Genomic DNA, 920140 nt, shown 5'->3' on the forward strand with positions numbered 1-920140 from the left:
CCGTATAAAGATATTGCACCATAAGGGCGTGCTCCACCTCAGCGGCCACCCTCAAGAGATCGATTGCGTACTCCTTGGCAGTCTCGGCTCCCTCTGCAATTGGGACGCCGATCTCCGCTAAAATGGCGAGCTGCCTTTGGTGCGAAGCAAAGGCCTTGGATGTACCGGCGTCACGCAGGTCCAGGCTGGGAATTTCAAGCTCAGCACCTATCGGCTTGTGCCATCTGATCACGCGAGGCCGGATGTCGGTGATATTCAAACGATTCCTCCGACGATAAAGATCTTCGGCGAGAAAAACATCTCGCCCATGACATCCAAACTTCCGATTACGAAATGGTATTCTAGATGTGAACTTATTTGACTCTGCGCCAATATCGCGATTAAAAGCCCGGACTGTCCCGCCCAGATGCCATCCGACCTTGCGTAAGTTCCGCTCGACTATTGCTTGTTGGCGCAGGCTTTGTCTGGATTAGGCTTCCATTCCGCGGCCTTGAGCAGATCTCCCTGCTGGCACGGATCGGCATCGCTGGAAACCGTTCCGGTTACCGTCCCATATGTCCCCACCACTGGTTTCGGGGCGGCGTGGGTTATATTATAGAGCTTGTCGGCGTCTTTCAGCACAATGCAGCCGGCTTCGACACCAGCTTCAGCACATCCTGACGCTGTGACTTGCTGGGCATATGCGCCAGTCATTTGGCCGAATAGTACAACTGCAGAGGTGATCATTAGCGCGTATCTCATTATTTCCTCCCAATTTAATCGTTGTTATGCAGAGGCGTATCGCTTGTTGTTTCGGCTTTCGAAGAACGGCAATTGCCTGCCGCGACGAACCAGCAGCGAATGGTCGATGCCGAGGATCTTGCGGACACTCGCCAGCGCCGCCTCATTCACGTCGATGTAGGCGACGATGTACCATTCGCCGTTTTCTTCGCGCGCCATGCCCATCGGCTCGGCCCGCCATTTGAGCGCGCCGTGGTGGGGCATGAAGTAGGTTTCCTGGATGCCGCCGACAGCGCCGAGACCCTCGTCGAGCGCGTATTCCATCACCGCGCAGCAGAGCTGCGTCAGCGTGCCCCGCAGCCCGGTCGAGCGTTTGTCGGGCACGACAAAAGTGCGTGTCCATTCGGCCCAATCGGGACGCCTGGGCACGCCTGATTTTTCGCACATGTGAGAAAAGATCTCCGAGACCATGTGCGGCTCGCTCGTTGGGATCAACCGAGCCGAGGTCACCACGCGACCGTCTTCGATACCCAGCAGATAGGTTGCCGCTTCCGTATCGAACTGGTCCAGCTCGCGACCATCCGGGCTCGCAGGGCGCCAATGTTTCTGGTGCACGAAAAAGTCGTGCCGCCGGCGCAAAAACTCATCGAATTCGTTTTCGTAGAGATGCTTGTTATGCGCGTTGACGACATGGGCAGCTATCATTGCGCGATCCCCCGATCGTTCTTCGGGGGAATAGTTGCAGTCTCGCTAAAGTACGTCACCTGTCCGATCGGACAGTTGACACGTTCAGGGATGGATCAGACGCCTGCGCACTGCTTCGACAACGGCTTGCGTGGTCGAAGCGACGCCAAAAGCCTCACGAGCCCGCGTAGCGTGCCATTTGACAGTGCGCTCCGTCACGCCGAGAATCTGGGATGTTTCCGACGAAGTCTTGCCCGCCGCAGCCCACAAAAGCACTTCCTTTTCGCGATCCGTCAGCGGACCTTCATCACCGTCGTCATTTGACAGAGCCTGGATCGACATGCCGGCATATACCGCCATCGTCACCAGTTGCACCTGCTGTCGCGGAGAGAGCGTGCAGGACTTGGCAGAGGAGGCGAATGACAAGACAGACTGCCAATGGTGGACGCTGAGCATTGGCACGGCAAAACCGCTCAGGATGCCGAACTCTGTCGCTTCGCCCGCAACGCGTCGCGAACCTTCCGTATCGGACCATTTTGCCGGGACGTCGGCCCAAAGGAACGGCTTCAGGGTTTTCGCCGAGTATATGCAGACGCCGTCGACGGCGGCATGCTCGGCCTCGACATAACGTTCGAACCAGCCTGCAGGCCAGCCATTCAGTTCAACCATCGGCGCCAGCTTTTGTCCTCCAAGTGGCACACCGCTCAGGATAAGATGTTCGAAGCCGAGATTTCTGACCGTTTCAAGAAGATCACTTAGCACCGGCCCCGTTGCCGTGTGCTTCCTGCAGCGTTCGACAAAATCAAACACGTCTGAATCAATCATGTCAGTGACCCCGCCCACACACGCTGAAACAAGTATATCGGAAAATTAGGGACTTGGAATGTATCCTGATAAGCCAGCGCTGGCTCGACAGCGGGCCGGGGCAAGCCTTGCTTCGATGTGGTGAGTTCCTGCCAGCCCTGAAAAATCTAGATGAGACGGCGGCCACAATTTCCCCGGTTGAGCGTTTAGGACGCTTGCTGAAACTGCAGAGCAGTTCTTGGTGCACCCCGCGATCCATCATTGGCTCGTGACGGACACGAGGCCACAACCGTTTCAATGTCACCATTCTTGTGCGCTGCGACCTCGAAAAACAGGTGCGAAATCGCGATCCCAATCCAAGCGTCAGTGACCCTTCCCCGCGTCCTCGATGCTCGCGTTGTAGAAGCCCTCCTTAGATCCCACCGCCAACAAGGTGGAAAACCGGTGCCTGGTCAATCTCGCAGCAATGATACCAGACCTGCTTGAGCCGGATAAGCACATAGAAATGCTCGGCGTCGCAGCAGACGCGCGGTAGTTACCAAAAAGGCTGCAGTGAGGCCGCAACCAGCTAGCTCCGAAATGATGGTCCCTGTCCGCCTCTGTCCTAAATGTCTCGCCAGCCTGCTCCCTGTCCCAAGGCTAAATCTACCTTTGAAAGCCCCAGTTGGCAGTCAATATCGAATCGTCCTAGGCACGCTCTGTGAGCGACAATCACCTTATTTGAGTTGGACATGTCGGATTCATTCATTCGTGAGGAACTGTATGACTTGGTCTGGTCAGAGCCAGTACGGAGCCTTGCGGAGAAGCGCGGAATTTCGGACGTGGCGTTTGCAAGGTCTGTCGCAAGCACGACATCCCGCTACCGCCGCGCGGACATTGGGCGAAACTTCAGGCCGGGAAGAAGACTTTCAGGCAACCACTGCCCCGCCGCGGCATTGGAATGCCACAAATCATCCGACTCGGTGCCGACCGCTGGTCGCAATATCCCACGCCGCGAAACCTGGCTGCTTTGGACCTTCCCCTGCCGCCAACCTTCGAAGAGCCGGTCGCCGATGTTTCCCAACGCGTTCGCTCCCTAGTTGGAAGAGTCGGAATCCCCAAGACCTTTGCAAAGGCCCATCGGATCATCGGACGGCTTCTGCAAGAGGACGATGTCCGACGGCAAAAATACCACGCGTCGAGTTACCGCTCGATTTTTGACGCGCCGCTCTTTGACTCTCCGTTTGAACGAAGGCGATTGCGCATTCTCAATGCGCTTCTCGTCGCCTTGGAGCGTTGTGGCGCACGACCATCCGGCCCAGGCAAAGATCCGAGCGGTTTCAGTGTTCGCATCGGAGACCAGGACCTCTCGCTCATGGTCGATCGGCCTGGGCAGGATCGTCACGGCTGGAGAAATTCCGCTGATCTCACCCGTCCTGCATCGGACAAGATGCGGGCGGTAATCTCGACCGGCTACAAGCTCGAAGGGATGAAACTCTCATGGGAGGATGCAGACGGCGATCCAATTGAAAACCACCTCGACGACATTGTCACGACTACTATCGTCGGAGCCGAACTTCACTATCGCAGGCGCGAAACTGCACACCACGAATGGCTGGTGAGTCGCAAAGCACAATTGATCGAAGAAGCCCGCAAACGTATCGAGGAAGATGAGCGCAAGGAACGCGAGCGGCGAATAAGGGCAGAGCAAGCACGGTTAGATCGCCTTCTTGGCGAGGCAGCCGCCTTCAGGCAAGCCAATGATATCCGGGGCTATGTTCAATCCGCACGCGAGGCCAATACCACTTCCTGCAAGCCCGCGTCCGACACCGATCTGGAGACCTGGGCCTTGTGGGCTCTGGCCCAGGCCGACAGAATTGACCCAGTGTTGTCGAAACGTTTTTTGGAAGACGATCCAGAAACGCCAGGTACTGGTCGGGAGCAACGCTCAGCTGCTGGACATCAGCGATCAACATAGGTTCAATTTGCGCGCTAAGTTCGCTGTCGGGCGGAGCAATTCAAAAGAGGCATCAATGTCCCGTTCTATCGCACGCTGGACAATGACAATATTCGGGAGAATGATGCGTTTCGAAAATCATGCACATTGGATATCGTTGAAGCTTGGTCGAACGCGAGGAAATCATGCGTGTTTGTGCAGTAGCTGTAATTCTTTTGTCTCTCCTGCTTGTACCGGCAGCAGCACGTGACATAACCGTTGCGACGTGGAATCTGGGGTGGCACGTGGACAAGGCCACTGCGGCGACCTGGATCTCGAAATGCGATGGTCTGTTTGAAAAGGACACCACCAGCGGCGTCTGGAAGCCCTCGGCTAGCGGAACGGGCATTCCTGGCTGGCAGGTCAATTTTCGTGAGAAGGTCGAATGGGATTGGACTAAATTCCCGGTGTGCGATGTCTACAAGGATCGCTCCTTCGATACTGTGCCAGTGACTGTTGGCGCGTATGACAAGCGGCTACAGCAGCTCAATGACTTTATACAGAACACCATCCCCGCCGATGTCTACGCTTTTGAAGAAGTGAGTGGGGAGCAAGCCGTTCGAGAGGCCCTGCCGGAGGGGGGGAACGGTTACAACGTCTGCACTTTCTCTGACTTCAAGGTTCAGCGCCTTGCGGTCGCGTGGAAGGCGGAGCTTGGTGAGTCGGTTGCCTGCACGGTCGAACCGCAACTGAGCCTCCCTGACAATCCGGAAGAAGACCAGCCGCGTCCCGGCTTATCGATTGACCTGAGGATCGACGGAGAGCTGGTTCGCGTTCTGGTCGTGCACCTAAAATCGTCCTGCGTATCGCCGCTAGAGGCCAGCGGAGACCTGACAGACGGTAATGACCGCGACTGCAGGATTCTGCAGCAACAGATCGTTCCAATTGAAAGTTGGGTTGAGGACCGGTTCAGCGGAGCGGATAAAGTCATTCTGCTTGGGGACTTCAACCGGAACTTCTGGCACGAAGTGCACGAAACAGGTCCAGTCCGTACGGATGGCAGCTCACCGCACACTCCTCTGCCAGCCGGCGTACTGGTAAAGGACCTGTTCGGAGAAGTATTCGATGATGACCCGGCTGCGACAACCGTGACGCTGCTTCCCGAAGAATGTCCGATAAACGCGATGACAATGGCGCTCTGCCACAAGGGCGAAACAGAGATTTTGAGCGCAGACGAGAGAAAGCAACTCGGCCATTCCGAGAACCTTGGATGTCGGAACCCCTTGGGGCTAGATCATATTCTTATCAGCCGTGGCATCTCGAGCGCGCATCCAGCCACACATATCGCGATAGGCGTGTTTGGGGGGACAAAAGCCGCCAGCGAAACGCACCCAGATCCCGTGCTCGCGATTTCCGACCATTGTCCCATGGTGGCGAAACTCACGCTCTAAGGAGTCCAACTCGATTGGTGCAGCTTGACGGCATTTGAAGTAGGCCGCACCGAGACTGGCCGCAGATATCTGACTCGCTACCCGAACGGCTACCCGAGGTTTGGGGTGAACACTCAAGCCGCAGACATGGCAGCGCCTGATCGATGACAGTCCAAGCAGGTTAGTCGCCTGAGGCTTCACAAACAACTCCAAAGATGTACAAAGCAGCGCCATTCTGCGATCGCGACATTGTTACAAATAATACCATCATCCCCGCTTCGCATCACGCTGCCCGTCGTATGGTCCAGCGATTCAGACGGAAGCCCACCACTTCAGTTCCGGCGCCGAAACCGATCTGAAGCGGCTTTTTACCCTTACAGTGGATAATTTCACTTCTTCCAGTTGACTCCGCAGTAGCACAATCAGAGTATTAACATGGGAGCGGGGTGATCTTCTAATGCGCAACTGGTTGTCAGCAGCACGGTTTTGCCTGCCAGCACTTTTCCTTGCGTCTTGCGCATATCCGCCCGACGTTCACGATTACTCGCGGGTTGACACCTATGATATCGTGAAGCGAATTCGATGCGAAATGCGAGACGCGTTGAGAGCCGAAATCAAGACGATTATTGAGGACAACGATAAGCCGCTGAACATCTCTCTTGAAAGCGATAGAGACTATCTCTTGTTACCTACAAGACGGATTGTTGGACAGGCAAAAACCTACATCGATCGTTACGGAAAAGCGATAGTTGGCTACGATTTCGCTTTTGATATCAAAGAGAACGATAACGCAGATGCAAGCCTCGATCTGCTGCACACCTTTTCAGGTGGAACGCTTGGCTTCAAGTTGGGCGGACACAACAACCTCGAACGAAATTCCATTGAACAGTTTCGGGTTCTGGACAGCTTCTGGGGCCTAGGTACCGGAGTGGGTGACGACTATTGCGACGCCCAGAATCGAGATGTGAAGATACATTGGGAGTATCCCATCACCGGACGCCTGAACTTGATCAACTACGTCGAGAAGTTCCTCGATTTTAACCAATCCGGGAACCTTGCTCCGAAGGAAGGAGGGAGTGAGATCTCGACCTACAGCGTCACTCTTAAGTTCACCACCGAGCTTGAGGGGAAAATTGGCTCGACTCTTACTGTGCCGACTAAAAGTCGGAACTTTGAGGTGACCGGGGCCTCAGCAAACCTCGAAGGCACCAGAAAAGATGAGCACAAGGTCACCCTCGTGTTCCTGCTTCCGAAGGCGGACATCAAATCAATGACCATCGCCGAGGAACGCGTGCAGCAGGAACTCGACTATCTGCGTGAGCGTGATGACGTTCGATCTATCGGAGTTGACCGCTAAGGGAGGAAGTTGATGGCCAAGGCGCCGATTAGTAACGAAAGTGGCGAAGATAAGCACTTCAGGCCGAAGCTTATGTCGGCCAAGGAGCTGTCATTCGACTTGGAGACCGTGCTGGATGTGATGAAGGTCATCATTGACGGCGGCCTTGAAGCTGAGTTCAAAGAGCGCGCGTCAGGTAAGCGAAAGATCAAGGCCAAACGCAACGTCGTGAACTTCGTGAAAAAGTTTCTCGCTGACCATCACAATGCTCGCCTGGATCAGCCGGAAATGGCTACTTTCCGCGAGGCGGTGCGAGTGAATGCCGAATCGCCGAGATGTCACGCGAGACGCGGTCGCTAAAGTACTAACGCAACTCGTGGCGTATCGATCCGATAAGCCGTTGTCTTCGGTGCCGACTTAAGCAGCACCGGCTCCATACGGTGAAACGCTTCTTGATCTCGGCCCTTTTGTCTGACGAGTATCTTTTGAGACATCGGCTGCGTTTGCTCACGTGATGCACCGACCAATGCCTTCCCGCACGAAGTCCAGTCGATCGATAAAGGCCACTTCGGCCCAAAGATCGATATGGCGCTTTTCCGGACCGGCTTGTTGAATGACCGCTACGCGGCTGCCGTGCAACATCGCCGGCAGCAGTGTTCACCGTAACTGAGAGCTGCTCCGGGCCCGTTTCGCTATGGGCAAAGGAATATTGTCATGGCCGCGAACTGATCGCTTGTTCAACGGCTGGGCCACGCTAAGGTTCGCTTCGGGGGAATGATATTGCTGCAACCGCAACTGGGCTGGGTCTGGCTCTCTCAATCGGAACGCCATGCTGCAGAGGCTAGTCTCGCCGACGCGGGACCGGACGGTACGCGCGACGAACTTGGGTTCGGCGTGATCCATTTCGCCTATGCCGACCGGTTCTTCCCCGGCACCTCGGTCCAGCACACCAGCCTACGGTATGTCTGGTTCATCTGCTGGGCGCTGCAGGAGATGGCTGAGCGATCCCCTGGCGGCCTCTTCTCCGATGCAATGTTCGCTGAGATCGAGGACCGTACCGGTCACAAGCTTCTCGAAAAATACGGTCACAAAGACGGCACCGGGATCATTGGCGGTCGCGTCCTGCGCAAAGGGGGCAGCCCCGTATCCAAGCCCAGCGGGATCTACTGGAGCGCGCTCAGAACATGGGGACTGCTCGCTCCACTCGAGTCCACCGCAGCTCCGCCGTATCGCAGCGATCTTACTCGGCATTGGGATCTGCTGACGCGCCGTGACCGCCCAGAGGTCGACGCCAGCAGCGAGCGACGCGCCATCTTCGTCAATCCGCCCGACATGCCGACAGGATGGGCGAGGAAGAAGGGAGAGCTCAGTTTCGAGCTAGATCTCGGGACACGGGAGGATGAGAAGATCCGCGCCGGTTGGTCGAAGCTGCGCGATCCGGAAGGAAACATATCGCTCTTGTCGCGTCTCGCGGAGCGCCGGCAAGCAGCGCCTGCGGCGATCACCAGTCCGGTCGTACGCAAGCTCTGCTCTTCGACAGAAATTCTGAAGCTCACCCGCGCCGACCAGGCCGCATCGCTCGTCTGCCTGGCGCGCGCCCTTTACATCGCCATGGTCGGCGATCTCAAAAGGGCGGACGGGTCTACAGTGCGATCGCCTGACCAAATGCTGGCAAGTGCCCTTGGCACCCATAAAGCGAAAGCGCTCGCGTTGGACCTCGACCGTCTCGAACAGGACGACGTGCACGCGCTCGGCGGGCTGAAACCCCTCCTCATTGCGGTCCAGCACTGGGTGGCGAGGGAGATGTCCGACTACAGCTATCTTCAACCGACCTTCCTGAAACGCGAATATGCGCTGAAGGATGATCGCGCGCTGCTGTTGAACGGCTCGGATGATCGACGGAAACCGTGGGAGCCGTTCGAACCATGGCCCCTGACCTATCGCTGGGAAAAGGTCTCCGGCTTCCTGAACGAACTGGCGCCGGCGGCATGAGCGAACACACCGCCTTCGGCGCGCAGCAGGCCTACTCGGTGTTCGAGGCGATGCGACCCGACCCTGGTCTCGGCATCGACCGGATGGCATGTCTCACATACTCGCTCGACCTGGTCGCGGTCACCGCGATGCTCATATCGATGACAGGTGCGGTCGATGAAGAGTTGAGTGGTGGCCCGATGTGCCTCGCCGACGCACTCGGTTCCCTCGGGCCGCGTCTCAGGATTCTCTATCAAAAGGGCAGATTGCAGCCCGCCCGAAACCATTTCGGGATCCTTCATCTATTCGACGGCGTGTTGCATGCCGTCAGGCCGCAACCCGGTGCCTCCTGGCATCCAAAAGCCCTCCTCACGCGCTACCTGGGAGATGACAAGTCGATCCAATGGCGGTTCTGGCTGGGCAGTCGCAACCTCACCATCAGCGCCGATCGCGAAGCCGGTCTCTTGCTGCACGGGATGCCGGCCAGAAAGGGGCAGCGGATTCCGGAGATCGCCCAAATGATCCGCGCCCTGGCCGGGCCGCTCGACTGGCCCGAGGCGATCCTGGTCGAGCTCGCCGAGCTTCGCTGGCAGGCGCCGGCGGGCGTCAAGTTTCGCAAATTGCACTGGCGTTCGCTCGGCACGACAAAGCACTTTTTCACGCCGCTGCCAAAGTCCAGGCGTACCCTTGTTGTTAGCCCGTTCGTCAATGCCGGCGGCCTGAAGGCGTTGGCGCCGCGGCCTTTCGGCTCAACCATGGAGTTGCTGACGATCCCTACGACCGCCAACGCGCTGGGCGAGCAGGCAGGCATGAAAGTGCGCGTCAACGAACCTCCCCGGCCGGACCAACCAGCGTTGGTGGCCACCAAGGACGAGACGTCCGAGACGGAAGCGCCCGATCCGATCAGGATGAGTGGACTTCACGCAAAACTCATCCTGCAAAAGAGCGATACCCGCAATCGGCTCTGGATCGGTAGCGCGAACATTACGGGCCGTGGGCTTGTCGGCCGCAATGTCGAACTTGTGGCCGAGCTCGATATTGATGATGCCATCGCCGGCACATTCGAAGCTTTCGTAGAGGCTCAGGAACTCGCCTCTGTCGCGCCACCGAGCGAAGAGACGCTGGAGCGGGAGGCAGCTGCCCGCGCGCTCGATGACGCGCTGCAAGCCATTCTCGACTTGGATTTTGTCCTTACCAGCGATGCTGATGGTCTCTACCTCGATGCGTCCGACAGCCTGGATGCATTCCTCGAAGACTACCGGCTTGAGGCGTGGCTCTTTACGTTTCCGGATTCCGCGGTCGAATGGCCAACGAACTCGCGCCGGATCGTCCTGCGGCCGGGTCAGGTACCCCTTAAGCTGCAGACATTTCTGGTGAGTTTCCGTGCGATATCGCGAGGCGATCCGGCGGTGAAAAGAGGCTGGGCGCAGGCAGTGCAATTTCCAGGATTCGATGCACCTGCCCGGGACCGCGCCGCGACGGCCGCCTATATCGGAGCGTCCAACCTTGCCGTCTGGTTTCGCGGGCGCCTGCAGGGTATCACGCCGACCGAATCCACCACGTGGGCGGGAGCGGACAAGAACGGCGGCTCCTGGGGTGTCGGCGACGGTCCATTCGGAAATGGCCGGTTCGCTCTGGAAGAAGTGCTCGCGGCCTGGGCTCGCAATCCCGCGCAATTCGAAGAGCGTGCGACGGCTATTTCCGAGGTTCTGGACGGCTTTCGACTGGATCTTAGCGAGCGCGAGGATGAGGAAGGCGTCGAGGCTTTGCGACAGCTGGACGAAGTCGATTCCTTCTGGTCCGCCGTGCGCGCCTGCCTTGCCATCGGTGGGCCCCATGTCGCTTGAGCCCTTCCAGCAGAATACGGTCGAGGCCGCTTTGCGCGCGCTCAAGAGCGATTCCGGGAGTCGTCGGTTCCTGATTGCGGACGAGGTTGGCCTGGGCAAGACCATATCGTCGAAGTCCGTCGCTCAGCGCCTCAAAGCACTGCGTGATGGCCCGCTCAATGTTGTCTATCTTTGCCCGAACCTCGACATCGCGTCGCAAAATCTCACCAAGCTGACTACGCTCGATGTCAGCTGGAAAAGTCCTCCCGATCGACTATCGCTTGCGGCAGCGATGACCGGCACCGAACCGGTGAGCGAGTTCCGTATCTTCTCCTATACACCCGACACCAGTCTTCCGGGATGGAAAGCCGTGCAACGCGGCGGCAAGGTCGAAGAACGTCAGCTCATAGCATCACTCCTCGTTCGTGTCGCACCGAGATTCTGGCGACGCCTGAGCTTGCTGGACGAACGAAACGCCCAGGAAGGCCATCACCGGCACTTCGGCTGGAAGCCCAAGGCGCCGAAACATCTCGCTGCCCCGTTCCGTGCTGCCCTGGTGACCATCATGGGGCTCGATGGCTTCGATCTCGACGCTGAGCTCCGCGCCTGGCTGGACGCGAGGGCAAACGACATTCCGGAGTTCATCCTGCGCGCCCGTGCGGCGCTGGCGCTGGTCGCGCTGACGAATCCCGCGACGCGACCACATCTGCTCATCCTCGACGAGTTTCACCGCTATGCCGATCTCATCCTGCCCAATGACGACACACTGGCCGGTATCAAGGGGGAACGGCAGAAGGTCCAGCGCCTTTTGATCCGGACTTTGCTGGGCGGACACAATGCGCTCCAGCGTCCTGCACTGTTGCTGATGTCGGCGACGCCCTATCGGCTGTTGCGGGTCGATGGCACCGAGGTCGAGGCGAGCCGATATCGAAGCTTCATCAAGCTGGTGCGGTTTCTGTTCGGGGACGAAGCCAAGGCGGCGGCCGACGTGGCAGCCGAGCGGATCGCCGAGCACCATCGTTCGCTTCAGGCCAAGGGCGACCGCAAGGCCGCGCTAAGCACCGTCAAAGCCGCCAAGATGGACGTCGAGGTCGCGCTTCGGCCGATTATCGCCCGCACCGAACGTGCAACGACGATAACCGGTGAACTGTTCGATCGCCGTTCCCACAACACGGTTGTCGAACCGAACGATCTTCGCGTTTTCCGACATTTCGCGCAGGCTGTCTCGAAGACCATGCCCGAGATGAGTGGATGGGTGACAACGCTTTGGTCCTCTGTTCCGTATCCGGCAGAGACGCTGTTCGACTACAAGGTGAGCAAGGTCTTCACCGACCTGCCCAAGATCACCAGCGCGCTACCGATCTCGCAGACGGCGCACCCCCAGATCCGCGCGCTCGTGGTCGCCGATGAATCAGTTGATCCGGTGAAGCCACCGCCGGTCGATCTCGCCCTGCTCGGCCTGCCGTGGGCCGTCCCGACCGCCCCCTGGTGGAGACTTGGTGGACAGTGGGCGGAGCTGTCCGCGCGCGAAAAGCCCGTCGGAAAGGCCCTGTTGTTCAGCCGCTATATCGCCACTCCGCTTGCCGTCAGCGCTATGCTCAGCCTCGATGTGCAGCGCCGGCAGAAGGCAATCAAGACGATTCAACCCTATCTCCGCTACGAGCCGAAGACTCCCTGGCCGCTGATAGCTTCCTTCATGCCCTGGCCCAATCTCGCCGAAGCAATCGATCCGGCGCGCAACGCCAGCCGCGTGGTGGCGGACGTAGGCGAATTGGCAACAAAGGCGCTAGCTGGATGGCTCGATAAGATGGGGTTTACAATTGCCAAGCGGGAAGAGACCGATCGTAAACCTTGGGCCCTGGCTTTCGACATCGAGATGGCGCTCGATCGCACAGGCGGTATCGTCGAGGCACTGCGGCACGTGACCGGTCTGAAGACCCGTACCCGGAAATCCTGGCTGAAATACAATCCTCACCAGCTTAAAGGGACGATCTCGAAGTCCGAAGTGAAGCTCCTTGCTATTTGGTTGTTGTCCGCGCCGGGCATGGTGATCGGAAGGAACCTGCTTCGCCATCAACCCGATCTGCTGCCTGAAGACGAGGGGTTGGCGCACGCCTTCAAATTCTGCTGGCACGATCTGCGGCCCTATCTTGGCCAGCGCATATTCGGGCCAGCGATCCTGCCGCGGCGCAAGCCCAAAAAGCGCGTTTCCTATCCCGACGCCCTGCGACGCGCTATCCTGATCGGCGGGTTCGAGGCAGTGGTCGACGAGCATCTCGCCGTGATGCGCTTGATCGGCGACGCCACGCCGCTCGAACATCTGGGTCAAGCGTTTTTCGGCCGCGCGGGACGGGTACGCATGCGCAAGGACAAGGTGCGCAAGCCCGAGCGCGTCAGCGTCCACGCGGTGGTCCCCTATGCCGGGGCGGAACGCAGCAAGACGAAAACGGCAAAGGACAAGAAGCTGCGCTCCGACAGCTTGCGGCGCGCCTTCAACTCGCCGTTCTGGCCGCATGTTCTCGCGACGACCTCCGTCGGCCAGGAAGGCCTCGATTTCCACGTCTGGTGCGATCGCGTCGTGCATTGGGATCTGCCCCGCGATCCGGTCGACTTCGAGCAGCGTGAGGGCCGGATCGCCAGATATGCGAGTCTTTGCGTCCGGCGCTCTCTCGCGAATACCTATGCCACCGCTGGCCTCGAGGCCGGCGCCCGGAAGAGTCCATTCTGGGCCATCTTCGAGGCGGCTCGTGACGGAAAGAAAGAGGGCATGGGCCTAGAGCGCTGGTGGTCGCCGCCCGCGCATAAACCGATCAGCATCACCTTCGACGTTCGCTTCAGCCAGAACGCGGTGCGGCTTAGAGATCTGCAGGAGGATCTGACCCGCTATCGGCTGGCGCTGGGCCAGCCCGAGCCAGGGCTGTTCGAGGACATGATCAAGCATTTCGAATTGCAGCCCGGCGAAGCGCGCGCGCTGGCGCTCGACCTTTCGGCGCCGAACACGGAGGCAAAGGCGGGTGGAGTGGAGCATCCGACGCCTTGACGTTATCGCGAGACTTCATCTCAATCCGGAACGACAAGCTTCCCGGCGTCATAGCAGCGATCCTCGGGCGGCCTGCCGTCAACTAATGTTCGAACGCATCGGTAAACTATCCATTTCCTGGGAAGTCACCCCAAGCGCCCGCCCCCTCTCACGATGCGATCTGTCGAGATGGACGCTTGGATCTCGGACCATCGATTGCACGCCCATCTCGAATGGCTCCTGCATCGCGTCGACGCAGAAACGCGCCACCGCGAAACTTCCAATTCTCGCTCTTCGGCGAGAAGCAGACGTTGCCGCTTGATTGACCATCATTTGGCAGCGAGCCTGATTCCTAATCTGTAGGTCACAGGTTCGATTCCTGTCGGGATCACCAACGTTTTCAGATGTTTAGTGATTTGTTGCCGTACTTTTTTGCCAATTAGTACGGCAATTAGTACGGAGTTTTTGACAATCAATCCGCCATTCTGATGTGTATTCGCTTGGGGTTACCAGCGACCCAACGTCTCGAGCCGCGCGAAGCACTTGCGCGGCAAGTTTAGAGTCACGGCACGCCTCGGCCGACGATCCGAGGACGGCAAAGGCCATCGCCGAGATGAACAGCGCGGCAACTTAACACCCGATATGTCTTGGTTAGAGCACGTGAGCGTTGTAATATTCGATCTTCGGAAGCACGCCCTTCTATTGATATCTGGCCTGAGCTATCCGAGGAGATACCATGGCGCCTGGGTTGCCAAGCATGCCTCGTGTGCTAGCGGCGCAATACATCCGCATGTCAACCGAACACCAGCGCTATTCGCTGGAAAACCAGGCCGCGGCAATCGCGGAGTATGCAGAAACATGGGGGTATGCTGTCGTTCAGACCTATGCCGATGCCGGCAAAAGTGGGCTAAGCCTGAAAGGGAGGGATGGTCTCAAGCAATTGTTGGCCGATGTCGTGACAGGCCAACACGCTTATTCAGCTGTTCTGGTTCTGGATGTAAGCCGGTGGGGTCGATTTCAAGATACGGACCAGGCCGCACACTACGAGTTTCTTTGTCGAGATGCTGGAGTCAGCGTTGAGTATTGCGGTGAACCTTTCGAAAACGATGGCAGCATGGTTTCGAGCATCGTCAAAAATCTGAAGCGCGTGATGGCGGGAGAGTACAGCCGGGAATTGTCGTCGAAAATCTCAAGGGCGCAAACGCAGCAGGCACGCCTTGGGTTTAAGCAAGGTGGTAATTTGCCGTATGGGATACGACGGCTCCTGGTCAATAAAGATGGTGAGCCCCGATTTTTGCTCGGACCCGGTGAGCAAAAGGGACTGAGCACTGATCGTGTGATTGTTGTGCCAGGCCCGCCGGAGGAGCTCAGAACAGTTCGCCGAATTTTTCGCATGTTTGTCAGTCAAAAGCGAAGCATGCTGAACATTGTGAAGGTGCTGAACGATGAGCTGGTTCCTTCGACCGACGGCTGCGCGTGGACCCCCGGGCGTGTCAAAAGCGTGCTGACCAGCGAGCTGATGGTTGGATATTACGTGTACAACCGAACGACGCAAAAAATGAGGGGAGAAACGAAACGCAACCCTCCGTTTCTGTGGGTTAGAGTCAAGATGATGGACCCGATTGTCGACGGTAAGGTTTTTGCGAAAGCGCAGCGGGAGTTGGCATTTAAACGTGGCTACGGGTTTACAAAAGCCGACATGCTCAAGAGACTGAAGCGGCTCTTTAAGGAAAGAAAAAGACTGTCTTCGAGGATAATTGATGACTGCCTATACACGCCCTGCGCAAGATCTTACGATAAGCATTTTGGAAGCCGTCGGGCCGCCTACGCAATTGTCGGGTACAAGTGCCGGGCGGTTGCTAGGCGCGGTCGATGGTACTCCAATGATGAACTTCTAGATGGTATCCGGCGACTACATAATAAGTTCGGATACGTTACACTAGCGCTTATCGATGCGGATTCACAACTGCCCACGTATCGCGTGTTCGCTGAACGCTTCGGCTCGATGTTTAAGGCCTACGAACTGGCGGGCTTCCCCACCACCAGGGGAGAACAGGCCGAGGCAGCACGAAGAAGGGCCAAGCTACGGTCCTTCGAGCCACGCCGAACCGACGTTTCAAAGCCCGTTCCAGACACAGCACTCATCGAAGAGGTCGCGTCCTCTGACTCGCAATCGAATGATATGCCAAAGCATATCAGACGTTTCACCTGATATACAGAGACATATCGATGCGCCATGAGACCGACGACATCATTCAAACTCTGCGTCGCGCCCGCAGAGACAAAGGGCTAAGCCAGCGCAAGCTCAGCACACGGATCGGAGTGCCGCAAAGCCATATCTCCAAGATCGAGAGCGGGGCAACTGACCTCAGGCTTTCGAGCTTGGTCGAGCATGCCCGCGCACTTGATCATGAAGTGGTCGTTGTACCGCGCAGGGCGCTGTCCGCAGTTAAAGCAATTGTCGCCAACTCAGCGCTGCACAAGGGCATCATCCTGCGGCGTCCAGCATATCAATTCGACGATGACGACTAGGATGCCTGTTGCGCCGGCATCGTTACCCAGCCCTGCCGGTGCGACCCGGGTGCGAACCAAGTCGAGGCTTCCGAAGCATCGCTCAAGGCTTGCGCGGCAACCAAGTCATTGGTGCCTGCAACTAGCCGCCAGCTTTTCCGTTAGATGGTTTGCCCGGAGATGCTGCCGGTTCAACGCCAATTCCGTCATGCGGGATCCCGCAGCGCATCGGCGAGCCGTTCCCTTGCCAGTTGCAGTTGGCCGCTTAACTTGCGTCCCCGCTGCCAGAACACGACGTAGTGATAAATTGCGCTTGGCTCAAAGGGCCGAAACTGGAGGCCAAAGAACGCACACTCTTTCGCAACGATACTGTTGGTCACCGAGATCCCGATACCAGCCGCAATGAATGCAGCCTCATGCCCGTTGGCGTCAACCTCGACGGCAATATTCGGCTCCACGCCCATGTAGCGCAGAGCGTTCAAGTCCATCTGGTGAGTATTTTGGCGCGGCTCTATATCTATCATTGGCTCGTCGCGCAAATCTTCCGGCGTTATCAGGTCCTTCTCGCCCAGCCGATGCCCCGCCGGAAAGAGACAGACATTGGTCGCAGTCGCGACCGGCATCCAATCAAAGAGTCTTTCGTCGAGTGGTAGACGCGATAGGCCCAGATCAGCACGCCCGTTGAGAACATGCTCTGCGACGTCCTGGTAGCTGCCCGACTTGACGTGGAAGACACATGAGCGGTCATCGACACGGATCTGCCTGACAGCCCGCGGGACAAGGGTGAAGCAAAAGATGTCTGGCGCCGCGATGCCGATTGCATGACCCTCAATTCCCTTCAGCGCCGCGATCGACTTTCCAACCCTGTCAAGGCTCAAGAACGTCCCATCGATCTCGCGAAGCAATTCCCAGGCCTGCGCCGTTGCGACGAGCCGGTTTCCCTCGCGCCTAAACAGCGGCACGGTAAGCGCCGTCTCCAATTGCGCGACCTGTTGGCTTACCGCCGACTGGGTGACGCGAAGGACCTTGGCGGCCTGACGTTCAGACCCCAGTCGCACGACCTCTCGGAAAATCTGCAGCTGGCGGAGTGTTACCCCTGTGTTCGCAATCTCGACCAAGTTTGCTCCCGTCGGTCGTGCCCGGCGCTTTTACGCCCGCAGTCGTTGACCGACACGACAACAACTTATCATGCGGCAGCGTGACCTGTTGAGCAAGCACGATTATTGGGCAGAAAACGCGCGTTTTCGGCACTAGCGCACGATTGGCTATATTAGCTCAGCTTATATGAAAAGAATCTGGCTTATAAATTGACCGGTCCACTTCTCTTGGCCGATTGTAGTGCCAGATCACGGTCAAGCTTCGTCGCCCGCTGAGATGAACTCTCGGGCGTCGCCCAGCCGCTGCCGGGTTTCAACGCAGAACGGGAATGACGGATGATGCGACCTTGGTCGGCAGCAGTGCGGAGCTTTTGTCCCAGTTCCGGGAAGGCTCGATTGCCAAAGCGGTTGGCGCGCATCGCATGTACGGCGGGAGCCGTTTCGTTGGCACCCTCCGATCTCGATAGGCCAGGCTGCGATGATGTGGCGGCCCTCAGGGTAGAAGGACTTGAAAAATCGTTCGGCAATTATCCCGTTCTACGCGGCGTTACGCTCACTGCCCACCGGCACGAGGTGATCGGCATTCTGGGAAGCAGCGGCTCGGGCAAGAGCACGCTGTTGCGCTGCCTCAACCTGCTTGAGATGCCGAACCGCGGGCGCATGTGGGTCTTGGGTGAGCGGTTGAAGCTTCGCGAGGCGGTAAACGGCCGTGGCGGCGCCATTCTTGACCGGCGCCAGATTCAAAGGGTGAGGGCCTCCCTGGGGATGGTCTTTCAGAGCTTCAACTTGTGGCCGCACAGAACGATCCTTGAGAATGTCGCGGAAGGCCCAACGCACGTCCTGCGACAGTCACGGCGGGAAGCGATCGGGGTCGCGGAGCAATATCTCGCGCAGGTCGGCCTTGCGGACAGGCGCCATCACTATCCGCACCACCTTTCGGGCGGGCAGCAGCAACGTGCGGGCATCGCCCGGGCTCTCGCCATGGAGCCCGCCGTTCTGTTGTTCGATGAGCCGACGTCGGCGCTTGATCCCGAGTTGACCGGCGAGGTGCTCAAGGTCATCCGGTCACTGGCCGAGGAGGGGCGCACTATGCTTCTGGTAACCCATGAGCTCGCCTTCGCCAGAGAGGTCTCTACGCGCGCTGCGTTCATGCACGACGGCAAAATCGAAGAAGAGGGGCCATCGCGGCAGCTATTCCTTGAGCCGGCTTCCGAACGGCTCCGCCGATTCCTTCAATCGCATTATTGATGGGGCGACCTGCGTCATGAACGGCTTCGCCATACAATTCCTCCACGGACTCTGCATGACAGTGCTGGTCGCGGCCATCAGCGGTGTGCTGGGGACCGCCGTCGGCCTCGCCGGCGCCGCGTCGAAGCTGTCAGCGTATCGGATTCCGATGTGGCTGGCCGAGGTCTACACGACCGTGATCAGGGGCGTGCCCGAACTGCTTGTGATCCTCCTCATCTATTTCGGAGGAACGGCCGCGATCACATTCGCGATCGGCCGATATGTCGAGATCAGCGCCCTCTCGGCAGGGGTCATCGCGCTGACCGTCATTTTTGGCGCCTATTCCACCGAGATATTCCGCGGCGCGATCTTGAGTATCCCGCGTGGGCAATGGGAAGCCGCATCATCGATCGGCCTGAAATCCTGGCAGATTTGGTTGCTCGTGATCTTGCCGCAGATGGTGCGCGTGGCGTTGCCGGCCTTCTGCAACCTCTGGATCTCGCTCCTCAAGGATACAGCGCTGATTTCGGTGGTCGGCCTGACAGATATTATGCGTGTCGCCTTCGTCGGCGCGGGCTCCATGAGGGCGCCGCTGACGTTCTATCTGGCCGCCTCCGCGCTCTACCTGCTGCTCACCAGCGTCTCGCTGTTGGCGTTCAGAAGGCTCGAGCAACACATCGCTGTGCCAGGCCAGTTGCGCTGAGGGAGGAAGATAGATGCAGATCGACATCTTCCTCCAAAGTATCGTGACACTGGCGAACGCAGCGTTCCTGACGATAGCGCTGACGGTCCCGTCGCTGGTGATCGGCTTCGTCATCTCCGTGCCCTTGGCATTCATGCGGGCATCGGACAGCCGATATCTTTCGTCGGCCATACTGGCCTACACCTACGTGGTTCGCGGCACGCCGTTGCTGGTGCAACTCTTCCTTATCTACTACGGCCTCGGCCAGATCGACGTGATCCGCCACAGCCCCCTCTGGGTATTGTTGCGCGACCCCTTCTGGTGCGCGCTGCTCGCCTTCTCGCTGAACAGCGCCGCCTACACGACGGAACTCTTCCGGGGTGCAATCCAGGCGGTGCCTCGCGGATTGGTCGAAGCCGCGGCAGCCGTCGGCATGTCACGTTTGCAGCAGGCAAGGCTCATCACATTTCCCATCGCGTTCCGCGCGGCATTGCCGTCCTACACCAACGAGGTCATCGGGCTGCTGAAAGCCAGTTCCTTGGCCAGCACGGTGACGCTTCTCGAAATCACCGGCGTAGCGCGCCGGCTCGTTTCCGAGACTTTCGCGCCCTATGAAATATTCCTCGCCGCAGGCGTCATCTATCTCGCTCTCACATACCTAGTAACCTCGATCTTTCGCCTTCTGGAGAGGCACCTCGCAGGCGCTAAGCCGAAAGTAGCGCGAGAGACGGCGATGCTCTCGTTGCGGCGGATTTCGCCATGACGGATGCGCTGTCCCAGTTAGCGTCCCCAGCTGCAGCGTCCTGTTGGCGCGAGATCAGCCTTTCGGCGATCATCCACAACTATCGCGCTGTCAGGGTTGCCGTGGGACCCGCCGTCAAGATCTTTGCCTGCCTCAAAAACGATGCCTATGGCTGTGGCGCCGCAGAGGTCGCAGCTGTACTGGCGGCCGAGGGGGTGGACGGGTTCGGCGTTGCCTCAGCGCGAGACGCCTATCGCGTCCGCTCGCGAGCTTCCCGAACGCCAATTCTGCTCTATCCCGGCATAAGTCCCCAATGGGCCAGGGATGTGTCGAAGCAGGACCTCACAATCACCCTTTCGAATGTATCCGAGTTGGACGCCTGGGCGGCGACATCGGAAAGGCTGGCCGCCTTCGTCAAGGTCGATCTCGGTTTCTGGCGCGCCGGCGCACTTCCGTCCGAGATCGAAGGATTGCTCGATAGGGCCGCCGCTACACCCAATATCGACGTCAAGGGCTTGTACGCGCATTTGAACGAACTTCCAGGCACCGGGCCGACAGCCAGTGAGCAGTGGAGCCGCCTGAAAGACCTTTTGGCAACTATCAGTCGACGACCCGCTATCATCATGTTGTCCAGCAGCGACGGAGTGCTGCGCCATCCCGAGATGGATCTGGATGCGGTCGACCCTGGGGCAATGCTGTTCGGCATCGCGGACACGGCGAGGGCGGCACGCCCACTCACCCTCAAACCAGCGCTTCACGCGATCAAGGCTCGGCTCGTTTCGGTCAAACGGGCCGATGCCAGCATAGGCCCTGTACCTGATCTGCCCGGTTATAGCTCCGACATGCAAATCGGCGTGCTTGGCATAGGCTGGGGACACGGCCTGCCGAGGGATTTGCCATTTGGCGCCAGCGCGATCATCCGTGGGAAGCGGATCCCGCTGCTTGCTCCCCTGCACCTGGAGCATGTGCGTGTCGACCTGACCTGCATTCCGGATGCTGCCCTCGGCGACGAAGCGATCCTGCTCGGATCAGCCGATGGCGAACACATCGATCTCGCCGAACTGGCCAGGCATTGGCGCACCGACAGCGTCGGCATCTGCTGCGGGCTGCAGCCGGATCTGGCGCGGGTCTACACGCTCTGAACCCACGAACGGACATCGCAACCAAAAAAGGGGGAATCAAATCATGCCTAAACATCTTTTGCCGATCGTCTTCGCAGCCATGTTATGGGCGATGGGCGCTCACGCCGGCACTCGAACCGCGATCACCATCGCCTCCGAGGGTGCATCTCCGCCATGGGACTCGATCGATTCCAACGGCCGGCTCGTCGGCTACGACATCGACGTCGGCAAGGAATTGTGCCGCCGCATGGCCATCGAATGCAAGTTCGTAGCGCAGGATTGGGACGGGATCATCCCTGCACTTACCGTTGGAAAATACGACGCGATTATCTCTGGGATGTCCATCACCGAGAAGCGCAAGAAGACCATATCGTTCTCTGCGCCCTACGCGATCGGCACCAACCAGATCGTCATGCGCCGGGATCTGAACTTGCCGCCAACCGACATAAAGCTGAAGCTGGACCTCACCGGAATCGACGCCGGCAAACAGGCGATCCTCGACCAGCTCAAGGCGGCCCTGACTGGGAAAAATCTCGGCGTGCTGCGCTCCTCCAATTCCGAGGCAGTCTTGACCGACCTGTTCGGCAAAGTGGCGACGATCCGGAGCTACGACTCTCTGGAGAACCTGAAGCTTGATCTCGCCGCCGACCGGATCGACGGCGGATTAGCCGATTACTCCAACTGGAAGCTGTTTCTGGACAGTCCGGACGGACAAAACGCAGCTTTCTATGGTCCGCAACTCTTTGGCGGGACGTGGGGACCCGGCATTGGCATCGGCATCAGGAAGGACGATGGCGACCTGGTGGAGGCGTTCAACAAGGCGATTGCCGGCGCGGTCACCGACGGCACGTTGAGGAAACTCAGCCTGCAATGGTTCGGCTTCGACATCTCTCCACCCGAGACGCCCTGAGCGCCATCGCGCAAGTTCTCCAAATTGCGGCATGGCGGAGCAACAGGATCCGCCATGCCCTCCCCTGAAGTTCGTCCTTTTGAAAAGATTCGGTCCAACAATGACACCCTTCACCGTGGCAATGACTGGCCAATCCCTGATCCATCACGATATCCGCGCGTCATCGGACAGCAGTTTTCATGACCTTGTGCAGATGTTGAAGACCGCCGACGTCGCCTTCACCAATCTCGAGACGACCATAACGGGACGTCACCCTGGCTGGCCGATGAAGGGATCGTTTTTCGGTTGCTCCGAACCGTTGGTCCTCGACGTTCTGGAAGATATGGGTATCAACACTCTCTCCTTGGCGAACAACCACGCCTTTGACCTGGGTCCAGGTGGGGTGCTGTCCACTATCGAGGAGGTGGGCGCGCGCGGGTTTCTCCATGCCGGCACAGGCGCTGACCGTGCCACCGCGATGACACCCCGATCGAAGAGGTTGGGAGCCAAGACGGTTACCTTGGCTGCCATGGATGCCGGACCCGGACCGGCGACGATGTATGCCGACGACGCAGCTTCCGACAGGCCCGCTCGGCCAGGCGTCAACAGGCTGGAGGTGCGTCGGCTCTTCGGGGTCGATCCTGAAAAGTTCGACATGCTGACCGCCATACAGTCGACATTCAAGAGCGGCGAGTTAGAGAGGGCAAACTATTACCAACCAGACGATCCGCCAGTCGTGAGCGACCCTCGCGATATTGACTTCTATGGGACGGTGTTCCGACGGTCGGCCCAGAACCGACGGCACATTCTCATGGACCAAACCAGTGCGTCCAACCAGCTTGCCGCCATAAGCGACGCCGCCCACCGTGGTGAGTTCGTCATAGCCTATCTTCACCATCACCATTGGGAGCCCGACTGGCGCGAAGTTCCCGACTGGGTGAGAGTATTCGCCAGAAGGTGCGTCGACGCCGGTGCGCGGATATTTGCCTGCCACGGCGCGCCTGTGCTGCAGCCGATGGAGATTTACAAATCTGCCCCACTGTTTTTTGGGCTCGGCAATTTCATCTTTCACGTTCCAGAGCACGAGGCTGAGTGGAACTCGGCCGACGTCTGGAAAAGCGTTGTCGCCCGTTGCTGCTTCAATGAGGGCGGGGCGCTCAGTGCCATGTCACTGGAACCGATCATCCTGGGCGGAGAGAAATCTCTTGAGACGGGGCTACCTCACACGAGGCGCGTGCCGGTGCTAGCCAGGAGCGAGATGGGCCGCTCAATCATCGCGGATCTTGCCCGGCGATCGGCGTCTTATGGCACGAAGATCGAAGCGGACTGCTCGTCAGGAAGATTAGTCTTATGAGCGCTGCTTAGGCCAGATTTGATCGCGTGACGAACACGGAAAGGCTGCCTCGGGCCGGAGACCAGAAGTCAGTGCACAGCGACTGCACCACCCCATAGACCCGATGAGTGATACCGCTCCAGTCTGTCGGATACGAAGCGGACGGAGGGCGACACATTTAGGCTGCGGCAGCGGCTCCTGCCCTGTATGGATGGCAACTGACGGTGATGAAAGAAACCGCAATTTGGCGCAGGCGTCTTGATGACACGCTTGAATCCGTTGGTAGAATTCGGGGGAGTTCGACCCAACAAGAGATTTGTCAGCACCTACTTTGTTATGCTGGACGATTTGGCGCCACGAACCTGCTGGCAGGCTCAATTCCTCCGCCTCGAGCCCTGAAACGTGAGCAGGTTTCACACGTATTGCTCAACGCTTGGCCTGAACAGTGGTCCGAGCGCTACTTTTCAAATGGCTATCTCTATCGCGACCCTACCATTCAACTTGTAAATCGGGGTAATGCACCTTTCCTTTGGAGCGAGATCAATCAAGTGTGCAGGGTTTGCCGCGTCGGCCGACGGGTGATGGAGGAGGCTACTGAGTTCAAACTACGCAAGGGCTTGACGATACCGTTCGCGACGTTGGAAGGTCAGGCGGTCGGGTTTTCTATTGCAGGTGAAAAGCTCGAACCAAATTCTCACGACCGTCTCGCATTTCAGTTCATCGCTGCTTACGCTCTTGGCTGCGCGGCTGTTCTCGCAGACGGAAAGCGGAACACGAGGCCAGCGCGTCTTTCTCCGCGGCAGCATGATGTTCTCAGATGGGCTTCCGAAGGCCTCACCGTGGACGAAATCGCCGATCATCTCCACATCAGCCGCAATACTGTGGATACTCACTTGCGCTTAGTGCGCGAGAGGCTCGGCGTTACAAGCACAATACACGCTGTCGCGGAAGCTTTCCGCCTGGGCTTGATCGCCTAATCTCACGCAACTACGTGATGCCGCCTTCTTTCGGAAAGGACCATTGGTTGACCTCGAACTGGAGGACAACCAAGATGCTTCTTGTCGTTACGGCGCACAATGCGGAAGAATATCAGGCAGAGTTGGATCAGGCGTTCCGTCTTCGCCACAGGGTGTTTGTCGAAGAAAAGGGCTGGACAGATTTGTGGCGCGAAGACGGTCGTGAAATGGACCGCTTCGACGATGAGCACGCAGTCCACATGCTCTTTACAGCCGAGGACCGCATTGTCGGTTACCAGCGAATGCTGCCTTCGACGCGGCCCCACCTGCTGTCAGAGGTCCTATCGGACCTTAGCGAAGGCGAGCGGCCGGTCGGCGAGAACATCTGGGAATGGACGCGCTACTGCGTCGAGCCACAATATCGCGAACGGGGACGGATGCTCAGTCCGGTGGCGAATGCGCTTTTGTCCGGCATCGTCGAGTGGGGATTGGACAGAAACATCGACACGATCATCATCGAAATGAACCCGCTGTGGCTGCTGCGGCTGGTGCAGTTGCATTTCAGGGTGACGCCACTGGGGTTGCCGAAGGTCATAGGCGGCGAAGAGACGGTGGCGGTGACAGCGAGCTTCGATGAACGCACTCTCCAAAGGCTTCGCAAGACGCGCAGCCCAAACACTCACAACTCAATCTTGTGACAAGCGCTGCATCATCTCCGCACAAAGGAAGCGCAATGTGGCGCTCCATTCAACTGGTCACGCTTTACTGTACGATCGTTGTGGCCGAGGAAGGTAGCTTTCTCGGTGCCTCCCGGCGGTTGCGAATTCATCATTCCGCGCTCAGCAGGCGGATTAGGCATCTTGAGTTGATGGTGGGCGTTGCTTTGTTCGAACGCCACCCGGGCGGGGTCAAGGCGACAGCTGCCGGCGAACATTTACTGGCTAAAATACGCAGCATTCTGACCGATCTGGATGAAGCGCTTAACCGTGTTGAACCAAGGGGGCCGGGGAAGAGTGTCCAACCATCGATCGGGTTGGATGCGCCCCTTTGCAGCTGCGCGTTTCTCAATGCCGTCGTTGGATCGATGGCGAGTGATCCCGACATAGCTCCCTTCATCTCATTTCTCCGAAGGCTGCATCCTGCGCCTTGATACCCATCATCGTCCGCGGGCGAATCTAGCTGCCTTTTAGACCATGCCGGGCTCGGGTGAACGCCCGATCTGCCGCCATGAATCGCGCCAGCATCGGTGCAATGAGCTTTGCCGGATCGACAACTTTCTGGTCCGTCTCGCGGCCGAGGATCTCGGCATAAGCGGTCAGGTCACGGTGCAATGCCGCGGGGAGTTCCACCATGACCTTGACAGGTTTGTCGTCGGCGATTGGTCCCAGTTTCAGCTTGGCCATTTCAACCTCCGTAAGGTTCGAGCACGAGATCGCGCGTGACGATGACGCGCACCGGGAATCCCGGTCGGATGGTGAGCGTCGGCGCTATGTTGAGCTGCCGCTGGACGATCTGCTGGCCGGTCTGGCTGATGCTGTCCGAGGCGCCCTGGCGCAGAGCGCGCACGACGTCGCTCTCCTGGCCTGATGAGCCTGCCTGCGCGCCGATGCTCAGAACCGTGGAAAGTGCTGCAGCCTTGAACAACTCGCCCCAGTGATAGTCGACGCCGTCCTCGAGGCCAGCATAGCCCTCGGCGTCCGCGCCGGGCTCACGTTCCAGAACGATGGAGCGGCCGTTAGGAAAAATCAGCCTGGTCCAGACCAGCAACACGCGACGCTGGCCGAAGCCGACACCATTGTCATACTGGCCGATGAGGCGCGTCCCCTGTGGAATGAGATTGATGTGGCCGGTGGGGCTGTCATAGACATTCTCTGTCACCTGCGCGGTAATCTGACCCGGCAGGTCGGAGCGAATGCCCGTGATGAGGGCGGCTGCAATGACGGCGCCCGCCTGCAGGACGTTTTTCGACGCCGGCGCCGCTACGCGATCAGGCGAGACGGTGCGCTTGTCCGGCGGCTGATCGAGGAACGCGCGCTGCTGGTCCTTCGCCGACGGCGTCGCAGGCTGCGGCGCAAGGCCAAGGCTGGAAAGGTCGGGCTGTGGCGGGGTGCTTGTTGTAGACTGAACGGCCGTAGCCTCACCCGCAGGCCGCGTTTGCGTGGACGCGAACAGACGCGCGGTCCTCGCCGCTTCCAGTTCCTGCTCCCGGCGCTGCTCCTCCGGGTCCGGTCCAACGGGTCCGGTCGCTGGCGCTGGGCCGCCATTCCGCGCGTTGAGGATCGGGCGGCCGAGATCCCCAGGAAGCGGTGGGCCAAGCCTTGGAACGCCCGCATAGTCCTTTGGCAGGCCGGCAAGCCCATCGGGCGTCGAACGATTGTCGGTTGAATAGAGCTCCTGACCCTGGCCTTGCTGACGGTTCTGCAGCGCATAAATCAACGCGCCGCCGACAGTCAGGCTTGTGGCGAGGCCCAGTGCGGCCAGCGCCCTGCGAGACAAACGTGTTACGCGCGGCGGCTCGGCGCGCAGTCGCATGGCCGCAGCCGGCTCGCCTGTCAACGGACGGGCGTGATCTTCGGCTGGCCACACCCTTTCTGCATCATCTATTGGCCCCCGGCCTTCTTCCTTCCCGGGATCCATTTTGTCGCTCATGATGACGACCCTCCCCTGTCTGTTCGGAGGTACGTCGCTGGCGGGGTCTCACTAGGGCCACGCATCCAGGAAAATCGAGTGCTCCTTACCCCATCGGTGCGGGAGATGCGGATACGCTGCTGGTTCTTGCCGGCGCCGAAGCGCAACTCGGCGGCGGCAAACAGCCGGTCGACGATCATGTAGTTGCCGCGCACGCGATAGTTGACCAGCTCGGACGTGTCGCCTTCTGGCCCAACCACGAAGAGTGGCGGCATCTCGCCCTGGCCGATGCCCCGCGGGAACTCGATGAACACCTGCTTGCCATCGTCGAAGGCGCGCAGCGGCCGCCACGGTGCGCGATCGCCTGTCACCTGGTAGCGGAAATTCACACGAGCGAGATCGATGCCCGTCGAGACCGGCTGCGCCGCTTCGGCCTGCTGGTTCTGCCTGCGCAAGGCGATGAGCTGGTCCTGCGGGTATTGCCAGGAGACCGACGCCATATAGGTCGACGGCGTCGAGCGCAGTTCCATGTGATAGGTACGCCGATCGGTATTGACGACGAGATTGGTGAGAAGGTCGGCGCGCGTCGGCTTGACGAGGATGTGGACCTGCTTGGCGCCGCCCGTACCGCTCTCGGTATCGCCGATGATCCAGCGCACGGTGTCGCCGGCGGCGACGGGACCGGAGCCGACGAGCTGCTCGCCGGGCTGCAGCGCGATGTCGGTGATCTGCCCCGGCGATGCATAGACCTGATAGAGCGCGCCATCGACGAAGGGATAGACCTGCATCGAGTTGATGAAGCCGTCGCGGACAGGCTGGACGCGCGCGGCCGCATTGGCCAAGTTCACGCGCGCGGCCGGATCGGTCGGTTCCGGGTCGGGCTTTGCGGCCTTGCCGACCGGCTTCAACTGGCCGGGAAGCGGCAGCGGCTTAGACAGCTCCACCACCTTGACGGGCGATGGCGGATCGACGGCCTGCACGGCCGGGACCGGATCGTCATAGGAAATCTCCGGCGGCTTCTGCCTGGTGGCGCAGCCCGCAAGCGCCGATGTCAAAAGCAGAAGTGCTGGAAAGGCCATTTTGCGGAAGGCCGGCATTGAGTGGATGAGGAAAGCCGGACGCCCCCAGGGGGCGGCTTTGCAGAGTGCGGGCATCATTGTCCAAGCTCCTTCGACCAGTTGATGGCGTTGATGTAGATTCCAAGCGGGTTCTTCCTCAGCGCATCAGCGTCGCGCGGGGACTGGACGACAATGGTGAGGATGGCGGACCAGCGCTCCGTGGAAGCGAGTGAGCCGTCCTGATAGCGGCGTTCGACCCAAGCGATTCGGAAGCTCACCGGCGATGCGCGGATGACCGACGACACATCAACGGCGACCTGCTGCTTGCCGACCTTGGTGAACGGGTCATTGGCGCGCGCATAGTCGTTGAGAGCCAGCGCCCCGCCCTGCGTCGCGAAGTCGTAGGCCCGCAGCCAGTTCTGCCGCACGATGACCGGATCGGCGGGGATCGACCTCACCTGTTCGATGAAGTGCGCCAGGTAGAAGGCAATCTGCGGATCGTTCGGCTGATAGTCGCCGACCGCAGGTCCCACAGCCTGCGCCTGGCCGAGACGATCGACCTGCACCACCCAAGGCACGATCGAGCCGTTGGCGGATTGCCAGATGAGCGCGGCCGAGAACCCCGCGGCGAGCGCCAGGCAACCGAAGGCCATGGTGCGCCAGTTGCGCGCCTGCACGCGAGCCGAACCGATGCGCTCGTCCCAGACCTGGGCAGCGCGTTGGTAGGGCGTCTCGGGTTGTGGGGATCTGCCGTAGTGCGTGGACGGTCGTTTGAACATGCCTAGTCTCTTTCGGAGAGGTTGATCGAGGAGCCGCCGCCATGGCTGTCGCCACTGCGAACGGCGTGAGCGGCGGCCTGGACGCCATGGGTCATCTGTTGCGAGCGCTTCATGCGCTTCGCCCAGGCGGGATGACTTTCGGTTGCGGAGGACGCGACGGGAGCGGAGCCGGCTTCGGGGGCGTTCGCGCCGATTGTGCCAGCGGTGGATGATCCGCCCGTCGTCTCGAAGGCAGCGCGAGCGCCGGACTGGTAGCTGTGCTTCATGCTGCCGGCCGCATTATTGGCCGCGCGCTTGAGCGGTGAGATGGCACCCTGGGCACCGGCGCTGATGACACCGCCGAGCCCGGATGCAACGCTGGAAAAACCTGACTGTCCCGCCGCGCCGAGACCGTAGGCTGTGGATGCCCTGCCCGCCATGGCGGCACCGCCACGGGCGGCCGCTGCAGCACCGCCGCTGACAGCCGCGCCTCCGGACACGCCTGCGCCGGCGGCCGCCGCACCCACTGCTGCCATGCCGCCGGCGGCTAGCCCGGTGCCGACTGCCGCACCCGCGCCGAGTTGCGGGCCGCCGGAGACGAGGCCGTTGGCAATGCCAGGTCCAAAGATGCCAAGGCCGAGCAGCGACAGCGCGGCCAGCACGATCGCCATGGCGTCGTCGATCGACGGCGTGTTGCCGCTGAAGCCTGCGGTGAACTCGGAGAAAAGAGTCGAGCCGATGCCGATGATGACGGCGAGCACCAGCACCTTGATGCCGGACGAGATGACGTTGCCAAGCACCCGCTCGGCCATGAACGCGGATTTGCCGAACAGACCGAAGGGTATCAGCACGAAACCGGCGAGCGTCGTCAGCTTGAACTCGATCAGCGTGACGAAAAGCTGGATCGCGAGGATGAAGAAGGCGAGCAGCACCAGCGCCCAGGCGAAGAACATGCAGGCGATCTGGATGAAGTTCTCGAAGAAGGACCAATAGCCCATCAGGTTCGAGATCGAGTCCAGCAACGGCCGGCCGGCATCGAGCCCGGTCTGCGCCACCTTGCCCGGGCGCATGAGATCGTTGACGGTAAAACCCGTACCCGAGGCCTTCAGGCCAAGCCCGGCGAAACTTTCGAAGACGATGCGGGCGAGATTGTTCCAGTTGGAGATGAGATAGGCGAAGACGCCGACGAACAGCGTCTTCTTGACGAGGCGCGCCATGATGTCGTCGTCCGCCCCCCAGGACCAGAAGAGCGCCGCCAGCGTCACGTCAATGACGATCAGGGTTGTGGCGATGAAGCCGACCTCGCCGCCGAGCAGGCCGAAGCCGCTGTCGATGTAGCGCGTGAAGACTTCGAGGAAATGGTCGATGACGCCCATGCCGCCCATGTCAGCGAGCCTCCGGCCGGGGCGGCTCGACCTGCATCTCAGGAGCGGTCACATCCGTCCGCTCCCCTTCTTTCCGGTCGGCTGACCCCGCTGCATTCGGAAACAGCGTAGTCGGGGCAACGGCAGCAGGCGCGGTTGCAGAGTCACGTTGGCCGAGAAACCGGCGCCGGCTGTCTGCCCACGCTTTCAGGCAGCCGGGATCGCGAGGGCCGGCCTCGCCGATCCCGGAACAGCGGCGCAATTCGGACGCGAGCGGGTCTTGTGGCGCTATGAAACGGTCCCGCGTCGCAAGGGCCTCAGGCTCATCGTCCTTGCTGCTCATCTCGATCGCGGTCACTGTCAAAGCGATCGCGATGAAGACGACTGCGCCGATGCGAGCGAAGATCTTGCCATCCATCGAGCCGGCCTCAGTTCTTGCCATAGAACATCTGCGCACTGCCGGGCTGGTAGCCCGAGCCCTGCGTCAGGAAGCGGCGGCGCTGCTCCCGGCCCTGGTCGGCGGCCGTGGCCTGCTCAGCGGATTGCAACGCCTGCGCCCGACCGTTCGCGGCGACGACCGCGGTGAGATCGGCGAGTTGCTGCGCCTGAAGCGCGAGGAGCTGGTTGCCGGCTTGTGTTGCCTGAAGCGCTCCCGTCGCACCCTGGCTCTGGCCGACCAGCGCCGACATCTCACTGCGATTGGTGTCGATGTTGCCGACGACGCCCGCCTGCACACGCATGGCATCCTGAAGGCCACCAACCGTGTTGCCCCAGCGCGAGCGCGCGTCGGCGATAAGTTGCTGATCCGAAGCCGACAGCGAGACGTTGCCGTATTTCTGCTGGAAGGCCTGATCGATCTGCTCGACGTCATAAGCGATGTTCTGTGCCTGGCCGAGCAATTGCTGCGTGCGCTGCACGGACTGTTGGAGCTGTTGGAGTGAGGAGAATGGCAGGCTGGCGAGATTACGGGCCTGGTTGATGAGCATCTGCGCTTGGTTCTGAAGCGAGGTGATCTGGTTGGTGATCTGCTCGAGCGAGCGCGCTGCCGTCAGGACGTTCTGCGAATAGTTCGACGGATCGAACACGATGAAGGCGTGTGCCGGCGTCGCCAGCATTGGCGCCAGGGTGACCGGAGCGACAAGCAGGGCAGCAGCGAGCCGCATGCTAAGGGAACGGCGCAGTTTCATGGGGACTTCTCCTTGTTGGTGAGGGCGGGGTTGGTGAGGGCGGGGCTGGTTAGGGCGGGAACGAGTTCAGCGGCCCAGCCGACGCCACGGTGGTTGAGCCAGGCAGCGAGGAAACCTTCGCGGCCGTGCTCAGCGACGATGTGGGCGATCGCGGCCTGGTCGGTCTTCGCGGATACGGCGCAAAGCGCGAGTGCCACATCCGACAAGCCGAGTTCGAACAGCCGGTTGCCGCGACGGGACTGGCAGTAGTAGTCGCGCTTCGGCATTGCCCGCGCGATGATCTCGATCTGCCGATCGTTGAGGCCGAAGCGGCGGTAGATTGCCGTGATCTGCGGCTCGATGGCGCGCTCGTTCGGCAGCAGAAGCCGGGTCTGGCAGCTCTCGATGATCGCGGGCGCGATCGCGGAACCATCGATGTCGCTGAGCGACTGCGTGGCGAAGATGACGCTGGCGTTCTTCTTGCGCAGCGTCTTTAGCCATTCGCGGAGCTGGCCGGCAAAACCGTCATCGTCGAGCGCAAGCCAGCCTTCGTCGATGATGAGGAGGGTTGGCGAGCCATCGAGCCGGTCCTCGATGCGATGGAAGAGATAGGACAGGACGGCGGGCGCAGCACCCGTTCCGATCAGTCCTTCGGTTTCGAATGCCTGGACCGACGCCGATCCGAGATGTTCGCGCTCGGCATCGAGCAGGCGGCCGTAGGGACCCCCAACGCAATAGGGACGCAGTGCCTGCTTGAGATCATTTGATTGCAGCAAGACGACCAGACCGGTGATGGTGCGCTCCTCGACAGGCGCGGAGGCCAGGGAGCTCAACGCCGTCCAGATATGCTCCTTGACCTCAGGCGTGATCGCCACGTTCTCCCGCGTCAGGATCGCCACGATCCAGTCGGCGGCCCAGGCACGCTCGGGACATCATGAATGCGGGCGAACGGCTGAAGGCTGACGCTGTCGATCGCCCCATCACTGAGATCGCCGCCGAGATCATGCCAGTCGCCACCCATGGCGAGTGCGGCAGCGCGGATCGAGCCGCCGAAATCGAAGGCGAATACCTGTGACCCTGCATAGCGGCGGAACTGCAGCGCCATCAGTGCCAGCAGCACGGACTTGCCGGCGCCGGTCGGGCCGACGATCAGTGTATGGCCGACGTCACCGACGTGAAGCGAAAGCCGGAACGGGGTCGAGCCTTCGGTCTTGCCGAAGAGCAGAGGGGGCGCTGCAAAATGCTCGTCCCGTTCCGGCCCCGCCCACACCGCGGAAAGCGGGATGATGTGGGCGAGATTAAGCGTGGAGATGGGAGGTTGACGGACATTGGCGTAAACATGACCCGGCAGGCTGCCGAGCCAGGCGTCGACGGCATTGATGGTTTCGATAATCGCCGTGAAATCGCGGCCCTGGATGACCTTTTCGACCTGGCGCAGTTTTTCGTCGGCGATGCGGGGATCATCGTCCCAAACCGTCACCGTCGCGGTGACATAAGCCATGCCCGCATAGTCGGCGCCGAGTTCCTGCAGCGCCATGTCGGCATCGGCGGCCTTGTTTGCGGCGTCGGTGTCCAAGAGGACGGACGCCTCGTTGGTCATCACCTCTTTGAGGATCGCGGCGACCGATTTGCGCTTGGCGAACCATTGACGCCGGATCTTTGTCAGCAGCCTGGTCGCATCGGTCTTGTCGAGCAGGATCGCGCGTGTCGACCAGCGATACGGGAAGGCCAGCCGGTTCAGTTCGTCGAGCAGACCCGGCGTGGTCGCGGTCGGGAACCCCGTGACCGTGAGAACGCGCAGATGCGACGCGCCAAGCCGCGGTTCTAGCCCGCCGGTCAGCGGCTGGTCGGCCAGCATGGCATCGATATACATCGGCGTTTCGGGAACGCGGACACGGTGACGATTGGTCGAGACGCAGCCATGCAGATAGGTCAGCGTCTCGGCGTCATCGAGCCAGCGGCACTCCGGCATGAAGGCTTCGACAAGGCGCAGGACGCGGTCGCTGCGGTCAGTGAACCCGGTCAGCACCGCATTGGGGTCGAGGCCCCTCTTCTCGCGGCCTTCGTAGAGCAAGCTTTCCGCTCGCGCAGTATCTTCGGCGGGCGCGAGATAGGTGAGCGTCAGGAAGTAGCTGGACTCGAAATGCGCGCCAGCCTCCTCGAAGCCCGCCTTGCGCTCCGCGTCGACCAGCGTCGAGGCCGCATCCGGAAAGCTGCTGTCGGGATAACGGGTCGAGGCATGGCGCTGCGCCTCGACAAAGATCGCCCAACCGGAGCCGAGACGGCGGAAGGCATTGTTGAGGCGGCCGGCGACGGCAACCAGTTCGGCCGGAACGGCGCTGTCGAGATCGGGACCGCGAAAGCGCGCGGTGCGCTGGAAGCTGCCGTCCTTGTTGAGGACGACGCCGGCGCCGACCAATGCCACCCAGGGCAGGAAGTCGGCGAGCCGGCTGCTACGGTTACGATATTCGGCAAGGTTCATCATCGGCGCGACCTCGCTTAGACCGTGAGATGCGCGGGGATGCGCAGATGCCGGCGAACGACGTCGACGAAGAGCGGATCGCGCTTGGCGGCCCAGACGGCGGCAACATGGCCGATCGCCCAGATGGCGATGCCGACGAGCCACAGACGCAGCCCCAGCCCCACGGCGCCCGCAAGCGTCCCGTTCAGGATGGCAATGGCGCGCGGGGCGCCACCGAGCAGGATCGGCTCGGTCAGCGCGCGGTGCACGAGGACCGCATAACCCGGCACTGCGTAGTCCGGCATTGACCCGCTCTGTTCGACCGAACCCGCCATCAGACCAGCGCTCCGCCGCCGAACGAGAAGAACGACAGGAAGAAGCTCGACGCCGCGAAAGCGATGGACAGGCCGAACACGATCTGGATGAGCCGGCGGAAGCCGCCCGACGTGTCGCCGAAGGCGAGTGTCAGGCCCGTGACGATGATGATGATCACCGCCATGATCTTGGCGACCGGGCCCTCGATCGACTGGAGGATCTGTTGCAGCGGTTGTTCCCACGGCATCGACGAGCCGGAGGCAAAAGCGGGCGCGGCCATCCCCAGGACGAGCGTGGGAACGAAAACTGTCATGGCGAGACGATGGCGCGCGAGGCGCAGGCGTTGGATCACGGATTTTCTCCTTCAGGGCTTTGGATCAGCAAGGTCGGAATGTCGTCGCTCTCGATGACAGCAGGCGCGACCCGGTAGTCGCCGTCGGGGCACAGGCCATCGACACGGGCGAGTTCGGACAGCCGGCGCGCGGAGCCGCGGCCGGAAAGGACGGCAACCAGGTCGATCGTTTCGGCGATCAGCGCGCGTGGAACCGTGACGACGGCTTCCTGGATGAGTTGCTCCATCCGCCGGAGCGCGCCAATGGCGGTGCCGGCGTGGATCGTGCCAAGGCCGCCGGGGTGGCCGGTGCCCCATGCCTTCAACAGTTCGAGCGCCTCGGCCCCACGCACCTCGCCGACCGGAATGCGGTCGGGGCGCAGGCGCAACGATGAACGAACGAGATCGGAGAGCGACGCGACGCCGTCTTTCGTGCGCATTGCCACGAGATTTGGCGCGGCGCATTGCAGCTCGCGCGTATCCTCGATGATGACGACGCGATCGGCGGTCTTGGCCACTTCAGCGAGCAGCGCGTTGATCAACGTGGTCTTGCCCGTGGATGTGCCGCCTGCAACGAGGATGTTCGCACGGTTGGCAACGCCCTGGCGCAGCGCGTCCGCCTGCTGCGCCGACATGATTCCGGTCGTGACATAATCTCCGAGAGTGAAGATGGCGACGGCGGGCTTGCGGATCGCGAAGGCGGGCGCCGCGACGACGGGAGGAAGAAGCCCCTCGAACCGCTCCCCCGTCTCGGGCAGCTCGGCCGAGACGCGTGGGGCGCCGGCATGGACTTCGGCACCGACATGATGAGCGACGAGGCGAACGATGCGCTCGCCGTCGGCCGCCGACAGACGCTCTCCTGTGTCGGACAACCCCTCGGACAGGCGATCGATCCACAAGCGCCCATCCGGATTGAGCATCACTTCAACGACGCCCGCGTCGTCGAGATAGCTCGCGATCGCAGGTCCGAGCGCTGTGCGCAACATACGTGCGCCGCGCGCCAGACCTTCTGAATTGTGAGGCGAAGCTGCCATCCTGTCCCCGTTTAGATCCGGGGGACATGGGCGACCCCTGGACGGGGATGATTAAGAGAGCCACATCTCGAGTGGTTTCAACACCTATATCGAGGCGTAGTAGCGTGGCGTGCAAATACAGGCGATCGGCGGTGCCGACGTAAACGGCGCAAGGCGACGATTATTTGTTCTGCTTTAGGTACTGGCTTAGAGAGCCGACGCCGGCGCGCTGCAACACCGTCGATAGCTTCGCGTCGCTGCGAATCCCGGCTGCGAAATTGTCGCCGTAGGTCTGACGAAGGGTGTCCACCTTCGTGTTCCCATGCTTTTCCTAATCCTACCGTCCTGGTCGCGGTGGCGCCCATCCAAACCTGGAAAATCAATTGTCCGCTCGGCGGCAAAGCCGTCTGATCAAGCGGCCTCAGCACGAGCTGACCGTCGAGGCTTGTGGCGAACCACCACGTCGACCTTGTAGTCGAGCCGGTCCAGACAGCGAACCAGCCTGTCTATTGAAAACTTACCCGTGCGCCCGGTGGCGATAGCGGAGACGTCGGGCTGTTTTATTCCGAGCAGTTCAGCCGACTTCGCCTGGGTCAGGCGCCGGCGCTTGATAATGGCGCGGATCTCGCGGGCCAACTTGGCTTTCAGCAATTCCTCTTCGGGATTGTCAAAGCCGAGGTCCGCAAACACGTTGCCGCTGCTCATTTCGGCGGTGATGTCTTCTGTCATGACTTTGTTCCTTTCCCATAGTTTTCGCGGTAGTGCGCCTCGGCCGCCTTCAATCGCACTGTCACGAGATCGATTTCGTGCTTGGGTGTCTCCCTGCCCTTCTTCGACTTCTTCTGGAAGCAATGAAGCACGTAGATCACCCCGGCAAAGCGCACGGCATCGACGGCCCGGTAGGTATCTCCGTCGAAGTCGTCGACCACCTTGAGGATGCTGCGGCCGCCAAAGCCTTTCAGGGCTTTGACAGCCGGGTGCTCCTCACCATTCTGAGCGTCGTTGATTGCGACACCCATCAACCGGCGAACATCGACCGGAAACTCGCGCAGGTCGCCCTTCGACGACCCCATCCATACTGCGGGCTTTTGGTTTTTCATTCTCCCTTGCCTTATAGCATACAGACTATAATTTTCAACGAAAAATCCTGACATCGCTCACGGCCATTTAGCCCAAGGGCATGCCGGGCTGGTGTGTGTCCAGACCGCCATCAATGTCCTCGGAGATCTCCTGCCGAAGCTTTGGACCTCTGGCCAGGCGCCGGCCGAGTGCGGTGACGAATGCATCATAGCGGTCGCCCGCCTTGGCATGGGCGGCCTGCGCCGCTGGCTCGGGCAAAGCCGGTGTTGTCGCCAGCCAGAAGCGGACGAAAACGGCGAGCGTCTCCACGGCAATTGCGACATCGCGCTCCTGGCGTGTCATACGGCGATCGAGCTGGTCAAGCCGCTTGGTGATCGCCGCCTCCTGTCGCTCGGCGGCATCGGGTGAGAGGAACGACTCGATGGCCGCCTCCGCGACGAGCGACCGTGAAAAATCACGGCGCGCCGCATGTTCGGCCAGCCTGCTCATGACCGTCGGATCGAGATAGACGGACAGGCGTTGTTTGCGGGGTGGCTTTACCATGGGAGCCTCACATATCCACGCCGTCGCCGGGGTCGAGCGACGCCTGTCGCGCAATGCCCTGCATCAGACGCGTCAGTCGACGGTTGCGGGCAACCTCGTCCTCCACGTCGTCCAGGTGATCGATCTCGAATTCGTTCTCGGTCGAAGGCTTCACGACCTGCTCGACGCGACTGAGCTCAGGTTGCCGACGACGCTCGGAATCAGTTGTGTCGTCATCCGTGGCCGACGGCGCCGACGTCGCTTCAGCAATCTGCGGACGGGAAGGCAGAGGCAGTTTCGTCCAGTCGTCGGGCCTCCCCTCCTCTGCCGCCGCCGTCAGCACCGGTGGCGGCAGGATACGTTCCCGGAAGCGAGCATCTTCATGATAGCGCGCCTTTTTGGCGCGGATCGGCGGCGCACCCGAGACCATGACAATCTCGTCGGTGGCCGGCAGTTGCATCACTTCACCCGGCGTGAGCAGCGGGCGAGCCGTCTCGGAGCGGGAGACCATGAGATGACCGAGCCACGGCGACAGCCGGTGGCCGGCATAGTTCCTCATGGCCCTCATCTCGGTCGCTGTCCCAAGCGCGTCGGACACCCGCTTGGCGGTGCGCTCATCATTGGTGGCAAAGCTTACCCGGACGTGGCAGTTGTCGAGGATCGAGTTGTTGGCGCCGTACGCCCTCTCGATCTGATTGAGGGATTGAGCGATCAGAAAGCTTTTCAGCCCGTAGCCGGCCATGAAGGCGAGCGCCGACTCAAAGAAGTCGAGGCGGCCAAGCGCCGGAAACTCGTCAAGCATCAGGAGCAGCCGGTGCCCTTGCGCCCTCACCTGGAGATCTTCAGTAAGGCGGCGACCGATCTGATTGAGGATCAGGCGAATAAGCGGCTTGGTCCGGTTGATGTCGGACGGCGGCACGACGAGGTAGAGTGTCGTCGGATGCTTGTCGTCGACAAGATCGGTGATGCGCCAGTCGCAGCGGCGCGTGACCTCTGCCACGACAGGATCGCGATAGAGGCCAAGGAACGACATGGCGGTGGACAGCACGCCGGAGCGCTCGTTGTCGGATTTGTTCAAGAGCTCCCGTGCCGCGCTGGCGATGACCGGGTGCGGACCGGCTTCACCCAGATGCGCCGTTTTCATCATCGCCGACAACGTCGATTCGATCGGACGCTTTGGATCGGAGAGGAAACCGGCGACGGCGGCAAGCGTCTTGTCCTTCTCCGCGTAGAGGACATGCAAGATCGCGCCGACCAGCAGGGCATGGCTGGTTTTCTCCCAATGGTTCCGCCTCTCGAGCGAGCCTTCGGGATCGACCAGGATGTCGGCGATGTTCTGAACGTCACGGACTTCCCATTCGCCACGGCGCACCTCGAGCAGCGGATTGTAGGAAGAGGATTTCGGATTGGTGGGATCGAACAGCAGGACACGGCCATGCCTGGCGCGGAAGCCCGCGGTGAGTTGCCAGTTTTCGCCCTTGATGTCGTGGACGACCGCGGAGCTCGGCCAGGTCAGCAGTGTCGGGACAACAAGGCCGACGCCCTTGCCCGAACGTGTGGGCGCAAAGCACAGCACGTGCTCCGGCCCGTCATGGCGCAGATAGGCGCCATCATATCGCCCAAGCACCACTCCGTCGGAGCCGAGAAGGCCTCTTGCCTTGATCTCCTGCTTGTCAGCCCAGCGGGCAGAGCCGTAAGTCTCGACCTTCTTGGCCTCGCGTGCCCGCCAGACCGACATGCCGATGGCGACGGCGACGCAGGCGAAACCGCCGGACGCCGCGATAAAGGCTCCCTCCACGAAGATCGACGGCGCGTAGGCATCGAAGCCATACCACCACCAGAAGAAGGACGGCGGGAGGTAAAGCGGAAAGCCCAGGACACGGAACCATGGCCTGCCGAGTTCGGGCTGGAACGCCAGGCGCCAGGCCACCCACTCCGTCGCGCCCCAGGTCGTGAAAAGCACGATCGCGACGACCGCGAGGATCTGGCCCCAGAGTATCTTGGTGGCGGACATAGAGCGGTCCTTTCTTCAACATGAGGTTAGAGGCCGAGGCCTCGCTTGCGGCCAAAACTCCAGTCGATGGCGTCGTCATTGCGAGCGACGCCAGAGACGTGGCGGCCAAGATGCTTTTCCAGAGACGGCGTCCAGGGCACCAGTTGGAAACCGAGGCCGTCATCGATCATGGCGAAGCGGCCGGAGGCGAGCAGGAAACGTTGCCGATAGGAACCGGTCACAAACTCGCCGCTGCGGGCGCGGTTGAAGGGCTGGCCGGTGTCGGCCGAGAGCTTTTGGCCGAGCGCCTCCAACTCGCGGCGACGTAGCGTGCCGATCAGGTTGCGGGTGAAGGTTGTGCGTTGGCCATGCCGCTCGCCGAGGCCCTGTTGGACGAGATGGTCGGCACGGCGCTGCATCGCCTGCCGTACTTCGGCGCCGAAGCCGCCTTCCGACAACGCAATCGGTTCGCGGGCGATATTCTGGCGGTCAAGCCAGGTTGCGCCGGCGGCGGTGGTCTGCCGCTCAATATCGAGATCGGAACGGACAGCGAGTGCTGCGCGCGGATGTCCCTGCGCGTCATGGAACTTGCGCAGTTCGACGATGGAACCCGGAGCGCTATCGCCCGCGGCGTCGAGGTCGGACAGCTTGATGTGATGTGTGCGGCCGTCGGTGCCATCGACCACGGCGTAGGCACTGCCCTTCAGCTCATCATCGAGGCCGCGGTCGACCAACCGACCCACGATCGGCGTGTCGAGGCGCTCCGCCGCCAGCACATAATTCGCCAATCCGCGCTCGATGCCCTGTTCTGTCAGGGCGCGGTGCATCCGCTTGATGATATCGCCGCGTTCGCCAAGCTCGCGCAGCGTCGCCTCGGCCTTGTCGTCGATCATCCATTGGCCCGGGCCGACCTGTTCGGCAAGGCCAAGAGTTTCGAGCTTGCGCACCCGCCCGACCTTCAGCACGTGATACTCGTCGGGCTGAGCGTTCGCCGGGAACGCAAGATCGACAACGCCGGTGTCGCGGCCATCGCGAACAAGTTGCCGGTCAAGCTGGGTCCAGCGTTCGGCTTCGACCTGGCGCTCCAGATTGCGGCGGATGTCGAGATCGGTGCGCGGGCCGAGTTCCTGGGTAACGAGATCGGCGGCGCGGGCGCGCATCCCCTCCTTGATGTAATCGCGCGAGATCACGAGATCCTGCCCGTCATCAGTGTGGCCGCGCAAAATGATGTGAAGGTGCGGGTTGTCGGTGTTCCAGTGATCGACGCCCGCCCAATCGAGCTTCGTGCCGAGGTCCTTTTCCATCTGGCCCATCAGATCACGGGCCAAGGATTTGAGATCCGCCATGTCGACGGCATCTTCCGGCGAGACGATGAAGCGGAAGTGGTGCCGATCATCGCTGCACCGCGCGGCAAAAGCACCGCCATCCACCTCCCCGATCTCCGGCCCGAACAGCCTTGCCTTCTCCCCGTCACGGGTGACGCCCTCGCGGCGCAGATAGGATAGATGGGCGGCAAGCGGGGCGCCGCGCGCGTGATGGCGCACTAGCCGCGTCTTGATGATCACGGTTCGCGAGCGGCTGGTGAGGAGACGATTGGCGCGCACGCTCGCCGAGCGGCCACGCCCGAAGGTCGAGCGATTGCCCGGACTGATCCGGCCTGAGCGTGAGATACGGGCGCCGGCCTTCTGGGCGGCGGCAAGCGCTTGCGAGATGAAGGGCCTGGCGCGCTGGACGCTGGACGAGCGGATACGGCCAGGCCGGATGCGGAAACCATCCTCGCTGGTCATGGCGAAGGCCCCGAACATCGTGTTAAGGCATGGAAATCACAGGGAAATCGGTGTTCCGGCGCGGTACGCCACCTGTTAGCACCTCGCGGAAATGCAGTATAACCTATTGAAATAACACAACCGATCGACGCCGCACCTCGCGGCCTTTTATCTCGCCATCTCTCTTCGCTCTCCCTAGAAACCAACCTTCCCACCGCAATCTCTGCGACGGAGCGGGCCTCAATGCGATTGACCAAGAATACTGTGATCATGGCGCTGCCACGGAAGGGCGCTGGATGAACAGACCATCCACAACGGGTTTCGGCGCCGATGCATCTCTATCGGACGAGCTATCCGGCTGCGGTTCGAATGCCGTCAGATCGGTGACAGCTCCGTCAATCGCTGATCGCTTGCTGGGCCGCTTGATCGCCGTGAACACGGTCTCGACGGGAAAATCGGTCTCGCGCTCGCCTTGCGAGGCTGAGCCATTCCGTGTGTTCACGACGTGCGCGAAAATCGCCGGTTCGAGTGCGCCCTTCCTGCCCGTTCCTTGCCGTGCGCGGATCGGAATGGGAACTGAACCATTGATCAGCGGCGCGAGTTTCCTGACGTAGTCGATCGTCTCACGCGGCAGCGGCCGGCCGGTAACAAGATGCTCTTCGTATCGCCCAGGACCGGCATTGTAAGCAGCGAGGAAGCCGTTGCGGCCGAAGCGGTCGAGCATCTCGCGCAGATACGCTGCACCTGCAAAAATGTTGTCGCGCGGCTGATAAGGATCGTCACCGAGCCGGTACTTGGCGCGCAGTTCTTCCCATGTCGCCGGCATGATCTGCATCAAGCCCATTGCGCCTTTGCTCGACACCGCATGAACATCACCAACGCTCTCGACATGCATGACGGCGCGAAGTAGTCGCTCGGGAATGGCAAAGCGTTTGGCCGCCTCCCGGATATGCGCCGACCAGGGATCAGCGGACGAGATGGTACTGCTGGAGTGCGCCGGCCGCTCACGATGCGCGGAAGGCCCAGCACAGACAATAGACGCCGTTAGGGCGAGCATGACGCTTGCAGACAGCGCTGCAATGCCTCGGCAGATAAAAGCACCTGCACCACGATCCCGACGCGCCTGCAGCCTGCCACCGTGCCCGCTTCCGTCAAGGGCAAGGCTTCGCCGGCCGGACTTGCTTGCCGCAAACCACGACATCTTGGGCGTCCAAAGCGACACGGAAGCGTCCGGCCGCCCTTGACCTTCGCTGCGCGCGGCGGCCGCCTTACAGGCAATCGGGTCGAAGGGTTTGACCGGCGCCCGATCGATCAAAGGGTTTGACGCAGAAAGGCCGCTGGAGCGCAATCGGAGCATCCGATCAGCCTCGCTCGTCGCGCTTCGACTGCCGGCTCCAGTGCAGGTGCCAGACGCTTTTCTCGGCATCGGACTGGAACAGATTGGCGCGGATCGGCTGCGTGAAGGACGGATCGTCAATGGAGACAGAAAGATAAGCGCCAGCTTTCTCGCCGGTGCGATCCCACGCCGCGCCGATCTCCATGCCTTCGCAGAAGACGCGATGGTCTGGCGCGTTTTCTGCGTCCGATTTCTCGGCAGGCAGGATGGCGAGTTTCGCGTCGAGCATCAGCGTCGAGATGTTTCCGAAGAAGCCGTCGTCGTTGCGAGTGAAGGTGCCGATCTGGGCCATTGCGTTGCTCCTTTCATGAGCGTTCGTGAGGGTGGGTGCGAGCCGTCACGGCTCGCGGCGATCCGGTTCGCCGGAATCATCCGGTACCGGCGAAATGCGGTCGTTGGTCCAGACCGGGACCGCGCGACCGATGATCGAGGTCAACGGGAGTGGGCCGAAATACCTGCCGTCAAAGCTGTCAGCCGAGTTCCAGTTCATGAGGAAGACTTCACGATCGGCAATAATGCGGCAGCCCTGCCAGCCGGGCAGCGGCCGGCCACGACTGTCACGATCCAGCGCACGTCCAAAGGCCACGCCATAGACGATGATGGAGCCGCCTCGCCGGCACACCATCGTGCCTCCGAGTGCCAACACATGCTTCAGCAACGGCACGCCGTTCGGCAGGTATTCGCGTTGGGCAAGCAAATCCGCCAGTGGCTTGGGCGGGATGACGACGGCGATGTCGGAAACGCCGATCCGGTCGACCGGCTCGACGCGGTAGAGCCCGACTGGGACGCTTGCTGACGCGTTCCAGATCAACTTCGGTCGATGGTCGATCCATGCCGGCGCGGCGACGAGGACCGCGCCGCCGAACATCGCGACGATGATCGTTGCGCGCATGCTCATGGCTCAACTCGGCGGCGGAGGAGCCATGCCTCATGGCGCTGGCGAGTGTAGGACCTGGGCGCCTCGCGCGCGGCGAGCCTGCTGTGGGCATGCCGCCAGTAGTCCGGCGACACATCAATGGGATCGATGCCGATCGCTTCGATAGCGTCGATGATCTTCAGCACCTTCTCGACGTTCGGCCATCCGGTAGCTGTAAGCAGGATGTCGGCGCCAGGTCGCACATAGGCGACAGTCGAGCTGCGCTCGCCGCTGGCAACAGCGCGCAGGATATCGATGCGGGAAGCGACGGTGCCGAAATCGTTCGCGGTCCAGCGAACGAAGGCGAAGATGCTGCCGGGTTTGAAGGAGACGACACGACGACTGCGGTCGATAGTCCTGTTCGAAGCAACCTTACCGAACCGGATATAGTTCTCGATCCGCTTCTTCAGCCACACCAGTTCGACGTGGGTGAGATTGCTCAAACTGGCCCCCGTAACCGGAGGTCGGCAGTCAGCATGGCGAAACGAGGGGCAGAGAAATCAGTCGTGCCCCGCGAGGAACAACCGACATCGATTATTCTCGGCCTGGCCGAAAGATCGTGGCTCCGCTGTTGTCCCCAGCCTCGTGGATCAGCGCTTTCCGTTAGAAAGAATCCGAAGGATTCTCGGTTAGGAAAGTTAGAGGAGCGAGTTCGGCAATCGTCGCAAGGACTTAAGGCCGATTCCGGTTCCTGATAGCACGGGAATCCGGTTCCTGATGGCACGGGAGTTGCGGTTCCTGATAGCACGGGCCTGTCCACAGTCATTTCACAGCCCTAGTGGTGCGGCCACGTGGCGCGCACGGCGTTGCGCTGGCGCTCGCAAATGGATTGACCGGGTTGAGTTGGAAGTTCAGTCGTGACCGACCGTCGGGATCGACGGAGAGTGCCAGCCGGTAGCCGGGCAGCGGCTGCCGACGGACGATCTCGCGCAGCTCGAAGGTGAAGCGTTTGAAAGGCGACAGGCTGCCGGATTTCAGATGGAGATGGCGGAGATCAAAGCTCCAGCCATAGGTCTGGCGGCCACCGTGCTTGCGCACCAGCCGATAGAGCCAGCGCTCCAGGCCACCTGTAAGCCCGAAATATTGGCGGTCGATAGTGAGGACCAAGGCATCGTCCAGAACACCCGCATAGAACCAGTCGGGCAGGATGAGTTCGATGCCGAGCGGGCGCCCGCTGCCGTCTATCCGCTCCTTCCATTCGTTGATCCAGGAGAAGCGATGCCGCCGCCGCTCGGACGACTGGCGGATAGACGTGGCGACTGTCGTCGATTGCAGGCGGTCCAGCGCGGCCTTCAACCTGTCGTAGCTATGGACGGAATCGCCACGCTCGATAAAGGCAAGGATCTCATAGGGCGTGGCCGCCATCAGACGCGACGTGCGAAGGCCGTTGTCTCGTGCATCGACGATCTGACTGGCAGCCCAGATCAGGATGTCGGCATCCCAGATCGTCGCCATGCCATGTTCGACCGTCGCTTCGACGCGGATCGAGACCTCGCCCATACGAAAATCGATCGGTGTCACCCGGCGGGATTTGGCCAGCGAGAAGAACGGCCACGACATGAGATCCTGCGCGTCGCGTGCCGTGATAACGCTGGCGCGCGCGTGGAACAGATCAAGCTGACCCTGATCGATCGAGCGAAGCTCCATTTTCCTTGCACCGCAGATCAGGAGACGCGATCGCGCCGGTCGGCATAGGCCGGCGCGCGGGCGGCATGTGGCTTGGCAGGCGGAACAAAGGTCGCGTTCGCATCGCTGGTGGAGGTACGCGCGCCGAGCTCGATCCAGGCATGAAGGTCATCGATGTCGTAGAGGACGCGCCCGCCGACCTTTCGGTACTTTGGACCGGTGCCGTAGGTCCGGTGCTTTTCCAGCGTGCGAGCGCAAAGACCGACGATTGGCGCTGCCTCCTTCGTTCGCAGGTATTTTTGGGGCGCGTCCACGGGACCCTTCGACATCGCTTGATCTCCATTCGGTTCTGCTGTCGTCCTGGCCTGCCGGGACGCGCGAAACGGACGATGGCCGAATTGAGGAAAAGCGAGGGAGGGCAAACATCGGGGGATGTGTTTTTGCTGCCCCTGCGAAGAAGAACTTCAGCTGTCGGATTTTCGGCTGCGGCTGTGAGGATAGAAGAGAAGGTCGCGGTAACCACCTTCCACAAGACGATCTGCCCGTCGCAGGATCGCCCGAACCTTGTGTCGGAGATGATGATCGCGCCAATCTCGAGGCGCGATCGGCTCTCGTGACAAAAGCACCTCCGCAATCTCGCGGTAGGTGGCCCTTGCGCGACGGGCGTCATGAGCGCGCAGATTGAGAGCGTGCCTTGTCTTGGTTTGCTTCGGCAGCGCGCCATAGGCCGGACCAAGTGGCCGCCCGTTGAGTGCGCGCCAGAACCGGCGCGCGGCGTCGAGCCGTGTCTCGAATGCCGCATCGAGTGGCAGGACGATGGCGTTGAATTCGGTCGCGCCGTTGCGGAGGTCTGTGACGAGATTATTTGTCCCGGTCGATGCCGGCCAAAGAATATGCAGCTCGTCGGTTTTCCAAACGGCGGCGCCGCTGAGTCTGGAAAGTTGAACAGCCTGATGCGAAGGGCTGACTAGCGACCGGATTTGCGTGGCGCGCAACACGCGCGGCGAGGCCTGTTCCGCCCAGACGATGTTCGCAGCTAACGGAAGCCCGTCACCGGTGACTCTGAAATCGCGCGCCCCAACGAGCGATGAAGTCGGGTGGACCAACAGGTTCTACGGAACCTGGGAGATGTGAGGAAAGCTGTCCGCACTCGGCGACGAAGGCGTCGTTCCGGATCAGATACTCGGCAGCGAACTCTGCTGGCTCGTAGCCTTGCATGAGCGCGTAGGCCGCTGGATCGGTCCAATCACCTTGCAATGTGCCAAGTCCTCTCCAGCTGGCCGCATTCGGCGGCGGGCTTCGGAACCAGCATCTGGGGCGACAGGAACATTGGGTAGTTGAAGAGTCAGCAAACCGCTGTGCTGATTCAGCAAAGCACGGCGAACTACAGAAGCCGCTTAGTGCGGGGCACCGCCCGCCAGGAGATATCGATAGCCGCTCGTCGTCATCCACCTGGCGCGGGCTAGATGCGTCTCCCACGACCTGAATGCGCGTTCCGGTTCTTGCTCAGGATCGATATGTAGAACGATCTTGGCGACCTCACGCCAATCCGCATCTTCGGCCGCGGCGTCGAGCAGGCGGATATAGGTGAGCAATCGCTCCTCGTCATAGCCGGTCAGGATTGGCGCATCCGGGGCGACGTCGGCGACATCGGGATCGAGGAGTGGTTTAAGCACGGCACACCAAAAGTCGTGGAAGCACAAGTGGCTGCATTCACCAGATAACCAGATTTTCTGGTTATCTGGATTTCCATTTAATTGATCTGCCGGCTTCGTCAAGGACCGGCAGCGAATGCAAAAGACACTTCGGTCGCCAAGACATTTGCGACTCATCCAATTGATCGTGGACAAGCGCAAAGCTGCAGGCTTGAGCCAGGCCGACTTGGCAAAAGCAATCGATCGATACCAATCAGTAGTCGCAGCCATCGAGTCGGGAGGGCGGCGCTTGGACGTGATCGAGTTCCTCGATCTGGCTGAAACGATAGGCTTCGATCCCCATGATATTCTAGATGAGGTGACAACAGTTCCGAGTATGCCCGCCAGAAAGCGCTAGCAGTCGATCTGCTCAAGGGCGAAATCAGACCTCTGAAATCCAAAACGAATTTCTGGTTGCTGTGCTCAATTGGCAGCAGTCGGATCGCGAGCCGGGCAGAGCCCGGCGAGCGGCCGCCGTGTTTCAAACAGCCGCACGCCCCGATGAACTAGTCGGCACATATCCTTATGCTATGACGGTCTCGTTGATGCGTCGGACCTGAAAGGCCACGCGGCGAAACTTTTGCTGCGCGGCCTTTCGTATGCTCATGCCGCCTTTTCCAACAGAGCCTTTGCCCTGCCTTCCAGTTCAAGCCGGCTGTCCTGATACGTCTTGTTGCGGGCGTGTGCAGTCATGCCCTGCACAAAATCGAAGATGCTTTCCGGCGGGCGGCCTTCCTCCTGCAACACAGCCTCGATGATCTTGCCTGTTTCGCCCTTGGAGAAACCGCGCTTGCGCAGGAAGCTTTCGCGGTCTTCGTCGCTACGGGCGACGATCTTCTCACGCGCGGCCTTGATGCCGGCGATGAACGGCGCGGGGCTTGAGTTCGCAAAGTTCGTCAAAGCGGGCTCTGCCTCATGAGCAAAACGAAGTGCCGCAAACTTCGAATGCCGGATCGTGATTTCCTCGAAGCCCTCGACGCCCCAAAGATTCCGGTTCATGCAAACGGCGCGGAGATAGAAACTCGCAATGCCCAGCGTCTTGCTGCCGACTTCCGAATTCCAGCAATAGAAGCCACGGAAATACAGATCCGGTTCGCCATTCGGGAGCCGTCCGGCTTCGATCGGGTGTGTGTCGTCGACAAGAAACAGGAACACGTCTCGGTCGCTCGCGTAAAGCGTGGTGGTGTCCTTGGTGATATCCACGAAAGGATTGTGCGTCATCGTCGCCCAATCCAGAACGCCCGGCACCTTCCACATGGTGTCCCCGGTGCCATTGCCCGCGATCTTCATGACGGCGGCGACAAGCTCATGATCCCAGATACGGCCATAGTCCGGGCCGGTCACCGCGCGAAGTTCAACGCGACCGTCTTCCGTCTCAAGGGTCTTCATCAATTCCGCCCGATGGCTCAAAAGGCCATACTGCAAATTGATGCCTGCCAGAGGCGCAGGAAGCTGACGCATGTAGGTGGCCGGTGCGCCAACAAGGCTGCAAAGCTGGCCAAAACTCCAATGCGTCGGAGCAATAGGTTGCTCCTGTCCGGGGACAAGAAGGGAAAGCCGCTCTGCATTGTCGCGGGTCGCTTCCACGCGCACGGCGCGGCTCTCGACAGTGCGGGCAGTAGCGCGGTCCGCTCGCTGCTTCACGGCATGATAAAGCTCGGTGAGGCTCAGAAAACGCTCGTCATCGGGGCGCAAAAACCATTCCGAGGAAACTCTCCCGATCCGCTCGCCGCGCGAGATATCCACGCGAAAGCCGCTGGACGCCATCTGCTGCTGGTTGTTGCTCTCGCTGTTGATGATGGTGGTCATGTTCATTGCGATCACTCCTTTTCCGTCAATGCCGAAGGCATGTCCCCCGGCATGCCTTCCGGGGGCGCGTGAGCGCGCGGGAGTGATGGGGGCCAATGCGGGCGCGCGGAGCCGGGCTGCACGGTTGAGCGAAGCGGATGGAAATTGATCGCGACAAATTGCTTCGGTCGGCCGCTTTGCGAGCCGGCGGCCCTGCTCTGCACAGGCGGCAATGGCGGGGAAGCGAGGGGAAGTTCCTCGCTTCCCGACGGATCGGCAAGGCTATCCGCAGGCGATCAGAACGATGAAAGCGAAGCTTACCTTTACAATATTGGCGAGGGGTGTGGATTGTAGTAAGCAAACGCACTATTTGCGACATTGGCGGGCTCGGGAAAACAAACGACGTTTAATTCGTCCGATACAATAAGAGGAAAAAACTGTATGACCACTTCTCTCGAACAAGACGGCCAACTGGATACCGTGTCGATAGCGGCTGACATTGTCGCCGCCTACGTGTCGAACAATCCACTACCGGTCGGCGAGTTGCCGAAATTGATCGGCGATATCCATGCCGCTTTGAAAGGTATCGGCACGCCGGCGACGGAACCTATGGTCAAGCAGGAACCGGCAGTATCGATCAAGAAGTCGGTGACGCCGGACTTCATCATCTGTCTGGAGGACGGAAAAAAGTTCAAATCCCTGAAGCGCCATATCGGAGTCCATTACAATCTGAGCCCCGACGAATACCGGCAGAAATGGAACCTGCCATCCGACTATCCGATGGTGGCGCCGAACTACGCGGCTACCCGCTCGGCCCTGGCGAAATCAATAGGGCTCGGGCGCAAGGCGGCGACGCCTACACCAGCCGCGGCAGAGAAGCCAAAGCGAGCGGCTCGCGCCGCAGCGGCGATAACCACCTCGACAGCGGTTAAGTCGCCGGTAAAGAAAGCAAGGAAGGCCGCCGCCAAGGCCTAGCATGCTGCACCTGGCAACGGTGCCATGGTGTGGCGAACCTGAACACGGAGAAGCCCCGCCTTGCGGCGAGGCTTCGTTTTGTGGGCCGGATCACTCGGCGGCGCGGCGGGACCAGATGAGCGAGAAATCGCCCTCGGTGTCGGTCTCGACCAGGCTCGCGTAGATCGGAGCGGGGAGGCTTGGATCGTCGAGCTTGACGGAGTGGTAGTCGCGGCCCTCGCGCGAGGTCTTCTTCCATGCCGCCCCGAACTCGGTGGCGCCGGCGAAGATGCGGAAGTCCGGACCCTTTTCGTTGTCGCCGTCGGCCGGGGAGAACGTTACCGTCTTGACGTTGAGGTTGAGGGTCTTGACCGAGCCGGAGAAGCCGCTCGCGGTGCGGGAGAAAGTGCCGATCGTAGCCATTGTGGTGGTTCCTTCTTGTTTTCTCGGGCCGCGCCCATCGCGGCCTCGATGGTGGTCGTGAGACCGGAGACGATCGGCCCGCACCCCGAAGAGGCTGAAACGAAGTGGAAGACGATGGCGCGAGGCTTTCTTGAATCGCGAGGAATGGACGCGCAGCGGACAGGGGAAGAAAACGCAGCGACGTCGTTGCGGGAACACGATCGAGACTGAGTGAAGCGAAGGCGGTCTTCGGTCAGACCCAATCCAGTCGAGGACGCCGTGGGCGTGGCTTGGAAAGAATACGCGGAAGGAACGCCACAGGGGCTAAGATCGGTCACGGCCATTGTCGCCCGCGCCGCGACACTTCTCCAATACGGTAAGAGACGTTACCTCAAGCGCCAGGGCGATGTTGGTCCTACTCCAACAGGTGACGCAAGGACGCCCGATTTCCCTAATCTTTGGGCTGAACCGACATCGTGTTCGGGGCGGCTCCGAAGGCGACCGAGTGATTGCTGAGGGCAGCGACCTCCAAGCCGTCAAACACCGCGACGATTTCAGGTCTCAAGTCGACTGGATGTGAGCCCGGTTGAGATCGAAAGCGAGGAAGACTTCATCACACCCGATCCTCCGCCGCATCGCCGAATAATCCCGCGACGCTGACCTACTCGCGCACGGTGAGGCGTGCGGGAGACGGGATGCCTCCGCACAAGGCACCTGATGCTGAGGTATGGCGCCAGTTAGCAGGGTGATCTCGCGCCGGGACGATGTTCGTCTTTCGGGACCTCATCCAGATTCCTGCGCATCTTAAACGTCGTGCTGTCGAGGTGTCCGGCCGCGCCAATGTCGCGGCCGAAAATTCTTGAAAGGCATGCCGGAGCCGCGTGGCGGCTCCGGCCCGCTGCGGGTCACTCGGCGGCGACGTTAAAGGCCTCGGCGTCCTCGATCATGTCAGGCTGAGCGGGTTTCGTGTCCAGCTCGGAAACGTCCGCCGATCTGACATCTTCACCTGCTTCGTGCTGCTGTTCAGCAGACATCGCAAGTTGCTCGGTGCGCAAGACTGCAGGCAGCCATCCGGTCCCGGCGAGCAACTGCTCGGCGGCTTCCGCCATCGGCTGCTTTTTCAGGTCCGACAGCCTGTCTGCCACCTCTGCGCTGGCAGCTTCCCGCACGGCGTCGAGGATATATGCCTTGGTGATGCGCCCGAGATACGTCCGGACGGTCGGCGTCCAATGTGCCGTCATGTCGAGGTTGACCGCTGTCGCAAGCCTGTCCGCAGTCTCGTGAGCGCGAGGCTTGCGCTCCCAAGGCTGCTTCACGGCATTGACGGTGAGCGAGGCGCAATGGGCGAACAACGCCAAGACGCTGGCATGGTCGAGGGGCGCGATGAAGCCCCACAAGTCAGCCACATCGCGAGGCATGTCCGCAGCCCACTCCGCATGTCGATCCGCCAGTGCCTTGCCTGCCGCTGTATCCTCGATGCCGTCCGCATGCCCGGCGAGATGGATGCTGGTCGGGCGGATTTCGAGGCAGTGGGCTTCCGCGCCTTGGTAGAAGGTCTGCGCGGCAAGTGCATGGGTGACCGCAACAAGGGCGATGTCCGGCTGTTCGCCAAGCGCAAGACGAAGCCCAAGCGTGCGATGGGCGGTCAGATCACGGACAAGAAGATCAGACAGCTGCTTGCCGTCGTCCTCAGCTTCTTCCTCGTTCCCACCATCGCAATCCGAACCGGTGCCGGCTTCGATGATCTCGCCATCGTCGTTGACGGCGTAACCTTCACCGCCTTGCAACGTTACCGCTTCCTGCTCCGGCAACTCATCCTCGGCGCGAATGAAGCCACGTTCGATGCGCGCCGATCCGTCATGGGAAAGTACGACGAACACGCCGCCACGGGAGACAACATCAGGATCGAAGGCATGACGCAAAGCGTCGATGCGCTCGATCTCGGCTTCGAGCCTGCCGAAACTCTGATCGACATCATCCGGCAGTTCCTCGGCGCTATTCCATTCTTCCGTGAGCCGGTTGAACTCGTCGGATGCCGTCGCAAAGGCAGCTTGATCTTCATCCGACAAATTCACCGGTTGGGGGTAGGTGCGGCGCAAACCGTTTGCGTGGGGGAAGTCGATATGGACATCTGCCCATTTCCAGCCCTCGGCTTGCCTGACGGTTTCCGAGATGCCTTGCAGCTTCTCGATCACCAAGCGGTCGAGCAACGCTGCATCCTCGTAGAAGCCGCCGCGATCCTCGGTGAACAGGTCGCGCAGGATGGCGCCACCAGCTTCCATGTAGGCTTCCGCGCCGATGAAGACGGCTCGCCGGTCGTTCGCTGCAACATGCGTCCGCGTCAGTTCGCGGCGGATGATGTAGGGATCGCGGTTGTACATGAGGCTTTCGAACACTTGTTCCTGCCGGACGTGATCGTCAGTGATGGCGAAAGCCATCAACTGGTCGAGCGTCAGCCCCTCCTCGCGATAGACATGCATCAGCTTGGGGCTGACCGCGCCAAGCCGCAGGCGCTGCCGCACGACATGCGCGCTGATGCCGAAGCGGGCGGCGATCTCCTCCGCACCCCATCCGCGTTCCTCGTGAAGCTCACGGAACGCCTCGAACTGGTCGGCGGGATGCATCGCCTCGCGAGTGATGTTCTCGTCCAGGCTGATCTCATGCGCATCATTCACGGTGTCAACGACGCAGCGGATCGGCTCGGTCTTCCTGATCTGCTTGCGCTTCACGCGCAGCAATTGCGCCAGCCTGCGGCCTTCGCCGATGCTTACAAAATAGAAGCCGGTTTCTGCTCCCTCCCCGTCAAGCTCCGGCTCCACCACTAAGTTTTGCAGGATGCCTTTGGCGGCGATGCTCGCGGCATAGGCTTCGATGATCGCTCCGCTATGCGCGGTCTTACGCGCATTGCGGGGCGACTTTTTCAGCTTGTTCAGTGGAATGAAAACCTCGGTGCCGCTCTCGCTGGCCGCTGTGGTCTTCGCATTTGTCCCGTTGATCGTCATGGTTCTGATCCTTTTCCGTTAGATGCCGAAGGCATGCCCCTCGGCATGCCTTCCGGGGGCGCGTGAGCGCACGGCAGAGAGGGGGGCAAATGCCGGCGAGCGGAGCTGGGCTGCGCGTCGAGCGGGGTGGATCGGATTGATTGGTTGTTGTGGTCAGTTCCGCCTTGCGAGCGGGCGGCCTCGCTCTGCGCAGGCGGCATTCGTGGGGGAGAGATGGCCAAGACCATCTCTCCCCCATTGTAGCCCAGCGTTTTGCCTGTCGACGAGTGTGATATGCGAGCGTGCTCGCCGACGTCGAATCGGACCAACATCCCGGCTGGCGCATCCAGTGATTGCGAGATCAGGCAGATGCCCTGAAGGGTATCCCCGATGATGGGCAGTCCTGATGCAACTTTCGAGGTCGCCAGATGCAGAGATCATCGTTCTGCATCGTCTTTTTTAGCAAATCGGACGCAGGCGGCCGCCAAACCGCTATATACGAAAGCAGAGACTACTTTTGCCCGCCATCACAGGTTCATCATGCATCCAGAATTCATCACGCACCGCGAGGAAAAGCTCGCGCTGGAACACCTGTCCCAATCATTCGGCGAGTTTGATTGGGCTCCCAAGGGCGGCGAAAAGACCAAGTTCAAGGTCAGCATCCGCTACAGCAACCATTGCTATTCACGTTCGCTCGAAGACGGCGAAGTCCAGGCGGAAGACGACGTGGTGGTTGAGGTGTTACCCCTAAGGCTGTTCTGTAGGCAGCGGTACGATCATACCCCGAAGCTCTGCGAGATGATCAAGGGTCTCTTCATTAAGCCCAGTACCACCGTGTCGTTGACCTACGAGTCCAACTGGACCATCTACCAGCTCTATGCCAAGCCCGCCGAGGGAGCGCAGTACCGCTACTGCGTGTTCTTCCGTGTGAAAAGGACGGATGTCCACGGCATGGTCGATGGATCCTACCCCTTGGACATGTATGTGGAGAGCGGGTACGTCCGGACCAACATAGTCAACGTCAGGAAGAAGGTGCCCTTCGGTACCGTGGCGGCCATGACGATGTTGGGGGAAGCGTACTTCTGAAACGGGTGGGGAGGCGCGAAGCCTCCCCATATGTCCTCGACTAATGTCAAACCCAAAGGCCCACAGCACTAGGCAAGTGATCAGGTTCCCCTGACGACATCGGCGCTATCGACCCCGTAGGGTCTCAGTCGATCTGCACCGATAGGGTAGAACATAGAGTAGGTGGGACCATGGGTCAAGGTCCGTACCGTGTCTTGGTCAACAGTCCGTACCCGGTCTGTCCCCTGAGTCCCTACCTCAGGCCTGTAAATAGCGTCTGTGCCTTCCAACCTCAAGCCTATCCGCCCACTATGGTGGCCAGTGTGCCGATGGCAAGACCATGCGGTGTCTCTTCCAACTATCTCGCTGCCGATGCCGACGCCGATGATGCGACCTGCTCTCCCGATCTCGTGCCGACGACATTGAACCGCCTGAATGACAAGGTGGGCTTAAAACCCGACAACGCGAGAGTGACGACGCTGATAAATCCCCAACGTCAGGCAATCATACGTGTTGGAGAAGGACTCAAAGAAAAAGACGTGCGGGTCTCCGTTGCCGTCAGGCAGGACCAGTTCTGCAGATCCGAGAGGCCCTGCCCTTTGCGGCCCACAATATGATGTGATGGCACGGTGTAGTTCGGCCGGCGTAACGCCTCCAAATGCTACGGAGAAAGCCGGCGACTCGATCAAATGACGAAAGGGGCGTGAAATGTTGAACGTCCCTGACGGTCGCTTCGGATGTGCCCCGATCAAACCGACCATCGGCAGATTGGTGTGGGCACCTTCGATATAGCGCCAGAAGGTGGTGGTGTATGTGTTGCCAAAGTCACTCTTAAGGTCCCGCACAGCTGAAAGGCTGGGCACCGAATCGTTGGCTGCATGAACAAATCTCTCCTGCAAAAAGAGAAGTTGGCCGGCAGTGTAGTTGGCCTCCGCCTCGATCTGAGCGTGACAACCGGGGGTTAGGGACTGTTCGTGATCACCCAGCATTAGGTCGGCATGCATGGGAGAAGACTATGTCCAATTTCGTGGGCTTCGTTCCATCGCTGTTTCGCGTCGGGTTGTGACTGGTCCAGGAGGATACGCTTGCGGTCCGGGAGATAAAGCGCCCGAAGATCGAACTTTCGTACAGCGTCCAGCAGTAAGGTCGGTCGCTCAATGATCTGGGCGCCTGCCACCGATAGTTTGCTGATCATCTCTCTCAAGAAGCCATCATTCCGCGACGAGTAGTAGCCGCGATCTAACCGCAGAAGCTCGCGAACGTCTTTCAGTTGTAGCGGAGGCTCGGGATTGCCGAGCCCCCTAAGCACCTTCCGGACTTGAGTCTCGATGTCAGCAGCCGTCGGGCGGCTCAAAAGAATGTTCCGCACGACGGTGTTCCTACTGCCTGGCCAAGAACGCTATAAATTCTTCGAGTGCTCGCTTCTCCTCTTTGGAGAGGCTTTGTACCGACTCGCCAGAACGCGCTGCAAATCGCAATGCGTGTTCGTGTATCGCAGTATCGCGCGCTGTAGAATTACCGGAGAGCTGCAGCAGCGCCTTGTTGGGCAAGCCGAAGGTTGTAGCGATCTGATAGACTGTGCGTGGTTCGGGTCGGAAATGGGCGTCGCGTTCGATGTTCATGACCTCAACGATGTCGATGCTTGCCTTTTCCGCAAGCATTTCCATGCTGAGCCCACGTTTTCGACGCAGGTACTCGACGAGCGAACCGAAAGCGATTCGCGGTTGGGTATCGGACTGGGAAGACGCTCGCTGATCAGCGGCATCCACCGGGGATGGGTCCCTTGCAAGCAAGCCAGCAGCGATCTCCAAATCGCCTTCCAGCTCGGCTTTGCGTTCGAACCACTCCCTCGTGATGGCGAGTTTCATGGTTTTCCTACCTTGAGAATAACGTCGCGTGCTCTGACGTCATCTCGAAATATCTGAGGTTTTCTTTTGTGCCGTCGATCCCGAGGTCGCTCATCCTGCAGGCCTTTTCATAAAAGCCTACAGACTGAGGCAAAGAGTGCAGGCCAATACGACCGCGAAATCCTTCCTCTTGGCTGACCTCGATCGCAGCGCGAATCATGATTACACCCACCCCGCCAAAGCGGGGCTGGGTGACGACAGTTGAACGATTCCAAGGTGCGGTCTCAACATAGTCGACATAAGCGAGATGCTTGCCCACTTGTTCCGGAAGGCGACAAACGTTCTTGGCCGTGTTGATCTGCATCAATCCCTGGGTACGGCCCTCGCAAACGAGTGCGAACGTCCGGAAAGCAAGGAGTCCATTGATTCGGTCCATCTTAGCACGCCAATTCCAGTGCCAGCTTTGTGGCCAATCCTGCCGAGGCTGGCCTTGGTCGATAAGCTGCTGAACGCGCTTAAAAAGGATTGGCATCCATTCGGTTTCCACGCAGCGCAAATGCGACTCATCAATTGTTTCGACGAGTTCTGCCGCCACGACTTGGCCGGTCTGCTTATCCTTCAGAAAGACGGAATGCGATGTCACGGGTGTTACAGCACCATTAGCTCGGCCTTTTCTTTCGTCGCATCGTCCTCAAAAAACAGCTTTCCGCCCTGCTCCAGGCGAACATCAACCAGCTGATAGAGTTTGAGCGCCTGACGAAGAACGGCGGTTTTGGTCAAGTCTTTTTTGCCAGACAGCTTCTCAAGCGCCTGCATCTCGGCATCGGTCAGATTCAGCGTCATTGTTTTTTTCATATCGTCTCCTTTTCGTTCAGGGCGCGGCAATCTACGGCGCCGACTGGAAAAAGTCAACCAAAAATATACGCTAAGCAGCTATTGCATAGCTAAAAAATAGCTACTATTTATGCATTAAGTGATGAGCGATCACCGCCATCACTCGCAACGGAGCCTTACAATGTCCGACCAAGATACCCTGACTCCTCCTCATACCGGCCACGGCCAGTTTGAGGTCGCGATCAACGATACGGTTCACTCCTTTTCTGACCCGATCGTCACAGGTGAGCAAATCTTGCAAGCCGCAAGACTTTTCCCCACTGACGAGTATCTCGTTTTTCAAAAGCTCGAAGACGGTCAACTCGAAGAAATCCGCCTCGACGAAAGTGTCGATCTTCGCCGTGCGGGACGGGAGCGTTTCATCACTTTCAAGAGTGATCGCTCCTTCCGCTTCACGTTGGATGGTCGCCGTTTTGAATGGGGCCTTCCTTTCATTACCGGACTCCAACTGAAACGGCTGGCCGGAGTCGATCCTGCCACCTATGGCGTTTGGCTGGCGCAACGCGTCGGGGACGACCGGCTTATCGGCAACAACGAGGAGATCGACCTGCAGGCCGATGGCGTCGAACGGTTCTTCACAGGGATCGACACCACGACCGAGGGTTCTGAAGCCCTGATATTGCCGTCCGAAGATCGGGAATATCTCGAAACTCACGGGATCGCGTTCGAGGAAAGGGCAGCAGGTGCTGTCAAGGCAGTCGTTCTGAAGGGTCTTAACCTGCCGAGCGGCCGGTTTGACATCGGCACCGCAGATATACTGGTGCTATTGCCGGCATCATATCCCGACAGCGCGCCGGACATGTTTTACCTGATGCCTTGGGTTCGTTTAGTCAAAGGTAATCGCTATCCCCAAGCTGCCGACCAACCCTACGCGTTTGCCGGTCAAACGTGGCAGCGTTGGTCGCGTCACAATCCCGCGTGGCGCCCCGGCATCGACGGCATCTGGACCATGTTGCGTCGCATCGAACGCGCGTTGGAGATTGCAGCGTGACCACGTCCGACATGACGATTCAGGAGAAGCACTTACGCCTTCTCCAAACCGAACTGCTTCGCCCCGACGGGGCGGAGCATGCGGCATACATTCTCTGCGGACTCTCGCGAATTGAGAGGGACCCTTTTAGCGGCGAGGAGCGAATCCGATTATTGGTGAAAGACGTCCTGCCGGTCGAGCCAGAAGAGATCACTTCAGCGGACGAACGTCACATTTCCTGGCGTACAGATCGCTTTGTGAAACTGCTCGGCCAAGCCGAGCGCACGGGCCTCCATGTTGGTATCGCTCATTCGCATCCTTGCGGTCCTTCGAAATTCTCTTCGCAGGATGATCGCAACGAAGCCGAGCTCGTGCGTTTGGCGCAGAATCGCAACGGCGCTGCTGCGCTCGTTCCAAGCATGTTGTTCTCAGGTGAAGGTGCAATCATAGGAAGGGTCTGGACATCTCCCGATAGGTTATTCGATTTCGAGACCGTTAGAACCGTCAGTTCAGCCTGGAACATTATGCGCCCAGCTGAAGCAAAGCAGACCGCTGACCCGGCGCTTGCACGGCAAGCATTAGCATTGGGATCGGCCTTCAATCGGACGATGAAGGGCTTGCGGATAGGTGTCGTTGGTGCTGGGGGAACGGGCAGTCCACTCATTCAGCAGCTTGGCAGAATGGGCGTTGGGTATTTGGCGGTATTCGACCCAGATACGGTAGAAGAATCGAACCTCAACCGACTGTACGGAGCCACCCATGCCGATGCACGGGATAGTCGGCGCAAAGTAGACGTCGCCAGACGCGAGGTCGAACGGATGGGACTCGGAACGCAGGTTGCTACCTTCGATACGTGGATCGGCACCCCCGAATGCCGCGACGCTCTGAAGTCGATGGACCTCATTTTCGGCTGCACCGACGACCATGACGGGCGCGCGCTCCTGAGCAGACTAGCTTACTACTATCTGATCCCGGTCGTCGACTTGGGCCTCGCACTTCGCGTATCGGAGCGCCACGGCGAAAATATCCTGGAAGCCGATGGCCGTGTCACCGTTTTAGAGCCTGGCGCTTCTTGTCTCGTCTGTCGCAGGATCGTTAATCCAGCCATCGCGGCCGAAGAGGCGTTAAAGCGAGCCGACCCGGAAGAGTACGAACGGCGGAAGTCGGAAGCATACGTTCGTGGTGAAGGGAATCCAGCGCCCGCCGTCGTTTCATTCACGACCTCGGTCGCCACGATGGCGATTGAAGAGATGATCCAGAGGTTTCAGCGGTTTCGTGGATCGAGCGGAATGATCGCAAACAGGGTCCGTAAGTTCGGACAAGTTGAAGACTTCCGACCCGGTGCCGCGTCAGAGCCTTGCCGTGTTTGCGCCAACGATCGCATCCACGGGGTCGGCGATGTTAAGCCTTTTCTTGGAAGGATCGGCTGACGTGATCGCAAGAATTCTCTGCAACATTTTGGCTTGGGCAGGAGCTATTCAACGCCCTGACTTCCTAGCGCGTCGGTCGACGGACATGCCTCCACCCGATGCGTTGACACCTGGCGTATTGTTCATCGTCGGTCCTAAGAGAATCCCCAAGTGGGTAACAGCTCAATGTCCTTCCGGCTGCGGTACGTCCCTTCTGCTCTCGTTGAGTCAGAGCCGACGACCTAGATGGTCCATAGCTTTAGATTGGCTGGGTCGACCAACTTTGGCGCCATCAGTCCGTCGAACAGATGGCTGCCAATGCCATTTTTGGTTGCGGAAAGGCACCGTAGAGTGGTGCGCCGACAGTGGACACCTGGAAACCAAGCGTGATTGACTTCACAACTCAGCTGACGAGAACATCTTTCTAAAAATATCGCTTTCCTCTTGACTCAGGCCTGCTAACAATCACGTTGATTCGGCAGGGATGGGGCAAGGGTATGTTTGCGGCGATGCCGTCGGAAAACCTCAGGCGTCTTGAGTTCTTCCGGCTCGCACTTCTTCTCATTGACCGAGGCAATAGGGACCTGCCACCCCGACTCTCAGAACATTTTGACTGTGTACTTCATCAGGCGCGGGCGCTTTACGCGGACCCGAAAAGCATCTCGCCGGAGGTCATTCCTCAAGCAGTACACTTGGCCAACGACTTCCACATTATTTCTGGTCTCAGAGACGCGCTGGACGGAGTCGATAGAATTGGTGACGTAAGCCCCGAAATCGCGCATAAAGTGCTCCTAAGCTTGGAGCCGGCCATTGCATCCGCGGACTGACCTTAGTCTACTTCTTGAAAGCCTCTCGCAGCTCTCAAAGACGCCCTATTTCAATAAGGCGCTGGAAGCGCACACACGTGCACTCATAGATACGGTGGACCATGTCCTTACCGTATCACCTTCATATGACGACGAGATCGTTCGCTCATTCTCTGAGAAAGCCTGGATCACCCATCGTTATCTGCAAGGATCGACGACAAAAGAGCTACCGTACGAAATCGAATATTGTATGCGATTCGCCATCGCGGACTGGCTGCCGGAGAAATGCCTGGTTACTACGGCGCTAACTGATGAAAAGGATTTCCATCTCAAAGTCGGTGATCCATGGGAATTTGTCGCCAAGGTGCTCACGCGATATGAGCATCCGCTTCCCGATAGCCGGTTGATCTTCATTGGCGTGCCTCGATTGTATAAGCACATGCCACTGTTCTGTAGCGCGCTCTACCACGAGCTCGGGCATTTTGTGGACCTGACGCGCAATATTACTGAAACCACGATGCTTCTTGAGCCAATCGAAGGAGCCTCAGAGGTCGTACAAGATGTCGTACGTCGGCATCGTTGTGAGCATTTTGCGGACCTCTTCGCAGCTTGCTATGTTGGATCCGCGATCGCGGATAGTCTGAACGCAGTACATCCATTCGGAGAGAGAACGCCTACACATCCGCCAACCAGCGAACGGATCGAGGTAATTCGAGGTTTTTTGGCGGACGAATCGTTCGATGAGCTTACGATGTTTCAAGACACGTTGAGCCGCCTCGGAATGCCTAGGCTTGAGCGCCGCTTTGTTGTTCCCGAGATTGAATCGGCATTTGATGACATACGTCCCTATACCCTCACAGGAGAAGCTGAGCTTCATGGGATTATTCCTGCAGGCTGGTCATACATGGCAAAGGCCCTGCACGGAGCCGGGGCCCCCTGGACCAGAGGAGCTCAGCGACTGGAAATAATTCGCGTCATCAATGACCTTACGGAAAAGTCCGTCAGAAATTCTTCGTTGCGACAGCTGTGGTCGAGCGTAAGTCCGTGATCAAACAGGAACTGCTCGAACGTTTAAACAAATCGGGTCCCGAAGGGCTGTGGATCGAGCCCTTGCTTGACCCAGCCCAAATTGGCGAACTGACTACAGATTTGCGCCTAGGCTACGATTTCCTGGTTTCTATCGTGACCCGCCGTCCGTACATTGGCGTGTCCAAAGATGATGCAGGATTTCGAGCTGTATCGTCGTACTTCCAACCGACAAGACGCGAGCTCGGCGAACGGTTCATTTTGTATCCAGATCAAATCGTCCTTACGACTACCCTAGAGTACGTTGCGCTTCCCTCGGATGTTTACGCCGATGTCTTGACCCGAAGCAGCTACACTCGACTGGGAATTGCGGTGAATACAATGATGCAGCCCGGGTTTCGGGGGTGTTTCCCGATCGAGCTGTTCAATCATGGCAACAATCCTGTTGAGCTCGTCGTTGGTGCCAAAATGTTCCAGATGCGTCTAACCGAGTTGGGCGGGCCGACGAGCTATGGCGGGATCGAAAGAAAGTACTTCGGCAACGTCCGGCCAACGCCGTCTCGCGCGGCCGACGATGCAGATATGCACCGACTCTCGCGATTGACCGCCGATTGAGGCGATCTAAGAGGGTTGCCAAGGGCAACATCAGCGTGAGTACTGGCGAGAGAATCTGCCATCTGCCGGGGCAGGAACACTACGATGAGACGGTAATTTCGGCCGGCAAGGGCGAACGATGGTTCTGCACAAAGGATCAGGCGCGCACTGCAGGCTGGCGAAAGGCGAAGAGATAGCGCCGTAGACGAAACCCACGAATGCGAGCGAGCGGCTGGGCCTATTCCACATTCCGTCGGCGCCGCGACAGTTCTGCGAGAACTATTGCAACACTGACGTTGCCCCTTTGGCTTAATCCGGTTTGAAAGTTCGCTCTGGCCCAACGCGAGGACCAGAGAATGAAGCGTAGCCGTTTCAGTGAAGAGCAGATCATCGGGATTTTGAAGGAGCACGAGGCCGGAGTTTCGGTGGCCGATCTGTGCCGCAAGCACGGGGTCAGCGACGCCAGCATCTACAAATGGAAGGCGAAGTATGGAGGCATGGACGTGTCGGAAGCGAAGCGGCTGAAGACGCTGGAGGATGAGAACGCTCGTCTGAAGCGACTCCTGGCGGACGCCATGCTCGACAATGCCGCTTTGAAAGATCTTCTCGGAAAAAAATGGTGACGCCCGCTGCCGAGCGAGAGGCCGTCGCGCATCTTCGAACGGCATTCGAGATGAGCGAGCGGCGGGCGTGCAAGACCATCGGCTGCTGCCGGATGACGGTTCGCCACAAGGCGAGCCGTGGCGACGATGGTGACCTGCGGGAGCGGATGAAGGCGATCGCGCATGAGCGCCGGCGCTTCGGCTATCGCCGCCTGCATGTGCTGCTGCGGCGGGAAGGTTATGTGGTCAATCACAAGCGTCTGTTCCGGCTCTATCGCGAGGAGAAGCTTGCCGTTCGGCGCCGTGGCGGTCGCAAGCGAGCCATTGGAACGCGGGCACCGATGATGGTCCCCGTTGCACCCAACGACCGTTGGTCACTGGACTTCGTGTCGGATCAGCTGACCGATGGCGGTCGCTTCCGGATATTGACCGTCGTCGACGACTGCACGCGCGAGTGCCTGGGGTTGGTCGCGGATACGTCTCTGTCCGGCGTGAGGTTGCCCGCGAACTCGATCGGCTCATGATCGAACGTGGCAAGCCGAAGATGGTGGTCAGTGACAATGGCAGCGAACTGACCAGCAATGCGATCCTTGCCTGGGCCGATGCAAGCCGCGTGGACTGGCATTATATCGCGCCGGGCAAGCCAATGCAGAACGGCTTCATCGAGAGCTTCAACGGTCGCCTCCGTGACGAACTGCTGAACGAGATGCTGTTCACCTCATTGGCACAGGCTCGCGCGGTCTTGGCCAGTTGGCGGGCAGACTACAACTTCAATCGCCCACATTCGCGGCTCGGATGGCAGACCCCCTTCGAAGTCGCCCACACCTTCACCCCGCGACGGGACACAACGCTGCGCACGATGATCAGCTCCGCGCCGGTGCCCGTCGCTCAAACCGCCCAACAGGGCAACATTCATCGCCGGAGCGAACTCAGAATTGGATAAAACTTGGGGGCAACGTCAGGCGACACCGATCAATCCTATCTTTGTCCAAACGCCCGCGCTTCGGAGCCGGTCACCCGATAAATCGACCGCTCGGGATTCTCTCAAGATGACGTTTGCTGCTAAGGTGTCAGAGTCCTATTCTTTAGCGATGGCACGGCGTTGTATCTTCGGTTGTGAACGAGCGGGGTCTGGAGAGCACGTCTTTCCGGCAACCCTCGGCGGGCGTCGGGTCAACAAGGGCATCCTGTGTGACAAACACAACAATGCCTTGTCTTCGTTGGCTGGCGTGCTCTCCGAGCAACTGCGCGTTCTCAACGCGCAAATCGGTGTCCGACCCGATCACAACAAGACGACTCCGCATGCGTCCGTTGTGACCGATTCCGATGGTCGCGAGTACGTTCTGTCCATCGATGGATTTCGGGTCAAAGACGCGCGCCTTGTTTCCGAGGAGCCGTTGGCCGATGGCAGCACCTCAGTCACGATGGAGTTCGGGACGCTCGAGGAAGCAGATCGTTGGATGAAGGCGCAGGCGGAAGCTGGAAACAAGGTCGAACCGATTTCGCGGGCCGAAGGAACGAGCCTTAATCACGGTCAATTTCGGGCCGAGATTAAACTTGGTGGAGCAGAGGGCCTGCGCGCCGTCGGATACGTTGCGCTCACCTTTCTTGCGCACCGGTTTCCTGACTTGGCAAGATCAACAGCCCTTGAGCCTTTCAGGCAGTTCGTCCTGGTGGAGGGGCATTCCAACGATTTTGTTTGGTGGCTCGATCCTCCGTCGGCGTCTGCGAACGACCCGTACCCTTTTGGCCACAAGATTGAGATTGCCATTCCCATGTCGGGGGAGGCCCTCGGCCGTGTGACCTTCTTCTCGAGCGTGGCGTTCGGTGTCCGCTTTGGTACGGTAACCCAAACGAAGGCGGAAACCATTACGACTTACATCGACCCGCTCGCGCCGCATCCTCCGGACGACGTTCGCGAACATCGGTCCGAAGGCTCCGATATCAACCTTGAACGTCCTGCATCCCAGACTGCGACGCTGCGCAACGCGACAACTAGTGGTTCGGCCCAGCGGGCCTTCGAAGCCTTTATGCGGCGGGTGACAGATTACCGCCTACAGGAGGATATGGGGCCTCTCCTTGCTCAGTTGCTTGAGGCCAAGCCATTGGATAGTCGCGAGCGTCGCTCAGTGGTTAACCGCATCGTCGACGCGAACGCGCAGCGAGTCCTGAACCTAATTCGCTACGTCGCCGACGAGTACCGCCGACAGGAGGATGTAACAAGCCCGGCAGCCCGGACAATAGTCACATACCTGGACGCAATGTTTCCCGAAAACAAGCAGCCGTCTGTAGCTTTCGAAATTGCGAGCGACAATCTCCAGGCGGCGGCGCGACAAGCCATCGCACAGACACTTGATGACGAACTCGCGATCGGTTCACTAGATCTTGATCGTCTCGGCATGCTGCTGGGCGGCGGCCCAGGGGCAGAGGTGGTCGGTAGGACCGTGTTGAAGGCTCTCACCGACGTTCTCGCCTGACGAAGCCAGAGCGGTAGGTGGTCAGTTCTGGTGAAGGAGGCAATCGCCTCGTCAAGACTGAAGGCGCGCAGTCCCGGTCGGTCGGTTGGGGAGAGGGCAGGCATCAAAGTGGCTTCGCGCTCGTAGCGTTTCTTCAGCCTGCGCCCCTGCTGTTCATCACCGCTCCAGTGCTGACTGGCGCCTCGGGACAAGACCTTGAAACAGGAACCTTCGGATGCCGCCAACGTCCGAGATTGCGGCTGCGATCATCGTGGCGGGCGAGAAAAAGTTTCGCCTGAGTCTGCGGGAAGCCGAGGAGCGTGCAGAGCGCGAGCGGATTGAAAAGGAAAAGCAGCGCCAGGAATGGCTAGTTCAACTCAACCACGAGCGCCTGCAAAACCTGCGGACCAGCGGGGAGCTGCTGCGTCAGGCTGAAGACATTCGCGCGCTTGTCGAGCGCGTCCGTCGCGCGATCGATGATGGTTCGGCTGATATCGATGCCTCGGCACTGGACGCATGGCAACGTTGGGCGCTCGCAGAGGCAGACAGGATCGATCCGGTGCGGTCCGGTCAAATTTTAACGCATCTCAACGAGCCGTCGCTATAGTAAGTCGCCCGACGCCTTTCTGACCGACAGCCCGCCTGTAGGTGAAAATCGGTGGAGTGATATTGAATAGCGAAGTGAAGAGACGAGCGACACCATTGATGTAACTATACGAACTTTGCACATTGGCATTTTTGGGTCGCGCAAATGACGATCGAAGAACGCAAATATCCCGGTGAGCTTGCATCCCCGCAGCAGCTTCACGAGCTGGCGGAAGAATACCGCAAGGCGGCAAACCTGCTCCTTCAACAAGGCCGACCCGGCAAACCGTTGACACGCGCGCCGTTCAGATTGTCGGCAATTCACGCGATCGAACTCTATCTGACCGCGCTTTTGCTCCACTGTGGGCACAATCCCAATGAGATCCGCAAAATGCAGCACGACCTGTCGGCGCGAACAGAACACGCGCTAAAAGCCGGGCTGCAGCTTCGCACGAAAACCGCCACGCATCTTCAGTCTTTAAGCCAGAACCGGGAATATCTCGTCACCCGTTACGGGCCTGAACTGGCGGCAACCACCTCGCAGATAAACCGCCTTACGGCCACCCTCGAAGAGGTGGCGGCAAAGGTCACGATACTGATCGCGCTGCCCGCTAGAACGCCGCGGAAATCAGAACTTGCTGCGGGCGGCGAGTCTCAAGGCCTGGATTCGGCGGCCTCTCTATCCGCTTCGGTGGCCAATCCAATGACATGATGCACGAGGAATACGTCGATATAATACGCAACCTCGTCGCGTGGCATTGGCAAATTGTCAGGGGTGATCAGATCAGTGAACAATTGATTGTCGACGTAGTCACCAGCATCCCAAAGGCTTCTGGTTAGCGCCTCATTGTTCGGTTCGATCCGCTCAAGGACAGCCTCGAACGCTGAGTTGGCGACATCCATAAGCACAGTGCGGTCGGCCCCGGCGACTGGCAGGGACGCAATAACGGCATGGGACATCAGAGCTGCAACCGATCGCGGCGCCACCGTGTCTAAAGAGAATCGATGCATTGTATCAGACGACAGCATCTGATACATTTTGATAAATAGGAGTCTCATAATGGCCGACGAATGGATGACGATTGAGGACGCATCGCGTTACCTGCAGCTCGGAAAGACCGCCCTGTATGACCTAGCGCGAGAAGGAACTCTGCCGTCAAACAAGGTGGGCAGCAAATGGCTATTCAGCAAAACCGATCTGGACGCCTGGGTCCGCTCCAACATCCCGCTGGAGCAGTATTTCCTAAGGACGCCTGCTCATATCGACGAGAATCTTCAGCTGCGGGAGCCTCAAGTCGAGGCCTACCAAGCCATATACGAATACTTTAAGGCGGGAGGGAAAACGGCGATAATCCAGATTCCCGTAGGCTGCGGAAAATCGGGCATTGCAGCGATCGCGCCGTTCGGCATCGCGAAAGGGCGTGTGCTGGTCGTCGCGCCGAATCTGACTATCAAGGAAGGCCTCTTCGAGGCTTTGGACGTCACCAACCGGCAGAAGTGCTTCTGGCGGAAACGGAGCATCCTTGCGGATGAAGCCATGATCGGCGGCCCGTTCGCCACGACCCTGGACACGGGGAACATCTCGGTTTGCGAGAAATCCCACTTCATCGTATCGAACGTCCAGCAACTCGCCACCAACACTGAAAAGTGGCTCTACAAGTTCCCCAAGGATTTCATCGACCTCATCATCGTCGATGAGGCTCACCACTCGCCCGCCGAAAGCTGGAAAAAGGTCCTGGAGCACTTCGGCGAGGCGCGCGTGATCAACATGACCGCGACGCCCTTCCGTGGCGATGGCCAAGAAATCGATGGGGACCTCGTTTATCGATACCCATTCAAGAAGGCCACGTTCAAAGGCTACATCAAGCGGATCACGGCAAGCTACGCCGCGCCGACCGAACTGGAGTTCACTGCAAAGGGGGAGACCAAGGTCTACACGTTGGACGATGTGCTCGCGATGAAGGACAAGGATTGGTTCAGCCGTGGGATCGCGCTTTCCGACCCTTGCAACCAGACCATCGTCGACAACAGCCTCGAAAAGCTTGAAATGCTGAGAGAGACAGGCACGGCGCATCAACTGATCGCCGTCGCCTGCAGCGTAAATCACGCACGCAAGATCACTGCGATGTATGAGGCGCGCGGCTTCAAGGCGGACCTCATCTACAGTGAGATGAACGAGGACAAGAAGGTTGAGGTCAAACGACGGCTGACGAGCGGGGAACTCGACTGCATTGTCCAGGTGCAGATGCTTGGCGAAGGTTTCGACCATCCCAAACTGAGCGTGGCAGCGATTTTTCGCCCTTTCCGCACGTTGGCGCCATACATCCAATTTGTCGGCCGGATTCTGCGGGTGACCGTGCAGAACAGCCCGGGACACCCCGACAATTACGGCCACGTCGTCACCCACGCCGGCATGAACCTTGATGAACGGCTGCGTGAATTCAAGCTGTTCGAAAGCGATGATCAGAAGTTCTGGGAAGATGTCATCGGAGGCAAGGTGCCTGAGCCGCCTGCGGAAGTGAAGTCGGGTGAAGCTAGGATGAAATTGTCCGAAGGAGTCGTGGTAAACTACGAAATCGTCGACTCATTGATCGAAGAACAGTTCACCTCCGCCGAGCAGGAGGACATCATAAAGGAACTACGTGAAAACCTCGAGAGGTTGGGGTTGGATCCGGACCAGGCCGACGCAATTGTGCTGGCGCGCTCGACCGAGCAGAAAACATCAAGGGCAGCGCAGCCGTATCAGAAACTACCCATCCGGGAATGGGAGATGCGCCGGAAGGGCCTCAATGACGAGGTCAACCGCGCCGCGAACCTGCTCGCAAATAGGCTGGGCATTAACCGCGCCGGCCGCGAGATCGTCAACAGCGGCGTTCCGGCAACAAACAATTTCGTAGCCTGCGTAACGCTAATCAATAAAGAGTTGAAGAGAAATATCCCCAAAGAGCGCAAGGACTGGTCAACTGAGGAGTTCGAAGGCGCGATCAAAAGTCTTGAAGAAATCCTCAACCTGCTGACCAAAAGATATAAGGGGATCCTAGGTGCCAAAGCCAAAGGGTAAGACACCTTCGCTTCTTTCAATGTCAACGGGATCACCAGTCTTGCACATCTGCGGCAAGGCCACGAAATGCGACCGCTGCAACGAGCGAATTCCGACCGCGGCTGTCTGTTTCGAGATCCCGAAGCAGAAGAGCGGCTTCACCGCCCGGCCGATTTTCTGCATCGCCTGCACGAAGGAGATTGTAGAAAAGACGAAGAGCGACCTGTTGGCGATCGAGGTCGTCCTGCAAGCGCAGCCATGATCGGCGGCGGGGGTGCTGGCATCGCCCCTTGCTCAACGTTGCGTTCTCTGCCTGACCTTGGTCTTGGCCAAAATCCGTCGATTGATTTTCTCTTTCCATGCCATCTGCGGCTGGGAGAGCTTCCGCTTTAGCACCGTCTGCTTAAGGAAAGTGTATTCCTTCTCGCCGAACAGGTAGCCGTTGCGCCACGCGTGTTCGATAAGATCGTGGTTGGCGTTAGCGCTGATGTCGGCAGCGATGCGTCTTAGGCCTTCGAACAGGTTACCGGTATCGATCTGGATGAAACGGTTGATACAGACGTTACCAACGTAAGTCGCATACCCGTTCAGCCGATTGCGGATGTAGCAATGCTCCTTGATCTCCTGCCCGCAGGGACAGTTGTCAAATTCATCACTAATTTCGATCGCCTCTAGGAACCACTCCGTCCGGGCTACGTCAAATATCTGCGAGACCGACAGCGGTAAAATATGCGCCTTGAGGCGCTCGAAATTATGGCTTTCCATAGACCACCCTAGAATCCCTGCTTGGTGCTGCAAACAGCTACACTTTGAAAACACTAATTACCAGAATATAGTGGTTTTGGGATTGGCACCTGAGAATAACTTATCTTTTAGGGGAACGGCGATGGAGGGGACCGGGGTAGAGCTAGCGCAGATAACCTTCTTTCTGGCGAAAGAGGGCGTTACCATGGGCTCGATCATCGATGAAGAGGCCGACTTGGCGGGCGAGAAGGCGGTCCAGTCGTTCGACTTCGGCGTGGAGGATGCAGCCTGCCGCTTCATCTATTTCGAAGCGATGTCTGTTCGGAAGAATCCACCGTGGCTCGATTTCATCAATGAGCAATTAGGCGATGCGCCGATTACCTTCGGCACGACCAGCTTGAGCCCCAATGGTTTACTCCTGATCTCGATCGATGAGCGGGTATTCGCTGCGGTATTCGGCCGAAGCGCGACCGGCTGCCTGAACAGAAAGATGCTCGAACCAGATTTCGGCATCAAGACCGCGATGAACATGTGCGGCAATCAGGAAATTCGCCAAACGCGCAGTCAGAGCAATACCATCACGCCGACCCATATCGACCGCCAGGCCGCTAAGCCGTCCGACAGCTTCGTGTTTGGCTTGAGCGAGGCGGAGGACCTGCGGTACATATCGGCGCACATCAAGGGCAGCCGAAACACCACCTTGCAAGGTCGTGACAGCCTGACAGTGAAGGTGATCGGCGAAGACAAGCTCAGCTGGGGGAAAATCATTGCCCAGTGCCAAGAATTCTTTGAGCGCTTCGGCGCGCGGGACTACATCGCCCTATTCCCCAACTACCGCAATTTTCAGCCTGCATCGGATGAGGATTCAGCCATACTCGACGCGGTCTTGGTCGCGGCATTAAGAGCGAAGGATTACGGGAAGGTCGAGCTGTGCATTCCTGAGTTTCTTTCGGAGGAGGATTACAGCTTCTCCTATTCTAACAAGGCCAAGCTAGAAAACACGATCTATTCGTTCCTTGAGCCCAAGCAAATAGAGAAGGTGTTCAAGACGCCGGAGGCTATCACCGTTGAACACCTCCAGAACAAACGCATCTATGCCTATTCGGCGGCTGAGGACCGTGTCCTGGGTTATCGGCACTGGTCGATATACGATTGTCTGGTCTACGAGCACGAGCTCGATGGCCGCTATTTCATTCTGAACGATGGGCGCTGGGTTCAGGTCGATCCCGACTTCTATAATTCCATTATCGAGTTTATCGCCAATCGTGTGCAGGAGGAAGCGCCGGAAGACTGGTATCTCAATATCGACATTAGTGATGATGCCACAAAGACGAATAGTGAAGCGATCTTCAATGCGCAGATCGTCGAACTGCGTCCGACCTGCGTCCTATTCGACCGCGCCAAGCTCCAGATTGGTGTAGGCCGCAAGGACAAGGAGTTTTGCGATGTTCTCGACCTACAAGACAACGGCGTGGTGCGGATAATAAATGCCAAACAGTACAAGGACGCGTCATCTATCAACTACCTGTTCTCTCAGGCAAAATTCTACTGCGAAGCGTTCCTCAACGATGAGACGTTTCTCGGTGAAATTAGAGAATTCATCGAGCAAGGCCCAAGCCCGCAACGGGCAGCGTATCTTGATTACATAAAGCCTGAAATTGAGAACAACCACGGCGCAGACTACGTTCTCTGCCTTTGGCTACTCTACGACAAGAGCAAGGCAGCACCGGCAAAGGGCGGCATCCCCCTCATAGCTCAATACGAGCTCAAGCTTATGCACGACCACCTGCGCAAGGTCTGCAAATTCCAAAACATCATCATTCGTTTCATCCCCGTGAAGACGACGCGATACACACAATCGCGTAAGAATAAGAAAACTGCGTAACGCACTGGCATGCGCCCGCTCAGGCTTTGTGTTTTCGTTGGGACAGGAAACCATGACCATTAGCCACGGAACAAAAGGCCCGGCCGCAAAGCCTGGTCCGGTTAAGCAACCCAATAAGCCGCCGGCAGCTGGCGCGGCGCCAGGTTCTGGAATGAACTTTCAGGCGGCGGTGACAAGCATCGCCGCCGTGCATCTGCTATTTGCCACTCCCATCGGATGGCTGGCAGGTATCGCTGATGACACTCCGGTGGCGGTCTGGGCGGAGACCCATGGTCCCGGCGACGATGTCAGGATCGAACTCAAGAACGGCCTTCCGATCGAGGTACAGGCCAAGAAAGGGCTGTCACGAGGTGGCGCGCTCTGGGATACACTGCTCGCGTTGGCGAACGGCATTCACGGCAAGACGATCGCCTTCGGTGTTCTCGTCGTGGCACCGGATGCGAGCGGAACGATTCAAAACGATCTTGCCAAGGACATCCTGAAACTGGGCGGGGGGCGAACGGACGGCCTGTCGGACATCGGGGAAGATTTCGTCCGTCGCCTTATGGCGGCGAAGCTGCCTGTGGCTACGTCCTGCGCACACCTGCGCATCCAGGTCGTACATGCTCTCGATTCTGATCGGCTCAGCGTCGATTCAGCTCAAGATCGCCTTCGTTCACTGTGCGTAATACCCGCGGATGCGGTCAGCGCCTGGAATGCTCTCTATCGCGGCGCGATGAACCTAATCGAGCACAAAGGGCGTTGGGAGGTCGGCCACCTCCAGCGGCTCCTTAGCAGCAGTTCCATCGCTCTGCGACTCGAACAATCTACCGCAGGAATGTTGCAGACGCTTTGCAGGTGGGTCACAGGGCAGTGCCAATTCTTCTCTCTGCCCGGCCTGAAGAAACAGCTGCCACTTTCAGATCTCCTACCAATGCAGACTCTCCTGCAGAATGACGTGGCGAAAGCAGTAGGTCCCGCGGAAGCGCTCGAAAGATATCATGCCAGTGGCAGAGATGCGCCGCGGCAACGTAGCGAGGCCTTCGACGCCGAGTTCACCGGGCTCTTTCACAGGCACTCAGTCGTCATCGCAGGACCCGGCCTCGGGAAATCGACTCTCATCCTTCAACTCGCGCGTACTTACGCGAGTATGGGATTTCCAGTGCTTCGGGTATCGCTGAAGTCGCTCGCTGCGTCGGTGCGGGCCGGCGCGTCCTTTGAGGAAGGTCTCTACAAATGGGGCCTTGATTCCGCGCCCGTCAGCGTTGCCGATTTTGAGGCGGCGAGACTCACTGACCTCGTGGTTCTTGCCGATGGGCTCGATGACTGTGGTGACCAGCACAATCCGATTGGCGACGCGCTCGCGGCGTTTGCAAAAAGCCACCCGAACGCCCGCATCGTCGTGACCACAAGGCCGATCGGCTATGAAACGCAGGCGCTCCTGCGTTGGCGTCACTATGACCTAAATGCGCCGGACGCCGACAAGGGCGCATCCAATCTTGGCGCGCTGGTGAAAGCCGCTGCCTCGACCGATGAACTGAGGAACTCAGCCAGCGAAATCGCCAAGCGCGAACTCGGACGAAGCAAAGCCGCCGCAACGATCGCCTCAAGTCCGCAACTGCTGGGGATGGCTGCTTCCCTCATCGCCACCGAGGCGGCACTGCCGGTTTCCCGCGCTGCCCTGTACGAGCGCATGATTGCTTTGCTGTCGAAGAAGTCGCGCTATGCCGACGAGTCCGTCGGCGAGACCGTCCGGCAGCGCGTGATGGAGATCGTGGGGTGGATACTTGTCCGCGATCCGATCGCCAGCACCCAGTCGATCATCGATGAGTGTTGCCGCATCATTGCTCCCGAACTCGGGGTGACGCCGCTCGCGGCCTCCAGGCAGGTCGAGTCGGCCATCGGCTTTTGGGAAGCAGGTGGCCTGATCGAACGGCTCCGCCATTCGGGAACGACTCTGATGACTTTCATCCACAAGAGCTTCGCCGAGTACGCCGCGGGTCGCTACCTCGTCGGCCTTGAAGGGACCGAGCGAGCGTCACAAATCGAAAAGGCAGTAGACGACGCATCTTGGAGCGAGGTAATCGGCTTTGCAGCGGGCATGAGTGTGGGCGATGAGATCGCCCGGCTTCTCGTGGCGCGGCAAGCGAGCGGCACACACGGTCAGATTCAGCGCGCTGTTGCCCTTCTGACCGACCCTGACGCCGAGATCACCGACTCCTACGCTGCAATTCTTGTCTCGGCTGCATTCGAAGCCGCGATCCGCGGGAACGATGAAGGCTTTGAGATTGGCATGGCCCTGGTCAGCCTTGCTCGCACACGTCCCAAGTTGGCCGGTCCGGCGGCTGGCAAGTATCTTGACGACGACGACGCGGTAGCTCGGTTGGTTGGTTGGGCTGCCGCCGTAAATGCAGGGCCGGAATGGTTCGACGCAACTGCGCTTCGGCGGGTACTCGCCGCACTTACCGCGGAGATTGTGCTTCCGCAACGAGGCTCTCTGCTGGGAGGATTGAGGCTAATCCTCCGCAAGGATCGCGATCTCTTGCAGGAGGTTGCCCTTGCTGCCCTGCGCATGGTTCCCGACGGGGAGGCTGAGGAGTTTTTGGCGACGGCCCTGGCCGGCGAGGCATTTCAAACCGTCGGCTTTCTCAGCAAGGTGGAGACAGAACTCGAGCGCCGCGGCCTGGCCGAGGTCAGGAAGCCATGGGCAAAAGGGTTGGAGAGCATGGCTTGGGCGGTCGGCAAGGTTGCCGATCCCTGGACCAAGGGCTCGCGTGCCACCCTTCAGGGCGTCGTCGATGCCCTCAAGACAGATACCGCAGCCGGTGGGTCGATCTCCGAGACCTATCCCTACGTTGCCAGCTTGCTGCGACTCGCCGGATTCTACGACGTCATCGCGGGTGATGTTCTCGCCTGGACACTCGCCTATGACGCTGCGGGGGTCAAAGAGGCACTGCGACTGCTGGCAATCGCCGGTGCCATGCCGGCCGACATGCTCGAAGCCGATGCGTTGGGTCTTTCCAATCATCTCGCAACCGAACCAGACAAGGGTATCTTCAGCTTTGGCTTGCCGTCGGTCGATTTGCCCCCTTTGGCTTGGGAGAGGATTACTGCGGCCAGGCCCGATCGCGAGCTCTTGCTCAAAGCTCTTGCGCACAAGTCTGAATGGTTGGTCGAGGTGGCCGCGAGTGCGCTTGAGGCCGATCCGCCGGCTCTCGTCGATCTTCAGGCTCGCCTAGCTGGAGCTAAGGATCTGGAACTCGCGGGCCTCGCCCATGTGATTGTCAGTCGCTATCCCTCGTTCGCCGTGGAAACCTTGCTTCCGGTTTTGAGTGGCCCGCCACGGCCCGGTCTCGAATATGTTCTCAGCAGCCTTGCGTTGCTCGATAGCGATCCAAGCGACAGCCTCCTGCTCGCTCTCGCGGAAGTGCTTGTCGGGAAGGATGTGCATGTGGCTAACTCGGGAGCCAAGCTCGCGCTCGAGCTGGTAAAACGCCAACGTTTCGCTGACAACGAGCTCCTGCAACGATCTTTCGAGCATTGGAAAATTCATGAAGAGCCCTACCCGAAGTCGGCTGGTGTTGTCCCCCGCAGCCCAAGACCGTATCTTCTGGAAGCTCTGCTTCTTCTGGACGCGATCGACCATGGAAAACTCGTCGATCTTGTAAGCGACCCGCGATCCGACATACGGGCGCTCGCCGAATCACATTTAGAATCGCGGATCCGCGCGGCACCAGCGCTTCAGAGCCTTGCAGTCGACGCTTTGTTGCGCCGCGCCGTGCCCCCCGCATTCGCTGCAAAGCTCGTTTCCAGAATCACTTTCGACCCGGATCATGTCCGTGCGCTTTCAGTGCTTCTCTCCGATCAGGATCCGCGCTGGCGCCTGACAGGCATGAACCTGCTCGTCTCGCCGCCTATGCAACCCGACGAGGTCCACGCCTATGCCTGCAGGCTGGAACATGATCCTGAGATCGAGATACGCGAAAGGGCACGCAAGCTGCTTAAGAGCACACCGCCGACGCCCTAGACTAGGCGCCCTCACTTGCTCGCGCTCCCATTTCGAGAGACTTTTCGCCGGTGATGCGCACTCTGGCGCGCCGCGACGATTGTGAGCCCTTCCAAACGCAAAAACCGCCCTGGTTAGACCGGGACGGTTATTGATTTATGATAGAATTGGTTGCGGGGACCCGATGTAAGTGTGCAAACGGCCTATAACGTCGAGTTAGCAAAGGAATTCGGTGGCAGCACTGTATTGACGGTATCCCTCTCCCGAATCGAACCCCCGAGAACCTTGGCCTCGCCAAGGAAAGTCCGAAACGGTCGCTGCTCTCGCCCAGGAGCGCGGCGCTTGGTCGAGCATCCCTTTTATAGGCCGAAGCAATTCGCTGCTTGCCCCTGGGACTATGTCACTTCCCAATCGTGTGTTGAGGTCTCAGCATGAGGCGAAAGTTCATGTGATCGGGCGGTCACCGTGTTGGAGGTGGAAGTGGACAGGTCAAATTCGCATGCGTCAGGGCAGCCACTAGGTATCTCTGCGGCTGAACAAATCCCCAGCAGCGTTTCGCCGAAGCAAACAATTCGGCGACCCGAACTGCGCAAGATCGTCCCGTTGGCCGACACCACCATCTACGAAATGGAACAGCGGGGTGAATTCCCGCAACGTTTTTATCTGACGCCGCGCTGCGTGGTCTGGAATCTGGCTGAGGTCGAGGAGTGGATCGAGAAGCGTCGGCGTACTTCGAATGCTGCCGCAGTCAAGCGTGCGCCATCCCCCGATGTACGTCAACGCAAGGCTCGGCCAGTCAAGCGGTAATTCTACTCGGCCAAGTCCGTGCTTATTGGTGACGCAGTGCTGTGAAAAGCAAGTGTGCTGACCATTAGCGTCCTTTCCGCAACGACATGCTCGGGACTTGGCGGAACGTACTCCCGTCTAGATTCTAGCCTCCGGTGCGATTAGCTGCATGCTTGGCGGATAAAGCGTCGGCTGATGCTTTCGGCCGTCAACCCATGCATCAATCATGTCGGCCCACTCCTGCAGCATGTGTCGACGCTGTTGCCCATACTCGGCCTTGTTGTAGACACCACGGGAGGAGTGGCCCTCCTCATGGGCAAGACATTTCTCAATCCAATCCCGGTTGAAGCCCAATTCGTTCAGGAGTGTGGAGCCCGTGCGACGCAGGTCATGAACAGTGAACGGCTCGAGCGGAAGGCCCTCTTTCTTGGCACGCAAGACGACTGCAGTCGTGATGCGATTAAAGGTAGCGCGGGACATCGGTGCATCGGCGTCGTAACGCGACGGCAAAACGTAGCGCGAATTTCCTGCGCAGGTCTTCAATGCAATCAAGATGTCGAGCGCCTGCTGTGAGAGGTAGACGTTGTGTGGTTTGGAGCGCTTCATCCTCTCCTTGGGGATAGACCAGAGCGCATTTTCGAAATCCACTTCATCCCAAACCGCGTCCTGCAGCTCACTCTTTCGAACCATCGTCAACAAGATCAACCGCAACCCCAGGCGGATAGTTGGGATCGTCGGCACGTGATCAAGTTGCTTCAGCATCGTCCGGATTTCAGGCGGAGAGAGTGCCCGATCTTTCGGTACGAAGGTTGCGATCGATGCCGGGCCGACATCGTCAGCCGGGTTGGATGTTTTCTCGCCGTGTAGAATAGCGAAGCCGAAGATCTGCTTAATGATGTCACGCACGTGAATGGCGGTCGCCGGGGCTCCACGATCTTTCACCTTTGCGCAGAGCGCGCGCAAATCATCGGGCGAGATCTCGTTGAGAAGCCGATTCTGCCATACAGGTATGATGTCTCGATCGAAGATCGCGCGCCGCATGGCGCGCGTGCTGTCCGCCATCTGCGCTTCCTTGAACCAGCGATCGCCGAACTCACCAAAGCTCTTGGCCTCCTTCAGGCGGCGCTTGTCGCGCTGCTTTTCCTGAGCGGGGGAGATGCCATCCGAGACGATCCGGCGCGCGTCGATACAGAGCTCCCTGGCCCGGGCAAGCGAAATGCCATCTGGCCCATGTTTTCCAAGCGTTAGCGTCTCCCGGCGCCCATTGATGCGATAGTCGTAACGGAAGGTAATTGAGCCCGAAGTTTTAACGACCACATACATACCGTCGCGGTCTGCAACCTTGTAATCTTTATTCTTTGGTTTCAGGTGCTTAAGCGCTGCGTCCGTTAGCACAATGCTCTCCTTCCAGCTCAAAATTCAACCAAACGGCGGGCCAAAATACCGTCAGCCAAAAATTGGCTCACGCGACACCTGTTTTGCTTGTAATTTCCGCCACTTAAGTGGCAAAAAAATACCGTCATGGACCGATCTGGCCTGACGGTACTGTGGTTTTCGGCTGAGGACAAGTGACGGGCATACCGTCAAAAATACCGTCAAAAGGACCCGTTTGCCGGCGATTGACGGCGATAGACCACGAAGCCTTATCCAAGCACAATCAATGAGTTAGTTAGACATTTCCGATAGTTAGCGATAGACGGCGAAGGACGAAAATCATTCCCACTCGATGGTGCCTGGCGGCTTTGACGTCACGTCGTAGACGACGCGGTTGATGCCGCGGACTTCGTTGATGATGCGGGTGGCCGCCGCGCCGAGGAAAGCCATGTCGTAGTGGTAGAAGTCGGCGGTCATGCCGTCGACGGACGTCACGGCGCGCAGGGCGCAGACGAATTCGTAGGTGCGGCCGTCGCCCATCACACCGACGGTCTGCACCGGAAGCAGCACGGCGAAAGCCTGCCAGATGGCGTCGTAGAGGCCGGCCTTGCGGATCTCGTCGAGATAGATGGCGTCGGCCTCGCGCAGGATTTCGAGCTTTTCGCGGGTGATACCGCCGGGGCAGCGGATGGCAAGGCCTGGTCCAGGGAACGGATGGCGGCCAATAAAACTTTCGGGCAGGCCGAGTTCCTTGCCCAGTGCCCTCACCTCGTCCTTGAACAGTTCGCGCAGCGGCTCGACCAGCTGCATGTTCATGCGCGCCGGCAGGCCGCCGACATTGTGGTGCGACTTGATGGTCACCGACGGGCCGCCGGTGAAGGAGACGCTCTCGATGACGTCGGGATAGAGCGTGCCTTGCGCCAGGAAATCGGCGCCGCCGAGTTTCTTGGCCTCTTCCTCGAACACTTCGATGAACAGCCGGCCGATGGTCTTGCGCTTCTTCTCGGGGTCGGACTCGCCTTCCAGCGCCGAGATGAATTTTTCCGACGCGTCGACCAGGATCAGCGGCAGATTGTAGTGCTGGCGGAACATCGCCACCACGCCGGCGGCCTCGTCCTTGCGCATCAGGCCATGGTCGACAAGAATGCAGGTCAGCTGGTCGCCGACCGCTTCGTGGATCAAAAGTGCGGCGACCGATGAATCCACGCCGCCCGACAGCGCGCAGATCACCTTGCCCTTGCCGACCTGTTTGCGAATTGTCTCGACCGCATGCTCGCGATAGGCGCGCATCGTCCAGTCGCCTTCGATGCCGGCGATGTTGTGCACGAAGTTTCTCAGCAGCCTGGCGCCATCCGGCGTATGCACAACTTCCGGGTGGAACATGATGCCGTACATCTTGCGCGCGACGTTGCCGAAGATGGCGAAAGGCGAGCCTTCCGACTTGCCGAAGACTTCGAACCCCTTGGGCAGCGAGATGACGCGGTCGCCATGGCTCATCCACACCTGGTGGCGCTGGCCTGGCGCCCACAGGCCCTCGAACAGCGGGCTGTCCTTTTCGATCTCGACGAAGGCGCGGCCGAATTCGCGATGGTTCGAGCTTTCGGCGACGCCGCCCATCTGCACGCAAATGGCCATCTGGCCGTAGCAGATACCGAGCACAGGTACGCCGGCATCGAAGACGATCTGCGGCGCGCGCGGGCTGCCGATGTCCGATGTCGAGGCGGGACCGCCCGACAGGATCACGGCTTTCGGATTGATGCGCTTGAAGGCAGCTTCGGCCGATTGGAACGGCACGATCTCGGAAAACACGCCAGCCTCGCGGATGCGGCGGGCGATGAGTTGCGTAAACTGGCTGCCGAAATCGACAATCAGGACTGTATCGGGATGATTGGCTGTCGTCATGGCGAGCCTTTAGAGAAAGAAACGAGTCGGCGCAATGGGGTGCGCAACCCGACTTTCAGAGCGGCGCCGACTCTTGCCCAGGCTGCTCCTTGTGTAGCGTGCCGGAGCCGATGGCCTGTTCGAGCCGAGCGACCGCATCCGCCAGCTTCTCGTCGATGACATGCAGATATTCGGTCCAGTCGCCAACGTGGCGCAGATCGGCTGCACCGTCTGAAATGCCGCGCAGGCCGATAAGCGGGACATCGAACAACTGGCAGGCGCGCAGGCAGGCGAAGGTTTCCATGTCGACCATATCGGCGGCGATGGCGTCGTAGGCGGCGCCGGTGATGATGGCGCCGCCGGTCGACAGGCTGGCTTCTTTAATGCCCGGTATCCTGAATGATAGCGGGACGGTCACCGGCAGGTCGAGGAACGGCGTCGCGCCTTTTTCGAAGCCTAGCGGCGAAGCGTCGATGTCGCGATAGCTGACCGAGACCGCCTGGTAGATTTCCGTCTGCTCCAGTGTGCGGCTGCCGGCGGAGCCGAGCGAGACGACGAGATCGGGCAACGCCTTCTCGGATTTCAGCCATGACAGTTCGGCGCCGAGCCGCACACCTGCCTCTACCGGGCCGACGCCCGTCATCAGCGGCGTGAACAGTTTTTGCAGATGCGGACCGTACTCGGCCTGCGCCGCCATGACGAAGAGGACGTCCTTGCCGCCAATTCGCGACACTTTGCCGGTCATGAATTCGACTCCCTCGGCTGCGGAACAAAAAGGGCGGTGCTCTCGTCGGCTGCCGGCCCTTCGCTATGGCTCCGGGTCGCTCGAAAAGCCAATTTGGGGGCTTTTCGTCGGTTACACGGACCACTCCTCATCCCGCTATCCCGTCACGGCCAACCACCGTCATCATCGTGCCGGTCATGGTCGCGATCAGCTTGGCCTCGCCATCGGCGGCAAAGGCGTACGCCTGGCCATCGGCGACAATGATGGTGCGGCCGGGTTTGGTCACCGAGCCGCGGAACAGGAAGCGTTCGCCCCGGCCGGGCGCCAGGAGGTTGACCTTGAACTCAATGGTCAGCACGCCGGAATTTTCCGGCATCAGCGAAAATGCGGCATAGCCGCAGGCCGAGTCCAGCGCCGTCGAAATCACCCCGGCATGCAGGAAACCGTGCTGCTGGGTCAGTGCCTGGGAATAGGGCATTTCGATCTCGATGATGCCCGGCGTCACAAGCGTCAGTTCGGCGCCGATGGTCGCCATCGCCTGCTGGCGCGCGAACGACGCCCTGACGCGGTCCTCATAATCGGGTGCGGGTACGATCTTTGCTGCCATGGCCATCGCCCTGATTTATCTGCAAAGCTTATCGCAGACGCCTGAACGCCACGCAAATGCTTTTGCTGCACTGCAGCAAAGCACTCAGTTCAACAGGAGCAGCGACGCGTTGAGCAAGGTGGCGAAGGCTACCCACGCGGCATAGGGCGCAAACAGCCAGCCGGAAACCCGGTCGCGGTTCCACACCGTGGCTATGAACAGCGCAATGCTGGCGAGAAGAGCCAGGATCACGACCAGTGCCGGCCCCATCTGTTTGGCGCCGAAGAAAGTCGGCGACCACGCGAAGTTCAGAACAAGCTGGAGGGCCCAGATCTTCATCGCGGCGGCTGCTCGTTCCCGCTCCCATGTCCGCCAGCCGGCCACGGCGATCAGCACATAGAGGAGCGTCCAGGCCGGCGCGAAGACCCAGTTGGGCGGGTTGAAGGGCGGCTTGGCGAGCGAGGCATACCATTCACCCGGCAGCGTCGCATAGCCGATCAACAGGCCGCCGCCGAGCACCAGAAGGAGGAAAAGCAGAAGCGACACATATCTTTGCAAGAATTCTACCCCGTCTGGCGGCCGACGCCGCGCATCTGCAACTGGCGCTATGTCAGCCTGTCAATCGGAGCGTCAATTCGCCCGACGCAGCGCACAGAAATGGAACCCGTCGGTGCCGCTCAGAGCCGGCGACAGCGAGATATCGCTTGTCTTGCCGATCCGGGCGGCCGCTGCGTGACCGGGGAAGCTGGCATCCCAGAGCGCGCGATGATCGACCGGAACGAAGCCCTTGTGCCGTTCGCGAAAGGCGGCGACCTGCTCGCCATTCTCCTCGTCGAACACCGAACAGGTGATGTAGACCAGCAGGCCGCCCGGTTTGACATAGGCATTCGCCGCATCGAGGATCGCCGACTGCTCGCCCTTGCGGGCATCGAGCTGTCTTTGCGTCAGCCGCCATTTGGCGTCTGGACGGCGCCGCCAGGTGCCGCTGCCGGTGCAGGGCGCATCGACCAGCACGATGTCCATGTGGCCTGCGAGGGGGCTGAGCTCAGCCGGCTTGGTGACAACCTGGACGTTGCGGTTTTCCGAACGGCGGATGCGGTCGAAGATCGGCGCCAGCCGCGCCTTTTCGGCATCATGGGCGAAGACCTGACCTTTGTTGGCCATCGCCGCAGATAGCGCCAGCGTCTTGCCGCCGGCGCCGGCGCAGAAATCGAGCACCTGCATCCCGGCTTGCGCGCCGGCAAGGGTTGCAACGATCTGCGAACCCTCGTCCTGAACCTCGAACCAGCCCTTTTGGAAAGCCGGCTCGGCCTGTACGTTGGGGTGCCGGCCGTCGCCGTCGATGGGCGGGATGCGAATGCCTTGCGGCGCAATAGCAGCTGCCTTGGCGCCGGTGTCGGCGAGTTCCGCCAGCACTTTGGCGCGGTCGGACTGCAGCGTGTTGACCCTGATGTCGAGCGGCGGGCGGGTCGCCAAAGCCGCCCCTTCCGCAACCCAGTCTGCGCCAAAGGCTCGTTCGAACAACGGCGCGCACCAGTCGGGTACGTCCGCCCGCACTGCCTCCGGCGCGTCTTCAGGCCGGCGCTCGGCCAGCGCCTGCAACTCGGCGGCGCTGAGCAACGGTGGCGCGAACTTGTCGCCCTCGAGCGCATCGTTGAGCGACTGCGGCGTCTGGCCCCATTCGATGAGCAGCGCGCCGAAGCCGATGGCGCGGGGCGTGTCTTCACCCAAAAGCCAGCCGGCGGAACGTTTGTGGCGCAGCGCGTCGTAGACGATGTTGCCGATCGCCGCGCGGTCGCCGCCGCCCGCAAAGCGATGCGACAGGCCCCAATCTTTCAGCGCATCGGCCACCGGCCGGTGGCGCCGGCCAATGTCGTCCAGCACTTCAATGGCTGCCGCCAGCCGTCCGCCCAGTCGCATTCGTCATTCCATCTATCGAGCACAGTATCTTTCGGCCTGCTCTTAGAGCGTTTCGCGTCGAGATTGAACCCCGCTTGAATTTCGCGGCGACGAGGCCTTCCGCTCGCGGCCGACGATTTTCCCCGCCGGCAAATGTCTGCACGCCGGCGATAACAAATCTCAAATATATGCAAGGTCTCTAATGTTGGTAACTGGCCGCCGTAAGCACGATCTGTGGCGCAATTGCTCTGCTTTCCAAGCTTTTGCGTTGGGAATACTCTTTGCGCCATGATTCGCGGCGCGGAAAAGCGGACCGACGGATCGATACGAGGAGAGGGCAATGAAAACGTATCTTGCGGAAGTTCTAGGGACATTTCTATTGGTGTTTATCGGCACGGCGTCGGTGGCGACGGGTGGCTTTCTCGCCGACTTGCCGCTGGGCCAGGAAGCCATCGGCCTGGCGTTCGGCATCGGCCTGATTGCGGCGGCTTACGCGGTGGGTCCCATCTCAGGCGCACATCTCAACCCGGCCGTCACGCTCGGCGTCTTCCTTGCCGGCCGGCTGCCGGCCAAGGATGTCATTCCTTACTGGATCGCGCAGATCATCGGCGCCATTCTGGCCTCGCTGGCGCTGTGGATCATCGTCTCCGGCCAGACCGGCGGGCACACCACCGGTTTCGGCGCCAATGGCTGGGACGTGGCGAAATGGGGGACGAGTTCGGCCTTCCTATGGGAGCTGATCGGCACCTTCACCTTCGTCACCGTCATCCTTGGCGTCACCGCCGAGAAGCACTCGACGGCGTTCGCCGGCCTGGTCATCGGCCTGACGCTGGCCGGACTGCACTTCGCAATGATCCCGGTGACCGGCACCTCGCTCAATCCGGCGCGTTCGATCGGCCCGGCGCTGTTTACCGGCGGCGCAGCCCTCAGCCAGCTCTGGCTGTTCATCGTTGCGCCGCTGATCGGCGGCGCAATCGCTGGCGTCGTCGCCAAGGCACGCATCTTCGAAAAGGACTGATTTCGAAGCCTGCGAAAACGAAGGGCGCGGGCCTCGGCCCGCGCCCTTCGTTTGGGAGGTTGTATCAGGCAGCGATGTCGAAACGGTCGGCGTTCATCACCTTGGTCCACGCCTTGACGAAATCGCCAACGAAATTCTGCCCGGCATCCGCCGACCCGTAGACCTCGGCCAGCGCGCGCAGCTGCGCATGCGAGCCGAAGATCAGGTCGGCGCGCGTGGCGGTCCACCTGACCGCCCTGGTCTTGCGGTCGCGTGCTTCGTAGACCTCATGCGAGCCCGGCTCGGAGGCCGGATCCCAGATGGTGCTCATCGAGAGCAGGTTGACGAAGAAGTCGTTCGTCAGCGTGCCCGGCCTGTCGGTCAACACACCATGCTTCGAGCCGCCGGTGTTGGCGCCGAGCACGCGCAGGCCACCAACCAGCACCGTCATCTCCGGCGCCGTCAGGTTGAGCAGTTGCGCCCGGTCGACCAGCATGGCTTCGACCGACATGGGCGGTTTGCCACTGACATAGTTGCGGAAGCCGTCAATTTTCGGCTCGAGCGCCGCAAAGGAATGGACGTCCGTCTGCGCCTGCGAGGCGTCGGTGCGGCCGGGCGTGAAGGGGACCTTCACCGCATTGCCGCCATCCGTTGCGGCTTTCTCGACCGCGGCGACGCCGCCGAGCACGATGAGGTCGGCCAGCGAGACCTTCTTGCCGCCTGCGTTGAACTCGTTCTGGATGGCTTCGAGCTTCGCCAGCACGGTAGCCAGTTCGACAGGCTGGTTGACCTCCCAGTCCTTCTGCGGCGCCAGGCGAATGCGCGCGCCATTGGCGCCGCCGCGCTTGTCGGAGTTGCGGAAGGTCGAGGCCGAGGCCCAGGCGGTCGAGACCAATTGCGAAACGCTGAGGCCCGAAGCCAGGATCTTGGCCTTCAGCAATGCGATGTCCTGGTCGCTGACCAGCTCATGGTCGACGGCCGGAACCGGATCCTGCCAGATCAGCTCTTCCTTCGGCACCAACGGGCCGAGATACCGCACGACCGGCCCCATGTCGCGATGGGTGAGCTTGTACCAGGCACGGGCGAAGGCATCGGCGAACTGCTCCGGATGCTCATGGAAGCGGCGCGAGATCTTCTCATAGGCCGGGTCGGCCCGCAGCGCGAGGTCGGTGGTCAGCATTGCCGGCGCATGACGCTTCGAGGGATTGTGCGCGTCCGGCACCGTAACCGCGCCAGAGCCGCCCTTCGGCGTCCACTGATGGGCCCCGGCCGGGCTCTTGGTCAGCTCCCATTCGAAGTTGAAGAGATTGTCGAAGAAGTTGTTGCTCCACTTGGTCGGCGTCGTCGTCCAGGTAACTTCGAGGCCGGATGTGATCGCATCGCCGGCAATGCCGGTGGCATGCTTGCTCGACCAGCCGAGGCCCTGCGCCTCGATGCCCGCGCCTTCCGGCTCGGCGCCGACCAGTGTTGCATCACCGGCGCCATGGGTCTTGCCGAATGTGTGGCCGCCGGCGATCAGCGCCACGGTTTCCTCATCGTTCATTGCCATGCGCGCGAAGGTCTCGCGGATGTCGCGGGCTGAGGCCAGCGGATCCGGCTTGCCGTTCGGCCCTTCCGGGTTGACGTAGATCAGGCCCATCTGCACCGCGCCGAGATGGCCGTGCAACTCACGGTCGCCGGAATAGCGCTTGTCGTCGAGCCACTTGGTTTCCGAACCCCAGTCGACATCCTGCTCGGGCTCCCAGACATCGGCGCGGCCACCGGCAAAGCCAAAGGTCTTGAAGCCCATCGATTCCAGCGCGACGTTGCCGGTGAGAATCAACAGGTCGGCCCAGGAGATCTTGCGGCCGTATTTCTGCTTGACCGGCCACAGCAGCCGGCGCGCCTTGTCGAGATTGGCGTTGTCCGGCCAGCTGTTCAGCGGCGCGAAACGCTGCTGGCCCGCACCGGCGCCACCCCGGCCGTCGCCGATGCGATAGGTGCCGGCGCTGTGCCAGGCCATGCGGATGAACAGCGGCCCGTAATGGCCGAAATCGGCCGGCCACCAATCCTGCGAATCCGTCATCACCTTGTGCAAATCCTCGATCACCGCGTCGAGGTCGAGCGTCTTGAACTCCGCGGCGTAGTCGAAAGCTTCGCCCATCGGGTCCGAAAGGCTCGACTGCTGGTGGAGAACGCCGATGTCGAGCTGGTTCGGCCACCAGTCGCGGTTGGTCCTGGCGGAGGTTCCATGCGCGACCGGGCATTTGCCGGCGCTGTTGTCGTCGGTCATCGCATCCATCTTGGCCTCCGAATTGCTGATTTATGTGTTGTTTTTTCCGGGCCGGCCGGGAGCCGCGCCACTCTGGAATGGTTCCAGACTAAGCCGTCTCTTCGATAAAAACAAATTGCCTTTCCTGTTTGTTGCGATAGGTTTTCCTTATGATTGGCTTGACCGTGCGGCAGATGCAATATTTCGAGGCTTTGGCGCAAACGCTGCATTTCGGCCGCGCCGCAAAACTCGCCGGCGTCAGCCAGCCGGCGCTGTCCGCGCAGATCGCCGAGATGGAGCAAAGGCTGAACTGCCGGCTGTTCGAGCGCGGCGGCAAGACGGTGCGGATGACGGAAGAGGCGCAAGCGCTGCTGCCACGCATCGAGCGCATCCTGCGCGACATCAGTGATGTCGAGACGACGGCCCGGCGCGGCCGCCCGGCCATGGAAGGCCGCTTCCGGCTGGGCATCATCCCGACCGTGGCGCCGTATCTTTTGCCGCATGTGCTCCCGGAGCTGAAGCGGCATTTTCCGTCCCTGCAGCTCGAACTGCGCGAAGCAGTGACGGCATCACTGGTCGAAGACACGGCAACCGGACGGCTCGACGCCTTCATCGCCGCGCTGCCGCTCGAGCAGCCGGGCCTGGTCACCGAGGAACTGTTCGCCGACCGCTTCTTCCTCGCCGTGCCAGCCGGAGATCCAGCCTTCGCCTCGCCACCGGTGCCGCCGGAAAGCCCGGCGCTGGAGCGGTTGATGCTTTTGGAGGAAGGCCACTGCCTGCGCGAACAGGCGCTGGCCCTGTGCGGCAGCGTGCGTCCCGTAGCGATGGCAAGCTACGGCGCCACCAGCCTGACGACGCTGCTGCAGATGGTGGCGCATGGTCTCGGCGTCACGCTTATCCCGGAAATGGCGGCGAAGCCGGCCAGCGCCATGCCGGACCTCAGGATCGTGCCGTTCCAGGAGCCAATGCCGCAACGCACGATCTGCCTCGCCTGGCGCCGCAACAAGGTGCGGCATGATGAATGCGTGGAACTGGCGAAGATCATTCGGGGGTTGGATGCGGCGGTGCTGGGTGTGTGAGTCGTTCGGGTCTTAGATGGCGCCTTGGGAACCCCGAAAAGAAACTCAAATCAGGCGCGTTCGAGAATACCCGCCTTGATGGTTGGTCGCCAGATCGCACCAAAGCCTCAAGGGATAAATACCAGAAATACATACGTAAAAAACACAACGGCATGGACGATTCCGGTCAGGAAGGTCGTCCTTTCGTTGCTAAAGCTTACGCCGCATATGAAAAGCGCTAAAACCAAAAGTACGGCGTCAGCTTCCGGGAGCCCCAGGGTCAACCCTCGTCCCGTAAGCAGGCTGGCTGCTGCGACCGCAGGTATCGTCAAACCAATCGTGGCGCAAGCCGAACCCATTGCGACATTCAGGCCGCGCTGCAGCTCATTGTTGAGTGAAGCGCGAACCGCCGAAATGGCTTCCGGCATCAAAACCAGACCCGCGATCATTGCCCCCACAATGCTGTCAGCCTGGGTCACCTGGTAAGCAACGAGCGCATTTTCAACACTTGCGGCGACCTGCTCGGCGAGCATGACAATTCCGATCAGTCCGATTACCAGGAGCAGAGCGCTGGAAGAGATGCTTTTGTGAGGGGCGGTTCGCGCCGAAAGGTCGTGTGCCAGTCCTTCGATGAAATCGTCCCGGTGCCGGACTGTCTGCGCGAACACAAAGCTTGCATAGAGCAGCACGGAAAGAACGCTTACCAGGCCAAGCTGAGCTGCCGAAAATGTGCCGGGATCGGTGGTCCGCGTGTAGGTCGGCAGGATAAGCGTCATGACGGTCAGTGCGGCCAAAACCGCCAGATATGCGCTGGTCCCTTGCCGGACAATTGCCTGCTTGCGATGCCGCCAGCCGCCAAACGTGAGACACATTCCGACAACGCCGGTGGAGGCAATCATCACTGTCGAGAAGACCGATTCACGTGCAAGCGTGGGGTTGTTCTCTCCATGCAGCATCATGGAAACGATGATCGACACTTCGATTGCCGTCACGGCAAAAGTCAGCACCAATGTGCCGTAAGGCTCCCCCACACGGTGGGCCACCGCCTCGGCGTGATCGAGCACCACGAAAATAGTGATGAACATGATCGCACTCGAGAGCGCTCCGACGAGAATCCTGACGCTCGGCGAACCTTCGTCCACCGATAGCCCGCTGACTCTGACCGCAACGGCCAGTGCCAGCGCGGCCAAAGGCATCGCATAGGAAGTCGCTGATCGTGCGAAACCAGTCATTCAAGCCCCAATGCGTTCGGCGAACCTTGCGGAAGCCTGTCGAGCACCCCAATGTCGTTTCGAAGCCCGGCAGTCCCGTCCCCGGCGTTCAACCCTCAAGCCGTCTTCTGCACCACCAGCCCCAGTTCCTCCACCATCGCTTCCCGCATCAGAAACTTCTGCGGCTTGCCCGTCACCGTCATCGGCAGTTCGGTGCGGAAGCGGATGTAGCGGGGGATTTTGTAGTGGGCGATCTGGCCGGCGCAGAAATTCTTGATCTCCTGCTCGGTGGCGATCTGGTTGGGCTTCAGCACGATCCAGGCGCACAGCTCCTCGCCATATTTGGCGTCGGGAATGCCGAACACCTGCACCTCCTTGACCTTGGGATGGCGGTAGAGGAATTCCTCGACCTCTCTGGGATAGACGTTTTCGCCGCCGCGGATGACCATGTCCTTGACCCGGCCGACAATGTTGCAATAGCCCTCGGCGTCGATGGTGGCGAGATCACCGGTGTGCATCCAGCCGTCGGCGTCGATCGCCTCGCGGGTTTTTTCCGCGTCGTCCCAGTAGCCTTTCATGACGGAATAGCCGCGGGTGCACAGCTCGCCCGGCGCGCCGACGGCGACGGTGGCGCCCTCGGCGTCGATGGCCTTGACCTCGACATGCGGATGGATGCGGCCGACAGTGGAGACGCGTTTTTCCAGCGGATCGTCGACGCTGCTCTGGAACGAGACCGGGCTGGTCTCGGTCATGCCGTAGGCGATGGTCACCTCTTCCATATGCATCAGCGTCACCACCTTCTTCATCACCTCGATCGGGCATGGTGAGCCCGCCATGATGCCGGTGCGCAGGCTGGAGAGATCGAAGCTGGTGAAGTCGGCGTGGTCAAGCATGGCGACGAACATGGTCGGCACGCCGTAGAGGCCGGTGCAGCGTTCCTGCGCCACCGCCTTCAGCGTGGCGCCGGCGTCAAAACCCTCGCCCGGGAAAACCATGGTCGCGCCCTTGGTGACGCAGCCCATCGTGCCCATCGACATGCCGAAGCAGTGATAGAGCGGCACCGGGATGCAGAGCCGGTCGTCGACGGTGAGCCTGATTGCCGCGGTGACGAAATTGCCGTTGTTGACGATGTTGGTGTGGGTCAGCGTCGCGCCCTTGGGCGCGCCCGTCGTGCCTGATGTGAACTGGATGTTGATGGCTTCGCCCGGCTTCAGCCCTTCGGAGATGCGGTCGAGGCTGTCATGCTCGTCACGGCCGGCCATCGACAGCACGTCGGCGAAATTGAACATGCCGGGCGAGTTGTCATCGCCCATGCGGATGACGATCTTCAGCGCCGGCAATTTCTGCGCCTTGAGCTTGCCGGGGGTGGCCTTGGCGAGCTCCGGCGCCAGCGTCTCGATCATGCCGAGATAGTCGGAGGTCTTGAAACTGGCGGCGGTGACCAGCGCCTTGCAGCCGACCTTGTTGAGGGCATATTCGAGCTCGGTCAGCCGGTAGGCCGGGTTGATGTTGACCAGGATCAGGCCGATGCGAGCGGTGGCGAATTGGGTGACCAGCCATTCCCAGCGGTTGGGCGACCAGATGCCGACACGGTCGCCTTTTTCGAGGCCGAGCGCCAGGAAGCCGGCGGCGAGCGTATCGACCGTGTCCGACAATTCGCTCCAGGTGAAGCGCTTGTCCTGGCCGACGAAGACGGCAGCATCCTGCGTGGCGTATCTGCCGACCGTGTCGGAGAAAAGCTGGGGGATCGTCTTGTCGAGCAGCGGCGGGGTGCGCTCGCCGGAGACATGCGCGCGGCCGTCGAGCGGGGCGATGAACGCCCTGCCGCGCCCGCGCAGATTGGTGGCGTTCTTGAGCTCGTCGAGATTGATCGCCATCGCCTTCTCCTCCCGATGAGTGAGCCTAGCAGCCTGATGGGATGGTGGAAAGTAGAGGCGGTTCCCCTCCCCCTCGCGGGGAGGGTGCCTCGCGAAGCGAGGCGGTGGGGTCCTCGGCGAAGTGCTCGACTTCCTTGCTCACGGTCGACCCGGCTTGGGTCGTCTCGCGTCGAGCACTGCCGGAGCGACCCCACCCGTCCATCCGCCTTTGGCGGCTGTCCACCCTCCCCTCAAGGGGGAGGGAGCGCGCTCATCTTCGCGGCTATTTCCCGCACTAGCGCCTCATCCGCAGCAGCACGATCTTTCCTGGCAGCCACGAGGCAGGCCTGCGACTTCAGCACAACCCCATCGGCCAGCACCTTGAGATGGTTGGCGCGTAGGGTCGAGCCGGTGGTGGTGATGTCGACGATGACATCGGCAAGGCCTGCCGCCGGCGCGCCTTCGGTAGCGCCGAGGCTTTCGACGATGCGGTAAACCTGGATGCCGTGCTTTTGCGAGAAGAATTGTTGCGTCAGCCGCCAGTATTTGGTTGCGATCCTCAGCCGCCTGCCGTGGCGCTGGCGGAAATCGGCGGCGACATCGTCGAGATCGGCCATGGTATCGACGTCGAGCCAGATGCCGGGCACCGCGACCACGACATCGGCATGGCCGAAGCCGAGGCGAGCGACGATTTCGGCGCGCGCTTCCCAGTCGGCGAGGTTTTCGCGCAGCAGATCCTCGCCGGTAATGCCGAGGTCGACCGAACCTTGCCCAATCTCGCCGGCGATTTCGGACGCCGACAGGAACGCCACCTCGATGCCCTCAGTGCCGTCGATGCGGGCGCGGTACTGGCGCTCATCGCCGGGCAGGCTGACGGCAAGCCCGGCCCTGGCCAGTACCTCCAAGGCCTGCTCCTTGAGCCGGCCTTTCGATGGGATCGCCAGCGTGATCATTGCGGCTCTCCCCGCAGCGCTTCGATGCGGTCGAGCCAGACGGAGAAGCCGACGCCGGGGATCGGCGTCTTGGCGCCGAGCAGGGTCAGCAGCCGGTCGTAGCGACCGCCGCCGGCCAGCGGCCGCTCGCCACCAAGTGCTGCGATCTCGAAGACGATGCCGGTGTAGTAATCCAGCGGACGGCCGAAGGCAGCGTCGTAGCGGATCGTCTTTGCAGGCAGGCCATGTGCCTCGATGGCTTTGGCGCGGGCGGCGAATTTTTCCAGCGCCGCGCCCAGCGAAAGCCCGGCAGAGGCCGCAAAACTTTCGAGCGCAGCACTCGCGCCGTCGAGCGGCACGTCGATGGCGAGAAAATCCCTGAGCGCCGCAAACGCTTCGTTCGACAACCGCACGCTGCGCAGTTCGGCCTTTTCGATCAGCCGCCGGGCAATGTCCGCCGGCGCGCGCCCGCCGGAGCCCGACAGGCCGGCCCCTTCCATGCCGCCGGCGATGTGGGCGGAAAGCGCTTCGAGATCGCCATCGAGCACAAGGGCCGCGACATCGCCGTCAAGCTGACCGTTGCGCGGCGGGTTGGCGAGATCGGCGAGTGCTGCCTGCAGCATCGGCGCCGAGCCGAAGGCGCGCGCAAGCCGCATGCGCCAGCCGCGCGGCAAGCCGAGTGCTGCCAGCACCGCCTCGAAGATGGTCTGGTCGCCGAGCGTGATCGCAAGAGGTTGCGCCGGCAGCACCAGCTGCAGCAGCGCGTGCGCATCGGCCAGCGAACGCGCATCGGCCTCGGCTGTATCGCGGTCGCCGAGATCCTCGATGCCGGCCTGAAAGAACTCGTTGCCGCCCTCGCGGCGCTGGCGGAACACTTCGCCGAGATAGGAATAGCGGCGCGGCGTGCCGGCCTGCGAGGCGATGTGGTCGAGGCAGACGGGGATGGTGAATTCGGGCCGCAGACACAGCGTCTTGCCGGTCTCGCTTTCGGTGAGAAAGATGCGGCGGCGCAGATCCTCGCCGGCCATATCGAGGAATGGGTCGGCCGGCTGCAGCACCGCGACCTCAACCGCATGGGTGTTGCGGGTGGCGAAGAGCTTGGTGATTTCGGATGCGATGGCGGGATAGCGGGAGGTCATGCGTGGCGCGAGGCACCCCCCTCTGGCCTGCCGGCCATCTCCCCCTCAAGGGGGGAGATTGGCAGCTCGGAGCGCAGCGCCTCTTCTTCAACGCCGGAGATTGGCGAAACCATGCGCGACATCCAATCTCCCCCCTTGAGGGGGAGATTGCCGGCAGGCCAGAGGGGGGCGTTCAAGCGCCACCCTTCGCACGGTCAGCGGCCTGCACCGCCAAAATCTTCCTCACCTCGGCGACCAGCTCTCCCTCCGCCACCGTCACCTGCGCCGGGCGGGCAGCCCGCCATTCAGCGTTGTCGGCGATTTCAGCGGACATGCGCGCGCCTTCGATCAGATCCTTGATCTGCAACTCGCCCTTGGCGCGCTCATCGCCGCCCTGGATGATCGCGACCGGGCTACCGCGGCGGTCGGCGTATTTCAGCTGCGCCTTCATGCCGGCGCCGCCGAGATACATTTCGGAGCGGATGCCGGCCGCGCGCAGATCGGCCACCATCTTCTGGTAGCGACCGAGGCTTTCCGTATCCTTGTCCATCACCAGCACGACGACCGGCGCGATGACATCGGTGGTGTCCAGCTTGCCGAGGTTCTTCAGCGCCGTCATCAGGCGGGAGACGCCGATCGAAAAGCCGGTCGCCGGCACCGGCTCGCCACGGAAGCGCGAGACCAGCCCGTCATAGCGGCCGCCACCACCGACCGAACCGAAGCGCACGATCTGGCCGTCTTCGTTGGGGATTTCGGCCAGAAGCTCGGCCTCGAAAACCGGGCCGGTGTAGTATTCGAGGCCACGCACGACGGAGCGGTCCATGGCGATGCGATCTTCGCCATATCCGGCCGCCCTGACCAGGGCTTCAATCGTCGCGAGCTCGCCGACGCCTTCTTGGTAAGTCGAGTTCGAGCTCACTATGGAAACCTGGTCGACCTGTGCGTTCCTTGCCGTGGCGAGAAGAACTGCTTCAGCTTGCCCGTCGTTCAAACCAGCGCCCTTGGCGAAGTCGCCCTCGCCTTCCTTGCCGCCATCCCATCGGCCCGGCCCAAGCAGAAGCTTCACGCCTTCCGGCCCGAGCTTGTCCAGCTTGTCGATGGCGCGCAGCACGGTCAGCCGGCGGCCGGCATTGTTGTCACCGCCAAGGCCGATCGCCTCCAGCACGCCGTCAAGCACCTTGCGGTTGTTGACGCGAATGACGTAGTCGCCGCGCTTGATGCCAAGCGCTTCCATCACGTCGGCCATCATCATGGCCATCTCGGCGTCGGCTGCGACGCCCGGCGTACCGATCGTGTCGGCGTCGAATTGCATGAACTGGCGGAAGCGGCCCGGGCCGGGCTTTTCGTTGCGGAACACCCAGCCGGAGCGGTAGCTGCGATAGGGTTTCGGCAGCTTCTCAAAATTCTCGGCGACGTAGCGCGCCGTCGGCGCGGTCAGGTCGTAGCGCAGCGACAGCCACTGCTCATCATCGTCCTGGAAAGAAAATACGCCCTCATTAGGCCGGTCCTGGTCGGGCAGGAACTTGCCGAGCGCATCGGTGTATTCGATCAGCGGCTGGTCGGCCGGCTCGAAACCGTAGAGCTCATAGACCGAACGGATCGTCGCCATCATCTTCTCGACGGCGCGGATATCGTCGGCGCTGCGGTCGGCAAAGCCGCGCGGCAGCCGCGCTTTCGTCTTTTCCGATTTGTCGGCCATGGGATGGGTCTTTTCGCTAAGTAATCGATGACTTATTTGGAGTCGGCGTGTCCTAACCGAAGCGGCTTGGTGCGGCAAGGGTTTGCGCTCTTTCCTTCTCCTTCGAAACAAAACGCACCAAAAGGAAACAATTCCGCCATCGGCGCGGCATCGTGCCGACACAATCAGAGCCGATAAGCGCGCCGAAACAAAGGGTTGGGGCCATGACTGCGGCACGCAAATTCGATATCAGAGACGACGGCTTGCATGAAGTCCGGCTGCGGCCGGCCGAGAGCCGTGCGCAGGTGACGGCGAGCCCCGGTCCGTTTGAGGTCACTGCCGACGAGCGCAAGGGTTCGACCATGCGCGAGGCGCTGATGACTGGATTGCTGGTGATTTATCCGGCCTTTGCGGCACTGGCGGCGATTGTCGCCGGGTTTTTTCTGACGGGCGCCAGCGGGACGTGAGTTCCTTACCCTCCCCCTTGTGGGGAGGGTCGACGCGTAGCGTCGGGGTGGGGGTGCGGCGCCAAGATACCCCCACCCGCGCCTTCGGCGCGACCTCCCCACAAGGGGGAGGTAGGGGGACAGCGCCCTACTTCGGCCTCTTAAAGGCCTTGCGTTCCTTCTCCACCTGCTCCCGGCAAACACACCCCTCGAGATGGTCGTTGACCAGACCCATCGCTTGCATGAAGGCATAGACCGTCGTCGGTCCGACAAAGCTCCAGCCGCGCTTTTTCAACTCCTTCGAAATCCTGATCGAGACCGCTGTCGTCGGGTTGGCCCGCAGGTGGGCGAGGTCGACGATCTCCGGCCGCTCCTCCGGCCCCGGCTCGAACTTCCAGAACCAGGCGGCCAGCGAGCCGAATTCATCCACCATTTCGCGCGCGCGTTTGGCGTTGTTGATGGTCGAGACGATCTTGCCGCGGTGGCGGATGATGCCGACATTGGCGACCAGGCGCTCGACATCCTCGTCGGTGAAGGCAGCGACCTTGTCGAAGTCGAAACCGGCGAAGGCCTCGCGGAAATTCTCGCGCTTGCGCAGAATGGTCAGCCAGGACAGGCCGGACTGAAAGCCTTCCAGGCAGATTTTTTCGAACAGCCTGCGGTCGTCGGCGACCGGCCGGCCCCATTCATGGTCGTGGTAGTGCAGATAGTCCGGCAGATTGCCGTGCCAGAAGCAGCGCGTGATCCCGTCGGAGCCGGTAAGCAGTCCGGTGTTGTCTTGCGCCATGGCCAATCCATCCGTTAACGCGCTTTCGCGCTGCATTTACCGCGGCTTTACCAGATTCCTGAACCCGACGGTAACCACACCAAAAGGTTTACTGACAAAGCGGCATTTTACGCATTCCGATTCATGTTTCGGTTGCCGCTTCGCGCCAAGGATCGCGCAACCGGGGGCAAGTTCCGCCTCCGTCCGTTCGACGATCAAGGTGCGTTCCGATGAAGATCTTTTTGCGTTCCGTGCTCGGCGCCGTGGCCATTCTGGCCGCCGGCGTCACCTCTTCTGCCGCCAACGACCGCTATGCCGACAGGCCGCCGGTGATGGTGAGCCCCGACCTTTCCGCACCCTGGGTGCTGCAGCTTGGCCGGGCGCCCGGCATCGTGCGGCAGAGCCGACAGGTGGTCCAGCAGCCGCGACTTCGCTATGCGCAGCCGGCGCGACCCGATCGGGTGCGCACTGCTTCCGTGCAGGCGCCGGCCAAGCGCGTGGTGATGCGGCCGCAGATCAATCCGCTCTACCTGCCGCAGGAAGTCGCCTATGACGGCCCGCAGAAGCCGGGCACGATCGTCATCGATACGACGCAGAACTTCCTGTTCCTGGTCGAGAAGAACGGCAAGGCGCGGCGCTATGGCGTCGGCACAGGCAAGCCTGGCTTCGAATGGTCTGGCACGCACAAGATCACCAACAAGCGCGTCTGGCCGGACTGGCGCCCGCCAGCGGAGATGATCAAGCGCGAGGCCGCCAAGGGCCGCTACCTCCCGACCTATCTGGCCGGCGGCGAGGAAAACCCGCTTGGCGCCCGCGCGCTCTATCTCGGCACGACGGAATACCGCATCCACGGCACCAACCAGCCATGGACCATCGGCGGCTCGGTGTCTTCCGGCTGCATCCGCATGCGCAACGAGGACGTGGTTGACCTTTACGAGAGGGTCAATGTTGGAACGACCGTGGTCGTGATATAATCGGCTACCGAATCATCTGGTCCAGAAGGTTAGACCTTCAGGGTCGGGAAGAGTTTACGGGGGACGGGCCGTGTGGGGATGCGGCCAGTCAGGAAAGGGCAGCCTGGGAAACCGCGCTGCCCTTTCTCTTTGCGGCGGTAGCTGAGCCAGGCTGCGCCAGAACGTCGCGCCAGGGGGATGACGGTTCGCTTTCACGCTGCCTTGCCGCATTTCCCCTGCTATAGGGACGGCCAAACTCCCCTGCGCCAAACTCGCTGCAAAGGTTCAGCCATGTCTCCGCCAGACGATAGCCGCTATCTCCGGGGCGGCCCGGTCGCCCAGCGCATCATGGCATCCGTGCGCGAGGATGCCGCCATCGCCACCGCCGAAGGTTTTCCGCCCAAGCTGGTGTCGATCACCGTCGGCGATACCGCTGCCGTCGATGTCTATGTGCGCAACCAGCGCGCCAAGGCCGCGCTTGCCGGCATCGGTTTCGAGGAGCGGCGGTTCCCCGCCGACATCAGCGCCGGCGAACTCGAGGCGGCGATCCACGGCCTGAACGCCGACCCGCGCGTCACCGGCATCATCATCCAGCGGCCGGTGCCGGCGCATATCCCGATCAAGACGCTGCAAGCGGCGGTGCATCCACTGAAGGACGTCGAGGGCATGCATCCGGCGTCGATCGGCAATATCGTCTACAATCAGCTCGACCTCGCGCCTTGCACGGCTGCGGCCTCGGTCGAGCTGCTCAAGGAAACCGGCCTCGACCTCAAGGGGCTCGAAGTCGTCGTCGTCGGCCATTCCGAGATCGTCGGCAAGCCGATTGCCTTCCTGCTGATGAGCGAAGGAGCAACGGTGACGGTGTGCCATCACATGACGCGCTCGGTGGCGGCACATGCGCGCCGCGCCGATGCGCTGTTCGTCGCCGTCGGCAAGCCGCGGCTGATCAAGGCCGACATGGTGAAGCCCGGTGCGGCCGTCATCGACATCGGCATCAATTCCGAGATCGGCCCGGACGGCACGAGCCGCATCGTCGGCGACGTCGACACCGAGAGCGTGAAGGAAGTCGCGTCCTGGATCACGCCGGTGCCGGGCGGCGTCGGCCCGATCACTGTGGCGATCCTCTTGCGCAACACAATGGTCGCGCTCAGCCGCCAGCGCGCGCGCTACCAGGCGACGTATGGCGTGGTGGACCGGCTGGCAGCGGAATAGCTGCTTACTCGGCGGCGACCAGGTTTCCTTCGGAGACGCCCTCCGGCTTCGGACCACCATAGGCCCAGTCGAGCAGCTTGATCGTGTGCACCACCGGCAGCTTCGCGGCGGAAGCGATCTGGGTGATGCAGCCGATGTTGCCGGTGGCGACGATTTCGGCGTCGGTCGCCTCGATGTTCTTCACCTTGCGGTCACGCAACCTTGCGGAAATCTCCGGCTGCAGGATGTTGTAGGTGCCGGCGGAGCCGCAGCACAGATGCCCCTCGCGCGGTTCGCGCACGACGAAGCCCGCCTTGGACAGCAATTCCTTCGGCTGGCGGGTGATCTTCTGGCCGTGCTGCATCGAGCAGGCGGAGTGATAGGCGACGACGGTGCCGGGTTTGCGCACCGGCTCGGGCAGGTCGAGGCTTGCGAGATATTCGGTAATGTCCCTGGCCAGCGCCGAGACCCGCGCGGCCTTGTCGGCATAGGCCGGATCGAGGCGCAGCATGAAGCCGTAGTCCTTGATCGTTGTGCCGCAGCCGGACGCGGTGATGACGATGGCATCGAGCCCGCCCTGGTCGATGGCACGCGTCCACGCATCGACATTCTGCCGGGCCGAGGCAAGGGCTGCTGCCTCGCGGCCCATATGATGGACCAGCGCGCCACAGCAGGCTTCGCCCTGCGGCACCACGACCTCGACGCCAAGCCTGGTCAGCAATGCAATCGTCGTCTCGTTGATGGCGGGGTCGAGTACCGATTGGGCGCAGCCGGTGAGGATGGCGACGCGGCCTCTCTTCGTCCCCTGCCCGGCATGAATGCCGGAAGAGGCCATTGGCGAGACCGTCGGGATCGAGGCCGGTGCCAGCTTCAGCATCGCGCTGAGCGGCTTCAGGGCCGACACCTTTTCGAACAGACGAATGAATGGCTTGCCGAGTCTCGCCAATTTCAGCGCGGCGCGAAAGCGCGCGGGATAGGGCAGCACGAAGGCCAGCATGGCGCGGGTGAGCCGGTCGAGCAGCGGCCGCTTGTAAGTTTCCTCGATATGGGCGCGGGCATGGTCGACCAAGTGCATGTAATTGACGCCCGACGGGCAGGTCGTCATGCAGGCGAGGCAGGACAGGCAGCGGTCGATATGGGTGACGATCTCCTTGTCGGCCGGGCGGCCATTCTCCAGCATGTCCTTGATGAGATAGATGCGGCCGCGCGGCGAATCCAGTTCGTTGCCAAGCGTCACATAGGTCGGGCAGGTGGCGGTGCAGAAGCCGCAATGCACGCATTTGCGCAGGATCTTCTCCGATTCCGCGACATGCGGATCGGCGAGCTGGGCAAGGGAGAAGTTAGTTTGCATTATCTTAGCCTTGGGCCATGCGGCCTGGGTTCAGGATGGTCTTAGGATCGAACTCGGCCTTCATGCGCGCCGACAGTGCGGCCAGATGCGGCGCCTGCGGCTCGAACACCGGAACGGCGGCGCGATACGAAGGGGTGGCGCGCACCAGCGTCGCGTGGCCGCCGCGATGCTTTCTGATCAGCCCGCGCAGCAGGGCGGCCTCGGGATCGCCCTGCTCCATGCGCAGCCAGACCAGCCCGCCCTGCCAGTCGTAGAAGGCGCTGACACCGATCTGCATGCGCAGCGTCAGCACCATCTGATGGGCCTGAGACGGCGCCATGGAGACGCGCCAGACCGGCTTTTCGCTACGGTCGGCGAATGGCGTGCAGTCCCTTATGTCACGCCAGAGGGTATGCGATGTCTCGCCTGCGATCTCCTGCAGCGGGCCGGCATTTTTCAGCAGGGTCTTCAGTGCCTCGATGCGATAGGCGACCGATGGGCCAAACCCTTCGACGCGCAGCAGCGTTGCAGCGTCAGTGCCTAGACTGCCCCCGGCAACGCGCGCGGCGATGCGTTCGGGCAGATGGGCCGCGCTCGACACTTCGGCGCTGGAGCCGAGCGCCAGCGCCATGGCGGCAGAGGCGGCATCGTCGAGTAGGCCGCGCATGGCAAGCGTCACCTCGGTCTCGGCCGCCGGCAGCACCTTGAAGGTGACATCGGTGAACACGGCCAGCGTGCCCCAGCTGTTGGCCATCAGCTTCGACAGATCGTAGCCGGTGACATTCTTGACGACGCGGCCGCCGGACTTGAAGGCCTCGCCGCGTCCGGCAACCGCATTGATTCCCAGAATATGGTCTCGTGCACCCCCCGCCTTCAGCCGGCGCGGGCCGGACAGGTTCGCGGCGAGCACGCTGCCGATCGTGCCCTTGCCGGGCTCGCCGCCGAGTAAAGGACCGTAATCCATCGGTTCGAAGGCGAGTTGCTGGCCGCTTTCGGCGAGCAGGTTTTCGATCTCGGAAAGCGGCGTGCCGGCCTTGGCCGACAGTACCAACTCGGCCGGCTCGTAGAGCGTGACGCCGGTGAGCTTCGAAAGATCGAGCGTGTGTTCGCTCTGCTGTGGCCGGCCGATGCCGCGCTTGGAGCCGTGGCCGATGATTTCCAAAGGTGACTCTTCCGCCGCCGCCCATTGGACGGTGGAGAGGATCTCGGCCGATGTGGTGGGGGTGAAGGTCGTCATGGCGAAGATGGGTCGAGTTCCTTCGCGCCCCCCTCTGTCCTGCCGGACATCTCCCCCACTTGGGGGGAGATTAGCAGCTTTGGCGACCGCGCTTCTCTAGCAACGTCGAAGATTGGCGAAGGCAGAGATGACTGGTGATCTCCCCCCTTGTGGGGGAGATGTCCGGCAGGACAGAGGGGGGCGCGAAGGATCGCCGACGTGAGACATTCCGCCCCCATCAAAACCTCGGAATGTCCGGAAACGCCACCTGGCCGCGATGCACGTGCATGCGCCCAAGCTCCGCGCAGCGGCGCAGTTGTGGAAACACCTTGCCGGGGTTGAGCAAATGATTGGGGTCGAAGGCGCATTTGACGCGCATTTGCTGATCGAGGTCGATCTGGTCGAACATTTCAGGCATCAAGTCGCGCTTCTCGACGCCGACGCCGTGCTCGCCGGTCAAGACGCCGCCGACCTTGACGCAGAGCCGCAAGATGTCGGCGCCAAAACTTTCCGCCTTGTCGAGTTCGCCCGGCACGTTGGCGTCGTAGAGGATCAGCGGATGCAGATTGCCGTCGCCGGCGTGGAAGACATTGGCGACGCCAAGGCCGTATTTCTCCGACAGTTCGCGCATGCCGGCGAGCACACGCGGCAATTCCTTGCGCGGGATGGTGCCATCCATGCAGTAATAGTCGGGCGAGATGCGGCCGACCGCCGGGAAGGCCGCCTTGCGGCCGGCCCAGAAACTCAGCCGCTCCTGTTCGGATTGCGAGATGCGACAGGTGGTGGAGCCGTTCCTATAGGCGATCGCTTCGACGAGACCGATCAGGTGATCGACCTCGACGCCCGGCCCGTCGAGTTCGACGATCAGCAGCGCCTCGACATCAAGGGGGTAGCCGGCATGGACGAAATCTTCCGCGGCATGGATCGCCGGCCGGTCCATCATCTCCATGCCGCCAGGGATAATGCCGGCGCCGATGATGTCGGCGACGCATTGGCCGCCCTGCTCGCTGGTCGGAAAGCCGATCAGCAGAGCGCGGGCCGTCTCCGGCTTTTTCAGGATGCGCACGGTGACCTCGGTGACGACGCCGAGCAGGCCTTCGGACCCCGTCATGACGCCGAGGAGATCATAGCCTTCCGAGTCCAGATGATTGCCGCCCAGGCGCACCACCTCGCCGTTCATCAGCACCATCTCGATGCCGAGCACATTGTTGGCGGTCAGGCCGTATTTCAGGCAGTGCACGCCGCCGGAATTTTCCGCGACATTGCCGCCAATCGAGCACGCGATCTGGGAGGATGGGTCAGGGGCGTAGTAAAAGCCCTCCTGCTCGACGGCAATGGTGATGCCAAGATTGGTAACGCCTGGCTGAGCGACGACGATGCGGTCGGGATAGTCGATGGCAAGGATGCGGTTGAAGCGGCTCATGACCAGCAGCACGGCATCCTCGAGCGGCAGCGCGCCGCCCGACAACGAGGTTCCGGAGCCGCGCGGCACGACACGGATGTTGCGGTCGTTGCAGTATTTCAAGATGCGCGACACCTGCGCCACCGTTTCCGGCAGCACCACGACCAGCGGCAATTGCCGGTAGGCGGTGAGGCCGTCGCTTTCGAAGGCGCGCATCTCATTGGTGGCGTCGACGACGCCCTCGCCCGGCACGATGATGCGCATGTCGGCGACGATCTCCGCCCGCCTTCGCATAGTGGCGTCGTCTGGCTTGGGCATGACAAGGCCGGACATCGGCGGCGTTCTCCGCTTGGCTGGTAAAAATCTTTTACCAATTTCATTCGGATGTTGCAAACACCGCGTCGGGCAAAGAGCGTACTGCCCGCCTTCCGCAGCGGCAATCTGCCGCTATTCACCCTCCCCCTTGTGGGGAGGGTCGCGAACGCAGTGAGCGGGGTGGGGGTCCGCGCGACGAAAGCTCTTTACGAGCACCCCCACCCCGATCCGCTATGCGGATCGACCCTCCCCACAAGGGGGAGGGTAAAGTGCGCTCCTACTCCCCCGGATGTTTCGCCGGCTCGGAGTGCATCCGCCTCACTCGCCGCACCCCCCACCAGACCAGCACGATGGCGACCGGCACCGAGGCGGCGGTGACGACTTCGGGCGCAATGGCATGGCCGAAGATCGAGGCGCCCTTGGCAAGGTAGGAGATCAGACCGACGACATAGTAGGACACTGCTGCCACCGACAGGCCCTCGACCGTCTGCTGCAACCGCAGTTGCAGCCGGGCGCGGTTGTTCATCGACGCCAGCAGATCGCGGTTCTGCTTCTCGACCTCGACATCAACCCACGTGCGCAGCAGCGTCGTGGCGCGGGTTAGTTTGCGCGACAGGTTGGCCTGGCGCTCCTCGACCGAACGGCAGGTGCGCATGGCAGGCGCCACCCGCCGCTGCAGGAAGCCGCCCCAAGTGTCGTAGCCGGGCACGGCTTCTTCGTCCAGCGCCTCCAGCCGCTCGACAACGATGCCGTCATAGGCGCGGCTGGCGCCGAAGCGATAGAGGCTGGAGGCGGCATCGGCTTCCAGCTCGGCGGCAAGCTCGGTCAGGTCGGCGAGCAGCGTCTGGCTGTCGCGGGTTTCAGTGACCTTCATTTCCAGCGTGGTCTGCGCCAACCGGTCTTCGATGCGGCGGGCGCGGCTCGACAGGGTCAGCGCCAGCGGCAGGCCGAGCATGGCAAGCGTGCGGTAGGTCTCGACGTCGATCAGCCGCTGCGACAGCGCCCCGGTCCGCGCCGGCGTCAGGCCGCGATCAAGCACCAGGATGCGGGTCAGGCCGTCGCCGTCCTGGCGGAAATCGGTGACGATGGCCGCATTGCCGCGCTCGACCAGCGAATAGCAGAGGCTCGTCGGGTCGAAGGCCGCAATCAGCTTCTCGCTTGCCGGCGTCCATTTGCGGATCTCCAGCCTTATGCCTGAGATCACCGTTCCCGGCGGCGAGAACCCGTTGCCGAAAGGAGAATCCTCCTGCGCCCTGCCGCTTTCGGCAAGCGGCCCTTCCCAAAGATAGGTCGAGAATTCCGTATGCCGCTCCCAGCGCAGCGTGCCCTTGCCCCACTTCATGGCGTGGTGGCGGGCATGACGGTCGGGCGCCGCGATGCCGAGGCGCCGCGACAGTTCGGAGAGCACGGCCATGTCGACGCCGGAGCCGCCCTCGGTCATGAAGGCGAGTTGCACAAGCACGCGCGGCTTCTCGATCAGCGGATGCGGCCGGGCATGGACCTCGCCGATCGCGCCGGGCCGTCCCTCATGCGCGGGAAAGCCCATCACGCTGCCCTGGGCGCGCGGCTGGAATTCGAGGTTGGACGTCTCGTCCGACACGGTGGTCCCCCTGTTCTCGACCCTTCGTGTGATGGCGTCCTCTAAAGGCAATCCATGAGGCGCGTAAACACCAAAGTCTAGCATCGTAGGTCCTGCCGGCGCGACGCGCAGACCGACCCGATTGGGCAAATTGGATAAATAATTTGACCAGTTGGCGACGCTGGCTTTATCTTGCGCGACGCCGGTTCAATTTCCCAGGCCCCCGTTGAGCGATATTTTCTCAAGGATCGAGCATTCGCGCACCGCCGACGAGGTGGTGCAGCAGATCGAAAGCCTGATCCTTGAAGGCGTGCTGCGCACCGGCGACCGGCTGCCGGGCGAGCGCGAGCTGGCGCGCCAGTTCGACGTGTCGCGGCCGATCCTGCGCGATGCGCTGAAGGCGCTGGAAGGGCGCGGGCTGCTGATCACCAAGGCCGGCGGCGGCACCCATGTCGCCGACGTCATCGGCCAGTTGTTCACCAAGCCGGTGACCGACCTCATCTCGATGCACCGCAAGGCGGTGACCGACTATCTGGAATACCGCCGCGAGATCGAAGGTGTTGCGGCCGAATATGCGGCGCGGCGCGCGACAGCGGACGACATTGCGCTGCTCGACCGCATCGTGGCGCGCATGGACGAGGCGCACCGCACCGGCGATTTCGACGACGAGGCGGAAATCGACGTCGAGTTCCACCATGCTGTGTGCGAATGCGCGCACAACATCATCCTCTTGCACACGCTGCGCTCCTGCTACCGGCTGCTGTCTGAAGGCGTGTTCCAGAACCGGCTTCTGGTGTTCAGCGTGCCCGGAGCGCGCGAGGCGCTGCTGGCCCAGCACGGCGCGATCTACAAAGCCGTGAAGGCCGGCGATCCCTCAGCTGCCCGCCAAGCGGCGATGGACCATATCTCCTATGTCGAGCGCTCGATGCTCGAGGCCGAACGCAGCGGCGACTGGCAGCGCGTGTCGCGGCTCAGGCTTAAGCAGCGCTCCGACGCCGACGACGGCTTCAAGACGACTGGCTAACGAGGAACCACCATGAGCGACATCCTCACCATTGCCGATCTCAAGGACCTGGCGCGCCGGCGGGTGCCGAAGATGTTCTTCGACTATGCCGATTCCGGCGCCTGGACCGAAAGCACCTACCGCGCCAACGAAGAGGACTTCCAGAAGATAAAATTCCGTCAGCGCGTACTGGTCGACATGAGCAACCGCTCGCTGGAATCGACCATGATCGGCGAGAAAGTGGCGATGCCGGTGGCGCTTGCCCCAACTGGAATGACCGGCATGCAGCATGCCGATGGCGAGATGCTGGCCGCGCAGGCGGCAGAGGAATTCGGCGTGCCGTTCACGCTGTCGACGATGAGCATCTGCTCGATCGAGGATGTCGCGTCGGTGACCAAGAAGCCGTTCTGGTTCCAGCTCTACGTGCTTCGCGACAAGGATTTCGTGCTCGACCTGATCGACAGGGCGAAGGCTGCAAAATGCTCGGCGCTGGTGTTGACGCTCGACCTGCAGATCCTGGGGCAGCGCCACAAGGATGTCCGCAACGGGCTGTCGGCGCCGCCCAAGATGACGCTGGCCAACATTGCCAACATCGCCATGCGGCCACGCTGGCTGATGGGCATTGCCGGCACCAAGCGCCGCACCTTCCGCAACATTGTCGGCCATGCCAAGGGCGTCGGCGACGTCGCTTCGCTGGCATCGTGGACGACGGAGCAGTTCGACCCGCATCTGTCGTGGAAGGATGTCGCCTGGATCAAGGAACGTTGGGGCGGCAAGCTGATCCTGAAAGGCATTCTCGACAAGGAGGACGCGCTGATGGCGGTCGAGACCGGCGCCGACGCCATCATCGTTTCCAACCATGGCGGGCGCCAGCTCGACGGCGCATCGTCGTCAATCATGGCGCTGGAAGAGATCGCCGATGCCGTCGGCGACAGGATCGAGGTGCATATGGACGGCGGCATCCGCTCGGGCCAGGACGTGCTGAAGGCGCTTTGCCTCGGCGCCAAGGGCACCTATATCGGCCGCCCGTTCCTGTACGGATTGGGCGCCATGGGCAAGCAAGGCGTGACCCTGGCGCTGGACATCATCCGCAAGGAGATGGACATCACGCTGGCACTGTGCGGCAAGCGGCTGGTGACCGACATGGGCAAGGACCAGTTGCGGCGCTAGGGTCTTGTTCACCGATTAGACCCTAGCCTCGCTGGATCACGGAGACGAAGCCGCCTTGACCGAGACCGGCATCCACTACCTCGACGCGCGCGCACCCGATGGCATGCGCCTCTATGCGATCGGCGACGTGCATGGCCGGCTCGATCTGCTCGCCGCCATGCATCGCCGCATCGAGAGCGAACTCGAATACAAGCCGACCAGCGATTGGCGCGTCATCCACCTCGGCGACTATGTCGACCGCGGACCAGAGTCCAAGGGCGTCATAGACTTCCTGATCGAGGCACAGAAACGCGATCCGCGGCATCTGATGCTCGCCGGCAACCACGATATCGGCTTCCTCGACTTTCTCGACGAGCCTGACCCGGAAGGGCTGTTCATCCGTTATGGCGGCGTGCAGACGGCACAATCCTATGGTGTCGACTTAGCGGGACACGCAAGCTGGTTCGGCAAGGCCGAGGCGTTACGGCGGGGACACCAGGCACTGGTCAATGCTGTACCGCAAGCCCATGTCGACTTCCTGCGGTCGCTGCAATTGTCACTGATATCAGGTGATTTCTTCTTATGCCATGCCGGCGTCAGGCCTGACGTGCCGCTGGCGAGCCAGAGCCCGCAGGATCTGGTCTGGATCCGCGACGTCTTCCACAACCATCCAGGGCTTTACCCGAAGGTGATCGTGCACGGCCACACACCGGTGCCGCAGGCGGAGGTGATGCCGAACCGCGTCAATGTCGACACACTCGCCTGGCAGTCAGGCATGCTCAGCGCGCTCGCCGTGGACGGCGCGGACAAGCGTATCCTGACTGTGCAGGGAAAAGCGTTTTAGCGAAGCGCGGCGGTGACGCCGTAGCCGTCGACGGCCTGATGGTTGTTGGCTGCATCGGCGGAATAAATGCCGAGACCGCACAAAACGATGGCAGACAGCATGACAAAGGACAGAAGCGCTGCTTTCACGGACGTCATCTCTAGTTGAGCTTCCTGCATCTGGGCACGAGGCGGTTACCAATGGGTTGAAACCGAGAATTCGTCTCAAAGTTTCGACGATTTCGCGTTTGTAGGTCGATTCTGTATCGGCGGTGTGTCGCGCGGATCACACAGAAGGTTCATCGCGGTTGCATTGCCGTTGCATAGCGCGCGCCTTGTAGGATAGCGTTCGGCCACAAACCAAGGACGAAAGAAGTTGTCCCCGGCAGATTCCCCGCCGCGTGCCAATTATGCAACGGATAGAGCGGTTCGCCGCTACGGCGAACCGCTCTATCTTTTTATCTGACGCAATTCCGGACGGAAAACCGCTTCACACTTTTCCTGGAATTGCTGACTGCGCGCGGCCAGTCTCAGATCGTCGCCACCCAGGCGCGGGCAATGGCCAAGCCCGCGGCGTCGGCCTCGGGGCCGTTGCGTGCCATTTCGCTGTCGAGGCGATCCTGCCAGTCGGGATGGCGATCGGCAATCAGCGGCGCGAAGGATGTGCTCCAGTCCCTCACCATCGGCTGGTCGGCCTCGAAATGGAACTGGAAGCCGTAGACGGCGCGGCCGATACGGAACGCCTGGTTCTCGGCAATTTCGCTGCCGGCAAGCCGCACCGCATTTGACGGCAGCGCGAAAGTGTCGTCGTGCCATTCGAAGATGGGGAAATCCTGGGGAAGTGCGCCAAGCACCGGACCGGTTCTGGCGTCCGGCGTCAGCTATACCTTGTGCCAGCCGAATTCCGAGGCGCCGCCGATCTGGTTCTCACCGCCGAAAGAGCGGGCAACCAACTGGCTGCCCAGGCAGATACCGAGAACCGAGCGATCCTTGGCGGCGAAATCGCGGGTCAGTTCGAGCAGCACCGGGAAATACGGGTAGTCATCGTCGGCCAGCGCATTCTGGCCGCCGCCCAGCATCACCATGGCATCGTGTCCGGTCGCGTCGTCCGGCAGCGCATCGCCCTTGTAGGGCCGGCGCAGGTCGAGATCGGCGCCGGCTTCGGCGAGCGCGGCACCAACCTGGCCAAGGCCGGTGTTGTCGTAGTTCTGGACCACCAGCACCCGCATCGCAAAACCCTGCTGACATGAAATGACGCGACGAGCGATATCATGTCGCCAGCATTGCAGCCAAGATGCGTATTCGGGAGAGAGCTATGCCACTGCAGAACCGGGTCGATCCGTTCGGCGCCATCCATGCCATATCCGAGCGCGGCCTGTTCACCGGCAATCGCGGCATCATCCACGATCCTGAGACCAAGACGCTGCTGAAAAAGCGTTGGGCCTTGCCGGCCTGGATCATCTGCGTCTGCCAATTCCGCAATGTGCGGCGCGAGCCGATGGGCAGGAATCGGCCGGGCGGCAGGGCCGGCTGGACCGAGTTGTTCTTCCTCGACGAGGTGACGGCGCTGGCCGCCGGGCACCGTCCCTGTTTCTATTGCCGGCGTGAGCGAGCCACGGATTTTGTCGGGCGTTTCGGCAAAGTCTTCGGTGTAAACGAACCGCGCGCGCCAATGGTGGACAAGCGGCTGCACAAGGAGCGGCTGGCTTCCGGCGGCAAGCCACCTGATGTCACCATGGGAGAGCTTGCCGAATTGCCGGACGGAGCGATGATCGCGGATGGCGGCTCGGCCTATGCGCTGCGCGGCGGCAACGCGCTGCCCTGGTCGTTCGCAGGCTATGGCGATGCGGCGGCCTTCGACAGCCTTGCCGGCCGGTCGCTGCGCCTGCTCACACCGGCCACGACCGTTTCGGTGCTGCGGCACGGTTTTGAACCGGTGTGGCATCGTTCCGCCGAGACTTGACGCCAGGCACCGCCTCGCCCATTCCTCGGCGATGCGCGCCAATTACAAGATGCAGCGGCTGTTCGTGCCGGACGACCTCGCGGCGGGCATCGAATTCGATGCCGGCCAGCAGCAGAGCCATTATCTCATGCATGTGCTGCGGCTCGGCGAAGGCGCCGAGATCCTGGTCTTCAACGGCCGCGACGGCGAGTGGTCGGCGGCGATTGCCACCAGGTCGAAAAGGGCGGTGCGGCTGAAGGTGCTGGCCTCGCAGAGACCGCAACCGCCCCTGCCTGACCTGATCTATTGCTTCGCGCCGCTGAAACAGGGCCGGCTCGACTATCTCGTGCAGAAGGCGGTCGAGATGGGGGCCGGCATCCTGCAGCCGGTGATCACCCAGCACACGCAAGTGGCAAAACCCTCCATCGACCGGCTGCGCGCCAATGTCGTCGAGGCGGCCGAGCAATGCGGCATACTGGCGGTGCCGGAAGTGCGCGAGGCCGAGAAATTCGAGCGCCTGCTCTCCGGCTGGGACAAGGAACGCCGGCTTATCTTCTGCGACGAGGATGCCTCGACCAACAACCCGCTGCCGGCATTACAGGCAATACCTGAGAGGAAGCTGGCGCTGCTGGTCGGGCCGGAAGGCGGCTTTTCCGATGACGAACGCAAGATGCTGCGGGCGCTCCCCTTCGTCACTGCCATCCCGCTCGGACCGCGCATCCTGCGCGCTGACACAGCAGCTGTAGCGGCGCTTGCGGTGATGCAGGCGACGGTCGGAGACTGGTAAGAAGCGTAAAGATCAATTCCTGTTGACCTGTGGCTCAGGATTTTTCGCTTGATCGGCTGCTGACATTTCGTCCATTTAGCGCCGGCGGGCTCCGAGAGCCGCAGAGGGGGCCCCATGGCGCGCGACACAACCGATTTCCGGCCAATCGAAGGCATCGACGAACTGGTCGAGCATCTGGCCGAAGGCAACAAGCCGCGCGACAAGTGGCGCATCGGGACCGAGCACGAGAAGTTCCCCTTCTATGTCGACGGCAACGCGCCGGTGCCCTATGGCGGCGAGCGCGGCATCCGCGCCATCCTCGAAGGCATGCAGCAAAAGCTCGGCTGGGACCCGATCATCGATGACGGCCGCATCATCGGCCTGGTCGAGCCGACCGGCCAGGGCGCGATCTCGCTCGAGCCGGGCGGCCAGTTCGAGCTGTCGGGCGCGCCGCTGGAAACGATCCACCAGACCTGTCGCGAGGGCAATGCGCATCTGGCGCAGGTCCGCGAGATCGCCGAGCCGATGGGCATCCGCTTTCTCGGCCTCGGCGGCAGCCCGAAATGGTCGCTGGCCCAGACGCCGAAAATGCCGAAATCGCGCTACGAAATCATGACCCGCTACATGCCCAAGGTCGGCACCAAGGGTCTCGACATGATGTATCGCACCTGCACCATCCAGGTGAACCTCGACTTCGAAAGCGAAGCCGACATGCGCCGCAAGATGCAGGTGTCGCTGAAGCTGCAGCCACTGTCGACGGCGCTGTTTGCCAACTCGCCCTTCACCGACAGCCGGCCGAACGGGCTGCAGAGCTGGCGCGGCGACATCTGGCGCGACACCGACAACCAGCGCTCGGGCCTGCTCGAATTCTGCTTCTCGCCCGAGTTCGGCTTTGCCGACTATGTCGAATGGGCGCTCGACGTGCCGATGTATTTCGTCATCCGCGACGGCCACTATCACGACATGACGCACATCACCTTCCGCCGGTTCATGGCCGGCGCTGCCCGCAATGAAGTACCAGACGGACTGCCCACCATGGGCGACTGGGCGAACCATCTGTCGACGCTGTTCCCCGACGTCAGGCTGAAGCGCTTCCTCGAAATGCGCGGCGCCGATGGCGGGCCGTGGCGCCGCATCTGCGCACTGCCGGCCTTCTGGGTCGGGCTGCTCTATGACGAGGCCGCGCTCGACGCCGCCGAGGCGCTGACTTCGAGCTGGACGTATGAAGAAACGCTGGCGATGCGCAATGCGGTGCCGGAAAAAGGCATTTCCGCGCCGTTCCGCAACACGACGCTGCGTGAGATCGGCCGCGATGTAATGACGATTTCGCGCCTTGGGCTGAAAAATCGCGGCAGGAAGAACCGCGACGGCTATGACGAGACCTCGTTCCTCAACACGCTGGACGAAGTCGTGGCGCGCGGTACCACCAGTGCTGAGGAAATGCTGTCGGCCTACCACACGCGCTGGGGCGGCTCGATCGAGCCGGTGTTCATGGAATATGCGTATTAGCGTCGCGCCTTGAGCAGCGGCAAAAGCCGCTTCAATCGAACATCGAAACGAACTAGGTTCTCCCTCGAGGATTTCCCGGAGGAGAAACCGATGCCTACCTTGTTCGACATATTGGCGCAGGCGCAGAACGGCAACGGCATGCAGGCGCTTGCCCAGCAGTACGGGCTTTCCATGCAGCAGACGCAGGCGGCTGTCGCCGCTCTGCTGCCGGCCTTCTCGCAAGGGTTGCAACGCAACACCGCCGATCCCTATGGGCTAGGCGCCTTCATGACGGCGATGGCGAGCGGCCAGCACGCGAAATATTTCGAGGACGCGACCAGGGCTTTCTCACCGCAAGGCGTCAATGAGGGCAATGGCATTCTGGGTCATCTGTTCGGCTCGAAGGAGCTGTCGCGCGCGGTGGCCAGCCAGGCCGCGCAGGCGACCGGCGTCAGCCAGCAGATCCTGCAGCAGATGCTGCCGGCCATCGCTTCGATGGTGATGGGCGGATTGTTCAAGCAGACGACAAACCAGTTGACCGGGGGTCAGATGCAGGCCGCCGGTGGCTTCGGCGGCGGCAGCAATCCGCTCGGCGAGATCATCGAACAGATGATGCGGCAGGCGGGCGGCGGGGCACAGCCTGCGCCGCAGCCAGCACCCAATCCTTACGGTGAGAACCCGCTGGGCAAAGTGCTGCAGGACATGTTCGGCGGCGGCGCCCAACAGCCGCAAAGCCAGCCGCAACAGGCGCCCAACTCCTATGGCGACAATCCGCTGGGCAAGGTGCTGCAGGACATGTTCGGCGGTGGCGCGGCACAGCAACCGCAGGGCCGGCCGCAGCAGCCAACACAGCCGCAACAGACGCAGAGCCCTTACGGCGACAACCCGCTGGGCAAGATTTTTGAAGAGATGATGCGGCAAGGCGGTGGTGGCGGCTTCGGCCTGCCCGGTGGGCAGCCGGCGCCGCAGCAGCCGCAAGCACCCCAGCCGCGACAGGCACCGCAGGAGCGCGAGGCGCCGCAACCGCAGGCCAATCCGAGCGGCAGGCCACGCAATCCGTTCGACGATATTTTCGGCAAGATGTTCGAGACCGGCGCCCAGCAGCGCGACGACTATCAGAAGGGCGTGGAAACGATCTTCGACCAGTTCAAGCGGGACATGGACCGGCGGTAGTTGGCGGTAGTTGGGCGCTGACCTTCGCGGCTTCGGAGCAAGGAACGAAGCGAGCGGCGCAGACCGCACGATGACGACGGAGCTTTAAAAGAAAAGCCCGGTCCTGGAGGAGGACCGGGCCAGTGTGCAGGCTGGCCGGCGGGGAACCGGCAGGGAGTGGGGAGCCTGCTATACTCGTTGGTCGCAGCGAGCCTGAGAAAGGTTCACGGCAACCGAAACAATGCGCCCGATATCACGCTATCTGGCGGGCGAGATCTTCGATCGTATCGGCACGATCGCTCGCAATCGCACGCAGCTTCACGGTCGGATCGGCGCCGAACGGCACATCGATGGCGACATGGAGGTCCGCGCGCGTCAGGCCGATATCGGCGAGTTCGGCGTCCGACATCTCGCCGAGGCGATAGAAGGCCCGGCGATTTTTCCAGGCCTGGTAGGCATTGAGAAGGGTGTTGGCCACGCGCGTCGCAACGGCCGGACGCGAGGTTATGCGCGAGGTCTCGGTGGCGAAATCAAACGTGGTCATGTCGGTCTCCTTCAGACTCGAACTGGACAAGACCAGGCGATCGGCGCTGGGGACAGCGGCCGTTCCGGTCTCGATTCACATGCCTTCATGTGGACAATGTGAATTTGCCACGCACCGATTGATTAATCCAACGAATGTTTCTAATCTTTAGCATCAACGCTACTGATGGATTGGACCGATGAAAGCGCCACTCGATCTCGACCAGTTGCAGACCTTCATCTCGATTGCCGATACCGGCAGCTTTACCCGCGCGGCCGAGGAAGTGCTGCGCACGCAATCGGCGGTGTCGATGCAGATGCGCCGGCTGGAAGAGCGGATCGGCAAGCCGCTGTTCGAAAAGGACGGCCGCACCAACAGGCTGACCGAGGAAGGCGACAAGCTGCTCTCCTACGCGCGCCGCCTGCTCTATCTCAACCGCGAAACGCTGGCCGCCTTCGATGACCAGCGGCTCGAAGGCACCATCCGCATCGGCACCCCCGACGACTATGCCGACCGGTTCCTGCCCGAAATCATGGCACGCTTCACACGGTCAAACCCGCGCGTCGAACTGACCGTCATCTGCGAGCCTACGCCAGGCTTGGTCGAGCATATCAAGCGCGGCAATCTCGATCTTGCGCTGGTGACGCACAACGATACGCGCGGCCAGTCGGAAGTGGTGCGGCGCGAGCCGCTGCTATGGGTGACCTCGGCCAACCATGCCACGCACGAACAGGAAGTGCTGCCGATGGCCTTCGGCCGGCCGAACTGCATCTGGCGGCGCGCCGCCGTCGATGTGCTCGACCGGCAAAGCCGCGACTATCGCATCCTCTTCACCAGCTTCTCGGCGACCGTCATCACCGCCGCGGTGCTGTCGGGGCTGGCGATCTCGGTGCTGCCGGAATGCGCGCTGCGGCCCGGCATGCGAGTGCTGGGCGAAGCCGACGGTTTTGGCGCGCTGCCCGACTGCCGCATCGGCATCATGCGCGGCCAGACCTCGCGGCCCGAAATCGTCGACGCGCTGGCCCGGCACATCTCGGAAAGCCTCGACAATATTTCCGTGCCGCTCGGCGAAGAAACGGGAAGCTTCGATTTCGCCTCGCTCGCCTTCGCCAAGATGAAGCGGAGCAAGCCGAACCAGATCCTGCCTGGCTGGTAGGAACGATCAGGCCGACGCTGCCGCCTCCGTCGTTGCGTTGGCCGACGACAGGCCGGACAGCGCCACCAATTGCGCCGGCTCCAGCGGCGGCGACAAGAGGTAGCCCTGCAGCTGCTGGCAGCCCATGGCGACCAGCAGCGCCTTTTGCACCTCGGTCTCTACGCCCTCGGCGGTGACCTCGACCTTGAGCGCGCCGGCGAGATCGATCAGCGCCTTGACGATGGCGCCCGAATTGCCGTCGCCGTCGAGAAGCCGCACGAAGGAGCGGTCGATCTTGAGCTTGTCGATGGCATGGCGGCGCAGATAGCTCAGCGACGAATAGCCGGTGCCGAAATCGTCGAGCACAATGCCGACGCCCGACTGGCGCAAGGCTGCCAGAGCCGCTCTGGTGGTGTCGTTGTTTTCCAGGAGAACGTTTTCGGTGATCTCGAGCTGCAGGCGCTTCGGCGCCAGTCCCGTTTCGGCGAGGATCGAGGCAACCTCTTCGGCAAAGCCGGCGTCGCGCAATTGCAGCGGCGAGACATTGACGGCGAGCCACGGCAGTTTGGTCTTCACGGCGAAGCGGCAGGCTTCCAGCAGGGCCCATGCGCCGAGCTGCCCGATCATGCCGCGTTCCTCGGCGATGGCGATGAACTGCGCTGCCGGCAATGCGCCATGGACCTCATGCGCCCAGCGGATCAGCGCCTCGGCGCCGACAATGGTCTTGCCGTCGCTGGCAAAGACCGGCTGGTAGGCGAGCTTGATACCGGTGCCGCCGTTCAGCGCGCTGCGCAGCTCGCTCTCGACCTTGCGCTTGCGCAGCAAAAGGTCGTCCATGTCGCCGGCGAAGACCTGGTAGCGGCCACGGCCGTTCTTCTTGGCTTCGTAGAGCGCGATGTCGGCCTTGCGCAGCAGATCGTCTGCATCGGCATCAGAGCCTGTCGACAAGGCTATGCCGATGCTGGCGCTGATAAAGACCTGATCGTCCATCAGCTTGAACGGCTCCTGCAGTTTCTGCAGCACCCTCTCGGAAATATCCTCTGCGTTCCTGACGTCGCGGACATCGATCAGGATCACCGCGAATTCGTCGCCACCCAGCCTTGCCACCGTGTCGACGTCGCGAACAGTATGCTGAAGCCTGGCCGCCGTCTGGCGCACGAGTTCGTCGCCTGCCGGGTGACCAAGCGTATCGTTGACATGCTTGAAGCGATCGAGATCGAGATAAAGCAGCGCCACCTTGCTTTCATTGCCGGAGGTAAGCAAGGCACGCCGCAGCCTGTCCTCGAACAGTGCCCGGTTGGGCAGGCCGGTGAGCGTGTCGTGAAAGGCGAGATATTGCGCCTGGGCCTGGCTGGTCTGCAGCGCCGATGATGCTCGGCGCAGACGCCGGAGCAGAAAGGCCAGCACGCTCGCCGCGAGCAGCGTGGCCAGAGCCAGGGCCGGGCTGGCCTTGCCCACCAGCGTCAGGCCGGGCCGTTCCTGGTCCCAGGCAATATAGCCGAGGATGACACCCTGTTTGTCGATAAGCGGAATGGCAGCCGAGCCAAGCGGCTGAGCCATCGGCTGGAGATGCGCCCCCGCCAACAGATATTTCTGGGCAATCTTGCCGATCACCGCATCGTTGATGAACTCTATGGAGACATGCAGATATTCGCTGCCGGGTGCTTGCGTGACCCGATCCGAACTCGGCACCAGAGGCATGACGCTGAGTATGGCAGGCTGACCGCCAAGCGAGACCAGATCGTCGGCAACGAATTTTGCGCCGGCCTGGCTTGCGTCCTTGCTCATCATCTGGCGCAACCTGGCGATTGTCGGCCGCAAAGCGGGTTCGTCCTCGCCAAAGACGGCAGGCGACACGACCTTGCCTTCGCGCATGGCGTGGACCGGCCGGTTGGCGTTGTCCAGCATATAGACCCGGTTGTGGCCGTAATACGAGTACATCCAGACGCTGAGATTCTCGGCCATCCAGGTCTGGTTGCCGGCCTTGGCGTTGATAACGGAATCATCCCAGACGGCGACGCTTTCCTGCTCGCGCTTTACCGCGGCGATCTGGTCCTGCAGGCCGTTGGCAAGGAAAACCTTCTGCCGCTCGAGCGAGACCCGGTCGGCCTGCATGGTGGCGTAAAGGCCGAAGCCGACAACGATGGCCAGTGCAAAAACGGCAAGCGTCAGCACCGTCAGGGTGACCTGGAACGTCAACGGGCTGCGTTGTCTGCGGGCGCTCATGCGTCCTCCTTGGCCCAGAGTCAATCAGGCCAGGCTTAAGATCAAGTTATGGAATCTTGACGCGGAGCGACAACAGCCGCTCAATCGGCCGATGAGCGACGCAGAATCCGAATCACGAACCAATGCCACCGAATACACGGTGAGCGAGATTTCCGGCGCGCTGAAGCGTACGGTCGAGGATGTCTTCGGCCATGTGCGGGTGCGCGGCGAAATTTCCGGCTATCGCGGGCCCCACTCTTCCGGCCATGCCTATTTCACGCTGAAGGACGACCGCGCGCGGCTTGACGCGGTGGTCTGGAAAGGCACGATGGGCCGGCTGAAATTCCGCCCCGAAGAGGGGATGGAGGTGATCGCCACCGGCAAACTCACCACCTATCCCGGCAAATCCAACTACCAGATCGTCATCGACAATCTCGAGCCGGCGGGCGCCGGGGCGCTGATGGCGCTTTTGGAAGAGCGCAAGCGGCGACTGCAGGCCGAAGGGCTGTTCGACGCCGGCCGCAAGCGGCGGCTGCCCTTCATGCCGCGCACCATCGGCGTCGTCACCTCGCCGACCGGATCGGTGATCCGTGACATCATCCATCGCATCAAGGACCGCTTTCCGCTGCATGTGCTGGTCTGGCCGGTAAGAGTGCAGGGCGAGACGGCGGGGGCGGAAGTGACGGCGGCCGTCAACGGCTTCAACGCGCTGGCCTGGGATGGAGCGATCGTGCCGCCCGACCTTCTGATCGTGGCGCGCGGCGGCGGCAGCCTCGAGGACCTCTGGGGGTTCAACGATGAAGGGCTGGCGCGCGCCGTCGCCGCCTCGCGCATCCCGGTGATTTCGGCCGTCGGCCACGAGACCGACTGGACCTTGATCGATCTCGTCGCCGACATGCGGGCACCCACGCCGACAGGTGCGGCGGAGATCGCGGTGCCGGTGAAAGCGGACCTCGAAGCGACACTAGCCAGTCTTGGCGCACGGCTCAAAGCAGCCACCTTGCGCAATTTCGAACGCAAGCGGCAGGCCTCGCGTGCGGCGGCCCGCGCGCTGCCCTCGCCCGACCAGTTGCTGGCGCTGCCGCGACGGCGGCTGGACGAGGCGGCCAGCCGGCTTAGCCGGGGGCTGATGGTCTCCACCGAAAGAAAGCAAGCTCGGTTCTTCGCCGTGAAGCTCACTCCGGCAACGCTGTCGCGGCGGATTGCCGAGGCGCGACGCACCAACGACCGCAACCTTTTGCGCGCCCAGGGGGCGCTGCGCGCATTGGCGAGAGCCCGGCGCGCGGAGTTGAATCGTGCGGCGGATCAGTTGCCAAAATGTGCGAAAGCATCCCTGCAACGGCACAGGCAGCAACTGGCTTTGCTGCAAGGCCGCATTACGATCGAGCCAACGGCACGGCGGCAAACCGTGCAGAGGGATCTGCTGACAGCTTTGACGAGACGCGGCACGCAAGCGGTACTGCTCAGGCTGGAGCGACTGCGCGGCCGCATCGTCCAATCCGAGAGGCTGATGGCAACGCTGTCGCACAAGGCTGTGCTGGCCCGCGGCTTCGCGCTGGTCAAGGATGCCGACGGCGCGGTGATCAAACTGGCAGTTGATGTGGCGCCGGGCGCTGGCCTGCAGCTGGAGTTCGCCGACGGCATCGTAAATGCAGTCGCGACCGGCGACGCCGAGCGGGTGCAGGCCGTTGCCAAACCAGCGGCCACGCCGCCCGCCAGCAAACCCGCCGCAAAGCCGACGGCCAGCAAACCGAAAGAACCGGGCAATCAGGGCTCGCTTTTTTAGAGGACCGCATGACCGGACATGACCCGCATCTTCAAACGCCGGCGGGCAAGCCGCGCGCCCGTGCTTTCGGCATTGCCTTCGAGGGCACGCCGGGCGGCTTCAACGCCATCACCGATGTGCCCGGCGTATCGGTCGGCTATGCGACGCTGATTTCCGGCGAGGGTCTGCTCGAGGTTGGCACGGGGCCGGTGCGCACCGGCGTCACCGCCATCCTGCCGCGGCCGTTGGCTGAGCTCGCCACGCCGGTGTTTGCGGGTGTCTTCAGCCAGAACGGCAATGGCGAGTTGACGGGGTCGCACATTATCGAGGAAGTCGGCGCCTTCAACCTGCCCGTCACGATCACCAACACGCATTCCTGCGGCGTCACCCGCGACGGCACGCTGCGTTGGATGCAACGCGTGCTGCCGGCGGCGCTCGACAGCGGCTGGGGCCTGCCGGTTGCGGCGGAGACCTATGATGGTTTCCTCAACGACATCAACGGTCATCACGTCGGCTTCGAAGATGTCGAAGCCGCGCTCGACGGTGCCGCCGGTGGAGCGATCGAGGAAGGCAGTGTCGGCGGTGGCACCGGCATGATTGCCTTTGGCTTCAAGGCCGGCTCGGGCACGGCATCGCGCATCATCGAGTGGCAGGGCATCAGGCATACGGTCGGCGTATTCGTGCAGGCGAATTTCGGCAAGCGGCGCAATTTCACACTGCGCGGCGCCCGCGTCGGGCCCGATCTGGTAGAGCCGGCGATGCGCGAAGGCACGCCGCGTGCCGAAAAGGGCTCGATCATCGCCATCGTCGCCACCGATGCGCCATTTCTGCCGCACCAGATGAAGCGGCTGGCAAAGCGCGTGCCGCTCGGCATCGCCATGACAGGCGGCTTCGGCTACCACAGTTCGGGCGACATTTTTCTGGCCTTCACCACCGCCAATCCGCAAGCAGCACTTGCACCGTCGGGACGAACCGCAAACGCGGCTTACATCCCGGACGTCGATATCGATCCGTTCTTCGATGCGGTGGCGCAAGGCGTAGAGGAGGCGATCCTCAATGCAATGGTCGCCAATGAGGATATGAGCGGACGCGACGGCAATTTCGTGCCGGCGCTGCCGAAGGCCTGGCTGAAAGATCGATTTGGATAGAGGACAAGGCCTGGCGGCGCCAGGCCTGTTGCGTCACGGCTTGGCCGCGTTGCTCTGGTCGGCCTCGGCCGCCTCTTCGAGCCGCGATGCGATCAGTTCCTGGATGTCGCCGACTTCTTCCTGGATATCTTCGAGCGGAATGCCGACCTCAGCGGCCTTGGCCGCGCACTCCTTGGCGAGGGTCTCGGCCTGCTTCTCGATCTTTACCGGCGAGTGCTGGCAGTGGACCTTTTCACCGATCCATCCGCGCAAGAACTCGATCGCATGTTCACTCATACTGCTTTTCCCTGGCGGCTATGCCGGTTGGTAACCGTAAACGTCCGCACCCGGTAAAGGATGCATGCTGCCATTCGAACCGAGTCGGCTTCGCCCGGCAAGTTGATCTTGTCGGAGGTCCGAAGAGCCGAATGAAGGGAAGGGTTCAATGAGCACGTTCTGATTGTTTGATAGAGTGGTACGTTGGCCGGGATCGGCTTCGGCTCTATGCTGTTGTTCTTACGATCTTTCCTGCTGTCGACGGCCGATTTGTATCACAATAGGGATCACAACGCGTAACACATTTTCTGCTGCTTCGTGGTACACCGCCACAGCTACGCGGTCGAAGCCGCCGCTATATAGTGACATCATTATGCGATGTCGACTCTATCAGCTATCCTGCTTCTTTCCGCCGCGCTGTGTCAAACGTCATCCCCGTCCAGTATGGAGATCGGATGGCCCCGGAGGGCGTATGAAAATGTTGATTTTATTGCGTTTCGTGGCCAAAATCAGAAAGCTCTCGTCAGCGTCACCCCGCTCGACTGCCTCCGCCACACTCAGCGCCTCCGACGTCGATTCCTTGCACGTAAGGCGCGGGCCGGATGAACGACAACATTGGCGCTTTGGCAGCGCGCTCCTGCTAAGGACGATGTCTCGATGCAACAAGCTCTGCCTTTCGCTGCGCCGTCTCCAGACCGATTGAGATGAAGGCGCGCGCATGCCGGGCCAATTCCATATTGTCGGACCACAGATTGCGCCAGATCGCCGTCTTCCGTGACAGGTTCTCGTCGACGATCTTCGACGAGAAGGATTCAAAGCTGAGGTCGTCCCTATAGCCGATCGCGGTCAGCGCATCGAAGATGGCGGCAAAGTCGATATTGCCGGTGCCGAGGAAACCGCGATGGCTCTCGCCGATATGGACATAACCGATCTTGTCAGCGGCATGGCGGATAGCCAGTCCGACATCGGCCTCCTCGATGTTCATGTGGAAGGTATCGAGATGCAGGAAGATGTTGTCGGAGCCGGTGTCCGCGATGAAGGCCAGGCCTTGTGAAGCGGTGTTGAGAAGATTGCTTTCGAAGCGATTGACGATCTCCAGATTGAGCGTGACGCCGGCGGCCTTGGCCGTCTCCGCAACCTTCGCAAGTGTACCCGCGCTGCGGTTCCACTGATCGCGCGTCGGCGCCTGCGTCTGCAAGCCGTGGCTGGTACTGAGGATGCCGCCAATCTTCTGGCCGCCGAGATCGCGGGTGAGCGCGATCGTCTCGTTGAGGATCTCGACGCCGCGCGCGGCAACCGCCTTGTCGGCACTCGAAATGTCGCCGTCGGCCGGCAGGCCGATGCTGATCGCGACGCCGAGCTTGAGGTCGGCGATGCGCCTGGCCAACCCGCCAACGTCGACATTGGCGGGGTCAAGATAGGAGAACTCGATCAGGTCGAAACCGGCCTCCTTGGTGTTGGCCAGCGTCCGTTCGAGGTCGCCTTGCGCCGAACTCGCCGACCAGACGAAGGAATGAATACCGATGCGCGACATGATCGTCTCCCGTTTCTGAATTGAGATGCGGCCGGGTTGCCCCGGCCGCATCGGCCTTGGGAGGCTTAGCGGGCTGCGGTCCAGCCCTTGTAGTCTTTCAGGTTCTCGGCCGTGATCAGCTTCGGGTCGAGCAGCACGGTCGGCTCCGCCGGCTTCTTGCCGGCAAGCAGCTCAGCCGCCATCGTCAGCGACTGGCCAGCCATCACGTAGGGATCCTGCGAAGCCGAGGCCTTGATCATCGAGGTGCCGGAAGCGAGTTCCTTCTCGATATCGGGAGCGCCATCCACTGCGGTGAAGATGAACTCCGAGCGATTGAGCTGCTTGGCCGCAAGCTGGGCGCCGATCGCCGTCGGATCGTTGATGGCAAACACCGCATCGATCTTGTCGAAGCGGGTCAGCAGCGACTGAAAGACCTTCAGGCCGCCGTCGCGCGAGCCTTCGGCATTCTGGTCGTCGGAGAGGATCTTGATGTCGGGGTGTTTTGCAAGGACGTCCTTGCAGCCCTTGACCCGCTCCAGGATCGACGACGACGCCGGGCCGTTGAGGATGACGTAGTCGCCCTTGCCGCCGGTGTGGTCGACCAGATACTGGCAGGCCTCTTCGCCGGCCTTGACGTTGTTGGTCATGACGGTGACGTCGGCGCCTGGCGCCGAAACGTCGAAGGCGGCAACGACGATGCCCGCTGCTTGCGCCTTCTTCACCGCCGGGCCGATCGCCTTGGCATCGACCGCATTGAGCATGATGACGTCGACGCCGGCGGCGATGAAGGAATCGACCTGAGAGACCTGCTTATTGAGGTCGTAGTCGGCCGACACTGACGTCACCTCGACCTTCGGGTTGATCTTCTTGGCCGCGTCCTCGATGCCCTTGATGGTGGCGACGAAGAAGGGGTTGCCGAGCAGGCCGACCGAGATGCCGACCTTGTTGAGGTCCTTGGCCGATGCGGGCGCGATGGCGGCAGCCGCGAGTGCGACGCCGCAGAGCAGTTTAGCGATGGTCTTCATTGCTTTCCTCCAATTGCCCCGCGCCTCTCACGGTGCGTTACACAAACCGGTCGTTTACGCCGGCGACCAAGGTCAATCACGTTCTCGCTCCTGCCTGGAGCCTGTAGCGGTCGAGGGCGACTGCCACGATGATGACCAATCCCTTGATGATGTACTGCCAGATGTCCGAGACACCGGCCAAGATAAGCCCGTTGGAGAGCACCGCTATGATCAGGCCACCGATCAGCGTACCCCAGATCGAGCCGACGCCGCCGACGAAGCTGGTGCCGCCGAGAATGACCGCGGCAATGGCGTCGAGTTCGTAAGACTGCCCAAGCTGCAGCCCGTTGGCCGCATAGAGCCGGGCCGCTGACATGGCGCCGCCAAGGCCGGCCAGCAGGCCGGAAACGCCATAGACAAAGAGCAGCACCAGCGGCACCTTGATGCCGGTCAGCCGCGCCGCTTCGGCATTGCCGCCAACGGCATAGATCCAGGTGCCGAGCACGGTGCGCTTGAGCACCAGCCAGGACAGCACCACGATCGACAAGGCGATGATGACCAGCCACGGAATGCCGAACAGCGAACCGTTGCCGATGAAGTCGAACGGCAGGTCCGAGTTGAACACCGTGGTGTCCTGGCCGAGCAGGCGGGCGACGCCGCGCACAGCGGTCAGCGACCCCAGCGTGACGATGAAGGGCGGCAGTCTGATATAGGCGATCAGCAGCCCGTTGATGACGCCGAAGCCGAGGCCGACGAGAATGGCCGCCGGCACGCCCAGCAGTCCCCAATCAGGCACCAGCGACACCATCACCGCCACCATCGCCGAGGCGGCAAGTATCGAGCCAACGGACAGGTCGATCCCGCCGGTCAGGATGACGAAGGTCATGCCCGCTGCCAGCACAATGTTGATCGACGATTGCTGCATGACGATCAGCAAATTGGTCTGGGTGAAGAAGCGCGCGTTCATCAACTGAAAGCCGACCGCCAGCAGGATCAGGATCGGCAGCATGCCAAGGGCGGCGAAGGCGGTGCGCAACCGCCGGCTCCTGCCGACAGCCTGGCCACTGATCTCGGTCGCCTTGTCGGTCATCCCTTGGCCGCTCCCGTTGCAAGTTCCATGATTGCTTCCTGGCGCAGCGGCTGGTCTTTGGACGCCGTCACCTCGCCGGCGATCGTGCCGTCGCGCATTACCAGCACGCGGTCGGCGACGCCGATCACCTCCGGCAGTTCGCTGGAGATCATCAGGATGGCGATGCCCTTTTTGGCGAGATTGTCGATCAGCCGGTAGATTTCCGACTTCGCTCCGACATCGACGCCGCGCGTCGGTTCATCCAGGATGACCACTTGCGGCTCGGTCTCGAGCAGGCGGGCAAGCAACACTTTCTGCTGGTTGCCGCCCGACAGCGAACCGGCATTGGCCTGTACCGACCTGGTGCGGATGGAGAGATCCGAAACGGCCGTGGCAGCACGTCTCTCGGCGGCTTTGAAATCGCGCAAGCCGCCGGGCCGCGCATCCCTAGCCAGCACGCCCATGCTGATGTTGTCGGATATCGACATGTCGAGAAACAGGCCGAGTTCCTTGCGGTCTTCGGTGAGATAGGCGATGCCGGCATTCAGTGCCTCGCTTGGCGAGCCGATGGTTACTGGCTTGCCGTCGAGTTCCAGCGTTCCGGCGATGCGTCTGTCGGCACCGAAGATCAGTCGCGCGAGTTCGGTGCGGCCCGAGCCGACAAGGCCAGCCAGAGCCAGCACCTCGCCCTTGTACAGTTCGAAGGAGCAGTTCTTCAGGAGATTGCCGTCTGCCATGCCGCGCACCGACAAGGCGACCGCGCGCTTGCTGTCCGGCGGGCGATGATCCTTCCTGTAAAAAGCCGACAGGTCGCGGCCAACCATCATCGAGACGAGGCGCGAGGCGTTCAGCTCGGCGCGCTCGAGTGTGCCGACATAGCCGCTGTCGCGCAGCACGCTGACGCGGTCGGCCAACTGGTAGACCTCTTCCATGCGGTGGCTGATGTAGATGATGGCGATGCCTTGCGACTTCAGCGTCGCGATGACCTCGAACAGACGGTCGGTCTCGCGCGAGGTCAGCGAGGTGGTTGGCTCGTCCATGACAATGATGCGCGCGCTGGTCGAAAGCGCGCGGGCGATTTCGACCAGCTGACGCTCGCCGAGCGACAGGCTGGAAACCTGGGCCCGTGCGGAGAAGGACACGCCGAGACGCTTGATGATCTCATTGCTGCGCTGGTAGCATTGATCGCGGTCGACGATGCCGAAACGCCTCGGCTCATTGCCGAGGAAGATGTTCTGCGCGACCGTCAGGTTGGGCGCCAGCGACAGTTCCTGATAGATAACCGCAATGCCGTGAGCCCGCGCCTTGATCGGGTCGCCGGTGGCGACCGGCACGCCGTCGATCAGTATCTCGCCGCCGGCATCAGGCCGATAGGCGCCGGACAGCACCTTCATCAAAGTCGACTTGCCAGCACCGTTTTCACCCATCAGCGCATGGACTTCGCCGGCATGGACGGTCAGCGACACGTCCTGCAAGGCGCGGACTGGCCCGAACGTCTTCGAGATGTGCCGCATTTCCAGCACTGGCTGGCGCGTGACTTCGGCCTGAGCAGCGACAATCACCGTGCGCCTCCCGCTGCCGCGCGGGGGATGCCCTGCTCGCCGATGAGGCCACGCCATGTGTCGCGATATCGGGCAAGTCCGGTGAAGCTTGCGGCACGCACGGGCTCCGGCACTTCCGCGGCAAATTCGCGGCCGACGGTCTCGAAGGCCAGCGCCGCCGCCCCGGTGGCGCTGCCCTCCAGTGTGGCCCCTTGCAGGAAGGCCTGGCTGGGACGCAGTTGCGCCACTAGCCCGGCGAGCAGGCCGCCAGCGTTCAGTCCGCCATCGACGATCACGGTGTTGTCCGAATGGATCTGGTCGAGGCAGAGGTCGACCATCAGCGCGACGTAGAGCAGCGCCACGGCTGCGCGTTCCTCGGCGCTTGGCATGCGGCCGACCAATTTGCCGGCGCGGCCGGGCATTGGTCCGCCCGGCGCGAAGCTCGGCAGCGCCATGCTGCCGGCGTTGATCACCCGCTGCACTGCCGCCGGCGCGATCGCGCCTTGCCAGCCGTCGCTGATCGTGGCGAATTCGCGCCCGCCCATGAAGCGGATGGTCGGCACAGGGCCGCCGTCGATATCGACATTGACCAGCATGTCGCGCTGGCCATCGAGCGCGTCGAGCAGGCAATCCGGATTAAGCACGACGACCCAGGTGCCGGTCGAGACGACGGTGACCGGGCCAAGCTCCTGCCGGCGATAGGCATGGAGCGCGGCATTGCTGTCATGGACACCATTGTGGATGGCGATCCGCCGCTTCGTGTCGCCGAGGCGTTGCTCGCCGACAACCGAGCCCGCCCGCTCGAAAGCGGGCATCCGGTCGCGCCAGCCCTCAATATCGACCAGCGAACTGAAGTCGCGCTTGCGCGGCGCCCATAAATGCGAGTGGCAGCCGAGATAGGACACTTCCGAGACCGCCCGGCCGCCAAACCGCCAGCTCCAGTATTGTGGATAGCCGAGGATCGATTTCGCGGCCGTGAATGCACCGGGTTGCACCGCCTGTAGCCACAGCATGTGGCGACCGTAGTTGAAGCCGAGCGGCAATCGCGGCGAGAAGGTCTCGGTGAAATCCGGAACGAGGCGATCTATTTGCGCGGCAATATCAGCCGGCGGCTCTTGCTCGTAGTCGAGTATCGGATGCGTCAGCGCCGCCTCGTCGACCAGGGCAAAGGTGCAGCCATGGCCCGACACCATCACGCCCTCTACGCCATGGACGTCGGTGGCCTCGCTTACGGCGCGAACCGCCCAATTGTGAAGTGCTGCTTCATCAAGCACGCTGAAGCCATCTTTGCGCATCCAGTTCGGCCGGGTCCGGCGCTCGTCGACGATGCGCCCGTCCTGAGCGAAGACGAACAGCTTCGAATTGGTCTTGCCGAAATCGAGGACGGCCATCTTCACTGGATGGCTCCCGAAGCCGAAGCGATGCGCACCATGACGCCCGCGTCTTCCAGCATGCGCGCGTCAACGTCGGACAGGCCGTCATCGGTCACCAGCGTGCCGATGCGCGACAAGGGCAGCGCGATGTTACGGGCGTGGATCGACAGTTTGCGGCTGTCGGCCAGCACCACGATCTGGTCGGCACACAGGCTGAGATCGGCGATGGAGCGGACCAGCAGCGGGTGCGATTCCAGCACGCCCTCCTGGCCAAGGCCTTGCGCGCCGAGAAAGAACTTCGATGCGTAGAACGGCTCCGCCTGGGTCGGTGAATGGATGATGCCCGGCTCACGATGCAGATCGCCGCCGGCAACGGTCAGGCTGCAATGGCCGTGGTCGCTCAGATAGGCAGCGAGCGGCATCGAATTGGTATAGAGACGGATGCTGCGCTCAGCCAGCTTGACCCCAAGGTGGAAGCAGGTCGAACCGCCATGCACGATGACCGCATCGCCGTCGCGCACCATCGTGGCCGCGAGAGCGGCGATCTGCCGCTTGGCCTCGACCGCGAGGTCGCGGTTCTCGTCATAGGGCCTGGCATAGGCAACACCCGCCTGTGAAGCGCCGTCGAGCGCCGAGATGCCGCCATAGACCTTCCGTGCTTCACCGGCCTCGTCGATCTTGTCGATGTCGCGCCGCACCGTCGCCGCCGACACGCCGAGCTGCTCCTGCAGTTCGCGCACCGACGCGAAGGGGCGATCCCGCAGCAACTCGACGATCTGACGCTGGCGGCCGGAGTCGCTCAATCGTTTTTCCTCCCAGGAGCCGTTTTTGCCGCGGCATTTGACGTAACTTACTCAACATCTTTCCGATTGCAAGAACCTTTGATGAAATTAGATCACCATTGACGTAAGTCGCTCGCATCTGCGATACACATCAACATCCCACGACGGGTATCCGAAGCTGCGAGGCTGGCGGAGCTGATAGAGGAAATGCGCCATGGCGACCTATGCGGATGCGCAGGAAATGACTGCCTTGCGGGCGCTTTCGGCCAGCATCGGGTGCAATCCAAACCTGACCCAGGCCGCCGGCGGCAACACCTCGCTGAAAGCCGGCGACACGCTGTGGATCAAGGCTTCCGGCACATGGCTGAAGGATGCGCTCTCCGAAGATATCATGGTGCCGGTGGCGATGGCGCCGCTGCTCAGGGCTGTCGAACAGCGCGACAGCGCCGCCGACCAGCCGCAGATCTTCGCCATCGAGACGCTCAACGCCCGGCGCCTGCGCCCTTCGATTGAAACCACCGTTCACGCGCTGATGCCGCAGCGCGTCGTCCTGCATGTCCATTGCGTCGAAACCATTTCGCTGGCGGTACAGGCCAATTGCGAGGTGGAAGCCGCCAGACGCCTTGATGGTCTCAAATGGGCGTATGTTCCTTATTTCCGGCCAGGCCTGCCGCTTGCCCAGGGTATTGCCGAGCGGCTTCAGGCTGGGGTCGACGTGCTGATCCTTGCCAATCACGGGCTGGTCGTCGCGGCCGATACCGTCGCCGAGGCCGAAGTGCTGCTGCGCCGCGTCACGCTGCTTCTGGCGCGGCCGGCGCGCCAAGTGGCGGAACCGGATGTTGCGGGATTGGCGGCGCTGGCCGGGAAAACCGGTTACAGGCTGCCGGCGGAAATCGAGGCGCACGCGGTAGCCATCGATCCCGAAAGCCGCCGCATGGCGTCGGGGGGCAGCCTCTACCCCGATCACGTCATCTTTCTGGGTCGGGGGTCGGTGGTGGCAAAGCCCGGTGAGGATGTGCCGCGCGTGATCGAGCGGTGCGGTGCAAAGCCCGTGGCGATCCTGTTTCCCGGGCTGGGCGTGCTGATGCGCGGCGACGCCAGTGCCGGCGCCGACGCCATGCAACGCTGCCTTGCCGACGTGACGGCACGCATCGACATTGCAGCGCGGCTGAACTACCTCACCGCCGCCGAGAACGATGAACTGGTCAACTGGGACGCCGAGAAGTATCGCCAGAAACTCAATGCCGCCAGCCGCTGACACGCCTCTTGCCATAGGCATCGACATCGGCACGTCCGGCGCGCGTGCGGTCGCCATGCGTCCGGATTTTTCCATTGCCGCGCGTTCCGCCGTTTCGCTCGAGTTGTTTGGCCGGAATGCCCGCGACCCTGCAGTGTGGTGGTCAGCGGTCGGCGCAGCGCTGGCGGAACTGCTTTCGGGCATCGACCGAACAGCGGTCCGGTCGATCGCTGTTGACGGCACTTCAGGTACGTTGCTGCCGGTCGACGGCGCCGGGCGGCCGCTGGCCGAGCCGCTGATGTACAACGATACGGTCGCCGACAACGCCATTCTGGTCGCGATCGCTCGCGAAGCCCCAGCGACCAGTGCCGCACTTGGGGCGACGTCCGGTCTCGCCAAGGCGCTCTGGTTCCAGCGCACGCCCGGTGTTGCCGCGGTGCTGCATCAGGCGGACTGGATCGCGGGACAATTCTCCGGTCGCTTCGATGTCAGCGACGAGAACAATGCCTTGAAAACCGGTTACGACATCACGGCCCGCTGCTGGCCGGACTGGATTGCGGCCACCGAAATGCGCATGGAGTTGCTGCCCGGCGTCGTCAGGCCGGGCGATGTCGTCGGCAAGCTAACCGCAGATGCCGCGGATATGTTCGGCTTACCGCGCGAAATCGCCGTCGTCGCCGGAACGACCGATGGCTGCGCCTCGTTCCTGGCGACAGGTGCCGCGGCAATAGGCGACGGCGTCACCGTGCTGGGGTCGTCGTTGACCGTCAAGATCCTGTCCGACCGGCCTATCTCGGCGCCACGCTTCGGCATCTACAGCCATCGGCTTGGAGATGTCTGGCTGGCGGGCGGCGCATCGAACTCCGGCGGCAAGGTGCTGACACAGCATTTCCCTCTGGCGCGCATCGTCGAGCTGAGCATGGCGATCGACCCGATGACCGAGACCGGCCTCGACTACTATCCTCTTGCCACTGCAGGTGAACGCTTTCCGATCGCCGATCCGGCACTGCCGCCGCGTCTTGTGCCGCGACCGGTCGAGGACGCCGACTATCTGAAAGCCATGTTGGAGGGTATCGCCGCGATCGAGGCGCTCGGTTATGACAGGCTCGCCGAGCTCGGCGCGCCGCAGCTGACGTCGGTCAGAAGCGTCGGCGGCGGTGCGGCGAATGCCGCCTGGACGGCGATCCGGCAGCGCAGACTTGGTGTTGATTTCCTGCCGGCACTTTCGGACGAAGCCGCCGCCGGCACAGCGCGGCTGGCGCTGACGGGCGCAAGCGCGGCGGGGCTTCTATGAGCGCGAAAACAGTCGAACACCTCAACGGCGTCAACCAGCTGGCCGAGCGCTATGATGTTTTCCTGCTCGATCAGTTCGGCGTGCTGCATGACGGCACCAGCCCCTATCCAGGGGCGGTGGAAGCACTGTCGGCGCTGAAGCGCGCCGGCAAGACCATTGTGCTGATCTCGAACTCCGGCAAGCGGGCGGGGCCCAACGAGAGCCGGCTGCTAAAGCTCGGCTTCGTACCGGGAAGCTGGGACCATTTTGTTTCTTCCGGCGAGGTCGCGTGGGAGTTCTTCCACGACATGGGGATATCCGGAAGGCTACTTCCAAACACGAAATGCCTGTTGATAAGCCGCGACGATGACCGCTCGGCGATCGAAGGTCTGCCGTTCGCATTGACCAAGGACGGTGACGATGCCGGGCTGGTGCTGATTTCGGCCAGCGAGGGCGACCGCTACGATCTTGAGCACTATCGCCGACTTCTTGCGCCGGCTGCGGTGCGGCAGGTGCCATGCTTCTGCACCAACCCTGACAAGATCATGCTGACGGCAGTGGGGCCGCGCTTCGGTGCCGGCCGGCTGGCGGATCTCTACGAGGACCTCGGTGGTAGCGTCACGCGTATCGGCAAGCCTTACCCCGCCATATTCGGCGCCGCACTAGCGCTGGCAGGCAATCCAGACCGCGGCACTGTGGTCTGCGTCGGCGACAGTGTCGAACACGACATCGCTGGCGGACTTGCTGCCGGCGTGGCCACGGTGCTGGTTCTGTCAGGAATATTGGCGGACACACCTGACCTGTTCGACCTGTTCGACACGATGGACGCATACCCGGATTACACCATGGATGGCTTCAGGTTTCGCTGATTTGATTCACCCCGCAGCGCTCGCGCCCGAATCCGGCCTCAACGCCTCGTGGCCGGCGAGCATTGGCCGGCTGGCTCAAGGCTGCCGAACAGCGCGGATCCAGTCGAGCCGCGCGGCTGGAATGAGGCCGTAATTGTAGAAATTGATGCCGTCGACACCGGGCGCCAGCGCTGGCTTCACCTTGGCCGCAAGAATGTCGGGGCGGGCCATTTCCGGATAGAACAGCCGGTAGCCGGCGCCGAGGAATTTGTCCGCGCCCAGTGCCGCACGGCCGGCCGCCATCAGGCTGGCGACATCGCCGGCCTGCATGTCGTAGGCGCACAGGATCGCCCCGTCGCAGACCTTGCCCAGCGCTGCCAGATCGCAACCGCCAAGCCAGCCGTCTTTCAGATCGATAATAACGACCCGCGTCGTGGGATCGGCTACCTCGCGCAGTTCGGCGACCAGGCTGGTCACTGGCTCGAATCGCCACAAGAGATAGGCATGGAGCTCCGGCCAGGGGGCAAAGGCGTCGATGCCGCAGGCGGGAAAATCGGGAAAGCGCCGCTCAGGCATCGCACGCTCGCAGGTCTCGACGATCCATTGCCTGGTGAGCTTGCGCGCCGCCTCGGCATCGATGCCGGCTTTTGCCGCACGGGCGACGCAGGACGGACAGAAGCACAGAGACAAAAGAAAATCGTCTTCCGGCGTCAGCCCGACACCGTCCTTCTCGTGATGGTATTCATGGGCAAAGCCCATGAAGGACGGGCTTTCAAGTTCTATCCGGTCCGGCCGGTAGCTGTGCGAGATGTCGGCGATCAGCGCGCGGACATAGGCGCGCGCATCGGGATGGGAGGGGCAGAGATTGTAGTAATTGGCATCGCCGAAGGCGTTGCGGGTGACGGCCTGCGGATGCAGCATGCCCAGGCGGGTGTTGTGCAGGCAGACCGTCCAGCACGAAACTCCTAGTCCGCCCGCGTCGCGACGGCGGATGAGCTGACCGAGCACGTCGCCGCCCTCAGTGATCACGTCAGCCACCTTGGACTGGATGGCTAGACTTCCCCAGCGCGCAGCGGTCGGCTTGAAATAGATGGTGCCGTCCTCAGGGAAATAGGCCTTGCGGCGCGGGCTGCGCGGCTGCAGGAAGCGCCCGGCATGATAGGATGTCGCCAGGCTGATCATGTTGAGCCCGGCGCGCTCGACAAGATCACGTTCGACCGTCTCCAGGCCGAGATCCTGGATGTCCCAGGGATAGGTCCACATGGACAGTTGCTGCATGGAATATCCTCTGCCTTTGGCTCAGCCGTCGACCGGCTCTGCGACCTGCATTAGGCAGTCGCCCGCCTCACACATCGTGTGCAGCCGGCGCGACAGCACCAAGCCGCTTTCGGCGAAATGCAGGGCCTCCTCGGCAACATCGAGCCGCTCGAGATCGTGGTACCAGCCGGCCAATTGTCCTGAAGTGACACTGTCGCCGAGCCTAGCGGCGGGCTCGAACCAGCCGCGGCGGGTGGCATAGAGGCCCTGGCTGTGCCTGGACAGGGACAGCAGCCTTGTCGGCGCCGAAGGCTTTTCGCCCGCGCCAAGAACCGGCGCGTCGACCACACCCATTGCTATCATCAGACGGTCGAGCGCGCGGGCCGTGATCGCCATCGAATCGACCGTTGCGGTGCCACCGCCGCCGAACTCACCGCTGACGCCGACGGCGCCGGCGCGGCGCGCTGCGCCCATCGAGGTTGGCGAGGCCTGGCCGTTGTCAGCGATAAAGCCGTAGGGCATGCCGAGCGTGCGCATCAGCTCGACGCCACGCCGGTGGCGCTCGGGATCGGCGTTGCGTTCGACCAGCGCGGTCGGCAGATGCTCCATCGACGTGCCGCCCGAATGGATATCGAAGACGACGTCGTGACGAGGAAACAGCTCCGTCTCAAGGAAATTGGCGAGCCGGCTTGTCGGCGTTCCCGAGGGATCGCCGGGAAACGCCCGGTTGAGATTGCCGCCGTCGAGCGGCGAGCAGCGCTTGGCGGCCATCACCGCAGGGGCGTTGGCCATCGGCATGATGGTGATGCGGCCCTTGATCCGCTTCGGATCGAGCCGGCGCGCCAGTTTTGCCAGCGACAGCTCGCCCTCATATTCGTCGCCGTGATTGCCGGCCATCAAAAGCAGTGACGGGCCGTCGCCATTGCGGATAAGGCAGATCGGCACCTTGACCTGAAAGTAGGGCGAGCGATCGATCGAGAACGGAATGCTTAGATGGCTGAGCGTCTTGCCGTCGCGGTCGAAATCGAGCGTGTGGGCGAGGCCGGTGTGCATGGTCAGACCGCCGCGACCGCGGTGATTTCGATGCGGAGATCAGGGTCGGCAAGCCGCGCCTCGACGCAGGCCCGCGCCGGCAGGCGGGCAGGATCGATCCAGGCATCGTAGATGCTGTTCATGGCCTCGAAATCACCGATCTGCGGCAGGAAGATGTTGACCGCCACCAACTTCGACTTGCTGCTGCCGACCTCGACCAGCAGCGCCTCGACTTTGGCAAGCACGTCGCTGGTCTGGCCTTCGATGCCGGCCTTGCGATCGTTGGCCACTTGGCCGGCTATGTGAACGAGGCCGCCATAGACGACTGCCTGCGACATGCGCGAGCCGGACTGAAAATACTTGATCATATCGGATCCTTTCGAGGTTCTCTTTTTGGGGGATCTGGTCAGCCGAACCAGGTGGGGAAAGCGTGGCGGACGTGGCCGGTCGCGTCGACGCCGAAGATCACGCGATAACGGTCGAGGCAGGTGCAGGGATGCGAGATGCCGAATTCGACGACGTCGCCGACGGCCACGTCGTCGCTCGGTGCAATCGACAGGAAGGAATGCTGGTCGTTGAGCTTGACCACCTCGGCGCGCGCCGCCGGCATCGGCAGCGGCTTGCAGGCACGAAAGACGGTGAGCGGCGTTGGAAAGCCCTGGTCGAACGACACGTCGCGCATGCCCATGCCGCAGATGACAAGGCCCGGCTCCGGACGCGACAGCACTTCGGCCCAAAGGCGTAGCGCAGGGCGAAAGGAATGCCGCGCCGAAGCGCTGATGCCGCCTATGGCAAAACCTTTGCGGGCATCGAGGGCGCCGAGCGAACGGTCATAGGTGCCGTGGTCGTGGAAGAAGATGGCGCCGCTGCGCAGCACCAGCGTTGCGTTGCCGTCGCTGGAAACGAGGGGTGCAAGCGCCGCGACCGCCTGGTCGAAGAAGGCGGAGCCGCCGGCCGTGACGATCAGGGGTGCGTCGCCGCCGACGCGGGCACGCAGCCGCAGGAACATGTCGGCGGTCATCGCCAGCAGGCCGGATATCACCTCATCGGTGCGACCGGGCTCGGGTTGCGCCGCCGCCCCTTCATAGGTCGCAACGCCGGCTATCAGCAGCCGCCCGCCGGCAGCCGTGATCGCATCGGCGATGGCCTCGGCTTGCGCGGTGGTGCGGGCGCCCGCCCTGCCCGCACCAAGTTCGACCAGCACATGCAAAGGCGGCAGTGCCGCATTGGCGCGCCAAGCCTCGGAAAGCGCGTTCACGGCGTCGACCGAGTCGGCAAAGACATAGAGCTCGGCATCCGGCCAGGCACCAGCAAGCACGGCCAGCCGGTTGGCGCCGCCGGCTCCGCCAACCTCATTGGCGATGATCAGCCGTGTCAAGCCGGCCTTCAGCATCACTGTCGCTTGCCTGATGTCGGCGACCGTCGTGCCCCATGCGCCGGCCTCGACCAGCGACCGGGCAAGGTCGGGCGCCATCGGCGTCTTGGCATGCGGAGCGATCGCAACATTGTGTTCGCGCGCATAGCGCAGGAACAGGTCGCGATTGGCGGAGAAGGCCGCCTCGTCGAGGGTCAGCACCGGAAGCGCCATGCGTCCATCGGCCGGATGCCAGTGCTCGGCCGCGACAAGGCTGCTGTCAAGCCCGGTTGTGCCGGGAGGCACGCCGCGGATGCGGTCGTCGAGCTGAAAATTTTCGTGCACCGAAAGGGCTGGAACCGGTGAGTTTTCAGTCATCCGATGCTAACCCTTTCACCGTCGCAGAACGAAGCCAGAATCGATCGCCGGTCACAGCCTGAGAGAGATACGTGCCAGAACCTTACGCCGGACCGATCATCGACGCCCATCATCATCTTTGGGATCTCAGCCTGGGACGGCATCCCTGGCTCGCCGCCACGGCCGGCGAGCGCGGCGGCCTGGGCGAGCTTGGCCCCTTGCGGCGGAACTATCTGCCCGGGGATTATGCGCGCGATGCCATAGGGCATAATGTCGTCGCCACCGTCCATGTCGAAGCCGGCTGGGCGAGTGGCGACTGCATCGGAGAAACGCGCTGGCTTGAAGCACTCGACAAATCGCGCGGCGTCGCCGCCCGCTATGTCGTTCACGTGCCGCTCGCCGATCGCCAGGCGCCTGCGCTGATCGAAGCGCAAGCCGCGTTCGAGCGTGTCGCCGGCGTGCGCGACATATTGAGCTGGGATCCCGACCCTGCCCGCCGTTTTGCGGCCCGTGACAGCATCATGGACGATCCGGCCTGGCGCGCCGGGCTTGCCTTGCTTGGCCAGCATCGGCTGGCCTTCGACCTGATGGTGTTTCCGCGCCAGCTCGCCGACGCGGGGCGGCTTGCCAGGGCCCTCCCCAACCAGCAATTCGTGCTCAACCATTGCGGTAGCCCGATCGACCGCGACGCCGATGGCATGCAGGTGTGGCGCGACGGGCTGCGGCTTCTGTCGCAATGCGACAACGTCGCCATCAAAATATCGGATCTGGTCGCCTACGATCATGACTGGACGCTCGACAGTCTGGAGCCCGTCGTCCTGCATTGCATCGATTGTTTCGGCACCGGTCGCGCTATGTTCGGCAGCGACTTTCCGGTCGCCGGCCTGCATGCCTCGTTCGATGACATATATGACGGCTTCAAAACCATCACAGCGGACTTTTCCGCCGACGAGCAGACGGCGCTGTTCTTCGGCAACGCAAAGCGCATCTATCGGCTCGACGATGTGTCATCGGCGCGCCTGCTCCCGGCCTGAGAGCAGCAGCAGGCCGAGGATCAGCGAGCCGAACAGGATGCTGCGCCAGCCGGGCGATGCGTTGACGACGGTAATCAGCGCGGTGATGGTGACCAGCAGGATGGCGCCGGGGATGGTGCCGGCATAGGTGCCGAGCCCGCCGAGGATCGAGGTGCCACCGAGGACCACGGCGGCAATCGAGGCGAGCAGATAGGGATCGCCGATGCCGACATAGCCCTGTCCGTTCATGCCCAACACGAGCACGCCGGCAAGTCCCGAGCAGAAGCCGCTGATGCCGTAGACCGCAAGCGTCGTGGACGTGACCGGAACACCGGACAATGCCGCGGCAAGTGGGTTGGCGCCCATGGCGAAAATCCGGGCGCCGAGCGATGTCGCATGCATCGTGGTCAGCACGATCACCGAGACGACCACCCACAACAATACGCCAGCGGGAATGCCGGCCGGCCGGCCATTGCCGAGCCAGTGGACCAGCGGGTTCTCGGCGGTCACGGCGCTGCCGCCGGCGATGATGATCAACAGACCCTGCAAGAATGTCGCCATGGCCAATGTCATGATCATCGGGTGGACGCGCAGCAAAGCGACGCCGAGCCCGTTGACCAGGCCGATTGCCGTGGTCAGCACCAGAACGGCAAGAATGGCGGTGATGCCGGTCGGATCCACCTGCCAAGACAGCAGCGGCAGGCTGACGGCGCTGACCGTGACGATGGCCGCGACGGAAAGGTCGATGCCGCCGGCGATCACCACAAAAGTCTGGCCCGCGGCAACCAGGCCGATGACGGCGCCGAGCTCCACCAGATAGCGCAGATGGCCATAAGCGCCGAAGCCGCGCGAAACGAAGCTCGCCACGATCCAGACCGCGGCAACGATGGCAACGGTGAGAAACGGCCGGCTGCGCAGGACCGTCAGGGCGCGTTTGCCGCCCGCGCTGTCATTCCATGCTGTCATTGCTGTGCCTTGCGGAATTGCGGGATGGCGACCGCGCCGATGATGATCAGGCCCTGGGCCACATATTGTGCGACCGGCGTGAAGCCGAGGAAGAACATGACGCTGATCATCAGGCTGAGCAGCAGGCTGCCGGCAAGCGCGCCGCGCATCGTGCCCTGGCCGCCGAGGAAGCCGATGCCGCCGAGCACCGCAGCGGCAATCGAGTTCAGGGTAAAGGCGGCGCCGATGACCGGGTCGCCCGAACCGGTCTGTGCGGCGACGAACAAGCCGGCGCCAGTGGAGAGCAGACCGCTGATCGCATAGGCCGCAATGCGCGCGCCGTCGACCGGCACGCCGGAGCGATAGGCGCCGACCGGATTCTCGCCGGCGGCATAGAGGCTCAAGCCAAGCGGCGTGGCGAGATAGAGCTTCCACAGGAGAATGATGACCACCAGCAGCACGAATGCCGCCGGTGTGTTGCCGGCAAGCAGGTCGGACAGCCACGCCGGGATTGCGCCGCCGGGCCGCGGCAGGATCAGCAGTGCGGCGCCGCCGGTGATGAACGACCCGGCAAGCGTCACCACGATGGCCGGCAGCCGAAGCCGTACCACGATGAAGCCGGTCGCCGCCCCGATGCCGAGGCCCGTCAGCGCCACTGCGGCAGTGCCCCCGGCGACGCCCAGCGGCCCGGCCATCGTCGTCGCGGCGATGACCGCGCCCAAGCTGACCGTCGCGCCGATGGCTAGGCTGATGCCGCCGGTGAGCATCAGGATCGCCTGCGCCATGGCGACCAGCGCCAATGGAAACCAGCTCTGGGTGAATTTGGCGAAGCCGGACGCCGTGAACAGGCCCGGAAAGAGGACGCCATAGGCGATGAGAAACACCAGGACGACGGCAAACAGGCTGCGCATGCCGACATTGCGACGCATCTGCACCGGCCAGTAGAGCGCATCGGTCTGCCGGGCGGAGGAAGATGTGTTCATGCCGCAACCTTCCGCTGTTCGGCGCCCATCGCCGCGGAGACGATGGCTTCCTCGCTCAGCGCTCCACGCGCCAGCATGGCGACGATGCGGCCTTCGCGGACGATGGCTACACGGTCGCAAAGGTGCACGAGTTCGGGCGTGTCGGAACTGAGCAGCACGACCGCCTTGCCGGCGGCGGCGAAATTGCGAAGCATCATGTAGATCTCACGTTTTGTTTCGACGTCGACGCCGCGCGTCGGATCGTTGAGCAGAAGCACCAGCGGGTCGTGCGGCATCCATTTCGCCAGCGCCACCTTCTGCTGGTTGCCGCCCGATAGAGCCTGCGCCGCCCGGCCGAGGTGACCCTTGATGCCGAGTTGGGCGGCAAGGCTTTTGGCCGTCTCGCCCTCTGCGCGGCGGCTGCGCAGCTTCAGCGCCGGCAGCCTGGCAAAGGCGGGCAGCATCATGTTGGTGATGATGGGATGGACCAGGTGCAGGCCCTCGCGCTTGCGATCCGCGGGCACATAGGCCAGCCCCAGCGCGTTGGCTTTAGGCACGCCGCCGGGCAGGCCGGAGGCGCCGTTGACGGTCGCCGACGCCGTCCGTGCCGGAATGGCGCCGTAGAGACCGAGCAGCAGATCTTCCTGCCCTTGCCCGACCAGGCCGCCAATGCCAAGCACTTCGCCCGTTTTGATATCAAGATCGACGTCGCGCATCAGGCCGGCCGAAAGATTTCGGACAGAGATAGCGTCGGCAGGCAAACTGGAAGGCTGCCATTGCGGAAAAAGATCACCGGGATCGCGGCCGACCATCAGCCGAACCAACCCGGCGGCGTCGGTGCCTTCCAGGGTGCGGTCGGCCGTGCAGGTGCCGTCCTTCAGAACGGTGACGTGCTGGCACAGCGCCATGACTTCGTTCAGTCGGTGCGAGATGTAGAGAATGGCGATGCCTTCGCCGCGCAACCGCTGCAGCAGATCGGTGAGAATTTTGGTTTCGGTTGCCGATAGCGACGATGTCGGTTCGTCGAGAATGAGCACGCGCGGCCGGCGGTAGAGCGCCTTGGCGATCTCCACCATTTGGCGGCGGCCGAGCGACAGATGCCCGACCGGCGTCGACAGCGGCTCGTGCAGCCCGACAAGTTCGCATGCGGTCCTCGCCCGCGCAGCGAGTTCGCGGTAGTCAATCAGGCCGAACCGTTTGGGATAGGCGCCGAGACCAATATTTTCGGCGATGGAAAGACTGGCCGTCAGGCTGAGTTCCTGCTGGACGACGGCGATGCCGGCCTGCCGCGCAACAGCCGGCGTCATGCGTGAGACCGCGCGTCCATCGACCTCGATCGTCCCGCCATCCGGTCTCAAGGCGCCGGACAAAAGGTTGATCAAGGTCGACTTTCCGGCGCCGTTCTCGCCGAGCAGCGCATGCACGCGGCCCGGATGGAGAGCGATTGAAACGTCGCGCAGGACGGGGTTGCCGAAGAAAGACTTCGACACACCCCGCGCCGCGAGCAGCGGAGCCATGGTTGTCAACGCTACAACCCTTCAGGCTTATTTCTGAGCCAGCAGCTTCTTGAACAGCTCCTCATCGTAAGGAGAAAAGATGTAGCCGTCAGCCGGGAAGTCCTTGGCCCGGGCGAGGTATTCGTCGATGTTGGAATTGTCGATTACCGGCAGCGGAATCTTGACGAAAGCCGGCACATCCTTGCCTTCCAGCGCCTGGACGGCAGTGTAGGTGGCGAAGGCGCCGAGCCAGTTCGGCTGCATCGTCGCCCAGCTCTTCAAGCCCTTTTCTTTCCAGAGTTCCAAAAACTGCCGGGCGTTCTCACCGGTGATCGGCACCTGTTCACGGCCCTGCTTGTCGAGGGCCAGCACGGCGCCTGCCGACAGAGCGCCGCCGAGCGACAGGATGCCGTCGATCTCGGGGTTGGCGAAGAGGAGGCTGGTGACGGCTTCCTGTGCCGGCGCGACGTTGTAGGGCGTGTTGGTCTCGGCAAGCACCGTCACGTCGGGATGGGCCTTGAGCTCAGCGTCGGCGCCTTTGCGCCTGTCATCGCTGACCGAAACCCCGGCGGGGCCATTGAGGATCAGGATCTTGCCCTTGCCGCCGATGGCGTCGATCAGGAACTTGGCGGCCTGGTCGCCCCATTGCGAAGAATCGGTGTTGACCTTGGCGGTGACCTTGTCGGTGTCGACGAGGCTGTCGAAGTTGATGATGGCGATGCCCTTGGCGCAGGCGTCGGCCAGAACGCGTGCCGGTGCGGTCGACGAACCGGCGATCAGGATGATGGCGTCGACATCGGAATCGATCATCGACTGAATCTGCTGGATCTGGACGTTGGCATCGCCCTGAGCGTCGGTGACGACGAGCTTGTCGACCAGTCCCTGCTTCTTCAGGGTCTCGACTTCGGCTTCGATCGTGCCTTGGGTCTGCTTCATCCAGGTCGGCACGGAATAGATGTTGGCCCAGCCGATCGTGTACGGCGCCTTGCGGTCGCCCTTGATGCAGTTGGCGGCGGCATTGGCCTGCGAGGCGACGCCAAAGCTCAGCACGAGACCGAGGCAAAGCGCGCTGGCGGATGCGAAAAACGGTGATTTCATCATGACTGTTCCCTTCAGAGGTTGTGGCCTCGACGTGCAGAACAAGGGCGAGGAACCCGTCGGTCGCCGGGTCTTGGAAACCGTGTGTCCTCTAGGGATTTGTCTGCGTCAGGCTCGTTAGTTTGTCTGGTATTTCAGACAATGTGTCTGTATATCGGACAAATTGGATGCTAGACCGAGCCTTGACATCTTTCAAGCGCCTTGAGACGAGAACCGAAATGATTTTGGCGGATGGTCATGAGCGACGGCACTAACGATGCGATCGGGAAGGAAGCCGGCGCGGAGCCGCGCAACGGCGAACGACGACGCGGCATTGACCGCGTCATCATGCTGCTCGAGGCGTTGCTGCGGCACCGCGCGCCAATGCGCGTCGGCGACATCGCCAAAATGATCGGCGCGCCGCGTTCGACCACCTACGAGATCGTCAACAGCCTACTCGACGCCGAAATGCTCGAAAACGTCGGCGGTGAAGGTTACGTCTATTTCGGACGCGCCATGCATCTGTTCGGCTGGGCCTACTCACATCACAATGCCCATTACCGTCGCATCATCGAGACCTTGGATAAGTTGGCCGCCGAGACAGGCGAGACGGTCCAGCTATGCGGCCTGCGTGGCAACAAATACGTCGTTCTTGACTGCCGAGATTCGCCGGGCCCGTTCCGGATCTCAAGCGATGTTGGGGTTGAGGTGCCGATCCCATGGACGGCATCCGGACGGCTGCTCCTCGGCCATATGAACGAGCAAGAGTTGAGGGATTTCATCCCATCTGGCGACTACAAGCTTCCCGACGGCCGCATCATTGCACCAGCCGAATTCTTTGCCGATGTTGCCCTGGCCCACCGGCAGGGTTTCAGCGAGACCGCCGCTCTGGCGGACCGCTTCACCTGGTGCATGGCAGCGCCCATCCATGACGGCCACGGCGCCATCAAAAGGACCTTGTGTCTGGTGTTACCCGTCGACACGCCGGAGCCACGGCGCGACGAACTGCTTGCCTTGCTGCGCGAGCGCGCCCGTGGACTGTCTCTGGCGGGAGGCTGACGATCAGCCGTCGTGCCCTCTGGTTGAAGCCTTTTAAAGGCACATGGATTCCGCTCTTCCCCATTGGTTCCATTTAGGTTCGGGACCTTAGTCCCTTAGTCGGTGGATAAGGTCCGAACCAGGGAACACGCAACCGGAAGCCACATTAGGAGAAGACCGTCGATCAAAGTCCCTTCATCGCCGGTTGAGGATCCCGCCGCTCTTACTGTCGAGAGCGCGGCGGGATCCTTACGCGTGGAGCGAGCACATGAGATTTGTCGAGATTCAGATGTGCTTACGGCCCTGCTTCTCGCTTCTTCGTGTGCAGGATATTCGCTGTTTTCGGAGGCCATCTGGTTCCTCCACGCTACGCAAAGATGGTGTTGCTGCCGGACCTCGATAAAATGACGACTGCATCATCTACACCCAGCTTGCCCGATTCCATCGACTTGCAAGTTCAAAAGCGCCCAGAGGTGCAAAGGTCTGCCGGCGTGACACAGCGCGCAGTCGGTCTGGAGCCGCCAGTGCCATCCAGCAAGCGGTAAGAATCAGCGGAGGTTTTGTGGCTCCCCAGCTATCAGAGAGCGCCGGCGATTATTGACAGACCCGGCTCTTGAAATTGGCTGAAATCGCCGCTCCACATTTCCGCATCTGTTTGAATTGTGTTTGTCAACTAGTGCGAACGCTATGGCGAAGCAGGTTGAGCTGGCGGCGTTCCTGGCTGATCCCCGCCAGTGCTTGATCGCGGCGTGGGATCCTTGTCGAGCTTGGGATTTCGGTCCACCGGTTCGCCATTCACATCATCGGCCTTGGAGTTTGCAGGGTCCGTTTGGCCAGGATTTGGGCTGTAAGTATCTGGCGATGGAACCCGGCTGTTTTGCTGTGTCGCCGGTGTCTTAGCCTGCTCGCCATAGATTTCAGCGATCCCCCAGGCAACGAGCGCCAAGACAAGGCCTGCCAAGAGCACGCCAAGGACCGGTCGCCCCAAGCCACCCTGCCTGGCCCGCTTTTCCGGAATGTTTCTGCTCATGATCGCAACCTTGGGCTAAGAGGAGTGGCCCGCGCTCCAGGAGCGAAGACGCGAGACGGTCAAGAGTTCCGGACGTTGGCCATGCGGCGAACAGGGAACTCGCTGCACATACCGAACTCGCTGGCGCTGTTGATGTTCCCACGGAATACAAACAGCGCGCCGCCGGGAGCCGGACTGGCAATTTGGGTTGGAGTCGCTGGAACGAGCCAGCTCAAGGTCAACGAGCGGCGGTGTGCGTAAGCGGGCATTGCGAGCCAGACTGGAACTTTGCCGAATCTGCCGCGTTGCCGACCATGGCCGACTACAACGAGACCACCAATCCGGTGCTGACCGGTTGCAAGGCCCGCGTTGCCACCAGGGACATCTGTTTGAAGGCTAGCTGAAATTTGCTCCTCGTTGTCGGCGATTCCGCCCAATGGAACATCCTGATCCGCTCGCGGTTGGGGAAGCCCGGGCCAGCTCAGGAGCATCATCATGAACGTCGAACGTAACCCGGCCGAAGACAGAGGCGATATTCAGTCTGGGGTGACAGAGGACAAGACGCCGGGATTCGACCCGGCGGCGGCGCCTATGGAAACCGATGCCGAAGCGGCAGACACCGGCGCCGTGCCGGTTCCCGCAGCGACGGGCACGCCGGCTTTCGCTAATCAAGCAAGCTTCGCCAATGCGATGCGGCGGCCGGACGACGAGAGCGCCCCGGCCCCGAGTAAAAACGGCCCGGTGCTGGCCATTGTCGCGCTTGTCGTCGTTGCCGCCGTCGTGTTCGTTGTCGCCGCGATGCTGGCGCGATAGCAGATCCTGCGCTTGCGCCAAACCTCTGCCCTGCGAAGCGATCAGGGATGCGGTCGTCGCAGCAGGCGATCAGCGGCTGGAAAAACAAGCTGCAGGTTGCAGCGGCGCATGGCACGCCGGCCGGCACCCTGGCCGAGCAGCATTGCGGCATGGCCGAACCCGGCTCGGCCGCCAAGGTTGAGGCCGGATGCTCGTTCGAAGCAGGAACATTTCACATCAAGCCAAGTTCGGGCTTGCAGAGCTTGTCGTCAAGGAACAGCACATGAAGGCCCTCACATGGCACGGCAAAGGCGAGATACGCTGTGAACAGGTGGCCGATCCGACGATCCAGGATGAACGCGACATCGCTGCAGAAAGTTCAGAACGGCGATATCGACCCGTCATTCCATCGCGCTGGCCTCAAGGCCGGGCCCGAACTTTACAAAACCTTCCGCGACAAGGAGGACGGCTGCATCAAAGTCGTGATGCGCCCGCACGGCTGACCGTTCTGCCCCAGTGGCCCGACTTTGTTGTCCGGCCGTCTGCATGCTGAAAAGGCGAGAGTTGAAAATGGCCAAGGACAAACCCGTATCGACAAACCCGGCCGCCACACCTCCGGTCAGATCGCCTGATGCCGCCGGCCTGCCACATCCCCGTCGCGACGCTGAAAACAGCGATTCCGGCGCCAAGCCGACGGCGCCCAAGACCGCTGGCGCCCAGCAAGCGTCCAGATCGCCGCTCGACAGCCGCATTGCAAATCGCAATGCCGGCCGTCCTCGTCAGGCAGGCACGACGCCTCGGCCGACCGACGAACCGCTGGAGTAAAATGAAACCTAAGCTGCGGCGCGGGTATCCGCACCGCGGTGTGTGTGCGCAGTCAGGGTCTTCCTGCCCTGCCGACAGGGCCATACAGGTCTTGATCTCTCGTGGATCGTCGGGATCGGCAATCAATACTTTAGCGGGAAATTCGATGGTACCGTTGGCTGGGATCGAACCAGCGACCTCCGGATCCACAATCCGGCGCTCTAACCATCTGAGCTACAACGGCACGTTCGCCTGAGCCAGATCGTGGTGAAAATTCATTCTCCGAGATCCGCTCTGTCGTTCGGCGATGCGTCCAATACGGTCTATCAGAGACTAATTCAAGGCCTTTGATAAGGCAAAGCCGGTTCCGCCAACAGGCGCCGGTTTCTTCGGCAAAAGAAAAAGGCCGGCGGGAGGAGGTGCCGGCCTTTTCCTGTTACGAGCCAGCGGGAGGAGGTGCTGGCTGGTCACCCCGGAGAGCAGAGGGAGGAGGTTCCACTCGCCGGGTATTCATTTGGACAACTCTATCGCACACCTATTTGTCTGACGAAATGCGACGTTTTGATGCATCGCAGAGTTGTGCGCAATTATTAGGCGGCCTTGATGTCCTTCAGGGCCTTCTCGAAAGCGGTCTTGACCGGCTTGGAGACGTCTTCGGCAGCCTTCGAAGCAACAGCCTGGAAGTCCTTGGCCTGCTCGACCGTGGTCTCGACGCGCTTGCGCAGGAAGGCGGTCTGCAGTTCGACCACTTCCGACAGCGACTTGGCGCCGATGAGGGCCTCGAGATGCGAGAAGCCGGCTTCGGCATTGGCGCGCAGAGCGGCGATGGTCTTGAGCGACAGGTCGCTGGAAACGGTCTTGGCAGTCTCGAAGGTCGATTCCAGGACTTTCTGGGTCTCTTCGGCGCCGGTCTTCAGCTTGGAGTAGGCTTCCTTCGACTGCTCGACGCCCTTTTCGGCGAAAGCGCGGATCTGGTCGGTTGCCTTGGAAGCGTCGAAGCTCGGGAATTCGACGTTTTCGATGGTCTCAGCGGTCTTGGCCTTGGTCATTTTCCATCCTTTCGGGTAGCGGCTTTGACAAAAAGCCGTCTCGTTCATGTATGATGGCAATATAGCGGTTTTTTTGTGCGATGCAATATCTTTGTTGCAGTGCACCATAAATTTCTTCCCGTGCGTCACCCAAGAGGTTATCCAAGGGCATTCCGAGAGGCTGTTAACCAAGTGGCCAGAGATTCCACCTGCTTCCCGCGATGGCTTGTGGACCTTCGCCGCGCGGGCTTTTATTAACAAAGCGTTAACTGCAAATTGCCCGCCTTGTAGGTTCGCCAAGAGGGGTTCGCCAAGAGGTTTCACCGAAAGGGTCCGCCAAGCGCATGCCTTCCGAGAACTACTCTTTCCTCGATGTCGCCGTGCTTGATGCGGTTCGCCAGCGCTTCGCCGCCGGCGACGCGATCGCGATTCTGTCGGCCGACCTCGAACAGGTGATCTGGGCCAACGGCCCGGGCGCTGCGGTGTTCGGCTATCCCGACATCGAGGCCATCATCGGCGCCTCGGCACAGCTGCCGCTGATCGCCAGGCGTCAGATCATGGCGACCGCGGGCTTCCCGCAGATCGGCAGCGACCGCGCCATTACGGTACGGCTGGCGACCGGCATCACCAGCCGCGCCGTCGGCTTCCTGGCCAGTGCGGTGACTATGCCGGACGGCGAAAGCGCCATCATGCTGGTGGTGCCGGCAGCGCAGGCCGGCTCGCGCAGTGCTGCCGACATTGCGGCCCGCGCGATCAGCGGCTTTACCGAAGACGGCCATTTCATCGCCTTTGTCGACGCCGCCGGCACTGTCGAGGCGGCTTCGGATGGCTTTGGCGCGCTCGCCATCCGGCCTGAGACGCTGGCCGCGCTTGTCGCCGACGTGGCGAGCCAGGACGACCGCATCGTCAAGCGGCTGGTCCCCGGCGGCGCCACGTCCTATCCGGCCGGCTTCGCGCGCCTGACCGAGTCCAGGCATCTGCTGGTGGTCATCGACGAGGATCAGCTCGGTGAGGAAAATCCTGTCGGCGAGCTGGATGCCGAACCTGCTGCAGCGCAGGTCGACGATGGCCCGGCGCAAGCCGCCGCGGAGAACGCGGTAACGGTGGATGCGGTGGCTGACCACCCCCCCGCAAGCGGGAATCAGGGCGCCCCACTCGCGGCCGCGCCTGACGTCGGGGAGACAGGTCCGGCTGCCACCGAGCATGATGCTTCGGCGTCAACCGATACAAAGGCGGATCATCGCGAGCAGACGACCGGTCGCGAGCAGGCGGCGAATGACAGCGCGCCGGCGCAACATGATCATTGGTACTTCCATGCCGGCGAAGAGCCGCAGGCGGGCGAGCCGGACAGCCCGGCGCAGGCCGAGCCGGATTCTGTTTCCCCGGCCGAGAGTGCGCAGTTGGACTGCAGTGCCGCTGCGCCCGCCCTGCCCTCTGACGCAGCCCCACCGGCTGCGCCTCCCGCCAAACGTGAGATCGACCGCTCGGCGCCGCCGCTGCGCTTCGTCTGGCGCACCGACGCCGAGGGCAAGTTCAGCGCGCTGTCGCCGGAATTCGGCGACATTGTCGGCAAAGCCGCCGCCGACGTGATCGGCCGCCGCTTCAAGGACGTCGCGACAATTTTCGGCCTCGACGCCTCGGGCGAGATCGCGGGCCTGCTTGAACGGCGCGACACCTGGTCGGGCCGCTCGGTACTGTGGCCGGTTGCCGGCTCCGACCTGAAGATACCGGTCGATCTGGCAGCACTGCCTGTCTATGGCCGCAGCCGCGCCTTCGAAGGTTTTCGTGGTTTCGGCGTCGCCCGCGCCGGCGATGCGGTGGTCGATCCGGAAGCAATCGGCATGGCGCTGGTCCCCAATGGCGCGCCAGCGGCAGCAGCCGAGCCGGCCCCGGAACAGCCCGTGGCGGAAGCTCCCAAGGCGGCCGATCCGTTCGAGGGCGAAGTGCCGGCACTGACCATCGTGCCGAAGCAGGAACGTCGTTTTGCCGACAAGGTCATCCGGCTGGCCGAGCATCGGCAGCCCGCCAACGACAAGCAGCCGACAAGCGAGAGGGGCCTGTCGACGCTGGAGCGCAGCGCTTTCCGCGAAATCGGCGAGCGGCTGAAGAAGGACAATCCCCCGCCGGAGCAGCCGGAGACTGCCAAGCAGGCCGAACCGGCCAATCCGGATCAGGTAACGCCAGACCAGGCCAAGGCAGATGAGCCCAAGCCGGATCATGTCGAGGCGAACCAGGCTGAAACAGCCGCGCCAGCCCGGCGGCCCGCCGAGGTCTCGAGTCCGGGCGAAGCCCGCCCGGCTGCCGTGGCTGAACCATCGGCAACCGCACCCGAAAGCGAAACGGCTGAGGCCGAACCGCCGGAAAGCGATGCCGAGGACGAAAAGGACCTGACGCGGCTTGACGGCGAGCAGCCGGACGACGGCCTTGCGGACAGCGAAGCAGGCGAGGCGAAGGCGCCGACAGTGTCGCGCTCCCTGCTCGACTATGCCGATCCCGAACCAGGCTCCGTCACCGAAGACAGTACGGAAGCAACGTCGTCCAACGACGAACTTGCGCCGGCTTCCGAACCGGATGATACGCAAGCCCAAGAGATCGTCGAGGCCGCAGAGCCACAGCCGGTTGTTGCCGAGACGCCGGCCAATGCCGGTGAAGACGACAGCATGACGTCGGCCGACTTCCGCGATGCCGAGGACAATGAGGATTGGGCGCCGTCCGACGAGGCGACCGATTCCGCCGTGGAAGACGGGGACAAGGCCGGCGATGCGGACACAGTGCCGGCAGAACCACAGCGCCTGAAAGTGCCGCCGCTCAAGCTTGAGGGGTTCATGCCTTCGGCATTCTCGGCCGGAGATGAACACAAGGCCCCTGACACGTCGATCCTCGGCAAGCTGCCGGTGCCGCTGCTCATCCATTCGGGCGACGAGCTTCATTACGCCAATGAGGAATTCCTCGGCCTGACCGGCTATGACACGCTTGAGGACCTGAGCGACGCCGGCGGGCTCGACGCGCTGTTTGCCGATCCCTATTCAGAAATGGCCGGCGAAAGCGACCACACACTCAAACTGAAGACGCGCGAGGGCCAGGAATTTCCGATCGAAGCCATTTTGCGTTCGGTGCCGTGGCGCGCCGGCAAGGCGCTGATGCTGGTGGTGCGACGTACCGGCGATAACGAGCCGCCGATGGTTGCGCATCTCGCAGCCGAGGAGCAGACGCAGCCCGATGTCTCCGAACTCAAAGCGCGCATTGCCGAGATGCGCACCATCATCGACACCGCGACCGATGGTGTGGTGTTGATCGGCCGCGACGGCGACATCCGCTCGATCAGCCGGCCGGCCGAGGCGCTGTTCGGCTTCGACAGCGACGACGTCACCGGTAAACCGTTCGCCTCGCTGTTTGCCATCGAAAGCCAGCGCGCGGCGCGCGACTATCTGAACGGCCTGTCCGAGCCCGGCGTGGCGAGTGTGATGAACGATGGCCGCGAGGTGATCGGGCGCGAGGCGCAAGGGCGCTTCATCCCGCTGTTCATGACCATCGGCAGGCTGCCCAATGACAGCGGCTTCTGCGCCGTGGTGCGCGACATCACGCAGTGGAAGCGGGCCGAAGAGGATCTGACCCAGGCGCGCGCGGTGGCCGAGCGCGCCTCCTCGCAGAAGACCGATTTCCTCGCCCGCATCAGCCACGAGATCCGCACGCCGCTCAACGCCATTATCGGCTTTTCCGAGCTGATGGTGGACGAGAAGTTCGGCCCGGTAGCCAATGACCGCTACCGCGACTATCTCAGAGACATCAACCGCTCGGGCAACCATGTGCTCGATCTCGTCAATGACCTCCTCGACATTTCGAAGATCGAGGCCGGCCAGCAGGAAATGGACTACGAGGCGGTGTCGCTCAACGATACGCTGGCCGAGACGGTGGCGATGATGCAGCCGCAGGCCAACCGCGAGCGTGTCATCATTCGCTCCAGCTTCGCCTCGCGACTGCCCGAAGTGGTCGCCGACCTCAGAAGCGTGCGCCAGATCGCGCTCAACATCCTGTCCAATGCCATTCGCTATACGCAAGCCGGCGGACAGGTGATCGTGTCGACCGCCTATGAAACCTCCGGCGACGTTGTCATGCGGGTGCGCGATACCGGCATTGGCATGAGCCATGCCGAGATCGAGCAGGCGCTGAAGCCGTTCAAGCAGATCAATGCGCTGAAGCGCGGGCGTGGCGACGGCACCGGTCTCGGCCTGCCGCTGACCAAGGCGATGGTGGAAGCCAACCGCGCCCGCTTCACCATCACCTCGACGCCGGGCGAAGGGACGCTGGTCGAGGTCGCCTTCCCGTCGACGCGGGTGCTGGCCGAATAGGGCCGGCCATTCCCGGGCGAGAATCCCGGACAAAGAAAAGGCGTCCAACAGGACGCCTTAAATGGGATTTGCTGTCACAACGGGGGCTTGAGCGAATCTGATCCTCAGGGGACGAGGAACGGGATTTCTCCCTCAAGTTACGTGCGACTATCGACGCCGGGCCTTAACAACTCCTTACCGGCCGTCCAAAAAATTTACGAATGTGTACCACTCATGAAATCTAGGTAAATTCGACCGACATATCTGGTTAACCATCCCGGCCGCGTCACTCAGCCAGCTGCGGCAGGTTCCTGAACAGCTCCAGCGCCTCTGGATTGGCCAACGCTTCCTTGTTCTTGATGGCGCGGCCATGCACCACGTCGCGCACTGCAAGCTCGGTGATCTTGCCCGATTTGGTGCGCGGAATGTCGCTGACGGCGACGATCCTTGCCGGCACGTGGCGCGGGCTGGCGCCGCTGCGGATCTTGGAACGAATGCGCTTTTCCAGATCCTCGTCCAGCGTCACGCCGGCGGCCAGCCGCACGAACAGCACGACGCGGACGTCATTGTCGAAATCCTGACCGATGCACAGCGCCTCAAGGATCTCCGGCATCTGTTCGACCTGATTGTAGATCTCCGCCGTGCCGATGCGCACACCGCCCGGATTGAGCGTCGCGTCGGAACGGCCGTGGATGATCATGCCGCCATGCGCGGTCCATTCGGCGAAGTCGCCGTGGCACCAAACATTGTCGAAGCGCTCGAAATAGGCGGCCTGGTATTTCTTGCCCTCAGGATCGTTCCAGAAGCCGATCGGCATCGACGGGAACGCTTTTGTGCAGACCAGCTCACCCTTTTGCTCGCGGATCGGCTTGCCGTCATCGTCCCATACATCGACGGCAAGGCCGAGGCCGGGACCCTGGATCTCGCCGGTCCAGACCGGTTGCGTCGGTACGCCGAGCACGAAACAGGAGACGATGTCGGTGCCGCCGGAAACCGAGGCGAGATGTACGTCCTTCTTGATGCCGTCATAGACGAAGCGGAAATCCTCCGGCGACAACGGTGAGCCGGTGGAGGAAATAGCCCGCACACTCGACAGATCATGGCTGCGGATCGGCTTGAGCCCGGCCTTGCGTACGGAATCGATGAATTTGGCCGAGGTGCCGAAAAAGGTCATCTTCTCGGCATCTGCGAAGCTGAACAGCACATTGCCGTCGGTGTGGAAGGGCGAGCCGTCATAGAGCAGCAGCGTGGCGCCCGAGGCCAGGCCCGACACCAGCCAGTTCCACATCATCCAGCCGCAGGTGGTGAAGTAGAAGAAGCGGTCGCCTTCGATGAGTCCGGCATGCAGCCGGTGTTCCTTGACATGCTGGACCAGCGTGCCGCCGGCCGAATGGACGATGCATTTGGGAATGCCGGTGGTACCTGACGAGAACAGGATGTAGAGCGGATGCGCGAACGGCAGCCGCTCGAACGTGACCGCTTTGGCGGTAAAGGGTAACAGCGCCTCTTCGAGCGCCACGGCCTTGTCGATGATCGCTGCGATATCGCGCGAGGTACCGAGATAGTCGACGATCAGGACCTTGCGGACGGTTTCGAGCTTCGCCGCAACGGCAGCGATCTTGTCGGCTACCTCGATTGCCTTGCCATTGTACCAATAGCCGTCCGGCGCAATGAATATGACCGGCTCGATCTGGCCGAAACGGTCGAGCACGCCCTGCTCGCCGAAATCGGGGGAACAGGACGACCAGACCGCGCCGATGGAGGCGGCCGCCAGCATGGCGGCGACGGTTTCCGGCATGTTGGGCATCATCGCCGCGATGCGGTCGCCCTTTTTCACCTTGAGCGACAGGAAAAGCTGCTGAAAGCGCGAGGTCAGCTGGTGCAGTTCGCTCCACGACAGCCGCCGCTCGATCTTGTCCTCGCCGCGAAAGACGATCGCGTCACCGGAACCGGTCTTCTTCAGCAGGTTCTCGGCGAAGTTCAGTGTCGCTTCGGGAAAGAACGATGCGCCGGGCATCTTGTCGCCATCGACGAGCACGGGCTCGCCCGCATCGGTCCCTTTGTCGCCGACAATGCCGCAAAAGTCCCACAGCAGGCTCCAGAAGCCCTCGCGATCCTCGACCGACCAGCGGTGCAGTTCGGCGTAGGAGGCGAAGGATGTGCCGCTTTTGGCCGCTGCTGCCTTCATGAACGCGGTCAGTGGTGCTGCGTCGATCTGGTCTTGCGTCGGGGTCCAGAGCGGTGCTTCGGCAGCCATTATCGATCCTCCTTGAAGCCCGTCGCGTCGCAAGATAGATATGCTTTTGTTTTGATGCACGTCGTTGTCCCGGAACCGCTGCACTCTTCCGGGCGACATGCACTAGCCTCAGCTTTACAGGCGCGCTGTCCCAAAAACGCCGCGCCTCGTAGCAGGCTGAAGCTGCATCGCTTATGCCTACCACCGTGCGGCAGAGCAAGATTTTGTTCCGCTAAACTCGGCCATGTGTGCGCAATTGCCATCGCCGGGCCATAAAGACTTGAAATGCCTCAGCCCTAAGTCGTAGTGACGACTGGAAGGCGTGGTGACAACTGGCGGTTACACCCGTCAGGCGATTTTTATCGGAATGAAAGCAACCGGGGCAATATGCCATCACCTTTGATCCGGCGCGGAATATGGGCGATCGGCGTTGCCGTGCTCGTCATCGCGCTGGTCGTCGCCGCTCTGCCGCTGATTGCCTCGACCCGGATCGTGCGCGATCGCATTGCCTGGGAGATGAGCGCGTGGAGCGGATTCAGGGTCACCATCGCCGGTTCGCCGCGCATCGAGGTGTGGCCGAAGTTCCGCGCCATATTGAGCGACGTCACGCTGTCGCAGTGGACCGAGACCGACGCGCCGCCGGTGATCGAGGCCGAACGGGTCGAGGTCGACCTTTCGGCCATGGCGGCGCTGCAGGGCGATGTGGTGTTTTCGACGGCGCGGCTGGTGCGGCCGACGATCCGGGTCCAGCGCGCCGCAAACGGCATATTCCTGCCCGCCATACCAACGGGCGGACGCATCACCCGCTCCATCGACACGGCGCGCGGCGTGGTCAACGCCGATCCGACGAAGCCGGATCTGAGCAAGCTGCCCGCCGATCCGTTCGGCACCGTGGAATTCAGGGACGGCCGTATGGTCGCCTCCGTCGGCGGCAAGGACGTCGAATTGCTGACCAGCCTGTCCGGCCAGGCGAGCTGGGCAGCGATGAACAGCAACGCGACCTTGTCGGCGACCGGAATCTGGCGCGGCGAGAGCATCACCGTCGATGCCGCCTCGCCCAAGCCGCTGGTGCTGTTTGCCGGCGGCGCCGCACCGGTCACGTTTTCGTTCAAGGCAGCGCCGGCCAGCTTCTCGTTCGACGGCACGGCCAGCATGTCGCAAAACGCCTATTTCGATGGCCAGGCGAAATTCGCCGCGCCCTCGCTGCGGCGCGTGCTGGAATGGTCGCAGGCCGGCATTGCTCCTGGTACGGCGATCGGTTCGGTCTCGGTTTCGAGCAAGATCACGGCGACCGCCGGCCGCGTCAAATTCGAAAACACCGCGGTGACGCTCGACAACAACCCGGGAATGGGGGCGCTGGATTTTTCGTTCGGCGACGCCTTGCCGGTGATATCAGGCACACTCGCCTTCGATACGCTCGACCTCAGGTCGCTGTTTTCGGCCTTCACGCCGCTGGCGCCGACCGGCGAGACCGGTCCCGGCGAAATCGACACCAGCTTCGCCGACCGGATCAATCTCGATCTGAGGCTGTCAGCGGCACATGCCTCGGCCGGCGCAATCCAGCTTGCCGACGTCGCCGCTACGGCGCAGGTGAAGAACGGGCTTGCCGTCTTCGATATCTCCGATGCGTCGGCCTTTGGCGGCAACGTGCAAAGTAGCCTGCGTTTCGACCGCAAACCGGAGGGCTCGCAGGTCGAGATCCGGCTGCTCGCCTCCGACATTGACGGCGCCGCTTTCGGCACCGCGGCCGGAATGACGCGGCTGGTGCCGGCCAGCACCGGCACTGTCTCGGTCATTCTCAAAGGGCCGGGCAAATCCTGGGACTCGATCTTCGAGAACGCGGACGGCTCGGTCTCTGCGACGTTCGGGCCGGGCGCGCTGAGCGGGCTCAATTTGCCGGCATTTCTGAAGCACACGGAACAGGGCGGCTTCTTCGCGCTCGACGACGTCTCGGACGGGACACTGCCGATGGACGGCGCCGAGCTCAAGGCCACCATCTCGAAGGGTGTGGCAAGGCTGGACAAGGCCGAGGCCAATTCGGCGAAATACAAGGTCTGGCTGTCCGGCATCGCCTCTTACGGCGGACGCGGATTGGCGCTTTCGGGGGGTGTCACTCAGGCCGACCCGGCAGCGGCACCGGTCAATGGCCAGCAGGGATCCAACCAGTCGTCATTCTTCGTCGGCGGCACCTGGAGCACGCCGTTCATCTCGCCGATCAGCCGCGGCGTCTCAGGCGAATAGGCGGACCCTTACCGGGATCGCCCTATCCCTCGTTTGACGCAATCAACCGCGCTGCGCGGCCTGTTCGTCGAGCTGGCGTTGCACCTCACGCCGCTTGTTGGCGACCGAAGCGATGATGACGCCTACCGCCACGACGGCGATCAGGATGGTGCAGGCGGCGTTGATTTCCGGCGTCACGCCGAGCCGCACCTGGCTGTAGATCTTCATCGGCAGCGTGGTGGCGCCAGGCCCGGAGGTGAAGGAGGCGATGACCAGGTCGTCAAGCGACAGGGTGAAGGCCAGCATCCAGCCGGAGACGATGGCCGGCATGATGACCGGCAGCGTGATCTGAAAGAAGGTCTTTACCGGCGTTGCGCCGAGGTCCAAGGCAGCTTCTTCCAGCGAACGATCGAACGACACCAGGCGCGACTGCACGACGACGGCCACGAAGCACATGGTCAAGGTGATGTGAGCAAGCGTCACGGTCAGGAAGCCACGGTCGAGACCGACGGCAACGAACAGCAGCAGCAGCGACAGGCCGGTGATGACTTCCGGCATGACCAGCGGCGCAAACACCATGCCGGAAAACAGGATGCGGCCGCGGAAGCGGGTGTAGCGGGTCAAGGTCAGTGCCGCCAGCGTGCCGAGCACGGTTGCCACAGTGGCGGAGATGACACCCACACGCGCGGTCACCCAGGTGGCGTCCATCAGCCCCTGATTGTGGAACAGCGAGGCATACCATTTGGTCGAGAAGCCGCCCCAGACGGTGACCAGCTTCGACTCGTTGAAGGAGAAGACGATGAGCAGCACGATCGGCAGATAGAGAAAGGCAAAGCCCAGCACGACCGAGGTGACGTTGAAGCGGCTCCAGGTGGCGTTCATTTGTCCTGCTCCTGGGCGCGTGCCTGGGCCTGCTGGAAGAGCATGATCGGCACGATCAGGAGCAGCAGCAGGATGACGGCGACGGCCGACGACACCGGCCAGTCACGGTTGGCGAAGAATTCATTCCACAAGGTCTTGCCGATCATCAGCGTCTGCGAGCCGCCGAGCAGATCGGGAATGACGAACTCGCCAACCGCTGGAATGAACACCAGCAGGCAGCCGGCGATGACCCCGGGCAGCGACAGCGGGAAGGTGATCTTCCAGAAGGCTGATGTCGGCGGGCAGCCGAGATCCTTTGCCGCCTCGATCAGCGAATAATCCATCTTTTCCAGCGAGGAATAGAGCGGCAGCACCATGAATGGCAGGTAGGAATAGACGATGCCGATGAAGATCGCCGTGTAAGTGTTGAGGATGATCAGTGGCTGATTGATGATGTGCAGCGACAACAGCAGCTGATTGAGCAGACCCTCGGGCTTGAGGATGCCGATCCAGGCATAGACGCGGATCAGGAACGACGTCCAGAACGGCAGGATTACCAGCATCAGCAAGGTCGGACGGATCGTCGCCGGCGCGCGGGCCATGCCGTAGGCGATCGGGAAGCCGACGAGCAAGGTCAGGATCGTCGAGACTGCAGCGATGATAACGCTGGTCACGTAGGCTTTGAAGTAAAGCGCGTCCTGCGTTAGCCAGACATAATTGTCGAAGCTGAGTTCGCGGAAGCGGACAAAGAACCCGGACATGCCGTCCCTGAAATCGAGCGCCGGCGTGTAGGGCGGCATGGCGATCGCCGACTGCGACAGCGAAATCTTGAAGACGATGATGAACGGGATGAAGAAGAAGAACAGCAGCCAGAGATAAGGCACGATGATGACGAGCCGGCTGACGAAGCCGGCGCCGAGCCGTGTCAGAAACGGTTTGGCCGCTGTCGATGGGCCGGTGCCGGTGATGGCGATGTTGGACATGGCCTCCCCCTACCGTGTCAGCACGACGCCGGCATCCGGCCGGAAGGAGACCCAGGCGCGGTCGTTCCAGGTCAGCGGATCATCGGTGACGCGTGCAGCGTTGAGCGCGCTTGCCCTGATGATCTGCCCGTCATCCAGCCTGATGTGGTAGACGGTCATGTCGCCGAGATAGGCAACGTCGTAGACCTCGCCCTCAAGCGCATTGACGGCGTCGGCCGGTTTCGTCGACGACACCTTGATCTTCTCCGGCCTGATGGCGAAGACGATGTCGGAACCGGCCTTTGTATCGGTGCTGTTTTCGACGACGATCTGGGCCCCTGTCGCGCCGGTGATGCGCGTGGTGTTTGCCGCACGCTCGGCGACCTTGCCCTCGAACATGTTCACATTGCCGACGAAGTGGGCAACGAAGCGCGAACTGGGGGCTTCATAGACTTCCGCCGGCGTCGCCACCTGCATCACCTCGCCCTTGTCGATGATGGCGATGCGGTCGGCCATGGTCATCGCCTCTTCCTGGTCGTGGGTAACGACGACGAAGGTAAGGCCGAGATTTTGCTGCAGGTCCATCAGCTCGAACTGCGTTTCCTCGCGCAGCTTCTTGTCAAGCGCGCCGAGCGGCTCATCGAGCAGCAAGACTTTTGGCCGCTTGGCAACCGAGCGGGCGAGCGCGACGCGCTGGCGCTGGCCGCCCGACAATTGGTGCGGCTTGCGCTTGGCGAACTGCTCTAGCTTCACCAGCTTCAGCATCTCGGCGACGCGCTTTTCGATATCCGGTCCCGGCATGCCTTCCTGCTTGAGGCCGAAGGCAATGTTCTTTTCCACGCTCATATGCGGGAACAGCGCATAGGACTGGAACATCATGTTGACCGGGCGGCGGTAGGGCGGGATGCCGCGCAAGTCCTGGCCGTCGAGAAGGATACGGCCGGCGGTCGGCTCCTCGAAGCCGGCAAGCATCCGCAGCAACGTCGACTTTCCGCAGCCCGACGCGCCGAGCAGGGCGAAGAACTCGCGCTCGAAAATGGTCAGCGACAGATTGTTGACGGCGGTGAAGTCACCGAACTTCTTGGTGACGTTCTCGAATTGGATATATGGCTTGGCGTTCGGGTCGTTCCATGGCGCGAAATCCCTGCGGATGCTGCCAAGCGATTTCATGTCCCACTCCGTCCTATTTTTTTTGCTTCTTGCCCAGAGAAGAATGGTCCCGGCAGGTGGCTGCCGGGACCATGTCGCATTGCTTACTGGCCGGTGACGATCTTGGTCCAGCTGCGCGTGATCAGGCGCTGGGTCTTGGGATCGTAGGGCTGGACCGTATAGAGCTTTTTCAAGGTCTCGGCGTCCGGATAGACCGCCGGATCATCCAGCAGCGCCTTGTCGACGAACTGCTGCGAAGCCTTGTTGCCGTTGGCGTACAGCACATAGTTGGACGACTTGGCGATCACTTCCGGCTTCATCATGTAGTTGAGAAATTCGAGTGCCTCGGCGGCATGCGGCGCATCGGCGGGAATCGCCATCTGGTCGAACCACATCTGGGCGCCTTCCTTGGGAACGGAATAGCCGATCTCGACGCCTTGCTTGGCCTCGACCGCGCGGTTGCGCGCCTGGAAGACGTCACCCGACCAGCCGACCGCCAGGCAAATATCGCCGTTGGCGAGCGCGTTGATGTATTCGGACGAATGGAATTTGCGGATATACGGCCGCACCTTCAGCAACGTCTCCTCGGCCTTGGCGATGTCGTCAGGTGAGGTGCTGTTCGGATCGAGGCCGAGATATTTGAGCGCCGCCGGGATGATGTCGGCCGGCGAGTCCAGCACATAGACGCCGCAGTCCTTCAGCTTGGCCAGGCTGTCGGGATTGAAGAACACATCCCAGCTGTCGATCTTGTCGGTGCCGAGTGCTGCCTTCACCTTCTTGATGTTGTAGCCGATGCCGACCGTGCCCCACATGTAGTTGATCGAATATTCGTTGCCCGGATCGTATTTGGCGGTGCGCTCCGAAACCGTGTCCCACATGTTGGAAATGTTGGGCAGCTTCGACTTGTCGAGCTTCTGGAACACGCCGGCCTGGATCTGGCGGGCCAGGAAGTTGCCGCTGGGCACGACGACGTCATAGCCGCTGCCGCCGGCAAGCAGCTTGGTTTCGAGGATTTCATTGGAATCGAAGGTGTCGTAGACGACCTTGATGCCGGTCTCCTTGGTGAAGTCGTCAATGATCGAACTGTCGATGTAATCCGACCAGTTGAAGACGTTGACGACGCGATCCTCGGCATGGCCGCCGACGGCGAAAAGCGTCAGAAATGCCGAGGTTGCCGAAAGCCAGAGCGCTTTGCGGATCATGCTGTTCTCCTTTGATGAGTGTTCCTTCGCCAAGTCGTCGCTGTTCGAGCGCGATTGGGCATTTGCTTCAGAGTATTGAGCTTTCCGGGCAGCCATAAGCGTGAACTGCCGGCGCCATCCGGGCGGTTCGACAAGCGGCAGATCATGGCTCTGTGTGCCCGCATGGCGGGCGCGCTGACGCAGTCAGAGGCTTTCGCCGCGGCGCGGGCAGGGATACGACGCTGTGGTCCGGTCTTGGTCCGACCGGCGGGGACACTTGGCAAGATAAGCCTGTCTTGTTGTTGCCGTGCCCCCAGCCTGCCCGTGCCGCAGCAAGGTTGTCAATGGCCCGCGCGGGGAAGCTCGGTCAATAGGGCGTGCGGCTTCGCTAATTGGGGAAAGACGGGCGTAATTAGGGAAGACGGGCTCAACCAAGGGAAAGGCGGGTCAATTAGGGGATGGCAGGCCGGTGGTCCCCGGCCGTGCAGGCCTCGCCTGGCGCTTGAATTCAAGCGCGATATGGACGAGCAGCGCGGCGACCACCACCGCGCCGCCGATGATGGTGCGCACCGAGGGCACCTCGCCATGAACGAGCCAGACCCAGATCGGTCCGAGGATCGGCTCGAACGTGCCGAGGAGTGCTGCGATCGCCGCCGGAACCAGCCTCGCGCCGGTGGCGAAGAAGGCAAGGCCCAGCCCGAGATTGATGACGCCGAAGGCAAACAGGAAAGCCATGTCGTGGGCCGACGTGGCAAACTGCGTGGCTTGCGATGCGGCGAAAGCCGCTGCCAGCATCGTGCCGAGGCACGTCGCCGGCGTCATGCGCACATGGGCGAAGCGCCGGGTGATGACAGTGGCGATCGAGAACATGACGGCGATCAGCAGCGACAGCCCGTCGCCGATGGGCGATACGGCGCCGTCGAGCGATTCCGACACCATGATGGCGACGCCGGCGATGACGGCGGCGATCGCCACCCAGGTCGCGATGGCGACGCGTTCGCGAAACAGCACCCAGGCAAGCAATGCCGCCAGCAGCGGCACACCGGCCTGCATCAACAGGATATTGGCAAGGGTGGTGTAGGCGAGCGCGACAACGAAGCACGTCGACGCCGTGGCGAAACAGACGGCCACGGCAAGGCCGGGCAGGCCCATGTCGCGAAACAGCCGCAACATGCCGCGCCAGCCGTCGCGCCAGGCCATGAAGCAAATCAGGAACACAGCCGCCCACAGCGATCGCCAGAACACCACGGTCCAACTGTCAGCGGTGTCGATGAAGCGGGCGATGGTGCCGCCAAAGCTCCACATCAGCGCCGACAGGAACACCAGCAGCAAGCCGACCCGCTCTTCGCGAGGCGAGACGATCGGCGGTGCGGCGATTGGAGAAGATGCGGTATCGGTCATGGGGTGCCACTGTCGGCTATCTCGGGGCGGCATGATGCACAATGGACGACAGAAACGTGCCGTATTCGCCTAGCGCATAGGCTACCGCCGGACGTGATCCAGCCCGGCATTCCCTTTGGCGCACCGCCAACCGGCAGCCATACGGGCAAACACCGCCGTTTCTAGGACGTGCCCTTGTTGCCGCGGATAAAGCGCCAAAGACCGGCCAACGGTACCAGCAGCAGAATGCCGAACTTTTTCAGGGCGATGACCGCGACCGCAATCAGGCCGGCCTTTGCCGCGAGTTTTCCGGCGATGAGGCCGCCAATGCCAACCGCGGCGACCGTGTCGGTGCCGGGCAGAAAATCGGTGTATTTCTTGCCGGTGCTGAAGTCCGCCACGCCCAGCACTTCGTCCAGGCTCTGCTTGATCTCCGGCAATTGTTCAACCGTAGCGATGTAGCTCATCACGAAGACGCCTTCCCGGCCGAGGAAACGGACGTCGTAATTGAGCGTGTGGACGGTATCGTCTCCGAACTGCAGTTCCTTGGCCCAGTGCAGCCGCTTGTGGACGAAATCATAGACCGGCGGCGAGGCCCAGCCGATCAGCTTGATCGGGGGAAAGCCGTCCTTTACCCGCTGATCGTTGGCCGACAATGTGTCCGCCTGCATGCTGCTCAGCAGTTCGGTGTAGTCGATGGATGCCGCGTCGGCGTCATCGACATGGCCGATCTTTTCATAGCGCAATTCGATGCCCCAACCGTTGCCGGCGATGGGCTCGTACTTGGCCGGGAAGATCATGCCGATTGCTTCGGACGCGGTATCAGGCGGATTGCCCCAGGCCTCGGTCAGGACGGACGTCGCGTCCTTCTTGCCCAGAAAATAGAACTTGTCCTTGAGATCGAGATGGATGCCTTCGGGAAGGTCGACCGCGCCGGTCTTTGGATCGATCTTGTCCAGGAATGCCTTGCCGTCGTCACTATACTGTTGATAGTCCTTGAAGAATTCCGAGGATTTTTCTGCCAGAACAGGCCCCGCCAAAAGGGCAAGCGCCACGCCAAGCCACAAAGCTTTCCTGTTCATAAGCCGTCCCCCCTTGGCTGCCCTGCAGCTCACCTTCGATAGCGCAGCGCCGATGCTTAATCAATATTTGGTTCGGCGATGGTTCGGGCCGCGCTCTATTGCTTAGCAAACAGCTGCAGTCTTCCGCGACCTCCAGCCCGAGAAGCATCACTGGAAATCGAAGGCGCTCAGGCCCGTCACCATCTCGTCCAGGCCCAGCGGACGGGTCACCGGCGGCTCGGCGCGGGCGAGGCAGCCGATGCGTTCGCACAGCCGGCAAGCGGGACCGACCGGCGTGGCGGCGCCCTGTCCGGCCTTTGCCGGCAGCCCGGCGCCATAGACGGTCTCGTCGCGAAAGCCGATATCACAGCCCAACAGCAGCGCGGTGCGGCGCGGACGCTCGGAGAACGAACCCTGCGGCCCCTCGAGCGTGCGTGCGATGCAGAGGAACTCGGCGCCGTCGGGCATTTCCACCGCCTCGACCAGGATCTGGCCAGGCGAAGCGAAAGCGGCATGGACCGGCAGTTTCGGGCAGCCGCCGCCAAAGCGGCTTTGCGGAAAGCCCTGGCCGCCGGCCTTGCGGAAGCGGTTGCCGGCATTGTCGACCTCGAGCATGAAGAACGGCACTCCGGACAAGCCAGGACGCTGCAGCATGGTCAGGCGGTTCGCCGCCTGTTCGAAGGAGACGCCGAAACGCGAGCGCAGCACATCGATGTCGTAACGAGCCCGCACGGCGGCGGCATGAAATGCCTGATAGGGCATCATCAAGGCATTGGCGGCGTAGCGGCCGAACTCGAAGCGGGCGAGCCGACGGGCTTCGTCCGTACCGAGCTTCAGCGTCTGAATTTCGCCGGCGACAGCGACCGTCATGCGGATCAGGCAGGCCTCCATGGCGACTTCGCGCAACTGGTCGAACGGCGACAGCCGCTCCGATAGAAAAAGACGCTGCGAATGACGGTCATAACGGCGGCGCCAGTTCGGCATGGTGGCGACCGGCAGCACCTTGACGACGATGCCATACTCGCGCTTCAGCCACGCCTTCAGCGCGCCGAACAGATCGTCGCCGGGGTCGAGCATCGAGGTGAAGGCCTCGGCCTCCTCCTCCAGTGCTGCAAAATGGTTCGGCCGGCGCTCGAAAATCTCGTGCACTTCGTCGATCGGCAGCCGCGCACCGGACAGCGCCGTGGCGCGGCCCTCGCGCGCCAGAAGCTCGTTGAGATCGGACAGCCGCTCGGCCTGCTCGCGGTAAGCGCGAAACAGTTTTATCATCGCAGCCGATGCATTGGGGGCGGCCTCGGCCAGTTCGATCAGTTCCTGGTCGCCCGGCAGCTCACCGGCAAGCAGCGGGTCGCCGAACACTTCCTTCAAGGCCGAGATCGACCCTCTCGCCTCACCCTGCAATTCATGCGGGTCGACCTTGTAGACAGAGGCCAGCTTCAGGATCAGCTGCACCGTCAGCGGCCGCTGGTTGCGCTCGATCAGGTTGAGATAGGACGGCGAGATGCCGAGCCCCTCGGCCATCGCCGTCTGGGTCAGGCCTTTGGCGATGCGGATGCGGCGGATGCGCGGCCCGGCGAATATCTTCTGGTCGGCCATCGGCTTTCCTTGACAGGAATTTACACGACTTGCGAGCGATGAACAGCGCACCATCTTTTTACAATCATGACAGATTTACAGCGGCAAGCAGTCAAACACAACACAGGTTTTCTCTTATTTTCTACCGAAAATGGCGGTTTTCCTCGCTCTCGTCGCGGCGCAATGTAAATGATGTCACACACAGACGACGCACACCATCCCAGGGCGCGGCGTTTCAAGACACTGGCATCGATTGATCTGGAGTGACCAATGACTGATTTTTACAATCTTGTCCCATCCGCGCCCGAAGGCCGCTTCGACGGCATCGAACGAGCCTATTCGCCGGACGATGTGAAGCGGCTGCGCGGGTCGGTCCAGATACGCCAGAGTCTTGCCGAAATGGGCGCCAACCGGCTGTGGAAGCTCATCCACGAGGAAGACTTCGTCAATGCACTCGGCGCCATGTCGGGCAACCAGGCGATGCAGCAGGTGCGTGCCGGGCTGAAGGCAATCTATCTCTCGGGCTGGCAGGTCGCCGCCGACGCCAACACCGCGTCGGCCATGTATCCGGACCAGTCGCTCTATCCCGCCAATGCGGCGCCCGAACTGGTCAAGCGCATCAACCGCACGCTGCAGCGCGCCGATCAGATCGAGACCTCGGAAGGCAACGGCCTGTCGGTCGACACCTGGTTCGCGCCGATCGTCGCCGATGCCGAGGCCGGCTTCGGCGGACCGCTCAACGCCTTCGAGATCATGAAGGCGTTCATCGAGGCGGGCGCTGCCGGCGTCCACTATGAGGACCAGCTGGCCTCTGAGAAGAAGTGCGGCCATCTCGGCGGCAAAGTGCTGATCCCGACCGCCGCGCATATCCGCAACCTCAACGCGGCGCGTCTGGCGGCCGACGTGATGGGCACGCCGACGCTAGTCGTGGCACGCACCGATGCGGAAGCGGCAAAGCTTCTGACCTCCGACATTGACGAGCGCGACCAGCCTTTCGTCGACTACGATGCCGGCCGCACGGTTGAAGGCTTCTACCAGGTCAGGAACGGCATCGAACCGTGCATCGCGCGCGCCATTGCCTATGCGCCGCATGCCGACTTGATCTGGTGCGAGACGTCGAAGCCCGACCTGACGCAGGCCAAGAAATTCGCCGAGGGCGTGCGCAGGCATCATCCCGGCAAGCTTCTCGCCTATAATTGCTCGCCGTCGTTCAACTGGAAGAAGAACCTCGACGACGCGACGATCGCCAAGTTCCAGCGCGAACTCGGCGCCATGGGCTACAAGTTCCAGTTCATCACGCTTGCCGGCTTCCACCAGCTCAATTTCGGCATGTTCGAGCTGGCCCGCGGCTACAAGGCGCGGCAGATGGCGGCCTATTCCGAGTTGCAGGAAGCCGAGTTCGCGGCCGAAGTCCACGGCTACACCGCGACCAAGCACCAGCGCGAGGTCGGCACCGGCTATTTCGACGCCGTGTCGATGGCAATCAGCGGCGGCCAGTCGTCGACCACCGCCATGCATGAATCGACCGAGCACGTCCAGTTCAAGCCGGCAGCGGAATGAACCGATCGACATAACCAACAGAGGAAACGCCCGAAGGGCAAGGGAGAAGAAAATGGCATCGATAAGCCGCGTCAAGGAACGTGCAGAAGAGCAGTCCACCACGATGAGTGTCGACCAACAGGCGACCATCCGCATGCTGGCCAACGACCTGCACCGGCTCAATCAATCGGTGATGAAGGCAGTGGAGGCCGGCGTCTCGGTGGAACTGGTGCGCTCGGCCCGGCATCATGGCGGCGACGGCAATTGGGGCGACCTGCTGATCCCGGTGATCGTCACGCAGAAGAGTCACGGCTGATCTTCCCTTACGGAAGCTTTGTGCTTGTGGAACCTATGGGCCCCGTCGCTCACTGGCCGATTTCAACGTCACCCGCGGGTTTTCAGCGCGGGTGACTTTCGCTTTTGAGCGTAAACTTAACTACAGTTCGAAAACAGACCTTGTCTCCGAGGTTTAATATTTCCGGCTATATTTCGCAGGTCCGTCATTTCAGCTTGACATGGCAGGCGATCTCACGCCAATTGGCTCTCGGATTTCAACCCTGCATTGAAGCAGCGCCGAGTGCCCGCCCCGCCCATGTGCCCTGTGAACCGCGAGACCGACACCGCCAAACATCTGAATTCGTCAAGCAGGGACGCGAACTCCGAGATATCAACGGATTTCTCCCACGTGCTGGTCGTTGGAAAATCGCCGATCAACCGGGTGGTGGTGTCGAAGATCGTCGAGAAGTCCGGACTGAAGCCGATCTCCGAGTCGCCCGAAATGGCGGCCAAGACATTGCGAACCCTCATTCCGGGCGCCGTCGTTCTCGATGGCGGCCCCGACAACGAGGACTGCCGCGCGCTAATGGCGGCCATCGACGCCTTGCGGCGGACATCTGGGCGGTCGCTCCCCAAGGTGATCCTGCTTTCAACCAAGACCGGCACGCCCGACAGCCTGGGCCTGTCGAGCGTGGTCGATGTGGTGGTAACCAAGCCGATCACCACCGAAAGGCTGCAGCCGGTGGTCGACCGGCTGATCAGCCTCGGGCGCGGCTGATCGCAATCCGCCCGAACACGTGCGGGGCGGTCAGCGTTCCTTGCCGATGCTCTCGATCAAAGCCGGCAGTTCGCCAAGATCGACAAGCTGACGAAAACGCGGTGCCTCGACCGGCGGCTCGACGTGTTCGAGCACCCAGGTCAGCTCGTGCGGCACATACACACCCCAGCTGCCGGCCTCGATGGCCGGCACCACGTCCGACTTGAGCGAATTGCCGACCATCATGCTGGTCTGCGGGCTGCCGTGACGGCCAAAGATCCTGGCATAGGTGGCGGCGCTCTTGTCGCTGACGATCTCGACTGCATCGAACAGGTCGCCAAGGCCGGACGCCGCCAGCTTGCGCTCCTGGTCGAACAGATCGCCCTTGGTGATCAGCACCAGATGGTAGGCGCCGGCGAGCCTTTCCACGGTCTCACGCGCATGCGGCAAAGCCTCGACCGGATGTCCCAGCATGTCGCGGCCGGCGGCAAGGATTTCGGCGATGGTCGACCCCGGCACACGGCCCTCGGTCACTTCTATTGCCGTCTCGATCATCGACAAGGTAAAGCCCTTGATGCCGAAGCCGTAGACGGCAAGGTTGCGCTTCTCGGCCTCCAGCAGCCGTGCCGAAATGTGCTCGGCCTCGCCGTGGTCGGCGAGTAGGGTTGCGAAATGCTTCTCGGTCAGGCGGAAGAACTGTTCGTTCTGCCATAGGGTATCGTCGGCGTCGAAGCCGATCGTGGTCAATTTGCCAGGCATACGGTGTCTTCTGCTGCTCGATCTGCGGGAGGTTGACCCTAATCTGCGTGGCGCGATTTTCAACCAGGAAGCCGAAGACAGGCAGCTCCCCTTCCCTTCCATCACCGGCAACAGCTATACTGTGATAATTGCAACCCAAACTGGTGAATGATGCCGCCTGCGAAAAAGGAAGTCCGTCCGTCGACCCGCGGAGGACGCGTCCGAACGCCTGCCTTCGTGAAAAATCAACGCGGCGTGAAGAACTGGAAGGAAGTCAGCGCTTGGCTGGAATGGCGCGGCATCGAAGACATAGAATGCATCACGCCTGATCAGGCTGGCGTCGCGCGCGGCAAGATGATGCCGTCGAAGAAATTCACTTCCAACACCTCGCTGGCGCTGCCATCGGCAGTGTTCATGACGACGATTTCGGGCGGCTATCCCGAGGATGGCAACGGTTTCCACTATCCGGAGGATGATGGCGACCTAAAGCTGATGCCGGATCTGTCGACGTTGACCGTCGTGCCGTGGGAAGAAGACCCGACGGCCGCCGTCATCTGCGACCTCGTCCATCAGGATGGCCGTTCGGTCGAGTTCACGCCGCGCAACGTCCTGAAGCGCGTGGTAGCAGCCTACGACAAGCGCGGGCTGAAGCCGGTGGTGGCGCCCGAGATCGAATTCTATCTGGTGCGCAAGAACCCCGACCCCGATTATCCGCTGACCCCACCCGTCGGGCGTTCCGGACGGGCAATCGGCGGCGGCGCCGGCTATTCGATCGCCGGCGTCAACGAGTTCGACGAACTGATCGACGACATCTACCATTTCTCCGAAAGCCAGGGCCTGGAGATCGACACGCTGATCCACGAGGAAGGCGCCGGCCAGCTCGAGATCAATCTGCGTCACGGCGATCCGGTCGAGCTCGCCGACCAGGTGTTCATGTTCAAACGCACCATCCGCGAGGCAGCGCTGAAGCATGAGATCTATGCCACCTTCATGGCCAAGCCGATCCAGGGCCAGCCAGGTTCTGCCATGCACATCCACCAGTCGATCATCGACAAGAAGACCGGGCTGAATATCTTTTCGGCGAAGGACGGCTCGGAAACCGACGACTTCTTCCATTTCATCGGCGGCATGCAGAAGCATGTGCCGAACGCACTGGTGATGTTTGCTCCCTACGTCAATTCCTACCGCCGGCTGACGCAGTCGGCCTCGGCGCCGGTCAACAACAAATGGGGCTATGACAACCGCACCACGGCGTTCCGCGTGCCGCGCTCGGATCCGGCGGCGCGGCGTGTCGAAAACCGCATCCCGTCTTCCGACGCCAACCCCTATCTGGCGCTGGCGGCCTCACTTGCCTGCGGGCTGATCGGCATCACCAACAAGATCAAGGCCGAACCTCCGGTGCTGACCACCGCAAACGCCGATGAGATCGACCTGCCACGCGGCCTGCTCGAAGCCGTCGACCTTTTCGAAGGCGACGAGGAACTATGCGCTCTTCTGGGCAAGTCCTTCGCCGCAACCTATGCAGCGATCAAGCGGGCGGAGTTCGAGACCTTCATGGAAGTGATCAGCCCGTGGGAGCGGGAGTATCTGTTGCTCAACGTGTGAGCGGCGACTTCGTCGTGTGAATGGTGAATAGTGAATGGTGAGTAGTTTCATATTGGATGGATGAGCGCAGACGTCGTGCGTCTCGCAGCCATTCACCATTCACCATTCACCATTGGCTGGTGTCCCCATGCCTTACCAATCACCTATCTCCCCCGGTCGCTCCTGGTACGAAGACACAGCCGGACCACGCCCTGAGTACCCTGCCCTGGACGGCGACCGCAGCTGCGACGTCGTCGTCGTCGGCGGTGGCTTCACCGGGCTGTCGGCGGCCGCTCATTTGGCGAAGGCGGGAGCCGACGTCGTTCTGATCGAGGCGCATCGCTTCGGCGACGGCGCTTCAGGGCGCAATGGCGGCCAGCTCGGCACGGGCCAGCGCGCCTGGGCCGAAGAGATGGAGGCCGAATACGGCTTCTCCCGCGCCAAGGCGCTGTTCGACCTTGCCGAGGAGGCGAAAGCGCACCTGCTCGAATTCGCCGCCGTCAACCAGATCGACATCGACTATATGCCCGGCCAGTTGTCCGTGGCGCACAAGCCGCGTTATCTCGACGACTACAAGGCGCATGCCGAGATCATGGCGGGCCGCTTCAATTATCCGCACATCGCCTTCATGGATGCCAGGGAAACGGCCGAACGGCTGGGCTCCACACGCTACTTCGGCGGCACCCGCGACACCGGCACCGGACACATCCACCCGATGAAGCTGGTGATCGGCACGGCAAAGGTCGCGGCAGCGGCCGGCGCGCACCTGTTCGAGCAGACACTATCGACCGGTGTTACCTCCAGCGGCGGCAAGGTCAGGGTGACGACTTCGAGAGGAACCATCACCGCCCAGAAATGCCTGATCGGTGTAAATGCCTATGGCGGCACGCTCGAGCCGGTGAGTGCCGCGCACATCATGCCCATCGGTTCCTTCATCGGCGCGACGGTGCCGCTGGGCGTCCATTCGAAAGTGCTGCCGGGCGGCGAGGCGGTCGACGATTCGCGTTTCGTCGTGCGTTATTTCCGCAAATCCAGGGATGGAAGGCTGCTGTTCGGCGGGCGCGAGGTCTATGGCGTCAACGATCCGAAGGACATCCATGTCCATATCCGCCGGCAGATAGCCGAGCTTTATCCGGAACTGAGCGATGTCGAGATCACCCATGGCTGGGGCGGCTATGTCGGCATCACCATGCCCAGGAAACCGTTCGTGCGCGAGGTGATGCCCAATGTGATCTCGGCCGGAGGCTATTCCGGCCACGGCGTGATGCTGTCGAACTTCTTCGGCAAGCTCTATGCCCAGACCGTCGCCGGCAACCGCGACAGACTGAAGCTGATCGAGGACCTGAACATCCCGGCTTTCCCCGGCGGCCGGCGATTTAGAACGCCATTATTGTTCTTGGCACTGAACTGGTTTGCCCTGAGGGACCGAATATAGGGAAAGTATCTCATATCAGCCGTGGCTGGTACTGAGCTGATTCTATTGAGCTGTTGGTTGCCGCAGCGAGACGTTGCAGAATCCTTAACAAGAGCGCACAATTCCCCTGACGGCGCACTGATGCCACAATCAAGGGCAAAGGATGCCGGTTCTGGGCGATCGAACGGGGATTTCTGCGGGCCTGCCCGCTTTGTTGTTGGGACCGATGCCGATCGAATGCCGGGCTGCCGGCGCCGATCGAAAGAACACCGGCTCATCTTTTGGAGGTGGCAAGAGTGAACGAGCCCTTCAGTTTCGGCGCGCCGGAACGTCGGCGCTTCGCCATGCAATTCGGTTATGACATGCGGCCCTCCTTCTGGCAGGGGGTGCGCACGAATTCGCATCTGGTGATCGCCGCGGTCGGCACCGCAGCGCTGCTTGGCGTGGCGGGCATAGCGCTTTGGCTGGCGTTGCCGGCCAGCGACCGGCAAGCGATCGCCAGCACACAGCAGAACGTTCCGACTTTTCCGGTCAAGACGACCAAGATTGCCCCGGTCGCGGCCACGTCCGCCGCGGTAGCGGCGCCACAAGCCGCGCGCAAGGGCGATGCAGTTTCATCGACGGTCGCTGCCGGTGGGGCTGCCATGCCGCCGCTGTCGGCGAACGATCCGCGCTGGACTGCGGCGCAATCCAACAGCGACCCTGCCGCGACGCCATCCGATCAGGCGCCTGCCGAGCAGGCTGCCGCCAAACCGTCCGATGCCGCGGCATTCGAAGAACCGGCGGCGCAGAGCGACGCCACGACGCAGCTGTCAAAGGTCGCTGCTCCCGCCAATGACGACGACGCCGAGACCGCCGCCATACCGACGCCAAAACCGCAACTTCCAGACGAGCAATCTTCCGCCGCAACGGACGATACCCAGGCCAAGGCCAAGCCACAGAAGGTGGCTGCTGCCGCCGGCACCGGACGCATCCTCAGGGCGGTGACAATGCGTAGCGGTCCGCAGAAAAACGCCGCCGCCATGGGGACCGTGCCCGCCAAGTCGTCGGTGCAGGTGATGAGTTGCAAGAAATGGTGCCAGATCGTCTACAACGGCAAGCGCGGCTGGATCTACAAGAGCTACATCAAGACCGGGGCTTGAGACGCAAGCCGCCAGATCTGGTCAGCCGCCGAACAACCACCTGAAACGGTGTCTCCTGCGAGCAAGTTTGCGCTTCGCCAGGAAATCCCGGTGTTCCTCGAACGGCACTTCGTAGAGGCCGCACATTTGGCAGCTTTCCGACTTGCGGCATATCGGGACCCAGCATTTGACGTCGTGTGTCCAGGCGAGCGCGATCCTTTCCAGATGAAGGTTGGACGAACTTTTCAGCAGAATCAGTTCTCCTGGGACTGCCGTCCGTTTGATATGATCCGAAACTTCCTTGGCAGTGCGAAGCTCAATGAAACGGCCGCTGTCGCGGTCGGCCTGGCTGGCGCGCGAGCGATGCGCATTGTCGCCGGTATAAATGACCTCATCGGCGATTTCGCGCGCGATGTTGTAGGCGGCGCCGTATTTCCTCGACGAGCCGGCGTAGTCGGATATCTGCCCCAGCACAATGCGCTTGCGAGCACCCTTGGCCTTTGCAATCATCTCCAGGGCAATGTTGAGCGAATGCCAGGGCGCTTTGGCCGTATCGACCAGGAATTTCGGACCCGCGGATACCTCTTGCACCGTAGAGCGGTTGGGCAGTGGTGCAAACGATGCCGTTCTCGCTACGACTTGCTCTGGCGGGACGCCAAGTTCCAAGGCGGCGGCAACAGCCGCTGCAGTCGGCAGCCAGAATTGCTCGCCGGGAAAAGGCGCTTGAATATTCAGGCTGCCACCGCGCCAATGAAGGGTGAACCGCAGCAATTCCGGATACGCGGCATGCACGTCACTCACGCGGTAGTCTGCCTCGCCGGACTGGCCGAAGGTCGCAATCCGGCATTTCGCGCCAGACGCCATGCCGATCACCAGTGGGTCATCGCAATTGAGAACCGCAAGTCCATCAGGTTGAAGTGCCCCGACCAGCGCCCGCTTCTCTCCCGCCACAGCTTCCAGAGTCTTGAACTTGCCGAAATGCTCCAGACGGATCATCGTAACCACCGCCACACTCGGCTTCAGCATCTGCGCCATGGCGCTGATCGTGCCGAAGTCGGAAGCGCCGGCTTCGAAAACGACGTAATCGACTTTGCCGGCCTTCCTCAGGCGCTTGTAAAGCGTTCGGATGAGCGCAGGCATTGTATTGGCCTGGGCCTGTAGATGCACCTTGCCTTGGGCGGCCAGTATGTGTGCAAGCAGGCTGGTGGATGTGGATTTGCCGGAGCTGCCGGTAATGCCGATGAACGTCGCCTTGTTACGCGCCCGCACCCAGCGCGCCTGCAGCCGTCGCAGCGCCCAGCCCAAGTCCTTGCGAATTTTCAGCAATTCCAGTTTCACACCCCGCCAGCTTTTAGCCCAGCCTAATATGCGTCGTGCCAAGTTCCAGAGTCAAACGGGCGCTGGCGTGCTTCAGCCAAAGATTCTAGCGGCCGAGGAGCCGCAGCAGTCTGTGCTTGCGGCGCTTCGATTTTCTCTGCGCCACAAACTCACGGTGCTGCTCAAACGGCACTTCATAGAGGCCGCATTGCTCGCATCCCTCGGTCTTGCCGCATACCGAAACCCAGCACTGGACGTCGTGGGTCCAGGCAAGAGCGACACGCTCGAGGTGCAGATTGGACGAGCTCTTGAGCAGGATCAACTCGTCAGGCTGCGCGGTTTGGGCGATGTAGTCCGACACTTCCCTGGCCGTGCGCAATTCGATGAAGCGGCCGCTGTCGCGATCTGCCTGGTTCGCCTTGGAGCGATGGGCATGATCGCCGGCATAAATCACCTGGTCTGCAATCTCGCGCGCGCTGCTGTAGGCTTGGGCATATCTGTTATTCGAGCCGGAAAAATCCGATAGCTGGCCAAGAACGATACGTTTTCGCCCGAATGTCGATCCGGCTACCATGTCGAAGGCAAGGCTCAGCGAATGCCAGGGCGCCTTTGCGGCATCCACGATGAAGTGGGGGCCGCCCGCGGGGACGAGCACCTGGCCGCGATTTTCCAGAGGCTGGAACGTCGCGGTTCTGTCCTTGACCATCTGCGCAGGCACGCCCAGCTCAAGAGCGGTTGCAACCGCCGCTGACGTCGGCAGCCAGAAATGCTGGCCGGGGAACGACGTCTCGATATCGAGCACACCGCCGCGCCAGTGGAGCGAGAACCGCAACGGCTTGGGATAGGCTGCCTCGATATCGCTGACGCGATAATCCGCCTGCTCCGATGTGCCGAATGTGACGGAACGGCAATAGCTCGCCGAGGCCATGCCCATCACAAGAGGGTCATCGGCATTGAGCATCGCGAAGCCGCCCGGCTCCAGCGCCGCGACCAGGGCGCTCTTTTCTCGAGCGACGTTTTCCACAGTCTTGAAACTGGCCCGATGCTCCAGCCGGACCATTGTGACAACAGCCACGTCGGGGCGAAGCAACTCGGCCATGGGCTTCATTGTATCCGGGCCGAATGCAGCAGCCTCGAAGACGACGTAGTCGGTTTTGCCGCCCTTTCCCATTCGCCTGGATAGGGTCGAGACCAACAGTTTCATAGTGTTGGCCAGAACCTGTGTGTGGACCGAACCCTGGCCAGCCAGGATGTGTCCAAGCAGGCTTCCCGCCGTCGTCTTGCCGGAGCTTCCGGTAACACCGATGAAAATTGCCTTGCTTCGCGCCCGCGCACGCTTGGCCAGGTAAAGCCGCAGCCGCCATCCCAGATCGTAGCGACTTTTCTGCTGCCTGATCTTCATCACCCGCCAACACTATCCACGATCCGTTATGCCTTTCGGGGGATCGAGAAGTCAAACTGGGGTCCGGCGTGACGACGTCAACTGTTCGTTCCTCGGCCGGCCGGCGCACCGATGCGAACTCTTGCCGACATTGCTCTGTCTGCCATGCATTGCGAACAGCGAGGTACTTCCCGAATTGCTCAAATGCAGCGGCCGCCGTCGACCTCCAGCGCCACACCGGTGATGAAGGCGGCTTCGTCCGACGCAAGCCAAAGCGCAGCGTTGGCGATATCGAGCGGCGTCGACAGACGGCCGAGCGGTATCGAGGCACGGAATTTCTCGCGGATCTCCGGCGTGTCAGTGCCCATGAATTTCTCCAGCATGCCGGTCTCGCCGGCGACCGGGCAAAGGCAGTTCACGCGGATGTTCTTGGGCGCGAGTTCAACCGCCATCGACTTGGTCGCGGTGATCGCCCAGCCCTTCGAAGCATTGTACCAGGTGAGCCCCGGCCGCGGCCGCAGACCGGCGGTCGAAGCCGTGGTCAGGATGACGCCGCCGCCCTGCCGCTCCATGATCGGCACCACGGCAAGTGCGGCGTGATAGATCGCCTTCATGTTGACTGAAGTGATCAGGTCGAAGGTCGCCTCGTCGACGTCGAGCATGTCGCCATTGCGATGGGTGTAGCCGGCATTGTTGACCATGATATCGATGCGGCCGAAGGCGCTTTTTGCGGCATAGACCATCTCGTCGAATTCGGAACGCTGCGAAACATCGGTCTGGGTCCAGATCGCGGCCTGGCCGATCTCTGCTGCAACGCGCTCCGCGCCCTTGGCGTTGAGGTCGGCGACGACGACCTTGGCGCCCTCTTCGGCAAAGCGCCTGGCCATGCCTTCGCCGAAACCTGACGCAGCACCCGTGATGACGGCAACCTTGTTTTCCAGACGCATGCTTTTTCCGCTCATTGAAGACCCACCTCGCAAGCGCATTTTTCCTTTTTGTTTGATGCGTGTCTGTCTCCCAGAACCGCTTCGCACTTCTGGGCGACACGCATTAGCTTTCGTCACATTCCCGCTTTATGTTGCAGGCGCGAAAGCCCCGGGACCATCGCTTGACGAAAAGCCTCCGGGTGGGAGCCAGTGTCAAGGCACATTTGGAGCGAATCAATATGCAGTGATTTGGCCTTGATGTGACACCATGGCACTGGATAGTTTAAATCGATTAGATTATATCCTGCCGCGTCACAGCGAGCGGCGTCAAAGCGGACAGACCATGACCAGCCAGATCATTCCCGTCGAGCCTTTCGACTTCATCATTTTCGGCGGCACCGGCGACCTGTCGGAACGCAAGCTGCTGCCCTCGCTCTACCACCGCCAGCGCGACCACCAGTTTTCCGAGCCGACCCGCATCATCGGCACCTCGCGCTCCAAGATGAGCGACGAGGAATTCCAGGCTTTCGCCAAGCAGGCGATTTCCCAGCATGTGAAGCCGGCCGACATCGACGCCGAGGAACTCAAGACATTTCTTGCCCGGCTGTCCTACGTATCGGCCGACGCGACGACGGGTGCCGGCTTCGACAAGCTGAAAAAGGCGATCGGCGAAAGCGACCGCATTCGCGCTTTCTATCTGGCGGTTGCGCCGGCGCTGTTCGGCGACATCTCGCACCAGCTGAAAGCCCACAATCTCATCACGCCGAATTCGCGCATCGTGCTGGAGAAGCCGATCGGCCGCGACCTCGATTCGGCGCGCAAGCTCAACGACGTGGTTGGAGACGACTTCCACGAAAGCCAGATCTTCCGCATCGACCACTATCTCGGAAAGGAGACGGTGCAGAATCTGATGGCGCTGCGCTTTGCCAACGCGCTCTATGAGCCGCTTTGGAATTCTGCCCATATCGACCATGTGCAGATCACGGTGGCCGAGACCGTCGGTCTTGAAGACCGCGTCACCTACTACGACAAGGCCGGCGCGCTGCGCGACATGGTGCAGAACCACATGCTGCAGCTGCTCTGCCTGGTTGCCATGGAGGCGCCATCGTCGATGGATGCCGATGCCGTGCGCGACGAGAAGCTGAAGGTGCTGCGGGCGCTGAAGCGCATCAACGGCAATGAGGCACCCAAGCACACCGTGCGCGGGCAGTACCGCGCCGGCGCCTCTGCAGGCGGCGCGGTGAAAGGCTATGTCGAGGAACTTGGCAAAGACAGCTCCACCGAGACTTTCGTCGCCATCAAGGCTGAGATCGGCAATTGGCGCTGGGCCGGCGTGCCGTTCTATCTCAGGACCGGCAAAAGGCTGGCGACCCGCGTTTCGGAAATCGTCATCGAGTTCAAGCCGATCCCGCATTCGATCTTCGGCGACAGCGCCGGGCCGATCTCAGCCAACCAACTGGTGATCCGGCTGCAGCCCGACGAAGGCGTCAAGCAGTTCATCATGATCAAGGATCCAGGCCCAGGCGGCATGCGGCTGCGCCAGATTCCGCTCGACATGAGCTTTGCAACATCTTTCGACGGCCGTGCGCCGGACGCCTATGAACGGCTGATCATGGATGTTATCCGCGGCAACCAGACGCTGTTCATGCGCCGCGACGAGGTCGAGGCGGCATGGAAGTGGATCGACCCGATCCAGAACGCCTGGGAAAGCGCCAGGCAGGAGGCGCAAGGCTATACGGCCGGCACATGGGGTCCCTCGGCCTCGATTGCGCTGATCGAACGCGACGGGCGGACATGGCACGAAAGCAATTGAGCGAGCCCGTCTATAACTGGAACGGCTTTGCCGGGCGCCAGGATCTGGCGGCAGCCCTTGCCGGCAATGTCGCGGCGCGCCTGACCAAGGCCATCAACGAGCGCGGCACGGCCCTGCTTGCCGTTTCCGGCGGCACCACGCCGGCAAAGTTCTTTGCAGCACTTTCGGCCATTCCGATCGCCTGGAACAAGGTGACGGTGACGCTGGTCGACGAACGGTTCGTGCCGGCCTCCTCGCCGCGCTCGAATGCGGGGCTGGTCGCGGCCAACCTGCTGCAGAACAAGGCGGCTGCCGCGCACTTCGTGCCGCTCTACCATGAGGCGGCAAGCATCGAGACCGCCGCGGCGGCCGACGATGCGGCGCTGAAGGCTCTGCCCTGGCCCCTCGATGTCGTCGTGCTCGGCATGGGCGGCGACGGCCACACCGCCTCGTTCTTTCCCGACGCCGAGAATCTCGGCGATTTGCTCGACCCCGCCTCATCAAGGATCGTGCTGCCGGTTCACGCGGCAAGCGCCGGCGAACCCCGGTTGACGCTGCCGCTGGCGCGGATCGTCGACGCCGGCTTCATCGCGCTGCATATAGAAGGCGAGGACAAGCGCACCGCCTTCGATGGTGCGATGGGACCGGGTGCGAAAAAGCCCATCCGCAAAGTGCTCGAAGCGGCACCCATCCCGGTAGAGGTGTTCTGGGCACCCTGATTTCACGCAAAGCAGTCCCGGCAGACGGTGGAGGACGTTCTTCCGGGGCTCGAAAGGACCGACCATGACAGCCAGACGCGACATCGAAGCCATCACGGAACGCATCCGCCAACGCTCGAAAGCCGGCCGCGAGCGCTATCTCGGCCGCATCGCCGAGACCTCCAGCCGCGCCGCCAACCGGGGGGTTCTGTCTTGCGGCAACCTCGCGCATGGCTTTGCCGTCTGCAGCCCGTCTGAAAAGCTGGCGCTCGGCGCCGACAAGGTGCCGAACCTCGGCATCATCACCTCCTACAATGACATGCTGTCGGCGCATCAGCCCTTCGAAACCTTCCCGGCGCTGATCAAGGAAGCCGCGAAGGAAGTTGGCGGCATCGCGCAAGTGGCCGGCGGCGTGCCCGCCATGTGCGACGGCGTGACCCAGGGACAGCCCGGCATGGAGCTGTCGCTGTTTTCGCGCGACGTCATCGCCATGTCGGCGGCGATCGGCCTGTCGCACAACATGTTCGACGCCGCCGTCTATCTCGGCGTCTGCGACAAGATCGTGCCCGGGCTGGTGATTGCAGCCCTCACCTTTGGCCATCTGCCGGCGGTGTTCGTGCCGGCAGGGCCGATGACGACGGGCCTGCCCAATGACGAGAAGGCCAAGGTTCGCCAGCTCTATGCCGAGGGCAAGGCTGGGCGCGCAGAACTACTCGAAGCGGAGTCCAAATCCTATCACGGGCCGGGCACCTGCACCTTCTACGGCACCGCCAACTCCAACCAGATGCTGATGGAGATCATGGGCCTGCATACGCCCGGCGCCTCGTTCGTCAATCCGGGCACGCCGCTGCGCGACGCGCTGACGCGTGAGGCGACGAAGCGGGCGCTCGCCATCACCGCGCTCGGCAACGCCTACACGCCGGTCGGCCGCATGATCGACGAGCGCTCTTTCGTCAATGGCGTCGTCGGCCTGCACGCCACCGGCGGCTCTACCAACCACACCATCCACCTCATCGCCATGGCGGCGGCCGCCGGCATCACGCTTACCTGGCAGGACATTTCCGACCTGTCGGAAGCGGTGCCGCTTCTCGCGCGCGTCTATCCGAACGGGCTTGCCGACGTGAACCATTTCCATGCCGCCGGCGGGCTCGGCTTCCTGATCCGCGAATTGCTTGACGAAGGCATCCTGCATGAGGATGTGCAGACGGTATGGGGCGAAGGTCTCAGGCCCTATGCGGTCGAAGCCCGGCTCGGCGAAGACGGCAGCGTCGTGCGTGAAGCCTCGCCGCTGCAGAGCGGCGACGAGAAGGTGCTGGCGCCGTTCAAGAAGGCCTTCCAGCCGACCGGCGGCCTGAAAGTGCTCGCCGGCAATCTCGGCCACGCCGTCATCAAGACGTCCGCCGTGAAGCCGGAACGCCGCGTCATCGAGGCGCCGGCCAAGGTGTTCGACAGCCAGCAGGGACTGAACGAAGCCTTCAAGGCCGGCACGCTGACCGGCGACTTCATCGCCGTCATCCGCTTCCAGGGCCCGAAGGCAAACGGCATGCCGGAACTGCACAAGCTGACCACCGTGCTCGGCATCCTGCAGGATCGTGGCCAGCGCGTCGCGCTGGTCACGGACGGGCGCATGTCTGGCGCTTCCGGCAAGGTGCCGGCGGCGATCCATGTAACGCCGGAAGCGGTCGAGGAAGGGCCGATCGCCAGGATCCATGACGGCGACATCATCCGGCTCGACGCCGATGCCGGCACGCTGGAAGTGCTGGTGCCGGGGCCAGAGCTCGCGCTGCGCCGCACGGCCGACATCGATCTCATCGGCAACGAGTTCGGTTTCGGCCGCGAGCTGTTCGCCGGTTTCCGCCAGCTGGTCGGCCGCGCCGACCATGGCGCCAGTGCTTTCGGCACGGCCTGAGGCATCATTGCCTATTTTGTAAAAAGGGCGGCTCGAGCTCGGTTTGAGGCCGCCCTTTGGTGAGGGATGGATGGCGATTACGGCTGAACCGTAATCTCGCTCCGTTCGCCGGCCTTGACCGTCACCGGCATTTCCTTGTCATGGCCTTGATCGGACATGTGGCGGAGGACGACATAGTCGCCGGCCGGGATAGTCTGCTGCCAGGTGTCGCCATAGTTCAGGCCGAGCGCCTTGCGGTTGCCCTGGATATCCTTCTTCGACGACAGCACCTCGATCGAATAGGCACCCGGCGCCGACATCACCAGCACGCCGGCATCGAGCGTCACCTTGACGTCCTTGACGTCGCCAACCTTGACGCTGAAAGGCTGCTCGACGGTTGCGAGCTCAAGCGAGGTGACCGCGACATAGTCGTCCGGCGGCAGCCAGAACTTGCTGTCGGGCCCATAGGAGTGGGCGACATCGTCACGCGAGCCGTCGATCTTTTTCTTGGCCTTGACGATCTGGACGCTGATGCCCGAGGAGTCGGCCTTGTCGCCGCCTGCAGTGTAGTAGGCGTTGACGGCGGCATGGCCGACGCCGACGACTATGTCTTTTTCCACAGTCTGCCCGGCGGCGAGCTGGATGTTCTCGGTCACCGAGCCGCTGCCGATCGCAACCGTCACCTTCTGCTCACCAGCCGGCACGATGATCCTGGTGTCGCCATAGTGGGTGGTGCTGCCGCCCGGGAAGGCGAAGTCGACATGGGCTTCGTCACTGATCTCGGCGCCCTGGCTTGGCTTCGGATGGATGAGCATGGTGCCGGCGTTCAAGGTGAAGAGCGGCTTGTAGACCTGGCCCGCCTCGATCTTGACCTTCTGTTCCGCCCGAGCTTCGTCGGCGCGCGCGACGACGACATAGTCGCCCGGCTCGAGATTGGCCTCGTAGTTGTTGTACTGGGTGGTGACGGCCTCGCCGCGCGTGCCATCGGCCTTGGCCTTGTAGACCTCCCAGGCATTGCCGTCGGTGATCGGATCGCCGCCTTCCGCCATGACCACGGTCGGGATGAAATTGAATTCGGGCTTTGCCGGTTCAGGGGCAGGCGCCGGAGCGGGTTCGGGTGCCGGCGCCGGAGCCGGCGCGGCGACGGTTTCGACCAGTGCTTCCTGCAGCGCCTTCTCGTCCGAGGCCTGGATATATTTGCCGCCGGTGTTGTCGGCAAGGCAGGCGATCTGCTTGCCCTCGTCAGCGGTCAGGCCGAAGCCGACGACGTCGACGGTGAAATCGACGCCTGAGGCCTCCAGTTCCTTGCCCAGCGCGCACGGGTCACCTTCACAGGTTTCAAGCCCATCGGTGATGAGAACCACGGTCGCCTTGTCCTCGGTGTATTTCAGAGCTTCGGCCGCCTGCTTGACGGCTGCGGTCAGCGGCGTCTTGCCGAGGAATTTCAGGCTGTCGGCAGCGGCCGAAATGGCGCTAGCCGAGCCGGCTTGCGGCGGCACGATCAGCTCGATGTCGTCGCAGCTGCCCTTTTCGCGGTGGCCATAGGCCATTAAGCCGATCTCGTCGTCGCCCGGGACCGACTGCAGTACGGTCCTCAGCGATTCGCGCGCGATCTCGAGCTTCGGCTTGCCGTCGATCTGGGCCCACATCGAGCCTGAAGCGTCAAGAATGATGATAACCTTATTGGCGGCAAAGCCGAGCGAAGTCATCGACAAAAGGAGCAGCGCCGCAGCGACGCTCCGCAAAAGTCCCGCCATCGAAATCTCCTTGAGGCCGCCCTCTGATCCGCGCCGGAAGCTATTTGACAGCGCGTCCGGACACAAGCCTGGAGCGGGTTACTAGATCATGATGAGATTTGGATGAAATCTCATCATGATCTAACCCTTTGTTGGAGCACGATCTTTTCCAAAAACCGGCACCCACTTTTTGGGATCATGCTTCTAACGGTTGCAGTGTAACAGGATCGGCGCCGGCAGAGCTGGTAACACGAAATCAGTAGGTGGTGCGCCGCTCTTCGGAAGGCGGACGGCCAAACTGCAGCCGATAGCTCTGCGCGAAATAGGAGTGCGAGGTAAAGCCGGTGGCAATGGCCACGTCGAGGATCGGCATGTTGGTCTGGCGCAGCAGTTCGCGCGCCCGCTCAAGCCTGAGCCGCATGTAGTAACGACCGGGCGTGACGCTCAAATGGCGCAGGAACAAGCGCTCGACCTGGCGCACCGACAGGCCCGCCGATTTGGCAAGCTGCACGGCTGATAGCGGCTCGTCGAGATGGTCGGCCATCAGTTCGACGATGCGCCTTAGCTTCTCCGACTTGCCGGTCAGGTCGCGCTCCGGCCCGACGCGCTGGCGGTCGCCGGCGGAGCGGATGCGCTCATGCTGGAACTGGTTGGCAACGCCGTTGGCGAGGTTCGAGCCGAAGTCGCCACGCACGATCTCCAGCATCAGGTCGATCGAGGTGGTGCCGCCGGCGCAGGTGTAGCGCTTGCGGTCGATCTCGAAGACGTTGCCGGTGCAATTGATGTCGGGAAAGCGCTCGACGAAGCCGGCGCGGTTTTCCCAATGGATGGTGCAGCGATAACCTTCGAGCTGACCGGCTTCGGCCAGGAGGTAAGAGCCGACCGACAACGCGCCGAGCGCATTGCCGCGCCGGCCCCAGCTGCGCAGCGCCGCCAGCACCTTGCTCTTGCCGGGGAACTCGACCGACAGGCCCACCGACACGAATAGGATATCGACGGGCGGCAAATCGGCGACGGCATAGTCGATCTTGAGCGGCAGGCCGTTGGAGGCCATGACGGGATCGCCGTCGGCCGAGACCGTCGTCCAGCCATAGAAATCGCGGCCGAGCAGGCGGTTGGCCGAGCGGAAGGTATCGATCGCCGCTGCCAGCGAAAACATCGAAAACTTGTCGACCAGCAGGAACGCGAATTGCCGGCCCCCTTGAACGGGATCATCCACGACCGGCCGTTCAGAGGGTACAGTAAGGTTCGGCAAAGAAGCTGCTTTCTGGGTCAGAAGGAAGGCCGCTTCAAGCCGGCCGCAAGGTAGGCTGAGGCTAACGTATTGGCCATCAGCATGGCAATGGTCATCGGTCCGACACCGCCGGGCACGGGGGTGATGGCGCCGGCGGCCTTGGCCGCTTCGGCATAGGCTACATCGCCGACGAGGCGGGTTTTGCCTTCGCCCTTCTCGGGTGCGGCAATGCGGTTGATCCCGACATCGATCACGGTGGCGCCGGGCTTGACCCAGTCGCCCTTGATCATTTCGGGCCGGCCGACGGCGGCAACCAGAATGTCGGCTGTGCGGGCCAGTGCCGGCAGATCCTTGGTGCGGCTGTGGGCGATGGTGACGGTGCAGTTGGCGGCAAGCAACAGATTTGCCATCGGCTTGCCGACGATGTTGGAGCGGCCGACGACGACCGCGTTGAGGCCGGAAAGATCCTTGCCGCGCACGCGTTCGATCAAAAGCATGGAGCCGGCCGGCGTGCAGGGCACGAAGGCTGTTTCGAGTTCGCCGGTGCCGAGCTTGCCGACATTGATGAAATGAAAGCCGTCGACATCCTTTTGCGGTGCGATGGCCTGGATGATCTTGCCGGCATCGATATGGGCGGGAAGCGGCAGCTGCACCAGAATGCCGTTGATGGCCGGATCGGCGTTGAGTTCGCCGATGATCTTCAGCAGTGCCGCTTCGGACGTGTCGGCCGGCAGCGTGTGCTGCAGCGAATGAAAGCCGCATTCCTTGGCGGTGCGCGACTTCGACGCGACATAGACCTGGCTTGCCGGATCCTCGCCGACGATGACCACCGCTAAGCCGGGCTGGGCCTTTCCCTTGGCGACCAGGTCCTCGGTCAAGGCCTTGACCTTCTGAACCACGTCTGCGGCGACGATCTTTCCGTCAATCACTTCGGCCATGAACCATCCTCGACATCATTCCAGCCAAGGCGCGGCGCGCGCCTTGAACGTTGCTTCGTGCATGTCGTTGTTCCAAACGTTCCGCCCTTTCGGGTAAAGCCCGACGGCAGCGCTTTTTGGGCGCCATGCTGCGCGGCATTGTCACGAAATTTGGCCTAAGCAATCCCGTCAAAGCGCCGTCACATGCCGTAAACTCGAAACCGGCAGCTTTTATTCTGTGCTGACGGGCTCAGAGCGACTCATCCTTTCACGGAAAGGCTAAACCGCTCTATTTCTTGTTTTGACGCAATTCCCAAGGGAAAGCGCGCTACGCGCTTTTCCCGGGAAAACCGTTTCACACTTTCCTGGAATTGCTCAGAAATAGCGGCGGTGCGAACGGCTTTCGGTGAGTTCGCGCACCGCTTCGCGAAATTCGCGCAGGCCGGCGCGGATATCGTCGATTTGCGCCTGCTGGTCTTCCGGCGCCGCCCCAGCGGGCTGCGGAGAAGACCACGGCCCGGACGCCGCGGGCATCGGCTGAGCCTGCGAATAGGCATAGTCAGCCGGCTGACGAGGCTGCGCGTAGCCAGGCTGCTGCGCAGGGGAATTGGCGTGCGGAACCTCGTTCCGGAAGTCCGGCTGGCGATAGCCCACAGGCTCCTGCACCGGCCTTGTATATTCGGCGGCTGGTTGGGCGCGGTAGGTCTCGACGGGTTCGCCTGACGTCCCGCTACCCGGCGCGGCTTTGCGCATCGCCGAGAACAGTCCGTCGAACAGACCTGGGCTCCGGGCGGGAGCGGCCGCGGTCGGCAACACCGGAGGTGCTGCCGGTGGCGGCGCCACAGGCAGCGGCGCGCGATAGACCTTGTCCTCGACCGGAGGGCGGCGCTCGTCCATTCTGCCGCGCGAACGCGAATTGGCAGCGCCGCGCAGGCTGGCAAAGGCGCCGCGCATGGCGCCGACACCGATGCCCGAAGCAAGCCCGAGCAGCAGGCCGGCCATCGCTATTACAGCCCGCGACGGTCCGTTGGGTTCGAGCGGCGGTTGCGCGGGGGTCATCAGATTGATGTTGGTGGTGTTGATGTTTTGCTGTTCGCCGGTCTCCTTGGCGCGCAGAAGGTACTGTTCGTAGACGGAGCGTTTGGCCGTGGCATCACGCTCCAGTTCGCGCAGGCTGACCAGATCGCTGTTGACGTCGCCGCTCTGGACCTTTGCCTGAGCCAGGCGGGAAGCGAGATCCTGCTCAAGCTGGACCGAGCGCTTCAAGTCGACCTGCAGCGACGAGGCGATGCGGCGCAGTTCGCCTGCGATGCGCTCGCGCGAGCCGTCGAGCTGGGCACTGAGCGCCTGGTATTCGGGATGACGCGGTCCCAGACGCACGGCGGCGCGGTCGGCCTCCTGCTTCAAAGCTGCATATTGCGCGCGCAGTTCGCTCATCGTGTTGGAATTGATTTCTTCCGGCAACGTGCCGTTGATGACCGAATTAACGTCCAGCGAACGCGCCGACGCGGCCCGGGCATTGAGTTCCAGCGTACGGGCCCGGGTGACTGAGAACTGCTCGTTGAGCTTCAGCATCTGGTCGTCGCTGATCAGATGGCCCTGCGCGTCGACGAGATCATGCGTGGCCCTGAAATCCTCGACCTTGCGCTCCGCTGTCTCGACATCCTTGCGCAGGTCATCGAGCTTGGCCGTCAGCTGGTCCGTCGCGCGCCCGGCCATCCCGAACTGGTATTGGGCCGCCTCCTGCTGGAAAACGTCCCTGGTCGTATTGGCTATCTTCGCCGATTTGTCGGCGCTTTGAGTGGTGGCGCTGATGGAAACGACAAAGCTCTTGCCGCTGCGCTCAACCGACAGGCTCTTGGCCAGATTGCCGACCGCCAGCGCCTGGCGGCGCACTTCACCGGCGCCGCCAGGGCCATCCTGGCGCGACAGTATCGAGCGAATGAGCGACAGGACGCCAAGGCCGCCAGAGCCCTGTCCGTTGAATTCCGGATCGTCGACGAGATTGAGATCGGCCACGACCTTGTCGAGGACCTTGCCGGATATCACCATCTTGATGCGGGTTTCGACAACAGCCAGCGCCGCATCGGGCTGCCCGACCGGTTGGGTGAGATCGTTGTCGGAAAGCTTCAGGTCGCCTGGCTCGATGACCATCTGTGTGGTGGCTTCGTATTTCTTCGGTGTCGAAACGGCGACGGCGACGCCGAGCACCGTGCCCAATATCGTCGTCGAGACGATCAGCAACTTGGAACGACTAATGCCGCGGACGACCTGGAGCGGATCGATCAGCGGCTTCCATTCCTGCCCGTCATCGTCGTCGCGGTCCGGTCGCTGCTCGTGGAAAGAGCGGAGCTCATAGGCGGCGTGCTGCTGACGCCGGCCGGAAACAGGCTCCTCACGCGCGCTGGCGGCCGAAACGGGTTCGCCGTCGGCCTGGAACTGCGGCGGCTCGGGCGGTGACGTTGGCGCCGGATTCGACCGCGCCTCGCGTTGCGAGCGGGCTATGCGGTGACGCGTGGCGGCGTCCTCGCGCCATGACGGATCGACCCGGTCACCGATCGAGACCGCCGACGCATCCGCCGCCTCATCGCCGCGCACGGCTTTGCCGAGCGCCAGGAGGGAGCGCTCGCGCCTCCAGTCTTCACGGTTTTCCCTGTCGACCATTGTCTCGAAACTTTACCTTCGACGGCGCAGGAGCGGCGGTCGGCCAATCGTTAAGTCACGCTAAACAGGCATGGGAAACAAAAGGTTAATTTCCGAAGTCTGCAAGTGAAAGTTTCTCGCTTCGCCACGCATTGCCGGGATCTGTAAAATGGCGTCAGAACCGCACGTTAAGCTTTCCGGATTACGGCTTTCCTCGATATGACGCAGGCCAGCGACATACCGCAAAGGCGGACACTCGCCCGCATCGGCACCTTCCTTGCCGAAAGACGGGGGCTGGTTCGCGACTATCTTTCAGCGATCAGCGGCGCCGGCGGGCGGCTGGTGTTCTCGCTCGCCTATTTCATTGCACTCGCGAACACGCTGTCGATTGCCGAGTTCGGCATGTTCGCCACCGCCTCGGCGGCCGGCGTCATGCTGTCGCGCATCCTCGCTTTCGGCTTCATCTCGGCGCTTTACCGCACAGCCACCATCCGCCCCAATCTGATCGGCACCTTCACCGCCGGCTTCCTTTTGCTTGGCGCCGTGTCCTTACCACTGCTGGCGGCCGCCTCGTGGGGCGTCTACCTGATCTTCTTCGCCAGCACCGTTCCGCTGGCCGTCTTTGCCGCAATCGTCTTTGCAGAGGCGCTTTTGTGGCGGTCGGTCGAGGTGGTGCTGATCGTCAACAACGGGCTCGGCAAATTCGGCCGCGCCGCCGTGCTGTCGATCGTGGCCACGGCGTTCCGCGCGCTGGGCGCCGTGCTGTTCATGCTATCGGGCCAGCACAGCGTCTGGATCTGGTCGTTGTTCTACATCGGCGCCAACGCCGCCTCGCTGCTGCTGGCCTTCGGCTTCTATTATCCACGCCAGCGGCTGAGGCTGCGCACCGAGCTCTATCTCAGGCGGCTTGCCGATTCGATCTATGTTGCCGGAGCCGAAGTGCTGTTCTACCTGCAGTCGGAATTCGACAAGCTGCTCGTGCTGGCGATCGGCGGGCCGCATCTGGCCGGTATCTATGCCATCATCATGCGGCTGGTCGACCTGACGGCAATACCGATCCGCACCTTCTCGATGATGCTGGTGCAGAAGATGATGCGGGCGCCGGAGCTGTTGTCGCGACTGCGGGTCAAGAGCGGTATCGAAGCCGGCGTGTTCCTGGTGTCGACATTGGCGCTGGCCGCACTCGGCATCGTGCTGCATTTCTTCCCCAATGCACTTGGCCGGAATGTCGCCGAGGCGTCGCCCTTGGTGGCATTGGCAATCGGCGTGCCGGGACTGCGCAACCTGGTCGAATACCAGGCCGAGCTGCTGTTCGCGCGCGGCCAGACCGCGCTCAGGGCGCTCAACCTCGGCCTGCTGGCGGGGCTGAAGGCGGTGCTGTTGACCTATGTGCTGACCACGATTGCCGACACGCCCAGGCTTGTCGTATCGCTCAATGTCGTCTTCCTGCTGCTCTATCTCGCCTCGGCGCTGCTGACCTATTCGGCGCTGCGCAAGCCCGCCAAGGCAATCTAAGCCAATCCGATCAAGCGGCGGATGCGGCCAATATCGGTGCCGATGAAGGATTGCATGCCGATCGCCACCTGCCCCGGTGCCATGGCGGCGACGAAGCTGCGGAATTCGTCATCCGACAGCGCCTCCCCGGTCCAATGCACGCGGCAGAATTCCTCCGAGCCGTGGAAATGGCCGGCGCCCCCCAGCACATCGTCGACATAGCGGCCATAGATCATGCATTCGGAGAACCGGCGCACTGAAGCGATGACCTCGACCCAGCCGCGCGCGTGCACCTTCTCGATCTCGGCGCACATCGCCGTCACGGTCTGACGGCGCCAGGCGATCAGCGTCGAAATATAGTCGTGGTTCGAAACCTCGGATGCATCGATACCAATCGCCGAGGCCGCATTGCGCGACCAGATGCGATGCTCGTCGTGACCGTCGCTCGACAGCACGCCGTCGCGCCGGAACAGCCGCACCTTGCCGTCGCGCCAGAAGGCGCTCAGATCGAATGGCTTGAGGAAGGCGACGTCGGAATCGCAGAAGACCAGCACGTCTTCTCCAGCATGCGCAGCGATGGCGATGCGGCGCAGCTGCTGCACATGCCAGCCGCGCAGCGGCTGGGTCTTGAAACTGAGCCAGATGCGACGGCGAAAGAGGCTCATCGGATCGTCGAACACACGCAGCCAGCGCGGCAGCAGGTCGCGCTCGTCGACAACGCTGCGGCGGTCGTTTTCCAACTGGCGAAACAGCGCCACGTCGCGGTGCTCGACCAGAATGTAATGATGCGCCACGCCGGAGACATGGCGGTCGAGGGTCTCGCACAACAGGCGGCAGCGTTCGAAATCCGGCGCATAGCTGGCGGTCACCACCGCCGCCGTCGGCGTTTGCGGCAGGGCACCGGTCTCGGCTGCAGGGCTCGGCACGACGCGGCTGTTCACCGCAACTCTCCGGCGGGCTCGGGCCGACGCGAGAATTTCTGCCTGACGACACGCAGCAGGAACACCGGATTGCCGACGACGTAGCGGCGCCACAGCCGGCCGGGCTCGATGCACAGACGGAACAACCATTCGAGCCTCAGCTGGCGCATCCACAGAGGCGCCCGCGGCACCGTGCCGGAGAGAAAATCGAGCAGCGCGCCGACGGCGATCGGCAGCGTGCAGTGGCGGGCATCGATATGACGGGCGATCCACAATTCCTGGCGCGGCACGCCCATGGCCACAAGCAGCACGTCGGGCCGCAATGCCTCGATGCGATCGACGATCGCCTGCTCTTCGGCGGGGGAGAAATAGCCGTCATGGATGACGACGAATTCGTGCTGCACCGCCAGAGCGGCTAGCCTGACCGACGCCGCCTCGGCGTTGGCGCGGGTGGCGCCAAGCAACCCGACGGTCAGCGGCCTCGCCGATGCCTGCAGAAAGGCCGGAATGAGATCAGTGCCGTTGAGATTGTCCGGGAACGGCGCGCCGTAGAGCAGCTTTGCCGCCAGATCGACGCCAACGCCGTCAGGCAGGATGAGGAAATCGTCGAGCGCCTCGGCAAAGACCGGATCGGTAGAGGCGATGTTGGCGTTGTGAGCGTTGAGAAAACTGACCTTGGTGAAGCGCCGCTCGGCAATCAGACGAGCGAGCAGCGCGATCGCGTCATCCCAGCCGATGGCAAGGACCGAAATGCCAAGGATCGTCTTCAGCGTATCGAGCCCGAAGGCGGCGCGGGCGGTGTGCATGTTCATGCAAACACCTCCTCCCCCACCGACCCGAGCTTTTCCAGGCCGAGCCTGATGGCGGCATCCAGTGCCTTGATCTGCCGGCGGTGAAAGGCGCTGCCATCGACATCCTTGACATCGGCCGCCGCTGCCTCCAGCGCGCCGGCGAAGGCGGCCGGATCGTCGGTGACGAAGCAATTTGCCGGGCGATGATCGATGCCGCGCAGCGAACGGCTGGTGGCGACCGACGGCAGGCCGAGTTCGAAGGTTTCGATGGTCTTGAGCTGAACGCCGCTGCCCGCGGTGCTGATCAGTGGAATGACGGCGGCGCCGCGCACGAAATCCTGGGCGTCGGGCACGCGGCCGACAAATTCGACACCGGGATGGGCAGAGGTGATATCCGACGGCATGTTGCCGGCGACCCTGATGCGAAAGCTCCGGCGAAGATGCGGCACGACTTTTTCCAGGAACCAGTCGAGGCCGATGCGGTTCGGCTGCCAGGTCCAAGTGCCGATCAGCGCCGCGTCGCAATCGATGCGGCGCGGCTTAACCGGCTTTGGCGCCGTGGCAGTGGTCACCAGCGGCAGCACCGCCGAGCGGTCGTCGCTGGCAACGCCGAGTGCGGCGCGGTCTTCCTCGGCCAGCGTGAAGACGAAGCGAGCCCGGCGGCAGAGCCGCTCCTCCATGGTCTTGAGCAGCCTGGCCTCGCGGGCAAACAGCAGGCGCTGGAAGCGACTGTTTGCTGCTGCCGCATTCTCTTTGGCCGAACCATGTTCGACATTGTGGGCGACGAAAATCGAGGGACGGTCGGCGAACAGTTTTTCAAAGGCGCCGGCGAACTGCACCGAATTCAGGACATAGCCGTCGAAGGGACCGGCGCGCTCGATCGCGGCACGGACTTCGCTGTCGGAAACCGCGCGCAGTTTCACGGAAGCGAAGGTGAGCCCTGACAGCACCGCCTTGCCAAGCCAGGCGAGCTTCTGCCGCGCCGAGGCGCTTTCCGTGCGCACGTCGACGGCGCCGAGCACGATGGTGTTTTCGGGGTCGCTGGGCGCCTTGCCCGGCCAGATGAAGCCGATGACGGTGACGCGCACGCCGGCGCGCCGCAAGGCGGCGATGATCGCAGCATTGGCGATCTCATAGCCCGAAGCGAGAGCGCCGTCGGGCACGATCGATGTGGCGAACAGCAGATGCATCTCACCTATCCAGGCGTCAGCCACTAGCAAAGCTGGGTGAACCCTTGATTAAATCACGCAACGCAACGGCTGAAAGGCGCGGACCGGCAGGCGCCGCTGCGAAAGGTGATTAACGAAACGTTATCGTCGCGGTGTTATCGAAAGCCAGATACAAAACATGCGGCTGGAGCGGATGATCCCTTTGCCATCGGACGGTTCGGTATCGATTGCGGGACGCTCTCCGGGGCTCGCCGCAGAGACGATCGAAGCCGTCGTCACGCTGCCGACCTTCAAGCGGCCGCAACTGCTGCTGGAAACGCTGGCGTCGCTGAAGGCACAGCAAACCAGCCGGCGCTTCGCCGTCATCGTCATCGAAAACGAGGCCAAGGCGCGTGAGGGCGCCAAGGCGGCCGTGCCGCTGTTCGAACGCGACGATATGAAGGGCATGGTCATCATCGCGCATAAGCGGGGCAATTGCAGTGCCTACAATGCCGGGTGGCAGACGGCGATCCTGTATTTTCCGGATTTCCGCCACTTGCTGGTCATCGACGATGACGAGATCGCCGACGCGGACTGGCTGGAGCGCATGTGCAAGACGGCGGAGACGCTTGGCGCCGACATTGTCGGTGGCCCGCAAGTGCCAGTGTTTACCGATCCTGCTCACGCCAAATGGGCCGAGCACCCCGTGTTTGCACCGCCCTATCGCCAGACCGGGCGCGTGGCCGCACTCTATTCCTCTGGCAACCTTCTGGTCGGGCGCAATGTGCTCACCATCATGGGGCCACCCTTCCTCGACCTGCGGTTCAACTTCATGGGCGGCGGCGATTCCGACTTCCTCAGCCGCTCGGCGCAGAAAGGTTTCGTGCTTGGCTGGTGCGCCGAGGCAAAGGTGCGCGAAGGCGTTCCAGCCCGGCGCGTCGCGCCTGACTGGATCCGCGCCCGATCCTTACGCAACGGTGTAATCTCGACGCTGGTCGAAAAGAAGAAGCGCGCCGGCACGCCATTCGCCGGCGCCAAGGTGTTTGCAAAAAGCCTGGCGCTGCTGATAGCCTCGCCCGTGCGCGGCGCAATCAAATTGGCGCGGACAGGATCGCTGTCGACGGCGCTTTACCCCGTCTATGTCTCGCTCGGCCGCGTGCTTGCCGAATTCGGATACGCCAATGAGCAATACAGGCAGCCTGAGAAGAACTGACGAGCTGCTGCTGGGCGGCATCGTCACCCGCAACAGTGTGGCGACGGCGATTGCCGCGCTGTTGTTTGCCGTCGTCATCGTGTCGTTCCGGCCGTTTCAGCCGGCAGGCGCGGAACTGACCGGCGACGGCGGCGACATCGTCAACCAGCTCGGCTTCAGTTCGCTCGGCGCCATTTCGATCTTCTCACTGCTGACGTTCGCCGACCCCAAGGTGGTGCGCTCGCTGCTCAGCCCGTCCTGGATTCTGATCCTCGGCTTTTTAATGCTTTCGGTCATCAACGCGACCGACCCGTCCTCGGCCATGCGCGCGGCCTTCTTCACGCTGCTTGGCGTTCTGACGATAGCGACGGTCCTGGTGCTGCCGCGCGATGCCGACAGTTTTTCGAAAGTCATCATATTCTGCGCGATCGTCGTTATCGGCCTGTCCTATATCGGCCTCATCGTCTTTCCGCATGAGGCCCTGCATACGGCCGATTCGCAGGAGCCCGAACATGCCGGCCTGTGGCGTGGTGTGTTCGCCCACAAGAACATTGCCGGACCAATCATGGCCTGCTTCAGCTTCGCCGGCCTCTATCTCTTCCGGCGCGGCCAGAAATTCTGGGGCGTGGCGATCTTCGGCGCGGCGATGATCTTCATGCTGCACACCGGATCCAAGACGACGGCCGGCCTGGTGCCGTTCTCGATCCTGATCGTCGTGCTGCCGGGCCTGATCGGCATGCGGTTCGGCACGCCGATCCTGTTTGCACTGGCGATCATTGCGACGGCCATCGGTACCTTAGGCATCGTCTTCATCCCGCCGGTGAAAGAGCTGGCGGCCACCTATTTCCCCGACCTCACCTATACCGGGCGCACGACGCTGTGGGAGTTCTCCGGCGAGATGCTGGCGAAGAAGCCTTGGACCGGCTACGGCTATGAAAGCTTCTGGGGCACGCCGCTGCTGCTGAGCCAGGACCAGCCTTTCGACCGGGCCTGGGACATCCGGACCATCGTGCATGGCCATGACGGCTATCTCGACATTGCGGTGCTGATGGGCATCCCGGCGCTGTGCGTTGCCGTCTACACTTTCGTGATCGCGCCGCTGCGCGACTACATGCGCATCCCGCCGCGCAAGGAGAACATCTATCTCGGTGACTTCTTCATGATGGTGGTGCTGTTCACGGCGCTGAACGCGTTCCTGGAAAGCTTCTTCTTCCATCGCGGCGACCCGGTGTGGCTGTTCTTCGTGCTCGGCGTGCTTGGCTTGCGGCAAGTGTCGCTGCGGCCGATCGCGGTACGCCGGCGACCTTGACCGGCTGGCCTGATCCAGCACCCCTTGAGGGGCTTTCCCGTCTGCCCGCTAGCGTCTAAGGAGAACCCTTGTCTCGGAGGGCTCTCAATGACGATCAGGCTTGTTCTCGCCGGTTGCGGCAATATGGGTTACGCCATGCTTGCGGGCTGGCTGAAATCCGGCAAGCTTGCCCCGCAAGCCGTGTTCGTGGTCGAGCCCAATGCCGAATTGCGCAAGCGCGCCGAGCACCTCGGTTGCAGTGTCGCCGCGGACGCGAACGGGATCCCCGCCGACGCAGAGCCCGACCTCGTCGTCATCGCCGTCAAGCCGCAGGTGATCCGCGACGTCACCGCCGCCTACAAGCGCTTCGGCGACGGCAGGACCACCTTCGTCAGCATCGCCGCGGGCACGCCGGTCGCCACCTTCGAGCACATACTTGGCCATCTCGCGCCTGTTATCCGCTGCATGCCCAACACGCCGGCCGCGATCGGCAAGGGCATGATGGTGGTCTATTCCAACCCGCTGGTGACCGACGACATCAGGCGTTTCGTTGCCGAGCTGCTGTCGGCGAGCGGTGTGGTGACGACGATCGACGACGAAGGCCTAATGGACGCGGTGACGGCGGTTTCGGGGTCCGGTCCGGCCTACATCTTCCATTTCATCGAGGCGCTTACGGTTGCAGCCGAGAAGGCCGGGCTGCCGGTCGAGACCGCCAGGCTGCTGGCCATGCAGACCGTCTATGGCGCTGCTGCACTCGCTGCCGAAAGCGGCGAGGAGCCCGGCGTCCTGCGCCAGCAGGTGACCAGCCCCAACGGAACCACGGCAGCCGCCCTTGCCGTGCTGATGGGCGAAGACCGGCTGACGAAGCTGCTGACCGAGGCGGTGGAAGCCGCGCGGCTGCGGTCGGTGGAATTGGGGAAGTAGCCCAGACGCTCGCGGGGCCGTATCAGCCCCACTTCATCTCACCCTTGGCGACCTTTGCGCCCAGTTCCAGGGACGAGACGTCAAGAAGATCGGGATAGCGCCGCTTCATCGCTGCAATCAGCTCGACGCTGGATTTCGCTTTTTCGGCTTCCTTATTGAAAGCTTCGAGGTAGGCGCGGGTGAATTCCACGGCCGCCAGACCGTCCGGTGCACCGGCTACCTGATGGGACGGCACCACGATGTTGGGTTTGCGGGACGCGATTTCGTTGAGCGCGGCAATCCATTTCTTGCGGTCGTCTACGGTTGGCTCGTCGGCAACCCAGACATGTACGCCGGACGAGATCAGCACGCCGCCGAACACCGCTTCAAGGCTGGGCACCCAGAGATACCGCCGGTCTTTCAGATCGGCGACCGTGACGATCTCGATCTTGTTTCCTTCGATTTCAAGTGAGGTGATATCGGATGCCTCGGGAATGACGACATCCGCCAGGACCTTCGGTCCATTGTCCTTGAGCTGCGGGCCCCAGACATCCAGCTTGGCTTGCACATTGGCTTTGATGGCCGCCACCGTCGCAGCGGCCGCGATGATCTTGGCGCCGGGGAAAGCATCCGCGACGGGACGCAGGCCAAAATAATAGTCAGGGTCGCTGCAACTGACATAGATCGTCGTCAGGGTCTTGCCCGTCGCCTTGATCGCATCCGCGACCGCACGGCCATCGGACAGGGTAAATCCGCCGTCGAGGAGGATGGCTTCTTTTTCCCCGGTCAGCAGCACCGGCGTGCGGCGGAAACCATTCTCGTCAGCCTGAAAATAGGTCCATTCCAGGTTGGCGGCCGCCCTGGCTGCAAAAGCCAGAGGCTGAAGCATGGCAACCATGCCCGTTGCCAGAAGGGTTTTCATCGTCTCGCGTCTTGTCCAAATGGTTTGCAAGATTTCAATCCTCAATGGGGGTTCAACTGATCGTTCGGAGATTGGCATCTCGGCATCGTTTGAAAAACCCGGATCAAAGAGACAGACTGTATGAATGGATCATACAATGGCAGCCGATGGGTCTGCGCCGTCAGCACGAGCGCAATGACCAGGCGTGTTGCGCGAGCAGGTCAAAAGCCCCATGGCGCGACCGCGGCAGCATTTGGCCTGCTGGGCGGGAGCGGCTGACGAAGCTGCTGACCGAACCGTGGAACTGGGGGAGTAGGATCAGGCCAGATCGGTGTGGGAAAAGTCTTTCCCTTTGTAGAGCAAGGGCATCCCACGGCTTTTTGCCGAGGCATATGACAGGCAGTCAGCGAGATTGAGCTGAGCCGGGTGGCCGCGACCTTTGCCATAGTTCGAAAAAGCCTGGATCGCGAGCTTGGCATCACCGATTTCGATCGGAACCACCTCGATCTCGGCCTCACGCAGGAAGTCCTCTATCGCCTTTTCGGCGAAGAGCGGCTCCACCACCAACTTCGATGAAAGCCGCATCGCCGCTTCGAGCACGACCAGCGGAGATGTGATCCGTATCGAGGCCTGCCCGATCCGGCGGCTCCAATCGGCGGCGTCTTCCTCTCCGGCGAGGACAGCGATCACCACCGAGGTGTCGATGAACATCAGGAATGTCCCCACATCTCGTCGATCTCATCCTTAGTCAAATCCCTGCCGCCGCTTCCCGCCTTGGCCTTCAGATCGTTCGATATGGCGGCCAGCCGCTCAGCCAGCGGAACCTGTTCACGTTCGCGCTGAAGCTCGGATTCGAGCGCTTCGATCACCGCTTCGGTCAAGGAAATCTTTCGCTTTTCGGCAAGCTGCCGGGCGAGGTCACGGGCGCGCGGGTCTCTGATCTGGAGATTCATTCTGGAAGCCTCCGTTCGCTGTCACTACAATATAGTGATCTTGTCATGACAAAGCCAGAGAGCTGGCCTGTTCATGCCATCTCAGCCCCGTAGAGCATATCATCCTGCAGCTTCCGCAAAGCGAACAGCCTCGTCGTGCGGTCGGGCGTAGCATTGTCGGCGGTGAGCAGTTCGCCCTTCCTCACCGGTTTCAGCACCTTGCCGCCTTCGAGCAGGCCGACCGGCACTGCGCGATTGGCGCGCGCCTCTTCGACGGTCATGGTCCATGAGCGGTAGCAAGTCTCGCCGATGGCATCGAAGGTCTCGCCCATGGCGAGATCGCGCTTGGCCACCGCGCAGACCTCGGCGACCGGCCTCGGCAGCGGCACCATGTCTGGCCGGCCATAGAGCATGATGCGCGCCGCGGTCAGCGGCACTTCCAGCGAGGTCAGGTGATAAGGCCGGAAGAAGCTGTAGTAGGGGCCGTGGCCTATGTGCAGGTCGTCCATGCGCTCGACGATGCGCGGATGCGTCGCCTCGACGATGACGAACACGCCGGGCGCCACGCCCTTGCCGATGGTGTAGTCGACAACGCCCTTCTTCGACAGGATGCCGCCATCCGCCTTCGGGATGAGCACATTGGCCAGCTGATCGCGGTCGGCCTTTGGGCCGTGCATGCCGGGAACGTCTGGGACCAGCCCGGTGGCGTTGGCGATGGCGCACATCTCGACCATGGTTTTGGAACCGTCGACGAATTCGACCAGCATGCGCGGGTTCATGTTGCGGCGGATCGCTTCCTCGCGATAGTCGTCCGGAACGGCATCGTGGTTGAGCGGGTTGTTCTTGCCCTTGCCAGCCGAGACGATGGTGTAGCCGAGCGCCGACGCAAATTCGATCAGCTCCATGCAGCTCGACGGCTCGTCGCCGGCGCCGACCGAATAGACGACGCCGAGCCGGTCTGCCTGCTGCTTGAGGTAGCAGCCGATCGTGACGTCGGCCTCGACATTCATCATCACCAGGTGCTTGCCGTGCTCCATCGCCTTCAAGTCGAAATCGGCGGCGACACCAGGCTTGCCGGTGGCGTCGATGACGACGTCGATCAGCGGATTGGTGACCAGCATCTCGTTCGTGGTAATGGCGATTTTGCCCGCCTCGATCGCCGCGGTGACTTTCGAGCCCCTGTCCGCCTCGACCGCCATCGCCTCGTCGCCATAGGCGATGCGGATGGCGTCACGCGCCGTGTGCGGACGCCGCGTCGAGATGGCCGCGACCGAGATGCCGGGCATCAGCATGCCTTGCGTGACCAGGTCGGTGCCCATTTCGCCGGAGCCGATGACGCCGATGCGCACCGGGCGTCCCTCGGCGGCGCGCCTGGCGAGATCGCGGGCCAGTCCGGTCAGGGCGACATTGGTCATGCAAGCGTGTCCACGGCTTCTTGATTTGCAGGCGGGAATAGCAGGGAACGGCGCCGCTTTGCCAACGAAACCGGCGAACACCGGCAATTTCTCCGGCAACAGGCCCGGCCGGTGAGGCCAACCCCGGTAGAGGCTGATTGACCCGCCTCGGCGTCAAACCACCCTGATATAGCTCGTCATGCCGGTTTTCTGATGTTCGATGATGTGGCAGTGCAGCAGCCAGTCGCCGGGATTGTCGGCGACGAAACCGAGCTGAACCTTCTCGTTGGGCTGCATGAGATAGGTGTCGGAGATGACCGGCTGAACCTGGCGTGTCGACGACGACAGCACCTTGAAGCTCATGCCGTGCAGATGCATCGGATGCGCTTGCGGCGTCAAATTCTCCATGTCGATGACATAATTTTTGCCGAGCTTCAGCTCGGCCAAAGGCGCGGTCGGGTCCGGCGTGTCGCCCGGCCACGGTACCTTGTTGATGGCCCAGAAGGAGTAGCCTAGCGTGCCGCATATGCTGTCGCTCGGCACGTTTTCCGCCGTGGCGCTGAGCGAGAGCGCGATGTGTTTCGCGCTGGCGAGATCCACCTCCGGCACTGGGTTGGCTTCCAGCGGTGCGAGGTCTCGCAAATCGCGCTTGAGCGAGCTGCCGGTGGCGCGCAAGGTGGCGAGGACCTTGGGTTTGGTGCCTCTGATGTCGCCCAGGCTTACGATCGCGCCCTCCTGGTCAGGCATGCGGATGGCGAGCTCCATGCGCTGCCCCGGTCCGAGCAGCAAAGCATCGGGCGCAAAACGCTGCGGCACCGGATTGCCGTCCAGCGCGATGACCGCGGCCTCCCCACCCTCGACGCGAAAGGCGTAGATGCGGGTGACATCGGTGATGGCGACCCGCAGCCGCATCAACCCGCCGGCCGGCGCGTCGAATTGCGGCTGGTCGAGCCAGTTGGCGGTGCGCACCGTGCCATAGGTTCCGGTTTTTGCGGCATCGCGCGGCCGGAATTGCTGGATGAACTGCGCGTCGTCGCCGAGGCGCCAGTCGCGCAGATTGACGATTGCCTCGGCGTCGAATTTGGGATCGTTGGGGTTTTCGACCACGATCACGCCGGTGAGGCCATGGCCCATCTGCTCCAGCGTGTTGCAATGCGGGTGATACCAGAACGTGCCGGCGTCGGGCGGCGTGAAGGCGTAGTCGAAATGATCGCCGGTGTAGACGTAGGGCTGAACCAGGAAGGGGACGCCGTCCATCTTGTTTGGAACGCGAATGCCGTGCCAGTGGATCGTCGTCGGATCGTCGATGCCGTTGACGAGGCGGGCGGCGAAAGGCTCGCCCTTTTTCATCCTGAGCACCGGCGGCATTCCGGCCTCTCCATAAGTCAGCACATCGCGGGTCTGGCCGATATCCATGAACCTGGCCTGGATCTTTGCCGTCTTGAGAACCACCGGCTCGGGCGCGGCTGCGGCCCAGCCACTGAGCCTGGCCATCGCTGCAAGGCCAACCCCGCCAACGCCGGCAAGCGCGGCTGTTTTCAAAACCCTGCGGCGGGTGAGTGAGGTCATCTGGCGCTCCAACGGAATATGATTACCTGCCGCCCTGAATGACGGGCGGCGAAAGGCGCACAAGCCGATACTGCCACATCGCATCTCTGTCACGCCATGGCGAGCCGATGACGTTTGCTTGCGCAACAGCGTGAACGCTGGCGTGCCCACCATTCGCCCGCATCCGGGAGCGCGGGCTCGGATTAATGCAACTCGGCCAGCAACGCCTGTGCCTCGGCGAGGTTCTTTTCGGAACCGGCGGCGAGATCGTCCATCTTACGCTCGCGGAAGACAACGAGCGCGTCCTGGCATGCGGCGATCGCTTCCTGTGCCATCGCCTTGTCCTTGTGGGCGGCGCCCAGATCGGCCAGCACGTCGCACAGGCTGTCCTGCGTGAAGGCGACAGCCGGCACCGAATTGATCTTCTTTTGCACCACGATCGCCTCGCGCAGGACCAACACCGCCTCCTCGAAATGCGCGACATTGTTTTCGGCGCGGCCGGCCATGGTCAAGGCATAGCCCATCTCGTTGCGCGCATTGGCCCAACGTTCGGGATCGCGGTCGCGACCGAGCTGCTCGGCAAGCGCCCGGTTGACGACAATCGCCTCCTCGTACAATTCAGCCGAAGGCTCGCGGGCCGCGATCATGCTCAGCGTCTGCGCGAGACTGGTCTGGTTGGTGATCCAGAGATCGGGATCGCGGGCGATCGTTCGCACCGTGGCGAGGTCGCGGTAGATCTGAGCGGCTCGTTTCAGCTTGCCGACATCGTTCGCCCAGTAACCAAGACTCGACAGCCCGCCGGCGAGATTGTTCTGATTGTTCTCCCAGACAGCCAGCGCATTCTCGCGCGTTACCACGCTGAGCGCTGCGTCATAGGCGGCAATCGCGCGGGTGAGCAACTCGACGTCCTTGCCGTCCGCGGCCATCAGCAAGGCATTGCCGATATCGCCCTTGGTGCGCGCCCATTGCATGCGGTTGGGAAAACCGTCGTAGATCCGCGCTGCCGTCTCGAAGCTCTGCACGGCCTTGGCGTAGAACGTGGCGTCGCCACCAATCCGGCCCTGGCTGTAGACGGCAAAGCCGAGGTCGTAATTGATATTGGCCCACTCCTCCGGGTCGGCGTCCTTGGAGTAGGCGGGGAGCGCGGCTTCCAGCATGTCGGCTGCTTGCGCCAGCAAGTCCAGGTTGGATGTATCGTCGCCCAGGATCGACAGGGTCTGGCCGAGCACGCGCCGCGTCTGGCCGATCTCCGTGACATCACCGCCTTTCGTCTGCCCGTCGAGCGCCGCCCGCAGCGCGTCGACCGATTGCTGCAGCAGTTGATCGTCAGAGGCCAGCTTGCCTGACATCATCAACGCGCAGCCGAGGCGGAATTCCGTCTTGGCCCAATTGGCTGGGTCCTTGTCGCGGGTGCGAACCCTGAGCACCTGACCGTAGACATCGATCGCCTGCCGCAGGGTCGAGATGTCCCCCGCGCGTTCGCCCCAGTTCGATAGCGTGCCTGCAAGGCTGTAACCAATCGAAGCGAACTCGCCCGGCGCGGCGGTTGCGGTATAGACCTCCCATGCCTGACGATACGCGGTCACCGCCTGAATGTAGTAATCGGTTCCCGTATCGAGATCGCCGAGCGTGTCGTTGACCGATCCCAGATTCTGCTGCAGCGAAGCCCAGTCAAGCGGCAGTTTCTCACGCGGATATTCGGACAGAGCGGCCTGGTACGCGGTGGCTGCCTGCAGCAGCAGTTCCTTGTTCTTCTGCTTGGCGCCGAGGCGCTGCAAGGCGTTGCCCAGCGTCAGCTGGCCGTTCGCCCAGCTCGCCGCGGCGTGCTCGCGCGTCCGAACCGAAAGCGCTGCCTCCGCCGCCTCCCGCGCGCGCTGCAACGCGGCGATATCGCCGTTGATCTCGCCGATCGACTCGAATGCGGTGCTCAAATTGTTCTGGATCGTCGCCCATTGCGCCGGCGCGCGTTCCCTGGTCATCTCCTCAGCCGCCGCCTGGAAGGCCGCGACCGATTGCTCAAGCGTCGGTACATCCTTTTCGCGCGCGCCGAGGCTCGCCAGAACGACACCCAGATTGATCTGGCTCAATGCCCAGTCGAGCGGTACGCGATCCCGGCGATATTCTGTCAGCGCGGCGCGATGCGCCGATATCGCTGCGCGAAAACTGTCCGATGTGGTCTGGCGTTCGCCGATCTCGGACAGCACGATGCCGAGATTGTTCTGCGTCGCCGCCCATTCAAGCGGCAGTTTTTTCGACGACTGTACCTCGAGCGCCGAGCGGAAGGCCGCGACTGCCCGCTCAAGCAGTGCCGTCCCGTTCTCGCGCTGGCCGAGCCGCCAGTAGACCGTGCCCAGATTGCCATAGGTCGATGCCCAGTCGTCAGGGTAGGCGTCATGCGTATAGACGGTCAGCGCCTGCTCATAGGCGGCAGCTGCCTTGTCGAGGTTGTCGCGGCCGGCTTCCCGTTCGCCCAAAGTAGCAAGCGTGGCGCCCATATTGTTCTGGGTGGCCGCCCAAAGCAGCGGCAACTTTTCGCGGGTGACATAGGTCAATGCCTGTTCATAGGCTGTCAGGGCCTGGGCGAGATACGCATTGTCGCCGGAGAAGTCCCCTTGTTCCGACAGAGCGTTGGCCTCTGCCGCCTTGTAGTAGAACGCATCTTCGTCGCTCCATTTCGCGGCCTGCTCATAGGCCTTGGCGTAGTCCTGAGCCGCCTCCTTGAAGTTGAAGGAAATCTCGTAGGTTCTGGCGCTGCTGGCGAAAACCTTTGCGAATTCGAGCCGCTTTGCCTTCAGCTCGGCCTCGGCCTGGTCGACCGTAGACGAAAGTTCGCCGATGCGGGCCTTGGCCTGCTCGTTGAATTTCTGCGCCGCTTCGAGCGCGCCTTCCTGAACCGCCTGTTCGGCGAGTTTCGATAGCCTGGCAATTTCGGGGTCCGGGTTTTTCAAAGTCTCGCGTTCGGCCAACACGTGTTTCAGCCGTTCGGTCTGGCCACGCAGCAGCTTGTCGAGCTCAGCCGGATCCTTGGGTATGTCGACCCCGAGCGCCTTCAGCATGGCGTAAAGCCCATCCATCGGCACCTTGCCGTCACGCGATATGGTTTCGATCTGGCGGCGCTCCGGATCGGGTAGCGTCGAGATGGTCAGCAGGAGCTGGCGCCGCTCCCTGAGGATTTCGCCCTCATCGCCTTTCGGTGCCTCGGCGGGGGTACCGAAATAGAGCAGCCGGCGCAGGCTCTCATTGACCCAGGGCCGCTGCTGGCCGTTGGTCTTGAGATAGACCTCCTCGCCGATCATGCGCAGAACGGTGCCGAATTCCTCGCCGCCCATCGTGTCGATGTGGCGCAGGATCGCTGCCGCATAGGGGCTGTTGCCATCGGCCGGACCGTCCAGCGCAACCTTGCCGGGCTCGGCGGCAAAGGCGATGACCTGGCCGAGGCTGCCGTCGACCGAGCCCTTGGCGTCGGCGCCGCCCTTCAGGGAAACCACGCCGCGCGTTTCCCCGAGACCGCCGGCGCCGATCGGCTTGCCTTGGTCGCCCGGCGCCAGCTTCAGGAGCGTGCCCGGCGGGAACGGATCGTTGCGGCAGGCGTCCAGCAGAACGATGGTGACCGGCACCTTGGCCTTCAGTTCGGCGACGATGGACGACAGCGGCACCAGCTTTTCGCCGGCATTGTCGAGCGCCGAGATATCGGCATCGACAGGGACCAGATAATTCTCGCCGCCGGCTTCGATGCCGTGGCCGGAATAGTAGATGATGGCGACATCGGCGCCCTCGGCATCGTCGACGAAGCCTTCGAGATCGCGCCGCAATTTGCGCGCGTCGCGGTTGGTGGCGACATTGGTCTCGAAGCCGAGCCTGTCGAACATCTCCTCGATGGCGCGGGCGTCGTTTTCCGGATTGGGCAGTTTGCCGACATGCTGGTAGTCGGACTGACCGATGATGAGCGCGACGCCTTTCAGCGCCTTCGGCTCTTCAGCCAAAGCGGGGCCAAACGCGCATAGGCACACCAGTGCTGCGGCAATTGCCGCGCACATGCGCCCTGTCGCACCTGCCGTTCGCCCAAAGAGCATTCTCTACCCCAAAACCCGACGCTATCTTCCGCAGGCGAGATGGCATCATGATGGCCGGCCGATGGCAAGTCCTTGGGCGAGCTGTGTTCTTGTCGTGGATATGCGTACGAGGAGGCTGGCTTTCAGCGTGCGAGCGGTAGTGTTCAGCATGCCGGATACGGCCAGACCGGCCTGTTCGTGAGTTGACAGGTCCGGACTTGTTGAGCAGTCGTCCGGCCCCGTAGAGCCTCTTTCTCTCAATGTTTCCGGGCGAGGCGCCACGGTTGGATGCGCGGGATTGGCACTTTTGCGTCAGCCGGCTTTTTTGGTCCGCAACGAGACCCGGACTTCGCGACTGCATCTTTTAAAATCAAAGGAATGAACTGGTGCTGCGAGAGAGGATTGAACTCGATCAGCAGCATCACAACTATCTGTTTTTATTATTCTTTCTGACACCCAATTGGGAATCTGTGTACCAGCCCCGTGTCCAGCTGGCAAGACTCCAGCTTCATACCCCGCTGATCTCAACGCCACTCTGCTGCATTGCCCGCATCAAAGCGGTCGAACGAAGCTTCTCGGGAGAGCGCCCTTCACCCACCCGCCTAAGCTTCGCCAGAGCTTTTCGATATTTCCTCCAGAGTTCGCGTGCGTGCGAGGTGTCGGACGACCGTATCATTTTGATCACCGCATCGGCGTTCATGAGCGGCTCAACCTTGCCGCCGACAACATGCTCTCGATATTCCGGGCTCAAGACATCATTAGTGCTGATGTCGAAGAGCCTCGCCCCACTGTCATTGATTCCCATTCGATATTCTCCTTTCTGTGATGTATTCGGTCCAGCGGGCCGCCGAGCACCACGGCGGGTGCTATGCGCACATCTGTGTTTCGCAAATTTTGGCAGCGCCTTGCCACGCGGATCGCGGACTTCTGCATGTACGAGCAATACGACGCAAACAGGGACAAGGCCCCGGTGCTCACCGAGGCCTCGCGATTGAGTTGGAGGTCGTCAGTCCAGGTGTCCCTGCCCCGGTTCTTCGTTCAGCCTAGCAAGCCATCCGAGCGGCCGCATTGGCGAGCCTATCGGCTTCCTCGTTGACCGGATCGCCGTTGTGTCCGCGCACCCACTCCCAAGCCACAGAACGGACTTCTACGAGTGCACTCAGCTCTTCCCAAAGCTCCCTGTTCTTAACGGGCGTCTTGCCGGCGGTCCGCCAGCCCCTGGCAATCCAGTCGGGCAACCGCTCAGTTATGCCCTTCACGACATATTGGCTGTCGCTGCGCAACACCACGGGCTTGCCGCTCGTCACAAGTTTAAGCGCCTCAATCGCCGCCATCAGTTCCATTCGGTTGTTCGTCGTCTTGCGGGCCGAACCAGTCAGCGCCTTGCGCTTCAGCTCTTTCGAGCCTTCCAGCAATTGGACAATTGCCGCCCAGCCACCCGGGCCAGGATTGCCGATGCACGCGCCATCGGTATGGATGATAATGTGCTGGCCTGAATGATAGGCCTTGGTATCGTTCATTGTTGAGTTCCTAACCTTGAGGGTCATAGGTGGAAGAAGACAACCGCGCCGATCAGAGAGCAGCGCGATCGTCGGGACTGTGTGTGGATTGTTTCGGGATGTGGGGACGACAATCCGCCAATCTGACGAATCATCGGCATTTTTCGACGATGTAAGTCCTTCTGTAATGTAAGTATCCAGTCGGAAGACATCACAGGAATCTCACTCCGGTGGGACCCCGAAAGCTTGTTCCGGGCGAGGGTCTATCAGTTCAGGTTTGGAGGTCACCTTGAGGTGGTCGGGAAGGGAATTATTCTTGAATGCTGTCCACTTCCTAATCTGGTCCGCCCGTATCGTGACATAGCGGGAGACCATCCGTTCCGACACGCCGGTGATCCTGCTTATGTCGACCTGAGGCAGATCAGGGAAATGGTCGAGCAAGAAGCAGACCTCCATTTGCGAGGTCAGCTCTGAGCGTCGGATTGCCCGAAACTTCTCCCAGCAAGCTTTCGCTTCCTCGGCCAAAGGACTTGAGGCGATTGCCGACGAGATGGCGGCAACCCCTTCATCCCACCGAGCATCAATCCATGCCTGTCCTTCCGGAGAGAGGACATCGAACGGATAGTTCCCCTCCTTGGCGGGATAGATGCGCTTTCCAAGGCCCTGTTCGACGGCCTCGCGGGTGAGACGCCTTCTTGTGACCCTGGACTTCCCCGAGATCGGAGCCTCGGTCTCCTCCCGAAGCAGTCCGACCTGCGTCAGTACGGCTCTGACCTTCCGCCGTCCGACTCCTTTCCTTTCTCCGTATTCAGTTACCGTGATCCAGTCGCCGAGAGAGACGAGCTTGAGATCGCCAGAGGCGCGGTCGAGAACTTCTGCCGTGTACTGCATTCACTCCGGGTCACGCTGCTTCGCTTCTGACGGCGAATGCGCCGGGTCCGAGGATTTCCCTCAGGTCCGCGATGTGGTCTTTCCGTTTCTGCTCTCGTCCTTTCTCAATCTCTCGTCTGATTTGGATGCCGTAGCCAATGAAGTTGGTCGCCTCGATTGACGACCACAGCGCTCGGGTAACCGATGGCGGGCAGCGCTTTGTCGAGCTCCGAACCATCGTGCCCTCCGGTCTCCAGGTGAAGTCCGTCTCGCCTTGAGCGAGCCGCCGCAACATGCGAGCTGCCTGATACTGGAAACCCCGGTCGCTCGCCCACCGTCGAGGCTGGTCGGCATAGAAATACCCAAGGGCCATGCAAAGAATTGCAATCTCCATCGCATGGTAGTCCTTGCCAACGCTGACGATCATCTGCGCAGCGCGGCGCTCATGGACGTTCTGGGGTCGGCCGCGATTCCCTGCCTCAAGGAACTCCTCGGCTCGCCTTGTGACGCGATCCCAGTCCCCCATGATGACAGCTTCGGCTCTCGGTCCTGAGCGCCTAGCGAGATAGTCGCGAATGGCCTTCTGGTACGGCTTGAGTTCGGTCTTGGTGACGCCTCTTTGCCTCGGATCGCCGTGAACTCGGTCGACGTTCCTGTGGTATTCGCAAAGATGGCTGAACTTCGTTGGTGCTCGATAGCAGCCGTCGACACGGCACATGCTTCTATTTCCTTTCTCTCGATTTGGTTTAGTGATTTCGGGACAGACGAGGCGATGCTGGGCACGCGATCGGCTCTGGCAAATTGACCCCGTGTGCTGGTCCGAACGTGGTTTCTAGCCCTGGAGCAAGAGACACGGACGGCTCTCGATTTCGCCGGTCGCGCCAAAGGTGATCCGGGGTGCGTGCCGGAGTTGGTTGGCAACAGTTGTTACAGAAAGATCGGCGCTCCTTGTTTGGCATTAGTGATGCCAGATTGAATGGAACCACATGTTGATTTCTGCGCAGCCTTGCTCATTCGCGGACGCGGTATTGCTGCCCGAGGGTCTGATCCTCCTCAATAAAATGAATGATTGAGTTGAGGACCCCTTCACCCCTTCTGGACAAGCGGACTAACTGATTGCGCTTGTCGTTGGGGTCGGAGTACGTCTCGATCAGGCCGAGGCCGGTGTGACGTAGCTTCTTGGTGCCATATCCTTCAGTTTCGTCAACGGACCTCAGGGCAGCGAAATGACGGGCTGACGGCCCACCAGGAGCAAGGTCGATTAGCCGAGCGTATTCGGCCATGGGTCGGTCGGGGTTGAGAGCGATGAGGAGAAACAGGCGCATCTGTCGGACAGGCATGTCCGGGGCGAGCTTGATGAACTCCTCAATGATCATGATGGCGCGTACCGTTGCCGTGTAGCGGTCACGGTCGGTTAGGTGAGGCTTAACTGGGCGGGCTTTCGTCTCGTTCTTTTGCTTCGCAGGTTGCTTCATTGGTAATTCGGTTCCCTCCATCGTGTTCGCGGTTGTGATGCATTGTCTTCGAAAGGCCTGTCTAAGCCGCCGCTGCTGTCCAAATCGCCAAGCAGCCCCCGGCGCGAGAGACATTCCGAAGGCGCACCTCAAGATCCTTGAGCTGGTTCGTTGTGAACCCCTTCAGTATGGTATCGATTCTGGCTTCCACTTCGGCGCGTTCCCTGTCGGCTGCGCAGCGGGATGTTTGTTGTTTCTGTTGAGGAATTTTGGATGATTTGCCGTACGTACGGCGAACCTCAGCCTGCTTCTCTCGCCACTCTCGAACCCGGTTAGCGGGAGCCGTGGGTTCAGTCCGTCCCTCAATGATCATGATGATCTCGTCAGCGCGGGACCGACCGATGTCGCAGTGGGCCTTCAGAAACTGAGGCCACGTTATGTCCTTGCGCTTGGCGACGCGGCTCTTGGCCTCGATCAGGTAGAGGCCGCAGGACTTGGCATGGTCATTCGCTCTCTTGTTGTTCTTCTCACCGGCCTGGTAGTGGCCATAGGCCTGTGCCCCGAGTTGTTCGAGGCTGAGGTCTTCGTAGCTCAAACTCTGTTCTCCTTTTTAATTGAAAATGCTGGTGGGACTCAGCGAGCTGAGCGAGTGGTTCTTCTTCTTTTGGTCAATTGACCTCCGGCTCTTGTATCCCCTCGCGCCTTTTAAGGTCAGGGACTGCATTCAGAGGTGAGCGTCTGGACTCACTTGGCAGGGCCGGTTGGGCTTCCTTGCAACGCCTTTTGGACGCTTCAGGCCCCACCTGAGTGGGGACCCCGCTTCGGCCCTCTCACCGCCCTGAGGTGATCCCGGCGCGGATGTTATCCGGGACCTCAGGCCAGTACGGTCCGGTCTCAAGCCGGTCCGCGAAGCCTACATGCGCCTTTGTTTCGCTCTTCAGCTCCCCATTCCGAGCTTCCGCGGAAGGATCATCACTTGCGCCTCAGTGGTCTGAGGGGCCTCCCTTCTGCCCCGTGGCATCCGTTCGGTGACTCATATATGTACGATTTAGTACTGGTACGCAAGCGTACTTAATAAGAAATGTAGAGTCTGGGGCCTCCTTCGAGCTAAGTCATTGAGGAATAAGAACGAAAATTCTAGGCACTTGGCGCGTCTGAGCTCCAAGGTGGCCATGCTGCGCGATGCTATGGCGTTGAGCGCGGGGCAATGATCGGTTGCCGACCCTATTCAAGAGCTTCCAGTTTGTCGGGTTTTTCGCCGTACCATTTTATCCACGGCCTGACCCTCCACGTTCTCACCGCGAGCCTTGTGCAACGACTGTTCGTGCCCTCAGCGATTAGTTCGCGCGCAAAATCGAAGCGTGCCTCTTCCGCCAATAGTTTGAACATCTGGACGATCTCGACAGCAAGGGGGGTCACCCTTGTTTCGCGGTATCTCTTTGTTGCGGCCCTCTGTTTCTCTCGCGCTCGCATGGGATCAGCCCGATAGCGCCGTTTCACCTCTTCGCGTGACTTGTCAGGATTAACTTTCCGCCATCGTCTCTTTCGTTCAGTGGCGGCTGCTGGATTTGCCGCATGGTATTTGCGATTGGCTTCGCGCACCTTCTCCGGATTGGTCTGACGCCAGTTTTGGGACTTCAAACGGGCACTCTCACGGGCCTTCTCAGGATTGCGCAAGTATCGTCTTTGACGCTGTTCCCGATGGCGCTCCGGATTGGCTTCCCGCCATCGACGCTGCCGTTCGGCATCCCGTCGTCGCCTTTCTTCAGTGGAAATCAAATCTCGCTCCTGGTGAAGTTGGGATCGAGGCTCAGGCCGCGCCCACAGCGACGTCACTGCCCCACGCCGCAAGTGCCTTCATTTTGCATGATCAGCCTTTATACTGGCAGCCTGCGAGTCATTGCTGAGGAGGAGCAACCTCCTTCAGGCCCGCAGCCTCAAGCGCGCGATAGACCGAGCCACGTCCGATGCCGACGGCCTTCGCGACCTCGGACACGCTCTTCCCCTCGCGGAATAGCGTTACGGCCTCCCCGGCCTTTGCCCGTGCCGTCGGCTTGCGACCCTTGTACTTCTGCTCCCCCTTGGCCTTGGCGATACCTTCTTTCTGCCGCTCCCTCATCAGGTCGCGCTCGAACTCGGCGAAGGCCGCGAACATGTTCAGCATCAGCCGTCCGTATGCTCCAGTCGTGTCGAGCGTCTCCTTGCCGAATTGCAGCACCTTCAGCCCAATGCCGCGCTCGTGGAGGTCATCGACGATTTCCCCAAGCGTGCGAGTGTTGCGTGCCAGCCGGTCGATCTTGGTGATGACCAGCGTGTCGCCCTTGCGCAGGAACCCGAGGGCGCGCTCCAGCTCCTTCCTATCGCCGAGCGCCGACACCTGCTCCGAGTAGACCTCCTCGCAACCGGCAGCCTGGAGATCACGTACTTGCGCCTCCAGACCTGCAACCTGTTCTTCTGTTGACGTTCTCGCGTAACCGATCTGCATGTCCAAGCCCCTTCTATGTGTCCAATAGAGCCTAGACTTCTGAGTCGACTGTGTCCAAAAGTCAATACCCGCTCTTCTGGACATGGAACGAGGTGCCCAGCCGGACGTCCGATGGACCCTGCCCATCTGGACACCGGCTTGCTGGGCAACTCGCCATCTTCAATGCAGCAGCGACCTGACGTTGACTATCTGCAGATTATCTGCGCAGATAGATTTCTAACTGAAGGAGCTACCCATGGGACTGATGATCACAGCAACCAATGCGGCCGGTGTTGGCCCCGGCCTCTGGACCTTTGAAATGCCTCCGCATCAGATCCGCCTTTTTGGAGCGGCGCCGTCCGCAACTGGTCAGCGCAGCATAGTAGTTCTCAAGGCCTGCAACTTCGACCCCAAGGCGCGGACCCTACAGTTCGATGTGGACGACGCTGTCGCGGTGAATGTAGGAACCCAAGCTGAGGCAATCGCTATTGCGGCTGAAACGCCGACATCGAGCAGTCAAGCCTCGATCACGTCCCGCAACGCTGCACCGGTGGTGACTTATGCACCCGGGGACCGCCAGTTTCTATCACTGGCCGAGGACCTGCTCCCTCTCCCTATGCAGCGGGCAGCGGCAGCGCTATTAGACGGCGTTCGTCAGCGTTCGCAGGGTGAACTGAAGCGCGGTCTTGCCCGCAACTTCAGCGAGACACCTGACAACTTTTGGTATGTCATCATTCAGCCGAGGGTCTCGCAGCTTTCGATCACCATCCGTGGGCCGGTTGAGCATTTCGAGCCCATAGCCAAACTGCCAATTAAGGATGATAGGGGCAACACCCTCTTCAAGGTGACCAGCGGGGCGGACGTACCGAGCGCGCTCGAACTGATTTTCCATGCGAAGCGCCGGAAGTAGGCCGTAGACTGTCGTGGGCCGCCAGACCAAACGGCTTCACTCCTTCGAGGTGAACCCTTAGGCGGCACACAGTCGCATTCGGAAGCCGCTTGGCGAGCCTTGCCAATGTAGGCAGGACCAGCCGGTTGAGTGGCAGATCTAATGATCAGTAGAGGGGACGCTGTGCCTATTCAGAACGAACAAGAGTTAGCAGACGCAGCCGTGAGGGCCGGAGCGCTACTTCAGGAAATTCAGGACTATTTGGGGAACCAAAGCAGCGCGACAGCTCGCGTGAGATTTCCACGCGGTGTAATGCGGACAGCCGCAGTTTTTCGCTCTGCATTCCCTCGCTACATGCCTTACGACAAGCGTACGACGTGCGCTTACGGGCTCATGTACTTCGACGCGATGTGGTGGTTGACGCATCGTACCGACCTCGCCGGCGTAGCCCAGGAGATGTGCTTCAAATCGATGATCATAACCCTCGGCACCGTGTTGGAGGCGACCCTTCGTATCCCAGCTGAGCCGGGCCTCGGTGGTGGTGGAGCCGGCGTGAAACAGAGGTTGGATACGGCGGTACAAAGAAACTGGGTCACTCAGGCGGATGCCGATTTGCTCAAGCAGCTCTGGGATCATCGAAACAATGTTCATGCACATGTCCTGGGTGCGACAGAATTTGGCCTCTACAAGCTTGCCCATGTTGACGGTGCGGCGCGCGCGGTCCGGCGCTTGGTAAGTAACCTCAAGGCTTGGGACGATGCGCGTGCATGAGGCGATGCTAAGCGTATCACTGAGACCCAACTCGCAGCGATGAACAAACCGACGCTAATGCACGATTTCGCACGATTGAGTGTAAGGCCAAATGGGCTTGTTGTGCCTGGAAGGTTGATCGAGCGGACCCTGGCAGCTCACACCTTCAACCTCGTCGTCTATAACGACCACGAGACCTGCCCATCTGGACAAGCCGTCGAGGAGCAGTACAACCGGAACGCGGGGGGGGTAAAAGATGAACCGAAGCGAACGTGCGTTTCTGGCCAGGGGGATAGATGCCGGCACAGCTCGCAGGCTTGTCGACGCCAAGATGACGCTTGCCGATCTTAAGTCCAAGACTCTACCAGAGCTGACGTCTCTTGGAGTCAACTCTACTGCGTCTAGCGTTATCCTAAATGAAAATCGCCCTCCCATTCCAGCGACCATTCTGACCAGTGTACTCTTCGCCAATCGATTTACCTGTTGCGTGTGCCGAGAGCATGAAAAGCCCATAATCCTTCATCACATAGTCCCGTGGGAGGAGAGCCGTAGCCACGATGCAAACAATCTGGCCGTTTTGTGCCTAGATGATCACGGCCATGCGCACAGTCATAAAGAACTCTCTAGAAATCTAGATAGGTCTGCGATCTTAAATGCAAAGCAAACCTGGGAAGAGCAGGTCCGACGCATGGATGCTGAAGCAATAATAAGGTCGTCTAGCGTTGAGTACAATTCTTGGGCATACTTTAATCATTTACGCTTGTTCGAACTTGCCGAGGAATTAGACGTCGACTTCACCAGGGTTACCGGTTTCGACAATGCATTAATTCTCGCCTTGATATTCCCTGATGGAGCGTTGCGCCCACGCAGCTCTGATACTTTTTATATGTATGAAGGCCCCGAGATACTACACCTCCACCGATACACGAAAGGCGTGATGACGGCCGTCCTTAGGCGCCTTGTAGTGTTTAACATCTCGGATCATCTCGATAGAGGGGACTTGCCGCACGTTCTCGCGACAGGCGATTTTGTATTCGTGCAAGGAGCACACTCCTTCAAGAGTCTGACCAAAAGCCATGAAGGACCGGGACAAACGACCCGAGGAGTACGGCAAGCAAATCGTGTAAGCGTAGAGTTTACTTTCGACAATTGGGAAGCACTGTCATCTTCAGCGCACAGCGACTGGCTATCCGGCACAAAACGAGCGGGCACATTACTTCACGTGCGGAGCGTAGATCGAGATGTCGACAGACTTGTAATCCGAGGGACGGCGATAGGCATCTCAAATGGATATGGGGATCTCAAGCGCAGGGATTACAGCCCTAGGTTCGGCAGGTTTATTGACTTCGATCCCGACGAAGACCCTTATGAGGAGCTTAGCGATTTTGACGGAGCGTAGCGTGCGAAGCGTTTCCAGCCGAGCAACAGCTTGAACTCCGAGGTGGCCTAGAGACAAAGGCCGGGGTACGGGGGGAGTGTTCGGTAGCCGCCTACCTGATTGGGCGGACGGATTTTTTTGCAAAATATTTCGGTATGAAAGGGTCATATGCGCATCTATGCGGTCACGAACGGCGTCGAGAAGGAAGCCTATCGGCTGTCCGGAACTCACTACAAATGTTTCCCGCGCAGCGACAACGAGGTCGCGAACGCGAAGGAGTTTGTCACGATCGAAGAGGCTGCGATTTTCATGATCAAGAACCCTGGCTGGGGTATTCGGATGAACCCCGGCTCGGCGATCATCTACCATGGCATTCAGATCGAGCTGTAAACTCCTCGATACCTGAAGGTTAGGTTGCCATCATTAACCCAAGGGCTGTATTGCTTCGTGGTGCATAGGGGGAGTGTATCCGATGGCGATTGATCTGGCCGAGATCGAGAAGCGGCTATGGAGCGTGGCGGACCAGCTTCGCGCCAATTCCGGGCTCAAGCCGTCGGAATATTCCCGACCGGTCCTCGGGCTGCTCTTCCTCCGTTATGCGGAAAGCAGGTTCGCGGCGGTTGAGAAGGAACTGCAGCCGCGCGAAGGCAGCCGCCTCGGGCCGCCCGGACCTGATGCTTATAAGGCCCGCAACGTCATCTATCTGTCGCCGGAGTCGCGCTTCTCGCATCTTCTGCAATTGCCCGATGGGTCGAACCTTGGCCGGGCACTCAATCATGCGATGGAGGATATCGAGAAACACAATCCGGATTTGGCCGATGCCTTGCCGAAGAACTACGGGGCGGTAGGCGATGGCATCTTGCGCGAGTTGATCAAGCTCCTTGCCCCGATCGAGATCGCTGGTGACGCCTTTGGCAAGGTGTACGAATATTTCATGGGCTCGTTCGCTTTGCAGGAAATGCAGAAGGGCGGCGAGTACTACACACCATCGTGCATCGTCCGACTGATCGTCGAGATTATCGAGCCCTATCGCGGGCGCATCCTCGATCCTGCCTGCGGTTCGGGCGGCATGTTCGTGCATTCGGCAGATTTCGTCCGCGCACACCAGAATGCCCCTGAGAAGGAGCTTTCGATCTACGGCATCGAGAAGGTCAGCGAGACATTGCGGCTTGCCAAGATGAATCTCGCCGTCCACGGTCTCGGCGGGACGATCATGGATGCCAATGCCTACTACGACGAGCCGTTCGCCGATCTCGGCGGCGTGGTCGACAAGTTCGATTTCGTCATGGCCAATCCGCCCTTCAACGTCACTGGCGTCGACAAGGAGAGGGAAACGGTCTCCAAACGAGCTGACCGCTTCCCCTTCGGCCTGCCGAGAGCAGACAATGGCAATTATCTCTGGATCGAGCTGTTCTGGACGGCACTGAACGATACCGGCCGAGCCGGCTTCGTTATGGCCAATTCAGCGTCGGATGCTCGCGGCTCGGAGGCAGAAATAAGGCAAAAACTAGTCGAAACTGGAGGCGTCGATGTCATTGTCTCAGTCGGCCCGAATTTTTTCTATACCGTTACGTTGCCTTGCACCCTTTGGTTCCTCAATAAGGCCAAGCGTGAAAGTAAACGTGCGGACGAGGTGCTATTCATCGACGCCAGACATACTTTCCGCCAGATTGACAGAGCACACCGCGATTTCACCGATGCCCAGATAGAGTACCTCGCTAATATCGTTCGGCTGTGGCGCGGCGAGGAGACCGAGGCCAAGTGGAATAGTCATGGATTGCTGGAGGCCAACGGTTTCCAAGGAGCCTATGCCGACGTCCCCGGTCTTTGTAAGGTTGCAAATCGCGCCGAAATCGCAGCGCAGAACTGGAGTCTAAATCCCGGCCGGTACGTAGGATCGATGACGAATGAATTGGACGATGTCGATTTCGTAGAAACATTGGGGGAGCTTCAGGAAGAGCTTGAAGTGCTCACGGTTGAGGCTCGAAGGCTGGAAAATTCAATCGCTAGAAATCTGACAGTTGTATTGGACCGTTCTTCATGAGACTCGGCACTGCAAGTTGGCAAAAGTTGCCGATATCGGCTTGCTGCGAACGCGTGACAAGTGGCGGCACACCGTCCCGCAAATTTCCGAATTTTTATGCCAACGGAACTATTCCGTGGGTTAAGACCGGCGAATTAGCGGATTGGTATGTGCGTGCTAACGACGTCTCTGAATGGATCACAAATGACGCGTTAGAACGGTCTTCGGCCAAGATTTATCCTCCTGGAACTGTATTGATAGCCATGTATGGTGACGGGAGCACGATTGGCACGCTTGGGATCGTGGACCGTCCATTGGCTTCAAATCAGGCTTGTTGCGCTCTTGTTCCTAACAAACGCATTTGCATTCCCGAGTATCTTTTTTATTCGCTCATGCACCGCCGCTCCGAATTGGTGAGCTTGGCCTTAGGAGGCGCTCAGAGAAATTTGAGCGGCACGACGATCAAGCGTTTTGAGATTTGCGTTCCGCCACTAGCGGTACAATCGCGCATTGCGGACGTTCTTTCGTCTTACGACCAGTTGATTGAGAACAATCTTCGGCGCATCGCGATCTTGGAGGAGACAGCGCGCCGTGTATACGAAGAGTGGTTCGTCCGTCTCCGTGCGCCCGCGTGCGAAGGCCTGCCGCTCATCGACAGCCCGCGTGGGCCGTTCCCGCAAGGCTGGAAAATGGTTCAGCTACAAGAACTAGCCAATGACATCCGTGACGGATGTCTTCCGGCCGAGTTGGACACGTCGATTCCATACGTCGGCCTAGAACACATTCCGAGACGTTCCACCACTTTAACAGAATGGGGGGCCGTGGACGGAGTGACAAGCTTGAAGTTGAGATACATGCACGGCGACATTTTGTTCGGCAAAATTCGCCCATATTTCCACAAAGTAGCTGTCGCGCCGAGCCATGGTGTGGCTTCTTCGGACGCAATCATAATTCGAGCAAAAGACAAGTCCCTTAGATCGATAGTACTTGCCGTCGTATCCTCCGACGATTTCGTTGCCCATGCGGTGCAGACATCGAATGGCACCAAGATGCCACGGGCGGATTGGAAGGTACTGAGGCAATATGCTGTCGCCGTTCCAGATGGCGACACCCTTGCGGCATTCGACGGCATTATCTGGCCGAGCGTTGAATTGGCGATGACCCTCGCCAAGCAGAACCGCAACCTTCGCGCACAGCGCGATCTCCTCTTGCCCAAACTGATCTCCGCGGCGATCGATGTGTCGGAAGCAGAGCCGCTTCTGGAGGCGGCGGAATGACATTTCCCAAACTTGGGAGGTTGACGGCGATTTCCGCCAAGGCTGTGTGGCTTCACGAAGCTCAGACCTTCACTCCATGGCTAGCCGAGAACCTCGACTTGCTCGGAGAGGCGCTGCAAATCGGCGAACTAGAATTGAAGGCGACTGAGCTGCCGGCCGGCGAGTTCCGTCTCGACATTCTCGCCGAGGACGAAAGCGGCAATCCTGTGCTGATCGAGAACCAGTTCGGAAATACCGATCACCGGCACCTCGGGCAACTTATCACTTACATTGCCAGCCAGAGAAGCGATGCCACCGCCATATGGATCGCAGAGACGATTCGCGAGGATCATCGCGCCGCAATCGATTGGCTGAACAGTGCGACCAAGGAGGGCTTCAATTTCTTCGCGGTGGAGGTCGAAGCGCTGAAGATTGGTGACAGCGACCCGGCGCCGTTCTTTCGCGTCGTAGCCCAACCCAACAATTGGGCGCGCGCCGTAGACGCCAAGGTGTCCGGCGAGGGCGAACTAGCTGATCGGCACAAGGTTCGTTTGGCTTATTGGGCCTCGTTCGCTGAGTATCTGCGCAAGAACGATCCTTCCTTCGCAATTAATCGACAGAACAAGGACAATTGGATCCAATTTCGCATCGGTCGCGCTGGGTTCGCAATCCTCTGCACGATCAGCACCAGCAAGCGACGGATCGGTGTGGAGCTCTATCTATTCGACGACCCGCTCAAGGTTCGCATCCGCGAGCTGAAGCTCGACCGCGCGGCGATCGAGGCCGCTGTCGGCGAGCCGCTTGAATGGCAGGAATTGCCTAACAAGAAGGCGAGCCGCATTGCGCTCTACATGAACGATGTCGACCCTTCGGAGGCGAGCGGCTATTCCGACCTGCACGCCTGGATGCTCGACAGGATGCAGAGGTTTCGGCAGGCATTCGCCCCCCGAGTGAAATTGCTCGATCTTGGTGCTGATGGCGGTGGGATTGGGGAGCCCGACGAGGACGCATGAGCGACGGGGGCGATCTCATCTTTGAACAGAAGACGCAAAGTTATCGCGGCTTCTCGGAAAATGAGCTTATCGAGCAACCTGCAATCGACCTCTTCAAGGTTCTCGGCTGGCAGGCCGCTAATCTTTATGGCGAGTTTGGCACCCCTGGTACGCCCCGGCAAAGCCCAGAGGGACGTGAATCGCGCCGTGTCGCCTTCCTGCCCAACCGTCTCAGGGCGGCGCTTTCGACGTTGAACCCTGGGCTGCCGCAGTCGGCACTTGATGAAGCCTATGCCTTGCTGACAAGTGAACGCGCGGCACTGGAGCCAGTTCGCGCGAATGCCGATCTGCACGAGATGCTGCGCAACGGCGTGAAGGTGAAGCTTCGCTCGCCAGGCGGATCGCTGCGCGACGAAACAGTCCGCATCATCGACTGGGCGAATGCCAGTGCGAACGACTTCCTACTGGCCAATCAGGTCTGGTTCTCAGGCGATCTCTACACCCGCCGTGCCGATCTCGTCGGTTTCGTCAACGGCATCCCGCTGCTCTTCATCGAACTCAAGGCGCTCTATCATTCGATTGCGGACGCCTACGACGGCAATCTCAAGGACTACCGAACCGCAATACCACAGGTCTTTGTCCCCAACGCCTTCGTCATCCTGTCAAATGGCCATGAAGCCAAGCTCGGAGCGCCGCTCGCGCCGTTCGAGTTCTTTGCCGATTGGAAGAAGATCGACGAGGAGGAGGAGGAGGGCGTCGTCTCCTTGGAGACCTTGATCCGAGGCACTTGTCGCCCCGAACGCTTCCTCGACATTGTCGAGAGCTTCATTGCCTTCCAAGAGGGCGAGAGGGGCCTGATCAAAATCATCGCCAAGAACCATCAATACCTTGGCGTCAACCGCGCGATCGAGGCTGTAGGCAAGCTGAAGGAGAACCAAGGCCGTCTCGGGGTGTTCTGGCACACCCAAGGCTCGGGCAAGAGCTTCTCCATGATGTTCTTCAGCCGCAAGGTGCTGAGGAAACGTCCCGGCGATTGGACCTTCGTCATCGTCACCGATCGCACGGAACTCGATGATCAGATTGCCGATACCTTCTCCTCTTGCGGTGTACTGACCAAGGACCGCCAATTGGTTCAGGCAGGCTCGCGCAAGCATCTCCAGGAACTCCTGACCGGGAACGAACGATACATATTCTCGCTGATTCAGAAGTTCGGCACCGAGCGCGGAGAGGTTTATCCAATGCTGTCGGACCGTTCCGATGTCATCGTCATCACCGACGAGGCACATCGCAGCCAGTACGACGTGCTTGCCGCCAACATGCGGGCGGCGCTACCCAACGCTGCTTTCCTCGGCTTCACCGGAACACCGCTGATCGCAGGCGAAGCGGAACGTACGCGCGAGGTGTTCGGCGACTATGTCTCGGTCTACGACTTCGCCCAGTCGATCGCGGATGGCGCGACGGTGCCCCTCTACTACGAAAGCCGGTTGCCGGAACTGCAACTGAAGAGTGCCGACCTCGACGAGGAGATAGCCAAGGTTCTCGAAGAAGCTGGGCTCGACCCCAAAGCGGAAGAACAATTGGCGAAGCGGTTCGCCAAACAATACCACCTCATCACCAACGATGACCGGCTCGACAAGATCGCAGCCGATTTGGTGCGTCATTTCACTGGGCGCGGTTATCGCGGCAAGGCGATGTTCGTGGCGATCGACAAGGCGACTGCCGTGCGGATGTACGACAAGGTGCAGATGCATTGGACAGCGCATCTGAAGCAGGAGCGGACCCGGATTGCAGCAATCTTCGATGCTGTCGAGCGGAAGGCGCTGGAGGAGCAGTTGACGTGGCTGGAGGCGACCGACATGGCCGTTATCGTCAGCCAGTCGCAGAATGAAATAGAGGTCATCGCAAAGCGCGGAGCCGACATACGACCGCACCGTCAACGGATGGTCAAGGAGGAACTCGACGAGCGCTTCAAGGCGGCGGACGATCCGCTTAGGCTGGTCTTCGTCTGCGCCATGTGGATCACCGGCTTCGACGTGCCTACCTGCTCGACGATCTATCTCGATAAGCCGATGAAGAACCACACGCTGATGCAGACGATCGCGCGGGCGAATCGTGTCGCGCCAGGCAAGCAGGCGGGTCTCATCGTCGACTATGTCGGCGTGTTCCGGGACCTCAAGGAGGCGCTGGCCATCTATGCCAAGCCCCGCCCTGGAGTTGAGACCGATCCGATCAAGGAGAAAGCGCAACTGCTTGCCGAACTGAGGGTGGCGTTGGATAAGGCGCTGGCCTTTGCCGCCGAGCGAGGGGTTGATCCCGATGCGATCATCGCCGCACAGGGCTTCGAGCGCGCTGCAAAGGTTAGGCATGCCGCAGAAGCGTTGCTCGGCACCGACGACGCCAAACGCGAGTTTCTTGGGCTTGTGGGCAAGGCATGGAAGCTCTTTAAGGCAGCTCTGCCAGACCCAGCCGTGCTTCCCTATCGAGGTGCTTTGGTTGTCCTTCAAGTCATAGCCGAGACAATGCGCAGCCTCACAAGGGCCGGTCCGTCGAAGGACCTTGAAGCTGTGCTCGCAGAGATCGAACGGCTCGTCGATCAGGCGATTTCAGGGATCGCGATCCGGGTTCCAATCCTTCAAGGCGCCGATCTGAAGAAGTTGCTCGACCTGTCGGCAATCGATTTCGATAAGCTTGCCGCACTGTTCGCCCAGGGGTCCAAGAAGACCGCCACAGAGGTTTTAAGGGGCACGGCGGAGAAACGGGCAAAAGACCTGGTCGCAAAGAACCCGGCGCGTGTCAGCCTTCTGGAGCGGCTGCAGAAGCTGATCGACGAATACAACACCGGAAGCATGGATATCGAGGAGCTGTTCCAGCAACTGATGGCCTTTGTCGGCGATCTCGACGAGGAAGAGCAGCGCCACATTCGGGAGGGCTTGAGCGAGGAAGAACTCGCGATCTTCGACATCCTGACCAAGCCCGAACCGAAGCTGACAATGACCCAGGAGATGGAAGTCAAGAAGCTGGCGCGGGAACTGCTCGCCAAGCTCAAGAAGGAGAAGCTCGTTCTCGACTGGCGGTCCAAGGAAACAGCAAAGGCAGGCGTACGTCAGACAATCGGCGAGGAGTTCGACGCCTATCTGCCCGAGGTCTACGACCGCAAGCTGTTCGAGGAGAAAGTCCAGCGGACTTATCAGTTCGTGTTCGAGCGGATGGAACCTTCAACTCAACATGCGGCGCTGTAGGGACGGCAACTACACCCTCCGCCTCACAAAGCCTTCCGCTCGGCTCCCGCTTTGCCTATCTGCCGCTCGCGTTGGGCTTGAGCTGGAACGGCTTGGTTTGGTGGTCTCCAAGTCGTCACCTTGACATCGAAGCGCGGCAGCTTCGTGATTTCCCTGATGAGGGCGCTGGGTGGGAAATCGCCGTATCCCTCGCGAGCATCCTCACGACCACTCCCAAGCATGTAGTCACGGTGCTGCTTGTCCATGTCGTGAGCGCGCGAGAGCGTCGTAAAAAGGTGCCGCCAAGCGTGGTTGGGTTTGCCGCCCGGTGCCGCGATACCCAATTCCTCCGTGATCCAATTCCCGACTCGGACGCCCGCCTCCTCCGACCGACGCTTTCCTGTCAGCTTGGTGAGGTCGGTCCTGGGATAGGGGACGTAGAAGGCCGGCCCCTCGCCCACCTCCTTGAACATGTCAAGCAAGCCCAATTCCACAAGGTGCGGATGAACGGCAGTCATCCACGCCCTGCCGCTCTTTGTGGAACCGGCCTCAGGCGTGATGAGCAAATAGGGTATGTCACCATCCGTTCGGACATCCACGCCGCGAAGCTGAGTGATCTCGGTCACTCGTAGGCCGGAATAAGCGCATATCCACGGTACCCAGAAGAGCGCGCGCTTGTGAGGCGCTGAGATGTCTTTGGAACTTCCGTTGAACGTGGCGCTGAGGATGGCCCTGGCTTCATCTATGTTGTAGCCCTTCTTGCCCGGCGCTGGGCCGTCTCTTCGATCTCGAATGTCGTTAGCCACGTTTGCCGGTAAGCTGAACTCCCTGACTGCGTGGGTGAGGACCGCGCTCAACGCCGCAAGGGCCTTGCCATTAATCTTCGATGGCGAAAGCCCCTCGGCTATCAATTCGTCACGCCACTTCCGAACATCCGCGCTCGTCACGTCCTGAGCATTCCGGTGCCCGCTGCTCTTGACGAATTTGGCGAGGTCTCGCGCGTAGTCCCTCTTGGTCTTCTCATTGAGGCTCTGTGTCGCGAACTTATGGTCCAGGAGCGCGAACAGGTCCAAATCCTCCACCGTCCGTGGTGCTGGCTTGGCCTCGCCGCGCTCGTTCTCCCAGTCGGGGAACCGCTTCCGTGCTTCATCCGGCGAATAGTCGCCTGCGGCCTTCCTGAGATTGGTCTCGGCCGCAAGCTGGATTGCCTTGTAGGCTGCATGGACGACGCGAGTCCGGCTCAAGGGATTGGTGTTGACGCCCTCCTCAAGGAACAGTTCATCAACCGTCGGTCCGAACCAGCGGTCAAGTTCGCCGCCCTCTTCCTTGCCTTTGTTCAGCCGCAGGACTTCTTTCCAGATGCCTTGCTCCCCGGGCTCCCTGTCCATCATGTCGACCAGGCGGGCGTAGAGGACGCCGGCAAGGGCTTGGACCTGCTTGTTGGAGAGTGGCTGAGGGCCTTCCCTGAACCGCTGCCAGTACTCATGTAGCGCAGCATCGGCTTCGCGGTGACGCCTTTTGGCTTCTGCGGGGTCTTTCGTATCGAGGCTAACCTTGACGGTTGCCCCCGCCTTTACCGTCCTAAAGATGCCACCAACGGGAATTGCCACCTTTCCGTCCAGTGGAATATCCCTCAAATCGGACGGCGCGCGTTGTCGAAGGTAATAGACGCCAGTCTTCGGATGTGGCTTAGGTGCAGGCATTCTCAAGCTCATGTGTACCACTCCTGTGTACCAGACAGGCGGCAGAAAGACCAATAAAGTCAGATAGTTGTTTCCAAACAATGGTTTGGGATGGTGCTGCGAGAGAGGATTGAACTCTCGACCTCTCCCTTACCAAGGGAGTGCTCTACCACTGAGCTACCGCAGCCGCTGATGGCGGGGCTTCTGCCATATAGAACCGGCAAGCGCAAGGCGTCTGTGAAAGGCTTTGCCAGACAAGTTTCGCTGACATGGCGGCGCCACAATGCTAGCTATCCCTTGAACGGCAGGCCCTGCCAGTTGCGGGCGGGACGGAACGATGGACGAGAAGACAATTCCACCGAAAAAGGCTGATCCGGAAAAAAAGGACGGGACTGACCGCAAGGACCGTCTGGCCGAGCAGCTGCGCGCCAATCTCATGAAGCGCAAGACGCAAGCGCGCTCGCGGCGCACCGGTGATCCTGACCAGCGGCCCGAAGGACTGCCGGCTGCTGAAAAAATGCACAAGGACTGACCGATATCAGCCACACTGGCCGGTCACCTTGGCCAAAGGGGCTCAGAAATCCTATTTCTTGAACCAAGCCGGCCAATGGTCTAGACGGGCCGATACTCAAACTGACGAAAACCGGCCTATCGGGCCGAGGGGACATTCTCTCATGGATCGCATCAGAATTGTCGGCGGCAACAAGCTCGCCGGAAGCATTCCGATTTCGGGCGCGAAAAACGCCGCTTTGCCGCTGATGATCGCCTCGCTGCTCACCGACGACACGCTGACGCTGGAAAACGTGCCGCATCTGGCCGATGTAGAGCAGCTGATCCGCATTCTCGGCAATCACGGCGTCGACTATTCGGTCAACGGCCGCCGCGAGAAGCAGAATGAGGGCTATTCGCGCACCATCAATTTCTCGGCCCGCAACATCGTCGACACGACCGCGCCTTACGAGCTGGTGTCGAAGATGCGGGCATCGTTCTGGGTGATCGGCCCGCTGCTGGCCCGCATGGGCGAGGCGAAAGTGTCGCTTCCCGGCGGTTGCGCCATCGGCACGCGGCCGGTCGACCTGTTCCTCGAGGGCTTGCAGGCGCTGGGCGCCGACATCGATGTCGACACCGGCTATGTGCTGGCCAAGACCAGGAACGGCCGCCTCGTCGGCAATCGCTATGTCTTCCCGAAAGTCTCCGTCGGCGCCACCCATGTGCTGATGATGGCGGCGGCGCTGGCCAAGGGCGAGACGGTGCTGGAAAACGCCGCCTGCGAGCCCGAAATCGTCAACCTCGCCGAATGCCTCAACGCCATGGGCGCCAGGATTTCCGGCGCCGGCACGCCTGTTATCACCATCGATGGCGTCGAGTCGCTGTCGGGCGCGCGCGTGCGCGTCATCCCCGACCGCATCGAGACCGGCACCTATGCCATGGCGGTGGCCATGACCGGCGGTGATGTCGTGCTCGAAGGCGCCCGCCCCGAGCTGCTGCAGACCGCGTTGGATGTGATTGCCCAGACCGGTACCGAGATCACGCCGACCAATTCCGGCATTCGCGTCCGGCGCAACGGCGCCGGCATTTCGCCGGTCGACGTCATGACGGCGCCCTTTCCGGCCTTCCCGACCGATCTGCAGGCGCAGTTCATGGGCCTGATGACCATGGCCAAGGGCAAGTCGCGCATCACCGAGACCATCTTCGAAAACCGCTTCATGCATGTGCAGGAACTGGCCCGGCTCGGCGCCCACATCACGCTGTCCGGCCAAACGGCGATCGTCGACGGCGTCGCCAAGCTGAAGGGCGCACCCGTGATGGCGACCGATCTGCGCGCCTCGGTGTCGCTGGTCATCGCCGGTCTGGCGGCCGAAGGCGAAACGACGGTCAACCGCGTCTACCACCTCGACCGTGGTTTTGAGCGGCTGGAAGAAAAGCTCTCCAATTGCGGCGCGGTGATCGAGCGGATTTCAGCTTAACCGCACGGCAGTTGCTTCAGACAGACAGGCGTCTGGTGCTGCCTTCATTCACCGCCAACACTTCAAACCCGAGGCGCTAGCCTCGGGTTGAATTTGTGTCGCGGTTGCACGGACCGGAAAGACCGCCTAACAGAAGGCTGAAACCAACTTTCAGGTGTGCATTCGGCATGGCAGCCCTCAAACTCATTGCGCTCGACGATCAGGATCTGAGCATCGTCTCGGCTCACGTCCAGGACGCCGTAATGAAGGTCTCCGACCTCGAATACCTGCCTTCGGCCAAGCGTTTCATATTGACCATGAACCGCTTCGTCTGGGAGGCGAAATCCGGACTGTTCAGCAAGCACAATGAGCGGCGCCAGGCGGTGTTGCATTTCGACCGCGTGCTCGGCGCCAAGACCAGCGGCATTGCCCGCGATCGGCCGGCCGAGGTGCTGTCGCTTCTGGCAATCAGCTTTATCGAAATCAGCAAGCCGGCCGGCATCGTCGAGTTGGTCTTTTCCGGCGGCGGCGCGATCATGCTCGACGTCGAATGCATCGAGGCACGGCTTGCCGACATAGGCGGCGCCTGGGAAGCCACTTCGCGTCCGGTGCATAGGGTCTAGAGCATGATCCCAAAAAGTGGGTGCCGGTTTTTGTTGGACAAAACGGGAATCGTTTGTCCAGAGATCATGCTCCAACAAAGGGCTAGATCATGATGAGATTTCAACCAAATCTCACCATGATCTAGACGCAGCCGATGGCCATTACGCTTATCCAGTCCGATGCCGGTTTCGCGCAGCGTTTCGCCGCCTTCCTGACCACCAAGCGGGAGGTATCGGAGGACGTCGACACTGCCGTGCGCGCCATCATTGCGCGGGTTCGTGCCGAGGGCGACGCTGCCCTGGTCGACTACACGCTGAAATTCGACAAGGCCGACCTCAATAGCCTCGGCATCGCCGTGTCGAAGGACGACATCGCGCAGGCCTACAAAGACGCCGATCCGCAGACGGTCGAGGCGCTGAAATTTGCCCGTGACCGCATCCGATCCCATCACGAGCGACAAATGCCCAAGGACGATCGCTATACCGATGCCGCCGGGGTCGAGTTGGGTTCGCGCTGGACGGCGATCGAGGCGGTCGGGCTCTATGTGCCGGGCGGCACGGCAAGCTATCCAAGCTCGGTGCTGATGAACGCCGTGCCGGCCAGGGTGGCGGGCGTCGAGCGCATCGTCATCGTCGTGCCGGCGCCGGGCGGCATCATCAATCCGCTGGTGCTGGTGGCCGCCGATATATCAGGCGTTTCAGAGATTTACCGCGTCGGCGGCGCGCAGGCGATTGCCGCCCTTGCCTATGGCACCGAAACGATCCGGCCGGTCGCCAAGATCGTCGGGCCCGGCAATGCCTATGTCGCCGCCGCCAAGCGCCAGGTTTTCGGCACGGTCGGCATCGACATGATCGCCGGACCGTCTGAAGTGCTGGTGGTGGCCGACGGCAGCAACGATCCCGACTGGATCGCCGCTGATCTTCTGGCGCAGGCCGAGCATGACGTGTCGGCGCAGTCGATCCTGATCACCGACGATCCGGCCTTCGGCAAGGCCGTCGAACAGGCGGTCGAGCGGCAGCTGCAGAGCCTGTCGCGCGCCGAGACGGCGGCTGCCAGCTGGCGCGATTTCGGTGCGGTGATCCTGGTGGAGACCATCGAGGCCGCGCTGCCGCTGGTCGACCGCATCGCCGCGGAACATGTCGAGCTTGCTATCGACGATGCCGAAGGCTTCCTGGCCAGGATGCGCAATGCGGGTGCTGTGTTTCTGGGACGCCATACGCCCGAAGTCATCGGCGACTATGTCGGCGGCTCCAACCACGTGCTGCCGACGGCGCGTTCGGCGCGCTTCTCTTCGGGCCTGTCGGTGCTCGATTTCGTCAAGCGCACCTCGATCCTGAAGCTCGGGCCGGAGCAGCTGAGAGCACTTGCGCCGGCGGCGATTGCGCTGGCCAAGGCGGAAGGCCTCGACGCGCATGGCCGCTCCGTCGCCATCCGGCTGAACATGTAGGCGGCGATGGCGGACGGCGATCAAACCCGCGCAAGGCTGATCGATGTCGAGCTCGACGAGTCGATCGGCCGTTCGACGCCCGATGTCGAACATGAGCGCGCGGTGGCGATCTTCGACCTGATCGAAGAAAACAGCTTTCAGCCGGTCAATGATGACGGCGCCGGGCCTTATCGGCTGAAGCTCTCGCTGGCCGAATCCCGGCTGGTGTTTGCGGTCGCCCGCGAGGATGGTGCTGATGTCGTCACCCATATCCTGTCGCTGACGCCGCTCAGGCGCATCGTCAAGGACTACTACCTGATCTGCGAAAGCTATTACGACGCCATCCGCTCCTCGACGCCAAGCCATATCGAGGCGATCGACATGGGCCGGCGCGGCCTGCACAATGAAGGCTCGCAGACGTTGATGGACCGGCTGGCCGGCAAGATCGACATCGACTTCGACACGGCGCGGCGGCTGTTCACGCTGGTCTGCGTGCTGCACTGGCGGGGTTAGACCTGACTGCGGCGCCCCGCTCGATCCTGTTTTTGTGCGGCATGAACGCCGTGCGCTCACCGATGGCCGAGCAGCTGGCGCGGCGCATGCTGCCGCCGGCCACTTTCGTCGCCTCTGCCGGCGTGCACAGGGGCGAGCGCGATCCGTTCGTCGACGCGGTGCTGGCCGAAGAGGGCCTGACGCTGGGCGAGCGCCAGCCGCGCTCGATGGACGATCTCGAGGACGATTATTTCGACCTGATCGTCACCCTGGCGCCCGAAGCCCACCACGCCGCGCTCGAGCTCACCCGCTCGCTTGCCGTCGACGTCGAATACTGGCCGATGCCGGATCCGACCGATGTCGGCGGCAGGCGCGAGCAGATCATGGCCAGCTATCGCGACGTGAGAGAACGGCTGAAAGCGCGCATCAGCCGACGTTTTCTGCTTCCGGAGGTAAAAAACGCGGCGGATTGATGCATGTCGCTCAAAAGCGGTCCCGGTTTTGAGACAACGACATGCATAAAACGAAAGCTTGGAGCGCGTCGCTTATGACGCGATCTAAGCGTGTTCACAAGCGCACGATTATCATATAGGTTCCGCCGAAATTCCGGCCTGGGCGCTCCAGGGCGCCGGAACTGCAATCCAAGCAAAGGTATCGAATGCCGAAGGAAGAAGTCCTCGAGTTTCCGGGTGTCGTGACGGAATTGTTGCCCAACGCGATGTTCCGGGTGAAGCTCGAAAACGAACACGAGATCATCGCCCATACGGCCGGCCGCATGCGCAAGAACCGCATCCGTGTGCTGACCGGCGACAAGGTCCTGGTCGAGATGACGCCCTATGACCTGACCAAGGGCCGCATCACCTACCGTTTCAAGTAACAGTCCGGCGCGAACCGCGATGAGCATCCTGCAGAAGCTCGTGCTTGCCTCTGGTTCGCCGCGCCGGATCGAACTGTTGCAACAGGCCGGCATCGAGCCGGACCGCGTGCTGCCAGCCGATGTCGACGAAACGCCGCTGCGCGCCGAACATCCGCGCTCGCTGGCCAAGCGGCTGTCGAAGGAAAAGGCCGAGAAGGCGCTGGCCTCGCTGAAAAGCGAGGAAGACTATGCGCCAAGTTTCGTGCTGGCCGCCGATACGGTGGTCGCGGTCGGACGCCGCATCCTGCCCAAGGCCGAGACGCTGGACGACGCCGCCAATTGCCTTGGACTGCTTTCGGGCCGTTCGCACCGGGTCTATTCCGGCATCTGCCTGATTACGCCGGGCGGCAAGCTGCGCCAAAGGCTGGTTGAATCCAGGGTACGCTTCAAGCGGCTTCCACGCGAGGAGATCGACGCCTATGTCGCCTCCGGCGAATGGCGCGGCAAGGCCGGCGGCTATGCCGTCCAGGGTCTCGCCGGTTCGTTCGTCGTCAAGCTGGTCGGCTCCTATACCAACATTGTCGGCCTGCCGCTCTACGAGACGGTGGCGCTGCTTTCGGGCGAAGGCTTCAAGGTCCACACCAGTTGGCATACCGCGCGGCCATGAGCCTGGACGATAAGGTCACACCACTGCGCCCGAAGCGCCCCTGCCCCGAATGCGGCAAGCCGTCGGCGCGCGAGACCTATCCGTTCTGCTCGAAGCGCTGCAAGGACATCGACCTCAACCGCTGGCTGAAGGGCGCCTATGTCATCACCGCGCGGGATGACGAGGACGAGAGCGACGAGCCGAAGTAGGGTTTGGGCGGTGCCGGCCGCGCAATTCCACTTCGACGACCTTACGCAATTGCTGCTTTGCCGGCGTCGGTATTGTCTGCGACAATTGCCCCGGAAAATCAGCGCTTAGGCGCTGGACAGGCCGGATTCCCGTGCTATAACCCACGCGCTTTCAAGGGGTGCCCCACGGCGCTTTCCTGAAATCCGGTCAGGCGATGTCTCGTTTGCCGGCGAGGCCCAGATAGCTCAGTTGGTAGAGCAGCGGACTGAAAATCCGCGTGTCGGTGGTTCGAATCCGCCTCTGGGCACCATCACCCTAGGGTCCATTCCGGACACATAGCTGAGCAATGCCTCCGCGCTGCACATCGCGGTGTCAGCGCCGCCAGTGAGTTGAACTCCGCCTGCAGCCATCCGAACGCCGCGCCGATTAGCGCCGGTTATTTCAGTCCGAACTCGACCGGCGTCGGCTGACCGCCGGCCGGCCCATCGAACAGCAGAAGCGCGCGCAGCCTGCCATCGGCCTCGCCGAGCGGCAGCAGCGCTTCCGGCTTGATCTCGGCGCCATAGCCTTCGAGATCGAGAAGCTTATCGGCCTGATCGCCATCGGAGAACACTGAGTAGTCGCCGAGCTTGATGGGCTGGCCTTCGGGCGGGTCGTTGACGGGACCGGCGAGCACGAGCAGCTTTCCCTGATAGGCGAGAAGATCGCGCACGCCGCGCGCATGTCCCTCGCCGTCGACTCCGAGTTCCAGCTTCAGCAGGGTCGCGCCGCCCGCCCCGTGATCGAACAGCATGCCGAGCGGCACCGACAGGATGACGGCCCGGTTGCCCTCCAGAACCGGCCCGCGCAGCCCCGCCAAAAGGGCGCCGTCGCGCACCGCCACGCCCTCTATGGTGAGGCCGTTTTCCTCAAGCGGGCTTTCGGCGAAGGGCGCGAGCTCGGGCTGGGCGCGCACGATTGCCGGCAGTTCCGTCGATCGCCTCTTTTCCGGCTCGGCCATGAGCTTGCCGGTCGTCATATCGATCGAACCGGGCGCAAAGCGAATGCGGAAAATCTCACTGCTCGCCATGACCCTCGCCTCGACCTTGGCGGCGGCGTCGACGCCGGATTCATGGCGCGGCCGGCCATGCGAACCTATGACATAGAAGGCTCCGCCGGCGAAGGCCACGCCCTCGGCGTCCAGTTCGAGAGGCTTGCCGACGAAACTGTCGTCGATCAGCCGCACGAAATCCCCGGCGATCAGCTTACCGTCCTGCAGGATGATGATCTGTGCCCCTTGCGTCTCGTCATCGGCAATGAGGCAAAGCCGCGGGAAGCCACTTTCCGTCGCGCAGGCAATGCCGCTCACATCCTTGGAATTCTTGCTCTCCGATCCCTCGAGATTCTTCGGCTTGCCTGTCAGCTTGCCCTGGATCGTCCAAGGTTGCGGAGCCTGCGCAAGCGCCGCTCCGCTCCAGCCAACCGCCAGGCACGCAGCCACAAGCGAGGCGCTCAGTTTGCGAGAGTCAATCGACCACGTCATGGCGCTCAATCCATCCGCCGGCCCGTCAAGAACATGCCAAACGCGCGATGCGGCACAGCCGTCGGGAACGGGTGGAGCAGACGATTGACTTGCTTTGTCCGTTTTGAACAGCTTCTTCCGAAGCGCGTCGTATTTAAACGGGATCCTGCGACGCACTTCAAGTCTTTGTCTCGATACACGCTCAATTCCTTCCATGGCATTCAGGTATTTTCGAAGACGCTGAAATAGCCACTGGATTTTTACAATAGATCAAAGTAACCTTCTCCTGTCGGCTTCTCACTTTTGAATGATCGTTGTCTATTTTCGTGCGGCGCAGTAGCACTGTGCTGGGCAAATTCTGATATTTATGGAGGCACCGGCATGTCAGGCATTGTGCGCGTGTGGATTTTTGGAATGTCGGTGCTTTTCCCGATCGCCATGAATTCGCCGAGTGCCGCGAAATCGCTCGAATGTACCTATGAGGGGCAGGCTGGCGTCGATGGCAGCCGGCTTATCGAAATCAACACAGAGCATTCGAACTATTCTTACCAGATGGTCGCATCAAACCCCGAAGATCTTGAGGCAGAGGGCAGCACTTCCTCTGACGCCACATTCGTTGAACTGGACGGCGCCCTCGCCGCTCTCGTTCATGTGAAAGGTTTGATGCAAGCGGGCGAAATCACCACCGAGACGCCGGCCCTCACAATTTTTTACGCCGGAGCGGACGGTAAGTTCGTGGAGGTGACGGACGGGGCCATCGCCAAGGGTACCTGCGTGGCCGGCAATGGCGAGGAGGCTGCACGGCAAGAGGCGCCTTCCGATACTTCTGATCCTTTTTCAGCGCCTTGGGAAAATTCGCAGAACGCAATCGTGCTCGATCCGTTCAAGGGCAACGGCATCGTCTGGCACAAAGTAAAGACGGACCGGCGCGTCGCCGCGGTTATTCACAAGGCGACGCAGGGGCTCGGCAGAGATTCCGCATATGCCACCCGCAAAGGCGAGGCAAAGGCGCTCGGTCTCAAATGGGGCTCATACCACCTCCTGACAAAAAGCGACGTTGACCGGCAGATCAGCAACTACCTCCAGGTGGTCGGAAACGATACGACAGAGACCCATGCCGTTGATGTGGAATGCCTTTCCACGTCCTCAGACTGCCAGGATGGAACGTTCAAGGTCACTTTCGTGCAGATCGAGAGCGCGCTTCGCAGGATGAAGTCGGAGACTGGACGGTTTCCGCTGCTCTATGTGAACCATTCCGTCGCCAAAGAGCTCTCCCGCCACTGGCACGGCTCGACCGAGTTCGGCGGCGTCCCGCTCTGGTATGCACGCTTCAAGCGGCACGTAACCGACTTCCCCGAAGGGCCTTGGCACGGCTACACGCTCTGGCAATTCTCCAGCGAGATAAACTGCTCTGCTGCTTCCTGCCCATACCGAGTACCGGGGACCGACCCTGACATGGACCTAAATGTCTACGGGGGGACCGTTGCGGCACTTCAGGCAGCGTGGCCTCTCGATCATTGAGTAGGCCGGGAAGCCACGGCCTGTGCCCCACAGCACGATTTGAACTGACTTGAGCGGTGGCCGCTCAAGCCTAGGCGTCGCGTTCAACGAGGATATCGGCCTCGATCGCCGCATTGACGAAGGCAGCGCGGGCATAGTGCGCCTCTTTCAGGCCTTCGAGAACGCCGAGGCAGGCCTTGCGGGCGGCGACGTGATAGCGGCCCGTCTTCGCGGGCCAGCGGTTCATCAGGATGTCGGCGGCCTGCGCCACGCGCTCCACCTTGTAGATGGTGTTTCCGGACCTGCCGAGCGCCACGCGAACCGGCTCATCGACATGCTGGTCTTGCATGCTTCCCCTCCCGAACGCGATCGCGAGTCAATTCGGCATGCACTGAAATGGTTCCAGAAACGAAAGAAGCCCGCCAGCCTGAGCCAGCGGGCTTTCTGTTGATCAGCAAGTCTCGCGCTCAGTGGAGGTCTATATCAAGTCTCGTCAGTGGATGGCGGAACGTCAATGGTTCCGCCGCCACCTGACGTAGGCGAAGCAACATGCGCCGCAAGTTTGCCCTTCCGGTGCAGGACCGGCTTTTCGTATACTTCTTTCATTGAAATATGCCCCAAGGCCCAAACGCCCGGCGCAACCCGCGCCTCCATCAGCCCAATGTCAAGCAAATACGAAAACCGGCGCAACGCGAATGACAGGCTTGCCGCGATAGGAGATGGCGGCGTCCAACATTTGCCGCCCAATGAAATCACTTTGCGCGCATCGGCCAAATGGCGGATTTGATTTGCTTGGTGATCCCCTTTCCCTGGGGCAAACTGCCTGCCGGGGCTGCAGGAGGAGAAATGCGAGCACGCGCAGCTACGATCGGCGACCTCGAAAGTGTTTTCCGGGATTTGTCCACGCGGATGTCGGACGAGTATGTGGCCGCCGGCAAGGACAGCAAGGTTGCCTACGACAATTTGATGATGAATTTGAAGGAAGGCCGGGCGCACGCGCTGGTCGAGGGCGACAAGACGGTGGCGATCGTCGCCTGGCACGAGAACAGCGACGCCGCCGACACGCTGTTTGCCGCGCAGGAGGGTTTCTTCAGCGCCGCGACGGTCCGCTTCTGCAGGCGCCACATCCGCCACATTCAGGCGCTGGCCGGCAACCTTCCCATCCACTCGCGCAGCTGGCTGCAGCGGGCCGACGTCGGCAAATGGTTCCGTGTCATCGGTTATGTCGAACGCGGCCGAGAGAACGGCGCCACTGTGTTCGAATTGCCGCCGGCACGGGGAGCGTCAGCTGCGCGGGCTGCCTAGGGCTGCGCACCCACGGATGCCATCACGGAAAAGCCCCCGCCAGGATGGCGATGGGCCAATATCGCCTGCAATGGGCTCATATCGGGGGCTCAGATATCGGGCTGATCCAGCGCCTCGAAAATCACCCGTTCCAGCGGACCGAGATCCTCTTCGATCTCGCTGACCTCAAGGCCTAAATGCCGAGCATCCAGGGCAGCTCGCGTGGTTAGGGTTCGAGCCGTTGCCTTGTCGGCAGGCAGTTCGCCCGGCAGGTGCTCGTGGATCCAGCCCTGCAGGAAATCAACGCCGCGCTCGCTCATCGATTTATCCCTTCCCTTATCTGGGGGATCATTCCCCCAGAATGACCCCAGAAGCGACGATCTGAGCCGTCAGGCTGGTGAGCCTGCCTCGCTTCACGAGCGTCGGCTTTTGGTAGATTTTCTTCATGGCGGTGCCTTTCGCGACAAATCGCTCGTCGGCAACAACGTCCGTCGCGGGGCAGCGTTCCATGGCGGGCTGTTGAGCCCGACCCCCTGACACATCGTATTTGAGAACAGCCCCGCTCCCGCGACCCGTGATGTTGATGCCGCGGCAGGTTGCGAAGCCAATGCGGGGCGTGGCATTTGTCGATGCCGATCATTGGGATGGCAAGCAGGACATGGCACGGCCACCAGACATCGCCCGACACCAGGCCGCCAAGGCAGGCGTTAGCCTGAACCGGGCGCTTTCCAAACTCGGCCTGTGTTCGCGCAAGCAGGCCGAGCTGCTGATAGCCGAAGGGCGCGTGCGGGTTGGCGGCAAGGTGGTGCGCGATCCGTCGCTGCGTGTCGATCTCGGCCGCGACCGCATCGCTGTCGACGGCGAGCAGATCGTCGGCGAGGCAAAAGTCTACCTGATGATCAATAAGCCGCGCGGACAGGTCACCACGCGCGATGACCCGCAGGATCGTGGCACCGTCTATAACTGCCTGGTGGAACTGGAGTTGCCTTTCGTGTCGCCGGTCGGCCGCCTCGACAAGGCCAGCGAAGGCCTGTTGCTGATGACCAACGACACGCGCTGGGCCAACCGCCTGCTCGATCCGGCCTCGCATGTCGCCAAGACCTATCATGTCCAGATCGGCACCGCGCCCGACGAAGCGATGCTGGCGCGCTTTCGCGACGGAGCGATCGTCGACGGCGAACTGCTGACCGCAAGTTCGATCGAACTGCTGCGCAGCGGCGGCCGCACTGCCTGGCTGGAAATCGTGCTCGACGAGGGCCGCAACCGCCAGATCCGCCGCCTGCTCGGGGTATTCGACATCGAGGTGCTGAGGCTGGTTCGGGTGGCGATCGGCGGTTTGCAGCTCGGCGAACTCGCCAAGGGCAAGGCGCGGCATCTGACATCGGAGGAATTGGCGGTGCTCGCGCGTTAAGAGGCAGGCTTGCCGCGAAACCCTACTTCTGGTTCCACCTGCGTATCACCGGCTCGCTCAGATCGTGCTCATAGCCGAGGATGCTGAGGCTCGCGGTATCAAGTACGAAGTGCGCACCGCCTTCGGGTGGCAGACCGAGCCAGCGCGCGGCCAGCACGCGCAGGAAATGCGAGCTTGAAAACACCAGCACATTGCCCTCGATTGCCCGCAGCCCGGCGATGATCCTGTCGGCCCTGGCGCCAACATCCGCTACCGACTCGCCGTCGGGACAGCCGTCACGGAACAATTGCCAGCCGGGGCGCTGCACAAGAATCTCCTTGGTCTTAACGCCCTCATAGGCGCCATAGTCCCATTCCTGCAGGTCGTCCTTCTTGACGGCAGCAGCGCCGAAGCCGGCAAGCGTGCAGGTGCTGAAGGCGCGCTGCGACGGGCTCGACCACACCGCCTGGAAGGACAGATCCTTGAGCCGGTCCGCCACGCCGCGAGCCGCCGCCTCGCCCTTTGGCGTCAACGGTATGTCGGTGCGGCCGGTGTGTTTTCCCGAAGCGCTCCACTCCGTCTCGCCGTGACGGACCAGATAGATCTCGGGGTATGCACTGCTCATTCGCCGGCCTTTCGGTTGAAAACCGCCGACATCCTAGCCGGGAAGCTTTGGCCAACACCAGCCGCCATGCGCGCCAAAACAAAAGGCCGCAACGGGCGAACCGGCTGCGGCCTTGTGGCGAACGTCTGCGTTCAGTAATCAGGCGGGCTGCAGATCGCCCGACAGCGCCAGGTCGGCTTCCTCGGACAATGTGCCGGCCATGGCGGCGGCGAACTTGGTCTGGTCGAGTTCGCCTTCCCAGCGCGCCACAACGATCGTCGCCACTGCATTGCCGACGAAATTGGTCAGCGCTCGGCATTCCGACATGAAGCGGTCGACGCCGAGGATCAGTGCCATGCCGGCAACGGGTACCGTAGGCACGACAGAGAGCGTGGCGGCCAGCGTGATAAAGCCGGCGCCGGTGATGCCGGCGGCACCCTTGGAGCTCAGCATGGCAACCAGCAGCAGCAGGATCTGGTCGCCATAGGTGAGCGGCGTGTCGGTCGCCTGGGCGATGAACAGCGCCGCCAGCGTCATGTAGATGTTGGTGCCGTCGAGGTTGAAGGAGTAGCCGGTCGGGATGACCAGGCCGACCACCGAGCGGTTGCAGCCGGCGCGCTCCATCTTGGCCATCAGGCCGGGAAGAGCGGCTTCCGAGGACGAGGTGCCGAGCACCAGCAGCAGCTCTTCCTTGATGTAGCGGATCAAGGCGAGGATCGAGAAGCCGTTGTACCAAGCGACAGCGCCGAGCACGACCAGCACGAAGAGCAGCGACGTCAGGTAGAAGGTGCCGATCAGAAAGGCGAGGTTGGCAATCGCGCCGATGCCGTATTTGCCGACGGTGAAGGCCATGGCGCCGAAGGCGCCGATAGGGGCGGCCTTCATCAGGATGGCGACCAGGCGGAAGATAGGCGAGGTCAGCGCCTGCAGGAAATCGACGACCGGGCGGCCGCGCTCGCCGACCAGAGCGAGAGAGATGCCGAACAGCACCGAGAAGAACAGCACTTGCAGAATGTCGCCTTGCGCGAAGGCGCCGGTGATGGTGTCGGGGATGATGTTGAGCAGGAAGCCGACGATGGTCGTGTCATGCGCCTTCTCGGTGAAGGTGGCGACCTTCGAGGGGTCGAGCGTCGCCGCATTGATGTGCATGCCGGCGCCCGGTTGGACGACGTTGGAGACGACCATGCCGACGACCAGCGCCAGGGTCGAAAAGACCAGGAAATAGATCATCGCCTTGCCGGCGACGCGGCCAACCTTTTTCAGGTCGGAGACGCCGGCAATGCCGGTGGTCACCGTCAGGAAGATGACCGGCGCGATCACCATCTTGACCAGCTTGATGAAGGCATCGCCGAGCGGCTTCAGCGAAGCACCGAGTTCGGGATAGAAATGACCGAGCAGCACGCCGGCGGCGATCGCCGTCAGGACCTGCACGTAGAGATGACGGTAAAAGGGTAGCTTGCCGCGCGGTTCGGCGGCAGCGAATGCTGGCTGCATGACGTCCTCCATGGCGCCCCGATCGAAAGCTCGACCTCCCGGGGCAGTTGTTTTCCGCAGCCTTGCGACTGCTGTATTGGTCACTGCAACTGCCGTGCCAGACTGTGCGGCATACCGCAGCCATTGATTTTGTTGGGTATTCGTCCGATCGAGGCTGCTGCCGCTCAACGCAAGTGCGGACATCCGCATGACTGAATTGTGCTTTGTGCGAAATCATGCACAAATAGGGAATGCTGCAACGCCCTGCCGCGGTCCTGTCGCCGACGCCCGAGCAACTCGGCAAACGCGCGCGTCGCGCCTGGCTGCTGTTTGCGGCGATCGCGCTGGTGATCGTTGCCACGGCGCTCACCGGCGCCGGCCTCTACGCGCGCCGCGCCGAGGTCGCGGCACTGGCGGCGCAAGGCCGCACCGATGCCAATCTGAAGGTTGCGTTGCTGCGCGCCGTGCTGGAAAGCCCGCGGGCGCTGCCGCTGCTCTTGTCCGAGGACCAGCAGGTGCATGACGCCCTGCAGAACAAGGGCGCTGTCACGATCGACGTGCTCAACCGCAAGCTCGAAGGGCTGGTCTCCGGCACCAAGGCTTCGGTGCTTTACGTCACCGGCGTCGACGGGTTTGCGATCGCCTCCAGCAACTGGCGCGAAACAACCAGCTTCGTCGGCAACGACTATGGTTTCCGCGCCTATTTCTCCGGCGCCATGCAATCGAGAACGGCCGAATATTTTGCGCTGGGCAACATCAGCAAGCGCCCGGGCCTCTATATTTCGCGTCGCGTCGGCAATGCGGCGGCACCGCTCGGCGTCGTCGTCGTCAAGATGGAATTCGACCAGCTTGAAGCCGACTGGCATGAGGCCAACCGGCCGGCCTATGTCAGCGACGACCACGGCGTCGTGCTGATCACCAGCGTGCCGTCCTGGCGCTTCATGACCACCGCGCCGCTGACCGGCCCGGTGGCTGCCGCCATCCGGAGCAGCCAGCAATTCGGCAACGCGCCGCTGATCCCCTTGCCGATCACACGCCCCGAGGCATTGAGCCCTGACGTGTCGATGGTGCATGCGATAACACCGGGCGGCAGCGATGCCGAATATCTCAGGCTTTCGACACTGGTCCAATCGACGCCATGGCGGCTCGATTATCTCGTGCCGGTCGAAGCGCCGATCGCGGCTGCGGTGCGTGAGATGCGGCTGCTGGCGCTGGGCGTCGTGGTGCCGTTGCTGGCGCTGGCCGGCTATCTCCTGTGGCGCCGTCAGTCGGCGCAGATGCGCATCGCTGCCGAACAGGCAGCGCGCATCGAGCTTGAGCGCCGCGTCGTCGAGCGTACGCATGACCTCAGCCTGGCGCGCGACCGGCTGCAGGCCGAGATCACCGATCACCGCAGCACCGAAGCCAAGCTGCAGGTCATGCAGCAGGAATTGGTGCAGGCCAACCGTCTTGCTACCCTCGGCCAGGTTGCCGCCGGGGTCGCGCATGAGATCAACCAGCCGGTGGCGACGATCCGCGCCTATGCCGACAATGCGCGTGTGTTCCTGGAGCGCAAGCAGACCGCCTCGGCCGAGGAGAACCTTGGCGCGATTGCCGCGCTGACCGAGCGCATCGGAGGCATCACCGAAGAGTTGAAGGTCTTTGCCCGCAAGGGGCGCACGGCAGCCGAACCGGTCGAATTGCGCGGCGTCATCGAGGGCGCCGTGGTGCTGCTCAGAAGCCGCTTTGCCGGTCGGCTGGACGCACTCGATATCACGCTTCCGCCGGTAACGCTCAAGGTGATGGGCAACCGGCTGCGGCTCGAACAGGTGCTGATCAACCTGTTCCAGAATGCGCTGGAAGCGCTGGACGGGCGCGACGGCGCCAGGGTGCAGGTGTCGGCCCAGGAGACGGCCGACGGCGTGGCGCTTGCCGTCGCCGACAATGGGCCGGGCATTTCGCCTGCCATCCTCAAGTCATTGTTCACGCCGTTCAACACCTCGAAGGAAAAAGGCCTCGGGCTCGGCCTCGTCATCTCGCAGGACATCGTCGCCGACTATGGCGGACGCATCGAGGTGGCGAGCGACCAGGCCGGCACGCGCTTTACCATTCACCTCGCCAGGGCAGCATGATGGACACCGCACCGGTCGTATTGATCGACGACGATAGCGAATTGCGGAGGGCCACGCGGCAGACGCTGGAACTCGCTGGTTTTTCCGTCTCGGCCTTTGCGGTGGCGAACGAGGCGCTGGCCGGGCTCGACGCCAATTTTCCCGGCGTGGTGGTGTCCGACATCCGCATGCCCGGCATTGACGGCCTGCAGCTCTTCGACCGCGTCTTGCAGCTTGATGCCGACATTCCGGTAATCCTGGTCACCGGGCATGGCGACATCGCGGTTGCGGTCAAGGCGATCAAGGATGGCGCCTACGACTTCATCACCAAGCCTTTCGCCGCCGACCGGCTGGCGCAAAGTGTGGCACGGGCGGCGGAAAAGCGCCGGCTGGTGATGGAGAACCGCGCCTTGCGCGAAAGCGCCGAACAGGCGCAGGACGGCCTGCCGCTGATCGGGCAGACGCTGGCGATGGAGCGATTGCGCCGGACGCTGCGGCAAATCGCCGATACCGATGTCGACGTTCTGGTGACCGGCGAGACCGGCTCCGGCAAGGAGGTGGTGGCGAGCCTGCTGCATCGCTGGAGCCGCCGCGCCAGGGGCAATTTCGTGGCGCTGAATTGCGGCGCGCTGCCGGACACGGTCATCGAAAGCGAGCTGTTCGGCCATGAGGCCGGCGCCTTCACCGGCGCACAGAAGAAGCGCATCGGCCGGATCGAGCATTCGAGCGGCGGCACGCTGTTCCTCGACGAGATCGAAAGCATGCCGGCCTCGACCCAGGTGCAGATGCTGCGGGTGCTGGAAATGCGCGAGGTGACGCCGCTCGGCACCAATGAAATCCGGCCGGTCGACCTGCGCGTCGTCGCCGCCGCCAAGGTCGATCTCGGCGACGCCAGCCGGCGCGGCGCCTTCCGCGAGGATCTCTACTACCGGCTCAATGTGGTGACGATCTCGATCCCGCCGCTGCGCGAACGCCGCGACGACGTCGCCCTGCTGTTCTTCTACTTCGCCGAGCGTGCAGCCGGCCGCTTCCGCCGGCAAATGCCAGCCGTGCCTGCCTCAGTGCACCGCCATCTGAGCCAGCACGACTGGCCGGGCAATGTGCGTGAACTCGCGCATTTCGCCGAGCGTTTCGTGCTGGGACTCGAGGAAGCGGCGCAAGCGCCACCTTCCGCCCCGGCGGAGCCGGATGACGCCAGCTCACTGCCGGAACAGCTGGAACGCTATGAAGCCAATGTCATCCGCGAGGCGCTTGGCCGCAATGACGGCGATGTCCGGCGCACGATTGAAGCGCTCGGCATTCCGCGCAAGACCTTCTACGACAAGCTGCAGCGGCACCGCATCGTGCGCAGCGATTTTTCCAGGTAATTCATTTTCCAGGTATTCAGGCGTGTGGACCCGAAAGCAGGGTAGATTTTGTGAACCGGCGCAAAAAAACCGTGGCAAGTCGGCATCAGAAAGTGTTGAAGACCGCATCGGCGGCCTTCGGCACGGCGCGATCCGGTTGCGCTCGGCAGATGTTGATGATTTGTTGCCGGTCAGCGGAGAATGAATGATGCGAGAACCTGTCGGTCAAGATGAATATGGATCGACCAACCCGTTCGATCCGGACGATCTGACGAATTTGAACGCGATCGGCCCGGCCATGGGCGGCGGCAACGACTTCGAGAAATACGCCGTTGCCGTGATCATCGTCTTCGGCGCGCTGATCATTGGCGGGCTGATGGCCGCTTCCATGACCTTTGGTCACCGGAACGGCTTCCTGTTTGCGCTTGGCGGCGCAACCGCGGCCTGGATATCGGGCAATGCGCTGCTCCTCGACCGTCCCCGCATCTACGCGGCGTTCGTCGCGATCGCGGCGCTGATGCTCGTCGGGTCGACGCTTACGCTCGTCCTCTGATCAATCTCTTGTTTTGATCAGTAGCCAATCGCCTCGCCGGATGCGGCGCGGCTGTCGATGGCGCCGTTGTAGCGGGCGCCGCCGCCCTTCTCGATTTCCGCCAGGCTCTTGCCCCCGACAAGAATGCCGGCCGCCTGACCCCAGGTAGAATCCGCGAGATCGAGGTGGTAGCCCATGCCGGCCAGCAGTTTTTCAGTGTCGGGCGACAGGCCGAAGGGTTCGACATAGATCGTGTCGGGCAGCCATTGATGGTGGATGCGCGATGCGTCGATCGCCTCCTGGATGTTCATGCCGTGGTCGATGACGTTGACGATGGCTTCCAGCGTGATGGTGATGATGCGCGAGCCGCCGGGGCTGCCGATAACCATGAACGGCTTGCCGTCCTTGGCGACGATGGTCGGGCTCATCGATGACAGCGGCGTCTTCTTCGGCTGGATGGCATTGGCCTCTCCCTGCACGAGACCGTAGAGGTTGGGCACGCCAGGCTTCTGGGTGAAATCATCCATCTCGTTGTTGAGCAGGATGCCGGTGCCGTCCGCGACCACGCCGGCGCCGAACGAGCCGTTCAGCGTATAGGTGATCGCGACCGCATTGCCGTCATCGTCGATGATCGAATAGTGCGTCGTTTCCTTCGACTCGCCGAAGCCCTTCGGCATCAAATCCTGCGAGACGCCGGCGCGGAACGGGTCGATCTTGTCGCGGATCTCCTTGGCGTAACCCTTGTCGAGCAGTTTCGAGACCGGATTGTCGACGAAATCGGGATCGCCGAGCGCCGAGTTGCGGTCCACATAGGCGTAGCGCATCGCCTCGACCGTGACGTGCACCGTCTCGGCCGAGCCGGCGCCAAGATAGGACAGCGGGTAGCCCTCCAGCACGTTGAGGATTTCGCAGATGATGACGCCGCCCGAGCTTGGCGGGGGCGAAGAGACGATCTCGTAACCGCGATAGGTGCAGCTCACCGGTTGCAGCTCGCGTACCTTATATTGCTCGAAGTCTGCCTTGGCCAGAATGCCGCCCCTGGCGCCGCTCGCCTTGACGATGGCGCCGGCGATGGCGCCTTTGTAGAAGGCTTCGGCGCCTTTTTCGGAGATGGCGGCGAGCGAGGCTGCAAGATCGGGCTGGAGGAGACGCTCGCCGGCGCCATAGGGTTTGCCGTCCGGCTTCAGGAAGATGGCGGCGGCGGCAGGGTCCTTCGCCAGCCGTGCGGCATTGCTTGCGAATGAAGCAGCGTCGCCCTGGTCGAGGATGAAGCCATCCTTGGCATAGGCAATTGCCGGCGCCATCAAATCCTGGCGTGGCAGCGTGCCATATTTTTCACGAGCCATCTCGAACCCTGCCACGGAACCAGGTACGCCGACCGCGAGGTAGCCATCAAGGCTGGCGCCCTTCACCGGATTGCCGTCCTTGTCGAGATACATGGTCTTGGTTGCCGCCAGCGGCGCGCGCTCGCGGAAATCGAGGAAGGTCGATTTGCCGTCCTTGAAGCGGATGGTCATGAACCCGCCACCGCCGATATTGCCGGCATTAGGGTAGACGACGGCGAGCGCATAGCCGACGGCGACCGCCGCATCGACGGCATTGCCGCCCTTCTTCAGCACCTCGACGCCGGCTTCCGACGCCAGATGCTGGGCGGTGACGACCATGCCGTGCTCGCCCTTCGCCGGTTGAGGCGAGGCGGCATGGAGCGCGCCGGATGGCGCGAGCGCAATTGCGAGCGAAAGGGTGACGCCAATCAGCGTCCGGCGGGTCAAGGGCATGGCGGTGCTCCAAGTGCGGTGTGCCTAGAAGAGCTACATGGAGCGCCCGAGTCCATCATCAATATGAGCGAACACATATTGGTGTTCGCCTGCCGGCAGAGGCAAGCTAATCTCCCCCCTGTGGTGGAGATTAGCCAATCTCAAACAATCCCGCCTGACCCGCCCATAACCGCCGGCCGTTCCGCCGCGACCTTCGCCCGGTAGCCCGCCGCGCGATATGCGGCGACTGGATCGATGGCGCCGCCTGTGTTCAGCCGCGCCATGGCAAGGATCGGCTCGACATCGGTGCGGTAGGCAGCTTTTAGCGTCTGCGTCGCCATCAGCGCATCATTGCCGTCTTGGAAACCCTCGAGCGCCTTGCGGTTGACCAGCAGCGCCTGCGCATAGGCGCGCTGCACCTCGACTGCCGACAGCATCAGGCTTTCGATCGGGTCGGTGACGTTGTGGCTCTGGTCGAGCATGTGAGCGGGATCGAAACCCTCGGCGCCGGAAAGCTCGGCATCAACCAGTTCGTTGAAGACCAGGAACAGCCGATAGGGATCGATCGAGCCGGCATCGAGATCGTCGTCGCCATACTTCGAATCGTTGAAATGGAAGCCGCCGAGCTTCTTGAACTGGATCAGCCGCGACACGATCATCTCGATGTTGACGTTGGGCGCATGGTGGCCGAGGTCGACCAGGCAGTAGGCCTTGTCGCCCAGCTCCTTGGCGATCATGTAATTGGTGCCCCAGTCCTGCACGACCGTGGAGTAGAAAGCCGGCTCGTACATTTTGTGTTCGGTGAACAGTTTCCAGTCGGCGGGCAGTCCGGCATAGATCTCCTTCATGGCGTCGAGATAGCGCTCGAAGGCTTTGGCGAAATTGACCTGGCCGGGGAAATTCGAGCCGTCGCCGATCCACACTGTCAGCGCCCTGGACCCCAGCGTCTTGCCGATCTCGATGCATTCGAGATTGTGCTCGACCGCCTGGCGGCGCGTGCCGGCATCGGCATGCGAAAGCGAGCCGAATTTGTAGGAGAGCGTCTGATCCCTGGCATCCGAAAAGGTGTTGGAGTTCATGGCGTCGAAGCCGAGGCCGAAGCGCGAGGCGGCCTGCTTCAGCCGGTTCGGATCGGCCTTGTCCCACGGGATGTGCAACGAGACGGTCGGTGTCGCCTGCGTCAGCTGGCTGATGACGGCGCAGTCCTCGATCTTGTCGAAAATGTCGCGCGGCTCGCCGGCGCCGGGAAAACGGGCAAACCGCGTGCCGCCTGTGCCGACGCCCCAGGACGGAATGGCGACGGCGAATTTCTCGACCTTGCCGCGGATGGCGTCGATGGCGATGCCGCGACGGTCGAGGCGTTCCCCGAGCGAGGCGTAGTCGCGTTCGAGGTCGGGTTTGCGGGCGGCGTTGCTCTTTTCGACAACGTCAGCGGAGATGATGAATTCCGACACTGCTATTCCTCCCAATATTTGCTGCATCGGCGCTGCCCCGCCTGCCAGGCATTTCTCCCCGTAGACGGCAGGGCTATTGCATAAAAATTCTTACGAGGAGGACCCCCACCCTAGCCCTCCCCACAAGGGGGAGGGGACGCTGCCGCGCGCCCTTGCTATTTCCGCCCTTGCATCCAGACCTCGATAATTTGCAGAGGTCAGCGCCAGCGGGTCTCCCTCCCCCCTGTGGGGAGGGATTAAGGGTGGGGGTAGGTGCCGGGCAAACATTTCAGACAATGTCATATGCGATTGCCCTGCCTTGGACGAGAAAAAGCCTAGCGCGTAAAGCTCTGCGCGTTGCCGGCGTCGACGTTGATGATGTTGCCGGTGGATTTGGCCGACATGTCGGACGCCAGGAAATAAATCGCTTCGGCAATGTCTTCCGGAAACACCGAGCGCTTCAGCATCGAGCGCGAGCGGTAGTGCTCTTCGAGGTCGTCGGTCGACATCTTGTAGGCGGCGGCGCGCTGTTCCTTCCACTCGCCGGTCCAGATCTTCGAACCGCGCAACACGGCGTCCGGATTGACGACGTTGACGCGGATCTGGGCTTCCGCGCCTTCCAGCGCCAGGCAGCGGGCGAGATGGATTTCGGCCGCCTTGGCGGTGCAATAGGCGGCGGCGTTGGGTGACGCGGCAAGGCCGTTCTTGGAGGCGACGAAGACGACATTGCCGCCGATCTTCTGGGCGCGAAACAGCCGGAAGGCTTCGCGCGAGACCAGGAAATAGCCGGTCGACAATATGTCCATGTTCTTGTTCCACAGCGCCAGCGTCGTCTCCTCGATCGGCGCCGAGGAGGCGAGGCCTGCGTTGGAGACGAGAATATCAATGCCGCCGAACTCGACGGCTGTCTGGGCGAAGCCGGAAATCACCTGCTCCTCCGCGGTGACGTTGATCAGCACCGGCCGGACGAAGTCCTTGCCATAGGCTTTCGCCAGTTCGTCATTGGCGCTGGCAAGTGCGGCCTCGTCGATATCGGCCAGCACCACGCAGGCGCCTTCGCGCAGCAGCCGGCTGGCGGTGGCGCGGCCGATGCCGCCGGCGCCGCCGGTGACCAGCGCGATTTGGCCGGCGAGCGACTTCGGCTTCGGCATGCGCTGCAGCTTCAAATCCTCGAGCAGCCAGTATTCGATGTCGAAGGCCTCCTGCGCCGGCAGGCCGACATAGGACGAGACGGTCGAGGCTCCGCGCATGACGTTGATGGCGTTGACGTAGAATTCGCCAGAGATGCGGGCGGTGGCCTTGTCGCCGGCGAAGGTGAACATGCCGACGCCGGGCATCAGGTAGACCACGGCATTGGGGTCGCGGATCGGGGGCGAGTCCGGATGCTTGCAGCTGTCGTAATAGGCCTGGTAGCCGACACGGTACTCAGCAATATCGTCGGCGAGGCGCGCAATCACGGCTTCGACGTCGGGCTTCGCTGGGTCGAACTCGATAACCAGCGGGCGGATTTTTGTGCGCAGGAAATGATCCGGGCATGAGGTACCGAGTGCCGCCAGCGGGCGCAAATCCCTGGAGTTGACGAATTCGAGCACAGCGGCGGAATCGTCGAAATGGCCGAGCTTGTGGCTCTTCTCCGAAATCAGGCCGCGGATCCTCGGCATCAGTCTCGCCGCGATGGCGCGGCGCTCAGCGGCGTCTAGCGATTTGACGACTTCGCCGCCGAAGATGGCGAGACCCTCGGAGCGGCGCTCGAACCATTCGATCGCCTGGTTGATGACCGAGATCGTCGTCTCATAGCACTCCTTGGGTGTGTCGCCCCAGGTGAACAAGCCGTGGCTTTCGAGGATGACGCCCTTGGCCTCGGGGTGTTCGACGCAGAATTTCTCCAGCCAGAGGCCAAGTTCGAAGCCCGGCCGCTTCCACGGCAGCCAGCCGATGGCGTCACCGAATATCTCCTTGGTCAACGCCTTGGAATCCTTGGCCGCGGCAATCGCGATAATGGCATCGGGATGCATGTGATCGACGAACGGCTTCGGCACATAGGCGTGCAGCGGCGTGTCGATCGAGGCCGCGCGCGGGTTGAGATTGAAGGTGCAGTGGGGAAGATAGCCCACCATCTCGTCCTCATGCGCGACGCCGCGATAAAGGCCTTTCAGCGCCTGCAGTTTGTCCATGTAAAGCGTGGCGAAACCGTCCAGCTTGATCGAGGCGCTGTCGCCGCCCGAGCCCTTGACCCATAGCACTTCGACTTCGGCGCCGGAGAGCGGGTCCTTCTGCCGGATCTTGGACGAGGTGTTGCCGCCGCCATAATTGGTGACACGCTTGTCGGAGCCGAGCGTGTTGGAGCGATAGACCAGAAGCTCAGGCTCGCTCAGCCCCTTGGCTTTAGCATCGTCCCAAAGGTTGGCAAGGCGCGAGCCGGAGCGCTTGTCGAGCATGATTATCCTCCCTGGACGCAAAAGGCGCGGTCCATTTTGCCGGAAATGTCTACGCAAGCATCTCGGTTGTCAATCATAAACGATCAAGATCGATCATATTGCACTGCACAATGAAATTATATGAGCGGAAATGATTGACACTGGTGGTTTTCTAGTGCCTCATGACCATGCAGGGAGGAACCATGCACGAAAAAGAGCGCCACAGGATCATTCTGTCCGCCGTCCAGGAAAAGCCTGTGGTGACGGTGCAGGAGATGGTCGACCTGACGGACTCCTCCGAGGCGACGATCCGGCGCGATATCGCGGCTCTTCATGTGCAAAAGCGCCTGCGTCGCGTGCGTGGCGGCGCCGAGGCGATCTCGCCACCGCAGTTCATCGGCCTCGCCGGCCGGCCCTTTTCCGTCAACGAAACGCTTAACGCTTCGCAGAAGCGCGCGATTGCGCGCGAAGCGGTGGAGCTGTGCAAGGACGGCGAACCGATCATCATCAATGGCGGCACCACCACCTTCCAGATGGTGCATTTCCTGACCGGACGCCGCATGCCGATCTTCACCAATTCGTTCCCCATCGCCGAGCACCTGCTCAAGCATTCGAAGAACACCGTCATGCTGTCGGGCGGCACCATCTACCGCGAGCAGAACATCATCCTCTCGCCCTTCGACAATGACGTGACGCGTAATTTCTACGCGCGCCGCATGTTCATGGGCGCTCAAGGGCTCGGGCCGCTTGGCCTGATGGAAGGCGACCCGCTGCTGATCCAGGCGGAGCAGAAACTGATCGACCAGGCCGACGAACTGGTGGTGCTGGTCGACTCATCGAAATTCCGCCAGCGCTCGAGCCTGATCCTGTGCGGGCTCAAGCGCATCGCCACCGTCATCACCGATGACGGCATCGAGGATCGCGAAGCCAACATGCTGGAGGCCGCGGGTGTGACGCTGATCGTCGCCCGCAAGTCGGCAAAGGAAGAATCCTCGCTGCAGGCCTGAGGCCAACCGCAGCGACGATGGAATGCAACGCTCAAGGGAGGAAATACGATGAGCTTTCTGAAGAAATTGATGGTGACGGCCGCGTTCTCGGCCGCCATGTTCGTGAATGCCGCCTATGCCGAGAACGTCAAGATCGCGCTGGTGGTGAAGTCGCTCGGCAACGGCTTCTTCGACGCCGCCAATAAGGGCGCCGAAGAGGCGGCCAAGGAACTCGGCGATGTCGACATCATCTACACCGGCCCGACCAAGGCGACCGCCGAAGCGCAGATCGAAGTGGTCAATTCGCTGATCGCGCAGAAGGTCAACGCCATTGCGATTTCGGCCAATGACGCCGACGCGCTGGTGCCGGTGCTGAAGAAGGCCATGGAGCGCGGCATCACCGTCATCTCGTGGGATTCGGGCGTCGCCAAGGAAGGCCGCCAGCTGCATCTCAACCCGTCCGACACCGGCCTGATCGGCGAGACCATCATCAAGCTGGCCGCCGACTATCTGCCGGAAGGCGGCGAAGTCGCCATTCTGTCGGCTTCGTCGACCGCGACCAACCAGAACGCCTGGATCGACGCGGCCAAGAAGATCCTGCCGGAGAAATTCCCCAAGATCAAACTCGTCGCCACCGTCTACGGCGATGACGATTCGGCCAAGAGCACCGACGAAGCCAAGGGCCTGCTGAAATCCTATCCGAACCTCAAGGCGATCATCGCGCCGACCACCGTCGGCGTCGTTGCCGCTGCCCAGGTCGTCACCGACGCGAACCTGATCGGCAAGGTCAATGTCACGGGTCTGGCGCTGCCGTCGGAGTTCAAGAAGTTCATCGACAACGGTTCCAGCCAGGCGGTTGCCCTCTGGAATCCGATCGACCTCGGCTACTCCGCCGTCTACCTCGCTCATGATCTGGCGGTGAAGAAGGAAGAGGCAAAGCCGGGCGCAACGCTGTCGATCGGCCGCGTCGGCAAGGTCACGCTCGATGACAGCAACTCGGCTGCGATGGCTCCGCCCTTCCAGTTCGACAAGTCCAACATCGAAAAGTTCTCCAAGATCTATTGATCTCGGACGTCTCGGACCAAGCGCGGCGGGACCAAAATCCCGCCGCGACTTTAAACGGACCTTGTTTCAGGGCTTGATACGGATATGGACACGACAGCCCAGCACGGCATTGCGAAGGAGGAGCCCACGGGTCCTGCCCCGCGCCTGACGCTGTCCGGCGTCTCCAAAAGCTTTCCCGGCGTGCGCGCGCTGCACAATGTCAGCCTGTCGCTTTACCCCGGCCAGGTTACGGCGCTGATCGGTGAAAACGGTGCCGGCAAGTCGACGCTGGTCAAGATCATGACCGGCATCTACCAGCCCGACGCCGGCACGATCAGCATTGACGGCCAGGCCGTCACCCTGCCCAGCGCGCATGCCGCCTTCGGCCACGGCGTCACTGCCATTCATCAGGAAACCGTGCTGTTCGACGATCTGAGCGTCGCCGAAAACATTTTTCTCGGCCATGCGCCGCGCACGCGGCTAGGCACCATCGACTGGCGCACCATGCGAAAACACGCGCGCGAAGTGCTCGACACCATGCATGCCGGCCATATCAACGCCGATGCGCGGCTGAAAGACCTCGGCATCGCCAACAAGCATCTGGTAGCGGTTGCTCGCGCGATGTCGATCGATGCGCAGATCGTCATCATGGATGAGCCGACCGCAGCCCTTTCGATGAAGGAGATCGAGGAGCTTTTCCTGCTGATCGAATTCCTCAAGGAGGAAGGCAAGGCGATCCTGTTCATCAGCCACAAGTTCGACGAGATCTATCGGATCGCCGATCGCTACACCGTGTTCCGCGACGGCGAGATGGTTGGCGAGGGCCTTATCAAGGATACCGGCCAGAGCCAGATCGTGCGCATGATGGTCGGCCGCTCGGTCGATCACATCTTTCCGCAACGCAAGGCCGAGATCGGCGCGCCGGTGCTGTCGGTCGCTGGCCTTTCGCACCCGACCGAATTCAACGACATCGGCTTCGAACTGCACAAGGGCGAGATCCTCGGTTTCTACGGCCTTGTCGGCGCCGGGCGGTCAGAGGTGATGCAGGCGATATCGGGCATCACCCGCATATCGGGTGGAACGATCACGCTGGAAGGCAAGACGATCACGCCGAAATCGGCGGCGGATTCCATCGAAGCCGGCATCGTCTATGTGCCGGAAGAGCGCGGCAAGCAGGGCGTGGTGATCGGCCTGCCGATCTTCCAGAATGTCTCGCTGCCTTCGCTAAAGCGCACCTCCAAATCCGGCCTGCTGCGATTGTCGGAAGAATTCGCGCTCGCCCGCTCCTACACCGAGCGGCTTGACCTCAGGGCCTCCTCGCTCAGCCAGGATGTCGGCACGCTGTCGGGCGGCAACCAACAGAAGATCGTCATCGCCAAATGGCTGGCGACAGCGCCCAAGGTGATCATCCTGGACGAGCCGACCAAGGGCATCGACATCGGCTCCAAGGCCGCCGTGCACGGCTTCATGGCGGAGCTCGTCGCGCAGGGCCTGTCGGTGATCATGGTGTCGTCGGAACTGCCGGAGATTCTGGGCATGTCCGACCGCGTCGTCGTCATGCGCGAAGGGCTGGTTGCGGCGGTCTACGATAATAAGGGGCTGGACGCCGAAACGCTGGTCCGGACGGCAGCGGGGATCGCGGCATGAAGGCTCTCCTGAAATTCCGCGAGATCTGGCTGGCAGCGGCGATCGTCGTTTTGATTGCTCTGATCTCGACGCGCTTCCCGGCCTTTGCCGACCCCGGCAATCTCGCCCAGGTGTTCAACGACACCTCGATCCTGATGATCCTGGCGCTGGGACAGATGGTCGTCATCCTGACCCGCTCGATCGACCTGTCGATGGCCTCCAACCTGTGCTTCACCGGCATGGTGGTGGCGATGCTGAACGCCGCGCATCCGGCGATCCCGATCCCGCTGCTGATCGTCATTGCGCTGGCCGTCGGACTGGTGCTCGGCGCCATCAACGGCCTGCTGGTGTGGCGGCTGAACATCCCTTCGATCGTGGTGACATTGGGCACGCTCACCATCTATCGCGGCGCCACCTTCGTCCTCTCCGGCGGCGCCTGGGTCAATGCCGACAAGATGAGTCCGGACTTCATCGGCTTCCAGCGCGCAGCTTTCCTGGGCATTCCGGTTCTGTCCTGGATCGCCATACTGGTCATCGCGCTGTTCTTCGTGGTGATGACGCGAACCGCGCTTGGCCGTTCGATCTATGCCATCGGCGTCAACCCGACGGCGTCGGTCTATGCCGGCATCGATGTCGGCCGAACCAAATTCATCGTCTTCTGCATTTCCGGCATGATCGGCGGGCTCGCCGGTTATCTCTGGATTTCTCGTTATGTCATCGCCTCGGTCGAGGTCGCCAACGGCTATGAACTCAACATCATCGCCGCCTGCGTCATCGGCGGCATTTCGATTGCCGGCGGCATCGGCTCGGTCGGGGGCGCGGTGTTAGGGGCGCTGTTCCTCGGCATCATTTCCAACGCGCTGCCCGTCATCAACATCTCGCCCTTCTGGCAGATGGCGATTTCAGGCAGCGCCATCATCCTGGCCGTCGTGCTCAACGCGCGTGGCGAACGTCAGCAGGGGCGGATTATCCTGAGGAAAGCGGAAGCGGCATGACCGACACCCCCGCCCCGCGCCACATTCCCGACCGGCTCGACAAGCCGCTCTCCTCGGCGATCTTTTCCTGGGAGGCGCTGCTGGTCGTCGTGGCGGTCGCCATCTTCGCCATCAACAGTTTCGCCTCGCCCTATTTCCTCGACGCCTACTCCCTGTCGGATCTGACTTTCAATTTCACCGAGAAAGGCCTGATCGCCTTCGCGATGGCGCTGCTGATCATTTCGGGCGAGATCGACCTGTCGGTCGCCGCCATCATCGCGCTCGCCTCGACCATGATGGGCATGGCGGTGCAGGCCGGCGCCGACACGCCGGTGCTGGTGGCTATCGGCATCGTCGTCGGGCTCGGTTGCGGCGCCTTCAACGGGCTCCTGGTGACAAGGCTCGGCCTGCCCTCCATCGTCGTCACCATCGGCACGATGAGCCTGTTTCGCGGCATCGCCTTCATCATCCTGGGCGATCAGGCCTACAAAGGCTATCCCGAGAGTTTTGCTTTCTTGGGCCAGGGTTACGTCTGGTGGGTGGTGTCGTTCGAACTGGTGCTCTTCCTCATCGCGGCCGTCGCCTACTGGTTCCTGCTGCATCGCACCAGTTTCGGCCGCCGTGTCTTTGCCACCGGCAACAATCCGGTCGCGGCACAGTTTTCCGGCGTTCGCGTCGGCCGCATCAAATTCATCCTGTTTTGCCTGACAGGGCTGATGGCCGGCATCGCCTCGGTGCTGATCACCTCGCGGCTCGGCTCGACGCGACCGTCCATCGCGCAGGGTTACGAGCTTGAGGTCATCACCATGGTGGTGCTGGGCGGCGTCAGCATTCTGGGCGGCTCCGGCAGCATTGTTGGCGTCGTGCTCGCCGCCTTTATCATGGGGCTGGTGACCTTCGGCCTCGGCCTGCTCAACGTGCCCGGCATCGTCATGTCGATCTTCATCGGCCTGCTCTTGATCTTCGTCATCGCGCTGCCGATCATCTGGCGACGGCTGCGTGGTAACAGCTGATGCCCGAGAAATACGCCTTCAAGATGCAGCTCAAACCCGGCATGAAAGCCGAGTACAAAAAGCGCCACGATGAGATCTGGCCGTCGCTGGTGGCGCTGCTGAGACAGGCCGGCGTCTCCGATTATTCGATCCATCTCGATGAAGACACCAACATCCTGTTCGGCGTGCTGTGGCGGCGGGACGACCATAGCATGGCCGACCTGCCGAAGCATCCGGTGATGCAGCGCTGGTGGGCGCACATGGCCGACATCATGGAGACCAGGCCGGACAACCAACCGGTGGCCATCCCCCTGGAAACAATGTTCCATATGGCATGAGTGCGCTGCGCCACATCGCCGTCATCGACATCGGCAAGACCAACGCCAAGGTGGCGCTGGTCGATCTCGTCACGCTGAGCGAGGTGGGGTTGCGCCGCATGGCGAACGCGCCGCTGCGACAAGCGCCCTATCCGCATCACGATGTCGAGGCGCTGTGGACGTTTATCCTCAACAGCCTTGCCAGCCTCGACCGCGAACAGCGTATCGACGCGATTTCGATCACCACGCATGGTGCGACCGGCGTGCTGGTCGACGCCTCGGGCGAGCTGGTGCTGCCGGTGCTTGACTACGAGTTCGACGGCCCCGACCGGCTGGCGGCGGAGTATGACGCTGTCCGAGCGCCCTTCGCCAAAACCGGTACGCCGCGCCTGCCGGTCGGCCTCAATCTCGGTGCGCAATTCTTCTGGCTTGAGAAGCGTTTCCCCACCGAATTCGCCAAGGCCGCCGCGATGCTGATGTATCCGCAATACTGGGCGCTGCGCCTGACCGGCGTTGCCGCCAACGAGGTGACCTCGCTCGGCTGCCACACCGATCTGTGGAGCCCTTGGGAGGCGGACTTTTCCTCGATGGTCGACAGGCTGGATTGGCGCAGGCTGATGGCATCGGTGCGGCCGGCCAGGGACCAGCTCGGCCCGATCCTGCCGGCGCTTGCCGCGCGCACCGGGCTCGATCCGCAGACCCCGGTTTTCTGCGGACTGCACGATTCCAACGCCTCCCTATTGCCGCATCTTCTGTCCGACGATCCGCCCTTCTCGGTCGTCTCGACCGGCACCTGGGTGGTATCGATGGCGGTCGGCGGCAGAGAGATTGCGCTCGATGCTGCGCGCGACACGCTGGTCAATGTCAGCGCGCTGGGCGACCCCGTGCCCTCGGCGCGTTTCATGGGTGGCCGTGAGTTTTCCCAGCTGACCAAGGACAAGCCGCAGGACTGCAGCGGCAGCGAGGTGCTGGCCGTTCTGACAAAAAAGATGCTGCTTTTGCCTTCTACCCAGCAGGGATCAGGACCGTTCCCGCACCATGCCGCGGCATGGCTTGGTGCCGAGGGCATCAGCAAAGGCGAGCGGTTCGCCGCCATCTCCTTCTATCTGGCGCTGATGACGGCGACCTGCCTTGAGCTGATCGGCGCCGACGGCCCGACCACCGTGGAAGGACCGTTTGCCCGCAACCGCCTCTTTGTCGGCATGCTGGCGGCAGCGACCGCGCGAATCGTCATCGCCTCCGAGGCCGCCACCGGCACCAGCATCGGCGCGGCGCTGCTGGCAACGGATCAGTCCGTGCCACACGGCAAGGGCGAGAGAACTGAACCGCAGACCGACCCGGTCTGGGCGGCCTATGTCACCGCGTGGCGCGCGGCAGTCGAGGCGCAAGGCTGATCACAAAATCCGCTTGCCAAAGGCCGACATGACGAAGTTGATGGCGTCGGCGCCGATCCGCGGCTCCAGACCGGCGGTCAGTCCGGAAACGTCCATCGACAGCAGACCGCCGGACAGCGCGATCGCCTCCATCGCCTGATGCGTCTCGCGCACCGTCAGCCCGCCGGAGCCCGCAGCCCAGCCGGCGAATTCGGTCGCCGTCGGCGAATAGCTGAGATGGAAGCCTTGCGTGCCCGAGGTGGCGATGCGGATCGCCTCGTGCATGAGGTCGCGCATGCCCATGGCGTCGATGTCGGTCATGGTGAAGGCCGAGACACGCGAATCCTTGAGCACCCTTGCCTCCGCCGGATCGGCATGGCGCAGGCCGACGATGACGACATTTTCCGGCGACAGCTGCGGCTGCAGTGCGCAGGGCTTGTGATCGAGACCGAGCGCGCGGGCCAGCACCGAGACTTCAGGCATGTCTTTGGCCTCCTCGTCCTCGGGCATCAGGGCGGCGATGGAATCGATCCAGATCAGGCCGAAGGAATGCGTCGCGCGCGCCGTTGCGGTCAGCGCCTTGTGGGCGATACGGCGATCGGCGCCGGCAGCGAGCCGGATCAAGCCCGAGGGCGGCCGCTCGACGTCGGCGAGTTCGACCACGTCGAAATTCATCGCCTCCAGACGCGCGCCGGTTCCCTCGCGGGCGATAATCCCGCCGGCTTCCGGTTCGGCCGAGATCGACACCATCTTGCGGCCGGAGAAATCCGCGACGTCGTGCATCGGCGCCTTCTCGACATATTCCGAGGTCATCGCCAGAAGCATGGCGCCATAATTCATGCGGAAGGCGACACGGTCGCCGACGGTAGGTCGCGGATCGGCATCCTGCACATCGAGCAGCAGATGGTCGCTGGAAGCGCCGAGCACCCTCACCCCCTTGGCGATCGGCGTCAGCCCTTCGACCAGCACGTCCTCGCGGCCTATATTGGCGATGGCGCGCAGCCGGTCGCCCTCGTCGGCGAAGACCGGCTGGTTGCCGAAGGCGTCGTAGCCGGATGTGCCGATCGGCCGCGAAGGCTTGAGTTTGACCTCGATGATGTCGCTGGTCAGCCGGCAGGCATCGGGTTCGAGTTCGGGCCACGGCACGTCGCGAAAGGTTTCGACACCGCCTTGCAGGATCGCCTCGCCCACGCGCAGATTGTTGATGCCGGGCGGCAGCTTGCCTTCGAGCAGCAGCGTCAGCGACGACGAGGCGCCGCCGGAAATGAAGTCGAGGCTTTTGCCGGACAGGCGCTCGGTCTTGTAGGCATGGGCGACGAGTTGGCCAAGGTTCTCCGGCGTCGGCATTATGGCGCCGAAGCAGCCGAGATTGGTGCCGATGCCGGCGATGCGCACGCCCTTGAATTCCAGGATCTGCTCGACGGTGGGGATCAGGTCGCTTGGCCAGATGCCTTCGCGGAGATCGCCGAGATCGATCATCAGCATGATATCGTGGACGCGGCCCATGCGCTCGGCAATGCGCGATATCTCGCGGATGGTGGTCAGTTCCGACTGCAGGCTGATGTCGACGGTGCGCACGACCTCCTCGACGCGCGCCATGGGCGGGCTGCGCAGCAGCATGACCGGCGCATTGATGCCGCTGTCGCGCAGCCGGCGGATGTTTTCGAAGCGCGATTCCGCGATGCCGGCAACACCGCCGCGCAGCATGGCCCGCGCCACTTGCGGCATGCCGCATGTGCCCTTCGTAACTCCGAACACCTTGATGCCGGACAGCGCGCAGCGCTCGACGATGGTGCGGGCGTTGCGCTCGATGCGGCCAAGGTCGATAGCGACTTGCGGTCCCGACATTTCGTCACTCAGGGTTTGTAGAATCTGTCAGCCAGATGCATCTTCCAGATCGTCGTACGATATTTGTCAAACTTTGCGCAGTGACGGCCTCAATGTTGGAAACCAGAGCAATTGTATGTGGGCACGTCTTTCGATCGGAGAGGCCGGTGACGCTGGTCGTTCATCATTTCGATGGTGAGTGGCAACTGACCTGCGGCGAACATGATCATCCTGCGGACTGTGGAGATTTCGAAGTTATCGGTCTCGGCCATTTGACCGCCAGGCAGGAAAACTTGGCACAGATTGGCCAGCTTGAGCGCGGATGGCTTGCCGAATGGGTGCACGGCGAATGGACTCCATGCCAACACGACGACTAGAGCTCCCTCAGTTCCCGTAGACCAGCCCTTGCGGGTCGATCTCCGGCTTGCGGCCGGCGACGAGGTCGGCCAGGAACTTGCCCGAGCCGCAGGCCATGGTCCAGCCGACATGGCCGTGGCCGGTGTCGAGGTAAAGGTTCTTGTATTTCGCCTTGCCGATGACCGGCACCGAGTTGGGCATCATCGGCCGCAGACCTGCCCACAACAGCGCCTTCTTCTCGTCGAAAGCGCCAGGGAAAAGGTCTTTGCCGGTGCTCAGCATGGACTTGAAGTCGCTGGGCTTGAAGCTGCGGTCGAAGCCGGTGAACTCGGCTGTCGAGGACATGCGCAGGCGGTTTCCGAGCCTGGAGTAGCCAACCAGCCGGTCCTCGTCGGCGCCGCCCATGGTCGGTCCCTTGCTCTCGTCCTCCAGCGGGATGGTCGCGCTATAGCCTTTAACCGGATAGACGGGCAGGTCGATACCGTAGCGGCGACCGATCAGGCCGCTCTCGGGGCCCATGGCGATGACGACGGCGTCGCCCGTCACCGGGCCGGCCGATGTCATGACCGCACGCACCCAGTCGCCCTCTATGTCGAGCCCCTCGACCGTGGTGTCGAACAGGAATCTGACGCCAAGCTTTTCGGCAGCATAGGCGGCGAGCCCGTCGACGAATATCCTGGAATCCCCGGTCTGGTCGATCGGCGAATAAACGCCGCCGGCGATCTTTTCCTTCACGCCCGCGAGCCCGGGCTCAAGTTCGACCAGCCGGTCGCGGCCCACGATCTCGATCGGCAGGCCATGCTTCGCCAGAAACTGGTAGTTGTCGGTGCCGGTGTCGAGACTGTGCTGCGAGCGGAAGAAATAAAGAATGCCCTTCTTGCGCTCGTCATAGTGGATGCCGGTGGCGTCGGAGAGCGCGTTGATGCAGTCGCGCGAATAGAGCGCCAGGCGCAGTTTGACCTGGCTGTTGGCGCGCAGGCGCGCCACCGTGCACTGGCGCAGGAAGCGCAGGCTCCAGGCGAGGAAATAAGGATCGAAGCGCAGCCTGACCTTGATGCCGAGATCATGGTTCCAGAGCGCGCGCAGGAAGGTCTTCAGCGCCGCTGGCGAGGCCCAGGCGGTGGCGTCGCCCGGCGACACCAGACCGGCATTGGACTGGCTGGTGCCGCGCGCCGGCGCCGGATGGCGCTCGATAACGGTGACCTCATGGCCGTCGGCGGCCAGATAATACGCGGCCGCGGTGCCGACAACACCGGCTCCAAGCACCGTTATCTTCATGCCACCCCCCAAAGCTCTTCGCGGCGCAGCGCCTCCACGCCGCATCGCCAATGCCTTCAATAGCGCTTCGCCGCGCGCCTTGCGAGCCCTCGGAAGTGCCCGGCTCAGCCCCGCGCGGAGTTCTTGCCGGTGAGGATACGCTCCCAGGCGAGCGCATCGGCGACGATCTGGTCGAGGTCGTCGCGTTGCGGGGTCCAGCCGAGTTCGGCGCGTGCAAGGTCCGAATTGGCAACCACGGCGGCGGCGTCGCCGGGGCGCCGGTCGCCCATCTTGACCTCGAAATCCCGGCCGAAGGCGCGCCGCACGCTGTCGATGACCTCGAGCACCGAATAGCCGTGGCTGTAGCCGCAATTGGCGACGAGGCTGCCGCCGCCGGCGCGCAGGCGCTGCAGCGCCAGCCGGTGCGCCGCAGCCAGGTCGCTGACATGGATATAATCGCGCATGCAGGTGCCGTCCGGCGTCGGATAATCGGTGCCGAACACCTGCATGAAGGGGCGTTTGCCGAGCGCGGTCTCGCAGGCGACCTTGATCAGATGCGTGGCGCCAGGCGTCGACTGCCCCGTCCGGCCCCTGGGATCGGCGCCGGCGACGTTGAAGTAGCGCAGCGCCGTGTAGCGCAAGGGATGCGCAAGCGCTGCATCGCGCAGCATCCATTCGCTCATCAGCTTGGACTGGCCGTAGGGCGATTCCGGCGCCAGGCGGGCATCCTCACGCACCGGCTCCAGGCCGGCGCCGCCATAGACGGCGGCGGTCGAGGAGAAGATGAAATGCGGCACGCCCTCGCGCACCGCGGTTTCGATCAGCGTGCGGGTCTTGGAGGTGTTATTCTCGTAATAAGCGAGCGGGTCGGCAACCGACTCCGGCACCACGATGGAACCGGCGAAGTGGATGATCGCGTCGACTTTGTTCTCGCGGATGATCTGGCCGACCAATTCCCTATCGGCGACATCGCCGACGACAAGCTTGGCTTCCGGCGCTACCGCCCACTCGAAGCCGGTGGAAAGGCGGTCGAGAACGACGACGCTCTCGCCGGCATCCAGCAGTTCCCAGACCATGTGGCTGCCGATATAACCGGCGCCGCCCGTTACCAAAACCGTCATCCGTGTCCTCTTTTACTCATGATTTATCGGAAACTGTCTCAATCACCGCCTTACTGGAAAGCCTGCGGCAAGGCCATTAGAAACGCCTGAATGTTAAATCCGTAACAGTCTCACCGGCCTGTGGCATCGTACGGAAACAAAATTGATCCACATCAAGGGAATAGGCCACGATCTGGCATCGTTAGGAACAGGCTTGGGGCGTGGCATTTTGACCAAAACGGCCCGGTGGACGACGAATGGGCCAACGATTATGATCCCGCGCAAAACTGGGAAGGCGACATGAACTATCAGCGGTTCTTCGAGGAAGCGATCGATCAGCTCCACGCCGAGCGGCGCTACCGGGTTTTCGCCGATCTCGAGCGCATTGTCGGCAAGTTTCCGCGCGCTATCTGGCGTTCCAACGGCCGCGCCGAGGAAATCACCGTCTGGTGCTCCAACGACTATCTCGGCATGGGCCAGAACCCCGATGTCATCGCCGCTTTCCAGAACGCGGCCGGCAAGATGGGTTCGGGCGCCGGCGGCACCCGCAACATTTCCGGCACCTCGAACCCGTTGGTCGAGCTTGAGTTGGAACTGGCCGACCTGCACGACAAGGAAGCCGCGCTCGTCTTCACCTCCGGCTTCGTCTCCAACGAGGCCTCGATCTCGACCATTGCGCGGCTTTTGCCCAATTGCCTGATCATTTCGGACGAGCTCAACCATGCCTCGATGATCGAAGGCGTGCGGCGCTCGGGTGCCGAAAAGAAGATTTTCCGCCACAACGACGTCGCGCATCTCGAAAGCCTGCTGCAGGCGGCGGGCCGCGAACGCGCCAAGCTGATCGTGTTCGAGAGCGTCTATTCGATGGATGGCGACATCGCGCCGATCAAGCAGATCGTCGAGCTCGCCGAACGCTGCAACGCCATGACCTATATTGACGAGGTCCATGCCGTCGGCATGTACGGACCGCGCGGCGGCGGCATCACCGAGCGCGAGGGGCTGGCCGACCGCATCGACATCATCGAAGGCACGCTGGCCAAGGCATTCGGCACGCTGGGCGGCTATATCGCCGGCAACAGCGCCGTCATCGACGCGGTGCGCTCCTATGCTCCGGGCTTCATCTTCACCACGGCGCTGCCGCCGGCCGTCGCCGCCGCCGCCACCACGTCCATCCGCCACCTCAAGCGCTCGCAGGCCGAGCGCGATGCGCAACAGCGCCAGGCGTCGCGGACCAAGGAGGTTCTGTCTGCAGCCGGCCTGCCGGTGATGGAATCGCCGACACACATCGTGCCGGTGCTGGTCGGTGACCCCGAACTCTGCAAGATGGCCAGCGACCGTCTGCTCGGCGTACACGGCATCTACATCCAGCCGATCAACTATCCGACCGTGCCGCGCGGCACCGAGCGGCTGCGCATCACCCCGACGCCGTTCCATACCGATGCGCTGATTGCGGGACTTCAGGACGCGCTGATCGAGACATGGGATGCGCTCGGCATTCCCTACGGCTCCGCCGGACGGCCCACTGTCGCCAAGAGCGACCGGATTGTGCCGCTGCTGGTGCCGAAGTCGGGCGGCTGAAGCCGCCGGCCATTTATCTCAAACCGTCCTCATCCATCCCGCCAAGCGATGTGCCGCTTCCTCGAGCTGGTCGAGGCGGCGGTGGAAGCACAGGCGCAAAAACGCCTCTCCGCCAGGGCCGAAGGCGGTGCCCGGCGCCAGGCCGACATTGGCCTTGTCGACGATGTCGAAAGCAGCCCGGTGCGGATCGGTGATGCCGTCGACCGTGAAAAACAAATAGAACGCGCCTTGCGGCACGGTGAAGCGCGCTTTGCCGGTTGCGCCGAGAATATCGCAGACCAGGTCGCGCGCTCTCCTGGCGCGCTCCACCTGCTCGACGATGAAGGCATCACCGTGGTCCAGCGCCGCGACGGCGCCGCGCTGCATGAACTGGGCGACGCCTGAGGTCGAATACTGGATCAGGTTCTCGAACACCTGCTGCAGCTCGGGATGGGTCTTGATCCAGCCGACGCGCCAGCCGGTCATCGCCCAGTTCTTGGAAAAGGAGTTGACGAACAGGATGCGGTCTTCCGCGGTCGAAATGTCGAGGAAGGACGGCGCACGGCCGTGGCCGTAGTGGAACAGCGAATAGATCTCGTCGGCGATGATCCACAGGCCCTTTTGGCGGGCGAGATTCAGGATCGCCTGCAGCGTTTCCTTATCGGCCGTCCAGCCGGTGGGGTTCGATGGCGTGTTGACGAACAGCGCCTTGGTGCGCGGCGTCACCGCAGCCGCAATCTTGTCGACATCGCAGGACCAGCCATTGCCCGACTGGTCGAGCGTGACCGCAACCGGGGTAGCGCCGGAAATACCGGCGGCGGCGGCGAAATTCGGCCAGGCCGGGGAGAGATAGACCACCTCGTCGCCGCTGCCGGCGACCGCGGCTAATGCCAACTGAATGGCATGCATGCCGGAACCGGTGGCGATGAATTCCTCTTCGGCGAAGCTCTTGCCGAAATGCCTGGCATAGTAGCGGGAAAGCGCTTGCCTCAGCTCCGGAATGCCTTTCTGCCAGGTGTAGAAGGTCTCGCCATTGGCGAGCCCCTTGGCGGCGGCTTCCGAAATGAAGGCAGGCGTCGGCAAATCGCCTTCACCGGCCCAGAGCGGGATCATGCCCTCGCGCGTACGGCCGTAATTGACGACGGCGACAATGCCGCTTTCGGGGGCGGCCACCGCTTCGGCGCGCAAGCTATCGATCAGGGTCACGAACAGGTCCGTTTTGATGTCTGCTTTGATGCATGTCATTATCCAGAACCGCTGCGCACTTATGGGCGACATGCATTGGCGGATGCTCTTAGCAGATGCGGCAACAGAAAACCCCGGCCGCGAACGACCGGGGTTTTGGTCCAGAAATCTGGCCTTGTCTATTTCCTGGCGAGGAGATCGCGAATTTCGGTGAGCAAAGCGACGTCGGCCGGTGGCGGAGCCGCAGGTGCGGCCGGCTTCTCCCGCTCGAGCCGCTTGCGCATGTTGTTCACGGCCTTGACCATCAGGAAGATGATGAAAGCCAGGATGACGAAATTCAGCGCCACGGTGATAAAATTGCCGTAGGCGAACACCGCGCCTTCCTTACGCGCGTCGGCAAGATTGGTCGAATGCACTGTTGATGAGAGGCCTATGAAGTAGTTGGAAAAGTCGACGCCACCAAGTGCGCCGATGAAAGGCATGATGATGTCATTGACAAGAGAATCGACGATCTTGCTGAAGGCCGCGCCGATGATGACGCCGACCGCAAGGTCCATCACATTTCCTTTGGAAATGAATTCCTGGAATTCTTTCAGCATTCGACCCTCCTTGTCATGACGGACCGCGCTGCCGCCGTCCCTCCGGCGTCGGCCCGTGCGCACCATAACAAAAACCTGCGGTTGCAACAGAAGCAAAAGCTGGAAAACACCGCTTTCTCCTTACCTTAGGTCACGGTTCGACAGGGCGGCGTCGCGGCCATGCGCCGAAAGCCGCGATGGACTTGACCTTAGAGCTGTGATTGCCTCTGGGCAGGCCGGGGTGAAAGCTGGCCGAGGAGGATTTTCGGGCCGTGCAGGGCTGGTTCATCGTCATCATTGCGGTCGCCTATGTAACGCTGCTGTTCGTCATCGCCAGCCTCGGCGACCGGCGTTCAACGGCGTTGGGACCCGGCCGCGCCCGGCCCTTCATCTATGCGCTCAGCCTCGCCATCTACTGCACCTCCTGGACCTTCTTCGGCTCGGTCGGCCTGTCGTCCGAGCGCGGCCTCGAATTTTTGGGCATCTACACCGGGCCGGTGCTGGTGTTCGTGTTCGGCTTTCCGCTGCTCAATCGCATCGTGCGGCTGGCCAAGAGCGAGAAGATCACCTCGATCGCCGACTTCCTCGGCGCGCGCTACGGCAAGAGCTTTGCCGTCTCGGCGATCGCCACGCTGATCGCCACCATCGGCGCGGTGCCCTATATCGCACTGCAATTGAAGGCGATCTCCGGTTCGGTCGGCCTGATGGTCGAGCATTATACGGGATCGCCGCCCTCCTTCGATCCCTTCGTCAGCGACATCTCGCTGGTGGTGGCCATGCTCTTGGCGCTGTTTGCGGTGCTGTTCGGCACCCGCCATGCCGACGCCACCGAGCACCAGGACGGGCTGGTGCTGGCGGTGGCGGTCGAAACCGTGGTCAAGCTCGCCGCCTTCCTGGCGATCGGCCTGATGGTCACCTTCCTGATCTTCGGTGGCCCGGGCGACATGATCGACAAGCTGGCCGAAAACAGCCAGGTGCGGCAAGCCATGGGCTACAACACCTCGCTCGCCACCTGGCTGGTGCTGACTTGCCTGAGCGGCTTTGCCATCATCATGCTGCCGCGCCAGTTCTACGTCACCATCGTCGAGAACCGCGGCGAGGCCGAACTGCGCACCGCGACCTGGGTGTTTCCGCTCTATCTCGTGGCGATAAACCTGTTCGTGCTGCCGATCGCCTTCGCCGGCCTGGCGCTGGTCGGCGCCAAAACCACCAGTGACCTCTATGTGCTGGCGCTGCCCTTGTTCGGCGGCCATGACTTCCTCGCCATGGCCGCCTTCATCGGTGGGCTGTCGGCGGCGACCGCCATGGTGATCGTCGAAAGCGTGGCGCTGTCGATCATGATCTCCAACGACCTCGTCATCCCGCTGTTCGTGCGCCGCCTGCTCAAGACCACGACCTCTGAGAATGAGGATTGGTCGACGCTGATCCTCAACGTGCGGCGCGGCGCCATCTTCATCCTATTGTTCATCGCCTTCCTCTACTACCGCGAAAGCACCAACTCGGCGCGGCTGTCGTCGATCGGCCTGATGTCGTTCGCGGCAATCGCCCAATTCGCGCCGGCGCTGATCGGCGGGCTGATCTGGCGCGGCGCCAATGGCCGCGGCGCGGCCCTTGGCATGGTCGCCGGCATCCTCGTCTGGGGCTATACGCTGCTTTTGCCGTCGCTCTCGGCAGCCGACGCGGACATCGTCGTGCAGGGGTTGTTCGGTTTCGAGGCGCTGCGGCCGCAGGCTCTGTTCGGCACCGTCGCCGAACCGTTGAACCACGGCGTGCTCTGGAGCCTGTCGGTCAACACGCTGTTCTTCGTGCTCGGCTCGCTGTCGCGCGCGTCAGTGCCGCTGGAGCGGATCCAGGCGTCGATCTTCGTGCCGCGCGAATCCGGCCCGATGCCCAGCCTGCGCCGCTTCCGCACCGCCATCACCGTCAACGTGCTGAAAGACACCATCTCGCGCTACCTCGGCGTCGAGCGCACCGAGCGCTCCTTCCAATCCTTCGAGAAAAGCAATGGCGTCTCGCTGCACGGCAATGAGCAGGCCAGCATGGATGTCATCCGCTTTTCCGAGCAGCTGCTGGCGAGCGCGGTCGGCTCGTCTTCGGCGCGGCTGATCCTGTCGCTGCTGTTTCGCCGCAACGACCGCGAGTCCAAGGACGCCTTTCGCCTGCTCGACGACGCCACCGAAGCGCTGCAGCACAATCGCGACCTGCTGCAGATCGCGCTCGACCAGATGGAGCAGGGCATCACCGTATTCGACCGCGATTTTCGTCTGATCTGCTGGAACAGACAATATCGCGCGCTGTTCGACCTGCCCGACGAGATGGGCCAGGTCGGCGTCTCGCTCGACCGCATCCTGCGCCACCTCGCCGAGCGCGGCGATATTCCGGCCGACCAGCGCGTGGCGATGCTCAACCGGCTGACCAGTTTCGTCAGCCCGTGGCAGATGGAGTTGAAGACCAGCGGCCGCATCCTCGAACTGCGCTCAAACCCGATGCCGGACGGCGGAATCGTCGCCACCTATGCCGACATATCAGGACGCGTCGAACAGGATTTGGCGCTGAAGCGGGCCAATGAATCGCTGGAGCAGCGGGTCAAGACGCGCACCATCGAACTGACTAGAGTCAACGAGGAGTTGACCCGGGTCAATGAGGAGCTGGCGCAGGCGCAGATGCTGGCCGAGGAGGCTAATCTGGGCAAGACGCGCTTCCTCGCCGCCGCTGGCCACGATATCCTGCAGCCGCTGAACGCCGCCCGGCTCTACTGCTCGTCGCTGATCGAAAAGGCCGGCAAGGGCCCGGCGGGCAAGGCCGCCGTCAACATCGAATCCTCGCTCGAATCGGTCGAGACGATCCTGGGTGCCGTGCTGGACATTTCGCGGCTCGACGCCGGCGCCATGAAGCCGGATGACAGCGCCTTCCGGCTGGACGGGCTGCTGCGCCAGATCGGCAACGATTTTCAGCCGCTCGCCGCCGAAAAGAAACTCGATCTGACGATCATGGCCTCATCGCTCATCGTGATGACAGATCGCAATCTCTTACGCCGGCTGATCCAGAACCTGGTCTCCAACGCCATCAAATACACGCGCCATGGCCGCATCCTGGTCGGTGTGCGCCGGCGCGGCGAGCTTGCCGAAATCCAGGTGATCGACACCGGCATCGGCATTGCCGGCGACAAGCTGAACACGGTCTTCAACGAATTCACCCGGCTCGACGAAGGCGTGCGCGAGGCTGAAGGTCTCGGCCTCGGCCTCTCCATCGTCGACCGCATTGCCCGGGTGCTGCGGCTTGAGATCCAGATCTTTTCCAACGCCGGCAAGGGCACGCGCTTTTCGGTCATCCTGCCGGTTGCTTCGGTTGAAGCGCCGCGGCGCGAGGTCGAGCCCAAGGCGCCGGCCCGCGCCACCGCATCGCTCGCCGGACTGCATGTGCTGTGCGTCGACAACGATGCCCGCATCCTCGACGGCATGCGGCTTTTGCTCGAAGGCTGGGGCTGCAGCGTCGGCACGTTTTCCGGCTCGGAGGATTTCGCCAGGGCCGACATCCATCGGCCCGACATCGTGCTTGCCGACTATCATCTCGATGGCAGAAGCGGCCTCGACATCATCGCGCGCCTGCGTGACATCCATGGTTCGGACCTGCCGGCCGTGCTGGTCACCGCCGACCGCTCCACCGAGGTCCGTGCCGCTGCCGCCGCCATTGACGTGCCGGTGATCAACAAGCCGCTGAAGCCGGCCGTGCTACGCTCGATGATGGCCAGGGTCAGGCCGCTGGCGTCGGCGGCCGAGTAGAGTCCTATCTCTTTGTTTTTGCGCAATTCCCAAGGGAAAGCGCTACGCACTTTCCTGGAATAGCTTTAGCCTGCTGGCTGCAACGGATCGCTGCCGATCTTGGACAGCTGGATCACCGCCTGGGTGCGGCTGTCGACGCCGAGTTTCTGCAGGATGGCCGAGACATGCGCCTTTACAGTCGCTTCGGAGACGCTGAGTTCGTAGGCGATCTGCTTGTTGAGCAGGCCTTCGGCCAGCATGCCGAGGACACGCGTCTGCTGCGGCGTCAGCGCCTGCAGCCGCTTGATCAGGTCGGATATTTCGGGGTCGCGCTCGACGCCGAGGTCGATGCCGACGGGCGCGGCGATATCGCCGGCCAGCACCGTCTGCACGGCGCCGCGGATCTCCTCCATGCTGGCCGATTTGGAGATGAAGCCGGATGCGCCGAGATCGAGCGCGCGCCGGATGGTCACCGGGTCGTCGTGGGCCGACACCACCACCAGCGGCACCGCCGGGTGGATGCCGCGCAGCGCGATCAGACCGGACAGGCCGCTGGCGCCCGGCATCGACAGGTCGAGCAGCACCAGGTCGACATCCTCATTGGCCACGACCAGGGCCTTGGCACTTTCGAAATCGCCGGCCTCGTGAATGGCGGCGACATCGCCGACGCCGGCAAGTGCCTCTTTCAAGGCGCCGCGGAACAGCGGATGGTCGTCGGCAATGACGAAGGTGTAGCCCGACGGCAAATGTTCCTCCCCAAATCCCGTTGTTGCCCAAACTTCGTTATCGATTGACGGCTTTTACGGGATCGGACGATTATGCGGCGAAGCGCTTTGTTTTCAAGCGGCAATGGCCGGACGGCACTTTGCGCCGGGCAGCTCAGGTCTTTTGCGAGTTGAGCTTGGCGCCGTCGCCATTGTCCTTGTCCATCTCCTTGACGATGCCCATGAAGCCACGCAGCATGCGCTCCATATAGCTCATCGTCTTGTCGAAATCCTCTTCGCTCGGCAATTTCGACTCGAGACGGGCCGACAGCGAATTCTCCAACCTGGCGACGCGTTCGTCCATGGCCTTCATCGAGGCCTGCAAACGCTCGACCTCGTCCTGGAAGGCGGCGCGTTCGTCGGCCGCCATCTTGCAGACGAGCTCGCCGGAGCGCTCCTCGCAGATCGACATGGCGCCGGTCCGGGTGTCCATGCGGACATAGCCGTTGGCCGCTTTTTCCAGCCGGTAGTGGTCGGTCTCTTCGGACCAGGCCGACGCCGCGACCAGCGAGACCAGTGCGGCGGGGATCAGTATGTGCTGCAGACGCATGTTCCATCCTCCACGAGCCAGGGTGCGCAACCTATCACAGCTTTGCGCCGTAAATGCGGACGAGTTGCCCTTCCCCGCATGATCGGTTCGGATTATAGCGCAACCATGTCTCAGATTATCTACAAGATCGCGCCCGAAGCGCTTTGGCGCGCGGCCGAGAAAAACGGCCGCTTCACCGGCGCTCCGATCGACGTCGCCGACGGCTTCATCCACTTCTCCACTGCTGATCAGGCCAGGGAGACGGCGGCGAAGCATTTCGCCGGCCAGACGGATTTGCTGCTGATCGCCATCGACGGGGCGCTGCTCGGTGACGCGCTGAAATACGAGGTCTCGCGCGGCGGCGCGCTGTTTCCGCATCTCTATGGCGTGCTCGATATGAGCGCCGTGCTGTGGGTGAAACCATTGCCGCTCGGCGCTGATGGCGCACACCAGTTTCCGGCGCTGGAGGCCGAATGAGCGTGTTCGATCGCATCGGCCAGAAACTGCTGTTCACCTTCGATCCGGAAACGGCGCATGGCATGTCGATCGCGGCGCTGCGCTGCGGTCTGCCGGTCGGCGCGCGGACGGTGCGCGACGACAGGTTGAAGCTCAGCCTCTGTGGCATCGCCTTCCCCAATCCGCTCGGCATGGCCGCAGGCTATGACAAGAATGCCGAGGTGCCTGACGCGCTGCTTAGCCTCGGCTTCGGCTTTGCCGAAGTCGGCACCGTGACGCCGCTGCCGCAGGCCGGCAATCCGAAGCCGCGCATTTTCCGGCTGGCTGAGGATGATGCGGTGATCAACCGGCTGGGTTTTAACAATGAGGGCCACGAAGCGGCCGAGATGCGCCTTGCCGCGCGCAAGGGACGCGTCGGCATCGTCGGCGTCAACATCGGCGCCAACAAGGACAGCGCCGATCGTGTCCATGACTATGAGCTCGGCGTCTCCCGCTTTGCGAAATACGCCAGTTATCTCACCGTCAACATCTCGTCGCCCAACACGCCCGGCCTGCGCAACATGCAGGCGCGCGAACAGCTCGGCGAACTTCTGGGTCGCGTCATATCGGCCCGTGGCTCGGCATCGGCCCAGCCACCAATCTTTCTCAAGGTCGCACCCGATCTGGTCGAGGCCGAGCTGGAAGACATCGCCGCCGAAGTGACCGAAAAGCAGATCGACGGCGTCATCGTCTCCAACACGACGCTCTCGCGATCCGGATTGCGTAGCCCAAGCGGCGCCGGCGAGACCGGCGGTCTCTCGGGAAAACCGCTGTTCGAGCGTTCGACCATCGTGCTGGCCAAGATGCGTCGGCTGCTCGGGCCGGAGCGCGCCGTCATCGGCGTCGGCGGCGTCGATTCCGCCGAGACCGCGCTGGAGAAAATCCGCGCCGGCGCCGACCTCGTGCAGCTCTACACCGGCATGGTCTATGCCGGACCGGCGCTGCCCGGCCGCATCCTTGCCGGCATGGCGAAGTTCGCCGACAGGGAACAGCTGACGTCCTTGCGCGGCCTGCGCGATAGCCGGCTCGGCGAATGGGCGGCAAAGCCGCTTTGATTTGACGGCCAAGCTACGCCGTTGATCCGCAGCGAACGTGGCCGCTGTCCGATCTGATGCTATATTTAGAGCACACAAGACCTGTCAGCGTCTTCGATTGAAAAGCGAGGCTGCAATGCCATTGACTGCGGTTTTCATTCTTGCGTCCATGGCTGCTCCTTTTGGCAATGGTCAACTGGAGCCCTATGTGCGGCAACTTTGCCAGGCCGCCGCTGGGAATGCCTTGCCCGCGAACGTCTCGTCGACCGCTGCATTGCAGTCAGCGGCCGTTTGCTTCTTTGTCTATTCCGATATGCCTTCTGCCGAGCAGCCCGCCAAAAACTGCAATGCAGTCGTAGCGGCGCTTGCGCCTTCCGACCACGAGATTGCCATGGACGTTTGCGAGGCAGCAGGCGAGCTGACAAGAAATTGGGCCAATGGCCGTTTCTAAGCGCTAAAACGCCGTGCGCAACCGGAGCCGCAGGATGGCCAGCAGGCTGAAGCCGCGCACCAGCAGGAAGACGTGCAGCGCCGCCCACAGGCCGTGATTGCCGAGAGACGGCGCCAAGCTGAACAATGCGGCGCTGAAGGCCAGGAACGACACCAGCATCATGTTGCGCATCTCGCGCGACCAGGTAGCGCCGATGAAGACGCCGTCCATCTGGAAGGCCAGCACGCCGCTCAGCGGTGTCAGTGCCGCCCACGGCAGATAGATGTCGGCAACAGCACGAACATCCGGCGACGTGGTGATCAACGAAATCAGGCCGGCGCCGCCGAGCCAGAAGATCAGCGTGGCGGTTCCGGCGAGGCCGAACCCCCAGAATAAGGTCAGACGTACCGCCCGGCGGAACGCCGTCTCGGCACGTGCGCCGATCGCGCGTCCCGCCAACTGTTCGGCCGCGGTGGCGAAACCGTCGAGAAAATAGCCGGCGACGAGGAAGAAGTTCATCAGCACGGCATTGGCGGCCAGCGTCAGCGTGCCGAACTGCGCGCCCTGGCGGGTGAACAGCGCGAAAGCGGCGAGCAGCGAGAACGAGCGGATCATGATATCGCGGTTGAGCGACAGCATGCGCAGGAAAGCGGGCATGTCGAGCAGGCGATGCCGCGGCAGGCGGGGTGCGGCCCGGAAGCGCCAGACAACGATGGCGAGACCCAGCAGCATGGCCAGACATTCGCCGGTGACGGTCGCCCAGGCCACGCCGGCGACGCCCCAGCCAAGCTTCAGGCCGAGCAGGATGCAAAGCACGATGTTGATGCCGTTGAGCACCGCCTGCAGCATCAGCCCAAGCCCGCCCTCGCCGCGTCCAAGGACATAGCCGAGGATGGCGTAGTTGATCAGCGTGAAGGGGGCGGCGAGCATTCTGATGTGGATATAGACGCCCATCGCCTCGCCGACGCGCGCTTCGCCGCCGATGAATTTCTGGCCGGCGATGGCAATCAGCGGCGCAAGGACGACAAGCACGATGCCGGCGGCGACCGCGATCAGCACGGCGCGCCAGAACACCGCCTGCTCCTCCAGTTCGTCGCCGCGCCCAAACGCCTGGGCGACGAGGCCGGTGGTACCGGAGCGCAGGAAATTGAAGGTGCTGAAGACCACGTCGAAGACCAGCGCCCCGGCCGCCAGGCCGCCGAGCAGGGCGGCATCGCCGAACTGCCCGACCACCGCCGTGTCGACGATGCCGAGCAGCGGCGTCGTCAGATAGGCGAGCGTCATCGGCACGGCGATGGCGAGCACCGAACGGTTGGTGACGGCGAAGGGTCTCGCGTCGGCTGGGATTGCACCCGTGTCCAGGGGACTGCTGCCTTGCTGATTGCGGCTTGATCGAACAGCCGATGTGCCCCATTTTCCGGCCACCGCGCAATCACTCTTGCCGTGACGGCCAACCGAAATGTTCTTCTGGCGCGAGCCCGCCGGATCCGAGTACTGGTTTTAAGCAATTCCTAGGGGAAGCGCTACGCGCTTCTCCCGGGAAAACCGCTGCACACTTTTCCTGGAATTGCTTTAGCCATGCCCCTGCAGATCGTCCATCATCCCGACTACGATGCCGGCTTCGCCGTCAATCATCGCTTTCCGATGAGCAAATATCCGGTGCTGATGCAGGCCTTGCATATCAGGGGTCTGATCCATGCGGGGGCGCTGTCGATGCCCGAGCCGGCGCCGGCCTCCTGGCTGAAGCTCGCCCATGCGGCTGATTATGTCGACCAGGTCATCACGTGTTCAGTGCCTGAAAAGATCGAGCGCGAGATCGGCTTTCCCGTGGGACCGCGCGTTTCGCTCAGGGCGCAACTCGCCGCCGGCGGCACGGTGCTGGCGGCGCGACTGGCGCTTATCGATGGCATTGCCTGCAACAGCGCCGGCGGCAGCCACCATGCGCGGCGCGCGCAAGGCGCGGGCTTCTGCACCTTCAACGATGTTGCCGTCGCTTCGCTGGTGCTGCTAGCCGAAGACGCGGTGAAAAACATCCTGATCGTCGATCTCGATGTGCATCAGGGCGACGGCACCGCGGACATCCTGAAAGACGAGCCACGCGCGTTCACCTTTTCCATGCATGGCGAGCGCAATTATCCGGTGCGCAAGATTGCCTCCGATCTCGACGTTGCGCTGCCGGACGGCACCGGCGATGGCGCCTATCTCGAACGGCTGGGTGTCCTCCTGCCGGAGCTCTCGGCCAAGGCGCACTGGGACATCGTCTTCTACAATGCCGGTGTCGACGTGCATGCCGAGGACCGGCTCGGCCGGCTATCGCTCAGCGATGACGGCGTGCGTGCCCGCGACGCCATGGTGATCGGTCATTTCCGCGCGCTGGGCATCCCGGTCTGCGGTGTCATCGGCGGCGGCTATTCGACCGATGTCGCAGCGCTCGCGGCGCGCCACGCCATCCTGTTCGAGGTGGCGTCGGAGTTTGCCTGAGTGGCCTTTGGTTTGAGCACAATCTTTTCCGAAAACCGGTTTCCACTTTTCGGGATCGTGGTCCGCTTCACTTCCGGTAGTTCGCGAGCCTGAGCAGGATGAACACCGGCACGACGATCGCGGCGCCGAGCAGGATATAGCCCAAGAAGCGATAGACCGCGTTGAAGCCGAGGTTCCAAAGATCGATGAAGAAACCCTGGATGCGGTAGAAGACGTCCATCGGCGTCCAGCCGAACGCATTCATGACCAGGCCGACCAGGAACGACACGACCAGCAGCTTGACGATCACCCTGACGGGCGAGTCACCGAGAAAGCGCGTCACTGTGGACAAGGGGCCTGCCTCCAAATTCGGGTGCCCCGGATTTGGGGGTACAGGGGCACGAATACGCACTTGCTGCGCCCGCATCAAGGCAGGCGGACTGGCGCAATCGGTCGGGGTTTCCAACAGCCGTTTCCGAAGAGCTGTCCAAGGCGATTGCCCGAAGCACGCCCGTCATGATATCGAGGAGCCGACGCGGGTATGATGTAATGGTAGCTTGTCAGCTTCCCAAGCTGAACGCGAGGGTTCGATTCCCTCTACCCGCTCCAGTTCCTATCCCACTTCCCGCAAGATAAAATCGTGCAGCATCTTGGCCGCCGGCGACAAGACTCGGTTCTTCACCGTGATCAGGCTGTAGGGCCGGACCTCGATGTCGAACTCGGTCTGGACGACGTCGATGGCGCCGGCGAGACCGTCGGGGTTCTGGATGAATTTTGCCACCTGGATCGACACCGGGGCGATGGCGTCGGACTGCGCCACCATGACCAGGGTGAGCAGCAGCGACGAGGTGTTGAGGATGCGGTCCGGCAGGGCGATGTTGCGGTTCAGGAAATTGCTCTCCATCGCCTGGCGCAGCGGCGACCCGCCCGACTGGAACACCCAGTCGAAGGCGGCGGTGTCCTCCAGCCGCACCGCCCTCCCATTGTTAAGAGGATGGCCATTGCTCAGCGGGTGGCCGCGACGCACGATCAGGCAGGCCTTCTCGACGCCGATGACGCGCGATTCGAACAGCCGCGGATTGAGGTCTTCGGGAACACGGGCGATGATGAAATCATGGCGCGTGGCGATCAGTTCGCGCGCCAGCACATTCGACGTCTCGACCTGCATGGTAATCTCGATGCGCGGATAAAGGCGGCGTATCTCGCGGATCGCCGGGACCGCCAGTTCGATCGCCGGCGCCGTCACCGCGCCAAGGAACACCGAGCCGCCCTTGCCGGCCTTGAGCTCCGATATTTCGCGGTCGGCCTCGCGCATTTCGAGCAGGATCGAGCGCGCGCGCCGGGCCAGCGCCTTGCCGTAAGGGGTGAGCGTGATGCCGCGCGGCAGCCTTTCGCACAGCTTGACCTCGAGCACCGCTTCCATCTCGGAAATCATGCGCGAGGCCGCCGGCTGCGAGATGTTCATCACCTGGGCGGCCGCGCTCACCCGACCGTGATCGTCCAGCGCTGCGATCATGCGCATGTGACGCAGGCTCAAGCCACTGCGCAGAAGTGTCTCGCCATCGCCCGGCAATTCATCGTAACCGCTTGAAATTCCCTGAGGACCTCGTAAAGCCGCCATGCCTTTTCCCGCTTCCGCCACTGTTCCAGCCCGGTCTCGTCATATACCGGTTTTGGTATAGCAACCACCGAAGATCGCATTTGACAGTTATGGCAAAGGGTCACACTTTCGCGCGTCCTCAAGACTTGACGGTCGATGACGAGCAAAATCGTATCGATTTAAATCAAGACTGAGGGCCGATTGGGAGGATACCGGAGATCGATTATGACGGCGGCGGCGCTTTGGCGCATCCGCCCGACTGCGCGGCCCGCGAAGCCCCGAGGTGTCGCGTCCATCAACCAGGGAGAGTTTACGTGAAAATTATCAAGACACTGGCCGCCGTCGCGGCCCTTGGCATCGCTGCCATGACCTACTCGGCGCATGCAGCCGACAAGGGTCTTGTCGGCGTGCTGATGCCGACCAAGACCTCGCAGCGCTGGATCAATGACGGCGATGCCGTCAAGTCCCAGCTCGAAGCTCTCGGCTACACGGTCGACCTGCAGTACGCGCAGGACGACATCCCCAACCAGCTCAGCCAGCTGGAAAACGAAATCACCAAGGGCCCGAAGGCGCTGATCATCGCTTCGATCGACGGCACGACCCTGTCGGACGCGCTGCAGAAGGCCGCTGACGCCGGCGTCGTCGTCGTCGCCTATGACCGCCTGATCAAGAAGACCGCCAATGTCGATTACTACACCACCTTCGACAATTTCGGCGTCGGCGTGATCCAGGCGAACTCGCTGGTCAAGGGCCTCAAGGAGCGCTTCCCGAACACCAAGCCGTGGAACGTCGAACTGTTCGGCGGCTCGCCGGACGACAACAACGCCTTCTTCTTCTACAACGGCGCAATCTCGGTGCTGCAGCCGCTGATCGATGACGGCTCGATCAAGATCAAGTCCGGCCAGACCGGCATGGACAAGGTCGGCACGCTGCGCTGGCTCGCCGCCACCGCCCAGGCGCGCATGGACAACCTTCTGTCGGCCAACTACTCGGACGGCAGCCGCGTCGATGGCGTTCTTTCGCCCTATGACGGCCTGTCGCGCGGCATCACCGCTTCGCTGCGCGCCGTCGGTTACGGCACCGACGCCCAGCCGTGGCCGATCGTGACCGGCCAGGACGCCGAGACTGCTTCGGTCAAGCTGATCATCACGGGCGAGCAATACTCGACCGTGTTCAAGGACACCCGCGAACTGGCCAAGGCCACCGTCGAACTCGTCGACAAGGTGCTCTCGGGCGGCAAGCCGGACGGCCTCGATGAAAAGACCTACAATAACGACGTCAAGGTCGTTCCCTCGATCCTTTTGACGCCGCATGAGGTCGACAAGTCGAACTACCAGGCACTGGTCGTCGACTCCGGCTACATCAAGGCCGACGAACTGAAGTAATCCGTTTATAAAGACAGGGGTCCTGCGCGACGCAGGACCCCTTTCCGTTCACAAGCGACCCCGGTATTGTTTCTACCGGACTTTATTTCCGTGCATGTCGTTGTCTCAAACCGCAAGCACTTTTGAGCGACATGCAACAGGAGGAGCTTGCCCTGATGACGACGATTTTGGAGATGCGCGACATCACCAAGACGTTCCCCGGCGTGAAGGCGCTGTCGAACGTCAACCTCAGCGTCGAAGAAGGCGAGATCCACGCCGTGGTTGGCGAGAACGGCGCCGGCAAGTCGACGCTGATGAAGGTTCTGTCGGGCGTCTATCCCGCCGGCACATATGACGGCCAGATCATTTTTCAGGGTCAGGAATGCCAGTTCAAAGGTATCCATGACAGCGAACACAAGGGCATCGTCATCATCCACCAGGAGCTAGCGCTGGTGCCGATGCTGTCGATCACCGAAAATATCTTCCTCGGCAACGAAAACGCCCGATACGGCGTCATCGACTGGGATGCCAACGAGGCGCGCACCGCTGCCCTGTTGAAGAAGGTGGGCCTCAAGGAGGACCCCAAGACACTGATCACCAATATCGGCGTCGGCAAGCAGCAGCTGGTCGAGATCGCCAAGGCGCTGAGCAAGGACGTCAAGCTTTTGATCCTCGATGAGCCGACCGCGTCGCTCAGCGAGAAAGACAGCCAGGCGCTGCTCGATCTTCTGCTCGAATTCAAGCGACAAGGCATGACCTCGATCCTGATCTCGCACAAGCTCAACGAGATCAACCGGGTCGCCGACAAGGTAACCGTCATCCGTGACGGGCGCACCATCGAGACGCTGGCCAAGAAGGATATCTCCGAAGACCGCATCATCACCTCGATGGTCGGCCGTTCGCTCGACGACCGCTATCCGCCGCGCGAGCCCAAGATCGGCGAAGTCGTGTTCGAGGTGAAAAACTGGTCGGTCTATCACCCGCTCCATGCCGAGCGGCAGGTGATCAAGGGCATCGACATCAATGTGCGCAAGGGCGAGGTGGTCGGCATCGCCGGGCTGATGGGCGCCGGCCGCACCGAATTCGCCATGAGCCTGTTCGGCCGCTCCTATGGCCGCCGCATCACCGGCGAAGTGCTGCTCAAGGGCAAGCCGGTCGATGTCTCCTCGGTAAGCAAGGCGGTCCAACACGGCATCGCCTATGTCACCGAGGACCGCAAGACCTACGGCCTGAACCTCATCGATCATATCAAGCATAACATTACGCTGGCCAATCTCGACGGCGTGTCGCGCCACAGCGTGATCGACGACATGCGCGAACTTGCGGTCGCCAACGACTATCGCAAGAAGACCAATATCCGTGCGTCAAGCGTCTATCAGATGACCGGCAATCTTTCCGGCGGCAACCAGCAGAAGGTGGTGCTGTCGAAATGGCTGTTTGCCGATCCTGACGTGCTGATCCTCGACGAGCCGACACGCGGCATCGATGTCGGCGCCAAGTATGAAATCTACACGATCATCGCGCGCCTTGCCTCGGAGGGTAAGGCGATCGTGGTCATCTCGTCGGAAATGCCGGAATTGCTGGGGATTACCGACCGCATCTACGTCATGAACGAAGGGCGCATGGTGGGAGAAATGCCGGCGGCGGAAGCAAGCCAGGAAAAGATAATGCGCGCCATCGTCCGGGGAGAAGGAAAAGCAGCATGAGCACCGAAAGCGCCCCCGCCCCGCAGGGCAACGTCGCCGACGAACAGCGCCCGCGCATCGCCGTCTCGGCGCTGGCGACGAATTTACGCGAATACGGACTGATCATAGCCCTGATCGTCATCATGCTGTTCTTCCAGTTCACCACGTCGGGGACGTTGTTCAAGCCGGTAAACCTCAGCAATCTGGTGCAGCAGAACTCCTTCATCATCGTGATGGCGCTGGGCATGCTGCTGGTGATCGTATCGGGCTATATCGACCTCAGCGTCGGATCGGTCGCCGGTTTCATTGGCGCGCTGGCGGCAAACATGATGGTCATCTGGCAACTCGGACCGCTGAGCAATCCCCTGGTGGTTTCGATCGTCTGCCTGGTCGCGGGTGGCCTGATCGGCGCCGCGCAAGGGTATTGGATCGCCTATCACCGGATACCGAGCTTCATTGTCACGCTGGCCGGCATGCTGATCTTCCGCGGCATTTGCCAGGCGTTGCTTGGCGGCGGCTCGTCGGTGGGTCCGCTTCCCGACGACTTCAAGATGCTCAGCTCCGGCTTCATCCCGGATGTGATCGGCCCACTGACGCTCGTCCCGCCGGTCGTGAACGCAGCCGGCAAGACCATCATGGGCAGCGGCGTGACCCTGCACATGACGACGGTCGTGCTGGGGCTGATCGCCGTGCTCGCCTATGCCTATTTCGGGGTCCGCACCCGGCGCAAACGAGAACGCCATGGTTATGAGGCCGAGCCCTTCACCCTGTTCGTCGTCAAGACGCTGGTCGCCAGCGCGCTGGCGCTGTTCCTGGTCTATGAGTTTGCCAGCTACCGCGGCCTGCCCGTGGTGCTGCTGGTCATGGGCGTGCTGATCACGCTGTTCGTCTTCGTCACCAAGCGCATGACCATCGGGAGGCGCATCTACGCCATGGGCGGCAATCCCAAGGCGGCGCAGCTGTCGGGCATCAACACCGAGCGGCTGACGCTGATGGTGTTCATCAATATGGGCGTGCTGTCGGCGCTTGGCGGCCTGATCATCGCGGCTCGTCTCGGCCAGGCGGTCCCGGCGGCGGGTCTCGGCTCGGAGCTCGACGTCATCGCCGCCGTGTTCATCGGCGGCGCCTCGGCGATGGGCGGCGTCGGCCAGGTCATCGGGGCGGTCGTCGGCGGCTTCATCATGGGCGTGATGAACAACGGCATGTCGATCATGGGCGTCAATGTCGACTGGCAGCAGGTGGTCAAAGGCCTGGTGCTGCTCGGCGCCGTGATCTTCGACGTCTACAACAAGAACAAGGCCTGACAAGCTTCAGGCGAGGCAAGCAGGAGGCATACGGTCGCGGTGCAGCCGGCAAATTGTCGGCATAAGAAGTCCCCCGAGGGATGGAGCTCGCGAGCGCAATCCGGACGAAGAGTTCAACCCGTGGCGCGGCGAGGTCCGAGCCGCGCAGGTCAAGGTTTGCCAAGGGGCAACCCGGCCAAGGCACATGAGAGAGGATTTCATCATGCTAATCTCCCAGATCCTCGACGACGCCGAGACCATCCGCGTCGTCGCCCGCAATGGCGGCGGCAAGACCAGGATCATCAACGGCGCCCGCAGCGTCTATTCGCTGGCCATGGAAGCCGCGCGCACCGGAACGGGCCTCGCCGCGCTGATCGAGCGCAAGGGGTTCGGTGAAGCGATAGACCTCGACGCCGTCTACAAGAAGGGCCGGCTGGTGTCGCCGATCAACCATCCCGATCCTGCGCATCTGCATCTGACCGGCACCGGCCTGACCCATCTCGGCTCGGCGGCGACGCGCGATTCCATGCACAAGAAGCTCAGCGATGGCGGCGAGGAGCAGCTTACCGATTCCATGAAGATGTTCCGCATGGGGCTCGAAGGCGGCAAGCCGGCCAAGGGCCAGACCGGCGTGCAGCCGGAATGGTTCTACAAGGGCAACGGCACCATGGCGGTGGCGCCGGGCGCCGCACTGATGTCGCCGGCCTTTGCGCAGGACGCCGGCGAGGAGCCGGAAATCGCCGGCATCTATGTCATCGGCGACGACGGCGCGCCGTTCCGCGTCGGCTTCACGCTGTCGAACGAGTTTTCCGATCATGTTACCGAGCGGGTGAACTATCTGTTCCTGGCACATTCCAAACTGCGCAACGCCTCGTTCGGGCCGGAAATCCTGATCGGCGACCTGCCGGCCGACGTCAGGGGCTCATCGCGAATCTATCGCGACAGCAATTTGCTGTGGGAAAAGCCGTTCCTGTCGGGCGAAGCGAACATGTCGCACACAATCGCCAATCTCGAACATCATCACTTCAAATATTCGGCCTTCCGCCAGCCGGGCGACGTGCATGTGCACATGTTCGGCACGGCGACGCTGTCCTTTGCCGACGGCATCAAGACTCAGGCCGGCGACGTGTTCGAGATCGAGGCCGGGGATTTCGGCCTGCCGCTGCGCAACCCGCTGGAGATCGAGCAGCCGGTGAAGGTGGCGGTGAAGGCGCTTTGAGGCAGCATCACATTTGGGAGCCGGAATGAACGGAATGCGGCTTGTCATTGTGTTCACGGGCGTGGCCCTGTTCCTGACCCAACCGTCGGTGGCCTTTAGCGCCGGCCAGTGCAGCCCGAAGTCCTATCGTGAAGCCCGTTTGGCGATGACGAGCCGTCTTCTGGCAACCGGCTATTCGAAAGCCCAGGTGACTTTCTGATGCGCAACACGGATCACATGACATCAGCGCTTCGCACCGACAGGCTGAACAACAATGGCAAGGTCTGCGGCATCGACTCCGCCAAGGCCCATGTCCTCGGTTGCCTCGACAAGCAGTTGTTCCCGTTGAAGCGCGGCTCAAACGCTTCGCTCGACGAGGTCAAACTGACCGAAGGCTTTTGGGGCAGGAAACGTTTGGCCGCACGCGAACTGCTGTTTATCGGCCATTTTCATGCCTGCCTTGGCGCCGCGAAAGAGTATCTCCTTCGCGGCTGACTCCGGCGGGCCGGAAGTCAATAAATATCGAAATCGAAATACTTGGCCTGGATCTTCTTGTAAGTGCCGTCGGCGACGATGGCGTCTATCGCCGCATTCAGCTTGTCGCGCAGCGCCGTGTCTTCCAGGCGGACAGCGATGCCGGCTTGCGTCTCGGTGCCCTTGACGTCGCCGACAAGCTTGCAGCAGCCTTCGCTCGCCTTCTTCAGCCAGTCCATCAGCACGAACTTGTCGGAGATGACGGCGTCGAGACGGCCGTTCTGCAGGTCGGTGATCGCCTCTTCCTGGGTGGGGTAGAGTTTCGCCTCGGCGCCGGCCTTGCCATAGGCGTCCTGCGCATAGTCGGCCTGGGTGGTCGAGGCCTGCGCGCCCACCGTCTTGCCGGCAAGGGCTGCCGGTTCGGTGGAAGTGAGGTCGCTGTCCTTCGGCGCCACCAGTGCCAGCGGCGTCGTGTAGTATTTGTTGGTGAAGGCGACCTGTTTCTTGCGCTCCTCGGTGATGCTCATCGAGGCGATGATGGCGTCGAACTTTTTCGCCTGCAGCGCCGGGATGATGCCGTCCCAGTCCTGGGTGACGATCTCGCACTCGACCTTCATCTGCGCACACAGCGCATTGGCAATGTCGATGTCGAAGCCCTCGATCTTGCCGTCCGCGGTGATGGTGTTGAAGGGCGGATAGGCGCCCTCGGTGCCGATCTTCAATTTCTCCTGCGCCTCAGCCAGCGAGCCGGCCGACATCACCAGCATGGCAGCGCTCGCTGCCGATATGATCCATCTTGAAATCTGCATTTTGGTTCCCCTTGCGCGCCGTTCTCTTGCCGGCCACCGAAAGGCAGCCAAGCATGGTGAGGCAGCGCAGGCAAGTATTTTGCCTGACGGTGATCGAAGGTTCAGCCGGCGGGGCGGAAATGCTTGGAGAGCTTGAGGCCTTGCGCCTGGTAATTCGAGCCGAGATCGGTGCCGTAAAGCGCCTGCGGCCGCTTCAGCATGTGTTCGTACACCAGCCGGCCGACGATCTGGCCGTGGTCGAGGATGAACGGCACTTCGTGGCTGCGCACTTCGAGCACCGCCCGGCTGCCGGTGCCGCCTGAGGCCGAATGGCCGAAGCCCGGATCGAAGAAGCCGGCATAGTGAACACGGAATTCGCCAACCAGCGGATCGAAGGGCGTCATCTCGGCGGCGTAGAGCGGCGGCACGTGCACGGCTTCGCGGCTGACCAGGATGTAGAACTCGTCCGGGTCGAGCACCAGTTCGCCGGCGCCGCTCTTGTAGAGCGGCTCCCAGAAATCGACGGCATCCTGGGCGGCGCGCTTGTCGACATCGACCAAGCCGGTGTGATGCTTGCCGCGATAGCCGACCAGGCCGTTCTGGTCGCCGTCGAGATCGATCGACAGCGCAATGCCGCCGCCGGAAATGTTGGGCGGCTCGGTCGCCACCAGCATCTCGGCGCGGTGCAATTCGTTCAGTTCTGCCTCCGACAACAGCGCGTTGCCAGTGCGAAAGCGGATCTGCGACAGCCTCGATCCGGCGCGTACGACGATCGGGAAGGTGCGTGGACTGACTTCGAGATAAAGCGGCCCGTGATAGCCGGGGGCGATCTTGTCGAACTCATGGCCGCGATCGGTCATCACCCGGGTGAAGATGTCGAGCCGGCCGGTCGAGCTTTTCGGGTTGGCCGAGGCCGACACGTTTGCGGGCAGCGCCAGGCTTTCGAGCAGCGGCACGATGTAGACGCAGCCGGTTTCCAGCACCGCGCCCTCGGCGAGACTGAATTCGTGCAATTTCAGCCGGTGAAGCTTGTCGGCCACCAGATGATCGGGACCCGGCAGGAAGGAGGCGCGCACGCGAAAAGCCTTGTCGCCGAGCCTGAGATCGAGGCTCGCCGGCTGCACCTGGTCGACATCGAGCGCGCGCGGCGACTTCAGCGCGCCGGACTGAAACAGCGCGGAAATGTCCTGATCGGGAAGAATGCCTGTCTGCCGCAAAAGGCTGGCTCCGCTCCAAGGTCGGTCTCTTTGTGGCAGGTTCTTGCCGCAAAACCGCTGGATATTATTGCGGAACCTGCCTGGTACAAACCTCTTAATGAAGCCGGCAATTGACGCAAGCGCAGGTGAGGTCTAAAGGGTCGTTATCCCGTGGTGATTTGGCCGGTCGGCTTGCAGCCACGTTAAACAAGTCGCTAAAGGACCGTCGGGCCGCAAGGCCATATGGACCGGTTGCGACTTTCGCGGCCGGTTTTTTTGTGTCTGGAACAAAAGCGATGAGCACCAAGAAGCGTAACTGGAAACCTCAGACCGCACTCGTGCACGGGGGAACGCTGCGTTCCCAGTTCGGCGAGACGTCCGAAGCGATGTACCTCACCCAAGGCTATGTCTACGAGACGGCGCAGGCTGCCGAGGCCCGTTTCAAGGGCGAGGAGCCGGGCTTCATCTATTCGCGCTATGCCAACCCTACCGTCGACATGTTCGAAAAGCGCATGTGCGCGCTGGAGGGTGCCGAAGATGCGCGCGCCACGGCGTCCGGCATGGCGGCGGTGACGGCAGCGCTCCTGTGCAGCGCCAAGGCCGGCGACCATATCGTTGCGGCGCGCGCGCTGTTCGGCTCCTGCCGCTGGGTGGTGGAGACGCTGGCGCCGAAATACGGCATCGAGGCAACGCTGGTCGACGGCACCGACATCGCCAACTGGGAAAAGGCGGTGCGGCCGAACACGAAACTGTTCTTCCTGGAAAGCCCGACCAATCCGACGCTGGAAGTGGTCGACATCGCAGCGGTGGCGGCGCTCGCCACCTCGATCGGCGCCAGGCTGATCGTCGACAATGTCTTTGCCACGCCCTTGCAGCAGAAGCCCTTGCAGCTCGGCGCCCATATCGTCGTCTACTCCGCGACCAAGCACATTGACGGCCAGGGACGCTGTCTCGGCGGCATCATCCTGTCGGACAAGAAATGGATCGACGAGAATTTGCACGACTATTTCCGCCACACCGGCCCGAGCCTGTCGCCGTTCAACGCCTGGACGCTGCTCAAGGGCCTGGAGACGCTGCCGGTTCGGGTGCGCCAGCAGACGGAAAGCGCGGCCAAGATCGCGGATTTCCTGGCAGGACGGCCGGAAATCGCCCGCGTCATCTATCCCGGCCGCGCCGACCACCCGCAGGCCGACATCGTCAAGAAGCAGATGACGGGCGGATCGACGCTGATCTGCCTCGACGTGAAGGGCGGCAAGCAGGCGGCCTTCGCCTTGCAGAACGCGCTCGACATCGTGCTGATCTCCAACAATCTCGGCGACGCCAAGAGCCTGATCACCCATCCGGCGACCACCACGCACAAGAACCTCAGCGACGAAGCTCGCGCCGAGCTTGGCATCGGGCCGGGAACGCTCAGGCTGTCGGTCGGTCTTGAGGATACGGACGATCTGCTGGAGGACGTTGCGCAGGCACTGAAGGCAGCCGGGTAGGCCGCGAGGCGTCACGCTCCCGACGAAGCCTCTTCCAGCTCGGCTGCCTTGGTGCCGATGATCATGGTGTTGCCGCGCCAATCGACGGCGCCGCTCAGCCAGCCGCGCGCCCAGATGGCGGGAAGCATCATGTCGCGGACCATCATCGCCGGGACCATGCGCAGCGACAGGTGCCAGCCCTTGGCCGCGGCCAGCGCGCATTCGGGAATGTAGGCCGCCGCCAGCACGGCCAACACCGTGGCCGGCAGGCTGACGCCGGCACTTGCTGCCGCCACCAGCGCCAACGCCAACGGCACGGCGACGCCGGTCAGGATCTCGGGTGCGAAAAACAGCGGGAAAGTGACGCGGCGCAACCGCGCCCAGCGCGCCTGACGCGACCAGATGTCGGCAAGTCGGCGCTGCCCCAGTGGTTGATCGAAAGGCGAGGCAACGAGATTGACGCGCAGGCCCAGTCCGTTGACCAGCTTGGTTGCAGCAGCATCCTCGGCGATCTCGGCGGCCAGCGCACGGATACCGCCACTGGTATCGAGCATCGGCTTGTTCCACAGCATGCTCTTGCCTTGGGCAAAGCCGAGACCGAGCGCCTCGCCGGCATATTGCCAGCGCGCCTGCAGCGTGTTGAGGAACGCGCATTCGACCTCGGCCCAAAAGCCATCCGGCCGAGAGCCGATCGGCGTCGAGCAGATAAGCCCGGTATTGGTCCGCCAGGCCGCCATCAGGTGCTGGACGTAATCCCTTGGCATCAGCACGTTGGAATCCGCCAGAATAACCCAATGATAGCGCGCCGCTTCCCAGCCCTTGACGCAGTTGTTGAGCTTCGGGTTGCTGCTGACGCGGTCGTCGCCGATCAGCAGCCGGGCCGGCACGTTGGGAAACAGGACGATCGCCCTGTTTATCAGTTTGACGACGGGATCGTCGGCGTGAGCGACGCAGAAGATCAGTTCGTAGCGCGGCCAGTCGAGCGAGAAGGCTCGCTGCAGCGTCTCTTGTGTGAACGGCTCCACGCCGCGCGACGGTACGACGATCGAGACCGGTGGCTGCTCGTCGGACGGCGGAGGGATAAGGCGACGCGCTTGCAGTTTCGACGAAGCAAGCAGGATGCTGGCGAGATTGGAAAGAAGCAAAGCGGAGGAAGCGAAGGCGGCTGTGAGAGCTAGTTCCATGAGATCTGGTCACTCCGGAAAGGCCGCTCGCGGCTGCTTTGTCAGTCGACAGATGGGCCTTGAGTCGCCGGCAAGGTTTGCCCACACCAACACTGTCATGTGTCACTTAAATGACATTGTTTGTCGGCACCTCCGCTTTGAGGCTGGCAGGACATGCCGTTGTGCGCGTATCAAACCGCATAGCGCGACAAATGTTCCTTGCCGCGCAACCGGAGCAGCCCATGTATCGCGCCGTCACGCGCAACATCGAAGTGCAGGTCAGACCGTTCTACCTGGAGGACCGCTCGGACCCGGCGGAGAACCGTTATGTCTGGGGCTACCAGGTGACGATCGACAACCAGTCGGACGATTTCGTGCAGCTTATGTCGCGTTACTGGCACATCACCGACGGCAGCGGCCGGATCGAGGAAGTGCGCGGCGCCGGCGTGGTCGGCGACCAGCCTGAGCTCAATCCCGGCGACAGCTATCAATACACGTCAGGCTGCCCGCTCTCGACGCCGTCCGGCTTCATGGTCGGCCACTACACCATGCGCAACAAAAAGGGCGAGACGTTCGACGTCGCTATTCCCGCGTTTTCGCTGGATCTGCCGGGGACCCGACGGACGGTGAATTAGGGGTTTTCTCCCCGTCACTATACGGGGAGAAATGCCCGGCAGGGCGATGAGGGGCAGCGCCAGACTCATGAGGTCATCTTCCACGCACATGACGTAGGCTATGCGCGGCCATTCACCAAAGTTCGCGCTGCCCCTCATCCGCCCTTCGGGCACCTTCTCCCCGTGAACGGGGAGAAGGAAGAGATGCTACTGAGCTGCAAACTCCGCCGGGTCGAAGTCGTACTGCTTCGAGCAGAACTCGCAGGCGACGTGGATGCCGCCATCTTCGGTGCTGTCCTTGATCTCCTGCGCGGAAAACCCCTCGAGGATGCCGCGTATCTTGTCCCTTGAGCAGGAACATTGGTCGGCGACCGGCACGCCGCCGAAGACGCGCACGCCATGTTCGTGGAACAGCCTGTAGAGCAGCCGCTCGGCGCCGATGGTCGGGTCGATCAGCTCGGTCGGCTCGATGGTGCCGAGCAGCGCCACCAGCTCGCGCCACGAATTGTCGGCCGGCTCCTGCGTCACGTCACGCGGATCGCCGTCGCCGCCCGAAATGTCGGGCACGCGCATGCGCTCGGGTGACTGCGGCAGGAACTGCGCCAGGATACCGCCGGCGCGCCACTGCTCGCGCGCACCGCCGGGGCCGGGCGTCAGCAGCTTGGCCACCGACAGCCGGAGGTCGGTCGGGATCTGCTCCGACTGGCGGAAATAGGTGCGCGCGGCGTCTTCCAGCGTCTCGCCGTCGAGCTGGACGATGCCCTGATAGCGCTGCGTGTGCGCGCCTTGGTCGATGGTCAGCGCCAAAACGCCGCTGCCCAGCAGCGTCTGCTGCGAGGTCTGGCCTGCGGCCACCAGGGCCTCCAGCCGGTCGGCATCGAAGCGCGCATAGGCGCGCAATGCCGAGGGCGTGGAGAAATCCGCGACCAGCATGTCGACAGGCCCGTCGGTGCGGGTCTGCAGGATGAACTTGCCTTCGAATTTGAGCGAAGTGCCGAGCAGCACCGTCAGCACACAGGCTTCCGCCAGCAGGCGGGCGACCGGCTCGGGATAGTCATGACGGTTGAGGATGGCGTCGAGCATCGGCCCGAGCTGCACGGTGCGGCCGCGCACGTCGAGCGGGCCTACCTCGAAGGGCACGACATGATCGTCGCCGGCATAGCCGAACTCGCCGAGTTTGGGGTGATGTTCAGTCACTTGATGCGTTTCCAACATGACAAAGCTCCAGGGCGCGGCCATGCGGCCCGGAGGGGTGCATGCGTCCAAACGCGCTTGATTTGCGTGATGGGGCGCAAATAGGCATCGCGCCGCCCCGGATCAAGCGCTTGGAGATCAAGCGCCTGGAGATCAAGCGCCCAGACACCAGGCCAAAACCGCCTTCTGGGCGTGGAGCCGGTTCTCGGCTTCGTCGAAGACAACCGAATGCGGACCGTCGATGACCTCGTCGGTGACTTCCTCGCCGCGATGCGCCGGCAGGCAGTGCATGAACAGGGCGTCGGGCTTGGCCCTGGCCATCAGCGCCGCATTGACCTGATAGGGCGAGAAGACATTGTGGCCGCGGGCGCGGTGTTCCTGGCCCATCGACACCCAGCAGTCGGTGACGATGCAGTCGGCTTGGTCGACGGCTTCCTCGGGCGAGCGGGTGAAGTGCAGCTTGCCGCCATTGCTCTTCGACCAGTCGATATGCTTTTGCGCCGGCTCGCTGCCTTCCGGCACTGCGACGTTCAGGTTGAAGCGGAACCGCGCCGAAGCTTCGAGCAGCGAATGCAGCACGTTGTTGCCGTCGCCGGTCCAGGCGATGGTCTTGCCGGCAACCGGACCGCGATGCTCCTCGAAGGTCATGATGTCGGCCATCAGCTGACAGGGATGGGTGTCGTCGGTCAGCCCGTTGATGACCGGAATCGTGGCATTCTCGGTCAGCTCGAGCAGCCGCTCATGCGACGTGGTGCGGATCATGATGGCGTCGACATAGCGCGACAGCACCTTGGCGGTGTCGGCAATGGTCTCGGAACGGCCGAGCTGCATTTCGGTGCCGGTCAGCATGATGGTCTCGCCGCCGAGCTGTCGCATGCCGACGTCGAAGGACACGCGCGTGCGCGTCGACGGCTTGTCGAAGATCATGGCCAGCACCTTGCCTTCGAGCGGTTTGGTCCGTTCGCCGGCCTTGAGGCGCGCCTTGCGCACCACCGCATCGTCCAGCATCAGGCGCAGATCGCCTTCGGAAACGGCGGAAAGATCGGTGAAATGGCGAAGGCTCATCGGGAATGGTTCTCGGGATTACTTCGCGGCGGCCGCGGCGATGGCGTCGGTCAGGCCCTTGGCGCCGGCGCGGATGCGATCGAGCGCTTCGCCGATCTCGGCGTCGGTGACGGTCAGCGGCGGCAGCAGACGAATGACGTTGTCGCCGGCCGGCACCGCCAGCAGATGCTGGTCGCGCAGCGCCATGTTGACCTTGGTGTTGGGCATGGCGCATTTCAGGCCAAGCATCAGGCCGCTGCCCCTGATGCCTTCGATGACATCGGGAAATTCGTCGGCGACCGCCGCCAGGCCCTGCTTCATCAGCAATGCCTTGCGCTGGACGTCTTCGAGGAAGCCGTCTTCCAGCACGACGTCGAGCACAGCGTTGCCGACCGCCATGGCCAGCGGATTGCCGCCGAAAGTGGTGCCATGCACGCCTGCCGTCATGCCGACGACAGCGTCGTCGGTGGCGAGGCACGCGCCCATCGGGAAGCCGCCGCCAATGCCCTTGGCAATCGCCATGATGTCGGGCGTCACGCCGGTCCATTCATGCGCGAACAGCTTTCCGGTGCGACCGATACCGCACTGGACCTCATCGAAGATCAGCAGCAGGCCGTGCTGGTCGCAGAGCTGCCGCAGCCGTTTCAAGGATTGCGTCGGCACCGGGCGGATGCCGCCCTCGCCTTGCACCGGTTCGATCAGGATCGCGGCGGTCTCTGGTGTGATCGCCTTCTCGGCGGCGTCGATGTCGTCGAAGCCGACCTGGTCGAAGCCTTCGACCTTGGGCCCAAAACCTTCGAGATATTTGTACTGGCCGCCGGCGGCGATGGTCGCCAGCGTGCGGCCGTGGAAGGCGCCTTCGAAGGTGACGACCCGGAAGCGCTCGGGATGGCCCTTGACGAACTGGTAGCGCCGCGCCGTCTTGATCGCGCATTCGAGCGCCTCGGCGCCGGAATTGGTGAAGAACACCTTGTCGGCGAAGGTGGCGTCAGCCAGCCGCTCGCCGAGCCGGGTCTGCCCCGGGATCTCGTAGAGATTGGAGACGTGCCAGAGCTTGGCCGCCTGTTCGGTCAGCGCCGAGACCAGATGCGGATGGCTGTGGCCCAACGAATTGACCGCGATGCCGCCAGCGAAATCGAGATATCGCTCGCCCTTGTCGGTAACCAGCCAGGTGCCTTCGCCATGATCGAAGGCCAAAGGGGCGCGGGCAAAGGTCTCGTAAAGCGCCGAACCGCTCATTATATGCGTCTCCGGTACCGGAAAAATCAAAAAAGCCGCCAAAGCGGCGGCCTTTGCGGCTTATCGTGTTTTTCGGCCATGAAGTCAACGAAAACGTCGTGCAGAGGCGCGTGGCCAGCTCCCGACGAGACGCCGGCTCATAAGCGACCGGGCAAGTTGGGGAAAACCTAAAAAACCGATTCGTGTTGCACCTGGGACTCTTGTCACCGAGTCAACACATGAGGTAATTGTAGTCGGGAAATAACTAGATTTCGTGCGGCGGACCTAATCACCTAATATATGTGGTGTCTGCCCCGGCAAAGATTGCCGGGTCGGGAACGGATTCCGGCTGCCGCACACTTAGCAGGAGCGCGGTCTCATGAACTGGACTGACGAGCGGGTCGAACTTCTCAGGAAACTGTGGTCGGAGGGCTTGAGCGCAAGCCAGATCGCCGCACAACTCGGCGGGGTCAGCCGCAACGCGGTCATCGGCAAGGTGCACCGGCTGAAGCTGTCGGGCCGCGGACGCTCGACCGCGACGCCGGCGCGTCAGAAGAAGACAACGCAGGGATCTTCGATCCAGAAATCGGTGCCGCGCGCCGCAACCACGCAGCGCCATGTCACGACGTCGATCGGGGCGAACGCGCTGCAGGCGCAGTTCGACGCCGAGCCAGTGGCGCGCCACTACATCCGCCCGGTCGAAAACGTCGTCGTGCCGATCTCGCGGCATCTGCAGCTCACCGATCTCACCGAGCGCACCTGCAAATGGCCGAATGGCGACCCGCTGTCGGAAGACTTCAACTTCTGCGGCAACGAGGCGGCTGAAACCGGACCTTACTGCAAGTACCACGCAAGGGTGGCGTTCCAGCCGGCTTCAGAGCGGCGCAGAAGCCGGTAGTTAGGAATAGGGATTGGGGACTGGGCAGTAGGGAATGGGGTAGCGCTCGTGAGGCGCTACCTTATTCTGCCTACTGCCTACTGCCTACCATCACAGCCACCCACTCTTCCGAAATCGCCAATACAAAAACGAGCAGATCAGCGCGATCGAGACCAATACGACGGGATAGCCGTATTGCATCTTCAGCTCCGGCATGTCGTCGAAATTCATGCCGTAAATGCCGGCGAGCGCCGTCGGCACCGCCAGGATCGCGGCCCATGAGGCCAGCTTCTTGGTGTTCGCGGTTTCCTGGCTCTGGCCGACCAGCAGGCTGGCTTCGAAAGCGAAGGCCAGAACCTCGCGCAGGCTGTCGATCTTTTCCTGCACGGTGCGGATATGATCGGTGACATCGCGAAACAGCGGATGCATGGCGGTATGGATCTGCGGCAGGTCGGCGCTGGTCAGCCGGCGGCAGACCTCGACCAGCGGCAGCGCCGCATTGCGCAGGCGCAACAGATCGCGGCGCAGCATGTAGAGCCGCTCGATGTCGGGACCGGTCATCGGCTTCAGCAGCACCCTGTCCTCGATCGCCTCGACCTCGTCCTCGATCTGCTCGAGCACCGGCATGTAGTTGTCGACGATGAAGTCGAGAATGGCGTAGAGGACGAAATCCTCGCCCTTGGCCAGTGAGTGCGGACAGCTTTCCCAGTGCTGGCGCACGGCGGCGTATGAGGTCGAGGGACCATGCCTGACGCTGACGATATAGCCTGAGCCGACGAACAGATGCGTCTCGCCGAAGGTGACGCGTCCGTCGATCAGCTGTGCAGTGCGGGCAACGATGAACAGCGCATCGCCATATTGCTCGATCTTCGGCCGCTGGTGCGGATGTTCGGCGTCTTCAATCGCCAGCTCATGCAAATGGAATTGCGCCTTGACGCGCAGCAGAAGCTCGCGGTCGGGTTCGAGCAGCCCGATCCAGACGACATGGCCCGACTTCTTGGCCCATTCACCGGCTTCCTCGATCGGAATGTCGGCGATGCGCTTGCCGGCGGTGTAGACGCTCGACGCGATGATGCCGGACGATGCCGGCGCCGGCTTGAACTCTCGGACATATTCCATCGCAGCCTCCTGAGCGCCTGGCCTTGGCCAGGAACCGAGACGCTAACATCCGGGTAGTTTAGCGCAATATGATTAAGCGTTCGAGGGGTGCGCGATCACTTCACCGGCAGCGCCGGAAAGGCAATCTTGTCGGTCTTGTCGCCCTTGGGACGCTCGGCCGGCAACTGCTCGCCGGTGACGATGTAGTAGATCGTCTCGGCAATGTTGGTGGCGTGGTCGCCGATGCGCTCGATGTTCTTGGCGCAAAACAGCAGATGCGTGCACGGCGTGATGTTGCGCGGATCTTCCATCATGTAGGTCAGCAATTCGCGAAACAGCGAGGTGTACATGGCGTCGATCTGGTCGTCGCGGTCGCGAACGAAGCCTATTTTCTCGACCGAGCGCGAGGCATAGACGTCGAGCACTTCCTTGAGCTGGGTCAAAGCGAGTTCGGCCAGCGCCTCGAGGCCGCGAAACAGGCTGGTCGGCTGGCGTCCGTCAATGACGCTGACCACACGCTTGGCGACGTTCTTGGCGAGGTCACCGACCCGTTCGAGGTCGGCCGAAATGCGGATGGCGCCGACGATCTCGCGCAGATCCGTCGCCATGGGCTGGCGCTTGGCGATGATGACGATGGCTTTGTCGTCGATTTCGCGCTGGCCATCGTCAAGCACGATGTCGTCACGAATGACCTTCTGGGCGAGGCCGGGATCGGCATTGACCAGCGCCTGGATCGCCTGCTCGACCATGCGCTCGGCATGGCCGCCCATCGCAGCGATGCGCTTCGCCAGGTATTTCAGCTCTTCGTCATAGGCGCTGACAATGTGTACGGACTGCATGGGCGAAATGCCTTCCTTAAATCTTTGGCCTGTTGAGTCGTTTTCCTCGACCCTGTGCTGATACGCTAGCCGGATGACAGAAAGAAGAAACAGGCAGTTAGCAGATAGTACCGCCTCAGCCTGCCGGCAAATGGACCGTGAACGCCGCGCCCTTGCCAACTTCCGACTTGATCGAAAGCCGGGCGTTGTGGCGCGTCAGAATATGCTTGACGATGGACAGGCCAAGACCGGTGCCTTTCTGCGTGCGGCTGCTCTCCACGTCGACGCGATAGAAGCGCTCGGTAATGCGCGGTATGTGCTCTTCCGGGATGCCCGGGCCATAGTCCCTGATGGTGACATCGATGCCCGGTTCCGGGCCGGCCTCGCCCCGCGCGATCGACACCGTGACGCGTCCGCCAGGCTGGCCGTATTTGCAGGCGTTTTCCAAGAGATTCTCGAACACCTGGAACAGCTCGTCGCGGTCTCCGGGCACGTCGAGCGGCCCCTCGGCGTAGTCGCGTTCGATGACGACGCCGTTCTCGCTGGCGAGCGGGCCCAGTGAATCGATGACGCTGTCGATGGTCTGGCGCAGATCGACCTCGGTTCCCGGCCTCAGGTAAGGCTTCATTTCAAGCCTCGACAGCGACAGGAGATCGTCGATGAGGCGCGCCATGCGGCCGGTCTGGTTCTGCATGATCTGCAGGAACTGCTCGCGCGCCGCCGGATCGTTGCGGGCCGGGCCGCGCAACGTCTCGATGAAGCCCGAGATCGAAGCAAGCGGGGTGCGCAACTCGTGGCTGGCATTGGCTATGAAGTCAGCGCGCATGCGGTCGATGCGGCGCGTCTCACTCTGGTCCTTGAATACCAGCACATAGAGATCGGTGGCGTGGCCGACCGAGGACGCGCTGACCCGGTAGGCGCGTTCCACCGGCAGCTTCTCGGTGTAGTCGACGGCATCGGAGGCGACGGCTCCCGACAGTACGCCGTCCAGCAATGCCTGCATTTCCGGGGCGCGGAATTTCAGCGACAGCGACAGGCCGGGCGCGATGCCGCCAAAGGCGGCATAGGCGGCGGCATTGGCGTGGACGATGGTGGCGGTGCGGTCGAAGATGATCAGCGGATCGGCAACGGCAGCCGCAAGATATTCGCCGGAAAGCCGCTGCAGCCCGCTCGCCTCGACCGTGGCAATGGTCTCAGCAGACCGGCTGGCGCCACCGGTTGGCAGAAGCGCGGCGGCCAGCAGCACCGTCAACGCAGCCAGGATGACATAGGCGGAGATACCGGCAAACCCATAAACGGCCATGATGGCGATCGCACCGGCGGCAAGCAGCCATCGGCTGTTCCACAGCCGGCCGGCGACGGCCTGCCCCGTGGTTGTCCGCTCTGCGCCGGTGTCAGCCATTCGTGCTTTCCGTGCTTCTGCGCCGGTCCCGCCGAAACTTCCGCTGGACCGGGTTTGAGGCCCCCCATAGCATGAGTCCGCAAGCTGGAAAGGTTCGTCTCGATGAAAAAAGCCAAGGAAAGTCCCGCCGCAGAGCCGGCAAAGGGGCCGCTGAAGATCAAGGTGGACGGCAAGGAGCGGGAGTTCGACATCGAAAACCCCGAACTTCCCAGCTGGATCGAGGACCACAAACTGACCGCAGGCGACTACCCCTACGACAAGAAAATGAAGAGCGAGGAGTATGACGAGACGCTGGAGCGGCTGCAGATCGAACTGGTCAAGGCGCAGGCCTGGCTGCAGGCGACCGGCAGCAGAGTGATGTCGCTGTTCGAGGGGCGCGATGCCGCCGGCAAGGGCGGCACCATCTCGGTGCTGCGCCAGTATCTCAATCCTCGAACCGCGCGCAACGTGGCGCTGACCAAGCCGACCCCGACCGAGGTCGGGCAGTGGTACTACCAGCGCTACGTCGCCCATTTCCCGACATCAAGCGAATTCGTCACCTTCGATCGCTCCTGGTACAACCGCGGCGGCGTCGAGCCGGTGATGGGCTTCTGCACACCGGAACAGCATGCAAAATTCCTCGACGAGACGCCGCATTTCGAGCGGATGATCTCCAATGAGGGCATCTATTTCTTCAAATTCTGGCTCAACATCGGCCGCGAGACCCAGCTCGAACGGTTTCACGACCGCCGCTGGTCGCCGCTGAAGAACTGGAAGTTCTCGCCGATCGATATTGCCGGCATCACCAAATGGGACGACTACACCAAGGCGCGCGACCAGATGGTCGAGCGCACGCACAAACAGTTCGCGCCCTGGATCATCGTGCGGGCCAATGACAAGCGACGCTCGCGGCTGGCCGTCATGCGGCGCATCCTGTTGTCACTGCCCTATGATGGGCGCGATCTCGACGCCATCGGCAAGGAAGACAAAAAGATCGTCGGCGAAGGGCCGTCGTTTCTCGAGAAGTAGAGACTGGCCTCGATAGGCAGAGGCTGAAATTACAGAGCCCACCCCCACACGGAGGTGGGCTCTGTGGCCATTGTCTAAAGCGCATCGCATTTGAACGGATTCACGCGACGCGCTTTAGGTCTTTGTTTCATGCATGTCGTTCTCTCAAAACCGGGGCCACTTTGAGCGACATGCATTAAAGCGCGTCGGGTGAAGACAGTCTCACGACGCCTGCCGCATGCCGAGCATGTGGGGGGTGCCCCTGGCCAACACCGGGGCGTGATGGTTGCGGCGCGAACGCACGACATCCAGCGTATGCTCGTTGAAGGTCAGCAGTGTGGCGACGACCTGCTGGTTGCCATAGGTGCGCTGGTAACCGAGCGGCGTCGCCAGGAAGTGCAACTGCAGCGTCCGCAGCACCCACACCGGCTCGACCTCGATAATGACCTGATCGACATTGCGAGCAAGGCCCCATTCGACGAAGCCGGCGATCAGTTCGGTGCCGACCGTAGACACGCCGCGCTTGCCATCGCGAAAGCCTGGCGCCACCGCGTAACGGGTTAGCTCCCAGACATTCGGTCCCGAAGGGCGCTTTCCCTCGCAGAGTTCCGGCATCACATCGCTAAGGAGATGCGGCCGTGTGGTCGGCAGCATCCGATGATAGCCTGCAAGCTCGCCATTGCGTATGACAAGGTGGTGTTCGGCCTCATCATGGTCGAATTGATCGATTTCGAGGCCGTCCGGGCGATCGAGATCGGTCCACCGCATCTCATCGACGAAGACCTTGTAACGCAGGCGATGGACGGCCTCCCATAGGTCGGGACGTTCCATCAGTTGTTGAGTGGTAAGGGAAAATAGCATTAGCCGTCTCCTGGGCTTAAGAGGAAGATACGGCCGGGCTTTCCCGAAAAAATTGCGCGAAGGTGTTGGCAAGGATTTCCAGGCTGCCACAGCCGACATGGCTAATATAGCTGCGTCTAAACGCCTCCGCGATGGCGTGCACCCTGTTGGCGACGCCGAGTCTGCTTTTGGCGTTAAGAAAGCATTAGCCGTCTCAAGAGGACGACAGGGGCCGGTCTTTTCTGAAGATATGACGCCAACACTGCGGCCATAAATTTCGGGCCGCCAGAACCGGCCTAGCTGATATAGCCGTGCCTGACTGCTTCGGCGACTGCCTGCACACGGTTGGCGGCGCCTAGTTTGCTCTTGGCGTTGAGAAGGTGTTTCTCAGAGGTATGCTCCGAGATGCCGAGGATCTGCGAAATCTCCCACTCGGATTTTCCGACCGCCGCCCATTGCAGGCATTCGCGCTCGCGCGGCGTTAATTCAATGTGATCGATAGATTTGCCGGCCGTCGTTTGAAGCTGCATGGCGCGGCCGATGGCATAGGTGGAGGCCAGCGAGACCATTGCGAATTCGGCTTCGGACAGTTCGACCGCCTCACCGCCCAGCGAGACCAGCGCGATCTGGCCTTCGAGCGTGATCAGCGGGAAGGCGAGGCCGTCACGCAGCTTGAACTGGCGGGCGTCGCGCATCACCTCGGCGCTGCTCTTGTCGGCGGGCATGCTTTGAACGGCATCGCGCCATTGGAATGGCGCCCGAAACTGCTTCAAATGGCTGACGACCGGATCGTGGTCGACGTAGTTGCGCGATAAGTAACGCTCCAGCCATTCGCTAGGCCAATCGCAGAGCAGCACATGGTCCTTCGTCTGGCTGCTTGGTGTACCGGGCTGCGGCACCGTTGCGGCTATCAGGGCCGTCAATCCGAAATTCGAGGTGACACTAAGTAGCTGCTCGCACACCGCAGCCGACGTGTCGGCACGCTGCACCCGGTCAATATATTCAAGTGTCCGGTCAAAATAACCCATCGCAACATCTACCCCATGTTGCCTACCGCTCTTGAGACCGATGCTACGTGCCTGCCCCGCACTTAGCCATCAACCCCGGATTGCAAAGCCACATCCTTAGCTTCTCTAACGCCAGCGACCGCCAACCCCGGGCCGACTCTGTGCGGCTATTTGCAACCTCGCCAAAGCATAACCCGAAATTTGCCCGTTGAAATCAAAAACAATTGTGCCTGCGCCGTTTTCGTATCACAAGCCAACGGCCAAGACGGGCGGAGTTTTTTGTGACATCACGCTGGATAACCATCGCCTTGCTGTCGATGCTGATGGGAGTGCAGCCGTTTGCCGGCGCTGCGCGGGCAGCGGAACCGCAGGTACCGGTGCTTTGGGATGCCAAGGAGCGGCTGCCGAAACCGGACCTTTCGGCGCTGCCGAGGCTCAGGTTCCTCACCACAACCGATTTCCCGCCCTTCAATTTTCTCGACGGCACGGGCCGATTGTCCGGCTTCCACATCGACCTGGCGCGGGCGATTTGCGCCGAACTCGACATCGCCGACAAATGCCAGATCCAGGCGCTGCCCTGGGCCGAACTCGACGACGCGTTGCAGAAGGGCGAAGGCGAGGCGATCATCGCCGGCATCGCCGCAACGCCGGAGACGCGGGCGAAGTACAGCTTTTCGCGCTCCTATCTACAGTTTCCGGCGCGCTTCATCATGCCGAAGACCAAGGCCTTCGCCGAGCCGATCCTCGACAAATTGCGCTCGAAGCGGGTCGGCGTGCTGGCCGGCTCGGCGCATGAAAAGATGCTGCGCGATTATTTCGGCACCGTGCAGATCATCCGCTTTCAACGGCCGGAAGACCTCTACAGCGACTTGAAGAGCGCCAAGATCGATGCCGCCTTCGGCGACGGCATGCGCTTTTCCTTCTGGCTGGGCGGCACGGACGCCGCCGGTTGCTGCCGCTTCGCCGGTGGACCCTACCTGGCGCCGGAATATCTGGGGTCCGGCATGACCATTGCCACCCGGGCCAGCGACCCAGCGCTGGCCGCAGCCATGGACTACGCGCTGCAGGAGATATCGGTGAAAGGCACCTTCGCCGAATTCTACCTGCGCTATTTCCCGGTCAGTTTCTTCTGATCCGGTTCTCGGTCCAGCTTTTTCTGATCCGGCCCCGGTCAGCTTCCTCTACGGGCTGGATCAGGTCAGCGTGCGCAGGCGGGCCTTCGCCCCGCGCGCGATGGCTGCGGCGGTCAGCGTGTCGAGATCGAGCTCACGCCGGATCAACTGCAGCACCCGCAATTCCTCCATGCGCATTTCGAGATCGACGGCGGCAACCTCGAAGGCCGCGGCATAGGCGGTGTCGTGCAGCCGTTCGGGCAAAATCTCGGCGACACGCTCGAGCACGCCTTCCAACCCATCCTTTTCATGCAGCATCTTCTGGCAGTCCTGCGCAATGGCGATCAGCCTGTCCTGCTTGAAATCCTCGAACACCGGCCAGCTGCGGACGACGTCGCCGATGCGCGCCAGTTCGATATCGGTCATGTCGCGATCGGAAGCCGAGGTGATGACCATCAGGTAGATCAGGGCTTCATGGGTGGACGGCAACGGCATTCAAAACTCCTTGATAGTGAGGGTCGAAGGTAGGGACGCCACGGCGCCGTCGCAACGAAAACGCCTGATATCGTTGACGCTCCGCCCTGTCGCGCCTAGAGACCCGGTTGAAAAATCTTACCAGCCGCGAAAGCCGGCCATGACTGGAACTTTGACATGACGGGATCAAACATCGCCGATCTCAACCCCGAAATGCTTGCGGCAGCCGCCGAAAGCAAGGCCTGGCCGTTCGAGGAAGCCAAAAAGATCATCGAGCGCTACAAGGGCGGCGACTTCCCGGAGATCGTCCTGTTCGAGACCGGCTACGGCCCGTCGGGCCTGCCGCATATCGGCACGTTCGGCGAGGTCGCGCGCACCTCGATGGTGCGCCATGCCTTTCACGTGCTGACCGGGAACAAGGTCAAGACCAAGCTGCTCTGCTTCTCCGACGATATGGACGGCATGCGCAAAATCCCCGACAATGTGCCGGATCGCGCAGCGCTCGAGCCCTATCTGCATATGCCGCTGTCGGCGGTGCCCAATCCGTTCGGCGGCGACTATCCGAGCTTTGGCGACCACAACAACGCGATGCTGTGCCGCTTCCTCGACACGTTCGGCTTCGACTACGAATTCGCCAGCGCCACGCAGTACTACAAGGCCGGCCGCTTCGATGCGATGCTGGTGCGCGCCGCCGAGCGCTATGAGCAGATCATGGCGGTGATGCTGCCGACGCTGGGGCCGGAGCGGCAGGCAACCTACAGCCCGTTCCTGCCGATCTCGCCGAAGAGCGGGCGCGTGCTCTACGTGCCGATGAAGCATGTCGACGCCAAGGCCGGCAACATCACCTTCGACGATGAGGGCACCGAGACCACGCTTTCGGTGACCGGCGGGAAGGTCAAGCTGCAGTGGAAGCCGGATTTCGGCATGCGCTGGGCAGCGCTCGGCGTCGATTTCGAAATGTTCGGCAAGGACCACCAGACGAACGCGGTGATCTACGACCGCATCTGCAACATTCTCGGCGGGCGCGCGCCCGAGCATTTCGTCTACGAACTGTTCCTGGACGAGAACGGCCAGAAGATCTCGAAGTCGAAGGGCAACGGGCTGACCATCGACGAATGGCTGCGCTACGCGCCGACCGAAAGCCTCGGCCTCTATATGTATCAGCGGCCAAGGCAGGCGAAAAAGCTCTATTTCGACGTCATCCCACGCGCCGTCGACGAGTACTACACCTTCCTCAACGCCTATCCGCGCCAGGACTGGAAGGAGCGGCTGGGCAATCCGGTCTGGCACATGCATGACGGCAAGCCGCCTGCCATCGACATGCCGGTGCCGTTCTCGCTGCTGCTCAACCTGGTCAGCGCCTCCAACGCGCAAAACAAGGATGTGCTGTGGGGCTTCATCTCCCGCCATACGTCTGGCGTGACCCCGGCAACGCATCCCGAACTCGACCAGCTGGTCGGTTTCGCCATCCGCTACTTCGACGATTTCGTGAAGCCGACGAAGACCTTCCGGCCGGCCGACGATGTCGAACGCGTGGCGCTGGAAGCGCTTGGCAACGCGCTTGCTGGCCTGCCGGCCAGCGCCGACGGCGAAGCGATCCAGAACGCTTCGCTCAACGTCGCGCGCAAGATCGAACGCTATCAGGACCATTCGAAGAAGAGCCCGGACGGCGGCCCTGGTGTCTCGGGCGCTTTCTTCCAGATGATCTACCAGGTGCTGATCGGCCAGGAACGCGGACCGCGCTTCGGTTCGTTCGCAGCCCTCTACGGCATCGCCGAAACCCGCGCCCTCATTGAGCGGGCGCTGGCTGGTCAGCTGGCGGCGTAATTTCCGTCCCGGCCGGCGGCGTGTCTATCGCCGGGGCATCGAGGATCGGTTGCGACGCCGTCGGTGCCGCAACAGGCGTTGGCGCCGGTGGCAGGCCGCCAAGATCGGGCGCGGCGCCAAAGATGCCCTTTTTGTCGGCGCGCGCCTTGTCGCCCGCTTCGACATAGGGGCCGCCTGCCGTGGCGCGTGCCCAGCCGTTTTCGACCAGCCACTGGCCGACATCCAGCTTGCCGATGCGGCATTCGGCGGCGATCAGCACACGGTCGGCCTCCGGCGGCACCTTGCAGGCAACGGCCCGGCCGCGCAGGAAAGACCGGAACGCGGTGCGCGCCCTGATACCGCAAGCCCAGGACTTGCCGCCCTCGGTGCAGGTCTCGTCTTGCCTGACGATGTCGATGCCGGAGACCGTCACGGAATAACCATTGGCTTCGATCAGGCCGGCGGCGGCCGCGACCGGCTGGAACAGTTTTGTTCCTCCCCAGTCGTCGACCGCTCTGCGCCCACGCGGCTTGGGCGGTCCGGCCAGCGCCAGGTCGCTCAGCGGCGCGCGTGGCTCAACCCGTTCAAGTTCTTCTGCCGGCAGCGGCGGCGGAGCGATGGCCTCGGGATCGATCGCCCTCGAATGCACCGGAGGCGAGTGCGCCGGAGGCTTGACGGGCTGGACCTCGGGGATCGCCGACGTCGCCGGCTCCTCGGGCACGGCCTCGGTGTCCGGGTCGATCTGGTCGACAGTAATGGCGGGGCCGTCGCGATGCAGCGCGCGACCGCCGGCGACGACAATGGCGACCATCACCGGGATCGGCAGGAGGGCTATGAGGATTTGAAGCAGACGCACCGCGAGACCTACTGGCTTGCCCAGACGATCCGCGCCACCCATTCGACATCGCGCATCGCGATGTCGCGGTCCGGGTGGTCGGGGTTGAGCGAAATCAGCACGATCGATTTCGTCGTCTGGCGGTCGAGCACCTTGGCCATGACTTCGCCGGCATTGGTCTTGACGACGACGCGGTCGCCCTTGCGGGTAGCGGCGCCCGGCTCGACGATCAGCACATCGCCATTGCGGTACAGCGGCAGCATGGAATCGCCCTGCACCTTCAACGCATAGGAGGTTTCGGTCGCCCGTGCCGGAAGCTCGACAAGGTCCCAGCCCTGGCCTGAGGGATAGCCGGCATCATCGAAGAAGCCGCCGGCGCCGGCCTGGGCAAAGCCGAGCAGCGGCACCGCCGAACGCTGCGCGGCTACCGAGCCCGAAGCGGCCTTGGCACGGCCTTCGACCAGCCCGGTGAATTCGTCGAGCGAGGCGCCGGTCGCCTCGATGATCTTCGCCAGCGATTCGGTCGACGGCCAGCGCGGCCGTCCATCCGAGGACAGCCGCTTCGATTTGTTGAAAGCGGTGGAGTCCAGACCGGCTCGCCGGGCCAGGCCGGAGGCCGACAACGAATAGCGCTCGGCGAGAGCGTCGATGGCTGCCCAAACTCGGTCATGCGAGAGCAATTCGCTCTCCTCAAAACAGGAAAAAATACCTTTTCCTTCTAACGCGCGGTCATCCGATTGTCCACCGGCGCGCGGCCCGATCTCTCAAAAAGCTGTGTGCGGCGAAGTCGTCATGGATGCCTCAAACTGCCTTGGCAAGGCTGCGCATCCCTGGTGGGAGGTCATGAAAACCCGCTCGGCCTCGGTCGGCGGCCTCGGTCGGCGACCGCGGTTGAACGGAGCGGGCAAGCGTCCTATTGGACAAGCCAAGGACGCTGTAGCATTTTGATTTGGCGCATGATCCTTTTCGAGAATCGATTCCGATTTTCGGGGTCATGCGCGAGGTCGGCGAGCATCATGTAGCGGGCGTTGTTGAGATGGAGGTTGAAGTCGATGTCGGCAGCGAAAAGCCAGGCGGCTTTCGCTGCCGACCGCGTAAGGCCACGGCGCCTTGCCGTGGCCATCATGCGCGCAAGGCGCCCTCAGACGTACATGGGGCGCTAGCTCAAGCGGCCTTCTTCACCTCGCCTTTCGCATAGGGATCGAAGCGCTGGTAGAAGGTCTCGCCCTTCTCGGCCAGGTCGAGCAGCAGCTTTGGCGCCTTGAACTCGGCGCCGTATTTCTTCTGCAGGCCCTTGGCTATTCTGACGAACTCCCTGGCGCCGATGCCGTCGATATAGGACAGCGCGCCGCCGGTGAATGGCGCGAAACCGAAGGCGAGGATCGAGCCGACATCGGCCTCGCGCGGATCGGTGACGATGCCTTCCTCCATCACCCGGGCCGCTTCCAGCGCAATGGTTACCAGCAGGCGCTGCTGCAGTTCCTCATAGTCGACCTTCTCGGCCTCCAGCTGCGGATAGAGATCCTTCAGGCCCGGCCACAGCTTCTTCTTGGCAGGCTTGGCGGGATAGTCGTAAAAACCCTTGCCGTTCTTGCGGCCGAAGCGGCCATGGGTGTCGACCAGCGTGTTGATCAACGCCATCTGCCTGGGGTCGACGGCCTTGTCGCCGAGATCCCTGATGGTCTGCTTCATGATCTTCTGGGCAAGGTCGATCGCCGTCTCGTCGGTCAGCGCCAGGGGGCCGACCGGCATGCCGGCGGCCTTGGCGGCGTTCTCGATCATCGGCGCCGGAACGCCTTCGATCAGCATCTTGTAGGCTTCCGACATGTAGCGCAGCACGCAGCGGTTGACGTAGAAGCCGCGCGTGTCGTTGACGACGATCGGCGTCTTCTTGATGGCGCGCACGAAATCGATCGCGGTGGCCAGCGCCTTGTCGCCGGTCTTCTTGCCCAAAATGATCTCGACCAGCATCATCTTGTCGACCGGCGAGAAGAAGTGGATGCCGACGAAATTCTTCGGCCGCGCCGAATTCTTGGCCAGTGCGGTGATCGGGATGGTCGAGGTGTTGGAGGCGAAGATCGCCGACGATTTCAGCACGGCTTCGGCCTGCTCGGTGGCAGCCTTCTTGACGGCCGAATCCTCGAACACCGCCTCGACCACCAGATCGCAGCCGGCGAGATCGGCATAGTCGGCCGACGGCGTGATCAGCGACAGAAGTCTGTCCTTCTCCTCGGGCTTGACGCGGCCCTTCTTGACCTGATCGGAGATCAGGCTGTCGGAATGCGTCTTGCCCTTTTCGGCCGACGCCATGTCGCGGTCGAGCAGGACGACCGGGATGCCAGCCTTGGCGGTGACAAAGGCGATGCCGGCGCCCATGAAGCCGGCGCCGAGAATACCGATCTTCTTGAACTTGGTCTCCGGCACGCCGGCCGGGCGGCGGGCGCCCTTGTTGAGCTCCTGCAGCGAGACGAACAGCGAGCGGATCATCGCTGCTGCTTCCTTCGACTGCATGATTTCGGTGAAATAGCGCTGTTCGATCCGCAGACCGGTGTCGAACGGCACCAGCAGGCCTTCATAGACGCATTTCAGGATCGCCGCGGCGGCCGGATAATTGCCGTAGGTCTCGCGGCGCAGGATGGCGATGGCCGGCGGCCACAGATTGAAGCCGGCCGGCGTATAGATTTGGCCGCCAGGCAGCTTGAAGCCCTTCTCGTCCCAGGGCTGGACGGCTTTCAGGCCGTTCCTGATCATCGCCTTGGCGGTCTCGATCAGCTTGCCGGGTTCGGCGATCTCGTGGATCAGCCCCATCGCCTTGGCTTTCTGCGGCGACAGCGTCTGGCCGGTGGTCAGCATCTGCAACGCCTGCTGCTGGTCGGTCAGGCGCGGCACGCGTTGGGTGCCACCGGCGCCGGGGAAGATGCCGACCTTGACTTCCGGCAAGGCCATCTTGACCTTTTCGGAGTCAGCGGCAACGCGGCCATGACAGGCCAGCGACAGCTCGAACGCGCCACCCATGCAGGTGCCGTTGATCGCCGAGACCCAAGGCTTGCCCGACGTTTCGAGCTTGCGCCACAAGCCACCCATGCGGCCGGCATTGTCGAACAAAAGCTGTGCCGCCTTCTCCGGGTCCTTGGTCTTCTCCTTGGCAAATACGGCCAGCATCTTCTGCAGCATGGTCAGGTCGGCGCCGCCGGAGAAGCTGTCCTTTCCCGAGGTGATCACCGCGCCCTTGATGGCGGCGTCGGCCACCACATGGTCGATGATCTTCTCGAGCTCGTTCATCACCTCTTCGGTGAAGACGTTCATCGAGCGGTCCGGCATGTTCCAGGTGACCAGCGCGATGCCGTCTGCGTCGGTGTCGACCGTGAAGTTTGTATAAGTCATGTCTCTCTCCTTCCGGCCGAAAATCAGACGCGTTCGATAATCGTTGCGGTGCCCATGCCGGCGCCGATGCAGAGCGTCACCAGAGCGGTGTTCAAATCGCGGCGCTCGAGCTCGTCCAGCACCGTGCCCAGGATCATCGCGCCGGTGGCGCCGAGCGGATGGCCCATGGCGATGGCGCCGCCATTGACGTTGATCTTGTCGTGCGGGATTTCGAATGCCTGCATGTAGCGCAGCACCACTGAGGCGAAGGCCTCGTTGAGCTCGAACAGGTCGATATCCGACAGCTTCATCTTGGCGCGCTTCAGAAGCTTCTCGGTGACGTCGACCGGACCGGTAAGCATCAGCACCGGCTCGGAGCCGATGTTGGCAAAGGCGCGGATGCGGGCGCGTGGCTTCAGGCCCATCGTCTTGCCGGCCTTCTTCGAGCCGAGCAGTACGGCGGCCGCACCATCGACGATGCCGGACGAGTTGCCGGCATGGTGGACGTGGTTGACCTCTTCGACTTCCGGATGCTTCTGCACGGCGACCGCGTCGAAGCCGCCCATTTCGCCAGGCATGACGAAGGACGGGTTGAGCGAGGCCAGCGACTGCATGTCGGTCGACGGCCGCATATGCTCGTCATGATCGAGGATGGTGAGGCCGTTCTGGTCCTTGATCGGTATGACGGAGTTCTTGAAACGGCCATCGGCCCAGGCCTTGCCCGCACGCTTCTGGCTCTCGACCGCATAGGCATCGACGTCGTCGCGCGAAAAACCGTATTTGGTGGCGATCAGGTCGGCCGAAATGCCTTGCGGCACGAACCAGCCGGGCAGGCCGACGGACGGGTCCATGAACCACGCGCCGCCCGAGGCGCCCATGCCGACGCGCGACATCGATTCCACGCCGCCTGCAATGACGATCTCGTCGGCGCCTTGAGCGATCTTGGCGGCGCCGAAATTGATGGCGTCGAGGCCTGAGGCGCAGAAGCGCGAGATCTGCATGCCCGGCGCCTTGTTATCGTAGCCGGCCTCGAAGGCGGCGGCACGCGGAATGACGGAGCCGGCTTCGCCGACCGGATCGACGCAGCCGAAGATGATGTCGTCGACGTTTGCAGTGTCGAGGCCGTTGCGGTCGCGCAACGCTTCAAGCGTCCTGGCCGCAAGCCGCACCGCCGGCACCTCGTGCAGCGAGCCATCCTTCTTGCCCTTGCCGCGCGGTGTGCGCACGGCGTCATAGACATAAGCTTCAGCCATTTGCTTGCTCCTTGCTTTGCCGACGTCGCTCTCAGAGAGAGCGGCCGATCAGCAATTTCATGATCTCGTTGGTGCCGCCGTAGATGCGCTGGACGCGGGCGTCGCGGAACATGCGGGCGATCGGATATTCATTCATGTAGCCATAGCCGCCATGCAATTGAAGGCATTCGTCGACGACTTTTCCCTGCAGGTCCGAGAGCCAGTATTTCGCCATCGACGCCGTCACCGGATCCAGCCCGCCATTGATGTGGCGGGTGACGCAATCATTGTAGAAGACGCGGCCGATGGTGGCCTCGGTCTTCAGTTCGGCGAGCTTGAACTGGGTGTTCTGGAACTCGATGATCGCTTTGCCGAAGGCCTTGCGGTCCTTGACGTAGTCGATGGTCAGAGCAAGCGCGCGCTCGATCATGGCGATCGCGCCGGTGCCGATCTGCAGGCGCTCCTGCGGCAATTGCTGCATCAGCTGGATGAAGCCCTGTCCCTCTTCGTGGCCAAGCAGGTTCGAGGTCGGCACGCGCAGATCATTGAAGAACAGCTCCGACGTGTCGTTGGCCTTCAGGCCGATCTTGTCGAGGTTGCGGCCGCGTTCGAAGCCTTCGGCCTCGTCGGCCTCGACGACGATCAGCGAGGTGCCCTTGGCGCCTTTGGCCGGATCGGTCTTGGTGACGACGATGATGAAATTGGCCAGTTGGCCATTGGTGATGAAGGTTTTCGAGCCGTTGATCTTGTACTGGTTGCCGTCCTTCTCGGCGCGCGTCTTGACGCCTTGCAGGTCGGAGCCGGCGCCCGGCTCGGTCATGGCGATGGCGCCGATCAGTTCGCCGGTTGCCAGCTTCGGCAGCCATTTCTTCTTCTGCTCCTCGGAGCCGTAATGAAGGATGTAAGGGGCAACGATCGCATTGTGCAGGCCGATGCCGAAACCGTCGACGCCGACATGGCCGATCGCCTCGATGATGGCGCTCTCATGCGCGAAGGTGCCGCCGGAGCCGCCATATTCCTCCGGCATCGAGGCGCAGAGCAGGCCGGCGGAACCTGCCTTGCGCCAGCTCTCGCGGTCGACCATCTCGTTCTTCTCGAACTCGTCGTAGCGCGGCGCGATCTCTTCCGACATGAAGCGATGCGCCATGTCGTAGAGCATGCCGACTTCGTCCGCCGCCCAGGCGGGCTTCGGCAAGGAGAGCACTTCGGCTGGATTTGTCATGCCGTTTCTCCCGCGCCAACGTCCCCCTCCCCCTCGAGGGGAGGGTGGCCGCGAAGCGGTCGGGTGGGGTCGCCGATGACGTGCTCGACCTTATCTTCGGAATTGACGCGGGTTTGGGGCATTGCGATCATCTCCTACCAAAGCGCCAACCAGCCGGCGCACTGCACGCAAGGACCCTCCCGGCCCTTCGGGCCACCCTCCCCTCAAGGGGGAGGGGGACGCCAGCCATTTCTAGAACGCTTCCGCAGGCAGCGCCATTAGCGTGTCCGCACCACTGGAAATGCGGGCGAGATGTGCCGATGTCTCGGGCATGATCCGCTCCATGAAGAAGCGCGCCGTCACCACCTTGTTGTCGTAGAAAGCCCCATTTTCGTGGACAGATTGGGAGCCATTGGCGCCGGTCTTGCCGAGCGCGGCCTTGGCCATCTGCGCCCACATGTAGCCGAGCGCCACAAGGCCAAAGAGATGCATGTAGTCGGTGGATGCGGCGCCGGCATTGTCGGGCTTGGCCATGCCGTTCTGCACCAGCCACATCGTCGCCGCCTGCAGATCGTTGAGGCCCTTCTTCAACGCCTTGGTGAACGGCGCCAGCTTCTCGTCGGCACGGTTCTCCTCGCAGAACTCGCCGACGTCCTTGAAGAAAGCCTGCACTGCGCGGCCGCCATTCAGGCCAAGCTTGCGGCCGACAAGGTCGAGCGCCTGGATGCCGTTGGCGCCTTCATAGATCATGGCGATGCGGGCATCGCGCACGAATTGGCTCATGCCGTGTTCTTCGATATAGCCGTGGCCGCCGAACACCTGCTGCGCCATGACGGCATGGTCGAAGCCCTTGTCGGTGAGCACGCCCTTGATCACCGGCGTCAGCAGGCCTGTATAGTCGTCGGCCGCCTGGCGATCCTTGTCGTCGGCGGAGCGGTGGGCGATGTCGGACTTGATCGCCGTCCACAGCGCCAGCGCGCGGCCGGCCTCGTTGAAGGCCTTCATGGTCATCAGCGAGCGGCGGATGTCGGGATGGACGATGATCGGATCGGCTTGTCTGTCCGGCGCCTTGGCGCCCGACAGCGAGCGGCCCTGCAGCCGGTCCTTGGCGTAGGAGACCGCGTTCTGGTAGGCGATCTCGGACAGCGACAGGCCCTGCAGGCCGACGCCGAGGCGGGCTTCGTTCATCATCGTGAACATCGCCTTCAGGCCGCCATTGGCCTCACCGAGCAGCGTGCCTTCGGCCTCGTCATAATTCATGACGCAAGTCGAATTGCCGTGTATGCCCATCTTCTCCTCGATCGACCCGCAGGAGAGCGTGTTCTTCTCGCCCGGATTGCCCGAGGCATCGAGCTTCAGCTTTGGCACGATGAACAGCGAGATCCCCTTCACGCCTGCCGGCGCACCTTCGATGCGGGCCAACACGAGATGGACGATGTTTTCCGACATGTCGTGCTCGCCGGCCGAGATGAAGATCTTCTGGCCTGAGATCTTGTAGGTGCCGTTGCCGTTCGGCACCGCCTTGGTGCGCAGCAGGCCGAGATCGGTGCCGCAATGCGGCTCGGTCAGGTTCATGGTACCGGTCCAGGACCCCTCGACCAGCTTCGGCAGCCATGTCGCCTTCTGCTCGTCGGTACCGTGTGTGATGATCGCAGCGATAGCGCCTTGAGTCAGGCCGGGATACATCATCAGCGCCATGTTGGCCGAAACCATGTATTCGGCAACCGCGGTGTGCACGGCATAGGGCAGCCCCTGGCCGCCGAACTCGATGGGCGCCGCCAGTCCCATCCAGCCGCCTTCGCGATACTGGTCGTAGGCTTCCTTGAAGCCCTTCGGCGTAATCACCGAGCCGTCCTCATGGCGCACGCAGCCTTCGATGTCACCGACGCGGTTCAGAGGATGCATAACGTTTTCGGCGAGCTTGGCGCCTTCGGCGAGGATCGCCTCGACAACGTCGGGCGTCGCGTCGGCAAACCCGGGAAGGTTGGAATATCGCTGATAACCCAGCACCTCGTTGAGCACGAACAGCGTGTCCTGGACCGGCGCCCTGTAGATCGGCATGTGTTCCTCCACCATGCGGGTCTTGGCCGCGAGATCGGGCCCCGAACATGAGGTTGGGGCGGCACGCCGGCCAATGTCGAAAGCGAGATAGCAAAAATTGACGTTTGCGTAAACGTCAATTTTGTCGCCGGGACAAAATTTACCTATGCCAGCCTGTCGCACGAGCGGTGCATGGCTTTGTGCAAAGCGAGGGGGGTCAAACAAAAAGAGCCGCGCGGGCGGCCGCGCGGCTCTTAAGTTCAAAGCTTTCGCCGGGAGCTGCGGAGCAAAATCAGCTGGCGGCGCTGGCCGGGGCCGAACGCTCGGACAGCATCTGGCGCACGGCCGACATCGAGCCGCTCAGCTCGTTGATGGCGTCGTCGATCAGCGCGCGCTGCTTCTGCAGGCGGGCTAGCTGCTTCTCCGACTTGTCGAGAGCCAGCCGCAATTGCTTGGTGTTGGATCCCGTGGGATCGTAGAGATCCATCATCTGCTTGACGTCGCGCAGCGAGAACCCGACCTTGCGGCCGAGCAGGATCAGCTTCAGCCGCGCCTTGTCGCGGCGCGTGTAGAGGCGCGTTGCCCCATCGCGTTTCGGATTGAGCAGGCCCTTGTCTTCATAGAAACGCAGCGTGCGCAGCGTCACGCCGTATTTCTTGGCCATCTCGCCGATGCGCACGAGCTCCTCACTGGCTTCGGCAGACATATTGTTGGTGTTGGCCGCGGCTTCGCCGGGCGAAACAAGTTTCATAGTCACTGGCTTTCCCCTGTCGTGGCATCGCGGTCTCGGACCTTGCAACGCCTGAGTGGAAGCGGGGGCATGCTTCCAGTCGTGGTTTCAACTAATTCATCGCAAAAGGCACGAACGGCGCCCCTCTTACGTTTACGTCAATTCTATATCGATAGCCGCCGCATGACGCAAGGGCGTTCTGGGATTGCGAAACCTTATGCCGCACCCCCGGCGCCGGGTCCGAACGGGCACCGCCTGTATTTCAGCAATGCCGTAACTTCTTAAGCTTGGTTAACACCTTGTTTACCACGATGGGTGAAATGTGCGGATGTCGGTCACCCGTGTTTATCCTGTAGCGAATTTTTCACGGTTTTTCGGAGAGCGGGCCTGGCCCGGGAAGCTCGTCTTCCGCCGCAGCAGTGCCGCGCGGCCGCCTTCGTTCCCGACAAGGACTTGGGAAACTGGCAGCAAGCCGGCCATTCTGAAAAACGGATGCATCGATGAACAGCAAGCGGTCCTATCTCGATACACTCAACGCCGGCAGGCCGCGCAGGCCGAACACCACACTTGATGAATTGAACCGCTCGCTGGAAACGCTGGAGCAGCGGCTGGAGCGCAAGCGCGAGGACGCCGCCGAGCGCTTCGATCCGCGCCGGCCGCCGGCAGAGCCGCGCTACGCAAGCGCCCAGCCCTACGCCCCGCCGCGCTGGTACGAGGACCCGCAGCCCACGCCGCGGCCGAAAGGCGCCGGGCCGGCCGGCTTCGACCAGAACTATCAGGCGATCGCGCGCGACATCGACCGCGTGCGCGGCCAGGAAGACAGCGTCGCCGTGGTCGGCAAGATCGCCGGCGAATTGCGTGGCCTGCGCGAGGAACTGCGCCATCAGATGACGGCCGGCCTGCAGCGCGAATTCGCCGCGTTGCGCAAGGACATCGAACGGGCCTTCCAGGCGAGCAACCAATCGGGTGGTCAGGCAGGCGGCTTGCCCGGCAAGGGCAGCGCCGAACTCGGCGTCGAATTCGAGCGGCTGTCCGGCGCAATCCAGACGCTGGCCGAGAAGAGCGACGACCGAAGCGTCAACATGCTGCGGCTCGAGCTCGAGCAGGTAAAGACGGCGCTCGACACATTGGCGCGCGAGGAAAGCGTGCTGAAGGTCGACCGCCGCTGGGACGATTTCGACCGCCGCTGGAGCGCGTTCGAGGACCGTGTCGACGCCGACCAGCGCAACCGTGCCGACGGCCCCGGATTTTCGGCCCTGACCGACCGGCTCGAACAGATCAGCAATGCCGTCCACAATCTGCCGGAATCGCTGTCGCTGCGCTCGATGGAAGAAAAGGTCCGCACCCTTGCCGGCGCCGTCGATCATTTCGTCAGCCAGCAGAGCAACCGCGGCGGCGACACGCTTGGCCTGATCGACGAACGGCTTGATGAGATTTCGCGCGCCATCGTCGCCTCGACCGTCGCCGCACAGGCCAATTCCTTCGACCCCGAACCCTTTGAACGCATCGAGAAGCGGATCGCCTCGCTGGCGCAGCAGATCGAGGAAGTCGTGCAGGTTCGTCCGAGCGGCGAGGTTCTCGACCGTCTCAGCACGCTGTCGAACAGGGTCGACGAGCTTGCCGGCCGCGCCAATCTGCCGGAACAGGCGATGGAGCGCCTCGGCAAGCAGATCGCGATGATCGCCGACAAGATCGACCGCGCCCCGGCCATGCCCGACGCCGACTATATCTTCCAGGGTCTGGAACAGCGCTTCGACGTGCTGTCGGGCATGATGGAACGTCGGCAGGGCGATGCCATCGAACAGGGCAACATGCTGTTTCGCGATCTCGAGCGGCGGCTGGACGAGGTTGCCGACCGGCTGGACCAGCGCCAGCCGCAGGCTGACAGCGCCGGCATCATGGACGCCATCGACGCACGCTTCACCGCGCTCGCCCAACGCATGGAGACGCGCATTCCCGATCCTGCCAACGAGGCGGCGATCCGCGGCCTGGAAAGCCGGCTCGAAGACATTTCAAGCCGGCTGGAATCGTCGGCCGCGCAGGTCGCCGGCATCGATCCGGCACTGATCCGCAGCCTTGAGGCGCAGGTCTCCAGCCTATCGGCGCATCTGTCGAAGCCCGGCACGCCGCTGCCGGAATTCGAGGACATCAGCCCGCGCCTCAACGAAATCGAGAAGTCGCTGGCCGGAACCCGCGAATCCATCATGGGCGCGGCACGCGAAGCAGCCGAGAGCGCCGTGCGCTCGCTGGCAGATTCCAACGCCAACACCGCGGCCGTTACCGGCCTTGCTCAGGATCTGAAGACGCTGGAAGCGCTGACGCGCCGTTCGGACGAGCGCAATTCACGGACATTCGAGGCTATCCACGACACGTTGCTCAAGATCGTCGATCGTCTGGGCTCGCTGGAGACCAGCGAACCGGCCGAGGCGGTGAGCGAGCTTCTGGATGCCCAGGCCGAGCCGGCGCGGCGGGCCCGCGCTGCACGCGCCTCCAAGATTTCGGTGCAGGACGCGCCGTCGATGAATATCGACCAGCCGCTGCCGCTGACCGGAGACATGGCCGATCTCGACGGCCGCGCCGCCGCCATCATGCGCAGCGAGCCGGATATGCGCGCCGACCCGGGTACGCGTAGCGACCCGGTCATGGGCAGCGAACCCGTACGGCGCTCGCCAGCCGAGGCTGCCGCGGCCGCTGCCCAGGCAGCGCTCGGTTCCGACAGGATTGCCGAGAAAGGCGAAGCCACGGCCAAGAAGTCGCTGTTCGGTGGATTTGCGCGCGCCTTCAGGGGCAAGAAGCCGGCTGACATGCCGCCGCTTGCCGGCTCGGGGCCCAATGTCGACCTGCCGAGCGTCGATCTCGACGAGCCGCTCGATCCGAAGCTCGCCAACCGGCCGTTGGAGCCGGGCTCCGGCGCGCCCGACCTCAACGCCATCATGAAGCGCGTACGCGACGAACGTGGCCCACCGGTGCGCCAAAACTCCGGCGATGCGTCGAAATCCGACTTCATTGCCGCGGCCAGGCGCGCGGCGCAGGCCGCGGCCGCCGAGGCCGACGCGTTGAAACGCCAGTCTACCATGAAGGGCCCGGTCAAGGCGCTTCGTATCGGCGACCTGCTCAAGGCGCGGCGCAAGCCGATCCTGATGGGAGCGGTCGCGATCATGCTGGCGCTTGCCGGCCTCCAGTTGGGCAAGGCCTTCTTCGCCGACCCGGTCGAGGTCGCAAGCAACGATACAGCGCCGATCGTCGCCTCGCAGCCGGTCGAGACTGCCTCGGTCAACGCTGCCAGCCAACCCAAGGCAGAACAGCAGGTGGCCGTTCAGGACGTGCCGGCCCGGATCGTCAGGCAGGCGGAGCCCACGGAACCGCCAGCTGGCAACGATGCGCCAATGAATGCGGCCTCGGTCGCTGGGCCCGAAGTGCCGGCGGTGGAGCCCGCGCCAGCGCCGATGGCTTTGGCCGATCCGGCCCCCGCGCCAAATGCAATGCTGCCGACCACCGCCACTGCGGAACCGGCGGCTGCCGACGCGCAGCCTGCGGCCGCCGTCATGGCGCCCTCGGCCTCGGATACGACGGCCTCGGATACTACCGGCGCCGTTCCGCCGGCTGATGCCGCGGTAGCACCTGTCGTGGCCAAGATAGACGTTCCGGCCGATGCCGGCCCGCAAGCCTTGCGCGACGCGGCTGCCGGCGGTGACGCCAAGGCGCTGTTCGAGCTCGGTTCGCGCTATGCTGAATCGCGCGGCGTCAAGGAAGACATGGCGGCAGCGGCCAAATGGTACGAAAAGTCGGCCGAGCTCGGCTTCGCACCGGCGGAATACCGCATCGGCAATTTCTACGAGAAGGGCATCGGCGTCACGCGCGACGTCAAGAAGGCAAAGACCTTCTACCAGCTCGCCGCCGCGCAGGGTAATGCCAGCGCCATGCACAATCTGGCCGTTCTGTTTGCCATGGCCGCCGACGGCGTGACCGACAATGAATCGGCCGCGCACTGGTTTCAGGCGGCGGCCGATGTCGGCGTCAAGGACAGCCAGTTCAATCTCGGCATCCTGGCGGCAAAGGGCGTCGGCATGAAGCAGAGCCTGGAGGAATCCTACAAATGGTTCGCGCTCGTCGCCAAGACCGGCGACAAGGATGCGGCTGCAAAGCGCGACGAAGTCGCCACTGCGCTGCGCCCCGAACAGCTGGAGCGGGCGCGCGCCGCCACGGAACTGTGGAAGCCGAAGCCGCTCGACCCGGCGTCCAACTCGGCCGACATTCCTGAATCCTGGCAGGAAGGCACGCCGCAGACCACCGCCAGCGTCGACATGAAGAAGGCGGTCAAGAACATCCAGCTCATCCTCAACAAGAACGGCTACGATGCCGGCGGCGCCGATGGCGTGATGGGCGGCAAGACCAAGACCGCAATCATGGCTTTCCAGACCGACAACAAGATGCAGGCGACCGGCGAAATCGACGAAAAGCTGGTGAAGGCGCTGCTGGCGCACAAATAACGGCAGATGCGTCGCTAACGCGACGCCCTTGCCATACATTTGCCTGTTAACTGCTTGAGATGTTTTTTGTTTCGGTAGGGCGACGGGGTTTGATCCCACTGCCCCGGCGGTGCAAGAAAGAATTGGCTTTTCGGTGCGACAATGCCCTGGAATGGCTGCAATCGCCGACAGGCAAACTGATCGAGACTGACGGGTGGGCATCTATCTCCCGATCGCGGAAATTTCCGTCAACGTCTTCGTGCTGCTGGCAATGGGCGCGGCGGTGGGTTTCCTGTCGGGCATGTTCGGGGTCGGTGGCGGCTTTCTGATCACGCCGCTCTTGATCTTCTACAACATCCCGCCGGCAATCGCCGTTGCTACCGGTGCCAACCAGGTTATCGCCTCCTCCTTCTCCGGCGCGCTGTCGCACATGAAGCGCGGCACGCTCGACTTCAAGCTCGGCGGGGTGCTGCTGGCCGGCGGCATCGTAGGCTCGACCGGCGGTATCTTCGTCTTTGCCTTCCTGCGTCGGCTCGGCCAGCTCGATTTGTTTATCTCACTGCTTTACGTCGTGCTGCTTGGCACCGTCGGCGGGCTGATGCTGGTCGAGAGCGTCAATGCGCTGCGCGCGACGCGCAGCGGTGCGGCGCCGGTCTTGAAGAAATCCGGCCAGCACAACTGGATCCACCGGCTGCCGCTGAAGATGCGCTTCAGGGCCTCGAAGCTGTTCGTCAGCGTCATTCCGGTGCTGGGGCTCGGCGCCGGCATCGGCTTCCTGTCGTCGATCATGGGTGTCGGTGGTGGCTTCATCATGGTGCCGGCGCTGATCTACCTCCTGAAAGTGCCGACCAACGTCGTCATCGGCACCTCGCTGTTCCAGATCATTTTCACCTCGGCCTACACCACGCTGGTCCACGCCACCACCAACCAGACGGTCGACGTCATGCTTGCCTTCCTGCTGATGGCGGGCGGCGTTGCCGGCGCGCAATATGGCACCAAGGCAGGACAGAAGCTGCGCGGCGAACAGCTCAGGGCACTGCTGGCGCTGCTGGTGCTGGCGGTTGCCATCCGGCTTGCCATCGATCTCTTCGTCACGCCGCCAAACCTCTATTCGCTGACCGCCGCGGGCCTGAACTGATGCCGCGGTGGGGGATTTTTTCGGCCGCCGTTTTGCTTTTCGCCCTCGCTCTGCCGGCGGCAGCGCAATCGCCGAACCCCTTGCCGGAAGGCATCCAGATCGGTCTCTCCACCGACGCGGTGTCGATCACCGCCGGCTTTTCCGGCGCCGACCTGACCATTTTCGGTTCGCTGGAAAATCCCGACCCGCTGGTCGCGCGACAGGGGCGCTACGACGTCATCGTCGTGCTCGAAGGCCCGCCGCGGCCGGTGGTGGTGCGCCGCAAGGACCGGGTGCTCGGCGTCTGGGTCAATCTGGAATCCGAGACCTTCGAGAACGTGCCGGTATCCTACTCCGTCGCCACGACGCGGCCGCTGCAGGACATCACCGAACCCAACAGCTACAAGCAGCTGTCGCTCGGCGCCTCCAACCTTTACATGCAGCCGGCCGAGGTAACCGACAGTCCGGCGACGATCGAGGAATTCACCGTGGCGCTGCGCGAGCGCAAGGCGGCGACCGGCCTCTATAGCGAGAATGTCGGCGGCGTGCAGTTCTTGTCGCAGAACCTGTTTCGCGCCACGGTGCGGCTGGCGCCCAACGTCCCGGTTGGAACCCATAAAGCCCGCGCGTTCCTGTTCAAGAGCGGTCTGTTCCTCAAGGAAAGCTCGGCCCAGCTCGAAATCCGCAAATCGGGCTTCGAACAGTCGATCTTCCGCGTCGCGCATGATTACTCGTTTCTCTACGGCGTCTTCTCCGTGTCGCTGGCCATGATCACCGGCTGGCTGGGCAGGCTGATTTTCCGCAGGGATTGACGCGCAGGACCCATTTCCGGGGAAAAGGGGTTCCCCTTTTCTCAGTCTTGCGATAGACCGCCGCCTCCCAACCCTCGGGTAACACGCACAATCATTCGGCAGAGCGGTCAGGCCTCTGGACGGCGCGCGTCTTGCGGACGCCTGCCACAGCGACGACCCAATGACAGGAGGCTGCAATGCACCAGGCATTTGGCGGCATCGATTTCGGCACGTCCAATTCTACGGTGGGCGTGATCCGCAACGGCCAGGCACGGCTGGTGGCGCTGGAAGGTGAACAGCCGACATTGCCAAGCGCGGTTTTCTTCAACTTCGAGGACGGTCACACCTATTTCGGCCGCCGCGCCATTGCCGACTACACCGATGCCATCGAAGGCCGGCTGATGCGGTCGCTGAAGAGCGTGCTCGGCAGTTCGCTGGCGCATGAGAAGACGCGGATCAAGGCCCGGCAGATCGGTTTCATCGACATTGTCGGCATGTTCGTCGGCCATTTGAAGAAGCGGCTTGAGGAAGATGCCGGCGCTCCGGTGGAGAACGTTGTGCTCGGCCGGCCGGTGCAATTTGTCGACGACGATGTGGAAGCCGATGCCAAGGCGCAAAGCGAGCTTGAAAAAGCGGCGCGCGCGCAAGGCTTCAAGCACATCGCCTTCCAGTTCGAACCGATTGCGGCAGCACTCGACTATGAGCAGGACGTGAAGCGCGAGGAACTGGCGTTGATCGTCGACATGGGCGGCGGCACGTCCGACTTCTCGATCGTGCGCGTTTCGCCGCAACGCGCCCGCTCACGCGACCGCAAGGACGACATCCTCGCCAACCGAGGCATTCATATTGGCGGCACCGATTTCGACCGGCTGCTCAGCATCGCCCATGTCATGCCCAAGCTCGGCTATCTCTCGCCCACAAAAGACGGCAAGCGCAACCTGCCGGCGAGCTATTTCATTGATCTCGCGACGTGGCAGCGCATCAACCTCGTCTATACTGCCAAGGCGATGACGCATCTGAGGCAAATCCGCTTCGAGGCCGTCCGCGCCGACCTTGTCGACCGCTTCATCCATATTGTCGAGCACCGTTACGGCCATGCGCTGGCCGGCCTCGTCGAACGAGCCAAGATCGCGCTGACGGATCAGGCTTCGGCCGATGTAACGGTGGCGCTGCCTGGCGCGCATTTCGCCGCCGAGATCTCGCGGACCGGCCTGGAAGAGACCATCGCCGCCGACATCGAGCGGGTGTCCGCTACGGTGCGGCAGACGATTGCCGATGCCGGCATAACGGCCTCTGCGATCACCGCCGTATTCCTCACCGGCGGTTCGACCGCGATCCCGCTGGCACGGCGTGAAATCCTGTCGCTGGTGCCGCAAGCCGCCGTTATCGAGGGCGACATGTTCGGCTCGGTCGGCCTTGGCCTGGCGCTGGATGCGCAGCGGAAGTTCGCCTGATCGCTTACGCCGGATTGCTGACGGCTTCAGCGCCGAGATGCGCCTTGAGCGCCATCTGGGCCAGGCTTGCCTGGCGGTCGCGATGGGTGATCATGGCGAAGTCGCGCTTCGGCAGTTCGAGCGGCACCGACCGGAGACTGCCCTCGGCGACGGCGCGTCCGACGACGAGGTCCGAGATGATGGTGGCGCCGGCGCCGGCCTCGACCGCCTGGCGAACCGCCTCGTTGCTCGGCAGCACCAGAAATATCTGCAGGTCGCCAAGCGATATCCCCTCGCGGCGGGCCAGGTCCTCCAGCACCTCGCGCGTGCCCGAACCACCCTCACGGATGATCCAGCGCAGCCCTGTGATATGCGGGCGGCCCGGCGCGATCTCGGCGATTTCGGGATGCGAGGCGGCGACGACCAGCATCAACCTGTCGACGTCGACCTTGGTGCGGCGGAGGATGTCTGACTCGGTGCGCCCCTCGACCAGACCGAGATCGGCGGTGCCGTCGAGCACATTGGCCTCGACCTGCCTGGTGTTGCCGATGCTGACGCTTAAGCGCACCGCCGGGTAGGCTTCATGGAAAGAGGCCAGCCTGCGCGGCAGCCAGTAGCTGGCGATGGTCAGGCTGGCGGCGATCGACAGGCTGCCGGCGACCGTCTGCGAGACATGCTCCAGCACATTTCGGGCGGCGGCGGCGCGTTCCAGCACCGCCTTGGCCTCGGGCAGGAAACGGTGGCCGGTCTGAGCCAGCTCGATGTTGCGGCCGACACGGTTGAACAGATGAACGCCATGCTGCTCTTCCAAAGCGCGGATGGCCGCCGACGCCGCCGACTGGGAGATGCCCAAAAGCTCCGCCGCCTTGGTCATATGGCCGCGTTCGGCAACGGCAACGAAAATGCGCAACTGGTCCAGCGTCATGTGTGCATTAAGAACCAATTCCGATCGAATTTACAAGAACAACTGATTAGACGGATCGATAGCTTTATTCTACTTTTTCAGTCGAAGTTAGAAAAAATTCGCCAACAAATCGCGGCCAACAAAATGATCGGGCGGTTCAGATCCCTTTTTGCGCATTGGACCCGTGGCCTCAGGCGGCGGCTGGCCGGCGATCGATATCATCCTGAAGAACACTATATGCGTGGCCCCGGACCGAAGACGCGGGCCAAATTCGCAGGTAGCAAAAGCACGCCGGCATCATGAATCCAGCTGCGCCGCGCGGGGCCAATTCCGCACCGTCGCAACGGCCGCTTCCCAATACACGCGCGCCTGATGAAGGCGACGGTGTCGACACCTCGCCAACCGTTTCCGACAGCATCGCCAAGACCACCTGCTATATGTGCGCCTGCCGCTGCGGCATCGACGTCCACATCAAGGACGGCAAGGTGCGCTACATCAACGGCAACAAGGACCATCCGGTCAACCGCGGCGTAATCTGCGGCAAGGGCAGCTCCGGCATCATGCAGCATTACAGCCCGGCGCGGCTGAAGAAGCCGCTGTTGCGCAGCGGCCTGCGGGGCTCGGGTGAATTCCGCGAGATCGAGTGGGAGGAAGCGTTTTCGATTGCGACCGAGCGGCTATCGAATATCCGCCGAACCGATCCGAAAAAGCTCGCCTTCTTCACCGGGCGCGACCAGTCGCAGTCGCTGACCGGCTGGTGGGCGAGCCAGTTCGGCACGCCGAACTTCGCCGCCCATGGCGGCTTCTGCTCGGTCAACATGGCGGCCGGCGGGCTCTACACGATCGGCGGCTCGTTCTGGGAGTTCGGCGAGCCGGACTGGGACAATACGAAATACTTCATGCTGTTCGGCGTCGCCGAGGACCATGATTCCAACCCGATCAAGATCGGCTTGGGTAAACTCAAGGCGCGCGGCGCCAAGGTGGTGTCGATCAACCCGTGCCGCACGGGCTACAACGCGATTGCCGACGACTGGATCGGGATCCGGCCCGGCACCGACGGCCTCTTCGTCTTCGCCCTCATCCACGAACTGCTCAAGGCGGGCCGCGTCGATCTCGATTATCTGCTCCGCTACACCAACGCCCATGTGCTGGTCATCCAGGAGCCGGGTGCGGCGGACGACGGGCTGTTCCTGCGCGACAGCGACAACAATCTTCTCGCGTGGGACAGAGTGGCGAAGACAACCGTCAACGCAGCCGATGCGGATGCGAAGCCGGCGTTGACCGGCAGCTTCACGTTCGCCGGCCGCCGCTGCGTGCCGGTGTTTCGGCTTATCGCCGACCGCTACATGGACGACAGCTACGCACCCGATGCGGTCGCGGCACGATGCGGCATTCCGGCCGACACCATCCGCCGGATCGCTGCCGAACTCGCCCACGTCGCCTTCGAACAGACGATCGAACTGCCGGTTGCGTGGACCGACTGGGCCGGACGGCGGCACGAGACGATCAAGGGACGGCCGGTGTCGATGCATGCCATGCGCGGCATCTCGGCCCACTCCAACGGCTTTCACTCCTGCCGTGCCATCCACCTGCTGCAGGTGCTGCTCGGCACGGTGGACGTGCCCGGCGGCTTCCGTTTCAAGCCCCCCTACCCGCGCTCGGCGCCCCCGGGACCGAAGCCGGCCGGCAAGGTGGTCAGGCCGATGACGCCGCTCGACGGCATGCCGCTCGGCTTCGTCTGCGGGCCGGACGATCTCCTGGTCGACGAGGCCGGCACGCCTTTGCGCATCGACAAGGCTTATTCCTGGGATGCGCCGCTCGCCGCGCATGGGCTGATGCATACGGTCATCCGCAATGCGTGGGCCGGTGACCCGTACCCAATCGACACGCTGATGATGTACATGTCGAACATGGCGTGGAATTCCTCGATGAACACCGTCGAGACCATTGCCATGCTCACCGACCATGACGAAGCGGGTAACTACAAGATCCCCTTCATCATCTATTCCGACGCCTATTATTCCGAGACGGTGCCGTTCGCCGACCTGGTGCTGCCCGACACCACCTATCTCGAACGTCACGACTGCATCAGCCTGCTCGACCGGCCGATCAGCCATGCCGACGGGCCGGGCGACGCGATCCGCCATCCGGTGGTCGAATCGGACCGAGATGTCAGGCCGTTCCAATCGGTGCTGATCGAACTTGGCGCTCGGCTTGGCCTGCCCGGCTTCGTCGAGGACGATGGCTCGGCCAGATATGCCGACTATGCCGACTACATCGTCAATCACGAACGCACGCCGGGCATCGGCCCGCTGGCCGGCTGGCGCGGCAAGGACGGCACTTCCGTCGGCAAGGGCGAAGTCAATCCCGACCAGTTGCAGCGCTACATCGGCAATGGCGGCTTCTGGCACCAGGATTTTGCTGAGGACCAGCGCTATTACAAGATGGCCAACCGCTCCTATCTCGACTTCGCAGAGCAGATGGGGTTCATCCCCAAGGCCGAGCCGATCGTGTTCCAGCTCTATTGCGAACCGATGCAGCGCTTTCGCCTCGCCGCGCGCGGTCATGGTCGCGTCCAGCCGACCGAGAGCGAACGCCAGCGCATCGAGACCTATATGGATCCGCTGCCGTTCTGGTTTACGCCGTTCGAAGAGGCCGCGGTCGATCCGCAGAAATACCCGCTGCATGCGCTGACGCAGCGGCCTATGCACATGTATCATTCCTGGGGCTCGCAGAATGCGTGGCTGCGGCAAATCACCAGCCAGAACCGCCTGTTCGTGCACCACCAGACCGCGGCAGTTCTCGACCTGGCCGACGACGACTGGGTGTGGATCGAAAGCATCAACGGCCGGGTGAAGGGACAGATCAAGCTGGTCGACGGGGTCAATGCGGATACGGTCTGGACATGGAACGCCATCGGCAAAAGGCGCGGCGCCTGGGGGCTGAAGGACAACGCCGCCGAGAGCAATCGCGGCTTCCTGCTCAACCACATCATCGGCGACCAGACATCGGCTGACGCGAAAGGCAAACGCTATTCGAATTCCGATCCGGTGACCGGCCAGGCGGCGTGGTTCGACCTCAGGGTACGCATCGTCAAATGCTCTGATGAGGAAGCCGGCTTCACCGAACCGCAATTCGAGCGTTTCAGCCAGCCGCCAAATGTCGAGCCTTCGCCCGACATCCTTCGCTTCGGCGCCGAGTTCCGCGTCAATAGGGAAGCCGTGGAATGACCTGCCTTCCCGCCCATACAGACAAGAAGCTTGGCCTGGTCATCGACCTCGACACCTGCGTCGGCTGCCAGGCCTGCGTCACCGCCTGCAAGGAGTGGAACACCGGCGGCCACATGGCGCCACTGACCGACATCGACCCCTATGGCGGCCGTGTCGACGGCGTCTGGTTCAACCGCGTGGACAGCTATGAGCACACGACCGAGGCGGGCGGGCGCACGGTCAACTTTCCGCGCTCCTGCCTGCATTGCGAGACGCCTGCCTGCGTCACTGTCTGCCCGACCGGCGCGTCCTACAAGCGGGCGTCGGACGGCATCGTGCTGATCGACGAAAGCAAATGCATCGGCTGCAAACTGTGCAGTTGGGCCTGCCCCTATGGCGCGCGCGAATTCGATACCGACGTCGGCGTGATGAAGAAATGCACGCTGTGCGTCGATCGCATCTACAACGACAATCTGGCCGAGGAAGACCGCGTGCCGGCCTGCGTTGCCGCCTGCCCGACCAGCGCCCGGCATTTCGGCGATCTCGGCGATCCCTCGTCGGCTGTCTCGCAACTGGTGGCGGAGCGTGGCGGCGTCGACCTGATGCCGGAGATGGGCTACAAACCGACCAACAAATATCTGCCGCCGCGCGCCCAGCGCGCCGCATGGGTGCCGGCGCCAAGGCTCGAGCCAATCACGGCCGAAGGCGGTTTTCTCGGCTGGATCGACCGCATGCTTTCGAACTGACCAATGCATCCAGCCTTTTCCGTCGTCTTCTTCACAACTGCCACAGGAGCGGGCTACGGCCTGCTGGCGCTGCTTGGCGTGCTTGGCGGACTGGGTTTTATCCCGGCCCATTTCTGGCTCGGCCTTATCGGCATGGGGCTGTCGCTCGGCCTGATCGCCGCCGGCCTATTGTCCTCGACCGGCCATCTCGGCCGCCCCGAACGTGCATGGCGCGCCTTCTCGCAATGGCGCAGTTCCTGGCTGTCGCGCGAAGGCGTGGCCTCGGTCGCGACCTTCATTCCCGCCGGGCTGTTCGGCATCGGCTGGGTGTTTTTTGGCCGCACCGGAGGCTGGATGGCCATCGCCGGGTTTCTCGCAACTATCGGCGCAATCGTCACCGTCTGCACCACCGGCATAATCTATGCCTCGCTGAAGCCGATCGCGCAGTGGCATAGCCCGTATACGCTGCCGGGCTATCTCATCTTTTCGGCGATGACCGGCAGCGTGCTGTTGAACGCGCTGCTGCAGGCTTTCGCCATCAGCCCGACCGCCGTTGCGGTAGCCGCCCTGCTGCTGACCTTGCTCGGCTGGGGCTGGAAGCTGGCGACGTGGCGATACAATGACGCGCTGGAGATCGCGACCACCGCCAACACGGCGACAGGCCTCGCCGGAGGGACGGTGCGCTCGCTGGAATGGCCGCACACCGAGGAGAACTACCTGCTCAAGGAAATGGGCTTTCGCATCGCCCGCAAGCACGGTGCAAAGCTGCGGCTGATCACGCAGTTGCTGGCTTTCGCCTTGCCTGCCCTGCTGCTGCTTTCTGTCTTATTCGCTTTGCCCTGGCCATTCGCAGCGGTGCTGTCGGTGCTTGCGGCAACCGTCCAGTTCGCCGGCATGCTGGTCGAGCGCTGGCTGTTCTTCGCCGAGGCCAAGCACACCGTCACCCTCTATTACGGCCGGTAGAGCGTCCCGCCGTCAGGCGGCCCGTGCTCGTGGCGCCGCCGGCAAATCCTTAAGCAGGATTTCGATCGCGGCATCGATTACAGCTGTCCTGCGGTCGTGCGCGTAAAGGCCGTATTGGACCGTGAGCGGCTCGGGCAGGCCGGCTGACGTCTTCAGCACCCGCATCGAAGCGGTGCGCACGGATTCGGGCGGAAGCAGTCCAACGCCCAGTCCGTTCTCGATCGCGGCCTGAAGGCCGGTGACGCTCTGGCACGACAGGACGATCCGGTGCTCCCGGCCGGCGGCGACCAGCGCCTCGATCATCCGCCTGCGCCAAGGGCAGGTTGCGCCGAAGGCGGCGAGATCGAGTGGCCGGTCATGGTCCAGCACATAGTCCTGGGCGCAGACCCACTGCAGTTCGACGTTCCATGTCGTCACGGCATCGGCCGCGACGACGGATGTCGGGGCAATCATGACATCCAGCGCATCCTCGCTCCACAGCCGTCCCAGCGCGACGCTGTGCTCGACCATCGCGTCGAGGCTGATGTCGGGATAGGTGCGATGCAGCCGCCCAAGCGCGGCCGAAAGCGCGGCCGTGGTGACCTCTTCGGCAAGACCAATACGCACGCCGCCGCCAATGCTAGCCTGCTGCAGACGCGCCACCGCTTCGTCGCCGAGAGCGAGGATGCGAGTCGCGTATCCCAGAAAGAGCTCTCCCGCCGCAGTCGGTACGACACCGCGGCCGGTGCGCTGGAACAAGTGCCGTTGGAGCAGGCCCTCCAGCCGGCGCATCTGCATGCTCATCGCCGATTGGGTCTTGCCGGTCTGCGCGGCGACCCTGCTCAGGCTACCTTGCCGGCAGACCGCGACATAGGTGCGGAGAAGGTCGAGGCCGATCTGCTCAGATATCATTTTGTTTGAACTCTGATGTCATCGGTATCAGTCTACAATGATATCCCGCCACGCGCTATCTCACACTCAAGAGAAACAGCGCAGGGAAGAAAACCATGAAAGCGATCCGTGTTCACCGCCATGGCGGGCCAGATATGCTCGCCTACGAAGATGTCGACATCGGCCAGCCCGGACCGGGCGAGGTGCGCGTGCGCAACCGGGCGGTCGGCCTCAACTTCGTCGACATCTATTTTCGCACCGGCGAATACGCGCCGCCCGCTCTGCCATTCATTCCCGGCAATGAAGGCGCCGGCGAAATCGTCGCCGTCGGTGAAGGCGTCAGCGGCTTCGCGCCTGGCGACCGAGTCGCCTATGTCGAGACGCTCGGCGCCTATGCCGAAGAACGCATCGTGCCGGCGCATTTCGTCGTGCATCTGCCCGACGCCATCGATTTCGAGACAGGTGCGGCGATGATGCTGAAAGGGCTGACGGCGCAATATCTGCTGCGCCGCACGTTTCGCGTCGAGGCGGGCCATACAATCCTGGTGCATGCCGCGGCGGGCGGCGTCGGCCTCATCCTGACGCAATGGGCCAAACATCTCGGCGCGACCGTCATCGGCACGGTCGGTTCACCCGAAAAGGCCGAACTTGCGCGCGCCAATGGCTGCGACCATGTCATCGACTACAGCAAAGAGAATTTCGCCGCACGGGTGAAAGAGGTCACCAACGGCGAAGGCTGCCACGCCGTCTATGACGGCGTCGGCAACGCGACCTTCCCCGCCTCGCTCGACTGCCTGCAGCCGTTCGGCACCTTCGTCAGCTACGGCACAGCGTCGGGGTCGATCCCGCCCTTCGACATCATGCTTTTGATGCAAAAGGGTTCGCTGTTCGCCACCTGGCAGTTGCTGTTCCATCATCTCGCCAGGCGTGAGGACGTCGTCGCCATGAGCGAGGATCTGTTCAGCGTCGTCCTCAGCGGCGCAGTGAAAATCCCGGTGCACACAAGCATGCCGCTTGCCGAAGTGGCGGAGGCGCACCGCCGGCTCGAAGCACGGCAGACGACAGGCGCAACCGTGCTTATACCGTAGAAACTCAGCCCGGCCGCAGCATCGAACCGGAAATGGCGAAGATGCGCGCGGCGCCCATCATATAAGCTATCAACGTCTCGCGGCGGAACAGGCCGGCATAGGCGCGGTCGAGCACGTTGAGCGAGCCGGTATAAGCGCCGAAGGCCGGCATGATCATGCGGCCGCCATCGCCGGCAAAGCAGCGCCGCCGCACCGAGCGGCCCTGCTGGACGATGCGGGCGCAAGGGTGAAGATGGCCGGCAACTTCGCCCTCGGTTCTTATCTTCGACGGCTCGTGGCGGAACAGCAGCGAGCCGATGGCGAGTTCGCGCACCGTCTCGCCGGGCAAATCCGCCGGCGCTTCCGGGTCATGGTTGCCGGCGACCCAGAACCAGTCGCGGCCGGCCATCAATGCTTCCAGCCGATCGCGGAAGGTTTGATGCATGCGCTCGGCGCCGCCGCCGTCGTGGAAGGAGTCGCCCAGGCTGATGACGATGGCCGGCTGGTAGTCCGCGATTACCGCCTGCAGCCGGAGCAGAGTGGCGCCGGTATCGTAGGGCGGGATCAGTGCGCCGCGCCTGGCGAAGGACGAGCCCTTTTCCAGATGCAGGTCGGAGACCGCGAGCAGCCTCAGATCGGGGAAATAGAGCACGCCGCGCGAATCACAGATCGCGCGCTCGCCCGCGATGCCGACAAAGTCGGCCTCGGCGATCAGCGATGCCCGCGCCAGCGAAAAATTCATTCCTCAACCATCCCAGGACCCATGGCTTCCTCGACCAAAGTCGCGGCATCCATCAGCAGCGTTTCGTCGGCCTCGCCATTCACCGGCATCTTGCCGATTTCGAGCATGATCGGCACGGCCAGCGGCGATATCTGTTCGAGTGCCTTATGCACGATTCGACCCTGGATACGCGAGAGCATGTCGGCAAGTCTGCTGACATCGAGCAGACCGGTCGCCGCGTCGGCGCGCGTCGCCTGCAGCAGGATGTGGTCGGGCTCATGGCTGCGCAGCACGTCATAGATCAGATCGGTCGAGACGGTGACCTGACGGCCGCTTTTCTCCTGTCCCGGGTGGCGCTTCTCGATCAGGCCTGAAATCAGCGCGCAGTTGCGGAAGGTGCGCTTGAGCAGCCAGCTGTCGGCCAGCCAAGCCTCGAGGTCGTCGCCCAGCATGTCCTGGTCGAACAGAGCGCCAAGCGAAGGTTTCCGCGATTTGAACATCGCGCCCATATCGCCCAGCGACCAGATGGCCAATGCGTAGTCGGTGGCGACGAAGCCAAGCGGCCTGGCGCCGGCCCTGTCCAGCCGGCGGGTGAGCAGCATGCCGAGCGTCTGGTGCGCCAGCCTGCCCTCGAAAGGATAAGCGACGAGATAGTGACGGTTGCCGCGCGGAAAGGTCTCGATCAAGAGGTCGTCGCGTTTGGGCAATACCGATTTGTCGGCCTGGAACCGCAGCCAGTCCGATACCTGCTCGGGCAGCTTCTTCCAGCGCTGCGGGTCGTCCAGCATGGCGCGCACCTGCTCGGCGAGGTAAGTCGAAAGCGGAAATTTGCCGCCGCCATAATAAGGAACCTTGGCGTCGCTTCCCGGCGCATTCGAGACGAAGCATTCGTTCTCGCGGATGCCTTCGAAGCGCAGCACTTTGCCGGCAAACATGAAGGTGTCGCCATGCGTCAGCGTTTCGAGGAAGGCCTCCTCGATCTTGCCCAGAGCCCGGCCGCCGTGCGAAGCCGAGCCTTTGCTGCCCGCCTTGACGTAACGCACATTGAGCGCCGGCACCTCGATGATGGTGCCGACGTTCAGCCGATATTGCTGCGCGACGCGGGGATTGGAGACCCGCCACATGCCGTCCTTGTTGAGGCGGATGCGGGCGTAGCGCTCGTAGTTCTTCAGTGCGTAGCCGCCGGTGGCGACGAAATCAATGACGCGGTCGAATGTCGGCCGGTCGAGGCTGGCATAGGGCGCTGCTGTCAGCACTTCCTCGTAGAGATCGTCGGCGCGAAACGGCGCTCCGCAGGCGCAGCCCAGCACATGCTGGGCCAGCACATCGAGCCCGCCATTGACCAGCGGCGGCGTATCCTGGGCGCCCAGATAGTTGGCGTCCAGCGCTGCCCGGCACTCCAGCACCTCGAAACGATTGGCCGGGATCAGGATCGCCTTCGACGGCTCGTCCATGCGGTGATTGGCGCGGCCGATGCGCTGCGCCAGCCGGCTGGCGCCCTTGGGCGCGCCGACATGGACGACCAGATCGACATCGCCCCAATCGATGCCAAGGTCGAGCGTCGAGGTGGCGACGATGGCACGGAGCGCGTTTTCCCCCATCGCCTTCTCGACGCGTCGGCGCTGGGCGACATCGAGCGAGCCGTGATGCAGCGCGATCGGCAAGGTATCCTCGTTGACCCGCCACAATTCCTGAAACAGCAGCTCGGCCTGGCTGCGGGTGTTGACGAACAGCAGGGTGGTCTTGTGGCGCTTGATCTCGCGGTAGATTTCCGGCGTCGCATAGCGCGCCGAATGGCCGGCCCATGGCACGCGCTCTTCCGAATCGAGGATCGAGATTTCGGGCTTCGCGCCGCCGGTTACGACGATGAGCTCAGACATATCGGGACTTGCCAGGCCTTTGGGCGGATTCTGGCTCACCAGCCAGCGCCGCAACTCGTCGGGCTCGGCCACCGTTGCCGACAGACCGATCGTCTGCAGGCCGGGCACGATGCTGCGCAGCCGCGCCAGCCCGAGCGCCAGCAGATGGCCGCGTTTCGATGTCACCAGCGAATGCAACTCGTCGAGGACGACATAGCGCAGATCCTCGAAGAAGCGCCCGGCATCGCCGGCCGCGATCAGCAGCGCCAATTGCTCGGGCGTGGTCAAAAGGATGTCGGGCGGCGCCAGTTTCTGGCGCTGCCGCTTGTGCGAAGGGGTGTCGCCGGTGCGCGTCTCGATGGTGACGGGCAGGCCGATCTCCTCCACGGGCTTGCCGAGATTGCGCTCGATGTCGACGGCCAGCGCCTTCAGCGGCGAGATGTAGAGCGTATGGATGCCGCGCCGTGCCATACCAGCTTTGCGTCTGGGGCGGTTGGCCAGTTCGGTCAACGATGGCAAGAAGCCGGCCAGTGTCTTGCCGGCGCCGGTCGGTGCGATCAAGAGCACCGATTGCCCGGCTTGAGCCTTCGCCAGCAGCTCGATCTGGTGAGCGCGCGGCGACCAGCCTTTTTCGCCAAACCATCTGATGAATGGCTCGGGCAGAAGGACGGCGGCATTTTGTTTGGCAAGGCGCGGCTGCTCGGTCACGCGAAAGAGGTAGCGCGACGGCGCGCGATCGCCAAGGAAAATCGGAACAAAAGGTGATCGGGTGAGTTGCCCTCACCCCGTACGGGGAGAGGATGCCGGCAGGCACGTGAGGGACAGCGCGAGCTTTCAATCGCTGGCGCCGCCCCTCATCCGCCGTTCGGGCACCTTCTCCCCGTGAACGGGGCGAAGGAAGAGGCGCTAAGGCCGCCGAAACCCAGTCGGCCCGCCATAGCGATACCCAATCCGATCAACCGCATCCTTCAGCCCTTCGCGCGAGACCAGCATGGTGTGGCCGTTGGCGTGGATCATGGTCTCGGCGTCGGCCATAACGGCGACATGCCCCTTCCAGAACACGAGGTCACCGCGTTTTAGCCCGGCATAATCGGATCCCGGATCGAGCGGCTCGCCCAGGCCTGCCGCCTGCATGTCGGAATCTCGAAGCACATTGCGGCCGGCCATGCGCATGGCCAGTTGCACGAGGCCAGAACAGTCGATGCCGAAGCCGGAGGTGCCGCCCCAGAGATAGGGCGTGCCGATAAACATCTCGGCGACCGAGACATAGTCGGCGGCGATATCGCTGACCGGGCGCACATGGCCGGCGATCAGCGCCTCGCCGGAAGGCAACAGCGCATAGTGCGTGCCGCGCGTTTCGGCAGCGCCCCTCACCGTCACCGTCGAGCCCATCGACAATTGCCCGCTGATCGGAAAGCGCAGATCCGGGCCTGGATAGAGAAAAGTGCGCGGCGCCGTGACGATGTGGGTTGGCGCATGCTCGGGTGCGCCCAGCATGGTGGCGCCGACGTAGCCGACATAGCCGTCACGTTCGGCCTGGACCCAGGCCCATCCCTCGGCTTCCTCGAAGACAAGCACATCGTCGCCGAACAGTACCTGCGTGTTGACGCCGGCATCCGGGCGCGGTGCCTTGCGCACGTCAGCCACGGAGGCCGTGATCCGAGCCCGACGGCCGGTGACGAAGCGATCGGCCGAAACCTCCCCTTTCAGCCTGGCATCGGCGAGGTCGGAACGGAAGGCGTGGAGGCGGGCATCCCTGGCAGTCAAATCGGTACTCGTTCTAATTCATGGATTGATCAGATGGGCAGTTCATGAGCCCTGGCAACGATACCATCCCCGAAGCGCTCGACAAAGAGCGCGCCTTCGACCGTGCGCCGGATCAGCACATTGCGCTTGTCGAGCTCGTCGCGATGGCGTGACACCAGTTTCAGCGCACCCATCGTGTCGAGGGCGCGAGTGATAACCGGCTTGGTAACATTGAGGCGGGCGGCTAGACCGCGCACCGTGTGCGGCGGCGGGTCGAGATAGATGGTGAACAGGATCGCCGTCTGGCGCATGGTGAGATCTGGCGCGCCGGCGCGCACCTGCGACAGCATCACCTGCTGCCACAGCCGCATCGCCTGGCTCGGACGCATCGAAATCGACATCGCCCGAGCATGACGGCAAATTGTTTCGGTTCCGTTTCAGTTTTGGTGGCCGTCTCAGGGCGTCAGGCATAGCGCCTCGAAATGACCCGCTCCAGTGCACGGATGCCTTGCGCCTCTCCGCCGGCGGGTCCGTAGGGGCGATCGGACGGGTTCCAGGCGAAGATGTCGAAGTGCGCCCAGCCCGTTGTCCGTTCGACAAAGCGCTTGAGGAACAGCGCCGCGGTGACCGAACCGGCGAAGCCGTCGGTGGTGACGTTGTTGATGTCGGCGATCTTCGACGCCAGCCTGCCTTCATAGGGTCGCCACAACGGCATGCGCCACAACGGATCCTCGACGGCCATGGAGGCCGCAGCCAGTTCGGACGCCAGCGCTTCGTCGCCAGTGTAGAAAGGCGGCAGATCGGGCCCGAGCGCGACACGCGCTGCCCCGGTCAGCGTCGCCATGTCGATCAGCAGTTCCGGCTCCTCGTCATCGGCCAGCGCCAGCGCGTCGGCCAGCACCAACCGCCCTTCGGCGTCGGTGTTGCCGATCTCGACGGTAATGCCCTTGCGGCTGGTCAGTACATCTCCAGGCCGGAAAGCGTTGCCGGCAATCGAATTCTCGACCGCCGGGATCAGGACGCGCAGCCGCACCTTCAGCCCGGCAGCCATGATCATCGAGGCCAGGCCCAGCACATTGGCGGCGCCGCCCATATCCTTCTTCATCAAGAGCATGCCCGACGAAGGCTTGATGTCGAGGCCGCCAGTGTCGAAACAGACACCCTTGCCGACCAGCGTCACCTTCGGCGCGCCTTCCGGTCCCCAAACCATATCGATCAGGCGCGGCACTCCGACCGAGGCCCGGCCGACCGCATGGATCATCGGGAAATTCTGCTTTAGGAGATCATCGCCCTTGATCACCGATACCTCGGCCTTGTGAGTGGCCGCCAGGGTCCGTACGGCCTTCTCGAACTCGTCCGGTCCCATGTCGCTGGTCGGCGTGTTGACCAGGTCGCGCGCCAGGAAGACGCCGTCGGCGATGCGCCGGACACGACCCGCATCGGCGCCGGACGGCAGCGCAAAACGCAACGCCTTGCCTGATTTCTTGCCGTAGCGAGTGAAGACATAGCCGCCGAGCACCAAGCCTATGGCCGCGAGTTCCGGCTCGGCTGGAGCGGCGGCAAAATGCCAGTCGCCTTCCGGCAAGGCTCTCGCCAGCATGCCGACGGCCAGCGCGCCCTCGCCATCACCGACGCCGAACAAGGCGCCGGCAAGGGAACCGTTGTCGCCGGCGACAGCGAGCGTCCTGCCGGCTTCGCCGGAAAAGCCGTTGGCGGCCGCCCATGCGATCGTGGAAGGCGAAAGCCCCAAGGCCTCCAGTCCATCCCTCGCGACCAGATGGACCGGCAAGGCAGTGTTTAGTGTCTCGACGAGTTCGACGGGCATTCGATGGTCTCCGGGAGGCTTGCAGATCGTCCCCAGTCAAGATAGGGACGTCGGATGATTTCAACATCTATGCACAGAGACCAGACATTGGACATGCCAGGCCAATGGCTTCCGGCGGGCCGTTCGCCGATCAGACGGCTCGCTTTTTAACTGTCCGTTAGGGTTAACAGAATATTTCTGCGGGGATGAAGATGGCCACGTGAATGGCCACGCGCAGGAATGGAGAGCCCCGTGCAGATGCCCACCAACCGCAGGACGAACGTCACGGGCAAACGGTTGGTCACCACAGCGTTGCTGATGGCGCTGGCGGCCGGTGTTGCCGGGTGCGGAACCAGCAAGCTCACGACCGGCTCGATCGGTCGCACCAGCGGCAAACCGCTGGAAACCATGTCGGCCAGCGAGTTGCACGGGGCAACCGGGCGGCTCGGCGAATCCTACGCAAAGAACCCCAACGACAAGCGGCTGGCGACAAATTTTGCGGCGGCGCTCCAGATGGACGGCGATGCCGACCAGTCGCTTGCCGTGATGCGCAAGCTGGCGATCGCCTACCCCAAGGATCGCGACGTGCTTGCCGCCTACGGCAAGGCGCTGGCCGCCAACGGCCAGTTCGAGCCGGCGCTCGACGCCGTGCGCCGGGCGCAGACGCCGGAATATCCGGACTGGCGGCTGATGTCGGCCGAGGCCGCCATTCTCGACCAGCTTGGCCAGAAGGATGAAGCGCGCCAGAACTACCGCAAGGCGCTGGACCTCAAGCCGAACGAACCCTCGATCCTTTCCAATCTCGGTATGTCCTATGTGCTGGAAGGCGATCTGCGCACCGCCGAGACCTATATGCGCTCGGCAGCCCAGCAACCGAATGCCGACAGCCGGGTGCGGCAGAACCTTGCGCTGGTCGTGGGACTGCAGGGCCGCTTCGACGAGGCCGAGAAGATCGCCTCGCAAGAGCTTTCGCCCGAACAGGCGCAAGCCAATGTGGCCTATCTTCGCCAGATGCTTGCCCAGCAGAACGCCTGGAGCCAGCTCAAGGATCAGGACAAGGCACAGGCGGCGACCAACTGAGCGCCGCATGGGCGCCGGCTCCCGCACAGCGCAAATCCGTCCACATATCAAAGCTGAAAACAAGAGCCGCACTGCATTGGCAGTGCGGCTCGTTTGTATGGCTGCAACGAGGCCTACTGGCTTGAGGAATTGTGCTGGTCGCCGAAGATGCCGCGCTGGCTGACCTGAATGCCGGCTGGGCCCAGAATGATGGCGAACAAAACCGGCAGGAAGAACAGGATCATCGGCACGGTAAGCTTCGGCGGCAGGGCGGCGGCCTTCTTCTCGGCTGCATTCATGCGCATGTCGCGGCTTTCCGCGGCCAGCACGCGCAATGCGTGCGCCACGGGTGTGCCGTAGCGTTCCGCCTGGACCAGTGCCTGGGACACTGACTTCACCGATTCCAGGCCGGTACGAGCCGACAGGTTTTCATAAGCCTGCTTGCGTTCCTGCAGATAAGAGAGTTCGGCATTGGTCAGCACGAATTCCTCCGCCAGCGCCACCGATTGCGAACCGATCTCCTCGGAGACCTTGCGCAAGGCAGCCTCGACCGACATGCCCGACTCGACGCAGATCAGCATCAGGTCGAGCGCATCCGGCCACGCCGCCTGGATCGACTGCTTGCGCTTGGCGGCACGATTGTTGACGTAAAGGATCGGCGCATAGAAGCCGGCGTAGGCGACGAGAATGCAGACGAACAGTTTCGCGAAGGCCGGCCGGTCAGGCAGTCCGCCGAGCACGAACAGATAGATCGCTGCCAGCGCGAAACCCACAAACGGCAGGATCAGGCGGAAAAACAGGAAGCGCGTCAGCGGGTTTTGGCCACGAAATCCCGCCACCTTGAGCTTCTGCAACGTGCCTTCATCGGCCAACGCACGCCGCAGGTCGAGCCTGTCGACGATGTTGCGCATGCCGATCGACTGCTCTTCGCGCAGCCCCTTGCGGCGGCGATCGGCTTCGTTGGCAAGCCGCGAGCGCTGCTTGGCGCGCAATTCGTCACGCTCCAGCGCCACCGATTTCATGCGCGCCTTGAGCTCATTGCCGCCAAGCGCCGGCAGCAACGTGAAGACGGTCGCGAACACCGCAACGCCGACCAGCAATGCGATCAGGAAGGCAGGATCGGTCAGCGATTTTACGACTTGGTCGGTCATCCGTTTTCAGTCTTTTCGTTCGAGCTTTCCAAGGTGGGCCTAAACTTCAAAGTTCATCATCTTGCGCATCACCAGAATGCCGATCGACATCCACACGCCGGAACAGCCAAGGATCAGATTGCCGGTGCTGGTGGTGAACAGCGGCATGATGTAGTTCGGGCTCGACAGATAGACGAGAAGGGCGACGACAATAGGCAGCGCGCCGATGATGACGGCCGACGCCTTCGCTTCCATGGACAGCGCCTGGACCTTGGCCTTCATTTTCTTGCGATCGCGAAGCACGCGCGAAAGGTTGCCTAGCGCCTCGGAGAGATTACCGCCGGCCTGTGACTGGATCTGGATAACGATTCCGAAGAAACTTGCCTCGCTGCACGGCATGGTCTCAGCCATGCGCAAGGTGGCGTCGGGGATGGACATGCCAACCTGCTGCGAATCGACGATCCGGCGGAACTCGGTCTTGACCGGCTCCGGCGATTCATTGGCGATCAGGCGAATGGCGTCGTTGAGCGGCAGGCCGGATTTGACGGCGCGCACGATGATGTCGAGGGAGTTGGGAAATTCGTTGAGGAACGCCTTGACCCGGCGCGCGCGGCGAAACGAGACGAACCAGCGCGGCAGGCCGAGCGCGCCGGCCAGAAGCGTACCCGGCAGGACAAGTAGCGGCGCGCCGGCGAGATAGGCGAGCACCGTCAGCGCGATGCCGCAAATGACGGAGTAGATATAGAAACGCTCGATCGAGACCTGCATGCCGGCCTGACGAATCTGGGCCTTCAACGGCGGCTTCTTGACGGCGAGTTCGTTGGTTTTCTGCTTTTCGTCGAGCTGTTTCAGCGTGTCCTGGACAGATTTACGCCGCTTGACCGCCTCCGCGACACGGTCGCGCGAAGCCTTGACGACCGAACGATCGGTCTCGGCGGCCTTGATCGTCTCGAGCCGCTTGCCGGCCTGCTTCTCGTTGCTCATCTTGGTGAACAGGAAGGCATAGGCGACCGCACCGGCGCTGAAGCCGGCGAGCACGATGAACGCCAGTACGGTGGTATCAATTCCGAACATCGACCTCAGTCCCCACGCCTCGATATGCGTTAGTCAGCGCGTTTCTCCATCGATTCCAGAGCATTGGCGAGGCGCTGTTCCTCGCCATAGTAGCGGGCGCGATCCCAGAAATGCGGACGGCCGATGCCGGTCGACACATGCTCGCCAAGCAGCCTTCCGTTCGAGTCCTCGCCCTTGATGTTGTAGAGCACGATGTCCTGCGTGATGATGACGTCACCTTCCATGCCGATCACCTCGGTGATGTGGGTGATGCGGCGCGAGCCGTCGCGAAGGCGTGCTGCCTGGATGATGACATCGACGGAGCCGACGACGATTTCACGCACGGTCTTCTGCGGCAGCGAATAGCCGCCCATGGCGATCATCGATTCGATACGGTTCAGGCATTCGCGCGGGCTGTTGGAGTGGATCGTTCCCATCGACCCGTCATGGCCGGTGTTCATCGCCTGCAGCAGGTCGAAAACCTCCGGTCCGCGCACTTCGCCGACGATGATGCGTTCGGGCCGCATGCGCAAGCAGTTCTTGACCAGGTCGCGCATGGTCACCTCGCCTTCGCCCTCGAGATTGGGCGGGCGGGTTTCGAGACGTACCACGTGCGGCTGCTGCAGTTGCAGTTCGGCCGAGTCCTCGCAGGTGATGACGCGTTCCTCGCGGTCGATATAGTTGGTCAAGCAGTTGAGCAGCGTCGTCTTGCCGGAGCCGGTACCGCCGGAGATGACGATGTTGCAGCGGACGCGGCCGATAATCTTGAGTATCTCGGCGCCCTGCGGCGAGATGGCGCCGAACTTGACCAGCTGATCGAGCGTCAGCTTGTCCTTCTTGAACTTGCGGATGGTGAGCGCGGTGCCGTCGATGGAGAGCGGCGGCGCGATCACGTTGACGCGAGACCCGTCAGGAAGACGGGCGTCACAGATCGGGCTCGATTCGTCGACGCGGCGGCCAACCTGGCTGACGATGCGCTGGCAGATGTTGAGCAGCTGCTGATTGTCGCGGAAGCGGATGCCGGTCTGTTCGACCTTGCCGTTGACTTCGATGTAGACGTTCTTGGAGCCGTTGACCATGATGTCGGCGATATCGTCGCGGGCGAGCAGCGGCTCCAGCGGCCCGTAGCCTAGCACATCGTTGCAGATGTCGTCGAGCAACTCTTCCTGCTCGGCGATCGACATTGCGAAATTTTTGATGGCGATGATGTCGTTGACGATATCGCGGATTTCCTCGCGCGCGCTCTCGGGATCGAGTTTCGCAAGTTGCGACAGGTCAATGGTGTCGATGAGCGCGGAGAAGACCTGGGTCTTGGTGTCGTAGTAGGTTTCGCTTTTTTCGCGCTGGATCTTTTTTGGCGGCTCCGGCGCCATCGACGGCGCCTCAACGGCACGGCGAGTTGGCGGCGTTGCCAGCGCTCCCGGCGGCGGCGCTGCCGGGGGTCGGGCAAGTACCGCCATGTCCGCAGGCGTTGCAGCAGCCGGCGCCGCTGACGCTGGCTGACGGAACTCCGGGGTGAACCGGCCGCCGTCGTCGGAGCCTCTTTTTCCAAACATGATCGACTACCAATTTCGCTTGAGAAGCGTCATTTCTTGTTACGCGAGAGCTTGCCGAGGAGGCCGCCAAGGCCTGCCTTCTTCCTGGCCTTGATTTCGCTGCGACCGGTCAGCACGTGCGCGATTTCGTTGATCATGCCGACGACCGGGCTCTTGGGATCCATCTCGCCCAGCATGCGGCCGTTGTTCGCGGCATTTCCAAACAACAACGGGTCGAAGGCGATGACCGACATCGGCGTGAGGCTGAGCGGCTCGGCGAAGTCGGACGCGGAAATCTCGGGCCGTTTCGGCACGCCGGCCTGATTGATGATCAGTTTCGGCGGCGGATCGTTCGGGCGAAGCCGCGTCAGCATATCGACCAGATTCTTGGTGTTGCGCAGATTGGCCAATTCCGGCGTCGCAGTGATGACGATCTCGTCGGCCTTGATCAGTGTGTTCTTGGTCCAGCCCGTCCAGATATGGGGGACGTCGAGCACCAGCAGCGGCACGCTGCGCTGGGCGGTATCGATGAGTTGCGTGAAGGCATCGGGATCGAAATCATAGACACGTTCGAGGGTGGAGGGCGCGGCGAGCAGCGACAGATGTTCGGCGCACTGGGCAAGCAGACGGTCGAGATAAACCTCGTCGACGCGTTCGGGCGAAAACACGGCCTCGGCGATGCCTTGCGCAGGGTCCTGGTCGAAGTTTATGTTGGCCGTCCCGAAAGCCAGGTCGAGATCGGCGACGACCACTTCCGATTTGAACAGCGATGACATCGCCCACGCCACATTGTGGGCGATGGTCGAGGAGCCGACGCCACCCTTGGCGCCGACGAAGGCGATCGAGCGGCCGATCGGCTCGGCTTCCGGATCGACGAAGATCGACGAAACCACCGAGACAATATCGGCCATCGACACGGGCGCGATGACGTATTCGGAAATACCGAAGCGGATGAGTTCGCGGTAAAGACCGACATCGTTGTAGTGGCCGATCACCACGACTTTAGAGGAGGGATCGCAATATTCTGAAAGCTGGGCAAGCTGCTCCAGCAACTGCTTCGGTTCGCTGCGCGACTCCAGAAGGATGAGGTTCGGCGTCGGCGCGGATTGGTAGAATTCGATCGCCGTGGCGATGCCGCCCATATGCACTTTCAGATGCGCCTTGGCCATGCGGCGATCCTCGCCGGCCCGCTCTACCGGATGCGCGACACCTTCCGTCTCGCAAAATGCCTGGATGGAAATACGCGGAACCGGCCGCAGCGCCTGCATCGCGGCAATATCCAATTGCGAGCTGTCGCCGCCGTCTACGGGCGTATCGTAGGCAAGATTGCTCATTGTCATGCTCTTTTCCGTGACTTCTCTTCCGGTCTCTACGCGGGACCGGCGCTCCTAGTACGTCACTTCCGAATTGCCGAGGAACTCGTCCGAAATACCTCTGCCGCGGTAGACGTCGATCACCGCGCCGCGGTTCTCGGCGTCGATGTCGGACGACTTTCTTGGCCCGAGCAGATCGGTCGGATTGGCGAGTTGCGCGGCGAGGTTGTTTTGAGACGAGCAGCCGTAATCGGCGTAGTGCTTGTTTTCGGAGGTTTCGAGGATGTCTTCGGGCCAGCGCCCGCATTTGTCGGTCTGGGCTCTCACCGAAATATAGGAAACGCGGATAGGCGCCGACGCTTCCGGGGAAACCGACTGGTAGGAGGTCACCACGATCCGGTTTAGCTTGATGCCGCTGGCAACCGCCAGCCTTGCGAAATCGCGCGCCGCGGCAGTCGCCGCGACCTCATTAGCCGAGCCGATCGGGGTTGCGATCGTCAGCGCCGGGGCAGCGCTCTTGTCGTAACCGTCTAGGAAGCCCAGAAGCGTGTCGCGCTGCGAGCCGGTCATGCCGCGATCGTCGGCGCCGACCGGGAGGTCGAGCTTCTGGTTCTTCTCAGCAATTACGATCGGATGCGTGGTGCGATAATCATCGGGAATCGCCCCAACCGTGATGCTGTCGCGCTTAGCGCAACCGGCAAGCGAGGCGGCGATCGCGACCGCCAGGATCGGCATTGCCGATCGGCGGATCCGGCCACGGCCAGACCATGCCGTTGCGGCAATCGCCAGTACCTTTGATGCTGACTGAGACATGTCCGCTTCCCCGCTTACTTGTAGATGAAGCCGACAACGCCGTGGTAGCGGCCGTTGGGCTTGTCGGTCTGCATGGTGCCGTAGACGCGGTTGACGCGGCCAAGGAACATGGCCGGACCATCGCCGGCGGCATTGAAATTGTCGTCCGGCTTAGCCAGGTCGTTGCGCGCCACCGGCCGAGCCAGATAAGGCGTGATGATGATGACCAGTTCAGTTTCATTGCGGACGAAATCGCGGCTGCGGAATAGCGTGCCGAGCACCGGGATCTTGGTCAGGCCGGGCAAGCCCGATACAGCCTGGCGGACGTCGTCGCGAACGAGGCCGGCAATCATCATCGAACCGCCCGACGGCAATTCGACGGTGGTGTCGGCAAGTCTCTTGCGGATCGACAGAAGCGTCAGGCCGGGCAAGCTGCCGCCGCCTTCCAGGGTGGTAGCACCTTCCGAGGTCGGCTCCGAAACCGATGTTCTGACCTTGAGGCTGATCCGGCCCGCCGACAGCACAACGGGCTGGAACTCGAGACCTATGCCGTATTCCAGCTTTTCGTTGGTGTAGGTGACCTGGCCGGTCTGGTTGTCGGTCGAAACGTTGTTCGTACGTGCCGTGATGAGATTGAATTCGCCGCCGACCCTGAACGTTGCCTTCTCGCCCGAAACCGCGGTGAGGGTCGGTTCTGCAAGCGTCTTCATGACGCCGCTTTGCTCCATGGCATTGATGTAGGCTTTGAGGCCACTGCCGCCCAAGTTAAAGCCTGAATTCTGCGAAAGCGGCTTTCCCAAACCGTAGTTGGGCGAACTCAGCGCACCGTAAGCGATGCCGTCCATGCTGCCGCTGCCAACCATGTTGACGCCGAGCTGCTTCATCACCGAGCGGCTGACTTCGGCCACGGTCACCTTCAGCGTCACCTGGTCGTCGCCGATGATCTGTAGCAGGTTGACGATCTTCGAGACCCGGCGTTCGGCATCCGGGTTGTTGATGTCGACGCCCCCATTGGCATTGCCGCCGGCCGCGGTCTGCGAATACTGGCCCGTCGTCGCTTCACCTCCGGACACGAAGATGGTTGCCAGATCGACGGCGCGCTTGGCATCGAGCGGCGTATCCACCGTCCCGGTCAGGACGACGTTGTCGTTCAGCAATTCGACCTTGATCTCGGCATTCGGAAGGAAGCGCTTGAGGTAGTCTTCCAATCCGGCGACGTCGCGTTCGACGGCCAGATCCAGGCTGGCAATCTGCTCGCCATTGGGACCGAAGACGAAGATGTTGGTTTCGCCCACCGACTTGCCGAACAGATAGATGCGCCTTGCGGTGCGGGTCACCGCATCGGCGACCGCGGGATTGGCGACAAGGATGTCGTAGGCGTCGCTCGGCAGATCGATGACGACCGATTTGTTGAGGCCGAGCTTGACACGTTGCGTGGCGGTCGAGGCCGTGACCCCGACGCTCTTTCCGGCGGCCTTGGCGTCGCCGAGGCCACTTGCATGGGCTCCGAGGAAAAGCAGGCCGACGGCTGCAGCCATGGTGACCGGCAGTTTAGCGACTAACCTCATTTCCTTGCCCCTACTTCGGAAACTTCGCCCGATTTGATCAACCGCACCGTTCCGCGCCGCCCACTGCCGGAAACGAGGTAGTCGGCTTCATCGGTACCCTTTTCCTTGTTGTCGGTGATCGAGCGCAGCGCCAGCGTCAGGCGATCGGCCATCTGCTGGGCGACGGTTATTATCTCGGCCTGCTGCGGCGTCAGCTCCAGCGTCGCCGTCTGTCCGACCCTGGTCTTCTTGCCTTCCTCGTCCTCCTGGATGGTCTGATCGATCGCCAGGACGCGGATGTTCTTGAGGATGGTCTCGGTGGTGAATCCGCTGCCGCCGTTGCCGGTGTCGGATCTGCGGGTCATGATGACGTCGACAAAATCGTTGGGCAGGATGAACCCGCCTGCCGACGTGTCAGCCGAGATCGCGGTGGCGACGGCACGCATGCCGGTGGGCAGGATCGAAGACATGAAGCTTTGCCCCTCGCCGATCAGCTTGGAGCGCCGCAGCGGCTCACCGGTGTACATCGCCATGCGGGCGACGGAGCCCTTCAGTTTCTCCCGCGCTTCGGGTTCGGCGGCACGGGTGATGAAATTCGCATTGATGCCATCGGACGGCCAGGACTCCCAGCTGAGATTGTTCTCAAGTGGGCTGCCCATCGGCACGTCGCCGGAAAGCACGAGCACATCCTGCAAGGCAATGGCCGGCGCCTGCGGGGCATCGGCGACGACCTGCTGGGGCGGGACCGCCACCATATTCTTGGCGACATAACCTGCACCACCCGCCGCAGCCACCGCCACGCCCAGAATAATCAGTCGGGATGCTGGCATCTGTCCGAACCCTCGCCTTTAGGCAACCAACTAGCCAGGCCGGACTTTGCAGCGGCAATCGTCAAAACAAGGTTAATGCAATGCTTACGATCGTGATTAATTTAAGGTTTACATAAATTGGACGGACCCGTGCTCCGACGACAGAAAGGGCGACCAGCGGCATCTTTTCAGACCGATGTCGGAGCGGCAAAGGTTGCTTGCTGTTTCAGTTCGCCAGCTTTGCCAGTGCCCAAACCATCAGGGGTGAATCCGGATAGGTCAGCAGCCCGCCAATGCCGAGTGCAATGCCGTAGGGAACGCCAGTCGTGTCGTCGGCGAAATGGCGCAGGAATAGATTGTGGCTGGTGTAAATCGCCAGCGGCGATTTCCGGTAGAGAAGGATGGCGAGCGTCAGCAGTCCGCCGATGAACGTCGATATCACGAGATACTCGACAAGGTGAATGTTGAACCCCATCCAGACGGCGGTGCCGGCGAGCAGCTTGGCGTCGCCGCCACCCATGCCGCCGAGTGCAAACAGACCGAACGTCACGGCCAGCACCAGGCCGCCGGCGGCGAAATGCCAGCCATAGGTTGCCCAGTCCATGGCCGTCAGCGGCGCAACCAGCGCAAACACCGCCAGCAGCAGCACCGGTACGCGGTTGGCGATCGTCATCGACAGCATGTCGGAGATCGCGGCGAAGAGCATGCAAAAAGGAAAGATGACGAAGATCAACGCTTCGAGCATGGGCGCGACACCCTGTTGCCAACTGTGTCCAGCCTCAGCCTAGACATATATGATTAACGATCGATGAGACTGGGTTACTCAAAACCGCCCGACGCGATGAAATAAGGGCCGCCAGTCAGGCGGCCCCTATCTCTAAGGCAACCAGGGTATTACGAACCACTCACCTTACCGGCGATGGCGATGAACTTGTTGTTCAGGGCGTTGCCGAGCTGACCAGCGCCAAAAATGATGGCAAGCGCGATGAGAGCGGCGATCAGACCGTATTCGATAGCGGTCGCGCCGGATTCGTCCTTCGCGAAACGTGCGATGAGATTAGACATTCGAGAGCTCCTACTCCACGTGTTACAGCACTTCCGTCAACTTCTGTGGTGGTTGATCGGATGCTGCCAATCTACGGAGAAGCTCTTTCAATCGGCTTAATAAACAGCCTTACCGATTCCTTTCCCGCTTCGAACAGCTTGCGTGGTTAACCGTAAACTAAACGCTGGACAGTAGCTCGCCTGCCCGTGAAAAGCTGTAATTTCACGGCTATCGGCAGGACGCATTGTTATATCAGCTGGCAGCAAGATTGGAGCGAATACCCGGCGCCGGTCAAGGGTTTAACCGTTGGTTCACCAATCTCCTTCATGTTCCGTGAACAAGTTTTGCCGCTGTGGAGCGCCTTGATGACCGCCATGAAATCGTCATTCCTGCTTGTCGCGCTTCTCGCCGTCCCGGCTTTCGTGCTGCCGGCCAAGGCCGGAGCCGGCATCGAAGTGACGATGAACCAGGCCAAGATCGTCAAACTGACACGCCCCGCCGACACCATCGTCGTCGGCAATCCGGCGATCGCCGACGCCTCCGTCCAGGATGCATCAACGATCGTGCTGACGGGCAAGGGGTTCGGCGTGACCAATCTGGTTGTCCTCGACCACGATGGCAGCCCGATCGTCGACGAGCAGGTGACCGTAGTGCGCCAGGACGCGTCGTCGGTGCGTATCTACAGGCGCGCCTCGGTCCAGACCATGTCCTGCACGCCATATTGCGAAAGCTCGTACAAGAGCGACTCGGAAAAGTCGTCCGAGGCCGAGATGAGCGCTGGGCAGTAAGCGCCTCAGGTGACTTGATTGTCTGGGGGAGAGCCGCGTCGGTTAGCGGCCGGTTAATGTCGCCTGGTCGAATTTAACGGTCATTCAAACCGGAGCTAAATGGGTTCTTGATAGTGGTGCTGACGGTACCGCATCAGGATCGGCAGGAACGGGATATGGGCGACGTTTTGGACGAGGATTCAAGACGCAAGATCTGCAAGGCCAAGGCAGGGCGCGTGACGTTTGCCCGTCGTTTCCTTGGTGATCGGCGCGGCGGCACGGCGATAGAATTCGCCATGCTTGCGTTACCGTTTGCGGCTCTCGTCTTCGCCATCCTCGAGAGCTGCATTTCATTTGCCGGACAGGAGGTGATGGCCAACATCACCGATGATATCGCCCGTCAATTGCGTACTGGCCAGTTGAGGCAAGCCGATGTGACGGAAGAGAAGCTAAAGGGTAGGGTCTGCGCCAGACTCGAGATCATTGTCGCCAAGGGTTGCCCCGGTTTGCTGGTTGATCTGCGCCCGTTCAAGACCTTTGCCGGGGCAGCCAGTGCGGGTTTCAAGATTTCCGGCTCGACCATCACGCTGACGGGCAAGGATCCGGATACAGGCAAGGACCCGGCTTTCGGGACCCCCACAATAGGTCCGGCAGAATCAAAGAACATGCTGCGGGTTTTCTACCCTTGGCCGGTCATGACCGATTTCATGGCTCAATACATGTCGAATATGGATGGCGGCAAGACGCTGCATTACGCAACGGCAACGTGGCAAAACGAGCCATTCGACAACTGAGGCACGTGTAGCAAAGGAAAAGGGCATGTTTCGTGCGGGGGCACATCCGGGGATATCGGTTATCTGGAAGAGAGCGGCGCGGTTTTGTGCCGATCGTCGGGGCATAGCGGCGGTCGAGTTTGCCCTCATCGTGCCCGTCCTGCTGATCATGTATTTCGTTACCATTGAGGCCTCGCAAGCCATCGAGGCCAGCAAGAAGGTCAGCCGCATCAGCTCCATGGTTGCCGACCTCGTCACGCAGCAAACGTCGCTGGTCAATGCAGATCTCACCGACATTATGAAGATCGGAAACTCCAGCCTTCAGCCTTATAACCGCTCAGTCGCCGATATCTTCATCACAGCAATCGACATCGAAGCCGATCCGGGCAACCCGACACCGAAGGCGAAGGTGGCGTGGTCCTGGCGCGTGCTGAATGGGGTCACGAGCCGCGACTCCAACCCGACAAGCTCCACAACTGTTCCGGCGACGCTCAACGTTGCGGGGACTTTCCTTATTCGTGTCAAAACCACTCTCAAATATGAACCGATCATCTCCTGGTCGGAAAGCGCCGAAAAGCCGCTCGGATTTATCTCGGCCTTCAACGAAGGCAAAATAACGATGAGCGAAACCTACTATCTCAGGCCGCGCCGGGCCACCTCGATCCCCTGCAGCAATTGCTGAAGCAGTTCTACCCATTCAACCCGGGTCATTGCGCGCTGCTGTCCGTGCTGCCCGACACCAGGCGCACGATGGAAGCGGCCATCGCATAGTCACTCGCAGCGGCGAGCGTGAACCCTCCCGAATGTTTCGATTCCACGAAATCGTAGATTTCCGGCGACTGCGATCTGAGATTGGTGAGGAAGACCGTCAGTCGGCGTTTGGCTTCGGGGTCAAGATCGCTGCGGACGGCGTGAGGGCCGTATCTGAGCACGCCGGAGGTCCAGATGATCTGGAGCGCGGCTTCTGGAATGCCCGCCGCCTCCAGTCGCGCCGCCGTGCCGTCCGGATCAGCCGGCTGATCGCCAGCAATCGCCGTCCAGTTTTCCGCCGTGGCCCGCTCCCAGCCGAACACGGCATCGGCCTGGCCATCGACCAGCATCGTTTCTGCGGCGGCAGCCGAGCCGGCATGAGCGAGGAATGGCGCATCCTGGCTGATCTTGATGCCGTCGGCCGCCAGCCCGGCGAGCGGTAGAAGCGAACCGCCGACATTGTCGGAAGGCGCCATGGCGATGCGGTGCGTTTCCAGGGCCGCGAGATCGGAAAGCCTGCCGTCGCGCGTCAAAAGCACGGAGCGGATGCCCGTGGCACCGTCGGCATCGACCGGCGCCACAAGAGGTTCGACGCAGCCGCAGCGCTCCGAGGCGGTGGCGTAGGCGGTCGCCGAATAGACCGCGTACTGAATCCGGCCATTGGCCTGTGCCTCTATCAGCGCCGCATAGTCATGCGCGACGACGAATTCCACCTTCATGCCGAGCGCCTTGCCGTAGGCGTCAGTCAGCAAGGCCAGACCCGGAACCGTGTTGCCAGCGCCCGGCTCGGCAACGATGCCGATCCGAAACGTGCCGATCTGGTCGCGCCAGTCGGCGTGCGCGGCGAGCTGCGAGGCCAGCAGCGCTACAGTTGTCGCCAGTGCACTCCAACCGAGGTCAGCCCGTCTCATCGATCCATGCCCCGCACGCCGTTCCTTGAAGCGCATCGCATGTCTCAAGGATGCGTACACCACGCCTGCCCGACTTCGCGACTATCGCGCCAGGCCGTTGCCGCCTGGTTTACGATTTGCCAATGCCGCGACGGGACCTTATGTCTGGTCAACCAGACTGGCAATGACGGCATCGATGGCACGCGCTTTCCTCTTCGTTCTCGATTCTTTCGGCATTGGCGGCGCCGCCGATGCCGAACGCTATGGCGACGCCGGCTCGAACACATTGGGACATATCGCGCTGGCCTGCGCGGAAGCCCGCGCCGATCGCGAGGGCCTGCGCGAGGGACCGCTGAAGGTGCCCACCATGGTTTCGCTCGGTCTCGGCCGCGCAGCAGAAACCGCAACCGGCTTCCAATTCGACAGCAAAGCCGCCGTTTCAGCCTCCGCTTTCCACGGCGCCGCGCAGGAGATTTCGAGCGGCAAGGATACGCCGTCGGGTCACTGGGAAATCGCCGGGCTGCCCGTGCGGTTCGACTGGGGCTATTTCCCCGATAAGGTGCCCGCCTTCCCTGCCGAACTGACCGAAGCGATGATCCGCGAGGGCAAGGTGCCGGGCATTCTCGGCAACTGCCATGCACCCGGCACCGAGATCATCGAGCGCTTTGGCGAGGAGCATATCCGCACCGGCCAGCCGATCTGCTACACCTCGGTCGATTCCGTCCTGCAGATAGCAGCGCACGAAGTTCATTTCGGCCTGGAGCGGCTCTACGAGTTCTGCAAGACGGTACGCCGGCTGGTCGACCCGCTGAAGATCGGACGGGTGATCGCACGGCCTTTTCTAGGCGAAACATCAGCCACCTTCGAGCGCACCTATAACCGCCATGACTACGCCGTGCCGCCGCCTGAGCCGACGCTGCTCGACCGCTTGACCGGGCGCGGCAGCCGGGTGATCGCGGTCGGCAAGATCGGCGACATCTTCGCCCACCGCGGTATCTCGGAAGTACGCAAGGCGCCCGGCAACATGGCAATGTTCGACAAGGCGCTGGGCGCGATGGACGATGCCGGCGACGGCGACCTGGTGTTCGCCAATTTCGTCGACTTCGACACCGAGTTCGGCCATCGCCGCGACGTCCCCGGCTATGCTGCGGCGCTCGAAGCCTTCGACCGCCGGCTGCCCGAGGCACTGGCAAAGCTGAAGCCGGGCGATCTGCTCATCCTCACCGCCGATCATGGCAACGATCCGACATGGCGTGGCACCGACCACACGCGCGAACGCGTCCCGGTCATCGGCACCGCACCAGGTCTCAACGGCGGCGACATCGGGCTCAGGACCACCTTCGCCGATATCGGCGAGACGGTCGCCGAACACCTCAAGCTGGCGCGCGGCCGCCACGGCGCTTCCTTCCATGCGGCGATAGGCGGCCATGCCTGAACTGCCCGAGGTCGAAACCGTCCGGCGCGGCCTGCAGCCGGTTCTGGAAAGCGCGCGGATCATGCGCGTCGAGGCGCGCCGGCCCGATCTCAGATTTCCGTTTCCGGCGAAATTTGCGCAGCGGCTGACCGGCAAGACCGTCACCGCGCTTGGCCGCCGCGCCAAATATCTCACCATACACCTGGACGGTGGCCCGGTGCTGATCTGCCATCTCGGCATGTCGGGCTCGTTCCGCATCGAGGCCGCTGATGACAAAGAGACGCCCGGCACGTTCCATCAAGAGCGCTCGAAGGATGCCAAGCACGACCATGTGGTGTTCCATGTCGTGTCGCCTGTCGGCGTCCAGTCTCGCGTGGTCTTCAACGACCCGCGTCGCTTCGGCTTCATGCTGTTTGCGGAAGGCCTGGCCGACGCGCATCCGATGCTGGCGGGACTGGGCGTCGAGCCGACCGGCAATGCGCTGGAAGGCGCCCTGCTCGCCTCTCTGCTGAAGGGCCGCAGATCGCCGTTGAAGGCGGCGTTGCTCGATCAGAAGCTGATTGCCGGGCTCGGCAATATCTATGTGTCGGAAGCGCTGTGGCGCGCCGGCCTTTCACCATTGCGCGAGGCAGGCACCATCGCCGGGACCAGCAAGAAGGCCAAGGAACAGAGCGAACGACTGGCCGAGGCAATCCGTTCGGTGATCGCCGATGCGATCGCCGCCGGCGGGTCTTCGCTGCGCGACTATATGCACACAGACGGATCGCTGGGCTATTTCCAGCATTCCTTCGCGGTCTACGATCGCGAAGGCGAGCCCTGTCCGACGCCCGGCTGTCGCGGCCACATCGCGCGCATCGTGCAAAGCGGCCGCTCGACCTTTTATTGCCGGACCTGTCAGCGGTAAGCTAGACCGGTCCTTCAGTGCCGCAACCAGGAGGCCAGCCCATGAGCTATGAAACCATCATCGTCGAGACGCGCGGCAAGGTCGGCCTGATCACGCTGAACCGGCCCAAGGCGCTGAACGCGCTGAACGCGCAGGTGCTGGCGGATTTGCTGACGGCGGCAAAGGGGTTCGACGCCGATCCCGGCATCGGCGCCACGGTCATCACCGGTTCCGAGAAGGCTTTTGCGGCGGGCGCCGACATCAAGGAAATGCAAGCCGTCACCTACGCCAAGGCCTATGTGCAGGATTTCTTCGTCGGCTGGGAAGAGTTTACCCGTGCGCGCAAGCCGATGATCGCGGCGGTCGCCGGCTATGCACTGGGCGGCGGCTGCGAACTGGCGATGATGTGCGATTTCATTATTGCCGCCGACACGGCGAAATTCGGCCAGCCCGAAATCACGCTCGGCGTCATTCCCGGCATGGGCGGGTCGCAACGGCTGACCCGCTTTGTCGGCAAGTCGAAGGCCATGGACATGTGCCTGACCGGGCGGATGATGGATGCCGCCGAAGCCGAGCGCAGCGGCCTGGCCTCGCGCGTCGTGCCGGCCGGCGAGTTGATCGAGGAGGCGATGAAGGCCGCGGCCAGGATATCAGAGTTTTCACTGCCATCGGTGATGATGGCCAAGGAGGCAGTCAACCGCGCCTACGAGACGACGCTGGCGGAGGGACTGCGCTTCGAACGCCGGCTGTTCCACTCGCTGTTTGCGCTCGACGACCAGAAGGAAGGGATGGCAGCCTTTGCCGAGAAGCGGAAGCCGAATTTCACCAATCGCTAGAGTGGCGGCGGCGAGGACCAAAAAGAAGCCAAAGCGGCGTTGACGCGCCGGAAAAGCTGAACTATAAGCCGCTCCAACCGAGGCGGCCGTTGGCTGCCCGTTTGTTTTTTGCGCCCTGCGGCATCCCGCATGCGCCCACCAGATCAGAAGAGAGGCATCATGGCCAATACCTCCTCGGCCAAAAAGGCAACGCGCAAGATCGCCCGCCGCGCAGCGATCAACAAGAACCGCCGCTCGCGCGTGCGTACATATGTCCGCCAGGTCGAAGAGGCACTGGCTGCCGGCGACAAGGCAGCCGCGCTGGAAGCCTTCAAGACCGCAGAGCCGGAATTGATGCGCGCCGCGACCAAGGGCGTGATCCATAAGAATACGGCATCGCGCAAGGTGTCGCGTCTGGCTCACCGCCTCAAGGTGCTGTCGGCCTGATTGACCGTTCCTGAACTGTCGTTCTTTCAAACCCGGCCAATCGCGCCGGGTTTTTTCGTTTGCCGGCAAGCACTTAAAAAGAACGGCCGCAAAGCACGCCCGAGCCGCATTCCAGAGTCTGGAATGCTTTGCCGGCACATACACTCCCACTGATATTCCAATCCGCCGAAACGGCCCACGCCAATAAATTGGGCTGTCACAAATTGCTGATATTTTTCAACGACTTGCTGGAAGTGATCCACAGCTTGTTCACATCGCCTGTGGGCGATAGGCAGCAAGTTGGTGTCAAGCGAATTATTTCAGAAAATTTCAAACCGCACAGCCATTTTCATATTCGCGGCAAAAGGGTTTGAATCCCAATGGCTTTGTCAAAATATGCGCTTCCAGCACGGAGCCCGAACCGTTGTTCACTAACCAGATTCCTTAAAAATCCGTTAGAGGTGGCCTTGCCCTATCCACAGCGATTTCGGTAATGTCGATCTATCGAAAGGGACGGGCCATTAGCCCTTAACCCAGCCTGAATCGGCCAGCTAACAGTGGCAGAATTCATGACGTGGATCAATTCCGCGAACGGGTATGGCTTGCCTTTTCGATACGATAGGGGACTGGCGTAATTGTACATGGCAGCTTGATGGCGCACCGGCGTTTTCGCCGGGTAGCACCGCTTTGCCCGAACATGTCAGACGGACTGGCCTTAAGCAGCCGGGACCGATCCCATTCTGACGAGGCAACGTCATCCGCCGGCGGCGGCGGTGGTGTTGTAGCGAAGATACGGTCGCCGGAAACATGGGTGCAGGAGGCGCACTCCCGGCGGAAAAAAGGTACAAAGGAAAAGGGACGCACAATCATGCAGAGCGGCATCGAGCGGGAGCTTACGGGCGACCTGCCATTTCCCGGAACATTGGTCGGAGCGCACGATATGGCGGCTTCCAGCGACGCGGAACAGAAGTTCGACCGGGTCAAGGCCCAGTTGAAGGCGCGCCTGGGAACCGAGGTCTATTCGAGCTGGTTCGGCCGTATGAAGGTGGCTGAGGCTTCCCGGGGCATTGTACGCATCTCGGTGCCCACGGCCTTCCTGCGCTCGTGGATCAATGGCCATTATCTCGATCTCATCGCCGATCTGTGGAAGCACGAGGATCCCGAAATCCTCAAGATCGAGATGGTCGTGCGCACCGCGACCCGTCCTGCCCGCAATGGCGTCGAACCCGAGGCCGTGCCGGCGCGCAAGATGACCAAGCATACGCAGACCGCATTGGCGGCCGGCACGGTCGGCCCCGGCAGGGTGGAGCGGGCGCCCGCCCCTCGTCCCGGCACGCCGATCGAGAGCGAATTCCGGCACAATGTGCTGGGGTCGCCGCTCGACCCGCGCTACACGTTCGGCTCCTTCATCGAAGGCCCGTCGAACCGGGTGGCTTTCGCCGCAGCCAAAGCCGTGGCGGAATCGCAGTCGAGCGCGGTGCGCTTCAACCCGCTGTTCCTTCATGCAACCGTCGGGCTTGGCAAGACGCACCTTTTGCAGGCGATTGCGGCCGAATCCCTGAAACAGAACCCGAAATCGCGCGTCGTCTATCTGACGGCCGAATATTTCATGTGGCGCTTCGCCACCGCGATCCGCGACAACAATGCGCTGACGCTGAAGGAACAGCTGCGCGACATCGACCTCTTGATCATCGACGACATGCAGTTCCTGCAGGGCAAGTCGATCCAGCACGAATTCTGCCATCTCATCAACATGCTGCTCGACAGTGCCAAGCAAGTGGTGGTTGCCGCTGACAGGCCGCCGTCGGAACTGGAATCGCTGGAACCGCGGGTGCGCTCGCGCCTCAATGGCGGTGTCGCGCTGGAAATGTCGGCGCCGGACTTCGCCATGCGCATCGGCATGCTCAAACTTCGGCTTGCCACCGCCAAGGTCGACGATGCATCGCTCAATATTTCGGAGGAGATCCTCAACCATGTCGCCCGCACGGTGACCGGCAGCGGTCGTGAGCTGGAGGGCGCGTTCAACCAGCTGCTGTTTCGTCAGTCGTTCGAGCCGGCGATCACCATCGACCGCATCGACGAAATCCTCGGCCACATCTATCGCTCTGGCGAGCCGAAGCGGGTGCGCATCGAGGACATCCAGCGCATCGTGGCGCGCCACTACAATGTGTCGAAGACCGAGTTGCTGTCCAACCGGCGCACGCGCACCATCGTCAAGCCCAGGCAGGTCGCCATGTACCTGTCGAAGGTATTGACGCCGCGCTCGCTGCCGGAGATCGGCCGGCGTTTCGGCGGCCGCGACCATACTACGGTGCTGCATGCGGTGCGCAAGATCGAGGACCTTTCCGGCGTCGACAACACGCTGGCGCAGGAACTGGAACTGTTGCGCAGGCTGATCAACGACCAAGCCTGATCGGCGCGGCAAACGGAGCGCGCCGGGTTAGAGTATTCGGTCGTCGCGCTTTAAATTTTCTTGTTTTGATGCATGTCGTTGTCCCAAAACCGCTGCGCAGTTTTCGGCGACATGCATCGGTTGCCGGCCAACGTCCGCTTTATCCCCAGAAAGCCCGCTTAACCGGCGCGAACCGGTGGCCCGGACTTGCGTTTGCTGGCTTTTTCCTGTCAGTTTGCATAGATTCTGAGCCTGTTCAGACCTTTCGCGGGGCGCCGCCCACTGGTGACCCGTCCATTCATTCAAGCGAGCCTGTTTCGTCATGCGTGTTATCCTGGAACGGTCCAATCTCCTGAAGTCGCTCAACCACGTTCATCGCGTGGTCGAGCGGCGCAATACCATACCGATCCTGTCGAACGTACTGCTCAGCGCCGAGGGCGCCAGCCTTGAAATGAAAGCCACCGACCTCGACCTCGAAGTGACCGAAGCGACGCCGGCAAAGGTCGAGCGCGGCGGGGCGACGACGGTTCCGGCGCACCTACTCTACGACATCGTGCGCAAGCTGGCCGACGGCGCCGAAGTGATGCTGAAGACCGATGAGGACGGCAACGCCATGACGGTGACGTCGGGCCGCTCGAGCTTTCGCCTGCAATGCCTGCCGCAGTCCGATTTCCCGGAGCTTTCGGCGGGATCTTTCTCACACATCTTCCGGCTCGATTCCGTCGCCCTGAGAGGCCTGATCGAAAAGACCCAGTTCGCCATCTCCACCGAAGAGACGCGCTACTATCTCAACGGTATCTACCTGCACACGCATGAAACTGGCGGCAAGCTGAAGCTGCGTTCAGTGGCGACCGACGGCCACCGCCTGGCGCGCGCAGAGATCGACGCTCCGGCCGGGTCCGAAGGCATGCCGGGCATCATCATTCCGCGCAAGACGGTCAGCGAGTTGCAGAAGCTGGTCGACGATCCCGATGTCGCGGTGACCACCGAATTGTCCGACACCAAGATCCGCTTCACCATCGGCAGCGTGGTTCTGACCTCGAAGCTGATCGACGGCACTTTCCCGGACTACCAGCGCGTCATTCCGACCGGCAACGACAAGAAGCTGATCATCGACCGGCAGAGCTTCGCCGCCGCCGTCGATCGCGTCTCGACCATTTCCTCCGAGCGCGGCCGCGCGGTGAAGCTTTCGATCACCGAAGGCCAGGTGACGCTTGCCGTCAACAATCCGGATTCGGGCAGCGCCACCGAGGAGCTGGCGGCCGACTATTCGTCCGACCCGATCGAGATTGGCTTCAACGCCAAATATCTGCTCGACGTCGCTGCTCAACTCACCGGCACGGAAGCCAAGTTCATGCTGGCCGATGCCGGCTCGCCGACGCTGATCCACGACATGGCCGATGAGACCGCGCTCTACGTGCTGATGCCGATGCGGGTGTAGCCGCACTGCGGCACACTGCAGCATAGTGATTGCGGCGACTTCTATAGGCGGATAGCGGTTGCCGGAACAAAATCACATAAGTAAGCTCACACTTACGAATTTCCGCAATTATGCGGCGTTGTCGATCGGCTTTTCACCCGGCGCGGTGGTGTTTTCCGGCGACAATGGCGCCGGCAAGACCAATCTCCTGGAAGCCATCTCGCTGCTGACGCCTGGCCGCGGCCTGCGCCGTGCGCCCTATGTCGACGTGGCCCGCGAAGGCGGCGATGGCGGCTTTGCGCTGCACGCAAGGCTCGACGGCCCGGAGGGGCAGGTCGAGATCGGCACCGGCATCACCGGGGGTGAAGCGGCCGGCGAGGGCGGTCGCAAGGTGCGCATCAATGGCGCGCCGGCACGGTCGGCCGACGCCATGCTGGAATGGCTGCGCGTGGTCTGGCTGACGCCGGCCATGGACGGCCTGTTCCCCGGACCTGCCGCCGACCGGCGGCGCTTTCTCGACCGGCTGGTTTTGGCTGTCGATCCTGGCCACGGCCAGCGTGCGCTCGATTACGAGAAGGCGATGCGCGGACGTAACCGCTTGCTTACGGAAGGCTCGCGCGACGGCGCCTGGTTCGACGCCATCGAGATGCAGATGGCCGAAACCGGCGTGGCGATCGCGGCTGCGCGCGCCGAGCTGGTGCGCCTGCTGGCCGCCATGATCGACAGGTTGCCGTCCAGCGGGCCGTTTCCGCAAGCCGACATCAGCCTCTTCGGCGACCTTGAAAGCCATGTCGCCTCAGCACCCGCTGTGGATGTCGAGCAACGCTATCGCGACGCCCTTGCCGACGGCCGCGAGCGCGACCGCGCCGCCGGACGCACGCTCGACGGCCCGCACCGTTCGGATCTACTGGTGCGCCACCGCCCCAAGGCGATGCCGGCCGAACTCTGCTCGACCGGAGAGCAGAAGGCGCTGCTGGTCGGCATCGTGTTGTCGCACGCAAGGCTGACCGGCGAGATGTCGGGGATGACGCCGATCCTGTTGCTCGACGAGATTGCCGCGCATCTCGATGCCGGCCGGCGCGCCGCGCTGTTCTCGATCCTGGAGGAGCTGAACTGCCAGGCCTTCATGACCGGAACCGACGCCGCGCTGTTTTCCAGCCTGAGGGGACGCGCGCAGTTCCTCACCGTCGACCACGGCACGGTTGGGCCAACCGAAGAGACCTGACAAGGTTTTTGCTCCGCTATATGGTCGGGCAATGACCCCTGCCGCCCTCACCGACGAAGAACTCGAACGCTATGCCCGCCACATCGTGCTGCCTGAGATCGGCGGCGCCGGCCAGCAGAGGCTGAAGCGGGCGCGAGTGCTGGTGATCGGCGCCGGCGGCCTCGGCGCGCCGGTGCTGGAATATCTCGCTGCCGCAGGCGTCGGCACGCTTGGCATCGTCGACGACGATATTGTCTCGCTGTCCAATCTGCAGCGGCAAGTGATCCACGCCACCGATACGGTCGGAACGGCGAAGACCGAGAGCGCCAAAGCAGCGATCGCCCGGATCAATCCCCATGTCGCGGTGGAATTGCACGATTTCAGGCTGACGGCCGACAATGCTGCCGTTCTCGTGGCGCGCTACGACGTGGTCGTCGACGGCTCCGACAATTTCGAGACGCGCTATGTGGTGGCGGATGCCTGCGCGGCGGAAAAGCGGCCGCTCGTGCATGCCGCCGTCGGCCGCTTCGACGGCTCGGTTACGGTGTTGATGCCGTTCGGCACCGGCACCGACGGCAGACCGAACCCTGGATATCGCGACCTCTTTCCCGAAGCGCCGCCAGAGGGGCTGGTGCCATCCTGCGCGGTGGCCGGGGTCGTCGGTGCGCTGACCGGCGTCGTCGGCACGCTGCAGGCGATGGAAACGATCAAGCTGATCACCGGCATCGGCGAACCGCTGGTCGGCCGGCTGCTGCTCTACGATGCGCTGTCGGCGCGCTTCGACACGATCCGCTACAAGAGAAGCTGACCGCATGGATCAGCCTGCCAGTGTTTTGGTCACGCAGCTCGCCCCCGGCTTCGACCGCTGGGACGAACTGCTCAGCCTGATCATGCGCGCCTTTGCACCGATGGACGGCGTCATAGACCCGCCCTCCTCGGCACATCTGCTGAACGCCGGAAACCTCAGGGACAAGGCTGGCCGAGAGACCGTGTTGCTGGCCCTGCAGGATGACAGGATCGCCGGCTGCGTTTTCGCGCTGGAGAGAGCCGATGATTTCTACATCGGCAAGCTCGCCGTCGAACCTGAGCTTCAAGGGCAAGGCATCGGCAGGCGGCTGATGCAGGCTGTCGAATTTCTCGCCCGCAGCCGGAACAAACCGGCCATCGAACTGCAGACGCGAATCGAACTGACCGTAAATCATGCAACCTTTGCCGGTCTCGGCTTTCGCGAGACTGAACGCACCGCGCATGACGGCTATGACCGGCCGACCTCGATCACCTTGCGCAAGGAGTTGGCGTGAGCCTTGCACTCAGCTCACAGGAGCAGACAGTCGCCTCCGGCCATGACGGGGCGGCGATGGCGATGCGCATCGTTGCCGAAAGCGCTGCGCTGCTCGGCGCGCCGCGACTGATCCCGATCGCCTCGACGCATATAGACGGCGCGCTCTATCACGGCGATTCCGGCACGCTGTTTGCCGAAAGGCTGGTCGATGGCGGCGCCAGGGTCGCGGTGCGCTCGACGCTCAATGTCGGCGCGCTCGACCTGATGGGCTGCTCGCGCGTGCGCCTCGAAGAGCCGGCGCGCGGCATGGCGCGACGAATGATGGAGGCCTACCGCAAACTGGGCTGCGAGCAGAGCTGGACCTGCGCGCCCTATCAGGCCGGCCACAGGCCAGCGCTTGGCAGCGATGTCGCCTGGGGTGAATCCAACGCGGTGGTGTTCTGCAATTCGGTGCTGGGGGCACGCACCAACCGCTATGGCGACTTCCTCGACATCGCCTGCGCCATATCGGGCCGCGCGCCGGATTACGGCCTGCATCGCCCCGAGAACCGGCAGGCACGGCTGGTGTTCGATGTGTCCGGCCTCTCCGCCTCGTTCCTTGGTTCGGAGATCGCCTGGCCGGTGCTGGGCAACCTCTACGGCCGTGAGGTCGGCAACGCGGTCGGCGTCGTCACCGGCATATCCAGCCATCCCGGCGAGGATGCGCTGAAGGCCTTCGGCGCGGCGGCGGCATCGTCGGGCGCCGTCGGCCTGTTCCATATCGCTGGGGTAACGCCAGAAGCGCCCGACGCCGAGACCATCCTGGTGGGCGGCAGGCCGGAAACGATGATCCGCGTAACGCCGGAGATGGCCATGAAGGCCCGCGCCGGCCTGTCCACCGCAGCCACGCAGACCGCCATCGATGCCGTGGCGATCGGCAGTCCGCATCTGTCTTTGGCCGAATTCGATGCACTTGAGCGGCTGATTGGCGGGCGGCGGCTCAGCGTGCCGATTTACGCCTGCACCGGCCGCCACGTGCTCACCAGGCTGGAGCAGAACGGCAAGCGCAAGATGCTCGAAGCCAGCGGCGTCATCATCGTCGCCGACACCTGCGTGGTGGTGACGCCGATCCTGCCGAATCTGGCCGGCGGCGTGCTGATGACCAATTCGGGAAAATTCGCGCACTACGCGCCGGGCAATACCGGTTACGCCGTGCTTTACGGCTCGCTGGCCGACTGCGTGGAAAGCGCGGTTGCCGGTAAGCCCAGGTTTACGGATATCGCCGCATGAGCGCCGTCGCTGAAATCCTGGTGCCGGGCAGCGGAGGCGAAGGGCTGGCCTTGGTGCTGATGGCGCCAATCAGCTTCTGGGGTGGCGTCGATCCGAAGAGCGGCCGCATCGCCGATGTCCGTCACCCGCAGCATGGCGAGACCATTTCCGGGCGTGTGCTGTTCCTGCCCGGCACGATCGGCTCGTCCTCAGCGTCAGCCGTGCTGATGGAACTCGTCCACAATGGCCATGCGCCGACGGCACTCGTGCTGCACGAGCCGGACGCGATCCTGCTGCTTGGCTTGATTGTGGCCAGGGAAATGGGCTGGCCGACGCCGGTAGCGCTCAGGCTCAGGCGCGACGCTTTTGAGGCCTATCGCGGCAAGCGTGTGAGTGTCGCGGCGGATGGCGCCCTCACAACCGCATCCTGAACGCGGCCCGCTTCAAGTCCGTAGCGGCAGCACGCGGTCCGGCGGCCGGTGGCCGTCGAAGAAGGCGCGGATGTTGATGATCACCTTCTCGCCCATGTCGATGCGGCCCTCGATCGTCGCAGAACCCATATGCGGCAAAAGCACGACTTTGTTCTTGGCGGCAAGCTTCAGCAGTTTCGAGTTCAGCGCCGGTTCGTGCTCGTAGACGTCGAGGCCGGCGCCGGCGATCTTGCCGTCCTGGATCAGCTTGACCAGCGCTTCCTCGTCGATGATGTCGCCGCGCGCGGTGTTGACCACATAGGCGGTGGGCTGAAGCAGAGCTAGGCGCCGCGCCGAAAGCAGATGAAAGGTCGCCGGCGTCGACGGGCAGTTGATCGAGATGATGTCCATGCGGGCAAGCATCTGGTCGAGGCTTTCCCAATAGGTCGCCTCCAGCCCTTCCTCGACCGCCGGCAGCACGCGATGGCGGTTATGGTAGTGGATCGACAGGCCGAAAGCCTTGGCGCGCCTCGCAACCGCAGTGCCGATGCGGCCCATGCCGACGATACCGAGGCGCTTGCCCCAGATGCGCCGGCCGAGCATCCAGGTCGGCGACCAACCGGCCCATTTCTTGTCGCTGGTGAGCACATTGGCGCCTTCGGCCAGCCGCCGCGGCCCGGCCAGCATCAGCGCCATGGTCATGTCGGCCGTATCTTCGGTCAGCACGTTCGGCGTGTTGGTGACGGTAATGCCTTTCTTGGCCGCCGCCGCCACATCGATCTTGTCGACGCCATTGCCGAAATTGGCGATCAGCTTGAGATTGTCGCCGGCCTGGGCAATCAGCGCCGCATCGATCTGGTCGGTGATGGTCGGCACCAGCACATCGGCTTCCTTGATCGCCGCGACCAGCTCCGGCTGCGTCATCGGGCGGTCCTCGACATTCAGCCTGGCGTCGAAGAGTTCGCGCATGCGGGTCTCGACCGGATCGGGCAGCTTGCGCGTGATGACGACGAGAGGCCGTTTTTTGCCTGCCATTGTTTCCTCGAACCCGATCTCGTTGAGACCTCTTTAACCAAGACAGGCGAAACTGAATACCGGTCGCGGTGCCTGCCACTCCTGTAACAAGCGGTGCCGCCGAAGACAAAGAAAAAGGGGCGCCCGGGCCAAAGGGCACGCGCCGAAAGGAATGAAAGTGTCTGGTTTCGCGTCGCTTCGCCTGATCCTCAGCGCAGCGCTTCTCGGCGCTCTCCTGCATTTCCCGCAAGCCGCGGCGCAAGGTGCCGCCGCACCTGTGCAGACGGTCACGCTCGGGCCGAGCGGCCTGCCGCTGCCGCGTTTCGTCAGCCTGAAATCGGCTCGCGTCAACTCGCGCGTTGGGCCCGGCGCCAACTATTCCGTCGACTGGATGTACACAAAGGCCGGCCTGCCTATGGAGATCATCCAGGAATTCGATACCTGGCGGCGCGTGCGCGATGCCGATGGCTCGGAGGGTTGGATCAACCAGTCGCTGCTGTCGGGCCGCCGGACCGCGATCGTCGCCCCCTGGCAGCGCACCAAGGGGGGCCGAATCAATCTGCTCGACGATGCCGACAAGGACGCCAGCGTCATCGCCATCATCGAGCCGGGCGTTACGGGCACGATCAAAACCTGCGATGGCCAGTGGTGCGAAATGACCTTCGACGGCCACACCGGCTGGATCGCCCAGTCGCAGGTGTGGGGCGCCTATCCCGGCGAGCACGTCAAGAATTGAGATTGCTGGAGGCCTAACGGCCGATACGGCCGAGATGGGTGTCCCGAAAACCGGCCGACAGTTTGAGACCGTAGCCGAGCGCGCGGTCGACGGCGATGTGGATGATCCAGATCAGACCAATCGCGGTCGCCGTCGAATTGGCCAGAACATATCCGGCGAGCGCCAGCAACAGCGGGACGATCAATATGTGCAAGGCATTGTAAGCGACAGCGCCGATCCGTGCCCCGGCGAGATAGCCCAGCATCGACAGGTCTGGCGCCAGGATAAGCAGGGCGAACAGCCACCAGGAAACGCCTGACGCGGCATAGGCGACTATAGCCACGACCGCGACCGCAACCCATTCGAGCCGGATTGCAAAATCGACAGGTTTCACGGGTTGGGGCTTAAACGCTGCGTTTCGGGCGCAGCCTCACCACGATGTCGACATTGGCGATCTCCATACCTGCGGGTGGCTCCGGCAGGTTGGAGACGGTCACCGGACCGCTTTCTATATCGAAGATCCTGTTTTCGCCTTCGATGTAAAAATGATGGTGATCGGAGGTGTTGGTGTCGAAATAGGTCTTGGACCCCTCGACCGCCAGGATGCGCAGCAGGCCGGCCTGGGTGAACTGGTGAAGCGCGTTGTAGACGGTGGCGAGCGAGACCGGCACGCCGGCGGCGACCGCCTCTTCATGCAGTTCCTCGGCCGAAAGGTGGCGGTCGCCCTTGGCAAACAGCAGATCGGCCAGCGCAATGCGTTGGCGTGTCGGCCTGAGGCCGGCTTCGCGAACCCGCTTGTCCACAGCGACATTTTCCTTCCGGCAGCCCAGATCCATCTATCCGTCCAAGCCCACAGTTCTGCCTCAAGACACGCCCAGAGTGGCGAAAAAACGTCATCAACCGAAACTGGATACCTCCCGACATATATTCTGTTGGCGGAATACGATCAATAGAGCGACGTGCGTCCAGTTGGACGCACTAAGTGCGCTCTATTGCTTTTTTGGCGTCGCATCGTGCTTTCCGGAATCGAGATCGATTTCGGGCCGATGCGAGAGCGCGCATTGACCCGGGCAGACGGGCGGGTTAAGCGCAAACGCCGGTTTCCGGACCGAAAGGGATTGTGTTAGGAAACCAACGACAAGGGCGCCCCACCGCCCGGGACATTATGGGGACGAGACATATGGCGGGTTCGAAATCCAGCTACGGTTATGAGGAATTGCTTGCCTGCGCCCGCGGCGAGCTGTTTGGGCCTGGCAACGCCCAGCTGCCCTATCCGCCGATGCTGATGTTCGACCGCATCACCGAGATCAGCGAGACCGGCGGCGCCCACGACAAGGGCTTCATCCGTGCCGAATTCGACATCAAACCGGACCTGTGGTTCTTCGCCTGCCATTTCATCGGCAATCCGATCATGCCGGGGTGCCTGGGCCTTGACGCCATGTGGCAATTGACGGGTTTTTACCTCGGCTGGCTCGGCGAGCCGGGCAAGGGCATGGCGCTGTCGACCGGCGAAGTGAAGTTCAAGGGGATGGTGACGCCTTCGGTCAAGAAGGTGGAATACGGCATCGATTTCAAGCGCGTCATGCGTGGACGCCTGGTGCTCGGTATCGCCGATGGCTGGCTTAAGGCCGACGGCGAACCCATATACACTGCGACGGACCTCAAGGTGGGGCTGTCCAAGCAATCGGCCGCCTGACCGGCGCCACTGCAGCGGCGCGTTCTTCCGAGACGCAACGCCGCTGCGGCATTTTGATTTTGCGTATGATCGCCGGTGAAAACCGACTAGGTTTCGGGATCATCCGCTGGAAGGAGTTGCGAATGAGAAGGGTCGTCGTCACAGGCCTCGGCATCGTATCGTCGATCGGCAACAACGCCAACGAGGTGCAATCCTCGCTCCACGATGCCAAATCAGGCATCAGCTTCTCCGATTCCTTCGCCGAACACGGCTTCCGCTGCCAGGTCTGGGGCGCGCCGACGCTCGACCCGACCCCTATGATCGACCGGCGTGCCATGCGCTTCCTGAGCCAGGGCGCGGCCTGGAACCATGTCGCGATGGATCAGGCGATCGCCGACGCCGGGCTTGGCGAAAGCGACATCACCAATGAGCGCACCGGCATCGTCATGGGCTCGGGCGGCCCCTCGACCCGCACCATCGTCGAGGCGGCCGAGACCACGCTCAAGAACAACAGCCCCAAGCGCATCGGTCCGTTCGCGGTGCCGAAGGCGATGTCGTCGACCGCGTCGGCGACGCTCGCCACCTGGTTCAAGATCCACGGCGTCAACTATTCGATCTCGTCGGCCTGCTCGACCTCGGCGCATTGCATCGGCAACGCCTACGAACTGATCCAGTGGGGCAAGCAGGATGTGATGTTTGCCGGCGGCCATGAAGACCTCGACTGGACGATGTCGGACCTGTTCGATGCCATGGGCGCGATGTCGTCGAAGTATAACGATCGTGCGCCGACAGCTTCCCGCGCGTATGACGCCAATCGCGATGGCTTCGTCATCGCGGGCGGCGCGGGCGTCCTCATCCTGGAGGAGCTCGAACACGCCAAGGCGCGCGGCGCCAAGATCTACGCTGAGATCGTCGGCTATGGCGCGACGTCGGACGGTTACGACATGGTGGCGCCGTCGGGCGAAGGCGCGGTGCGCTGCATGCGCCAGGCTCTGGCGACGGTGTCCACGCCGGTCGACTACATCAACACCCACGGCACCTCGACGCCGGTCGGCGATTCCCGGGAAATGGGCGCCATCCGAGAGGTGTTCGGCGAGAAGATGCCGTTCATCACCTCGACCAAGTCGCTGACCGGCCATTCGCTGGGTGCCGCCGGCGTACAGGAATCGATCTACTCGATCCTGATGATGCAAGGCGGCTTCATCGGCGAGAGCGCCCATATCGAAAACCTCGATCCCGAATTCGAGGGCATGCCGATCGTGCGCAAGCGCATCGACGACGCCAGGATCGACACGGTTTTGTCCAACTCGTTCGGCTTCGGTGGCACCAACGCAACGCTGATTTTCCAGCGCTATTCCGCATAAGGCCAGCGTTTTTTTTGTAGGGGGATTGCCGGCCATGGACGGACTGATGAAGGGCAAGCGCGGGCTTGTCATGGGCGTCGCCAACGATCATTCGATCGCCTGGGGCATCGCCAGGAAATTGTCCGAACACGGAGCGGAGCTTGCCTTCACCTATCAGGGCGACGCATTCGGGCGCCGCGTCAAGCCGCTTGCCGAGAAGCTTGGCGCGTCTCTGGTGGTGCCCTGTGACGTCGAGGACAGCGCATCGGTCGCCGCCACCTTCGAGACGCTCGGCAAGGAATGGGGCGGGCTCGACTTCGTCGTCCACGCCATCGGCTTTTCCGACAAGAACGAGCTCAAAGGGCTCTACGCCGACACCAGCCGCGACAATTTCGTCCGCACCATGGTCATCTCCTGCTACTCCTTCACCGAGGTCGCCCGCCATGCCGCCCCGCTGATGAGCGAAGGCGGCGCGATGATCACGCTGACCTATGCCGGCTCTGTCCGCGTCATGCCGAACTACAACGTCATGGGCGTCGCCAAGGCCGGGCTGGAAGCCAGCGTGCGCTATCTCGCCAACGATTATGGCCCGCGCGGCATCCGGGTGAACGGCATATCGGCGGGACCGGTGCGTACTTTGGCCGGCGCCGGAATCTCGGACGCCCGCCACATGTACTCCTACCAGCAGCGCAACTCGCCGCTGCGCCGCACGGTGACCATCGACGAGGTCGGCGGCTCGGCGCTCTATCTTTTGTCCGACCTCTCGTCAGGCGTCACCGGCGAAATCCATTATGTGGATTCCGGCTATCACATCGTGTCGATGCCAACCCTGGATGAGTTGAAGCAGACCGACAGCGTACGCGATTAACTCACCAGTAAAATTAGATGCATCGGCGGAAACTCATTTTAAGGAGATATCCGCTAGAAGTCCTATGGGCTTGGGCTCTGCGCGTTCTTGCTGGGCGCAAAGGATGCTTTAGCCTTTATGAATTTGCGCTTGATATTTCCCGAAGTCGAGTTGATTTCGGGATCATGCGACAGGGACTGAGCAATGCCTGCTGTCAGCAACCCGAAGCGAACACCTGTGTTCCGGCTGCTCACCGTCGCCAGTTCGGGCCTTGGCAGTTTCATCCTTGGGCTTTGGGGCCTCCGGCATGGTTTCGGGGACGGCTTTGCCGGCATGCAGGCGGAAACCATGATCGGCATCGCGTCGGCGCTATGCGCGCTGGCCGCCGCCGGTGCTGCCTTGTCCTTCTTCGCCGGCGTCGATGAATCGGTGGACTACGTTTTCAACGAAACCCATTTCGACAAGCTGACCGGGCTTTTTGCGCGGCCGGCGATGGTCGGCAGGATTGCCGACGCGGCGTCCGCGACGATCAGGACCGGTGAGCCGGTGTTCCTCATCGACATCGACATCGACCGCTTCAAGCAGATCAACGACGCCATCGGCTACAGCCATGGCGACGAACTGATCCGCGGCTTCACCAAGCGGTTGAAGGCCTGCATGCCCGAAGGCGCGGTCATGGGGCGCATCGGCGCCGGCGAGTTCGCTATCCTTGTCTGGGAACACCAACTCCAAAGGTCCATGGAAAGCACCGTCGAAACCATGATCGAGGAGATGCTGAAGCCGTACCAGCTCGATTCCCACCTGCAGTCGGTCGGCCTGTCGGTCGGCATCGTGGCGATGCCAAAGGATGGCGTCGATCCGGTCCTCATCCTGCGCCGCTCCAACCTGGCGCTGCAGAATGCCCGCGCCGGCGGCGTGGGCAACTGGTCGGTCTTCCATTCCGACATGGGCCAGGTCGCCGACTACCGCCACTGGATCGAATCCGAACTGCACATCGCCTTCGACCGTGGCGATTTCGACCTTCATTACCAGCCGCAGCTCGACCTGCCGACCGGCCGTGTCGTCGGCTACGAGGCGCTGATCCGCTGGAAGCACCCGGAACGCGGCATGATCCCGCCGATGGAATTCATTCCTATCGCCGAAGAGACCGGCATGATCCACCCGATCGGCAATTGGGTGCTGAACAAGGCCTGCAGCGATGCCCGTCATTTGCCCGAGGACTGCTTCGTTGCCGTCAACATCTCGCCGGTCCAGTTCAGGACCAAGGATTTCGTCGGTATCGTGCGCGACACGATGGCCAGCACCGGCATCAAGCCGTCGCGGCTGGAGCTCGAAGTGACCGAGACGGCGATGATGCAGGACCGCGACCGCGCCGCCATCATCCTGCAGCAGCTTGCCGACATGGGCATTTCGGTGGCCGTCGACGATTTCGGCACCGGCTATTCCAATCTCAGCTACCTGATCGACTTCGCCTTCGGCAAGCTGAAGATCGACCGCTCGTTCGTCAGCCGCATCGACACCGATTCTAATTCGGGCGCCGTCGTCTCTACCATCGTCGGCCTGTCGCGGGCGCTCGGCGTCGGCATCATCGCCGAAGGCGTCGAGACCGAGAACCAGGCGACGCTTTTGCGAGCAGCTGGTTGCGAGATGGTGCAAGGCTATCTGTTCGGCAGGCCGGCGCCGCTCAAGATCAAGCCTGGCGATATCAGACCGACCATTCCCGTCCACGAGCCGGCGCGCATCGTCAGCATGCATTGAGGCGACCGGCACCGTCCTATCGGCGCGCGGAGAAAACCTTGAACATGCCGTCGCGGGCGAGCTCGGCATGGCTGGAGAAGACGGCCTTCAGAACCGGTTCGTAAGGCAGCTGACGGTTCGCCACCATGAACAGCCGCCCGCCCGGCTTCAGCGCCTTGCCCGCCGCCTGGATCATGCCGGCGCCGATTTCCGGCTCGGCCGCCCGGCTGCGATGGAAGGGCGGGTTCATGACGATGGCATCATAGCGCCGCTCGACCGGCTCGCTCAGCAGATCGGTCCAAAAGAAGCCGGGCTCGAAGCCTGTCTGGCCGATATTGCCCTTGGCCGCCTCAAGCGCGTCGAAATCCGCTTCGTAAAGGTCGAGCCCCGTTATACCGGATGAACGTGCCGCGACCTCGGCGGCGACATAACCCCAGCCGGCGCAGAAATCCGCAATGTTGCCGCGCAGGTCTTTGGGCAGGTTGTCGACCAGAAGTTTCGAGCCGGCGTCGATCCGGTCGAAGGAGAACATGCCGGGCGCGGTGCGGAAGCGGTCCTCTACGACCAAGGCGGGATTGGCGACGCGCAGTTTTTCCGCAGGCGCCAGATCGACCGGACGGCGAAGCCAGAAGGCGATGCCGTGATATTTCGGCAGATGCCCTTCGATCGGAACAAGCTCGTCGATGCGCTTGCGCAGGCTGGCGATGCCTTCGTCCTTGCCGCCGGCGACAATGATCAGACCGCCCGGCGTGACGCGTTCGATCGCCTCGGCAATACGCATCTCGTTTAGCCCACGATGGCGGCCGGCAAGCACGAGCGCTGCATCGAATGCATCGCCTTCCGCGCGCGGCGTTACCTTGTGGCCGGCACGCTCCAGCGCTCGGAGATACGGCCGGAAACCCTGTGCAAGATGGAGCTCTGCCTCGAAGCCTTCCGGCAAGCGGAAGCCGGGCTCCGCACCCAGGAACAACACACGCTCGCCCTTTTGCGGCAGAGGGAGCCCCTCGGCCTCGAAGGGATGGAACAGTGTCTTCAGCGGCTCAGCGGCCATTCTTCGATTCTCATGTCGTAGACGGGTCTTAAACGAAAACGGGCGCGACATAAGCCGCGCCCGTTCAACTCTATTGTCAGACCACTCAGGCGGCGTTTTCTTCGCCTTCGGCCTTCTTGTCGCGGGCGATTTCCTTGCCGGTGGCCTGGTCGACGACCTTCATCGACAGGCGGACCTTGCCGCGCTCGTCGAAGCCCATCAGCTTGACCCAGACCTTGTCGCCTTCCTTGACGACGTCCGAGGTCTTGGCGACCCGGTCGTTGGCAAGCTGCGAGATGTGGACGAGGCCGTCACGCGGACCGAAGAAGTTGACGAAAGCGCCGAAGTCGGCGGTCTTGACGACCGTGCCTTCGTAGATTTCGCCGACTTCCGGCTCGGCGACGATGGTATGGATCCACTTCTTGGCCGCCTCGATCTCCTTGGCGTTCGACGAAGCGATCTTGACCGTGCCGTCGTCCTCGATGTTGATCTTGGCGCCGGTCTTCTCGACGATCTCGCGGATAACCTTGCCGCCGGAGCCGATCACGTCGCGGATCTTGTCGGTCGGGATGTGCATGACCTCGATGCGCGGTGCGAACTCACCGAGTTCGGGGCGGGCGCCGGTCAGAGCATGCGCCATCTCGCTGAGGATATGCTGGCGGCCATCCTTGGCCTGGTCCAGCGCGATCTTCATGATCTCCTCGGTGATGCCCTCGATCTTGATGTCCATCTGCAGCGAGGTGATGCCGCCTTCGGTACCGGCGACCTTGAAGTCCATGTCGCCGAGGTGATCTTCGTCACCCAGGATGTCGGACAGAACCGCGAAGCGCTCGCCTTCCTTGATCAGGCCCATCGCGATACCAGCAACCGGCTTGGCCAGCGGAACGCCGGCATCCATCAGCGCCAGCGATGTGCCGCAGACGGTGGCCATCGACGACGAACCGTTGGACTCGGTGATCTCCGAGACGACGCGCAGCGTGTAGGGGAACTGGTCCGCGCTCGGCAGCATCGGACGGATGGCGCGCCAGGCGAGCTTGCCGTGGCCGATTTCGCGGCGGCCCGGCGAACCCATGCGGCCGGTCTCGCCGACGGAGTAGGGAGGGAAGTTGTAGTGAAGGAGGAACTTCTCCTTGTACATGCCGGTCAGCGAATCGACATACTGCTCGTCCTCGCCGGTGCCCAGCGTGGCAACGACCAGCGCCTGGGTCTCGCCGCGGGTGAACAGCGCCGAACCGTGCGTGCGCGGCAGGACGCCGACTTCCGAGACGATCTTGCGGACAGTCTTGAGGTCACGGCCATCGATGCGCGAACCGGTGTCGAGAATGTTCCAGCGCACGACCTTGGCCTGGAGTTCCTTGAACACCGAACCGATCTGCTCGGAGGTGTACTTGGCGTCTTCGCCTTCGGCCGGAGCGAACGCTGCCTTGACCTTCGCCTTGACGGCGTCGACGGCGGCGTAACGCTTCTGCTTATCGACGTTCTTGTAGGCATTGCTGAGCTCGTCGCCGACGATCTTCAGCATTTCGGCTTCAAGCGCGGAGTAGTCCGGCGCTGTGAAATCGCGCGGCTCCTTGGCGGCAACTTCGGCCAGCTTGATGATGGCGTCGATCACCGGCTGGAAGCCCCTGTGGCCGAACATGACGGCGCCGAGCATCAGCTCTTCGCCGAGTTCCTTGGCTTCGGACTCGACCATCAGCACGGCGTCGGCGGTGCCGGCGACAATGAGGTCGAGCCTGGATTCCTGCATCTCGTCGACATGCGGGTTGAGCACGTATTCGCCGTTGATGTAGCCGACGCGAGCGCCGCCGATCGGGCCCATGAAGGGAACGCCCGACAGCGTCAAAGCGGCCGAGGTGGCGACGATCGACAGGATATCGGGATCGTTCTCGAGGTCATGCTGGACGACGGTGACGACGATCTGGGTGTCGTTCTTGTAGCCGTCGGCGAAGAGCGGGCGGATCGGGCGGTCGATCAGGCGGGAAACCAGCGTTTCCTTTTCGCTCGGACGTCCCTCGCGCTTGAAGTAGCCGCCCGGGATCTTGCCGGCGGCGTAGGTCTTTTCCTGGTAGTTGACGGTCAGCGGGAAGAAATCGAGGCCTGGCTTCGGCTCCTTCATCGAAACGACGGTGGCGAGAACCTTGGTTTCGCCATAGGTCGCAAGCACCGCGCCGTCAGCCTGACGTGCGATCTTGCCGGTTTCCAGGATGAGCGGACGGCCGCCCCATTCGATTTCCACTTTGTGGTAGTTGAACATATCTTGTCCTTAGTAAGCGGAAAGGGCCGCGCCGTTTCACGGTGCGCGGATGCCCTTTCCCTGGCTTCCTTTCTCGGGCAGCCACGGGCAAGACAACGGGAAGCTCGGGTAGATTCGGCGCTGGTTAGCGCACGAGCGTCCTGCAATCCTGCCCCATGACCGTCCATGGGCGGTTTCGAGTGGCCTCTGCACGCTCGAAACCGGGTCTGGCCAATCGATGCGACTGGCAGAATGCGCGACCGGCGGGCTCTCCTTCGAAAGCCCGCCGGTCAATTCGTCAACGGCGCAGACCGAGCTTCTCGATCAACGTCTGATAGCGCGCGTCATCCTTGCGCTTGAGATAATCAAGCAGGCTGCGGCGCTGGGAGACGAGAGCGAGCAGACCACGGCGGGAATGGTTATCCTTCTTGTGGTCCTTGAAGTGGTCGGTCAGGTTCTTGATGCGCTCGGAAAGGATGGCCACCTGGACTTCCGGAGACCCGGTATCGCCCTTGGCGGTTGCGAATTCACCCATCAATTCCTGTTTGCGCTCGGCAGTAATCGACATCGTGTTTTTCCTTATCTGTTTGAGGAAACGGGTCGCCCTCAGCCGGGATGTCGTCCAGCAGGGGCCGGTGCAAGCAAAGCGACATGGCGCGATGCTGCGGCGCATATAAGGCAATTCCCTGGAAAACACCAGCCCATTCATAAAGCCGGCTCGTCGCAGCCCTTTGCTCAGGAATCCAGGATCCCCCTGATACCTGAAGCTTACAGCCACTTCTTGCTTTTGAAGAAGACGATCAGCCCGACAGCAACGGCCAGCATGAACAGCAGCGAAGCCGGGTAGCCATAGTAGGCTTTCAGTTCCGGCATGTTCCACGGCGAGCTCTCGGGATCGAAATTCATCCCCCAGATACCGACCAGGAAGGTTAGCGGCATGAAAATCACCGAGACGATGGTGAGATAAGAGATCACATCGTTGGTGCGCGCCTGGCTCAGCGACAAATGCATTTCGATCAAGCCGGTCAGCATATCACGCTGGTTCTCGACCAGCTCGATCAGCCGCAATGCGTGGTCGAGCGTGTCGTTGAAGAAGATTTTCGTCTCCGGCTTCACATAGGGCACGTCGTTGCGGATCAGCGTCGCCAGCGTGTCGCGCATCGGCCACAGCACGCCCTTGAGCACATTGGCGTCGCGCCGCAATTCGTGCAGCTGGCGCATCTGATGCTTGTGAGGCGTGTTGAGCATCTCGTCCTCGATGCCATCGACCTCCTCGCTAGCGGCCTCAATCGGCGGGAAATAGCTGTCGACGATGGAATCGATGAGCGCATAGGCCAGATAGTCGGCGCCGCGCATCCGCAAGCGGTTGGGCAACGCTGCGGCGATGCGCTTGCGCACGGGGTCGAACGGATCGCCTTCGCGCTCCTGGAAGGTGACGACGAATTTCTTGCCGAAGAACACCGCGATCTGCTCATAGCGATGCACCTTGACGTCGTCGATCATGCGCATGACGACGAAGGCGTGGTCCTCGAAGAAGTCGACCTTCGGCCGCTGGCCGGTGTTGACGACATCTTCCAGAGCCAGTGGATGCAGGTTGAAGATCCGGCCGATCTCCTCGATCAGCTGGATGTTGGCGAGACCGGTGCAGTCCAACCAGACGACCGGCCAGTTGTCGCAATGGGTGTTGAGATCGTCGATGCTGGCATCGTTGATGGTCTTGAATTTTTCAGGCGAAATCAGCGTCAGCCGCAGCTCGGACCGTCGCGCCGCCGGATCGGCGATCAGCGTGCCGGGCGAGGCTCCAACCGGCGGCCGGCGCGTTGTCACCGGCGCCCGCTTCTTCACCGCCTCAGCCTTTGCCATGTGCCCCTCGGATGTGACGTCGACGTAAAACTAGACGGGAGTGGTCAGCCGGCAAAGACCCGCTTCGGCTTGAACATGCCTTGCTCGATGGCGCCGATGGCGACAAGCTTGCCGCGCGCGGTGGCGCAGGCTTCCTCGGCTTCCACGGGCGCGTCGCGGCCGCGGATGATGACGGGATTGCCAAGGCGGATCTTGGTCGCCGCTTCGTCGCTGATGGCAATCTGCGGCAGGCAGTCGAGCGCGGCGGCCGTGTCGACGAGCAGCGCATCGATTGCGCCAAAGTCGATCGGCGCGTCGGCAACATCGGCGTCGCCCTCTTCGTCAGCTTCGCGCTGTTCGCCGAAACGGGCGGCTTCCAGTTCGGCGACGGTGACGAAATCCTCCTGGGTGAACGGCTCGACCTCGACCCTGCGCAATTCGGCGATGTGGCCGAAGCAGCCGAGGTCGCGGCCCATGTCGCGGGCCAGCGAGCGCACATAGGTGCCTTTGCCGCATTCGACCTCGAACGAAGTGTGGTCGGCAGCGTGCTCGACGATGTCCAGACGGCCGATCTCGATCTCGCGCGCGGGGATGTCGACTGTCTCGCCCCCACGGGCGAGATCGTAGGCGCGTTCGCCTGATATCTTGATGGCCGAGAATTGCGGCGGTGTCTGCATGATGACGCCGGTGTAGTTCGGCAGCAGCGCCCTGACATCTTCTTCCGCCGGACGGCGGTCGGAACTTTGCGTCACCGGACCTTCGAGATCGTCGGTCGAACGCTCCTCGCCCCAAGCGACGGTGAACCGGTAGATTTTGGCGCCGTCCTGCACATAAGGCACGGTCTTGGTTGCCTCGCCCAGCGCGATCGGCAGCATGCCAGAGGCCAGCGGGTCGAGCGTGCCGGCATGGCCGGCCTTTTCGGCCTGGAAAAGCCATTTGATCTTGGAGACGGCTTCGGTCGAACCCATGCCAACCGGCTTGTCCAGCACCACCCAGCCGGAGATCGGCCGGCCCTTCTTCTTGCCGCGGCGCCCCACTATTTCTCGTCCTTGTCGTTGTCTTCGCCATCGGTACCCAAGTCTCGCGCGACTTCCGGCGATTTCAGCAAATCGTTGATCCTGGCGAAATTGTCGAAGGACGTATCGAGCTTGAAGCGGAACTCCGGCATGAACTTCATCTGGCGGAGCGCGCCGGAGACGCGGCCACGCACGAACTTCGCGTGCTTGTTGAGCGCGTCGATGACCGCACCCGTGTCCTTGGCGCCGAGCGGCGAAACGAAGGCCGTTGCGACCCTCAGATCAGTGGACATGCGCACTTCCGAGACCGAAACCACGGTGTTCTCGATCAGCGGGTCGATAATCTCGCCGCGCTGCAAGGTTTCCGACAGCGCATGGCGCACCTGTTCGGCGACGCGAAGCATGCGCTGGGATGGGCTGGAGGCGGTTGGACGGGGCATTTTTCTCAATCCGGAAAGCGTGAGGCGCGGGATGGGACCGTGCCGCCATGTCTCATATTTGTTCTATGCATGTCGTTTATCCCGCACTTTTGGGCGACAGGCATTAAAGTTAGGGCGGCGGTCTTTCGACCACCGCCCGGTCGTATCGACAGTATACGAACTCAGAGCGTCCGGGTCACCATCTCGACGCGGAAGCACTCGATGATGTCGCCGACGCGCATGTCCTCGTAGTTCTGGAAAGCCATGCCGCACTCCTGGCCGCCCGGAACTTCCGCGACTTCATCCTTGAAGCGCTTGAGGGTCTTCAGCGTACCTTCGTGGATGACGACGTTGTCGCGGATCAGGCGCACGCCCGCTCCACGTTCGACCTTGCCTTCGGTGACACGGCAGCCGGCGATCTTGCCGACCTTGGTGATGTCAAAGATCTCGAGGATCTCGGCATTACCGATGAAGGTCTCGCGGCGTTCCGGCGACAGCAGGCCGGAAAGTGCTGCCTTCACATCGTCGACGAGGTTGTAGATGATCGAGTAGTAGCGGATTTCGATGCCCGCGGCCGCCGCGGCCGCACGTGCCTGCACGTTGGCACGGACGTTGAAGCCGATGATCGCGGCCCCCGAGGTCTCCGCCAGCGACACGTCGCTTTCGGTGATGGCGCCGGCGCCGGCATGAACGATGCGCGCACGCACCTCGTCGGTGCCAAGCTTGTCGAGAGCGGCGTTGATCGCCTCGATCGAACCCTGCACGTCGCCCTTGATGACCAGCGGGAATTCCTTCAACCCGCTCGTCTGCAGCTGCGACATCATCTGTTCGAGCGAGCCGCGCTGGCCGGCATGGCGAGCCACTGCCTTCTCGCGCGCCAGACGCTGGCGATATTCGGTGATCTCGCGGGCGCGGGCCTCGTTGTTGACGACAGCGAAGCGGTCGCCGGCTTGCGGCGTGCCCTGCAGGCCGAGCACCTCGACCGGCATAGCCGGCGGCGCCTCCTTGATCTGCTCGCCACGGTCGTTGACCAGAGCGCGCACCCGGCCCCACTCATTGCCGGCGACGAGGATGTCGCCCGGCATCAAAGTGCCGGTCTGCACCAGTACGGTGGCGACGGGGCCACGGCCCTTGTCGAGCTGGGCTTCGATGACCACGCCCTCGGCGGTACGGTCCGGATTGGCCTTGAGGTCGAGGATTTCGGCCTGCAGCAGGATCGCTTCCAACAGCTTGTCGAGGTTGGTGCCCTTGGTCGCCGACACTTCGACGTCCAGCACTTCACCGCCCATCGATTCGACGAACACCTCATGGCGCAGCAGTTCCGACCGCACCTTCTGCGGATCGGCATCATGCTTGTCGATCTTGTTGATCGCCACGATGATCGGAACGCCGGCCGCCTTGGCATGGCTGATCGATTCGATGGTCTGCGGCATGACGCTGTCGTCGGCCGCCACCACCAGGATGGCGATGTCGGTCGCCTGAGCGCCGCGGGCGCGCATCGCCGTGAAGGCGGCGTGACCGGGCGTGTCGATGAAGGTGATCTTCTGACCGTTCTTCTCGACCTGGTAGGCGCCGATATGCTGGGTGATGCCGCCGGCTTCGCCGGAGACGACATTGGCATTGCGGATGGCGTCGAGCAGCGAGGTCTTGCCGTGGTCGACATGGCCCATGATGGTCACGACAGGCGGCCGCGACACCAGGTCCTCGGCATTGTCGGCAATGTTGAACAGGCCTTCCTCGATGTCGGACTCGGCGACGCGGCGGACCGTGTGGCCGAATTCGGTGGCGACCAGCTCGGCCGTGTCGGCGTCGATGATGTCGCCCGGCTTCAGGATCTGGCCCTGCTTCATGAAGTACTTGACCACATCGACAGCGCGCTCGGACATGCGCTGCGCCAGTTCCTGGATGGTGATGGTTTCAGGCAGGATCACTTCGCGCATAACCTTCTCGCGCGGCTCATTATGCATCGCGCGCTTGAATTTTTCCTGGCGGCGACGCATCGACGACAGCGAGCGGGCGCGCGCGTCCTCGTCGGAAAGCGCCGTGTTGAGGGTCAGTTTGCCGCGACGACGGTCTTCCTCGGCCTTGGTCGGCTTGGCCGGGCGCGCCACTTCGGGCGTAACCGGACGGCGTACCGGGGCGCCGGCGGCGGTGCGCTTCGGCTTGACCTCTTCCTCGTCGTCCGATGCCACAAGCTCGGCAGCCTGCGGCGCGCGGCGGCGCGCTTCTTCCTCGGCGCGGCGGCGGGACTCGGCCTCGGTCTGCAGGCGGGCTTCTTCCTCGGCCTGACGGCGCGCGGATTCCTCGCGCTCGCGCTTGCGGCGTTCCTCATCCTCGTTGCGGCGCTTGGCCTCTTCGATGGCGCGTTGGCGGTCCTCGACGTCGCGAACCTTGGAGCCTTCGAGCGCCCTGCGGCGCGCTTCCATTTCATTGCGCGACAGTTCGTTCAGCACCATGCCGCCGCGTTCGGCCGGCGGCGGCGGAGGCGGCGCCTTGGGCGCTTCCTGCACGACGGGGGCTGCCACTACCGCGGGCTTGGGCGTAAATACGGGTGCAGCCACCGGCTCCGGCTTGTCGCCGGGCATGGAGAATTTGCGCTTCTTGATCTCGACCTGGACCTGCTTGGTGCGGCCATGCGAGAAATTCTGTCGCACGACGCTCTGCTCGGTACCGGGGCGCTTCAGCGTCAAGGTCTTCTTCGGTGTAACACTCAACGTCTTGTCGTCGCCCGATTTCGTATCGCTCATTCCATATCCTCTGCAGCATCATCTTCGTCAGCAACGGCCGCAAGCATTGCCAGATCGTCGGGGGTTCCGCCCCGATATCGGTCGAGCGCAACCATGCGCCTCTCAACCGCCTTGCCCGCGTCTCCCGCGAGAACGGCAGCATGTATCACATTTGTACCCCCAATGCCAAGCTCAACTCGGCCTCGGAGAAAAGTTTGTAGGCAAGGACTGCCGGCCCGCCGAGGTGGACAGTTGCCCGCCGCGCCTGACTGATCTTGCGCACGCCATCGTCGGATGCCTCGGTCGCGTGGAGCACGAAAAGCGCCAACCCCGAGCGCACCGCGCTCTCGACCTTGGTTGCGCCGAGTGCGATCGAGCCAGCCTTGCGGGCAAGGCCAAGCATACCCAAAGCGGATCGTGCAAGCAGTCCGTCGACCATGCCGCCGAGATCGGGCGGCACGACGACCTGCGCCTTGAAGGCGCGGGCAAACAAGTTCTTCGCCGCCGCCTTGTCGATATGTAGGCGGTCGGCGCTCACCCAACAACCACGGCCGGGCAGATTTCTCTTCAGGTCAGGAACGACGGCCGAATCCGGGCCGACGACGAAACGGATCAGCTCATCCGGCTCGGCTTGCTTGCGCGTGACGATGCAGGTGCGATCGTTCATCTCGTCCTGGGGCGGGTTGTGTGCGATGCGGTTTCACCTCACGCACCAACGGCTTCGTCAGCCGGGACCTGTTCGGCTGCAAGCTCGTCTTCGGTGATCCAGCCGGCCTTGAGGCGGGCTGCCAGAACCATCTGCTCGGCGTCGGCGCGCGACACGCCGTGATTGGCGAGCACACCCGGGAATACCTTGGTCTCGCCGTCCTTGCGTTCCTTCCAGCCGGTCAGGTCGTCGGCGGCATAGCCGGCGAAATCCTCGATCGTCTTCACGCCATCCTCGCCGAGCGTCACCATCATGGCGGTGGTGACGCCAGGGATCTCGCGCAGTTCGTCGGTGACGCCCAGCGCCTTGCGCTTGTCGTCATGCTCGGCTTCGATCTTCTCCAGATATTCGCGGGCGCGGGTCTGGATCTCCGAAGCGGTGTCTTCGTCGAAACCGTCGATCGAGGCGATCTCGCCCGAATCGACGTAGGCAACTTCCTCGACGCTGGTGAAGCCTTCGGAGGCCAACACCTGGCCGACCATCTCGTCGACATCAAGGGCTTCCATGAACAGCGACGAGCGTTCGACGAATTCCTTCTGGCGGCGCTCAGACTCCTCGGCCTCGGTCAGGATGTCGATGTCCCAGCCGGTGAGCTGCGAGGCAAGACGCACGTTCTGGCCGCGACGGCCGATGGCCAGCGACAACTGGTCGTCGGGAACCACCACTTCGATGCGCTCGGCATCCTCGTCGAGCACCACCTTGGCGACTTCCGCCGGCTGCAGCGCGTTGACGATGAAGGAGGCGGCCGAAGGCGACCACGGAATGATGTCGATCTTTTCGCCCTGCAATTCGCCGACCACGGCCTGGACGCGGCTGCCGCGCATACCGACGCAGGCGCCGACCGGATCGATCGACGAGTCACGCGAAATGACGGCGATCTTAGCGCGCGAGCCTGGGTCGCGGGCGACCGACTTGATCTCGATGATGCCGTCATAGATTTCCGGCACTTCCATGGTGAAGAGCTTGGCCATGAACTGCGGATGGGTGCGCGACAGGAATATCTGCGGGCCGCGCTGTTCGCGGCGCACGTCGTAGACATAGGCGCGGACGCGGTCGCCGTACTTGTAGTTTTCGCGCGGGATCAGCTCGTCGCGGCGGATAATCGCCTCGCCACGGCCGAGATCGACGATGACGTTGCCATATTCGACGCGCTTGACGGTGCCGTTGACGATCTCGCCGATGCGGTCCTTGTATTCGTCATACTGGCGGTCGCGCTCGGCCTCGCGCACTTTCTGCACGATGACCTGCTTGGCTGACTGGGCGGCGATGCGGCCGAAATCCATTGGCGGCAGCTGTTCGGCGATGAAGTCGCCAAGCTGGGCGTCCGGATTGCGCTCGCGGGCCGAGGAAATGGCGATCTGGGTGGCGTAGTCGTCGACCTTCTCGACCACTTCCATCAGCCGCTGCAGCTTCATCTCGCCGGTGTTGGCGTTGATGTCGGCGCGGATGTTGGTTTCCTGGCCGTAGCGCGAGCGCGCGGCCTTCTGGATCGCATCAGCCATGGCGGCAATGACGATCGACTTGTCGATCGACTTTTCACGCGCCACCGCGTCGGCGATCTGCAGCAGTTCAAGTCTGTTGGCGCTTACAACCATCTTATTTCTCCCGAGCTTGTTGCCGAGCTTTTAGGCCCGGCCGCTCATCATAGTTCCTGTTCGATTTCGTCTTCCGCGCCGCCTTCAGCACCTTCGGGTGCATCATCAGCTTCGCCGCGGCGTTTCTTGGCTTCCTTGCGTTCCCGGTTGTCCTTCGAAAGGGCATCGCGAATAAGGTCGTCGGTGAGGATCAGCCGCACATCGGCGATCGCGTCATAAGGAATGCGAACCGTCGGCTCTTCGCCGTAGGCGGCCTTGTCGCGCTCGAGCAGCATGTCGTCTTCGCCGGCTTCGGCGATCTTGCCCTTGAAGCGCTTGCGGTCGGCGACCGGCACCGAGGTTTCCATCTTCACCAGATGGCCGGTCCAGGTGACGAAATCCGACTTGCGTACCAGCGGCCGGTCGATGCCCGGCGACGACACTTCGAGATGATAGGCCTTCTCGATCGGGTCATCGACGTCGAGCGCCGGCGACACAGCGCGGCTGACCTCTTCGCAATCCTCGACGGTCATGGTGCCGTCCTCGCGTTCGGCCATGATCTGCAGCGTCAGGCCGTTCTGGCCCGACAGATGCACCCGCACGAGGCGGAAGCCAATGCCTCGCAACACCGGCTGAACGATCAGCGCGATGCGCGCATCGATACCGCTTTCGCGGATGATGCGGTCGTCGGCTTCGCTTGCCGTTGCAGTCATGCGGTTCCTGTCGTTCTCTGGATCAGGATGATCGTCGTCCCGAACCATCTCTTTGCTGATGGCTGACCGGCAGGTAATAAAAAAGAGCGGGACCGGGTGGACCCACTCTTCGTCATACCGACCAAGAATTTGAGGCTGATATAGACGATCCCGGCCGGTGTTTCAAGTCTGTTGACGGGCCGGGCAGAGTGCAGCCGGGGACGGCTGGCAGGATTGCGCGCGGCGCATGCCGGCTATGCGGTAACGGCCCTGTGATCCCGGATTTCACATCCCTATCTATGTTGCACTGCACAAATCAAAGATGAGCGCGCGGTGGCGCGCGAAAGGTCAAGACAATGAGCAACCGTACCGTGTTTTCCGCCATAGGCGACGCCTTTGCCCTGTTCGGCAGCGCCGTTGCCGCCTCGCGGGCCGTCGAAGCCGGCCGCAAGCCGCGCGCCAACGATCTGCGCCGGCTCGGCATGGACCCGACCGCTTTCGGCAAGATCGGCCGTTTCTGAAGCCAGACCGGCTGTTGATGCGGGACACTTTCCCGCATCGAACTATTTTCTGATGAAGGTGAGATAGGCCGGCCGTCGGCCCTCGCGAATGGCTTTCGCCTCGTAGCGTGTGCCCGGCCAGCCTTCATAGGGCCGATGCCAGTCGGCCCCACCTTGCGCCTGCCAGAGGAGCGCGCCATGCGCCCGACAGTGCAACAAGGTCCAGTTCACATAGGTGTCGATGTCGGATGCGAAGCGGAATTTTCCGCCCGGCTTCAGCACGCGCGCGAACCGATCGAGGTTGAGCGGGCTGACGAAACGCCGCTTCCAGTGCTTTTTCTTCGGCCAGGGATCGGGGTAGAGCAGATCGATGCCGTCGAGCGACGCCTGCGGCAACCAATCGAGCAGGCGCGTGGCGTCGTCATCATAAACGCGAAGATTGGCAAGCGGCTTTTCCCGCACCGCCATCATCAGCTTGGCCATGCCGTTGACGAACGGCTCGACACCGATGAAGCCGGTCGCCGGTGCCTCCGTGGCACGGTGCAGCAGATGCTCACCGCCGCCGAAGCCGATTTCCAGCCGAACCGTTGAAACATCCGCTGAGAATAGCGCGCGCAATTCTGCCGGCGCCTGGACGGAGAGGTCGAGGCCATAGGCCCCAAGACCGCTTTCCAGCGCCGCCGCCTGCTGCGGGCGAATGGTCTTGCCGTGCCGGCGGCCGAAGAACCCTTCGGTCGCGCGGCTCCGCCTGTCCTGTGGATCCATGGCCTGGTCGCGCGCCGCGCTTAGATTGAGATGAGATTTGGGATTGAGATGAGATTTGGCTGAAATCTCATCTCAATCTAATCCTTTGTTGGAGCACGATCTTTTCCAAAAAACCGGTACCCACTTTTTCGAATCATGCCTAAGCAGCGATCGCGTCCTTGAGCGCCTTGGCCAGATCGGTCTTTTCCCAGGAGAAGGACCCGTCTCGGCCGGCCTTGCGGCCGAAATGGCCGTAGGACGAGGTCTTTGCGTAGATCGGCTTGTTGAGGTCGAGATGCCTGCGGATGCCGGATGGCGACAAATCCATCACCGTGCGCAGCGCTTCCTCGAGCTTGGCCTCGTCGACCTTGCCAGTGCCGTGCAGGTCGACATAGACCGACAGCGGCTGGGCAACGCCGATGGCGTAGGACAGCTGGATGGTGCAGCGGTCGGCGAGCTTGGCCGCCACTACATTTTTGGCGAGATAGCGCGCCGCATAGGCGGCGGAGCGGTCGACCTTGGTGGTGTCCTTGCCGGAGAAGGCGCCGCCGCCGTGCGGGGCAGCACCACCGTAGGTGTCGACGATGATCTTGCGGCCGGTCAGGCCGGCGTCGCCGTCCGGTCCACCGATGACGAACTTGCCCGTCGGGTTGATGTACCACATGCAATCGTCGGCGATCTTGAGGTCGCCGAGCGCCTCACGGATGTAAGGCTCAACGACCTTGCGGACCTTCTTGGAATCCCAGGTCGCGTCGAGATGCTGCGTCGACAGCACGATCTGCGTCGCTTCGGCGGCTTTGCCATCGACATAGCGAACGGTGACCTGGCTCTTGGCGTCGGGTCCGAGCTTGCCGGCTTCGCCGTTGTTTTCGTGACGGGCAGCGGCGAGCAGTTCGAGAATCTTGTGGCTGTAATAGATCGGCGCCGGCATCAGGTCCGGGGTCTCGCGGCAGGCATAGCCGAACATGATGCCCTGGTCGCCGGCACCCTCTTCGCCCTGGCGGTCGGCGGCGTTGTCGACTCCCTGGCCGATGTCGGGCGACTGGCCGTGCAGCAGAACCTCGATCTTTGCCGTCTTCCAGTGGAAGCCGGCCTGCTCGTAGCCGATTTCGCGGATCGCCTTGCGGGCGACCGACTTGAACTTGGCCGGGTTGACGACCGAATGCCCGGCGGCGTCCTTGAGCATGTTGCCGGCTTTGTCCCGCTTCAGCAGAGTATCGGGAACCCTTACTTCGCCGGCGATGACGACGCGGTTGGTGGTTGCGAGCGTCTCGCAGGCGACCCGGACTTTCCATGGGTCCATGCCGGTCTTCTTGGCCTCGCGATAGACCAGATCGACGATCTCGTCCGAGATGCGGTCACAGACTTTGTCGGGATGACCCTCGGCCACGGATTCCGAGGTGAAGAAGTAGTTCTGCCGCGTCACGGGTGTCCCCTCTTGAAAAAACGATCGGCAGGACTGCCGATTTTGGCGCGCCACGTGTTAACGGTGCCGGGCGCCGCTCGTCAAGCGGTGCCGCGGTTCTGGCATGAGTGCCGCAGCAATATATCTTGTACCACCGGCGGCTTGGCACCGCCGGCAGTCGAGCCTCTGGGCTACTCGGGCCCGGGGGATTACTGGGGCCAATGGGTCAATCGACCCACCGAATCACTCGGCATCTTCGGCAGAAAGGGACTTCACAAGGTCGATAATCCGGCGGCGCACCTTCACATCCGCGATCTTGACGAACGCGCGGTTGAGCTGAAGCCCTTCCGGACTGCCGCAGAATTCGACGGCGAAAGCCATCGAAGTGTCCTCGGCAAATCCTCTATTACCCACCGGCTCCTGCCCTGGCGCATCCTCGAAAAAGAAGGCGACAGGCACGCTGAGTATCGAGGCTATTGCCTGCAGACGGCTGGCGCCGACGCGGTTCGTTCCTTTTTCATATTTTTGGATCTGCTGAAACGTAATACCGAGATTTTCACCAAGCTTTTCCTGGCTCATTCCAAGCATATTGCGCCGAAGGCGGACGCGACTTCCGACATGGATGTCGATCGGATTCGGTTTCTTCTTGTTTTCTTCTGTCATTTTTTCCTCGCCGAATTTTTCCGGCCTTTTCTATTTTTCTCGCCCAAACGAAGCCGGAGCCAACTGCCCCAACAGAAACACCAACCGACTTCGAGAAAATTAGGCGGTAACAGTATGAGTTTCTAATGTGTCGACTGTCAATTCACCCGTAGCCGTTGCCTTACGTTCAAGCTGAGGGCGATTGCGGCAAACACCAACATGATCAGCATTCCGTTAATGCGCCGCCCCGCGGCGGAGATGAAGGCTTGGCCGGAGATCGGCACCCGCACGTCGATGGCGCCACGTGCATCGACCGCCAATGCGTCGACGATGCGTCCCCGCGTATCGACAACGGCGGAAATGCCGTTGTTGGCGGCGCGCAACAGCGGCAATCCGTTTTCCACCGCGCGAATCTGAGCCTGCCTGAAATGCTGGTACGGCCCAGGCGTGTCGCCGAACCATGCGTCGTTGGTGACGTTTACAATAAGCTGGGATGACGTTGCGTGAACAGCCACAAGATCAGGAAAGATCACCTCGTAGCAAATAAACGGCAAGGCGCTGATGCCGCCGGGCAAAGCGATCGGATGGCGTTCGTTGCCGGCGGCGAAATTCATCGGCCCGGCGACGAGTTGTCCGATGCCGAAGCGGCTGAGCAGACCGGAAAACGGCAGATACTCGCCGAACGGCACCAGATGGACCTTGTCGACGGCATCAGCGATTTCGCCCTTGTCATCGATCGCCACCACCGAATTGTAGTAGCGGCTGTCGGCATCCGCCCCCGATCCGCGCTCCTCGCGCACGACGCCGGCAATCAGCATCTGACCAGGCTGCAGCATGTCGCCGAGCGCGGTCAGCGCGTCCGGACGCTCGGTGAACAGGAACGGTACCGAGGTCTCCGGCCACAGGATAAGTTGCGGTTTGTCATGACCGGGATCGGACGCTGCGGCCGACAGGCCCATCATCGTGGCGAAGATGCGGTCGCGCACCGAGGCGTCCCATTTTTCGCTGAGGTCGACATCCGGTTGCACGATACGGACATCGAGAGTGCGGGTTGTCGGCTTCTCGGGGGTCGCGAGCCTGACATAGCCGAAGCCGGCATGGGCGGCGACGAGAATGGCAAGCAGGACCACACCGAGACGGACATGCCGGCGTGCTGCAAGCAAGGCCGGCATGGCGAAGACAAAGACCGCCAGCGCGTTCATGCCGACCATGCCGGTCACCGACACGCTTTGCATCAACAGCGGCACGGGCATCGCCGCATAACCGACGGCATTCCAGGGAAAGCCGGTGAACAGGAAGCCGCGCAGCCATTCCGTCAGGCCAAAAGCAAAGGCAAGGGCGGCAATGCGGCCAATGTCGTTGGTCCATAACAGCCGCGCGACGACGGTGGCGAAGCCGTAGAAAAATGCCAGCGCCAAAGGAATGCCGACGACCGCGAAGGGTAAGGCCCAGGCGAAACTGTCGGCCTCGACCAGAAGCGCCTCACCGATCCACCACAGGCCGGCGAGGAAATAGCCGAAGCCGAACCACCAGCCAATGGCAAAGGCCGGCCGCAGGCGCCTGAGCCAGCCGTCGGAAGCCTCGCCGGTGGCGCCGTCGAGCAGCCAGACCAGCAGTGGAAACGAGACGAAACAGACGGCGAAGAAATCGTATGGCGCCTGGGCGAGCACCGCCAGCGCCCCGGCAAGAAACGCCACCAGCGCGCGCCGCCAGCCCCAAAGCAGAATTATCCGGCCGGCAAGGCGCTCCATACAGACTTCCCAGGTCGCGCGAATCAAGAGCCAAGATTTATCAGATTTATTGAAACGCGAACCGGCCGATCGCTGCGCTATCGGTGCCATCCCTCGATGGTTAGCCCGCTCAGGTGCTCGGCCTCCTCGCGCGGCACCGCGCGCAAGGTCTGGGTGAAGGTCCAGACATGGCCTTCGGGGTCGCGCGCCCGATACTGCCGTTCGCCGTAGAAATGGTCGGCAGGCTCCTCGACGATTTGGGCTCCAGCCGCCATTGCCCGCTCACAATGCACGTCCAGGCCGTCTTTCAGACGCACACAGACCGACTGAGTGTTCTTGCCGCCGACGCTTACCGGACTGGCAATATGATCGGCCCATTCGGAATCGACGATGATGTAGCCGTCGCCAAAACGCATTTCGGCATGGACCAGCCGTCCGTCGGCATCGCTGACCACCATGCTCGGCTCGAAGCCGAAGGCCGTTTCGAGCCATTTCAATGCGGCTCGCGGGTCCTTGTAGAAGACACCCGAGCCAAAGGTTGAGTGCTTGAAGGGATCGTCGATCGTCATCGGCCGGGCAACGTTCTGTCCTAGGCCTGCTCGGTGCGGGGGGCGGTCACGCGGCGGCGACGCTCGCCCTTCTGGTTCTGGACGATGCGCACCCGCTTGACGCGGCGCGGATCGGCGTCGAGCACGTGGAATTCGAAGCCGGGGATGGCTTGCACAACCTCACCACGCGCGGGCACGCGACCGAGCGTGTTGAAAATCATGCCGCCGATCGTGTCGACATATTCACCATGCTCACCGGCGGTAAAGTCCTCGCCGATCATCTTGGCGACCTCGTCGATCTCGGCCTTGCCGTCGACGACGAACACGCCCTCGCCGGTCTGGGTGATCAGCGGCTCGTCCTCGTCATGCTCGTCCTCGATATCGCCGACGACCATCTCGACGATGTCTTCCAGCGAGGCGAGACCATCGGTGCCGCCATATTCGTCGATGACCAGCGCCATCTGGGTTCGCGTCGTCTGCATATGGCCCATCAGGTCGGAGGCAAGCATCGAGGGCGGCACGAACAGCACCGGGCGGATCAGATTGAGGTCGCCGATGGTGCGGCCGAGATCGACCTGGGCGAGGTCGAGAAGCGTCGTTGCCGGCGTCTTCCTGGATGTTCTGCCCTTCTTGACCCGGGCGACCTTGGTGATGTGGGCCAGCACGTCGCGGATGTGAACCATGCCGCGCGGATCGTCGAGCGTCTCGGAATAGACCGGCATGCGGGAATGGCCGGACTGCTCGAACAGACCGAGCAGATCGCCCAACGTCGTGGTGATCTCGACGGCCTCAATATCGGCGCGCGGCACCATGACGTCCTCGACGCGTACCTCGCGCAGGCGCAATATGTTGTTGAGCATGGCGCGTTCGCCGGGCGAGAAAGACCCGGCATCGCTGGTCGTTTCGGCAAGCGCGCCGGCGATTTCCTCGCGCAGGCTGGTGCCGTTCCGCTGCCTGAAAAGGCCCAAGACGCGGTCGAACAGGGACGGACCGGCAGGCGATGGCTCGCTGGCAATACTACCAGAAGCGGGGCTGCCGGAACTGGGACTCGGACTCGATCCCTCTTCCGTCGTATCGGAAGGCTTTGTCGCACTGCCAGCCTCGGGGCGGGCGGCAGTTTCTGGTTTGTCGTTCATCGTCGTCCGGTCAATTGGTCTTTTGTCATTACGTGTAGGGATCGGGAATGGCAAGCCTTGCGAGCGTTGAGCGCTCGATGGCTTCCATCTCCTCGGCCTCTGCATCGGTCTCGTGGTCGTAGCCCAGTAAATGCAGCAGGCCGTGGATGACGAGATGGGTGATATGGTTCTCGAAGGGCTTGTCTTCCAGGGCTGCTTCGCGCGCCACCGTCTCGGCGGCGAGCACGATGTCACCCAGCATCGGCGGCAGCTTGCCACCCCTGGGGAACGGAAAAGCCGGGAAAGACAAGACGTTGGTCGCCTTGTCCTTGCCGCGCCAGCCGGCATTGAGGGTACGGATATGGGCATCGTCGGAAAAGACGATGCTGAGTTCGGAAGGACCGGCAGCAGCGGTTTCGGCAAAGGCAGCCGACACGGCGCGATCGACCAGACGCGTCAGCGCCGCCTCATCGGGCCAGTCGCCGGCCTCGACCGACATATCGATCTCGACGGGAACCGAACTATCCCCGCCGCCAGGTCTTATGTCTTCAGGCATGAGCCCGCATCGTCACATCAGCTCTCGGCGCCGAGGCCGCGCGCCAGCTTGGCGTCGCGGTCATAGGCCCTGACGATTTCGGCCACCAGCGGGTGGCGCACAACGTCGACATCGTTGAAGCGCACGGTTACCGCGCCCGCCACGCCGTCAAGGACACGCAAGGCTTCGACGAGGCCCGACTTGGTGCTTGGAGGCAGATCGATCTGCGTCGGATCGCCGGTGACGATCATGCGCGAATTCTCGCCGAGGCGGGTCAAAAACATCTTCATCTGCATCGGCGTGGTGTTCTGCGCCTCGTCGAGGATGACGGCGGCATGCGCCAGCGTGCGGCCGCGCATGAAGGCCAGCGGCGCGATCTCGATGACCTCGGCGGCAATGGCGCGCTCGACCTTGTCGGCCGGCATCATGTCGTAAAGCGCGTCATAGAGCGGCCGCAGATACGGATCGACCTTTTCCTTCATATCGCCGGGCAGAAAACCCAGCCGCTCGCCGGCCTCGACCGCCGGCCGTGACAGGATGATGCGCTCGACCATGCCGCGTTCGAGCAGCATCGCCGCATGCGCCACCGCCAGATAGGTCTTGCCGGTGCCGGCCGGGCCAATGCCGAAGACAAGTTCCGAACGCTCCAGTGCCCGCATATAGGCGTCCTGGTTGAGCGAACGGGCATAGATCGTCTTCTTGCGGGTGGAGATCTGGGCGGCCGAAACCTTGCCCTTGCGTTCAAGCGTCGGCAGCGTCAGCTGGTCGTCGGCGGCAATCGCCATGCGCACGGCGCCATCGACGTCGGACTGGCCAATGTCGGTGCCCTTCTGGAGAATGCCGTAGAGATTGTCGAGTGCGCGGCGCGCCTGTTCGGCCGCCGAGGCCGAGCCCTTGATGGTCAACTGGTTGCCGCGCGAGCGGATGTCGACGCCGAGCTTCTGCTCAAGCCGGGCCAAATTCTCGTCGAACTGGCCGTACAGGGCGCTGGCAAGCTTGTTGTTGTCGAAAGTCAGAACGATGTGCGCCATGTCAGAGGCCCCGGATGTCTGGTTCTGGGGCAGAGTCTTCACTTCAGCAGCGCTCAACCGTCTCTCCTCATCTGCCGAGGCCATCAAGCCAACTCGGCGAACAGGCTATTGTAGCCCGTCTTCGTGATTCGCACCCGGATAATGTCACCGATTTCGCCGGCCTTTTCATCAACAATAACCGGCTGCAGCCAGGGCGAGCGGCCGACCTTCTGGCCGGCCTGACGGCCGGGCTTCTCGATCAGCGTGTCGATGGTGCTGCCGACCAGGCCAAGGCCGAAATCCTGCTGCTGCTTGAGCAACAATGCCTGCAGCTGTTGCAAACGTTCATCCTTGACCGCTTCCGGCACGTGATCGGGCATATCGGCGCCCGGCGTGCCGGGACGCGGCGAATATTTGAACGAGAAGGCCGAGGCGTAGTTCACCTGGCCCACCAGATCCATCGTCGCCTCGAAATCGGCGTCAGTTTCGCCGGGGAAGCCGACGATGAAGTCACCGGACAGCGCGATGTCGCCGCGTGCAGCGCGGATGCGCTCGAGCAGCGCCAGATAGTCCTTGGCCGTGTGCCTGCGGTTCATCGCCTTGAGGATGCGGTCTGACCCGGATTGCACCGGCAGGTGCAGATAAGGCATCAAAGCCGGGAGATCGCGATGGGCAGCGATCAATTCGTCGTCCATGTCGCGCGGATGGCTAGTGGTGTAGCGCAGTCGCGCCAGGCCGGGAATTTCGGCCAGCCGGAACAGCAGGCGACCAAGCCCCCATTCCTTGCCATCCTCACCCTTGCCGTGCCATGCATTGACGTTCTGCCCCAGCAGCGTCACCTCGCGCACACCGGCATCGGCCAGCCGCTCGGCTTCGGCGACGATCTGCGCCACCGGGCGCGACACTTCCGAGCCCCTGGTATAGGGCACGACGCAGAAGGTGCAGAATTTGTCGCAGCCTTCCTGCACGGTGAGGAAGGCGCTGACGCCGCGCTTGATCATTTCGGCACGCTTCGGCTGCGGCAGATGCTCGAACTTGTCCTCGATGGCGTATTCGGTCTCGACGATCTTCTCGCCGCCGCGCACCCGGGCCAGCACATCGGGCAGCCGGTGATAGGTCTGCGGGCCGATGACCAGATCGACAGCAGGCGAACGGCGGATGATTTCCGCGCCTTCGGCCTGCGCGACGCAACCGGCGACGCCGATCAGCATTTCGCGCCCAACTGCTGCGCGTTCAGCCTTCATGTCGCGGATGCGGCCGAGCTCGGAATAGACCTTTTCCGCCGCCTTCTCCCTGATATGGCAGGTGTTGAGCAGCACCAGATCGGCGTCGGCGATGACATCGGTCGCGGTGTAGCCGTCGGCGGCCAGCGCATCGGTCATGCGCTGTGAGTCATAGACATTCATCTGGCAGCCATAGGTCTTGACGAAGACCTTTTTGGCCGGGGCGGACGCCGCAGCCGCGCTTTGCGAGGCGCTGTCGGTTTCGTTCCGCTCTATCGTGTTCAAATCCATCCGGCGGCTTCTAACGCCTTTCCGTGACAAAAAACAGACGATTCTCGGGCATCGGCCTGTAGGCGCCCGGCCTGCGCTAGCGGCTCGGTCGGGGATCGGCGAGCGCGGCCTGCATCATGGCGCGCACCTTGCTTTCCATCAGCCTCGACGTTTCCTTGCGGTTCGAGCCCTTGGAAAAGGCGATTGGCTCGCCGAAATGCACCTCGACGTCAATGGCGCCTTCGGCCATCAGCACCTTGAGATGCGGCACCAGGTCCTGATCGCCGATCCAGGCAGCGAGCGGCCGGTGGCGGCGGCCGAGGGGCACGCCGTGCACCCGCGTGTAGGCAATCGCCAGCGGCTGGATGAAGACCTGCTCGGCCGCGCCTTCCGAAATCGCCATCGAGGCGGCGCCGAACAAGGTGCTCTTGAACGGCAGGATGGTGTTGCCGTCGCCGGTAGAGCCCTCGGCAAACAGCACCATGGCGTCGCCCTTGGCCATGCGGCTGGCGATCTCGCTGGCCTGGTCGCCAGCTGTCCGCTTGCGCTCGCGTTCGATGAAGACCGTACGCTGCAGTTTCGACAGCCAGCCGATCAGCGGCCATCCCTCCATGTCCGCCCTGGCGATGAAGGTCACATCGGCAAAGGAGCCCAGCACCATGATGTCGGTCCAGGAGATATGGTTCGAGGCGACCAGCAGCGGGCGCTGGCTGGACAGTGCGCCTTTGACATGGATGCGCAGGCCGAGCGTCCGGACGATGAGGCTGTGCCAGACCTTCAGAATGACCGTCTCGCGCCAGATTCCGGTCTTCATCGACAGCAGCTGCAAGGGCACAAGGACCAGCGAACCGACGACAACGAGGCTCAGCGCCAGGAAAATCCTGATTTTTCCGATCATGCAGCTTGGCCCTGCCCCAAAACTTTGGCTAGCGAAGATCGCGGCGCATGACAAGCGCGCCGGTAGGACCATGTTCGGTCGAGCGGTAATAATTGGCGCGGTGGCCGACTTGTCGGAAGCCCAGCCGCCGGTAGAGGGCGATGGCAGCGACATTGGTCTCGTCGACCTCAAGGAACAGCGCCTCGGCGCGCTGCGCATGCAATTCGCGCAGTACCGCGTCCATCAACTGCCAGCCGAGCCCCTGGCGGCGATGCGAGCGCGCCACCGCCACGGTCAGAATTTCGCCCTCGCCGGCTGCAAGCCTGGCCAGCACGAAGCCGACCGGCGGCTTGGCGCCCTGGCCGATTTCGCGCGCGGCATAGCCGAACACGGTTTCCTGTTCGAGCAACGCGGCGAATTCGCCATCGGTCCAGGGCCGGACGAAATCCTCGCGATGCAGCACCGACGCTGCCGGGCTGTCGGCGATGGTCAGCGGCTCGAGCGCATAGTCCCTGCGGCGCGGCTGGAGGAAAGGGATGCGCATTACCGTTTCTGCCTCAACAGGATGAACCCGGCCTGCGGCTTGGCATCGGCGCCGCGCAGATAGAGTGGCTTCGGCTTGTCGCCCTCGCCTTTTGCAGCGGCGAGCCGGGCGTAGACGGCAATGTCGGCGGTGGCAGCCGTCGGGCCGATATCGAAATCGCGACCGGCCGCGGCTGCGATCTGCACGGCGGCCGTGCCGGCAAGCACCGGACGATTGTCCGCCGCCATTCCCGCGGCTTGCGCAAGTGTGGTCACCGCCGGACCATAGCGCAAAATCGTATCTGCGTCGTAAAACGCGGCATGGATCTCCTCGCGGCCTGCATCGAGAGCGGCCAGGATCGGGCGGCCGGGAAATGCCGCCCTCGCCTCGGCCGCCAGCGCCTCCAGTGTCGTTACCCCGATCGCCGGGATCTTCAGCGCCAGCGCCAGGCCGCGCGCCGCCGAGACGCCCACCCGCAGGCCGGTGAAGGAACCCGGACCGATGGAGACCGCAACGGCGCCAAGGCCGGCATAATCGGTGCCGTCCGCTTTCAACGCTTCGTCAATGACAGCCATCAGGTGTTCGGCGTGGCCTTTGCCGAGATCGAGTACCGAGCGGCCGAGCTCTCTGCCGCCCGATGCGTCATAGACGCAAGCGGCGCAGAGATCGGCGGCACAGTCGATGGCGAGCAGTTTCATAGGCGACCGGTTCGAAAAACAGTCTCCCTCTGCCCGCCACGGCGCGCCGCCGCAAGAGCCAGCGCGTAAATTGTTAAGCGGCTTCGCTTCGGTGCAGGCCGGACGGCTTACGCCGCTGGCGCGATGCGCAGCATGTGGTTGTCCCAGACATAGTCGGGCTCGGAGCGCGTCGCGCCGCTGCCTTCGATGATTTCGCCGGCACCCGTGGTTGCCATGAAGCCCGGGCCGTCGGGCGCCAGGCCGCAGACCTCGACCAGCGCCTTGGTGGCGACGATCTTGCCGCTGGCGGCGTCGATGACGGCCAGCGAATTGCCTTCCGGCGAAGACACCGCGACCGTGCCGGCAATCGGGTTGGCGGCGACCGAGCCGATGTAATTCCGGAAGCCGGATAGCACGTCTTGCGGCATGTCGAGCAGCTGCAGCCCCTTGCCGCGCGTGGCGCGGCCGACCAGCGGTGGCCGCTCGGTGCCCGGCCCGCGGTACTGGCAGCCGAACCAGATGGTGCCTGTGGGGTCGGCATCCATGTGGCGAATCGACAGCTGGTGCAGAGCCGGCGGCAGTTCGTGCTTTTCGATGAGATCGCCGGTTGTGCGATCGACCAGCACATAGGACGGCTTCATGGTGGCGATGTTGAGCTCGGCGCGGCCATAGTCGGGATGGGTCTCGATGCCGCCATTGGCGATGGCGATCGTCCGGCCGTCTCCGAGCAGCAAGAGCTCATGCGGCCCCATGCCATAGGTCGGAAACTCGCCGATGCGGCTGAACTTGGCCCGTGCGTCGTAGATCCCGACGACGCCGGCGGCATTGTCGAAATTGTTTTCGGTGACGTAAAGCAGCGCGCCGTCGGTGGAAAACACACCGTGGCCGAAGAAATGCCGACCGGTGATGCTGGCGATGGTCAGCGGCGGCTCGCGGCCGGCATGGTCGAAGACCACGGCGAAGGTGCCGGGTTGCCGGGCGAAGACCACGGAGCGCTTCGAGACCGGATCGAAGGTGACGTCGTGGCCACGGTCGGGCAGGTCGATCGCATGCAATACTTTTCCGGCTTCCGACAACACAGCGGCGCCAAAGCTGCCGTCGCGCTTGACGAAGGCGGTGGCAAAGACGGCATCGGCGGCAAGCGTGTCCGCCCAGGCCCGCGGCGCCATTGACGCGACGAAGCCGGCGCCGGCAGCTCTGAGAAAATCGCGGCGGTCCATCAGCGGCGTGCGTGTCGCAACCATTGGTCAGTCCCCGTCCAGTGACGAAAAGCCGGCGGTCAGGCCGAACTCGGCGGTTAGCCGGGTGCCGATCAAGCCCGACAGGCTGGAGGTGATCAGCGCGAAATGTTCGAGTTTTCCGCGCTCCGCGGGATCGGCGAGCGTCTTGTCGATCCGACCCTGGATGGATTTGGCAGTGGCAACGCCATTGATGAGCTGGATATGGATGGATTCCGCCATCCATCTGCTATCCTCGGGCAGCGCGTCGCCGAGCTTCGAGGCCTGGAACAGCGCATCAATGCCGGAGAGGTTGCCGGCTAATGAAAGGCCGGTGTTTTGCGAGCGCCAGTAGATCGCTTGCCTCGGCTTGTCACCCTGCGGTTTGGCGCCGAGAAAACCTTTGAGGCGCACGTCGCGCACCATTTCGAGTTCATTGATGAACACGCCGACCAATTCGGTCACCGCTTCAGTGCCGTCGCGGTAAAGCGCATTGTCGGGTCCGGGATTGGCCCACAGGCCTGCAAAACCGTCCGGTTTTTTCCAGGCGGCGTCGACATCGGCCGCCATGGTCTCGATATTCTTGGCGATCGCCGCGCCATAGGCGCAGCGATAGGGCTCGTCCTTGCCGACGAGCGTCTCGGCGCCGTCGCCGTAAAGCACGAACTCAAGCGCCCCTAATCCCTGCATCGCGACACTCTTGCCCGCCAGCTGCGCCGGATCGGTGGCGGTCGGATCCTTGCCGGCCAGCGCCGCCTGCACCTGCTTCAGGCCGATGCTCTTTCGGTCCGGCCAGTAGAGCATGCGCTCCAGCCGGTTGTTCTCCTTGATTGGCCCGAAGCCGATGATTTCAGCCGACGACCAGGCTGCGACCGTGGCCGAGAATCCGGCATGCGCGGCATCGAGGTTACCCTGCGACGGCGCCTGGCAGAGCGCGTCCATGGCCTTCGCCAAGGTGCCGGCATGGCCATGCAGGCTGGCATAGGCGGGGCGGACAAAGCCGTCGATCGCTCTTTGGATCACGTCGGAGGCTTTCACCGAGGCCGATGCCGGGGACGCACCGAACAGAGCCAATGGGAGGAGTAGAACAGGCAAAACCCGCTTGAGCATCAGAATGACTCCAGGAATTTGATGAGAGCATCGCGGTCGGCCGTATTGGCGGCGGCGAAGCGATCGCGCGCTTTCTGCCCCTCGCCACCATGCCACAGGATCGCTTCGGCAAGCGTGCGCGCACGCCCGTCATGCAGGAAGAAAGCGTTGCCGTTGACGGTCTTTGTCAGGCCGATGCCCCATAGCGGCGGGGTGCGCCATTCACTGCCCGTGGCATCGCCCACCGCCTGGCCGTCGGCAAGGCCAGGCCCCATGTCGTGCAGCAGAAAGTCGGAATAGGGCCAGATCAGTTGGAACGCCTGCGCCTTGTTCCCGCGCATGGTGACGAATTTCGGCGTATGACAGGCAATGCAGCCCATCTCGTAGAACAGCTTCTTGCCGGCGAGCACGGCGGGTGCGCCGACATCGCGCCGCGCCGGCACCGCAAGGTTCTGCGAATAGAAGGTGACGAGGTCCATCACCGGTGGTGGCGCCTCGACCGGGCCGAGCCGCTTCTGCACGCCATTGGGCATGGCCAAACAGGCCTCTTCGGCTGCGGTGCAATCGCCCCAGTGACTGGGCTCTTCCGGCGTCGAAATGCCGATGTCGCCGGCAAAGGCGTCCGCCGCCTGCTGGCGGATCGACGCGGTCTGGGCCTTCCAACCGAAGCGGCCAAGCGTCAGTTGCCCACTGCTGAGGTCACGCACCATGTTGGGCTTGCCGGAAATGCCGTCGCGGTCGTCGGGATCGGCATGGGCAAGGAGGTCGGCCGGCGCGATCTGCTCGATCAGGCCAAGGCCGATCATTGGCGGCGTCAGGCGCGGCGACAGCGTGGTGCGCGGGTCAAGCGGGCCGTAGCCAAGCCCGTCGACCGAATAGCTCGGCTTGCGCAGCCAAACCAGGCTGCCGTCGCCGAGCGTGACCTTTTCCTCGCGATAGTCGACATACATGCGGCCTTCGCCCTTGAGGCCGGGCACCGCCAGTCCCTGCAACTGCGCGCCGTAGACCGGATCGGGGAAGTTCAGCACCTTGTGCGCGGCGATCTCGGTCTTTTCCTCGGCCGTGCTCGCATCGCGCGCTAGCCGCAGGAACATCGACGTGGTGCGGCTGTCGGCGGCCGGCGGGCGGCCGCGGCCATCCTTCAAATGGCAATTCTGGCAGGCGCGCTCGTTGAACAGGGGTCCGAGACCGTCCGAGGCCTGGGTCGAGGATGGCGACGACACCCAGTTCTTGCGGAAAAGCGCATTGCCGAGCTTGAAATTGCCCTGTTCCTCGAAGGTAATGTTTTCAGAGGGTTGCGAGAAGGCGTCGCGGTCGACCTGCTTGCGCGACGTGCCGGCGCCGCCTTGCATCGTTTCGAAGGATTCGGGCTTGGAGAAATCCTGGGTTGGCCTGGTAACTGCAAGGACGCGGGCCTGGTCCTTCGGCGTCAGGTCGGTGCGGCTCGTGGCGAGGCCGACCGGTTCCGACGATCCGGCCAGGGCCGGGGCCAAAATTGCCGCCAGGGTTACAACCGAAAGCCCGCGAAAGGCCTGATATCGCGGGTTTTTGAGGAGCAGCGGGCCGGCGGCCCGCCGCAAGCGGCGCAGAATATCTATGGGGCGCCGCATTCCTGCATGGTCCTATTCCGCCTCGTCCGCCGATGCGGCGTTGAGCTGGCCGTATTTTTCCTCGCCGATCGAGGCAAGGAGGTCGAGCTGCGTCTCGAGGAAGTCGATGTGACCTTCCTCATCCGCCAGCAATTCCTCGAACAGCTTCATCGTCACGTAGTCGCCGGCTTCGTTGCAGATCTCGCGCGAACGCTTGTAGGCGGTGCGTGCGTCATATTCGCCGGCGAGATCGGATTCGAGCACTTCCTTGACGTTCTGGCCGATGCGCAACGGCGCCACGGACTGCAAATTGGGATGCCCTTCGAGGAAGATGATACGGGCCACCAGCCGGTCGGCATGGTGCATCTCCTCGATCGATTCGGCGCGTTCCTTCTTTGCCAGCTTGGCATATCCCCAATCTTCGAGCAGGCGGAAATGCACCCAGTATTGATTGACGGCGCCAAGCTCCAGGAACAGAGCCTCGTTAAGCCGCTCGATGATCTGCGGTTCGCCTTTCATGGATTCTGCTCCCATATTGGACGCGCAGGCCTCTGACGCGATCCAGGTGTGAAACGATGTCCACGCCGCTCGCCTCCGAACGGGTGTGGTAATTTTCGGTGACCCGAATGATCGTTTCGACCACATTTGGGAAGCAGCCGCAACAGCGACCGCGCTTTTGCATCGTGTGATAGACCTTCGCCGGCACGATCAGTTGCCAGGGGTCCTGATCCAGCAGATCGACGATCGTCTGCTCAATCTCCTTTTCGGTGATGATGTTGCAATGGCAGATCAGCATGGATTGGCTCTGGCTGACGGCGCCCCTCCGCGCCGTTTGGCTGGTGGTACGTCTTAGTTGAGCATGACCTTTTCCGAAAACCGGCTTCCACTTTTCGGGGTCATGCTCGCGGCTACTTGAACACCTTGTCCGGTGCGTCGAGGCTGTCGGACCCCTCGAAGGCTATGTTGTTCAGCTTCAGCGCGCCGACGGCGCGTTCGATCGACTTGGTCTGGTCGACCAGCGCGTCGATTGCCGCTTGCACGGTAGCATTGCCTTCGGTGTTGCCCTCGGCGATCTGCTGGTCGTAGGCCTCGCCGGCCACTCCCCGCGCCTTGATCGCCTCCATCTTGGCGACCGAGACATCGAGCTTGTCGTACAGTTCCTTGTCGATCGCCGGATCGGCCGCCTTGACCATATCGTGCACCGACGGGCCTGAAACGACGGCGCCGTCGGTGCGCGTGTAGCTGGCGAGATAGGCGGCGCGGATGCCGATGGCGTCATAGAGATGCGAGTTGTAGGTATTATCCGAGAAGCAGTCGTGCTCCTCTTCGGGATCTTGCAGCAGCAGGCCGAGTTTCATGCGCTCCCCGGCCAGTTCGCCGTAGGACAGCGAGCCCATGCCGGTGAAGATCACCGAGATAGCGGTGTTCGGCTGGCCATCGACGAGGTTCTTGCGGGCGGCGCCGTCTTCCTTCCAGTTGCCGACCATCTCCTGCAGGTCGGAGACCAGAAGATCGCTGGCCGACTTCAGATACTCGGCCCGGCGATCGCAATTGCCGCCGGTGCAGTTCTTGAGGTCATAGTCGGTGTACGGACGCTCGCCGGCGCCCGGGCCGGTGCCGTGCAAATCCTGGCCCCAGAGCAGGAATTCGATGGCGTGATAGCCGGTGGCGACATTGGCCTCGATGCCGCCGGCCTCCTGCAGCGTGCCGGAGAGGAATTCCGGCGTCAGCCTGGAGGCGTCGACCTTCTTGCCGTTGATCTCGATTTCCTTGTTGGCGATGACATTGGCGGTGTAGAGCGCGTTGGCGTCGGACTCGGTGCCGTAGCTCTTGGCGACGTAGTCGATCAGCCCTTCGTCCAGCGGCCAGGAGTTCACCTTGCCTTCCCAGTCGTCGACGATCTTGTTGCCGAAGCGGTAGACCTCGGTCTGCTGGTAGGGCACGCGCGACGCCTTCCAGGCATCGCGGGCGGCATTCAGCGTGTCCGCCGACGGGTTGGCAAGCAGCGCGTCAATAGCCTTGTCGAGTGCCTGCGCCGTGGTCAGCGAATCCTCGTACTTGGCCAGCGCGATGTCGGAATAGGTCTTGATGACCGCCTTGGCATCGATCTCCGCCGCTTTGGCCGGCAGGATGAAAACCGCCGCCGTCAACATAGCCGTGGCACCGATCGCAGCCAGCCTGCCGCCATATCGCGCTGTCATCATCATTCTCCAGTTCAAAGGGAATTCGGTAAAAGGCGCGCGTGCCAAACGGTGCCAAGACATAGGCATGCCGTAGGTCACGACAGATGCCGCGCCGCTCTGCGGCTCACGGAAGAAAGACACCAAATGCCTCCAATCGAACGGGTTCAAGGCCCAAACATCAAAGGGATGCGCTGACGCGCGAGCCTCCATAAAACGATGGCGAGGCCGGAAGTCAACTGGTGAGCCTTAGAAAATTCAATTGAAACAACAGTTTAGAATTATTCTAAACTAGGACTGTCAACTTTAAATCGTATAGCCAGCAGCCAAGATGAGAGACGGCGCGATTGACAAGCGACCGTTCCGGGTGCGACCCGGACCGGGGCTCTTGCGACGGCGGCAGACAATCGCCATCTGGCGGAACGGCTCACAATCAAAGCATGATGTCGTCCGAAAACCGCTTCACACTTTCGGCATCATGCTCCAGATTTGAAACAGGAATTCGGTTTGCGATGAAGAACGGGGTCGTCATTCTCGGTGCGGGTCATGCGGGCGTGCAAGCGGCCGCCAGCCTGCGCGAGGAAGGCTATGACGGGCCTGTCGTACTGATCGGCGACGAAACCGATCTGCCCTATCACAAGCCACCGCTGTCGAAGACCTTCATCAAGGACGCCGATGCCAAGCCGCAACCCTTGCGCGGCGAGGCCTTTTACACCGGCAGCGCCATCGACTTCAGGCCGGGCGTCCGAATCGACAGCATCGATACGGCAGGCCGCAAGCTGGACATAGCAGGCGGCGGCGTGCTGCCGTTCGACCGGCTCATCCTGGCCACCGGTTCGCGGCCGCGGCTCCTGCCGCTGCCGGGCGCCGACCTCTCGGGCGTGCTGTCGCTGCGCTCGATCGCCGATGCGCGGCTGATCCGCCAGCTCAGCGCCCAAAGCGAAGACGTGGTCATCCTCGGCGGCGGCTTCATCGGGCTGGAGATCGCGGCTACGCTGAGGGCCGCCGGCCGCAACGTCACCCTGGTCGAGGCTGTCGACCGGCTGCTTGGCCGCGCCGTGGCGCCGGTGGTGGCGAGCCATGTCCGCCAACGGCTGGAGGCGATCGGCGTGCGTATCCTCACCGGCACCACCATTGCCAGGCTGGAAGGGGAAAACGGCCATGTCTGCGCTGCCATCACCTCCACCGGCGAAAGGCTGCCCGCGCGCATGGTCATCGTCGGCATCGGCGCCGTGCCGAATGTCGAACTTGCTCAGGCTGCCGGACTGACTGTCGCCAATGGCATCCGCGTCGACCAACAGATGCGCACCTCAGTGCCTGATATTCTGGCCATCGGCGACGCCGCTTCCTACCGCCACTGGTCGACCGGCGGCGACGTGCGGCTGGAATCGGTGCAGAACGCCACCGACCAGGCGCGGCTTGCCGCACGCACGATCACCGGCCATACGGACGCCTATGCGGCGGTGCCGTGGTTCTGGTCTGACATCGGCGACATGAAACTGCAGATGGTCGGGCTGACCTCGGGCGGCGACAGCCATGTCGTGCTGGGCGACCTCGCTGAGAACAAGTTCTCGATCTACCACTATGCTGGAAGCCGGCTGCTCGGCATCGAATCCGTCAACAGGCCGGGCGACCATATGCTGGGCCGCAAGATGCTCGGGGCCGGGTTTTCGCCGATGGCGCAGACTGTTGCGGAAGGGCCTGATGGGCTGAAGGCGGCGCTGGCCGCGTTCCAGCAGGATGAGCCGGCACGGGCTGCGGGCTAGACGCACTTACCCTCCCCCTTGTGGGGAGGGTCGCTGCGAAGCAGCGGGGTTGGGGTCGGCGCGAGGCCCCCACCCGGACCTGCGGTCCGACCTCCCCACAAGGGCCCAAGGGGGAGGTAGGGGTTTGCGCTAGGCAGCGCAGACTTCGCGGATCGAGCTTTCCAGAATGTCGAGCGCCTCGTTCATGACATTGTCCTGGATGGTGATCGGAGCCAGGAAACGGATGACGTTGCCGTAGACGCCGCAGGTCAGCAGGATCAGCCCCTTGTCGAGCGCCTTCAGCCGGATCGCATTGGCGATCTCGGCCGACGGCAGGCCCTTCTTGACGTCGTTGAATTCGACCGCGTTCATGAAGCCGAGACCCCTGATGTCGACAATCTCGGGCACATCGTCGCGGATCGACTGCAGCCGCTGTTTCAGCCGGGCGCCCAGCGTATTGGCGCGGTCGCACAGCTTTTCGTCCTCGATTACGTCGAGCACGGCGTGTGCTGCGGCGACACCGATCGGGCTGCCGCCATAGGTGCCGCCGAGCCCGCCAGGACCGGGCGCATCCATGATCTCGGCGCGGCCGGTGACCGCCGCCAGCGGGAAGCCGCCGGCCAGGCTTTTCGCCATGGTGGTAATGTCGGCCGCGACCTCATGATGATCCATGGCGAACATCTTGCCGGTGCGGGCAAAGCCGGTCTGCACCTCATCGGCGATCAGCAGCATGCCGTGCTGGTCGCAGAGCTTGCGCAGCGCCGTCAGGAATTCGCGCGGCGCGTCGTAGAAGCCGCCCTCGCCCTGGACCGGCTCGATGATGATGGCGGCAACGCGAGCCGGATCGACATCGGCCTTGAACAGTTTGTCGAGTGCGACCAGCGAATCGGCTGTAGACACGCCGTGCAGCGGCACCGGAAACGGCGCGTGGTAGACGTCGCCCGGCATGGCGCCGAAGCCGACCTTGTAGGGCACGACCTTGCCGGTCAGCGCCATGCCCATGAAGGTGCGGCCGTGGAAGCCGCCGGCAAAGGCGATGACGGCTTGGCGGCCAGTGGCGTTGCGGGCGATCTTGATGGCGTTCTCGACCGCTTCAGCACCCGTAGTGACGAAGATGGTCTTCTTCTCGAACTTGCCGGGCAGCATGCCGTTCAGCCGTTCGGCCAGCCTGACATAGCTCTCATAGGGCACGACCTGGTGGCAGGTATGGGTGAAGCGGTCGAGCTGTGCCTTGACCGCCTCGATCACCCTGGGATGGCGGTGGCCGGTGTTGACGACGGCGATACCGGAGGAGAAATCGATGTATCGGCGGCCTTCTACATCCCAGATCTCCGAATTCTCGGCGCGGTCGGCATAGATCTGCGTCGTCATGCCGACGCCGCGCGAGATCGACTGGTTCTTGCGCTCAGAAATGGCTGCGTTCTTCATTTCGTCCCTCATCGGGCCGACGCCCGTTCTCGTTAGATGAATGCCAAGGCCTCTTCTGACCTTATTTCACGTTTTCCTCAAGTTGGCACCGCCGCCGGGCGATTGGGCCTGTCGTCGATGCGGGCCACTTCGACAGACCGGTCTTAACCAGCCGACCGATACACGTACGGGGCAGTCCGTGACAGCTCACCCGTCACCGGGAACGGCGAAGCGATCCCGCTCGCCGCGGTGGCGAACTTCCGCTACGACCTCGAACAGCCGACGGTGTGGCGGCGCAACCGCATCCCGACGATCACCGTTCGCGCAGGCCTCGTTGGCGACGTGCTGCCGGCCACCGTCGTCAACGAATTGAAGCCGTCGGTCGACGCCTTCATCGCCAAACTGCCGCCCGGCTATTCCGTTGCAACCGCCGGCTCGGTCGAGGAAAGCGCCAAAAGCCAGGGACCGATCGCAGCGGTGGTGCCGCTGATGCTGTTCGTGATGGCGACCATCCTGATGATCCAGTTGCAAAGTTTTCAGCGCCTGTTCCTGGTCGTGGCGGTGGCGCCGCTCGGCCTGATCGGCGTGGTCGCGGCCCTGGTGCCGAGCGGCGCACCGCTCGGCTTCGTCGCCATTCTGGGCGTCCTGGCGCTGATCGGCATCCTGATCCGCAACTCAGGTGATCCTGATCGTGCAGATCGAGGATCTGGTGGCCGAGGGCCAAGACCGCTGGGAAGCCGTGATCGAAGCGACCGAGCACCGCATGCGGCCGATCGCGCTGACGGCCGCGGCCGCCAGCCTAGCGCTGATCCCGATCGCGCGCGAAGTGTTCTGGGGCCCGATGGCCTACGCCATGATGGGCGGCATCATCGCCGGCACGGCGATCACGCTGCTGTTCCTGCCGGCGCTTTATGTGACGTGGTTCAGGATCAAGGAGCCTAAGCAGGGGGACGAACCATCTGTTCCGGAGAACGGCGAACTGGCGCAAGACCCCGCTTAAGGCTTTGCCGGATCATTCGTTATCGTTAGAGGGTTCGGGGCGCGATTTCGCTCGCTGCCATGGCGATGATTTTGACGTCCGCCAAGCATGCCAGCCTTTTGGCAAGTCGGCCAATGCCAGGATGCTTTCATCCTGCTGCACCACCTCTTGCAGGCCAACGAGCATTATCTCGCGTTCATCCCAATCTCGAGAGTCGCTGCTATAGAATTGCCAACTGCCCCCTTCATCGTTGTAGTTCTCGTCATCGTCAGCTTCATGCACAACGTATGCGATCCAGTCGCCCCGTTTGAATATGCTCTTGTCCGATAGCACCGCGACATTGGGCGGATCTGCAAACTTCCATTCTTCCATGGAATTCCCCAAGCGATTATTCTGCGGAAGAAACTAGTTCACGCCGTCCGAACAAACCCCTCGCTCGCCCTAAGCAAATTGCGTGTGTAATCCTTCTCCACGCGGTGCCCGATCAGCTGGCCCGCCGTCAGGTTCTCCACCGCTTCGCCATTCTGCATCACCATCAGGCGCTCGCACATATGGGTGATGATGGCGAGGTCGTGGCTGACCATCAGGAAGGTCAGCTTGCGCCGACGGCGAACCTCTTCCAGCAGGTTGAGCACTTCGGCCTGCACCGAAGCGTCGAGCGCCGAGGTTGGTTCGTCGAGCAGCAGGATCGACGGTTCGAGGATGAGCGCCCGCGCGATCGCCACGCGCTGACGCTGACCGCCGGAGAGCTGGTGCGCGTAGCGGAAACGGAAACCGTTGCCTAATCCGACCTCGTCGAGGGCGCGCTGGATGCGTTGCTCGCCATCGGCAAAGCCGTGAATGGCGAGCGGTTCCTGTAGCAGGCGGTCGACGGTCTGACGCGGGTGCAGCGAACCATAGGGGTCCTGGAAGACCATCTGCACTTCGCGATAAAAAGCCTTGTCGCGGCGCGCTCCCAGCGTCTTGCCATTGACCGTGATAGTACCGGATGCGACAGGCACCAGGCCGGCAATGGCTTTGAGCAGCGTCGACTTGCCGGAACCGCTCTCGCCGACCAGGCCGAAGGATTCGCCGGACTTCACCTCGAGGTTCGCCCCTTTCAGCGCGCGAAAACGGTCGAACACCACCTCCAGCCCTTCAATCGAAATGGCTGGCGTCATGCCGCCCACTCCGGCTTGCGGTCGAGCACCGGCAGCGGGTGGCGTTCGTAGCCGATCCTGGGCATGCAGTTGAGCAGGCCGCGCGTGTAGGGATGCTGGGCGTCGCGCAGCTCCGACGCCTTGAGCTGCTCGACCACCTTGCCGGCATACATGACGATGACGCGGTCGCAGAAGGAGGCGACCAGCCGCAGATCGTGCGAGATGAAGATCAGGCCCATGCCGCGCTCACTGACCAAGCGGTCGAGGATGCCGAGCACATCGAGCTGCACGGTGACGTCGAGCGCCGAGGTCGGCTCGTCGGCGATCATCAGTTCCGGTCCGGCGATCAGCATCATTGCGATCATGGCGCGCTGGCCCATCCCGCCGGACACCTCGTGCGGATGCAGGTCGAAGACACGCGAGGGATCGCGGATCTGCACAGCTTCCAGCATGGCCAGCGCCCGCTCGCGCGCTTCGGCCTTGGAGACCTTTTCATGCGTGCGCAGCGTCTCGACGATCTGGCGGCCGATGCTCATCACGGGGTCGAGCGAATATTTCGGATCCTGCAGGATCATGGCGATGCGTTTGCCGCGCAGCGCCCGGCGCTGACGGGCCGGTATGGCCAGAAGGTCGATGCCGTCGAGGGCGAGCTTCTTGGCCGACACAAGGGCCTGCGGCGGCGTCAGCCCCATGATGGCGCGGCCGGTCTGCGACTTGCCGGAGCCGCTTTCGCCGACAATGCCCAGCCGCTCTCGGCCAAGCGAAAAGGTGACGCCGCGCACCGCCTGGATGAGGCCGGTCCGAGTCGGGAAGGTGACGCGCAGGTCGTCGACATCGAGAAGTGCACCGCTCATTGGTCACCACTCATTGGTCGCCACTCCGGGGATCGAGCGCATCGCGCAGGCCGTCGCCCAGCAGGTTGAAGCCGAGACTGACGATCAGGATGGCGAAGCCGGGCGCGCCGGCCACCCACCATTGGTCGAGCACGAAGCGACGGCCGGACGCGATCATGGTGCCCCATTCCGGCAGCGGCGGCTGCGCGCCGAGGCCAAGGAAGCCGAGGCCGGCGGCGGTGAGGATGATGCCGGCCATGTCGAGCGTCACCCGGATGATGAGCGAAGAGATGCATAGCGGCATGATGTGGCGCAGCACGATGCGGAACGGAGAGGCGCCCATCAATTGCACCGCCTTGATGTAATCCGAATTGCGCACGGTCATCGTCTCGGCCCGCGCAATTCGGGCGTAAGGCGGCCACGAGGTGATGGCGATGGCCAGCACCGCGTTTTCGATGCCGGGGCCAAGGGCCGCGACAAAGGCCAGCGCCAGGATCAGCTTGGGAAAGGCGAGGAAGATGTCGGTAATGCGCATCAGAATGGCATCGGTCCAGCCGCCGGCATAGCCGGCGACGGTGCCGACCAAAAGGCCGATGGGGGCTGCGATGACGGCGACAAGAATGACGACGTAGAGCGTCCAGCGCGAGCCGAAAAGAATGCGCGAATAGATATCGCGGCCGAGATCGTCGGTGCCGAACCAATGCGCCGCACTCGGCGCCAAAAGCCGCGCGTTCTTGAGATCGCCGATGGTCGGCGAATAGGGCGCCAGCACATCGGCAAAGGCGGCGACCAGCAGCAGCGCGATGATGATGAGCAGGCCGAGAAACGCCAGCCGGTTGGCGGAAAAGCGCCGCCAGGCGACATAGGCGCGGCCGAGCCTTGCCTGCATGCGCGAGGCCGGCCGATCGCTGAGCAGCCAATCGCGGCGCGTTTGGATTGCTTCGGCGCTCATCCTGTCTTCGTCCTCGGATCGAGCACCTTGTAGAGAACATCGGACAGGAGATTGATGCCGATGAACACCGAACCGATGACGATGGTGCCGCCGAGCACGGCGTTCATGTCGGCGTTCTGCAGCGAATTGGTGATGTAGAGGCCGATGCCGGGCCAGGAGAACACCGTCTCGGTCAGCACCGAACCTTCGAGCAGCCCGGCATAGGACAGCGCGATCACCGTGACCATCGGCACCGCGGCGTTGCGCAGCGCATGGCCCCAGATGATTCGCGTTTCAGACAGGCCCTTGGCGCGCGCGGCGACGATGTATTCCTGCGACAGCTCGTTCAGCATGAAGGAGCGCGTCATTCGGCTGATATAGGCGAGCGAGAAATAGCCCAGCAGCCCTGCCGGCAGGATGATGTGGCGGTAAGCGTCGTAGAAGACATCCCACTGGCCCTGCAGCGCGGCGTCGAGCAGGTAGAAGCCGGTGATCGGTGTGAATGTGTACTCGTAGACGATGTCGAGGCGGCCGGGAAAAGCTACCCATTGGAGCTTGGCGTAGAACAGGACAAGCCCCAGAAGCCCGATCCAGAAGATAGGCACGGAATAGCCAATCAGGCCGACAATGCGAACGATCTGGTCGATGAGACTGCCGCGTTTTACCGCTGCCAGCACGCCGAGCGGCACGCCGATCAACGAGCCTATCAGAGTGCCCAGCGTCGCCAGTTCGATCGTTGCCGGAAAGGCGCGGCGGATGTCGGTCATCACCGGATTGGTGGTCAGCACCGAGGTGCCGAAATCACCGTTCAGCGCATGCTTGAGATAGATATAGAATTGCTCGATCAACGGAAGATCGAGCCCCATCTCGCGGCGGGTGCGCTCGACGACATTGGCCGGTGCGCGGTCGCCGAGCACCGCCAGCACCGGATCGATCGGGATGACGCGGCCGATGAAAAAGGTCACCGCGAGCAGGCCGAGATAGGTGGTGACGGCGATGACCAGGAAGCGGCCGATCGCCAACAAGATAGCGACGGCGCGGGCGCTTCCCTGCCCCGCCGTCGCCTGGTTTTCAATCGCGCTCATCAGGGCGCGTCCGCCGGCGCTATTCCTTGGAGACCGGGCCGACGAAGTTGGTGTCGAAGCTCGGACCGAGCGCAAAGCCTTTCAGGTTTTTGCGCAGGCCTGCCACTTCCAATTGCTGGTGGATGATGACGAAGGGGCTGGTGTCGAGGATCGTCTTTTCAAGGCTCTTGTACATATCGGCGCGCTTGCCGGCATCCTTCTCCAGCAAGGCTGCTTCGGTCTGCTTTGTCAGGTCCGGGATGTCCCAGGCATTGCGCCAGGCCAGCGTCTTGGTCTTGCCTTCATCCGAATTGTCCGGGTTTGAGGCAAAGGTCTGGGCGTTGGAGTTCGGATCGAAATAGTCCTGGCCCCACTGGCCGATATAGATGTCATGATTGCGGGCGCGGTATTTGGTCAGCGTCTGCTTGCCGTCGCCGGGGATAATTTCCAGCTTGATGCCGGCTTGGCCAAGCGTCTGCTGGATCGATTCCGCCATGCCGGTGGTCGGCTGTCCCGTGCGTACGTCCATGGTTACACTGAAGCCGTCGGCCAGGCCGGCCTTGGTCAGCAGTTCCTTGGCCTTGGCGACGTCGAACTTGAACGGATTTTCGTCCAGTTCGCCCAGAACGCCCTTGGGCAGGAAGGTCTGGTGAATCTCGCCAATGCCCTTGAGGATGGTCGTGCTCAGCGCATCGTAGTCGACCAGATATTTGAACGCCTGGCGAACCTCGGGCTTGGCGAGGTTCGGATTCTTCTGGTTGAGGCTGATATAATAGACCGTGCCCTTCGGCGCGCTGGTCGTGGTGAGATCGGCATTCTTGGCGATGGCGTCGAGATCGTTCGGCTCGAGGTTGCGGGCAACGTCGATGTCGCCTGCTTCGAGCGCCAGGCGCTGTGCCGAGCTTTCCTTCATGTTGCGGTAGATGACGCGGGCGAGCTTGGCCTTCTCGCCATTGTAATTGTCGTTGCGCTCGAGCACGACGACCTCATTGGCCCGCCATTCGCGCAGCTTGTAGGCGCCGGAGCCGGCATAACCGGTCTTCAGGAAGGCGTTGCCGAAATCGTTGTCCCATTTGTAGTCGGCACTCGGCGTCACCGCGGCGACATGTTCCTTGACCAGCTTTGCGTCGACGACCGAAGCGACCGTTGCCGACAGGCAGTTTAACACGAAGCTCGGCGCATAGGCCTTGTCGACGGTGAACTGGAAGGTGGTGTCGTCGACGGCCTTGGCCTTGTCGGCGACGTTGTCGCCGCTGATGCCGAACTGGTTGATGATGAATGCTGGCGGCTTGTCCAGCTTGATGGCGCGCTCGAAGGAATAGGCGACATCGCCGGCTGTCAGTGGATTGCCCGAAGCGAACTTTAGGCCGGGCTTGAGCTTGAACGTATAGACCAGGCCGTCGTCGGAGACGGTCCAGCTCTCGGCAAGGTCGCCCTTGACCTTGGAGGTGTCGCTGAGGTCGAGGCGGACCAGCAGATCATAGGTGTTGCCGGTGACTTCGGCGGTCGACAGTTCGAACGCCTCGCCCGGATCCATGGAGATGATGTCGTCGATGGCAAAACCTTCGACCAGCGTGTCGGCGGGGGTCACGGCAAAGGCCGGCGCGACGCCAATGAGCAGAGCGGACATGGCAGCACCTGCGAGCCAGACGCGCGAACGTAGAGCAAACTTTTCCATCATCATGATGATTGTTCCCTGTTTTGTTGATTGTTGACCCCGAGTTCCCGGCTCAGGGCTGCAGTAATCTTTTTCGCGGCCGGAGGACGACCGTTAGACCCCATACCGTGTTGATTTTTTTCCAGTTGGTCAACACCCTATCCGGCAGCCCTCCAACCGGCAACGGGCATTTTTGCGAGCCGGCATACTGGACCGGAATATGCTGTGCGCGTCGAAGCATGGGCGAGCCAATTGCAGCCGCCGATGGGGAAAAATCTGCTCTTTTCGGTGTTACTTGATGGCAGCAACCAGATCGGCGTCGGGGAAGCAGGTGGCGGGGCGGCCGTTCTTTTCCTGCCAGGAGCCGATCGAGCGGCGGGTCTTGAAGCCGGGCAGACCATCGGCGCTGCCGACATCGTAGCCCTTGGCCTCCAGCGCCCGTTGCAGCGCGGCGATGTCGGAACGATGCAGGCCGCCGACCGCACCCCAGCTGCGGACAAAATCAGCATCGCCATGGGCGATGCGGTCAGCGCCATGGCCGATGAACAGGGCGTAGAGGTCGCTGGTGTTGTATTGCTTCAGCACGTAAAAATTCGGCGTGGCGATGAAGGCCGGACCGCTGCGTCCGGCCGGCATCAACAGGAACCCTTCCGCCTTCAGTTCGTTGGCCGGAAAGGCTTTGCCGCCGACGCGGCTGATTCCCATCGCCGCCCAGGTTGAGATCTTCTTGCCCTGGTCGGGACCTTCGAGCGAGCAGGAAACGCTTTCCGGAACCGTCACCTCGAAACCCCAGCCACGCCCCTTCACCCAGCCATAGTGGACGAGAAAATTGGCGATCGAGGCCAGCACGTCCGGCGTCGAATTCCAGATGTCCGGGTGCCCATCACCGTCGTAGTCGACGGCGTGCTTCAGGAACGAGGTCGGCATGAATTGCGGCTGGCCGAGCGCGCCGGCCCAGGACGATTTCATGGCGCCGACCGGCGCCAACCCATGCTCGACGATCTCGAGCGCCGCCAGCACCTCGGTGCGGAAGAAGTCCTTCTTGGTCGACATGAATGCCTTGGTGCCGAGCACCTCGAAGGCGTCGTAGGGCATTTTCGCCGCGCCGAAGCCGGTCTCGCGGCCCCAGATCGCCAACAGTATCTCGCCCGGGACACCGTAGCGCTTTTCGATCGCAGCCAGCGTCTTGGCGTTGGCCGCCTCGCGCGTGCGCGCACCTGACGTGACGGCGCGCACCGTCTTTTCGGCGAAATAGGCGCCGGGCGAACCGAACTCGGCCTGATGCTGTTTTTGCGGGGTTTTGGGTTTCTCGCCGGGCAGGACGAGGTCGGGCAATTTGAGGTTCGGCTTCACGCCGTCGAAAGCGGCGTCGAAAGTGGATTTGGAGATGCCTTTGGTCTGGGCTTGCGGCCAGAGATCGGTTTGCAGCCAGGCGCGGAACTGGTCATCGATTTTGGCAGCGGAGGCGGGGGCTACAAAAAGCAGGGCAACAAGGGATGCGAGGAGCGCAACGAGCGCCAATCCGAAAGATCCGCGTTCTGTCGCGCCCCCCTCTGTCCTGCCGGACATCTCCCCCTCAAGGGGGGAGATTGGCTGTCGCTTCGGTTTTCGCCAACCACCAGCGTTGAAAGAAGAATGCCGCCCGAGAAGCTGCTGATCTCCCCCCTTGAGGGGGAGATGTCCGGCAGGACAGAGGGGGGCCCGAAGGAATGCTGTCATCTCCGGAGCATCCCCGCCAATTGCGTCAAAACGCCGTCCGCGATCGCAACGCGGCTGCCAGCGTACCCTCATCCAGATAATCAAGCTCGCCGCCAACCGGCACGCCATGGGCAAGTCGTGTCACCTTGACCTCGAAGCCCGACAACTGGTCGGTGAGATAATGCGCCGTCGTCTGGCCCTCGACGGTGGCGTTGACGGCGAGGATCACCTCCTTCACCTCGCCGCCGGCGACGCGGTCGACCAGCGAGCGGACATTGAGCTGGTCGGGGCCGATGCCGTCGAGCGGCGACAGCGTGCCGCCGAGCACATGGTAGCGCACATTCATGGCCGCGGCCCGCTCCAGCGCCCAGAGGTCGGAGACATCCTCGACGACGATCAGCGTCGAGGCATCGCGGCGCGGATCGGTGCAGATCATGCAAGGGTCGGAGGTATCGACATTGCCGCAGGTCGTGCAGATGCGCACCTTGTCGGCGGCTTCAGCCATGGCGGCGGCGAGCGGCGACAAAAGCTGCTCCTTCTTCTTGATGAGGTGCAGTGCCGCACGCCTGGCCGAACGCGGCCCTAGCCCCGGGACCTTGGCCAGGAGCTGGATCAGGCGTTCGATCTCGGGACCGGCGATTCGCTTCGACATCGCACTGATCTAGGATTTTTCCGCGCGCTTTGAAACATGCGCATACGCACCGAGCCCGCCATGCTGCCATGGCGGGCTCGGAAACTGTTTTAGGCGTCAGTAGGCTGAGAGCGGCCGGGTTTGATCGACGATCATTGCGCCGATAGCGTCGGTGTTCTCAGGCGTCGACTGGAAGCCCATCGACGCTTCCTGCGTTGCCGATGGAACCGAGGTGATGTAGCGGGCGTTCAGCGTGCCGCCGAAACGCGAGGCATCGGGCTCGGCCATCGGCTCCTGCATCGCCACCTCCGTCTGCTTGGCGGCGACGCGGGCGCTCTTGGCGGGCGCCGCGGAAGCCGTCACATAGGTCTGCTCGGCCGGGGCACGTGTCGCCTTGGCTGCGCGAACCGCCGCGGCCTGCTTGGCCGGATCTGGACGGACAATGGTCTTCACCACCGGCTCGGCGTAGGCAACCTGCAACGGCGCTTCAGGCACAGGCGCGCGCGGCTGCGCCGAGGCAACCATGGTCGTGGATTCATCCGGCAGCGGCTGCCAGTTGCGACCGCGCTTCTCGTAGAAGGCGTTGCCGCCGGCAACCATGGTGTAATGCATGTTCTTGTAGGGGAACCTCAGTCCGGCGGTGTGGAAGTACATCGTGTTCTTCAGCTTGGCCTTGCGCTCGCCCTTGAGCACCGCATCGGCGGCCTCCTCGACATCGGGCATCGCTTTCGAATTCATCGCCCGCGTCATCACGCCGGGCGCGAACTGGCCCGGTTCGCCAACCACTTGGCAAATGGTGCTGCCATGATTGCCGGAGCGCAGCCGGTTCATCACCACCGTGCCGACGGCGATCATGCCGTCACGGCTCGAGCGGTTGGACTCGAAGAACATCGCCCGCTCCAGGCATTCCTTCTCCTTCGGCGTGTTGCGGTAGGCGCGCGTCGAAAGGAAGCTGGGCGTGATGGCGTCGGTCAGGCTGGCGACCGACAGGCCATGCGAAGACGTGGTCTGGCTGCAACCGGCCAGGAACACAGGAGAGAAGATAATGCCGAGCAGAAGCGGCGTCTTCCATCGCGTAGCGATCAACAAAAATGCCTCATTGTCCAGATGCCAGCTCGCCCCGAGATGTGGCAAGAATGAGACTCTTAAAGGCAAAAAGATGGCTAAAGGATTAGCTTTCGTGCAGCATAGGTAAAACTTTATAAATGCCCGGATATGTCCGTGAGCAAAGCCCGAGAAAGTCTTAACAACAGCCTCCGCAGCCGATTTCCCTTCATAATCAATTAACTGGTTGGAGCCGGCTCAGAACGGCAATTTCATTCCGGGCGGGATCGGCAAGCCTGCCGTCAGCGCCTTGGTCTTCTCCTGCATAATCTGCTCGACCTTATTTTTGGCGTCATTGTGAGCGGCCAGCAGCAGGTCTTCGAGAATCTCGACCTCGTCCTCCTTGAACAGCGACGGATCGATCTTCAGCGACTTCATTTCGAACTTGCCGGTCAGCGTGACATTGACCAGCCCGCCGCCCGCCTGCCCGCTTGCTTCAATCGTCGCGATCTCGTCCTGCATGGCCTGGAACTTGGCCTGCATTTCCTTCGCCTTGCCCATCAGGCCGAGAAGATCTTTCATGGTCGGGTCCTTTGCGGATTCGTGGCTATGGTCAGGTTTCGTCGTCGTCGGACGGCGGCTCGACCGGCGCTTCGGCCTTGTCGGTGTCGACTTCCGGCGCGTCGGGAATGCGCACGTCGATGATCTTGGCGCCGGGAAAGCGCGCCAGGATGGCGGCCACAGCCGGATCGCTTTTCGCGTCGGAGAAAGCAGTCTCGCGCCTGGTCGATTCCATCTCGGCCAGCGTTTGGCCGCCCTCTTCCTTCGACAATGACACCAGCCAGTTGCGGCCGGTCCAGGCGCGCAGCTTCGTCGTCAAGTCGTTGAGCAGCATCTTGGGCGCATCGGCGGTCAGGCCGACGTCGATACGGCCGGGCTCGATGCGCACCAGGCGAATACAGCTCTTGACCAGCACCTTAAAGGCGATGTCACGCTGCGCGTCGGCAAGAGCGACAATATCGGCCAGCGATTTCAGCGGCGGCGATTGCGGCTCGACGACCGGCTGCGGAGGCGCGACAAAGGCGACCGGGGGCGCGTCGACCAATCGCATGGTTTGCGCACCGGCTGGCCCGGACGGCATCCGGGTCTGCGCTACCGCGCTGGCGCCGCCGCCATTGCCGGCATTTACCGGCGCACCATTCGGGCGTGACGCACCACCGGACGCCGGAGCGCCGCTCTCTAGAGATTTCAGCGCCTCGTCCAGCGTCGGCAGGTCGGCGGCATGCGCCAGCCGGATCAGCACCATCTCGCCGGCGCTGACCGGTCGGTTGGACGACTGCACCTCGGGAATGCCTTTCAAGAGCATCTGCCAGGTTCGCGACAGAACCTTGACCGACAGCGTGCTGGCGAAGTCGGCGCCGCGGCGGCGCTCATCCTCGGACAGGGAAGCGTCGTCGGCAGCCGTCGGCACGAAGCGCAGCCGGGTGACGAGGTGGTTGAATTCGGCCAGATCGGTCAGCACGGCAGCCGGATCGGCGCCGGTGTCGTACTGGTTGCGGAATTCGGCAAGGGCGGCCGCCACATCGCCTTTCATGACATGTTCGAACAGGTCGACGATGCGGGCGCGGTCGGCGAGACCCAGCATGGCGCGCACCGCTTCGGCGCTGACGGCGCCGCCGCCATGGGCGATTGCCTGGTCGAGGATGGAGAGCGAATCGCGGGCCGAGCCTTCGGCGGCGCGCGCGATCATCGCCAGCGCGTCGTCGTCTACCGAAATGCCTTCCTTGCCGGCAATGGAGGCGAGATGCGCGACCAGCGCGCCGGCATCGATGCGTCTCAGGTCGAAACGCTGGCAGCGCGACAGCACGGTGATCGGCACTTTGCGGATTTCGGTGGTGGCAAAGATGAATTTGACGTGCGGCGGCGGCTCTTCCAGCGTCTTCAACAGGCCGTTGAAGGCCTGGGTGGAGAGCATGTGCACTTCGTCGATGATGTAGACTTTGTAGCGCGCCGACACCGGGGCATAGCGCACGCGCTCGATAATGTCCCTGATGTCGTCGATGCCGGTATGCGACGCGGCGTCCATCTCGATGACGTCGACATGGCGGCCTTCCATGATCGCCTGGCAGTGCTCGCCCAGGAGGGCGAGGTCGACCGAGGGATGGTCGACCGTCGGCGTCTTGTAGTTGAGCGCCCGCGCCAGGATGCGCGCCGTCGTGGTCTTACCGACGCCGCGCACGCCGGTCAGCATCCAGGCCTGGGCGATGCGGCCTGTGGAGAAAGCGTTGGTCAAAGTGCGGACCATCGGCTCCTGGCCGATCAGTTCCGAGAAATTCGACGGACGATATTTGCGCGCCAGCACGCGATAGGCGACGGCCTTTTGCTTCTCCAGGTTTTCGGGGTCCGAATTTCCGGCTTCGCTCATTCGCCCGTAAAGCTCCAAAAGGCCGCGTCTCAGCGTAGCCGATTCCTGCTAGATCGTTTCACCGTTTTCTGAAACGGCAAACCGCTCTACCCTTTGCTTTAACGCAATTCCGGACGGGAAACCGCTCACACTTTCCCTGGAATTGCTCCAATAGTCTCGCCCGCGCTGCAATGCGTCGTCAATGTCGCGAGAGGGGCCGATGAGGTGGGAGGCTGGAACAATGACCCGTTCCGGGCTCGTTAGGGCTGCTTCCTTCCGGACCTGACCCGGTTGGCGAGTGGATCGTCCACCACCAACCTCCCGCGTTCCATATCGGCAATTCAGCGATCAAATGCAAGGGTGCATTGAGAATCGGATGCCCTTGAACTCCGCCGCTCAATGAATCGCTTGCAGCCCCCGTGCAGCCGCTCTAGCGTCATGAGTTTGGGAATAATGCGAGAAGCGCAAGGGAAACGCCAATGCTACCGGGCCTCAAGGCCGGATTCACGCTCGACTCCAGGCTGGAGGCGGATAGCGAGCAGCTGATGTGGCTCGGCCTGTGCGAGCTCAGGGTGATGAACGATAGCCGCTGGCCATGGCTGGTCCTGGTGCCGCAGCGGCCGGGGGCCGAAGAAATCCACGACATGACGCCGCTCGACCAGGCGATGTTGACCTTCGAAACCAACATGGTGGCGCAGGCGCTGAAAAGAACCACGGGCTGCACCAAGATCAACACCGGCGCGCTCGGCAACATCGTTCGGCAATTGCATGTCCACGTCATCGCCCGCTCGGAAGGCGATCCGGGCTGGCCGGGGCCGGTGTGGGGGCACGGCATGCGCGAGCCCTATGAGCGTTCAGGCATCCGCCAATTTGCGCAACAGATCAAGGCGGCGCTATAAGCCGCCTGTGTCCATCCCTAGACGTTCGAGCTTCCATGACCTTTCGCCTTTTTGACGCGCCCTTGCGCGAACCGAGCCAGTTCGTCGGCTTCGCCGGAAACACGATTGATCGGCAATCCGAGAACCGCGCCGACGATTCCGTCGAAAGGGCGTTGGCCGATCCCTCGGCACGTCTTCTGCCGATGCATGGCGGACGGCTGTATCTGAAATTGCACGATGGCAGCTTCGACCCTTGGTTCGATCTGGCTGAGAGCCAGAAGCTGCAGCCATCACTCGCACAAGGCGTGCTGCTTGGCTTTGCCGAGAGCGGCCCGGTCCTTGCCGTGCCGGTCGGCCTCGATCCCGAACAGCTACCGGAGACCATGAAGGCGATCGATTATCGCTCGGTCTATATGCAGGGGCTGATCGACGAGGCGGCAGCGGGCGCGCTGGCGCAAGGCGCCGCCCTGCTTGCCTGGCATGCCACCCATCGCTTCTGCAGCAAATGCGGCCATGAATCGCATATGCGGGCCGGCGGCTACAAGCGCCATTGCCCAAATTGCGGCACCGAGCACTTTCCACGCACCGATCCGGTGGCGATTATGCTGACGGCGACGCGGGAAAAATGCCTGCTCGGCCGCGGCCGGCATTTCGGGCCCGGCATGTACTCGGCGCTTGCCGGCTTCATCGAGCCGGGCGAGACGATCGAGGCGGCGGTGCGCCGCGAAACGCTGGAGGAAGCCGGCATCCGGCTCGGCCGCGTCGTCTACCATGCCAGCCAACCCTGGCCGTTCCCCTATTCGCTGATGATCGGCTGTTTCGGCGAACCGCTCAATGACGACATCCAGGCCGATCTCAACGAGTTGGAAGATTGCCGCTGGTTTTTTCGCGACGAGGTGCGTTCCATGCTGGAGAGGACGCACAAGGACAATCTGGTCACGCCGCCGAAAGGCGCGATCGCGCATCATCTGATCCGCGCCTGGGTCGACAGCGAATAAGACTTGTTATTTTACGCAATTCCGGACGGAAAACCGCTTCACACTTTTCCTGGAATTGCTTAACGGGAGCAAAAAATGATCCGTCACACCGTGGTTTTCACCCTGAAGCACCCGCAGTACTCGCTGGAGGAAAAGCGGTTCCTCTCCGATGCCAAGCGCATTCTCAGCGCAATCAAGGGCGTCACCCATTTCGAGCCGCTGCGGCAAGTCAGCCCGAAAAACGACTATCACTTCGGCTTCTCGATGGAGTTCGTCGATCAGGCCGCCTACACCAGATATAACGAGCATCCCGACCACGTTGCCTTCGTGCGCGACCGCTGGATCCCGGAAGTCGAAACCTTCATGGAAATCGACTATGTGCCGCTGACCCTGCTGGTTTAGGGAACCTTAGTCCGCGACCTTCCACTGCTCGCGCGACTCGCTGGCGGGATAGACACCCAAAATGCGCACTTCGCGCGAGAAGAAGCGCAGTTCGTCCAGCGCCAGCTTGACCAGTGGATCGTCGGGATGGCCCTCGATATCGGCGTAGAACAGCGTCGCGGTGAAGGCGCCCAACTGATAGCTCTCCAGCTTCGTCATGTTGACGCCGTTGGTGGCGAAACCGCCCATTGCCTTGTAGAGCGCAGCCGGCACGTTGCGGACACGGAACATGAAGGTCGTCATCATCTTGGTGTCGGCCGAGGGCCGTTCGGCCAATCGCTTGTCCTTGGTCAGCACGACAAAGCGGGTGACATTCGAATCCGTGTCCTCGACGTTCTTCTCGATGATGTCGAGGCCGTAGAGTTCTGCGGCTAGCGCCGGGGCGAGCGAGGCCATGGTGCGGTCCTTGAGCTCCGAGACCAGCTTCGCAGAGCCCGCCGTGTCGCCGGCGATCACCGGCTTCCAACCGTTCTTGCGGATGTATTTGCGGCACTGTCCCAGCGCATGGATATGGCTGTGCACGGTCTTGATCTCTTCGCGTTTGACGCCTGGCAGCACCATCAGCTGGAAGTGGATCGGCAGAAAATACTCGCCGACGATGTGGAGTTTCGATTCCGGCAAGAGATGATGAATGTCGGCGACGCGGCCGGCGATGGTGTTTTCGATCGGGATCATGGCGAGGTCGGCCTTGTTGGTCTCGACCGCGTTGAAGGCATCCTCGAAGGTGGGGCACGGCAACGGCTCCATCGAAGGGAACATGTTGCGGCTGGCGGTGTCGGAATTGGCGCCCGGTTCGCCTTGGAAGGCTATTCTGTTGGTCTTGTCAGGCATGCCGATATCTCAGGTTGAAGGTCTCAGGAAAGAATTTGTCGGGCGCGTTCGAGGTCTTCCGGCGTGTCGACGCCCAGCGGCAGCGATTGCACGATCTCGGCATCGATGCGCATACCGGCCTCCACCGCCCGCAACTGCTCCAGCCGCTCGCGCCGTTCGAGCGGCGAAGGTTTTAGCGCGACGAAGCGTTCGAGGGCTGAGCGCCGATAGGCGTAGAGGCCGACATGGTGATAGAGCGGCCCCTCGCCCCAGGGCGCGGTGGCGCGGGTGAAATAGAGCGCCTTCAGCCGCGTCGCCGACAACGGCGAACCGACGATCTTGACGACGTTGGGGTTGGCCTTTTCCTCGTCGCGGACGATCTCGACGCCGAGCGTGGCGATGTCGACCGCAGCGTCCTCGAACGGTTTCAGCGCCGCACCGATGATCTTGGGATCGATGGTCGGCAGGTCGCCCTGCACATTGACGATGGTTTCGACCTTGCGATCGGGGTCGAGGGCGGTCAGCGCCTCGAAGATACGGTCGGAACCGGATTCGTGGTCGGTGCGCGTCATCACCGCCTCGAAACCGTGCGCGCGCACCGCTTCGGCCACGTTGCGCGTGTCGGTTGCCACCACTACCCGGCCAAGCCCAGCCTCAGCGGCGCGGCGGGCGACATGGACGATCATCGGCGCGCCGGCTATGTCGGCCAGCGGCTTGCCCGGCAGGCGCGTCGAGGCCATGCGGGCCGGGATCAGGATGAGCGTGGACATCGAGGTTGCAAGGCGTTCGAAAGAGGATGGGGAAAGTGGCAAAAGGTCTCACTGGAAGCGCCCTTATAGGTGTTGCAACGCCCAAGCAAAAGACCTAGTTTCCGCCCGATTTGACCGGCTCGACGGGGTGGGTCACGATACCGACGGACGGAGTGGACGGAGAGGTCCGCCGGAAAAGGGAGCCCTGGGGCGTATGGATTCCAACGAAGTCAACAAACTGCTCGCCGGGTTGCTTGGAACCTGTTTCGTCGTCTTCTCGGTCGGTTTGGTGTCCGACGCCCTGTTTGCCTCGCCGGCGCCGGAAAAACCCGGCTTTGCCATCGAGGCGACGGAGCCTGCCGAAGGCGGCGCCGCCGGACCCGCAGCAGAGGCGAAGCCGATCGCCGACCTTTTGGCCACCGCCAATGTCGAGCAAGGTGCGGCCGTCTTTAAGAAATGCCAGGCCTGCCATTCCGGCGAAAAAGGCGGCCCCAACAAGGTCGGCCCGGATCTCTGGGACATCGTCGACCGCCCCGTCGCCGAGCATGAGGGCTTTGCCTATTCGGCCGGCATGAAGGAGTTTTCCAAGGGCGGCGCCGAGAAGTGGACCTATGACAATCTCAACCACTTCATCACCTCGCCGAAGAAATTCGTGAAGGGCACGGCGATGGGCTTTGCCGGCCTGCCGAAGGACGAGGACCGCGCCAACGTCATTGCCTATCTGCGCACGCTGTCGGATAGCCCGAAGCCGCTGCCGACGCCAGGTGCCGCCGCCGATGCAACGGCGCCGGCCAAGCCGGCCGAGGGTGCCGCTCCGGCCAAGCCGGCTGAAGGTGCAGCTCCAGCCCCTGCGACGCCGGCACCGGCGCCCGCCAAATAACCGAATTGTCATCTCCATGACCTCAAAAAAGCCGGGTTCAGCCCGGCTTTTTGTTAGGAAAATCGCATATGCGGCGACAAAGCCGCCGCATGGCGGTTTTCACCGGCGTCAAATCATTTAGGATTGCCGGGCATCGCGACGAGGAGAACGCATGACGGTTGGCCGAACGCTTCTGAGGTCCTTTCTGGTTGTGGGCGCCCTCGCAGGCGGCCTGCAGGCATCCTTCCCCCAGGAATGGCACACCACCTCTTCGCTGATCGGCCCCTCCAAATATGGCGAGAACTTCCAGCGCTACGATTATGTGAATCCGGATGCACCGAAGGGCGGTACCTACAATTCGGTCGTTTCCGGCACGTTCGACAGCTTCAATCCCTATATCGTTCAGGGATCGCCGGCGGCCGGCCTGCAGCCATTTGGCGGCGGCCTGCTCTACGACACGCTGATGGATCAGGCGACTGACGAAGGCAGCGTCAGCCACCCGCTCATCGCCGACGCCTACAAGTACCCGACCGACTATTCCTCGGCCACCTACCGGCTCGACCCACGGGCGAAATGGCATGACGGACAGCCGATCACCACTGACGACGTGATCTGGTCGTTCCAGGTGCTGAAGGCCAACAGCCCGATGTACAGCCGCTATTTCGAAAACGTCACCGACGCCGTCGCTGTCTCGGACCATGAGGTCGAGTTCCACTTCGACCAGAAGGGCAATCGCGAACTGCCCAAGATCCTCGGCGACCTTGTCGTGCTGCCCAAGCATTGGTGGGAAGGCACCGACGCCAATGGCAAGAAGCGCGACATCACCAAGGGGACGCTGGAGCCGCCGCTGGGCTCGGCTGCATACAAGATCGCCAGCTTCAAGGCGGGGTCGGAAATCGTCTGGCAGCGCGTCCCCGACTATTGGGGCGCCAAGCTGGCTGTGAAGATCGGTCGGGAGAATTTCGACACGCAGCACTTCACCTACATTCTTGACGACAACGCCTCCTGGGAGGCGTTCAAGAAAGGTGGCCTCGACGATATCAAGCCGGAAAACAGCTCGAAGCGCTGGGCGACATTTTATGATTTCGCGGCGATCAAGGCCGGCGATGTCATCAAGCAGGAGTTCAAGACCACCTCGCCCGAGCCGATGCAGGCTTTCATGCTCAACCAGAGACATAGGCTGTTTGCCGATCGTCTGGTCAGGGCCGCGCTCACCTACCCGTTCGATTTCGAATCGATGAACCGCACGCTGTTCTTCGGTTTCAACACTCGCACCCACAGCTATTTCCAGGGCACGGACCTAGCCTCCAGCGGCTTGCCGCAAGGCAAGGAATTGGAGATCCTGGAGAAGTACCGCGACAAGCTGCCGCCGGAAGTATTCACCCAGGAATTCAAGTTGCCGGTCTACGATTCGCCGCAGGCGGAGCGCAAATATCTGAAGCAGGCGGTCGACCTGTTCGCCCAGGCCGGCTGGGTGATCAAGGGCGGCAAGATGGTCAACGCCAAGACCGGCGAGCCATTCAAGTTTGAAATCCTAGGCTCGAATGAAACCGACCAGGTCATTTCCAGCCCCTGGATCGCCAATCTGCGCAAGATCGGCGTCGATGCGACACTGCGCATCGTCGACCCGAGCCAGTACACCAACCGCGTCAGAAACTTCGATTACGACGTCATCACAGGACAGCTCCAACAGTCGGAATCGCCCGGCAACGAGCAGCGCGATTTCTGGAGCTCCAAGGCCGCCGACACACCGGCATCGCGCAATTATTCCGGCATCAAGAACCCGGTCGTTGACGCCCTTGTCGACCGCATCATTTTTGCCACGGATCGCGATGACCTCGTCGCCACCACCCATGCGCTCGATCGCGTGCTGCTGTGGAATTACTATGTGGTGCCGCAATACTATCGCGCCGTTGTGTGGCTGGCTTACTGGAACAAGTTCGGCATCCCGGAAAAGCAGCCCGGCTACCGTGGCGCCGATATCGATTCCTGGTGGATCGATGCGGACAAGGAAAAGGCCCTGGCCGCCAAGTACAAGGGCAGCAATTGATGGCGGGGCTCCCTCGCCGCGATTTCCTGGCCCTCAGTGGCGCCGCGGCCGTTGCTGCGCTGCTGCCGGGCAAGGCTTTCGCCGCCAGCCCAACCGGCGTGAAACTGCATGGACTGTCGGCTTTCGGCGACCTCAAATACAAGCCGGACTTCACTCATTTCGACTATGTCAATGTCGATGCGCCGCAAGGTGGCGTCTTCAACTTCCTGCCGCGCAACTGGCTTGCCAACCAGACGCCGCTGACCTTCAACACGCTGAATTCGTTCGTTCCCAAAGGCGATTCGCCCCAGCGCACGGAGATGTGCTTCGATTCACTGATGGTGAGAGCGTACGACGAACCTGACGCCGTTTACGGGCTGATCGCTGACAGCGTGACGATTTCCGACGACCGCAACGACTTCACCTTCTCGCTGCGCCCGCAGGCCCGCTTCCATGACAGCACGCCATTGACGGCAGAGGATGCCGCCTTCACCTTCAAGCTGCTCAAGGACAAGGGGCACCCGTACTATTCCCTGCCGCTAACGCATCTGGATGACGCGATTGCCGTGGATGCCCACACGCTGCAGCTTAGGTTTTCCGGCAAGCAGACAAGCCGCACCATCCTCAACGTCGTCGAGTTCCCGGTCCTGTCGAAGGCGTTCTACACGGCCAACCCGTTCGATTCCTCGCAGATGAACCCGCCGTTGGGGTCAGCCGCCTACAAGGTCGGTCGCTGGTCGGCAGGGGCCTGGATCGAATATGAGCGTGTGGCTGATTATTGGGGCAACGACCTGCCGGTCAATCGCGGCCAGAACAATTTTCAGCGGATCCGCGTTGAGTTCTATCAGGACCGTAGCGTTGCCTTCGAAGCGTTCAAGAAGGGAGAAATCCTCTACAGGGAGGAATTCACCTCGCGCGTCTGGGCGACCGGCTACGACTTCCCAGCCTTCACTGCCGGCAAGGTGGTGAAGCACGAATTCCCGGCCGAAACGGTGCCTTCGATGCAGGGCACCGCCGTCAACCAGCGGCGCGAGCAGTTTCGCGACTCGCGCGTGCGGCAGGCGATCGGGCTCTGCTTCGACTTCGAATGGACGCGGCGCAATTTCTTCTACGGTTCCTATGAGCGCTCGCAATCCTGCTTCGAGAAATCCGAATTTCGCGCCGAGGGCAGACCGTCGCCACAAGAATTGGCTCTTCTTGAGCCGCTGCGTGAGCAGATTCCCGCCGAGGCTTTTGGCGAAGCCGTGATCCAGGACGCGTCGAACGGCTCCGGCCGCGACCGGCAGTTGCTTGGCAAGGCGGCCAAGCTTCTGGCCGAGGCCGGCTGGAAACGGTCCGGCAATTTCGTCGTGAACGACAAGGGTGGTCGGTTGTCCGCAGAGTTTCTTGTCGACGACGAAGTCTTCGAACAGGTCTACTCGCCCTGGGTCGAAAACATGAAGGCGGTCGGCATCGATGCCTCGATCCGGCTGGTGGATGCCGCGCAATATCAGCTGCGGCAGAATTCGTTCGACTACGACCTCGTCTCGGTCGCGGCCTCGTTTCCGGCGACGCCAACCCGTGATGACCTCGAAACCATTTTCCATTCGCGAGCAGCTACCGTATCGGGCTCTCGCAATCTGCCGGGAACGTCGAGCCCGGCCATCGACGCCCTGGTTGACGCCGCAGGTGCCGCCGAGGGTCGCGAAAGCCTGACAATTGCCATGCGCGCGCTCGACCGGGTCTTGCGTGCACGGAGGGATTGGATTCCAAGTTGGTTCCTGGCGAATCATCGAAGCGCCTATTGGGACATGTTCGGTTTTCCCGAGCGGAAACCCGATTTCGACTTCCCGGTCGAAGCGCTGTGGTGGGTCGACAAGGGCAAGGCGGCAAAAATTGGCAAAGGGTAGGCTGTTGCGCGGCACTTTACCCTCCCCCTCGTGGGGAGGGTCGGTGAGCACTTCGTGCGCAGCACGAATGGCGAACCGGGGTGGCGGTGTGACGGCGTACGCCGGATCGAGACTACCCCCACCCGCTCCGCTTCGCGAATCGACCCTCCCCACAAGGGGGAGGGTGAAAGCTGATGGGCGCCTACATACTGCGCCGTATCCTGCTGATGATACCGACCCTGTTCGGCATCATGGCGGTTGCTTTCGTCGTCACTCAATTCGCACCGGGTGGACCGGTCGAGCAGGTCATTGCCAGCCTGACCAACCAGGGCGGCAACGATCGGCTCGGCAGTGGCGGCGGCGATGCAGGAGGTGGCGGCAATTCCGATGTGGCCGGCGATGTCGGTTCGAAGTACCGCGGCGCGCAAGGGCTCGATCCTGAATTCATCAAGAAGCTGGAAAAGCAGTTCGGCTTCGACAAACCGCCTCTCGAACGCTTCGGCATGATGCTGTGGAACTACGCGCGCTTCGATTTCGGCGACAGCTATTTCCGTGACATTTCGGTACTCAACCTGATCCTGGAGAAGATGCCGGTTTCAATCTCGCTCGGGCTGTGGATCACGCTGCTCTCCTATCTGATTTCGATTCCCCTTGGCATCCGCAAAGCGGTCAAGGACGGCTCCGCCTTCGACATCTGGACCAGCGGCGTGATCATCGTCGGCTATGCCATACCGGCCTTCCTGTTCGGCATATTGCTGATGGTGCTTTTCGCCGGCGGCTCGTTCTGGGACTGGTTCCCACTGCGCGGCATCGTCTCCGACAATTGGGACCAATTGTCGTGGCCCGACAAGATCGTCGATTATTTCTGGCACATGACCTTGCCGCTGACGGCGCTGGTGCTGTCGGCCTTCGCGACGACGACGCTGCTGACCAAGAACTCCTTCCTGGAAGAGATACGCAAACAGTATGTGGTGACGGCCCGTGCCAAGGGCCTGTCGGAGCGGCGGGTGCTTTACGGACATGTGTTCCGCAACGCAATGCTGATCGTCATTGCCGGCTTTCCAGCGGCCTTCATCTCGGCCTTCTTCACCGGCTCGCTTTTGATCGAGAACATCTTTTCCCTCGACGGTCTCGGGCTGCTCGGTTTCAGGTCCGTGTTGGCGCGCGACTATCCGGTCGTGTTCGCCAACCTCTATATATTTTCGCTGCTTGGTTTGTTCGTGACGCTGTTGTCCGACCTGATCTACACATGGGTCGATCCGCGCATCGATTTCGAGCGGAGAGACGTCTGATGACGCAGGCTGCAGCCGAGATCACACCGACAAGGATCGCCCGCCCCTGGCTGTCGCCGCTCAACAAGCGGCGCTGGCAGAACTTCAAGGCCAACCGGCGCGGCTACTGGTCGTTGTGGATATTCCTCGCTCTGTTCGTGCTGTCGCTGTTTGCCGAACTGATCGCCAACGACAGGCCGATCGTCGCCTACTACAAAGGCGAGATCCTGTTCCCGGTGGCGGTCGCCTACCCCGAGGAAAAATTCGGCGGCTTCTACGCCGTCACCGACTATCGCGACCCGGTCATCCGCGACGAGATCAACGCCAATGGCTGGATGATCTGGCCGCCAATCCGCTATTCCTACCGCACCGTCAACAATGCGATCCCCGACGCCGCTCCCGCAAAACCGTCATGGGAATACGACGCGCAGAGGCGATGCAGCCAATATCCGCAAGGCGCTGCCGATCCTGACTGCATTGTCGGCAACTGGAACTGGCTGGGTACCGATGACCAGGCGCGCGACGTGCTGGCGCGCATCATCTACGGGTTTAGGATTTCCGTGCTGTTCGGGTTGATCCTGACTGCGGGTTCGTCGGTTATCGGCGTCGCCGCCGGCGCGCTGCAAGGGTATTTCGGCGGCTGGACCGACCTTCTCTTTCAACGCTTCATAGAAATCTGGTCGGCGATACCGCTGCTGTATCTGCTGCTGATCGTCGCCGCCATCCTGCCGCCGGGCTTCTTCATCCTGCTCGGGCTGATGCTGCTGTTCTCCTGGACGTCGCTTGTCAGCGTGGTGCGCGCCGAATTCCTGCGCGCACGCAACTTCGAATATGTCAACGCGGCCCGCGCGCTTGGTGTGTCCAACCGCACCATCATGCTGCGCCATCTTCTGCCTAATGCCATGGTGGCGACGCTGACCTTCATGCCTTTCCTGGTCAGCGCCTCGATCTCGACACTGACCTCGCTCGACTATCTCGGCTTCGGCCTGCCGCCCGGCACCGCGTCGCTCGGTGAACTGCTAAAACAGGCGCAGAGTAACCTCAATGCCCCCTGGCTCGGTATATCGGGCTTCATCGTCATCTCGCTGATGCTGTCGCTGTTGGTGTTCATCGGTGAAGCAACGCGCGATGCCTTCGACCCGCGCAAGGCGTTCCGATGAGCGAACTCCTGCTCTCCGTCCGCGATCTCAGCGTTGCCTTCACCCAAGGCGGCAACGAGTCGACCGCCGTCGACCACATCTCCTTCGACCTCGCCAAGGGCGAGACGGTGGCGCTTGTGGGCGAATCCGGTTCCGGCAAATCGGTCTCGGCGCTGTCGGTGCTGAAGCTTCTGCCCTACCCGACGGCCAGCCATCCCTCGGGCAAGATCCTGTTCCAGGGCGCCGACCTTTTGGCGATGAACGAAAAGCAGTTGCGCAGCGTGCGCGGCAACAAGATCACCATGATCTTCCAGGAGCCGATGACCTCGCTCAATCCGCTGCACACGATCGAGCAGCAGATCGTCGAGATCCTGGCGCTGCACCAGGGCATGGGCGACCGCCAGGCCAAGGCGCGCACGCTGGCGCTGCTCAACGAGGTCGGCATACGCGAACCGGAGAAGCGGCTCGACGCCTATCCGCACCAGCTGTCCGGCGGCCAACGCCAGCGCGTCATGATCGCCATGGCGCTGGCCAACGAGCCTGAACTGCTGATCGCCGACGAACCGACGACGGCGCTCGACGTCACTGTCCAGGCGCAGATCCTCGAATTGCTGGCGGGGCTGAAGAGCCGCAAGGGCATGTCAATGCTGTTCATCACCCATGATCTCGGCATTGTCAGAAAGATCGCCGACCGCGTCTGCGTGATGACCAAAGGCAAGATCGTCGAGACCGGGCCGACCAGGGACATCTTCGCCAACCCGCAGCACGCTTATACCAAGCACCTGCTCGCCGCCGAGCCGAAGGGCAAGCCGCCGGCCACCAACGACGCCGCCAAACCGGTTATGACCGGCAAGGACATCAAGGTTTGGTTCCCGATCAAAAAGGGTTTCTTTCGCACCACCGTCGACAATGTGAAGGCTGTTGACGGAATCGACGTCACCGTACGCGCCGGCCAGACGCTAGGCGTCGTCGGCGAATCCGGCTCCGGCAAGACGACGCTCGGGCTGGCGCTGGCGCGGATGATCTCATCGACCGGCACCATCCAGTTCAATGGCAGCGACATCAACCAGCTTTCCTTCAACGCCATGCGGCCGCTGCGCCGCGAGTTGCAGATCGTTTTCCAGGACCCATTCGGCTCGCTCAGCCCGCGCATGTCGGTCTCGGAGATCATCGAGGAAGGCTTGAAGATCCACGAGCCGAAGCTGTCGCCCGACCAACGCGACGACAAGGTCGTCGCCGTGCTGAAGGAGGTCGGGCTCGATCCGGCGACCAGGAACCGCTATCCGCATGAATTCTCCGGCGGCCAGCGCCAGCGCGTCGCCATTGCGCGCGCCATGGTGCTCAATCCACGCTTCGTCATGCTGGACGAACCGACCTCGGCGCTCGACATGAGCGTGCAGGCGCAAGTGGTCGACCTCTTACGCAATCTGCAGGCCAGGCACGACCTTGCCTATCTGTTCATCAGCCACGATCTGAAAGTCATTCGCGCCCTTGCCAATGACGTCATCGTCATGCGCAATGGCAAGATCGTCGAAGCCGGCCCTTCCGAACAGATTTTCGAGCGGCCGCAGACCGACTATACGAAGGCGCTGATCTCGGCCGCGTTCAAGATCGAGACGGCGCCGGTCGGTATCGTCAGCGAATAACAGGGAATACAATCCGCAAATGGAAAAAGGCAAAATCCTGCTTGCCGTCACCGGCTTTCATCCGCAGCGCTGGCGCGAGCTGCTGTCGGCCGAGCGCGAAGTGGTGCTGGAGCCGGACGGCGCTTCGGATCCGTCGATCACCTATGCGGTGGTGTGGAAGCAGAAGCCGAACCTCTTGAAATCGCTGCCCAATCTACGCGCAATCTTCTCGATCGGCGCCGGCGTCGACCATATCTTCGCCGATCCCGGCCTGCCCGATGTGCCGATCGTCAAAGTGGTAGCCGACAACCTCACCCAATACATGACCGAGTATGTCGTCTGGCGGGTGCTCGACCATCATCGCCAGGGCATGCTCTATCGTGCCCAGCAGCCGAAGAAGACCTGGCACGAACCGCCGCAGCGGCCGGCCGGCGACATCTCGGTCGGCATTATGGGGCTCGGCAATCTCGGCCGCGCCGCGGCGTCGGTGCTGTTGTCGCTCGGCTTTGCCGTCAATGGCTGGTCGCGCAGCGACAAGGCCATGAAAGGCGTTGCGACCTATGCCGGAGAGGCCGGGCTGATCCCCTTCCTCAACGCCACCGACATACTGGTGGTGCTGCTGCCGCTGACGCCGGATACGCACGGCATCATCAATTACGGCGTGCTGAAGGAATTGCGCAAGCGCAACGGCCTCGGCGGCTCGGTGCTGATCAATGCCGGGCGCGGCCGGCTGCAGAAGGACGCCGACATATTGCGCGCGCTGGGCGACGGCACGCTGAAGGAGGCGAGCCTCGACGTGTTCGAGGTCGAGCCGCTGCCGAAGACCAGTCCGCTATGGAGTCACCCGAAAGTGTTCGTGACGCCGCACGCGGCGGCGACCTCCGACCCTGTCCACCTGGCGCCGAGCATGTTGCGGCAGATGGATGCCTTCGAGCGCGGCGAAAAGCTTGATAACGTGGTCGACCGCAAGGCGGGGTACTGAGGAAGTTCAGGTTCAGCTCGGCAGACTGAACTTCTTCTGCTTGTTGGGCTTGCCGCAGTCGCGGCGGACGATCGAGCGGTTCATGGCGTCGATCTTGCCACTAGCCAGATCAGTATCGCGCTTGCTTTTGGAGCGCATATCCGGGGTAAACGGGCCGAAGCCCATCGCCGGATTGGAGAAGCTCGGCTTGGCGGCCGTCGACAGATGGTATTGCTGCGCCAGTTCGTTGCGCTGCGCCAGCAACTGGTCGCAAGGCACATTGTCATACTGCAGCGACGATTGTACGTCCTGGTCCTGCCGCTCCGACATCGAACTGCTGCAGCCGGTCATCGCCAGGCAAGACACCAAGACCATCATGTTCCAGCGCATGTGTTCCTCCTCAATGCCTGCCGAGGGCTTTTCTAGGCTTGTATCCTACCTGATGCCGCGCCAGCCGCAAAAATCCTATTCACGTTTTCGAACAAGACGAGACATCAACCCTTGGACGAGGGCACCGCCAGCGCGGCAAGCCCGTCGACCGGCTGGCGGCGATCCCAGCGGATGACGGTCGGCTGCATCGACAGCACCGACAGGCCGTTTGCGGCAAGCACCCGCTCGACATAGGCTTGAGAATGGGCGTAGCGACGAGACGGCTGCAGCGCGAAACCGGCGTCGCCGCCCGCCCCGCCCTTGGCTGGCGTTTCGACGGAAAAGGCAAACAGGCCATTGGTGGCCAGAATGCCGGCGACGGTCTTCACCACGCGATCGAGCGCGCCGACATAGATGAACACGTCGGCCGCCGCCACCAGATCGGCTTTCGGCCCGGCATAGGCAAAATGCTGCAGATCGGCCTTGGCGAGCAGGTCGTAGACGCCCTTGGCGCGGGCCTTTTTCAGCATGGCGGCGGAGATATCGTAGCCCTCCAGCCGTTCGGCGACCGGCCGCAGTTTCTCGCCCATCAGACCGGTGCCGCAACCGAGATCGAGCGCCAGCGAAAAGCGGCCCGGTCTTGCCGCGCGAATGGCGCGATCGAGAAACTCCGGCAGCCGGTAGCCGAGCTTGTCGACCAGCGAGTCCTCGAAAGTCTCGGCATAGTGGTCGAACAGCGTCTCGACGAAGGCGCTGGGTGGCGCTGCGGCAGCCGGCGCCTTGCCGATCAGCTGCAGCTTCAGCGCAGCACCCAGGCGATCCGCCGGGTCCAGTTTCAGCACCGTCGCCCAGGCCTGCGTCGCCAGGTCGAGCAGCCCCGTTGCCTCCTGCATCTCGCCCAGGCGGAACCAGCCCGCCGCCCATTGCGGCGCCAGTTCCAGCGCGCCGAGCAGCAGTTCCGCCGCTGCCGCGTGCTCGCCCGAGCCGAAAAGCATCTCGGCATAGTCGGCGCGACGGTCGGCGGTCAGGTCGCCGGACGAGATTTTCAGCGGTTGCATGGCGATGGCCCCGCCGGCTGATGCGGCCGGTGGCTGGCTGTAGGCCGAGTCAGCAGTCTCTTGCAACAGGCTTCCCGCGCTGGAATTAGCCACTATCTTGACTGGATGCGCGCCAGCGACCTGCTCCATCCCCGGCCTGAAGGCCTTTATTGCCCATGCGGCGATTTCTTCATCGACCCGGTGCGGCCAGTCAACCGGGCGTTGATCACGCATGGCCATTCCGACCATGCCCGATCCGGCCATCGTTCGGTGCTGGCGACGCAGCAGACGCTCGACATTATGGGGTTGCGTTATGGCGAGGATTTTGCCGGGACAACGCAAGCGGCCGTGCTTGGCGAAGCGATGGCGCTGAGCGATGTCAGCGTCACCTTCCATCCGGCCGGCCATGTGCTGGGCTCGGCGCAGATCGCGGTCGAGCACAAGGGCAGGCGCATCGTCGCCTCCGGCGACTACAAGCGCCAGAAGGACGCGACCTGCGCACCGTTCGAACCGGTCCAATGCGACGTCTTCATCACCGAGGCGACCTTCGGCCTGCCGGTGTTTCACCATCCGCCCGACACGGAGGAGATCGCCCGGCTGCTCAAATCGGCGGCGCAGTTTCCCGAGCGATCGCATCTGGTCGGCGCCTATGCGCTGGGCAAGGCACAGCGGGTGATGCGGCTGCTGCGCGATGCCGGTTATGACAGGCCGATCTATATCCACGGCGCGCTGGCCAAGCTCAGCGAATATTACCAGAGCCAGGGCATCGACCTCGGCACGCTGGAGCCGGCAACCGTCGACAGCGGCGGCAAGCAGGATTTCACTGGGGCCATCATTGTCGGCCCTCCATCGGCCTTCGCCGACCGCTGGGCGCGGCGCTTTCCCGACCCGATCTCATGCTTCGCCTCGGGCTGGATGCGCATCCGCCAGCGCGCCAAGCAAGGCGGCGTCGAACTGCCGCTGATCATTTCCGACCATGCCGACTGGGATGAACTGACCGCTACCGTCAAGGAGACGGGCGCCGGCGAAATCTGGGTGACGCACGGCCGCGAGGAAGCGCTGGTGCGCTGGTGCGAGCTGGAAGGCATCGCCGCCAGGCCACTGCACCTTGTGGGCTATGAGGACGAGGGCGATTGATGGTGATTTTTGATCCAGAAATCGCCGGCGCGGCGATCCTTCCCACCCCCCTCTGGCCTGCCGGCCATCTCCCCCGCAAGGGGGGAGATCAGATGTCACCTCCGCTTTCGCCAATCGCCAACCTCGCAAGATGGGCGGCAAGATCAAGGCTGCCAATCTCCCCCCTTGCGGGGGAGATGTCCAGCAGGACAGAGGGGGGTGTGCCAGAGCGCAAACCTCTGCCGTCAACGCGGTCCTTGCATCCATGAACCGCTTTGCCGAACTCCTCGACCGTCTGGTGCTGACGCCGTCGCGCAATGGCAAGCTGACACTGCTCGTCGATTATTTCCGCAGCGTCGAGGACCCCGACCGCGGGCTGGCGCTGGCGGCTATCACTGGCGACCTCAACATTGCGGCGGTCAAGCCGGCGATGCTGCGCACGCTGGTCACCGAGCGCATGGATCCGGTGCTGTTCGGCTATTCCTACGACTATGTCGGCGACCTTGCCGAAACCGTCTCGCTGGTTTGGCCGCAAACGCCGGGACATATCCCCAACCGGGAGCCGACGCTTGGCGATGTCGTGGCGACGCTGCAGGCGGCGAGCCGCTCCGACGGACCCAAGGTGCTGGCCGGGCTGCTCGACAGCGCCGGCATTTCGGCGCGCTTTGCCATCATTAAGCTGGTCACCGGCGGCTTGCGCATCGGCGTTTCGGCGCGGCTGGCCAAACAGGCGCTGGCCGATTTCGGCAAGGTCGATGTCGCCGAGATCGAGGAGCTGTGGCACGGGCTGACGCCGCCCTATATCTCGCTGTTCGCGTGGCTGGAAGGCAAGGCCGAGAAGCCGAAGCGGACCGCACTTGCCCTGTTCAGTCCGGTGATGCTGTCGAACCCGGTCGGCGACGGCGACCTCGAAAAGCTCGATCCGGCCGCCTATGCCGCGGAATGGAAATGGGACGGCATCCGCGTTCAGGCGGTGTGCGAGGGCGGCGTGCGCCGGCTCTATTCGCGCACCGGCGACGATGTGTCCGGCGCATTCCCCGATCTCGCCCAGGCGATGAATTTTTCCGCCGCGCTCGACGGCGAATTGCTGGTCGGCGAGCCCGCGGCGACCGGCACGTTTTCGGACCTGCAACAGCGGCTCAATCGCAAGAGCGTGGCCCCGAAGATACAGCAGCAATACCCGGCCTTCATGCGCTGCTACGATGCGCTGCAGATCAACGGCGAAGATTTGCGCGCGCTACCTTTCCGCGAGCGGCGGGCCCGTCTTGAGGCCTTCATCACAACGCTGGACCCGCACCGTTTCGATCTGTCGCCATTCGTCGAATTCCGGGATTGGCAAACGCTGGAGGAACTGCGCCGCGCGCCGCCGCACCCGATTATCGAAGGCGTGATGCTGAAGCGCTGGGATTCGCCCTATCTCGCGGGACGGCCGAAAGGGCCGTGGTTCAAGTGGAAGCGCGATCCGCACACGGTCGATGCTGTGCTGATGTATGCGCAGCGCGGCCATGGCAAGCGGTCGAGCTTTTATTCCGACTATACGTTCGGCGTCTGGTCGGGGCCGGAAGGCGCGGAGGAATTGGTGCCGGTCGGCAAGGCCTATTTCGGCTTCACCGACGAGGAGCTGAAGCAGATCGACAAATTTGTCCGCGACAACACGGTCGAGCGTTTCGGCCCGGTGCGCTCGGTGCGCGCCGACCGCAGCCAAGGCCTGGTGCTGGAGGTGGCGTTCGAAGGTCTCAACCGTTCGACCCGCCACAAATCCGGCGTTGCGATGCGATTTCCCCGCATCTCACGGCTGCGCTGGGACAAGCCGACCGCCGAAGCCGACCGCATCGAGACGCTGCAGGCGCTGCTTGATCGCTAGGCGGCGCTTACGGTTCGATCGAAACGCGGATCTCGTAGATGTCGACCGCCTTGCCCTGCTTGTCGAAGTCGGAGTTGATGGCGATGCTGCCGGCCGCGCCCGGGGGCTTGTCGGGGAATTTCACGTCGAACAGATATTCGTTACGCTGCTGGCCGACCGCATAGCGCTTGCGGCCGCAGTCGCCGAGATCGCCGAAATTGCAGTCGACGGAGATCTGCGTGTCCTTGCCGTCCTCGGCGCGGGCGACGATGTCGAACACGGCATGTTTGCCGGCAAGCTTCTCCAGCACGCCCTGCCCGACATCGAAGCTGATGGCCGAGCCGGAAGCACCGGAGCGGATGCGCAGGAAGGAGCCGGTGTCGTCCTGCACGACATCGGCCTTGGCGTCGGACGGGGTCGCCACATGCGTTGGATCGGTGGGTGTAAACACGTTGATCCAGTCGCGCGTCTGTTCGGCGACACCAGGCTGCTGCGGCGCGCCAGGCTGCTGCGGCTCAGTTGTATCGGCAGGCGGCGTGAAGTCGTCATCGTCGACGGTCGGCGGCGCTTCGGGCGGCGCCGTGTCGAGCTGCGCCGGCGTCTTGAAGACCCCGGTCTGCACGGCGAAATAGAGGCCGATGCCGGCGGCGGCGAGCAACGTCACGCCAAAGAAAATCGCCGTCAGCGGCAGGCGGCGGCCCCTTATCCGCCTTTCATCACGGTCAGGCGCCACTTCCGCCGCGGCCTCGGCCGGCGCGGAATCGGCCATATCGATCGCCGGGGCGCCGGGCAGCGTGGCGTCAGGCATGATGTCGGGGACGACCGGCAGCACGCGCGAACGCGGCGCGTCGGATGCCTCGGGCTGAACCGGTTCATCAACGACGATCGCCGGCGACGGTCCGGCCGCGACACCTGTCGGGGCATCGACCGCGGGCGCTTCGGCGGCGCCCTGTACGGCGTCTTGCGGCTGCGCAACGCGTTGCGTCAGCGCGGTATCTTGTGTCTGCACAGCGCTCTGCGTCTGCGCGGCGACATCGGGGACCGCGGGCAGGAATTCGGATTCGATCTCGGCGATCTTTTCCTGCACCGCCTTACGGCGCTTGATGGCGGCTTCCACCGTCACGCCGGGATTGGCCTGGAGCACGCGGTCGAGCGCCGCGAAAGCCGACCGATAGACCCTCTCGCGAAATGCCCGGTCCTCGGCGTTGCCTTTCTCGAAGGCGTTGCGGATCGCTTTTTCGATCGCGTCCAAGCGAATTCCCCTGTCCGTTCGCTTACATTGCCATGATCGTTAGCCGCAGGCGACCAATCAATCAACGGGCGAGCGCCCGCATTCTGCCTTACAGGCCTGTTCAACGCCCATTTCGATGCCTTTTAGCAATAAAATCAGTCCGTTTGCCGCCTTGCCGGGCGATTTGCGCGCAGTCCGGCGCGACGTCTCCGCGTAATCGAAAAAGCAAACGAGGCGATGGCTCATTGCGCGCCAATGGGAAATGACGGGACGAATTGCCGGATGCCGGCTCGAAATCGCGGTTGCCCATCTTGAATTAGCGGCCGGTTGAGTCTATCACCCAGCCGATCCTGGAACCTCGCGCTTCCCGGGCCGCTTTAGCTCAGTTGGTAGAGCACATCATTCGTAATGATGGGGTCAGGTGTTCGAGTCACCTAAGCGGCACCAGTTCTCCATCCGACGCAAGCGTGACGGCAGGTGCAAGGCTAATGCACGTCACTCCCTACGCCAACACCGGCACTTCCTGTCTGCCTCGTCGACATGCGCCATATGGCCGCCGCCACAGGATTGCGTCGTCAGACGCTTGACCATCGACTATGCTGCATCGCGCAAGATCGACAAGCCTAGAGAACCCGACAATACAAGCATAATTTATAAGATACAAAACCACTATCTTAGAATAATCTTCGTCAATTTTGGCCTATATCAGACACTCCGGATTATTGTTGTGTAATTAAACCGTGCCTTTTCTGACATCGTACTACTGCTCATACAGCATTGCGGACGTGAAAAACCCTCAGCGACGCAACGCACTCGCAAATCATACCCATTTTTAGCACTAACTCACACAAATATTACAGCTCGATAGATATTTTGTGTTGCACTGCACCATTGCCCGGTTGCACCATTTCTTGGGGGATTTGGTACCGGGAAGTGCGCCGTGGAGGATTCCGCCAAGTTGATCAGCTTGAATTTTTCGCTGGCCAGCACCGATTTCGAGGCTGCCCCGCGCACAAGGCGCGGGTTTGATGTTGTCGGCGCACTCTCGACGCTGGCAGGCCTCGACCTGAGGCCCGGAATGCAGGGCCGCTGGCTTCATCGGAGATTTCAGACCGGCGGAAATGGCTGATGGCGGTCGCGCGTGACAATCAGTTGGACGCTGTGCGCGCCATCGCTGTCACGATGGTTCTCTATTCCCATTTCCTTGCACCCAACGGGTCCTCCTTTTGGGGCCACATCGGGGTGCGGCTTTTTTTTGTGCTGAGCGGCTTCCTGATCACACGACTGCTGCTCGAAGCGCGCGCCGCGGCCGAATTCAAAGCCGGCCCTGCATTGAGTTCCTTCTACATCAGGCGCGCGCTGCGCATATTCCCGCCCTATTTCGCCGTGCTTGGGTTCGTCTGGCTGACCGATCTGGAGCAGTCCAGTGGATCGCTCGTCTGGCATGCGCTTTACCTGTCGAATTTTTGGTACGCGCTGCGCAACGAATGGACGCCCTGGCTACTCTGCCATTTCTGGAGCCTGAGCATCGAGGAGCAGTTCTATATCGCCTGGCCGCTGGTCGTGCTTCTCGCACCCCGCCGGCGGGTGGAAGCGATCACTATCGGCGTCATCCTGTTGTCGCTGGCCTATCGCTTCTACTGGCCGATCACCGCCACCCCGGCGCTAGCGCGCGACCTGCTGCCGCCAGCATCGATGGATGCGCTGGCGTTCGGTGCTTTGCTTGCCTGCCGGCGGACCAGAGGCGCCGGCCTGCCGCAATGGATGCGGCTAGGCTGGCCAGCCCTCGCGGCTGTCTTCCTGGCGATTGAGTGGCTTATCCCTGCGCCGGTCGATCCTATGCTGGAATGGGCCCGCTGGGCGTTGCTGCAGATCCTGCCCCTGGTGCCGCTGGTGGCCGTTGTCGCCGCCTGTTCAGCCGGCCTTGGCGGCGTCCTCGGCAGGGTTTTCGAACTGCCACCGCTGCTGTCACTGGGCCGCATAAGCTACGGCGTCTATCTTTACCATCCGATCCTTCTGTCGCTCGCCGTCAAGTCACAGCCCTGGATCCCGCTCAATGTCTCGGAGCAGGGGCCAGGGCGTTTCCTGGTCGCGAGCGCCGCCACGATCGCCGTCGCTTCGATTTCGTGGACGGCTTTCGAAAAGCCGCTCAACGGCCTCAAGCGCCGCTTCCCCTATGTAGCGCGCCGCCGCTCCCAGGCACGCGCTGGCGATGCCGGCTGGCTCGGCAGGGCGGCGGACGCCTATCCCGGCGGATCCCCCGATGGCCGCGCCGCACTCGAACTCCGGCGAACGGATGCGCAGAGATGACCACCGCGCCGCTCGTCTCCGTCCTGCTGCCGGTCTACAATGCCGGGCCTTATCTCACCGCTGCGCTGGAGAGCATTCTGCGGCAAGACTACGATCGCCTGGAGGTCATCGCTATCGATGACGGATCGACTGACAACTCGCTCGAGATTCTCGAACGATACCGCCGGGCAGACAATCGCGTTTCTGTCATCTCGCGTGAGAACCGCGGCCTCGTCGCCACCCTCAATGAAGGGCTACGGCTGGCCCAGGGCGAGCTTGTTGCGCGAATGGATGCGGACGATGTCGCCTATCCCCGGCGCCTCTCGCGCCAGGTCGCACTGTTCGAGCGGCGGCCCGATCTCGGCTTCTGCGGCGCCTGCGTCGATACCTTGCTTCACGGCCGTATCGCCAAAGGCAGGCTAGACCCGGTGTTCCGGCTCGGCCGGCTCGACATATTGTCGATGTTCTTTACGATATTCTTACATCCGACGGTGATCTACAACAGGAATGTCATTGGGAACAACGATCTCTATTACGATCCCAAATATAGACATGCCGAGGATTTTGATCTCTTCAGACGGCTTGCCGGCCGTTTCCCGGCGACCATATTGCCCGATAGCCTGCTCGTCTATCGCATCCATGCGGGAAGCGTGACCATGCGGCATGCCAAGGAAATGCGCAGGACGCATTTGCGGATCGTGGCCGAAAATCTCGAGCGTGAGGGGCTTGCGGAAACCACAGCGGATCTGCGCGACATCGGCGAGGCCGTCTCTTTCGACACGGTTTCGCGCGCAGCCGATTTCATCCGTGCGCTCGAAGAGCGGATTTCGGAGCTGCCGACCGACACACGGCCAAGCTTCGAGGCAGGCGCGCTGAACCTGTTCTATTTCCTCTACCAACTCGTCGGCGACGAAGGAGAACCGCCGCTGACCCACGAATTGCTCACGCGGACGGCGAGATGGAATTTCATCCGGCGCCGCGAACAATATGCGCTGCGTCCCGGCGTCTGGGCGCCTTGGCTCAGCCTGCTCTCGATAAGGGCCGGAAAGCGGGCGGACGCGGTGGCCTACTTCTTCAAAACCACGCCGGCCGAAGCGGTGCTTGCGCGTTATCAGCGGGGACTGGTATGACCGACAGGCCCCACCCGCTCCTGCGCGATCACCAGTTTGCGAGTGCGGCTGTCCCGACATCTCCCCGATCGGAGCGGCCGTCGCTCGAGGTCAGTTTCATCGTCTGCACGCGCGACCGCGCCGCTGTGCTGGAGGCTTGCATAGCCTCGATCCAGGCCGCATGCCGGGTGCACGCCACCTTCGCGGCAGAGTTGGTGGTGGTCGATAATGGTTCACGGGACGGCACGTCAAAGCGGCTGGCCGCTATCGCCGAAACTTCCGACATCCCAGTCACAGCCGTCTCGGAGACTCGCCCCGGACTAGCCGCTGCCCGCAATGCCGGATTGGCGCGAGCGCGAGGCCGCGTGCTGGTCTTCGTCGACGACGACTGCAAGCTCGACCGCGACTATCTCCGCGACCTGGAGCGGCACTACCGGAGTGGCGAGAAGTGGCTGATCCGCGGCGGCCGGGTCGAGCTCGGTGATGCCCGGGACCTGCCCTTCACCATAAAGCTCTGCGAGGCAAGCGAGCGGCTGACCCCGGCGGTCCACCCCGGCGGCTTCGTGCTCGGCTGCAACATGACCATGCACCGCGACGTCGCGGCCCGCATCGGCTCGTTCGACGAACGCTTCGGCGCTGGCGGCCCGCTACGCTCGGCTGAAGATACTGATTATCTCGTGCGGGCGATGCTGCTCGGCATGCCGGTCGAGTACGTGCCCGACATGACGGTCTTGCATCATCACGGCCGGCGAGACCGCAAGTCGATCGACAGGCTGCACCGCGACTATAGCCTCGGTAATGGTGCGCTGTGCCTGAAACATGTCCGCCACGCCCCTTGGCTGCTTCGCCATGTCTATTGGTCTGCGCGGGCCGCGTTCAGGGAACTGGCGGGCCGTCCTCGCTTTGACCGCGACCTCGATCTGTCGCACTGGCCTATTGTCGTTATGAATCTGGCAGGTGCCGCCAGATTTGCGCTGCTCGTCATGATGGGATGGCCAAAACGGCTGCCGTTGCGCCACGACCGACAAGCCAGCGAAGCCAATGCGGAGGCCAGAGCGCGATAATGTCACTGATTCCGTCAGCCCTGCCAATGCTGCGCCGCGCGCTTGGTGGCAGGCTGTTGCGGCTCGTTCCCGTCGTGGTGGGGCTCGGGCTTGCGGGCGCCGCGCTGGAAGGCCTCGGCATCGGTCTCATCATTCCGCTGCTTGGCATCATTATGGGACGTGGCGAAACATCAGGCATGGCCGGTTTCTCCGCCCTCCTCCAGCAGGTTGGAGCGGACCTCGGCGAGCGCCAGCGGCTGATCGCCATTTCGGCCGCGATCCTCGGTTCGATCGTACTGAAAAATGTCTTTGCCTTCGCCAACACTCTGCTGACCAGCTACATCTACGGCAAGGCAGGTTATTCGATCCGTAGCGCACTGTCGGAGCAGTTGCTCAGGGTCGGCTACCCCTTTTTCCTGCAGCAAAGCCCCGGGCGGCTGCTCAACATCATCTCCAACGAATCCTGGCGAGCATCCGACGCTATCCAGGCCCTGCTCGGCGCGATCGTCAGTGCCTCGGCCGCCGTCATCCTGCTCGCCTTCCTCCTGCTCCTCTCTTGGCAGATGACGCTGCTGGTGACTCTAGGGCTGGCGCTTGTCCAGCTGGCGCACGGGGTTTTGTCGTCCAATCTGAAGGCGCCGAGCCGCAGCGTCGTCTCGCGCAACAGCGCACTGGCGTCGCAGATGCTGCATCTGGTGCATGCCGGGCGCCTGATTCGCATCTTCGGGCAGGAGAACCGCGAAAAGGCGGTCTTCGCCAAAGCGTCCGACGGGGTGCGGCGGGCGGCTTTCGTGCTTTCAATCCGCCAGGGCGTCTTGCCGCCACTGACCGAGGTATTGCACGCGATGCTGTTCCTGGCGGTGGTGATCGGAGCCTGGCTGGCGAATGTAAGCTTCCCGCTGACCGTCGCCTTCCTCATCCTGCTCTACCGACTGCAGCCGCATATGCGCGCCTTGCAGATGTCCTGGAGTCAGTTGCAAGGCATGAGCGGCTCGCTGGAGGAGGTACAATGGCTGCTCGATCCTTCCGACAAGCCCGAGGCGCCGCAGGGCAGCCTGCCGTTCGACGGCTTGCGCCAAGGGATCAGCTTCGATGATGTGAGCTTCGCCTATTCCGGTCCCCTGTCAGGCCCCGACGCGCGCGAGGCGGTGCTGCATAAGGCGGTGTTCGACATCCGCAGCGGCCGCTCGACGGCGCTGATCGGCCGCTCGGGCGCCGGCAAGACGACGATCGTCAATCTCCTGTGCCGCTTCGTCAAACCCGACAGCGGCAGGATCCTCGTCGATGGGGCACCGCTCGATGAAGTCGACCCAAGCCAGTGGCGGCGGAACATTGCCCTGGCCAGTCAGGAGCTGGAACTGGTCGATGGCACCATTTTTGAAAACATTATTTACGGCTACGACACGGCCTCGGCCAGCGACGCCATGCGCGCCGCAAGGCTGGCCGAGGCACATCAATTCATCGAGCACCTGCCGCAGGGTTACGCGACGCTGGTCGGATACCGGGGCATCAACCTGTCAGCCGGACAAAGGCAAAGGATCGCCCTGGCGCGGGCGCTGGTGCGCGATCCCGATATTCTCATCCTCGACGAAGCCACCAGTGCGGTGGATGGGTTGTCAGAAGCCGCTATTGTCGAGACGCTGAAGTCGCGGGCCGGCCGCCGCACCACCATTGTCATCAGTCATCATTACAGCACCATATCGTTCTGCGACGACGTGGTGATCTTGAGCCGCGGTCGGGTGAAAAAACAGGCCCCCTTCGCAACCCTGGCAATGCTCAGCATGGACGAGCTTTACCAGCACGGAGCGGGTGAGTGATGGGGCGCACCCCGACCTGCGACGCGGCTTGCGCCCGGCAGCTCGCAGATTGCGATCAATCCTGCCGGCAAACCACCGCCGCGACGCATTTCCGATTGTTCAAAAACAATTCTCGGTGAGAGGTCAGGCGGCCTTCTTCTTCGCCAGCCGCGCCTTGATCGAGGCGACGTCGGCGCGCGGGGTCGCGGCGAACAGCGTTCTGGTGTAGTTGTGCTTGGGGTCGGCGAAGACCTCCTCGCGCGAGCCGTATTCGACGGCTTCGCCGAAATACATCACCATCACGTCGTCGGCGATGTAGCGCACGACAGACAGATCGTGGCTGATGAAGACATAGGTCAGCTGGAATTCGTCCTGCAGGTCGGCGAGCAGGTTGAGCACCTGCGCCTGCACCGAAAGATCAAGCGCGGAGACCGGTTCGTCAAGCACCAGCAGGCTCGGGTTCAGCATCAGCGCGCGGGCAATGGCGATGCGCTGGCGCTGGCCGCCCGAGAACATGTGAGGATAGCGATTATAGTGCTCGGTTCCGAGGCCGACTTTCTTCAGCATCCTCATGGCGAGGTCGCGCCGCTCTTCGGCCGGCTTGTCGGTGTTGATGAGCAGCGGCTCGCCCAGCACATCGCCGATCTTTTGGCGCGGATTGAGCGATCCGTAAGGGTTCTGGAAGACGATCTGCACCTTGCGGCGCATCTCCCTGGTCACGCCGTTCCTTGCGATGTCGACCTTGTTGCCGTCGATGAACAGTTCGCCCGACGTTGCCGGATCGATCAGCGTGATGATGCGCGCCAGCGTTGACTTGCCGCAGCCCGATTCACCGACGATGGCCAGCGTCTTGCCCTTGTCGACGCTGAACGAGACGCCCTTGACCGCATGCACGGTGCGCGCGCCGCGAAACAGGCCGCCGCCGACGTGATAGTCGCGCACGATGTCCTTGCCTTCGACGACCTTGATGCTCATCAGACGCCCCCGGCAGCCGGTTCGAACAGCATGTCCGAGACGGTCGGCAGCCGGTCGCCGACGGCATTATCCGGCAGCGCCGACAAAAGTGCGCGGGTGTAATTGCTCTTCGGCGATTCAAACAGCGACAGCACGTCGGCCTCTTCCATCTTGCGGCCCTTGTACTGGACGATGACGCGGTCGGCGGTCTCGGCCACGACGCCCATATTGTGGGTGATCATGATCAGGCCCATGCCGTATTTGACCTGTAGCGACACCAGCAGGTCGAGGATCTGCTTCTGGATGGTGACGTCGAGCGCGGTGGTCGGCTCGTCGGCGATCAGAAGCTTGGGATTGCAGGCAATGGCGATGGCGATCATGACGCGCTGGCACTGGCCGCCCGACATCTGGTGCGGGAACGAGTTCAGCCGTTCGGCCGGCTCGGCAATGCCGACCTGCGTCAGCAATTCGATGGCGCGCTCGCGACGCTGGGCCTTGTCCATGCCCATATGGAAGCGCAGCACCTCCTCGATCTGAAAGCCGACGGTGAAGCACGGATTGAGACTGGCCATCGGCTCCTGGAAGATCATCGACATGTCCTTGCCGACGATCTTGCGCCGGTCGGCCGGGCTCATCTTCAGGAGATCGCGGCCGTTGAAGCTCATCTCGTCGGCAGTGACCGTCGCCGTCCACGGCAACAGCCCCATCACAGCCAACATCGACACCGACTTGCCGGAGCCGGATTCGCCGACGATGGCCAGCACTTCACGTTCGTTCACATGGAGCGAGACGCCATCGACCGCGCGGAACGGGCCGGATGCGGTCTGGAACTCAACGACGAGATTGCGGATGTCGAGCAGCGCCATTACGACCTCCTCAGCTTCGGATCGAGCGCATCGCGCAGACCGTCGCCGATCAGGTTGATGGCAAGCACGGTGATGAGGATGGCCAGACCGGGGAAGGTCACCACCCACCAGGCGCGCAGGATGAATTCACGCGCCGAGGCGAGCATGGTTCCCCATTCCGGTGTCGGCGGCTGCGCGCCAAGGCCGAGAAAGCCGAGAGCGGCCGCCTCCAGGATGGCGTTGGAGAAGGACAGCGTGCCCTGCACGATCAGCGGCGCCAGGCAGTTGGGCAGGATGGTGCGCAGCATAAGCCTTATATGGCCGGCGCCGGCGACCTTGGCGGCGACCACATATTCGCGGCTCTTTTCGGCCATGACGGCAGCGCGCACCAGACGGGCAAAGTGGGGTTGCAGGACAAGCGCGATGGCCAGCATGGCGTTGAACAGGCCGGGGCCGAGGATGGTGACCAGAACCAGCGCCAAGAGCAGCGACGGGAAGGACAGGATCAGATCCATGACCCGCATGATCGCCACGTCGACCCAGCCCCGGAAATAGCCAGCCAAAAGGCCGAGCGTGATGCCGCCGACAAGCGCCAGCGTGACCACGACGGCGCCGATGAGCAGCGAGAAACGCGCGCCATAGAGCAGGCGCGAGAGCATGTCGCGGCCGACCGCGTCGGTGCCAAGCAGATATTCCATGCTGCCGCCTGCCTGCCAGGCCGGCGGACGCAAGAAAGCGGTCTTGTCCTGGATGTCGGGCGCATAGGGCGCGAGCAGCGGTGCAAAGAGCGCGGCCAGCACCAAAAGGATGAAGACGAACAGGCCGATGACGGCGCCGCGGTTTACCGAGAAATAGTGCCAGAAAGTCCTGAAGCCGGTCAGTCGGTCAGGGTTGCCGGCGGCCATCGGGGCGATTTCGGTCGACTGGCTCATCACGCCGCCCTGATGCGCGGGTTGATGACGGCATAAAGCACGTCGACGATCAGGTTCACCGCCATGACGATAAGGGCGATCAGCAGCAAGCCTGACTGCACGACGACATAGTCGCGCTTGGATATGGATTCGACCATCCACTTGCCGATGCCCGGCCAGGCGAAGATGGTTTCTGTGAGAATGGCGCCGGCGAGCAGGGTACTGACCTGCAGGCCGATGGTGGTGACCACCGGGATCAGCGCATTGCGCAGCGCATGCACGCCGATGACGCGGGACGACGACAGGCCCTTGGCGCGGGCGGTCCGGACATAGTCTTCGCCCAGCACTTCGAGCATGGCCGAGCGCGTCTGGCGCGCGATCACCGCCAGCGGGATGGTGCCGAGCACAATTGTCGGCAGCACCAGGTGACTCAATGCCGAGCGGAAAGCATCCCACTTGCCGTAGAGCAGGCTGTCGAGGGTCAAGAAGCCGGTGATCGGCTTGATAAAGAACTGAAGGCCGATGCGGCCTGAAACCGGGGTCCAGCCGAGATAGCCGGAGAAAAAGATGATCAGCAGCAGGCCCCACCAGAAGATCGGCATGGAATAGCCGACGAGGGCGGTGCCCATAAGCCCCTGGTCGAACCAGGAGCCGCGTTTGACCGCAGCAATGATGCCGGCCGGTATGGCCAGCACCATGGCGAAGATCATGGCGAAGACGGAGAGCTCGATGGTTGCCGGGAACAGCGTCATGAAATCTTCGATGACCGGCCGCTTGGACGAAATCGACACGCCGAAATTACCGGTCGCGGCATCGCGGACATAATGCGCGTATTGCTCCCAGATCGGCAAATTGTAGCCGAACTGTTCCTTCAGTTCCGCGTAACGCTCGGGCGACACGCCATGCTCGCCGGCCATGGCAAGAATGGGATCGCCGGGCAGCAGCCTGACGAAAGCGAAGGCGCAGATGGTGATGCCGATCAGCGTCGGCAGCACCAAGACGATTTTGTTTAGGAGATATCGGAGCATCTTGAAAAGCGGGCGGCGCCTGATTGCGCGCCGCCCGCCTAACAGTTCTATTCGGCCTTGTCGACGCCGTCGAAGCGATGAATGCCGAGCGGGTCCATCATGAAGCCGCTGACATTCTTGCGCACGACTGCGTAGACCTGGCTGTGTGCCATGAGGAAGGCCGGAGCCTGCTTCTGGAAGACAACCTGCGCCTCTTCATAGAGCTTGGTGCGTTCGGCCTGGTCGCTGGTCTTCTTGGCCTTCTGGATCAGATCCTCGAAGTCCTTGTCGCACCAGCTGGAGTAGTTCGACACGCCGATGGCCGAGCAGGCGAACAGCGTAGCGAAGAAATTGTCCGGATCGCCATTGTCACCGGTCCAGCCGATCTGGAAGGCGCCCGGGCGCTCCTTCTTCTTGCCTTCTTCGCGGTACTTCGTCCACTCGTAGCTGACGATCTCCGCCTTGACGCCGACCTTGGCCCAGTCAGCCTGGATCAGTTCGGCGGCGCGCTGGAAGTTCGGGTTGTAGGGACGGACGCGGTCGGAGGCCCAAAGCTGGATCTCCTTCAATCCGGCATCGGCCAGCACCTTCTTGGCTGCTTCCGGATCATAGGCGTCGGACTTCACGTCCTTGTTCCACGACCACATGGTCGGCGGGATCAGGTTTACGGCCGGCGTGGCGCCGGCGTCCTGGAACAGCGACTTGATGAGCGATTCCCGATCGATCGCCTGGTTGAGCGCATGGCGCACTTCAGGCTTGTCGAGCGGCGGGATGGTGGTGTTGTAGCTCATATAGCCGATGTTGAGGCCAGCCTGATCCATCAGGGTCACGTCGGCGTTGGCCTTGATCGTGCCGATGTCGGCAGGATTCGGATAGGGCGCGATATCGCATTCGCCGGCGAGCACCTTCTGGATGCGGGCGGTGGCGTCAGGCGTGATCGCGAAGACGAGATCGTCGATCTTTTCCTTGCCCTTGAAGTAGTCCGGGTTGGCCGCATAGCGGATGACCGAATCCAGCTGGTAGTCGACGAACTGGAACGGACCTGTACCGACCGGCTTGGTCGAGAAGTCGGCCATCTTGCCGTCTTTTTCCAGCTGGTCGGCATATTCCTTCGACACGATCGAGGCGAAGTCCATGCCGAGATTGGCCAGCATCGGCGCGTTCGGCTCGGTCAGCGTCAGCTTCACGGTCAGGTCATCGACCTTTTCCCACTTGGCGACGTATTTCGGCATGTCCATGCCGGTGTAGTAGTCCCAGGTCAGGTTCGGCAGGTACTTCTCGCCGTTCCAGGGGTTTTCCTTGTTGAACTGGCGATCGAACGAAAAGACGACGTCGTCGGCATTGAAATCACGCGTCGGCTTGAAGAAATCCGTCGTCTGGAACTTCACGCCCGGATGCAGGTGGAAAGTATAGACCAAACCGTCGTCCGAAATCTCCCATTTGTCGGCGAGACCGGGCACAACTTCGGTGCCGCCATGCTTGAACTCGACCAGGCGCGAATAGACGGTGCGCGACGAGGCGTCGAAGTCGTTGCCGCCCGTCGTGGTACCCGGGTCGAAGTTGGCCGGCGAGGCCTCCGAGCAATAGACCAGCGTCTTGGCATTGGCCACACCGCCGAGGACGCTTGCAGCCAGCAACGCGGCTGCAAAAGTCAGTTTCTTTTTCATTGAGCACTCCCTGATGTTCTTCCAAGCCCCTCTATAGGCTCGCGAAGCGCGCATATAAGCACCGTTTTTCCGGCTTTGGAACACCCTGTTTGCCTACCCCACCGTAAGCAGAAAATATTTCTCGGTCTTTGACGAACTGCAGAAACAAATAGCAAAATCTGCTAATCACGGGATTGTTAACGACCGCATTTTTTCATTGATCGCAGCAATCGTAAGCCAAAAATCCACAAGCCTGGGTTTCGCCACCGAGATGACAGACGGCATTGCCTGAGCTGGCATCGCGGGAAGGATTTCGACGGCAAATCTTTGCCGTCCTGCCGCTGGGGCAAGACTTGCACGGCCGCCGATAGTCGCAATAGATAGATGACACGCTGGATTTTCCGGGAATCCGCGACATCGCTGCAGCGGAGGACGCCTCACCACATCGAGGCGGCGCAGCAGGAGCAGGCAACAGAACGACGGAGGGAGGCTAGAGGTGGCGAAAGCAACAAAGACAACGGCCCCGGCGAAAGCAAAAGCGGCGAAAGCTTCAAAACCGGCCGCCGCTGCCGCCAAGTCGAAAGCGCCACCGGCCAAAGCCACTCCCGCCGTCAAGCCAACGGCAATCTCGACGCCGGCGAAGGCAAGCGCCAAGCCGGCGGCGAAACCCGCGGTCAACCGCGCTGCGAAGACAGCACCCGCTGCAAAGCCCGCCCAGCCGCCAGCCGCCAAGACAGCCGCGGCGAAGCCCGCCTCGAAGCCGTCGCCGGGCGCGGCCAAAAAACTGCCGAATACGCTGACGGCGCTTGCCGCGGGCTTGCCGGAAAAGCCATGGCTAAAAAGCTATTCGAAAGTCGTGCCGGCGGAGATCGGCGCCCTGCCCTACAGTTCGATCGGCGACTTCCTCGTCGGCGCCTGCAAGCAGTTTTCCGGCCAGCCGGCATACGTCTGCATGGGCAAGTCGATCTCCTATGCCGAACTCGAGCGGCAATCGGCCGCCTTCGGCGCCTATTTGCAATCGAAGGGCCTGCAGAAGGGTGCACGCGTGGCGCTGATGATGCCGAATGTGCTGCAATATCCGGTGGCGATGATGGCCGTGCTTCGCGCCGGCTATATCGTGGTGAACATCAATCCGCTCTACACGCCGCGCGAGCTCGAACATCAGCTCAAGGATTCCGGCGCGCAGGCGATCGTCATTCTGGAGAATTTCGCCAGCACCCTGGACGCGGTGATTGCCAGGACGGCGGTCAAGCATGTGGTGGTCGCGGCGATGGGCGACATGCTCGGCGCCCTCAAGGGCACGATCGTCAACCTCGTCGTGCGCCGGGTGAAGAAGATGGTGCCGGCCTGGTCGCTGCCCGGCCATGTCAAATTCAATGCGGCGGTGAAAGCCGGCGCCGGCATCGCCTTCAAACCGGCCAAGATGGAGGCCGGCGACGTCGCCTTCCTGCAATATACCGGCGGAACCACGGGGATTTCCAAAGGTGCTGTGCTGCTGCACTCCAATGTGCTGTCCAATGTCGCGCAGAACACGCTGTGGCTGCAGGACGCCTATGCGATCAAGCCGAAACCGGCGCATCTCAACTTCATCTGCGCACTGCCGCTCTACCATATCTTCGCGCTGACGGTGAACGCGCTGATGGGCATGCAGCAGGGCGCCCAGAACGTGCTCGTTCCCAACCCGCGCGACATTCCCGGCTTCGTCAAGGAGCTGCAGAAATACCCGATGCACATTTTCCCCGGCCTCAACACGCTGTTCAACGCGCTGCTCAACAACGAGGATTTCCGCAAGCTCGACTTCAAGCCGCTGATCATGACGCTGGGTGGTGGCATGGCGGTGCAGAAGGGGGTTGCCGAGCGCTGGAAGGCGCTGACCGGCAATTCGATCACCGAGGGCTACGGGCTGTCGGAGACCTCGCCGGTGGCCACCGCCAATAAGTTCAGCGACAGCAATTTCACCGGCACGATCGGCCTGCCGCTGCCGTCGACCGAGATCGTCATCCGCGACGATGACGGCAACAATCTGCCGCTCGGCGAAGTCGGCGAGATCTGCATCCGCGGGCCACAAGTCATGGCCGGTTACTGGAACCGGCCGGACGAGACCGCCAAGGTGATGACCAAGGACGGCTTCTTCAAATCCGGCGACATGGGCTTCATGGACGAGCGCGGCTACACCAAGATCGTCGACCGCAAGAAGGACATGATCCTGGTCTCCGGCTTCAACGTCTATCCCAACGAACTCGAGGAAGTCATCGCCCAGCATCCGGGCGTGCTCGAAGTGGCGGCGGTCGGCGTGCCGGACGAGCATTCGGGCGAAGTGCCGAAGCTGTTCATCGTCAAGAAGGATCCGGCGCTGACCGTCGAGGCACTGACCGCCTATTGCCGCGAGAACCTGACCGGCTACAAGCGACCCAAATACATCGAGTTCCGAACCGAACTGCCGAAGACGCCGGTGGGCAAGATTTTGCGCCGGGCGCTGCGGGAATAGTTTGAACGGCGAGCCAAGCGACGGCGGGATGGCGGACGATAGTCGGCGTCCCGATGCAGTAGTGTTCATCAAGGCGAACCTGCGGCTTGCGCCCGTACCCGCCCTTCGTGAAATCCAGCTCTATACGGCTCATCCTGGCAGCGGCCTGAGGCGGCTTGTCGAGTGGCGAGCTTATGGACCGGAAGACGGCAGCCAAACCGAGCAGCACGAAGCTGAGCCACCGCCGCCCTACTGGGCCTATCCATGGGCCGGCGGCGCGGTGCTTGCGCGCTATATACTCGACCATCCGCAAAGCGTAGCCGGCCGACGCGTGCTCGATCTCGGCGCCGGCTCCGGCCTCGTCGGCATCGCCGCCGCCAAGGCCGGCGCCAGCGCGGTGATCGCCGCCGAAATCGACCGCAACGGCGTTGCCGCCATCGGCCTCAACGCCTCAGCCAATGGTGTCGAGATCACCATTGTCGACCAGGACATCACCACAGGCCCGCCGCCAGCGGTCGATCTCGTGCTTGCCGGCGACGTGTTCTACGGCCGCGAGGTTGCTCTGCGGGTGATCCCGTTCCTCGACCGCTGCCTGGCAGCCGGCATCGAGGTGCTGGTCGGCGATCCCCGCCGCGCCGATCTGCCGCTGTCGCGGCTACGATTGCTCGCCGAATATCAGGTGCCGGATTTCGGCGACGCAAAAGGTGATGTGACCAAGCCGAGCGGTGTGTTTTGGTTCGAGCCGGAAGATTGCTAGCGCGACGCGGCAAAGCCCAGTCGCTCTGAATGGCCGGATTCTACTCATTGTGGACAAACCTCAAGGGGCAGAAAATAGATTGGATTAGCCGTTGATAGGAGAAGTCGAATGGCGTGGATTAAAGTTGTTCAACGTATCGGCTTCATAGTTTGCCCAAAGTGCGAAAATCGCGGCTTCGAGCTTCAGCCTGGCGAAGACATCGATAACGCAAGCGCCAAGATCAGGTGCGGCAAATGCGGGTACGTTTGCTCTGCTGATGAGTAGCCCACTGTGTCCGAAAACAAACCAGAAGCTCCATAGTTTCATGGCTGCTTCCCCCAACTCGGCCATTGGCGGGGAAATCCCGAGCCGAATTGAGTTTGCCCCAAGCCCCCGTCAGACCGTCTCCTTGACCCGCGCCGAGAGAAAGTCTGGCAAATCGGCGACCGAATCCAAAACGACATCGGCGATCGCTGACAGCGATTCACGCGTGCCGGTGCCGGAGAGCACGCCGACCGCCAGGCCGCAGCCGCCGGCACGCGCCATCTCCAGGTCGTGGCGGTTGTCGCCGACCATGGCGATCTCTGACGGCCTCAGCCCGGTCAGGTCGCAAAAGGCGACGATCGTGTCCGGCGCCGGTTTCGGATTGGCGACCGCGTCATAGCCATAGGCCGCGGTGAACAGCTGCGCGACGCCAAGCGTGACCATGGTCTTTTCCGCACCGGCAGTCGAATCATTGGTGGCGACGCCGAGCCGGTAGGATCGCTTGTGCAGAGCCGTCAGCGCCGCGACGATGCCGGGCAAGGCCACCGCCATCGATGAGCCTTGCACCGAGGTGATCTCGTTGAAGCGGGCGACGGCCAGCATCTGGTCCTCGTCGGACAGGCGCGGGAACCACAGTTCGACGACATCCATATTGGTGCCCGAGGCGAAGATGGAATCCGGCTTGAAGCGCTTGGCGACAAAATCGAAGCCCGCCGCTGAAAGCAGCCTGTCGGCTTTCCAGCGATCGCCCTCGGCAGCATCCATGGCCATGAAATCGGCGATGCCGAGCCAGGTCGCGTTGAAATCGACAAGCGTGCCGTCCTTGTCGAACAAGATGCCCTTGATGTCGGCCGGATTTTTCATTGAGCCCCCCGCAGTTGCTGGATGCGCGCCACCAGCCCGGCCGTCGATGCGTCGCGCTTGGCGGCGCTCTCCTTGCCTTCCACGACTGGCAACAGGCCGGTCGCCAGCTCCTTGCCGAGCTCGACGCCCCATTGGTCGAAGGAATTGATGTTGAACAGAGTGCCTTCGACGAAGACGCGGTGCTCGTAAAGCGCGATCAGCCGGCCGAAGGTGCGCGGGTCGAGCTTGCGGTAGAGGATCGTCACCGAGGGGCGGTTGCCGGAGAAGACGCGGTGCGGGGCTATTCTGTCGACATCGGCCGGCTTCATGCCCTTGGCCAGCATCTGCGCGCGAGCCTCGTCCAGCGTGCGGCCCTTCATCAACGCTTCCGATTGGGCCAGGCAATTGGCAAGCAGTAGATCGTGCTGGTGCTTCAGATCCGGCTCATGGCCGACGGCAGCGGCAAGGAACTCGACCGGGATGGAATCGGTGCCCTGGTGCAGCAGCTGGAAGAAGGCGTGCTGGCCATTGGTGCCGGGCTCGCCCCAGACCAGCGGTCCGGTCGGCGTCGTCACCGGCGTGCCGTCGAGGGTGACGCCCTTGCCGTTCGATTCCATGTCGAGCTGCTGCAGATAGGCCGGCAGCCTGGAAAGGCGCTGGTCATAAGGGATGACCGCACGCGCCGGATAACCGCAGATCACGCGATGCCACCAGCCGACCAGCCCCAGCAGCGCCGGCAGGTTCTTCTGCAGGGGTGCGGTGCGGAAGTGCTCGTCCATCTCATGCGCGCCATCGAGGAAGGCGCGGAAGTTGCGCGGGCCGATGGCGATCATCACCGGCAGGCCGATGGCGCCCCACAGCGAATAGCGGCCGCCGACCCAGTCCCAGAAGCCGAACACGCGATCCGCTTCGATGCCGAACTTGGAAACCAGGTCGAGCGCGGTCGAGACGGCGGCGAAATGCTTGCCGACAGCTTCCTTGCCGAGCGCCTTCTGCACCCATTCGCGCGCCGTCTCGGCATTGGTCATCGTCTCGACCGTGGTGAAGGTCTTCGAGGCGATGATGAACAGGGTGGTTTCGGCCGACAGGCCCTTCAGCGTGTCGTGGATATGGGCGCCGTCGATGTTGGAGACGTAGTGCGCGCGCGGGCCGTCGTGATAGGGCGCCAGCGCCAGCGTCGCCATGGCCGGGCCGAGATCGGAGCCGCCAATGCCGATGTTGACAATGTCGGTGATTTTCTTGCCGGTGGCGCCGGCGGCCTTGCCGGAGCGAATGGCGTCGGCGAAAGCGCCCATGGCGTCGAGCACGGACAGCACATCCGCCTTGACGTCCTGGCCATCGACGGTGACGCCCTTGCCCGAGAGGTTGCGCAGCGCCGTGTGCAGCACGGCGCGGTCTTCGGTGATGTTGATTTTCTTGCCGGAAAACATTGCGGCGCGGCGACCTTCGAGATCGGCGGCGGCGGCGAGCTTCTCGAGCAGTTCCATCGTGCCCTGGTCGACCGCGCATTTCGACCAGTCGAGCAAAAGGTCGCCGTCGCTGGCCGAGAACGTCTCGAAGCGCTTGGGGTCGGCGGCAAAAGCCTCGCGCATCGTACCCGATGCCGCCGCGCGCGCAGCACGCAAGGCGACAAGCTGTTTGTCGAAGGAGGAATGATCCACTTTCGGCTCCTGATCGTTTTTCACGACATCTTATCAGACCGGATGTTTCCGGCGCGTGTCGTCGCGCTGATCTTATTGAGCCGAATTCCGCATGTTTCAATGCGTGGGGATGACGCAGTGCAGCATAGTGCGATGTGATGGAGCTATGACGCTGCGCGCCGCGCTGGATGATTTGATGGGAGTAGCGACGACGCTGCGCGTCGCGCTGGGGATAATGAGGCGCGACGACGCTTCGCATCGCGCGGGCGTCCGCGCTGCGGGATGACGCAAGCGTCACCCGGGGATGAGACGACGCTGCGCGTCGCGCATAGATCACTGGCATAAATCCCAGCGATCAGAAAAATTGATTGGCGCAACCCCTTGTGCCACGGTTACCTTCCGCTGGTCCAGCCAAGCAAAAAAGACTGGCCATCGAGGAACACCTTCCATGCCACAGCGTAACGACACGGCCATATGGTCCGGCCTGTTCCGGATTTCGGCGGAATCGGGCCAGACCCTGCAGGCGCAGATCCGTCAGGCGATCGTCGCCGCCATTCTCGACCGGCAGATCGCCGCTTCGATGCCGCTTCCGTCCTGCCGCATCCTGGCTGAAAAACTCGGCGTCGCGCGCGGCACTGTGGTGCTGGCGTTCCAGCAATTGGTCGACCAAGGTTTCCTGGTGGCGCGCGAACGGCGCGGCCATTTCGTCAATCCGGATGTGCTGGCCACCCCCGCCAAGCCGCACCAGAAGGCGCCCGACCAGCAGAACGAGATCGACTGGAAGGCACGCCGGCAGATCGCCGCCAGCGACATGCCGCCACCGGCCAAGCACGACAACTGGATCAAGTCCTCCTACCCCTTCGTCTACGGCCAGTTCGACCCGGCGCTGTTCCCGACAGCCGAATGGCGTGAGTGCAACCGCATGGCGCTGGCCGTGCTCGAAATCCGCAACTGGGCCTCCGACATGGTCGATCGTGACGATCCGCTCTTGATCGAGCAGATCCAGGCGCGGCTGTTGCCGCGGCGCGGCATCTTCGCCAATCCGGACGAGATCATCGTCACGCTGGGCGCCCAGAACGCGCTCTATATGCTGGCGACACTGCTGATGACAAAGGGCTCCAAGGTCGCGATGGAAGACCCGGGATACCCCGACGCGCGCTCGATCTTCCGCTTGGCAGGCGCCGAAATCCAGCCGGTTCCGGTCGATCAGTCCGGCATCGTCACCTCGTCCATTCCCAACGATTCCGGCTTTGTCTTCGTCACCCCCAGCCACCACTGCCCGACCATGGTGCCGCTGTCGGCGGAGCGGCGGCAGGACCTTCTGGCGCGCGCCAACCGCCACAACCAGATCATCATCGAGGACGGCTATGACAGCCAGCTTCTCGACGAGGCGCCGCAGCAGGCGCTGAAGAGCCTCGATCGCTCGGGTCGCGTCGTCTATGTCGGCTCGATGTCGAAGACGCTGGCTCCGGGCCTGCGGCTTGGCTACATCGTCGCTTCGGCTGGACTAATCTCCGAGCTCAGGGCGCTGCGCCGCTTCATGCTCAGGCACCCGCCGGCCAACAACCAGCGCGCGGTTGCGCTGTTCCTGTCGCTCGGCCATCACGAAGCCCTGGTGCGGCGGCTGTCGTCGGCCTTCGACGAGCGGCGCAAGCGTCTGGTCCATGCGATTTCCGCATTCCTGCCGGAATGGCGCTCGACCGATTCCGCCGGCGGCACATCGCTCTGGCTGGAAGGCCCGCGCGGCACCGATTCACGTGGACTGGCCGAGGCCGCGGCGTCGCGCAGCGTCATAATCGAGCCCGGCGATCGTTTCTTCGATCGCACCGAAAAGCCGTCGCGTTTCATGCGCTTGGGCATTTCCTCGATCGCATTGCAGCACATCGAGCCGGGTATTCGCGAGCTCGCGACCGCAGCCAGACGCAGGCCCGCTGCAGCCTGATTTGCCTGTGCCGGGGCTTTGAACAGTCCCGGCCCTTGGCATGATCACCAACATTCTGCATTAGCTCTCTGGCATACTCGGCTGCGTTGACTGGCCCATAGGCTGGGCCAATGGCAACGGCATAGTCGGCTGACAGAGGGACGAAGCAAGCCGACGGTGGACCAATCACCGCGCCGTGTTTCGCGAGCTAAAGGTGGAGTGCCCCCATGTCAGTGGCTGTTGAAAAGCAGGATGCGGCTCCTAAAGATGCATCAGCCGACCAGCGTTCGCGCCGATCCGGCGGGCGCGAAGCGCGCCGCGCCATGCGGGCCGCACCGCTTGCCGACGATATCCGGCCGGTGCGCGCCGGCCTCGAAGGCGGCAGCTACGGGCCGCTCAACCAGAACGACCAGGAGCGCATCCATGAAGCGGTGCTGACGCTGCTGGAGACCGTCGGCTTCGCCAATGCCATTCCCTCCTGCATCGAGGCGCTGACCGGGGTCGGCGCCGTCTATGGCGATGACGGCCGCGTCCGCTTCCCACGCGGGCTTGTGATGGACACGATCAGACGAGCCGCGCGGAATTTTACGCTGCACGGCCAGGACCCCAGGCATGACATGCTGATCCAGGGCAAGCGCGTGCATTACGGCACGGCGGGTGCGGCGGTGCATCTGGTCGATGTCGAAAAGCGCGAATACCGCGAGTCGCTGGTGCAGGACATTTACGACGCCGCCCGCCTCGTCGAAGGGCTCGACAACATCCATTTCTTCCAGCGGCCCATGGTGCCGCGCGACATTCCCGATCCGCTCGAAATGGACTTCAACACGCTCTATGCCTGCGTGATGGGGACGTCGAAGCATGTCGGCACCTCGTTCACGGTGCGCGAGAACGTGCAGCCGGCGCTGGAAATGCTTTATGCGATCGCCGGCGGCGAGGAGAATTTCCGCGCCCGGCCGTTCGTGTCGAACTCCAATTGCTTCGTCGTGCCGCCGATGAAGTTTGCCGAGGACGCCTGCGGCGTGCTCGAAGCCTGTGTCGACGGCGGCATCCCGATCCTGCTTTTATCGGCCGGCCAGGCCGGCGCCACCGCTCCCGCGGCGATTGCCGGCGCTGTGGTGCAAGCGGTGGCCGAAGTGCTTGTCGGCCTCATCTACGTCAACGCCATCAAGCCCGGGCATCCGGCGATCTTCGGCACCTGGCCGTTCGTCTCCGACCTCAGGACCGGCGCCATGTCGGGCGGCTCGGCCGAGCAGGCAGTGTTGACTTCGGCCTGTGCGCAGATGGCGCAGTTCTACGATCTGCCGGGCGGTTCGGCCGCCGGCATGACGGATTCGAAACTGCCCGACATCCAGTCCGGCTATGAAAAGGGCATCACCGACGTGATGGCCGGCCTTGCCGGCCTCAATCTGGTCTATGAATCGGCCGGTATGCATGCCTCGCTGCTCGGCTTTTGCCTGGAGAGCCTGATCATAGACAATGACATGCTGGGCCACTGCCTGCGCTGCGTGCGGGGCATCGAAGTGACCGACGAAGCGCTGTCGATCGACACCATCACCGAAGTCTGCATGAATGGCCCGGGCCACTATCTCGGCAACGAGCAGACGCTGCGCCTGATGCAGACCGAGTATTTTTATCCGGCCGTCGGCGACCGCTTTTCGCCCAAGGAATGGAACGAGAAGGGCCGGCCCGACATCTTGCAGCGGGCGATCATCGAAAAGAAGCGCGTGCTTGCCGAGCGCTTCCCGCGCCATGTGCCGAAGCTGCTCGACGACAAATTGCGCGCCCGCTTCGGCGAGATGATCAAGCTGCCACGCAGCGGCATGGGCGGGTAAGCTTCACCTTACGTAGGTCAGTCCGCACTTAACCCAAAGCGCTCGACCACTTCGGCGCTGATCAGCTTGCCATGCAGCGCCATCAACACGATCTGGGCATCCAGGCTGTCGCCGGTTTCAAGCGCAGCCTCGATGCGGCGCTCAGCGTCCAGCCGCCGCTCCGGCCCATTGGCCTGCTCGAAGGTTTGTGGGCCCGCGATGCAATAGCCAAACAGCTGCGCCACGGACCGGTAGGCGTCGGGCGGCGGCTCGTCCGGCCAATGATCCTTCATCAAATTGACGATGGTGAGCTTTACCCCCTCAGGGACAAGCGCCGGATGCAGATCGGCGCCGCGCAGCGCGGTGTCGAGTTCCCGCAAATCGCCGGAGCGACCGAACATGCCGAGGAAACCGATTGAAGAGCGCCGTTTAGTCACGTTGATACTTTCCGTCCGATAGCCGACCACTCATATGGGAATGTAGGATCGTTTTTCATCGCCCTTGCGGAGTCTCAGGCAAGCCAGGCGTCGAGCCCGAATTCCCGCTGCAACAGGTCTTCCGCACTTTCCAGCGCGCCCTCGATCCAGCCGTGATTGTTGGACCACGCTTCGCCACAGACATGAATGCCCGGAGCAAGCGTATGGCTCGCCAGTTTTATACCGGAGATATCTATGCCACGGTCCCAGACATGCGACGCGCCGCCATAGGCCGGCGCACCCCAATCCTGCGCAAACCCGCCGATGGGTTTCGAGATGGCGCCGTGTTTGCCATGGACTTCGACCATCTGGCCGTGAAAGGCCTCCAGCGCGGAATGTCCCTCGGCCAAAACCGCAAAACCGTGGCGCCGAGCGAGCTCAGGCAGCAGTGAGCGCCAGAATACCATGTGCCTGCCATCGCAATAGGCCATGGCGACGCTCCGCCGAATCGTCGCGTCGCGCGCGTCCGCTTTTGTGAACTGCCATATCTGGCGAGCCGGCAGATCGGTCACGCTGTGGCCGGCCGCGATGCCGTTTCGAGCCCACCATGGGCTGGCATAGCAGGCGGCCAGCGTGAGCATCGGCCAGGGTTCCGGTGCCGGCAGATCGCTGGGCTGCTCGATGCCGGACTTTTCCAGCAGGGTCCGCAGGGGGCGGACCGGTAACGCCAGCACGACCTTGCGCGCCTCGACCGTCCCGCCCTGCCCCTCGACAGACAAGACCATCCCTTGCGCCGAGCGGGCGATGGCGGTCACGGTGTGATCGAGATGGACGGCGCCGCCGCTGACAGCGATCCGCCCGGCCATTCGCTCCGCAACCGGCTGGAACCCACCATCGGGGGAACAATAGGAGCGGCCGCCGCTCAGCTCGCCGAGCGCAAGCCTGAACGTCTCGGCGGCGTTGGGTCCGCGCAGGAGCAACGAATAGCCCACCGCGTCCTCGGCAAAAGCCATTTCCTCCGGGGTCAAGACCGTCGCCAGCACATCCCAAGTCGCCCAATCCGCCAGCTTGCGGCCGCGATAAACGAAGCCTGCGGCGCCGTTCCATTCGGCGCTGCCGAAGGCCTCCGAACCCGGCAGGATCAGTGCTGCCGCCTTTCGCAGCAGGCGGGACGGGCCTTTTTCCTGCAGCCGACGCGTCACGTCATAGGCAAACAGGCGGCGCGGCGCAAAGCGCGATATAGCGGCGTAGGGCAGGCTCCTACCGCGCAGATGGAGCCGGTTGGCGCCGGTGACGACGTCCATACCCGACAGCTTTACATCCAGCGTCGCCATGAGTTTTTTGAGCAGCCGATGTTGTGGCATCAGCATCATCGCGCCGAGATCGATGCCGAAGTTCGGCTCTCCGGGAAATGAGACCGTGGAGGCCCGACCGCCGACGCGACCGGCGGATTCGAAAACTGCGATCCTTGCGGGCTTTTCACTTTGGGACAAGCGCCACGCCAGGAAGAGACCGGCCATGCCCGCGCCGACAATAGCAATGTCGACCGGGGCAATGTCGATCGGGCTAGGCGGCAAGGATACGCCCGTGGCGGAAAACCATCATCATGGACGACGCTCTGGACCCCTCTTGATTTCGTGTCAAAAAACCCGAAACTGACGAGGACTGCAATGTCATACTGACAGGTGGGATCAGTTGGCGTGCGAGCAGTGATCTAAAACGGGCAACGGGTCCTATGAAGAAACAGTATCACACACCAGTCATCCGCAAGGCAGGACGACTCTCCGGCATCACAGCCATCGCCGCTTCGTCCGGCCCGCCTCCACCCTGAGGCCGCCATCCAAACAAGCTTACGCCAAGGCTTTCATGCCGGCCCGATCAGGCCGGCATTTTCATATCAAGCGGGTGCTCAGTGGTTGTCCCTCGGCACGCCGCTGGTATGGGCGACATCCTGGTATTTCACCGCCGGCTTCAGCACCATGCCCTCCGAGAACTGGTCGACCATGGAGCGCTGGATCTCCTGCCATGGCGTCTGATGCTTGGGATAATGATAGCCGCCATCGACCTGCAGTTCGGCACGGCGGCGCGTGATTTCCTCGTCGGTGACGAGGATGTTGGCAGTGCCTTTCCGTAAATCGATGCGCACACGGTCGCCGGTCTTGAGCAGCGCCAGGCCGCCGCCAATGGCGGCTTCCGGCGAAGCGTTGAGGATAGAGGGCGAGCCCGATGTGCCCGACTGGCGGCCATCGCCGATGCAGGCCAGCGCGTGAATGCCCTTCTTGATGAGATAGGCGGGCGGCTGCATGTTGACCACCTCGGCGCCGCCGGGATAGCCGATCGGGCCGGCCCCGCGCATGAACAGGATGGTGTGCTCGTCGATGCCTTGCGCCGGATCGTCGATGCGGGCGTGGTAGTCCTCGGGACCGTCAAAGACCATGGCGTTGCCTTCGAAGGCTTCCGGGTCGTTCGGGTTGGAGAGATAGCGCTCGCGGAATTCCGGCGAGATGCCGCTCATCTTCATGATTGCGGAATCGAACAGATTGCCGCTGAGATTGATGAAGCCGGCATTGGCCTTCAGCGGCTCGGCGACGGCGCGGATGACGTCGGTGTTCTCGTTGGCGACACCCTTGCAATTGTCACCGATAGTCTTGCCATTGACGGTCATCGCTTCGGGATAAGGCAGCAGCTTGGCCTTCATCAACTCGGCCACCACAGCCGGCACGCCGCCGGCATGGTGATAGTCTTCGCCGAGATATTCGCCCGATGGCTGCAGATTGACGATGAGCGGCACATGGAGGCCGACCGTCTGCCAGTCGTCATTGGTGAGCGGCACGCCGAGATGACGGGCAATCGCGTTGAGGTGGATCGGGGCATTGGTCGAGCCGCCAATCGCCGAATTGACGACAATGGCGTTCTCGAAGGCCTTGCGCGTCATGATGTCGGACGGCTTCAGATCCTCATGCACCATCTCGACGATGCGCTTGCCGGTCTCATAGGAGATCTGGCCGCGCTCGCGGTAGGGTGCGGGAATGGCGGCCGAACCCGGCAATTGCATGCCGAGCGCCTCTGCCAGCGAGTTCATCGTGGTGGCGGTGCCCATGGTGTTGCAATAGCCGGTCGACGGCGCCGATGAGGCGACGATGTCCATGAACTCGTCATAGTCAATCTCGCCGGCGGAGAGCCGCTGGCGCGATTCCCAGACGATGGTGCCGGATCCCGTGCGCTTGCCTTTGTGCCAGCCATTGAGCATCGGTCCGACCGAAAGTGCTATGGCCGGAATATTGACGGTGGCCGCCGCCATCAGCAGCGCCGGCGTGGTTTTGTCGCAGCCGATGGTCAGTACGACGCCGTCGAGCGGATAGCCGTAAAGCACTTCGACCAGGCCGAGATAGGCAAGGTTGCGGTCCAGTGCCGCGGTCGGGCGCTTGCCGGTCTCCTGGATCGGATGGCACGGGAATTCGAAGGGGATGCCGCCCATCGAGACGATGCCTTCGCGCACGCGCTTGGCGAGCTCGATATGATGGCGGTTGCATGGCGACAGATCCGAGCCGGTCTGGGCGATGCCGATCAGCGGCTTGCCCGACATCAGCTCGGCCCGCGTCAGGCCGTAGTTCAGGTAGCGCTCGAGGTAGAGCGCGGTCATGCCTGGATTGTCGGGATTGTCGAACCACTCCTGCGAGCGAAACTTCTTCTTTCCGGTGGGGGCGCCTGCCATCATGGTCTCCGTATTTGTAAGACAAATCGATATGGCAACGCGCGGAAGCAGGCAAGAGGGCGCACCGTCGCAACCGGACTTTGGTGCGATAGACACAGACCAGACCGTGCGTTAGGCCTTCGAAGTCTGTCCGGGAGGTGTCGATGGCTTTGGTGATCGAAGGCGAGGAACGCATTGCCGCCCCCCTGCAGAAAGTGTGGGACGCGCTGAACGATCCGAAGGTTTTGCAGGCGACCATTCCCGGCTGCCAGCACCTGGAGATGAAATCGCCGACCGAAATGGCGGCGACGGTGGTGTTGAAGATCGGACCGATCAAGGCGACATTCAACGGCGAGGTGACGTTGAAGAACCTGAAGCCGCCGCACTCCTACACCATCCAGGGCGAGGGCAAGGGCGGTATTGCCGGCTTCGCCAAGGGTGGCGCCGACGTGACGCTGACGGCGGACGGGCCGGATGCGACGGTCCTCAAATACGCGGCCAAGGCCGAAGTCGGCGGCAAGATCGCCCAACTCGGCAGCCGGCTCATCGAATCGACTTCGAAGAAGCTGGCCTTGCAGTTCTTTTCAAGCTTTGGCGAGAAGGTGGGTTCCCCTCCCCCTTGAGGGGAGGGATATCCGAGCTACTCGAACACGATGTTCGGCACCGCCGCTTCGGCCGCGCCGCGTTCTTCGTTGACCCGGTCCCAGACCTTCGAAGCAATGCCGCGATAGATCTTCGCCTCGGCGCTGTCTGGCTTCGACGCCACCACCGGAGCACCTTCATCAGAACTTTCGCGAATGCCCATTTCCAACGGCACTTCGCCGAGGAAAGTCACGCCGAGGCGCTCGGCCTCGCGCCGCGCCCCGCCATGGCCAAAGATGTCGTAGCGCTTGCCGGTATCGGGGGCGATGAAATAGCTCATGTTCTCGACGATGCCGAGCAGCGGCACGTCGACCTTCTTGAACATATTCAATCCTTTGCGGGCGTCGATCAGCGCCAGGTCCTGCGGCGTCGAGACGATGACGGCGCCGGCCAGCGGCACCTGCTGGGCCATGGTCAGCTGGGCGTCGCCGGTGCCGGGCGGCATGTCGACGACGAGCACGTCGAGGCGGCCCCATTCGACCTCGCGCAGCATCTGCGTCAGCGCCGACATCACCATCGGACCGCGCCAGATCATCGGCGTCTCCTCGTCGACGAGGAAGCCCATCGACATCACCTTAAGGCCGTAGTTCTCCATCGGTTTCAGGATCTTGCCGTCGACGGTCTGCGGCCGGCCATGGATGTTGAGCAGCCTGGGCATGGACGGGCCATAAATATCGGCATCGAGCACGCCGACACGCAAACCGTTGGCGGCGAGGCCAAGCGCGATGTTGACAGCGGTGGTCGACTTGCCGACGCCGCCCTTGCCGGACGCCACCGCGATGATCGCCTCGATTCCGGGCACGCCGCGCTTGCCCGAGCTTTGCGAGGCCGAGGCGTGCGGGGCTGGAGTGTGTGGAGCTGGGCGCGGCCCGCCTGGCGCAGCCGGCGGTGCGGGCCTGGGCGCGGGACGCGACGCAACCGGAGCCTCCATGCCGCCGCCCTTCTTCTCCGCCGTCAGCGCGACGACGGCGCCGGCGACACCAGGGATCGCCTTGACGACACGCTCGGCTGCGGCGCGCAGCGGCTCCATCTCCTGTGCGCGGGCGGCGGGAACGGTGATCGAGAAAAACACTTTCGAATCGGCGATGAAAATCTCCGAAACCATGCCGAGGTCGACGATGTTGCCGGTGAAGTCCGGCCCGTTGACCGTCTTCAGACGCTCGGTGACGATTTCCTTGGTGACGGACATGCATTGTTCCCTAGGCGTTTGGCTGCGGCTCAGATAGTGCAGATTGGCAGCGACTCCAAGCACCACCGGTGTCCGCCTCACCCTGCCAGGCCAACCGCTAGGTAGGTGAGCGCCGAAATTGCAGCCGTGGCCGGCAAGGTGACGATCCAGGCGATGACGATGTTGCCGGCAATGCCCCAGCGCACGGCCGAGACGCGACGGGCAGCGCCGACACCGATGATGGCCCCGGTGATCGTATGGGTGGTCGACACGGGGACGCCAAGCCAGGTGGCGGCAAACAGGGTGATGGCGCCGCCGGTCTCGGCGCAGAAGCCCTGCATCGGGTTCAACCGGGTGATCTTCGAGCCCATCGTGTGGACGATGCGCCAGCCGCCGAACAAAGTGCCGAGCGCCAGTGCTGTCTGACAGGTGAGGACGACCCACAGCGGCACGTAGAACGTCCCGCCGAGCATGCCTTGCGAATAGAGCAGCACGGCGATGATGCCCATGGTTTTCTGGGCGTCGTTGCCGCCGTGCCCTAGCGAATAAAGCGAGGCCGAAAAGAACTGCATGACGCGGAAAGTGCTGTCGACGGCGAACGGTGTCTGGCGCACGAACAGCCAGGAAACGGCCAGGATGAGGACCAGCGCCAGAACAAACCCTGTCGCCGGCGACACGACGATTGCGGCGACCGTCTTGCCAAGCCCGGTCCAGACGATGGCGCCGGGCCCAGCCTTTGCAACGCCGGCGCCGACAAGCCCGCCGATCAGGGCATGCGAACTGCTGGACGGGATGCCGGCAATCCAGGTGACGATGTTCCAGACGATAGCGCCGACGAGCGCCGAGAAGATCACCGCCGGCGTGACGATGCTGACGTCGACGATACCTTTTCCCACGGTTTCAGCCACGTGAAGGCCGAAGAACATGAAGGCGATGAAATTGAAGAAAGCCGCCCACAGGACCGCATATTGCGGTCTCAGCACGCGGGTGGAGACGATGGTGGCGATGGAGTTCGCTGCATCGTGCAGGCCGTTGAGAAAATCGAAAAACAGCGCGACGGCGACAAGGCCGATCAGCACGGGAAAGGCGATGGTGGCTTCCATTGCCTAAACGTTCTCGATGACGATGCCGCTGATCTCGTTGGCGACGTCCTCAAAGCGGTCGACCACCTTCTCCAGCTGGCCGTAGATCTCCGAGCCGATCAGGTAGGCCATCGGATCGCTGCGGCCATGCCGCTTGAACAGGTCCTTCAATCCCTGCTCATGCAGATCGTCGGCGCGGCTTTCGACGCGCATCACCTCTTCGGCGATGGCGTTGAGGCGTACCGTGTGCGTGCCGACCTTGCTGAGCAGCGGGATCGCTTCGGCAACCAGCCTGGAGGCGGCAACGATGACGCCACCCATCTCCTGCATCAGCGGGTCGAATTCCTTCTTTTCGAACAGCTTCACCGTCTTGACGGTCTTGTGCATCATGTCGATGGCGTCATCCATCGACTGGATCAGGTCCTTGATGTCGCCGCGATCGAAGGGCGTGATGAAGGAACGCCGCACCGCCAGCAGCACTTCGGCCGTGATATGATCGGCCTCGTCCTCGAGATCGATGATCTTCTGGCACCAACGATCGATGTCCTTGCCCTGCAGGAGCTGCTCCAGCGCCTCGGCGCCGCCGACCACGGTGCGGGAATGCCGTTCAAAGAGGTCGAAGAAGCGATCTTCGCGCGGCAAAAGCTTGCGGAACCAGCCCAGCATGTCCGATCTCCTCGTATTCCATCCAACCACATAGCGCCGTGTTCGGCCGGGGGAAACAGCCAGCCGGCCCAAAGATGTGGATGCATGGCCAATTGCGGGTAGAGCTTGCGGCGAAAGGCAATTTCCCCGACCTTGCGCGCAACGAACGGACGGATGGTATGATCGACAAGCTCGAATTCTTCATCGCGCTGGCCAAGGAGGAGCATTTCGGCCGGGCGGCGGAAGCGTGCGGCGTCACGCAGCCGACCTTGTCGGCCGGGATCAAGCAGCTGGAGGGCCAGCTCGGCGTCATGCTGGTCAATCGCGGTTCGCGCTTTCAGGGGCTGACGCCGGAAGGCAAGCAGGTGCTGGTGTGGGCGCGTCGCATCGTCGGCGATTCCAGGACCATGCGCGAAGAGATGCGGGCGGCGCGACATGGCCTGTCCGGGCGTATCCGTATTGCCGCCATCCCAACCGCCCTCGCCATGGTGGCGCGGCTTACGACGCCATTTCGCGAGAAGCATCCGGGCGTCACCTTCTCTATCCTGTCGCGCACCTCGATCGAGGTGTTGTCGCTGCTCGGCAATTTCGACGTCGATGCCGGCATCACCTATCTCGACAACGAGCCTCTCGGACGGGTGACGAGCGTGCCGCTCTATGACGAGCGCTACCAGCTGATCACGGCGGTCGGAAATCCTTATTCGGATCGCGACAAAGTGACATGGGCCGAAATCAGCCAGCTGCCGCTCTGCTTGTTGACGCCGGACATGCAGAACCGCCGCATCATCGACCAGCATCTGGCCGAGGCCGGCGTGCAGGTGCGGCCGACACTGGAATCCAACTCGATGATCGTGCTGTTCTCCCACATACGGACAGGCAAATGGTCGTCGATCATGCCGCTCAACCTGGCGGAAACATTCGGTTTTTCCGAGCCGATCCGGGCCATTCCGATCGTCGAACCGGATGCCAGCCACACGGTCGGGCTGGTCGCCGCGCCGCGCGAACCGCACACGCCGCTGGTGCAGGCGCTGCTGGACGAGGCGATGGCGCTGGCAGACGATTTCCGCACCAATCGCTGAGCTAGTCATAACTGGTCAATCGGCGCGATAGAAATTTTCTATCGTGCAACGAAACCGCTTTATTGATTTCAGAGGTTTCCTCTGATTTCTTAAGCACTTAGCGATTAAGCGGCGTAGGCATGTCGTTGTTCCAAAACCGCTTCATGCTTTTGGACGATTATATGCATCGATCGCTACGATAGGGAGGGCGCTGCGTGACGATGCAGCCTGCAAGTACCGAGATACAGTCGCGCACGGCGGCGATCATCCAGGAGTTGAAGGGCCTCGAAGGCCCCCTGCTGCCGATCCTGCACGAGATCCAGGAAGAATTTGGCCACGTGCCGCAGGACGCCGTGCCCGTCATCGCCGATGGGCTGAACCTGTCGAGGGCCGAAGTGCATGGCGTCGTGACCTTCTATCATGATTTCCGTGCCCGGCCGGCTGGCCGGCATGTGCTCAAGCTCTGCCAGGCGGAAGCCTGCCAGTCGATGGGTTCGGATGCGATCGCCGCAAAGGTCAAGCAGTTGTTGGGCATCGATTTCCATGAGACCACCCGCGACGGATCGGTTACACTTGAGCCTGTCTATTGCCTCGGGCTGTGCGCCTGTTCACCGTCGGCGATGCTGGATGGTGAGGTGATCGGGCGGCTCGATGACGAGAAGATCGAAGAGATCGTCGGGGAGGTACGCTCATGATCCCGCGCATCTACATTCCAGGTGACTCCGGCGCGCTGGCGCTCGGCGCCGAAAAGGTCGCCAAGGCTGTTCGTGCGGAACTGGCTGAACGGGGCGTCGAGGCCAAGATCGTCCGCAACGGCTCGCGCGGCGCCTATTTCCTCGAACCGATGGTCGAGGTCGCGACCGAAAAGGGCCGCGTCGCTTACGGGCCGGTCAAGCCATCGGACGTCAAGAGCCTGTTCGACAGCGGCTTTCTCACTGGCGGCCATCACAAGCGCTGGCTGGGCGCGCCCGACAAGATCCCGTTCCTGGCCAAACAGACGCGCCTGACGTTCGCGCGTTGCGGCATCAACGACCCGCTATCGCTCGACGCCTACAAGTCACTGGGCGGGCTGAGGGGCCTGCAGAACGCGGTGGCCATGGCGCCGCTCGACATCGTCAAACAGGTCACGGAATCGGGCTTGCGCGGCCGCGGCGGCGCCGGCTTCCCGACCGGCATCAAGTGGAAGACGGTGCTCGATACGACATCTGACCGCAAATACATCGTCTGCAATGCCGACGAGGGCGACAGCGCCACCTTTGCCGACCGCATGATCATGGAGGGCGACCCCTTCGTGCTCATCGAAGGCATGACGATTGCCGGCATCGCCACCGGCGCGACCAAGGGGTTCGTCTATATCCGCTCGGAATATCCGCATGCGGTGGCTGTCATGAACAAGGCTGTCGAGGTCGCCCGCAAGGCAGGCGTGCTCGGCGTCAGCGTGCTGGGTTCGCCCAACGCCTTCGACATGGAAATCCGCGTCGGCGCCGGCGCCTATGTCTGCGGCGAGGAAACGTCGCTGCTGAACAGCCTTGAAGGCAAGCGCGGCGTGGTCCGAGCCAAGCCACCGCTGCCGGCAATCCAGGGTCTGTTCGGCAAGCCGACGGTGATCAACAACGTCATCAGCCTGGCCTCCGTGCCCATCATCATGGACAAGGGTGCTGCCTTCTACAAGGATTTCGGCATGGGCCGCTCGCGCGGCACGATCCCGATACAGATCGCCGGCAACGTCAAGTTCGGCGGCCTGTTCGAGGCGGCGTTCGGCATGACGCTGGGCGAGATCGTCGACGATATCGGCGGCGGTACGGCCACAGGTCGCCCGGTGAAGGCGGTGCAGGTCGGCGGCCCGCTCGGCGCCTATTTCCCGCGCGGCCTGTTCGACACGCCGTTCGACTACGAAGAGTTCGCGAAGCGCGACGGGCTGATCGGCCATGCCGGCATCACCGTGTTCGACGACACGGCCGACATGCTGAAGCAGGCGCGCTTTGCCATGGAGTTCTGCGCCATCGAAAGCTGCGGCAAGTGCACGCCCTGCCGCATCGGCTCGATACGCGGGGTGGAGACCATCGACCGGCTTGCCGCCGGCATCGAGCCGGAGAAGAACCTGGCACTGGTCACCGATCTCTGCAACACGATGAAGTTCGGATCGCTCTGCGCGCTGGGCGGCTTCACGCCCTATCCGGTGATGAGCTCGATCACCCATTTCCCCGAAGATTTCAAGCCCGCGCCGGCGCGCGTGGCTGCTGAATAGGAGCTGGCAGATGAATATCAAGGCCGACTTCCCGACACTCATCGAAGAACTCGATTACGGAACCCCGGAATCGAAGGCGCAAAAGCAGGTTACGCTGATCGTCGACGGCCGCAGCATCAGCGTGCCGGAGGGTACGTCGATCATGCGCGCGGCGATGGAAGGCGGGGTCGAGATCCCAAAACTCTGCGCCACGGACATGCTGGACTCGTTCGGCTCCTGCCGCGTCTGCCTGGTCGAGATCGACGGGCGCGGCGGCACGCCGGCATCCTGCACGACCCCCGTCGGCGAAGGCATGGTGGTGCGCACGCAATCCGAGCGGCTCGACGCCATCCGCCGCGGTGTCATGGAGCTTTACGTCTCCGACCACCCGACCGGCTGGAACGAGAAGGCCGGCACCGGCGCCAGCGAGTTCGACGTTGTGGCGAAATCGGTCGGCCTGACCGAGAACCGCTTCGGCATTGAGGGCCGCAACCACGTCAAGCAGGAAAACGGCGTCGCGCCCGGCCATGGCTCGCTGGCGGTCGACTACATCGCCCGCGACGAGTCCAACCCCTATTTCACCTATGATCCGGCGCAATGTATCGTCTGCTCGCGCTGCGTGCGGGCCTGCGAGGAGGTGCAGGGCACCTTCGCGCTGACGATCGAGGGCCGCGGTTTCGAATCGCGCATGGTCGCCGGCATGCACGAGGATTTCATCGCCTCCGAATGCGTGTCCTGCGGCGCCTGCGTGCAGGCCTGTCCGACCGATGCGCTGCGTGAAAAGACCGTGCTTGAGAAAGGCATGCCCGAGCGTTCCGCTGTCACCACCTGCGCCTATTGCGGCGTCGGCTGCTCGTTCAAGGCAGAAGTGAAGGACGACGAAGTCATTCGCATGATGCCCTACAAGGACGGCAAGGCGAACCACGGCCACTCCTGCGTGAAGGGCCGTTTCGCCTATGGCTATGCCACCCACAAGGACCGCATCCTGTCGCCTATGATCCGGGAAAAGGTCAGCGATCCCTGGCGCGAGGTGAGTTGGGAAGAGGCCATCGCCCATACGGCCAAGGAATTCCGCCGTATCCAGTATCAATACGGCCGCACCTCGATCGGCGGTATCACGTCCTCGCGCTGCACGAATGAAGAGACCTATCTCGTCCAGAAGCTGGTGCGCCAAGGCTTCCGCAACAACAATGTCGACACTTGCGCGCGCGTCTGCCACTCGCCGACCGGCTACGGCCTCGGCCAGACCTATGGCACCTCGGCCGGCACGCAGGATTTCGATTCCGTCGATTTCACCGATGTCGCCGTCATCATCGGCGCCAATCCGGCTTCCGCGCACCCGGTGTTCGCCTCGCGGCTGAAAAAGCGGCTGCGCCAGGGCGCCAAGCTGATCGTGCTCGATCCGCGCCGCACCGAAATGGTCAAGTCGGCGCATATCGAGGCCGACTATCACCTGCCGCTGAAGCCCGGCACCAACGTGGCGGTGCTGACGGCGCTGGCGCATGTCATCGTTACCGAAGGGCTTTTCGACGAAGCCTTCATCCGCGATCGCTGCGACTGGGCGGAGTTCCAGGATTGGGCTTCTTTCGTCGCCTTGCCGGAAAACAGCCCCGAAATCGTGGGCAAGCTGTCCGGCGTCGATCCCGAACTGATCCGAGGTGCTGCACGGCTCTATGCCAAGGGCGGCAATGGCGCGATTTATTACGGCCTCGGCGTGACCGAACACAGCCAGGGTTCGACCACGGTTATGGCTATCGCCAACCTTGCCATGGCGACCGGCAATATCGGCCGCCCGGGCGTCGGGGTGAATCCGCTGCGCGGCCAGAACAACGTGCAGGGTTCCTGCGACATGGGCTCGTTCCCGCATGAACTGCCGGGCTACCGCCACATCTCCGGCGAGGCGGTGCGCGACATCTATGAGACGTTGTGGGGGGTGAAGCTCGACGACGAACCGGGCCTGCGCATCCCCAACATGCTGGATGCCGCCGTCGACGGATCCTTCAAGGGCATCTACATCCAGGGCGAGGACATCCTGCAATCCGACCCTGATACCAAGCATGTCGCGGCCGGCCTGGCGGCGATGGAATGCGTCGTCGTGCACGACCTGTTCCTCAACGAGACAGCCAACTACGCGCATGTCTTCCTGCCGGGCTCGACCTTCCTGGAAAAGGACGGCACCTTCACCAATGCCGAGCGCCGCATCAACATGGTGCGCAAGGTGCTGGAGCCGAAGGCGCGCTATGCCGACTGGGAAGCGACACAGGAGCTTGCCCGCGCGATCGGGCTGGATTGGAACTACCAGCATCCCTCCGAAATCATGGACGAGATCGCCAAAACGACGCCAAGCTTCGCCGGCGTCTCTTTCGATCTGCTCGACCGTGTCGGATCGGTGCAATGGCCCTGCAACGAGAAGGCGCCGCTCGGCACGCCGATCATGCATATCGACGGCTTCGTGCGCGGCAAGGGCAAGTTCATCCGCACAGAATATGTGGCGACCGACGAGCGGACCGGGCCGCGTTTCCCGTTGCTGCTGACCACCGGTCGCATCCTCAGCCAGTACAATGTCGGTGCACAGACAAGGCGCACCGAAAACGTCATGTGGCACTCGGAGGACCGGCTGGAGATCCATCCGCACGATGCCGAGAACCGCGGCCTGCGCGATGGCGACTGGGTGCGGCTGACCAGCCGTTCGGGTGAGACGACGCTGCGTGCGCTGATCACCGACCGGGTGTCGCCAGGTGTGGTCTACACAACGTTCCACCATCCCGACACGCAGGCCAACGTCATCACCACCGACTTCTCGGACTGGGCGACCAACTGCCCGGAGTACAAGGTGACCGCGGTGCAGGTCGGCGCCTCCAACGGGCCTTCGGACTGGCAGCGCGATTATAACGAGCAGGCCGAGCAGAGCCGCCGCATCGCAAAGCTGGAAGCGGCGGAGTAGTCTTGCCACGGCGTTCGACAATAAGAGCTTCAATCTTGACGGTTGGTCGACCCCTACTCCGTCAGGAAGGACGCGAGCTTATGCCGCCTGGCGCCTTTCTTCTCCCTCCGGAGGGGGGAGAGGTGGCGCCGCGAAGCGGCGACGGAGTGGGGGAAGCCGGCCCCGCAACACGCAGCCGTCGAAAGTCGCGCACAACCCAAAGAGCAGGCAAACCGGCCTATCTGGCGAGCAGTCGACCCCCACTCCGTCAAGCTTCGCCTGACACCTCTCCCCCGGTCGACGGGGGAGAGGAAAGGCGCGAGCCTCCACAGCTACTGCTAAGGACGAACAGGGCAGAGGGGCGCGCCTCGTGACCCGCAAACGCCAAGCCACCACCCAAATCTCTCGCCTTGCCCACCGCGCCAGCGGCACGACATCGGCCAACCGCATGGTGCCGGAGGAGACGCCGGTGGCGTTCTCCTTTGCCGGCACCACCCATGCGGTGATGATGGCGAGCCCGGCCGATTTCGAGGATTTCGCGCTCGGCTTCTCGCTGACCGAAGGCATCATCGCGTTGCCTGACGAGATAGAGGCGATCGAGGTCGAGGACCATGGCGCCGGGATCGATATCCAGATCCGGTTGAAGGACCAGGCCAATACGCGCTTCGAGGCGCGACGCAGGCGATTGGCCGGTCCGGTCGGCTGTGGGCTATGCGGCATCGAATCGATCGAGGAAGCGATGCGCTCGGTCGACAAGGTTGGTGCGTCCAAGCTTACGCTTGAAGCCGACGACATCGTTCGCTCAGTCAAGCTTTTGTCGAAGGTGCAGCCGCTGCATTCAGAAACCGGCGCCGTGCATGCAGCGGGCTTCTACATTCCCGGCAAAGGCATCGTCATGGCGCGCGAGGATGTCGGCCGGCACAATGCGCTGGACAAACTGGCCGGCGCGCTGGCCAAGGCCGGCATTGACGGTGCATCGGGCGCGGTGGTGGTGACATCACGCGTCTCGGTGGAGATGGTGCAGAAAACGGGGGCGATCGGCTCCGCCTTCATCATCGCCGTGTCGGCGCCGACAGCCCTTGCCATCCGCACCGCCGAAGAGGCCGGCATGACGCTGGTGGCGCTGGTGCGCGGCGACGATTTCGATGTTTTCACCCACCCTAAACGGGTGGTCTTGGGAGTTGCCCAGCATGTCGCATGACGAAGAACACATCACGAGCACCGGGGAAAAGCTGGTGCGCATGGCCAACCAGATCGCCGCCTTCTTCCATTCAAGGCCCCGCGAGGAAGGTGTGGCGGGCGTGGCCGAGCACATCAACAAGTTCTGGGAGCCCAGGATGCGCCGGCAGTTCTTCGAGATGCTGGACAGCGGCGGCGAAGGTTTTGACGAACTCGTCGTCGTGGCCTCGGCCAGGATCAAGCGGCCGAAGACCGAGGAGCAGGCCGATGTGAGCATCGGCTACGTCCAACCCACGGGTGCAGAGAGCGTCGCTCCCCAGAAATAGCCTGCCCCAGAAATGGCGGGCGAACACGGCTCGCGCCGCGGGCTATATTCCTGTCTTCTAAAGTTTGGCTGCCGCATCCGCCGGGCGTCTGCTATGGTCGGCGATCAGAAATCGTCTGGCCGGGCGGGATAGCAACGTGAGGCCGATCGAGACGCGATATGCCCTCAGCGGCGACGTGCGGATCGCCTATCAGGTGGTCGGCCAGGGATCGTTCGACCTGGTTTTCGTGCCCGGCTTCATCTCCAATCTCGACCTGCATTGGGAAGACGAGGGCTACGCCAGGCTCTTGAAACGGCTCTCGGCGTTCTCGCGGCTGATCCTGTTCGACAAGCGCGGCACCGGCCTGTCCGACCGCGTCGACCCACGCCACCTGCCGAGCCTCGAAACCCGCATGGACGATGTGCGCGCGGTGATGGATGCCACCGGCAGCGGCCGCGCGGCCTTGCTCGGCGCTTCGGAAGGCGCGCCGATGGCAATGTTGTTTGCCGCCACCTATCCGGAACGGACACGAGCGCTGGCGCTCTATGGCGGTTATGCGCATTTCCACAAATGGGTGATGTCGCCGGAGCGCCTCGAGGCCTTCATCGCGACGGCCGGCACGGAATGGGGCACGGGCGCCACACTGCCCAACTTCGCTCCCGGCCGGGTAGATGATGCGCATTTCACCCAGTGGTGGGCCCGCTTCGAGCGGCTGTCGGCCAGTCCGACGGCAGCGGCCGCTCTTGCCCGAATGAATGCCGGGATCGACGTGCGCGGCGTGCTTTCGGCGATCGGCGCACCGACCCTGCTCATCCATCGCCGCAACGACGCGCGGGTCGACCCCGGAGCCAGCCGCTTTCTGGCGAAAAACATCTCGAATGCGCGACTGGTCGAGGTCCCCGGGCGCGACCACCCGATCTGGACCGGCGATGTCGACCGGGTGGCCGACCTGATCGAGGAATTCCTGACCGGCGAGCGTGCCGTGGCCGAAGCGGAGCGCGTGCTTGCCGCTCTTCTGGCGACACGCATCTACGACACGGCGCGGGTTGGCGACCGCATGTGGAGCGAACGTAGCGAGCGCTTCCAGGAGAGCTGGCAGCAGCTGGTCGGCCGTCATGGCGGACGCGTCGCCGGCATCCATGGCGAATTGATGATCTCGCGCTTCGACGGGCCGGCGCGGGCCATACGCTGCGCGGCGGCACTGCGCGATGCGGCGCAACATGTGGGCATTGCAAGCGCCCAGGGCGCCCATGTCGGTGAGGTCGAAATGCGCGGGCCGCCGGTGGGGCTGATGGCACGGGTGACGATGCAGATCGCCGCCCATGCCGGGCGCGGCGATATTCTGGCGTCGCGGCTGGCCGCCGATCTGGCGGCGGGGTCCGGCCTGCATTTCATCGATGCCGGGCGTGTCACGGTGGATGAGCTGGACGAGCCGCTGGCGCTGGTCCAGGCAACGTCGGAACAGCACCTGGAGCCGGCCTGCCGCCCCAAGGCGAAACCCGCCGAGCCGGCTCAACTGACGGCGCGCGAAAGCGAGGTGGTGATCCTGATCGCCGACGGCAAGAGCAATGCCGCGATCGCCGCCGAGCTGAGGCTCAGCGAGCATACGGTCAAGCGTCATGTCGCCAACATATTGCTGAAGCTCGATTTGCCGTCACGGGCGGCGGCAGCGGCATTTTCCGCCAGGCAGGCTGGCCCGGACGGGCCATAGGGACCATGGCGCTTTCGGGCGAAGCGGCCAGGTGGGGTCGAGGCGTACCAATTCTCTCCATGCAGGCCAGGCGGATGTCGCCGGGAAAGGCACTGCGGATGGAGGATGCAATGCTGAATTCAAACAGGTCGATCAAATCGCTGGTGATAGCGGCAGGCGTTGGCGCGCTGTTCACGATCGCTCCCGCCAGAGCCGAGGATGCCTCGGCGGCCGCCGCCTACAAGGACATCGAGGCGACGCTCGGCTCAGTGCCGGACATGTTCAAGACGCTGCCCGATGTCGCGGTTGCCGGCGCCTGGGCCGAGATCAAGGGTGTGCAGCTCAACCCCAAGACCGCGCTCGACGGCAAGACCAAGGAACTGCTGGGGCTGGCCGTCGCCTCGCAGATCCCCTGCCAGTACTGCATCTATTTCCACACCGAGGCCGCCAAGCTCAATGGCGCGACCGATGAGGAGATCAAGGAGGCGATCGCGATGGCGGCCATCGTGCGCCACTGGTCGACGATGCTCAACGGCAGCCAGGTCGATTTCGCGACCTTCAAACAACAGACCGACGGGGTGTTCGCAGCCGTCAAAGCCAAGTCGCAGTGAAAGAAAATGCCGGGCGGTGCGCCGGGCATTGCTTGTGATCATTCAACCGCCCGATCAACGGGCCATGGAGGAGAAGATGCTGACCAAGACGCAGAGCGTGGACGGCGCGGCGATCAAGAAAGCGATCGAAGGACGGGACGGCAGGATGCTCGCTAGCTTCTATGCCGACGACGCACTGGTGCGGGTGATCGACCGCAACAATCCGCCGAGCAAGCCGCGCGAGATCCGCGGCCGGGCGGCGATCAGCACCTTCTGGGACGACATCTGCAGCCGGGCGATGACCCACAAGGTCGACACCACCATCGCCGATGGCGACAATCTCGCCTTCACCCAGGCCTGCGCCTATCCGGACGGAACGAAAGTGTTCTGCGCGGCGATGCTGGAGCTGAAGAATGGGCGGATTGCACGACAGACCGTCGTGCAGGCCTGGGACGAGTAGTTCCACCGCGGAAAGATCAACCGCGGTTTGGGCCGCAAAACTGGAGGAGACAAAAATGTTCAGCGCCAGATGGCAGATCGACGCCAAGTTCGGGCACAAGCAGACCGTGCTCGACCTGTTGAAGAAATGGGAACGCGAGATCGGCTCTCAGGTCGGCATTGCCGATCTCGAGTTCCAGATCATGACCGGTTCGGTCGGAGCTCGGGAAGCGACGGTCGAATCGCATCATCAGGTCGAAAGCCTTGCCCAGCTGGAGGGATTCTTCGCGAGGATCGGCAAGATCGACGCGCACGCCAAATGGGGCAAGGAGATGGAGCCCTACGTCGTTTCAGGCACCAGCCTTTGGAACATCTACCGCATCGTGGAGTAGCCGTGGCAGGTGCAGCAGTTTTCGGCCATCAGTTGCGGCGGCCGAAACTCGTCCGCTGCCCGGAAAACCGCCCTTCCCTGGCCGATCCGGCAGCCGCGACACGTGCCGGCTGATTGGGCAATGTGGCCTGCTTGGCCAGGGCCGCCGCTATCAAGGCGTCGGCCTGGCGCGCGCGCTGGTCCGCGCCGGCATCTCCGGCAGGGTTGCCCGCCACGGCGGAGCTCGACATCCGCCGGCGGGGTTTGAAAGCAAGATAGAGAAGCAACGCGCCGAGCAGTCCAGCCCCAATGACGATCGTCAAACGCGTGCCGGTCATGCCGGTGCGTTCGATCTGGGTGGGGTTGGCGGGGTTCTGGACGACGGTGAGCTTGTCGCCGACCTGCGGTTCGCGGGCACCGTTCTTGTTCAGCTCCATCGTGGCCTCGACGGCGTCGGCGCCGGTGCCGACGCGCAAGGTGCCGGTGAATTTCTGGGTCACCTTCCACTCTTTGTCAGCATGAACCGTCTTGAACGCATCCACCAGTTCGCACGGCATCGTGGCGGTGCTGACGGTCTTGTAGACAATCTTGTGGGCGGTCGATTCCATGTCGCATTCGACATTGACCGCGAGGATTTCAGCAGGCGCCTCGGGCCAGCCGCTCTTCTTGATCATGTCCTTGCCGCCGAACACAGCGATCAGCAGACAGAAGCCGCCAATGAGTACCAGCTTGATCTTGGTCGTGTTCATGCGCAAACCCCTCGCCGCGCGGTTTCCCGGCAAGAGGCTGCTCGTTCAGGTTGAATATTCAGTAAATCGTGAACTCCCGCCGTACCGCAAAAGTAACTCTCGCTTAATGTACAGAAAACGGGTTGGCGAATATTTTAGAGATAGTGGCGGCCTCTACCCATGCGCCACCATCACATGACGAACGGCGGTATAATCCTCCAGCGCATAGAGAGACATGTCCTTGCCGTAGCCAGACTGCTTCAGCCCGCCATGCGGCATCTCGTTGGTCAGCATGAAATGGGTGTTGATCCAGGTGCAGCCATATTGCAGACGGGCGGCCGTCGCCATGGCGCGCGAGACGTTCTTGGTCCACACCGAGGATGCCAGGCCGTAGTCGCTGTCATTGGCCCAGTTCACGGCTTCATCGACTTCGGAGAAGCGGGTGATGGAAACGACCGGGCCGAACACTTCGCGGCGCACGATCTCGTCTTCCTGCAGCGCGCCGGCAACCACCGTCGGCTGGTAATAGAAGCCGGAGCCTTCGCCCGGCTTGCCGCCGGTGGTGATCTCGATGTGCTTCAGTTCCGAAGCGCGCTCGACGAAGCTCGAGACTCGATCGCGCTGGCGGCGCGAGATCAGCGGCCCGATCTCGTTTTCGGTGTCGTCGGGCTGGTTGTATTTGATGGTCGAGACGGCAGATGAGAGATCGGCGACGAGCTTGTCGTAGATCTTCTTGCCGGCATAGATGCGGCAGGCGGCTGTACAATCCTGCCCGGCATTGTAGTAGCCGAAAGCGCGCAGGCCGTTGACCACGGCGCCGAGGTCGGCATCGTCGAAAACGATGACCGGCGCCTTGCCGCCGAGTTCCAGATGCGTGCGCTTGACCGACTTGGCGGCGGCCTGCAGCACCTTCTTGCCCGTGGCGACGTCGCCGGTGATCGAAATCATGTTGACCTTGGCGTGATTGATCAGCGTGTTGCCGACGCTGTCGCCGCGGCCGAGCACGACATTGACGACGCCCTCGGGCAGCACCTCGGCCAGGATCCTGGCCAGCTTCAGCGCCGTCAGCGGCGTCTGCTCCGACGGCTTGAAGACGACGGTGTTGCCGCCGGCAATGGCCGGCGCCAGCTTCCAGGCCATCATCATCAGTGGATAGTTCCACGGCGCGATGGAAGCGACGATGCCGATCGGGTCGCGCCGCACCATCGAGGTGTGGCCGGGCAGATATTCGCCGGCGACCACGCCCGGCATCGAACGTACCGCGCCGGCAAAGAAGCGGTAGCAGTCGACGATCGCCGGGATTTCGTCATTGAGCACCGCGTTGATCGGCTTGCCGCAATTCAGCGCCTCGAGCGCCGCGAACTCCCGCGCGTTGGCCTCGATGCGGTCGGCGATCTTGAGGAGATAGCCGGAGCGCTGCGCCGGCGTTGTGCGTGACCACAAGACGAACGCTCGCCCGGCGGCAGTAACAGCCGCCTCGATCTGCGCCTGGCTGGCTTCAGGCAGGTTGAGAATGGTCGCCCCGGTCTTTGGATTCAGAATCGGCTCCTCGGTGTCGGTGCCGTTCTCGAACTTCGAGCCGATCAGCATCTGGGTGTCCATGCGGGTTCTCCTTGGTCAGGAGCGAGTAGCGAATAGCGAGTAGCGAACAGGGCTGGTCGTGCAATCTCCCTATTCGCTATTCGCTACTCCCTATTCGCTGTTCTTCATTTGCCCGAACCGGCGATCTGGTCGCCGTCGCGGGTCAGGTAATAGGCGGCAAGGATGGGCAGCAGCGTCACCAGCACCACGACCATGGCGACGACATTGGTGACCGGACGCTGGCGTGGGCGGATCAGCTCTTCCAGCATCCAGATCGGCACGGTCTGCTGCTGGCCGGCGGTGAAGGTGGTGACGATGACCTCGTCGAAGGAGAGCGCGAAGGCGAGCATCCCCCCGGCAAGCAGAGCGGTGGCGATGTTGGGCAGCACGACGTGCCGGAAGGTCTGGAAGCCGTCGGCGCCGAGATCCATCGAGGCCTCGATCATTGAGCCGGAAGTGCGGCGGAAACGGGCGACCGCATTGTTGTAGACGACGACAACGCAGAAGGTGGCGTGGCCGAGCACGATCGTCCAGAACGAGAACGGGATGTCGGCTAGCGAGAAGGCCGAGCGCAACGCGATGCCGGTGATGATGCCGGGCAGCGCGATCGGCAGGATGACGAGCAGCGAGATCGTCTCGCGGCCGAAGAATTTCGTCCGTGACACGGCGGCGGCGCACAGCGTGCCCAGTATCAAGGCAATCGCGGTCGAGATGGCGGCGACACGGACCGAAAGCGACAGCGCCTGCCAGACATCCGGCCGGTTCCAGGTGGCGGCGAACCATTGTGTGGTCAGCCCCGGCGGCGGCCAGACGAAGCTCTTCTCTTCCGTGGTGAAGGCATAGACGAAGATCAGCAGGATCGGCAGGTGCAGGAAGAGCAGGCCGCAAGCGGCTGCGATCTTGAGGCCGAGCGGGGCGGATTGCGAACCGTCAGAGCGCATCGAAGGCCCCCATGCGCTTGGCGCCCCAGAGATAGAAACCCATGATGACGATGGGCACGACGGTGAAGGCGGCGGCGAGCGGGATGTTGCCGGCTGTGCCCTGCTGCGAATAGACGGCCTGGCCGATAAACAGCCGCGACGTGCCGATGATCTGCGGGATGATGTAGTCGCCCAGCGTCAGCGAGAAGGTGAAGATCGAGCCGGCGACGATGCCGGGCAGCGCCAGCGGGAACAGCACGTTGCGGAAGGTCTGGCCCGGCGACGCCCCGAGATCGGAGGACGCCTCGACCAGATTGCCGGGCACGCGCTCCAATGCCGCCTGCACCGGCAGGATCATGAACGGCAGCCAGACATAGACGAAGGCGATGAAGGTTCCGGTGGCGGAGACCGACAGGGAATTGCCGCCGACGACCGGCAGCGACAGCCAGCCGTCGAGCACCCAGAGCAGATGCAATTTGGCCAGCAGCCAGGTCAGAATGCCTTCCTTGGCGAGGATCAACTTCCAGGCGTAGATCTTGACGAGGTAGCTCGACCACAGCGGCAGCATGATTCCGAGATAAAACAGCGCCTTCCACCGGCCCCGGGCATAGCGCGCCGCATAATAGGCGATCGGGAAGGCGATGGCGGCGGAGGCCAGCGTGACCAGCACCGCCATCGTCACCGTGCGCAGGATGATGTCGAGATTGGCGGGCTGGAACAGGTCGCCATAGGTCTTCAGCGTGAACTCATGGTTGATGAGGCCGGAAAATTCGTCGATCGAGAAGAAACTCTGTGCCAAGAGCGCGAACAGCGAACCGATATAGACGACGCCGAGCCACAGCACCGGCGGCGCCAACATGAGGAACAGCAGCAGTTGCGGCTTGCGCCAGAACAGGTCGGACAGCGCACCGCGCACGCCGCCGCTGCCGGGCAGGATGGCGGGGGCGGAGGTTGAGTTGAGCGCGGCGATGGTCATGGGGAGACCGCGTGCTGAAGGAACCCTGAGAAGCCGGGTTCCTTCACACCCCCCTCTGTCCTGCCGGACATCTCCCCCTCAAGGGGGGAGATCAGCAGTTTCGCTGCCTCGCCAAATCCCCAACGTTGAAGATTGGCGAAACCGGGAGGAACAGCCAATCTCCCCGCTTGAGGGGGAGATGTCCGGCAGGACAGAGGGGGGTGCTTGGCGCAAACCTCAATCATGCCGGCTCGTCCATCAAATGCAAATGCTCGCGGTTGAACGTCAGCACCACCGCTTCGCCTTCCGCCGGCAGCTTTGTCCCGGCCGGCACGATGGCGTGCAGCCTCAAGCCGTCGGCGTCGAGCGCCAGCCTGGTCGTGGCGCCGAGATAGTTGGTTCCGACCAGGCGCGCGGCAACCCCTTCGCCTTTCGCAATGCTGCCGATGCGGATCGATTCGGGGCGCAAGCTGCCCCAGCGGTCCTGGCCGGAATAACGCTGGACGAAATCCGGCGGCAACACATTGGAGGAGCCGACGAAATCGGCGACGAAGCGGGTCTTCGGCCGCTGGTAGATGTCTTCCGGCGTGCCGATCTGCATGATCTTGCCGTCATTGAAGACGGCGACGCGGTCGGCCATCGACAGCGCTTCGCCCTGGTCGTGGGTGACGAAGACGAAGGTGATGCCGAGCGCCTTCTGCAGCGACTTCAGCTCTTCCTGCATGTTCTCGCGCAGTTTGAGATCGAGCGCGCCGAGCGGCTCGTCGAGCAGAAGCACCTTGGGCTGGTTGACCAGCGCACGGGCCAGCGCCACGCGCTGGCGCTGGCCGCCGGAGAGCTGGCCGGGACGGCGGGCGCCATAGCCGGGAAGCCGCACCAGTGACAATGCCTCTTCCGCCGCCTTCTGCCGCTGCGGCTTGGCGATGCCCTTGACCATCAGCCCGTAGGCGACATTGTCCAGCACGTTCAAATGCGGGAACAGCGCGTAGTCCTGGAACACCGTGTTGACGTTGCGGCGATAGGGCGGCACGCCCTCGGCGCGGTCGCCGAAGATCGAGATCGAGCCCGAGGTCGGCTGCTCGAAGCCGGCGATGAGGCGCAGGCAGGTCGTCTTGCCGGACCCCGACGGACCGAGCATGGCGAAGAACTCGCCCGGCACGATATCGAGATCGACCGCATCGACGGCGCGCACGCTGCCGAAATGGCGAGAGACTTTCTGGAAGGAAACGGCCGATGTCATGGGCTGTCCGTCTGTTGCCGGTTTGTGTTCGTCGAAATAGCTCTTGCCGCCACCAATCAGGCCAGCGGGCACGGCACTTCACCTCCCCCTCGATCGGGGAGGTCGCGGCGAAGCCGCGGGTGGGGTGACTAGCACCGGACGTCAGCGTTGCCCCCACCCCGACGCTGCGCGTCGACCCTCCCCACAAGGGGGAGGGTTAAGGGAGCTCACCGCCCGCCGATGACGCCGATATAGTCGGACACCCAGCGGTAGTAGGGCACGCAGTGGTCGTTCTGGGTGGCGCACTTCGAGACCGGCGTCTTCCAGAACTTGATCTTGTCGAAGTTCTCGTAGCCGTTGGTCTTGCAGCCTTCCTCGCCGAGCAGCTCGTTGGCCTTGCAGGCAGCGGGCACCACGGGGAGCGAGCCGAACCAGGCCGAGACATCGCCTTGCACCTTGGGCGACAGCGAATGCTCAAGCCACATATAGGCGCAGTTGGGATGCGCGGCGTCGGCCTCCATCATGGTGGTGTCGGCCCAGCCGGTGACGCCTTCTTCCGGCACGGTCGAGGCGACCGGCTTCTTGGCGGCAACCAGCGTGTTGACCTGGTAAGGCCACGAACCGGAAGCGACGACGCCTTCGTTCTGGAAGTCGTCGACCTGGATGGCGGCGTCATGCCAGTAGCGGCCGACCAGCGTCCGCTGAACACGCAGCAGCTCGAGCGCTGCCTTGTACTGGTCTTCGTTCAGTTCGTACGGGTCCTTGATGCCGAGTTCCGGCTTGTGGAACATCAAATAGTTGGCGGCGTCGGCGATGTGGATCGGGCCGTCATAGGCCTGGACGCGGCCCTTGTTGGACTTGCCGTCCGGCAGGTTCATTTCCTCGAAGACGACGTTCCAGCTCTTGGGCGCTTCCTTGAAGACATCGGTGTTGTACATCAGGATGTTCGGGCCCCACTGATAGGGAACGCCGTAATGCACCTTGTCGACGGTGAACCAGGGCGCATCCTTCAGACGGTCGTCTACCGCCTTCCAGCTCGGGATGAGATCGGTGTTGATCGGCTGCACGCGCTTGCCGGCAACGAGGCGCAGCGATGCGTCACCCGAAGCGGTGACTAGATCGAACCCACCCTCATTCATCAGCGAGACCATCTCGTCGGAGGTGTTGGCGGTCTTGACGTTGACCTTGCAGCCGCTCTCCTTCTCGAAGGAGGTCACCCAGTCATAGCCCTTGTCGGTTTCGCCGCGCTCGATGTACCCCGGCCAGGCAACGATGCTGACCTCCCCTTCGCCCTTGCCAAGTTCCTTGACCTGGGCGACGGCCTGACCGGAAAAGGTCAGCGCGACCGTCAAGGCGGTGCACGTCTTCAGGAATGAATTCATCGTCAATCTCCCATTTTGGCGCCTGACTGCGAAGCGAGTCGCCGCCGCGGTCAGCCGCAGGCTGAAAAGCGTCAGTTCATCCGATGGCACGTTGCCGCTCTGATGGCGGCTTTCGTCCCTGACATCAAAAGTGCTCGGAAAATTCCGGTTTCGCAAATTCATTTATCAGAAACGCGATATCGGTTTTTCCGATAGATAACCACGCACCCTATCAACGCTGCTGGCGTACCATACGCTGCGACTGGGCAAGGCCGATGAAGTCGCGCGACGCCTGCGGCAGACCGGAGCCGCGGCGCCAGACCATGCCGACCTGGACGACCGGCAGGGAACCCGAAATGTCGCGCGATTCGATGCGGTCGCCTTCCAGCGACCACGGCCGGTAGACTAGGTCGGGCAGCAACGCCACGCCCGCACCTGTGGCGACGAGGCTGCGAACGGCTTCGACCGAGCGGGTGCGAAAGGCGACATGCGGCCTGGCGCCGATCGCCGCCAGAAGCTTGCCGGTGTTCTCCTCGATCTCGTCGACGGTCAGCATGATCAGCGGCTCGCCGGCAATGTCGCCTATGCCGATAATGTCGGCGCTGGCCAGCTTGTGGCCGAGCGGGACCCACAGCCGGTAGGCCGAGACCTCGAGGATTTCCGACTGCAGCGCGGTGCGGTCGCGCAAATTGGAGGTGACCATGACGGCAATGTCGAGCTTGCCGCCGATCAGCAGATGTTCGAGATAGTCGCCATTGTCCTCGATGGCCGAGACATCGACGCCGGGATAGGCGCGGCGGTAGCGCGCCAGCAGATCGGACAGCACATAGCCCGCGACCAGCGAGGTGACGCCGAGCTGCAGCCGCCCGCCGGCCACCACCTGGTCGTCGGAAAAAGCGCGGCGCGCGTCGGAGACGTCGGCCAGGATCTTGGTCGCATGGCGCAGGAACTGGTGGCCTTTGTGGGTAATGTTGAGGCCACGCGGATGGCGCTCGAACAATTCGACGCCGAGATCGCTCTCCAGCTCCTTGATCGCCTCGGTGACCGAGGATTGCGAGATGGAGAGGTTTTGTGCGGCGCCCGACACCGTGCCTTGCTCGGCGACGGCAATGAAGAACTGCAGCTGACGGATGGTGAAAGCCATGGCCGGACTAAACACCGGCGCGACGGGGAAGGAAAGCCGAAGGCGAGCCTTTTACCCGTACGGCTTGAGGCGCCTCCTGTCAGCCGAAGCCGAGGCGCCGCCGGCAGGCAGGACCGTAGCGAAGCGCGAGCATAAAAGCCGTCTCCAGCGCCAAAACGATGACGATGATGCGAAAGCCGATGGCATAGGAATCCCGGCCGCTGCCGCGCATAAGGTAGCCGGTGACGAGGAAGCCGGTGTTCCATAGCGTGGCGCCGAGCAGCGTCGCCGCCGCGAAGGGCAAGAGTGGCAGACGGAGCGCGCCGGCCGCGATCGGCAGATAGTTGCGAACCGTCGGGATGAACTGCGCCAGCAAGGAGACCCGAACATGATGGCGGCGATAGGCCTGACCAAGCTTGCTGTAGGTCGCATAGCGCAAGCAGACATATTTGCCGAAACGCTCGACCAGCCTGTCGGCACGATCCAATCCAATCCTACGGCCCACACTATACCAGACAAGGCAGCCTGTGATGGCGGACAGCGTCGTCACCAGGAGCAGAATCGCCAGCGCCAGGAGATCGGAGGCTGCCGTCATGCCGAGGAACAGCAGCAGCACATGCGAGGGCGGCAGCGGCAGGATCTTTTCTGTGAAGGCGAGGCAGGCGACGCCGAGCAGGCCGAACCCCAGGATCGCCGACAGTGGATCAGTCATGCGAAGCGCCAGTCATAGGTTTTGAGGTTCTTGATCCTGGACACCTTATACACCGTCATACACTGTCGCTGGCGGAAAGTTGCGGAATGTCCGGCCAAGCCGGGTCCGCTTCCAGGTCGGAGCGCGCAAGCGTCCAGGCCATGAGGAAAGACAAGGCATCGTTTGCAGCATGGTGACCTCATTGCTGATGCGGGCGATTCGCCCGGCCCGCATTTCGACGAGGCGCTGTTTGCGGCTGCCAAGTTGCATGGACATTGCGAACAGCGGGATGATTGAAAAACAATTTTTCACCAGAACGACATCTTATGCGGCCGGCGACGCGGCTCGCATGATGCACAACATCGCCTTCGTGGTATCGGGTAGCGGCATGGGCCGGGATCGCGGCGCGCCAGTCGCTGGTGTTTGGCTAGGCCGCAGCGATGCTGAGGCGCGCTCCAGCCTCGGCAAGTGCCGAGGCAATGTCGCGCGGCGGCGGCTGGTCGGTGGCGAGTTCGGAAAAACCGTCGAAGCCGCAGACCTGGACTAGACCCTGGCGACCGAACTTGGTGTGGTCGGTGATGACCAGCGAGCGCTGGCCGCGCGACAGCACCATGCGGGCGAACTCCGCCTCTTCCAGATCGTAGTCGGCAAGGCCTGCGGCGGCATCGACGGCGCCGATCGAAATCACCGCATGGCTGACCGAGAAGCGGCTGACGAAATCGATCGCCGAGGCGCCGAAGGCGGCTCCGGAATCGCTGCGCAATTCGCCGCCGGCCATATAGACCTTGTTGCCGTTGACGGTGGCCAGCGTGCGGGCGATGTCGGATGAATTGGTGACCACCGTCAGCCGCCGGTGGCCGAGCAGTTCGCGGGCCAGGAACGAGGTCGTGGTGCCGGTGTCCAGCATGACCGATTCACCGTCGCGAATGGTGGCAGCGACCATGCGGGCGATCAGCCGCTTGGCCTCCGCATTGTCGCGCATGCGCCGCTCGAACGGCGCTTCGCCGGCCATCGACGGCAGGCCGATGGCGCCATGCATCTTGAGCACCGAGCCATTGCCGGTCAAAGGCTTGACATCCCGGCGCACCGTTTCAAGCGAAACCCCCAGCCGGTCGGCGAGGCTGGCAATGGTGACGGTGCCCTCTTCCTTGAGGAGGCGGAGGATTTCGCCATGCCGTTTCGAATGGATCATCTGGCTTCCTGAATTTGCGGCCTGCCCGGTTTTAGGGCAATGCCGCCGTTTTTAAAGGAATTGCTCGTGGTTTCGGGCAAAACACCCAAAAAAAGTCACAACATTTCATTGACAGTTAGGTAGCACTGGCGTGACATTGACGGCGTGACAGCTTCGGAACTGCCACGGGAGGGTGATGGCAGAGCCGCAATTCACGGACCGGACCGTCTGGCCAGACCGTCTGGGTTTGAACTGGCACAAAAGTTTCTCAAATCCGCGGGGGCGGAGACCGGGTATCAAAACCTGGCCAGAGGGGCTCGTCGGTGCGGCGCGGGATAGGAGTTCCTGCGTCCCGCACCGACGAGATTTTTTGCGTTTCCCAACGCTCGTTGCGCGGCGCATGGCGCCCAGGAAAGCTCCGCAAAAGTCAGGGATGGCCCCGTGACTGCTGAAGACCGCATCCGGGCCTTGCCTTGCTGGAATGGCAGCATCGACATTGCGCCGCTGCCGGGCGGCCTCAGCAACGCCAACTATCTGGTCAAGGACGCGGCCGGGCGGCATGTCGTGCGCTTCGGCCAGGACTATCCATTTCACCACGTCTTTCGCGACCGCGAGGTGATGACGGCCCGCGCGGCGCACGCCGCAGGCTTCGCGCCGGCGGTCCGCCATTCCGAACCCGGCATCATGGTCACGGAATTCCTCGGCGCGAAGACCTATGTCGCCGAGGATGTGCGCGCCAATATCGGCCGCGTCGCAGCGCTTATGCGCGGGTTCCATCGCGAGATGCCCAATCACATCTCCGGCGCCGGCTTCATGTTCTGGGTCTTCCATGTCATCCGCGACTATGCGCGAACGCTGAGCGAAGGCGGCAGCCGCAAGCGCGACGAGCTGCCCAGGCTGCTGGCTCTGGCCGACGAGTTGGAGCGGGCCCAGAAACTGCTGCCGATCGTCTTCGGCCACAATGATCTTTTGCCGGCAAATATTCTCGACGATGGCGACAGGTTGTGGCTCATCGATTTCGAATATGCCGGTTTCAACACCGCGATGTTCGATCTTGCCGGCGTTGCCTCCAACGCCGAGATGAGCGACGCGGAGTCCTTCACTTTCCTCACGGCGTATTTCATGCGCGAGCCGGATGAGGCGATCCGCCGCTCGCACGCGGCCATGCAATGCGCCTCGCTGCTGCGCGAGGCGATGTGGAGCATGGTTTCCGAACTTTACCTCGACGCGCCCGGCATCGACTACGTCGCCTACACCGCGGAGAACCTGACGCGGCTCGACGCGGCGCTGGACAATTACCGCACGAAGTACGGGACACAGTCATGACATTGCCTATACATGCCGGCATCGTCGTCATCGGCGGCGGCATTATCGGCTGTTCGACGGCCTATCACCTGGCGCGCGACCACAAGGCCGATGTCGTGCTGCTGGAACAGGGCAAGCTGACCTCGGGTTCGACCTGGCATGCGGCCGGGCTGGTCGGCCAGTTGCGCTCGTCGGCCTCGATCACCCGCGTGCTCAAATATTCGGTCGAGCTCTACAAGGGACTGGAAGCCGAAACCGGGCTCGCTACCGGCTGGAAGATGACCGGGTGCCTCAGGCTTGCGACCAATGCCGACCGCTGGACCGAATATAAACGGCTGGCGACGACGGCCAGGAGCTTCGGCATGGACATGCAGTTGCTGTCGCCGGGGGAGGTCAAAAAGATGTGGCCGCTGCTGGAGACCGGCGACCTCGTCGGCGCCTCCTGGCTGCCGACCGATGGGCAGGCCAGCCCCTCCGACATCACGCAGTCGCTGGCCAAGGGCGCGCGCATGCATGGCGCCAAGCTGTTCGAGGACGTCCGCGTTACCGGCTTTGACATGACGGACGGGCACATCACCGCGGTGAAGACCAACAAGGGCGACATTGCTTGCGACAAGGTGGTGAACTGCGCCGGGCAATGGTCACGCCAGGTCGGCGCGATGGCCGGCATTTGCGTGCCGCTGCAACCGGTCAAGCACCAGTACATCATCACCGAGAAGATCGACGGGCTGGCGACCGACGCGCCGACAATCCGCGATCCCGACCGCCGCACCTATTTCAAGGAAGAGGTCGGCGGGCTGGTGATGGGCGGCTATGAGCCGAACCCGCAGGCCTGGGCGACCGGCCTGCCCGGCGGCGATGTCCCCGATGACTGGGAGTTCCGCCTGTTCGACGACGACTACGATCATTTCGAACAGCATATGAGCCAGGCGATCGCGCGCGTGCCGGCGCTGGAGACGGTCGGCGTCAAGCAGATGATCAACGGGCCGGAGAGTTTTACGCCGGACGGCAATTTCATCCTCGGTGTCGCGCCCGAATGCGCCAACATGTTCGTCGGCGCCGGCTTCAACGCCTTCGGCATCGCTTCCGGCGGCGGCGCCGGCTGGGTGCTGGCGCAATGGGTTGTCGATGGTGAAGCGCCGCTCGACCTTTGGGTGGTCGACATCAGGCGCTTTTCCAATTTGCACCGCGACCGGCAATGGGTCAGCGATCGCACGCTGGAAGCCTATGGCAAGCATTACACGATCGGCTTTCCGCATGAGGAGTACGTCTCGGGCCGGCCGCGCATCGTCTCGCCGCTCTACGAGCGGCTGAAAGCGCACCGCGCGGTGTTCGGCTCCAAGCTCGGCTGGGAACGGCCGAACTGGTTCGCGCCGCAGGGCGCCACATCCGAAGACATTTATTCCATGGGCCGGCAGAACTGGTTTGGCCCGGTCGGCGAGGAGCATCGCCATGTGCGCGAGAAAGTCGGCATCTTCGACCAGTCGTCCTTCGCCAAATACGAAATGACGGGTTCGGATGCGGCTAAGGCGCTGGACTGGATCTGCGCCAACGATGTCGCCAAGCCGGTGGGACGGCTGACCTACACGCAGCTTCTCAACACGCGCGGCGGCATCGAGGCCGATTTGACGGTGGCCAGGCTCGCCGAAGACAAATTCTACATCGTGACCGGCACCGGCTTCCGCACGCATGATCTCCCCTGGATCGGCGACCATGTCGGCAAGGGTCTCGACGTGACGCTGAAAGATGTCACTGAGGATTTCGGCACGCTGTCACTGATGGGACCGCGGGCCCGCGACGTTCTGGCTGCCGTGACCGATGCCGATGTCTCGAACGCCGCCTTCCCGTTCGGCCATATCCGCGAGATCACGACTGCCGGCCATACGGTTCGGGCGTTGCGCGTCACCTATGTCGGCGAGCTTGGTTGGGAATTGCATGTGCCGATCGCCGCCACCGGCGAGATTTTCGACACGCTGATGGCGGCAGGCAAGCCGCACGGCATCCGGCCGATCGGCTACCGGGCGCTGGAATCACTTCGGCTGGAGAAAGGCTACCGCGCCTGGGGCTCCGACATCACCCCCAACGACACGCCTCAGGAGGCCGGCCTCGGCTGGGCGGTGAAGCTGAGGAAGAACACCGATTTCGTCGGCCGGCGGGCGCTCGAAAAGATCAGCGGCGCCGACCTGAAGAAACGCTTTGCCGGCTTCACGGTCGACGATCCCGATATCGTGCTGGTCGGGCGCGAGACGATTTTGCGCAATGGCGAACCGGTCGGCTATCTCACCAGCGGCGGTTATGGCTACACGCTGGCTAAGAACATCGGCTATGGCTATGTCCGCAACGCCGATGGCGTCAGCGACGATTTTCTCAGCTCAGGGGACTATGAGCTGGTGGTCGCGATGGAACGGACGCCGGCCAACATTCATCTCGAACCGATGTACGATTCTTCGATGAGCAGGATCAAGGCGTAGACGAAACCTGGATTAGCTCACACGGAGTACAAGGCCGCGGCTGGGCACGGTGTCAGCCTCGCCCGGCATCGAAACATAAGGCGCAGTCTCCTCGGCACGAACGACCCTGACCTCAGCCTCGAGCGCAGCGATGCGATCGGCAAAGCCGGCGTTCCACAGCGTGTTCTTGATGGTCAGCACGATGACGCCACCGGGACGGCAGACGCGGATCAGTTCGTCCAGCCCCTCGGCGCCGACATGGCCGGAGGTGAAAACGCCGGCCGAGACGATGCCGGCATAGGCATTGTCGGCAAAGGGCAGTGGCCCGCCGAGCGCCAGGCAATGCAGCGCCGAATAGACGCCCTTTGCCGCCGCTTTAGACAGCATGCCTTGCGAAATATCGAGCGCTTCGACCTGGGGATAGCCGGTGATGGCCAGCCACTCGCCGATCAGCCCGGTGCCGGCGCCGGCGTCGAGAAGCGGTGCGGCGCCGCGCGGCAGATGGCGGGCCAGCAGGGCCAGGCAGATCGTCGGATGGCGGTAGCCGGCGGCCGACATGTCGGCATCGTAGGTTTCCGACCAACTGTCATAGATCGCGGCGACGTCCTCGGGCCGTTGCGCCGAATAGGCGGCGCCAAGCCCGCCATGATCCTTGTTGCCCGCCATGGCTGTTTCTCCGCCAGCTCGCTGCTCACCCTCGATCGGATGATAGCCAAACGGCGAAAACTGTGGAACCGTTGTCGGAAGAAATAACACGCCAGGGGCAACAGGCATGGGGACCGACGAGGCACGCGCAACACTTGCGGCAATTCCGGCATTGGCGGGCTATGACGGACCGCTTGAGCGGCTGGGCGGGATGACCAATCTCGTCTTTCGGGCCGGCGTTATCTGCCTGCGTATCCCCGGCAAAGGCACCGAGGAATATATCAACCGCGCCAATGAAGCGGTGGCGGCGCGTGAGGCGGCCAAAGCCGGCGTCAGCCCCGAAGTGCTGCATGTCGACCCCGAGACAGGCGTGCTGGCGAGCCGCTTCGTTGCCGGCGCCGTGACGATGTCGCCGGAAAAGTTCAAGCTGCGCGCCGGCAGCCCGGCCCGCGCCGGCGAAGCCTTCCGCAAGCTGCACACGTCCGGTGCGGTATTTCCGTTCCGCTTCGAGCTGTTTGCGATGATCGACGACTATCTCAAGGTCTTATCGACCAAGGAAGTCGCCTTGCCGCCGGGCTACCACGACGTGGTGCGCGAATCCGACACCGTGCGTGCGTCCCTTGCCGCGCATAGACTGCCGATTGCCGCCTGCCATTGCGATCCACTGTGCGAGAATTTTCTCGATACGGGCGAGCGGATGTGGATCGTCGACTGGGAATATTCGGGGATGAACGACCCGCTCTGGGACCTCGGCGACCTCTCGGTCGAAGGCCGGTTCGACACCGCGCAGGAGGAAGAGATGATGCGCGCCTATTTCGGCGGCGAGGCAAAACCGGCCGAGCGCGGCCGCGTCGTCACCTACAAGGCGATGTGCGACCTGTTGTGGACGCTCTGGGGCCTTATCCAGCTTGCCAACAACAACCCGGTCGAGGATTTCCGCGCCTATGCCGACGGCCGCTTCGCCCGTTGCAAGGCGCTGATGGAAACGCCTGAGTTTTCACGGCATCTGGCGGCGGTGCGCCAAGGTTAGGTCAATTCACGCCTTTCGGCACGTTCTCCGGCGGCACGACTGTTTCGACCACCTTCTGGCGGTGGAAGATGAACAGGCCGGCGAGCACGACGATGGCCGAGCCGATCAGGATGCGCGGTCCCGGCACGTCGCCGAAGAAGGCCAGGCCGAAGATCACCGCCCATAGAAGCAGGCTGTAGTGCAGCGGCGCCAGCGTCGAGGCAGGGGCCAGTTTCAGCGCCCTGGTAATCATCAGATGCGCGCTGCAGGAGACGATGCCGAGCAGGAGCATGGCGCCGAAATCGAGTGCCGAGGGCGTCTGCCAGGCGCCTATGGTCATCACGCCGCCGACCAGCAGCGTGCCGATAGTCTGCCAGGTGACCAGCGTTGTGTCGCTGGTGCCGCGCAGGCGGCGGCTGAGGATGATGGCAAAGGCGAAGGCGATGCTGCCGACCAGCGCGAACAGCGAGGACTGCGAAAACGCCGCCGAAGAGGGTTTCAAGATGATCAGCACGCCGCAGAAGCCGACCAGGATGGCGGCCCAGCGGCGCCAGCCGACCTTTTCGCCGAGCAGGAAATGCGACAGCGCCGCCACATAGATCGGCCCGGCCATGTAGAAGCTCATCACGTCGGCAAGCGGAAGATAGACGACGGCGGCATAGAACAGCGCCGTGTCCGCCGTGGTCGCCAGCACGCGCAGAATCTGGAGGACCGGCCGCTCCATCCGGAACAGTCTGCGGGCGCCCTGGTTGGCGATCATCGGGCCGAGCACGATGAAGGCCCCGATCGATCGGATCAGCACCACCTGCCCCACCGAGAAGCTGGCGACCAGCCATTTGCCCATAGCGTCGTTCAGCGCGAACATGAAGTCGCCGGCCAGCATCAAAAGGATGCCGGCCAAAAGCACGTTCCTGATGGTAAAGGTGCGGACGAGCGACTGGGCCATGCGGCTCCCTAGCTGCAAGCGGCCGCTTTGACGAGGCAAATCGGTAAGACCAGCGGCGGAAATCGGCTGTTTCTACGCAGTTTTGTGCCGCCGGTTTACCTGTCCGGGACGGCCGGCGATCGACAGCCGTGTCTCCTGCTTCGTGCGCTCGGCCACCACCTTGCCCCTGGCGACGACGCACAGCCGTTCGGCACGTAACCTCAAGGCCTCGATCGGGTTGCCGGCATCGAGAATGACGAAGCTGGCGCGCTTGCCCACGGCAAGGCCGAGATGATCGAGGCCCATGATGGCGGCGTTGACATTGGTGACCATGTCGAAGCAGCGCGCCATGTCGGCAGGGCTCGACATCTGAGCGACGTGGAGGCCCATGAAGGCGACGTCGAGCATGTCGGCGGTGCCGAGCGAATACCAGGGGTCGAGAACGCAATCCTGGCCCCAGCCGACGCGGATGCCGAGCGCCTGCATCTCCTTCACCCGGGTCATGCCGCGGCGTTTGGGAAACGTGTCATGGCGGCCCTGCAGCATGATGTTGATCAACGGATTGGGGATCGCCGACACACCGGCCTCGGCAATCAGCGGCAGGAGCTTGGAGACGTAATAATTGTCCATCGAGTGCATGGAAGTCAGGTGCGAGCCGGCCACCTTGCCCTGAAGGCCAAGGCGGTGGGTCTCATAGGCAAGCTGCTCGATGTGGCGCGACAGCGGATCGTCGGTCTCGTCGCAATGCAGGTCGACCATCAGCCCGCGCTTCGACGCGATTTCGCACAATTCGGTCACCGAGCGCGTGCCGTCGGCCATGGTGCGTTCGAAATGCGGGATGCCGCCGACGATGTCGACGCCCATGTCGAGCGCGCGGATGGTGTTGTGGCGCGCCGTCGGCGAGCGATAAAACCCGTCCTGCGGGAAGGCGACCAATTGCAGGTCGATATAGGGCGCGACAATCTTCTTGACGTCGAGCAGCGCCTCGACCGCGAGCAACCTGTCATCGCAGACATCGACATGGGTACGGATGGCGAGCAGGCCCATCGAGACCGCCCAGTCGCAATAGGCGAGCGCCCGCTCGCGAACCGCGTCATGCGTCAGGAGCGGCTTCAGCTCGCCCCATAGCGAAATGCCCTCCAGCAGCGTACCCGAAGCGTTGATGCGTGGAATGCCGTAGGACAGCGTGGCATCCATATGGAAATGCGGATCGACGAAGGGCGGCGAGATCAGATTGCCACGGGCGTCGATCGACGTGCCGGCGCTGACATGCAGTTCGGGCTCGATGGCGACGATCGTCTCGCCGATGATGCCGAGGTCGGCGACGGTGCCGTCGGGCAGCGTTCCGCCGCGCACAACAAGGTCGAAATCCATCTGTCGTCATCTCCCCGCAGATCAATCGCCGCAATCGTGGCGCAAAAGACACCGTGCCGCAGCCGATTGTCTCCGCGACAGCGAAAGGTTCCATCCGGCCACAACTCGCTCTATAAGCCGCCTTTCGCCCTGGTGGCGAATCCGAAATTCGTCAGTCAGGCATGGGATCGGCCATTTGTTTCGCTTCTTCCGTTCGACGGAAAACCAGCGCCTTATCGCAAGGCTTTTGCGGGAATCCTTTCACGCGCATAGATTTGGCTACGCTGCGGCCATTCTGTCGATGCTGGTGGTGGCGGCAACGACAGCAGCCAGCGCCTATATGCTGCGCGAAATCACCAATGAATTCGTGGTTTACAAGCGGATTGGGCAGGTCAATCTGATCGCGGCGGCGACCGGAGCGATTTTCATTCTCAAGGGCTTCGCAAACTTCATCCAGGCCTACTTCATGAGCAGGGTCGGCAATGCCATCATCGCCGACCGGCAGCGCAAGATCTATGACAGCATTCTTGCGCAAGGCATCGAATTCTATCATTCGACCTCTTCGTCCGAACTGATTTCGCGCATGACGAACAATGCCCAGGCCGCGCGCAGCGTGCTCGACCAAATCGTCACGTCCTATGTTCGCGACCTGGTGACGCTGGCTGCGCTGGTGGGTGTGATGGTCTGGCAGCAGCCGGCGCTGTCCCTGATCTGTCTGGTGATCGGGCCGATCGCCATTTACGGCGTCAATCGTATCCTGAAGCGCGTCCGAAAAATTGCCTCGCAAGAATTCCGTTCGCTCGGCCAGATCGTGCAGGTGATGCAGGAAACGGCGATCGGCGTGCGCGTCGTCAAATCCTTCGGCCTCGAAGGCGCCATGCGCAAGCGCATGTACAAGGCCGTGTCGGACGTGGAGAGCCGCGCCAACAACATCGCCACGCTGGAGGCCGCCACCAGCCCGGTGATGGAAACACTTGCGGGGCTGGCCATCGCTGGCGCCGTTTTTGTCAGCGGCTTCCTGGTTCTGGGCGGCGGCGGTCAGATGCCGGGCAACATCATGGCGTTCATCGCGGCGCTGCTGTTGGCCTATGAGCCGGCCAAGCGCCTGGCCCGCGTACGCATCTCGCTTGAAACCGGCATTGTCGGCGTGCGCATGATGTTCCAGCTCGCCGACCGGCCGCTGACGCTGGCCGAAAAGCCGGATGCAAAGCCGCTGCGGGCCGGGCCGGGCGAGATCCATTTCGACAATGTCAGCTTCGCCTACCCCGAAAGCGCGCCGGTGTTCGAGGGACTGGACCTGACGCTTGCCGCAGGCAAGATGACGGCGCTGGTCGGACCCTCGGGCAGCGGCAAGTCGACCATCCTCAACCTGATCATGCGCATGTACGACCCGCAGGTCGGCAGGGTGATGTTCGACGGGCAGGACATTTCTTGTGCCACGCTCACCTCGGTCAGGGAAAAGATCGCCTATGTCAGCCAGGACACGTTCCTGTTTGCCGGCACGATCATGCACAACATCAGGCTCGGGCGCGAGGGCGCCACGGACGAGGAAGTAATGGCCGCCGCAAGGGCCGCCAATGCACATGACTTCATCAGCGCCCAGGCGAAAGGGTACGACACGGATGTCGGCGAGAATGGCGCGCTGCTGTCAGGCGGCCAGCGCCAGCGCATCTCGATCGCGCGCGCCATGCTGCGCAATGCCGAAATCCTGCTGCTCGACGAGGCGACCAGCGCGCTCGACGCCGAATCCGAGGCGCTTTTCCGCGACGCGCTGCAGCAGCTGACGGTCGGGCGCACCACCATCGTCATTGCCCACCGCCTGTCGACCGTGCACCAGGCCGACACGATCGTGGTGCTGGAGGCCGGCAAGGTGGTGGAAAGCGGCGCGCATCGCACGCTGCTCAACCAGGGCGGGCTGTATCAGAAGCTTTACGAATATCAGCTGATGCCGTGAGCTTTACCCTCCCCCTTGTGGGGAGGGTCGCTGCGCAGCAGCGGGGTGGGGGTCGGCGCCGCACCCCTCACTCCGGTACGTGCCGCACCGCGCCCTTGTCGGCGCTGGTGGCGAAGGCGGCGTAAGCGCGCAGCGCGGTCGTCACCTTGCGCTTGCGCTTTTCCTCGGGCTTCCAGGCCATGGCGCCCTTCGCCTCCATGGCCGCGCGGCGCGCGTCGAGTTCAGCGTCGCTGACAGCAAGCCGGATCGTGCGGTTGGGGATGTCGATCTCGATCGTATCGCCTTCCTGCACCAGTCCGATCGTGCCGCCTTCCGCTGCTTCGGGCGAGGCATGGCCGATCGACAGGCCTGATGTGCCGCCGGAGAAGCGGCCGTCGGTGACCAGCGCGCAGGCCTTGCCGAGGCCTTTCGACTTTAGATAGCTCGTGGGGTAGAGCATTTCCTGCATGCCGGGACCGCCGCGCGGTCCTTCATAGCGGATGACGACGACATCGCCGGCCTTGATTTCGTTGGACAGGATCGCCTTCACGGAAGCGTCCTGGCTTTCGAACACGCGGGCCGGGCCGGTGAACTTCAGGATCGACTCGTCAACGCCGGCCGTCTTCACGATGCAGCCGTCGAGCGCCAGATTGCCTTTCAGCACGGCAAGGCCGCCGTCTTTCGAGAACGGCGTCTCGGCTGAGCGGATGACGCCCTTCTCGCGGTCGAGGTCGAGCTCGTCCCAGCGGCGGTCCTGGCTGAAGGCGACCTGTGTCGGCACGCCACCCGGAGCGGCGAGAAAGAAGTCGCGGACGCTCTGGCTCGAGGTGCGGGAGATGTCCCAATGGTCAAGCGCTTCGCCCAGGCTTGCCGTATGCACCGTGGGCAGGTTGCGGTTGAGCAGCCCGGCATTGTCGAGCTGGCCGAGGATCGCCATGATGCCGCCGGCGCGGTGGACGTCTTCCATATGCACGTCGGACTTGGCCGGTGCGACCTTGCACAGCACCGGAACGCGGCGTGACAGCCGGTCGATGTCTTCCATGGTGAAATCGACCTCGCCCTCATGGGCGGCGGCCAGGATATGCAGCACGGTGTTGGTCGAGCCGCCCATGGCGATATCGAGCGTCATGGCGTTCTCGAAGGCGCCTTTGGAGGCGATGCTGCGCGGCAGTGCCGACTCATCATCCTGCTCGTAGTAGCGCTGGGCGAGATCGACGATGAGATGGCCGGCCTCGACGAACAGCCGCTTGCGGTCGGCGTGGGTTGCGAGGGTCGAGCCATTGCCGGGTAGCGACAGGCCGAGCGCCTCGGTCAGGCAATTCATCGAATTGGCGGTGAACATGCCGGAGCACGAGCCGCAGGTCGGGCAGGCCGAGCGTTCGATGACCTTGACGTCCTCGTCGGAGATCTTGTCGTCGGCGGCGGCAACCATGGCGTCGACCAGGTCGAGCGCTTGTGTCTTGCCGGCGAGCACCACCTTGCCGGCTTCCATCGGCCCCCCGGAGACGAAGACGCTTGGGATATTGAGGCGCAAGGAGGCCATCAGCATGCCGGGCGTGATCTTGTCGCAATTGGAGATGCAGACCATGGCATCGGCGCAATGCGCGTTGACCATATATTCGACCGAGTCCGCGATCAGCTCGCGCGACGGCAGCGAATAGAGCATGCCGTCATGGCCCATGGCGATGCCGTCATCGACGGCGATGGTGTTGAATTCCTTGGCGACACCGCCGGCCTTCTCGATCTCGCGCGCCACCAGCTGGCCAAGGTCCTTGAGATGGACATGACCCGGCACGAACTGGGTGAAGGAATTGACCACCGCGATGATCGGCTTGCCGAAATCCGAGTCCTTCATGCCGGTGGCGCGCCACAGGCCGCGGGCGCCGGCCATGTTGCGGCCGTGGGTGGTAGTGCGGGAGCGATAGGCAGGCATGAATGTTCCTTGGCTGGTTGGCTGCGCTCAACGCGGAGCGTGGCGGCGCTTAATTTGGACCGCGGGGTTTATAGACCGGCAAGTATGGTCTGGCCACATTTTTGCAATGCGCCAGAGTCTCGCTGAAATCAGGGTTTCGAAAAAGATTGCCGGCCAGTGTCGGATCGCTAGCCCGGCATCCGTCCTTGGGACGACGGCAAGGGAATGGCACCATTTCTATAAGTCAGCCGCTTCACCTGTAACCGCAACCAAACACCCGAGGAGCATGACATGCAAAAGATCACCACCTGCCTGTGGTTCGATGGCCAGGCCGAAGAGGCGATGAATTTCTACGTTTCCATCTTCAAGAACTCGAAGGTACTGAGCGTGCTGCGTTGGCCCGAAGGCCATACCGATGCCGGCAAGGCGCTGGTAACCACGTTCGAACTCGACGGCGTGCAGTTCCAGGCGCTGAACGGCGGACCGCAATTCAAGTTCAACGAGGCGATGTCACAGTCGATCGACTGCAAGACGCAGGAAGAGGTCGACTATTTCTGGGACAAGCTCATCGAAGGCGGCGGCGAACCGTCGCAATGCAGCTGGCTGAAGGACAAGTTCGGCGTCTCCTGGCAAGTCGTGCCGGAGCAACTGCCGCGCCTGCTTCTGGATCCGGACCGGGCCAAGGCCGGGCGGGTGATGTCGGCGATGATGCAGATGAGCAAGATCGATATTGCCAAGATCGAGGAAGCTGCGAAGGGGTGAGAAGCGGCCGCGTAGCGGACGAAAAGCCAATTGCTTTGCTTTTCGAGCTTCGAACGCCCTGAGCCACGCGAACGGCCGGCGCGCCTTGGAGCCAATTGACCCTTCAAGGTCGGCGCTGCCCCTCATCCGCCCTCGGGCACCTTCTCCGCGTAAGCGGGCAGAAGGAAAAGGGGCGCCTTACGCCGCCTTGTCGCGGACCTGGTAGTCCTTGATGGTGGCGAAGCGGATCGCCCTCCAGCGTTCGGCTTCGTAGTTCAGCGAGAAGGCGTTCTGGGCCAGAAACACCGGGTCGTTGTCGAGATCGCGGGCGATGTCGCCGCGATGCGCCTCAATGAAGCGAAGCGTTTCGGCCTTGTCGTCGGCAGAGATCCAGCGGCAGACCGAGAAGCGCGACATTTCGAATTCGACCGGCAGCGTGTATTCGAAATTCAGCCTTTCCTTCAAGACGTCGAGCTGCAGCGCGCCGACAACGCCGACGATGGCCGGCGAGCCGTCTTCCGGCGAAAACAGCTGCACGACGCCTTCCTCGGCCATCTGGTGCAGCGCTTCCTTGAGTTTTTTCGCCTTCATCGCGTCGCCGAGGCGCACACGGCGCAGGATTTCCGGCGCGAAGTTGGGTACGCCGCGGAACAGTATCTCCTCGCCTTCGGTCAGCGTATCGCCGATACGCAGCGTGCCGTGGTTGGGAATGCCGACGACATCGCCGGCAAACGCTTCGTCGGCGGTGACGCGGGTGCGGGCAAAGAAGAACTGCGGCGCCGACAGGCTCATCGGCTTGCCGGTGCGCACCAGCTTGGCCTTCATGCCGCGCTCGAGCTTGCCCGAACAGACGCGCACGAAGGCGATGCGGTCGCGATGGTTGGGGTCCATATTGGCCTGGATCTTGAACACGAAGGACGTCATCTTCTCCTCCGTCGCCTCGACCTTGCGGGTGTCTGCGTCCTGCGCACGCGGCGGCGGGCCGAAGGCGCCGAGCGCCTCGATCAGGTCGCGCACGCCGTAATTGCGCAGCGCCGAGCCGAAATAGACCGGTGTCAGATGGCCTTCGCGGAAGGCGTCGATGTCGAGCGGGCGGCAAGCCTCGCGCGCGAGCTCCAGCTCCTCTATGAAGGCCTCGCGCTCGTTTTCCGGCAGCAGGCCGGCGACGCGGTTGGAGTCGGGGCCGTTGACCGGCGTGCGGTCTTTCTCTGCATCGCCCCTGCGCACAGCGTTGAGCGCCAGGTGGTAGGTGCCGGCAAAAGTCTTGCCGCGGCCGATCGGCCAGGTGATGGGGGCAGTGTCCAGCGCCAGCTTCTGCTCGATCTCGTCCAAAATCTCGAAGGGGTCGCGGCTTTCGCGGTCCATCTTGTTGATGAAGGTGATGATGGGGATATCGCGCAGCCGGCAGACCTCGAACAGTTTCAGCGTGCGCGGCTCGATGCCCTTGGCGGCGTCGATGACCATGACGGCCGAGTCCACCGCCGACAGCGTGCGGTAGGTGTCGTCGGCAAAATCCTCGTGGCCGGGCGTATCGAGCAGGTTGAAGACATTGTCCTCGTATTCGAAGGTCATCACCGAGGTGACGACCGAAATGCCGCGCTCGCGCTCGATCTTCATCCAGTCGGACCGCGTCTGGATGCGGTCCTTCTTGGCCTTGACCTCGCCCGCAAGCTGGATGGCGCCGCCGAACAGCAGCAGCTTTTCGGTGAGCGTCGTCTTGCCGGCGTCTGGGTGGGCGATGATCGCGAAAGTGCGGCGGCGCGATACCGCCTGTTCGATGTCTTCAGCCAATTTCTGGAATCCTGTCTGTGGCGCGGGCTTCTAGCAGCGCATTGCTGGCCTGTCGACAGTTTCGGGCCGGCAGGCCGACCACACTTGAGCTTGAATCGTTACGGTGGCATCAGAGGAGCCCATTCTGAGAGGTCCGGTATGAGCAGCGCTAAAGAAGTCATCGTCATTGGCGCCGGCATTATCGGGGCGTCCATCGCCTGGCACCTGACCAAGGCCGGGGCGCGGGTGACTGTGATTTCCGATAGTGGTGCCGGCGGCGTCGCCACGCCAAACTCCTTTGCCTGGATCAACGCCAGCTGGGGCAATCCCGAAATCTATTTCCGGCTGCGCATCCGTGCGATGGCCGAATGGAAGCGGCTGGCAAACGAGCTGCCCGGCCTGCCGCTCGCCTGGTGCGGCGGGCTGTGCTGGGATCTGCCGGCCGACAGGCTCGAAGCCTACGCGGCTGAGCACGCTTGCTGGGGTTACGGCATCGAACGCGTCGACGCCGGGCGGGCAGCGCAAATCGAGCCCAATCTCGTCGAGCCGCCGGAATTCGCTGTCTATGTCGCGGAAGAAGGCGTGGCCGAACCGGTCGCAGCGGCCAAGGCGCTGCTGGCCGACGCAGAACGGCAAGGTGCGCGCGTTCTCTCCAGTTCTGTAACCGCACTTGTCCAGACCGATGGCAGGATTGCCGGTGTCGATACATCGCATGGGCTGATGCCAGCCGAAGAGGTGGTGATCGCAGCCGGTGTCGGGGCGCCCGATATTGCCGCTACCGTCGGCATCAAGCTGCCGATCGAGACGCCGCCCGGTCTGATCGTCCACTCGCAGCCCTACAAGAAGCTCCTCAACGGGCTGGTGCATGCCGAAAAGCTGCATATGCGCCAGACGGCGGAGGGCCGCATCATCGCCGGCTCGGATTTCGCGGGGAGCGATCCCGGTGAGAATCCCGACGCCACGGCGCGCGAGCTGTTTGCAGCAATGAAGGCGGCTTTGCGCGGCGCCGACGAACTGGAATTTGATTTCCACACGGTTGGCTACCGGCCGACGCCGATCGACGGCTTTCCGATCATCGGCCGCGCCGAGGGCACGGAAGGTCTCTATGTCGCCGTCATGCATTCCGGCATAACGCTGGCGCCGGCGGTCGGGCTGTTCGCCACGCGCGAAATTCTCGACGGCGAGCGTGATCCGCTGCTGACGCCTTATTGGTTGGGTCGGTTTGCTCAGTAGCCCGGCGGACGCTTGAAGCCGCCGGTCAGCGCTTCGATCGCCTTGGCGATGCCGAGCAGCCGCGATTCCGACCAGCGCTTGCCGACCAGTTGCAGGCCGATAGGCAGGCCGTCGCGGTCTTGCCCGCAGGGCAGCGAGAGTGCCGGATGGCCGGAATAATTGAAGACCGCGCCATAGGCCGGTAGCATCCAATAGCTTTGCTCCTTGCCGTCGACTTCGATCGGCGTGCCGGGCTCACAATGCGCGAAGGCCGTGGTCATGGCGACCGGGCACAGCAAGGCATCGCAGGTTTCGAAGAACCTGTCCCAGGCCAGGATCGAGCGGTCGCGGCGAGCGAGCGCCTCGAACCAATTGGTGATCGGCGTTGGCTGCTCCGGCGGTTCGGGCTGCGCTGCCTCCAGCATCATGCCGATCAGATCGCCGCCCTGCCCCAGATCGTGATGCAGATCGATCTCAGGCAAGTTCGCTTCTTCCACAATCACCCCTGCTGATTGCAACCGCTTGGCCAGGCTTTCGGCGGCGACAGCGATTTCGCCAGCCACCGGAAAGCCGGTGATGGACGGCGCCACGGCGATGCGCAATGTCTTGAGGTCTAGCCTGAGCATGGCCTCTACGGGCACCGGCGCGAGGTCCGTGTCTGCTCCGTCCGGGCCGGCGATGATTTTGTAGATCAGCGCAAGATCCTCCACGCTGCGCGCCAGCGGGCCGAGGCAGGACATCAGCCGCACGCTACGCGCCGCGCCGTTCGGATCGGGGAAGGCGCCGGCCAGGGACACGCGGTGCTCGGTCGGTTTCAACCCGTAGACGCCGCAAAAAGCCGACGGCAGGCGGATCGAATCCTGCATGTCGGTGCCGACATCGAACGGCGTCATGCCGGCCGCCACCGCTGCCGCTGCGCCACCGCTGGACCCGCCTGACGTGCGCGAGCGGTTCCACGGATTGCTGGTGCGACCGAACAGCGGATTGTCCGATTGCCAGTCGCCCAGCATCGTCGCGACATTGGTCTTTCCAATCAGGATGCCGCCTGCGGCTTTCAATCGGGCGACGACCGGGCTGTCTGCCTTTGCCACATAGTCGGCGAATGGTGCGAAACCAACCGTGGTCTTCATGTCGGCCGTTTCGTGCGTATCCTTCAGGGTGAAGGGCACGCCATGCAGCGAGCCGAGCGCATCGCCATGCGCCAATGCCACGTCGGCGTTTTCAGCGCGCTCACGGGCGCCTTCGAGGTCGAGATTGACGATGGCGTTGACGGCCTCGTTGTGTCGGTCGATTTGGACCAGATGGGCGTCCAGAGCTTCGACGGCGGAGATCTTTCGCGCCGCGATTGCGGCGGCGAGATCGATGGTAGAGGAAAAGGCGAGGTCCATGATTGCTCCGGCTGCTGCCAAACGTATCGCGGTTTAAAACCAAGTTCAGCATTCGGAGATCATCGGCGCTTGATCAAAATTGCGCTTGCCGGTCGGTTGAGGTTGGCGCTCTACGGCGCCCCCCTCTGTCCTGCCGGACATCTCCCCCACTTTGGGGGGAGATTGGCAGCTTTGGCTTCGGCGCCCCTTTTCCTGCGTTGAAAATTGGCGAAGGCCGCCATGACCTCCAATCTCCCCCCTCGTGGGGGAGATGTCCGGCAGGACAGAGGGGGGCGCGAAGGAATGCGGCTTAGACTAGGGCCTAGACGACCAGTGCCAGCCTTGCCACAGCCGGCACGAACGGCCGAATGCTCATCCCATCGCCAGTGATCGTGACAAAACTCGCCGGCGGGATCGCCTGCCAGTCGCCGCCTTCGCGGTCGAAGGGTTCGGACACGATGCAACGACCGCCGTTGCGGAGCGACGTGTACAGCGTCGGTGCGTGGGCATCGCTTGCGTAGCGCACGGCATAGAGCGCGCGCCCATCGGAAAGGGCTGCAGTGAGTTTCAAGGCCGGTTCGAGACCGGCGTGGCGTGACGCCTCCAGAACCCGAGCGGTGGCGCGCGATACTGCCCCTTGCGGGTCGCCAGCAAGACCCTCGTCGATCATCAGCAGGAAAAGCAGCTCGGAATCGGTGGTGCCTTCACGCTGGTCGAAGACGGCGTCGCAGAGCGAGTTCTCCAGCGCGCGGCGGATCTTTTCGAAGCCGCCGATCTGGCCATTGTGCATGAACGACCAGCTGCCGGAGATGAAGGGATGGCAGTTCATGCGGCTGGTGGCGCCGCCGGTCGACGCCCTGACATGGGCGAGGAACAGGCCGGATTTGATCTGCCGGCACAGGCTTTTCAGATTGGGATCCGACCAGGCCGGCAGGATGTCGCGGTAGAGGCCGGGCTCGGGCCGGTCGCCATACCAGGCAAGGCCGAAACCGTCTCCATTGGTCGGCGACTTGGCTTCCTGGGCGCAATGGCTCTGGGCAATCAGCGAGTGGCAAGGCGCGGTGACGACGTCTTCGAGGAAGACCGCTTCACCCAGATAGGCCGCCCATCGGCACATCGCTTCTAACCAATCCTAGGCGCGATCCAAGAGAGCCTGGGGCTCCTTGACCGCGTGCGAGCCTCTGTTGTGCGTCCGTTCATAGAGTTCGCGAACGATTCGGCTTGCCGTAGTTTCGAAGAGAAACGGCAAGAAAGCGTGAACGAGTGCCGCACCAGCGGCCATCAGGAGGCGCGAGCAGAACCAGGCGGCAAAGGCCATATGGCTGAAATAGGTCTCGCCCACCTTGGCCGGGTGAGAGGTGAACAGCTTCGAAAACAGCGTCGTCATGGTGATCCCTCCTGCCGGGATAAGCCCCGATGTGGGTATCCTGCCACGGGGTAAAGGTTCATCGGTCTCAATTTGTCCTTGTCTAACGCCGTGGTTCGGGACATTCATCCCAACATGGCGCTTGAATTTGATGAAATCGACCGAAGATTGCTGGCCGAGCTGCAACGCGACGGCACACTGTCGGTCGATCAGCTCTCCGAAAAAGTGTCGCTGTCGCGCAACGCCTGCTGGCGCCGGGTCAAGCGGCTGGAAGAGGACGGCGTCATCACCGGCCGGGTGGCGCTGGTCGATGCCGACAAGCTCGGGCTCGGGCTTTCGGTGTTCATCCTGATCCGCACGTCCAATCATGACCCGGACTGGCTGCAGAAGTTTCGGGCGGCGGTGACCGGTTTTCCCGAGATCACCGGAGTCTATCGCATGTCCGGCGATCTCGACTACGTGCTGCGCGCCCGCGTCGCTGACATGAAGGCCTATGACCGGCTCTATCAGCGGCTGATCGCCAAGGTGGCGCTGTCGGACGTTTCGGCCTCCTTCGTCATGGAGGAGATCAAGGAGACGACGGTCGTTCCGGTGGAATTGCGCTAGGTCACACTGGCGCCCGAAAGAAAGCCGTTGATAGGCCTGCGGACGAGTTGACCGAATCCCCGTTCGCGCCGATAGGATCGATTTTATGCGCGCAGCCCTCCACAATTCCTCCGTCATCGGTCCAACCGTCGGCTTCGTCAGGTTGCCGCATGGCGATGGACTTCCCCTTCCCGCTTACGAAAGCACCGGCGCCGCCGGCATGGATCTGCGCGCCGCGGTGCCGGAAGACCGGCCGCTGCTGATCCTGCCTGGCAAGCGCGCCTTGGTGCCGACCGGTCTGATCCTGGAAATTCCCGAAGGAATGGAAGGCCAGGTGCGGCCGCGCTCCGGCCTTGCCTTCAAGCATGGGCTGACCGTCCTCAATTCACCAGGCACGGTCGACAGCGACTATCGCGGCGAGGTTAAGGTGCTGCTGGTCAACCTCGGCGACGAGGATTTCGCGGTGACGCGCGGCATGCGCATTGCCCAGATCGTCTTTGCCGCGGTGACGCAGGTGACGGTTGAGGAGCGCTCGCTGGCCGGCGCCACGACGCGCGGCGCGGGCGGGTTCGGATCGACCGGCACCGCCTGAATGAGCATACCGAAACTGGTCATCTTCGACTGCGACGGAATCCTGGTCGACACCGAGAACCTTGCCAACCGGCGGCTTGCCGAGTGGTTTGTTGCCGCCGGTTATCCCACCACATTCGAATATTGCCGCAAATATTTTTCCGGCCGCAGCATGGCTTCGGTGCAGAAGGAAATCGAAGAGACGACCACGGTGCGGCTCGGCGCCGATTTCGTCGATCGCTGGAATGCCGGCCTGCCCGATCTGTTTGCGCATGGCGTCGAGCCGATCCCCTATGTGCGCGACTTCATCGAGGCGGTTCGCGCGGCCGGCATTCCCTATTGCGTCGCCACTTCTGCGCGTATCTCGAAGATGCACATCACGCTCGGCCAGACCGGGCTGCTGCCGCTGTTCGAGCATGCCATGTTCTCTTCGACCATGGTCAGCCGCGGCAAGCCGTTCCCGGACCTGTTCCTGCATGCGGCAAAGACCATGGGTTTTGCGCCGGCCGACTGCATCGTCATCGAGGACAGCGTTGCCGGCACGCAGGCCGGCATTGCCGCCGGCATGCGTGTCTATTCCTATCATGGCGATCCCTATTCCGACCGCGATGGCCTGGCCAGCGCCGGCGGCGTCCTGTTCGACGACATGCGCGAACTTGCCGGGCTGGTGCCGATCCACTGAAGCTGTGTTAGGTTCCGCGCGGCCAGCCTGAGGCGCCCATGCCAACGAACCTGCTTCGCTCCATCCTAAAGCGTTTCACCGTTTCATGGAAACGGCGAACCGCTCTACCTTATTGTTTTGTTGCAATTTCCGGCCGGAAAACCGCACACACTTTTCCTGAAATTGCTCTAGCGCTTGTGCTGCTGCCGTGGCTTTGGACCGCAGCCGGCGCGCAAGCCGTCAGCTTCCCGGAATTCGGCAGCGCCATCCCCGGCCACATGGATGTGACCTATCTGGACCTCGCAAGGATGGTCATTCCCGGCCTCGCAGGTGACAGCAACGGTTTCTACCGGGGTGGATTGCCGATCGAGATGCGCCACATCGAGGGACCGGATGGCGGCGGTTCGCCGCCTGAGACATCGGGCCTCTCCAACGCCGGCGTGCTCGCCATCAAGGCCGGGGGCAAGGACCGGCTGGCGATGCTCTACGACCTCGGCGACTCTCCCGACAGCGCCGAAGGCTATGCCGTGCTGGCGCTCTACGACATCACAGACAAGCCGAAGCTGCTCGACGCCGTCAATGTCGCGCTCGACCGCGGCACCTATTTCCGTGAACCGGGCAAGCTTTCCGTTGGGCCGAACGACGACATCGTGATCACCATGAGCGCGCATTTCAATTCAAGCCAAAACTACGCGATCACGCCGCTGATCATGGTGCGCGACGACAAATTCCAATTGATCGACATGATCTTCACCTTCGATGAGAACCTGTGCGCCTACAGCCGCAAGCAGGACGTTGCTTTCCAAACGATCGCTGACGGGCAGCCTTATGCCGCAGTCAAAGTGACGGTGACCGACGCCACGGTGCTCAACGGCGAGAGCTGCGACGGCCAGCCGCCCAAGCCTGAAGCCCACGCAATTTCCGTTGCCTATCATTGGGACAAGAAGACGTTGCACTACGTCAAGGATTCCGACGCGCTGGACAGATTGGCAGGAGAGAACGCCAAACGCTTCTGAGCCAACCGCATTCGTTTGCCCGGTGCATTTCTGCACGATAGAATCTGCCGATATTCCGCATCTGAAGGGAGCACTCATGGACAAGGGCAAGATCTTTCGCGACCTGCACGCCTCGACCTTCGTCATGCCCAACCCCTGGGATGTCGGCACGACCAAGCTCCTGGCCTCCTTCGGCTTCAAGGCGCTGGCGACGACCAGCGCCGGTTTTGCCTTCTCGCGCGGCCTGCCCGATGGCGCAGTGACCTTCGAGGCGATGATCCACCATTGCCGCGAGCTGACGGCGGCAACCAGCCTGCCGGTGTCGGCCGATCTCGAGAAAGGCAAGGGCGACAGCGCGACGAGTGCCGCCGAGACGGTTTTTGCGGCCGAAGCGGCAGGTCTCGCCGGCTGCTCGATCGAGGACCATACCGGCGATCCCGACAAGCCCATCTATGAGTTTTCACACGCCGTCGAGCGCGTTGCAGCTGCTGCTGAAGCCGCACGGGCGCTCAAGCATGATTTCGTCTTCACCGCGCGGGCCGAGAATTTCCTTTGGGGCAAACCGGATCTCGACGACACGATCAAGCGGCTGCAGGCCTTCGAAAAGGCCGGCGCCGACGTGCTCTATGCGCCGGGCCTCAAAGATGTCGAGACCATCCGGAACGTCTGCTCGGCAGTGAGCAGGCCGGTCAATGTCATGGCACTCCCGGCCTTCACCATCGCCGACCTCGCCATGGCCGGGGTCAAGCGCATCTCGCTTGGGCCGTGGCTGACCAATTTCGCCTTCGGCATGCTGGAAACCGCGGCGCGAGAGATCCAGCAGGACGGCACGTTCGGCTTCACCCGCGCCGCCATGCCGTTCGGCAAATTGCAGGCGCTGTTTTCCAAATCCTCAGGCTAGGGGTCCCGGCGCATGACGCTCACCGTCGTCGACATGCACACCGGCGGCGAGCCGCTCAGGATCGTCACCGGCGGCTATCCAGACATTCCCAAAGGCACGATCCTGGAAAAGCGCGCCTATGTGCGCGACCACCTCGACCATTTGCGCAAGCTGCTGATCTTCGAGCCGCGCGGCCACTACGACATGTATGGCGCGCTGCTGGTGGAGCCCGACCTGCCCGGCGCCGACCTGGCCGTGCTGTTCATGCACAATGAGGGTTATTCCACCATGTGCGGCCACGCCATCATCGCGCTTGGCCGCTACGCCGTCGACGAAGGACTGGTGGCGAAACAGGAGCCAATCACCATGGTCAACATCGAGGCGCCGTGCGGCTTGGTCGTCGCTTCGGTGGAGGTCAAGGACGGCAAAGCGGGATCCGTGTCGTTCGAAAGCGTGCCGGCCTTTCTGTTTGCCCATGACCAACAAATCGAATTGGCGGGATACGGCAAGATTGCGTTCGACATCGCCTATGGCGGCGCCTTCTACGCGCTGGCCGACTGCCATCAATTCGGCCTGGAGTTCGGCCGCAGCCGGGTGCGCGATTTCGTCGACGCGGCAACCGCGCTGACCGAGCGGCTGAAGGCGGAGTTCCCTCTATCGCATCCCGACCATGCCGATCTCGCTTTCCTCTACGGCACCATCCTCACCGATGGACGAGATGCGTTCTCCAGCGAGGCAACGAAAAACATCTGCGTCTTTGCCGATGCCGAGGTCGACCGCTCGCCGACCGGCTCCGGCGTCACCGCGCGGCTGGCGGCAATGCATGCCAAGGGTGAAATCAACCCTGGTCAGGAGCGGTCCTTCGAAAGCATCGCCGGCTCGCGCTTTTCCGGAGCGGTGGCGCGCACGACCATGGCCGGCCCGCATGATGCGATCATCGCCCGCGTCGGCGGCCGCGCCTACTATTCGGGCCGGGCGGAATTCACCGTCGAGCCGGATGACGAATTGGGACGCGGTTTTCTTCTGCGTTGATAGGCCTATCGCCCGGCGCTCTCCCGCGCGCCGACCGCCTTGTGCAGATGCACCATCATGGCGGCGGCAAAGAGCGGCGTCAGCAGGTTGAGCAGGGGCACGGCGAGGAAGGCAGCGATGAGCAGCCCGGCCAGAAAGACGGTGCCGGCATATTTCCGGCGCAACGCCCTCGCCTCATCTTCCGGGCGGAAGCGCATGGCGGCGAATTCGAAGAATTCACGTCCGAGCAGATAGCCGTTGACGATGAAGAAGGCGGCGATGTTGACGCCTGGAACCAACAGAAGGAGCAAGGCGACGATGTTGCCCAGGATGACGACGCCGAAGAATTTCACCGACAACACGAGCGAGCGCAGCGCCGGCATGGCGCGTCCGACGGGATCGGCCGGATAGTCGGTGCGCTCGACCACTTCGGCGATGTCGTCGAGAAACAGGCCGGCCACGATTGCCGTCACCGGCGCGATCAGCAGCGCCATCCCGAAGGCAAGCGCGATGGCAGCGATGATGCCGCTCAGCCATCCGGCCCAGGACGGCAGGCCGGGCAGCAAGGAGTGAACCCATGGCAGGGCCAGCCAATCGACAAGCCCGGTCAAGACGAACCACAAGGCGACCAGCGCCAGGACGGTCAAGCCCAGCGTCTTCAGGAAAACCGCGCGGAATTCGGGAGAAAACAGCCGGCTGAAGGCGGCGCGGGCAGCGTTGGAGATCACGGCGTTTCACCCCCAGGAACAAACGGAAATCTCCGACATAGGCGGAGACCCTGTCAGCCGCAAGCCTGCCGGAGCGGGCGCAATTCCGGACGGGAACTAGAGGATGATCCCAAAAAGTGGGTACCGGTTTTTGGACAAGATCATGCTCCAACAAAGGGTTAGATCATGATGAGATTTCAACCAAATCTCATCATGATCTAGCGCGCCAGCGCCCGGGAGCGGGCGGGGATGGTCATCGCCGCAACGCCGGCGACGACGCAGCCCATGCCCCAGAAAGCTGTCGGCCCAAGGCTCTCGCCGAGGAACACGACGCCGATTCCGACGCCGATCGGCACGCGCAGATAGGCCTGCGACGTCGTGCCGACCGAACCAAGCGTGTGGATGAGGCGGAAAAAGATGCAGAAGGCCAGCGCCGTGGAGAACACCGACAATGCCAACAAGGCCAGTATCGACGCCATTGAAGGCGACAGGGTCCACGGGCGGTCGAAGGCCAGGCTCAAGGGGACGAGGATGACTGCGCCGCACAGCATCGAGCCGGCGGCCGGCAGCATCGGGTCGAGTCCCCTAAAGCCGCGGCCAAAGATGGCGGCGCCGGCATAGCAGACCGTGGCGGCAATGACGGCAAGTTGCGCCCACAATTGATGGCCGAGCCCGCCAAGCGCCTGGGTGCCGACGATCAGGCAAATGCCGGCAATGCCGGCACCGACACCGAACAGCTTGCGTGCGGTCACGGATTCGTGGCGGGTGATAAGCGCGGTCAGCAGGAAGGTGAAGATCGGCGAGGTCGCGTTCAGAATGGTGGCCAGACCGGCGTCGATGGAGCGCTCGGCGGCGGCGATCAGCGTGAACGGCACGACGCTGTTGAGGCAGGCCTGGACCATGAACCGCCACAAGGTCGCGCCGTCCTTGGGCATGGAAAGGCCGCGCCAGCGGATCAGCGCGAGCAGGATGGCGCCGGCGATCAGGGTGCGAGCAGCGATGAAGGTTATCGGCGGGATCGTCTCGACACCGATCTTGATGAAGGTATAGGACGCGCCCCACAGGGCGGCCAGCACGCCAAGCAGCGCCAGTTCGGTGGCCATGTCGGTCTTTGCTTGCATGCAGGGTGCTTCCAGCGCTTGATCTGAGGCCAAGCTTGTAGGCGACCCGGCGGTCAGATGCTTCGGCCACGGTCGAACTGTGATGGAGCCTCGTCCCAGGCGCGCGCGCCGGCCTGGGCCGGCAAAGGGTGGAAATCGGTTGCCATTTTTCGGGGTGATGCTGTAGACCCGCCCGGGCGCGGCAGAAAGCCGGCAGGTTCCAAGGCGGAGACATTGATGCCGGATTTTGACGTGCTTTGCATCGGCAATGCCATTGTCGACATCATCGCCCAGTGCGACGACGCTTTTCTTGAGACCAACGGCATCATCAAGGGTGCGATGAACCTCATCGACACCAAGCGCGCCGAGCTGCTCTACAGCCGCATGGGGCCGGCGATCGAGGCCTCCGGCGGCAGCGCCGGCAATACCGCCGCCGGCATCGCCAGCTTCGGCGGCCGCGCCGCGTTCTTCGGCAAGGTGTCGAACGATCCGCTCGGCGAAATCTACGCGCATGACATCCATGCCCAGGGCGTTGCCTTCGACACCAGGCCGCTTGAGGGCCAGCCGCCGACAGCGAGATCGATGATCTTCGTCACCCCCGATGGCGAGCGTTCGATGAACACCTATCTCGGCGCCTGCATCGAACTCGGGCCGGAAGACGTCGAGGCCGACAAGGCGTCAGGCGCCAAGGTGACCTATTTCGAGGGCTATCTGTGGGATCCGCCGCGCGCCAAGGAGGCGATCCGGCAGACGGCGAAGCTCGCACACGAGGCCGGACGCGAAGTGTCGATGACTTTGTCGGATTCGTTCTGCGTCGACCGCTACCGGGACGAGTTCCTCGAGCTGATGCGCTCGGGCACTGTCGACATCGTCTTTGCCAACAGCCACGAGATCAAGTCGCTCTACCAGACAAAATCCTTCGACGAGGCGCTGGCGGCTATCCGCAAGGACTGCAAGATTGCCGCTGTCACCCGCTCCGAAAAAGGCTCGGTGATCGTGCGTGGCGAGGAGACCGTCACCATCCAGGCGACGACGATCCGCGAACTGGTCGACACCACCGGCGCCGGCGACCTCTACGCTGCCGGTTTCCTCTATGGCTATACGAGCGGGCGCAGCCTGAAGGATTGCGGCGATCTCGGCTCGCTAGCCGCCGGGCTGGTGATCCAGCAGCTTGGGCCGCGGCCGCGGCAAAACCTGCGCAGCGCGGCCCAACTGGCCGGGCTGCTGTAGGGCCGTCTTTCGGCGCGCAGCGCCGAGCCAGATGAGGGGTGCCCGCCGGTTCAGGCTGTCCGGCGCTCCGCTCAGGCGGTGCGGCGAAGGTCGTCGGACGTAGGCCCGGGTTCCAAAGCCCCGGCGGTGACCAGCCGGTTGCGGCCGCTCTTTTTGCCGATGTACATCAGTCGGTCGGCGAGCGTTATCAGCGCCTCCGAATCGGACGCTTCCGCCGGGTAGATGGCGACGCCAACGGTGCAACCAACATGGATGGCACCATTCGGCGTCGGCACCTTGATCCGCAGCTTTTCCAGGATACGTTCGGCGACGCCCACGGCCTTCTGTCGGGCCCGGCTAGCCTCTCCTGAAAACAGGAATGCGAACTCGTCTCCACCGAGCCGCGCCACGAAATCAGCGCTGCGCAGGATGGTGCGAAGCTGACCCGCCACCTCCTGCAGCAGCGCGTCGCCGGCCTCATGGCCGAGCGTGTCGTTGACCTTCTTGAACCTATCGAGGTCGATGAACAGCAGGCCGGCCGCCTGGCCAGTGCTGTCGCAGCGGTCGATCACCGACCTCAGCTCATTGTGAAAGGCGCGCCGGTTGGGCAGGCCGGTCAATGCATCGTGGTTGGCCGAGTGGTCGCTGTGCTGCTTGGCCAGCTCGATCTCGCGCTTTTGTACGGAGAGTTCCTCATTGGCGGCCTTGAGTTCGAGCAGCAGCTCGGCGTTGAGATCCTCGACGACCTTGCGGTCGCTGATGTCGACGACGAAACCTTCCAGGAATTCCAGTTCGCCGGCCTCGTCCCAGACGCCGCCGCCGATCTCGCGGACCCAGAGCGGCTCGCCGACCTGCGGCACGATGCGGTAGTCGACGTTCCAGTTGCAGCGCGCCTCGAGCGCGGTATCGACGGCGGCATAGACGGCAGCGAGATCATCCGGGTGGATGGCCGAGACATAGTCGCGCACGGCATTTTGAATGAAGTCGCTCGGCCGATAACCGCTGACGGTGAAAATGCCGTCGCTGATGTAGAGCATGGTGTAGGACGCATCGTTGCGGCAACGGTAGAGATAACCGTCCATGCGGCCGGTGATGCTGAGCAGCGCATCCAGCCGCTCGTCGTGATAGACCCCCTGGCCGACCACAGATGCAGAAACCCCGTCATGCTTCATGGCCGCACCCCCGTTTTGGCGGTCTGAGCGCGCCGCCAATGCCATAAGGCCATAGGGGGCGAGAACGTTCCCTATAGCAGCCGAATATTATCAATCTCTTATGGGTTGGCTATTTTGCCGCCAATCAGGCTCCCGCGCTATAGGCCGCGATCGCAGCCATGTTGACGATGTCCGAATCCTTGGCGTTGAGCGAGACGATCTGGACCGGTTTGTTCAAGCCGACCAGCAGCGGGCCGATGACGGTGGAGCCGCCGAGTTCCTGCAGCATCTTGGTCGAGATCGAGGCCGAGTGGAACGCCGGCATGATCAGCACATTGGCAGGGCCGGTCAGCCGGATGAACGGATATTGCGCCATGGCGCGGGCATTGAGCGCGACGTCGGCGGCCATTTCGCCGTCATATTCGAAATCGACCCGGCGTTTGTCCAGGATACGCACCGCTTCCTGCACCCGCTCGGAACGTTCGCCCTGCGGGTGGCCGAAGGTCGAATAGGCAAGCATGGCGAGCCGCGGCTCGTAGCCCATGCGGCGGGCGAAGCCCGCGGCCTCCTCGGCGATATCGGCGATCTGCTCGGCATTGGGCATGTCGTGCACGGCGGTATCGGCGACGAGGACTGTTTTGCCCCGCGCGAGCACGATGGAGACGCCGATGACGCGGTGTCCGGGCTTGGCGTCGATGACGCGGCGGATATCGTCGAGCGCCGTGGAATAGTTGCGGGTGACGCCGGTGACGATGCCGTCGGCATCGCCCAGCGCCACCATGCAGGCGGCGAAATGGTTGCGGTCGTTGTTGATCAGCCGCTGGCAGTCGCGGAACAGGAAGCCTTTGCGCTGCATGCGCTCGTAGAGATAATCGGTATAGATGCCGTTGCGGCGCGACAGCCTGGCATTGATGATCTCGATGCCTTGCTTGTTGAGGTCGATGCCGGCGTGCCTGGCGTTTTCCTTGATGACATCGTCGCGGCCGAGCAGGATCGCGGTGCCGAGCTTCTGGTTCACATAGGAGACGGCGGCGCGCATCACCTGTTCTTCCTCGCCCTCGGCAAAGACGATGCGCTTGGGCTGGCGGCGGACGCGGTCGTAGATGCGCTGCAAGGTCGAGGCGATCGGGTCGCGGCGGGCCGACAGTTCCTGCGCGTAGCGGTCGAGGTCGAGGATCGGCTTGCGGGCGACGCCTGACTCCATCGCCGCCTTGGCCACAGCGAGCGGGATGGCCGAGATCAGGCGCGGATCGAACGGCACCGGGATGATGTAGTTCGGGCCGAATTTCGGCCGGTTGCCCTGATAGGCGGCGGCGACATCGTCGGGCACGTCCTTGCGCGCCAGGTCGGCCAGCGCTCTCGCTGCGGCGATCTTCATGTCGTCATTGATGGTGGTGGCCCTGACATCCAGCGCACCGCGGAAGATGTAGGGGAAGCCCAGCACATTGTTGACCTGGTTGGGGTAGTCGGAACGCCCGGTGGCCATGATGGCGTCGGTGCGGATTTCGGCCACTTCCTCCGGCGTGATCTCCGGGTCGGGATTGGCCATGGCGAAGATGATCGGGTTCTTGGCCATCGACTGCACCATCTTGGTGGTCAATGCGCCCTTGGCCGACAGGCCGAGGAAGACGTCGGCGCCGTCCAGCGCCTCGGCCAGGCTGCGCGTGTCGGTCTTGACCGCATGCGCCGACTTCCACTGGTTCATGCCTTCGGTGCGGCCCTGGTAGACGACGCCCTTGGTGTCGCACAGGATTATGTTCTCGGGGGCAAAGCCCATCGCCTTCATCAGTTCGATGCAGGCGATGCCGGCGGCGCCGGCGCCGTTGCAGACCATTTTCGTGGTCTTCATGTCGCGGCCGGTGATCTCCAGCGCGTTGATCAGCCCGGCGGCCGAGATGATGGCGGTGCCGTGCTGGTCGTCATGGAAGACCGGGATGTCCATCAATTCACGCAGGCGCTGCTCGATGATGAAGCATTCCGGCGCCTTGATGTCTTCCAGGTTGATGCCGCCGAAGGACGGGCCGAGAAAGCGCACGCAATTGATGAATTCGTCGGCATCCTCGGTGTCGACCTCGAGATCGATGGAATCGACATCGGCGAAGCGCTTGAACAGCACCGCCTTGCCTTCCATCACCGGCTTGGAGGCCAACGCGCCGAGATTGCCGAGGCCGAGAATGGCGGTGCCGTTGGAGATGACGGCGACCATGTTGCCGCGCGTCGTGTAGTCGAAGGCGCGGCTGGGGTCTTCGGCGATGGCCAGCACAGGAACCGCGACACCCGGCGAATAGGCGAGGCTCAGATCGCGCTGCGTCGCCATCGGCTTGGTGGCGACGATCTCCAGCTTGCCGGGGCGGCCCATGGCGTGGAATTCCAGCGCCTCCTCGGCGCTGACGGAGGGGCCGCTGTTTTCGGTTTTCTTGGCCATGATGCTTTTGATTTCCTCGCCGGTGTCGCCCCCTTGAGACGGGTGCGTGTTTTTGAAACCTCTGAATCAAGGCTACACGCCACCGCTGTAAATCGCCAAGCAATCTTCACGCCCGCAGCGAAATCTCCCGAGGGTCGGATGGCGTCACGTCGGCTCTGGCTCGCTGACGAAGGCAGCGATTTCGCGCACCGTTCCCCGTCGCATCATGCCGTCTGTGCCGGGGAAAGGCCACGTCTCGATGGGTGGCGCACGGCTTCCCTTGCGCCGCAGCAATGCAGTCAGGAACGCCATGAGTTCGATGCGCTGGGCGTGAACCTTCTCCAGCGTGCGGCGGCGGATGTGCTGACGCGGTATGGCACGATCTCGCAGCGTCTCGACGGCGCGGCGAATGGCAGCCGGTTCCGGATCGGCGACGATGCAATAATCCGGATCGAAATAGACGTCGCGACCGCCAAGGCTCGGCGTACTGACGATCGGCAGGCCGGCCATCAGATATTCCATCGAGGAGTACATCGCTCCTTCCACGGCCGACAGGCACAGCCCGACGGCGGCCTGGTTGTAGACGTGGTTGACCTGTTGCGCCGTCAGCTTGCCCGGCCAGCCGTCGACGAGCGGATTGGCGATCTGGTGGAGCGGCGAACGCGCCTGCAGTCGCCGAACAAAGGCGCGGGCGGCAACCGGCGGCAATTCGCCGATCGAATAGGTGATGTGGGCCAGCCGCTCTATGTCGAAGGCCAGGTGATGGCGTTTGATCGGCGAGATGCGGCCATTGTAGACCGCGTCGAATTCGACCGGCACGTCCGGCAGCGGCCGGAATATATCCTCCGACACCATCAGATTGTGGTTGGAGAAGATGGCATTGCCGCCCGCAGCCGCGACGAGACGGCGCTCTTCCTCGGTGTTGCACAGGAAGATGATTTCGTGCAGCGGAAACCGGCCGGCATACCAGGCGAGATCGCGGCCCATCCGGGCGATGACAGCCGGCCGCTCCATGGTCCAGGTCTGCATCGTCAGGAAGGTGACGCGCCGTCCCGCCAGGCGCCGGCCAAGGGCCGCCAGCGGATAGAGCGGACGGGCTCCGCCAATCGGGACATAGAGCACCAGCGGGTCGCGGCTGAGCACATGCAGCGACATCTCGATGCCGCTATCGAGATCGGACAGCGGTCCCCGTGTCGGCAGGAGGAAGGGGACGCGCTTGCGCACTGTCCCCCTAAGCTTGCTTTTGGTGCGGTGGACGCGCCGCGCCGCCAACAGCAGCAGGCGCTCAAGCGCCGATCCAGCCGGACCGACCAGCTCTTCGAACGCCTCCTGTTTGTCCTGATCCATGCCGCTTATCCCCGCCATGGCGATCATAGGGTCTGGTTGGCGCCCGAAGCAACCAACGGCTTCACCCGGCGTAGAGGGAGCACAAGCCGCCGTCGAGGCCGGTCGTCCCCTGCTTTTCGGGCCGCCGGCATTAAACCCCGCACCCACATCTGCTAGCGTGCGGGCATGAACATGCACACTTCAGCAGAAACCGACGCCCCCGAGGTGACACCGCCTGCGCCCGTCGGCAGCGTCACGCCGATGATGGAGCAATATATCGAGATCAAGGCGGCGAACCCGGATTCTCTGCTGTTCTACCGCATGGGCGATTTCTACGAGCTGTTCTTCGACGACGCCGAAAAGGCGAGCAAGGCGCTGGGCATCGTCCTGACCAAGCGCGGCAAGCACCAGGGTAACGACATTCCGATGTGCGGCGTGCCGGTGCATGCGGCCGACGAATATCTGCAAAAGCTGATCGGCCAAGGTTTTCGCGTTGCCGTCTGCGAGCAGATCGAGGACCCGGCGGAAGCCAGGAAGCGCGGCGGCAAATCGGTGGTGCGCCGCGACGTCGTGCGGCTGGTGACGCCCGGCACCATCACCGAGGATAAATTGCTGGCGCCGTCGGAATCGAGCTTCCTGATGGCGCTAGGGCGGGTGAAGGGCGGCAACAGCGGTGACGCCTTCGCCATGGCCTGGATCGAGATCTCGACCGGCGTCTTCCGCGTCGCCGAAACCACGGCCGACCGCCTGCTGGCCGATGTCTTCCGCGTCGACCCGCGCGAGCTGATCGTCGCCGAGCCGGTGTTTTACGATCCCGAGCTGAAGCCGGTGTTCGACGTCATCGGCCGCGTCGCCAGCCCGCAGCCGCCGTCGCTTTTCGATTCGGCTTCGGCAGCGGGGCGGATCGCGCGCTTCTTCGAAGTGGCGACGCCTGACAGTTTCGGTGCCTTCTCGCGCGCCGAATTGTCGGCGATCTCGGGCGCCATCGCCTACGTCGAAAAGACGCAGAAGGCCGAGCGGCCGCCTTTGTCGCGTCCCGAACGCGAGGAGCAGGGCTCGACGCTGTTCATCGATCCTGCGACACGCGGCAATCTGGAACTGTTGCGCACGCTGTCGGGCAGCCGCGACGGCTCGCTGTTCAAGGCTATAGACCGCACGGTCACCGGCGGCGGCGCCAGGCTGCTCGCCGACCGGCTGATGGCGCCGCTGACCGATCCGGCGGCGATTGCCGCCCGGCTTGATTCGGTATCGTTCTTCCGCGCCGAGACGCGGCTCTGCCAGGCGGTGCGGTCAAGCCTGAAGAGCGTCGCCGACATGCCGCGAGCGCTGTCGCGGTTGGCGCTCAACCGCGGCGGCCCGCGCGACCTCGGCGCGCTGCGTGCCGGCTTCGAAGCGGCGGCCACCATTGCCGAACTGTTCGGAACGACCGTCCTGCCCGCTGAGCTGACCGCGGCACTTGCCGCGATAAAGGCGCTGCCGCGCGCGCTGGCCGAGCATCTGACCCAGGCTCTTGGCGAGGAACTGCCGCTGCTGAGGCGCGACGGCGGCTTCGTGCGCGGCGGCTACCATGCCGAACTCGACGAAATGCGGGCGCTGCGCGACGAATCGCGCAAGGTGATCGCCGGACTGGAGCGCTCGCTGATCGAGGAGACCGGCATCCGCTCGCTGAAAATCCGGCACAACAATGTGCTGGGCTATTACATCGAGGTGACGGCCAACCACCATTCAATCATGACCGGAAGCGACGGCGCCAAGGCGCGCTTCATCCACCGCCAGACCATGGCCAATGCCATGCGTTTCACCACGACCGAACTTGCCGAACTCGAGACCAAGATCGCCAATGCCGCCGACCGGGCGCTGAGCATCGAGCTTGCCGCTTTCGATACGCTGACGGCTGAGGCGGTCGGCGAGGCGCAGAAGATCCGCGCCGGCGCCGATGCGCTCGCCGTGCTCGACGTGTCGGCGGCGCTCGCGCTGTTGTCGGAGAGCGAAGCCTGGTGCCGGCCGCTGGTCGATTCCAGCCTTGCCTTCGACATTTCGGGCGGGCGCCATCCTGTGGTGGAACAGGCGCTGCGGCGTTCGGGCGAAGGGCCGTTCGTCGCCAATGATTGCGATCTGTCGCCGCAAGACGGGGCCAAGGCCGGCGCGATCTGGCTGCTCACCGGTCCGAATATGGGCGGTAAGTCGACCTTCCTGCGGCAAAACGCACTGATCGCCATCCTCGCCCAAACCGGTTCCTTCGTGCCGGCGACATCGGCCCATATCGGCGTCGTCGACCGGTTGTTCTCGCGCGTCGGCGCCTCGGACGATCTGGCGCGTGGCCGCTCCACCTTTATGGTCGAGATGGTCGAGACGGCGGCGATCCTCAACCAGGCCGGTGAGCGGGCGCTGGTGATCCTCGACGAAATCGGCCGCGGCACCGCCACTTTCGATGGCCTGTCGATCGCCTGGGCGGCGGTCGAGTACCTGCACGAGAAGAACCGCTGCCGGGCGATCTTTGCCACCCATTTCCACGAGATGACGGCGCTGTCCGGCAAACTGCCGCGCCTTTCCAACGTCACCATGCGGGTCAAGGAATGGGAAGGCGACGTCGTCTTCCTGCACGAGGTCGGCAAGGGTGCCGCCGATCGCTCCTATGGCGTTCAGGTCGCTCGACTTGCCGGTCTGCCGGAAGCGGTGGTCGGCCGCGCCAAAGAGGTGCTGCATCAGCTCGAGGAAGGCGATGTCTCCGGCAAGGCCAACCGACTGGTCGACGATCTGCCGCTGTTTTCGGTGGCAATGAAGCGGGAAGCGGCAAAGCCTGCGAAGAGCGACGCATTGGGCGCAGCGCTGGGTGAGATCAATCCAGACGAGATGACGCCGCGCGAGGCGCTGGAAGCGCTCTACCGGCTGAAGGGGCTGGCGGGGAAAACCTAGCCCGATTTCGGCCTTGACCAATTGTACCGATTGGTACAATGCTCGCCATCGCCTTTGCCGATGGGAGAATGACATGAGCCGTCCGCCGCTGCCGCCCTTCACCGCCGAGACCGCCGCGCAGAAGGCGCGCATGGCCGAAGACGCCTGGAACAGCCGCGATCCCGAACGGGTTTCGCTCGCCTATACGCAAGACAGCACCTGGCGCAACCGCGCCGAGTTCGTCTCGGGCAGAAATGAGATCGTCTCCTTCCTCACGCGCAAATGGGCGCGCGAGCTGGACTACCGGCTGATCAAGGAGGTCTGGACCTGGAACGACAACCGCATCGCGGTGCGCTTTGCCTATGAATGGCGCGACGACAGCGGCCACTGGTTCCGCTCCTACGGCAACGAGAATTGGGAATTCGACGCGGATGGACTGATGCGTAGGCGCGTCGCCAGCATCAACGACCTGCCGATCGCCGAGGGTGAGCGCAAATATCACTGGCCGCTCGGCCGCCGGCCGGACGACCATCCCGGCCTGTCCGAACTCGGACTTTAGAATATGATCCCTAGAGCTGTGTCGCGGTTTTCGGCAAAGATCATGCTCAAGCGGAAAAACTAGCGCATGCGCAGGATCGCGCCCGATCGCGCCGATTTGCTCTCCATCATCGGCGAGGTTTTCCGCGAACACGGCTATGAAGGGGCGAGCCTGGCGCGGATCGGTGCGGCGACCGGCCTAGGCAAAGGCAGCCTTTACCACTTCTTCCCCGGCGGCAAGGAAGAGATGGCGGCGGCTGTCATTGCCCATATAGATGGCTGGTTCGAGGAGAATGTCTTCGTGCCGTTGCAGGACAGGGCCGACCCTCGTACGGGCATCGACCGGATGTTCGAAGCGACCGAGAGCTATTTCCGGTCGGGCCGCCAGGTGTGCCTGATCGGCGCCTTCGCGCTGGACGAATCCCGCGACCTCTTCGCCATCGCGATCAGAAGCTACTTCGGCCGCTGGGTGGCGCATCTTGCCGAAGCGCTGACCCGAAGCGGGCACAGCGCTGACAGGGCGGACGAACTCGCCGAAGAAGCGGTCGGCGCCATCCAGGGCGCGCTCACGCTGGCACGCGCCTTCGACGACACGGCAGTGTTTTCCCGCGCGTTGCGACGGGCGCGGGCGGCGCTCGGCTAGAGTGCTACAAGGGCTCGAAGCGGAAAGCCGTCTCGGTTCGAAAAACCCGGCCGACGCCGGGCGAATCAAGATGCGCGCCGGCAACGTAGCAGTCGTTGTTGGCCGCAAGCGCCAGCATTTGCAACCGGCTTGCCCTCGCCTGCTGCTGGTCTGCGTCGAATTCCCACGTGATCTCGGGTCGATCGAATTGAAGCGACGGCACATGTACGATGTCGCCCCAGATCAACAGTGTTTCGCCTGCGCTCACAACGCGAAAGCAAGTGTGGCCGGCTTCATGGCCAGCGGAGCCGATCGTATCGATGTCAGCGCTGACGCGCTGTCCAGCATCGAGAGGCTGGGCGCGATCGTGGAAGCGTTCCAGCCTCGCCACGTCGCGAAACATGCCGAGCTCAGCGCGCGGGACAAGCAGGCGAGAGAGCTGCGGGAAGCCGTCGTCACCATCGGCAAGGATGAGCCCGTGTATATGGTCGAGATGGGTGTGGGTGAAAGCAACAGTCCGAATCCGGTCGGTGGCGATCTTCGCCTCGCGCAGCGCCTCGGGCAGGTGCCCCATTGTCGGGTGCCAGGCGTTCGAAGCCCCTGTGTCGATCAGCGTGATGTCGTCGCCGTCATCGATGGCGAAGGCGTTGACCGACAGCCTGAGCGCACCGTCGACGAGCGGTACATGCGAGGGCAGGTTGTCACCGAATGTCCGGTCTCCGGGCTGGCGCAGCCGCCTGATTGGCATGTCGACGTAACCGTCGCGCAGCGACGTGACCGTCATGGCTCCGACTCTATACGCCGTATGATGATACCCGGTCGAAACCCGTTCCAATCTAGATCATCTCCAGCCCGCGCTTGCGCGTCGGCGGTGGAAAGGCGCGGTCGAGTTCGGCGAGGTCTTCGGCCGTCAGCTCGATGTCGAGCGCGGCAACATTCTGGCGGACATGCTCCTGGCTGCTCGCCTTCGGGATGGCGATGACACCGGGCTGCGCCATCACCCAGGCAAGCGCGATCTGTGCTGCCGTGGCGTTGTGGCGGGCGGCGATGGTTTCCAGCCTGGAATTGCGCGCCAGCGCGCCCTGCTCGACCGGCGAATAGGCCATCAGCGGGATGCCGCGCTGCCGGCTCCACGGTGCGAGATCGAATTCGGGGCCGCGCCGCGACAGATTGTAGAGCACCTGGTTGGTCTGGACATGATTGCCAGACGACAGGCCGGTCAGCTCCTCCATTTCGTCGGTGTCGAAATTGCTGACACCCCAGTGGCGTATCTTGCCGGCCTCCTTCAGCGCCTCGAAAGCCTCGACGGTTTCAGATAGAGGCACACTGCCCGGCCAGTGCAGGAGATAGAGATCGATGCGGTCGGTGCGCAGGCGCTTCAAGCTGTTTTCGCAGGCCCGCGCCACGCCGGCGCGCGAGGCATTGGACGGCAATACCTTGGAGACAAGAAAGAGTTCGTCGCGGCGCCCGGCAATGGCTTCCGCTACCACCTCCTCGGCGCCGCCGCTGGCATACATTTCAGCGGTGTCGATCAACGTGATGCCGAGGTCCAGCCCGAGCTTCAGGGCATTGACCTCGCCGGCGCGGCGGCGGGAATCCTCGCCCATCTTCCATGTGCCCTGTCCCAGCACCTGGACGGCCTCGCCCGAAGGCAGTGTGGTGGCTCTTATCGTCGATGGCATGTGGGCTCCTGGCGCCGTGTAATCGATGCGAATGGCATCACAAGCACGGAGAGAAATCCAGAATGAATCTCTCCGGCATGGCCGTTGCTGCCTTACTTCGCCGGATGGGCGGCGAGCCAGGCCTGCATCTTGGCGATCTCGGCTTCCTGCGCGGCGATGACATCTTCGGCCAGCTTGCGGATTTCGGGATCCTTGCCATTGGCGAGTTCCACCTTGGCCATGTCGATCGCGCCCCGATGATGCGGGATCATGCCGCGCACGAAATCGACATCGGCATTGCCGGAATATTCGATCATCATGTCGGTGTGCATCTTGTCCATCGCCGCCTTGTAGCCGTCGGTCGAAGGACCTTGCGCGCCCATCGCGCCCATGTCGTGTTTCATCTCTTCGGATTGCGCCGGGACGCTTTCGAGGAAAACGGCAAGCAGCATTCCCGCCGCCATCATCAAAAGCACGATCTTCTTAGCCAAGGTCATCCATGATCTCCTGTTGATTGATATTCGTATCTGGGGGCTTTGCTCAGAGTTTCAACGTCCGCAGCCGCAATGCGTTGGCGATGACCGAAACCGAAGACAGGCTCATGGCCGCCGCCGCCAGCATCGGCGACAAAAGCGTGCCGGTGAGCGGATAGAGCACGCCGGCGGCAACCGGCACGCCAAGCACATTGTAGAGGAAGGCGAAAAACAGATTCTGGCGGATGTTGCGGATCGTCCCCTGGGCGAGCGTTCGGGCCCTGACGATGCCGTTGAGATCGCCCTTGACCAGCGTAATGCCGGCGCTCTCGACAGCGACATCGGCGCCGGTGCCCATGGCGATGCCGACATCGGCGCTGGCCAGGGCCGGCGCATCGTTGACGCCGTCGCCGGCCATGGCTACGCCGGCACCTTTCGCACGCAACTCCTCGACAAGGGCTGCCTTTTGTTCCGGCAGCAGGCCGGCGCGCACCTCGTCAATGCCAAGGCTTTTGGCGATGGCGCGCGCCGTGCATTCATTGTCGCCGGTCGCCATGATGATCCGCAAGCCTCTGTCGTGCAGCGCCCTGATCGCCTCGGCTGTCGTTGCCTTGACCGGATCGGCGACCGCGACAATGCCGGCCAGTTTTTTGTCCACCGCAACGAACATCGCCGTCTTGCCTTCTGCCTGCAGCGCCTCGGCCCTGGCCGACAGGGAAGCGGTGTCGATGCCGACATCGGCCATCATGGCGGCGTTGCCGAGCGAAACCTTCCTGCCAGACACCGTGCCGGATACGCCCTTGCCGGTGACGGCGTCGAAGCCGCCGGCCTCAACGAGCGTCAGGCCGCGTTCGCCGGCGCCGCCGACAATGGCCTCGGCCAGCGGATGCTCCGAGCCTTTTTCCAGGCCGGCGGCGAGCGCCAGCAATTCATTCTCAGACAGGCCTTCGGCAGCGACGACATCGGTCAAGCGAGGCTTGCCTTCGGTCAAGGTGCCGGTCTTGTCGACGATCAACGTGTCGACCGAAGCGAAGCGCTCGAGCGCGGCCGCGTCCTTGATCAGCACGCCCGCGTGCGCCCCGCGCCCGGTGGCAGTCATAATCGACATCGGCGTCGCCAGGCCGAGCGCGCAGGGGCAGGCGATGATCAGCACCGAGACCGCCGAGACGATGGCAAAGATCAAGCTGGGTTCGGGACCGAAGATCGCCCAGGCGGCAAAGGCCATGAGCGCGACCAGCACGACGGCCGGCACGAAGTAGAAGGAGACGCGATCGGCTAAACCTTGAATCGGCGCGCGCGAACGCTGCGCCTTTGCGACCAGCTCGACGATGCGCGAAAGCGTCGTTTCGGAGCCGACCTTTTCGGCGCGCATGATCAGCGAACCGTTCTTGTTGAGCGTGCCGCCGGTCAAGGCATCGCCTTTCGTTTTTTCGACCGGCAGCGGCTCGCCCGAGATCATCGATTCGTCGATGGAGGAACGGCCTTCCGTTACAGTGCCGTCGACCGGCACGGCGTCGCCCGGACGGAGGCGTAGGTGGTCGCCGGTCTTGACCGCAACGAGCGGCACGTCGGTGTCGGAGCCGTCCTCCCCGATCAGCCGTGCCGTCTTCGGCGCCAGGTCGAGCAGCGCACGGATGGCCGAGCCGGTCTTTTCGCGCGCCCGCAATTCGAGCACCTGACCGAGGAATACCAGCGCGACGATGACGGAAGCTGCCTCGAAATAGACCGGGACGGTGCCGCCATGGCCACGGAACTGATGCGGAAAGATGTCCGGAAACAGTGCGGCGACGACGCTGTAGAGGTAGGCCGCACCCACACCCAGCGAAATCAGCGTCCACATGTTGGGGCTGCGGTTGACCAGCGACTCCCAGCCGCGGTGGAAGAAGGGGAAGGCCGCCCACAGCACCACCGGGCTGGCCAGCGCCAATTCCAGCCAGACCATCGTGCGCTCGTCGACAAACGCCTGGAACGTCAGGCCGAGCATCGGCGCCATGGCAACGATCAGCAGCGGCACGGACAGCATCGCACTGACCCAGAACCGTCTGGTGAAGTCTACCAGTTCGGGGTTCGGGCCCTCATCGCCAGTGGGAACGCCCATCGGCTCAAGCGCCATGCCGCAGATCGGGCAGGAGCCGGGCTTGTCTCTTATCACTTCGGGGTGCATCGGGCAGGTGTATTGAGTGCCTTTCGGCACTGGCGACGGCGTCGGCCTATCGCCGAGATAGTTTTGCGGCTCGGCCTCGAACTTCGCCCGGCAGCCGGCCGAGCAGAAATAGAAACCCTGGCCTTCGTGGCGGAAAAAATGCCTGGCGGTAGCGCGGTCGACACTCATGCCACAGACGGGGTCGGTGGCGGTCAGGTATTTTTCGGGCCCGGCGACGAATTTCGTACGGCAACCCTCGCTGCAGAAGTGAAAGAGACGGCCGCCATGCTCGGCCGTCGGCTTGCCCGCGGCCGGATCGACGCTCATGCCGCAGACCGGATCGCGCACCACGGCTTCGGCGGCCGGCTCAGCAGCCTTTGCCGCACAACAGCTGCCATCGGCCGCGTGCGCGTGGTGGTGATGCTCGGAATGCGCCATCGAAAAGTGCCTTATATCTGTCTGGGTGAGGAGGTAGTGCTTCCAGTAACTGGAAGGTCAAGGGGCGATTTCCACTTTTCGATCGTGGCCGTCATCGCGCACATCGAGGGAAAATCGCTTACGCAACTTTGTTCCCATGCTATGGACGCGCGTCCCACTGCATCGATCCCACCCAAATGAAATGCCTGATTATCAATCTCGATCGGTCCCGCGATCGCCTCGCCCATGTAACGGCGGAGTTCGCGCGCATCGGCATCGCCTTCGAGCGGGTCGCCGCCATCGATGCGCGAGATCGGCCGGATCTGGCCGAAATGCCGCAGGGCAAGAAGCATTTGCGCCTGGCCGACGCCGAGATTGCCTGCCTGCTCAGCCACCAACAGTGTTGGTCGACGATCGCTGCAGGTGAGGATGCTTACGCGGCGATTTTCGAGGACGATGTCGTTTTCCCGGACAAAGCCGGCGCTTTGCTTGCCGATGCGGGCTGGATTCCCGCCGATGCGGACATCGTCAAGTTGGAAACGTTCTTCAACCGGACCGTAATTTCACGCAAGCAAGTTGCCTGCGGCCACGGTTTTTCTGCGAGCAGACTGCACGGGCTCCATATCGGTACGGCGGGATACATCCTGTCCAGACAGGCCGCGCGGGACCTTCTTGCGGCAACGAATGAGATCAGCATTCCCGTCGATCACCTCATCTTCAATCCGCGTTTTGCTACCTCGTCCGACAAGGTCATTTACCAACTCGTCCCAGCATTGTGCCTGCAGGCACAATTCCTCGGCGACAGTCCGGTGAGATTGCCAAGCCTGCTCAAGCAGGAGCGAACAGAGGAATGGGTGGCAAGCGGGATAGGTAAACGGCGCCCCAGGCCAATCACCGCCAAGGTAAGGATCGAGACCAGGCGGTTGACGCGGCAGATCGCCGATCTCTTCCGGCTCCGGCGCGAGATGATCATCCCTTTCTGGTATCGCGGCCGACGCGTCCGTCCGCCCCATACACAGCGCCGTGAAAACGCGCTATAGACGCCGCGCAAAGGCGAGGCCCACCGGCAATCCATGGCAAAAATCTCCCTCAAGCTCGACGCGCTGATCGACAGCGAGGCTTTGCGCCGCGACATGACGGCGCTGATCTCGGCGGCCAGCGGCATCGAGCCCGGCGCGCGCGTCGGTGCGCTCCGGCTGCTGAAGGATCGGCTGACCGAGGGCCGCAAGGTTGCCGAGCGCATGCTGATGGACGATGGCAGCGGCACGGCCTGCGCCGCCCGGCTGTCGCATCTGATGGACGAGATCATCCGCGCCCTCTACGAGTTCGCCGCGACCCACGTCTACCGGGTGAAAAGCCCCTCGACCGCAGAGCGCATGGCGGTCGTCGCCGTCGGCGGCTATGGCCGCGGCACGCTGGCGCCGGGCTCCGACATCGACCTGTTGTTCCTGCTGCCCTACAAGCAGACGCCGTGGGGCGAACAGATCGTCGAATATATGCTCTATATGCTGTGGGACCTCGGGTTGAAGGTTGGCCACGCCACCCGCAACATCGACGAGTGTCTCAGGCTGTCGCGCAGCGATATCACCATCCGCACCACGATCCTGGAAGCGCGGTTCCTGTGGGGCGAACAGAAGCTCTTCGACGAATTGCTCGCTCGCTTCGACCATGAAGTGGTGCGCACCACCGGACCGGAATATGTGCAGGCCAAGCTCGCCGAACGCGACGATCGCCATGCCAAGGCCGGCGAAAGCCGCTATCTGGTCGAGCCCAACGTCAAGGACGGCAAGGGCGGCCTGCGCGATTTGCAGACGCTGTTCTGGATCGCCAAATACTTCTATCGCGTGCGCACCGGCGAGGAATTGGTCGAGAAAGGTGTCTTCACCGAGGCCGAGTACCGCGAATTCCAGAAGGCCGAAGACTTCCTGTGGGCGGTGCGCTGCCACATGCATTTCCTCACCGGCAAGCCAGAGGAACGGCTGCATTTCGATATCCAGCGCGAGATCGCCGAACGGCTGGGCTACACCACCCATCCCGGTCTGTCGGCGGTCGAGCGCTTCATGAAGCATTACTTCCTCGTCGCCAAGGATGTCGGCGACCTCACCCGCATCTTCTGCGCCGCGCTCGAGGAAGAGCAGGCCAAGCATGTGCCCGGCTTCAACCGCATCTTCCTCACCTTCCAGCGCCGCAAGCGCAAGCTGGCAGGCACGTCGGACTTCATTGTCGACAATCACCGCATCAACGTCGCCGACGACAGCGTGTTCGAGCGCGACCCGGTCAATCTGCTCAGGCTGTTCTGGTTCGCCGACAAGCACGGGCTGGAGTTCCATCCCGATGCGCTGAAGCTGCTCACCCGCTCGCTCGGTCTGGTCAACAAGTCGCTGCGGCGCGACGAGGAGGCCAACCGGCTGTTCCTCGACATCCTGACCTCGGACCGCAATGCCGAGCTTAATTTGCGGCGCATGAACGAGGCCGGCCTGCTCGGCAGGCTGATCCCCGATTTCGGCAGAATAGTCGCCATGATGCAGTTCTCGATGTACCACCACTATACGGTGGACGAGCACCTGATCCGCTGCATCGGCGTCTTGGCCGAGATCGAGCGCGGCGACGGCGAAAAGGTGCATCCGCTCTCGCACACGCTGATGCCGGGGCTAGAGAAGAGCCGCGAGGCGCTCTATGTCGCGGTGCTGCTGCACGACATCGCCAAGGGCCGGCCGGAGGATCACTCAGAGGCCGGCGCCCGGATCGCGCGCCGCATCTGCCCGCATATGGGGCTGTCGGCGGCCGACACCGAGACAGTCGCCTGGCTGGTCGAGAACCATCTGGTGATGTCGATGACGGCGCAGACGCGCGACCTCAACGACCGCAAGACGATCGAGGATTTCGCCTCGATCGTGCAATCGGTTGAGCGGCTAAAAATGCTGTTGATCCTGACCGTCTGCGACATCAGGGGTGTCGGGCCGGGCGTGTGGAACGGCTGGAAGGGCCAGCTCCTGCGCACGCTCTACTACGAGACCGAACTGCTTTTGACCGGCGGCTTCTCGGAAGTGTCGCGCGCCAAGCGGACGGCGGCGGCGCGCGAGCGGCTGGCCGAGGCGCTGGCCGATTGGCCGGACAAGGCCCGCAAGCGCTATGTCGGCCTGCATTACGAGAACTATCTGCTGACGGTCGACCTCCCCGATCAGCTGCGCCATGCCGAATTCATTCGCGAAGCCGACGCGGCAGGCAAGAAGCTCGCCACCGTGGTCAGGACTCACCTATTCGAGGCGGTGACCGAGATCACCGTGCTGGCGCAGGACCATCCGCGCCTGCTTTCGGTTATTGCCGGCGCCTGTGCCGGCGCCGGCGGCAACATCGTCGACGCGCAGATCTTCACCACGTCCGACGGCCGCGCGCTGGACATCATCCTGATCTCACGGGAATTCGACCGCGATGAGGATGAGCGCCGTCGCGCCGAGCGCGTCGGCCGGCTGATCGAGGACGTGCTGTCGGGCAAGAGCTGGCTGCCGGAGATGATCGAGAAGCGCACCCGGCCGCGGCGCGGCGCCAAGGTGTTCAAGATTCCGCCGCGCGCCGAAATCCGCAACACGCTGTCGAACCGGTTTTCGGTGATCGAGGTCGAGGGACTGGACCGGCCTGGGCTGTTGTCGGAAATCACCAGTGCGTTGTCCGATCTCTCGCTCGACATCGCCTCGGCTCACATCACCACCTTCGGCGAGAAGGTGATCGACACTTTCTATGTCACCGACCTTACGGGGCAGAAGATCGACAACCCGGCACGCACCGCCACCATCCACGCCAGGCTGATCGCGGCGCTTGAAGGCGTTGTCCCAGAGCGCGGCGGCAAGGCCAAGGCGGCGGCCGAGTGACCATCACTTTGTCCCAATCACCCCCTTTGTCCCAATCATCCAGGCAATCTCCCCGCGCATGAGCCTCGTCAAGAAATTCGCCACGGTTGCGTCCGGCACGCTGATGAGCCGCGCCCTTGGCTTTGGCCGCGAAATGCTGATGGCGGCCGCACTCGGCACCGGGCCGGTGGCGGACGCCTTCAACGCCGCCTTTCAGTTTCCCAACACGTTTCGCCGGCTGTTTGCCGAAGGCGCCTTCAACGCCGCTTTCGTGCCGCTGTTTGCCAAGGAGATCGAGACTCACGGCACCGACGGCGCCAAGCGCTTTTCGGAGGAAGTGTTCGGCGTCCTGTTCACCGCACTTCTGGCGCTGACCATCGTCATGGAATTGGCGATGCCGCTGATCGTGCGCTATCTCGTGGCGCCGGGCTTTGCCGACACGCCGGGCAAATTCGAGACGACCGTCCTGCTGGCGACGATCATGTTCCCGTATCTCATCTGCATGTCGCTCGCAGCCATGATGGCCGGCATGCTGAATTCGCTGCGCCGCTATTTCGCGGCTGCCGTGGCGCCCGCATTCCTCAACATCATCCTGATTAGCGTGCTCGGCTACGCCTGGTACCACGGCATGGATGCCCGTGAGGTTGGTTTCAGCCTGTCCTGGGGCGTGCTGGCGGCGGGGCTGGTACAGCTCGCCATTGTCTGGGTGGCTGTGCGCAATGCCGGCATCGCCATCGGTTTTCGCCGGCCGAAGATGACGCCCAACGTCAAGCGCCTGCTGATCCTGGCGCTGCCGGCGGCGATCACCGGCGGCATCACCCAGATCAACCAGCTGATCGGCACGGCGATCGCGTCGGCGCAGGACAGCGCCGTGTCGTCGCTTGCTTACGCCGACCGCATCTACCAGCTGCCGCTCGGCGTCGTCGGCGTCGCGGTGGCCATCGTGCTGTTGCCGGAGCTGTCGCGGGCGCTGAAATCGGGCAATCTGGTCGAGGCAGCCAATCTGCAGAACCGCTCGGTCGAGTTCACCCTGTTCATGACCTTGCCGGCGGCGGCGGCCCTTTGGGTAATGGCGGAGCCGATCGTGCGGCTGGTCTATGAGCGCGGCGCCTTCGCCGCCAACGGCTCGACGCCGACCGTGGCCGCGATCCTGGCGATTTTCGGCCTCGGCCTGCCGGCCTTCGTGCTGATCAAGGCCTTCATTCCCGGCTATTTCGCCCGCGAGGATACGCGCACGCCGATGATGTTCGCCGCCATTTCGGTCGGCGTGAACGTGATCACGGCACTGACGCTGTTCCCGAGCATGGGCGCGCCCGGCATTGCGGTGGCCTCGGCCGTGGCCGGCTGGGTCAACGCTGTGATGCTGCTTGCCGTGCTGATCCGACGCGGCCATTGGGGCCGCGACGCGCCGCTGCTGAAGCGCATTCCGCGCCTGGTGCTGTCGGCTGCGGTGATGGCGGTGGCGCTCTATTTCGCCGAGCACTGGCTGGCCGTCAGGCTCGGCCCCGGCTCGCCACTGGTGATCAAGGCCGTGACGCTTCTCTCATTGGTGGCCGGCGGGGCGCTGCTCTACTTCGTCACGGCTTTCGCCACCGGCGGCGCCGATTTCGGAATGATCCGGCGCAATGTGAAACGCGGCTCGGGCAAGGCAGCGGCGCCAGCGCCAAACGCCGATCTGGACGAATAGTCCGGGCGAGCTAACAGCAACACCGGTCTTGATCCTCTCCGCCCCTTCGTCCATAAGCGCGCCGTCGCAAGACTTTCGCCGCGCGTGGTTTCCAGCCGCGTGATTGGCTCCGAAAAGTCTGCAACTTTTCGGAATCACGCTTATACGGCCCTCCACAAGCCATGAGGAACCCATGACCGCCTTCAAACAGCTCGTCTTTTCCGGGGTACAGCCGACCGGCAATCTGCATCTCGGCAACTATCTCGGCGCCATCAAGAAATTCGTCGCCCTGCAGGACACGTCAGACTGCATCTATTGCGTCGTCGACCTGCATTCGCTGACGGCACAACTCGTCCATGACGACCTCGCCGACCAGACCCGCTCGATTACCGCGGCCTTCCTTGCCTCCGGCATCGACCCGAAGAAGCACATCGTCTTCAACCAGTCGCGGGTGATGCAGCATGCCGAGCTTGCCTGGATCTTCAACTGCGTGGCGCGCATCGGCTGGATGAACAAGATGACGCAGTTCAAGGACAAGGCCGGCAAGGACCGCGAGAACGCCTCGCTGGGCCTGCTTGCCTATCCCTCGCTGATGGCGGCCGACATCCTGCTCTACCGCGCCACCCATGTGCCGGTGGGCGAGGACCAAAAGCAGCATCTGGAGCTGACCCGCGACATCGCGCAAAAGTTCAATAATGATTTTTCGAGCCGCATCGCCAGTCTTGGCGTCGGCGTCGAGATGCAGGTTGGCGAAGAGACGGTAAACGGGTTCTTCCCGATAACCGAACCGGTGATCGGCGGGCCGGCGGCGCGCATCATGAGCCTGCGCGACGGCTCCAAGAAGATGTCGAAGTCGGACCCGTCGGATCTGTCCCGCATCAATTTGACCGACGATGCCGACACCATCTCGAAGAAGATCCGCAAGGCCAAGACCGACCCGGAAGCGTTGCCAAGCGAAGTCGACGGCCTGGAAAGCCGCCCGGAAGCGGAAAACCTGGTCGGCATCTATGCAGGGCTGGCCGAGATGTCGAAGGCGGACGTGCTGAAGGAATTCGGCGGCCAGCAGTTTTCCGTGTTCAAGCCGGCGCTCGCCGACCTTGCCGTGGAAAAACTGGCGCCGATCGCCGGCGAGATGCGCCGTATCGAGGGCGACCGCGCCTATGTCGACGCGGTGCTGAGAGACGGCGGCGAACGCGCCGGCGCGCTGGCTGAGACCACCATGAAGACGGTACGCGACATTATCGGCCTGTTGCAGGGCTGATCCTACCGTCAGTGCACCGCACCATTCTGGCCCAAGGCCGGCGGCTTGCCGCCGGTCTGTCGCGGTGGCAGATTGCGGCCGAAAACATCGAGTAGATAGACATGGTCTCCAAACGCCTCAGTCGCGAAGCCGGCCATCGCAGGAAATTCCTGACGATCATCGACGACACGCCGGAGTGCGAGCGCGCCGTCGCCTACGCCTCCAAGCGGGCGCAGAGCACCAGCGGCACGCTGGTGCTGCTCTACATCATCACACCTGACGACTTTCAGCACTGGCTGGGCGTCGAGAAGATCATGCGCGAGGAGGCCAATGCCACGGCACGCGCGGCACTCGACGGCTACGCCAACAAGGTGCGCCAGAAGCTCGGCATCGAGCCCGAGATGGTAGTGCGCGAAGGCAAGCCTACCGAAGAGATCCACAAGCTGATCGAGGAAGATCAGGACATCGCCATCCTGGTGTTGGCGGCAGGTGCCGGCAAGGAAGGACCCGGGCCGCTGGTCGGGGCTGTTGCCGGCAAGGGCGCCGCCTTCCCTATTCCCGTCACAGTGGTGCCGCAGAACCTTTCCGACGAGGAGATCGACAGCCTCGCATAAAGAGTGATGCCGGAAAGTGTGAAGCGGTTTCGGATGGATTTTATAGCCCGCGCGGGATTCATTCCCAGCCAGCAAAACATTCCGCCAGCCAGCCATTTTGAGCGACGCGTTTCGCTTGAATGTCCAGCCGATTGAGCCTATTTAGAACCATTCCAAACTAGCTGCCCGACTGGGCACGGAGACGGCCATGTTCATCCAGACCGAATCGACGCCGAACCCGGCAACGCTGAAGTTCTTGCCCGGCAAGGAAGTCCTTGTTGAAGGCACCGCCGATTTCCGCGACGCCGACAGTGCAGCCAGCGCCTCGCCGCTGGCCGGCCGGCTGTTCGAGATCCCCGGCGTGACCGGCGTCTTCTTCGGCTATGACTTCATCACCGTGACCAAGGACGGCCCGGACTGGCAGCACCTGAAGCCGGCGATCCTGGGCGCCATCATGGAGCATTTCATGTCGGGCGCGCCCGTCATGGTCAACGCCGGCCCCGCCGCCGAGACCAGCCAGACCGGCGAATTCTACGACAAGGCCGATGAGCAACTGGTCATCACCATCAAGGAACTGCTCGACACCAGGGTGCGCCCGGCGGTTGCCCAAGATGGCGGCGACATCACCTTCCGCGGCTTCGAGAACGGCACCGTGTTCCTGCACATGAAGGGCGCCTGCGCCGGCTGCCCGTCCTCGACGGCGACGCTGAAGCACGGCATCCAGAACCTGCTCCGCCACTTCGTGCCGGAAGTACAGCAGGTCGAGCAGGTCTCCTAAGACCCCTTCACGCATTCGAGCGAGCAACAAAAAACCGGGCCAGATTGCCCGGTTTTCTGTTTTGGACGTCCGTTGTTGCCTAGACGGTCCGCGTACGAAGGGTAACGCCTATTTTGACCATGGTCTTCCCGAAAACCGGTTCCACTTTTCGCTTTCGTGGACCTCGGTTCCGGATCATGGTCCCTACATCACGATGACCTTGGCGCCGACCGACGTGCGGTCGTAGAGGTCGATGATGTCCTGGTTCATCAGCCGGATGCAGCCTGACGACATCGCCTTGCCGATCGAATTCCATTCCGGACTGCCGTGCAGGCGGTAGCCCATGTCGCCGCCCTTGTTGAACAGATACATGGCGCGCGCGCCGAGCGGGTTCTTCAAGCCCGGCTCCATGCCGCTCGCGAACTTCGCTAGCTCCGGCTGGCGCTGGATCATCTGCCGCGGCGGCGTCCAGGTCGGCCATTCGCGCTTCAGCGCGATATGGGCGGTGCCGTGCCATTCAAAGCCTTCGCGGCCGACGCCGATGCCGTAGCGGATCGCCCGGCCGTCGCCTTCGACGAAGTAGAGAAACTTGTTCTGGGTATCGACGACGATGGTGCCCGGCTTTTCCGAGGTGTCGTAGTTCACCTCTTGCCGGTGGTACTTCAGCGGCACCCTCTCGATCGGGATGCGCGGCAGTTGGTAGCCTGCATCGTTCACCGAACCGTAGTTGTTGGTGAACAGTTGCGAGCCGATCGTGCTGCAACCCGAGATCGCGGCCGACAACGCAAGTGCGGCGACGATTGCAAATGACTTCATGCGCATGAAATGGTCCGATGCCCCGCCAAGATGTCGCGACACGTTACGGCCGCTTTTCCTGAAACCATTCATGCTGGCATTTGCTTTGCTTGCCAAGCGCGCGATGCCTATATGCAGGAGCTTACGTGCCGGTAAGCCGTCAACTATGGCATTTCGGCAACAGGACTCACGGGATTGTGAAGGAAAAACAATGGTCGGTCCTGTCGGATAGCCTAGAATCAGGGAACCACATCGAGGAATCACAATGAATGTAGGCGACGCCGCGGCGCGGTCCGGCCTGCCGGCCAAGACCATCCGCTACTATGAAGAGATCGGCCTGATCGCCCCGGCGCGCGCCGGCAATGGCTATCGCGATTATTCCAGCGACGACATCCATCGGCTAGCCTTCCTGCGCCGCGCCCGCAACCTCGGCTTTTCAATCGACGATTGCCGCCAGCTGATGGCGCTCTACCGGGACCGCAGCCGCGCCAGCCACGATGTGCGCGAGATTGCCGCCGCCCATGTCAGCGCCATCGAGGAAAAGGTGCGCGAGCTGCAGTCGATGCGCACGACCTTGCAGACGCTGATCCAGGCCTGCCATGGTGACGACCGGCCGGATTGCCCGATTTTGGATGACATTGCGGGGGCTGCGCTACTCGAGAACAGGCCGGCTTCGGCCATATAGGTAGTATCTCGACTGACTAAAATACGGGAACGTCCAAGGGACAAGAACGGAACCAAAGCGGTTACATCAGACCTTTGCGTTCACGGCGCAAGACTTTAGTCCGGGCGCCTTATAGCTAAGAACGGAAGTTGATCGGCGGACGCAGGGGCGTTCCGGAGCAATACCAGACCGCGCCGATACAGATATGGTGCGATCGCGGAAGGCGCTCGGATCAAGTTGTAGCCTCAGTTCTGTCAACCGTATAATCGCCGCCATTCCCCTACGGCTGGGTAGCGCTCGTGAGCAGTGGGTCATCTAGCTCTGCCTTTGTCTTCAGGACGGCATCAACGAGGGAACCGAACTCCTCGACGCTGAATGTGCAACTATCCTGGACCGCTCCCATATGGCTGAGGCGGAAGCGTACGAATTTCCGGTTTTCGGCTGGGATGCGCTTCACCAGAAACATGAATGAATAGGGACCCGCGATCGCTGAGTACCGGCGCAACTCTTCGGTCGCGGGGAAAAGCCGGTTGGTGAATCCCAAAAACCCCATGGTGTCTCCCCTCGTGCCAAGGACCGTGCTTCTTATCATTGCGAGAGAAAATTCGCCTATGGGTTTGTCAACCATACGATCGCCATGGTCACAGGCGATTATCCGGTTGACAAACCCAAAGTGATTACGTGGGGTAAGGGCATAGGAGATTTCCATGTCCGTTCTGTCCCGCCCCGAGTTCCACGACGAAGCCAAGGCTTTCGAGCATGTGGAAGGCATCTTGTGGCCGAATGGTCCGGTTTGCCCCAAGTGCGGCTCTGTTGATCGCCACTACGCATTGAAGGGCGTTCGCACCAAGCCGTCCAAGAAGAACCCCAATGGTGTCGAGCGTCACGGCCTGTACAAGTGCAGCGCTTGCCGCTCGCAGTTCACCGTCCGTATGGGTTCGATCTTTGAGGAAAGCCATATGCCGCTCACCAAGTGGCTTCAGGCTATCCACCTTATGTGTGCCTCTAAGAAGGGCATCAGCGCTCACCAGATGCACCGCATACTCGAATGCAAGTATGAGACCGCTTGGTTCCTGTGCCACCGCATTCGCCTTGCAATGGCATCTGGCGACTTCTCCCCGCTTGGCGGCAACGGCAAGACCGTAGAAGTTGACGAGACCTACATTGGCCGTCTCGCTAACGCTCCCGTCAAACGTGGCGGTGGCGCTCACAAGAACACGGTCGTTACGCTGGTAGAGCGTGGTGGCCGCGCCCGTTCCTTCCACGTCGATACGGCCCGCATGGGCAACGTCATGCCAATCGTTCGCGCCAACATCGCTCGCGAGAGCGCATTGATGAGCGACGAAAGCGGCATCTATCGCCGTGCCAGCCAGGATTTCGCCTCGCACGATGTCGTCACGCATTCCAAGGACGAGTACGTGCGCTACGAAGGCGAGAAGACCATCCACACGAACACCGTGGAAGGCTTCTATTCGATTTTCAAGCGCGGCATGAAAGGCGTCTATCAGCATTGCGGTGAGCAGCACTTGCACCGCTATCTGGGCAGAGTTCGACTTCCGTTATAGCAACCGCATTGCCTTGGGAGTTGATGACGGAACCCGCGCTTTTATCGCGCTCGTAGGTGCAAAAGGTAAGCGTTTAATGTATCGTCAGGAGGCATGAGATAACCTATCTAACAGTAGGTTCGCCTCATGGTTAGTACGAAGGCGTACGCGAGCAATGGCAGACAGGCCTTATGACAGAGAGCGCCTAAAGCACCTATTTCACTATGTGATATGGGGCGCTGGTGCTCGCGCTGGATTTGGCGCCACCAAGCTGTACAAGGTCGCGTGGTTCTCAGATGCCCGCAGTTTCGTGTTGACCGGCCAATCAATTACAGGCGCACCCTATATCCGCGAAAAGCACGGTCCTATCCCGCGCGATGGAATGTACGTGCGCAATGAACTGGTGGCGTTGCGCTTGGTAGAGCAGTGGCGAGGCACTGATGATGAGTGGGTCTTCAAGGGCCTTGTGCCGCCCCCGCGCAATGTCTTCCACCCCGACGAAACCAAGGAAATTGATTACTGGATTAAAGAGATTGACGGAAAGCACACGGCAAAATCAGTGAGCGAATATTCTCACGATTACGGGTGGGAAATCGCGAAGATGAAAGAGCCATTGCCGTTCCACTCTATCTTGGCTGGACGTGGCCGTGAGCCTAACGACGCTGAGACAACTCGGTTGCGCGCACGCGCTAGGGAACTGGGTTTGATGTAAATGAAGGATTGCCGCGAGGAAGACCGCGTGCGCCTCGCGAGAGATTTGGCCGAAGAAAAATGGTCAAGGGCTTTCGACGCTTGGGAAGACGTGACTTGGACCATTGTGCGTGACGAGAATTGCGGCAGTCCATTGAACGATACCGGCTCCATTCGAGGCTATGTGTTCGACGGAGCCCGCTCAATCGATATGCCTTCAATCGAAGTGATTTATGAGATCCACCCCAATCTAATCATCATCCACTATGCGGATTTTCGAGATGCCCCATACGGACAAGCCGGAAGAGCCTAAGCAGCAAATCGACAAATTCCGAGATGCCGCTCGGAAGCTAAAGGGCGATCCATCCGACGCCACTTTTGAAGCTGCCGTGGGAAAGGTAGCCCGCGCTCCGAAGCTCTCAGCGGAGCAAATAAAGGCACTGGTTCGGAGACACCGTGAAAAGCCGAAAAAGATTGGCGCCTAGCCTCCTTGTCGCAAAGTTCGACGCTTTTCCTTAAATTTCTCAAACTGGCGTTCGGCGTGAGCCTGTGCCTTCTCACGTTTGACGCTTCCAAGGTGCGTTAGAAGCGGACGATTGTTGAACTTAATAAACCCGTTCATTCTCTCTTCTGCTTCAGCCATCATGACAAGCCGTCCGATGTCTACCTGATCCTCGAAATAGTCGAGAAGCATTGTTGTCAGCCGGTTTTTCTCCCTGATCTCCGCGCCAGCTAGAAAATTGTTAGCGATCCAAACATCATTTTTCCGGATGTTTTCATTTGCCCAGGTTGTAAGGCCCATGTTTTCCGCATCGGCATTGGCCCGCTCCAAAATCAACTCCGGGCCGGTCTTAGACGCGACCGCCCACAAGAGCTTGTTCTGCATCCCCGCATAGAAGTTTCGCCACTCCTCGGATTGCGGGTCATAGTCTTGGCACATTGCGCAGATGCTACGAACTTCCCGATATAGGTTTGCCTCCGAAGATCGGATGTCTCGTATGGTCTCCTTTAGCTCTTTTAGATGGTCGCGGCTCTCTGGGTTCTTCATCCTAGCGACGTCAATGGACCATCCTTTCAAGAGGATTTCCTTTAAACGCTCGGTCGCCCATATCCTGAATTGAGTGGCCTGTTTCGAATTAACGCGGTAGCCAACCGAGATGATGACATCGAGGCTGTAGAGAGCGACCGGTTTGGTGGCACCAGCAATTTGCGTTTTCTGCAAATTGCCCTCTTCAACCAATTCACCCTCTTCAAAAACGTTCGTGATATGGCGCGATATGGTCGAGACCGTCTTCCCGAATAACTGACCTATTTGGGCCTGTGTCATCCAAAGTGTTTCGCCCGCATATCGAATATCGATCTTGATGCCCTTGTCGGTCCCATAGACAAGCAACCTGTCTTCAGTGGTTTCGCTGCCGCTCAATTGTGCTAGCCGCTCTAGTTCTCGTTCAAATCCGTCTTCGCGCTTAATGGCCATTAGCCGCTCCGATTCGCTGATTCATACAATTAGCATGCACTGATACCAGTGCGCGAATACGGCTTGCGATGATCCCACAGTGATTATTTCGTGATCTTGGAAGGGGAGCCATTCCCCTACGGCTGGGTAGCTTTCGGAAATTGCGCACGGTATGTTTCGCGTTCCATAGATTCTTTGAGGCGCTCCGTGCCACTTCCGATGTTTCTTTTTGCTGCAACGCCAGTCATGATATTTATATATTTCAGTCTTTTAGATATCAGAGCAAATAGGTGGAAAAAGACCGATAGAAAAGCCCTGCTATACGTCTATATAGCACTTCATCTCGCCGTAATTATTGGAATAATTGTATCCTTTTTTGAGTTATATATTAAAGATTGATAGCAGGGCCTGAATTCTCCCCTGCGCCGGCCTGTCAGGCATATAATCCTATTTCACTTTGGGTTTGTCAAGTGGATAATCGCCTGGTCGCACAGGGTTCAAACCGTGAACAAAATCTGGCATGGTGGCTGCCATGCCGATCATCTCCTCGATTCTCCTCAATCCCCTGATCGATCGCCGCCAGTCGGAACGCGCCATGCTGGTGCGGCGTGGCGTGCAGCGGCTGCTTATGCAAATGGGCACGCATGTGCTGCCCGAACTGTCGCTGGCCACCGGGCGGCGCGCCGACCTTGTGGCGCTGACCAGGCAGGGCGACATCTGGATCATCGAGATCAAATCCTCGATCGAGGATTTTCGCGTCGACCGCAAATGGCCTGATTACCGGCTGCACTCCGACCGCTTCTTCTTCGCCACCCATCCGGGCGTGCCCTCGGATATTTTTCCGGAGGAATGCGGCTTCATCCTCTCCGACGGCTACGGCGCCGAGATTCTGCGCGATGCGCCCGAGCACCGGATGGCGGCGGCAACGCGCAAGGCGCTGATGCTGCGCATCGCACGGGCGGGTGCGGCGCGGCTGCTGGCGGCGGAACTGGCGGGTGTGGCGGTGCCGGCGCTGGCGGGAGAGAGCGAGTAACGAAGCTCAAGTTCCTCGCCCCGCTTTGCGGGGGCGAGGAACCCAAGAACACCTACTCCACCACCTCCTCCACCCCTGCCGCCGGCGCCATCAGCAGCACGGCGGCACCCAGCAGCGCTGCAACGAAGGACCCCGCCAGGATGCCGACCTTGACGGCGTCCTGCAGCGCCATGTCGTTGGCGAAGGCGAGCAGGCCGATGAACAGGCTCATGGTGAAGCCGATGCCGCAGAGCAGCGAAATGCCGATCATGTGCAGCCAGCCGGCATTGACCGGAAGGTCGGCGAAGCCGAGACGGATGGCAAGCGCCGACGAGCCGAAGACGCCGACCAGTTTGCCCAGCACCAGGCCTGCGGCGACTCCGAGCGTCAGCGGTTCGACCAAAGCGGCGGCGCTCAGGCCAGCCAGCGACACGCCGGCATTGGCAAAGCCGAAGATCGGGATGATGACGAAGGGCACGATCTTGTGCAGGCCGTGTTCAAGCCGGTGCAGCGGCGAATGGTCGAGATCGTGGCCGCTGCCGGGAGACACCTGGTGCGGGATGGTCAGCGCCAGCGCGACGCCGGCCAGCGTGGCATGCACGCCCGATTTCAGAACCAGCACCCACAGCATGACGCCGAGCACGAGGTAGGGCGTCAGCCTCGTCACCCGCATGCGGTTGAGCACGATGAGCACCGCGATGACGGCGAAGGCCGCACCGAGATAGGCCAGCGACAGGCCGCTTGTGTAGAAGATGGCGATGATGATGACGGCGCCGAGATCGTCGATGATGGCGAGCGCGGTGAGAAAGATCTTGAGCGACGCCGGCACGCGGTTGCCGAGCAGCGACAGTACGCCGAGCGCAAAGGCGATGTCGGTGGCGGTCGGGATCGCCCAGCCGGAGAGCGCGGCGGCGTTGTTGCGGTTGATGGCGACATAGACCAGCGCGGGAACCAGCATGCCGCCGGCGGCAGCGACGCCCGGCAGCACGCGGCGCGGCCAGGTCGAGAGCTGACCGTCGAGCATCTCGCGCTTGATCTCGAGGCCGACCAGCAGGAAGAACACCGCCATCAGCCCGTCATTGATCCAGTGCGAGAGGCTGAGCGGGCCGAGATAGGTGTGGAGAGCGGCGAAATAGGTTTCGGCCAGCGGTGAATTGGCGACGATCAGCGCAAGGGCTGCCGCAACCATCAGGATGATGCCGCCCGCCGCCTCGCCGTCGAGGAATTCGCGAAGGATGGATTTCGGCTGCTTGTCGCGCATGTGTGCTCCGTTGCCGGGTTTTCCGGCGGCGTTATTGCCGATGATGGGCAAAGGTCGATGGCACGGCAAGCGCAACTGTTTCCAGCGTTGGCGCCGCCCCAACCAATCCGCTTGGCGCTGCGGCGGACGCATAGGGGGAGAGAAGTGTCACCTATGTATCCGGTTCAAAGTGTTACCCATCTATCGGCTGGACAGCAGCTTCAGCCTCGCCGTCGTCTCCTGCAAAGCCGGCGATTGGCGAAACCGGCGATGAGAGCGCCCCTCTCCCCCGTCTCTATACGGGGAGAGGATGCCGGCAGGCAGGTGAGGGGCAGCGCTGAGGTTCGGCAATTGGCGGCCGGCGCCGCCGGCGCGTGAACCTCAGCGTGGTGCGCGCTTGGCGAGTATCCGCTGCAGCGTGCGGCGATGCATGTTGAGCCGGCGCGCGGTTTCCGACACGTTGCGGTCGCACATTTCGTAGACGCGCTGGATGTGTTCCCAGCGCACCCGGTCGGCCGACATCGGGTTTTCCGGCGGTGCGGCGCGTTCGCCGGCGGTGCGGGTGAGCGCTGCAAACACGTCGTCGGCGTCAGCCGGCTTCGACAGATAGTCGATGGCGCCGAGCTTCACCGCGGTCACCGCGGTGGCGATGTTGCCGTAGCCGGTGAGGATGACGGTGCGGGCATCGTCGCGCTTCTCGCGGATGGCGGCGACGACGTCGAGGCCGTTGCCGTCGCCGAGCCGCATGTCGACCACCGCATAGGCCGGCGGGTGGGCGCGCGCCTTGGCCACTGCCTCCTCGACGCTCTCGGCCGTCTCGACCACGAAACCCCTGGTTTCCATGGCGCGGGCCAGCCGCGTCAGGAACGGCTTGTCGTCGTCGACGATGAGCAGCGAGGTGTCCTCGCCTTCAACCATTGCGCCAATTGCTTCTTCGCCAGTCATTATCTTAAAAAATCCTGCTGCCTTAATTTTACGCAGATACAGTTCCTGAACGCCATTGTCCAATTTTGCCGCCTCCGCCAAGGCTTTTACGCGGTGTCGAACATCGAGATCCCCACCGATTCCGGGTTGAGGAAGACGGTGCGGGGCCACGATATCTGCACGATGGCGCCCTCGCCCAGCCCGCTCGAATTGCGGAAATCGAGCGTGGCGCCGGAGCGTTCGAGCAAGGTCTTGGCAATGAAGAGCCCGAGTCCAAGGCCACCGCCGGCCTCGTTGCCCTGGCGTGTCGACATATAGGGCTCGCCGATGCGATCGATGATTTCGGGGGGAAAGCCCGGCCCGTCATCGATGATCGAGAAGGTGACGTCGAGTTCGTCCCAGCTCCATCGCACCGTCACACTGTTGCGGGCGAAGTCGACGGCGTTCTCGACCAGATTGCCGAGGCCGTAGATGACCCCGGGGTTGCGTCGTCCCACCGGTTCGGGGCCGACGCGCTCGCCCGGCCGAAGCTTGATCGAGATGCCGAAATCGCGGTGCGGCGCCGTCACCTCCTCGACCAGCGAGGTCAGCGGCAGACGCGACAGATGCGCCTCGCCCTCGGAGGACAGGCTGGTCAGCCGCTTCAGGATCTCGCGGCAGCGCTCGCTCTGCGACCGCAACAGCTTCACATCCTCACCATATTTAAGATCGTTGCCCAGCGCCTTCTCCATTTCCTTGGAGACAAGGGCGATGGTGGCGAGCGGCGTGCCGAGTTCGTGCGCGGCGGCGGCGGCAAGCCCATCCAGAGCCGACAGATGCTGCTCGCGCTGCAACACCAGTTCGGTGGCGGCAAGCGCATTGGCGAGCAGGCGGGCTTCCTCGGCGACGCGGAAGGCATAGATGGCGGTGAAGGCGATCGAGGAAAACACCGCCATCCATATGCCGGCGACATAGATGAACGGCATGGGCAGCGGCGCGCCCTCATACCATGGCAGCGGCTGGTGGAAGAAGACCAGCAACGTGGCCGCCGCCATGACCAGCGCGCCGAGCACCGCAGTCAGCCGGAGCGGCAGCGACGCCGCCGAGATGACGACGGGCACGGTCATCAGCACCGAGAACGGGTTGGTGAGGCCGCCGGTCAAATAGAGCAGGCCGGCAAGCTGCAGGCTGTCGAAGGTCAGGATGAAAAAGGCTGAGAACGGGGTCAGCCGGTGCGCTGCCGGATAGCGGAAGGTCAGCACCAGGTTAAGCCAGGCCGAGCAGGCGACCAGCGCGAAGCAGAGGCTGACCGGCAGCGGGAATTTGAGCCCATAGGCGACGACCAGCACCGCCAGGCTCTGGCCCACGATGGCCAGCCAGCGCAGCCGGATCAGCGTGTTGAGGCGCAGCCGCTGGCTTTGCTGGAAGTCTGGCGCGTGCACGATGTTGATCATGGCCAAGGATTATAGCCGGGAAAGGACGAGCGCTAGGTCCCTCGCGGTTTGGCGCGGGCGGTGGCCCCAGCGAGCAGCGGATTTTCCGGCCAGACATGGCGGGGATAGCGGCCGCGCATGTCGGTGCGCACATCGGCCCAGGAGCCGCGCCAGAAGCCGGGCAGGTCGCGCGTCGTCTGGATTGGCCGGTGCGCCGGCGACAACAGCTCGAGCGTCAGCGGCACGGTGCCGTTGGCGATTGCCGGATGGCGGTCAAGGCCGAACAGTTCCTGCACGCGGATGGCCAGCACCGGCCATTCGCCGTCATAGCGGATCGGCGCATGGCTGCCGGACGGCGCGTCGAAATGGGTCGGCGCCAGTGTGCCGATCTTGCGCTGCAAATCATGCGGCACCAGCGCCATCAGGCCCGACGACAGCGTGCCGGGGTCGATGGCGGCGAAGGACGCCTTGCCCGAAAGGAACGGCAGCAGCCAGTCGTCGAGGCGTTCGAGCAGGGCGGCTTCCGAAACATCGGGCCAAGGCGCACCGAGGCCGCGATGCAGCCAGCCTAGGCGCTGGCGCAGCGTCTCGCCGTCCTTGCCCCATTCCAGCAGCGACAGGCCGTGCTCGCGCAAGGCATCTGTTATGGCGCGGTCGGCGTCTGTTCCAGTTGGTGCGGGCAGCATGCGCTCCGACAAAGTGATGGCGCCGAGCCTGGCGGTCTCGCGCACGCGCACCGCGCGCCGCTCGCGGTCGAAGCTTGTCTCGCGGCGGATCTCGATCCTGTCGGCCATAGCGGCACGGATGTCGGTCTCGTGGACCGCGGCCGCCGCCGTGATGCGGGCATTTTGCGCCTTGCCCTGCAGATCGGCGACGACCAGCCAGGTCTCGCCGGCCAGCGGATCGGCGGCATCCACCATGGCGCCGGAGCCGTTGGCGAGCACGAAACGGCCACGCTCGCCGCGCGCCCTGGCGACGCGGTCCGGCCAGGCGTGGATGAGGAGAAGACCGGCAGAAGCGGCTTCGCTGCTCTTGGGGCCGCCCGCCTGCTTCGCCAATCGCTCGGCAAGCTGCCTTGCCGCAACGGCGCGTGGCGATTTCTCAGTGCGAAAGCGCATCAGCCGCCGTTCGAGGTCGGCGCCGTCACCGCCGAGACCACGCTCGGTGAGCAGGACGGCTAGCATCGCAGCCTCGAGCGCGTGGCCGCCGCCAGCGGCTTCAGCGACCATGTGTGCGAGCCGCACGGGCAGCGCCAGCTTGCGCATCGCGCCGCCCGCCTCCGTCAGCCGGCCGGCCGCATCGATGGCGTGCAGCGCCAGGAGCAGCGCCCGCGCCTCGTTGAGCGCGGGAATGGGCGGCGGATCGAGGAAGGACAGGCTTGCGGGATCGGCGACGCCGAAGGCGGCGCAATCGAGCAGTAGGCCGGACAGGTCGGCTTCGAGAATCTCGGGTGGAGTGAAGGCGGGAAGGGCCGCCGTCTGCTCGGCCCGCCAAAGGCGGATGGCGACGCCTGGCTGCGTGCGTCCGGCGCGACCGGCGCGCTGGTCGGCGGACGCCCTGGAAACGCGCACCGTCTCCAGCCGGGTCAGGCCGCTCGCCGGTTCGTAGCGCGGCAGCCGCGACAGGCCGGAATCGATGACGACGCGCACGCCGTCGATGGTGATCGAGGTCTCGGCGATCGACGTCGCCAGCACCACCTTGCGGCGGCCGGGCGGCGCCGGTTTGATGGCGGCATCCTGCGCCCTGTTGTCGAGCTGGCCGTAGAGCGGCACGATGTCGGTGTCGGCGCCGAGCCGGCCCTGCAGCCGCTCGGCCGTGCGCTCGATCTCGCGCTGTCCCGGCAGGAAGGCGAGCACGCTGCCGCTCTCGCCGGCAAGAGCGGAGCGGATCGCCTTGGCCATGGCGTCTTCGATGGGAACGCCGGCTGGCCGCTCGTCGTATCTGACATCGACGGGGAACGCACGGCCTTGGCTTTCGATCACCGGGGCGCCGGACAGGAGTTTCGCGACGCGCGCGCCATCGAGCGTTGCCGACATCACCAGCAAGCGCAAATCGGGCCGCAGCGCGCCCTGCACATCGAGCGCCAAAGCGAGGCCAAAATCGCCGTCGAGCGAGCGCTCGTGGAATTCGTCGAAAATCACCGCCGAGACGCCGGGCAGCTCGGGATCGTCGAGGATTATGCGCGCCAGGACGCCTTCGGTGACGACCAGGATTTTTGTCCGGGCCGATGTGCGGTTTTCCATGCGCATGGCATAGCCGACGGTGGCGCCGGGCTCTTCATCAAGCAATTCGGCCATGCGGCGGGCGGCGGCGCGGGCGGCCAGCCGGCGCGGTTCGAGCAGGACGATCTTGCCGGCGACCAGCCAGGGCGCATCGAGCAGCGCCAGCGGGACCAGCGTCGTCTTGCCGGCGCCAGGCGGCGCCACCAGGACGGCGCTGTTGCCGGAGCCGAGCGCCTCGCTCAGGGCCGGCAGCACGGCGGATACCGGAAGCTCCGGCAAGGATCTCGTCGTCATTGCGTCCGCATATCAGCGGTCACTATGGCCATGCAACCGGATCAAAGCCTCGTGCGCGCAAACGGGTTCCAGCGCACCGTGCCCAGCCGCACCTCCTCGCGCACCATGGTGAGCAGGCCGGACGCGCCAACGACGGCCAAGCCGACCAGCGATATCCAGTCCGGATACTCCTGGAAGAACAACGCACCGAGGATCACCGCCCAGACGATCTGCGAATAATGCGTCGGCGCGATGCGGTTGGCCGGTGCGTATTTGGCGGCCAGCAGCTGCAGCAATTGGCCGCCGGCGGTAAAGGCGCCGCCCAGCACCAGCCACAGCAGCTGCATGGCGTTGGGGAGGGTGAACGATGTGGCGATGGTGCCGGCCCCGTTGAACAGCAGCCCGTAACCGATGAGCACGCCGAGCATGGTGGTGCGCTTTTCCTGCTGGGCGAGCGACCGCATCAGGATGACGCTGGCCGCGGCAAGGAAGGCCACCGTGAAGGCGGCAAGGTGTCCGAGATGCAACTCGCGAAAACCTGGCCGCACCACCAGCATGACACCTGCAAAGCCGGCAACCACCGCCAGCCAGCGCCATGGACCGACCTTTTCCTTCAGGATGACGGTCGAGAGAATGGTAACGCAAAGCGGCGCCAGGAAGATCAGTGCATAGGTCTCGGCCAGCGGAATGGTGGTGAAGGCGTAGACGCTGAGCACGCCCGAGGCGATGCCGGCCCAGGCGCGGGCCTGCACCGCCCATGGCCGCCCGGTGCGCCAGAAGTCGCGCCAGCGCTCATCGACTGGGCGGCGTAAAAACAGGAAGCAGCCGGCAAACAGCGTGATGAAGAAGCCGATCTCGAAGACGGTGAACTGTCCGCCAAGGCTCTTGATAACGGCATCACTGCACGAATAGCTTGCATAGGCGATGAGGGCGAGCAGGATTCCGTTCGTCACGTTTTTCCATTTCCGGGGAGAGTGCAGTGAAGGTATTGGCGCTCGGCGCGCATCCCGACGACATCGAGATATTCATGTTCGGTACGCTGGCTGCCTATGCCATGCAAGGCGCAGAACTGACTTTTGCCGTGGCCACGGATGGCGCCAGGGGCGGCATGGGCGACCCGAGCGTTTTGGCTCGTGTCCGCCGCGACGAGGCGGCGGCCGCTGCGGCGCTGCTCGGCGCAACCCTTCGCTTTCTCGACTTTCCCGACGGCGAACTGGTGGCTGATGCGGAACTGATCGCTTCGCTGAAAGCGCTGATACGCGAGACCGCGGCGGATCTGGTTATCACGCATGCCCCCAACGACTATCACGCCGACCATCGTGCTTTGTCGGACGGCGTGCGCATCGCGGCCTCGTTCGGCGTCCCCGTGCTGCATGCCGACACGATGGGCGGCACCGGCTTTGCGCCGACGCATTACGTCGACATTTCCGCCTACGGCGATATCAAGACGCAGGCGATCCGAGCGCACCAATCGCAGTGGCCGGAGCAATATGTCGACAGAGCGCGCGTTCAGAATGAGTTTCGCGCCGGGCAATGCAACAGCGTTCCCGGCTCCCTGGCCGAGGCCTTCCGATTCGAGCTGACATTTCCCTTCGCCGACATCCGCGCGCTGCTGCCGCCCGCGCCCCCTGTCCGGCCGGTGACGCCGCAGACGAAAATTATAGGCGACCCCTGCTAAGCAACTTCCGGGCGAGCCGTCCGGCAAATCATTTCCCAACGATTTCAATCGCCGTTTGGCCATGTTGCGGCGCAGCGACGAATTCGCTTGCCTTGTTTAGTAAAAATTGCATCACTAAACAAATTACTAAACATCTGCGGTGGACCGCGCCGCCCTGGCGACGCATAGCGCGCCGTGTTTAGGCCCTCGGAGGAGCGAGGGTTGAGGGGTTCTTGAAACGGCCATCCGGGCGCGTTTCGCAAATGGGAGGAAGGCATGAAATCGAGCTTGAAACTGGCGTTGGGACTGACCTCGGCGATTACCGCGTCGACAGCCGTCTCGAACGTTGCGCACGCTGAAGACCTGACGCTTTGCTGGGCCGCCTGGGATCCGGCAAACGCGCTGGTCGAACTGTCCAAGGATTTTACCAAGGAAACCGGCATCGGCATGAAATTCGAATTCGTGCCGTGGACCAACTATGCCGACCGCTTCCTCAACGAGCTCAACTCGCACGGCAAACTGTGCGACCTGATCATCGGCGACAGCCAGTGGATCGGCGGCTCGGCCGAGAACGGCCACTACGTCAAGCTGAACGACTTCTTCGACAAGGAGAAGATCAGCATGGACGACTTTGTGCCGGCAACAGTCGTCGGCTATTCCGAATGGCCGAAGAACACGCCGAATTACTGGGCGCTGCCGGCCATGGGCGACGTCGTCGGCTGGACCTACCGCAAGGATTGGTTCTCCAAGCCGGAGCTGCAAAAGGAATTCAAGGAAAAATATGGCTGGGATCTCGGCCCGCCGACCACCTTCGACCAACTGAAGCAGGTCGCCGAGTTCTTCCAGAAGCGCGAGATCGACGGCAAGACCGTCTATGGCGCTTCGATCTACACCGAGCGTGGCTCGGAAGGCATCACCATGGGCGCCATGGACGTGCTCTACAGCTACGGCTTCCAGTATGAAAACCCCAAGAAGCCCTACGAGATGGAAGGCTTCGTCAATTCGCCAGACGCGGTCAAAGGCCTGGAGTTCTACAAGTCGCTCTACGATTGCTGCACGCCTCCGGGTGCCTCGAACAGCTATATGGGCGAAGGCGTCGACGCCTTCAAATCCGGTCAGGTGGCCATGCACATGAACTTCGCCTTCACCTGGCCCGGCCTGCAGAAGGACGAGAATGTCGGCGGCGACAAGATCGGCTACTTCGTCAATCCGAAGGGTCCCGGTGGCGCCCAGTTTGCGCAGCTTGGCGGCCAGGGCATTTCGGTGGTGTCCTATTCAGACAAGCAGGAATCGGCGCTGAAATTCATCAAGTGGTTCGCCAACAAGGATGTGCAGGCCAAATGGTGGTCGCTCGGCGGCTATTCCTGCCTGAACGCGGTTGTCAAGGACCCGGCCTTCCCGTCCAGCCAGCCTTATGCGCAGACCTTCCTCGACTCGATGGCGATCGTGAAGGACTTCTGGGCCGAGCCGAGCTACGCACCGCTGCTGCAGGCGTCGCAGAAGCGCTTCCACGACTATGTCGTTGCCGGCCAGGGTTCGGCCAAGGACGCGCTTGACGGCCTGGTCAAGGACTGGACGCAAGTGTTCCAGGACGACGGCAAGATGTAACCGGACCAACGGCTCCTCCCGAGCCTGACCCCAGAGGCGGATGATTTTCAGGCCGAATCGACCAGAAATCATCCGCCTCAGGGCTAAAAAGAGAGAGAGCATGATGTCGTCCGAAAACCGCTTCACACTTTTCGGCATCATGCTCTTGGTCCCGTGCTGCCCTTGGCACGGGACGCAGTTCAGATAAATTCCAGTGTCGAGACTTGACGTGACCGAAGCAGGACTCACCATGCTCAATCGGACTGCGGAGAACGTTGCCCGGGCGACCCCGGAGCCGTTGGCCCGCAAGGTCCGGGGGATCAGCGACAAGGGCCTCGCCTGGCTGTTCATCTCGCCGACGATCCTGTTGCTCTTGGCCATCAACATCTTCCCGCTGTTCTGGGCGATCTACCTGTCCTTCACCAACTTCCGGGCGAACCGCCCGAACGAGGTGGTGAAGAACCTCGGCTTCGCCAATTACCAGCGCATCCTCGGCGACCAGGACATCTGGATCGCCATGCAGACGACGGCGCATTTCGTGTTCTGGACGATCCTGCTGCAGACGCTGATCGGCTTCACGCTGGCCTGGCTGATCGACCGCAAATTCCGCGGCCACGCCTTCTGGACGACAATCATCCTGGTGCCGATGATGCTGTCGCCGGCGGTGGTCGGCAATTTCTGGCGCTTCCTCTACGAGCCGCAGATCGGCCTGTTCGCCTACGCCATCTCGTTCGTCACCCGGATACCACCGACCGACATCCAGATGCTGTCCAACGTGTCGCTGGCGCCGTGGTCGATCATCATCGTCGACACCTGGATGTGGACGCCCTATGTCATGCTGATCTGTCTCGCCGGCCTGCGCTCCATCCCCGAATACATCTATGAAGCCGCCGAGGTCGACCGCGCGTCCAACTGGCGGCAGTTCTGGTCGATCACGCTGCCGATGGCGCTGCCCTTCATCATGCTGGCGGTGCTGTTTCGCGGCATCGAGAACTTCAAGATGTTCGACATGGTCAACCTGCTGACCGGTGGCGGGCCGGGCTCGACCACCGAGGTCGCCTCGATCACGCTGAAGCGGCAGGCGTTCGAGAGCTGGCGCACCGGATATTCCTCGGCCTTCGCCATCATCCTGTTCGTCGCGGTGTTTGGGCTGGCCAACATCTACGTCAAGGCGCTGAACAAGGTGAAGCAGAGATGAGCCTGACCACCGCCCACTCCGTCGTCGCCCCCTCGGCCAATTCGAAGCGGATCGCCGGCACGATCATCGTGCTCTACGCGCTGATCTCGATCGTGCCGTTGCTGTGGATCTTCGCCACCAGCTTCAAGACGCCGCCGGATTCGATCGCCTATCCGCCCAAGATTCTGTTCCAGCCGAGCATCGAGGGCTATTGCAACCTGTTCACGACGCGCACCAGGCAAACGCCCGACTACATCAACTCGCTCGGACCCGCGACCGGTTTCTGCGACGAGACCTCGCGCAAGCGCAACATGGTGATTGCCGGCCCGTCCAACTTCCTGCCGCGCTTCGTCAACTCACTGATCATCGCCTTCGGTTCCACCTTCTGCGCCGTATTCCTCGGCACGCTCTCGGCCTACGGTTTCTCGCGCTTCAAGGTGCCGCTGGCCGATGACCTCTTGTTCTTCATCCTGTCGACGCGCTTCATGCCACCGATCGCGGTCGCCATTCCCATCTACCTGATGTACCGCGAGCTCGGCCTGTCCGACACCGCGCTCGGCATGATCCTGCTCTACACCGCGGTCAACGTGTCGCTCGCGGTGTGGCTGCTGAAAGGCTTCATCGACGAGATCCCGCGCGAGTATGAAGAAGCGGCGATGATCGACGGCTATACCAGGCTGCAGGCCTTCTGGCGCACCGTGCTGCCGCAAGCGACCACCGGCATCGCCGCGACCGCCATCTTCTGCCTGATCTTTGCCTGGAACGAATATGCATTCGCGGCCCTGCTGACCTCCGGCACGGCGCAGACCGCACCGCCCTTCATCCCGACCATTATCGGTGAAGGCGGCCAGGACTGGCCGGCGGTGGCGGCGGGCACGACGATCTTCCTGGTGCCGATCCTGGTCTTCACCATCCTGCTACGCAAGCAGTTGCTGCGCGGCATCACTTTCGGCGCGGTTCGCAAATGAGTGGTGTGCCAGGTCGACCCCCACTCCGTCGAGCTTCGCTCACCTCCCCCCCGATCGACGGGGGAGAGGAAGGGCGCGAACTTCATTCAACCAGACTCCCTTCCTCTCCCTCCGGAGGGGGGAGAGGTGGCGCTGCGAAGCAGCGACGGAGTGGGGGAACCACCTGGCAACCGTCTCGCCCCGTTGCCGGGCAGAAGGAAGGAAGCTGCGCATGACGCGCCCAGCCATCTCCAAAAAGTCATCCTGGCCTCGCTGGGCCCGGCGCGGCCTGATGGAAAACATCGCCACGACGCTGATCGCCATTGGATTCCTGATGCTGTTCCAGCCCTTCGCGCTGGCGCTCTACACCTACTCCTTCATCACCATGCTCGCCGGCACGGTGATGTTCATCATCGTCTCGAAGTTCCCGGAATAATCATGGCCGAAATCCGCGTCCAACATTTGAGAAAGGCCTTCGGCGATTTCGTCGCGGTGCAGGATTCCAGCTTCGTCGTCGAAGATGGTGAGTTCTTCGTCATGCTTGGTCCCTCGGGCTGCGGCAAGACGACGACGCTGCGCATGGTCGCCGGCCTCGAATTGCCGACCGGCGGCCAGATCCTGCTCGGCGGCGAGGACGTCACCATGCGCCGGGCGCGCGAACGCGACATCGCCTTCGTCTTCCAGCTGTTCGCGCTCTATCCGCATATGAACGTGCGCAAGAACATCGGCTTCCCGCTTCTCGCGCAAGGCATGCCCTCGGCCGAGATTCGAAGCCGTGTCGAGGAAACGGCGAAGCTGCTGCGCATCGACCATCTGCTCAACAAATCGGTCTCGGGCCTTGCCGGCGGTGACCGCCAGCGCGTGGCGCTCGGTCGCGCCATCGTGCGACGGCCAAAATGCTTCCTGATGGACGAGCCGCTCGGCACGCTCGACACCGAATTCCGCGATCTGATGGTGCATGAGCTGCGCGAGCTGCACAACCGCATCCACGCCACCACCGTCTATGTCACGCACGACCAGATGGAAGCGATGTCGATGGCCGACAAGATCGCCGTCATGAACCATGGCGTCATCGAACAGTTCGGCAGCCCGCGCGAAATCTACGACCGCCCGGCAACCATGTTCGTCGCCGACTTCATCGGCTCGCCGCCGATGAATTTCCTGGGCTTCGGTGGCGGGCTGGCGAAGGGGGCGAAGGAAATCGTCGTCCAGGGCGCCAAGGTGGCGGTGCCGGAAGTGCGCGAGGAAATTGCGCCCGCCGACATGGCGCTCGGCATCCGTCCCGAGCACATCCGTTTCGACGATGCGTCGAAACTGCGCGGCACCATCTACGGCACCGAATATCTCGGCACGACGCAGATCGTGGCGGTGGAGACGGCGGACGGCATCATCAAGGCGCGGGTGCCGGCCGAAATCCGGCTCGCTGCCGGCGATCATGTCGGGCTAACGTTGAACAGCGCGCGGCTGTCGCTGTTCGACAAGGGCTCGGGTCGGGCGGTGCGCACCGCGATCCACGATACCGCCTCTCAAGGGAGAGCGCAGCATGGCTGACGTGCACATCAAGGGCGTGACCAAAAGCTTCGGCGACCATGTCGCCGTCGATGGCCTCGACCTTAACATCGCCGATGGCGAATTCGTCGTGCTGCTCGGCCCGACCGGCGCCGGCAAGACGACGACGCTGAGATTGATCGCCGGACTGGAGCGGCCGGATGGCGGCACGATCCATATTGGCGACCACGATGCGACGACGCTGTCGCCGGCCGAGCGCGACACCGCTTTCGTCTTCCAGCAATATTCGCTCTACCCGCATCTGTCAGTCTACGACAACCTCGCCTTCCCGCTGCGCTCGCCGGCGCGGAAAGTACCGGAGGACCAGATTCGCCGCCGCGTCGAAGAGGTGGCAAAGATGGTGCGCATCCACCACAAGCTCGCCAACCGCTCGACCAAGCTGTCGGGCGGCGAGATGCAGCGCGTCGCCATCGGCCGAGCGTTGGTGCGCAAACCGTCGATCTATCTGATGGACGAACCGCTGTCGTCGCTGGATGCCAAATTGCGCGCCGATCTCAGGCTCGAACTCAAGCGCATCCAGGCCGAACTCGGCGCCACCATGCTCTATGTCACGCACGACCAGATCGAGGCGATGACCATGGCCGATCGCATCGGCATCCTCAATGACGGCGTGCTGGTGCAGATCGGCACGCCGCGCACAATCTATTCGGAGCCGGCCAACCTTCATGTCGCGGCCCGCCTCGGCCAGCCGGCGATCAACCTGCTGCCGGCCGGGCTGCTGCCTGATGGTGGGGCGCCGACCGGAACCAAGACCATCGGCGCGCGCACCGAGCATCTGTCGATCGAGAAGACCGCAAGCGGCCATGCCGACGGCGTCGTCGACTGGGTCGAACATCTCGGGGACCAGAACCATCTGCATGTTACGGTCGGCCCGAAGAAACTGGTGACGCTCACCGACCCCGATACGGATCTGGCCGAGGGCGACAAAGTGGTGATCCGCTACCGCTCGCCACTTTATTTCGGCGCCGACGGACAAAGACTGATGTGAGGTTTTCGGTGTCTCGCCAAGGGCACGGCACCGGCTTCTGATTGACGAATACAGGACGAATTCGATGAAGCACTTTTTCAACCGCAGGGAAACGATCGTCACCGAGGCGCTGGACGGGCTGTTGCGGACTATCGGTTCCGGCGATCTCGCCCGCCTCGACGGCTATCCCGAGATCAAGGTCGTGCTGCGCGCCGACTGGGACAAGGCAAAGGTTGCGGTCGTCTCCGGCGGCGGTGCCGGGCACGAGCCGTCGCATGCCGGGTTTGTCGGCAAGGGCATGCTGACGGCGGCGGTCTCGGGCGAGATCTTTGCCTCGCCCAGCGTCGAGGCGGTCCTGGCGGCCATTCGCGCGGTGACCGGCCCGGCTGGCTGCCTGCTGATCGTCAAGAACTACACCGGCGACCGCCTCAATTTCGGCCTCGCGGCCGAGAAGGCGCGCGCCGAGGGGTTTCGCGTCGAGATGGCGATCGTCGCCGACGACATTGCCTTGCCCGATATCAACCAGCCGCGCGGCGTCGCCGGCACCTTGTTCGTGCACAAGATATCAGGCCATTTGTCGGAGACGGGAAGCGGTCTGACAGCGATCGCGACAGCGGCTCGCGCGGCGGCGAAGGACATCATCTCGCTCGGCATGTCGCTGTCGTCCTGCTCGATCCCCGGCCAGCCACATGAAGAGCGGTTCGGCGAAAATGACGGCGAACTCGGCCTCGGCATCCATGGCGAGCCGGGCGTCGAGCGCATCGCCGTGCAGAGCGCCGACAGACTTGTGGCGATCATGGCGGAGCGGCTGGCCGCGCGGCTCGACCCGAACGCCAGCCACGCGTTGCTCATCAACAATCTCGGCTCGGTGCCGCCGCTCGAAATGTCGCTGGTCGCCAATGCCGTGCTGGCCTCGCCGCTGGCCAAGACCGTGAAGCTTGCGATCGGCCCCGGACCGCTGATGACGGCGCTCAACATGAACGGTTTTTCGCTGTCGCTGATCAAGCTCGATGCGGCGCGCGAGGCAGCCTTGCTGGCGCCTGTCGGCCCACATGCCTGGATGCCGGCCAAAACCGTCGTCGCGCCGGCTATCGTGCCTATGGCGAAAGCGGCTGGAAACAGCGCAGCCCAAAGGGCCAGCCAGGATTCCGGCACCAGGCGTTTGATCATCACGGTCTGCGAACGGCTGATCGCGCTCGAAGAGACACTGAACGGGCTCGACGCCAAGGCGGGCGATGGCGATACCGGTTCGACGGTTGCGACCGGCGCGCGCAGCGTGCTGGAACGGCTCGATGCGCTGCCGCTGGCCGACCCTGCCGCCACGCTTGCGGCTATAGGCGATAGTCTGGGCGTCGCAATGGGCGGCTCCTCAGGCGTCTTGCTGTCGATCTTCTTCACGGCGGCGGCTCAGGCTTCGAACGGCGGAGCAACCCTGTCCAAGGCGCTGCTTGCCGGGCTTGACCGGATGACCTTCTATGGCGGCGCCAGGGTCGGCGACCGCACCATGGTCGATGCCTTGGAGCCGGGGCTGAAGGCGCTCGATGCCAAGGGGCTGGATGCCGCGGCTACAGCGGCACGGCACGGCGCCGAGGCGACCGCGGCCATGGAGAAGGCGAAGGCCGGGCGCTCCGCCTATGTCGGCACCAAATTGCAGGGCGTAGTCGACCCTGGCGCCCATGCCGTGGCCGAAGTGTTCGCGGCCGCCGCGCTGCATGCAACGGCCTGACGGCATGCTTAGATTGTCGAATGAAAACTCTTGCGATACTGCCGGCAGGATCGAAACCGGGAATCTGGACATGGCAGCGTTCGACCTTGCCAGGCTGATCACCGCCGCCGCGGACACGATCGCCGCTCACTCGGAAGAGTTGACCGCGCTCGACCAGGCGATCGGCGACGGTGACCATGGGCTGAACATGAAGCGCGGGTTTGAGGCCTTGCGTGCCGATGCCGAGGCGTTTTCGGCCAAGCCGCTGCCCGAGGCGCTGAAGGCGATCGGCACCAAGCTGGTGATGACGGTTGGCGGTGCATCCGGGCCGCTCTTCGGTACATTGTTCCTGGCGCTGGGCAAGGAGATTTCGGGAGAGCCGGATCGTGCCAATCTGGCGGCTGCTTTCGGCAAGGCAATCGAAGCTGTGGCCGCCAGAGGCAAATCCCAGGTCGGTCAAAAGACCATGCTCGATGTGCTGCAACCTGTGCAGGACGCGTTGGTCGAAGGAAAGACGGCCATGGAAATTGCAGATATCGCCGACATGGCTGCCGAGGCGACCGTGCCGATGAAGGCAACACGCGGTCGCGCCTCATTCCTCGGCGACCGCTCAATCGGTCATATGGATGCCGGCGGACGCTCTGTGGCGCTGCTGGTGCGGACCGTCGCCGAAACCGTCGAGGGCCAAGCATGAGCAATGTCGGCATCGTCATCGTCTCGCATTCCCCGCTGGTTGCCGAAGGCACGGCCGACATGGTGCGGCAGATGGTGGGCGACGAAGTGCCGCTTGCATGGTGCGGCGGAAACGGCCATGGCGGGCTCGGCACCAGCGTCGAAGCGATCATGGGCGCCATCGACAAGGCGTGGTCGGAGGCGGGCGTCGCCATACTGGTCGATCTCGGCGGCGCCGAGACCAATTCGGAAATGGCGGTGGAAATGATCGGCGAGCCGCGGGCGCAGAAGATCGTCGTCTGCAACGCGCCGATCGTCGAAGGCGCGGTGATGGCTGCGACGGAGGCGTCCGGCGGGGCCTCGCTGAAGGAAGTGGTGGCGACGGCGCATGAATTGTCGCCGTCGTGAGCGAACGGGAATTTTGACCTGATGTCCGCATTTGCCGAGGCCACCGTCCTGATCACCCACGAGGTAGGTCTGCACGCGCGCCCTTCGGTGAAGTTCACCAAGCTTGCCAAGAGCTTTGCCGCCGAGGTGGAGATTGCGCTTGCCGCCAACGGCCCATGGTTCGACGCCAAGAGCATCGTCAAGGTGATGGCGGCCAGGGCGCCGAAAGGCACCATGCTGCACATCCGGGCCACAGGCGACGGCGCCGATGATGCCGTGAGAGCGCTGGCCGAGCTGGTGCGACGCGGTTTCGACGAGGATGCGGGCCATGCCCGAACCGCTTAGGCTGCAAGGCATTTCGGCCTCGGCCGGCTATGCCGAGGGGCCGTTGTTCAACCTTGATGGCGGCCCTGCGCGCTACTCAGGGAAGGCGACAGCCGGCGAGGAGAAGGCCGCATTGGAAGCAGCTATCGCCAGCGCGACGGACCGGCTCGCGACCCTGATCGAAACCGCCGATGAGGAGGCCGCCGGCATTCTCGAATTCCAGCTCGCCATGCTTGGGGACGAGGCACTGACCGGCCCGGCTTTTGCCGCGATCGCGTCCGGCATGCCGGCTGACATGGCCTGGCGACAGGCGCTGGACGCCGAGATCTCCGGCTACGAAACGTCAGACCAGGACTATTTCCGGGCTCGCGCCGCCGATATCAGCGATATCCGCGACCGCGTGCTGCGCGCCCTTACCGAGGAGCAGGAGAGCGCTCCACCAGCGGGCGCCATTCTCTATGGCGAGGACATCGCGCCGACGCGCTTTCTCGAGACCGACTGGAGCACCGGCGGCGGCATCGCGCTGAGGGCCGGCAGCGCCGCCAGCCACGTCGCCATGCTGGCGCGCTCGCGCGGCGTGCCGATGGTTGTGGGGCTTGGCGCGTCGCCGGCTAATCCCGTCGGTCTGGCTCTGCTCGATGCGGAGCATGGCGGTATCGTGCTTTCGCCGACCACGACCGAGATCGAAGCGTTCCACCGGTCCTCGTCCTCGTTTGTGGCACATCGAGACAAGGCCGGAGTCTATCTCGCGAAACCGGCGGTAACCCGGGCCGGGACGACAGTGCGCGTGCAGGTCAACATCGCCGATCCGTCCGAGGTCGACGGCATCGACATTTCGACCTGCGACGGGGTCGGGCTGACGCGCACCGAATTCCTGTTCGGCAAGGCGCCGCCGGACGAGGAGACGCAATACCAGGCCTATCGCAAGGTGCTGGAATGGGCAGGCGACAAGCCGGTGACCATCCGTACCGTCGATGCCGGCGGCGACAAGCCGGTGCCGGGCTTCACCGTCGAGGAGAGCAACCCGTTCCTCGGGCTGCGTGGCATCAGGCTGTCGCTGGCAAGGCCGGAGGTGTTTCGCGTACAGATCCGGGCGCTGCTGCGCGCGGCGGTGCACGGCAATCTGAAGGTGATGTTTCCGATGATCGCCGTCGCGGAGGAATACCAACGCGCCGCCGCTCTGTTCGTGGAGGAGCAGGCCGGGCTTGCCGCGCGCGGCATCGCGCAAAAAATGCCGCCGCTCGGCATCATGGTCGAGGTGCCTTCGGTGGCGATCGCGCCGGAGGCGTTCGCCGATGTCGCCTTCTTCTCGATCGGTTCGAACGATCTGACCCAATATGTAATGGCGGCTGCCCGCGATAACGCAGCCGTGGCGCATCTTAATTCTGTCCGCCATCCCGCCGTGTTGCGGCTGATCGGCTCGGTTGCCGCTTTTGGCCTGCGCGCGAAAATCCCAGTCAGCCTGTGCGGCGATGCCGGCGGCGATCCGGCATCGATCCCGGCACTGCTCGAGGCCGGCCTGCGGGATCTCTCGGTGGCTCCCGCCCAACTCGCCATGGCCAAGGCGGCCATCTCGGATGCATCGGTCTAGGATGACTGAGATGGCCGACAAGACACCAGAAGCCGGCTCCGAAGAGGCGATCCGCGCCTACAAGACGATCCTGTCGCAGGTCATCGACCAGCGACCGTCGGGTATGCGACAACGCCTTGCCGACGCGCTTGGCAAGCACCGCAGCTTCGTCACCCAGATTTCCAGCGCGGCCTATTCGACCCCGATCCCGTCAAAACATCTGCCGGCTATTTTTTCGGTCTGCCATTTCAGTCCGGCCGAGCGCGATCAGTTTCTGGCTGCCTATCATCTGGCGCATCCCGGCAAGATGTCGGTTGCGGCAGGCATGCGCAAGACCCGGCATGTCTCGCTGATCGTGCCCGATTTCGGCGACGACAAGCAGAATGCAGCGCTCGACAAGGCGATCAATGAATTCATCCAGAAGATCACCAGCATCACCGGCAGGAGTGGCGGCTGATCGTGTTGTGTCGGGAGGACACATGAAGAAGTTTATGAATTCCGTCGACACGGTGCTGACCGAAAGCCTCAACGGCTTCGTTGCAGCTCATGCCGACATCCTGGTGCTGGGCGAGGAGCACAAATTTATTCGCCGCAAGGTGATGAAGCCGGGGAAGGTGGCGCTGATCTCGGGCGGCGGTTCCGGCCACGAGCCGTTGCATGCCGGCTTTGTCGGTCACGGCATGCTGGACGCCGCCTGCCCCGGCCAGGTCTTCACCTCGCCAACGCCGGACCAGATACTGGCGGCGGCCGCCGCCGTCGATACCGGCGCCGGCTGCCTGTTCATCGTCAAGAACTATGAAGGCGACGTGATGAATTTCGACATGGCCGGCGAAATGGCCGACGGCGTCCTGCAGGTGGTGATCAATGATGACGTCGCCGTCGAGAATTCGTCCTTTACGACCGGCCGGCGCGGCGTCGCCGGCACGCTGGTGGTGGAGAAGATCGTCGGCGCCGCCGCCGAGCAAGGCATGGCGCTGGCGGATCTCAAGGCGCTCGGCGGTCGCATCAACAGCGCGACGCGTTCGATGGGCGTGGCGCTGACCAGTTGCACGGTGCCGGCGGCCGGCAGGCCGACCTTCGAGATTGGCGATGGCGAGATGGAATTCGGCGTCGGCATTCATGGCGAGCCCGGCCGGCGTCGCGACACGTTGAAAAGCGCCGATGCGATCGCCGAAGAGATTTGCGCCGCGATCCTGGGCGATCTCGGCGACAGGGCGAAAGGCCCGGCACTGTTGTTCATCAACGGCTTTGGCGGCACGCCGCTGATGGAGCTCTATCTGATGTACAACAGCGCCCGAAACATCTTCGAAAAACAGGGCGTGACGGTGACCCGCTCGCTGGTCGGGTCCTACGTGACATCGCTCGACATGGCCGGCTGCTCGATCACGCTGACCATGCTGGATGACGAGGCAACGTCAATGTGGGACGCGCCGGTGCACACAGCCGCGCTGCGCTGGGGACTGTAACGGAGGGGCCTTGCCCATATCCCGAACAGGCGGCTTATGAACTTGCCTTAGCCTGCGGGACCGGACGGACCGTTACCCGCAGTCACGCCGACAGATTGCCCGCCTGCAGCGCGGCTTGCCTTGCGGCCGACCGCTCCGGCTTCATCCGAACCGAAGCCGTAGAAGTCTTATCGCGGTATCGGCAGCGACGGCCCGGCCACCACGCTGGACAACTTTCCTGCCTTGCGCAGCACGGGCGCTTCATACTTTTTCTTGGCCATTCCAAACACCCTTTTCAGTCCAGTGCAAAAGAATGGACCGAAACCGTGGAAAGTCAATTCATGAGCTGGTTCTGCCACCACACGCTGGCTTCATGCATGCTTTTCTGCAACATACGCTCCTCTGAGTTGGTTGTTTGACGCAATTCCGGACGGGAATTGCTGATGTGGGCGAACGCAATCCGGGTTTGATGCTGCCATCTCTTGCGCCTGCCGATGAAAAACTGCTGCTGACCTTCGCCGACCCGGAGGCGACGGTTGCCATTGGCCGTGACGTTGCTGCCGAAAGCTTGCTGGCACTGCTCGCCAATGCCGAGTTCCACGGCGTGCTGCCGATCATGCTGCGCAAGCTCAGCGAGATTGGCGACGCCCAACTGCCTGCGGACGCAGCCTTGCGGCAAAAGCTGTCGGAACTGCGTGATCGCTCGACGCTGGCGACCGGCCAATCGATGCTGCTGCAATATCATGGCGACCGCATCATGAAGGCATTGGCGGCGAAAAATGTTCCGGCCCGCATCGTCAAGGGTCCGGTCTTCGCACGCAAACTTTACCGCCACGCCGCTGACCGGCCGTTCACCGACATCGACATTCTGGTCGAGCCGGCCAGCATCATTGAAGCCAACACGGTGATTGCCGGATGCGGCTTCGAGCTCTGGAGCGGCGAGGCGCAGTCGCAGGATCTGCAGGAGTTCAAGTGGCTGGAGAAGGAGAATACCAGCCTGCTGATCGAACTGCACGGCAACCTGGTGCATGATTCCGGCATGCGGCGGCGGCTGTCGCTGGGCTTTCGCGAATTGCAGATCATCGACGGCGGCGAGGCCGACACGCCGGCCGCGCTGCTGACCATCGCCATTGTCCACGCCGCCGGCGGGCACAAGTTCCACCGGCTGCAGCTTTGCGTCGATGTGCTGCAGGGCGTGCGCGCGCTGCGGTCGCCCGCGGATGAAGACCGGCTTTTCGAGGCGGCGCGCATCAGCGGCATCGAGCTCGAACTGGCGACGGTTCTCAATGTGACGGGGCGGCTGTTTGATGCACCGCGCGCGATCGAACTGGCCGACCGCATCAAGCCCGGCCTCTCGATATTTTTGGCCAAATGGCTGATCACCGGCGATACGCTGCTCGGCGTCAATTCCAGGGACAAGATGCATTCGCGCCTGCGCCGCGACGCCTTCCGCTGGATCCAGCGCCTCGCCAGGCCAAAGCCGCATTCTGCCTGAAGTGTGCTTTAGTCTCGCGCCGCCAGCGCCGAGCGGATCAGCGGGGCCGCCTCGGCCGGGTTCGCGCCGACTTCCAGGGTAAATGTCGGGACGGCTTTGACCAGCGTTGCGATGGTTGCCATGCGGCGCTTCTGCGCCGGCAAAAGGCCGGTCATGCCGGTCCTGACATTGTCGGTGGCAAGCGCCACCATGGCGTCTGTCCTGGTCATGGGCACGAGCCGGGTTTGCGCGTCCGCCGAGCGGGCGAGATGAAACAGTGCCGCAACCGGTCTGCCGACAGTTTCCTCGATGCGGATGATCTCGGCGAGACGTTCCAGCGAGACGGCCTGCTCGCCATTGGCGTCCCATTTGTCGCCAAGGCAAGGCGCCACGAAGGGCAGCATTGCCGCGGTGTGGCGGTGGACCTTCACCTTGCGCGGCAAGCCCCAGGCCGTGATGCCGCCACCGGCCAAAACCTTGAGGATCATGGCGTCATCCGAGCACAGGCCGAAACCTTGCGACGCCAGCGCCAGCGACGTCGTCGACTTGCCGGTGCCGCTCGGCGCATGGATCAGCACGAGCGCCTCGCGGCCGGGCAATGTCAGGCCGGCGGTGTGCAGCATGTGCTGGTCGCCGGCATCAAGTGCTGCATCCAGCACCATCATCAGCACCGTCCATTTGACCTTGGCATCGGGATGGACTCGTATCTCGGCCCAGCCTCCATCGGCATTGATCGAGACGGTCTGCAGGCCGGGAAAGACCAGATGAACGGTGCCGCCACCGTCGATCAGCCGGCAATGGCCGTCCTCCGGCACCTCGCCGTCGAAAGCGAGTTTTCCGGCAGGCGATTCCGGTAACTCCCGCGTCTCGACGATGTCGACGCGGAAATCGGGCTCGACCGGCCCGCTCACGCGCAACGTGCCGAGCAAGAGGTCGAAGCTCGGCCAGAGATCGGCCCGCGAGGCCGATATGCTGATGACCTGGCCCTGGAGATCATAGCAGAAGGTGGTCGCCGGACCGGTCAAGCAGCGTGCGCCTTTCCGGCATCGGCGTGATGGCGATAGATCTGCACCATGCCGGGGAGGCTGTCCGAGACCACCGGGCGGCCATCGAGACAGACCCAGCAATGGGCAGACATACGCGGCGCCTGCATCGACTTCGGATCGACGCCGAAGCGCAGATCCGGATCGAAGCCGGCAAAGCGCAGGAAGCGGTGGGCGAGCAGGCCCTCGCGCAGGCATCTGCGGTCGCGCATCAGCCAGGGGTGCCGGACGGTCCGGTTGACGGCAGCGACGATGTAGGCTGACGACAGGCCGCGATAAGGGGTGTGTGCGCTGAGCGGCGCCCATTTCAGCACCGATTCGAAGCTGCGGCGGCCGATCAGGGTCGGCATCAGCCGCGCACTTGCCCATAAATGGACACGAAACAAAGCGCGCAGGAGAACGCCGTCCACCATCAGGGAGCCGGGTCGGCGAGAATGCCTTCGCTCACCAGTTCGGCGGCCAGCGCCGCCATGTCCTGGTCGAGCGTGCCCTTGTCGACCTCGAACTCGTCAGACAACAGGACGACGATCTGGTCAAGGCTGCGGGCGCCGTCCACCTTGTCGAGAAAGGCTTCGGTGGTGCCGTTGCAGGTGTAAAGCTGGCCGCTGCGCGCCAAGAGCACGACGGCGCCATCGCCGACATGCTGGACCGAGGCGTCGTCCGCCAGCCGCAGAACCATTTCAGAACCGATTTGGGCCATGGAGCCCCTCCACCATTTTCCTGGAGAGCAGATAGCGCGGCGATGCGGGTCTGTCCATTGCGCGGACGAGAGGGAGAACAGGCCGGCCTGACCGTTCTGTGGCAATCCGGCAACGCCACCATCCTCACGACACAGGCAACCGAAGCCTAATGGAGACATCCAATCTCAGATTGTGGTAACTTCCACATGATTCAGAGCCTGAGAACAGGGAAGCACCCCAGAAATAGTCGGTGATTGCAGCTGGGAATCACCGCCGCAAACGGTCAAGCCAGCTATCTCGCAGGGTCAAGGTCTTGCTTTTCTTACCTAAAGTAAGCTATGGAGTCGCGGGGTTTTGGGAGAGCATTGGGTATGCGTTACAACTGGGAGCGGGCTCCGACCGCGTTCGAACGTCATCGAAAAGCATTGGCAGCCGCCATATTGATCGCGGGTGGCGTCGGGCTGATGCTGGCGGCCTTGCCGCTTTAAGACCTGATATCCGACACGAACGCCCTGCTTTCTCCGGGCGCATGAGCTTTTTCTGCCTGCCACAAGACGGGCCGCGGCTTAGCGTGCATGGCCGGTTACGGCGATGAAGCGGCGGTCGCGTCCTTCGAAGCCCTGGCTGAAGCGCTGCACCAGCACCGCCACTACCGCCGGCCTGCCGGGCGGGGTGTATTCGTAGGATTCCGACAGGCTGTAGGAAGTCGGGCAGTTGCGCGAGCCCGGCACGGCCTTGTCCTCGTGCAGCACCTTGAGCGGCTTGCCGTCCTGCCCCTGCAGCGACAGGCGGAAGCCGCGCGCCTTGCCCGTCTTGGCGCCTTGAAGTTTCTTTTCGCCCTGAAGTGTCTTGTCGCTCGGAAGAGCCTGGTCGCTTGGCTTGGCGTCATCAAAGCTTGCCGAGCAGTCCGTCTTGCTGTCGGCCAAAATCTCGTCGAGCTGGATGGTCGAAATCTGTGTTTCGCCATAGAACGGCGACAGCCATTTCTGCGCGGCCTGATCGAGGCGACGGATGTCGTTGTAGTCGACCGTGTCGTCCGGGAAGGTGAACCTGTCGGAGGCCGTGCGCGTGCCGCGCTCGGCGATGGCATATTTGGCCAGGATTGGCGCGGCCTGCTTTGCGGCCTGCGCCCGTGCCTGCTCCACCGTCGTGGTCGCCTCTTCCGATTCATCGAGGACAAGGATCGGCTTGCCGCCGACGAACTCGTCTGTGCTTGTGTCGATGATGTCGATCTGCGACCAGCCGGAAACGGCAGCGTCGAGCTCGCCATATTGCTCGAAGGCGAAATATTTGCCGTCGGGGGAAAAGCCGATGATGCGCCGCGCGGCGGCATCGCCGGCCTGGGCGGCGAAAACGATCGTCAACAGCAGCGCTGCTCCAACGGCAGATCCAACCCCGTATCGTACCGTCATTGCGCGCCCTGCCCCGATTTCAAACCCGGCCATGGTGCCTGCAATTTATGGCCAAGGCGAGATCGGCCAAGCCCCAAATTTCGGGAAAGACATGGCATTTGGGGAAAGACGTGGCCGGGAAAACCCGCATAGGCTATTGCAAGATAGAGAGTTTTCCCGAGGAGGGATGAATGGCGTCACGCTACCACGAGGTCTATGACGGCTGGAAACGCGACCCGGAACAATTCTGGGCCGATGCGGCCGAGGCGATCGACTGGTATTCGCCGTGGACCAGCGTCTTCGATGCCAAGGCGGGCGTTTACGGGCGCTGGTTCAACGGCGCCAGCTGCAACACCTGCTTCAACGCTCTCGATCGCCATGTCGCAGGCGGCCGCGCCGACCAGATCGCACTTATCTACGACAGCGCGATCACCGGCACGGTCAAGAAATTCACCTATGCCGAATTGAAGCGCGAAGTGGTAGCGCTGACTTCGGTGCTCAAGAACCGCGGCATTCGCAAAGGCGACCGCGTCATCATCTACATGCCGATGGTGGCCGAAGCGGCGGTCGCGATGCTTGCCTGTGCCCGCATCGGCGCGGTGCATTCGGTGGTGTTCGGCGGCTTTGCCTCGCACGAGCTCGCCACCCGCATCGACGACGCCAAGCCGAAGCTGGTCATCTCCGCGTCCTGCGGCCTGGAGCCTGGACGTGTCGTGGCCTACAAGCCGCTGCTCGACAAGGCGATCGAAATGTCCCGCCACAAGCCGGACGCCTGCCTGATCCTGCAGCGCGACCAGCTGCGCTGCGATCTGAGGGAGCATTACGATATCGATTTTGCCGACGCCGTTGCCCGCGAGCGCGCCGCGGGCGCCAACGTCGATTGCGTTCCGGTGCTCGCCACCGACCCGCTCTACATCATCTACACCTCCGGCACGACCGGCCAGCCGAAGGGCATCGTGCGCGACAATGGCGGCCACATGGTCGCGCTCAAATGGACGATGGAAAACGAGTTCGGCGTCAGACCGGGCGAAGTATTCTGGGCGGCCTCCGATGTCGGCTGGGTGGTCGGCCATTCCTACATCGTTTACGGACCGCTGCTGCATGGTGCGACAAGCGTGCTGTTCGAGGGCAAGCCGATCGGCACACCCGACGCCGGCACCTATTGGCGGGTGATCGCAGAACACGGCGTGGTCGCGCTGTTCACCGCGCCGACGGCCTTCCGCGCCATCAAGGGGCAGGACCCCAAGGGCGAATTCGTGCCGAAATACGATCTGTCGAAATTCCGCACTCTGTTCCTGGCCGGCGAACGCGCAGACCCGGAAACCATCAAATGGGCGGAGCAGAAACTCAACGTGCCGGTGGTCGATCATTGGTGGCAGACCGAGACCGGCTCGCCGATGACCATCAACCCGGCGGGCCTCGGCCTGCTGCCGGTGAAATACGGCTCGCCCGGCGTGCCGATGCCGGGCTACGACATTCGCGTGCTCGACGATGCCGGCCATGAAGTGCCGCGCGGCACACTTGGCAATGTGGCGGTGAAACTGCCGCTGCCGGCCGGCTGCCTGCCGACGCTGTGGAATGCCGACGAGCGTTTCCGGCAAGCCTATCTCGAGGAATTTCCCGGCTTCTACAAGACGGCCGATGCCGGCATGATCGACGACGACGGCTACCTCTATGTCATGGCGCGCACAGACGACATCATCAATGTCGCCGGACACCGGCTGTCGACCGGAGCCATGGAGGAGGTGCTTTCAGCGCATCCCGATGTTGCCGAATGCGCCGTCATCGGCGTCGCTGACGCTATGAAGGGCCAGGTCCCGCTCGGCTTCGTCGTGCTCAATGCCGGTGTGTCGCGCGATACCGCTGCCATCGAAGGCGAAGTGGTGGGGCTGGTGCGCGAACGGATCGGCCCGGTCGCGGCCTTCAAGACCGTGGTGACGATCAAGCGCCTGCCCAAGACGCGCTCCGGCAAGATCCTGCGCGGCACCATGCAGAAGATCGCCGACAAGGAAGAATGGACGATGCCGGCGACTATCGACGATCCCGCCATTCTTGACGAGATCACCGCGGCGCTCAAAGCCCGCGGCATCGGGGTCTGACGGCCCCAGTGGCGTTGTTCCAGCGATCCAGGCCCCCCCGGCCGGCGCCGCGCGAGCGCCTGGAAATGGATATGGACGACACCGTCGTCTACGCGATCGGCGACGTGCATGGCTGCTACAAGGAATTGCTGTCGCTGGAGCAGAAGATCCAGCTCGACGCGCTGCAATTTCGCGGCCGCAAGATTATCGTCATGCTCGGCGACTATATCGATCGCGGGCCGCAATCGGCGCGCGTGCTCGACCACCTCTTGGCGCTGCCGCCAACAGGGTTCCTGCGCGTCTGCCTGGCGGGAAACCACGAAGTGGCCATGCTGAACTATCTCGACGGCTATCTGTCGCGGGACCGCTGGCTGGCGGTCGGCGGCCGCGAGACTCTGTTTTCCTATGGGGTCGATCCGGCGCGGCTTGCCAGCCTCTATGCCTCGAGCGACGCGGTCGACCGGCGCGTGAAGGAGGTCATTCCGGCCAGCCATATCGACTTCCTGCGCAGCCTGCCGGTGCTGCTCTGTTCGGATAAATTCGTTTTCGTCCATGCCGGCATCAGGCCGGGCATCGACCTGGTCGCACAGGATGAGCAGGATCTGCTCAACATCCGCGACGAGTTCTTCAAGGCCGCACATCTGCTCGACCGCCTTGTGGTGCATGGGCACACGCCGGTCGATATCCCCAGGCTTGACGGGCGAAGGCTCGGCATCGACACCGGCGCCTTTCAGAGCGGACGGCTGACAGCGCTCAGGATCGCGGGTAAGTTCGGCAAGCTGATCTTTTCCTGACCTGCCGTGCTTCTTCGTTTGAGCGTGATCTTTTCCGAAAACCGGATCCGCTGTCCGGATCACGCTCCTTTTCAGGATCGCGCTCCGTTCAGGCGGCGGTCTTGGCTCGCACGTCCGATTTCTCCAGATAGTAGGTCGAATAGCGGTCGAAGAACTTTTCCGAGCCGCCGAGCGAGCCGTATTTCGGCAGCTTCTTCAGATCGACCTTGTTGAGCACGGCGCCGACGACCTTGCTTGCGACGTAGGGTTCCTGCTCCAGCAGCGAGCGCACCATGGCGCGCGGCGTGCGGCCCCATTCGGCAACCAGCACGAAGCCGTCGACCAGCGGCGCAAACGCCTTGGCGTCGACCACGGGGCCGAGCGGCGGCAGGTCGACGATGATGTACTCGAACGTCTCCTTGGCGTTGTCGATGAAGCGCCGCATGCCGGCCGACGACAGCAGCTCGCTGGTATGCGAGAATTGCCCCCGCAGCACGGCCGGGATGATCGCCAGCTTGGTCTGGCGGTCGACTTTGCCGACCGACTGCCAGGTCTGGCCGTTGACCACGGCCTCCATCAGCCCCTGCTCGGCTTCCATGCCGAGGTTGCGGCTGAGGCCAGGATTGCGCAGATCGGCGTCGATCAAAAGCGTCTTCGAGCCGTTGGCGGCCAGCAATCCGGCGAGATTGGCGGCGACCGTAGACTTGCCCTCGCCGGGCAGGACCGAGACCACGCCTATGACCCGGCTGCCTTGCCCTTCCATGACGACGTCGAAGGCGATCTTGGCGTTGCGCAGCGTTTCGGAGAACATTGATGCCGGCGCATCGACGCTGACCCGCATGCGCGCCCGTTTCTCGGCCGCCGACAATGTGTTGGCGCCTTTGGCATCCGCCGCACCGCCGTCGGCGTCCTTGCCGAGCCTGCCGCCGATCATCGGCAAATAGCCGAGGAATTTGAGGCCGACGCGATCGCGAATGTCCTCGCCGGTCCTGAAGAAGCGCTCGTTGAACTCATTCAGGCCACCAAAGCCGGCGCCAAGCAGCACGCCAAGCACCAGCGACAGCGCCAGCACCCTGGAGGTGCGCGGGCTCGAGGCGGAAAGCGGCGTTGAGGCATCCGAGATGATGCGGACCTTGCCGACCGGGAAGGATTGCTGCTGCGAGGCCTCCTCGTAGCGGCTAAGGAAGGTCTGGTAGAGCGTGGTCAGCGCCTGCGCCTGCTGGTCGAGTTCGCGCAGTTTGACCTGGCTCTGGTTGTCGATGGAGCTCTTGCCGGCCGCGTCGGCGATCTTCTGCCTCAGTGAGGTCTCGCGTGAAAGCGCGACTTCATATTCATTGCGATAGCTTTCGGTCAGTTGCTTCAACTCGCCGAAAATCTGGGTCGACAGGTCGGCCTTTTCCTTGGCCAGCGCCACCGCCTGCGGATGGTCGGCGCCGAAATTGGCCGTCACGTCCTGCAGCCGCTTGGCCACTGCGAGATAGCGGGTCTTGAGCGTTGCAATGACGGAGCTTGCCGGCTGATCGCTTGAGATGGCGGAATCGTTGAAGGCATTGTCCGAGCCGCTTTCGACGATGGTCTTGTATTGCTGATAGCGGGCGCTGGCGCGCGCCGTATCGGCCTGCGCGACGATCAGTTGCGCGGTGAGATCGGCAATCTGCTTGTCGCTGATCAGCTGGCCGTCGCTGTTGGCGGCCAGACCATGCTCGGCCCTGAATTTCTCGACCGCCATAGCGGCCGCCTGTGAGTTCTGACGAAGCTCGGTCAGCCGGCCCTGCAGCCAGACCGCAGCGCGCTCGGTGGCGTCGAAGCTGGCATTGAGCTGGTCGGCGAGATAGGCGTCGGCATAGGCCTTGGTGATGGCGGTGGCGAGCGCCGGATTGGTCGACTGGTAACCGATGGCGAGCACATAGGAGCGGCCGTTGCGCTGCGCCAGCACCTCGCTCTGCAGCTTCAGCACGGCATAGTCGTGGCGCGCCGTCTGCATCATGGCCTGGCGTGTCGCCTCATCGACGTTTTCCATGCCGGGAATCTGCTCGGCGGAACTTGAGCGGAAATAGCCGATCACGCCGCGCACGAAGCCGATGCCCTTGACCAGCGCCGATTGCGGCGGGTTCATGAACTCTGCGTTCTGGTCGAGTTTCAGCTTGTCGACCACCACCGAGGCCAGCCGCGCCGAGGTGATGATTTCGATCTGGCTGAGCAGGGCGGCGTCGGTCTGCATGGTGACGGATGCAGCCGAGATGTCGTCGATGACCTTGTTCAGGCCTTCGTCGATCAGCACGCTGGCGACCGACATGTATTGCTTGGGCGTGGTCTGCAGATAGAGCAACCCCAGGAACAGGCCGATGATGGCGCAGACCGCCACCACCTTGACCTGACGCGCCGCCATGCCAAGCAGGCGCTCGACGTCGATGAAGTCTTCACCCTTTTCCTGATCGGGGTTGGGCAATGGCATCCTCTTGTCGAGAGGAAAGCTGGCATAATTCATCTTCGATCCAATTCTAGGTTACAGGCGCCGGAGCGAGACGGGTCAGGTCCCACCTCGTCCGAAGCTGCGGAGATCGGGGGCAAGATATGCAACGCAAGCTTCATGCCATCCGGCGCCGGGCCTGAGCGGCCAGGCGTGCAGGCATGAGCCGCGCCATCGTCCAAACGCATATGCCCTCGAAAGATGGGCATTATGCGGCCACTTCCTGACGCTCATGCGACCGCACGAACGCCTGCAGCATTTCCAGCACAGGTCCCTTCATGTCGTCGCGCGCCAGCGCGAAGGCGATGGTCGCCTCTATGAAGCCTTCCTTGGAGCCGCAGTCGAACATGCGGCCATTGAAAGGCTGGGCAAAGAAAGACTGGCTTTTCGCCAGCCGCACCATGGCATCGGTAAGCTGGATTTCGTTGCCGGCGCCGCGCTGCTGGTTGCCCAGCAGCGAGAAGATCTCGGGCTGCAGGATGTAGCGGCCGTTGATGTAATAGTTCGACGGCGCATTGGCCGGCGCCGGCTTTTCGACCATGGCCGTCACCTCGAAGCCGCTGCCTGTCTCGGCGCCGCGCCCGACGATGCCGTATTTGCTGGTCTCGCTGGGATCACAGCGCTCGACGGCGATCACATTGCCGCCGGTCTGCTGATAGAGATCGACTGTTTCAGCCAGGCAACCTCGGCGACCGAACGACACCATATCGGGGAGCAGCAGGGCGAAGGGCTCGTCGCCGATGACTTCGCGTGCGCACCACACCGCATGGCCGAGACCATGTGGCGACTGCTGGCGGATGAAGCTGGTGGCGCCGGCCACGGGCAGCATGCTTTCGAGCGCCTCCAGCTGGGTCTTCTTGCCGGTTTGTTCGAGCGTTCCAATCAGTTCGGGGTGCAGGTCGAAGTAGTCCTCGATGACAGCCTTGTTGCGGCCGGTGACGAACACGATGTGCTCGATGCCGGCTTCGAAGGCCTCGTCCACCGCATATTGGACGACCGGCCGGTCGACCACGGGCAGCATCTCCTTCGGAATCGACTTGGTTGCCGGCAGGAACCGTGTTCCAAGCCCCGCCACAGGGATGACTGCCTTCCTGATTTTCTTCATCGCAAATTCCTTCTGAGCAGATCGATTTCAGCCTGTTGCAGGCCACGAACAAACGTCTTCATGTACTCGCCCTCCTTACTCCGCGCCGACAGCAAACTGCGCCGCCACCCTTTTGAGGCGGACGGCGATCGGCATCGACATGTGCCTGACAGCCGCCGGATCACTTAGCGCGGTGCGTATCGCTTTCAACGGCGAACGCGCCTTGATGTGCTGGACCAGCGACAGGAACGATGCCGCCTTGCGCAGGCTGCGGGCGCGTTTGGCGAAGGCGGCCGCAGCAGCAGCGTCCATGGAATTGGTCTCGGCGAAGACCGCGTCGGCCTTGCGCATCGCCTCGATATGGTGAAGCTCGAGCACGCGCGAGATCGAGCCCGTGCGGATGTGGTAGATATAGCCGGTCGTCGGCTCGACGACGCATTTTCCGCCCTTGGCCAGCGCGTTGGCGAGCAGGATGTAATCCTCGCCTATGCTCAGACTTTCATCATAGCGAAGCCCGTTTTCGATCAGGAAACGGCGCTGGAAGATCGGCTTGAGATAGCCAAGGTTGAACGTGGATTCGAAAACGATGTTGCCGGCGATGTAGTCGGCGAGCGTGATTTCACGCAGGCCCTCCAGATATTCGGCGGGAAACATCGTCGCTTCGGCAATGCCGTCCTCGCGCACCACCTGGAGGTTGTCGACGGCGATCACAGCGCCCGCGCTTTCGGCCCGCGCGATCATGGCAGAAAGCCGCCCGGGCAGGACGGCATCGTCGGAATCGAGCACCGCGACCCAGCGGCCGGAAGCCAGTTCGAGCCCGGCATTCCTGGCGCCGCCAGGGCCACGATTTGCCGGCAGCGCAACCACTTTGACGACATCTTTTGGATAGGCTCTTGCGACGTCGAGCGTGTTGTCGCGCGACTGGTCATCGGCGACGATGATTTCGACGCTGACATCGCGCTGGGCCATGGCGCTTGCGATCGCCCGGTCGAGCGTGGCCGCGGCATTGTAGGCTGCGATGACAAAGGAGACGTCAGGCTGCACGCTTGCCTCCTTGCTGCGGGGAAGACAGTCCGTATTGGCGAATTTCGCTGATACCGACCAGGCCGCTGACGACGCCGACATGCATGATGCCGCGCAGCACGCTGCGGTTGCGGCGGACCGGGCTAATCGCGGTCAACGCCGCCATGCCGAAGCAATAGACGGCCTTGGCCGAGGCAAGGCCGACAGCCTTCGCACGCTCTATCACGCCTGCGTCATGGCCGATGAGGTGGCCGTGCGTCTGGCCGAAGCGGAAGCGGCGGCGGCGCAGCCAGTCGAAAGCGGCTCGCGAACGCGGCACGACTTCCTCGACCCACGCCTCCGGCGCAAAGGCGATGCGACCGCCTGCCTTGACCATGCGGTTGAAGAATTCGGTGTCCTCGCCGCCGCTCTGGCCGCGCGCCAGGCTGAAACGACGGTCGCGCAAGCTGTCGGCGCTCATCCTCAAAAGGACGTTGCAGGTGTAGCCGGTGCGGATTTCGCCCTGCACCCAGACCGGCAAGGTCGAATGGAAATCGCCCTTGCGCATCCAGTCCGGCGCATCCGGGCGGTAGAGCGCCCGCACCGGACCGAGCACGGCCTCGGCGCCCCTTGTCTCCGCGATAGCAATCAGTTCGGCCAGCCATTGCCGGGAAGCGGTTTCATCGTCGTCGATGAAGGCGACAAAATCGGCCGTGCTGGCATCAAGACAGGCGTTGCGGGCAACCGAGATGTTGCGCGCCGGAGCGTGCCGGTAGCGGGCCACGAGCTTCAATTCGCTCGCCAGCGCGGTCACCAGCGGCTCGGCGGTCGGCTCGTCGTCATTGTCGGCGACGATGACGCCGATGCCGAAACCGGCAGGCATATCCATGGCAGCGAGCGACCGCAGCGTGTCGGCCAGTTCCGGCCGCCGGAACGTGCAGACGCAGATGTCGATTCGGCGGCTGTCGGCGACCATCATGCCACCCCGCGCTGCGATCGCGAGCCGAGCAGTTGCAGCCAAAACCCGAGCGACCAGCCGAAATGCATGACCATCGCCGAAATGCCCGCCAGCACATTGTTGGGATTGCGCTGGCTGATGGCGGTCACAGCGCCGTAGCCCAGACAGACCGAAGTCCAGACCAGCAGCGGCACCGCCGCCAGCCAGTGGATAAAGGAAAATGCGGCGAGAAGGACGACCGGCGCCACCAGCAGCGGGATCATCTGCCGAACTTTCGGGATCATGCGGTGCTTGAGCACATTCTTGGCGCGGCCGCGGCCATAGCCGATATATTGGAAATACAGGCCTTTCAGCGAAGAGCGCGGATAGTAGACCATCTGGGTCTTGCCGCTCATCCAGATGCGGTAGCCAGCCTGGCGCAGCCGGTAGTCGAGTTCGGCATCCTCATTGTGGCTGAAGGTCTCGTCATAGCCGCCCACCGCGGTGAAGGCCGAAATCCGGATCAGCGCGTGATGGCCGTGGTCGACCCATTCGCCGGCCGAGAGGTGCCGGTGCTTGGAGCCGCCGGTGCCGAGCTTGGAATTCTGCGCCGCCGCGACCGCTTTCTGCACCGCGCCGCTGCCGCTGGTCAGCATCGAGACGACGACCGAATCGGCTGAAGTGGCGAGCGCCTCCTCGACCAGCCGGTCGCAATAATCGGCGGGATAGCCGCCGTGGGCATCGATGCGGATCAGGTATTCGGCGCCGTCACCGAGGCTGGCGACGGCGAGATTGATCGCCGCGCTCTGGATACGTTTTGGGTTGTGCAGGAGGACGACCTGAGGGTCCCTGGCCGCAACCGCTTCGACAATGGCCAAAGTACCATCGGTGCTGCCGCCATCGGCAACGACGATGCGGGCGCCGAGCCTTAGCGCTGCCGGCCTGAGCTGCTCGAGCAACGCGCCGATATGGGCTGCCTCATTCAGGCACGGAATGACGATCAGGCTTGGCGGCAGCGCTTCGGTTTGCGTCATCGGCGCCTTCCCATACTCTGTATTTTTCCCATCATCAGCCATCGCTAAGCCAGCGCTTCGGTCACGAAGGGACCGGGGACCGCCGCCAGACCGCGCAACCTGTCGACAAAGGCGCGGCAGTCGCTGCCGTCGTAGCTCCAGGTTCGTGGGTTGCGGGCCAGCACGCGCGCCTTGGCCTTGCCGAAGTGCTCCTGGTCCATGCGGCCGAGCGCGGTTTCCAGGATTTCGGGCGTGGCATCGGAAAGCAGGATGCCAATGTCCTGCTGGTTGAGAAAGCGCCCCGTCTCGGTATTGCCCATCGAGATCGGTACGGCGCCGAAGCGGCAGCCCTCATAGAGGCGGTTGGGCAGCAACCATTCCGAATTCTGCCCTTCCTCGAAGAAATCGATCGCCCAGGAAAAATGCACTTCGCCGTAGATCGCGGCCATGTCTTCCGGGTTGCGGTAGGGGCCACGAAAGGAGAGATAGGGTTCGGCCTCGACAAAAGCGTGGAAATCCGGGAATTCCGAGAGTGCCGGACGGCCCCGGAGGACGACCTCGAAGCGCCCGCCCTGACGGCGCGTGAAGTCGGCCAGCAGCTCCAGCGAGCGGCGGCAGCGCAGCGCGCCGAACCAGCCGATGCGCCACGGGGGTGCTGCAGGGTTTTCGGCCTTTGACCTGTCATCCAAGGCGATCGGCGCGGTTTCGAAGTATTTGTTTTCGACCAGTTCCACCGGTGCGGCGACCTGCCCGAACGGCTTGAAATAATTGGCGATGAAGGCCGGTGAGCTCGTCACCAGAAGCTTCACGTCGCGGGCGAGATAACGCTCCGCTGTGCGCAGTGCTTTGCCCAGCATGTCATTGCGCAGCACCAGGCGATGGATGTCGAGGCATTCGTAGACGATCGGCACGCCGCCGCGAAAGGCGGCCTTGGCGCGCCTGGCCAGCGCCAGCATTTCCAGATTGCGCGCGATGATGAGGTCGGGCTTCGGCATCGCCGCAAGCTTTGAGCCTATCGACAGCGCCGCCTTGGCGACCGCCGCCAGACGCTGGCCGAATCGGCCGTCACGCGTCGCGCCGAGGTCGACCGGCTGCAGCCCCTCGACGTCGGGAACAGCATTTGTGGTCCGACGGAAGCCGGCCAACGTGACCCGCGCGCCGCCTGCCTTGAGCATTATGATCCGCCGGCGCACCGCCGGGTCGGAAACATCGTGCACAAGGTACAAGACATGCAGCATGAAAACTCGACCGCTGTTGGCCCACCCACGGGAATGCTAACCCAGCTTTTGCTGCATCGCAACATTTTTGGTGCGCCGTAGCATAAGTGCACGTTTTTTGTTGCACTGCAAAATTGATGCGTTACCCTCCGTCGGGCTTGAGCGCCGCTCTGGCTGGTCACCCAGCCCGATGCAGCGATGGATTGTGACGCGAGCCGCATCGGGATCGTCCTGGCGTGGGTATTTTCGGTCACCATGCCCGTCCTAGGCACCGCAGGCCACGCCGCGGAATCTGCTGACGAAATGAGGTATCCCATGAAGATCGTCGTTGAAAACACAGTCTGCCTGAATACCGGGGATGCGGCGATTCTGCTGGCGATCCGCCACATTCTCAAGACGATCGTGCAAGGCGACGTGCGGTTTGCCGTCTTCGACAGCCAGCCCGAGGTTGCGGAACGACTCTATCCGAAGACGGATTATCCCGACCTCGAATTCCATAAGCTGCTGTCGGAATCCCTGTTCCGATACAAGAATGGCAGCGGGCTGAGGGACCGGTTCAAGCCGATCTACAATCGGCTCGTTCTCCAGGCCCTGCGCTGGTTTGGCAGCAGCGCGCTAGGCAATTTTTTCAGCCATCGCGACCGGCGCGGTCTCGATATCTACGCCGACGCGGACATGGTGGTCACCACAGGGGGAACCTATCTCGTCGAGAACTACAATCTCGAACGACGCCTCAATCAGTTCAGGCTCGATGCCGTATTTGGCAAAGATCCGGTCTTCTTCACGCAATCCCTCGGTCCGTTCGACAAAAGTTACAACCGCCAGGAGCTTGGCCCGATCTTTGACCGCAGTCCGCTCATCCTGTTGCGCGACGAACGGTCGCGGACCCATATCCGGGACTTGGTGAAGGATCTCGGCAAGTGCCACGTGGTGGCCGATGCCGTATTCGCGTTGGCCGATACCGACAGGATCCGCAAGCGTCTCGCTTCCAGCCAGCCGCCGGCGTCGACGGGCCGCGTCGCTATTTCGGTCCGCCACTGGAACTACGTCAGCGACGGTGAGGGCGGCATGCGCCGCTATCTGGATTCGGTCCGCGAGATCGCCACAATTCTTGTCAGGGACCTTGGCAAGGAGGTGACCTTCGTCTCCACGTGTCAGGGCGTGCCGGAATATGCCCATGACGATTCCAAGACCGCACAGGCCATCGTTGCCGAGCTCGATCCTGAGATCGCCAGCCACGTAACGGTGGACGCTTCGTTCCACACGCCGGACCAGTTGATGGCGCTGGTGAAGGGCTTCGACTTCGTCGTCGCGACGCGCATGCATATGATGATCATGTCGCTTTGCGTCGGCACGCCGGTGCTGCCGATCGCCTACGAGTTCAAAACCAAGGAAGTGGCCAAGCGAATCGGTGTCGACGATGTGCTGCTCGACATCGACACCGTGACGCCCGAAGAGGCACGCGAAAAGCTCGGCCGGTTTGCGGGAAATCTCGACCGCTATCGCAAGACAAGCCTTCAGGCCGTGCTCGAAGAACATGCTTCGGCAATGTCGGCCACAAACCTGCTGGCGCCGCTGATCGCCGGCCGCTCAGCGGATATTGCGCGCGGCGTTGGACAGGGTGGTGAACAAGGCGCGTCGCGACTGCGGGACGGCAAGCATGAAAACGAGACCGATGCCGTAGTTGAGGGCAAGCGCCAAAAAGACCGCGAGCAGGTCTGACTGGCCCGTTAGAGACGCCGGCAACCACAGGTACAGGAACCAGGCAAGCAGGGACGAGGCGATGAAAAGCCCCTGCATGAGCAGGAAGTCGGCGGCGGTCACCGGACCGACGCGATGGACCAGTAGCGCCAGCACGGGAACGCGCAGCACGTAACCGCTGATGGCATAGGCCGCGGCAACGCCGACGGCGCCCCAGTGCAGGCCGACGACGAAGGCAGCGACGGTCGTCAGCGACGAATAGATGCCCCAATGGAACATGGTCTTCGTCTTGCCCTGACAGATGAATATCCATCCCGTCGTGCTTGAAACGGACTGGACCAGGCTGGCGATGCCCAGCCAGGCAAAGATCGGTGCGACCGGTGCCCAGCCCGCGCCGAAGAGAAGTCCGACGATCTGATTGGAGGTCAGCGTCAGCGCCGCGATGCCCGGCATGGTAACGGCCGCCAGCATCCAGTTGGTGCGCACATAGATATTGCGAAAGCGGGCCTTGTCATCGTGGATGCGGCTGAGCAGCGGCACCATGACCCGTGTCAGCGGCTGGTTGATGTTCTGCAGCGGGAACAACAGGAGCTTGTAGGCGCGGTCGTAATAGCCGAGTTCGATCGCACCGGAATATTTTCCGATGAGAATGTTGTCGAGATTGCGCGAGAAGAAGTTGGCGAGGTTGAAGCCGGTCAGGTTGGCGCCGAACGACAATATATCGGCATCGACCTTCAGGTCCGGCCGCAAAGGCGTCCAACGCGCCACCAGCCAGGCGGCAGCCAGGGCGATAGCTGCCGAAACCGCCGGGCCGATGACCAGCGACCAGTAGCCCAACCCCGCATAGGCCGCGATCGCGGCGGCCAGAAGTCCGGCGGCGGCGCTTATCACGTCGTTCAGTGCGAGCTGGCCGAACTGCAGGTGCCGGTTCATCAACGCCAGCGGCACTGCGGCGAGACTGCCGAGAAGCAGCGGCAGGGCGGAGCCAAGGGTGATGCCGGACATACGTTGATCGCCATAGAACGCGGCGATGGCAGGCGCCAGGCCGGCCACTACCACGGCACTACCCAGCCCGACGAGCGCGCTGATCCAGAACACCTGGTTGAGCTGCTGGTTGCTGATGTCCTTGCGCTGAACCACAGCCTGCTGCAGGCCCAGATTCTGAAGCAGCCCGACGAAGGCCACGATCGGCCCGACGGAAGCCACCAGACCGAAATCCTCGGGGACGAGCAGACGGGCCAGCACGATGACGGAGAGAAACTGGATCGCCATCTTGAAGCCCTGGGCGCCGATGGTTACCAGCCCGCCGCGCAGGGCGACACGACCGAACTGGGGGGGCGGATTGGCGTTCATGCAAGCGACCTCGTTTCCCCAAGCCGCATGGCGATTTCCACGAAATGTTGGTTCAGCAGATCGGAGTTGAACTCGGCCTCGATCTTCTTGCGCGCTGCGAGAGCAATCTCTTCACACGGCTTCGGATTCTCGGCGATCCAGGCAAGCTTTCCGGTCAGCGCCGCAACGTCCCGCTCAGCCACGAGAAAACCCGTCTTGTGATCATCGATTAGTTCAGGGATCCCGGAATGATACGTGCTGACCACCGTCAGGCCGGCGGCCATCGCTTCCATCAGGGAAACCGGAATGCCTTCCAGATCGCCATCGCGGGCGCCGACGCTGGGCAGCAGGAACACATGCGCATCGCGCAGACGCTGTTTGACTTCGCTGTGCGGCCGGGGCCCAAGAAAATTCACCCTGTCGGCAATGCCAAGCTCTGCGGCGATCCCGTTCAGCTGCTCGAGAAGTTCTCCGCCGCCGATCACCGAGTAGATCCAGTCTCGCCGCGGCAGGCCAGCAAGCGCGCGAAGCGCATATTCGATGCCCTTCTTTTCAGTCAGGCGGCAGACCGAGATGAAAGAGAGCGTAGCCTGCTCCCATGAACGCCACCGATAGTCGATGTCGCTCGGCCGCACCCCCATATGGTGAACCACAACCTGCTCCGGCGATGCACCGACCTCAATCAAGGCATCGCGGAAAAACGCATTCACCGGCAGTTGAAGAACGCCCTTTTCGAACACAATCTTGTAGCGCGCGAGCGTATTGTCATGCAGCGGTTCGCCGACATCACGGCCGTGAAATATCGTCACCAGGGGAGCGGAAATCCTCCCGCGCTTGATCGCGCGGGCCACGCGCATGCCGTTGTTGCCGAAATGGGCAACGATGACGTCGGCGCCCTGCAGTTTTCGCGCATGAGCAATGTCGATGGCGGTCGAGAGCTTGTCCCAGAACCTGCCGGACCACTTCCTGAGCAGCGGGCGATAGCGACCCAGGCCACCCCACCAGCATACGACCTTTCCTGGCAACGCCCGCCAGCGCGGATCATCGATGTTGCTGTCCCTGCCGAAGGACGTCTCGTTGCAGACGACGCCGACTTCCATGCCGCGCTCAAGGCATCCGGCTATCTGGTCGAGAACAAAGGTTTCGGACAATGAGGGAAACTTGTCGACTACAAAGCAGATCTTCATCGGCAGGATGCGCTCGTCCGGGGAGCCGGTGTCCCTTTGACAAAAGCCGGGCCGAAGACAGGGTGGCGGAAGCACAAGACATGCAGCATGGAACTCTACCGCTGTTGGCCCACCCGCAGGAACGTTAGTACAGGTCTTGCTGCACTGCAACATTTTTGGTGCAGTGTAGCAAGATTTCCCTCAGCTTGGCGTGCCTGCCGATCAAACGCAGAGGAGCAGTGTCAGCCGGCAGATGAAGGATCCGCCAAGCCCTCGGAAACGCCGACATGACCGGTGGGTGCATGCGCAGGGCTCGATGTGGCCAGTTGGGTAACGATCTGCGCAAAACGTTCATTCAGAACATCTGCGTTGAAGTCCTCCTCGACTTTGCGGCGTGCGGCAAGCGCGATACGCTCGCATTCGGTCGGGTGCTCCGCGGCCCAGGCAAGCTTGCCGGCAAGCGCTGAAATATCTCGCTCGGGCGCAAGCAACCCCGTCTCCCCATCCTTGATGAGCTCCGGGATTCCCGAATGATACGTGCTGACCGCAATCAATCCGGCGGCCATGGCCTCCATGAGCGCGACCGGAATGCCTTCCATATCCCCGTCGCTGGCAGTGATACTTGGCAGCAAAAAGAGATGCGCCATGCGAAGCCGTCTTTTCACCTCTGCGTGAGGGAGGCTGCCGAGGAATGTTACGCGACCAGCCAAGCCCAGCTCTACGGCCAGCTTCTCCAGATTCATCCGCAGAGGACCGTCGCCAACAATGTCGTAACGCCAGTCTAGCTGCGGCTGGGAGGCCTTGAGGGAGGCCAGGGCTCGCAAGGCGAACTCGACGCCTTTCTTTTCGACCAGGCGGCAAACCGTCGTCACGACCAGTTGGGTGCCTTCCCACGATTCCCAGCGATAGCCGATTTCGCGGGTGTCAATTCCCATATGGTGGACCGTCGTGCTCGCCTGGGACAGGCCGGCTTCCAGCAGCATCGTGCGGAAGTAATCGTTGACGGGCAGGTTCAGGGTCCCATGCTTGGTCAGCCCGGCATATTGTGTCGCGAGCACTGCCTGCCGCGCCGGGATCGCCACGTCCGCGCCGTGAAAGATGGTTATGATCGGTGGTTTGAGCACCTTCCATTTCTTCAGTGCGGCTGCTCTCTCGCCGTTCTGTCCGAAGTGGGCGACAATCACGTCGCAGCGGTTCAGGCGGCGTGCAAAGGCGATGTCGAGAACGGTCGAGGCCTTGTATCGCAGACGCGGCGGCAGACGCTGTACAAATTTGCTGATTACAGCGGCCCATCGCCACCAATGTCGGGTTCTGGCGAGCAGCGTCGCCATCGGCTCGCTTTGCCGGTCAATTCGGTGGTCACCTTGCATCTTTTCGCAGACCACTTCGACCTGAAAGCCCCGCGCCAGCAGCCCAGCCATCTGGTCCACGACGAAGGTTTCCGAAAGCAGAGGGAATTCGCCGACGACAAAGCCCACGCGCATGACCCGCCCATAAGGTTGGGGCTTGCTCGGACCAAGCGGTCCATATCGCACAAGCCCTAATGTAGACAGGCAGAATACACGTTGATTGCTGCAGTGCCACAAAATATTGCACTGCAGCAATTAAAAGTGATCCGGACGGGCGCACGACGCCTGGACCTGGCTAACGGGAACTTTGCGCGACCACGGTCGTGCAGCGTCTCAGCTGAAATGCAACACGACGCGTTTAGGCTGCGCGCTCCAAACCGACACGTCTTGCGCGGTCGAGAACGCCCATGAACGTTGCGAACTGGCTGTCGGGGTTCATTTGCCGCCGCTCCGAAAACTGACGTGCTGTCGCTGACAGCCGCTTGTACTCGGCCTCATCGCTCCACAGCCGCCTGATCGTTGCGACCCAGTCGGCGAGCGGGGCGTCGTAGTCCAGTACCACGCCGCCGGCGCCGATCGCTTCCGGCAGACCGCCGCGCCGCGAGCCGACCACGGGAATGCCACTACAATGCGCTTCCGAGGCCACCCGGCCCCAGGCTTCTTCCCATTTGCTGGGCGCAAGCAGGATTTTCGTGCGGCCGTAGACCGTCTTCATGTCGCTGGTGCGGCTTTCCAGCTTGACGTTCTGGAGGGGAGAGATTGTTGCTTCGATCCGGGCTCGATGATCGTCGTCGAGCTTCCAGCTTTCGACGAACAGGAACGGGATCTCGGGACAGGCGGCGGCAATGCGCACCGCAAGATCGAAGCCTTTTTCCTCATATGGATTGATGAGCGTGACAAATTCACCGGTCGTCGGTGTGCTGTAGAACGCGGGATTGATGGTCGGCGGAATAACCGTCGAATCGATATCGAATTTTGCCTTATAGGCGCGCGCGGTGAACTCGGAGTTGGCGATATAGACCGCCGAATGGAGCTCACGCAGATCGCCGGCCAATTCGTCGAATTCGACATTCCTCAGATAGACGGTCAGCGGCACGCCAAGCCTCTGCAGCTCTCTGCCGATCGGCACCGAATTGTGGCACTGCACGACCGCGACATCCGGCCTCAACTTTTTGACGGCGAAGTCGGCCGCTTCCCAGGGGAACCACGCCCGTACAACCGGATAGCCCGGGAAATTGTCGATGACCGCGCGCTGACGAAGGAGCTTCATCTTGGCGCGCGCCCTGAAGCCGAACATGCCGTCGCCGAACAGGGCTGCCAGAACGGATGCCTCGTGACCGTTTTCGCGCAATTGCTCGACCAGGTGGTGGGTGCTCGACTGGACGCCCCCGCTGAATTGCGGCGTGTAGCCGGTGCCGCCTGCAAACAGAACTTTCATGAACCTGGCTCCGCGTTGTGCCGCCCTGCCTTCACGCCGCCATCCTGCCGATCGAGAAATACTCGATGCCGTGACGGGCGATGACCTTGGGATCATAGAGGTTACGGCCATCGAAGATGACCGGCGTGGTCAGGGCATCCTTCACCGCGTCGAAGGACGGGGCGCGGAAACTCTTCCATTCGGTGGCGATCAGCAACGCGTCGGCGCCGCGCAGTGCCGCCTCCTTGGTGCCGCACAACAAAAGGTCGTCGCGCAGGCCGTAGATGGCCTGGCATTCCTGCATCGCCTCGGGGTCGTAGGCCTGCACATTGGCGCCGGCCTGCCACAGCGCCTCCATCAGGACGCGCGCCGGCGCCTCGCGCATGTCGTCGGTGTTGGGCTTGAAGGCGAGGCCCCAGAGCGCGAAGGTCTTGCCCTTGAGACTGCCCTTGAAATAACGGTGCACCTTGTCGAACAGCACCGACTTCTGGGCATTGTTGCGCTCCTCCACGGCGCGCAGCAGCTTGGCGTCGAACTTGACACCTTCGGCGGTCTTGATCAGCGCGCGGACATCCTTGGGAAAGCACGAACCGCCATAGCCGAGGCCGGGATAGATGAAGTGGTAGCCGATGCGCGGATCCGAGCCGATGCCCTTGCGTACCTCCTCGATGTCGGCGCCGAGCTGCTCGGCCAGATTGGCCATTTCGTTCATGAAGGAGATCTTGGTCGCCAGCATGCAGTTGGCGGCGTACTTCGTGAATTCGGCGCTGCGCACGTCCATCACGATCATCTTCTCGTGGTTGCGGTTGAACGGCGCGTAGAGCTCCCGCATCACCGCCTCGGTGCCCTCGCTGTTGGTGCCGACAATGATGCGGTCAGGCTTCATGCAGTCGGCGACGGCGGAACCCTCCTTGAGGAACTCAGGATTGGAAGCGACGTCGAAAGCCAGGTCCTGGCGCCCGCGCGCCTTCAGCGTCGCGGCGATTTTGGCCTTCACCTTTTCGCAGGTGCCGACCGGCACGGTCGACTTGCCGACGACGATCTTGGGACCGTCCATTTCGCGGCCGATGGTCTCGGCCACCGCCAGCACATATTTGAGGTCGGCCGAACCATCTTCGCCGGGTGGCGTGCCGACCGCAATCATTTGGATCTCGCCATGCTTGACGCCGGCGGCGGCATCGGTGGTGAACTTGATGCGGCCGGCGGCGTGGTTCTCCTTGACCAGGGCCTCCAGTCCCGGTTCGAAAATCGGCACCAGGCCCTGGTTGAGCCGCTCGACCTTCTTTTCATCGACATCGACGCACACCACCTGGTGCCCGACCTCCGCCAGCACCGCGGCCTGCACGAGACCGACATAGCCAATTCCAAAGACCGTCAAATTCATTCGGGTTAATTCCTGTTCACGCCCTTTGGCCTTATATAGCCGGGCCGGTTCAGATCTACTTTATGCTGCTTACACTGCATGCCAGCGATTCCGGAAACTGGCACGGCTGGCCGAGCGCGGTGAAGGCGACGCGCTGCACCTGCATCGTCACCTGGCGGCCGGGGTCCGAAAAGGCGCCCATCCAGTTTTTCAGCGTGTCGCTGCCCCAGAGGCTGAAGAATATCTTCTGCGAGTGGGTCGGCAATTGCTCGGGATTGGTCACTTCCTGGACCAGCTTGCCGTTGACGTACCAGCGCAGCCGGTCCTTTTCCCAGATAAAGGCATAGTCGTTGAAGCCCTTGTCGGCGCCGCCTTCGACCTCGGCCAGCTTCTCGTTCTTGGGCTTGCCGGCGATGTAGCTGTTGACCTGCACCTTGGATGTATCCTTGGTCAGCACCTCGAAGTCGATCTCATACCAGGGCTGTTTGTCGGCAGGGCCGATATAGGTGAAGAAAGCGGCGTTGAGACCGGATCCGGTGTCGGTCTTCATCCGTGCTTCATAGGTCCCATAGCCGAAGCGCTGCTTGGTCTGGATCTCGGCGCAGGCGAACTCGCGGTCCTTCAGTTTGCGCTTTTCGAAGCCGAGCGTCAGCATGTTGTCGGAAAATTTTACCAGGCTTTTCGACCAGGTGCAGTTCTGGTGATTGCCGTTCGACCAACCGTCGGAGACATACCAGCGCGAACGATCGAAACTCTTGAAATCGTCGACGAAGGACGGTGCGCTTTGCATCTCCGGGGAGGCGTCCTGGGCGCGGGAGGGGTGGGCGGCGCCGAGCAGAGCTGCGGCTGCCGCCAACAGAAGCGCACCAACGGATAGAAGACGCGTTGGGTTTACAAGACGCATTGGCCGATTTGGCCGCGTCGAAATCATGGCATCGATTGCCGCCATGGGCGTCGTCTTCGGATCTGCGTTCATATCAATTCACCTTTGTGCTGTTCCGCCCCAACCCAAAGTCACCGATTGGCCCACATTGCTAACGGGCCGATCCCGATCCTCCGTCCCCGAACTTTCTCTTCTGTGTCTCGTGTGACCGTGTTCAGCCGAAGCGACCTGCGGGTTTGACATATTCCCCGTGCGAATCAGAACTCTGGCCATCCTCGCCGACGATCGCGTCGAGTGAATGACGCAGTTCCTTCATCCGGCTCGTCTGGCGCACCAGCTCGGCGATGCGCTGTTCGCAGTTCAGGATGGACTTCGTCAGCTCGCCGACTTCCGACAGCTTGCGTGCCGACGCCGAGCCGTTCTCCATCGACTCGACCAGGAAGGCCGCGTTGGTGGACTTCGACCGGTAGCGGGCCTCCAACCCGGTCTTCTCGGCCGCAATCTCGGCCGTGATCTGATCCAACAGCTTTGCCAGACGGTCGAAACGCGCCAGATCGGTCTGCTTGTCGCGCGCTGGGTCCCTGGACCTGAAGCCGAAAATTGAAGCCATCCGGTTGGCCTTCCAAAATTGCTGCACCGCAACATACAGTGCCATCGTCGGGGCGTGTAGGCAACCTCCGAGTTTCAGAAAGGCAATTTTTTCAGCCTTGCGGCCGCCGTCCCGGACTTGGCGGAGCCTACTTTTGCGCCGCCGTGTTGGTAGCGGCCATGAGGAAGCGCAAGGGCGGCACCGGCTGCTGCCGCGGGGACAGACCGGCGTGGCGAAACAACGCATCGAGCTTGTCGGCGGCCACGCCGACAACGATGGGAATGAAGTTCGACTGGCTGGCCAGCGCATAGGCGGCGGCAGACGCCATGCCGCGCTCGGCCTTCACATCGAGGAAATTGCGCAGCCGGTATTTGTCACGCACATGCCGCTCGTGCTTGCGCAGCAGGGCCTTGGAGCCTTCCGGCAGGCTGTCGATCTCGAGCAGTGCCAGATCCGCATCGGCGAGGCGCTTCAGATCCTGTGTCTTGTGGCGCCCGCTCAACGAATCGGCGCGCACGATCGCGCCATAGCCGCAGGAACGGATGACCTTGAAGCGTGCGCCAAGGGCAAAGGCGCGAGCGTAGAGTTCGTAATCTTCGCCGAGACGCAGGTTCTCGTCGTAACGCAGCCCATGCCTGTCGAGGAAAGCTCTTGATATCACCGGCTTGAGAAAGCCGAGTTCGCCGCGCTGGACACGCCGTCTGGAGATGTTGCCCTCGATGAATCGCTCGAAGTCGAGGAATTCCGGGTCCGCCGAAAAGGACGGGGCGACGATCTTCGAGACATCGGTCGCCGTATCGTCACGGATCAGCATGATGTTGTCGGCGGCGAAATCCCAGTCGGCGCTGGCAAACAGCTGGCGAAACCGTCCCTGAAGGAAGAAATCGTCGGCGTCGAGAATGCTGATGAAAGGTGATTTCGACCCGGCAATGGCGGTATTGCGGGCGAAGGACGGGCCGCGATTGGCGTCGAGCCGGATGACCGAAAGCCGGCCGCTGCCATCGTCGGCAGCGCTGGCCACCTTTGCGGTGTCATCGGTGGAGGCGTCGTCGACGACGACGACTTCCGCCACCTCCGGCTCGCGCAGCGCCGAGGCGATGGCTGCGGGAATGGTCCGGGCCGCGTTGCGCGCCGCGATGATCACGCAGACCCGGGATTCTGTCATGGACATAGGGTGGCCTTTCGATTGCATAAAGTGTCGCGAGGCCCCTCGCCCTCCCGGCGCGCGGCGCCGGACCCCGATCCATCCCCCGATCCATCCCCAGCGGATCGGGACGGAACGTTATCTGCCTGCTGCATGACGACCCTCATCGTCACCGGCTTTCCCGCTCGAAAATCCGCCGGCTGAGGTCGGCTGACGCGGCCCAGCCGGCCTCGGTCAGATAGCGGACAGGTTCGCGGCCGCACAATTCCCACAAAACGGTGCGCCGTTGCGGCCATCTGAGCGACGACAGCCACGGCGCGATGACCATGTGGAACAGGTCTTCATTGCCGATGCGTGAGAGGATCCTGGTGGCCCGATCCGACAGCAGCGTGCCGGCGCCACCAAGCACCACATCGGCGGCGCGCAGGCCCAGCAGCAGGGTGTCAGCCAGCCCCTGCTCGGCCGCGTAGTCGAGCACAGTCTGCTGCTCGGCCTCGCTCAGCCGACCGGCAGCGGCCCGGACATCGCAGACATAGCCCGCGCACGGCTCGCGGTTGAACAGCGCCTTTGCGACACTGATGCAGGACAGAAGCAAAGTGTCGGAGGCCGAGATGAACGGCACGCTGGAGCCGGCGATCGCAAGCGCGCGCTTGCGGCGCAGGAACCCTTCCGTATCGCGCGGGCTGGGCGATCCCGGCTGCTGGAGCCGGTAATGGAGATCGACGGTGGACAATTTCCGACCTTGGCTGCGAACCATGTGCTGCTCGCCCAGAAAGCGCACCCACCAGACGGAGCGGGACTTGCCGGCGACCTCGTAGCCGATCGAGCGCAGCGCATCACGAGCTCTAAAGAAGCCGGCCGGCGACACCAATATGTCGACATCTCCGGACGGCTTCATGAAATGGTCGCCATAGAGCAGTTGCTGCTGGAGGGGGCCCTTCAGGAAGACGAAATCGATGCTGCTGCCGCGCAGCGCCTTGTCGATGGCCATCGAATCCATGATGCCGGACGAGTTCATCGCAATCGTGCGCCGGCGATAAGTGTCGAGCCACTCGAGCAATCCCGGCGGCGTCTCGCCCGCCGGTGGGCGCGACAGCGCCTTCAGCATGAAGGTGGCGACCTTGTTCAGCCTGGCGATATCGCAAACATCGGCAACGGAGATGGCCGGTGCAGGCGCGGCGCTGGGGCTCGCCCTGGAGGCGAAGAACAGCCGCAGGCAAGCCTGCACATAGGCCACTTCGTCGGCGCAGCCAGCGGCGCGCAACCTTTCGAAGGTCCCTTCCTGCAATGCCATATGCTGCAGCATCTCCGCAAAAAATTCGCCAGGCGCGTTATATTGCAACTGCGAAGCAAAGCATCGCCAAATTCATGCGCCGCGTCCAGTTTTTCCTTTGGCGCCAATTTTCCTGCAACCTGAACGTTTCGCAACACAGTCCTACAACGAGATGCAAGGCGCCGCCTGATCGGGGCTTGTGGCGGGTACGTCAGCAACAATTTTGTGGGAATGCGCCAGCGCCCAAGTGAGGAGCATTCGAAGGAAAACTTAACGTAATTAAATCAGATACTTAGTTGATGGCCTCGGACACTCTGCTGAATTCTCCTGGGATGTGAAAATGCAAAGCGCTTTGATCACCATTGAAGGGAGTCGCAACCGAGAATTGATTAACGGCTGGTAAATCAGGCTTGACTCATAAATGCTGCCATGCAGCTATTGCGGTGCAGCAATAGCTCGCTGCCGGCAATCGACAGGCCGCTTCCAGTCCACAAGTGGAGAGTAAATTGGAACAGAATGTTGAAAAGCATGAGTACGAAACCCCTAGCCTGACGGTCCACGGCTCGATCGAGACCATCACGCAAGGCGGTAGCGGTACTACGGCACTCGACGCCTCGTTTCCGGCACATACGCCGGTCGGCGAACTCACCTTCTCCTGAGTATTCTCTCGTTGGGGTGACAAAGTCCGGACTCTGCAAACAGAGCGCACTAAGGAGAGTCGGGGGTCAAACCCCGGCTCTCGCGTCTTTGTCCGGAATTGCCGAAGCGTTGGTTGTGAGCGAGGTTTAGGATGGACTGGAACCCCACGGACCATGATCGGATGAGCGCGAGCAAGGATGCCGTGGCCTGCGAATTCGGCAACGGCCTGGCGCTGCTCGATATGAGGTCCAACATCTATTACAGCCTGAACAGCGTCGGCGCCTTTATCTGGGAGCTGATCCAGGAGCCGCGGCCGATTTCCGAAATCCGCAGCGCCGTGCTGGATCGCTACAATGTCGATCCGGAACGCTGCAAGGCCGATGTCGATGGATTGTTGAAGGGCTTGGCGGACGCCGGGCTTGCGAGGCTCCATGATGAGGAACTTGTCTAGAGCTTTCTCACTGAGCGGGCCGGAGATGCTCTTTCTCGCCCACTGCCTTGCGGTGGTCGTGGCGGTGCGGCTGGGGCTGACGCTGCTTTCCTACAACAAAGTGCGCCGCATGGTGACCCGGCTCGACGCGCGCGAACCAGCCGACATCGGCGATCTCAGGCGTGTCGCCTGGGGCGTGGCTGCGGCTGCCCGCCTGGTGCCTGGCGCAAGCTGTCTGACCCAAGCGCTTTCCGGCCAATATTTGCTTGCCCGCCAGGGCAACGCCTCAAAAATCCGCATCGGCATCGAGCGCGATACCGGCACCGAGTTGAAGGCGCATGCCTGGCTGGTCAGCGGCGACCATATCGTGCTCGGCGGCTCGCTTGGCAGGTTTAACCATCTCGTCGACCACGGCCAGTGAGCGATGAGCGGCGTCGCCGGAATTCTGCTGAGGCAGGAAGGCAAGCCGGCCGCCGCGGCCGACATCCAGCGCATGCTTGCCCGCATGCAACATCGCGCGCCTGACGGCAGTTCGTGGTGGATGGACGAGGGCGTCGTTCTTGGCCACGCCTGGCTCAACACCACCGATGAAGCCGGCCCCGGCCCGCTGACCATGGCCGGCGGCAAGCTCGCGATCACCGCGGACTGCCGGCTGGACAATCGCGACGAATTGCTGGCCAGGCTTGGCATCAGGGACAGTTCGGTTGCCGACGCCGTGCTGTTGATGCGCGCCTATCTGCGCTGGGGCGAAGCCTGCCCCGAGCATCTGCAAGGCGACTTCGCCTTTGCCATCTGGGATGGCGAGCGCCGGCAGCTGTTTTGCGTGCGCGACCATTTCGGCGTCAAACCGTTCTACTATCATTCGAGCGACCGGCGCTTCGTCTTTGCCTCGGAGATCGGGCCGATCCTCGATGTCGGCGGCGTCGACATGCGCATCAGCGAACACCAGATTTCCGGCTTCCTCGCCGGGCTGCCCGACGATCCGCAATCGACAGCCTATGCCGATATCTTCCGCCTGCCGGCGCGCCACAGTCTGACCGTGACCGGCAAACAGGTGGTGCTGCGTCGCTACTGGCAGATCGAACCCTCGCCAAGGCCGATGCGATCGGATACGGTCGAGGAATTCCGGCATCTGTTCTCGCAATCGGTCCGCAACCGCATGCGCGGCACGCCTGCGGTCGGCGCAATGCTGAGCGGAGGGCTCGATTCCTCCTCGATCGCCTGCGTGGCGGGCCTTCAGAATGCCGCGCAGAGAAAGCCGAGGCTGCCGACGTTTTCGCTGGTGTTCGAAAAGGGTTCGCCGATGGACGAGCGGCCTTTCATCGAGGCAGTGCTTGGACAGGAGAAGGTCGACGGCACTTTGATTTCGGTCGGCAATTATGCCCCTTCGCCGAATTCGACCGCATCCTGGAGGAGCAGGAAGAAACGTTTCTTGCGCCCGGCCTGTCGCTGACCCGCGACATCTACAGGACCGCCGGCGGCAAGGGCATGAAGGTTCTGCTCGACGGCCATGGAGGCGACGAGGTGGTTTCGCAGGGCCACGGCCATCTGCACGAACTCGCCTATGCCGGCAAATGGATGGAGCTGTGGCGCGAGCTGCGCAGCGCCTCCAACACCTATGGCGATGGCATGCTCGGCCTCTACTACCAGTTCCTTACCCTTTACGGGCCGGCCTGGCGCATCGCGAGAATCAAGCGGTTCGCGAACCGCGTGCTTGGCAAATTGCGGCGCCATCCCACTGGGCGGCCGGCGACGAGCTGGCGCGCCCTGATCAATCCGGACCTGGCGATGCGTACCGACCTCGTCGAACGGTTCCGCAGGGCCGGCTACATGTCGCCCGCGGTCAGCGCCAGCGAGACCTTGACCCATCGCTGGCTGCTGTCGAACGGCATGGTGCCGCACGCCTTCGAGGTACTCGACAAGGCGGCGGCGAATTTCGGCGTCGAGCCGCGCTACCCCTTCTGGGACAAGCCTCTGGTCGAGTTCTGCCTGGCACTGCCCGGCGCGGAAAAGCTGAACCAGGGCTTTGGCCGCTCGGTGTTGCGCCGTGCCATGGAAGGAATTTTGCCCCCGGCGGTGCAGTGGCGGCGCGACAAGATCGATTTCACCTCCAATTTGGTCAAAGGCATGCTGGGCAACCACCGCGATCTCCTGGACAAGGTGCTGGTGAAAGATGCGGCGCGGATTGCCCCTTACGTCAACCTGCCTGAGGTGACCGCCGCCTATGGCCGCATTTCCAGCCAACCCGAGGCCGCGACCTTGCCCGATGTCCAGTATGTATGGCGTTCGATTTCGCTATCGTTGTGGCTGCGGCAGGTGCAACAGCGCGGGAGCCACTGATGATGCCGGCCAACATGCCACTCACCACCGATTCGATCCGCGATGCCGGCCATCCCAAGGCTCGCGCGCAACGCTTCTACAGGGCTTATGGCCTGACGATCGGTTCGCAGGTCGAATTGCCCGAGCTGGAGCCGAGCGCGCCGGCGGCGGTCGATGTGGTGATTACAGTCGGCCCGATCGACTTGCCAAAACCCTCGCCCGAGACCGGAACTGCTTTCCGCTTCGAGGCGCGGCAGCAATATCTGGCATGGCAGACGGTCGGCGCATTCCTGATTACCGATGCCTGCCGCATCGAGGTGGAGCCGGCGCCTGATGTCGACGATGCACTGCTGGCGTTTCCGCTGCTCGGTCCGGTCATGGCACTGCTCCTGCACCAGCGCGGCCTGCTCATCCTGCACGCCAGCGCCATTGCCGTCGGCGTCAAAAGCGCTGTTTTCATGGGCGACAAGGGCGCCGGGAAATCGACGACGGCGAGCGCGATGATCCGCGCCGGCCATCGCTTGCTGACCGACGATGTCGTGGCGCTCGATCTCACGGACCGGCCGATGATCGTTCCGGGTTTTCCGCAGTTGAAGCTCGCCGCTGATGCCGCCGCCGCGTTTCCCATCCGCCAGGCAGAAATACGCCCGCAGGTGCATGCGGCGATCCACAAGATGCAGCATCGCCTGCACGCCGGATTTGCGGCAGACGCGGTGCCGGCGACCCGGATCTATATCCTCGAGCGCAGCGACAAGGCAGCGATCACGCCGCTGCCAGGCATCGGCGCCCTGCCGGCAATCATCAAATTTTCCTATGTGACGCGTTTCGGCCGTCCAGCCCTGGTCGGCGATTTTGCCACGACACATCTTCGCCAATGCGCCGCCCTGGCCAGCCAGATCGGCGTCTGTCGCCTCGAAGTGCCCACCGGGCTCGACCGTATCGGCGAAGCCGTCGCCCTGATCGAAAACGATCTGGCGGCCGACAAAGGGCCGCGGTGACTGACATGTCCGCATCGCAGATCCTGCGCTTTTCGTTTTACCGCGATGTCGCCGGCTTCGGCGCCGCCATGGCCCGGATCGGCGGGCGCAGGACCTTCACGGCATTGCTGTTCCTGATCCTGGGAAGCCTGACCGAAGGCATCTCGATCCTGCTTCTGGTGCCGCTGCTGCATCTGGTCGGGCGACCCGAGCAGAATTTCGCGGTCAGGTTGCCTGACCGCGACTGGGTGCGCTGGCTGGCTCCGGACGGAACGCTGCAATTGACCACGGTGCTTTGCCTGCTGGTCGGGCTTGTCGCGCTGCAGGCAGCGTTCAACCGCTATAAATCCGTCTACATGGCGCGACTGCTGCTCGACTTCATCAATCGCCTGCGCATGAACCTGTTCGAGAGCATCGGCAAGGCGCGGTGGGGGATATTCGCGCGCATGCGCAGCTCCGATCTCGACCATGCGCTGACCGGCGATATCGACCGCGTGCAGTCGGCGGCGTTCTCGCTGCTGATGCTGGTGCAGATCGCCGTGCTTCTGGCGGGTTATCTCGTTGTCTCGCTGTTCATTTCGCCAGTGATGACGGCGTTTGCCATTGTCGTCGGCATCGTCACCTTCCTGGCACTGCAGCCGTTTCGGGCACGAGCCAGCGCCTTCGGCCGGGTCTTGACCAGCAATCGCCAGGAGCAGTACCGAACGGTCTCGGAGTTCCTCGGCGGCATCAAGGTGGCCAAGAGCCTGAATGTCGAGGCGACCTATTACGCGCAGCTTCGCGCGACGCTGGAGAAGATGAAGGCCGACAACATCAACTATGTGCGCAACAGCACCATCGGCACCGCGCTGTTCCAGGTCGCCAGCGTCATTGGTCTGAGCCTGTTCATCTATGTCGCCCTGGTCCGCTTCAACCTCTCACTGGCCGAGATCGTAGTCTTGCTTCTGGTGTTCATGCGCATCGCGCCGCGTTTCATGGACATGCAGATGCAGGCGCAGCAGGTGCTGATCAATCTGCCGGCCTATGCCTCGATGCGCGACATGCAGGCGCGTTTCGATGCCGAAAGCGAGCCGGCAAACCTCGAATCGGATGCCAAGCTGTCGCTCGATGTCGGGCTCAACATCCGCAACGTCTCCTTTGCCTATGAGGCCGGCGGCAAGCCGGTGGTGAGCGATGTGACGTTTGGCCTTCCCGCCGGCAAGGTAACGGCGCTGATCGGTCCGTCAGGCTCGGGCAAGAGCACGCTTGCCGACATGCTGCTTGGCCTGCTCGAACCGAGCGAGGGCAAAATCCTGGCCGATGGCGTCGAGATCGGCGCCGCCAACCGCCGGCGCTGGCGCGACCAGGTGGCGTATGTGCCGCAAGACGTGTTCCTGCTGCACGATACGATCGCCGCCAATCTGCGCCTTGCCGCGCCGCAAGCCAGTGACGCGGAGCTGTGGACTGCACTGCGCGCTGCGCATGGCGCCGACTTCGTCGAGCGGCTGGAGTTGCGGCTCGACACGGTGGTCGGCGACCGCGGCGTCCGGCTCTCGGGCGGCGAACGCCAGCGCATCGCGCTGGCGCGCGCGCTGCTGCGCAAACCTTCGCTGCTCATTCTCGACGAGGCGACCAGCGCGCTCGACTGGCAGAACCAGTCCCTGATCGCCAAATCGATCGACGGCTTGCGCGGATCGATGACGATCCTGACCATTGCGCACAGGCCATCGATGATCGCCTTCGCCGACTGGGTGGTTGCAGTCGAAAACGGACGAATCGTCGAAGTGGGGCAATATCAGAGGTTGAAAGCGAAGGCCGGCAGCCGCCTGTCGAAAATGCTTTCAGGCGAGCAATCGGAACCCGAGCCGGCCGAAGCAGGCTGAGTCCGGCTGCAAGATGATCCGAGGCCGACCTTGCGGCTTCAGACTGTTCAATGCACGCTGCGCCTCGCCGAGAGCTTCTCGCCTTCAACCGCCTTGTCGGCGCCGAGGCTTCTTTCGGCGTCGCGAGCCCTGTCGGCCGATGTCGGCGCGCTCCTGGCGATCATCACATACACCAGCAGGAAATAACCGATTTGGATGAGGACAGCGCAGCCGATGACGCGAAGCACCGTTGTGGTGACCGTCGCGCCGTCGACATAGGACCACGCGACCACGATCGCGAGGGCGAAAACCATTCCAATGACGAATTTTGGTAATGACATGTTCGGCGGCCCGTCAACCGGCCCGAGCATGCAAAAGCGATGACTTACCCACCCGAGTATCTCCCCATTCGCCATGCGAGCTTATTTAGCTGCTCTTTTTCGGCCGGTTGCTTCCGGCCTTCCCAACCCATCCAGACTCTATCAGGAATAATTTGCGACTCTATTAAGGCGCGAAACTGACGGCAAGGGCAACCAGCAATAATTTTCGGCTTGGCGGCGGCTTGGACTCCGCCATGCTGCGATGCACACGCAGGGGTGGTGGCCTAACTCGTCATGCGCTTTATACTACAGTAGAATCTGCAATGTTGATTAGTATTTTACTTGATTAATTTAGCAAAGCCAGTGATTCGAAAATCAGTTAAAGCCGTTCCCTCTGCGGCAAAGGACGATTTGCCCAAAACCCGCCGAAAAAAGGCATTACATTTCCTACGGTTGCTAATTATTCGTCACAAACCCGCCATAAAGGGCAAAATTTGGGCAAGGAGGGTTTATTATTTAGTCAATTCCTGACGTGACTATTTCAGCCATATGGGAAATTGTGTGTTGCGCTGCAGCATTTTTTTGGTATCGTGGCATAAACCATCCGTTCAACGTATGGAGCTTTTGCATGAGGGACGTTGCCAAGTCGGCCAATGCGGCATTTTCGCATGTCGGCGTAGATTTTCCGCCACCCATCGGCGGGCTGCTGAAGCGCAGTTTCGATATTTTCGGTTCACTTGTCGGCCTGGTGGCGCTTAGCCCGCTGTTCCTGATGGTGGCCCTTCTGGTCAAGCTTTCCGACGGCGGCTCGATCTTCTACGGCCACAAGCGCATCGGACGCGGTGGGCGGATTTTCCCCTGCCTCAAGTTCCGCACCATGGTCGAAGACGGCGAACGTGTGCTGGCCGCCTATCTCGCGGCCAATCCGGAAGCCAACGCCGAATGGATCGCGACCCGCAAGCTGAAGAACGATCCGCGCGTCACCCGCGTCGGCGCCGTTCTGCGCAAGCTCAGCCTCGACGAGCTGCCGCAGATCATCAACATCCTGCAGGGCGACATGAGCCTTGTCGGGCCTCGCCCGGTGGTGCGCGACGAGCTTGAGATCTACGGCAGCGCCGCGGTCTATTATTTGAAGTCGCGGCCGGGCCTGACCGGGCTCTGGCAGGTCAGCGGACGCAACGATGTCTCCTATGACAGTCGCGTCGCGTTCGACCGTCACTATGTCGAGAACTGGTCGCTGTTCGAAGACGTTCGCATCATCCTCAAGACCGTGCCCGCGGTGTGGATGTCGCGCGGTTCCTACTGACCGACCGCAACTGGTCAGCAATCGGGCCGGCACGGCCCGAAGCCAATCCGGTCCAAAGCTATTCGGCGATGGGCCGGTCTCGCATTGCAGCCATAGTGTTCTGCCAGGTTCCGAAGGAGGCACTCGGCAGCAGGCCTATCGGGCGGATGGGGCCAAAACGGATCGGAAACGTCAGTTGAAAACAGACATATCAGCGTATTTTCGCCTTGCCGGCCCGATGCGGCCGGCACGGCTCGTCGCCACGTGCCTCGCTCTGTCGCTCGCGGTTCCGGCCATGGCCGACGAGTACCGGCTCGGCTCGCAAGACAAGCTCAACATCCGCGTCGCCGAGTGGCAGACGGTGGAAGGCACGTTCCGTGACTGGTCGGCGGTAAACGGCGAATATTCGGTCGGTCCAGCCGGCAATTTGTCGGTGCCGTTCGTCGGCGAACTGCCGGCCGCCGGCAAGACCACGTCAGAGGTTGCGGCCGCGATCAGCGTCGCCCTGCAGCGCAAGCTTGCCTTGTCGGACAAGCCGGAAGCCTCGGTGGAAATGGTGCAGTTCCGGCCGTTCTACATCTCGGGCGAGATCCAGACGCCTGGCCAGTTTCCCTATGTGCCGGAGCTGACCGTGCTCAAGGCGATCAGCATCGCCGGCGGCATCCGGCGCAACGCCGATTTGGGCACCCAGCTCGGCAAGGACCTGATCACCGCCAAGGGCAATTTCGACATTTATGACGACCAGCGCGTGCGGTTGATCGTCAAGCGTGCCCGCATCGATGCCGATCTCGCCGGCAAGGAGAGTTTCGAGGCGCCTAAGGAAGTCGAGGGCGACCCGCGCCTGGCGACAATCGTCTCCGACGAAATGCAGATCCTGATCTCCGACCAGAAAGCGTTGAAGCTGAAGCTGCAGGCGCTTGACGATCTGAAAGGGGTCCTGCAGTCCGAAATCGAGGCGCTGCAGAAAAAGATCGTCAACCAGCAAAAGCAGGTCGACCTGGCGCAGCAGCAGGCGGACAGTATCGGTCCGCTGGCGCAAAAGGGCCTGGTCGCCAACGCACGCCTGCTTTCCTCGCAACAGTCGGTCACCGATCTGCAGGGCAAGATCCTGGACTATGAGACGGCGATCCTCACCGCCAAGCAGTCGGTCAGCAAGGCGACGCAGGATGCCATCGATGCCCAGAACACGTTGAACTCGAGACTTGCCGCCGACCGGCAGCAGGTCGAAGCAGACCTCAACGAAGCCGCACTCAGGGTCAACATGCAACAGGGCCTGATGGCCCAGGCATCGGACCCGGCCACGACCGCCGCCATCACAAACAACAATGAAGAGCCGGCGCTCATCTATTCGCTGGTGCGCGTGACGGACGGCAAGACCAGCGAGATCGACGCCAAGGAAGATACGCCGGTGCTGCCGGGCGACGTCATCAAGGTGAAGCTGGCGCCGACGGCCAGCCAGTAACCTGTTTGTTTGGAGCAATTCCGGACGGAAAACCGTTTCCCACTTTTCCCGGAATTGCTCTAGCGCTCGGGCTCGCTCGGCGAGGCCCGCGCGATGGAGGCGGGAGGAACCAGTTCGGCTCGTTCGCGCCAGGGTGCGGGCGGGAACTTCCGTTTTTCGACCGCTTGAAGGCATTCCATGCAGCCCGCCGCACCGCGCCACGTCTACCTCAATCTCGATGCCATCCGCGGCGTCGCGGCGATCAGCGTCATGCTCTACCACTTCTCGCCGTTCCTGGCCGCCGGCAAGGTGCTGCCGTCGAGCTATTTGGCCGTCGACCTGTTCTTCCTGCTCAGCGGCTTCGTCATCGCGCATGCCTATGACCGCAAGATCGAAAACGGCATGGGCGTCGGCACCTTCGTAGCGATCCGCCTGATACGCCTCTACCCGCTCTACCTCGCCGGCACGCTGCTCGGTTTCTTCTATCTCGTCGTCAAGAACCGGCTGATTCCGGCGGAATACATGCCGATCTCCGAGATCGGCACCATGCTGACGACCGGCATGTTCTTCATCCCGCTGGTCAGCGATGCCTATCACACGATCTTTCCGCTCAACCCCGCGTCGTGGTCGCTGTTCTTCGAGCTGATCGTCAACATAGCCTATGTCGCCGTCTTCTTCCTGCTGACGAAACGCGTGCTGAGCACGCTCATTGCCGTCAGTCTGGTGTTGCTGGTGGTCGTCTCTATCATCGCCGGCACCCTCGACTTCGGCATGACCGGATCGACCATCATCAGCGGCCTGCCGCGCGTCTGTTTCTCGTTCTTCCTGGGCGTGCTGCTTTGCCGGTCCATGACACGCTATCAAAGCGGGCTCGGCTTTCTGCGGCGCGGCTGGTGGATAGAGGCCGCGATCGCACTGACGCTCGTCGTCTTTGCCATCGCGCCGGCCGGCGGCGCGCGCGTCGCCTACGATCTCGCCTGCGTGGTCTTTGTTTTCCCGGCGCTGGTCGTGGTCGGCACTATTGCGCCGACGGCGCCGCGCCTGTCAGGCCTCTATGGCTGGCTGGGGCGGATTTCCTACCCAATCTACATCATCCACACGCCGCTGCTGATGATCATCGCCGGGGCGGGCAAGGCCGCAGCGATCGACCCGTTCGCGCATCATCCCTGGTTCGGCATCGTCATGGCGGTTTCCGTCATCGTCATCGCCGACATCGCCACGCGCCTCTATGACGAGCCGTTGCGCCGCTTCCTGCAGCGGCTGATGCTGCGCAAGCGCGCCGTCGCCTGAGATAAGCAAGTCAGACGCGCGCCGGCATGCGGCCGTTGGCGATGTTCTCGTCCGGCACCGGAACATAGGCCCGCCTTGCCCTGGCGAGCGGCACCGGGCGCAGCTTGAACAGGCCGTAATAGACGATGAACGAGGCCATGAAATAGGGGCCGAGGATCTCGACCTCGAAGAAGGAGCGGATCAGCATCATGCCGACCGCGCCGGCGAGCACCACCGAATCGGCGCTCCAGTCACCGAACACCACCTTCGAAACATGGCCCCAGAAGGAGCGCAGGATGATCAGCGCCAGCATCGTCACGCCGATGAAGCCGAGCTCGACCAGCGTCTCGATATAGGTGTTGTGGAAATGGAAGCCGGTGCGGGTGGAGATGTAGAACTCGGCCCAGAGCCGTTCCGGATCGGCAAAACCCTGGATCCAGTAGGCGGCATAGCCATAACCGAGCACCGGACGCTGCTGCGCGGCGGCCCAGCCCTGTTCCCAGAGATAGGTGCGGCCGGTCAGCGTCGAATCCTTGCCGAAGATGCCGAGCACGACATCGAGCAGGCCAAGGTTCAGCGCAGCCATCACACCGCCGACCAGCGCGGTAGCGCCGACGACGAACAGCACGCGGCGGTAGCGGCGTGACAGAACCTTGCTCATGGCAAGCAAGGCAACGACACCGATCACCGCCGGAAGCGAAGCGACCGACGTCGCCGAGTGGGCGATCGCCAGCATATAGACCGACAGCAGGATGATCGGCGCGGTCCAGACGAAGCTCATCCAGTTGCGCCGGTAGAAGGCCAGAAAAGCGAAGCAGAAGAAGATGCCGAGCGAGGCGAAGAAGCCGATCTGGTTCTTGGAGCCGAAGGCGCCGACGAAATTGGTGGTGCCGTCGATAGTGTCGAGCGCATAGGCGCCAACCTTCAGCGAATACAGCAGCACGATGAAGATGCCGATCAGCGAGCCCAGCACCAGCGTGCGCGTGCTGATGGTGCGCGCCGCGATGTAGGCGCACAGCATGTGGGAGAAATATTGCAGCCCCGCCCGCGCGCTGGTGCCGGCCGCTTGCGACCAGAACAGCGACAGGCAGACATAGGCCGCAAACAGCAGCGGCAGCCAGGCGCTGGAGAGATCGCGGGCGAAACGCCGGTAATCGACGAACAGCAGCGGCAGCCATACCAGATAGTAGGCGAGGATCAGGATCTGGCCGAAATTGGTGGAGTAGGCGAAGGCAAAGACCGACACCGCAACGGCGAAGGCGGCATAGGCCTTGTTGTTGTCCGCATCGATCAGAATGGATTTCGGGATCTTCATATCCGTACCGGATTTCTCATGCTGCCGCCTTTCGGCTGGGCTGAAGCGCCCATGGTCGGCTTTTCTGCGTCAGGTCCGCCCTTTGCATGCGCGATCGCCGGAACCTGCCCTTGCCGGACCCCGATCAGCGGGCACCATTGTGCAGTGCACAATATAACCTCTATCGCCTGTCACTCAATGGTAAATTTGCCGCAGCAGGGCCAAAACGACCATGCAACCGACAAATGGCGTTAATGCGGCTCGCTCGTTCGAAAATTCAATCTGTGGCCGCTACCACAGCGCTCCGCCGGTGACCTGGATGTTTTCCATGGTGATGCCCTTGGCCAGATCCGAGCACAGGAATACTGCTAGAGCCGCGATTTCCTGCGGCTGCAGCATGCGCTGCTGGGGATTGCCCTTGGCGATCTCGGCCATGGCTTCCTCGGCGGTTCTGCCCTTGCCCTCACGCTCGACGACCTGCGCCACGTTGCGGCGCATCAGTTCGGTCTCGACCCAGGTCGGGCTGATCATGACGCAAGTGACACCGTGCGCGGCGCCTTCCAGCGCCACGCAGCGGGTAAAGCCGAGCAGCCCGGCCTTCGAGGCGCAGTAGGCCGGGTTGTCCTTCCAGCCGACTGAAGCCGCTGTCGAGCCGATGTTGACGATACGGCCCCAGCCGCGCTCGATCATGCCGGGCAGCACAGCTCGGGTGACGCGGAACGCTCCGCTGAGATTGGTGTCGACGATCTTGTCCCACAGTGCGTCGGAATGGCCGCAGACCGGCTGTTCGGCGGTGGTGCCCGCGGCATTGACCAGTATGTCTCCCGGGCCGATGGCGGCTTGTGCGTCAGCCGCAAACCGGTTGGTCACCTCGCTATCGCGGACATCGAGGTGGGCGGCATAAACCCTGGTGCCGTGTGCCGACAGGGCCAACCGCACGCGCTCGATTTCATCGGCGCCGGGATAGTAGGCGGCGTCGGTTCTGTCGGCGCCGGCGGGGGCGATGTAGGAGCCGACCGCTACATTTGCGCCGGCCTGCGCCAACGCCGTCGCAATGGCGAAGCCCATGCCGGAAAACCCGCCGGTGACGATCGCGCTGCGGCCGGAAAGGTCTGTCATGGGCAGTGAATCTCCGATGCCGACGTTTGATGCCATAGTCTTAGACCCAGCCCGGTGACGAGCGCTACCTTGCCTGCAGCGCTGGTCACCACGTCGCTAAAGCAGTTTGCCCAGCCACTCGCGATAGAAGCCTTCGAGATCGGGTTCGAAGTCGTGCACGATGGGGTAGCCGGGAGCCGCCGCCTCGACCTCATGCATGGTGCCGCATTGCGGGCAGATGAATTCGCGGATTTCCATCCATTGCGGATCGGGGATATCGCTATTGGGATAGATCTCGCGCAGCGCCTCCTCGGTGTTGCGCACGTTGATCGCGGCCTTGAGCTTCCAGTTCTTGCGATAGTCGCCGAAGGAGTGGCCGCATTCGCAACGGGTGATGCGCTCGTCGCCGCTCTGGCAGATGAACAGGTGATCCGAGACCGGCAGAAGGATCGGGTCCTTCCATGCGACACGGTCCTGATAGACGGCGAGCATCTTGAAGAAGCGGTCGTCGTCCTTGTAGGCGCTCATGATGCGCTTTGTCTGCGGCCAGGGCAGCTTGCCGGCTGAGAGATCGCCGAGGACTTCCTTGCTGTATGAGGTCATGGCTTTGCTCCCGGCATGAAGATCGATCTGGCGTCGACGGTCCAGAAATCGCTGAAATCCCTGGTGAAGCGCGACGATAGCTTGATCGCGCTGGCATACATTTTCTTCACCTCGGGCGCGAAGTCGGCCTTCTCGACACGGCCGCGTTCGGCAGCGATCCAGTCCGAAACCGGGATCGCCTTGGCCAGACGCTCCTTGCGCATGGCGGCACGACGTTCGACGGTGGCGTCGATATCGGCAACCGGATAACCCTCGGCGTCGTCCTTCAGCACGATGCCGAAAATCTGGACCGCCGCCTGGCGGGTGAGAAAACCGTTCTCGACATCCCAGGCGGTCTTGACCGGATCGCGCTCCAGCACGTCGCCGTAACCGCCGCCACCATTGTAGGAATGGCTGAAGATGTCCCCCGACTTGTGCGGCGAGGTGATGTAGGGGCCTTCGACCACGGCATGGTCGCCGCCGATGTTCTTCTCGTAGTCGGAGACATGCGGATCGATACCTGGGGCATGCGCGAGCGGTTCGCCTTTTGCCGCCAGTTCATGGATGTTGGAATTGCGTACCGCGCGATGCTTCTGGCAGGTCGGCGCGGGATAGCCGCCACACATGCCGCCATTGTCGAATACCCGCGAGGAGTGTTCCGAGGTGTGCAGTCGCAGGTGCGAGGTCTTGTTGATCAGCCAGGTCGAGACGAAGGAACAGCCGCCGCGATATTTGCCGGCGCCCCCTGAATTGGGGACGATCGAGCGGCCGATATAGACCAACGGCATCGATTGTTCCCAGACCTCGATGTTGCCCATGTCGGATTCCGGATTCCAGCCGACATAGGCGGTGTCGAGGCCATCGGCGATGGCGAGCGCGCCGGAGCCGGCGGCGGCGCATTCGAAATGCGCCATGCCGAACGGCGTACCGTACTGGCTTTCGCCGCCCATCTCGATCATCGGGCTGTTGACCTGGCCAACGAAGGCTTCCTCGACGAAGCCGCGCGCGACGAAGCCGCGCGACAAAAGGCGCTGGAACACGCCATAGGCCGGCAGCAGCAGCGCCCAGGATGTGGCGGTCGCCACCATCTCATTGTCGGGGTTGGTCCAGGTGCCGTGCGGCAGCTTCAGCTCGGTCGCCATCCAGGCGCCGTCATTGACCAGGCCCTCGAAATTCATGTGCTGGGTCAAGGTGACGAACATGCCGCCATCCATGCCGGCCGGCGTGCAGTTCATCGAATGGTAGCCCCAGGGCTGCGTGCCCTCGAAGTCCATGGTGATCTTGCCGTCGGTGGTGATCTCCATCTCGATCGGGATGTTGTAGAGCCAGTCGGGATCGCCAAGCAGCTGGAAGCCGGGCTTGCCCGCCGTGACATGGCCGTAGAAGGTGTGGCCGCGATAGATGCCGGGCACGGTGAGCTGGCGGGTGCGGGCGAGCTGGGCACGACGACCCTCCTCGATGAACTCCTTCGATACCTTCATCCAGTAGTCGAGGCCGATCTCCGAAATCAGCTGCTTGACGCTTTCGCGCATGTCGATGCAGGAGGCAACCTTGGCCTTCTCGTCGAGCACCCAGTAGATCGGCATGCGCAGATTGCGCTCGCAGCGGATGACGTAGTCGCGGCGGATCTCGTCATTCTCGCCGATCTTTTCGGCGCAGACGAACAGGCCTTCGGTGAAGCGCTCCTGCGCCAGGCAGACGTCGCCGCCGGGCGTGATGCCGCCGGCCTCCAGCTCGTGGCAGACGGCACCTGCCCAGCCGACCAGCGTGCCTTCATGGAAGATCGGCACCACGTCCATGACGTCGGGCACCTGCACGGTGCCGATGAAGGCATCGTTGTTGGCAAAGATGTCGCCTTCGCGGATCTTCGGGTTTTCCTCGTAATCGTTCTTGATCATCCACTTGATGAAGCGGCTCATCGTGTGGACGTGGACCATGATGCCGTTGGACAGCGCGATCGCATCGCCCTCGGGCGTATAGATCGCCACCACCATTTCGCCGACTTCGCGCACGCCGGGCGAGGCCGAGATGCGGCGGGCCATTTCGCGGGCCGAGACGCAATAGGCGCGCAGCTTGGTGTGCAGCGTCTCGAATTTCAGCGGGTCCTGGTTGCGTAGCGTGAGCTCGGTGATGCCGTCATAGCAGCCGGTCTCTTCCATCAGCCGTTCTGAATCGAGCAGCCGTTCGCGAAGGCGCAGGGCCGAGGCAGGTCTGTCCAACATGGCGGTGCCCTTTCAAGAATGGGTGTAGTGCAGCAGCGTCCAATCATCGACATGGACACGGTCCTGCGGATGAACAACGAGCGTGGTGGCGGGATGTTCGATGATGGCCGGACCGATCACCTCATGGCCGGGCTGCAGTAGGTCCATCTCGTAGAGATTGGCCTTGTGCCAGCGTCCCCCGATATAGGCCTCGCGCACGCCCTTGTGCGCTGCTGCCGGGGCCGACTTGCCGAGCGGGCGCTTCAAGAGCACCGGCTTGACCTTGTCGGCGGTGGCGATCAATCCGAGCTCGGTGATGGTGAAGCCGGCTTCGCCATAGCGCGAAACGCGATGGTTGACCTTGGCGTAGACCGCCTCGAACTCGTCGATGACCCTACGCATGTCGTCAGCCGAATTGACCTCGGCAAGCGGTGCCATGACCTCGACATCCTCGAGCTGGCCGGTGTAGCGCATCATCAGGAACGGCACGGTCTTGATCTTGTCTCTGATATGGCCGTCGCTGATCATCTCGTCGACCGCCGCCTTGGTGAGATCATTCCAGACGTCGGTGACCTTCTTGCCGAAAGCGAGCAGCTCGTCATCGCTTGCGCGGGCGCCGATGTCGTGCTGCGTCGAGACCGAATGCCGACGCATGAAATCGGCGGTGGTGCAGCCGAAGGCCGAGAAGGCGGCGGCAAACTGGAAGGTGATGATGTCCTTGAAGCCGATGCCCCTGGAGCAGCCGGCCAGATGCAGCGGACCCGAGCCGCCATAGGACAGCAGCGTGAATTCCGAGGGATGGATGCCCTGGCCGGAGATGACCCGGCGCAGCGCGTTGTTGGCATCGGCTTCCAGCATGTCGATCATGCCTTCGGCAGCCTCCTCGACACCGACGCCAAGGATGCTGGAGCATTTTTCCTCAAACGCTTTGCGCGCCTTCTCGACCTGCAAGACGACCTTGCCGCCGAGGAAATAATACGGGTTGAGGCGGCCTAGTATGGCGTCGCAATCGGCGATGGTGGGTTCAGTGCCGCCCTTGGCGAAGCAGATGGGGCCGGGGTCGGAACCGGCGCTTTCCGGCCCGAGCGAGACTTTCTTGGTCAGCGGGTCGACCTTGAGGATCATGCCGGCGCCGGCGCCGATCGTGTCGAGATGCAGCGTCGGCACGTTGAGCTTGAAACGGTCCATCAGCGGCTCGTTCTCGATCCGCGTCTGGCCGCGCGAAATGACGCCCATGTCGAAGGAGGTGCCGCCCATGTCCGAGCAGATCAGGGAGTCGTTACCGATGAGCTTGCCGACATAGGCCGCGCCGAGAATACCGCCGATCGGGCCGGAATCATGGTTTCGTGCAGGCGCGGATGGTTGATTGAGGTCAGGCCGCCAAAGGACAGCAGCGTCTGCACGCCGTATTTGAAGCCGTATTTTTTCGAAACGTCCTCGATACCCCTAAGCTGCTTGCGGCCGCGCGACGTCGCGTAGGCTTCGATCAGCACCGAGTTCAGCCGCGACTGTTCGCGGATGACCGGGCGGACCTCGTGGCTGGTGTAGATGAGGATGTCGGCGCCGGCTTTCAGCACCTCCTCGCGGCATATCTCGGCGATGCGCTTTTCGTGCACCGGATTGACGTGCGAGAAGATGGTCATGATGCAGATCGCCTCGACCTTGTCGGCAATCAGCTTCCTGGCCGCAATCGCGACTTCATGCTCGTAGAGCGGCAGCACGATGTCGCCGAACTGGTCGATGCGCTCGGTGACGCCATGGGTGCGACGGCGCGGCACCAGCGGATCGGGATGATGGTGGGTCACCGCATGCAGCCGGTCGGCATAGGAATAGTCGGCCCAGGCCTGCAGGCCGCGGCCCATCAGGATCATGTCTTCCAGACCCTTGGTGGTGATCAGGCCGAGTCGGCGGCCGGTGCGCGACAACAGTGTGTTGAGCATGCCGGTGCCGGAATAGAGCACGACGTTGACGCCGGAGAACAGCTGCTCCAGCGAGATGCCCCAGGCGTCGGCCGCGTCTTCGGCCGATGCGAGGAAGCCTTCGGCCTCGTTCTTGGGCGTGGTTGCCGACTTGCCGATCTTGAAGTGGCCGTCCTGGTCGACAAGGATCGTGTCGGTCATGGTGCCGCCGGCGTCGATGCCGATGACGATTGGATTGCCGACGATGGGGCTGGTGAGGTTGGGTTGGGTCACGGTCGCCTCAGGATTGCTGTAGGATGGCTCAAGCTAGATTCCTTGGGCGGCCTTGCGCCATATGCCAAAAGACACAATGTCCGCCGGACCGGGATCGCCGAGAAAAGGGCATGCGCATGGGCAATATCTGGGGGCTGCTCGCCAGGGCGATTGCCGCCACCGGTACGGACAGGCATGTCGACTGCCTGATTGACCTGATCGGCGCCGACATCGAGCACGATCTCGTCACCGTGACCCGATATTCGGCGACGCAGACGCCGGAATTCATCAAGCACCGGCGCTTCTCCGACGAGATGGTCCGGCGCTATCTCGACAATTACTACGTCTTCGACCCGTTCTATGCCTCGTGGCGGCGTGAACGCCGGCTGGGCATCCTGCCGCTGAAGCGGCTTGCCGATGACGAGGCCAAGCGCGGCCAGTACATAGCGGGCTTCCTGGCGCAGTCGGAAATCTTCGACGAGGTCGGCATCATGCTGGCCGATGGCGGCGACTGGTGCCTCGGCATCTTCCTCGACCGCTCGACCTCCACCTTCAAGGAGAGCGAGATCGCCCTGCTGGACGAGCGGCTGCCGGTGTTCGAGGCGCTGCATGCACTCGACATTGAGGCGCGGGGGACGGAATTCTCCCGCACATCGGCGCCGACCGGCCCCGGCGCCTCGCCCCGGCAAGAGCCGACTATTCCTGCGAGCCTGTGGCCGGAGCTTTCCTTGCGCGAGCGCGAACTGGTGCAGCTGATCCTGGCGGGTCACCCGACCGCCAACATCGCCGAGCGGCTCGGCATCACCGTTGGCACGGTGAAGAACCACCGCCGCCGCATCTATGAGAAGCTCGACATCACCACCGAAAGAGAACTGTTTTTACAGTTCTTCCAGCACCGCGCGGACGGCTAGGTATCGCCCTCAGTCGTGCAACTGCCTGGAAATCGGCGGGCCGACCGTAAAGCCCGAAAAGGTGACTTCGAAACCCTCGCGCTGCGGCGAGCAGCACATCATGCCGACATCGACGGATTTCGAGACCGGGAAATAGGCCAGCCGCACCGGCTTCCAGTGACTATCGGTGGAGTCCAGATACTGGACGCGGATCGCCTCGGCGTGGCGGGTCAGGCGGATGCGGACGCCGTCGGGGCCGGCCGCGATGGCTACAAGGGACCAATCGGAGGTGTCGTTGGTGACGACGACAGAGAAATACGCCAGCCCGTCGGTGTATTCGATGCCGGCCTTGATCCAGTGCGTTTCGCTCAGCCGCAGCATCAGCCCGGCCTGGTCGTAGAGCACCTTGTAGTCGCCCTTGACGGTGACTTCGGCGCTGAAGTCACCCTCGACCGGCCGATACAGGAAATGGCCATTGTCACGCCAGAAACCGTAAAAGGTTTCGCGCCAGAAGTCGGTTTCCTTGCCGGTGCGCACATGCACCGTGTCGTCGCCGACAACATGATGCGTCGGTGGGTTGAGCCAGGTCAGGTCCTCTTTCGCCGCCGTCATCGGTTCCCCCGCGATCAGCCGGCAAATGTATAGGCTGTCTTTACCGTGGTGTAGAACTCCGCGGCATAGCGGCCCTGCTCGCGCGGGCCGTAGCTCGATCCCTTGCGACCACCGAACGGGACGTGGAAATCGACGCCCGCCGTCGGCAGATTGACCATCACCATGCCGGCTTCGGAGTTGCGCCGGAAATGCGTGGCATGCTTGAGGCTCGAGGTGCAGATGCCGGACGTCAGGCCGAAGGGCGTGTCGTTGGCAACCGCCAGCGCCTCGTCATAATCCTTGACACGGATGACATTGGCGACCGGCCCGAAGATTTCTTCGCGCGAAATGCGCATGGCGTTGGTGCTCTCGGTGAACAGTGCCGGCCTGAGGTAGAAGCCGGGCGTTTCGCGATCGAGCCGCTCGCCGCCGAAAGCGAGGTTGGCGCCTTCCTTGCTGCCGATGGCGATGTAGTCCTCGTCCTGCTTGAGCTGGCTCGCATCGACGACCGGTCCTATCTGGGTCTTGGTGTCGAGCGCATCGCCGATGACGAGCTTTTCCAGGCGCTCCTTGAGCGCGGCGACGAAGCGGTCGTGAATGCCCTCGGTCACCACCAGGCGAGAAGAGGCCGTGCAACGCTGGCCGGTCGAGAAATAGGCGCCGTTGATGGCGCATTCGACCGCCGTGGCGAGGTCGGCGTCATCAAGCACGACCATCGGGTTCTTGCCGCCCATTTCGAGCTGGAACTTGCGCATATGCTCGACGCTTGCGGCGGCGACGCGTTTGCCGGTGCCGACCGAGCCGGTGAAGGTGATGGCGTTGAGGTCGGGGCTGTCAAGCATGGCCTGGCCGACCACCGAGCCCTTGCCCATGACCAAATTGAGCACGCCTTTCGGCAGGCCGGCGCGGTGCAGGATGTCGACGATGGTCCAGGCGCTCTCCGGCACCAATTCGGCCGGCTTGAAGACGATGGTGTTGCCGTGGGCCAACGCCGGCGCGATCTTCCAGGTGGGGATGGCGATCGGGAAATTCCACGGGGTGATGATGCCTACCACGCCGACGGCTTCGCGGGTGATCTCGACGCCGACGCCCGGGCGCACGCTGGGCACCAATTCACCCGACAGGCGCAGCGTCTCGCCGGCGAAGAAGTCGAAGATCTGGGCGGCGCGGATGGTCTCGCCAATGCCCTCGGCCAGCGTCTTGCCCTCTTCGCGCGACAGCGCGCGGCCGATCTCGTCCTTGCGCGCCATGATCTCGTCCGACGCCTTTTTCAGCACGGCGTGGCGCACCAGCGGCGCCGAACGCGACCAGGCCGGGAAGGCGGCTTTGGCCGCCGCGATGGCCTGCTTTGCCTGCTCGGCGCCGGCCGAGGCATATTCGCCAACGACATCGCCCGTGTTCGAGGGATTGATGTTGCGCGAGCCGGCCTCGCCCACCCACTCGCCATCGATCAGATTTTTACGAAACAGGCTCATGTCGCGGTTTCCTTGTATTGGTTCGCTGGGGGTGCCGTATGCCTGAATCATTTATCAGACAAATGACGACACTGTGAGGGCTGAAATCTAGCTGCGGACTGGATAGCCGATGGCGCGCGGCTATGAAAGCCGCGACCTCAAGATGGACAATATGAAGCGGCCCTGTCAGGTCGGAAAAGTCCAGAACAGGCAAGCCAGCGTCGCCGCGGCGAAGATGACGAAGAACAAGCTCCTGAGCAGGATGTTGCGGCGCAGCTCGTTCATGGTGAAATGGCTGCCAACGATGGCCGCGGCGAACAGGAAACGCCAGTTCAGGAGCGCCCACAGCACGCTGCTCTGGCCGAAAGCCCAGCGGGCGACGAGACAGCCGACAATTGTGGCGAACAGGGCAATCACCGCCCAGAACAGCGCATCCGCAGCATGGGTCAAGACGATGCCGGCGGCGCGGATCGGCAGGATCATCATCAGCATGGCGCCGAAAAAATAGACGGCGGCGAGTGGCAGGAACGACCCGGCATCGGCGATGCCGTCCAGCCGCCTCACCCCGATCGCGCCATAGGGATAGCCGTGCCTGGCGACCGCCAGGCTGAGCGCCATGAGCAATGCGGTGAGCACCGCGACCAATGCGAATGTAATGAGGGCCTTGCTCATGCCGTTCCTTGCTTTGAGGCCCTGTCAGAGCCGAATCACGAGGAACGATTTTAGCGCACGGTCCGCGATTGCGCGTCAGCTTTGCTGAGCGTTCCGCTCTTCACCGGTCGCTGTTTTCGAAGGCCCCATGCCTTGCGCGATCAGATTGGTTGCCATGACAAGCGAAACGATGGCTGCGGAGTTGAAGATCACCACCCACCATTTGCCGCCGGTCAGGAAGCCGTAGCCGTCGGCGACCGCCAGTCCCCAATCGGCTGAGGGAGGCTGGATGCCGAGGCCGAGGAAGCTCAGCGTGGCGATCGAAAAGAAGGCGTAGCCAAGCCTTGTGACCAGCTCGATGAGGATGGTTTCCCTGACATTAGGCAGGATCTCGAGGAACATGATGGAAAGAGCGCTCTCGCCGCCGAGACGAGCGGCGCTGACATAGTCGCGTTCGCGCTGCTCGCGCACGGCGGCACGCACCGTCCGTGCCACCAGCGGGGCATAGGCGATGCCGATCACAAGGATGACGGTGAGGTTCGATGGCCCAAGCGCGACCAGCGCCATGGTGACGAGGACGATGAAGGGAAAGGCCATCAGCGTGTCGAGCAGCCTGGCGCCGATGGCGTCGATCAGCCCGTCGAAATAGCCGAGCACGAGGCCAAGCACGCTGCCGGCGGCAACGCCGAGCAGTGTTGCTGCCGGCGCGACCAGCAGGATGTCACGCGAGCCGACGACGATGCGCGACAGCACGTCGCGGCCAAGTTGGTCGGTGCCGAACCAGTGCGCGGCATCAGGCGGCGCCAGCATGACGAGGAAATCCTCGGCATAGGGATCGTAGGGCACAAACAGGCTGCCTAACACGGCGCAGCCGACCCAGAACAGCAGGATCAGCGATCCAACGATCACCGAGGGCGGCAGCTGCGAAACAGTCTCGCGGATGCGACTTGCTGCCCGCCAGCCCAGCGTACGGCGCTCCGGCAATTCCATCAGTTCCATCATGGCGAAACACGGCGGCGCTGCCGCGGATCGAGCAAGGCATTCACGAGATCGCCTGCCGCGGCCGACAGCACGAAGATGGTCGCCATGACCAGCACGCCGGCTTCGAGCATCGGGAAGTCACGCGACTTGGCGGCGTTGAGCACCAGATTGCCGAGACCCTGTATGCCGAACAGCGCTTCGATCACCACCAGCCCGCCAAGCATGTAACCGGTCTGCGTCGCCAGCACGGCGATGGTCGGCGTCAGCGCATTACGCAGCACGTGCCGGATGAGGATTTCGCGACGCTCAAGGCCTTTCAGGACGGCGGTGCGCGTATAGTCGGCGGCCAGCGCCTCGATCACACCGGCCCGCGTCATGCGGGCGATGTAGCCGGCAAGGTTCAGCACCAGCGGCAGCGCCGGCAGGATCAGATAATAGCCACTGACCCACAGCCCGGCGCCATCGGGAGCAGCGCCGGTGATCGGGAACCAGTTCAGCCACAGGCCGAAGACGATGAGCAACAGCAGGCCGGAGACGAAGTCCGGGACGATGCCGAAGGACACGCCGGCGAGTACGATCAGGCGGTCGACAAAGCGGCCCTGGTTGAGACCGGCGACGATGCCGGCGCCGATGCCCAGCGGCAACAGAAAGACGAGGATAATTCCGGCAAGGGCCGCCGAGCGCTTGAGGCTTTCCAGAACGAAGGGCGCCACCGGCAAACGCAACGACAGGGAGGTGCCGAAGTCGCCTGACAGCACGCTGCTGAACCAGTGCCAGTATTGCACGAGCACCGGCTGGTCGGCGCCGAGCTGCCTGTTCAGCGCCGCGACGGCCTCGGCATCGGCGAACGGCCCGAGCATGAGGCGGGCGACATCGCCGGGCAGAACCTGCCCGGCGAAGAACACCAGCATGCTGACCAGCCACAGCGTGAGCAGAAGCGAGGCTGCCCGCACCGACACAGTGCGGCCGGTCAGCATCGGATTCCGGTGCCCGGAGTGGCTGGACGTCTCGCAATCATGCCTGGGCGAACGTCACGCGATCGAGCAGCAGATGCGAGATTGCCGTGAAGCGGACGCCCTCGACCTTCGACGAGACGATGCGGCTGTATTGCGAGAAGTAGCTGATGATCAGCGGCGTCTCGTCCAGCAGCAAGGTCTGGATCTTGCCCGCGGCAAGGCGTTGCGCCTGAAGGTCGCGGGCCTTGCCGTATTCGAGCAGCAGCCCGTCATAGGCCGGGTTGTTGAAATGCGCGGCGTTCCAGGCGCCCGAACTCTTCAGCGTCGCGTTGAGGAAGATGTCGGGCGTGCCGCGATGGCCAAAATCGGTAATGCCGAGATTGGAATCGAGCCATGGCGACGAGCCGAACTTCGCCGAGCCATAATAGGCGTCCTGCGGCAGCACGTTGAGCTTGATGTCGATGCCGGCCTTCTTGGCAAAATTCTGGATCAGCACGGCATAATCGGGAATGTCATAGGCGCGCTCGGTGGTCAGCGTCACCGGGAAGCCGTTCGGCACGCCGGCCTCGCCAAGCAGGCGCTTGGCCTCGGCGATGTCCTGCTTGCGCTGCGGTACCGACGGATCGGCCGAGGGGAAGATCGGCGCGAACGGGGTGTCGTTGCCGATGATGGCGCGGCCCTTGAGCAAGCCCTTGACCACCGCCTCGCGGTCGATGGTGAGCGCCAAGGCGCGGCGGATGCGCTTGTCGGTGAACGGCGCCTGGTCGGTCCTCAGATGCACCTCGTCATGCGAACTTGCCTGCACGCTGAGCAGCTTGAAGTTGGGATTGCCCTCGATCGCCAATTCCAGCCGGGTCGTGCTCGGGATGACGTCGAGCTGGCCGGCCTGCAGCGCCAGCACCTGCGCCTGCTCGTCGTCGAAGAACTTGATTTCGACGCGGTCGGGCAGCGCCTTGTCGCCCCAATAGTCAGGGTTGCGCACGAAGCTGGCGCCCTGCTTGGGGCGGAAGGATTCGAGCTTGAACGGGCCGGTGCCGTTGAAATTCTTCTCGAAATCGCCGGCATAGTCGGCCGGCAGGATGACGGCATTGTAGACGTCGGACGAGACATAGAAGGGGAAGTTGCTGTTGGGCCCGTCGAGATCGAAGGCGACTGTCTGGTCGTCGACGACCTTGGCGCCGCCCTTGGACAGGATGCCCTTATAGGCCGACAAAGCGGACGAACCGCTGGCCGGATCGACCAGCCGCTCGAAGCTCGCCACCACATCCTTGGCGGTGACGGTGCGGCCGTCGTGGAATTTTACGCCCGGCCGCAATTTGAAGGTCCAGCGGCTGGCGGTCTCGTCGGCCTCCCACGACAGAGCGAGCTTGGGCTGCAGACCGTCCTTGGGATCGTCGAGGATGAGATATTCGCCGACCTGGCTGATGACGCCGATGCTGGCCGGATCGGTGATGGAGACGGGATCGATCGCCTTGGTCGGCTGTCCGAGCCCAACGCGGACCGTGCCGCCGGCGCCGGCAGCGCGCGCCGTGCCGAAACCAGCAAGTCCCTGCGAGGCGGCAAAGCCGGTGAGGCCGATCAAGGCTGCGTATTTCAGCAGATCGCGGCGCTTGAGGAAGCCGGCCTGGTGCTCATCGACGGCGACGTTCCAGATGTCGCCGGACAGATTGCGAAGCGTATCGATGTCGTTGCGTTTGGTCATTTTGAAACCCCTGTCTGAAATGACTGTTGAATGGCTTAAGCGACTGGTTCGCCGTCGAGATGGATGCGGTCGACGGCTTGCGGGTAAAAGGCGATGAGGCCCCTGATCTTGGGCATTTCGGCAATGGGATCGCGGTAGCTCCAGGCGACATCGGGGCTTACCGAGCCGTCGGCGCGCCGGCCCGACCAGTAGGAGGCGATGCCCTTGTAGGGACAGCGCGTCGTGCTGTCCGAAGCGGTCAGCCGGTCGAGCCTGACATCGTCCGGGTGCAAATAGAAACGCGTCGGCAGATGCGTTTCGAACAGAAGCACCGGGCGATGGCTGTCGGCGATCAGTTCGCCGTCGAACCAGATCTGGACGTGGCTTGAACTCTGCAGCACATCGATGCGTGCGTATGGATCGCGGGCGTGGACGAAGACTTCTTCCTCCTCCTCGAACCATTGGTCGACCGCTTTCCAGGTGAAGGCGATGCGGCCGGCCAGTGGCGACAGGCTTTCATCCGGCGGCGCGACAAGCGACCAGGCCGCATTGGGAGAAGCTTTCGATCCCGTCTCCAGGTCCCAATAGGTGGTTTCGCCGCCGACTGGATGCGGCTGGCGATGCTCGGACGGCTCCAAGAGCGAGCGGTCCACCGAGGAGGCCGGGAAGAAATAGATCGGCAGAAAATGGTTGGAGCGCAGCACCAGGACGTTGCGGCTGTCGGCGATGGTGCGGCCGGCGAATTTGACCCGAATGCGCTTGGGGCTGTGCAGAACATTGATGAGCTGCGGAGCCGTGGCTTCGCGGGGCTGAAGTTTTGGCGCTGCGGTCATATCAGTTGCCCCAAGTCAGGATACGGCGCGCACATTGTCGCGCTGTTCGGCGAAGCGGTTGGCCGGCCGAGCCAGGCCGAAACGGTCACGCAGCGTCCCCGGCGCATATTCGGTGGGGAATACGCCGCGGCGCTGCAGTTCCGGCACGACCTGCTCGGCAAAATTCACCCAATCCTCCGGGAGCAGCGGGAACATCAGGTTGAAGCCGTCGGCGGCACCTGCCTCGAACCAGTCCTGCAGCTGATCGGCGATCTGGTTGGGCGTGCCGACGACGGTCGGCACCGAACCGCTGTTGGCGAGCTTGCGAGCGATCTCGCGCAGAGTGAGGTTCTGCTTCGACCATTCCTTGACGCGATTGAGCGAGGTGCGGCCGCCATTGAAGGTGCTCTCGTCCGGCAGCGGCGGCAGCGGGCCGTCCGGCGGATATACGGAGAGATCGACGCCGCTCCAGCTCGAGAGAAGGTCGATGCCGACCCGATCGGGAAGCAAGCTCTGCAGATACTCCTGCCGCTCGCGTCCCTCCGCTTCGGAAGCTGCGACGATCGGCAGGATGCCCGGCAGAATCTTGAAGCTCTCGGGCTTGCGGCCATAACGGGCGAGGCGCTCGTCGATGTCCTGCCTATATTTGGTGCCGTCTTCCTTGGTGCTGTAGATGGCAAAGTGCGCATCGGCGTGCGCGGTAGCGAAATTCTTGCCGTCTTCGGACGAGCCGGCCTGGACGATCAGCGGATGGCCCTGCGGCGGGCGCGAGACATTGAGCGGTCCGCGCACCTTGAAGTGCGGACCCTTGTGGTTGATCGCATGGACCTTGTCGGGATCGGCGAAATAGCCCGATGCCTTGTCGATAAGCAGGGCTTCGTCTTCCCAGCTGTCCCACAGTGCCTTGACGATATCGAGGAATTCGGTGGCGCGCTCATAGCGAAAGGCGTGCTCGATATTGCCGTCGCGGCCGAAATTGCGGGCCTCCTCGTCCATGGCCGACGTCACCACATTCCAAGACGCCCTGCCCTTGCTGATATGGTCGAGCGAGGCAAACATGCGGGCGACATTGTAGGGCTCGCTGTAGGAGCTCGAGGCGGTGGTGATGAGGCCGATATGCCTGGTCACGCCGGCAAGCGCCGACAACAGCGTCAGCGGTTCCAGGCGGGCATTGGCGTAATGGGCTACGCCGCTCTGTACGGAATCCCAGATCGCGACATGGTCGGCGACGAAGATCGTATCGATCCTGGCGCGCTCGGCAGACTGGACGAGATCGCGGTAGAAGTCGAAGTCGAGCACTTCGCGGCCCGGCGCGCGCGGATGGCGCCACGACATGCGATGATCGCCCTGCGGATTGAAGAAAAACGCGCTGAGGATCATGTGGTCGCGTGCCATGCCGGTCTCCTTGCAGAACTGCTTCAGGCGACCGTCGCGATGCCTCGACCGGCTGCGACAATCTCTCCTGAGCGGTGAAAGGTAGATTGCGCTCCAGCTTAATTCGAGTAATTTTATAGAGATTGTGCGGCGCGAAAGCGGAAGCGATTGCCCTCGAAGACCGCGCCGAAAGAAAGTGGTTTCAGCAAGACATGTCGTCATCGGTTCTGAACGTCGAGCAGCTCACCGTCGCCTATGATGAACGCCGGGGATCGCATCCGGCCGTCAACGGCGTGTCGCTCACCATCGGCGAAGGCGAAGCGCTCGGCCTTGTCGGCGAGTCCGGCTCGGGCAAAAGCTCGGTGGCACTCGCTATTCTGCGCTATCTGCCGAATAACGCCCGGATCGCCGCGTCGGCGCTCGAGTTCCAGGGCCGCGAGATCCGCAATCTCTCCGGCGAACAGCTGCGCCGGCTAAGGGGCGATCGCATCGCGGCCGTCTACCAGCATCCGGGTGCGGCGCTCAATCCGGCCATGACGATTGGCCGGCAGATCACCGAGACGATCATGCGGCATCGCCCGGTTCGGCAGGACGAAGCACGCACCCGCGCCGCCGAGCTGCTCGGCCGCGTCAGGGTGAGCAATCCGGAGCGGGTGCTCGATCTCTATCCGCACGAATTGTCGGGCGGCATGCAGCAGCGCGCCAACATCGCGATTGCCATTGCGCTCGACCCGTCGCTGCTGGTGCTGGATGAGCCGACGACGGCGCTTGACGCCAGCGTCCAGTCCGAGATCGTCGCCATCCTGCAGGACTTGCGCCGCGATCACCAAACCAGCGTTCTGCTGATCAGCCATGACATCAACATGGTCCGCCGGGCCTGCGATCGGGTGGCCGTGATGCAGTCGGGGACGGTGGTCGAAAGCGGCATCGCCAACGATGTCTTCGAGAACCCTGTTCACGCCTACACCAAGGCGCTGATCGCCTCGATCCCGGCGCTCAACTTCACCAAGCGCGACGGCAGGCTGGCCGAGATGCACACAACCGGCCCGTCGAAGCCTGTCCGCAGCGATCAACCGGAAGCCGCACGTCCGATCGCCGTCGCCTGCAAAGGCATCAGCCACGCCTTCGGCTCCCAGGCCGTCCTGCACGATATCGACCTGGAGATAGCCCAGGGCGAGACGTTCGGGCTGATCGGCGAATCCGGCTCCGGCAAGTCGACATTGGCAAGGATCGTGACTGGCCTCCAGACGCCGGACGCTGGGTCGGTCGAGCTGTTCGGCAGCACTGTCGCGCCGCGCGTCGAGAAAAGAAGCCTGAGCGAACGGCGCGACGTGCAGATGGTGTTCCAGTCACCCGACCGCACGCTCAATCCGCGCCAGCGGATCGGCAGGATCCTCGGCCGTCCGCTGCGGCGGCTCGCCGGCTTTAGCCGCAGCGAGGTGAAGCAGCGTGTCGGCGATCTCCTGGCCTCGGTTCGTCTTGCCGCTACGACCGTCGACCAGAAGCCGAGATCGCTGTCTGGTGGCCAGCGCCAACGGGCGGCGATTGCGCGCGCCTTTGCCGGCGTGCCGAAGCTCGTGGTGTTGGACGAGCCGACCTCTGCGCTCGACGTTTCCGTGCAGGCGACCGTGCTCAATTTGCTCAACGACCTGCAGCGCGACAAGGACACCACCTATCTGTTCATCAGCCACGACCTCAGGGTGGTGCGCTATATGGCCGACAGGATCGGCGTGCTCTATCGCGGCCGGCTGGTCGAGACGGGATCATCCGAGCAGATTTTCCGTGGCCCCAACCACCCCTACACGAAGCTGCTTCTGGCCGCGTCCTCGGATGAGACGGCGCCGAGGGCTCCGGCTCAGCTCCACGTCGCGGCACACGATGCCGAGACCTCCGGATGCTCCTTTGCCGCCCGCTGTCCTGTCGCGCTGCCCGATTGCCGAAAGGCGCAACCACCCGTCAGGCAGGCCGGCGACGGTCATCTGATCGCCTGCTGGAGAGACGCAAGCAGTCTCTGATTGCGAAGCGGGCAACTGACAAGCCTTCTTTCGAGGAGATGTCCCCCGGCCGATGCGGCCGGAGGACAGGCTTGGGAGGCGCCTGACGTCGGCTGGAAATTTCCGGCGATGGTTTTGACCAGCGTCGATTTGCCGGCGCCATTGTCGCCCGTCAGGCCGAGAACCTGGCCCTCATTGATGTCGAGCGAGACATTGTCCAGCGCGCGAACGGCACCGAAATCCTTCACGATATGTTCGAGACGCGCTAGAACCGTCATCGCATCTTCCCATGCCAATTTGTAAGTTTCTGATACAAATCATCGTTTGAAACTTGGGTTCAATGGGCTTGGAGATGCTGAAGATTTATTGCAATGCGCCCAACCTTGGGTCTTTCAAACCGCCTAGAAATTCTATTAGTATGTCGAGCAAACAAATTGTGGAGAACGACGTGCTGGTGTCGACCGATCTTCGGCCGAACGAAACGCGGGCACTTGCGGCGCTGTTTCGTGCCGGCGCGTCGAGCCGGGCAGCGCTCGCACGCGATCTCGGCCTGACCCGGTCGACCACCGGCGCCCTGGTGCTGGGGCTGACGGAAGCCGGTCTGGCGCGCGAGCGGTCGGATGGAGCGGATGACGAGCAGGATAGCGAGGGTCGGGTCGGCCGTCCCGGTATCCTGGTCGAGATCGACGGCAATGGCGGCTTCTTCCTTGGCGCTTATATCGGCGTCAACTGGATCGCAGTCGTGACTGTCGACCTTGCCGGCGCGCGGCGTGCGAGCGCCTCTAGGGCATTTGCCGGCCCCGGTAGCACGCCCGAAGCCGCGGTCGACATCATCGGGGAACTCGTCGCCGAGATCCGCTCACAATTGCCTGCGGGCACGCGCCCCTACGGGCTCAATGTCGCCGTGCCCGGCTTCCCCGCCGCCGACGGGATTTCATACCATGCCACCATCCTTGGCTGGCACGGGGTCAATCTGGCGGAGCTTTTGCGCACTGCCTTTGGCGCGGACTTTCCAATCCTCTTGGAAAACGATGCCAATGCCGTGGCGGTGGCCGAGACATACCGGGCGCAGCCGGGCAAGGACCATGAGGATGCTCTGGTCATCCTGATCGAGAACGGCGTTGGCGGCGGCATCATCAATGCCGGCAGGCTGCATCGCGGCCGGCTCGGCGGCGCCGGCGAAATCGGGCATCTGCGCATCGGCGACGAAGGTTTTGTCTTCGACGCGAAGCGCCCGGGCCGACTGGAATCCTATGTCGGCAAGGATGCTTTACTGGCTCGCTATTTGCACATAAGCGGACTGCGCGCCGGCGTGGATGAGTTTGTCGCAGCGCTGGCCGGCGGCGATCCGGCAGCCGTTGCCACCGCGCGCGACTGGGCGCTCTGGTTCGGCCGCGGCCTGGCGACACTTGCCTGCACCTTGCAGCCGGAGCGCATCATCCTCTCCGGCTCCGTCAATGCTGTCTATCCCTTTGTCGCCGAGCAGGTGGAAGCTTTTTTGCTGGAGTTCCTGGCTGAAGGTTACCCCGTTCCTACGGTCGAACTGTCGCGCGTCGGGGCCGACGGTCCGGCATTGGGCGCTGCCTGTCTGCTGCATCAGGCAGCTTTGTCGGGCGATCCGCAATTTCAACTTCGCGGCCTCGCCGCGCGCTAATCAGGAGAGATTCCATGCCTCGCAAAGACGAAAAGCGGCTGCGTGTCGGCGTGCTCGGCTGCGGTCCGATTGCGCAGGCAGCGCATTTCGAATCCTGCACCAAGGCACGCAATGCCGATCTCCATGCCATCTGCGATGTCGCCGACGATCTGCGCGACAGGATGGCCGCGACCTACGCGCCCGAAAAATCCTATGCCGACTACGGCCAGATGCTGGCCGATCCCGACCTCGATGCCGTCATCATCGCGACATCGGACATTTTTCACGTCAAGGCCGCGGAACTGGCGCTCGATGCCGGCAAGCATGTGCTATGCGAAAAGCCGCTGGGCGTTTCGGTCGAGGAGGTCGAAGGCTTGCGGGCCACGCTCGACAAGAGCGGCAAGGTGCTTCAGGTCGGCCATATGAAGCGCTTCGATCCCGGCATCCAGGCGGCAAAGGCTTTCGTCGACGACGAAATGGGCGAGCGGCTGGCGTTCAAAGGCTGGTACTGCGACAGCACCCACCGCTACCCGATGACCGATGCGGTGCAACCGCTGATCATCACCAGCGCCAAGGCGCGCAAGCCTGCCGTCAATCCCAAGGCGGATCTGCGCCAATACTACATGCTGGCGCATGGCAGCCATCTCCTTGATACGGCGCGCCATCTGCACAGGCCGATCGAGGCGGTGGAGGCCCGGCTCACCGAGCGCTATGGCGCCTATTGCTGGTTCGTCACCACCATCTTCGCCGACGGCACGATCGGCCATCTCGACCTGACGGTCGCCGTGCGCATGGACTGGCACGAAGGGTTCCAGATCTACGGCCAGAACGGCAGCGTTCTCGCTAAGACGTATAACCCCTGGTACTACAAGAGCAGCGAGGTCGACATTTTCCGCGAGGCCGATGGCAGTTGGCACCGGACGCTTGGCGCGGATGGCCACTTCTATCGCCGGCAGCTCGAAGGCTTTGCCGATGTCGTGCTGAATGGCGCGCCCATGATCGGCGCCGGCATCGAGGACGGCATCGCCTCGGTCAGGGGCATGGCGGCCATCGCCCGCTCGGCCGCTGCCGGCGGCCGCGCCGTCCGTCTGGCCGATGTCGACGGGGTCGCGTGATGCAGCTTGGGATTTTCGCCAGGACCTTCGCCACCACCGGCGCCTCGCCGGTGCTGCGCGCGGTCGCGGATGCCGGCTATAGGGCGGCGCAGTTCAACATGGCGTGCCTTGGCCTGCCGCCGATGCCGGACAGCATCGAACGCGACGCGGTCCGGTCCGTCGCTGAGGCGAGCGGCGAGGCCGGCGTTTCGATCGCGGCGGTTTCGGGAACCTACAACATGATCCACCCGGATCGCACGGTTCGCATCCAGGGACTCGCCCGGCTTGAGGTACTGGCCGCGTCATGCGCCGATATGGGCACGCGACTGATCACGCTGTGCACCGGCACAAGGGATGCGCAGGATCAGTGGCGCTGGCATCCCGACAATGCAAGCGAGGCGGCGTGGAGCGATCTGCGGACGGAGATGGAAGCGGCGATCGCGATTGCCGAGCGCTTCGACATCGAGCTTGGCATCGAACCGGAACTGGCCAATGTCCTCTCCAGCGCCCGGGCCGCACGCCGCCTGCTGGACGAAATGAACAGCACGCGGCTGCGCATCGTGCTCGACCCGGCCAATCTGTTCGAAGTGGCCGACAGCGCGGAGCGTCATCGCCTCATCGACGAAGCCATCGATCTGCTGGCCGCCGAGATCGGCATGGCCCATGCCAAGGACCGCCATGCCGATGGCAGTTTTGCCGCAGCCGGAAAGGGCGTGGTCGACTTCCCGCATTTCATCGGCCGCCTGAAGGCTGCCGGGTTCGACGGCCCCTTGATCACACATGGCCTGACAGAGGCCGAGGCGCCAGGTGTCGGCGCCTTTCTGCGCACCGTACTGGAAGGAAGCGAGCGCGCGTGAAAGAGACCTTCAGCCGCGATGGCGTCGATCTTGCCTACCGGGACGTCGGCGCCGGGCTTCCCGTCATCTTTCAGCACGGCCTAGGCGGCGACGACGCGCAGGTCGCCGACGTGTTTCCCGATCTGCCGGTGACCCGGCGGGTGACGCTCGAATGCCGGGGCCAGGGCGGATCCAGCTACGGGCCGGTCGAGCGGCTTTCGGTTGCGACGTTTGCCCGAAGACGTCGAAGCGCTGGCCGACGCTCTCGGCATCGGCTCGGCCGTCGTCGGCGGCATCTCGATGGGCGCGGCGCTGGCGCTGCGCCTGGCAGTGCACAGGCCGGCCCGTGTGCGCGCTTTGGTGCTCGCCCGGCCCGCCTGGGTAGCCCAGGCGGCTCCGGAAAATATGAGGCCCTATGCCGTGGTCGGCGATCTCCTGATGCGCCATTCGCCTGACGCCAGGCGTCTGTTCGATGACAGCGCAGTTGCCGCAGAGCTAGCGAGGCTGGCGCCGGACAATCTCGCCAGCCTGCAAGGCTTCTTCAATCGCCCGGACCCGGTTCTGTTCGGTAGGCTGCTTTCGGCGATCGCCGGCGATGGTCCCGGCGTGAGCGAGGCGGACATCCGCGCTATCGCGGTGCCGACTCTTGTCATCGGCCATGACCATGACCTCGTCCATCGCCTGGCCGACGCACAGACGCTGGCCGGACTCATTCCGTCGGCCCGGCTTTGCACCATCACAGCCAAATCGCAGGATCGCGCCGCCTACCGGCTGGAATTCCGCGCCTGTCTTTCGGAATTCCTGGAACCGCTCGCATGACGCATCAAACGATGGACGACACGATCGCCGTGGTCGAGATCGGCGGCACGTCGGTCAAGGTTGGCTTTGCCGACCACGGCATCCCGGTGGATTTTGCCCGCACCTACCCGACCGCGCAACTGCGCAAGGGCGCGCCTGTGGCGGGGTTGGCCGATGCGGTCACCGCAGCCTGCCGCGATGCCGGGCTCAAACCTGCACGGGTCGTTGCGACGGTGCCTGGGTTCATCGACCGCGACTTCGACACGGTGCTGCACACGGCCAACATTCCCGAGCTGAACGGCATCCGGCTGGGTACGGAACTGGCATCGCGGCTCCGCGTTCCCGTGCGGCTCGAACGCGACGTCGTGCTGCAATTGCTCGGTGAAAGCGTTGCCGGCGCGGTGAAGCGGCAAAAGGAGGTGCTGGCGGTCTATCTCGGCACCGGCATCGGTGCGGCCTATCTCGGCAAGGACGGCATTTTCAGGGGTGGCGGCTGGGCGCTCGAGATCGGCCACATGCCGATCTACCGGCCCGACGAAAGCGGACCGCCAAACCGCGTCGAGACCTACGCCTCAGGGGCAACGCTTGTCGACCTTGCCGCGGACTACGATATCCCGGTTGCCGAGCTGTTTTCGGCAACCGGGCAGCCGCCGTCGCTGCGCGAATGGCTCGATGAGATCGTCTGGCAGCAGGCGGTGACCATCGCAACGGCAGCCGCTTTGTTTTCCCCGCAGACGATCCTGATCGGTGGCGGCATTGTCGACATGAAGTCCTATCCCCGCCAGGCGCTCAAGCAGCGCATCGCGGACAGCCTGCCGCATTCGCTTGTTGTAGAGCCTCTGGACATACGCTGGGCGGCCCTGGGCTGGCAGGCGGCGATCCATGGCGCGGTGCTGCTCGGCGCGGTGTGATCGCCGTGGTTGCTGTCGGCGAAGGATTACTTGATCGTCTTCCCGTCCGCCCCAAACCGGTATGTCTTACCCGGCTCCGGCGTTGCATACAGCGTCGCACCTGGCTCGGCGTCGTAGACACCGAAAATGCGGACCGTGATCAGCCCGGCCTTTTCGCAGTCGAGATAGAGGTTGGTGTCGGCGCCGAGATGTTCGGCATGCACCACCGTTCCCTTCCAGGCGCCGGATTTTGGATCCACGGTCAGATGCTCCGGCCGCACGCCAATGGTCTTGGCCGTCTCGCCCAGCCGCGCGCCGTCGATGAAGTTCATCTTCGGTGAGCCGATGAAGCCGGCGACAAATTCGTTTGCCGGCGAATTGTAGAGCTCCATCGGGCCGCCGATCTGCTCGATCTGGCCGGCGTTGAGCACGACGATCTTGTCGGCCAGCGTCATCGCCTCGACCTGGTCATGGGTGACGTAGATCATCGTCGCCTTCAGACGCCGGTGCAGCTGCGCGATCTCGAGCCGCGTGTTGACGCGCAGCGCTGCATCGAGGTTCGACAAGGGCTCGTCGAAGAGAAACAGTTTTGGCTCACGCACCACGGCGCGGCCGATGGCGACGCGCTGGCGCTGGCCGCCCGACAGTTCCGCCGGCCGCCGCTCGAGATACGGTTCCAGCGACAGCATCGACGAGGCGACGCCGATGCGGCGTTCGATCTCCGGGGCGGGCGTGCCGGCCTGCTTGAGGCCGAGGCCCATATTGTTCTTCACCGTCAGATGCGGGTAGAGCGCGTACGTCTGGAACACCATGGCGATGCCGCGTTTTGCCGGGGGCGTGGCCGAGACATCGGCGCCGTCGATCACCACCCTGCCGGAGGTCGAATCCTCCAGCCCGGCGATGACCCTGAGCAAGGTTGACTTGCCGCAGCCAGATGGGCCGACGAAGACGACGAATTCGCCGTCGGTCACTTCGAGGTTGATGCCTTTCAGCACCTCGACCGGCCCGAAGGCCTTCTTCACATTCTCGATTACCAGCGAGCCCACGGCTTCGTCCTTGTTCTAGAGTTTGCCCTACTAGAGCTTAACTGGGGCGCCGCTGCGCACGCTCTCATCGGCGGCAAGGCAGACGGCGAGCGATTTCACCGCGTCGTCCATGTGGCGGGTCAGGTCGATGTCTTCCCGGATCGCCTTCAGCACGAAGGCCTGTTCGAGGTCGCAGAGATCCTGGTGGCCGGGTTCGCCGTCCATCGACAGCATCTCGTCCGGCCTGGCGAACTTGCCGTCCGCACCCATCGCAGCGCTGTGCAGGCGGATGGTCGAGGTCTTGGTGTGGGTGTCGATGTCGTCCGACTTCACACCTTCCTTCATGACGATCGACACGCAGCCATTGGGCGACATCACGTCCTTCACGAAGAACGCCGTTTCCGAAATCATCGGTCCCCAGGCAGCTTCGTACCAGCCGACCGAACCGTCATCGAACAGCACCTGCAGATGGCCGTAATTGTACATGGTCGGCGCGATTTCCTCGGTCAGCCGCAGCCCCATGCCGCGCACCTCGACCGGCTTGGCGTCGGTGATCTGCAGCATGACGTCGAGATAGTGCACGCCGCAATCGACGATCGGCGACGTCGTCTGCATCAACTGCTTGTGCGTCTGCCAGGTCGGGCCCGACGATTGCTGGTTGAGGTTCATGCGGAACACGTAAGGGCCGCCAAGCTTGCGCGCCTCGGCGATCAGCCGGACCCAGGACGGGTGATGGCGCAGGATATAGCCAATCACCAGCTTTCTGCCATTGGCCTTGGCCGCCGCGACGACGCGCTTGGCGTCCGCCACCGTCGTTGCGAGCGGCTTCTCGACGAAGACGTGGCAGCCGGCCTCGAATGCCTTCACCGCATAGTCGGCATGGCTGTCGGAATAGGTGGCGATGCAGGCGACATCCGGCTTTTCATCGCGCAACGCGTCGTCGAAGGAGCGCCTGATGCCATAGCCCGACAGCCCGTCCGGTAACGGCACGTCGGAGCGGTTGATCAGGGCCGCGATCTCGAAGCCCGGATTAGTGTGGTAGGCCAGCGCATGGCTACGCCCCATATTACCGAGGCCTGCGACGACGACGCGAAGGGGCGATTTAGAGGTCACCTAACTACTCCAGATGTTCCAGTTGTTCCTTCTGAGAGGGTGTCACCCCACCCGGCGCTTCGCGCCGACCTCCCCATCGAGGGGAGGTAGGACGTTGGCGCGAACACCCTCACTGCCAAAGAAGCTTCTCCGAAAGTCGCCCTTTGGCGGTCGTGAATGAAGCCACGACCTTTTACCTCCCCTTGATGGGGAGGTCGGCGCGCAGCGCCGGGTGGGGTGAAGGCTCCAGCAGAGATTTGTAGGGCTCCGCTCACTTGACGGCTCCGGATGTGATGCCGCGGATCAGCTGCCGCGAGAAGATGACGTAGAGGGTCAGCACCGGCATGATCGCCAGCGAGAGTGCGGCCAGGATGGCGTTCCAGTTGGTGACGAACTGGCCGAGGAAGAGCTGCGCGCCGAGCGTCACCGTTTTGGTCTCTTCCGACGGCGCCAGGATCAGTGGGAACCACAGATCGTTCCAGATCGGGATCATGGTGAAGACGGCGACCGTCGCCATCGAGGGCCGCACCAGCGGCAGCACCAGCCGGAAGAAGATGGTGTATTCCGACAGCCCGTCGATGCGGCCGGCATTCTTCAGATCGTCGGACACCTGCTTCATGAATTCCGAGAGGATGAAGACCGCCAGCGGCAGGCCTTGCGCGGTGTAGACCAGGATCAGCGCCGTCAGCGTGTTGACCAGCCCGCTCGCCACCATCAATTGCAGGATGGCGACGGTGCCGAGCCGGATCGGGATCATGATGCCGAGCGCGAGGTAAAGCCCCATCAGCGTGTTGCCGCGGAAGCGGTATTCCGAGAGCGCGAACGCCGCCATCGCGCCGAACAGAAGCACGAAGAACAGCGAGGCGACGGTGACGACCAGGCTGTTCTGGAAATAATGGATGAAGTCGCCCTGGCCGATCACCGTGGTGTAGCCGATCAGGTCGAAGGTTTTTGGCGTCGGCGGCGTCAGCGGCTCGCTGAAGATGCCGGCGCGCGATTTGAACGAGTTCATGATGACCAGGATCACCGGAAACAGCGCGATCGCCGTGTAGGTCAACAGGATCGCGTGGGCGCCGATGGTGCGGGGCAGCGAACGGGTGGCGGTGCTCATTGGAAGGTCTCCTGACGAGCGATGACTGTTGAGGTCGGCACCAAGGCACCCCCCTCTGTCCTGCCGGACATCTCCCCCTCAAGGGGAGAGATTGGCAGCGTTGACCTTGCCGTCCACCTTGCAACGCTGGTGATTGGCGAAAGCGACGATGACATCTGATCTCCCCCCTTGAGGGGGAGATGCCTGGCAAGGCAGAGGGGGGTGTTTAGCCGTAACATGTCTGCCCCTCAGAACTGGTAGCGACGCAGGCGCGTCTGGACGAGGAAGAGGTAGACGCAGACGCCGCCGAGGATGATCAGGAACATCATCGTGGCGATCGCCGCGCCCATATTGGGATCGCCGGTCTGCAGCTGAAAGCCGAAGAAGGCGCGGTAGAGGAAAGTGCCCAGAATGTCGGTCGAATAGTTCGGGCCGGCGAGCGCCCCTTGCGCGGTGTAGATCAGGTCGAAGGCGTTGAAATTGCCGACGAAGGTCAGGATCGAGATGATGCCGATCGACGGCAGGATCAGCGGCAGCTTGATCTTCCAGAACTGCGACATGCCGGTGATGCCGTCACATTCGGCCGCCTCGATCACCTCTTCGGGGATCGACAAAAGGGCTGCATAGATCAGCATCATCGGGATGCCGACGAACTGCCACACCGAGATCAGGCTGAGCGCGGTCAGCGCATATCGTTCCTTGCCCAGCCACGGCGTGAACAGGCTTTTCAAGCCGACCAGGTCCATCAGATGCGGCGCCACGCCCCATAACGGCGACAGGATCAGTTTCCAGGCGAAGCCGACGATGACGAAGGACAGGATGGTCGGCACGAAGATCGCGGTGCGGTAGAAGGCGGCGAACCTCAGCCTCGGGCTGGAAAGAAGTGCGGCCAGAAGCACGCCGATCGGGTTCTGCACCACCATGTGGATGATGAAGAACCAGGTGTTGTTCCTCAGCGCGTTCCAGAAACCCACCGACCAGTTGGGGTCGCCGAACAACGTACGGAAGTTGGTGAAGCCAACGAACACCTGATGCTGCTCGACGTTGCGGAACAGCGACAGCTGCAAGGTGCCGGCCAGCGGCAGGATCATGATCGCCGTATAGACCAGCAGCGCCGGCGCCAGGAAGACGCCGATATGCCAGCGGAACGGTCGTTTCGGTCGTGTTTGTGCGGCCATGAGTGCGGTCCCCGCCGATCAGGTTTAGCAATGCCTTCGACGGCAGCGCTGCCCCTCACCCTCACGCTCTCCCCGTGAAGGACGGGGAGAGGGGGCGCCTGCGTTTCGGCTGATCCTTCTCCCCGTCACTATACGGGGAGAAGGTGCCGGCAGGCGGATGAGGGGCGGCGCCGTCGTTCGCAGTCGATGATGCTGTCGAAAAACGCAGGGCCGTCCACTTGGGGCCCTGTCTGTTGTCTGAGCTCTTACTTGCCCGGCTTGTACCAGCTGTCGAGGCCGTCCTGCAGCTTCTTGGCGGCAGCTTCCGGCGTGTCGGTGCCATTGATGACGTTGGCCGATTCAACCCAGGTTTCGTTCTCGAGGTTCGGCGTGCCGCGCGACAGGATCTGGTAGGTCGAGCGGATCGTCGACTTGCACTTGTCGCGCCAGGAGACGAATTCCTGCGCCAGCGGGTCTTCCATCTTCACCGGGGTGGAATTCAGGCTGAAGAAGCCCGGCAGTGCGTTGGCGTAGATGGTGGCGAAGTCCGGCGAGGCGACCCAGGACAGGAAGGTCTTGGCCGCGTCGGCATTCTTCGACGCCGCATTCAGGCCCATGCCGATATCGGTATGGTCGGAGATGTAGCAGGTGTCGCCGGCCTTCTCGACCGGCGGCGGGAAGGCGCCCATCTTGAACTGCGCCTGGGTGTTGAACAGGCCGATCTCCCACGATCCCGCCGGGTAGATGGCGGCGCGGCCAAGCGTGAACAGGTTCTGGCTGTCCGGATAGGTCTGGGCCTCGAAGCCGTCGCCGAGATAAGGCTTCCACTTGGCCAGTTCCTCATAGGGAGCAACCCAGTCCTTGTCGGTCAGCTTCTGGTCGCCCTTGATCAGCGCTGCGCGGCCCTCTTCGCCCTTCCAGTAGTTCGGACCGATGTTCTGATAGCCCATGGTCGCGGCTTCCCAGAGGTCCTTGGTGCCCATGGCCATCGGGATGTAGGTGCCGTCGGCCTTGATCTTGTCGAGCGCGGCGAAGAACTCGTCACGCGTCGTCGGCACCTTGAGGCCGAGCTTGTCGAAGGCGTCCTTGTTGTAGATGAAGCCGTGAATGACCGAGGCCATCGGCACGCAGAAGCTCGCCTTGCCGTCGTCGGTCTGCCAGGCGGCCTTGGCAACGGGCGAAAAGTTTTCCATGCCGGGCAGCGCCGACAGGTCGGCAAGGTTGCCCTTCTTGAACAGTTCGAGCGACTTGTCGAACGGGCGGCAGGTGATCAGGTCGCCAGCCGAGCCGGCGGCGAGCTTGGCGCCGAGTGCGGCGTCATACTCGGTCGGCGCCGACGGTGCGAACACCACTTTGATGCCCGGGTTCTTGGCCTCAAAAGCCGGGATCAGCTTGTCCTTCCAGATGGCAAGGTCGTCGCCGCGCCAGCTTTCGATATTGAGCGTTACGTCATCGGCGTGAGCCAACCCGGCGGTGCCGAGAATGCTGGTGCCGAGAAGCAGTGCCGTCAGTAATTTCGTTGTCATGCTAGTCTCCCTGTTGACCTTTTTCAGGTTCGGTTTTGAGAACAGGGGCCTTCGCGCCCTTGTTCCCCTCGATCGCGGAAAGGGCTGGCCGCAGCTTCTGGCCGGTCCCTTCCAGTATCTTCTCGGCCGCAACGGAGTTGGCAGCGCCGGCGGCGAGCAGAATGGCTGTCTTGACGACGCCGCCGCTCGCTTCGAGCAGCCGCACGGCGTCTTGCCGGTCGCGTCCGCTGATAGCGGCGACGATGCGAGCCGCGCGGTCGCGCAGCTTGATGTTGTCGGCGGTGAGATTGACCATGTAGCCGTCATGGACATGGCCGAGATGAATGGCGGTAAGCGTCGACAGCATGTTGAGCGCGATCTTCTGGGCAGTGCCGGCGCCCATGCGCGTCGAGCCGGCAATCACCTCCGGTGGCGTCTCGAGCAGGATGGCGACGTCGGCCAGCCTGAGCAGGGGCGTGTCCTTGTTGTTGGCAATGGCGATGGTTGCCGCGCCCCGGCTGCGCGCATCCTTCAGCGCCTGCACCGCATAGGGCGTCGAGCCGCTGGCCGAAATCGCGATCAGGCAGTCGCCCTTGCCGATGCCGGCGCCGGCAATTGCCGTCGAGGCTTCGTCGGTGTCGTCTTCCGGTCCGCCGGCCAGGGTCTTGAAAGCGTCGTCGCCACCGGCGATGAGGATGGCGATGCGTTCGCGCTTGATGCCGAAGGTGCCGGGCAACTCCAGCGCGTCGGCCAGCGCCATCAGGCCGGAGCTGCCGGCCGCAGCATAGGCGAGCTTGCCGCCGCCGTTCAGCCGCCCGGCGATGATTTCGGCTGCGGCGGCGATGGCGGGAATGGCGTCGCGCACAGCCTTGGCGGCCTCGATCTGCGCATTGACCAAAGAAGAAAGGATGGCGTCCGGGGCCTGGATGTCCAGTCCCTCGGCATTGCTGTGAAGCGCTTCGGTGCGCGGTTCGGCCATCCCTGTCCCTCCGATGGAAGAACAATACCAAAAAAATACCACTTGTCCACACGCATTAACGAAATTGCGAACTGGAAAGCGTTGAGCCGGCGAAATTCCCGGGTTTTCAACCTGATACGCCTTAATCTTTTTGAAACGGAAATTAATCCCTTGGCTATTGGTATTTTATTGGTATTATCCGCCCGGAGGAGACATCGCGTGAAATTCGTGCTCGGTATCGACGGCGGCGGCACCAGCTGCAGGGCAGCCCTTGCGACAGGCGATGGCGTTGTCGTTGGCCGTGCCAAAAGCGGCGCCGCCAACATCCGCACCGATCTCACCGGCGCTCGCACCCACATCGTCGAGGCTGCTCGTCAGGCCTTCATCGCCGCCGGGCAAGATCCGGACCTGATCCCGCAGACACCAGCCATTCTCGGCCTTGCCGGCGCCAATGTCGGCACCTACCGCCAGCAGCTTGAAGCAATCCTGCCGTTCAGCATCAGCCGCGTCGAGACGGACGCCGAGATCGCGCTCGAAGGGGCAGTCGGCTCTGGTGACGGCGCCATGGCCATCCTCGGCACCGGCACCGCCTATATGGCGCGCAAGGGCGGCACGTCGCGCGCCATCGGCGGCTGGGGCTTTCAGGTCGGTGATCAAGGCAGCGGCGCCCGGATCGGCCGCGACCTGCTGGAGCAGACGCTGCTCGCCCATGACGGCGTCCGGCCGCGCTCAGCCCTGACCGACAGCATGATGGCCATTTTCCGCAACAATCCCGAAGACGTGGTCGAGTTCACCACCAATGCCAAGCCCGGCGATTTCGGCGGCTTCGCGCCCAAGGTTTTCGAGCATGCCGAGAAGGGCGACAGCGTCGCCAACTGGATCGTGGACAAGTCGGTTGCCGATGTCGAGGCGTCGCTCCACGCGCTCGACCTCTCTGATGACGCCCCGCTCTGCCTGCTCGGCGGGCTGGCGCCGCTCTATGGGCCGCGCCTTTCCCAGCGCTACCAGGCGCTGCTGAAAGCGCCGCTCGACGATGCGCTGGGCGGCGCCGTGCAGATGGCGGCCCGCATCTTCGTCAAAGCGGAGGCGACGCGATGAGCGATGCCGCCGACCAGATCTTCGCCACGCTGAGGCAGTCGTCGCAGAGCGGCGCCCCGCTCTACCTGCAGCTCAGGAAAAGCATCGAGGACGCCGTCAATCGCGGCCTGATCGGGCCGGGCGATGCGCTGCCTTCCGAGCGCGACATCGCCACCAAGGCCGACATTTCGCGCGTCACCGTGCGCAAGGCGGTGCAGGATCTGGTCAAGGGCGGCATCCTCGTGCAGCGCCACGGCTCCGGCACCTTCGTCGCGCCGCGCATGGAGCGCGTCGAGCAGTCGCTGTCCAGGCTCACTTCATTCACCGAGGACATGGCAAGGCGCGGCATGGCGGTGCGTTCAGCCTGGCTCGACCGCGACCTCTACCCGCCCTCGCCCGACGAGATGATGGTGCTCGGCCTGTCCTCGAACGAGTTGGTGGCGCGCGTGGCGCGCCTGCGCATCGCAAACGACACGCCGCTGGCCATCGAACGCGCCTCGTTGTCGGCCAGCGTGCTGCCGGATCCGGCCGGGATAGGCTCGTCACTCTATGCGGCGCTGCAACTGACCGGCAACCGGCCGGTGCGGGCGGTGCAGCGCATTTCCGCCGCCAATCTCGGCGACGCCGATGCGCGTCTGCTCGAAGTGCCATCCGGCATTGCCGGCCTGCACATCGAACGCATTTCCTATCTCGCGAGCGGCAAGGTGATCGAGTTCACCCGCTCCATCTACCGCGGCGATGCCTATGATTTCGTCGCCGAATTGCGCCTGACAGGGCCGAGCGAAGAGGGCCGACCATGATCCCCAAGACCACCCATATGCGGCGCGAGATCGACGAAATTCCGCAAGCCGTCGCGCGTCTGCTCGATGGCTCGGCGGCGGTGCTGACCGAGGCCGGACGCGGCATTCGCGAGCGCGATCCGAGCTTCGTCGTTACCGTCGCGCGCGGTTCGTCCGACCATGCCGCCACCTTCATGAAATATGCCGTCGAACTGACCGCCGGCCTGGCCGTCGCTTCGGTCGGTCCATCGGTCGCCTCGATCTACGGCGCCAAGCTCAAGCTCGCCGGTTCGGCTTGCCTCGCCATCTCGCAATCCGGCAAAAGCCCTGATATCGTCGCCATGGCCGAGACGGCACGAGCCGGCGGTGCGCTCACCGTCGCCATCACCAACACCGCCGATTCGCCGCTGGCGCGGGCTTCGGATTTTGCCATCGACATTCTGGCCGGCCCCGAGCGCAGCGTCGCGGCGACCAAGACATTCGTCAATTCGGCGGTCGCCGGCCTGGCGCTGATGGCGCATTGCACCGGCGACGACAGACTGCTGGCCGCCCTTGCCCGCCTGCCCGAGCATTTCAGCAAGGCGATCGCCTGCGACTGGATGGCGCTGGCCGGCGCATTGGAGACGCCGCAATCGCTGTTTATCCTAGGACGTGGCCCGTCGGCGGCGATGGCCGACGAGGCGGCGCTGAAATTCAAGGAGACCTGCGGCATGCATGCAGAGGCCTATAGCGCCGCCGAAGTCATGCACGGCCCGCTGGCCCTGGTCGGGCCAGGCTTCCCGGTGCTGGCGCTCGCCGCCCGCGATGCCTCCGAGCCGTCCGTGGCAGAGGCTGCCGACAACCTTGCCGGCAAGGGTGCAGCCGTTTTTGTAACCTCGGACAAAGCCAAGAGCGCGGCGCGGCTGCCGCATGTCGCCACCGGTCATCCCTTGACCGACCCGCTGACGCTGATCGTCTCCTTCTACGGCTTCGTCGAAGCCTTCGCCCGCCATCGCGGCCTCGATCCGGATGTACCGCGCAATCTGCGCAAGGTGACGGAAACCGTATGAGCGACCGTTTTGCCCTGACTGGCGCCCGAATTTTCGATGGCGACGACTGGCATGACAACGCCGCCCTTGTCGTGCACGGCGATGTGGTCGAAGGCATTCATCCCGTCGGCGCCATTCCGTCGGGCGTTGCCCGCATCGACGCCGGGGGCGGCATGCTGGTGCCGGGTTTTGTCGACCTGCAGGTCAATGGCGGCGGCGGCGTCATGCTCAACGACCATCCCGATGTCGCCTCGCTGGCAACAATCTGCCGGGCGCATGCGCCGTTCGGCACGACCGCACTGCTGCCGACGCTGATCACAGATACGCCTGACATCACCGCCGCGGCCATTGCCGCCGGCACCGGGGCGGCACGGCAAAAACTGCCGGGATTTCTCGGCCTGCATCTCGAAGGGCCGCATCTCTCCGTCGCCCGCAAGGGCGCGCATGAACCGGCGCTGATCCGGCCGATGACGGATGCGGATGAAGCGGCGCTGGTCGCGGCACGCAAAAACCTGCCGGTGCTGCTGACGACGATAGCGCCTGAATCCGTCGAGCCTGCCCGCGTTGCGGCCTTGGCCAAGGCCGGTGTGATTGTCAGCCTCGGCCATTCCGACACCGGCTACGCCACGGCCAGAGCCTTTGCCGATGCCGGCGCCAGCGTGGTCACACATCTGTTCAACGCCATGAGCCAGATCGGCAACCGTGAGCCGGGGCTGGCGGGTGCGGCCATCGACATAGGCAGTCTGTCGGCCGGGATCATCGCCGACGGCATCCATGTCGATCCCGCCACCATGGCAATCGCGCTGCGCGCCAAGCAGGGGCCGGGCAGGATCGTGCTGGTCACCGACGCCATGGCGACGATCGGCACCGCCATGACGTCGTTCACCCTCAACGGCCGCATCATCTATCGCAAGGATGGCAGTCTGCGGCTGGCCGACGGCACGCTGGCCGGCGCCGATCTCGATATGATCTCGGCCGTCCGCTACATGCACAGGATCGTCGGGCTGGACCTGTCGGAAGCGTTGCGCATGGCCTCGCTCTATCCGGCGCAGGCGGTCGGCCAGGCCCACCGGCTCGGCCGCTTCGCCAATGGCACGGCTGCCGATATCGTCGCTCTGTCGGACGCCCTCGACGTCAACGGCGTCTGGATCGGCGGCGACAAGGTTTTTGCAGGCGCGGACAGTCCGCGCTAAAGTCCACCCATGCATGATGTCGACTGCGTTGTCGCCGGAGCCGGTGTTGTCGGCCTCGCCATTGCCCGCGCGCTGGCGCTGTCGGGCCGCGAGGTGCTGGTGGTCGAGAAGGCCGCAGCCATCGGCACCGGCACCAGTTCGCGCAATTCGGAAGTCATCCATGCCGGGCTTCATTATACGCCGGGCAGCCTGAAGGCCCGTCTCTGCGTCAACGGCCGCGAGCGTCTCTATGCCTATTGCCGCGAGCACGACGTCGCCCATCATCGCACCGGCAAACTGATCGTTGCCGTCGAACCCGACCAGTTGGACAAACTGCAGGCGATCCAGATCAACGCGGCGCAATGCGGAGTCGGTGACCTCACGCTTTTGACGCGCGCAGAGGCCGAAAGCCTGGAACCGGCGCTGAGCTGCGCCGGCGCGCTGCTGTCGCCGTCGACCGGCATCGTCGACAACCAGGCGCTGATGCTGTCATTGCGTGGTGACGCGGAAGCGGCCGGCGCATCTTTCGCCTTGCTCACCGGTGTCTCAGGCGCGAGCATCGAAGCCGATGGCATCCGGATTAATACACGCGACGCCGATGGCGAGGGTTTCACCTTGAAGACCGGCGCCTTCATCAACGCCGCCGGCCTCGACGCGCAGGCGCTCGCCGGCCGCATCGAAGGCCTCCCGCAAGACCGTGTTCCGCCGCTGTGGCTGGCGCGCGGCAATTATTTCGCGCTTTCCGGCCGCTCGCCCTTTTCGCGGCTGATCTATCCGGTGCCGGTCCATGGCGGCCTCGGCGTGCACCTGACCCTCGACATGTCGGGGAGCGCGCGCTTTGGCCCGGATGTCGAATGGATCGATCGCGTCGACGATACCGTCGATCCCGCACGAGGCGCTGCCTTCTACGACGAAATCAGGCGCTACTGGTCCGGCCTGGCGGACGGCGCCCTGCAACCGGCCTATGCCGGCGTCAGGCCGAAACTGTCCGGTCCGGGCCAGCCGGCCGCCGACTTCGTCATCCAGGGACCGGCTGACCACGGGGGCGGTCAGATCGTCAATCTGTTCGGCATCGAGAGCCCTGGCCTTACCGCCAGCCTCGCCATCGCAGAACATGTCGTTGGGCTTTTATATCCCAATGACGGGCGTTCCTGAAACGTCGGGCAGGCGCATACCATGAAACCTTTTGATATGGAGGTCGTTGTCGGGGCATATGTCCGAGGCAAAACCCAAATCGAAACCGGCCGACGGTGTCGGAGCGCGCGATGCCGCGAAGTCGCGTCGGGAAAAGCCGTCACGGCAAACGCGCGGAGATGGACCGCGCGAGGACACGCCGCGCGAGAAAAAAGCATCGGCCGCCGAAGCCACGTCCGAGCCCGTTGGCGAGGCTGCGCCGCCGCCGGATGCCGTCGAACCCGATCCCAAGCTGACGCCTGAGCAGGCCGAGCAGGCGCGCAAGAAATATCTGCTGCGGCGTTTCTGGATCAGCGGGCGCGGCTATTGGGGGAGGCATGGCGACAAGCTCGCCTGGCCTTTGACGATCGGAGTGCTGCTGCTGATCTGCATCAACATCGGTTTCCAGTATGGCATCAATGTCTGGAACCGCTCGATGTTCGATGCCCTCGAGCAGCGCAACGCCCGCACAGTCTATCTCCTCAGCGCCGTATTCGTGCCGCTGGTGATCTGCAGCGGCAGCCTTGTCGTCGCGCAGGTCTACCTGCGCATGACGATCCAGCGCCGCTGGCGTTCCTGGCTGACCACCGGGGTCGTCGCGCGCTGGCTGGCAAACGGCCGCTACTACCAGCTGAACCTCGTGGGCGGCGACCACCAGAACCCCGAGGCCCGCATGACCGAGGATCTGCGCATCGCCACCGAGTCGCCGGTCGATTTCACCGCCGGCGTCCTCAACGCGTTCCTGTCGGCCTCGACCTTTATCGTCGTGCTGTGGACCATCGGCGGCGCGCTCACCCTGCCGATCGGCGGCGAGAGCATCACCATTCCCGGCTTTCTGGTCATCACCGCGATCATCTATGCCGCCATCACCTCGACCTCGATGGTGGTCATCGGCCGCGATTTCGTCCAGCTCTCCGAGCGGAAGAACCAGGCGGAGGCCGAACTGCGTTACACGCTGACGCGCGTGCGCGAAAACGGCGAGAGCATCGCCTTGCTGGGAGGCGAGGACGAGGAGCGCAGCGGCATCGACAGAAATTTCGGCCACGTGCTGAGGCAATGGGCTCTGCTGACCGGACAGCACATGCGCACGGCGGCGGTGTCGCAGGGATCGAGCCTGTTTGCGCCGGTCGTGCCGATCCTTTTGTGCGCGCCAAAATTCCTCGAAGGCTCGATGACGCTTGGCGAGGTGATGCAGGCGGCGTCTGCCTTTGGCATCGTGCAAGGCGCGTTCGGCTGGCTGGTCGACAACTATCCGCGCCTTGCCGACTGGAACGCCTCCGCGCGGCGCATTGCCTCGCTGATGATGTCGCTAGACGGGCTCGAGCGCGCCGAGCAGAGCGATGCGCTCGGACGCATCAACCGAGGCGAAGCCGAAGACGGCGCCATCCTCAGCCTCGACAATCTTTCCGTGACACTCGACGACGGCACCTCCGTGGTCAAGGAAACCGAGGTCGTGATCGAGCCGGGCGAGCGGGTGCTGGTTTCAGGCGAATCCGGTTCAGGCAAGTCGACGCTGGTGCGGGCCGTCGCGGGCCTGTGGCCATGGGGCGGCGGCAGCGTCAATTTCCACACCGACAGGCGCCTGTTCATGCTGCCGCAACGCCCCTACATCCCTTCCGGAACGCTTCGCCGCGCGGTCGCCTATCCCGCGGCGGCGGACAAGTGGACCATCAAGCAAATCAAGGCTGCCCTCGACAAGGTGGGGCTTGGCTATCTCACCGGCAGGATCAAGGAAGAGGCGCCATGGGACCAGACGCTGTCGGGCGGCGAAAAGCAACGCCTCGCCTTCGCGCGCCTGCTGCTGCATCGCCCCGATATCGTGGTGCTGGATGAAGCGACTTCGGCGCTCGACGAGAAGAGCCAGGACACGATGATGTTGACGGTGATCCGCGAACTGCCTGACGTCACCATCATCAGCGTGGCGCATCGTGCGGAGCTCGAAGCCTTCCACAGCCGCAAGATCACCCTGGAGCGGCGCGAGGGCGGCGCCAAGCTCGTCAGCGACGTCGACCTCATCCCGCGCAAGCGCAAACGCAGCCTGCTGAACCGCGCTTTGTGGGGTTCCAGCACTCGGGTGAAAAAGCCGCGCAGGTAAAAGGCGCCACTGCCGAACCGCGAACAGATGTCCAGGCGAAGCGCTTGGGCAAAGACATTAGCAGGCTATGGATTAGCCGTAGAGACCCTTGTAGGTCTCGCGCAGCAGGTTCTTCTGCACCTTGCCCATCGTGTTGCGCGGCAGCTCATCGACGAAGATCACCTGCTTCGGGTGCTTGTATTTGGCCAGCTGGCCGGCAATGGCGCCAACGATCTCGGCCCCGGTGATCTGCGATGCCGGCGCCCGCACCACGACAGCGGTGACGCCTTCGCCGAAATCGGGATGGGCAATTCCGATGACGGCACTTTCCAAGACGCCGGCAACGGCGTCGATCTCGCTCTCGATCTCCTTGGGATAGATGTTGTAGCCGCCGGAGATAATGAGATCCTTGCCGCGGCCGACGATGTGGACGTAGCCGTCCGCGTCGATGATGCCGAGGTCGCCGGTGATGAAGAAGCCGTCCTTGCGAAACTCCGCCTTGGTTTTTTCCGGCATGCGCCAATAGCCGGAAAAGACATTCGGACCTTTGACCTCGATCATGCCGACTTCACCCTGGCCAAGCGCATCGCCACTGTCAGGGTCGGCGATGCGCAGCGAAACGCCGGGCAGCGGGAAGCCGACCGTGCCGGCCCGACGCTCGCCCTCATAGGGGTTCGACGTGTTCATGTTGGTCTCGGTCATGCCGTAGCGCTCGAGAATGGCGTGGCCGGTGCGCTCGCGCCAGGCCTTGTGCGTTTCGGCGAGCAGCGGCGCCGAGCCGGAAACGAACAGGCGGATGTTCTTCGCCGCCTGGGCATCCAGCCCGTCCTGCTGCAGGAGCCTGGTATAGAAGGTCGGCACCCCCATCAGCACTGTCGCGCGGGGCAAGAGCGAGACGATGCGGCCGGCGTCGAATTTCTGCTCGAACAGCATCGAGGCGCCGGCCATCAGGGTGACGTTGGTGGCGACGAACAGGCCGTGCGTGTGGAAGATCGGCAGGGCATGGATCAGCACGTCATCCCCGGTGAAACGCCATTGCTCGACCAGCACGCGCGCATTGGAGGCCAGGTTTTCGTGGCTGAGCATGGCGCCCTTGGAGCGTCCGGTGGTGCCCGATGTGTAAAGGATTGCGGCCAGATCGTCCGGTCCGCGCGCCACATCGTCGAAATCCGCGGGCTGCTGCGCGGCACAGTCGGTGAGCGATCCCCGGCCATTGCTGTCGAGCGTGACGGTAACCGCCCCCGACGCCTGCGCCAGCGGCGCGATAGCGCCGGCGCGCGCCGCGTCGCAGACGACCAGCCGCGGCTCGGCATCGCCGAAGAAATAACCGAGCTCGGCCAGCGTGTAGGCGGTGTTGAGCGGCAAGAAGACCGCGCCGGCGCGCAGGCAGGCGAGGGAAAGGAAGATGCATTCGGGGCTTTTTTCGACCTGCATGGCAACGCGGTCGCCCGGCTCGACGCCGAAATGCTTCAGCGCATGTGCCAGACGTGCCGATTGCGCCAGCATGTCGCCATAAGGGATTGAGCGCCCGTCATCCGTTTCCATCAGGGCGCGCCCGGGGGCTGACATCCGGTTGCGAAAAGCGTCGAACAGGTGATTGCTCATGCGTCATCCCTAGCGCATGGCCTTGAAAAAAAACAACCGCTTTTCGGAAACCGCAGCAGCAGGATCGCAGCCGGAGTCCTGTTATCTGCGGCCGCGCAATGCCTTGGCAGCGCTTGTTCGTGGATCGCCGCTTTCGTTGAAGCGCTCCATGCACATGGCTGCCGTCAGACGGTAGTGGTTGAGCAGGGCTTCAACGGCGCCGTCGGCATCGCCATCCACCGTGCGCTCTGCAATAAGCCGATGTTCACCGACTTCGTCGCGCTCGCTGCCGTCCTGGGAGATCAGCCGGTAGCGGGAGGCCTGATCCGAAAGCTGGTCGCAAAAGCCGGTCAGCCAACGCGATCGGCAGCCTGCGATCAGTGCCCGATGGAAGGCGCGGTGCAGCTTTTCCCATTCCGGATTGTTCGAGGACGGGTCCTCCGGCAAGCGGCGCGGGGCACGCGCCAGGCGATGCAAGGCCAGCACGAGCTGCTCTTCCCATTCGCCGGTGCGGTTGGTAATGGATTCACGCAGCGCCCGCTCTTCCAGCCAGCAGCGGGTGCGCGTCAATTCCTCGAGTTCCGGGGCACTGACCGGCATGATGAAGAAACCGCGCTGGTCGTGGCGGCCGAGCAGGCCTTCCGAAGCAAGTCGGTTGAGAGCCTCGCGAACCGGCGAGGCGCCGGCGCCGTAACGGGAAACCACCCATTCGACACGAAGCTTGCTTTCACTTTCAAACACGCCGCGCAGGAGATCGTCGCGAAGCTGTTGATAGACCGTACTAGCGAGTGTGCTCTTGGGTCCCGCGCCTTCGCTCATATCGGCAGATCCGTAGGTCAATATGACTCCTGTAGCTCTCCCATGCTCCGCTAGCCCGTTCGCGAAGCAAACGATTTCCCCTGTAAATTTACTGTAACTCCTAAGGCATCCGCCCCTCAAGCGAAAGATCACGATATTCGACTTAAAGAGGAAGGTTGACCGCATCTTATCCGCCGGAAGTAACTAAAATCGTGAAAAACTTGTTCTTCTGAAGAAAGTTTGTCTGCCAGCATGGCAGGAGCCCTCGAGAAACAGCTTCGAGATCCCGAATACGGCTAATTTTTTCTTAACGCGCGTCATGCCGCCGGATTGACCTCTCCCAGCATGCAGATCCCTTCGGCAGTTATCCACTAGATTTATGGGCCAAAACTAGCGCCGGATGCCGCGATCCTGTCGGTTGCCGCGATGCCCTTGCGGCTGCCACCCGTTGACGGCTTTTGGGAGATCGAAGGATCAGGCAGGGAGATCAGGCCGAGGAGAACCGACCAGCCGGGAACTTGCCCTGGAACTGATGTCAGCCGGCAGCCCGGTCGGCCGCGGTTCGGATGGCTTCTATATTGGCCCGGTAGGCTTCGACGCTGCCGCCCTTGAAGATGGCGGCGCCTGCCACCAGCACATCGGCGCCGGCTGATGTGACCAGGGGGGCGGTTTCCGGCGACACGCCGCCGTCGATCTCGATGCGAATCGGCCGGTTGCCGATCAGCGCTTTCACCCGCTTGACCTTGTCGACCATGGCCGGGATGAAGGCCTGGCCGCCAAAGCCCGGATTGACGGTCATGATCAGGATCAGGTCGAGCCGGTCGAGCACATATTCGATCGCACTTTCCGGCGTCGCCGGATTGAGCGATACGCCGGCCTTCTTGCCGAGACCCTTGATGGTCTGAAGCGAGCGGTCGAGATGCGGTCCGGCCTCGGCATGCACGGTCATGCCGTCGCAGCCGGCATCGGCAAAGGCGGCCAGATAAGGATCGGCCGGCGCAATCATCAAATGGCAGTCGAAGAAGGCCTTGGTGCGGTTGCGGATGGCCTTGATCACCGGCGGGCCGAAGGTGATGTTGGGCACGAAATGCCCGTCCATCACGTCGAGATGGATCCAGTCGGCGCCGGCCGCCGCCACCGCCTCGACCTCGTCGCCGAGCTTCGAGAAATCCGACGCCAGCACCGATGGCGCGATCAGGGTCTTCCTGCTCATGATGCGGCCCCTTTGGGCGCCCTGTTTGCGGGCGCGGCCTTGACGACTGCTAGAGCAATTCCAGGAAAAGTGGGAACGGCTTTCCGTCCGGAATTGCGTCAAAACAAAGAGATAGAGCGGTTCGGCGTTTCCACGAAACGATGAACTGCTCTAGACCATGATCCCGAAAAGGGAAAGTCGGTATTTGCTGCGGCCGGCAGCGGGTTCGGCGAATACCTGGCCGCCCGATCGCCGCAGCGCGCCCAAGGAAAAACCCCGCCGGATCGCTCCGGCGGGGTTCTGAATTTTGACTCGTATCCAGATCCTATGGCTTGAAGTTGGCCGCCGGATCCCTTTGCGGCTGTACCTGCGTCTGCGGCGTGCGCTTCGGTATGAACTGCTGAAGGACACCTGGATTGAGCAACAGGGTCGGATCGAGCGACGGCTGCTGCCGGATCGCCCTGCAGTTCGGGAACCGACCAACCGTGCCTTCGGGGCAGCGCCGCTTGATGATCGGCACGCACTGGCCGCCGACCATCTGCGAGCCCGGGGCGCAGTCTCCCACCTGCGGCCTCGGCTTGCGGCACGCGCCGTCGATCGCCTGGGTGCCGCGCGGGCAAACACACCCGCCGCGCTTGTTGTGCACCTGGCCGCGTATGTCGCACTGTTCCAGCACAGGCTTCTTCTGCCGGCAGGCATTGCCTTGCACCTCGGTACCCCGCGGGCAGACACAATTGCCATTGGCGTCGTGGACCTGGCCGCGGATCGAGCACTGCTCGGGCTTCGGCCGGATCGGCCGGCAGACCTTGCCCCTGACTTCTGTGCCGTCCGGGCAGACGCAATCGCCATTGGCGTTGTGGATCTGACCACGGACCGAGCACTGTTCAGGCTTTGGCCGGATCGGCCGGCAGGCTCCATTGCGCACCTCTGTCCCACGCGGGCAGACACAATCGCCATCGGCGTCATGAACCTGGCCGCGTATGCTACACTGCTCGGGCTTCTGCTTGTCGCGCACGCAGGCATTTGCCTGTCGGTCGAGATGCGTACCCTCCGGGCAGTAGCAGCCATTGCCGTCCGACGTCGGGACCGAACCGGGGATGGTGCAGCCAGGCTTGTCCGTCTTGACGCAAGCGCCGTTCTCAAGTTCGGTTCCGCGTGGGCAGACACAGCGTCCATCCTCGGTGCGGATCTGGCCCTTGAGCAGCACGCAGGGCCTCGGATCCTTCGGCTGGATGATGACGCCGCCGTCGGGCGAGCACTGGCCGTTGCGGAACGTCGTGCCTTCCGGACACACGCACCGGCCGGCATCGTTCATGACGAAGCCTGGCGAACATTCCTTCTTCACCTCGCGCTTGATGGTGAAGGGATGGCAGGCATAGGCCTTGCCGCGATCGCCCTGGACGTTGGTCAGGTCGCCGGGCAGTACGTCGCCGCCGCCTTGCACCCTGGTGTCGGGAGACAAGACGCCGACGCAGTTCTGGCCGCTGACGTTGCCCTGCAGATTGGCCAGGGGAGCATCCGGGAGGACCACGGTGACCTTGTGCACATGGCTTTCCCCGGCGCCGAGCGTCAGGTTGGCAATGCAGGTCAACGGCAAGGTCGTCGGTTCGGGCGAGCAGCCAAAGGGCGGTTCGATCGAGGTGATCGCGACGCCTTGCAGCCGCCCCAGCCCGTCCACCCCGATCGCATCGCCGATGCGGACCGGACCGGAGAAGGCGGTCTGGCCATCATTGGTGATGGTGATCTCGAACGAGCAGGGTTGCCCCGGCTGGCACTCGGCATCGCCGGTCTTCTTGACGCTGACGGTGGATGTGCCGCCGCCCTTGGCGCAGGCCTGGCCGATCGGGTAGACGACGTCGTCTCCAGGGGCCGGGCCGTATGAGCCGCGTGCGCAGTTCTCGAACGCGCCATTGGCCAAGACCGTCACGTCGAAGTGCCTGGAGGTTCCGGGCGTCATCGCGGCGCCGGGTATCTGGCATGACAGCGCATTGGCCGGAACCGCTCCGCAGGCCCATTCCGCACCGTCGGGTGTGACGGTCTGGATCTGGACCGGCGCGCCACCCGATATCAGCGTGGCAGCATCGTTGACCCGCACCGGACCGGTGGGGGCAGAGGTGCCAAGGCTGATGACGGTGATGCGGCAGGAAACCACCGCCGCACCGGCGAGCGAGCCATTGCAGACCTTGGTGATGCGTAGGGTCGGCTTGCCGCCATTGGGATGACGGAAGCGTTCTTTGGCGCAGGCCTTGTTGTTGGTGAGGTCGACCTCACCGGAGACGGGCTTCAGCGCCGCGCAGTTCTCGACCGAATCCGACTGGTAGCCGGCCGGCATGACCGCCTTGACGACGATCGGCGTCGATGCGCCCGGCATCAACACGATGCCGGCATTGTCGCAGCGGAACTGGCCGGGACCGTTCGGTCCGCATGTCCAGGGCGGAGACGGGCCGAAGGTCGAAGAGGCCGGCGCGCCGCCCGGGTAATTGTCGATAACCGTCAGCGGCCCATTATAGGGGACGCTGCCATTGTTGATGATGTCGATCACGAAGTAGCAGATGCCGTCGGGCGTGCAGACCGGGATGCGGGCACGCTTCTTCAGGATCAGGTCGACCTTCTTGTCGACCGGGGGCCGGCAATCGCGGTCGCGGTCGCCACGCCGGCAGATCGGGATCGAGGCACAGCCGCGATCGTTCTGCTGGCTGCCGAACAGCGGCTTGCCGCTGGCGCCGTAATTATAGGTGGCGCAGTTGCGCAGCGCGCTGCCTTGCCAACCACCCGCCGGCTTGAAGCCGAGCTTGAGGTTGATGGAGGCCCCCGGATTGAGCGTGGTCACCGGATAGGTGCACGTCATCGGGGTCACGCCGGGCATGCATACCCAGGGCGGATTGGGCCCTGAATCCAGAGTCGAGCCGGCCGGCAGCGTCACCTCGTCGAGCACGATCTTGCCGTGATACGGCCCGTCGCCGACATTGGTGACCTTGATGGTGAAGTCGCAGCCGCCGCCCATCGTGCAACGCGTCACGTCGGCGCGTTTCTCGACCTTGAGGTCCGGTTCCTTGTCCTTGGGCGGACATCTCAAGTCACGCGGGATGACGATGTCGATGGTCTGCGTGCAGCATAGTCCCCAGCCCTCCTTCGGGCCGGCATAGGTCTCGATGCCGGTGACGATGAGGTGGATGACGTCGCCGGGCGACGCACCGACGATCTTCCAGTTCAGCACACCGCCGCCCGCCGGCACCAATTGCGTGTCGGGGATGATGGTGATGCCTGGGGTCGTCGTCGATACCTGCACCCATTTGCCGCCCATCTCCGGGCCGACAGGCATGTGGTAGATGAACGCGCCGCCGCCTTGCACGCAATCGACCGTGCCGCGCTCCACCTTGAAACATTCCCGGTCGGGAGGCGGAGGCCGCTTGTCACAGTTGGTGAGGTCGATCTTGATCGAGGTCTTGGCCCCGGTCTTGTAGTCTCCATCGTCGGGCTTGCCCGGATCCTGCGACGGGATGATGGCCCCCGTGCCGACGCCCGGCGTCACCTTGATCATGCCCTGGTTGTCGACGATGGTCGGCGAAGGAAACGCCGCATGGTCGATCTTGGCGGTGATCTTGAAATTGATGACGCGTTCATTGCCAGCCCCAGCGCCGTCGAGATCGGTGGCGGAAATCCGGAAATCGGAAACCGTTGCCGTATCGTTCGGATTAGCCGAGGTGCTGATTGTCGCACCCGGCAGCGGTCCGCCGGACGCACCCGTGCCGTCGCCGGACACGTTGACGTTGACGATCGCAAGACCGTGCGGAAGCTGATCCTTGAAGTCGAGTTGGAGTTTCTTCAGCCTGGCCGAAAAGCTTGGGTCGGCAAAGCCTTGCGGGTCGCCGCGCAGGCCAAAGCTCAGAGAGTAGACGACGTAGTCGCAGCTCCTCTGTGTGCCTGTTTTGGTGAAGAACGGCACGATCCGTTCCGGCCTCGGATTGACGATTTTTGAATTGTCCAGGTCGAGCCGCAGTTCCGGAGTGATCGGGACTGCATCTTCGGCGTGGCTTGCGACAGGGGTGAACACGGCGACCGCGATACCGGCCGCCATCAGCCAGCGCGCGCCGCGCCTGGCATATGACAGGGGTTTCATGATGGTCTCCATGACGGTTGGCTGCTTGCCGGTGGATTGACTGCTCTTCGCGGTCGGGGAAAGTGCGAGATTTTTCATCTTCCCCTCCTCAACGTTCGCAGCTGAGGGCTGGGGTTCTGAGCGGCAAAGTCATCTTGCAGCAAGGGTAGTAGCCACCCTTGTCCTTGTCGGACTGCCTGTAGAAGCAAAGTCCAACATCGACTCTGTCGCCCGGAGAATGGCCGGTGATGTCGACCGTGTAAGGCTTACCGGGAGCATGCGACTGGGGTGATGTCACCCCGACGCCTGGTGTCATGGACTTTGTCTCACTGGAAGGCTGGACCTTGATCGAATCGCCGCCAAAGCCGGCATGGTCATGGAGATAGAGGTCGGCCTGGAGGCCGCGAGGCGTGCAGTAGAACTGAACATCCTCGACATCGATGCACGGAGGCAGATCGCCGGGCGGTGGGAAGTCCGGCGGATAGAACGGCGGCAGATAACCGCCTGGGATCTCTTCATAATAGCCGGCACGGCCGTCGCAGGGGTGCCAGACCTCGACGTCGCCGACATGGCCTTCCACTTCTGGGTCTTCGAAATAGCCGTCGAAGTCGACGAACCACGAGCCGAAAGGCGGCACGTTGGCCGGCTTGACCAACGGCGTCGGCGTGATCTGCACGCCGTGCACGGCAAGCGGCCCGCCGGCGGCGAGCTGGTCGGCAAGTGTCGGGTTGTCGCGCAGCTTGTCGCCGGTGTTGACCAGCGTGTCGGTGCACACGCCGGTGTCGAGATTGCCGTCGGCGTCATAGCCATATTGCAGGTCGAGCCCACCGGCCGACTGCCGGTTGCCTTGCGGGAAGCCGACCGCATATTCCTGCGGCTCTTCCACCCAGACCGATTCCGTCGCCGGATCGTCCGGGTTTTCGCGCCAGTAGCGGATGACCTCGCCCTTGCCGGAATCGGCGAACTGGCTGTAATCGTAGCGATTCTCGACCGGGCCGCGCTGCGCCAGATACATGAAACCCTGGTTGTCGAAGGCGATGTCGGTGACGGCGTAGTCCTTGTCGGCCTTGACCGTCAGCTCCCAGCGCGGATCACCGGCAAAGCTGCCATCGCGGGCAATGCCAACCGACCAGATCTCGGCCTTTTCGCCAACCGAATAATAGAGCCGGCCGCCATGATAGGCGACGGACCAGACGCGGCGTTCGTCCTGCGTGTAGCCCCATGTGTCGGGGTCTTCCGAGTCGAAGGCAGCACCCTGTATGTCCATCACCGCACCGTCATCAGCGACGGGAGCCAGCCCATGCGCCGGCCGCCCGGCAACGCCGTGATCGAATGTGTCGATCAGCGTGCCGTTGGCATCGAGGCGGTGGATGAGGCCGGTGTCGAGATCGCTGGCGAAGAACTCGCGGTGATTGCTGTCGAAGCTGATGTCGCCGATGCCGGAACCGCTGTTGGTGTCAATGTCGGCGAATTTGGAGACCGCGCCGGTGATGCCGTCGATCTTCCAGATCGTGCCCGGACCGCCACCGCTTTCGGTGCCGAACTGGCCGTCCATGAAGACGGCGCCTGCGGTTCCGCGGCGCTGTCGCTCGGGCCGACCGTCGGCATCTTCGTCCGGGGTGACGATACGGATGCCGTGCAGGGAGGTAGCGCCGGCATAGAGGTTGGGGACGCCCGAGGGAACGCCGTCGCGCACACCGTCATCATAGGTGATGGCGAACACCTGGCCGATCTGTTCGGCCGTCACCTCGAAGGGCGGCGGTGTGTAGACGAGCTGGCCGGAAGCCGGTCCGCCGAGCGCCGAAACGTCGAAGACGCGCAAGGTGGCGCGCGTCGTGTCGATGAAGGTTTCGTCGACCGGGTCGACGCCGGGCGGCAGCCCCCCCCTTTCGGAATCGGCAGAGTCGAAATTGGGAATGACGGTGCCGGAAAATCCGGTGACCGCCATCGAGCCGGGATAGACGATCTGGGTTTCCTGCGCTTGGGCGGCTGTGCCCAACCAGAGCGTGGCGCTCAGCGCCAGGGCAAGCAAACCGCCGCCCAGATGGAGCGAACGGCGGAAACCGCTTGGAAACGACATGGACGCGCCGCGATCGCAGGACATAAAACTCCCCCCGAAGTTTTCGGGAGGAACATCCGGTCCGGCCGCGCGAAACAGGGCAAGGCGCGGCGTTCCGGCACGTTCGTCCCTGATCGAATTGTCTGCTTTCCTCATCTTCACGATACGCCTGCTCCTGCGCAGGGTCAACGGAATCAGCCGAAAGCCCAGCGCATCGACTCCATCCCGAAGGCGGTGGTCGCGCTGAGCTTGCGTTGGTCCCGGAGACCGTGGAGCCTCTGGGGTCCTGGTCATGGGGCATCCTTTCCGGCCCGCACCATGCGGCGCCTGGTCGTCAGTCGCCGGCTGGAGCAGAAAGGTTCATGCAAAACGGCGGCCGGGTCTGTCCGCCATTTCACAGAGGCGCGGCTAATTCCTTGTGTCAACTCAGGTGGAAAACAGTCTTGGCGCGCGAAAGACCGGCCGGCTTACTTACCGTCAGTGCCGGCTTCTGCTAGCGTCTTCCCAACCCTGGGGGTATCATGACACGCAGGCACTTCGTTCTATTGCTGGCGGCGCTTTTTCCATGTGCGTTGCCGGTCCATCAATCCTTAGCCAAGACCTTGGTCTACTGCACCGAGGTTAGCCCCGATACGTTCGATCCCGCACTCGCCTCCGGATCCCGCGACGCCTCGGCCACCGCTCTCTATAACCGCATGGTTGAGTTCGAGCCCGGCACCACCAAGGTGCGCCCCGGCCTTGCCGAAAGCTGGGAGATTTCCGACGATGGTCTCACCTACACATTCCACCTGCGGCAGGGCGTGAAATTCCACAGCGTCGAGGGCTTTACGCCTAGTCGCGACTTCAATGCCGATGACGTGCTGTTCACCTTCGACCGGCAGGCCAACGCGCAGAACCCGTTCAACAATTACGCCAAACGCCAGTACATTTACTTCGACGGCATCGGCATGCCGGATCTTGTCGCCGGTTGGCGCAAGCTTGACGACCGGACTGTGGTGATGAAGCTGAAGGCGCCGCATTCGCCGATGCTTGCCGACCTGGCGATGGATTTCGCTTCGCTCGTTTCCAAGGAATATGCCGACAAGCTCGTCGCCGGGAAGCGGCTGCTCGACCTGGCGCTGAAGCCGATCGGGACGGGTCCATTCCAGCTTGTCGACTACCAGCAGGATGCAGTCATCCGCTACAAGGCCAATCCGGACTACTGGCGCGGCAAGCCGAAGATCGACGATCTCGTCTTCGCCATTGCCACCGATGCCAGCATTCGCATGGAAAAGCTGCGCGCCGGCGAATGCGATCTCATGCCCTATCCAAATCCGGCCGACCTGGACGCGATCAAGGCGACACCCGGTATCAAGGTCATGCGGCAGGAGGGCCTCAACACAGGATACCTCGCCTTCAACACCTTGCAGAAGCCCTTCGACGATCCAAGGGTGAGGAAGGCGATCGCCATGGCCATCGACACCCAGGCGCTGGTCGACGTCGTGTTCCGCGGCACCGGTGAAGTCGCACGCAATCCGCTGCCGCCGACCTCCTGGGCCTATGACAAGACGAGCCCCGATCATGTCTTCGACCCCGCTGCCGCCAGGCGGGGGCTCGCCGATGCCGGCGTAAAAGACCTGCACATGAAGATCTGGGCGATGCCGGTGCAGCGTCCCTACAACCCGAATGCGCAGCGTATGGCCGAAATGATCCAGTCCGACCTGGCAAAGATCGGTGTCAACGTGGAAGTCGTGACGTATGAGTGGACAGAATACCTTGCGCGCTCGAAGTCACGCGACCGCGACGGCGCCATGCTGTTCGGCTTCACCGGCGACAATGGCGACCCCGACAACTTCCTGTCGGTGCCGCTTGGCTGTGCCGGCGTCGGCACCACCAATCGTGCCAACTGGTGTTTTCCGGCCTTCGACGATCTGCTCAAGCAGGCAGCCGGGATCGTCGATCCCGCTGCCCGCGCAAAACTCTATTCGCAGGCGCAAACGATCTTCAGGGAGCAGATGCCGTGGGTCGCTATCGCCCACTCCGTGGTCTCGATGCCGATGCGCGAACAGGTGACGGGCTATGTCATGGACCCCTTTGATCACCATGATTTCTCGGGCGTCGATATCAAGGAATAGCGTTCGGTGTCTGCCGCCGATCTCGATGTCTATGTAGAGAGCCTGCGCAATTTCCGACTGGTGCGGAGCTATAGCATCGCGCAGTTGCTGCCTTACCTGGAACAGGCTGGATTGAAAGTGCGCCTGCTCGACCGGCCAGCCGGCCGAGATCGGGCGCCGGTGGCCTTTCTGCATGTCGACCTGACAGTCGTGCCGCCAACGTACCGCGGGCTCGGCCACCTCTACGACCGCACCATCAATGGCCGCGCGCTGTCCATCCACCGGCACCTTTATTCGACACTGAAGCTGGAGGCAGGGGACAGCCACGAGGGGCCGGTTGTCGTCAAGACGGTCCTCAACTCCAGGGGCCGACCAGAGCAGCGCTGGTGGCAGCATCGCAACGGCCTGACCAGGAGCGCGCATGCCATCCGCAAGCTCTTCGAACCCGGCTACAAGGACCGCCTGTGCCCGCCCTATAAGGTCTACCAGACGATCGGCGAGGTTCCGCGGGATGTATGGCGCAACAATCGCCTGATGGTGGAAAAGTTCGCTTTCGATACGCTCGACCTGCCCATCGTCAAGCACCGCTACATGTTCCTGCTCGGTGCCGAGGTCAACATGCGGCAGGTCTACGACGATGTGTTGTGCGCCGGCTCAAAAATCCTGAGCAATGAGGTGGGCGGCGCCGTGCCACCGGAAGTGCTGGCGGTGCGGCAGCGGCTCAACCTGGACTTCGGCGCCATCGACTATTTCATTGTCGATGGCAAAGGCGTTGTCGTGGATGCCAACAAGACCGTCGGCTCAAACCCTGAATGGCTGAAGAAAAACCGCTTTCGTCGGGAATTCAACGATCGCATGGCTGAGGAACTGATCGCCTTTGTCCGCGGTTGAGCCGGATCACCAGATCCAGTCGCCCTTGCCCAGCACCGACACCGCTTCGACGATACGGTTGAAGCTGGCGCGGGCCCGGCCGACCGTGTGCCTGGCCCGGAGATAGCCGTGCACCAGTCCCGGCTCCTCGAACCAGGCGGCATGGCCGCCTGCGGTAAGGATGCGGTCGCGGTAGGCCTCGCCGTCGGACGACAGCGGGTCGCATTGCGCGGTGATCAGAACGGTTGGCGGCAGTTTGGTGAAATCGGTGTCGGCGAGCGGCGACAAGGTGATGTCACCAGTACCGTCAGCGCCGCCGGTGCGGATGTGCTTGTAGAATTCGAGATCGCGCATGGTCAACATCGGTGCTTCGGCGTGCGTGACATACGAGCCCTTCGAACGGTCGCCGCCGAGGCCCGGATAGATCAGCACCTGGCCGATCGGCTTTTTGGCATGGCCACGCGTTGCGTGAGCAACAGCCGCGCAGAGATTGCCGCCGGCGCTGTCGCCGCACAGCAGAATAGGGCGGTCGTAGGTTTTGGCTGCCCATTCGAAGGCACGTAAAGCATCGTCGAAAGCGGCCGGGTGCAAATGCTCCGGCGCCAGCCGGTAATCGATGGAACCCACCTCGTAACCGGTGCGGGCGCACAGCTCGGCGCAGACATCGTCATGGCTGTCCAGGCCGCCGAGGATGAAACCCCCGCCATGGATGTAGAGCACCATCGCCGCCGTGTTCGGGGTAGCGCTGCGATAGATGCGGATCGGGATGTCGTGTGATCGGTTGGCAATGAAAGTCGTTTCCGCCGTCACACCATTGGGATAGCCGGCAAAGAACTCGCGGCACATCCGGTCATAAATCGCACGTTGCTGGGCGATGGTGTAGTCGATCGTATCGGGCGGGTAATAGGAATTGGTCCGCTCGATGAAGGCCCAGGTCTCGGCATCGATGAGGGGTTTGTAGTCGGTCATGCAGCTCCTTTACCTCCCCCTTGATGGGGGAGGTCGCCGCGAAGCGGCGGGTGGGGGTGGTGGCGCATCACCCCACCCCGGACCTTCGGTCCGACCCTCCCCATCGAGGGGAGGGTAAAGAGGCTACTTCCCCTTCCACACCGGGTCGCGCTTCTCCGCAAACGCCCGGAACCCTTCCATACCGTCCTCGGAGCCATAAAGCGCATCGACCGTCGCCAGTTGCCGGCGCGTGACGCGGTTCATGGCATCCTGGAAGGTCAGCGCCTCGGCCACCCGCGCCGTCTCCTTGATCGCGGCAAACACCAGCGGCGGGCCGCTGGCCAGTAGCCTTGCGACCTCCCAGACGCGGTCTTCAAGCTTTTCCTTGGGCAACACTTCGTTGACCAGGCCCCAGCGATGCGCTTCCGCTACATCCATCCAGCGGCCGGTGAGCAAGAGGTCCATGGCGACGTGATAGGGAATGCGCTTCGGCAACTTGATCGTCGCGGCATCCGCCAGCGTGCCGGCGCGGATTTCGGGCAGCGCGAAGGAGGAATGATCCGAGGCGAAGATGAGGTCGCAGGACAGCGCCAATTCGAAGCCGCCGCCCACCGCCATGCCGTTGACGCAGGCGATCACCGGCTTGTTCATGTCGCGCAGCTCCTGCAGGCCGGCAAAGCCGCCGACGCCATAGTCGCCGTCGACCGCATCGCCACCGGCTGCTGCCTTCAAATCCCAGCCGGCGCAGAAGAACTTGTCGCCGGCGGTCTTGACGATGGCGACGCGCAGTTCCGGATCGTCGCGGAACGCCTTGAAGGTCTCGCCCATCAGCCGCGACGTTTTCAGGTCGATGGCGTTGGCCTTGGGCCGGTCGAGCGTGACCTCGAGGATGGTGCCTTCGCGGCGAGTTGAAATGACGTCAGACATTCTTCTTCTCTCCCAGCACCAGCAGCGCGTCGGCAATCCAGGCGCCCTTGCCTTCGGCGCAGACGATCAGCGGGTTGATGTCGAGTTCCTCGATCTCGCCGGCATTCTTCTGCACGAAGCCGGCAATGCCTGCGATGGCGTCGATGGCCGCGGCGACATCGGCCTTCGGCCGGCCGCGATAGCCCTCAAGCAGAGGGAACAGTTTCAGGCCGCGTAGCGCCGCCTCGATATCGTCGCGCGTTGCCGGCAGCATCAAGGTCACGCTGTCGCGCAACAGCTCGACCAGCACGCCGCCAGTTCCCAGCGTCATGACGGCGCCGAACATCGGGTCGCGGGTAAAGCCGACAATCAGCTCGGCGACGCCGTCGCGCACCATGCGCTCGACATAGAGCCCGGTGCCGAGCGGCAAGAGATCGTGCGCCGCGGTGCTGACGGATTCGGCGTCCTTGAGGTTAAGCCTGACAGCGCCGACTTCCGACTTGTGGGTGACGCCAAGCGCCTTCAACGCCACCGGGAAGCCGAGCGCCATCGACGAAATCACCGCTTCGACGGCATTGGCGGCGCGTTCGGCCTTCGGCACCGGCAAGCCGGCCTCGATCAGCCGCGCCTTGGCCTCGGCCTCATCAGGCGTGACATGGTCGCCGCCGGCAGCACCGGCAGCCGATGTGTCGATCGGCTGCGCCTGCGGCTCGGCCCAGGCCCAGCCGATGAAGGCCGCCGCGCCTGCGGCATCCATGGCCTCGGAAATGCCGAACAACGGCACCATGCCGCGCGCCATCAGTTCGGCGGTGTATTCCTCCGGCAGGTTCTCCGGCAGCGACGAGACAATCGCGCCATGCGCATTGTTGGTCTTCAGCGCCGATTCGAAGGCGCGCAGCGTCGCCCACCAGTCGGTGACCGAGCAACGGTCGGGGCGCGGGAAATCGAGCACCAGCATGTTGAGGTCGAAACCGCCCGACACCATGGCGGTGAAGGTGGCGGTCATCGCCGGTTCGTTGTTCCAGATGAAGGTGTGGTAGTCCAACGGATTGGCGACCGCGACCAGCGGCCCGAGCGTCGATTTGACATGGGCGCGGTGCTTGCTGGTGAGCTCCGGGAAGTTGACCCAGCGGCCTTCGGCGCTGTCGGCCATCACCGAGGCCTCGCCGCCGGAGCAGCTCATCGACGACAGACGATAGCCGGGCAGCGGCCCGGTGACATGCAGCAGCTTCAGCGCCTCGATGAAGGCGGGGATGGAATCGACGCGCGCAATGCCGAGCCGCCGCAGGAATGCGCCCGAGGCAGCGTCCGAGCCAGCCAGCGATGCCGTGTGCGAGACCGTCGCCTGCCGCGCCTGCTCGGAGCGGCCGACCTTCATGGCGATGATCGGCTTCTTCAGTTCGCGCGCCCGCGCCGCCAGCTTCTCGAAGCCTGCTACCGAATCGAAGGCTTCGATGTGCAGGCCGAGCGAGGTGACGCGCTCGTCCTCGATCAGGCCGAGCGCCATTTCGGAGAGGCCGGTCTGCGCCTGGTTGCCGGCGGTCATCAGGAAGGCGATCGGCAGGCCGCGCTTCTGCATCGTCATGTTGATGGCGATGTTGGAGGACTGGGTGATGATGGCGACGCCCTTGGCGCCTTCGGGCAGCCGGATGCCGCCATGCTGGTCGGGCCACAACAGCGCGCCGTCGGCGTAGTTGATCAGGCCATAACAGTTCGGGCCGATGATCGGCATCTGGCCGGCCGCGGCCACCAGTTCGGCCTGCAGCCGCTCGCCATCGTCGTCATAGGCCTCGGTCTCGAGAAAGCCCGCGGCAAAACAGACGGCGCCGCCGGCGCCGCGCTCAGCCAGCGCCTTGATCACCTCGATGGTGAGATGCCGGTTGACGCCGACAAAGGCAGCGTCCGGCGCGCCGGGAAGGTCGGCGACCGAGCGATAGGCCTTGCGGCCGGCGACCTCGTCCTTGTTCGGATGCACCGGCCAGATTTCGCCGGCAAAGCCCATCTTGATCGATTGGGCGACGACGGCAGCGGCCTGGGCCCCGCCGAACACCGCGATGGATTTTGGGCGCAAGAGGCGTTCAAGCTTGTGCATATTCCCCGTCTCTTCTTTTTAAGCCCCGAACGGGCGCAGCAGCGCCCGCGAAATGATGTGGCGCTGGATTTCCGACGTCCCTTCCCAGATGCGCTCGACACGGGCGTCGCGCCAGATGCGCTCCAGCGGCAGGTCATCCATCAGCCCCATGCCGCCATGGATCTGGATTGCTTCGTCGGCAACAAAGGCGAGCATTTCGGTAGCCTTCAGCTTCGCCATGGCCATGTCCTGATCGGTGACGGTGCCCTGATCGTACTTCCAGCCGGCTTCGAACACCATCAGGTCCGCCGCCTTCAATTCCGTCGCCATGTCGGCGAGCTTGAACGACACGCCCTGGAACTTGCCAATCTGCTGGCCGAACTGCTGGCGCTGCGCGGAATACTCGATGGCATGACCGAGCGCCCGCTCGGCGCGGCCGAGACAGGTGGCGCCGACCTGCAGGCGCGTGGCGCCGAGCCAGGAATTGGCGACGTCGAAGCCCTTGTGGACCTCACCCAGCACCTGGCTTGCCGGCAGGCGGCAATCATCGAATTCGAGGATGGCGTTGGTGTAGCCGCGATGCGAGACGTTGCGGTAGCCGTCGCGCACCGTGAACCCCTTGGTGCCCTTGTCGACGAAGAAGGCGGTGATCTTCTTGCGCTTGCCGCGCGGCGTTTCTTCCTCGCCCGAAGCCATGAAACAAATCGCGAAATCGGCAAGATCGGCATGGGAGATGAAATGCTTGGTGCCGTTAAGGACCCAGTCGTGGCCGTCCTGCACCGCGGTCGCCTTCATGCCTCGCAGGTCGGAGCCGGCGCCGGGCTCGGTCATCGCCAGGCAGTCCCACTTCTCGCCACGAATACACGGGAACAGGTATTTTTCGCGCTGCTCCGGCGTGCCGGCGAGCAGGATGTTGGAGGGGCGCGCGACGCAGGTCCAGTGCAGCGCATAGTTGGCGCGGCCGAGTTCCTTCTCGTAGAGCAGCCAAGTCACCGTATCGAGGCCAGCGCCACCGACATCGGCCGGCATGTTGGCCGCATACAGTCCGGCTTCGATTGCCTTGACCTTGATCTCCTCGATCAACTCGCGGCGCAGCACGCCGGTGCGCTCGACCTCGCGTTCATGCGGGTAAAGCTCATTCTCGACGAACGCGCGCGTCGTCTCGACGATGAGCTTCTGTTCCTCCGAAAGACCGAAATCCATGGTCCTCAGCCCTTCTTCTTTTTCTTCGGCTTTTCCGCCTTCTTCACCGGCTTGGATGCCTTGGCCTTTTCGGCGGCCCTGGATGCGGCCGGCTTCTTCGCTGCCAGCTTGGCCAGCTGCCTGGTATAGTCCTTGTGCAAGGCGCCGGCGCCCCAGCCCTTGCCTTTGTTCTGTTTCGACAGAGCATCCATGATCGCGACCAGATTGTCGTCGCGGATCTTTTCCAGCTCGCGGATCGACAGGCCGTGCGCCTGGTCGTCCGACTGGGAGGCGATAAGATCGACCAGCTCGTCGTTGAACTCCGGCACGTCCATCAGCTTGGTCCACGGCCATTTCAGGCACGGCCCGAACTGCGCCATGAAGTGGCGCATGCCGGCCTCGCCGCCGGCGACGCGGTAGACCTGGAACATGCCCATCTGCGCCCAGCGCAGGCCGAAGCCATAGCGCATGATGTCGTCGAGTTCCTCGACCGTGCAGATGCCGTCCTTGATCAGCCACAGCGCCTCGCGCCAGGCCGCCTCCAGCAGGCGGTCGCCGACAAAGGCCTCGATTTCCTTGCGGATCACCACCGGCTTCATGCCGATCGAGGCATAGATTTCCTTGGCAACCTCGATCGCTTCGGGGAACGTCTGCTCGCCGCCGACGATCTCGACCAGCGGCAGCAGGTAGACCGGGTTGAAGGGATGTCCGACAACCAGACGCTCCGGATGCTTCTTCATCGCGACCTGCATGTCGGTCGGCTTGATGCCGGAGGTAGACGAGCCGACTATGGCGTTCGCCGGCGCGTAGAGATCGATCTCGGCCAGCACGCGGTGTTTGAGGTCGAGCCGCTCCGGCACGCTCTCCTGGATGAAATCGGCATCGGCCACCGCCTCGGCGATGGTCTTGGCAAAGGTCAGTCTGCCTTCCCTGGGCAGGCCGCCGGGAACCATCTGCCTGTAGGCGCGGCGCGCGCCCTTCATCACTTCCGAGACCTTGCGCGACGCTTCCGGGTCCGGATCGAAGATCGACACATCGATGCCGTTGAGCAGCAACCGCGCCACCCAACCGGCGCCGATGACACCGCCGCCAATGGCGGCTGCCTTGTTGATGATGCTCATGGTCAGGCTCCGGTTCTTGTCGTGGCGGTTTCGGGGTCGATGAGAGGCACGCGCTCGCCGATGCGGATCACGGAGGGGTCGTAGGCCTTGCGGGCGAAGACTTCGAGCACGAACTGGCGGAAGAATGCGATCGGCAGCGTGTCGTAGTCCGGGTCGAAGCTCGACTGGTCCCAGCGTTCGCAAAACTGGTCGCAATCGTCGAAATAGGCATGGCCGGCGAAGCGGTCGCGAGCATGGCGGTTGCCGCCGAGATGATGCGCGTAATAGAGCCGCTGGAAGTCGCCATGCTTTTCCACCACCCAGGTGCATTGCTCGCGCACGAAAGGTTTCAGGATCGAGGCGGCGTATTCGTCGTGATTGTAGGGAGCGTAGATGTCGCCGATGTCGTGCAGCAGCGCGCAGGCGATCCAGTCGGTGTCGGCGCCGTCGCGCCAGGCACGAGTCGCCGCCTGCAGCGAATGGCCGAGCCGGGTGATCTTGTAGCCGGACAGGCCTTCGTCGAGCTGCACCAAAGCGTCGAGCAGCCGCTCGCCGGTCTTGGCGGCATAGTCGATCTCATGGGCGGTTAGGAACTCGTAGTCTTGCCTGTCGCCATCCTTCATCGCGGTGAATTTGACGGTAGCCATGATCCGCTCCCGTCTTAAGCAGCCGCTGCGATCGGCGCCCGCTTGGTGAGGTTGAGCTTCCTGCGCACTTCCTCCGGCCCCAAAATCCTGGCGCCGAGATTGGTGACGATGCTGGCGGCGCGCTCGACCAGCTGCGCATTGGTGGCCAGCACGCCCTTGTCGAGCCAGAGATTGTCTTCGAGACCGACGCGGACATTGCCGCCGGCGAGCACTGCAGCGGCTGCATAGGCCATCTGGTTGCGGCCGATGGCGAAGGCCGACCAGTTCCAGGTCGACGGCACGTTGTTAACCATGGCCATGAAGGTGTTGAGGTCGTCCGGCGCCCCCCACGGCACACCCATGCAGAGCTGCACCAGCGCGTCGGGATTCAAGACCTTTTCTTCGACCAGCTGCTTGGCGAACCAGAGGTGGCCGGTATCAAAAGCTTCGATCTCCGGCTTGACGCCGAGCGCCGTCATCATGCCGCCCATGGCGCGCAGCATGCCGGGCGTGTTGGTCATGACATAATCGGCCTCGGCGAAGTTCATGGTGCCGCAATCCAGCGTGCAGATCTCCGGCAGGCACTGGCGCACATGTTCCATGCGGTTGGTGGCGCCGCCCATGTCGGTGCCTTTTTCATTGAGCGGCAGCGGCGCTTCCGGTGAGCCGAACACCATGTCGCCGCCCATCCCGGCGGTCAGGTTCAGGATCACATCGACTTCTGCCGCGCGGATGCGGTCCGTCACTTCGCGGTAGAGATGGACATCGCGGCGCGGCTTGCCGGTCTCGGGGTCGCGGACATGGCAGTGGACGATGGCGGCACCGGCCTTGGCCGCGTCGATGGCAGAATCGGCGATCTGCTTGGGCGAGCGTGGAACATGCGGGGAGCGGTCCTGCGAGCCGCCGGACCCGGTCACGGCACAGGTAATGAAAACCTCACGGTTCATCGCGAGCGGCATGGACATCTCCTCCCCATAGAAACAGACCCTAACAATGACCGACTTGCCGGAAACTGTTTTGCAATTTACGAAGCTCTCGTGATCAAAAGCGAAAAACCTACCATCTTTCGCGCTGAGCGATCGCCGCTCAAGGTGACGCTGCTGGTGTTTTCAGGCTCGTCCATCATGTGCGTGGCGTCGGCCGTCGACCCGCTGCGCGCCGCCAACCGCATCTCAGGCGAGACGCTGTTCGATTTCAAACTGGTCTCGGTCACCGGCGAGGCGCCGGTCACCACATGCGGCCTGGCGGTGGCGGTCAGGGGCCGCTTCGATGCGGCCGAGCCGACCGACGTGCTTGTCGTCGTCGCCGGCTTCGGCACCCAGAATTACGCGACATCGGCTCTGCTTTCCGGATTACGGCGAGCGGCCCGCGCGGCTCGCGCCTGCGGCGGCGTCGAGGCCGGCACATGGCTGGTGGCGCGCGCCGGCCTCCTCGAAGGCCGCAGCGCCACCACCCATTGGGAAGACATGGAGGATTTTTCCTCCGCCTTTCCCGGCGTCGACGTGCGTCCGGACCGCTACGTCATCGACGGACCGGTGTTCACCTCCGGCGGGGCGTCGCCGACCTTTGACCTGATGCTGCATCTGATCCGCACGCGGCTGGGCATGGCCGTGGCGCTCGATGTCGCCAGCGTCTTCATCTATGATCAGGCGCGCGCCGCGACCGACGCGCAGCCGCTGGTCTCGCTCGGCCGGCTCGACGGCTACGACCCGCGTCTGGCGCAGGCCATCCGGCTGATGGAATCGCATGTCGACCAGCCGCTGACCATCGACGCGGTGGCAAAACGCGCCGGGGTGACGGCGCGGACATTGGAGAGCATTTTTCGCAAGTCAATCGGCGAGACGCCGGGCGCCTATTATCTCAGACTGCGGTTGGGCGCGGCGCGACGGCTGGTGGTCGACACGCGCATCGCCATGGCGGATATTGCCGGGCGGACGGGGTTCTCGTCCGCCGCGGCATTTTCCAGAGCGTTTTCAAGAGCGTTCGGCGAAGCCCCGGTCAGGCTGCGCCGAGGTTGATGCATGTCGCCCAAAAGTGTGTCGCGGTTTTGGGATAACGACATGCACAGACAAAGGGAGATCAGGCTGCGTTCTGTCGTTCGCCGCCGGCGTCAATCTGCGAGCGGATCTGCCTCGCCAGACGGAGTTCAAATCGGCTGCTGACAGCGCGATCCCATTCGTTTTTCACGCTGTCGGTCGGCCGCGGCAGCGCCATCAGCCGGTCGATGATCGATCCGGTCTCGCCGGATGAGAGCAGGGCGTCGATTTCGCGTTCATGCTGCATATCGGTTCGCCTCCTTCCTTTTCACCCGCCACAACCGCATCCTTATACGAGATACGTGACGGCAGTTTGAAGGCAAGAGCGAGGTCATTGAGGGGCGCCAAAGGGCAAACCCTTGTCGTCGGATAGGGTCTTGCGCAAACCCCATTCCGGGGCGGCCGGAATGTTATCCAGCCACCCTTGAGCACAACGAATCGGCTTTCCGCCCTCAGACGTAGCGGTTGACGATGTTTTCCAGCAACTCCTGGCGGCCGGAGCGTGGCTGCGGCTCGATCTTCTTCTTCACCACGCGCTCGGCGATGTCTTCCAGCGAGCGCTTGCCCGACAGCATCGCCTTGCCCTCGGCCGTGTTCCAACCGGCATAGCGCTCGGCCAGCGGACCCGACAGCGCCTTGTCCTCGACCATCTTGGCGGCTGCCTTGAGGCCTCGTGCGCAGGAATCCATGCCGCCGATATGGCCGATCAGCAGGTCCTGCGGGTCGAGCGACTGGCGGCGCAGCTTGGCGTCGAAATTGGTGCCGCCGGTCTTGAAGCCGCCGGCCTGCAACACCTGGTAATAGGCCAGCGCCATCTCGGGCACATTGTTGGGGAACTGGTCGGTGTCCCAGCCCGACTGGTAGTCGTTGCGGTTCATGTCGATCGAGCCGAAGACGCCGAGCGCATTGGCCAGCGCCAGCTCGTGCTCGAAGGAATGGCCGGCAAGAATCGCGTGGCCCTGCTCGATGTTCAGCTTCACTTCCTTCTCCAGCCCGAAGCGCTTGAGGAAGCCGTAGACCGTGGCAACGTCGTAGTCGTACTGATGCTTGGTCGGCTCCTGCGGCTTCGGCTCGATCAGGATCGTGCCTTTGAAGCCAATCTTGTGCTTGTAGTCGACGACGAGACTGAGGAAGCGCCCAGCCTGCTCCTGCTCGCGGGCAAGATCGGTGTTGAGCAGCGTTTCATAGCCCTCGCGCCCGCCCCACAGTACATAATTCTCGCCCTTCAGCCGCTTCGTGACGTCGATGCAGCTTTTCACCGTCGCCGCCGCATAGGCGAAGACATCCGGATCGGGATTGGTGGCGGCGCCCGACATGAAGCGGCGGTTGGAGAACAGGTTGGCCGTGCCCCAGAGCAGTTTGACGCCGGTCTTCTTCATCTTGGCGGCAAAATAGTCGGCGATCTCGTCGAGCCGCGCGGCACTTTCGGAGAAATCCTTGCCTTCCGGCCGCACGTCGGCGTCGTGGAAGCAGAAATAGGGCGCGCCGAGCAGCGAGAACATCTCGAAGGCGACGTCGGCTTTCAGTTTGGCCAGTTCCATCGTGTCGACGCCGCCAGCCTTGGGAAACCAGGGCCGGTCGAAGGTCTGGCCGCCAAAGGGATCGCCGCCCGGCCAGGCGAAAGAATGCCAGTAGGCGACGGCGAAGCGCAGATGGTCTTCCAGCCGTTTGCCGGCCACCACCTCGTCGGGATTGTAGAAGCGGTAGGCCAGCGGGTTGATCGAATCCGGCCCCTCATACTTGATCGCTTTGATGTCGCCGAAAAATCCGCTGCTCATGATTTCTGTCCTCTCTCGAATAGTTCGCCCTGATTACCTCAGGCGTAATTGGTTTCGCTCTCGCTTGGGGTGAAAAGGCTCGTGTCAAAGCCACTCAACGAAGGAGACAGACCATGACCGACCTCAACACGATCGCCCAGAACTACATCACCGCCTGGAACGAGGCCGATGCGGATCGCCGCGCCGAACTGCTCAAGGCCACCTTCACGGAAGACGTCAGCTACCGCGATCCGCTGATGCAAGGCGACGGCCATGCCGGCGTAGCCAAGCTGATCGACGGTGTACAGCAGCGCTTCGCCGGCTTCCGGTTCTCGCTGAACGGCCAGCCGGACGGGTTTGGCGACCGCATCCGCTTCTCGTGGAATCTTGGGCCGGAAGGCGTGCCGTCGGTTATCGAAGGCACCGATATCGGTGTTATCGAGAACGGCCGTCTGAAGAGCGTCACCGGGTTTCTCGACAAGGTGTCGGCGCAGTGATCGATTAAGGGTGGCGCGAGACACCCCCCTCTGCCCTGCCGGGCATCTCCCCCGCAAGGGGGGAGATTGGCTGGCATCCACGCCTTCGCTAATCACCCACCTTACAAGACTGGCATACCCGCCGACGCTGCCGATCTCCCCCCTTGCGGGGGAGATGCCCGGCAGGGCAGAGGGGGTGCCTCGCGCTCACTCACGCCATGGCGCCCTTGATCGCCGGATACAGCGCCCGGTAGCGCTGATAGGCATCGGCATACGCCCCGCCAAGCGGGACATCCGGTTCGATCGTCGCATCCGTCCTCGGCGCCGTACACACCGCCAGCGGATCGGCTCCGATTGCAGCGATCAGCCCAAGCCTTGCCGCCCCAAACGCCGCGCCGAAATCGCCGTCGGCCGGAATGTCCACCGGCACCTGCAGCGCCGTGGCGATCGCCTTCAGCCAGTAGCGCGAGCGCGAGCCGCCGCCGATCGCCGTCACCCGCGTCAAGATCGTGCCCGCCGTCTTCAAGGCTTCGAGACTGTCTCGGAAGGCGAAGGCGACGCCTTCTAGCACGGCCTGCGTCAGCACTGCGCGGCCGGATTCATGCGCCAGTCCGGTGAAGGACCCACGAATGGCGGAATCATTGTGCGGCGTGCGCTCGCCCGAGAGATAGGGCAGGAACGACACCCCGCTCGGCGCTTTCAGCACATCGCCAAGTTCGGCGGTCAATTCGCCGGCCTTCTTGCCTGAAATCTCCGACAGCCAGTTCAGCGAGTCGGTCGCAGACAGGATGACCCCCATCTGGTGCCAAGTGTTGGGCAGGGCATGGCAGAAGGTGTGGACCGCACTTGCCGGATTGGGCAGGTAGGAAGCGTTGGCGGCAAACAGCACGCCAGATGTGCCCAGCGACACAAAAGCGTGGCCGGCGCCGACCGTGCCCATGCCGCAGGCCGAAGCAGCATTGTCGCCGGCGCCGCCGGCAACCGGGGTGCCCGATGCTATGCCCCAGCTGGCGGCCAGTTCGGCGCGCAAGGCTCCGGCCTTCTCCGTGCCTTCGACCAGCGACGGCATCTGCCTTTCGTCGAGCGATGTCGCCGCAAGCAACTCGGGGGACCAGCGCCGTTTGCCGACATCGAGCCAGGAGGTGCCGGCCGAGTCGGACATTTCTGAGATATGCTCGCCGGTCAGCCACAGCCGCAGGAAATCCTTCGGCAAAAGCACCTTCGCCACTTTGGCGAAGACGGAGGGCTCATTGTTCTTCACCCAGGCGAGTTTCGGCGCCGTGAAGCCGGGGAAGACGATATTCCCGGTGAGTTGGCGAAAGCGCGGGTCGGCATCGAGCGCCGCGGCCTCAGCGTGGCTGCGCGTATCATTCCACAGAATGCAGGGGCGCAGCACCTGGTCGCCGGCATCGAGCAAGGTGGCGCCATGCATATGGCCGGAAAGGCCGATGCCCTTGACCGCGGCAAGCTCTTTCGGGTGCGAGGCTTTCAGCTCGGCAATGGCCGTCTCGCAGGCGCGGATCCAGTCCGTGGGGTTTTGTTCGGACCAGCCGGGATGCGGCCGCGATACGTCAAGCGAAGCATGGCCGGAGCCGATGATCTTCTGCCCGGCATCGATCAACAGCGCCTTGACGCCCGACGTGCCGAGATCGAGGCCGAGATACATGCATTCCTCCCATTGCCATTAATTTTTTCGGGTCTCGAAAAAATCTGGCTTGCCATTTTTTAAAACAAGATCCGCCGCGGGTCAATTCTCTGACAAATTGGCGGCGCGTTGCGAAAACAGCGCCGAAAGCGGACTGTCCGGCCGGGCCAGTGCGCGCTCGGCCGTCAACGCCCGGGCAAGCGCTGGGTCACCGGCGCGCAACGCCGCCTCGATCAGCGTGAGATCAATCACATCGCGCTGGGCGTGGCTGCCGCCAAAGCGATGGGCAATGGCGCGGATCGGTCGAATCAGGCGCACCGCTTCGCTGTAATTGCCCTCGCCGAATGCCTTGATGCCTTCCGTCAGTGGCTGGCCGACATCCCGGGTAAAGGCGGCGTTGTCGTCGCTGCCGCGCATCGCCTCGTGCTGGGCTTCGAGCAAGATCTTGGCCGGCCCTTCCAGCCCGGTGCCGACAAATGCCATCATCGCATGCGCATCGTTGAAGGCGTAATTGCCGGCTCCAGCCTTCGGCGCCCAGTTGGCAGCGAGCGCTGCCCAGCGGTCGCCGACATCGGCACCGCCGAGATAAAGCCGCCACAGGATCGCGGAGGCGTCGACCATGTTCAGCGCCAGCGTCGAACGCTCGCCATAGATCGGCCCGTCATAGAGTTTGAGCACCTCATCGGTCTCGCCGAGATCGTAGTGGAACAGCGCGAGATGCCACCAATTATGCACCTGCAGGAAGCTTTCTTTGGTCCACGCCTCGGGGTTGGCGCGCATCCAGGCGATGCCGTCCCGTTGCCGGCTCTGCATCTCCATGACATGGGCGACCGCATGCTGCGCCCAGCCGTCTCGCGGCTCGATCTCGATCGCCTGTCGGCCGAAACTTTCGGCTCTGATATAGTCGCCCATCTCCTCCAGACCGAAGGCCTGCATACCGAGAATGGCGTGGTAACCTGGCATGCCGCTCTGCCAGGACGGCAGCGCGCGGCCGATACGGTCGCGCAGCATGCGGGCATTGCCGGTGAAGAAGTCGATCTGGTGGCCGACCTGCAACGCCACCGCGTCGAGCGGGTTGTCGATGGCGATATCTTCGAGCAGGCGCGCGGCGTCATGCCAGCGTCCCGCGGCAAGGTGGCCAAGGGCCGCCACATGCGCCTGTTCGCGCGGCGTCGCGGCAAGCGGCAGTGCCGCAGCATGGCATGCCTGGGCGACCGCCGTTGCCTCGCGTTCGGTGGCGAGGCCGAACAGATACCCCTTGAAGACATGCGCCATGACGAAACCGGGATCCGCCGATATGGCGCGGTCAACGGAGCCGACCGGGTCGCCGACGAAGCATTGCAATTCATGCACGGCCTGGCTGTAGGGTGAAAACCCGGCCTCGGTCGCGCCCGAAAACATTAGGCCGAATGGATCTCTTACTGCCATATCGGCCCTGATGCTCCGCAGTTCCTAATTGCCCGAGCGCATCGCCACCGTGGCGATGCCGGCGCCGACCAGCAGCGTGCCGCCGGTGCGGTTGAAGATGCGGATCGCCTTGGGGTTGCGTACTACGTTGCGGGCGCGCGCCGCGATCAGCGCGTAGCCGAAGGCATTGGCGAAGGCGAGCGCCAGGAAGGTCGCTTCGAAGATCAGCATCTGTGTCCAGAAATCGGCTTCCCGGTTGAGGAACTGCGGCAGGAAGGCGACGAAGAAGGTGATGCTCTTCGGGTTGAGTGCGGTGACCAGCCAGGCGTGCGCCATCATCTTGGCGGCCGAGACGGCATCTGTGCGTGGTTCGGCTTTGAGCGCGCCGCCGGCGCGAAACAGTTTTACCCCGAGATAGATCAGATAGCAGGCGCCGATCAGCTTCAGAATGGTGAACACGGTCGCCGACGCGGCCAGCAGCGCGCCGATGCCCAGCATCGACAGGGTCATGGCGGTGAAGTCGCCCAGCGCCACGCCGACGGCCATCGGCAAGGCAGTGCGCCAGCCCTGGCCCAGCGCATAGGACACGACCAGAAGAATGGTCGGGCCCGGAATGATGAGCAGGACGGTGGAGGCGGCGGCGAAGGCGGCCCAGTTTTCGAACGACATCTTTGTCTCCTTGAGCGCAAAGAAAAGGATAAATCCTCGTGTGCGGAGGAATGTAAAGAGCCCTCTCCCAAAAATGCACGGCGGACCATTTCGCCAGATCGCTGCGGCTATTGGCGGCACAGGCTTAAGACCGGTCGTTGGGCCTTCACCCTTTTTCAACCATGTTTGGCGAAACTGCCTGCTATCCGGCCGGACCGTGTTTCCCGCCGACAGCGTAGGGTTTGGGTGCATGCGTGAGTTGCCGCAGAATGTGACGCCGCCAGCAAATGGCGACGCAAACGAGACCGAACATCTCTATTCCCGCCGCTTCGTCCTGTCAGGGGCCGGCGCCATGACGCTGCTCGGCATGGCCGGCTGCAGCACTTCGACGCTCGAGCTGCCGCAATTCCAGCTGGATGACACGGTCACCGGCTCGGTGCGGCCGATCCGTCCGGCGATCAGCGTCGACAAGAACGTCACCGGCCCCGATGTCATGTACGCTTCGCTCAACGATGGCGGCTTCGAAGTGCCGGCGGTGCCCTATCAGAAGGTCAAGCCGGAGTTCCGCCGCCAGATCGTCGTCAACGAGACCGGCGAGGCGCCCGGCACCATTGTCGTCCATCTGCAGGAGCGAAAGCTCTATCTGGTGCAGGAGGGCGGCGACGCCATCCGCTACGGCGTCGGCATCGGCAAGGACGGCTTCCGCTGGTCCGGCCGCGCCAACATCCAGTACGGCAAGGAATGGCCGACCTGGACGCCGCCGCCGGAGATGATCCAGCGCAAGCCGGAACTGGTGAAGTGGCAAAACGGCCAGCCCGGTGGCCTCACCAACCCGCTCGGCGCACGCGCTCTTTACATCTACCAGGACGGCAAGGACACCGGCTACCGCATACACGGTTCGCCGGAATGGGCGAGCATCGGCCAGGCGATGTCGTCGGGCTGCGTGCGCCTGATCAACCAGGATATCATCGACCTCTACAGCCGCGTTTCCAAGAAGAACCCGGTCGTGGTCGTCTGATCCTGTGCGGCGGTTTGGCGCCGCTGGAAACTCCCGTTGCGCGATGCGGCAAGCTAGGCCAAGGTGCCTTGAAAACCACAGCGCCGGGAGAGATCGAGCATGGCTGGAACGTTTGTCATCGCACAGGGCGGCGGCCCGACCGCCGTCATCAACCAGACGGTTGTCGGGGCCACGCTGGAAGTCCGCAAGCGCCATCCCGGCGCCAAGGTGCTGGGCTCGCTCCACGGCGTGCGCGGCATTCGTGACGGCAACTATGTCGACCTCTCCGCCATCCCCGAGGACCGGCTGCGGCTGATCGCCGGCACGCCGAGTGCCGCGCTCGGCTCGACACGCGACAAGCCCGACGCTGCCTATTGCGAAGTCATCCTCAACGGGTTGAAGAAGGCCGGCGCCGACGCTTTCATCTACATCGGTGGCAACGACACGTCGGGCACGCAGCAGATCCTGACCGACGCCGCCGGCGGCAGCATCGCTTTCGTCCATGCGCCAAAAACCATCGACAACGACCTCGAGGAAAACGACCACACGCCGGGCTTCATCTCGGCGGCCGAATTCGTCGCCGGCGCCTTCCTGTCCGTCGATCTCGATTTCCGCGCATTGCCCGGCATCTATGTCGGCATCGTCATGGGCCGGCATGCCGGCTTCCTCACCGCGGCGGCTGCAGCCTGGCAGCTCGATCCCGACAGCGGCCCGCATCTGGTCTACGTGCCGGAACGGCCATTCTCCGCCGCCGGTTTCATCGACGACGTGCGCGCCACGCTCGACCGCCACAAGCGCTGCATCGTCGCCGTCTCCGAAGGTGTCAGCACCGCCGACGGCAAGGCGCTGGTCGAAAGCCTGGTGCCGCCGGACAAGCTCGAGCGCGACGCGCATGGCAACGTCAAACTGTCGGGCAGCGACCTGCCGTCAGCTCTGGAACGTGCGCTCGCCGAAGGCCTGCCGGGCAAGCGCGCCCGCGTCGATGCGCTTGGCTACATGCCGCGCGGCTATGTCGGCTCGATCAGTGCCGTCGACGCGCAGGAGGCTTTCGACGCCGGCGCCTTCGCGGTTGCCGTTGCCGGCGAAGGCGGTGGCTCGGTGGCGCTGCAATATGACGGCACGAAAACCTTGCTGAAGAAGGTGCCGCTGAAGAACGTCGCCGGCAAGACGCGCCATATGCCCGACGATTTCATGAAGCCCGATGTCAACCAGCTGTCGGAAGCGGGCATGGCTTACCTGAAGCGGCTGGTGCCGGAAAAATACAAGGTGGGAAAGCCCTTCGTCTGATGGGCGGCCGTTTTGGCGGCACCCGTTTTGGTGGCGAGCGCGTTGTCGGCGACTGGTTCGGCAAGACGATCATCGACGACCGCACGACGATGCTGACCGAGCCGTTCGTGCATGATTTCGTGCGCGCCAACATCTGGCATTTCAGGGGACGCGACGCCGACCTGCTGGTCGACACCGGCATGGGCATCTGCCCGCTGGCGCCTGAGATCGACACGCCCGAGGGCAAGCCGCTCATCGTTGTCGCCACCCACATCCATCTCGACCATGTCGGCTCGCTGCACGAGTTTCCGCTGCGCGCCGGGCCGCGGCACAGTGCCGAGCATTTCGAGACCATGAACGATCAGGTGACCTACGCCTACATGTTTTGTAATCTCGACGGCGCCGTTTCGAAATTGCCGGCGCCGGGCTGGACGGCGGCCGACTACAAGATTCCGCCGGCGCCGCTGACGCGCACGCTGGACGAGGGCGACATCGTCGACCTCGGCGACCGGCAGTTCCGCGTCCTGCATCTGCCCGGACATTCGCCGGATTCGATCGCTTTGTTCGACGAGGCAGACGGCCTGTTCTTTGCCGGCGACGCCATCTACGATTCCACGCTGATCGACGACCTGCCGGATTCCTCCCGGCCTGATTATCGCCGTACCATGCAGCGGCTCCTTGACCTGCCTGTTCGCCTCGGCCATGGCGGCCATGGGCCGAGCTTCGACGGCAACCGGATGCGCGAGATCGCCACAGCCTATCTCAGGCGCACCGGAGGCCTCTGACGACATTGGGATTGGAACCAGCGTGGCGCCGTGGTCGAGCGCGTCAATCCGGACAAGGCAGCTGCCAATGCCGGCCTGCAGCCGGGCGACGTCATCGTCGCCGTCGACCGGTCGCCCGTGCGGGATGCGCGGCAAGCCAACCAGGCGATCGCCGAGGCCGGCAGATCGGGCCGGAAGTCGGTGCTGCTTTTGGTCGACCGGGGCGACGCGCAAATCTTCGTCGCCGTACCCTTCGCCGCCGGTTGAGACATCATGGCAGGCTCGCCGGACCACCGACAGGCCTGCCGCACGGCCGCCAAAATTCCTGTTGCCCGCCGCGACATCTTCGAGAACATTACGGCAGGCCGGCAATGGCCTGCTAAAAACGGACAGTCCGATGGTCACTCGCGGTTTTTCCTCCGGTCGAAAGCCTCCGACGGAGACCGATGCGCGCATTCCGCCCGGTCAGTATCTCGAACAGGGCTTTCCGGTGCTGTCGGCGGGGCCGACGCCGCGCGTGCGCACCGAGGACTGGTCGTTCACGCTCAAGCACGGGCCGCGCCCGATCAAGAAATGGAACTGGGCCGAGTTCAACGCGCTGCCCTTGACCAAGATGACGCGCGACATCCATTGCGTTACCGCCTGGACCAAGTTCGATACCGCCTGGCAAGGCGTGCTGGTCGACGACATCCTTGCCGATGCAGGCATCGAAGCGCCGACCGGCTTCCTGCTGGCGCATGGCTATGACGGCTATACCACCAACGTGCCGGCCAAGGATCTCACCGCGGGGAAGGCGATGGTGGCGCTGCTTTATGAAGGCAAGCCAATCACTGCCGACCATGGCGGCCCGGCGCGGCTCCTGGTGCCGCATCTCTATTTCTGGAAATCGGCCAAATGGCTGAACGGGCTGCAGTTCACCGAGCGCGACGAGCCGGGCTTCTGGGAATTGCGCGGTTATCACATCTATGGCGACCCGTGGCGCGAGCAGCGCTATAGCGGCGATCCATGAGCGAAGCGCCGCAATCTCCCTGGCAGACGGCGAAAATCACCCGGATCGAAAAGCGGACGCCACGCGTTACCAGTTTCTTCTTCGCGCTGTCACGGCGATTCGCCTATCGCGCCGGACAGCATGTCGATGTCAGGCTGACCGCGCCTGACGGCTACCAGGCACGCCGCTCCTACTCCATCGCCTCGGCGCCGGAGAGCGGCGCCACGATCGAGCTGGCGATCGAGAAGCTCGACGACGGTGAAGTCTCGCCCTTCTTCCACGACGTCGCCGCGGTCGGTGACGAGATCGAACTGCGCGGGCCGCTCGGCGGCCATTTCGTCTGGTCCGATGGGGATGGCGGGCCGCTGCTTCTGGTCGGCGGCGGCTCCGGCGTGGTGCCGCTGATGGCGATGGTGCGGCATCGAACCTTGCGCAAATCGGCGGTGCCGGTGGCGCTGATGTTTTCGGTGCGGGTCTGGGACGAGGTGATCTTCCGCGACGAGCTGATCGGTCTCGGTGACCGCCGCGACGGGTTCGAGCTGGTGCTGACGCTGACGCGCGAGGCCGTACGGCGCCCGTCCGACTATTCGAGGCGCATCGACACGGCAATGGTCATGCAGGCGCTCACGCGGCTGCCGCGGCCGCCGGCGCTCGCCTTCGTCTGCGGGTCGAACGCCTTCGTCTCGGCGGCTGCCCAGGCGCTGATCGACGCCGGCATATCAGCGGAAATCATCCGCACCGAGCGCTATGGCGTCTGAGAGGGCCACAGTGGTTCACCGTTTCATGGAAACAGCCACCCGCTCTCAGGTGGGTGAAAACCTTGCCGACAGCAATTGGAACGGCAGCGCGCCATAGGCGGCGACTTCGGCCTCATTGTCCCAGTTGCGGAACTGGCGCGATGGCCGTGCCTCGATCACCAGAGGCCGGCCGGTGTCGTCCACCGTTAGCTTGCCGCGAAAGCGCAGCACACGTCCGCCGCCGGCGCGGCTGATCACCATGGAACGCAGGCGGGCGACATGGCCGCCGCCGGCATTGATTTCCATCTCAATGCGGCGCCGGATTGGTGGAACGACGATCCTGACGGTGACGTCCAGCACCATCGCTCCAGTCCTGTCCGGGCGCGGCAGGGTCTGGGAAAATGCAAACGGCGCCGACGTCGCTCTTGCCTTGCGCAATGTCGGCCTGCCGCGCCAGACGGCGGGCGTCGGCTGCTGCAGGCGGCCCTTTTTGCGTTTGAGGCGCAACTGCTTGGCAAAGCCGCGCGACAGCCAAACGAGGCCGCCGAAATCGGTGCGCGGCTTGGCCTGCAGCACCGAGGACCGGCGCGACAGGCCGGCGCGGTCGGCCAACTCAATCGTCTTTGCAAGTTCGGCCTCCGGCACCGCAATGCCGATCTCCAGGCAGAGATAGGAGAGCGCCACCGCCGCGGCGACGGCGAGGCCCCGCTTGGCGATGATGTCGGCGAACACGCCCCAGTCGACTGCGCCACTCTCGATGGCGACCGCACAGTCGACCAGCCAGTCGCTGTGGGTGTGGGCATCGAGGCCGCCATGTGCGATGGCAAGCGCCATGCGGTCGGCCGGAGAGGGAACAAGCACGCGGACGCCATTGAAGTCGGCTGACAGCGCCCGCTGCCAGATCGCCAGATCATCTTCCGCGCTTTGCTGCGACCCGTCATAAGCGAGCTGGTGCAGGTCGATGTCGCCGAAACTGCCCTTGAAAAAATTCATCGAACGCAAGGACGCCAGCCTGGTGCGCAGATATTGCGGACTGACGCCGGTGGCGATCTGCCAGTCGCGTTCGCTAAGCACATCGAAGGCGGCAATCATGGCCTGCGGGCGCACCAGTATGTCGATGTCATGCGCCACCCGGCCGCGCTGCGCCGACGCGTTGACGGCGATGCGGCTGGCGCCTTTGATAAGCATCACCGCGCAGCCGGCGTCGATCATGGCCTGTAGCGCCGGCTCGGCCTCGCGCGCAGCCAGTCGCGATTTGGTCCACAGCATCTTTTGCAGGCCGACAAGACGTGGATAGGCCGGATGCCCAGCGAGCTTGCGGCCGAACCTGTCGGAGATCGCGGCCAGCAGCCGATGCTCGCGGAAAGCAGCATGGTCGATATCGTTCTCGTCGAGCCAGCGCGCCGCATAGCCCCGGCCGCCTCTTCATCGGGGAGCAATGCGGCCTTCAGCAACTGGTCGAGGCCGCCCGTGGGCCATGACCAACCATAGTCCGGAAACCGACGGCCGATACGGCGCATGGCATTGGCCATCAGTCGGCGCTCGCCTTTTTCGCTGCTCGCCTTTGCATGGCCAGCCTTACGACTTCGACATAACCGCGGTCGCGCACGGGGTCGCGTCCATAGGACATGCTGTCGGGCCGGATGCGGCGCAAGGTCAGGACATCGTCGAGCATGGCAAGCGCAAAGCCCGCCTCGCGGACACGGGCGATCCAGTCGACCATGTCGCCGCGACCGCCTTGCGGGTCGATGATCGGACCGACGGCCTCGGCTACCTCCCGGCGGATCATCATCGTCGTGCGCGACCAGCCCGCCACGGCCACGTCCTGTTGCACATCGGGCTTGTCATCGCGAAACGTCCGCCAGTGGGCAAAGACTCCTGCCGTCGCGGGAAACCGCTCGAAATGCTCCAGCTGCCTTTCGATCTTGGTCGGCAGCCACAGATCGTCCGCATCGAGCGTGGCGACGAAGGGCGTCGCCAGCGCGGCGATGCCCCTGGTGGTGGCGCTGCCTGGTCCGGCATTGTCCTGGCGCAACACCTGCACCGGCATGCCCAGCGAATTGACCACCGCGACCGTATCGTCGGTCGAGCCGTCATCGACGACGATTATGGCGTCGGGCTGGACCGTCTGGGCCGCGACCGATCGCAGCGTCTCGGCGATGGTGGCGGTCGCGTTGAAGGCCGGAATGACGACGCCGTAGCTGGCCATCACAGGAAACGCCAATTCGCAAGTTCCTTGAAATCGAAGATGCCGTCGACAGGGTGCAAGGAGCGGTCGGCCTCGCGCCGTTTCATCGACTTGTAGACGGCGCGCATGAATTCGCGAAAAGGAACATCGGCCTGCCTGGTCATGTTGCCGGGATGGCGCCGGTAATAGAGCGCAACAGTGTCGGGCATCGTGAATTTCGGCCCGCTTTCGAAAGTGCGCAGCAGATAGTCGGTGTCCTCGGCCTGGTGGAAATCCTCGTCGAAGCTGCCGATGCGTTCGACCAACCGCCGGACGAAGATAGCGGGAGACAGGTGAATGCCGCGAACCGTCATCGAGTGGCTGTCGGCTGTCGGCTCCAGCGTATCGTCATCTATGTCGTCGACCAGCGTCATGCGCGAATAGGTGAGCTCGAGGGTGGGGTCTGCGTCGAAACAGGCCAGATCCGCCTTGAAGCGGCCCGGCGGGGAAATGTCGTCGGAATCGAGAAACGATACCAGCCCGGTCTGCGGCAGCAATTGCCGCAAGCCCGCGTTGCGTGCCCGCGTCACCCCGGCATTCTGCTGCTGGAAAAGGCGAATGCACGGCGCCTCCGCGATCAGCGAGCGCACGACCGCCACCGAACTGTCGGTCGAACCGTCATCGATAACGATGATGTCGAGATCGGCGGCATCGCGCTGCCTCAGCAGCGAGCGCAGCGCCGAGCCGACATGGCGTTCGCGGTTGTAGACCGGCATGATCACGCTCAGCTTCACGCACGCATTCCAGGCTGTGATCTGTTCATTCTTTCACCACTCTGCCGGGCGCTTGATCTCGAAAAGCCCCTCGACCGGGCGCCGCGACGGATCGGCCTTGCGCCGCCGCAAGGATTTCTGAATTACACGTAGATATTCGCGCACCGCCACATCCCTTTGCTTGGTCAAATTGCCGGGGTGGCGCCGGTAGTATACCGCGACGGTGTCGGGAAAAATGTGCTTTGGGCTGGTTTCGAAAATGCGCAGCAGATAGTCGGCGTCTTCGCCCTGCCGGAACTCCTCGTCGAAAGCACCTGTACGGTCGATGAGTGCCCTGCGGAATATCCCGGCGCTAAGGCTGACGCCGCGCACGGTGGGACCTGCGCCGCCCCGTGCCGGCTGCAGGGTTTCGTCGTCCATGAGATCGACGCGCGTCATCAGCGAGTAGGTCAGCTCGAGCGCAGGGTCGGCCGCGAACAGGGGTAGGCCAGCCTTGAATCGTCCAGCCGGCGAGACGTCGTCCGAATCCAGGAACGACACCAGTTCGGTTTGCGGCAGCAACTGCCTCAGCCCTGTGTTGCGCGCGTTGGCCACGCCCTGGTTTGCCTGCTGGAACAGGCGGATGCACGACGCTTCCCGCATGATGGCGCGGACTGCTTCAACGGAGCTGTCCGTCGAGCCGTCGTCGACAACGATGATATCGAGATCGGCATCGTCGCGTTGCCTGAGCAGGGACCGCAACGTCGAAACGACATAGATCTCCCGATTGTAGACCGGCACAATGATGCTCAACTTCATGCAGCGCCCCGAAGGACGAAATCCGCAATCGTGCCGGCGATCTCGCGCGGCTCGGTCCCCAGCGACAGCCGGTAGCATGGCAGATCGCGGGTAAGCTCGCTGAAAAAGCGAAAGCCCGCTTCCCGCTCGCCCGGCATCTGCACGATTCCTGACGGCGCCAAGGCGATCATGGCATCCTTGCGCGATATGGGCATGACCGAGCTTCTCGCACCTCCCCTGATATGGGGCACTATCAAAGCAATAATGTCCAGACTTGCAGGAGTTGGTCGAGGCGCGACCTCGTTGATGTGAAAGGCATGCTTGCCTTGCCAGTTCAGCGGTTGGTACGAATTTAGCCGACCCTCCAGCTTCAGCCGCTTGAAGCCCTCCGGATCCTGCTTGAGCGTGGCAAACAGCGGATAGGCCGTCACCCCCTCGGTCCGGTCGATCAGCACATAGTCGTCGCCGACGCTATCGAGCCCATTGAGCAGGCCGGCGACGACCGTTCCCGATTTGCCGGCACCGCCGGAGCCCGCCAGCAGGACGCCCTTGCCATCGATGCCCAGCGTGCCGGCATGGGTGAGCCGCATGCCGCGCGCCGCATATTCCCAATGCAGGAAGGCGCGCAGCGGCGCCCCTTGTTCCCATGGCGGAAAGGCGTCGGCCGACATCATCAGCTGCGCCCCGACATGGCGTTGCGGATCATGGAACTGCCAAAAGTCGAGGTCATGATAGTAGCTGCCGCGCAATCCGGCCTCTTCCAGCCGGTTGGCAAAGGCATGATGGTTGTAATCGCCTCGGCCCCAGGTGGCCGGGGCGGGGACGCCATCGATGGCCGGGTGGGCGACGAAAATGCGGCAGCCGTCAGATGCAGACGGATTTTCCGGGGCCGGTATGAAGGCATGGCTCATGGCTTCCGCCAGCGTGCCATGGTCGAGGTGGACACTCAGGTCCAGCCCCGGCAACCGCACGCTGGCGGTAACGGGATAGAAGGCGGCGGCGCTTTCCGCGGCCGCCAGCACATGGCGGGCATAATCCGGCAGGGTTTGCAGCGTGATCAAAGGCATGTGTTCGTTGTTCCAGCGTCCAGAATTGCGCCGGGTCGCCTGATGCATGTCGCTCGGGGTGGCCCCGGTTTTGAGACGACGACATGCATAAAATCAAAGATCTAAACCGCGTCGCCTGAGTCCGTTCAAACGCGACGCGCTTTAGGGAAACGATTATGCCTGTTTCACCGCCGGCCAGCCGAGAGGTTCCTCGACCTCATGGATCGGGTCGACAATGATGAGATCGGCAAGGTCGTCGTGGACATCGACCTTGAGCGGCTCATTGCTGGCAGCAAGCGCAGACGACAGCTCGCCCGAAAGCGGTTGTGCCGGTGTTTCGGCTGGCGCAAGCAACCCGAAATCGAGCAGTCGGGCAATGAAGCTTTCGAGGTCGGCCAGGCTTATTTTTGCGGCGCCCGCGGCAACTCCGACCAGCGCTTCAGTGGCGACGCCGGACGACAGAGCCTGCCAGACCCGGCTGCCGGAATCGGAAAAGCCGAAATACTTACCGTTCGAAAGATCGAGAACGACGGCTTCGCCATCGAATGATTCGAAAACGATGTCCTTGCTTGCGACCCCATAGACCCGCTGTTGCATCGCTCTGTCCCCCGTTCCATGCGCCCATGAAGGGATGCGCCGATTTCACGGTCTGCCAGCCCTTCCTAAGTGCGTCTAAATCACTCGGCCTATGCTTGGCAAGACAAAGACCCGCGAACACAACGCCTGCGTCGGCGACCGTTGCGGCGAAGTCGACCGGCTCAAGCCTCGATTTCGAGCGCCGACAACGGTTTCGAGCAGCAGGCAAGGATGAAACCGTCATCGATCTCGTGGTCGAGGATGCCGCCATTGTGGCTCATCTCGACTTCGCCGGAGACCTTCTTCACCTTGCAGGTGCCGCACAGGCCGAACTCGCAGGCGGCGGGAATCCGCACGCCCGAGCTGCGCGCGGTCTGCAGCACGGTCTGGCCGGCGACGCAGCCGGCATCGACCTCCGAAAGCGAGAAGCGGATCGGCGTCACGGCTTCGACAGGTGCAGCGATGCCGTCCTCGACCGGGGAGGCAAACGGCGCCGGAATTTCCTCCATCACAGGCGCGGCAAAGCTCTCCTGATGGTATTTCGTCATGTCGAAGCCGGCGGCATCCAGCATGCCGCGCACGGCGCGCATGAACGGATCGGGGCCGCAGCAGAAGATTTCGCGCTCGCGGAAATCCGGAGCCAGCAAGGGCAGCCGGATCGCATCGATGCGCCCCATATGGCCGTACCAGCCTTCGCGGCTGGAACGTTCCTCGATCATGAAGCCGAGCGACAGGCCGGGCATATGGCCGCCGAGCAGTTCGAGTTCCTTGCGGAAGATGATCTCTTCGGCACGCCGCGCGCAGTTGACGAAACCGACATCGGTCCATGGCGCGCAGTCGTTCAGCCAGCGCAGCATCGACATCATCGGTGTCACGCCGGAGCCAGCCGAAATGAACAGATATTTGGCCGCCGGGTGGCTGTGCAACGAGAAGTCGCCCGCCGGTCCATAGGCCTTGACGTGCGAGCCGGGCACCAGTTGGTCGAACATCCAGCGTGTGCCGATGCTGCCCGGTTGCGCCTTCACTGTCACCGCGATCGAAAACGGCCGCGATGGCGACGACGACAGCGTGTAGGTGCGCATCAGCGGCCCGTCCGGTGTCGGCAGTTCCAGCGTCAGGAACTGGCCCGGCTTGTAGCGGAACCAGGTCTGGTTGTCGGAGCGGAAGGTGAAGGTCTTGACGTCGGGCGCCTCGTCGCTGACGCCGATCACTTCCAGCACCTGCAGCCTATCGTTCCACGGCGCCATCTGGTCGAGATGGCGATAGAGCCCAAGATCCGTCATCGCATTCATCCTCTGGTCCCTCTTCGCCTGCTCCAGCTCACGCGACGCTGCGCAGCGCCGGCCGGCCGCCTTCGGCAAGGCGCGGGCCGATGAAGGCCGCGTACCATTCGACGAACTGGATCACGCCGCCCTCGTGCAGCTCCGAATAGGGGCCGGGCTCATAGGCCGGCGACAGGATGCCGAAGGCGTTTTCCTCGACGATGCGGCGGTCCTGGTCGTTGGTCTCGGTCCAGACGTGGGTGAGCTCTTCAAGGTTGTAGTCGACGCCCTCGACCGCATCCTTGTGCACCAGCCACTTGGTCGTCACCGCGGTTTCGGTGGCGCTGATCGGCAGCACCCGGAAGGTGACCGCATGGTCGATCAGGATGTGGTTCCAGGTCGTCGGATAGTGGTAGTGCATCAAGGTGCCGATGCGGTCGGCGGCAACAGTGTCGGACAGGTCCTTCGTCACCGCGCGCTTTCCCGACATCGTGTAGCTGACGGCATCGCGCAGCAGCGGCGCGCGGGTGGCGCGGTATTGCCCGGCCGGATCGATGCGGAACTTGCTCGGCAGGCCCGCCGCCTCGCATTTCGCCCAGTGCGCCAGCATCTCCGGATCGCTGTCGGCGCCCTGCACGCCGGTCACCGTCGGCGCTTCGGGGAATGTCTTGCACAGCTCCGGATGATTGCCGGCGCAGTGATAGCATTCGCGGTTGTTTTCCCAGACCAGCTTCCAGTTGCCCTTCTCGATGATGGTGCTCTCGAAGGCGACCTTGGCTTCATTCAGCCGGTGCGGCTTGAGGTAGGGCTCTATCATGGCGCGCATCGGCGCAAAGTCGGCAGGTTCTTTCGCCAGGCAGATGAAGATGTAGCCGCCGACGCTCTCGCAGGCGACGGGCTTCAGGCCGAACTGGCTCTTGTCGAAACCGTCGGCCATCTGGCGGGCAAACAGCAGCCGGCCGTCAAGCTCGTAGGTCCACTGGTGATAGGGGCAGACAAGCTTTGCCGCCATGCCCTTCTCAGTGTTGCAGACACGGCTGCCGCGATGGCGGCAGGAATTGTGAAAGGCGTTGATGTTGCCCTTCTGGTCGCGGACCAGCACCACCGGATAATCGCCGATCTGCACGGTGATATAGCTGCCGGGCTTCGGCAGTTCGCAATCATGGCCGATGAACAGCCAGTCGCGATACCAGATGAGCTCCATGTCGAGCTTGAAATAGTCCGGGTCGGTGTAGAAGGGCTGTTCCAGCGAAAAGCCTTGCTTGCGGCCGTTCAGGAGCCTCAGCATGTCGTTGCGCGTATCCATAGTTCTGTCCTCGTGGTTTAAGGACTGAACTTGGTGGTGATGGAGGAAGGATCGGACGCAGGCCGGCGCGGCGCCGGACATGCACTATCCACCTCTTGACCGCCCACCGCGATCAGTCGAGTCTATGCATCTCGGGCTGGTTTCCGGGCTCTGGAGTTGTCCTTGCGGACCATCGCGACACCTTCCCAGGCTCTTGCCCAGTGGTCTCCCGTTGCGACTTCAACTCCACCACCGTTGCGGGGGCAGCGCCGGATTCTGACCGGCTTCCCAATTCTCCGCTGCGTCGTCACGAAGCGGCACCTGAGATGCGATCATCTAATCACGGCAGCGATCGCGACGTCGGCATGAAAGCGACATCGTATCCATGCGGCGCGACACGCGCGGCATACGCCCCCCGCCGCCGGTCAAAGAGCTGAGACGTTTCTTGCGACGCCATCATCGCCGTTTCGAATCGCTGCGGATCCAGTTCGATCGGGGGCAAAAAGGGCTCAACGGTATCGAAAAGTTACTATTAGCAATCTCTAATCGAACCGAACGGTTCGTTTCTGTTGACAATGCGTGCAGGACGGTGTGAACGACGGCCCGGAAACCGACACCGGAGCGAACCACTCGGTTCGACATAAGCAACTGAAAACAATGCGATAAATGACCATAGAGGAACTTCCTGGCACAATTTCAAGGTGCAGGACCGTGGTCCACACGGAACAACTTCGTGATTGGAAACCAGCCTATGGCTTTCCCACATCGGGGCTGTCCGAACGACGCGAATTCCTCCCAAGACACGCCGCTAGACGGACAGACAAACTGGAGTACTAAAAATGAAAAAGATCATCCTCACTGCCGCAGCCGTTTTGGCGATCACCGGCAGCGCCTTCGCCGGTAGCGACAATTACGGTTCCAATGGTGCGAACCAGCCAGCCGTCTCGGTCGACAGCTCGTATACGGCTTCCATTCAGAAGCCGGCGCACGCTGACAAGCAGCCTGTCATTCAGGGCGCCGACCGCGACCTCTACGGCAATCGCTGATCCCGACCAAAGAAGGGCGGCTAACCCGTCGCTCTCGGGATCCCAAAAAATTCAGGAGTATTTGAAATGAAAAGGATCATCCTTGCTGCCGCCGCCGTTTTGGCCATCTCCGGCAGCGCTTTCGCCGGCAGCGACAACTACGGTTCGAACGGCGCCAACCAGCCTGCGATTACGTCGACCGATAGTGGCCATACGGCTTCGGTTGAGAAGTCGGCTCCAGCCGAGCAGGCGCCTGCCCACGGTGCCGACCGTAACCTTTTCGGCCGCTAAAAGCCGGTTTCCAGCACGTGGCGGGCTTATCCGCTGCAGCTGGCGGCATCAGAAAAATTCAGGAGACTAAAATGAAGAAGATCGTTCTTGCCACCGCAGCCGTGCTGGCTGTTTCGAGCGCTGCCTTTGCCGGCAGCGACAATTATGGCTCCAATGGCGCCAACCAGCCGGCCGCTGCCGTCGACACCACTCGCACTTCGTCGACCGGCACCAACTCGGCGGTCTACAAGCTGCTGAACTCGTCGAACGACCAACAGAAGTTCGTCCCGCCGAGCAGCGACAGGGATCGGTTCGGCAACAACTAACAGCCGAAGCTTAAAAAGAGCGGCGGGCCTGGCCCGCCGCTCTTTTTTCATGCCTGTACGACGCAGCTATCTCAAGCCGCCTTCACTTCCACCGGCTTGAGCGAGAAGGAGTGCCCATCGGCGTCGAAGATGTGCAGGTCCCCGGCATCCGCGGTCAGTCGCAGCTTTGCCCCGCGCTTGACCTCGACATTGCCGGGCAGCTTGGTCACCAACGGCAGGTCAGCGCGGCCGATATCGACATAGACAAGCTGCACCTCGCCGAGTTGCTCGACATAGTCCACCACGCCCTCGAAAAGATATTCCGCGCCGGTGGCGGCCGACAGATCCTCCGGCCGCACGCCGAAGCTGACTGCCGCACCCTTTGCTGACGCCGGCGTTGCGATCGGCACCGTTGCCTTGCGGCCGCCGACATGGCTGACGATTGTCGGGTTGCCCGTCCTGTCGATTGTCGCCGGCAGGATGTTCATGGCCGGCGAGCCGATGAACTGGGCAACGAACAGATTGCCGGGCTTCTTGTAGAGGTCCATCGGCGTGCCGACCTGCTCAATATGGCCATCCTTCAGCACGACGATGCGGTCGGCGAGCGTCATCGCTTCGACCTGATCGTGGGTGACGTAGATCATGGTCGTGGCAGGCATCGATTCCTTGAGCTTGGCGATCTCGATGCGGGTCGCGACGCGCAGCGCCGCGTCGAGATTCGACAGCGGCTCGTCGAACAGGAACACTTTCGGATTGCGCACGATGGCGCGGCCGATGGCGACACGCTGGCGCTGGCCGCCCGACATCGCCTTGGGCAGACGGTCGAGATATTTGGTCAGCTGCAGGATCTCGGCGGCCTGCCGCACCCGCTTGTCGATCTCGGCCTTGCTTTCCTTGCCGATCTTCATCGAGAAGGCCATGTTGTCGTAGACGGTCATGTGCGGATAGAGCGCATAGGACTGGAACACCATGGCGATGCCGCGCTTGGAAGGCGGCACGTCGTTCACCACCTCGCCGGCGATCTTCAGCTCGCCGGAGGTGATCTCCTCAAGCCCGGCGATGGACCGCAGCAAGGTCGACTTGCCGCAACCCGACGGGCCGACGAAGACGATGAACTCGCCCGACTTTATGTCGAGGTCGATGCCGTGGAGAATGTGCAGATTGCCGTATGATTTCTTCACCTGTCTCAGCGTGACATCGGCCATAATTTCCTCCCAGTGATTTCCCTAGAGAACCTGGATTTCCTCAAAAAATCCAGTTTCGTCAAAAACTCAGTCGATGCGCCCGAACCAGGCGCCGTAGCCGCCGAGGCGGATGGAACCTGTGCCGGATTGTCCCGAAAAACCGTGCCCGGCCAACGGTTGCAGCGCCTGGCCGCCGAAATCGACCTCGGCCGGCTTACTGGCCAGATTGAAGATGCAGACGATCTGCTCATTGCCCTCACGGCGGGTGAAGGCGACGGTGTCGCCCTCGCTTTCGATGAACTCGATGTCGCCCTTGGCCAGGGCCGGATGCTGGCGGCGGAAACCGAGAAAGCGCCGGTAGTGCTCGAGCAGCGAGGCCGCGTCGCCCTGCTGAACATTGACCGCTTGCGACAAATGCTTGCCCGGCACCGGCAGCCAGGGCTTGGCCGTCGAAAAGCCGGCATTGCTGGCGGTTGCATCCCACACCATCGGCGTGCGGCAGCCGTCGCGGCCCTTGAATTCGGGCCAGAAGCGAATGCCGTAGGGGTCCTGCAGATCCTCGAACTGCAACTCGGCTTCGCCAAGCCCAAGCTCCTCTCCCTGATAGAGGCAGACCGAACCGCGCAGCGACATCAGCAGCGCCGAGATAACCTTCAGATAGGCGGCCGGGTCGGCCTCGTCGGCGGCCCAGCGCGAGGCCGGACGCATCACGTCGTGGTTGGAAAAGGCCCAGCACGACCAGCCGTCGCTGGCGACCTTGCCGAAGGCTTCCAGCACCTGGCGCACCTTGGCGGCGCTGATCTTTTCCGGCGCCAGGAAATCGAAGGAATAGCACATGTGGACGCGTTTGCCGCCGGCGGTGTAGGCGGCGACCACTTCCAGCCCACGCTGCGAATCGCCGACTTCGCCGACCGCGGCGGCCGCCGGATATTCGTCGAGCAGCGCCCGGAACCGTTCGAGGAAGGCAAGGTTTTCCGGCCGGCTCTTGTCGTAGATATGGTCCTGGTAGTTGTAGGGATTGACCGCAGGTGCTGTCTGGTCGTTGCGCTCTTCGGGCGGCAGCGGCGGATTGTTCTCCAGCCCCTGGCTGTGGAAGTAGAAATTGATGGTGTCGAGGCGGAAGCCGTCGACGCCGCGCTCCAGCCAGAAGCGGGTGACGTCGAGCAGCGCGTCCTGGACTTCCAGATTGTGGAAGTTGAGGTCCGGCTGCTCGGACAGGAAATTATGCAGATAATATTGCTGGCGGCTGGTGTCCCACTGCCAGGCCGAGCCGCCGAAGATCGACAGCCAGTTGTTGGGCGGCGTGCCGTCCGGCCTGGCGTCGGCCCAGACATACCAGTCGGCCTTGGGATTGCTACGGCTGGCGCGGCTCTCCTTGAACCATGGATGGTTGTCGGCGGTGTGCGACAGCACCTCGTCGATCATCACCTTGAGGCCGAGGTGATGGGCTTCCGCAACCAGCGCGTCGAAATCGGCGAGCGTCCCGAACATCGGGTCGACGTCGCAATAGTCCGAGACGTCGTAGCCGAAATCCTTCATCGGCGACTTGAAGAAGGGCGAAATCCAGATGGCGTCGACGCCGAGCGAGGCGATGTAGGGCAGCCTGCGGATGATGCCCTTGAGGTCGCCGATGCCGTCGCCATTGGAGTCCTGATAGGAGCGCGGATAGATCTGGTAGATCACCGCGCCCCGCCACCAGTCGCGATCGACGGCGAGATCGGGCTTCGAGGTCGCCTTCAAAGCGGCTTGCATAAGTCTCAACCTCCTTTGACCGAGCCGGCCAGCAGCCCGCGGACGAAATAGCGCTGCAGCGAGAAGAACACGATCAGCGGCACGATAATGGTGACGAAGGCCGATGTCGTCAGGATTTCCCAGTCGCCGCCGCGCGAGCCGAGCAGTGCGTTGAGCTTCGCGGTCAGCACGATCTGATCCCCTTCGGTACCGAGGAAAACCATTGCCACCAACAAATCGTTCCACACCCACAGGAACTGGAAGATCGCAAAGGACGCCAGCACCGGGAAGGACAGCGGCAGCACGATCTTGACGAAGATTTCGAAATCGCTGGCGCCGTCGATGCGCGCCGATTCCATGATCTCGCGCGGCAGGCCGGCAATATAGCTGCGCAGGAGATAGATGGCGAAGGGCAGGCCGAAGCCGGTATGCGCCAGCCAGATGCCGAGATAGGTTTTCGACGGCACACCGAAGAAGATGCCGACGCCGTTGTAGATTTTCAAAAGCGGGATCAAGGACATCTGCAGCGGCACGACCAGCAGGCCGATGATTGTGGCGATCAGCAAGGCGCGGCCGGGAAAACGCATCCACGCCAATGCATAGGCGGCGAAGGCGGCGATCAGGATCGGGATGACCGTCGCGGGGATGGTGACGGTCAGCGAGTTTATGAACGAGCGGCCGATGCCCTCCGAAAACAGCACGGTCTGGTAATTGTCGGTGGTGAATTTCGGCGGCGCCGACGAGGCGTAATAGACGCGCTGGCCACGGTCGCCTTCGAAAGCCTTGGGCGAACTCATGACGAACGTGCCGTCGGCATTGAGCTGCAAGGTCACGCCGTCGCCGAGATCGGCAGTGGTGCCGGCCGGATATTGCGTCGGCGCCGCCGATTTGACGCCGAAGGCGCTGATGTCGCGCGCAGCACCGTCGCCGAAGATATTGCCGGCAAGCACGAACTTGCCGTCCTTCTCGACCTGCGCCGAGGCCGGCGGCAGGCGGCCGGCTTCGGTCTGGCTGGAGCTGGAGAACGAGTTCCACCAGCCCGAGGCGATGATCTGGTCCTTGTCGCGCAGCGACGAGACCAGGATGCCGAGCGTCGGCACGGTCCAGATGGCGACGAAGACGAGCACGGCGATGTGGACGCCGAAGCGGCTGGCAAAGGACTTTCCGGTCGCGACGGCCATCTCAATGTCCTCCCGTCTCTTTGTTCGCCTGGCGGATGTTCCAGACCATGATCGGGATGACCGCGATCATGATGATGATGGCGATGGTGGCGCCGCGGCCGAAATCGCCGCCGCCGCGGAACATCCAGTCGAACATCAGATTGGCCAGCACCTGGCTGTTCCACTGGCCATTGGTCATGGTCAGCACGATGTCGAACACTTTCAGCACCAGGATGGTGATCGTCGTCCAGACCACGGCGATGGTGCCCCAGATCTGCGGCACCATGATCTTCCAGAAGATCTGGAACGGATTGGCGCCGTCGATGACCGCGGCTTCAAGCGTCTCTTCGGGGATGCCGCGCAACGCCGAAGACAGGATGACCATGGCAAAGCCGGTCTGGATCCAGATCAGGATGATCATCAGGAAGAAATTGTTCCAGAACGGCAGCGATATCCAGACCTGCGGCTGACCGCCGAAATACTGGATGATGGCGTTGAGCAGACCGATCTGCGTCTGGCCCTCGCCGCGATATTCGTAGATGAATTTCCAGATCACGCTGGCGCCGACGAAGGAGATCGCCAGCGGCAGGAAAATCAGGCTCTTGGCGATCGTGCCCCACCAGATCTTGTCAGTGAGCACGGCGATTATCAGCCCTAGAAAGGTGCAGGCGGCGGGCACCACCGCGAGCCAGATGATGTTATTCAGGATCGAGTTGCGGAACTCGCGGTCGCCGAACGCCCATTCATAGTTGGCGAAGCCGACAAAATGCTGGCCGCCGCGGTCGAGGAAGGACAGCCAGAGCGTCGCCACCACCGGATAGATCAGGTAGACGGTGAGGATGATCATCGCCGGGCCGACGAACAGCCACGGACGGACCAGTCCTTGCCGGCGCAGATTGTCGATGGCCGCAGCCCCGGCCACGCCGCGCGACGGGAATATCAGGTCGACCAGCTTGTTGGCGCCCCAGAAATAGGCGACGCAGCCGCCGACGCCGATGATGATGACAAAAATGGCCGATAAGATCTGAGCAGCCATGGGTCCCTCTTCCCTGCGCATGATCGGCCGGGCCTTGAACAGCCCTGGCGATGTGGCTCTGCGCCGATTTAAGTTATTCTGAAACGAACGAACGCAAATCGGTCCGGCGTAAGGCGCCGGTCGGATCCGGGCCATAGCGGCCCGGATCCAGTCTGTGGAGGAAGTCCTGAATTTGCCGCCAAAGCGGCTGAACACTTGGCAGTGGTTACTTGCCAGCTGACTGCTTGCCAGCTGACTACTTGCCAGCTGACTACTTGATAGCGTCCCAGCTCTTCTGGATGTCGGTGGCGACATCCTGCGCCGACTTGCCGCCGACCAGATCGATCATGCCGGTCCAGAAGGCGCCGGCGCCGATCTTGCCCGGCATCAGGTCCGAACCGTCGAAGCGGAAGGTCGAGGCATTGGCGAGGATATCGCCCTGCTTCTTCAGCGCGTCGCTGGCATAGGCATCCTTGTTGACCGACTTGAGCGGCGTGACGAAGCCGCCCTGGGCCATCCAGATTTCATGTGCCAGCGGCATTTTCAGGAATTCGATGAACGCGCGTGCACCCTTCGAATCCTTGGTGATCATGGCCAGCGTGCCGGCGCCGAGCACAGGCGTGCCCAGCTCGGGCTTGGATGCATAGGGCGGGAAGTAGAAGAAGTCGGCGTCCTGTCCAACCTTTGTGCCTTCCGGGAAGAAGGTCGGGATGAACGATGCCTGATGGTGCAGGTAGCATTTCGGCGGCACCGAGAAGAGGCCCTTCGGGCTGTCGCGGAAGTCGGTCGCGGCAACCGCCTTGGCCCCACCGTCGACCATCTTGTCGTCGGTCGCGATCTTGCCGAAAATGTCGATGGCGTTGACCACCGCCGGATCGTTGAACGGGATCTCGTTCTTTACCCACTTGTCATACACGTCGGGCGTCTGGGTGCGCAGCATGATGTCTTCGACCCAGTCGGTCGCCGGCCAGCCGGTAGCGCCGCCTGAGCCGAGGCCGATGCACCACGGCGTGCCGCCGTCGGCGATGATCTTCTTCTCGAGGTCGGCGAGCTCTTCCTGGGTCTTGGGAACCTTGTAGCCGGCTTCCTCGAAATTGTCGGGCGAATACCAGACCAGCGATTTCACGTCGGCCTTGTAGGGGAAGGCGAAGAAGCCCGGCTTGCCGTCCTTGTCCTTGAAGGTGCCGAGATCGACCCATGACTGGCCGGCGCCGTAATTGTCCTTGATCCATTTGGCGGTGTCGTCGCCCAGCGGCGTCAAAAGGCCCTTGGACGCCAGATCCTGGATCAGGCCCGGCTGCGGCAGTACGGCGATATTGGGCGGGCTGCCGGCCTGGGTATCGATGACGATCTGCTGTTCGTAATTTTCCGACGAGGAGTATTTGATCTCGGCGCCGGTGGCTTCCTGAAAATATTCGAGAACAGTGCGAATGAGGCCTTCGTCCTCGCCGCGCCAGGGCCCGAAGATGGTCAGCGTCTCGCCCTTGAGATCGACCTTCTTCAGCTCTTCGTAATTGGCCCAGTTGAAGCGCTTGTCTTCCCCGGGCTTGAACTTCAGTTCGGCTTGCGCCGGCAGGGACAAGGCGAGTGTGGCAAACGCTGCGCCAAGCAGAAGCATCTTCTTCATCGGTATTCCTCCCAGTGTGGACACATACACCCGGGCGGAACCTCCATTCCGCCCGCCGACGCTGCAGGACTGTGACTCGTTCAGAAAGGAACCGCAACCTTTCGAAGAGTCTTCCAAAGCGCTTTGGTCTTTTTGATCTCGCCATTGAATCGGCTGGAAGTCAAGAGGGCGGTGGGCTAATCGATTTAATTGCGGGCCGCAAGACTTGGTAAAGTGCACTGCAGCACAGTTTTACGGCGGTGCAGCACCGTATTAAGCTTCAAACTGGCCGGACCAGTGCGTATGGTCGACCAGTTCGGCCGCGCCCATTGTGGCGCCGCGTGGCTTCAAAATTAAAAGCGCTTTGAGGCTTGGAGGCCTCCCAGTGAACCTGAAGCAGCTCTCTCATATGCTGGCCCTGTCGCAGACAACGGTAAGCCGTGCGCTCAACGGCTATCCCGAGGTCAACGAGGAAACCCGCCGGCGTGTGGTGGATGCCGCCAAGCGCCACGGCTACCGGCCCAACCCGAGCGCGCGCCGGCTGGCGACCGGCAAGACGGGCATGATCGGGTATGTGCTGCCGACGGGCGCCTCCGTCGACATCGACCCGCATTTCGTCGAGTTCCTGTCGGGTCTCGGCGACTATGCCCGCTCGCACGAGCTCGACCTGGTGCTGTCGCCGGCCGATGCCGACGACCAGGAAACCACCTATCGCCGCATCGTCGCCAACCGCCAGGTCGACGCCGTTTACATCTCCTCGCCGCGCCCGGCCGACCGGCGGGTGGCGCTGGTCAACACGCTCGGCATTCCCTTCATCGTCCATGGCCGCAGCGAAGGCTTCGATTTCGACTACCCCTTCACCGACATCGACAATGAGGGCGGCTTCCACGACGCCGCCCGGCTGCTGGTTCAGCTCGGCCACCGGCGGCTGGCGCTGATCAATGGCGACGACCGCGAGACCTTCGCCATCCACCGCGAGCGCGGCATGCGCAGGGCGCTGGCCGCGAGCGGCCTGACGCTCGGCGAGCGCCATGTCTGTTCACTCACCATGACCGAGGAGAACGGCTACCGCGCCGCCAGGCGCCTGCTCGAACAGAGCGAGCGGCCGACGGCGATCGCCTGCTCCAGCCTGATCATGTCGCTCGGCGTCGTGCGCGCGGTGCGCGACCTTGGCCTGACCATTCCCGGCGACCTGTCGTTGATTGCCCATGACGACGTCTTTCCATGGCTGAAGCCGGAGAATTTTTCCGTGCCGCTGTCGACGACGCGCTCGTCGATCCGCCTCGCCGGCGCCCGCATCGCCGAACGCCTGGCAGCGCGCATTTCCGGCTTGGAAGAAGGGGCGCGAGGCGAGGTCTGGCCTGTCGACCTGGTGGTGAGAGGCTCGGTCGCCGGCGCGCCGGTTTAGGGATTAATCCAATTGCTCCGCTGGGCAAGTTCACCCATGTGGATGTTGCCCGCAGATAGATTGACTTCGTTGGGACAACGGTCTGCCTGGACCTGTCCTTGATTTGGCTTCGAGTGGGTGGCAACCAGTAAGCCAGAGCCATCAACCAGTCCTCAGGGTGCGCCACTTGCCCATATTCCCGTTCTCCGAAACGGATCCAATCCGGCATCCTGGCCCACCGCCGAAAACGTCGGAGGTGGTCATTGTCGGTGGCGGCATCATCGGTGTGACGACGGCGCTTTTCCTGGCACAGCGGAACATCCCGGTGACGCTGCTGGAAAAAGGACGCATTGCGGCCGAACAGTCGTCCCGCAATTGGGGCTGGATCCGGAAGCAGGGACGCGACGCCGACGAGTTGCCCATCGTCATAGAGGCTATTCGCCTGTGGCGGCAACTGGCTGAGGAATGCGGCGAGGACATCGGCCTGACCCAGACAGGTGTGACCTACCTGGCGAAGACCGACAAGGACATGGCCGGCTTCGAAGCATTCATGAAGATCGCTGCGACGCATGCGCTCGACACCCGTCTCCTGGATGCAGACGAAACCGCGGCACTCATCAAAGGCATGTCGCGCAAATTCAAGGGCGCGATGACGACGCCCTCCGACATGCGGGCGGAGCCTTGGCTGGCGGTGCCCGCACTTGCCCGGCTCGCCGCGCGAAAAGGCGTCAAAATCGTCGAGAATTGTGCGGCGCGAACCCTCGAAATCTCAGGCGGCAAGATCAAGGGCGTGTGGACCGAGGCGGGGTATGTCGAGGCCTCCAGCGTGCTGGTCGCGGGAGGTGCCTGGTCATCCTTGTTCCTGAGAAGACACGGCGTCTCCATCCCCCAGCTCAGCGTCAGGGTAACCGCAGCCGCAACGGACCCCTTGGCTGAAATCTATGCAGGTGCGGCGACTGACGAACACATCGCTTTCAGGCGCCGGCAGGATGGCGGGTATACGCTCGCCGCGGGCGGCAGCCATCTGCATTACCTGGGACCTGACGCCTTCCGGCACGCCACCAAATATCTTCCTGCGCTGAGGGACAATCCGCTGGGGACACGCTACTTTCCGTTCGCGCCGTCAGGTTACCCCGATGCCTGGTCGACGCCGCGCGATTGGGCGCCGGATTCGCACAGCCCTTTCGAGAGAATGCGGGTGCTCGACCCGGCCCCTGAACCGGCCCGTCTGCGTTCGATAGAACGCAAGTTCAAGCACCTCTTTCCGCAGTTCGAGAGGGTTCGCCTGAAGGCAGGCTGGGGTGGCATGATCGACGCCATGCCCGACGTCGTCCCCGTCGTGGATCGGGTTGAGGCAGTCGGCAGCCTTTTCGTCGCAACGGGAATGAGCGGCCACGGCTTCGGCATCGGGCCTGGCATAGGCCGCGTCGTTGCCGACATGATCCAGGGAAACCAGACGGGGCACGACCTCAGCCGCTTCCGGCTGTCGCGCTTCCATGATGGCAGCCCTGTCCGGCTGGGTCCGGCGCTCTGAATTGGGTGGCGCGAAATTCGCCCGGTTTACTTGTTCGCCGCCGCCTTCGTATCCAGCAGGCCATAACCGAAATCATTGTCCCGTCCCTTCGGACCGAGATCCCTGGCGGTGGCGGCCAGCGCCTTTTCGATATCGTCGGCCGAGCGCTCGGGTGAGGCGTGGATCAGGTTGGCGATTGCGCCGGACACGATCGCGGCGGCAAATGAGGTGCCGGTGACGACGTCAGAGCCGGCGCCGCTCGGCGCCACCATCTCGACGCCGGGCGCCGAGATGAAGACATAAGCGCCGCGATTGGCCTGCTGCATCAGCCCGTCCCTGGCGTCGGTGGCGGTGACCGCGATCACGCCGTCATAGGCGGCGGGGTAGCCATAGGGCGCTTTCGGCCCGTTGTTGCCGGCAGCAGCGACCAGGATGATGCCGAGCCCGCGCGCATTGCGGCAGGCGGTGGCGAGCAGATCGTTCTTGGGGCCGACGAAACTCATATTGATGATGCTGACATTCTGGTCCGCCGCCCAGTCGAGCGCCGACAGGATGACATCCATGGTCGACCTGCCGTCCTCGAAGGCGCGGGCGTGATAGATCCTGGCGCCGGGCGCCATGCCTTCGAGCGCGCCGACGCCGGCGATCAGCCCGTCGACCGAGGTACCGTGGTCACGCTTTTCGACCGGCACGTTGGGCATGGCGTCGAACTGGTCGGCAATGACGCCGGACAGCGCCGGATTGGTGTCGTCTATGCCGGTGTCGATGACGGCGATGCGCACGTTTTCGCCACTGGCTTGCTTGTTGTCGAGCTGAATGCGCTCGAAGGCATAGTTGACGATGCCGGCCGCCTGCTGCAGCGAGTAGATATGGTTTGGCTCGCGCCGCAGGGTGCGGCCATCGGCGGCCAGCTGCGCCAGCACGGCGCCGACCGGGCGGCCGTCGGGAATGCCGAAGCGCACCAGTGTGGTGCCGAGCAGCCGCGACTGGCGCTGCGAGCGCACTTCAAGGCCGAAGGAGGCGGCGATCTGCTGGACGGCGCCGGCATCGCCGTCGACGGTCACCAGCACCTCGTCGGGCACGAACTCGCCGGCGATGGCACGGCGCGGCGCGGTCGCGACAAGATCGGTCGGCGAAACGATCGCCCCGCCGGCGGGTGGCCCGGCCTGCGTGTCGGCAGGCGGCGCTGACGGCCGTGGCGTCGGCACGGGCGCTTCGGGAGCCGGTGGGTTGGGAAACAGGTCGACGATCAGGGCCGGAAGGGTAACTGCGCCTGGTTCGCCGCCGACGTTGGCCTCATTGCCGTCTTTCGGGCAGTCGGCAGCCGCCGCTCCGGCCGCGTCGGTGCAGTCGGCCCGGCCGGCATTGGGATCATTGGTCTGCGCCGACGCCGGCACGGCGACGATTGTCGTCGCCGCCACCAGGATCGCCGCAAATCGAATGACCGCCCTAGCTGCCATCAACCGGTTTCCTTCCCTCGATCACAGTCTCCGCGAACGGCTGGGCGGCAATAAGGCCGACGAGCCTGGTGTAGTCTGCTCCGGTCTTGACCGGGATGGCAATGCGGAAGACGCCCGAGGCGGCCGGCCCGCCGGCGATCTTCAGCGCGTTCTGGTCGAGGAAAACAGCGATGTCGGACATCTTCGCATCCGGCTTGAACTTGACCAGCGCGAACGGCAGTTTGGCCAGATCATCCTCGGCGCCGGCAATCTCGAAATCATGGCTCTTGCCGCCGGTCTGCACGTAGGACTGCACCACGACCAACGCCAGCAGCACCGCCGCTGCCGCCCAGGCGACACCGACCGGCACCGCCATGAAACGGCCGAGTGCCTGCGCCAGCCAGGAACGGCCCGCGGGAGCGCGGACCGGTCCGGCTTCGGCGTCGAGCGCCCTGGCAAAGCGGCTGAGCGCATCGGCCGGTGGCCGGATCGCCTCGTTGGCGGCGGTGGCGCCGGAGAATTCCGCCTCAGCCTCGCCAAGCGCCGCCATCGCCGCCGGATCGGACACCAGCCATTCCTCGACGGCTTCGAGGTCCGAGCCTTCCAGCGAGCCGTTCAGGTAGAACGGCAGCAGCGTTTCCATTTCGTCACGGCGCGACATTTTTTCAGCGGCGCTCATGTCTTCAGGATTGCTCATGGCCACCCCTGTCGTAACCGGCGGCCTTGAGGGCTTCGCCGAGTTTCTTGCGGGCGTAGAACATTCGGGTCTTGACAGTGGCGACCGGGATGCCGAGTACCTCGCCGATCTCCGTCACCGACTGTCCATGGTAATAGGCAAGGTCGATCACCGAGCGGTGTTCCTCCGGCAAGGCATCGACGAAGCGCCGCAAGGCGGCGCCCTTGTCTTCCTTCATGGTGGCGACTTCCGGCGTGTCGGCGCCATCGGGAACCTGCGCCGCATCATCGTCATCGATCCAGTCTTCTTTTTTCTTGCGCAGCATCGACAGCGCCTTGAACCGGGCGATGCCGAGCAGCCATGTCGAGACTTCCGAGCGCCCTTCGAAACCGGGCGCCTGGCGCCACAGCTCGAGAAAGACCTCGTTTGCGATATCGTCGGCCATCATTTCCGATCCCGTCTGGCGCACCACGAAGCGGTAGACCCGCGCGTGGTGACGCATGAACAGCAGCCGAACAGCGGCACGGTCGCCCTTCGCGACCCGGTCGACAAGCGCGCGATCAGTCTCGGTCGCTGCCGTCATGGCCGGTCGAGCCGCCTGGCTCCTGTCTGCTCTGTCGCCGATAGGTTCAAAAAGGTTCATCCTTCCGCCAAGGAATTTTGGCGAAGCTAACCGAAGAGAGGGAGTGTTGCCAGAGCCTCTCCCTTCTCCCCGTCACTATACGGGGAGAAGGTGCCGGCAGGGCCATGAGGGGCGGCGCCGGCGTTGGGGTATTTGTTTTGATGTTAGCGCTGCCCCTCACCCTTACCCTCTCCCCGTATAGTGACGGGGAGAGGGGTAGCGAACGGCGGCTCAGCGACGACCTCCGTCATCCCAAAAACGGCTTAGCCTTCATGGTCTCCGGCACCGGCACACCCAGCCGCTTCAGCACCGTCGGCGCCAGTTGCAGTTGATCAAGCAGCGTGTCCGGATCCGGCCCTTTGCCGGCTCCGAAATAATACAGCGCGAAATCCTGCATTTCATCGTCACGGCCGCCATGATGGCCGCGGTCTGTCTGGCCGTGGTCGGCGGTTACGATCACCTCGTAACCGGCCTGCCGCCAGCCCGGCAGGAAGGCTGCCAGCATGCCGTCCATCGCATAGCAGGCATGGTCCATTTCGTGGCAGTCATGGCCGAAGCGGTGGCCCATCGAATCCAGAGTGCAGGTGTGCAGGATACCGTAGTCGATGGCATGGCGCCGGGTCAGCATGGTCAGCGTCGCAAACAGGTCGACATCGCTCGGCGTCATCTGGTTGCGGGCATTGTAGCCGGTCATGGTGTGGAAGCGGCCATGCGCGATCGGTCCGTTGGGCTCGTCATACTCCATGTCCTCGACCAGATCGAACGGATAGGAACGGAAGAATTCGGACCAGTAGGAATGCGTCACTGCGCCGGTCTTGCCGCCGGCCTTGCTGACCTCGGAGAAAATATCCGGCTTGTTGACGAGAAAACGGTTCTCGTTGGATAGGATGCCGTGCTCCTGCGGCGAAACCCCGGTGTGGATCGAGGCATAGCAGCAGGCCGAGGTCGACGGCAGCACCGAGCGCATCTTCCACACCTGCGCCTCGCCCGACTGCACCCAGCCCTCGAGATTGCCCATCAGCCGGCGCCAGTTCCGGTAGGGCACGCCATCGAGAATGATGAGCAGCAGTTTGGTCTTGAGCGCCATGGGCGGCTCCGGAAAGCTTTTGCCGTTGAAGGAAGTTTTCGCGACAAAGGCCGCGAATTCCCTACTAATTCCCCGCGCTCGCCATGCGCCGTCCCTTGATCGCCTTTTCCAGCCAGCCGATCTCCATCTCGGGAACGGACGACAGCAGCAGGTCGGTATAGGCGTCGAAGGGCGGCGTCAGCACCTTGCTCTTGGCGCCGTAGCGCACCACCTCGCCGCGGTACATCACCGCGATCGAATCGGCGATCGACTTCACCGTCGCCAGATCGTGAGTGATAAAGAGGTAGGCGACCTTCTCGTGCTGCTGCAGGTTGAGCAGCAGCTTGAGAATGCCGTTGGCCACCAGCGGGTCGAGCGCCGATGTCACCTCGTCGCAGATGATCAGCTTGGGCTTGGCGGCGAGCGAGCGGGCGATACAGACGCGCTGTTTCTGGCCTCCGGAGAGTTCGGCCGGATAACGATCGAGAAAGCCCTTGCCCATCTCGATCTCGTCGAGCAGTTCGGCGACGCGCTTGTCGCGCTCGCGGCCGCGTATGCCGAAGTAGAATTCCAGCGGCCGGCCGATGATGGTGCCGACGGTCTGGCGCGGGTTCATCGCCACGTCGGCCATCTGATAGATCATCTGCAACTGGCGCAGATCCTCCTTCGGCCGGTCGGCAAGCCGGTTGGCGAGCGGCCTGCCATCGAAGGTGACGGTGCCTTCCTCGGGCGGCAACAGCCCGGTGATGGCGCGCGCCAGCGTCGACTTGCCAGAGCCGGATTCACCGACGACCGCCAGCGTCTGTCCCGGATAGATGTCGACCGAGACGTTCTTCAGCACCTTGACGTGGCTGCCGCCGTAAGCGGCGGTGACGTTCTTGACCGACAGGAACGGCGCGGCGCCGGGCTTCTGCTCGGCATGCTCGATCTCATGCACCGAGACCAGCGCATTGGTGTATTCCTGGCGCGGCTCCTTGATGATCTGGCGGGTGCCGCCCCATTCGACCAACCTGCCATGGCGCAGCACCATGATCTCGTCCGAGACCTGGGCGACGACGGCAAGATCGTGGGTGATGTAGAGCGCCGCGACATGGGTGTCACGGATGGCGTCCTTGATCGCCGCCAGCACGTCGATCTGCGTCGTCACGTCGAGCGCCGTGGTCGGCTCGTCGAAGACGATCAGGTCGGGTTCCGAACACAGCGCCATCGCCGTCATCACGCGCTGCAACTGGCCGCCGGAGACCTGGTGCGGGAAGCGTTCGCCGATGGTTTCGGGGTTCGGCAGGCTGAGCTTCTTGAACAACGCCACGGCACGTTTCTCTGCCTCGGCGCGTGTCGCCGTGCCGTGCAGCAGCGTTGCTTCCACCACCTGGTCCATCAGCTTGTGCGCCGGGTTGAAGGCGGCGGCCGCCGACTGCGCGACATAGCAGACCTCGCGGCCGCGCAATTTGCGGAAACCTTCCTTGCCGCCCTTGAGGATATCGCGGCCGTTGAGCAGCACCTCTCCGCCGGTGATGCGCACGCCGCCACGGCCATAGCCCATCGACGACAGGCCGATGGTCGACTTGCCGGCGCCGGACTCGCCGATCAGGCCGAGCACCTTGCCCTTTTCCAGCGTCAGCGAGACATCGTGGACCAAAACGATGTTCTTCGGCGCCTCGCCGGGCGGAAACACTGTCGCTTCGATGCGCAGATTGCGGATATCGAGCAGCAGGCCGGGCTTTGCTTTTGTGTCAGCCATCACCCGCGTCCTCCCTTCAGGCTTGTCGTGCGGTTGAGCACCCAGTCGGCGACCAGATTGACCGAAATCGCCAGTGCTGCGATCGCCGCGGCGGGAATGAGTGCCGCCCCGATACCGAAGACGATGCCGTCCTTGTTCTCCTTGACCATGCCGCCCCAGTCGGCATCCGGCGGTTGCACGCCAAGCCCGAGAAAGGACAGCGTCGACAAGAACAGCACCGCGTAGATGAAGCGCAGACCAAGTTCCGAGACCAGCGGCGAAAGCGCGTTGGGCAGGATCTCGCGGAAGATGATCCAGCCGCTGCCTTCGCCCCGCAGCTTGGCGGCCTCGACATAATCCATGACGTTGATGTCGACGGCCACCGCGCGCGACAGCCGGTAGACGCGGGTCGAGTCGAGGACGCCCATCACCAGGATCAGCGTCACCAGGTTGGTCGGCAGCACCGAAAGCACGACGAGCGCCATGATCAAGGTCGGGATCGACATCAGCAGATCGACAAGGCGCGACAGCAGCGTGTCGAACCAGCCGCCGAACACCGCCGCCGAAAAGCCGAGGATGGCGCCGAGCGAGAATGACAGCGCGGTTGCCAGCACCGCAATGAACAGCGTGATGCGAGCGCCGTAGATCATGCGCGACAGAAGATCACGGCCGAGATTGTCGGTGCCCAGCCAATGCGCTGCGGACATCGGTTCCCAAGGAACGTCGCTGACAATCTCGGCATTGCCGTGTGGTGCGATCCATGGCGCGAAGACAGCCGCCACGACGAACATCGTCGTCAGTACGATGCCAATCAGCGCGGGAATGGGGATGCGTTTGATATCGAGCATGCCCGCCGCCTATTTCGGATGTCTGAGGCGCGGATTGGCGACAATCGCCCCGATGTCCGCGATGATGTTGAGAGTGATGTAGACAGCGGCAAAGATCAGGCCGACGGCCTGCACCACCGGCACGTCGCGCTTGGTGACGTGGTCGACCAGATATTGCCCCATGCCGGGATAGACGAAGATCACCTCGACCACGACGACGCCGACGATGAGGTAGGCGAGGTTGAGCATGACGACATTGATGATCGGCGCGATGGCGTTGGGGAAAGCATGCTTGCGGATGACGTTGAAGGCCGACAGGCCTTTCAGTTCAGCCGTCTCGACATAGGCCGACTGCATGACGTTGAGGATGGCCGCGCGGGTCATGCGCATCATATGCGCCAGCACAACCAGCGTCAGCGCGGCGGCCGGCAACGCGATCGCCTGCATACGCTCGCCGAACGGCATGCCGTCATAGACCGTGGAAATGGCCGGGAACCATTGATACTTCACGGAAAAGAAGTAGACGAGCACATAGCCGATGAAGAATTCCGGGAAGGAGGTCGAGGCGAGCGCCAGGCCGGAGATCAGCTTGTCGACCCAACCGTTGCGGTAACGCACGGCGATCAGGCCGAGGATGATCGCCAGCGGCACGGCCACGACCGCCGCCCAGAAGGCGAGAAACAGCGTGTTCCACAGCCGCCCCTTGATCGAGGTCGCGATATCCTGGCCGCTCGACATCGCCGTGCCGAGGTCGCCGGTGAGTGCACCGCCGAGCCAATGGAAATACCTGATGTAAGCCGGCTGATTGAGGCCGAGCTGCTCGCGCAAATTGGCGAGCGATTCCGGCGTCGCCGACTGTCCGAGAATGGCTTGCGCGACGTCGCCGGGCAGGATCTGGGTGCCGGCGAAGATCAGGACCGAAACGGCCAGCAAGAGGACGATGCCCAGCGCAACGCGCTGGGCCACAAGTTTCACGACGGGTGAGGACATATCCGCAAAGCCGGGCTCAGGCTTCGAGCCAGCACTTCGCCAGCGCGTAGCCGTTCATCAGCTCCTGATGCGGATCGTCTACCCAGCCGCCGACCTTGGCGCCTGTCGCATCGATGAACTGATTGAACATCGGCAGGATCAGGCCGCCCTCGTCGCGCACCAGCACGGCCATGTCGTGGTACATCTGCTTGCGCTTGGTCTCGTCGAGTTCGGCGCGTGCGGCTAGCACCAGCTTGTCGAAGTCCGGACGCTTGAAACGGGTGTCGTTCCAGTCGGCAGTCGACAGATAGGCGGTCGAGTACATCTGGTCCTGGGTCGAGCGGCCGCCCCAATAGGAGGCGCAGAAGGGCTGCTTGTTCCAGACCTCGTTCCAGTAGCCGTCGCCGGGCTCGCGCTTGAGCTCGATCTTGATGCCGGCCTTGGCCGCGCTCTGCTGGAAGAGCTGCGAGGCGTCGACCGCGCCCGGGAAGGCGACGTCGGAGGTGCGCAGCAGCACGGTGCCGTCATGGCCCGACTTCTTGTAGTGGAACTTGGCCTTGTCGGGATCATATTTGCGCTGCTCGATCTCGGAAAACAGCGGATAGGACGAATTGATCGGGAAGTCGTTGCCGAGCGAGCCGTAGCCGCGCAGCACCTTGTTCAGCATCTCCTCACGGTCGATCGCGAGCTTCAGCGCCATGCGCAGGTCGCTGTTGTCGAAGGGCGCGGTGTTGCAATGCATGATGAAGACATAGTGGCCGGGGCCGGCATGGTTGCGGATGGTGACGCCCGGTACACGCTTGATCAGGTCGACGATCTTCGGCTCGACGCGGTTGATCATGTTGACCTGGCCGCCCTGCAGGGCCGCCGTGCGCGCGGTCGCGTCGTTGATAACGATGATCTCGATCTGGTCGGCATGGCCCATCTTGTCGGCCTGCCAGTAATTGGCGAAGCGCTCGCCGCCATGGCGCACGCCGGGCTCGTTGGTGGTGACCTTGTAGGGTCCTGCCGAGATGCCGGCATCCGCCTTGTCCTTGCCGCCGTTGGGCTGGACGATGAGGTGGTAGTCGCTGAGGAGATAGGGAAGGTCGGCGTTGGCCTCCTTCAGCGTCAGGACGACTTCCTTGCCACTGGCTTTGATGCTGTCGATGCCCTTCATGTAGCCCAGCGCGCCGGACTTCGATTTTTCATCGGAATGGCGCTCGAGGGTTGCCGCCACATCCTCAGCGGTCACCGTCTTGCCGTTGTGGAATTCGACGCCGTCGCGGATTTTCAGCGTCCACACCTTGGCGTCGTCCGACGAGCCGATCTCTTCGGCGATGCGGTTCTCGAGTTTGCCTTCCGGGGACAGCTCGACGATCAGCTCGCCCCACATCTTGCCAAAGGCGAACGGCACTTGCGTCATGAACAAAGCCGGGTCCAGGCTGTTCGTGGATTCGCCGCCTACGAGGCCGGCCTTCAGCGTGCCGCCCTTGACCGGGCCTTCCGCGCGAGCCGCACTGGAAAGCAGCATATTGGCGAAGGGCGCTGTGACGCCGAGTGCTGCGGCGCGGCCGAGGAAATCACGACGGCTCAGCTTGCCGGACGCAACGCGCCGGCTCAGATATTCGAGTTCGTTGGACATTTGAGTTCCTCACTCTGTTGGTTCGACCTTATGGTCGTTTTTTGCTTGTTGTTACCAAAGGGATATTGACCGGAAGGCAAAGCCGTAAGCAAGACGGAATGCGACATGCCGTGGCGTAAATCGTGCGTCGCAACTGGACCAGTCGGGTCGACGCTCAGAGCAGGTCGCGCGGGATCGTCTCTTCGAAATCGCGTTCGAAAACCAGCGTTTCGCCCTCATAGGCTTCGATTCTGGCGCTGACGATGAAGTTTTGCGCATCGCAGCGCATTTCAGCCGACGTCTCGGTGCGCACCGACCATCCGTTTCGCGACAAGGTCTGCGTCCAGTGCGTGCGGCCCGAGGCAGACAGCGGGTCGTCGGGGTGGATCGTCCAGCTCTCGCGGGCAATGCTGCCATTGGCCAGTCCATGCGCGAGATCGCGCACTTCTCCGAAATCATCCGTGATCGACAGCGTGACGATGCCGGTCTTCTCATCGCGATCGACGTGACGCTCGGAATTCGCTGCACGAACTGTCGCGGTTGCCCAGGGTGTTGCGCCTTCGGGAGACTGGAACGACGTCTCGTCGGCTTTTGCGAGCGGGCGCAGCGGCAGCCTCAGCGTCGCCGCTGAAAGGTCGAGCCGCACCGGCTCCGGCGACGGCCAGATCATCGGCCAGTAAGCATTGGAAACCGCGATGCGCAGGCGGTGTCCGGCCGGCACGCGGTAGGCGCACTGGTCGAGAATAACGCGCGCCGAAACCGTTTCGCCCGGCACCAGCGCTTGCGGCTGTTCGTGCGAAGAACGATGCGTCAGGTTGAGCACGCCGTAGGAGATCAGTTCCGAGGCGCCGTCGGGGTGCACGTCGCACAGTCGAACCGCGATGTTCGCCTGCGGGCGATCGGACGACACCCGGATGAGAAGCTCCGGCGCGCCGACGATGTCGAGTGTCTCGGCAAGCACAGGCTGATCGAAGCAGACGGACAGCGCATCGTCCGGGCGCTGGTCGCCCGGCAGTTCCGGGCCAAAGGTGAAGGGAAAATATTCGCCGCCGGCGAGCCCGCAGCTTTGCGGGGTCGCCACGATCGCCGGCCTGACGCCGTCAGCAATGAGTTCGATCGCCCCGACCTTGATGTTGGGAGACGGCCATTCCTGTTCGGCCACCCAACGGCCCGGCCGCTCCGGGTGCCAGCGCGCCGGCCGCACACTGTCCATGACATAGGCGCGGTAGTCCGGGTCGGCCTCGACGCCGGTGTCGACGCCCTTCAACCAGCTGTCCCACCAGCGCAACGCCTCCTGCAGGAAGCCGATGGCGGGTTTGGGTTCGGCATAATGCGGGTATTTGTGGATCCATGGCCCGACAATGCCCTTCACCGGCGCCTGGATGTTGGTGACCAGATGCGAAATCGTGTTGCGGTAGCCGTCATGCCAGCCGCCGATCGACAGCACGGCGGCTTTGACCGCGGAGAAATCCTCGCAGATCGAACCGCGTTTCCAATAGGCGTCGCGATGCTGATGGCTGAGCCAGAGCGGCAGAAGGAAAGACTGGTTCTCCAGCCGCGTCAGCCAGAGGTCGCGCCAGCGGTTATCGCCCGCAATCAGCGGATCCGGCGGTCGCGACGAATAGGACAACATGGTCGAGGCCCAGCCGAAATTTTCCGTCAAAAGGCAGCCGCCCTTGTAGTGGATGTCATCGGCGTAGCGGTCGACGGTCGAGCACAGGCTGATCACCGCCTTCAGCGCCGTCGGCTGCTTGGCCGCCACCTGCAGGCAGTTGAAGCCACCCCAGGAAATGCCCATCATGCCGACACTGCCGTTGCACCAGGGCTGTGCTGCCGCCCAGGCAATCACATCGCAGGCGTCCTGCAATTCCTGCTCGGAATATTCGTCGTCCATCAGACCTTCGGAATCGCCATTGCCGCGCATGTCGACGCGGATCGAGGCGTAGCCGTGGCCGGCAAAATAGGGATGCGTCAGCTGATCGCGAAAGATGGTGCCGTCGCGCTTGCGGTAGGGCAGGTGCTCGAGGATCGCCGGCACCGGATCGCTGCTGGCGTCCTCCGGCATCCAAACCCGCGCCGACAGCCGGCAACCATCCGGCATGACGATGCCCATATCGGGGAATTCGACGACCTTGCGGGGAAATTCGGTGATGGTTTTCATGCGATGCTCCAGGATGTCAGTGACGCATGAAGCGGGCATGTCATGAAGTCAAACGGGCGACGGCCGGTGTCGCCGCGACGACGCCACGATATGTAGCCCGATTGTTTTGCCCTGATGTTGCAGGATTATAATTAATGTATTACATTTATTAACTGAACCCAACGTGATGAGGATGGTTTCGCCTGAAAATCGTTTGGGATGAGCCAAAGCGCGTGACGAACCTGGACAGCCGGGGTCTCGATTTTGCCGAACTCGATATTGAGTTTTTTGCGACTTCAACCGTCCTTCCAGCCAAGGCCGACCGGTTCAAGGCGATTGGCGAATTCGGAGAGATCATCCTGGCCGTGATTTTCAAGCCGCTTGGTTCGGAGGCGATTTCGGTGATCTCGATGCGCCGTGCCAGCCGAAAGGAAAGGTCAGTATATGAACAATCCTAAATCGCGTGTTCGACCGCTTACCGATGCGGAGGAAGTGGAAATTCAAAGACAAATTGTTGATGATCCCGACGATGCGGAGACGACAGACGAACAGTTGGCGCAAGCCAGGCCTTTCGCGGAAGTGTTTCCAGAACTTTTCGAGAGCATAAGGCGTGCTCGTGGCCGGCCAGCCGTGGAGAAGCCTAAGCAAGTCGTGTCCATCCGTCTGGATCAGGATGTCATCAGTAAATTCAAGGCGACCGGCAAGGGCTGGCAGGCCAGGATCAACGAGGTGCTGAAAAACGCGAAGGTAGGCTAGGCAATCCGCGTCAGTTCAGCGGAATGTCGTTTTCGGCCTTGCGCGCCTGATAAGCGCCGGACAGTTCGTCGTAGCGGGCGGAAATATTGCCGATCCTTGCCTCAAGCCGGCCGCGCTCGGCCTCGGGCAGCGCCCGCACCAGCCTGCGAATGGAAAAACTCTTCCAATAAGTGTTCTCGGCATTGTAGCCGCCGGGATCAAGAGTGAAGACCTCTTTCAGGATTTTCAGATCGTGCGGGATCGCAAAGCTGTCGCGTGAATCCTCGTGGCTGAAGAGGTAGTAGAAATTGTCGAAGCCGGTCCAGGTGATCGCCGACAGGCAGAGCGAGCAGGGCTCATGCGTGGCGATGAAGATGGCGTCCTTGGTGTCGACGCGCTCGGCTTTCGGCATTTCATAGAAACGCTTCAGGCAGTGCACCTCGCCATGCCAGAGCGGATTTTCCATCTCGTTGTTGGTTTCGGCCAGCACCAGCGAGCGGTCGCCCTTCCGCAGGATGGCGGCGCCGAACAGCTTGTTCCCATGGGCCACGCCCTCTGCCGTTTTCGGCACGATGTCGTGCTCGATGACATCGAGCAGGCGGTCGATCAGCGATATGTCGGTCATTTCTCAGGTCTCGTTGGGGAGATGAATTTCGTAGGGGTGCGAGAAATGGAACTCTTCGAGGTTGGAGCCGTCACCGCCGCGGTCGACGATGACGAAATCCTGCGCTTCGCCGAGCGGCGTCAGCACGCCGTGCCAGAGATTGCGCGGATAGTTGACGCCTTGCCCGGGTGCGGTGATGAAGGCGTGCGGCTCGCCCGGACCGTCCTTGCCGTCATGGCAGACGACGACCAGGAAAGGCCGCGGTGACAGCGGGATGAACGCCTGGCTGCCTAAGGGATGGCGCTCGACCATGGTCAGCTTCAGCGGCAGGTCGTAAGGCGTGCCGCGCGCCATCGAGATCAGCACGCAGGCATTCGGTCCCGCGGCTTCAGCGGTGGCGAGATTGTGGTAGCGCTCGGTCTTGCCGCCATTGATCGGGTAGTGATTGCCGCCGGCCATGTCGATGACATCGCCGAAGCCGGCAAAGCTTTCGCGGGTCAGCGGCCGCGCTGTGATGCGGGTCACCGCGCGCGACCGCCAATGCCCGCCCCGCCGAGCTTGGCGTGCCGGTTGACGTCCTTGTAAAGGAGATAGCGGAATTTGCCTGGGCCGCCCGCGTAGCAGGCCTGCGGGCAGAAGGCGCGCAGCCACATGAAGTCGCCGGCCTCGACCTCGACCCAGTCCTGGTTGAGGCGGTAGACCGCCTTGCCTTCCAAGACATAGAGCCCGTGCTCCATGACATGCGTCTCGGCAAATGGGATGACGGCGCCAGGCTCGAGCGTAACGATGGTGACATGCATGTCGTGGCGCATGTCGGCTGGATCGACGAAACGGGTCGTCGCCCAGCGACCCTCGGTGCCGGGCATCGGCGTCGGCGCCATTTGCTGGTCACTGCTGAACAGGACTTCCGGCGCGTCGATGCCGTCGACGGCCTCATAGGCCTTCCTGATCCAGTGGAAGCGTACGGCGTCGCGACCTTCGTTGCGCACCGTCCAGCCGCTGTCCGGCGGCAGGAAGGCAAAACCGCCGGCTTGCAGCACGTGCTTCTTGCCGGCCAGCGAAACGGTCAACTCGCCCTCAACCACGAACAGCACGCCCTCGGCGCCGGCGTCCGGCTCGGGCCGGTCGCTGCCGCCGCCGGGCAGGACCTCGACGATGTACTGCGAAAATGTCTCGGCGAAACCCGAAAGCGGCCTGGCGATGATCCAGGCCCTGGTCTCGTCCCAGAACGGCAGTGGGCTGGTGACGATGTCCTGCATCACTCCCTTCGGTATGACGGCATAGGCTTCGGTGAAGACGGCGCGGCCGGTCAAAAGCTCATTTTGGCCGGGATGGCCGCCATGCGGTGCATAATAGGTTTTCTGGTCAGTCTTGATCATATCCATTGGGTCCTGACCCCTCAGTCATTTCATTAGAGCGGGAGCATGTCTTTCAGGCGGAGCAGCGCGATGCGCTCAACCTGTTTGCAGGCGGTATCGAGTTCTACGCCACGGCTGTTGCCGATGCGCGCCTCGAACTCGGCGAGGATCTCCTCCTTGGTCTTGCCCCGCACCGCGATGATGAAGGGAAAGCCGAAGGTGGTGACGTAAGCGGCGTTGAGCTTGGAAAACAGCTCGCGCTCCTTGTCGGTCAGCGCGTCGAGGCCGGCGGAGGCCTGCTCGCGTGTGGATTCCGCAGTGAGGCGTCTCGCTTCGGCCAGTTTGCCAGCGAGATCGGGATGGGCGTTGAGGACGCCGATCCGCTCGGTTTCGCTGGCGGCGCGGAAGACGCGGCAGAGCGCATTGTGCAGGCCGCCGGCGCTGTCATGCGCCGGCCCAAGCTCCAGCTCATAGGCACGTTCGGCGACCCAGGGCGAATGTTCGAACACGCCGCCGAAAGTGTCGACGAAGGTCTCGAACGCCATCTTCGACGGCTTGAGCGCCGCCGGCTGGTAGGGGTGGTTCTCCTGCCAGTGCCTGGCGATATCGACGCGCCGTGCCAGCCAGACCTTGTCGTGCGATCTGACATAGTCGACGAAGCGCTTCAGCGCCGCCACCCGCCCGGGACGTCCGACGAGGCGGCAATGCAGGCCGATATTCATCATCCGCGGCCGGCCCGCTTTGCCCTCGGCATAGAGCGTGTCGAAACTGTCCTTCAAATAGGAGAAGAACTGGTCGCCGGAATTGAATCCCTGCGGCGTGGCGAAACGCATGTCGTTGGCATCGAGCGTGTAGGGGATGACGAGTTGCGCGCCGCCGCTGTGCTCGAACCAGTAGGGCAGTTCGTCGTCATAAGTGTCCGACACATAGTCGAAGCCGCCCTCTTCGGCCACCAACCGCACCGTATTGACCGAGGTGCGGCCGGTGTACCAGCCGGTCGGCCGTTGGCCTGTCACCTCGTAGTGCAGCTTGATCGCCGCTTCGAGGTCGCGGCGCTCGTCCTCGGCGCTGTGGTCGCGGTAGTCGATCCATTTCAGCCCGTGCGAGGCCATTTCCCAGCCGGCCTCCTGCATCGCCGCCACCTGGTCGGGCGACCGGGCCAGTGCTGTGGCGACCCCGTAGCAGGTCACCGGCACTTGCGCCTCGCTGAACAGGCGCAGCAGCCGCCAGAAGCCTGCCCGCGCGCCATATTCGTAGATCGATTCCATGTTCCAGTGGCGCTGGCCGACCCAGGGCGCGGCGCCGACGATTTCCGACAGAAAGGCTTCCGAGGCCTTGTCGCCGTGCAGCACGCAGTTCTCGCCGCCTTCCTCGTAGTTGACGACGAATTGGACGGCCACATGCGCACCGCCCGGCCATTTCGGATCCGGCGGATTGGCTCCGTAGCCGCGCATGTCTCTAGAGTAACGCATTGCCCCTCCCCGCCGGACGCTGCCGGAAGTTGTGATCAGGATAGTCGAAAGGGTTGCTCGCGCATTCCCCCGAAATTTTTGAAAGTGTTTTTGTGCCACTCCGCTCGACCGGGACTTATGCATCGCCTTTAATTGGCGCACAATTCACTGCTTTGTTCGGCTGTATCGGAAATGGGAGGCGCCAGTGGCAGAAACGTCGAGAGCCGATGGCGGACGTCTGACGACGCATGTGCTCGACACCGCGACCGGCAAGCCGGCGGCGGGCCTGTCGATCGCGCTTTATCATCTTGAGAGCGACGCGCGGATACATTTGAAGACCATCGTCACAAATGCCGACGGCCGCTGCGATGCGCCGCTGCTGGCAGGAGCGGAATTTCGCCTCGGCGAATACGAACTGGTGTTCGCCGCCGGTGACTATCTACGCGGCCAGGGCACCAAACTGCCGGAACCGGCCTTCCTCGACAGTGTGCCGATCCGCTTCGGCATGGCGGAATCCGTGCATTATCACGTGCCGTTGCTTATCTCTCCTTACGGCTACTCGACCTACAGGGGGAGCTGACGCATGGCCAAGATCACACTACGCAACGAGATCCGCTTCATCCTCAATGGCAGGGATGTCGCGCTGTCGTCGGTGGCGCCCGACGCGACCTTGCTCGACTGGCTGCGGCTCGACCGCTCGCTGCGCGGCACCAAGGAAGGCTGCGCCGAGGGCGATTGCGGCGCCTGCACGGTCCTGGTCGGAAAATTGTCCGCCGGCAAGCTGGTTTATGAAAGCGTCAACGCCTGCATCCGTTTCCTCGGTTCGCTCGACGGCACCCATGTCGTCACCGTCGAGCATCTGCGCGGCGCGCCTGGCCAATTGCATCCGGTGCAGCAGGCGATGGTCGATTTCCACGCTTCGCAATGCGGCTTCTGCACGCCGGGCTTCGTCATGTCGCTCTACGGCCTGTGGATGAAGTCGCCGGACCCGTCGAATGCGGCGATCGAGAAGGCCTTGCAAGGCAATCTTTGCCGCTGCACCGGCTATGAGGCAATCATGCGCGCCGCGCGTGCCATCTCCAGCTACGGCAAGGCGGCGAAGGATCCGCTGGCGGCCGAGCGCAAGGCGATCACCGCCAAGCTCGAGGCTATGCATGACGGTGCCCGCGTCGAAATCGGCGCCGGCAAGCAGCGGCTGGTTGTGCCGGCTGACGTCGACGATTTCGCCGCTGTACTGGACAAGGAGCCCGGCGCCACTGTTGTCGCCGGCTCGACCGACGTCGGCCTATGGGTCACCAAGCACATGCGCGACATCTCACCGGTAGTCTTCATCGGCAATCTCGAGGGGCTGTGCGCGATCTCCGAAGACAATGACGTCATCACCATCGGCGCCGGCGTCACCTACACCGACGCCTTCGCGACACTGGCCAAGCGCATCCCCGCGCTCGGGCCATTGTTCGACCGCATCGGCGGCGAACAGGTACGAAACATGGGCACCATCGGCGGCAACATCGCCAATGGCTCGCCGATCGGCGACACGCCGCCGCCCCTGATCGCGCTTGGTGCGCAACTGACGCTGCGCCGCGGCAAGAAGCGGCGCACCATCGCGCTCGAGGATTTCTTCATCGCCTATGGCAAGCAGGACCGGCAGCCAGGCGAATTCGTCGAGGCCGTGCACGTTCCCGTGCCGGCCAAGGGCACGAAGTTTGCCGTCTACAAGATCACCAAGCGCCGCGACGAGGACATCACCGCAGCCCTTGGCGCCTTTTTCCTCGACCTGGCCAAGGACGGAACCGTGGCCGATATATGCATCGCCTATGGCGGCATGGCGGCCACCCCGAAGCGGGCTTTCGGTGTCGAAAAAGCGCTGCTCGGCAAGCCGTGGACGGAGACAACGGTGGAAGCGGCCATGGCTGAATATGCCGGCGATTTCACCCCGCTGACCGATATGCGGGCATCGGCCGAATACCGGGCGCTGGCGGCCAGGAACCTGCTGCTGCGCTTTTTTGCCGAAACCAGCGGCAGCAAGGCGCCGTTCCAGGTGTCCCGCAACGAGGCGGCCTGATGAACAAGCACGCCTCTCCAGATCTCAAGGCGCAGAAGATTTCCGGTGGCGTCGCCGCCGACCAGCGCCACGATTCCGCGCACAAGCATGTCAGCGGCAGCGCGGTCTATATCGACGATATGCCGGAACCGGCGGGCATGCTGCATGGCTGCCTCGGCCTGTCCACGGCGACGCATGCGACGATCAGCAAAATGGATCTGTCGGCGGTGCGCGCGGCGCCGGGCGTCGTCGATGTGCTGACGGCCAAGGACGTTCCGGGCGAAAATGACATTTCGCCGACCGGTCGACACGACGAGCCGGTGCTGGCCGACGACAAGGTGCAGTTTTATGGTCAGCCGATCTTCTGCGTTATTGCCAAGACGCGCGAACAGGCGCGCCGCGCCACCCGGCTGGCCAAGGTCGAATACAGTCCATTGCCTTTCGTCACCGACATTGGCGACCTCGACCCCCGCAAGGACAAGCTGGTCACGCCGCCACTGACCTTGAAGCGCGGCGATGCCGCCGCCGCGATCAAGGCGGCGCCGCGCCGGCTGAAGGGCAAGATGCGCATTGGCGGCCAGGAGCATTTCTATCTGGAAGGCCATATCGCCGTGGCCATTCCCGGCGAGGACCAGGACGTCACCATCTATTCCTCGACCCAGCATCCGAGCGAAGTGCAGCATATGGTCAGCCATGCGCTGGGCGTGCCGAGCAACGCCATCACAGTGGAAATCCGCCGCATGGGTGGCGGCTTCGGCGGGAAGGAGACGCAAGGCAACCAGTTTGCGGCATTGGCTGCGATCGCCGCCAAGAAACACCATCGCGCGGTAAAAATCCGGCCCGACCGCGACGACGACATGATCGCCACCGGCAAGCGCCATGATTTCCTTGTCGACTACGACGTTGGCTTCGACGACGACGGCAACATTTTAGGCGTCGATTTCATGTTCGCGGCGCGTTGCGGCTTTTCCTCGGACCTGTCCGGACCGGTCACCGACCGCGCGCTGTTCCATTGCGACAACACCTATTTCTGGCCGGCGGTGCATGCGCAATCGGCGCCGCTTTACACCAACACCGTGTCGAACACGGCGTTTCGCGGCTTCGGCGGCCCGCAGGGCATGGTCGGCGCCGAACGGGTCATCGACGAGGTTGCCTTTGCCGTCGGCAAGGACCCGCTCGAAATCCGCAAGCAGAATTTTTATGGCACCAGTGGTGATAAAGACGGGGGCCGCAACGTCACCCCTTATCACCAGACGGTCGAGGACAACATCATCCACCGCATCGTCGCCGAGCTGGAGGCGAGCGCCGACTATGCGGGGCGCCGCCGCATCATCCAGGCCTTCAACGCCAACAGCCGCTTCATCAAGCGCGGCCTGGCGCTGACGCCGGTCAAATTCGGCATCTCTTTCACAGCCACCCACTACAACCAGGCCGGCGCGCTGGTGCATGTCTACACAGACGGTTCGGTGCATCTGAATCACGGCGGCACCGAGATGGGGCAAGGCCTCTACGTCAAGGTGGCGCAGGTGGTGGCGGAAGAGTTCCAGATCGACCTCGACCAGGTCAAGATCACCGCGACGACCACCGGCAAGGTGCCCAACACTTCGGCCACCGCGGCGTCGTCCGGCACCGACCTCAACGGCATGGCGGCGCAGAACGGCGCCCGCCAGATCAAGGAACGGCTGACCGACTTCGCCGCCGAAAAATACCAGGTGCCGCGCGAGCAGGTGCTTTTCCTGCCCAACCGGGTGCGCATCGGCAACCAGGAGATCGCCTTCACCGACCTTGTCAAGCAGGCCTATATGGCCCGCATCCAACTGTCGGCGGCGGGTTTTTACAAGACTCCGAAAATCCACTGGAACCGTGACAAGGGCGAGGGCCGTCCGTTCTATTATTTCGCCTATGGCGCCTCGTGCTCGGAAGTCTCGGTCGACACGCTGACCGGCGAATATGTCGTCGAGCGCACCGACATATTGCATGAAACCGGCCGCTCGCTGAACCGCGCCATCGATCTCGGCCAGATCGAGGGCGGCTTCATCCAGGGCATGGGCTGGCTGACGACGGAGGAGCTGTGGTGGGACGACAAGGGCCGGCTGCGCACGCATGCGCCGTCGACCTATAAGATCCCGCTCGCGTCCGACCGGCCGAAGATATTCAACGTCACGCTGGCCGACTGGCCGGAGGCCAACGAGCCGACGGTGCACCGTTCCAAGGCGGTCGGCGAACCGCCCTTCCCGCTCGGCATGTCTGTGCTGCATGCGCTGTCGGACGCGGTGGCAAGTGTGGCCGATCATAAGGTCTGTCCGCGTCTCGACGCTCCTGCAACACCAGAACGGGTGCTGATGGCGATCGAACGGCTGAAGGGTGAAGCCAAGAATAGCGCCTGACTCTGACCTGGATTCTGGCAAAACGTGCAATTCAGACTGAAAAACCCTATATTTCCCGTACGGGAATGCGAAATATGAAGTCGAAAGTGCAAAGGCTCAGAGCTTTTCTCGCCAGCGCCGGCCGGCTTGCTCTGGTCGAAGTGGCCGGCACCAAAGGCTCGACCCCGCGCGAGAAGGGCGCCTTCATGCTCGTATCGCAGGCGGCGATTTTTGGCACGATCGGCGGCGGTCAGCTCGAGTACATGGCGATCGACAAGGCGAGGCAGATGGTGGGGTCTTCACCCTCCCCCTTGTGGGGAGGGTCGGCCGGCGAAGCCGGCCGGGGTGGGGGTGCGGACGATCGTGCCAAGCCACCCCGTTTCGCTGACGCCGCCACACGGCGTCCGCTCACCGACCCTCCCCACAAGGGGGAGGGTAAAGAAGCCCGCATCGGCTTCGACGAAGTCTGCGCCACGCTTGACGTGCCGCTAGGCCCCGAGATCGGCCAGTGCTGCGGCGGGCGCGTCGAAGTCTTGATCCGTGTCGTCGATGCCGCGCTTACTGCCGAGCTGATCGCGGCCGCAGAAGCCGAGGAAGCCCACCTGCCGCATGTCTATATCTTCGGCGGCGGCCATGTCGGCCGGGCGCTGGCCGCGACGGTAGCACTTCTTCCCGTGCATGGTGTCGTCATCGAGACGCGGGCCGAAGCGCTGGAAGGCATGCCGGAAACCGTCGAGACGCGGCTGACGCCGATGCCCGAGGCCGAGGTGCGAAACGCCCCCGCCGGCACCGCCTTCGCCATCCTCACCCACGACCATGCGCTGGATTTCCTCATCGTCGCCGAAGCGCTGAAGCGCGACGACGCGGCCTATGTCGGCATGATCGGCTCGAAAACCAAGAGAGCGACGTTCAGGAACTGGTTCCTGAAATCGGCGGAGGGCACGGAGGCTGAGTTCGCCCGCCTCGTCTCGCCGATCGGCGGCGATGCGGTCAAGGACAAGCGCCCACCGGTCATAGCTGCGCTGGCCGCGGCCGAGATCATGACGGCGCTGGTCGCGCACGGCGCGGCACCGGCGGTAAGCCAGCAGGCGCGGCAAGGCCAAGAGGTAGCCGGCTAATCTTTTTTATCCGACCGCTTCAGGCCAAGATGATCTCGCAAGGTGCTGCCTTCGTATTCCCGACGGAACAGTCCGCGCCGCTGCAGTTCCGGCACCACCAGCGTGGCAAAGGCATCGAGCTCGCCGGGGAAGTATGACGGCATGACGTTGAAGCCGTCCGCGCCGCCGCCCTCGAACCGCGCCTGCAATTCGTCAGCGATCCGCGCCGGCGTGCCGACGATACGCCAATGGCCACGTGCGCCGGCGAAATGGCGCGCAAGCTGGCGGATCGACAGGCCGTCGCGGCGCGATTGTTGGATGACCAGCGCCTGGCGGCTTTTCATGCCCTCGGTCTCCGGCAGTTCGGGCATCGGTCCGTCGATCGGATAGCTCCCGAGATCGGAGATGCTGAGATAGCTGGACAGTAGCGCCACGCCGACATCGTCGGGGATCAGCGCCTGCAATTCCTCCTGTTTCTCCCGCGCTTCGGCCTCGGTGTCTGCCACCACCGGGGAGACGCCGGGCATGATCTTGATGTCGTCGGGTTCCCGCCCATAGCCCGCCATACGGCCCTTGAGGTCGTCGTAAAAGGCCTTGGCTTCCTCGAGGGTCTGCGCCGCCGTGAACACGACGTCGGCGGTGCGGGCGGCAAGGTCGCGGCCGACATCCGAGGCGCCGGCCTGCACCATCACCGGCGCGCCCTGCGGCGAGCGCGGCAGGTCGAGCGGGTCGCGCACCGAAAAGCTCTGGCCGTTGTGACCGTGAAAGCCACTGCCTTGCCAAAGTCCTGATACCACCTCGGCGAATTCGCGCGCCCGCTCGTAGCGGTCGGCATGGGGTTTCAGGCCCGTCGCGCCGAAATTGGCTGCTTCGATGGGGCTGGCCGACGTCACCAGGTTCCAGCCAGCCCGGCCACCACTCAGATGATCGAGCGACAGAAAGGTGCGCGCCAGACCGTAGGGCTCGTTGTAGCTGGTCGACGCCGTTGAAACGAGGCCGATGCGGCTGGTCTGCACGGCGAGCGCGGACAGCAGGCTGATCGGCTCGAAGCCGATCGAGCGTGAGGTCTGGCTGGCGGTGCCGACATTGGCTTCGCGCAGACCGGCGGCGTCCTCGCAGAACACCATGTCTAACTTCGCCGCCTCCGCCGTGCGCGCCAGCCGGATGTAATGATCGATGTCGATGCCTGCCGTGACATACGCCTTGGGGTGACGCCAGGCGGCGATGTGGTGGCCCGTCGCCCACAGGAGGCGCCAAGCTTCATCTGGCGGGTCATTGCGCTCCTCCGGCAAGTCCGAGATGCGAGCGCAAGGTGGTGCCGGGATAATCCGGGCGGACGAGCCCGCGGCGCTGCAATTCCGGCAGCACGCGGCCGATGAAACCGTCAATCGCGGCAGGCGGTATTGCGATGTTGAACCCGTCGCAGCTTTGCGAGCTGAACAATGTTTCGAGCGCGTTAGCAGCGACATCTGCGCCAACGTTCAGCAGCAGCTTGACCGCACCCGGATCGCGTCCGCAGGCCACAACGCGGCGCTTGAGATCGTCATGGCGCGCCTTGGCGTCCTCTGTGGGTCTGTCCAGCAGGACGACATCGGCGGTGCGGGCGGCGATATCCAGGTCGGCCTCGGACAGGCCGGACAGCACCAGCACCGGCGTATCCTGCGGCGAGCGCGCGACGTTCAGCGGCCCGCGCACGGAGAAAAATTCGCCTTTGTGGTCGAGCAGGTGCATTTTTTCGGGATCGTGGAAGCGGCCGCCGGCCTTGTCGAACAGCAGCGCGCCGGCATCCCAGCCCTGCCACAGGCGCTGAACGATGCCGATGTATTCCTGCGTGCGGCGGCGGAACACATCGTCGGAAAATCCATCCGGCCGGCTGAAATTGGCGGCTTCCCGTGGCGCCTGCGCCATGGTCGCGTGCCAGCCGGCGCGGCCATGGCTGATGATGTCGAGCGAAGCAAAACGGCGCGCCAGATTGTACGGCTGGTGAGCCACCGTCGAGGCTGCAGCGACAAGGCCGATCCGACTTGTCACCGTCGCCAGCGCCGCCACCAAGGTCGTCGCTTCGAAAGAACTCGACCCGGCGCTGTTCGGCGCGGAATCATCGAGGACAATCATGTCCAGCCCCGCCGCTTCCGCTTGCTTGGCAAAGCCGGCCAGGTCGCTGAACCCGAGCGGCTGCCCGGAAGTAATGTTGAGCGAAACGGCAAGATGCATTGTGGCTTGCTGGTCAGTCGGCATGGGACCATCGATCATAGGGCGGCGTATGCGAACCTAAGGTCACCTGCTTGTAAGACAACCCTGGCGACTGGGCCAACAGCCCCTCACTTGCCGGCTAGCAAATCCTTGATCAGCCGCTGGCAACGCTCGGCCATGAAGTCGAGCAACAGCCGCACCTTCGGGTCCTGCAGCTTCTTGTGCGGATAGACGGCGGCGAACTGCACCGGCGTTGGCGGCGTGCTGGCCAGGATGACCTGCAGCCGCCGGTCGCGGATGAAGGGTTCGACCTCGAAGCGCGGCTTGTTGATGATGCCGCGGCCCGACAGCGCCCAGCCGGTCAGCACATCGCCATCGTCGGTGTCGTAGGGGCCGTGCACCTCGAATTTCTGCGGGCCGGACGGCGTCTGCAGCGTCCAGACATATTCGCGCGCCCCGGAATAGCGCAGCATCAGGCAGTCGTGCTTCTTGCCGATCAGCTCCTGTGGCTCCACCGGCTCGCCGCGCGCTTCGAGATATTTCGGTGCCGCCACCAGCACGCGTTCACATTCCATGATGCCGCGCATCCGCAGGCTGGAATCCTCAATGATGCCGAGCTTGAAGGCGACGTCGATGCCTTCCTTCATGATGTCGATATTGTGGTCGGAGAGCCTCAGCCGCACCTCGATATCGGGGTATTTGTCGTGGAAATCCGGAATGCCCGCCGCAACCAGCCGCCGTCCAAGGCCGAGCGGGGCGGTCACCTTGATGGTGCCGCGCGGCTGGCCGGAAAGAGCCGAGACCGCGGCTTCCGCCTCGGTGATCGCCTCCAGCACCTGCTTGGCGCCGGAGTAGAACACCGTGCCATGCTCCGTCGGCATCAATTGCCGTGTGGTGCGGTTGAACAGCCGCACGCCGAGGTGTTTTTCCAGCTCCTTGATGCGGTTGGAGGCGACCGCCGGCGAAATGCGCATGTCGCGGCCCGCCGCCGAGAGATTACCAAGCTCGACGACGCGGACGAAGACGGCGATGTTGTCGAGATAGGCCATTCGTGGCTCTTTATGTGGCGGCGTACGTGGTCAGCCTAGTATTTTCCATTTTTTTTTGAAAGTCATCGTACACCTCGCCTCTTTTCGTTTGCGCCCCACACCGTAAAGTCAGCCGAACGGCAGGGACGATTTCACATGATGGATTTCGCGATTTTCTGGGACTGGCTGAGTTTCGCCGTGCGCTGGCTGCACGTCGTCACCGGCATCGCCTGGATCGGCTCGTCCTTCTATTTCGTCGCGCTCGACCTTGGCCTGCGCCAGCGCCCCGGCATGCCGGTCGGCGCATTCGGCGAGGAATGGCAGGTGCATGGCGGCGGCTTCTACCACGTCCAGAAATATCTGGTGGCGCCGGCCGAAATGCCGGAACACCTGACCTGGTTCAAATGGGAATCCTACGCCACCTGGCTGTCCGGCTTCGCCATGCTGTGCGTGGTCTACTATGCCGGCGCCGACCTGTTCCTGATCGACCCCAATGTTCTGTCCATGTCGGTTCCCGTGGGCATCCTGCTGTCGATGGCGACGATCGGCGTCGGCTGGGTTGTCTACGATCTGCTCTGCCGGTCGCCGCTCGGCAAAAGTGACACCGGACTGATGCTGGTGCTCTATGGCGTGCTGGTGTTCATCGCCTGGGGGCTGACGCATCTGTTCACCGGCCGCGCCGCTTTCCTGCATCTCGGTGCCATCACCGCCACGATCATGTCGGCCAATGTCTTCATGGTGATTATTCCAAACCAGAAGATCGTCGTCGCCGACCTGATTGCCGGCCGCAAGCCCGACCCGAAATACGGCAAGATCGCCAAGCAGCGCTCGCTGCACAACAATTACCTGACGCTGCCCGTGCTGTTCCTGATGCTGTCGAACCACTATCCGCTGGCGTTTGCGACGGAGTTCAACTGGGTCATCGCCTCGCTGGTGTTCATCATCGGCGTCTTGATCCGGCACTATTTCAACACCGTGCATAAGCGTGCCGGCAACCCGCACTGGACCTGGATGGCGGCTGCGGTGCTGTTCGTCATCATCATGTGGCTGTCGACAGCGCCGAAAATACTGACCGGCGAGCTCAAGGCATCCGCCGCGGCCGAAGTCTATATCGCCTCGTCGCATTTCCCGGCGGTGCGCGACACCGTGCTTGGCCGCTGCTCGATGTGCCATACGGCCGAGCCGGTCTATGAAGGCATCTACCATGCGCCGAAGGGCGTGATGCTCGACACCGACGCCGGCATTGCCGAGCATGCGCGTGAAATCTATTTGCAGGCCGGGCGCAGCCACGCCATGCCGCCCGCCAACGTCACCCAGATCAGCGACAAGGAACGGGCGCTGCTGGTCGCCTGGTTCGAAGGCGCAGGGAAATAGGGATGACCTCCACACTTCTGCGCGGCCGCACCCTAAGTTTTTTGCGCTGGCCCGAAGCCATCGACGACCATGCCGCCTGGCGCTATGAGGAGGATGGCGGCCTGCTGATCCGCGACGGCCGGATCGTTGCCGCAGGCAGCTACACGGAAGTCGAAAAGCAAGCGGGCGACGGTGCGAAAAAGATCGATCATCGGCCGCATCTGCTGCTGCCCGGCTTCATCGATGCGCATGCGCATTTTCCGCAGATGCAGGTCATTGCCTCCTACGGCGCCGAACTGCTCGACTGGCTGAACACCTACACCTTTCCCGAAGAGACCAAATTCGCCAACGCTCAGCATGGCCGCCGCATCGCCCGGCTGTTCCTGGACGAGATGGTGCGCCACGGCACGACGACGGTCGCCGCCTACTGCTCGGTGCACAAGGCGTCTGCCGAAGCGTTCTTTGCCGAATCGCATGCGCGCGGCATGCTCAACATTGCCGGCAAGGTGATGATGGATCGAAACGCGCCGGCAGGCGTGCTCGACACGCCGCAATCCGGCTATGACGATACGAAGGCACTGATTGCGGAATGGCACGGCAAGGGCCGCCAGCTTTATGCGATCACGCCGCGCTTCGCCATCACCTCTTCGCCCGAACAGTTGGAGATGTCGGGCGCGCTCTGCCGCGAAAACCCCGACCTGCACATGCAGACGCATCTGTCGGAAAACCACGCCGAAATCGCCTTCACGCAAAAACTCTATCCGCAGGCGCGCGACTACACCGATGTCTACGAGCAGTATGGCCTGCTGGGGCCAAAGAGCCTGTTCGGCCACTGCATCCATCTCTTGGAACGCGAGGCCGATGCGCTGTCGGACAGCGGCTCGGTGGCGGTGTTCTGCCCGACCTCGAACCTGTTCCTCGGCTCCGGCCTGTTCGACTACCAGCGCTTTCGTCGCCGCGACAAGCCGCTCAGGATCGCTGCCGCCACCGATGTCGGCGGCGGCACCAACTATTCGATGCTGCGCACCATGGACGAGGGCTACAAGGTGATTGCGCTGAATGGCGAAAAGCTGAACCCGTTCCAGTCCTTCTGGCAGATAACGCGTGGCAATGCCGAGGCGCTGTCTGTGGCGGACAAGGTCGGCACGCTGGATGAAGGCACCGACGCGGACATCACCGTGCTCGACGCCCGCGCCACGCCGGCGATGCGGCTGAGGATGGAGACTGTCGGGACGCTGGCGGAGGAGCTGTTCCTGCTGCAGACATTGGGCGACGACCGCGCGGTGCGCGAGGTCTATGTTGCGGGGCGGCCGGCCAAGATCGATATGATCGTGGGGTAGGACCCATCATCCGCGCGGGACAAGATGATGATTGCGCCTGGTTGCCAAGTGGTTCCCCCACTCCGTCGCCGCTTCGCGGCGCCACCTCTCCCCCCTCCGGAGGGAGAGGAAGGGAGCCTTTGCTTCGGAGGACGGGCGCCGGTTCGGACAGCTTGGCGCCCTTCCTCTACCCTGTTGATCGGGGGAGAGGTGTCGAGAGAAGCTCGACGGAGTGGGGGTCGACCCTGGCGGGGCAAGACCACCACCGCGACGAGACCTTGACCGGGCGGAGCTTGTCGTACACACGATTTGTGACGATTTCGGAGAACAAAATGGCCGCCGCGGACGACATCGCTCTGATCCAGAAACAGGAAGAGACGCTGGTCTTCCCGGCCTTCGACGAGGCCGTCGCCTTCAAGGTCGGCGCGGCGATCCGAGAGCGGGCGCTGGCCGAAAAGCTGCCCATCATTGTCGATATCAGGCTGTGGGATCGGCCGCTATTCTATGCCGCGCTGCCGGGTTCGAACGCCTCCAACCCCGATTGGGCTCGACGCAAGATCAATGTGGTCAAGCGCTACCTCAGGAGCACCTATCGCCTGGTGCTGGAACAGCAGCGACCGGACCGCACCTTCAAGGTCGGCGAGGGGCTGGATATTGCTGATTACGTACTGGCCGGCGGCGGGTTTCCGGTGACTGTAAAGGGGGCTGGCGTGATCGGCGTCATCGCCGTCTCCGGCCTGCCGGAACGCCAGGACCACGGCGTCGTCGTCGATGCACTGTGCGATCATCTCGGCGTTGATCGGACACAATTGGCGCTGCCGCCGGAAGATAAATCGTGACGCTAGCGCTGCCCCTCATCCGCCTGCCGGCACCTTCTCCCCGTATAGTGACGGGGAGAAAGGACAAGCTCGAGCGCTGGCGATCCCCTCTCCCCGTCTTTCACGGGGTGAGGGTGAGGGGCAGCGCCAACGTTTGCTCATTTTGAAAACCGCCAGTTACGGCCAAGGATAACCGTGCTCGATCCCAAATCCTTTCTCATCTCGATCTTCAATGCCGCTGTTGCCGCTGCCGATCCTGAACGGACCATCAGGGATCATCTGCCGGCCAGGCCCAAGGGCCGTACCATTGTCATTGGCGCCGGCAAGGGCTCGGCGCACATGGCGGCCGCGTTCGAGAAGGTGTGGGATGGCCCAATCGAAGGGCTGGTCGTCACCCGCTACGGCTATGGCGCCAGATGCGAGCGCATCGAAATCATCGAGGCGGCACATCCGGTACCGGACGCTGCCGGTCTTGAGGCGTCGCGGCGCCTGCTCGAAAAGGTGCAAGGGCTGACTGCGGACGACCTGGTAGTGGCGCTGATATCGGGCGGAGGATCGGCGCTGCTGCCGTCGCCTGCCGCCGGCCTGACGCTCGCCGACGAAATCGCCGTCAACGAGGCGCTGCTTGCCTCCGGCGCGCCGATCGCGGCGATGAACACAATCCGCAAGCATCTCTCGACCATCAAGGGCGGCCGGCTGGCAGCTGCCGCCTGGCCGGCCAAACTGGTATCACTGGTTGTCTCTGACATTCCCGGCGACAACCCGGCGCTGGTGGCCTCCGGCCCGACCGTGCCCGACTCCGGCAACCGCGCCGATGCGCTGGCCTCGATAGCGGCCTACGGCATGAAACTGCCCGACGCCGTCATGGCGCACATCAACTCGCCAGAGGCCGATGCGCCAGATCCGGATGACCAGCGCTTTTCACGCAATGAAGTGCACCTGATCGCCTCGGCTGGCGTGTCGCTGGAAGCGGCAGCCGCTGAGGCAAAACGGCAGGGCATCGAAGCCGTCATCCTCTCCGATTCCATCGAGGGCGAGGCGCGCGAGGTCGGTGGCGTGCATGCAGCCATTGCGCGCGAAGTGGCGACGCGCAACCGGCCGTTCAAAAAGCCGGTGCTGATCCTGTCCGGCGGCGAGACGACCGTGACCTTGCGGGCCCCTGTTGACGGAAAAAGGGGCAAGGGCGGCCGCAACTCCGAATTCCTGCTCGCCTTTGCCATCGGTATCAGCGGCGCGGAAGGTATTCATGCATTGGCCGCCGATACCGACGGCATCGATGGCTCTGAAGACAATGCCGGCGCCTTTGCCGATGGCTCGACTGTCTCGCGCATGCGTGCCGCCGGCATCGACGCCAAGGCGATGCTGGCCGGCAACAATGCCTGGACGGCGTTCAACGCGATCGGCGATCTGTTCGTGCCGGGGCCGACGGGTACGAATGTGAATGATCTGAGGGCAATCCTAATCAGTTAATTCGGCCGTGGCGGCCGAAGTTTCCAACGTTGGATTCACGACCGTAGGTGATTGGCTGAAGCCACTCAGCTTCGTCATCCGTGGGCGAAGCAGGAGCGAAGCTCCGTCGCGAAGCCCCGGGTCCATTCCGTGATGTTAGCCGTCGAGCGCAGCGGAGCAGAATTCTGCACCGTAGCAGCGTCCAAACGTCGCGGCATGAATCCTCGGGTCTGCGCTGCGTCGCTTCCCTCCTTGGCTCCGCCCGTGGATGACATGTCGCTGAGGCTTTCGCTCATCTCACGACCCCATAAGCCGCTTCACCTCTCTCATATCGCTGAGAAACCGCTCGCGCTCTGCCTCCTTGTCCGCCGGCTCATGAATACGCAGGATGAAGGAAGGATGGATGGTGATGAACACGCGCAAACCGTCCTCGCGCTCGATCACCTGGCCGCGCATTTTCGTCACGGCAATGGCCTTGCCCAGCAGCGACAACGCCGCCGTTGCCCCAAGCGCCACGGCGAGGTCCGGCTTGATCAGCTCAAGCTCCCGGCCGATCCACCAGCGGCAGGCCTGGACTTCACCGGCATTTGGCTTCGAATGGATGCGGCGCTTGCCGCGCGGCTCGAACTTGAAATGCTTGACGGCGTTGGTGACGTAGACTTTTTGCCGGTCGACGCCTGCGTCATCGAGAATTGCATCGAACACTTTGCCCGCTGGCCCGACAAAAGGTTTGCCGGCGAGATCTTCCTGATCGCCCGGTTGTTCGCCGACGAAGACCACTTTGGCATCATCCGGCCCCTCGCCGAACACGGTCTGTGTCGCGTCGCGCCACAACGGGCAGCGGCGGCAGCCTTTCGCGGCTTCGCGTAGCTCGGAAATGGTGTTGGCGTCATCGTCCGGCGCCTCGGCCGGCTCGCGCTTCGGCCAATGTTTCGCCTGCAGCTTGGCGTGGTGCGGCGCCGGCATTGTCGGCAGTCTGGCAATCATATCCCTGGCGGCCTCGTCCGCTCCTGCGATCAGATCTGGAATGAGCGAGGCCTCGGGAAGGTTCCGCCAATATTTCTTCGGCATCTCCTTCTGCATCGCCTTCACCTTGAGCCGCGCCGGGTTGAAGATGTTCTGGAAATAGGTCAGCCACAACGCCTCGGTGTCGTCCTGATCGGGTGCATCGCCCTTGGCCGCACCCGGGCCGATCGCCAGCCTTTCGCCATTCCAGTCGGCGGAGGCATAGGGCGTCAGGACGGTCCAGCGCATGCCGGTGAACCGCCGGACGAAGAAATCCGCGTTGCGCTCGACAATGAAATGCTCCGGCTCGAACCAGGCGACGTAGCGCTCGTCCTCGCCGTAGCCGATCTTCCGGAAGCGTACGAAGGCATGCATCTTATGGCTGTCGCGCCGCACCGCCTTTTCCATGGCTTCGAGCCGCCTGGTGTCGGGATCGGATGCGATCGCCAGCAGTTTCGGCTCGGTGCGCAGGCGACAAAGCATCCAGTAGAGAAAGGCAAACCGGCCGGGGTCGGAGTGGCAGAAGGCGGTTTCGGCATGGGCGATGAACTCGCGCGGGACGGTAAGCTGCGCGCCCTCTGGCACCGCCGGCAAGGCATCTCGAGGATCATTGGCGTCGGACCCGACACCCCAACTAATATCCTCAGGCCGGACCTCATTCAGCGTCAGACGCCGTGCCGCATCGCGCCAACCGGCGAAATCGGTCTGGCTCGCTAGCCGGACAGTGTATCGGGCAAGGTCGAGCTGGGCCGGCTGCATGGTCAAAACAGCGACAGTTGTTCGCAGGACTTTACGATCGTATCGCGCAGGCCTGTCTTGTCGGTGAGTCCGCCCGGCGACCAGCCTTCGGCGATGATGAAGGGCCTCAGCTTGGCGATCGAATGGCAGATCCGTCCGACATCTTCCAGCCGCATACGTCGGTGGCGGCGGGTTTCAAGGATCTTCGCCACCACCTTGGTGCCCAGACCCGGAACCCGCAGCAGCGCTTCCCGATCGGCGCGGTTGATGTCGACGGGAAACCTCGCCCGATTGCGCAAAGCCCAGGCGAGCTTGGGGTCAATGGCGAGATCGAGCATGCCGTCGCTGCTGCCGGCGAGGATTTCCGGCTGCGAAAAGCCGTAGAAGCGCATCAGCCAGTCGGCCTGATAGAGCCGGTGCTCGCGCATCAGCGGCGGTTTCTGGAGCGGCAGCGACGATGACGAATCCGGGATCGGGCTGAAGGCGGAGTAATAGACGCGCCGCAGATGGTAGCTGCCATAGAGCCGCGCACTGGAGTGCAAGATACCGTCGTCGGATGTCTTGTCGGCGCCGACGATCATCTGCGTCGACTGACCTCCGGGCGCAAAGCGTTCGCGCTTCTTGGTCCGCAACGTCGGCTCGGCCTTTTCCTCCATCTTCCGGCGCAGGTTCGCCATGGAAAGCCGGATCGTTTGCGGCTTCTTCTCCGGCGCCAGTTTCTTCACGCCCTCATCGGTCGGCAGTTCGACATTGATAGACAGCCGGTCGGCGTAGAGCCCGGCCTGCTCGACCAGTTCGGCCGAGCTTTCCGGAATGGTCTTCAGATGAATATAGCCGGAGAATTTTTCGTCCAGCCGCAGCCGCCGCGCCACCTCCACCATCTCGGCCATGGTCTCGTCCGGGGAGCGGATGACTCCTGAGGACAGGAAGAGGCCCTCGATGTAGTTGCGCCGATAAAAGTCCATGGTCAGCTTCACCACCTCGTCGATGCTAAAGCGGGCGCGGCGCACATTCGATGACGAGCGGTTCATGCAGTAGCTGCAATCGTAAATGCAGAAATTGGTGAGCAGGATTTTCAGGAGCGAAATGCAGCGGCCATCCGGCGCGTAGGAATGGCAGATGCCCATGCCTTCTGTGGAGCCGATACCGCCGGATTGGAGCGAATCCTTCTTCGCCGAGCCGGACGAAGCACAGGAGGCGTCGTATTTGGCGGCGTCAGACAGGATTGCCAGCTTTTCACGGACGGTGGGCGCGCTCATCCGTTCATGATATGTTCTTGAAGGCTGCAGCGCCACCTCATTTGATGCAGGCGGCGAAAAAGTGATCGCCGCCCGCCGTCAGGGCAATCAGAGACCGTTTCGAAATTCGCTCTGGCGAGTCATATGGTGGTGGTTTCGAGAACCGAAGCGCAGCGGACATTTGGTCCGTGAGCATCGGAAGCGCAGAAACCACCATCGATGGCCGCCGGAGTAGAATTTCGAAACGGTCTCTCAGACCTCGTGCAGGTAGAGGTGGTAGTCCAGCTCGCTCACCGTACGCGCGACGCGCAGATACTCCGACTGCTTGATCGCCACGAAGGTGCGATGCAGATCCTCGCCAAGCGCCTCTTTCAGGAAGCTCGAGGCGCGCGCCGCCTCGATCGCGGCGCGCCAGTCGACCGGCATGGTCGTGCGCGTGACAGCGGCTTCATAGCCATTCCCAGTGGTTTCAGGGCCGGGGTCGAGGCCTTCGTCCAGACCCTTGATGATGCCGGCCAGCACCGTTGCCGCGATCAGGTAGGGATTGGCGTCGACGCCCGACGGCCGGTGCTCGATGCGCCGGTTCTTGGCGTCGCCGGCCGGCACGCGCAGCGCCACCGAACGGTTGTTGACGCCCCAGGTCGGCGCCACCGGCGCATAGGACTGCGAGACGAAGCGCCGCCAGGAATTGGCGTGCGGCGCAAACACCAGCATCGATTCGGCCATGGTCTGGATCAGCCCGCCGAGCCCCTGCAGCAGCGGCAGCGACCAGCTTTCGCCGCCGGCTTCGGCAAAAACGTTGCGGCCGTTCTTGTCCTGCAGCGAAACATGGAAATGCATGCCGGAGCCGGCATATTTTTCGATCGGCTTGGCCATGAAGCAGGCGGTAACACCATGGCGGCGCGCCTGCGCCCGCACCAGCCGCTTCAACATGACGAGGTCGTCGGCCGCCCGCATGACATCCTTGCGGTAGTTCAGCGTCAGCTCGTACTGGCCGGGCGCGTATTCGGAAATCACCGTTTCGGCCGGAATGCCTTGCGCCTTAGCCGCGGCATAGATGTCGGAAAACAGCGGCTCCATGCCGTGCAGATGGTCGACGGAATAGACTTCCGTCTTGGCCGAGCGGCGGCCGTCGAGCACGGCATCCGCCGGTTTCACCTTGCCATCGGCATCGCGCTCATTGGCCAGCAGGAAAAATTCGAGTTCGAAGGCGCCGGCGGGATAGAGGCCCTTGGCCGCCAAGATGTCGACCTGCCTGGCCAGCGCCAAGCGCGGGTCCGACGACATTGGCTGTCCCTCGAGATGGTACATCGCCATCAGCAACTGGCCGCGCGGCGGGTTCGTGCCGTAAAGCGGCACCAGCGTGCCGGGAATGGGCCATGCCCTGAGATCGCCGTCTCCAGTCGTCCAGATCAGCCCGGTTTCGTGCACATCCTCGCCGGTGATGTCGAGGCCGAGGATCGAGATCGGCATGTGGCGGCCGCCCTCGAAGATGCTTTTCAGCTCATGCCGGCGCACGATCTTGCCGCGGCCGACGCCGTTGGCGTCGGTCAAGACGATATCGAAGGCTTCGATTTCGGGATGGGCGTCGAGAAAGGCTTGCGCCTCGGCGGGCGTCGAGCCCGAAGGTGAAGTCATGATTAGTGTACTCGAGTTTGGCTTGGCAGCTTGTCTCATGCCGTCAGCCTTGCCGCAACCGTGGCGAAGGCGGTGATCAGCCGGTTGACCTGGGCGCCGGTGGTGGCCGGTGAGATCAGCATCATGTTGTGAAAGGGCGCGATCAGCACGCCCTGGTTGACCAGCGCGACATGGATAGCCGCCTCAAGCTCCGGCGCATGGGCAGTCTCGGCTTCGGCGCCGTTCCTGAGCGGGCCAGGGGCGCAGATGAACTCGACGCGGGCGCCGACGCGGGCGACATGCCAGGGCAGATTGTAGCGATCGATGACGCCGGTCAGCCCGGCATCGAGCCGCAGGGCGAGGCGATCCATCCGGGCATAATTCTCCTGCGTCATCACCTCTTCGAGCGTTGCGCGCATGGCTGCGAACTGCAGCGGGTTCGCCGACAGCGTCGTGCCCATGCCGGAATAGCCCGGCTCCTTGGTTCGATTGTAGTCGGCATAGCGCGAGGCGACCTCGTCGCTCATGCCCCACACGCTTGCCGGCACGCCGCCGGCGATCGGCTTGCCCAGCACGAACAGGTCGGGCTGCAGCCCGAATTTCCTGGTGTAGCCGCCGGGTCCAGTCGAAATCGTGTGCGTCTCGTCTATCAGAAGCAGCGTTCCGGCCGCGCGCGTCAGTTTGCGCAAGGCGTCGTGAAAACCCGGATCGGGCAGCACCATGCAGGAATTGGTCAGCACCGGCTCAGCAATGACGCAGGCGACATCCTTGTCCTTGAGCGCTGCTTGCAGCGCGGCGACATCGTTGAATTCAATGACCTTCGCCGTCTTGGTCAGGTCGCGAAACTCACCCGCCAGCCCCGGCCGATTCACGGGCTTGCCGTCGACCATCCGGACCATCGTCTCGTCGACCGAGCCGTGATAGCAGCCGTTGAAGACCAGTATCTTTTCGCGGCCGGTGACGGCGCGGGCGACGCGCAGCGCGAAGCGGTTGGCGTCGGTGGCGGTGGTGGCGATCTGCCAGAACGGCAGACCGAAAAGCTGTGTGAGCAGCGGCCCGATGGCCAGCGCATCTTCCGAAGGCAGCATATAGGTCAGGCCGCGCCCGGCCTGGCGGCGGATGGCGCGCGCCACCGGCGGCGGCGAATGGCCGAACATCGAGCCGGTGTCACCGAGGCAGAAATCGTCCAGCCTGTTGCCGTCGATGTCCGTGATGGCGGCGCCCTTGGCGCTTTCGACCAGGATCGGGAATGGCGTCGGCCAGTCGTTCATCCAGTGCATCGGCACACCGCCGAAGAAGCCTGGCAGGCCGTTACCGACCTTGGCCTGCGATTTCGGCCGCGCCTTGCGGAAGGTGTTCGCCTCGCTTGTCCGCAATGCAGCGATGCGGTCACGGCTGATACCGTCGATGGATGCTTTTGAACTGTTCGTGCTGTGCATGAAATCCCTCTCGGCCGGCACACTACCCAATTGGCGACGGCAACCGCAATTGGCCGTGTTGGTGCCCTGCATTGGGTCAGCAGCAAGTTCGGCAGACTTGACCTTCCGGCGCAGTCGGGCGCCAATGCGATCGGGTCTGTGGTTTGGGGAGAAAAATGCGGACGATCATCTGCGCTATTGCGCTACTCTTGTCGGCCGCTGCGGCTTCCGCATCGGGCGGCGTCTGGTGTTCCGTCGATGACAAAGCGGTGCAATTCGAGGTCGGCGCCGGGGTCACCAGAGGTATGGGCGGCCCGACCTTCAATTTTCGCGGCGATCTCGAGATACTTGGCCGGCCGGAAGGCGACAGTCTGCGCAAGACCGTCTTCGAGGATTCCGACCTCACCCAGTACTGGCTGGACGACAAGGAGTTGCGGCTGAACGTCTACCACGAGCATCAGCTCGGAGATAAATTCAACTCTGTCGAACTGACGATCCTGACCAAGACCAGTGACGAGGGCGTCTTTGACGGCCGGTACACGCTTGCCGTCTACGACAACGCCGCCGACACGGAACAGGACGGCAAGCCGAAAGAATTGACCGGCAAGGTGTCGTGCGGAGCCGAATAGGTCACGCCGAGATATCGATGACGCCGCAGTCGCCGGCGGCACTGCCGAAGGCGACCCGGCGCTCTTCCTTATCCCACATCATCGCGGTGATGGCGCCCTTGCCCGGGCGGCGCAACAGCACCTCTTTGGCATCGGTAAAGCGCACCGCCATGACCATGCCGTCATCATAGCCGACGGCGACGACATCCTGGCTCGGATGGCAGGCAACCGATGTCACCATGGCGTTGCCGCGCGTGCCGAGCTCCAGCGGCGCCTTGCCCATCGGGCCGTCCTTGCCCGAAAACGGCCAGACGATCGCCGCCGGCGCGCCGGAACTCGCCAGCCACTTGCCCTTCACGCTCCACGACAGGCTTTTGACCTTGCCGGGATAGCCGGTCATGCGCATGTGCTTGCCGTCGGCGAGCTTCCAACCATGCAGCGCGTTTTCCTGCATGGTGGTGACGAGGAAGGCGCCATCCGGCGAGAAGGTGACGCCGGTATGGGCGCCGGCCCATTCCAGCTCCACCGGTCTGCCCTCGGCGGCCGGGAAATGCAGCGTCGCGCCATTGTAGCGGGCGACGCCGAAGCGCATGCCCTTGGGGGAGAAGGCCAGCCCCTCGACCGAACGTGGATGGGCAAACTCTTTGGTCTTGCCGTCGGCAAAGCGCACGAACGCAGTCTTGCCTGTGGCATAGGCGATAGCGCCTTGCGGCCCGGCGGCGACGCTGGTGATCCACTTCTTGCCGGCGCTGGCGAGTTCGCTGACATTGCCGCCGGCGGCAACGGCAAAAATCTTGCCGTCCTCGCCGCCGGTGATCAGGCGGTCGTTGGCGGCGTCATGGAACGTGGAGAGCAGGCCGTCATTGGCCTGAATTGTCTTGTGGCCGTTGTCGAGCCTATGAACTGTCCCATCGGCGAGCGCAAAATGCGGCACGTTGTCGAGGAAGACGGCGGCAAGGCAGTGACCTTCCAGGTCGAGGGGAGCAACTGTGGGCATCAGGACCATTCCAATGAAGCTGTCACCACTCCCGGGAAGCCACTGAGGCGGCCAGGCCTGGCGTCAACCTTCTCCCCTTGTGGGAGAAGGTGGATCGGCGCGCAGCGCCGAGACGGATGAGGGGTGTTGAACGGATCGCCGTCGGTGCCGAGCTGGAGCACCCCTCATCCGACCTCGCTTCGCGAGGCCACCTTCTCCCACAAGGGGAGAAGGAAGAGCGGGCAGCGCTAGCGCCATAGAGTCCGGAAATCAAGCCGCCTGGCAGGCGTCAAAGCTCTTCTTCAGCCGTTCGGCGTCAAGCTCGCGGCCGATGAACACCAGCCGGCTCTCATGCTTTTCGCCGTCTTTCCAAGCGCGCTGGTGGTCGCCTTCGATGATCATGTGCACGCCCTGGATGACATAGCGCTCGTCGTCGCCCTTGAGCGCGATGATGCCTTTCAGCCGCAGGATGTTGGGACCTTCCATCTGAGTGATCTTCTCGATCCACGGGAAGAATTTCTTCGGGTCCATCTCGCCGCCGCGCAGCGACACCGACTGCACGGTCACGTCATGGATGTCGGAGGGATGCGCGTGACCGTGATGATGATGGTCGTGATCATGGTCGTGGTGATCGTGGTCGTGATCATGGTGGTCGTGATCATGATCGTGCGCCTCAAGGAAATGCGGGTCGTTTTCCAATGCGCGCGACAGGTCGAAGGCGCCGCGGTCGAGCACTTCGGACAGCGCCACGCCGGCGCGCGTGGTGCGGTGGATCCTGGCCGCCGGGTTGATGGCGCGGATGGTGGCCTCGACCTTGGCCAGTTCTTCGGGCGTCACCAGGTCGGTCTTGTTGAGCACGACGACATCGGCGAAGGCGATCTGGTCCTCGGCTTCCTTGGAATCCTTCAACCTGAGCGGCAGGTGCTTGGCGTCGACCAGAGCCACGACAGCGTCGAGTTTGGTCTTGGAGCGCACGTCGTCGTCCATGAAGAAGGTCTGCGCCACCGGCACAGGATCGGCGAGGCCGGTGGTCTCGACGACGATGGCGTCGAAGCGGCCGGGACGGCGCATCAGGCCTTCGACGACGCGGATCAGGTCGCCGCGCACCGTGCAGCAGACGCAGCCATTGTTCATTTCGTAGATTTCCTCGTCGGATTCCACGATCAAATCATTGTCGATGCCGATCTCGCCGAATTCATTGACGATGACGGCATAACGCTTGCCATGGTTTTCCGACAGGATGCGGTTGAGCAGCGTCGTCTTGCCGGCGCCGAGATAGCCGGTGAGAACGGTCACGGGGATTTGCGTCTGTGCTTCGCTCATATCTTGCCTCGAAATGGCTGGGCCACGGAATTGCGGGCCGCAAGAAGGGATTGTTGGCCTGATATAGGATGTGTGCCGGCCTTTTGCACGAGGCAAACCGCCTGGGTGTTTGACCCAGGATTGACGAAGCGGATGGGTAGACCCGAGAGGCCGAGTGCGAGGGATGCCGACCATCAACGTGTCGCCGGAAACGCCTCTTCGTTGACCTGTGCTGAGCCGCGCCGCGTCAAACCGTTGCAATCGCCTTGGCGGAAACTCGTTTGTCATCTAACTGAAATAAACATCTGGCATCACCATTTCGAGCACCACAAATGCTTGCCGGCAAAGCTGTTTCGAAAGCCGGAATCTTTTGGATCGTCGATTGCCAACCGGCCGGCTGCGTCTATGCTGCACGCACCGGTACGGCCGAAGAGGGATCACCATGGCCAAGGCGGACAAGACTGCAACGATGAGCCGGCTGCATTCGGCGGCAAGGCTGGCAAGGACCGCGCTGGCGGCGCGGCTTCTGGCGCACGGCTTCTATGCCGGCCAGGACCAGATCATGCTGACGCTCGACCGCGAGGACGGCCAGACGCCCGGCAATCTCGCCGGCCGCCTCGGCGTGCGCCCGCCGACCATCACCAAGACCATCAACCGGCTGCAGGCCCAGGGCTTTTTGGAAAAGCGCGCCTCTTCCGCGGATGCACGCCAGGCGCATATCTTTCTCACCGACACCGGCCGCGAGATCATCCACGCCATCGAGAAGTCGGTGAAGAAGACCGAAAAGCAGGCCTTGAAGGGCCTCGACAAGAAAGAACAGAAGACGCTGTTCAAGCTGCTCGCCCGCATCGAGGCCAATTTGTCGAACGAGGAGCTGGTGCTCGTCGACGACGACGCCGACATCGACGACTGACCGGCACGGCGGCCGCGTGTCTTGAGCTAGGCCGCCACCGAAGGGCCGCGCACCAGCGCCGACCAGCGGCCGGGCGTCAGGCCGAATGCTTTCTTGAAATGCCTGTTGAAATGACTCTGGTCGCTGAAGCCGGCGCCAACGGCAATCTCGGCCAGCGGCTCGCCCACCTCGATCATCCGTCTTGCCTTTTGCAGCCGGCGCATCAGCAGGAACCGATGCGGGCTGGTGGAATAGGTCGCGCGAAAATGGCGTGACAGCGCATAGCGGTCGAGCCCGGTGACGGCTTCCAGCTCATCGGAACGAACGGACCGCTCGGCATTCTCCTCGAGATAGCCGCGCGCCAGCGCTGCCGCACGCGAGGCCGACTTCCCCATCGGCTTTGCTTTCTGTCCCGCATGACGCCCCAGATGCTGCGCCAGCTCCGCAACGAAATCGGCGACGAACAGCTCGTCCAGTTCCTCATCGAGCGGCGACAGGGCCGAAAGCAGCGTGCCACGCAAGGCAGGATCGCTGACCACAGCATCCCTGACGAAAGGCAGCGGCGCGCCGTCGAGGCAGTCGAGCAGCAGTGAGGGTTCCAGATAGAGGATCCGGTAGCGCAGACCATCCTCGGTCCCGGCGCCGCCATCGTGCACTTCGTCGGGATGCAGCACGATAACCTGGCCGGGCAGGCTGTGGTTGACAGTGCCCCTGTAGTGGAAGCGCTGCACACCGGAAAGCGTCACGCCGACGGCAAGTGTATCATGACGGTGCAGGTCGAAGGCGTTGCCATGGAAATGCGCCTCGATGCGCTCGATGCCGGTGCTGCCTGGCGCCGAGACGATCCGGTCTTCATCCGCGCACGAACGTCCAAGACCCTGTGTCGCCTCACCGTCTAGATCGTGCGTCATCACCTATCCCTGCCCTTCATGGGGGTGCTCCGGAGTCCTCATTTTGGTGTTCGATACGAAATTTGCAATCGTGCTGCGGGACGATCTCGCCGTCTGGCAAAAGCTCAACGTCGCCGCCTTCCTGACCAGCGGCATCGTCGCGCAATTCCCCGCCATTATCGGCGAACCCTACCGCGACCGCGCCGGCAACCTTTACAATCCTCTGTCGATCCAGCCGGTCATCGTGCTTTCGGCCGATGGGCCGACGCTCAACTCCATCCACCGGAAGGCGCTGGAGCGGGGCGTGACGGGGTCAGCCTATGTCGAGGAGATGTTTGCCACCGGCTTCGATGCGGCCAACCGCGCGGTCTTCGCCGAGTTCGGGCCTGAGGACGCCAAGATCGTCGGCATCGCGCTGCGTGCCGACAAGAAACTCGTCGACAAGATCACCAAGGGCGCCCGCATGCACGCCTAATTCAGCAGGAAGCGTGTAACGGCGCTCATGAATTCAGTCGGCCGCTCGACGTTCAGCATATGGACGCCCGGAAGCAGTGTAAGCGTGGCGCCGGGGATGCTGGCTGCGATCGCCTCGCTGTGGCTTGCCAGCGTTACCTTGTCGTCTTCTCCACCGATCACCAGGGTGGGCGCGGTAATGAGGGAGACAGTCCGGCGCAGATCGCAATCGCGTACGGCGGCGAAGCATCCCGCGAGACCTTGGGGCGGCGTCGCCAGGACCATCGCGCGGAACGCGTCGACAGTTTCGTTTGGGCCGGCAAGCATCGAGGCGGGAAACCAGTTGTGCATGAACATGTCCGCGGCGGCCGACATGTTGCTCGCAGCAAGGACAGTACGGATCTGCTCGTCAAAGTAAGAAGCCGGCCCGAGATGTGGCGAGGTGTTGGAAAGGATGAGACGCTCGATGCGGTCCGGGGCATGGATACCCAGCCACTGCCCTACGAAGCCGCCCAGCGACAGCCCGCAGAAATGCACGCGGGCGATCTGAAGCGCATCCAGCAGCTCAAGGACGTCGCGGCCCAGCCGATCGAGCGAATAGGCTCCGGCCGGAGCATCGGAACTGCCGTGGCCGCGCAGATCATAGCGCAGCACCCGGAAAGATCCGGCAAATTCCGCAAGCTGCCGGTCCCACATATGCAGGTTCGTCGCAATGGAATTCGAGAGCACAAGCACAGGGCCGGCCCCCGCCAGCTGATAGGCGATCCGGCAGCCGTCGCCCGTCGTAAAATAAAGCGTGTCAGTCATCTGGTCCTCATCTCACCCTGGCGAAAGGAGTTCGATGCTCCCGCCGCCCTTTGAATGAGCCACCCTAGGCCTCGTAATTATCCAGGAAAATTACTATGATTGGACGATCTCAGTAGGTTTTTACGATAATGAATGGTCTAAAACTCCACGACCTACGGTGCTTTGACGCCGTGGCAAGCGAGGGCAGCTTCCAGGCGGCCGCCCTTGCCTTGAACCGATCGCATCCATCCGTCTTCGCCGCTGTCGCACGCCTCGAGCAGTTGCTCGGGCTCACACTTCTCGACCGCAGCGGATATCGGGTGGGGCTGACGGAGGCGGGCCGCGAGTTTCACGCGCGAGCGCAGCTGACATTGCGCGAGCTCGACCATCTGCGAACCTATGCGGGCCAGTTGGCGAGCGGCGAGGAGACGGTCCTGCGTGTCGTCATGGGTGATCTCTGCCCGCGACCGCAAATCCTGCGTATGCTCAGCGGCTTCTTTGCCGAACGCACCGGGACACGCCTGCACCTGGAGTACGAGGCGGTCGGCGGTCCGCTCGAACGGTTGATGGAAGGCTCGGCTGACCTCATCTTCCATCGCGCGGATCCTTCCGATCCGCATCTCGAGCGGATCGATCTCTGCGCGGTGCCCCTCGTGCCGGTGGTGGCGCCTGGGTTCCTTCCGTTCGCGCCTGGCCGCGAGATTGCGCCGGAGCAGATGCGGCCCTTCACCCAGTGCGTGATCCGCGACACGGCGCGGCGGCCATCGCCGGAGAGCTATTTCCTCATCGACGGTGCGCATCAGTGCTCGGCGCCGGATCATCTGATGAAGAAGGAACTGATCCTTCACGGACTGGCCTGGGGCCATCTGCCGGCATGGCTGATCGAGGACGAACTGCGGGATAGGAGGCTGATCTCGATCGCTGGTGCACATCTGCCCGGCCGGACGGAGACCCTGGCGGCGGTGCGCCGGCGCGACCGACCGCATGGACCCGTCGCCCAGGCGTTGTGGCTTCATCTCCAGGCGCAAGTGGCATCCGGCGAGGCGCTTTAGCCGGCATAGGATCGGCCCGCGCTGAGCCTGCGCGCGACTCCTGTTGTGCCAGTCGCTTTTGGCTTGCCGGGCGCAGGCGATTGCCGCAAAGGTTAAGCGTTGATCCTCCCTGCCCGGCCTGACATTGAACGTTCCCGCAAAATCAGACGAAAGCGCAACGCCGCTCGCGGCGATGCTGTTCATGCTTTCGACCTATGTCTTTTTCACCTTTCTCGACACCTCGAGCAAATATCTGGTCCTGGCCGGCGTCTCGGCGCTGATCGTCGCCTGGGCCCGCTTCACCGTCCATGTCCTGCTTGTCGGCGTCTTCCTGCGCGGCTGGCGCGAGCCGTCGCGCTTCCGCGCCAACAATTTGCCGGCCCACATCCTGCGCGGCGGACTGCTGTTCGGTTCGACCATGTGCAACGTCATGGCGCTCAAGACCCTGCAACTGGCCGAGACCACCTCGATCTACTTCTTCGGCCCGATGGTGATCACCGCACTTGCCGGTCCGCTGCTCGGCGAATGGGCGGGCTGGCGGCGCTGGCTGGCGATCCTGACGGGTTTTGTCGGCGTGCTGGTCACCACAAGGCCTGGCGTCGGCGTGTTTGGTGTCGGCCACCTCTTCGCGCTCGGCTCGATGCTGTCGAACAGTTTTTACGTCATCATGACGCGGCGGATGTCAGCCAGCGAAACCTCGGAAAGCCTGATCCTGTTTTCGGCGCTGGCGCCGGCCGTGCTGCTTCTGCCGATGCTGCCGTTCTCGCATGGGCTGCCGCAGGATGGCTGGCACTGGTTCATACTGGTGATGCTGGGCGTGTTCGGCGCCGGCGGCCACTGGCTGCTGGTGCAGGCCTACCGCCTGGCGACCACCACGGCGCTGGCGCCGTACCCCTATTCGCAGATGGTCTGGATGATCCTGTCCGGCTGGATCATCTTCCACCAGTTCCCCGACCGCTGGACGCTGGTGGGTGCAGCCATCATCGTCGCCAGCGGCCTTTACATCATCCATCGCGAGCACCGTTTGCGGCTGCGCAATCGCACGACCGTCGATGTCGAGGCGGAGGCTCTGGCGAAAAAACTTTGATTTGCTCCGAATCCGATGGCATAACGCCGCATTTAAAAAATTTAAAAAACTCGGGGAGCCAAGGGCTGGCACAAAAGATCAAGCTTTCGACGATCGCGGATGCGCTTGGCGTCTCCACGGCCACCGTCTCCCTCGCCTTGCGCGACAGCCCGCTGGTCGCAGGCGCCACGCGTGACCGCATCAAGGAGCACGCGCGGGCCATCGGTTATATCTACAATCGCCGCGCCGCCTCACTGCGCACCTCGCGCTCGGGCATTGTCGGCGTCGTCGTGCATGACATCATGAACCCGTTCTTCGCCGAGATCCTGCGCTCGATCGAGAGCGAACTCGACCGCAGCCGGCAGACCTTCATCCTGTCCAATCACTACGACCAGCTGGAAAAGCAACGCACCTTCATCGATACGCTGCTGCAGCTCGGCGCCGACGGCGTCATCATGTCCCCGGCCATCGGCACGCCGGCCTCTGACATCGTCATGGCCGAGGAAAACGGCCTGCCGGCGGTGCTGATCGCACGCAGCGTGGAAGGCGCCGACGTGCCGGTGTTTCGCGGCGACGATGCCTATGGCACGGCACTTGCCACCAATCATCTGATCTCGCTCGGGCACAAGCGCATCGCCATGATCGGCGGCACCGACCAGACCTCGACCGGGCGCGACCGCTACCAGGGCTATCTCAACGCCATGGAGGCCGCCGGGCTTGAGGTCAGGCCGTCCTGGCGCATCGCCGGGCCGCGCACCAAGCAGGGCGGATTCGAGGCGGCTGGACAGTTTCTGGCGCTTAAAGACAAGCCAACCGCCGCTTGCTGCTGGAATGATCTGGTCGCCATCGGCCTGATGAACGGCATTGCCCGCGCCGGCCTGGTGCCGGGCGCCGACATCTCGGTGACCGGCTATGACGATCTCGAGGAGGCGGCAATCGCGACACCGGCGCTCACCACAGTCTGGAATGGCCAGCGAGAGGTCGGCCGCCGTGCCGCCAGCGCGCTGCTCGACAAGCTGAACGGACAGGCGGTACGGCCGTCACAGGAACTGATCAAGCCGGAACTGCATGTGCGCCAGTCGACCGGCAAGCCGGTGGAGCGTGCATGACCAAGACTGATGCGTTGCAGACCGTCGCCGTTCTGGTGCCAGGACATTTCAACGACCATGCGGTCGAGCGCATCGACCGCACCTTCAAGCGGGTCAAGATAGAGCGCGCCGATCCCGCCCTGGTCACCGACGAGATGCGCCATGACGTACGCGCCATTGCGTCCTTCGCCGGCGTCAATGCGGCATTGATGGATGCATTGCCCAACCTCGAACTCATCGCCTCCTTCGGCGTCGGCTATGATTCGGTCGATGCCGGCCATGCGGCCAAGAAAAACATCATGGTCACCAACACCCCCGATGTTTTGACCGAGGAGGTCGCCGACACCACGATCGGCCTTTTGCTCAACACCGTGCGTGAACTTTACAAGGCCGAGAAATGGCTGCGCGACGGCAGTTGGGTGAAGAAGGGCAACTATCCCCTGAGCCGGCTGACCTTGCGCGGTCGGCATGTCGGCATTTTCGGCATGGGCCGCATCGGCCTTGCCATTGCGCGCCGGCTGGAAGCGTTCGGGCTGCCGGTGGCCTACCACAACAGGCGCAAGGTCGAAGGTCTGGCTTATGAATACCACCCGACCCTGAAGGGCCTTGCCGAAGCGGTCGATACGCTGATTTCCGTAGTGCCGGGCGGCGCTTCCACGGAGAAGGCGGTCAATGCCGAAATCCTGGCGGCGCTTGGCGCCAACGGCGTTTTCGTCAACATCGGCCGTGGCAGCACGGTCGACGAGGCAGACCTCGCCGCAGCGCTTGCCAACGGCACCATCGCCGCGGCCGGGCTCGATGTTTTCGCCGATGAACCGAATGTGCCCAAGGCTTTGCTGGAGGCGCCAACCTCGCTTTTGCCCCATGTCGGCTCGGCCTCGCACCATACGCGCCGCGCCATGGCGGATCTGTGCGTCGACAATCTGGTATCCTGGTTCAGCGAGCGCCGGCCACTGACCCCGGTGCCTGAGACGGCGCAAGTCAAGCCACGAAGCTGAGCGGCTCTCTGCCACACTCGTTAACGTCGGCTTAACGCTTTGGAATCATTCTGCATCTGCGCCGGGGAGCGCGGAGTGCAAGATGACGAAACTTCCGGCATTGATTGCGGCAGCGGCACTTTTCGCCGGCTTTCAGCTGTTTCACGGCGGCAGCAGTGAAAGTTCGGCCAATGAAGCAAGGCCGGCAACCACCTTCAGGCTGGTCGCCAATGGCGACGAAGGCGACTGCGCGGTTAGCCGCGGCGCCGCGATTGACGATGGCCTGTCGCTGTTGACCGTGGCGCCGAGTTGCCGCGGGTTGCTGCCGGGGATCGAGCGGGCAAAATTCTGGCGAGAGGGCGAGGACGGCACAATCGCGTTCAGCGCCGACGGCACCGACCCGATCGTCACCTTCTCGGTTGCGGATGGCGACGGCTACGAATCCTACGCTCCGGCCACGCCGCTGCTTTCGCTGGCGACAACCGGCGAACGGGATCAATCCGCCGGCAATTGATCGTCGGGATTTATTCCGCCGCCGCCCGTGCACCGGCCTTCGCCGCCGCATGCAGCCGCACCGCATCGCCGAAGGCGCGGAAGATCTTGGCCGAGTTGCCGTCCGACTTGACCCAGTATTCGGGGTGCCATTGCACGCCGACGGCGAAGGCGCGGGCGTCCTTCACCGAAACCGCCTCCACCGTGCCGTCGCCGGCAACCGCCTCGACCTGCAGCTTCGAGCCGAGCCGGTCGATGCCTTGGCGGTGCAGCGAGTTGACCTTGATGTCGCCGGCGCCGAATACACCGGCCAGGCAACTGCCCGGCTTGATCGAAATGGTCTGGTGAATGGCGAAACGTTCGTCCTGATTGTCGCTCACCGGCGCGCGATGGTCCAGCGAACCTTCGCGCTCCTGGATCTCGGTGCCAAGCGTGCCGCCTAGCGCCACGTTCAACTCCTGGATGCCGCGGCAGATGGCAAGCAGCGGCACGCCGCGCTCGATCGCCTTGCGGATTAGCGGCAGCGTGGTGGAATCGCGCGCCGGGTCGTAGGGGCCGTTGGCTTCGCTGGCGTCGCCGCCATAGAGCGATGGATGCACGTTGGACTTCGAGCCAGTGACCATGACACCGTCGACCGAAGACAACAGCTCGTCGAAGTCGAGCCGGTCACCGAATGACGGCACCAAAAGCGGGAACACGCCGGCGCCGGAAAGTGCTGCCTCGATATATTGCTGCGGGACGGCATGCCAGGTGTAGTTGTCGAACTGACGGACGTCGGTTGATATGGCGACGAGCGGCTGGTGCATTTTGGGTCCGGATTCCATTTGGCGCGAAGCGAATAGCTATTTGCCTGCAAAATAGGCGATCCGAAGGCGCTTTTCCATGGCAAGTTTCGCCATCTCGCATGGGCCACGCGGCGAACGTTAGACTATAGTTGCAGGCTGGCCGGCCGGCCCGCGGATTTGTCGCCAGCGCCGCCGTCAAATCCCGCCACCATGCTGGACTCGACCTTTTGCCCGTGTATTGTTTCGGGCAAATCGATACCGGACGTGAGGAGATGTCCCTGATGTCGGTTGTTGGTCCAATAGGGAGGAACTGCATGGATCGTCGTTCATTCATCCGCAAGGCCGGGGTCACCGGCGTGGGCGCAGCGGCGGCTGCCGCTACGCTAGCCGCACCGGCAATCGCCCAGTCCAATCCGAAAGTGACGTGGCGGTTGGCGTCATCCTTTCCCAAGTCACTCGATACGATCTATGGCGGCGCCGAAGTCTTCTCCAAGATGCTGTCTGAGGCGACGGACGGCAATTTCCAGGTCCAGGTCTTCGCCTCCGGCGAACTCGTGCCCGGCCTGCAGGCCGCCGACGCCACCACTGCCGGCACTGTCGAGGCCTGCCACACGGTGTCATACTATTATTGGGGCAAGGACCCGACATGGGCACTCGGTGCGGCGGTGCCGTTCTCGCTCAACGCGCGCGGCATGAACGCCTGGCACTATCATGGCGGCGGCATCGACCTGTTCAACGAGTTTCTTGCCACGCAGGGTCTTTTCGGCCTGCCCGGCGGCAACACCGGCGTGCAGATGGGCGGCTGGTTCCGCAAGGAGATCAACACCGTCGCCGACCTGTCCGGCCTCAAGATGCGCATCGGCGGCTTTGCCGGCAAAGTGGTGCAGAAGCTCGGCGTCGTGCCGCAGCAGATCGCCGGTGGCGACATCTATCCGGCGCTGGAAAAAGGCACGATCGACGCCGCCGAATGGGTCGGCCCCTATGACGACGAGAAGCTCGGCTTCTACAAGGTCGCGCCCTACTACTATTATCCCGGCTGGTGGGAAGGCGGCCCGACCGTCCATCTCTTGTTCAACAAGGCCAAGTACGAGGAGCTGTCGCCCGCCTACAAGTCGCTTGTGCACACCGCCGCGCAGGCTGCGGACGCCAACATGCTGCAGAAATACGATTTTCTCAATCCTGCGGCGGTGAAGCGGCTGGTGGCCGGCGGCGCGAAATTGCGCCCGTTCAGCCAGGACATCATGGCCGCCTGTTTCGAGAAGGCCAATGAGGTCTACACCGAAATGGAAGCCACCAACGCACCGTTCAAGAAGATCTGGGACTCGATCAAGGGCTTCCGCAAGGAGCACTATCTGTGGGCGCAGGTGGCCGAGTACAATTACGACACCTTCATGATGGTCCAGCAGCGCAACGGCAAACTGTAGGCTGGGATCTGTCCCTTCTCCCCGTCACTATACTGGGAGAAGGTCCCGGCAGGTGGATGAGGGGCGGCGCAAACTTCGGCGATTGATCGCCTTGGGCTTGGTAGCCGCCCCGAAATTATAGCTTATCTTTCCAAGCGTTGACGCTGCACCTCACCTGCCTGCCGGCATCCTCTCCCCGTATAGTCACGGGGAGAGGGGCGCGGTCATCGCCGTTTCGCCAATCGCCAACACCGCAGGATTGAGGCTGCCCTTCATTCCCTGCCCGGCACCACCAACACCTTGACCTCGCCCGGCGCTGCCGGATTGGCGATCACCGAGGCGGCTTCCTCCAGGCCGACCTGCCTTGAGATGAGCTTGTCGATCTCGATTGCGCCGGACGCGACAAGGTCCGCCGCCCGCCTGTGGGTGAAGGGATTGATGAACGAGCCGAGAACCTTCAGCTCGCGAAACAGGATGTCGAACGGTTCGAAGGGCACTTTCACGCCTTGCGGCATCACGCCGACGATCACCACCGAGCCGCCGGACTTCGCCAGCCGCATCGATTGTTCGACGGTATCGGGGACACCGGCGCATTCGAGCACCACGTCGGCCCCGCCGGGCACAAGGCCGGCTGGGCCGGCGATCGCCTCGATCGGGTCGACCGCGCTTGGGTCGACCGTCGTCGTTGCACCGAGCTCTTCGGCGAGCGCACGGCGGGAGGCCTGCCGCGTCGACAGGATGATGGTCGCCGCTCCTGCGAGCCTCGCCAATTGCACGGTAAGCAGGCCGATGACGCCGCCACCAAGCACCACCACGGCAGCGCCGGGTCTGATTCCGGCGAGGTCGACAGCGTGCAGGCAGCAGGCCAGCGGCTCGCAGAAGGCGCCATGCGTTGGCTTGAGGTTCGCAGGCAGAAGAAAGGCCTGGCTCTGCGGCATCACGACGTAGTCGGCGAAGCCGCCGTCGCGATGGATGCCGATGGCCCTGAGATTGCTGCACAGATTGACGCGGCCGGCTCGGCAATGACTGCAGCGTCCGCAGAAGATGTTGGGATCGCCGGTAACACGGTCACCGATGGCGATGCCGGAAACCGCGTCGCCGACAGCCTCGACGATGCCGCAGAATTCGTGACCAAGCGTCACCGGCGGGCTCGAAGGGAATTCGCCGTGGAGGAGGTGACGGTCGGTGCCGCAAACGCCGCAGGCTTCAACGCGCACCAGAACGTCCTGCGGTCCCGCAACAGGCTTGTCGACCTCCCGTAGCGCAATGCTGCCCACGGCTTCCAGGCGCACGGCTCTCATAACATCCTCACTCAGGTTCTCAGTGTTCACACATCAGTTGAAGTTCGGCGGCTGCGACAGGTCGGTCGCCGGCGCCGCCGGCTTGGCGGGCGGCGTCTCGCCGAAATTCGGCGGCTGCGAGAGATCGTTCGACGGTGGCGCCGCAGGTGATGGGCCACCGTTGGCTGGTGGTGGTGTGCCGAGAGGCGCAAGGCCTGGCATATCAGGCAAGTTGATCTCGATCGTTCCCGGATCGACGGCCGCACCCTTGTAGCGCATGACCATTTGCGGGAAGGCGATGGTCAGCCCGATCATGATCACCTGGATGCAGACGAAGGGCACGGCGCCCCAATAGATCTGGCCGGTGGTCACCGGCGCGATCTGCTTGCCGGTGAGGCGATCGAGATAGGGCACGCGCGCGGCGACAGAGCGCAGGTAGAACAGCGCAAAGCCGAAAGGCGGGTGCATGAAGCTTGTCTGCATGTTGACGCCGAGCAGCACGCCGAACCAGATCAGGTCGATGCCGAGCTTATCGGCAGCCGGCGCCAAGAGCGGTACGATGATGAAGGCGAGCTCGAAGAAGTCGAGGAAGAAGGCGAGCACGAAGACCAGGATGTTGACGCCGATCAGGAAGCCGACTTCGCCGCCCGGCAGCGACGTCAACAAATGCTCGACCCAGACGTGGCCGTTGACGCCGTAGAAGGTCAGCGAGAACACCCGCGCGCCGATCAGGATGAACAGCACGAAGGAGGAAAGCCTGGTGGTCGACGCGAGCGCCTGTTTGATGACATCCAGCGACAACCGCCCCTTCATTGCCGCCATCGCCAGGGCGCCAACCGCGCCCATGGCGCCGCCCTCCGTCGGGGTGGCGATGCCGAGGAAGATGGTGCCCAGCACCAGGAAGATCAGCGCCAGAGGCGGGATCAAAACGATGATCACCTGCTGCGCCAACCTGGACATCATGTTGATGTTCAGGCCCTTGTCGGCGATCGCCACGATATAGATCAGGATCACCCCGATGCTGGCGCCAAGGATATCGGCATTGTCGCCATGCGCCGGCGCAAGGTGGCGATAGGCCGCATAGGAAGCCGCGACTGCCACCAGCAGTGCCGCGAGCAGCGACAGCACGCCGTGGCCAAGCGTGCGGGCCGCCAGCGGCAACGCCGGCATCGAGTTCGGCCGGACGATCGACATGATCAGGATGTAGAGCGTGTAAAGGCCGGTCAGCACCAGGCCGGGGATCAGCGCGCCGGCATACATGTCGCCGACCGAACGGCCGAGCTGGTCGGCCAGAACGATCAGCACCAGCGACGGCGGGATGATCTGGGCGAGTGTGCCGGATGCCGCGATGACGCCCGACGCCAGTCGTCGGTCATAGCCGTAGCGCAGCATGATCGGCAGCGAGATCAGGCCCATGGCGATGACCGAAGCCGCGACCACGCCAGTGGTCGCGGCAAGCAGCGCACCGACGAAGATCACCGCATAGGCAAGGCCGCCGCGAACCGGGCCGAACAGCTGGCCGATCGTGTCGAGCAGGTCCTCGGCCATGCCCGATCGTTCCAGCACGATGCCCATGAAGGTGAAGAACGGGATTGCCAAGAGCGTGTCGTTCGACATCACCCGGCTGCCGTAGAAATTGTCGGGCAGCGCATGCAGCAGCGGCCACGCCAGGTTGATCGAGCCGCCCGAATAGGGCGACAGCACGACACCGATGAAGAAGAACATCAGGCCGTTGGCGGCGAGCGAGAAAGCGACGGGGTAGCCGATCAGCAGGAAGATGATCAGCGAAGCGAACATGATCGGCGCCATGTTCTGGGCGATGAACTCGATCATGGGCGCGCCTCCTGGGCGAGCGCCTTGGCTTCTTCGGCAAGGGCTTTCGCCTCGAGCTCGGCCTGTTCGTGCACCGAGATGAACGGATTGGGATCGTCCATGTCGCCGCGCATGATGGCGATCTTCTTGATGATCTCGGAGATGCCCTGCAGCGCCAGCAGAAAGAAGCCGACGAGCAGGATCGCCTTGGCCGGCCAGATGATCAGGCCGCCGGAATTGTTCGACATTTCGCCGCTGCGGAACGACAGCGACACGTAGGGTATAAAATAGATCACCATCAGCGTCACGAACGGCATCAGGAAGAAGACATGGCCGAGCAGGTCGATCCAGTGCTGCACGCGGCGCGACCACATGCCGTAGACGATGTCGATGCGGATATGGTCGTTCTGTTTCAGCGTGTAGGCGGCGGCCAGCATGAAGGCGGCGCCGAACAGGTACCACTGCAGTTCCAGCCAGGCATTCGACGAGACGTCGAAGACCTTGCGGATGATGGCATTGGCGGCGCTGACCAGGATTGCCAGCAGGATCAGCCACGATATCCACCGGCCGATGAACTCGTTCATACGGTCGATCGTTCTGGATAGAGCGAGCAGCCCTGCCATGCATTTCCTCCCTGAGGTCGAAGGCGCGCCGGCTCCCCTATTTTCCGTCGCGCCGCTGTGGCCCAACGGTATGCCGTGCGTGGTTCGGCGGGTCAACATGGCATGGGCGCGATCAACGCCGTCGTGACGGGAGGCAGGGGATAAGTGCCGACCGGCTGCTGCGTCATGCAACCAAAGTCTGACAGCGGATGCGGCGATCAGGCGATCTTCTGCTGGTCGCGGCCGGGACCGATCAGCACAAGTGCCGCGACCAGGAACAGATACATCCAGCCATCGCGCCATTCGATCGGGAAATAGCCGGCCCATAGCGACTCCGCCATGCCGAAGGCGGCCGCACCGAGCGCGGCCCGAGGCGGAGAGAGATAGCCGCCCACCGCCGTCACGAACAGGATTTTCAGCCCGTAGACGAGGCCGGAGCCGAAGCTGACATTGCCGTAGTAAAGGGCGGCCATGATTCCGGCCAGCGCGGCGCAGAAACCGCCGAACAGCACCGCATGCCGGAACACTGCGCGCACGTCCACGCCGCACATGGCAGCCGCTTTGGGATCGTCGGAGACGGCGCGCCAGCGGCGGCCGAAGCCCGAGCGGGCAAACGCCCATGCAGCGAGCATGATTGCCGCCAGAACCACCGCGCAATCGATGAGCTGGATCAGCGTCAGCGTCGCCTGGAAGCCGGCATCCTGAGCAAAAACGATGGGCTGCGCCAGCATCGGCGGCAGCCACCAATCATGCGTGTCGGCGGCGATACGGCTTGCTTCCGACAGCACCAGCAGGATGCCGAGCGTCGTCACCACAATGGCATTGGGCGTGCGGTCGGCCAGCGGTTCGAAGACGCTGCGCGACAGCACGTGGCCGATCAGCGCGGCATAAAGGAAAGCCGTGACGACGCCGAGCACCACTGCCGCCAGCAAGGTCAGCCACAATACCTGATAGCCGAAGGCCACGGTCAGGATCATCGTCTGGCCGCAAAAGGCGAACAGCGCGCCATAGGCGAGATTGGTCCGGTGCAGGATGCCATTGGTCAGCACGTAGCCGAAGGCAAGCAGCGCATAGAGCGCGCCGGAATGCAGCCCGTTCAGCACCTGCTGGAAGAAATAGAGCATAGACAGCTTTCCGGGCGCCGGAGCCCGCGCCAAGGTTTGCATCGTAAAATCTAACTTGTCAAACGCGATTTATCGGTTAGATTTCTGATATGACAGTATCTTGGAGCCCACATCGCTTCACCGGCGGCATTCTTGCGCTCGATACGGCCAACACCGTGGTGTTGCGCAACGATCCGGAAAAGACTTTCGACCGTTTTGCCGATCCGGCCGAGATCGCGCGCTTCGCCAACGCCGCAACCGGCTTTCGCGGTGCCGAGCTTGGCGGCAGACCGCTAGAGGCGACCTCGCCGGACAGCATCGCGCCGGTGGTGCTGGCGATCCGCGAGACGACCGACCGCCTGTTTCGCGGCGCGGTGTCGAAAGGTGCGCTTGCCGCCGGCGACCTCGCCGCTTTTCTCAAGGCCTGCGCCAACGGCCTCGATCGGAGCCCTGCCGAAATCGGCGCACCGGGTAGACCGTTCGGCGATCCATCGACGCCGATCGCGTTCGAGGCGGCGCTGGCGGTTTCGGCCTTGTCGCTGCTGCGCGACGACACGGTCGCCAGGCTCAGGATCTGTCCCAATTGCAGCTGGCTGTTTCTCGACAGGAGCCGCAATTCCAGCCGCCTTTGGTGCGATATGGCTGTGTGCGGCAACCGCCAGAAAGCAAGCCGTCACTATCGCCGCCGCACGGCGGCACATGAGGTCAACAATGCTTAGGGTTGTTTTTCGTTCAATCCTTGTCGGTGCTGCGCTCATTGCAGCCGTTGCGCTTGGCGCCTGCCGCGACACCGGCGGCGACGGCAAGCTGTTCGAGGTTTCCGGCAAGGTCGTCGTCTTCAACTACCGTCTCGCCCGGGCGACCTATGTCGTGACGCTGCGGCCCCTGCAGCCGATGGGCGAAGGCCAGGTGGCGGTCGCCAGTTTCCAGAATCCGGCCGGCGGCCCTCCCCTGGTAGTCGAGCAGAAGGTCTGGCCGAAGCTCGACAAGGTCAGCCTGGAGAGCCCGGCGCTCACCTGCATCGTCAAGGACAAACCCTATGCGATCTCCATCAGCATCAGGGGTCCTGACGGCACGTTCCTGCAGAAGATCGACACGACGCTGATGTCGAGCGAGGACCAGTCGATCCTTCCCGACCGGCCGCTGGTGGTCGACCAGCTCTATACGGCCAATCCCGATCTTGCCGGCCATCCCGACGGCAAGCTGCCGGGTGAGCCGAAGCCGGATTGCTCGAAAGGCTGACGCGTCTTTGCCGGGCGCGACTGCGTGGAAATTTTCGGTCGCCGGACAACCGCCGCGGACCGATTTCGTGCCGGATACGCGACGGCAGCGGATCGTTCGTTGCGCTTTGCCTGGCACTTTCGATTTCGTTTGACCTGCCTTGCAAGCGGAGAAAGACTGCGCCATCTCACTCCTACGTTGGCTGCGCGCCCCCGGTGCTGTCTCCGCAGAGGAAATGCCTGATGACGCTGCACGACGTCGCGCTCGACGACAAGTTCGATCTTGGCAAGGAGCGCATCTTCCTGTCCGGCGCACAGGCGGTCATCCGCATGCTTGTGATGCAGCGCGAGCGCGACCGCCGGGCCGGCCTCAACACGGCCGGCTTCGTGTCCGGTTATCGCGGCTCGCCGCTCGGCGGCCTCGATATGCAGCTGTGGCGGGCGAAAAAGCAGCTGGCGCAGGCCGACATCGTCTTCCAGCCCGGCCTCAACGAGGAGCTTGCCGCCACCGCCTGCTGGGGCTCTCAGCAGACGGAATTAATGGGCGAAGGCAAGCATGACGGGGTGTTTTCGGTCTGGTACGGCAAGGGACCGGGCGTCGACCGCTCCGGCGACGTTTTCCGCCACGCCAACCTCGCGGGATCGTCGAAGCATGGCGGCGTGCTTGCGCTGATGGGCGACGACCATATGGCCGAATCATCGACCAATGCGCACGCCACCGAATTCCTGTTCGTCGACACCATGGTGCCGATCCTCAACCCGGCCGGCGTTCAGGAGATCATCGACTACGGCCTCTACGGCTTTGCCATGTCGCGCTTCGCCGGCACCTGGGCGGCTATCAAATGCGTCAAGGACAACATCGAATCCACGGCCTCCGTCGATGCCGCGCTCGAGCGCCTGAACATCGTCGTGCCGGAGTTCGATATGCCGCCCGGCGGCCTCAACATCCGCGATGAGATCGACATGCTCGGCCAGGAGGAGCGGCTGCATGAATACAAGCGCGCCGCTGCATCCGCCTTCATCCATGCCAACGGCCTGAACCGCATCGTCTATTCGGGCGGCCGCGCGCCGAAGCTCGGTATCATCACGCTGGGCAAGAGCTATCTCGATGTCCGCCAGGCGCTGGAAGACATCGGCATCGACGAGGCCGCCGCCAACCGCATCGGCATCCGCCTGTTCAAGGTCGGCTGCCCCTGGCCGCTCGACCTGCAGCATATCGCCGAATTCGCCCGCGGCCTCGACACCATCGTCGTCGTCGAGGAGAAGCGCTCGCTGATCGAGGTGCAGCTGCGCGAAAACCTCTACGGCACCGCCACGCGGCCGACGATCGTCGGCAAGAAGGACGAGCGCGGCGACTGGCTGTTCCCGGCCAAGGGCGCGCTTGACCCCAACGAGATCGCCATTGCGCTGGGCGAGCGCATCCTGCGCACAATCGGCCCTTCGGAAGAGATCACTGGCAAGGTGGCAAAGCTGCGCCAGTTCCAGGCGATGCTTGCCGACACCAGCGATATCGGTTCGCGCACGCCGTTCTTCTGCTCCGGCTGCCCGCACAATTCCTCGACCAAGGTGCCGGACGGCTCGATCGCCGCCGCCGGTATCGGCTGCCATTTCATGGCGCTGTGGATGGACCGCAACACGGTCGGCTTCACCGCCATGGGCGGCGAGGGCGCACAATGGGTCGGCCAGGCGCCATTTTCGAAGCGTGGCCACATTTTCCAGAATCTTGGCGACGGCACCTACAATCACTCCGGCACGCTGGCGATCCGCTTCGCGCTGTCGACCGATGCCAACATCACCTACAAGATCCTCTACAACGACGCCGTCGCCATGACCGGCGGCCAGCCGCATGAAGGCGGCCTGACTGTCGACATGATCGCCAGGCAGGTGCGCGCCGAAGGCGTCGAGCGCATCGCCATCGTCACCGACGAGCCGGAGAAATATGCGGGGAAGGCCGAATTCCCCTCCGGCGCCACCATCCACCACCGCGACGACCTCGACCTCGTCCAGCGCGAGCTGCGCGACGTCAAGGGCGTCTCGGTGCTGCTCTACGACCAGACCTGCGCCGCCGAAAAGCGCCGCCGCCGCAAGCGCGGCACCTTCCCGGATCCCGACAAGCGGGTCTTCATCAACGAACTGGTCTGCGAGGGCTGCGGCGATTGCGGCGTGCAATCGAACTGCGTCTCGATCCAGCCGGCCGAAACCGAGTTCGGCCGCAAGCGCAGAATAGACCAGTCGAGCTGCAACAAGGACTTCTCCTGCGTCAACGGCTTCTGCCCGTCCTTCGTCACCGTGCACGGCGCCAAGATCAGGAAGGCCGAAGGCATTGCCGGGCGCTCCGACCCGCTTGACGGCGTGCCGGTGCCGGCCGAATTCCCGCTCGGTAGCGAGGGTTGGGCGGCGATCATCGACGGTGTCGGCGGCACCGGCGTCGTCACCATAGGTGCTGTGCTCGGCATGGCCGCCCATCTCGAGGACAAGGGCTGCGGCATGATCGACATGGCCGGCCTCGCCCAGAAGGGCGGCTCGGTGTTCACCCATGTCCGCATCGCCCGCACTCCGGACGACATCCACGCGATCCGCGTTTCGGCCGGCAAGGCGGACCTGGTGCTCGGCTGCGACCTCGTCGTCTCGGGCGCCAAGAAGGTGCTGGCCGCAGTGCGCGAAGGCCATACCATCTTCCTCGCCAACACCGCCGAGATCATGCCCGGCGAATTCGCCCGTTCGGCCGATTTCTCGCTGCCGATCGAGCGCCTGAAGAAGGCGATCCGTGCTGCCGCCGGCGAAGACAAGACGCATTTCTTCGACGCCACGCGCACCGCCACCCAATTGTTCGGCAATTCACTCGGCGCCAATATGTTCATGCTCGGCTTCGCCTTCCAGAATGGCGGGCTGCCGCTGTCGGCGCAAGCCGTTGAAAAAGCAATCGAATTAAACGGCGAGGCGGTGGCGATGAACATCGCCGCCTTCCGCTGGGGCCGGCGCGCCGCGCATCAGCCGGAGTTTGTGCGCGGCCTCGTCGCCCAGCCGGGCAAGGCCACTGAGATCGCCAAGACGCTGGACGATATCATCGCCCGCCGCGTCGCTTTCCTCTCTGCCTATCAGAATGCCGCCTATGGCAGGCGCTATGCCGAGAAGCTGGCGGTTTTGCGTGCTGCCGAGGCCAAGGCCGTGCCTGACTCGACCGCGGTGACCGAGGCCGCCGCCAGAAACCTGTTCAAGCTGATGGCGATCAAGGACGAATATGAGGTGGCGCGGCTATACACCGACGGCTCCTTCGCTATGGAGCTCTCAAAACAGTTCCAGAGCTACGACAAACTCGAATTTCATCTGGCGCCACCGATCATGGGCAGGCGCGGCAATGACGGCAAGCCGAGGAAATCGAGCTTCGGCCCGTGGATGATGAAGGGATTTCGCCTGCTGGCGGCGCTGAAAGGCCTGCGCGGCACGGCCTTCGACGTGTTCGGCTACAGCACTGAGCGGCGCATGGAGCGGCAGCTTCTGGCCCGCTATGAGGCCGATCTGGAGCTTGTCGCCAAGGCACTTGCGCCAGGCAGGATCGAGGCCGCCATCGCCCTTGCCTCGGTGCCGGCGCTCATTCGCGGCTACGGCCATGTCAGGCAAGCCAGCGCCGAAAAGGCAGAGGGCGAGCGCACAAGGCTTGTCGAGCGGCTGGCCAACACGCCGGCGCGGCCTGAACTTCAGGCCGCCGAGTGATCGATACGCCTTGTTTACCTGAACACGAATTTTCGCGGTTTACGCCGATGGAGCCGACTTGACGCCAGGCGTCGGAACGGCATCTCTAAACCTTTCTTAAGGCGAATGTGACATGACTGCGGTTCGTGCGACACCGCAGGCCATGCAAGAAAACAAAGCCGCAGAGATAGGTGAGGACGTCTATGCTGGGTTCGTGCGATCGTTGTTCAACGATCCCGGGATCCTGCTGATTGGCGCATTTTGCCATGGCCTCATCGGCATTCTGGTTTATTTTACCTCGGGGCATCCGGCCTATCTTGCATTGGCCGCGCTTATGCTTGCGGCGGGGCTTTACCGTTACTACGGCATCCGCAAAGGCCTGCGCATAGGCAGTTTCGAAACTTATGAACAAGCCAAGAAGTGGGAACGCTACTACCTGGTTGGCGGCACCATCCAGGCTTTCTTCATGGGGCTTTTCTGCTTCACCTCAATCTATCTCATTCCCGATGTCTTCGGGGAAAGTGCCGCCATCGCCGTCATAATGGGCTCGACGGTGACCATTGTCGGCCGCAATTACGGCTCCAAGACCATGGTTGCGGTGCAGGCCTTCACGGTCGTGCTGCCGATCGCGGTCGGGCTGATGCTCAAGGGACATCTCGGCGATTTCATCCTCGGCCTCTACATAGTGCCGTTCATCTTCATCATCACCCGGATGGCCAGCCACGTCCGCACCGTGCTGTTCAACGCCATTTCGGAGCGCAAGACGGCCGCCAGGCTCGCCGAGCGCTTCAACCGCGCGCTCAACACCATGTCGCATGGCCTGGTCATGCTCGGCCCCGACGGCAAGGTCGTGGTCGGCAATGCCGAAGCCGCGCATCTGATGTCGCTGCGCTCGCCCGACCAGCTGCTCGGGCGGTCGATCCATTCGCTGCTCCTGCGCGGCGTTGCGGGCGGCATGCTGGCGCCGAAAGACTGTCGTTATGTCGAAGCGCAGCTGACGCGCGCCTTGCGCGAGGGCCGCGACCGCAAGGTGCTGGTCTCCTTCTCCAATGGCCAGCACTATGAGTTCTCGGCCCGCGAAGGCAATCAGGATCTCGGTGTCATCACCTTCGAGGACGTCACCGCCCGCGTCGAGGCTGAGGAAAAAATCCGCTTCATGGCGCGCTATGACAGCCTTACCGGCCTGCCGAACCGCGCGTATTTCCATGAGCTGGTCGGTGAAGCCATGGCGTCGGGCAGCCGCGACCGCCTGTGCGCCCTGGCGGTGCTCGATCTCGACGATTTCAAGAGCGTCAACGACACCCTCGGCCATCCGGTCGGCGACGGACTTATCTATGCCGTTGCCGAGCGACTGGCGGCCGTCGCCGGGCAAGGCGTCAATGTCAGCCGCTTCGGCGGCGACGAGTTCATGATCTTCTTCGACCGCGTCGAGGATGAAAGCCATCTGACGGGCCTGCTCGACCAGATCTTTGCCGATCTGCAGGGCGAGGTCGACGTCGCAGGCCACGGTCTGCGCATCCAGGCAAGCGCGGGCGCCGTGCTGTCCAGGGTCGACGACACCGATGTCGACGCCATGATCGTCAAGGCCGATCTGGCGCTCTACAAGGCCAAGGAACTCGGCAAGAACAACTGGCGGCTGTTCGAGGCAGCGATGGATGCGGCGTTCCGCAACCGCCAGCTGATGAAGGCCGATCTGCGCACGGCGGTCGAAGGCAAGGCGCTGCGGGTGGTCTATCAGCCGATCGTGGCGATGAACACCATGCGCATCGCCAGTTGCGAGGCGCTGTGCCGCTGGGATCATCCCGATCTCGGGCCGGTTTCGCCCAGCATCTTCATTCCGCTGGCCGAAGAAATGGGCATCATTTCCGAGATCAGCACTTTTGTGCTCGCGGCTGCCTGCGCCGAATGCGCTAAATGGCCCGCACAGACCAGCGTCTCGGTCAACCTTTCGGCCAAGGATTTCCGCAACCGCGACGTTGTCCAGAAGGTTCGCGACGCGCTTGCCACTTCGGGGCTCGCCGCCGGCCGCCTCGAGATCGAAGTCACCGAAACCGCACTGCTCGACGACAAATCGCTAACGCGCCAGTATATCGAGGAACTTAAGCAGCTTGGCGTGCGCATTGCGCTCGACGATTTCGGCACCGGCTATTCAAGCCTGAGCTACCTCCACAAGCTGCCGCTCGACAAGATCAAGATCGACCGTTCGTTCCTGATGGACGTGACCCAGAACAAGCGTTCGCTCGACTTGTTGAAGGGCATCGTCGACCTGACCCGCGTGCTCGGGCTGACCGTCACCATCGAAGGTGTGGAAACCTTCGAACAGCTGAAGATCCTGGTGCATTCGGTCAAGCCGGACCTCGTCCAGGGCTTCCTGTTTGGCGCAGCACTCAGTGCCTCGGGCATAGAGACCATGTCCAACGTGACCTGGCCTTTCGCCGCCGAGCTGCGGCCGGCGGCAAAACTCGCCACGCCCTGACCCGTCATTAAATTGCGCTTGAAAAGCCCGTCTAAAAAGCGTTGTATTGTCTAGGCGTTAACTGATTGTTAAGGTTAATGATCGGTAAACACAGACGATTAGAGTTTCATCTTCTTGTTCCTTCGGTCGTCCGGTATTGTTCTCCTGCGGCGGTACGAGGGGAAGTAATGGACACGCATCAGTCAGGTGTGCTTTCGGGTGCGGCAGTCAAATCCGGCCCGCCTTCCTTGTTCGCCCGCAACGTCCTCGACGTCCTCGAGCGTGTCGAATACCGGCGCTGCGAAAGCGGCGAGGATCTCGAAGCGGTCTACCGGCTGCGCTACAAGGCCTTTCATACACACGGCCTGCTTGACACCATTACCGAACAGAAGCTCGTCGATCCCCTTGACGAAGTGCGCAATTGCTACTGTTTCGGCGTCTTCATGGATGGCGAGCTGGTCAGCACCGTCAGGCTCCACCATTTGACCCGTGAGACCCCCGAAGCGCCGATCATGACCGTTTTCGGCGACCGGCTGCTGCTGCGGCTGGCGCGCGGTGAAACCTTCATCGACCCGAGCCGGTTGGCGATCGATCCGCAAATGTCGTCGGCCAACCGCGCCCTGCCCTATGTCACGCTGCGGCTCGCGGTTATCGCCAACACCTTCTTCAACGCCACCAGCTGCATTTCGATGATCCGCGAGGAGCACACGGCCTTCTACCATCGCATCTTCGGATCGGTGCAGGTCGGCGAGCCGCGCCTCTACCCGCCCTTCACCATGCCGATCTTCTTCTATGAATCGATCTGCGAGCAGAACATGGCCCCGACGCTGGAGCGCTTTCCCTTCTTCCAGTCGACGGCGCTGGAGCGGCGTATGCTGTTTGCCAAGGCGCCGGCCGGCGAGCTCGCGCCGCTGACCATCCTGCCCACCGCTAAATATTTTCGCGAAGCAGCGTAATATCGGCAAAGCCGGCGCACTTTAGCGCCCGGTGCGAGGAGCTTTCCGGCCGCTTCGGCGTTCTGGACGTCACGACGCCGACGCGGCCATAGAAAGGAACCGACATGCATATTCCCGAGCTAGCACTGACCCCGCTGATCTCGCTGATTGCCGGCGTGCTGATCCTGGTGATGCCGCGGCTGCTCAACTACATCGTCGCGCTCTATCTGATCGTCATTGGGCTGCTCGGGCTGTTTCCGCATCTAGCCGGTTGAAACGCAAAATCCTCAACCTTCGACGCCAGGCCGGCGACAAGCCCATACCGCCGGCTTTCAACATTCCTTTGAGGCTGTTGTCACTGGTCGTGCGGCAATAGCGCCATTGCTCTTGGCCCGGCTTTTCGCTATGTGCCTCAAAGATGTCTTCGAAGGGGTATTCCTATGGCTGATCACACGCCGACCGGTCCTGTCGAACTGGGCGCGAAGATGGACTATGCCGAACATGACCGCACCTATCATGGCTTTCTGGCGCTGGCCAAATACGGCTCGCTGTTCTGCGGCGCCCTGCTCCTGGCCATGGCTTTCGGCTTCTTCGCAGGCGGCTTCTTCTCCGCGACCATCCTGTTCGTGCTGATCCTCGCCCTCGGCGCCTTCATTCTCCGATAGTCTATACAGACCCCTTGCCAGGGCGTAGCCGGATATCCGGCCGCACTCTTGCGCAAACAGGTTCCAGCCGAAAGGATCATGCGGTGGGACAGACGGTTTTCATCCCTCGCGAGCTCGATGCCAGCGAGCCTCGTGTCGCGGCCTCGCCCGATACCGTGAAGCGGCTGGCGGCGCTGGGCTTCGACGTCACCGTCGAGACGGGCGCCGGCACCAAGTCGCGCATTCCCGATGAGGAGTTCGCCAAGGCGGGTGCCGCGATCGGCAAGGCTTCGGATGCGAGCCGGGCGGATGTGGTGCTGAAGGTGCGCCGGCCGACCGACGCCGAGCTGAAGGGCTACAAATCGGGTGCGGCGGTCATCGCCATCATGGATCCCTACGGCAATGATGCCGCGGTCGCGGCGCTTGCCGAGGCTGGGGTCACCGCCTTCTCGATGGAATTCATGCCGCGCATCACCCGCGCCCAGTCGATGGATGTGCTGTCGTCGCAGGCCAATCTCGCCGGCTACCAGGCCGTGATTGACGGCGCATCGGAGTATGACCGCGCGCTGCCGATGATGATGACTGCGGCCGGCACCGTGCCGGCGGCGAAGATCTTCATCATGGGCGTCGGCGTTGCCGGCCTGCAGGCGATCGCCACGGCGCGCCGTCTCGGCGCTGTCGTCACCGCCACGGACGTTCGTCCCGCCGCCAAGGAACAGGTGGCGTCGCTTGGCGCAAAGTTCCTCGCCGTCGAGGACGAGGAGTTCAAGGCGGCCGAGACCGCCGGCGGCTACGCCAAGGAAATGTCGAAGGAGTACCAGGCGAAGCAGGCAGCGCTCACCGCTGAGCACATCGCCAAGCAGGACATCGTCATCACCACGGCGCTGATCCCCGGCCGGCCGGCGCCGAAGCTGGTGTCGGCGGCGATGGTCGCCTCGATGAAGCCGGGTTCGGTGATCGTCGACCTCGCCGTCGAGCGCGGCGGCAATGTCGAAGGCGCGGTTGCGGGTCAGGTGGTGACGACGGCCAACAACGTTAAGATCGTCGGCCACCTCAACGTGCCCGGCCGCGTCGCCGCATCGGCCTCGCTGCTCTACGCCAGGAACCTGTTCGCCTTCCTCGAGACGCTGGTCGACAAGACCAGCAAGACGCTCGCCATCAACCGCGAAGACGATCTGGTCAAGGCGACGATGCTGACCGACGCTGGCCGCGTGGTGCATCCGGCCTTCGCCAAGGCGGCGGAACAGCCCCATATCGAACCGGCGGCCATTCCGGCCGAGACCATGGTGGCTGATGCCACGCCGAAGAAGGCTGCACCGAAAAAGGCGTCCGACAAAGCCACTGCCGGCAAGTCCGCCGCCAAGCCGAAGGGGATCGCGTGATGGATCAGACCTTGCAGAAAGCCCTCGATCAGCTCGACCAGGCAAGTGCCGCCGTCCGGCTGGCTGTGCAGAACCTGGCCAACGCGCCCGGTGGCGTCGATGCGGCGGGCGATGCCGCGCACGCACTGTCCGGCGGCGCCATCGATCCCTTCGTCTTCCGCTTCGCCATCTTCGTACTTGCGATCTTCGTCGGATACTACGTCGTCTGGTCGGTGACGCCGGCGCTGCACACGCCGCTGATGGCGGTCACCAACGCCATCTCCTCGGTCATCGTCGTCGGCGCGCTGCTGGCCGTCGGCATCTCGGCCTCCGGCATTGCCACCGGCTTCGGCTTCGTCGCGCTGATGCTGGTCTCAGTCAACATCTTTGGCGGCTTCCTGGTCACCCAGCGCATGCTGGCCATGTACAAGAAGAAGGACCGGTAGAGAGCCATGAACGCCAACTTCGCGTCCTTCCTCTACCTGGTCTCTGGCGTCCTGTTCATCATGGCGCTTCGCGGCCTATCTCATCCGACCACCAGCCGCCAAGGCAATCTCTACGGCATGATCGGCATGGGCATTGCCATCGCCACCACGCTGGCGCTGGCGACTCCGTCCGCCGGGCGCTTCGGCCTGATCGTGCTTGGTCTAGCCATCGGCGGCGGCGTCGGCGCCGTTACAGCGCGCCGCATCGCCATGACGTCGATGCCGCAGCTGGTCGCCGCCTTCCACTCGCTGGTCGGCCTTGCCGCCGTCATGGTCGCGGCAGCCGCCATCTACGCGCCGGAAAGTTTCGGCATCGGCACGAATGGCGACATCCACGCCCAGGCGTTGATCGAGATGAGCCTTGGCGTTGCCATCGGCGCCATCACCTTCACCGGCTCCGTCATCGCCTTCCTCAAGCTCGATGGCCGCATGTCGGGCAAGCCGATCATGATCGGCGGCCGTCACATCATCAACGCGGTCCTCGGCATCGCGCTGATCGTGCTGATCGTGCTTCTGGTCACCACCGAGGCCAAGCTGGTGTTCTGGCTGATCGTCGCGGCTTCGCTGGCGCTCGGCGTCCTCTTGATCATCCCGATCGGCGGCGCCGACATGCCGGTCGTCGTCTCGATGCTGAATTCCTATTCCGGCTGGGCCGCCGCGGCACTCGGCTTCACGCTTGGCAATCTGGCGTTGATCATCACCGGCGCGCTGGTCGGCTCGTCCGGCGCCATCCTGTCCTACATCATGTGCAAGGGCATGAACCGGTCGTTCATCTCGGTCATCCTCGGCGGCTTCGGCGGCGAGACCGCGGCGGTTGCCGATGACGGCATCGAACGCACGGTCAAGCAGGGCTCGGCCGACGACGCTGCCTATCTGATGATGAACGCACAGAAGGTCATCATCGTGCCGGGCTACGGCATGGCGGTCGCCCAGGCCCAGCACGCGCTGCGCGAAATGGCCGACAAGCTCAAGGCCAATGGCGTGGATGTCAAATACGCCATCCACCCCGTGGCCGGCCGCATGCCCGGCCACATGAACGTGCTGCTCGCCGAAGCCAATGTTCCCTATGACGAAGTGTTCGAACTGGAAGACATCAACTCCGAGTTCGCGCAGGCCGATGTCGCCTATGTCATCGGCGCCAATGACGTCACCAATCCGTCCGCCCGCGACGACAAGTCGTCGCCGATCTACGGTATGCCGATCCTCGACGTCGACAAGGCCCGCACCTGCCTGTTCGTCAAGCGCTCGCTCGGCTCGGGCTACGCCGGCATCGACAACACGCTGTTCTACAAGGACGGCACCATGATGCTGCTCGGCGACGCCAAGAAGATGACCGAGGAAATCGTCAAGGCCATGGATCACTAAGCCGCCGCAACCTTCCACTGGAAGGTTGTCGGTCCATCATCGGAAACAAAAAAGCCCGGTTCGACCGGGCTTTTTGATGTTGAAGACCGGTTCAGCGGCTGGTCAGGAAAACCGCTTCCTCGTCGTCGCGCTGCCTGCCGCCCAGGGCTGCCGCAGCGCTGGCGATGAAGGCGCCGATAACCAGCGACAGGGCGCCAAGCAGGGCGAAGGTGGCGCTGCCTTTCCGCGCGGCGTCGGCGGCCTGCTTTGCCTTGACCTTGGCGTCCTCGACCCTGGCCACCAGGGCGTCGACACGCGCCTTGGCGTCGGCCTCGGAAAGCCCGGTGCGGGCGGCGACCAGCTGCGACAGATAGGTCTTGTCGTCAGCCGAAACTTCGCCTGCCGCCGCACTGGCGATGAGGATGCGCGAAGCCTGCCCGGCCGCAGCCGCATCGCTGTCCGGATTGGCCGCCGCGAGCCTGGCGGCATCAGCCGGACGGAACAGCGTATCCACGAGATAGGACGTTGCATTGTCGGCCGGTGCGCTGCCGGCATTGGCGGACGCGCCGGCCGAAGCACCCATGGCGGCGCCTGAGGCAACAGTAGAAGCCGCCTGCACGCCTGAACCAAGCACTGCCGACAGCGCCGACCCGAGAATGCCGACGACCAGCAATGTCGCCAGCGCCCAGGCGAGGAGGCCGTGCGCGGTGTCACGGAAATAGACCTCGTCGGTGTGGATGCCGACCCATTTGGTGCGCAGGCGTCCGGCAAGATAGCCACCGACCCCGGAGGACAGCCATTGCACGATGATGAGCCAGATGGCGCCGGACACCGCGAAGGTGGTCAGCGAGGCACTGGCGCCGGACCACGGCGAGACCATGGTCAGCCCCAGCCCCGAACCGAGCAGCATGAGGATGAAGGTCAGCGTCGAGGCCGCGAAGGCGCCGGCGATGATCGGACCCCAGCTGACGGCCGGGGCGGAGGATTCCGTTGAGGCGGATACGTCGACAGCCGATACGGTGGACTGCATCGACGCCTCCTACCGTACGAACAGCATGATGAGAATGATGATCGGGATCGGAATACCGAGCAACCAGAGCAAAATACCGCGTCCCATAAAGAGCCTCCCTGCGAGAAATTGATCGATGTCGTCACAATGTTCCTGAGCGATTTCCGTTCCGAAGGGCAATGAAATGATTTGCTTGCCGGGAACGGAACTATTTTCCGCGCGGCCCGAGACACAACTGCGAAACTGTGGATTGGTTCACGGAGTTCCACATGGGCTGCCGTGTATTGTTGGCTCGGTGAGCCGGGGGTAGCATGAGCGATCCCGCCGTCGGATGTCGTCAACGGAGACGCTGATGCCCAAGACTGTCGCATCGCTGGCTTACAAAAAGGCGCAGCCCGGCCAGGCGGTGGTGATCGTGCACGGCATGGGCGAGCAGCGGCCGATGGGTACGCTGAGGGGATTCGTCCAGGCGGTCTGGAGCAGCGATCCCACCCGTGCTCCACCCTACGCCCAGATTCCCGATCCGGCCGTTTCCGGCGCCACGATCAACCAGAGCTGGATCACGCCCGACAGCCGGACCAAGTCACACGAGCTGCGCCGCATCACCACGCCCTACGACGTCGATGGCCGCCGTACCGATTTCTACGAGCTTTATTGGGCCGACATCACGCAAGGCACGACGCGCGGCCGGCTGGCCGCCTGGGTGACGAACCTGTTGTGGCGCAAGCCCGCCGACATTCCGCTCGACGCCCGCAAGCTTTACGTCGCCACACTTCTGATCGTTATCGTCATTCTGGGCGCAGCACTCGTGCTGGCAACATCGGTCTGGCAACAGGCCGTTACCTTGACGACCGGCCTGATGATCACCACCCTCGCTTCTTTTGTCATCTGGGCGGTGGATCAGTTCGCCCTGCCCTATTTCGGTGACGTCGCCGCTTATGTGCGCGCCGAGGCGGCGACGATCGAGAAGCGTGCGCTGATCCGCGACAGAGGCCTGACGTTGCTCAAGACGCTGATGAAGGACGATGCTTACGACCGCATCGTGCTGGTCTCGCACAGCCTTGGGTCGATCATCGCCTATGATTTGCTGCAGATCCTGTGGGCCGAGTTCCGGCCGCGAAGGCTGGAAGCGGTCCGCGACAAGGCCAAACTGGCGGCGGTCGAGGCCGTCGACAAGGCAACGCTCGGCTCTGATGGGTCAGCGTGGCCAAAGAACCTTGAAGACCTCGCCGGATTCCGGCGCGGTCAATGGGCGCTCTACCAGCAGCTTCGGACCAAGGACGCCGACCACCCGCTGCCCTGGAAGATCAGCGATTTCGTCACGCTTGGCAGTCCGCTCTCCCACAGCGAATTCCTGGTGACCTACAATCTCGCGGAATTCAGGCGTGGCCTTGCCGAGCGCCTGTTCTCGGCTTGCCCGCCGATTGCCGATGACGGGCGCCCCGGCGGCACCGTGCTTTACCGGGAAGGACACAGCCAAGGCAAGGCGCAGCGCGCGGTGCATCATGGCGCGGTGTTTGCGGCAACGCGCTGGACGAACGTCTACGACCGCGGCAATGGCTGGGCGACAGGCGATCCGATTTCCGGTCCGATGACGGAAAACTTCGGCCCCGGTGTGGAGAACATCCAGATCGAGCTTCGCAGCTCACTTGGCCGTATCTTCACCCACACGCTTTATTGGTCATCGACGGCAAACGGCGTCGAAATCGCCCTGCCGGCGGGCACCGCGCCGCGCTCGCATCTGCAAGTGCTGCGCGACGCGGTGGACCTTGGTCGGAAGCTGGAGCCAAAGGCCTGACCCGGAGTGGAGCTCCGGCGGCAAGGCCCCCAGCCCTCAAATGTCCAGATTGGCAACTGACAGCGCGTTGTCCTGGATGAATTCGCGCCGCGGTTCGACCTCGTCGCCCATCAGCCGCGAAAACAGCGAATCCGCATCGGTGGCGTCATTGACCTTGACCTGCAGCAGCGAACGCACATTCGGGTCGAGCGTGGTTTCCCAGAGCTGCTCGGCATTCATCTCGCCGAGGCCCTTGTAGCGCTGCATGGTCAGGCCCTTGCGGCCGGTCGCAAACACCGCGTTGAGCAGCGCCAGCGGCCCCGAAATGGTTTCGGAGACATCCTTGCGGCGCAGCACCGGCGGCTCGCCATAGACTTCCATGAGGCGCGGGGCATAGCGGTCGAGCTGGCGTGCGTCGGCCGAATTTATCAGCCCGGCATCGAGCTGCGCGAATTCCTTGACGCTGCGCACCGTGCGTTCGAACACATAGCCGCCGACGCCTTCATTGGAGGTCGACAGCCGGCCGGTCCAGCCGCGCTCGGTGTCCTCGGCAATGATGTCAAGGCGCTGGGCGACGCGTTCGGCCATGGCATTGGCGCGGCCGAGGTCGTTTAGCACATCGGCGTTGAGCGCGCCGGCGATCGCCGCCTGTTCGACCACGCCCCTGTTGTAGCGCGTGTGCAGCCCGTTGATGAGCTGGCGCACGGCCAGTGCATCATCGATCGAGCCGCGCAGATCCTGTCCGGCCCGCGCCTCGCCGGAGGCAAGCGTCAGCGACGCCTCCTCCAGCCCGGAGCCGATCAGGAACTCCTCGAAGGCGCTCTCGTCCTTGATGTATTGCGAGCTTTTTCCGCGCGTCACTTTGTAGAGCGGCGGCTGGGCGATGTAGAGATGGCCGCGCTCGATCAGCTCCGGCATCTGGCGGAAGAAGAAGGTGAGCAGCAAGGTCCTGATATGGGCGCCGTCGACGTCGGCGTCGGTCATCAGGATGATCTTGTGGTAGCGCAATTTGTCGGCGTTGAACTCGTCCTTGCCGATCGAGGTGCCGAGCGCGGTGATCAGCGTGCCGATCATCTCGGAGCCGAGCATGCGGTCGAAGCGCGCCCGCTCGACATTGAGTATCTTGCCGCGCAACGGCAGGATTGCCTGGTTCTGGCGCGAACGGCCGCCCTTGGCAGAGCCGCCGGCCGAGTCACCCTCGACGATGAAGATTTCGGATTTCGCCGGGTCGCGTTCCTGGCAGTCGGCAAGCTTGCCAGGCAGAGAGGTGACGCCGAGCGAGCTTTTGCGGGTGATGTCTCGGGCCTTGCGCGCGGCTTCGCGCGCCGCGGCCGCCTGGATCACCTTGTCGATGACCACCTTGCCCTCGGTCGGGTGTTCTTCCAGCCAGGTGCCAAGCGCCTCGTTGACCAGGCCTTCGACCACCGGGCGGACTTCCGACGAGACCAGCTTGTCCTTGGTCTGGGAGGAGAATTTCGGGTCGGGAACCTTGACCGACAGCACCGCCGTCAGGCCTTCGCGGCAGTCGTCGCCGATCAGCGCCACCTTTTCCTTCTTGGTCAGGCCCGACGATTCGCCATAGCCGGTGATCTGGCGCGTCAGCGCGCCACGGAAGCCGGCCAGATGGGTGCCGCCATCGCGCTGCGGGATGTTGTTGGTGAAGGCCAGCACGTTCTCGTGGTAGCTGTCGTTCCACCACATCGCCACTTCGACGGTGATGCCGTCGCGCTCGGCCTTGATGGCGATCGGCTTGTCGATCAGCGGTTTCTTGACCCGGTCGAGATATTTGACGAACTCTTCCAGGCCGCCATCATAGTGCAACTCGTGGCGCACGAGATCGGCATGGCGGGCATCGGTCAAAATGATGCGCACGCCGGAATTCAGGAAGGCGAGCTCGCGCAGCCGGTGCTCCAGCGTGCCGAAGTCGAACTCGACCATGGTGAAGGTTTCGGACGACGGAAAGAAGGTGATCTCGGAACCGCTGCGGCCCTCATAGGTGCCGGGCTGCTTGTTCTGCTCATAGCTGCCGGTCGCCTTGAGCGGCGCATCGGCATTGCCATGCGTGAAGCTCATCTCGAAAATCTGGCCGTTGCGGCGGATTTTCAGCTTCAGCCAGGCCGACAACGCGTTGACCACCGAGACGCCGACGCCGTGCAGGCCGCCAGACACCTTGTAGGAATTCTGGTCGAATTTGCCGCCGGCATGCAGCTGCGTCATGATCACTTCGGCCGCCGAAATGCCTTCGCCAGTGTGAATATCGGTCGGAATCCCGCGGCCATTGTCGATAACGGTGACCGAACCGTCGGGATTGAGCGTCACCGTGACCAGATCGGCATGGCCGGCCAGCGCCTCGTCGATGGCGTTGTCGACCACCTCATAGACCATGTGATGCAGGCCCGAGCCGTCGTCGGTGTCGCCGATATACATGCCCGGCCGCTTGCGGACAGCGTCCAACCCCTTCAAAACCTTGATGGAATCGGCGCCGTATTCGGCCTCAGCGCCGTTGGCGTTGTCGCTTTGATCGCTCATGAAAACCTGTCTGATTGATGCCGCATGCTCAGCGCGAAAAAATGGCTTCGAATCACGCCGCTTTGATGTCCTAGATATAGGCGCAAAAGGCGGTTTTTCCAAGGTTTGCGGGCATTTCAGGGCTGAATCCCGAGCTGGCAGCCGGCTATTTTTTCGCGGCTTTCAATTTGGCCAGAAGACGGCGCAGATATTTGATCGTGGGTTTGTCCCTCGGCGCCAGTTTGCCTGTGCGGTCAAGCTCCAGCGTCAGGTCTAGCGCCTGCGACAACACAGCCTTCGGATTCTTCGCCACATAGGCATAGTTGATATAGGCCTGTACCAGATCGAATTGCCAGATCGCATTGTCCGGATCGGACAGGGCCAACCGCTGGCGGATGGCCAGGCTGGCTTCGAAGGCCTTCTTCGAGCCCTCATAGTGGCGCTGCTTGGTCTCCAGCAGGCCTATTTCCTCGAACGTGATCGACAGGTCGCGCTGCCAGTCGGAATTGCCCGGGTCGAGATTTGCCAACCGGTCGGCAATGACGAGACTGTCCTGGTAGTTCTGCAAAGCACCGGCGATATCGCCCTGGGCATCAAACACGCCGGCAATTTTTTCCAGACAGACCGACAGGTCGCGCTGCCAATCGGTGTTGCCTGGGTCGCTGGCGGCAAGGTCTCGCGCCGTGGCCAGCGCCTGCTGGTAGGCCTCCAACGCGAATGGCCAGTCCTTCTGGTCGCCGTAAGCATTGCCGATCTTGGCGTAACCGACCGACAGGTCGCGCTTCAAATCGGTGTCGTTTGAGTCGCGGCGCACCAGCGCTTCGGCGATTATTTGGCTCTTGTTGTAGGCGTCGAGCGCGCCCGCAGCGTCGCCACGCTCGCGCAGGACGTCGCCGATCCTGGTGTAGCTGACGGAGACGGCGCGCTGATGCCTGGGGTCGTCGGGGTTGTTCTGCGCCAGCGCCAGCCGAATTCTCAGGCTCTCTTCGAATGCAGTCTGGGCGCCATCCAGCTGGCCGGCGGTACGGGCAAGACCGCCGATTTCGTCGTAGGTAATGGTCAGGTCGCGCAGCAGATAGACGCTGTTCGGCTCGGCATCGGCCAATTGCTGCTTGATGGACAGGCTTTGCTGGTAGGCCTGGGCTGCCGCACCCAGGTCGCCTTGCGTGGCCAGCACATTGCCGATCTTGTCATTGGCCATGGCGAGATCGCCGAGCCAGTCCTTCTTGTCCGGCACGTCTGTGGTCAGGCCCTGCAACATGTCCCTGGCCGCCTCATAGTTTTGCAGGGAGGCCGGCAGATCGCCTTGCGCCATCTTGATGTTGGCGAACTTGATATGGCCGATGGCGAGGTCGCGCTTGACGCTCGGATCGGTTTCCTGGCGCGCTCGCTGCTCAAGATTGGCGACCAGCGCCGCAAAGGCGCGGCCGGCGGCGTCGGTGTTGCCGACCGTTGTGTAGAGGATGCCGAGCTCTTCCAGCGTGCGGCTTTGGCGGTCGGCCTGTTCCAGGCTGAGCGAGGTCTGCCCGGCTTCGCCATAGAGCGCCAGCACCGTTTCATAGTCCTTGATGGCGGTTGCATAGTCCAGGGTGGCACGCGCCGCGCCGCCCGAGAGAAATCGCGTCGCGGCTTCGGACAGGGTGCGGCTGACGAAATTGGCCTTCAACGCCTGGCGCGAGACATTGTCGACGTCGGCGGCCTTGGCGAGGATCACGCGTGCACCATCGAAAGCGCCGAGCGCCAACTGTTCCTCGGCCTGGCGGCGCAGTTCGGTCACCTGCGGGTCGTCGGCGGCCAGCGTCTTCATCTCGCCGCGCACCTTGACGAAGGCGTCGGCCGCCTCGCGCAGCTTGGCGTCCAGGCTTTCGCCGGAGAGATGGCTGGTGTCGGAACTGATCAGCGCGCCATAGAGCGGCGCCAGCGGCATGTCGGCATCGCTGGCGACCCGTTCGACCGCGCCGCGCATTTCCGGCGTCACATCGGCCATGGCAAGCAACAGCCGCTCGCGCTCCGGCAGTTGTTCCTTGGCCGCCGAGGCGAAGAACAGCTTCGGCAGCCCGCTCTCGACGTAGGGCAGCTGTTTTCCGCGCGAAAGGTCGTAGACCTCCTGCTGCACCAGCGTCAGCACCGAGCGGATTTCGAGCCCGTCGGTGCCGAGGTATTTGATCAGCGCCGCTGTAAAGGGCGAATTCGCACCGGTACCGTCGGCAGCCGTCTCGCCGGGCGCCGCCGAAAAGGCGAACAGGATGTTTTCCGCCTTGCCGACGCGTCCGAGGCCCGGCTTGATCTTGTCCACCAGGTCCTTGATCAGCGATGTGGCGCCACGCCCGTCGCCGTTGCCGCCTGTGAACGGATCGCTGCGGCAGGCGTCGAGCACGATCAGCCCGACCTTCGCCGTGGCGGCAACCGCATCGCGCACTTCCTCCAGCGGCAGGCTGGTCTTCTCCAGCTGGTCGAGCGAGGAGGCATCGGCATCGACCGGCAGAAGACGGTTGTCGCCGGAGATTTCGACGCCATGGCCGGAGAAATACACCAGCGCCACGTCGGCGCCCTTGGCGTCCTCGCGAAAATCGTCGAGAGCCCGGCGCATGCGCCTGAGATCACGATTGGTCTCAAGCACGACTTCGAAGCCGAGCTTCTTCAGCGCCGCTTCCATCGCCTCGCCGTCATTGACCGGATTGGAGAGCTTCCGCACCAGCCGGTAGTCGTCCTCGGCAATGACCAACGCCACGCGCCGCTCCGCCACCGCTGTGGCGGTGGTCGCAAGCATCAACAGCAAGGCAAACAACAGGCGCAAATCGAACCGCCCCCGGCTCAGTCACCTGCCGACCATTCCACCTCTTTATGGCATGAGCAAGCCGGGGCCGGCTGCATTACGCAGCCCGCATCGGCTTCAGCGCCTCGCTCCAGCGCGACAGCTCGTCCAGCATGGTCTTGGTGCCGCCCTGTACCTGCTCGCTGGCCTGGAAGGAGCCGTCGCTCTCCAGCAGTTTCTGATACATCGGCAGCGCGACGCCTTCCGAGATGGGCATGACGCCCACCGCGGTCAGCAGCGGCTTCAGCGCCTGCGCGGCGCGCAGGCCTCCGGAAACGCCGCCATAGCTGAAGATGGCGGCTGGCTTGTATTTCCATTCGCGCGCAAGGTAGTCGATGGCGTTGACGATCGCAGGCGCCACGAAATAATTGTACTCCGGCGCCGCGAACACGAAGGCGTCGGCGGCATCAATGACCTTCGACCAGGCTTTGGTGTGGTCGTTCTGGTAATTGCCGAGCCTGGGGTGATGCGGCTCGTCCAAAACCGGCAGATGGAACGTGTCAATGTCGGTCAGCACCGGTTCGAATTTGCCGTGCTCGCGGGCAAAATCCTCCAGCCAGTGGGCGAAGACCGGCCCGGCGCGGCCCGGCCGCGTGCTGCCGATGATGATGTTCAGCTGATGCTTCAAGCGGGCTCTCCTGGTGGCAGTATCTGTTGGTGACTATCACCTACGGCAGAGTGTCCGATTGGACAAGGCGCGAGCGTTTCACAGGCGGTCTCGATCCGATGAACAGATTGTCTGTCGAGGCATTCCCGCTGCAGCGTTTCGGCTTGCCCTTCGGTCACATGGACGCCCGGATCGTCAACCACTACATCTAAGCTATCAGCGGAGTACCTCATGGACACGCAGCCCGTCCCCTTCGTGCCGCCGGCGCCCAAGCCGCGCACGACGCCGCCTTCGACGCTGGAGATGATGCGGATCGTCTACCGCAATCCCCTCGAACTCTGGGGCGAGCACACCTACAACGAACCCTGGATTTCGGCGAATGGCGTCGGCGGGCATCTGATCGTCGCCAACGATCCCGGCCTCATCCGCCACGTGCTGATCGACAACGCCAAGAACTACAAGATGGCGACGGTGCGCCAGATGATCCTGCGGCCGATCCTGCGCGACGGGCTGCTGACCGCCGAAGGCGAGGTGTGGAAGCGGTCGCGCAAGGCGATGGCGCCGGTGTTCACGCCGCGGCATATCTTCGGCTTCGCCGAGCCGATGCTGCGCCGCACGATGCAGTTCGTCGCCCGCTACGAGGAGGGCGGGATGACCGATGTCGCCCATGACATGACGCTGCTCACCTACGATATCCTGGCCGAAACGCTGTTTTCGGGCGAGATTGCGGGCGAGCCCGGCAGTTTCGCGCAGGAAATCGACCGCCTGTTCGAAACCATGGGCCGTGTCGATCCGCTCGACCTGTTGCGCGCGCCCGAATGGCTGCCGCGGCTGACCCGCATCCGCGGCCGCAAGACCATGGCGTATTTCCGCAAGATCGTCACCGATACAGTCAAGATGCGCGAGGAGCGGCTGAAGCGCGACCCCGACACCGCGCCGCAGGATTTCCTGACGCTTCTGCTGCGCGCCGAAGGCCCCGACGGGCTGACGCGGGCGGAAGTCGAGGACAACATCATCACCTTCATCGGCGCCGGCCACGAGACCACCGCGCGGGCGCTGGGCTGGACGATCTACTGCCTCGCCGAAGCGCCGTGGGAGCGCGAAAAGGTCGAGCGCGAGATCGATGCCGTGCTGGCGCGCGAACCCGACCCGACGAAATGGCTCGACGCAATGCCGTTCACCCGCGCCGCCTTCGAGGAGGCGCTGCGGCTTTATCCGCCGGCGCCGTCGATCAACCGCGAGCCGATCGAGACGGAGACCTGGAACGATCTGGTGCTCCCCAAGCGCGCGGCCGTACTGGTGATGCCTTGGGTCGTCCACCGCCACAGAAAACTGTGGGACATGCCCGACGCCTTCATGCCCGAACGCTTCCATCCGGGAAACCGCGAGAAGATCGACCGCTTCCAGTATCTGCCGTTCGGCGCCGGTCCGCGCATCTGCATCGGCGCCAGCTTTGCCATGCAAGAGGCGATCATTGCGCTGGCCATCATGCTGTCGCGCTTCCGCTTCGATGTGACCGCCGAGACCAAGCCGTGGCCGGTGCAGAAACTGACGACACAGCCGCAAGGCGGCCTGCCGATGCAGGTGACGCGGCGCGTTTAACGGCGCAACGCCTTGTTACGCGATGCCGGCGGGCTTGCGCTGGAACTGGCCTGCGGCGCGGAAGCGCCAGAGATAGCTGGGCAGGATTGTGCCGATAGACTGCGGCTGGATGTCGAGGCCGGCAAGGTTCCGGTTGGCCTTGTTGGCCTCCTCCGACACAATGTTGGGCTGGCGCAGCAGCAGCACCTGGTCTTTGGTCAGCAACGGGTTGGGCAGCAGGCCGAGGATCGAGGCCTGCAGATTGGCCATCCACCACGGCACCGGTACCAGGAGCCGCTTGCGCTCGATGACGGTCAGCAGCTCTTCCATGCACTGCTTGAAGGTGAGCACTTGCGGCCCGCCGAGTTCATAGATCTGGCCGCCCTTGATCTTGCCCTCGACCGAACGCGCCACCGCTTCGGCGACATCGCCGACATAGACCGGCTGGAACTTGGTCTGGCCGCCGCCGATCAGCGGCAGCACCGGCGAATAGCGCGCCATGTCGGCGAAGCGGTTGAAGAAACTGTCCTCGGGTCCGAAATTGATCGACGGACGGAAGATGACGGCGTCCGGGATCGTCTCCAGGACGGCCTTTTCGCCGAGCGCCTTGGTGCGGGCATAGTCGGATTCGGCGTTGAGGTCGGCGCCCAGCGCCGAGATGTGGGTGAGCCCTGCGCCGACCGAGCGTGCGGCTTCGGCGACGGCGCGGGCGCCGAATTCGTGCACGGTGTTGAATTTCTGCCGGCCGCTTTCATGCGGGATGGCGACCAGATTGATGACATGGTCGGCCCCCTGCACGGCGCGGTCGACCGACCAGCGCACGCGCACATTGGCCTGCACCGGCTGGATCTGGCCGACATTGCCGAGCGGCTGCAGATGTCCCGCCAGATCGGGCCGGCGCACCGCCACCCTGATGCGGTAGCCGCGCTTGGCCAGCGCCCGCACGATGTGGCGGCCGACGAAGCCGGAGCCGCCGAAGACGACCACGAGCTTGGGGATCTGCAGGATTTCGGTCATGGCTGGCTCCGGCGCTCGAAAGCTTGGCTGAAGCCGTTTCATAGTCCGTTTTGGGCCAAAGGCAAAGGGTGACGCGTCGTCGCTGCCACCCTCTTATGGACCCTTCAGAACGCCTTGCCGATGCGCGCGTCGACCGACTGGCGGTTGCCGCCGCGGATAACGAAGAACAGCAGGATCGCCGCCCATAGAAGCGACTTTTCAGCGCCGGAAAAGCCCTGGCCGGCAGTGATCCAGTGGAACCAGACGGTGACCAGCAGCACGATCATGCCGGCAAAGGCGGCGGGCCGAGTCAACAGGCCGATGGCGATCAGAATGCCGCCGAAGAATTCGGTGCAGGACAAAGCAACGACCAGAACGCGCCGGGATAGAAGCCGAGGCCTTCGACCATCTCGGCGGCGCCGAAAGGGTTGGCGATCTTCTGCGAGCCGTGAATGGTGAAACCCGCCGGCGACGACGCGCAGAAGGGTTTCGGCGCCATCATGCAGCGACGAATACAGGCGGCCAAACACCGGAACGATAAGTTTGCCGCGGGAAGCGTCGGTGGTTGCGGAAATCGTAGCTCCTGTTTTTGTGACGATCCCTTGCAAACGCCCGATGGTTCCGGCAAGTCAAGTTAACAAAAGTTAACTTCCGCCACATGCTTTAGCACACAGAGCACGAACGCAGAAAACCCCGCCGAAGCGGGGTTTTCCGGGTGACGCAACGGTCGAGACAGAGCGCAACGGGGCGGATAACCTGAGACGGCATACGCCCGCCCGGGCCCTAAACGCATCCGACAGAAGACACCGACCGGGCAAACCCGACCCGGCAGCTATTGGTCGTTGCGATCGGTAGAAAGGTTCAGTCAGGTCGCGTAAAAATTCGTTGTCGCAGGACCGCTTCAGCCCGAATAGCGCTCGGCGAACTCGGAAATGCGCTGCACCACGGCTTTGGGGGCATTGATGCCGCGCGCCTGCGCCTTCTCGGCCGCTTCGGCCCGCGCCCGGCCCGGAACGTGCACGCCAAAGCGCCGGCGCAGCCGGTCGAGCTGGTCCTTCATGCGTTGCTCGAAATCCGGGTCGAGCAGCTTGGGCTCGACGGCGAGCACGAACAGGCCGGTTCCCGGGCTGTCCGGTCCGCCGGAGAACCAGGGCGCGTCGAGCGACCAGTTGGCGCCCGACAGGCCAGCCGCCAGCACTTCGACCATCAGCGCGATGTTGGCGCCGCGCTGGCCGCCGAAGGCCAGCATGGCGCCCTTCATGGCCGCGGCCGGATCGGTGGTCGGGTTGCCGCTGGCGTCCAGCGCCCAGCCTTCGGGGATCTTCTTGCCGTCCTCGGCCGCCTTGCGGATGTTGACGAACGCCGTGGCGCTCGACGACTGGTCGATGACCAGCGGCGCGCCATCGGCGGCGGGTGCCGCAAACGACATCGGGTTGGTGCAATAGACCGGCTTGACCGAGCCCGAGCCTGCCAGCACCGCCGGCCCGTTGGTGGCGGCGAAGGAGACCAATCCCAGTTGCGCCAGACGCCCGGTGAAATAGCCTAGTGCGCCGCAGGTATAAGCGTTCTTCTGCGAGAAGATGGCGACGCCGAACAGCTTTGCCGCCTTGGCAAGGTCATCGATGGTGCGGTCGAAGCCGGTATGGGCGAGGCCGCCACGCGCATCGGATTGATAGACGGCGAGCGCCGGCCTGGTGATCACGGGATCGGCATTGCCGTCGATGCGGCCGGCTTCCAGCGCTTCGAGGTAATCGATGAAATGGGTCAGCCCGACGGTCGAAAGCCCTTCCGCCTCGGCGGCAATGATCGAGGCGGTGAGCGACCTCGCCGCCTCCTCATTGGCGCCGGCGCCGAGCGCCGCCATCCGGCACAGCCCTGTTGCCTGATCGAGAGAGAGTTGCATGTTGCGGACCCGATTGGTGGTGAGTGAGTAGGGAGTAGTCAGTAGGGAGTAGCGAAAGCAAGCGGTTTCCCGGTCATATGCTGACTACTCACTACTGCCTACTCACTATTCCCTAGCCCACCTTGTTCGGTATGCGCGCCTCGATCTTGCTGAATGCAAACACCAGAAGGCCGGTGATGATCATGTAGATCAGCGCCAAAAGCAGCAAGGGTTCGTAGGTGAGGTAGGTGTCCTGCCGGACCTTGGACGAGACTGCGAAGATGTCGATGACGCTGATCGTCGCCACCAGCGGCGTCGACTTCAGCTGCAGCACGGTTTCGCCGGTCAGCGTCGGCAGCGCCCGGTAGATGGCCTGCGGCAGCCAGATGCGGCGGAAAATCTTCCAGCGGCTCATGCCGAAAGCGCGGGCCGCCTCTAACTGCCCCTTCGGCACGCCGGCAAAGGCGCCGCGCATCACTTCGCCCTCATAGCCGGCGAAGGACAAGGTCAGTGCCAGCACTCCATAAGGCCAGGCTTGCCTCAGATACGGCCACATCCAGGATTCGCGGATCCAGGGAAATTGCGGAAACAGCGAGCCTAGCCCGTAATAGAGCAGCCATAGCTGGATCAGCAGCGGCGTGCCCCTGATGACGGTGCAGAATGTCCTGGCGGGCGCGGAAAACCAGAAAGAGCCGGCGGCCTGCGCCAGCCCGAGCGGCACGGCGAGCAGGAAGCCGAGAAAGCAGGTGACGGCCAGGATCCACAGCGAGCGCCAGATGCCGATCAGTCCCATTTCATAATATTGCGGAAGCCAGTCCCAGCGCATGAAAAAGGCGGCACCGAAAACCAGCGCGATTGCGACCAGGATCAGCACGATGCGATGCGGCTGCAGCCACAGCGACGTCCGCGCGGCAGCGTTGATGATGGTCGCTTCTCCGGCCATCAGCGCGCATCCTTGAGCGACGGCATACCGCGCCGCGACCAGGCCTCGACGCGGCCGATGAGCAGGTTGGAAACCAGCGACAAGATGAGATAGAGCACGCCCGCGGCGAAAAAGAAGGTGAAATAGGCTTTGGTGACCCCCGCAGCCTGCCGCGTCGCCAGCGCCAGCTCGTAAAAGCCGACGACCGCCAGAAGGGCTGTGTCCTTGGTGGCGATCAGCCACAGATTGGCGAGCCCGGGTATGGCGAAGGGCAGCATCGCCGGCAAGGTGATGCGCCGCAGCATGAGCCCGGGTGACATGCCATAGGCGCGGGCGGCTTCGATCTGGCCCTGCGGTATGGCCAGGATGGCGCCGCGGATCACTTCGGTCGAATAGGCACCCTGGACAAAGCCGAGCACGGCGATGCCCGCGGCAAGGCCGCTGATGTCGACGCGCTGGTAGCCCATAGCGGTCAGCGCCTGGTTGATCAGGTCTGTTCCGGCATAATAGAGCAGCAGGATCAGCACCAGTTCGGGCACGGCGCGCACGATGGTGGTGTAAACCGCCAGCAGGTCGCGCACGACAGGACCGCCATAGAGCTTGCCAAAGGCGCCACCGGTGCCGATCAGAAGACCGAGGACCGTGGCGCCGAGCGCGATCTCGATCGAATGGAGCAGCCCAAGCAACAGCGTGCCGCCCCAGCCCGGCGGATTGGGCGAGAGAAGTTCTATGATGCCGGCCGCCGAGGCCGAAAGAAGTGCGTCGATCAGCGTCGCCCCCGGATTGCTGGGTCCAACCACCGCCGACGGCAGCGCCGGCGGCAAGCATGTCTGGGAAAGGTCGGGCAGGAGGGGCATGGCGTTGGCGCCATGCCCCTCAGCTCATGCGAGGATCGTCAGTTCGACTGCGCGCCGCCACCACCGTAAATGTCGAAATCGAAGTATTTCTTCGATATCTCGTCATATTTGCCGTTCGAGCGGATCGCCTTGATGCCGGCGTTGATCTTGGCCTTAAGGTCGGTGTCTTCCTTGCGCACGCCGGCGCCCACGCCCGGTCCGAGCACTTCATCGTCCGGAGCCACCATGCCCTTCAGATCGCAGCAGGCCTTGCCCTGGTCCGACTTCAGAAATGCGTCGAGCGCGATCGAATCCGCCTGGACGGCGTCGAGGCGGCCTGCGGCCAGATCGTTGTTGGCTTCGTCCTGCGTCTGGTATTCCTTGATCTCGGCGGCCGTGGGCCCGAAATGCTTCTTGGCATAGGCCGAATGGGTGGTCGACACCTGCACGCCGAGCACTTTGCCCTTGAGATCGTCGGGCGTGGCGCCGAATTTCTGGTCCTTCGGCCCGATGATGGCGGTCGGCGTGTTGTAGTACTTATCCGAGAAGTCGATGGTCTTCTCGCGTTCGGCAGTGATCGACATCGAACTGGCGATGACGTCGATCTTCTTGGTCGTCAGCGCCGGGATGATGCCGTCCCAGGCGACAGGCGTGATGACGCAGTCGAGCTTCTCCTCGGCGCAGACGGCGTCGATGAACTCGATTTCCCAGCCAACCCATTTGCCGGAAGCGTCCGGCGAGGTGAAGGGCGGATAGGGCTCGGCGGCGACGCCGATCTTGACCGGATCGGCCTTGGCCACGCCCATGGCGGCGACGCCGAGCAGCAGCGCTGCGGCGAATGTTTTCAGAACAGTCTTCATGTCACGACTCCCAGTTTGTTGTTGGTTCCCGGTTTTCTTCCGTCCCGGCTTGTCCTAGCCGATGTTGCGGATGAACTGCTTCAGCCTTTCGGATTTCGGTGCGCCGAATATCTGCTCCGGCGGCCCCTCTTCCTCGACCAGCCCGTTGCAGAGGTAGACGACATGGGTCGCGACCTCGCGGGCGAATTTCATTTCATGCGTGACCAGCACCATGGTGCGGCCCTCGCGCGCCAGGTCGCCGATCACCTTCAGCACCTCGCCGACCAGCTCCGGGTCGAGCGCCGAGGTCGGCTCGTCGAACAGCATGACGCGCGGGTTGATGGCCAGGGCGCGGGCGATCGCCGCGCGCTGCTGCTGGCCGCCCGAGAGATAGGCCGGATAGACGTCGCGCTTTTCGGCCAGGCCGACGCGCGCCAAAAGCTTTTCGGCTTCCCTGATCGCCACGTCGCGCCTGACGCCCAGAACATGCACCGGAACCTCGATGACGTTCTCGATCAGCGTCATGTGGCTCCACAGGTTGAAGTTCTGGAACACCATGCCGAGCTTGGCGCGGATGCGTTCGATCTGCCGGCGGTCGGCGGGCACGGTGTGGCCGTGGCTGTCGGCCTTGAGTTTGATCTCCTCGCCATTGACGCGGATGATGCCGCTGGTCGGGTTTTCCAGGCAGTTGATGCAGCGCAGCAGCGTCGACTTGCCGGAACCCGAGCCGCCGATAATGGCGATCACCTCGCCGTCGCGCGCCGACAGCGAAACGCCTTTCAGCACATGCAGATGGCCGAATTTCTTGTGCAGGTTCTCGACATGGATGGCTTCGGCGGCGCCGTCCTGCGCCTTGCCGGATTGGACTGCGGCGGTTCCCGCCGCGCTCACCGGGGAACCTCTGCCACAGGGTCCACGGCAGATCGTCGAACGTCTATCCGGCTAATCAACATACGCTGTAATGCCCACTCCAGACTTCAGCATGGACCCAACAGCGCGAGCCCGTCAATCCCGCTCATTACGGCACTTGCGGCCTTATTGTGCAAGTGTATAAATAGCCTCCGATGAAATTTCTTCCATTTTTTTCACCCTGAACACGGCATTGAAAAGGGCACTGATGAGCGCTTTCGGATCACAGTCCATGGCGGCGCCGTTGCGGCGCGTGCTGATGCGGTCGGCGGCCAATGCCATGCGCGGTGCCGACCGGGCTACCTGGCACTATGGCCCGGGTTTCGACCCGGCGAAAGCGGCGGCGCAGCACGCGGCTCTCGCTGAGCTGGTGACGGCGTCCGGCGCCGAAATCGAATGGATCGATGACAATGCCGACGGGCTGTCGGATTCCGTATTCACCCACGATCCGTCACTGATGACCGATCGCGGCGCGCTGATCCTGTCCATGGGCAAGCCACTGCGCGCCAGGGAGCCATCGCTGCATGAGGAAACCTACACACGCTTGGGTATTCCTATCCTCGGCCGCGTCGAGGCTCCCGGCCAGGTCGAAGGCGGCGATTGCGTATGGCTGGATAAAAACACGCTGGTAATCGGGCGCGGGGTGCGCTCCAACCAGGAAGGCATACAGCAGGTTTCCAACCTGCTGACGCCGCTCGGCATTTCCGTCTACGGCTTCGATCTGCCGCTGTGGCAGGGCGAGGAGGCGTGCCTGCATCTGATGTCGGTGATCAGCCCGCTGGCCGACGACCTGGCCCTGGTCTATTCACCGCTTTTGCCGGCGCCGTTCTATCAGTTGCTGAAGGCGCGCGGCATCCGGCTGGTGGAAGGCGACGCCGAAGAGTTTGCCGCGTCCAACGGCCTCAGCCTGAACGTGCTGCCGACCAGCCCGCATAAGGTCATTGCCGTCGCCGGCTTTCCCAAGACCAAGGCCGCGATGGAAGCCGCCGGCTGCACGGTTCAAATCTTCGAGGCGGATGCCCTCTGCATCGCCTGCGAAGGTGGGCCGACATGCCTGACGCGGCCCATCCTGCGGCAATGAATGAGCGCCGCAAGTTCCGCCGCGAGGGCGAGGAGCGGCGGCGGCAGGATTTGATCGACGCGACCCTGGACAGCGTGGCCGAACATGGGCTGGAGGGCGCCAGCCTGCGCACCATCGCACTGCGCGCCGGTGTCACCGCCGGGCTGATCCGGCACTATTTCCCCGGCAAGGAAGACTTGCTGCAGGAAGCGTACGCGGCGCTGATGGGCCGCATGACCGAGCAGGCGAAGGCGGCATTGCTCATGGAAGACGCCTCGCCGCGCCAGCGCCTTGCGGCCTTCGTTGCCGCCAACCTCAACGCGCCGATCATCGATGCACGCGTGTTTTCGCTCTGGGCAACCTTCATCGGCCGCGCCGGCGCGGATCCGAGCCTGGCTCGCGCCCACCGCGAAGGCTATCTCGGCTTTCGCAACGAGGTGGAAGCAGTCGTTGCCGAAGTGCTCGGCGCCGAGCAGCGCAGGCCAAACGCAAATGAGCTGCGCCGCCATGCCATCGCGATCAACGCGATCATCGACGGGCTCTGGATCGAAGGCTGTCTGGCCGCAGAGATGTTCTCGCCTGGCGAATTGGCGGGGATCGGCGTCAAAGCCATAGAGGCCGAGCTCGGCCTCGCGCCGCAAACGCAATTCCAGGAAAAGTGAGAAGCGGTTTTCCGTCCGGAATTGCGTTAAAAACAGAGGTAGAGCCGATCATTGTTTCCGTTGAACAGTGGTCGGCACTAACGGGAGAGAACCCATGACCACCATCGGCGAAGCCCTCATCACGCTGCTCGAAGCGCATGGCGTCGACACCGTTTTCGGCATTCCTGGCGTCCACACTGTCGAGCTTTATCGCGGGCTGGCGCGTTCAAAGATACGCCATGTCACGCCGCGTCACGAACAGGGCGCCGGCTTCATGGCCGACGGCTATGCCCGTGCCAGCGGCCGGCCGGGCGTTGCCTTTGTCATCACCGGACCGGGGCTGACCAACACCATCACCGCAATGGGCCAGGCGCGCGCCGATTCGGTGCCGATGCTGGTGATTTCGGGCGTCAACGCGATGCCGACGTTGGGAAAGGGACTGGGCTTCCTGCACGAACTGCCGGACCAGCGCGGCATGATGGAGAAGGTGGCGCTGTTTTCGCAGCGTGTCACCGAGGCCAGCGAATTGCCTGGCGCTTTGGCGCGGGCCTTCGCGCTGTTTTCGTCGTCGCGGCCGGGCCCCGTCCATATCGAGATCCCGACCGACGTCATGGTCAAACCGGCCGACGGCATCGCTGCTTCGCTCACCAATGCAGCGCCGCCGGCGCCGGATGGCGCGGCCATTGCCGAGGCAGCCAAACTGATCGCAGCCGCGCGCCGGCCGCTGATCCTTGCCGGTGGCGGCGCCAAGCGCGCCGAACAGCCATTGCAGCTTTTGGCCGAGCGGCTCGGCGCGCCTGTCGCCCAGACCGCCAATGCGCGCGGTCTGCTGCATGCACATCCGCTTTGCGTGCCGGCCAGCCCCAGCCTGAAGGCGGTGCGTGCGCTGATGGCAGACGCCGATCTGGTCATCGCCGCCGGCACCGAATTCGGCCCGACCGACTATGACGGTTACAGCGATGGCGGCTTCGTGCTGCCCGCCAATCTGATCCGCATCGATATCGGCGCCGACCAGCTCGCCCGCCGCCCGGTGAGCGTCGGCATCCAGGCCGATTGCGCGGAGGCGCTTGGCGCACTGCTTGGCGCGCTCCACCCTGATCATGCCGCGGCGAAGGACGGCGAGAGCCGCGCAGCCGCGTCGAGAAAGGCGGCCTTTGCCGAGCTCAGCCCGGCCTATGCCGCGCAGGTGCGTGCGGTGGAAACCATTCGCGACGCGCTGCCGGGCGCCATCATCGTCGGCGATTCCACCCAGCCGATCTACGCCGCCAACCTTTACTACGACCATGACCGGCCAGGCGGCTGGTTCAATGCCGCCACCGGTTTCGGCGCGCTCGGCTACGGACCACCGGCGGCGATCGGCGCAGCCCTTGCCATGCCCGGCGTGCCGGTGGTCTGCCTCACCGGCGACGGCGGCTTCCAGTTCACCTTGCCGGAGCTGGGCGCGGCGCTCGATGCACCCGCACCGGTCATCTTCGTCGTCTGGAACAACAGAGGCTATCGCGAGATCGAAACGTCGATGCTCGATGTCGGCGTCGAGCCGGTCGGCGTGTCGCCGGCGCCGCCGGATTTCTGCAAGCTGGCCGAGGCCTACGGCATATCAGCCGAACGGCTTGCCGGTACTGCCGGTCTCGCCGATGCGCTCAAACGCGCACGCGCAACCAGACTGCCGCACGTCATCGAAATCACCATCGACTGACGCTTGACCGCGCGCTTTACGTCAATGCGCGGGTCAGAAGGGGGCGGTCGGCGACTTCGAGCGATGCAAAGACGCAACAACTGCCATGTCGAGATGTCGGTTGAGTGATCGTGCAAAAGGCGCGACGCTCTGCGTCGGCGCGGCACGACAAGCGACATAATCATAAGAAACGACAGGAGCGTCCAGGATGACGGAAACAGTTCAGGGCAAGCATATCGTGGTGACCGGTGGCACCGGGGCGCTGGGTGCCGCGGTCGTCGGCAAATTGCTGGCGGACGGCGCGATCTGCCATGTGCCGAATGCCCACGCGTCGGCCCCCTCGCATTTCCCCTTCGCGGCCCATGATCGCGTCCGGCTGGCGCACAATGTCGATCTCGCCGATCCTGCCAAGGTCGATGCCTTCTATGACAGCGTCCCCGAATTGTGGGCCTCCATCCATCTGGCCGGCGGCTTTGCCGCAGCCCCGGTCGAGAAGATCGAATCCGCATCCTTTGCCGAAATGATGGACACCAACGCCCGCACCGCCTTTCTGTGCTGCCGCGCGGCAGTGCGCTCCATGTTGGGCTCGAACACAGCGGGCCGCATCGTCAATGTCACGGCACGCGCCGGGCTCGACCCGCGCCGAGGCGCCGGCATGGTCGCCTATACCGCGAGCAAAGCGGCAGTGGCGGCGATGACCGTGGCGATGGCGGAAGAGCTGAAGCACAAAGGCATACTGGTCAACGCGGTGGCGCCCTCGACGCTCGATACGCCGGCCAACCGCGCCGACATGCCGGATGCCGATTTCGGCAAATGGGTCAGCCTCGAAGCCGCCGCCGAGGCAATCGCCTATCTGGCATCACCGGCCAATCTGGCAATGAGCGGAACGCTGGCGCCACTTTACGGCCGCGCCTGAAGTTCCGCCGCGCAGGCGACTCATTTGGTTTGGCTTCCGATGGCGGCCTTTGCCGACCTCGCCTGAGTCTACAGCGGAGGTTGGCCATTCAATCATGGCGTCCGCCGACGCCTCCACGGCATTAGAAGGCCTGCGACTACGTCAGGTTCGAGACGCCCGCTTCCACGACCTCGACTGCGTCGCCGATGGCGATCGCGCCGGCGTTGTTGGGAATCGCATTCTGGCCGAAGATGATGCCGCCCTTGGCGGAGCGGTGGAGTTTGCCAAGCGTCTGCAACGGCTCGCGCGGGTCCGGCTGCTCGCCGCTCAACGGATCTCGGGTGGTGATGACGCAGCGCGAGCAGGGCTTTGCGATCCGCAACTCCACCGTGCCGATGCGGATCGTCTTCCAGCTGTCTTCAGGCCATGCGCCTTCTGCGTCGACGACGATGTTTGGCCGGAACCGCGCCATCTCGATGGGCCTGGCAAGATGGCTGTTCAGATGGTTCAGCGAGCCTGTCGTGGCGATCAGCAGCGGAAAACCGTCGGCAAAGCCGACGAAATCGCCGGGCTGGCCGAATTCCGCATCGACCGGCCGGTTTTGCGGATCGTCGAAATAGACGAGATCGACAGGCCGGCCAAGAATAGCCGAGAGATAGGCGCCGGCGGCCGGATCGCCCGGCCGCGCGGCAGCCATATCCTTCCAGATCTTGACTTGCCGGAGCGCGGTGCCGGGAGCCGGAGCCTCGACGAAGTGCGAGCCATGCCTGTCATGTTTCAACAGGATGCCCGTTCCGCGATGCTCGACGTCGATCGTCGTCATATCAGGTATCTGGCGAATGGTGAGGAACTGCCCATCCTTGTCGACGACCATCCAGCGGCGGTCGCCTTCCATGCCCATTGTCTCGATGTCGGCGCTCGGCACGGCATGGCCGCGCAGGCTCTTGACCGGATAGCGATAGAGTTCGGCGACCTTCATCCCGCATGCTTCTCCGTTGCCCGAAGGGCCTTCCGTGTTTACGTCTGCAACGACGGCCGAGCCTACAACCGCGCGTGCGGAATTGAAGGGGTTGCACGGTCTTAGTCTTGTGCCAATCGCGCAGCCGAGCATGAAAAACCCGCGAGCCTTGCGGCCCGCGGGTTTTCTTGTTCAGGCTGCGCGCGAGGCGCAGCCGAGGCCTAGCTTGCGCGAAGCGGCTTACGCGCTGCGCGCGAAGCGGCTTAGCTGCCCTGCTTCTTCAGCGCGGCGCCAAGGATGTCGCCCAGCGAAGCGCCGGAGTCGGTAGAGCCGTACTGTGCGACGGCTTCCTTCTCTTCGGCGATTTCCAGCGCCTTGATCGAGACCTGCAGCTTGCGGGTCTTCTTGTCGAAGGCGATGACGCGGGCGTCCAGCTTCTGGCCGACCGAGAAGCGCTCGGGGCGCTGCTCGTCACGGTCCCGGCTGAGGTCGTTGCGCTTGATGAAGGTCTCGATGCCGCTGTCGACCAGCCGCACTTCCAGACCGCCATCCTTGATGCCGGTGACTTCGCAGGTGACGACAGCGTTCTTGCGCAGTTCGCCTGAAGTCGCGGCTTCGCCGACCGTGTCCTTGGCCAGCTGCTTGATGCCGAGCGAGATGCGCTCCTTGTCGATGTCGACGTCGAGCACCTGCGCCTTGACCATGTCGCCGCGATTGTACTCTTCGATGACCTGCTCGCCCGGACGGGTCCAGTCGAGGTCGGAAAGGTGCACCATGCCGTCCACGTCGCCTTCGAGGCCGATGAACAGGCCGAACTCGGTCTTGTTCTTGACCTCGCCCTCGACCTGGCTGCCGACCGGATGGCTCGCGGCAAAAGCCTGCCACGGGTTTTCCAGCGTCTGCTTGAGGCCGAGCGAGATGCGGCGCTTGGCCGGATCGACCTCGAGCACGACAACGTCGACTTCCTGCGTCGTCGACAGGATCTTGCCGGGGTGCACGTTCTTCTTGGTCCACGACATTTCCGAAACGTGGATGAGGCCTTCGATGCCCGGCTCCAGCTCGACGAACGCGCCGTAGTCGGTGATGTTGGTGACGGTACCCTTGATCTTCTTGCCGATCGGGAACTTGGTGCCGATCTCGGACCACGGATCGCTCTCGAGCTGCTTCATGCCGAGCGAGATGCGGTGGGTTTCCTGGTTGATGCGGATGATCTGCACCTTGACCGTCTGACCGATGTTGAGGATCTCGGTCGGGTGGTTGACGCGGCGCCATGCCATGTCGGTGACATGCAGCAGGCCATCGATGCCGCCGAGGTCGACGAACGCACCGTAATCGGTGATGTTCTTGACGACGCCTTCGACAACCTGGCCTTCTTCGAGGTTCTGCACGATTTCCGAACGCTGTTCGGCGCGGCTTTCCTCGAGCACGGTGCGGCGCGACACCACGATGTTGCCGCGGCGGCGATCCATCTTGAGGATCTCGAAGGGCTGCGGGTTGTGCATCAGCGGCGAGACATCGCGGATCGGGCGGATATCGACCTGGCTGCGCGGCAGGAAGGCCACGGCGCCGTCGAGGTCGACAGTGAAGCCGCCCTTGACCTGGTTGAAGATGACGCCTTCGACGCGCTCACCCTTGGTGAACTTCTCTTCGAGCTTGACCCAGCTCTCTTCGCGGCGGGCCTTGTCGCGCGACAGGACGGCTTCGCCCAGCGCGTTTTCGATGCGCTCGACCATGACCTCGACCGTGTCGCCGACCTTGAGCGTCGAGTCCTTGCCCTTGACGCCGAATTCCTTCAGCGGCACGCGGCCTTCGACCTTGAGGCCGACATCGATGATGGCCATGTCTTTTTCGATCGCCAGGATCGTGCCCTTGACGACCTGACCTTCGCCGGAGTGGCCGGCGGTAAATGATTCTTCGAGCAGGCTCGCGAAATCGTCGCGAGTGGGATTTGCAGCTGACATATTTTCTCCTGGAGTGCCCCGCATCTCTTGCGGGACGGGCGCCGTGGGTTAGCGTTGCGTTGGCCTGCCGGCGTTCCGGGCTACAAAAGCCCTGGGCCGCCTAAGCGGCAATTCCGGCGCATGAAGAATGCTGGCAGGCTGGTTCGTGCCCGATATGGGTATTTTCTTCGCTTCCGGCAATCGGTGGCAGCGGGAAAACCCTGGATCAGGCTTTATCTCTCTTGGCCAAGGCGTCGTCGATGATCGCTTTGGCCGCCAGAAACGCGGCCTCTATAGCCATTTCGGAGGTATCAAGCAAGTGCGCGTCGGCGGCGGGCTTCAGCGGCGAGTCGGCCCTGCCCATGTCGCGCTCGTCGCGGCGCATGATATCGGCAAGGATTTCGGCGAAATTGGCAGTGCCGCCGATGCTCTCGATTTCCGCCAGCCGGCGCTGCGCCCGCACCTGCGCACTCGCCGTCACATAGAGTTTTATGTCGGCGTCAGGGCACACGACCGTGCCGATGTCGCGCCCGTCGAGCACCGCGCCCGGCGGCGTTTTGGCGAAATCGCGCTGCTTTTCGACCAGGATGCGCCGAACGGTAGGGTAAACCGCTACCTTCGAAGCCGCTTCGCCGACAGCATGCGCCGACAAGACCGCCCGGTCGAGCTTGGCTAGATTGACCTGGCGGGCAGCGGTTTCGGCGGCCGAGACATTGTCGAGCGGCAGCGCGTGCCGGATCAACGCATGGGCGACCGCGCGATAAGTGAGGCCGGTGTCGAGCAGGTTGAGACGGTAGTGGTCGGCCAGCCGGCGGGCCAGCGTGCCCTTGCCGGCGCCGGCCGGGCCGTCGATGGCGATGGTGAACGGCAATTCGCGACCTCGAAGATTTGCTGCTATCAGGATCGAAACTGGAAACCCGCATCTTTCAGCTTCAGAGCTTCATTTCCAGCGTAAAAGCCACTGTGCAGATGATTTAGATTTTTCCGCACCAGGCGTAGCAGCGCGTCGCCAATCTTGGTGAATGCCGCATGCTTCTCTATCAACTGCCCAAAATCGTCGAAGTCGCGCGCTTGGAAATAAAATCGGCCCTGAAAAATTGAACTGCCTTCGGTCCGGGATGGGTTGTACTGTATCACAGATGAGCGGCTGAGATCGGGATCATACGTATCGTTGTATGGATTGTGCTTCCAAACAATTTCCTCCCTCAGTGCCTTGGGAACGAGATGAAAGCCCTCGACCTTACGGCCCGGGTGCACTCGTTCAAATTTTTCTTTCAGCGAGGGTGCGGGGGTCTTCGACTGGCTGTTGATCACCGCGAATACCCCCTTTGAAAGCACGATGGACTGAAGCTCAGTTTGATCTTTGTCTGACAACCAGAAATTGACCTGCCTGCCCATCATTGCCGCGATTCCGACATGCACTCTCATGCACGAATACTGCACATTGAGACAGGGAAAATCACCCAATCTCCGCGCCCAGCCCCGTCATCAGCCCCATGAACTCCGGGAAGCTCGTCGCGATCATTGCGGCGTCGTCGATGGTTACCGGCTTTTCCGTTGCCAGCCCCATCACCAGGAAGCTCATGGCGATACGATGGTCGAGATGCGTCTGCACCGTCGTGTCCTGGCCATTGGGATGGCCGCCCAGCCCCTTGCCGCCGGGCTTTCCGCGCACCGCGAGCGAAGCTTCGCCTTCGGTGCAGTCGACGCCGTTGAGCTTCAGCCCATTGGCAACCGCTGCCAGTCGGTCGGATTCCTTCACCCGCAGCTCTTCCAGCCCCTGCATCAACGTCTCGCCCTCGGCGAAGCTCGCGGCAACCGCCAGCACCGGATATTCGTCGATCATCGACGGCGCCCGCTCGGGCGGCACGGTGACGCCCTTGAGCTCGGAGTAGCGCACGCGCAGATCGGCAACATCCTCGCCGCCGGCATTGCGCGGGTTCAAGATGTCGATCTGGCCGCCCATTTCCTGCAACGTTAGAAGCAGGCCGGTGCGGGTGGGGTTCATCAGCACGTTCTCGATGACGATGTCCGAACCCGGCACGATCAGTGCCGCGACCAGCGGGAAGCCGGCCGAGGAGGGGTCGCCGGGCACGGCGATGGTCTGCCCCGTCAATTTGCCCTGGCCCTCGATGAAGATGTGGCGCACGCCGCGCTCGTCGGTCTCGACCGAGAGATTGGCGCCAAATCCCCTAAGCATCTTTTCGGTATGATCGCGCGTCATCACCGGTTCGATCACGGTGGTGATGCCGGGCGTGTTGAGGCCTGCCAGCAGCACGGCCGACTTCACCTGCGCCGAGGCCATCGGCACGCGGTAGGTAATGGGTGCGGCGTGTTTCGGCCCATGCAGCGTGATCGGCATGCGGTCGCCCGGCGTCGCCTTCAGCACCTGCACGCCCATCTGGCGCAAGGGTTCGAGCACGCGGCCCATCGGCCGTCCCGACAGCGATGCGTCGCCGATGAAGGTCGTTTCCATGTCGTAAGTGCCGACGAGGCCCATTGTGAGGCGGGAGCCGGTACCGGCATTGCCGAAATCGAGCGGGCCTTCCGGCTGCAGCAGCGCGCCATTGCCGGTGCCGCGGATCACCCACTCGGCGCCGCGCTTCTCGATATGCGCGCCCATCGCCTTCATGGCGGCCGCCGTGCGCATCACATCCTCGCCTTCGAGCAGGCCGGTGACGCGGGTTTCGCCGGAGGCAAGGCCGCCGAACATCATGGAACGGTGCGAAATCGACTTGTCGCCCGGCACGCGAGCGGTGCCGGAAAGGGCGGATGATTTGCGGGCGGTGGCCGGCTTGGCAGCGGCGGCGTGAGACATGGAATTTCCCTGGACGGAATGCCGGCGCACCGGCGCTTTTCATTTGTTGCGGCGGTCTCGTATCACGGCGGGCACGAATGGTCATCCCCATGGTCGTCGCTTGGCGCGAGGCCTTTCAGTGCTTGGTTTTGTGACGCCGGCTTTTCGCTTTGACAGCGCGGTAAACTGTGGTTAAGGGGACCACTCTTTTACTGACGAGGCTTGACGTGGCAAAAAACGAACTTGGCACAAAGCGTGTCGACCCTGAAACGGGCCGAAAATTCTACGACCTGAACAAGGACCCTGTCGTCTCGCCCTATACGGGCAAGACGTATCCGCGTTCCTATTTCGAGGACGGCAAGATCGCCGCCCTCGAAGAGGAAGAGGAAGTGGCCGAGAAGGAAGTGGACGCCGAGGAAGAAGAAGGCGTTGAAGTCGTCTCGCTTGAAGAGGCCGACGAAGACGTCAAGGCCGGCGACGAGCTTCCCGACCTGGGCGACGACGAGGACGATGTCGATCTAGGCGACGATGAGGACGATACTTTCCTTGCCGACGAAGAGGAAGAAGACGACGACGTCGCCGACATGATCGGCGTCGGCGACGACGACGACGAAGTCTAGGAACGCTTCGAACGCATGCATTTAGCGGCGTTCACGGGCTATGATGAAAAAGCGGGCCTCGAAGGCTTGATCTTCAGGGAAGGCGGGGTTAGAAGCCGCCTGCACTAAACGGCGCGGTCCTGATACCCGCGCCGGACCTCTCGCCGGCAACGGCGACGGCTGACTGCCGGAGTGGGGCCATAGCTCAGTTGGGAGAGCGCTTGAATGGCATTCAAGAGGTCGTCGGTTCGATCCCGATTGGCTCCACCAAACAGTCTCTTTCCGACGCTCGGTTTCGCGGCATTCATGCTTGTCGCCTGCCAGTCGGCGCCTGAACCATCATCGCCGCCGCCAGCGCCCGCACCTCAGCCCATGGCGCCTGCCGCGATCTCTGCTCCGGATGGTGCGGCGGTCCTCGATCCATCTGTGCGGGTCATGCCGCCCGGCGAAGGAGTCCCGGCCAAGTATGTCGCGTTTTCCGGCATATGGGGCGGACAGTTGGACGGGATGTATGATGGCAAGCTCGCTGTGCTGACGATTACGCGCGGCGGCAATGTCACCGCCACCTATGCCTGGGGCGATGTCGGCGACAACAAACCGGGCGTGGCCGACGGCGAAGGCAAGATTTTCGGCAACACGTTGAAACTGCGGCGCCTTCCCAATGGCGCGGACGTCAGCGCGGTCATTCAGGCGGACGGAACGCTGGCCGTCACCTATGGGCTTGCCGACCGCACCTATACGGGCACGTTCACCAAGCAGTAATCGCGAGAGCTAATCTTCCGGGGAAGCCACGGCTGGCTCCTTCCCTTAATCAATGCAGGCCGAATTCGCGCAGCAGTTCTTCGCGATAGCGCACGAAGCGGCTCTCGCTGCGCTCGCGCGGGCGTGGCAGGTCGATGTCGATCAACCGCGCCGCGCCGCCTTTCTCCTTGGGCAGGATCAGCACCCGGTCGGCAAGATAGATCGCCTCCTCCAGATCGTGGGTGACCATCACCATGGTGACGTTCTCCTCGCTCCAGATGCGCGCCAGTTCCTCCTGCATGCCGATCTTGGTCATGGCGTCCAGCGCCCCCAGCGGCTCGTCGAGCAGAAGGATTTCGGGCTGCACGGTGAGCGCTCGGGCGATGCCGACGCGCTGCGCCATGCCGCCGGAAAGCTGGCTCGGAAAAGCATCGGCGAATTCGGCAAGGCCGACCAGGGCGACGTAGAAGCGGGCGCGTTCCTCGGCCTGCCTCTTGGGAACACCGCGCACTTCGAGGCCGAACGCGACATTGCCGAGCACGCTCAGCCACGGCAGCAGCCGCGGCTCCTGGAAGATCACGGCACGCTCGGCGCCGACGCCATGCACCGGCTGGCCGTCGATCGCGACACCGCCGCTGTCGGCCGCCTCCAGCCCGGCCAGAATACGCAGCAGCGTGGTCTTGCCGGAGCCGCTGGCGCCGACAATGACCAGGCATTCCCCCGAACGAATGTCGAGGTTGAGCGTCCGCAGCACGGCAAGCTGGCGCCCGCCGAGGCTGAAGGATTTGGACAGGTCGCGGATCGAGACCTCCCCGCCGCGGTTGGAACCGGTCATCTCATCTCTCAGCTATTTCAGAGCTCAGTTGATCTTGGTTTCGCCGGGCCGGTACAGAATGTCGGCGGCTTTCAGCTTGCCCTTGGCCAGACGGCCGTCGCGCTCCAGCACGGCGACCCAGAAGTCGATGTCGCGGTCGGTCGCCTGCGCACCTTCGCGCAGACCAAAGCCGGTCCAGTAGCGGGCGAGATCGCCGTTTTCACCGCGCTTGTCGAGGATAGTGGCCAGCACCTTGCGGGCTTCGTCCGGGTTCTGGCGCGACCAGTCCGAGGCGCGCGCCGACTGTTCGACGAAGTTGCGCGCCGCATCCGGGTTGGCGGCAATGAAGTCGCGCCTGAGTACGACGAAGCCGCCGGCGAGTTCGCCGAGCACCTGCGTGTCGTCGAACACGCCGCGCACGCCGCCATTGGCGACCAGCGCGCCGGCAAAGGTCGCCTGCCAGTAGCCGAGGCCGGCAATGTCGACCTGGCGCGAGCGCAGCGTCTGCTCAAGCTGCGGGCCGGGCACGACAATGAGGTTGGCGGCGGTCGGCGGCAGGCCGACGCTGTGCAGGGCCTCACGCACCGTATAGTCGAGATGAGCGCCGAGCGTGTTGACCGAGATGGTCTTGCCGGCAATGTCGGCGATCGATTTGATCGGGCTGTCTTCCAGCACGTAGAAGACGCTCTTCACATCCTTGTTGATACCGTTGCTCGGATACGCCGCGACGAAGTCGTTGCCGCCCGAGATCGAGTTGATCACCGCCGCGGTGGCGGCCGAGCCGATGTCGACGCTGCCGGAAGACAGCGCAAACAGCGATTCCGGTCCACCCGAGGAATAGCCGACATTCTCCAGCTCGACGCCGAGCCCTTTGAAGTAGCCGAGCTCGTCGGCCAGCTCATGCGGGGAGATGCTGCCACGGCTGGCGAGGTAGCGGAACTTGACGGCTGCGGCTTGCGCAAAGGCCAGGAGCGGCAGGCCGGCGGCGATGAGGCCGGCGGCAAGCGGCGCGCCGGCAAGCAGCGAACGGCGGGTGATTTTCATGATCGGGTCCTTGTGAGGTAAACGGTGAGGGGCGGACTGCTCAGTTGACAGGATTGCTCCAGCGACAGAGCCGCCGCTGCAGGGTGACCAATGCCTGGTTGGCGATCAGGCCAAGCCCGGCGAGGATGACGATTGCCGCAAACATCAGCGGGATCTGGAAATTGTACTGCGCGTTCATCACCTGGAAGCCGATGCCCTTGTTGGCACCGATCATCTCGGACGCGATCAGCAGCAGCAGCGCCGTGGTGGCGCTCAGCCGCAAGCCGACGAAGATCGACGGCACGGCGCCCGGCAGTACGACGCGGCGAAACACGGTGAGCCGGCTCGCACCATAGACCTGCGCCATTTCAAGCAGCTTGGGATCGACTTCCTTGACGCCGCTGGTGGTATTGAGCAGCAGCGGAAACAGCGTCGCCCAGAAGATGACGAAGATCTTCGAGGTCTCGCCAAGTCCCAAGAGCAGGATGAACACCGGATAGAGCGCCAGCGCCGACGTCTGCCGGAACACCTGCAGGATCGGATCGAGCGCGGTTTCGACCGGGCGCACCTGGCCCATGAACAGGCCGAGCGGAATGGCGACGGCGACGGCTGCGGCAAAGGCGATGCCGGCGCGCTGCAGGCTGATGGCGATGTCGCCGAGCAGGCTGCCGCCGGCAAGCCCCTTCCAGAGCGCTTCGACGATCATGTCGATCGGCGGCAGCACCGCCGCATTGACCCAGCCGACGCTGCTCGCCACCTGCCAGAGCGCCAGGAAGCCGGCAAGCACGCCGTAGCGCTTCAGGAAGCGAACAGCAGCCCGGCCGCCGAGGCGCAGAAAGTCGGTGCCGAGCCCGGTTTCGCCACCACCGCGGCGAACCGTGATCTGCCGATCGATGTGCTGCAGCGTCATTGCTTCACCCCCTTCGATGCCAAGGTCATTCGGCGGCAAGGACGGTCGAGCGGGCGACGGTCCATGGATTTTCCGGGCGCCTGAGGCCGAGATTCTCGCGCAGCGTGCGGCCTTCGTAAGCCGTGCGGAACAGGCCGCGCCGCTGCAGCTCGGGAATGACCAAGTCGACGAAATCGTCGAGCGCGCCGGGCAGCCAGGGCGGCAGGATGTTGAAGCCGTCGGCCGCCTCGCTGGTGAACCATTCCTCCAGCTGATCGGCGACCTGCGTGACGCTGCCGACGATGGTGTAGTGGCCGCGCGCCGTCGCTACCCATTGGTAAAGCTGGCGTATGGTGAAGTTGTGCTCGTCGGCGATCTGCCGGATCAGCGCCTGGCGGCTCTTCATGCCCTCGGTTTCCTTGCTCGGCGGCAACGGGCCGTCGAGCGGATAGCCCCTGATGTCGAGCGTCTGGCCGGCAAGACCGTTGAGGAGCGCAACACCGTCCTCGGGCAGGATAAGGTCGTTGAGCTGTTGGTATTTGGCGCGGGCCTCGTCCTCGGTGCGGCCGACGAAGGGCGCGACGCCCGGCATGATCAGCACCTGGTCGGGATCGCGGCCGACTTCAGCCACGCGCGCCTTGATGTCTCGGTAGAATTCCTGCGCCGTCTCGAGCTTCTGATGGGCGGTGAAGATGACCTCGGCCGAGTGCGCGGCAAGCCCGCGTCCGTCTTCCGACTGCCCGGCTTGTACGACAACCGGATGCCCCTGCACCGGGCGCGGCACGTTGAGCGGACCCTTGACGCTGAAATGCTCGCCCTTGTGGTCGATGTCGTGCAATCTGTCCTTGTCGTAGAAACGGCCCGACTGCTTGTCGCGGATGAAGGCGTCATCCTCCCAGCTGTCCCACAGCGCCTTGACCGTCTCGACATGCTCATGCGCCCTGGCATAGCGCTCGGCATGGCTGGGCTGGACGTCGCGGTTGAAATTGCGTGCCGTTTCGTCGCCGGCCGAGGTCACCACGTTCCAGCCGGCGCGGCCGTTCGACAACAGGTCGAGCGAAGCGAATTTGCGCGCCAGCGTGTAAGGCTCCTCATAAGTGGTGGACGCCGTTGCGATGAAGCCGAGATGCGTCGTCAGCGGCGCCAGCGCCGCAAACAGCGTCACCGGCTCGAAACCGGCGATCTTGGCATTGCCGCCCTCGCGGGCGCCGAGGCCGACCGTCAGATTGTCGGCCAGGAAATAGGCGTCGAACAGGCCGCGCTCGGCGGTCAGCGCCAGTTGCTTGTGGAACTCGAAATTGGTGGCGCCGTCGGCCGGCGCATCGGGATGACGCCAGGCGGCGATATGCTGCCCGCCGCCGGGCAGGAAGGCGCCGAGCTTGATCTGCCGCGGCCTGCTATCGGACTTGCTGGCTCGAGTCATTGCAGGCGTCCTTCTGGTCTATGCGGGATGGACTATTGCGTCGCGGATCGTGGTTTCAGGCGGCAAGGACGACGCTGTAGGGCACGCCGGCCACCCGGCATGCCTCGGCGACCGCCTGCCGGGCTCGCGCCTTGACTGCCTCTGACACCAGCACGCCATCGGCAAAGTCCTTGTCCGAGGCGTAGATCGCGGTCGGCAGGGTCTGCGCCTCGAAGAAGCCGAACAACGGCCGCAACTGGTGTTCTACGACAAGCGAATGACGCTCGCCGCCGCCTGTTGCCGCCAGGATGATCGGCTTGCCGCGCAGCGACGACGGGTCGAGCAGGTCGAAGAAGTGCTTGAACAGCCCGGTGTAGCTGCCCTTGAAGGTCGGGGAGCCGACCACCAGCACGTCGGCGCCGAGCAGCTGCTCGATAATACCGCGCGCCGCCGGATCGAGATCGCCAAGCTGTCTTGCAGGCGCAAAGGACGGGCCGAGATCCTCGATGTCGAAAACGCTCAAAGCCGAGCCGGCCCGGCTCGCCACCTCACCGGCGATGTGGCTGACGAATGCCTTCGTCTTGGACGGACGGGTCAGGTTGCCGGACAACCCCACCACCAGCTTTTTTGACATCCGAGGCTCCTTCTCGCAAACGCACTATCCGCATTAAGGCTACCGATTTTGTAGAATTAAATGAGCGAGAAGATTTCAAAACCGGGCTCTGAAGCGAATGGAGTTTGCGGTACATCGCCTTTGGTTGGTTCATTTGGCCCCAAAAGCGCCGCGGCAGATGCTGACGCGGTCGCGCAAGGCATCGCCGGGGACCATGGCCTTGGTCCTTTGCGCACCGATGGGTATCGTCGCGATACCGTCAAGGGCCGGCGGCATTGACACTGCGTTGTGTGAGTGTCGATTGAACCCGATCGCGTGGGCGACGAAGTAGGCAACTGGAATCAAAGAACAGGATGCGCGCATGAAGAAGATCGGCTTTCTTTCGTTCGGCCATTGGTCGCCCTCGTCGCAATCGCAGACGCGCTCGGCGTCCGACGCGCTGCTGCAGTCGATCGACCTGGCCGTCGCCGCCGAGGAGCTGGGCGCGGACGGCGCCTATTTCCGCGTCCATCATTTTGCCCGCCAGCTCGCTTCGCCGTTTCCGCTTCTGGCCGCGGTCGGCGCCCGCACCAGCCGCATCGAGATCGGCACCGCCGTCATCGACATGCGCTATGAGAATCCGCTGTATATGGCCGAGGATGCGGGTGCAGCCGACCTGATCGCCGGTGGCCGGCTGCAGCTTGGCATCAGCCGCGGTTCGCCGGAGCAGGTGATCGACGGCTGGCGCTACTTCGGCTACGTGCCGCAGGACGGCAAAAGCGATGCCGACATGGCGCGCAACCATGCCGAGGTGTTTCTGGACGTGCTGCGCGGCGAAGGTTTCGCGCAACCCAATCCGCGGCCGATGTTCCCCAATCCTCCGGGAATGCTGCGGCTCGAGCCGTTCTCGGCCGGCCTGCGCGATCGGATCTGGTGGGGCGCCGCTACCAACGCCACCGCCGAATGGGCGGGCAAGCTCGGCATGAACCTGCAAAGTTCGACGCTGAAGTTCGATGAGGGCGGCCAGCCGCTCCACATCCAGCAGGCCGAACAGATCCGCGCTTATCGCGCGGCGTGGAAGGCGGCCGGCCACACACGCGAGCCGCGCGTGTCGGTCAGCCGCAGCATCTTTGCGCTGGTGAACGACCGCGACCGCGCCTATTTCGGCGGCGGCAGCAGCGAAGATCATTTCGGCTATATCGAGCCTGAGAAGCTTGCCGTCTTCGGCCGCTCCTATGCCGCCGAGCCCGATGTGCTGATCGATCAGCTGAAAGAGGATGAAGCAATCGCCGAGGCCGACACGCTGCTTCTGACCGTCCCCAACCAGCTCGGCGTCGAGTACAACGCCCACGTCATCGAGGCGATCCTGAAGCACGTCGCGCCGGCTCTGGGCTGGCGCTGACAAGAGGCGCCAGCCGCCCGGCAAACAAAGAGATAAACCGTTTCGCCGGCAAACGGTGAAACGCTCTAAGGGAAGAGGCGGCTAGGCATCCGCCTTGAAGGTCTGCTTCTGCTGGCCTAGCCCCTCGATGCCCAGTTCCACCACATCGCCGGGCTTCAGGAACACGGGCGGCTTCATGCCCAGCCCAACGCCGGGCGGGGTGCCGGTGGAGATGATGTCGCCAGGATGCAGCGACATGAACTGGCTGAGATAGGAAACGAGATAGGCGACGCCGTAGACCATGGTCCTGGTCGAGCCGTTCTGCATCGTCTTGCCGTTGACCGTCAGCCACATTTTGAGGTTCTGCGGATCGGCAACCTCGTCCTTGGTGACAAGCCACGGCCCGGTCGGACCGAACGTGTCGCAGCTCTTGCCCTTGGTCCACTGGCCCTGGCGCTCGGCCTGGAAGGCGCGCTCGGACACGTCATGGGCAACGGCATAGCCGGCGACATAATCCAGCGCCTCGGCTTCCCTGACGTATTTGGCTTTTCTGCCGATGACCACGGCGAGTTCAACCTCCCAGTCGGTCTTTTCCGAACCGCGCGGGATCAGCACATCATCGTCGGGGCCGACAATGGCCGAGCTCGCCTTCATGAAGATGATCGGCTCCGGCGGCACGGTGGCGCCGGTTTCGGCGGCATGGTCGGAATAATTCAGGCCGATGCAGATGAACTTGCCCGTGCCTGCGACGCAGGCGCCGAGGCGCGGCTTGCCGGAAACCGCCGGCAGCGAGTTCGGATCGAGCTTCGACAATGTCTCGAGCGATGCCGGATCGAGCGCCTTGCCGGCAATGTCGGCGACATGACCTGAAAGATCGCGGATCGTGCCATCCGCATCGAGCAGGCCGGGGCGTTCGTTCCCTATCTCGCCATAGCGCAGCAGTTTCATCTTGCTCTCCAAATTGTGGCCCAAGGCCGTTTTCAAAACTCGCTCCGCCAAGCGATGACTGGGCGGACTCTGGCTATCGGACCCGACCTGGGGCAAGCCGGACTTTAGAACTGTTCGAGCCTGGACCTGCGGATCAAGGCTATTGCTCAGATCGACCAGCCGCCGTCGATATTATAGGCCTGCCCTGAGGTGTACGTGGCACCGGCCAGATAAACCGCAAGATCGGCGATTTCCTCGGGCGTGCCGAGACGGCCCATCGGCTGGCGGGCGATGAAGGCCGCCCGGGCGGCGTCATAGTCGCCCTGCGCATGCATGCGGTCCTGCAGCGACGGGCTTTCGACTGTGCCGGGGCAGATGGCGTTGCAGCGAATGCCCTTGGCGACATAGTCGGCGGCGACCGCCTTGGTCAGGCCGATCACGGCCGCCTTGGTGACGCCATAGGCGAAACGGCTGGGCACACCCTTGCCGGCGCCGGCGACGGACGACATGTTGATGATCGAGCCATCGCCGCGCTCCAGCATGCCGGGCAGCACAGCCCGAATGGTGCGGATCATGGCCCGGACATTGAGATTGAAGGCGAAGTCGAGATCGGCATCCTTCATCTCGAGGATCGAGCCGGAATGAACGAAGCCGGCGCAGTTGAACAGCACGTCGACGCGGCCGATTTCGGCGAAGCCCGATGTCACGGCATCATCGTTGAGGACGTCGAGCTTGCGGGTCTTGATGCCGGAGGTCTTGGCGAGTTCGGCCAGCAGCGCCTCGTTGATGTCGGTGGCGTGCACGATGGCACCTGCCTTGGCGAAGGCCAATGCGCTCGCTCTGCCGATGCCTTGTGCCGCCGCGGTGACGACAACGACCTTGCCTGCTAGATCCGCCATGCGTTTCTCCTCGCCCTCTTTGGCCACTGCTCGGCCCGATTTACTGCCGGCTGACTGGGGCGTCCTGTGCCAGACAGGCGCGACTATGCGGCCTGCACAATCCATCAGTCCTTAAATAACAAATGTTTTTTCTGGTTAAAGAACACATGTCCAAGCGTCAAGCCCGAACGCGATCACCTTCGCGACGGCTGATGTAATGCACATCGCTTGCTCTGATGCAACAACATGTATGACAACCGGGCAACGAGTGACGCTGCCATGGTTCGCTCAAGCACAGCGCGCTTCAGGCGGCATCAGTCGCCGTATGGCACCCAGACGTTCTTCACTTCGACGGCGCGGCGCAGCAGGGCATCGCCGGCGGCCTCGTCGGACGCCCAGTCGAAGCTGCGGCCGTTGCCGGTCCAGACGCGCTTGAGATTGCCGACGGAATCGGCCTCCGCTTTGGCGCAAGTGTCGGCATCGGCAAACAGCCAGAGCCCGTCGACATCGTCATGCTTGGCCAGCACGCCGGCAAGCTCCGCCGTGCGGCCGGTGACGATGTTGATGGCGCCTGCCGGAACGTCGGAATATTGGATCACCTGGTAGAGATCGGTGGCGAGCAGCGGGTATTTTTCCGACGGCACAGCCACCACGGTGTTGCCCATGGCAAGCGCAGGTGCGATCAGGGAGATCAAGCCGAGCAGCGGCGCGCTGTCCTGGGCGACGATGCCGAGGACGCCGACCGGCTCGTGCAAAGCGAGCGTGACGGCGCGGGCCGGTGGCTGATGCACCCTGCCCTCATACTTGTCGGCAAGGCCGGCATAGAGGAACAGGCGCTCGATCGATTGTTCCACTTCCTCCCGCGCGGCCTTGGCGTTGGCGCCGGTCAGTTCGGTCAAGCGTGCGGTAAACTCGCCGGCACGGCCGGACAGATTTTCGGCGAGATAATATAGCACCTGGGAGCGATTGTAGGCGGTCGCCTCCGGCCAGGCCTTGCAGGCGCGGGCGGCGGCAACGGCGTCGCGGATGTCCTTGCGGCTGCCGAGACCGACTTCGCCGGCGAGCTTGCCCTTGGCAGTGGCTATCGCCAGCGAATAATTGCCGTCGGGCCGCACCTGCTTGCCGCCGATGAACAGCTTTGCGGTACGATCGATGGCGCCGCCATCCGATTGCTCGACCGGCTGCGCCGAAGCCGCCGTCGGCTTGATCACCGGGCCGAGCGGCAGCTTTGCCGAGAGATATTCGAACATGCCCTCGCGCCCGCCCTCGCGGCCAAAGCCGCTTTCGCGATAGCCGCCGAAGCCGCAGGCGGCGTCGAACATGTTGGTGCCGTTGACCCAGACGACGCCGGCCTTCAGCTGCGGCGCGACATGCAGCGTGAGGTTGATGTTTTCGCTCCACACCGAGGCGGCCAGCCCATAGCGCGTGTTGTTGGCGAGTTCGACCGCTTCCTCGGTGTTGCGGAAGGTCATGGTGGCCAGAACCGGGCCGAACACCTCTTCCTGCGCCAATATATTTGCCGGCGAAACACCGGTGGCGAGCGTCGGCAGGTGGTAGTAGCCGGAAGACGGCAGCACCGCGTCGGGCTGCCAGCAGACGGCGCCCTGTCTGGCGCCTTCTGCGACCAGGCCCTTGACGCGGTCGAGCTGTGTGGCGTCGACCAGCGGTCCGATATCGGTGTTCTTGTCGAGCGGGCTGCCGACGCGAAGCCGGCTCATCCTGACCTTGACCTTTGCGATCAACGCGTCGGCAATGCCTTCCTGCACCAGAAGCCGCGAGCCTGCGCAGCAGACCTGGCCCTGGTTGAACCAGATGCCGTCGACCAGTCCTTCGACGGCGCTGTCGAGATCGGCGTCCTCGAAGACGATGAAGGCCGACTTGCCGCCGAGCTCCAGAGACAGTTTCTTGCCCGATCCAGCCGTGGCTTTCCTGATGATCTTGCCGACTTCCGAGGAACCAGTGAAGGCGATCTTCTGGATGCCGGGATGGTTGACGATGGCGACGCCCGCTTCAGGTCCACCCTGGACGATGTTGACGACGCCCTTGGGCACGCCGGCGCGCTCGCAGATCTCGGCAAACAGGATGGCGGTGAGCGGCGTGAACTCGGCCGGCTTCAGCACCACCGTGCAGCCGGCGGCGAGCGCCGGCGCGATCTTCCAGGCCAGCATCAGCAGCGGGAAATTCCATGGGATGATCTGGCCGACGACACCGACGCCCTTGTGGCCCGGAAAATCCTTGTCGAGCGCCTGCGCCCAGCCGGCGTGGTGGATGAAATGGCGGATGGCCAGCGGCACGTCGATATCGCGGCTTTCGCGGATCGGCTTGCCATTGTCGATTGTCTCAAGCACCGCGAACAGCCGCTGATGGCGCTGCATGGAGCGACCGATGGCGTAGAGCACTTTGGCGCGCTGGTAGCCGGAGGACGCCGACCATTTCGGCAGCGCCTTGGTGGCGGCTGCGACTGCGGCATCTATGTCGGCGGCGCCGGCATCGGAGATCTTGGCCAAAAGCTTGCCGGAAGAGGGTTCGCTGGTCCCGAAAGTCTTGCCGCTGGCGGCCGCCTTCCAGCCGCCATCGATGAACAGCGCCTTGCCGAAATCGCGTCCGGCAAGCCAGGCATCGGCCTCGGTGCGGGCTTCCGGCGCCGGGCCGTATTCCATGGCGTGATAGCGTTCGAGAATGTTCATGACGCGCTCCAGATAATCGTCTTGGCAGGCGCTCTGTGGCGCCCCCCTCTGTCCTGCCGGACATCTCCCCATAAGGAGGGAGATTAGCCTTCGCGCCTGTCGGCTCTGAAACCTCGACAATTGGCGAAATCGCCGACGTTAGCCAATCTCCCCCCAAGTGGGGGAGATGTCCGGCAGGACAGAGGGAGGCGCGAAGGAACTCGACGTTCAAGGCCTTCTCCGCCTCACGCCATTGCGTGGCGGTGATTGGCCGAATAATGCCCGGTCAGATGGTGCTCGAGCTGGCGCTCGATGTCGGTGAGGAGGCTCGAGGCGCCGAAGCGGAACAGGTCTGGCTCCAGCCATGGCCGGCCGAGCTCCTCCTTCATCAGCACCAGCCAGTCGAGCGAAGCCTTGGCTGTAGAGATGCCGCCGGCCGGCTTGAAGCCGATGAGAAAGCCGGTCTCCTCGAAATAGGCTCGGATGGCGCGCACCATGGCAAGGCCGACGGGCAGCGTGGCGTTGACGCTTTCCTTGCCGGTCGAGGTCTTGATGAAATCGGCGCCGGCCATCATCGCCACCATCGAGGCTAGCATGACATTGCGCAGCGTGGCGAGGTCGCCAGTGCCGAGAATGACCTTCAAATGCGCATCGCCGCAGGCTTCGCGCATCGAGACGATCTCGTTGTAGAGCTCCTGCCATTTGGCGCCGAAGACGAGGCCGCGCGGGATGACGACGTCGATCTCGTCGGCGCCGTCGCGCACCGAAGCCTCGATCTCCTGCAGGCGGGTCGACAGCGGCGCAAGGCCGTGCGGGAAAGCGGTGGAAACGGCGGCGACATGGATGCCGGTGCCGCGCACGGCATCAACAGCCGTCGCGACGAAGGGATGATAGACGCAGACCGCTGCCGGCCGGATTTTTTCGCCCTCGATGCCAAGCCCCTCGACGATGTCGCGGCGGAACGGGTTGATCGCCTTGGCGCACAGGCGGCGCACGCGCTCTTCGGTGTCGTTGGAATTCAGCGTCGTCAAATCCATGCAGGAGACGGCGCGCAGCAGCCATGCCGCCTGGTTGTCGGCCTTGATCGAACGACGCTTGGTCAGGCTGGCGACGCGGCGCTCCAGCGCCGAGCGATTGACCGAGCGCACCGATTCCATGAAGCCGAGATCGAGCCGCATGCCGGTGTTGCGGGCGATGCCATGCGATTGCGGAACGGGCGTGTTGGCTGCGGCACGCGCCGGCAGCGGCGTGACCTTGGACGCGCCGAGATCGGCTTCGCGGATTGTGCTGCTCATCTCCTGCCCTTTCGCTCGACGATTTTACGTCGTGGTGCGTGTCGTTGCTCCCGGACCGCACGGCGGCTTTAGGCGACGCACACCGAAGATAGCCCGTGAAGCATCGCTTCACGAGTCCTTCAAGCGGTCATAGCGGAAAAAGGCGGCGAAAGCAGCTGAATTTTGACCGCATGGTCAAAATTCCAATCGAGAAGCAGGCGCCGAGGCGCCTGCTGATGTCAGCCGACGAAAGCGCGCTCGACGACGAAGGTCGAGGGATGGCTGAGCGAGCCCTCATGGAAGCCGAGGCCTTCGGCCATTTCCTTGACGTCCTTCAGCATATGCATCGAGCCGCAGATCATGATGCGGTCCGTCTCCGGATTGAGCTTCTCGATGCCGAGGTCGGCGTAGAACTTGCCCGAGCCGATCAGCGCCGTGATGCGGCCCATGCGCGCCGATTCTTCGCGGGTCGTCGAATTGTAGAGGGTGACGCGGCCGCCGGTCAGTTCGCCGATCAGGGGATCGTTCTCGAGCGCGGCCACCAGTTCCTGGCCATAGGTCAGTTCGGCATTGTCGCGGCAGGTGTGGGTCAGGATGACCTGATCGAATTTTTCGTAGGTATCGGGGTCGCGCAGAAGGCTGGCGAAGGGCGCGATGCCGGTGCCGGTCGAGATCATGAACAGGCGCTTTGCCGGGGTCAGCGCGTCGACAACCAGCGTGCCGGTCGACTTCTGGCGCATGATGACGGTGTCGCCGACCTGGATCTTCTGCAGTTCGGAGGTCAGCGGACCATCCGGCACCTTGATCGAGAAGAATTCCAGCTCTTCGTCCCAGGCCGGGCTGGCGACCGAATAGGCGCGGTACACCGGCTTTTCGGCATTGGGCAGCCCGATCATGACGAACTCGCCGGAGCGGAAGCGCAGCGACTGCGGACGGGTGATGCGGAACGAGAACAGGCGGTCGGTGTAATGCTTCACCGAGACGACGGTTTCGGCATAGACATTGGCCGGAATCGGAAACTGCAGCGGACGGGCGCCGGCTGTGTTGAGTGCGGATGTGGTGTTCATCAATCCAACTCTGTCTTGCCCACGCCTGTGCGGGCGCCAAACCGTTTCCTGCGCGCCCAGACCATTCAGGTCCCGGCGAGCCGTTCACACACTCCAAAGCAGTGAGCTCTTGTGTCCCAAATTTATTAGTATACAAACGATATTTGTGTCAAGATACCACGCTAAAACAGCTTTCCAAACTGCGGCATATTCGTAGTTCCGCCATTTCGGATTTCGACAATGAAAGAGAATTTTTCGGTGAAGCAGCCGGATTCCGCAGGCGACGTCGTTGCCGGCATCGATGTTGGCGGAACCTTCACCGACCTCATTTTGATCGACGGAAATGACGGCGGAAAGGTGCATATCGTCAAGACGCCGACGACGGTCGACAACCAGGCGTTCGGCGTGGTTTCAGCGCTGGGCGCCACAGGCTTTGCCATAGACGGCATCGACCTCATCGTGCATGGCACGACCACCACCACCAATGCGGTGCTGGAACGCAGGCTGGCGAAAACCGGCATGATCACCACGCGCGGTTTTCGCGACGTGATCGAGCTTGGCCGCCGCACACGGCCGCAGCCCTACGGCATGACCGGAAGCTTCGTTCCGATCATCCCGCGCGATCTCCGGCTCGAAGTGTCGGAGCGCGTCGAGGCGTCGGGCGCGGTGCGCACGCCGCTCGACGAGGCCGAGATGCGCGACGCCGTGAAGACGCTGATCGGGGCCGGCTGCGAGTCCCTGGTCATCCATTTCCTGCATTCCTACGCCAACCCTTCGCATGAGCGGCGCGCGGCCGAAATCGCCGCCGAGCTTTGGCCGAACGGCTACATCACGACTGGCCATGCGCTGCTGTCGGAAGCCCGCGAATTCGAGCGCGGCGTGACCGCCGCGGTCAACGCGTCGGTGCAGCCGATCCTCGAGCGTTATGTCGAGCGGCTGCGCAAGGAATTGGCTGCCAAGGGCTATGCCCGCGACTTCCTGATCATGAACGGCAATGGCGGCATGATCTCGGCCCGCTTCGTCACGCGCGAGTCGGCCAAGACCGTGATGTCAGGCCCGGCTTCGGGTGTCATCGCGGCCGCCTATACGGGCAAGCGCGCCGGCTTTGAAAACCTCGTCACCTACGACATGGGCGGCACCTCGACCGATGTGGCGCTGATCCGCAACGCCGAGCCGGCGGTCTCCAACGAGATCGAGATCGAATATGCGATGCCGATCCATGTGCCGATGGTGGCGGTGCATACGGTCGGCGCCGGCGGCGGCTCGATCGCGCGCGTTGATGCGGCCGGCCTGATCCAGATCGGCCCGGAAAGTGCCGGCGCCAATCCCGGTCCGATCTGCTACGGCCGCGGCGGCTTGGAGCCGACCATCACCGATGCCAATCTGGTGCTGGGACGGCTGGCGCCGAAAAAACTGCTGGCGGTCGAAAATCCGGTCACCGTCGAGCGCGTCACCGGCATCTTCGAAGACAGAATAGGCAAGGCCGCCGGCCTCTCCGGCGTCGAGGCGGCGGGTGCAATCCTGCGGCTCGGCAACATGAAAATGGCCGGCGCCATCCGCATGGTCTCGGTGTCGCGCGGCCATGATCCGCGTGATTTCGCGCTGTTCGCCTTCGGCGGCGCCGGGCCGCTGCATGCAACCGCGCTGGCGCGCGAACTCGGCCTGCCCCGCGTGCTGGTGCCGGCCCGTCCGGGCATCACCAACGCGCTCGGCTGCGTCGTGGCCGATCTGCGCCATGACTTCGTCAACACCATCAACCAGCCGGTCGCCGTGCTTGATGAAGCCCGGCTTCGCGAGGTGCTGGAACGTCACCGCGGGGAAGGCGAGGAACTGATCGGCAAGGAAGCGGTGAAGCCGGAAACGATCCGCGTTACGCACTCTGCCGACATGCAGTTCGTCGGCCAGACCCACATCATCAACGTGGCGCTGCCGTCTTCATCGGTGACAAGGCAGGAGTTGCAGGCGCTGTTCGAAAAAGCCTATTTCGCCCGCTTCAAGGTCGAGTTGCCGGAGATCCGCGCCAATCTGGTCAACCTCAACACGTCGGTGACGGGCGTGCGGCCGGCAATCGACCTGTCACGGCTGATCGACCCGGCCGGACGTACAAAGACGCTAGACGAGGCGCTGCGCGAGACAAGGCCGGTCTGGTATGCCGGACGCTGGCACGATACGCCGATATACGCACGCGAAAAATTGCCGCTCGATGCCGTTATCCAAGGGCCGGCGATCCTCGAACAGATGGACGCCACCACCGTGCTCGAACCCGGCGACCGCGCAAGATCGGACGCCGACGGCAACATCATCATCGACATTGGCGAGGCCTGAGATGCAAAAGCTCGACGCCATCACGCTTTCGGTCCTGCAGGCAGCCTTGCAGCAGGTCTGCGACGAGATGGATCTCACTTTCTCCCGCGCTGCCTTCTCGCCTGTCATCGCCGAGGCCAATGACCGCTCCGACGGCATCTACTCGGCCGTCGATGGTTCGTTGATCGCACAAGGCAGCCAGGGCCTGCCGGTGTTCGTCGGCGTCATGCAGTATTCGACCAAAACGGTGATCGAGATGATCGCCGACGGCCGTTGCCTGCCGCCTGAGCCGGGCGACATCTACATCGTCAACGATCCCTATCTCGGCGGCACGCATCTGATGGATGTGCGCTTCGCCATGCCAGTCTACCGCGACGGCAAGATATTTTGCTGGCTATCGAATACCGGCCACTGGCCCGATATCGGTGGCTCGGTGCCGGGCGGCTTCTCCGCCTCCGCCACAGCCGTCGAGCAGGAAGGCCTGCGGCTGCCGCCGGTCAAGCTGTTCAAGAAGGGCGTGCTCGACTCCGAAATCTACGCCATCATCTGCTCCAACATCCGCGTCGCCGACCAGCGCATCGGCGATATAAGGGCGCAAGCCGCGGCACTGTTGATCGGTCAGGACCGGCTCAATGGAATCCTCGATCGTTACGGGGACGAAACCGTCGTCGGGGCGATCGCCGAACTGCGTCGCCGCGCCGCCGAGCAGATGCGCGCCAACATCTCCGCCATTCCCGACGGCACCTACAGCTCGAAGGCCTTTGTCGACTCGGACGGCGTGGTCAATGAGCCGCTGACCATCGCGCTCGCGGTGGAGAAGAAGGGCGACACGCTGACCTTCGATTTCACCGGTTCGTCAAAACCCTGTGCCGGGCCGATGAACAGCGTGCTGGCGACGACTTTGTCGTCGGTCTATCTCGCCATGCGCCATATTTTCCCGGATGTACCGATCAGCGCCGGCGCCTTCGAGCCCCTGATCGTCAAGCGGCCGGAAGGCACGTTCCTCGACGCGAAATACCCACGGCCGGTCTCGGGCTGCGCGGCTGAAGTCTCGCAGCGCATCGCCGAGGCGGTGTTCGCGGCGATGGTGCAGGCGCTGCCGGAAAAGGTGACGGCTGCACCCGCCGGCTCCAGCGGCAATTTCGCGCTCGGCGGCAACGATCCGGCGCGCGGCCGCGACTATGTGATGTATCAGATCTCCGGCGGCGGCTATGGCGGCAATTCAGGCCATGACGGGCTGACCAATGGCTGCTCTACCATCGGCATTTCCAAATCGCCGCCGGTCGAGATCATGGAGCAGGCGTTTCCTGTGCTCTACCGCCACTATGCCTTGCGCGAAGGCTCGGGCGGCGCCGGCAAGCAGCGCGGCGGCTTCGGCCTCGCCTATGAGGTCGAGATCTTGCGAGGCGAAGCGCGCGCGTCCTTCGTCATGGACCATGGCCGTTTCGGCCCGCAAGGCGCGCTCGGCGGCAGGGACGGCGCGGTCAACACAGTGACCGTGTTCCGCGCCGGCGAGGCACATGTGCCGCCGCATCTGTCCAAGGAACAGGACATCGCGCTCAAGGCCGGCGACCGCGTGAGGGTCGGCACGCCCGGGGGCGGCGGCTATGGTGATCCGCGTGAGCGCGACCCGAAACTGGTCGCCGAAGACATCAGGCTTGGTTACTACACCGTTGAACAAGCCAAAGAGCTGTTCGGAACCTGACAGCCGACAGGCCCGAGCCGCGTCAGGTCTGCAGCTTGGCCTTCAGCGCATCGGCGAATTTTTGCGCGATCTTCTTGAAGCCGGCGGGATCGGGATGCAGTTCGTTGGCCCAGTCGGCCACCTTCAACGTTCCCTGCGTGTCGACCAGATGGAAATTGTTGTTGGGATCGTCGGCCAGGCGCTTCACCACATCGCGGAACGCCGCCAGCGCGTCGTGAACGATGACCGTGCCCTTGCCGACCGTCCAGTTGCAGAAATCGAGCGACGGTTTCAGCCACGGGCCGACACAGGACGGATGCGCTCCGTTCGGGATCGGAAAATCATAGCAATGGCCAAAGATCGGCACGCCTGGCGCGACGCGGTCGCGCAGCGCGAACAAATCGAGATAGCAGGCCTCGACCATGCCGAGCGCCTTGGTGAAGCGGTTCTTGTTCAGCCCGGGGGCGTGGCCGTCATTGAAGTCAAGGAAGATGCAGAACTGGTCGCCGGCAATGTCGTTGCCACCGGCAGAGAACAGGATGGCATCGGGCTTGCCGTCCAGCCAGTTGGCCTTGTTGCGCAGGGCGGCGATCATGCGCTGCTGCTTGGGCAGCGACATCTCGTCGGTCGCCGCATCGCCATGATGGGCAAGGTTGAGGATGGTCGGCGGCATCGAGCCGATGCGGCGCAGCTGCGCGATCACGTCGGTGTCGACGAACGGAAAGCCGTTGCCGGTGAGCGGATAGTCGAACCAGGAATCGCCCTGCGCCAGCATCACCAGCGGCCGGTTGGCGACGGCCGCCTCGAGATTGCCGGCGCTTTCCCTTGCGGTTTCGAGCCGCTCGATGTTGGCCTGGTGAACCTTGATGCGCTTGGCGATGTCGTCGTCTATGCGCCGCTGCGCGGCTTCCTGCACGAATTCCTGCTGGTCCATCCCCAGGTCCCTCCCACGACCGTCTACTTCCAGCTGAACATGCGCCCATGTCCATGATCGGTCTGTAATTTAGATCACAGTAAGATTCCTGGGGAAGGACGGCTTGCCGCGCCGTGATCGCCGCAGAGCATGTCGTTTCCGTCTCCGTGGGGCCTGCAAAAGACCATAGACTTCTATCCTTGTTTTCGCGCAATTCCGGACGGGAAACCGCCAACACCTTCCCTGGAATTGCTTAGTCAACGGAGATCAGGAACATGCGTCTTTTCGGTCGTTTCGTGCTTGCCGCTTCCGCCGCCCTGCTGCTTGGGACCGGTGCTGCCTCCGCCGAGAAACTCAGGATCGGGACCGAGGGCGCCTATCCGCCTTTCAACTATGCCAATTCGGACGGCACGCTGGGCGGCTTCGACATCGACCTCGGCAAGGCGCTGTGTGCCGAGATGAAGGCCGAGTGCGAATTCTCCGTACAGGATTTCGATGGTTCCATTCCGGCGCTGCAGGCCGGCAAGTTCGACGCCATCATCAACATCACCATCACGCCGGAACGGGCCGAGAAGGTCGAGTTCACCCACAAATATTACCAGACGCCGCCGGCCATCGCCGTGCCGAAGGATTCGACCATCGCCGGCACATCGCCGGACGATCTGAAGGGCAAGGTGCTGGGCGTGCAGAGCGCAACCATCCACCAGAATTTCGCCGAGCAGAAATACTCCGGCTCGACCGTGAAAGCCTATCCGACGGGCGACGACGCCCGCACCGACATGGCCAATGGCCGGCTCGACGCGATGATGGACGGCTCGATCATCCTGACCGAATGGCTGAAGAAGCCCGATGGCGCCTGCTGCAAATTGCTCGGCACGCTGACCGCCGATCCGGCCATTCACGGCCCCGGCGTCGGCATCGCCCTGCAAAAGGGCAACAAGGAACTTGCCGACAAGTTCAATGCCGCAATCGAGGCGCTGCGCGCCAACGGCAAGTACAAGGAAATCAACGACAAGTACTTCGCCTTCGACGTCTACGGGGGTTAATCCCTCAGCCAACCCGACCTCGGCAGCGCCACCCGGCGCTGCCGTTTTCATGAGATGACGGAGAAGTTTCTTGGTTGAGCGGCGCTCCCCTTTCTACACCAGCATCGTTGGCCTCGGCGCCACGATGGGCCGGGTCGGCGGCGACTTCGTCTCGGCCAAAACTTATTCCGGCATCGCCGACGAGCATCTGAACACGCGCAAGAATGTCGGCGTGCAGGATCTCAGCACCATGGGCAAGATGGACATCAAGGGGGCGGAAGCCGAGGCGCTGGTCAACCACGTCATCGTCAACGATGCCGCCGCGATGAAGCCCGGCCAGGTGCGCTATTCCACCGTCTGCCGCGACGATGGCGGCATCATGGACGACCTCACCGTGTTTCGGCTGGCATCAGAGCATTTCATGCTGGTGACCGGCTCGGTCAACCGACTGAAGATGCTGCCCTGGCTGCAGCATCATGCTGAAGCGCGAAAGGCCTATGTCACCGACATCACCGCGGCCGTCGCCTTTCCGACGATACAGGGGCCGCGTTCACGCGAGCTGCTGAAAGCACTGGTTTCGGATGCCGATCTCGATGAGTTGAAACGCTGGGCGTTCACTTCAGGGCGCGTCGGCGAGACCAAAGTCATGATCTCACGCACCGGGGTGACCGGCGAGCTCGGCTTCGAACTGTTCGTGCCGGCGGACGAGGCCACTTCCGTCTGGGACGCGCTGATGCGGACCGGTAGCGATTTCGGCCTGAAGCCATACGGCGTGCTGGCCATGTTCACGCTCGGGCTGGAAAAGGCCTATCCGGCGCATGGCATCGACATGGACGAGAGCCGTACGCCCTTCCATGTCGGGCTCGATCGCTGGATCAAGTTCGACAAGGGCGAGTTCATCGGCCGCGAGGCATTGCTCACAATTCGCGACAAGGGGCTCGACGAACGCTGGACCGGGCTGATTCTCGACGGTGACAAGCCGGCCGCGACGGATGCCAGGGTTTTCGCCGACGGCGAGGATGCCGGCGTCGTCACCTACAGCGATCACGGCTATTCCTTAGGCAAAGTTCTGGCGACGGCGCATTTGCGGCTGCCGTTCACCGCCATCGGGACCGAACTCAGCATCGACATTGACGGCAAGCCGACCCGCGCGGTGGTGGCGCCGATGCCATTCTTCGATCCTGAAGGCGCTCGGCTGCGGGCCTAAATCAGGCTAACTTCGCTAGCAGCCGCATAAACGTGGCCGCTTCCTTGGCCGTCAGCGGCGCCAGTGTCTCCTGGGTGATGGCGCGGGCCAACGGGATCAGCCGTTCGATCGCCTCGCGTCCCTCTGGCGTGAGACTGACCAGCAGGCGCCTTTTGTCGACCTCATGCTTGGTCAGGTCGACCAGGCCACGCGCCTTCAGCCGATCGATCACGCCCTTGACGGTCGCCGCATCCATGGCGATCAGCGTTCCCAACTGGTTCTGCGAGGTCTCGCCGACATCGTGCAGCTTGGCGAGTGCAGCGAATTGCGGCGGCGTCAGGTCGCTGATCTGGGCGGTAAAGATCGAGACATGGCGCTGATGCGCCTTGCGCAGGATGAAGCCGACCTGCTCCTGCAGGCGGTAATCGTGTTCGTCGGGCTCTTCGGCCTCGACCAGCTTGAGAAGATTGTCACCGCCGCTCATCGCAAGCCATCCCAGGCCTTGATGTCGCCTGCAGCCAGGCCGCCCATGCGGTCGTGCACGCGCGGGCCGCAGCTCATGGCGAGGCAGAACAGGATTTCGTCGGCGCGCGGCCCGTCGCTGAGACCGACCTCCATGGCGTCGAAATGGCTGCGGACATAGGCAGCGTTGGTGTGGCCGAGCGGCACGTCAAGCCGCGAGCCGAAGGCGCCGACCTTGGTTGCCGACGGCACGATCGCCTTGGCGTCGCCCAGCCGCTCGCGCATGGCGTAGCCGCCAGGAACGTGCCACAGCGCGCCGTGTTCGAGTTCACCTGACGAGCCGACGATGGTGCCCTTGCCGTAGGCGTCGATCTGCTTGATGTCGCCGCCCAATGCGGCAATGAGCTTGTCGGTGAGCAGCAGGCCAAGCGGCTTCAGATCGTCCATGGCGCTCTGCAGTTCTTCGACGTAGCGGCCGGCGAACGGGTTCTTCACCAGGGCCACGGCTGCAGCGCGGCGGCGCGGCAGAGCAGCGACCGGCCCGCCATCGTGAAAGATCTCTTCGGTCAGAACCGCGATCTTGCGGATCGGAAACTCAGGCATGGGCAACTTCCTTCCCTGGATTTTTGTTGGGCGCGGCAAGCGCCATGGAACCACTGATGCGCGCTTCCCCACCTAGAAACAGCGCCGATGCGGCAATCAGGCCGCGCCGGCGAAAATCTTCGGCGACGGCAAGGCCATTGTCCAGCGCCCGCTCCACATCGCCACGCGCGAGCATGCCGACGGCTTGTGTCACCAGCCGTGCACCGAGGTCGCTGTCGGGCGCCAAGTCCTGCGCGGGAATGCGCTTGATGGCAGGATTGCCGGGCAGGTCGACGGCGTTGGCAATGAGTGTCGCCGCCGCATCGGCCTCGGCGCCGGTGCGCGCCAGCACGGTGACGGCGTCGGCAATGCCAAGCGAGAACGAACGGCCCCGCCAGCCGCTGGTGGCGACGCCGCGCACGCCGTCCGCCGAGCGAATGGCGAGGCGGTCGGCCATGCCGTTGCCGGTGCCGGCGATCGCCAGGTTCATCGACTGGCCCTTGCCGATGTGGAGTGCGCTGTCGCCGCCATTGTTGACATAGGCGCGGTCGAGCCTGCGACCGGCAAGCAGCGCGGCGAGCATTTCGTCGGCTACCGATCCGGCGACGGCGGCCATCGGCGTGATGAAGCATTCCGCCAAGGGCATGACGGCTGCTTCCATGCGCCGCGCCGTCGGGCCGGCGAAGGTGCGCGGCGCCAGGAAAAATGCCGGCAGCCGCAATTCGGGAAGCTCCTCGACCAACTCGATCAGGATCGTCTGGAAGCGCTCGATCGCCTGATCGTAGGCGGCACGACACTCAGCCGCCTCACCAAAGGCTTCGACGATCAGGTCGATCGGCCCGTGGTTGAGGTGCAGCCGCTTACCGTCCTGCAGCCAGTGGACTTGCGGGCCTTGCATCAGGTGGCCCCGTTCGAGCCGACGCGGCGCAATTGCGCGAGCGGCGGCCATGGGTTTTGAGCCTCGGCGGCTGAGCCGCGACGCGGGTTGAGATACTCGCCGCCTTTGGCAACGATATCCTCGACGCTTCGTATCTCGGCCTCGTAGCCGCCCAGCCGGACATAGTCGTCGCGACGCAGCGTGAATTCGATCGGCGCCACCAGTGCCGGGGTCGGGACATAACCGAACGCGCCTTCCGGCACGCGCATGACGTCGACCATCAGCGTGATGCCGCCGCCCGGCCAGACATAGACCGGCGCGCCGCCAACGGTAACATAGGTCTTCAAGCCCTGCACCGAGCGGGTGAGATTGACCGGGTTTTCGGTGACGCCGGCGCGCAGCGAACCGCCGGCGCCGCCGATGAACAGCACGGTGCAGAGCGCCGGCTCGCAATTGTCCTCGATCAGGCCGACCGATTTCTGCAGCCGCTCGGGGAACGGTTTTTCAACCGGCTTCAACTCGTCGTCGAGTTCGTAATAGGCGAACTGCTCGCCGGTGGTCGACACCATCAGCAGCGACAGGCCGGGGCGGGCGCCCTTCTTGGCGTTCCATCCGCCGAGGATCGACAGCGGGTCGGAAATCGAGGTGCCGCCCCAGCCAAGGCCGGGCTCGGAGACCTTGAAATAGCGGCCCGGCGTCGAGCGGCGGCCGATGATCTTGATGCCGGTGTCCTGCCAGCCCAGCACCTTGCCGGCCTGATGCTCGGAGACAACGCCGGTGATATGGTCGTCGACCACCACCACCTCGTCGACTAGGCCGCGCCATTGCGTGGCGAACATGCCGATCGTGGCCGAGCCGCAGCCGACCCGCATACGGTGTTCCTGCTTGCCGTCGATGACAGGTGGTTTGCCGGCTTCGACGATGATGGTGGCGCCGCCATCGATGGTCAGTTCGACCGGCTTGCGATTGCACAGACTGAGCATCGCGTCACAGGTTGCCCGGCCTTCGGCCTTGGAGCCGCCGGTCAGATGATGCACGCCGCCCAGCGACAGCATCTGCGAGCCATACTCGCCTGTCGTGACGTGGCCGATCGGCTCGCCTTGCGCGCGCACGATTGCCGTTTCGGGACCGAGATGGCGGTCGGTGTCGATCTTCACCTTGACGCCGCAGTACGAAAAAATGCCTTCGGTGACCACGGTCACCAGATCGACGCCCTCGACCTCCTGGCTGACGATGAAGGGGGCCGGCTTGTAGTCGGGATAGGTGGTGCCGGCGCCGATCGCAGTGACGAAGCGGCGGCCGGTGTTGACCAGTTCGCCGTCCCATTGCTCGCCCTCGGCGGTGAAGGGCACGACCGCGGCGCCACTCTCTGCCGCATGGTCGAGGATGGTCAGCGGGTCCATACGCACGATGCGGCCACCGACATTGCCGTAGCGGTCGCAGGCGCCGGTGCGGCCATCGGCGATGTAGCACATCACCGGACAGGCATCGCAGCGGATCTTTTCCGCCACCAGCTTTTCGCCGGGATCGTGGGTTTCAAAGCGTTCGGCAAGCTCGCTCATCGGCGTGCCTCCTTGTCGCGGATGCCATCTTTTTCGCGGATGGCGGCGCGGATGCGCGTCGGCGTCGCCGGAACCTTGGTGATGAGAAGGCCGGTTGCGTGGCGGATGGCATTGAGGATGGCGGGTGCGGTCGGGATCAGCACATGCTCGCCCAGGCCCTTGGCGCCGAACGGCCCCTCGGGATCGGGAACCTCGATCAATATGTGCTCGATCTCAGGCACGTCGCCGATGGTCGGAATGAGATAGTCGTGCAGATTCTCGGTGCGGCCGGGGATGTATTCCTCCATCAGCGCCATGCCGATGCCTTGCGCGATGCCGCCCTCGATCTGGCCTTCGACCAGCAGCGGGTTGATAGCCTTGCCGACATCGTGCGCGGCGGTGATTTTCAAGAGCTTCACCGTGCCGAGCTTGAGATCGACTTCGAGTTCGGCGATCTGCGCGCCATAGCCATAGACGGCGTAAGGCTTGCCCTGGCCCTTGGCATCGAGCGGCAGCGTCGGCGGATCGTAGGTCTCCTCGGCGCGGAAGACGAAACCGCCCGCATCGACATCGAGGGCGGGGAGATCGATGCGCCGAGTGGCTTCGCCCTCGCGAATGACGATCACCGGACCGTCCAATTGCAGGGCAGCTTTCTCCGAGACATTGGCAAAACGCAGGATCTTTTCGCGCAAGGCGCGGCCGGCTTTTTCGGCCGCCTTGCCGGTGACAAAAGTCTGGCGCGAGGCCGATGTTTTGCCGGCATCGGGGCTGATCGCGGTGTCGGCGCTTCTCAGCTTGAATTTTTCCAGCGGCAGGCCGAGTGCGTCGGCGCAGATCTGGGCGATGACGGTGTTGGAGCCCTGGCCGATATCGACGGCGCCCTGATGCAGGATGACCTCCCCCTCTGGCGAGATACCGACCCTTATGGTCGACGGATTGGGCAGCGAGGTGTTGCCGCAGCCATACCAGCAGGACGCGATGCCGACGCCGCGCTTTTTGCTCGTATTGGCATTGTTGAATGTATCTGCGTCGGCCGTCGCGCGAGCCCAATGCGGCCGCAAGGAGTCGAGGCACTCGAATATGCCGACGCCCGACTCCAGTCGCTGTCCGGTAACCGTTTCGGATCCGTTCCGAAGGCAGTTCTTCAGCCGAAAATCGAGCCGGTCCATGCCAAGCTTGCCGGCGAGCTCATCATAGAGCGTCTCCTGCATGATCGTCGCCTGCGGCACGCCGAAGCCACGGAAGGCGCCGGAAATCGGCCCGTGGGTGTGGATGGCGCGGCCTTCGGCGCGGTAGTTCGGCGTCGCATAGGGACCGGAGGCATGCACCGGCACGCGGTTGGCGACGGTCGGGCCCCAGCTGGCATAGGCGCCGGTGTTGAAATCGCCTGTGAAGACCATGCCGGTGACATGGCCCTCGGCATCTACGCCGATGGTCGCCTTCATCTCGGCGGGATGTCGCTTGGTGGTCGACATCATGGATTCGTTGCGGGTGTAGGCCAGTGCTGCCGGCCGGCCGGTCTTCAGCGCCACAAGGCCGATGAGCGGCTGCAGTGAAACGTCCAGTTTCGAGCCGAAGCCGCCGCCGGTCGCGGTCGGCACGATGCGCACCTTGTCGACGGCAAGACCGAGCACCTTCGCCGTTTCGTCGCGATCCATGTAGGGGGCCTGGGTGCAGGCGACGACGACCAGCGTGTCGCCGTCCATGTAGGCATGGCCGGCTTCCGGCTCGATATAGGCGTGCTCGACATAGGAGGTGTCGATGGCACCGGACACTGTGAAGGCAGCCTCGCCAAGCGCCGCCTCGGGGTCGCCGCGCTCGACAAAGCCCTTGGTCAACAAATTGGCCGGGCGGTTCGCGTGGATGAGCGCCGCCCCTTCTGCCTGCGCGTCGCCGGGCTGCAGAAAATGCGGCAGCTCGGTCCAGCGGACCGGGAAATCCTGGAGGTCGAGATCGAGCATGGCCTCGCGCTCGCCGGCGACCAGCGCCACTGCCTCGCCGCGCAGCCGCGCAAAGCCTTCGGCCAGCGCCGGCTGGTCGGCAAACGGACCGATGACGCCGAAACAGTTTTTTCCCGGAATGTCGGCGGCGGTGAAGACGCCGACGATGCCGGGATGCGACTTCACCCAGCCCTCCAGGTCGCCGAAGGCGAAGCCGGCATGATAATGCGGCGAGCGGACCACCAGCACGGCCAGCGCATCGGCGGGAAAGGCATCGGCGCCGAATTTTTCAGCGCCGGTGACTTTTGGCACGCCGTCGAGCCGGACCGGGGAGGCGCCTACAGCATTCCCTGTGGTTGGCATTCTACGTTCAAAGTTGAATTCCAACGAATGACGTTGGCGCTGCCCCTCACCCTTACCCTCTCCCCGTGAAGAACGGGGAGAGGGGAGCGTCGGCGCTGGAGCACTTCCCTTCTCCCCGTCACTATACGGGGTGAAGGTGCCGGCAGGCGGATGAGGGGCAGCGCCGTCGGTCGACGTCTCGAACCGTCCCGCATCCATCACTGCCGCAATGATCTTTCTGTAGCCGGTGCAACGGCACAGGATGCCACCCAGCGCATCCTGCACCTCGGTCTCGGTCGGATTCGGTGTGCCATCCAGCAGCGCCGTTGCCGCGACCAGCAGCGCCGGCGTGCAGATGCCGCATTGCGCGGCGCCATGTGCCAGGAAGGACGCCTGCAGCGCCGAGAGAAGGCCATCGGCGAGGCCTTCGACGGTCGTTACGGACGTCCCGGCTGCGGAGGCCGCCGGCATCAGGCAGGCGCAGACGGCGTCGCCGTCGACCAGCACCGTGCAGGCGCCGCAATCGCCGGCATCGCAGCCGACTTTGGTGCCGGTCAGCTGCAATTCATCGCGCAACACCTGCGACAGCCGGCGCAACGGCGGCACATTGACCGAGACGGCGCCGCCATTGACCGCGAAGACGATGTCTACGCGCTCGGGGCCGAAACCCGGCACGAGATCAGGCAGGGCTTCAATCATCTCGGAGTGGCTCATGCCGCCACCATGCTGTTGTCGTTCGTCAGCCCGCAAGCCCCCAGCACGGCGCGGGCGACAAGCTCGCGCGCTGCGTCGAGCCGGTATTCGGCGCTGCCGCGCACGTCGGCAATCGGCGAGAGCTCGGCCATCGGCGCGGACAGGAGCGCATCGGCGAGTGCCGGGCGGACAGGCTTGCCCACCAGCACGGCTTCGACAGCGGCGAGCCGCTTGGCCACGGCCGAGCAGGACCCGACCGCGACAGCGGCTTCCATGACGATGCCAGCCTCGGCAACGAGGCGCGCCGCCACCATGGCGATGGAGATGACGAGGTAGCGCCGCGCACCGAGCTTGACGAAGGCCGACGTGCCGGCGGCCCTGGGCTTCGGCACCCGGATGGCGGTGACCAGCTCGCCCGGTAGCAGCGCGGTGCGGCGGTTGCCGAGAATGAACTCCTGCAGCGGCAGATTACGCGTCGCGGCTGCAGAGCGCAGCTCGACCTCGGCGTCCAGCACCAGCAGTCCCGGAACGCCATCGGCGGCAGGCGAAGCATTGCAGAGATTGCCGGCGATCGAGGCGACATTCTGGATCTGCAGGGAGCCCACTTCGCGCGCGGCCTGCTTCAGCGCATCGAAAGCCGCCGGCAATGGATGGCGGACAAGGTCGGTCCAGGTGGTGCGGGCGCCCAAAACCCAATGGGTTTCGGTCTCGGCAATGCCGCGCAGCGAGACCAGGCCGTTAATATCGAGAACATTGTCGCGGAACGGTTTGGCGCCCTGCGCCGGATAGAAATCGGTGCCGCCGGCAAGCACGCGCCAGGCGCCCTCGCCCAGCAGAGCGAGCGCCTCGTCGAGCGTGGCGGGTTTCGCGTAACGGATCACGCTTTGCCTTCCAAAAAAATAGGCCTTCCCATTGGGACCTTCAAAAGGTGGGGTCTTCCCGAACCCCGCCAATGTCTGATCAGGCCAAATTCATTCGTATGCAAATGATATCAAGCTGGCGGAAATTGTCAAAGCCGGAGTTTAAGGGAACCCGGCCGCCATGCATTTGTTACGTCCGCGCACGATCCCCAAAAATCGGAATCGATTTTCGGAAAGGATCCTGCGCAAGTAAAGTGCTACAACGTCCTTTGCGCGTCCGAAGGGGACGCGCGGCGCTGTAGGAGGTTGACGCAGGCGGCCATCCGGTCGAGTTTCTGCATCCGGTCGCATCAGCGGCGTATTTCACTCGATCCCCCGTTCGAGACGTAGAAGAGGAGAGGCGCCATGGCCGACGAAGCGCTTGTTGTCATCGACCTGCAAAACGACTTCTGCCCCGGCGGCGCACTGGCGGTTGCCGGCGGCGACGAAATCGTGCCGCTGGTCAACGATCTGATCCGGCATGCCGAGCATGTCGTGCTGACGCAGGACTGGCACCCGGCCGGACATTCGAGCTTTGCCTCCAGCCATCCGGGTGCCCAGCCCTTCAGCGCAATCGAGATGCCCTATGGGCCGCAGACTCTGTGGCCCGACCATTGCATCCAGGGCAGCCTCGGTTCGGACTTTCACTCGGGGCTCGCCTGGACCAAGGCCGAGTTGGTGATCCGCAAGGGATTTCGCCCTGATATCGACAGCTACTCCGCCTTCTTCGAAAACGACCACAAGACGCCGACCGGGCTCGCCGGCTACCTCAAGGAGCGCGGCATCGGCACCGTGACCCTGGTTGGCCTGGCGACCGACTTCTGCGTCGCCTTCTCGGCCCTCGACGCGGTCGAGCAAGGCTTCAAGACGACGGTGCGGCTCGACGCCTGCCGCGGCATCGATCTCAACGGTTCGGTCGAGGCGATGCTGAAGCGGATGCGCGATGCCGGGGTGAAGCTCGAATACCCGATCTCGGAGTGACTGGATCGTGAGGCATCGAGGGGGCTGCACACGGTTGGGGAAGGCTTTCGCGGCAGGTGTACTCGCTTCCGCTGCGTCTCCGCAAATGGCCTTCGCGGCCGAGGCCCGCGGCCTGCCCGATGCTGCCATGTCGCTGTGGTGGGCGCTGCCTTTCGCCGGCCTGCTGCTCTCGATCGCCACCGGACCGCTGCTGTTCCACCATGTCTGGGAGCATCATTACGGCAAGATCGCCGCCGGCTGGGGAGCGCTGGCGGTCATCCCGCTGATGGTTGCATTCGGCGTTCCGGTAGCCGGTGAAGCCGTGCTGCACACGCTGCTCACCGAATACATGTCCTTCATTATCCTGCTGTTCGCGCTCTACACCATTTCGGGCGGCATCCTTGTCGCCGGCAACATCCATGGCACGCCGCTGGTCAATGCCGGGCTGCTGCTCGTCGGGGCGATGCTGGCCTCGGTGATCGGCACCACCGGCGCCTCGATGATCCTGATCCGGCCGATGCTGCGCGCCAACGACAACCGGCAGTTCAACGCCCATGTCGTCATCTTCTTCATCTTCCTGGTGTCTAACATCGGCGGCTCGTTGACGCCCTTGGGCGACCCGCCATTGTTCGTCGGCTTCCTGCGCGGCGTCGACTTCTTCTGGACGTCGGCGAACCTCTGGCTCGAGACGCTGTTTACCGGCGGCCTGGTGCTGCTTGTCTTCCTGGCCATCGACATCATGCTGCATCGCCGTGAAGGCGGCGCGCCGAAGATCAAGGATCCGACTCCGGATACGAAGGTGCGCCTTCGCGGCCTGGCCAATCTGCCGTTGCTGGCCGGCGTCATTGCCGCGATCCTGCTTTCAGCTGCCTGGAAGCCGGGCGTGACTTTCTCCATCCTCGGCGTCGGCCTCGAACTGCAGAACCTGGTGCGCGATGCCATCGTCCTGGCGCTCGCCGGGCTGTCGCTTGTCGTTTCCCTCAAGAGCCATCGCGAGGCCAACGGCTTCACCTGGGGCCCGATCGCGGAGGTGGCAAAACTGTTTGCCGGCATCTTCATCTGCATCGTGCCGGTCATTGCCATCCTTCGCGCCGGCCATGACGGCGCGCTGGCGCCGCTGGTGGCGCTGGTGACGTCACCCACCGGCCAGCCCAATGATCTCGCCTATTTCTGGCTGACCGGCGGGCTGTCGTCCTTCCTCGACAATGCGCCGACCTATCTGGTGTTTTTCGAACTCGCAGGCGGCGACGCGCGGCACCTGATGACGGAGGCGGCCTCGACGCTGGCCGCGATCTCGGCCGGCGCGGTGTTCATGGGCGCCAACACCTATATCGGCAATGCACCCAACTTCATGGTCTACGCCATTGCCCGACACCGCGGTGTGAAGATGCCGGGCTTCTTCGGCTACATGGCGTGGTCGGGCCTGGTGCTGATCCCGATATTTCTGATTACAGGTTTTGTCTTCTTTGCGTGATGCGAAGGGCGCTGGGCCCTTACCTACCCCGTGTGGGGAGGTCGGACCGAAGGTCCGGGTGGGGGTCGGTGCCGCCCCCACCCGGCTGCTTCGCAGCCACTTGTCGGGGCGAGCCACGGGTCTCGCCCGTCCTTCGGACCCCCACAAGGGGGAGGGTAATCTTAGCCGACGCCCACATATCGGCGCACCGCCGACGGATCGGCGCGAAGCTGTTCGACATCCACCGTCTCGCGGTTACGGCCGTTTTCGATGAAGCAGACGCGGTCGGCGACGGACAGCACGGCGTCGACGCGCTGTTCGACCAGAATGGTGGAGACACCTAGCTCACGCAGCTTCACCACCGTCTCGCGGATCTTGGCGATCATCGACGGCATCAGCCCCTCCGTCGGCTCGTCTAGCAACAGCACCTGCGGCTCAAGGCAAAGCGCACGGGCCATGGCCAGCATCTGCTGCTCGCCGCCGGACAAAGTGCCGGAGCGCTGGCGCAGCCGCTGGCGCAGCAGCGGGAAGAGATCGAGCACGCTTTCGCGCGTCGCTCTGCCCTTGCCGCGCGCCATCAGACCGATCTCGATGTTTTCCGCCACCGTCATCTCGGCGAACAGCCGCCTGCCTTGCGGTACATAGGCGACGCCGGCCTTGGGCACCTCATGCGCCGGCAGGCCGGTCAACTCCTTGCCGGCGAGCCGGATCGAGCCGGCGCTCGACGGAACCAGCCCCATGATTGCTTTCAGCGCCGTCGTCTTGCCGGCGCCGTTGCGACCGAACAGGCACAGCACCTCGCCCTTGTTGAGCACGAGATCAAGCTCGTAGAGCACCTGGACCTCGCCATAGAAGCAATCGAGCCTGGAGATGGTCAACGCTTCAGTCTCGTGGGCCTCAGTCTTGGGGGCTTCGCTCATGGCGCCGTCCCCAGATAGGCTTCCTGCACCTGTGTGTTGGCGCGAACCTGTTCGGGCGTGCCTTCGGCCAGGATCCTGCCGGCGTTGAAGACGGTGATGCGGTCGGCCAGCTGCATGACGACCGGCATGTTGTGCTCGATCAGGAGCACGGTGGCGCTCTTGGCAATCTCGCGCACCAGTCCGATGAAATTGTCGATCTCGCTGTCGGCCAGCCCCTGCGTCGGCTCGTCGAGGATCAAAAGCCGCGGCTTCAGCGCCAGGCCCATCGCGACTTCCAGCAGGCGCTGGTGGCCGTAGGAAAGCTGGCCGGCCGGCATATGGGCGCGGCCGGCAAGTCCGGTGCGTTCCAGCGCGGCCATGACGCCGGTGCGCACCGCACCTTTCGAGCGGCCATCGGTCAGCGTGCGCTGCACCGGCAACGCGACATTATCGTAGGCAGAGAGGTTGGCGAAGACGCTGGTGATCTGGAAGGTGTAGGCGATGCCCCGGCGCACCCTGAGATAGGCCGGCTGGCTGGTGATGTCGGCGCCGTCGAAGACGATCATGCCGGACGATGGCTGAATGCGGCCGCTGACCAGGCTGACGAAGGTGGTTTTGCCGGCGCCATTGGGGCCGATGACGGCGCGGATCTCGCCCGGCATCAGCTGAAAATCGACACCATCGACGGCGCGCAGGCCGCCGAAACTGCGCGCCAGGCCTTTGGTGGTCAGCAACGGCATCATGGGAGCCACCCGAGCCAGCGCTGGCGGATGGTGCCCAGAATGCCTTTGGGGAAAAACAGCACCAGCAGGATGAGCGCAATACCGACGATCAGGAGATAGGCGGAGGTGTAGCCGCTGGCGGTGTCGATGACATAGTACATGAACACCGTGCCGAGCAGCGCGCCCAGCGTCGTGGCGGCGCCGCCGAGCAGCATCCAGAGCAGCGGCAGGATGGAATACTGCACCGAGGCAAAGCTCGAGCCGACATAGCCGAACAGCAGCGCATAGGCCGCACCCGAGGCGGCGCAGATGGTGCCGGAGACGACGACGGCGATCAGCTTGTTGGAGAAGGTGTCGTAGCCCAGCATTTTCGTGCGCTCCTCGTTCTCGCGCACCGCGACCAGCACGCGGCCATAGCGGGAGCGGACGATGGCGAGGGTGATCAGCAGCACGACCGAGAACAGCGCCAGCGCGCTCATGTAGCGCACGGTCGGGTTGGTTAGGTCGAGCGATGTCGCGCCGAAGGCCAGAACCCGCGCCGGCTGCGGCACGACCAGACCCTGGTCGCCGCCGGTCCAGGCGGCGAAATAGAGGATGACGAGGTAAAACACCTGCGCGAACATCATGGTGACGATCATGAAGGCGACGCCGGTGGTGCGCAGCGCCAGCAGGCCGATCACCAGTGCCAGCAGCGCGCCGCAGGCGATGCCGGCGAGGAAAGCCAAAGGCACGCTCCAGCCGAGATGGATGACCGCGAGACCAGCGCCATAGAGCCCGGCGGCGAAGAACATGGCGTGGCCGAGGCTGAGCAGGCCGACATAGCCGAACAGCATGTTGTAGCCCATGGCGAACACCGCCAGCACCATGATTCGGGCCAGCAGGCCATGATGGTAGTCGGGCAGGACGAAGCTCAGCGCAAACAGTAGCGCGATGACGCCGAGATGCAATGCATAGGCTTTTGCCGGCGAAGCTTCGCTCATCGCGACGCCTGCCCGAACAGGCCCTGCGGCCGGAACACCAGCACCATGGCCACCAGCAGCGTGGCGATGATCTTGGCCAAAGTCGGCGAAAAGAACACCGAGATGATGCCGTCGGACAGGCCGATCAGCACGGCGGCGACGACGGTGCCGCGCAGCGAGCCGAGGCCGCCGATGATGACGACGATGAAGGACAACAGCAGCGGGTCCTGTCCCATCAGATAATGCGCCTGACTGATCGGCACGATCAGCACGGCGGCGATGGCCGCCAGCATGGCGCCGAGCCCGAAGACGCCGGCATAGACGCGGTCGACCGGAATGCCGAAGGCCTGCGCCGTCTCGCTGTCATATTGGGTGGCGCGCATGATGAGGCCGATCTTGGTGCGCGTCAGCACCAGCCAGGTGGCGATGAGCAGAAGGGCCGAAGCGGCAATGATCGACAGCTTGTAGCCGGAATAGCCGAACCAGGGCAAAAGGATGCGGTAGCTGAAGGGCGGCTCCACCGGGCGGGCTTCCGGGCCATAGAAGCTCAACGCCAGCTGCTGGATGATGTAGAGCATGCCGATCGTGGCGACGATGGTGGCTTCCGGATTGTAATTGAGCCGGCGCAGCACAAGCCGCTCGGCGACCAGCGCAATGGCGCCGACAATCAGCGGCGCAATCACCAGCGCCGCCAGGAAGCCGAGCGTGGGATGGCCGGGTATCGCCGTCGAGATCGCCCAGGCCAGCACCGCGCCCAGCATGAAGAACTCGCCATGGGCGACGTTGACGACGCGCATGACGCCGAACACCAGCGACAGCCCAAGCGCCGTCAGCGCCAACACGGCGGAGGTGACAAGGCCTTCGAGGGCGGCGAGGAGGAGATGGGGTCCGAAATGCATTCAGGGCGCCCTTACCCTCCCCTTGTGGGGAGGGTGACCGCGCAGCGGTCGGGTGGGGGTTGGGCACGGGCCGTCGCGACCCCCACCCCGTCACGCAAGCTTCGCAAAAGTGCGAAGCTTGCGTGCCGACCCTCCCCACAAGGGGGAGGGTAAGGCGCCTCACAGCGCCTGCGTCGTATAATCCCCTTCGGCCTCGTAAAGCCCGTCCTCGATCTTGGTCTTGTGGACGACATTCAGCCTGCCACCTTCGACCTTGGAGATGTTCTGGATGCCAAAACACTGGTGGATCTTGCCGTTGAAGGTCTTCGGCCCCTGCGGATGCTCCGGCCCTTCGGCGAATTCGGTCAGCGCCTCGGTCGCCTCGACCAGCTTGGCGCGGTCTTCCGGGCCCTTGTAGCCGGCGTCTTCCATCGCCTTCTTGACGACATAGAGCGTCTCCCAGCAGCCGAACATGTGGGCGGCGGTGGAGACGTCCTTGGGGTCGCCAACGGCAGCGCCATTTTCGTCGATGCCGACGGCGGCGCGGTAGGCTTTCTGCGCGGCCGAGTCATTGGCCTGGGCATAGCGCGGCGAGCCTTCCCAGAAATGGCTGCCGTCCAGGAATTCGAGGCCGGGGCTGTTGATGTCGGTGGCTTCGAGCGAATCGATGAAGCCGAACAGCTGCGGCCGGTTGGAGCCGTAGAACTCGCCGAGTTCCTTGACGAAGGTGAGCACGGCCGGGCCGACCATCACGTGGTAGATGACTTCGGTCTCGGCGGGTATCTGCGGGAAGTATTTCGTGAAAGACGACTCTGTCGGCGGGATGGCGATCTGGGCGATGACCTCGGCGCCTTGCGCCTTCAGCGCCGGCGGCAGGTAGTCGCGATGGTCGTAGCCGAAGGCGAAATCCGGGAAGATCTGCGTCACCTTCTTGCCGGCATTGGCCGCGATCCACGGCGCCATCGACTGGATCTGGCTCTTCACATCGGTGATGCCAGGCTGGAAGACGTAGCGGTTGAGCTTGGTCGAAGCGACGTGGTGGCCTTCGCTGACGACGAAATACGGGATCTTGTTTTCGCCGGCGGCCGGCGCCGAGCCGATCACCACATGCGAGAACAGCGTGCCGAAGACGATGTCGGTCTTGTGCTGGGTGGCGAACTTGCCGACCACCTCGGCGCCACGGCCGGGATCGGTGCCGTCATCCTCGATCACCAGTTCGACAGGTCGGCCATTGATGCCGCCGGCGTCGTTGATCGCCTTGACCGCGGCGGCACTGGTCTTTTCATACCAGCGGCCATAGGCGGCGCCGATGCCGGTGCGGTGCGACTGGAAGCCGATCTTGATTGGCGCCGAACTCTGCGCCTGGCTGTAGCGGACGAAGCCGGGCGCGAGCGTCAGCCCGGCGCCGGCGGCGAGACCTTTCAGCGCGGTGCGGCGGCTAAGGGTGGATTTGGAGAGATCGAAAAACCCATTCTTGTCAGTCACGGCAGTTCCCCTGTTTTTGAGTTTTGACTGTCTGTAACGAGGCAAGGCCACTCCCTTGCAGGAGGGGCAGAAATTGCATGTGTACAAACTAAATCACCAAAGCACAGAGCTTGCAAGCGGGCTTTCCGCAAAGGCATGTGGATCAGCTTGTCTCATCCGGCCGTCGGCGTGGCAAGCAACCACAGGCCGAAGATCGTGTAGGCAATCATCAGCATGGTGAGCGGCAACTGGCTGAGGGCGGCGCGCGATGGCGCCTGGTGCAGTCGCCAGGCCAGTCCATGGGCAACGAGCACCGCCAGCATGTGCCCGGCGATGATGATGCCGGCCTGCAGGTTCCACAGCCACCAGGCGGAGTGGGCCCCGGCGACGAGGCCGGCCTCGATCTGCATGTCGGCGGCGCCGAACAGGTTCCATCCCAGCGCGAACGGGTCGGACAAAGCGGCAATCGCATACTGGCCGTCGACCAGCAGCGCCGTCAGATAGTGCGCGACATGATAGGCGAGCGCGATCGGTACGATCGACCAGACCAGCAGCCCGGCGGCCTCGCCGTGGGAATGTCGGCTGCCGGCAAGGCGCTGGCCGAGTATGACGGCCAGCAGGAATGCCGCCGCGAGCAGGACGAAGGTCAGCACGAGGCCAAAGCTGCTTATGCCGATGAGCGCGGTGCGGCCGGGATATTCCAGCGGGTTGATGCCGAACAGGCCGAGCCAGAAGAAGGTTTTCGACAGGCCGTCGAAGGACACCGATGACAGGCTGAGCAGCAGGAAAGCGATACCGCTTGCCGGCAGGGGCGCTGCGCCGAGCAGTTTTGAGCCCGGCCAGCAGAGAGCGAGGCGACCGTGTTCATCGCGCTCGACGATGGCGAAACGAGCCACCATGGCGAAAAAGATCGTCAGGAATTCGCCGCGCCGGCTCCAATCGCGGTAGCCAAAGGCGAGCATGGCGATGAAGGTAAGCAACCAGTAGAGGCCGGCGGCATAGGCCAGCCGCGCCGGGTCGTCGGGCGCCGGATAGATCAGTTCGAACCAGGCGAAGGCGAAGAACAGGATAACGGCCGGCAAGCGGCCGAGCCATGAAGGCAAACGCGATTTCTGTCCCTCACCGCCACGAAGCTTGAACAGGCGGCTTTCGATCCGCCGCGGGCCATACCATGGATTCAGCCACGACCAGAGATCGCCGAACAGGCCTTGCGCGATGGCAAGGCCGACCCAGAGCAGCGTCCAGATGGTTAGCGGCAGCGGATTGGAGAGCGGATCGCGGCTGCCGAACAGGCCGGCGGCGACGAGGGTTGCGAAGCCGGCAAAGGAGATGACGCTGATGATTGTGCGAGGGGTGTCGGCGAATGGGAAGAGCGGCAGGCGGCGGCGCCAGAAGCGGTGGAGGGTTGCGGGTGGCAGCAGGGCGAGAACGAGGAAGCTTACCGCGACGGCAAGCGCGCCGCCGGCGATGTAGTAGCCGGTCGGCAGGAGGAGGACGTGACCGCGGTCGGAGGCGTGCGCGAGGGCGGGGGTGGGGAGGAGTGTGAGGGTGGTGGTGATAAGGGTTGGCCGGTGACAGCCGCGCTCTACGACGCCCCCCTCTGTCCTGCCGGACATCTCCCCCTCAAGGGGGGAGATTGGCAGTTGCCCTGCCGGCGCTTCCTTTGCAACGTCGGAGATTAGCGAAGGCGGAGATGACGGGGTAATCTCCCCCCTTGCGGGGGAGATGTCCGGCAGGACAGAGGGGGGTGGGCGGGAACTCACGCTATCGCGATTTCCATTTCGTCCAGCAAGGCACCCGCCGACCCTCAAACCTTGACCAGCTGCTCCACGCGATCCTTCGCCCCAAAAATCCGGAGATAGCGCTCGATCTCCTTCTTGTCGCCCGTCGCTTTCGCCGGATTGTCCGACAGCTTCACCGCCGGCCGGCCATTGGCCTCCGTCACCTTGCAGACCAGCGATATCGCATCGAGGCTGTTGGTTTCGGTCGGCGCGCAGCCTTCGAAATCGTTGGTGAGGTTGGTGCCCCAGCCGAAGGACATGCGCACCTTGCCCTTGAAGTGCCTGTAGGTCTCCTCGATGGTTTCGACCTCGAGACCGTCGGAGAAGATCAGCAGCTTCTGCCTGGGGTCCTTGCCCTTCTCGCGCCACCAGTCGATGATTTTTTCGCCGCCTTCGATCGGCGGCGCGCTGTCGGGGCGGAAGCCGGTCCAGTCGGCGACCCAGTCCGGGGCGTCGCGCAGGAAGGATGCGGTGCCGAAAGCGTCGGGCAGCACGATCAGCAGGTTGCCGCCGTAATAGCGCTGCCAGTCCTGCAGCACCTTGTAGGGCGATTCCTTCAATTCCTTTTCCGACTTGGCAAGGGCGGCAAAAACCATCGGCAATTCATGCGCGTTGGTGCCGAGCGCTTCGAGGTCGTTGTCCATCGCCAGCAGCACGTTCGAGGTGCCGGTGAAGGCTTCGCCGATGCCTTCCTTGAGCGCCTCGACGCACCAGCGCTGCCACAGGAAGGAATGGCGGCGGCGGGTGCCGAAATCGGAGATGCGGATGCCGGGCAGCGCCTTCAAGCGTTCGGTCTTGGCCCACATCTTCCCCTTGGCGCGTGCATAGAGCACGTCAAGCGCGAAGGGACCGAAGGCGCGCATGGCGGCGCGGGAACGAAGCTCATTGATGATCGCCAGCGCCGGGATTTCCCACAGGGTGGTGTACATCCAAGGACCGCTGAAGGAGAGCTCGTACTGACCGTCGCGCTTGGACAGCTCGTAGTCGGGCAGCCGAAAACCTTCCAGCCAGGCGAGGAATTCCGGCTCGAAGATCTGCTTGCGGCCATAGAAATTGTTACCGCCAAGCCAGATCATCTCCTTCTTGGAGAAGCGCAGCGTGCGAGCATGGTCGAGCTGGTCGCGCAATTCGCCTTCGTCGATGTCGTCGGCAAGCCGCACCGAGGTGGTGCGGTTGATCAGCGAAAAGGTGGCGTCGACCTTGGGGTACATGCCCCAGATCATCTGCAGCATCAGAAGCTTGTAGAAATCGGTGTCGAGCAGGCTGCGGACGATCGGGTCCAGCTTCCAGGTGTGGTTGTAGACGCGCCGCGCTATATCGGTTCTTGCCATGTCCTGCCGTCGCCTTCGCTGCTCACGTCTGTCTTACGCAATTCCGGACGGAAAACCGCCGCACTCGTTTCCTGGAATTGCCTGGCAAGAGCTTAGTAGCATTGAATTTTTGAAAGCGCTTCCCGCTTTCCGGGCTGGCCCGACAAAAAGCAGTCGCTCCGGTCCAGCCTCAACTCTTGGCGCCCACCACCCGCAGCGCCGGACGCTTCCGGCGGCTGCCGATGCGGCCAGCCACCGGCGCGTCGGCGCGGCTGTCGGCCTGTTCCTTTTCGGCGAACAGCCAGTCGACGAACAGCTGTACGATCGGCGCTGAACGCATCTCGTTGCGGCAAACGACGTAGAAATCGTCGACCGCCGGCACCGACAGGCTGAACGGCGCCACCAGCAGGCCCCTGGCGAGCAGCATGCTGGCGGTGACGGAATCGCCGAGCGCCACGCCATGTCCGTGAACCGCGGCTTCGATGGCCGTGCGGGCGTCGCCGAGATGGTGACGGCGGCCGCGTTCGAGGTCGAGCCCGTCGGCGGCGGCCAGCCAGGTGTGCCATTCGCGGCCATCATCGCCATGCAGGATGACATGGCCAGCAAGATCCCGGCAGATGCGGAGCGGCCGGTTGTTGATCAGCGTCGGGCTGACCACCGGGAACAGTTCGAGGCCCGACCATTTGCGCATCCAGCAATCGGTCCAGCTGCCGTCGCCATAGAGCACGCAGACATCGACCTGTGGGGCGCGGATGTCCTTGGGGTCGTTGGACGGGATCAGCGTCAGCCTGATGTCGGGGTATTGCGCCATGAAGCTGCCGAGCCGCGGCGTCATCCATAAAAGCAGCAGCGCCGGCACGCAGGACACCGACAGTGTACCGGCGCTGGCTGGCCTGGTCATGCGCTGGGTGGCGGCGGCGATGCCGTCGAAGGCGGTCGAGACCGCCGGCAGCAATTCGGCGCCGTGCGGGGTGAGCTTTACCCGCTGTCCGGTGCGTTCGAACAGTTTTACGCCGAGTGATTGCTCGAGCGCCTTGATCTGGTGGCTGATCGCGCCGTGGGTGACGTTGAGCTCACTCGCCGCCTTGGTCAGCGAGGCATGCCGCGCCGTCGCCTCGAAGGCGCGCAAGGGATTCAAGGGGGGCAGACGCTTGGCCATGAGCAACCGGATACTCTGTGAGATTTTCTCACAATCAGCACCGTAACAATATCAATTGATTTTTCAATGCGGCTGCCGGACACTTTGGCAGGTCAACAGCATTAATGACGTGAAATCTACAGGCAGCCAGCGGGACAGCGACCCGGCCGGATGATGGTCAGTTTGCAGACGCTGCCGCATGCACCAGCCCGGCAGGAGGAGACCGACATGGGTTATGACAGAGGCAAGCTCGACGCGCTGCGCCGCAAATATGGCGAGAGCCATGGCGGCGAGATGTTCGACCCGAAGTTCCGCAAGGTCGCCGACAAGATCTTCTCCAAGAGCGGCACCCGACTCGCGCCCTATGCCGGCATCCCGACCTTCCTCGCCGCGCCCTACCGTGAAATCGCTGCCGACAATCCAGATTTCGGCGATTTGCAGGTGGCGATCATCGGCGTGCCGATGGATCTCGGCGTCACCAACCGGCCCGGCTCGCGCTTCGGGCCAAGGGCGCTGCGCGCCATCGAGCGCATCGGCCCTTACAATCATGTGCTGGAATGCGCGCCGACGCATGAGCTGCGCGTCGCCGACATCGGCGATACGCCGTTCCGCAGCCGCTACCGGCTGGAGGTCAGCCACGAAGACATCGAGCGCCGCACCAACCAGATCGTCGATGCCGGCGTGCTGCCGCTTTCGGTCGGCGGCGACCACTCGATCAGCCATCCGATCCTGAAGGCGGTCGGCAAGAAGGCGCCGGTCGGCATGATCCATATCGACGCCCATTGCGACACAAGCGGGCTGTTCGACATGACCAAGTTCCATCATGGCGGACCGTTCCGCAACGCGGTGCTGGACGGCGTGCTCGACCCCACCCGCACCATCCAGATCGGCATCCGCGGCTCGGCCGAGTATCTGTGGGAGTTCACCTACGAATCCGGCATGACGGTCGTGCATGCCGAAGAGGTGACGGGTCTCGGCATTCCGGCCATCATCGAGAAGGCGCGCAAAATCGTCGGCGACGGCCCGACCTACATTTCCTTCGACGTCGACAGTGTCGATCCGGCCTTCGCGCCGGGTACCGGCACGCCGGAAATAGGCGGCCTGACGACGCGCGAGGTGCTCGAACTGCTGCGCGGCTTGAAAGGTCTCAACATTGTCGGCGGCGATGTCGTCGAGGTGGCGCCGCAATATGACGCGACCACCAACACCGCCCATGTCGGCGCCCAGGTCCTGTTCGAGATTCTGAGCCTGATGGTGTTCAGCCCGGCGATCACCGGCAAGGGGGCCTGACGGATTTCACATGCAAAGGCGGCCGCCGCGCTGGAGCCGGCGGCCGTTTCCAAAACAAACAAGCTTCCAGAAGGGGAATACCAATGACAATCCATATGAAATCAACCATCGCCGCCGCGCTGATGCTCGCCGGCCTCGGCTTCGCCTCCCAGGCCAATGCCGACGCCGTCGACGACATCACCAAGGCCGGCGCCATCAATGTCGGCATCTTCTCCGACTTTCCGCCCTTCTCCTCGGCCAGCGCCGATATGAGCATCAAGGGTTACGACGTCGACGTCGCGCAGGCGATCGCCGATTCACTTAAGGTGAAGCTCAATCTGGTCAGCGTCACCGGCCAGAACCGCATCCCGTATCTCACCGACAAGCGCGTCGATATCCTGATGAGCGTCGGCTATTCCAAGGAGCGCGAGGAGGTCATCGATTTCGCCGCCGCCTATGCGCCCTATTACATCGCCGTCATCGGTCCGGCAGCGCTTTCGATCAAAGGCAAGGAAGATCTCGCCGACAAGTCGATCGCCGTCAATCGCGGCACGCTGGAGGATACGTCGCTGACCGAAGCGGCGCCGGCATCGGCCGACATCAAGCGCTTCGACAACTACAATTCCGTCATCCAGGCCTTCATCTCGGGCCAGACCCAGCTGATGGTGGTCGGCAATGATGTCGGCGCCCAGGTGCTGGCCAAGCAGGACGCGCTGAAGCCGGAGCAGAAGTTCCAGCTTCTGACCTCGCCTTCGCATATCGGCCTCAACAAGAAAGAGGACCGGCTGAAGACGGCGGTCAATGATGCGGTTGCCAAGATGCTGGCCGACGGCAAGCTCGATGAGAGCTCGAAGGCCTGGCTGAAGACGCCGCTCAATCCCGACAACCTCAAGGATTGAGTTCTCGTGGCCTTTGCCTGGCTCCCAGGCGCTGTGGGCGACATCGCGCGCGGCGCGGTCACGACGATCCTGTTGATCGTCGTGACCACGCTCGTGGGCACGCTGCTCAGCATCCTGGGCGCTGCCGGCCGGCGCAACGGCCCGGTATTCGTGAAGCGCGCCATCGCGGTCTATGTCGAGGTGATGCGCAACACGCCGTTCCTGGTGCAGCTGTTCTTCATCTTCTTCGGCCTGCCCAGCCTCGGCATAAGGCTCGATCCGATCCTGGCCGCCATGCTGGCAATGACGCTCAACATGGCAGCCTACACCATTGAAATCGTCGGCGCCGGTCTCGATGCCGTGCCCGGCGGACAAACGGAAGCAGCGCTTGCACTGGGCTTGAGACCGCGCCAGGTGTTCATCAAGATCGTGCTGCCGCAGGCGCTCAAGGTGATCTACCCGGCGCTGACCAGCCAGATCGTCATCATGATGCTGGAATCGGCCGTGGTGTCGCAGATCGCCGTGCGTGAGCTGACCTATGAGGCCGACATGCTGCAAGCCCGCACCTTCCGCTCCTTCGAAACCTATTTCGTCGTGACCCTGGTCTACCTCGTCCTGTCCATGGCCTTGCGCCGGCTGCTGGTCACAGGCGGGCGCCGCGTATTGGGGGCAGGTGTCACATGATCGAATTCACCTTCTGGGACATCGTTCGCAATCTGCTGCTCGCCGCCCGCTGGACGGTGCTGTTGTCGCTGGCGGCCTTTGTCGGCGGGGCGGTGGTAGGGCTGATCGTGCTGTTCTTCCGCATCGCCGAAAATAAATGGAGCCGGCGCATCGCTTCCGGCTACATCGCCCTGTTCCAGGGAACGCCGCTGTTGATGCAGCTGTTCCTGATGTTCTTCGGCCTGCCGATGCTCGGCCTGCGCATCGAGCCATGGACGGCAGCGGTGCTCGGCCTGACCTTCTTCGCCAGCGCCTATCTGGCCGAGATCTGGCGCAGCGGCGTCGATGCGCTGCCGCGCGGGCAGTGGGACGCTGGCGCCAGCCTTGGGCTGCACCGTCTGCAGGAGCTCAGGCTGATCATCCTGCCGCAGGCGTTCTCGATCACAAGGGCGCCGATCGTCGGCTTCCTGGTGCAGTTGATCAAATCGACGGCGCTGACCTCGATCATCGGCTTCGAGGAGCTGGTCAGAACCTCCAACGCCATCAACAACGCCACCTTCGAACCGTTCAAGGTCTACGGGCTGGTGGCGCTGATCTTCTTCGTCATGTGCTTTCCACTGACGCAATACGCCCGTACGCTCGAACAACGAGCGGCGGCCCACTGACGTCAGGCGGCGACAGTGCGTGAAGGGAACCTGCCGGAATAGAACGGCATCAACTGAGGAGAAACCAGATGAACAGACTGATTGGAAAATCCCTGACACGGCGCGGCGTGCTTGGTGCGGGCCTCGCTACAGCCGGCGTGCTCGCCATGCCGTCGATCCTGCGCGCGCAGGACAAGTCGCTGAAGGTCGGCGTCTATGGCGGCTATTTCAAGAAATCCTTCGACGAGCACGTCTTCCCCGACTTTACCAAGGCGACCGGCATTGCGGTCGAGTCGGTCGCCGAGCCGACCGGCGAAGCCTGGCTGGTGCAGCTCGAACAGGCGTCCAAGGCCGGCCAAGCCCCGGCCGACCTTTCGATGATGTCGCAGACCTCGACGCTGAAGGGCCAGTCGACCGAATTGTGGACGCCGCTCGATACGTCGAAGTTCAAGCACTACAACGACCTCTTGCCGCGCTTCGTCAACAAATATCCGGATGGCCGGGTCGCCGGCATCGGCGCCGTCGCCTGGTGGATCACGCTGGTCTCCAACACCGACGTCTACAAGGATGCGCCGACCTCATGGGAGACTCTGTGGGACAAGGCCAATGAGGACAAGCTTGGCCTTCTGGCACTTGCCTCGAACTCGTTCCTGCTCGAAGTGACAGCCAAGACCTTCATGGGCGGCACCAATGCGCTCGACACCGAGGACGGACTGAACAAGGCGTTCGAAAAGCTCGCCGAGCTCAAGCCGAATGTCCGGCTGTGGTATCGCGACGAGGCGCAGTTCGAGCAGGCGCTGAAGTCGGGCGAGATCCCGATGGGCCAGTATTATCACGACGTCACCGGCCTCGCGGTCGCCGACGGCTTCCATGTCCGCTCGACCTTCCCGAAGGAAGGCGGCATCCAGGATTCCGGCAATTGGGTGCTGTCGCGCGCCTCGACCAAGGTCGACGAGGCGCATGCCTTCATCGACTATATGAGCCAGCCGTCGATGCAGGGCCTGATGTCGCGCAAGGTCGGAACCACGCCGACGCTGAAGAAAGAGGTGCTCGACCTCAAGCCGGAAGAGTTCGCAGCCGTGTCGTCGGATATCGATCCGATCATCCCGCGCTACGACCTCTATACGTCGAAGGCCGACTGGATCAACCAGAAGTGGACCGAGCTGATCGTCGGCTGAGCCGTTCGATCCGTCTGAACCACAGCGGCCGCCGGCATAGTCCGGCGGCCCCTTAGCAAACCCTCCAAGGGATGAGCATGTCCGGACTAGACATCAACGCCGTCACCAAAAAATTCGGCAACTTCGCCGCCGTCGACAATGTCCAGCTCAACGTGCCGCACGGCACGTTCGTGTGCCTGCTCGGCCCGTCGGGCTGCGGCAAGACCACGCTGCTGCGCATGATCGCCGGGCTGGAGGAGCCGACCAGCGGCGCCATCGTGCTCGACGGCGAGGACATCACCCCGCTGCCGACGCACAAGCGCAATCTCGGCATGGTGTTCCAGTCGCTGGCGCTGTTTCCGCATCTCTCCGTCGGCGACAACATCGCCTATGCGCTGCGCATTCGCGGCGCCTCGAAGGAGGAGCAGAAGAAACGCGTCGACGAGTTGCTGGGCCTCATCCATCTGACCGGCTTTGCCGACCGTCCGGTGGCCAAACTATCGGGCGGTCAGCGCCAGCGCGTGGCAATTGCGCGGGCCTTGGCGCTGTCGCCGAAACTGTTCCTGCTCGACGAGCCGCTGTCGGCGCTCGACGCCAAATTGCGCGAGGCCATGCAGGTGGAACTGCGCCAGTTGCAGCAGCGGTTGGGCATCACCACCATCGTCGTCACCCACGACCAGCGCGAAGCCATGACCATGGCCGACCTGGTCGTCGTCATGGGCCACGGCAGAATCCTGCAGGCGGCGCCGCCGATCGAGATCTACCGCAAGCCGGCCGACGCCTTCGTCGCCGACTTCATCGGCATCACCAATCTGCTGCCGGCCGAGATCGACAGCACCGGGCGTACCACCATTCTGGGCACAGCCATTCCAGGTCTTGCCATGCCGGCGGGTCAGACCAAAGCGTCTGTTTCGGTCCGCCCGGAGGATGTGCATCTGGGCAGCCCCGGCGGCTCGGCCATTACCGGCGAGGTGAGTTTCGTTCGCGATCTCGGCGGCACCATCGAGACCTTCGTCGACGTCGGCGGTACCAGCATCATTGCGGTAACGACGCCGCGCGAGCGGCATGACGTGCCGGTCGGCGCCAAGGTCGGCGTAACATTGCCGCCGGCGAGCTGCGTGGTGCTCGGCGCATGAGACGCGAAGCGCCGAAGTCGATAGCCGATTACACGCCGCTGTTCTTTCCGGCGCTGATGCTGATCGTCTTCTTCGTCGTGCCGTTCTCGACGATGATCGCGGTGAGCTTCTTCAAGCGCAACCCGTCCGGTTTCTACACGCCGGATTTCGTGTTCGACAATTACGCCCGCTTCCTGTCGGTGTTCTTCGGCGGCGTGCTCGGCTTTTCGCTGCTGCTGGCGGTGCTGGTCGCCGTCTGCTGCGTGGCCATCGCCTTTCCCTTCACCTACCTTTTGACCCGCCGGCCGCGCCGCGTGCAGACGCTGTGGCTGGTCGGCCTCCTGTCGGTGCTGTCGCTGTCGGAGGTCATCATCGGCTTTGCCTGGTCGACGCTGTTTTCGCGCACCGCCGGCATCACCAATCTGTTCGTGGCGATCGGGCTGATGGACAAGCCGGTGGCGCTGCTGCCGACTTTTGGCGCCGTGCTGACCGGCATGGTCTACCAGGCGCTGCCCTATACGATCCTGGTGCTGTACCCCGCCCTCGTGCGCCTCGACCCGACATTGCTCGAGGCAGCGCGCACGCTCGGCGCCTCGCCGATCCGCGCCTTCTTCAACGTCGTCGCGCCGGCATTGCGCAACACCATTGTGGCGACGCTGATCATGGTCTTCGTGTTCGCCCTCGGCTCCTACCTGCTGCCGCAGATTCTGGGACGGCCTCAACACTGGACGCTGTCGGTGTTGATCACCGACCAGGCGATCTACCAGTCCAACATGCCGTTCGCGGCCGCAATGGCGGTGTTCCTGGTGCTGATCTCGCTGGCGCTGGTCGGATTGACACTGCTCGTCGGACGAAGGGAGAACGCCCTATGACCGCGACCTTGCTGCGCCGTGTCTATTTCACCATCGTCGCGCTGTTCCTGGCGGCGCCGCTGATCGTCGTCGCCGGCGTGTCGGTGAATTCGCGGCAGGAGCTCAGCTTCCCGCCGGTCGGCTTCTCGCTCGCCTGGTACGCCCAGATCTTCACCGATCCGGAATGGCGGCTGGCGCTGATCCATTCTGTGACGCTGGCCGTCTGTTCGGCCGCGATTGCCGTGGCGGTGGCGCTGCCGCTGGCCTGGTTCCTGTGGCGGCGCATCGCGCCATGGGCGAACATTTTCCAGGTGCTGGGGCTTGCCCCCTTCATCCTACCGCCGGTCATCACCGCGCTCGGCTTCCTCTCCTTCTGGGCGACGGTCGGGCTGTTCGGCCAGTTCTTCACCGCCATCATCAGCCACGCCATCTTCTTCGTGACGCTGCCGCTGGTGACCCTGTCGCTCGGCTTTGCCTCGATCGACCGCTCATTGGTCGAGGCTGCGGCGACCATGGGCGCCGATGATCGCACGGTGCTGAAGACCGTGGTGCTGCCGCTGATCCTGCCCTACCTCGTCTCGGGTTACGCCTTCGCCTTCGTCTTGTCGCTCAACGAATACATCGTCGCCTATATGACGATCGGCTTCACCACCGAGACGCTGCCGATCAAGATCTTCAACGCGCTGCGCTACGGCTACACGCCGACCATGGCTTCGGTGTCGGTGTTCTTCGTCGCGGTGGCGGCACTGGTGTTCGGCTCGATCGCCAGGTTCGGCGATATACGCAGGCTGCTCGGGGCGATGTCGTCGGATGGGAGCTGAGCGCATTCATTCTAAGTAACAGCACCAGTACAACACCCCTCGATCGCTGCTCAGACCACCAATGCCATGAAGGTGCTGAGTGCACCCTATGCACTCGCGCAGGCGGCAGCTTCGCGCCTCATCTCGGACTCAGGGGTGAACTTAAGTGCTCCTCGAAAGCGGACAACTGACTTCTTCGCCCGACTATTCGCCAGGGTCGAACTCACCTTTGAACAAGACTGTCTCCACCGGCCCGAGGGGATTGACGATCCGGCTCTCCAGGACTTCGACAAGTTTGCGTCCGACACCCGCTATGTCCACGAAATGAACGCCGATCTTCGCAGGCAAGAAACGTGACAGCCGCGTGCTGTCCCGAGTGACAATGTGGATGTCACTCCCTGGCGCGAGACCTCTTCTGCCAAGAGCGTGTAGTGCCCCCAAAAGGCCCAGTTCGTTGGCGCAAGCCAAGCCCGTCGGCGGATCTGACCAGGCCAGCATGCGATCGAACCAGGCTGCGCTCGATTCCATGGTGAACATTCCATGACCGATCAGCGACTGGTCGATCGGAATACCAGCCTCGGCCATTGCCCTTCCATACCCGGAAAGACGCATGGCACTCGCCTGGTCGCCCGGAACGAGAAGTTGCAGCGCAATGCGTCGGCAGCCCTGGTCCATGAGCCGCCGGGTCGCCTCGTAGGCAATCTGTTCATTGTCGATGTCGACATAAGGATATGCTGTATCCAGGTCAGTTCTTCCAAACGCGACGAATGGCATGCCTCTATCCAGCAATAGCTTAACGCGTGGATCACCCAAGACCATGCGCGTGATAATCAGTCCGTCTGTGCTGCCCGCCTGAAGCTGTCGCTGCACACTCTCGATGGGGTCATCATCGGGCGTGGTGGAGTAGATGGATAGACTATAACCCGCTTGCCGCGCCGCCAGCGTCATGCCTTCGATTAACGGAAGCTTCAACAGATCGGACAGATGATCTTGTGTTTCCATCGGGTAGATTGCTGTCATCGTCAGCGTGCGGCCAGTTTTGAGCGCGAAGCCATGATGATTTGGCACATAGCCGACCCGCTGCGCCACTTCCTTGACGCGAGCGATGGTGGCGGGATGAACCTCCGGCCCATCCTTCAGCGCGCGGGATACCGTGGTCACCGAAAGGGAAAGTTCCGCCGCGATCTGTTTCAGGTTGGTCATGTCGCCCGACCTCATTTGCGAAAGCGCCGGCTGATTTGCTGACTTTCACTAGGTGACCGAATTCCACCTCACGGTCAATCCAAGCTCTCGCTAAAGCAGCTTGACTCTCCTGCAATTGGATGCAATCGTAACGTTACGATTGGCAAGAATTGGCCCTTTTTAGCGCGTCTCAACAAATTCTAGGGAGGAGAACCTATGTCTTGGTTACGCATTTCCTTGACGGCATTCGCATTCTCGGCCGCCGTGCCGGTCTATGCCCAATCAGTCACCATCACGACCGCGGGCGGCGATTATGGCAACGCCATGAAGGAAGCCATGTGGGCCCCCGCTGCAAAAGAGCTTGGCTATGATATCCGCGAGGAGACCCTCAGCGACGGCTTGGCCGCCCTGAAGATGCAGGTTACCTCGGGCACGGTCACAACCGACGTCATTCACCTGGGCTCACCGGAGGGCGCGCAGGCCGCCGCACAGTCGCTGCTGGAGCCGCTCGACTACACGATCATCGACCCAAAGGCCGTGCCGGACGGCGCAAAGTCCGACTACTGCTATCCATTCGACTCCTATGGCACCGTCTTGTCGTGGAACACCAAGACCTATGGCGAAAACCCGCCGAAGACATGGGCGGAGTTCTGGGACGTTGCCAAATTCCCCGGCCGTCGTGCGCTGCGTGCCAATGCCCAGGACTCGATCGAGATCGCGCTGCTCTCCGATGGCGTAGCACCGGCGGACGTCTATCCCGTTCTCAGCACGCCAGAGGGTCTGGATCGCGCTATCAAGCGGCTCGAAGCACTCAAGCCAAATGTCGCCGTTTGGTGGACCTCGGGAGCGCAGTCGGCGCAGTTGCTGAAAGATGGTGAGGCGGATTTGGTCGTTACCTGGAACGGGCGGGCCCAAACCGTAAAAGCAGATGGCGGCGCGGCCGACTACACGTTCAAGGGTTCCGTCATTGGCACCGACTGTCTTGCGGTGCCGAAAGGGGCGCCGAACAAGGAAGCAGCTATGAAGCTCATCGCAGCGATGACACAGCCCGCGCGCGTGGCGAAGCTGACCGACTTCATAGCCTATGGCCCGGTCAATCCTGCTGGCTATGAGGGTGGCCTTATCCCCGAGGACCGTCTCAAGACGCTGGCGACCGCGCCTGAAAATGCCGGCACTTCGGTGTTTTCGAATTCAGAATGGTGGGTCAGGAATGGCGAGGCTGCCCAAAAAGCCTTCGATGAGATGATGGCCCGCTGAGTCTCAGCTCTAAGGCTTGAGCACATGATGAAGTCGCTCCCGATCACCATCGACAGCGTGCGCAAGACCTATGGATCTTACGTCGCGCTGGACGATGTCTCGCTCGACATTCGGGCTGGCGAATTCCTCACGCTGCTGGGGCCATCGGGATCGGGCAAGACCACGCTGCTCATGGCTCTGGCCGGCTTTGTCCGGCCGGATTCCGGTAGACTTCTGTTGGGCGATCGCGACATTACCCGCCTGGCCCCGAACAGGCGCAACATCGGCATAGTCTTCCAGAACTACGCCCTGTTTCCCCACATGAACGTTCTGGCAAATGTTGAGTATCCGCTGGTGCTGCGCAAGGTACCGAAAGCCGACGCCCGCCAGCGGGCGCTCGACACTTTGGACCGCGTGAAGCTCGAAGGTTTGGCGGAGCGCAACATTGCCGCATTGTCCGGCGGCCAGCGCCAGCGGGTTGCGTTAGCGCGGGCGATCGTCTTCGAGCCGCGCGTGATGCTGATGGACGAGCCGTTGTCGGCGCTCGACAAGAATTTGCGCGAAACCATGCAGTACGAGATCCGGCGTCTGCACGATGATCTGGGGATCACCACGATTTATGTGACGCATGACCAGCGCGAAGCACTGATCATGTCAGACCGGGTCGCGGTGATGAATTCCGGCCGTATTCAGCAGATCGACACGCCACAGCGGATTTATGATCGTCCATCGACCCGCTTTGTCGCGGAGTTCATGGGTGAGGCCAACATTGTGGCCCCGGGCGCGGTGCGCAGAATAGACGGCGCCGATGCATCAAGCGAAGCTCTGATGATCCGCGCCGAAAGTTTCCATCTTGATGCGAAGCTCGTCGGGCGAGACGGGGTGGCGCTCGAGGGAACGCTGCGCGCCAAGGCGTTTCGCGGCGAGAACTGGCTTTTGACGCTGGCGCTTGACGGCGGGCAAGAGATTCTTGTCTGCGTTCCGGCGGCGATGGCCAGCGGCTGCGGCGAGCTTGCGACCGGTCAGCGAGTGACCGCATATGCACCGGCAGCGAAAGTTCACGCGATACCGGGAGCAGGAGCGTGACCGTCATCGCCGATCCTGCGCTCGCGGCAGACGCACGACGCGAGCGGCGGTTCTTCCTGTCGCTTTCAGTGCCCGCGCTTTTGATCGTTGGGCTGGCGGCGATCCTGCCCATCGTCTGGATTATCCGGCAATCCTTCCTCACCACAGCGGGTGAATACACCGTCGGCAACTACGAGAAAGTGCTTTCGAGCGGACTGACATGGTCGGCACTCGTCACCACCCTTGAGCTGTCCGTGGGCACGCTGGCGATCTGCATTCTACTCGGTACCCCCTTGGCGCTCGCCCTGGCCAGCACCAGACCAAGGGTGGCCAATTTGCTGATGGCCTTCGTCATGCTGCCGTTGTGGACCTCCATTCTGGTGCGCACCTATGGCTGGCTCGTTCTGTTGCGACGCGATGGCCTGATCAACGCGGCTTTGACCGGTTCAGGCCTGACAGCTGAGCCCTTGCCGCTGGTCTACAACTTAACGGGAACGCTCATCGGCATGGTTCACTACATGCTGCCGCTCTTCCTGCTGCCCGTTTATGCGGCGATGCGCGATATCGATGCAAACCTCGTTCGCGCGTCGGCGAGCATGGGCGCCACGCTCGGACAAACGATCCGCACGGTCATTCTGCCGCTTTCGGCCGGCGGCATCTTCTCGGGTTCGATCATCGTCTTCATTTACACCATAGGGTTCTTCATCACGCCCGCGGTGCTTGGCGGCGGCAAGGTAAACCCTCTTTCCACCCGGATCGAGCGCACGCTATCGACCTTCCAGGATTGGGGCTCGGCGAGCGTCCTGGGCATCCTGCTCCTCGTACTAATGGCGTTGGTGGGGGTGATGTTCCTGGCTGCGCGGCGGCTGATTGCCGGACGCAGCATCGGCACAGCCCATGCTTGAAGCCTATCCAGATAGCAGGCTGGCCCGCATCCTCCTGTGGAGCTTTTGCGCGCTCGTTATGGCGTTCCTGATGCTGCCGACGCTCGTCGTCGTGCCGCTCTCTTTTTCGGCGTCCAATCTTTTGGAGTTCCCGCCGCGCGCATACTCGTTGCGCTGGTACGAGGCTTTCTTCGGTTCGGCGGCATGGATGGCCGCACTCAGGACGAGCCTGATCCTTGGCACATTGACGGCGATGATCGCAGTGCCCCTGGGGCTGCTGGCCTGCATTTCGATAAATCGGCTCGGCGGAAAGGCCGCCATTGCCATTCAGGGTATTCTGCTAACCCCTTCTATCGTGCCGGGAATCCTGCTCGCGATTGGTCTCTTCTTTGTTCTGGCGGCCCAACGTCTGGTCGGAACGCTGTTCGGTGTCCTGGTCGGACATGTGGTGCTGGCCATTCCGGTCGCCTGCATTGTGTTGGTGCCCGCCTTGGCCCGCTTTGACTGGAACCAGGTTCAGGCGGCGCGCAGCCTGGGCGCAAACTGGGCAAGAGCCATTGGCGGAATAATTGTCCCCCAACTTCGGATAAGTCTGTTGTCGGCCACGCTGATGGCCTTCCTGACCTCGCTCGATGAATCCGTCATTTCGATCTTCGTCGCGAGTGGTCAAAACAGCACGCTGCCGAAGCTCATGTTCCTGTCGCTGCGCGATCAGATCGACCCGACCATTGCGGCGATTTCGACCTTGTGGACCGTCATCGTCGTGGTCGTTGTCCTCGTCGTGACCCTTCGCCAAAAATCCTGACCGAGATTGGAAACATGCCCAACAATCATCATGCAGCCGACGATCTGGCGGATCATTCAACGGACATACCCCAGGTGGGGTTGGCGATCATCACCGGCTCGGCGAATTGGGGTCTCGCCTTTCCGGAAGATGTCGAAGTCGATGGCGTCCGCACCTTGCAACGAGACATGAGTTTCGAAACCCCTTTCGGTCCCAGCGACAATTGGAAACTGCTCGAATTCGATGCATCTATTACCGTCGAGGGCAAAACGAAACGTGCCCTGTGCATGTATTCGCACGGCAATCCCCGAGACCATATCGACCATTCCTGTCATCGCCGCGCGTTCTGGGTCTTGATGAAAGCGGGTGTAAGGCAAGTGCTGGCCTGCTCGACCGTTGGCGCCGTCAACAAGGCGATCCAGCCCGGCGACATAGTCGTAAACGCCGATATCATCGAACTGTCGCAGACCCCGTTTTCACTTCTGCCTGGCCGCCAGAGCTTCGACTGCTCGGGCAAGCAGATCGTATGTCCAAGATGTGCGGCATTGTTGGCCGAGACCGCCCGGCGCCATTGGCCAGCCGAATGCCGCGTCCATGGCATCGAGCAGCAGTTGGTGGCTGCCCACTGCTACGGGCCGCGACTGACAACTCCCGCCGAAGCTCTGGCGTATCGAAACATGGGAGCGGACGTGCTCAACCACTCGATCGCCCCTGAGGCCACCTTATCGCGCGAGATCGGCGCCTGTTTCGTGCCCCTGGCGTTCGTCACGGCCGGCTTCAACGACTATATGGACCGCGAGCGCCAGAAATTGCTGCAGGAGCACGTGCTGCCGAGCCTCTCTATGACAGCCTCGCGGGTTGCGCTGGAGACCGCGGCGCGACTTCCGGCCAATCCGGAATGCTCTTGCCACGGCTTGAAGTCGCCCCAACCGGCAGAGCGTTCTACCCGGTTCTGAAAAGCAGCGAGAGTCTGGGATCGTTCACTCGCAACGATGCTCGCGTCGAACTGAGAGTCCGCTTTTGAAGATCCCACGCCCGAAGCGTTCGGCCGCTTCCGGTCCCAAAGGCGACACCATACATCTGCTCTGCAGTGACTGCTTCGGGCAGTTGGCGGACCGCTTGGTGCGTCTTCAATGGCTGAAGACGAGCGGCGGCGCCAATCGATCCCGCCGCAGCCAGCGCGCTAACAGCAGCACCGCCACCACGGCCAGACCCGACGCAAGGCCGATCCAGATGCCGACGCCGTGCAGGCCGAAATGGAAGGCGAGCAGCACGCCGAGCGGCAGGCCGATGCCCCAATAGCCGATCGCGGCATAGATCATCGGCACCTTGGTGTCGTGCAGGCCGCGCAGCATGCCGGCGGCAACGGCTTGCGCACCGTCGAAGATCTGAAACAGCGCGGCAAAGGCCAGGAACGACACGGCCAGCGCGATCACCCTGGCGTTCGCCGGATCGGTCATGTCGATGAAGGCGCTGATCAACAGATGCGGCCACAGCACCATCACCAGCGCCATCAGCGCCATGGACGAGACGCCGATGACGAAGGCGGTCCAGCCGGCGCGCGAAACGCCGGCCGGATTGCCGGCGCCGTGGGCCAGCCCGACGCGCACTGTGACGGCCTGGTTGAGACCGAGCGGCACCATGAAGGAGATCGAGGCGATCTGGATGGCGATGGCGTGCGCGGCGAGCGAATCCGCATCGATCAGGCCCATCAGCAGGGCTGCGGCGTTGAAGATCGTCACCTCGAAGGCGAGGATGCCGGCGATCGGCATGCCGAGCCGCAGCAGACCCTTGAAGCGCGGCCAGTCGGAGCGCCAGAAGCGGCCGAACAGGCGGTAGCGGCGGAATTTCTTCTCCAGCATCACCACGGCTGCCAGGCCGCAAAACATCAGCGTGCTCGACAGCGTGGTCGCCAGCCCCGAACCGGCAATGCCCATCGAGGTGACGCCGAGATTGCCGAACATGAACACCCAGTTGAAGAAGGCGTTGCAGGCGACGGCGACGAAGACGATGATCAGCGCCCAGCCCGGCCGCTCCAGCGCCGAGATGAAGGAACGCAGCACGATATAGCCGTAGAAGGGCAGCACCGCCCATTCCAGCCAGCGCAGATAGATGCCGGCCTGATGTGCCAATGCCGGCTCCTGGCCCATGGCCAGCAGAATGGCCTCGCCATGCCACAGCACCATCCAGATCGGGATCGAGATCAGGATCGCCAGCCACAGCCCTTGCCGCACGGTGCGGCGCAAATCGCGCACCGAATAGCGGCGGCGGCCAAGCTCGGTGGCGATCATCGGCGAGGTCGCCAGCATCAGGCCGAGGCCGAAGATCAGCGGCATGAAATAGAGGTTGGCGCCGAGCGCGCCGCTGGCCAGCGTGTCCGCGCCTAGACGCCCCATCATCATGACGTCTGTGGCGGTCATCGCGGTCTGGCCGAGATTGGTGAGCACCATCGGCCAGGCCAGCGCCAGCGTCGCCCTGATTTCCTGACGCCAAAGATTTTCCGGCGCACGAGCGCCGGCTTCGATCGCAGACATTGTCCTGCTCTTTCCGATTGCGGCGCGTCGGCAACGAGGCCGGAAGCCGCACTTCCAAACGGCAAAACCTTCGGTTTCGCAGCGTTTGCGTCGTTCTATTGGACGAAATGCGGCATGAAGGCAAGGGAGGACGGGCAGCCGGCGATTGAGCCAGAGGCGGGAACCCCCTCCTGTCCGGCCGCCCTTGGATCAGCCGATGCTTTCGCCACCGTCGATCACCAGCGCCTGGCCGGTCATGAAGGATGAGCGGTCGGAGACGAGGAACAGGATCGCTTCGGCGATCTCCTCGGCGCTGGCCCAGCGGCCCATCGGAATCCTGGTGCGGACATAGGTTTCGATCGCATCGCGTCCGCCCATCTGGGCGATGAACGGCTCGTTGAAAGGCGTGTCGACCCAGCCGGGGCAGAGCGCGTTGACGCGCACATTGTGCCGGGCATAGTCGAGCGACATCTGCCTGGTCATCGCCACCACGGCATGTTTGGACGTGGCATAGGCGATCATCTCGCGGTCGTAGAAGACGCCCGAATTCGAAGCCGTGTTGAGGATGACGCCGCCGCCTTGCGCGACCATTGCCGGCATGACCAGCCGCGCGGCCAGAAACTGCGCCCGTACATTGATGCGCCATGACGCATCCATACCATCGACCTCGACCTCGGTCAGCGTGCCGCCGACCTGGATGCCGGCGTGATTGTGCAGAATGTCGATGCGGCCATACTTGCCGAGAGTGCCTGTGATGAGCTTCTCGACCGCGGCGTCGTCAGAGACGTCGGTAACAACGGCCTCGGCCTGCCCGCCCACTGCCCGGATGTCCGCCGCTGTCGTCTCGCCGCTGGTCTTATCCCGGTCGGCGATGACCACCACAGCGCCTTCCCTGGCCATGATCATGGCGCCGGCGCGGCCGATGCCGGAACCGGCGCCCGTCACCACGGCGATGCGGTCTCTAAGGATCATGAATTTGTCTTTCAGCTGGATGGCTTGTTCAGTTTGACGGCTGGCGCTGGCGCAGCTGCCATTGGGCAAGCACCACCAGAAGAACCGAGGCGACGAGCACGATGGTGGCGATGGCGTTGATTTCCGGCGTCACGCCGCGCCGGATCGAGGCGAAGACATAGATCGGCAGCGTCGTCTGCGCGCCGGCGACGAAGAAGGCGACGATGAAATCGTCGAAGGAGAAGGTGAAGGCGAGCAGGAAACCGGCGACCACAGCCGGCATGATCTGCGGCAGCACGATCGAGCGAAACGTCGTCAGCGGCGTGGCGTAGAGATCGCTCGAGGCCTCGACCAGGTTGCGGTCGAGGCTGGCGAGACGCGTGCCGACGATCATCGTCACCAACGCCATCGAAAACAGGCCGTGGGCGGCGATGATCGATCCATAGCCGAGCGACAGGCGCGGCGGCTGGTCGTTTGGCCAGATCGAGGCGAGGAACGGGTTGAGCACGCCAAACAGCTGGACCAGCGCGACAAGCGTCGAGATGCCGATGACGACGCCGGGAACGACGATCGCGGCACCCATCAGCGCGTCGAAGACGGCGCGGGTTCTGAGCCCGACCCGCGCCAGGCCGAGTGCCGCCGCCGTGCCGCACACCGCCGCCAGAAGGGCGCTGGTGGTGGCGATGAACAGGCTGTTCTTCAACGCCTCGACCAGGAACGGGTTCGACAGCGCCGTGCCGTACCACTGCACCGAAAAGCCGGTGAACTCGCTGGCATGGCGGCCGGCGTTGAAGGAAAACAGCACGACCAACGCGATCGGCAGATAGAGGAAGGCGAAGACGGCTGTGACGAAGGCGCGCATCAGATCAGATCCACCCTGCGGGCGCCCGACACCCGTGTCGAAATGCGGTTTGCCGCGATCAGCACCACCACCGAAACCGCCACCAGCGTGATGGCGATGGCCGATCCGAACGGCCAGTTGCGCGACTGCAGGAACAGGTCGACCAGCGCATTGCCGATGAAGAACACCTTGCCGCCGCCAAGCAGCGTCGGGATCAGGTATTCTCCGAGCAGCAGGATCATGACCAGCGAGAAGCCGGTCATGACGCCCGGCAGCGACAGCTTCAGCGTCACCCCCAGAAAGGTTGAGAGCGGGGTCGCGCCGAGATCGGCGGAGGCTTCCAGCAGCCTTCGGTCGAGCCGCTCGAGACTGACATAGATCGGCAGGATCATCAGCGGCAGATAGCCATAGACGATGCCGAGCAGCACGGCGCCCGGCGTGTTGATCAGCCTGACATCCTCGATACCGACAAAGGCCAGCAGCGCGGGAATGCCGCGTCCGCCCAGAATGTACATCCAGGCATAGGTACGCATCAAAAGGCTGGTCCAGAACGGAATGACGACGAGCGCAAGCAGGATCAGCCGCCAGCGTTGCGGCGCCTTCAGGGCAAGGTAGTAGGCGACGGGGTAGGCGACGAGCAGGCAGGCAAGCGCGCCCACCGGCGCCAGCATCATGGTGTTCCAGAAGGCAGTCGCCCGCGCCGGGAGGTTGGCATATTGCGCCAGCGTGAAGGCGGCCTGGTAGCCGCCCTCCGGCGCCCGCTCGCCGACGCTGAACACGGCAATGGCGACGAACGGCAACACCAGAAACACCACCAGCCACGCTGTAGCCGGAGCGAGCAGCAGCGCTGTCAGGATGTTATACCGAAATCTGTTGCCGTGCATGGAAACCGCCCCGATGCCGGCGGACATAGGCCCACCGGTTTCCGTTTGCGTCGGGCCGGCCTCAAGCCGACTTGAAGCGCGCCATCAGCTCGGCGCGGCCGGGATCGGTCAGCGTCGCCGCCGCACCGAATTCCAGCGGTGTCAACAGGTCGGCCGCCGGATAGAGGATCGGATTGTCCAGCACTTCCTTGGGCAGCAGCTTGTTGACGCGTGCGTCGGTCGACGGCGCGCCGTTGGCCAGATGCTCCTTCACCGCGACCTCAGGGGTCATCAGATAGTTGAGCAAGGCATAGCCGGCCGGCTTGTTCGGCGCGTCCTTCGGGATGGCGTAGAAATCGGTCCAGATTTCGCCGCCCTCCTTGCCCAGCACATAGGCGATCTCCGGGATATCGCGATGCAGCTGTGCGCCGTCATTCGTCCAGCACATGGTCATCCAGGCGTCGCCCGCCCGCATGCCCGGCTGGTAGTCGGACGAGACCGCGAACAGATGCGGCTTGACCTTGAGCAGCAGCTCCTCGGCCTTGGCGAGTTCGTCCTGCTTCAGCGAGTTGAAGGAATAGCCGTGATATTTCAGCGCGTTGCCGATTGTGGTCAGCTGGTAGTCGTGGACCATGGTGCGGCCATCGCCCTCGGCCATGGCGACGTCCCAGAATTCCTTCCAGCTGGTCATCGGCTTGGCCAGCTTCTTGGTGTTGACGGCAAAGCCCGTGGTGCCCCAGTTCTTCGGCACCGCGTAGGTCGTGCCGTCGATCGTGCCTTCCGAGGTGAAGCGCGGGTCCTCCTGGGAGCTGTCGAAATTCGGCAGCTTGGCCATGTCGAGCGGATCGATGATGCCGAGTTTCTTGTAGGTCGAGATCGTGTAGTTGGTCGGCACGAACAGGCTCCAGCCCGAGGCGCCGGCCTGCAGCTTGGCAAGCATCTCCTCATTGGAGCCGAAGACGTTGACCTCGATGGCGACGCCGGTGTCCTTCTTGAAATTCTCGAAGGTCTGCGGGTCGTGGTAGTTCGGCCAGGTGGCGATCGACATGCGGTCGCCAAGGTTTTCGGCAGCGAAGGCCGGTGTCGGCATGATGCCGAGCTCGCGCGCCATCACCGCGGTTGCGATGCCAAGGCCGGTGAGGCCGAGGAAGTCGCGGCGGCCGATCGAGCCGCGCTTCAGGCGCATCAGCTGGTCGACGAAGTTCTCAGGGCTAATCGGCAGTCCGTCACGATATGATTTCGACATTTTTTGCTACCCTCTGGTTGGTCCCGTTGTTCTTGGTCTCCGGAAACGCCAGCGGCGTCCCGGAGGCAAAGCCGATGGCGACGGGTTCACCCGGCTTGAAGAGGTTGCCATGGCCGATCACATGGTCGGCCTTGGCCAGCAGCGTTCCGATGCCCTGCACCTCGATGGCGTATTCCGCCGTCGAGCCCAAGAAGATCCGGTTGCGCACGATGCCCTTGAAAGGGCTGCCTTTGGTGGCGCCGAGGCTTAGCGATTCAGGACGCAGGCTAACAGAAACGGTCTCGCCCTGCTGCAAGGCGGTTCGTTTGCGCGCGGCAATGACGGTTCCGTCCGCCAGCGCCACATTGACAAGATCGCCTGTATGCCCGGCAACCTTGCCGCTCAACAGATTGGTCTTGCCGACGAAGTCGGCGACGAACAGGTCGGCCGGCTCGTCATAGATCTCGCTTGGTTGCCCGAGCTGTACGATGCGGCCGCCGTTCATGACGCAGACGAAGTCGCTCATCGACAGCGCCTCCTCCTGGTCGTGGGTGACCAGCACGAAGGTGATGCCGATCTCGCGCTGCAGGTTCTGCAACTCGATCTGCATGTCGGTGCGCAGTTTCTTGTCGAGGGCCGCCAGCGGCTCGTCGAGCAACAGCACGGCCGGCTTGTTGACCAGTGCGCGCGCCAGCGCGACGCGCTGCTGCTGGCCGCCGGAAAGTTCGTGGATCTTGCGGCGGCCATAGCCGGCGAGCCGCACCATTTCGAGCGCCTCGCCGGCGCGCCGGCCGATTTCCTGCGACGACAGGCGCGGCCGTGCCTGGCGCAGCCCGTAGGACACATTGGCTTCGACATCGAGATGCGGAAACAGCGCGTATTGCTGGAACACCATGTTGACCGGCCGGCGATAGGGCGGCGTTCCGGCCATGTCCCGGCCACGGATGAACACCTGGCCTTCGCTCGGCTGCTCGAAGCCGCCGATCATGCGCAGGCATGTGGTCTTGCCGCAGCCGGACGGTCCGAGAAGGGCGACAAAGGCGGAGGGCGGCACAGCGAGATCGATGCCGCTGACGGCGGTCACAGCGCCATAGCGCTTGGTGACGCCGCGAAACTCGATGTCGGGCACTGCGGTCAAAGTGCTGGCTCCAGCAACAGGGCTATTCCAGGACGCTACCAGAGCCAATGGCGTCTAGTATATACCTCGTTGGTGGTATATCTGATCTATTTTCTCGTTTAAGGGGGTATAGATTGAGTGCGTCCCGCAGCGACGAATACAGCCGGCTCGCAGCCCTTGTCGCGGCGACACGGGAGACGAGCGGCGACCTGTTCGGCAAGGCAATGGTCGGCTGGTTGAGCCAGCATGTCGGCTTCGACCACTGCGTGATCTTCGGTTACCGCGGCGCCTCGCGACCGCCGCTGCTGTTCGAAACCTTCTCGCCGGCCGAGAGCCATGTCTTCGTCACGCTCTATCAGGAAGGACCTTATCTTCTCGACCCATTTCATCACGCGGCGGTGGAGCGCAAGGAGGGGTTCTGGCGCATGCGCGAACTGGCGCCCGACCGCTTCTATGCCAGCGAGTATTTTCGCACCTACTATAGCCAGACAAGGCTGGCCGAGGAGGTCGGCTTCTTCGTGCCGCTGCCCGGCAAGGATGCCCTGGTGCTGTCGCTGATGCGATTTCACGCCTCGGGTCCCTTCGGCACCGCCGATGCCAGGCTGCTGCGCGACATGGCGCCGGCGGTCATCAACTTCGCCCGGTTGCGCTGGCCCGCACTTTCGGCCGAGGAGCAGGACGAAGCGGAGCAGGGCGAGACGATCGCCGCCGTCAACGAGTTCGACCGCGCCCACATTTGGGAAAGCCTGTCGCTGACCCCGCGCGAAAAGCATGTCGTCGATCTGGTGCTGCAGGGGCATTCCACCGAGTCGATCGCAAGAGCCATGCGCATCGTGCCGGGAACGGTGAAGGTCCATCGCCGCAACATCCATCGCAAACTCGGCATCAAATCCCAGGCCGGGCTGTTCGCCCGCTTCATCGAGATCATCGAGAGCCGGCGTTGAACTCGCTGAGGCAGACATCGTTCACTTGCGGGCGACAGACTGCTACGGATTACCCGAAACCAGTCGCTTCCTCATACGCCCCGGAGAGCAGACGATGGCATTCAGGCGCAGAAAGAACACGGCCGCGATCCCTCGCACGGTGCCGGCTTTCGAGCACATCGTCACCGAGGCGAGCGACAGTTTCCTGTGGCGGCTCGACGACTATCCCTGGGAGCGCAATGTCTGGAATTTTCATCCGGAATACGAGATCCATCTCCTGAGGAAGTCTTCCGGTGTCGCGCTGGTCGGCGATCACATCGGCGAATTCGGGCCGGGCTACCTGAGCATCGTCGGCGGCGGGCTGCCGCATGACTGGGTGACATCGGTGCAACCCGGCGAGCTGATCGAAGGACGCGACATCGTGCTGCAATTCGATCCGCAGCGGCTGCGCGGCTCGGCGGGACTGCTGCCTGAGCTGCGCGAACTAGAACCGTTCCTGGAGCGATCGCTGCGCGGCATCGTCTTCCATGGCCGCGCCGCGCTCGACGGCGCTGCGCTGATGGAACGGATGGGCACCGTGCACGGGCTCGCCCGGTTTTGCCTCTTCCTCGAACTGGTCGATCTGCTGGCCAGGACCGACGAATACGAGCTTTTGTCCTCGCCGGATTTCTCACCCGCGCTCGACGCAACCTCGCTGGACATCATCCAGCGCACGCTGACCTATCTCTTCCAGCACTTCGCCGAGGACCTGAAGCTGCCGGAGGCGGCGGAGCTGGCGGGGATGAGCGAAAGCACGTTTTCGCGCTTCTTCCAGAAAAACACCGGCAACAGTTTCAGCGACCACATCGCCAAGCTCCGGCTCTGGCAAGCCTGCAAGCTGCTGGCGGACACCGATATTCCGATCACCGATATCTGCTTCCAGGTCGGCTACATGAACATCTCCAACTTCAACCGCGCCTTCCTGCGCAAGCACCGGATGACGCCGTCATCCTACCGCAAGCTGTCGAAGCAGCGGATGACGATGCGCGCCTGAAAACCGGCCTTCCTCACTCCATCGGTACTCATGTGACAGAGGCCGTGCAGGCGGGCCGGATTTTGCAGCGCACAATGCATAAAAGTACAGGTCTGCTGCAACGGGGCTTCTAGCGCGGCCTTTAGCAACTCCTCATTTTGGCGATCGGTGGCTTGTCGCTCGGGCGATGGCGAGGATCGCGCAACCGAAGACTTCCGCTTCCTGCGACTGTTCCTGGAGGAGAAAATCAATGAAACCAATTCGGCTCGCTGCGAGCATAAGCGCAGCTTTCATGCTTACCACGACCCTCTCGACCATGGCGCTGGCGGCGCCGGTCTGCTCGGCGCCGGTCAAGGTGCTGGCGCAACCGCGTGACGGGCTGACGCTGCTGGAGGCGTCCAAGGACGAGTTCCAGAAACTGGCCGGCGCCAGCTTCCAGATCGACTATCTCAACGAGAACGACCGCCGGGCGAAATCGCGCGCCGATGCGTCCACGGTGGGCAACTACAACGTCTACTATGTCGACGAAGCCAATGTCGCGCTGTTCGCCTCGTCGAAATGGATCGTGCCGCTCACCGACTATTACCCGGCTGACTACGACTACGCCGATTTCGACCCGGGCCGGCAGAAGGTCGCTACCTATGACGGCAAGGTGTGGTTCGCGCCGCTGACCGGCGGCGGCGACCTGATGGTCTACCGCAAGGACATTCTGGAAGCCGCCGGCATCCAGCCGCCGAAGACGCTGGACGAGTTGATCGCCGACGTGCCGAAGCTGACCGATCCCGACAAGGGCATGTACGGCATCGCGCTGCGCGGCGCGCGTGGCTCGGGCGCCAATGTCTGGCGCTGGATGCCGTTCTTCAAGGCCTATGGCGGAAAATGGTTCGACGGTGACAAGCCGGCTTTCAACTCCGAGGCCGCGGTCAAAGCGACCGAGACCTATCTTAAACTGTTCAAGGATTCAGCGCCCGGCACGCAGACCGGCAGCTGGGATGAATCGACCGGCGCCTTCCTGTCGGGCCAGGTTGCCATCTTGGTCGAATCGACGCCGCTGTCGGGCATGGCGGTCGACCCGAAGACCTCGCAAGTGGTCGGCAAGATCGGCTTCCTGCCGCCGCCTTCGCCACTGACCGGCGGCGGCTACGGCCATGGCCTCGCCATCGCCGCCAAGGCCAATGCCGATGACGCCGCGAAGCAATGCGCCGGCCTGTTCATCGCCTGGGCGACGTCGAAGGAGAATGAGAAGCGCCGGCTCGACGCGCACCAATTCGGCGAGCTCAACCGCACCAGCGTGCTGTCCAGCAAGGAGTTCGCCGACATCTATGGCGCCGATCTCGGCCAGGCGCTTGCCGATACCGGCAAGGTGACGGCAGTGAACTTCTGGCAGGATCCGCGCTGGCCTGATCTCGGCGACCGCTGGGGCATCATCCTGGAAGAGCTGGTCACCGGCACGCGCACCGACGTCAAGGGCGGCCTCGACGAACTCGAGGCCTACGCCGACGAGCTGGTGAAGAAGAAGTAATCCTCCCGCCCGCGGCGCGCCGTCCACGGCATTCGACTGGATGCCGGGACCTGTGCGCCGCGGGTTCTCTCCAAAAAGGCACAGCCCGAGGATAGGCCATGCGCCGACGCTCTTCCCTGCCCGTGACGTTTCTGGTTCCGACGCTCGCCATTCTTCTGGTGCTGTCAATGGTGCCGACGCTCTACGCCATCGTCATCGCCCTGCAGAACCGCGAGCTGAGTTCCTCGGACTATTCCTGGGTCTGGTTGTCGAACTTCATCGACCTGTTCGCCGACCGGCGTTTCCTCAACGCGGTCTGGGTTTCGGTGAAGTGGGAAATCGTCACCGTCGTGGCAACGATGATGGTGGCCATCGGGCTCGGCGTGCTGATGTTCGAAGTGGCGTCGCCGCGGCTGCGCAACATCTACTGCCTGCTGTTCATCATCCCGGTGCTGTTGCCGCGCGTGTCGGCGGCTTTCGTGTGGAAGTTCGCCTATCATCCGCTCTACGGCATCGCCACCTACCCCTACCGGCTGATCACCGGCGGGCTGATCTTCGACCCGCTTTCGAAGCCAGCGACGGCCCTGTTTGCCGTCGCCTCGGTCGATGTGTGGCAGTGGGGACTGTTCTTTGCCGTCATCGTGCTGAAGCTGCTGGAAACGCTGCCGCCGCAGCCGATCGAGGCAGCGCGGCTCGACCATGCCAAGCGCTGGCAGATCCACGCCTATGTGACCTTGCCGATGCTGAAGGCGCCGCTGATCAGCCTGATGTTCGTCAAGATGATCGAATCGCTGCGCTCCTTCGACCTGATTTATGTGATGACGCGCGGCGGGCCGGGCGTGGCGACCGAGACGCTCGACATGTACGCCTTCTCGCAAGGCTTCATCGAATCCGGCAAGGTGTCCTATGCCTCGGCCATGGCGGTGCTGATGATGATCGCGACTGTCATCACCTTCACCATGCTGTGGAAGCGGGTGCAGGCATGAGGCCGTATCGCATGAGACCGGGCCGCCTCATCGGCAAGATCATCCTGGCCTTCGCCGGCTTCATGGCGGTGTTTCCGCTCGCCTGGACGGCGGTCAATTCGCTGAAGAACAATGTCGACATCATCACCCGCGTGCCGCGCCTGGTGTTTACCCCGACCTTCGACAATATCAGCTACATCATCGGCCGCGACAGCGTAATGACCGGTCTCTATAACTCGGTCATTTCCTGCGGCGTCGCCGTGCTGATCGGCGTCATGCTCGGCCTTCCGGCAGCCTATGCGGTGGCGCGCTATCCCAATCGCTTCGCTGGCGACATCCAGTTCTTCGTGTTGTCGCTGCGCTTCCTGCCCCCGGTGGCAGTCGCCATTCCGCTGATGGTGATCTGGCTGCAGATCGGGCTCTACGACACCTTGCCGGCGCTGATCGTCACCTATTCGCTGCTCACCATCTCGGTGATCATGTGGCTCGCCATTCCCGCCTTCCAGGCCGTGCCTAAGGAAATCGAGGAAGCCGCTTTCCTCGACGGCTACGGCGCTTACTCGGTGTTCTGGCGCATTGCGCTGCCGGTAGCGGCGCGCTCGCTGATCGGCGCCGTCGCCTTCAGCTTCGTGCTGGTGTGGAACGAATTCCTGATCGCGCTGATGCTGTCCAGTTCCAACGCCAAGACATTGCCGATCGTCGCTTCCGAACTTTCACAGCAAGGCATGAACGTGCCGTGGGGAATCCTCAACGCCTCGGTCGTGCTGTTGTCGCTACCGCCGCTGCTGTTCCTGGGCGTGCTCAGCGGCTTCCTGAATTCCGTTTTCCGGCAAAAAAAGACTTGATGCGAGGACTTACCTATGCGGGCACTGGTGCTTGAGAAAAAAGGCGAACTGTCGCTGCGCGAGATCGCGCTGCCGCTCGACGTCGGACCGGGCGATGTCAAGATCGCCATCCACACGGTCGGCGTCTGCGGCAGCGACGTGCACTATTATACGCATGGCGCGATCGGCAGTTATGTCGTGCGGGCGCCGATGGTGCTCGGCCACGAAGCCGCCGGGACCGTTGTCGAGGTGGGCGCCGAAGTCGAGACGTTGAGGGTCGGCGACCGCGTCTGCATGGAGCCGGGCGTGCCGAACCTGTCGTCGCGCGCGACGAGGCTCGGCATCTATAATGTCGATCCCGATGTCAGCTTCTGGGCGACACCGCCGGTGCATGGCGTGCTGGCGCCCTATGCCGTGCACCCGGCCGCCTTCACCTACAGACTGCCGGAGAATGTCACCTTCGCCGAAGGCGCGATGGTCGAACCCTTTGCTATCGGCATGCAGGCGGCGAGCCGCGCCCGCATCGTGCCTGGCGACGTCGCCGTCGTCGTCGGCTGCGGCCCGATCGGCATCATGATCGCGCTGGCGGCGCTGGCCGGCGGCTGCTCGAAGGTGCTGATCTCCGATTTTTCCGCACCCAAGCTCGAGATTGCCGCACAATATCCCGGCATCGTGCCGGTCAATATAGGTGAGCAATCGCTGGTCGACGCAGTCTCCGCCGCGACCGACAATTGGGGCGCGGATATCGTGTTCGAGGCGAGCGGCGGCCCGAAGGCATTCGCCGACCTGTTCGATGTCGTGCGGCCGGGCGGCGCGGTGGTGCTGGTCGGACTGCCGGTCGAACCGGTCAGCCTCAACGTTCCGGCGGCGATCTCCAAGGAAGTGCGCATCGAGACGGTGTTCCGTTACGCCAACATCTTCGACCGCGCGCTGCAGCTGATCGCCTCGGGGAAGGTCGACCTCAAGCCGCTGATCACCGGCACTTATGATTTCTCGGACAGCATCGAGGCCTTCGAGCGGGCGGCGCAAGGCAAGCCGCAAGACGTCAAGCTGCAAATCCTCCTTACCGGCGAGAAGGGCTGACCATGTCCGCGATCGTTTGCTCCCATGTCGACAAGGCTTACGGCGCCACCACCGTCATCCGCGACCTCAATCTCTCGATCGAGGAGCACGAATTCGTCGTATTCCTCGGCCCGTCCGGCTGCGGCAAGTCGACCTTGCTCAGGATGCTGGCCGGGCTGGAGGATATCAGCGGCGGCGAAGTGTCGATCGGCGGCAGAGTGGTCAACGATCTCGAGCCCGGCGAGCGCGGCATCGCCATGGTGTTCCAGAACTATGCGCTCTACCCGCATATGACGATCTTCGACAACATCGCCTTCGGACTCAAGCGGCAGAAGGTTTCGGCGGCCGAGATAAAGAAGCGGGTCCAAGCGGTGGCAGAGACGCTCGGCCTCGAACCTTACCTCGCCCGCAAGCCGACCGAACTTTCCGGCGGCCAGCAGCAGCGCGTGGCGATTGCGCGCGCCATGATCAAGACGCCGAAAGTGTTCCTGTTCGACGAGCCGCTGTCCAATCTCGATGCCAAGCTGCGCAACCACATGCGGGTCGAGATCGCCCGGCTGCATCAGTCGCTGAAGACCACCACCGTCTATGTCACCCACGATCAGTTGGAAGCGATGACGCTGGCCGACCGGATCGTGCTGCTCAGGGATGGCGTTATCGAACAGATCGGCTCGCCTGCGGAGATCTATCGCCAGCCGGGCAATCTGTTCGTCGCCGGCTTCATCGGTACGCCGAACATGAATTTCATCGACGTGGCCGTCGGGCGGAAGGACGAACGCTGGACGCTGACAGGCGGCGGCTCGAGCTTCTCCATAGAAGGCTCGGGCTTCGATCTACGCGGCGTCCAGCGCGCCGTGCTTGGAATCCGACCGCCGGACCTGAAGACCGCCGGCGCTCAGAGCATCAATCTTCTGCAAGGCACCGCCGACCTCATCGAGTTCCATGGCAATGACGCGCTGGTGACGTTCGCCTGCGGCGGCAAGGAGGTCGGCGCATTGGTATCGGCCCGCGAATGCCCGGCGTTGCGCGCGCCTGTGCGCTACACATTCGAGGAGGAGAGCGTGCATCTGTTCGACGCGGCGACCGGCGCATCCTTGCGCCGGCGAGAAGCCTAAATCTGTACGCAATTCCGGACGGAAAACCGTTTCACACTTTTCCTGGAATTGCTCTAGCCGACCGCGTCGAGCGCCTGCCGCTGGCGGTGCATTTCGAGGAAGATCCTGTAGTCGCGGTCGAAGCGGCCTGACGCGGCCGGGTTCGAGGTGCGCGCCCTGCCGCCTTGCTGCATGGCGACGCAAGCGGCATTCAGGTCCGGGAACAGACCGGCCGCGGTGGCGGCGACCATGCCGGTGCCGAGCAGAACGGCTTCGTCGGCCAGCGGCTCGATCACCGCGCAGCCGGTGGCGTCGGCATAAAGCTCCATCAGCAACGGGTTCTTGGTGTGGCCGCCGGTGACATGCAGCGTGTCGATGAGATAGCCGTTCTCGTTCAGCGCCTCCAGCACATGGCGCACGCCGAGCGCGATGCCGACGGCGGTGCGCCAATACAGCTTGCACAGACTGTCGAAAGAGGAATCCAGCGTCAGCCCGCTGACCACGCCGACGGCATGCGGGTCGGCAAGCGGCGAGCGGTTACCGTGGAAATCCGGCAGCACATGCAACCTCGCCGCCAGCTTGTCACCCTCAAGGTTGCGCAGTTCAGCGACGCGCCTGGCGATCTTGGCATGCATGGCCGCATCCGGCTCGCCGCCGGCGCCGTGCCAGCGGATGATGTGGTCGAGCAAAGCCCCGGTAGCCGACTGGCCGCCTTCCGACAGCCAGAGCTTTGGCAGTGCGGCGCCATAGTATGGACCCCAGACGCCGGCGAAAGGCTGCGGATCGGGCGACATGGCCATGACGCAGGACGAGGTGCCGGCGATCAATGCCAGATGGCGGCCGATATTCTGCTCGTCGCCAGCAAAGCCGCCGAGCACGCCAAGCGCGCCGGCATAGGCATCGATGACGCCGGCGCCGACCCGACAGTTTTCGCTCAAGCCCAACTCCGCCGCCGCTTCAGGGGTGAGCGTGCCGATGTCTGCGCCGACAGCACTTGCCTTCTCCGGCAGGCTGCCGTGTTCGAACAGATCGCCAAGCCCGACCCTGTCGAAGAAGTCACGGCGCCAGCCGGTTTCCTCATGCGCCAGATAGGTCCATTTGGCGGTCAGCGTGCATTGCGAGCGCGCCAGCGAACCGGTCGCCTTCCAGGTAAGGAAATCCGTAAGGTCGAATAGGTAGCCGGCCTCATGCCATGTTCCCGGCAGATTGCGCTTCAGCCACATCAGCTTCGGCGTCGCCATTTCCGGCGACATGACGCCGCCGATATAGTCAAGTACGGCGTGGCCGCTATCGGTGCATTCATCTGCCTCGGCGATGGCGCGATGGTCGAGCCAGACGATGGTGTCCCAGCGCCGTTCGCCCGTCACCGAGACGCTGAGCTGGCCGGCATTCCTGTCCAGCACCACCAGCGAGCAGGTGGCGTCGAACGACATGCCGACAATATCGTCGGCTGACACACCGGCCTTTTCGCGCGCGGCACGCACCGCGATGCACACAGCCGACCAGATATCCTGCGAATTGTGCTCGGCGTGATCGGCCTGCGGCTGGTTCATGACGATCGGATGCTCGGCGCGGCCGAGCAAGGTGCCTGACGTGTCGAGAATGCCCGCGCGGGCGCTCCCGGTGCCGACATCGACCGCGCAAACGAAGCTCTTCGTCAAGATGCTTTTACTCTCGCTCCCTAGAGCCGGATGATTTCAGGTCTGTTCGACCTGAAATCTGAATCCGTCTCTAAATCAAAGAAGTAGAGCATGATGTCGTCCGAAAACCGCTTCACACTTTTCGGCATCATGCTCTAGCCTGCAATCAGATCGGGCAATTGCAGCATGTCCGCGAATATAAAGTCCGGTTCACTCGACGCAAGCCGCGCTTTCAAGGCCGGGTTGCCGGCGTGCGAACCGCCGGTGAAAGCAAAGACGAGCATGCCGGCCGCACGCGCCGCCGCGATGCCGGCAGGGCTGTCCTCGATTACGATGCAATTACCGGGATGCGCGCCCATGGCGGCGGCGGCATGGAGAAAAAGATCCGGCGCCGGCTTGCCGCGCGCGACCATGGCGGCACTGAACAGATGCGGCTCGAGCAGGCCGAGCAGACCGGTGACGTCGAGCGCGTAGCGTATCCGGTCGAGCGTGCCGGAGGAAGCGACGCAGCAGGGTACGCCCAGCCTCGGCAGGATGTCGCTGATGCCGGGAATCGGCTTCAGCTCCTCGCGGAATTTGCGCATCAGTTCGACGCGCATGTCGGTAAGATGCACGTCGGTGATGTCGATGGTGAAATCGCGAAGAAGTATCTCGCGCACGCTCTTCATGCTCTTGCCGAGGAAATGCTCGTAGGCGGCATCCTCGCTGACCGAGCCCCCGGCGGCAGAGATCATGCCGAGCAGAGCCGAAACCGACAGCGCCTCGCTGTCGACCAGCACGCCGTCACAGTCGAAGATGACCAGTTCGGGCGTCATTGCGGCTGGCGTCAGAGCTTGCCGGAGATATAGCGCGTCAGCGTCGCGCGCGTGCCATTCGCCCACAAGACGTTGAGCGCATGGGCAAAGGCCTCGGCGAACGCCGCCGAGCGGCCGACATCGCCATAGATGTCCTCCATCGCAAGCCAGGCGCCGGGCGCATCCTTCGCCGCCTTGGCGGTTGCCTGCAGCCGGTCCCAGCTGGGATCGTTGGCTTCGATGTCGGCGCCGCTGTCGGTGGTGCCGAAGCAATAGCGGCACCACAGCGCCGATTCCAGCGCGAGACCCGCAACGCTCTTCCCGGCTTTCAGCCGGTCGGCGATGGTCGGGATGATGAATTTCGGCTGCCGGTTGGAACCGTCGAGGCAAAGCCGGCGGATGGTGTCGCCGATCTTGGGGTTGGAAAAGCGGTGCTCGATGAGCTGGTAATAATCCTCCAGCACGGTGTCCGGCACCGGCGGCACGGTCGGGATGATCTCGTCATGCTCGAGCTTGGCGAGGAAGCCGCGCACCAGCGGCTCCTGCATCGCCTCATGGACGAAATGGATGTCCATCAACCCTGCGGGATAAGCGATCGTGGCATGACCGCCATTGAGGATGCGGATCTTCATCAGCTCATAGGGCGCGACATCCCTCACGAATTGCACACCGACCTTTTCCAGCGGCGGGCGGCCGTCGGTGAAACGGTCTTCCAGCACCCATTGCTTGAACGGCTCGCAGAACACCGGCCAGTTGTCCTCGAGGCCGAACTCCGAGGCGAGAATACCGCGCTCGCGGTCGGAGGTGGCGGGGGTGATGCGGTCGACCATGCCGTTGGGAAAGGCGACATTGTCGCTGACCCAGTTCGCCAGATCCTCATCGATCAGGCGGGCGAGGCCGATGACGCCATCCGAGGTGACATGGCCGTTGTGAGGGATGTTGTCGCAAGACATGACGGTGAACGGCACGATGCCGTCGGCACGGCGGCGCTTCAGCCCGGCCAGGATGAGGCCGAACACCGTCTTCGGCGTCGTGCCTGCCTGTGCGTCGGCGACGATATCAGGATGGGTCGGGTTGAACTTGCCCGAGGCCGGATCGATGAAATACCCGCCTTCGGTGATGGTCAGCGAGACGATCTTGATCGCCGGATCGGCGAGCTGGTCGATGATGGCATCGGCATCGCCGGGCGTCAGGAAGTCGATCATGACGCCGGTGACGCGGGCGCTCATATGATCGGAATCCTGCTCGACCACTGTCGTCAGCCAGTCCTGCTCCTGCAGCTTGGAACGGCCGAGCTTTTCGCCCTCGAAGACCCCGGCGCCGACCAGCGCCCAGTCATGGCCGATGCCTGCATTGAAGAGATCGTCGAGGTAGACCGCCTGATGCGAGCGATGGAAATTGCCGACGCCGAAATGCACGATACCGGGTTTGAGCGCAGCGCGGTCGTATTTCGGACCGGCGACCTTGGCGGGGAGTTCCGAGAGGATCGAGGAGGAGAGTTTCACGGTCATTTTTCTACCCTTTTGGCCGGGCTCCGGCCTGCGTGATCCCGGCCCATCAACTCATCCATTGGCCGCCATCGACATTGTAGGTCTGGGCGACAATGTATTCGGCGTCGTCGCTGGCCAGGAACACCGCCATGCCGGTCAGGTCCTCCGGCTTGCCCATGCGGCCATAGGGCACGCCCTCGCCGACCAGCCGCTTCTTCTCGCCCTTCGGCCGGTTCTCATATTTGGCAAACAGCGCATCGACCTCATCCCACATATCGCTGTCGACGACGCCGGGCGCGATGCCATTGACGTTGATGCGGTGCTTGATCAGGTCGAGCCCGGCGGACTGGGTCAGCGAAATCACCGCGGCCTTGGTGGCGCAATAGACGGCGACCAGCGGCTCGCCGCGCCGTCCTGCCTGGCTGGCGATGTTGATGATCTTGCCGCCCTTGCCCCTTGCGATCATCGAACGCGCCGCTGCCTGCAGCATGAACAAGCTGCCGGCGACGTTGACGGAGAACAATTTGTCGTAGCTTGCTTTGGTGATCTCGACGATCGGCGCCAGGTCGAACAAGGCAGCGTTGTTGATCAGTATGTCGAGGCCGCCGGTCTTTGTTTCGACCGCATTGACCGCCGCATGGATCGAAGCAAGGTCGCTGACGTCGAGCCTGACCGGATAGGAGTTGGCGCCAATCTCGGCGGCCGTCTTTTCGGCAGCCGCCAGATTGATGTCGGCAATGGCCACCGTGGCACCCTCGCGCGTATAGGCTTCGGCAAAAGCCCTGCCGATGCCGCGCGCGGATCCGGTGATCAGCGCCGATTTGCCTTTCAGTCTCACTGCGTCAGCGCCTTTCCGTCGGGGCCGAAGCGATGCATGCGGACCTTGTCGGGCGTCAAATAGATGGTGTCGCCGTGGCGTACTGCCAGTTCGCCATCGGCGCGTACCGTCAGCGGACCGACGCCGTCGGCCTGGACATGCAGGAAGGTGTCGGAGCCCAGATGCTCGGCGACGCCGACAAGGGCTTTCCAGTCGCCCGCTGTGGTCGATATCCCCATATGCTCAGGACGAATGCCGATGGTCTTGGCGTTGTATTTGGCCGCCGGCGCACCTTCGATCAGGTTCATTTTCGGCGAACCGATGAAGCCCGCCACGAACAGGTTCTTCGGCGACTTGTAGAGTTCCATCGGCGAGCCGACCTGTTCGATGTTGCCGGCGTTGAGCACGACGATCTTGTCGGCCATGGTCATGGCTTCGATCTGGTCGTGGGTGACGTAGACCATCGTCGTCTTGAGCTGATGGTGGAGCTCGCTGATTTCGAGCCGCATGGTGCCGCGCAGTGCGGCATCGAGGTTGGACAGCGGCTCGTCGAACAGGAATGCCGAGGGCTGGCGCACGATGGCGCGGCCGATGGCGACGCGTTGCCGCTGGCCGCCGGAGAGCTGGCCGGGCCGGCGTTCGAGATAGTTGGTGAGGTTGAGGACCCGGGCTGCGTCCTTCACCTTCTTGTCGATCGTCGCCACATCCTCGCCCGCCATCTTCAGCGGGAAGCCGATGTTCTTGGCCACCGTCATATGCGGATAGAGCGCATAGGACTGGAATACCATGGCCAGCTTGCGCTTGGCCGGCGCCTCGCCGGTGACGTCACGGCCATCGATGTTTATGGTGCCGCCGCTGGTGTCCTCGAGGCCGGCGATGAGGCGCAGCAGCGTGGACTTGCCGCAACCCGACGGCCCGACGAAGACGACGAACTCGCCATTCTCGATGACCAGGTCGAGACCTGGAATGATGACCGTCGATCCGAAATGCTTGGAGACGTTCTTGAGAGTGATGTTTCCCATGGTTTCCTCCCCCCGAAGGGTCTGGTGGATTGCTTCAGGCAAGGTTCGTTATTTTACCGCGCCGAATGTCAGGCCGCGCACCAACTGCTTCTGGCTGAACCAGCCCATGATCAGGATGGGGGCGATGGCCAGCGTCGAGGCCGCCGAAAGCTTGGCCCAGAACAGGCCTTGCGGGCTTGAGAACGAACTGATGAAGGCCGTCAGCGGCGCCGCCTCGGTGGTGGTCAGGCGGATGGTCCAGAACGCTTCGTTCCACGCCAGGATGATGTTGAGCAGCATGGTCGAGGCGATGCCCGGCACGGCCATGGGGGTCAGCACATAAACGATCTCGCCCCACAGGGTGGCGCCGTCCATGCGTGCCGCTTCCAGGATCTCGCCGGGGATTTCGCGGAAGTAGGTGTAGAGCATCCAGATCACGATCGGCAGGTTGATCAGCATCAGCATGATCATCAGGCCGATGCGGCTGTCGAGCAGTCCGGCATCGCGGAAGATGAGGTAGATCGGGAACAGCACGGCAACCGCCGGCATCATCTTGGTCGAGAGCATCCACATCAGGATGTCCTTGGTCCACTTGCCCGGCGAGAAGGCCATCGACCAGGCGGCCGGAACCGCGACTATCAGGGCCAGGATGGTCGAGCCGACCGAGAGCAGCACCGAGTTGAAGAAGAACTTGAAGTAGCCGCTCTGCGCCTGGACCTCGGTATAGCTCTCGAACGTCCCCGACGGGATCAGCGCGAAGCCCTGGATGGCCTCCTGCTCCGACTTGAACGAGGTGATGATCGTGTAGAGGATCGGGAAGAAGATCAGCAGCGCGACGATCCAGGCGGCGCCTGTCGCAATGACCTTGTGTTGGGTGGTGACTGCACGTGCCATCGTATCCTCCCTTACTTGTCCAGGTTCTTGCCTACCGCGCGCATGGCGAAGAAGGCGACGATGTTGGCGAGAATGACGGCGATGACACCGCCGGCCGATGCCTGGCCGATTTTGAACTCCAGCAATGCCTTCTGGTAGACGAGGAAGGGCAGGTTGGTGGAGGCATAGCCGGGTCCGCCATTGGTGGTGACCAGGATTTCGGCATAGACCGACAGCAGGAAGATGGTCTGGATCAGGATGACGACGGTGATGGCGCGCGACATGTGCGGCAGCGTCAGATAGATGAAGCGGCTGACGAAGCCGGCGCCGTCCATCTCGGCGGCTTCCTTCTGCTCGCCGTCGAGCGACTGCAATGCGGTCAGCAGGATCAGCGTTGCGAAGGGCAGCCATTGCCAGGCGACGATGATGATGATGGCAAGCATCGGATGCTGCCCGAACCAGTCGATCGGTTGAGCCCCGAAGAAGCGCGCAATGTCGGCAAAGACGCCGTATTGCGGGTGCATGATCATGTTCTTCCAGACAAGTGCAGCCACCGGCGGCATGACGAAGAACGGAGAGATGACGAGGATGCGCACGATCCCCTGTCCCCACATCGGCTGATCGATCAACAGCGCCAGCATGATGCCGCCGATTACGGTGATCAGCAGCACGCTGCCGACCAGGACGAGCGTGTTCAGGATCGATTGCAGGAATGCCGGGTTGGAATAGAACAGCGAGTAGTTCGAGAACCAGACGAAGCCGTCGCGGATCGGATTGAGCGGATTGTACTGCTGGAAGGAGAACCAGATCGTGAGTGCCAGCGGCACGATCATCCAGACGAACAGCAGCACCACGGATGGCGCCAACATAAAGCGGGCAAGCGAACGGGTCTGCTGAGTAGCCATGACGGTCACCCTTCAAGGTCAGCCAAATTTTCAGGTGTGTGAAAGGGGCCGCCCGAACTGGGATTCGGGCGGCCGTTGCCGGCCAAGGAGGCGGCCGGCATTCGGCACCGGGAGGAGCCTTACTTGATATAACCGCCTTCGGTCATGGTCGCGGTGGCGGCGTCCTGCGCCTGCTTGAGCGCGTCGTCTACGCTGGTCTGGCCGGCGAGCGCCGCCGAGAACAGCTGGCCAACGGTTGTGCCGAGGCCCTGGAACTCAGGAATGGCGACGAACTGCACACCGACATAGGGCACCGGCTTGACGGTCGGATGCGTCGGGTCGGCGGCATTGATCGAGTCCAGCGTCATCTTGGCGAACGGAGCCGCCTTCTGATACTCGGCATTGGCGTAGAGCGAGGAGCGCGTGCCCGGAGGAACGTTGGCCCAGCCTTCCTTCGAAGCAACCAATTCTGCGTAGTGCTTGCTGGTCGCCCAGGAGACGAACTTCTGTGCGGCGTCTCCCTTCTGCGTGCCGGCCGGGATGGCCAGCGACCAGGCCCACAGCCAGTTGCCGCGCTTGCCCAGACCATTGTCGGGGGCCAGTGCGTAGCCGACCTTGTCGGCGACGGTCGAGTTCTTCGGGTCGGAGACGAAGGAGGCGGCGACGGTGGCGTCGATCCACATGCCGCACTTGCCCTGCTGGAACAGCGCCAGGTTTTCGTTGAAGCCGTTGGACGAGGCGCCCTCGGGACCGTCGGCCTTCATCAGGTCGACATAGAACTGCAGCGTGTTCTTCCATTCCGGCTGGTCGAATTGCGGCTTCCAGTTCTCGTCGAACCAGCGGGCGCCGAAGGAGTTCGACATGGCGGTGAGGAAGGCCATGTTCTCGCCCCAGCCGGCCTTGCCGCGCAGGCAAACGCCGTTCACGCCATTGGCGCGGTCGGTCATCTTGTCGGCGGCCTGCTTGATGAAGTCCCAGGTCGGGGCGTCGGGCATCTTCAGCCCGGCCTTCTCGATCAAGTCCTTGCGGTACATGACGAAGGAGCTTTCGCCGTAGAAGGGCGCGGCATAGAGCTTGCCGTCGACCGACAGGCCGCCGGCGATGGCCGGGATGATGTCCTTGGCGTCATAGTCGTCGCCGAGCTTGTCGAGCGGCAACAGCCAGTTCTGCTTGGCCCAGATCGGAACCTCGTAGGTGCCGATGGTCATAACGTCATACTGGCCGCCCTTGGTGGCAATGTCGGTGGTGACGCGCTCGCGCAGCACGTTCTCTTCGAGCGTGACCCAGTTGAGCGTGACGTCGGGGTTAGCCTTGGTGAAGTCGTCGGTCAGCTTCTGCATGCGGACCATGTCGCCATTGTTGACGGTGGCGATGGTGATGGATTCGGCATGCGCGGCGAAAGCGAAGGCGCTGGCCGACAACAGGCCCAAAGTGAGCGTGCGCAGTTTCATCAAATTCCTCCCATGAACCAAGATGAGCATTTGCCTTGGTAATGGGCAATTACTCACTTGGCGTTAATTATGTCAAGCCGGATTCGATGCTGCAGCGCAGCACACGGGGCAGGTCCGCGACGTTGCGCGCGTAGACGATATTGAATGGATTTGGGAAGCTGTTTGCACGGGGATGTGAGAGCGGGTTGATGCCGACCCATCGCAACCCAATCATGGCGCCAAGGGAGCGATAGGGCCCAGCCCGTCAGCCGTGGGACGGGTAGCTTCCGACGGAATATTCGAAAACCCTGCCGTCGCGTGTTTGCTTGGCTCTGGTCAGCACTTCCGTCACCTGGATCCAGCTGGGCTCGTCCTTGCGCAGCCTAACTTCCCGGCCGATTGCCTTCACGGCAGCTTGAAACGGCGTAAATGCTTCGATCACCTGCGTCGTGCGCACGGTGTTGTTTTCGATTTCTTCGACGCGATAGACTTTCATCAGCCGGCTGATCGACCTTGTTTCAATCTGCAGACGATTGATCCTGCTCAATTGGGTCGTCACAAGCACAAGCCTATGCCGGGCGAGTGATATCGACAGCGTTTTTGTCAAGCTTGGTTAACCGGGTGGCCCGATCGCAGCTGTTTGTCCGCGAAAGCGAGCATTCGTCGCGGATCCATGGCTCGCTTTGCATCTCGGAAATCAATCCGCGAATCGCTCGCCCTCAGGCGCAGGCGATCTCGGCCAGGATCCAGTCCCGGAAGGCTTTTATCTTCGGCACGTTGCGACGCGCCGTCGGGTAGACCAGCCAATAGGCGTGGCCGTCGTCGCCGACCAGGTCGAAGGGCTGGATCAGGCGGCCGGCGGCGAGCTCGGTCTTGAACAATGCGGTGGTCAGGATTGCCACACCATGGCCGGCGATGGCCGCGTTCGCCTCATAGGCCTGCGCGCCCATGCTGGTGCCGGTGCGCCTGGCAAGTTCGTCCGCCGGGACGCCGGCAAGGGCGAACCATTCCCGCCACCAGATGTCGCCGGGATCGAGAATGGGCAGCTTGAACAGGTCGGCGGGTTCGTGGACGCCACCTATGGTGGCAGCGAGTGCCGGGCTCAGCACCGGGGTGAAATCGGCCTTGAACAAAAGATGGGTCTCCACTCCAGGCCACTTGCCGCTGCCGGAGCGGATAGCGATGTCCATGTCCTCGCGGGCAAAATCGATCACCCTGTTCGAGGTATCGACGCGCACCGCCAGCGACGGATGCGCGACCTGGAAGGAGCCGAGGTGCTGCGCCAGCCAGTTCGAGGCAAAGGTCAGCAGCGTCGAGACGCACAGCACACCATCGGCGCCCCCACGCGCGGCGGAATAGGCGCTTGAGAGCAGGCTGAACGCCTCGCTGACGGCGGGCGCCAGGCGCTGGCCGGGTTCCGTCAGCACAATCTGGCGCGGCTGGCGCAGGAACAGCGGCGAACCGATGCGCTCTTCCAGAAGCTTGATCTGGTAGCTGGCGGCGGCCTGCGTCATGCCGAGTTCCTGCGCGGCCTTGGTGAAGGAGAGATGCCGCGCGACGGCTTCGAACACCCTGATGGCCTGCAGCGGCGGCAACTGGGCGAGCTGTGGTGCCTTGAGATCGGGCATAAGCCCTCCTTATGGGTCGTGATCGACGTTTGATTGGCGGCAAGAGGCAATCAGGCCGATATCTGGTGTCAACGATCAATCAAGTTCAAGCATAGCGGAGGCTGAAGATCATGACCACGGTACAGCAAAAGCTCCATTCGACCCCGGCGCAGAGCTGGCTTTCCCTGCTGGTGCATGAATTTTCCCTGCTTGTGCACCGCCGGCGCGGCTACGTCGACGTCCGGGAGCTGTCGCCGCATTTGCAGCGCGACATGGGTTTTCTCGACGGCAACGACCCGTCCGGGCGCTGCAAATAAACGTGTTGGATTTTATCGATGGGCCGCTTAATCTATCAGGAACCGTCGAGCAAGGCCGTGGCGGTCCGCTCGTCGGTGATGAGGCCATTGACCAGCCGGCGGTTCACAGCGGCCAGGATGCCCGGCAACTTACGCTCGCCCATGGCGAGCGCAATGACCAGCGACTTTTCGCGTGACGGCAAGGCTGCCGACGATACCCGGTCGTTGGTGATGCCCTCGATCATGCGGCCTTCCCGATCGAACACCCAGCCGACGATCTCGGCGACGCCGCCAGCCTTTTGCAACGCCTTCAACTCGCTTTCCGAGATAAAACCGTCCTCGTAGAGCGGCGCCTTCGGGCCGAGATCGCCGATGCCGACAAAGGTCACGTCGGCTTCCGCGGCCAGCGCCAGCGTCGGTTGGATCATCGGCTGGGCAAGCAGCATCTCGCGCTCTTCCGGCGACGAGGCGATGACCGGCAGCGGCATCGGGAACGAGCGCGCCTTGACCCGGTCGGCCATGGTGAAGATGACGTTGTAGAAGGCGGCCGAACCGTCGGGCGAGATGTTGCCGGTCAAGGACACAACCTTGTGCTGCGAGCATTCCATCGGCGGCAATTGCTCGATCGCCGCCTTCAGCGTGCGGCCGGTGCCGATGGCCAAGACGATGGGCGTCGGTGACCGCAGCCGCCGCTCGATCTCGGCCGCAGCCGCCTCGGCAATGCCGATCGTGGTCGAGGATGAGGTTGGATCGCTCGGCACCACTTCGACGAGGTCGAGCGCGAAGCGTGACTTCAGTCTAGCTGCGAGATCAAGGCAATTGGCGATCGGGTGATCGACGCGAACCTTGATCAGCCCCTCCGACACCGCCAGCGACACCAGCCGCTGCGCCGTCTGCCGGGAAATGCCGAGCGTGGCGGCGATCTGGTCCTGGGTGTTGCCGGCAACATAATAAAGCCAGCCGGCGCGCGCTGCCTCGTCCAGCCTGCTGCTGCCGCCATCTTGCCGCGAATTCAAAATGTGCCTCCAGCCCTGCCCCTTTGCGCGCCCTTGGGCGAAGCGTCATAGTCTTGCAGGGAATGTGTCGGCGCGCAATTGTTCAATCGGGAGGACAATTGCTTGCTGCTTCGATCCGGCCGCCGCGCGGCAACCAACCCAGCGAAAATCGCCAGCGGACGGGCTCGGCGGTTTATCTCCTGATACAAACGCTTTAAGGGGATCGGCAAAAGGAGCCTCGCATGACGCCGAAAGCGGTTTTCTGGGATATGGACGGCACGCTGGTCGACAGCGAGCCGCTGCACGAGGCGGCCTTGGTGGCGGCGCTGCGCAGCGTCGGTATCACGCCGCCGGCCGACCTGCATGAGCGGGTGCTGGGCGTCGCCGCCGCACCGGTCTACGAGATGCTGCGCAGCGAGTTCGGCCTCGACCTGCCCTTCGACGACTGGATCGTGCGCAAATACGATCACTACATGCCGATGGCCGAGACGCTGAAGCCGCGCCCCGGCGCGATCGAAGTGTTCAACGAGTTGCGCGCGCTCGGCGTGCAGCAGGCGGTGGTGTCCAATTCCGACCGGGTGATCGTCGATGCAAATCTGAGCGCCGTCGGCCTGATCTATCCCGGCATGCGCACGATCAGCCGAAACGACGTGCGCGAAGGCAAGCCGCATCCCGAACCGTTCCTGCGCGCCGCGTGGCTGGCCGGCGTCGATCCTTCAGACGCGGTGGCCGTCGACGACAGCGTTACCGGCGCCACATCAGGCCTGGCCGCGGGGATGCGGACGATCTTCTGGCCGGAAGCGCCGATGGCAGGACCCAAGGGCGCTGTCGTGATCAACAGTGCGGAAGAGTTGCGGGCTCAGTTGGGACTCTGAGAAGACCCGCGAAGGCCTGCGCTGCCCCTCATCCCTCTGCCGGGACCTTCTCCCCGTGAACGGGGAGAAGGGTGAACTCATTCAGCTCCGGTAAACCGGCTCCTCCTCGTCGAGGATCGCCTTCAGCTCGGCAAGGTGACGCTCCGCCTGGCCGGGATAGTCGTCCATCTCGCTGGCGGCCTTTTCGGCAATGGCGTCGGAGAGCGTGCGCAGCGGCCGGCCGGTCCACAGCGCCTTGATGTAGGTCTCTGCGGCGCGCTCGAAATAGAACATGCGGTTGAAGGCGTCGGCGACGGTGTCACCGATGACCATGACACCGTGATTGCCCATCACCATCACTTTGACCTTCGGGTCGGTGAGCAGCTGCGAGCAGCGCTCGCCCTCTTCCTCGAAGGCCAGCCCGCCATAATGGGCGTCGACGACGTGGCGGTTGAAGAACATGGCCGAGTTCTGGTCGATCGGCGGCAGAGTCGAGTCGGCCAGCGATGCAAGCACGGTGGCATGAATGGAATGCACATGCATGGCGCAGCGCGCATGCGGCACGTTGCGGTGAATGGCGCCGTGCAGACCCCAGGCGGTCGGGTCGGGCGCATTCGGGCCGGACAATGTCTCGGGATCGTTGGCGTCGATCAGCAAAAGGTCGCTCGCCTTGATGCGCGAGAAATGCACCTGGTTGGGGTTCATCAGGAATTTGCTGCCGTCCTCGTTGACCGACAGCGAGAAGTGGTTGGCCACCGCCTCATGCATGTTGAGCCGCGCCGTCCAGCGGAAGGCGGCGGCCAGATCGACGCGCTCCTCATAGTAGGGCAGGTTGGTCAGCATTTCCTTTTGCAGGCGGGCGATGCTCATCCGAAAAACCTCCGTTTTTAAGAGAATGCCGCGCTCGGCCGTGGCCAGCAACCGCAAACTGCTGGGTCAGGCTGTCTTCGCATTGTCCGTTGTCCCAAAACCGCCACGCACTTTTGGGCGACATGCATTACGCCGCCGAGCGAGCCGACTGCAGCCCGCCATGTTCGACGATGAAGTCGATGACTTCCTGCAGGCCCTTGCTACGCGACAGGTCGGTGAAGCCGAACGGGCGCTTGCCGCGCATGCGGGCGGCATCGCTCTCCATGACATCGAGGTTGACGTTCACATAGGGCGCCAGATCGCTCTTGTTGATGACCAGGAAATCGGAACGGGTGATCGCCGGCCCGCCCTTCCTGGGGATTTCCTCGCCTTGGCAAACCGAGATGACATAGAGGGTCAGGTCGGCGAGGTCGGGCGAGAAGGTGGCGGCAAGATTGTCGCCGCCGGATTCGATGAAGACGATGTCGAGATCGGGGAATTTCCTGTTCAGCCCGGCGATCGCCTGCAAATTGATCGAGGCGTCCTCACGGATGGCAGTGTGCGGGCAGCCGCCGGTCTCCACGCCGACGATGCGGTCCTCAGGCAGCGCCTGCAGGCGAGCCAGCATCATGGCGTCTTCCTTGGTGTAGATGTCGTTGGTGACGACGGCGATGGAGAAATCGTCGCGCAGCGCCTTGCAGAGCTTTTCCGTCAATGTCGTCTTGCCGGAGCCGACGGGACCGCCGATGCCGATGCGCAGGGGACCGTTGGCCTGAGTCATAGCGAAAAATCCGTCATGCCGAAAACTCCGTGATGGCGAGGATGGCGAAGCTGAGCCCGATCAACAGGCAGAGCGGCGAATAGAAGCTGACATCGAGCCGCGCAAAAGGCTGTTCCGGCGCCAGACGGCGCCACCACGGCGTGAAGCCGGCAACGCCGCGGCCGAGGAAGACCAGCCCTATGAGCAGCGCTGTGGCGGCAAGGCCTTCCCTTGGAAAGGGGGTGGCGAAGACCCCTGTCAGCGCCAGCGGCCACAGTGTCGCCAGGCACAGGCACGCGGCAACGGCAAAACAGACAAACGGCGTCGGCATCTCGTCGACGCCGCGAAAGCCGACGACGGCGTGGGCGCAGGAGACGCCGTCCCTGCCCGGCCAGATGCCGCCAAGGCCCCAATAGACATGCAGCGCGGTGATCAGCAGCAGGACGGCCGAGAGGGCGAAGGCGAGGACGATCATGAGCGGAACAGCCTGGAATACTGCGTCTCGTGCTTCATCGCCATGATGTCGGAGATGAAGGCGCAGCCGCCGAGATCGTCCAATGTCGAGCCGGCGGCGCGCGCGGCCGTCGACAGCGCCAACGGCTCGAAGCCGGCGAGCAAGGCCATAGCGTCCGTCTGGCCGACGATGCCGAGTCGGATCGCCGCCTGGACGAGGTTGGAGAAGAAGGCCTGCAGGAAGGCCGACATCGCGTCCTGAAGCGCGATGCCGTTGCCGCCGGCAACGGCGCCGACGGCGACACAGTAGGCGCATTCGGCCGGCAGGCGGCCCAATACCGGATTCGCCCACGCCGCTGCCGCTTTCAGGAAGGCGGCGCCTTGCAGCATGGTTTCGGTGTGGCGCTCACGCGAGCCGGCCAGCGCTTCGGCGAGATCGGCAATTTCATGGAGGTCGCCTTCATGGAGGTCGCCGCCGTCGCGGGCGCGGCGCCAGCTTTCCGCGAAGAGCACGGCGTCGTTCCAGCCCGAGCCCATCTCGACCAGCGTCTCCAGCCAGAAGGCGAGGCTGGCGGTATCGGCAACCAGCCCGTCTTGCCCGGCGCGTTCGAGACCATGGCTGTAGGCAAAGCCGCCGACCGGAAAGGCCGGCGACAGCCACGCCATGAGCCGCAGCAAAGCGATGCCGGACGGCTGGTCAGTCATGATCGTGATGATGCCCGTCATGGGAATGGCTGTGCGAATGCGACTCGCTGTGTGCGTGGGAACGTCCATCATGGGAATGCGCTTCGGCGTGCGCATGCGCATGGCCGTGATCGTGACCATGCGCACCTTGGGCGGAATAGGCGCCGCGCACCGGCTTGAACGGTTCGGAGACTTCGCGCACCGTGGCGCCCAGCCCTTCCAGCATAGCCTTGATGACATGGTCGCGCAGGATCAGGATGCGGCCGGGCTCGATCGCTGCCGCCAGATGGCGGTTGCCGATATGCCAGGCGAGTTCGGTCAGATGCACGGCGTGGCGGGCACGGATGTCGTAGACCTCTTCGGGTGCCGCGGTGATCTCGACCTGGGCGCCATCCTCCAGCACCAGCCGGTCGCCATCGTTCAAGGTCACGGGCTCGGGCAGATCGACCAGCACCTTGCTGCCGTCGGCAAGCTCGATGGCGCGGCGGCGCAAATGACGCTCGTCATGGGGCAGGACGGCACGGCCGGATGGCGGCGTAGTTCCGGCAGTGCCGGCAGGCACCACCGAGACGGCCCGGGGGAACTTGGTGAAGTCGGTGTTCAGGTTGAGTTTCATCGCATGGCTCCACCGTTAGCCTGGGCTCTCGCACGGGCAGGCCGCGCCAGGACGCGGTCGAAATACGCGTTGACGCGCTCGGATTCGATCGGGAATTTTCCGGCGCGGGCCCAGCCGCCCATGTCGCCCAACAGCACGTCGACGGCGGAAAACCGGTCGCCCAGCGCAAACTCCCGATCCCCCAGCCGACCGTCGAGCGCCTTGGCCTCCGAGGCGAAATCGTAGGCGGCGGCGGGGCCGACATCGACCCGCACGTCCTTCGGCAACAGGAAGCGGTGGCGCAGCTTGTTCCACAGCGGCGCTTCGAACTCGGACTGGGCAAAATGCATCCAGGAATCCATTTCGGCGCGTCCGGCCACACCTGGATTGGCGCCCATGCCTTTGTCGGCGTGCTTGTCGGCGAGATAGACGCAGATCGCCGCCGAATCCGTCACCGTCAGTTCGCCATCGATCAGGATCGGCACCTTGCCCGACGGGTTGAGCGCATAGGCTTCCGGCGAGCGCAATTTGACCTCGACGAATTCATAGGGCTGCCCGAGTTCCTCAAGCATCCACAGAACGCGGCTGACGCGGGAGCCACGCGATCCGATAGCCTTGTACATGGTCGAACCCTCTTTCCTGCGACCCTAAACCATAGCCACTGTTCAGACGATGGTGTCGAAGAGCCGCAGGATGAACGACCCCTGGTAGATCAGTGTGCCGACGACGAAGGCAATGTGAAAACGGCGGTCGCGCACCAGTATGGCGGCTATGCACAGCGCCACGAAAACCGGCGTTCGGAACAGATATTCATTGCCGTAGCGGGCGAAATGCTCGGGACCTTTCAGCAGCGTGTCGACGACATCGAGCAGATAGGTGGCCGCCAGCAGGCCGAAGAACCAGCCGCGGCGCGAATAGAAGAAATCCTCGTAGCTGGTGTAGTCGAGCATCGAATCCGGAAACAGCAGCGCGCACAGCAGGAACAGCGTGATGGCGTAGAAGATCAGGAACAGGTACTTGCCGAAAGTCCAGACCTCTATGGTGTAGAGGCCGAACTCCCACCACCAGAAATGCACCAGCAGCAACAGCATGGAGGCGACCCAGCCGAGGTGCACGGGATAGAGCCTGTACTGGCCGGGATGCTGGACGATTCGCGCCACCCCCGACAGCAGGCGAGCGACGCCAAGTCCGATCACCATGCCCATGACGATGCGGATATGCGGGAAGATGTCGTGGGCGGAGGCTATTTCGGTGACCATGACCTGCTACGCGGTTCTTTGAGCCGCATATTGCGGTGGGACCGACCGGGTCGCAACGGAATTTGCCGGGTCGATCAAATCGCCCCTCGCCTCAAAACAGGAAATACCGCTGCGCCATCGGTAGCACGCTTGCCGGCTCGCAGGTCAGTAGCTCGCCATCGGCGCGAACCTCATAGGTTTCGGGATCGACCTCGATATGCGGCGTGGCGTCGTTGAGGATCATCGAGTGCTTGCCGATGCCGCCACGGGTATTTTCGACCGCGACGAACTGCTTGTCGACGCCGAGCCTGCCATGCAGGCCGGACTCCAGCGCCGCCTTGGAAACGAAGGTCACCGACGAGTTGGTCCTGGCCTTGCCATAGGCGCCGAACATCGGGCGGTAGTGCATGGGCTGGGGGTCGGGATAGAGGCGTTGGGGTCGCCCATCGGGGCTGCGGCTATCATGCCGCCGATCAGCACCATGTCCGGTTTGACGCCGAAGAAGGCTGGGTTCCACAGCACCAGATCGGCGCGCTTGCCGACCGCGATCGACCCGATGTCCCTGGACAGCCCATGCGCGATGGCCGGGTTGATGGTGTATTTGGCGATGTAGCGGCGGACGCGGAAATTGTCGTTGTTGCCGGTCTCCTGCGGCAATGACCCGCGCTGGCGCTTCATCTTGTCGGCGGTCTGCCAGGTGCGGATCGCCACCTCGCCGACACGGCCCATGGCCTGCGAGTCCGACGAGATGATCGAGAAGGCGCCGATATCGTGCAGAATGTCTTCCGCCGCGATGGTCTCCTTGCGGATACGGCTTTCGGCAAAGGCGATGTCTTCAGGGATCGACGGCGACAGATGGTGGCAGACCATCAGCATGTCGAGATGCTCGGCCAGCGTGTTGACGGTGTAGGGCCGCGTCGGGTTGGTCGAAGACGGAATGACGTTGGGCAGGCCGCAGACCTTGATGATATCGGGCGCATGGCCGCCGCCGGCGCCTTCGGTGTGGAAGGCGTGGATGGTGCGGCCCTTGATGGCGGCGACGGTGTTCTCCACAAAGCCGGATTCGTTCAGCGTGTCGGTGTGGATCATCACCTGCACGTCGTAATCGTCGGCAACCGACAGGCAGCAATCGATGGCCGCCGGCGTCGTCCCCCAGTCCTCGTGCAGCTTCAGCGAGCAGGCCCCGCCCAGCACCATTTCCTCCAGCGCTGCCGGCAGCGAGGCGTTGCCCTTTCCGGACAGGCCGATGTTCATCGGGAAAGCGTCGGAGGACTGGATCATGCGCGCCATGTGCCAGGGTCCGGGCGTGCAGGTGGTGGCCAGCGTGCCATGCGCCGGGCCGGTGCCGCCGCCGAGCATGGTGGTGATGCCCGACATCAGCGCTTCGTCGATCTGCTGCGGACAGATGAAGTGGATGTGCGCGTCGAAGCCGCCGGCGGTGAGGATCTTGCCCTCGCCGGCGATGATCTCTGTACCGGGGCCGATGATGATGGTGACGCCGTCCTGCGTGTCGGGATTGCCGGCCTTGCCGATCGCCGCGATGCGGCCGTCCCTGAGACCTATATCGGCCTTGAAGATGCCGGCCGTGGCATCGACCACCAGCGCGTTGGTGATGACCGTGTCGACCGCGCCGCCGGCGCGCGACACCTGGCTCTGGCCCATGCCGTCGCGGATGACCTTGCCGCCGCCGAATTTCACCTCCTCGCCATGGACGGTGAGGTCCTTTTCAACCTCGATAAACAGCTCGGTGTCGGCCAGGCGCACTCTGTCGCCGACCGTCGGGCCATACATCTGCGCGTAGGCGGCGCGGGTAATTCTAGCCATCAGTCAATGCTCCCCAAACGAGAGTCCGGCCGCAGCCGAACTCCACATCGTCGCCATCCAATGGTCATGCAATGACCCGCTTGGCGACACCTTCTGATCCCATTTGGCCGTTGAGGTGGACGTGCCACCCCAAACCGCCCGTTTGCCAAACCCTTGGCCAAATCGATGAAAGGAAAATACATGCGCAAAATCATCGTTCTTGCAGCCGCCGCCACGCTGGCCTCCGCAACCGTAGCCGGCGCCCAGCAACAGCCCACGCCGCAACCGAAGCCGGCGGCGCCCAGCGCTCAGCCGGCGGCGCCGGCGATCCAGAAGGTCAACATCGTCGATATCAGCGAATTGCCCAAGGCCACCCAGACGCAGGTCAATCAGGTGATCGCCCAGCGTGGCGATGCCGGGCTGCAGAAACTGCGCTCTTCGATCGACGCGACGCCGCAGATCAAGTCGGCGCTCGAAGCCAAGGGGCTCACCTCGGCACAGGTGGTCGCCGCCAGCATGACCACCGATGGCGCGCTGACCCTTGTCACCAAGAAGGCAAGCTGAAAGAAGCGCTTGGCGGGCCGGCACCCGGCCCGCCAGCCCACAGGGAACCTTCGCCCGACAGGAGGCGTTTCGTTCCTTTGGCGCCGAACGGCGTTGCACAGAAAAGTCCACCAGGAGTGAGCAATGCCTGTCTTTGCCGACACCAGATGGCTCCAGAGCCTTGCTGCCTGCACATTTCTCGCAGCTTTCGGCCCGCAAGCCGCGCAAGGTCTTGAAAGCGCTGACGCCGTCAACCGGGCCGACACCGTCAACAGGATCGTCGGCTCCGATGTCCGGCAGGAGGAGGCGCGGACGGAACCACAGACCAACAAGATCATCACCGCGATCGAGCGGACGCGTGAGAACATCGGCGCCGTGCGCAAGACGTCCAAGCTCGATACTGTGGATATCGTCTTCCTCACCGACGCGGCGCGCAGCGAAGGCGGCCCGCCGCCGGCGGTCGAGAGCAAGGTCGAACAGCATCAGGACGACATTGCGGAACTGCGCAAGGAGATCGACGCCAACGCCTTGCTGTTCAACGCCATCGATTCGCGGCGCGTGCTTACGGAAGACGTCCTTGCGGTGGAATTCGACGGCTCGGCAAGAATCGTCATCTACGCGGCGGCCAGGCCGTCGAACTGACCTCAGGGCGCCCGACCCCGTCGATCTCACAGCCTGCCCATGATCTTCTGCTGAAAACCGTAGACCTCGCGTTTTCCTCCGAACGGCACCAGCGTGACGTCCCGCTCTTGTCCCGGTTCGAAGCGCATCGCGGTGCCGGCGGCAATGTCCAGACGCATGCCGCGCGCTTTGTCGCGATCGAATTTCAACCCCTCATTGGTCTCGAAGAAATGGTAGTGGCTGCCGACCTGGATCGGCCGGTCGCCGCTGTTGGCCACCTTCAGCGTCACCGTCGGCAGCCCCTTGTTGAGCTCGATGTCGCCGCTTGCCGTGATGATTTCGCCGGGAATCATCGTTAGCCTCACAAAACGCCGAAGACCAGGCCGACGGCAGCACAGGCAGCACCTGCGGCGCGGGCAAGCCCGCGAAAGCGCATGCCGAGGCCAAGGCCGGCAGCGATGCCCATGGCATGGAGAAGTGCGGTGGCAACGGCAAAGCCGGCCATATAGTCAAGCCCACCTGCATTTTCCGGCACTTCGGTGCCGTGGGCATGGCCATGGAACAGCGCGAACAGGCCAATGATGGCGACTCCGGCCGAGACCGGCAGATCGACCGCCAACGCCACCAGAAAGCCAAGCGCGACGACGGAGGCAAGGATGCCCGGTTCGACGAAAGGCACCGGCACGTGGAGCATGCCGAGCGCGCCGCCGACCAGCATTACGCCGACAAAGGCCAGCGGCCAGGCCCAGATCGCCTTGCCGCCCTTGAGCGCCGCCCACAGGCCGACGGCGACCATGACGGTCATATGGTCGAGGCCGGACAGCGGATGCGCGAAGCCCGCCGCGAAGGACGAGGTGGTGCCGATGCCGACATGGGCATAGGCGGGCATCGCCGCCGCCAGCAGCAGGATCGCTGCAAGCGTGGTGCGTTTGGTTGAAGCAGAGATCATCGGTCTTCCCTTCGAAGTCACGAAAACAATCACGCAGCCTTGCGCGGGCCGCAGCCCTCGGCCTTGAGCACGCGTTGGGTCGAGGCCGGATATTTCACCAGTTTCTCCACTGGGCGGATCGGGCGTGCGGAAAAATTGCCGCCGCAGTTCGGGCAGACGCCGCCCAGCACATGTTCAGCGCAGTCAGCGCAGAAGGTGCATTCAAAGGTGCAGATCAGCGCGTCCGCCGCTTCCGGCGGCAGGTCCTTGTCGCAGCATTCGCAATTCGGTCGCAGCTCCAGCATCGTTTTTCTCCTCACCTGATCGGTTCGTGAACGGTCACCAGCTTGGTGCCGTCGGGAAAGGTCGCCTCGACCTGCACGTCGTGGATCATCTCGGCGATGCCTTCCATCACCTGCGCGCGGGTGATGACATGGGCGCCGGCCTCCATCAGTTCGGCGACCGGGCGGCCGTCGCGGGCGCCCTCGACGACGAAATCGGTGATCAGCGCGATCGCTTCGGGGTGATTGAGCTTGACGCCGCGTCCCAGCCGCTTGCGCGCCACGATCGCCGCCATGGCGATGAGCAGCTTGTCCTTTTCACGCGGCGTCAGGTTCATGCGCTTTCCTGGATTTGGCCTGTATTTGGCTCAGAGTGACCATAATTTGGGCAGACCCGCCCGCCCGTTGAGCAGTTCGACGAGCGGAACCAGCCGCTTGCGCAGCTGGTAGCCGTCCTCGGCAAACAGCCTCGCAAGAAGCTTGCCAGATTTTTTGACGCTCCAGGCGCTGGCATCGCCGTCGGCGCCGACGATGTCGCGGGCCGGATCGAGCAAGGCTTCGGCCTGCGGCGAGACCATCAGCAGCGTCGCAGCGGCAATGGCGCCGCCGGCGACCGCCGGGCGGCCAAGTGCCGCCGCGATAGCCGGCCCGATGCGGAAATCCTCGGCATGAACGAGCGCACCATCCTGGCGGACACGCCAACGGTCGTGGAAATGGCCGTGCGCGGCCTCTTCGCCCATGGCGAGGCGGCCGAATATGGTGGCTTCAAGCAGCAATGCCTCGGCGCCTGCGGCAAGCTCGACCTCGAGCGTGCGGGCAAAGGCCGAGCGGTCGAAGACGATGGTTTCCTGGGGCAGCCAGGCGATACGCCCGCCCGCGCCGACGCTGAGCTTCACCCGAACTTCGGCGCGGTCGCTAGCGGCACGATAGATCTTTTCGCAGGCCTGGGTGGTTATCGAGGCGGAGGCACCTGGCCCGACATCGATTTCCCAGCCGAGCCGGTCGCCGCCGGTCAGGCCGCCGGCGGTGTTGATGAGCACGGCTTCGAGCGGATCGGCTGCAACGGCCGGCATGCGGATTTTGGCCGAGCCGTCCTGATAGAGGCGCAAAAGCCGGGTGCGTCCGTCCCCGACGCCGCACGCAAGCCGGGCCGCCCCGGCCGCGCGCTGGGCCGGAAGAGCCGGGATCAAGACATGCTGCAACGTATCCATGGCGCTAACGTTAAGCACTCCCGGCGCTTTGTCGATATGGTGCTTGTTGATATAGCTTGTTGCTTGACAGCGTTTCCGTTTCTATAGAGGGAGCCTCTTTGGAACGGTCATGCTGCGCCTGGCGGGTTTTTGAAGGCGACGGCGATTTCAGTCCAGGCAACAGGGGCGCCAACCAATCGGCACCGCGACGTTATAAAATTGGGGAAGGAATCGAATGGCTGACGAGCTGGCAACGGAAATCATCGCCAAGATCAGGGCACATGCGGAGCCCGGTGGCGAAGAGATCACCACCAATACGGAATTGACCGCGCTTGGCATCCATTCCCTGGAACTGACCGAGATCATCTTCGATCTCGAGGAGCAGTACGGCATCGAGATCGAGATGAACACGGTCGATGCCTGGAGCAATCTCAAGAATGTCGGCGATATGGTTGAGGCTGTTCGCGCGCTGATTGCGAAAAAAGCCTGAGCTGAATGCAAAAGCGCGTCGTCATTACCGGCATCGGCGGCATATGCGGGCTCGGCGCCAATGCGCCTGCAATCTGGAACGAAATGCGGGCCGGCCGATCGGCCATCGGTCAAATCAGCAATCCCGGTTTGCATGATTTGAAGGTCAAGGTCGGCTGCGAAATCAAGACGCTGCCCGACCATGGCATCAGCCACAAGCAGACCGTGTCGATGGACCGCTTCAGCCTTTTGGCGACGATTGCCGCGCGCGAAGCCATGCAGCATGCCGGCCTGACATCGAATGAAGCAACCACCTACCGGATGGGCGCGGTCGTCGGCGTCGGCGTCTGCGGCTGGGAGGCGATCGAGGAGAACTACCGCGCCATCCTGGTCGACGGCAAGAACCGGGCCGGCATCTTCACCGTGCCGAAAGTGATGCCGAGTGCGGCGTCCGGCCATGTCAGTATGAATCTCGGCCTGCGCGGGCCGGTGTTCGGCGTCACTTCGGCCTGTTCGTCGTCGAATCATGCCTTTGCCTCGGCGGTCGACCAGATCCGGCTCGGCCGCGCCGATGTCATGGTCGCCGGCGGCACCGACGCGCCGCTGCTCTGGGGCATCCTGAAAGGCTGGGAAGCCCTGAGGGTGCTGGCGCCCGATACCTGCCGGCCGTTCTCGGCCGATCGCCAGGGCCTGTCGCTCGGCGAAGGTGCTGGAATGGCGGTGCTGGAAACGTATGAACACGCCATGGCCCGCGGCGCGACCATTCTGGCCGAATTTGCCGGAGCCGGCCTTTCCGCCGACGCTTCCGATATCGTCGCGCCGACTGTCGAGGGACCGACTGCGGCGATGCGCGCCTGCCTGGCGGACGCCGGGCTCAATCCCGAGGACGTCGATTATCTCAACGCCCACGGCACCGGCACCAAGGCCAACGACCAGATCGAGACGGCGGCAATCAAGCGCGTCTTCGGCGACCATGCCTACAAGCTGTCGGTGTCGTCGACCAAGTCCATGCATGCCCATTGCCTCGGCGCCTCGGGCGGCCTGGAAATGATCGCCTGCGTGATGGCGATCCGCGAAGGCATCGTGCCGCCGACGGCCAATTTCCGGCAGGCCGACCCCGACTGCGATCTCGACATCACGCCGAATGTGGCGCGCGAGCGCAAGGTGCGCGCGGCGATCAGCAACGGTTTTGCCTTCGGCGGCACCAATGCCGTGGTGGCGTTCAAGGCGGTCTGACGGCAAGCGACTGGCCTGAGCGACTGGCCCTGAATGACTGCGAAGACGGTGTGTGCACCTTCGACCGGTTGATCGGCAAAGAAGCCGAGGATAATCCTTCGCAACTCGCCAGACGGCGCGATACCGCGCCAAATTCCCGACCGGAGCTTTCGATGACCGACCTGTCCGCCTTTCCGATCACCAAGCGCTGGCCGGCCAGCCACCCCGACCGCCTGCAGCTCTATTCCGCGACGACGCCGAATGGGGTGAAAGTCTCGATCGCGCTGGAAGAACTCGGCCTCCCCTACGAGGCGCATCTGGTGGATATCGGCAAGGACCAGAGCTGGACGCCGGAATTCCTGTCGCTGAACCCGAACGGCAAGATACCCGCGGTCATCGACCCCGACGGGCCGGGCGGCAGGCCATTCGGCCTGTTCGAATCCGGCGCCATCCTGCTCTACCTCACCGACAAGACCGGCAAGCTGATCCCTGCCGATCCGGCGCGGCGCTACGAGACCATCCAATGGGTGTTCTTCCAGATGGCGGCGATCGGGCCGATTTTCGGACAGGTCGGGTTTTTCAACAAATTCGCCGGACGCGAGATCGCCGACAAGCGGCCGCTGGATCGCTACCGCAATGAATCGCGGCGGCTGATCGGGGTGCTGGAGACGCGGCTGAAGGGTCGAACCTGGATCATGGACGACGACTATACCATCGCCGACATTTCGATGCTGGGCTGGGTGCGCAATCTGATCGGCTTCTACGAGGCGCGCGAACTCGTCGGCTTCGACGACTTCCCCACCGTCGCGGCATGGCTGGAGCGCGGGCTGGCGCGGCCCGCGGTGCAGCGCGGCCTGACCATTCCCGCCAGGAATTGACCTCGGCCAGCCGAAGCAGCCGGGTCTATTTCGCCTTGGCCTTGCTTTTCGAGCCGCCCTTGCCGATGACGGACGCAGCGAGCGACGCAGCGCCCCTGGCTGTCGCCGCCACCGCACCAGCGGCGACATTGGCGGTCGCCTTGACGGTGCGCATCGCGCCGCCGGCCACCGAGCCGCTGCTTGCCGGCTTCTTGGGTTTGGCGGTTTTCGCCGTCACCTTTGCCGTCGCCACCGGTTCTACCTTCTTTGGCGCCGCTTTGCCGAAAGCCGGCTTTGCGTCCTTGGACCGCTCGGCGATCGCCGGGCCGGCGCCTGCCTTCGCCTGCGTGGCCTTTGCCTGCCTGGCTTTGGGTTGAGCGGTCTTGCTCTTGGCGGGTGTTTTTGCCTTGGTTGCCATCTGACGGTTCCCTCACGGCGGCACGATTGCCGATGAGAGATAACGACCTGAAAGTCTTAAGGTTCCCGTTCCGAAGTCCAGCGAACTATGCGGGATCGCCAACAACCAGGTCGGCGGACCTGCGACGGCCGAGCACGCGATCGATGTTGGGCATGTCGTTGGAAGCGATCCAGGCGCGGGCGTCTTCGTCGGAGCGGCCATGCTCGTGCCAGCGCACCAGAAGGCGGCGCTCGAGTTCGGCACGCGGCACATCGACAAAGATGGTGAAGTCGAACAGCGGCGCCAGCCGCGACCACGGCTCCTCGTCCAGCAGGAGGTAATTGCCTTCGACCAGGATGAACTTGGTCTCGGCGGCAACGATGGAGGCGGCGGCGCGCGACAATTCCATGCTGCGGTCGAACACCGGAATGGCGATGTCTGGCTCGCCCGAACGGATGCGCTTCAACAGCGTCTCGAAGCCGGCGAAGTCGAAAGACTCCGGCGCGCCCTTTCTTGACCGCAGGCCGCGCTGGTCGAGCACGATGTCGTCATAGTGGAAGCCGTCCATCGGCACGACTTCAGCCGCGCCCTCCGGCAACAGATCATGCAGGCCGGCCGAGAGCGTCGACTTGCCGGCGCCGGGCGGGCCGGCAATGGCGACGATGAAGCGTTTCGCCTTGCCAGCGCGCTTGAAGATGGTGGCGGCGAGATGGGCGATTTCGGACATTGGGCGCTTCCAGTTATGCTTTGCATCTTGTCGGCAGTTTGAGGAAATTTCAAACCGCGATTTGGGCAATCTCACGACATCCGCCACGTCAGCGCTGCCCCTCGTCGCCCTGCCGGTGTGCAGCCGATAGATGGGTAACACTTCTCCCCCTATGCGTCCGCCGCAGCGCCAAGCAGATTGGTTGGCGCGGCGGTGCGGCGGACAAGCTCCATGTGCCGTGTGTCGAGGATGCCGGCAGGCAGGTGAGGGGCAGGGCCAGCGTTCGAAAATCAGCCGGGCTGGCCGATCCGCAGGAAATCGCTGTCGAATGCGACATCGCGGGTCGAACCATCGGCTCCGGTGAGATGCATGTGACCTGAGGCTGTCCCGATAGCGCGCGGCGGCTCGCCGCTCGCCAGCGGCAGCGTGCCGATGACATGGCGGAAGGAGACTTCGCCGCCGAGGGTAAAAGCGGTCGCGACCCCTTCGCGCTTCAGCCAATTGTCGTCGATCGATGCGGCATGGCCGATGGCGGCGCGGCCGTCCTCGATGCCGAGCACGCCGCGATGGCGGCTGCTCCACGGCGCGTAGTCGCGGCCGCCATTGCTGAACCACAGCATGGTGACCGGAAGCTCCGCCGGGTTCTTCAGCACCAGCACCAGATCCTGTTCGGCCCGGCGCGCCAGCGCCGTCCAGCCCGGACCGTCATGATCGGCTTCGACCAGGGTGATGAAATCCTCGCGCTCATCCTCCATGCGGTAGTCGGTGAGATCGAGCGTGCCGCCGCCAGTGGCTGGAAAGCGCGTCAGATCGGTCGAGCGGGCGGGATAGAAAAGCTTGAAGCGGCCGCGGGCCGGATCGGGCTCCAGCGGTGCGTCCAGTGTCCCGGCAAAGCGCTTCGGCGAAAAGGCCAGCCGGCCGCCATCGCGCATCGCCGCCATCGGATGGTGGGCGGCGGAGACCGCTCCGGAACCGCCGGAAAAGACATGCTCCTGATAGAGGAAGGGATGACTGTTGCGGAGCGTGAAGATCTTGTCGACCGTCGCGCCCATCACCGTGCGGCGCAACCGGAAGACGGCCCGCCAGCCGTCGGATGTCGCTTCGCTGACGGTGACATCCCAGGGGCTGTTGGCCGGCCAGCCATGCAGCGGTGCGGCCTCGATGTCGCTGGCCGAAAACGGTGCGCATAGGAAATCGCCCGACAGCCGCACCGTGCCTTGAGGCAGATCCGGCGGCAGCGTCTCGCCGGCATCGATCCAGGGCGCGCGGTGCAGCGGCTTCAGCTGGCGGCCATCGCTGTCGACCGTTATGTCGGCGATATGGCCGACAGTGAGATCGAGCGTGACCGAAATGCCCTTTGCCTTGATCGTGACCGTATCCATCCGCGCACCTGCTGATTCTGATGGCAGCGAACAAACCCGCTCCGCGAGGGATGCGCAAGCACAGCGACCGGCATTTTGCATCAGGGCGATTTTTACCCTCCCCCTTGTGGGGAGGGTCGGCGAGCGATCGGAGCGAAGCGGAGATCGATCGACGGGGTGGGGGTAGCGCCCTACAAGGACCCCCACCCCGATCCGCTACGCGGATCGACCCTCCCCACATGGGGGAGGGTGGACGCCTACTGCCGTTTGTACTCCCGGACCGGCGACTTGGTGCCGTCGGTGTAGGTGACCTGCACCGCCATCGATGTCACGTTGTCGGCGACCTTGAAGTAAGGCTGGTAGTCATAAGGAATGGCGTAGGGGTCCTTCTTGTCGCAAGGCGGCAGCTTGATCTCCTTGTCGAGCGCCGTGCCGTTCAGGCTGTAGCGCACCTCCTTGATGCCGCAGCGGAATGACAGCATCTGGGAGAAATAGACCAGGCCGTGATTGCCGCTGGCGTCGAAGGCGATCCACGACGTCCAGAACTGGTCGAGGATCTGTTTGTTGCCCTGTTGCAGCGCCGCGTCCGGATCGAAACTTATGTCGAACGGCCCGGTCTCGCGGCCCCTGAGATCGAGATATTTGACCCCGATGGTGGTGGCCGTGGTGCTGTCGGGCAATTCGAAGCTCGGATTGGGCATCGGCTTGCCGGTGCGCTGGTCGTTCATCGCCATCAGCCCGGTGTCGGTGAACGGACCTGACACACCCATGCGCCAGGAAATGCCGGTCGCGGCCTCGGGGAGCGAGATGGAGATCGTCCAGCCGGCATTGGAGCGCATCGGCGTCAGCGTCGGGGCAAAGCGTGCTGGGTCGAGCACGTCGCCAAGCGCCGTCAGGCGGGTACGGCTGCGGTCGAGCCAGTCGGCGAGCTGCGTCTGGTCGACGAAATATTTGAGCAGCCCGCCTTCCTTTTCATAGGAGACGAACCTGGTCAGCGCCTCGGCCTCGCTGCGCTTGTCGGACAGCGACTGGACGCCGAGGCGATCCTCGGAAAACTCCTGCGCGAGCAGGTAATAGGCCGGTGCGAAATCCGGATTGGCCGCGATGAAGGCGTTGAGCTTGTCGAGACGTTGGGCATCGTCGAACTGCAGGATATGGACCAGCTTGATCGACAGCGCCTTGGCCTTGTCGGCCAGGGCGCCGAACACTTCGCGGGCGCCGGCCTTGCCGTCCTGCACGCGCAGCAGGGTGGCGAAGCGTGTGTAGGGATCGACGGCGTCGACGTCGAAACCGGCGAAAGCGAGATAGGAGCGCCGCGCATTCAGCATGTCGCCGGACAGCTCGTAGACGCGGGCATTGTGATAGAATTCGTCCGGCCGCTTCGGCTCGGCGATCGTCCCGCCCTGCGCGGCCAATGCGGCAAAGCCCTTGGCGATGGTGTCGATCGAGGCGGCGATCTGATCGGTGGTCGCCTGAAGCTTGTCCGCCTGCTCCGCCTGTTTCTGCTGGCCGGCAGCGAGCGTTTCGGTCGTCTGCTTGACCGCCTCTACCGACTTTTGCGTCTGCGCGCCCTGCTCAGCCTGCTGCTGCTGGGTCGACGCAATTTCCTCGGTCTTCTTCGCCACCGCGTCGGTCGATTGCTTGACCTGATCGACCGCCAGCTTCGTCTCGGTTACCGTTTGCTCGATCCTGGCCACCCTGGCCGAGACGATGCCCATCTGCTGCTGCAGGTCGGCGATGGCCGGCACCAGGCCGGCGATCACACCGTTCTGCGAATTGGTCTGCTGCTGCAGGCCATAGACGCCGCCGGCGACGGCGGCAGCGCTGGTGGCAAAGATCAGCGCCGGGAGCGCTTTGGCGGCCAGCACCAGCCGCAGAACGATGGCAATGGCGATGATGGCCGCGGCAACCGAAGCGAGCAGCGCGATATAGGCGGCGAATGGCGCCAGCGGATTGAGGATGTCGGAGGCCGCACCGCCGATAAAGGCGACGCTGCCGGCCCATTTGCCGGTGCGGCTGAGCGAAGCCCTGATAAGAGATGGCGCAGCCGCGCCGATGTCACCGGTCATTGTCAAATCCCCCAAGCAATTGCCGCCTCTATAGCAGCACCGCGACCCCGCAGGCAAAACAGGACAGGAAGCAGGCGATTTCGGGGCGGGTGGGCGGATGTCGAGGTTGCCGTTTCAGCGCCGATGGTTGGCGAAGCCGAAGCGACATCTGATCTCCCCCCTTGCGGGGGAGATTGGCAGCGTCATCGGCAGCTCCGCCGTTAACCAAATGGACGAACACAATGGGTTAGGCTAGGTTCCGGCCCTCTCAGCAACGCCGGACTTGACTTGCCAAATTTCCATTTCCCCTCCCCCGCCCAGAAATTTCTCGCAGCCCTCCTGCTGCTTGTCTTCGTGGCCGGCTGCAGCACCACCGCACCGCCCGACAGCGTGCTGGCGGTGCCGGCGCCGCAGGAGAAATATGCGGCCATCGTCGTCGATGCCGGCAGTGGCAAGACGCTGTTCGAAGTCAGTTCGAGGGCGCAACGCTATCCGGCGTCGCTGACCAAGATGATGACGCTGTATCTGCTGTTCGAGGCGCTGGAGTCCGGCCGCGTCTCGAAGGAAACGCAGATCCCGGTCTCCGACAATGCCGCCCGGCAGCCGCCGACCAAATTGCGCTTCAAGCGCGGCGAGAGCATCGATGTCGATTCGGCGATCCGGGCGATCGTGGTCAAGTCGGCCAATGACGTGGCGGTGGCGGTGGGCGAATATCTCGGCGGCTCGGAGGACCAATTCGCCGCCATGATGACGTCCAAGGCGCGCCAGATCGGCATGAGCAGCACCGTCTTCCGCAATGCCTCCGGCCTGCCCGACGATGGCCAGCACACATCGGCGCGCGACATGGCGACGCTGGGGATGGCGCTGCGCGCCCGCTTCCCGCAGCAGTTCCACTATTTCTCCGAAAGCGACTTCATGTTCCGCGGCCGGCTGGTGCGCGGCCACAACGACATGCTCGGCCGGGTGCGCGGCGTCGACGGCATCAAGACCGGCTATATCAGGGCATCCGGCTACAATATCGTCACGTCCTACAATGCCGACGGCCGGCATCTGATCGTCGTGGTGATGGGCGCCGACAGCGCACGCCAGCGCAACGACCATGTCGAAGCGCTGATCCAGCGCAGTCTTTCGCCGATGCTGGCCGATACGAAGACGCGGCTGATGTTTGCGGGAGATCAGCCGGCCGCGTCGCCCGGCCTGCCGCCGCCTGGTTTGCCGGCGCAGGGGTCGCAGTTGCCTGGTTTACCGCCGCAATAGAACCCGTCGTTGGGTGGAGGAACTCTGAAACGCGGCGGGACAGCACCCCCCTCTGGCCTGCCGGCCATCTCCCCCTCAAGTGGGGAGATTAGCAGCTTCGGCGTCTCGCCTCTTTTTCGTGTTTGGCGAAGCCATGGCAACATCTGATCTCCCCCCTTGAGGGGGAGATGTCCGGCAGGACAGAGGGGGGTCGTGAAGGATCGCTGCCTCATCTTAACTCTGCAGCAGGCGCGACCTCCGTCGGCAACAGCACTTCGGCGGTCTGGTTGCCGACCAGCAGGCGAGCGAGGCCCCGGGGGGCTGCGCCGCCACAGGCAATTGCAGCAGGCATTCATCACAAGCGCTTGCACAAGCCCCCAATCTTCACCGCCACAGTGGCTATGGCGTGCCGGCTTGGCGTATCGTGGGCGCGACAGCAGGAGCCGGCATCATGAGCCCAAAACCATCCGAACAGGCCGCCAATGAAAACGACAGCGGCGGCGAGTATTTCGAGGCGCCGACCGACCACGACGCCGAGCTGGCGGCCGACGAGGCGCTGGAAGCGCCCGATGTGCCGGACTCCGAACCCCATGGCCGCCTGAAGCCGAAGCGAAAGCCGTCGGCGATTTCGGGCCGCAAATTCCGCAAGCGCGACCTGGTGCGCATCGACGATCTGAGGCCGAGCCTGGCCGACCGCATCCGCTCCGATCATCCCGACCTGCCGCGCGGCGCCCGCATCAGCCGCGAGGAGCTCGGCCGCTACCGCATGCGCTACATGGAGGAGCTGCTGCAGCAGGAGCATGGCGAATTCTCCGAGCTCGACCGCCAGGTGGTCGAATCGATCGCCAGGCAGGACACGATTTCGGAAAACTCGGAAGAGGAGTTCGAGGAGCACCGCTCGTTCGCCGACCGCGTCTCCGACAACATGGCGGCTTTCGGCGGCAGCTGGTGGTTCCTGATCTCGTTCGGCAGCGTGCTTGCGGTGTGGATCGGCATCAATTTGATCGCGGGCGTGAGCAGCGCCTTCGACCCCTACCCCTTCATCCTGCTCAACCTGCTGCTCTCCTGTATCGCCGCCATCCAGGCGCCGATCATCATGATGAGCCAGAGACGGACGGAGGCCAAGGACCGCCTGCGCTCGTTCAACGACTACCGGGTGAACCTGAAAGCCGAGCTGGAAGTGCGCCATTTGCACGAAAAGCTCGACTATCTGATCTCGCGCCAATGGACGCGGCTGGCCGAAATGCAGCAGATGCAGCTGGATGCGATGCACGAACTGACCGGCGCGAAGAAGGCGAAGCGGGCGCCGCGCAGGGTGCGCAGGCGGGTGGCGAAGGTGGAGGTGGCGGGGTGAGTCCCGGGCTGAGGCTGCAAGGCGGACGCGAAGTTGCCGAGCCGCGCGACGTGGCTTCGAAAATATCGCCACGCCAATTGCCCGTTGAAGCCCGCGCCGGCTTCCGCTAAGAAGCCGTGGCTGGCCGGCCTATCGGCTGGTTCGTTTTCAGGTTCCCTGAAGGCACCCGTAGCTCAGCTGGATAGAGCGCTGCCCTCCGAAGGCAGAGGTCACAGGTTCGAATCCTGTCGGGTGCGCCAACTTACCGATGTATTACATTAGCTTAGATAACCCAAAAGCGCGTCGCGCTGAAACGGATTCATGCGATCGCTTTAAAGTCTTTGTTTAATGCATGTCGTTGTTCCAGAACCGCGGCACTTCTGGGCGACATGCATGAGTGCCCGGGTGCAGGCATAGCCGATCAGTCCATACGGTTATTGGCGCGTCGATTACCACTTCCGCCCGTTCAGTCAGACGCTATGCTGCCGACCATGACACGAAGGCGCGCGTTCGTGATGAAGCAAAGTCAACACCGCTTGCATGAGCGGATGACCATTCGCGGCCACCTCGAACCCGCGTCCTTCCTGCCCTGGATCATGCGCCATGCGGCCAAGCTCGGTCTCGCGCACCACATCGCTCATGCAAGCACCGATCGCATCGAACTCGATATTGCCGGTGCGGCGGAACTGATCGACATGATGGAGATGGGATGTTCGCTTGGGCCTATTGAAGTCTGGGTCGAGACGATCGACCGCGCGCCTGTCGAGCAAAAAAACATATAGCTTTGCGTGTGGTTACCCTCCGTTTGCACTTAATTTAATCAATATTGCAATTGCGAAATAATTATGCATACGTCAGCCGCATCGAGCGGTTCGCCAACTCCTTGCGCCGGCATCTCTCTGGTCGGGAAACAGTAGTATCAGTACGGAAAGTAAGGTCATGCTGTCCGACAAGACGGACACCTGGGTGCCGGTCGCCCTTACCCAGGATCTGCCAACAGGACAGGTAATGCCGGCGCGGACGCCCGCCGGTCCCATTGCCCTCTGGCGAAGCCAATCGGGGCGCTTGGCGGCATCGGCGGATCGCTGTCCGCATCGCGGTATGCGCCTCTCCCATGGCTTCGTGCGCGGCGAGGCGCTCTCCTGCATCTATCACGGCTGGACCTATTCGCAGGCCGGTCAGTGTCTGCGCATTCCTGCCCATCCCAGCCTCACGCCGCCGGAGACGATTCGCGTCACGACCCGGTTGGTCAAAGAGGCCGGCGGGATCATCTGGGTCGCTGATGGAGAGCCTGACGGCAAGCCACCCCTTTTTGAGGGTTACGTCCCGCTCCGTTCATTGACGGCCCGTGCCGGACATTCGGCGCTCTCGGTCGCTGCCGGTACGAAGGCCACCGTTGAAGGATACGTCTGGCAGGCGCCCGGCGCGCCGGCAATTCGCCTGCTGCCTATCCCGCAGGAAGCCGGCGAGACGCTGATCCACGTCCTTGTTCCAGCCGATTGCGATGCGTCCGAGCGCATCGCCGCCTCGCGAGCCGCCGAGAGCCTTCGGCGCGTGGCCGAAGGGATCGAGGCGAAAGGGGCTGTGCCATGATCAACGATGCGATGCGCGACGAATGGTATCCGGTCGGGCTTTTCAGCCGGCTCGACCGCGAAGGACGCGAGACCACCCTGATGGGCGAGCCGATCAAGATTGCGCTCGACGCCAATGGCGCGGCGAAAGTGACAGGCGAAAACGGGCGCGTGCTGCCGGTTTCGGTGCGCTATGGCCATATCTGGTCGTCGCTCGGCGAACCGAAGAAACCGGTCTTCCCGATTCCCGAAGCAGACCAGCCCGGGCGCCGCTTCGTCGATGTCGGCGTGGTGCGGGTGCGCTGCTCGCCGCTCCGCGCCGTCGAGAACTTCCTCGACATCGCACACTTCCCCTTCGTCCATACCGACATCCTCGGCTCGGAGCCGCATACCGAGGTCGAAAACTACAAGGTCGAGATCCGCGACGAGGAGGACGAGGTCTGGGCGACCCAGGTGAAGTTCTACCAGCCGCAGGCGGCGAAATCCGCGAGCGGAGGTATCACGACGGAATACATGTACCGCGTGCCGGCTCCGACCTGCTCAGTCCTCTACAAGACCTGCCCGCCGCGCCCGGGCGAATGGGATGTCATTACGCTATTCGTCCAGCCGCTTGCCGAGGATCTCTGCGACGTCTGGCCGTGGATGGCGCTTTTCGATGACGAGACGCCACAGACCGACCTCATCCATTTCCAGCAGACGATTTTCCTGCAGGACCGCTCGATCCTCGAAAACCAGATCCCGCGTCTTCTGCCGCTCGATCCCGGCATGGAAATCCCGACGCGCGCCGACCTGACCTCGGTCGCCTATCGCCGCTGGCTGAAGCGCCACAATTATACCTACGGCGCGCAATTGGTGGCACAGTGAAGCTTTACGACTACATCCTCTCCCCAAGTTGCTACAAGGTGCGCCTGATGGCGACGCTGTCAGGTGTGAAGCTCGAAATCCGCCCGGTCGACTTCCATCCCGGCGCCGAGCATCGTGGCCCCGAGCTTATGGCGCTTAATCCGGGAGGCTCCATCCCGATCCTTGAAGACGGCGACCTGATCCTGACCGAGTCTTCCGCCATGCTTGGCTATCTCGCCGCGAAGGCAGCACCGGCCTGGCTCGGCAGCGGCGCCCCCGAGGAGACGGCGCGCATCCAGCAATGGCTTTCCTTCTCGCACAGGCTGACCGCCAACCTCGGCGGCGCGCGCCTGCATGAGATGCTGCTGCGCCCCGGTGACATCGGTGCGCTTCAGGCCAATGGCATAGCGGCACTACGTGAGCTGGAAGCCGGCCTCTTCGAACAAAAAATGCGTGGCGACCGGTTTCTCGCTTCCGACCGGCCGACGATTGCCGACATTGCTTGTTTTCCCTATGTCGCGCTCGCGCCCGACGGCGGCGTTTCCCTCGATTCGTATCCCACGATCCGGCTCTGGTCGCGAGCGCTCCGCAGCCTCGACAATTTCATCGAGATGCCCGGTATCCACCGGCTGCACGAGTTGAAGCCCGAACCGCGACCCATGCTGGACGAGGCGTGAGGTGACCGGCTATCTCCTGAAGAATTGCGCAGCGGTCATCACCGACGAGGGCAGGGGTCCGAGCGTCCGGCGCAATGTCGATGTGCTGACGAATGGCCCGCAGATCGAGGCAATCGGGCAAGGCCTGCACAGAAGCGAGTTGCCGGCCGGTACTATCGTGCAGGACGCCGACGGCTGGTTCGTCTATCCCGGCCTCGTCAACACGCACCATCACTTCTTTCAGTGCTTTGTGCGCAACCGTGCCGAACTCGACTGGACGAAGCTGTCGGTCATCGAATGGCTCGACCGGATCTATCCGATCTTCTCCCGGCTCAACGAGGATTGTTTCTACCACGCCTCGATCACGGCGATGGCAGAGATGATAAAGCACGGTTGCACGACGGCCTTCGACCACCAGTACAATTTTCCACGCCATGCCGGAAAACGGCTCATCGACCGGCAGTTCGAAGCGGCCGACCTTCTCGGCATGCGTTTCCACGCCGGCCGCGGCGGCAACACGCTGCCAAAATCGGAAGGCTCGACCATTCCAGACGAGATGCTGGAGACCACGGACGAATTCATTGCCGACTGCGCACGCCTCATCGACACTTATCACGACACCAGTCCCTTCAGCATGCGTCAGGTCGCGGTCGCTCCCTGCCAGCCGGTCAACTGCTACCGCGAGACCCTCGTGGAATCGGTTTCGCTGGCGCGTGATCGCGGGGTGCGGATGCACACCCATGTCGGCGAGGGCGAAAGCCCGATCATCGAGGCCCGCCATGGCATGCGTACGGTGGACTATCTCGAGGACCTCGGATTTGCCGGCCGAGACACTTTCTATGCCCATTGCTGGGAGCTGACGCATGACGAACTGCGGCTGATGGCGGCGAGCGGCACCGGTGTCTCGCATTGCCCGGAGCCGGTCTATCTGGTGGGCGCGGAGGTGACTGATATTCCCGCCATGTCCGCCTTTGGCCTGCGCGTCGGTCTCGGCTGCGACGGTGCTGCCTCGAACGACAATTCCAACCTCATGCACTGCATCCATTCCGCCTACATGCTGCAATGCATGGCGGCCTCGACGCGCGCTCATCCCGTGCCTGCGCCGGTCGATTTCCTCGGCTATGCGACAACGGGCGGGGCCGCGCTTCTGGGCCGCAATGACATCGGCCGACTGTCGCCCGGCATGGCCGCCGACCTCTTCGCGATCGACACGCGCCGCATGGATTATGTCGGCACGCGCCACGATCCATTGAGCCTGATCGCCAAGGTCGGCATCGGCATGCCCACCGACATGACCATGATCAACGGCCGCATCGTCTGGGAGAAGGGTGCGTTTACCGGGCTGAACGAGGCCCGGCTTGCTGCGGACGCGGAAGCCGCTTTTGCCGCGGTGGAATTCTAACAACTTAAGACAGGGGAACTGACATGCTGAACTATCTGACCCGCAGAACTCTGATGAAGGGCCTTGCCGCAACAGGGCTTGCCGGCGCGCTTGGCAGCCGTCCCGCCTTTGCGGCCGACGAGCCGCTCGGTATCACGCTCGTGCTCCCGTCGCCGGTCGGCGATGTCGGCTGGGGCCATGCGCTCGCCGCCGGCCTCGAGCCGGTCAAGGCCGCATACGGCGACAAGGTGAAGATCACCGTCATCGAGAACATCGCCGAAGGGCCGGACGCCGACCGGATCATGAACAAGACCGTCGCCGACGGTAACAAGTTCCTGATCGCCGGCTCATTCGGCTACCAGAATGGTGCACTACAGATCGCCCGCCGCGATCCTGCGGTCACCGTGCTGCATGCCTCCGGCTTCCAGACTGCGCCGAATTTCTCGCCCTTCGCGGCGAAGTATTTCCAGGGCACTTACCTGCTCGGCATAGCCGCCGCAGCTCTTTCCAAGACCGGCAAGGTCGGCTCCGTCTCGGCCTTCGCCATTCCGGAGCTGATCACCTCGATCAACGCATTTACGCTCGGCGCACAGACCGTAAATCCCGATATCGAGGTATCGGTCGTCTGGGTGAACTCCTGGTTCGACCCGGCCAAGGAACAGGAAGCCGCCAAGGCGCTGATGGCACAGAACTGCGACGTGATCTTCTCGAACGCGCAGGACACACCCTCCGTGATCTCGGCCTGCGAGGAGGCTGGCGTCTACGCGTTCAACCTCAATTCGTCGATGAAGAAATATGCACCGAAGAAATATCTCGGCTGCATCGCGACGGACTGGTCGCCCTTCTTCAAGGCTTCCGTGGATGCCCATCTGGCCGGAACCTTCAAGGGCGCCAACACCTTCCTCGGCGTCGCCGAAAAGGTGGTGGAGGTCGTGGACTGGAACTCAGATATCCCAGCCGACACGATGACGAAGATCAAGGAAGTGGCGGCGAAGATCGCCGACGGCAGCTTCTCGCCCTTCACAGGTCCAATCACCAAGGCCGACGGCAGCGAAGCCGCCGCCGCCGGTGCGACGATAGCGGATCCCGAGATCGTCGCGATGGACTGGCACGTCAAGGGTGTCACCACACCACTGCCGAAGTAAGTCATGACCCCGCCCCTTCTGTCGCTCCGCGGCATCTCGAAGAGCTACGGCCAGATCCGGGCCAACCAAGCCATCGATCTGGACGTGGCGCCCCAATCGATCCATGCGATCCTCGGGGAGAATGGGGCGGGCAAATCGACGCTGATGAAGCTCATCTATGGCGTTGAACAGCCGGACGAAGGCACCGTCGTCTGGAACGGAGAGCCTCTGCGCCTTGCCTCGCCGGCTGAGGCACGGCGCAGGGGCATCGGCATGGTCTTTCAGCATTTCTCGCTGTTCGAGACGCTGACTGTCGTCGAGAACATCCAGCTCGTCGTCCCCGGCGGCAAGGCGGAGCTGGCGGGGCGCATCCGCAGCCTCGGCCAGGATTTTGGCCTTGAAGTAGATCCTCTCGCCGATGTGCACGCGCTCTCGGTCGGCGAACGGCAGCGGGTGGAGATCATCCGCTGCCTGATGACGGACCCGAAGCTGCTCATTCTCGACGAGCCGACCTCGGTCTTGCCGCCGCAGGCGGTGAAGAAGCTGTTCGACACGCTCAGGCGCCTTCGCGACCGCGGCGTGTCCATCCTGTTCATCTCCCACAAACTGGAGGAAATTCGCACGATCTGTGACCAGGCGACGGTCTTGCGTGGAGGGCGCGTTATCGGCACCGTCGACCCTCGCGACTATGATGCGCACGACCTCGCCCGCATGATGATCGGCCGCGACATGCCCGAGGTGATGCCCGCGTTGGCCATGCCCGAGGGGGAGAAGCGGCTGGAAATCATCGACATGGACTACACGCCGGACGACCCCTTTGCCACGCCGCTCTCCGGCATCAGCCTCACGGTACGATCAGGCGAGATTCTTGGCATAGCCGGAATATCGGGCAATGGCCAAGGCGAGCTTGCCGCGCTTATCTCGGGCGAAGCGATGCTGCTGAAGGAACAACGCGACCGGATTTACATGATGGGCCGCGACGTAGGCGCACTCGATGCGGCCGCGCGCAGGAGATTTGGCTTCGCCTTCGTGCCCGAAGACCGGCTGGGACGCGGCGCGGTCCCTGAAATGTCGCTCGTGCTCAACACCGTTCTTACCGCCCATCCTTTCGATCTCGTGAGGCGCGGCCTCATCAACAGCGCCGCAGCGACGGCTTTCACCAGCGAATGCATCCGTCGGTACGACGTCCGCGCCTCCGGCCCGGATGCCGAAGCGGGCTCGCTGTCCGGCGGCAACTTGCAGAAATTCATCGTCGGTCGCGAGATGATGCTGTCGCCAAAACTGCTTTTCGTGGCGCAGCCGACCTGGGGTGTAGACATTGGCGCTGCATCCGCCATCAGAAGGCGGCTCATCGCGTTGCGCAACCTGGGCGTGGCGATCCTCGTAATTTCCGAGGAACTCGAGGAACTTTTCGAACTCTGCGATTTCATCCAGGTGCTCCATCATGGAATGCTGAGTCCGCCTCTGGTCACGCGGGACACGCGCCCCGAAGACATCGGCAGATACATGATCGGAGCACATGCCTCGCCAGAGAAGGTTCCTGCATGAGCGTTTGGGCCGCGCCGTTCCTCCCCGCGCTCGTCCGCCGGGAGCATGCCTCGCTCGTCGCGGCCATGCTGGCCCCGGCTGTCGCGCTTGGCATGGCGATCATCCTCAATCTGGGCCTTTATGTGCTGATAGGCCGAGATCCGGCGGCCGTCCTGTACGCGATGCTTCTCGAGCCGTTCCTCTCCTGGGCATCGTTCGCGGAGGTGCTGCTGAAGGCGGGGCCTCTTCTCCTCATTGCTCAGGGGCTGGCGATCGGTTTCCGCGCAAAAGTGTTCAACATCGGCGCGGAGGGCCAGTTTATCCTGGGCGCTATTTTCGCCTCGGCGATCCCCGTCTGGTTTCCGCAGGCGACCGGGCAGTGGATCTGGCCGCTGATGCTGCTTCTCGGTGCCCTCGGCGGTGCGCTTTGGGCATCTATCACCGCCTTCTGGCGCGTCAGGCTCAATGCGAACGAGATCCTGGTCTCCCTGATGCTGAGCCTCGTTGCGACGCAAGTCCTCAACTACCTGCTGCTCGGCCCATGGAAGGACCCGGCCGGCTTCAATTTCCCACAATCCGTCATGTTTCAGAACGACGCGATGGTGCCGACCCTGATCGCCGGTACCCGCGTCAACGTCTCGCTGCTCATCACACTTGCGCTCTCGCTGGTGGCCTGGGTTTTCATGCAGCGAAGCTTCATGGGGTATAAGCTCAAGGTCGGCGGCCTTGCCCCGCGCGCGGCCGGTTACGCCGGCTTCAGCGAAGGGCGTGCGATTTGGCTATCGCTTCTGATCGGTGGCTTGGCGGCGGGACTGGCAGGCGCGGCGGAAGTCGCGGGTCCGCTCGGCCAGCTGCAGCGCTCGATCTCGACCGGCTACGGTTATGCGGCCATCATTGTCGCCTATCTCGGCGGCTTGCATCCAGTCGGCATCATCTTTTCCGCGCTCTTTATGGCTGTCCTCTATATCGGCGGCGACAATGCGATGGTGTCGGCAAACCTGCCGATCGCCGCCGTCCGCGTCTTCCAAGGCAGCTTGCTGCTCGCCTATCTCGGCGCTGTGGCCTTCGTGCGCTACCGCATCGAGTGGCGCCGCCTCCATCACCTGAGCCAGCCATGAACGCCGTCGAGTTCATTATTTCGGGCATGCTCGCAGCGGCAACCCCCTTTCTCCTTGCCGCGCTCGGCGAGTTGGTGGTCGAGCGCGCCGGTGTTCTTAACCTCGGCGTAGAGGGCCTGATGGCCCTCGGCGCGGTGCTCGCGTTCATCGTCGTCTACCACGGCGGTGGACACCTGCTGGGGTTCGTTGCCGCCGGCCTCGGTAGCGCCGTCCTGTCCCTCGTCTTTGCAGTGCTGGCACTCGGATTCCGGGCAAACCAGGTCGCGACAGGCCTAGCGATCGGCATTCTCGGCCAAGGCCTTTCGGCGCTGTTCGGCAAAAGCTACGAGAGCTTGACGGTCAAGGGGCTCCCGAAACTTGCCTTTCCCGGCCTCTCGGAAATCCCGGTAGTCGGCAGGCTGTTTGTCCAGGACGTCGTCGTATGGCTTTCCCTTGCCGTGACGTTTGCGATCTGGGCGATGTTTGCCTATACGAGAGCCGGCCTTGTCGTGAGGGCAATCGGCGAGAATCCCAAGGCAGCCCACGCCATCGGCTATCCGGTCATCGCTATCCGTGTCGCGGCCGTAGCTTTTGGTGGCATGATGGCGGGTTTTGCCGGCGCCTATGCGGCGGCGGTGTACACGCCCCTTTGGGCGGACGGTATGATTGCCGGACGTGGCTGGATCGCGATCGCACTCGTTGTCTTTGGTACGTGGCTCGCTGCCCGCATCTTCCTGGGTGCCTGCCTCTTCGGCGCGGTTTCGCTGATGAGCCTCGCCGCCCAGGCGACCGGTTTGGACCTGCCATCGCAACTGCTTTCCAGCCTTCCCTATCTCGTTACGATCGTCGTGCTCGGTGTCATCTCGGCGGACCGCCGCTTGCTCAGGCTGAACGGTGTCGCCTCGCTTGGCGAACCCTTCGAACGTTAGCCGGGATGCAAAGTGGATTTGCGAAACTCGGCGTAAGTTGAAGAGATTCGAAACGCCAGCAGACGATCGGCATCCGATCCAAAGGGCAGAAACGCCAAACGGGGCGAAGGTATGCCCGCAAGGGTAGCGCTGACGCCGTCGACTGCGAGCAGCGGAACGATGTGACGCACAACGCGCCCGACACCGGTGGATCGTCGCGGGTTCTTGGATCGTCCCCTTTCCCCAGTACGAGCCCATTCTCGAGGGTCCATTCTCCACCGCATCCTAGCGAAGCGGCGTCGCAAGATGGCCTGAGGCATGCGCCCGGTAAATTCCCGCATGCGAGCACTCGTCCTGCCTGTCTAAGGTTCCGAGTCTAACCGCAAATCCTCGATTTTTTCCGCCAATTCCAGAATATATATTCCGGTCGCCGCAAGAAGCCATAACAACGATTTCCAATACTACCTATTCTTGCAGAAACTAAAAACGCTACACTCGCGTAATCATATTGGTAACGGATGCTGTTCAACCTGCGTCCAGGCAACCAACACGGGGGCGGCGTTATGGATTTCTTTAAAAGTTTAACAAAGGTCTTGGCCGGCGGCGCGGTTACCGTGGCTTTGTGCTTTCCGGCTGGCGCGGGCGGGCTCAGTGTGGGCATCGGCGGCAGCGGTGGGGTGGGTGTTTCGGTCGGCGGCAGTGGCGGCGGGCTTGGCGTCGGTGTCTCGGTCGGCGGGAGCAAGGGCGTCAATGCCGGAGCGACGGTCGGAGGCACCAGCGGCACCACCGCCAGTGTCGGCGCCTCGGTTGGCAGCGGCGTTACCGCCGGCGCCGGCGTATCGGTCGGCACGGGCGTCGGGGTCGGGGTCGGCGCAACCGTCGGCAGCAGTGTCGGGGTCGGCGCCGGGGTCGGGGTGGGCAGTGGAGTGACGGCCGGGGTCGGCGTCGGCATTGGCACACAGACAACGTCCACCAGCCCTAGGGATCCCAACACGCCGGCGGTGCCGACGCGACCGGCGGTGGTTGCCATCAGCGCCATGTCGGCCGGCCAGATCGCCAAGATGAAGAAACGCTGCGCCAGCGTGCTCAGCGGCAAGGGCACCTACGACCGGGACCTGAAGGAGCTCTGCCGGATATTGGCGCGGCGCTGAGTACCGCAACATCGCATCTGCCGTGGGGCATCAGTCTCTCAGCCAGCCCCAATGCCGCAAGGTGGCGGGCATTCTTAGGGAGAGAGCTTTGCCGAGCGGTTCAGCGTTTCGCGGAAAGGCGGAACCGGTCAGGCTGTGCGCTTTCATCGGCGGCATTCTGCATGGCTTGGTCACCGAGCCGAAGGAAGCGCGCCGCCCGGTTGCGGCCTTAATCTGACCTCTGCCGTCCGTCCGGTCACCCGTTTGGGCCGGCTCGAAGATTCGCCTCTGGCCTTTTGTATCACCCGCTCTAGCTGCTTTGTGTTAGGCTCGTCATGTTAGCCTTGTCTTGCTGATGGAGGTTTTGATGGATCGGCGATCATTCTTGACAGCATTGTTCGGCGTTGCGGGGGCCGCGGCGCTTGCTACCGCGGTTCGGCCTCTCGAGGCCGTGGCCGGGGTTCCCAATGTCGGTAACGGCATTCTCGATGAACTCGACAAGCAGGATGCCAATTCGTTTGATGACGACGAAGGCGCTGGCGATGTCGAGCAGATCTCGCATCGGCGATGGCACCATCGTCGCCACCACAGGCGGCATGTCTGGAGACGGCACTGCCGCACGTTCTGGCGGCATGGCCGGCTGCGCCGGCGCTGCTATCGCAGGCGCTCCTTTGTCGTCTTGCAGTTCTAACCGCGGCACGTTCCCGGATAGTCCCTGCCCTGAGGCGCAACCACCAAACAGACCCATCCCGATTTGCATCGGGATGGGTTGGTTCAGCTTTATCCAGCCACAGCTGCCACCGACTCCCGCTCGACCAGCGGGCATTCCAGCTTGGTGATGGGATAGCGGCCGCGGCCGGCAGGCGGCGGCACTTCGAGCTGTTCGATCGCCCATTGGCCCATCGCCATGTGCGGCAGGATCGATGTCGTCAGCGGCGGGAACAGGTGACGGGCGATCTCCTCGTCGTCATAGCCGACGACGGAGATGTCCTGCGGGATGTGCAGGCCCGCCTCCTTCAGCGCTTCGTAACAGCCGATGGCCGTGCGGTCGTTCTGGCAGAAGATAGCGGTCGGACGCTCTTTCAGCGCCAAAAGCTTCACGGTCGCCGCGTAGCCGGCGCTCGCCGACCAGTCGCCCTCGACCACCAGTTCGGGATCGAACGGGATGTCGGCGGTGGCGAGCGCCCTGCGGTAGCCTTTGAGCCGGTCCTGCGCGGCCTGCATCCACGGCTCGCCGGTGATGGTGGCGATGCGGCGGTGGCCGTGGCCGATCAGATGCCGGGTCGAGTTCTGGCCGCCGGCGATCTCGGACGGCACCACGGCCGGGAAGGCATAATCGGCCGTGTAGCAGTTGAGCAGGATGACCGGGATGTCGAGGCCGTAGAGGAAGTCCGGTGCCGTGATCTCGCGGGTGAAGATGGACATGTAGACCAGCGCCGAGATGCCGCGCCTGGTGAGCGCCGCAATGGCGCGCGGCTCCATGACGGCGTCGCCCATGGTCTGCGCCACGAGCAACACATTGCCGGCGTTCCACGACGCCTGGCGCGCGCCCTCGATGGCGACAACGGCTTCCGGACTTGTCGCCAGCTGGTCGACAGCGAAACCGATGACACCGTCAAGTCCATCGAAGGCGGGAACAGGTTTGCGCAGCGCCGAGAAGGCGGGTGCTGCGTAGCCGAGCGCACGCGCGGCGTCGATCACCCGCTCGCGCGTCTGCTGCGACAGCCGGATGCCTGGCGAATCGTTGAGCACGAAGGAGACGGTCGCCTGCGAGCACCCGGCTGCCCTGGCGATGTCGGTCATGGTGACGCGGCCGCCCTTGGCGGCTCTCGCCGGCGCCTTGCGCCGCTTCGCCGTGTCGTCCGGATCCCTCGTCTCGCTCATGGCATTGCGTCCCAATCCCCAGCCTGTCTAGTCGCAAGCCTGCCACACCGACAAGATGGTGTCGCGCCGTCGACCAATGGAAATAGTCGAAGGCGTTTATCTTTATTAGCAGCTTTGAAGTTCGCCGCCATGCCGCTTCGGGCCGCGTGAAATTCGAGGACTGCAAGGCATCTGCTTGCGCGAAGCCGTGCTGCACCTCTTCGGGCAAACTAGACCTAGGGCCACCGCCGAGTGTCCGCGCGAGACCTCTGCTAATACTGTTTACTAATACAAAACGACGCTGTAACGTCAATCCGCCGTGTCCGGTCAGGTGGGACCCGTGCGGCGAGAAGTGCACGTGAATGGCCCGATGGCGAGCGGGGTTTGCCTCCGCAAGCCTGGTCTCAGACATGTGATATGTCAGACAAATCAGACTATTTACGAGCACGGGATGAGTCTCTAAAGTCCGTGATCGCGACCGACGACGCCATTCTTCAGCGCCGGGAACCCCTGAGGAGGAGGGCGTCCAAATCGCGAGCGGCAAGTCAGTGAATGCAAGATCGGTTCAGTCCGACGACTGAGCCAAAACGGGAGGTTGAACATGAAATCCTTGATACGACATGCATCCGTGGCCACCGCAGCCCTGCTGCTTGGCCTGACCGCGACAGCCATTGCGCGCGCCGACGACAAGCCGACGCTGGCCTTCGTCGTCAACGGCGCTTCCGATTTCTGGAAGGCCGCCGAAGCCGGCGTCAAGAAGGCGCAGGCCGAATTGCCCGACTACAATCTCGAACTCAAATATCCCGAGCAGTCCTCGGTCGCCATCCAGCAGCGGCTGATGGACGATCTGGTGACCGCCGGCGTCAAGGGCATCATGGTCTCGGCCGTCGATCCCAAGACCTCGACCGACGGTCTGAACAAGATCGCGTCGGAAACGGCGCTGTTCACCACCGACTCCGATGCCCCGCAGACCAAGCGCGTTGCCTATATCGGCTCGTCCAATGTCGACGCCGGCAAGCAGGCGGCCGAGATCGCCAAGAAAGCGATGCCGGACGGCGGCAAGTGCCTCGGCTTCGTCGGCCTGCTCGGCGCCGACAATGCCAAGGAACGCATCCAGGGCATGAAGGACGGCCTCGCCGGCAGCAAGATCGAACTGGTGGACGTGCGCGGCGACGACATCGACCAGGCGCGCGCCAAGAAGAATGTCGAGGACGCGCTGGTCGCCAGCCCCGACATCACCTGCATGGTCGGCTTCTATTCCTACAACACGCCGCGCATCTATGAAGCGCTGCGCGACGCCGGCAAGCTCGGCTCGATCACCGTCGTCGGCTTCGATGACGATCCGATCACGCTGGGCGGCGTCAAGGAAGGCACCGTGGCGGCGACCGTCGTGCAGCAGCCCTTCGAATGGGCCTATCAGGGCATGAAGCTGATGGCCGCCTATCTCAAGGGCGACAAATCAGGCATTCCGGAAGGCGGCCTGATCATCATCCCGACCAAGATCATCGGTAAGGACGATGTCGACACCTATGCCGCCAATCTGAAGGCGATGTCCGGAAACTGAGACCACGAGCAGTTGCGCCGGCTCAGGGTTCGCCTTGAGCCGGCGATCGTGTTGACGGGCCGGCCAAGGCCCGTCAGTCTGTAGCCCACCGGCTGCTGGCAAGCCTGATCAAATATGGCGTGATGAATTATTCCGACCCATCCATCGTCGCAACCGCCCCGTTCCTCGGCCTCGAGAACGTGCGCAAGACCTATCCGGGCGTGGTGGCGCTGGACGGCTTTTCCATGGAGGTCAGGCCGGGCGAGGTGATCGGCCTGGTCGGCGAAAACGGCGCCGGCAAATCGACCTTGATGAAGATCCTCGGCGGCGTCACCAGGCCGGACAGCGGCGCCATCACCGTCGACGGCGTTGCGCATGACGGGCTCACCGTCGAAGGCAGCCTGGGGTCGGGCATCGCCTTCGTCCACCAGGAACTCAATCTCTTCGAAAACCTCGATGTTGCCGCCAATATCTTCTTCGGCCGCGAGCCGTTGCGCGGCGGGCCGCTGAGATTGGTCGACCGCGCCAAGCTGCGCGAAATGGTGGCGCCACTGCTGAAGCGCGTCGGCGCCAATTTCTCCGCCGATACGCCGGTTGCCTCGCTGTCGCTGGCGCAGCAGCAGATGGTCGAGATCGCCAAGGCACTGTCGATCAAGGCGCGGCTGGTGATCCTCGACGAGCCGACGTCGAGCCTGCCGCTCGCCGAAACCGACAAGCTGCTCGACGTCATCAAGGCGCTGAAGGCCGATGGCATCAGCGTCATCTTCATTTCGCACCGGCTGCATGAAGTCGAGCGCGTCGCCGACCGCGTCGTGGTGCTGCGCGACGGCATGCTGGCTGGCACCTTGCCGAAGAGCGCCATCAACCACGACCAGATGGTCAAGCTGATGATCGGCCGCATGCTGAAGGAGCGCGAGAAGGCCTCCGAGGCGGCTCGGGCGCCGGGCGCCACGGCGCTCTCGGCCAAAGCCATCCGCACCCCCGCCTACCCTGCCCGGCCGGTCGACCTCGACATCAGGCGCGGTGAAATCCTCGGCCTGGCCGGCCTTGTCGGTTCCGGCCGCACCGAACTGGCGCGGGTGTTCTTCGGCATCGACAGCACGCTTGGCGGTGGGCTCGAACTCGACGGCAAGCCGCTTGTACTGGGTTCGGCGGCCGATGCGGTCGCGCATGGCATTTTCCTGGTTCCGGAAGACCGCAAGCTGACCGGCATTTTGCTTGACCTGTCGATCGCGCAGAACATCTCGCTGCCCAACCTGCCGGCGCATGCGAAGCGTCGACTGGTGTCGGCAAGCTCCGAGGCCGCCACCGCAGAGAAGCAGAAGACGAATCTCGGCATCAAAGCGCCGTCGGTGCAGACGCGCACCGGCACGCTGTCGGGCGGCAACCAGCAGAAGGTGGTGCTGGGCAAATGGCTGGCGATGAACCCGAAGGTGATGATCCTCGATGAGCCGACGCGCGGCATCGATATCGGCGCCAAGGCCGAGATTTACGGGCTGATGCGAGCCTTGGCCGATGCCGGCGTCGCCGTGCTGATGATCTCCAGCGACATGGAAGAGGTGATCGGCGTGTCCGACCGCATCGCCGTCATGCATGAGGGCCAGATCTCGGGCATTCTCGACAAGGAACAATTCAGCCAGGAAAACGTGCTGTTGCTGGCGGTCGGCAAGCCGGCAAACTAGCGGGCTTCAGGCGATTGCCGGTCCGGCGCATTGGGGAGAAGACGATGAGCAAAAAAGATCTCGGCCTGCTGATCCTGATCCTGGCGGTCGGCGCCGTGGTGACCGCCATCAACCCGCGCTTCCTTTTGCCGATCAACCTCGCCAACACCTCGAACCTGATCGGCCTGTTCGGGATCCTCGCCATCGGCCAGGCCTTCGTCATCATTACCGGCGGCATCGAATTGTCGGTGGGATCGCTGGTGGCGCTGCTCGGCACGCTGTTCATCGATTTCATCGCCGTGCGCGACATGCCATGGCCGGTGGCGCTGCCGCTGATCCTGGTGCTGGGCGGCATCATCGGGCTGGCGCATGGCTGGCTGATCACAAGGCTGAAATTGCAGCCCTTCGTGGTGACGCTGTGCGGCCTTTTGATCTATCGCGGGGTCGCCCGTTTCTATACCGCCGACGGCACCGCCGGCTTCGCCTTCGGCCAGAATTTTCCCGAGCTCGAATTCCTCACCGCGGGCCGCAGCTATGGCGTGCCCAACAGCTTCATCGCACTGATCGTCATTTCGATCGTCATGTGGGTGGTGCTGCACCGCTCGGTGTTCGGACGCTACCTCTATGCCATCGGCAAGAACGAAGAGGCGGCGAAATATTCGGGAATTCGCACCGGCCGTGTCGTCATGGCCGCCTATGTCATCTGCGGCGTGCTGACGGCGCTGTCGGCGATCTATTTCGCCATGTACACGCGCTCGATCTCGCCGGCCAGCCACGGCCAGTTCTACGAGCTCTACGCCATTGCCGCCGCCGTTCTCGGCGGCTTCTCGCTGCGCGGCGGCGAAGGCTCGCTGGTCGGCGTCATCCTGGGCACCGTGCTGCTGCAGGAGTTGCAGAACCTGGTCAATCTGCTCGGCATCCCGTCCTCGCTCAACTTCGCGGTGATGGGCGGCGTGATCCTGATCGGCGTGCTGGTCGACCAGCAATGGGGCGTGTTCCGCGCAAGGCGGCTGATGCTCGATGCCAGCCGGAAGACTGTCGCGGCGGAGTAGCGCTACATCACGCCGGATATATCCGAGAAGGCCATCGCATTGCGCAGCACCTCGGCGAAGCGTTCTCCGGCGGCTTCGCGCTGGCCGCCATTGTCGATCGAGGTGACGCCGGAGCCGGACAAAGCGATATTGGCGCTGCGGGCGAGCCGAGCCAGCACTTCGCCGCGCGATTCGCGGCCGCGCTGGGCGAGACGCTCGGCGAGGATTTCCGGCGAGGCGGTGATCTCGACGACAGCCAGATTGGCATAGCGCTCCCGCAGCACCGGGATGACTGCGCGCGAGACATTGGCGACCGCGACATAGCCGTTGGCGATGGACGAGTCGACATCGGCCGGAATGCCGTAGCGCAGGCCGTGCGCCTCCCAGGAAATGGCGAAGGCGCCGTCGGCCTCGGCTTCGACAAAGGCCGCGTCGGCCAGCGTGTCGTGATCCTCGCTTGCCGCATCGCTCGGCCTGGTGATGACCCGGCGGACGAACTCCAGCCTCGTCTCGTCGGCAAACAAGGTGCGGGCATAACCGATTACCGTATCCTTGCCGGCGCCACTCGGGCCGACGACGGCGACAAACACGCCGTTGCGGAGCGGAAAGGCCTCGCTGCTGAGTTCGCGCTCGATCGACGCCGAGACCATCAGGCGACCCGGCGCCCTTGGCGCCAGACAGTGCGCACGACCGGCACATGGTCGTCGACGCGCACACGCACGAGGTCGGCGCGGCGGCCCTGTTCGATGACGCCGCGGTCGTTTAGGCCGATCGCCTCGGCCGGATTCTTCGACACCATCGCAACCGCCTGCGGCAGGGAAATGCCCTCGACGACGTCGCCGAGGAAGAAGGCCGACTGGATCAGGCTGAAGGGAATGTAGTCGGACGACAATATGTCGAGCAGGCCGTCGCCGGCCAGCGTGCGGGCCGAGACATTGCCCGAATGCGAGGAGCCGCGCATGACGTTGGGCGCGCCCATCAGTACGCCGAGCCCGGCATCCTTCGAGGCCTTGGCGGCTTCCAGCGTGGTCGGGAATTCCGCGACGCGCACGCCCTGCTCGATCGCCTCGTCGACATGGCCTGATGTGGCGTCGTCATGGCTCGCCAGCACAATGCCCCGCTCGTTGCAGGCGGCTGATATCGCCACCCGGTTCGGTCCCGAATTCTTCGCCGATTCCGACATCCGCTTTTCGCAGAACAATTGGAAGTCGCGATCGGTCAATTTCAGCTTGCGCTGATAGTAATGGGCGTAGGTCTCGAGATTGACGAACTGACGCTGTCCCGGCGCATGGTCCATCAGCGAGGCCAGCTTGACCCGCTCGTCGCCATCGAAATTGGCGAAAGCCCGCAAGCAATCCGGCGCCGAGACCTCGCAGCGCAGGTGCAGGAAATGGTCGGCCCGCAACCGGTCTTTCGCGACGCTGTCCTCGATCGCGCCGGCGAGCTTGCGGATGTCGTCGGAGGTAATATTCGCGTCCTCGTCCATGCCGACACGCAACGCGTCGAGGACGGTGGTGATGCCGGCGGTGGCCACCTGCGCGTCATGGGCAAGGACGGCGGCGATCGGGTTCCAGCGCACTTTCGGGCGCGGCGCATAGTGGCCTTCGAGATGGTCAGTGTGCAGCTCGACCAGGCCGGGAATGATGTAGTCGCCGCCCATGTCCTCGCCGCCCATGCTCCCGCCGGTGTGGCCGGTGCCGGCGTCGACGCCGGAGATAAAACCGTCGCGCAGCACGAGCGACCCTTCGACGATCTCGTCGGCAAGCACGATGCGGGCGTTGTGGAGAACAGTTTCGGCGGTCATTCAGGCAGTCCTTGCTTACTCGGACGAATTGCGGTCAGGCGGTTTTTCGGGCAGCGCGGCGGCCGAGCGCATGATGCGAAAGCACCATGAACGGAGCGCCCGGTTCGGTTTCGACGAACAGCGTCAGCGCATCCACCAGCACCGGCTGCTGCAGCACATCGGCGAACAGGCTGTCAATTGCCGCGCGCAGACGTTGGCTTTCCTGCGGCCCGGCCCGGCCGGACAGTGTCATGTGGAAGCGAAAGGTCTCAAACACATAGGGATAGCCCCACTGGCAGAGATTGCGGAACTCGGCCGGCTTCAGCGAATCCGGGCTGCGCCGCTCGATCTCGGCCTCGGTGAGCGGCGCGCGAAAACGGTCGAAGCTAAGCACGACATCATCGGCGAAACGGTTGAGCGGCGGCAGCGGGCCTTCCGGCAGCAAAGCGAAGAAACCATCGATCTGGCTGACGACCAGGCGCGGGATGGTGACCGTCGGCGTTGCTTCGGCAAAGGCGTCCAGCGCCGCGCGCAACGAGCTTTCGGTTTCGTTGGCGGCCAACCGGAAGGGCGCTTTCAGCGTCGCATGAAAACCGTAGCGCCGCGCCGATGCGGTGTGAAAGGCGACTTCGGCCGCCGACAGCTCGCCCACCGCCTCGACCGGCCTGGTGGCGGCGCCAAAGGGGTCGCGGCCCAGCCAGTTGGCGGCGATCCGCGCCAGCGGTTCGTCCTGCCTCGGGGTGAAATAAATGGCGTAGCGCATCGAAAATCCTCGTCAGCCCGCTGCCATAGGTGATTTCCATGACGGATTGACGAAGCTTATGCGGGTTTTCGAAGGCAAATCGACCCCATGGATCGTTAGCCGACGATTTTTTCCTGCTGGACCAACAGCTTCCGCCGCAAGCGAAGGCCGATCAGGCCTTCATCAGCCATTCGTGCTCGAGCGCGTTGTGGAACTTCCACGTCCGCTTCGGCCCGGCCATGACGTTAAGGTAATAGAGGTCGTAGCCGTGGCAGGCGGCGCAGGGGTGATAGCCCTTGGGCACCAGCACAACATCGCCGTCCTCGATCGCCATGGCTTCGTCCAGCTCGCGGGCGCCGGTCTTGTCGGCGTCGGTGTAGACGCGCTGGAAGGCAAAACCCTGCGGCGGGTTGAGGCGGTGGTAGTAGGTTTCCTCAAGATAGGATTCGGCCGGCAGATTGTCCTGGTCGTGCTTGTGCGGCGGGTAGCTCGATGTGTGGCCGCCGGGCGTGATGACCTCGACCACCAGCAGCGAGTCGGCGGGCTTGCCCTCGGGCAATATGTTGGTGACGTAGCGCGTGTTGGTGCCTTTGCCCCGAGTCTCCTGGCCGAGGTCGTGGGGTGCGATGACGCGAACGGGCAAGCCGCCGCCCAGGCCCGGCGCCGAGCAGACCGCGAGTTCGAGATCGGTGTCGGCGGTGACCGACCAGTCCGAACCCTCCGCAATATAGACCGACCACGGCTTGCCCTCGAAGGGCGACATGCGCTCGCCGAGCAGGCCGAGTTCCTGGCCGCCGGCCCTTGCCGTGCCCTTGCCGGTGACGAACACCAGGCAGACTTCGCGACCGCCCGTCTTACCCGAGGCGTTTTCGCCGGGCTTCAAACGGTGCAGGTCGAAGCCGACATAGGTCCAGCCGGCGCTTTTGGGCGTGACATGGGCGACGCGGCCATGGCCCTTGTCGGCTTTGACGAGCAGTTTCGACATGTTTTGTCTCTCCTATCGCAAGTCTTCGAGGTCGGCCTCTCAACTTCGTCATCCTAGGGCGAAGCAGGAGCGAAGCTCCGTCGCGAAGACCCTAGGATGACGAAGCGAGGGACGTTCCGCCCAATCACCGACGTAGGCGATACGCCAGGTGTCCAGTGTCCGACCCGCAAGCCCTTCCGAGCCACGGCCGCTTCATTCCTTCGGTTCGGCGTCCGCCTTCGCTTCGCCGGTCTTCGGTCGATCAGGCGCAGCCTTGCTCTCCTCCACCGGCTTGTAAAGGTAGAAGAACTGCCAGACGGCGTAGGCGGCAAAGCCGAGCGCAATGATGCCCCAGAATGGGGTGCCGGAGGCGAATTCTATTCCGGCCCAGATCACGCAGACGGCGACGACGGCAACGCGCCGCCACAGCGGCCGGAAGAACGGGTGCTCGTAATCCTTCATCGGACCGGCTTACGCATTGGGAAAGCCTTGCGTCTCGACCGTGTAGCCGGCCGCCGTCATCACCCGCATCAGCTCCTTGTAACCCACTTGGGCCATCTTCAGCGGCGGGTTCTTTTTCGGGTCCTGCTCGGCCTCGACGACGAACCAGCCTTCATAGCCATGGTCGGCGAAGCGCTGCACGATGGCGCCGAAATCCAGCGAGCCGTCACCCGGCACGGTGAAGGCGCCGAGCGCAACGGCATCGAGGAACGACTGTTTGGTGCGATCGAGCCCGTCGATCACGGCCATGCGCACATCCTTCACATGGACATGGCTGATGCGCTTGTGGTGGTTGTCGATGGCGCGCAGCACGTCGCCGCCGGCAAAGGCGAGATGCCCGGCATCGAGCAGCAGCGGAATGCCTTCGCCGGAATGGCGCATGAAGGCATCGAGCTCCGGCTCGGTCTCGACCACTGCCGCCATGTGGTGATGATAGGACAGCGGCATGCCTTGCTCTGCGCACCATTCGCCGAATTCGGTCAGCCGCCTTGCATAGGCCTTCATCTCGTCACTGGTGAGTTTCGGCTTGGTGGCGAGCGGCCTGGAGCGGTCGCCCTGGATCGAGCGGCCGACCTCGCCATAGACGATGCAAGGCGCGTTGACCGCCTTGAACAGGTCGATCATCGGCTGGATGCGGTCCTTGTTCTTACCCATATCCTCATCGACCAGCGTGCCGGAGAACCAGCCGCCACACAGCGTCACGTCGGCCTGCTTCAGGATCGGCAGCATGACAGCGGGGTCGTTGGGAAAACGCCGGCCCATTTCCATGCCGGTGAAGCCGGCCGAGCGCGACTGGCGCAGACATTCTTCCAGCGAGACGTCATCGCTGAGTTCGGCAAGATCGTCGTTCCACCACGCAATGGGGGACATGCCCAGTTTGGCTTTCAAGTTTTAGCTCCGGTTCTTGTTTACCCTCCCCCCTGTGGGGAGGGTCGCTGCGAAGCAGCGGGGTGGGGGTGCGGCGCCAGACCCCCCACCCGGACCTGCGGTCCGACCTCCCCACAAGGGGGAGGTAGGGGCCGGGTGCATGTACATCAATCGCCGATGGTCTGCATCTGCCGCTTTTCGTCATAGGCCTTGCGGGCTGCGTTGACCTGGCTGCGCACTGACACTTCCGGCACCGCCACATCCCACCAATGGCCGCCGGCATCGGTGGAAACCAGTGGATCTGTGTCGATGACCAGAACGGTCGTGCGGTCGTTCTTTTTTGCTTTCTGCAGCGCGTTTTCCAGGCCGGCGATCGACGGCACTTTTTCCGATATCGCGCCCATGCTCGCCGCATGCGCGGCAAAGTCGATGTCGGGCAGGATCTCGTGGCGCGAGTCCTTCAGGAGGTTGTTGAAGTTGGCGCCGCCGGTGGCCATCTGCAGCCGGTTGATGCAGCCATAACCCCTGTTGTCGAGCACCACGATGGTCAGCTTCAGGCCAAGCATCACCGACGTGGCGATTTCGGAATTCATCATCAGGTAGGAGCCGTCGCCGACCATGACGACGATTTCCTGGTCGGGCTTGGCCATCTTGGCGCCGAGCCCGCCGGCAATCTCGTAGCCCATGGTCGAGAAACCATATTCGCCATGGTACGAGCCGGGCGCGCCTGCCTGCCAGAGCTTGTGCAACTCGCCCGGCAGGCCGCCCGACGCGTTCAGCAAGGTCACGCCGGACCCCAGCGCGCGCTGCACAGCGCCGATCACCTGCGCATCCGAAGGGAAAGCTGCGTTTGTCGAGGCCGTCACCTTGCCCGCGTCGACCTGCCAGGCCTTCTTGCCGGCAGCCGAATTGTCGGTCCAGGCGGAAGGCGCCTTCCAGCCGCCCAGCGCCGCACCCAGTTCGACAAGCGCTTCGGCCGCATCGGCGACCAGCGGCAGCGCGCGGTGCTTGCCGGCGTCGAAAGGCTGCACGTTGAGCCCGATGATGGTCTTGCCGGAATTCTTGAACAGCGCCCACGAGCCGGTGGTGAAATCCTGCAGGCGCGTGCCGATGGCCAGCACGACATCGGCCTCTTCCGCCAGCCGGTTGGCCGCGGACGTGCCGGTGACGCCGACTGCCCCCATGTTGAGCGGATGCGTATCCGGCAGCGAGGATTTGCCGCCTTGCGTCTCGCAGGCCGGAATGCCGGCCCCCCCGGCGAATTTCGCCAATTCGCTAGAGGCCTGCGAATAGAGCACGCCGCCACCGGCGATGATCAGCGGCTTCTTCGCGCCCTTCAGCGCCGCCACCGCAGTGGCAAGCTCATTCCGGTCCGGACGCGGCCGGCGCTGATGCCAGACGCGCTCGGCGAAAAAGCTCTCGGGATAGTCATAGGCCTCGGCCTGCACGTCCTGGCAGAGCGACAGCGTCACCGGGCCGCATTCCGCGGGATCGGTCAGCACCTGCATGGTCCGCGCCAATGCCGGGATGATCTGCTCGGGACGGGTGATGCGGTCGAAATAGCGCGACACCGGACGGAAGCAGTCATTGACCGTCGCGGTGCCGTCGGAAAAGTCCTCGGCCTGCTGCAGCACCGGATCGGGGATGCGGTTGGCGAAGACATCGCCCGGCAAAAACAGGACGGGCAACCTGTTTACGTGGGCGAGCGCCGCCGCCGTCACCATGTTGAGCGCACCGGGGCCGATCGAAGAGGTCGCGGCCATGAAGCGGCGGCGGAAATTGGCCTTGCCATAGGCGATCGCCGCATGCGCCATCGCCTGCTCATTGTGGGCGCGGAAGGTCGGCAATTCGTCGCGCAGCTGGTACAGCGCCTCGCCGATGCCGGCGACATTGCCGTGACCGAAGATCGCCCAGACACCGCCGAAGATGGGCACTCGTCTGCCGTCGATCTCGGTCATCTGCTTGCTGAGAAAGCGGGTCAGCGCCTGCGCCATCGTCAGGCGGATTGTCTTGCTCATGGTGTTTTCCTCCGCAGTCCTCTTGCCGCGCCTTTATGCTGCTTTACGGCCACGCGCGGCAAGCCACGCTTCGGTCAACTGTTCGAAGCGCGCGGCCATGTCGGCGATAGCCTCGTCATCCGTCATCTTGCCGGCCAGCCATTGTTCCGCGGCGTGGACGAAGATGGTGCGGCCGACGGCAAAGCCCTTGACGATCGGCGCCTTGGCGGTGGCGGCAAAGGCCGCTTCCAGTTCGTCCTGCGGCGCTTCGAGACCCAGCAGCACGACGCCGCGGCACCACGGATCGTGCTTCAGGATCACCGCTTCGATCTTGGCCCAGGCGCCGGCCGACGCCTGCGGTTCGAGCTTCCACCAGTCCGGCTTGATGCCAAGCGCATAGAGTTCTTCCAGGGCGCGCGGGATCGTCGTGTCATCGAGCTTGCCGTGCTTGCCGGCGATGATCTCGACCAGAAGCTCCCGGCCGACCTTCCGCGCGGCTTCGAACAGCGAGCGCAGCTTCTGCTGCTGCTCTTCCTTGAGCGCTGCCGGATCGTCGGGGTGATAGAAGCACAGGCATTTGATGCAGTGGTCGACCGGCCATTCCACCAGTTGCGAGCCGATGTCCTGCGAGAACTCGAAGCGCAGCGGCCGGGAGCCCGGCAGTTCGACGGGACGGCCGAGCCAGGCAAAGGGGTGGCGGGCGAACTCGAACATCGCCTCGCGACCGTGCTTCTCGTCGATCAGCATGCCATAGCCGTCGCGGCCGGCGGCGACTTTCGCCGCGGCCTTGACCGCCAGCACCTTGAAATCGCGGATGCGCGCCGGATCGGCGCCGGTCTTTGCCGCGACGTCCTCGAGCTGCACACGGTGGTCGCAGGCGAGCGCCATCATCGAGGGGATATCGCGGCGGCGGGTCGTCGCCCAATGGATGTGGTTGATCGCCTCGTCCTTGCGCAGAGCGAGATGCTTGCTGCCGTTCTTGAGGAAGAACTGCAATTCCTCGAAGGTCGGATATTCCGGCGCGCAGAGCAGCCGCGACACGGCGAAGGCGCCGCAGGCATTGGCCCAGGTCGCCGCTGTCGCATGATCTTCGCCACCCAGCCAGCCGCGCAGGAAACCGGACATGAAGGCATCGCCGGCGCCCAGCACATTATAGATCTCGATCGGAAAGCCCTTGCCGACGATACCGTCTTCCAGATCGTCGCTGATCGGCCCGTCATAGACGATGCAGCCCATGGCGCCGCGCTTCAGTACGATGGTTGCCTTGGACAGCGCGCGGATCGTCTTCAGCGCGCTCAGGCAATCGTCGGCGCCCGAGGCGATCATGATCTCTTCCTCGGTGCCGACGATGAGGTCGCAATCGGGCAGCACCGTCTTCAGCTGGGCCGAGACGCGGTCGGATTTGACATAGCGCTCAAAACCCTCGGCATGGCCTGCGAGTCCCCAGAGGTTGGGGCGGTAGTCGATGTCGAACACCACCTTGCCGCCCCTGGCCTTGATGATGCGGATCGCCTTGCGCTGGGCGGCGTCGCTGTTGGGTCGGGAAAAATGCGTGCCGGTGACGACGATGGAACGGGCCGAGGCGATGAAGGCTTCATCGATGTCTTCTTCGGCGAGCGCCATGTCGGCGCAGTCGCTGCGATAAAAGATCATCGGCGAGACGCCTTCGCTCTCGACCGAAAGCAGCACCAGAGCCGTCAGCCGTTCCTTGTCGGTCTTCAGCCCGTCGACATTGACGCCTTCGCGCCGCAGCTGCTCGCGGATGAAGCGGCCCATCTGCTCGTCGCCGACGCGGGTGAGCAGCGCCGAGCGCAGGCCTAGTCTCGCCGTGCCAACCGAGATGTTGGCCGGGCAGCCGCCGACCGATTTGGCAAAGGAGGTGATGTCCTCCAGCCGCGAGCCGATCTGCTGGCCGTAAAGGTCGACGGAAGCGCGACCGATGGTGATGACATCGAGCGTCGCCTGTTTGGCGTCCACGGCTTCGCTCATTTGAACCTCCCGTCGGTCTTGTTGTCTTGAGCAACGTAGTTGGGGGACACGCGCGAGCGGCAGCGTGGCGCCGGGAATATGAAATAATAATTCCAATCCATAGTCAATATGGAATGAGCATTCCTCCGCGAATTCGAGCGCCGGGCGCCGGCCTAGGCCTTACGCTTCTTGCCCGTGCTGCGCCGCTTCTCGCCGACGCCGACGGTGAGCGCCATGGCCAGCGCCATGGTGGCCGACAGCGAGCGGAAGCCGGCAAAATCGGCCTCGGCAACCTCGAACCAGACCTTGGCGAACTGCGCTAGTGGCGAAAACGAACTGTCGGTGATGGCGATGATCGGCACGCCCTGTTCGGAAATGGTGCGGGCCTCCTCGATGGTGGCCGGCGCATAGGGCGAGAAACTGATGGCAATGACGGCGTCCGCCGGGGTGGCGAAGGCGACCATCTCGGCATTGAGGCCGGCGGCGGATTCGATCAGCTGGTTGCGGATCTTCAGCTTGCCCAAGGCATAGGCAATGTAGCTCGCCACCGGGTAGGAGCGGCGCTTGGCCAGGACATAGATGGTCTCGGCCTTGGCCAGCAGCGAGATCGCGTCTTCCAGATGCGCCTCGTCCAGCGAGCGCGAAATGTCGTTGAGCGAAGTGCTGGCGGCGGCGACGAAGCCGTCGAAGATGGCTCGGTGTCCAGCACCCGCATCGGCCTTGGCGCGCAGCGCCTGCAGGCGTTCGTCATAAGAGGAATTGCGCTCGCGCAGCCGCTCGCGAAACACCTGCTGCAGGCTGGTGAAGCCGTCAAAGCCTAGTTGCTGGGCAAAGCGGATCAAGGTGGACGGCTGCACGCCCGCCGAAGCGGCGATGCTGGCGGCGGTGCCGAAGGCGATGTCATCGGGATTGTCGAGCGCATAGGCGGCGATCTGGGCGATGCGCTTGGGCAAGGTTTCACGGCGATCGAGGATCGTGGCGCGCAGCGTCTCGAAGTCGCGAGGTACCCGTTCGTCCATCGTCGCCCCGTCCAAGCTCATCTAGAGCATGATGCCGAAAAGTGTGCAGCGGTTTTCGGACGACATCATGCTCTCTTTAACCCAAGTGACGTCCTCTCTGCCCCATCATAGCGAGCCTGCGCAAGAAGGCCATAAAAAATGAGCAGACATTCCATTCGGAGAAGAAATGGACTAATTCATCCATCGATCGCTTCAGGTATTGGGAGAAAGAAATGGTCGGCGTTGGTCTTATCGGCACGGGTTTCATGGGCAAATGCCACGCCATTGCGTGGAGCGCCGTCGGCGCCGTCTTTCCCGATGTCGCCAAGCCGAAGCTGGTCCATCTCGGCGAGGTCAACGAGGAGCTGGCCAAGCGCAAGGCCGGTGAGTTCGGCTTCGCCAAGGCGTCGGGCGACTGGCGTGCCGTCGTCAACGACCCCGAGGTCGATATCGTCTCGCTGACCACGCCCAACCAGTTCCATCCGGAGATGGCCATCGCTATTCTCGAAGCCGGCAAGCATCTGTGGTGCGAGAAGCCGATGGCGCCGAGCTTTGCCGAAGCAGCGGCGATGGCGGCCGCGGCGAAGAAGTCCGGCAAGGTCGCAGCGCTTGGCTACAACTACATACAGAGCCCGGCCATCCGCCACATCGGCGCGCTGCTCGAGGAAAAGATCATCGGCGAGGTCAACCATCTGCGCATCGAGATGGACGAGGACTTCATGGCCGACCCCGAAGCGCTGTTCTTCTGGAAGCATGAGGCCGCATCCGGCTATGGCGCGCTCGACGATTTCGCCGTGCATCCGCTGTCGCTGGTCTCGACGCTGTTCGGCCGCGTCGCAAAAGTCATCTGCGACATGGCCAAGCCCTATGTCGACCGCAAGCTGGCCGGCGGCGGCCGCCGTGCGGTGGAGACCTACGACATCGCCAGCGTTTTGATGCATCTGGAAAACGGCATTGCCGGCACGCTGCTGGTCAACCGCTCGGCCTGGGGCCGCAAGGGCCGCATCGCCATACAGATTTTCGGCTCCAAGGGATCGATCCTGTTCGACCAGGAGCGGATGAACGAAATCCAGCTCTACGTCACCGCCGATCGCCCGACCGAACAGGGCTACCGCACCATATTGATGGCGCCGCACCACAAGCCTTACGACGCCTTCCTCCCGGCGCCGGGCCATGGGCTCGGTTTCAACGACCTCAAGATCATCGAGTGCCACGAATTGCTGACGCGGCTTGCCGGCAAGCCGGCACGGGTCATCGAATTTGCCGAAGGGCTGGAGATCGAGCGCACCGTGCACGCGATGGCGAGGTCGTTCGAGGAGAAGCGCTGGGTGGATGTGCGGTAAGATCCGCTTCAGCCGCCAGCGACAGCGTTCGCCTCCCAGCCACTGACCCAGACCTGGCGCAGGCGATCGCCTTCGCCCTTGAAGCGCAGCCCGGTCGCCCGGCAATTCGCGATGCGGTCGCTGCGGAAATTGCGGATGGCCTGGCGCAATTCGCACCAGGCGACGATGTTGGCGGTCTCTGAATAGTAGATCAGCGCGATCGGACGGATCAGCCGCTCGGAGGCGCGGCCGATTTCGTCGCGATAGGACAGGTCGAGCTTTTCCTCGTCGCGGATTGCGCGGCGCACCAGCGCCAGATCGATGGTGCCGATTGCCGGTGCAGCGAACCCCCAGACATGCAGTGCGTTGGCGTCGAACGCCTGGCGCAACGGCGGCGGCACGGCGCCGGCGATCTTGGCGCTGACGCGCTTGGCCGCCTGCTTGAGCTCGCTGTCTCCCGTGCGCTCCAGCAGCGCCAGCGACAGGACGATCGCCTCCATCTCCTCGATCGAAAACATCAGCGGCGGCAGGTCGAAGCCGGGCCGCAATATATAACCGATACCGCGCCCGCCTTCGATCGGCACGCGCATCGCCTGCAGTGCGGCGATGTCGCGATAGATCGAACGCATCGTGACTTCCAGCTGCCCGGCGATCATGGCCGCCGTCACCGGCTGCCGCGCCAGCCGCAGGATCTGGATGATCTCGAACAGGCGCGACGCCTTGCGCATTTCCTCTTCCCTGATGAAACGCTACTGACACATCCCCGTCAGTTGGGATGATTTATTGACTGCCTATCGGGTTGAAAATCAACAAATTCCTCAACGGCACCCCAGCAGGAAGCGACAGGCAACTGACATGAGTTACGCGGAAAATCTCTGGCTGTTCTTTATCCTGCTGTCCGGCATCATCATCGTGCCCGGCATGGACATGCTGTTCGTGCTTGCCAATGCGCTCACCGGCGGCCGCGACCGGGGCCTCGCCGCCACCGGCGGCATCATGGTCGGCGGCATCGTGCACACGCTGAACGGCGCCATCGGCGTCGGCCTGCTGATGCATTTCGTACCGATCCTGTACAAGCCGCTGCTGATAGCCGGCGCCGCCTACATGGCCTTCATCGGCATCTCGCTGATGCGCAGTTCCATCACCGTCGGCCATGACGGGCCCGCCGGCAGCCGTACGGCCTGGAAGGCCTTTCGCCAGGGACTGGTGACCTGCCTGATCAACCCGAAGGCCTATCTCTTCATATTTGCCGTCTATCCGCAGTTCCTGAAGCCGGATTACGGCCCGATCTGGATGCAGGCGACGGTCATGGGCTTGCTGACGGTGGCGACTCAGGCCGCGATCTATGGCGGGCTCGCCATCACCGCCGGCCGCAGCCGCAATCTGCTGGTGGCCAATCCGCGGAAGACCGCGTTTGCGGGCCGGGCGGCCGGACTGCTGCTGTTTGCGGTCTCGGTGTTTACGGCATGGGAAGGGTTGAGGGCAGCGTGATCCCGATCAAGCGATGACGCCGCGTTTCTTCGCCTCGGCGCGGCGCTTGCGGATCACTGTCCCGGTCTTTTCGTCGTCGAGGGCGGCAGCTACCCCGTCCGCGAGACCGATGACGTCATGACCGCCTCACGCCTTCGCCCAAGACGACGAGAAGCTCGTCCAATTGCTCGAACGTCTCGCCCATCGCATCCGCCGCCCCGGTACCGGCCGCGTCGAGAGCCTCCTTCGAGGGATAGAGTTCGTGCATGACCAGCAGCGTATTACCACCCTTTTCCTCGAAGGTCAGCGTGGTGACGGGTCCACCGTCACCACCTTCGTCATTGGTCCAGACAAGGCGTGAGTGCGGTGTCACTTCGATATACCTGCCGAAGAATTCGTGAAGGTCCGAGGCGTCGTGGCCGAACACCAGGCGGTACGTGCCTCCGGTACGAGCATCCATCTCACATGAACGCAGGAACATGCCCATCGACTTCGGCACCCACCACTGCTTGAACAGCTCGGGCTTGGTCCACGCCTCGAACACGATGCGCGCCGGACCGTTGACTGTTCGCGTGACGACCAGCTCGCGCTCGGACTTCCGTTCGACCGTCGTGCGGTTGTTCGTGGGCTCACTCTCGGTTCTTTGGCGCATCGGCTTTCTCCTTCCGTTTCAATTCCTCGACAACCTTGTCCAACTCGTTGAAGCGTGCGTCCCAGAGCAGGCGGTGCCGCTCGATCCAGGCCGCCTCTTCCTCCAGTCCGCGCAGGCCGAGCTTGCAGGTCCGCACGCGGCCAACCTTCTGCGTGGTGACGAGCCCCGCCTGCTCCAGGACGCCGACGTGCTTCTTCATGCCCGTGAGGGTCATGTGGAACTTTCCGGCAAGCTCGGTGATCGAAGCGTCTGCGCGTCCGAGCTGCTCCAGAACGCCACGCCGGGTGGCGTCCGAGAGCGCGGCGAACGAGGAATCCAAGTCGGTATACTGAACCATACGGTTCAGTATTTAGCAGACCGGTTGCCGGGGTGCAAGGGGAGCCGCAGCGTCCTTCCCGCGCATCGCCTCGTATCAGGCGGCGCCCGGCCGGTTCTCCATCATGGCGCGGCGGGCTGAGCGGCGCCATTCTACGGCGCCGGCGAGGCCGTGCAGCACAGTCTCTGTGGTCGCCCAGTCGATGCAGCCATCTGTGATGCTCTGGCCATAGACGAGCGGCTTGCCTGATACCACGTCCTGCCGGCCGGCGACGAGATTGCTCTCGATCATGACGCCGATGATACGCTCGTCCCCTGCTGCCACCTGGCCGGCGACATCGGCCGCCACCTTCGGCTGGTTCTCCGGCTTCTTGCTCGAGTTGGCGTGGCTGACATCGATCATCAGACGGGGGGCGACGCCGATGCGGGCAAGTTCGACCGAGGCCGCCTCGACGCTCGCCGCATCGTAATTCGGCTGAACGCCGCCGCGCAGGATGACGTGGCAGTCCTCATTGCCGGTAGTAGTCGCAATGCCGCTGCGTCCGCCCTTGGTCACCGCCATGAAATGATGCGGCTGGGCGGCGGATTTCACCGCCTCGGCGGCGATCCTGAGATTGCCGTCGGTGCCGTTCTTGAAGCCGACCGGGCAGGACAGGCCGGAAGCCAGTTCGCGGTGGATCTGGCTCTCGGTGGTGCGCGCGCCGATGGCGCCCCAGGCGACGAGGTCGGCAATGTATTGCGGCGTCGTCATGTCGAGAAATTCGGTGGCCGAGGGCAGGCCGAGATTGTTGACCGCCGACAGCACGTTGCGCGCCATCCGCAGCCCCTTGTCGATGTTGAAGCTGCCGTCGAGATCGGGATCGTTGATAAGGCCCTTCCAGCCGACAGTCGTGCGCGGCTTTTCGAAATAGACCCGCATGACGATCTCCAACCGGTCGGACAGGGTCTCGCGCAGCGCCACTAGCCGGCTGGCATAGTCAACGGCCGCGACCGGGTCGTGGATCGAACACGGGCCAACGATGACAAGCAGCCGGTCGTCGGTGCCGTTCAAGATGGCATGGGTGGCGTTGCGTGATGCGCTCACGGTGCGCGTTGCCGTCAGCGTGCGCGGGATCTCCCGCATCACCTCGTCCGGCGTACTCAATTCTCGGATTTCCTTGACCCGAAGATCGTCTGTGGTGGTCAACACGGCTTTCTGCTCCTGTTTTTAGGAGACCTGCCGGCTGATACAAAAAAGCCGCCAGGTCTGGCGGCTGTTCGGACTTGTTGCTGCAATCTTCAGATCGAGCGCAATCCTCCCGCCGCCAGCGAGCTGCTAAAGTACCAATAGGTGGCGGTCAGGTTGATCATCAGGCTCATATAGTCGATGCCGAGGCGCTTGTCACGTGGGGTATGCGGAGACAATTCGGGATGGGCCGAATCCTCGCGATTTCGTCATCCCTGGGCGGAGCAGGAGCGAAGCTCCGTCGCGGAGACCCTGGGATCCATTCCGTGACCTGGGCCGTGGAGTGCGGCGGAGCAGAATTCTGGACCGTAGCAGCGCTCTGAAGTCGCGGCATGGATCCTCGGGTCTGCGCTGCGTCGCTACGCTCCTTGCTCCGCCCGTGGATGACGAAGTGCCGGCGGTTTCGCCAATCGCCAACACGTATAACGCGGAGCGGCTCATGCCGTCCAGGGATCGAAGAGTTCAAGCCCAAAGCCTTCGAAATCTTTCGTATTGCACGTTGCCAAGGTGAGCTCGTGCGCAATCGCAGTGGCTGCGATCAGGCCGTCCATCGACGACAGACCACGACCGCGGCGCTTCGCAAGACCCATCAGGTCGCCCCAGGCCAAGGCAACCGCATCGTTCACCGGCAAAACCCGCTGTTCGAAGCGCTGGGGCAGGTCCCGGGCAAGCCATTCGGCCAGCGCCTCGCGTTTGCGGCCCTCATCCATCAGAGAGACGCCGCGCCGGATCTCGGCGATCGACACTACGCTGATGAAGGAGCGGTCCTCATCAAGCTCGTCCAGCCAGCCCAGGACACGTGCGTCAGGCGCTAGCCTCGTCACCTCGGACAGGACATTCGTGTCGAGCAGCAGTCTCACGGCGGCAGGTCACGCGGTTCGTCGCGCTGACGTTCAAGCTCGAGATCGGCGCCGCGCAGCGGCGAGTCCAGCAGGAACTCGGCAAGCGTACCCTTGCGTGCGATCTTGCGCTGCCATTCCTCGGCCGAGACGACAACCACGCTTGGTTTGCCGTTCTTGGTGATCGTCTGCGGCGAGGACTGTGCGCGCTCGATGACCTCGGAGAGCCGGGCTTTTGCCCCGGCAACCGTCCAGTTGGGATGACGTTAGCATCGCATGCTCGTGACTAGCCTGACTATCATGACTATGTGGGAATGGCGATGTTGCTGCAACAGGGTTTGAGGCTACTCCGGCGAGGTCCCCGCGACGTTCTGGTCGTAGTCAACCAGCGAGCCGGTCATGACACCGGATTGCGGGCTGGCCATGTAGCTGATCAGCCGCGCCAGTTGGTCGGGCTTCACCAGTTGGCCCATGGGCTGGCCGGCCTCTGCCTTTGCCAGCCAGTCGTCGGAGGCACCGTGCCATTTCTTCTGCACGATGTCCTCGCCCTCGGTGTCCATCCAGCCCGGCAGCACGGCGTTGCAGCGGATGCGGTTGAAACGATAGGCGTTGGCGACGTTCTTGGTCAGCGTCGCCAGCGCGCCCTTGCTGGAGGAATATGGCGCCAGGAAGGACTGGCCGCAATGCGCCGACATCGACAGCACGTTGACGATCGAGCCCGGCGCCTTCTTGTCCAGCAGATGCGCCACCACGCCCTGCATCAGGAAGAAGGGACCACGCACATTGGTGTGGAAAATCTGGTCGAACACCTCTTCCGAAGTTTCGACAAGTGAACCACGCGCGGACGTGGCGGCGGCGTTGACCAGCGCGTTGATGGTGTCGAAATGCGAGATCGCGGTTGCCACCGCGCGCTTGCAGTCCGCCACTTTCGAGACGTCGGCGCTGATGAAGATCGCATCGACGCCGGCCTTCTTGAAGTGGGCGACCGCCTTGTCGCCCTTCTCCTGCGAGCGGCCGATGAGCGCCAGCGCTTTGCAGCCCTCGTCGGCCAGCGCTTCGGCGACGGCAAAGCCGATGCCTTGCGCGCCGCCGGTGACGATGGCGCGCGTCTTCGAATTGCGATCGGCGGATGTGCTCATCGCTCTGCTCCTGTGCCTTGGTTCCGGTTCTTACTTGTCGAGACGGACGGTCTTGCCTGATGTCGCCGACTTCAGCGCGGCATCGGCCAGCTTCAGCGCCACGAGGCCGTCGGCGCCGCTTGGCGATGCCTTCTTGCCCGAGGTTGCAGCAGTGATGAAAGCGGCAATCTCGATGGCGTAGGCGTCGAGATAGCGGGTCATGAAGAAGTCGTGCAGCGGCGGGCGCGTATAGCCCTTCTCATTGGCGACCTCGATCGACACCGGCCGCTGGTTCTCGGCGGCGACCATGCCCTTGGAGCCATGCACCTCGATGCGCTGGTCGTAGCCATAGGTGGCGCGGCGCGAATTGGAGATGACGGCCTGCTTGCCGGACGCGGTTTCGAGGATGACGCTGACAGAGTCGAAATCGCCCGCTTCGCCGATCTTCTCGTCGACCAGAACCGAGGCATGGGCGCTGACCGCGACCACCTCTTCGCCGAGCAGGAAGCGCGCCATGTCGAAATCGTGGATTGTCATGTCGCGAAAGATGCCGCCCGAGCGCTTGATGTAGTCGACGGGCGGCGCACCTGGATCGCGCGAGGTGATGGTGACCATCTCGACCTTGCCGATGGCGCCGTCGTCGATCGCCTTGCGCACGGCGGCGAAATGCGGATCGAAGCGGCGGTTGAAACCGACCATCAGCGTCGCCTTGGCCTTGTCGACCACCGCCAGGCATTTCTCGACGCGCTTGACGTCGAGGTCGATCGGCTTCTCGCAGAAGATCGCCTTGCCGGCCTTGGCGAAACGCTCGATCAGATCGGCATGGGTGTCGGTCGGCGTGCAGATGACCACGGCGTCGACGTCCTTGGCCTTCTCGATCGCGTCGATGGTGCGCACTTCGGCGCCATAGGCGGTTGCCAACTCGGTCGCGGCCTTTTCAAAAGCGTCGGCAACGGCCACCAGTCTGGCCTGCGGGTTGGAGCCGACGGCGCGGGCATGGACCTTGCCGATGCGGCCGGCACCGAGGAGGGCGAAACGAACAGTCATGGGGTATTTCCTCTAGGGGGATGGGTTCGAGAGAGTTGTGTCTCCACCTTCCTTTTGAGAAAGGTGGCAAGATAATTTTTCGAGCACGCCAGAAAACAGGATGACCATCCTGTTCAGGCCGCGAGTTCCGCCTCCCCGGTCTTGGCGCCGGTGATGTAGGAGACGATGTCGTTGCCGTCGGTGTTTTCCTTGCGCAGGTTGGCGACGATGCGGCCGCGCCGGAAGACGACGATGCGATCGCACAGGTCGAACACCTGGCGCATGTTGTGGCTGATCAGGATCAGCGGCTCGCCATTGTCCTTCAGCGTGCGGATGATGTTCTCGACCTGCGCCGTCTCCTGCACGCCAAGGGCTGCCGTCGGCTCGTCCATGATGATCAGCTTGGAGGCGAAGGTCGCGGTCCGGGCGATCGCAACGCACTGGCGCTGGCCGCCCGACATGTGGCGAATGGTGTTCGACAAATTGGGGATTTTCACTGCCGTGCGGATCAGCGCCGCCTCGGTCGCCTTGCGCATGTATTTGCGGTCGAGGATCGAGAACGGCCCGAGATTGAAAAGCACCTTTTCGCGGCCGAGGAACAGGTTCGACGGCACGTCGAGATCGTCGGCCAGCGCCAGGTTCTGGAACACGGTCTCGATGCCCGCCGTGCGCGCTTCGATCGGCCCGGCAAAATTCACTTCCCTGCCGTCGAACCAGATCTGGCCGCTGGTGCGTTGCTCGACGGCGGTGATCTGGCGCACGAAGGTCGATTTGCCGGCGCCATTGTCGCCCATGATGGCGACATGCTCGCCCTTGCGCAGCTCGAAATTCGCGCCTTCCAGCGCGTGCACGCCGCCATAACGCTTGGTCAGGTTTTCGGTCTTCAGGACGATGTCTGTCGTGGAGATATCTGGCATGGTCAAGCCCTCAATGCCCGCATGCGCTGGCGCCATTGGTCGAGAACGACCGCGCCGACGATGATCACGCCCTTGACCATCTCCTGATAGTAGGCGTCGAGGCGCAGGAAGGTGAAGCCGGAAATGATGACGCCGAAGATCAGCGAGCCGATCACGGTGCCGACGATCGAGCCGCGGCCGCCCGACAAAGAGACGCCGCCGATGACCGCCATTGCGATGGCGTCGAGCTCGTACATGACGCCCATGCCGGACTGTGCCGTCAGGTTCTTGGAGGAGAGCACGATGGCGGCCAGCGCGGCGAGGATGCCGGCAATGACGTAGACGAGGATCTTGTGGTTGGCGATCTTGATGCCGGACATGCGCGCGGCATCCTCGTTGGAGCCGATGGCATAGCAATGCTTGCCGTAGCGTGTGTAGGTCATGATCAGCTGGAACAGCACCGCCAGCGACAGGAAGATGATGACCGGCATCAGCCCCTTGCCGATACCAGCGAAACTTTCGGTCGGAAACGAGATCGGCTGACCCTTGGACCACCATTTGGCAATGCCGCGCGCGGTCACCATCATGCCGAGCGTGGCAATGAACGGCGGAATGCGCGTGTATGCAATCAAGGAGCCGTTGACGAGACCGGCGAGCAGACCGCAGCCGATGGCGACTAGTACCGGCACGATGACCGGCAGGTCGGTCCAGCCTTGCGCCAGGAACATCGCCTTGGGGTTGGGGTTACCGTTGACCGTCGCCACCTGGGCAAAACTCATGGCGATCATGGCGGTGGCGCCGACGATCGAGCCCGAGGACAAGTCGATGCCGCCGCAAATGATCACCTGCGTGACGCCGATGGCGATGATGCCGACGATCGACACCTGCAGGATGATGATCTGCAGGCGGGCCTCATTGAAGATCCCGGCGACGTTGTCGCGCGTGTTGAACAGGAAGCTGTCGCCAAGAAAGATGCGGCCGATCATTTCGAAGATGACGACCAGAATGACCAGCGCCAGGAAGACGTTGAATTCGGCCGGCCATGTCCGCCTCTTCGCGTCATAGCTGACCCCGCCGACGCCATGAGATGTCTGTGACATGTCTGTCCTCCGTGAGGCGGCATTTGCCCTCCCGCACGTAAGGGCGGTGAGGGAAACGGGAGCGGCGCGATTGATGCGCCGCTCCGTTAGTCGAACGAGTCGCCGGCTCAGTTCTTCTTCAGGAACTTGTCGATGTTGGCTGGCGTCACGAGTTGGAAGGGCACGTAGACCTTGTGCTCGACCTTCTCGCCCTTGGCGAGCTTCAGCGCTGCGTCCAGAGCGCCGGCGCCCTGGCCGGCCGCATCCTGGAACACGGTGGCATCGAGGTCGCCGGCCTGCATGGCGGCAAGCGCGTCCTGCGTGGCGTCGACACCGCCGACGACGACCGTCTTCATGTCGATGTTGGCGGCCTTCATCGCCTGGATGGCGCCGATGGCGCTTTCGTCATTGTTGGCGATGACGCCGTCGAACGGCTTGCCGGTCGACAGCCAGTTGGTCATCAGGTTCTGCGCTTCGTCGCGGTTCCAGTTCGAAGTCTGCTTGTCGATGATCTTGATGAAGCTGCACTCCGGCGTGGCGATCACCTCTTCGATGTCCTTGGTGCGCTGCACGGCGGCCTGGTTGGAAAGCTCGCCCATGATGACATAGACATTGGCCTCCTTCTTGCCGGCCTCGGTGAACAGGCGGCAGACTTCCTTGGTCTCGAGCGTGCCGGAATCGGCCTCGTTCGACGCGACGAAGGCCTGGTTGTCCGGCAGCGTGTCGACATTGACCGGCTGGCGGTTGACATAGACCAACGGGATCTTGGCGGCTGCGGCGGCGTCCGACATCGCCTGCGTGGCCGAGGTATCGACCGGGTTGACGATGATGGCGTCGACGCCCGAGGCGGCGAAGTTCTTGATCTGGTCGAGCTGCTTGGCGACGTCGTTCTGCGCGTCCTCGACCTGCAGTTCCACGCCGCTCATGCCCTTGGCCTGCTCGATCATGCCGTTGCGCAGCACGGTGAGGAAGTTGTCGTCGAACTTGGCCATCGACACGCCGACCTTGGCGGCAAAAGCGGACGAACTCATCAGCGCCGCAAAGGCGACGCCCAAAATCAGTTTCTTCATTGTGTTTCTCCTCCACATTGGTGTCCGGCTGCACCGATCTACCCGGAATCCCCGATAGCCCGAGGAATCGCTCCCTGATGCCTTCCTGTTCCGTATGGCGTTTTGTCCAAGGGATGGAACGCCAGGCTCCCAGTTTGAAACAGATGTTCCGGAACGAAAGAACCAAAATACCAATCTGATGAAATATTTATTCCATTTTTTCGCAAGACGTCAAGAGCGATTCCTAAGTCGGAAAGCGGATTTTCGGTCGCCGCGCCGCAATTTCACGTCGAATCGAGGCCGACAGCGGCCCAGGCCGAGTCTGAAGGCAGAATCTGATAGATTCTATCATCGCCGGAGAGCCCACGCCGAACGGGTCGGCGCGGCAACGCGTTAGATATTTTCCGGCAGATAGATGTCGAAGGGCAGAAAGGTCTGGCCCGGCGCGTTGGCGGCGCCGGCCTCGATGGAATGCGCCATCAGGTCGACAAGCTCGCGGCACAAGGCGGCGAGCGGCGTCGAGATCACCATTGTCAGGATGTTGTCGGCGAGTGCCGCGCGCGATTCGGCGTTGATCTCGTTGCAGACGACCACCGGCATGTTTGCGGGCTTCGCTGCGCGCAGCGCCGAGACCGCGCCTTCCATGCCGCCGCCGGCGACATAGCAGCCGGCAAGATCCGGATACCGCACCAGGAGATCGATCATCGCATCGTGGGTGACCTGGTTGGCTTCCAGATTGACCAGCGTTTCCATCACCGTGAAGTCCGGCGCATGTTCGCGGAAGAAGGAGCGAAATCCGATCTCGCGCAGTTCATGACCGTGGAAGCGATGACTGCCGACGAAAAGGGCGACCTTGCCGGGGTTCTTTGCCGCCCTGGCGATCATCCAGGCCGCGGTGCGACCGACCTTGCGATTGTCGAGGCCGACATATCCCTCACGGATGCCAGCGGCAAAGTCGGACAGCAGCGAGAAGACAGGTTGCCCCCTCGCTTTCAGCGACTCCACGACCGCCGTCAGCGTCGGATGGTCCGGACCGACAACGGCGATTGCTCTGGATTTCGCTGCCAGCTTGCGCATTTGGGCGGCGATCTCGTCGGCGGCTAGCGAGCTGGCGAAATCGATGGTGGCGACGCCGCGGAAGCGCTGCGATTGCGAGACCGCCATTTCTAGCTCCCTCGCGAAATCGCCGTAAAAAACATCATTGCCCCGCAGCAGCAGAAAGCCGAGGCGGTATTCCGGCAATTCCTGGCGCATGCGCCGCTTGATCAGCCCGGCGGCGTGGTAGCCGATGCCGGTCGCCGCCTCATAGACGCGGCGCGCGGTTTCCTCGCGCACCGGCAGCCGGTTGTTCAGCACCCTGTCGACAGTGGCGACGCTAACGCCGGAGATGCGCGCCAGATCGGTGATGGTTGGCCGTTTTGCCATGACTGTCCCGCATGAGTGCCTGCAACTGCTTACATCGTTCTGATGGAAAATGATAGAAACTATCTTTGTGATATTGAGACTATCACCGCATGGCGCTATTTTGCGCTCGGACACAAGCGCCTGTAATGGACATATCCGTCCTGACGGATGCTGTGGCCGACGGAGGCAGCCCCTATGGAAGCGACACTATCCACACCACCGTCCCGGCGCGACTACAGCCTGATGGGCCGCGATTCCAAGCTCGCCGTCGAGACCGGGCTGGCGGCGGCCGAGTGGTATCACACTGATATTCCGCGCAAGCAGATGAAGGAGCTGATGCAGCGCTCCGACGGGCCGGCGATCCGCGACACCGCGATCTGGCTGGCCGCGCTGATCCTGAGTGCCGCCGGCGGCGCCTGGTTCTGGGGCAGCTGGTGGTGCGTGCCGTTCTTCTTCGTCTATGGCGTGCTCTACGGCTCCTCCACCGACTCACGCTGGCACGAATGCGGCCACGGCACCGCCTTCCGCACCCAGTGGATGAACGACGCGGTTTACCAGATCGCCTGCTTCATGATCATGCGCAATCCGGTGACCTGGCGCTGGAGCCACACCCGCCACCACACCGACACCATCATCGTCGGCCGCGACCCGGAAATCTCCGTCATGCGGCCGCCGGATCTGTTCCGGGTCGCGCTTGGCTTTATCGGCGTGCTGGATGCCTGGCATGCGATGTCGGACATGCTGCGCAATGCCGCCGGCAATATCAGCGCGGCGGAAAAGACTTTTATCCCCGAACAGGAGCAGCCTAAGGCCATTCGCATCGCCCGCATCTGGACGGCGATCTATGCCGTGACGATCGCGCTGGCGCTTTATTTCGGTTCATGGCTGCCGCTGATGCTGGTCGGGCTGCCCCGGCTCTACGGCGCCTGGCATCATGTCATGGTCGGCCTGCTGCAGCATGGCGGGCTGGCGGAAAATGTCATCGACCACCGGCTGAACAGCCGCACCGTCTACATGAACCCGGTCAGCCGCTTCATCTACTGGAACATGAACTATCACGTCGAACACCACATGTTCCCGATGGTGCCCTATCATGCGCTGCCTAAACTGCATGCGCTTATCAAGCACGATCTGCCGGCGCCGACGCCGTCGATCCTGGCCGGCTACCGCGAGATGATCCCGGCCTTTTTGCGCCAGCTGCGCAACGAGGACTATTTCCTCAAGCGCGAACTGCCGCCAACGGCGCGGCCCTATCGCGAGGAACTCCACAACGACGCCGTCGCCGCCGCGGCGGAATGATCGCGCGATTAAGCTTTTGTTTTGTCGCAACTCCGAACGGAAAACCGCAACGCACTTTTCCTGGAATTGCTTTTGGGAGGAACACATGAGCGACTGGATCGAGGCCTGCGCCGCCGGCGACATCGACGAAGAAGATGTGATGCGCTTCGACCATGGCGGCCGCACCTTCGCCATCTATCGCAGCCCTGACGACGATTATTTCGCCACCGATGGCCTGTGCACGCACGAAAAGGTGCATCTGGCCGACGGGCTGGTGATGGACGACATCATCGAGTGCCCCAAGCACAATGGCCGCTTCAATTACAAGACGGGGGCGGCACGGGGCGCGCCGGTTTGCGTCAATCTCGCCACCTATCCGGTAAAGGTCGAGGCCGGCAAAGTGCTGATCCAGATCGGATAGGACCATGCAGGCGGGAATGGTCATCATTGGCGCCGGCGAGTGCGGCGGGCGGGCAGCGCTGACACTGCGCGAGCTGGGCTATGACGGGCCGGTGACGCTGGTGGGTGACGAACCCCATCTGCCCTATGAGCGGCCGCCCCTGTCCAAGGACGCAATGACGAGCGACGCGGCCGAGATCAAGACGATCGCCAGCGACGAAATTCTGGCCGAGAAATCGATCCGGCATATCCATTCCGTTCAAGCGGTGGCGATCGACCGCCCGGCGCATATGGTGCGGCTGTCGGACGGTTCGGCCCTGCCCTACGACAAGCTGCTGCTGGCGACCGGCTCGACACCGCGCAAGCTGCCGATGCCGGGATTGGGTCCGCGCTGCGTCTACCTCCGCACCTTTGCCGACGCGCTGGCCATTCGTGCCCACCTCAGCCCGGCAAACCGCATCGCCATCATTGGTGGTGGCTTTATCGGCCTGGAGCTCGCCGCTTCGGCGCGCAAGCTCGGGGCCAGCGTCACGGTCATTGAGGCGCAGCCGCGCATCCTCATGCGCGGGGTGCCGGCGGAGATCGCTGAAATCATCCATCAGGCGCATGAGGCCGAAGGCGTGACCGTGCTCACCGGTCAGGGCATCGCTGATATCGCCGACGACGGCGCTGAGGTGCACATCATGCTCGCCGATGGGCAGGACATCGTCGCCGATCTCGCCGTCATCGGCATCGGCGCCGTGCCGGTGACCGGGCTTGCCGCGGAAGCGGGCCTGACCGTCGATAACGGCATCGCCGTCAATGGCGAACTCCAAACAATCGATCCCGACATCTTCGCCGCCGGCGATTGCTGCTCGTTTCCGCTCGCTGTCTATGCTGGCCGGCGGGTGCGGCTGGAAGCCTGGCGCAATGCGCAGGAACAGGGTGCGCTGGCCGCGAAGAACATGTTGGGCGCCCGCGAAGCGCATGCCGCGGTGCCATGGTTCTGGTCGGATCAGTATGGTTTGTCGCTGCAGATCGCCGGCCTTTCGGACGAGGGCAAAAGCACGGTCCGCCGCGATCTCGGCGACGGTGCTTTTATTCTGTTTCATCTGGCCGAGGATGGCAGGCTGGTGGCGGCGAGCGGCCTCGGTACGGGCAATGCCGTGGCGCGCGACATCAGGCTGGCCGAGATGCTGATCGCCAAGCGGGCTAGGCCGGCGCCGGAGGCGTTGGGGTCGCCGGATGTGAAGCTGAAGTCGTTGCTGGCAGCGTGAAGGACTGACTTACCCTCCCCTTGTGGGGAGGGTCGCTGCGAAGCAGCGGGGTGGGGTGCGGCACCGGCCCCCACCCCGACCTGCGGTCCGACCTCCCCACAAAGGGGGAGGTAGACGGCTGAGCTAAGCCCGCTAAAACAGCGCCTTCAGCTCGTCCAGCTTGTCGTTGACCAGCCAGCCGTAATAATTCTCTTCCGGCAGTTTGACCGTCTCACCCGCCGCGCGGCGCTTGTCGTTCTCTGCTTTCAGCGCATAGGCGCGCTGCTCGGGATTGCCGACATTGTAGAGCGTGGCGGTCAGCCCCGGATTGCCTGAGATGTCGAAGCCGGCAATGTTTTTGTAGGCGTCGATCGACTTCCTGATCGTCGCTGCGACGTAGGGCAATGTCAGATCCGGATCCATGATGGTCTTGTAGACCCCATTGGGATCGCCGACATCGAGTTCGGGCAGCCCCGACACCTTGTGCACCAGATCGCTCATCTGCAGCGCGGTCAGCGGGTTGAGCTGGCCGAGGCCAAAGGTCTGGCCGGCATAATAGGGCTGGAAGAAGGTGGCGCCGAAGCGGTCGTTGGGAAAGCTGGTGCCGTCGACGGTCTTGCCGCGGAAGGAGCGGTTCCACACCTGCTCGCGGCATTCCCACAGGTCGTAGCTGTCCGACATTGTGCACTTCTTGAATTCCGGCCGCTGCACGAAATCGGTGATGTCCTCGCCGTCATAGGCGAAGGACAGCTTGCTGGAGAGGTAGGAGATCGCCTTGACGTAGTAGGTCTGCAGCCGGTCGTAGGCATCGACATTGTAGGTGTGCTCGCCGACGATGGCGCCGACGATGTGCAAGGGGTTGATGCCGTAACCGGCAGCCGCCTTCCTGATCTTGGCGCGCAATTCGGCGTCGTTCTGCAACAGAGCGTAGACCTTGCGGTATTTGGCCTGGAAGGTGGTGTTGGTCGCCTGGGTGCGGCGGCTGGAGGCGCCCGGTATGTCAGGCTGCACGACATTGCGGTTGCCCGCCGGCACCAATGTCGCCGCGTCAGCCGCGAACAGCGTCGCCGCCAGCGTCAAGCCGAGAATGAGCAGGATCAGTTTTTTCATGCGCCGCCGCCTAGAGAATTGCCGCGCAAACTAGGTAAAGCTCCCGGTCGAGTCGAGAGCGCCCTTGCAGCCGGCAAGACGAAAGATGGCCGCATGATACCATCCGGCCACACACGATGATGTTTGCCGGAAACTGTTGCCTAAGCATCGGCCCAAAAATCGAAACCGATTTTTGGAAAGTCCGATGCGTCGATTCAATACTGTTAGAGCGACCTTTGCGCGTCCAAAGGACGCGCGGCGCTCTAATACCGGCGCCGGATGAACCGGCGCCCTCGTTTAAAGGATGAATCGCGACAAATCTGTGTTTCGCGAGAGGTCGCCGACATGCTTTTCCACATAGGCGGCATCGATGGCGACGCTGGTGCCGTTGCGGTCGGGCGCGTCGTAGGAGATCTCGTCCAGCACGCGCTCCATCACCGTCTGCAGGCGTCTCGCTCCGATGTTTTCGACGCTGGCGTTGAGGTCGACAGCGATGCCGGCCAGCGAATCGATGGCATCGTCGGTGAAGGTGAGGTCGACGCCTTCGGTCTTCATCAGCGCGATATACTGCTTGATGAGGCTGGCCTCGGTCTCGGTGAGGATGCGAATGAAATCGTCCTTCTCCAGCGCCCGCAACTCGACACGGATCGGCAGGCGGCCCTGCAATTCCGGCAACAGGTCGGACGGCTTGGAGACATGGAAGGCGCCCGAGGCGATGAACAGTATGTGGTCGGTCTTCAACGGTCCGTATTTGGTCGCCACCGTCGTGCCTTCGATCAGCGGCAGCAGGTCGCGCTGCACGCCTTCGCGCGAGACGCCGGCGCCCATGCCGCCTTCGCGCGAGGCGATCTTGTCGATCTCGTCGAGGAAGACGATGCCGTCATTTTCGGTCGCGTCGAGCGCCCGGCGCACCACCTCGTCTTGGTCGAGCAGCTTGTCGGACTCGTCGTTGACCAACAGCGCGTAGGACTCCTTGACCGTCGTCTTGCGCGCCTTGGTCTTCTTGCCACCCATCGCCTTCGACAGCATGTCGTTGATGTTGAGCACGCCGATATTAGCGCCCGGCATGCCGGGGATCTCGAAGCCGGGCATGCCGCCGGTGCCGGTGTCGGCAACCTCGATCTCGATCTCCTTTTCGTCGAGCTCGCCGTCGCGCAGCTTCTTGCGGAAGGAATCGCGGGTCGCCGGGCTCGCCGTCTTGCCGACCAGGGCTTCCAGCACGCGCTCCTCGGCATTGAGGTGCGCGCGCGCCTTCACGTCCTCGCGCATCTTCTCGCGCACCAGGCCGATGGCGATCTCGACCAGGTCGCGGATGATCTGCTCGACATCGCGGCCGACATAGCCGACTTCGGTGAACTTGGTGGCCTCGACCTTGACGAAGGGCGCACCGGCGAGTCGCGCCAGGCGGCGCGAGATCTCGGTCTTGCCGACGCCGGTCGGGCCGATCATCAGGATGTTCTTCGGCATCACCTCTTCGCGCATCTGGCCTTCCAGCTGCTGGCGGCGCCAGCGGTTGCGCAAGGCAATGGCCACGGCGCGCTTGGCGTCCTTCTGGCCGATGATGAAGCGGTCGAGTTCCGAAACGATTTCACGGGGAGAGAAGGTGGTCATATCACTAGATTCCACTTTGCCACTGCTTGATGGACTCGAACGGATGCAGCAGCATGATCACGTTGAGCGTCAGATTGTCCCGGATGAGGTAGCCGACACCCAGTTCGAAGATGAGGGCGAGGCCGACGATGCTCCATATAGGTAGCTTTCGCGCCATCACAAATCCCAGCACCATGGCCAGCGTGTCGGACACCGAATTGATGATCGAGTCGCCATAGTAATCCAGCGAGATGGTGCCGGCGCGGTAGCGCTCGATGATGAACGGGCTGTTTTCCAGGAGTTCCCAGCCGCCCTCGATGACGACGGCGAATGCCAGGCGCAGACCGATTGGCGAGCGCGGGAACAGGAACCAGGCCAAGGCGTAGAACAGGAAGCCGTGGATGATGTGCGAGAACGTGTACCAGTCGGAAATATGCTGGGAATTCTCCGAACTGTTCACCACACCGTGCCAGAGTTTGACGTAACCGCAGGTGCAGATCGGCGTGCGGCCCATGCCGTAAAGCGCGCCGGCCTGGAAGATGAGCAGAGCGAGCACGAGCAGAAGCCCCATCCGCCAGCTGTCTTCATAGGCCGAGTAATTTTTGGCAGTGCCCGGTGTCGCCATCAACTCATTCCCCTTCTTCCGCGTCGCTCTCTTCGGCATCGACGGCCATCAGCACGACGTCCCCATATCTAGAGTGTCTGCGATCGATAGCCCTGAAGCCCGCCTTTTCATAGGCGCGGATGGCGCGGCCATTGTCGGGATGCGGATCGATGATGACGCGCGGCGCGCCTTCCTCGAACAGTTGCTCGACGAATTGCCTGACGATAGCCGAGCCATGACCTTTGCCAACCAGGTCCGGCACGCCGATCGACAGGTCGATGCCGAGCGTGCCGAACGGCTGGTCGGCATAGGGATGGCCGTCCTCCAGATGCGGATCGTAGCTCTGCAGATAGGCGATCGGCCTGCCCTCGAGCTCGACGATCAGCGGCTCGACCGAAATCGAGTCGATGTTCTCCCTGATACCGGCAATTTCCGTCTCGGGGTCGTCCCACCATTCGGCGACATGCGGCTCGGCCAGCCAGCCGGCGATCATCGGCAGGTCTTTTTCGGTAACCGGTCGAAAATCATAGAGCACCGGCGGGTTAGCCGGCATCGAGCGTTTCGACAACAAAGTTGTTGTTGGTGTAGACGCAAATGTCGGAGGCGATCTGCATCGCCTTGCGGGCGATCTCCTCGGCATCCTTGTCGCTATCCATCAGCGCGCGGGCAGCGGCCAGCGCATAGTTGCCGCCGGAACCGATGGCCATGACGCCGAATTCGGGCTCCAGCACGTCGCCGGTGCCGGTGAGCGCCAGCGAAACCGACTTGTCGGCCACCAGCATCATCGCTTCCAGCCGGCGCAGATAACGGTCGGTGCGCCAGTCCTTGGCGAGCTCGACGCAGGCGCGCGTCAACTGGTCCGGATATTGTTCGAGCTTGGCTTCGAGCCGCTCCAGAAGGGTGAAAGCGTCCGCCGTGGCGCCGGCGAAACCGGCAATGACATTGCCGCCTTTGCCGATGCGGCGCACCTTTTTGGCGTTGCCTTTCATGATGGTCTGGCCAAGGCTGACCTGGCCGTCGCCGGCGATCACCACCTTGTTGCCCTTGCGCACCGTCACAATGGTCGTGGCGTGCATACTCAGTTCATTGGACATCTGCTGCTCCGATTCGCGCGATCCCGATGAGGCGATTGGCGCGGGATTTCGATCGGCCATATGTATGCATGGGGCTAACGATTGCAAACCGCCTCCGCCACGGCCGATAGCGATCCGCATCGCAACTGGCTATCGCCGGATCATGCTGCTAGAAGGCTTTCGTTTTCAAGCAAATGAGCGCCTGGAGGCATTGTCTTTTCGTTTCGCCCCGGTCAGTTGCCAAAAGTGTCGTATGCCCAAAGACAAGGACAAGGTCATGGCGTCCCGTTCCGCCGAAGTCAGCCGCAAGACCAAGGAAACCGAGATCAGCGTCTCGGTCGATGTCGACGGCACCGGAAAATCCGACATGTCGAGCGGCGTCGGCTTCTTCGACCACATGCTGAACCAGCTGTCGCGCCACTCGCTGATCGACATGACGGTAAAGGCCAAGGGCGACCTGCACATTGACGACCACCACACGGTCGAGGACACCGGCATTGCGATCGGCCAGGCGCTGGCCAAGGCGCTGGGCGAGCGGCGCGGCATCATGCGCTATGCCTCTGTCGACCTTGCCATGGACGAGACGCTGACGCGGGCCGCGATCGACGTGTCGGGCCGTCCGTTCCTGGTCTGGAATGTCGCCTTCTCGTCGCCCAAGATCGGCACGTTCGACACCGAACTGGTGCGTGAATTCTTCCAGGCGCTGGCGCAGAATGCCGGTATCACGCTGCATGTCACCAATCATTATGGCGCCAACAATCACCATATTGCCGAGACCTGCTTCAAGGCGGTGGCGCGCGCGCTGCGTTTCGCACTGGAGCGCGACCCGCGCCAGCCGGAAGCGGTTCCCTCCACCAAGGGATCTCTGAAAGGGTAGGCTGATGGCCATCTATGTCGTGATGGAACCGCCAGGCCGCACCGAGGCGGCCGACGCAACGATTTTGGTCCGCGACGGTTTTTCCTGGCTGGCTTTCCTGGTGGCGCCGCTGTGGCTCGCCTGGCACCGGCTTTGGATCGAGGCGGGGCTCGCTTTCGTCGCCATGGGCCTGCTTTCGCTGCTTGGCGAAAGACTGGGGCTGGATTGGGCTGGCTCGGCGCTGTCGCTGCTGGTGTCGCTCTATATCGGGCTGGAAGGCCAAGGGTTGCGGCTCGCAGCGCTGCGCCGCGGCGGCTGGCATGAATGGGGCGTCGTCGAAGCCGACAATCCTGACGATGCCGACATCCGCCAGTCACTGGACGCCGAGGCCCTTGCCGATGAGCCGGCGCCGCTGCCGCGCATCGTGCCGGACGCCAGCCTGGCCCGGCCGGCGCAGACCGGGCTGACGCTGGGCCTGAGCCATACGCCGGGAAAAGCCTGAGATGCGGGTCGCGATCATCGATTACGGGTCGGGCAATCTGCGCTCGGCCACCAAGGCCTTCGAGCGCGCCGCGCATGAAGCCGGCATTGCGGCTGCCATCGAGCTGACCGCCGATGCCGAGCGTGTGCGCAGCGCCGACCGCATCGTTTTGCCCGGCGTCGGCGCCTATGCCGATTGCGCGGCGGGCCTGCGCGGCGTCGCCGGCATGTGGGAAGCGGTGGAAGAGGTAGCGATCGCCAAGGCGCGGCCGTTCCTCGGCATCTGCGTCGGCATGCAGCTGATGTCGCAGCGCGGCCTGGAAAAGACCGTGACCAAGGGCTTCGGCTGGATTGCCGGCGACGTCAAGGAGATCACGCCCGCCGATCCGGCGCTGAAGATCCCGCAGATCGGCTGGAACACGATCGACCTCGACCGCAAGCACCCGCTGTTTTCCGGTATTGCGACCGGGCCCAAGGGTCTGCACGCCTATTTCGTTCATTCCTACCATCTCGACGCGACAAGGCCGGACGAAGTGCTGGCCGTTGCCGATTATGGCGGCCCGGTAACGGCGGCGGTCGAGCGCGGCAACCTTGCCGGCACGCAATTCCATCCGGAAAAGAGCCAGGCGCTCGGCCTGGCACTGATCACCAACTTCCTGCGCTGGAGGCCTTGAGATGAGCAAGAAGGGCTACTGGATGGCGATGGTCGATGTGACCGATCCGGAAAACTATCCGAAATACATCGCCGCCAACAAAGCGGCGTTCGACAAATACGGCGCGAAATTCCTGACGCGAGGCGGTCAGTCGTCAAGCCCGGAAGGGCCATCCGGCAATCGCCATGTGATCGTCGAGTTCGAAAGCTACGAGGTCGCGCTGGCTTGCTTCCATTCCCCCGAATACCAGGCAGCGCTGAAATTCCGGCGCGCTTGTTCGACCTCGCATTTCGCCATTGTGGAAGGGGTCTGAACGGTGATCCTGTTTCCGGCCATCGACCTCAAGGACGGCAAGTGCGTGCGGCTGAAGCACGGCGATATGGCGACCGCGACCATCTACAATGACGACCCTGCGGCCCAGGCCAAGGCCTTCGAAGAGCAAGGGTTTGAATGGCTGCATGTCGTCGACCTCAACGGCGCCTTCAAGGGCCAGAGCGTCAACAGCGCGGCGGTCGGCGCCATCCTCAAGGCGACGAAAAACCCGGTGCAGCTCGGCGGCGGCATCCGCACGCTGGCGCAGATCGAGGACTGGCTCGACCGCGGGCTGGCCCGCGTCATCCTCGGCACGGTGGCGGTGCGCGATCCCGACCTGGTCCGGGAAGCCTGCAAGGAATTTCCTGGAAAGATCGCCGTGGGCATCGACGCCAAGGGCGGCAAGGTGGCGGTCGAAGGCTGGGCCGAGGCCTCCAGCCTCGGCGTCATCGAACTGGCGCGGAAATTCGAAGGCGCCGGCGTTGCCGCCATCATCTACACCGATATCGACCGCGACGGCGTTCTGACCGGCATCAACTGGGATGCCACGATAGATCTCGCCGACGCGGTCTCGATCCCGGTCATCGCCTCGGGCGGGCTGGCTTCGATCGCCGACATCGTGCGCATGACCATGCCCGACGCGAAGAAACTGGAAGGCGCCATCTCCGGTCGCGCGCTCTATGACGGGCGCATCGATCCGGCCGAGGCGCTGGCGGTGCTGCAGCGCAAGGCGATGGAGACCCGGCCGTGAAAATCTCCATCATCCTGGCCTCCTATGACAGCGGCCACTATCACGGCGGCATGGGCCGAGGCCCGGATGCACTCATCGCCGGCGGGCTTGTCGACGCGCTGACGCTCTCCGGGCATGACGTCGTCGTCACCGATATCGGCAGGGTTGGCGACGAACAGCAGCGCGAGATCGCCACCGGCTTTGCCGTGTGCGGTGCCGTCTCCGGCGAGGTCCGCATCGCCATAGACCGCGGCCGGTTTCCCATCGTGCTGGCCGGCAATTGCCTGACATCGGCCGGTGCGGTTGCCGGCGAGGATGCCGATGCGATCATCTGGGCCGACCAGCATGGCGATCTCAACACGCCGGAGACGTCCATCTTCGGCTTTCTCGACGGCATGGCGCTGGCCACGGTTCTCGGCCTGTGCTGGAAGCCGATGGCCTCGGCCATCCCCGGCTTCAGGCCGATCGATCCGGCGCGCTGCGTGCTGGTCAACGCGCGCGATCTCGATCCGGCCGAAATGGAGCTGTTGAAGACGTTGCCGGTCATCCGCACCGAATGCCCGGACTGGGCGACGGCGAGCGGCAGGCTGAAGGCGCCGGATGCGAAGCGGGTGCACCTGCATCTCGATCTCGACGTGCACGACCCCGGTGCGCTGCAGGCCAACCGCTACACCACGCCCGGCGGCCCGGAGCCGAAACAGCTGCGCCAGGCTGTCTGCGGCATGGCCGGCCTGCTGCCGATTTCCGGCATCACCATTTCCGCCTACGATCCGGCGTTCGATGCGCAGGCCGAGGTTCCGCCGCTGGTCGGCGAACTGCTAAGCGAGTTGCTGGCGACGATGGAGAAGGGCTGATGCTGAAGGCCCGAATCATCCCTTGCCTCGACGTCAAGAACGGCCGTGTCGTCAAGGGCGTCAATTTCGTCGACCTCATCGATGCCGGTGATCCGGTCGAGGCGGCCAAAGCCTATGACGCGGCCGGCGCAGACGAGCTTTGCTTTCTCGATATCACCGCGTCGTCCGACAACCGTGAAACCATCTTCGACGTCGTCGCCCGCACCGCCGAACAATGCTTCATGCCGCTGACCGTCGGCGGCGGCGTGCGCCAGGTCGCCGATATCCGTAAACTGTTGCTGGCCGGCGCCGACAAGGTGTCGATCAACACTGCGGCGGTGAAGAACCCCGATTTCGTCGCCGAAGCCGCCGACAAGTTCGGCAACCAGTGTATTGTCGTGGCCATCGACGCTAAGAAGGTGTCGGCGCCGAAAGAGCCCGGCCGCTGGGAGATCTTCACCCACGGTGGCCGCGAAAAGACCGGCATCGATGCGGTCGAGTTCGCGCGAAAAATGGTCGATCGCGGCGCTGGCGAGATCCTGCTGACCTCAATGGACCGCGACGGCACCAAGGCCGGTTACGACATTGCGCTGACCCGCGCGATAGCGGATGCGGTGCGCGCGCCGGTGATCGCGTCGGGCGGCGTCGGCACGCTCGATCATCTGGTCGAGGGCATTCGCGACGGCCATGCCGGCGCCGTGCTCGCCGCCTCGATCTTCCATTTCGGCACTTACACGATTGCGGAAGCCAAGGCGCATATGGCCGCGGCCGGGCTACCGATGCGGCTGGACTACCCGGTTCAATCCACTCCACAAAGGCAGTAGGCTGCGCCATGGCTGAATTTTCGCTGTCCGATCTGGAAACAATCATTGGCGAACGCGCCCGTTCCGGCGACCCGGACTCGTGGACGGCAAAACTGTTCGCCAAAGGCATCGACAAGGCGGCGCAGAAGCTTGGTGAAGAGGCAGTCGAGACCGTCATTGCCGCCGTCAAGGGCGACGAGAAAGCCCTCGTTTCCGAAAGTGCCGATCTCATATATCATTGGCTCGTCGTGCTTGGCATGGCCGGCGTTTCGCTGGGCGAGGTGCTGAAGGAGCTTGAGGGCCGCACCGGCCGTTCGGGCGTCACTGAAAAGGCATCCCGGCCTAAAGGCTGACCGCTAGAGCCGGATGATTTCGGGCCGAGGCCTTAAATCTGAATCCGTCTCTCAATTGATAGAGGGAGCATGATGTCGCCCGAAAACCGCTTCACACTTTTCGGCCTCATGCTCTAGAGGGCAGGAAACTCGATGGACCAGCTCGCTCCGACCGAGAAATATTCCCCCTATCGTTTCTTCTCGGCCGAGCAATGGTCGAACTTCCGCGCCGACACGCCGATGACGCTGGGCGAAGACGAGATCAACCGTCTGCGCTCGTTGAACGATCCGGTCGACCTGGAAGAAGTCAAGCGCATCTATCTGTCGCTCTCGCGGCTGCTTTCGGCGCATGTCGAGGCCAGCCAGCTGCTGTTTCGCCAGCGCCAGGCCTTCTTCAACGCGCTGGATGTGGTCAAGACACCGTTCATCATCGGCATTGCCGGTTCGGTTGCGGTCGGCAAATCGACCACGGCGCGCGTGCTGAAGGAGCTTCTGGCGCGCTGGCCGTCGAGCCCCAAGGTCGATCTCATCACTACCGACGGGTTCCTGCTGCCCAACAAGGTGTTGCGACGCGACAATCTGATGGAGCGCAAGGGCTTTCCCGACAGCTACGATGTCGGTGCGCTGCTGCGTTTCCTCTCGGGCATCAAGTCGGCCCAGCGCAATGTCCGCGCGCCCGTCTATTCGCATTTGACCTATAACGTCATCCCCGGCGAGTTCGTCACCATCGACCGGCCCGACATTCTGATCTTCGAAGGCATCAACGTTCTGCAACCCGGCAAATTGCCGAAGGACGGCAAGATAGTGCCGTTCCTGTCGGATTTCTTCGATTTCGCCATTTATATCGACGCCGACGAAAAGCTGATCCACCAATGGTACATCGCCCGCTTCATGCGCCTGCGCGAGACGGCCTTCCGCAATCCGGACTCCTTCTTCCACCGCTATTCGCAGCTTTCGGAAGACGCCGCGCGTGCCATTGCGGAAGGCTTGTGGGCCAACATCAACCTGAAAAACCTGCGCGAGAACATCGTGCCGACACGAGCGCGCGCCGACCTCATCCTGCGCAAGGGCGCCAATCATCTGGTCGAGGAAGTGGCGCTCAGGAAACTGTGACGGCCGCCTCCGGGCGGCTGCCGCCAGCCGCCGATTGCCGGGCCGGGCCTGGCATCAGGATTTCGCCGTCGGGTACCAGCTTGCGGACGGCCGCACATAGGGCGATCGTGAGCGCGACCGCCGCATAACCATCGATCGCATAGTGCCAACCAAGATAGACCGAACTCGCGACTATGAAGGCGACATACAGAAATGCGATGGCGCCCAACCGCTGGTCGTACTCCCAGGTATACACCGCATTCAGGGTGATCAAGGCGACATGAACGCTTGGAAATGCCGATATTCCCGACGCGAGTCCAGTCACACCCTCGGTCTGGAGCGTCCACAGATACTGCTGGTACACGGCGGCGGAACTCGCCGACGGGCTTTGCGCAAGAAACGAAAGCTGTTCACCGAAGCGTGGCACATCGCCGGTGACATAGCCGTAGAACGCCGGTCCGGCCGACATGAACAGCCCGGCCAGGATGTTTCCGACGACTACCCACACCACCATGAAGGACAGCACATAGCGTCTCTTCAGATGCGTGGTGCGTGGTGACGTGACCATGAAAAACAGCATGCTGTAGCAAATGATGAACCACAGCATGTCGTAGTTCCATCCGACGGATTCCCGTACCCAGTCATGCTTGCCGATAACGTAGAGCCATCGCCACGGATCAGTGCCGAAATGCAGATAGGCATCGATATCTGCCAAGGCGCGATCATAGGGGAAACCTTTCCACAGGACGGACATGCCGTTCTTGACCGAGGTGAAGGTGCTTTGGAAAATCATGATGCCCATCAACAGACATATGCCGGAAAAGAGAACCGCCATCCGCTCGGCTGAGAACATCTTGCCCGCAGCAAATTTCCGCCGACGCTCAAATCGATGCAAAAGCCAGCCGGTTTCCAGGAGAAGCGATACCGCCGGCAGCACGAAACCGAAAACCATAAGCCATATCGGCACGTAGGTCTGGTATGCGGTGCGATGGAGCGCGCCGACCCAAGCCAGAAACCCCAGCCCCGTTGCAGTGTAGATGCCAATGAACAGGTAGAGCGATGCATCCGAGCGGGCGATCGAAACCGTGCGCCATGCGGCATTTCGAATGTAGCGCCAAATCACTTCGGATTCGATTTCGAGCATGGTATCCACACCGGGAATGATGACGTTTTGGCGCAGACTAGCGGCCGAAACCTTAAATTCCGTTAGGGACTTTTATTCGCAAGGTCAGTGGTTCAGTAAGTGCAAGAATGCACTCTCACCTCTTCAAGGCAAGGTCACCCGCCGCAGCGTCAGATTGATCCGGCCGCCTTTTTTCAGCAGCGCCGAGGTCGACGGATAGATGCGGTCGACGCCGTGGAAGCAGAGCCGGCCTTCGCCGCCGAGCACGACGACGTCGCCGCTTTTCAGGCGGAACGATTTGGTACCGCCGTCGCGTGTGGCCCCCCTGCCCGTCACTTGGCCGACCCGGAACAGGCAATCGTCGCCAAGTGACACCGAGACCACTGGGGCCGAGAAATCGGCTTCGTCGCGATCCTGGTGCAGACCCATTTTGGCGTCCTGCGTATAGAAATTGACCAGGCAGGCCTCCGGCGGATTCGGATAGGCGGCGACCTCCCGCCACAATTGCAGCAGCGCGTCCGGGATCGGCGGCCATGGCTCTCCGGTGAGTGGGTGCGTTGGCTGGTAGCGATAGCCCAGCTCCTTGTCGGTGACCCAGCCGAGCGTGCCGCAATTGGTCATGCGCACGCTCATCTCCTTGCCGGTCCGCGGCATCGCCGGCACGTACAGCGGCGCCCGCTGTACAATTGTCCTCACCTCTTCGACCAGCGCTTCCTGCGCCGCGCGGGACAGATAACCAGGCAAGTGGCGGACGCCTTTGGGCAGAACGAGCATGACTTCGCCTCCGGTTGATACTGAAACCATGCCACCGCCAATCAGAACGGCGACCCGAAAGCCACCGTTGTCGGCCTCCCTTTCTGTGGCAATGGCGAAACCTTGCGGCTGCGGCAGGGGAGGCCGCTTTATGCGCAGTCGGCGCGGTCCTTAGTCGTTCTCTACCCGGCCGCGCAGCTTTTTGATCGTGCCGCGCCCTGCCTTGCTTTGCAGCCGCCGCTCCACCGAGCCTTTCGACGGCCTGGTCTTCTTGCGCGGCGGCGGCGGCGGTTCCGCGGCCTTGGCGACCAGCGCCGTCAGCCTTGCCCGGGCATCGGCCCGGTTCTGCTCCTGGGTGCGGAAGCGGCCGGCCTCGATGACGATGACGCCGTCCTTGGTGGCGCGCTGGCCGGCGAGCTTGATCGTGCGCGCGCGCACGCGTTCGGACAGGCCAGCTGCATTGGCGGCGTCGAAGCGCAATTGGACGGCGGTCGCCACCTTGTTGACGTTCTGGCCGCCGGGACCCGACGAGCGGATGAAATCCTCGTGCAGGTCGCCCGGATGGATTACGGCTTCGTCTGATATGATGATGTCGTCGATAGGCATGCCGCAGTCATGGCGCGGCGGACCAAAAAAGAAAAGGCCCGATCGAGACCGCGCCTTTCAAGGATGCTTCGGTGAAGATGCCTGGACTATTCCGCAGCTTCCTGCAGGCGGGGTGCTGCGCCGAGCACGACGGCATCGACATGGCTCTCGAATTTCTCGAAGTTGACGGCGAACATGCCGACCAATCGCGCTGCCTGCCGGTCATAGGCTGCCTTGTCGGCCCAGGTCGAACGCGGGTCGAGAATGGCGCTCTCGACGCCAGGCACAGCAACCGGCACCTCGAAGCCGAAATTGGCGTCAGTGCGGAAACCGGACGCCTTCAGCGAACCGTCAAGCGCTGCGGCCAGCAAGGCGCGCGTCGCCTTGATCGGCATGCGCTTGCCGGTGCCGTAGGCGCCGCCGGTCCAGCCGGTGTTGACCAGCCAGCAATCGGCGCCGTGGCGGGCGATCAGCTCGCGCAGCAGATTGCCGTATTCCTTGGGGTGGCGCGGCATGAACGGGGCGCCGAAGCAGGTCGAGAACGTCGCTTCCGGCTCGGTAACGCCCTTCTCGGTGCCGGCCACCTTGGCGGTGTAGCCGGAGAGGAAGTGGTACATCGCCTGCGCCGGGGTCAGCCGTGCGATCGGCGGCATGATGCCGAAGGCATCGGCGGTCAGCATGATGATGTTTTTCGGGTGGCTGGCCCGTCCGCTCTTCGAGGCATTGGGGATGAAATCCAGCGGATAGGCGCAGCGCGTGTTTTCGGTGAGCCGGCCGTCGTTGAAGTCCGGCACGCGGTCGGCGTCGAGCACGACATTTTCCAGCACCGTGCCGAAACGCTGCGTGGTGGCGAAAATCTCCGGCTCGGCCTCGGCCGACAGCCGGATCGTCTTGGCGTAGCAGCCGCCTTCGAAGTTGAAGATGCCGTGCGGTCCCCAGCCGTGCTCGTCGTCGCCGATGAGCGTACGTGACGGATCGGCCGACAGCGTCGTCTTGCCCGTCCCGGAAAGCCCGAAGAAGATCGCTGCGTCGCCGCCCGGACCCTCATTGGCCGAGCAGTGCATCGGCATGACGCCCTTTTCCGGCAGCAGATAGTTGAGCATGGTGAACACCGATTTCTTCATCTCGCCGGCATAGGAAGTGCCGCCGATGAGCACGATCTTGCGGGTGAGATCGACCGCAATCACCGTTTCGGTGCGGCTGCCGTGGCGGGCCGGATCGGCGCGGAAGGACGGCAGGTCGATGATCGTCATCTCCGGCACGAAATCCTCGAGCTCGGCGGCCTGCGGGCGGATCAAAAGATTGCGGATGAACAGCGAGTGCCAGGCGAATTCGGTGATGACCCGCGTCGGCAGCTTCAGCTCGGCATCGGCGCCGCCGACGAGGTCCTGCACATAGAGATCGCTATTCGCGGCGTGGACAAGGAAATCGGCGAGCAGCATTTCGAACTGGCCCGCCGAAATCGCCTTGTTGTTGTCCCACCAGACATGGGGCTCGGTGGCGCCATCGCGGACGACAAACTTGTCCTTGGGCGAGCGGCCAGTGTGCTGGCCGGTCTCGGCAAGCAGCGCGCCGCCGGCGGTCAACCGGGCCTCGCCACGACGGATCGCTGCCTCATAAAGGGCGGCCGCACCAAAATTATAATGCACCGTGCCGGTGGTTTTCAGGCCGATACGATCGATCGCGCAAGCAGAATTGCGTTTGCCGACTTCCGACATCAAGGGTCCCTTCTTCTGGATTCGCCGCACTTTGCCGGCGCGTTTCCGGCGAGCCCGCGTTAGGGGCTGAGACGGTGAGAACCAGAAAACTCGAATGATATCAAATCATTAATCGATTTAAAAATTTTGAAAGTTGTTTAAATCGTTTATATGTGCAAAAAATCACGGTGGTTGCCCAAAGGATTGGCACACAGTGTTCGTCCAACCCCGTGTAGAGGTTCCGATGGGGCCGCCGGCAAGCCGTCCGCGACAGCGGGTGGAGCCTGTGCCACATTTTGTACCTAATTTGTCCTGCAAAAGCCCCTTCTCTAAGACAGAAGGGACAGCTCATGAGGGAGCCGCTTGAAATGGCAACAATCGCGCTTGTCGATGACGACCGCAACATTCTGACATCGGTGTCGATCGCCCTCGAGTCCGAGGGGTATCGCGTCGAGACCTACACGGATGGTGCGTCGGCGCTGGAAGGCCTGGCGGCGCGGCCGCCGAATCTCGCCATCCTCGACATCAAGATGCCGCGCATGGACGGCATGGAGCTGTTGCGCCGGATGCGGCAGAAGTCCGACCTGCCGGTGATCTTCCTGACCTCGAAGGACGATGAGATCGATGAGCTTTTCGGCCTCAAGATGGGCGCCGACGATTTCATCCGCAAACCGTTCTCGCAGCGCCTGCTGGTCGAGCGGGTGCGCGCCGTGCTGCGCCGCGCCAGCGCCCGCGAAGCTGCGGCAAAGGCGCCCAGCCAGCAGGCCCGTTCGCTGGAACGCGGCCAGCTCGTCATGGACCAGGAACGCCATACCTGCACCTGGAAGGGCGAGCCGGTGACGCTGACGGTCACCGAATTTCTCATCCTGCACTCGTTGGCGCAGCGCCCCGGCGTGGTAAAAAGCCGTGATGCGCTGATGGATTCCGCCTATGATGAGCAGGTCTATGTCGACGACCGCACCATCGATAGCCACATCAAGCGGCTGCGCAAGAAGTTCAAGGCCGTCGATGACGACTTCGAAATGATCGAAACCCTTTACGGAGTCGGATACCGGTTCCGCGAAGCTTGAGTTGATGCATGTCGCCCAAAAGTGGTCGCGGTTTTTGGGACGACGACATGCATAAAACCAAAGACTAGGCGGGAGCTGCTATTCGATGGCAGTGGATGTACAGCGGAGCAGACGAACGAGCGCTGTCAGGCGGTCGCGGATTCTGCCCGCATTCCTGTCGAGGTTGACGGTGCCGATGCGCCGCTTCCTCGGCCACCACATCTTTTCCAGCCTGACCCGGCGCATCCTGTTCCTCAACCTGGCCGGCCTCGCCGTGCTGGTCACCGGCATCCTCTATCTCAACACCTTCCGCGACGGGCTGATCGACGCCCGCGTCGAAAGCCTGATGACGCAGGGCGAGATCATCGCCGGCGCCATTGCCGCGTCGGCGACGGTCGAGACCGATTCGATCAGCATCGATCCAGAAAAACTGCTTGAACTGCAGGCCGGCGAAAGCCTGGGGCCGGGCTCCGACCAGCTCGACAATCTGGATTTCCCGATCAATCCCGAGCGCGTGGCGCCGGTGCTGCGGCGGCTGATTTCGCCGACGCGCACCCGGGCCCGCATCTATGACCGCGACGCCAATCTGCTGCTCGATTCGCGCCATCTCTATTCGCGCGGCCAAATCCTGCGCTACGACCTGCCGCCGGTCGAGGACGAGCAGCCGGATATGCTGGAGCGCGTGCAGAAATTCGTCTTCGACTTCTTCCGCAACAAGGACCTGCCCGTCTACCATGAGCAGCCCGGCGGCAACGGTGCGGCCTTCCCGGAAGTGGTCAAGGCGCTGACCGGCAGTCCATCGACGATCGTGCGGGTGAGCGAACAGGGCGAGCAGATCGTTTCGGTGGCGGTGCCGATCCAGCGCTTCCGTGCCGTCCTCGGCGTGCTGATGCTGTCGACGGAAGGCGGCGACATCGACAAGATCGTCGCCGCCGAACGCAAGGCTATTTTGCGCGTGTTCGGCATCGCCGCCCTGGTCACCGCCATCCTGTCGATGCTGCTCGCATCCACCATCGCCAATCCGCTGCGCCGCCTATCGGCGGCGGCAGTGCGGGTGCGGCGCGGCGTCAAGAGCCGCGAGGAGATCCCCGACTTTTCCGACCGCCAGGACGAGATCGGCAATTTGTCGGTCGCGGTGCGCGACATGACCAATGCGCTCTATGCCCGCATCGAGGCGATCGAAAGCTTCGCCGCCGATGTCTCGCACGAGCTGAAGAACCCGCTGACCTCGCTGCGCAGCGCGGTGGAGACCTTGCCGCTTGCCAAGAACGACAATTCACGCGGCAGGCTGATGGAGATCATCCAGCACGATGTCCGGCGTCTCGACCGGCTGATCACCGACATTTCCGATGCCTCGCGCCTAGACGCCGAACTGGCGCGTGAGGATGCCGCCACGGTCGATTTGAAGAAATTCATCACCGATCTCGTCGCCGTGTCGCGCGAAGCGACGCGCAACAAAAAGGCTGTCGAGATCGAATTCAAGGCCGCCAAGCTGCCGCAAGGCGTCAAAGGCTATTTCGTCACCGGCCATGATCTGAGGATCGGCCAGGTCATCACCAATCTGATCGAGAATGCCCGCTCCTTCGTGCCGGAGGACCACGGCCATATCGCCATTTCCCTGGCACGCTCGGGCAAGGTCAACATCGTCACCGTCGACGACAACGGCCCCGGAATCCGCGCCGACGCCATCGACCGCATCTTCGAGCGCTTCTACACCGACCGCCCGGCCGGCGAGGCGTTCGGCCAGAATTCGGGGCTTGGCCTGTCGATATCCAGGCAGATCGTCGAAGCCCATGGCGGCACGCTGACCGCCGAGAACATCCCCGGCACCAAGCCCGGCGACATCAAGGGCGCGCGCTTCGTCGTTACGCTGCCGGCCGAAGGCTGATCGCGGCTGCGCATGCCCGATCCCACCGCGGAACCCGAGAACATCCATGCCACCGCAGTCCTGATTGGCGAGCGGGGCGTCCTGATCACCGGGCCGTCCGGCTCGGGCAAGACAACGCTGGCGCTGGCGCTCATCGACCATTTCAGCCGGCTCGGGCTGTTTGCCCGGCTGATCGGCGACGACCAGCTGTTTGTCGCGGCGCGTTTCGGGCGGCTGGTCTGCCATGCGCCCGCCAGCATTGCCGGCCTCGCAGAGGTGCCCGGACTTGGTCCGAAGCCGCTTTTGTTCCAATCTGTGGGAGTCATCGACCTTACGATCCAGCTGGTTGCCGCTAACGCTGTGGAGCGTTTCCAGGAAGAGTCGAGCGCGACCATTGCCGGCTGTGTGGTGCCGCGCATCGACCTCGTTCAGCGCAACGTCACTGCGGCTTT

830 protein-coding genes, 7 tRNA genes, 1 other RNA gene, 18 pseudogenes and 2 riboswitches (2 of these 858 only partly in view) are annotated in these 920140 nt (G+C 62.9%); of the genes and pseudogenes, 381 read left to right on the plus strand and 475 right to left on the minus strand.

The window, feature by feature from the left end:
• From NLY33_RS00255 to NLY33_RS00270, 4 genes are all read right to left on the minus strand, one after another.
• On the minus strand, positions 1-259 hold the 5' end (the start) of the coding sequence (locus NLY33_RS00255) for a ferritin-like domain-containing protein (RefSeq protein ID WP_023709040.1). It extends 1196 nt beyond the left edge of the window; 259 of the gene's 1455 nt are visible here — the first part of the coding sequence; its start codon is at positions 257-259; its stop codon lies off the left edge, out of view.
• 179 nt (positions 260-438) lie between these two features.
• Positions 439-741 carry a hypothetical protein gene (locus NLY33_RS00260; RefSeq protein ID WP_023709041.1) on the minus strand — a complete coding sequence of 101 codons (303 nt, stop codon included), beginning with the start codon at positions 739-741 and terminating at the stop codon, positions 439-441.
• Between the two features lie 24 nt (positions 742-765).
• On the minus strand, positions 766-1425 hold the full coding sequence (locus tag NLY33_RS00265; RefSeq protein WP_286439454.1) for an acyl-homoserine-lactone synthase: 660 nt from the start codon (positions 1423-1425) through the stop codon (positions 766-768).
• A gap of 84 nt (positions 1426-1509) precedes the next feature.
• The gene (locus NLY33_RS00270) at positions 1510-2229 is read right to left on the minus strand and encodes a helix-turn-helix transcriptional regulator (RefSeq protein WP_023708389.1); all 720 of its coding nucleotides are present in this window, start codon (positions 2227-2229) and stop codon (positions 1510-1512) included.
• A 919-nt stretch (positions 2230-3148) separates the two neighbouring features.
• On the opposite strand from NLY33_RS00270, the gene NLY33_RS00275 reads away from it, so the two are divergent.
• The 9 genes from NLY33_RS00275 to NLY33_RS00315 all read left to right on the plus strand — a co-directional run bounded on the left by NLY33_RS00275 (position 3149) and on the right by NLY33_RS00315 (position 16237).
• A complete protein-coding gene (locus tag NLY33_RS00275) occupies positions 3149-4165 on the plus strand; it encodes a hypothetical protein (RefSeq protein ID WP_023709506.1) in 1017 nt (338 codons plus the stop codon).
• A gap of 143 nt (positions 4166-4308) precedes the next feature.
• Positions 4309-5574, plus strand: a complete 1266-nt coding sequence (locus NLY33_RS00280) for an endonuclease/exonuclease/phosphatase family protein (protein ID WP_023708393.1) — start codon at positions 4309-4311, stop codon at positions 5572-5574.
• A 436-nt stretch (positions 5575-6010) separates the two neighbouring features.
• Positions 6011-6910, plus strand: a complete 900-nt coding sequence (locus tag NLY33_RS00285; RefSeq protein ID WP_156932647.1) for a Y4kA family protein — start codon at positions 6011-6013, stop codon at positions 6908-6910.
• A gap of 12 nt (positions 6911-6922) precedes the next feature.
• Positions 6923-7249: a hypothetical protein gene (locus NLY33_RS00290; RefSeq protein ID WP_023708395.1), complete on the plus strand. Its 327-nt coding sequence runs from the start codon at positions 6923-6925 to the stop codon at positions 7247-7249.
• Positions 7250-7669: 420 nt separating this feature from the next.
• Positions 7670-8881 (plus strand): DUF6361 family protein, encoded by a 1212-nt coding sequence (locus NLY33_RS00295; RefSeq protein ID WP_156932646.1) that lies wholly within the window; start codon positions 7670-7672, stop codon positions 8879-8881.
• Positions 8878-10707, plus strand: coding sequence for a phospholipase D-like domain-containing protein (locus NLY33_RS00300; protein ID WP_023708398.1), 1830 nt, complete (start codon positions 8878-8880; stop codon positions 10705-10707). The genes NLY33_RS00295 and NLY33_RS00300 overlap by 4 nt, the downstream gene beginning before the upstream one ends.
• Positions 10697-13726, plus strand: coding sequence for a DEAD/DEAH box helicase (locus NLY33_RS00305; RefSeq protein ID WP_023708399.1), 3030 nt, complete (start codon positions 10697-10699; stop codon positions 13724-13726). Before NLY33_RS00300 ends, NLY33_RS00305 begins: the two co-directional genes overlap by 11 nt.
• Before the next feature lie 715 nt (positions 13727-14441).
• A complete protein-coding gene (locus NLY33_RS00310; RefSeq protein WP_023708400.1) occupies positions 14442-15917 on the plus strand; it encodes a recombinase family protein in 1476 nt (491 codons plus the stop codon).
• Positions 15918-15934: 17 nt separating this feature from the next.
• Positions 15935-16237, plus strand: coding sequence for a helix-turn-helix domain-containing protein (locus NLY33_RS00315; RefSeq protein WP_023709504.1), 303 nt, complete (start codon positions 15935-15937; stop codon positions 16235-16237).
• A gap of 185 nt (positions 16238-16422) precedes the next feature.
• On the opposite strand, the gene NLY33_RS00320 is transcribed toward NLY33_RS00315, so the two are convergent.
• Positions 16423-17334: a LysR family transcriptional regulator gene (locus NLY33_RS00320; protein WP_023708401.1), complete on the minus strand. Its 912-nt coding sequence runs from the start codon at positions 17332-17334 to the stop codon at positions 16423-16425.
• A 423-nt stretch (positions 17335-17757) separates the two neighbouring features.
• Between NLY33_RS00320 and NLY33_RS00325 the strand changes: the two genes are divergently transcribed.
• From NLY33_RS00325 to NLY33_RS00365, 9 genes are all read left to right on the plus strand, one after another.
• Entirely contained in the window at positions 17758-18561 is an 804-nt protein-coding gene (locus tag NLY33_RS00325; protein ID WP_280790714.1) for an ABC transporter ATP-binding protein, read from the plus strand.
• Between the two features lie 16 nt (positions 18562-18577).
• On the plus strand, positions 18578-19243 hold the full coding sequence (locus NLY33_RS00330; protein WP_023708403.1) for an ABC transporter permease: 666 nt from the start codon (positions 18578-18580) through the stop codon (positions 19241-19243).
• A gap of 13 nt (positions 19244-19256) precedes the next feature.
• Positions 19257-19985 carry an ABC transporter permease gene (locus NLY33_RS00335; protein ID WP_023708404.1) on the plus strand — a complete coding sequence of 243 codons (729 nt, stop codon included), beginning with the start codon at positions 19257-19259 and terminating at the stop codon, positions 19983-19985.
• Positions 19982-21106 (plus strand): alanine racemase, encoded by a 1125-nt coding sequence (gene alr / locus NLY33_RS00340; protein WP_023708405.1) that lies wholly within the window; start codon positions 19982-19984, stop codon positions 21104-21106. Before NLY33_RS00335 ends, alr begins: the two co-directional genes overlap by 4 nt.
• A 43-nt stretch (positions 21107-21149) precedes the next feature.
• A complete protein-coding gene (locus tag NLY33_RS00345; protein WP_023708406.1) occupies positions 21150-21995 on the plus strand; it encodes a transporter substrate-binding domain-containing protein in 846 nt (281 codons plus the stop codon).
• A gap of 100 nt (positions 21996-22095) precedes the next feature.
• On the plus strand, positions 22096-23328 hold the full coding sequence (locus tag NLY33_RS00350) for a CapA family protein (RefSeq protein WP_023709502.1): 1233 nt from the start codon (positions 22096-22098) through the stop codon (positions 23326-23328).
• Between the two features lie 206 nt (positions 23329-23534).
• Positions 23535-24284 (plus strand): helix-turn-helix transcriptional regulator, encoded by a 750-nt coding sequence (locus NLY33_RS00355; RefSeq protein ID WP_084565923.1) that lies wholly within the window; start codon positions 23535-23537, stop codon positions 24282-24284.
• Between the two features lie 74 nt (positions 24285-24358).
• Entirely contained in the window at positions 24359-24961 is a 603-nt protein-coding gene (locus tag NLY33_RS00360) for an acyl-homoserine-lactone synthase (protein ID WP_023708409.1), read from the plus strand.
• A gap of 35 nt (positions 24962-24996) precedes the next feature.
• Positions 24997-25413 carry a LysR family transcriptional regulator gene (locus NLY33_RS00365; RefSeq protein ID WP_023708410.1) on the plus strand — a complete coding sequence of 139 codons (417 nt, stop codon included), beginning with the start codon at positions 24997-24999 and terminating at the stop codon, positions 25411-25413.
• A 25-nt stretch (positions 25414-25438) separates the two neighbouring features.
• On the opposite strand, the gene NLY33_RS00370 is transcribed toward NLY33_RS00365, so the two are convergent.
• From NLY33_RS00370 to NLY33_RS00490, 25 genes and pseudogenes are all read right to left on the minus strand, one after another.
• Positions 25439-25666, minus strand: coding sequence for a DUF2274 domain-containing protein (locus NLY33_RS00370; RefSeq protein ID WP_023708411.1), 228 nt, complete (start codon positions 25664-25666; stop codon positions 25439-25441).
• 1 nt (position 25667) lies between these two features.
• Positions 25668-26912: a TraB/TrbI/VirB10 family type IV secretion system protein gene (locus NLY33_RS00375; protein ID WP_023708412.1), complete on the minus strand. Its 1245-nt coding sequence runs from the start codon at positions 26910-26912 to the stop codon at positions 25668-25670.
• A complete protein-coding gene (trbG, locus tag NLY33_RS00380; RefSeq protein ID WP_023708413.1) occupies positions 26909-28048 on the minus strand; it encodes a P-type conjugative transfer protein TrbG in 1140 nt (379 codons plus the stop codon). Before trbG ends, NLY33_RS00375 begins: the two co-directional genes overlap by 4 nt.
• Complete coding sequence (gene trbF, locus NLY33_RS00385) at positions 28045-28728, minus strand: conjugal transfer protein TrbF (RefSeq protein WP_023708414.1); 684 nt, start codon at positions 28726-28728, stop codon at positions 28045-28047. Before trbF ends, trbG begins: the two co-directional genes overlap by 4 nt.
• A gap of 2 nt (positions 28729-28730) precedes the next feature.
• Positions 28731-30092, minus strand: a complete 1362-nt coding sequence (gene trbL / locus NLY33_RS00390; RefSeq protein ID WP_023709643.1) for a P-type conjugative transfer protein TrbL — start codon at positions 30090-30092, stop codon at positions 28731-28733.
• 1 nt (position 30093) lies between these two features.
• Positions 30094-30489, minus strand: a complete 396-nt coding sequence (trbK-alt, locus tag NLY33_RS00395; protein WP_023707909.1) for a putative entry exclusion protein TrbK-alt — start codon at positions 30487-30489, stop codon at positions 30094-30096.
• A 10-nt stretch (positions 30490-30499) separates the two neighbouring features.
• Entirely contained in the window at positions 30500-31258 is a 759-nt protein-coding gene (gene trbJ, locus NLY33_RS00400; protein ID WP_023707910.1) for a P-type conjugative transfer protein TrbJ, read from the minus strand.
• Positions 31255-33722: pseudogene (trbE, locus tag NLY33_RS00405) on the minus strand (conjugal transfer protein TrbE). Before trbE ends, trbJ begins: the two are co-directional and overlap by 4 nt.
• A 14-nt stretch (positions 33723-33736) precedes the next feature.
• Positions 33737-34033, minus strand: coding sequence for a VirB3 family type IV secretion system protein (locus NLY33_RS00410; protein WP_023707911.1), 297 nt, complete (start codon positions 34031-34033; stop codon positions 33737-33739).
• On the minus strand, positions 34033-34326 hold the full coding sequence (locus NLY33_RS00415; RefSeq protein WP_050590880.1) for a TrbC/VirB2 family type IV secretion system protein: 294 nt from the start codon (positions 34324-34326) through the stop codon (positions 34033-34035). The genes NLY33_RS00410 and NLY33_RS00415 overlap by 1 nt, the downstream gene beginning before the upstream one ends.
• A 35-nt stretch (positions 34327-34361) precedes the next feature.
• Positions 34362-35378 carry a P-type conjugative transfer ATPase TrbB gene (gene trbB, locus NLY33_RS00420; protein WP_023707913.1) on the minus strand — a complete coding sequence of 339 codons (1017 nt, stop codon included), beginning with the start codon at positions 35376-35378 and terminating at the stop codon, positions 34362-34364.
• A gap of 390 nt (positions 35379-35768) precedes the next feature.
• On the minus strand, positions 35769-36086 hold the full coding sequence (locus NLY33_RS00430) for a helix-turn-helix domain-containing protein (RefSeq protein ID WP_023707914.1): 318 nt from the start codon (positions 36084-36086) through the stop codon (positions 35769-35771).
• Positions 36083-36457, minus strand: a complete 375-nt coding sequence (locus NLY33_RS00435; protein WP_023707915.1) for a type II toxin-antitoxin system RelE/ParE family toxin — start codon at positions 36455-36457, stop codon at positions 36083-36085. Before NLY33_RS00435 ends, NLY33_RS00430 begins: the two co-directional genes overlap by 4 nt.
• Before the next feature lie 67 nt (positions 36458-36524).
• Positions 36525-36980 carry a ribbon-helix-helix protein, CopG family gene (locus NLY33_RS00440; RefSeq protein WP_023707916.1) on the minus strand — a complete coding sequence of 152 codons (456 nt, stop codon included), beginning with the start codon at positions 36978-36980 and terminating at the stop codon, positions 36525-36527.
• A 7-nt stretch (positions 36981-36987) separates the two neighbouring features.
• The gene (locus tag NLY33_RS00445) at positions 36988-38973 is read right to left on the minus strand and encodes a conjugal transfer protein TraG (protein ID WP_023707917.1); all 1986 of its coding nucleotides are present in this window, start codon (positions 38971-38973) and stop codon (positions 36988-36990) included.
• Positions 38974-38999: 26 nt separating this feature from the next.
• Positions 39000-40739: a relaxase/mobilization nuclease domain-containing protein gene (locus NLY33_RS00450; protein ID WP_023707918.1), complete on the minus strand. Its 1740-nt coding sequence runs from the start codon at positions 40737-40739 to the stop codon at positions 39000-39002.
• Between the two features lie 247 nt (positions 40740-40986).
• Positions 40987-42075, minus strand: a complete 1089-nt coding sequence (locus NLY33_RS00455; RefSeq protein ID WP_198020335.1) for a lytic transglycosylase domain-containing protein — start codon at positions 42073-42075, stop codon at positions 40987-40989.
• Positions 42076-42079: 4 nt separating this feature from the next.
• On the minus strand, positions 42080-42406 hold the full coding sequence (locus NLY33_RS00460) for a DUF736 domain-containing protein (RefSeq protein WP_023707920.1): 327 nt from the start codon (positions 42404-42406) through the stop codon (positions 42080-42082).
• Between the two features lie 45 nt (positions 42407-42451).
• Positions 42452-43012, minus strand: a complete 561-nt coding sequence (locus NLY33_RS00465; RefSeq protein ID WP_023707921.1) for a S26 family signal peptidase — start codon at positions 43010-43012, stop codon at positions 42452-42454.
• Positions 43009-43473: a DUF2840 domain-containing protein gene (locus NLY33_RS00470; protein WP_023707922.1), complete on the minus strand. Its 465-nt coding sequence runs from the start codon at positions 43471-43473 to the stop codon at positions 43009-43011. The genes NLY33_RS00465 and NLY33_RS00470 overlap by 4 nt, the downstream gene beginning before the upstream one ends.
• A 319-nt stretch (positions 43474-43792) precedes the next feature.
• Positions 43793-44677, minus strand: coding sequence for a replication initiator protein A (locus NLY33_RS00475; RefSeq protein ID WP_023707923.1), 885 nt, complete (start codon positions 44675-44677; stop codon positions 43793-43795).
• A gap of 17 nt (positions 44678-44694) precedes the next feature.
• Positions 44695-44985, minus strand: a complete 291-nt coding sequence (locus NLY33_RS00480; RefSeq protein WP_023707924.1) for a helix-turn-helix transcriptional regulator — start codon at positions 44983-44985, stop codon at positions 44695-44697.
• A 135-nt stretch (positions 44986-45120) separates the two neighbouring features.
• Positions 45121-45762 (minus strand): DUF2285 domain-containing protein, encoded by a 642-nt coding sequence (locus tag NLY33_RS00485; protein ID WP_023707925.1) that lies wholly within the window; start codon positions 45760-45762, stop codon positions 45121-45123.
• Positions 45707-45874: a transcriptional regulator domain-containing protein gene (locus tag NLY33_RS29445; RefSeq protein WP_353620310.1), complete on the minus strand. Its 168-nt coding sequence runs from the start codon at positions 45872-45874 to the stop codon at positions 45707-45709. Before NLY33_RS29445 ends, NLY33_RS00485 begins: the two co-directional genes overlap by 56 nt.
• Before the next feature lie 179 nt (positions 45875-46053).
• Complete coding sequence (locus NLY33_RS00490; protein ID WP_023707926.1) at positions 46054-46332, minus strand: DNA -binding domain-containing protein; 279 nt, start codon at positions 46330-46332, stop codon at positions 46054-46056.
• A gap of 115 nt (positions 46333-46447) precedes the next feature.
• Between NLY33_RS00490 and NLY33_RS00495 the strand changes: the two genes are divergently transcribed.
• The gene (locus NLY33_RS00495; protein ID WP_023707927.1) at positions 46448-46708 is read left to right on the plus strand and encodes a helix-turn-helix transcriptional regulator; all 261 of its coding nucleotides are present in this window, start codon (positions 46448-46450) and stop codon (positions 46706-46708) included.
• 245 nt (positions 46709-46953) lie between these two features.
• Here the strand turns inward: NLY33_RS00495 and NLY33_RS00500 are convergent, their stop codons facing one another.
• Complete coding sequence (locus tag NLY33_RS00500) at positions 46954-48159, minus strand: DUF932 domain-containing protein (protein WP_156932580.1); 1206 nt, start codon at positions 48157-48159, stop codon at positions 46954-46956.
• A 420-nt stretch (positions 48160-48579) separates the two neighbouring features.
• Between NLY33_RS00500 and NLY33_RS00505 the strand changes: the two genes are divergently transcribed.
• Positions 48580-49113 (plus strand): Ros/MucR family transcriptional regulator, encoded by a 534-nt coding sequence (locus NLY33_RS00505; RefSeq protein ID WP_023707929.1) that lies wholly within the window; start codon positions 48580-48582, stop codon positions 49111-49113.
• Between the two features lie 90 nt (positions 49114-49203).
• Here the strand turns inward: NLY33_RS00505 and NLY33_RS00510 are convergent, their stop codons facing one another.
• Positions 49204-49515 (minus strand): DUF736 domain-containing protein, encoded by a 312-nt coding sequence (locus NLY33_RS00510; protein ID WP_023707930.1) that lies wholly within the window; start codon positions 49513-49515, stop codon positions 49204-49206.
• Positions 49516-50399: 884 nt separating this feature from the next.
• Positions 50400-52496 carry a ParB/RepB/Spo0J family partition protein gene (locus NLY33_RS00515; RefSeq protein ID WP_023707932.1) on the minus strand — a complete coding sequence of 699 codons (2097 nt, stop codon included), beginning with the start codon at positions 52494-52496 and terminating at the stop codon, positions 50400-50402.
• A gap of 369 nt (positions 52497-52865) precedes the next feature.
• Here NLY33_RS00515 and NLY33_RS00520 point away from each other — a divergent pair, with 369 nt between their 5' ends.
• A complete protein-coding gene (locus tag NLY33_RS00520) occupies positions 52866-53561 on the plus strand; it encodes a YjaZ family protein (protein WP_156932570.1) in 696 nt (231 codons plus the stop codon).
• Between the two features lie 967 nt (positions 53562-54528).
• On the opposite strand, the gene NLY33_RS00525 is transcribed toward NLY33_RS00520, so the two are convergent.
• Genes NLY33_RS00525 through NLY33_RS00540 form a run of 4 tightly spaced genes read right to left on the minus strand, consistent with a single transcriptional unit; the run spans position 54529 to position 56242 of the window.
• Positions 54529-54909, minus strand: a complete 381-nt coding sequence (locus NLY33_RS00525; RefSeq protein WP_245261054.1) for a M78 family metallopeptidase domain-containing protein — start codon at positions 54907-54909, stop codon at positions 54529-54531.
• A 10-nt stretch (positions 54910-54919) separates the two neighbouring features.
• Positions 54920-55408 (minus strand): helix-turn-helix domain-containing protein, encoded by a 489-nt coding sequence (locus NLY33_RS00530; RefSeq protein WP_031196117.1) that lies wholly within the window; start codon positions 55406-55408, stop codon positions 54920-54922.
• Between the two features lie 7 nt (positions 55409-55415).
• Positions 55416-56030, minus strand: coding sequence for a GNAT family N-acetyltransferase (locus NLY33_RS00535; protein WP_023707934.1), 615 nt, complete (start codon positions 56028-56030; stop codon positions 55416-55418).
• Positions 56031-56035: 5 nt separating this feature from the next.
• A complete protein-coding gene (locus NLY33_RS00540; protein WP_023707935.1) occupies positions 56036-56242 on the minus strand; it encodes a transcriptional regulator in 207 nt (68 codons plus the stop codon).
• 160 nt (positions 56243-56402) lie between these two features.
• On the opposite strand from NLY33_RS00540, the gene NLY33_RS00545 reads away from it, so the two are divergent.
• The 12 genes and pseudogenes from NLY33_RS00545 to NLY33_RS00590 all read left to right on the plus strand — a co-directional run bounded on the left by NLY33_RS00545 (position 56403) and on the right by NLY33_RS00590 (position 68031).
• Positions 56403-57272: a multiubiquitin domain-containing protein gene (locus NLY33_RS00545; RefSeq protein ID WP_023709135.1), complete on the plus strand. Its 870-nt coding sequence runs from the start codon at positions 56403-56405 to the stop codon at positions 57270-57272.
• Complete coding sequence (locus tag NLY33_RS00550) at positions 57269-58681, plus strand: ThiF family adenylyltransferase (RefSeq protein ID WP_023707937.1); 1413 nt, start codon at positions 57269-57271, stop codon at positions 58679-58681. Before NLY33_RS00545 ends, NLY33_RS00550 begins: the two co-directional genes overlap by 4 nt.
• A gap of 85 nt (positions 58682-58766) precedes the next feature.
• Positions 58767-59054 carry a ubiquitination-like system serine protease family protein gene (locus NLY33_RS29450; RefSeq protein ID WP_353620311.1) on the plus strand — a complete coding sequence of 96 codons (288 nt, stop codon included), beginning with the start codon at positions 58767-58769 and terminating at the stop codon, positions 59052-59054.
• Between the two features lie 416 nt (positions 59055-59470).
• Positions 59471-60514 carry a M48 family metalloprotease gene (locus NLY33_RS00555; RefSeq protein WP_156932571.1) on the plus strand — a complete coding sequence of 348 codons (1044 nt, stop codon included), beginning with the start codon at positions 59471-59473 and terminating at the stop codon, positions 60512-60514.
• Positions 60511-61107, plus strand: a complete 597-nt coding sequence (gene dcd / locus NLY33_RS00560) for a dCTP deaminase (RefSeq protein WP_023707941.1) — start codon at positions 60511-60513, stop codon at positions 61105-61107. Before NLY33_RS00555 ends, dcd begins: the two co-directional genes overlap by 4 nt.
• A complete protein-coding gene (locus tag NLY33_RS29595) occupies positions 61104-61283 on the plus strand; it encodes a sunset domain-containing protein (RefSeq protein WP_084565739.1) in 180 nt (59 codons plus the stop codon). The genes dcd and NLY33_RS29595 overlap by 4 nt, the downstream gene beginning before the upstream one ends.
• Before the next feature lie 159 nt (positions 61284-61442).
• Positions 61443-62631 (plus strand): annotated as a pseudogene (locus NLY33_RS00565) (IS3 family transposase).
• Between the two features lie 106 nt (positions 62632-62737).
• Positions 62738-64165, plus strand: coding sequence for a hypothetical protein (locus NLY33_RS00570; protein WP_156932572.1), 1428 nt, complete (start codon positions 62738-62740; stop codon positions 64163-64165).
• A 214-nt stretch (positions 64166-64379) separates the two neighbouring features.
• Positions 64380-64751, plus strand: a complete 372-nt coding sequence (locus NLY33_RS00575; RefSeq protein WP_023707944.1) for a hypothetical protein — start codon at positions 64380-64382, stop codon at positions 64749-64751.
• A 144-nt stretch (positions 64752-64895) separates the two neighbouring features.
• The gene (locus NLY33_RS00580; protein WP_023707945.1) at positions 64896-65441 is read left to right on the plus strand and encodes a hypothetical protein; all 546 of its coding nucleotides are present in this window, start codon (positions 64896-64898) and stop codon (positions 65439-65441) included.
• Between the two features lie 348 nt (positions 65442-65789).
• Positions 65790-67790 carry a DEAD/DEAH box helicase gene (locus tag NLY33_RS00585; protein WP_023707947.1) on the plus strand — a complete coding sequence of 667 codons (2001 nt, stop codon included), beginning with the start codon at positions 65790-65792 and terminating at the stop codon, positions 67788-67790.
• Positions 67771-68031 (plus strand): hypothetical protein, encoded by a 261-nt coding sequence (locus NLY33_RS00590; RefSeq protein WP_156934012.1) that lies wholly within the window; start codon positions 67771-67773, stop codon positions 68029-68031. The genes NLY33_RS00585 and NLY33_RS00590 overlap by 20 nt, the downstream gene beginning before the upstream one ends.
• Before the next feature lie 32 nt (positions 68032-68063).
• Here the strand turns inward: NLY33_RS00590 and NLY33_RS00595 are convergent, their stop codons facing one another.
• On the minus strand, positions 68064-68534 hold the full coding sequence (locus NLY33_RS00595; protein ID WP_023707949.1) for a hypothetical protein: 471 nt from the start codon (positions 68532-68534) through the stop codon (positions 68064-68066).
• Positions 68535-68655: 121 nt separating this feature from the next.
• Between NLY33_RS00595 and NLY33_RS00600 the strand changes: the two genes are divergently transcribed.
• From NLY33_RS00600 to NLY33_RS00610, 3 genes are all read left to right on the plus strand, one after another.
• Positions 68656-70398 (plus strand): DUF6119 family protein, encoded by a 1743-nt coding sequence (locus tag NLY33_RS00600; RefSeq protein ID WP_023707950.1) that lies wholly within the window; start codon positions 68656-68658, stop codon positions 70396-70398.
• Between the two features lie 52 nt (positions 70399-70450).
• Entirely contained in the window at positions 70451-74404 is a 3954-nt protein-coding gene (locus NLY33_RS00605; protein WP_156932573.1) for an NACHT domain-containing protein, read from the plus strand.
• Between the two features lie 519 nt (positions 74405-74923).
• Positions 74924-75190 carry a helix-turn-helix transcriptional regulator gene (locus NLY33_RS00610; protein ID WP_245261064.1) on the plus strand — a complete coding sequence of 89 codons (267 nt, stop codon included), beginning with the start codon at positions 74924-74926 and terminating at the stop codon, positions 75188-75190.
• Between the two features lie 117 nt (positions 75191-75307).
• Here NLY33_RS00610 and NLY33_RS00615 read toward each other — a convergent pair whose 3' ends face one another.
• From NLY33_RS00615 to NLY33_RS00640, 6 genes are all read right to left on the minus strand, one after another.
• Entirely contained in the window at positions 75308-76564 is a 1257-nt protein-coding gene (locus tag NLY33_RS00615) for a tyrosine-type recombinase/integrase (protein WP_023707953.1), read from the minus strand.
• Positions 76565-76882: 318 nt separating this feature from the next.
• On the minus strand, positions 76883-78445 hold the full coding sequence (gene guaA / locus NLY33_RS00620; RefSeq protein WP_023707954.1) for a glutamine-hydrolyzing GMP synthase: 1563 nt from the start codon (positions 78443-78445) through the stop codon (positions 76883-76885).
• Positions 78446-78500: 55 nt separating this feature from the next.
• Positions 78501-79169, minus strand: coding sequence for a 5'-methylthioadenosine/S-adenosylhomocysteine nucleosidase (locus NLY33_RS00625; protein ID WP_023704460.1), 669 nt, complete (start codon positions 79167-79169; stop codon positions 78501-78503).
• A 127-nt stretch (positions 79170-79296) separates the two neighbouring features.
• Entirely contained in the window at positions 79297-79755 is a 459-nt protein-coding gene (locus tag NLY33_RS00630; RefSeq protein ID WP_023701303.1) for a PaaI family thioesterase, read from the minus strand.
• An 84-nt stretch (positions 79756-79839) separates the two neighbouring features.
• Complete coding sequence (locus tag NLY33_RS00635) at positions 79840-80292, minus strand: TspO/MBR family protein (RefSeq protein ID WP_023704461.1); 453 nt, start codon at positions 80290-80292, stop codon at positions 79840-79842.
• Positions 80293-80364: 72 nt separating this feature from the next.
• Positions 80365-81654 carry an RsmB/NOP family class I SAM-dependent RNA methyltransferase gene (locus NLY33_RS00640; RefSeq protein ID WP_023704462.1) on the minus strand — a complete coding sequence of 430 codons (1290 nt, stop codon included), beginning with the start codon at positions 81652-81654 and terminating at the stop codon, positions 80365-80367.
• 319 nt (positions 81655-81973) lie between these two features.
• Here NLY33_RS00640 and NLY33_RS00645 point away from each other — a divergent pair, with 319 nt between their 5' ends.
• On the plus strand, positions 81974-82651 hold the full coding sequence (locus NLY33_RS00645; protein WP_023681822.1) for an MIP family channel protein: 678 nt from the start codon (positions 81974-81976) through the stop codon (positions 82649-82651).
• Positions 82652-82715: 64 nt separating this feature from the next.
• Here NLY33_RS00645 and katG read toward each other — a convergent pair whose 3' ends face one another.
• Positions 82716-84911, minus strand: a complete 2196-nt coding sequence (katG, locus tag NLY33_RS00650; RefSeq protein WP_023704463.1) for a catalase/peroxidase HPI — start codon at positions 84909-84911, stop codon at positions 82716-82718.
• A 140-nt stretch (positions 84912-85051) separates the two neighbouring features.
• Between katG and NLY33_RS00655 the strand changes: the two genes are divergently transcribed.
• Positions 85052-85960 (plus strand): hydrogen peroxide-inducible genes activator, encoded by a 909-nt coding sequence (locus NLY33_RS00655; RefSeq protein WP_023704464.1) that lies wholly within the window; start codon positions 85052-85054, stop codon positions 85958-85960.
• Positions 85961-86067: 107 nt separating this feature from the next.
• Here the strand turns inward: NLY33_RS00655 and NLY33_RS00660 are convergent, their stop codons facing one another.
• The 5 genes from NLY33_RS00660 to hisS all read right to left on the minus strand — a co-directional run bounded on the left by NLY33_RS00660 (position 86068) and on the right by hisS (position 92755).
• Positions 86068-87171 (minus strand): calcium:cation antiporter, encoded by a 1104-nt coding sequence (locus NLY33_RS00660; protein WP_023704465.1) that lies wholly within the window; start codon positions 87169-87171, stop codon positions 86068-86070.
• A gap of 95 nt (positions 87172-87266) precedes the next feature.
• On the minus strand, positions 87267-89027 hold the full coding sequence (locus NLY33_RS00665) for an AMP-binding protein (RefSeq protein WP_023704466.1): 1761 nt from the start codon (positions 89025-89027) through the stop codon (positions 87267-87269).
• 230 nt (positions 89028-89257) lie between these two features.
• Entirely contained in the window at positions 89258-89959 is a 702-nt protein-coding gene (gene hisG, locus NLY33_RS00670; protein WP_023701298.1) for an ATP phosphoribosyltransferase, read from the minus strand.
• Positions 89956-91077 (minus strand): ATP phosphoribosyltransferase regulatory subunit, encoded by a 1122-nt coding sequence (locus NLY33_RS00675; RefSeq protein WP_023704467.1) that lies wholly within the window; start codon positions 91075-91077, stop codon positions 89956-89958. The genes hisG and NLY33_RS00675 overlap by 4 nt, the downstream gene beginning before the upstream one ends.
• Before the next feature lie 172 nt (positions 91078-91249).
• Positions 91250-92755: a histidine--tRNA ligase gene (hisS, locus tag NLY33_RS00680; protein ID WP_023724007.1), complete on the minus strand. Its 1506-nt coding sequence runs from the start codon at positions 92753-92755 to the stop codon at positions 91250-91252.
• 203 nt (positions 92756-92958) lie between these two features.
• Between hisS and NLY33_RS00685 the strand changes: the two genes are divergently transcribed.
• Positions 92959-93201, plus strand: a complete 243-nt coding sequence (locus NLY33_RS00685) for a hypothetical protein (RefSeq protein WP_023704469.1) — start codon at positions 92959-92961, stop codon at positions 93199-93201.
• Between the two features lie 127 nt (positions 93202-93328).
• On the opposite strand, the gene NLY33_RS00690 is transcribed toward NLY33_RS00685, so the two are convergent.
• A complete protein-coding gene (locus NLY33_RS00690; protein WP_023704470.1) occupies positions 93329-93967 on the minus strand; it encodes a DNA-3-methyladenine glycosylase I in 639 nt (212 codons plus the stop codon).
• A gap of 209 nt (positions 93968-94176) precedes the next feature.
• Here NLY33_RS00690 and NLY33_RS00695 point away from each other — a divergent pair, with 209 nt between their 5' ends.
• Both NLY33_RS00695 and NLY33_RS00700 read left to right on the plus strand, forming a co-directional pair.
• Positions 94177-94920 carry a L,D-transpeptidase gene (locus NLY33_RS00695; RefSeq protein ID WP_023686831.1) on the plus strand — a complete coding sequence of 248 codons (744 nt, stop codon included), beginning with the start codon at positions 94177-94179 and terminating at the stop codon, positions 94918-94920.
• Positions 94921-95190: 270 nt separating this feature from the next.
• Entirely contained in the window at positions 95191-96111 is a 921-nt protein-coding gene (locus NLY33_RS00700) for a bifunctional 5,10-methylenetetrahydrofolate dehydrogenase/5,10-methenyltetrahydrofolate cyclohydrolase (protein WP_023670547.1), read from the plus strand.
• 4 nt (positions 96112-96115) lie between these two features.
• Here the strand turns inward: NLY33_RS00700 and glcF are convergent, their stop codons facing one another.
• From glcF to NLY33_RS00720, 4 genes are all read right to left on the minus strand, one after another.
• Positions 96116-97441, minus strand: a complete 1326-nt coding sequence (gene glcF / locus NLY33_RS00705; RefSeq protein ID WP_023704471.1) for a glycolate oxidase subunit GlcF — start codon at positions 97439-97441, stop codon at positions 96116-96118.
• A 4-nt stretch (positions 97442-97445) separates the two neighbouring features.
• Complete coding sequence (locus NLY33_RS00710) at positions 97446-98657, minus strand: FAD-binding protein (RefSeq protein WP_023704472.1); 1212 nt, start codon at positions 98655-98657, stop codon at positions 97446-97448.
• A gap of 217 nt (positions 98658-98874) precedes the next feature.
• Positions 98875-100371, minus strand: coding sequence for an FAD-linked oxidase C-terminal domain-containing protein (locus NLY33_RS00715; RefSeq protein WP_286439457.1), 1497 nt, complete (start codon positions 100369-100371; stop codon positions 98875-98877).
• Positions 100372-100630: 259 nt separating this feature from the next.
• Positions 100631-101953 (minus strand): DUF3422 family protein, encoded by a 1323-nt coding sequence (locus NLY33_RS00720; RefSeq protein WP_023686827.1) that lies wholly within the window; start codon positions 101951-101953, stop codon positions 100631-100633.
• A gap of 205 nt (positions 101954-102158) precedes the next feature.
• On the opposite strand from NLY33_RS00720, the gene NLY33_RS00725 reads away from it, so the two are divergent.
• Genes NLY33_RS00725 through NLY33_RS00735 form a run of 3 tightly spaced genes read left to right on the plus strand, consistent with a single transcriptional unit; the run spans position 102159 to position 104928 of the window.
• Entirely contained in the window at positions 102159-102956 is a 798-nt protein-coding gene (locus NLY33_RS00725) for an FCD domain-containing protein (protein ID WP_023692349.1), read from the plus strand.
• Positions 102957-102968: 12 nt separating this feature from the next.
• Complete coding sequence (locus tag NLY33_RS00730) at positions 102969-104105, plus strand: alpha-hydroxy acid oxidase (RefSeq protein ID WP_023681836.1); 1137 nt, start codon at positions 102969-102971, stop codon at positions 104103-104105.
• Positions 104106-104160: 55 nt separating this feature from the next.
• On the plus strand, positions 104161-104928 hold the full coding sequence (locus NLY33_RS00735; RefSeq protein ID WP_023681837.1) for a metallophosphoesterase family protein: 768 nt from the start codon (positions 104161-104163) through the stop codon (positions 104926-104928).
• On the opposite strand, the gene NLY33_RS00740 is transcribed toward NLY33_RS00735, so the two are convergent.
• On the minus strand, positions 104925-105065 hold the full coding sequence (locus tag NLY33_RS00740) for a hypothetical protein (RefSeq protein WP_006206855.1): 141 nt from the start codon (positions 105063-105065) through the stop codon (positions 104925-104927). The genes NLY33_RS00735 and NLY33_RS00740 overlap by 4 nt on opposite strands.
• A gap of 371 nt (positions 105066-105436) precedes the next feature.
• Positions 105437-106135 (minus strand): annotated as a pseudogene (locus tag NLY33_RS00745) (type 1 glutamine amidotransferase).
• 86 nt (positions 106136-106221) lie between these two features.
• Here NLY33_RS00745 and NLY33_RS00750 point away from each other — a divergent pair.
• The 4 genes from NLY33_RS00750 to NLY33_RS00765 all read left to right on the plus strand — a co-directional run bounded on the left by NLY33_RS00750 (position 106222) and on the right by NLY33_RS00765 (position 110275).
• Positions 106222-106869, plus strand: coding sequence for a hypothetical protein (locus tag NLY33_RS00750; protein ID WP_023692351.1), 648 nt, complete (start codon positions 106222-106224; stop codon positions 106867-106869).
• A 31-nt stretch (positions 106870-106900) separates the two neighbouring features.
• Positions 106901-107635, plus strand: coding sequence for a 16S rRNA (uracil(1498)-N(3))-methyltransferase (locus tag NLY33_RS00755; RefSeq protein ID WP_023704473.1), 735 nt, complete (start codon positions 106901-106903; stop codon positions 107633-107635).
• A gap of 114 nt (positions 107636-107749) precedes the next feature.
• A complete protein-coding gene (locus NLY33_RS00760; RefSeq protein WP_023704474.1) occupies positions 107750-109123 on the plus strand; it encodes a glutamate--cysteine ligase in 1374 nt (457 codons plus the stop codon).
• A 90-nt stretch (positions 109124-109213) separates the two neighbouring features.
• Entirely contained in the window at positions 109214-110275 is a 1062-nt protein-coding gene (locus tag NLY33_RS00765) for a DUF937 domain-containing protein (RefSeq protein WP_023704475.1), read from the plus strand.
• A 232-nt stretch (positions 110276-110507) separates the two neighbouring features.
• On the opposite strand, the gene NLY33_RS00770 is transcribed toward NLY33_RS00765, so the two are convergent.
• The gene (locus NLY33_RS00770; protein ID WP_023670560.1) at positions 110508-110798 is read right to left on the minus strand and encodes a DUF1127 domain-containing protein; all 291 of its coding nucleotides are present in this window, start codon (positions 110796-110798) and stop codon (positions 110508-110510) included.
• Between the two features lie 178 nt (positions 110799-110976).
• On the opposite strand from NLY33_RS00770, the gene NLY33_RS00775 reads away from it, so the two are divergent.
• Complete coding sequence (locus tag NLY33_RS00775; protein WP_023670561.1) at positions 110977-111933, plus strand: LysR substrate-binding domain-containing protein; 957 nt, start codon at positions 110977-110979, stop codon at positions 111931-111933.
• Positions 111934-111939: 6 nt separating this feature from the next.
• Here the strand turns inward: NLY33_RS00775 and NLY33_RS00780 are convergent, their stop codons facing one another.
• Positions 111940-114138 (minus strand): bifunctional diguanylate cyclase/phosphodiesterase, encoded by a 2199-nt coding sequence (locus tag NLY33_RS00780; protein WP_031196128.1) that lies wholly within the window; start codon positions 114136-114138, stop codon positions 111940-111942.
• A gap of 91 nt (positions 114139-114229) precedes the next feature.
• Here NLY33_RS00780 and xseA point away from each other — a divergent pair, with 91 nt between their 5' ends.
• The gene (xseA, locus tag NLY33_RS00785; RefSeq protein ID WP_023704477.1) at positions 114230-115903 is read left to right on the plus strand and encodes an exodeoxyribonuclease VII large subunit; all 1674 of its coding nucleotides are present in this window, start codon (positions 114230-114232) and stop codon (positions 115901-115903) included.
• 8 nt (positions 115904-115911) lie between these two features.
• Positions 115912-117030 carry a DmpA family aminopeptidase gene (locus tag NLY33_RS00790; protein ID WP_023695092.1) on the plus strand — a complete coding sequence of 373 codons (1119 nt, stop codon included), beginning with the start codon at positions 115912-115914 and terminating at the stop codon, positions 117028-117030.
• Positions 117031-117063: 33 nt separating this feature from the next.
• On the opposite strand, the gene NLY33_RS00795 is transcribed toward NLY33_RS00790, so the two are convergent.
• The 7 genes from NLY33_RS00795 to NLY33_RS00825 form a co-directional block, all read right to left on the minus strand.
• Positions 117064-117306, minus strand: coding sequence for a DUF768 domain-containing protein (locus tag NLY33_RS00795; RefSeq protein ID WP_023670565.1), 243 nt, complete (start codon positions 117304-117306; stop codon positions 117064-117066).
• 619 nt (positions 117307-117925) lie between these two features.
• A complete protein-coding gene (locus tag NLY33_RS00800) occupies positions 117926-118819 on the minus strand; it encodes a sugar phosphate isomerase/epimerase family protein (RefSeq protein WP_023707957.1) in 894 nt (297 codons plus the stop codon).
• 65 nt (positions 118820-118884) lie between these two features.
• A complete protein-coding gene (locus tag NLY33_RS00805; RefSeq protein WP_023670567.1) occupies positions 118885-119823 on the minus strand; it encodes an ABC transporter substrate-binding protein in 939 nt (312 codons plus the stop codon).
• A gap of 76 nt (positions 119824-119899) precedes the next feature.
• On the minus strand, positions 119900-120892 hold the full coding sequence (locus NLY33_RS00810) for an ABC transporter permease subunit (protein ID WP_023704479.1): 993 nt from the start codon (positions 120890-120892) through the stop codon (positions 119900-119902).
• Complete coding sequence (locus NLY33_RS00815; protein WP_050587662.1) at positions 120889-122385, minus strand: sugar ABC transporter ATP-binding protein; 1497 nt, start codon at positions 122383-122385, stop codon at positions 120889-120891. Before NLY33_RS00815 ends, NLY33_RS00810 begins: the two co-directional genes overlap by 4 nt.
• Before the next feature lie 44 nt (positions 122386-122429).
• Positions 122430-123809: an FGGY-family carbohydrate kinase gene (locus tag NLY33_RS00820; RefSeq protein WP_023704481.1), complete on the minus strand. Its 1380-nt coding sequence runs from the start codon at positions 123807-123809 to the stop codon at positions 122430-122432.
• Positions 123806-124588 carry a DeoR/GlpR family DNA-binding transcription regulator gene (locus NLY33_RS00825; RefSeq protein ID WP_023701285.1) on the minus strand — a complete coding sequence of 261 codons (783 nt, stop codon included), beginning with the start codon at positions 124586-124588 and terminating at the stop codon, positions 123806-123808. Before NLY33_RS00825 ends, NLY33_RS00820 begins: the two co-directional genes overlap by 4 nt.
• Before the next feature lie 193 nt (positions 124589-124781).
• Between NLY33_RS00825 and NLY33_RS00830 the strand changes: the two genes are divergently transcribed.
• From NLY33_RS00830 to NLY33_RS00840, 3 genes are read left to right on the plus strand one after another with little or no spacing between them, the layout of a single operon-like run.
• A complete protein-coding gene (locus tag NLY33_RS00830) occupies positions 124782-125825 on the plus strand; it encodes a class II aldolase/adducin family protein (protein ID WP_023704482.1) in 1044 nt (347 codons plus the stop codon).
• Positions 125809-127098: an FGGY-family carbohydrate kinase gene (locus NLY33_RS00835; protein WP_031196131.1), complete on the plus strand. Its 1290-nt coding sequence runs from the start codon at positions 125809-125811 to the stop codon at positions 127096-127098. The genes NLY33_RS00830 and NLY33_RS00835 overlap by 17 nt, the downstream gene beginning before the upstream one ends.
• Positions 127095-127946 (plus strand): TIGR01459 family HAD-type hydrolase, encoded by an 852-nt coding sequence (locus NLY33_RS00840; RefSeq protein ID WP_023704484.1) that lies wholly within the window; start codon positions 127095-127097, stop codon positions 127944-127946. Before NLY33_RS00835 ends, NLY33_RS00840 begins: the two co-directional genes overlap by 4 nt.
• A 75-nt stretch (positions 127947-128021) precedes the next feature.
• Here the strand turns inward: NLY33_RS00840 and NLY33_RS00845 are convergent, their stop codons facing one another.
• Genes NLY33_RS00845 through NLY33_RS00860 form a run of 4 tightly spaced genes read right to left on the minus strand, consistent with a single transcriptional unit; the run spans position 128022 to position 131946 of the window.
• Complete coding sequence (locus tag NLY33_RS00845) at positions 128022-129203, minus strand: hypothetical protein (protein WP_031196132.1); 1182 nt, start codon at positions 129201-129203, stop codon at positions 128022-128024.
• A gap of 21 nt (positions 129204-129224) precedes the next feature.
• Positions 129225-130235 (minus strand): succinylglutamate desuccinylase/aspartoacylase family protein, encoded by a 1011-nt coding sequence (locus NLY33_RS00850; protein WP_023686805.1) that lies wholly within the window; start codon positions 130233-130235, stop codon positions 129225-129227.
• A gap of 2 nt (positions 130236-130237) precedes the next feature.
• On the minus strand, positions 130238-130582 hold the full coding sequence (locus NLY33_RS00855; RefSeq protein WP_023686804.1) for a RidA family protein: 345 nt from the start codon (positions 130580-130582) through the stop codon (positions 130238-130240).
• 38 nt (positions 130583-130620) lie between these two features.
• Positions 130621-131946 (minus strand): alanine racemase, encoded by a 1326-nt coding sequence (locus NLY33_RS00860; protein WP_031196133.1) that lies wholly within the window; start codon positions 131944-131946, stop codon positions 130621-130623.
• Between the two features lie 71 nt (positions 131947-132017).
• On the opposite strand from NLY33_RS00860, the gene NLY33_RS00865 reads away from it, so the two are divergent.
• Positions 132018-132959 (plus strand): amidohydrolase family protein, encoded by a 942-nt coding sequence (locus NLY33_RS00865; RefSeq protein ID WP_023707958.1) that lies wholly within the window; start codon positions 132018-132020, stop codon positions 132957-132959.
• Here the strand turns inward: NLY33_RS00865 and NLY33_RS00870 are convergent.
• Genes NLY33_RS00870 through NLY33_RS00885 form a run of 4 tightly spaced genes read right to left on the minus strand, consistent with a single transcriptional unit; the run spans position 132933 to position 137442 of the window.
• Positions 132933-133904 carry an ABC transporter permease gene (locus tag NLY33_RS00870; RefSeq protein ID WP_023748645.1) on the minus strand — a complete coding sequence of 324 codons (972 nt, stop codon included), beginning with the start codon at positions 133902-133904 and terminating at the stop codon, positions 132933-132935. The genes NLY33_RS00865 and NLY33_RS00870 overlap by 27 nt on opposite strands.
• Complete coding sequence (locus NLY33_RS00875) at positions 133901-134866, minus strand: ABC transporter permease (RefSeq protein ID WP_023704489.1); 966 nt, start codon at positions 134864-134866, stop codon at positions 133901-133903. The genes NLY33_RS00870 and NLY33_RS00875 overlap by 4 nt, the downstream gene beginning before the upstream one ends.
• Entirely contained in the window at positions 134863-136362 is a 1500-nt protein-coding gene (locus NLY33_RS00880) for a sugar ABC transporter ATP-binding protein (RefSeq protein ID WP_023748646.1), read from the minus strand. Before NLY33_RS00880 ends, NLY33_RS00875 begins: the two co-directional genes overlap by 4 nt.
• A gap of 27 nt (positions 136363-136389) precedes the next feature.
• A complete protein-coding gene (locus NLY33_RS00885; protein ID WP_023748647.1) occupies positions 136390-137442 on the minus strand; it encodes an ABC transporter substrate-binding protein in 1053 nt (350 codons plus the stop codon).
• 228 nt (positions 137443-137670) lie between these two features.
• On the opposite strand from NLY33_RS00885, the gene NLY33_RS00890 reads away from it, so the two are divergent.
• From NLY33_RS00890 to NLY33_RS00910, 5 genes and pseudogenes are all read left to right on the plus strand, one after another.
• Complete coding sequence (locus NLY33_RS00890) at positions 137671-138477, plus strand: IclR family transcriptional regulator (protein ID WP_023748648.1); 807 nt, start codon at positions 137671-137673, stop codon at positions 138475-138477.
• A 1483-nt stretch (positions 138478-139960) separates the two neighbouring features.
• Complete coding sequence (locus tag NLY33_RS00895) at positions 139961-140278, plus strand: hypothetical protein (RefSeq protein ID WP_023704493.1); 318 nt, start codon at positions 139961-139963, stop codon at positions 140276-140278.
• Positions 140279-140346: 68 nt separating this feature from the next.
• Positions 140347-140448: pseudogene (locus NLY33_RS00900) on the plus strand (SDR family NAD(P)-dependent oxidoreductase); the annotation flags it as partial.
• Positions 140449-140640: 192 nt separating this feature from the next.
• Positions 140641-140760: pseudogene (locus NLY33_RS00905) on the plus strand (zinc-binding dehydrogenase); the annotation flags it as partial.
• A gap of 67 nt (positions 140761-140827) precedes the next feature.
• Positions 140828-141082: a hypothetical protein gene (locus NLY33_RS00910; protein ID WP_023704496.1), complete on the plus strand. Its 255-nt coding sequence runs from the start codon at positions 140828-140830 to the stop codon at positions 141080-141082.
• A 146-nt stretch (positions 141083-141228) separates the two neighbouring features.
• On the opposite strand, the gene NLY33_RS00915 is transcribed toward NLY33_RS00910, so the two are convergent.
• Positions 141229-141305, minus strand: a tRNA-His gene (locus NLY33_RS00915).
• Between the two features lie 346 nt (positions 141306-141651).
• Complete coding sequence (locus tag NLY33_RS00920; RefSeq protein ID WP_023669330.1) at positions 141652-142110, minus strand: phasin; 459 nt, start codon at positions 142108-142110, stop codon at positions 141652-141654.
• A 323-nt stretch (positions 142111-142433) separates the two neighbouring features.
• Between NLY33_RS00920 and NLY33_RS00925 the strand changes: the two genes are divergently transcribed.
• Complete coding sequence (locus NLY33_RS00925; RefSeq protein WP_023704497.1) at positions 142434-146438, plus strand: PAS domain S-box protein; 4005 nt, start codon at positions 142434-142436, stop codon at positions 146436-146438.
• A 265-nt stretch (positions 146439-146703) separates the two neighbouring features.
• Here NLY33_RS00925 and NLY33_RS00930 read toward each other — a convergent pair whose 3' ends face one another.
• Positions 146704-148674 carry an acetoacetate--CoA ligase gene (locus NLY33_RS00930; protein WP_023704498.1) on the minus strand — a complete coding sequence of 657 codons (1971 nt, stop codon included), beginning with the start codon at positions 148672-148674 and terminating at the stop codon, positions 146704-146706.
• 366 nt (positions 148675-149040) lie between these two features.
• On the opposite strand from NLY33_RS00930, the gene NLY33_RS00935 reads away from it, so the two are divergent.
• Positions 149041-150894 carry an AsmA family protein gene (locus NLY33_RS00935; protein WP_023707961.1) on the plus strand — a complete coding sequence of 618 codons (1854 nt, stop codon included), beginning with the start codon at positions 149041-149043 and terminating at the stop codon, positions 150892-150894.
• A 42-nt stretch (positions 150895-150936) separates the two neighbouring features.
• Here the strand turns inward: NLY33_RS00935 and NLY33_RS00940 are convergent, their stop codons facing one another.
• The 7 genes from NLY33_RS00940 to NLY33_RS00970 all read right to left on the minus strand — a co-directional run bounded on the left by NLY33_RS00940 (position 150937) and on the right by NLY33_RS00970 (position 159063).
• On the minus strand, positions 150937-151755 hold the full coding sequence (locus NLY33_RS00940; RefSeq protein ID WP_023669326.1) for an ABC transporter permease: 819 nt from the start codon (positions 151753-151755) through the stop codon (positions 150937-150939).
• A complete protein-coding gene (locus tag NLY33_RS00945; protein ID WP_031196135.1) occupies positions 151752-152717 on the minus strand; it encodes an ABC transporter permease subunit in 966 nt (321 codons plus the stop codon). Before NLY33_RS00945 ends, NLY33_RS00940 begins: the two co-directional genes overlap by 4 nt.
• A gap of 9 nt (positions 152718-152726) precedes the next feature.
• On the minus strand, positions 152727-153866 hold the full coding sequence (locus NLY33_RS00950; protein ID WP_023707962.1) for an ABC transporter ATP-binding protein: 1140 nt from the start codon (positions 153864-153866) through the stop codon (positions 152727-152729).
• A gap of 83 nt (positions 153867-153949) precedes the next feature.
• A complete protein-coding gene (locus NLY33_RS00955) occupies positions 153950-155047 on the minus strand; it encodes a polyamine ABC transporter substrate-binding protein (protein ID WP_023681872.1) in 1098 nt (365 codons plus the stop codon).
• Positions 155048-155473: 426 nt separating this feature from the next.
• A complete protein-coding gene (locus tag NLY33_RS00960) occupies positions 155474-156427 on the minus strand; it encodes a DMT family transporter (protein WP_023707963.1) in 954 nt (317 codons plus the stop codon).
• Positions 156428-156588: 161 nt separating this feature from the next.
• Positions 156589-157488, minus strand: a complete 900-nt coding sequence (locus tag NLY33_RS00965; RefSeq protein ID WP_031196137.1) for a DUF2167 domain-containing protein — start codon at positions 157486-157488, stop codon at positions 156589-156591.
• A gap of 147 nt (positions 157489-157635) precedes the next feature.
• Positions 157636-159063 (minus strand): helix-turn-helix domain-containing protein, encoded by a 1428-nt coding sequence (locus NLY33_RS00970; RefSeq protein ID WP_023692381.1) that lies wholly within the window; start codon positions 159061-159063, stop codon positions 157636-157638.
• A gap of 249 nt (positions 159064-159312) precedes the next feature.
• Here NLY33_RS00970 and aceA point away from each other — a divergent pair, with 249 nt between their 5' ends.
• The 3 genes from aceA to NLY33_RS00985 all read left to right on the plus strand — a co-directional run bounded on the left by aceA (position 159313) and on the right by NLY33_RS00985 (position 161635).
• Complete coding sequence (gene aceA, locus NLY33_RS00975) at positions 159313-160602, plus strand: isocitrate lyase (protein ID WP_023704503.1); 1290 nt, start codon at positions 159313-159315, stop codon at positions 160600-160602.
• A gap of 52 nt (positions 160603-160654) precedes the next feature.
• Positions 160655-160897 carry an SMc00767 family acetate metabolism repressor gene (locus NLY33_RS00980; protein WP_023669318.1) on the plus strand — a complete coding sequence of 81 codons (243 nt, stop codon included), beginning with the start codon at positions 160655-160657 and terminating at the stop codon, positions 160895-160897.
• A gap of 276 nt (positions 160898-161173) precedes the next feature.
• Complete coding sequence (locus NLY33_RS00985; protein ID WP_023669317.1) at positions 161174-161635, plus strand: response regulator; 462 nt, start codon at positions 161174-161176, stop codon at positions 161633-161635.
• 30 nt (positions 161636-161665) lie between these two features.
• Here the strand turns inward: NLY33_RS00985 and NLY33_RS00990 are convergent, their stop codons facing one another.
• Complete coding sequence (locus NLY33_RS00990; RefSeq protein ID WP_023704504.1) at positions 161666-162373, minus strand: HAD family hydrolase; 708 nt, start codon at positions 162371-162373, stop codon at positions 161666-161668.
• Between the two features lie 147 nt (positions 162374-162520).
• Between NLY33_RS00990 and NLY33_RS00995 the strand changes: the two genes are divergently transcribed.
• The 3 genes from NLY33_RS00995 to NLY33_RS01005 all read left to right on the plus strand — a co-directional run bounded on the left by NLY33_RS00995 (position 162521) and on the right by NLY33_RS01005 (position 166492).
• Entirely contained in the window at positions 162521-163957 is a 1437-nt protein-coding gene (locus NLY33_RS00995) for a glutamine synthetase family protein (protein ID WP_023669313.1), read from the plus strand.
• A gap of 127 nt (positions 163958-164084) precedes the next feature.
• The gene (locus NLY33_RS01000; RefSeq protein ID WP_023669312.1) at positions 164085-165371 is read left to right on the plus strand and encodes an NAD(P)/FAD-dependent oxidoreductase; all 1287 of its coding nucleotides are present in this window, start codon (positions 164085-164087) and stop codon (positions 165369-165371) included.
• Between the two features lie 275 nt (positions 165372-165646).
• Positions 165647-166492, plus strand: a complete 846-nt coding sequence (locus NLY33_RS01005) for an SH3 domain-containing protein (protein ID WP_023704505.1) — start codon at positions 165647-165649, stop codon at positions 166490-166492.
• Between the two features lie 21 nt (positions 166493-166513).
• Here the strand turns inward: NLY33_RS01005 and NLY33_RS01010 are convergent, their stop codons facing one another.
• From NLY33_RS01010 to NLY33_RS01020, 3 genes are all read right to left on the minus strand, one after another.
• On the minus strand, positions 166514-167809 hold the full coding sequence (locus NLY33_RS01010; RefSeq protein WP_023707964.1) for a Mur ligase family protein: 1296 nt from the start codon (positions 167807-167809) through the stop codon (positions 166514-166516).
• Positions 167810-167894: 85 nt separating this feature from the next.
• Entirely contained in the window at positions 167895-169190 is a 1296-nt protein-coding gene (locus NLY33_RS01015; RefSeq protein ID WP_023704507.1) for a Mur ligase family protein, read from the minus strand.
• 179 nt (positions 169191-169369) lie between these two features.
• Positions 169370-170116: an SDR family oxidoreductase gene (locus NLY33_RS01020; RefSeq protein WP_027049416.1), complete on the minus strand. Its 747-nt coding sequence runs from the start codon at positions 170114-170116 to the stop codon at positions 169370-169372.
• Between the two features lie 322 nt (positions 170117-170438).
• Here NLY33_RS01020 and zwf point away from each other — a divergent pair, with 322 nt between their 5' ends.
• The 3 genes from zwf (at position 170439) to edd (ending at position 174494) form a co-directional block, all read left to right on the plus strand.
• Positions 170439-171908, plus strand: a complete 1470-nt coding sequence (gene zwf / locus NLY33_RS01025) for a glucose-6-phosphate dehydrogenase (RefSeq protein ID WP_023669307.1) — start codon at positions 170439-170441, stop codon at positions 171906-171908.
• Positions 171890-172606 (plus strand): 6-phosphogluconolactonase, encoded by a 717-nt coding sequence (gene pgl / locus NLY33_RS01030; RefSeq protein WP_023707965.1) that lies wholly within the window; start codon positions 171890-171892, stop codon positions 172604-172606. The genes zwf and pgl overlap by 19 nt, the downstream gene beginning before the upstream one ends.
• A 64-nt stretch (positions 172607-172670) precedes the next feature.
• Complete coding sequence (gene edd / locus NLY33_RS01035; protein ID WP_023704509.1) at positions 172671-174494, plus strand: phosphogluconate dehydratase; 1824 nt, start codon at positions 172671-172673, stop codon at positions 174492-174494.
• A 77-nt stretch (positions 174495-174571) separates the two neighbouring features.
• Here the strand turns inward: edd and NLY33_RS01040 are convergent, their stop codons facing one another.
• From NLY33_RS01040 to NLY33_RS01055, 4 genes are all read right to left on the minus strand, one after another.
• Positions 174572-176230 (minus strand): vWA domain-containing protein, encoded by a 1659-nt coding sequence (locus NLY33_RS01040; protein ID WP_023704510.1) that lies wholly within the window; start codon positions 176228-176230, stop codon positions 174572-174574.
• Positions 176231-176465: 235 nt separating this feature from the next.
• The gene (locus NLY33_RS01045; protein WP_032891834.1) at positions 176466-177464 is read right to left on the minus strand and encodes a GlxA family transcriptional regulator; all 999 of its coding nucleotides are present in this window, start codon (positions 177462-177464) and stop codon (positions 176466-176468) included.
• 17 nt (positions 177465-177481) lie between these two features.
• Positions 177482-178381, minus strand: coding sequence for a bifunctional methylenetetrahydrofolate dehydrogenase/methenyltetrahydrofolate cyclohydrolase FolD (folD, locus tag NLY33_RS01050; protein WP_023669302.1), 900 nt, complete (start codon positions 178379-178381; stop codon positions 177482-177484).
• Positions 178382-178735: 354 nt separating this feature from the next.
• A complete protein-coding gene (locus NLY33_RS01055) occupies positions 178736-181024 on the minus strand; it encodes a GumC family protein (protein WP_023704511.1) in 2289 nt (762 codons plus the stop codon).
• A gap of 198 nt (positions 181025-181222) precedes the next feature.
• Here NLY33_RS01055 and NLY33_RS01060 point away from each other — a divergent pair, with 198 nt between their 5' ends.
• Positions 181223-182518, plus strand: a complete 1296-nt coding sequence (locus NLY33_RS01060) for a lipopolysaccharide biosynthesis protein (protein WP_023707966.1) — start codon at positions 181223-181225, stop codon at positions 182516-182518.
• Here the strand turns inward: NLY33_RS01060 and NLY33_RS01065 are convergent.
• Genes NLY33_RS01065 through NLY33_RS01075 form a run of 3 tightly spaced genes read right to left on the minus strand, consistent with a single transcriptional unit; the run spans position 182515 to position 185398 of the window.
• Positions 182515-183438, minus strand: coding sequence for a DUF6492 family protein (locus NLY33_RS01065; RefSeq protein ID WP_023704513.1), 924 nt, complete (start codon positions 183436-183438; stop codon positions 182515-182517). The two genes, NLY33_RS01060 and NLY33_RS01065, sit on opposite strands and share 4 nt — an antisense overlap.
• Positions 183435-184229 (minus strand): WecB/TagA/CpsF family glycosyltransferase, encoded by a 795-nt coding sequence (locus NLY33_RS01070; protein ID WP_023669298.1) that lies wholly within the window; start codon positions 184227-184229, stop codon positions 183435-183437. Before NLY33_RS01070 ends, NLY33_RS01065 begins: the two co-directional genes overlap by 4 nt.
• Positions 184226-185398, minus strand: a complete 1173-nt coding sequence (locus tag NLY33_RS01075; RefSeq protein ID WP_023704514.1) for a glycosyltransferase — start codon at positions 185396-185398, stop codon at positions 184226-184228. The genes NLY33_RS01070 and NLY33_RS01075 overlap by 4 nt, the downstream gene beginning before the upstream one ends.
• A 172-nt stretch (positions 185399-185570) precedes the next feature.
• Here NLY33_RS01075 and NLY33_RS01080 point away from each other — a divergent pair, with 172 nt between their 5' ends.
• From NLY33_RS01080 to proC, 3 genes are all read left to right on the plus strand, one after another.
• The gene (locus NLY33_RS01080) at positions 185571-186569 is read left to right on the plus strand and encodes a glycosyltransferase family 2 protein (protein WP_023704515.1); all 999 of its coding nucleotides are present in this window, start codon (positions 185571-185573) and stop codon (positions 186567-186569) included.
• Positions 186538-187857, plus strand: a complete 1320-nt coding sequence (locus tag NLY33_RS01085) for an O-antigen ligase family protein (RefSeq protein ID WP_023704516.1) — start codon at positions 186538-186540, stop codon at positions 187855-187857. The genes NLY33_RS01080 and NLY33_RS01085 overlap by 32 nt, the downstream gene beginning before the upstream one ends.
• Before the next feature lie 87 nt (positions 187858-187944).
• Complete coding sequence (proC, locus tag NLY33_RS01090; RefSeq protein ID WP_023704517.1) at positions 187945-188760, plus strand: pyrroline-5-carboxylate reductase; 816 nt, start codon at positions 187945-187947, stop codon at positions 188758-188760.
• A 22-nt stretch (positions 188761-188782) separates the two neighbouring features.
• Here proC and NLY33_RS01095 read toward each other — a convergent pair whose 3' ends face one another.
• The 14 genes from NLY33_RS01095 to NLY33_RS01160 form a co-directional block, all read right to left on the minus strand.
• Positions 188783-189682, minus strand: a complete 900-nt coding sequence (locus tag NLY33_RS01095; RefSeq protein ID WP_023704518.1) for an MBL fold metallo-hydrolase — start codon at positions 189680-189682, stop codon at positions 188783-188785.
• A 276-nt stretch (positions 189683-189958) separates the two neighbouring features.
• Positions 189959-190351: a type II toxin-antitoxin system VapC family toxin gene (locus NLY33_RS01100; RefSeq protein WP_023704519.1), complete on the minus strand. Its 393-nt coding sequence runs from the start codon at positions 190349-190351 to the stop codon at positions 189959-189961.
• Complete coding sequence (locus NLY33_RS01105) at positions 190351-190593, minus strand: type II toxin-antitoxin system VapB family antitoxin (protein WP_023704520.1); 243 nt, start codon at positions 190591-190593, stop codon at positions 190351-190353. The genes NLY33_RS01100 and NLY33_RS01105 overlap by 1 nt, the downstream gene beginning before the upstream one ends.
• 71 nt (positions 190594-190664) lie before the next feature.
• Positions 190665-191987 carry an NAD(P)H-dependent oxidoreductase gene (locus tag NLY33_RS01110; protein WP_023704521.1) on the minus strand — a complete coding sequence of 441 codons (1323 nt, stop codon included), beginning with the start codon at positions 191985-191987 and terminating at the stop codon, positions 190665-190667.
• Between the two features lie 153 nt (positions 191988-192140).
• The gene (locus tag NLY33_RS01115) at positions 192141-193535 is read right to left on the minus strand and encodes a multicopper oxidase family protein (RefSeq protein ID WP_023707967.1); all 1395 of its coding nucleotides are present in this window, start codon (positions 193533-193535) and stop codon (positions 192141-192143) included.
• Positions 193536-193717: 182 nt separating this feature from the next.
• Positions 193718-197551 (minus strand): caspase family protein, encoded by a 3834-nt coding sequence (locus NLY33_RS01120; RefSeq protein ID WP_198023151.1) that lies wholly within the window; start codon positions 197549-197551, stop codon positions 193718-193720.
• A gap of 523 nt (positions 197552-198074) precedes the next feature.
• A complete protein-coding gene (locus tag NLY33_RS01125) occupies positions 198075-198371 on the minus strand; it encodes a hypothetical protein (RefSeq protein ID WP_023707969.1) in 297 nt (98 codons plus the stop codon).
• A 238-nt stretch (positions 198372-198609) separates the two neighbouring features.
• Positions 198610-199086: a ribonuclease HI gene (gene rnhA, locus NLY33_RS01130; RefSeq protein WP_023707970.1), complete on the minus strand. Its 477-nt coding sequence runs from the start codon at positions 199084-199086 to the stop codon at positions 198610-198612.
• 201 nt (positions 199087-199287) lie between these two features.
• The gene (locus tag NLY33_RS01135) at positions 199288-199956 is read right to left on the minus strand and encodes a hypothetical protein (RefSeq protein ID WP_023707971.1); all 669 of its coding nucleotides are present in this window, start codon (positions 199954-199956) and stop codon (positions 199288-199290) included.
• Positions 199957-199966: 10 nt separating this feature from the next.
• On the minus strand, positions 199967-200653 hold the full coding sequence (locus NLY33_RS01140; RefSeq protein ID WP_023707972.1) for a hypothetical protein: 687 nt from the start codon (positions 200651-200653) through the stop codon (positions 199967-199969).
• Positions 200654-200945: 292 nt separating this feature from the next.
• Positions 200946-201410 carry a hypothetical protein gene (locus NLY33_RS01145; RefSeq protein ID WP_023709139.1) on the minus strand — a complete coding sequence of 155 codons (465 nt, stop codon included), beginning with the start codon at positions 201408-201410 and terminating at the stop codon, positions 200946-200948.
• 61 nt (positions 201411-201471) lie between these two features.
• Positions 201472-201984, minus strand: a complete 513-nt coding sequence (locus NLY33_RS01150) for a hypothetical protein (protein ID WP_023707974.1) — start codon at positions 201982-201984, stop codon at positions 201472-201474.
• Between the two features lie 629 nt (positions 201985-202613).
• On the minus strand, positions 202614-203168 hold the full coding sequence (locus NLY33_RS01155) for a hypothetical protein (protein WP_156931533.1): 555 nt from the start codon (positions 203166-203168) through the stop codon (positions 202614-202616).
• Positions 203169-203286: 118 nt separating this feature from the next.
• A complete protein-coding gene (locus NLY33_RS01160; protein WP_023707977.1) occupies positions 203287-203874 on the minus strand; it encodes a recombinase family protein in 588 nt (195 codons plus the stop codon).
• A gap of 235 nt (positions 203875-204109) precedes the next feature.
• Between NLY33_RS01160 and NLY33_RS01165 the strand changes: the two genes are divergently transcribed.
• From NLY33_RS01165 to NLY33_RS01200, 9 genes and pseudogenes are all read left to right on the plus strand, one after another.
• Positions 204110-204763, plus strand: a complete 654-nt coding sequence (locus tag NLY33_RS01165; protein WP_023707978.1) for a hypothetical protein — start codon at positions 204110-204112, stop codon at positions 204761-204763.
• Positions 204764-205096: 333 nt separating this feature from the next.
• Positions 205097-205513: a hypothetical protein gene (locus NLY33_RS01170; RefSeq protein WP_023707979.1), complete on the plus strand. Its 417-nt coding sequence runs from the start codon at positions 205097-205099 to the stop codon at positions 205511-205513.
• A gap of 310 nt (positions 205514-205823) precedes the next feature.
• Positions 205824-206090: pseudogene (locus NLY33_RS29455) on the plus strand (HNH endonuclease signature motif containing protein); the annotation flags it as partial.
• Positions 206091-206180: 90 nt separating this feature from the next.
• Positions 206181-206891 (plus strand): hypothetical protein, encoded by a 711-nt coding sequence (locus tag NLY33_RS01175; RefSeq protein WP_023709142.1) that lies wholly within the window; start codon positions 206181-206183, stop codon positions 206889-206891.
• Between the two features lie 147 nt (positions 206892-207038).
• Positions 207039-207260 carry a hypothetical protein gene (locus NLY33_RS01180; protein ID WP_023707981.1) on the plus strand — a complete coding sequence of 74 codons (222 nt, stop codon included), beginning with the start codon at positions 207039-207041 and terminating at the stop codon, positions 207258-207260.
• 82 nt (positions 207261-207342) lie between these two features.
• Positions 207343-208914, plus strand: coding sequence for a type I restriction-modification system subunit M (locus NLY33_RS01185; protein WP_023707982.1), 1572 nt, complete (start codon positions 207343-207345; stop codon positions 208912-208914).
• Positions 208911-210170 carry a restriction endonuclease subunit S gene (locus tag NLY33_RS01190; RefSeq protein WP_084565747.1) on the plus strand — a complete coding sequence of 420 codons (1260 nt, stop codon included), beginning with the start codon at positions 208911-208913 and terminating at the stop codon, positions 210168-210170. Before NLY33_RS01185 ends, NLY33_RS01190 begins: the two co-directional genes overlap by 4 nt.
• The gene (locus NLY33_RS01195) at positions 210167-211162 is read left to right on the plus strand and encodes a DUF4268 domain-containing protein (protein ID WP_023707984.1); all 996 of its coding nucleotides are present in this window, start codon (positions 210167-210169) and stop codon (positions 211160-211162) included. Before NLY33_RS01190 ends, NLY33_RS01195 begins: the two co-directional genes overlap by 4 nt.
• Positions 211159-214380: a type I restriction endonuclease subunit R gene (locus tag NLY33_RS01200; protein ID WP_023707985.1), complete on the plus strand. Its 3222-nt coding sequence runs from the start codon at positions 211159-211161 to the stop codon at positions 214378-214380. The genes NLY33_RS01195 and NLY33_RS01200 overlap by 4 nt, the downstream gene beginning before the upstream one ends.
• Before the next feature lie 23 nt (positions 214381-214403).
• On the opposite strand, the gene NLY33_RS01205 is transcribed toward NLY33_RS01200, so the two are convergent.
• Complete coding sequence (locus tag NLY33_RS01205) at positions 214404-216074, minus strand: DUF6538 domain-containing protein (protein WP_023707986.1); 1671 nt, start codon at positions 216072-216074, stop codon at positions 214404-214406.
• Positions 216075-216153: 79 nt separating this feature from the next.
• Positions 216154-216228, minus strand: a tRNA-Thr gene (locus tag NLY33_RS01210).
• Positions 216229-216378: 150 nt separating this feature from the next.
• Between NLY33_RS01210 and NLY33_RS01215 the strand changes: the two genes are divergently transcribed.
• The 10 genes from NLY33_RS01215 (at position 216379) to NLY33_RS01260 (ending at position 222509) form a co-directional block, all read left to right on the plus strand.
• Positions 216379-216573, plus strand: a complete 195-nt coding sequence (locus NLY33_RS01215) for a hypothetical protein (RefSeq protein ID WP_023669287.1) — start codon at positions 216379-216381, stop codon at positions 216571-216573.
• 142 nt (positions 216574-216715) lie between these two features.
• Positions 216716-218008: a UDP-N-acetylglucosamine 1-carboxyvinyltransferase gene (gene murA / locus NLY33_RS01220; protein ID WP_023669286.1), complete on the plus strand. Its 1293-nt coding sequence runs from the start codon at positions 216716-216718 to the stop codon at positions 218006-218008.
• Between the two features lie 167 nt (positions 218009-218175).
• Positions 218176-218610, plus strand: a complete 435-nt coding sequence (locus tag NLY33_RS01225; RefSeq protein WP_023681909.1) for a DUF2948 family protein — start codon at positions 218176-218178, stop codon at positions 218608-218610.
• A gap of 134 nt (positions 218611-218744) precedes the next feature.
• The gene (gene hisD, locus NLY33_RS01230; protein ID WP_023704525.1) at positions 218745-220037 is read left to right on the plus strand and encodes a histidinol dehydrogenase; all 1293 of its coding nucleotides are present in this window, start codon (positions 218745-218747) and stop codon (positions 220035-220037) included.
• Positions 220038-220043: 6 nt separating this feature from the next.
• On the plus strand, positions 220044-220529 hold the full coding sequence (locus NLY33_RS01235) for a UPF0262 family protein (protein ID WP_023669283.1): 486 nt from the start codon (positions 220044-220046) through the stop codon (positions 220527-220529).
• Entirely contained in the window at positions 220517-220981 is a 465-nt protein-coding gene (locus tag NLY33_RS01240; protein ID WP_081731224.1) for an arsenate-mycothiol transferase ArsC, read from the plus strand. The genes NLY33_RS01235 and NLY33_RS01240 overlap by 13 nt, the downstream gene beginning before the upstream one ends.
• 185 nt (positions 220982-221166) lie before the next feature.
• Positions 221167-221385, plus strand: coding sequence for a translation initiation factor IF-1 (gene infA / locus NLY33_RS01245; RefSeq protein ID WP_006200926.1), 219 nt, complete (start codon positions 221167-221169; stop codon positions 221383-221385).
• Between the two features lie 19 nt (positions 221386-221404).
• Positions 221405-222031 carry a Maf-like protein gene (locus NLY33_RS01250; RefSeq protein WP_023681911.1) on the plus strand — a complete coding sequence of 209 codons (627 nt, stop codon included), beginning with the start codon at positions 221405-221407 and terminating at the stop codon, positions 222029-222031.
• Positions 222028-222219, plus strand: a complete 192-nt coding sequence (gene yacG, locus NLY33_RS01255) for a DNA gyrase inhibitor YacG (protein ID WP_023669280.1) — start codon at positions 222028-222030, stop codon at positions 222217-222219. Before NLY33_RS01250 ends, yacG begins: the two co-directional genes overlap by 4 nt.
• Before the next feature lie 214 nt (positions 222220-222433).
• Positions 222434-222509 (plus strand) — tRNA-Phe (locus NLY33_RS01260).
• A gap of 126 nt (positions 222510-222635) precedes the next feature.
• Here NLY33_RS01260 and NLY33_RS01265 read toward each other — a convergent pair.
• The gene (locus tag NLY33_RS01265; RefSeq protein ID WP_023703406.1) at positions 222636-223721 is read right to left on the minus strand and encodes a DUF3616 domain-containing protein; all 1086 of its coding nucleotides are present in this window, start codon (positions 223719-223721) and stop codon (positions 222636-222638) included.
• A 360-nt stretch (positions 223722-224081) separates the two neighbouring features.
• Here NLY33_RS01265 and NLY33_RS01270 point away from each other — a divergent pair, with 360 nt between their 5' ends.
• Positions 224082-225221, plus strand: a complete 1140-nt coding sequence (locus tag NLY33_RS01270; protein ID WP_023703407.1) for a glycoside hydrolase family 25 protein — start codon at positions 224082-224084, stop codon at positions 225219-225221.
• 70 nt (positions 225222-225291) lie between these two features.
• On the opposite strand, the gene NLY33_RS01275 is transcribed toward NLY33_RS01270, so the two are convergent.
• A complete protein-coding gene (locus NLY33_RS01275) occupies positions 225292-225549 on the minus strand; it encodes a DUF982 domain-containing protein (protein WP_023703408.1) in 258 nt (85 codons plus the stop codon).
• Between the two features lie 497 nt (positions 225550-226046).
• Here NLY33_RS01275 and NLY33_RS01280 point away from each other — a divergent pair, with 497 nt between their 5' ends.
• Positions 226047-226505, plus strand: coding sequence for a hypothetical protein (locus tag NLY33_RS01280; RefSeq protein ID WP_023669674.1), 459 nt, complete (start codon positions 226047-226049; stop codon positions 226503-226505).
• A gap of 89 nt (positions 226506-226594) precedes the next feature.
• Here the strand turns inward: NLY33_RS01280 and NLY33_RS01285 are convergent, their stop codons facing one another.
• Positions 226595-226804, minus strand: a complete 210-nt coding sequence (locus NLY33_RS01285; RefSeq protein WP_023669673.1) for a DUF768 domain-containing protein — start codon at positions 226802-226804, stop codon at positions 226595-226597.
• 28 nt (positions 226805-226832) lie between these two features.
• Positions 226833-226994, minus strand: a complete 162-nt coding sequence (locus NLY33_RS01290; RefSeq protein ID WP_023669672.1) for a hypothetical protein — start codon at positions 226992-226994, stop codon at positions 226833-226835.
• Between the two features lie 148 nt (positions 226995-227142).
• Between NLY33_RS01290 and NLY33_RS01295 the strand changes: the two genes are divergently transcribed.
• Positions 227143-227895 carry a pseudouridine synthase gene (locus tag NLY33_RS01295; RefSeq protein WP_023708170.1) on the plus strand — a complete coding sequence of 251 codons (753 nt, stop codon included), beginning with the start codon at positions 227143-227145 and terminating at the stop codon, positions 227893-227895.
• 22 nt (positions 227896-227917) lie between these two features.
• Here the strand turns inward: NLY33_RS01295 and NLY33_RS01300 are convergent, their stop codons facing one another.
• Positions 227918-228499, minus strand: a complete 582-nt coding sequence (locus NLY33_RS01300) for a histidine phosphatase family protein (protein ID WP_023703410.1) — start codon at positions 228497-228499, stop codon at positions 227918-227920.
• Positions 228500-228637: 138 nt separating this feature from the next.
• Positions 228638-229972 carry a dicarboxylate/amino acid:cation symporter gene (locus NLY33_RS01305; RefSeq protein WP_023681916.1) on the minus strand — a complete coding sequence of 445 codons (1335 nt, stop codon included), beginning with the start codon at positions 229970-229972 and terminating at the stop codon, positions 228638-228640.
• Positions 229973-230202: 230 nt separating this feature from the next.
• On the opposite strand from NLY33_RS01305, the gene NLY33_RS01310 reads away from it, so the two are divergent.
• The 3 genes from NLY33_RS01310 to NLY33_RS01320 all read left to right on the plus strand — a co-directional run bounded on the left by NLY33_RS01310 (position 230203) and on the right by NLY33_RS01320 (position 233940).
• Positions 230203-232062 carry a sensor histidine kinase gene (locus NLY33_RS01310; RefSeq protein WP_023692505.1) on the plus strand — a complete coding sequence of 620 codons (1860 nt, stop codon included), beginning with the start codon at positions 230203-230205 and terminating at the stop codon, positions 232060-232062.
• Positions 232059-233408 carry a sigma-54-dependent transcriptional regulator gene (locus NLY33_RS01315; protein WP_023703411.1) on the plus strand — a complete coding sequence of 450 codons (1350 nt, stop codon included), beginning with the start codon at positions 232059-232061 and terminating at the stop codon, positions 233406-233408. The genes NLY33_RS01310 and NLY33_RS01315 overlap by 4 nt, the downstream gene beginning before the upstream one ends.
• A 184-nt stretch (positions 233409-233592) precedes the next feature.
• Positions 233593-233940 (plus strand): hypothetical protein, encoded by a 348-nt coding sequence (locus NLY33_RS01320; protein ID WP_032891259.1) that lies wholly within the window; start codon positions 233593-233595, stop codon positions 233938-233940.
• Positions 233941-233957: 17 nt separating this feature from the next.
• On the opposite strand, the gene ggt is transcribed toward NLY33_RS01320, so the two are convergent.
• The 3 genes from ggt to NLY33_RS01335 all read right to left on the minus strand — a co-directional run bounded on the left by ggt (position 233958) and on the right by NLY33_RS01335 (position 239547).
• A complete protein-coding gene (ggt, locus tag NLY33_RS01325; protein WP_023703413.1) occupies positions 233958-235697 on the minus strand; it encodes a gamma-glutamyltransferase in 1740 nt (579 codons plus the stop codon).
• Positions 235698-235837: 140 nt separating this feature from the next.
• Complete coding sequence (gene rhaI, locus NLY33_RS01330) at positions 235838-237130, minus strand: L-rhamnose catabolism isomerase (RefSeq protein WP_023703414.1); 1293 nt, start codon at positions 237128-237130, stop codon at positions 235838-235840.
• 314 nt (positions 237131-237444) lie between these two features.
• Positions 237445-239547 carry a bifunctional rhamnulose-1-phosphate aldolase/short-chain dehydrogenase gene (locus NLY33_RS01335; protein WP_023703415.1) on the minus strand — a complete coding sequence of 701 codons (2103 nt, stop codon included), beginning with the start codon at positions 239545-239547 and terminating at the stop codon, positions 237445-237447.
• Positions 239548-239729: 182 nt separating this feature from the next.
• Here NLY33_RS01335 and NLY33_RS01340 point away from each other — a divergent pair, with 182 nt between their 5' ends.
• The 7 genes from NLY33_RS01340 (at position 239730) to NLY33_RS01370 (ending at position 246859) form a co-directional block, all read left to right on the plus strand.
• Positions 239730-240533 carry a DeoR/GlpR family DNA-binding transcription regulator gene (locus tag NLY33_RS01340; RefSeq protein ID WP_023669662.1) on the plus strand — a complete coding sequence of 268 codons (804 nt, stop codon included), beginning with the start codon at positions 239730-239732 and terminating at the stop codon, positions 240531-240533.
• 48 nt (positions 240534-240581) lie between these two features.
• Positions 240582-241577: a rhamnose ABC transporter substrate-binding protein gene (rhaS, locus tag NLY33_RS01345; protein WP_023669661.1), complete on the plus strand. Its 996-nt coding sequence runs from the start codon at positions 240582-240584 to the stop codon at positions 241575-241577.
• A gap of 84 nt (positions 241578-241661) precedes the next feature.
• Positions 241662-243203 carry a sugar ABC transporter ATP-binding protein gene (locus tag NLY33_RS01350; RefSeq protein ID WP_023708171.1) on the plus strand — a complete coding sequence of 514 codons (1542 nt, stop codon included), beginning with the start codon at positions 241662-241664 and terminating at the stop codon, positions 243201-243203.
• Positions 243200-244177 carry an ABC transporter permease gene (locus NLY33_RS01355; protein ID WP_023681925.1) on the plus strand — a complete coding sequence of 326 codons (978 nt, stop codon included), beginning with the start codon at positions 243200-243202 and terminating at the stop codon, positions 244175-244177. The genes NLY33_RS01350 and NLY33_RS01355 overlap by 4 nt, the downstream gene beginning before the upstream one ends.
• Positions 244174-245169, plus strand: coding sequence for an ABC transporter permease (locus tag NLY33_RS01360; protein WP_023703418.1), 996 nt, complete (start codon positions 244174-244176; stop codon positions 245167-245169). The genes NLY33_RS01355 and NLY33_RS01360 overlap by 4 nt, the downstream gene beginning before the upstream one ends.
• Complete coding sequence (gene rhaM, locus NLY33_RS01365; RefSeq protein WP_023703419.1) at positions 245169-245486, plus strand: L-rhamnose mutarotase; 318 nt, start codon at positions 245169-245171, stop codon at positions 245484-245486. Before NLY33_RS01360 ends, rhaM begins: the two co-directional genes overlap by 1 nt.
• Positions 245483-246859, plus strand: coding sequence for an FGGY-family carbohydrate kinase (locus tag NLY33_RS01370; RefSeq protein WP_023703420.1), 1377 nt, complete (start codon positions 245483-245485; stop codon positions 246857-246859). The genes rhaM and NLY33_RS01370 overlap by 4 nt, the downstream gene beginning before the upstream one ends.
• On the opposite strand, the gene NLY33_RS01375 is transcribed toward NLY33_RS01370, so the two are convergent.
• Complete coding sequence (locus NLY33_RS01375; RefSeq protein WP_023703421.1) at positions 246860-248686, minus strand: alanine racemase; 1827 nt, start codon at positions 248684-248686, stop codon at positions 246860-246862.
• Positions 248687-248832: 146 nt separating this feature from the next.
• Here NLY33_RS01375 and NLY33_RS01380 point away from each other — a divergent pair, with 146 nt between their 5' ends.
• A complete protein-coding gene (locus NLY33_RS01380; protein WP_023703422.1) occupies positions 248833-249042 on the plus strand; it encodes a hypothetical protein in 210 nt (69 codons plus the stop codon).
• A gap of 7 nt (positions 249043-249049) precedes the next feature.
• On the opposite strand, the gene NLY33_RS01385 is transcribed toward NLY33_RS01380, so the two are convergent.
• Together NLY33_RS01385 and galE are read right to left on the minus strand one after the other, a co-directional pair.
• Positions 249050-250300 (minus strand): D-amino acid dehydrogenase, encoded by a 1251-nt coding sequence (locus NLY33_RS01385; protein WP_023669653.1) that lies wholly within the window; start codon positions 250298-250300, stop codon positions 249050-249052.
• Positions 250301-250404: 104 nt separating this feature from the next.
• Positions 250405-251400, minus strand: a complete 996-nt coding sequence (gene galE / locus NLY33_RS01390) for a UDP-glucose 4-epimerase GalE (protein WP_023703423.1) — start codon at positions 251398-251400, stop codon at positions 250405-250407.
• A 279-nt stretch (positions 251401-251679) separates the two neighbouring features.
• On the opposite strand from galE, the gene hemA reads away from it, so the two are divergent.
• Positions 251680-252957 carry a 5-aminolevulinate synthase gene (hemA, locus tag NLY33_RS01395; protein ID WP_023703424.1) on the plus strand — a complete coding sequence of 426 codons (1278 nt, stop codon included), beginning with the start codon at positions 251680-251682 and terminating at the stop codon, positions 252955-252957.
• 18 nt (positions 252958-252975) lie between these two features.
• Here hemA and NLY33_RS01400 read toward each other — a convergent pair whose 3' ends face one another.
• Together NLY33_RS01400 and mscL are read right to left on the minus strand one after the other, a co-directional pair.
• Complete coding sequence (locus tag NLY33_RS01400; protein WP_023703425.1) at positions 252976-254142, minus strand: pyridoxal phosphate-dependent aminotransferase; 1167 nt, start codon at positions 254140-254142, stop codon at positions 252976-252978.
• 158 nt (positions 254143-254300) lie between these two features.
• The gene (gene mscL / locus NLY33_RS01405; RefSeq protein ID WP_023681933.1) at positions 254301-254720 is read right to left on the minus strand and encodes a large conductance mechanosensitive channel protein MscL; all 420 of its coding nucleotides are present in this window, start codon (positions 254718-254720) and stop codon (positions 254301-254303) included.
• A gap of 251 nt (positions 254721-254971) precedes the next feature.
• Here mscL and NLY33_RS01410 point away from each other — a divergent pair, with 251 nt between their 5' ends.
• Entirely contained in the window at positions 254972-258481 is a 3510-nt protein-coding gene (locus NLY33_RS01410) for a PAS domain-containing hybrid sensor histidine kinase/response regulator (protein WP_023703426.1), read from the plus strand.
• A 65-nt stretch (positions 258482-258546) separates the two neighbouring features.
• Here NLY33_RS01410 and NLY33_RS01415 read toward each other — a convergent pair whose 3' ends face one another.
• On the minus strand, positions 258547-259206 hold the full coding sequence (locus tag NLY33_RS01415; RefSeq protein WP_023703427.1) for a response regulator transcription factor: 660 nt from the start codon (positions 259204-259206) through the stop codon (positions 258547-258549).
• Between the two features lie 133 nt (positions 259207-259339).
• Positions 259340-259774, minus strand: a complete 435-nt coding sequence (locus tag NLY33_RS01420) for a hypothetical protein (protein ID WP_023703428.1) — start codon at positions 259772-259774, stop codon at positions 259340-259342.
• Positions 259775-259879: 105 nt separating this feature from the next.
• On the opposite strand from NLY33_RS01420, the gene NLY33_RS01425 reads away from it, so the two are divergent.
• The 3 genes from NLY33_RS01425 (at position 259880) to NLY33_RS01435 (ending at position 261733) form a co-directional block, all read left to right on the plus strand.
• Entirely contained in the window at positions 259880-260230 is a 351-nt protein-coding gene (locus NLY33_RS01425) for a DUF952 domain-containing protein (protein ID WP_023703429.1), read from the plus strand.
• Complete coding sequence (locus tag NLY33_RS01430; protein WP_023703430.1) at positions 260227-261303, plus strand: quinone-dependent dihydroorotate dehydrogenase; 1077 nt, start codon at positions 260227-260229, stop codon at positions 261301-261303. The genes NLY33_RS01425 and NLY33_RS01430 overlap by 4 nt, the downstream gene beginning before the upstream one ends.
• Positions 261304-261418: 115 nt before the next feature.
• Positions 261419-261733: a hypothetical protein gene (locus NLY33_RS01435; protein ID WP_023703431.1), complete on the plus strand. Its 315-nt coding sequence runs from the start codon at positions 261419-261421 to the stop codon at positions 261731-261733.
• Between the two features lie 3 nt (positions 261734-261736).
• On the opposite strand, the gene NLY33_RS01440 is transcribed toward NLY33_RS01435, so the two are convergent.
• On the minus strand, positions 261737-263074 hold the full coding sequence (locus NLY33_RS01440) for an MATE family efflux transporter (protein ID WP_023703432.1): 1338 nt from the start codon (positions 263072-263074) through the stop codon (positions 261737-261739).
• Positions 263075-263290: 216 nt separating this feature from the next.
• Here NLY33_RS01440 and NLY33_RS01445 point away from each other — a divergent pair, with 216 nt between their 5' ends.
• Positions 263291-264193 carry a histone deacetylase family protein gene (locus NLY33_RS01445; RefSeq protein WP_023703433.1) on the plus strand — a complete coding sequence of 301 codons (903 nt, stop codon included), beginning with the start codon at positions 263291-263293 and terminating at the stop codon, positions 264191-264193.
• A 67-nt stretch (positions 264194-264260) separates the two neighbouring features.
• Here the strand turns inward: NLY33_RS01445 and NLY33_RS01450 are convergent, their stop codons facing one another.
• Positions 264261-264524 carry a DUF6460 domain-containing protein gene (locus NLY33_RS01450; protein WP_023696688.1) on the minus strand — a complete coding sequence of 88 codons (264 nt, stop codon included), beginning with the start codon at positions 264522-264524 and terminating at the stop codon, positions 264261-264263.
• A 183-nt stretch (positions 264525-264707) separates the two neighbouring features.
• On the opposite strand from NLY33_RS01450, the gene NLY33_RS01455 reads away from it, so the two are divergent.
• Positions 264708-264781: transfer RNA gene (locus NLY33_RS01455), tRNA-Gly, on the plus strand.
• Positions 264782-264785: 4 nt separating this feature from the next.
• On the opposite strand, the gene NLY33_RS01460 is transcribed toward NLY33_RS01455, so the two are convergent.
• Positions 264786-265793, minus strand: coding sequence for a LysR family transcriptional regulator (locus NLY33_RS01460; protein WP_023669640.1), 1008 nt, complete (start codon positions 265791-265793; stop codon positions 264786-264788).
• A 293-nt stretch (positions 265794-266086) separates the two neighbouring features.
• Between NLY33_RS01460 and chvE the strand changes: the two genes are divergently transcribed.
• The 6 genes from chvE (at position 266087) to NLY33_RS01490 (ending at position 271797) form a co-directional block, all read left to right on the plus strand.
• On the plus strand, positions 266087-267157 hold the full coding sequence (gene chvE / locus NLY33_RS01465) for a multiple monosaccharide ABC transporter substrate-binding protein (RefSeq protein WP_023681943.1): 1071 nt from the start codon (positions 266087-266089) through the stop codon (positions 267155-267157).
• 152 nt (positions 267158-267309) lie between these two features.
• Positions 267310-268842, plus strand: coding sequence for a multiple monosaccharide ABC transporter ATP-binding protein (gene mmsA / locus NLY33_RS01470; RefSeq protein WP_027049369.1), 1533 nt, complete (start codon positions 267310-267312; stop codon positions 268840-268842).
• Positions 268839-270125, plus strand: coding sequence for a multiple monosaccharide ABC transporter permease (gene mmsB / locus NLY33_RS01475; RefSeq protein ID WP_023669637.1), 1287 nt, complete (start codon positions 268839-268841; stop codon positions 270123-270125). Before mmsA ends, mmsB begins: the two co-directional genes overlap by 4 nt.
• 202 nt (positions 270126-270327) lie before the next feature.
• A complete protein-coding gene (gene araD1, locus NLY33_RS01480) occupies positions 270328-271323 on the plus strand; it encodes an AraD1 family protein (protein WP_023669636.1) in 996 nt (331 codons plus the stop codon).
• A gap of 34 nt (positions 271324-271357) precedes the next feature.
• Positions 271358-271522 (plus strand): hypothetical protein, encoded by a 165-nt coding sequence (locus NLY33_RS01485; protein WP_023708172.1) that lies wholly within the window; start codon positions 271358-271360, stop codon positions 271520-271522.
• Positions 271522-271797, plus strand: coding sequence for a hypothetical protein (locus NLY33_RS01490; protein WP_023708173.1), 276 nt, complete (start codon positions 271522-271524; stop codon positions 271795-271797). Before NLY33_RS01485 ends, NLY33_RS01490 begins: the two co-directional genes overlap by 1 nt.
• A 17-nt stretch (positions 271798-271814) precedes the next feature.
• On the opposite strand, the gene NLY33_RS01495 is transcribed toward NLY33_RS01490, so the two are convergent.
• Both NLY33_RS01495 and NLY33_RS01500 read right to left on the minus strand, forming a co-directional pair.
• The gene (locus tag NLY33_RS01495) at positions 271815-272585 is read right to left on the minus strand and encodes an ABC transporter substrate-binding protein (protein ID WP_023703437.1); all 771 of its coding nucleotides are present in this window, start codon (positions 272583-272585) and stop codon (positions 271815-271817) included.
• 101 nt (positions 272586-272686) lie between these two features.
• Complete coding sequence (locus tag NLY33_RS01500) at positions 272687-273781, minus strand: 2'-deoxycytidine 5'-triphosphate deaminase (RefSeq protein ID WP_023699517.1); 1095 nt, start codon at positions 273779-273781, stop codon at positions 272687-272689.
• A 140-nt stretch (positions 273782-273921) separates the two neighbouring features.
• A riboswitch (SAM riboswitch) is annotated at positions 273922-273999 on the plus strand.
• A 57-nt stretch (positions 274000-274056) separates the two neighbouring features.
• Here NLY33_RS01500 and NLY33_RS01505 point away from each other — a divergent pair.
• Entirely contained in the window at positions 274057-275247 is a 1191-nt protein-coding gene (locus NLY33_RS01505; protein WP_023669633.1) for an O-succinylhomoserine sulfhydrylase, read from the plus strand.
• A gap of 11 nt (positions 275248-275258) precedes the next feature.
• On the opposite strand, the gene NLY33_RS01510 is transcribed toward NLY33_RS01505, so the two are convergent.
• Complete coding sequence (locus tag NLY33_RS01510; RefSeq protein WP_023703438.1) at positions 275259-276410, minus strand: ceramide glucosyltransferase; 1152 nt, start codon at positions 276408-276410, stop codon at positions 275259-275261.
• Positions 276411-276631: 221 nt separating this feature from the next.
• Here NLY33_RS01510 and apaG point away from each other — a divergent pair, with 221 nt between their 5' ends.
• The gene (gene apaG, locus NLY33_RS01515; protein ID WP_023681948.1) at positions 276632-277024 is read left to right on the plus strand and encodes a Co2+/Mg2+ efflux facilitator ApaG/CorD; all 393 of its coding nucleotides are present in this window, start codon (positions 276632-276634) and stop codon (positions 277022-277024) included.
• 186 nt (positions 277025-277210) lie between these two features.
• Here the strand turns inward: apaG and NLY33_RS01520 are convergent, their stop codons facing one another.
• The 3 genes from NLY33_RS01520 to NLY33_RS01530 all read right to left on the minus strand — a co-directional run bounded on the left by NLY33_RS01520 (position 277211) and on the right by NLY33_RS01530 (position 280480).
• A complete protein-coding gene (locus NLY33_RS01520) occupies positions 277211-278242 on the minus strand; it encodes an Hsp33 family molecular chaperone (RefSeq protein WP_027049368.1) in 1032 nt (343 codons plus the stop codon).
• Positions 278243-278350: 108 nt separating this feature from the next.
• Positions 278351-279262, minus strand: coding sequence for an ornithine carbamoyltransferase (gene argF / locus NLY33_RS01525; protein ID WP_023669629.1), 912 nt, complete (start codon positions 279260-279262; stop codon positions 278351-278353).
• Between the two features lie 18 nt (positions 279263-279280).
• Positions 279281-280480: an aspartate aminotransferase family protein gene (locus NLY33_RS01530; RefSeq protein WP_023669628.1), complete on the minus strand. Its 1200-nt coding sequence runs from the start codon at positions 280478-280480 to the stop codon at positions 279281-279283.
• A gap of 358 nt (positions 280481-280838) precedes the next feature.
• Here NLY33_RS01530 and NLY33_RS01535 point away from each other — a divergent pair, with 358 nt between their 5' ends.
• On the plus strand, positions 280839-281357 hold the full coding sequence (locus tag NLY33_RS01535; RefSeq protein WP_023669627.1) for a GcrA family cell cycle regulator: 519 nt from the start codon (positions 280839-280841) through the stop codon (positions 281355-281357).
• Positions 281358-281447: 90 nt separating this feature from the next.
• Here the strand turns inward: NLY33_RS01535 and NLY33_RS01540 are convergent, their stop codons facing one another.
• From NLY33_RS01540 to NLY33_RS01550, 3 genes are all read right to left on the minus strand, one after another.
• Positions 281448-282455, minus strand: a complete 1008-nt coding sequence (locus NLY33_RS01540; RefSeq protein WP_023669626.1) for a magnesium and cobalt transport protein CorA — start codon at positions 282453-282455, stop codon at positions 281448-281450.
• 95 nt (positions 282456-282550) lie between these two features.
• Positions 282551-283273, minus strand: coding sequence for a phosphate signaling complex protein PhoU (gene phoU / locus NLY33_RS01545; protein WP_023703440.1), 723 nt, complete (start codon positions 283271-283273; stop codon positions 282551-282553).
• Positions 283274-283388: 115 nt separating this feature from the next.
• Positions 283389-284654, minus strand: a complete 1266-nt coding sequence (locus tag NLY33_RS01550; RefSeq protein WP_023703441.1) for an ATP-binding protein — start codon at positions 284652-284654, stop codon at positions 283389-283391.
• Between the two features lie 102 nt (positions 284655-284756).
• Here NLY33_RS01550 and ppk2 point away from each other — a divergent pair, with 102 nt between their 5' ends.
• The gene (ppk2, locus tag NLY33_RS01555; protein ID WP_023703442.1) at positions 284757-285662 is read left to right on the plus strand and encodes a polyphosphate kinase 2; all 906 of its coding nucleotides are present in this window, start codon (positions 284757-284759) and stop codon (positions 285660-285662) included.
• A gap of 201 nt (positions 285663-285863) precedes the next feature.
• Here the strand turns inward: ppk2 and NLY33_RS01560 are convergent, their stop codons facing one another.
• Positions 285864-286502, minus strand: coding sequence for an acyl-homoserine-lactone synthase (locus tag NLY33_RS01560; RefSeq protein ID WP_023681954.1), 639 nt, complete (start codon positions 286500-286502; stop codon positions 285864-285866).
• A 275-nt stretch (positions 286503-286777) separates the two neighbouring features.
• Positions 286778-287509, minus strand: coding sequence for a helix-turn-helix transcriptional regulator (locus tag NLY33_RS01565; protein WP_023669621.1), 732 nt, complete (start codon positions 287507-287509; stop codon positions 286778-286780).
• A gap of 296 nt (positions 287510-287805) precedes the next feature.
• On the opposite strand from NLY33_RS01565, the gene NLY33_RS01570 reads away from it, so the two are divergent.
• The gene (locus NLY33_RS01570; protein ID WP_050590359.1) at positions 287806-288621 is read left to right on the plus strand and encodes an ABC transporter substrate-binding protein; all 816 of its coding nucleotides are present in this window, start codon (positions 287806-287808) and stop codon (positions 288619-288621) included.
• A gap of 60 nt (positions 288622-288681) precedes the next feature.
• On the opposite strand, the gene NLY33_RS01575 is transcribed toward NLY33_RS01570, so the two are convergent.
• The gene (locus NLY33_RS01575; RefSeq protein WP_023703444.1) at positions 288682-289095 is read right to left on the minus strand and encodes a tellurite resistance TerB family protein; all 414 of its coding nucleotides are present in this window, start codon (positions 289093-289095) and stop codon (positions 288682-288684) included.
• Positions 289096-289251: 156 nt separating this feature from the next.
• Between NLY33_RS01575 and NLY33_RS01580 the strand changes: the two genes are divergently transcribed.
• Positions 289252-290901 carry a lysine--tRNA ligase gene (locus tag NLY33_RS01580; protein WP_023703445.1) on the plus strand — a complete coding sequence of 550 codons (1650 nt, stop codon included), beginning with the start codon at positions 289252-289254 and terminating at the stop codon, positions 290899-290901.
• Here the strand turns inward: NLY33_RS01580 and NLY33_RS01585 are convergent.
• From NLY33_RS01585 to NLY33_RS01615, 8 genes and pseudogenes are all read right to left on the minus strand, one after another.
• Positions 290864-291736 carry a thermonuclease family protein gene (locus tag NLY33_RS01585; protein ID WP_023708175.1) on the minus strand — a complete coding sequence of 291 codons (873 nt, stop codon included), beginning with the start codon at positions 291734-291736 and terminating at the stop codon, positions 290864-290866. The two genes, NLY33_RS01580 and NLY33_RS01585, sit on opposite strands and share 38 nt — an antisense overlap.
• A gap of 8 nt (positions 291737-291744) precedes the next feature.
• The gene (locus NLY33_RS01590) at positions 291745-292395 is read right to left on the minus strand and encodes a S24 family peptidase (RefSeq protein WP_023681959.1); all 651 of its coding nucleotides are present in this window, start codon (positions 292393-292395) and stop codon (positions 291745-291747) included.
• 320 nt (positions 292396-292715) lie between these two features.
• Positions 292716-292841, minus strand: a pseudogene (locus NLY33_RS29600) (thioesterase family protein); the annotation flags it as partial.
• A gap of 38 nt (positions 292842-292879) precedes the next feature.
• Complete coding sequence (locus NLY33_RS01595) at positions 292880-295099, minus strand: 3-hydroxyacyl-CoA dehydrogenase NAD-binding domain-containing protein (protein ID WP_023703448.1); 2220 nt, start codon at positions 295097-295099, stop codon at positions 292880-292882.
• 23 nt (positions 295100-295122) lie between these two features.
• On the minus strand, positions 295123-296331 hold the full coding sequence (locus NLY33_RS01600; RefSeq protein ID WP_023669613.1) for an acetyl-CoA C-acetyltransferase: 1209 nt from the start codon (positions 296329-296331) through the stop codon (positions 295123-295125).
• A gap of 31 nt (positions 296332-296362) precedes the next feature.
• Positions 296363-297532, minus strand: a complete 1170-nt coding sequence (locus NLY33_RS01605) for an acyl-CoA dehydrogenase family protein (protein ID WP_023681961.1) — start codon at positions 297530-297532, stop codon at positions 296363-296365.
• 231 nt (positions 297533-297763) lie between these two features.
• Positions 297764-299572, minus strand: a complete 1809-nt coding sequence (locus NLY33_RS01610; protein ID WP_023703449.1) for an acyl-CoA dehydrogenase — start codon at positions 299570-299572, stop codon at positions 297764-297766.
• Positions 299573-299843: 271 nt separating this feature from the next.
• On the minus strand, positions 299844-300302 hold the full coding sequence (locus NLY33_RS01615) for a MerR family transcriptional regulator (protein WP_023669610.1): 459 nt from the start codon (positions 300300-300302) through the stop codon (positions 299844-299846).
• Between the two features lie 479 nt (positions 300303-300781).
• On the opposite strand from NLY33_RS01615, the gene NLY33_RS01620 reads away from it, so the two are divergent.
• From NLY33_RS01620 to NLY33_RS01635, 4 genes are all read left to right on the plus strand, one after another.
• Positions 300782-304771, plus strand: a complete 3990-nt coding sequence (locus NLY33_RS01620) for an SEL1-like repeat protein (protein WP_023708176.1) — start codon at positions 300782-300784, stop codon at positions 304769-304771.
• A 193-nt stretch (positions 304772-304964) separates the two neighbouring features.
• The gene (locus tag NLY33_RS01625; protein WP_023708177.1) at positions 304965-305888 is read left to right on the plus strand and encodes a sulfite exporter TauE/SafE family protein; all 924 of its coding nucleotides are present in this window, start codon (positions 304965-304967) and stop codon (positions 305886-305888) included.
• Positions 305888-306679 (plus strand): TIGR02186 family protein, encoded by a 792-nt coding sequence (locus NLY33_RS01630; protein WP_023669607.1) that lies wholly within the window; start codon positions 305888-305890, stop codon positions 306677-306679. Before NLY33_RS01625 ends, NLY33_RS01630 begins: the two co-directional genes overlap by 1 nt.
• 176 nt (positions 306680-306855) lie before the next feature.
• Positions 306856-308112, plus strand: coding sequence for an Hsp70 family protein (locus NLY33_RS01635; RefSeq protein WP_023669606.1), 1257 nt, complete (start codon positions 306856-306858; stop codon positions 308110-308112).
• A gap of 4 nt (positions 308113-308116) precedes the next feature.
• Here the strand turns inward: NLY33_RS01635 and NLY33_RS01640 are convergent, their stop codons facing one another.
• Positions 308117-309016, minus strand: coding sequence for a LysR substrate-binding domain-containing protein (locus NLY33_RS01640; protein ID WP_023703451.1), 900 nt, complete (start codon positions 309014-309016; stop codon positions 308117-308119).
• 278 nt (positions 309017-309294) lie between these two features.
• On the opposite strand from NLY33_RS01640, the gene NLY33_RS01645 reads away from it, so the two are divergent.
• Genes NLY33_RS01645 through NLY33_RS01655 form a run of 3 tightly spaced genes read left to right on the plus strand, consistent with a single transcriptional unit; the run spans position 309295 to position 313892 of the window.
• Positions 309295-312225 carry a molybdopterin oxidoreductase family protein gene (locus tag NLY33_RS01645; protein ID WP_023703452.1) on the plus strand — a complete coding sequence of 977 codons (2931 nt, stop codon included), beginning with the start codon at positions 309295-309297 and terminating at the stop codon, positions 312223-312225.
• Positions 312222-312950 (plus strand): 4Fe-4S dicluster domain-containing protein, encoded by a 729-nt coding sequence (locus tag NLY33_RS01650; RefSeq protein WP_023703453.1) that lies wholly within the window; start codon positions 312222-312224, stop codon positions 312948-312950. Before NLY33_RS01645 ends, NLY33_RS01650 begins: the two co-directional genes overlap by 4 nt.
• Before the next feature lie 3 nt (positions 312951-312953).
• Positions 312954-313892, plus strand: a complete 939-nt coding sequence (locus NLY33_RS01655; protein WP_023708178.1) for a dimethyl sulfoxide reductase anchor subunit family protein — start codon at positions 312954-312956, stop codon at positions 313890-313892.
• A 12-nt stretch (positions 313893-313904) separates the two neighbouring features.
• Here the strand turns inward: NLY33_RS01655 and NLY33_RS01660 are convergent, their stop codons facing one another.
• Positions 313905-314783 (minus strand): LysR substrate-binding domain-containing protein, encoded by an 879-nt coding sequence (locus tag NLY33_RS01660; protein WP_023688709.1) that lies wholly within the window; start codon positions 314781-314783, stop codon positions 313905-313907.
• Between the two features lie 95 nt (positions 314784-314878).
• Between NLY33_RS01660 and NLY33_RS01665 the strand changes: the two genes are divergently transcribed.
• The gene (locus NLY33_RS01665) at positions 314879-315850 is read left to right on the plus strand and encodes a quinone oxidoreductase family protein (protein WP_023708179.1); all 972 of its coding nucleotides are present in this window, start codon (positions 314879-314881) and stop codon (positions 315848-315850) included.
• Between the two features lie 4 nt (positions 315851-315854).
• Here NLY33_RS01665 and pdeM read toward each other — a convergent pair whose 3' ends face one another.
• Together pdeM and NLY33_RS01675 are read right to left on the minus strand one after the other, a co-directional pair.
• Entirely contained in the window at positions 315855-316571 is a 717-nt protein-coding gene (gene pdeM, locus NLY33_RS01670) for a ligase-associated DNA damage response endonuclease PdeM (protein ID WP_023703455.1), read from the minus strand.
• Entirely contained in the window at positions 316568-319072 is a 2505-nt protein-coding gene (locus NLY33_RS01675; RefSeq protein WP_245261101.1) for a ligase-associated DNA damage response DEXH box helicase, read from the minus strand. The genes pdeM and NLY33_RS01675 overlap by 4 nt, the downstream gene beginning before the upstream one ends.
• Between NLY33_RS01675 and NLY33_RS01680 the strand changes: the two genes are divergently transcribed.
• On the plus strand, positions 318980-319174 hold the full coding sequence (locus NLY33_RS01680; protein ID WP_245260071.1) for a hypothetical protein: 195 nt from the start codon (positions 318980-318982) through the stop codon (positions 319172-319174). The genes NLY33_RS01675 and NLY33_RS01680 overlap by 93 nt on opposite strands.
• 141 nt (positions 319175-319315) lie before the next feature.
• Here NLY33_RS01680 and NLY33_RS01685 read toward each other — a convergent pair whose 3' ends face one another.
• The 3 genes from NLY33_RS01685 to NLY33_RS01695 form a co-directional block, all read right to left on the minus strand.
• Complete coding sequence (locus NLY33_RS01685) at positions 319316-320176, minus strand: C40 family peptidase (protein WP_023703457.1); 861 nt, start codon at positions 320174-320176, stop codon at positions 319316-319318.
• A gap of 29 nt (positions 320177-320205) precedes the next feature.
• A complete protein-coding gene (locus NLY33_RS01690; protein ID WP_023669596.1) occupies positions 320206-320556 on the minus strand; it encodes a MarR family winged helix-turn-helix transcriptional regulator in 351 nt (116 codons plus the stop codon).
• Positions 320557-320618: 62 nt separating this feature from the next.
• Positions 320619-321980 carry a leucyl aminopeptidase family protein gene (locus tag NLY33_RS01695; RefSeq protein WP_023703458.1) on the minus strand — a complete coding sequence of 454 codons (1362 nt, stop codon included), beginning with the start codon at positions 321978-321980 and terminating at the stop codon, positions 320619-320621.
• A gap of 237 nt (positions 321981-322217) precedes the next feature.
• Between NLY33_RS01695 and NLY33_RS01700 the strand changes: the two genes are divergently transcribed.
• On the plus strand, positions 322218-323039 hold the full coding sequence (locus NLY33_RS01700; RefSeq protein WP_023703459.1) for a tetratricopeptide repeat protein: 822 nt from the start codon (positions 322218-322220) through the stop codon (positions 323037-323039).
• A gap of 113 nt (positions 323040-323152) precedes the next feature.
• Here NLY33_RS01700 and NLY33_RS01705 read toward each other — a convergent pair whose 3' ends face one another.
• The 9 genes from NLY33_RS01705 to NLY33_RS01745 all read right to left on the minus strand — a co-directional run bounded on the left by NLY33_RS01705 (position 323153) and on the right by NLY33_RS01745 (position 332262).
• Positions 323153-324169, minus strand: coding sequence for a type II secretion system F family protein (locus NLY33_RS01705; protein WP_023708180.1), 1017 nt, complete (start codon positions 324167-324169; stop codon positions 323153-323155).
• Positions 324170-324208: 39 nt separating this feature from the next.
• On the minus strand, positions 324209-325222 hold the full coding sequence (locus NLY33_RS01710) for a type II secretion system F family protein (protein WP_023703461.1): 1014 nt from the start codon (positions 325220-325222) through the stop codon (positions 324209-324211).
• Between the two features lie 29 nt (positions 325223-325251).
• Entirely contained in the window at positions 325252-326757 is a 1506-nt protein-coding gene (locus NLY33_RS01715) for a TadA family conjugal transfer-associated ATPase (protein WP_023703462.1), read from the minus strand.
• Positions 326758-326786: 29 nt separating this feature from the next.
• The gene (locus NLY33_RS01720; RefSeq protein WP_023681982.1) at positions 326787-328070 is read right to left on the minus strand and encodes a CpaE/TadZ family protein; all 1284 of its coding nucleotides are present in this window, start codon (positions 328068-328070) and stop codon (positions 326787-326789) included.
• Between the two features lie 54 nt (positions 328071-328124).
• A complete protein-coding gene (locus NLY33_RS01725; protein WP_023703463.1) occupies positions 328125-328862 on the minus strand; it encodes a CpaD family pilus assembly protein in 738 nt (245 codons plus the stop codon).
• A 14-nt stretch (positions 328863-328876) separates the two neighbouring features.
• Positions 328877-330409 (minus strand): type II and III secretion system protein family protein, encoded by a 1533-nt coding sequence (locus NLY33_RS01730; protein WP_023681984.1) that lies wholly within the window; start codon positions 330407-330409, stop codon positions 328877-328879.
• On the minus strand, positions 330406-331218 hold the full coding sequence (gene cpaB / locus NLY33_RS01735) for a Flp pilus assembly protein CpaB (protein WP_023681985.1): 813 nt from the start codon (positions 331216-331218) through the stop codon (positions 330406-330408). The genes NLY33_RS01730 and cpaB overlap by 4 nt, the downstream gene beginning before the upstream one ends.
• A gap of 205 nt (positions 331219-331423) precedes the next feature.
• Positions 331424-331942 (minus strand): A24 family peptidase, encoded by a 519-nt coding sequence (locus NLY33_RS01740; protein WP_023703464.1) that lies wholly within the window; start codon positions 331940-331942, stop codon positions 331424-331426.
• 149 nt (positions 331943-332091) lie between these two features.
• A complete protein-coding gene (locus NLY33_RS01745) occupies positions 332092-332262 on the minus strand; it encodes a Flp family type IVb pilin (protein WP_023681987.1) in 171 nt (56 codons plus the stop codon).
• Between the two features lie 345 nt (positions 332263-332607).
• Between NLY33_RS01745 and NLY33_RS01750 the strand changes: the two genes are divergently transcribed.
• The 3 genes from NLY33_RS01750 (at position 332608) to NLY33_RS01760 (ending at position 334464) form a co-directional block, all read left to right on the plus strand.
• Entirely contained in the window at positions 332608-333030 is a 423-nt protein-coding gene (locus NLY33_RS01750) for a pilus assembly protein N-terminal domain-containing protein (RefSeq protein WP_023681988.1), read from the plus strand.
• Between the two features lie 155 nt (positions 333031-333185).
• The gene (locus tag NLY33_RS01755; protein ID WP_031196259.1) at positions 333186-333803 is read left to right on the plus strand and encodes a TadE/TadG family type IV pilus assembly protein; all 618 of its coding nucleotides are present in this window, start codon (positions 333186-333188) and stop codon (positions 333801-333803) included.
• A gap of 25 nt (positions 333804-333828) precedes the next feature.
• Positions 333829-334464, plus strand: a complete 636-nt coding sequence (locus NLY33_RS01760; protein WP_023703466.1) for a TadE/TadG family type IV pilus assembly protein — start codon at positions 333829-333831, stop codon at positions 334462-334464.
• Positions 334465-334489: 25 nt separating this feature from the next.
• Here the strand turns inward: NLY33_RS01760 and NLY33_RS01765 are convergent, their stop codons facing one another.
• On the minus strand, positions 334490-335443 hold the full coding sequence (locus NLY33_RS01765) for a PhnD/SsuA/transferrin family substrate-binding protein (RefSeq protein ID WP_023703467.1): 954 nt from the start codon (positions 335441-335443) through the stop codon (positions 334490-334492).
• 175 nt (positions 335444-335618) lie between these two features.
• Here NLY33_RS01765 and NLY33_RS01770 point away from each other — a divergent pair, with 175 nt between their 5' ends.
• The 4 genes from NLY33_RS01770 (at position 335619) to rpsT (ending at position 338981) form a co-directional block, all read left to right on the plus strand.
• Positions 335619-336857 (plus strand): phosphopentomutase, encoded by a 1239-nt coding sequence (locus NLY33_RS01770; protein ID WP_023703468.1) that lies wholly within the window; start codon positions 335619-335621, stop codon positions 336855-336857.
• Positions 336850-337740: a bifunctional DNA-formamidopyrimidine glycosylase/DNA-(apurinic or apyrimidinic site) lyase gene (mutM, locus tag NLY33_RS01775; RefSeq protein ID WP_023703469.1), complete on the plus strand. Its 891-nt coding sequence runs from the start codon at positions 336850-336852 to the stop codon at positions 337738-337740. The genes NLY33_RS01770 and mutM overlap by 8 nt, the downstream gene beginning before the upstream one ends.
• Before the next feature lie 41 nt (positions 337741-337781).
• Positions 337782-338555 carry an enoyl-CoA hydratase gene (locus NLY33_RS01780; protein WP_023708181.1) on the plus strand — a complete coding sequence of 258 codons (774 nt, stop codon included), beginning with the start codon at positions 337782-337784 and terminating at the stop codon, positions 338553-338555.
• Positions 338556-338714: 159 nt separating this feature from the next.
• Entirely contained in the window at positions 338715-338981 is a 267-nt protein-coding gene (rpsT, locus tag NLY33_RS01785; protein WP_023681995.1) for a 30S ribosomal protein S20, read from the plus strand.
• A 26-nt stretch (positions 338982-339007) separates the two neighbouring features.
• On the opposite strand, the gene NLY33_RS01790 is transcribed toward rpsT, so the two are convergent.
• Entirely contained in the window at positions 339008-339223 is a 216-nt protein-coding gene (locus NLY33_RS01790) for a hypothetical protein (protein ID WP_156932584.1), read from the minus strand.
• Between the two features lie 605 nt (positions 339224-339828).
• Here NLY33_RS01790 and dnaA point away from each other — a divergent pair.
• Entirely contained in the window at positions 339829-341373 is a 1545-nt protein-coding gene (gene dnaA / locus NLY33_RS01795; protein WP_031195619.1) for a chromosomal replication initiator protein DnaA, read from the plus strand.
• A gap of 27 nt (positions 341374-341400) precedes the next feature.
• Here the strand turns inward: dnaA and NLY33_RS01800 are convergent, their stop codons facing one another.
• Positions 341401-341676: a hypothetical protein gene (locus tag NLY33_RS01800; protein WP_155922476.1), complete on the minus strand. Its 276-nt coding sequence runs from the start codon at positions 341674-341676 to the stop codon at positions 341401-341403.
• Between NLY33_RS01800 and dnaN the strand changes: the two genes are divergently transcribed.
• The 6 genes from dnaN to NLY33_RS01830 are packed head-to-tail and all read left to right on the plus strand — an operon-like array spanning position 341675 to position 346937.
• The gene (gene dnaN / locus NLY33_RS01805) at positions 341675-342793 is read left to right on the plus strand and encodes a DNA polymerase III subunit beta (RefSeq protein WP_023669575.1); all 1119 of its coding nucleotides are present in this window, start codon (positions 341675-341677) and stop codon (positions 342791-342793) included. The genes NLY33_RS01800 and dnaN overlap by 2 nt on opposite strands.
• A 58-nt stretch (positions 342794-342851) precedes the next feature.
• The gene (gene recF / locus NLY33_RS01810) at positions 342852-343997 is read left to right on the plus strand and encodes a DNA replication/repair protein RecF (RefSeq protein ID WP_023703472.1); all 1146 of its coding nucleotides are present in this window, start codon (positions 342852-342854) and stop codon (positions 343995-343997) included.
• 31 nt (positions 343998-344028) lie between these two features.
• Positions 344029-344784, plus strand: coding sequence for a molybdopterin-synthase adenylyltransferase MoeB (locus NLY33_RS01815; RefSeq protein ID WP_023703473.1), 756 nt, complete (start codon positions 344029-344031; stop codon positions 344782-344784).
• 4 nt (positions 344785-344788) lie between these two features.
• The gene (locus NLY33_RS01820; protein ID WP_023703474.1) at positions 344789-345277 is read left to right on the plus strand and encodes a GNAT family N-acetyltransferase; all 489 of its coding nucleotides are present in this window, start codon (positions 344789-344791) and stop codon (positions 345275-345277) included.
• The gene (locus tag NLY33_RS01825) at positions 345274-346527 is read left to right on the plus strand and encodes an aconitase X (protein WP_023703475.1); all 1254 of its coding nucleotides are present in this window, start codon (positions 345274-345276) and stop codon (positions 346525-346527) included. Before NLY33_RS01820 ends, NLY33_RS01825 begins: the two co-directional genes overlap by 4 nt.
• A complete protein-coding gene (locus NLY33_RS01830; protein WP_023682001.1) occupies positions 346524-346937 on the plus strand; it encodes an aconitase X swivel domain-containing protein in 414 nt (137 codons plus the stop codon). Before NLY33_RS01825 ends, NLY33_RS01830 begins: the two co-directional genes overlap by 4 nt.
• 12 nt (positions 346938-346949) lie before the next feature.
• Here NLY33_RS01830 and NLY33_RS01835 read toward each other — a convergent pair whose 3' ends face one another.
• A complete protein-coding gene (locus NLY33_RS01835; protein ID WP_023703476.1) occupies positions 346950-347951 on the minus strand; it encodes a 2-hydroxyacid dehydrogenase in 1002 nt (333 codons plus the stop codon).
• Positions 347952-348108: 157 nt separating this feature from the next.
• Between NLY33_RS01835 and NLY33_RS01840 the strand changes: the two genes are divergently transcribed.
• On the plus strand, positions 348109-348666 hold the full coding sequence (locus NLY33_RS01840) for an SH3 domain-containing protein (RefSeq protein WP_023703477.1): 558 nt from the start codon (positions 348109-348111) through the stop codon (positions 348664-348666).
• Between the two features lie 13 nt (positions 348667-348679).
• Here the strand turns inward: NLY33_RS01840 and NLY33_RS01845 are convergent, their stop codons facing one another.
• Together NLY33_RS01845 and irrA are read right to left on the minus strand one after the other, a co-directional pair.
• On the minus strand, positions 348680-349039 hold the full coding sequence (locus tag NLY33_RS01845; protein ID WP_023703478.1) for a DUF4260 domain-containing protein: 360 nt from the start codon (positions 349037-349039) through the stop codon (positions 348680-348682).
• 10 nt (positions 349040-349049) lie between these two features.
• On the minus strand, positions 349050-349481 hold the full coding sequence (gene irrA, locus NLY33_RS01850) for an iron response transcriptional regulator IrrA (protein WP_023688734.1): 432 nt from the start codon (positions 349479-349481) through the stop codon (positions 349050-349052).
• 344 nt (positions 349482-349825) lie between these two features.
• Here irrA and fabA point away from each other — a divergent pair, with 344 nt between their 5' ends.
• The 4 genes from fabA to NLY33_RS01870 all read left to right on the plus strand — a co-directional run bounded on the left by fabA (position 349826) and on the right by NLY33_RS01870 (position 354268).
• Positions 349826-350341: a 3-hydroxyacyl-[acyl-carrier-protein] dehydratase FabA gene (gene fabA / locus NLY33_RS01855; protein WP_023703479.1), complete on the plus strand. Its 516-nt coding sequence runs from the start codon at positions 349826-349828 to the stop codon at positions 350339-350341.
• Between the two features lie 122 nt (positions 350342-350463).
• Positions 350464-351684 (plus strand): beta-ketoacyl-ACP synthase I, encoded by a 1221-nt coding sequence (fabB, locus tag NLY33_RS01860; protein WP_023699465.1) that lies wholly within the window; start codon positions 350464-350466, stop codon positions 351682-351684.
• A gap of 34 nt (positions 351685-351718) precedes the next feature.
• The gene (fabI, locus tag NLY33_RS01865; protein ID WP_023669564.1) at positions 351719-352531 is read left to right on the plus strand and encodes an enoyl-ACP reductase FabI; all 813 of its coding nucleotides are present in this window, start codon (positions 351719-351721) and stop codon (positions 352529-352531) included.
• A gap of 183 nt (positions 352532-352714) precedes the next feature.
• A complete protein-coding gene (locus NLY33_RS01870) occupies positions 352715-354268 on the plus strand; it encodes a putative bifunctional diguanylate cyclase/phosphodiesterase (RefSeq protein WP_023688736.1) in 1554 nt (517 codons plus the stop codon).
• A 16-nt stretch (positions 354269-354284) separates the two neighbouring features.
• On the opposite strand, the gene NLY33_RS01875 is transcribed toward NLY33_RS01870, so the two are convergent.
• The 10 genes and pseudogenes from NLY33_RS01875 to rimP form a co-directional block, all read right to left on the minus strand.
• On the minus strand, positions 354285-355298 hold the full coding sequence (locus NLY33_RS01875) for a class I SAM-dependent methyltransferase (protein ID WP_023708182.1): 1014 nt from the start codon (positions 355296-355298) through the stop codon (positions 354285-354287).
• An 85-nt stretch (positions 355299-355383) separates the two neighbouring features.
• Entirely contained in the window at positions 355384-357531 is a 2148-nt protein-coding gene (gene pnp / locus NLY33_RS01880; RefSeq protein WP_023682005.1) for a polyribonucleotide nucleotidyltransferase, read from the minus strand.
• Between the two features lie 277 nt (positions 357532-357808).
• Positions 357809-358183 carry a 30S ribosomal protein S15 gene (gene rpsO / locus NLY33_RS01885; protein ID WP_280790898.1) on the minus strand — a complete coding sequence of 125 codons (375 nt, stop codon included), beginning with the start codon at positions 358181-358183 and terminating at the stop codon, positions 357809-357811.
• 95 nt (positions 358184-358278) lie between these two features.
• Positions 358279-359373, minus strand: a complete 1095-nt coding sequence (corA, locus tag NLY33_RS01890; RefSeq protein WP_023688739.1) for a magnesium/cobalt transporter CorA — start codon at positions 359371-359373, stop codon at positions 358279-358281.
• A 44-nt stretch (positions 359374-359417) separates the two neighbouring features.
• Entirely contained in the window at positions 359418-360389 is a 972-nt protein-coding gene (gene truB / locus NLY33_RS01895) for a tRNA pseudouridine(55) synthase TruB (protein ID WP_023703480.1), read from the minus strand.
• Positions 360389-360808 (minus strand): 30S ribosome-binding factor RbfA, encoded by a 420-nt coding sequence (rbfA, locus tag NLY33_RS01900; RefSeq protein WP_023692585.1) that lies wholly within the window; start codon positions 360806-360808, stop codon positions 360389-360391. The genes truB and rbfA overlap by 1 nt, the downstream gene beginning before the upstream one ends.
• Positions 360809-360969: 161 nt before the next feature.
• Positions 360970-363534 (minus strand): translation initiation factor IF-2, encoded by a 2565-nt coding sequence (gene infB / locus NLY33_RS01905; RefSeq protein ID WP_023669557.1) that lies wholly within the window; start codon positions 363532-363534, stop codon positions 360970-360972.
• Positions 363531-364180: pseudogene (locus tag NLY33_RS01910) on the minus strand (RNA-binding protein). The gene infB and the pseudogene NLY33_RS01910 overlap by 4 nt, the downstream one beginning before the upstream one ends.
• 38 nt (positions 364181-364218) lie before the next feature.
• A complete protein-coding gene (gene nusA, locus NLY33_RS01915; protein ID WP_023669555.1) occupies positions 364219-365814 on the minus strand; it encodes a transcription termination factor NusA in 1596 nt (531 codons plus the stop codon).
• Positions 365815-365861: 47 nt separating this feature from the next.
• Positions 365862-366506, minus strand: a complete 645-nt coding sequence (rimP, locus tag NLY33_RS01920) for a ribosome maturation factor RimP (RefSeq protein WP_023669554.1) — start codon at positions 366504-366506, stop codon at positions 365862-365864.
• A 335-nt stretch (positions 366507-366841) separates the two neighbouring features.
• Between rimP and NLY33_RS01925 the strand changes: the two genes are divergently transcribed.
• Positions 366842-367006, plus strand: coding sequence for a hypothetical protein (locus NLY33_RS01925; protein WP_023669553.1), 165 nt, complete (start codon positions 366842-366844; stop codon positions 367004-367006).
• A gap of 42 nt (positions 367007-367048) precedes the next feature.
• On the opposite strand, the gene trmB is transcribed toward NLY33_RS01925, so the two are convergent.
• The 18 genes from trmB to NLY33_RS02015 all read right to left on the minus strand — a co-directional run bounded on the left by trmB (position 367049) and on the right by NLY33_RS02015 (position 384380).
• Entirely contained in the window at positions 367049-367750 is a 702-nt protein-coding gene (gene trmB / locus NLY33_RS01930; RefSeq protein ID WP_023688742.1) for a tRNA (guanine(46)-N(7))-methyltransferase TrmB, read from the minus strand.
• Positions 367751-367889: 139 nt separating this feature from the next.
• Positions 367890-369155: a methionine adenosyltransferase gene (metK, locus tag NLY33_RS01935; protein WP_023703481.1), complete on the minus strand. Its 1266-nt coding sequence runs from the start codon at positions 369153-369155 to the stop codon at positions 367890-367892.
• Between the two features lie 222 nt (positions 369156-369377).
• Complete coding sequence (locus NLY33_RS01940; RefSeq protein WP_023669550.1) at positions 369378-369797, minus strand: helix-turn-helix domain-containing protein; 420 nt, start codon at positions 369795-369797, stop codon at positions 369378-369380.
• Positions 369798-369934: 137 nt separating this feature from the next.
• Entirely contained in the window at positions 369935-371527 is a 1593-nt protein-coding gene (lnt, locus tag NLY33_RS01945; RefSeq protein ID WP_023703482.1) for an apolipoprotein N-acyltransferase, read from the minus strand.
• 77 nt (positions 371528-371604) lie between these two features.
• The gene (locus NLY33_RS01950; protein ID WP_023703483.1) at positions 371605-372075 is read right to left on the minus strand and encodes a VOC family protein; all 471 of its coding nucleotides are present in this window, start codon (positions 372073-372075) and stop codon (positions 371605-371607) included.
• Between the two features lie 20 nt (positions 372076-372095).
• A complete protein-coding gene (locus NLY33_RS01955) occupies positions 372096-373190 on the minus strand; it encodes a hemolysin family protein (RefSeq protein WP_023682011.1) in 1095 nt (364 codons plus the stop codon).
• A 28-nt stretch (positions 373191-373218) separates the two neighbouring features.
• Positions 373219-373725 (minus strand): rRNA maturation RNase YbeY, encoded by a 507-nt coding sequence (gene ybeY, locus NLY33_RS01960; protein ID WP_023703484.1) that lies wholly within the window; start codon positions 373723-373725, stop codon positions 373219-373221.
• A gap of 17 nt (positions 373726-373742) precedes the next feature.
• Positions 373743-374735, minus strand: a complete 993-nt coding sequence (locus tag NLY33_RS01965) for a PhoH family protein (RefSeq protein WP_027049340.1) — start codon at positions 374733-374735, stop codon at positions 373743-373745.
• An 83-nt stretch (positions 374736-374818) separates the two neighbouring features.
• Positions 374819-376228, minus strand: coding sequence for a tRNA (N6-isopentenyl adenosine(37)-C2)-methylthiotransferase MiaB (miaB, locus tag NLY33_RS01970; protein WP_023703485.1), 1410 nt, complete (start codon positions 376226-376228; stop codon positions 374819-374821).
• Between the two features lie 76 nt (positions 376229-376304).
• Complete coding sequence (gene olsA / locus NLY33_RS01975) at positions 376305-377105, minus strand: lyso-ornithine lipid O-acyltransferase (RefSeq protein ID WP_023708183.1); 801 nt, start codon at positions 377103-377105, stop codon at positions 376305-376307.
• A 28-nt stretch (positions 377106-377133) separates the two neighbouring features.
• The gene (gene rimI, locus NLY33_RS01980) at positions 377134-377628 is read right to left on the minus strand and encodes a ribosomal protein S18-alanine N-acetyltransferase (RefSeq protein WP_023669542.1); all 495 of its coding nucleotides are present in this window, start codon (positions 377626-377628) and stop codon (positions 377134-377136) included.
• Positions 377628-378305: a tRNA (adenosine(37)-N6)-threonylcarbamoyltransferase complex dimerization subunit type 1 TsaB gene (gene tsaB, locus NLY33_RS01985; RefSeq protein WP_023703487.1), complete on the minus strand. Its 678-nt coding sequence runs from the start codon at positions 378303-378305 to the stop codon at positions 377628-377630. Before tsaB ends, rimI begins: the two co-directional genes overlap by 1 nt.
• 107 nt (positions 378306-378412) lie before the next feature.
• Positions 378413-379528, minus strand: a complete 1116-nt coding sequence (locus tag NLY33_RS01990) for a DUF1513 domain-containing protein (RefSeq protein ID WP_023669540.1) — start codon at positions 379526-379528, stop codon at positions 378413-378415.
• Positions 379529-379531: 3 nt separating this feature from the next.
• A complete protein-coding gene (locus NLY33_RS01995; RefSeq protein WP_023682016.1) occupies positions 379532-380611 on the minus strand; it encodes an imelysin family protein in 1080 nt (359 codons plus the stop codon).
• Positions 380611-382200 carry a di-heme oxidoreductase family protein gene (locus NLY33_RS02000; RefSeq protein ID WP_023703488.1) on the minus strand — a complete coding sequence of 530 codons (1590 nt, stop codon included), beginning with the start codon at positions 382198-382200 and terminating at the stop codon, positions 380611-380613. Before NLY33_RS02000 ends, NLY33_RS01995 begins: the two co-directional genes overlap by 1 nt.
• A gap of 12 nt (positions 382201-382212) precedes the next feature.
• Positions 382213-382698 (minus strand): bacterioferritin, encoded by a 486-nt coding sequence (gene bfr, locus NLY33_RS02005; protein WP_023669537.1) that lies wholly within the window; start codon positions 382696-382698, stop codon positions 382213-382215.
• Positions 382664-382975, minus strand: coding sequence for a (2Fe-2S)-binding protein (locus NLY33_RS02010; protein WP_023669536.1), 312 nt, complete (start codon positions 382973-382975; stop codon positions 382664-382666). Before NLY33_RS02010 ends, bfr begins: the two co-directional genes overlap by 35 nt.
• A gap of 112 nt (positions 382976-383087) precedes the next feature.
• Positions 383088-384380: an imelysin family protein gene (locus NLY33_RS02015; RefSeq protein WP_023703489.1), complete on the minus strand. Its 1293-nt coding sequence runs from the start codon at positions 384378-384380 to the stop codon at positions 383088-383090.
• Positions 384381-384871: 491 nt separating this feature from the next.
• Between NLY33_RS02015 and NLY33_RS02020 the strand changes: the two genes are divergently transcribed.
• Positions 384872-386125 (plus strand): NAD(P)/FAD-dependent oxidoreductase, encoded by a 1254-nt coding sequence (locus tag NLY33_RS02020; RefSeq protein WP_023708184.1) that lies wholly within the window; start codon positions 384872-384874, stop codon positions 386123-386125.
• Positions 386126-386254: 129 nt separating this feature from the next.
• Here the strand turns inward: NLY33_RS02020 and NLY33_RS02025 are convergent, their stop codons facing one another.
• On the minus strand, positions 386255-387532 hold the full coding sequence (locus NLY33_RS02025) for a 4-aminobutyrate--2-oxoglutarate transaminase (protein WP_023699447.1): 1278 nt from the start codon (positions 387530-387532) through the stop codon (positions 386255-386257).
• A gap of 195 nt (positions 387533-387727) precedes the next feature.
• Between NLY33_RS02025 and NLY33_RS02030 the strand changes: the two are divergent.
• A pseudogene (locus tag NLY33_RS02030) lies at positions 387728-388511 on the plus strand (efflux RND transporter permease subunit); the annotation flags it as partial.
• A gap of 12 nt (positions 388512-388523) precedes the next feature.
• On the opposite strand, the gene NLY33_RS02035 reads toward NLY33_RS02030, so the two are convergent.
• The 12 genes from NLY33_RS02035 to ffs form a co-directional block, all read right to left on the minus strand.
• Entirely contained in the window at positions 388524-388862 is a 339-nt protein-coding gene (locus NLY33_RS02035; protein WP_023696743.1) for a DUF2185 domain-containing protein, read from the minus strand.
• A gap of 38 nt (positions 388863-388900) precedes the next feature.
• Positions 388901-389650 (minus strand): ABC transporter ATP-binding protein, encoded by a 750-nt coding sequence (locus NLY33_RS02040; protein WP_023669527.1) that lies wholly within the window; start codon positions 389648-389650, stop codon positions 388901-388903.
• Positions 389647-390483, minus strand: a complete 837-nt coding sequence (locus NLY33_RS02045) for an ABC transporter ATP-binding protein (protein ID WP_023682023.1) — start codon at positions 390481-390483, stop codon at positions 389647-389649. Before NLY33_RS02045 ends, NLY33_RS02040 begins: the two co-directional genes overlap by 4 nt.
• Before the next feature lie 10 nt (positions 390484-390493).
• Positions 390494-391414, minus strand: coding sequence for a nickel transporter permease (nikC, locus tag NLY33_RS02050; protein ID WP_023682024.1), 921 nt, complete (start codon positions 391412-391414; stop codon positions 390494-390496).
• Entirely contained in the window at positions 391411-392478 is a 1068-nt protein-coding gene (locus NLY33_RS02055; RefSeq protein WP_023669524.1) for an ABC transporter permease, read from the minus strand. Before NLY33_RS02055 ends, nikC begins: the two co-directional genes overlap by 4 nt.
• A 19-nt stretch (positions 392479-392497) precedes the next feature.
• On the minus strand, positions 392498-394141 hold the full coding sequence (locus tag NLY33_RS02060) for an ABC transporter substrate-binding protein (protein WP_023708185.1): 1644 nt from the start codon (positions 394139-394141) through the stop codon (positions 392498-392500).
• 264 nt (positions 394142-394405) lie between these two features.
• Positions 394406-395683 carry a lytic murein transglycosylase gene (locus NLY33_RS02065; RefSeq protein WP_023669522.1) on the minus strand — a complete coding sequence of 426 codons (1278 nt, stop codon included), beginning with the start codon at positions 395681-395683 and terminating at the stop codon, positions 394406-394408.
• Positions 395684-395858: 175 nt separating this feature from the next.
• Entirely contained in the window at positions 395859-396464 is a 606-nt protein-coding gene (gene recR / locus NLY33_RS02070; protein ID WP_023669521.1) for a recombination mediator RecR, read from the minus strand.
• Positions 396465-396560: 96 nt separating this feature from the next.
• Positions 396561-397529 (minus strand): cell wall hydrolase, encoded by a 969-nt coding sequence (locus tag NLY33_RS02075; RefSeq protein WP_023669520.1) that lies wholly within the window; start codon positions 397527-397529, stop codon positions 396561-396563.
• A 216-nt stretch (positions 397530-397745) separates the two neighbouring features.
• Complete coding sequence (locus NLY33_RS02080) at positions 397746-398069, minus strand: YbaB/EbfC family nucleoid-associated protein (protein ID WP_023669519.1); 324 nt, start codon at positions 398067-398069, stop codon at positions 397746-397748.
• 31 nt (positions 398070-398100) lie between these two features.
• Complete coding sequence (locus NLY33_RS02085) at positions 398101-399912, minus strand: DNA polymerase III subunit gamma/tau (RefSeq protein ID WP_023708186.1); 1812 nt, start codon at positions 399910-399912, stop codon at positions 398101-398103.
• Positions 399913-400116: 204 nt separating this feature from the next.
• Positions 400117-400213: signal recognition particle sRNA small type (gene ffs, locus NLY33_RS02090), an RNA gene on the minus strand.
• Between the two features lie 157 nt (positions 400214-400370).
• Between ffs and NLY33_RS02095 the strand changes: the two genes are divergently transcribed.
• The 3 genes from NLY33_RS02095 to NLY33_RS02105 all read left to right on the plus strand — a co-directional run bounded on the left by NLY33_RS02095 (position 400371) and on the right by NLY33_RS02105 (position 402148).
• Entirely contained in the window at positions 400371-400790 is a 420-nt protein-coding gene (locus tag NLY33_RS02095) for an HIT domain-containing protein (protein WP_023682032.1), read from the plus strand.
• A 35-nt stretch (positions 400791-400825) separates the two neighbouring features.
• Positions 400826-401767 (plus strand): NAD(+) diphosphatase, encoded by a 942-nt coding sequence (nudC, locus tag NLY33_RS02100; RefSeq protein ID WP_023682033.1) that lies wholly within the window; start codon positions 400826-400828, stop codon positions 401765-401767.
• Positions 401768-401842: 75 nt separating this feature from the next.
• The gene (locus tag NLY33_RS02105) at positions 401843-402148 is read left to right on the plus strand and encodes a Dabb family protein (RefSeq protein WP_023669515.1); all 306 of its coding nucleotides are present in this window, start codon (positions 401843-401845) and stop codon (positions 402146-402148) included.
• 6 nt (positions 402149-402154) lie between these two features.
• On the opposite strand, the gene NLY33_RS02110 is transcribed toward NLY33_RS02105, so the two are convergent.
• Both NLY33_RS02110 and NLY33_RS02115 read right to left on the minus strand, forming a co-directional pair.
• Complete coding sequence (locus NLY33_RS02110; protein WP_023682034.1) at positions 402155-403018, minus strand: prephenate dehydratase; 864 nt, start codon at positions 403016-403018, stop codon at positions 402155-402157.
• 23 nt (positions 403019-403041) lie between these two features.
• The gene (locus NLY33_RS02115; RefSeq protein WP_023669513.1) at positions 403042-403767 is read right to left on the minus strand and encodes a 3-deoxy-manno-octulosonate cytidylyltransferase; all 726 of its coding nucleotides are present in this window, start codon (positions 403765-403767) and stop codon (positions 403042-403044) included.
• 193 nt (positions 403768-403960) lie between these two features.
• On the opposite strand from NLY33_RS02115, the gene NLY33_RS02120 reads away from it, so the two are divergent.
• From NLY33_RS02120 to NLY33_RS02150, 7 genes are all read left to right on the plus strand, one after another.
• On the plus strand, positions 403961-404626 hold the full coding sequence (locus NLY33_RS02120) for a c-type cytochrome (RefSeq protein WP_023669512.1): 666 nt from the start codon (positions 403961-403963) through the stop codon (positions 404624-404626).
• Between the two features lie 151 nt (positions 404627-404777).
• On the plus strand, positions 404778-406655 hold the full coding sequence (locus NLY33_RS02125; protein ID WP_023703502.1) for an extracellular solute-binding protein: 1878 nt from the start codon (positions 404778-404780) through the stop codon (positions 406653-406655).
• Positions 406655-408523 (plus strand): extracellular solute-binding protein, encoded by a 1869-nt coding sequence (locus NLY33_RS02130; RefSeq protein WP_023682036.1) that lies wholly within the window; start codon positions 406655-406657, stop codon positions 408521-408523. The genes NLY33_RS02125 and NLY33_RS02130 overlap by 1 nt, the downstream gene beginning before the upstream one ends.
• 173 nt (positions 408524-408696) lie before the next feature.
• A complete protein-coding gene (locus tag NLY33_RS02135; RefSeq protein ID WP_023708187.1) occupies positions 408697-409794 on the plus strand; it encodes a microcin C ABC transporter permease YejB in 1098 nt (365 codons plus the stop codon).
• Entirely contained in the window at positions 409794-410933 is a 1140-nt protein-coding gene (locus NLY33_RS02140; protein ID WP_023682037.1) for an ABC transporter permease, read from the plus strand. The genes NLY33_RS02135 and NLY33_RS02140 overlap by 1 nt, the downstream gene beginning before the upstream one ends.
• Positions 410930-412558 carry an ABC transporter ATP-binding protein gene (locus NLY33_RS02145; protein WP_023708188.1) on the plus strand — a complete coding sequence of 543 codons (1629 nt, stop codon included), beginning with the start codon at positions 410930-410932 and terminating at the stop codon, positions 412556-412558. The genes NLY33_RS02140 and NLY33_RS02145 overlap by 4 nt, the downstream gene beginning before the upstream one ends.
• A 19-nt stretch (positions 412559-412577) precedes the next feature.
• Positions 412578-413519 (plus strand): 2-hydroxyacid dehydrogenase, encoded by a 942-nt coding sequence (locus NLY33_RS02150; protein WP_023682039.1) that lies wholly within the window; start codon positions 412578-412580, stop codon positions 413517-413519.
• Positions 413520-413531: 12 nt separating this feature from the next.
• Here NLY33_RS02150 and NLY33_RS02155 read toward each other — a convergent pair whose 3' ends face one another.
• Both NLY33_RS02155 and NLY33_RS02160 read right to left on the minus strand, forming a co-directional pair.
• Positions 413532-413888 carry a hypothetical protein gene (locus tag NLY33_RS02155; RefSeq protein WP_023708189.1) on the minus strand — a complete coding sequence of 119 codons (357 nt, stop codon included), beginning with the start codon at positions 413886-413888 and terminating at the stop codon, positions 413532-413534.
• A gap of 104 nt (positions 413889-413992) precedes the next feature.
• Positions 413993-414925: a class I SAM-dependent DNA methyltransferase gene (locus NLY33_RS02160; RefSeq protein ID WP_023708190.1), complete on the minus strand. Its 933-nt coding sequence runs from the start codon at positions 414923-414925 to the stop codon at positions 413993-413995.
• Positions 414926-415030: 105 nt separating this feature from the next.
• Here NLY33_RS02160 and NLY33_RS02165 point away from each other — a divergent pair, with 105 nt between their 5' ends.
• Positions 415031-416041, plus strand: a complete 1011-nt coding sequence (locus tag NLY33_RS02165) for a ligase-associated DNA damage response exonuclease (RefSeq protein ID WP_023708191.1) — start codon at positions 415031-415033, stop codon at positions 416039-416041.
• Positions 416042-416285: 244 nt separating this feature from the next.
• On the plus strand, positions 416286-417884 hold the full coding sequence (locus tag NLY33_RS02170; RefSeq protein ID WP_023708192.1) for a cisplatin damage response ATP-dependent DNA ligase: 1599 nt from the start codon (positions 416286-416288) through the stop codon (positions 417882-417884).
• 7 nt (positions 417885-417891) lie between these two features.
• Here the strand turns inward: NLY33_RS02170 and NLY33_RS02175 are convergent, their stop codons facing one another.
• Together NLY33_RS02175 and NLY33_RS02180 are read right to left on the minus strand one after the other, a co-directional pair.
• The gene (locus NLY33_RS02175) at positions 417892-419115 is read right to left on the minus strand and encodes a hypothetical protein (protein ID WP_023708193.1); all 1224 of its coding nucleotides are present in this window, start codon (positions 419113-419115) and stop codon (positions 417892-417894) included.
• A gap of 57 nt (positions 419116-419172) precedes the next feature.
• On the minus strand, positions 419173-419340 hold the full coding sequence (locus NLY33_RS02180; protein ID WP_023708194.1) for a hypothetical protein: 168 nt from the start codon (positions 419338-419340) through the stop codon (positions 419173-419175).
• 125 nt (positions 419341-419465) lie between these two features.
• On the opposite strand from NLY33_RS02180, the gene NLY33_RS02185 reads away from it, so the two are divergent.
• The 6 genes from NLY33_RS02185 (at position 419466) to NLY33_RS02210 (ending at position 425352) form a co-directional block, all read left to right on the plus strand.
• Positions 419466-419541: transfer RNA gene (locus NLY33_RS02185), tRNA-Thr, on the plus strand.
• A 493-nt stretch (positions 419542-420034) separates the two neighbouring features.
• Entirely contained in the window at positions 420035-420223 is a 189-nt protein-coding gene (locus tag NLY33_RS02190) for a hypothetical protein (RefSeq protein WP_023682045.1), read from the plus strand.
• Positions 420223-421404 (plus strand): acyltransferase family protein, encoded by a 1182-nt coding sequence (locus tag NLY33_RS02195; RefSeq protein ID WP_023708195.1) that lies wholly within the window; start codon positions 420223-420225, stop codon positions 421402-421404. Before NLY33_RS02190 ends, NLY33_RS02195 begins: the two co-directional genes overlap by 1 nt.
• Complete coding sequence (locus NLY33_RS02200) at positions 421401-422513, plus strand: glycosyltransferase family 2 protein (RefSeq protein ID WP_023669498.1); 1113 nt, start codon at positions 421401-421403, stop codon at positions 422511-422513. Before NLY33_RS02195 ends, NLY33_RS02200 begins: the two co-directional genes overlap by 4 nt.
• A complete protein-coding gene (locus tag NLY33_RS02205; RefSeq protein WP_023708196.1) occupies positions 422510-423556 on the plus strand; it encodes a glycosyltransferase family 2 protein in 1047 nt (348 codons plus the stop codon). The genes NLY33_RS02200 and NLY33_RS02205 overlap by 4 nt, the downstream gene beginning before the upstream one ends.
• Complete coding sequence (locus NLY33_RS02210; RefSeq protein ID WP_027049321.1) at positions 423556-425352, plus strand: ABC transporter ATP-binding protein; 1797 nt, start codon at positions 423556-423558, stop codon at positions 425350-425352. The genes NLY33_RS02205 and NLY33_RS02210 overlap by 1 nt, the downstream gene beginning before the upstream one ends.
• Before the next feature lie 123 nt (positions 425353-425475).
• Here NLY33_RS02210 and NLY33_RS02215 read toward each other — a convergent pair whose 3' ends face one another.
• Genes NLY33_RS02215 through NLY33_RS02235 form a run of 5 tightly spaced genes read right to left on the minus strand, consistent with a single transcriptional unit; the run spans position 425476 to position 430715 of the window.
• On the minus strand, positions 425476-426306 hold the full coding sequence (locus tag NLY33_RS02215; RefSeq protein ID WP_023703510.1) for a dipeptide ABC transporter ATP-binding protein: 831 nt from the start codon (positions 426304-426306) through the stop codon (positions 425476-425478).
• The gene (locus NLY33_RS02220) at positions 426306-427151 is read right to left on the minus strand and encodes an ABC transporter ATP-binding protein (protein ID WP_023696764.1); all 846 of its coding nucleotides are present in this window, start codon (positions 427149-427151) and stop codon (positions 426306-426308) included. The genes NLY33_RS02215 and NLY33_RS02220 overlap by 1 nt, the downstream gene beginning before the upstream one ends.
• Positions 427151-428035 carry an ABC transporter permease subunit gene (locus NLY33_RS02225; RefSeq protein WP_050485757.1) on the minus strand — a complete coding sequence of 295 codons (885 nt, stop codon included), beginning with the start codon at positions 428033-428035 and terminating at the stop codon, positions 427151-427153. The genes NLY33_RS02220 and NLY33_RS02225 overlap by 1 nt, the downstream gene beginning before the upstream one ends.
• A 26-nt stretch (positions 428036-428061) precedes the next feature.
• A complete protein-coding gene (locus NLY33_RS02230; protein WP_023703511.1) occupies positions 428062-429069 on the minus strand; it encodes an ABC transporter permease subunit in 1008 nt (335 codons plus the stop codon).
• 47 nt (positions 429070-429116) lie between these two features.
• On the minus strand, positions 429117-430715 hold the full coding sequence (locus tag NLY33_RS02235) for an ABC transporter substrate-binding protein (RefSeq protein ID WP_023669491.1): 1599 nt from the start codon (positions 430713-430715) through the stop codon (positions 429117-429119).
• A gap of 475 nt (positions 430716-431190) precedes the next feature.
• Between NLY33_RS02235 and NLY33_RS02240 the strand changes: the two genes are divergently transcribed.
• Both NLY33_RS02240 and NLY33_RS02245 read left to right on the plus strand, forming a co-directional pair.
• The gene (locus NLY33_RS02240; protein WP_023703512.1) at positions 431191-433182 is read left to right on the plus strand and encodes a long-chain fatty acid--CoA ligase; all 1992 of its coding nucleotides are present in this window, start codon (positions 431191-431193) and stop codon (positions 433180-433182) included.
• Positions 433183-433210: 28 nt separating this feature from the next.
• The gene (locus NLY33_RS02245; RefSeq protein ID WP_031196266.1) at positions 433211-433918 is read left to right on the plus strand and encodes a class I SAM-dependent methyltransferase; all 708 of its coding nucleotides are present in this window, start codon (positions 433211-433213) and stop codon (positions 433916-433918) included.
• 84 nt (positions 433919-434002) lie between these two features.
• On the opposite strand, the gene NLY33_RS02250 is transcribed toward NLY33_RS02245, so the two are convergent.
• The 3 genes from NLY33_RS02250 to pgi form a co-directional block, all read right to left on the minus strand.
• Positions 434003-434224, minus strand: a complete 222-nt coding sequence (locus tag NLY33_RS02250) for a hypothetical protein (RefSeq protein WP_155923253.1) — start codon at positions 434222-434224, stop codon at positions 434003-434005.
• Between the two features lie 69 nt (positions 434225-434293).
• Positions 434294-435025, minus strand: a complete 732-nt coding sequence (locus NLY33_RS02255) for an HAD family hydrolase (RefSeq protein WP_023703515.1) — start codon at positions 435023-435025, stop codon at positions 434294-434296.
• On the minus strand, positions 435022-436665 hold the full coding sequence (gene pgi, locus NLY33_RS02260) for a glucose-6-phosphate isomerase (RefSeq protein WP_023688784.1): 1644 nt from the start codon (positions 436663-436665) through the stop codon (positions 435022-435024). Before pgi ends, NLY33_RS02255 begins: the two co-directional genes overlap by 4 nt.
• Positions 436666-437092: 427 nt before the next feature.
• Between pgi and pdxR the strand changes: the two genes are divergently transcribed.
• Together pdxR and NLY33_RS02270 are read left to right on the plus strand one after the other, a co-directional pair.
• The gene (gene pdxR, locus NLY33_RS02265) at positions 437093-438586 is read left to right on the plus strand and encodes a MocR-like pyridoxine biosynthesis transcription factor PdxR (protein ID WP_023708197.1); all 1494 of its coding nucleotides are present in this window, start codon (positions 437093-437095) and stop codon (positions 438584-438586) included.
• 206 nt (positions 438587-438792) lie between these two features.
• Positions 438793-440397 (plus strand): trimethylamine methyltransferase family protein, encoded by a 1605-nt coding sequence (locus NLY33_RS02270; protein WP_023669483.1) that lies wholly within the window; start codon positions 438793-438795, stop codon positions 440395-440397.
• A 17-nt stretch (positions 440398-440414) separates the two neighbouring features.
• Here the strand turns inward: NLY33_RS02270 and NLY33_RS02275 are convergent, their stop codons facing one another.
• From NLY33_RS02275 to NLY33_RS02285, 3 genes are all read right to left on the minus strand, one after another.
• Entirely contained in the window at positions 440415-440813 is a 399-nt protein-coding gene (locus NLY33_RS02275; RefSeq protein WP_023826842.1) for a hypothetical protein, read from the minus strand.
• Between the two features lie 74 nt (positions 440814-440887).
• Complete coding sequence (locus tag NLY33_RS02280; protein WP_023682062.1) at positions 440888-442369, minus strand: flavin monoamine oxidase family protein; 1482 nt, start codon at positions 442367-442369, stop codon at positions 440888-440890.
• 332 nt (positions 442370-442701) lie between these two features.
• Entirely contained in the window at positions 442702-444507 is a 1806-nt protein-coding gene (locus NLY33_RS02285; protein ID WP_023682063.1) for an IlvD/Edd family dehydratase, read from the minus strand.
• Positions 444508-444650: 143 nt separating this feature from the next.
• Here NLY33_RS02285 and NLY33_RS02290 point away from each other — a divergent pair, with 143 nt between their 5' ends.
• Positions 444651-445109 (plus strand): SRPBCC family protein, encoded by a 459-nt coding sequence (locus tag NLY33_RS02290; RefSeq protein WP_023688787.1) that lies wholly within the window; start codon positions 444651-444653, stop codon positions 445107-445109.
• A 17-nt stretch (positions 445110-445126) separates the two neighbouring features.
• Here the strand turns inward: NLY33_RS02290 and NLY33_RS02295 are convergent, their stop codons facing one another.
• From NLY33_RS02295 to NLY33_RS02305, 3 genes are all read right to left on the minus strand, one after another.
• A complete protein-coding gene (locus NLY33_RS02295; protein ID WP_023703517.1) occupies positions 445127-446317 on the minus strand; it encodes an Mrp/NBP35 family ATP-binding protein in 1191 nt (396 codons plus the stop codon).
• A 77-nt stretch (positions 446318-446394) separates the two neighbouring features.
• On the minus strand, positions 446395-447399 hold the full coding sequence (locus tag NLY33_RS02300) for an inorganic phosphate transporter (RefSeq protein ID WP_023703518.1): 1005 nt from the start codon (positions 447397-447399) through the stop codon (positions 446395-446397).
• Between the two features lie 3 nt (positions 447400-447402).
• Positions 447403-448044: a DUF47 domain-containing protein gene (locus NLY33_RS02305; RefSeq protein ID WP_023673429.1), complete on the minus strand. Its 642-nt coding sequence runs from the start codon at positions 448042-448044 to the stop codon at positions 447403-447405.
• A gap of 158 nt (positions 448045-448202) precedes the next feature.
• On the opposite strand from NLY33_RS02305, the gene NLY33_RS02310 reads away from it, so the two are divergent.
• The 10 genes from NLY33_RS02310 to NLY33_RS02355 all read left to right on the plus strand — a co-directional run bounded on the left by NLY33_RS02310 (position 448203) and on the right by NLY33_RS02355 (position 458825).
• Positions 448203-449102: a LysR family transcriptional regulator gene (locus NLY33_RS02310; RefSeq protein ID WP_023703519.1), complete on the plus strand. Its 900-nt coding sequence runs from the start codon at positions 448203-448205 to the stop codon at positions 449100-449102.
• 194 nt (positions 449103-449296) lie between these two features.
• Positions 449297-449776: a formate dehydrogenase subunit gamma gene (locus NLY33_RS02315; RefSeq protein ID WP_023688791.1), complete on the plus strand. Its 480-nt coding sequence runs from the start codon at positions 449297-449299 to the stop codon at positions 449774-449776.
• Complete coding sequence (locus tag NLY33_RS02320) at positions 449773-451329, plus strand: formate dehydrogenase beta subunit (RefSeq protein WP_023703520.1); 1557 nt, start codon at positions 449773-449775, stop codon at positions 451327-451329. The genes NLY33_RS02315 and NLY33_RS02320 overlap by 4 nt, the downstream gene beginning before the upstream one ends.
• 10 nt (positions 451330-451339) lie before the next feature.
• Positions 451340-454252 (plus strand): formate dehydrogenase subunit alpha, encoded by a 2913-nt coding sequence (gene fdhF / locus NLY33_RS02325; protein WP_023673425.1) that lies wholly within the window; start codon positions 451340-451342, stop codon positions 454250-454252.
• Between the two features lie 349 nt (positions 454253-454601).
• A complete protein-coding gene (gene fdhD, locus NLY33_RS02330; RefSeq protein WP_023703521.1) occupies positions 454602-455432 on the plus strand; it encodes a formate dehydrogenase accessory sulfurtransferase FdhD in 831 nt (276 codons plus the stop codon).
• Positions 455422-455736, plus strand: a complete 315-nt coding sequence (locus NLY33_RS02335; RefSeq protein WP_023703522.1) for a formate dehydrogenase subunit delta — start codon at positions 455422-455424, stop codon at positions 455734-455736. The genes fdhD and NLY33_RS02335 overlap by 11 nt, the downstream gene beginning before the upstream one ends.
• A 136-nt stretch (positions 455737-455872) precedes the next feature.
• Positions 455873-457426, plus strand: a complete 1554-nt coding sequence (locus tag NLY33_RS02340) for an alpha/beta fold hydrolase (protein WP_023703523.1) — start codon at positions 455873-455875, stop codon at positions 457424-457426.
• A gap of 110 nt (positions 457427-457536) precedes the next feature.
• Positions 457537-458016 (plus strand): carboxymuconolactone decarboxylase family protein, encoded by a 480-nt coding sequence (locus tag NLY33_RS02345; RefSeq protein ID WP_023703524.1) that lies wholly within the window; start codon positions 457537-457539, stop codon positions 458014-458016.
• 76 nt (positions 458017-458092) lie between these two features.
• On the plus strand, positions 458093-458455 hold the full coding sequence (locus NLY33_RS02350) for a nuclear transport factor 2 family protein (protein WP_023688799.1): 363 nt from the start codon (positions 458093-458095) through the stop codon (positions 458453-458455).
• A gap of 55 nt (positions 458456-458510) precedes the next feature.
• Complete coding sequence (locus NLY33_RS02355; protein ID WP_023738143.1) at positions 458511-458825, plus strand: hypothetical protein; 315 nt, start codon at positions 458511-458513, stop codon at positions 458823-458825.
• A 28-nt stretch (positions 458826-458853) separates the two neighbouring features.
• Here the strand turns inward: NLY33_RS02355 and NLY33_RS02360 are convergent, their stop codons facing one another.
• The 9 genes from NLY33_RS02360 to NLY33_RS02400 form a co-directional block, all read right to left on the minus strand.
• Complete coding sequence (locus tag NLY33_RS02360) at positions 458854-459552, minus strand: DUF3592 domain-containing protein (protein ID WP_023708199.1); 699 nt, start codon at positions 459550-459552, stop codon at positions 458854-458856.
• 153 nt (positions 459553-459705) lie between these two features.
• Complete coding sequence (locus tag NLY33_RS02365; protein WP_023703526.1) at positions 459706-461133, minus strand: gamma-aminobutyraldehyde dehydrogenase; 1428 nt, start codon at positions 461131-461133, stop codon at positions 459706-459708.
• A gap of 104 nt (positions 461134-461237) precedes the next feature.
• Positions 461238-462053: an ABC transporter permease gene (locus NLY33_RS02370; protein ID WP_023703527.1), complete on the minus strand. Its 816-nt coding sequence runs from the start codon at positions 462051-462053 to the stop codon at positions 461238-461240.
• Positions 462043-463008: an ABC transporter permease gene (locus tag NLY33_RS02375; RefSeq protein WP_023692630.1), complete on the minus strand. Its 966-nt coding sequence runs from the start codon at positions 463006-463008 to the stop codon at positions 462043-462045. The genes NLY33_RS02370 and NLY33_RS02375 overlap by 11 nt, the downstream gene beginning before the upstream one ends.
• Before the next feature lie 220 nt (positions 463009-463228).
• Positions 463229-464227, minus strand: coding sequence for an ABC transporter ATP-binding protein (locus tag NLY33_RS02380; protein ID WP_023703528.1), 999 nt, complete (start codon positions 464225-464227; stop codon positions 463229-463231).
• Between the two features lie 206 nt (positions 464228-464433).
• The gene (locus NLY33_RS02385) at positions 464434-465588 is read right to left on the minus strand and encodes an ABC transporter substrate-binding protein (protein WP_023703529.1); all 1155 of its coding nucleotides are present in this window, start codon (positions 465586-465588) and stop codon (positions 464434-464436) included.
• 211 nt (positions 465589-465799) lie between these two features.
• Positions 465800-466711 carry a LysR family transcriptional regulator gene (locus NLY33_RS02390; protein WP_023673412.1) on the minus strand — a complete coding sequence of 304 codons (912 nt, stop codon included), beginning with the start codon at positions 466709-466711 and terminating at the stop codon, positions 465800-465802.
• Positions 466712-466790: 79 nt separating this feature from the next.
• Complete coding sequence (locus tag NLY33_RS02395) at positions 466791-467402, minus strand: DedA family protein (RefSeq protein WP_023685101.1); 612 nt, start codon at positions 467400-467402, stop codon at positions 466791-466793.
• Between the two features lie 406 nt (positions 467403-467808).
• Positions 467809-468573 carry a DeoR/GlpR family DNA-binding transcription regulator gene (locus NLY33_RS02400; RefSeq protein ID WP_023685103.1) on the minus strand — a complete coding sequence of 255 codons (765 nt, stop codon included), beginning with the start codon at positions 468571-468573 and terminating at the stop codon, positions 467809-467811.
• Between the two features lie 420 nt (positions 468574-468993).
• Here NLY33_RS02400 and NLY33_RS02405 point away from each other — a divergent pair, with 420 nt between their 5' ends.
• Together NLY33_RS02405 and NLY33_RS02410 are read left to right on the plus strand one after the other, a co-directional pair.
• A complete protein-coding gene (locus NLY33_RS02405) occupies positions 468994-469878 on the plus strand; it encodes a phosphotransferase family protein (protein ID WP_023703531.1) in 885 nt (294 codons plus the stop codon).
• Positions 469875-472328, plus strand: coding sequence for a GcvT family protein (locus NLY33_RS02410; RefSeq protein ID WP_023703532.1), 2454 nt, complete (start codon positions 469875-469877; stop codon positions 472326-472328). The genes NLY33_RS02405 and NLY33_RS02410 overlap by 4 nt, the downstream gene beginning before the upstream one ends.
• 12 nt (positions 472329-472340) lie before the next feature.
• Here the strand turns inward: NLY33_RS02410 and NLY33_RS02415 are convergent, their stop codons facing one another.
• A complete protein-coding gene (locus tag NLY33_RS02415) occupies positions 472341-472973 on the minus strand; it encodes a class I SAM-dependent DNA methyltransferase (protein ID WP_023703533.1) in 633 nt (210 codons plus the stop codon).
• 106 nt (positions 472974-473079) lie between these two features.
• On the opposite strand from NLY33_RS02415, the gene NLY33_RS02420 reads away from it, so the two are divergent.
• Complete coding sequence (locus NLY33_RS02420; RefSeq protein ID WP_023703534.1) at positions 473080-473982, plus strand: phosphotransferase family protein; 903 nt, start codon at positions 473080-473082, stop codon at positions 473980-473982.
• A gap of 1 nt (position 473983) precedes the next feature.
• Here the strand turns inward: NLY33_RS02420 and NLY33_RS02425 are convergent, their stop codons facing one another.
• Positions 473984-474907 (minus strand): DMT family transporter, encoded by a 924-nt coding sequence (locus NLY33_RS02425; protein WP_023703535.1) that lies wholly within the window; start codon positions 474905-474907, stop codon positions 473984-473986.
• A gap of 72 nt (positions 474908-474979) precedes the next feature.
• Positions 474980-476260: an amidohydrolase family protein gene (locus NLY33_RS02430; protein ID WP_023698914.1), complete on the minus strand. Its 1281-nt coding sequence runs from the start codon at positions 476258-476260 to the stop codon at positions 474980-474982.
• 175 nt (positions 476261-476435) lie between these two features.
• On the opposite strand from NLY33_RS02430, the gene NLY33_RS02435 reads away from it, so the two are divergent.
• Positions 476436-478193 carry an ABC transporter ATP-binding protein gene (locus tag NLY33_RS02435; RefSeq protein WP_023698913.1) on the plus strand — a complete coding sequence of 586 codons (1758 nt, stop codon included), beginning with the start codon at positions 476436-476438 and terminating at the stop codon, positions 478191-478193.
• Positions 478194-478260: 67 nt separating this feature from the next.
• On the opposite strand, the gene ilvD is transcribed toward NLY33_RS02435, so the two are convergent.
• The gene (gene ilvD, locus NLY33_RS02440; RefSeq protein WP_023692643.1) at positions 478261-480105 is read right to left on the minus strand and encodes a dihydroxy-acid dehydratase; all 1845 of its coding nucleotides are present in this window, start codon (positions 480103-480105) and stop codon (positions 478261-478263) included.
• Between the two features lie 270 nt (positions 480106-480375).
• Between ilvD and NLY33_RS02445 the strand changes: the two genes are divergently transcribed.
• Positions 480376-480846: a VOC family protein gene (locus NLY33_RS02445; RefSeq protein WP_023685112.1), complete on the plus strand. Its 471-nt coding sequence runs from the start codon at positions 480376-480378 to the stop codon at positions 480844-480846.
• A 177-nt stretch (positions 480847-481023) separates the two neighbouring features.
• Here the strand turns inward: NLY33_RS02445 and NLY33_RS02450 are convergent, their stop codons facing one another.
• A complete protein-coding gene (locus NLY33_RS02450) occupies positions 481024-482616 on the minus strand; it encodes a peptide chain release factor 3 (RefSeq protein ID WP_023685113.1) in 1593 nt (530 codons plus the stop codon).
• Positions 482617-482754: 138 nt separating this feature from the next.
• Between NLY33_RS02450 and NLY33_RS02455 the strand changes: the two genes are divergently transcribed.
• Positions 482755-483828 carry an NAD(P)/FAD-dependent oxidoreductase gene (locus NLY33_RS02455; RefSeq protein ID WP_023703536.1) on the plus strand — a complete coding sequence of 358 codons (1074 nt, stop codon included), beginning with the start codon at positions 482755-482757 and terminating at the stop codon, positions 483826-483828.
• On the opposite strand, the gene NLY33_RS02460 is transcribed toward NLY33_RS02455, so the two are convergent.
• From NLY33_RS02460 to NLY33_RS02470, 3 genes are all read right to left on the minus strand, one after another.
• Positions 483822-485195 carry an amidase gene (locus tag NLY33_RS02460; RefSeq protein WP_023703537.1) on the minus strand — a complete coding sequence of 458 codons (1374 nt, stop codon included), beginning with the start codon at positions 485193-485195 and terminating at the stop codon, positions 483822-483824. The two genes, NLY33_RS02455 and NLY33_RS02460, sit on opposite strands and share 7 nt — an antisense overlap.
• 301 nt (positions 485196-485496) lie before the next feature.
• The gene (locus NLY33_RS02465; protein ID WP_023703538.1) at positions 485497-486291 is read right to left on the minus strand and encodes a class II glutamine amidotransferase; all 795 of its coding nucleotides are present in this window, start codon (positions 486289-486291) and stop codon (positions 485497-485499) included.
• Between the two features lie 15 nt (positions 486292-486306).
• On the minus strand, positions 486307-486561 hold the full coding sequence (locus tag NLY33_RS02470) for a DUF6356 family protein (RefSeq protein WP_023685117.1): 255 nt from the start codon (positions 486559-486561) through the stop codon (positions 486307-486309).
• 114 nt (positions 486562-486675) lie between these two features.
• Between NLY33_RS02470 and NLY33_RS02475 the strand changes: the two genes are divergently transcribed.
• From NLY33_RS02475 to NLY33_RS02500, 6 genes are all read left to right on the plus strand, one after another.
• Entirely contained in the window at positions 486676-487146 is a 471-nt protein-coding gene (locus NLY33_RS02475; RefSeq protein ID WP_023690042.1) for an Lrp/AsnC family transcriptional regulator, read from the plus strand.
• An 85-nt stretch (positions 487147-487231) separates the two neighbouring features.
• Positions 487232-487717 (plus strand): dUTP diphosphatase, encoded by a 486-nt coding sequence (gene dut / locus NLY33_RS02480; protein WP_023690041.1) that lies wholly within the window; start codon positions 487232-487234, stop codon positions 487715-487717.
• Positions 487718-488377: an HAD family hydrolase gene (locus NLY33_RS02485; protein WP_023703540.1), complete on the plus strand. Its 660-nt coding sequence runs from the start codon at positions 487718-487720 to the stop codon at positions 488375-488377.
• Positions 488378-488553: 176 nt separating this feature from the next.
• Positions 488554-489372, plus strand: coding sequence for a hypothetical protein (locus tag NLY33_RS02490; RefSeq protein WP_245261097.1), 819 nt, complete (start codon positions 488554-488556; stop codon positions 489370-489372).
• Positions 489373-489448: 76 nt separating this feature from the next.
• Positions 489449-490252 (plus strand): isocitrate lyase/PEP mutase family protein, encoded by an 804-nt coding sequence (locus tag NLY33_RS02495; protein WP_023672876.1) that lies wholly within the window; start codon positions 489449-489451, stop codon positions 490250-490252.
• Positions 490253-490264: 12 nt separating this feature from the next.
• The gene (locus tag NLY33_RS02500) at positions 490265-491263 is read left to right on the plus strand and encodes a proline racemase family protein (RefSeq protein ID WP_023703542.1); all 999 of its coding nucleotides are present in this window, start codon (positions 490265-490267) and stop codon (positions 491261-491263) included.
• Between the two features lie 5 nt (positions 491264-491268).
• Here NLY33_RS02500 and NLY33_RS02505 read toward each other — a convergent pair whose 3' ends face one another.
• Both NLY33_RS02505 and NLY33_RS02510 read right to left on the minus strand, forming a co-directional pair.
• Entirely contained in the window at positions 491269-491970 is a 702-nt protein-coding gene (locus tag NLY33_RS02505) for a sulfate transporter family protein (RefSeq protein ID WP_023672874.1), read from the minus strand.
• Between the two features lie 197 nt (positions 491971-492167).
• Complete coding sequence (locus NLY33_RS02510) at positions 492168-493070, minus strand: DMT family transporter (protein ID WP_023698956.1); 903 nt, start codon at positions 493068-493070, stop codon at positions 492168-492170.
• 216 nt (positions 493071-493286) lie between these two features.
• Between NLY33_RS02510 and NLY33_RS02515 the strand changes: the two genes are divergently transcribed.
• Positions 493287-494279: an adenosine kinase gene (locus tag NLY33_RS02515; protein WP_023709632.1), complete on the plus strand. Its 993-nt coding sequence runs from the start codon at positions 493287-493289 to the stop codon at positions 494277-494279.
• A 71-nt stretch (positions 494280-494350) separates the two neighbouring features.
• Here NLY33_RS02515 and NLY33_RS02520 read toward each other — a convergent pair whose 3' ends face one another.
• From NLY33_RS02520 to NLY33_RS02530, 3 genes are all read right to left on the minus strand, one after another.
• Positions 494351-495430: a GGDEF domain-containing protein gene (locus NLY33_RS02520; protein ID WP_023703543.1), complete on the minus strand. Its 1080-nt coding sequence runs from the start codon at positions 495428-495430 to the stop codon at positions 494351-494353.
• Between the two features lie 124 nt (positions 495431-495554).
• Entirely contained in the window at positions 495555-497834 is a 2280-nt protein-coding gene (locus NLY33_RS02525; protein ID WP_023685127.1) for an NADP-dependent malic enzyme, read from the minus strand.
• A gap of 144 nt (positions 497835-497978) precedes the next feature.
• Positions 497979-499160 carry a glycosyltransferase family protein gene (locus NLY33_RS02530; protein WP_031200463.1) on the minus strand — a complete coding sequence of 394 codons (1182 nt, stop codon included), beginning with the start codon at positions 499158-499160 and terminating at the stop codon, positions 497979-497981.
• Positions 499161-499325: 165 nt separating this feature from the next.
• On the opposite strand from NLY33_RS02530, the gene mutS reads away from it, so the two are divergent.
• From mutS to NLY33_RS02545, 3 genes are all read left to right on the plus strand, one after another.
• Positions 499326-502055: a DNA mismatch repair protein MutS gene (gene mutS / locus NLY33_RS02535; RefSeq protein ID WP_023708202.1), complete on the plus strand. Its 2730-nt coding sequence runs from the start codon at positions 499326-499328 to the stop codon at positions 502053-502055.
• Positions 502056-502128: 73 nt separating this feature from the next.
• Complete coding sequence (locus NLY33_RS02540; RefSeq protein WP_023703547.1) at positions 502129-502593, plus strand: nuclear transport factor 2 family protein; 465 nt, start codon at positions 502129-502131, stop codon at positions 502591-502593.
• A 66-nt stretch (positions 502594-502659) separates the two neighbouring features.
• Positions 502660-503214 carry a TetR/AcrR family transcriptional regulator gene (locus NLY33_RS02545; protein WP_023703548.1) on the plus strand — a complete coding sequence of 185 codons (555 nt, stop codon included), beginning with the start codon at positions 502660-502662 and terminating at the stop codon, positions 503212-503214.
• A gap of 4 nt (positions 503215-503218) precedes the next feature.
• Here NLY33_RS02545 and NLY33_RS02550 read toward each other — a convergent pair whose 3' ends face one another.
• The 4 genes from NLY33_RS02550 to NLY33_RS02565 all read right to left on the minus strand — a co-directional run bounded on the left by NLY33_RS02550 (position 503219) and on the right by NLY33_RS02565 (position 507908).
• Entirely contained in the window at positions 503219-503977 is a 759-nt protein-coding gene (locus NLY33_RS02550) for an MBL fold metallo-hydrolase (RefSeq protein WP_245261098.1), read from the minus strand.
• 52 nt (positions 503978-504029) lie between these two features.
• Positions 504030-504875 carry an aldo/keto reductase gene (locus NLY33_RS02555; RefSeq protein ID WP_023685133.1) on the minus strand — a complete coding sequence of 282 codons (846 nt, stop codon included), beginning with the start codon at positions 504873-504875 and terminating at the stop codon, positions 504030-504032.
• A gap of 92 nt (positions 504876-504967) precedes the next feature.
• Positions 504968-505351, minus strand: a complete 384-nt coding sequence (gene copM / locus NLY33_RS02560) for a CopM family metallochaperone (protein ID WP_023685134.1) — start codon at positions 505349-505351, stop codon at positions 504968-504970.
• 43 nt (positions 505352-505394) lie between these two features.
• Positions 505395-507908 carry a heavy metal translocating P-type ATPase gene (locus NLY33_RS02565; RefSeq protein ID WP_023708203.1) on the minus strand — a complete coding sequence of 838 codons (2514 nt, stop codon included), beginning with the start codon at positions 507906-507908 and terminating at the stop codon, positions 505395-505397.
• Between the two features lie 176 nt (positions 507909-508084).
• Here NLY33_RS02565 and NLY33_RS02570 point away from each other — a divergent pair, with 176 nt between their 5' ends.
• The 6 genes from NLY33_RS02570 to NLY33_RS02595 all read left to right on the plus strand — a co-directional run bounded on the left by NLY33_RS02570 (position 508085) and on the right by NLY33_RS02595 (position 516012).
• Positions 508085-508927 carry a glycosyltransferase family 25 protein gene (locus NLY33_RS02570; RefSeq protein WP_023690024.1) on the plus strand — a complete coding sequence of 281 codons (843 nt, stop codon included), beginning with the start codon at positions 508085-508087 and terminating at the stop codon, positions 508925-508927.
• Positions 508928-508960: 33 nt separating this feature from the next.
• Positions 508961-511756: a [protein-PII] uridylyltransferase gene (locus NLY33_RS02575; protein ID WP_023703551.1), complete on the plus strand. Its 2796-nt coding sequence runs from the start codon at positions 508961-508963 to the stop codon at positions 511754-511756.
• Positions 511757-511814: 58 nt separating this feature from the next.
• Positions 511815-513422 (plus strand): murein biosynthesis integral membrane protein MurJ, encoded by a 1608-nt coding sequence (gene murJ / locus NLY33_RS02580; RefSeq protein ID WP_023703552.1) that lies wholly within the window; start codon positions 511815-511817, stop codon positions 513420-513422.
• Between the two features lie 172 nt (positions 513423-513594).
• Positions 513595-514662, plus strand: a complete 1068-nt coding sequence (gene trpS / locus NLY33_RS02585; RefSeq protein ID WP_023672858.1) for a tryptophan--tRNA ligase — start codon at positions 513595-513597, stop codon at positions 514660-514662.
• A 101-nt stretch (positions 514663-514763) separates the two neighbouring features.
• Entirely contained in the window at positions 514764-515255 is a 492-nt protein-coding gene (locus NLY33_RS02590; protein ID WP_023672856.1) for a universal stress protein, read from the plus strand.
• A 187-nt stretch (positions 515256-515442) separates the two neighbouring features.
• Entirely contained in the window at positions 515443-516012 is a 570-nt protein-coding gene (locus NLY33_RS02595; RefSeq protein ID WP_023685140.1) for a NifU family protein, read from the plus strand.
• A 183-nt stretch (positions 516013-516195) separates the two neighbouring features.
• Here NLY33_RS02595 and NLY33_RS02600 read toward each other — a convergent pair whose 3' ends face one another.
• Positions 516196-516813, minus strand: coding sequence for a L,D-transpeptidase (locus NLY33_RS02600; RefSeq protein ID WP_023692663.1), 618 nt, complete (start codon positions 516811-516813; stop codon positions 516196-516198).
• A 238-nt stretch (positions 516814-517051) separates the two neighbouring features.
• Between NLY33_RS02600 and cueR the strand changes: the two genes are divergently transcribed.
• Positions 517052-517471 carry a Cu(I)-responsive transcriptional regulator gene (gene cueR, locus NLY33_RS02605; protein ID WP_023703112.1) on the plus strand — a complete coding sequence of 140 codons (420 nt, stop codon included), beginning with the start codon at positions 517052-517054 and terminating at the stop codon, positions 517469-517471.
• A 259-nt stretch (positions 517472-517730) separates the two neighbouring features.
• On the opposite strand, the gene NLY33_RS02610 is transcribed toward cueR, so the two are convergent.
• Positions 517731-518159, minus strand: a complete 429-nt coding sequence (locus NLY33_RS02610) for a hypothetical protein (protein ID WP_023708204.1) — start codon at positions 518157-518159, stop codon at positions 517731-517733.
• On the opposite strand from NLY33_RS02610, the pseudogene NLY33_RS02615 reads away from it, so the two are divergent.
• The 3 genes and pseudogenes from NLY33_RS02615 to NLY33_RS02625 all read left to right on the plus strand — a co-directional run bounded on the left by NLY33_RS02615 (position 518158) and on the right by NLY33_RS02625 (position 519997).
• A pseudogene (locus NLY33_RS02615) lies at positions 518158-519112 on the plus strand (IS1595 family transposase). The gene NLY33_RS02610 and the pseudogene NLY33_RS02615 overlap by 2 nt on opposite strands.
• A gap of 57 nt (positions 519113-519169) precedes the next feature.
• Positions 519170-519706, plus strand: coding sequence for a Panacea domain-containing protein (locus NLY33_RS02620; protein ID WP_023703554.1), 537 nt, complete (start codon positions 519170-519172; stop codon positions 519704-519706).
• On the plus strand, positions 519707-519997 hold the full coding sequence (locus NLY33_RS02625) for a hypothetical protein (RefSeq protein ID WP_156932586.1): 291 nt from the start codon (positions 519707-519709) through the stop codon (positions 519995-519997).
• A gap of 168 nt (positions 519998-520165) precedes the next feature.
• Here NLY33_RS02625 and rhuM read toward each other — a convergent pair whose 3' ends face one another.
• The gene (gene rhuM, locus NLY33_RS02630) at positions 520166-521161 is read right to left on the minus strand and encodes a RhuM family protein (RefSeq protein WP_023703556.1); all 996 of its coding nucleotides are present in this window, start codon (positions 521159-521161) and stop codon (positions 520166-520168) included.
• Between the two features lie 511 nt (positions 521162-521672).
• Here rhuM and NLY33_RS02635 point away from each other — a divergent pair.
• Positions 521673-522173, plus strand: coding sequence for an MmcB family DNA repair protein (locus NLY33_RS02635; RefSeq protein WP_023703557.1), 501 nt, complete (start codon positions 521673-521675; stop codon positions 522171-522173).
• A 52-nt stretch (positions 522174-522225) separates the two neighbouring features.
• Here the strand turns inward: NLY33_RS02635 and nhaA are convergent, their stop codons facing one another.
• From nhaA to NLY33_RS02660, 5 genes are all read right to left on the minus strand, one after another.
• Complete coding sequence (gene nhaA, locus NLY33_RS02640; protein WP_023703558.1) at positions 522226-523413, minus strand: Na+/H+ antiporter NhaA; 1188 nt, start codon at positions 523411-523413, stop codon at positions 522226-522228.
• 360 nt (positions 523414-523773) lie between these two features.
• Entirely contained in the window at positions 523774-524337 is a 564-nt protein-coding gene (locus NLY33_RS02645; RefSeq protein WP_023672848.1) for an ActR/PrrA/RegA family redox response regulator transcription factor, read from the minus strand.
• A gap of 86 nt (positions 524338-524423) precedes the next feature.
• Entirely contained in the window at positions 524424-525749 is a 1326-nt protein-coding gene (locus NLY33_RS02650; protein ID WP_023703121.1) for an ActS/PrrB/RegB family redox-sensitive histidine kinase, read from the minus strand.
• Positions 525750-525781: 32 nt separating this feature from the next.
• Positions 525782-528244 (minus strand): ATP-dependent helicase HrpB, encoded by a 2463-nt coding sequence (gene hrpB, locus NLY33_RS02655; protein WP_023709630.1) that lies wholly within the window; start codon positions 528242-528244, stop codon positions 525782-525784.
• A gap of 41 nt (positions 528245-528285) precedes the next feature.
• Positions 528286-529176 (minus strand): DMT family transporter, encoded by an 891-nt coding sequence (locus tag NLY33_RS02660; protein ID WP_023707802.1) that lies wholly within the window; start codon positions 529174-529176, stop codon positions 528286-528288.
• Positions 529177-529202: 26 nt separating this feature from the next.
• Here NLY33_RS02660 and NLY33_RS02665 point away from each other — a divergent pair, with 26 nt between their 5' ends.
• From NLY33_RS02665 to NLY33_RS02735, 15 genes are all read left to right on the plus strand, one after another.
• Positions 529203-529901 carry a PIG-L deacetylase family protein gene (locus tag NLY33_RS02665; protein ID WP_023707801.1) on the plus strand — a complete coding sequence of 233 codons (699 nt, stop codon included), beginning with the start codon at positions 529203-529205 and terminating at the stop codon, positions 529899-529901.
• Positions 529902-530156: 255 nt separating this feature from the next.
• Positions 530157-531488: an ABC transporter substrate-binding protein gene (locus tag NLY33_RS02670; RefSeq protein WP_023703561.1), complete on the plus strand. Its 1332-nt coding sequence runs from the start codon at positions 530157-530159 to the stop codon at positions 531486-531488.
• Between the two features lie 229 nt (positions 531489-531717).
• Positions 531718-532665: a carbohydrate ABC transporter permease gene (locus tag NLY33_RS02675; RefSeq protein ID WP_031198535.1), complete on the plus strand. Its 948-nt coding sequence runs from the start codon at positions 531718-531720 to the stop codon at positions 532663-532665.
• A complete protein-coding gene (locus NLY33_RS02680; protein ID WP_023694180.1) occupies positions 532662-533612 on the plus strand; it encodes a carbohydrate ABC transporter permease in 951 nt (316 codons plus the stop codon). Before NLY33_RS02675 ends, NLY33_RS02680 begins: the two co-directional genes overlap by 4 nt.
• 211 nt (positions 533613-533823) lie before the next feature.
• Positions 533824-534027 (plus strand): hypothetical protein, encoded by a 204-nt coding sequence (locus NLY33_RS02685; protein ID WP_023668776.1) that lies wholly within the window; start codon positions 533824-533826, stop codon positions 534025-534027.
• A gap of 2 nt (positions 534028-534029) precedes the next feature.
• Positions 534030-535142 carry an ABC transporter ATP-binding protein gene (locus NLY33_RS02690; protein WP_023707800.1) on the plus strand — a complete coding sequence of 371 codons (1113 nt, stop codon included), beginning with the start codon at positions 534030-534032 and terminating at the stop codon, positions 535140-535142.
• Positions 535135-536148, plus strand: coding sequence for an ABC transporter ATP-binding protein (locus NLY33_RS02695; protein WP_023707799.1), 1014 nt, complete (start codon positions 535135-535137; stop codon positions 536146-536148). Before NLY33_RS02690 ends, NLY33_RS02695 begins: the two co-directional genes overlap by 8 nt.
• Positions 536149-536212: 64 nt before the next feature.
• Positions 536213-537853, plus strand: coding sequence for a dihydroxyacetone kinase subunit DhaK (locus tag NLY33_RS02700; RefSeq protein WP_023703564.1), 1641 nt, complete (start codon positions 536213-536215; stop codon positions 537851-537853).
• Between the two features lie 70 nt (positions 537854-537923).
• Positions 537924-538526 carry a dihydroxyacetone kinase subunit DhaL gene (dhaL, locus tag NLY33_RS02705; RefSeq protein ID WP_023668780.1) on the plus strand — a complete coding sequence of 201 codons (603 nt, stop codon included), beginning with the start codon at positions 537924-537926 and terminating at the stop codon, positions 538524-538526.
• Positions 538523-538912 (plus strand): dihydroxyacetone kinase phosphoryl donor subunit DhaM, encoded by a 390-nt coding sequence (gene dhaM, locus NLY33_RS02710; protein ID WP_023690004.1) that lies wholly within the window; start codon positions 538523-538525, stop codon positions 538910-538912. The genes dhaL and dhaM overlap by 4 nt, the downstream gene beginning before the upstream one ends.
• 21 nt (positions 538913-538933) lie before the next feature.
• On the plus strand, positions 538934-539236 hold the full coding sequence (locus NLY33_RS02715) for an HPr family phosphocarrier protein (RefSeq protein WP_023684207.1): 303 nt from the start codon (positions 538934-538936) through the stop codon (positions 539234-539236).
• The gene (gene ptsP, locus NLY33_RS02720) at positions 539220-540806 is read left to right on the plus strand and encodes a phosphoenolpyruvate--protein phosphotransferase (protein WP_023703565.1); all 1587 of its coding nucleotides are present in this window, start codon (positions 539220-539222) and stop codon (positions 540804-540806) included. The genes NLY33_RS02715 and ptsP overlap by 17 nt, the downstream gene beginning before the upstream one ends.
• A gap of 10 nt (positions 540807-540816) precedes the next feature.
• Positions 540817-541242 carry a hypothetical protein gene (locus NLY33_RS02725; protein ID WP_023668784.1) on the plus strand — a complete coding sequence of 142 codons (426 nt, stop codon included), beginning with the start codon at positions 540817-540819 and terminating at the stop codon, positions 541240-541242.
• Between the two features lie 22 nt (positions 541243-541264).
• On the plus strand, positions 541265-542251 hold the full coding sequence (gene dhaK, locus NLY33_RS02730; RefSeq protein ID WP_023668785.1) for a dihydroxyacetone kinase subunit DhaK: 987 nt from the start codon (positions 541265-541267) through the stop codon (positions 542249-542251).
• A gap of 448 nt (positions 542252-542699) precedes the next feature.
• Positions 542700-543725, plus strand: coding sequence for a nucleotidyltransferase family protein (locus tag NLY33_RS02735; RefSeq protein WP_023703566.1), 1026 nt, complete (start codon positions 542700-542702; stop codon positions 543723-543725).
• An 8-nt stretch (positions 543726-543733) separates the two neighbouring features.
• On the opposite strand, the gene NLY33_RS02740 is transcribed toward NLY33_RS02735, so the two are convergent.
• The 4 genes from NLY33_RS02740 to NLY33_RS02755 all read right to left on the minus strand — a co-directional run bounded on the left by NLY33_RS02740 (position 543734) and on the right by NLY33_RS02755 (position 546791).
• The gene (locus tag NLY33_RS02740; RefSeq protein ID WP_023694189.1) at positions 543734-544729 is read right to left on the minus strand and encodes a phosphoenolpyruvate carboxykinase (ATP); all 996 of its coding nucleotides are present in this window, start codon (positions 544727-544729) and stop codon (positions 543734-543736) included.
• Positions 544726-545160 carry a lasso peptide biosynthesis B2 protein gene (locus tag NLY33_RS02745; protein WP_023707798.1) on the minus strand — a complete coding sequence of 145 codons (435 nt, stop codon included), beginning with the start codon at positions 545158-545160 and terminating at the stop codon, positions 544726-544728. Before NLY33_RS02745 ends, NLY33_RS02740 begins: the two co-directional genes overlap by 4 nt.
• Positions 545160-545447, minus strand: a complete 288-nt coding sequence (locus tag NLY33_RS02750) for a PqqD family protein (RefSeq protein WP_023684213.1) — start codon at positions 545445-545447, stop codon at positions 545160-545162. Before NLY33_RS02750 ends, NLY33_RS02745 begins: the two co-directional genes overlap by 1 nt.
• A 546-nt stretch (positions 545448-545993) precedes the next feature.
• On the minus strand, positions 545994-546791 hold the full coding sequence (locus NLY33_RS02755; RefSeq protein WP_245261018.1) for a DUF2259 domain-containing protein: 798 nt from the start codon (positions 546789-546791) through the stop codon (positions 545994-545996).
• A gap of 218 nt (positions 546792-547009) precedes the next feature.
• Between NLY33_RS02755 and NLY33_RS02760 the strand changes: the two genes are divergently transcribed.
• Both NLY33_RS02760 and NLY33_RS02765 read left to right on the plus strand, forming a co-directional pair.
• On the plus strand, positions 547010-548917 hold the full coding sequence (locus tag NLY33_RS02760; protein WP_023689996.1) for a propionyl-CoA synthetase: 1908 nt from the start codon (positions 547010-547012) through the stop codon (positions 548915-548917).
• A 71-nt stretch (positions 548918-548988) separates the two neighbouring features.
• A complete protein-coding gene (locus tag NLY33_RS02765) occupies positions 548989-549690 on the plus strand; it encodes a metallophosphoesterase family protein (protein ID WP_023689995.1) in 702 nt (233 codons plus the stop codon).
• Between the two features lie 88 nt (positions 549691-549778).
• Here the strand turns inward: NLY33_RS02765 and NLY33_RS02770 are convergent, their stop codons facing one another.
• The 6 genes from NLY33_RS02770 to NLY33_RS02795 all read right to left on the minus strand — a co-directional run bounded on the left by NLY33_RS02770 (position 549779) and on the right by NLY33_RS02795 (position 557413).
• Entirely contained in the window at positions 549779-552157 is a 2379-nt protein-coding gene (locus NLY33_RS02770; protein ID WP_023689994.1) for a polysaccharide biosynthesis tyrosine autokinase, read from the minus strand.
• A gap of 190 nt (positions 552158-552347) precedes the next feature.
• On the minus strand, positions 552348-553244 hold the full coding sequence (gene galU / locus NLY33_RS02775; protein WP_023668795.1) for a UTP--glucose-1-phosphate uridylyltransferase GalU: 897 nt from the start codon (positions 553242-553244) through the stop codon (positions 552348-552350).
• Between the two features lie 75 nt (positions 553245-553319).
• Entirely contained in the window at positions 553320-554267 is a 948-nt protein-coding gene (locus NLY33_RS02780) for a glycosyltransferase family 2 protein (protein ID WP_031196277.1), read from the minus strand.
• On the minus strand, positions 554257-555204 hold the full coding sequence (locus NLY33_RS02785; protein WP_023703568.1) for a glycosyltransferase family 2 protein: 948 nt from the start codon (positions 555202-555204) through the stop codon (positions 554257-554259). Before NLY33_RS02785 ends, NLY33_RS02780 begins: the two co-directional genes overlap by 11 nt.
• On the minus strand, positions 555201-556196 hold the full coding sequence (locus NLY33_RS02790; protein WP_023703569.1) for a glycosyltransferase family 2 protein: 996 nt from the start codon (positions 556194-556196) through the stop codon (positions 555201-555203). The genes NLY33_RS02785 and NLY33_RS02790 overlap by 4 nt, the downstream gene beginning before the upstream one ends.
• Positions 556197-556240: 44 nt before the next feature.
• Entirely contained in the window at positions 556241-557413 is a 1173-nt protein-coding gene (locus NLY33_RS02795) for a glycosyltransferase (protein ID WP_286439494.1), read from the minus strand.
• A 294-nt stretch (positions 557414-557707) separates the two neighbouring features.
• Here NLY33_RS02795 and NLY33_RS02800 point away from each other — a divergent pair.
• Positions 557708-558757 (plus strand): annotated as a pseudogene (locus NLY33_RS02800) (polysaccharide pyruvyl transferase family protein); the annotation flags it as partial.
• 225 nt (positions 558758-558982) lie between these two features.
• On the opposite strand, the gene NLY33_RS02805 reads toward NLY33_RS02800, so the two are convergent.
• The 9 genes from NLY33_RS02805 to NLY33_RS02845 all read right to left on the minus strand — a co-directional run bounded on the left by NLY33_RS02805 (position 558983) and on the right by NLY33_RS02845 (position 569630).
• Entirely contained in the window at positions 558983-560446 is a 1464-nt protein-coding gene (locus NLY33_RS02805) for a lipopolysaccharide biosynthesis protein (RefSeq protein WP_023703572.1), read from the minus strand.
• The gene (locus tag NLY33_RS02810; RefSeq protein WP_023703573.1) at positions 560443-561612 is read right to left on the minus strand and encodes a glycosyltransferase; all 1170 of its coding nucleotides are present in this window, start codon (positions 561610-561612) and stop codon (positions 560443-560445) included. Before NLY33_RS02810 ends, NLY33_RS02805 begins: the two co-directional genes overlap by 4 nt.
• Positions 561613-561833: 221 nt before the next feature.
• On the minus strand, positions 561834-563075 hold the full coding sequence (locus tag NLY33_RS02815; RefSeq protein WP_023689989.1) for a glycosyltransferase: 1242 nt from the start codon (positions 563073-563075) through the stop codon (positions 561834-561836).
• Between the two features lie 223 nt (positions 563076-563298).
• Positions 563299-564378 carry a glycosyltransferase gene (locus NLY33_RS02820; RefSeq protein ID WP_023668804.1) on the minus strand — a complete coding sequence of 360 codons (1080 nt, stop codon included), beginning with the start codon at positions 564376-564378 and terminating at the stop codon, positions 563299-563301.
• Positions 564379-564409: 31 nt separating this feature from the next.
• The gene (locus tag NLY33_RS02825; RefSeq protein WP_023668805.1) at positions 564410-565741 is read right to left on the minus strand and encodes a UDP-glucose dehydrogenase family protein; all 1332 of its coding nucleotides are present in this window, start codon (positions 565739-565741) and stop codon (positions 564410-564412) included.
• 55 nt (positions 565742-565796) lie between these two features.
• Complete coding sequence (gene exoK, locus NLY33_RS02830; protein ID WP_023668806.1) at positions 565797-566696, minus strand: endo-1,3-1,4-beta-glycanase ExoK; 900 nt, start codon at positions 566694-566696, stop codon at positions 565797-565799.
• A gap of 121 nt (positions 566697-566817) precedes the next feature.
• Positions 566818-567213, minus strand: a complete 396-nt coding sequence (locus NLY33_RS02835) for a cytochrome P450 family protein (protein ID WP_023668807.1) — start codon at positions 567211-567213, stop codon at positions 566818-566820.
• Between the two features lie 127 nt (positions 567214-567340).
• Positions 567341-568363 carry a glycosyltransferase family 2 protein gene (locus NLY33_RS02840; RefSeq protein WP_023703574.1) on the minus strand — a complete coding sequence of 341 codons (1023 nt, stop codon included), beginning with the start codon at positions 568361-568363 and terminating at the stop codon, positions 567341-567343.
• Between the two features lie 142 nt (positions 568364-568505).
• Entirely contained in the window at positions 568506-569630 is a 1125-nt protein-coding gene (locus tag NLY33_RS02845) for a nucleotidyltransferase family protein (protein ID WP_023703575.1), read from the minus strand.
• 485 nt (positions 569631-570115) lie between these two features.
• Here NLY33_RS02845 and NLY33_RS02850 point away from each other — a divergent pair, with 485 nt between their 5' ends.
• The 7 genes from NLY33_RS02850 (at position 570116) to NLY33_RS02875 (ending at position 575836) form a co-directional block, all read left to right on the plus strand.
• Positions 570116-570268 (plus strand): lasso RiPP family leader peptide-containing protein, encoded by a 153-nt coding sequence (locus tag NLY33_RS02850; RefSeq protein WP_023684233.1) that lies wholly within the window; start codon positions 570116-570118, stop codon positions 570266-570268.
• Positions 570269-570429: 161 nt separating this feature from the next.
• Positions 570430-570699: a PqqD family protein gene (locus tag NLY33_RS02855; protein ID WP_245261017.1), complete on the plus strand. Its 270-nt coding sequence runs from the start codon at positions 570430-570432 to the stop codon at positions 570697-570699.
• Between the two features lie 25 nt (positions 570700-570724).
• Positions 570725-571099 carry a lasso peptide biosynthesis B2 protein gene (locus NLY33_RS02860; RefSeq protein WP_245261015.1) on the plus strand — a complete coding sequence of 125 codons (375 nt, stop codon included), beginning with the start codon at positions 570725-570727 and terminating at the stop codon, positions 571097-571099.
• Positions 571100-571102: 3 nt separating this feature from the next.
• Positions 571103-572131 carry an asparagine synthase-related protein gene (locus NLY33_RS29605; protein ID WP_502882064.1) on the plus strand — a complete coding sequence of 343 codons (1029 nt, stop codon included), beginning with the start codon at positions 571103-571105 and terminating at the stop codon, positions 572129-572131.
• Positions 572128-573018, plus strand: a complete 891-nt coding sequence (locus NLY33_RS29610; protein WP_502882072.1) for an asparagine synthase-related protein — start codon at positions 572128-572130, stop codon at positions 573016-573018. The genes NLY33_RS29605 and NLY33_RS29610 overlap by 4 nt, the downstream gene beginning before the upstream one ends.
• Positions 573018-573995 carry a phosphoenolpyruvate carboxykinase (ATP) gene (locus NLY33_RS02870; RefSeq protein WP_023707796.1) on the plus strand — a complete coding sequence of 326 codons (978 nt, stop codon included), beginning with the start codon at positions 573018-573020 and terminating at the stop codon, positions 573993-573995. The genes NLY33_RS29610 and NLY33_RS02870 overlap by 1 nt, the downstream gene beginning before the upstream one ends.
• A gap of 5 nt (positions 573996-574000) precedes the next feature.
• Positions 574001-575836, plus strand: a complete 1836-nt coding sequence (locus NLY33_RS02875) for an ABC transporter ATP-binding protein (protein WP_023703578.1) — start codon at positions 574001-574003, stop codon at positions 575834-575836.
• A gap of 47 nt (positions 575837-575883) precedes the next feature.
• Here the strand turns inward: NLY33_RS02875 and NLY33_RS02880 are convergent, their stop codons facing one another.
• Positions 575884-576156, minus strand: coding sequence for an exopolysaccharide production repressor protein (locus NLY33_RS02880; protein WP_023668815.1), 273 nt, complete (start codon positions 576154-576156; stop codon positions 575884-575886).
• A 607-nt stretch (positions 576157-576763) separates the two neighbouring features.
• Here NLY33_RS02880 and NLY33_RS02885 point away from each other — a divergent pair.
• From NLY33_RS02885 to NLY33_RS02895, 3 genes are all read left to right on the plus strand, one after another.
• A complete protein-coding gene (locus NLY33_RS02885; RefSeq protein WP_023668816.1) occupies positions 576764-577441 on the plus strand; it encodes a sugar transferase in 678 nt (225 codons plus the stop codon).
• A 217-nt stretch (positions 577442-577658) separates the two neighbouring features.
• Entirely contained in the window at positions 577659-578882 is a 1224-nt protein-coding gene (locus NLY33_RS02890) for a polysaccharide biosynthesis/export family protein (RefSeq protein ID WP_032891595.1), read from the plus strand.
• 177 nt (positions 578883-579059) lie between these two features.
• Positions 579060-580151 carry an acyltransferase family protein gene (locus tag NLY33_RS02895; protein WP_023707795.1) on the plus strand — a complete coding sequence of 364 codons (1092 nt, stop codon included), beginning with the start codon at positions 579060-579062 and terminating at the stop codon, positions 580149-580151.
• Positions 580152-580161: 10 nt separating this feature from the next.
• On the opposite strand, the gene NLY33_RS02900 is transcribed toward NLY33_RS02895, so the two are convergent.
• From NLY33_RS02900 to NLY33_RS02920, 5 genes and pseudogenes are all read right to left on the minus strand, one after another.
• The gene (locus NLY33_RS02900; protein WP_023707794.1) at positions 580162-581445 is read right to left on the minus strand and encodes an O-antigen ligase family protein; all 1284 of its coding nucleotides are present in this window, start codon (positions 581443-581445) and stop codon (positions 580162-580164) included.
• Between the two features lie 270 nt (positions 581446-581715).
• Positions 581716-582543 (minus strand): SDR family NAD(P)-dependent oxidoreductase, encoded by an 828-nt coding sequence (locus NLY33_RS02905; protein ID WP_023703582.1) that lies wholly within the window; start codon positions 582541-582543, stop codon positions 581716-581718.
• A 96-nt stretch (positions 582544-582639) separates the two neighbouring features.
• Positions 582640-583125, minus strand: coding sequence for an acetone carboxylase subunit gamma (locus tag NLY33_RS02910; protein WP_023703583.1), 486 nt, complete (start codon positions 583123-583125; stop codon positions 582640-582642).
• Entirely contained in the window at positions 583122-585326 is a 2205-nt protein-coding gene (locus NLY33_RS02915) for a hydantoinase B/oxoprolinase family protein (protein ID WP_023707793.1), read from the minus strand. Before NLY33_RS02915 ends, NLY33_RS02910 begins: the two co-directional genes overlap by 4 nt.
• A gap of 12 nt (positions 585327-585338) precedes the next feature.
• A pseudogene (locus NLY33_RS02920) lies at positions 585339-587425 on the minus strand (hydantoinase/oxoprolinase family protein).
• Positions 587426-587607: 182 nt separating this feature from the next.
• Between NLY33_RS02920 and NLY33_RS02925 the strand changes: the two are divergent.
• On the plus strand, positions 587608-588387 hold the full coding sequence (locus tag NLY33_RS02925; protein WP_023703586.1) for a helix-turn-helix transcriptional regulator: 780 nt from the start codon (positions 587608-587610) through the stop codon (positions 588385-588387).
• A 9-nt stretch (positions 588388-588396) separates the two neighbouring features.
• On the opposite strand, the gene NLY33_RS02930 is transcribed toward NLY33_RS02925, so the two are convergent.
• From NLY33_RS02930 to NLY33_RS02965, 8 genes are all read right to left on the minus strand, one after another.
• A complete protein-coding gene (locus tag NLY33_RS02930; RefSeq protein WP_023703587.1) occupies positions 588397-588978 on the minus strand; it encodes a DUF1349 domain-containing protein in 582 nt (193 codons plus the stop codon).
• Between the two features lie 14 nt (positions 588979-588992).
• Entirely contained in the window at positions 588993-590432 is a 1440-nt protein-coding gene (locus NLY33_RS02935) for an aldehyde dehydrogenase family protein (RefSeq protein ID WP_023684246.1), read from the minus strand.
• A gap of 165 nt (positions 590433-590597) precedes the next feature.
• A complete protein-coding gene (locus NLY33_RS02940) occupies positions 590598-591083 on the minus strand; it encodes a hypothetical protein (RefSeq protein WP_023694218.1) in 486 nt (161 codons plus the stop codon).
• A gap of 75 nt (positions 591084-591158) precedes the next feature.
• The gene (locus NLY33_RS02945; protein WP_286439495.1) at positions 591159-592064 is read right to left on the minus strand and encodes an ABC transporter permease; all 906 of its coding nucleotides are present in this window, start codon (positions 592062-592064) and stop codon (positions 591159-591161) included.
• Positions 592061-593020, minus strand: a complete 960-nt coding sequence (locus tag NLY33_RS02950; RefSeq protein ID WP_031196280.1) for an ABC transporter permease — start codon at positions 593018-593020, stop codon at positions 592061-592063. The genes NLY33_RS02945 and NLY33_RS02950 overlap by 4 nt, the downstream gene beginning before the upstream one ends.
• 37 nt (positions 593021-593057) lie before the next feature.
• Positions 593058-594701 carry an ABC transporter substrate-binding protein gene (locus NLY33_RS02955; protein WP_023703589.1) on the minus strand — a complete coding sequence of 548 codons (1644 nt, stop codon included), beginning with the start codon at positions 594699-594701 and terminating at the stop codon, positions 593058-593060.
• Between the two features lie 35 nt (positions 594702-594736).
• Complete coding sequence (locus NLY33_RS02960) at positions 594737-595513, minus strand: DUF427 domain-containing protein (protein ID WP_023703590.1); 777 nt, start codon at positions 595511-595513, stop codon at positions 594737-594739.
• Between the two features lie 15 nt (positions 595514-595528).
• Complete coding sequence (locus tag NLY33_RS02965) at positions 595529-596887, minus strand: LLM class flavin-dependent oxidoreductase (RefSeq protein WP_023703591.1); 1359 nt, start codon at positions 596885-596887, stop codon at positions 595529-595531.
• A gap of 191 nt (positions 596888-597078) precedes the next feature.
• Between NLY33_RS02965 and NLY33_RS02970 the strand changes: the two genes are divergently transcribed.
• The gene (locus NLY33_RS02970; protein ID WP_023703592.1) at positions 597079-598881 is read left to right on the plus strand and encodes a dipeptide ABC transporter ATP-binding protein; all 1803 of its coding nucleotides are present in this window, start codon (positions 597079-597081) and stop codon (positions 598879-598881) included.
• A 77-nt stretch (positions 598882-598958) separates the two neighbouring features.
• Here NLY33_RS02970 and NLY33_RS02975 read toward each other — a convergent pair.
• Positions 598959-599138, minus strand: a pseudogene (locus NLY33_RS02975) (ATP-binding cassette domain-containing protein); the annotation flags it as partial.
• A 140-nt stretch (positions 599139-599278) separates the two neighbouring features.
• Between NLY33_RS02975 and NLY33_RS02980 the strand changes: the two are divergent.
• From NLY33_RS02980 to NLY33_RS03000, 5 genes are all read left to right on the plus strand, one after another.
• Positions 599279-600514: an ROK family transcriptional regulator gene (locus tag NLY33_RS02980; RefSeq protein WP_023668835.1), complete on the plus strand. Its 1236-nt coding sequence runs from the start codon at positions 599279-599281 to the stop codon at positions 600512-600514.
• A gap of 14 nt (positions 600515-600528) precedes the next feature.
• Complete coding sequence (locus NLY33_RS02985; protein WP_023703593.1) at positions 600529-601608, plus strand: Gfo/Idh/MocA family protein; 1080 nt, start codon at positions 600529-600531, stop codon at positions 601606-601608.
• Positions 601608-602444 carry a sugar phosphate isomerase/epimerase family protein gene (locus NLY33_RS02990; protein ID WP_023703594.1) on the plus strand — a complete coding sequence of 279 codons (837 nt, stop codon included), beginning with the start codon at positions 601608-601610 and terminating at the stop codon, positions 602442-602444. The genes NLY33_RS02985 and NLY33_RS02990 overlap by 1 nt, the downstream gene beginning before the upstream one ends.
• 210 nt (positions 602445-602654) lie before the next feature.
• A complete protein-coding gene (locus NLY33_RS02995) occupies positions 602655-603242 on the plus strand; it encodes an alpha/beta fold hydrolase (protein WP_245261013.1) in 588 nt (195 codons plus the stop codon).
• Positions 603239-604132, plus strand: coding sequence for an ROK family protein (locus NLY33_RS03000; RefSeq protein WP_023696938.1), 894 nt, complete (start codon positions 603239-603241; stop codon positions 604130-604132). Before NLY33_RS02995 ends, NLY33_RS03000 begins: the two co-directional genes overlap by 4 nt.
• Before the next feature lie 26 nt (positions 604133-604158).
• Here the strand turns inward: NLY33_RS03000 and NLY33_RS03005 are convergent, their stop codons facing one another.
• The 6 genes from NLY33_RS03005 to NLY33_RS03030 form a co-directional block, all read right to left on the minus strand.
• Positions 604159-605157, minus strand: coding sequence for an ABC transporter ATP-binding protein (locus NLY33_RS03005; RefSeq protein ID WP_023703596.1), 999 nt, complete (start codon positions 605155-605157; stop codon positions 604159-604161).
• Between the two features lie 30 nt (positions 605158-605187).
• Positions 605188-606249 (minus strand): Gfo/Idh/MocA family protein, encoded by a 1062-nt coding sequence (locus tag NLY33_RS03010; RefSeq protein WP_023703597.1) that lies wholly within the window; start codon positions 606247-606249, stop codon positions 605188-605190.
• A 250-nt stretch (positions 606250-606499) separates the two neighbouring features.
• Complete coding sequence (locus NLY33_RS03015) at positions 606500-607339, minus strand: carbohydrate ABC transporter permease (RefSeq protein ID WP_023668842.1); 840 nt, start codon at positions 607337-607339, stop codon at positions 606500-606502.
• Positions 607340-607566: 227 nt separating this feature from the next.
• Positions 607567-608496 (minus strand): carbohydrate ABC transporter permease, encoded by a 930-nt coding sequence (locus NLY33_RS03020; RefSeq protein WP_023707791.1) that lies wholly within the window; start codon positions 608494-608496, stop codon positions 607567-607569.
• A gap of 245 nt (positions 608497-608741) precedes the next feature.
• Positions 608742-610001: an ABC transporter substrate-binding protein gene (locus NLY33_RS03025; RefSeq protein WP_023668844.1), complete on the minus strand. Its 1260-nt coding sequence runs from the start codon at positions 609999-610001 to the stop codon at positions 608742-608744.
• Between the two features lies 1 nt (position 610002).
• Positions 610003-610959, minus strand: a complete 957-nt coding sequence (locus NLY33_RS03030; protein WP_023684261.1) for an N-acetylmuramic acid 6-phosphate etherase — start codon at positions 610957-610959, stop codon at positions 610003-610005.
• A 198-nt stretch (positions 610960-611157) separates the two neighbouring features.
• Between NLY33_RS03030 and NLY33_RS03035 the strand changes: the two genes are divergently transcribed.
• Genes NLY33_RS03035 through NLY33_RS03060 form a run of 6 tightly spaced genes read left to right on the plus strand, consistent with a single transcriptional unit; the run spans position 611158 to position 618262 of the window.
• Positions 611158-612036, plus strand: coding sequence for a glucosamine kinase nucleotide-binding domain-containing protein (locus tag NLY33_RS03035; RefSeq protein WP_023703600.1), 879 nt, complete (start codon positions 611158-611160; stop codon positions 612034-612036).
• Positions 612033-612815: a GntR family transcriptional regulator gene (locus NLY33_RS03040; RefSeq protein WP_023668847.1), complete on the plus strand. Its 783-nt coding sequence runs from the start codon at positions 612033-612035 to the stop codon at positions 612813-612815. Before NLY33_RS03035 ends, NLY33_RS03040 begins: the two co-directional genes overlap by 4 nt.
• On the plus strand, positions 612812-613843 hold the full coding sequence (locus NLY33_RS03045; RefSeq protein ID WP_023703601.1) for an SIS domain-containing protein: 1032 nt from the start codon (positions 612812-612814) through the stop codon (positions 613841-613843). Before NLY33_RS03040 ends, NLY33_RS03045 begins: the two co-directional genes overlap by 4 nt.
• Positions 613840-615015 carry an N-acetylglucosamine-6-phosphate deacetylase gene (gene nagA, locus NLY33_RS03050; protein WP_023684263.1) on the plus strand — a complete coding sequence of 392 codons (1176 nt, stop codon included), beginning with the start codon at positions 613840-613842 and terminating at the stop codon, positions 615013-615015. The genes NLY33_RS03045 and nagA overlap by 4 nt, the downstream gene beginning before the upstream one ends.
• A 9-nt stretch (positions 615016-615024) precedes the next feature.
• Complete coding sequence (locus tag NLY33_RS03055) at positions 615025-616149, plus strand: NAD(P)/FAD-dependent oxidoreductase (RefSeq protein WP_023707790.1); 1125 nt, start codon at positions 615025-615027, stop codon at positions 616147-616149.
• A 58-nt stretch (positions 616150-616207) separates the two neighbouring features.
• Positions 616208-618262 carry an ABC transporter ATP-binding protein/permease gene (locus NLY33_RS03060; RefSeq protein WP_023707789.1) on the plus strand — a complete coding sequence of 685 codons (2055 nt, stop codon included), beginning with the start codon at positions 616208-616210 and terminating at the stop codon, positions 618260-618262.
• A gap of 72 nt (positions 618263-618334) precedes the next feature.
• Here the strand turns inward: NLY33_RS03060 and NLY33_RS03065 are convergent, their stop codons facing one another.
• The 5 genes from NLY33_RS03065 to NLY33_RS03085 form a co-directional block, all read right to left on the minus strand.
• A complete protein-coding gene (locus NLY33_RS03065; RefSeq protein ID WP_031196282.1) occupies positions 618335-619846 on the minus strand; it encodes a malonate--CoA ligase in 1512 nt (503 codons plus the stop codon).
• Positions 619847-619927: 81 nt separating this feature from the next.
• Complete coding sequence (locus NLY33_RS03070; RefSeq protein WP_023707788.1) at positions 619928-620665, minus strand: GntR family transcriptional regulator; 738 nt, start codon at positions 620663-620665, stop codon at positions 619928-619930.
• Positions 620666-621158: 493 nt separating this feature from the next.
• Entirely contained in the window at positions 621159-621836 is a 678-nt protein-coding gene (gene rpe / locus NLY33_RS03075) for a ribulose-phosphate 3-epimerase (protein ID WP_023684266.1), read from the minus strand.
• 304 nt (positions 621837-622140) lie between these two features.
• Entirely contained in the window at positions 622141-626013 is a 3873-nt protein-coding gene (locus tag NLY33_RS03080) for a DUF7929 domain-containing protein (RefSeq protein ID WP_023707787.1), read from the minus strand.
• 10 nt (positions 626014-626023) lie between these two features.
• Positions 626024-627994: a hypothetical protein gene (locus tag NLY33_RS03085; protein WP_245261021.1), complete on the minus strand. Its 1971-nt coding sequence runs from the start codon at positions 627992-627994 to the stop codon at positions 626024-626026.
• A gap of 500 nt (positions 627995-628494) precedes the next feature.
• Here NLY33_RS03085 and NLY33_RS03090 point away from each other — a divergent pair, with 500 nt between their 5' ends.
• Together NLY33_RS03090 and NLY33_RS03095 are read left to right on the plus strand one after the other, a co-directional pair.
• Positions 628495-630087 (plus strand): ABC transporter substrate-binding protein, encoded by a 1593-nt coding sequence (locus NLY33_RS03090; protein WP_023707785.1) that lies wholly within the window; start codon positions 628495-628497, stop codon positions 630085-630087.
• A 6-nt stretch (positions 630088-630093) separates the two neighbouring features.
• Positions 630094-630957 carry a hypothetical protein gene (locus NLY33_RS03095; protein WP_023707784.1) on the plus strand — a complete coding sequence of 288 codons (864 nt, stop codon included), beginning with the start codon at positions 630094-630096 and terminating at the stop codon, positions 630955-630957.
• A 6-nt stretch (positions 630958-630963) separates the two neighbouring features.
• Here the strand turns inward: NLY33_RS03095 and NLY33_RS03100 are convergent, their stop codons facing one another.
• The 7 genes from NLY33_RS03100 to bcoG all read right to left on the minus strand — a co-directional run bounded on the left by NLY33_RS03100 (position 630964) and on the right by bcoG (position 638728).
• Complete coding sequence (locus tag NLY33_RS03100; RefSeq protein ID WP_023703609.1) at positions 630964-631905, minus strand: alpha/beta hydrolase; 942 nt, start codon at positions 631903-631905, stop codon at positions 630964-630966.
• 123 nt (positions 631906-632028) lie between these two features.
• A complete protein-coding gene (locus NLY33_RS03105) occupies positions 632029-632811 on the minus strand; it encodes a carnitinyl-CoA dehydratase (protein WP_023696923.1) in 783 nt (260 codons plus the stop codon).
• Positions 632804-634882 carry an acetate--CoA ligase family protein gene (locus NLY33_RS03110; protein ID WP_023703610.1) on the minus strand — a complete coding sequence of 693 codons (2079 nt, stop codon included), beginning with the start codon at positions 634880-634882 and terminating at the stop codon, positions 632804-632806. The genes NLY33_RS03105 and NLY33_RS03110 overlap by 8 nt, the downstream gene beginning before the upstream one ends.
• A gap of 18 nt (positions 634883-634900) precedes the next feature.
• A complete protein-coding gene (locus NLY33_RS03115) occupies positions 634901-636064 on the minus strand; it encodes an acyl-CoA dehydrogenase family protein (protein ID WP_023694246.1) in 1164 nt (387 codons plus the stop codon).
• Between the two features lie 5 nt (positions 636065-636069).
• Positions 636070-637164: a carnitine 3-dehydrogenase gene (locus NLY33_RS03120; RefSeq protein ID WP_023703612.1), complete on the minus strand. Its 1095-nt coding sequence runs from the start codon at positions 637162-637164 to the stop codon at positions 636070-636072.
• 2 nt (positions 637165-637166) lie between these two features.
• Entirely contained in the window at positions 637167-637790 is a 624-nt protein-coding gene (locus NLY33_RS03125; RefSeq protein WP_023703613.1) for an HD domain-containing protein, read from the minus strand.
• Between the two features lie 14 nt (positions 637791-637804).
• The gene (gene bcoG, locus NLY33_RS03130; protein ID WP_023668863.1) at positions 637805-638728 is read right to left on the minus strand and encodes a 3-dehydrocarnitine:acetyl-CoA trimethylamine transferase BcoG; all 924 of its coding nucleotides are present in this window, start codon (positions 638726-638728) and stop codon (positions 637805-637807) included.
• Positions 638729-638806: 78 nt separating this feature from the next.
• Here bcoG and NLY33_RS03135 point away from each other — a divergent pair, with 78 nt between their 5' ends.
• The gene (locus NLY33_RS03135; protein ID WP_023703614.1) at positions 638807-639787 is read left to right on the plus strand and encodes a GlxA family transcriptional regulator; all 981 of its coding nucleotides are present in this window, start codon (positions 638807-638809) and stop codon (positions 639785-639787) included.
• A gap of 61 nt (positions 639788-639848) precedes the next feature.
• Here NLY33_RS03135 and NLY33_RS03140 read toward each other — a convergent pair whose 3' ends face one another.
• Both NLY33_RS03140 and xylA read right to left on the minus strand, forming a co-directional pair.
• Positions 639849-640052 carry a hypothetical protein gene (locus tag NLY33_RS03140; protein WP_023703615.1) on the minus strand — a complete coding sequence of 68 codons (204 nt, stop codon included), beginning with the start codon at positions 640050-640052 and terminating at the stop codon, positions 639849-639851.
• A gap of 205 nt (positions 640053-640257) precedes the next feature.
• Positions 640258-641583 carry a xylose isomerase gene (gene xylA, locus NLY33_RS03145; RefSeq protein ID WP_023703616.1) on the minus strand — a complete coding sequence of 442 codons (1326 nt, stop codon included), beginning with the start codon at positions 641581-641583 and terminating at the stop codon, positions 640258-640260.
• Positions 641584-641696: 113 nt separating this feature from the next.
• Here xylA and NLY33_RS03150 point away from each other — a divergent pair, with 113 nt between their 5' ends.
• Positions 641697-642059 (plus strand): nuclear transport factor 2 family protein, encoded by a 363-nt coding sequence (locus tag NLY33_RS03150; RefSeq protein ID WP_023703617.1) that lies wholly within the window; start codon positions 641697-641699, stop codon positions 642057-642059.
• 190 nt (positions 642060-642249) lie between these two features.
• On the opposite strand, the gene xylB is transcribed toward NLY33_RS03150, so the two are convergent.
• The 3 genes from xylB to NLY33_RS03165 form a co-directional block, all read right to left on the minus strand.
• The gene (gene xylB, locus NLY33_RS03155) at positions 642250-643704 is read right to left on the minus strand and encodes a xylulokinase (protein WP_023703618.1); all 1455 of its coding nucleotides are present in this window, start codon (positions 643702-643704) and stop codon (positions 642250-642252) included.
• 81 nt (positions 643705-643785) lie between these two features.
• Positions 643786-645111 (minus strand): tetratricopeptide repeat protein, encoded by a 1326-nt coding sequence (locus NLY33_RS03160; RefSeq protein ID WP_023703619.1) that lies wholly within the window; start codon positions 645109-645111, stop codon positions 643786-643788.
• 24 nt (positions 645112-645135) lie between these two features.
• Positions 645136-645759, minus strand: coding sequence for a LysE family translocator (locus tag NLY33_RS03165; RefSeq protein ID WP_023696914.1), 624 nt, complete (start codon positions 645757-645759; stop codon positions 645136-645138).
• A gap of 229 nt (positions 645760-645988) precedes the next feature.
• On the opposite strand from NLY33_RS03165, the gene NLY33_RS03170 reads away from it, so the two are divergent.
• From NLY33_RS03170 to NLY33_RS03195, 6 genes and pseudogenes are all read left to right on the plus strand, one after another.
• Positions 645989-646756 (plus strand): L,D-transpeptidase, encoded by a 768-nt coding sequence (locus NLY33_RS03170; protein WP_023668871.1) that lies wholly within the window; start codon positions 645989-645991, stop codon positions 646754-646756.
• 99 nt (positions 646757-646855) lie between these two features.
• Entirely contained in the window at positions 646856-648022 is a 1167-nt protein-coding gene (locus tag NLY33_RS03175; protein WP_023707783.1) for a diphosphate--fructose-6-phosphate 1-phosphotransferase, read from the plus strand.
• A complete protein-coding gene (locus tag NLY33_RS03180) occupies positions 648022-648786 on the plus strand; it encodes an MBL fold metallo-hydrolase (protein ID WP_031196287.1) in 765 nt (254 codons plus the stop codon). Before NLY33_RS03175 ends, NLY33_RS03180 begins: the two co-directional genes overlap by 1 nt.
• A gap of 15 nt (positions 648787-648801) precedes the next feature.
• Positions 648802-649032, plus strand: a pseudogene (locus NLY33_RS03185) (PDZ domain-containing protein); the annotation flags it as partial.
• 130 nt (positions 649033-649162) lie between these two features.
• Entirely contained in the window at positions 649163-649774 is a 612-nt protein-coding gene (locus tag NLY33_RS03190) for a sulfite oxidase-like oxidoreductase (protein ID WP_023684287.1), read from the plus strand.
• Positions 649771-650511 carry an FAD-binding oxidoreductase gene (locus NLY33_RS03195; protein ID WP_023703620.1) on the plus strand — a complete coding sequence of 247 codons (741 nt, stop codon included), beginning with the start codon at positions 649771-649773 and terminating at the stop codon, positions 650509-650511. The genes NLY33_RS03190 and NLY33_RS03195 overlap by 4 nt, the downstream gene beginning before the upstream one ends.
• A 45-nt stretch (positions 650512-650556) precedes the next feature.
• On the opposite strand, the gene NLY33_RS03200 is transcribed toward NLY33_RS03195, so the two are convergent.
• The 8 genes from NLY33_RS03200 to NLY33_RS03235 form a co-directional block, all read right to left on the minus strand.
• Positions 650557-651759: a nucleotidyltransferase family protein gene (locus NLY33_RS03200; RefSeq protein ID WP_245261011.1), complete on the minus strand. Its 1203-nt coding sequence runs from the start codon at positions 651757-651759 to the stop codon at positions 650557-650559.
• Between the two features lie 262 nt (positions 651760-652021).
• Positions 652022-652714, minus strand: coding sequence for a glycosyltransferase family 2 protein (locus NLY33_RS03205; protein ID WP_245260271.1), 693 nt, complete (start codon positions 652712-652714; stop codon positions 652022-652024).
• A complete protein-coding gene (locus NLY33_RS03210) occupies positions 652699-653451 on the minus strand; it encodes a glycosyltransferase family 2 protein (protein ID WP_023703622.1) in 753 nt (250 codons plus the stop codon). Before NLY33_RS03210 ends, NLY33_RS03205 begins: the two co-directional genes overlap by 16 nt.
• A 33-nt stretch (positions 653452-653484) precedes the next feature.
• Positions 653485-654228 (minus strand): glycosyltransferase family 2 protein, encoded by a 744-nt coding sequence (locus NLY33_RS03215; protein WP_023703623.1) that lies wholly within the window; start codon positions 654226-654228, stop codon positions 653485-653487.
• Positions 654225-655274, minus strand: a complete 1050-nt coding sequence (locus NLY33_RS03220) for a hypothetical protein (RefSeq protein ID WP_023703624.1) — start codon at positions 655272-655274, stop codon at positions 654225-654227. Before NLY33_RS03220 ends, NLY33_RS03215 begins: the two co-directional genes overlap by 4 nt.
• 153 nt (positions 655275-655427) lie before the next feature.
• Entirely contained in the window at positions 655428-655850 is a 423-nt protein-coding gene (locus tag NLY33_RS03225; protein ID WP_023703625.1) for a PqqD family peptide modification chaperone, read from the minus strand.
• A gap of 161 nt (positions 655851-656011) precedes the next feature.
• A complete protein-coding gene (locus NLY33_RS03230) occupies positions 656012-657112 on the minus strand; it encodes an FAD-binding oxidoreductase (protein WP_023703626.1) in 1101 nt (366 codons plus the stop codon).
• Positions 657113-657149: 37 nt separating this feature from the next.
• Complete coding sequence (locus tag NLY33_RS03235; protein ID WP_023703627.1) at positions 657150-658397, minus strand: aromatic ring-hydroxylating oxygenase subunit alpha; 1248 nt, start codon at positions 658395-658397, stop codon at positions 657150-657152.
• A gap of 117 nt (positions 658398-658514) precedes the next feature.
• A riboswitch (cobalamin riboswitch) is annotated at positions 658515-658716 on the minus strand.
• A gap of 499 nt (positions 658717-659215) precedes the next feature.
• Between NLY33_RS03235 and NLY33_RS03240 the strand changes: the two genes are divergently transcribed.
• The 3 genes from NLY33_RS03240 to NLY33_RS03250 all read left to right on the plus strand — a co-directional run bounded on the left by NLY33_RS03240 (position 659216) and on the right by NLY33_RS03250 (position 659997).
• Complete coding sequence (locus tag NLY33_RS03240; RefSeq protein ID WP_023703628.1) at positions 659216-659422, plus strand: DUF680 domain-containing protein; 207 nt, start codon at positions 659216-659218, stop codon at positions 659420-659422.
• 66 nt (positions 659423-659488) lie between these two features.
• On the plus strand, positions 659489-659692 hold the full coding sequence (locus tag NLY33_RS03245) for a DUF680 domain-containing protein (RefSeq protein WP_023703629.1): 204 nt from the start codon (positions 659489-659491) through the stop codon (positions 659690-659692).
• 71 nt (positions 659693-659763) lie between these two features.
• Positions 659764-659997, plus strand: coding sequence for a DUF680 domain-containing protein (locus NLY33_RS03250; protein WP_023703630.1), 234 nt, complete (start codon positions 659764-659766; stop codon positions 659995-659997).
• 71 nt (positions 659998-660068) lie between these two features.
• Here the strand turns inward: NLY33_RS03250 and NLY33_RS03255 are convergent, their stop codons facing one another.
• From NLY33_RS03255 to NLY33_RS03275, 5 genes are all read right to left on the minus strand, one after another.
• Positions 660069-661181, minus strand: a complete 1113-nt coding sequence (locus NLY33_RS03255; RefSeq protein ID WP_023668888.1) for an ABC transporter ATP-binding protein — start codon at positions 661179-661181, stop codon at positions 660069-660071.
• Between the two features lie 66 nt (positions 661182-661247).
• Positions 661248-662912, minus strand: coding sequence for a beta-galactosidase BglA (gene bglA / locus NLY33_RS03260; RefSeq protein WP_031196288.1), 1665 nt, complete (start codon positions 662910-662912; stop codon positions 661248-661250).
• A gap of 5 nt (positions 662913-662917) precedes the next feature.
• A complete protein-coding gene (locus NLY33_RS03265) occupies positions 662918-664072 on the minus strand; it encodes a carbohydrate ABC transporter permease (RefSeq protein WP_023703632.1) in 1155 nt (384 codons plus the stop codon).
• 1 nt (position 664073) lies between these two features.
• Positions 664074-665087, minus strand: a complete 1014-nt coding sequence (locus NLY33_RS03270) for a carbohydrate ABC transporter permease (RefSeq protein WP_023668891.1) — start codon at positions 665085-665087, stop codon at positions 664074-664076.
• 250 nt (positions 665088-665337) lie between these two features.
• Positions 665338-666693, minus strand: coding sequence for an ABC transporter substrate-binding protein (locus tag NLY33_RS03275; protein ID WP_023690253.1), 1356 nt, complete (start codon positions 666691-666693; stop codon positions 665338-665340).
• Between the two features lie 364 nt (positions 666694-667057).
• Here NLY33_RS03275 and NLY33_RS03280 point away from each other — a divergent pair, with 364 nt between their 5' ends.
• A complete protein-coding gene (locus tag NLY33_RS03280) occupies positions 667058-668080 on the plus strand; it encodes a substrate-binding domain-containing protein (RefSeq protein WP_023684299.1) in 1023 nt (340 codons plus the stop codon).
• Between the two features lie 166 nt (positions 668081-668246).
• Complete coding sequence (locus NLY33_RS03285; protein ID WP_023703634.1) at positions 668247-669593, plus strand: NAD(P)/FAD-dependent oxidoreductase; 1347 nt, start codon at positions 668247-668249, stop codon at positions 669591-669593.
• A gap of 26 nt (positions 669594-669619) precedes the next feature.
• Here the strand turns inward: NLY33_RS03285 and NLY33_RS03290 are convergent, their stop codons facing one another.
• The 9 genes from NLY33_RS03290 to NLY33_RS03330 all read right to left on the minus strand — a co-directional run bounded on the left by NLY33_RS03290 (position 669620) and on the right by NLY33_RS03330 (position 680655).
• A complete protein-coding gene (locus NLY33_RS03290; protein ID WP_023703635.1) occupies positions 669620-671032 on the minus strand; it encodes a S8 family serine peptidase in 1413 nt (470 codons plus the stop codon).
• Positions 671022-671690, minus strand: a complete 669-nt coding sequence (locus tag NLY33_RS03295) for a hypothetical protein (RefSeq protein WP_023707782.1) — start codon at positions 671688-671690, stop codon at positions 671022-671024. Before NLY33_RS03295 ends, NLY33_RS03290 begins: the two co-directional genes overlap by 11 nt.
• Before the next feature lie 4 nt (positions 671691-671694).
• Positions 671695-672270, minus strand: a complete 576-nt coding sequence (locus NLY33_RS03300) for a sigma-70 family RNA polymerase sigma factor (protein WP_286439496.1) — start codon at positions 672268-672270, stop codon at positions 671695-671697.
• Between the two features lie 286 nt (positions 672271-672556).
• Complete coding sequence (locus tag NLY33_RS03305; protein WP_023683484.1) at positions 672557-673396, minus strand: alkaline phosphatase family protein; 840 nt, start codon at positions 673394-673396, stop codon at positions 672557-672559.
• A 64-nt stretch (positions 673397-673460) separates the two neighbouring features.
• On the minus strand, positions 673461-675116 hold the full coding sequence (locus NLY33_RS03310) for an ABC transporter ATP-binding protein (protein ID WP_023695964.1): 1656 nt from the start codon (positions 675114-675116) through the stop codon (positions 673461-673463).
• Positions 675116-675943 (minus strand): ABC transporter permease, encoded by an 828-nt coding sequence (locus NLY33_RS03315; RefSeq protein ID WP_023703637.1) that lies wholly within the window; start codon positions 675941-675943, stop codon positions 675116-675118. Before NLY33_RS03315 ends, NLY33_RS03310 begins: the two co-directional genes overlap by 1 nt.
• Before the next feature lie 9 nt (positions 675944-675952).
• Positions 675953-676912 carry an ABC transporter permease gene (locus NLY33_RS03320; RefSeq protein WP_023703638.1) on the minus strand — a complete coding sequence of 320 codons (960 nt, stop codon included), beginning with the start codon at positions 676910-676912 and terminating at the stop codon, positions 675953-675955.
• Between the two features lie 16 nt (positions 676913-676928).
• Complete coding sequence (locus tag NLY33_RS03325; RefSeq protein ID WP_023671387.1) at positions 676929-678515, minus strand: ABC transporter substrate-binding protein; 1587 nt, start codon at positions 678513-678515, stop codon at positions 676929-676931.
• Positions 678516-678669: 154 nt separating this feature from the next.
• A complete protein-coding gene (locus NLY33_RS03330; protein WP_023703639.1) occupies positions 678670-680655 on the minus strand; it encodes a CocE/NonD family hydrolase in 1986 nt (661 codons plus the stop codon).
• Positions 680656-680837: 182 nt separating this feature from the next.
• Here NLY33_RS03330 and NLY33_RS03335 point away from each other — a divergent pair, with 182 nt between their 5' ends.
• Together NLY33_RS03335 and NLY33_RS03340 are read left to right on the plus strand one after the other, a co-directional pair.
• On the plus strand, positions 680838-681092 hold the full coding sequence (locus NLY33_RS03335) for a BrnT family toxin (RefSeq protein WP_023700404.1): 255 nt from the start codon (positions 680838-680840) through the stop codon (positions 681090-681092).
• Positions 681079-681390 carry a BrnA antitoxin family protein gene (locus NLY33_RS03340; RefSeq protein ID WP_023671384.1) on the plus strand — a complete coding sequence of 104 codons (312 nt, stop codon included), beginning with the start codon at positions 681079-681081 and terminating at the stop codon, positions 681388-681390. The genes NLY33_RS03335 and NLY33_RS03340 overlap by 14 nt, the downstream gene beginning before the upstream one ends.
• Positions 681391-681400: 10 nt before the next feature.
• Here the strand turns inward: NLY33_RS03340 and NLY33_RS03345 are convergent, their stop codons facing one another.
• The 4 genes from NLY33_RS03345 to puuE are packed head-to-tail and all read right to left on the minus strand — an operon-like array spanning position 681401 to position 684803.
• Positions 681401-681994: a nucleoside deaminase gene (locus NLY33_RS03345; RefSeq protein ID WP_023700405.1), complete on the minus strand. Its 594-nt coding sequence runs from the start codon at positions 681992-681994 to the stop codon at positions 681401-681403.
• 3 nt (positions 681995-681997) lie between these two features.
• Entirely contained in the window at positions 681998-682498 is a 501-nt protein-coding gene (locus tag NLY33_RS03350) for an ureidoglycolate lyase (protein ID WP_023703640.1), read from the minus strand.
• Positions 682495-683352, minus strand: coding sequence for a bifunctional allantoicase/(S)-ureidoglycine aminohydrolase (locus NLY33_RS03355; protein ID WP_460221618.1), 858 nt, complete (start codon positions 683350-683352; stop codon positions 682495-682497). The genes NLY33_RS03350 and NLY33_RS03355 overlap by 4 nt, the downstream gene beginning before the upstream one ends.
• Before the next feature lie 32 nt (positions 683353-683384).
• Entirely contained in the window at positions 683385-684803 is a 1419-nt protein-coding gene (puuE, locus tag NLY33_RS03360; RefSeq protein WP_023703642.1) for an allantoinase PuuE, read from the minus strand.
• Positions 684804-684987: 184 nt separating this feature from the next.
• Between puuE and uraH the strand changes: the two genes are divergently transcribed.
• The 4 genes from uraH to xdhC all read left to right on the plus strand — a co-directional run bounded on the left by uraH (position 684988) and on the right by xdhC (position 690310).
• Positions 684988-685362 carry a hydroxyisourate hydrolase gene (uraH, locus tag NLY33_RS03365; RefSeq protein WP_023683492.1) on the plus strand — a complete coding sequence of 125 codons (375 nt, stop codon included), beginning with the start codon at positions 684988-684990 and terminating at the stop codon, positions 685360-685362.
• Positions 685363-685365: 3 nt separating this feature from the next.
• Positions 685366-686847 carry a xanthine dehydrogenase small subunit gene (gene xdhA / locus NLY33_RS03370; protein ID WP_023703643.1) on the plus strand — a complete coding sequence of 494 codons (1482 nt, stop codon included), beginning with the start codon at positions 685366-685368 and terminating at the stop codon, positions 686845-686847.
• Positions 686847-689213 carry a xanthine dehydrogenase molybdopterin binding subunit gene (gene xdhB, locus NLY33_RS03375; RefSeq protein WP_023694732.1) on the plus strand — a complete coding sequence of 789 codons (2367 nt, stop codon included), beginning with the start codon at positions 686847-686849 and terminating at the stop codon, positions 689211-689213. The genes xdhA and xdhB overlap by 1 nt, the downstream gene beginning before the upstream one ends.
• A gap of 74 nt (positions 689214-689287) precedes the next feature.
• The gene (gene xdhC / locus NLY33_RS03380; protein ID WP_023709629.1) at positions 689288-690310 is read left to right on the plus strand and encodes a xanthine dehydrogenase accessory protein XdhC; all 1023 of its coding nucleotides are present in this window, start codon (positions 689288-689290) and stop codon (positions 690308-690310) included.
• On the opposite strand, the pseudogene NLY33_RS03385 reads toward xdhC, so the two are convergent.
• The 3 genes and pseudogenes from NLY33_RS03385 to NLY33_RS03395 form a co-directional block, all read right to left on the minus strand.
• Positions 690307-691565 (minus strand): annotated as a pseudogene (locus NLY33_RS03385) (LLM class flavin-dependent oxidoreductase). The gene xdhC and the pseudogene NLY33_RS03385 sit on opposite strands and share 4 nt — an antisense overlap.
• Complete coding sequence (locus NLY33_RS03390) at positions 691562-692503, minus strand: LLM class flavin-dependent oxidoreductase (RefSeq protein WP_023703647.1); 942 nt, start codon at positions 692501-692503, stop codon at positions 691562-691564. Before NLY33_RS03390 ends, NLY33_RS03385 begins: the two are co-directional and overlap by 4 nt.
• Positions 692504-692610: 107 nt before the next feature.
• Positions 692611-693531 (minus strand): LysR family transcriptional regulator, encoded by a 921-nt coding sequence (locus NLY33_RS03395; protein ID WP_023703648.1) that lies wholly within the window; start codon positions 693529-693531, stop codon positions 692611-692613.
• A gap of 135 nt (positions 693532-693666) precedes the next feature.
• Between NLY33_RS03395 and NLY33_RS03400 the strand changes: the two genes are divergently transcribed.
• The 4 genes from NLY33_RS03400 to NLY33_RS03415 all read left to right on the plus strand — a co-directional run bounded on the left by NLY33_RS03400 (position 693667) and on the right by NLY33_RS03415 (position 698470).
• The gene (locus NLY33_RS03400) at positions 693667-694884 is read left to right on the plus strand and encodes a urate hydroxylase PuuD (RefSeq protein WP_023703649.1); all 1218 of its coding nucleotides are present in this window, start codon (positions 693667-693669) and stop codon (positions 694882-694884) included.
• Between the two features lie 2 nt (positions 694885-694886).
• Complete coding sequence (gene guaD, locus NLY33_RS03405; protein WP_023703650.1) at positions 694887-696203, plus strand: guanine deaminase; 1317 nt, start codon at positions 694887-694889, stop codon at positions 696201-696203.
• A 311-nt stretch (positions 696204-696514) separates the two neighbouring features.
• Positions 696515-697021 carry a heme-degrading domain-containing protein gene (locus tag NLY33_RS03410; protein ID WP_023703651.1) on the plus strand — a complete coding sequence of 169 codons (507 nt, stop codon included), beginning with the start codon at positions 696515-696517 and terminating at the stop codon, positions 697019-697021.
• A 168-nt stretch (positions 697022-697189) separates the two neighbouring features.
• Positions 697190-698470, plus strand: a complete 1281-nt coding sequence (locus tag NLY33_RS03415; protein ID WP_023703652.1) for a glycerate kinase type-2 family protein — start codon at positions 697190-697192, stop codon at positions 698468-698470.
• A gap of 276 nt (positions 698471-698746) precedes the next feature.
• Here the strand turns inward: NLY33_RS03415 and NLY33_RS03420 are convergent, their stop codons facing one another.
• The 4 genes from NLY33_RS03420 to NLY33_RS03435 form a co-directional block, all read right to left on the minus strand.
• Positions 698747-700213: a UdgX family uracil-DNA binding protein gene (locus NLY33_RS03420; RefSeq protein ID WP_023703653.1), complete on the minus strand. Its 1467-nt coding sequence runs from the start codon at positions 700211-700213 to the stop codon at positions 698747-698749.
• A 2-nt stretch (positions 700214-700215) separates the two neighbouring features.
• Positions 700216-701451: a putative DNA modification/repair radical SAM protein gene (locus NLY33_RS03425; RefSeq protein WP_023707780.1), complete on the minus strand. Its 1236-nt coding sequence runs from the start codon at positions 701449-701451 to the stop codon at positions 700216-700218.
• Between the two features lie 231 nt (positions 701452-701682).
• Complete coding sequence (locus tag NLY33_RS03430; RefSeq protein ID WP_023683505.1) at positions 701683-703068, minus strand: glutamine synthetase family protein; 1386 nt, start codon at positions 703066-703068, stop codon at positions 701683-701685.
• Positions 703069-703103: 35 nt separating this feature from the next.
• Positions 703104-704486, minus strand: a complete 1383-nt coding sequence (locus NLY33_RS03435) for an aspartate aminotransferase family protein (protein WP_023707779.1) — start codon at positions 704484-704486, stop codon at positions 703104-703106.
• 155 nt (positions 704487-704641) lie between these two features.
• Between NLY33_RS03435 and NLY33_RS03440 the strand changes: the two genes are divergently transcribed.
• Positions 704642-705094 carry a hypothetical protein gene (locus tag NLY33_RS03440; RefSeq protein WP_023707778.1) on the plus strand — a complete coding sequence of 151 codons (453 nt, stop codon included), beginning with the start codon at positions 704642-704644 and terminating at the stop codon, positions 705092-705094.
• Position 705095: 1 nt separating this feature from the next.
• Here NLY33_RS03440 and NLY33_RS03445 read toward each other — a convergent pair whose 3' ends face one another.
• Both NLY33_RS03445 and NLY33_RS03450 read right to left on the minus strand, forming a co-directional pair.
• On the minus strand, positions 705096-706070 hold the full coding sequence (locus tag NLY33_RS03445) for a WD40 repeat domain-containing protein (RefSeq protein ID WP_023703655.1): 975 nt from the start codon (positions 706068-706070) through the stop codon (positions 705096-705098).
• Positions 706071-706319: 249 nt separating this feature from the next.
• Entirely contained in the window at positions 706320-707372 is a 1053-nt protein-coding gene (locus NLY33_RS03450) for a CobW family GTP-binding protein (RefSeq protein WP_023703656.1), read from the minus strand.
• Between the two features lie 421 nt (positions 707373-707793).
• On the opposite strand from NLY33_RS03450, the gene NLY33_RS03455 reads away from it, so the two are divergent.
• On the plus strand, positions 707794-708264 hold the full coding sequence (locus tag NLY33_RS03455; RefSeq protein WP_023694717.1) for a MarR family winged helix-turn-helix transcriptional regulator: 471 nt from the start codon (positions 707794-707796) through the stop codon (positions 708262-708264).
• Between the two features lie 26 nt (positions 708265-708290).
• Here NLY33_RS03455 and NLY33_RS03460 read toward each other — a convergent pair whose 3' ends face one another.
• Positions 708291-709154 carry an AraC family transcriptional regulator gene (locus NLY33_RS03460; protein WP_023703657.1) on the minus strand — a complete coding sequence of 288 codons (864 nt, stop codon included), beginning with the start codon at positions 709152-709154 and terminating at the stop codon, positions 708291-708293.
• Positions 709155-709200: 46 nt separating this feature from the next.
• Between NLY33_RS03460 and NLY33_RS03465 the strand changes: the two genes are divergently transcribed.
• On the plus strand, positions 709201-709608 hold the full coding sequence (locus tag NLY33_RS03465) for a DUF2000 family protein (protein WP_023683511.1): 408 nt from the start codon (positions 709201-709203) through the stop codon (positions 709606-709608).
• Here NLY33_RS03465 and NLY33_RS03470 read toward each other — a convergent pair.
• Positions 709605-710393: an alpha/beta fold hydrolase gene (locus NLY33_RS03470; protein WP_023689240.1), complete on the minus strand. Its 789-nt coding sequence runs from the start codon at positions 710391-710393 to the stop codon at positions 709605-709607. The two genes, NLY33_RS03465 and NLY33_RS03470, sit on opposite strands and share 4 nt — an antisense overlap.
• Positions 710394-710521: 128 nt before the next feature.
• Here NLY33_RS03470 and NLY33_RS03475 point away from each other — a divergent pair, with 128 nt between their 5' ends.
• The 5 genes from NLY33_RS03475 to NLY33_RS03495 all read left to right on the plus strand — a co-directional run bounded on the left by NLY33_RS03475 (position 710522) and on the right by NLY33_RS03495 (position 715048).
• Positions 710522-711424 (plus strand): LysR family transcriptional regulator, encoded by a 903-nt coding sequence (locus tag NLY33_RS03475; protein ID WP_023695945.1) that lies wholly within the window; start codon positions 710522-710524, stop codon positions 711422-711424.
• A gap of 181 nt (positions 711425-711605) precedes the next feature.
• Positions 711606-712490 carry a DMT family transporter gene (locus tag NLY33_RS03480; protein ID WP_032891568.1) on the plus strand — a complete coding sequence of 295 codons (885 nt, stop codon included), beginning with the start codon at positions 711606-711608 and terminating at the stop codon, positions 712488-712490.
• A gap of 65 nt (positions 712491-712555) precedes the next feature.
• Complete coding sequence (locus NLY33_RS03485; RefSeq protein ID WP_023671355.1) at positions 712556-713578, plus strand: LacI family DNA-binding transcriptional regulator; 1023 nt, start codon at positions 712556-712558, stop codon at positions 713576-713578.
• Positions 713575-714555 carry a 2-hydroxyacid dehydrogenase gene (locus NLY33_RS03490; protein ID WP_023703659.1) on the plus strand — a complete coding sequence of 327 codons (981 nt, stop codon included), beginning with the start codon at positions 713575-713577 and terminating at the stop codon, positions 714553-714555. The genes NLY33_RS03485 and NLY33_RS03490 overlap by 4 nt, the downstream gene beginning before the upstream one ends.
• Before the next feature lie 82 nt (positions 714556-714637).
• A complete protein-coding gene (locus tag NLY33_RS03495) occupies positions 714638-715048 on the plus strand; it encodes a hypothetical protein (RefSeq protein WP_023703660.1) in 411 nt (136 codons plus the stop codon).
• A gap of 10 nt (positions 715049-715058) precedes the next feature.
• On the opposite strand, the gene NLY33_RS03500 is transcribed toward NLY33_RS03495, so the two are convergent.
• On the minus strand, positions 715059-715832 hold the full coding sequence (locus NLY33_RS03500; RefSeq protein WP_023703661.1) for a gamma-glutamyl-gamma-aminobutyrate hydrolase family protein: 774 nt from the start codon (positions 715830-715832) through the stop codon (positions 715059-715061).
• A 293-nt stretch (positions 715833-716125) separates the two neighbouring features.
• Here NLY33_RS03500 and NLY33_RS03505 point away from each other — a divergent pair, with 293 nt between their 5' ends.
• Complete coding sequence (locus NLY33_RS03505) at positions 716126-717235, plus strand: TRAP transporter substrate-binding protein (protein ID WP_023671351.1); 1110 nt, start codon at positions 716126-716128, stop codon at positions 717233-717235.
• Positions 717236-717486: 251 nt separating this feature from the next.
• Here NLY33_RS03505 and NLY33_RS03510 read toward each other — a convergent pair whose 3' ends face one another.
• From NLY33_RS03510 to NLY33_RS03525, 4 genes are all read right to left on the minus strand, one after another.
• Positions 717487-718515, minus strand: a complete 1029-nt coding sequence (locus NLY33_RS03510; RefSeq protein ID WP_023689236.1) for a zinc-dependent alcohol dehydrogenase family protein — start codon at positions 718513-718515, stop codon at positions 717487-717489.
• A 33-nt stretch (positions 718516-718548) separates the two neighbouring features.
• On the minus strand, positions 718549-720327 hold the full coding sequence (locus tag NLY33_RS03515) for a TRAP transporter large permease (RefSeq protein WP_023707777.1): 1779 nt from the start codon (positions 720325-720327) through the stop codon (positions 718549-718551).
• Positions 720324-720929: a TRAP transporter small permease subunit gene (locus NLY33_RS03520; RefSeq protein WP_023671348.1), complete on the minus strand. Its 606-nt coding sequence runs from the start codon at positions 720927-720929 to the stop codon at positions 720324-720326. Before NLY33_RS03520 ends, NLY33_RS03515 begins: the two co-directional genes overlap by 4 nt.
• Before the next feature lie 197 nt (positions 720930-721126).
• Positions 721127-722032, minus strand: a complete 906-nt coding sequence (locus NLY33_RS03525) for a branched-chain amino acid ABC transporter permease (protein ID WP_023695936.1) — start codon at positions 722030-722032, stop codon at positions 721127-721129.
• Positions 722033-722121: 89 nt separating this feature from the next.
• Here NLY33_RS03525 and NLY33_RS03530 point away from each other — a divergent pair, with 89 nt between their 5' ends.
• The 10 genes from NLY33_RS03530 (at position 722122) to NLY33_RS03575 (ending at position 734169) form a co-directional block, all read left to right on the plus strand.
• Positions 722122-722730: a CGNR zinc finger domain-containing protein gene (locus NLY33_RS03530; protein ID WP_023694705.1), complete on the plus strand. Its 609-nt coding sequence runs from the start codon at positions 722122-722124 to the stop codon at positions 722728-722730.
• Complete coding sequence (locus tag NLY33_RS03535; RefSeq protein WP_023694704.1) at positions 722723-723253, plus strand: hypothetical protein; 531 nt, start codon at positions 722723-722725, stop codon at positions 723251-723253. Before NLY33_RS03530 ends, NLY33_RS03535 begins: the two co-directional genes overlap by 8 nt.
• A gap of 221 nt (positions 723254-723474) precedes the next feature.
• A complete protein-coding gene (locus NLY33_RS03540; protein WP_023695935.1) occupies positions 723475-726945 on the plus strand; it encodes an indolepyruvate ferredoxin oxidoreductase family protein in 3471 nt (1156 codons plus the stop codon).
• Between the two features lie 112 nt (positions 726946-727057).
• Entirely contained in the window at positions 727058-729400 is a 2343-nt protein-coding gene (locus NLY33_RS03545) for a putative bifunctional diguanylate cyclase/phosphodiesterase (RefSeq protein ID WP_031196397.1), read from the plus strand.
• A 167-nt stretch (positions 729401-729567) separates the two neighbouring features.
• A complete protein-coding gene (locus tag NLY33_RS03550) occupies positions 729568-730335 on the plus strand; it encodes an N-acyl amino acid synthase FeeM domain-containing protein (protein ID WP_023695933.1) in 768 nt (255 codons plus the stop codon).
• A gap of 104 nt (positions 730336-730439) precedes the next feature.
• Entirely contained in the window at positions 730440-730589 is a 150-nt protein-coding gene (locus NLY33_RS03555) for a DUF3096 domain-containing protein (protein ID WP_023671341.1), read from the plus strand.
• A 165-nt stretch (positions 730590-730754) separates the two neighbouring features.
• Positions 730755-730979 carry an aa3-type cytochrome c oxidase subunit IV gene (locus tag NLY33_RS03560; RefSeq protein ID WP_023671340.1) on the plus strand — a complete coding sequence of 75 codons (225 nt, stop codon included), beginning with the start codon at positions 730755-730757 and terminating at the stop codon, positions 730977-730979.
• Positions 730980-731062: 83 nt separating this feature from the next.
• Positions 731063-732340 carry a Re/Si-specific NAD(P)(+) transhydrogenase subunit alpha gene (locus NLY33_RS03565; RefSeq protein ID WP_023695932.1) on the plus strand — a complete coding sequence of 426 codons (1278 nt, stop codon included), beginning with the start codon at positions 731063-731065 and terminating at the stop codon, positions 732338-732340.
• The gene (locus tag NLY33_RS03570; RefSeq protein ID WP_032891560.1) at positions 732340-732765 is read left to right on the plus strand and encodes an NAD(P) transhydrogenase subunit alpha part 2; all 426 of its coding nucleotides are present in this window, start codon (positions 732340-732342) and stop codon (positions 732763-732765) included. Before NLY33_RS03565 ends, NLY33_RS03570 begins: the two co-directional genes overlap by 1 nt.
• Before the next feature lie 6 nt (positions 732766-732771).
• Positions 732772-734169: an NAD(P)(+) transhydrogenase (Re/Si-specific) subunit beta gene (locus NLY33_RS03575; protein WP_023671337.1), complete on the plus strand. Its 1398-nt coding sequence runs from the start codon at positions 732772-732774 to the stop codon at positions 734167-734169.
• Positions 734170-734260: 91 nt separating this feature from the next.
• On the opposite strand, the gene NLY33_RS03580 is transcribed toward NLY33_RS03575, so the two are convergent.
• Positions 734261-735178, minus strand: coding sequence for a membrane protein (locus NLY33_RS03580; protein ID WP_023700421.1), 918 nt, complete (start codon positions 735176-735178; stop codon positions 734261-734263).
• 331 nt (positions 735179-735509) lie between these two features.
• Here NLY33_RS03580 and NLY33_RS03585 point away from each other — a divergent pair, with 331 nt between their 5' ends.
• Positions 735510-736955, plus strand: coding sequence for a hypothetical protein (locus NLY33_RS03585; RefSeq protein WP_023703663.1), 1446 nt, complete (start codon positions 735510-735512; stop codon positions 736953-736955).
• A gap of 36 nt (positions 736956-736991) precedes the next feature.
• Here NLY33_RS03585 and gyrB read toward each other — a convergent pair whose 3' ends face one another.
• The 3 genes from gyrB to NLY33_RS03600 all read right to left on the minus strand — a co-directional run bounded on the left by gyrB (position 736992) and on the right by NLY33_RS03600 (position 742885).
• Positions 736992-739463: a DNA topoisomerase (ATP-hydrolyzing) subunit B gene (gene gyrB, locus NLY33_RS03590; protein WP_023671333.1), complete on the minus strand. Its 2472-nt coding sequence runs from the start codon at positions 739461-739463 to the stop codon at positions 736992-736994.
• A 145-nt stretch (positions 739464-739608) separates the two neighbouring features.
• Positions 739609-742239, minus strand: coding sequence for a caspase family protein (locus NLY33_RS03595; protein WP_023703664.1), 2631 nt, complete (start codon positions 742237-742239; stop codon positions 739609-739611).
• A 76-nt stretch (positions 742240-742315) separates the two neighbouring features.
• Positions 742316-742885: an NADPH-dependent FMN reductase gene (locus NLY33_RS03600; RefSeq protein ID WP_023703665.1), complete on the minus strand. Its 570-nt coding sequence runs from the start codon at positions 742883-742885 to the stop codon at positions 742316-742318.
• 210 nt (positions 742886-743095) lie between these two features.
• Here NLY33_RS03600 and NLY33_RS03605 point away from each other — a divergent pair, with 210 nt between their 5' ends.
• Positions 743096-744466 carry a cytochrome P450 gene (locus NLY33_RS03605; protein ID WP_023703667.1) on the plus strand — a complete coding sequence of 457 codons (1371 nt, stop codon included), beginning with the start codon at positions 743096-743098 and terminating at the stop codon, positions 744464-744466.
• 15 nt (positions 744467-744481) lie between these two features.
• Here the strand turns inward: NLY33_RS03605 and NLY33_RS03610 are convergent, their stop codons facing one another.
• From NLY33_RS03610 to NLY33_RS03640, 7 genes and pseudogenes are all read right to left on the minus strand, one after another.
• Positions 744482-745462 (minus strand): complex I NDUFA9 subunit family protein, encoded by a 981-nt coding sequence (locus NLY33_RS03610; protein WP_023693143.1) that lies wholly within the window; start codon positions 745460-745462, stop codon positions 744482-744484.
• A 104-nt stretch (positions 745463-745566) separates the two neighbouring features.
• Positions 745567-746016: pseudogene (locus NLY33_RS03615) on the minus strand (DoxX family protein).
• 326 nt (positions 746017-746342) lie between these two features.
• Positions 746343-747344 carry an Ldh family oxidoreductase gene (locus NLY33_RS03620; protein WP_023689222.1) on the minus strand — a complete coding sequence of 334 codons (1002 nt, stop codon included), beginning with the start codon at positions 747342-747344 and terminating at the stop codon, positions 746343-746345.
• Between the two features lie 112 nt (positions 747345-747456).
• Positions 747457-748266, minus strand: coding sequence for an ABC transporter permease (locus NLY33_RS03625; RefSeq protein ID WP_023703668.1), 810 nt, complete (start codon positions 748264-748266; stop codon positions 747457-747459).
• Positions 748266-748979: an ABC transporter permease gene (locus NLY33_RS03630; protein ID WP_196814080.1), complete on the minus strand. Its 714-nt coding sequence runs from the start codon at positions 748977-748979 to the stop codon at positions 748266-748268. The genes NLY33_RS03625 and NLY33_RS03630 overlap by 1 nt, the downstream gene beginning before the upstream one ends.
• Positions 748980-749140: 161 nt before the next feature.
• Positions 749141-749941 (minus strand): transporter substrate-binding domain-containing protein, encoded by an 801-nt coding sequence (locus tag NLY33_RS03635; protein ID WP_023671323.1) that lies wholly within the window; start codon positions 749939-749941, stop codon positions 749141-749143.
• A 54-nt stretch (positions 749942-749995) separates the two neighbouring features.
• Positions 749996-750811: an ABC transporter ATP-binding protein gene (locus NLY33_RS03640; protein WP_023671322.1), complete on the minus strand. Its 816-nt coding sequence runs from the start codon at positions 750809-750811 to the stop codon at positions 749996-749998.
• A 226-nt stretch (positions 750812-751037) separates the two neighbouring features.
• Between NLY33_RS03640 and NLY33_RS03645 the strand changes: the two genes are divergently transcribed.
• The 4 genes from NLY33_RS03645 to NLY33_RS03660 all read left to right on the plus strand — a co-directional run bounded on the left by NLY33_RS03645 (position 751038) and on the right by NLY33_RS03660 (position 755121).
• The gene (locus NLY33_RS03645; protein ID WP_023671321.1) at positions 751038-751910 is read left to right on the plus strand and encodes a dimethylarginine dimethylaminohydrolase family protein; all 873 of its coding nucleotides are present in this window, start codon (positions 751038-751040) and stop codon (positions 751908-751910) included.
• On the plus strand, positions 751880-752551 hold the full coding sequence (locus NLY33_RS03650) for a TetR family transcriptional regulator C-terminal domain-containing protein (RefSeq protein WP_023671320.1): 672 nt from the start codon (positions 751880-751882) through the stop codon (positions 752549-752551). The genes NLY33_RS03645 and NLY33_RS03650 overlap by 31 nt, the downstream gene beginning before the upstream one ends.
• Before the next feature lie 94 nt (positions 752552-752645).
• On the plus strand, positions 752646-754226 hold the full coding sequence (locus NLY33_RS03655; protein ID WP_023703669.1) for a 5-guanidino-2-oxopentanoate decarboxylase: 1581 nt from the start codon (positions 752646-752648) through the stop codon (positions 754224-754226).
• Between the two features lie 187 nt (positions 754227-754413).
• Entirely contained in the window at positions 754414-755121 is a 708-nt protein-coding gene (locus NLY33_RS03660; protein WP_023671318.1) for an SDR family NAD(P)-dependent oxidoreductase, read from the plus strand.
• Positions 755122-755257: 136 nt separating this feature from the next.
• On the opposite strand, the gene NLY33_RS03665 is transcribed toward NLY33_RS03660, so the two are convergent.
• The 5 genes from NLY33_RS03665 to aroA all read right to left on the minus strand — a co-directional run bounded on the left by NLY33_RS03665 (position 755258) and on the right by aroA (position 760816).
• Positions 755258-756079, minus strand: coding sequence for an MOSC domain-containing protein (locus NLY33_RS03665; protein ID WP_023703670.1), 822 nt, complete (start codon positions 756077-756079; stop codon positions 755258-755260).
• Positions 756080-756321: 242 nt separating this feature from the next.
• On the minus strand, positions 756322-758019 hold the full coding sequence (gene rpsA, locus NLY33_RS03670) for a 30S ribosomal protein S1 (protein WP_023703671.1): 1698 nt from the start codon (positions 758017-758019) through the stop codon (positions 756322-756324).
• Between the two features lie 205 nt (positions 758020-758224).
• The gene (cmk, locus tag NLY33_RS03675; protein ID WP_031195781.1) at positions 758225-758869 is read right to left on the minus strand and encodes a (d)CMP kinase; all 645 of its coding nucleotides are present in this window, start codon (positions 758867-758869) and stop codon (positions 758225-758227) included.
• A 26-nt stretch (positions 758870-758895) separates the two neighbouring features.
• A complete protein-coding gene (locus NLY33_RS03680) occupies positions 758896-759399 on the minus strand; it encodes a hypothetical protein (RefSeq protein WP_023703672.1) in 504 nt (167 codons plus the stop codon).
• Positions 759400-759457: 58 nt separating this feature from the next.
• Positions 759458-760816 (minus strand): 3-phosphoshikimate 1-carboxyvinyltransferase, encoded by a 1359-nt coding sequence (aroA, locus tag NLY33_RS03685; RefSeq protein WP_023703673.1) that lies wholly within the window; start codon positions 760814-760816, stop codon positions 759458-759460.
• Positions 760817-761022: 206 nt separating this feature from the next.
• On the opposite strand from aroA, the gene NLY33_RS03690 reads away from it, so the two are divergent.
• From NLY33_RS03690 to NLY33_RS03700, 3 genes are all read left to right on the plus strand, one after another.
• Positions 761023-761415: a TIGR02300 family protein gene (locus NLY33_RS03690; RefSeq protein WP_023671313.1), complete on the plus strand. Its 393-nt coding sequence runs from the start codon at positions 761023-761025 to the stop codon at positions 761413-761415.
• A 173-nt stretch (positions 761416-761588) separates the two neighbouring features.
• Positions 761589-761664: transfer RNA gene (locus NLY33_RS03695), tRNA-Ala, on the plus strand.
• A 102-nt stretch (positions 761665-761766) separates the two neighbouring features.
• On the plus strand, positions 761767-762156 hold the full coding sequence (locus NLY33_RS03700; RefSeq protein WP_023693130.1) for a hypothetical protein: 390 nt from the start codon (positions 761767-761769) through the stop codon (positions 762154-762156).
• Positions 762157-762205: 49 nt separating this feature from the next.
• On the opposite strand, the gene NLY33_RS03705 is transcribed toward NLY33_RS03700, so the two are convergent.
• Genes NLY33_RS03705 through msuE form a run of 5 tightly spaced genes read right to left on the minus strand, consistent with a single transcriptional unit; the run spans position 762206 to position 766897 of the window.
• Positions 762206-762970, minus strand: coding sequence for an ABC transporter ATP-binding protein (locus NLY33_RS03705; protein ID WP_023683542.1), 765 nt, complete (start codon positions 762968-762970; stop codon positions 762206-762208).
• 24 nt (positions 762971-762994) lie between these two features.
• The gene (locus NLY33_RS03710; protein ID WP_023703674.1) at positions 762995-763993 is read right to left on the minus strand and encodes an ABC transporter substrate-binding protein; all 999 of its coding nucleotides are present in this window, start codon (positions 763991-763993) and stop codon (positions 762995-762997) included.
• Positions 763994-764033: 40 nt separating this feature from the next.
• Positions 764034-764882: an ABC transporter permease gene (locus NLY33_RS03715; protein ID WP_023703675.1), complete on the minus strand. Its 849-nt coding sequence runs from the start codon at positions 764880-764882 to the stop codon at positions 764034-764036.
• 25 nt (positions 764883-764907) lie between these two features.
• Positions 764908-766284, minus strand: coding sequence for an LLM class flavin-dependent oxidoreductase (locus tag NLY33_RS03720; protein WP_023703676.1), 1377 nt, complete (start codon positions 766282-766284; stop codon positions 764908-764910).
• A gap of 55 nt (positions 766285-766339) precedes the next feature.
• Positions 766340-766897, minus strand: coding sequence for an FMN reductase (gene msuE / locus NLY33_RS03725; RefSeq protein WP_023683545.1), 558 nt, complete (start codon positions 766895-766897; stop codon positions 766340-766342).
• A gap of 60 nt (positions 766898-766957) precedes the next feature.
• Between msuE and NLY33_RS03730 the strand changes: the two genes are divergently transcribed.
• Both NLY33_RS03730 and NLY33_RS03735 read left to right on the plus strand, forming a co-directional pair.
• Positions 766958-767155, plus strand: coding sequence for a hypothetical protein (locus tag NLY33_RS03730; RefSeq protein ID WP_155921640.1), 198 nt, complete (start codon positions 766958-766960; stop codon positions 767153-767155).
• 82 nt (positions 767156-767237) lie between these two features.
• Positions 767238-768257 carry an LLM class flavin-dependent oxidoreductase gene (locus NLY33_RS03735; RefSeq protein WP_023703677.1) on the plus strand — a complete coding sequence of 340 codons (1020 nt, stop codon included), beginning with the start codon at positions 767238-767240 and terminating at the stop codon, positions 768255-768257.
• A gap of 81 nt (positions 768258-768338) precedes the next feature.
• Here the strand turns inward: NLY33_RS03735 and NLY33_RS03740 are convergent, their stop codons facing one another.
• From NLY33_RS03740 to NLY33_RS03760, 5 genes are all read right to left on the minus strand, one after another.
• Complete coding sequence (locus NLY33_RS03740) at positions 768339-769184, minus strand: fumarylacetoacetate hydrolase family protein (RefSeq protein ID WP_023703678.1); 846 nt, start codon at positions 769182-769184, stop codon at positions 768339-768341.
• Positions 769185-769330: 146 nt separating this feature from the next.
• Positions 769331-770062 (minus strand): SDR family oxidoreductase, encoded by a 732-nt coding sequence (locus NLY33_RS03745; protein WP_023703679.1) that lies wholly within the window; start codon positions 770060-770062, stop codon positions 769331-769333.
• A gap of 293 nt (positions 770063-770355) precedes the next feature.
• On the minus strand, positions 770356-772728 hold the full coding sequence (locus tag NLY33_RS03750) for an aldehyde dehydrogenase family protein (RefSeq protein WP_023709261.1): 2373 nt from the start codon (positions 772726-772728) through the stop codon (positions 770356-770358).
• Positions 772729-772952: 224 nt separating this feature from the next.
• Positions 772953-774002: a deoxyribose-phosphate aldolase gene (deoC, locus tag NLY33_RS03755; RefSeq protein WP_023703681.1), complete on the minus strand. Its 1050-nt coding sequence runs from the start codon at positions 774000-774002 to the stop codon at positions 772953-772955.
• 218 nt (positions 774003-774220) lie between these two features.
• Complete coding sequence (locus tag NLY33_RS03760; protein WP_023700427.1) at positions 774221-775048, minus strand: ferredoxin--NADP reductase; 828 nt, start codon at positions 775046-775048, stop codon at positions 774221-774223.
• Between the two features lie 219 nt (positions 775049-775267).
• Between NLY33_RS03760 and NLY33_RS03765 the strand changes: the two genes are divergently transcribed.
• On the plus strand, positions 775268-777352 hold the full coding sequence (locus tag NLY33_RS03765; protein WP_023707774.1) for a hydantoinase/oxoprolinase family protein: 2085 nt from the start codon (positions 775268-775270) through the stop codon (positions 777350-777352).
• Position 777353: 1 nt separating this feature from the next.
• Positions 777354-779036, plus strand: a complete 1683-nt coding sequence (locus NLY33_RS03770) for a hydantoinase B/oxoprolinase family protein (protein ID WP_023703683.1) — start codon at positions 777354-777356, stop codon at positions 779034-779036.
• A 22-nt stretch (positions 779037-779058) separates the two neighbouring features.
• Here the strand turns inward: NLY33_RS03770 and NLY33_RS03775 are convergent, their stop codons facing one another.
• Entirely contained in the window at positions 779059-779949 is an 891-nt protein-coding gene (locus tag NLY33_RS03775) for an SGNH/GDSL hydrolase family protein (protein WP_023703684.1), read from the minus strand.
• 254 nt (positions 779950-780203) lie between these two features.
• Here NLY33_RS03775 and NLY33_RS03780 point away from each other — a divergent pair, with 254 nt between their 5' ends.
• On the plus strand, positions 780204-780974 hold the full coding sequence (locus tag NLY33_RS03780) for an ABC transporter substrate-binding protein (RefSeq protein ID WP_023671296.1): 771 nt from the start codon (positions 780204-780206) through the stop codon (positions 780972-780974).
• A 70-nt stretch (positions 780975-781044) separates the two neighbouring features.
• Complete coding sequence (locus tag NLY33_RS03785) at positions 781045-782160, plus strand: aminomethyl transferase family protein (RefSeq protein ID WP_023703685.1); 1116 nt, start codon at positions 781045-781047, stop codon at positions 782158-782160.
• A gap of 1 nt (position 782161) precedes the next feature.
• Here the strand turns inward: NLY33_RS03785 and NLY33_RS03790 are convergent, their stop codons facing one another.
• Genes NLY33_RS03790 through NLY33_RS03815 form a run of 6 tightly spaced genes read right to left on the minus strand, consistent with a single transcriptional unit; the run spans position 782162 to position 789457 of the window.
• Entirely contained in the window at positions 782162-782623 is a 462-nt protein-coding gene (locus NLY33_RS03790) for a MarR family winged helix-turn-helix transcriptional regulator (RefSeq protein ID WP_023703686.1), read from the minus strand.
• The gene (locus NLY33_RS03795; RefSeq protein ID WP_023703687.1) at positions 782620-783204 is read right to left on the minus strand and encodes an amino acid synthesis family protein; all 585 of its coding nucleotides are present in this window, start codon (positions 783202-783204) and stop codon (positions 782620-782622) included. Before NLY33_RS03795 ends, NLY33_RS03790 begins: the two co-directional genes overlap by 4 nt.
• Entirely contained in the window at positions 783197-784081 is an 885-nt protein-coding gene (locus NLY33_RS03800) for a UPF0280 family protein (RefSeq protein WP_023703688.1), read from the minus strand. The genes NLY33_RS03795 and NLY33_RS03800 overlap by 8 nt, the downstream gene beginning before the upstream one ends.
• Complete coding sequence (locus tag NLY33_RS03805; RefSeq protein WP_023703689.1) at positions 784081-785622, minus strand: hypothetical protein; 1542 nt, start codon at positions 785620-785622, stop codon at positions 784081-784083. Before NLY33_RS03805 ends, NLY33_RS03800 begins: the two co-directional genes overlap by 1 nt.
• A complete protein-coding gene (locus NLY33_RS03810) occupies positions 785619-788582 on the minus strand; it encodes a molybdopterin-dependent oxidoreductase (RefSeq protein WP_031196399.1) in 2964 nt (987 codons plus the stop codon). Before NLY33_RS03810 ends, NLY33_RS03805 begins: the two co-directional genes overlap by 4 nt.
• Before the next feature lie 11 nt (positions 788583-788593).
• Complete coding sequence (locus NLY33_RS03815) at positions 788594-789457, minus strand: FAD binding domain-containing protein (protein ID WP_023703691.1); 864 nt, start codon at positions 789455-789457, stop codon at positions 788594-788596.
• 384 nt (positions 789458-789841) lie between these two features.
• Here NLY33_RS03815 and pncA point away from each other — a divergent pair, with 384 nt between their 5' ends.
• Positions 789842-790456: a bifunctional nicotinamidase/pyrazinamidase gene (gene pncA / locus NLY33_RS03820; protein WP_023703692.1), complete on the plus strand. Its 615-nt coding sequence runs from the start codon at positions 789842-789844 to the stop codon at positions 790454-790456.
• Positions 790457-790541: 85 nt separating this feature from the next.
• Positions 790542-791909 carry a sodium:proton antiporter gene (locus NLY33_RS03825; RefSeq protein ID WP_023703693.1) on the plus strand — a complete coding sequence of 456 codons (1368 nt, stop codon included), beginning with the start codon at positions 790542-790544 and terminating at the stop codon, positions 791907-791909.
• Between the two features lie 161 nt (positions 791910-792070).
• Here the strand turns inward: NLY33_RS03825 and NLY33_RS03830 are convergent, their stop codons facing one another.
• From NLY33_RS03830 to gcvA, 8 genes are all read right to left on the minus strand, one after another.
• Positions 792071-792808, minus strand: coding sequence for an ABC transporter ATP-binding protein (locus tag NLY33_RS03830; protein WP_023707773.1), 738 nt, complete (start codon positions 792806-792808; stop codon positions 792071-792073).
• Positions 792805-793530 carry an ABC transporter ATP-binding protein gene (locus NLY33_RS03835; protein ID WP_023693111.1) on the minus strand — a complete coding sequence of 242 codons (726 nt, stop codon included), beginning with the start codon at positions 793528-793530 and terminating at the stop codon, positions 792805-792807. The genes NLY33_RS03830 and NLY33_RS03835 overlap by 4 nt, the downstream gene beginning before the upstream one ends.
• Positions 793527-794489, minus strand: a complete 963-nt coding sequence (locus NLY33_RS03840) for a branched-chain amino acid ABC transporter permease (protein WP_023703694.1) — start codon at positions 794487-794489, stop codon at positions 793527-793529. Before NLY33_RS03840 ends, NLY33_RS03835 begins: the two co-directional genes overlap by 4 nt.
• Entirely contained in the window at positions 794486-795367 is an 882-nt protein-coding gene (locus tag NLY33_RS03845; protein WP_023671284.1) for a branched-chain amino acid ABC transporter permease, read from the minus strand. The genes NLY33_RS03840 and NLY33_RS03845 overlap by 4 nt, the downstream gene beginning before the upstream one ends.
• Before the next feature lie 159 nt (positions 795368-795526).
• Positions 795527-796831, minus strand: coding sequence for an ABC transporter substrate-binding protein (locus tag NLY33_RS03850; RefSeq protein WP_023707772.1), 1305 nt, complete (start codon positions 796829-796831; stop codon positions 795527-795529).
• Positions 796832-796983: 152 nt separating this feature from the next.
• On the minus strand, positions 796984-798426 hold the full coding sequence (locus NLY33_RS03855; RefSeq protein WP_023703695.1) for a hypothetical protein: 1443 nt from the start codon (positions 798424-798426) through the stop codon (positions 796984-796986).
• Between the two features lie 191 nt (positions 798427-798617).
• A complete protein-coding gene (gene pncB, locus NLY33_RS03860; RefSeq protein ID WP_023683568.1) occupies positions 798618-799922 on the minus strand; it encodes a nicotinate phosphoribosyltransferase in 1305 nt (434 codons plus the stop codon).
• 169 nt (positions 799923-800091) lie between these two features.
• Positions 800092-801060, minus strand: a complete 969-nt coding sequence (gene gcvA / locus NLY33_RS03865; RefSeq protein ID WP_023671280.1) for a transcriptional regulator GcvA — start codon at positions 801058-801060, stop codon at positions 800092-800094.
• 207 nt (positions 801061-801267) lie between these two features.
• On the opposite strand from gcvA, the gene speB reads away from it, so the two are divergent.
• From speB to NLY33_RS03905, 8 genes are all read left to right on the plus strand, one after another.
• Positions 801268-802329, plus strand: coding sequence for an agmatinase (speB, locus tag NLY33_RS03870; protein WP_023703696.1), 1062 nt, complete (start codon positions 801268-801270; stop codon positions 802327-802329).
• 83 nt (positions 802330-802412) lie between these two features.
• Entirely contained in the window at positions 802413-803207 is a 795-nt protein-coding gene (locus NLY33_RS03875; RefSeq protein WP_023703697.1) for a transporter substrate-binding domain-containing protein, read from the plus strand.
• A 6-nt stretch (positions 803208-803213) separates the two neighbouring features.
• The gene (locus tag NLY33_RS03880) at positions 803214-803870 is read left to right on the plus strand and encodes an amino acid ABC transporter permease (protein WP_023703698.1); all 657 of its coding nucleotides are present in this window, start codon (positions 803214-803216) and stop codon (positions 803868-803870) included.
• Positions 803867-804514: an amino acid ABC transporter permease gene (locus tag NLY33_RS03885; protein ID WP_023671276.1), complete on the plus strand. Its 648-nt coding sequence runs from the start codon at positions 803867-803869 to the stop codon at positions 804512-804514. Before NLY33_RS03880 ends, NLY33_RS03885 begins: the two co-directional genes overlap by 4 nt.
• A gap of 68 nt (positions 804515-804582) precedes the next feature.
• On the plus strand, positions 804583-805671 hold the full coding sequence (locus tag NLY33_RS03890; RefSeq protein ID WP_023671275.1) for an ABC transporter substrate-binding protein: 1089 nt from the start codon (positions 804583-804585) through the stop codon (positions 805669-805671).
• 77 nt (positions 805672-805748) lie between these two features.
• Positions 805749-806786, plus strand: a complete 1038-nt coding sequence (locus NLY33_RS03895) for an ABC transporter ATP-binding protein (protein WP_023671274.1) — start codon at positions 805749-805751, stop codon at positions 806784-806786.
• Entirely contained in the window at positions 806783-807637 is an 855-nt protein-coding gene (locus NLY33_RS03900; protein WP_023703699.1) for an ABC transporter permease, read from the plus strand. The genes NLY33_RS03895 and NLY33_RS03900 overlap by 4 nt, the downstream gene beginning before the upstream one ends.
• Positions 807634-808437 carry an ABC transporter permease gene (locus NLY33_RS03905; protein ID WP_023671272.1) on the plus strand — a complete coding sequence of 268 codons (804 nt, stop codon included), beginning with the start codon at positions 807634-807636 and terminating at the stop codon, positions 808435-808437. The genes NLY33_RS03900 and NLY33_RS03905 overlap by 4 nt, the downstream gene beginning before the upstream one ends.
• Before the next feature lie 183 nt (positions 808438-808620).
• Here the strand turns inward: NLY33_RS03905 and NLY33_RS03910 are convergent, their stop codons facing one another.
• Positions 808621-809619: a LacI family DNA-binding transcriptional regulator gene (locus tag NLY33_RS03910; RefSeq protein WP_023703700.1), complete on the minus strand. Its 999-nt coding sequence runs from the start codon at positions 809617-809619 to the stop codon at positions 808621-808623.
• A gap of 243 nt (positions 809620-809862) precedes the next feature.
• On the opposite strand from NLY33_RS03910, the gene NLY33_RS03915 reads away from it, so the two are divergent.
• The 5 genes from NLY33_RS03915 to NLY33_RS03935 are packed head-to-tail and all read left to right on the plus strand — an operon-like array spanning position 809863 to position 814523.
• Positions 809863-810855: an ABC transporter substrate-binding protein gene (locus NLY33_RS03915; protein ID WP_286439497.1), complete on the plus strand. Its 993-nt coding sequence runs from the start codon at positions 809863-809865 to the stop codon at positions 810853-810855.
• Positions 810856-810882: 27 nt separating this feature from the next.
• The gene (locus NLY33_RS03920) at positions 810883-811920 is read left to right on the plus strand and encodes an ABC transporter ATP-binding protein (protein WP_023700444.1); all 1038 of its coding nucleotides are present in this window, start codon (positions 810883-810885) and stop codon (positions 811918-811920) included.
• Complete coding sequence (locus NLY33_RS03925; RefSeq protein ID WP_023703702.1) at positions 811917-812804, plus strand: ABC transporter permease; 888 nt, start codon at positions 811917-811919, stop codon at positions 812802-812804. Before NLY33_RS03920 ends, NLY33_RS03925 begins: the two co-directional genes overlap by 4 nt.
• Complete coding sequence (locus NLY33_RS03930) at positions 812797-813588, plus strand: ABC transporter permease (RefSeq protein ID WP_023703703.1); 792 nt, start codon at positions 812797-812799, stop codon at positions 813586-813588. The genes NLY33_RS03925 and NLY33_RS03930 overlap by 8 nt, the downstream gene beginning before the upstream one ends.
• A gap of 14 nt (positions 813589-813602) precedes the next feature.
• Positions 813603-814523 carry a phosphorylase family protein gene (locus tag NLY33_RS03935; protein ID WP_023700447.1) on the plus strand — a complete coding sequence of 307 codons (921 nt, stop codon included), beginning with the start codon at positions 813603-813605 and terminating at the stop codon, positions 814521-814523.
• Positions 814524-814697: 174 nt separating this feature from the next.
• Here NLY33_RS03935 and NLY33_RS03940 read toward each other — a convergent pair whose 3' ends face one another.
• From NLY33_RS03940 to NLY33_RS03965, 6 genes are all read right to left on the minus strand, one after another.
• Entirely contained in the window at positions 814698-816101 is a 1404-nt protein-coding gene (locus NLY33_RS03940) for an MATE family efflux transporter (protein WP_023703704.1), read from the minus strand.
• Between the two features lie 189 nt (positions 816102-816290).
• Entirely contained in the window at positions 816291-817052 is a 762-nt protein-coding gene (locus NLY33_RS03945; RefSeq protein ID WP_023703705.1) for an SDR family NAD(P)-dependent oxidoreductase, read from the minus strand.
• Between the two features lie 28 nt (positions 817053-817080).
• Complete coding sequence (locus tag NLY33_RS03950) at positions 817081-817893, minus strand: ABC transporter permease (protein WP_023703706.1); 813 nt, start codon at positions 817891-817893, stop codon at positions 817081-817083.
• Positions 817893-818756: an ABC transporter permease gene (locus NLY33_RS03955; RefSeq protein WP_023693099.1), complete on the minus strand. Its 864-nt coding sequence runs from the start codon at positions 818754-818756 to the stop codon at positions 817893-817895. Before NLY33_RS03955 ends, NLY33_RS03950 begins: the two co-directional genes overlap by 1 nt.
• 61 nt (positions 818757-818817) lie before the next feature.
• Positions 818818-819981, minus strand: a complete 1164-nt coding sequence (locus NLY33_RS03960; RefSeq protein WP_023703707.1) for an ABC transporter substrate-binding protein — start codon at positions 819979-819981, stop codon at positions 818818-818820.
• Complete coding sequence (locus NLY33_RS03965; RefSeq protein ID WP_023700452.1) at positions 819962-821098, minus strand: ABC transporter ATP-binding protein; 1137 nt, start codon at positions 821096-821098, stop codon at positions 819962-819964. The genes NLY33_RS03960 and NLY33_RS03965 overlap by 20 nt, the downstream gene beginning before the upstream one ends.
• Before the next feature lie 113 nt (positions 821099-821211).
• Between NLY33_RS03965 and NLY33_RS03970 the strand changes: the two genes are divergently transcribed.
• The 7 genes from NLY33_RS03970 (at position 821212) to NLY33_RS04000 (ending at position 828479) form a co-directional block, all read left to right on the plus strand.
• Entirely contained in the window at positions 821212-822021 is an 810-nt protein-coding gene (locus NLY33_RS03970) for a helix-turn-helix transcriptional regulator (protein WP_023703708.1), read from the plus strand.
• 94 nt (positions 822022-822115) lie between these two features.
• Positions 822116-823033 carry an AraC family transcriptional regulator gene (locus NLY33_RS03975; RefSeq protein WP_023671262.1) on the plus strand — a complete coding sequence of 306 codons (918 nt, stop codon included), beginning with the start codon at positions 822116-822118 and terminating at the stop codon, positions 823031-823033.
• A gap of 229 nt (positions 823034-823262) precedes the next feature.
• Positions 823263-824534 carry an ABC transporter substrate-binding protein gene (locus tag NLY33_RS03980; protein WP_023703709.1) on the plus strand — a complete coding sequence of 424 codons (1272 nt, stop codon included), beginning with the start codon at positions 823263-823265 and terminating at the stop codon, positions 824532-824534.
• Between the two features lie 98 nt (positions 824535-824632).
• Positions 824633-825499 carry a carbohydrate ABC transporter permease gene (locus tag NLY33_RS03985; protein WP_023707770.1) on the plus strand — a complete coding sequence of 289 codons (867 nt, stop codon included), beginning with the start codon at positions 824633-824635 and terminating at the stop codon, positions 825497-825499.
• 11 nt (positions 825500-825510) lie between these two features.
• On the plus strand, positions 825511-826323 hold the full coding sequence (locus tag NLY33_RS03990) for a carbohydrate ABC transporter permease (RefSeq protein WP_023689174.1): 813 nt from the start codon (positions 825511-825513) through the stop codon (positions 826321-826323).
• 15 nt (positions 826324-826338) lie between these two features.
• Entirely contained in the window at positions 826339-827385 is a 1047-nt protein-coding gene (locus NLY33_RS03995) for an NAD(P)-dependent alcohol dehydrogenase (protein ID WP_023707769.1), read from the plus strand.
• Positions 827386-827387: 2 nt separating this feature from the next.
• Positions 827388-828479: an ABC transporter ATP-binding protein gene (locus tag NLY33_RS04000; protein WP_023703713.1), complete on the plus strand. Its 1092-nt coding sequence runs from the start codon at positions 827388-827390 to the stop codon at positions 828477-828479.
• Between the two features lie 53 nt (positions 828480-828532).
• Here the strand turns inward: NLY33_RS04000 and NLY33_RS04005 are convergent, their stop codons facing one another.
• From NLY33_RS04005 to NLY33_RS04050, 10 genes are all read right to left on the minus strand, one after another.
• The gene (locus tag NLY33_RS04005; RefSeq protein ID WP_023703714.1) at positions 828533-830119 is read right to left on the minus strand and encodes an FGGY-family carbohydrate kinase; all 1587 of its coding nucleotides are present in this window, start codon (positions 830117-830119) and stop codon (positions 828533-828535) included.
• 134 nt (positions 830120-830253) lie between these two features.
• Positions 830254-830913, minus strand: coding sequence for an HAD family hydrolase (locus NLY33_RS04010; protein ID WP_023703715.1), 660 nt, complete (start codon positions 830911-830913; stop codon positions 830254-830256).
• A gap of 11 nt (positions 830914-830924) precedes the next feature.
• The gene (locus NLY33_RS04015; protein ID WP_023703716.1) at positions 830925-832403 is read right to left on the minus strand and encodes a mannitol dehydrogenase family protein; all 1479 of its coding nucleotides are present in this window, start codon (positions 832401-832403) and stop codon (positions 830925-830927) included.
• A gap of 46 nt (positions 832404-832449) precedes the next feature.
• Positions 832450-833220, minus strand: a complete 771-nt coding sequence (locus tag NLY33_RS04020; protein WP_023703717.1) for an L-iditol 2-dehydrogenase — start codon at positions 833218-833220, stop codon at positions 832450-832452.
• The gene (locus NLY33_RS04025) at positions 833217-834221 is read right to left on the minus strand and encodes an ABC transporter ATP-binding protein (RefSeq protein ID WP_023689168.1); all 1005 of its coding nucleotides are present in this window, start codon (positions 834219-834221) and stop codon (positions 833217-833219) included. Before NLY33_RS04025 ends, NLY33_RS04020 begins: the two co-directional genes overlap by 4 nt.
• A gap of 48 nt (positions 834222-834269) precedes the next feature.
• Entirely contained in the window at positions 834270-835094 is an 825-nt protein-coding gene (locus NLY33_RS04030) for a carbohydrate ABC transporter permease (RefSeq protein WP_023671250.1), read from the minus strand.
• An 11-nt stretch (positions 835095-835105) separates the two neighbouring features.
• Positions 835106-835978 carry a carbohydrate ABC transporter permease gene (locus tag NLY33_RS04035; protein WP_023671249.1) on the minus strand — a complete coding sequence of 291 codons (873 nt, stop codon included), beginning with the start codon at positions 835976-835978 and terminating at the stop codon, positions 835106-835108.
• 119 nt (positions 835979-836097) lie between these two features.
• Positions 836098-837408 (minus strand): ABC transporter substrate-binding protein, encoded by a 1311-nt coding sequence (locus NLY33_RS04040; RefSeq protein ID WP_023671248.1) that lies wholly within the window; start codon positions 837406-837408, stop codon positions 836098-836100.
• Between the two features lie 244 nt (positions 837409-837652).
• Positions 837653-837934, minus strand: a complete 282-nt coding sequence (locus NLY33_RS04045) for a hypothetical protein (protein ID WP_023707767.1) — start codon at positions 837932-837934, stop codon at positions 837653-837655.
• Between the two features lie 172 nt (positions 837935-838106).
• Positions 838107-839015 (minus strand): LysR substrate-binding domain-containing protein, encoded by a 909-nt coding sequence (locus NLY33_RS04050; RefSeq protein ID WP_023671245.1) that lies wholly within the window; start codon positions 839013-839015, stop codon positions 838107-838109.
• A 110-nt stretch (positions 839016-839125) separates the two neighbouring features.
• Between NLY33_RS04050 and NLY33_RS04055 the strand changes: the two genes are divergently transcribed.
• Positions 839126-839311, plus strand: a complete 186-nt coding sequence (locus NLY33_RS04055) for a hypothetical protein (protein ID WP_023703718.1) — start codon at positions 839126-839128, stop codon at positions 839309-839311.
• Between the two features lie 35 nt (positions 839312-839346).
• On the opposite strand, the gene NLY33_RS04060 is transcribed toward NLY33_RS04055, so the two are convergent.
• Entirely contained in the window at positions 839347-840306 is a 960-nt protein-coding gene (locus tag NLY33_RS04060; protein WP_023671243.1) for a sugar-binding transcriptional regulator, read from the minus strand.
• A gap of 221 nt (positions 840307-840527) precedes the next feature.
• On the opposite strand from NLY33_RS04060, the gene NLY33_RS04065 reads away from it, so the two are divergent.
• Positions 840528-841160, plus strand: coding sequence for an HAD family hydrolase (locus tag NLY33_RS04065; protein WP_023671242.1), 633 nt, complete (start codon positions 840528-840530; stop codon positions 841158-841160).
• Between the two features lie 81 nt (positions 841161-841241).
• On the opposite strand, the gene NLY33_RS04070 is transcribed toward NLY33_RS04065, so the two are convergent.
• From NLY33_RS04070 to ureC, 8 genes and pseudogenes are all read right to left on the minus strand, one after another.
• Positions 841242-842009: a class II aldolase and adducin N-terminal domain-containing protein gene (locus NLY33_RS04070; protein ID WP_023707766.1), complete on the minus strand. Its 768-nt coding sequence runs from the start codon at positions 842007-842009 to the stop codon at positions 841242-841244.
• A 127-nt stretch (positions 842010-842136) separates the two neighbouring features.
• Positions 842137-842769, minus strand: coding sequence for an urease accessory protein UreG (ureG, locus tag NLY33_RS04075; protein WP_023703719.1), 633 nt, complete (start codon positions 842767-842769; stop codon positions 842137-842139).
• A gap of 13 nt (positions 842770-842782) precedes the next feature.
• A complete protein-coding gene (locus tag NLY33_RS04080; protein WP_023703720.1) occupies positions 842783-843223 on the minus strand; it encodes a DUF3995 domain-containing protein in 441 nt (146 codons plus the stop codon).
• Positions 843220-843906, minus strand: a complete 687-nt coding sequence (locus NLY33_RS04085; RefSeq protein WP_023689159.1) for an urease accessory protein UreF — start codon at positions 843904-843906, stop codon at positions 843220-843222. Before NLY33_RS04085 ends, NLY33_RS04080 begins: the two co-directional genes overlap by 4 nt.
• On the minus strand, positions 843899-844501 hold the full coding sequence (gene ureE, locus NLY33_RS04090; RefSeq protein WP_023703721.1) for an urease accessory protein UreE: 603 nt from the start codon (positions 844499-844501) through the stop codon (positions 843899-843901). The genes NLY33_RS04085 and ureE overlap by 8 nt, the downstream gene beginning before the upstream one ends.
• Positions 844498-845103 (minus strand): glutathione S-transferase family protein, encoded by a 606-nt coding sequence (locus NLY33_RS04095; RefSeq protein WP_023683600.1) that lies wholly within the window; start codon positions 845101-845103, stop codon positions 844498-844500. The genes ureE and NLY33_RS04095 overlap by 4 nt, the downstream gene beginning before the upstream one ends.
• Positions 845104-845145: 42 nt before the next feature.
• Complete coding sequence (locus tag NLY33_RS04100; RefSeq protein WP_023703722.1) at positions 845146-845739, minus strand: hypothetical protein; 594 nt, start codon at positions 845737-845739, stop codon at positions 845146-845148.
• Positions 845740-845830: 91 nt separating this feature from the next.
• A pseudogene (gene ureC / locus NLY33_RS04105) lies at positions 845831-847542 on the minus strand (urease subunit alpha).
• Positions 847543-847722: 180 nt separating this feature from the next.
• Here ureC and NLY33_RS04110 point away from each other — a divergent pair.
• Both NLY33_RS04110 and NLY33_RS04115 read left to right on the plus strand, forming a co-directional pair.
• On the plus strand, positions 847723-848085 hold the full coding sequence (locus NLY33_RS04110; protein ID WP_023671233.1) for a hypothetical protein: 363 nt from the start codon (positions 847723-847725) through the stop codon (positions 848083-848085).
• Between the two features lie 123 nt (positions 848086-848208).
• Complete coding sequence (locus NLY33_RS04115) at positions 848209-848706, plus strand: hypothetical protein (RefSeq protein ID WP_023689155.1); 498 nt, start codon at positions 848209-848211, stop codon at positions 848704-848706.
• A gap of 26 nt (positions 848707-848732) precedes the next feature.
• Here NLY33_RS04115 and NLY33_RS04120 read toward each other — a convergent pair whose 3' ends face one another.
• The 5 genes from NLY33_RS04120 to NLY33_RS04140 are packed head-to-tail and all read right to left on the minus strand — an operon-like array spanning position 848733 to position 851105.
• Positions 848733-849038: an urease subunit beta gene (locus tag NLY33_RS04120; RefSeq protein WP_023671231.1), complete on the minus strand. Its 306-nt coding sequence runs from the start codon at positions 849036-849038 to the stop codon at positions 848733-848735.
• 8 nt (positions 849039-849046) lie between these two features.
• Positions 849047-849634 carry a HupE/UreJ family protein gene (locus NLY33_RS04125; protein ID WP_023707764.1) on the minus strand — a complete coding sequence of 196 codons (588 nt, stop codon included), beginning with the start codon at positions 849632-849634 and terminating at the stop codon, positions 849047-849049.
• A 29-nt stretch (positions 849635-849663) separates the two neighbouring features.
• The gene (locus NLY33_RS04130; protein ID WP_023671229.1) at positions 849664-849918 is read right to left on the minus strand and encodes a DUF1272 domain-containing protein; all 255 of its coding nucleotides are present in this window, start codon (positions 849916-849918) and stop codon (positions 849664-849666) included.
• A gap of 11 nt (positions 849919-849929) precedes the next feature.
• Positions 849930-850232, minus strand: a complete 303-nt coding sequence (locus tag NLY33_RS04135; protein WP_023707763.1) for an urease subunit gamma — start codon at positions 850230-850232, stop codon at positions 849930-849932.
• A gap of 30 nt (positions 850233-850262) precedes the next feature.
• Positions 850263-851105 carry an urease accessory protein UreD gene (locus tag NLY33_RS04140; protein ID WP_023707762.1) on the minus strand — a complete coding sequence of 281 codons (843 nt, stop codon included), beginning with the start codon at positions 851103-851105 and terminating at the stop codon, positions 850263-850265.
• 214 nt (positions 851106-851319) lie between these two features.
• Here NLY33_RS04140 and NLY33_RS04145 point away from each other — a divergent pair, with 214 nt between their 5' ends.
• The 3 genes from NLY33_RS04145 (at position 851320) to NLY33_RS04155 (ending at position 853645) form a co-directional block, all read left to right on the plus strand.
• A complete protein-coding gene (locus tag NLY33_RS04145; protein WP_023671226.1) occupies positions 851320-851574 on the plus strand; it encodes an acyl carrier protein in 255 nt (84 codons plus the stop codon).
• A 5-nt stretch (positions 851575-851579) separates the two neighbouring features.
• Positions 851580-852788 carry a beta-ketoacyl-[acyl-carrier-protein] synthase family protein gene (locus tag NLY33_RS04150; protein WP_023683604.1) on the plus strand — a complete coding sequence of 403 codons (1209 nt, stop codon included), beginning with the start codon at positions 851580-851582 and terminating at the stop codon, positions 852786-852788.
• 152 nt (positions 852789-852940) lie between these two features.
• On the plus strand, positions 852941-853645 hold the full coding sequence (locus NLY33_RS04155; protein WP_023707761.1) for a glutathione S-transferase family protein: 705 nt from the start codon (positions 852941-852943) through the stop codon (positions 853643-853645).
• A gap of 25 nt (positions 853646-853670) precedes the next feature.
• Here the strand turns inward: NLY33_RS04155 and NLY33_RS04160 are convergent, their stop codons facing one another.
• From NLY33_RS04160 to NLY33_RS04175, 4 genes are all read right to left on the minus strand, one after another.
• The gene (locus NLY33_RS04160) at positions 853671-854042 is read right to left on the minus strand and encodes a hypothetical protein (protein ID WP_023683605.1); all 372 of its coding nucleotides are present in this window, start codon (positions 854040-854042) and stop codon (positions 853671-853673) included.
• An 85-nt stretch (positions 854043-854127) separates the two neighbouring features.
• A complete protein-coding gene (locus tag NLY33_RS04165) occupies positions 854128-854748 on the minus strand; it encodes a nucleoside triphosphate hydrolase (RefSeq protein ID WP_023707760.1) in 621 nt (206 codons plus the stop codon).
• A gap of 269 nt (positions 854749-855017) precedes the next feature.
• Entirely contained in the window at positions 855018-856109 is a 1092-nt protein-coding gene (locus NLY33_RS04170) for a hypothetical protein (RefSeq protein WP_023707759.1), read from the minus strand.
• Between the two features lie 236 nt (positions 856110-856345).
• Positions 856346-858157, minus strand: coding sequence for a methyl-accepting chemotaxis protein (locus tag NLY33_RS04175; protein WP_023707758.1), 1812 nt, complete (start codon positions 858155-858157; stop codon positions 856346-856348).
• Between the two features lie 267 nt (positions 858158-858424).
• Here NLY33_RS04175 and NLY33_RS04180 point away from each other — a divergent pair, with 267 nt between their 5' ends.
• The 13 genes from NLY33_RS04180 (at position 858425) to NLY33_RS04240 (ending at position 870963) form a co-directional block, all read left to right on the plus strand.
• Positions 858425-859393, plus strand: coding sequence for a D-alanyl-D-alanine carboxypeptidase family protein (locus NLY33_RS04180; RefSeq protein ID WP_023707757.1), 969 nt, complete (start codon positions 858425-858427; stop codon positions 859391-859393).
• A 430-nt stretch (positions 859394-859823) separates the two neighbouring features.
• Positions 859824-860726: a DUF1003 domain-containing protein gene (locus tag NLY33_RS04185; protein WP_286439498.1), complete on the plus strand. Its 903-nt coding sequence runs from the start codon at positions 859824-859826 to the stop codon at positions 860724-860726.
• A 162-nt stretch (positions 860727-860888) separates the two neighbouring features.
• Positions 860889-860965: transfer RNA gene (locus NLY33_RS04190), tRNA-Arg, on the plus strand.
• Between the two features lie 255 nt (positions 860966-861220).
• A complete protein-coding gene (locus tag NLY33_RS04195) occupies positions 861221-861487 on the plus strand; it encodes an acylphosphatase (protein WP_023689148.1) in 267 nt (88 codons plus the stop codon).
• 157 nt (positions 861488-861644) lie between these two features.
• Positions 861645-862298: a Rieske 2Fe-2S domain-containing protein gene (locus tag NLY33_RS04200; RefSeq protein WP_023703728.1), complete on the plus strand. Its 654-nt coding sequence runs from the start codon at positions 861645-861647 to the stop codon at positions 862296-862298.
• On the plus strand, positions 862295-863140 hold the full coding sequence (locus NLY33_RS04205) for an aromatic ring-hydroxylating oxygenase subunit alpha (RefSeq protein WP_023703729.1): 846 nt from the start codon (positions 862295-862297) through the stop codon (positions 863138-863140). Before NLY33_RS04200 ends, NLY33_RS04205 begins: the two co-directional genes overlap by 4 nt.
• A complete protein-coding gene (locus NLY33_RS04210; protein ID WP_023689145.1) occupies positions 863137-863796 on the plus strand; it encodes a glutathione S-transferase family protein in 660 nt (219 codons plus the stop codon). The genes NLY33_RS04205 and NLY33_RS04210 overlap by 4 nt, the downstream gene beginning before the upstream one ends.
• A gap of 1 nt (position 863797) precedes the next feature.
• Positions 863798-865177 (plus strand): amidohydrolase, encoded by a 1380-nt coding sequence (locus tag NLY33_RS04215; protein ID WP_023703730.1) that lies wholly within the window; start codon positions 863798-863800, stop codon positions 865175-865177.
• Positions 865178-865203: 26 nt separating this feature from the next.
• Entirely contained in the window at positions 865204-866301 is a 1098-nt protein-coding gene (locus NLY33_RS04220) for a BMP family ABC transporter substrate-binding protein (protein WP_196814159.1), read from the plus strand.
• 3 nt (positions 866302-866304) lie between these two features.
• Positions 866305-867828: an ABC transporter ATP-binding protein gene (locus tag NLY33_RS04225; protein ID WP_023703731.1), complete on the plus strand. Its 1524-nt coding sequence runs from the start codon at positions 866305-866307 to the stop codon at positions 867826-867828.
• On the plus strand, positions 867825-868925 hold the full coding sequence (locus NLY33_RS04230) for an ABC transporter permease (RefSeq protein WP_023703732.1): 1101 nt from the start codon (positions 867825-867827) through the stop codon (positions 868923-868925). Before NLY33_RS04225 ends, NLY33_RS04230 begins: the two co-directional genes overlap by 4 nt.
• Positions 868922-869833, plus strand: a complete 912-nt coding sequence (locus NLY33_RS04235; protein ID WP_023707755.1) for an ABC transporter permease — start codon at positions 868922-868924, stop codon at positions 869831-869833. Before NLY33_RS04230 ends, NLY33_RS04235 begins: the two co-directional genes overlap by 4 nt.
• Positions 869834-870489: 656 nt before the next feature.
• The gene (locus NLY33_RS04240; RefSeq protein ID WP_156934010.1) at positions 870490-870963 is read left to right on the plus strand and encodes a hypothetical protein; all 474 of its coding nucleotides are present in this window, start codon (positions 870490-870492) and stop codon (positions 870961-870963) included.
• A gap of 358 nt (positions 870964-871321) precedes the next feature.
• Here NLY33_RS04240 and NLY33_RS04245 read toward each other — a convergent pair whose 3' ends face one another.
• Complete coding sequence (locus NLY33_RS04245) at positions 871322-871519, minus strand: hypothetical protein (RefSeq protein ID WP_198020332.1); 198 nt, start codon at positions 871517-871519, stop codon at positions 871322-871324.
• A 203-nt stretch (positions 871520-871722) separates the two neighbouring features.
• Entirely contained in the window at positions 871723-872826 is a 1104-nt protein-coding gene (locus tag NLY33_RS04250; RefSeq protein WP_031196407.1) for a LacI family DNA-binding transcriptional regulator, read from the minus strand.
• Between the two features lie 580 nt (positions 872827-873406).
• Here NLY33_RS04250 and NLY33_RS04255 point away from each other — a divergent pair.
• The 3 genes from NLY33_RS04255 (at position 873407) to NLY33_RS04265 (ending at position 877061) form a co-directional block, all read left to right on the plus strand.
• Positions 873407-874369, plus strand: a complete 963-nt coding sequence (locus NLY33_RS04255; protein ID WP_023672352.1) for a sugar-binding protein — start codon at positions 873407-873409, stop codon at positions 874367-874369.
• 122 nt (positions 874370-874491) lie between these two features.
• Positions 874492-876030 carry a sugar ABC transporter ATP-binding protein gene (locus NLY33_RS04260; RefSeq protein ID WP_023703738.1) on the plus strand — a complete coding sequence of 513 codons (1539 nt, stop codon included), beginning with the start codon at positions 874492-874494 and terminating at the stop codon, positions 876028-876030.
• A 44-nt stretch (positions 876031-876074) separates the two neighbouring features.
• Positions 876075-877061 carry an ABC transporter permease gene (locus NLY33_RS04265; RefSeq protein WP_023703739.1) on the plus strand — a complete coding sequence of 329 codons (987 nt, stop codon included), beginning with the start codon at positions 876075-876077 and terminating at the stop codon, positions 877059-877061.
• 2 nt (positions 877062-877063) lie between these two features.
• Here the strand turns inward: NLY33_RS04265 and phnN are convergent, their stop codons facing one another.
• The 9 genes from phnN to NLY33_RS04310 form a co-directional block, all read right to left on the minus strand.
• The gene (gene phnN, locus NLY33_RS04270; RefSeq protein ID WP_023703740.1) at positions 877064-877693 is read right to left on the minus strand and encodes a phosphonate metabolism protein/1,5-bisphosphokinase (PRPP-forming) PhnN; all 630 of its coding nucleotides are present in this window, start codon (positions 877691-877693) and stop codon (positions 877064-877066) included.
• Positions 877690-878844 (minus strand): alpha-D-ribose 1-methylphosphonate 5-triphosphate diphosphatase, encoded by a 1155-nt coding sequence (locus tag NLY33_RS04275; RefSeq protein WP_023703741.1) that lies wholly within the window; start codon positions 878842-878844, stop codon positions 877690-877692. The genes phnN and NLY33_RS04275 overlap by 4 nt, the downstream gene beginning before the upstream one ends.
• Before the next feature lie 34 nt (positions 878845-878878).
• Entirely contained in the window at positions 878879-879586 is a 708-nt protein-coding gene (locus NLY33_RS04280; RefSeq protein ID WP_023703742.1) for a DUF1045 domain-containing protein, read from the minus strand.
• A 151-nt stretch (positions 879587-879737) separates the two neighbouring features.
• A complete protein-coding gene (gene iolB / locus NLY33_RS04285; protein WP_023703743.1) occupies positions 879738-880550 on the minus strand; it encodes a 5-deoxy-glucuronate isomerase in 813 nt (270 codons plus the stop codon).
• Between the two features lie 192 nt (positions 880551-880742).
• Positions 880743-880991 (minus strand): hypothetical protein, encoded by a 249-nt coding sequence (locus NLY33_RS04290; protein ID WP_023672345.1) that lies wholly within the window; start codon positions 880989-880991, stop codon positions 880743-880745.
• Positions 880992-881000: 9 nt separating this feature from the next.
• Entirely contained in the window at positions 881001-881918 is a 918-nt protein-coding gene (gene iolE, locus NLY33_RS04295) for a myo-inosose-2 dehydratase (RefSeq protein WP_023703744.1), read from the minus strand.
• Between the two features lie 146 nt (positions 881919-882064).
• The gene (iolD, locus tag NLY33_RS04300; protein WP_286439499.1) at positions 882065-883915 is read right to left on the minus strand and encodes a 3D-(3,5/4)-trihydroxycyclohexane-1,2-dione acylhydrolase (decyclizing); all 1851 of its coding nucleotides are present in this window, start codon (positions 883913-883915) and stop codon (positions 882065-882067) included.
• A gap of 33 nt (positions 883916-883948) precedes the next feature.
• Complete coding sequence (locus NLY33_RS04305; RefSeq protein WP_023703745.1) at positions 883949-885883, minus strand: bifunctional 5-dehydro-2-deoxygluconokinase/5-dehydro-2-deoxyphosphogluconate aldolase; 1935 nt, start codon at positions 885881-885883, stop codon at positions 883949-883951.
• Between the two features lie 152 nt (positions 885884-886035).
• Positions 886036-886881 carry a MurR/RpiR family transcriptional regulator gene (locus tag NLY33_RS04310; protein WP_023703746.1) on the minus strand — a complete coding sequence of 282 codons (846 nt, stop codon included), beginning with the start codon at positions 886879-886881 and terminating at the stop codon, positions 886036-886038.
• Between the two features lie 212 nt (positions 886882-887093).
• Between NLY33_RS04310 and NLY33_RS04315 the strand changes: the two genes are divergently transcribed.
• The gene (locus NLY33_RS04315) at positions 887094-888203 is read left to right on the plus strand and encodes a Gfo/Idh/MocA family protein (protein WP_023703747.1); all 1110 of its coding nucleotides are present in this window, start codon (positions 887094-887096) and stop codon (positions 888201-888203) included.
• Between the two features lie 8 nt (positions 888204-888211).
• Here NLY33_RS04315 and NLY33_RS04320 read toward each other — a convergent pair whose 3' ends face one another.
• On the minus strand, positions 888212-888910 hold the full coding sequence (locus NLY33_RS04320) for a helix-turn-helix transcriptional regulator (RefSeq protein ID WP_023702092.1): 699 nt from the start codon (positions 888908-888910) through the stop codon (positions 888212-888214).
• A gap of 127 nt (positions 888911-889037) precedes the next feature.
• Between NLY33_RS04320 and NLY33_RS04325 the strand changes: the two genes are divergently transcribed.
• Complete coding sequence (locus NLY33_RS04325; RefSeq protein ID WP_023703748.1) at positions 889038-889673, plus strand: LysE family translocator; 636 nt, start codon at positions 889038-889040, stop codon at positions 889671-889673.
• A gap of 115 nt (positions 889674-889788) precedes the next feature.
• Here NLY33_RS04325 and NLY33_RS04330 read toward each other — a convergent pair whose 3' ends face one another.
• From NLY33_RS04330 to NLY33_RS04385, 12 genes and pseudogenes are all read right to left on the minus strand, one after another.
• A complete protein-coding gene (locus NLY33_RS04330) occupies positions 889789-890304 on the minus strand; it encodes an SRPBCC domain-containing protein (protein WP_023703749.1) in 516 nt (171 codons plus the stop codon).
• A complete protein-coding gene (locus tag NLY33_RS04335; protein ID WP_023672338.1) occupies positions 890282-890641 on the minus strand; it encodes an ArsR/SmtB family transcription factor in 360 nt (119 codons plus the stop codon). The genes NLY33_RS04330 and NLY33_RS04335 overlap by 23 nt, the downstream gene beginning before the upstream one ends.
• 75 nt (positions 890642-890716) lie before the next feature.
• Positions 890717-891808: a 3-deoxy-7-phosphoheptulonate synthase gene (locus NLY33_RS04340; RefSeq protein WP_023695981.1), complete on the minus strand. Its 1092-nt coding sequence runs from the start codon at positions 891806-891808 to the stop codon at positions 890717-890719.
• 89 nt (positions 891809-891897) lie between these two features.
• Positions 891898-892023, minus strand: a complete 126-nt coding sequence (locus NLY33_RS04345) for a hypothetical protein (protein ID WP_280790683.1) — start codon at positions 892021-892023, stop codon at positions 891898-891900.
• A 258-nt stretch (positions 892024-892281) separates the two neighbouring features.
• The gene (locus NLY33_RS04350; RefSeq protein ID WP_023703750.1) at positions 892282-892704 is read right to left on the minus strand and encodes a type II toxin-antitoxin system VapC family toxin; all 423 of its coding nucleotides are present in this window, start codon (positions 892702-892704) and stop codon (positions 892282-892284) included.
• Positions 892701-892940 (minus strand): annotated as a pseudogene (locus NLY33_RS04355) (type II toxin-antitoxin system Phd/YefM family antitoxin); the annotation flags it as partial. The pseudogene NLY33_RS04355 and the gene NLY33_RS04350, both read right to left, overlap by 4 nt.
• A gap of 87 nt (positions 892941-893027) precedes the next feature.
• Positions 893028-893822, minus strand: a complete 795-nt coding sequence (locus NLY33_RS04360; RefSeq protein ID WP_023703751.1) for an SDR family oxidoreductase — start codon at positions 893820-893822, stop codon at positions 893028-893030.
• A 30-nt stretch (positions 893823-893852) separates the two neighbouring features.
• The gene (gene iolG / locus NLY33_RS04365; RefSeq protein ID WP_023703752.1) at positions 893853-894848 is read right to left on the minus strand and encodes an inositol 2-dehydrogenase; all 996 of its coding nucleotides are present in this window, start codon (positions 894846-894848) and stop codon (positions 893853-893855) included.
• A gap of 113 nt (positions 894849-894961) precedes the next feature.
• Positions 894962-895744 carry an ATP-binding cassette domain-containing protein gene (locus NLY33_RS04370; RefSeq protein WP_027049093.1) on the minus strand — a complete coding sequence of 261 codons (783 nt, stop codon included), beginning with the start codon at positions 895742-895744 and terminating at the stop codon, positions 894962-894964.
• A 2-nt stretch (positions 895745-895746) separates the two neighbouring features.
• A complete protein-coding gene (locus NLY33_RS04375) occupies positions 895747-896823 on the minus strand; it encodes an ABC transporter permease (protein WP_023703753.1) in 1077 nt (358 codons plus the stop codon).
• 107 nt (positions 896824-896930) lie between these two features.
• Positions 896931-897872, minus strand: coding sequence for a sugar ABC transporter substrate-binding protein (locus NLY33_RS04380; protein WP_023684065.1), 942 nt, complete (start codon positions 897870-897872; stop codon positions 896931-896933).
• Positions 897873-898244: 372 nt separating this feature from the next.
• Entirely contained in the window at positions 898245-899276 is a 1032-nt protein-coding gene (locus NLY33_RS04385; RefSeq protein ID WP_023684066.1) for a LacI family DNA-binding transcriptional regulator, read from the minus strand.
• Positions 899277-899450: 174 nt separating this feature from the next.
• On the opposite strand from NLY33_RS04385, the gene NLY33_RS04390 reads away from it, so the two are divergent.
• From NLY33_RS04390 to NLY33_RS04400, 3 genes are all read left to right on the plus strand, one after another.
• Complete coding sequence (locus NLY33_RS04390) at positions 899451-900554, plus strand: fatty acid desaturase family protein (protein ID WP_023752325.1); 1104 nt, start codon at positions 899451-899453, stop codon at positions 900552-900554.
• An 85-nt stretch (positions 900555-900639) separates the two neighbouring features.
• The gene (locus tag NLY33_RS04395) at positions 900640-900954 is read left to right on the plus strand and encodes a MocE family 2Fe-2S type ferredoxin (RefSeq protein ID WP_023672328.1); all 315 of its coding nucleotides are present in this window, start codon (positions 900640-900642) and stop codon (positions 900952-900954) included.
• Between the two features lie 4 nt (positions 900955-900958).
• Positions 900959-902188, plus strand: a complete 1230-nt coding sequence (locus tag NLY33_RS04400) for an NAD(P)/FAD-dependent oxidoreductase (RefSeq protein ID WP_031196408.1) — start codon at positions 900959-900961, stop codon at positions 902186-902188.
• Between the two features lie 132 nt (positions 902189-902320).
• Here the strand turns inward: NLY33_RS04400 and NLY33_RS04405 are convergent, their stop codons facing one another.
• The 5 genes from NLY33_RS04405 to hslV form a co-directional block, all read right to left on the minus strand.
• Positions 902321-903277 (minus strand): DUF1402 family protein, encoded by a 957-nt coding sequence (locus tag NLY33_RS04405; protein WP_023703755.1) that lies wholly within the window; start codon positions 903275-903277, stop codon positions 902321-902323.
• 276 nt (positions 903278-903553) lie between these two features.
• Positions 903554-904867, minus strand: coding sequence for an ATP-dependent protease ATPase subunit HslU (hslU, locus tag NLY33_RS04410; RefSeq protein WP_023703756.1), 1314 nt, complete (start codon positions 904865-904867; stop codon positions 903554-903556).
• Positions 904868-904871: 4 nt separating this feature from the next.
• On the minus strand, positions 904872-905471 hold the full coding sequence (locus tag NLY33_RS04415) for a DUF2585 domain-containing protein (RefSeq protein ID WP_023695986.1): 600 nt from the start codon (positions 905469-905471) through the stop codon (positions 904872-904874).
• A gap of 4 nt (positions 905472-905475) precedes the next feature.
• Complete coding sequence (locus NLY33_RS04420) at positions 905476-906003, minus strand: GNAT family N-acetyltransferase (RefSeq protein WP_023703757.1); 528 nt, start codon at positions 906001-906003, stop codon at positions 905476-905478.
• The gene (gene hslV / locus NLY33_RS04425) at positions 905993-906544 is read right to left on the minus strand and encodes an ATP-dependent protease subunit HslV (RefSeq protein WP_023672322.1); all 552 of its coding nucleotides are present in this window, start codon (positions 906542-906544) and stop codon (positions 905993-905995) included. Before hslV ends, NLY33_RS04420 begins: the two co-directional genes overlap by 11 nt.
• Before the next feature lie 256 nt (positions 906545-906800).
• Between hslV and hisB the strand changes: the two genes are divergently transcribed.
• The 9 genes from hisB to coaA all read left to right on the plus strand — a co-directional run bounded on the left by hisB (position 906801) and on the right by coaA (position 912635).
• The gene (gene hisB, locus NLY33_RS04430; RefSeq protein WP_023724184.1) at positions 906801-907400 is read left to right on the plus strand and encodes an imidazoleglycerol-phosphate dehydratase HisB; all 600 of its coding nucleotides are present in this window, start codon (positions 906801-906803) and stop codon (positions 907398-907400) included.
• A gap of 4 nt (positions 907401-907404) precedes the next feature.
• Positions 907405-907881 carry a DUF2628 domain-containing protein gene (locus NLY33_RS04435; RefSeq protein WP_023703758.1) on the plus strand — a complete coding sequence of 159 codons (477 nt, stop codon included), beginning with the start codon at positions 907405-907407 and terminating at the stop codon, positions 907879-907881.
• A gap of 1 nt (position 907882) precedes the next feature.
• On the plus strand, positions 907883-908533 hold the full coding sequence (gene hisH / locus NLY33_RS04440) for an imidazole glycerol phosphate synthase subunit HisH (RefSeq protein ID WP_023703759.1): 651 nt from the start codon (positions 907883-907885) through the stop codon (positions 908531-908533).
• 1 nt (position 908534) lies between these two features.
• Positions 908535-908825 carry a DUF1330 domain-containing protein gene (locus NLY33_RS04445; protein WP_023703760.1) on the plus strand — a complete coding sequence of 97 codons (291 nt, stop codon included), beginning with the start codon at positions 908535-908537 and terminating at the stop codon, positions 908823-908825.
• A gap of 3 nt (positions 908826-908828) precedes the next feature.
• Positions 908829-909575, plus strand: a complete 747-nt coding sequence (gene hisA, locus NLY33_RS04450; protein WP_023703761.1) for a 1-(5-phosphoribosyl)-5-[(5-phosphoribosylamino)methylideneamino]imidazole-4-carboxamide isomerase — start codon at positions 908829-908831, stop codon at positions 909573-909575.
• Positions 909572-910408 (plus strand): arginase family protein, encoded by an 837-nt coding sequence (locus NLY33_RS04455; RefSeq protein WP_023703762.1) that lies wholly within the window; start codon positions 909572-909574, stop codon positions 910406-910408. Before hisA ends, NLY33_RS04455 begins: the two co-directional genes overlap by 4 nt.
• On the plus strand, positions 910405-911211 hold the full coding sequence (gene hisF, locus NLY33_RS04460; protein WP_023703763.1) for an imidazole glycerol phosphate synthase subunit HisF: 807 nt from the start codon (positions 910405-910407) through the stop codon (positions 911209-911211). Before NLY33_RS04455 ends, hisF begins: the two co-directional genes overlap by 4 nt.
• 8 nt (positions 911212-911219) lie before the next feature.
• Positions 911220-911543 (plus strand): phosphoribosyl-ATP diphosphatase, encoded by a 324-nt coding sequence (locus NLY33_RS04465; protein WP_023681408.1) that lies wholly within the window; start codon positions 911220-911222, stop codon positions 911541-911543.
• A gap of 132 nt (positions 911544-911675) precedes the next feature.
• A complete protein-coding gene (gene coaA / locus NLY33_RS04470) occupies positions 911676-912635 on the plus strand; it encodes a type I pantothenate kinase (RefSeq protein ID WP_023703764.1) in 960 nt (319 codons plus the stop codon).
• Here coaA and NLY33_RS04475 read toward each other — a convergent pair.
• From NLY33_RS04475 to NLY33_RS04490, 4 genes are all read right to left on the minus strand, one after another.
• A complete protein-coding gene (locus NLY33_RS04475; RefSeq protein ID WP_023681407.1) occupies positions 912622-913758 on the minus strand; it encodes a phosphatase PAP2 family protein in 1137 nt (378 codons plus the stop codon). The two genes, coaA and NLY33_RS04475, sit on opposite strands and share 14 nt — an antisense overlap.
• A gap of 123 nt (positions 913759-913881) precedes the next feature.
• Positions 913882-914511: an alpha-ketoglutarate-dependent dioxygenase AlkB family protein gene (locus NLY33_RS04480; protein WP_023703765.1), complete on the minus strand. Its 630-nt coding sequence runs from the start codon at positions 914509-914511 to the stop codon at positions 913882-913884.
• Positions 914512-914661: 150 nt separating this feature from the next.
• Positions 914662-915096 carry an alternative ribosome rescue aminoacyl-tRNA hydrolase ArfB gene (gene arfB / locus NLY33_RS04485; RefSeq protein WP_023672309.1) on the minus strand — a complete coding sequence of 145 codons (435 nt, stop codon included), beginning with the start codon at positions 915094-915096 and terminating at the stop codon, positions 914662-914664.
• Between the two features lie 86 nt (positions 915097-915182).
• Positions 915183-916793, minus strand: a complete 1611-nt coding sequence (locus tag NLY33_RS04490) for a phosphoenolpyruvate carboxykinase (RefSeq protein ID WP_023703766.1) — start codon at positions 916791-916793, stop codon at positions 915183-915185.
• A gap of 347 nt (positions 916794-917140) precedes the next feature.
• Here NLY33_RS04490 and NLY33_RS04495 point away from each other — a divergent pair, with 347 nt between their 5' ends.
• From NLY33_RS04495 to NLY33_RS04505, 3 genes are all read left to right on the plus strand, one after another.
• A complete protein-coding gene (locus NLY33_RS04495; protein WP_010912942.1) occupies positions 917141-917842 on the plus strand; it encodes a response regulator transcription factor in 702 nt (233 codons plus the stop codon).
• 85 nt (positions 917843-917927) lie between these two features.
• Positions 917928-919709 carry a sensor histidine kinase gene (locus tag NLY33_RS04500; protein ID WP_023672307.1) on the plus strand — a complete coding sequence of 594 codons (1782 nt, stop codon included), beginning with the start codon at positions 917928-917930 and terminating at the stop codon, positions 919707-919709.
• 12 nt (positions 919710-919721) lie between these two features.
• On the plus strand, positions 919722-920140 hold the 5' portion of the coding sequence (locus tag NLY33_RS04505; RefSeq protein ID WP_023687429.1) for an HPr kinase/phosphorylase. The gene runs 43 nt beyond the window's last position; 419 of the gene's 462 nt are visible here — the first part of the coding sequence; it begins with the start codon at positions 919722-919724; the stop codon falls past the right edge of the window.

This window comes from Mesorhizobium sp. C432A (assembly GCF_030323145.1).
GTDB lineage: Bacteria > Pseudomonadota > Alphaproteobacteria > Rhizobiales > Rhizobiaceae > Mesorhizobium.

Bases quoted from the DNA above. Each gene is read 5' to 3' on its own strand.
- NLY33_RS03450 (WP_023703656.1), bottom strand. From the start codon at position 707,372: ATGAGCGAAGCACAGACGCAAATCCCCGTGACCGTTCTCACCGGCTAT.
- NLY33_RS03765 (WP_023707774.1), top strand. From the start codon at position 775,268: ATGAAAGAGAATTTTTCGGTGAAGCAGCCGGATTCCGCAGGCGACGTC.
- NLY33_RS02575 (WP_023703551.1), top strand. From the start codon at position 508,961: ATGGCAAAAATCTCCCTCAAGCTCGACGCGCTGATCGACAGCGAGGCT.
- NLY33_RS01215 (WP_023669287.1), top strand. From the start codon at position 216,379: ATGGACGAGAAGACAATTCCACCGAAAAAGGCTGATCCGGAAAAAAAG.
- NLY33_RS00375 (WP_023708412.1), bottom strand. From the start codon at position 26,912: ATGAGCGACAAAATGGATCCCGGGAAGGAAGAAGGCCGGGGGCCAATA.
- NLY33_RS00775 (WP_023670561.1), top strand. From the start codon at position 110,977: ATGAAAGCGCCACTCGATCTCGACCAGTTGCAGACCTTCATCTCGATT.
- NLY33_RS01705 (WP_023708180.1), bottom strand. From the start codon at position 324,169: ATGACCGACCAAGTCGTAAAATCGCTGACCGATCCTGCCTTCCTGATC.
- NLY33_RS01300 (WP_023703410.1), bottom strand. From the start codon at position 228,499: ATGAGCAGTGCATACCCCGAGATCTATCTGGTCCGTCACGGCGAGACG.
- NLY33_RS03680 (WP_023703672.1), bottom strand. From the start codon at position 759,399: ATGATGGGCAGGCAGGTCAATTTCTGGTTGTCAGACAAAGATCAAACT.
- NLY33_RS00315 (WP_023709504.1), top strand. From the start codon at position 15,935: ATGCGCCATGAGACCGACGACATCATTCAAACTCTGCGTCGCGCCCGC.
- NLY33_RS03710 (WP_023703674.1), bottom strand. From the start codon at position 763,993: ATGAAAATCACCCGCCGTTCGCTGCTTGCCGGCGCGCCGCTTGCCGCC.
- NLY33_RS02210 (WP_027049321.1), top strand. From the start codon at position 423,556: ATGTCACTGATTCCGTCAGCCCTGCCAATGCTGCGCCGCGCGCTTGGT.
- NLY33_RS04070 (WP_023707766.1), bottom strand. From the start codon at position 842,009: ATGAGCATCGCCCGCCTGCAAAAGGAAATGCTGACCAACCTGCCCTAC.
- zwf (WP_023669307.1), top strand. From the start codon at position 170,439: ATGACCAGCCAGATCATTCCCGTCGAGCCTTTCGACTTCATCATTTTC.
- infB (WP_023669557.1), bottom strand. From the start codon at position 363,534: ATGAGCGATACGAAATCGGGCGACGACAAGACGTTGAGTGTTACACCG.
- NLY33_RS02725 (WP_023668784.1), top strand. From the start codon at position 540,817: ATGGCCGACAAGACACCAGAAGCCGGCTCCGAAGAGGCGATCCGCGCC.
- NLY33_RS04445 (WP_023703760.1), top strand. From the start codon at position 908,535: ATGAGCAAGAAGGGCTACTGGATGGCGATGGTCGATGTGACCGATCCG.
- NLY33_RS03735 (WP_023703677.1), top strand. From the start codon at position 767,238: ATGAAGAAGATCGGCTTTCTTTCGTTCGGCCATTGGTCGCCCTCGTCG.
- NLY33_RS00285 (WP_156932647.1), top strand. From the start codon at position 6,011: ATGCGCAACTGGTTGTCAGCAGCACGGTTTTGCCTGCCAGCACTTTTC.
- NLY33_RS01565 (WP_023669621.1), bottom strand. From the start codon at position 287,509: ATGGGTTATTTTGACCGGACACTTGAATATATTGACCGGGTGCAGCGT.
- NLY33_RS02425 (WP_023703535.1), bottom strand. From the start codon at position 474,907: ATGGCCCAGTCGCTCGTCCGCACCTTTACCATCAGGAACGTGCTTTTG.
- NLY33_RS02015 (WP_023703489.1), bottom strand. From the start codon at position 384,380: ATGACAGCGCGATATGGCGGCAGGCTGGCTGCGATCGGTGCCACGGCT.
- pnp (WP_023682005.1), bottom strand. From the start codon at position 357,531: ATGTTCAACTACCACAAAGTGGAAATCGAATGGGGCGGCCGTCCGCTC.
- NLY33_RS00290 (WP_023708395.1), top strand. From the start codon at position 6,923: ATGGCCAAGGCGCCGATTAGTAACGAAAGTGGCGAAGATAAGCACTTC.
- NLY33_RS01100 (WP_023704519.1), bottom strand. From the start codon at position 190,351: ATGTTCATCGACACCTCGGTGGTGATCGCTGTCCTCGCCGGAGAGGAA.
- NLY33_RS01110 (WP_023704521.1), bottom strand. From the start codon at position 191,987: ATGACCAATGTCGCCCTGACCGGACTGGCCCGCGATCTCGCCAGGCGC.
- tsaB (WP_023703487.1), bottom strand. From the start codon at position 378,305: ATGAAACTGCTCGCCATCGACTGTGCCGCCGATCTCTGCGCCGCTTGC.
- olsA (WP_023708183.1), bottom strand. From the start codon at position 377,105: ATGATCGGAAAAATCAGGATTTTCCTGGCGCTGAGCCTCGTTGTCGTC.
- NLY33_RS01225 (WP_023681909.1), top strand. From the start codon at position 218,176: ATGGCAGCCCTCAAACTCATTGCGCTCGACGATCAGGATCTGAGCATC.
- NLY33_RS01660 (WP_023688709.1), bottom strand. From the start codon at position 314,783: ATGATATCTGAGCAGATCGGCCTCGACCTTCTCCGCACCTATGTCGCG.
- NLY33_RS01715 (WP_023703462.1), bottom strand. From the start codon at position 326,757: ATGTTTGGAAAAAGAGGCTCCGACGACGGCGGCCGGTTCACCCCGGAG.
- NLY33_RS01725 (WP_023703463.1), bottom strand. From the start codon at position 328,862: ATGTCTCAGTCAGCATCAAAGGTACTGGCGATTGCCGCAACGGCATGG.
- NLY33_RS01265 (WP_023703406.1), bottom strand. From the start codon at position 223,721: ATGACGTGGTCGATTGACTCTCGCAAACTGAGCGCCTCGCTTGTGGCT.
- NLY33_RS04385 (WP_023684066.1), bottom strand. From the start codon at position 899,276: ATGGCAAAACGGCCAACCATCACCGATCTGGCGCGCATCTCCGGCGTT.
- NLY33_RS02200 (WP_023669498.1), top strand. From the start codon at position 421,401: ATGACCACCGCGCCGCTCGTCTCCGTCCTGCTGCCGGTCTACAATGCC.
- NLY33_RS00480 (WP_023707924.1), bottom strand. From the start codon at position 44,985: ATGTCGAAGGGTCCCGTGGACGCGCCCCAAAAATACCTGCGAACGAAG.
- NLY33_RS02600 (WP_023692663.1), bottom strand. From the start codon at position 516,813: ATGCGCATGAAGTCATTTGCAATCGTCGCCGCACTTGCGTTGTCGGCC.
- NLY33_RS03730 (WP_155921640.1), top strand. From the start codon at position 766,958: ATGAGCGAGAAGATTTCAAAACCGGGCTCTGAAGCGAATGGAGTTTGC.
- NLY33_RS00540 (WP_023707935.1), bottom strand. From the start codon at position 56,242: ATGAAAAAAACAATGACGCTGAATCTGACCGATGCCGAGATGCAGGCG.
- ppk2 (WP_023703442.1), top strand. From the start codon at position 284,757: ATGAAAAAAGCCAAGGAAAGTCCCGCCGCAGAGCCGGCAAAGGGGCCG.
- NLY33_RS01610 (WP_023703449.1), bottom strand. From the start codon at position 299,572: ATGCCGATCTACAGGGCGCCGGTCCAGGACACGCTGTTCGTGCTCAAC.
- NLY33_RS00410 (WP_023707911.1), bottom strand. From the start codon at position 34,033: ATGGCGGGTTCGGTCGAACAGAGCGGGTCAATGCCGGACTACGCAGTG.
- fabI (WP_023669564.1), top strand. From the start codon at position 351,719: ATGGACGGACTGATGAAGGGCAAGCGCGGGCTTGTCATGGGCGTCGCC.
- NLY33_RS00270 (WP_023708389.1), bottom strand. From the start codon at position 2,229: ATGATTGATTCAGACGTGTTTGATTTTGTCGAACGCTGCAGGAAGCAC.
- NLY33_RS03940 (WP_023703704.1), bottom strand. From the start codon at position 816,101: ATGTCTGCGATCGAAGCCGGCGCTCGTGCGCCGGAAAATCTTTGGCGT.
- NLY33_RS00980 (WP_023669318.1), top strand. From the start codon at position 160,655: ATGGCATCGATAAGCCGCGTCAAGGAACGTGCAGAAGAGCAGTCCACC.
- NLY33_RS00500 (WP_156932580.1), bottom strand. From the start codon at position 48,159: ATGACCACCATCATCAACAGCGAGAGCAACAACCAGCAGCAGATGGCG.
- NLY33_RS01950 (WP_023703483.1), bottom strand. From the start codon at position 372,075: ATGACGATCGACGATCCCTTCAAGCACTCAACCTTTGGCTCGGGTGTC.
- NLY33_RS04280 (WP_023703742.1), bottom strand. From the start codon at position 879,586: ATGCGCTACGCCATTTATTTCACCCCGAGGCAGGACGAACCGCTGGCG.
- NLY33_RS02020 (WP_023708184.1), top strand. From the start codon at position 384,872: ATGAAGAACGGGGTCGTCATTCTCGGTGCGGGTCATGCGGGCGTGCAA.
- NLY33_RS03540 (WP_023695935.1), top strand. From the start codon at position 723,475: ATGACGCTGCACGACGTCGCGCTCGACGACAAGTTCGATCTTGGCAAG.
- NLY33_RS04145 (WP_023671226.1), top strand. From the start codon at position 851,320: ATGGCTGACGAGCTGGCAACGGAAATCATCGCCAAGATCAGGGCACAT.
- NLY33_RS02985 (WP_023703593.1), top strand. From the start codon at position 600,529: ATGCCTCGCAAAGACGAAAAGCGGCTGCGTGTCGGCGTGCTCGGCTGC.
- NLY33_RS00910 (WP_023704496.1), top strand. From the start codon at position 140,828: ATGGCCAAGGACAAACCCGTATCGACAAACCCGGCCGCCACACCTCCG.
- NLY33_RS03810 (WP_031196399.1), bottom strand. From the start codon at position 788,582: ATGATTGAAGCCCTGCCTGATCTCGTGCCGGGTTTCGGCCCCGAGCGC.
- miaB (WP_023703485.1), bottom strand. From the start codon at position 376,228: ATGGATTTGAACACGATAGAGCGGAACGAAACCGACAGCGCCTCGCAA.
- NLY33_RS02620 (WP_023703554.1), top strand. From the start codon at position 519,170: ATGGCAGACAGGCCTTATGACAGAGAGCGCCTAAAGCACCTATTTCAC.
- NLY33_RS03355 (WP_460221618.1), bottom strand. From the start codon at position 683,352: ATGATCAAGACTGACCAGAAAACCTATTATGCACCGCATGGCGGCCAT.
- NLY33_RS00465 (WP_023707921.1), bottom strand. From the start codon at position 43,012: ATGAGCATGCGCGCAACGATCATCGTCGCGATGTTCGGCGGCGCGGTC.
- NLY33_RS00925 (WP_023704497.1), top strand. From the start codon at position 142,434: ATGCCTTCCGAGAACTACTCTTTCCTCGATGTCGCCGTGCTTGATGCG.
- NLY33_RS02550 (WP_245261098.1), bottom strand. From the start codon at position 503,977: ATGACGGTCACGTCGCTGCGCGACGGTTACGTCGACATGCCAATCAGG.
- NLY33_RS02040 (WP_023669527.1), bottom strand. From the start codon at position 389,650: ATGACGCCAGCCATTTCGATTGAAGGGCTGGAGGTGGTGTTCGACCGT.
- NLY33_RS00685 (WP_023704469.1), top strand. From the start codon at position 92,959: ATGACTGCGGCACGCAAATTCGATATCAGAGACGACGGCTTGCATGAA.
- NLY33_RS00430 (WP_023707914.1), bottom strand. From the start codon at position 36,086: ATGACAGAAGACATCACCGCCGAAATGAGCAGCGGCAACGTGTTTGCG.
- NLY33_RS00660 (WP_023704465.1), bottom strand. From the start codon at position 87,171: ATGACTGGTTTCGCACGATCAGCGACTTCCTATGCGATGCCTTTGGCC.
- NLY33_RS03025 (WP_023668844.1), bottom strand. From the start codon at position 610,001: ATGACAACGAAATTACTGACGGCACTGCTTCTCGGCACCAGCATTCTC.
- NLY33_RS00885 (WP_023748647.1), bottom strand. From the start codon at position 137,442: ATGATGAAATCACCGTTTTTCGCATCCGCCAGCGCGCTTTGCCTCGGT.
- infA (WP_006200926.1), top strand. From the start codon at position 221,167: ATGCCGAAGGAAGAAGTCCTCGAGTTTCCGGGTGTCGTGACGGAATTG.
- NLY33_RS00675 (WP_023704467.1), bottom strand. From the start codon at position 91,077: ATGACCTCCCGCTATCCCGCCATCGCATCCGAAATCACCAAGCTCTTC.
- NLY33_RS03920 (WP_023700444.1), top strand. From the start codon at position 810,883: ATGAAGTCGCTCCCGATCACCATCGACAGCGTGCGCAAGACCTATGGA.
- NLY33_RS02215 (WP_023703510.1), bottom strand. From the start codon at position 426,306: ATGAGCATCAAGGTCGTCGAAGGCAAGGACATCGTGCGCGACTATCAC.
- NLY33_RS02525 (WP_023685127.1), bottom strand. From the start codon at position 497,834: ATGGCCAAGAAAACCGAAAACAGCGGCCCCTCCGTCAGCGCCGAGGAG.
- iolG (WP_023703752.1), bottom strand. From the start codon at position 894,848: ATGACTGTTCGTTTCGCCCTCCTCGGTGCCGGCCGCATCGGCAAGGTC.
- NLY33_RS00765 (WP_023704475.1), top strand. From the start codon at position 109,214: ATGCCTACCTTGTTCGACATATTGGCGCAGGCGCAGAACGGCAACGGC.
- NLY33_RS02255 (WP_023703515.1), bottom strand. From the start codon at position 435,025: ATGAAAAATCCGGCCGACATCAAGGGCATCTTGTTCGACAAGGACGGC.
- NLY33_RS01760 (WP_023703466.1), top strand. From the start codon at position 333,829: ATGTTTCGTGCGGGGGCACATCCGGGGATATCGGTTATCTGGAAGAGA.
- NLY33_RS01830 (WP_023682001.1), top strand. From the start codon at position 346,524: ATGAGCGCCGTCGCTGAAATCCTGGTGCCGGGCAGCGGAGGCGAAGGG.
- NLY33_RS03345 (WP_023700405.1), bottom strand. From the start codon at position 681,994: ATGACCGACATATCGCTGATCGACCGCCTGCTCGATGTCATCGAGCAC.
- dhaM (WP_023690004.1), top strand. From the start codon at position 538,523: ATGAGCAATGTCGGCATCGTCATCGTCTCGCATTCCCCGCTGGTTGCC.
- bglA (WP_031196288.1), bottom strand. From the start codon at position 662,912: ATGCAAGCCGCTTTGAAGGCGACCTCGAAGCCCGATCTCGCCGTCGAT.
- NLY33_RS02870 (WP_023707796.1), top strand. From the start codon at position 573,018: ATGATGCCGGCCAACATGCCACTCACCACCGATTCGATCCGCGATGCC.
- NLY33_RS03900 (WP_023703699.1), top strand. From the start codon at position 806,783: ATGAGACGCGAAGCGCCGAAGTCGATAGCCGATTACACGCCGCTGTTC.
- NLY33_RS03975 (WP_023671262.1), top strand. From the start codon at position 822,116: ATGGCATTCAGGCGCAGAAAGAACACGGCCGCGATCCCTCGCACGGTG.
- NLY33_RS02410 (WP_023703532.1), top strand. From the start codon at position 469,875: ATGACATTGCCTATACATGCCGGCATCGTCGTCATCGGCGGCGGCATT.
- galU (WP_023668795.1), bottom strand. From the start codon at position 553,244: ATGAAGAAAATCAGGAAGGCAGTCATCCCTGTGGCGGGGCTTGGAACA.
- NLY33_RS02380 (WP_023703528.1), bottom strand. From the start codon at position 464,227: ATGACATCGGCCGTTTCCTTCCAGAAAGTCTCTCGCCATTTCGGCAGC.
- recR (WP_023669521.1), bottom strand. From the start codon at position 396,464: ATGTCGAAGCGAATCGCCGGTCCCGAGATCGAACGCCTGATCCAGCTC.
- NLY33_RS04235 (WP_023707755.1), top strand. From the start codon at position 868,922: ATGAACGCCGTCGAGTTCATTATTTCGGGCATGCTCGCAGCGGCAACC.
- NLY33_RS03780 (WP_023671296.1), top strand. From the start codon at position 780,204: ATGCGTCTTTTCGGTCGTTTCGTGCTTGCCGCTTCCGCCGCCCTGCTG.
- NLY33_RS04085 (WP_023689159.1), bottom strand. From the start codon at position 843,906: ATGACTGACCAGCCGTCCGGCATCGCTTTGCTGCGGCTCATGGCGTGG.
- NLY33_RS01190 (WP_084565747.1), top strand. From the start codon at position 208,911: ATGAGACTCGGCACTGCAAGTTGGCAAAAGTTGCCGATATCGGCTTGC.
- aceA (WP_023704503.1), top strand. From the start codon at position 159,313: ATGACTGATTTTTACAATCTTGTCCCATCCGCGCCCGAAGGCCGCTTC.
- NLY33_RS01995 (WP_023682016.1), bottom strand. From the start codon at position 380,611: ATGCTCAAGCGGGTTTTGCCTGTTCTACTCCTCCCATTGGCTCTGTTC.
- NLY33_RS00605 (WP_156932573.1), top strand. From the start codon at position 70,451: ATGACCATTAGCCACGGAACAAAAGGCCCGGCCGCAAAGCCTGGTCCG.
- NLY33_RS01485 (WP_023708172.1), top strand. From the start codon at position 271,358: ATGCGGCTTGTCATTGTGTTCACGGGCGTGGCCCTGTTCCTGACCCAA.
- NLY33_RS03150 (WP_023703617.1), top strand. From the start codon at position 641,697: ATGACCGACCTCAACACGATCGCCCAGAACTACATCACCGCCTGGAAC.
- NLY33_RS02385 (WP_023703529.1), bottom strand. From the start codon at position 465,588: ATGAATTCATTCCTGAAGACGTGCACCGCCTTGACGGTCGCGCTGACC.
- NLY33_RS04135 (WP_023707763.1), bottom strand. From the start codon at position 850,232: ATGAACCTGACGCCGCGTGAAAAGGACAAGCTGCTCATCGCCATGGCG.
- NLY33_RS04030 (WP_023671250.1), bottom strand. From the start codon at position 835,094: ATGGCACGTGCAGTCACCACCCAACACAAGGTCATTGCGACAGGCGCC.
- NLY33_RS01235 (WP_023669283.1), top strand. From the start codon at position 220,044: ATGGCGGACGGCGATCAAACCCGCGCAAGGCTGATCGATGTCGAGCTC.
- NLY33_RS00780 (WP_031196128.1), bottom strand. From the start codon at position 114,138: ATGAGCGCCCGCAGACAACGCAGCCCGTTGACGTTCCAGGTCACCCTG.
- NLY33_RS02055 (WP_023669524.1), bottom strand. From the start codon at position 392,478: ATGAGCGCGATTGAAAACCAGGCGACGGCGGGGCAGGGAAGCGCCCGC.
- NLY33_RS01925 (WP_023669553.1), top strand. From the start codon at position 366,842: ATGAGCAACCGTACCGTGTTTTCCGCCATAGGCGACGCCTTTGCCCTG.
- NLY33_RS04010 (WP_023703715.1), bottom strand. From the start codon at position 830,913: ATGACGCCCGAACTGGTCATCTTCGACTGTGACGGCGTGCTGGTCGAC.
- NLY33_RS02145 (WP_023708188.1), top strand. From the start codon at position 410,930: ATGAGCGAACTCCTGCTCTCCGTCCGCGATCTCAGCGTTGCCTTCACC.
- NLY33_RS01490 (WP_023708173.1), top strand. From the start codon at position 271,522: ATGCGCAACACGGATCACATGACATCAGCGCTTCGCACCGACAGGCTG.
- NLY33_RS00495 (WP_023707927.1), top strand. From the start codon at position 46,448: ATGCAAAAGACACTTCGGTCGCCAAGACATTTGCGACTCATCCAATTG.
- NLY33_RS00800 (WP_023707957.1), bottom strand. From the start codon at position 118,819: ATGTCGCGCATCGGTATTCATTCCTTCGTCTGGTCGGCGAGTTCGGCG.
- aroA (WP_023703673.1), bottom strand. From the start codon at position 760,816: ATGTCTCACGCCGCCGCTGCCAAGCCGGCCACCGCCCGCAAATCATCC.
- NLY33_RS01145 (WP_023709139.1), bottom strand. From the start codon at position 201,410: ATGAAGCAACCTGCGAAGCAAAAGAACGAGACGAAAGCCCGCCCAGTT.
- NLY33_RS03950 (WP_023703706.1), bottom strand. From the start codon at position 817,893: ATGCGCGCCTTCGTCACAGCCGTCTTCGCCTTCCTCTATCTGCCGATC.
- NLY33_RS01570 (WP_050590359.1), top strand. From the start codon at position 287,806: ATGCTGATGGGAGTGCAGCCGTTTGCCGGCGCTGCGCGGGCAGCGGAA.
- NLY33_RS01820 (WP_023703474.1), top strand. From the start codon at position 344,789: ATGGATCAGCCTGCCAGTGTTTTGGTCACGCAGCTCGCCCCCGGCTTC.
- NLY33_RS02180 (WP_023708194.1), bottom strand. From the start codon at position 419,340: ATGAGCCATCGCCTCGTTTGCTTTTTCGATTACGCGGAGACGTCGCGC.
- NLY33_RS01080 (WP_023704515.1), top strand. From the start codon at position 185,571: ATGATCCCTTTGCCATCGGACGGTTCGGTATCGATTGCGGGACGCTCT.
- NLY33_RS03115 (WP_023694246.1), bottom strand. From the start codon at position 636,064: ATGGATTTCGGTCTTTCGGAGGAACAGAAGCTCATCGTCGAGACGACG.
- NLY33_RS01605 (WP_023681961.1), bottom strand. From the start codon at position 297,532: ATGACAAATCCAGCCGAAGTGCTCTCCTTGCCGAAGCCCGCCTGGGCG.
- NLY33_RS01060 (WP_023707966.1), top strand. From the start codon at position 181,223: ATGACGCAGGCCAGCGACATACCGCAAAGGCGGACACTCGCCCGCATC.
- NLY33_RS02980 (WP_023668835.1), top strand. From the start codon at position 599,279: ATGTCGAGCAAACAAATTGTGGAGAACGACGTGCTGGTGTCGACCGAT.
- dhaL (WP_023668780.1), top strand. From the start codon at position 537,924: ATGGCAGCGTTCGACCTTGCCAGGCTGATCACCGCCGCCGCGGACACG.
- NLY33_RS03470 (WP_023689240.1), bottom strand. From the start codon at position 710,393: ATGACTGACACGCTTTATTTTACGACGGGCGACGGCTGCCGGATCGCC.
- NLY33_RS03455 (WP_023694717.1), top strand. From the start codon at position 707,794: ATGGCCAAGGCGGACAAGACTGCAACGATGAGCCGGCTGCATTCGGCG.
- NLY33_RS01175 (WP_023709142.1), top strand. From the start codon at position 206,181: ATGGATGCTGAAGCAATAATAAGGTCGTCTAGCGTTGAGTACAATTCT.
- NLY33_RS00860 (WP_031196133.1), bottom strand. From the start codon at position 131,946: ATGACTGAAAACTCACCGGTTCCAGCCCTTTCGGTGCACGAAAATTTT.
- NLY33_RS03275 (WP_023690253.1), bottom strand. From the start codon at position 666,693: ATGAAGAAGATGCTTCTGCTTGGCGCAGCGTTTGCCACACTCGCCTTG.
- mscL (WP_023681933.1), bottom strand. From the start codon at position 254,720: ATGCTGAAAGAATTCCAGGAATTCATTTCCAAAGGAAATGTGATGGAC.
- NLY33_RS04435 (WP_023703758.1), top strand. From the start codon at position 907,405: ATGGCCATCTATGTCGTGATGGAACCGCCAGGCCGCACCGAGGCGGCC.
- proC (WP_023704517.1), top strand. From the start codon at position 187,945: ATGACGATCAGGCTTGTTCTCGCCGGTTGCGGCAATATGGGTTACGCC.
- NLY33_RS02235 (WP_023669491.1), bottom strand. From the start codon at position 430,715: ATGAAAAAGAAACTGACTTTTGCAGCCGCGTTGCTGGCTGCAAGCGTC.
- NLY33_RS03910 (WP_023703700.1), bottom strand. From the start codon at position 809,619: ATGACCAACCTGAAACAGATCGCGGCGGAACTTTCCCTTTCGGTGACC.
- NLY33_RS02835 (WP_023668807.1), bottom strand. From the start codon at position 567,213: ATGGCTTCAATTTTCGGCTTCAGGTCCAGGGACCCAGCGCGCGACAAG.
- NLY33_RS02125 (WP_023703502.1), top strand. From the start codon at position 404,778: ATGACGGTTGGCCGAACGCTTCTGAGGTCCTTTCTGGTTGTGGGCGCC.
- NLY33_RS02965 (WP_023703591.1), bottom strand. From the start codon at position 596,887: ATGGCACGCGACCACATGATCCTCAGCGCGTTTTTCTTCAATCCGCAG.
- NLY33_RS03550 (WP_023695933.1), top strand. From the start codon at position 729,568: ATGGACACGCATCAGTCAGGTGTGCTTTCGGGTGCGGCAGTCAAATCC.
- NLY33_RS02990 (WP_023703594.1), top strand. From the start codon at position 601,608: ATGCAGCTTGGGATTTTCGCCAGGACCTTCGCCACCACCGGCGCCTCG.
- NLY33_RS00460 (WP_023707920.1), bottom strand. From the start codon at position 42,406: ATGGCCCAGATCGGCACCTTCACTCGCAACGACGACGGCTTCTTCGGA.
- NLY33_RS03065 (WP_031196282.1), bottom strand. From the start codon at position 619,846: ATGAGCAATCACCTGTTCGACGCTTTTCGCAACCGGATGTCAGCCCCC.
- NLY33_RS03245 (WP_023703629.1), top strand. From the start codon at position 659,489: ATGAAAAGGATCATCCTTGCTGCCGCCGCCGTTTTGGCCATCTCCGGC.
- NLY33_RS00935 (WP_023707961.1), top strand. From the start codon at position 149,041: ATGCCATCACCTTTGATCCGGCGCGGAATATGGGCGATCGGCGTTGCC.
- NLY33_RS00855 (WP_023686804.1), bottom strand. From the start codon at position 130,582: ATGATCAAGTATTTTCAGTCCGGCTCGCGCATGTCGCAGGCAGTCGTC.
- iolD (WP_286439499.1), bottom strand. From the start codon at position 883,915: ATGAGCAAGACAATCCGCCTGACGATGGCGCAGGCGCTGACCCGCTTT.
- NLY33_RS00545 (WP_023709135.1), top strand. From the start codon at position 56,403: ATGTCCGACCAAGATACCCTGACTCCTCCTCATACCGGCCACGGCCAG.
- bfr (WP_023669537.1), bottom strand. From the start codon at position 382,698: ATGAAAGGCGAACCGCAGATCATCGAGCGGCTTAACGAGGCTCTGTTC.
- NLY33_RS03325 (WP_023671387.1), bottom strand. From the start codon at position 678,515: ATGTCCAACGAACTCGAATATCTGAGCCGGCGCGTTGCGTCCGGCAAG.
- trbG (WP_023708413.1), bottom strand. From the start codon at position 28,048: ATGATGCCCGCACTCTGCAAAGCCGCCCCCTGGGGGCGTCCGGCTTTC.
- NLY33_RS04230 (WP_023703732.1), top strand. From the start codon at position 867,825: ATGAGCGTTTGGGCCGCGCCGTTCCTCCCCGCGCTCGTCCGCCGGGAG.
- NLY33_RS03220 (WP_023703624.1), bottom strand. From the start codon at position 655,274: ATGCCTTTGATCACGCTGCAAACCCTGCCGGATTATGCCCGCCATGTG.
- NLY33_RS03545 (WP_031196397.1), top strand. From the start codon at position 727,058: ATGACTGCGGTTCGTGCGACACCGCAGGCCATGCAAGAAAACAAAGCC.
- NLY33_RS02795 (WP_286439494.1), bottom strand. From the start codon at position 557,413: ATGCTGCATGTCTTGTACCTTGTGCACGATGTTTCCGACCCGGCGGTG.
- NLY33_RS03045 (WP_023703601.1), top strand. From the start codon at position 612,812: ATGATCCCCAAGACCACCCATATGCGGCGCGAGATCGACGAAATTCCG.
- nhaA (WP_023703558.1), bottom strand. From the start codon at position 523,413: ATGCGCGACAAGCAGCCGAAATCCATCCTTCGCGAATTCCTCGACGGC.
- NLY33_RS01835 (WP_023703476.1), bottom strand. From the start codon at position 347,951: ATGGCAGGCAAAAAACGGCCTCTCGTCGTCATCACGCGCAAGCTGCCC.
- NLY33_RS00715 (WP_286439457.1), bottom strand. From the start codon at position 100,371: ATGTCCGGCCTTGTCATGCCCAAGCCAGACGACGCCACTATGCGAAGG.
- NLY33_RS03040 (WP_023668847.1), top strand. From the start codon at position 612,033: ATGAGCGATGCCGCCGACCAGATCTTCGCCACGCTGAGGCAGTCGTCG.
- NLY33_RS02645 (WP_023672848.1), bottom strand. From the start codon at position 524,337: ATGACTGGCGAAGAAGCAATTGGCGCAATGGTTGAAGGCGAGGACACC.
- NLY33_RS00950 (WP_023707962.1), bottom strand. From the start codon at position 153,866: ATGAAATCGCTTGGCAGCATCCGCAGGGATTTCGCGCCATGGAACGAC.
- NLY33_RS03835 (WP_023693111.1), bottom strand. From the start codon at position 793,530: ATGATGCCGTTGCTGACCACCAAAGGCCTGGCGCGCAGTTTCGGCGGC.
- ybeY (WP_023703484.1), bottom strand. From the start codon at position 373,725: ATGCCTGAAGACATAAGACCTGGCGGCGGGGATAGTTCGGTTCCCGTC.
- NLY33_RS00580 (WP_023707945.1), top strand. From the start codon at position 64,896: ATGACGATCGAAGAACGCAAATATCCCGGTGAGCTTGCATCCCCGCAG.
- NLY33_RS02115 (WP_023669513.1), bottom strand. From the start codon at position 403,767: ATGTCCACGCTCATCCTGATCCCGGCCCGCATGGCCTCGACGCGCCTG.
- NLY33_RS04100 (WP_023703722.1), bottom strand. From the start codon at position 845,739: ATGGTCACCGAAATAGCCTCCGCCCACGACATCTTCCCGCATATCCGC.
- nudC (WP_023682033.1), top strand. From the start codon at position 400,826: ATGACCTTTCGCCTTTTTGACGCGCCCTTGCGCGAACCGAGCCAGTTC.
- NLY33_RS00740 (WP_006206855.1), bottom strand. From the start codon at position 105,065: ATGACGTCCGTGAAAGCAGCGCTTCTGTCCTTTGTCATGCTGTCTGCC.
- alr (WP_023708405.1), top strand. From the start codon at position 19,982: ATGACGGATGCGCTGTCCCAGTTAGCGTCCCCAGCTGCAGCGTCCTGT.
- rnhA (WP_023707970.1), bottom strand. From the start codon at position 199,086: ATGAACGATACCAAGGCCTATCATTCAGGCCAGCACATTATCATCCAT.
- NLY33_RS03305 (WP_023683484.1), bottom strand. From the start codon at position 673,396: ATGGCGCTCAAGACCAAACTGCTGCTCATCATTCTCGATGGCGTGCCC.
- NLY33_RS01560 (WP_023681954.1), bottom strand. From the start codon at position 286,502: ATGCTATTTTCCCTTACCACTCAACAACTGATGGAACGTCCCGACCTA.
- NLY33_RS01755 (WP_031196259.1), top strand. From the start codon at position 333,186: ATGGGCGACGTTTTGGACGAGGATTCAAGACGCAAGATCTGCAAGGCC.
- NLY33_RS02840 (WP_023703574.1), bottom strand. From the start codon at position 568,363: ATGTCCATGACAGAATCCCGGGTCTGCGTGATCATCGCGGCGCGCAAC.
- NLY33_RS04465 (WP_023681408.1), top strand. From the start codon at position 911,220: ATGGCTGAATTTTCGCTGTCCGATCTGGAAACAATCATTGGCGAACGC.
- NLY33_RS02925 (WP_023703586.1), top strand. From the start codon at position 587,608: ATGCGCATGGGCAATATCTGGGGGCTGCTCGCCAGGGCGATTGCCGCC.
- NLY33_RS00695 (WP_023686831.1), top strand. From the start codon at position 94,177: ATGAAGATCTTTTTGCGTTCCGTGCTCGGCGCCGTGGCCATTCTGGCC.
- cpaB (WP_023681985.1), bottom strand. From the start codon at position 331,218: ATGCCAGCATCCCGACTGATTATTCTGGGCGTGGCGGTGGCTGCGGCG.
- NLY33_RS01575 (WP_023703444.1), bottom strand. From the start codon at position 289,095: ATGCCGTTGCCGTCCACCCATGAAGCCCTGATCTACCTGATGGTCATC.
- NLY33_RS02650 (WP_023703121.1), bottom strand. From the start codon at position 525,749: ATGATCAACATCGTGCACGCGCCAGACTTCCAGCAAAGCCAGCGGCTG.
- rpe (WP_023684266.1), bottom strand. From the start codon at position 621,836: ATGAGCAGGAAGACCCTGATCGCGCCATCGGTGCTGGCGTCGGATTTC.
- dnaN (WP_023669575.1), top strand. From the start codon at position 341,675: ATGCGTGTTATCCTGGAACGGTCCAATCTCCTGAAGTCGCTCAACCAC.
- trbF (WP_023708414.1), bottom strand. From the start codon at position 28,728: ATGTTCAAACGACCGTCCACGCACTACGGCAGATCCCCACAACCCGAG.
- NLY33_RS03310 (WP_023695964.1), bottom strand. From the start codon at position 675,116: ATGGCTGACACAAAAGCAAAGCCCGGCCTGCTGCTCGATATCCGCAAT.
- trbK-alt (WP_023707909.1), bottom strand. From the start codon at position 30,489: ATGGATGGCAAGATCTTCGCTCGCATCGGCGCAGTCGTCTTCATCGCG.
- arfB (WP_023672309.1), bottom strand. From the start codon at position 915,096: ATGCCTATCGACGACATCATCATATCAGACGAAGCCGTAATCCATCCG.
- NLY33_RS03945 (WP_023703705.1), bottom strand. From the start codon at position 817,052: ATGATCCTTAGAGACCGCATCGCCGTGGTGACGGGCGCCGGTTCCGGC.
- NLY33_RS00275 (WP_023709506.1), top strand. From the start codon at position 3,149: ATGCCACAAATCATCCGACTCGGTGCCGACCGCTGGTCGCAATATCCC.
- NLY33_RS00310 (WP_023708400.1), top strand. From the start codon at position 14,442: ATGGCGCCTGGGTTGCCAAGCATGCCTCGTGTGCTAGCGGCGCAATAC.
- NLY33_RS02935 (WP_023684246.1), bottom strand. From the start codon at position 590,432: ATGAGCCTGTTTCGTAAAAATCTGATCGATGGCGAGTGGGTGGGCGAG.
- NLY33_RS29605 (WP_502882064.1), top strand. From the start codon at position 571,103: ATGAGCGGCGTCGCCGGAATTCTGCTGAGGCAGGAAGGCAAGCCGGCC.
- NLY33_RS01115 (WP_023707967.1), bottom strand. From the start codon at position 193,535: ATGACCTCACTCACCCGCCGCAGGGTTTTGAAAACAGCCGCGCTTGCC.
- katG (WP_023704463.1), bottom strand. From the start codon at position 84,911: ATGGATGCGATGACCGACGACAACAGCGCCGGCAAATGCCCGGTCGCG.
- NLY33_RS04025 (WP_023689168.1), bottom strand. From the start codon at position 834,221: ATGGGAAACATCACTCTCAAGAACGTCTCCAAGCATTTCGGATCGACG.
- NLY33_RS02295 (WP_023703517.1), bottom strand. From the start codon at position 446,317: ATGTCCGTCACCAAGGAAATCGTCACCGAGCGTCTGAAGACGGTCAAC.
- NLY33_RS02095 (WP_023682032.1), top strand. From the start codon at position 400,371: ATGCTACCGGGCCTCAAGGCCGGATTCACGCTCGACTCCAGGCTGGAG.
- NLY33_RS00305 (WP_023708399.1), top strand. From the start codon at position 10,697: ATGTCGCTTGAGCCCTTCCAGCAGAATACGGTCGAGGCCGCTTTGCGC.
- NLY33_RS03110 (WP_023703610.1), bottom strand. From the start codon at position 634,882: ATGCACAAGCTTGAACGCCTCTTGCGCCCAAAATCCATCGCGGTGTTC.
- NLY33_RS03995 (WP_023707769.1), top strand. From the start codon at position 826,339: ATGCGGGCACTGGTGCTTGAGAAAAAAGGCGAACTGTCGCTGCGCGAG.
- NLY33_RS01435 (WP_023703431.1), top strand. From the start codon at position 261,419: ATGCCATTGACTGCGGTTTTCATTCTTGCGTCCATGGCTGCTCCTTTT.
- NLY33_RS02310 (WP_023703519.1), top strand. From the start codon at position 448,203: ATGATCGACAAGCTCGAATTCTTCATCGCGCTGGCCAAGGAGGAGCAT.
- NLY33_RS00875 (WP_023704489.1), bottom strand. From the start codon at position 134,866: ATGAACACATCTTCCTCCGCCCGGCAGACCGATGCGCTCTACTGGCCG.
- NLY33_RS01335 (WP_023703415.1), bottom strand. From the start codon at position 239,547: ATGCTCGACAAGCGCTCCGGCTCGCGCCTTGCCAACCTTTGGGACGAT.
- NLY33_RS02370 (WP_023703527.1), bottom strand. From the start codon at position 462,053: ATGCGCTCTGACGGTTCGCAATCCGCCCCGCTCGGCCTCAAGATCGCA.
- NLY33_RS03740 (WP_023703678.1), bottom strand. From the start codon at position 769,184: ATGAAACTGCTGCGCTATGGCGAGATAGGGAACGAACGCCCCGGCCTG.
- ilvD (WP_023692643.1), bottom strand. From the start codon at position 480,105: ATGCCTGCCTATCGCTCCCGCACTACCACCCACGGCCGCAACATGGCC.
- NLY33_RS03430 (WP_023683505.1), bottom strand. From the start codon at position 703,068: ATGACTTCACCTTCGGGCTCGACGCCCGCCGAGGCGCAAGCCTTTCTC.
- NLY33_RS02750 (WP_023684213.1), bottom strand. From the start codon at position 545,447: ATGGCCCAAATCGGTTCTGAAATGGTTCTGCGGCTGGCGGACGACGCC.
- NLY33_RS01520 (WP_027049368.1), bottom strand. From the start codon at position 278,242: ATGGCCGCGCCCTGGAGCTTTGTCATGTTGGAAACGCATCAAGTGACT.
- NLY33_RS02500 (WP_023703542.1), top strand. From the start codon at position 490,265: ATGACGCTCACCGTCGTCGACATGCACACCGGCGGCGAGCCGCTCAGG.
- NLY33_RS00475 (WP_023707923.1), bottom strand. From the start codon at position 44,677: ATGGAGCTTCGCTCGATCGATCAGGGTCAGCTTGATCTGTTCCACGCG.
- NLY33_RS02950 (WP_031196280.1), bottom strand. From the start codon at position 593,020: ATGCTGACCGGCCGCACTGTGTCGGTGCGGGCAGCCTCGCTTCTGCTC.
- NLY33_RS02510 (WP_023698956.1), bottom strand. From the start codon at position 493,070: ATGCAAGCAAAGACCGACATGGCCACCGAACTGGCGCTGCTTGGCGTG.
- NLY33_RS03250 (WP_023703630.1), top strand. From the start codon at position 659,764: ATGAAGAAGATCGTTCTTGCCACCGCAGCCGTGCTGGCTGTTTCGAGC.
- NLY33_RS01595 (WP_023703448.1), bottom strand. From the start codon at position 295,099: ATGACTTATACAAACTTCACGGTCGACACCGACGCAGACGGCATCGCG.
- NLY33_RS02245 (WP_031196266.1), top strand. From the start codon at position 433,211: ATGGCGGACGATAGTCGGCGTCCCGATGCAGTAGTGTTCATCAAGGCG.
- hisH (WP_023703759.1), top strand. From the start codon at position 907,883: ATGCGGGTCGCGATCATCGATTACGGGTCGGGCAATCTGCGCTCGGCC.
- NLY33_RS01055 (WP_023704511.1), bottom strand. From the start codon at position 181,024: ATGGTCGACAGGGAAAACCGTGAAGACTGGAGGCGCGAGCGCTCCCTC.
- NLY33_RS04120 (WP_023671231.1), bottom strand. From the start codon at position 849,038: ATGATTCCCGGCGAAATCATCACGGCAAGCGGCGACATCGAGCTCAAC.
- NLY33_RS01655 (WP_023708178.1), top strand. From the start codon at position 312,954: ATGCATCCAGCCTTTTCCGTCGTCTTCTTCACAACTGCCACAGGAGCG.
- NLY33_RS02960 (WP_023703590.1), bottom strand. From the start codon at position 595,513: ATGACCGCAGCGCCAAAACTTCAGCCCCGCGAAGCCACGGCTCCGCAG.
- NLY33_RS03020 (WP_023707791.1), bottom strand. From the start codon at position 608,496: ATGGCCGCACAAACACGACCGAAACGACCGTTCCGCTGGCATATCGGC.
- NLY33_RS04475 (WP_023681407.1), bottom strand. From the start codon at position 913,758: ATGCTCGAAATCGAATCCGAAGTGATTTGGCGCTACATTCGAAATGCC.
- NLY33_RS02415 (WP_023703533.1), bottom strand. From the start codon at position 472,973: ATGGCGGGCAACAAGGATCATGGCGGGCTTGGCGCCGCCTATTCGGCG.
- NLY33_RS01530 (WP_023669628.1), bottom strand. From the start codon at position 280,480: ATGAGCGGTTCGGCGCTTTACGAGACCTTTGCCCGCGCCCCTTTGGCC.
- NLY33_RS04140 (WP_023707762.1), bottom strand. From the start codon at position 851,105: ATGGATACGTTGCAGCATGTCTTGATCCCGGCTCTTCCGGCCCAGCGC.
- mutS (WP_023708202.1), top strand. From the start codon at position 499,326: ATGAACATGCACACTTCAGCAGAAACCGACGCCCCCGAGGTGACACCG.
- NLY33_RS04115 (WP_023689155.1), top strand. From the start codon at position 848,209: ATGCCTGTCTTTGCCGACACCAGATGGCTCCAGAGCCTTGCTGCCTGC.
- pncB (WP_023683568.1), bottom strand. From the start codon at position 799,922: ATGGCAAGAACCGATATAGCGCGGCGCGTCTACAACCACACCTGGAAG.
- xylA (WP_023703616.1), bottom strand. From the start codon at position 641,583: ATGAGCAGCGGATTTTTCGGCGACATCAAAGCGATCAAGTATGAGGGG.
- NLY33_RS00585 (WP_023707947.1), top strand. From the start codon at position 65,790: ATGGCCGACGAATGGATGACGATTGAGGACGCATCGCGTTACCTGCAG.
- NLY33_RS00755 (WP_023704473.1), top strand. From the start codon at position 106,901: ATGCGCGCCAATTACAAGATGCAGCGGCTGTTCGTGCCGGACGACCTC.
- NLY33_RS04490 (WP_023703766.1), bottom strand. From the start codon at position 916,793: ATGTCGGAAGTCGGCAAACGCAATTCTGCTTGCGCGATCGATCGTATC.
- NLY33_RS03885 (WP_023671276.1), top strand. From the start codon at position 803,867: ATGATCGAATTCACCTTCTGGGACATCGTTCGCAATCTGCTGCTCGCC.
- NLY33_RS01510 (WP_023703438.1), bottom strand. From the start codon at position 276,410: ATGGAACTAGCTCTCACAGCCGCCTTCGCTTCCTCCGCTTTGCTTCTT.
- NLY33_RS02475 (WP_023690042.1), top strand. From the start codon at position 486,676: ATGGCGCTTGAATTTGATGAAATCGACCGAAGATTGCTGGCCGAGCTG.
- NLY33_RS02880 (WP_023668815.1), bottom strand. From the start codon at position 576,156: ATGTCATTACCAAAATTCGTCATTGGAATGGTTTTCGCCCTCGCGATC.
- NLY33_RS03240 (WP_023703628.1), top strand. From the start codon at position 659,216: ATGAAAAAGATCATCCTCACTGCCGCAGCCGTTTTGGCGATCACCGGC.
- NLY33_RS02785 (WP_023703568.1), bottom strand. From the start codon at position 555,204: ATGATGGTCGCCGACAGCCGCCGAATCGACATCTGCGTCTGCACGTTC.
- NLY33_RS03160 (WP_023703619.1), bottom strand. From the start codon at position 645,111: ATGGCAGTAAGAGATCCATTCGGCCTAATGTTTTCGGGCGCGACCGAG.
- NLY33_RS01170 (WP_023707979.1), top strand. From the start codon at position 205,097: ATGCCTTACGACAAGCGTACGACGTGCGCTTACGGGCTCATGTACTTC.
- NLY33_RS03340 (WP_023671384.1), top strand. From the start codon at position 681,079: ATGAACAATCCTAAATCGCGTGTTCGACCGCTTACCGATGCGGAGGAA.
- NLY33_RS02590 (WP_023672856.1), top strand. From the start codon at position 514,764: ATGGTCTCCAAACGCCTCAGTCGCGAAGCCGGCCATCGCAGGAAATTC.
- NLY33_RS03750 (WP_023709261.1), bottom strand. From the start codon at position 772,728: ATGAACATTCTCGAACGCTATCACGCCATGGAATACGGCCCGGCGCCG.
- NLY33_RS03290 (WP_023703635.1), bottom strand. From the start codon at position 671,032: ATGGCAGCTAGGGCGGTCATTCGATTTGCGGCGATCCTGGTGGCGGCG.
- NLY33_RS01315 (WP_023703411.1), top strand. From the start codon at position 232,059: ATGATGGACACCGCACCGGTCGTATTGATCGACGACGATAGCGAATTG.
- NLY33_RS03775 (WP_023703684.1), bottom strand. From the start codon at position 779,949: ATGGACCAGCAGGAATTCGTGCAGGAAGCCGCGCAGCGGCGCATAGAC.
- NLY33_RS02460 (WP_023703537.1), bottom strand. From the start codon at position 485,195: ATGGACCTCGCCTTTTCCTCTACCATCGATCTCGCCGCCGCAATCGCG.
- hrpB (WP_023709630.1), bottom strand. From the start codon at position 528,244: ATGACGACGAGATCCTTGCCGGAGCTTCCGGTATCCGCCGTGCTGCCG.
- NLY33_RS01550 (WP_023703441.1), bottom strand. From the start codon at position 284,654: ATGGCTGACACCGGCGCAGAGCGGACAACCACGGGGCAGGCCGTCGCC.
- NLY33_RS04040 (WP_023671248.1), bottom strand. From the start codon at position 837,408: ATGAAACTGCGCACGCTCACTTTGGGCCTGTTGTCGGCCAGCGCCTTC.
- NLY33_RS00850 (WP_023686805.1), bottom strand. From the start codon at position 130,235: ATGCACACCGGCCTCGCCCACACGCTCGATTTCGACCGCGACGGCAAG.
- NLY33_RS04130 (WP_023671229.1), bottom strand. From the start codon at position 849,918: ATGCTGGAGCTGCGACCGAATTGCGAATGCTGCGACAAGGACCTGCCG.
- NLY33_RS01180 (WP_023707981.1), top strand. From the start codon at position 207,039: ATGCGCATCTATGCGGTCACGAACGGCGTCGAGAAGGAAGCCTATCGG.
- NLY33_RS01340 (WP_023669662.1), top strand. From the start codon at position 239,730: ATGCACGAAAAAGAGCGCCACAGGATCATTCTGTCCGCCGTCCAGGAA.
- NLY33_RS02695 (WP_023707799.1), top strand. From the start codon at position 535,135: ATGGCTGACGTGCACATCAAGGGCGTGACCAAAAGCTTCGGCGACCAT.
- NLY33_RS00450 (WP_023707918.1), bottom strand. From the start codon at position 40,739: ATGACCAGCGAGGATGGTTTCCGCATCCGGCCTGGCCGTATCCGCTCG.
- NLY33_RS03700 (WP_023693130.1), top strand. From the start codon at position 761,767: ATGGCGCCTGCCGCGATCTCTGCTCCGGATGGTGCGGCGGTCCTCGAT.
- NLY33_RS02930 (WP_023703587.1), bottom strand. From the start codon at position 588,978: ATGACGGCGGCGAAAGAGGACCTGACCTGGCTCAACCCACCGACGCAT.
- NLY33_RS03475 (WP_023695945.1), top strand. From the start codon at position 710,522: ATGAATGGTCTAAAACTCCACGACCTACGGTGCTTTGACGCCGTGGCA.
- NLY33_RS00440 (WP_023707916.1), bottom strand. From the start codon at position 36,980: ATGGTAAAGCCACCCCGCAAACAACGCCTGTCCGTCTATCTCGATCCG.
- NLY33_RS02045 (WP_023682023.1), bottom strand. From the start codon at position 390,483: ATGAGCGGTGCACTTCTCGATGTCGACGACCTGCGCGTCACCTTCCCG.
- msuE (WP_023683545.1), bottom strand. From the start codon at position 766,897: ATGTCAAAAAAGCTGGTGGTGGGGTTGTCCGGCAACCTGACCCGTCCG.
- NLY33_RS03805 (WP_023703689.1), bottom strand. From the start codon at position 785,622: ATGAGCGAGCTTGCCGAACGCTTTGAAACCCACGATCCCGGCGAAAAG.
- copM (WP_023685134.1), bottom strand. From the start codon at position 505,351: ATGACCTTGGCTAAGAAGATCGTGCTTTTGATGATGGCGGCGGGAATG.
- NLY33_RS04225 (WP_023703731.1), top strand. From the start codon at position 866,305: ATGACCCCGCCCCTTCTGTCGCTCCGCGGCATCTCGAAGAGCTACGGC.
- NLY33_RS00655 (WP_023704464.1), top strand. From the start codon at position 85,052: ATGATTGGCTTGACCGTGCGGCAGATGCAATATTTCGAGGCTTTGGCG.
- NLY33_RS00945 (WP_031196135.1), bottom strand. From the start codon at position 152,717: ATGTCCAACATCGCCATCACCGGCACCGGCCCATCGACAGCGGCCAAA.
- NLY33_RS03535 (WP_023694704.1), top strand. From the start codon at position 722,723: ATGCTTAGGGTTGTTTTTCGTTCAATCCTTGTCGGTGCTGCGCTCATT.
- NLY33_RS02495 (WP_023672876.1), top strand. From the start codon at position 489,449: ATGGACAAGGGCAAGATCTTTCGCGACCTGCACGCCTCGACCTTCGTC.
- rbfA (WP_023692585.1), bottom strand. From the start codon at position 360,808: ATGCCCCGTCCAACCGCCTCCAGCCCATCCCAGCGCATGCTTCGCGTC.
- NLY33_RS02680 (WP_023694180.1), top strand. From the start codon at position 532,662: ATGAGCCTGACCACCGCCCACTCCGTCGTCGCCCCCTCGGCCAATTCG.
- NLY33_RS03895 (WP_023671274.1), top strand. From the start codon at position 805,749: ATGTCCGGACTAGACATCAACGCCGTCACCAAAAAATTCGGCAACTTC.
- NLY33_RS00445 (WP_023707917.1), bottom strand. From the start codon at position 38,973: ATGTCCGCCACCAAGATACTCTGGGGCCAGATCCTCGCGGTCGTCGCG.
- NLY33_RS03200 (WP_245261011.1), bottom strand. From the start codon at position 651,759: ATGCTGTGGACCAAATCGCGACTGGCTGCGCGCGAGGCCGAGCCGGCG.
- NLY33_RS02170 (WP_023708192.1), top strand. From the start codon at position 416,286: ATGAACCGCTTTGCCGAACTCCTCGACCGTCTGGTGCTGACGCCGTCG.
- NLY33_RS03440 (WP_023707778.1), top strand. From the start codon at position 704,642: ATGCGGACGATCATCTGCGCTATTGCGCTACTCTTGTCGGCCGCTGCG.
- NLY33_RS04000 (WP_023703713.1), top strand. From the start codon at position 827,388: ATGTCCGCGATCGTTTGCTCCCATGTCGACAAGGCTTACGGCGCCACC.
- NLY33_RS02205 (WP_023708196.1), top strand. From the start codon at position 422,510: ATGACCGACAGGCCCCACCCGCTCCTGCGCGATCACCAGTTTGCGAGT.
- NLY33_RS02955 (WP_023703589.1), bottom strand. From the start codon at position 594,701: ATGACCAAACGCAACGACATCGATACGCTTCGCAATCTGTCCGGCGAC.
- exoK (WP_023668806.1), bottom strand. From the start codon at position 566,696: ATGAACGCAGATCCGAAGACGACGCCCATGGCGGCAATCGATGCCATG.
- NLY33_RS02690 (WP_023707800.1), top strand. From the start codon at position 534,030: ATGGCCGAAATCCGCGTCCAACATTTGAGAAAGGCCTTCGGCGATTTC.
- hemA (WP_023703424.1), top strand. From the start codon at position 251,680: ATGAACTATCAGCGGTTCTTCGAGGAAGCGATCGATCAGCTCCACGCC.
- NLY33_RS00970 (WP_023692381.1), bottom strand. From the start codon at position 159,063: ATGGCCGACCAGAAGATATTCGCCGGGCCGCGCATCCGCCGCATCCGC.
- NLY33_RS00965 (WP_031196137.1), bottom strand. From the start codon at position 157,488: ATGAACAGGAAAGCTTTGTGGCTTGGCGTGGCGCTTGCCCTTTTGGCG.
- NLY33_RS00810 (WP_023704479.1), bottom strand. From the start codon at position 120,892: ATGACCGACAAGGCGACCGAGATCAGTGGCCAGGCTGTCGGCAGGAGC.
- NLY33_RS01165 (WP_023707978.1), top strand. From the start codon at position 204,110: ATGGGACTGATGATCACAGCAACCAATGCGGCCGGTGTTGGCCCCGGC.
- NLY33_RS02900 (WP_023707794.1), bottom strand. From the start codon at position 581,445: ATGAAGATCCCGAAATCCATTCTGATCGATGCGGACAACAACAAGGCC.
- NLY33_RS01780 (WP_023708181.1), top strand. From the start codon at position 337,782: ATGAGCTATGAAACCATCATCGTCGAGACGCGCGGCAAGGTCGGCCTG.
- NLY33_RS04360 (WP_023703751.1), bottom strand. From the start codon at position 893,822: ATGAGCACATCCGCCGATCGCAATTCGAAGACGCGCGCCATCGTCACC.
- NLY33_RS00640 (WP_023704462.1), bottom strand. From the start codon at position 81,654: ATGCGACTGGGCGGACGGCTGGCGGCAGCCATTGAAGTGCTGGACGAC.
- NLY33_RS03610 (WP_023693143.1), bottom strand. From the start codon at position 745,462: ATGACCGAAATCCTGCAGATCCCCAAGCTCGTGGTCGTCTTCGGCGGC.
- NLY33_RS02485 (WP_023703540.1), top strand. From the start codon at position 487,718: ATGAGCATACCGAAACTGGTCATCTTCGACTGCGACGGAATCCTGGTC.
- irrA (WP_023688734.1), bottom strand. From the start codon at position 349,481: ATGGATCTGGGCTGCCGGAAGGAAAATGTCGCTGTGGACAAGCGGGTT.
- NLY33_RS03390 (WP_023703647.1), bottom strand. From the start codon at position 692,503: ATGCATCTTGCCGTTTCGCTCAACATTACTTCCGGGCAGCCGCTCGGG.
- NLY33_RS02085 (WP_023708186.1), bottom strand. From the start codon at position 399,912: ATGAGCGAAGCCGGAAATTCGGACCCCGAAAACCTGGAGAAGCAAAAG.
- NLY33_RS00570 (WP_156932572.1), top strand. From the start codon at position 62,738: ATGACGTTTGCTGCTAAGGTGTCAGAGTCCTATTCTTTAGCGATGGCA.
- NLY33_RS00595 (WP_023707949.1), bottom strand. From the start codon at position 68,534: ATGGAAAGCCATAATTTCGAGCGCCTCAAGGCGCATATTTTACCGCTG.
- NLY33_RS02270 (WP_023669483.1), top strand. From the start codon at position 438,793: ATGTCAGTGGCTGTTGAAAAGCAGGATGCGGCTCCTAAAGATGCATCA.
- NLY33_RS03825 (WP_023703693.1), top strand. From the start codon at position 790,542: ATGGCCTTCGCGGCCGAGGCCCGCGGCCTGCCCGATGCTGCCATGTCG.
- araD1 (WP_023669636.1), top strand. From the start codon at position 270,328: ATGCTAATCTCCCAGATCCTCGACGACGCCGAGACCATCCGCGTCGTC.
- rhuM (WP_023703556.1), bottom strand. From the start codon at position 521,161: ATGGCCATTAAGCGCGAAGACGGATTTGAACGAGAACTAGAGCGGCTA.
- NLY33_RS01800 (WP_155922476.1), bottom strand. From the start codon at position 341,676: ATGACGAAACAGGCTCGCTTGAATGAATGGACGGGTCACCAGTGGGCG.
- NLY33_RS03955 (WP_023693099.1), bottom strand. From the start codon at position 818,756: ATGCACGGCAACAGATTTCGGTATAACATCCTGACAGCGCTGCTGCTC.
- hisB (WP_023724184.1), top strand. From the start codon at position 906,801: ATGGCGTCCCGTTCCGCCGAAGTCAGCCGCAAGACCAAGGAAACCGAG.
- NLY33_RS02290 (WP_023688787.1), top strand. From the start codon at position 444,651: ATGGCTTTGGTGATCGAAGGCGAGGAACGCATTGCCGCCCCCCTGCAG.
- NLY33_RS04195 (WP_023689148.1), top strand. From the start codon at position 861,221: ATGAAGCAAAGTCAACACCGCTTGCATGAGCGGATGACCATTCGCGGC.
- yacG (WP_023669280.1), top strand. From the start codon at position 222,028: ATGAGCCTGGACGATAAGGTCACACCACTGCGCCCGAAGCGCCCCTGC.
- NLY33_RS02140 (WP_023682037.1), top strand. From the start codon at position 409,794: ATGACGCAGGCTGCAGCCGAGATCACACCGACAAGGATCGCCCGCCCC.
- NLY33_RS02060 (WP_023708185.1), bottom strand. From the start codon at position 394,141: ATGATGATGGAAAAGTTTGCTCTACGTTCGCGCGTCTGGCTCGCAGGT.
- NLY33_RS00830 (WP_023704482.1), top strand. From the start codon at position 124,782: ATGGCGACCTATGCGGATGCGCAGGAAATGACTGCCTTGCGGGCGCTT.
- NLY33_RS03530 (WP_023694705.1), top strand. From the start codon at position 722,122: ATGACAGTATCTTGGAGCCCACATCGCTTCACCGGCGGCATTCTTGCG.
- NLY33_RS02395 (WP_023685101.1), bottom strand. From the start codon at position 467,402: ATGACTGATCCACTGTCGGCGATCCTGGGGTTCGGCCTGCTCGGCGTC.
- NLY33_RS03845 (WP_023671284.1), bottom strand. From the start codon at position 795,367: ATGCATTTCGGACCCCATCTCCTCCTCGCCGCCCTCGAAGGCCTTGTC.
- NLY33_RS02465 (WP_023703538.1), bottom strand. From the start codon at position 486,291: ATGTGCCGATGGGCGGCCTATCTGGGTGAAGCGGTCTTCCTCGAAGAC.
- NLY33_RS03705 (WP_023683542.1), bottom strand. From the start codon at position 762,970: ATGACCGGTTCCAACCGCGGCGGGGAGGTCTCGATCCGCGACCTGTCC.
- NLY33_RS03000 (WP_023696938.1), top strand. From the start codon at position 603,239: ATGACGCATCAAACGATGGACGACACGATCGCCGTGGTCGAGATCGGC.
- NLY33_RS02515 (WP_023709632.1), top strand. From the start codon at position 493,287: ATGCCGGATTTTGACGTGCTTTGCATCGGCAATGCCATTGTCGACATC.
- mmsB (WP_023669637.1), top strand. From the start codon at position 268,839: ATGAGCACCGAAAGCGCCCCCGCCCCGCAGGGCAACGTCGCCGACGAA.
- NLY33_RS04175 (WP_023707758.1), bottom strand. From the start codon at position 858,157: ATGACCGGTGACATCGGCGCGGCTGCGCCATCTCTTATCAGGGCTTCG.
- NLY33_RS03985 (WP_023707770.1), top strand. From the start codon at position 824,633: ATGCGCCGACGCTCTTCCCTGCCCGTGACGTTTCTGGTTCCGACGCTC.
- NLY33_RS00345 (WP_023708406.1), top strand. From the start codon at position 21,150: ATGCCTAAACATCTTTTGCCGATCGTCTTCGCAGCCATGTTATGGGCG.
- nikC (WP_023682024.1), bottom strand. From the start codon at position 391,414: ATGAGCGCCGAAGCAATCCAAACGCGCCGCGATTGGCTGCTCAGCGAT.
- NLY33_RS01620 (WP_023708176.1), top strand. From the start codon at position 300,782: ATGAACAGCAAGCGGTCCTATCTCGATACACTCAACGCCGGCAGGCCG.
- NLY33_RS04370 (WP_027049093.1), bottom strand. From the start codon at position 895,744: ATGCCAGATATCTCCACGACAGACATCGTCCTGAAGACCGAAAACCTG.
- NLY33_RS02625 (WP_156932586.1), top strand. From the start codon at position 519,707: ATGAAGGATTGCCGCGAGGAAGACCGCGTGCGCCTCGCGAGAGATTTG.
- NLY33_RS01690 (WP_023669596.1), bottom strand. From the start codon at position 320,556: ATGTCGATTTCGATGCGTCCGAGCCAGGCGATGCGGCTGTGGCAGCAG.
- NLY33_RS03400 (WP_023703649.1), top strand. From the start codon at position 693,667: ATGATGGATTTCGCGATTTTCTGGGACTGGCTGAGTTTCGCCGTGCGC.
- NLY33_RS01280 (WP_023669674.1), top strand. From the start codon at position 226,047: ATGCGAGCACGCGCAGCTACGATCGGCGACCTCGAAAGTGTTTTCCGG.
- NLY33_RS04050 (WP_023671245.1), bottom strand. From the start codon at position 839,015: ATGCCCGATCTCAAGGCACCACAGCTCGCCCAGTTGCCGCCGCTGCAG.
- NLY33_RS03230 (WP_023703626.1), bottom strand. From the start codon at position 657,112: ATGACGGATCTTGGGCTCTATCGCCATCTCGACCAGATGGCGCCGTGG.
- nusA (WP_023669555.1), bottom strand. From the start codon at position 365,814: ATGGTTGTAAGCGCCAACAGACTTGAACTGCTGCAGATCGCCGACGCG.
- NLY33_RS03080 (WP_023707787.1), bottom strand. From the start codon at position 626,013: ATGAAAAATCTCGCACTTTCCCCGACCGCGAAGAGCAGTCAATCCACC.
- NLY33_RS02895 (WP_023707795.1), top strand. From the start codon at position 579,060: ATGCAGCCCGCCGCACCGCGCCACGTCTACCTCAATCTCGATGCCATC.
- bcoG (WP_023668863.1), bottom strand. From the start codon at position 638,728: ATGCCGCTCGCGATGAACCGTGAGGTTTTCATTACCTGTGCCGTGACC.
- rhaM (WP_023703419.1), top strand. From the start codon at position 245,169: ATGCCCGAGAAATACGCCTTCAAGATGCAGCTCAAACCCGGCATGAAA.
- NLY33_RS00690 (WP_023704470.1), bottom strand. From the start codon at position 93,967: ATGGCGCAAGACAACACCGGACTGCTTACCGGCTCCGACGGGATCACG.
- NLY33_RS00520 (WP_156932570.1), top strand. From the start codon at position 52,866: ATGATGGGCAGTCCTGATGCAACTTTCGAGGTCGCCAGATGCAGAGAT.
- NLY33_RS00955 (WP_023681872.1), bottom strand. From the start codon at position 155,047: ATGATCCGCAAAGCGCTCTGGCTTTCGGCAACCTCGGCATTTCTGACG.
- NLY33_RS01580 (WP_023703445.1), top strand. From the start codon at position 289,252: ATGACGGGATCAAACATCGCCGATCTCAACCCCGAAATGCTTGCGGCA.
- NLY33_RS03175 (WP_023707783.1), top strand. From the start codon at position 646,856: ATGGCTGGAACGTTTGTCATCGCACAGGGCGGCGGCCCGACCGCCGTC.
- puuE (WP_023703642.1), bottom strand. From the start codon at position 684,803: ATGCGTTACTCTAGAGACATGCGCGGCTACGGAGCCAATCCGCCGGAT.
- ureE (WP_023703721.1), bottom strand. From the start codon at position 844,501: ATGAAACTCAACCTGAACACCGACTTCACCAAGTTCCCCCGGGCCGTC.
- xseA (WP_023704477.1), top strand. From the start codon at position 114,230: ATGAGCGACGCAGAATCCGAATCACGAACCAATGCCACCGAATACACG.
- NLY33_RS01815 (WP_023703473.1), top strand. From the start codon at position 344,029: ATGACCCCTGCCGCCCTCACCGACGAAGAACTCGAACGCTATGCCCGC.
- NLY33_RS02010 (WP_023669536.1), bottom strand. From the start codon at position 382,975: ATGCTGATCTGCCATTGCAACATCATCACCGAAAAGGAGATTGAGCAG.
- NLY33_RS04200 (WP_023703728.1), top strand. From the start codon at position 861,645: ATGCTGTCCGACAAGACGGACACCTGGGTGCCGGTCGCCCTTACCCAG.
- NLY33_RS03140 (WP_023703615.1), bottom strand. From the start codon at position 640,052: ATGCAGCATGAACGCGAAATCGACGCCCTGCTCTCATCCGGCGAGACC.
- NLY33_RS01425 (WP_023703429.1), top strand. From the start codon at position 259,880: ATGTCTCAGATTATCTACAAGATCGCGCCCGAAGCGCTTTGGCGCGCG.
- NLY33_RS02420 (WP_023703534.1), top strand. From the start codon at position 473,080: ATGGGGACCGACGAGGCACGCGCAACACTTGCGGCAATTCCGGCATTG.
- NLY33_RS03795 (WP_023703687.1), bottom strand. From the start codon at position 783,204: ATGCCTGAGTTTCCGATCCGCAAGATCGCGGTTCTGACCGAAGAGATC.
- NLY33_RS01085 (WP_023704516.1), top strand. From the start codon at position 186,538: ATGAGCAATACAGGCAGCCTGAGAAGAACTGACGAGCTGCTGCTGGGC.
- pdxR (WP_023708197.1), top strand. From the start codon at position 437,093: ATGCCACAGCGTAACGACACGGCCATATGGTCCGGCCTGTTCCGGATT.
- pncA (WP_023703692.1), top strand. From the start codon at position 789,842: ATGGCCGACGAAGCGCTTGTTGTCATCGACCTGCAAAACGACTTCTGC.
- NLY33_RS00895 (WP_023704493.1), top strand. From the start codon at position 139,961: ATGAACGTCGAACGTAACCCGGCCGAAGACAGAGGCGATATTCAGTCT.
- NLY33_RS02595 (WP_023685140.1), top strand. From the start codon at position 515,443: ATGTTCATCCAGACCGAATCGACGCCGAACCCGGCAACGCTGAAGTTC.
- murJ (WP_023703552.1), top strand. From the start codon at position 511,815: ATGAGCCTCGTCAAGAAATTCGCCACGGTTGCGTCCGGCACGCTGATG.
- NLY33_RS04250 (WP_031196407.1), bottom strand. From the start codon at position 872,826: ATGAGCGAGACGAGGGATCCGGACGACACGGCGAAGCGGCGCAAGGCG.
- NLY33_RS03225 (WP_023703625.1), bottom strand. From the start codon at position 655,850: ATGCAACAGCGGGTCTATGGGGTCGCAAGCAAGGACATCGTTTTCGAA.
- dhaK (WP_023668785.1), top strand. From the start codon at position 541,265: ATGAAGAAGTTTATGAATTCCGTCGACACGGTGCTGACCGAAAGCCTC.
- NLY33_RS01460 (WP_023669640.1), bottom strand. From the start codon at position 265,793: ATGGCGGCTTTACGAGGTCCTCAGGGAATTTCAAGCGGTTACGATGAA.
- NLY33_RS00790 (WP_023695092.1), top strand. From the start codon at position 115,912: ATGACCGGACATGACCCGCATCTTCAAACGCCGGCGGGCAAGCCGCGC.
- NLY33_RS04390 (WP_023752325.1), top strand. From the start codon at position 899,451: ATGGAAGCGACACTATCCACACCACCGTCCCGGCGCGACTACAGCCTG.
- NLY33_RS01875 (WP_023708182.1), bottom strand. From the start codon at position 355,298: ATGGCCGCTGAGCCGCTGAAGACACTGTTCCATCCCTTCGAGGCCGAG.
- NLY33_RS29450 (WP_353620311.1), top strand. From the start codon at position 58,767: ATGCCTCCACCCGATGCGTTGACACCTGGCGTATTGTTCATCGTCGGT.
- NLY33_RS01310 (WP_023692505.1), top strand. From the start codon at position 230,203: ATGCTGCAACGCCCTGCCGCGGTCCTGTCGCCGACGCCCGAGCAACTC.
- NLY33_RS04315 (WP_023703747.1), top strand. From the start codon at position 887,094: ATGGTCGGCGTTGGTCTTATCGGCACGGGTTTCATGGGCAAATGCCAC.
- coaA (WP_023703764.1), top strand. From the start codon at position 911,676: ATGGACCAGCTCGCTCCGACCGAGAAATATTCCCCCTATCGTTTCTTC.
- NLY33_RS02890 (WP_032891595.1), top strand. From the start codon at position 577,659: ATGCGGCCGGCACGGCTCGTCGCCACGTGCCTCGCTCTGTCGCTCGCG.
- hisS (WP_023724007.1), bottom strand. From the start codon at position 92,755: ATGGCCGACAAATCGGAAAAGACGAAAGCGCGGCTGCCGCGCGGCTTT.
- NLY33_RS02445 (WP_023685112.1), top strand. From the start codon at position 480,376: ATGCAAAAGATCACCACCTGCCTGTGGTTCGATGGCCAGGCCGAAGAG.
- NLY33_RS02905 (WP_023703582.1), bottom strand. From the start codon at position 582,543: ATGACAGACCTTTCCGGCCGCAGCGCGATCGTCACCGGCGGGTTTTCC.
- NLY33_RS00840 (WP_023704484.1), top strand. From the start codon at position 127,095: ATGAGCGCGAAAACAGTCGAACACCTCAACGGCGTCAACCAGCTGGCC.
- NLY33_RS01125 (WP_023707969.1), bottom strand. From the start codon at position 198,371: ATGGGAATCAATGACAGTGGGGCGAGGCTCTTCGACATCAGCACTAAT.
- NLY33_RS00515 (WP_023707932.1), bottom strand. From the start codon at position 52,496: ATGACGATCAACGGGACAAATGCGAAGACCACAGCGGCCAGCGAGAGC.
- dnaA (WP_031195619.1), top strand. From the start codon at position 339,829: ATGCAGAGCGGCATCGAGCGGGAGCTTACGGGCGACCTGCCATTTCCC.
- trpS (WP_023672858.1), top strand. From the start codon at position 513,595: ATGACCGCCTTCAAACAGCTCGTCTTTTCCGGGGTACAGCCGACCGGC.
- NLY33_RS04065 (WP_023671242.1), top strand. From the start codon at position 840,528: ATGACGCCGAAAGCGGTTTTCTGGGATATGGACGGCACGCTGGTCGAC.
- rhaS (WP_023669661.1), top strand. From the start codon at position 240,582: ATGAGCTTTCTGAAGAAATTGATGGTGACGGCCGCGTTCTCGGCCGCC.
- pgl (WP_023707965.1), top strand. From the start codon at position 171,890: ATGGCACGAAAGCAATTGAGCGAGCCCGTCTATAACTGGAACGGCTTT.
- NLY33_RS01350 (WP_023708171.1), top strand. From the start codon at position 241,662: ATGGACACGACAGCCCAGCACGGCATTGCGAAGGAGGAGCCCACGGGT.
- NLY33_RS04080 (WP_023703720.1), bottom strand. From the start codon at position 843,223: ATGATCGTCCTCGCCTTCGCCCTCTCGGCCGTCCTGCTGCTGATCACC.
- lnt (WP_023703482.1), bottom strand. From the start codon at position 371,527: ATGGAGCGCCTTGCCGGCCGGATAATTCTGCTTTGGGGCTGGCGGCGC.
- NLY33_RS00370 (WP_023708411.1), bottom strand. From the start codon at position 25,666: ATGGCCAAGCTGAAACTGGGACCAATCGCCGACGACAAACCTGTCAAG.
- NLY33_RS01205 (WP_023707986.1), bottom strand. From the start codon at position 216,074: ATGAGCTTGAGAATGCCTGCACCTAAGCCACATCCGAAGACTGGCGTC.
- NLY33_RS29445 (WP_353620310.1), bottom strand. From the start codon at position 45,874: ATGCAAGGCTACGAGCCAGCAGAGTTCGCTGCCGAGTATCTGATCCGG.
- NLY33_RS00795 (WP_023670565.1), bottom strand. From the start codon at position 117,306: ATGAGTGAACATGCGATCGAGTTCTTGCGCGGATGGATCGGTGAAAAG.
- NLY33_RS00845 (WP_031196132.1), bottom strand. From the start codon at position 129,203: ATGCAGCAACTGTCCATGTGGACCTATCCCTGGGACATCCAGGATCTC.
- NLY33_RS03300 (WP_286439496.1), bottom strand. From the start codon at position 672,270: ATGACGGCAGCGACCGAGACTGATCGCGCGCTTGTCGACCGGGTCGCG.
- NLY33_RS00960 (WP_023707963.1), bottom strand. From the start codon at position 156,427: ATGACCGATACCGCATCTTCTCCAATCGCCGCACCGCCGATCGTCTCG.
- NLY33_RS03395 (WP_023703648.1), bottom strand. From the start codon at position 693,531: ATGGCCTATCTCGACAACATCGCCGTCTTCGTCCGCGTCGTCGAGCTT.
- NLY33_RS01285 (WP_023669673.1), bottom strand. From the start codon at position 226,804: ATGAGCGAGCGCGGCGTTGATTTCCTGCAGGGCTGGATCCACGAGCAC.
- NLY33_RS04305 (WP_023703745.1), bottom strand. From the start codon at position 885,883: ATGAGCGAAGCCGTGGACGCCAAACAGGCGACGCTCGATGTCATCACC.
- NLY33_RS02685 (WP_023668776.1), top strand. From the start codon at position 533,824: ATGACGCGCCCAGCCATCTCCAAAAAGTCATCCTGGCCTCGCTGGGCC.
- iolB (WP_023703743.1), bottom strand. From the start codon at position 880,550: ATGTCGAAACTGCTCGTCAAAGCCGACAAGGGCCATGGCCGCGTCGCC.
- hisG (WP_023701298.1), bottom strand. From the start codon at position 89,959: ATGATCACGCTGGCGATCCCATCGAAAGGCCGGCTCAAGGAGCAGGCC.
- NLY33_RS04035 (WP_023671249.1), bottom strand. From the start codon at position 835,978: ATGGCTACTCAGCAGACCCGTTCGCTTGCCCGCTTTATGTTGGCGCCA.
- rpsT (WP_023681995.1), top strand. From the start codon at position 338,715: ATGGCCAATACCTCCTCGGCCAAAAAGGCAACGCGCAAGATCGCCCGC.
- NLY33_RS03265 (WP_023703632.1), bottom strand. From the start codon at position 664,072: ATGGCCGTCGCGACCGGAAAGTCCTTTGCCAGCCGCTTCGGCGTCCAC.
- NLY33_RS01140 (WP_023707972.1), bottom strand. From the start codon at position 200,653: ATGTGCCGTGTCGACGGCTGCTATCGAGCACCAACGAAGTTCAGCCAT.
- NLY33_RS00600 (WP_023707950.1), top strand. From the start codon at position 68,656: ATGGAGGGGACCGGGGTAGAGCTAGCGCAGATAACCTTCTTTCTGGCG.
- NLY33_RS03410 (WP_023703651.1), top strand. From the start codon at position 696,515: ATGGCCGCCGCGGACGACATCGCTCTGATCCAGAAACAGGAAGAGACG.
- edd (WP_023704509.1), top strand. From the start codon at position 172,671: ATGACAGCCAGACGCGACATCGAAGCCATCACGGAACGCATCCGCCAA.
- argF (WP_023669629.1), bottom strand. From the start codon at position 279,262: ATGAGCCTTCGCCATTTCACCGATCTTTCCGCCGTTTCCGAAGGCGAT.
- NLY33_RS00990 (WP_023704504.1), bottom strand. From the start codon at position 162,373: ATGCCTGGCAAATTGACCACGATCGGCTTCGACGCCGACGATACCCTA.
- NLY33_RS00930 (WP_023704498.1), bottom strand. From the start codon at position 148,674: ATGGCTGCCGAAGCACCGCTCTGGACCCCGACGCAAGACCAGATCGAC.
- NLY33_RS02365 (WP_023703526.1), bottom strand. From the start codon at position 461,133: ATGGACACCCAGATGCTGATCGGCTCGAAGTTCGAGAACGGCACCGAC.
- NLY33_RS03930 (WP_023703703.1), top strand. From the start codon at position 812,797: ATGCTTGAAGCCTATCCAGATAGCAGGCTGGCCCGCATCCTCCTGTGG.
- NLY33_RS02860 (WP_245261015.1), top strand. From the start codon at position 570,725: ATGCTCTTTCTCGCCCACTGCCTTGCGGTGGTCGTGGCGGTGCGGCTG.
- NLY33_RS03875 (WP_023703697.1), top strand. From the start codon at position 802,413: ATGACAATCCATATGAAATCAACCATCGCCGCCGCGCTGATGCTCGCC.
- NLY33_RS01770 (WP_023703468.1), top strand. From the start codon at position 335,619: ATGGCACGCGCTTTCCTCTTCGTTCTCGATTCTTTCGGCATTGGCGGC.
- NLY33_RS02945 (WP_286439495.1), bottom strand. From the start codon at position 592,064: ATGATGGAACTGATGGAATTGCCGGAGCGCCGTACGCTGGGCTGGCGG.
- NLY33_RS00350 (WP_023709502.1), top strand. From the start codon at position 22,096: ATGACACCCTTCACCGTGGCAATGACTGGCCAATCCCTGATCCATCAC.
- NLY33_RS03760 (WP_023700427.1), bottom strand. From the start codon at position 775,048: ATGAACACCACATCCGCACTCAACACAGCCGGCGCCCGTCCGCTGCAG.
- NLY33_RS01360 (WP_023703418.1), top strand. From the start codon at position 244,174: ATGACCGACACCCCCGCCCCGCGCCACATTCCCGACCGGCTCGACAAG.
- NLY33_RS00335 (WP_023708404.1), top strand. From the start codon at position 19,257: ATGCAGATCGACATCTTCCTCCAAAGTATCGTGACACTGGCGAACGCA.
- NLY33_RS03170 (WP_023668871.1), top strand. From the start codon at position 645,989: ATGCGTGAGTTGCCGCAGAATGTGACGCCGCCAGCAAATGGCGACGCA.
- NLY33_RS03510 (WP_023689236.1), bottom strand. From the start codon at position 718,515: ATGAGAGCCGTGCGCCTGGAAGCCGTGGGCAGCATTGCGCTACGGGAG.
- NLY33_RS01275 (WP_023703408.1), bottom strand. From the start codon at position 225,549: ATGCAAGACCAGCATGTCGATGAGCCGGTTCGCGTGGCGCTCGGCAGG.
- NLY33_RS03255 (WP_023668888.1), bottom strand. From the start codon at position 661,181: ATGGCCGATGTCACGCTGAGACAGGTGAAGAAATCATACGGCAATCTG.
- NLY33_RS04405 (WP_023703755.1), bottom strand. From the start codon at position 903,277: ATGAAAAAACTGATCCTGCTCATTCTCGGCTTGACGCTGGCGGCGACG.
- NLY33_RS01370 (WP_023703420.1), top strand. From the start codon at position 245,483: ATGAGTGCGCTGCGCCACATCGCCGTCATCGACATCGGCAAGACCAAC.
- NLY33_RS01870 (WP_023688736.1), top strand. From the start codon at position 352,715: ATGCCTGCTGTCAGCAACCCGAAGCGAACACCTGTGTTCCGGCTGCTC.
- NLY33_RS01640 (WP_023703451.1), bottom strand. From the start codon at position 309,016: ATGACGCTGGACCAGTTGCGCATTTTCGTTGCCGTTGCCGAACGCGGC.
- NLY33_RS01375 (WP_023703421.1), bottom strand. From the start codon at position 248,686: ATGTCGGGACCGCAAGTCGCTATCGACCTTGGCCGCATCGAGCGCAAC.
- NLY33_RS02360 (WP_023708199.1), bottom strand. From the start codon at position 459,552: ATGAACACGACCAAGATCAAGCTGGTACTCATTGGCGGCTTCTGTCTG.
- NLY33_RS04335 (WP_023672338.1), bottom strand. From the start codon at position 890,641: ATGGTTCAGTATACCGACTTGGATTCCTCGTTCGCCGCGCTCTCGGAC.
- NLY33_RS02735 (WP_023703566.1), top strand. From the start codon at position 542,700: ATGCTGCCATCTCTTGCGCCTGCCGATGAAAAACTGCTGCTGACCTTC.
- NLY33_RS03905 (WP_023671272.1), top strand. From the start codon at position 807,634: ATGACCGCGACCTTGCTGCGCCGTGTCTATTTCACCATCGTCGCGCTG.
- galE (WP_023703423.1), bottom strand. From the start codon at position 251,400: ATGACGGTTTTGGTAACGGGCGGCGCCGGTTATATCGGCAGCCACATG.
- NLY33_RS02165 (WP_023708191.1), top strand. From the start codon at position 415,031: ATGCGCGCCAGCGACCTGCTCCATCCCCGGCCTGAAGGCCTTTATTGC.
- NLY33_RS03055 (WP_023707790.1), top strand. From the start codon at position 615,025: ATGCATGATGTCGACTGCGTTGTCGCCGGAGCCGGTGTTGTCGGCCTC.
- NLY33_RS01075 (WP_023704514.1), bottom strand. From the start codon at position 185,398: ATGCATCTGCTGTTCGCCACATCGATCGTGCCCGACGGCGCTCTCGCT.
- NLY33_RS01295 (WP_023708170.1), top strand. From the start codon at position 227,143: ATGGCACGGCCACCAGACATCGCCCGACACCAGGCCGCCAAGGCAGGC.
- NLY33_RS01720 (WP_023681982.1), bottom strand. From the start codon at position 328,070: ATGAGCAATCTTGCCTACGATACGCCCGTAGACGGCGGCGACAGCTCG.
- NLY33_RS02160 (WP_023708190.1), bottom strand. From the start codon at position 414,925: ATGCAACCGCTGAAAATCTCGTCCGGCGACCTGACCGCCGACCGTCGC.
- NLY33_RS00330 (WP_023708403.1), top strand. From the start codon at position 18,578: ATGAACGGCTTCGCCATACAATTCCTCCACGGACTCTGCATGACAGTG.
- rimP (WP_023669554.1), bottom strand. From the start codon at position 366,506: ATGACTGCAACGGCAAGCGAAGCCGACGACCGCATCATCCGCGAAAGC.
- NLY33_RS04255 (WP_023672352.1), top strand. From the start codon at position 873,407: ATGAAATCCTTGATACGACATGCATCCGTGGCCACCGCAGCCCTGCTG.
- NLY33_RS01695 (WP_023703458.1), bottom strand. From the start codon at position 321,980: ATGCCCGTCGAACTCGTCGAGACACTAAACACTGCCTTGCCGGTCCAT.
- fdhF (WP_023673425.1), top strand. From the start codon at position 451,340: ATGAATATCAAGGCCGACTTCCCGACACTCATCGAAGAACTCGATTAC.
- NLY33_RS04055 (WP_023703718.1), top strand. From the start codon at position 839,126: ATGACCACGGTACAGCAAAAGCTCCATTCGACCCCGGCGCAGAGCTGG.
- NLY33_RS02760 (WP_023689996.1), top strand. From the start codon at position 547,010: ATGGCGTCACGCTACCACGAGGTCTATGACGGCTGGAAACGCGACCCG.
- NLY33_RS04415 (WP_023695986.1), bottom strand. From the start codon at position 905,471: ATGGCGACACCGGGCACTGCCAAAAATTACTCGGCCTATGAAGACAGC.
- NLY33_RS03625 (WP_023703668.1), bottom strand. From the start codon at position 748,266: ATGGCCGGAGAAGCGACCATCATCAACGCTGCCGCGCGGACGTCGCTG.
- NLY33_RS04310 (WP_023703746.1), bottom strand. From the start codon at position 886,881: ATGGACGAACGGGTACCTCGCGACTTCGAGACGCTGCGCGCCACGATC.
- NLY33_RS02825 (WP_023668805.1), bottom strand. From the start codon at position 565,741: ATGAATTTGACGGTCTTTGGAATTGGCTATGTCGGTCTCGTGCAGGCC.
- fabB (WP_023699465.1), top strand. From the start codon at position 350,464: ATGAGAAGGGTCGTCGTCACAGGCCTCGGCATCGTATCGTCGATCGGC.
- NLY33_RS02250 (WP_155923253.1), bottom strand. From the start codon at position 434,224: ATGAAACTATGGAGCTTCTGGTTTGTTTTCGGACACAGTGGGCTACTC.
- xdhB (WP_023694732.1), top strand. From the start codon at position 686,847: ATGAACAAGCACGCCTCTCCAGATCTCAAGGCGCAGAAGATTTCCGGT.
- NLY33_RS03500 (WP_023703661.1), bottom strand. From the start codon at position 715,832: ATGCACCAGCCGCTCGTCGCCATATCAACCGACGTCCGTCAGTTCGAC.
- NLY33_RS04330 (WP_023703749.1), bottom strand. From the start codon at position 890,304: ATGCGCCAAAGAACCGAGAGTGAGCCCACGAACAACCGCACGACGGTC.
- NLY33_RS02875 (WP_023703578.1), top strand. From the start codon at position 574,001: ATGTCCGCATCGCAGATCCTGCGCTTTTCGTTTTACCGCGATGTCGCC.
- phoU (WP_023703440.1), bottom strand. From the start codon at position 283,273: ATGCAGTCCGTACACATTGTCAGCGCCTATGACGAAGAGCTGAAATAC.
- NLY33_RS03180 (WP_031196287.1), top strand. From the start codon at position 648,022: ATGGGCGGCCGTTTTGGCGGCACCCGTTTTGGTGGCGAGCGCGTTGTC.
- NLY33_RS03100 (WP_023703609.1), bottom strand. From the start codon at position 631,905: ATGACCGACTACAAACCCCTCATCGATGCCGAGACCTGGGCCTTCATC.
- NLY33_RS03215 (WP_023703623.1), bottom strand. From the start codon at position 654,228: ATGAAGTTGAGCATCATTGTGCCGGTCTACAATCGGGAGATCTATGTC.
- NLY33_RS04375 (WP_023703753.1), bottom strand. From the start codon at position 896,823: ATGTCACAGACATCTCATGGCGTCGGCGGGGTCAGCTATGACGCGAAG.
- NLY33_RS02130 (WP_023682036.1), top strand. From the start codon at position 406,655: ATGGCGGGGCTCCCTCGCCGCGATTTCCTGGCCCTCAGTGGCGCCGCG.
- NLY33_RS01750 (WP_023681988.1), top strand. From the start codon at position 332,608: ATGACCGCCATGAAATCGTCATTCCTGCTTGTCGCGCTTCTCGCCGTC.
- NLY33_RS00355 (WP_084565923.1), top strand. From the start codon at position 23,535: ATGAAAGAAACCGCAATTTGGCGCAGGCGTCTTGATGACACGCTTGAA.
- NLY33_RS03425 (WP_023707780.1), bottom strand. From the start codon at position 701,451: ATGAGCGCGCCCACCGTCCGTGAAAAGCTGGCAATCCTGTCTGACGCC.
- NLY33_RS01745 (WP_023681987.1), bottom strand. From the start codon at position 332,262: ATGTCTAATCTCATCGCACGTTTCGCGAAGGACGAATCCGGCGCGACC.
- dut (WP_023690041.1), top strand. From the start codon at position 487,232: ATGCGCGCAGCCCTCCACAATTCCTCCGTCATCGGTCCAACCGTCGGC.
- NLY33_RS02530 (WP_031200463.1), bottom strand. From the start codon at position 499,160: ATGGATCAGGACAAACAGGAGGCGTTCGAAGAGCTGGTCGGTCCGGCT.
- NLY33_RS00835 (WP_031196131.1), top strand. From the start codon at position 125,809: ATGCCGCCAGCCGCTGACACGCCTCTTGCCATAGGCATCGACATCGGC.
- NLY33_RS04155 (WP_023707761.1), top strand. From the start codon at position 852,941: ATGACCGACCTGTCCGCCTTTCCGATCACCAAGCGCTGGCCGGCCAGC.
- NLY33_RS02855 (WP_245261017.1), top strand. From the start codon at position 570,430: ATGAGCGCGAGCAAGGATGCCGTGGCCTGCGAATTCGGCAACGGCCTG.
- NLY33_RS00710 (WP_023704472.1), bottom strand. From the start codon at position 98,657: ATGACGACCTTCACCCCCACCACATCGGCCGAGATCCTCTCCACCGTC.
- NLY33_RS03190 (WP_023684287.1), top strand. From the start codon at position 649,163: ATGGTCACTCGCGGTTTTTCCTCCGGTCGAAAGCCTCCGACGGAGACC.
- NLY33_RS01630 (WP_023669607.1), top strand. From the start codon at position 305,888: ATGCCGCGGTGGGGGATTTTTTCGGCCGCCGTTTTGCTTTTCGCCCTC.
- NLY33_RS00360 (WP_023708409.1), top strand. From the start codon at position 24,359: ATGCTTCTTGTCGTTACGGCGCACAATGCGGAAGAATATCAGGCAGAG.
- NLY33_RS02940 (WP_023694218.1), bottom strand. From the start codon at position 591,083: ATGAGCAAGGCCCTCATTACATTCGCATTGGTCGCGGTGCTCACCGCA.
- NLY33_RS01535 (WP_023669627.1), top strand. From the start codon at position 280,839: ATGAACTGGACTGACGAGCGGGTCGAACTTCTCAGGAAACTGTGGTCG.
- NLY33_RS03490 (WP_023703659.1), top strand. From the start codon at position 713,575: ATGACCAAGACTGATGCGTTGCAGACCGTCGCCGTTCTGGTGCCAGGA.
- NLY33_RS03060 (WP_023707789.1), top strand. From the start codon at position 616,208: ATGTCCGAGGCAAAACCCAAATCGAAACCGGCCGACGGTGTCGGAGCG.
- NLY33_RS00260 (WP_023709041.1), bottom strand. From the start codon at position 741: ATGAGATACGCGCTAATGATCACCTCTGCAGTTGTACTATTCGGCCAA.
- NLY33_RS02455 (WP_023703536.1), top strand. From the start codon at position 482,755: ATGAGCAGCGCTAAAGAAGTCATCGTCATTGGCGCCGGCATTATCGGG.
- NLY33_RS01505 (WP_023669633.1), top strand. From the start codon at position 274,057: ATGAGCACCAAGAAGCGTAACTGGAAACCTCAGACCGCACTCGTGCAC.
- NLY33_RS03295 (WP_023707782.1), bottom strand. From the start codon at position 671,690: ATGAGCGCCGCTGAAAAAATGTCGCGCCGTGACGAAATGGAAACGCTG.
- NLY33_RS01940 (WP_023669550.1), bottom strand. From the start codon at position 369,797: ATGACAGAAGAAAACAAGAAGAAACCGAATCCGATCGACATCCATGTC.
- NLY33_RS00645 (WP_023681822.1), top strand. From the start codon at position 81,974: ATGAAAACGTATCTTGCGGAAGTTCTAGGGACATTTCTATTGGTGTTT.
- NLY33_RS03125 (WP_023703613.1), bottom strand. From the start codon at position 637,790: ATGGCTACCGTCAAATTCACCGCGATGAAGGATGGCGACAGGCAAGAC.
- pdeM (WP_023703455.1), bottom strand. From the start codon at position 316,571: ATGAATTTTTCGCTGGCGCGGGCATCGCTGATCGCCGAGGCCGACTTT.
- NLY33_RS00995 (WP_023669313.1), top strand. From the start codon at position 162,521: ATGATGCCGCCTGCGAAAAAGGAAGTCCGTCCGTCGACCCGCGGAGGA.
- NLY33_RS03715 (WP_023703675.1), bottom strand. From the start codon at position 764,882: ATGACGCTGCAGCACATCGATCGGCAGATCACGGTTCGCCGCGGTGGT.
- NLY33_RS03720 (WP_023703676.1), bottom strand. From the start codon at position 766,284: ATGACTCGAGCCAGCAAGTCCGATAGCAGGCCGCGGCAGATCAAGCTC.
- mutM (WP_023703469.1), top strand. From the start codon at position 336,850: ATGCCTGAACTGCCCGAGGTCGAAACCGTCCGGCGCGGCCTGCAGCCG.
- NLY33_RS02150 (WP_023682039.1), top strand. From the start codon at position 412,578: ATGGAAAAAGGCAAAATCCTGCTTGCCGTCACCGGCTTTCATCCGCAG.
- xdhA (WP_023703643.1), top strand. From the start codon at position 685,366: ATGGCCAAGATCACACTACGCAACGAGATCCGCTTCATCCTCAATGGC.
- NLY33_RS01270 (WP_023703407.1), top strand. From the start codon at position 224,082: ATGTCAGGCATTGTGCGCGTGTGGATTTTTGGAATGTCGGTGCTTTTC.
- NLY33_RS03015 (WP_023668842.1), bottom strand. From the start codon at position 607,339: ATGAGCACCGCCACCCGTTCGCTGCCCCGCACCATCGGCGCCCACGCG.
- guaA (WP_023707954.1), bottom strand. From the start codon at position 78,445: ATGACGACAGCCAATCATCCCGATACAGTCCTGATTGTCGATTTCGGC.
- NLY33_RS00575 (WP_023707944.1), top strand. From the start codon at position 64,380: ATGCCGCCAACGTCCGAGATTGCGGCTGCGATCATCGTGGCGGGCGAG.
- NLY33_RS04165 (WP_023707760.1), bottom strand. From the start codon at position 854,748: ATGTCCGAAATCGCCCATCTCGCCGCCACCATCTTCAAGCGCGCTGGC.
- NLY33_RS01195 (WP_023707984.1), top strand. From the start codon at position 210,167: ATGACATTTCCCAAACTTGGGAGGTTGACGGCGATTTCCGCCAAGGCT.
- NLY33_RS04110 (WP_023671233.1), top strand. From the start codon at position 847,723: ATGCGCAAAATCATCGTTCTTGCAGCCGCCGCCACGCTGGCCTCCGCA.
- NLY33_RS01615 (WP_023669610.1), bottom strand. From the start codon at position 300,302: ATGAAACTTGTTTCGCCCGGCGAAGCCGCGGCCAACACCAACAATATG.
- NLY33_RS02670 (WP_023703561.1), top strand. From the start codon at position 530,157: ATGAAATCGAGCTTGAAACTGGCGTTGGGACTGACCTCGGCGATTACC.
- NLY33_RS00815 (WP_050587662.1), bottom strand. From the start codon at position 122,385: ATGCGGCACATCTCGAAGACGTTCGGGCCAGTCCGCGCCTTGCAGGAC.
- NLY33_RS02065 (WP_023669522.1), bottom strand. From the start codon at position 395,683: ATGTCCGGCAGGACAGAGGGGGGCGCGACAGAACGCGGATCTTTCGGA.
- NLY33_RS00880 (WP_023748646.1), bottom strand. From the start codon at position 136,362: ATGGCTCCGCTGCTCGCGGCGCGGGGTGTGTCGAAGTCTTTCTTCGGC.
- NLY33_RS02000 (WP_023703488.1), bottom strand. From the start codon at position 382,200: ATGCGGCGCCCCATAGATATTCTGCGCCGCTTGCGGCGGGCCGCCGGC.
- NLY33_RS02400 (WP_023685103.1), bottom strand. From the start codon at position 468,573: ATGATCCATTCGAAACGGCATGGCGAAATCCTCCGCCTCCTCAAGGAA.
- NLY33_RS02520 (WP_023703543.1), bottom strand. From the start codon at position 495,430: ATGAAGCATGACGGGGTTTCTGCATCTGTGGTCGGCCAGGGGGTCTAT.
- trbL (WP_023709643.1), bottom strand. From the start codon at position 30,092: ATGGGCGGCATGGGCGTCATCGACCATTTCCTCGAAGTCTTCACGCGC.
- NLY33_RS02155 (WP_023708189.1), bottom strand. From the start codon at position 413,888: ATGCGCTGGAACATGATGGTCTTGGTGTCTTGCCTGGCGATGACCGGC.
- NLY33_RS02820 (WP_023668804.1), bottom strand. From the start codon at position 564,378: ATGAAAGTTCTGTTTGCAGGCGGCACCGGCTACACGCCGCAATTCAGC.
- NLY33_RS02910 (WP_023703583.1), bottom strand. From the start codon at position 583,125: ATGACCTCATACAGCAAGGAAGTCCTCGGCGATCTCTCAGCCGGCAAG.
- NLY33_RS02285 (WP_023682063.1), bottom strand. From the start codon at position 444,507: ATGGCAGGCGCCCCCACCGGAAAGAAGAAGTTTCGCTCGCAGGAGTGG.
- NLY33_RS02390 (WP_023673412.1), bottom strand. From the start codon at position 466,711: ATGGCTTTCACCATCCGTCAGCTGCAGTTCTTCATTGCCGTCGCCGAG.
- NLY33_RS04245 (WP_198020332.1), bottom strand. From the start codon at position 871,519: ATGGTGCCATCGCCGATGCGAGATCTGCTCGACATCGCCAGCGCCTTC.
- NLY33_RS03090 (WP_023707785.1), top strand. From the start codon at position 628,495: ATGACACGCAGGCACTTCGTTCTATTGCTGGCGGCGCTTTTTCCATGT.
- NLY33_RS03085 (WP_245261021.1), bottom strand. From the start codon at position 627,994: ATGTCGTTTCCAAGCGGTTTCCGCCGTTCGCTCCATCTGGGCGGCGGT.
- folD (WP_023669302.1), bottom strand. From the start codon at position 178,381: ATGGCCGAAGTGATTGACGGAAAGATCGTCGCCGCAGACGTGGTTCAG.
- NLY33_RS02715 (WP_023684207.1), top strand. From the start codon at position 538,934: ATGTCCGCATTTGCCGAGGCCACCGTCCTGATCACCCACGAGGTAGGT.
- NLY33_RS00870 (WP_023748645.1), bottom strand. From the start codon at position 133,904: ATGACAGCATGGAATGACAGCGCGGGCGGCAAACGCGCCCTGACGGTC.
- trmB (WP_023688742.1), bottom strand. From the start codon at position 367,750: ATGGATCCACAGGACAGGCGGAGCCGCGCGACCGAAGGGTTCTTCGGC.
- NLY33_RS04265 (WP_023703739.1), top strand. From the start codon at position 876,075: ATGAGCAAAAAAGATCTCGGCCTGCTGATCCTGATCCTGGCGGTCGGC.
- NLY33_RS03620 (WP_023689222.1), bottom strand. From the start codon at position 747,344: ATGCAACTCTCTCTCGATCAGGCAACAGGGCTGTGCCGGATGGCGGCG.
- NLY33_RS03030 (WP_023684261.1), bottom strand. From the start codon at position 610,959: ATGGCCGAACCGCGCACCGAAGCGCTTCACAGCAATGCCGAGGGACTG.
- NLY33_RS01250 (WP_023681911.1), top strand. From the start codon at position 221,405: ATGAGCATCCTGCAGAAGCTCGTGCTTGCCTCTGGTTCGCCGCGCCGG.
- NLY33_RS02105 (WP_023669515.1), top strand. From the start codon at position 401,843: ATGATCCGTCACACCGTGGTTTTCACCCTGAAGCACCCGCAGTACTCG.
- NLY33_RS03840 (WP_023703694.1), bottom strand. From the start codon at position 794,489: ATGAGCGAAGCTTCGCCGGCAAAAGCCTATGCATTGCATCTCGGCGTC.
- NLY33_RS03320 (WP_023703638.1), bottom strand. From the start codon at position 676,912: ATGTCCTCACCCGTCGTGAAACTTGTGGCCCAGCGCGTTGCGCTGGGC.
- xdhC (WP_023709629.1), top strand. From the start codon at position 689,288: ATGAAGTCGAAAGTGCAAAGGCTCAGAGCTTTTCTCGCCAGCGCCGGC.
- NLY33_RS03830 (WP_023707773.1), bottom strand. From the start codon at position 792,808: ATGAGCGAAGCCCCCAAGACTGAGGCCCACGAGACTGAAGCGTTGACC.
- NLY33_RS01765 (WP_023703467.1), bottom strand. From the start codon at position 335,443: ATGAGACGGGCTGACCTCGGTTGGAGTGCACTGGCGACAACTGTAGCG.
- fabA (WP_023703479.1), top strand. From the start codon at position 349,826: ATGGCGGGTTCGAAATCCAGCTACGGTTATGAGGAATTGCTTGCCTGC.
- NLY33_RS03330 (WP_023703639.1), bottom strand. From the start codon at position 680,655: ATGAAAACCATCACCGAATTTCCCCGCAAGGTCGTCGAATTCCCCGAT.
- NLY33_RS03770 (WP_023703683.1), top strand. From the start codon at position 777,354: ATGCAAAAGCTCGACGCCATCACGCTTTCGGTCCTGCAGGCAGCCTTG.
- NLY33_RS01290 (WP_023669672.1), bottom strand. From the start codon at position 226,994: ATGGAACGCTGCCCCGCGACGGACGTTGTTGCCGACGAGCGATTTGTC.
- NLY33_RS03165 (WP_023696914.1), bottom strand. From the start codon at position 645,759: ATGTCGTTCGAAAACTGGGCCGCCTTCGCCGCCGCCTCCACCGTCCTG.
- NLY33_RS02335 (WP_023703522.1), top strand. From the start codon at position 455,422: ATGTCGCATGACGAAGAACACATCACGAGCACCGGGGAAAAGCTGGTG.
- NLY33_RS02915 (WP_023707793.1), bottom strand. From the start codon at position 585,326: ATGTTGGACAGACCTGCCTCGGCCCTGCGCCTTCGCGAACGGCTGCTC.
- NLY33_RS03195 (WP_023703620.1), top strand. From the start codon at position 649,771: ATGAGCGAAGCGCCGCAATCTCCCTGGCAGACGGCGAAAATCACCCGG.
- NLY33_RS03420 (WP_023703653.1), bottom strand. From the start codon at position 700,213: ATGCAGCCGGCCCAGCTCGACCTTGCCCGATACACTGTCCGGCTAGCG.
- NLY33_RS03480 (WP_032891568.1), top strand. From the start codon at position 711,606: ATGCTTTCGACCTATGTCTTTTTCACCTTTCTCGACACCTCGAGCAAA.
- NLY33_RS02080 (WP_023669519.1), bottom strand. From the start codon at position 398,069: ATGAAAGATCTTCTCGGCCTGATGGGCAAGGCGAAGGAAATGCAGGCC.
- NLY33_RS04260 (WP_023703738.1), top strand. From the start codon at position 874,492: ATGAATTATTCCGACCCATCCATCGTCGCAACCGCCCCGTTCCTCGGC.
- NLY33_RS02745 (WP_023707798.1), bottom strand. From the start codon at position 545,160: ATGGTGGACGGCGTTCTCCTGCGCGCTTTGTTTCGTGTCCATTTATGG.
- NLY33_RS03445 (WP_023703655.1), bottom strand. From the start codon at position 706,070: ATGCCCACAGTTGCTCCCCTCGACCTGGAAGGTCACTGCCTTGCCGCC.
- NLY33_RS03935 (WP_023700447.1), top strand. From the start codon at position 813,603: ATGCCCAACAATCATCATGCAGCCGACGATCTGGCGGATCATTCAACG.
- NLY33_RS02845 (WP_023703575.1), bottom strand. From the start codon at position 569,630: ATGGCATTGCAGGAAGGGACCTTCGAAAGGTTGCGCGCCGCTGGCTGC.
- NLY33_RS01430 (WP_023703430.1), top strand. From the start codon at position 260,227: ATGAGCGTGTTCGATCGCATCGGCCAGAAACTGCTGTTCACCTTCGAT.
- NLY33_RS04495 (WP_010912942.1), top strand. From the start codon at position 917,141: ATGGCAACAATCGCGCTTGTCGATGACGACCGCAACATTCTGACATCG.
- NLY33_RS01645 (WP_023703452.1), top strand. From the start codon at position 309,295: ATGAATCCAGCTGCGCCGCGCGGGGCCAATTCCGCACCGTCGCAACGG.
- NLY33_RS02770 (WP_023689994.1), bottom strand. From the start codon at position 552,157: ATGAATTATGCCAGCTTTCCTCTCGACAAGAGGATGCCATTGCCCAAC.
- gcvA (WP_023671280.1), bottom strand. From the start codon at position 801,060: ATGGCCAAGCGTCTGCCCCCCTTGAATCCCTTGCGCGCCTTCGAGGCG.
- NLY33_RS04275 (WP_023703741.1), bottom strand. From the start codon at position 878,844: ATGACCGCCGAAACTGTTCTCCACAACGCCCGCATCGTGCTTGCCGAC.
- NLY33_RS00365 (WP_023708410.1), top strand. From the start codon at position 24,997: ATGTGGCGCTCCATTCAACTGGTCACGCTTTACTGTACGATCGTTGTG.
- NLY33_RS02110 (WP_023682034.1), bottom strand. From the start codon at position 403,018: ATGCCTGACAAGACCAACAGAATAGCCTTCCAAGGCGAACCGGGCGCC.
- NLY33_RS00750 (WP_023692351.1), top strand. From the start codon at position 106,222: ATGCCACTGCAGAACCGGGTCGATCCGTTCGGCGCCATCCATGCCATA.
- NLY33_RS02570 (WP_023690024.1), top strand. From the start codon at position 508,085: ATGAAATGCCTGATTATCAATCTCGATCGGTCCCGCGATCGCCTCGCC.
- trbB (WP_023707913.1), bottom strand. From the start codon at position 35,378: ATGGCAGCTTCGCCTCACAATTCAGAAGGTCTGGCGCGCGGCGCACGT.
- NLY33_RS03745 (WP_023703679.1), bottom strand. From the start codon at position 770,062: ATGGCGGATCTAGCAGGCAAGGTCGTTGTCGTCACCGCGGCGGCACAA.
- NLY33_RS00630 (WP_023701303.1), bottom strand. From the start codon at position 79,755: ATGGCAGCAAAGATCGTACCCGCACCCGATTATGAGGACCGCGTCAGG.
- NLY33_RS02970 (WP_023703592.1), top strand. From the start codon at position 597,079: ATGTCGTCATCGGTTCTGAACGTCGAGCAGCTCACCGTCGCCTATGAT.
- NLY33_RS02700 (WP_023703564.1), top strand. From the start codon at position 536,213: ATGAAGCACTTTTTCAACCGCAGGGAAACGATCGTCACCGAGGCGCTG.
- cueR (WP_023703112.1), top strand. From the start codon at position 517,052: ATGAATGTAGGCGACGCCGCGGCGCGGTCCGGCCTGCCGGCCAAGACC.
- NLY33_RS01420 (WP_023703428.1), bottom strand. From the start codon at position 259,774: ATGCGTCTGCAGCACATACTGATCCCCGCCGCACTGGTCTCGCTGGTC.
- NLY33_RS01015 (WP_023704507.1), bottom strand. From the start codon at position 169,190: ATGAAGATCAGGCAGCAGAAAAGTCGCTACGATCTGGGATGGCGGCTG.
- NLY33_RS00530 (WP_031196117.1), bottom strand. From the start codon at position 55,408: ATGAAACTCGCCATCACGAGGGAGTGGTTCGAACGCAAAGCCGAGCTG.
- NLY33_RS01105 (WP_023704520.1), bottom strand. From the start codon at position 190,593: ATGAATCTCCAGATCAGAGACCCGCGCGCCCGTGACCTCGCCCGGCAG.
- NLY33_RS01540 (WP_023669626.1), bottom strand. From the start codon at position 282,455: ATGGAATATGTCCGAGAGTTCAAGCCGGCGCCGGCATCGTCCGGCATC.
- NLY33_RS03855 (WP_023703695.1), bottom strand. From the start codon at position 798,426: ATGTCCGGCAGGACAGAGGGGGGCGTCGTAGAGCGCGGCTGTCACCGG.
- ptsP (WP_023703565.1), top strand. From the start codon at position 539,220: ATGCCCGAACCGCTTAGGCTGCAAGGCATTTCGGCCTCGGCCGGCTAT.
- NLY33_RS03105 (WP_023696923.1), bottom strand. From the start codon at position 632,811: ATGTCTGACGTCATTTCAACTCGCCGCGAAGGCACCATCCTCGAGGTC.
- glcF (WP_023704471.1), bottom strand. From the start codon at position 97,441: ATGCAAACTAACTTCTCCCTTGCCCAGCTCGCCGATCCGCATGTCGCG.
- NLY33_RS03495 (WP_023703660.1), top strand. From the start codon at position 714,638: ATGACGAAACTTCCGGCATTGATTGCGGCAGCGGCACTTTTCGCCGGC.
- NLY33_RS04095 (WP_023683600.1), bottom strand. From the start codon at position 845,103: ATGTACAAGGCTATCGGATCGCGTGGCTCCCGCGTCAGCCGCGTTCTG.
- NLY33_RS00890 (WP_023748648.1), top strand. From the start codon at position 137,671: ATGGTCATGAGCGACGGCACTAACGATGCGATCGGGAAGGAAGCCGGC.
- NLY33_RS04150 (WP_023683604.1), top strand. From the start codon at position 851,580: ATGCAAAAGCGCGTCGTCATTACCGGCATCGGCGGCATATGCGGGCTC.
- NLY33_RS04325 (WP_023703748.1), top strand. From the start codon at position 889,038: ATGAGTTACGCGGAAAATCTCTGGCTGTTCTTTATCCTGCTGTCCGGC.
- NLY33_RS04185 (WP_286439498.1), top strand. From the start codon at position 859,824: ATGAGCCCAAAACCATCCGAACAGGCCGCCAATGAAAACGACAGCGGC.
- NLY33_RS03980 (WP_023703709.1), top strand. From the start codon at position 823,263: ATGAAACCAATTCGGCTCGCTGCGAGCATAAGCGCAGCTTTCATGCTT.
- NLY33_RS03635 (WP_023671323.1), bottom strand. From the start codon at position 749,941: ATGAAGACTGTTCTGAAAACATTCGCCGCAGCGCTGCTGCTCGGCGTC.
- NLY33_RS02555 (WP_023685133.1), bottom strand. From the start codon at position 504,875: ATGCCATCGACGATAAGAGCCACCACACTGCCTTCGGGCGAGGCCGTC.
- deoC (WP_023703681.1), bottom strand. From the start codon at position 774,002: ATGAGCAGCACAATCCGCGAAGCCGATCTCGGCGCGTCCAAGGTCACG.
- NLY33_RS02025 (WP_023699447.1), bottom strand. From the start codon at position 387,532: ATGAAGAACGCAGCCATTTCTGAGCGCAAGAACCAGTCGATCTCGCGC.
- rpsO (WP_280790898.1), bottom strand. From the start codon at position 358,183: ATGCGCCGCAGCATCGCGCCATGTCGCTTTGCTTGCACCGGCCCCTGC.
- NLY33_RS01700 (WP_023703459.1), top strand. From the start codon at position 322,218: ATGCCCACCAACCGCAGGACGAACGTCACGGGCAAACGGTTGGTCACC.
- gyrB (WP_023671333.1), bottom strand. From the start codon at position 739,463: ATGAGCGATCAAAGCGACAACGCCAACGGCGCTGAGGCCGAATACGGC.
- NLY33_RS01600 (WP_023669613.1), bottom strand. From the start codon at position 296,331: ATGGCTGAAGCTTATGTCTATGACGCCGTGCGCACACCGCGCGGCAAG.
- hslU (WP_023703756.1), bottom strand. From the start codon at position 904,867: ATGACCACCTTCTCTCCCCGTGAAATCGTTTCGGAACTCGACCGCTTC.
- NLY33_RS02300 (WP_023703518.1), bottom strand. From the start codon at position 447,399: ATGGAAGCCACCATCGCCTTTCCCGTGCTGATCGGCCTTGTCGCCGTC.
- NLY33_RS02885 (WP_023668816.1), top strand. From the start codon at position 576,764: ATGAGGGACGTTGCCAAGTCGGCCAATGCGGCATTTTCGCATGTCGGC.
- NLY33_RS02565 (WP_023708203.1), bottom strand. From the start codon at position 507,908: ATGGCGCATTCCGAGCATCACCACCACGCGCACGCGGCCGATGGCAGC.
- NLY33_RS02545 (WP_023703548.1), top strand. From the start codon at position 502,660: ATGCGCAGGATCGCGCCCGATCGCGCCGATTTGCTCTCCATCATCGGC.
- NLY33_RS02610 (WP_023708204.1), bottom strand. From the start codon at position 518,159: ATGGAAATCTCCTATGCCCTTACCCCACGTAATCACTTTGGGTTTGTC.
- NLY33_RS01730 (WP_023681984.1), bottom strand. From the start codon at position 330,409: ATGAGGTTAGTCGCTAAACTGCCGGTCACCATGGCTGCAGCCGTCGGC.
- hslV (WP_023672322.1), bottom strand. From the start codon at position 906,544: ATGTCCAATGAACTGAGTATGCACGCCACGACCATTGTGACGGTGCGC.
- NLY33_RS01740 (WP_023703464.1), bottom strand. From the start codon at position 331,942: ATGCTCGAAGCGTTGATCTTCGTCATCTTTCCTTTTTGCATGCTCTTC.
- NLY33_RS00625 (WP_023704460.1), bottom strand. From the start codon at position 79,169: ATGACCGGCAAAGTGTCGCGAATTGGCGGCAAGGACGTCCTCTTCGTC.
- NLY33_RS03560 (WP_023671340.1), top strand. From the start codon at position 730,755: ATGGCTGATCACACGCCGACCGGTCCTGTCGAACTGGGCGCGAAGATG.
- NLY33_RS03515 (WP_023707777.1), bottom strand. From the start codon at position 720,327: ATGATCGAGTTCATCGCCCAGAACATGGCGCCGATCATGTTCGCTTCG.
- NLY33_RS03580 (WP_023700421.1), bottom strand. From the start codon at position 735,178: ATGCAGTCCACCGTATCGGCTGTCGACGTATCCGCCTCAACGGAATCC.
- NLY33_RS02350 (WP_023688799.1), top strand. From the start codon at position 458,093: ATGCTGACCAAGACGCAGAGCGTGGACGGCGCGGCGATCAAGAAAGCG.
- NLY33_RS03890 (WP_023671275.1), top strand. From the start codon at position 804,583: ATGAACAGACTGATTGGAAAATCCCTGACACGGCGCGGCGTGCTTGGT.
- corA (WP_023688739.1), bottom strand. From the start codon at position 359,373: ATGGCAAAGGCTGAGGCGGTGAAGAAGCGGGCGCCGGTGACAACGCGC.
- NLY33_RS00730 (WP_023681836.1), top strand. From the start codon at position 102,969: ATGAGCGACATCCTCACCATTGCCGATCTCAAGGACCTGGCGCGCCGG.
- NLY33_RS02320 (WP_023703520.1), top strand. From the start codon at position 449,773: ATGATCCCGCGCATCTACATTCCAGGTGACTCCGGCGCGCTGGCGCTC.
- NLY33_RS01955 (WP_023682011.1), bottom strand. From the start codon at position 373,190: ATGAACGACAAACCAGAAACTGCCGCCCGCCCCGAGGCTGGCAGTGCG.
- NLY33_RS03585 (WP_023703663.1), top strand. From the start codon at position 735,510: ATGCCCAAGACTGTCGCATCGCTGGCTTACAAAAAGGCGCAGCCCGGC.
- NLY33_RS04380 (WP_023684065.1), bottom strand. From the start codon at position 897,872: ATGAAGAAACTGATTTTGGGCGTCGCCTTTGCGGCGCTGATGAGTTCG.
- NLY33_RS03235 (WP_023703627.1), bottom strand. From the start codon at position 658,397: ATGGATACGCGCAACGACATGCTGAGGCTCCTGAACGGCCGCAAGCAA.
- NLY33_RS02790 (WP_023703569.1), bottom strand. From the start codon at position 556,196: ATGACGCAAACCGAAGCGCTGCCGCCAAGCCTGATCGTCATTCCGTGC.
- NLY33_RS01070 (WP_023669298.1), bottom strand. From the start codon at position 184,229: ATGAACATGCACACCGCCCGCGCCGCCTTCGGGCTCGATACGCTGAAG.
- NLY33_RS03520 (WP_023671348.1), bottom strand. From the start codon at position 720,929: ATGGCAGGGCTGCTCGCTCTATCCAGAACGATCGACCGTATGAACGAG.
- NLY33_RS03665 (WP_023703670.1), bottom strand. From the start codon at position 756,079: ATGAAGGTCGCCGAACTCTATCGCTATCCGGTCAAGAGCCTGCGCGGC.
- NLY33_RS01135 (WP_023707971.1), bottom strand. From the start codon at position 199,956: ATGCAGTACACGGCAGAAGTTCTCGACCGCGCCTCTGGCGATCTCAAG.
- NLY33_RS03645 (WP_023671321.1), top strand. From the start codon at position 751,038: ATGAGCGCTTTCGGATCACAGTCCATGGCGGCGCCGTTGCGGCGCGTG.
- NLY33_RS00510 (WP_023707930.1), bottom strand. From the start codon at position 49,515: ATGGCTACGATCGGCACTTTCTCCCGCACCGCGAGCGGCTTCTCCGGC.
- NLY33_RS03315 (WP_023703637.1), bottom strand. From the start codon at position 675,943: ATGCTCGATATCAAACGCATCCCCATTCCCGCGCTGATTGGCATCGTA.
- NLY33_RS00700 (WP_023670547.1), top strand. From the start codon at position 95,191: ATGTCTCCGCCAGACGATAGCCGCTATCTCCGGGGCGGCCCGGTCGCC.
- NLY33_RS01635 (WP_023669606.1), top strand. From the start codon at position 306,856: ATGCACCAGGCATTTGGCGGCATCGATTTCGGCACGTCCAATTCTACG.
- NLY33_RS04160 (WP_023683605.1), bottom strand. From the start codon at position 854,042: ATGGCAACCAAGGCAAAAACACCCGCCAAGAGCAAGACCGCTCAACCC.
- NLY33_RS02035 (WP_023696743.1), bottom strand. From the start codon at position 388,862: ATGGAAGAATGGAAGTTTGCAGATCCGCCCAATGTCGCGGTGCTATCG.
- NLY33_RS01160 (WP_023707977.1), bottom strand. From the start codon at position 203,874: ATGCAGATCGGTTACGCGAGAACGTCAACAGAAGAACAGGTTGCAGGT.
- NLY33_RS01185 (WP_023707982.1), top strand. From the start codon at position 207,343: ATGGCGATTGATCTGGCCGAGATCGAGAAGCGGCTATGGAGCGTGGCG.
- NLY33_RS03120 (WP_023703612.1), bottom strand. From the start codon at position 637,164: ATGAGCATCATCAACAAGGCAGCCGCCATTGGCGGCGGTGTCATCGGC.
- NLY33_RS01710 (WP_023703461.1), bottom strand. From the start codon at position 325,222: ATGTTCGGAATTGATACCACCGTACTGGCGTTCATCGTGCTCGCCGGC.
- NLY33_RS02635 (WP_023703557.1), top strand. From the start codon at position 521,673: ATGCCGATCATCTCCTCGATTCTCCTCAATCCCCTGATCGATCGCCGC.
- murA (WP_023669286.1), top strand. From the start codon at position 216,716: ATGGATCGCATCAGAATTGTCGGCGGCAACAAGCTCGCCGGAAGCATT.
- NLY33_RS02470 (WP_023685117.1), bottom strand. From the start codon at position 486,561: ATGACGACGCTGTTTTCGAAGCTGTTCACCTCTCACCCGGCCAAGGTG.
- NLY33_RS01990 (WP_023669540.1), bottom strand. From the start codon at position 379,528: ATGGTTGCGACACGCACGCCGCTGATGGACCGCCGCGATTTTCTCAGA.
- NLY33_RS03505 (WP_023671351.1), top strand. From the start codon at position 716,126: ATGGATCGTCGTTCATTCATCCGCAAGGCCGGGGTCACCGGCGTGGGC.
- apaG (WP_023681948.1), top strand. From the start codon at position 276,632: ATGTATCGCGCCGTCACGCGCAACATCGAAGTGCAGGTCAGACCGTTC.
- NLY33_RS01650 (WP_023703453.1), top strand. From the start codon at position 312,222: ATGACCTGCCTTCCCGCCCATACAGACAAGAAGCTTGGCCTGGTCATC.
- nagA (WP_023684263.1), top strand. From the start codon at position 613,840: ATGAGCGACCGTTTTGCCCTGACTGGCGCCCGAATTTTCGATGGCGAC.
- NLY33_RS00435 (WP_023707915.1), bottom strand. From the start codon at position 36,457: ATGAAAAACCAAAAGCCCGCAGTATGGATGGGGTCGTCGAAGGGCGAC.
- NLY33_RS02230 (WP_023703511.1), bottom strand. From the start codon at position 429,069: ATGCTCCGATATCTCCTAAACAAAATCGTCTTGGTGCTGCCGACGCTG.
- NLY33_RS03605 (WP_023703667.1), top strand. From the start codon at position 743,096: ATGGACACGCAGCCCGTCCCCTTCGTGCCGCCGGCGCCCAAGCCGCGC.
- trbJ (WP_023707910.1), bottom strand. From the start codon at position 31,258: ATGAAACTGCGCCGTTCCCTTAGCATGCGGCTCGCTGCTGCCCTGCTT.
- NLY33_RS03525 (WP_023695936.1), bottom strand. From the start codon at position 722,032: ATGCTCTATTTCTTCCAGCAGGTGCTGAACGGGCTGCATTCCGGCGCG.
- NLY33_RS03650 (WP_023671320.1), top strand. From the start codon at position 751,880: ATGCCTGACGCGGCCCATCCTGCGGCAATGAATGAGCGCCGCAAGTTC.
- NLY33_RS02305 (WP_023673429.1), bottom strand. From the start codon at position 448,044: ATGCTGGGCTGGTTCCGCAAGCTTTTGCCGCGCGAAGATCGCTTCTTC.
- NLY33_RS02225 (WP_050485757.1), bottom strand. From the start codon at position 428,035: ATGGCCGCCGGCAACCCTGACCGACTGACCGGCTTCAGGACTTTCTGG.
- speB (WP_023703696.1), top strand. From the start codon at position 801,268: ATGGGTTATGACAGAGGCAAGCTCGACGCGCTGCGCCGCAAATATGGC.
- NLY33_RS02540 (WP_023703547.1), top strand. From the start codon at position 502,129: ATGAGCCGTCCGCCGCTGCCGCCCTTCACCGCCGAGACCGCCGCGCAG.
- NLY33_RS03960 (WP_023703707.1), bottom strand. From the start codon at position 819,981: ATGTCGAAATCATATCGTGACGGACTGCCGATTAGCCCTGAGAACTTC.
- NLY33_RS01965 (WP_027049340.1), bottom strand. From the start codon at position 374,735: ATGGCGCACATCGTTCTGACTTTCGACAACAACAAGCTTGCCAGCGCC.
- NLY33_RS03555 (WP_023671341.1), top strand. From the start codon at position 730,440: ATGCATATTCCCGAGCTAGCACTGACCCCGCTGATCTCGCTGATTGCC.
- NLY33_RS02430 (WP_023698914.1), bottom strand. From the start codon at position 476,260: ATGGATTTCGACCTTGTTGTGCGCGGCGGAACGCTGCCCGACGGCACC.
- NLY33_RS04205 (WP_023703729.1), top strand. From the start codon at position 862,295: ATGATCAACGATGCGATGCGCGACGAATGGTATCCGGTCGGGCTTTTC.
- NLY33_RS03435 (WP_023707779.1), bottom strand. From the start codon at position 704,486: ATGCACAGCACGAACAGTTCAAAAGCATCCATCGACGGTATCAGCCGT.
- NLY33_RS03575 (WP_023671337.1), top strand. From the start codon at position 732,772: ATGAACGCCAACTTCGCGTCCTTCCTCTACCTGGTCTCTGGCGTCCTG.
- NLY33_RS04400 (WP_031196408.1), top strand. From the start codon at position 900,959: ATGCAGGCGGGAATGGTCATCATTGGCGCCGGCGAGTGCGGCGGGCGG.
- ggt (WP_023703413.1), bottom strand. From the start codon at position 235,697: ATGCCCTTGACCCGCCGGACGCTGATTGGCGTCACCCTTTCGCTCGCA.
- NLY33_RS02815 (WP_023689989.1), bottom strand. From the start codon at position 563,075: ATGCGCGTGGGCTTTGTCGTCGGCGAATTCCCTCTGCTTTCGGAAACC.
- NLY33_RS02805 (WP_023703572.1), bottom strand. From the start codon at position 560,446: ATGAACGCCAATCCGCCCCCCCAGTTCGGTCGTGTCGCCCTGCGCGGC.
- NLY33_RS03655 (WP_023703669.1), top strand. From the start codon at position 752,646: ATGACCACCATCGGCGAAGCCCTCATCACGCTGCTCGAAGCGCATGGC.
- NLY33_RS00985 (WP_023669317.1), top strand. From the start codon at position 161,174: ATGTGCCCTGTGAACCGCGAGACCGACACCGCCAAACATCTGAATTCG.
- NLY33_RS02195 (WP_023708195.1), top strand. From the start codon at position 420,223: ATGGCGGTCGCGCGTGACAATCAGTTGGACGCTGTGCGCGCCATCGCT.
- NLY33_RS02345 (WP_023703524.1), top strand. From the start codon at position 457,537: ATGCTGAATTCAAACAGGTCGATCAAATCGCTGGTGATAGCGGCAGGC.
- NLY33_RS04420 (WP_023703757.1), bottom strand. From the start codon at position 906,003: ATGCCGGCTAACCCGCCGGTGCTCTATGATTTTCGACCGGTTACCGAA.
- NLY33_RS01200 (WP_023707985.1), top strand. From the start codon at position 211,159: ATGAGCGACGGGGGCGATCTCATCTTTGAACAGAAGACGCAAAGTTAT.
- guaD (WP_023703650.1), top strand. From the start codon at position 694,887: ATGACCTCCACACTTCTGCGCGGCCGCACCCTAAGTTTTTTGCGCTGG.
- NLY33_RS00940 (WP_023669326.1), bottom strand. From the start codon at position 151,755: ATGAACGCCACCTGGAGCCGCTTCAACGTCACCTCGGTCGTGCTGGGC.
- NLY33_RS01000 (WP_023669312.1), top strand. From the start codon at position 164,085: ATGCCTTACCAATCACCTATCTCCCCCGGTCGCTCCTGGTACGAAGAC.
- NLY33_RS01120 (WP_198023151.1), bottom strand. From the start codon at position 197,551: ATGTGCGCGGCAATTGCCGCAGCACTGGTGTGCCTATGCGCGTTTGGC.
- NLY33_RS02675 (WP_031198535.1), top strand. From the start codon at position 531,718: ATGCTCAATCGGACTGCGGAGAACGTTGCCCGGGCGACCCCGGAGCCG.
- NLY33_RS00505 (WP_023707929.1), top strand. From the start codon at position 48,580: ATGACCACTTCTCTCGAACAAGACGGCCAACTGGATACCGTGTCGATA.
- NLY33_RS04500 (WP_023672307.1), top strand. From the start codon at position 917,928: ATGGCAGTGGATGTACAGCGGAGCAGACGAACGAGCGCTGTCAGGCGG.
- NLY33_RS00265 (WP_286439454.1), bottom strand. From the start codon at position 1,425: ATGATAGCTGCCCATGTCGTCAACGCGCATAACAAGCATCTCTACGAA.
- ureG (WP_023703719.1), bottom strand. From the start codon at position 842,769: ATGACTCAGGCCAACGGTCCCCTGCGCATCGGCATCGGCGGTCCCGTC.
- NLY33_RS01495 (WP_023703437.1), bottom strand. From the start codon at position 272,585: ATGCAGATTTCAAGATGGATCATATCGGCAGCGAGCGCTGCCATGCTG.
- NLY33_RS03660 (WP_023671318.1), top strand. From the start codon at position 754,414: ATGACGGAAACAGTTCAGGGCAAGCATATCGTGGTGACCGGTGGCACC.
- NLY33_RS04290 (WP_023672345.1), bottom strand. From the start codon at position 880,991: ATGAAGGATTACGAGCACCCGTTCTTCCGGCCGCTGTGGCGGCGCGTT.
- NLY33_RS01445 (WP_023703433.1), top strand. From the start codon at position 263,291: ATGCCCCTGCAGATCGTCCATCATCCCGACTACGATGCCGGCTTCGCC.
- NLY33_RS00770 (WP_023670560.1), bottom strand. From the start codon at position 110,798: ATGACCACGTTTGATTTCGCCACCGAGACCTCGCGCATAACCTCGCGT.
- NLY33_RS01355 (WP_023681925.1), top strand. From the start codon at position 243,200: ATGAAGGCTCTCCTGAAATTCCGCGAGATCTGGCTGGCAGCGGCGATC.
- NLY33_RS04480 (WP_023703765.1), bottom strand. From the start codon at position 914,511: ATGCTCGTTCTGCCCAAAGGCGTCCGCCACTTGCCTGGTTATCTGTCC.
- NLY33_RS04320 (WP_023702092.1), bottom strand. From the start codon at position 888,910: ATGCGCAAGGCGTCGCGCCTGTTCGAGATCATCCAGATCCTGCGGCTG.
- NLY33_RS00300 (WP_023708398.1), top strand. From the start codon at position 8,878: ATGAGCGAACACACCGCCTTCGGCGCGCAGCAGGCCTACTCGGTGTTC.
- NLY33_RS03270 (WP_023668891.1), bottom strand. From the start codon at position 665,087: ATGGCTGCTCAGATCTTATCGGCCATTTTTGTCATCATCATCGGCGTC.
- NLY33_RS02120 (WP_023669512.1), top strand. From the start codon at position 403,961: ATGGATTCCAACGAAGTCAACAAACTGCTCGCCGGGTTGCTTGGAACC.
- NLY33_RS01040 (WP_023704510.1), bottom strand. From the start codon at position 176,230: ATGGCGGGACTTTTGCGGAGCGTCGCTGCGGCGCTGCTCCTTTTGTCG.
- NLY33_RS04395 (WP_023672328.1), top strand. From the start codon at position 900,640: ATGAGCGACTGGATCGAGGCCTGCGCCGCCGGCGACATCGACGAAGAA.
- NLY33_RS00920 (WP_023669330.1), bottom strand. From the start codon at position 142,110: ATGACCAAGGCCAAGACCGCTGAGACCATCGAAAACGTCGAATTCCCG.
- NLY33_RS00415 (WP_050590880.1), bottom strand. From the start codon at position 34,326: ATGACAGTTTTCGTTCCCACGCTCGTCCTGGGGATGGCCGCGCCCGCT.
- NLY33_RS03800 (WP_023703688.1), bottom strand. From the start codon at position 784,081: ATGCAAGGCCCGCAAGTCCACTGGCTGCAGGACGGTAAGCGGCTGCAC.
- NLY33_RS03570 (WP_032891560.1), top strand. From the start codon at position 732,340: ATGGATCAGACCTTGCAGAAAGCCCTCGATCAGCTCGACCAGGCAAGT.
- NLY33_RS03990 (WP_023689174.1), top strand. From the start codon at position 825,511: ATGAGACCGGGCCGCCTCATCGGCAAGATCATCCTGGCCTTCGCCGGC.
- NLY33_RS01385 (WP_023669653.1), bottom strand. From the start codon at position 250,300: ATGAAGATAACGGTGCTTGGAGCCGGTGTTGTCGGCACCGCGGCCGCG.
- NLY33_RS00805 (WP_023670567.1), bottom strand. From the start codon at position 119,823: ATGAAGACCATCGCTAAACTGCTCTGCGGCGTCGCACTCGCGGCTGCC.
- rpsA (WP_023703671.1), bottom strand. From the start codon at position 758,019: ATGTCAGCTGCAAATCCCACTCGCGACGATTTCGCGAGCCTGCTCGAA.
- rimI (WP_023669542.1), bottom strand. From the start codon at position 377,628: ATGCGCATCCCTTTCCTCCAGCCGCGCCGCAGGGACTATGCGCTCGAG.
- NLY33_RS04125 (WP_023707764.1), bottom strand. From the start codon at position 849,634: ATGATCTCTGCTTCAACCAAACGCACCACGCTTGCAGCGATCCTGCTG.
- NLY33_RS00665 (WP_023704466.1), bottom strand. From the start codon at position 89,027: ATGGCGATCAATCTCGACGAGCTCAAGAACGCCACCAATCTGCGCGGG.
- NLY33_RS04170 (WP_023707759.1), bottom strand. From the start codon at position 856,109: ATGGATACGGTCACGATCAAGGCAAAGGGCATTTCGGTCACGCTCGAT.
- NLY33_RS03790 (WP_023703686.1), bottom strand. From the start codon at position 782,623: ATGAGCGGCGGTGACAATCTTCTCAAGCTGGTCGAGGCCGAAGAGCCC.
- NLY33_RS00760 (WP_023704474.1), top strand. From the start codon at position 107,750: ATGGCGCGCGACACAACCGATTTCCGGCCAATCGAAGGCATCGACGAA.
- NLY33_RS01665 (WP_023708179.1), top strand. From the start codon at position 314,879: ATGAAAGCGATCCGTGTTCACCGCCATGGCGGGCCAGATATGCTCGCC.
- NLY33_RS01020 (WP_027049416.1), bottom strand. From the start codon at position 170,116: ATGCGTCTGGAAAACAAGGTTGCCGTCATCACGGGTGCTGCGTCAGGT.
- NLY33_RS02355 (WP_023738143.1), top strand. From the start codon at position 458,511: ATGTTCAGCGCCAGATGGCAGATCGACGCCAAGTTCGGGCACAAGCAG.
- NLY33_RS01320 (WP_032891259.1), top strand. From the start codon at position 233,593: ATGATGCGAGAACCTGTCGGTCAAGATGAATATGGATCGACCAACCCG.
- NLY33_RS02135 (WP_023708187.1), top strand. From the start codon at position 408,697: ATGGGCGCCTACATACTGCGCCGTATCCTGCTGATGATACCGACCCTG.
- hisD (WP_023704525.1), top strand. From the start codon at position 218,745: ATGGCCATTACGCTTATCCAGTCCGATGCCGGTTTCGCGCAGCGTTTC.
- NLY33_RS02220 (WP_023696764.1), bottom strand. From the start codon at position 427,151: ATGGCGCTGCTCGACATCCGCAATCTCGTCGTTGAGTTCCAGACCGCA.
- xylB (WP_023703618.1), bottom strand. From the start codon at position 643,704: ATGTATCTCGGCCTCGATCTCGGCACGTCGGGCGTCAAGGCGCTGTTG.
- NLY33_RS01305 (WP_023681916.1), bottom strand. From the start codon at position 229,972: ATGCAGCCAGCATTCGCTGCCGCCGAACCGCGCGGCAAGCTACCCTTT.
- NLY33_RS03460 (WP_023703657.1), bottom strand. From the start codon at position 709,154: ATGACGCACGATCTAGACGGTGAGGCGACACAGGGTCTTGGACGTTCG.
- NLY33_RS00455 (WP_198020335.1), bottom strand. From the start codon at position 42,075: ATGCTCCGATTGCGCTCCAGCGGCCTTTCTGCGTCAAACCCTTTGATC.
- NLY33_RS04015 (WP_023703716.1), bottom strand. From the start codon at position 832,403: ATGACCGTGAAACTCTCCTCCTCGATCCTCTCGGAACTCCCCGCCAAG.
- NLY33_RS02810 (WP_023703573.1), bottom strand. From the start codon at position 561,612: ATGAAGATCTGCTTTGTAGTCGACAAGTTTCCCTCATTGTCCGAAACC.
- NLY33_RS02765 (WP_023689995.1), top strand. From the start codon at position 548,989: ATGGACGACACCGTCGTCTACGCGATCGGCGACGTGCATGGCTGCTAC.
- NLY33_RS02375 (WP_023692630.1), bottom strand. From the start codon at position 463,008: ATGACCATCGCCGCGCTCAACTCAACCTCCGCCCCCGCCATCCTGCCC.